General features: G+C 64.1%; 859 protein-coding genes, 8 tRNA genes, 1 other RNA gene, 2 pseudogenes, 1 CRISPR repeat array and 1 riboswitch (2 of these 872 only partly in view). Of the genes and pseudogenes, 481 read left to right on the forward strand and 389 right to left on the reverse strand.

The genetic code is table 11. The annotated features are described in order from the left end of the window. Positions 1-485 carry the 5' portion of a ribonuclease D gene (gene rnd, locus PMI04_RS03330; RefSeq protein WP_037487458.1) on the reverse strand. The gene continues 682 nt to the left of window position 1, outside the view, so only the first 485 of its 1167 coding nucleotides appear in the window; the start codon lies at positions 483-485; its stop codon lies off the left edge, out of view. A gap of 128 nt (positions 486-613) precedes the next feature. Here rnd and aspS point away from each other — a divergent pair, with 128 nt between their 5' ends. The 6 genes from aspS (at position 614) to PMI04_RS03360 (ending at position 7873) form a co-directional block, all read left to right on the forward strand. Next, the gene (gene aspS / locus PMI04_RS03335) at positions 614-2398 is read left to right on the forward strand and encodes an aspartate--tRNA ligase (RefSeq protein ID WP_007715142.1); all 1785 of its coding nucleotides are present in this window, start codon (positions 614-616) and stop codon (positions 2396-2398) included. A 118-nt stretch (positions 2399-2516) separates the two neighbouring features. Beyond that, positions 2517-3605: a DUF5694 domain-containing protein gene (locus tag PMI04_RS03340; protein ID WP_007715141.1), complete on the forward strand. Its 1089-nt coding sequence runs from the start codon at positions 2517-2519 to the stop codon at positions 3603-3605. Positions 3606-3670: 65 nt separating this feature from the next. After that, positions 3671-4456: a hypothetical protein gene (locus PMI04_RS03345; RefSeq protein WP_007715138.1), complete on the forward strand. Its 786-nt coding sequence runs from the start codon at positions 3671-3673 to the stop codon at positions 4454-4456. An 82-nt stretch (positions 4457-4538) separates the two neighbouring features. Then, positions 4539-5870 carry a methyl-accepting chemotaxis protein gene (locus PMI04_RS03350; RefSeq protein WP_007715136.1) on the forward strand — a complete coding sequence of 444 codons (1332 nt, stop codon included), beginning with the start codon at positions 4539-4541 and terminating at the stop codon, positions 5868-5870. Positions 5871-5950: 80 nt separating this feature from the next. Continuing rightward, positions 5951-6136 (forward strand): hypothetical protein, encoded by a 186-nt coding sequence (locus PMI04_RS03355; RefSeq protein ID WP_007715133.1) that lies wholly within the window; start codon positions 5951-5953, stop codon positions 6134-6136. A gap of 126 nt (positions 6137-6262) precedes the next feature. Then, positions 6263-7873 (forward strand): GMC family oxidoreductase N-terminal domain-containing protein, encoded by a 1611-nt coding sequence (locus PMI04_RS03360; protein ID WP_007715131.1) that lies wholly within the window; start codon positions 6263-6265, stop codon positions 7871-7873. A gap of 29 nt (positions 7874-7902) precedes the next feature. Here the strand turns inward: PMI04_RS03360 and PMI04_RS03365 are convergent, their stop codons facing one another. After that, the gene (locus PMI04_RS03365) at positions 7903-8724 is read right to left on the reverse strand and encodes an SDR family oxidoreductase (protein ID WP_007715130.1); all 822 of its coding nucleotides are present in this window, start codon (positions 8722-8724) and stop codon (positions 7903-7905) included. A gap of 60 nt (positions 8725-8784) precedes the next feature. Next, positions 8785-9711, reverse strand: a complete 927-nt coding sequence (gene bla / locus PMI04_RS03370) for a subclass B3 metallo-beta-lactamase (protein ID WP_007715129.1) — start codon at positions 9709-9711, stop codon at positions 8785-8787. 107 nt (positions 9712-9818) lie between these two features. Between bla and PMI04_RS03375 the strand changes: the two genes are divergently transcribed. Further along, positions 9819-10691, forward strand: coding sequence for a LysR family transcriptional regulator (locus PMI04_RS03375; RefSeq protein WP_007715128.1), 873 nt, complete (start codon positions 9819-9821; stop codon positions 10689-10691). A 100-nt stretch (positions 10692-10791) separates the two neighbouring features. Here PMI04_RS03375 and greB read toward each other — a convergent pair whose 3' ends face one another. Next, positions 10792-11277 (reverse strand): transcription elongation factor GreB, encoded by a 486-nt coding sequence (gene greB, locus PMI04_RS03380; RefSeq protein ID WP_007715127.1) that lies wholly within the window; start codon positions 11275-11277, stop codon positions 10792-10794. 45 nt (positions 11278-11322) lie between these two features. After that, positions 11323-13395, reverse strand: a complete 2073-nt coding sequence (locus PMI04_RS03385) for a lytic transglycosylase domain-containing protein (protein ID WP_007715126.1) — start codon at positions 13393-13395, stop codon at positions 11323-11325. 99 nt (positions 13396-13494) lie between these two features. On the opposite strand from PMI04_RS03385, the gene dapA reads away from it, so the two are divergent. The 7 genes from dapA (at position 13495) to PMI04_RS03420 (ending at position 20652) form a co-directional block, all read left to right on the forward strand. Next, positions 13495-14373 (forward strand): 4-hydroxy-tetrahydrodipicolinate synthase, encoded by an 879-nt coding sequence (dapA, locus tag PMI04_RS03390; RefSeq protein WP_007715124.1) that lies wholly within the window; start codon positions 13495-13497, stop codon positions 14371-14373. Positions 14374-14417: 44 nt separating this feature from the next. Then, positions 14418-14900, forward strand: a complete 483-nt coding sequence (gene smpB, locus PMI04_RS03395; RefSeq protein ID WP_007715121.1) for an SsrA-binding protein SmpB — start codon at positions 14418-14420, stop codon at positions 14898-14900. Positions 14901-14903: 3 nt separating this feature from the next. Beyond that, positions 14904-15497 (forward strand): DUF2062 domain-containing protein, encoded by a 594-nt coding sequence (locus tag PMI04_RS03400; protein WP_007715119.1) that lies wholly within the window; start codon positions 14904-14906, stop codon positions 15495-15497. Positions 15498-15544: 47 nt separating this feature from the next. Beyond that, positions 15545-17977, forward strand: coding sequence for an ATP-binding protein (locus PMI04_RS03405; protein ID WP_283184848.1), 2433 nt, complete (start codon positions 15545-15547; stop codon positions 17975-17977). An 81-nt stretch (positions 17978-18058) separates the two neighbouring features. Next, positions 18059-18415, forward strand: coding sequence for a response regulator (locus PMI04_RS03410; protein ID WP_007713675.1), 357 nt, complete (start codon positions 18059-18061; stop codon positions 18413-18415). 112 nt (positions 18416-18527) lie between these two features. Next, positions 18528-19601, forward strand: a complete 1074-nt coding sequence (recA, locus tag PMI04_RS03415) for a recombinase RecA (protein ID WP_007713673.1) — start codon at positions 18528-18530, stop codon at positions 19599-19601. Positions 19602-19860: 259 nt separating this feature from the next. Further along, complete coding sequence (locus PMI04_RS03420; protein WP_007713671.1) at positions 19861-20652, forward strand: transglutaminase family protein; 792 nt, start codon at positions 19861-19863, stop codon at positions 20650-20652. Here PMI04_RS03420 and PMI04_RS03425 read toward each other — a convergent pair. Further along, positions 20649-21404, reverse strand: coding sequence for an isocitrate lyase/phosphoenolpyruvate mutase family protein (locus tag PMI04_RS03425; protein ID WP_007713669.1), 756 nt, complete (start codon positions 21402-21404; stop codon positions 20649-20651). The two genes, PMI04_RS03420 and PMI04_RS03425, sit on opposite strands and share 4 nt — an antisense overlap. Positions 21405-21494: 90 nt before the next feature. Between PMI04_RS03425 and PMI04_RS03430 the strand changes: the two genes are divergently transcribed. The 4 genes from PMI04_RS03430 (at position 21495) to PMI04_RS03445 (ending at position 28129) form a co-directional block, all read left to right on the forward strand. Continuing rightward, positions 21495-22313 carry a hypothetical protein gene (locus PMI04_RS03430; RefSeq protein WP_007713668.1) on the forward strand — a complete coding sequence of 273 codons (819 nt, stop codon included), beginning with the start codon at positions 21495-21497 and terminating at the stop codon, positions 22311-22313. Then, positions 22216-23802 (forward strand): DNA polymerase Y family protein, encoded by a 1587-nt coding sequence (locus PMI04_RS03435; protein ID WP_037487128.1) that lies wholly within the window; start codon positions 22216-22218, stop codon positions 23800-23802. Before PMI04_RS03430 ends, PMI04_RS03435 begins: the two co-directional genes overlap by 98 nt. Then, positions 23799-27371 (forward strand): error-prone DNA polymerase, encoded by a 3573-nt coding sequence (locus PMI04_RS03440; RefSeq protein WP_007713663.1) that lies wholly within the window; start codon positions 23799-23801, stop codon positions 27369-27371. Before PMI04_RS03435 ends, PMI04_RS03440 begins: the two co-directional genes overlap by 4 nt. Positions 27372-27613: 242 nt before the next feature. After that, positions 27614-28129, forward strand: coding sequence for a hypothetical protein (locus PMI04_RS03445; protein WP_007713661.1), 516 nt, complete (start codon positions 27614-27616; stop codon positions 28127-28129). Positions 28130-28161: 32 nt separating this feature from the next. Here PMI04_RS03445 and PMI04_RS03450 read toward each other — a convergent pair whose 3' ends face one another. From PMI04_RS03450 to PMI04_RS03465, 4 genes are all read right to left on the reverse strand, one after another. Next, entirely contained in the window at positions 28162-28776 is a 615-nt protein-coding gene (locus PMI04_RS03450; RefSeq protein WP_007713659.1) for a DJ-1/PfpI family protein, read from the reverse strand. 82 nt (positions 28777-28858) lie between these two features. Continuing rightward, entirely contained in the window at positions 28859-29554 is a 696-nt protein-coding gene (locus PMI04_RS03455; RefSeq protein ID WP_007713657.1) for a hypothetical protein, read from the reverse strand. Positions 29555-29592: 38 nt separating this feature from the next. After that, complete coding sequence (locus tag PMI04_RS03460; RefSeq protein ID WP_007713654.1) at positions 29593-33813, reverse strand: translocation/assembly module TamB domain-containing protein; 4221 nt, start codon at positions 33811-33813, stop codon at positions 29593-29595. Then, complete coding sequence (locus PMI04_RS03465) at positions 33813-35984, reverse strand: BamA/TamA family outer membrane protein (protein ID WP_007713652.1); 2172 nt, start codon at positions 35982-35984, stop codon at positions 33813-33815. The genes PMI04_RS03460 and PMI04_RS03465 overlap by 1 nt, the downstream gene beginning before the upstream one ends. Before the next feature lie 150 nt (positions 35985-36134). Between PMI04_RS03465 and recJ the strand changes: the two genes are divergently transcribed. Further along, positions 36135-37901, forward strand: a complete 1767-nt coding sequence (recJ, locus tag PMI04_RS03470) for a single-stranded-DNA-specific exonuclease RecJ (protein ID WP_007713650.1) — start codon at positions 36135-36137, stop codon at positions 37899-37901. Between the two features lie 103 nt (positions 37902-38004). Continuing rightward, positions 38005-38079 (forward strand) — tRNA-Glu (locus tag PMI04_RS03475). A gap of 168 nt (positions 38080-38247) precedes the next feature. Beyond that, a CRISPR array of direct repeats spans positions 38248-40858; the repeat unit is 36 nt; unit sequence GTTGCCGCTGGACCGCGATCTCTGAGCGGCTATGAT. Between the two features lie 72 nt (positions 40859-40930). Here the strand turns inward: PMI04_RS03475 and cas2 are convergent. Genes cas2 through cas9 form a run of 3 tightly spaced genes read right to left on the reverse strand, consistent with a single transcriptional unit; the run spans position 40931 to position 45543 of the window. After that, a complete protein-coding gene (cas2, locus tag PMI04_RS03480; RefSeq protein WP_007711423.1) occupies positions 40931-41269 on the reverse strand; it encodes a CRISPR-associated endonuclease Cas2 in 339 nt (112 codons plus the stop codon). After that, a complete protein-coding gene (gene cas1 / locus PMI04_RS03485; protein ID WP_007711415.1) occupies positions 41266-42189 on the reverse strand; it encodes a type II CRISPR-associated endonuclease Cas1 in 924 nt (307 codons plus the stop codon). Before cas1 ends, cas2 begins: the two co-directional genes overlap by 4 nt. A 21-nt stretch (positions 42190-42210) precedes the next feature. Continuing rightward, positions 42211-45543, reverse strand: coding sequence for a type II CRISPR RNA-guided endonuclease Cas9 (gene cas9 / locus PMI04_RS03490; protein ID WP_007711412.1), 3333 nt, complete (start codon positions 45541-45543; stop codon positions 42211-42213). 558 nt (positions 45544-46101) lie between these two features. On the opposite strand from cas9, the gene PMI04_RS03495 reads away from it, so the two are divergent. Together PMI04_RS03495 and PMI04_RS03500 are read left to right on the forward strand one after the other, a co-directional pair. Next, on the forward strand, positions 46102-47349 hold the full coding sequence (locus tag PMI04_RS03495; RefSeq protein WP_007711409.1) for a phospholipase A: 1248 nt from the start codon (positions 46102-46104) through the stop codon (positions 47347-47349). An 88-nt stretch (positions 47350-47437) separates the two neighbouring features. After that, entirely contained in the window at positions 47438-48112 is a 675-nt protein-coding gene (locus PMI04_RS03500) for a peptidylprolyl isomerase (protein WP_007711406.1), read from the forward strand. Positions 48113-48115: 3 nt separating this feature from the next. On the opposite strand, the gene PMI04_RS03505 is transcribed toward PMI04_RS03500, so the two are convergent. Then, on the reverse strand, positions 48116-48352 hold the full coding sequence (locus PMI04_RS03505; RefSeq protein ID WP_007711404.1) for a DUF2061 domain-containing protein: 237 nt from the start codon (positions 48350-48352) through the stop codon (positions 48116-48118). Between the two features lie 119 nt (positions 48353-48471). Here PMI04_RS03505 and PMI04_RS03510 point away from each other — a divergent pair, with 119 nt between their 5' ends. After that, the gene (locus tag PMI04_RS03510; RefSeq protein ID WP_007711401.1) at positions 48472-49221 is read left to right on the forward strand and encodes a DUF72 domain-containing protein; all 750 of its coding nucleotides are present in this window, start codon (positions 48472-48474) and stop codon (positions 49219-49221) included. A 315-nt stretch (positions 49222-49536) separates the two neighbouring features. On the opposite strand, the gene PMI04_RS03515 is transcribed toward PMI04_RS03510, so the two are convergent. Together PMI04_RS03515 and PMI04_RS03520 are read right to left on the reverse strand one after the other, a co-directional pair. Then, positions 49537-49722, reverse strand: a complete 186-nt coding sequence (locus PMI04_RS03515) for a PspC domain-containing protein (RefSeq protein WP_004208760.1) — start codon at positions 49720-49722, stop codon at positions 49537-49539. Between the two features lie 51 nt (positions 49723-49773). Beyond that, a complete protein-coding gene (locus tag PMI04_RS03520) occupies positions 49774-49995 on the reverse strand; it encodes a hypothetical protein (RefSeq protein ID WP_007711398.1) in 222 nt (73 codons plus the stop codon). 60 nt (positions 49996-50055) lie between these two features. On the opposite strand from PMI04_RS03520, the gene PMI04_RS03525 reads away from it, so the two are divergent. Next, on the forward strand, positions 50056-50469 hold the full coding sequence (locus tag PMI04_RS03525; RefSeq protein WP_274517625.1) for a gamma-glutamylcyclotransferase family protein: 414 nt from the start codon (positions 50056-50058) through the stop codon (positions 50467-50469). Between the two features lie 7 nt (positions 50470-50476). On the opposite strand, the gene PMI04_RS03530 is transcribed toward PMI04_RS03525, so the two are convergent. Then, the gene (locus tag PMI04_RS03530) at positions 50477-50767 is read right to left on the reverse strand and encodes a hypothetical protein (RefSeq protein ID WP_007711391.1); all 291 of its coding nucleotides are present in this window, start codon (positions 50765-50767) and stop codon (positions 50477-50479) included. Positions 50768-50947: 180 nt separating this feature from the next. On the opposite strand from PMI04_RS03530, the gene PMI04_RS03535 reads away from it, so the two are divergent. Beyond that, on the forward strand, positions 50948-51859 hold the full coding sequence (locus PMI04_RS03535) for a dienelactone hydrolase family protein (RefSeq protein WP_007711388.1): 912 nt from the start codon (positions 50948-50950) through the stop codon (positions 51857-51859). Between the two features lie 27 nt (positions 51860-51886). On the opposite strand, the gene PMI04_RS03540 is transcribed toward PMI04_RS03535, so the two are convergent. Together PMI04_RS03540 and PMI04_RS03545 are read right to left on the reverse strand one after the other, a co-directional pair. Then, positions 51887-52420 (reverse strand): peroxiredoxin, encoded by a 534-nt coding sequence (locus tag PMI04_RS03540; RefSeq protein WP_007711385.1) that lies wholly within the window; start codon positions 52418-52420, stop codon positions 51887-51889. 21 nt (positions 52421-52441) lie between these two features. After that, positions 52442-52834 (reverse strand): VOC family protein, encoded by a 393-nt coding sequence (locus PMI04_RS03545; protein ID WP_007711382.1) that lies wholly within the window; start codon positions 52832-52834, stop codon positions 52442-52444. Between the two features lie 106 nt (positions 52835-52940). Here PMI04_RS03545 and PMI04_RS03550 point away from each other — a divergent pair, with 106 nt between their 5' ends. The 4 genes from PMI04_RS03550 to PMI04_RS03565 all read left to right on the forward strand — a co-directional run bounded on the left by PMI04_RS03550 (position 52941) and on the right by PMI04_RS03565 (position 56030). Continuing rightward, on the forward strand, positions 52941-53447 hold the full coding sequence (locus tag PMI04_RS03550) for a hypothetical protein (RefSeq protein ID WP_193378305.1): 507 nt from the start codon (positions 52941-52943) through the stop codon (positions 53445-53447). Between the two features lie 40 nt (positions 53448-53487). Next, positions 53488-54561, forward strand: a complete 1074-nt coding sequence (gene recF / locus PMI04_RS03555) for a DNA replication/repair protein RecF (RefSeq protein WP_007711375.1) — start codon at positions 53488-53490, stop codon at positions 54559-54561. 107 nt (positions 54562-54668) lie between these two features. Next, positions 54669-55202, forward strand: coding sequence for a CHAP domain-containing protein (locus PMI04_RS03560; RefSeq protein ID WP_007711367.1), 534 nt, complete (start codon positions 54669-54671; stop codon positions 55200-55202). Positions 55203-55280: 78 nt separating this feature from the next. Further along, positions 55281-56030: a CHAP domain-containing protein gene (locus PMI04_RS03565; RefSeq protein ID WP_007711364.1), complete on the forward strand. Its 750-nt coding sequence runs from the start codon at positions 55281-55283 to the stop codon at positions 56028-56030. Positions 56031-56066: 36 nt separating this feature from the next. Here PMI04_RS03565 and PMI04_RS03570 read toward each other — a convergent pair whose 3' ends face one another. The 7 genes from PMI04_RS03570 to PMI04_RS03600 all read right to left on the reverse strand — a co-directional run bounded on the left by PMI04_RS03570 (position 56067) and on the right by PMI04_RS03600 (position 60941). After that, entirely contained in the window at positions 56067-56345 is a 279-nt protein-coding gene (locus tag PMI04_RS03570) for a DUF3297 family protein (RefSeq protein WP_007711361.1), read from the reverse strand. A 56-nt stretch (positions 56346-56401) separates the two neighbouring features. Next, a complete protein-coding gene (locus tag PMI04_RS03575; RefSeq protein WP_007711358.1) occupies positions 56402-57208 on the reverse strand; it encodes a serine protease in 807 nt (268 codons plus the stop codon). Between the two features lie 28 nt (positions 57209-57236). Then, a complete protein-coding gene (locus PMI04_RS03580) occupies positions 57237-57659 on the reverse strand; it encodes a DUF350 domain-containing protein (RefSeq protein WP_007711357.1) in 423 nt (140 codons plus the stop codon). Positions 57660-57724: 65 nt separating this feature from the next. Then, on the reverse strand, positions 57725-58030 hold the full coding sequence (locus PMI04_RS03585; RefSeq protein WP_007711353.1) for a hypothetical protein: 306 nt from the start codon (positions 58028-58030) through the stop codon (positions 57725-57727). 162 nt (positions 58031-58192) lie between these two features. Then, positions 58193-59434, reverse strand: a complete 1242-nt coding sequence (locus tag PMI04_RS03590; protein WP_007711352.1) for a cyclopropane-fatty-acyl-phospholipid synthase family protein — start codon at positions 59432-59434, stop codon at positions 58193-58195. A gap of 32 nt (positions 59435-59466) precedes the next feature. Then, a complete protein-coding gene (locus tag PMI04_RS03595) occupies positions 59467-60213 on the reverse strand; it encodes a molybdopterin-binding protein (RefSeq protein ID WP_007711348.1) in 747 nt (248 codons plus the stop codon). Next, on the reverse strand, positions 60210-60941 hold the full coding sequence (locus tag PMI04_RS03600) for a cytochrome b/b6 domain-containing protein (RefSeq protein ID WP_007711346.1): 732 nt from the start codon (positions 60939-60941) through the stop codon (positions 60210-60212). The genes PMI04_RS03595 and PMI04_RS03600 overlap by 4 nt, the downstream gene beginning before the upstream one ends. A 303-nt stretch (positions 60942-61244) precedes the next feature. Between PMI04_RS03600 and PMI04_RS03605 the strand changes: the two genes are divergently transcribed. Further along, positions 61245-61754 (forward strand): outer membrane beta-barrel protein, encoded by a 510-nt coding sequence (locus tag PMI04_RS03605; RefSeq protein ID WP_007711342.1) that lies wholly within the window; start codon positions 61245-61247, stop codon positions 61752-61754. Positions 61755-61805: 51 nt separating this feature from the next. Here PMI04_RS03605 and PMI04_RS03610 read toward each other — a convergent pair whose 3' ends face one another. The 3 genes from PMI04_RS03610 to PMI04_RS03620 form a co-directional block, all read right to left on the reverse strand. Then, entirely contained in the window at positions 61806-62228 is a 423-nt protein-coding gene (locus PMI04_RS03610; protein WP_007711340.1) for a hypothetical protein, read from the reverse strand. An 83-nt stretch (positions 62229-62311) separates the two neighbouring features. Further along, on the reverse strand, positions 62312-63571 hold the full coding sequence (rlmN, locus tag PMI04_RS03615) for a 23S rRNA (adenine(2503)-C(2))-methyltransferase RlmN (protein WP_007711338.1): 1260 nt from the start codon (positions 63569-63571) through the stop codon (positions 62312-62314). Between the two features lie 48 nt (positions 63572-63619). Then, positions 63620-64123 carry a hypothetical protein gene (locus PMI04_RS03620; protein ID WP_193378306.1) on the reverse strand — a complete coding sequence of 168 codons (504 nt, stop codon included), beginning with the start codon at positions 64121-64123 and terminating at the stop codon, positions 63620-63622. Between the two features lie 171 nt (positions 64124-64294). Here PMI04_RS03620 and dnaN point away from each other — a divergent pair, with 171 nt between their 5' ends. Further along, positions 64295-65407 (forward strand): DNA polymerase III subunit beta, encoded by a 1113-nt coding sequence (gene dnaN / locus PMI04_RS03625; protein WP_007711333.1) that lies wholly within the window; start codon positions 64295-64297, stop codon positions 65405-65407. 105 nt (positions 65408-65512) lie between these two features. Beyond that, positions 65513-68104 carry an EAL domain-containing protein gene (locus PMI04_RS03630; RefSeq protein WP_007711331.1) on the forward strand — a complete coding sequence of 864 codons (2592 nt, stop codon included), beginning with the start codon at positions 65513-65515 and terminating at the stop codon, positions 68102-68104. A gap of 82 nt (positions 68105-68186) precedes the next feature. Here PMI04_RS03630 and PMI04_RS03635 read toward each other — a convergent pair whose 3' ends face one another. Beyond that, entirely contained in the window at positions 68187-68594 is a 408-nt protein-coding gene (locus PMI04_RS03635; RefSeq protein ID WP_007711329.1) for a response regulator, read from the reverse strand. A gap of 101 nt (positions 68595-68695) precedes the next feature. Continuing rightward, positions 68696-71509, reverse strand: a complete 2814-nt coding sequence (locus tag PMI04_RS03640) for a TonB-dependent receptor (RefSeq protein ID WP_007711327.1) — start codon at positions 71507-71509, stop codon at positions 68696-68698. Between the two features lie 224 nt (positions 71510-71733). Between PMI04_RS03640 and PMI04_RS03645 the strand changes: the two genes are divergently transcribed. After that, positions 71734-73338, forward strand: coding sequence for a M20/M25/M40 family metallo-hydrolase (locus tag PMI04_RS03645; protein WP_007711311.1), 1605 nt, complete (start codon positions 71734-71736; stop codon positions 73336-73338). Between the two features lie 36 nt (positions 73339-73374). Here PMI04_RS03645 and PMI04_RS03650 read toward each other — a convergent pair whose 3' ends face one another. Continuing rightward, complete coding sequence (locus PMI04_RS03650) at positions 73375-74082, reverse strand: 2OG-Fe(II) oxygenase (protein WP_007711307.1); 708 nt, start codon at positions 74080-74082, stop codon at positions 73375-73377. 28 nt (positions 74083-74110) lie between these two features. Then, positions 74111-74866 carry a class I SAM-dependent methyltransferase gene (locus PMI04_RS03655; protein ID WP_007711302.1) on the reverse strand — a complete coding sequence of 252 codons (756 nt, stop codon included), beginning with the start codon at positions 74864-74866 and terminating at the stop codon, positions 74111-74113. A gap of 222 nt (positions 74867-75088) precedes the next feature. Here PMI04_RS03655 and PMI04_RS03660 point away from each other — a divergent pair, with 222 nt between their 5' ends. The 3 genes from PMI04_RS03660 to PMI04_RS03670 all read left to right on the forward strand — a co-directional run bounded on the left by PMI04_RS03660 (position 75089) and on the right by PMI04_RS03670 (position 76606). Further along, on the forward strand, positions 75089-75388 hold the full coding sequence (locus PMI04_RS03660) for a hypothetical protein (RefSeq protein WP_004209889.1): 300 nt from the start codon (positions 75089-75091) through the stop codon (positions 75386-75388). A gap of 116 nt (positions 75389-75504) precedes the next feature. Beyond that, a complete protein-coding gene (locus tag PMI04_RS03665) occupies positions 75505-76179 on the forward strand; it encodes a hypothetical protein (RefSeq protein WP_007711297.1) in 675 nt (224 codons plus the stop codon). 16 nt (positions 76180-76195) lie between these two features. Continuing rightward, entirely contained in the window at positions 76196-76606 is a 411-nt protein-coding gene (locus PMI04_RS03670) for a Rap1a/Tai family immunity protein (protein WP_007711295.1), read from the forward strand. A 3-nt stretch (positions 76607-76609) separates the two neighbouring features. On the opposite strand, the gene PMI04_RS03675 is transcribed toward PMI04_RS03670, so the two are convergent. Then, positions 76610-77746 carry a nucleoside hydrolase gene (locus tag PMI04_RS03675; protein WP_007711290.1) on the reverse strand — a complete coding sequence of 379 codons (1137 nt, stop codon included), beginning with the start codon at positions 77744-77746 and terminating at the stop codon, positions 76610-76612. 50 nt (positions 77747-77796) lie between these two features. On the opposite strand from PMI04_RS03675, the gene pip reads away from it, so the two are divergent. The 3 genes from pip to PMI04_RS03690 all read left to right on the forward strand — a co-directional run bounded on the left by pip (position 77797) and on the right by PMI04_RS03690 (position 79574). Then, complete coding sequence (pip, locus tag PMI04_RS03680; protein ID WP_007711287.1) at positions 77797-78738, forward strand: prolyl aminopeptidase; 942 nt, start codon at positions 77797-77799, stop codon at positions 78736-78738. Positions 78739-78759: 21 nt separating this feature from the next. Beyond that, entirely contained in the window at positions 78760-79173 is a 414-nt protein-coding gene (locus tag PMI04_RS03685; protein WP_007711283.1) for a hypothetical protein, read from the forward strand. Between the two features lie 86 nt (positions 79174-79259). Continuing rightward, a complete protein-coding gene (locus PMI04_RS03690; protein ID WP_037486685.1) occupies positions 79260-79574 on the forward strand; it encodes a hypothetical protein in 315 nt (104 codons plus the stop codon). Positions 79575-79581: 7 nt separating this feature from the next. Here PMI04_RS03690 and PMI04_RS03695 read toward each other — a convergent pair whose 3' ends face one another. The 5 genes from PMI04_RS03695 to PMI04_RS03715 all read right to left on the reverse strand — a co-directional run bounded on the left by PMI04_RS03695 (position 79582) and on the right by PMI04_RS03715 (position 85157). Beyond that, positions 79582-80736, reverse strand: a complete 1155-nt coding sequence (locus PMI04_RS03695) for a carbohydrate porin (RefSeq protein ID WP_007711275.1) — start codon at positions 80734-80736, stop codon at positions 79582-79584. Positions 80737-80875: 139 nt separating this feature from the next. Next, positions 80876-81304: a hypothetical protein gene (locus tag PMI04_RS03700; RefSeq protein WP_007711271.1), complete on the reverse strand. Its 429-nt coding sequence runs from the start codon at positions 81302-81304 to the stop codon at positions 80876-80878. Continuing rightward, positions 81304-83487, reverse strand: coding sequence for an excinuclease ABC subunit UvrB (gene uvrB, locus PMI04_RS03705; protein WP_007711268.1), 2184 nt, complete (start codon positions 83485-83487; stop codon positions 81304-81306). The genes PMI04_RS03700 and uvrB overlap by 1 nt, the downstream gene beginning before the upstream one ends. A 49-nt stretch (positions 83488-83536) precedes the next feature. Next, positions 83537-83965 carry a hypothetical protein gene (locus PMI04_RS03710; protein WP_007711264.1) on the reverse strand — a complete coding sequence of 143 codons (429 nt, stop codon included), beginning with the start codon at positions 83963-83965 and terminating at the stop codon, positions 83537-83539. Continuing rightward, positions 83952-85157 carry a DNA/RNA non-specific endonuclease gene (locus PMI04_RS03715; protein ID WP_238535938.1) on the reverse strand — a complete coding sequence of 402 codons (1206 nt, stop codon included), beginning with the start codon at positions 85155-85157 and terminating at the stop codon, positions 83952-83954. The genes PMI04_RS03710 and PMI04_RS03715 overlap by 14 nt, the downstream gene beginning before the upstream one ends. A gap of 17 nt (positions 85158-85174) precedes the next feature. Between PMI04_RS03715 and PMI04_RS03720 the strand changes: the two genes are divergently transcribed. The 4 genes from PMI04_RS03720 to PMI04_RS03735 all read left to right on the forward strand — a co-directional run bounded on the left by PMI04_RS03720 (position 85175) and on the right by PMI04_RS03735 (position 87547). After that, positions 85175-85741 carry a DUF3617 domain-containing protein gene (locus PMI04_RS03720; protein ID WP_007711260.1) on the forward strand — a complete coding sequence of 189 codons (567 nt, stop codon included), beginning with the start codon at positions 85175-85177 and terminating at the stop codon, positions 85739-85741. Positions 85742-85839: 98 nt separating this feature from the next. After that, positions 85840-86682 (forward strand): hypothetical protein, encoded by an 843-nt coding sequence (locus tag PMI04_RS03725; protein WP_193378304.1) that lies wholly within the window; start codon positions 85840-85842, stop codon positions 86680-86682. Then, entirely contained in the window at positions 86660-86965 is a 306-nt protein-coding gene (locus PMI04_RS03730) for a hypothetical protein (RefSeq protein WP_007711254.1), read from the forward strand. Before PMI04_RS03725 ends, PMI04_RS03730 begins: the two co-directional genes overlap by 23 nt. Positions 86966-87043: 78 nt before the next feature. Then, positions 87044-87547 (forward strand): DUF3617 domain-containing protein, encoded by a 504-nt coding sequence (locus PMI04_RS03735; protein WP_007711252.1) that lies wholly within the window; start codon positions 87044-87046, stop codon positions 87545-87547. Positions 87548-87560: 13 nt separating this feature from the next. Here the strand turns inward: PMI04_RS03735 and PMI04_RS03740 are convergent, their stop codons facing one another. The 5 genes from PMI04_RS03740 to PMI04_RS03760 all read right to left on the reverse strand — a co-directional run bounded on the left by PMI04_RS03740 (position 87561) and on the right by PMI04_RS03760 (position 93119). Beyond that, complete coding sequence (locus PMI04_RS03740) at positions 87561-88241, reverse strand: HPP family protein (RefSeq protein ID WP_007711249.1); 681 nt, start codon at positions 88239-88241, stop codon at positions 87561-87563. Positions 88242-88307: 66 nt separating this feature from the next. Beyond that, positions 88308-89525 (reverse strand): MBL fold metallo-hydrolase, encoded by a 1218-nt coding sequence (locus PMI04_RS03745; protein ID WP_007711243.1) that lies wholly within the window; start codon positions 89523-89525, stop codon positions 88308-88310. 123 nt (positions 89526-89648) lie between these two features. Beyond that, a complete protein-coding gene (locus tag PMI04_RS03750; RefSeq protein ID WP_007711241.1) occupies positions 89649-91010 on the reverse strand; it encodes a methyl-accepting chemotaxis protein in 1362 nt (453 codons plus the stop codon). Positions 91011-91112: 102 nt separating this feature from the next. Then, positions 91113-92030: a DMT family transporter gene (locus PMI04_RS03755; protein WP_007711237.1), complete on the reverse strand. Its 918-nt coding sequence runs from the start codon at positions 92028-92030 to the stop codon at positions 91113-91115. 30 nt (positions 92031-92060) lie between these two features. Further along, positions 92061-93119: a DUF3667 domain-containing protein gene (locus PMI04_RS03760; RefSeq protein ID WP_007711234.1), complete on the reverse strand. Its 1059-nt coding sequence runs from the start codon at positions 93117-93119 to the stop codon at positions 92061-92063. Between the two features lie 91 nt (positions 93120-93210). Here PMI04_RS03760 and PMI04_RS03765 point away from each other — a divergent pair, with 91 nt between their 5' ends. Both PMI04_RS03765 and PMI04_RS03770 read left to right on the forward strand, forming a co-directional pair. Continuing rightward, on the forward strand, positions 93211-93681 hold the full coding sequence (locus PMI04_RS03765) for a GAF domain-containing protein (RefSeq protein ID WP_037486699.1): 471 nt from the start codon (positions 93211-93213) through the stop codon (positions 93679-93681). A gap of 185 nt (positions 93682-93866) precedes the next feature. Further along, positions 93867-96158: a TonB-dependent receptor gene (locus PMI04_RS03770; RefSeq protein WP_007711229.1), complete on the forward strand. Its 2292-nt coding sequence runs from the start codon at positions 93867-93869 to the stop codon at positions 96156-96158. 86 nt (positions 96159-96244) lie between these two features. Here PMI04_RS03770 and PMI04_RS03775 read toward each other — a convergent pair whose 3' ends face one another. From PMI04_RS03775 to PMI04_RS03785, 3 genes are all read right to left on the reverse strand, one after another. Then, positions 96245-96496, reverse strand: coding sequence for a hypothetical protein (locus PMI04_RS03775; protein ID WP_007711225.1), 252 nt, complete (start codon positions 96494-96496; stop codon positions 96245-96247). A 109-nt stretch (positions 96497-96605) separates the two neighbouring features. Then, the gene (locus PMI04_RS03780) at positions 96606-98126 is read right to left on the reverse strand and encodes a fumarate hydratase (RefSeq protein ID WP_007711221.1); all 1521 of its coding nucleotides are present in this window, start codon (positions 98124-98126) and stop codon (positions 96606-96608) included. A gap of 103 nt (positions 98127-98229) precedes the next feature. Further along, positions 98230-98886, reverse strand: a complete 657-nt coding sequence (locus PMI04_RS03785) for a glutathione S-transferase family protein (protein ID WP_007711219.1) — start codon at positions 98884-98886, stop codon at positions 98230-98232. Between the two features lie 618 nt (positions 98887-99504). Between PMI04_RS03785 and PMI04_RS03790 the strand changes: the two genes are divergently transcribed. The 5 genes from PMI04_RS03790 to PMI04_RS03810 all read left to right on the forward strand — a co-directional run bounded on the left by PMI04_RS03790 (position 99505) and on the right by PMI04_RS03810 (position 104139). Then, entirely contained in the window at positions 99505-101397 is a 1893-nt protein-coding gene (locus tag PMI04_RS03790) for a ribonucleoside-diphosphate reductase subunit alpha (protein ID WP_037486697.1), read from the forward strand. Positions 101398-101490: 93 nt separating this feature from the next. Next, positions 101491-102543 carry a ribonucleotide-diphosphate reductase subunit beta gene (locus PMI04_RS03795; protein WP_007711216.1) on the forward strand — a complete coding sequence of 351 codons (1053 nt, stop codon included), beginning with the start codon at positions 101491-101493 and terminating at the stop codon, positions 102541-102543. Between the two features lie 138 nt (positions 102544-102681). Further along, on the forward strand, positions 102682-102936 hold the full coding sequence (locus tag PMI04_RS03800; protein ID WP_007711215.1) for a hypothetical protein: 255 nt from the start codon (positions 102682-102684) through the stop codon (positions 102934-102936). Between the two features lie 36 nt (positions 102937-102972). After that, a complete protein-coding gene (locus PMI04_RS03805) occupies positions 102973-103179 on the forward strand; it encodes a hypothetical protein (RefSeq protein WP_007711214.1) in 207 nt (68 codons plus the stop codon). Between the two features lie 273 nt (positions 103180-103452). Continuing rightward, positions 103453-104139 (forward strand): glycine zipper 2TM domain-containing protein, encoded by a 687-nt coding sequence (locus tag PMI04_RS03810; protein WP_007711213.1) that lies wholly within the window; start codon positions 103453-103455, stop codon positions 104137-104139. 30 nt (positions 104140-104169) lie between these two features. Here PMI04_RS03810 and PMI04_RS03815 read toward each other — a convergent pair whose 3' ends face one another. Beyond that, positions 104170-104778 carry a thermonuclease family protein gene (locus PMI04_RS03815; RefSeq protein WP_007711212.1) on the reverse strand — a complete coding sequence of 203 codons (609 nt, stop codon included), beginning with the start codon at positions 104776-104778 and terminating at the stop codon, positions 104170-104172. A gap of 149 nt (positions 104779-104927) precedes the next feature. On the opposite strand from PMI04_RS03815, the gene PMI04_RS03820 reads away from it, so the two are divergent. Next, the gene (locus tag PMI04_RS03820) at positions 104928-105344 is read left to right on the forward strand and encodes a globin (protein WP_007711211.1); all 417 of its coding nucleotides are present in this window, start codon (positions 104928-104930) and stop codon (positions 105342-105344) included. A gap of 3 nt (positions 105345-105347) precedes the next feature. Here PMI04_RS03820 and PMI04_RS03825 read toward each other — a convergent pair whose 3' ends face one another. After that, positions 105348-105695, reverse strand: coding sequence for a hypothetical protein (locus PMI04_RS03825; protein ID WP_007711209.1), 348 nt, complete (start codon positions 105693-105695; stop codon positions 105348-105350). A gap of 164 nt (positions 105696-105859) precedes the next feature. On the opposite strand from PMI04_RS03825, the gene PMI04_RS03830 reads away from it, so the two are divergent. From PMI04_RS03830 to PMI04_RS03845, 4 genes are all read left to right on the forward strand, one after another. Next, on the forward strand, positions 105860-106240 hold the full coding sequence (locus tag PMI04_RS03830) for a RidA family protein (protein WP_007711207.1): 381 nt from the start codon (positions 105860-105862) through the stop codon (positions 106238-106240). Positions 106241-106255: 15 nt separating this feature from the next. Then, positions 106256-106612 carry an ArsC family reductase gene (locus tag PMI04_RS03835; protein ID WP_007711205.1) on the forward strand — a complete coding sequence of 119 codons (357 nt, stop codon included), beginning with the start codon at positions 106256-106258 and terminating at the stop codon, positions 106610-106612. 38 nt (positions 106613-106650) lie between these two features. Next, on the forward strand, positions 106651-107655 hold the full coding sequence (locus PMI04_RS03840; protein WP_238535940.1) for a glycerophosphodiester phosphodiesterase: 1005 nt from the start codon (positions 106651-106653) through the stop codon (positions 107653-107655). Positions 107656-107749: 94 nt separating this feature from the next. Beyond that, positions 107750-108175: an Rrf2 family transcriptional regulator gene (locus PMI04_RS03845; RefSeq protein ID WP_004209947.1), complete on the forward strand. Its 426-nt coding sequence runs from the start codon at positions 107750-107752 to the stop codon at positions 108173-108175. Positions 108176-108181: 6 nt separating this feature from the next. Here PMI04_RS03845 and PMI04_RS03850 read toward each other — a convergent pair whose 3' ends face one another. Continuing rightward, positions 108182-108829, reverse strand: a complete 648-nt coding sequence (locus tag PMI04_RS03850) for a methyltransferase domain-containing protein (RefSeq protein WP_238535937.1) — start codon at positions 108827-108829, stop codon at positions 108182-108184. A 63-nt stretch (positions 108830-108892) separates the two neighbouring features. Between PMI04_RS03850 and PMI04_RS03855 the strand changes: the two genes are divergently transcribed. Next, complete coding sequence (locus PMI04_RS03855; protein ID WP_007711198.1) at positions 108893-109549, forward strand: MBL fold metallo-hydrolase; 657 nt, start codon at positions 108893-108895, stop codon at positions 109547-109549. Here PMI04_RS03855 and PMI04_RS03860 read toward each other — a convergent pair. Then, positions 109546-109974, reverse strand: a complete 429-nt coding sequence (locus PMI04_RS03860; RefSeq protein ID WP_007711197.1) for an MAPEG family protein — start codon at positions 109972-109974, stop codon at positions 109546-109548. The two genes, PMI04_RS03855 and PMI04_RS03860, sit on opposite strands and share 4 nt — an antisense overlap. 205 nt (positions 109975-110179) lie before the next feature. Here PMI04_RS03860 and rpmF point away from each other — a divergent pair, with 205 nt between their 5' ends. The 5 genes from rpmF to PMI04_RS03885 all read left to right on the forward strand — a co-directional run bounded on the left by rpmF (position 110180) and on the right by PMI04_RS03885 (position 113320). Then, positions 110180-110359: a 50S ribosomal protein L32 gene (rpmF, locus tag PMI04_RS03865; protein WP_007711192.1), complete on the forward strand. Its 180-nt coding sequence runs from the start codon at positions 110180-110182 to the stop codon at positions 110357-110359. Between the two features lie 66 nt (positions 110360-110425). Then, a complete protein-coding gene (gene plsX, locus PMI04_RS03870; protein ID WP_037486682.1) occupies positions 110426-111451 on the forward strand; it encodes a phosphate acyltransferase PlsX in 1026 nt (341 codons plus the stop codon). Then, positions 111448-112416 carry a beta-ketoacyl-ACP synthase III gene (locus tag PMI04_RS03875; protein WP_007711188.1) on the forward strand — a complete coding sequence of 323 codons (969 nt, stop codon included), beginning with the start codon at positions 111448-111450 and terminating at the stop codon, positions 112414-112416. The genes plsX and PMI04_RS03875 overlap by 4 nt, the downstream gene beginning before the upstream one ends. Before the next feature lie 162 nt (positions 112417-112578). Beyond that, positions 112579-112875, forward strand: coding sequence for an integration host factor subunit alpha (gene ihfA / locus PMI04_RS03880; RefSeq protein WP_007711186.1), 297 nt, complete (start codon positions 112579-112581; stop codon positions 112873-112875). Between the two features lie 82 nt (positions 112876-112957). Continuing rightward, complete coding sequence (locus PMI04_RS03885) at positions 112958-113320, forward strand: MerR family transcriptional regulator (protein ID WP_007711184.1); 363 nt, start codon at positions 112958-112960, stop codon at positions 113318-113320. Here PMI04_RS03885 and PMI04_RS03890 read toward each other — a convergent pair. From PMI04_RS03890 to PMI04_RS03905, 4 genes are read right to left on the reverse strand one after another with little or no spacing between them, the layout of a single operon-like run. Further along, on the reverse strand, positions 113317-113808 hold the full coding sequence (locus tag PMI04_RS03890) for a GNAT family N-acetyltransferase (RefSeq protein ID WP_238535936.1): 492 nt from the start codon (positions 113806-113808) through the stop codon (positions 113317-113319). The two genes, PMI04_RS03885 and PMI04_RS03890, sit on opposite strands and share 4 nt — an antisense overlap. A gap of 35 nt (positions 113809-113843) precedes the next feature. Further along, complete coding sequence (locus tag PMI04_RS03895) at positions 113844-114386, reverse strand: histidine phosphatase family protein (RefSeq protein WP_007711176.1); 543 nt, start codon at positions 114384-114386, stop codon at positions 113844-113846. Further along, positions 114383-117136, reverse strand: coding sequence for an ATP-dependent DNA helicase (locus PMI04_RS03900; RefSeq protein ID WP_007711173.1), 2754 nt, complete (start codon positions 117134-117136; stop codon positions 114383-114385). Before PMI04_RS03900 ends, PMI04_RS03895 begins: the two co-directional genes overlap by 4 nt. A 60-nt stretch (positions 117137-117196) precedes the next feature. Beyond that, positions 117197-117565, reverse strand: coding sequence for a PilZ domain-containing protein (locus PMI04_RS03905; protein ID WP_007711171.1), 369 nt, complete (start codon positions 117563-117565; stop codon positions 117197-117199). Positions 117566-117696: 131 nt separating this feature from the next. Between PMI04_RS03905 and PMI04_RS03910 the strand changes: the two genes are divergently transcribed. After that, the gene (locus tag PMI04_RS03910) at positions 117697-119277 is read left to right on the forward strand and encodes a lysine--tRNA ligase (protein WP_007711169.1); all 1581 of its coding nucleotides are present in this window, start codon (positions 117697-117699) and stop codon (positions 119275-119277) included. Between the two features lie 181 nt (positions 119278-119458). Here the strand turns inward: PMI04_RS03910 and PMI04_RS03915 are convergent, their stop codons facing one another. From PMI04_RS03915 to PMI04_RS03925, 3 genes are all read right to left on the reverse strand, one after another. Further along, positions 119459-119929, reverse strand: a complete 471-nt coding sequence (locus PMI04_RS03915; RefSeq protein ID WP_007711167.1) for an RcnB family protein — start codon at positions 119927-119929, stop codon at positions 119459-119461. 160 nt (positions 119930-120089) lie between these two features. Next, positions 120090-120767 (reverse strand): 2OG-Fe(II) oxygenase, encoded by a 678-nt coding sequence (locus PMI04_RS03920; protein WP_007711165.1) that lies wholly within the window; start codon positions 120765-120767, stop codon positions 120090-120092. A 104-nt stretch (positions 120768-120871) separates the two neighbouring features. Next, positions 120872-121789 (reverse strand): RcnB family protein, encoded by a 918-nt coding sequence (locus tag PMI04_RS03925; RefSeq protein WP_081491024.1) that lies wholly within the window; start codon positions 121787-121789, stop codon positions 120872-120874. Positions 121790-122021: 232 nt separating this feature from the next. Here PMI04_RS03925 and PMI04_RS03930 point away from each other — a divergent pair, with 232 nt between their 5' ends. Continuing rightward, positions 122022-122831: a class III extradiol ring-cleavage dioxygenase gene (locus tag PMI04_RS03930; protein ID WP_037486678.1), complete on the forward strand. Its 810-nt coding sequence runs from the start codon at positions 122022-122024 to the stop codon at positions 122829-122831. A gap of 4 nt (positions 122832-122835) precedes the next feature. Here PMI04_RS03930 and PMI04_RS03935 read toward each other — a convergent pair whose 3' ends face one another. From PMI04_RS03935 to PMI04_RS03945, 3 genes are all read right to left on the reverse strand, one after another. Further along, positions 122836-123387 carry a (2Fe-2S)-binding protein gene (locus tag PMI04_RS03935; RefSeq protein WP_007711155.1) on the reverse strand — a complete coding sequence of 184 codons (552 nt, stop codon included), beginning with the start codon at positions 123385-123387 and terminating at the stop codon, positions 122836-122838. Further along, positions 123384-123860, reverse strand: a complete 477-nt coding sequence (locus PMI04_RS03940; RefSeq protein WP_007711152.1) for a DUF2721 domain-containing protein — start codon at positions 123858-123860, stop codon at positions 123384-123386. Before PMI04_RS03940 ends, PMI04_RS03935 begins: the two co-directional genes overlap by 4 nt. A gap of 137 nt (positions 123861-123997) precedes the next feature. Continuing rightward, complete coding sequence (locus PMI04_RS03945) at positions 123998-125209, reverse strand: LL-diaminopimelate aminotransferase (protein ID WP_004209971.1); 1212 nt, start codon at positions 125207-125209, stop codon at positions 123998-124000. Positions 125210-125352: 143 nt separating this feature from the next. Here PMI04_RS03945 and phaC point away from each other — a divergent pair, with 143 nt between their 5' ends. The 9 genes from phaC (at position 125353) to PMI04_RS03990 (ending at position 136606) form a co-directional block, all read left to right on the forward strand. After that, positions 125353-127092 carry a class I poly(R)-hydroxyalkanoic acid synthase gene (gene phaC / locus PMI04_RS03950; RefSeq protein ID WP_007711144.1) on the forward strand — a complete coding sequence of 580 codons (1740 nt, stop codon included), beginning with the start codon at positions 125353-125355 and terminating at the stop codon, positions 127090-127092. 139 nt (positions 127093-127231) lie between these two features. Then, positions 127232-128056 carry a phasin family protein gene (locus tag PMI04_RS03955; protein WP_007711142.1) on the forward strand — a complete coding sequence of 275 codons (825 nt, stop codon included), beginning with the start codon at positions 127232-127234 and terminating at the stop codon, positions 128054-128056. Positions 128057-128219: 163 nt separating this feature from the next. Beyond that, positions 128220-128591, forward strand: a complete 372-nt coding sequence (gene clpS / locus PMI04_RS03960; RefSeq protein ID WP_037486675.1) for an ATP-dependent Clp protease adapter ClpS — start codon at positions 128220-128222, stop codon at positions 128589-128591. Positions 128592-128734: 143 nt separating this feature from the next. After that, positions 128735-129340 carry a hypothetical protein gene (locus PMI04_RS03965; protein WP_007711138.1) on the forward strand — a complete coding sequence of 202 codons (606 nt, stop codon included), beginning with the start codon at positions 128735-128737 and terminating at the stop codon, positions 129338-129340. Between the two features lie 132 nt (positions 129341-129472). Beyond that, positions 129473-130981, forward strand: a complete 1509-nt coding sequence (locus PMI04_RS03970; RefSeq protein WP_283184849.1) for a glycerol-3-phosphate dehydrogenase — start codon at positions 129473-129475, stop codon at positions 130979-130981. After that, complete coding sequence (locus PMI04_RS03975; protein WP_007706009.1) at positions 130978-132450, forward strand: glycerol kinase; 1473 nt, start codon at positions 130978-130980, stop codon at positions 132448-132450. Before PMI04_RS03970 ends, PMI04_RS03975 begins: the two co-directional genes overlap by 4 nt. Before the next feature lie 114 nt (positions 132451-132564). Further along, the gene (locus tag PMI04_RS03980; RefSeq protein WP_007706005.1) at positions 132565-134064 is read left to right on the forward strand and encodes a catalase; all 1500 of its coding nucleotides are present in this window, start codon (positions 132565-132567) and stop codon (positions 134062-134064) included. Positions 134065-134198: 134 nt separating this feature from the next. Further along, positions 134199-135983, forward strand: coding sequence for a sensor domain-containing diguanylate cyclase (locus PMI04_RS03985; protein ID WP_007706001.1), 1785 nt, complete (start codon positions 134199-134201; stop codon positions 135981-135983). 245 nt (positions 135984-136228) lie between these two features. Then, positions 136229-136606 carry a MerC domain-containing protein gene (locus PMI04_RS03990; RefSeq protein ID WP_007705998.1) on the forward strand — a complete coding sequence of 126 codons (378 nt, stop codon included), beginning with the start codon at positions 136229-136231 and terminating at the stop codon, positions 136604-136606. A gap of 99 nt (positions 136607-136705) precedes the next feature. Here PMI04_RS03990 and glpX read toward each other — a convergent pair whose 3' ends face one another. Further along, a complete protein-coding gene (glpX, locus tag PMI04_RS03995; protein ID WP_007705995.1) occupies positions 136706-137689 on the reverse strand; it encodes a class II fructose-bisphosphatase in 984 nt (327 codons plus the stop codon). A 181-nt stretch (positions 137690-137870) separates the two neighbouring features. On the opposite strand from glpX, the gene PMI04_RS04000 reads away from it, so the two are divergent. Beyond that, complete coding sequence (locus PMI04_RS04000) at positions 137871-138341, forward strand: hypothetical protein (RefSeq protein ID WP_238535880.1); 471 nt, start codon at positions 137871-137873, stop codon at positions 138339-138341. A 13-nt stretch (positions 138342-138354) separates the two neighbouring features. On the opposite strand, the gene PMI04_RS04005 is transcribed toward PMI04_RS04000, so the two are convergent. After that, positions 138355-139659 (reverse strand): homoserine dehydrogenase, encoded by a 1305-nt coding sequence (locus PMI04_RS04005; RefSeq protein ID WP_007705987.1) that lies wholly within the window; start codon positions 139657-139659, stop codon positions 138355-138357. A 103-nt stretch (positions 139660-139762) separates the two neighbouring features. Beyond that, positions 139763-140641, reverse strand: coding sequence for a hypothetical protein (locus PMI04_RS04010; protein ID WP_007705985.1), 879 nt, complete (start codon positions 140639-140641; stop codon positions 139763-139765). Positions 140642-140898: 257 nt separating this feature from the next. Between PMI04_RS04010 and PMI04_RS04015 the strand changes: the two genes are divergently transcribed. The 5 genes from PMI04_RS04015 (at position 140899) to PMI04_RS04035 (ending at position 143963) form a co-directional block, all read left to right on the forward strand. Next, complete coding sequence (locus tag PMI04_RS04015; RefSeq protein WP_007705983.1) at positions 140899-141561, forward strand: energy transducer TonB; 663 nt, start codon at positions 140899-140901, stop codon at positions 141559-141561. Positions 141562-141633: 72 nt separating this feature from the next. Next, on the forward strand, positions 141634-142386 hold the full coding sequence (locus PMI04_RS04020; protein ID WP_007705981.1) for a MotA/TolQ/ExbB proton channel family protein: 753 nt from the start codon (positions 141634-141636) through the stop codon (positions 142384-142386). 114 nt (positions 142387-142500) lie between these two features. Continuing rightward, a complete protein-coding gene (locus PMI04_RS04025; RefSeq protein ID WP_007705979.1) occupies positions 142501-142989 on the forward strand; it encodes a biopolymer transporter ExbD in 489 nt (162 codons plus the stop codon). Positions 142990-143013: 24 nt separating this feature from the next. Next, positions 143014-143436 (forward strand): biopolymer transporter ExbD, encoded by a 423-nt coding sequence (locus PMI04_RS04030; RefSeq protein ID WP_007705977.1) that lies wholly within the window; start codon positions 143014-143016, stop codon positions 143434-143436. Positions 143437-143636: 200 nt separating this feature from the next. Then, complete coding sequence (locus PMI04_RS04035; protein ID WP_007705975.1) at positions 143637-143963, forward strand: PilZ domain-containing protein; 327 nt, start codon at positions 143637-143639, stop codon at positions 143961-143963. A 29-nt stretch (positions 143964-143992) separates the two neighbouring features. Here PMI04_RS04035 and PMI04_RS04040 read toward each other — a convergent pair whose 3' ends face one another. Beyond that, on the reverse strand, positions 143993-145780 hold the full coding sequence (locus PMI04_RS04040; protein WP_037485489.1) for an ABC transporter transmembrane domain-containing protein: 1788 nt from the start codon (positions 145778-145780) through the stop codon (positions 143993-143995). Positions 145781-145945: 165 nt separating this feature from the next. On the opposite strand from PMI04_RS04040, the gene dgcA reads away from it, so the two are divergent. Beyond that, positions 145946-146923, forward strand: coding sequence for an N-acetyl-D-Glu racemase DgcA (dgcA, locus tag PMI04_RS04045; RefSeq protein WP_007705969.1), 978 nt, complete (start codon positions 145946-145948; stop codon positions 146921-146923). 7 nt (positions 146924-146930) lie between these two features. On the opposite strand, the gene PMI04_RS04050 is transcribed toward dgcA, so the two are convergent. The 6 genes from PMI04_RS04050 to PMI04_RS04075 all read right to left on the reverse strand — a co-directional run bounded on the left by PMI04_RS04050 (position 146931) and on the right by PMI04_RS04075 (position 152011). Continuing rightward, the gene (locus tag PMI04_RS04050) at positions 146931-147329 is read right to left on the reverse strand and encodes a hypothetical protein (protein ID WP_007705966.1); all 399 of its coding nucleotides are present in this window, start codon (positions 147327-147329) and stop codon (positions 146931-146933) included. 114 nt (positions 147330-147443) lie between these two features. After that, a complete protein-coding gene (locus PMI04_RS04055) occupies positions 147444-148604 on the reverse strand; it encodes a mechanosensitive ion channel domain-containing protein (protein ID WP_007705963.1) in 1161 nt (386 codons plus the stop codon). Between the two features lie 32 nt (positions 148605-148636). Further along, a complete protein-coding gene (locus PMI04_RS04060) occupies positions 148637-149644 on the reverse strand; it encodes a DNA topoisomerase IB (RefSeq protein ID WP_007705961.1) in 1008 nt (335 codons plus the stop codon). A gap of 144 nt (positions 149645-149788) precedes the next feature. Further along, positions 149789-150475, reverse strand: coding sequence for a hypothetical protein (locus PMI04_RS04065; RefSeq protein ID WP_283184850.1), 687 nt, complete (start codon positions 150473-150475; stop codon positions 149789-149791). 41 nt (positions 150476-150516) lie between these two features. Further along, a complete protein-coding gene (locus PMI04_RS04070) occupies positions 150517-151884 on the reverse strand; it encodes a putative O-glycosylation ligase, exosortase A system-associated (protein WP_007705955.1) in 1368 nt (455 codons plus the stop codon). Further along, entirely contained in the window at positions 151877-152011 is a 135-nt protein-coding gene (locus PMI04_RS04075; protein WP_274517622.1) for a hypothetical protein, read from the reverse strand. Before PMI04_RS04075 ends, PMI04_RS04070 begins: the two co-directional genes overlap by 8 nt. Before the next feature lie 100 nt (positions 152012-152111). Here PMI04_RS04075 and PMI04_RS04080 point away from each other — a divergent pair, with 100 nt between their 5' ends. Both PMI04_RS04080 and PMI04_RS04085 read left to right on the forward strand, forming a co-directional pair. Next, positions 152112-153335, forward strand: a complete 1224-nt coding sequence (locus PMI04_RS04080) for a TIGR04063 family PEP-CTERM/XrtA system glycosyltransferase (protein WP_037485486.1) — start codon at positions 152112-152114, stop codon at positions 153333-153335. A gap of 44 nt (positions 153336-153379) precedes the next feature. After that, positions 153380-154426, forward strand: coding sequence for a hypothetical protein (locus tag PMI04_RS04085; protein ID WP_037485483.1), 1047 nt, complete (start codon positions 153380-153382; stop codon positions 154424-154426). A 36-nt stretch (positions 154427-154462) separates the two neighbouring features. Here PMI04_RS04085 and PMI04_RS04090 read toward each other — a convergent pair whose 3' ends face one another. Then, a complete protein-coding gene (locus tag PMI04_RS04090; RefSeq protein WP_007705944.1) occupies positions 154463-154834 on the reverse strand; it encodes a hypothetical protein in 372 nt (123 codons plus the stop codon). After that, positions 154831-155016, reverse strand: a complete 186-nt coding sequence (locus tag PMI04_RS04095; protein ID WP_007705941.1) for a hypothetical protein — start codon at positions 155014-155016, stop codon at positions 154831-154833. Before PMI04_RS04095 ends, PMI04_RS04090 begins: the two co-directional genes overlap by 4 nt. Positions 155017-155131: 115 nt before the next feature. Here PMI04_RS04095 and PMI04_RS04100 point away from each other — a divergent pair, with 115 nt between their 5' ends. Together PMI04_RS04100 and PMI04_RS04105 are read left to right on the forward strand one after the other, a co-directional pair. After that, positions 155132-155800, forward strand: coding sequence for a S24 family peptidase (locus PMI04_RS04100; protein WP_007705939.1), 669 nt, complete (start codon positions 155132-155134; stop codon positions 155798-155800). Positions 155801-155867: 67 nt separating this feature from the next. Further along, entirely contained in the window at positions 155868-156785 is a 918-nt protein-coding gene (locus PMI04_RS04105) for an XdhC family protein (RefSeq protein ID WP_007705936.1), read from the forward strand. Here PMI04_RS04105 and PMI04_RS04110 read toward each other — a convergent pair whose 3' ends face one another. After that, complete coding sequence (locus PMI04_RS04110; protein WP_007705933.1) at positions 156786-156971, reverse strand: YbdD/YjiX family protein; 186 nt, start codon at positions 156969-156971, stop codon at positions 156786-156788. After that, positions 156968-159016, reverse strand: a complete 2049-nt coding sequence (locus PMI04_RS04115; protein ID WP_007705930.1) for a carbon starvation CstA family protein — start codon at positions 159014-159016, stop codon at positions 156968-156970. The genes PMI04_RS04110 and PMI04_RS04115 overlap by 4 nt, the downstream gene beginning before the upstream one ends. A gap of 135 nt (positions 159017-159151) precedes the next feature. Here PMI04_RS04115 and PMI04_RS04120 point away from each other — a divergent pair, with 135 nt between their 5' ends. Continuing rightward, complete coding sequence (locus PMI04_RS04120; protein WP_007705927.1) at positions 159152-160390, forward strand: aminotransferase class V-fold PLP-dependent enzyme; 1239 nt, start codon at positions 159152-159154, stop codon at positions 160388-160390. Positions 160391-160393: 3 nt separating this feature from the next. Here the strand turns inward: PMI04_RS04120 and PMI04_RS04125 are convergent, their stop codons facing one another. Both PMI04_RS04125 and PMI04_RS04130 read right to left on the reverse strand, forming a co-directional pair. After that, positions 160394-160771: a DoxX family protein gene (locus tag PMI04_RS04125; RefSeq protein WP_081490987.1), complete on the reverse strand. Its 378-nt coding sequence runs from the start codon at positions 160769-160771 to the stop codon at positions 160394-160396. A gap of 17 nt (positions 160772-160788) precedes the next feature. Further along, on the reverse strand, positions 160789-161223 hold the full coding sequence (locus tag PMI04_RS04130) for a pyridoxamine 5'-phosphate oxidase family protein (RefSeq protein WP_007705922.1): 435 nt from the start codon (positions 161221-161223) through the stop codon (positions 160789-160791). Between the two features lie 120 nt (positions 161224-161343). On the opposite strand from PMI04_RS04130, the gene PMI04_RS04135 reads away from it, so the two are divergent. After that, positions 161344-161895, forward strand: a complete 552-nt coding sequence (locus PMI04_RS04135) for a 2'-5' RNA ligase family protein (protein WP_007705919.1) — start codon at positions 161344-161346, stop codon at positions 161893-161895. A 6-nt stretch (positions 161896-161901) separates the two neighbouring features. Here the strand turns inward: PMI04_RS04135 and PMI04_RS04140 are convergent, their stop codons facing one another. From PMI04_RS04140 to PMI04_RS04180, 9 genes are all read right to left on the reverse strand, one after another. Beyond that, a complete protein-coding gene (locus PMI04_RS04140; protein ID WP_007705916.1) occupies positions 161902-162204 on the reverse strand; it encodes an alkylphosphonate utilization protein in 303 nt (100 codons plus the stop codon). A 5-nt stretch (positions 162205-162209) separates the two neighbouring features. Then, positions 162210-162857, reverse strand: a complete 648-nt coding sequence (yihA, locus tag PMI04_RS04145; RefSeq protein WP_007705914.1) for a ribosome biogenesis GTP-binding protein YihA/YsxC — start codon at positions 162855-162857, stop codon at positions 162210-162212. Positions 162858-162898: 41 nt separating this feature from the next. Beyond that, positions 162899-164605 carry a membrane protein insertase YidC gene (gene yidC / locus PMI04_RS04150; RefSeq protein ID WP_007705911.1) on the reverse strand — a complete coding sequence of 569 codons (1707 nt, stop codon included), beginning with the start codon at positions 164603-164605 and terminating at the stop codon, positions 162899-162901. A 35-nt stretch (positions 164606-164640) separates the two neighbouring features. After that, positions 164641-164853 carry a membrane protein insertion efficiency factor YidD gene (gene yidD / locus PMI04_RS04155; protein WP_004210035.1) on the reverse strand — a complete coding sequence of 71 codons (213 nt, stop codon included), beginning with the start codon at positions 164851-164853 and terminating at the stop codon, positions 164641-164643. Beyond that, positions 164850-165251 carry a ribonuclease P protein component gene (gene rnpA / locus PMI04_RS04160; protein ID WP_007705907.1) on the reverse strand — a complete coding sequence of 134 codons (402 nt, stop codon included), beginning with the start codon at positions 165249-165251 and terminating at the stop codon, positions 164850-164852. Before rnpA ends, yidD begins: the two co-directional genes overlap by 4 nt. 32 nt (positions 165252-165283) lie before the next feature. Then, on the reverse strand, positions 165284-165418 hold the full coding sequence (gene rpmH, locus PMI04_RS04165; protein WP_004210039.1) for a 50S ribosomal protein L34: 135 nt from the start codon (positions 165416-165418) through the stop codon (positions 165284-165286). Between the two features lie 170 nt (positions 165419-165588). Then, entirely contained in the window at positions 165589-166356 is a 768-nt protein-coding gene (locus tag PMI04_RS04170) for a DsbA family protein (RefSeq protein ID WP_193378285.1), read from the reverse strand. Further along, positions 166353-167699: a M48 family metalloprotease gene (locus tag PMI04_RS04175; protein ID WP_007705899.1), complete on the reverse strand. Its 1347-nt coding sequence runs from the start codon at positions 167697-167699 to the stop codon at positions 166353-166355. Before PMI04_RS04175 ends, PMI04_RS04170 begins: the two co-directional genes overlap by 4 nt. Positions 167700-167848: 149 nt before the next feature. Beyond that, positions 167849-170566 (reverse strand): ribonuclease E/G, encoded by a 2718-nt coding sequence (locus PMI04_RS04180; protein WP_037485477.1) that lies wholly within the window; start codon positions 170564-170566, stop codon positions 167849-167851. Between the two features lie 140 nt (positions 170567-170706). Between PMI04_RS04180 and PMI04_RS04185 the strand changes: the two genes are divergently transcribed. The 3 genes from PMI04_RS04185 to PMI04_RS04195 all read left to right on the forward strand — a co-directional run bounded on the left by PMI04_RS04185 (position 170707) and on the right by PMI04_RS04195 (position 174971). Further along, a complete protein-coding gene (locus tag PMI04_RS04185; protein WP_157178075.1) occupies positions 170707-170994 on the forward strand; it encodes a hypothetical protein in 288 nt (95 codons plus the stop codon). 99 nt (positions 170995-171093) lie between these two features. Continuing rightward, on the forward strand, positions 171094-172374 hold the full coding sequence (locus PMI04_RS04190; protein WP_007705892.1) for an N-acetylmuramoyl-L-alanine amidase: 1281 nt from the start codon (positions 171094-171096) through the stop codon (positions 172372-172374). A gap of 62 nt (positions 172375-172436) precedes the next feature. Continuing rightward, complete coding sequence (locus PMI04_RS04195) at positions 172437-174971, forward strand: transglycosylase domain-containing protein (RefSeq protein WP_283184851.1); 2535 nt, start codon at positions 172437-172439, stop codon at positions 174969-174971. Between the two features lie 33 nt (positions 174972-175004). Here the strand turns inward: PMI04_RS04195 and PMI04_RS04200 are convergent, their stop codons facing one another. After that, positions 175005-175439 (reverse strand): hypothetical protein, encoded by a 435-nt coding sequence (locus PMI04_RS04200; RefSeq protein ID WP_007709049.1) that lies wholly within the window; start codon positions 175437-175439, stop codon positions 175005-175007. Positions 175440-175668: 229 nt separating this feature from the next. Here PMI04_RS04200 and prfB point away from each other — a divergent pair, with 229 nt between their 5' ends. Together prfB and PMI04_RS04210 are read left to right on the forward strand one after the other, a co-directional pair. Continuing rightward, complete coding sequence (gene prfB / locus PMI04_RS04205) at positions 175669-176796, forward strand: peptide chain release factor 2 (protein ID WP_007709047.1); 1128 nt, start codon at positions 175669-175671, stop codon at positions 176794-176796. A gap of 101 nt (positions 176797-176897) precedes the next feature. Further along, positions 176898-177617 carry a methyltransferase domain-containing protein gene (locus PMI04_RS04210; RefSeq protein ID WP_037486211.1) on the forward strand — a complete coding sequence of 240 codons (720 nt, stop codon included), beginning with the start codon at positions 176898-176900 and terminating at the stop codon, positions 177615-177617. Between the two features lie 10 nt (positions 177618-177627). Here PMI04_RS04210 and PMI04_RS04215 read toward each other — a convergent pair whose 3' ends face one another. Next, positions 177628-178650, reverse strand: a complete 1023-nt coding sequence (locus tag PMI04_RS04215) for an adenosine deaminase (protein WP_007709043.1) — start codon at positions 178648-178650, stop codon at positions 177628-177630. A gap of 129 nt (positions 178651-178779) precedes the next feature. Beyond that, positions 178780-180339 (reverse strand): peptidase S10, encoded by a 1560-nt coding sequence (locus tag PMI04_RS04220; RefSeq protein WP_037486208.1) that lies wholly within the window; start codon positions 180337-180339, stop codon positions 178780-178782. Between the two features lie 221 nt (positions 180340-180560). On the opposite strand from PMI04_RS04220, the gene typA reads away from it, so the two are divergent. Beyond that, positions 180561-182381, forward strand: a complete 1821-nt coding sequence (gene typA / locus PMI04_RS04225; protein WP_007709038.1) for a translational GTPase TypA — start codon at positions 180561-180563, stop codon at positions 182379-182381. A gap of 196 nt (positions 182382-182577) precedes the next feature. Continuing rightward, the gene (locus PMI04_RS04230; protein ID WP_007709026.1) at positions 182578-184113 is read left to right on the forward strand and encodes a right-handed parallel beta-helix repeat-containing protein; all 1536 of its coding nucleotides are present in this window, start codon (positions 182578-182580) and stop codon (positions 184111-184113) included. A gap of 5 nt (positions 184114-184118) precedes the next feature. On the opposite strand, the gene PMI04_RS04235 is transcribed toward PMI04_RS04230, so the two are convergent. Further along, positions 184119-185093 (reverse strand): glycoside hydrolase family 43 protein, encoded by a 975-nt coding sequence (locus tag PMI04_RS04235; RefSeq protein ID WP_238535903.1) that lies wholly within the window; start codon positions 185091-185093, stop codon positions 184119-184121. 292 nt (positions 185094-185385) lie between these two features. Here PMI04_RS04235 and PMI04_RS04240 point away from each other — a divergent pair, with 292 nt between their 5' ends. Next, positions 185386-186573, forward strand: coding sequence for a hypothetical protein (locus tag PMI04_RS04240; protein ID WP_007709022.1), 1188 nt, complete (start codon positions 185386-185388; stop codon positions 186571-186573). On the opposite strand, the gene PMI04_RS04245 is transcribed toward PMI04_RS04240, so the two are convergent. The 4 genes from PMI04_RS04245 to PMI04_RS04260 all read right to left on the reverse strand — a co-directional run bounded on the left by PMI04_RS04245 (position 186570) and on the right by PMI04_RS04260 (position 190959). Next, entirely contained in the window at positions 186570-187934 is a 1365-nt protein-coding gene (locus tag PMI04_RS04245; RefSeq protein ID WP_283184852.1) for an ATP-binding protein, read from the reverse strand. The two genes, PMI04_RS04240 and PMI04_RS04245, sit on opposite strands and share 4 nt — an antisense overlap. After that, positions 187931-188662 (reverse strand): response regulator, encoded by a 732-nt coding sequence (locus tag PMI04_RS04250; protein WP_037486712.1) that lies wholly within the window; start codon positions 188660-188662, stop codon positions 187931-187933. Before PMI04_RS04250 ends, PMI04_RS04245 begins: the two co-directional genes overlap by 4 nt. 44 nt (positions 188663-188706) lie before the next feature. Beyond that, a complete protein-coding gene (locus tag PMI04_RS04255) occupies positions 188707-189606 on the reverse strand; it encodes an intradiol ring-cleavage dioxygenase (RefSeq protein WP_007711471.1) in 900 nt (299 codons plus the stop codon). 105 nt (positions 189607-189711) lie between these two features. Then, positions 189712-190959: an MFS transporter gene (locus PMI04_RS04260; protein WP_007711474.1), complete on the reverse strand. Its 1248-nt coding sequence runs from the start codon at positions 190957-190959 to the stop codon at positions 189712-189714. A 161-nt stretch (positions 190960-191120) separates the two neighbouring features. Between PMI04_RS04260 and PMI04_RS04265 the strand changes: the two genes are divergently transcribed. The 3 genes from PMI04_RS04265 to PMI04_RS04275 all read left to right on the forward strand — a co-directional run bounded on the left by PMI04_RS04265 (position 191121) and on the right by PMI04_RS04275 (position 194362). After that, positions 191121-192434, forward strand: a complete 1314-nt coding sequence (locus PMI04_RS04265; RefSeq protein ID WP_007711477.1) for a NupC/NupG family nucleoside CNT transporter — start codon at positions 191121-191123, stop codon at positions 192432-192434. A 67-nt stretch (positions 192435-192501) separates the two neighbouring features. Beyond that, on the forward strand, positions 192502-193560 hold the full coding sequence (locus PMI04_RS04270; protein ID WP_007711485.1) for a DUF1176 domain-containing protein: 1059 nt from the start codon (positions 192502-192504) through the stop codon (positions 193558-193560). Between the two features lie 118 nt (positions 193561-193678). Next, the gene (locus PMI04_RS04275) at positions 193679-194362 is read left to right on the forward strand and encodes an HAD family phosphatase (protein WP_349293594.1); all 684 of its coding nucleotides are present in this window, start codon (positions 193679-193681) and stop codon (positions 194360-194362) included. Here the strand turns inward: PMI04_RS04275 and egtD are convergent. The 6 genes from egtD to gluQRS all read right to left on the reverse strand — a co-directional run bounded on the left by egtD (position 194359) and on the right by gluQRS (position 199404). Then, a complete protein-coding gene (egtD, locus tag PMI04_RS04280; RefSeq protein ID WP_007711493.1) occupies positions 194359-195327 on the reverse strand; it encodes an L-histidine N(alpha)-methyltransferase in 969 nt (322 codons plus the stop codon). The two genes, PMI04_RS04275 and egtD, sit on opposite strands and share 4 nt — an antisense overlap. Positions 195328-195332: 5 nt before the next feature. Beyond that, positions 195333-196601 (reverse strand): ergothioneine biosynthesis protein EgtB, encoded by a 1269-nt coding sequence (egtB, locus tag PMI04_RS04285; protein ID WP_007711495.1) that lies wholly within the window; start codon positions 196599-196601, stop codon positions 195333-195335. Between the two features lie 82 nt (positions 196602-196683). Beyond that, complete coding sequence (locus tag PMI04_RS04290; protein WP_007711501.1) at positions 196684-197538, reverse strand: GGDEF domain-containing protein; 855 nt, start codon at positions 197536-197538, stop codon at positions 196684-196686. Positions 197539-197666: 128 nt separating this feature from the next. Continuing rightward, on the reverse strand, positions 197667-198236 hold the full coding sequence (locus tag PMI04_RS04295; RefSeq protein WP_007711504.1) for a cob(I)yrinic acid a,c-diamide adenosyltransferase: 570 nt from the start codon (positions 198234-198236) through the stop codon (positions 197667-197669). Between the two features lie 19 nt (positions 198237-198255). Further along, entirely contained in the window at positions 198256-198489 is a 234-nt protein-coding gene (locus tag PMI04_RS04300) for a twin transmembrane helix small protein (RefSeq protein WP_007711507.1), read from the reverse strand. A 9-nt stretch (positions 198490-198498) separates the two neighbouring features. Continuing rightward, positions 198499-199404 carry a tRNA glutamyl-Q(34) synthetase GluQRS gene (gene gluQRS, locus PMI04_RS04305; protein WP_081491025.1) on the reverse strand — a complete coding sequence of 302 codons (906 nt, stop codon included), beginning with the start codon at positions 199402-199404 and terminating at the stop codon, positions 198499-198501. A gap of 93 nt (positions 199405-199497) precedes the next feature. On the opposite strand from gluQRS, the gene PMI04_RS04310 reads away from it, so the two are divergent. Then, the gene (locus tag PMI04_RS04310) at positions 199498-200064 is read left to right on the forward strand and encodes an HNH endonuclease (RefSeq protein ID WP_007711509.1); all 567 of its coding nucleotides are present in this window, start codon (positions 199498-199500) and stop codon (positions 200062-200064) included. A gap of 7 nt (positions 200065-200071) precedes the next feature. Here the strand turns inward: PMI04_RS04310 and PMI04_RS04315 are convergent, their stop codons facing one another. Then, positions 200072-200806, reverse strand: coding sequence for a Crp/Fnr family transcriptional regulator (locus PMI04_RS04315; RefSeq protein ID WP_007711510.1), 735 nt, complete (start codon positions 200804-200806; stop codon positions 200072-200074). A gap of 212 nt (positions 200807-201018) precedes the next feature. Here PMI04_RS04315 and murA point away from each other — a divergent pair, with 212 nt between their 5' ends. After that, positions 201019-202302 (forward strand): UDP-N-acetylglucosamine 1-carboxyvinyltransferase, encoded by a 1284-nt coding sequence (gene murA / locus PMI04_RS04320; RefSeq protein WP_007711511.1) that lies wholly within the window; start codon positions 201019-201021, stop codon positions 202300-202302. Then, the gene (locus PMI04_RS04325) at positions 202295-203806 is read left to right on the forward strand and encodes a PAS domain-containing protein (protein ID WP_007711513.1); all 1512 of its coding nucleotides are present in this window, start codon (positions 202295-202297) and stop codon (positions 203804-203806) included. The genes murA and PMI04_RS04325 overlap by 8 nt, the downstream gene beginning before the upstream one ends. Here the strand turns inward: PMI04_RS04325 and PMI04_RS04330 are convergent. The 7 genes from PMI04_RS04330 to PMI04_RS04360 all read right to left on the reverse strand — a co-directional run bounded on the left by PMI04_RS04330 (position 203751) and on the right by PMI04_RS04360 (position 206973). Beyond that, positions 203751-204188 carry a response regulator gene (locus PMI04_RS04330; RefSeq protein ID WP_007711514.1) on the reverse strand — a complete coding sequence of 146 codons (438 nt, stop codon included), beginning with the start codon at positions 204186-204188 and terminating at the stop codon, positions 203751-203753. The genes PMI04_RS04325 and PMI04_RS04330 overlap by 56 nt on opposite strands. A gap of 79 nt (positions 204189-204267) precedes the next feature. Continuing rightward, positions 204268-204489 (reverse strand): hypothetical protein, encoded by a 222-nt coding sequence (locus tag PMI04_RS04335; protein ID WP_007711515.1) that lies wholly within the window; start codon positions 204487-204489, stop codon positions 204268-204270. 27 nt (positions 204490-204516) lie between these two features. Next, entirely contained in the window at positions 204517-205008 is a 492-nt protein-coding gene (gene ruvC / locus PMI04_RS04340; RefSeq protein ID WP_007711516.1) for a crossover junction endodeoxyribonuclease RuvC, read from the reverse strand. Between the two features lie 20 nt (positions 205009-205028). After that, complete coding sequence (locus tag PMI04_RS04345; protein WP_007711517.1) at positions 205029-205772, reverse strand: YebC/PmpR family DNA-binding transcriptional regulator; 744 nt, start codon at positions 205770-205772, stop codon at positions 205029-205031. Positions 205773-205865: 93 nt separating this feature from the next. Further along, positions 205866-206192, reverse strand: a complete 327-nt coding sequence (locus PMI04_RS04350; RefSeq protein ID WP_007711527.1) for a heavy metal-binding domain-containing protein — start codon at positions 206190-206192, stop codon at positions 205866-205868. A 131-nt stretch (positions 206193-206323) separates the two neighbouring features. Then, positions 206324-206566 (reverse strand): DUF2312 domain-containing protein, encoded by a 243-nt coding sequence (locus tag PMI04_RS04355; RefSeq protein ID WP_004210171.1) that lies wholly within the window; start codon positions 206564-206566, stop codon positions 206324-206326. A 107-nt stretch (positions 206567-206673) separates the two neighbouring features. Continuing rightward, complete coding sequence (locus PMI04_RS04360) at positions 206674-206973, reverse strand: DUF1244 domain-containing protein (protein ID WP_007711530.1); 300 nt, start codon at positions 206971-206973, stop codon at positions 206674-206676. 103 nt (positions 206974-207076) lie between these two features. Here PMI04_RS04360 and pyk point away from each other — a divergent pair, with 103 nt between their 5' ends. After that, entirely contained in the window at positions 207077-208534 is a 1458-nt protein-coding gene (gene pyk, locus PMI04_RS04365; protein ID WP_007711535.1) for a pyruvate kinase, read from the forward strand. Positions 208535-208717: 183 nt separating this feature from the next. On the opposite strand, the gene ykgO is transcribed toward pyk, so the two are convergent. After that, positions 208718-208843: a type B 50S ribosomal protein L36 gene (ykgO, locus tag PMI04_RS04370; RefSeq protein ID WP_004210176.1), complete on the reverse strand. Its 126-nt coding sequence runs from the start codon at positions 208841-208843 to the stop codon at positions 208718-208720. A 196-nt stretch (positions 208844-209039) separates the two neighbouring features. Here ykgO and PMI04_RS04375 point away from each other — a divergent pair, with 196 nt between their 5' ends. The 3 genes from PMI04_RS04375 to PMI04_RS04385 are packed head-to-tail and all read left to right on the forward strand — an operon-like array spanning position 209040 to position 212159. Beyond that, the gene (locus tag PMI04_RS04375) at positions 209040-209630 is read left to right on the forward strand and encodes a hypothetical protein (protein WP_007711536.1); all 591 of its coding nucleotides are present in this window, start codon (positions 209040-209042) and stop codon (positions 209628-209630) included. Next, positions 209627-210757, forward strand: coding sequence for a M14-type cytosolic carboxypeptidase (locus PMI04_RS04380; RefSeq protein ID WP_007711537.1), 1131 nt, complete (start codon positions 209627-209629; stop codon positions 210755-210757). Before PMI04_RS04375 ends, PMI04_RS04380 begins: the two co-directional genes overlap by 4 nt. Positions 210758-210794: 37 nt before the next feature. Continuing rightward, positions 210795-212159 (forward strand): amidase, encoded by a 1365-nt coding sequence (locus PMI04_RS04385; RefSeq protein ID WP_238535941.1) that lies wholly within the window; start codon positions 210795-210797, stop codon positions 212157-212159. Here the strand turns inward: PMI04_RS04385 and PMI04_RS04390 are convergent. The 3 genes from PMI04_RS04390 to PMI04_RS04400 are packed head-to-tail and all read right to left on the reverse strand — an operon-like array spanning position 212156 to position 215276. Continuing rightward, the gene (locus PMI04_RS04390) at positions 212156-212875 is read right to left on the reverse strand and encodes a dienelactone hydrolase family protein (protein ID WP_007711540.1); all 720 of its coding nucleotides are present in this window, start codon (positions 212873-212875) and stop codon (positions 212156-212158) included. The two genes, PMI04_RS04385 and PMI04_RS04390, sit on opposite strands and share 4 nt — an antisense overlap. Before the next feature lie 31 nt (positions 212876-212906). Beyond that, on the reverse strand, positions 212907-213905 hold the full coding sequence (locus PMI04_RS04395; protein ID WP_007711542.1) for a 50S ribosomal protein L11 methyltransferase: 999 nt from the start codon (positions 213903-213905) through the stop codon (positions 212907-212909). A gap of 39 nt (positions 213906-213944) precedes the next feature. Continuing rightward, entirely contained in the window at positions 213945-215276 is a 1332-nt protein-coding gene (locus PMI04_RS04400) for a methyl-accepting chemotaxis protein (RefSeq protein ID WP_193378307.1), read from the reverse strand. A 172-nt stretch (positions 215277-215448) separates the two neighbouring features. On the opposite strand from PMI04_RS04400, the gene sdhC reads away from it, so the two are divergent. The 4 genes from sdhC to PMI04_RS04420 all read left to right on the forward strand — a co-directional run bounded on the left by sdhC (position 215449) and on the right by PMI04_RS04420 (position 218803). Beyond that, positions 215449-215844, forward strand: a complete 396-nt coding sequence (gene sdhC, locus PMI04_RS04405; protein ID WP_037486716.1) for a succinate dehydrogenase, cytochrome b556 subunit — start codon at positions 215449-215451, stop codon at positions 215842-215844. Next, the gene (gene sdhD, locus PMI04_RS04410; protein ID WP_007711552.1) at positions 215844-216233 is read left to right on the forward strand and encodes a succinate dehydrogenase, hydrophobic membrane anchor protein; all 390 of its coding nucleotides are present in this window, start codon (positions 215844-215846) and stop codon (positions 216231-216233) included. Before sdhC ends, sdhD begins: the two co-directional genes overlap by 1 nt. Next, complete coding sequence (gene sdhA / locus PMI04_RS04415) at positions 216233-218047, forward strand: succinate dehydrogenase flavoprotein subunit (protein WP_007711554.1); 1815 nt, start codon at positions 216233-216235, stop codon at positions 218045-218047. Before sdhD ends, sdhA begins: the two co-directional genes overlap by 1 nt. Positions 218048-218170: 123 nt before the next feature. Then, positions 218171-218803 carry a hypothetical protein gene (locus PMI04_RS04420; RefSeq protein ID WP_007711558.1) on the forward strand — a complete coding sequence of 211 codons (633 nt, stop codon included), beginning with the start codon at positions 218171-218173 and terminating at the stop codon, positions 218801-218803. 55 nt (positions 218804-218858) lie between these two features. Here the strand turns inward: PMI04_RS04420 and PMI04_RS04425 are convergent, their stop codons facing one another. Continuing rightward, positions 218859-219173, reverse strand: coding sequence for a non-heme iron oxygenase ferredoxin subunit (locus PMI04_RS04425; RefSeq protein ID WP_007711559.1), 315 nt, complete (start codon positions 219171-219173; stop codon positions 218859-218861). A gap of 153 nt (positions 219174-219326) precedes the next feature. On the opposite strand from PMI04_RS04425, the gene PMI04_RS04430 reads away from it, so the two are divergent. The 3 genes from PMI04_RS04430 to PMI04_RS04440 are packed head-to-tail and all read left to right on the forward strand — an operon-like array spanning position 219327 to position 222270. Continuing rightward, positions 219327-219791 (forward strand): VOC family protein, encoded by a 465-nt coding sequence (locus PMI04_RS04430; RefSeq protein ID WP_007711560.1) that lies wholly within the window; start codon positions 219327-219329, stop codon positions 219789-219791. After that, positions 219791-221509, forward strand: coding sequence for an FAD-dependent oxidoreductase (locus tag PMI04_RS04435; RefSeq protein ID WP_007711567.1), 1719 nt, complete (start codon positions 219791-219793; stop codon positions 221507-221509). Before PMI04_RS04430 ends, PMI04_RS04435 begins: the two co-directional genes overlap by 1 nt. Beyond that, positions 221506-222270, forward strand: a complete 765-nt coding sequence (locus PMI04_RS04440; protein WP_007711573.1) for an SDR family oxidoreductase — start codon at positions 221506-221508, stop codon at positions 222268-222270. Before PMI04_RS04435 ends, PMI04_RS04440 begins: the two co-directional genes overlap by 4 nt. Here the strand turns inward: PMI04_RS04440 and PMI04_RS04445 are convergent. The 8 genes from PMI04_RS04445 to PMI04_RS04480 all read right to left on the reverse strand — a co-directional run bounded on the left by PMI04_RS04445 (position 222260) and on the right by PMI04_RS04480 (position 232963). Beyond that, entirely contained in the window at positions 222260-223114 is an 855-nt protein-coding gene (locus PMI04_RS04445) for a Rossmann-like and DUF2520 domain-containing protein (RefSeq protein WP_007711574.1), read from the reverse strand. The two genes, PMI04_RS04440 and PMI04_RS04445, sit on opposite strands and share 11 nt — an antisense overlap. A 32-nt stretch (positions 223115-223146) precedes the next feature. Continuing rightward, positions 223147-224007, reverse strand: coding sequence for a methyltransferase domain-containing protein (locus PMI04_RS04450; RefSeq protein WP_007711579.1), 861 nt, complete (start codon positions 224005-224007; stop codon positions 223147-223149). Positions 224008-224075: 68 nt separating this feature from the next. Further along, positions 224076-225275 carry a CaiB/BaiF CoA-transferase family protein gene (locus tag PMI04_RS04455; protein WP_007711581.1) on the reverse strand — a complete coding sequence of 400 codons (1200 nt, stop codon included), beginning with the start codon at positions 225273-225275 and terminating at the stop codon, positions 224076-224078. Further along, positions 225272-226384: a CoA transferase gene (locus PMI04_RS04460; RefSeq protein ID WP_007711583.1), complete on the reverse strand. Its 1113-nt coding sequence runs from the start codon at positions 226382-226384 to the stop codon at positions 225272-225274. The genes PMI04_RS04455 and PMI04_RS04460 overlap by 4 nt, the downstream gene beginning before the upstream one ends. After that, positions 226381-228468: a hydantoinase/oxoprolinase family protein gene (locus tag PMI04_RS04465; protein WP_007711585.1), complete on the reverse strand. Its 2088-nt coding sequence runs from the start codon at positions 228466-228468 to the stop codon at positions 226381-226383. Before PMI04_RS04465 ends, PMI04_RS04460 begins: the two co-directional genes overlap by 4 nt. Then, positions 228465-230270: a hydantoinase B/oxoprolinase family protein gene (locus PMI04_RS04470; RefSeq protein WP_007711586.1), complete on the reverse strand. Its 1806-nt coding sequence runs from the start codon at positions 230268-230270 to the stop codon at positions 228465-228467. Before PMI04_RS04470 ends, PMI04_RS04465 begins: the two co-directional genes overlap by 4 nt. 9 nt (positions 230271-230279) lie before the next feature. Next, entirely contained in the window at positions 230280-231689 is a 1410-nt protein-coding gene (locus tag PMI04_RS04475) for an aromatic ring-hydroxylating dioxygenase subunit alpha (RefSeq protein WP_007711588.1), read from the reverse strand. Further along, a complete protein-coding gene (locus PMI04_RS04480) occupies positions 231686-232963 on the reverse strand; it encodes an amidohydrolase family protein (RefSeq protein WP_162832696.1) in 1278 nt (425 codons plus the stop codon). Before PMI04_RS04480 ends, PMI04_RS04475 begins: the two co-directional genes overlap by 4 nt. Positions 232964-233144: 181 nt before the next feature. Here PMI04_RS04480 and PMI04_RS04485 point away from each other — a divergent pair, with 181 nt between their 5' ends. Genes PMI04_RS04485 through PMI04_RS04495 form a run of 3 tightly spaced genes read left to right on the forward strand, consistent with a single transcriptional unit; the run spans position 233145 to position 235608 of the window. Next, on the forward strand, positions 233145-233468 hold the full coding sequence (locus PMI04_RS04485; protein WP_238535942.1) for a 2Fe-2S iron-sulfur cluster-binding protein: 324 nt from the start codon (positions 233145-233147) through the stop codon (positions 233466-233468). 14 nt (positions 233469-233482) lie between these two features. Next, the gene (locus PMI04_RS04490; RefSeq protein WP_007711594.1) at positions 233483-234763 is read left to right on the forward strand and encodes a cytochrome P450; all 1281 of its coding nucleotides are present in this window, start codon (positions 233483-233485) and stop codon (positions 234761-234763) included. 5 nt (positions 234764-234768) lie between these two features. Next, positions 234769-235608 (forward strand): SDR family oxidoreductase, encoded by an 840-nt coding sequence (locus tag PMI04_RS04495; RefSeq protein ID WP_007711595.1) that lies wholly within the window; start codon positions 234769-234771, stop codon positions 235606-235608. Here the strand turns inward: PMI04_RS04495 and PMI04_RS04500 are convergent. Then, on the reverse strand, positions 235590-236798 hold the full coding sequence (locus PMI04_RS04500; protein WP_238535943.1) for a TetR/AcrR family transcriptional regulator: 1209 nt from the start codon (positions 236796-236798) through the stop codon (positions 235590-235592). The genes PMI04_RS04495 and PMI04_RS04500 overlap by 19 nt on opposite strands. A gap of 226 nt (positions 236799-237024) precedes the next feature. On the opposite strand from PMI04_RS04500, the gene PMI04_RS04505 reads away from it, so the two are divergent. The 10 genes from PMI04_RS04505 to PMI04_RS04550 all read left to right on the forward strand — a co-directional run bounded on the left by PMI04_RS04505 (position 237025) and on the right by PMI04_RS04550 (position 256910). Then, positions 237025-239292 carry a TonB-dependent receptor gene (locus tag PMI04_RS04505; RefSeq protein ID WP_007711598.1) on the forward strand — a complete coding sequence of 756 codons (2268 nt, stop codon included), beginning with the start codon at positions 237025-237027 and terminating at the stop codon, positions 239290-239292. Between the two features lie 22 nt (positions 239293-239314). After that, on the forward strand, positions 239315-240406 hold the full coding sequence (locus tag PMI04_RS04510; protein ID WP_007711599.1) for a tyrosine-protein phosphatase: 1092 nt from the start codon (positions 239315-239317) through the stop codon (positions 240404-240406). 120 nt (positions 240407-240526) lie between these two features. Continuing rightward, complete coding sequence (astD, locus tag PMI04_RS04515) at positions 240527-241939, forward strand: succinylglutamate-semialdehyde dehydrogenase (protein WP_007711600.1); 1413 nt, start codon at positions 240527-240529, stop codon at positions 241937-241939. A gap of 169 nt (positions 241940-242108) precedes the next feature. Next, on the forward strand, positions 242109-244484 hold the full coding sequence (locus tag PMI04_RS04520; RefSeq protein WP_007711601.1) for a GH92 family glycosyl hydrolase: 2376 nt from the start codon (positions 242109-242111) through the stop codon (positions 244482-244484). A gap of 4 nt (positions 244485-244488) precedes the next feature. Continuing rightward, positions 244489-246423, forward strand: coding sequence for a sugar-binding domain-containing protein (locus tag PMI04_RS04525; RefSeq protein WP_283184853.1), 1935 nt, complete (start codon positions 244489-244491; stop codon positions 246421-246423). Between the two features lie 203 nt (positions 246424-246626). Next, on the forward strand, positions 246627-249596 hold the full coding sequence (locus PMI04_RS04530) for a TonB-dependent receptor (protein ID WP_007707739.1): 2970 nt from the start codon (positions 246627-246629) through the stop codon (positions 249594-249596). Between the two features lie 69 nt (positions 249597-249665). Next, on the forward strand, positions 249666-250715 hold the full coding sequence (locus tag PMI04_RS04535) for a glycoside hydrolase family 43 protein (protein ID WP_007707736.1): 1050 nt from the start codon (positions 249666-249668) through the stop codon (positions 250713-250715). 14 nt (positions 250716-250729) lie between these two features. Further along, entirely contained in the window at positions 250730-253090 is a 2361-nt protein-coding gene (locus tag PMI04_RS04540) for a GH92 family glycosyl hydrolase (protein WP_007707733.1), read from the forward strand. Positions 253091-253120: 30 nt separating this feature from the next. Next, entirely contained in the window at positions 253121-254566 is a 1446-nt protein-coding gene (locus PMI04_RS04545) for a glycoside hydrolase family 125 protein (RefSeq protein WP_007707730.1), read from the forward strand. A gap of 22 nt (positions 254567-254588) precedes the next feature. After that, on the forward strand, positions 254589-256910 hold the full coding sequence (locus tag PMI04_RS04550; RefSeq protein WP_007707727.1) for a GH92 family glycosyl hydrolase: 2322 nt from the start codon (positions 254589-254591) through the stop codon (positions 256908-256910). Positions 256911-256928: 18 nt separating this feature from the next. Here PMI04_RS04550 and PMI04_RS04555 read toward each other — a convergent pair whose 3' ends face one another. Next, positions 256929-258149, reverse strand: coding sequence for an ROK family protein (locus tag PMI04_RS04555; RefSeq protein ID WP_007707725.1), 1221 nt, complete (start codon positions 258147-258149; stop codon positions 256929-256931). 39 nt (positions 258150-258188) lie between these two features. Then, entirely contained in the window at positions 258189-259559 is a 1371-nt protein-coding gene (locus tag PMI04_RS04560; protein ID WP_238535891.1) for a sugar porter family MFS transporter, read from the reverse strand. A gap of 207 nt (positions 259560-259766) precedes the next feature. On the opposite strand from PMI04_RS04560, the gene PMI04_RS04565 reads away from it, so the two are divergent. The 7 genes from PMI04_RS04565 to PMI04_RS04595 all read left to right on the forward strand — a co-directional run bounded on the left by PMI04_RS04565 (position 259767) and on the right by PMI04_RS04595 (position 270097). Further along, complete coding sequence (locus PMI04_RS04565; RefSeq protein WP_007707718.1) at positions 259767-260696, forward strand: ROK family protein; 930 nt, start codon at positions 259767-259769, stop codon at positions 260694-260696. Between the two features lie 31 nt (positions 260697-260727). Beyond that, complete coding sequence (locus PMI04_RS04570) at positions 260728-261540, forward strand: class I mannose-6-phosphate isomerase (RefSeq protein WP_007707716.1); 813 nt, start codon at positions 260728-260730, stop codon at positions 261538-261540. 353 nt (positions 261541-261893) lie between these two features. Further along, positions 261894-264608 carry a TonB-dependent receptor gene (locus PMI04_RS04575; RefSeq protein WP_007707714.1) on the forward strand — a complete coding sequence of 905 codons (2715 nt, stop codon included), beginning with the start codon at positions 261894-261896 and terminating at the stop codon, positions 264606-264608. A gap of 103 nt (positions 264609-264711) precedes the next feature. Beyond that, positions 264712-265404 (forward strand): DUF6250 domain-containing protein, encoded by a 693-nt coding sequence (locus PMI04_RS04580; RefSeq protein WP_007707712.1) that lies wholly within the window; start codon positions 264712-264714, stop codon positions 265402-265404. A 23-nt stretch (positions 265405-265427) separates the two neighbouring features. Further along, positions 265428-268136, forward strand: coding sequence for a hypothetical protein (locus PMI04_RS04585; RefSeq protein ID WP_007707710.1), 2709 nt, complete (start codon positions 265428-265430; stop codon positions 268134-268136). Positions 268137-268150: 14 nt separating this feature from the next. After that, complete coding sequence (locus tag PMI04_RS04590) at positions 268151-269476, forward strand: oligogalacturonate lyase family protein (RefSeq protein ID WP_007707707.1); 1326 nt, start codon at positions 268151-268153, stop codon at positions 269474-269476. A 69-nt stretch (positions 269477-269545) separates the two neighbouring features. Next, positions 269546-270097, forward strand: a complete 552-nt coding sequence (locus PMI04_RS04595) for a hypothetical protein (RefSeq protein ID WP_157178098.1) — start codon at positions 269546-269548, stop codon at positions 270095-270097. A gap of 3 nt (positions 270098-270100) precedes the next feature. Here PMI04_RS04595 and PMI04_RS04600 read toward each other — a convergent pair whose 3' ends face one another. Continuing rightward, entirely contained in the window at positions 270101-270670 is a 570-nt protein-coding gene (locus PMI04_RS04600) for a helix-turn-helix domain-containing protein (protein ID WP_007707701.1), read from the reverse strand. A 134-nt stretch (positions 270671-270804) separates the two neighbouring features. Between PMI04_RS04600 and PMI04_RS04605 the strand changes: the two genes are divergently transcribed. From PMI04_RS04605 to PMI04_RS04615, 3 genes are all read left to right on the forward strand, one after another. Next, on the forward strand, positions 270805-271476 hold the full coding sequence (locus tag PMI04_RS04605; RefSeq protein ID WP_007707689.1) for a murein L,D-transpeptidase catalytic domain family protein: 672 nt from the start codon (positions 270805-270807) through the stop codon (positions 271474-271476). 239 nt (positions 271477-271715) lie between these two features. Further along, positions 271716-272450 (forward strand): hypothetical protein, encoded by a 735-nt coding sequence (locus PMI04_RS04610; RefSeq protein WP_283184854.1) that lies wholly within the window; start codon positions 271716-271718, stop codon positions 272448-272450. 17 nt (positions 272451-272467) lie between these two features. After that, positions 272468-273145, forward strand: a complete 678-nt coding sequence (locus PMI04_RS04615) for a hypothetical protein (protein WP_007712708.1) — start codon at positions 272468-272470, stop codon at positions 273143-273145. Positions 273146-273149: 4 nt separating this feature from the next. Here the strand turns inward: PMI04_RS04615 and PMI04_RS04620 are convergent, their stop codons facing one another. The 4 genes from PMI04_RS04620 to PMI04_RS04635 form a co-directional block, all read right to left on the reverse strand. After that, positions 273150-273824 (reverse strand): hypothetical protein, encoded by a 675-nt coding sequence (locus PMI04_RS04620; RefSeq protein WP_007712711.1) that lies wholly within the window; start codon positions 273822-273824, stop codon positions 273150-273152. Between the two features lie 132 nt (positions 273825-273956). Then, positions 273957-274262, reverse strand: coding sequence for a hypothetical protein (locus PMI04_RS04625; protein WP_086014444.1), 306 nt, complete (start codon positions 274260-274262; stop codon positions 273957-273959). Positions 274263-274632: 370 nt separating this feature from the next. Next, entirely contained in the window at positions 274633-275439 is an 807-nt protein-coding gene (locus PMI04_RS04630; protein ID WP_007712723.1) for a DUF2092 domain-containing protein, read from the reverse strand. A gap of 110 nt (positions 275440-275549) precedes the next feature. Next, entirely contained in the window at positions 275550-275765 is a 216-nt protein-coding gene (locus PMI04_RS04635) for a hypothetical protein (protein ID WP_007712726.1), read from the reverse strand. A gap of 297 nt (positions 275766-276062) precedes the next feature. Between PMI04_RS04635 and PMI04_RS04640 the strand changes: the two genes are divergently transcribed. Beyond that, positions 276063-276593: a DUF4136 domain-containing protein gene (locus PMI04_RS04640; RefSeq protein WP_007712729.1), complete on the forward strand. Its 531-nt coding sequence runs from the start codon at positions 276063-276065 to the stop codon at positions 276591-276593. Positions 276594-276604: 11 nt separating this feature from the next. Next, positions 276605-277282 (forward strand): DUF202 domain-containing protein, encoded by a 678-nt coding sequence (locus PMI04_RS04645; RefSeq protein WP_007712732.1) that lies wholly within the window; start codon positions 276605-276607, stop codon positions 277280-277282. Positions 277283-277351: 69 nt separating this feature from the next. On the opposite strand, the gene PMI04_RS04650 is transcribed toward PMI04_RS04645, so the two are convergent. Further along, positions 277352-279124 (reverse strand): hypothetical protein, encoded by a 1773-nt coding sequence (locus PMI04_RS04650; RefSeq protein WP_037486894.1) that lies wholly within the window; start codon positions 279122-279124, stop codon positions 277352-277354. 146 nt (positions 279125-279270) lie between these two features. Further along, the gene (locus PMI04_RS04655; RefSeq protein ID WP_007712738.1) at positions 279271-279900 is read right to left on the reverse strand and encodes a DNA-3-methyladenine glycosylase; all 630 of its coding nucleotides are present in this window, start codon (positions 279898-279900) and stop codon (positions 279271-279273) included. A gap of 74 nt (positions 279901-279974) precedes the next feature. On the opposite strand from PMI04_RS04655, the gene PMI04_RS04660 reads away from it, so the two are divergent. Next, positions 279975-280292 carry a 2Fe-2S iron-sulfur cluster-binding protein gene (locus tag PMI04_RS04660; protein ID WP_007712740.1) on the forward strand — a complete coding sequence of 106 codons (318 nt, stop codon included), beginning with the start codon at positions 279975-279977 and terminating at the stop codon, positions 280290-280292. A gap of 10 nt (positions 280293-280302) precedes the next feature. Here the strand turns inward: PMI04_RS04660 and PMI04_RS04665 are convergent, their stop codons facing one another. Both PMI04_RS04665 and rlmB read right to left on the reverse strand, forming a co-directional pair. Continuing rightward, positions 280303-281064 (reverse strand): hypothetical protein, encoded by a 762-nt coding sequence (locus tag PMI04_RS04665; RefSeq protein ID WP_007712744.1) that lies wholly within the window; start codon positions 281062-281064, stop codon positions 280303-280305. An 80-nt stretch (positions 281065-281144) separates the two neighbouring features. After that, the gene (gene rlmB, locus PMI04_RS04670) at positions 281145-281885 is read right to left on the reverse strand and encodes a 23S rRNA (guanosine(2251)-2'-O)-methyltransferase RlmB (protein ID WP_007712747.1); all 741 of its coding nucleotides are present in this window, start codon (positions 281883-281885) and stop codon (positions 281145-281147) included. 103 nt (positions 281886-281988) lie between these two features. Between rlmB and PMI04_RS04675 the strand changes: the two genes are divergently transcribed. The 5 genes from PMI04_RS04675 to PMI04_RS04695 all read left to right on the forward strand — a co-directional run bounded on the left by PMI04_RS04675 (position 281989) and on the right by PMI04_RS04695 (position 287873). Beyond that, a tRNA-Tyr gene (locus PMI04_RS04675) sits at positions 281989-282075 on the forward strand. Positions 282076-282160: 85 nt separating this feature from the next. After that, positions 282161-282481 (forward strand): multidrug efflux SMR transporter, encoded by a 321-nt coding sequence (locus tag PMI04_RS04680; protein ID WP_007712750.1) that lies wholly within the window; start codon positions 282161-282163, stop codon positions 282479-282481. Between the two features lie 134 nt (positions 282482-282615). Beyond that, positions 282616-284901 (forward strand): glycoside hydrolase family 3 N-terminal domain-containing protein, encoded by a 2286-nt coding sequence (locus PMI04_RS04685; protein ID WP_007712752.1) that lies wholly within the window; start codon positions 282616-282618, stop codon positions 284899-284901. Positions 284902-285032: 131 nt separating this feature from the next. Further along, complete coding sequence (gene katG / locus PMI04_RS04690; protein ID WP_007712754.1) at positions 285033-287297, forward strand: catalase/peroxidase HPI; 2265 nt, start codon at positions 285033-285035, stop codon at positions 287295-287297. Between the two features lie 171 nt (positions 287298-287468). After that, the gene (locus tag PMI04_RS04695) at positions 287469-287873 is read left to right on the forward strand and encodes a hypothetical protein (RefSeq protein WP_157178170.1); all 405 of its coding nucleotides are present in this window, start codon (positions 287469-287471) and stop codon (positions 287871-287873) included. Between the two features lie 227 nt (positions 287874-288100). Here the strand turns inward: PMI04_RS04695 and PMI04_RS04700 are convergent, their stop codons facing one another. Beyond that, complete coding sequence (locus PMI04_RS04700) at positions 288101-290278, reverse strand: TonB-dependent siderophore receptor (RefSeq protein WP_007712766.1); 2178 nt, start codon at positions 290276-290278, stop codon at positions 288101-288103. A gap of 649 nt (positions 290279-290927) precedes the next feature. On the opposite strand from PMI04_RS04700, the gene PMI04_RS04705 reads away from it, so the two are divergent. Together PMI04_RS04705 and PMI04_RS04710 are read left to right on the forward strand one after the other, a co-directional pair. Further along, on the forward strand, positions 290928-291815 hold the full coding sequence (locus PMI04_RS04705; RefSeq protein WP_007712768.1) for an OmpA family protein: 888 nt from the start codon (positions 290928-290930) through the stop codon (positions 291813-291815). 197 nt (positions 291816-292012) lie between these two features. Continuing rightward, a complete protein-coding gene (locus PMI04_RS04710) occupies positions 292013-293881 on the forward strand; it encodes an ABC-F family ATP-binding cassette domain-containing protein (RefSeq protein WP_007712770.1) in 1869 nt (622 codons plus the stop codon). A gap of 12 nt (positions 293882-293893) precedes the next feature. Here PMI04_RS04710 and PMI04_RS04715 read toward each other — a convergent pair whose 3' ends face one another. From PMI04_RS04715 to PMI04_RS04730, 4 genes are all read right to left on the reverse strand, one after another. After that, positions 293894-294988 carry an AI-2E family transporter gene (locus PMI04_RS04715; protein ID WP_007712772.1) on the reverse strand — a complete coding sequence of 365 codons (1095 nt, stop codon included), beginning with the start codon at positions 294986-294988 and terminating at the stop codon, positions 293894-293896. Between the two features lie 49 nt (positions 294989-295037). Beyond that, positions 295038-296282 (reverse strand): YceI family protein, encoded by a 1245-nt coding sequence (locus PMI04_RS04720; RefSeq protein ID WP_007712774.1) that lies wholly within the window; start codon positions 296280-296282, stop codon positions 295038-295040. Between the two features lie 102 nt (positions 296283-296384). Beyond that, entirely contained in the window at positions 296385-297725 is a 1341-nt protein-coding gene (locus PMI04_RS04725; RefSeq protein ID WP_007712776.1) for an ectonucleotide pyrophosphatase/phosphodiesterase, read from the reverse strand. Position 297726: 1 nt separating this feature from the next. After that, positions 297727-299997, reverse strand: a complete 2271-nt coding sequence (locus PMI04_RS04730; RefSeq protein ID WP_007712778.1) for a TonB-dependent receptor — start codon at positions 299995-299997, stop codon at positions 297727-297729. A gap of 218 nt (positions 299998-300215) precedes the next feature. Between PMI04_RS04730 and PMI04_RS04735 the strand changes: the two genes are divergently transcribed. Further along, positions 300216-300653, forward strand: a complete 438-nt coding sequence (locus tag PMI04_RS04735) for a thioesterase family protein (protein ID WP_007712782.1) — start codon at positions 300216-300218, stop codon at positions 300651-300653. A 27-nt stretch (positions 300654-300680) separates the two neighbouring features. Here the strand turns inward: PMI04_RS04735 and PMI04_RS04740 are convergent, their stop codons facing one another. Further along, the gene (locus PMI04_RS04740; RefSeq protein ID WP_007712786.1) at positions 300681-301064 is read right to left on the reverse strand and encodes a DUF983 domain-containing protein; all 384 of its coding nucleotides are present in this window, start codon (positions 301062-301064) and stop codon (positions 300681-300683) included. Between the two features lie 93 nt (positions 301065-301157). On the opposite strand from PMI04_RS04740, the gene pabB reads away from it, so the two are divergent. The 6 genes from pabB (at position 301158) to PMI04_RS04770 (ending at position 306633) form a co-directional block, all read left to right on the forward strand. Beyond that, the gene (gene pabB, locus PMI04_RS04745; RefSeq protein WP_007712789.1) at positions 301158-302336 is read left to right on the forward strand and encodes an aminodeoxychorismate synthase component I; all 1179 of its coding nucleotides are present in this window, start codon (positions 301158-301160) and stop codon (positions 302334-302336) included. 31 nt (positions 302337-302367) lie between these two features. Continuing rightward, the gene (locus tag PMI04_RS04750) at positions 302368-302991 is read left to right on the forward strand and encodes an aminotransferase class IV (protein ID WP_007712801.1); all 624 of its coding nucleotides are present in this window, start codon (positions 302368-302370) and stop codon (positions 302989-302991) included. A gap of 125 nt (positions 302992-303116) precedes the next feature. Then, on the forward strand, positions 303117-304319 hold the full coding sequence (locus PMI04_RS04755; protein WP_007712804.1) for a pyridoxal phosphate-dependent aminotransferase: 1203 nt from the start codon (positions 303117-303119) through the stop codon (positions 304317-304319). 33 nt (positions 304320-304352) lie between these two features. Next, complete coding sequence (locus tag PMI04_RS04760; protein WP_157178171.1) at positions 304353-304790, forward strand: hypothetical protein; 438 nt, start codon at positions 304353-304355, stop codon at positions 304788-304790. A 49-nt stretch (positions 304791-304839) separates the two neighbouring features. Next, positions 304840-305451 carry a peptide-methionine (S)-S-oxide reductase MsrA gene (msrA, locus tag PMI04_RS04765; protein ID WP_007712810.1) on the forward strand — a complete coding sequence of 204 codons (612 nt, stop codon included), beginning with the start codon at positions 304840-304842 and terminating at the stop codon, positions 305449-305451. Between the two features lie 69 nt (positions 305452-305520). After that, complete coding sequence (locus PMI04_RS04770) at positions 305521-306633, forward strand: zinc-binding dehydrogenase (protein WP_007712813.1); 1113 nt, start codon at positions 305521-305523, stop codon at positions 306631-306633. A gap of 70 nt (positions 306634-306703) precedes the next feature. Here the strand turns inward: PMI04_RS04770 and infC are convergent, their stop codons facing one another. Then, entirely contained in the window at positions 306704-307237 is a 534-nt protein-coding gene (gene infC / locus PMI04_RS04775) for a translation initiation factor IF-3 (RefSeq protein ID WP_007712816.1), read from the reverse strand. Between the two features lie 127 nt (positions 307238-307364). Continuing rightward, positions 307365-309347, reverse strand: a complete 1983-nt coding sequence (gene thrS / locus PMI04_RS04780; RefSeq protein ID WP_007712818.1) for a threonine--tRNA ligase — start codon at positions 309345-309347, stop codon at positions 307365-307367. 170 nt (positions 309348-309517) lie between these two features. Between thrS and PMI04_RS04785 the strand changes: the two genes are divergently transcribed. The 3 genes from PMI04_RS04785 (at position 309518) to PMI04_RS04795 (ending at position 310825) form a co-directional block, all read left to right on the forward strand. Further along, on the forward strand, positions 309518-309955 hold the full coding sequence (locus tag PMI04_RS04785; protein ID WP_007712820.1) for a biopolymer transporter ExbD: 438 nt from the start codon (positions 309518-309520) through the stop codon (positions 309953-309955). Between the two features lie 94 nt (positions 309956-310049). Continuing rightward, positions 310050-310637, forward strand: a complete 588-nt coding sequence (locus PMI04_RS04790) for a hypothetical protein (protein WP_007712822.1) — start codon at positions 310050-310052, stop codon at positions 310635-310637. Beyond that, positions 310634-310825: a helix-turn-helix transcriptional regulator gene (locus PMI04_RS04795; protein WP_007712824.1), complete on the forward strand. Its 192-nt coding sequence runs from the start codon at positions 310634-310636 to the stop codon at positions 310823-310825. Before PMI04_RS04790 ends, PMI04_RS04795 begins: the two co-directional genes overlap by 4 nt. Before the next feature lies 1 nt (position 310826). Here PMI04_RS04795 and PMI04_RS04800 read toward each other — a convergent pair whose 3' ends face one another. From PMI04_RS04800 to coaBC, 5 genes are read right to left on the reverse strand one after another with little or no spacing between them, the layout of a single operon-like run. After that, complete coding sequence (locus PMI04_RS04800) at positions 310827-311168, reverse strand: DsrE family protein (protein ID WP_007712826.1); 342 nt, start codon at positions 311166-311168, stop codon at positions 310827-310829. 11 nt (positions 311169-311179) lie between these two features. Continuing rightward, complete coding sequence (locus PMI04_RS04805; protein WP_007712828.1) at positions 311180-311947, reverse strand: HesA/MoeB/ThiF family protein; 768 nt, start codon at positions 311945-311947, stop codon at positions 311180-311182. Continuing rightward, positions 311944-312348: a hypothetical protein gene (locus PMI04_RS04810; protein WP_007712830.1), complete on the reverse strand. Its 405-nt coding sequence runs from the start codon at positions 312346-312348 to the stop codon at positions 311944-311946. The genes PMI04_RS04805 and PMI04_RS04810 overlap by 4 nt, the downstream gene beginning before the upstream one ends. 5 nt (positions 312349-312353) lie before the next feature. Then, on the reverse strand, positions 312354-312809 hold the full coding sequence (dut, locus tag PMI04_RS04815) for a dUTP diphosphatase (protein WP_007712832.1): 456 nt from the start codon (positions 312807-312809) through the stop codon (positions 312354-312356). Beyond that, complete coding sequence (coaBC, locus tag PMI04_RS04820) at positions 312784-314028, reverse strand: bifunctional phosphopantothenoylcysteine decarboxylase/phosphopantothenate--cysteine ligase CoaBC (RefSeq protein WP_007712834.1); 1245 nt, start codon at positions 314026-314028, stop codon at positions 312784-312786. The genes dut and coaBC overlap by 26 nt, the downstream gene beginning before the upstream one ends. Before the next feature lie 100 nt (positions 314029-314128). Here coaBC and PMI04_RS04825 point away from each other — a divergent pair, with 100 nt between their 5' ends. After that, the gene (locus PMI04_RS04825) at positions 314129-314995 is read left to right on the forward strand and encodes a hypothetical protein (protein WP_007712835.1); all 867 of its coding nucleotides are present in this window, start codon (positions 314129-314131) and stop codon (positions 314993-314995) included. Between the two features lie 10 nt (positions 314996-315005). Here the strand turns inward: PMI04_RS04825 and ubiB are convergent, their stop codons facing one another. Beyond that, on the reverse strand, positions 315006-316547 hold the full coding sequence (gene ubiB, locus PMI04_RS04830; protein WP_007712836.1) for a 2-polyprenylphenol 6-hydroxylase: 1542 nt from the start codon (positions 316545-316547) through the stop codon (positions 315006-315008). Positions 316548-316554: 7 nt separating this feature from the next. Continuing rightward, the gene (locus PMI04_RS04835) at positions 316555-317286 is read right to left on the reverse strand and encodes a class I SAM-dependent methyltransferase (protein ID WP_007712837.1); all 732 of its coding nucleotides are present in this window, start codon (positions 317284-317286) and stop codon (positions 316555-316557) included. 116 nt (positions 317287-317402) lie between these two features. Between PMI04_RS04835 and treF the strand changes: the two genes are divergently transcribed. The 5 genes from treF to PMI04_RS04860 all read left to right on the forward strand — a co-directional run bounded on the left by treF (position 317403) and on the right by PMI04_RS04860 (position 322714). After that, complete coding sequence (gene treF / locus PMI04_RS04840) at positions 317403-318968, forward strand: alpha,alpha-trehalase TreF (RefSeq protein ID WP_007712838.1); 1566 nt, start codon at positions 317403-317405, stop codon at positions 318966-318968. A 17-nt stretch (positions 318969-318985) separates the two neighbouring features. Then, positions 318986-319798 (forward strand): bifunctional DNA-formamidopyrimidine glycosylase/DNA-(apurinic or apyrimidinic site) lyase, encoded by an 813-nt coding sequence (gene mutM / locus PMI04_RS04845; RefSeq protein ID WP_007712839.1) that lies wholly within the window; start codon positions 318986-318988, stop codon positions 319796-319798. 117 nt (positions 319799-319915) lie between these two features. After that, positions 319916-320179, forward strand: coding sequence for a 30S ribosomal protein S20 (gene rpsT, locus PMI04_RS04850; protein WP_007712840.1), 264 nt, complete (start codon positions 319916-319918; stop codon positions 320177-320179). Between the two features lie 434 nt (positions 320180-320613). Continuing rightward, positions 320614-322032, forward strand: a complete 1419-nt coding sequence (gene dnaA / locus PMI04_RS04855) for a chromosomal replication initiator protein DnaA (RefSeq protein WP_007712842.1) — start codon at positions 320614-320616, stop codon at positions 322030-322032. Positions 322033-322105: 73 nt separating this feature from the next. Next, positions 322106-322714 (forward strand): peptidylprolyl isomerase, encoded by a 609-nt coding sequence (locus tag PMI04_RS04860; RefSeq protein ID WP_007712844.1) that lies wholly within the window; start codon positions 322106-322108, stop codon positions 322712-322714. A 25-nt stretch (positions 322715-322739) separates the two neighbouring features. Here PMI04_RS04860 and PMI04_RS04865 read toward each other — a convergent pair whose 3' ends face one another. The 4 genes from PMI04_RS04865 to PMI04_RS04880 all read right to left on the reverse strand — a co-directional run bounded on the left by PMI04_RS04865 (position 322740) and on the right by PMI04_RS04880 (position 326980). Next, complete coding sequence (locus PMI04_RS04865) at positions 322740-324425, reverse strand: EAL domain-containing protein (protein WP_007712852.1); 1686 nt, start codon at positions 324423-324425, stop codon at positions 322740-322742. A 102-nt stretch (positions 324426-324527) separates the two neighbouring features. After that, positions 324528-325061 carry a Smr/MutS family protein gene (locus tag PMI04_RS04870; RefSeq protein ID WP_007712855.1) on the reverse strand — a complete coding sequence of 178 codons (534 nt, stop codon included), beginning with the start codon at positions 325059-325061 and terminating at the stop codon, positions 324528-324530. A gap of 6 nt (positions 325062-325067) precedes the next feature. Next, a complete protein-coding gene (locus PMI04_RS04875) occupies positions 325068-326327 on the reverse strand; it encodes a murein transglycosylase A (protein WP_007712857.1) in 1260 nt (419 codons plus the stop codon). Further along, positions 326324-326980, reverse strand: coding sequence for a Tim44/TimA family putative adaptor protein (locus tag PMI04_RS04880; protein WP_037486906.1), 657 nt, complete (start codon positions 326978-326980; stop codon positions 326324-326326). The genes PMI04_RS04875 and PMI04_RS04880 overlap by 4 nt, the downstream gene beginning before the upstream one ends. 208 nt (positions 326981-327188) lie before the next feature. On the opposite strand from PMI04_RS04880, the gene secB reads away from it, so the two are divergent. The 5 genes from secB (at position 327189) to PMI04_RS04905 (ending at position 332654) form a co-directional block, all read left to right on the forward strand. Beyond that, positions 327189-327692, forward strand: a complete 504-nt coding sequence (gene secB, locus PMI04_RS04885; protein ID WP_007712861.1) for a protein-export chaperone SecB — start codon at positions 327189-327191, stop codon at positions 327690-327692. A 122-nt stretch (positions 327693-327814) separates the two neighbouring features. Next, complete coding sequence (murJ, locus tag PMI04_RS04890) at positions 327815-329389, forward strand: murein biosynthesis integral membrane protein MurJ (RefSeq protein WP_007712863.1); 1575 nt, start codon at positions 327815-327817, stop codon at positions 329387-329389. Between the two features lie 21 nt (positions 329390-329410). Continuing rightward, positions 329411-330415 (forward strand): tryptophan--tRNA ligase, encoded by a 1005-nt coding sequence (gene trpS, locus PMI04_RS04895; protein ID WP_007712865.1) that lies wholly within the window; start codon positions 329411-329413, stop codon positions 330413-330415. A 219-nt stretch (positions 330416-330634) separates the two neighbouring features. Continuing rightward, positions 330635-331279, forward strand: a complete 645-nt coding sequence (locus PMI04_RS04900; RefSeq protein WP_007712875.1) for a DUF4136 domain-containing protein — start codon at positions 330635-330637, stop codon at positions 331277-331279. Between the two features lie 136 nt (positions 331280-331415). Further along, positions 331416-332654, forward strand: coding sequence for a cation:dicarboxylase symporter family transporter (locus tag PMI04_RS04905; protein WP_007712877.1), 1239 nt, complete (start codon positions 331416-331418; stop codon positions 332652-332654). Between the two features lie 125 nt (positions 332655-332779). On the opposite strand, the gene PMI04_RS04910 is transcribed toward PMI04_RS04905, so the two are convergent. Both PMI04_RS04910 and dapE read right to left on the reverse strand, forming a co-directional pair. Continuing rightward, a complete protein-coding gene (locus PMI04_RS04910; protein WP_037486909.1) occupies positions 332780-333214 on the reverse strand; it encodes a DUF6678 family protein in 435 nt (144 codons plus the stop codon). A 536-nt stretch (positions 333215-333750) separates the two neighbouring features. Then, complete coding sequence (dapE, locus tag PMI04_RS04915; RefSeq protein ID WP_007712879.1) at positions 333751-334893, reverse strand: succinyl-diaminopimelate desuccinylase; 1143 nt, start codon at positions 334891-334893, stop codon at positions 333751-333753. A gap of 52 nt (positions 334894-334945) precedes the next feature. Here dapE and PMI04_RS04920 point away from each other — a divergent pair, with 52 nt between their 5' ends. Then, a complete protein-coding gene (locus PMI04_RS04920; RefSeq protein ID WP_007712881.1) occupies positions 334946-335392 on the forward strand; it encodes a cupin domain-containing protein in 447 nt (148 codons plus the stop codon). After that, complete coding sequence (locus tag PMI04_RS04925) at positions 335389-336426, forward strand: LD-carboxypeptidase (protein ID WP_007712883.1); 1038 nt, start codon at positions 335389-335391, stop codon at positions 336424-336426. Before PMI04_RS04920 ends, PMI04_RS04925 begins: the two co-directional genes overlap by 4 nt. On the opposite strand, the gene PMI04_RS04930 is transcribed toward PMI04_RS04925, so the two are convergent. After that, the gene (locus PMI04_RS04930; RefSeq protein WP_007712884.1) at positions 336419-337708 is read right to left on the reverse strand and encodes a dipeptidase; all 1290 of its coding nucleotides are present in this window, start codon (positions 337706-337708) and stop codon (positions 336419-336421) included. The genes PMI04_RS04925 and PMI04_RS04930 overlap by 8 nt on opposite strands. Positions 337709-337788: 80 nt before the next feature. On the opposite strand from PMI04_RS04930, the gene aat reads away from it, so the two are divergent. Continuing rightward, on the forward strand, positions 337789-338541 hold the full coding sequence (gene aat / locus PMI04_RS04935; protein WP_007712885.1) for a leucyl/phenylalanyl-tRNA--protein transferase: 753 nt from the start codon (positions 337789-337791) through the stop codon (positions 338539-338541). Positions 338542-338576: 35 nt separating this feature from the next. Here aat and PMI04_RS21265 read toward each other — a convergent pair. The 4 genes and pseudogenes from PMI04_RS21265 to PMI04_RS04955 all read right to left on the reverse strand — a co-directional run. Continuing rightward, positions 338577-339011: pseudogene (locus tag PMI04_RS21265) on the reverse strand (DUF2155 domain-containing protein); the annotation flags it as partial. Next, positions 338990-339388 carry an NADH:ubiquinone oxidoreductase subunit NDUFA12 gene (locus PMI04_RS04945; protein ID WP_007712886.1) on the reverse strand — a complete coding sequence of 133 codons (399 nt, stop codon included), beginning with the start codon at positions 339386-339388 and terminating at the stop codon, positions 338990-338992. The gene PMI04_RS04945 and the pseudogene PMI04_RS21265, both read right to left, overlap by 22 nt. Before the next feature lie 50 nt (positions 339389-339438). After that, positions 339439-339975, reverse strand: coding sequence for a DUF192 domain-containing protein (locus tag PMI04_RS04950; RefSeq protein WP_007712887.1), 537 nt, complete (start codon positions 339973-339975; stop codon positions 339439-339441). Between the two features lie 45 nt (positions 339976-340020). Beyond that, positions 340021-340545 carry a regulatory protein RecX gene (locus PMI04_RS04955; RefSeq protein ID WP_007712889.1) on the reverse strand — a complete coding sequence of 175 codons (525 nt, stop codon included), beginning with the start codon at positions 340543-340545 and terminating at the stop codon, positions 340021-340023. A 163-nt stretch (positions 340546-340708) separates the two neighbouring features. On the opposite strand from PMI04_RS04955, the gene PMI04_RS04960 reads away from it, so the two are divergent. After that, entirely contained in the window at positions 340709-342469 is a 1761-nt protein-coding gene (locus tag PMI04_RS04960; protein WP_007712890.1) for a fatty acyl-AMP ligase, read from the forward strand. A 108-nt stretch (positions 342470-342577) separates the two neighbouring features. Then, on the forward strand, positions 342578-344875 hold the full coding sequence (locus PMI04_RS04965; RefSeq protein ID WP_007712893.1) for an EAL domain-containing protein: 2298 nt from the start codon (positions 342578-342580) through the stop codon (positions 344873-344875). Between the two features lie 9 nt (positions 344876-344884). On the opposite strand, the gene PMI04_RS04970 is transcribed toward PMI04_RS04965, so the two are convergent. From PMI04_RS04970 to aroQ, 5 genes are all read right to left on the reverse strand, one after another. Then, entirely contained in the window at positions 344885-345631 is a 747-nt protein-coding gene (locus PMI04_RS04970; RefSeq protein WP_007712895.1) for a ParA family protein, read from the reverse strand. An 84-nt stretch (positions 345632-345715) separates the two neighbouring features. Continuing rightward, positions 345716-346060, reverse strand: a complete 345-nt coding sequence (locus tag PMI04_RS04975; RefSeq protein ID WP_007712897.1) for an arsenate reductase family protein — start codon at positions 346058-346060, stop codon at positions 345716-345718. Then, complete coding sequence (gene accC, locus PMI04_RS04980; protein WP_007712899.1) at positions 346057-347409, reverse strand: acetyl-CoA carboxylase biotin carboxylase subunit; 1353 nt, start codon at positions 347407-347409, stop codon at positions 346057-346059. The genes PMI04_RS04975 and accC overlap by 4 nt, the downstream gene beginning before the upstream one ends. A gap of 12 nt (positions 347410-347421) precedes the next feature. Then, a complete protein-coding gene (gene accB, locus PMI04_RS04985) occupies positions 347422-347898 on the reverse strand; it encodes an acetyl-CoA carboxylase biotin carboxyl carrier protein (RefSeq protein WP_007712902.1) in 477 nt (158 codons plus the stop codon). A gap of 83 nt (positions 347899-347981) precedes the next feature. Then, positions 347982-348422, reverse strand: coding sequence for a type II 3-dehydroquinate dehydratase (aroQ, locus tag PMI04_RS04990; RefSeq protein WP_007712905.1), 441 nt, complete (start codon positions 348420-348422; stop codon positions 347982-347984). Between the two features lie 131 nt (positions 348423-348553). Between aroQ and thiS the strand changes: the two genes are divergently transcribed. After that, positions 348554-349582, forward strand: a complete 1029-nt coding sequence (gene thiS, locus PMI04_RS04995; protein ID WP_007712908.1) for a sulfur carrier protein ThiS — start codon at positions 348554-348556, stop codon at positions 349580-349582. A gap of 301 nt (positions 349583-349883) precedes the next feature. Here the strand turns inward: thiS and PMI04_RS05000 are convergent, their stop codons facing one another. Both PMI04_RS05000 and PMI04_RS05005 read right to left on the reverse strand, forming a co-directional pair. Beyond that, complete coding sequence (locus PMI04_RS05000; RefSeq protein WP_037486913.1) at positions 349884-350228, reverse strand: hypothetical protein; 345 nt, start codon at positions 350226-350228, stop codon at positions 349884-349886. Between the two features lie 79 nt (positions 350229-350307). Beyond that, positions 350308-351201, reverse strand: coding sequence for a LysR family transcriptional regulator (locus PMI04_RS05005; protein ID WP_007712911.1), 894 nt, complete (start codon positions 351199-351201; stop codon positions 350308-350310). Positions 351202-351291: 90 nt separating this feature from the next. On the opposite strand from PMI04_RS05005, the gene PMI04_RS05010 reads away from it, so the two are divergent. The 9 genes from PMI04_RS05010 (at position 351292) to PMI04_RS05050 (ending at position 360004) form a co-directional block, all read left to right on the forward strand. Beyond that, entirely contained in the window at positions 351292-352002 is a 711-nt protein-coding gene (locus PMI04_RS05010; protein WP_007712923.1) for a CoA transferase subunit A, read from the forward strand. Then, entirely contained in the window at positions 352002-352898 is an 897-nt protein-coding gene (locus PMI04_RS05015) for an HAD family acid phosphatase (protein ID WP_007712925.1), read from the forward strand. The genes PMI04_RS05010 and PMI04_RS05015 overlap by 1 nt, the downstream gene beginning before the upstream one ends. A 2-nt stretch (positions 352899-352900) precedes the next feature. Continuing rightward, a complete protein-coding gene (locus PMI04_RS05020) occupies positions 352901-353350 on the forward strand; it encodes a hypothetical protein (RefSeq protein WP_007712927.1) in 450 nt (149 codons plus the stop codon). Beyond that, entirely contained in the window at positions 353350-353985 is a 636-nt protein-coding gene (locus PMI04_RS05025) for a CoA transferase subunit B (RefSeq protein ID WP_007712929.1), read from the forward strand. The genes PMI04_RS05020 and PMI04_RS05025 overlap by 1 nt, the downstream gene beginning before the upstream one ends. Positions 353986-353994: 9 nt before the next feature. Beyond that, positions 353995-354435, forward strand: coding sequence for an HIT family protein (locus PMI04_RS05030; protein ID WP_007712931.1), 441 nt, complete (start codon positions 353995-353997; stop codon positions 354433-354435). A gap of 1 nt (position 354436) precedes the next feature. Further along, positions 354437-355732: a glycosyltransferase family 1 protein gene (locus PMI04_RS05035; RefSeq protein WP_037486917.1), complete on the forward strand. Its 1296-nt coding sequence runs from the start codon at positions 354437-354439 to the stop codon at positions 355730-355732. A gap of 139 nt (positions 355733-355871) precedes the next feature. Beyond that, positions 355872-357521, forward strand: coding sequence for a capsule polysaccharide transporter (locus PMI04_RS05040; RefSeq protein WP_007712933.1), 1650 nt, complete (start codon positions 355872-355874; stop codon positions 357519-357521). Next, positions 357514-358794, forward strand: coding sequence for a capsular biosynthesis protein (locus PMI04_RS05045; RefSeq protein WP_007712934.1), 1281 nt, complete (start codon positions 357514-357516; stop codon positions 358792-358794). Before PMI04_RS05040 ends, PMI04_RS05045 begins: the two co-directional genes overlap by 8 nt. Positions 358795-358912: 118 nt before the next feature. Continuing rightward, positions 358913-360004, forward strand: a complete 1092-nt coding sequence (locus PMI04_RS05050; RefSeq protein WP_037486919.1) for a mannose-1-phosphate guanylyltransferase — start codon at positions 358913-358915, stop codon at positions 360002-360004. A gap of 196 nt (positions 360005-360200) precedes the next feature. Here the strand turns inward: PMI04_RS05050 and PMI04_RS05055 are convergent, their stop codons facing one another. The 9 genes from PMI04_RS05055 to PMI04_RS05095 form a co-directional block, all read right to left on the reverse strand. Then, positions 360201-361214 (reverse strand): glycosyltransferase family A protein, encoded by a 1014-nt coding sequence (locus PMI04_RS05055; RefSeq protein ID WP_007712936.1) that lies wholly within the window; start codon positions 361212-361214, stop codon positions 360201-360203. Between the two features lie 2 nt (positions 361215-361216). Next, positions 361217-363241 (reverse strand): glycosyltransferase, encoded by a 2025-nt coding sequence (locus tag PMI04_RS05060; protein WP_283184855.1) that lies wholly within the window; start codon positions 363239-363241, stop codon positions 361217-361219. A gap of 17 nt (positions 363242-363258) precedes the next feature. Then, entirely contained in the window at positions 363259-364560 is a 1302-nt protein-coding gene (glf, locus tag PMI04_RS05065) for a UDP-galactopyranose mutase (RefSeq protein WP_274517628.1), read from the reverse strand. Positions 364561-364609: 49 nt separating this feature from the next. Next, on the reverse strand, positions 364610-367198 hold the full coding sequence (locus PMI04_RS05070; protein ID WP_007715379.1) for a glycosyltransferase: 2589 nt from the start codon (positions 367196-367198) through the stop codon (positions 364610-364612). A 4-nt stretch (positions 367199-367202) separates the two neighbouring features. Beyond that, positions 367203-368612 (reverse strand): DUF6212 domain-containing protein, encoded by a 1410-nt coding sequence (locus PMI04_RS05075; RefSeq protein ID WP_037487516.1) that lies wholly within the window; start codon positions 368610-368612, stop codon positions 367203-367205. Positions 368613-368847: 235 nt separating this feature from the next. Continuing rightward, positions 368848-370047: a polysaccharide biosynthesis/export family protein gene (locus PMI04_RS05080; RefSeq protein ID WP_007715381.1), complete on the reverse strand. Its 1200-nt coding sequence runs from the start codon at positions 370045-370047 to the stop codon at positions 368848-368850. Positions 370048-370147: 100 nt separating this feature from the next. Next, positions 370148-371086: a WavE lipopolysaccharide synthesis family protein gene (locus PMI04_RS05085; RefSeq protein WP_007715382.1), complete on the reverse strand. Its 939-nt coding sequence runs from the start codon at positions 371084-371086 to the stop codon at positions 370148-370150. Next, positions 371083-372840, reverse strand: a complete 1758-nt coding sequence (locus PMI04_RS05090) for a glycosyltransferase family 4 protein (RefSeq protein WP_157178199.1) — start codon at positions 372838-372840, stop codon at positions 371083-371085. Before PMI04_RS05090 ends, PMI04_RS05085 begins: the two co-directional genes overlap by 4 nt. A 73-nt stretch (positions 372841-372913) precedes the next feature. Then, the gene (locus tag PMI04_RS05095; protein WP_007715386.1) at positions 372914-373114 is read right to left on the reverse strand and encodes a DUF4214 domain-containing protein; all 201 of its coding nucleotides are present in this window, start codon (positions 373112-373114) and stop codon (positions 372914-372916) included. A gap of 343 nt (positions 373115-373457) precedes the next feature. Here PMI04_RS05095 and PMI04_RS05100 point away from each other — a divergent pair, with 343 nt between their 5' ends. The 9 genes from PMI04_RS05100 to PMI04_RS05140 are packed head-to-tail and all read left to right on the forward strand — an operon-like array spanning position 373458 to position 382082. Further along, complete coding sequence (locus PMI04_RS05100) at positions 373458-374600, forward strand: hypothetical protein (protein ID WP_007715388.1); 1143 nt, start codon at positions 373458-373460, stop codon at positions 374598-374600. 6 nt (positions 374601-374606) lie between these two features. Continuing rightward, entirely contained in the window at positions 374607-375401 is a 795-nt protein-coding gene (locus tag PMI04_RS05105) for an ABC transporter permease (protein ID WP_007715390.1), read from the forward strand. Beyond that, complete coding sequence (locus PMI04_RS05110; protein ID WP_007715392.1) at positions 375398-376069, forward strand: ABC transporter ATP-binding protein; 672 nt, start codon at positions 375398-375400, stop codon at positions 376067-376069. The genes PMI04_RS05105 and PMI04_RS05110 overlap by 4 nt, the downstream gene beginning before the upstream one ends. After that, the gene (locus PMI04_RS05115) at positions 376066-377283 is read left to right on the forward strand and encodes a glycosyltransferase (RefSeq protein ID WP_283184856.1); all 1218 of its coding nucleotides are present in this window, start codon (positions 376066-376068) and stop codon (positions 377281-377283) included. Before PMI04_RS05110 ends, PMI04_RS05115 begins: the two co-directional genes overlap by 4 nt. 38 nt (positions 377284-377321) lie before the next feature. Further along, positions 377322-378515, forward strand: coding sequence for a glycosyltransferase (locus tag PMI04_RS05120; protein ID WP_157178200.1), 1194 nt, complete (start codon positions 377322-377324; stop codon positions 378513-378515). A gap of 43 nt (positions 378516-378558) precedes the next feature. Next, positions 378559-379230: a hypothetical protein gene (locus tag PMI04_RS05125; RefSeq protein ID WP_007715398.1), complete on the forward strand. Its 672-nt coding sequence runs from the start codon at positions 378559-378561 to the stop codon at positions 379228-379230. Further along, positions 379227-379853: an HAD family phosphatase gene (locus PMI04_RS05130; RefSeq protein ID WP_007715401.1), complete on the forward strand. Its 627-nt coding sequence runs from the start codon at positions 379227-379229 to the stop codon at positions 379851-379853. Before PMI04_RS05125 ends, PMI04_RS05130 begins: the two co-directional genes overlap by 4 nt. Before the next feature lies 1 nt (position 379854). Continuing rightward, positions 379855-381384: a glycosyltransferase family 2 protein gene (locus PMI04_RS05135; RefSeq protein WP_007715403.1), complete on the forward strand. Its 1530-nt coding sequence runs from the start codon at positions 379855-379857 to the stop codon at positions 381382-381384. A 5-nt stretch (positions 381385-381389) separates the two neighbouring features. Further along, positions 381390-382082 (forward strand): hypothetical protein, encoded by a 693-nt coding sequence (locus PMI04_RS05140; RefSeq protein WP_007715405.1) that lies wholly within the window; start codon positions 381390-381392, stop codon positions 382080-382082. Here PMI04_RS05140 and PMI04_RS05145 read toward each other — a convergent pair. The 4 genes from PMI04_RS05145 to PMI04_RS05160 all read right to left on the reverse strand — a co-directional run bounded on the left by PMI04_RS05145 (position 382079) and on the right by PMI04_RS05160 (position 387446). After that, a complete protein-coding gene (locus PMI04_RS05145; RefSeq protein ID WP_007715407.1) occupies positions 382079-382978 on the reverse strand; it encodes an NAD-dependent epimerase/dehydratase family protein in 900 nt (299 codons plus the stop codon). The two genes, PMI04_RS05140 and PMI04_RS05145, sit on opposite strands and share 4 nt — an antisense overlap. Before the next feature lie 16 nt (positions 382979-382994). Then, positions 382995-384029 carry a GDP-mannose 4,6-dehydratase gene (gene gmd, locus PMI04_RS05150; RefSeq protein WP_007715410.1) on the reverse strand — a complete coding sequence of 345 codons (1035 nt, stop codon included), beginning with the start codon at positions 384027-384029 and terminating at the stop codon, positions 382995-382997. Positions 384030-384135: 106 nt separating this feature from the next. Further along, the gene (locus tag PMI04_RS05155) at positions 384136-386679 is read right to left on the reverse strand and encodes a hypothetical protein (protein WP_007715413.1); all 2544 of its coding nucleotides are present in this window, start codon (positions 386677-386679) and stop codon (positions 384136-384138) included. 104 nt (positions 386680-386783) lie between these two features. After that, on the reverse strand, positions 386784-387446 hold the full coding sequence (locus PMI04_RS05160; protein WP_037487519.1) for a hypothetical protein: 663 nt from the start codon (positions 387444-387446) through the stop codon (positions 386784-386786). A gap of 292 nt (positions 387447-387738) precedes the next feature. Between PMI04_RS05160 and PMI04_RS05165 the strand changes: the two genes are divergently transcribed. Continuing rightward, positions 387739-388803, forward strand: a complete 1065-nt coding sequence (locus tag PMI04_RS05165; RefSeq protein WP_157178202.1) for a WcbI family polysaccharide biosynthesis putative acetyltransferase — start codon at positions 387739-387741, stop codon at positions 388801-388803. Positions 388804-389119: 316 nt separating this feature from the next. Here the strand turns inward: PMI04_RS05165 and PMI04_RS05170 are convergent, their stop codons facing one another. From PMI04_RS05170 to modB, 3 genes are all read right to left on the reverse strand, one after another. Continuing rightward, a complete protein-coding gene (locus PMI04_RS05170; protein WP_007713947.1) occupies positions 389120-393295 on the reverse strand; it encodes a glycosyltransferase in 4176 nt (1391 codons plus the stop codon). Between the two features lie 374 nt (positions 393296-393669). After that, positions 393670-394314, reverse strand: a complete 645-nt coding sequence (locus tag PMI04_RS05175) for an ATP-binding cassette domain-containing protein (protein ID WP_007713946.1) — start codon at positions 394312-394314, stop codon at positions 393670-393672. Beyond that, positions 394304-395005, reverse strand: coding sequence for a molybdate ABC transporter permease subunit (gene modB, locus PMI04_RS05180; RefSeq protein ID WP_007713945.1), 702 nt, complete (start codon positions 395003-395005; stop codon positions 394304-394306). Before modB ends, PMI04_RS05175 begins: the two co-directional genes overlap by 11 nt. A gap of 184 nt (positions 395006-395189) precedes the next feature. On the opposite strand from modB, the gene PMI04_RS05185 reads away from it, so the two are divergent. Then, entirely contained in the window at positions 395190-395936 is a 747-nt protein-coding gene (locus PMI04_RS05185) for an HAD-IIB family hydrolase (protein WP_007713944.1), read from the forward strand. Between the two features lie 19 nt (positions 395937-395955). Here PMI04_RS05185 and modA read toward each other — a convergent pair whose 3' ends face one another. Then, complete coding sequence (modA, locus tag PMI04_RS05190; protein ID WP_007713943.1) at positions 395956-396741, reverse strand: molybdate ABC transporter substrate-binding protein; 786 nt, start codon at positions 396739-396741, stop codon at positions 395956-395958. Between the two features lie 143 nt (positions 396742-396884). Here modA and PMI04_RS05195 point away from each other — a divergent pair, with 143 nt between their 5' ends. After that, complete coding sequence (locus PMI04_RS05195; protein ID WP_037487160.1) at positions 396885-398519, forward strand: molybdopterin-dependent oxidoreductase; 1635 nt, start codon at positions 396885-396887, stop codon at positions 398517-398519. Here PMI04_RS05195 and PMI04_RS05200 read toward each other — a convergent pair. The 3 genes from PMI04_RS05200 to PMI04_RS05210 form a co-directional block, all read right to left on the reverse strand. Further along, entirely contained in the window at positions 398516-400030 is a 1515-nt protein-coding gene (locus PMI04_RS05200) for a M20/M25/M40 family metallo-hydrolase (RefSeq protein WP_349293595.1), read from the reverse strand. The two genes, PMI04_RS05195 and PMI04_RS05200, sit on opposite strands and share 4 nt — an antisense overlap. Before the next feature lie 1119 nt (positions 400031-401149). After that, positions 401150-402319: a glycosyltransferase gene (locus PMI04_RS05205; protein ID WP_007713934.1), complete on the reverse strand. Its 1170-nt coding sequence runs from the start codon at positions 402317-402319 to the stop codon at positions 401150-401152. 59 nt (positions 402320-402378) lie between these two features. Continuing rightward, positions 402379-402942: a helix-turn-helix transcriptional regulator gene (locus PMI04_RS05210; protein WP_007713926.1), complete on the reverse strand. Its 564-nt coding sequence runs from the start codon at positions 402940-402942 to the stop codon at positions 402379-402381. A gap of 98 nt (positions 402943-403040) precedes the next feature. Here PMI04_RS05210 and PMI04_RS05215 point away from each other — a divergent pair, with 98 nt between their 5' ends. Next, the gene (locus tag PMI04_RS05215; protein WP_007713924.1) at positions 403041-403499 is read left to right on the forward strand and encodes a DUF6456 domain-containing protein; all 459 of its coding nucleotides are present in this window, start codon (positions 403041-403043) and stop codon (positions 403497-403499) included. A 12-nt stretch (positions 403500-403511) separates the two neighbouring features. Here the strand turns inward: PMI04_RS05215 and PMI04_RS05220 are convergent, their stop codons facing one another. The 5 genes from PMI04_RS05220 to PMI04_RS05240 are packed head-to-tail and all read right to left on the reverse strand — an operon-like array spanning position 403512 to position 406650. Then, entirely contained in the window at positions 403512-404054 is a 543-nt protein-coding gene (locus tag PMI04_RS05220; protein WP_007713921.1) for an NUDIX hydrolase, read from the reverse strand. Further along, positions 404051-404728 (reverse strand): hypothetical protein, encoded by a 678-nt coding sequence (locus tag PMI04_RS05225; RefSeq protein ID WP_007713919.1) that lies wholly within the window; start codon positions 404726-404728, stop codon positions 404051-404053. The genes PMI04_RS05220 and PMI04_RS05225 overlap by 4 nt, the downstream gene beginning before the upstream one ends. Continuing rightward, positions 404728-405525 (reverse strand): YgcG family protein, encoded by a 798-nt coding sequence (locus PMI04_RS05230; protein WP_037487172.1) that lies wholly within the window; start codon positions 405523-405525, stop codon positions 404728-404730. Before PMI04_RS05230 ends, PMI04_RS05225 begins: the two co-directional genes overlap by 1 nt. 2 nt (positions 405526-405527) lie before the next feature. Further along, complete coding sequence (locus PMI04_RS05235; protein WP_007713915.1) at positions 405528-406037, reverse strand: TPM domain-containing protein; 510 nt, start codon at positions 406035-406037, stop codon at positions 405528-405530. 10 nt (positions 406038-406047) lie between these two features. Continuing rightward, positions 406048-406650, reverse strand: coding sequence for a LemA family protein (locus PMI04_RS05240; RefSeq protein ID WP_007713913.1), 603 nt, complete (start codon positions 406648-406650; stop codon positions 406048-406050). 102 nt (positions 406651-406752) lie between these two features. On the opposite strand from PMI04_RS05240, the gene mscL reads away from it, so the two are divergent. From mscL to PMI04_RS05310, 14 genes are all read left to right on the forward strand, one after another. Further along, positions 406753-407187 carry a large conductance mechanosensitive channel protein MscL gene (mscL, locus tag PMI04_RS05245; RefSeq protein ID WP_007713912.1) on the forward strand — a complete coding sequence of 145 codons (435 nt, stop codon included), beginning with the start codon at positions 406753-406755 and terminating at the stop codon, positions 407185-407187. Between the two features lie 144 nt (positions 407188-407331). Next, positions 407332-407604 carry a hypothetical protein gene (locus PMI04_RS05250; protein ID WP_007713911.1) on the forward strand — a complete coding sequence of 91 codons (273 nt, stop codon included), beginning with the start codon at positions 407332-407334 and terminating at the stop codon, positions 407602-407604. Positions 407605-407737: 133 nt separating this feature from the next. After that, positions 407738-410092, forward strand: a complete 2355-nt coding sequence (locus PMI04_RS05255) for a chemotaxis protein CheW (protein WP_037487167.1) — start codon at positions 407738-407740, stop codon at positions 410090-410092. Positions 410093-410102: 10 nt separating this feature from the next. Beyond that, complete coding sequence (locus tag PMI04_RS05260) at positions 410103-410540, forward strand: chemotaxis protein CheW (RefSeq protein ID WP_007713906.1); 438 nt, start codon at positions 410103-410105, stop codon at positions 410538-410540. Between the two features lie 84 nt (positions 410541-410624). Beyond that, complete coding sequence (locus tag PMI04_RS05265; protein WP_007713904.1) at positions 410625-410990, forward strand: response regulator; 366 nt, start codon at positions 410625-410627, stop codon at positions 410988-410990. A gap of 65 nt (positions 410991-411055) precedes the next feature. After that, positions 411056-412138, forward strand: a complete 1083-nt coding sequence (locus tag PMI04_RS05270) for a chemotaxis protein CheB (RefSeq protein ID WP_007713903.1) — start codon at positions 411056-411058, stop codon at positions 412136-412138. After that, positions 412138-413010: a protein-glutamate O-methyltransferase CheR gene (locus PMI04_RS05275; RefSeq protein WP_007713901.1), complete on the forward strand. Its 873-nt coding sequence runs from the start codon at positions 412138-412140 to the stop codon at positions 413008-413010. Before PMI04_RS05270 ends, PMI04_RS05275 begins: the two co-directional genes overlap by 1 nt. Positions 413011-413162: 152 nt before the next feature. After that, positions 413163-413861, forward strand: a complete 699-nt coding sequence (locus PMI04_RS05280; RefSeq protein WP_007713898.1) for an N-acetylmuramoyl-L-alanine amidase — start codon at positions 413163-413165, stop codon at positions 413859-413861. A 29-nt stretch (positions 413862-413890) separates the two neighbouring features. After that, positions 413891-414286: RNase P RNA component class A (rnpB, locus tag PMI04_RS05285), an RNA gene on the forward strand. 51 nt (positions 414287-414337) lie between these two features. Beyond that, positions 414338-416314, forward strand: a complete 1977-nt coding sequence (locus PMI04_RS05290; RefSeq protein WP_007713897.1) for a hypothetical protein — start codon at positions 414338-414340, stop codon at positions 416312-416314. 50 nt (positions 416315-416364) lie between these two features. Then, positions 416365-416913: a J domain-containing protein gene (locus tag PMI04_RS05295; protein WP_007713895.1), complete on the forward strand. Its 549-nt coding sequence runs from the start codon at positions 416365-416367 to the stop codon at positions 416911-416913. After that, positions 416886-417236: a hypothetical protein gene (locus PMI04_RS05300; protein WP_037487157.1), complete on the forward strand. Its 351-nt coding sequence runs from the start codon at positions 416886-416888 to the stop codon at positions 417234-417236. The genes PMI04_RS05295 and PMI04_RS05300 overlap by 28 nt, the downstream gene beginning before the upstream one ends. Before the next feature lie 113 nt (positions 417237-417349). Then, on the forward strand, positions 417350-417631 hold the full coding sequence (locus PMI04_RS05305) for a hypothetical protein (protein ID WP_238535998.1): 282 nt from the start codon (positions 417350-417352) through the stop codon (positions 417629-417631). Further along, positions 417631-419160 carry a methyl-accepting chemotaxis protein gene (locus PMI04_RS05310; protein WP_007713881.1) on the forward strand — a complete coding sequence of 510 codons (1530 nt, stop codon included), beginning with the start codon at positions 417631-417633 and terminating at the stop codon, positions 419158-419160. Before PMI04_RS05305 ends, PMI04_RS05310 begins: the two co-directional genes overlap by 1 nt. 7 nt (positions 419161-419167) lie before the next feature. Here PMI04_RS05310 and PMI04_RS05315 read toward each other — a convergent pair whose 3' ends face one another. Continuing rightward, positions 419168-419602 (reverse strand): hemerythrin domain-containing protein, encoded by a 435-nt coding sequence (locus PMI04_RS05315; RefSeq protein WP_007713879.1) that lies wholly within the window; start codon positions 419600-419602, stop codon positions 419168-419170. Positions 419603-419730: 128 nt separating this feature from the next. Beyond that, positions 419731-420345, reverse strand: a complete 615-nt coding sequence (locus tag PMI04_RS05320) for a superoxide dismutase (protein WP_007713877.1) — start codon at positions 420343-420345, stop codon at positions 419731-419733. Between the two features lie 420 nt (positions 420346-420765). Here PMI04_RS05320 and rnk point away from each other — a divergent pair, with 420 nt between their 5' ends. Next, positions 420766-421176, forward strand: a complete 411-nt coding sequence (rnk, locus tag PMI04_RS05325) for a nucleoside diphosphate kinase regulator (protein ID WP_007713875.1) — start codon at positions 420766-420768, stop codon at positions 421174-421176. A gap of 22 nt (positions 421177-421198) precedes the next feature. On the opposite strand, the gene ispZ is transcribed toward rnk, so the two are convergent. From ispZ to PMI04_RS05360, 7 genes are all read right to left on the reverse strand, one after another. Then, positions 421199-421867 carry a septation protein IspZ gene (ispZ, locus tag PMI04_RS05330; protein WP_007713873.1) on the reverse strand — a complete coding sequence of 223 codons (669 nt, stop codon included), beginning with the start codon at positions 421865-421867 and terminating at the stop codon, positions 421199-421201. 104 nt (positions 421868-421971) lie between these two features. After that, positions 421972-422910 (reverse strand): signal recognition particle-docking protein FtsY, encoded by a 939-nt coding sequence (gene ftsY, locus PMI04_RS05335; RefSeq protein WP_007713870.1) that lies wholly within the window; start codon positions 422908-422910, stop codon positions 421972-421974. Then, positions 422910-424151, reverse strand: a complete 1242-nt coding sequence (gene mtaB / locus PMI04_RS05340) for a tRNA (N(6)-L-threonylcarbamoyladenosine(37)-C(2))-methylthiotransferase MtaB (protein ID WP_007713868.1) — start codon at positions 424149-424151, stop codon at positions 422910-422912. Before mtaB ends, ftsY begins: the two co-directional genes overlap by 1 nt. Before the next feature lie 102 nt (positions 424152-424253). Further along, the gene (gene dapF, locus PMI04_RS05345) at positions 424254-425066 is read right to left on the reverse strand and encodes a diaminopimelate epimerase (RefSeq protein WP_007713865.1); all 813 of its coding nucleotides are present in this window, start codon (positions 425064-425066) and stop codon (positions 424254-424256) included. 63 nt (positions 425067-425129) lie between these two features. Next, on the reverse strand, positions 425130-425591 hold the full coding sequence (locus PMI04_RS05350) for an energy transducer TonB (RefSeq protein WP_283184857.1): 462 nt from the start codon (positions 425589-425591) through the stop codon (positions 425130-425132). Further along, positions 425591-425758, reverse strand: coding sequence for a hypothetical protein (locus PMI04_RS05355; RefSeq protein ID WP_283184858.1), 168 nt, complete (start codon positions 425756-425758; stop codon positions 425591-425593). Before PMI04_RS05355 ends, PMI04_RS05350 begins: the two co-directional genes overlap by 1 nt. Positions 425759-425829: 71 nt before the next feature. Continuing rightward, positions 425830-426819 carry a threonine/serine dehydratase gene (locus tag PMI04_RS05360; RefSeq protein ID WP_007713861.1) on the reverse strand — a complete coding sequence of 330 codons (990 nt, stop codon included), beginning with the start codon at positions 426817-426819 and terminating at the stop codon, positions 425830-425832. 139 nt (positions 426820-426958) lie between these two features. Continuing rightward, positions 426959-427198, forward strand: a riboswitch (cobalamin riboswitch). Between the two features lie 168 nt (positions 427199-427366). Here PMI04_RS05360 and PMI04_RS05365 point away from each other — a divergent pair. From PMI04_RS05365 to PMI04_RS05375, 3 genes are read left to right on the forward strand one after another with little or no spacing between them, the layout of a single operon-like run. Continuing rightward, positions 427367-429211: a TonB-dependent receptor gene (locus tag PMI04_RS05365; RefSeq protein WP_007713858.1), complete on the forward strand. Its 1845-nt coding sequence runs from the start codon at positions 427367-427369 to the stop codon at positions 429209-429211. After that, positions 429198-430202 carry an iron ABC transporter permease gene (locus PMI04_RS05370; protein ID WP_238535997.1) on the forward strand — a complete coding sequence of 335 codons (1005 nt, stop codon included), beginning with the start codon at positions 429198-429200 and terminating at the stop codon, positions 430200-430202. Before PMI04_RS05365 ends, PMI04_RS05370 begins: the two co-directional genes overlap by 14 nt. Further along, complete coding sequence (locus tag PMI04_RS05375) at positions 430196-430969, forward strand: ABC transporter ATP-binding protein (RefSeq protein WP_007713853.1); 774 nt, start codon at positions 430196-430198, stop codon at positions 430967-430969. Before PMI04_RS05370 ends, PMI04_RS05375 begins: the two co-directional genes overlap by 7 nt. A 36-nt stretch (positions 430970-431005) precedes the next feature. Here PMI04_RS05375 and PMI04_RS05380 read toward each other — a convergent pair whose 3' ends face one another. Next, entirely contained in the window at positions 431006-432166 is a 1161-nt protein-coding gene (locus PMI04_RS05380) for a penicillin-binding protein activator (protein WP_202947615.1), read from the reverse strand. 56 nt (positions 432167-432222) lie between these two features. Here PMI04_RS05380 and rsmI point away from each other — a divergent pair, with 56 nt between their 5' ends. The 4 genes from rsmI to PMI04_RS05400 all read left to right on the forward strand — a co-directional run bounded on the left by rsmI (position 432223) and on the right by PMI04_RS05400 (position 435253). Continuing rightward, on the forward strand, positions 432223-433080 hold the full coding sequence (rsmI, locus tag PMI04_RS05385) for a 16S rRNA (cytidine(1402)-2'-O)-methyltransferase (protein WP_007713850.1): 858 nt from the start codon (positions 432223-432225) through the stop codon (positions 433078-433080). Further along, positions 433077-433430, forward strand: a complete 354-nt coding sequence (locus PMI04_RS05390; protein WP_004210447.1) for a YraN family protein — start codon at positions 433077-433079, stop codon at positions 433428-433430. Before rsmI ends, PMI04_RS05390 begins: the two co-directional genes overlap by 4 nt. Positions 433431-433560: 130 nt before the next feature. Then, a complete protein-coding gene (gshB, locus tag PMI04_RS05395; RefSeq protein ID WP_007713847.1) occupies positions 433561-434535 on the forward strand; it encodes a glutathione synthase in 975 nt (324 codons plus the stop codon). A 118-nt stretch (positions 434536-434653) separates the two neighbouring features. After that, positions 434654-435253 carry a DedA family protein gene (locus PMI04_RS05400; protein ID WP_007713845.1) on the forward strand — a complete coding sequence of 200 codons (600 nt, stop codon included), beginning with the start codon at positions 434654-434656 and terminating at the stop codon, positions 435251-435253. A gap of 6 nt (positions 435254-435259) precedes the next feature. On the opposite strand, the gene PMI04_RS05405 is transcribed toward PMI04_RS05400, so the two are convergent. The 3 genes from PMI04_RS05405 to PMI04_RS05415 all read right to left on the reverse strand — a co-directional run bounded on the left by PMI04_RS05405 (position 435260) and on the right by PMI04_RS05415 (position 437004). After that, positions 435260-435559, reverse strand: a complete 300-nt coding sequence (locus PMI04_RS05405; protein ID WP_238535996.1) for a hypothetical protein — start codon at positions 435557-435559, stop codon at positions 435260-435262. Positions 435560-435619: 60 nt separating this feature from the next. Continuing rightward, complete coding sequence (locus PMI04_RS05410) at positions 435620-436510, reverse strand: tyrosine recombinase XerC (RefSeq protein ID WP_007713841.1); 891 nt, start codon at positions 436508-436510, stop codon at positions 435620-435622. A gap of 203 nt (positions 436511-436713) precedes the next feature. Further along, positions 436714-437004: a GIY-YIG nuclease family protein gene (locus PMI04_RS05415; protein WP_007713840.1), complete on the reverse strand. Its 291-nt coding sequence runs from the start codon at positions 437002-437004 to the stop codon at positions 436714-436716. A 100-nt stretch (positions 437005-437104) separates the two neighbouring features. Between PMI04_RS05415 and PMI04_RS05420 the strand changes: the two genes are divergently transcribed. From PMI04_RS05420 to PMI04_RS05455, 8 genes are all read left to right on the forward strand, one after another. After that, the gene (locus PMI04_RS05420) at positions 437105-437983 is read left to right on the forward strand and encodes an MBL fold metallo-hydrolase (RefSeq protein ID WP_007713838.1); all 879 of its coding nucleotides are present in this window, start codon (positions 437105-437107) and stop codon (positions 437981-437983) included. Further along, positions 437968-438681 carry a DUF4230 domain-containing protein gene (locus PMI04_RS05425; protein WP_007713834.1) on the forward strand — a complete coding sequence of 238 codons (714 nt, stop codon included), beginning with the start codon at positions 437968-437970 and terminating at the stop codon, positions 438679-438681. The genes PMI04_RS05420 and PMI04_RS05425 overlap by 16 nt, the downstream gene beginning before the upstream one ends. Before the next feature lie 44 nt (positions 438682-438725). Then, complete coding sequence (nadA, locus tag PMI04_RS05430; protein WP_007713832.1) at positions 438726-439712, forward strand: quinolinate synthase NadA; 987 nt, start codon at positions 438726-438728, stop codon at positions 439710-439712. A gap of 128 nt (positions 439713-439840) precedes the next feature. After that, the gene (locus tag PMI04_RS05435; RefSeq protein ID WP_007713830.1) at positions 439841-441244 is read left to right on the forward strand and encodes a phospholipase D-like domain-containing protein; all 1404 of its coding nucleotides are present in this window, start codon (positions 439841-439843) and stop codon (positions 441242-441244) included. Between the two features lie 134 nt (positions 441245-441378). Beyond that, positions 441379-443505 (forward strand): prolyl oligopeptidase family serine peptidase, encoded by a 2127-nt coding sequence (locus tag PMI04_RS05440; RefSeq protein WP_007713828.1) that lies wholly within the window; start codon positions 441379-441381, stop codon positions 443503-443505. A gap of 12 nt (positions 443506-443517) precedes the next feature. Next, on the forward strand, positions 443518-443796 hold the full coding sequence (locus PMI04_RS05445; protein WP_007713827.1) for a hypothetical protein: 279 nt from the start codon (positions 443518-443520) through the stop codon (positions 443794-443796). Then, positions 443781-444644, forward strand: coding sequence for a carboxylating nicotinate-nucleotide diphosphorylase (nadC, locus tag PMI04_RS05450; RefSeq protein ID WP_007713825.1), 864 nt, complete (start codon positions 443781-443783; stop codon positions 444642-444644). Before PMI04_RS05445 ends, nadC begins: the two co-directional genes overlap by 16 nt. Continuing rightward, entirely contained in the window at positions 444637-445464 is an 828-nt protein-coding gene (locus PMI04_RS05455) for a ribonuclease T2 (RefSeq protein WP_007713822.1), read from the forward strand. The genes nadC and PMI04_RS05455 overlap by 8 nt, the downstream gene beginning before the upstream one ends. A 6-nt stretch (positions 445465-445470) precedes the next feature. Here the strand turns inward: PMI04_RS05455 and PMI04_RS05460 are convergent, their stop codons facing one another. Together PMI04_RS05460 and PMI04_RS05465 are read right to left on the reverse strand one after the other, a co-directional pair. Continuing rightward, positions 445471-445893: a DUF4112 domain-containing protein gene (locus tag PMI04_RS05460; protein ID WP_007713820.1), complete on the reverse strand. Its 423-nt coding sequence runs from the start codon at positions 445891-445893 to the stop codon at positions 445471-445473. A 62-nt stretch (positions 445894-445955) separates the two neighbouring features. Beyond that, positions 445956-447464 (reverse strand): ABC transporter substrate-binding protein, encoded by a 1509-nt coding sequence (locus PMI04_RS05465; protein ID WP_007713818.1) that lies wholly within the window; start codon positions 447462-447464, stop codon positions 445956-445958. A 142-nt stretch (positions 447465-447606) separates the two neighbouring features. On the opposite strand from PMI04_RS05465, the gene PMI04_RS05470 reads away from it, so the two are divergent. Then, positions 447607-449043, forward strand: coding sequence for a porin (locus tag PMI04_RS05470; RefSeq protein WP_007713816.1), 1437 nt, complete (start codon positions 447607-447609; stop codon positions 449041-449043). A gap of 15 nt (positions 449044-449058) precedes the next feature. Here PMI04_RS05470 and PMI04_RS05475 read toward each other — a convergent pair whose 3' ends face one another. The 4 genes from PMI04_RS05475 to PMI04_RS05490 all read right to left on the reverse strand — a co-directional run bounded on the left by PMI04_RS05475 (position 449059) and on the right by PMI04_RS05490 (position 452813). Then, on the reverse strand, positions 449059-450465 hold the full coding sequence (locus PMI04_RS05475) for a carboxylesterase family protein (RefSeq protein WP_007713815.1): 1407 nt from the start codon (positions 450463-450465) through the stop codon (positions 449059-449061). 156 nt (positions 450466-450621) lie between these two features. Then, entirely contained in the window at positions 450622-450996 is a 375-nt protein-coding gene (rplL, locus tag PMI04_RS05480; protein ID WP_007713813.1) for a 50S ribosomal protein L7/L12, read from the reverse strand. Between the two features lie 75 nt (positions 450997-451071). Further along, positions 451072-451587 (reverse strand): 50S ribosomal protein L10, encoded by a 516-nt coding sequence (gene rplJ / locus PMI04_RS05485; RefSeq protein WP_007713811.1) that lies wholly within the window; start codon positions 451585-451587, stop codon positions 451072-451074. A gap of 332 nt (positions 451588-451919) precedes the next feature. Next, on the reverse strand, positions 451920-452813 hold the full coding sequence (locus tag PMI04_RS05490; RefSeq protein WP_007713810.1) for an AraC family transcriptional regulator: 894 nt from the start codon (positions 452811-452813) through the stop codon (positions 451920-451922). 187 nt (positions 452814-453000) lie between these two features. On the opposite strand from PMI04_RS05490, the gene PMI04_RS05495 reads away from it, so the two are divergent. Next, positions 453001-453732 (forward strand): SDR family oxidoreductase, encoded by a 732-nt coding sequence (locus PMI04_RS05495; protein WP_283184859.1) that lies wholly within the window; start codon positions 453001-453003, stop codon positions 453730-453732. Between the two features lie 79 nt (positions 453733-453811). On the opposite strand, the gene PMI04_RS05500 is transcribed toward PMI04_RS05495, so the two are convergent. The 3 genes from PMI04_RS05500 to PMI04_RS05510 are packed head-to-tail and all read right to left on the reverse strand — an operon-like array spanning position 453812 to position 456260. After that, positions 453812-454618, reverse strand: coding sequence for a LytTR family DNA-binding domain-containing protein (locus PMI04_RS05500; RefSeq protein ID WP_007713350.1), 807 nt, complete (start codon positions 454616-454618; stop codon positions 453812-453814). Further along, positions 454615-455721 carry a histidine kinase gene (locus PMI04_RS05505; protein WP_007713348.1) on the reverse strand — a complete coding sequence of 369 codons (1107 nt, stop codon included), beginning with the start codon at positions 455719-455721 and terminating at the stop codon, positions 454615-454617. The genes PMI04_RS05500 and PMI04_RS05505 overlap by 4 nt, the downstream gene beginning before the upstream one ends. 56 nt (positions 455722-455777) lie before the next feature. After that, positions 455778-456260, reverse strand: a complete 483-nt coding sequence (locus PMI04_RS05510; RefSeq protein WP_037487012.1) for a helix-turn-helix domain-containing protein — start codon at positions 456258-456260, stop codon at positions 455778-455780. A gap of 112 nt (positions 456261-456372) precedes the next feature. On the opposite strand from PMI04_RS05510, the gene PMI04_RS05515 reads away from it, so the two are divergent. Further along, positions 456373-458478, forward strand: a complete 2106-nt coding sequence (locus tag PMI04_RS05515; protein ID WP_007713345.1) for a bifunctional (p)ppGpp synthetase/guanosine-3',5'-bis(diphosphate) 3'-pyrophosphohydrolase — start codon at positions 456373-456375, stop codon at positions 458476-458478. 544 nt (positions 458479-459022) lie between these two features. Here the strand turns inward: PMI04_RS05515 and PMI04_RS05520 are convergent. Beyond that, positions 459023-459439 (reverse strand): GtrA family protein, encoded by a 417-nt coding sequence (locus PMI04_RS05520; RefSeq protein ID WP_007713342.1) that lies wholly within the window; start codon positions 459437-459439, stop codon positions 459023-459025. Positions 459440-459483: 44 nt separating this feature from the next. On the opposite strand from PMI04_RS05520, the gene PMI04_RS05525 reads away from it, so the two are divergent. Beyond that, positions 459484-461397: a hypothetical protein gene (locus tag PMI04_RS05525; protein ID WP_007713340.1), complete on the forward strand. Its 1914-nt coding sequence runs from the start codon at positions 459484-459486 to the stop codon at positions 461395-461397. Here PMI04_RS05525 and PMI04_RS05530 read toward each other — a convergent pair. After that, positions 461359-461817: a nucleoside deaminase gene (locus PMI04_RS05530; RefSeq protein ID WP_007713337.1), complete on the reverse strand. Its 459-nt coding sequence runs from the start codon at positions 461815-461817 to the stop codon at positions 461359-461361. The two genes, PMI04_RS05525 and PMI04_RS05530, sit on opposite strands and share 39 nt — an antisense overlap. A 69-nt stretch (positions 461818-461886) precedes the next feature. Next, the gene (locus tag PMI04_RS05535; RefSeq protein ID WP_007713333.1) at positions 461887-462108 is read right to left on the reverse strand and encodes a hypothetical protein; all 222 of its coding nucleotides are present in this window, start codon (positions 462106-462108) and stop codon (positions 461887-461889) included. Between the two features lie 157 nt (positions 462109-462265). Between PMI04_RS05535 and rpmB the strand changes: the two genes are divergently transcribed. Continuing rightward, positions 462266-462559 (forward strand): 50S ribosomal protein L28, encoded by a 294-nt coding sequence (gene rpmB / locus PMI04_RS05540; protein ID WP_007713331.1) that lies wholly within the window; start codon positions 462266-462268, stop codon positions 462557-462559. An 85-nt stretch (positions 462560-462644) separates the two neighbouring features. Here rpmB and PMI04_RS05545 read toward each other — a convergent pair whose 3' ends face one another. Continuing rightward, positions 462645-463628: an esterase-like activity of phytase family protein gene (locus PMI04_RS05545; protein WP_007713328.1), complete on the reverse strand. Its 984-nt coding sequence runs from the start codon at positions 463626-463628 to the stop codon at positions 462645-462647. Between the two features lie 182 nt (positions 463629-463810). Here PMI04_RS05545 and PMI04_RS05550 point away from each other — a divergent pair, with 182 nt between their 5' ends. Further along, the gene (locus PMI04_RS05550; protein WP_007713325.1) at positions 463811-464242 is read left to right on the forward strand and encodes a glycine zipper 2TM domain-containing protein; all 432 of its coding nucleotides are present in this window, start codon (positions 463811-463813) and stop codon (positions 464240-464242) included. 58 nt (positions 464243-464300) lie between these two features. Here the strand turns inward: PMI04_RS05550 and PMI04_RS05555 are convergent, their stop codons facing one another. Continuing rightward, positions 464301-464555: a hypothetical protein gene (locus PMI04_RS05555; RefSeq protein ID WP_007713323.1), complete on the reverse strand. Its 255-nt coding sequence runs from the start codon at positions 464553-464555 to the stop codon at positions 464301-464303. A gap of 79 nt (positions 464556-464634) precedes the next feature. Continuing rightward, positions 464635-464850 carry a hypothetical protein gene (locus PMI04_RS21270; RefSeq protein WP_007713321.1) on the reverse strand — a complete coding sequence of 72 codons (216 nt, stop codon included), beginning with the start codon at positions 464848-464850 and terminating at the stop codon, positions 464635-464637. Positions 464851-465063: 213 nt separating this feature from the next. Between PMI04_RS21270 and PMI04_RS05565 the strand changes: the two genes are divergently transcribed. The 10 genes from PMI04_RS05565 (at position 465064) to PMI04_RS05610 (ending at position 473492) form a co-directional block, all read left to right on the forward strand. Beyond that, on the forward strand, positions 465064-466029 hold the full coding sequence (locus PMI04_RS05565; protein ID WP_037486996.1) for a metalloregulator ArsR/SmtB family transcription factor: 966 nt from the start codon (positions 465064-465066) through the stop codon (positions 466027-466029). Then, the gene (gene metF / locus PMI04_RS05570) at positions 466026-466958 is read left to right on the forward strand and encodes a methylenetetrahydrofolate reductase (RefSeq protein ID WP_007713317.1); all 933 of its coding nucleotides are present in this window, start codon (positions 466026-466028) and stop codon (positions 466956-466958) included. Before PMI04_RS05565 ends, metF begins: the two co-directional genes overlap by 4 nt. Further along, positions 466955-468001 carry a homocysteine S-methyltransferase family protein gene (locus PMI04_RS05575; RefSeq protein WP_007713316.1) on the forward strand — a complete coding sequence of 349 codons (1047 nt, stop codon included), beginning with the start codon at positions 466955-466957 and terminating at the stop codon, positions 467999-468001. The genes metF and PMI04_RS05575 overlap by 4 nt, the downstream gene beginning before the upstream one ends. 114 nt (positions 468002-468115) lie before the next feature. After that, positions 468116-470716: a methionine synthase gene (metH, locus tag PMI04_RS05580; RefSeq protein ID WP_007713313.1), complete on the forward strand. Its 2601-nt coding sequence runs from the start codon at positions 468116-468118 to the stop codon at positions 470714-470716. Between the two features lie 87 nt (positions 470717-470803). Next, entirely contained in the window at positions 470804-471163 is a 360-nt protein-coding gene (locus tag PMI04_RS05585; RefSeq protein ID WP_007713312.1) for a hypothetical protein, read from the forward strand. A gap of 109 nt (positions 471164-471272) precedes the next feature. Continuing rightward, positions 471273-472211, forward strand: coding sequence for a right-handed parallel beta-helix repeat-containing protein (locus PMI04_RS05590; protein WP_007713311.1), 939 nt, complete (start codon positions 471273-471275; stop codon positions 472209-472211). A gap of 134 nt (positions 472212-472345) precedes the next feature. After that, positions 472346-472540 carry a hypothetical protein gene (locus PMI04_RS05595; protein WP_007713310.1) on the forward strand — a complete coding sequence of 65 codons (195 nt, stop codon included), beginning with the start codon at positions 472346-472348 and terminating at the stop codon, positions 472538-472540. 257 nt (positions 472541-472797) lie between these two features. Further along, a tRNA-OTHER gene (locus PMI04_RS05600) sits at positions 472798-472883 on the forward strand. Positions 472884-472966: 83 nt separating this feature from the next. Next, positions 472967-473176, forward strand: coding sequence for a hypothetical protein (locus tag PMI04_RS05605; RefSeq protein WP_037486993.1), 210 nt, complete (start codon positions 472967-472969; stop codon positions 473174-473176). Positions 473177-473285: 109 nt separating this feature from the next. Beyond that, positions 473286-473492: a hypothetical protein gene (locus tag PMI04_RS05610; RefSeq protein ID WP_157178175.1), complete on the forward strand. Its 207-nt coding sequence runs from the start codon at positions 473286-473288 to the stop codon at positions 473490-473492. Between the two features lie 119 nt (positions 473493-473611). Here PMI04_RS05610 and PMI04_RS05615 read toward each other — a convergent pair whose 3' ends face one another. Beyond that, positions 473612-474880 (reverse strand): MFS transporter, encoded by a 1269-nt coding sequence (locus PMI04_RS05615; protein WP_007713309.1) that lies wholly within the window; start codon positions 474878-474880, stop codon positions 473612-473614. Positions 474881-475002: 122 nt separating this feature from the next. Next, complete coding sequence (locus PMI04_RS05620) at positions 475003-476400, reverse strand: helix-turn-helix transcriptional regulator (RefSeq protein WP_007713301.1); 1398 nt, start codon at positions 476398-476400, stop codon at positions 475003-475005. 147 nt (positions 476401-476547) lie between these two features. Between PMI04_RS05620 and PMI04_RS05625 the strand changes: the two genes are divergently transcribed. Continuing rightward, a complete protein-coding gene (locus PMI04_RS05625) occupies positions 476548-478140 on the forward strand; it encodes an isocitrate lyase (protein WP_007713299.1) in 1593 nt (530 codons plus the stop codon). 330 nt (positions 478141-478470) lie between these two features. Here the strand turns inward: PMI04_RS05625 and PMI04_RS05630 are convergent, their stop codons facing one another. Then, complete coding sequence (locus tag PMI04_RS05630) at positions 478471-480279, reverse strand: DUF885 family protein (RefSeq protein ID WP_007713297.1); 1809 nt, start codon at positions 480277-480279, stop codon at positions 478471-478473. 213 nt (positions 480280-480492) lie between these two features. Between PMI04_RS05630 and PMI04_RS05635 the strand changes: the two genes are divergently transcribed. The 7 genes from PMI04_RS05635 to grxD all read left to right on the forward strand — a co-directional run bounded on the left by PMI04_RS05635 (position 480493) and on the right by grxD (position 485169). Next, positions 480493-481032 carry a hypothetical protein gene (locus PMI04_RS05635; RefSeq protein ID WP_007713295.1) on the forward strand — a complete coding sequence of 180 codons (540 nt, stop codon included), beginning with the start codon at positions 480493-480495 and terminating at the stop codon, positions 481030-481032. A 170-nt stretch (positions 481033-481202) separates the two neighbouring features. After that, on the forward strand, positions 481203-481889 hold the full coding sequence (locus PMI04_RS05640) for a glutathione S-transferase family protein (protein WP_007713293.1): 687 nt from the start codon (positions 481203-481205) through the stop codon (positions 481887-481889). Between the two features lie 100 nt (positions 481890-481989). Beyond that, positions 481990-483441, forward strand: coding sequence for a 3-isopropylmalate dehydratase large subunit (leuC, locus tag PMI04_RS05645; RefSeq protein ID WP_007713291.1), 1452 nt, complete (start codon positions 481990-481992; stop codon positions 483439-483441). Positions 483442-483550: 109 nt separating this feature from the next. After that, positions 483551-484144 (forward strand): 3-isopropylmalate dehydratase small subunit, encoded by a 594-nt coding sequence (leuD, locus tag PMI04_RS05650; RefSeq protein WP_007713287.1) that lies wholly within the window; start codon positions 483551-483553, stop codon positions 484142-484144. Between the two features lie 57 nt (positions 484145-484201). Then, complete coding sequence (locus tag PMI04_RS05655) at positions 484202-484525, forward strand: DUF1476 domain-containing protein (protein WP_007713284.1); 324 nt, start codon at positions 484202-484204, stop codon at positions 484523-484525. 13 nt (positions 484526-484538) lie between these two features. Then, positions 484539-484772 (forward strand): BolA family transcriptional regulator, encoded by a 234-nt coding sequence (locus PMI04_RS05660; protein ID WP_007713283.1) that lies wholly within the window; start codon positions 484539-484541, stop codon positions 484770-484772. Positions 484773-484836: 64 nt separating this feature from the next. Then, positions 484837-485169, forward strand: coding sequence for a Grx4 family monothiol glutaredoxin (gene grxD, locus PMI04_RS05665; protein WP_007713281.1), 333 nt, complete (start codon positions 484837-484839; stop codon positions 485167-485169). Positions 485170-485233: 64 nt separating this feature from the next. Here grxD and PMI04_RS05670 read toward each other — a convergent pair whose 3' ends face one another. Further along, positions 485234-486490, reverse strand: a complete 1257-nt coding sequence (locus PMI04_RS05670; protein ID WP_007713279.1) for an aminotransferase class V-fold PLP-dependent enzyme — start codon at positions 486488-486490, stop codon at positions 485234-485236. Positions 486491-486838: 348 nt separating this feature from the next. Between PMI04_RS05670 and PMI04_RS05675 the strand changes: the two genes are divergently transcribed. Continuing rightward, the gene (locus PMI04_RS05675) at positions 486839-487207 is read left to right on the forward strand and encodes a BlaI/MecI/CopY family transcriptional regulator (RefSeq protein WP_007713277.1); all 369 of its coding nucleotides are present in this window, start codon (positions 486839-486841) and stop codon (positions 487205-487207) included. Continuing rightward, entirely contained in the window at positions 487204-488829 is a 1626-nt protein-coding gene (locus PMI04_RS05680; protein ID WP_007713274.1) for a M56 family metallopeptidase, read from the forward strand. The genes PMI04_RS05675 and PMI04_RS05680 overlap by 4 nt, the downstream gene beginning before the upstream one ends. Before the next feature lie 132 nt (positions 488830-488961). Here the strand turns inward: PMI04_RS05680 and hemW are convergent, their stop codons facing one another. Further along, positions 488962-490137, reverse strand: a complete 1176-nt coding sequence (gene hemW, locus PMI04_RS05685) for a radical SAM family heme chaperone HemW (protein WP_007713272.1) — start codon at positions 490135-490137, stop codon at positions 488962-488964. Between the two features lie 82 nt (positions 490138-490219). Between hemW and PMI04_RS05690 the strand changes: the two genes are divergently transcribed. From PMI04_RS05690 to PMI04_RS05700, 3 genes are all read left to right on the forward strand, one after another. After that, complete coding sequence (locus tag PMI04_RS05690; RefSeq protein WP_007713270.1) at positions 490220-490783, forward strand: CAP domain-containing protein; 564 nt, start codon at positions 490220-490222, stop codon at positions 490781-490783. Between the two features lie 63 nt (positions 490784-490846). Beyond that, positions 490847-491584 (forward strand): hypothetical protein, encoded by a 738-nt coding sequence (locus tag PMI04_RS05695; protein WP_007713268.1) that lies wholly within the window; start codon positions 490847-490849, stop codon positions 491582-491584. A gap of 194 nt (positions 491585-491778) precedes the next feature. Then, positions 491779-492225, forward strand: coding sequence for a hypothetical protein (locus PMI04_RS05700; RefSeq protein ID WP_007713266.1), 447 nt, complete (start codon positions 491779-491781; stop codon positions 492223-492225). Here the strand turns inward: PMI04_RS05700 and rdgB are convergent. Continuing rightward, entirely contained in the window at positions 492222-492851 is a 630-nt protein-coding gene (rdgB, locus tag PMI04_RS05705) for an RdgB/HAM1 family non-canonical purine NTP pyrophosphatase (protein WP_007713264.1), read from the reverse strand. The genes PMI04_RS05700 and rdgB overlap by 4 nt on opposite strands. 124 nt (positions 492852-492975) lie before the next feature. Next, positions 492976-493692 carry a ribonuclease PH gene (gene rph / locus PMI04_RS05710; protein WP_004210935.1) on the reverse strand — a complete coding sequence of 239 codons (717 nt, stop codon included), beginning with the start codon at positions 493690-493692 and terminating at the stop codon, positions 492976-492978. A gap of 221 nt (positions 493693-493913) precedes the next feature. Here rph and PMI04_RS05715 point away from each other — a divergent pair, with 221 nt between their 5' ends. Beyond that, entirely contained in the window at positions 493914-494450 is a 537-nt protein-coding gene (locus PMI04_RS05715; RefSeq protein WP_007713246.1) for a DUF6438 domain-containing protein, read from the forward strand. Between the two features lie 309 nt (positions 494451-494759). Here the strand turns inward: PMI04_RS05715 and PMI04_RS05720 are convergent, their stop codons facing one another. Then, positions 494760-495155, reverse strand: a complete 396-nt coding sequence (locus PMI04_RS05720; protein WP_037487005.1) for a MerR family transcriptional regulator — start codon at positions 495153-495155, stop codon at positions 494760-494762. Between the two features lie 76 nt (positions 495156-495231). Here PMI04_RS05720 and PMI04_RS05725 point away from each other — a divergent pair, with 76 nt between their 5' ends. From PMI04_RS05725 to PMI04_RS05745, 5 genes are all read left to right on the forward strand, one after another. Next, entirely contained in the window at positions 495232-496215 is a 984-nt protein-coding gene (locus PMI04_RS05725; protein ID WP_007713242.1) for an aldo/keto reductase, read from the forward strand. A gap of 71 nt (positions 496216-496286) precedes the next feature. Then, positions 496287-496718, forward strand: a complete 432-nt coding sequence (locus tag PMI04_RS05730; RefSeq protein ID WP_007713240.1) for a GFA family protein — start codon at positions 496287-496289, stop codon at positions 496716-496718. Between the two features lie 60 nt (positions 496719-496778). Then, complete coding sequence (hrcA, locus tag PMI04_RS05735) at positions 496779-497822, forward strand: heat-inducible transcriptional repressor HrcA (protein ID WP_007713237.1); 1044 nt, start codon at positions 496779-496781, stop codon at positions 497820-497822. After that, on the forward strand, positions 497819-498391 hold the full coding sequence (locus PMI04_RS05740) for a nucleotide exchange factor GrpE (protein ID WP_007713236.1): 573 nt from the start codon (positions 497819-497821) through the stop codon (positions 498389-498391). Before hrcA ends, PMI04_RS05740 begins: the two co-directional genes overlap by 4 nt. Before the next feature lie 89 nt (positions 498392-498480). Further along, on the forward strand, positions 498481-499722 hold the full coding sequence (locus tag PMI04_RS05745) for a threonine synthase (RefSeq protein WP_007713234.1): 1242 nt from the start codon (positions 498481-498483) through the stop codon (positions 499720-499722). Positions 499723-499886: 164 nt separating this feature from the next. Here PMI04_RS05745 and PMI04_RS05750 read toward each other — a convergent pair whose 3' ends face one another. After that, on the reverse strand, positions 499887-502070 hold the full coding sequence (locus PMI04_RS05750; RefSeq protein ID WP_007713232.1) for a TonB-dependent receptor: 2184 nt from the start codon (positions 502068-502070) through the stop codon (positions 499887-499889). 298 nt (positions 502071-502368) lie between these two features. Here PMI04_RS05750 and PMI04_RS05755 point away from each other — a divergent pair, with 298 nt between their 5' ends. Together PMI04_RS05755 and PMI04_RS05760 are read left to right on the forward strand one after the other, a co-directional pair. Further along, a complete protein-coding gene (locus tag PMI04_RS05755; RefSeq protein WP_202947613.1) occupies positions 502369-503052 on the forward strand; it encodes a PadR family transcriptional regulator in 684 nt (227 codons plus the stop codon). 4 nt (positions 503053-503056) lie between these two features. After that, positions 503057-503335, forward strand: a complete 279-nt coding sequence (locus tag PMI04_RS05760) for a DUF2218 domain-containing protein (protein WP_007713228.1) — start codon at positions 503057-503059, stop codon at positions 503333-503335. 228 nt (positions 503336-503563) lie between these two features. Here the strand turns inward: PMI04_RS05760 and PMI04_RS05765 are convergent, their stop codons facing one another. Beyond that, complete coding sequence (locus PMI04_RS05765) at positions 503564-504055, reverse strand: hypothetical protein (protein WP_007713226.1); 492 nt, start codon at positions 504053-504055, stop codon at positions 503564-503566. 17 nt (positions 504056-504072) lie between these two features. After that, positions 504073-504879, reverse strand: a complete 807-nt coding sequence (locus PMI04_RS05770) for a DUF4198 domain-containing protein (RefSeq protein ID WP_037486986.1) — start codon at positions 504877-504879, stop codon at positions 504073-504075. Between the two features lie 133 nt (positions 504880-505012). On the opposite strand from PMI04_RS05770, the gene PMI04_RS05775 reads away from it, so the two are divergent. From PMI04_RS05775 to PMI04_RS05785, 3 genes are read left to right on the forward strand one after another with little or no spacing between them, the layout of a single operon-like run. Continuing rightward, positions 505013-507097, forward strand: a complete 2085-nt coding sequence (locus PMI04_RS05775) for a TonB-dependent receptor (RefSeq protein ID WP_007713222.1) — start codon at positions 505013-505015, stop codon at positions 507095-507097. A 4-nt stretch (positions 507098-507101) separates the two neighbouring features. Then, positions 507102-507866 (forward strand): energy transducer TonB, encoded by a 765-nt coding sequence (locus tag PMI04_RS05780; RefSeq protein WP_007713220.1) that lies wholly within the window; start codon positions 507102-507104, stop codon positions 507864-507866. A gap of 31 nt (positions 507867-507897) precedes the next feature. Further along, entirely contained in the window at positions 507898-508362 is a 465-nt protein-coding gene (locus PMI04_RS05785; RefSeq protein WP_007713218.1) for a hypothetical protein, read from the forward strand. A gap of 6 nt (positions 508363-508368) precedes the next feature. On the opposite strand, the gene PMI04_RS05790 is transcribed toward PMI04_RS05785, so the two are convergent. The 6 genes from PMI04_RS05790 to PMI04_RS05815 form a co-directional block, all read right to left on the reverse strand. Further along, the gene (locus PMI04_RS05790) at positions 508369-510195 is read right to left on the reverse strand and encodes a DUF885 domain-containing protein (protein ID WP_007713216.1); all 1827 of its coding nucleotides are present in this window, start codon (positions 510193-510195) and stop codon (positions 508369-508371) included. Positions 510196-510253: 58 nt separating this feature from the next. Next, on the reverse strand, positions 510254-511006 hold the full coding sequence (locus PMI04_RS05795; protein WP_007713213.1) for an FCD domain-containing protein: 753 nt from the start codon (positions 511004-511006) through the stop codon (positions 510254-510256). Positions 511007-511022: 16 nt separating this feature from the next. After that, on the reverse strand, positions 511023-511946 hold the full coding sequence (locus PMI04_RS05800; RefSeq protein WP_007713210.1) for a Gfo/Idh/MocA family oxidoreductase: 924 nt from the start codon (positions 511944-511946) through the stop codon (positions 511023-511025). Further along, positions 511943-512923 carry an AraD1 family protein gene (gene araD1 / locus PMI04_RS05805; protein WP_007713208.1) on the reverse strand — a complete coding sequence of 327 codons (981 nt, stop codon included), beginning with the start codon at positions 512921-512923 and terminating at the stop codon, positions 511943-511945. The genes PMI04_RS05800 and araD1 overlap by 4 nt, the downstream gene beginning before the upstream one ends. Further along, positions 512920-514497: an aldehyde dehydrogenase (NADP(+)) gene (locus tag PMI04_RS05810; protein WP_007713207.1), complete on the reverse strand. Its 1578-nt coding sequence runs from the start codon at positions 514495-514497 to the stop codon at positions 512920-512922. Before PMI04_RS05810 ends, araD1 begins: the two co-directional genes overlap by 4 nt. A 157-nt stretch (positions 514498-514654) precedes the next feature. Then, a complete protein-coding gene (locus PMI04_RS05815) occupies positions 514655-516457 on the reverse strand; it encodes an IlvD/Edd family dehydratase (RefSeq protein ID WP_007713204.1) in 1803 nt (600 codons plus the stop codon). A gap of 135 nt (positions 516458-516592) precedes the next feature. Between PMI04_RS05815 and PMI04_RS05820 the strand changes: the two genes are divergently transcribed. Further along, positions 516593-517495: a 2-dehydro-3-deoxygalactonokinase gene (locus tag PMI04_RS05820; protein ID WP_007713197.1), complete on the forward strand. Its 903-nt coding sequence runs from the start codon at positions 516593-516595 to the stop codon at positions 517493-517495. Positions 517496-517504: 9 nt separating this feature from the next. Next, the gene (locus PMI04_RS05825; protein ID WP_037487000.1) at positions 517505-518137 is read left to right on the forward strand and encodes a 2-dehydro-3-deoxy-6-phosphogalactonate aldolase; all 633 of its coding nucleotides are present in this window, start codon (positions 517505-517507) and stop codon (positions 518135-518137) included. A 16-nt stretch (positions 518138-518153) separates the two neighbouring features. On the opposite strand, the gene PMI04_RS05830 is transcribed toward PMI04_RS05825, so the two are convergent. Next, positions 518154-520160, reverse strand: coding sequence for a PAS domain-containing sensor histidine kinase (locus PMI04_RS05830; protein WP_238535987.1), 2007 nt, complete (start codon positions 520158-520160; stop codon positions 518154-518156). Positions 520161-520326: 166 nt separating this feature from the next. Between PMI04_RS05830 and PMI04_RS05835 the strand changes: the two genes are divergently transcribed. The 6 genes from PMI04_RS05835 (at position 520327) to PMI04_RS05860 (ending at position 526619) form a co-directional block, all read left to right on the forward strand. After that, positions 520327-521370, forward strand: coding sequence for a COX15/CtaA family protein (locus PMI04_RS05835; RefSeq protein WP_007713191.1), 1044 nt, complete (start codon positions 520327-520329; stop codon positions 521368-521370). A gap of 87 nt (positions 521371-521457) precedes the next feature. Continuing rightward, positions 521458-522249 (forward strand): hypothetical protein, encoded by a 792-nt coding sequence (locus PMI04_RS05840; protein WP_007713189.1) that lies wholly within the window; start codon positions 521458-521460, stop codon positions 522247-522249. 130 nt (positions 522250-522379) lie between these two features. Next, positions 522380-522859 (forward strand): 50S ribosomal protein L13, encoded by a 480-nt coding sequence (rplM, locus tag PMI04_RS05845; RefSeq protein WP_007713187.1) that lies wholly within the window; start codon positions 522380-522382, stop codon positions 522857-522859. Continuing rightward, positions 522859-523398 carry a 30S ribosomal protein S9 gene (gene rpsI, locus PMI04_RS05850; protein WP_007713186.1) on the forward strand — a complete coding sequence of 180 codons (540 nt, stop codon included), beginning with the start codon at positions 522859-522861 and terminating at the stop codon, positions 523396-523398. The genes rplM and rpsI overlap by 1 nt, the downstream gene beginning before the upstream one ends. 180 nt (positions 523399-523578) lie before the next feature. Then, a complete protein-coding gene (locus PMI04_RS05855; RefSeq protein WP_007713184.1) occupies positions 523579-526347 on the forward strand; it encodes a DUF3857 domain-containing protein in 2769 nt (922 codons plus the stop codon). A gap of 89 nt (positions 526348-526436) precedes the next feature. Next, complete coding sequence (locus PMI04_RS05860; protein ID WP_007713182.1) at positions 526437-526619, forward strand: CsbD family protein; 183 nt, start codon at positions 526437-526439, stop codon at positions 526617-526619. A 160-nt stretch (positions 526620-526779) separates the two neighbouring features. On the opposite strand, the gene PMI04_RS05865 is transcribed toward PMI04_RS05860, so the two are convergent. Then, entirely contained in the window at positions 526780-528147 is a 1368-nt protein-coding gene (locus tag PMI04_RS05865; RefSeq protein WP_007713179.1) for an amino acid carrier protein, read from the reverse strand. 93 nt (positions 528148-528240) lie between these two features. Here PMI04_RS05865 and glmM point away from each other — a divergent pair, with 93 nt between their 5' ends. The 5 genes from glmM to PMI04_RS05890 all read left to right on the forward strand — a co-directional run bounded on the left by glmM (position 528241) and on the right by PMI04_RS05890 (position 532135). Beyond that, positions 528241-529581 carry a phosphoglucosamine mutase gene (gene glmM / locus PMI04_RS05870; protein WP_007713177.1) on the forward strand — a complete coding sequence of 447 codons (1341 nt, stop codon included), beginning with the start codon at positions 528241-528243 and terminating at the stop codon, positions 529579-529581. Between the two features lie 126 nt (positions 529582-529707). Next, positions 529708-529932: a DUF1272 domain-containing protein gene (locus tag PMI04_RS05875; protein WP_007713174.1), complete on the forward strand. Its 225-nt coding sequence runs from the start codon at positions 529708-529710 to the stop codon at positions 529930-529932. Beyond that, on the forward strand, positions 529929-530816 hold the full coding sequence (thiD, locus tag PMI04_RS05880; protein WP_007713172.1) for a bifunctional hydroxymethylpyrimidine kinase/phosphomethylpyrimidine kinase: 888 nt from the start codon (positions 529929-529931) through the stop codon (positions 530814-530816). Before PMI04_RS05875 ends, thiD begins: the two co-directional genes overlap by 4 nt. Continuing rightward, positions 530809-531408, forward strand: a complete 600-nt coding sequence (locus PMI04_RS05885) for a ribonuclease HII (protein ID WP_037486982.1) — start codon at positions 530809-530811, stop codon at positions 531406-531408. The genes thiD and PMI04_RS05885 overlap by 8 nt, the downstream gene beginning before the upstream one ends. A 112-nt stretch (positions 531409-531520) precedes the next feature. After that, a complete protein-coding gene (locus tag PMI04_RS05890; protein ID WP_238535989.1) occupies positions 531521-532135 on the forward strand; it encodes a L,D-transpeptidase family protein in 615 nt (204 codons plus the stop codon). Between the two features lie 4 nt (positions 532136-532139). Here the strand turns inward: PMI04_RS05890 and PMI04_RS05895 are convergent, their stop codons facing one another. Then, on the reverse strand, positions 532140-533561 hold the full coding sequence (locus PMI04_RS05895; protein WP_007713165.1) for an amino acid permease: 1422 nt from the start codon (positions 533559-533561) through the stop codon (positions 532140-532142). Positions 533562-533848: 287 nt separating this feature from the next. Here PMI04_RS05895 and PMI04_RS05900 point away from each other — a divergent pair, with 287 nt between their 5' ends. Then, a complete protein-coding gene (locus PMI04_RS05900) occupies positions 533849-534301 on the forward strand; it encodes a hypothetical protein (RefSeq protein ID WP_238535986.1) in 453 nt (150 codons plus the stop codon). Positions 534302-534387: 86 nt separating this feature from the next. Here the strand turns inward: PMI04_RS05900 and ahpF are convergent, their stop codons facing one another. The 3 genes from ahpF to betI form a co-directional block, all read right to left on the reverse strand. Continuing rightward, positions 534388-535968 carry an alkyl hydroperoxide reductase subunit F gene (gene ahpF, locus PMI04_RS05905; protein ID WP_007713160.1) on the reverse strand — a complete coding sequence of 527 codons (1581 nt, stop codon included), beginning with the start codon at positions 535966-535968 and terminating at the stop codon, positions 534388-534390. A 187-nt stretch (positions 535969-536155) separates the two neighbouring features. Beyond that, on the reverse strand, positions 536156-536719 hold the full coding sequence (gene ahpC / locus PMI04_RS05910) for an alkyl hydroperoxide reductase subunit C (protein WP_004210655.1): 564 nt from the start codon (positions 536717-536719) through the stop codon (positions 536156-536158). Between the two features lie 134 nt (positions 536720-536853). Further along, on the reverse strand, positions 536854-537456 hold the full coding sequence (gene betI / locus PMI04_RS05915; RefSeq protein WP_037486980.1) for a transcriptional regulator BetI: 603 nt from the start codon (positions 537454-537456) through the stop codon (positions 536854-536856). Between the two features lie 170 nt (positions 537457-537626). On the opposite strand from betI, the gene PMI04_RS05920 reads away from it, so the two are divergent. Then, positions 537627-538109 carry a hypothetical protein gene (locus PMI04_RS05920; RefSeq protein ID WP_007713153.1) on the forward strand — a complete coding sequence of 161 codons (483 nt, stop codon included), beginning with the start codon at positions 537627-537629 and terminating at the stop codon, positions 538107-538109. Positions 538110-538148: 39 nt separating this feature from the next. Here PMI04_RS05920 and rsmA read toward each other — a convergent pair whose 3' ends face one another. From rsmA to lptD, 4 genes are all read right to left on the reverse strand, one after another. Further along, positions 538149-539003: a 16S rRNA (adenine(1518)-N(6)/adenine(1519)-N(6))-dimethyltransferase RsmA gene (gene rsmA, locus PMI04_RS05925; RefSeq protein ID WP_007713151.1), complete on the reverse strand. Its 855-nt coding sequence runs from the start codon at positions 539001-539003 to the stop codon at positions 538149-538151. Then, entirely contained in the window at positions 538993-540018 is a 1026-nt protein-coding gene (pdxA, locus tag PMI04_RS05930) for a 4-hydroxythreonine-4-phosphate dehydrogenase PdxA (protein ID WP_007713148.1), read from the reverse strand. Before pdxA ends, rsmA begins: the two co-directional genes overlap by 11 nt. Continuing rightward, a complete protein-coding gene (locus PMI04_RS05935; protein WP_007713146.1) occupies positions 539996-541378 on the reverse strand; it encodes a peptidylprolyl isomerase in 1383 nt (460 codons plus the stop codon). Before PMI04_RS05935 ends, pdxA begins: the two co-directional genes overlap by 23 nt. An 87-nt stretch (positions 541379-541465) precedes the next feature. Beyond that, positions 541466-543730, reverse strand: coding sequence for an LPS assembly protein LptD (lptD, locus tag PMI04_RS05940; protein WP_283184860.1), 2265 nt, complete (start codon positions 543728-543730; stop codon positions 541466-541468). Between the two features lie 178 nt (positions 543731-543908). Here lptD and PMI04_RS05945 point away from each other — a divergent pair, with 178 nt between their 5' ends. The 3 genes from PMI04_RS05945 (at position 543909) to ndk (ending at position 546342) form a co-directional block, all read left to right on the forward strand. Then, complete coding sequence (locus tag PMI04_RS05945; RefSeq protein ID WP_007709518.1) at positions 543909-545354, forward strand: leucyl aminopeptidase; 1446 nt, start codon at positions 543909-543911, stop codon at positions 545352-545354. A 4-nt stretch (positions 545355-545358) separates the two neighbouring features. Then, positions 545359-545796, forward strand: a complete 438-nt coding sequence (locus PMI04_RS05950) for a DNA polymerase III subunit chi (RefSeq protein WP_007709525.1) — start codon at positions 545359-545361, stop codon at positions 545794-545796. 123 nt (positions 545797-545919) lie between these two features. Next, positions 545920-546342: a nucleoside-diphosphate kinase gene (gene ndk / locus PMI04_RS05955; RefSeq protein ID WP_004210674.1), complete on the forward strand. Its 423-nt coding sequence runs from the start codon at positions 545920-545922 to the stop codon at positions 546340-546342. Positions 546343-546425: 83 nt separating this feature from the next. Here ndk and PMI04_RS05960 read toward each other — a convergent pair whose 3' ends face one another. Together PMI04_RS05960 and PMI04_RS05965 are read right to left on the reverse strand one after the other, a co-directional pair. Next, the gene (locus PMI04_RS05960; protein WP_007709536.1) at positions 546426-547052 is read right to left on the reverse strand and encodes a hypothetical protein; all 627 of its coding nucleotides are present in this window, start codon (positions 547050-547052) and stop codon (positions 546426-546428) included. A gap of 4 nt (positions 547053-547056) precedes the next feature. Further along, on the reverse strand, positions 547057-547731 hold the full coding sequence (locus tag PMI04_RS05965; RefSeq protein ID WP_007709537.1) for a glutathione S-transferase family protein: 675 nt from the start codon (positions 547729-547731) through the stop codon (positions 547057-547059). A gap of 303 nt (positions 547732-548034) precedes the next feature. On the opposite strand from PMI04_RS05965, the gene PMI04_RS05970 reads away from it, so the two are divergent. Then, positions 548035-548688, forward strand: a complete 654-nt coding sequence (locus tag PMI04_RS05970) for a Crp/Fnr family transcriptional regulator (protein ID WP_037486420.1) — start codon at positions 548035-548037, stop codon at positions 548686-548688. A 10-nt stretch (positions 548689-548698) separates the two neighbouring features. Here PMI04_RS05970 and PMI04_RS05975 read toward each other — a convergent pair whose 3' ends face one another. From PMI04_RS05975 to PMI04_RS05990, 4 genes are all read right to left on the reverse strand, one after another. Continuing rightward, the gene (locus tag PMI04_RS05975) at positions 548699-550165 is read right to left on the reverse strand and encodes a tetratricopeptide repeat-containing protein (protein WP_007709539.1); all 1467 of its coding nucleotides are present in this window, start codon (positions 550163-550165) and stop codon (positions 548699-548701) included. Positions 550166-550192: 27 nt separating this feature from the next. Then, positions 550193-550672 carry a nucleotide synthetase gene (locus tag PMI04_RS05980; RefSeq protein ID WP_007709540.1) on the reverse strand — a complete coding sequence of 160 codons (480 nt, stop codon included), beginning with the start codon at positions 550670-550672 and terminating at the stop codon, positions 550193-550195. Between the two features lie 2 nt (positions 550673-550674). Beyond that, positions 550675-552270 (reverse strand): toll/interleukin-1 receptor domain-containing protein, encoded by a 1596-nt coding sequence (locus PMI04_RS05985; RefSeq protein ID WP_007709541.1) that lies wholly within the window; start codon positions 552268-552270, stop codon positions 550675-550677. A 248-nt stretch (positions 552271-552518) separates the two neighbouring features. Then, positions 552519-552592, reverse strand: a tRNA-Cys gene (locus PMI04_RS05990). Between the two features lie 191 nt (positions 552593-552783). Between PMI04_RS05990 and PMI04_RS05995 the strand changes: the two genes are divergently transcribed. The 8 genes from PMI04_RS05995 to PMI04_RS06030 all read left to right on the forward strand — a co-directional run bounded on the left by PMI04_RS05995 (position 552784) and on the right by PMI04_RS06030 (position 562941). Then, positions 552784-553416, forward strand: a complete 633-nt coding sequence (locus PMI04_RS05995) for a protein-L-isoaspartate O-methyltransferase (RefSeq protein WP_007709542.1) — start codon at positions 552784-552786, stop codon at positions 553414-553416. Between the two features lie 10 nt (positions 553417-553426). After that, on the forward strand, positions 553427-554869 hold the full coding sequence (locus tag PMI04_RS06000; RefSeq protein WP_007709543.1) for a TolC family outer membrane protein: 1443 nt from the start codon (positions 553427-553429) through the stop codon (positions 554867-554869). Between the two features lie 69 nt (positions 554870-554938). After that, on the forward strand, positions 554939-555448 hold the full coding sequence (locus tag PMI04_RS06005; RefSeq protein ID WP_007709545.1) for a DUF2497 domain-containing protein: 510 nt from the start codon (positions 554939-554941) through the stop codon (positions 555446-555448). Positions 555449-555589: 141 nt separating this feature from the next. Further along, the gene (locus PMI04_RS06010; protein WP_007709547.1) at positions 555590-557641 is read left to right on the forward strand and encodes a S9 family peptidase; all 2052 of its coding nucleotides are present in this window, start codon (positions 555590-555592) and stop codon (positions 557639-557641) included. Positions 557642-557696: 55 nt separating this feature from the next. After that, the gene (locus PMI04_RS06015) at positions 557697-557912 is read left to right on the forward strand and encodes a hypothetical protein (RefSeq protein ID WP_007709553.1); all 216 of its coding nucleotides are present in this window, start codon (positions 557697-557699) and stop codon (positions 557910-557912) included. Then, positions 557909-558532, forward strand: coding sequence for an AAA family ATPase (locus PMI04_RS06020; protein WP_007709557.1), 624 nt, complete (start codon positions 557909-557911; stop codon positions 558530-558532). Before PMI04_RS06015 ends, PMI04_RS06020 begins: the two co-directional genes overlap by 4 nt. Positions 558533-558592: 60 nt before the next feature. Further along, complete coding sequence (locus tag PMI04_RS06025; protein ID WP_007709564.1) at positions 558593-561445, forward strand: valine--tRNA ligase; 2853 nt, start codon at positions 558593-558595, stop codon at positions 561443-561445. A gap of 44 nt (positions 561446-561489) precedes the next feature. After that, positions 561490-562941 (forward strand): MATE family efflux transporter, encoded by a 1452-nt coding sequence (locus tag PMI04_RS06030; RefSeq protein ID WP_007709567.1) that lies wholly within the window; start codon positions 561490-561492, stop codon positions 562939-562941. A 5-nt stretch (positions 562942-562946) separates the two neighbouring features. Here the strand turns inward: PMI04_RS06030 and PMI04_RS06035 are convergent, their stop codons facing one another. After that, positions 562947-564629, reverse strand: coding sequence for an ATP-binding protein (locus tag PMI04_RS06035; protein ID WP_007709570.1), 1683 nt, complete (start codon positions 564627-564629; stop codon positions 562947-562949). Positions 564630-564885: 256 nt separating this feature from the next. Between PMI04_RS06035 and PMI04_RS06040 the strand changes: the two genes are divergently transcribed. Then, positions 564886-565968 (forward strand): acyltransferase, encoded by a 1083-nt coding sequence (locus PMI04_RS06040; protein ID WP_007709572.1) that lies wholly within the window; start codon positions 564886-564888, stop codon positions 565966-565968. Positions 565969-565976: 8 nt separating this feature from the next. Here PMI04_RS06040 and PMI04_RS06045 read toward each other — a convergent pair whose 3' ends face one another. From PMI04_RS06045 to PMI04_RS06095, 11 genes are all read right to left on the reverse strand, one after another. Then, the gene (locus PMI04_RS06045; protein WP_037486421.1) at positions 565977-566981 is read right to left on the reverse strand and encodes an LLM class flavin-dependent oxidoreductase; all 1005 of its coding nucleotides are present in this window, start codon (positions 566979-566981) and stop codon (positions 565977-565979) included. A 43-nt stretch (positions 566982-567024) separates the two neighbouring features. Then, entirely contained in the window at positions 567025-567462 is a 438-nt protein-coding gene (locus tag PMI04_RS06050) for an Hpt domain-containing protein (protein WP_007709577.1), read from the reverse strand. A 94-nt stretch (positions 567463-567556) separates the two neighbouring features. After that, the gene (locus tag PMI04_RS06055; RefSeq protein ID WP_037486369.1) at positions 567557-567787 is read right to left on the reverse strand and encodes a sulfurtransferase TusA family protein; all 231 of its coding nucleotides are present in this window, start codon (positions 567785-567787) and stop codon (positions 567557-567559) included. Continuing rightward, a complete protein-coding gene (gene der, locus PMI04_RS06060; RefSeq protein ID WP_007709579.1) occupies positions 567774-569141 on the reverse strand; it encodes a ribosome biogenesis GTPase Der in 1368 nt (455 codons plus the stop codon). The genes PMI04_RS06055 and der overlap by 14 nt, the downstream gene beginning before the upstream one ends. 30 nt (positions 569142-569171) lie before the next feature. After that, a complete protein-coding gene (locus PMI04_RS06065) occupies positions 569172-570521 on the reverse strand; it encodes a PQQ-binding-like beta-propeller repeat protein (protein ID WP_007709581.1) in 1350 nt (449 codons plus the stop codon). Between the two features lie 8 nt (positions 570522-570529). Then, the gene (locus PMI04_RS06070; RefSeq protein ID WP_007709583.1) at positions 570530-571228 is read right to left on the reverse strand and encodes a tetratricopeptide repeat protein; all 699 of its coding nucleotides are present in this window, start codon (positions 571226-571228) and stop codon (positions 570530-570532) included. Between the two features lie 74 nt (positions 571229-571302). After that, complete coding sequence (gene panB, locus PMI04_RS06075) at positions 571303-572175, reverse strand: 3-methyl-2-oxobutanoate hydroxymethyltransferase (RefSeq protein WP_007709585.1); 873 nt, start codon at positions 572173-572175, stop codon at positions 571303-571305. Between the two features lie 101 nt (positions 572176-572276). Then, a complete protein-coding gene (locus tag PMI04_RS06080) occupies positions 572277-574736 on the reverse strand; it encodes a TonB-dependent receptor (RefSeq protein WP_007709587.1) in 2460 nt (819 codons plus the stop codon). A gap of 171 nt (positions 574737-574907) precedes the next feature. After that, a complete protein-coding gene (locus PMI04_RS06085) occupies positions 574908-575096 on the reverse strand; it encodes a YezD family protein (RefSeq protein ID WP_007709588.1) in 189 nt (62 codons plus the stop codon). 98 nt (positions 575097-575194) lie between these two features. Beyond that, the gene (locus PMI04_RS06090; RefSeq protein WP_007709589.1) at positions 575195-575863 is read right to left on the reverse strand and encodes an alpha/beta hydrolase; all 669 of its coding nucleotides are present in this window, start codon (positions 575861-575863) and stop codon (positions 575195-575197) included. Between the two features lie 174 nt (positions 575864-576037). Further along, positions 576038-576403 (reverse strand): PRC-barrel domain-containing protein, encoded by a 366-nt coding sequence (locus PMI04_RS06095; RefSeq protein WP_007709591.1) that lies wholly within the window; start codon positions 576401-576403, stop codon positions 576038-576040. A gap of 86 nt (positions 576404-576489) precedes the next feature. Between PMI04_RS06095 and PMI04_RS06100 the strand changes: the two genes are divergently transcribed. Then, entirely contained in the window at positions 576490-576921 is a 432-nt protein-coding gene (locus PMI04_RS06100) for an OsmC family protein (RefSeq protein ID WP_007709592.1), read from the forward strand. On the opposite strand, the gene PMI04_RS06105 is transcribed toward PMI04_RS06100, so the two are convergent. From PMI04_RS06105 to PMI04_RS06150, 10 genes are all read right to left on the reverse strand, one after another. Next, positions 576918-577823 carry a DMT family transporter gene (locus PMI04_RS06105; RefSeq protein WP_007709593.1) on the reverse strand — a complete coding sequence of 302 codons (906 nt, stop codon included), beginning with the start codon at positions 577821-577823 and terminating at the stop codon, positions 576918-576920. The genes PMI04_RS06100 and PMI04_RS06105 overlap by 4 nt on opposite strands. A 54-nt stretch (positions 577824-577877) precedes the next feature. Further along, the gene (locus PMI04_RS06110) at positions 577878-578675 is read right to left on the reverse strand and encodes a class I SAM-dependent methyltransferase (RefSeq protein ID WP_007709594.1); all 798 of its coding nucleotides are present in this window, start codon (positions 578673-578675) and stop codon (positions 577878-577880) included. A 109-nt stretch (positions 578676-578784) separates the two neighbouring features. Further along, the gene (locus tag PMI04_RS06115) at positions 578785-580320 is read right to left on the reverse strand and encodes a CpaF family protein (RefSeq protein WP_007709595.1); all 1536 of its coding nucleotides are present in this window, start codon (positions 580318-580320) and stop codon (positions 578785-578787) included. A 255-nt stretch (positions 580321-580575) separates the two neighbouring features. Continuing rightward, positions 580576-580830 (reverse strand): ATP synthase F1 subunit epsilon, encoded by a 255-nt coding sequence (locus PMI04_RS06120; protein WP_004210764.1) that lies wholly within the window; start codon positions 580828-580830, stop codon positions 580576-580578. Positions 580831-580884: 54 nt separating this feature from the next. After that, a complete protein-coding gene (atpD, locus tag PMI04_RS06125) occupies positions 580885-582330 on the reverse strand; it encodes a F0F1 ATP synthase subunit beta (protein WP_007709598.1) in 1446 nt (481 codons plus the stop codon). A gap of 24 nt (positions 582331-582354) precedes the next feature. Next, positions 582355-583239, reverse strand: coding sequence for a F0F1 ATP synthase subunit gamma (locus tag PMI04_RS06130; protein ID WP_007709600.1), 885 nt, complete (start codon positions 583237-583239; stop codon positions 582355-582357). Positions 583240-583242: 3 nt separating this feature from the next. Continuing rightward, a complete protein-coding gene (locus PMI04_RS06135; RefSeq protein WP_193378301.1) occupies positions 583243-583869 on the reverse strand; it encodes a LysE family translocator in 627 nt (208 codons plus the stop codon). 6 nt (positions 583870-583875) lie between these two features. Further along, complete coding sequence (gene atpA / locus PMI04_RS06140) at positions 583876-585405, reverse strand: F0F1 ATP synthase subunit alpha (RefSeq protein ID WP_007709603.1); 1530 nt, start codon at positions 585403-585405, stop codon at positions 583876-583878. A gap of 2 nt (positions 585406-585407) precedes the next feature. Continuing rightward, on the reverse strand, positions 585408-585962 hold the full coding sequence (locus PMI04_RS06145) for a F0F1 ATP synthase subunit delta (protein WP_007709606.1): 555 nt from the start codon (positions 585960-585962) through the stop codon (positions 585408-585410). 181 nt (positions 585963-586143) lie between these two features. Then, positions 586144-587703, reverse strand: coding sequence for a serine protease (locus PMI04_RS06150; RefSeq protein WP_037486424.1), 1560 nt, complete (start codon positions 587701-587703; stop codon positions 586144-586146). A 125-nt stretch (positions 587704-587828) separates the two neighbouring features. On the opposite strand from PMI04_RS06150, the gene ada reads away from it, so the two are divergent. The 4 genes from ada to PMI04_RS06170 all read left to right on the forward strand — a co-directional run bounded on the left by ada (position 587829) and on the right by PMI04_RS06170 (position 591281). Next, the gene (gene ada / locus PMI04_RS06155) at positions 587829-588914 is read left to right on the forward strand and encodes a bifunctional DNA-binding transcriptional regulator/O6-methylguanine-DNA methyltransferase Ada (RefSeq protein WP_007709610.1); all 1086 of its coding nucleotides are present in this window, start codon (positions 587829-587831) and stop codon (positions 588912-588914) included. An 89-nt stretch (positions 588915-589003) separates the two neighbouring features. Then, a complete protein-coding gene (locus PMI04_RS06160; protein ID WP_238535912.1) occupies positions 589004-589552 on the forward strand; it encodes a YfiR family protein in 549 nt (182 codons plus the stop codon). Between the two features lie 2 nt (positions 589553-589554). Then, positions 589555-590781: a diguanylate cyclase gene (locus PMI04_RS06165; RefSeq protein WP_007709617.1), complete on the forward strand. Its 1227-nt coding sequence runs from the start codon at positions 589555-589557 to the stop codon at positions 590779-590781. Positions 590782-590789: 8 nt separating this feature from the next. After that, positions 590790-591281, forward strand: a complete 492-nt coding sequence (locus tag PMI04_RS06170) for an OmpA family protein (protein ID WP_007709619.1) — start codon at positions 590790-590792, stop codon at positions 591279-591281. Here PMI04_RS06170 and PMI04_RS06175 read toward each other — a convergent pair. From PMI04_RS06175 to PMI04_RS06185, 3 genes are read right to left on the reverse strand one after another with little or no spacing between them, the layout of a single operon-like run. Further along, a complete protein-coding gene (locus PMI04_RS06175; RefSeq protein ID WP_007709621.1) occupies positions 591278-591454 on the reverse strand; it encodes a DUF1289 domain-containing protein in 177 nt (58 codons plus the stop codon). The two genes, PMI04_RS06170 and PMI04_RS06175, sit on opposite strands and share 4 nt — an antisense overlap. Next, positions 591454-593625, reverse strand: coding sequence for a primosomal protein N' (locus PMI04_RS06180; RefSeq protein ID WP_007709623.1), 2172 nt, complete (start codon positions 593623-593625; stop codon positions 591454-591456). The genes PMI04_RS06175 and PMI04_RS06180 overlap by 1 nt, the downstream gene beginning before the upstream one ends. A gap of 40 nt (positions 593626-593665) precedes the next feature. Next, positions 593666-594316, reverse strand: coding sequence for a DUF2490 domain-containing protein (locus tag PMI04_RS06185; protein WP_007709625.1), 651 nt, complete (start codon positions 594314-594316; stop codon positions 593666-593668). A gap of 132 nt (positions 594317-594448) precedes the next feature. Here PMI04_RS06185 and fsa point away from each other — a divergent pair, with 132 nt between their 5' ends. After that, positions 594449-595102 carry a fructose-6-phosphate aldolase gene (gene fsa, locus PMI04_RS06190; RefSeq protein ID WP_007709628.1) on the forward strand — a complete coding sequence of 218 codons (654 nt, stop codon included), beginning with the start codon at positions 594449-594451 and terminating at the stop codon, positions 595100-595102. A 95-nt stretch (positions 595103-595197) separates the two neighbouring features. After that, the gene (locus tag PMI04_RS06195) at positions 595198-595524 is read left to right on the forward strand and encodes an antibiotic biosynthesis monooxygenase (protein WP_007709630.1); all 327 of its coding nucleotides are present in this window, start codon (positions 595198-595200) and stop codon (positions 595522-595524) included. A 59-nt stretch (positions 595525-595583) separates the two neighbouring features. On the opposite strand, the gene PMI04_RS06200 is transcribed toward PMI04_RS06195, so the two are convergent. The 3 genes from PMI04_RS06200 to PMI04_RS06210 form a co-directional block, all read right to left on the reverse strand. Next, positions 595584-596501, reverse strand: coding sequence for a hypothetical protein (locus PMI04_RS06200; protein ID WP_238535913.1), 918 nt, complete (start codon positions 596499-596501; stop codon positions 595584-595586). 216 nt (positions 596502-596717) lie between these two features. Further along, entirely contained in the window at positions 596718-597200 is a 483-nt protein-coding gene (locus PMI04_RS06205; protein WP_238535914.1) for a hypothetical protein, read from the reverse strand. A gap of 18 nt (positions 597201-597218) precedes the next feature. After that, positions 597219-597295: transfer RNA gene (locus PMI04_RS06210), tRNA-Arg, on the reverse strand. An 86-nt stretch (positions 597296-597381) separates the two neighbouring features. On the opposite strand from PMI04_RS06210, the gene PMI04_RS06215 reads away from it, so the two are divergent. Next, positions 597382-598101: a queuosine precursor transporter gene (locus PMI04_RS06215; protein ID WP_007709631.1), complete on the forward strand. Its 720-nt coding sequence runs from the start codon at positions 597382-597384 to the stop codon at positions 598099-598101. Positions 598102-598188: 87 nt separating this feature from the next. Further along, positions 598189-599190: a GGDEF domain-containing protein gene (locus tag PMI04_RS06220; RefSeq protein ID WP_007709634.1), complete on the forward strand. Its 1002-nt coding sequence runs from the start codon at positions 598189-598191 to the stop codon at positions 599188-599190. Here the strand turns inward: PMI04_RS06220 and truA are convergent. Both truA and fmt read right to left on the reverse strand, forming a co-directional pair. Beyond that, positions 599163-599921, reverse strand: a complete 759-nt coding sequence (gene truA / locus PMI04_RS06225) for a tRNA pseudouridine(38-40) synthase TruA (protein WP_007709636.1) — start codon at positions 599919-599921, stop codon at positions 599163-599165. The two genes, PMI04_RS06220 and truA, sit on opposite strands and share 28 nt — an antisense overlap. Before the next feature lie 4 nt (positions 599922-599925). After that, a complete protein-coding gene (gene fmt, locus PMI04_RS06230; RefSeq protein WP_007709638.1) occupies positions 599926-600834 on the reverse strand; it encodes a methionyl-tRNA formyltransferase in 909 nt (302 codons plus the stop codon). Positions 600835-601012: 178 nt separating this feature from the next. Between fmt and recR the strand changes: the two genes are divergently transcribed. Beyond that, on the forward strand, positions 601013-601609 hold the full coding sequence (gene recR / locus PMI04_RS06235) for a recombination mediator RecR (protein ID WP_007709640.1): 597 nt from the start codon (positions 601013-601015) through the stop codon (positions 601607-601609). A 65-nt stretch (positions 601610-601674) separates the two neighbouring features. On the opposite strand, the gene PMI04_RS06240 is transcribed toward recR, so the two are convergent. Next, entirely contained in the window at positions 601675-603381 is a 1707-nt protein-coding gene (locus tag PMI04_RS06240; RefSeq protein ID WP_007709641.1) for a cation acetate symporter, read from the reverse strand. Continuing rightward, positions 603378-603707: a DUF485 domain-containing protein gene (locus tag PMI04_RS06245; protein WP_007709643.1), complete on the reverse strand. Its 330-nt coding sequence runs from the start codon at positions 603705-603707 to the stop codon at positions 603378-603380. The genes PMI04_RS06240 and PMI04_RS06245 overlap by 4 nt, the downstream gene beginning before the upstream one ends. A gap of 154 nt (positions 603708-603861) precedes the next feature. Here PMI04_RS06245 and PMI04_RS06250 point away from each other — a divergent pair, with 154 nt between their 5' ends. From PMI04_RS06250 to PMI04_RS06260, 3 genes are read left to right on the forward strand one after another with little or no spacing between them, the layout of a single operon-like run. Beyond that, positions 603862-605073: a toxic anion resistance protein gene (locus PMI04_RS06250; protein ID WP_007709646.1), complete on the forward strand. Its 1212-nt coding sequence runs from the start codon at positions 603862-603864 to the stop codon at positions 605071-605073. Between the two features lie 7 nt (positions 605074-605080). Continuing rightward, positions 605081-605797, forward strand: a complete 717-nt coding sequence (locus PMI04_RS06255) for a hypothetical protein (protein WP_007709648.1) — start codon at positions 605081-605083, stop codon at positions 605795-605797. An 18-nt stretch (positions 605798-605815) separates the two neighbouring features. Continuing rightward, positions 605816-605971, forward strand: a complete 156-nt coding sequence (locus PMI04_RS06260) for a hypothetical protein (RefSeq protein WP_162832695.1) — start codon at positions 605816-605818, stop codon at positions 605969-605971. Between the two features lie 22 nt (positions 605972-605993). Here PMI04_RS06260 and PMI04_RS06265 read toward each other — a convergent pair whose 3' ends face one another. The 3 genes from PMI04_RS06265 to PMI04_RS06275 all read right to left on the reverse strand — a co-directional run bounded on the left by PMI04_RS06265 (position 605994) and on the right by PMI04_RS06275 (position 608221). Beyond that, positions 605994-606332 carry a hypothetical protein gene (locus tag PMI04_RS06265; protein ID WP_007709650.1) on the reverse strand — a complete coding sequence of 113 codons (339 nt, stop codon included), beginning with the start codon at positions 606330-606332 and terminating at the stop codon, positions 605994-605996. Next, on the reverse strand, positions 606329-607522 hold the full coding sequence (locus PMI04_RS06270; protein WP_238535915.1) for an aromatic ring-hydroxylating dioxygenase subunit alpha: 1194 nt from the start codon (positions 607520-607522) through the stop codon (positions 606329-606331). The genes PMI04_RS06265 and PMI04_RS06270 overlap by 4 nt, the downstream gene beginning before the upstream one ends. Before the next feature lie 108 nt (positions 607523-607630). After that, complete coding sequence (locus tag PMI04_RS06275; RefSeq protein WP_007709655.1) at positions 607631-608221, reverse strand: helix-turn-helix domain-containing protein; 591 nt, start codon at positions 608219-608221, stop codon at positions 607631-607633. Positions 608222-608320: 99 nt separating this feature from the next. Here PMI04_RS06275 and def point away from each other — a divergent pair, with 99 nt between their 5' ends. Continuing rightward, positions 608321-608851 (forward strand): peptide deformylase, encoded by a 531-nt coding sequence (gene def, locus PMI04_RS06280; protein WP_007709657.1) that lies wholly within the window; start codon positions 608321-608323, stop codon positions 608849-608851. 45 nt (positions 608852-608896) lie between these two features. After that, on the forward strand, positions 608897-609259 hold the full coding sequence (locus PMI04_RS06285; RefSeq protein ID WP_007709659.1) for a DUF4214 domain-containing protein: 363 nt from the start codon (positions 608897-608899) through the stop codon (positions 609257-609259). A gap of 10 nt (positions 609260-609269) precedes the next feature. On the opposite strand, the gene phoB is transcribed toward PMI04_RS06285, so the two are convergent. The 7 genes from phoB to PMI04_RS06320 form a co-directional block, all read right to left on the reverse strand. Continuing rightward, positions 609270-609968, reverse strand: a complete 699-nt coding sequence (gene phoB / locus PMI04_RS06290) for a phosphate regulon transcriptional regulator PhoB (protein WP_007709660.1) — start codon at positions 609966-609968, stop codon at positions 609270-609272. Between the two features lie 2 nt (positions 609969-609970). Next, a complete protein-coding gene (gene phoU, locus PMI04_RS06295) occupies positions 609971-610669 on the reverse strand; it encodes a phosphate signaling complex protein PhoU (RefSeq protein WP_007709662.1) in 699 nt (232 codons plus the stop codon). Positions 610670-610686: 17 nt separating this feature from the next. After that, positions 610687-611475 carry a phosphate ABC transporter ATP-binding protein PstB gene (gene pstB / locus PMI04_RS06300; protein ID WP_007709664.1) on the reverse strand — a complete coding sequence of 263 codons (789 nt, stop codon included), beginning with the start codon at positions 611473-611475 and terminating at the stop codon, positions 610687-610689. A gap of 8 nt (positions 611476-611483) precedes the next feature. Next, entirely contained in the window at positions 611484-612728 is a 1245-nt protein-coding gene (gene pstA, locus PMI04_RS06305) for a phosphate ABC transporter permease PstA (protein WP_007709665.1), read from the reverse strand. Then, complete coding sequence (gene pstC / locus PMI04_RS06310) at positions 612728-614122, reverse strand: phosphate ABC transporter permease subunit PstC (protein ID WP_007709667.1); 1395 nt, start codon at positions 614120-614122, stop codon at positions 612728-612730. Before pstC ends, pstA begins: the two co-directional genes overlap by 1 nt. Positions 614123-614129: 7 nt before the next feature. Next, positions 614130-615185, reverse strand: coding sequence for a substrate-binding domain-containing protein (locus tag PMI04_RS06315; protein WP_007709669.1), 1056 nt, complete (start codon positions 615183-615185; stop codon positions 614130-614132). 144 nt (positions 615186-615329) lie between these two features. Further along, positions 615330-616583 (reverse strand): ATP-binding protein, encoded by a 1254-nt coding sequence (locus PMI04_RS06320; RefSeq protein WP_037486430.1) that lies wholly within the window; start codon positions 616581-616583, stop codon positions 615330-615332. Between the two features lie 99 nt (positions 616584-616682). On the opposite strand from PMI04_RS06320, the gene PMI04_RS06325 reads away from it, so the two are divergent. The 5 genes from PMI04_RS06325 (at position 616683) to PMI04_RS06345 (ending at position 620573) form a co-directional block, all read left to right on the forward strand. Beyond that, complete coding sequence (locus PMI04_RS06325; RefSeq protein WP_007709673.1) at positions 616683-617123, forward strand: hypothetical protein; 441 nt, start codon at positions 616683-616685, stop codon at positions 617121-617123. A 78-nt stretch (positions 617124-617201) separates the two neighbouring features. Beyond that, a complete protein-coding gene (locus PMI04_RS06330; protein ID WP_007709681.1) occupies positions 617202-618377 on the forward strand; it encodes a glycosyltransferase in 1176 nt (391 codons plus the stop codon). A gap of 104 nt (positions 618378-618481) precedes the next feature. Beyond that, complete coding sequence (locus tag PMI04_RS06335) at positions 618482-618727, forward strand: HPr-rel-A system PqqD family peptide chaperone (RefSeq protein WP_007709683.1); 246 nt, start codon at positions 618482-618484, stop codon at positions 618725-618727. Then, the gene (locus PMI04_RS06340) at positions 618724-619587 is read left to right on the forward strand and encodes an HprK-related kinase A (RefSeq protein WP_007709686.1); all 864 of its coding nucleotides are present in this window, start codon (positions 618724-618726) and stop codon (positions 619585-619587) included. Before PMI04_RS06335 ends, PMI04_RS06340 begins: the two co-directional genes overlap by 4 nt. Further along, positions 619584-620573: a nucleotidyltransferase family protein gene (locus tag PMI04_RS06345; RefSeq protein WP_007709687.1), complete on the forward strand. Its 990-nt coding sequence runs from the start codon at positions 619584-619586 to the stop codon at positions 620571-620573. Before PMI04_RS06340 ends, PMI04_RS06345 begins: the two co-directional genes overlap by 4 nt. Position 620574: 1 nt before the next feature. Here PMI04_RS06345 and PMI04_RS06350 read toward each other — a convergent pair whose 3' ends face one another. Next, on the reverse strand, positions 620575-621168 hold the full coding sequence (locus PMI04_RS06350; RefSeq protein ID WP_007709689.1) for a TetR/AcrR family transcriptional regulator: 594 nt from the start codon (positions 621166-621168) through the stop codon (positions 620575-620577). 72 nt (positions 621169-621240) lie between these two features. Between PMI04_RS06350 and bdcA the strand changes: the two genes are divergently transcribed. From bdcA to PMI04_RS06365, 3 genes are all read left to right on the forward strand, one after another. After that, complete coding sequence (gene bdcA / locus PMI04_RS06355; protein ID WP_007709691.1) at positions 621241-621954, forward strand: SDR family oxidoreductase; 714 nt, start codon at positions 621241-621243, stop codon at positions 621952-621954. A gap of 173 nt (positions 621955-622127) precedes the next feature. Further along, entirely contained in the window at positions 622128-623318 is a 1191-nt protein-coding gene (chrA, locus tag PMI04_RS06360) for a chromate efflux transporter (protein ID WP_007709693.1), read from the forward strand. An 88-nt stretch (positions 623319-623406) separates the two neighbouring features. Beyond that, a complete protein-coding gene (locus PMI04_RS06365) occupies positions 623407-624393 on the forward strand; it encodes a phosphatase PAP2 family protein (RefSeq protein WP_007709695.1) in 987 nt (328 codons plus the stop codon). On the opposite strand, the gene PMI04_RS06370 is transcribed toward PMI04_RS06365, so the two are convergent. The 8 genes from PMI04_RS06370 to PMI04_RS06405 all read right to left on the reverse strand — a co-directional run bounded on the left by PMI04_RS06370 (position 624390) and on the right by PMI04_RS06405 (position 631911). Next, positions 624390-625769, reverse strand: a complete 1380-nt coding sequence (locus PMI04_RS06370) for an amidohydrolase (RefSeq protein ID WP_007709697.1) — start codon at positions 625767-625769, stop codon at positions 624390-624392. The genes PMI04_RS06365 and PMI04_RS06370 overlap by 4 nt on opposite strands. A gap of 82 nt (positions 625770-625851) precedes the next feature. Continuing rightward, the gene (locus tag PMI04_RS06375) at positions 625852-626148 is read right to left on the reverse strand and encodes a type II toxin-antitoxin system RelE/ParE family toxin (RefSeq protein ID WP_007709700.1); all 297 of its coding nucleotides are present in this window, start codon (positions 626146-626148) and stop codon (positions 625852-625854) included. After that, positions 626145-626390, reverse strand: coding sequence for a type II toxin-antitoxin system ParD family antitoxin (locus PMI04_RS06380; RefSeq protein ID WP_007709702.1), 246 nt, complete (start codon positions 626388-626390; stop codon positions 626145-626147). The genes PMI04_RS06375 and PMI04_RS06380 overlap by 4 nt, the downstream gene beginning before the upstream one ends. A 68-nt stretch (positions 626391-626458) precedes the next feature. Next, positions 626459-627973 (reverse strand): peptidase S10, encoded by a 1515-nt coding sequence (locus PMI04_RS06385; RefSeq protein WP_007709704.1) that lies wholly within the window; start codon positions 627971-627973, stop codon positions 626459-626461. Positions 627974-628069: 96 nt separating this feature from the next. Beyond that, positions 628070-628987 carry an LLM class F420-dependent oxidoreductase gene (locus PMI04_RS06390; protein WP_007709707.1) on the reverse strand — a complete coding sequence of 306 codons (918 nt, stop codon included), beginning with the start codon at positions 628985-628987 and terminating at the stop codon, positions 628070-628072. Continuing rightward, entirely contained in the window at positions 628984-629850 is an 867-nt protein-coding gene (locus PMI04_RS06395; protein WP_007709709.1) for a glucose 1-dehydrogenase, read from the reverse strand. The genes PMI04_RS06390 and PMI04_RS06395 overlap by 4 nt, the downstream gene beginning before the upstream one ends. Positions 629851-629944: 94 nt before the next feature. Beyond that, positions 629945-630736, reverse strand: coding sequence for a 3-hydroxybutyrate dehydrogenase (locus PMI04_RS06400; RefSeq protein ID WP_007709711.1), 792 nt, complete (start codon positions 630734-630736; stop codon positions 629945-629947). After that, complete coding sequence (locus PMI04_RS06405) at positions 630733-631911, reverse strand: DUF3734 domain-containing protein (protein ID WP_007709712.1); 1179 nt, start codon at positions 631909-631911, stop codon at positions 630733-630735. The genes PMI04_RS06400 and PMI04_RS06405 overlap by 4 nt, the downstream gene beginning before the upstream one ends. Before the next feature lie 152 nt (positions 631912-632063). On the opposite strand from PMI04_RS06405, the gene PMI04_RS06410 reads away from it, so the two are divergent. After that, positions 632064-632954, forward strand: coding sequence for a neutral zinc metallopeptidase (locus PMI04_RS06410; protein WP_007709714.1), 891 nt, complete (start codon positions 632064-632066; stop codon positions 632952-632954). Between the two features lie 6 nt (positions 632955-632960). Here PMI04_RS06410 and PMI04_RS06415 read toward each other — a convergent pair whose 3' ends face one another. After that, positions 632961-633281: a hypothetical protein gene (locus PMI04_RS06415; protein ID WP_238535917.1), complete on the reverse strand. Its 321-nt coding sequence runs from the start codon at positions 633279-633281 to the stop codon at positions 632961-632963. An 83-nt stretch (positions 633282-633364) separates the two neighbouring features. Then, on the reverse strand, positions 633365-633556 hold the full coding sequence (locus PMI04_RS06420) for a hypothetical protein (RefSeq protein WP_081491009.1): 192 nt from the start codon (positions 633554-633556) through the stop codon (positions 633365-633367). 86 nt (positions 633557-633642) lie between these two features. Here PMI04_RS06420 and PMI04_RS06425 point away from each other — a divergent pair, with 86 nt between their 5' ends. From PMI04_RS06425 to PMI04_RS06460, 8 genes are all read left to right on the forward strand, one after another. After that, a complete protein-coding gene (locus PMI04_RS06425; RefSeq protein WP_007709716.1) occupies positions 633643-636336 on the forward strand; it encodes a bifunctional [glutamine synthetase] adenylyltransferase/[glutamine synthetase]-adenylyl-L-tyrosine phosphorylase in 2694 nt (897 codons plus the stop codon). After that, positions 636329-636790, forward strand: coding sequence for a thioredoxin-dependent thiol peroxidase (bcp, locus tag PMI04_RS06430; protein WP_007709718.1), 462 nt, complete (start codon positions 636329-636331; stop codon positions 636788-636790). Before PMI04_RS06425 ends, bcp begins: the two co-directional genes overlap by 8 nt. After that, positions 636787-637596, forward strand: coding sequence for a ferritin-like domain-containing protein (locus PMI04_RS06435; RefSeq protein WP_007709720.1), 810 nt, complete (start codon positions 636787-636789; stop codon positions 637594-637596). Before bcp ends, PMI04_RS06435 begins: the two co-directional genes overlap by 4 nt. Positions 637597-637705: 109 nt before the next feature. Next, a complete protein-coding gene (locus tag PMI04_RS06440; protein ID WP_007709722.1) occupies positions 637706-638434 on the forward strand; it encodes a M23 family metallopeptidase in 729 nt (242 codons plus the stop codon). 80 nt (positions 638435-638514) lie between these two features. Then, on the forward strand, positions 638515-638841 hold the full coding sequence (gene erpA / locus PMI04_RS06445) for an iron-sulfur cluster insertion protein ErpA (RefSeq protein WP_004211010.1): 327 nt from the start codon (positions 638515-638517) through the stop codon (positions 638839-638841). A gap of 71 nt (positions 638842-638912) precedes the next feature. Then, positions 638913-639689, forward strand: coding sequence for an exodeoxyribonuclease III (gene xth, locus PMI04_RS06450; protein WP_007709726.1), 777 nt, complete (start codon positions 638913-638915; stop codon positions 639687-639689). A 67-nt stretch (positions 639690-639756) separates the two neighbouring features. Beyond that, positions 639757-640272, forward strand: coding sequence for a DUF2239 family protein (locus PMI04_RS06455; protein WP_007709727.1), 516 nt, complete (start codon positions 639757-639759; stop codon positions 640270-640272). Between the two features lie 30 nt (positions 640273-640302). After that, the gene (locus PMI04_RS06460) at positions 640303-640617 is read left to right on the forward strand and encodes a YdeI/OmpD-associated family protein (RefSeq protein ID WP_007709728.1); all 315 of its coding nucleotides are present in this window, start codon (positions 640303-640305) and stop codon (positions 640615-640617) included. A gap of 21 nt (positions 640618-640638) precedes the next feature. Here PMI04_RS06460 and PMI04_RS06465 read toward each other — a convergent pair whose 3' ends face one another. After that, positions 640639-641523, reverse strand: coding sequence for a bestrophin family ion channel (locus tag PMI04_RS06465; RefSeq protein WP_007709729.1), 885 nt, complete (start codon positions 641521-641523; stop codon positions 640639-640641). A 22-nt stretch (positions 641524-641545) separates the two neighbouring features. Further along, a complete protein-coding gene (locus PMI04_RS06470) occupies positions 641546-641800 on the reverse strand; it encodes a hypothetical protein (RefSeq protein ID WP_007709731.1) in 255 nt (84 codons plus the stop codon). A 232-nt stretch (positions 641801-642032) separates the two neighbouring features. Here PMI04_RS06470 and PMI04_RS06475 point away from each other — a divergent pair, with 232 nt between their 5' ends. Further along, positions 642033-642929, forward strand: coding sequence for a LysR family transcriptional regulator (locus PMI04_RS06475; protein WP_037486394.1), 897 nt, complete (start codon positions 642033-642035; stop codon positions 642927-642929). A gap of 16 nt (positions 642930-642945) precedes the next feature. On the opposite strand, the gene PMI04_RS06480 is transcribed toward PMI04_RS06475, so the two are convergent. After that, the gene (locus PMI04_RS06480; protein WP_007709735.1) at positions 642946-644103 is read right to left on the reverse strand and encodes a hypothetical protein; all 1158 of its coding nucleotides are present in this window, start codon (positions 644101-644103) and stop codon (positions 642946-642948) included. A 145-nt stretch (positions 644104-644248) separates the two neighbouring features. Here PMI04_RS06480 and PMI04_RS06485 point away from each other — a divergent pair, with 145 nt between their 5' ends. Beyond that, positions 644249-645316: a fatty acid desaturase gene (locus tag PMI04_RS06485; protein WP_007709737.1), complete on the forward strand. Its 1068-nt coding sequence runs from the start codon at positions 644249-644251 to the stop codon at positions 645314-645316. A gap of 61 nt (positions 645317-645377) precedes the next feature. On the opposite strand, the gene lptG is transcribed toward PMI04_RS06485, so the two are convergent. Together lptG and lptF are read right to left on the reverse strand one after the other, a co-directional pair. Then, positions 645378-646478, reverse strand: coding sequence for an LPS export ABC transporter permease LptG (lptG, locus tag PMI04_RS06490; protein ID WP_007709741.1), 1101 nt, complete (start codon positions 646476-646478; stop codon positions 645378-645380). Positions 646479-646482: 4 nt separating this feature from the next. After that, positions 646483-647694, reverse strand: coding sequence for an LPS export ABC transporter permease LptF (gene lptF, locus PMI04_RS06495; protein ID WP_007709743.1), 1212 nt, complete (start codon positions 647692-647694; stop codon positions 646483-646485). Between the two features lie 137 nt (positions 647695-647831). Between lptF and PMI04_RS06500 the strand changes: the two genes are divergently transcribed. Together PMI04_RS06500 and PMI04_RS06505 are read left to right on the forward strand one after the other, a co-directional pair. After that, entirely contained in the window at positions 647832-648326 is a 495-nt protein-coding gene (locus PMI04_RS06500; RefSeq protein ID WP_037486396.1) for a DUF2141 domain-containing protein, read from the forward strand. A gap of 7 nt (positions 648327-648333) precedes the next feature. Further along, positions 648334-649299: an acylglycerol kinase family protein gene (locus PMI04_RS06505; protein ID WP_007709747.1), complete on the forward strand. Its 966-nt coding sequence runs from the start codon at positions 648334-648336 to the stop codon at positions 649297-649299. Between the two features lie 21 nt (positions 649300-649320). Here PMI04_RS06505 and PMI04_RS06510 read toward each other — a convergent pair whose 3' ends face one another. After that, on the reverse strand, positions 649321-650214 hold the full coding sequence (locus PMI04_RS06510) for a YegS/Rv2252/BmrU family lipid kinase (protein ID WP_007709748.1): 894 nt from the start codon (positions 650212-650214) through the stop codon (positions 649321-649323). Between the two features lie 70 nt (positions 650215-650284). Here PMI04_RS06510 and PMI04_RS06515 point away from each other — a divergent pair, with 70 nt between their 5' ends. Further along, positions 650285-651244 carry a metallophosphoesterase gene (locus tag PMI04_RS06515; protein ID WP_007709749.1) on the forward strand — a complete coding sequence of 320 codons (960 nt, stop codon included), beginning with the start codon at positions 650285-650287 and terminating at the stop codon, positions 651242-651244. A gap of 12 nt (positions 651245-651256) precedes the next feature. Then, entirely contained in the window at positions 651257-652288 is a 1032-nt protein-coding gene (locus PMI04_RS06520; protein ID WP_007709750.1) for a polysaccharide pyruvyl transferase family protein, read from the forward strand. 24 nt (positions 652289-652312) lie between these two features. Here PMI04_RS06520 and PMI04_RS06525 read toward each other — a convergent pair whose 3' ends face one another. Continuing rightward, positions 652313-653188, reverse strand: a complete 876-nt coding sequence (locus tag PMI04_RS06525) for a class I SAM-dependent methyltransferase (RefSeq protein ID WP_007709752.1) — start codon at positions 653186-653188, stop codon at positions 652313-652315. Between the two features lie 41 nt (positions 653189-653229). Here PMI04_RS06525 and PMI04_RS06530 point away from each other — a divergent pair, with 41 nt between their 5' ends. The 5 genes from PMI04_RS06530 to PMI04_RS06550 all read left to right on the forward strand — a co-directional run bounded on the left by PMI04_RS06530 (position 653230) and on the right by PMI04_RS06550 (position 655720). After that, positions 653230-653988, forward strand: coding sequence for a ComF family protein (locus PMI04_RS06530; protein ID WP_007709754.1), 759 nt, complete (start codon positions 653230-653232; stop codon positions 653986-653988). Between the two features lie 50 nt (positions 653989-654038). Then, positions 654039-654296 carry a glutaredoxin 3 gene (grxC, locus tag PMI04_RS06535; RefSeq protein ID WP_007709756.1) on the forward strand — a complete coding sequence of 86 codons (258 nt, stop codon included), beginning with the start codon at positions 654039-654041 and terminating at the stop codon, positions 654294-654296. Positions 654297-654300: 4 nt separating this feature from the next. Next, positions 654301-655131, forward strand: coding sequence for a carbon-nitrogen hydrolase family protein (locus PMI04_RS06540; protein WP_007709758.1), 831 nt, complete (start codon positions 654301-654303; stop codon positions 655129-655131). Next, positions 655128-655607 carry a DUF1178 family protein gene (locus PMI04_RS06545; protein WP_007709761.1) on the forward strand — a complete coding sequence of 160 codons (480 nt, stop codon included), beginning with the start codon at positions 655128-655130 and terminating at the stop codon, positions 655605-655607. Before PMI04_RS06540 ends, PMI04_RS06545 begins: the two co-directional genes overlap by 4 nt. A 36-nt stretch (positions 655608-655643) precedes the next feature. After that, positions 655644-655720: transfer RNA gene (locus tag PMI04_RS06550), tRNA-Arg, on the forward strand. Between the two features lie 45 nt (positions 655721-655765). Here the strand turns inward: PMI04_RS06550 and PMI04_RS06555 are convergent. After that, a complete protein-coding gene (locus PMI04_RS06555; protein ID WP_007709763.1) occupies positions 655766-657955 on the reverse strand; it encodes a prolyl oligopeptidase family serine peptidase in 2190 nt (729 codons plus the stop codon). Positions 657956-658170: 215 nt separating this feature from the next. On the opposite strand from PMI04_RS06555, the gene PMI04_RS06560 reads away from it, so the two are divergent. Further along, on the forward strand, positions 658171-659463 hold the full coding sequence (locus PMI04_RS06560) for an HD-GYP domain-containing protein (RefSeq protein WP_007709765.1): 1293 nt from the start codon (positions 658171-658173) through the stop codon (positions 659461-659463). 12 nt (positions 659464-659475) lie between these two features. On the opposite strand, the gene PMI04_RS06565 is transcribed toward PMI04_RS06560, so the two are convergent. From PMI04_RS06565 to PMI04_RS06585, 5 genes are all read right to left on the reverse strand, one after another. Next, positions 659476-660465, reverse strand: coding sequence for a DUF2891 domain-containing protein (locus PMI04_RS06565; protein WP_007709767.1), 990 nt, complete (start codon positions 660463-660465; stop codon positions 659476-659478). After that, on the reverse strand, positions 660462-661400 hold the full coding sequence (locus tag PMI04_RS06570; protein WP_007709769.1) for a DUF979 domain-containing protein: 939 nt from the start codon (positions 661398-661400) through the stop codon (positions 660462-660464). Before PMI04_RS06570 ends, PMI04_RS06565 begins: the two co-directional genes overlap by 4 nt. Next, a complete protein-coding gene (locus PMI04_RS06575) occupies positions 661397-662080 on the reverse strand; it encodes a DUF969 domain-containing protein (protein WP_007709771.1) in 684 nt (227 codons plus the stop codon). Before PMI04_RS06575 ends, PMI04_RS06570 begins: the two co-directional genes overlap by 4 nt. Before the next feature lie 69 nt (positions 662081-662149). Then, positions 662150-664366 carry an amylo-alpha-1,6-glucosidase gene (locus PMI04_RS06580; RefSeq protein ID WP_007709773.1) on the reverse strand — a complete coding sequence of 739 codons (2217 nt, stop codon included), beginning with the start codon at positions 664364-664366 and terminating at the stop codon, positions 662150-662152. A gap of 17 nt (positions 664367-664383) precedes the next feature. After that, positions 664384-665478 (reverse strand): glycosyltransferase family 4 protein, encoded by a 1095-nt coding sequence (locus PMI04_RS06585; RefSeq protein WP_007709775.1) that lies wholly within the window; start codon positions 665476-665478, stop codon positions 664384-664386. Between the two features lie 278 nt (positions 665479-665756). Between PMI04_RS06585 and PMI04_RS06590 the strand changes: the two genes are divergently transcribed. The 9 genes from PMI04_RS06590 (at position 665757) to epsC (ending at position 674441) form a co-directional block, all read left to right on the forward strand. Then, positions 665757-666299 (forward strand): hypothetical protein, encoded by a 543-nt coding sequence (locus tag PMI04_RS06590; protein ID WP_007709777.1) that lies wholly within the window; start codon positions 665757-665759, stop codon positions 666297-666299. Positions 666300-666425: 126 nt separating this feature from the next. Continuing rightward, positions 666426-666866 (forward strand): hypothetical protein, encoded by a 441-nt coding sequence (locus PMI04_RS06595; protein ID WP_007709779.1) that lies wholly within the window; start codon positions 666426-666428, stop codon positions 666864-666866. Continuing rightward, the gene (locus PMI04_RS06600) at positions 666866-667576 is read left to right on the forward strand and encodes a response regulator transcription factor (protein WP_007709788.1); all 711 of its coding nucleotides are present in this window, start codon (positions 666866-666868) and stop codon (positions 667574-667576) included. Before PMI04_RS06595 ends, PMI04_RS06600 begins: the two co-directional genes overlap by 1 nt. A gap of 186 nt (positions 667577-667762) precedes the next feature. After that, positions 667763-668461 carry a carbonic anhydrase gene (locus tag PMI04_RS06605; RefSeq protein WP_007709791.1) on the forward strand — a complete coding sequence of 233 codons (699 nt, stop codon included), beginning with the start codon at positions 667763-667765 and terminating at the stop codon, positions 668459-668461. Between the two features lie 3 nt (positions 668462-668464). Then, positions 668465-669961: a SulP family inorganic anion transporter gene (locus PMI04_RS06610; protein WP_007709795.1), complete on the forward strand. Its 1497-nt coding sequence runs from the start codon at positions 668465-668467 to the stop codon at positions 669959-669961. A 287-nt stretch (positions 669962-670248) separates the two neighbouring features. Beyond that, positions 670249-671103, forward strand: coding sequence for a TorF family putative porin (locus PMI04_RS06615; RefSeq protein WP_037486401.1), 855 nt, complete (start codon positions 670249-670251; stop codon positions 671101-671103). Positions 671104-671294: 191 nt separating this feature from the next. Beyond that, the gene (locus tag PMI04_RS06620) at positions 671295-672005 is read left to right on the forward strand and encodes a response regulator transcription factor (RefSeq protein WP_007709801.1); all 711 of its coding nucleotides are present in this window, start codon (positions 671295-671297) and stop codon (positions 672003-672005) included. Continuing rightward, on the forward strand, positions 672002-673336 hold the full coding sequence (locus tag PMI04_RS06625) for an ATP-binding protein (protein ID WP_007709805.1): 1335 nt from the start codon (positions 672002-672004) through the stop codon (positions 673334-673336). The genes PMI04_RS06620 and PMI04_RS06625 overlap by 4 nt, the downstream gene beginning before the upstream one ends. Positions 673337-673439: 103 nt before the next feature. Further along, positions 673440-674441 carry a serine O-acetyltransferase EpsC gene (epsC, locus tag PMI04_RS06630; protein ID WP_007709808.1) on the forward strand — a complete coding sequence of 334 codons (1002 nt, stop codon included), beginning with the start codon at positions 673440-673442 and terminating at the stop codon, positions 674439-674441. 35 nt (positions 674442-674476) lie between these two features. On the opposite strand, the gene PMI04_RS06635 is transcribed toward epsC, so the two are convergent. Then, the gene (locus PMI04_RS06635) at positions 674477-676147 is read right to left on the reverse strand and encodes an alkaline phosphatase family protein (RefSeq protein WP_007709811.1); all 1671 of its coding nucleotides are present in this window, start codon (positions 676145-676147) and stop codon (positions 674477-674479) included. Positions 676148-676224: 77 nt separating this feature from the next. Between PMI04_RS06635 and PMI04_RS06640 the strand changes: the two genes are divergently transcribed. The 11 genes from PMI04_RS06640 to PMI04_RS06690 all read left to right on the forward strand — a co-directional run bounded on the left by PMI04_RS06640 (position 676225) and on the right by PMI04_RS06690 (position 687144). Next, entirely contained in the window at positions 676225-678255 is a 2031-nt protein-coding gene (locus PMI04_RS06640) for a protein-disulfide reductase DsbD domain-containing protein (protein ID WP_283184861.1), read from the forward strand. Continuing rightward, positions 678255-678992 carry a TlyA family RNA methyltransferase gene (locus PMI04_RS06645; protein ID WP_007709813.1) on the forward strand — a complete coding sequence of 246 codons (738 nt, stop codon included), beginning with the start codon at positions 678255-678257 and terminating at the stop codon, positions 678990-678992. The genes PMI04_RS06640 and PMI04_RS06645 overlap by 1 nt, the downstream gene beginning before the upstream one ends. An 88-nt stretch (positions 678993-679080) precedes the next feature. Then, positions 679081-680145, forward strand: coding sequence for an efflux RND transporter periplasmic adaptor subunit (locus PMI04_RS06650; protein WP_007709814.1), 1065 nt, complete (start codon positions 679081-679083; stop codon positions 680143-680145). A 4-nt stretch (positions 680146-680149) separates the two neighbouring features. After that, positions 680150-683254 (forward strand): efflux RND transporter permease subunit, encoded by a 3105-nt coding sequence (locus PMI04_RS06655; RefSeq protein WP_007709815.1) that lies wholly within the window; start codon positions 680150-680152, stop codon positions 683252-683254. Positions 683255-683278: 24 nt separating this feature from the next. Continuing rightward, a complete protein-coding gene (locus tag PMI04_RS06660; RefSeq protein ID WP_007709816.1) occupies positions 683279-683827 on the forward strand; it encodes a TspO/MBR family protein in 549 nt (182 codons plus the stop codon). 40 nt (positions 683828-683867) lie between these two features. After that, positions 683868-684179, forward strand: a complete 312-nt coding sequence (locus tag PMI04_RS06665) for an accessory factor UbiK family protein (RefSeq protein WP_007709817.1) — start codon at positions 683868-683870, stop codon at positions 684177-684179. Positions 684180-684221: 42 nt separating this feature from the next. Then, positions 684222-684728, forward strand: a complete 507-nt coding sequence (locus PMI04_RS06670; protein WP_007709818.1) for a YbjN domain-containing protein — start codon at positions 684222-684224, stop codon at positions 684726-684728. A 9-nt stretch (positions 684729-684737) separates the two neighbouring features. Next, positions 684738-685553 (forward strand): pyrroline-5-carboxylate reductase dimerization domain-containing protein, encoded by an 816-nt coding sequence (locus PMI04_RS06675; RefSeq protein WP_007709821.1) that lies wholly within the window; start codon positions 684738-684740, stop codon positions 685551-685553. Between the two features lie 61 nt (positions 685554-685614). Continuing rightward, positions 685615-686118 (forward strand): asparaginase domain-containing protein, encoded by a 504-nt coding sequence (locus PMI04_RS06680; RefSeq protein WP_007709824.1) that lies wholly within the window; start codon positions 685615-685617, stop codon positions 686116-686118. 42 nt (positions 686119-686160) lie between these two features. Then, positions 686161-686832, forward strand: a complete 672-nt coding sequence (locus tag PMI04_RS06685) for a hypothetical protein (RefSeq protein ID WP_007709827.1) — start codon at positions 686161-686163, stop codon at positions 686830-686832. Between the two features lie 66 nt (positions 686833-686898). Further along, positions 686899-687144, forward strand: a complete 246-nt coding sequence (locus PMI04_RS06690) for a hypothetical protein (RefSeq protein WP_007709829.1) — start codon at positions 686899-686901, stop codon at positions 687142-687144. A gap of 67 nt (positions 687145-687211) precedes the next feature. On the opposite strand, the gene PMI04_RS06695 is transcribed toward PMI04_RS06690, so the two are convergent. Both PMI04_RS06695 and fdxA read right to left on the reverse strand, forming a co-directional pair. After that, entirely contained in the window at positions 687212-687739 is a 528-nt protein-coding gene (locus tag PMI04_RS06695; RefSeq protein WP_007709832.1) for a CarD family transcriptional regulator, read from the reverse strand. Between the two features lie 244 nt (positions 687740-687983). Next, a pseudogene (fdxA, locus tag PMI04_RS06700) lies at positions 687984-688321 on the reverse strand (ferredoxin FdxA). Between the two features lie 335 nt (positions 688322-688656). Here fdxA and PMI04_RS06705 point away from each other — a divergent pair. Continuing rightward, positions 688657-689448, forward strand: a complete 792-nt coding sequence (locus PMI04_RS06705) for a MipA/OmpV family protein (protein WP_007709836.1) — start codon at positions 688657-688659, stop codon at positions 689446-689448. A gap of 13 nt (positions 689449-689461) precedes the next feature. On the opposite strand, the gene PMI04_RS06710 is transcribed toward PMI04_RS06705, so the two are convergent. Then, a complete protein-coding gene (locus PMI04_RS06710; protein ID WP_007709839.1) occupies positions 689462-689746 on the reverse strand; it encodes an RNA-binding S4 domain-containing protein in 285 nt (94 codons plus the stop codon). A 19-nt stretch (positions 689747-689765) separates the two neighbouring features. Next, on the reverse strand, positions 689766-692705 hold the full coding sequence (locus PMI04_RS06715) for a helicase-related protein (RefSeq protein WP_037486435.1): 2940 nt from the start codon (positions 692703-692705) through the stop codon (positions 689766-689768). 207 nt (positions 692706-692912) lie between these two features. Here PMI04_RS06715 and PMI04_RS06720 point away from each other — a divergent pair, with 207 nt between their 5' ends. The 3 genes from PMI04_RS06720 (at position 692913) to PMI04_RS06730 (ending at position 695808) form a co-directional block, all read left to right on the forward strand. Then, positions 692913-694481: a M23 family metallopeptidase gene (locus PMI04_RS06720; RefSeq protein ID WP_007709844.1), complete on the forward strand. Its 1569-nt coding sequence runs from the start codon at positions 692913-692915 to the stop codon at positions 694479-694481. Between the two features lie 40 nt (positions 694482-694521). Next, positions 694522-695313, forward strand: coding sequence for a nucleotidyltransferase family protein (locus tag PMI04_RS06725; RefSeq protein WP_007709846.1), 792 nt, complete (start codon positions 694522-694524; stop codon positions 695311-695313). Positions 695314-695421: 108 nt separating this feature from the next. Continuing rightward, the gene (locus tag PMI04_RS06730) at positions 695422-695808 is read left to right on the forward strand and encodes a hypothetical protein (protein WP_007709848.1); all 387 of its coding nucleotides are present in this window, start codon (positions 695422-695424) and stop codon (positions 695806-695808) included. A gap of 99 nt (positions 695809-695907) precedes the next feature. Here the strand turns inward: PMI04_RS06730 and PMI04_RS06735 are convergent, their stop codons facing one another. Continuing rightward, the gene (locus tag PMI04_RS06735) at positions 695908-697254 is read right to left on the reverse strand and encodes a lipopolysaccharide biosynthesis protein (protein WP_007709850.1); all 1347 of its coding nucleotides are present in this window, start codon (positions 697252-697254) and stop codon (positions 695908-695910) included. A gap of 126 nt (positions 697255-697380) precedes the next feature. On the opposite strand from PMI04_RS06735, the gene PMI04_RS06740 reads away from it, so the two are divergent. Beyond that, positions 697381-698151, forward strand: a complete 771-nt coding sequence (locus PMI04_RS06740) for a phosphocholine cytidylyltransferase family protein (protein WP_007709852.1) — start codon at positions 697381-697383, stop codon at positions 698149-698151. A 4-nt stretch (positions 698152-698155) separates the two neighbouring features. Here the strand turns inward: PMI04_RS06740 and PMI04_RS06745 are convergent, their stop codons facing one another. Then, the gene (locus PMI04_RS06745; protein ID WP_007709863.1) at positions 698156-699334 is read right to left on the reverse strand and encodes a BamA/TamA family outer membrane protein; all 1179 of its coding nucleotides are present in this window, start codon (positions 699332-699334) and stop codon (positions 698156-698158) included. A 160-nt stretch (positions 699335-699494) separates the two neighbouring features. Between PMI04_RS06745 and PMI04_RS06750 the strand changes: the two genes are divergently transcribed. Next, positions 699495-700526: an outer membrane beta-barrel protein gene (locus PMI04_RS06750; RefSeq protein WP_238535918.1), complete on the forward strand. Its 1032-nt coding sequence runs from the start codon at positions 699495-699497 to the stop codon at positions 700524-700526. 9 nt (positions 700527-700535) lie between these two features. On the opposite strand, the gene PMI04_RS06755 is transcribed toward PMI04_RS06750, so the two are convergent. From PMI04_RS06755 to PMI04_RS06765, 3 genes are read right to left on the reverse strand one after another with little or no spacing between them, the layout of a single operon-like run. Further along, positions 700536-700967, reverse strand: coding sequence for an HIT family protein (locus PMI04_RS06755; RefSeq protein ID WP_007709868.1), 432 nt, complete (start codon positions 700965-700967; stop codon positions 700536-700538). Then, positions 700964-702067, reverse strand: a complete 1104-nt coding sequence (locus tag PMI04_RS06760) for a CDP-alcohol phosphatidyltransferase family protein (RefSeq protein WP_007709872.1) — start codon at positions 702065-702067, stop codon at positions 700964-700966. The genes PMI04_RS06755 and PMI04_RS06760 overlap by 4 nt, the downstream gene beginning before the upstream one ends. Then, positions 702064-703143 carry a hypothetical protein gene (locus tag PMI04_RS06765; protein WP_007709873.1) on the reverse strand — a complete coding sequence of 360 codons (1080 nt, stop codon included), beginning with the start codon at positions 703141-703143 and terminating at the stop codon, positions 702064-702066. The genes PMI04_RS06760 and PMI04_RS06765 overlap by 4 nt, the downstream gene beginning before the upstream one ends. A 277-nt stretch (positions 703144-703420) precedes the next feature. On the opposite strand from PMI04_RS06765, the gene PMI04_RS06770 reads away from it, so the two are divergent. From PMI04_RS06770 to PMI04_RS06810, 9 genes are all read left to right on the forward strand, one after another. Further along, positions 703421-704209: a succinate dehydrogenase iron-sulfur subunit gene (locus PMI04_RS06770; RefSeq protein ID WP_007709875.1), complete on the forward strand. Its 789-nt coding sequence runs from the start codon at positions 703421-703423 to the stop codon at positions 704207-704209. Position 704210: 1 nt separating this feature from the next. Beyond that, a complete protein-coding gene (locus PMI04_RS06775) occupies positions 704211-704672 on the forward strand; it encodes a PaaI family thioesterase (protein ID WP_007709877.1) in 462 nt (153 codons plus the stop codon). Continuing rightward, a complete protein-coding gene (gene zapE / locus PMI04_RS06780) occupies positions 704669-705781 on the forward strand; it encodes a cell division protein ZapE (RefSeq protein ID WP_007709879.1) in 1113 nt (370 codons plus the stop codon). Before PMI04_RS06775 ends, zapE begins: the two co-directional genes overlap by 4 nt. A 316-nt stretch (positions 705782-706097) precedes the next feature. Then, positions 706098-707060 (forward strand): malate dehydrogenase, encoded by a 963-nt coding sequence (mdh, locus tag PMI04_RS06785; protein WP_007709882.1) that lies wholly within the window; start codon positions 706098-706100, stop codon positions 707058-707060. Positions 707061-707158: 98 nt separating this feature from the next. Beyond that, positions 707159-708043 (forward strand): succinate--CoA ligase subunit alpha, encoded by an 885-nt coding sequence (sucD, locus tag PMI04_RS06790; RefSeq protein WP_004211155.1) that lies wholly within the window; start codon positions 707159-707161, stop codon positions 708041-708043. Positions 708044-708135: 92 nt separating this feature from the next. Continuing rightward, positions 708136-710931 (forward strand): 2-oxoglutarate dehydrogenase E1 component, encoded by a 2796-nt coding sequence (locus PMI04_RS06795; protein WP_007709887.1) that lies wholly within the window; start codon positions 708136-708138, stop codon positions 710929-710931. 8 nt (positions 710932-710939) lie between these two features. After that, positions 710940-712187, forward strand: a complete 1248-nt coding sequence (gene odhB, locus PMI04_RS06800; RefSeq protein WP_007709889.1) for a 2-oxoglutarate dehydrogenase complex dihydrolipoyllysine-residue succinyltransferase — start codon at positions 710940-710942, stop codon at positions 712185-712187. A 107-nt stretch (positions 712188-712294) separates the two neighbouring features. After that, positions 712295-713695 carry a dihydrolipoyl dehydrogenase gene (gene lpdA, locus PMI04_RS06805; RefSeq protein ID WP_007709891.1) on the forward strand — a complete coding sequence of 467 codons (1401 nt, stop codon included), beginning with the start codon at positions 712295-712297 and terminating at the stop codon, positions 713693-713695. A gap of 265 nt (positions 713696-713960) precedes the next feature. After that, positions 713961-715298, forward strand: coding sequence for a hypothetical protein (locus PMI04_RS06810; RefSeq protein ID WP_007709893.1), 1338 nt, complete (start codon positions 713961-713963; stop codon positions 715296-715298). On the opposite strand, the gene PMI04_RS06815 is transcribed toward PMI04_RS06810, so the two are convergent. The 3 genes from PMI04_RS06815 to PMI04_RS06825 form a co-directional block, all read right to left on the reverse strand. Continuing rightward, positions 715251-716486 carry a GGDEF domain-containing protein gene (locus PMI04_RS06815; protein ID WP_007709895.1) on the reverse strand — a complete coding sequence of 412 codons (1236 nt, stop codon included), beginning with the start codon at positions 716484-716486 and terminating at the stop codon, positions 715251-715253. The two genes, PMI04_RS06810 and PMI04_RS06815, sit on opposite strands and share 48 nt — an antisense overlap. 143 nt (positions 716487-716629) lie before the next feature. Further along, a complete protein-coding gene (locus tag PMI04_RS06820; RefSeq protein WP_007709898.1) occupies positions 716630-717391 on the reverse strand; it encodes an enoyl-CoA hydratase-related protein in 762 nt (253 codons plus the stop codon). 7 nt (positions 717392-717398) lie between these two features. After that, positions 717399-718067 carry an HAD family hydrolase gene (locus tag PMI04_RS06825; RefSeq protein WP_007709902.1) on the reverse strand — a complete coding sequence of 223 codons (669 nt, stop codon included), beginning with the start codon at positions 718065-718067 and terminating at the stop codon, positions 717399-717401. A gap of 166 nt (positions 718068-718233) precedes the next feature. Between PMI04_RS06825 and glmU the strand changes: the two genes are divergently transcribed. The 3 genes from glmU (at position 718234) to glmS (ending at position 722326) form a co-directional block, all read left to right on the forward strand. Continuing rightward, positions 718234-719526, forward strand: coding sequence for a bifunctional UDP-N-acetylglucosamine diphosphorylase/glucosamine-1-phosphate N-acetyltransferase GlmU (gene glmU / locus PMI04_RS06830; protein WP_037486439.1), 1293 nt, complete (start codon positions 718234-718236; stop codon positions 719524-719526). Continuing rightward, positions 719523-720386, forward strand: a complete 864-nt coding sequence (locus PMI04_RS06835; protein WP_007709910.1) for a metallophosphoesterase — start codon at positions 719523-719525, stop codon at positions 720384-720386. Before glmU ends, PMI04_RS06835 begins: the two co-directional genes overlap by 4 nt. Positions 720387-720502: 116 nt before the next feature. After that, the gene (gene glmS / locus PMI04_RS06840; protein WP_007709913.1) at positions 720503-722326 is read left to right on the forward strand and encodes a glutamine--fructose-6-phosphate transaminase (isomerizing); all 1824 of its coding nucleotides are present in this window, start codon (positions 720503-720505) and stop codon (positions 722324-722326) included. A 54-nt stretch (positions 722327-722380) separates the two neighbouring features. Here glmS and PMI04_RS06845 read toward each other — a convergent pair whose 3' ends face one another. Then, entirely contained in the window at positions 722381-723994 is a 1614-nt protein-coding gene (locus PMI04_RS06845) for a carbon-nitrogen hydrolase family protein (protein WP_007709916.1), read from the reverse strand. Positions 723995-724113: 119 nt separating this feature from the next. Further along, the gene (locus tag PMI04_RS06850) at positions 724114-725334 is read right to left on the reverse strand and encodes an NADP-dependent isocitrate dehydrogenase (protein WP_007709919.1); all 1221 of its coding nucleotides are present in this window, start codon (positions 725332-725334) and stop codon (positions 724114-724116) included. A gap of 204 nt (positions 725335-725538) precedes the next feature. Between PMI04_RS06850 and PMI04_RS06855 the strand changes: the two genes are divergently transcribed. Together PMI04_RS06855 and PMI04_RS06860 are read left to right on the forward strand one after the other, a co-directional pair. Then, positions 725539-726273, forward strand: coding sequence for a phosphatidylserine decarboxylase (locus PMI04_RS06855; RefSeq protein WP_007709923.1), 735 nt, complete (start codon positions 725539-725541; stop codon positions 726271-726273). Beyond that, complete coding sequence (locus PMI04_RS06860; RefSeq protein ID WP_037486411.1) at positions 726270-727040, forward strand: phosphatidylcholine/phosphatidylserine synthase; 771 nt, start codon at positions 726270-726272, stop codon at positions 727038-727040. Before PMI04_RS06855 ends, PMI04_RS06860 begins: the two co-directional genes overlap by 4 nt. Positions 727041-727054: 14 nt before the next feature. On the opposite strand, the gene PMI04_RS06865 is transcribed toward PMI04_RS06860, so the two are convergent. Beyond that, entirely contained in the window at positions 727055-727276 is a 222-nt protein-coding gene (locus PMI04_RS06865; RefSeq protein ID WP_007709929.1) for a hypothetical protein, read from the reverse strand. Positions 727277-727532: 256 nt separating this feature from the next. On the opposite strand from PMI04_RS06865, the gene rpsB reads away from it, so the two are divergent. The 13 genes from rpsB to rpmE all read left to right on the forward strand — a co-directional run bounded on the left by rpsB (position 727533) and on the right by rpmE (position 739781). After that, entirely contained in the window at positions 727533-728291 is a 759-nt protein-coding gene (rpsB, locus tag PMI04_RS06870) for a 30S ribosomal protein S2 (protein ID WP_007709931.1), read from the forward strand. A gap of 112 nt (positions 728292-728403) precedes the next feature. Further along, complete coding sequence (gene tsf, locus PMI04_RS06875) at positions 728404-729330, forward strand: translation elongation factor Ts (RefSeq protein ID WP_007709932.1); 927 nt, start codon at positions 728404-728406, stop codon at positions 729328-729330. Between the two features lie 98 nt (positions 729331-729428). Then, entirely contained in the window at positions 729429-730202 is a 774-nt protein-coding gene (locus PMI04_RS06880) for an AAA family ATPase (protein WP_007709933.1), read from the forward strand. Positions 730203-730305: 103 nt separating this feature from the next. Next, positions 730306-731031 (forward strand): UMP kinase, encoded by a 726-nt coding sequence (gene pyrH, locus PMI04_RS06885; protein ID WP_007709934.1) that lies wholly within the window; start codon positions 730306-730308, stop codon positions 731029-731031. Positions 731032-731034: 3 nt separating this feature from the next. Further along, positions 731035-731592 carry a ribosome recycling factor gene (frr, locus tag PMI04_RS06890; RefSeq protein WP_007709935.1) on the forward strand — a complete coding sequence of 186 codons (558 nt, stop codon included), beginning with the start codon at positions 731035-731037 and terminating at the stop codon, positions 731590-731592. 43 nt (positions 731593-731635) lie between these two features. Beyond that, the gene (locus tag PMI04_RS06895; RefSeq protein ID WP_007709936.1) at positions 731636-732376 is read left to right on the forward strand and encodes an isoprenyl transferase; all 741 of its coding nucleotides are present in this window, start codon (positions 731636-731638) and stop codon (positions 732374-732376) included. 5 nt (positions 732377-732381) lie between these two features. Next, complete coding sequence (locus PMI04_RS06900) at positions 732382-733158, forward strand: phosphatidate cytidylyltransferase (RefSeq protein ID WP_007709937.1); 777 nt, start codon at positions 732382-732384, stop codon at positions 733156-733158. After that, positions 733158-734315 (forward strand): 1-deoxy-D-xylulose-5-phosphate reductoisomerase, encoded by a 1158-nt coding sequence (locus PMI04_RS06905; RefSeq protein WP_007709938.1) that lies wholly within the window; start codon positions 733158-733160, stop codon positions 734313-734315. The genes PMI04_RS06900 and PMI04_RS06905 overlap by 1 nt, the downstream gene beginning before the upstream one ends. Next, positions 734312-735445, forward strand: coding sequence for an RIP metalloprotease RseP (gene rseP, locus PMI04_RS06910; RefSeq protein ID WP_007709940.1), 1134 nt, complete (start codon positions 734312-734314; stop codon positions 735443-735445). Before PMI04_RS06905 ends, rseP begins: the two co-directional genes overlap by 4 nt. Before the next feature lie 88 nt (positions 735446-735533). After that, positions 735534-738194, forward strand: coding sequence for an outer membrane protein assembly factor BamA (gene bamA, locus PMI04_RS06915; RefSeq protein WP_037486413.1), 2661 nt, complete (start codon positions 735534-735536; stop codon positions 738192-738194). Then, on the forward strand, positions 738194-738859 hold the full coding sequence (locus tag PMI04_RS06920) for an OmpH family outer membrane protein (protein ID WP_007709946.1): 666 nt from the start codon (positions 738194-738196) through the stop codon (positions 738857-738859). The genes bamA and PMI04_RS06920 overlap by 1 nt, the downstream gene beginning before the upstream one ends. 4 nt (positions 738860-738863) lie before the next feature. Next, positions 738864-739343, forward strand: coding sequence for a 3-hydroxyacyl-ACP dehydratase FabZ (gene fabZ, locus PMI04_RS06925; RefSeq protein WP_007709950.1), 480 nt, complete (start codon positions 738864-738866; stop codon positions 739341-739343). A 213-nt stretch (positions 739344-739556) separates the two neighbouring features. Next, positions 739557-739781 carry a 50S ribosomal protein L31 gene (gene rpmE / locus PMI04_RS06930; protein WP_007709952.1) on the forward strand — a complete coding sequence of 75 codons (225 nt, stop codon included), beginning with the start codon at positions 739557-739559 and terminating at the stop codon, positions 739779-739781. Between the two features lie 254 nt (positions 739782-740035). Here rpmE and aroB read toward each other — a convergent pair whose 3' ends face one another. Further along, a complete protein-coding gene (aroB, locus tag PMI04_RS06935; protein ID WP_007709956.1) occupies positions 740036-741151 on the reverse strand; it encodes a 3-dehydroquinate synthase in 1116 nt (371 codons plus the stop codon). Beyond that, complete coding sequence (locus tag PMI04_RS06940; protein ID WP_007709960.1) at positions 741142-741690, reverse strand: shikimate kinase; 549 nt, start codon at positions 741688-741690, stop codon at positions 741142-741144. Before PMI04_RS06940 ends, aroB begins: the two co-directional genes overlap by 10 nt. Before the next feature lie 94 nt (positions 741691-741784). Between PMI04_RS06940 and PMI04_RS06945 the strand changes: the two genes are divergently transcribed. The 5 genes from PMI04_RS06945 (at position 741785) to PMI04_RS06965 (ending at position 747271) form a co-directional block, all read left to right on the forward strand. Beyond that, positions 741785-741970 (forward strand): hypothetical protein, encoded by a 186-nt coding sequence (locus PMI04_RS06945; protein ID WP_007709964.1) that lies wholly within the window; start codon positions 741785-741787, stop codon positions 741968-741970. A 5-nt stretch (positions 741971-741975) separates the two neighbouring features. Next, a complete protein-coding gene (locus tag PMI04_RS06950) occupies positions 741976-743811 on the forward strand; it encodes a hypothetical protein (RefSeq protein WP_007709976.1) in 1836 nt (611 codons plus the stop codon). 14 nt (positions 743812-743825) lie between these two features. Next, complete coding sequence (locus tag PMI04_RS06955) at positions 743826-744755, forward strand: tyrosine recombinase (RefSeq protein WP_007709980.1); 930 nt, start codon at positions 743826-743828, stop codon at positions 744753-744755. 11 nt (positions 744756-744766) lie between these two features. Then, positions 744767-745711 carry an acetyl-CoA carboxylase carboxyltransferase subunit alpha gene (locus PMI04_RS06960; protein ID WP_007709984.1) on the forward strand — a complete coding sequence of 315 codons (945 nt, stop codon included), beginning with the start codon at positions 744767-744769 and terminating at the stop codon, positions 745709-745711. Positions 745712-745789: 78 nt separating this feature from the next. Next, the gene (locus PMI04_RS06965) at positions 745790-747271 is read left to right on the forward strand and encodes a M48 family metalloprotease (protein ID WP_007709988.1); all 1482 of its coding nucleotides are present in this window, start codon (positions 745790-745792) and stop codon (positions 747269-747271) included. A 71-nt stretch (positions 747272-747342) separates the two neighbouring features. Here PMI04_RS06965 and PMI04_RS06970 read toward each other — a convergent pair whose 3' ends face one another. Next, a complete protein-coding gene (locus tag PMI04_RS06970; protein ID WP_007709991.1) occupies positions 747343-747504 on the reverse strand; it encodes a Flp family type IVb pilin in 162 nt (53 codons plus the stop codon). A gap of 136 nt (positions 747505-747640) precedes the next feature. Further along, a complete protein-coding gene (locus PMI04_RS06975; RefSeq protein WP_007709994.1) occupies positions 747641-747826 on the reverse strand; it encodes a Flp family type IVb pilin in 186 nt (61 codons plus the stop codon). A gap of 81 nt (positions 747827-747907) precedes the next feature. On the opposite strand from PMI04_RS06975, the gene PMI04_RS06980 reads away from it, so the two are divergent. Continuing rightward, complete coding sequence (locus PMI04_RS06980) at positions 747908-748315, forward strand: (deoxy)nucleoside triphosphate pyrophosphohydrolase (protein ID WP_007709997.1); 408 nt, start codon at positions 747908-747910, stop codon at positions 748313-748315. Positions 748316-748425: 110 nt separating this feature from the next. On the opposite strand, the gene bfr is transcribed toward PMI04_RS06980, so the two are convergent. From bfr to PMI04_RS06995, 3 genes are all read right to left on the reverse strand, one after another. After that, positions 748426-748905 carry a bacterioferritin gene (gene bfr / locus PMI04_RS06985; RefSeq protein ID WP_004211204.1) on the reverse strand — a complete coding sequence of 160 codons (480 nt, stop codon included), beginning with the start codon at positions 748903-748905 and terminating at the stop codon, positions 748426-748428. Positions 748906-749066: 161 nt separating this feature from the next. Next, positions 749067-749237: a (2Fe-2S)-binding protein gene (locus PMI04_RS06990; RefSeq protein WP_007710000.1), complete on the reverse strand. Its 171-nt coding sequence runs from the start codon at positions 749235-749237 to the stop codon at positions 749067-749069. Between the two features lie 54 nt (positions 749238-749291). Then, complete coding sequence (locus PMI04_RS06995; RefSeq protein ID WP_007710003.1) at positions 749292-750536, reverse strand: DUF418 domain-containing protein; 1245 nt, start codon at positions 750534-750536, stop codon at positions 749292-749294. A 58-nt stretch (positions 750537-750594) separates the two neighbouring features. On the opposite strand from PMI04_RS06995, the gene PMI04_RS07000 reads away from it, so the two are divergent. Continuing rightward, entirely contained in the window at positions 750595-751368 is a 774-nt protein-coding gene (locus PMI04_RS07000; protein WP_007710005.1) for a methyltransferase domain-containing protein, read from the forward strand. Here PMI04_RS07000 and PMI04_RS07005 read toward each other — a convergent pair. From PMI04_RS07005 to PMI04_RS07025, 5 genes are all read right to left on the reverse strand, one after another. Then, entirely contained in the window at positions 751326-752996 is a 1671-nt protein-coding gene (locus PMI04_RS07005) for a glycoside hydrolase family 43 protein (RefSeq protein ID WP_007710007.1), read from the reverse strand. The two genes, PMI04_RS07000 and PMI04_RS07005, sit on opposite strands and share 43 nt — an antisense overlap. Positions 752997-753067: 71 nt before the next feature. Continuing rightward, positions 753068-753472 (reverse strand): hypothetical protein, encoded by a 405-nt coding sequence (locus PMI04_RS07010; protein ID WP_007710009.1) that lies wholly within the window; start codon positions 753470-753472, stop codon positions 753068-753070. Further along, positions 753469-753942, reverse strand: coding sequence for a hypothetical protein (locus PMI04_RS07015; protein WP_007710011.1), 474 nt, complete (start codon positions 753940-753942; stop codon positions 753469-753471). Before PMI04_RS07015 ends, PMI04_RS07010 begins: the two co-directional genes overlap by 4 nt. 90 nt (positions 753943-754032) lie before the next feature. Beyond that, the gene (gene purL, locus PMI04_RS07020) at positions 754033-756210 is read right to left on the reverse strand and encodes a phosphoribosylformylglycinamidine synthase subunit PurL (protein ID WP_007710014.1); all 2178 of its coding nucleotides are present in this window, start codon (positions 756208-756210) and stop codon (positions 754033-754035) included. A gap of 135 nt (positions 756211-756345) precedes the next feature. Beyond that, on the reverse strand, positions 756346-756729 hold the full coding sequence (locus PMI04_RS07025) for a hypothetical protein (RefSeq protein WP_007710022.1): 384 nt from the start codon (positions 756727-756729) through the stop codon (positions 756346-756348). 180 nt (positions 756730-756909) lie between these two features. On the opposite strand from PMI04_RS07025, the gene PMI04_RS07030 reads away from it, so the two are divergent. The 5 genes from PMI04_RS07030 (at position 756910) to queA (ending at position 760563) form a co-directional block, all read left to right on the forward strand. Next, entirely contained in the window at positions 756910-757167 is a 258-nt protein-coding gene (locus PMI04_RS07030; protein ID WP_007710023.1) for an exodeoxyribonuclease VII small subunit, read from the forward strand. 8 nt (positions 757168-757175) lie between these two features. Then, the gene (locus PMI04_RS07035) at positions 757176-758102 is read left to right on the forward strand and encodes a farnesyl diphosphate synthase (RefSeq protein WP_007710024.1); all 927 of its coding nucleotides are present in this window, start codon (positions 757176-757178) and stop codon (positions 758100-758102) included. Between the two features lie 3 nt (positions 758103-758105). Further along, entirely contained in the window at positions 758106-758624 is a 519-nt protein-coding gene (gene coaD, locus PMI04_RS07040) for a pantetheine-phosphate adenylyltransferase (protein WP_007710025.1), read from the forward strand. A 111-nt stretch (positions 758625-758735) separates the two neighbouring features. Beyond that, on the forward strand, positions 758736-759509 hold the full coding sequence (locus PMI04_RS07045) for a peptidylprolyl isomerase (RefSeq protein WP_007710026.1): 774 nt from the start codon (positions 758736-758738) through the stop codon (positions 759507-759509). 25 nt (positions 759510-759534) lie between these two features. Continuing rightward, complete coding sequence (gene queA / locus PMI04_RS07050; RefSeq protein WP_007710028.1) at positions 759535-760563, forward strand: tRNA preQ1(34) S-adenosylmethionine ribosyltransferase-isomerase QueA; 1029 nt, start codon at positions 759535-759537, stop codon at positions 760561-760563. An 8-nt stretch (positions 760564-760571) separates the two neighbouring features. Here the strand turns inward: queA and PMI04_RS07055 are convergent, their stop codons facing one another. Further along, positions 760572-761243 (reverse strand): GAP family protein, encoded by a 672-nt coding sequence (locus PMI04_RS07055; RefSeq protein WP_007710030.1) that lies wholly within the window; start codon positions 761241-761243, stop codon positions 760572-760574. Between the two features lie 121 nt (positions 761244-761364). After that, a complete protein-coding gene (locus PMI04_RS07060) occupies positions 761365-762555 on the reverse strand; it encodes a BamA/TamA family outer membrane protein (RefSeq protein WP_007710032.1) in 1191 nt (396 codons plus the stop codon). Positions 762556-762732: 177 nt separating this feature from the next. Here PMI04_RS07060 and PMI04_RS07065 point away from each other — a divergent pair, with 177 nt between their 5' ends. From PMI04_RS07065 to PMI04_RS07075, 3 genes are all read left to right on the forward strand, one after another. Next, positions 762733-763575 (forward strand): DUF4239 domain-containing protein, encoded by an 843-nt coding sequence (locus PMI04_RS07065; RefSeq protein WP_007710034.1) that lies wholly within the window; start codon positions 762733-762735, stop codon positions 763573-763575. A gap of 309 nt (positions 763576-763884) precedes the next feature. Further along, positions 763885-781626, forward strand: a complete 17742-nt coding sequence (locus PMI04_RS07070) for a YDG domain-containing protein (protein WP_283184862.1) — start codon at positions 763885-763887, stop codon at positions 781624-781626. Further along, positions 781623-783359 (forward strand): ShlB/FhaC/HecB family hemolysin secretion/activation protein, encoded by a 1737-nt coding sequence (locus PMI04_RS07075; protein ID WP_007715266.1) that lies wholly within the window; start codon positions 781623-781625, stop codon positions 783357-783359. Before PMI04_RS07070 ends, PMI04_RS07075 begins: the two co-directional genes overlap by 4 nt. A 99-nt stretch (positions 783360-783458) precedes the next feature. On the opposite strand, the gene PMI04_RS07080 is transcribed toward PMI04_RS07075, so the two are convergent. After that, complete coding sequence (locus tag PMI04_RS07080) at positions 783459-784337, reverse strand: LysR family transcriptional regulator (protein WP_007704570.1); 879 nt, start codon at positions 784335-784337, stop codon at positions 783459-783461. Between the two features lie 85 nt (positions 784338-784422). Between PMI04_RS07080 and PMI04_RS07085 the strand changes: the two genes are divergently transcribed. After that, entirely contained in the window at positions 784423-785568 is a 1146-nt protein-coding gene (locus tag PMI04_RS07085) for an acyl-CoA dehydrogenase family protein (RefSeq protein ID WP_007704572.1), read from the forward strand. A gap of 1 nt (position 785569) precedes the next feature. Here PMI04_RS07085 and PMI04_RS07090 read toward each other — a convergent pair whose 3' ends face one another. Continuing rightward, entirely contained in the window at positions 785570-785908 is a 339-nt protein-coding gene (locus PMI04_RS07090) for a DMT family protein (RefSeq protein WP_004211232.1), read from the reverse strand. A 39-nt stretch (positions 785909-785947) separates the two neighbouring features. Between PMI04_RS07090 and PMI04_RS07095 the strand changes: the two genes are divergently transcribed. Further along, a complete protein-coding gene (locus PMI04_RS07095; RefSeq protein ID WP_007704590.1) occupies positions 785948-787549 on the forward strand; it encodes a carboxyl transferase domain-containing protein in 1602 nt (533 codons plus the stop codon). 95 nt (positions 787550-787644) lie between these two features. Here the strand turns inward: PMI04_RS07095 and PMI04_RS07100 are convergent, their stop codons facing one another. Beyond that, a complete protein-coding gene (locus tag PMI04_RS07100) occupies positions 787645-787962 on the reverse strand; it encodes a GIY-YIG nuclease family protein (RefSeq protein WP_007704593.1) in 318 nt (105 codons plus the stop codon). A gap of 67 nt (positions 787963-788029) precedes the next feature. Here PMI04_RS07100 and PMI04_RS07105 point away from each other — a divergent pair, with 67 nt between their 5' ends. The 3 genes from PMI04_RS07105 (at position 788030) to PMI04_RS07115 (ending at position 791216) form a co-directional block, all read left to right on the forward strand. Further along, entirely contained in the window at positions 788030-789871 is a 1842-nt protein-coding gene (locus PMI04_RS07105; protein ID WP_007704596.1) for an acetyl/propionyl/methylcrotonyl-CoA carboxylase subunit alpha, read from the forward strand. Between the two features lie 62 nt (positions 789872-789933). Further along, positions 789934-790386, forward strand: coding sequence for a MaoC family dehydratase (locus PMI04_RS07110; RefSeq protein ID WP_007704598.1), 453 nt, complete (start codon positions 789934-789936; stop codon positions 790384-790386). Continuing rightward, a complete protein-coding gene (locus PMI04_RS07115; protein ID WP_007704601.1) occupies positions 790383-791216 on the forward strand; it encodes a CoA ester lyase in 834 nt (277 codons plus the stop codon). Before PMI04_RS07110 ends, PMI04_RS07115 begins: the two co-directional genes overlap by 4 nt. 45 nt (positions 791217-791261) lie before the next feature. On the opposite strand, the gene PMI04_RS07120 is transcribed toward PMI04_RS07115, so the two are convergent. Beyond that, the gene (locus tag PMI04_RS07120; protein ID WP_007704603.1) at positions 791262-792170 is read right to left on the reverse strand and encodes a DUF2171 domain-containing protein; all 909 of its coding nucleotides are present in this window, start codon (positions 792168-792170) and stop codon (positions 791262-791264) included. Positions 792171-792421: 251 nt separating this feature from the next. Here PMI04_RS07120 and PMI04_RS07125 point away from each other — a divergent pair. The 3 genes from PMI04_RS07125 to PMI04_RS07135 all read left to right on the forward strand — a co-directional run bounded on the left by PMI04_RS07125 (position 792422) and on the right by PMI04_RS07135 (position 794065). Further along, positions 792422-792497 (forward strand) — tRNA-Ala (locus tag PMI04_RS07125). Between the two features lie 65 nt (positions 792498-792562). After that, positions 792563-793333 carry an NUDIX domain-containing protein gene (locus PMI04_RS07130; RefSeq protein WP_007704606.1) on the forward strand — a complete coding sequence of 257 codons (771 nt, stop codon included), beginning with the start codon at positions 792563-792565 and terminating at the stop codon, positions 793331-793333. A gap of 3 nt (positions 793334-793336) precedes the next feature. After that, positions 793337-794065 (forward strand): extensin family protein, encoded by a 729-nt coding sequence (locus PMI04_RS07135; RefSeq protein WP_007704609.1) that lies wholly within the window; start codon positions 793337-793339, stop codon positions 794063-794065. A 9-nt stretch (positions 794066-794074) separates the two neighbouring features. Here the strand turns inward: PMI04_RS07135 and trpE are convergent, their stop codons facing one another. Further along, positions 794075-795604, reverse strand: coding sequence for an anthranilate synthase component I (gene trpE / locus PMI04_RS07140; RefSeq protein WP_007704613.1), 1530 nt, complete (start codon positions 795602-795604; stop codon positions 794075-794077). 1 nt (position 795605) lies between these two features. Next, positions 795606-797555 carry a peptidylprolyl isomerase gene (locus PMI04_RS07145; protein WP_007704617.1) on the reverse strand — a complete coding sequence of 650 codons (1950 nt, stop codon included), beginning with the start codon at positions 797553-797555 and terminating at the stop codon, positions 795606-795608. A gap of 207 nt (positions 797556-797762) precedes the next feature. On the opposite strand from PMI04_RS07145, the gene tpiA reads away from it, so the two are divergent. From tpiA to PMI04_RS07160, 3 genes are all read left to right on the forward strand, one after another. Beyond that, positions 797763-798506: a triose-phosphate isomerase gene (tpiA, locus tag PMI04_RS07150; RefSeq protein ID WP_007704620.1), complete on the forward strand. Its 744-nt coding sequence runs from the start codon at positions 797763-797765 to the stop codon at positions 798504-798506. Between the two features lie 163 nt (positions 798507-798669). After that, positions 798670-799053, forward strand: coding sequence for a preprotein translocase subunit SecG (secG, locus tag PMI04_RS07155; RefSeq protein ID WP_007704623.1), 384 nt, complete (start codon positions 798670-798672; stop codon positions 799051-799053). Positions 799054-799143: 90 nt separating this feature from the next. Further along, positions 799144-800775 carry a CTP synthase gene (locus PMI04_RS07160; RefSeq protein WP_007704626.1) on the forward strand — a complete coding sequence of 544 codons (1632 nt, stop codon included), beginning with the start codon at positions 799144-799146 and terminating at the stop codon, positions 800773-800775. A 32-nt stretch (positions 800776-800807) separates the two neighbouring features. On the opposite strand, the gene PMI04_RS07165 is transcribed toward PMI04_RS07160, so the two are convergent. Next, positions 800808-801920, reverse strand: coding sequence for an NADH:flavin oxidoreductase/NADH oxidase (locus PMI04_RS07165; RefSeq protein ID WP_007704629.1), 1113 nt, complete (start codon positions 801918-801920; stop codon positions 800808-800810). 180 nt (positions 801921-802100) lie between these two features. Here PMI04_RS07165 and PMI04_RS07170 point away from each other — a divergent pair, with 180 nt between their 5' ends. Together PMI04_RS07170 and PMI04_RS07175 are read left to right on the forward strand one after the other, a co-directional pair. Further along, positions 802101-804641, forward strand: a complete 2541-nt coding sequence (locus PMI04_RS07170) for a TonB-dependent receptor (protein ID WP_007704631.1) — start codon at positions 802101-802103, stop codon at positions 804639-804641. Continuing rightward, entirely contained in the window at positions 804635-805456 is an 822-nt protein-coding gene (locus PMI04_RS07175; protein WP_007704633.1) for a hypothetical protein, read from the forward strand. Before PMI04_RS07170 ends, PMI04_RS07175 begins: the two co-directional genes overlap by 7 nt. Before the next feature lie 54 nt (positions 805457-805510). On the opposite strand, the gene PMI04_RS07180 is transcribed toward PMI04_RS07175, so the two are convergent. Further along, positions 805511-806656, reverse strand: coding sequence for a PQQ-dependent sugar dehydrogenase (locus tag PMI04_RS07180; RefSeq protein WP_283184863.1), 1146 nt, complete (start codon positions 806654-806656; stop codon positions 805511-805513). Positions 806657-806817: 161 nt separating this feature from the next. On the opposite strand from PMI04_RS07180, the gene PMI04_RS07185 reads away from it, so the two are divergent. The 11 genes from PMI04_RS07185 to PMI04_RS07235 all read left to right on the forward strand — a co-directional run bounded on the left by PMI04_RS07185 (position 806818) and on the right by PMI04_RS07235 (position 817337). Continuing rightward, a complete protein-coding gene (locus PMI04_RS07185) occupies positions 806818-807933 on the forward strand; it encodes a GNAT family N-acetyltransferase (RefSeq protein WP_283184864.1) in 1116 nt (371 codons plus the stop codon). Further along, a complete protein-coding gene (locus tag PMI04_RS07190) occupies positions 807930-808781 on the forward strand; it encodes a proline dehydrogenase family protein (protein WP_238535910.1) in 852 nt (283 codons plus the stop codon). Before PMI04_RS07185 ends, PMI04_RS07190 begins: the two co-directional genes overlap by 4 nt. A 141-nt stretch (positions 808782-808922) precedes the next feature. After that, positions 808923-809447, forward strand: a complete 525-nt coding sequence (gene rimP / locus PMI04_RS07195) for a ribosome maturation protein RimP (RefSeq protein ID WP_007709443.1) — start codon at positions 808923-808925, stop codon at positions 809445-809447. Positions 809448-809458: 11 nt separating this feature from the next. Continuing rightward, positions 809459-811033 carry a transcription termination factor NusA gene (gene nusA, locus PMI04_RS07200; RefSeq protein ID WP_007709444.1) on the forward strand — a complete coding sequence of 525 codons (1575 nt, stop codon included), beginning with the start codon at positions 809459-809461 and terminating at the stop codon, positions 811031-811033. A gap of 6 nt (positions 811034-811039) precedes the next feature. Further along, positions 811040-811276, forward strand: a complete 237-nt coding sequence (locus tag PMI04_RS07205) for a 4-oxalocrotonate tautomerase family protein (RefSeq protein WP_007709445.1) — start codon at positions 811040-811042, stop codon at positions 811274-811276. Between the two features lie 63 nt (positions 811277-811339). Continuing rightward, a complete protein-coding gene (locus tag PMI04_RS07210) occupies positions 811340-812053 on the forward strand; it encodes a DUF448 domain-containing protein (RefSeq protein ID WP_007709446.1) in 714 nt (237 codons plus the stop codon). A 9-nt stretch (positions 812054-812062) separates the two neighbouring features. Continuing rightward, complete coding sequence (infB, locus tag PMI04_RS07215) at positions 812063-814675, forward strand: translation initiation factor IF-2 (protein ID WP_007709447.1); 2613 nt, start codon at positions 812063-812065, stop codon at positions 814673-814675. A 152-nt stretch (positions 814676-814827) separates the two neighbouring features. After that, complete coding sequence (gene rbfA / locus PMI04_RS07220; protein WP_007709448.1) at positions 814828-815226, forward strand: 30S ribosome-binding factor RbfA; 399 nt, start codon at positions 814828-814830, stop codon at positions 815224-815226. A gap of 77 nt (positions 815227-815303) precedes the next feature. After that, positions 815304-816200, forward strand: coding sequence for an alpha/beta hydrolase (locus tag PMI04_RS07225; RefSeq protein ID WP_007709449.1), 897 nt, complete (start codon positions 815304-815306; stop codon positions 816198-816200). A gap of 10 nt (positions 816201-816210) precedes the next feature. Then, positions 816211-816789 carry a thymidine kinase gene (locus PMI04_RS07230; protein ID WP_007709451.1) on the forward strand — a complete coding sequence of 193 codons (579 nt, stop codon included), beginning with the start codon at positions 816211-816213 and terminating at the stop codon, positions 816787-816789. Continuing rightward, the gene (locus tag PMI04_RS07235) at positions 816786-817337 is read left to right on the forward strand and encodes a GNAT family protein (RefSeq protein ID WP_007709453.1); all 552 of its coding nucleotides are present in this window, start codon (positions 816786-816788) and stop codon (positions 817335-817337) included. The genes PMI04_RS07230 and PMI04_RS07235 overlap by 4 nt, the downstream gene beginning before the upstream one ends. Before the next feature lie 3 nt (positions 817338-817340). Here PMI04_RS07235 and PMI04_RS07240 read toward each other — a convergent pair whose 3' ends face one another. Beyond that, a complete protein-coding gene (locus PMI04_RS07240; protein ID WP_007709461.1) occupies positions 817341-818036 on the reverse strand; it encodes an HAD family hydrolase in 696 nt (231 codons plus the stop codon). A gap of 93 nt (positions 818037-818129) precedes the next feature. On the opposite strand from PMI04_RS07240, the gene truB reads away from it, so the two are divergent. The 9 genes from truB to PMI04_RS07285 all read left to right on the forward strand — a co-directional run bounded on the left by truB (position 818130) and on the right by PMI04_RS07285 (position 828489). Further along, the gene (truB, locus tag PMI04_RS07245; RefSeq protein ID WP_007709462.1) at positions 818130-819044 is read left to right on the forward strand and encodes a tRNA pseudouridine(55) synthase TruB; all 915 of its coding nucleotides are present in this window, start codon (positions 818130-818132) and stop codon (positions 819042-819044) included. Beyond that, entirely contained in the window at positions 819045-819314 is a 270-nt protein-coding gene (gene rpsO / locus PMI04_RS07250; RefSeq protein WP_007709464.1) for a 30S ribosomal protein S15, read from the forward strand. A gap of 176 nt (positions 819315-819490) precedes the next feature. Then, a complete protein-coding gene (gene pnp / locus PMI04_RS07255; protein ID WP_007709465.1) occupies positions 819491-821803 on the forward strand; it encodes a polyribonucleotide nucleotidyltransferase in 2313 nt (770 codons plus the stop codon). A gap of 155 nt (positions 821804-821958) precedes the next feature. Further along, the gene (locus tag PMI04_RS07260; protein WP_007709467.1) at positions 821959-822978 is read left to right on the forward strand and encodes a DUF4118 domain-containing protein; all 1020 of its coding nucleotides are present in this window, start codon (positions 821959-821961) and stop codon (positions 822976-822978) included. A gap of 66 nt (positions 822979-823044) precedes the next feature. Continuing rightward, entirely contained in the window at positions 823045-823830 is a 786-nt protein-coding gene (locus tag PMI04_RS07265; RefSeq protein ID WP_283184879.1) for an outer membrane protein assembly factor BamD, read from the forward strand. A 49-nt stretch (positions 823831-823879) separates the two neighbouring features. Then, positions 823880-825550 (forward strand): DNA repair protein RecN, encoded by a 1671-nt coding sequence (recN, locus tag PMI04_RS07270; RefSeq protein ID WP_007707800.1) that lies wholly within the window; start codon positions 823880-823882, stop codon positions 825548-825550. A gap of 101 nt (positions 825551-825651) precedes the next feature. Further along, complete coding sequence (locus PMI04_RS07275; RefSeq protein WP_007707798.1) at positions 825652-826026, forward strand: putative quinol monooxygenase; 375 nt, start codon at positions 825652-825654, stop codon at positions 826024-826026. Between the two features lie 21 nt (positions 826027-826047). Further along, on the forward strand, positions 826048-828159 hold the full coding sequence (gene ligA, locus PMI04_RS07280; RefSeq protein ID WP_007707795.1) for an NAD-dependent DNA ligase LigA: 2112 nt from the start codon (positions 826048-826050) through the stop codon (positions 828157-828159). A 12-nt stretch (positions 828160-828171) separates the two neighbouring features. Then, entirely contained in the window at positions 828172-828489 is a 318-nt protein-coding gene (locus PMI04_RS07285; protein WP_007707792.1) for a hypothetical protein, read from the forward strand. Between the two features lie 109 nt (positions 828490-828598). On the opposite strand, the gene PMI04_RS07290 is transcribed toward PMI04_RS07285, so the two are convergent. After that, positions 828599-830899, reverse strand: a complete 2301-nt coding sequence (locus PMI04_RS07290; RefSeq protein ID WP_007707788.1) for an arylsulfatase — start codon at positions 830897-830899, stop codon at positions 828599-828601. A gap of 105 nt (positions 830900-831004) precedes the next feature. After that, on the reverse strand, positions 831005-831850 hold the full coding sequence (locus PMI04_RS07295) for a cupin-like domain-containing protein (RefSeq protein WP_007707785.1): 846 nt from the start codon (positions 831848-831850) through the stop codon (positions 831005-831007). 154 nt (positions 831851-832004) lie between these two features. On the opposite strand from PMI04_RS07295, the gene PMI04_RS07300 reads away from it, so the two are divergent. After that, positions 832005-833033, forward strand: coding sequence for an acyltransferase (locus tag PMI04_RS07300; RefSeq protein WP_007707774.1), 1029 nt, complete (start codon positions 832005-832007; stop codon positions 833031-833033). Here the strand turns inward: PMI04_RS07300 and PMI04_RS07305 are convergent. Continuing rightward, positions 833030-833422, reverse strand: a complete 393-nt coding sequence (locus PMI04_RS07305; RefSeq protein WP_007707771.1) for a helix-turn-helix domain-containing protein — start codon at positions 833420-833422, stop codon at positions 833030-833032. The two genes, PMI04_RS07300 and PMI04_RS07305, sit on opposite strands and share 4 nt — an antisense overlap. A gap of 110 nt (positions 833423-833532) precedes the next feature. Here PMI04_RS07305 and PMI04_RS07310 point away from each other — a divergent pair, with 110 nt between their 5' ends. Further along, complete coding sequence (locus PMI04_RS07310) at positions 833533-834144, forward strand: NAD(P)-dependent oxidoreductase (RefSeq protein ID WP_007707768.1); 612 nt, start codon at positions 833533-833535, stop codon at positions 834142-834144. A gap of 93 nt (positions 834145-834237) precedes the next feature. On the opposite strand, the gene yghU is transcribed toward PMI04_RS07310, so the two are convergent. Both yghU and PMI04_RS07320 read right to left on the reverse strand, forming a co-directional pair. Continuing rightward, positions 834238-835107, reverse strand: a complete 870-nt coding sequence (gene yghU / locus PMI04_RS07315; RefSeq protein WP_007707763.1) for a glutathione-dependent disulfide-bond oxidoreductase — start codon at positions 835105-835107, stop codon at positions 834238-834240. Positions 835108-835222: 115 nt separating this feature from the next. Continuing rightward, the gene (locus PMI04_RS07320; RefSeq protein WP_007707761.1) at positions 835223-835660 is read right to left on the reverse strand and encodes a universal stress protein; all 438 of its coding nucleotides are present in this window, start codon (positions 835658-835660) and stop codon (positions 835223-835225) included. Between the two features lie 1194 nt (positions 835661-836854). Here PMI04_RS07320 and groES point away from each other — a divergent pair. From groES to map, 4 genes are all read left to right on the forward strand, one after another. Then, complete coding sequence (gene groES, locus PMI04_RS07325) at positions 836855-837142, forward strand: co-chaperone GroES (protein WP_007704439.1); 288 nt, start codon at positions 836855-836857, stop codon at positions 837140-837142. Positions 837143-837192: 50 nt separating this feature from the next. After that, the gene (groL, locus tag PMI04_RS07330; RefSeq protein ID WP_007704441.1) at positions 837193-838836 is read left to right on the forward strand and encodes a chaperonin GroEL; all 1644 of its coding nucleotides are present in this window, start codon (positions 837193-837195) and stop codon (positions 838834-838836) included. 146 nt (positions 838837-838982) lie between these two features. Further along, positions 838983-839195 carry a ParD-like family protein gene (locus PMI04_RS07335; protein WP_007704443.1) on the forward strand — a complete coding sequence of 71 codons (213 nt, stop codon included), beginning with the start codon at positions 838983-838985 and terminating at the stop codon, positions 839193-839195. After that, complete coding sequence (gene map / locus PMI04_RS07340; protein ID WP_007704445.1) at positions 839192-839959, forward strand: type I methionyl aminopeptidase; 768 nt, start codon at positions 839192-839194, stop codon at positions 839957-839959. The genes PMI04_RS07335 and map overlap by 4 nt, the downstream gene beginning before the upstream one ends. Here map and PMI04_RS07345 read toward each other — a convergent pair whose 3' ends face one another. Next, entirely contained in the window at positions 839960-840643 is a 684-nt protein-coding gene (locus tag PMI04_RS07345) for a GNAT family N-acetyltransferase (protein WP_007704447.1), read from the reverse strand. A 120-nt stretch (positions 840644-840763) separates the two neighbouring features. Between PMI04_RS07345 and PMI04_RS07350 the strand changes: the two genes are divergently transcribed. Further along, the gene (locus PMI04_RS07350) at positions 840764-842755 is read left to right on the forward strand and encodes an EAL domain-containing protein (RefSeq protein ID WP_007704449.1); all 1992 of its coding nucleotides are present in this window, start codon (positions 840764-840766) and stop codon (positions 842753-842755) included. Positions 842756-842761: 6 nt separating this feature from the next. On the opposite strand, the gene PMI04_RS07355 is transcribed toward PMI04_RS07350, so the two are convergent. Further along, complete coding sequence (locus tag PMI04_RS07355) at positions 842762-843712, reverse strand: crotonase/enoyl-CoA hydratase family protein (RefSeq protein ID WP_007704451.1); 951 nt, start codon at positions 843710-843712, stop codon at positions 842762-842764. A gap of 235 nt (positions 843713-843947) precedes the next feature. Between PMI04_RS07355 and PMI04_RS07360 the strand changes: the two genes are divergently transcribed. Together PMI04_RS07360 and tgt are read left to right on the forward strand one after the other, a co-directional pair. Next, the gene (locus PMI04_RS07360) at positions 843948-844127 is read left to right on the forward strand and encodes a hypothetical protein (RefSeq protein WP_007704453.1); all 180 of its coding nucleotides are present in this window, start codon (positions 843948-843950) and stop codon (positions 844125-844127) included. Between the two features lie 57 nt (positions 844128-844184). Further along, positions 844185-845315, forward strand: a complete 1131-nt coding sequence (gene tgt, locus PMI04_RS07365) for a tRNA guanosine(34) transglycosylase Tgt (protein WP_007704455.1) — start codon at positions 844185-844187, stop codon at positions 845313-845315. Between the two features lie 3 nt (positions 845316-845318). On the opposite strand, the gene PMI04_RS07370 is transcribed toward tgt, so the two are convergent. Together PMI04_RS07370 and PMI04_RS07375 are read right to left on the reverse strand one after the other, a co-directional pair. Next, the gene (locus PMI04_RS07370) at positions 845319-846869 is read right to left on the reverse strand and encodes a sensor histidine kinase (RefSeq protein ID WP_007704457.1); all 1551 of its coding nucleotides are present in this window, start codon (positions 846867-846869) and stop codon (positions 845319-845321) included. 61 nt (positions 846870-846930) lie between these two features. Further along, a complete protein-coding gene (locus PMI04_RS07375) occupies positions 846931-847185 on the reverse strand; it encodes a NepR family anti-sigma factor (RefSeq protein ID WP_238535866.1) in 255 nt (84 codons plus the stop codon). 278 nt (positions 847186-847463) lie between these two features. Here PMI04_RS07375 and PMI04_RS07380 point away from each other — a divergent pair, with 278 nt between their 5' ends. The 11 genes from PMI04_RS07380 (at position 847464) to PMI04_RS07430 (ending at position 857419) form a co-directional block, all read left to right on the forward strand. Then, positions 847464-848258, forward strand: a complete 795-nt coding sequence (locus PMI04_RS07380) for a response regulator (protein ID WP_007704460.1) — start codon at positions 847464-847466, stop codon at positions 848256-848258. A 76-nt stretch (positions 848259-848334) separates the two neighbouring features. Continuing rightward, positions 848335-848469 carry a hypothetical protein gene (locus PMI04_RS07385; protein WP_274517620.1) on the forward strand — a complete coding sequence of 45 codons (135 nt, stop codon included), beginning with the start codon at positions 848335-848337 and terminating at the stop codon, positions 848467-848469. A gap of 142 nt (positions 848470-848611) precedes the next feature. Beyond that, positions 848612-849253, forward strand: a complete 642-nt coding sequence (locus PMI04_RS07390) for a sigma-70 family RNA polymerase sigma factor (RefSeq protein WP_037485148.1) — start codon at positions 848612-848614, stop codon at positions 849251-849253. Positions 849254-849337: 84 nt separating this feature from the next. Next, the gene (locus tag PMI04_RS07395) at positions 849338-849598 is read left to right on the forward strand and encodes a hypothetical protein (protein ID WP_007704467.1); all 261 of its coding nucleotides are present in this window, start codon (positions 849338-849340) and stop codon (positions 849596-849598) included. Positions 849599-849780: 182 nt separating this feature from the next. Continuing rightward, positions 849781-851169, forward strand: coding sequence for a TIGR03013 family XrtA/PEP-CTERM system glycosyltransferase (locus PMI04_RS07400; protein WP_007704469.1), 1389 nt, complete (start codon positions 849781-849783; stop codon positions 851167-851169). A 10-nt stretch (positions 851170-851179) separates the two neighbouring features. Further along, positions 851180-853261 (forward strand): XrtA/PEP-CTERM system histidine kinase PrsK, encoded by a 2082-nt coding sequence (gene prsK / locus PMI04_RS07405; protein ID WP_007704471.1) that lies wholly within the window; start codon positions 851180-851182, stop codon positions 853259-853261. Then, positions 853261-854625, forward strand: coding sequence for a PEP-CTERM-box response regulator transcription factor (prsR, locus tag PMI04_RS07410; protein ID WP_007704473.1), 1365 nt, complete (start codon positions 853261-853263; stop codon positions 854623-854625). Before prsK ends, prsR begins: the two co-directional genes overlap by 1 nt. Positions 854626-854628: 3 nt before the next feature. Further along, the gene (locus PMI04_RS07415) at positions 854629-855078 is read left to right on the forward strand and encodes a hypothetical protein (RefSeq protein WP_283184865.1); all 450 of its coding nucleotides are present in this window, start codon (positions 854629-854631) and stop codon (positions 855076-855078) included. A 62-nt stretch (positions 855079-855140) separates the two neighbouring features. Next, entirely contained in the window at positions 855141-856664 is a 1524-nt protein-coding gene (locus PMI04_RS07420) for a tetratricopeptide repeat protein (RefSeq protein ID WP_283184866.1), read from the forward strand. An 87-nt stretch (positions 856665-856751) separates the two neighbouring features. Beyond that, the gene (locus PMI04_RS07425; RefSeq protein ID WP_007704477.1) at positions 856752-857048 is read left to right on the forward strand and encodes an autorepressor SdpR family transcription factor; all 297 of its coding nucleotides are present in this window, start codon (positions 856752-856754) and stop codon (positions 857046-857048) included. Beyond that, positions 857045-857419: a hypothetical protein gene (locus PMI04_RS07430; RefSeq protein WP_007704493.1), complete on the forward strand. Its 375-nt coding sequence runs from the start codon at positions 857045-857047 to the stop codon at positions 857417-857419. The genes PMI04_RS07425 and PMI04_RS07430 overlap by 4 nt, the downstream gene beginning before the upstream one ends. A 13-nt stretch (positions 857420-857432) precedes the next feature. On the opposite strand, the gene PMI04_RS07435 is transcribed toward PMI04_RS07430, so the two are convergent. Both PMI04_RS07435 and PMI04_RS07440 read right to left on the reverse strand, forming a co-directional pair. Continuing rightward, the gene (locus tag PMI04_RS07435) at positions 857433-857777 is read right to left on the reverse strand and encodes a GntR family transcriptional regulator (RefSeq protein ID WP_007704505.1); all 345 of its coding nucleotides are present in this window, start codon (positions 857775-857777) and stop codon (positions 857433-857435) included. Positions 857778-857850: 73 nt separating this feature from the next. Next, positions 857851-858429, reverse strand: coding sequence for a nitroreductase (locus PMI04_RS07440; protein ID WP_007704508.1), 579 nt, complete (start codon positions 858427-858429; stop codon positions 857851-857853). Positions 858430-858593: 164 nt separating this feature from the next. Between PMI04_RS07440 and PMI04_RS07445 the strand changes: the two genes are divergently transcribed. The 4 genes from PMI04_RS07445 (at position 858594) to PMI04_RS07460 (ending at position 865238) form a co-directional block, all read left to right on the forward strand. Next, a complete protein-coding gene (locus tag PMI04_RS07445; protein ID WP_007704511.1) occupies positions 858594-860120 on the forward strand; it encodes a peptide MFS transporter in 1527 nt (508 codons plus the stop codon). Next, positions 860117-861517, forward strand: a complete 1401-nt coding sequence (locus PMI04_RS07450; RefSeq protein ID WP_007704514.1) for an amidohydrolase — start codon at positions 860117-860119, stop codon at positions 861515-861517. Before PMI04_RS07445 ends, PMI04_RS07450 begins: the two co-directional genes overlap by 4 nt. Further along, the gene (locus PMI04_RS07455; protein WP_007704516.1) at positions 861514-862827 is read left to right on the forward strand and encodes an amidohydrolase family protein; all 1314 of its coding nucleotides are present in this window, start codon (positions 861514-861516) and stop codon (positions 862825-862827) included. Before PMI04_RS07450 ends, PMI04_RS07455 begins: the two co-directional genes overlap by 4 nt. A gap of 275 nt (positions 862828-863102) precedes the next feature. Beyond that, the gene (locus PMI04_RS07460) at positions 863103-865238 is read left to right on the forward strand and encodes a TonB-dependent receptor (RefSeq protein ID WP_007704518.1); all 2136 of its coding nucleotides are present in this window, start codon (positions 863103-863105) and stop codon (positions 865236-865238) included. Positions 865239-865404: 166 nt separating this feature from the next. Here PMI04_RS07460 and PMI04_RS07465 read toward each other — a convergent pair whose 3' ends face one another. Further along, positions 865405-865902, reverse strand: coding sequence for an SH3 domain-containing protein (locus PMI04_RS07465; RefSeq protein ID WP_283184867.1), 498 nt, complete (start codon positions 865900-865902; stop codon positions 865405-865407). Positions 865903-866003: 101 nt separating this feature from the next. On the opposite strand from PMI04_RS07465, the gene PMI04_RS07470 reads away from it, so the two are divergent. The 9 genes from PMI04_RS07470 (at position 866004) to PMI04_RS07510 (ending at position 877102) form a co-directional block, all read left to right on the forward strand. Then, positions 866004-867002, forward strand: a complete 999-nt coding sequence (locus PMI04_RS07470; protein ID WP_037486482.1) for a D-glycerate dehydrogenase — start codon at positions 866004-866006, stop codon at positions 867000-867002. Between the two features lie 71 nt (positions 867003-867073). After that, on the forward strand, positions 867074-867259 hold the full coding sequence (locus PMI04_RS07475; RefSeq protein WP_007710155.1) for a DUF1328 domain-containing protein: 186 nt from the start codon (positions 867074-867076) through the stop codon (positions 867257-867259). A 4-nt stretch (positions 867260-867263) separates the two neighbouring features. Further along, the gene (locus PMI04_RS07480; RefSeq protein WP_004211342.1) at positions 867264-867467 is read left to right on the forward strand and encodes a DUF5818 domain-containing protein; all 204 of its coding nucleotides are present in this window, start codon (positions 867264-867266) and stop codon (positions 867465-867467) included. A 54-nt stretch (positions 867468-867521) separates the two neighbouring features. Next, a complete protein-coding gene (locus PMI04_RS07485; RefSeq protein WP_007710150.1) occupies positions 867522-869279 on the forward strand; it encodes a DUF885 domain-containing protein in 1758 nt (585 codons plus the stop codon). 219 nt (positions 869280-869498) lie between these two features. After that, positions 869499-872264, forward strand: coding sequence for a bifunctional aconitate hydratase 2/2-methylisocitrate dehydratase (locus tag PMI04_RS07490; RefSeq protein WP_007710147.1), 2766 nt, complete (start codon positions 869499-869501; stop codon positions 872262-872264). A gap of 456 nt (positions 872265-872720) precedes the next feature. Then, positions 872721-875390 (forward strand): aconitate hydratase AcnA, encoded by a 2670-nt coding sequence (gene acnA, locus PMI04_RS07495; protein WP_007710141.1) that lies wholly within the window; start codon positions 872721-872723, stop codon positions 875388-875390. 61 nt (positions 875391-875451) lie between these two features. After that, positions 875452-875718: a hypothetical protein gene (locus PMI04_RS07500; RefSeq protein ID WP_007710138.1), complete on the forward strand. Its 267-nt coding sequence runs from the start codon at positions 875452-875454 to the stop codon at positions 875716-875718. Next, positions 875715-876383 carry a cyclase family protein gene (locus tag PMI04_RS07505; RefSeq protein ID WP_007710135.1) on the forward strand — a complete coding sequence of 223 codons (669 nt, stop codon included), beginning with the start codon at positions 875715-875717 and terminating at the stop codon, positions 876381-876383. The genes PMI04_RS07500 and PMI04_RS07505 overlap by 4 nt, the downstream gene beginning before the upstream one ends. Positions 876384-876448: 65 nt before the next feature. Then, positions 876449-877102 (forward strand): hypothetical protein, encoded by a 654-nt coding sequence (locus PMI04_RS07510; RefSeq protein WP_157178118.1) that lies wholly within the window; start codon positions 876449-876451, stop codon positions 877100-877102. Here the strand turns inward: PMI04_RS07510 and PMI04_RS07515 are convergent, their stop codons facing one another. Together PMI04_RS07515 and PMI04_RS07520 are read right to left on the reverse strand one after the other, a co-directional pair. Continuing rightward, a complete protein-coding gene (locus tag PMI04_RS07515; RefSeq protein WP_037486480.1) occupies positions 877103-877447 on the reverse strand; it encodes a low molecular weight protein tyrosine phosphatase family protein in 345 nt (114 codons plus the stop codon). Then, positions 877444-879783 carry a GH92 family glycosyl hydrolase gene (locus tag PMI04_RS07520; protein ID WP_007710131.1) on the reverse strand — a complete coding sequence of 780 codons (2340 nt, stop codon included), beginning with the start codon at positions 879781-879783 and terminating at the stop codon, positions 877444-877446. Before PMI04_RS07520 ends, PMI04_RS07515 begins: the two co-directional genes overlap by 4 nt. A 115-nt stretch (positions 879784-879898) precedes the next feature. Between PMI04_RS07520 and PMI04_RS07525 the strand changes: the two genes are divergently transcribed. Together PMI04_RS07525 and PMI04_RS07530 are read left to right on the forward strand one after the other, a co-directional pair. After that, complete coding sequence (locus PMI04_RS07525; RefSeq protein ID WP_007710129.1) at positions 879899-880600, forward strand: glutamine amidotransferase; 702 nt, start codon at positions 879899-879901, stop codon at positions 880598-880600. Between the two features lie 140 nt (positions 880601-880740). Further along, positions 880741-882093 carry a glycoside hydrolase family 27 protein gene (locus PMI04_RS07530; protein ID WP_007710128.1) on the forward strand — a complete coding sequence of 451 codons (1353 nt, stop codon included), beginning with the start codon at positions 880741-880743 and terminating at the stop codon, positions 882091-882093. Positions 882094-882136: 43 nt separating this feature from the next. Here the strand turns inward: PMI04_RS07530 and PMI04_RS07535 are convergent, their stop codons facing one another. Together PMI04_RS07535 and PMI04_RS07540 are read right to left on the reverse strand one after the other, a co-directional pair. Further along, the gene (locus tag PMI04_RS07535) at positions 882137-883789 is read right to left on the reverse strand and encodes a M28 family peptidase (RefSeq protein WP_007710127.1); all 1653 of its coding nucleotides are present in this window, start codon (positions 883787-883789) and stop codon (positions 882137-882139) included. A 43-nt stretch (positions 883790-883832) separates the two neighbouring features. Next, positions 883833-884489 carry a glutathione S-transferase gene (locus PMI04_RS07540; RefSeq protein WP_007710126.1) on the reverse strand — a complete coding sequence of 219 codons (657 nt, stop codon included), beginning with the start codon at positions 884487-884489 and terminating at the stop codon, positions 883833-883835. Positions 884490-884671: 182 nt separating this feature from the next. Between PMI04_RS07540 and phaZ the strand changes: the two genes are divergently transcribed. Then, entirely contained in the window at positions 884672-885895 is a 1224-nt protein-coding gene (phaZ, locus tag PMI04_RS07545; RefSeq protein WP_007710124.1) for a polyhydroxyalkanoate depolymerase, read from the forward strand. 70 nt (positions 885896-885965) lie between these two features. Here the strand turns inward: phaZ and PMI04_RS07550 are convergent, their stop codons facing one another. Continuing rightward, entirely contained in the window at positions 885966-887021 is a 1056-nt protein-coding gene (locus PMI04_RS07550; RefSeq protein WP_007710123.1) for a hypothetical protein, read from the reverse strand. Positions 887022-887159: 138 nt separating this feature from the next. Between PMI04_RS07550 and PMI04_RS07555 the strand changes: the two genes are divergently transcribed. Then, positions 887160-888089: a nitronate monooxygenase family protein gene (locus PMI04_RS07555; RefSeq protein WP_007710121.1), complete on the forward strand. Its 930-nt coding sequence runs from the start codon at positions 887160-887162 to the stop codon at positions 888087-888089. Between the two features lie 54 nt (positions 888090-888143). On the opposite strand, the gene PMI04_RS07560 is transcribed toward PMI04_RS07555, so the two are convergent. Next, a complete protein-coding gene (locus PMI04_RS07560; protein WP_007710119.1) occupies positions 888144-889028 on the reverse strand; it encodes an alpha/beta hydrolase in 885 nt (294 codons plus the stop codon). A 118-nt stretch (positions 889029-889146) separates the two neighbouring features. Next, positions 889147-891111, reverse strand: coding sequence for a PAS domain-containing sensor histidine kinase (locus tag PMI04_RS07565; RefSeq protein ID WP_007710116.1), 1965 nt, complete (start codon positions 891109-891111; stop codon positions 889147-889149). Positions 891112-891246: 135 nt separating this feature from the next. On the opposite strand from PMI04_RS07565, the gene PMI04_RS07570 reads away from it, so the two are divergent. Further along, complete coding sequence (locus tag PMI04_RS07570; protein ID WP_007710114.1) at positions 891247-892161, forward strand: sugar kinase; 915 nt, start codon at positions 891247-891249, stop codon at positions 892159-892161. A 39-nt stretch (positions 892162-892200) separates the two neighbouring features. After that, a complete protein-coding gene (locus PMI04_RS07575) occupies positions 892201-892473 on the forward strand; it encodes a hypothetical protein (protein ID WP_007710113.1) in 273 nt (90 codons plus the stop codon). Between the two features lie 67 nt (positions 892474-892540). Here PMI04_RS07575 and PMI04_RS07580 read toward each other — a convergent pair whose 3' ends face one another. Then, positions 892541-893272, reverse strand: a complete 732-nt coding sequence (locus PMI04_RS07580) for a class I SAM-dependent methyltransferase (RefSeq protein ID WP_007710112.1) — start codon at positions 893270-893272, stop codon at positions 892541-892543. Between the two features lie 346 nt (positions 893273-893618). Continuing rightward, complete coding sequence (locus tag PMI04_RS07585; protein ID WP_007710111.1) at positions 893619-894218, reverse strand: TetR/AcrR family transcriptional regulator; 600 nt, start codon at positions 894216-894218, stop codon at positions 893619-893621. A gap of 50 nt (positions 894219-894268) precedes the next feature. Here PMI04_RS07585 and PMI04_RS07590 point away from each other — a divergent pair, with 50 nt between their 5' ends. The 5 genes from PMI04_RS07590 to PMI04_RS07610 all read left to right on the forward strand — a co-directional run bounded on the left by PMI04_RS07590 (position 894269) and on the right by PMI04_RS07610 (position 898441). Next, a complete protein-coding gene (locus PMI04_RS07590; protein ID WP_007710110.1) occupies positions 894269-895114 on the forward strand; it encodes an oxidoreductase in 846 nt (281 codons plus the stop codon). A 36-nt stretch (positions 895115-895150) separates the two neighbouring features. Continuing rightward, complete coding sequence (locus PMI04_RS07595; RefSeq protein WP_007710108.1) at positions 895151-895636, forward strand: hypothetical protein; 486 nt, start codon at positions 895151-895153, stop codon at positions 895634-895636. Beyond that, positions 895636-897225, forward strand: coding sequence for an alpha/beta hydrolase-fold protein (locus PMI04_RS07600; RefSeq protein ID WP_007710106.1), 1590 nt, complete (start codon positions 895636-895638; stop codon positions 897223-897225). The genes PMI04_RS07595 and PMI04_RS07600 overlap by 1 nt, the downstream gene beginning before the upstream one ends. 78 nt (positions 897226-897303) lie before the next feature. Beyond that, complete coding sequence (gene yaaA / locus PMI04_RS07605) at positions 897304-898056, forward strand: peroxide stress protein YaaA (protein WP_007710103.1); 753 nt, start codon at positions 897304-897306, stop codon at positions 898054-898056. 124 nt (positions 898057-898180) lie between these two features. Next, positions 898181-898441, forward strand: coding sequence for a hypothetical protein (locus PMI04_RS07610; RefSeq protein WP_007710101.1), 261 nt, complete (start codon positions 898181-898183; stop codon positions 898439-898441). A 127-nt stretch (positions 898442-898568) separates the two neighbouring features. Here PMI04_RS07610 and PMI04_RS07615 read toward each other — a convergent pair whose 3' ends face one another. From PMI04_RS07615 to PMI04_RS07625, 3 genes are read right to left on the reverse strand one after another with little or no spacing between them, the layout of a single operon-like run. Continuing rightward, positions 898569-899855 (reverse strand): DUF3526 domain-containing protein, encoded by a 1287-nt coding sequence (locus PMI04_RS07615; protein WP_007710099.1) that lies wholly within the window; start codon positions 899853-899855, stop codon positions 898569-898571. After that, on the reverse strand, positions 899852-901294 hold the full coding sequence (locus tag PMI04_RS07620) for a DUF3526 domain-containing protein (protein ID WP_007710097.1): 1443 nt from the start codon (positions 901292-901294) through the stop codon (positions 899852-899854). Before PMI04_RS07620 ends, PMI04_RS07615 begins: the two co-directional genes overlap by 4 nt. Next, positions 901291-902028: an ATP-binding cassette domain-containing protein gene (locus tag PMI04_RS07625; RefSeq protein ID WP_007710095.1), complete on the reverse strand. Its 738-nt coding sequence runs from the start codon at positions 902026-902028 to the stop codon at positions 901291-901293. Before PMI04_RS07625 ends, PMI04_RS07620 begins: the two co-directional genes overlap by 4 nt. Before the next feature lie 151 nt (positions 902029-902179). Between PMI04_RS07625 and PMI04_RS07630 the strand changes: the two genes are divergently transcribed. Both PMI04_RS07630 and PMI04_RS07635 read left to right on the forward strand, forming a co-directional pair. Beyond that, positions 902180-904384: a TonB-dependent receptor gene (locus tag PMI04_RS07630; RefSeq protein ID WP_007710093.1), complete on the forward strand. Its 2205-nt coding sequence runs from the start codon at positions 902180-902182 to the stop codon at positions 904382-904384. A gap of 16 nt (positions 904385-904400) precedes the next feature. Further along, a complete protein-coding gene (locus PMI04_RS07635; RefSeq protein ID WP_007710090.1) occupies positions 904401-906221 on the forward strand; it encodes a M14 family metallopeptidase in 1821 nt (606 codons plus the stop codon). Between the two features lie 92 nt (positions 906222-906313). On the opposite strand, the gene PMI04_RS07640 is transcribed toward PMI04_RS07635, so the two are convergent. The 8 genes from PMI04_RS07640 to cyoB form a co-directional block, all read right to left on the reverse strand. Next, a tRNA-Gly gene (locus PMI04_RS07640) sits at positions 906314-906387 on the reverse strand. 72 nt (positions 906388-906459) lie between these two features. Next, positions 906460-907992, reverse strand: coding sequence for a carboxylesterase family protein (locus tag PMI04_RS07645; protein ID WP_007710088.1), 1533 nt, complete (start codon positions 907990-907992; stop codon positions 906460-906462). A gap of 88 nt (positions 907993-908080) precedes the next feature. Beyond that, positions 908081-908614 (reverse strand): response regulator transcription factor, encoded by a 534-nt coding sequence (locus tag PMI04_RS07650; RefSeq protein WP_007710086.1) that lies wholly within the window; start codon positions 908612-908614, stop codon positions 908081-908083. Continuing rightward, a complete protein-coding gene (locus PMI04_RS07655) occupies positions 908604-909935 on the reverse strand; it encodes an ATP-binding protein (RefSeq protein WP_007710084.1) in 1332 nt (443 codons plus the stop codon). Before PMI04_RS07655 ends, PMI04_RS07650 begins: the two co-directional genes overlap by 11 nt. Next, complete coding sequence (locus PMI04_RS07660; RefSeq protein ID WP_007710082.1) at positions 909932-910657, reverse strand: SURF1 family protein; 726 nt, start codon at positions 910655-910657, stop codon at positions 909932-909934. Before PMI04_RS07660 ends, PMI04_RS07655 begins: the two co-directional genes overlap by 4 nt. Beyond that, a complete protein-coding gene (cyoD, locus tag PMI04_RS07665; RefSeq protein ID WP_007710080.1) occupies positions 910654-911085 on the reverse strand; it encodes a cytochrome o ubiquinol oxidase subunit IV in 432 nt (143 codons plus the stop codon). Before cyoD ends, PMI04_RS07660 begins: the two co-directional genes overlap by 4 nt. After that, a complete protein-coding gene (gene cyoC, locus PMI04_RS07670) occupies positions 911082-911705 on the reverse strand; it encodes a cytochrome o ubiquinol oxidase subunit III (RefSeq protein WP_007710078.1) in 624 nt (207 codons plus the stop codon). The genes cyoD and cyoC overlap by 4 nt, the downstream gene beginning before the upstream one ends. Before the next feature lie 5 nt (positions 911706-911710). After that, positions 911711-912598, reverse strand: the 3' portion of a protein-coding gene (gene cyoB / locus PMI04_RS07675) for a cytochrome o ubiquinol oxidase subunit I (RefSeq protein WP_037486470.1). It continues 1113 nt past the right edge of the window; 888 of the gene's 2001 nt are visible here — the last part of the coding sequence; its start codon lies beyond the right edge, outside the window; the stop codon is at positions 911711-911713.

Genomic DNA, 912598 nt, shown 5'->3' on the forward strand with positions numbered 1-912598 from the left:
AGATAGGTGACGTCGCCGATCGCATAGTCGATCTGGCGCTTGTCGAGCGGCCGGCGCGCCCAGTCGGTGAAGCGGGCGCCCTTGTCGAGCTGCACGCCGAGCCAGGCATCGACGAGATTGCCATAGCCGATCTGTTCGCCAAGGCCGAGCGCCATCGCGGCGATCTGGGTGTCGAACATCGGATGCGGCGTCTTGCCGGTCAGATTATGGACGATCTCGATATCCTGGCCACCGGCATGGAAGACCTTCAGCACATCTTCATTGTCGACCATCAGGTCGAGCAGCGGCTTGAGGTCGATGCCGGGTGCCTTGGGGTCGATCGCGGCGGCTTCATGCGCATCGGCGACCTGGACCAGGCACAGTTCGGGCCAGTAGCTATTCTCGCGCATGAACTCGGTATCGATCGCGACATAGGGCGATTTGGCCATGCGGGCGCAGAAATCGGAAAGCGTCTTGCTGTCGGTAATCAGCGGATGAATTTGCATATGGTCTTCGATCTTATTATGGGCTGGCCCGCGTCCTGCGGGCTGGTCGATAGTCGACAAGGCAAGCCCATAGCCGGGCCGCAACAATTTGTCATTTCCGTAAAACGAATCTGAAAGATCGAAACGCCATGCACGCCTATCGCACCCACAATTGCGGCGCCCTTCGTGAAGCCGATGTCGGCGCGACCGTCCGCCTGTCCGGCTGGGTGCATCGCAAGCGCGATCATGGCGGCGTTCTCTTCATCGACCTGCGCGACCATTATGGCCTGACCCAGATCGTCGCCAAGGCGGATAGCGAGCCGCTGCGCATCCTGGACGGGCTGCGGGCGGAATCGGTCGTGACGATCGACGGCACCGTCGTCGCGCGCGGCCCGGAAGCGACCAACCCGAAGATGGAAACCGGCACGATCGAGGTCGTCGCCGACAGCGTGACCGTGTTGTCGACCGCTGCGGAGCTGCCGCTGCCGGTGGCGGGCGAGCAGGAATATCCCGAGGATATCCGCCTGCGCTATCGCTTCCTGGACCTGCGCCGCGAGACGCTGCACGCCAATATCGTGACGCGCACCAAGATCATCCGCGACATGCGCCGCCGCATGGAAGATGCCGGCTTCACCGAATATTCGACGCCGATCCTGACCGCGTCCTCGCCCGAAGGCGCGCGCGACTTCCTGGTGCCCAGCCGCATCCATGCGGGTAAGTTCTACGCCCTGCCGCAGGCGCCGCAGCAATATAAGCAGTTGCTGATGGTTGCCGGCTTCGACCGCTATTTCCAGATCGCCCCCTGCTTCCGCGACGAAGACCCGCGCGCCGACCGCCTGCCGGGCGAATTCTACCAGCTCGACCTGGAAATGAGCTTCGTCACCCAGGAAGATGTCTGGAACACGATGGAGCCGGTGATCGCGAGCGTGTTCGAGGAATTTGCGCAGGGCAAGCCGGTCACCCCGGCCGGCAGCTTCCCGCGCATCCCGCACGCCGAAGCTATGCTGAAATATGGCAGCGACAAGCCGGACCTGCGCAACCCGATCATCATCCAGGACGTGACCGAGCATTTCCACGGCTCGGGCTTCGGCATCTTCGCCAGCCTGGTCGAGAGCGGCAATGTGATCCGCGCCATTCCGGCGCCGGGTGCGGGGGCAGGCAGCCGCAAATTCTTCGATGACATGAACAATTGGGCACGCGGCGAAGGCTATTCGGGCCTGGGCTATATCAATATCAAGGATGGCGTCCCCGGCGGCCCGATCGCCAAGAATCATGGCGAGGAAGCGACCGCCAAGCTGATCGAGGCGCTGGGCCTTGGTCCGAATGACGGCGTGTTCTTTGCCGCCGGCAAGGAATCGCAGGCGGCCAAGCTGGCGGGCCTGGCGCGTATCCGCATTGGCGAGACGCTCGACCTGATCGACAAGGACCGGTTCGACCTGTGCTGGATCGTCGACTTCCCCTTCTATGAATATGATGAGGATACCAAGTCGGTCGATTTCGCGCACAACCCCTTCTCGATGCCGCAGGGGGGCCTGGATGCGCTGAACAATCAGGATCCGCTGACGATCAACGCCTATCAATATGACATGGTCTGCAACGGCTTCGAGATCGCGTCGGGTTCGATCCGCAACCAGTCGCCCGAGGCAATGGTCAAGGCGTTCGAGATCGTCGGCCTCAGCCAGGCGGATGTGGAAGAGCGGTTCGGCGGTCTCTATCGCGCGTTCCAGTACGGCGCGCCGCCCCATGGTGGCATGGCCGCCGGCGTCGACCGCATCGTGATGCTGCTGTGCGGCGCGCAGAATCTGCGCGAGATCACGCTGTTCCCGATGAACCAGCGCGCCGAAGACCTGCTGATGGGCGCGCCGAGCGCCGCCGAGTTCAAGCAGTTGCGTGAACTCAACATCCGCGTGGTGGAGCCGCAGGCGAAGGCATAAGCCTTTCCATCGGTCGGAAAGAACAGGGCTCCTGCCTTCGGGCGGGGGCCTTTTTCTATGCCTGCTTGCCTTACTGTATTGTTATGATAACACACGTGTCGGCAAGGGAGTGTGGCGGATGGTGCGGACGATCATGGCGATGCTGGTAATCGGGCTGGCAGCGGGCCTGTCGGCGATGGCGGTCCAGGCGGCCGGCCCCGGTTTCGATCCGAGCGCGCTCAAGGATGTGGCGGGGCCGCCCAATGAGGTAATGGTGCTGGGCACGCCCCATCTGTCCGGCTGGCCCGAGGATTTCGATGCCAAGGCGCTCGACCCGCTGATCGACCGGCTTGCGATATGGAAGCCGCAGTCGATTGCGGTCGAGTCGCTGTCCGGCCTGCAATGCGACGCCCTGCGCCGTGCGCCGCAACGCTATGCCGAAACGGTGGAAACCTATTGCTGGGATGCGACGCCAGCGCGCAAGGCGACTGGCCTGGACGTGCCGGCCGCCACGGCCGAGGTCGATCGGCTTCTGGCCGCCTGGCCAGGGCAACCGACCGCGTCTGAGCGACGCCATCTGGCTGCTTTGTTCCTGGCGGCGGAGGATCAGGGTTCGGCGCTGGTGCAATGGCTGCGCCTGGATATGCCGGAACGACATGCCGGGGATGGGCTGGATGCGGTGCTGGTGGCGCGCCTGGAAACGCTGCGCCAGCGTCGCAATGAGGAGTTTCTGATCGCGGCGCCGCTCGCGGCGCGGCTGGGGCTGGAACGGCTCGAACCGATGGACGATCACAGCGCCGACCGGCCCTATCGCAATGCCGAGGAAGAGAAGGCGGCGGGTGCGGCGATCATGAAGGCGTGGGACAATCCGGCAACCGCGCGGCGCAAGGCGGCCGATGCGGCACTGCAGCCCGGTATCAGGACGGGCGCGGGCGTACTGGCGCTCTATCGTGATTATAACGCGCCGGAACAGGCGCAGACCATCTATGACAGCGATTTCGGCGCCGCGCTCAAGGAGCCTTCGCCGCAGCGCTTCGGGCGCGGCTATGCCGGCTATTGGGAGGTGCGCAACCTGCGCATGGCGGCCAATATCCGCGATGTGTTCGCCGCCGCGCCGGGCCAGCGGATGCTGGTGATCGTCGGCGCCTCGCACAAATTCTACCTTCAGGCCTATCTCGACATGATGCACGATGTGCGGTTGGTCGACACCGACGCCGTGCTGCGCTGAGACCGCTCTTGCCCTTGAGCCTGGGCTTCGATCTAATCGGCGATCCCCTTGGAGGAGAGCGGCGCATGACCATCAATCTGTCGGATTATGAGACCGGGGCGAAGTATAAGGGCGATTATGACGCCGAATTGCTGGCGCTGCAGCATCGCCTGTCGAAAATTCAGGTTGCCCATATCCTCCACCATCGCCGATCGGTCATCATGCTGGAAGGCTGGGACGGGGCCGGCAAGGGTGGGGTCATCAAGCGGATGACGGCCGACTGGGATCCCCGCTATTATCAGGTTCACCCGATCGCCGCGCCGACGCGCGAGGAAATGGACCATCATTTCCTCTGGCGCTTCTGGACACGTCTGCCCGCCAGCCAGAATATCGGCCTGTTCGACCGCAGCTGGTATGGCCGGGTTCTGGTCGAGCGGGTCGAGAAATATGCGACAAAGGCGGAATGGAAGCGCGGCTACAAGGATATCAACGCGTTCGAGGCGCAGCAGATCGAAACCGGTACCAACATCATCAAGCTGTTCGTCCATATCACCCAGGAGACGCAGGACGAGCAACTGGCGCAGCGGCTCGACACGCCCTGGAAGCGCTGGAAGACCGGCGCCGACGATTATCGCAACCGCGCCAAGCGGATCGAATATTGGGACGCGATGCACGACATGTTTCGCAAGACCGATACGAAGGAAGCGCCCTGGAAGGTGATCGACAACAACAACCGCAAGGCCGGACGGATTGCCGCGCTGACCTATGTCGCGGATCGACTGGAGCGGCTGGTGCCGATGGACTTTCCTGCGGCTGATCCGGAAGTGGTGAAGCTTGCGCGCGAGGCTTTCGGCTATAAGGCGGCAAAATAATTACGCAAAAACAATATCTTGTAACAAAAATGTCATGAAATCCTAAGGGCTCATTTACCCTTTTTCCCTAAGCCCGGCCGTCATGTACGCGACCCTGATGCTCGACCTGCCAGACAAGGCTCCGTCCGCCGCCGACGGCACGGCTGTGCCCTTCGCGCAGCCTTGTCCCGCGATCCGGCTCGGCCAGCCGCTCAGCGATGCCGTCGATCGTTTCCAGGGGGATGCGGCGTTGCGATTATTGCCCGTACTCGACCTGGGCGACCGACCGGTTGGTGCCATCTATGAACGCGACATGCGGCGTATCCTGTTCAATCCTTTCGGTCATGCGCTGCTGCGCAATCCCAGCTTTGGCGGCCGGCTGGACGATCATGTCCGGCCTTGTGCGAGCGTCAAACGCAGCGCCAGTGTCGAACGCCTGATCGACCTTTATGCCGCCCAGGGTGCCGGATGCGAGGGACTGATCATTACCGATGATCAGGGCCGATATGCCGGTGTGGTCGGCGGGCCATTGCTTTTGAAACTCGCGGCCGAACGGGACACGCGCGACGCGCTGGTGCGGGCTCGGCGGCTGGAACAGGTGACGCGCGAGAGCGGCGCCTTCCGCCAGGATGTCGAAGCGCTGATCGGCGATCTGGTCGGCATGGCCGACATGCTGTCGGCACTCGCGGGCGAGGCCGCGGCGCGCGCGGCCGACAATGGCGAATCGGCTGCCGGCATGGCCGTGGCGGCTGCCCAGACGGCCGATAATCTGACGGGAATAGCAGCCGGTGGACAGGAATTGGGCGCCCTGTTCCAGGCGATGGAAAACCAGGTCCGTGCAGCTGGCGATGCGATCCGCGCCGCCGTCGTCCAGACCCGCGCGGGGAGCGTTCAGACGGAAGCGCTGCGGATCGAGGCCGATGGTATCGGCGCGGTCATCACCTTGATCGACGACATCGCTCGCGCGACCAGCATGTTGGCGCTCAACGCCAGCATTGAGGCGGCGCGGGCCGGGGCTGCAGGCGAGGGCTTTGCCGTGGTTGCGCGCGAAGTGAAATCGCTCGCCGGCCAGACCCGCGACGCTGCGGCAGAGGTCGGTCGGCGGATCGGCCATATTCGCCTGGCGGTAGAGGCGGTGGCGCAGGGCCATGTCCATATGGACGCGGCGATGGCGACCGCGAACGAGGTGTCGGCTTCGGTGTTTGATGCCGTGGCGCGCCATGGCGCCTTCAGCCGCGCGATCGCGGGCAGCGTGTCGGAGGCCGGTGCGTCGAGCGAGCATATTCGTCTCAGCGCACGCCAGGTCAGCGACAATGCCGGTGCCGCCGCCGCCGGCGCGCGCGATATCGGCTTGGCAGCAGGACAATTGGCGCAGGGCGCGCATCGGCTCGACGCCCGCGCCAGCGCCTTCTTGCATGCCATCCAGGCTGCCTGACGCCACGGGCACCGGTATAAAGGCACTGGCGTCGCCTGCGAATGCGGCTAGGTTCTCCTGACAATAGAAGGAGAGATGTCATGCTGGTCATGTTCGTGGGCACTGATCGTACCGAAACTGCGGTCAATCCCAGCCAGGTCACCTTCGTCTCATCCGTCCGCGACGGGACCCGGATACGGTTCGGCGAAGGCCGCAGCGTCACCGTGACCGAACCGATCGCCGAAGTGCTCGACACGCTCAATCGCGCATTACGCCCGCACGACTGATCGATCGTTCGGGGCGCCGCCCGACATACGTTCGGGGCATCGCCCGACATATCGCCACTGCGCGAGGTCCGCGCCTTTACGCGGGCCTTGCCGCCGGGCCATGGTCTCGCCTGCAAAGGAGAGGCGATGAGCCGGGATTTCGGAAACTGGGATTATATCATCCTGGGCGCGGGCAGCGCGGGATGCGTGCTGGCCAACCGGCTGAGCGCCGATCCGCGCAACCGCGTGCTCCTGCTGGAAGCGGGCGGCAAGGACGACTGGCTGTGGATAAAAATCCCGGTCGGCTATCTCTATTGCATCGGCAATCCGCGCACCGACTGGTGCCTGAAGACCGAGGCGGAGGCCGGCCTTGGCGCCCGCGCCATCGCCTATCCGCGCGGCCGGGTGATCGGCGGCAGCAGCTCGATCAACGGCATGATCTACATGCGTGGCCAGGCCGCCGATTATGATGGCTGGCGTCAGGCCGGCAATAGCGGCTGGGGCTGGGACGATGTCCTGCCCTATTTTCTGCGCGCGGAGGATCATCAGGATGGGGCGAGCGCCACCCATGGCGCGGGGGGCGAGATACGGGTCGAACGGCAAAGGCTGCGCTGGGATCTGCTCGACCGCTTCCGCCAGGCCGCCAGCCAATATGGCGTGCCCGAAACCGCCGACTTCAACGGCGGCGACAATCTGGGATCGGGCTATTTTCAGGTGACGCAGCGGCGCGGCCGGCGCTGGAGCGCCGCCGACGCCTTCCTGCGTCCGGCCATGAACCGCCCCAATCTGCGCATCGTCACCGGCGCGACGATCGATCGGGTGACGATCGCGCAGGGCCGCGCCACCGGCGTGCGCTTCCTGCTGGATGGCGAAGCCTGCACCGCGCAGGCCGATGGCGAAGTCATCCTGTCGGCCGGGTCGATCGGCAGCCCCGCCATCCTCCAGCGATCGGGCATCGGCGACGGCGCCCGGCTGGCCGCGCTCGGCATCGACGTGCTGGCCGACCGGCCGGGTGTCGGCGAGAATTTGCAGGATCATCTCCAGATACGCTGCGCCTATCGGGTGAACGGCATCGCCACCCTCAACGGCCGGGCCGGATCATGGCTGGGCAAGGCGTGGATGGGCCTGCACTATCTCGCCATCCGCTCCGGGCCGCTGTCGATGGCGCCCAGCCAGCTCGGCATGTTCGTCAAATCCGACCCGCGCCATGCCACCGCCAATCTCGAATATCATGTCCAACCCTTGAGCCTGGCCGCGTTCGGCGGCGCGCTCGACGCCTTTCCCGCCTTCACCGCCAGCGTCTGCAACCTGCGCCCGCACAGCCGGGGCGATGTGCGGATCCGTTCCGCCGATCCGCTCGCCCCGCCCGCCATCCGCCCCAATTATCTGTCCGCCGCCGAAGACCGGCAGGTCGCGCTGGAGGCGGTGCGCGTCACCCGCGCGATCGTCGGCCAGCCGGCCCTCGCCCCCTATGCGCCGCAGGAATTTCGCCCAGGGCCGGAACGGCAGGATGACGCCGCCCTGCTCGAAGGGATCGGCGCGATCGCCAGCAGCATCTTCCATCCCGTCGGCACCGCCGCCATGGGCAACGGCCCGCGCGCGGTGGTCGACCAGCAGCTGCGCGTTCATGGCCTTGCCGGGCTGCGCGTCATCGACGCCTCGGTGATGCCGACGATCACGTCCGGCAACACCAATGCGCCGACCATGATGATCGCGGAAAAGGGGGCGGAGATGATTCTCGCCGCCGCCCGTTCCTGAGCTTTCGGGCCTGAGCTTTTGCGCCTGAGTCAGCGCCCGGTCGCCGACGCCCCCGTGCGATAGCCCGGCTGGGCCGGTTCGCCGAACGCCGCCAGGATCGTGTCGAACCGGCGGGCCAGGTCGTCGCGATATTCGGGATGGGTGATGATATAGGGCTGGTCCTGCTCGACCGCGCGCACCACCGCCCGGCCCAGCCAGATCGGCTCCATCATGTTGGCGCGAATCTGCGCCAGCCGCGCCGGGTCCATCGCGCCCGGCCCGACCGTGTCGGATTCCGACATGCGGCTGCGGGTCAGGCCGGGAAACAAAGTGGAGACGCCGACGCCACGGGGCGCCAATTCCTGCCGCAGCGAATCCGACAGGCCCAGCACGCCGAACTTGCTCGCCGAATAGGCGGCGAACAGGCCGAAGGGATTGAGCCCGTTCATCGACGATGTGTTGACGATATGCCCAGCGCCGCGGTCGACCATCGCCCGTGCGAAACAGGCGATGCCATTATAGACGCCGGTCAGGTTGACCGCGACCAGCCGGTCGAAATCGGCCGGATCCATGTCGATCAGCGGCACGAAGCCCGACGCGATCCCGGCATTGTTGCAGAGAATATCCACAGGCCCGAACCGCGCCTCCGCAGCGGCCCTGGCCTGCGCCCAGCTGTCGCGGTTGGTGACGTCGATCGGCAGCGCCAGCGCATCCGTCCCCGGCGGCAGCTTCGCCACCTCCGCCTCGGCAAAATCCGCATCGATATCGGCCAGGATGATGCGCCCGCCCTTCTCGGCAAAGGCCTGCGCCATTCCCCCGCCGATTCCGCCGCCGCCGCCGGTGATGAATATCGTCCTGCCCGCGATCTGCATCCTGCTCTCCTTTATATTTACGACAATAGTGTCGCAAATTAAGGTCGGTAGGGAAAGGGGCTATTGGCCCCGGTTGTAACTGCGCGTCTCCCCCTCTGCCGCCAGCTTCTTGTCCAGCATCCCGGCGGCCCGGTCGGCATAGCGGCGGCAGGCGGTCGGATCGATGAAGGGATTGGGCATGCGCTTCGCCCGCAAGCGCGCGAGCTTGGCCGGGTCGGCCGGATCGGGATGGGCGGTGATCAACAGGTCGCAGTCCATTGCGCCCACCTTGGCGAATGTCGCGCGAAAGGCGTCGACCACCGGCCGGTGCGCCGGATCGGAAAAACTATAGCCTTCGGCGGCGATCGGATTAAGGCTGGAGCCGAAGAGGATGGTCGCGCATTGCCGCCCCTCGCAGCTTTTCCAGCGCCAGCTCATGCTGCCCATCGTATGGCCCGGCGTCGCGACGGCGGTGATGACCGTGTCGCCCAGCCGGATTGCCTCGCCATCTTTGACCGCGCGCAGCCGGCGGACGGCGGGGAAGCGCTCCAGCCAGGCCGCCTGCGGATCGGCCGGATCGATGCCGCCGGTGCGCAGCACCACGGTCGCCGGCGCGCTCGCCACCACCGTCGCGCCGCTGTCCCGCGCCAGCGCGGCCAGCCCGCCGGCATGGTCGAAATGCGGTTCGGTGCTCAGGATCAGCTTCACGTCGCGGATCGAAAAGCCCAACGCCCTGATGTTCGCCTCGACGTCGCGCACTGCCTGCGGCACCGCGCCGTCAATCAGGATCAGCCCGGCATTGGTTTTGATAAGCGCGACGTTGAGGCCGCCAAACCCGACCAGATAGGTCTGGCCATGTAGCCGGATCGGCGCCTGCGGCGCCAGCCAGCGCTTGGACGAGGCAAGCGCGATCGGTCGCAGCAATGGATCATCCGCCGCCTTCGTCCAGGCCGGGCCACCCAGAAACATCGCAGCCATGCTGATACCTACGCCCATCCAGTTGCGCATCGCTTTACCCCTATATGCTTGATGATTGGCAGAGATTGCGGGAGATACGGGCTTGCGACAAAGCATCAATTCTCGACACAGGCATTAGCTGATCTTATGCCGTTGCCATGGATCGCGCCCAATTGCCGCTCAATGCCCTGCGCGCCTTCGAGGCCGCCGCCCGGCATCTCAGCTTCACCCGCGCCGGCCTGGAACTCTGCGTCAGCCAGGGCGCGGTCAGCCAGCAGGTCGCGCAGTTGGAGGCGCGGATCGGCGCGCCGCTGTTCCGCCGCCTGCCGCGCGGCCTCGCTCTGACCGACGAGGGGCTTGCACTGCTCCCGGTCCTGGTCGATGCGTTCGACCGGGTCGGCGGCACGCTGGAACGGATCGAGGGCGGCCGGCTGCATGAAGTGCTGACGCTGGGCGTGGTCGGCACCTTCGCCGGCGGCTGGCTGCTGCCGCGCCTCGCCGATTTCGCCAGGGCCTGTCCCCATGTCGATCTGCGGCTGATGACCAACAATAACCGGGTCGACCTGGCCGGCGAGGGGCTGGACCTGGCGATCCGCTTTGGCGAGGGCGCCTGGCACGGCACCCATGCCCAGCCGATCCTGCGCGCGCCGCTCGCTCCGCTCTGTACGCCCGCTCTCGCCGCCCGCCTGGCCGATCCCGCCGCGCTCGCGCGCGAGCCGCTGCTGCGCTCCTATCGCGCCGACGAATGGCCGCGCTGGTTCGCCGCCGCCGGGGCGCCGTGCCCGCCGCTGCGCGGGCCGATGTTCGATACCTCGATGCTGATGGTGGAGGCGGCCCGGGCAGGTCTTGGCGTCGCGCTCGCCCCGGTCGCGATGTTCGCCGCCGATTTGCAGGCCGGGCGGCTGGTTCAGCCTTTTCCTGAGAGCGTCGATGTCGGCGGCTATTGGCTCACCCGCCTGTTGTCCCGCCCCGACAGCCCCGCCATGGCCGCCTTCCGCGCCTGGCTGGCGGATGCTGTCCTACAGGGCTGATCGCCCCTATGATGGGGGCGGCCCGCGCAAGGATGTTATGGGGGTTGGAAATTCTATGTCGAAATGTGCGGGAAATATGGGAAGTTAAGCTATCATAATCCTATTGCGGATAGCTGATCGCCATCACCTCATATTCCTTCTCGCCGGCGGGCAGATGCACCCGGCGCAGGTCGCCGATGGCCGCCCCGCGCAGGGCACGGGCGATCGGGGATCCCCAGCCGATCCGGCCGGCGCCGGCATCGGCCTCGTCATTGCCGACGATCGTCACGGTGCGATGATTATCATCCTCGTCGGCGATGGTGACGGTCGCGCCGAAATAGACCCGACCCTTGTCGGGCTGCTGGCGCGGGTCGACGACCTTGGCGTCCTTCATCTTCTTCGACAGGCGCTTCAATTGGCCGTCAATCTCGCGCATCCGCTTGCGGCCATAGAGATAGTCGCCATTTTCGCTGCGGTCGCCATTGCCCGCCGCCCAGCTCACCACCTCGACGATGCGCGGCCGCTCGACGCCCAGCAGATGGTCATATTCGGCGCGCAGCTTCGCAAAGCCCTCGGGGCTGATATAATTGGGATAGGGCGTGGTCATGCCGCCCCTTATCCACAGCCTTGCCCGACGCGCAAACCGGAAAGATCAGCCCGGCGTCTGCTTGCCCAGATAGCGGCTGAGCACCGCATTGCTGCCCTTGAACTTGGCCCGTTCCGGGTTCATCGCCTCATAGACGACGGCATTTTCCAGCACCCGCTGGACATAGTTGCGCGTCTCGAAGATCGGGATCTGCTCGATCCAGCGCAGCATGTCGGCGCCCGGCAGGCGCGGGTCGCCATTGGCGGCGATCCAGCGGTTCACATTGCCCGGCCCGGCATTATAGGCGGCGACGGCGAGCGGATAGCTGCCGCCATAATAGTCCAGCATGCGCTGGAAATAGCCCGACCCCAGCATGATGTTGTAGCTGGGATCATTGAGCGAACCGGCGTCATAGCTCAGGCCCAGCTTGCCCGCTTGCTCCCGCGCCGTGCCCGGCATCAGCTGCATCAGGCCGCGCGCGCCGGCATGGCTGACGATCTGCTTGTCGAACTGGCTTTCCTGCCGTGCGATCGCATGGACCATCGTCCAGTTATATTGCGCCGTCGGCGGCACCGGCACGCGCGGGAAGGCACTGGCGCCATAGCCGGTCAGGCCGTTGGACACAGCCCGGCGGCCGACCATCACGCCCATGTCGGGGCGACCCAGATTCTGCGCCAGTTCGGCGGCCAGGAAATGGTCGCCATCGCTGTCGGCGCCATTGGCGATGGCGCGGACGAACTTGCTCTGGTCCTCCCAATAGCCCATCTGGCCCAGCGCCTTGGCCGCGCGCACCACTGACCGGTTGTTGAACTCGGCCCGTTCGGAGGCCGAAATCGACACCGCCCGTTCGGGCGGCGGCGGCACCGGCCGGCCCAGCCGCTCCAGCGCGAGCTGGCCATAATATTGATCGGGGAATTGCGCCGACTGATTGAAATAGCTGTTGGCGCTGGCGGCATCGCCCGCCTGCAATGCGGCGCGACCGGCCCAATAATAGCCCTTGGCCTGGACCTGGGGCGACTTGCCGCCGGTGGCATAGCGGCGGAACATCGCCACCGCATCGGTCGGCCGGTTGAGATTGTAGAAGGCGGTCGTGCCCGCCAGCCAGGCAAGACTGGTATAATCGTCGCGCTCGCCGATCGGCCGGGTCGATACGTCGGTGCCCGGCGCATAGGCGTCGTCCAGCTTGCTGGCGATGCCATAGGCAAAGCTCCACTGGCTGTCGTTCGCAGCGGACCGTGCCTGGGTCAGCAGGGCCTCATACCATTTTTCGGCATTGCCGGGGCGGAAGCTCAGCAGCTGGCGGTTGGCCAGATATTGACGCCCGGCGATCCAGTTGCCGCTGTTGAGCAGCCAGGTCGCCTTGTCGGCGATGAAGCCCGCATCGCTGGCGCCGCCGATCGGTTCGGCCGTCTGCATCTTGATCGCGGCGTCCGGCGACTTCTGACGAAAGGCGATGCGCGCGTCATAGATCGGGCGGCGGGCCGGGCTGACATAGGCCAGCATGCGCATCGCGCCGATCGTATCATTGCTCCACAGCAACACGTCGGCGCGCTGGTCATGGTCGGCCACGGTAAAGCCCGATCCGAACAGCGACAAAAGCCGCGCTTCGTCGGTCGGGCTCAGCGTGCCGGTGATCCAGGCCGTGCGCGCGGCGACCCGCGCCTCGTCCATCCGGCCCAGCTGCATCAGCGCCACCGCATTGCGCGCATGGCCGGTCGCGGTGCGCGCCGGGAAGCGCGCGAAGAACGCCGTCACCTGGCGCGGATCAAAGCTGTCGGGGTTGATCCCGGTCTCGGCCAGCCGCCGCATCCGGTCCTCGCCCGGCCAGCCGGGATTGGCGACGATGAAGCTGGCATAGGTGGAAAAGCCCAGGCCATCGCTCTGCTGCAAGGCGCGCCATTGGCTGATCGTGCCGGCGATCGAGGGATCGGACGGCATGCCGACCCGGCTTGCTGCCTGATTCCAGGCGCTGGGCTGAGTCGAGCCCGGCTGGCCCGGCAGGGGCTGCACCATCGCCTGGGCATAGACGGTGGGGGTTTCGGTCTGGGCGCCGGCACCGGCGGTTGCGAGCAATAAAGCAATGACAGGCATGCGGATCAGGTAACTTTCGACAGTTCCGGGCTTCGGCATGCTGGACATAATCGCTATTGCATCCTTATCAGGCCCTGAATGACGCGCTATAGCGCGCCGCTTGCCCGATCATGCCCCGGTCGCCCGGAGAATTGAAGGAGTTTAATGATGTTTTCCGGGTCGATTCCAGCCCTGGTGACCACTTTCCGCGACGGAGCGGTGGACGAGGCCGCCTTCCGCGCCCTGGTCGACTGGCAGATCGAGGAAGGGTCGAGCGCGCTGGTTCCCTGCGGCACCACCGGCGAAAGCGCGACCATGACGGTCGAGGAGCATAATCGCGTCATCGCCATCTGCGTCGACCAGGCGGCCGGCCGCGTGCCCGTGATCGCCGGTTGCGGATCGAACGACACCCGCATCGCGCTGGAACATATGTATGCGGCGCAGGCCGCTGGCGCCGACGCGGCGCTGGTCGTCGCCCCCTATTACAACAAGCCCAATCAGGATGGCGTCTATCAGCATTTCGCCTATCTGGCGCAGCGCTGCGACCTGCCGATCATACTCTATAATGTTCCCAGCCGCACGATCACCGATATCGGCGTGCCGGTGATGCACCGGCTACGCCAGGAATATCAGTCGATCGTCGGGATCAAGGATGCCACCGGGAATCTGGGGCGGGTCACCGCGCAGCGCCTCGCCTGCGGCCCGGATTTCTGCCAGCTTTCGGGGAATGACGAAACCGCGCTTGGATTCAACGCGATGGGTGGCCGGGGCTGTATTTCGGTCACCGCCAATGTCGCGCCGCGCCTGGTCGCCGATTTTCAGGCGGCCTGCGCCGCGCATGATTGGGATGGTGCCCTGGCGCTGCAGGATCGTCTCTATCCCCTGCATGACGCGCTGTTCAGCGATTCTTCACCCGGGCCTGTCAAATATGCGCTTACCCGCGTACGGCCCGACATGCCCGGCGAGCTTCGGCTGCCGATTACCTGGCCATCGGAATCGAGTCGTTCGGCGGTCGATCGCGCGCTGGAGATCGCCGGTCTGGTTTGACGCGCCGGCGTCCCTATATGATGAATTGAGTTAAGCAGCAGAACATGGCCCGCCCCCGCCCCGCAACCTTCGACAAGAAGAAGATCGTCGCCGAGAACCGGCGCGCCCGTTTCGATTATTTCATCGAGGACGTGTTCGAGGCCGGCATCGCGCTGCAGGGCACCGAGGTGAAGGCGCTGCGCGCGGGCGAGGGCAACATCGCCGAAAGCTATGCCGAGGTGAAGGGCAACCAGGTGTTCCTGGTGAACAGCAACATCCCCGAATATAGCCATGGCAACCGCGAAAATCACGAGCCCAAGCGGGTCCGCAAGCTGCTGCTGCACGAGCGCGAGATCGAGAAGATGCACAGCGCCGTGTCGCGCAAGGGCATGACGCTGGTGCCGCTGATGGTCTATTTCAACAGCACGGGGCGCGCCAAGATCGAATTGGCCCTGGCCAAGGGCAAGCAGAATCACGACAAGCGCGACACCATCAAGGACCGCGACTGGAAGCGCGATCAGCAGCGCATTATGAAAGCGCACGGCTAATCCATGGACAATCGCTTCTCCCGCTGGTGGCACGCCAATGCGCCGACCCGTGAATCGCTGGAGAAGAGCCGCGTCCTCGCCCCCGTCGCCCACCGTGTGCTGGAACCTTCGCTGTGGCGCTTCACCCGCCGGTCGGTGCCGCGCGGCGTGGCGCTCGGCCTGTTCGTCGGTATCTTCCTGCTGATCCCGGGCGTCCAGATTGCCGGCGCGGCGCTCTTCGCCCTGCCGTTTCGCGCCAACATTCCGGTGGCTGCGGCCATGACTTTCCTGTCCAACCCGGCCACCACCCCGCTGATCCTGATGGCATCGGTGTGGCTGGGCAATTGGATACTGGGCCGCAGCGCCGATGCCTCCGGCTTCATGGCCCTGGTCGACGGCCATGCCTCGATCGGCCAATGGTGTGCCTGGCTTTTTTCCGAAGCCGCGCCGGCCATGTTGCTGGGCCTCTTCCTCATCTCGCTTGCCTGTGCCGTCGTCGGCTATGTCAGTGCCGACTGGTTCTGGCGCCGTCGCATGGGTCGTAAGTGGCAGGCGCGTAAATTGAGGATTGGCAAGCGCACCGAAAGCGGCGCATTGGAAGAAGTCGCTCCGATCTGACGGATGGCGTCATGGTTCCATTGTAAAGGCTTAAGGGGGCGCCGGGCATGGCCGCGCGGGTAAAAAGGGATGATGATGCGTGGATGGCACCGCCGCCATCCCGCGCCTTCCTGCCGCTGCTGATATTGGCTGCGCTGCTGTCGGCGGCGATCGTGCTCTATGCCATTGGTGACTGGGCGCTGGCGGCGGGTTTCGCCGCGACCGTCGTCACCATCGCCGCTTTGCTGGCCTGGTATCGACGGCTTTATCCTGCGCAGATTTCGGACCGCGATGCCGTACCTGACTGGACCGTCGCCCGCGCCGCTGCAGATGCTTCCAGCATGGCGATCGCCGTCACGGACCGGGGCGGGCGGCTCGTTTGTGCCAGCGATCTGTTTGGCGAATGGTTCGCCGGCTATCCTTCACCGCCTGCCGTTACGGCCGACATGGTGTTGACGGACAACCTGACCGCGGCGGCGCGGGCGGCCTGGCGCGACGGCGAGGCAAAGGTCGAAGGCATTGCCCATGGCGCCTTGCGCCTGGATATCGACATTGCGCGAACGGGCCGGTCGGAAGACTATCTGCTGTGGCGCTTCACCCCTGTGCGCCAGCCGAGCGCCTTGGATGATGTCCATCGCCTGTTGACCGGCGAGGCGGGGCGCCAGTTGGGCGAAGCGGGCATCATGGGCGTGATGATCGGCGGCGAAGGGCGCATTCGTGCTGCAAACGGTGCCTTCCTGTTGCGCGCGGCGGGGCGCATCGATGCCAATATCACCGGCCGTGATTTTGCCGCCCATATGCGGGTGGATGACAAGGGACGGCTGTTCCTGGCGCGCGAGGAGAGCGGCGGCCTGCCGCTGCGCTTGCTGCAGGTGCCGCTGCGCCGGGCGAGCCAGCCGGGCGGGATGCAGAATGGCGCGCAGGACGGCCCGATGCTGCTGCTGCTGATCGACGAGCCGGCCGGCGGCGGCGGTACGTCGGCGCTGTCCTATATCGAAACCTTGTTGTCGCTCTTGCCGTTCGGTCTGGCGATGGCCGATCGCGACGGGCGTGTGCTGTTCGTCAACAATGCCTTTGCCCGGGCGGCCGGGCTGAAAGGGGGCGACAAGCCCAGCTATCCTGGCGACCTGGTGGTGCGCGAGGATCAGGCGGCGGTGGCCGATGCGGTGCGCCGCTTTGCCGTGGGGCCGCAAATGTCGGGCGATATCGCGGTGCGCATGCGCGATCAGCCCGAAGAACCGATCGCGCTCAGCCTGGCCGGCGTGCGCGGCCTGGGGGAGGCGGCGGTGCTGCTCAGCCTCAAGGACAATAGCGAGGAGAGCAAGCTCAAACGGCAGGTGGCGCAGGCAACGAAGATGCAGGCGATCGGCCAACTGGCCGGCGGCGTTGCCCATGACTTCAACAATATCCTGACCGCCATCATCGGCCATTGCGACCTGATGCTGATGCGCCATACGCCGGGCGACAGCGATTATGACGATATCCAGCAGATCAAGTCGAACAGCAATCGCGCGGCGGGTCTGACTCGCCAGTTGCTGGCCTTTTCGCGTCAGCAGACGCTGCGGCCACAGGTGCTGCAACTGCCCGACATCGTCGCCGACGTATCGAACCTGCTCAAGCGCCTGCTCGGCGAGAAGGTGAAGCTGGATGTCAGCCATGGCCGCAACCTGGGCGCCGTGCGCGCCGACCCGGGCCAGCTCGAACAGGTGATCGTGAATCTGGCGGTCAATGCGCGCGATGCCATGCCCGAAGGCGGCACGCTCAATATCCAGACCTATGGCGTGCCCGCTAACAAGGTGCGTGACATGCGCCAGCAAATCCTGCCGGTGGGCGATTATACCGCGCTGCGTGTGTCCGATACCGGCCTTGGTATCCCGCCCGACATCCTATCCAAGATTTTCGAGCCCTTCTTCACCACCAAGGAACTGGGCAAGGGGACGGGGCTGGGCCTGTCCACCGTCTATGGTATCGTCAAGCAGTCGGGCGGTTATATCTTCGCCGAATCGGAACTCGGACGCGGCGCCAGTTTCGTCATCTACCTGCCCGTCTATGCCGGCGCCGACGCGGATGCGGAACAGGCCGCCAGCAGGGCAAAGGCGCCGGTCAAACGCAGCGAGACATGGGGAACCGGCACGGTGCTGCTGGTCGAGGACGAGGATATGGTGCGGGCCGTTGCCGAACGGGCGCTGGTACGCCAGGGCTATAAGGTGTTGACCGCCAGCGATGGTGAGCAGGGACTGGAAGTTCTGGCCGGCGGTGAGAAGATCGACCTGCTGATCTCCGACGTGGTCATGCCCAATATGGATGGTCCATCCATGGTGGCGCGCGCGCGCCGCAATTTCCCTGACCTCCCCGTGCTGTTCATGTCGGGCTATGCCGAGGAACAATTGCGCAAGTCGATCGATATCGCCAACGTCGCCTTCCTGCCCAAGCCATTTTCCGTCAACCAGTTGGCGGAAGCGGCACGGGATGCACTGGGCACGGTGCCGGCGCCGGAATGAACTTCTTGGCGCCCAGGCGATTATGCTGGGCAAGGCTTTGCTCTTTGTTTAGCGAAGGGCGCAAATCACGGGGACCGCAGCATGGCCGACAGCAAATCCATCCTGATCGTCGAGGATGAAGCGATGATCGGCATGATGCTGGAAGATTATCTCGATGCGTTGGGCTATCGGCTACATGCGGTGGCAGCATCGGTTGATGAGGCCTGCGCGCATGCCCGCGAGGGTGGGTTTGATGCGGCGCTACTCGATTGCAATCTGCAGGGGGAGAAGAGCTGGCCCGTGGCCGACATATTGGCACAGCGGGCGATACCCTTCGTGTTTGCGACCGGGGGCATGGCGGATGATTTGCCGCCCGTCCATGCTGATCGGCCAACCCTGGCCAAGCCCTTTACCATCGGTGCGGTGGAGCGTGCGCTGGGCAAGGTTCTGGCCGACTGAAAGAGGGAAATAGGAAATTTCCGTTCCCCTCTTGTTCTTGTGGAACAAAGGGGATACATCATGGGCAGGCGCCGAGAGAATCGACGCGATCCGCTTGACAGGGGATAGGCCGATGACCGCAATGCTCTCACTCATAGATTCCAAGAAGACGGGGACAATGGACAGACAAAAGGCATTGGAGGCGGCGCTCGCCCAGATCGATCGCGCCTTCGGCAAGGGTTCCGCCATGAAGCTGGGCTCGCGTGAAAAGATCGAGATCGAAGCGATTTCGACCGGCTCGCTCGGACTCGACATCGCGCTCGGCATCGGTGGCCTGCCCAAGGGCCGCATCATCGAGATTTACGGCCCCGAAAGCTCGGGCAAGACGACGCTCGCGCTGCATGCCATTGCCGAGGCGCAGAAGGCTGGCGGTACTGCCGCCTTTGTCGACGCCGAACATGCGCTTGATCCCGGCTATGCCAAGAAACTGGGCGTCGACATCGACGAACTGATCGTGTCGCAGCCTGATACCGGTGAGCAGGCGCTGGAGATTGTGGACACGCTGGTCCGCTCCAATGCCATTGATGTGCTGGTGGTGGACTCGGTGGCCGCCCTGGTGCCGCGCGCGGAAATCGAGGGCGAAATGGGCGACAGCCATGTCGGCCTGCAGGCGCGTCTCATGTCCCAGGCGCTTCGCAAGCTGACCGGCTCTATCTCGCGTTCCAAGTGCATGGTGATTTTCATCAACCAGGTGCGCATGAAGATCGGCGTGATGTACGGCAATCCGGAAACCACGACCGGCGGCAATGCGCTCAAATTCTATGCCTCGGTTCGCCTGGACATCCGGCGCACCGGCCAGATCAAGGATCGTGACGACATTGTCGGCAACACGACCCGGGTGAAGGTGGTCAAGAACAAAGTCGCTCCGCCTTTCAAGCAGGTCGAGTTCGACATCATGTATGGCGAGGGCGTTTCCAAGCTCGGCGAAATTCTCGACATTGGCGTCAAGGCCGGCATTGTCGAAAAATCGGGCTCCTGGTTCTCCTATGACTCGGTCCGCATCGGTCAGGGTCGCGAAAACGCCAAGACCTATCTCAAGGAACATCCCGAAATGGCGGTGCGTCTGGAAAAGGCGATCCGTGGTAAGACCGAAGAGGTTGCCGAAGGGATGATGACCGGACCCGAAGCGGAGGATGACGGCGAATAAGCGGGGCGTGCGGCGCCCGGCCAGATCAACCGGACGCCATGATCCCGTGATACCGCCCGCCTTGGTTTCACGCACTGAAAAGGCCCGTTGCCCGATCCGGCGCAGCGGGCCTTTTACCGTTGTGATGAGGGGATCTGGCCGGACGCTCTGCGACAGATTCTGCTCAGCCGGTACGGGACTTCGCGCTGCAACATCGTCAGGATGAACATATGGCGAGTCGCACGATCAAATCGGGCGCGCCTTTATAGAAAGATCCCGCATGCGTCTCGCGATCGAAGCGACCCTTGATTATGAATTTGCTGAACCAACCGATGTTCTGCTGGCGGTGGAGGCGGCTGCGATGGCGGATCAGCATATTGTCGAACAGTCCCATATCATCGACAATGCCGGGCCGCTGACCAATCTGATGGGGGGCAGCGCGATTGGCCGACGGACCTGGACGCGCAGCGGTACGGGCCGGATGCTCAGCCGTTACAAGGCGTTGGTCGATGTGGCCCGCACGCCGCCAGACCTGTTCATGCTTGCCAAGGCGCCACTGCCCAGCTTGCCGCAGGACGTGCTGCCCTTCATCTGGCCCAGCCGCTATTGCGAGGCGGACCGCTTTGTCAGCTTCGTCTGCAGTCATTTTCAGGGGTTGGATGGCGGCGCCCTGGTGCAGGCGCTGGTCGGCTGGGTGCATGACAATCTGCAATATGTGCCCGGCAGTTCGGATATCACCACCACGGCGGCCGACACGTTCGTCGCCCAACGGGGCGTGTGCCGCGACTTTGCGCATCTGACCGCTGCGCTGATTCGATCGCGCGACATTCCGGCACGGCTTGTGTCGGTCTATGCTGCCGACCTCGATCCGCCTGATTTCCATGCCGTGGTGGAAGTATGGCTGGATGGAGCCTGGCATCTGGTCGATGCCACGGGACTTGCGCCGATCGATGGCATGGTCCGCATCGCGGTTGGCCGCGACGCCACCGACATAGCCTTCATGACAATCTTCGGCGGCGCACAGATGAATGCCCAGTCGATCCAGGTGACCAGAATAACGGAGGATGGCTAGGCCGGTTCGGCTGCCTTCAGCCGCGCGGCCGCATCGTCGAACGCCGCCCAGCTGATCTGGGCCAGGCTGGCGCCGATGCTGCAACGGCGCACGCCCAGCGCCGCCAGCGCGGCGATGCCGGCCGTGTCATAGTCATGGATGACGACATTGACCGGCTTGGGCGCGACCGCCGCGAGCAGTTCGGCGACGGCGCCATGGTCCAGCAGGAAGGGCACGAACAGGCAGTCGGCCCCCGCCTCCGCATAGGCGACGGCGCGGGCGATGCTCTCGCTCGGCGCCATGCCGGGCACGCGGAAATTCTCGCTGCGTCCAACCAGCATCAGCGCCGGATCGACCCGGTCGATCGCTTCGCGCGCGGCCGTGATCCGCTCCACCGCCAGCGGCAGGTCATAGAGGGCGCTGCCCGACCAGTCCTCGATCGACAGGGCCGCAATGCCGGTCTGCGCCGCCAGCGTCACATTGGCGGCGACATCCTCCGGCGCATCGGCGAAGCCATTTTCGAAATCGGCATTGACCGGCAGGTCGGTCGCCGCGACCAGCAACTCCAGATGCGCCAGCACCGCGTCGCGGCTCAGTTCGCCGTCATCCTTGCCCGCTGCCCAGGCCGCGCCGGCACTGGTCGACGCGATCGCGCGAAAGCCCAGCTTCGCCAGTCGGACCGCGCTGCCCGCGTCCCAGGCATTGGGCAGCAGGAAGAAACCATCCTGATGCAGGGCACGGAAATCGGCGCGTTTGCGGGCGGTGTCGGTCATTAGGAAATCCTTCTTTGTCCTCTGGATTGGCAAGCGGATTGACTCGGGCAGCCAATGGCGTGAAATAAGAACATATCAGGAACAAATGCAATGAGCGAGTCGATCAAAAGTCTCGCCGCGCTGAAGCGGCATATCGCGGCGCTGGACCGGACGCCAGCGCCGACGGTCGGCTGTGCCCGGCTTGCGACCGGTCATACCGGGCTGGACGCGGCGCTCGACGGCGGCCTCATGCGCGGGCGCGTGCATGAACTGTTCGGCGCGGCGGAGGAGGAAGGGGCGGCGGCCGGGCTGGCGCTGATCCTCGCCCGGCTGGCGGCGGATGACGCGCCCCTGCTCTGGCTGCGCACAACCGCATCGGCCAAGGTCGGCGGATCGCCTTATGGCCCCGGCCTCGCGGCGCTGGGGCTGGACCCGGCCCGGCTGCTGATCGGGCTGATGGCCGATGACGCGATGCTGTTGCGCGCGGCGGTGGAGGGGCTGCGTTGCCCCGCCCTCGGCGCGCTGCTGATCGAATTGCGCGGCCGCGCGCCGCTGCTCGACCTCACTGCCAGCCGGCGGCTGGCGCTGGCCGCCGAACACTCGGGCGTCACTGCCTTCCTGCTGCGGGTCGGCGGCGATCCGGTGCCCAGCGCCGCGGAAACCCGCTGGCAGGTGGCGGCCGCTCCGTCCGATCCGCTACCCGGCAATGCGCCGGGGCACAGCGCCTTCGCCCTCAGCCTGTTGCGGCGACGGGCGGGGCCGGACGGGCTGGCCTGGCGGCTGGTGTGGGATGGCGAGAAGGGGGCTTTTGGAGACGGACGGCATGAACGCCATGAGCATGGACAGGACGGACAGCAGGACGGCGCACCGCTATCTGGCGCTCTGGTTCCCCTTCCTGCCGATCGATCGGCTGCGGATCGCGCGGCCTGATCTCTGGGCGGCGCAGGGCGATGCGCCGGCGGTGGTGGTGGAAAATGTCCGTGGCGCGATGCGGCTCGCGACGCTCGACGCCGATGCGCTGGCGGCGGGCCTCACCCCCGGCATGACGCTGGCAGATGCCCGCGCCCGCGAGCCGGAGCTGCGCGTGTTCGAGGCCGATCCCCATGGCGACCAGGACTGGCTGGAGCGGCTGTGCGACGGCTGTGCCCGCTATACCCCCAATGCCGCACTCGACACCGGTCATGGCCTGATGCTCGACATCAGCGGCTGCGCCCATCTGTGGGATGGCGAGGCGGAACTGGTGCAGGCCGCGACCGACCGGCTGGAACGGCATGGCATGCGCGTGCGCCACGCCATCGCCGCATCGCCCGAGGCCGCCCATGCGCTCGCCCGTTTCCCCGCCGCCCCCGCGCCGGACGAGGATGCAGCCGTGCGCCGCCTGCCGGTCGAGGCGCTGGAGCTGGAGGCGGAGAGCGCGGTGGCGCTGCGCCGGGCGGGACTGCGCACCGTCGGCGATCTCGCCGCGCGCCCAGCCGCCGCGCTCGCCGCCCGCTTCGGGGAAGAGGCGGTCGATGCGCTCCATGCGCTGCTGGGCCTGGGCCATCGCCCGCTGGCCCCCCGCCGCCCGCGCCCGGCGATCCGGGTCGAACGGCGCTTTGCCGAACCGATGGGCAGCAGCGCCCATGCGATCAAGGTCGTCGCGGAGATGGCGGCGGAAGCGGGCGAACAACTGGCCGAGCGCGGCCAGGGCGGTCGCCGGTTCGAGGCGGTCTTCTTCCGCAGCGACGGCCTTGCCTTCCCGATCCGGGTCGAAACGAGCCTGCCGATCCGCGACGCGCCCGCGATCATGCGCCTGTTCCAGGAACGGATCGACAGCCTGTCCGACCCGCTCGACCCCGGCTTCGGCTTCGACATGCTGCGCCTCACCGTGCCGCGTGCCGATCCGATGGCGCCGACCCAGCTCGCGCTCGAAGGGGGCGAAGCGCGCAAGAGCGAGGGCGTGGAGGCGCTGGTCGATCGCCTGTCGATCCGCGCCGGGCGCGTGCGCATCCAGCGGCTGGAACCGCGCGACAGCCATATTCCCGAACAGGCGCAGCTGGCGCTGCCGGCGGTCGAACATCGCGCGCCCGAAGGCTGGGCGCCGGTCGGTGAACCCGGCGACCCGCCGATGCGCCCGCTCCATCTGTTCGATCCGCCCCAGCCGATCGATGTGATCGCGGAAGTCCCCGACGGTCCGCCCCACCGCTTCCGCTGGCGCCGCACCCTGCATGAAGTCACCCGATTCGAGGGGCCGGAACGGATCGCACCGGAATGGTGGCAGGCCAAGGATGGCGCGATCGAGGGCGAAAGCACCGGCCGCACCCGCGACTATTATCGGGTCGAGGATGCCCGCGGCCGCCGCTACTGGATTTTCCGCCACGGCCTTTATGGTGTCGAAACGATCCATCCCGGCTGGTATATCCATGGCCTGTTCGCATGAGCGGCCGGCGCCCGCCGCCCGATCCCGCCAAACCCCGATCGATCGACCGGCGCGAATTGAACGCGATCGAGGCAGCGCGAGAAAAAACGAAACCCGCCCTGCCGCGCTCGGCACCGGCCGAACCGCCCTTCGCCGAACTGGTCGCGATCAGCAATTACAGCTTCCTCCATGGCGCATCCCATCCCGCCGATCTGGTGGGGGAAGCGATCGCTCTGGGTTTCAAGGCCATCGGCGTTGCCGATCGCAACAGCGTCGCCGGGGTGGTCCGCGCCTATGTCGCGCTGCGCGACGCACCGGAAACAGCACGGACCAAGCTGCTAGAGGACAAGAAGGCGCGGGGCGAACCCGAAAGCCTGACGCCCGAAGAGGAAGCGGGGTGCGAAACCGACCTGCGCCTGATTGTCGGTGCCCGACTGGTCTTTGTCGACGGCACTCCCGACATCATCGTCTACCCCGCGTCGCGACAAGGCTGGGGGAAGCTGACCCGATTGCTGACCAAGGGCAATATCAAGGCGATCAAGGGCGATTGCATCCTGCATTTTGCCGACCTGCTCGATTATCTCGACGACTGGCGCATGATCATCCTGCCTTTGTCCACGGCGCAGGCGCAGCAGGAGCATGACGCGCCGCCCGATTATGCGTTCGAGGATGATGCTGCCCCCGTGCCATCCCGGCATTTGCGGCTTGTCCCGCCCGCCTCGCCACCCAGTTGGCAGGAGGCCGCGCGGCAATTGCAAGAAAGGATGCCCGACCGCGTATGGCTGGGGCTATCGATGCGCTATCAGGGGCGAGACGCCCGCCATGTAGCCATGATGCAAGCGGTGTCGCGCGACATCGGCATCCCACTGATCGCGACCAACGATATTCTCTATGCGACGTCCGGCACTCGTCCGCTGCAGGACGTGCTGACCTGCATCCGCGAAGGGGTCACACTCAAAACGGCGGGCACCCGATTGCAGGCCAATGCCGAACGCCACATGAAATCGCCGACGGAAATGGCCCGGCTGTTTGCCGTCTGCCCCGATGCCCTGGCCGAGACGATCCGCTTCATCGACGGGATCGACTTCACGCTGAAGGATCTCGCTTATGAATATCCGCATGAGCCGGTGCCGGCGGGCTGGTCGCCCGACGCCTGGCTGGAGGATATGGTGCGGCGGCGCGCCCGGCGGCGCTATGGCCGCCAGCTTCCGCCCAAGGTGCGTGCGCTGATCGGCCAGGAATTGCGCCTGATCCGACGCCAGAACTACGCCTATTATTTCCTGACCGTGCATGATCTTGTGCGCTTCGCCCGCGCGCAGAAGCCGCCAATCCTGTGCCAGGGGCGCGGATCGGCCGCCAATTCCATCGTCTGCTTCCTGCTCGGGGTCACATCAATCGATCCGATGGAGCATGACCTGCTCTTTTCCCGCTTTGTCTCGGAGGAGCGGAACGAGCCGCCCGATATCGACGTCGATTTCGAGCATGAGCGGCGCGAGGAGGTGATTCAATATATCTATCGCCGCTATGGCCGGGCGCGTGCCGGCATAGCAGCGACCGTCATCCATTATCGCTCGCGCAGCGCGCTGCGTGAAGTCGCCAAGGTGCTGGGCCTCAGCGAAGATGTGGTGATGCGCCTGTCGGCGACCGTATGGGGCAGCTACTCGGGCGATCTGGGCGATGCCCGCTTCGTGGATGCCGGCTTTGCCCTCGACAATGGCGAAATCCAGCGGTTGCGCACCTTGGTCCAACAATTGATCAAGGCGCCTTTCCCCCGTCATCTGTCCCAGCATGTCGGCGGCTTCGTGCTGACCCAAGATCGGCTGGACGAGACCGTGCCGATCCACAATGCGGCCATGGCCGACCGCAGTTTCATCGAATGGGACAAGGATGATATCGACGCGCTGAATCTGATGAAGGTCGATGTGCTGGCGCTGGGAATGCTCAGCTGCATTCGCCGGGCCTATGCGCTGATGAACCAGCACGGGCTGGGTCGCCACGACCTGACCGTCGATCTGCAATCCAGGGATCCGGCCGTCTATGACATGCTCTGCAAGGGAGACAGTATCGGTGTCTTCCAGGTCGAGAGCCGGGCGCAGATCAACATGTTGCCCCGTCTCAAACCGCGCAACCTTTATGACCTGACGGTGCAGGTGGCGATCGTGCGGCCAGGGCCGATCGAAGGTGATATGGTGCATCCGTATCTGCGACGACGATGCGGCGAAGAAAAAGTCGAATATCCTGATCCCGATATCGCGTTCGGTCCGCCAGATGAGCTGAAAAATTTGCTCAAGGACACTTATGGCGTCCCCCTGTTCCAAGAACAGGCGATGAAGCTGGCCATCGTCGCGGCCGGTTTTTCCTCATCCGAAGCCAACCAACTGCGTCGCGCGATGGCAACCTTCCGCAATGTCGGCACCATCCATCATTTCCGTGAGAAGATGATCAACGGCATGACCGCGCGCGGCTATGAGGCGGAGTTCGCCGCGCGCTGCTTCAAGCAGATCGAGGGGTTTGGCAGCTATGGCTTCCCCGAAAGCCATGCCCTGTCCTTCGCTCGGCTGGTCTATGTCTCGGCCTGGATCAAATGCCACCAGCCCGCCATCTTCGCCTGCGCCCTGCTCAATTCCCAGCCGATGGGCTTCTACGCCCCGGCCCAGCTGGTCCGCGACGCGCGCGACCATGGCGTCGCCATTCATGATGTCGACGTCAATATGAGCGACTGGGACAATGGTCTGGAACCGCTGTTGCGCAGCCGCCGCGCGGACAAGGGCGAAGGGAGCGGCCGGGCGCTGGCGCTGCGTCTTGGCCTGCGTCAGGTCGACGGCTTCCGCGAACAATGGGCGGCGCAGATGGTGGCGGCACGGGCGGAGGGTGGCCTCTTCACCAGTATCGAGGATATGGCCCGGCGCGCCAGCCTGCCCGCGCGGGCGCTGCGGCTGCTGGCCGATGCCGATGCCTGCCGCTCGCTGGGACAGGACCGGCGCACCGCTTTATGGGAAGCACGCCGCACCCCGTCGGACGAGCTGCCGCTGTTCGCCGCCGCCCGCCGGCACGACCGGGCCGCGCGCGAACTGGGGGAGGAGGCGGACGCAATGCTACCCGCCATGCCGCTCGCCGAACAGGTGATGGACGATTATGCGGTGACCCGCCTCTCGCTCAAGGGCCATCCGATGCAGTTCCTGCGCCCGGTGTTCGCCGCCGAAGGCGTGCTGAGCTGCGCCCAGACCAGCGCGGCGAAGAACGGCACCCGCGTCCGCACCGCCGGCGTGGTGCTGGTGCGCCAGCGTCCGGGCAAGGGCAATGCCGTCTTCATCACCATCGAGGATGAGACCGGCATCACCAATATCCTGCTCTGGGCGCGCCTGTTCGAGCTGCAGCGCCGCCCGGTCATGGCCAGCCGGCTGATGCTGGTCGAGGGCGAGGTGCAGCGCAGCAAGGAGGGCGTGGTCCATCTGATGGCCAGCCGCATCCACGACCGCACCGCCGACCTCAACCAACTGTCGCATGGTAAACCGTCCCAAGCCACACCCGCTGCCGCCCGCCACCCCCGCGACGTGCGCATTCTCCCCAAATCGCGCGACTTCCATTGAGATTGCAAGGGTGGCTAGCGACCATTGTCTGGCCGTTCGTTTCCACCATGGCTGCGCTCACAAGCGGCCTTTGCAATCGCCGTCATCCCAGACTTGATCCGGGATCCATTTAGCGCTCGCCATCCCCCGTTGCGCAGAATGGACCCTGACTTTCGTCAGGATGACGCCAGTGGAGATTGCAGGTTTCGACCATTAGCAGACCTTAAACGCATCACCGGTAGCAAGCGGTGAAGGGAGAATTTATGCGTTTCCGACGGGTCTATTCTGTCAGCCTGGTGCTTCTAACCAGTTGCGGTCCAAAGCCCCCCGAAGTGGTGCAGGTTGGCGATGCGTTTTATCGTTTTCCTCGCGATCCATTTTACAGAAGCATCACCGACGAGGGCGCGTCAAAGCCCACATTTGTTGCCTATGTCACCCCCGAGAAGGATCGGCGTCGGAGCATCAGCCTTCAATACGACAGCAGAGAAAACCGCGAAGAGAGAGTTGATGCCGAAAAGCAAGGACTTCCCTATATTTTTCGGGGCGATTTTCGATTGGCAAAAGATAAAACCATTGAGACGCGACCATGGGGAACATCAATATGCTTAATGAAAGGCGTGAAGTTGGGCTTGCTTGGTCAGTGCGCCACCAGCATGACCTATCGCGGTGCCCGCTGGATTATCTATTTCCAGCATGAAATGCTCGACGGTCCAGTAGACATCGTAACACGGAGCCAATCGCTCCTAAAAACCTACGCTGTCGATCCCGGATCGCGATAAAAGCCGCCGTTCCGCTATCCCCCCTTCTTGCCCTATGCCGTAACCGCATCCGGCACGAACGGCGCGATCACGGCGCGCGCCCGCGCGACATAGTCTGCCTTCTCGCCCACCGGTGCGACATAATGGAGTGCCGCTTCTGCCTCTGTCATTGATCCACCCCGCGCGATCATCCAGCCGGCAAGATAGGGCGCGGACAGGCATCCGCCCGCCGTTGCGATATTGCCATGGGCAACGAAGGGCGAATCGATCACCCGGACGCCGGCCTCCACCACCCAAGGCCTGGTGGTGAGGTCGGTGCAGGCGGGCAGGTCGCCAATCAGGCCCAGTTTCGCCAGCAGCAGCGTGCCGGAACATTGTGCCCCGATCATCTGGCGCGCGGGATCGAGCCTGATCTGCGCCAGCATCGCCGCATCGGCCGCGATCTCGCGTGTGCGGATGCCGCTACCGATCAGCACTGCATCGGCCTCCGCCGCGAATTCCAGCGGCCGCTGCCGCTGTACCGTCACCCCGTTCATCGACGTCACCGTCTCGTTGGGCGCCGTGATATGGGCCGCCCAGCCCTGCGGCTTCATCCGGTTGAGGATGGCGGCGGCGACGAAACTGTCGAGTTCATTGAAGCCATCGAATGTCAGAACCGCAATCTGCATGCCTATTCCCCGTTTGTCAGGGAATAGGCATAGGCGGGTGGGGATATGGCGCGCATATCCACTCGTTGCCTTTTGGCCTGCGTCAGTTGGCCAGCTTGCCGAAGGGCAACAGCGTGCGCGCCTGCGCGGCAGCGGCCTTGCCATTGCCGGCCCGAAGTGCTGGCAGGATGGCGGCGGCCGCGCGCTTCATCTGCTGGTCGAGCGGGGCCGGGGTGGGTGCGGCGGTGGCCCGTTCGGCCAGGGCGAGGGCACCCGCCACATCATTATGATCGGCACGGATCCGCATCAGCGCGGCGAGGCCGGGATAGAAGGCGCGATTGCCACCCAGCGCGACCGCCTTGCCCAGCGCGGCCTCCCCGGTCTGTTCCTTGGCGCCAAGCACGGTGCGGGCGACGAAGCCGCCCAACTGGTCGATTGCGTCGAGATGCCAGCCAGCGATCACCATCTGCGCCTCGGCATCGCGGGGATTGCGGGCGGCCAGCGCCTCGAAGGTCGTGAGCGATGCGCGGGCATCGGTTCGGCTGCGGGTCAGCTTGGCGCGATAGCCGATCGCGACCGCGCGCTGCAATGTCGCCTCGCGGTCATTGGGCGTCGTCATCAATATCCGGTCGGCTGCACCGATCGCCTGGCCGATCAGGGTCAGCGCCCGCGCCTTGTCGGTCGTCTGGAAGGCGGCGGTCGTCAGCAGTTCGCGTGGGGTTTCCGCCAGCGCGGCGGGCGCGGCGGACAGAGCGACGGCGCAGAGGACCGGGCGGCAGATCGACGAGGCGAAGGACACATATTCTCCTGCTCTGGCGACACCGTCATGGCGCCGGTTCAATAGTCCTTGGAATAACGAAGCGCGGCGGAAGATCCCGCATTGGTGCCAGTTTTCGACAGGATGCTCAGCGTCTTCGACAGAGAGATTTCCAGCTGGGTCGCGGTGAAGCCCTTGGTGTCGGTCACCACTTCGACATAGATGTCGTTGGAGATGTGCTGGCCGACTGCCAGCGATGTGCCGCGCCCGGTATCCTCGTCGCCGCCGACGATGCCGATCCGGTCGAGGCCCGATGCGCCCTGCAGCTTGCCCATCGGGTTGAGGCCGCCGCTGCCGCCGCGCAGGCCGTTGAGCGCCGCCGCCAGCTGGATCGCTTGGGTCGCCGACAGGTTCGCGACATTGTCGCCGAACAGGATACGCGAGAGGATTTCGTCCTGCGGCAAGGTCGGGGTCGACACGAAGCTGATGTCGGGTTCCTGCGCGGTTCCGGCAACGGAGATGCCGGCACTGACATCGTCGATCTTGGTCAGCGCCTTGATCGACAATGTTGGATTCATCATGTCGCCGTTGAAGGTGATGACACCCTGGTCGAGGTCGAATTGGTGGCCCGAGAAGCTGTAGCGACCGCGCAATACCTCGATCTTGCCGGACACGCGCGGCTTGGTCGCGGTGCCGGTGACGCGCATGTCGGTCTTCCATTCGGAATCGAGACCCATGCCGGTCACATAAATCTGGTTGTCGGCCCGCACGCGAATGTCGAGCTTCCAATTGGTGGGGGCAGCGGCGGCGGCCTTGCGATCGGCGATCCTCTGGTCGAGCACATCCTTGCCCTCGCCCTTGCGGCGGACGCCCTGAAGCTCGCGAATCTCGGTGCCGCCCTGCCAGGCAACGCGATAACGCGTCTCGGGCAGCGACAGGTCGCCCTTGATCAGGCCGCCATCCGCCTTGCTGTTGGTGATGGCGAGCGTGCCGCTCACGACGCTGGTGATGGCTTCGCTGCGGGCCAGGCGGGCATGGTCCATCTTGACCGCGATGTTCATTGGGAAGCCGCTGTCGGCGGCCAGGCCCACCGTGCCGCTGGCCTGCACCGTGCCGTCGCCGGCACGGCCGGAAAAGTCGCGAATCTCCAGCCGGTCATTGGTGAAGCGACCATCAAGGCGCATCTGGGTAACGCGCGTGCCGAAAGTCGTGTTGTCATAGGTCAGCGCATTGGCGCGGACGAGGCCGTTGAGCTGCGGTGCGGTCAGGCGCCCGCTGAAATCGGCCGCGACCGCGATCCCGCCGCTCAGCCGCTGATCGGCGAGGCCGGCGAAGGAGAAGAGCACATCGGCGGGGCCGGCATAGCGGATGCCGCCGCCCAGCGGTGCGGCCATGAGCTGTTCCGACCAGCTGGCGCCGGGGCCGGGAGGCGCCAGGGTAGCGATGAAGCGGCCGATCGTGCTGTTGCCCTTGCGGATGAGGCCGCGCAGGTCGCCGCCGGCGGAAGACAGCTTGCCCTCGACATTCATCGAAACGGCATCGGACACGGCGGCCAGGCTTGACCGGCGGAAATCGCTGATGGCGATGCGGGTGGCGGCGGTCGGGAAAGCGGTACCGCTCTGGTTGTAATCGATCGTGCCGGTCGCCTTGCCGCCAATGCCAAGGCCCGGATTAGCAATATTGGCGAGGGCGAGGTCGAAATCCTTGAAACGCGCCTGCAGCGCCGTTTCGTCACCGAAGCGGCCGGCGAGATCGACCTTGCCCTGCGGCAGCACCAGACTGACCGGCTCCAACCGATAGCCGGTCTTTTCCGCCCGGATGATCGCCGGCTGGGCTAGGCGGAAATCGACATTGCTCGCCTTGCCCTGCAGCGCGACGGCATAGAGATTGGGGCGCAGTGCGGCATTGACCGCGACCGAGAAGGGCACGCCGCTGGAGCCGTCGGCGACCAGCTGGGCCTTGCCCCGGCCGCCCTGATAATCGAGCTTCGCTCGCGCCTTGCGCACGACATAGTCGCCATAGGCGGCGTTCGCCATCTGCACGTCGGCGATCACCTTGGGCTGGTCGGTCAGCAGCATGGAAGCGGTGACGATGGCGCGGCCGATGACGATGTCGGCCTCGCCCGGCAGCTTGGCATTGCTGGCCGTGGCGTTGACGTCGACGCCCTGCACCTTGCCCACGGCATTGAGCTTGACCGCGCCGGTGATGCCCGATCCGTTCATCGCCAGCTGGCCGGTGAACGGGCCGGCACCGGATTGCTGGATGCGGCCGTCCATGTCGACCCCGGCAAAGCGTGCCTTGGTGACATCGATGGTCAGCGGGCCTTGTGCGGTACGGATCAGCACATTGGCGAAGAAGGGGCCATAGGGCGACCCGCCGGTGGCATCCAGGCGATAGCCGGCGGGTTCGCCATTCAGCTTGGCAACGACATCGGTCAGCTGCACGCCGACATTGGGGCGCGGCGCGCGCAGCACCGCCTGCGGCCGGTCCGCCGTGCCGCGCACGGTCAGGAACAGCGGGCCATATTGTTTCGAGTAGGCTTCGGTGTCGAAGGCGACCTGGCCGTTGGTGTCATAGCTGCCCGAACCGGACTTGATCTGGAAATTGGGCGCAGTGCCCTTGAGGCCTGCCAGGGTGAACCTGCCCTCCGGCGTCATGCCGATCCGGCCGGACATCACCGCATTGCCGCCCAGGAAGTCGCGGACGGAGGCATTTTCCCAGCGCGCCGTGCGCACGCCGAACTTGCCCGACAGACCAAAGCCGCCCTTGGGACCCGGCACCAGCTCGACATCGGTATTGAGGTTGACGATGCCGACGCCGTCGATCCGATAGTCGTTGACCCGGCCCTTCAGTGCGCCGCGATAAATGGCATTGTCGATATCGGCCAGGACGATGGCGGTGGCGTCGATCTTGTCGCTGTCGAGCTTCAGATTGTCGCTGATCAGCTTGCCGCCGGCATAGGCAAAGTCGCCCTTCACCCGCAAATTGGTCATCAGCCCGCCGGCCGCCGCATTGAGGCCGGTGACGCGCTTGGCCGTCGCGTTGACGGGGATGCGGATGCGGTCGGCATCGATCACGGCGCGACCGCTGGCCTTGAGATTTTCGATGCCGGTGGCGTCGAAGGCGAGGGAGGCGGCGCTGATGTCATAATTGATGAAAGGCGTCGCCATCGGCCCGTCGAGGATGATCGAGGCGCGGACATCCTTGCCCTTCACCTTGTCCATGAACGCGCCAGGCTGCAGCAGCGCGGCGTTGATGCGCAGTGCGCTGAATGTACTCTTGCCGAGATCCACTAAACCTTGCGCATCGGCCGACAGGGCGGGAGAACGCAGCGTGCCCTTGAGGTTGACGCGCCGTTCGTTGAGGCCGGCGAACAGGTCGACGTCGAGCTGCGGCCGGGTCAGCCGGTCGGCAATGTCGCCATAGACCAGGCCAGGGCGCAGCGGCCCCTTGGCGGTGAAGCTGCCGTCGCGGGCGGCGAGCGCGATATTGGCCAGCTCGCCCTTGGGCGTGTTGGCGATCAGCCTGCCGTTCCAGGCCTGCCAGGTGCCCCTGCCGTCGAGCGCGGCGGTCATGCCGTCGGGCAGGCCGCTCATCGCCGCGATCACGCCGCCCTTGGGCGCGGTGAGGGTGCCGCTCATCGCCAGGCGATTCTGCGCCGGCACCGCGTCCAGCTTCGCCTGCAGCCGGTCGCCGCTGTCGACCACCGCATTGGCCGACAGCTGGGCACGGCCGTCGGCGATATGGACGATGCTGTCGATCGCGATCTCGCGCTTCTGGCCGATCACCGGCTTGGCAAGCAGGAAGCGGTCGAGCCGCATCCGATCGACGTCGATGTCGAGGTCGGGCAGGATCGGCGCATTGGGATCGGTCGGCGTCTGGTTGAATTGCGGGCTGCGCGCCAGCACCACCAGCGGGCTTTCCAGATTCTGGACCGAGATATGATTTTGCAGATAGCGGAACGGGCGCCAGACGACATGGACCCTGGGGCTGACCGCGAACACGCCCTTTGGATCGCGCAGGATCAGGTCGTGGATGGTCATGTCGCTATAGATCGATCCCTCGATCCGGCCGACCTCGATCCCCATGCCCGATTCCAGCTTGAGCGCGACGATCTGCTTGATCAGGAATGACTTGCCCGGTTGAGTGTTGAGGAACAGCAGCAGCCCGGCGACCAGCACCACCAGCCCAACGATCAGGCCGGCAAGACCGATCACTATTTTCCGCCACAGCGGCCGGCCCTTATGAATCACCACGGTCTCGGTCGCCTCGGGTGCGGGGGGAGGAGTGTCTTCCGCCATCAGAATGCCTGCCCGATCCCGATATAGAGACTGAACTTGGATTCGCCCGGCTGCCGGTTGATCGGCATCGCGATGTCGGCGCGGAATGGCCCGAAATTGGTGTAGAAGCGACCGCCCAGGCCGACGCCATAGCGGATGTCGGAAAATTGGGGGAGCTGGCTTTCATAAACCTGGCCAGCATCCACGAAGCCGACAATGCCGTAATTGCCGAAGCGATAGCGGCCCTCGACCGCGAACTCGTTGACCGATCGGCCGCCGACCGGATCGTTGTTGCCGTCCTTGGGACCGAGTTCCTGATAGCCATAGCCGCGGACCGAGCCGCCGCCGCCGGCATAGATGCGCCGCGACGGCGCGACATCGTCGCGCGCCACGCCATTGATCGTACCCAGCCGGGTGCGGGCGGCCAGGACGAAACTGTCCGAAACGGGGAAATAGCCAGCCAGGTCGAAGGTGCTGCGCACATAGGGCGAGACATTGCCCTGGAGCGAAGCTTCGGGCGACACGCGCAGGTTGGCGCGGAAACCGCGTGTGGGATTGAGCAGGTCGTTCGACCGATCATAGCCCACCTGCACGGGCAGCGCGGCGATGAAATAGGTCAGCCGCTTATTCTCCCCGGTCGTCTCATCGATCGTCGTATTTTCGTTGGAGAGCAGGATTTCGCCACCATAGGTGTAGGTCCAGCGCTTCTGGAAGATCGGGGTCGACTGGCGCGACCAGCTGGCATTGATGCCCAGCGTAAAGGCCTCATAGGCGTCATATTTCTGATGATTGACGCTGGCACCGGTTTGGAAGGTCTTGTCGCGCTTGCCGGCGTTGGACCGGCGGAATGTACCCGACACGCCCTGTTCCTGTGTGCCCGCGATCACGCTGGCGATCAGCGCGCCTTCGGGCGGGAAAAGATTGCGGTGGGTCCAGCTGCCCTCCGCGCGCAGGCCCTGGCCGGTGCTGTAGCCAGCCTCGCCTGCCAGGCGACGGGGAGGGCCGGCCTCCTGATCGACATGCAGATCGACATATTCGGTGCCGTCCGGTCCGGGGTCGCCGGTCTGGACCGGGTCGACCGCCACACTGGAGAAAAGGCCGGTCGCCACCAGCGCCTTGCGCAGGTCGTCGACCTTGCGGCTGTCATAGAGCTCGTCTTTGTCGAAGCGGGCGATCACCGCCATATGATCGGCGCCAAAGGCCTGTTTCTTGCCGCTGGTGGTGATGGTCCGGAAACTACCGCGCGGGCCTGGCTCGACCGGCAATGTATAGTCGCCTGTTATCGTGGCGGGATCGAGCAATATGTCGCGGTCGCCGATCTTGGCGAAGGCATAACCATTTTCCGGCAGCTTGAGCGCGACATTGGCTTCTGCGGCCTCGACTGCGGCGGCGACGATATAGTCGCCGGTCTTGAGCGTCAGGCTATCGCGGATCAGGCCGGGCGGTATCGTTTCGGGCGCCCGGATGACGATGTCGCCGATCTTGTAGCGTTTGCCTGGCGTGACCGAGAGTATCGCCTTTAGTGCGCCGTCCTTCTCCTGGTCGAGCGAGGCCAGCGCCGTTGCGTCATAATAGCCCTCCGAGTGGAGCAACCGGACCGCCAATTGCTCGTCGGCTTGGGCGCGCTGCTGCACCATGGCGGCAGTCTCTGCCTTGCCCTTGCCGTCGAGCAGCGCGGATTCGGTCCGAAATACCGCTTCCAGCCCGGACTTGCCGAAGCCGTCCACCTGTGTGGAATAGCGTATCTCCGGCGTCTTCTCGTCGCTGTCCTGGCTGGCGACCTGGGTCGGCACGGTGACGCTGTCGAGTGGCGACAAGGGTTCGGCCAGCTGGGGATCGGCCGGTGGTTCGGTGGCGGGGGGCAAACCGGTCGCGGCAGGCATTGCCGTGTCGCCGGGGGGAGCGTGGTTGACGCCACTATCGGCCGGCATCTGCTGGTCCAGCCAGTCGTCGATCGATGGTAGCGGAGCGTTGTCGCCGGCTTTGCTATCGGTCTTGTCGTCGGGGCTGCCTGCACCGGGCAGGCGTGCGTTGAACTCGTCGTCGGGCAGGATCGGGTCTTCGGTGGCTGCGGGCAGTGTGGTGACGGGCGCGCTCGCGGGAGCCGTCTGCGCCATCAGGGGCAGGGGCGAGGCAGTTGCCATGATGATGCCCAGCGCATGCCGAACATATCTCGCCTGCCGCTTGTTCATTCCTCTGCGATGCCCCTTTCGCACCGGGCATCCCATATGTCCGGCAAACTGGCAATACGCCCAATGACTTGCGACGGTTCCGCCTGCGTGACGATTTCCTCCGGCGGTGCAGCGCTTCCATCGGTGCCCGGCACCGTCTAGAGCCGCTTCATGACATTTGCGCTGAACATTGCCCGATCGATCACAGGCCAGCCCTGGCGCTGGCGCGGCCTGGGGGCGGATGCCCGTTCGCCCGGTTATCAGCCCGACGATCTGGTGGCGCAATTGCTGCTGGCCCGCGGCTGTCCGCCCGACGGGGTGGAGGCGCATCGCAATCCGACCATCCGTCATTTCATGCCCGATCCCAGCCTGTTTCGCGACATGGATGCCGCTGCCGAGCGGCTGGCCGATGCGGTCCAGCGCGGCGAGGATGTGCGCATCTTCGGCGATTATGACGTCGACGGTGCGACCAGCGCGGCGCTGCTGATCCGGCTGCTGCGCGACATCGGCCTGGATGCCCGGCCCTATATTCCCGACCGGCTGATGGAAGGTTATGGCCCCTCGGGCGAGGCACTGGTGCGGCTCGCGGGTGAGGGCGCGCAACTGATCGTCACTGTCGATTGCGGCGCGCAGGCGTTCGAGGCGCTCGACATGGCCAAGGCCGCCGGGGTCGATGTCGTCGTCGTCGACCATCATAAATGCGCCGCCGCGCTGCCGGTGGCGCTGGCGCTGGTCAATCCCAACCGACTGGACGAAAATGATGCCGCCGCCGTGCATGGCCATCTCGCCGCCGTCGGCATGGCCTTCCTGCTTGGCGCTGCGCTGCTGCGCACCTTGCGTGCGCGCGGCTGGTTCGCGACCCGAGCGGAACCGGCGATCATGGAACTGCTCGATATCGTCGCACTCGGCACCGTCGCCGACGTCGCGCAATTGAAGGGGCTCAATCGCGCGTTCGTGGCGCAGGGGCTTAAGGTGATGGCCAAACGGCGTAATATCGGCCTTGCCGCGCTGATGGATGCCAGCCGATTGAGCCGCGCGCCGCTTTGTCACGATCTCGGCTTTGCACTGGGGCCGCGCATCAACGCCGGCGGGCGCGTCGGCAAAGCAGATCTGGGCGTGCGGCTGCTTACCACCGAGGACCCGGCGGAGGCGGCGCGCATTGCCGCCGAACTGGACCGGTTGAACGAGGAACGGCGCGCGATCGAATCGATCGTGCAGGAGCAAGCCGAGGCGTTGCTGGACGGACAGGGCAATCGCGCTGTGGCGCTGGTCTCGGGGCCGGGCTGGCATCCTGGCGTCATCGGCATCGTTGCCGGGCGCCTCAAGGAACGGGCCGGCCGTCCCGCCATCGTTATCGCACTGGACGAGGATGGCGTGGGCAAGGGCTCAGGCCGCTCTATCTCCGGCGTCGATCTGGGGGCGGCGGTTCTGGCGGCCAAGGACAGCGGCCTGCTGGTCGCGGGTGGCGGCCATGCGATGGCGGCGGGCCTTACCGTGATGGCGGACAAGCTCGATGCGCTAGCCGACTTCCTGGATGAGCGGCTGTCGGCTGCGGTCGCCCGTGCCCGTGACGATCGCGCTTTGCTGATCGACGCGGTGCTGGCGCCGGCCGGGGTCAATCCCGCCTTCGTCGCCGCGATCGAGGCGGGCGGTCCCTATGGCGCCGGCTGGCCCGCGCCGCTGATCGCTGCCGGGCCAATGCGTGTGATCAAGGCGGATGTTGTCGGCAATGGCCATTTGCGGGCGATCATGGCTGGTGATGATGGCCGATCGATCAAGACGATCGCCTTTCGCAAGGCCGATTCGGAATTGGGACAGGCGATACTTGGCGCGCCACGCGATCGGCGGCTGTGGGTTGCGGGGCGTGCGAAGATGGATGACTGGGGCAGTCGCCCGGCTGCGGAACTGCATCTGGAGGATGCGGCCTGGGCGGATTAAGCACGATTGCAATTTTCTTGCGCAAAGGGGGTTGACCGTTTCGCTGTCCCCGCCTAATTGCGCCCTCGCTTCGCAGCGCTGCCCATGAGCGGCGGCAACGAGCGGCCCCTTCGTCTAGCGGTTAGGACGCGGCCCTTTCACGGCTGAAACACGGGTTCGATTCCCGTAGGGGTCACCAATCAAGCGACATTTCGCTTTGATTGTGGCTGATTTTTCGAAATTGTAGCAAATATCATCCCCTGTGCGTTTTCGCATTTCGGGCACACACACGCATTTTCGCGATGGCTCGACTCGCCGCAATAGGCAGGCAACTTCTCGCTAATGAAGCATTGGGCGATTTACGGCTGCTTCCCATGGACCGCGATCTCTGAGCGGCTATGATCCCGGCATGCAGGGTTCGCGCCTGCGCCTGGTTGCCGCTGGACCGCGATCTCTGAGCAGCTATGATCTCGCTGAAGATCACGAAGTCCTGCGTCTCGTTGCCGCTGGACCGCGATCTCTGAGCAGCTATGATTGTCGCTGGCGGTCAGCACCTGCGCGCCGCGGTTGCCGCTGGACCGCGATCTCTGAGCGGCTATGATTTGGCCCAGGCGCGGAACAGCTCATGCAGAGTTGCCGCTGGACCGCGATCTCTGAGCGGCTATGATTGCGGGCACCTATGTGGTCATGGCCGTGCTGTTGCCGCTGGACCGCGATCTCTGAGCGGCTATGATCTTCTGTGTGATAGCCCGCGTCAACACATTGTTGCCGCTGGACCGCGATCTCTGAGCGGCTATGATAACGCCGGGCCAGTGCGATCCGTTCGGTGGGTTGCCGCTGGACCGCGATCTCTGAGCGGCTATGATAGGTCGCGTCCTCACCGAAGCGCCGGAACAGTTGCCGCTGGACCGCGATCTCTGAGCGGCTATGATCGCCCGCTGCGCCCAGCTGATCAGCTGCTCGTTGCCGCTGGACCGCGATCTCTGAGCGGCTATGATGAAGCGCACGCCGGGCAGCCGCACCAGATCGTTGCCGCTGGACCGCGATCTCTGAGCGGCTATGATTCCATCGATACGATGCGGTTGGGGATCGTGTTGCCGCTGGACCGCGATCTCTGAGCGGCTATGATCGCGCGCTCGTTCGCTGCGGGGCTTTTTGTGTTGCCGCTGGACCGCGATCTCTGAGCGGCTATGATGCAAAAGAACCATGGACGCTGACATCGGGAGTTGCCGCTGGACCGCGATCTCTGAGCGGCTATGATGCTCGACAGCTTATAGTCGCTCCCCCAGCGGTTGCCGCTGGACCGCGATCTCTGAGCGGCTATGATCACTACGGCAGCGCTGGCTGCAGCGTCTTCGTTGCCGCTGGACCGCGATCTCTGAGCGGCTATGATATACTCACCCGTGCTGTCATAATTAAGCACGTTGCCGCTGGACCGCGATCTCTGAGCGGCTATGATCTGGGCGGCCTATAAGCGTGATCGCGAAAAGTTGCCGCTGGACCGCGATCTCTGAGCGGCTATGATAGATTGCCCAGATGCTGGCGCAGCCGGTTGGTTGCCGCTGGACCGCGATCTCTGAGCGGCTATGATCAGCAGTTGCAGAGCGCCGTCGACTTCCTGGTTGCCGCTGGACCGCGATCTCTGAGCGGCTATGATGGGCGACGCGATTGCGGCGATGGCCAGTAGGTTGCCGCTGGACCGCGATCTCTGAGCGGCTATGATACAAGGGCTGGCAGGCCCGTGAGCTGGGCGGTTGCCGCTGGACCGCGATCTCTGAGCGGCTATGATGGCCGCGATCAGCGCCTGCGTCACGCTCGCGTTGCCGCTGGACCGCGATCTCTGAGCGGCTATGATTCTGGCGACGGTGATCGATCGGTTCGACGCGTTGCCGCTGGACCGCGATCTCTGAGCGGCTATGATCCAGCGCGGCCTTGAGCGTGCCGCCCGTGCGTTGCCGCTGGACCGCGATCTCTGAGCGGCTATGATTGTTGTGCAGTGCGCCCATGAAGTATTCCAGGTTGCCGCTGGACCGCGATCTCTGAGCGGCTATGATTCAGGCGCACCGCGACGCGCAGCTCCACCAGTTGCCGCTGGACCGCGATCTCTGAGCGGCTATGATCTTTTCGACCGCGCTGCGTGGCCGGGCCGAGTTGCCGCTGGACCGCGATCTCTGAGCGGCTATGATCGACCAGATCTGATCGCGCGGCGGCGGCGTGTTGCCGCTGGACCGCGATCTCTGAGCGGCTATGATCATCCTGCAGATCCTGACCGTCGCCGGCGAGTTGCCGCTGGACCGCGATCTCTGAGCGGCTATGATCCAGGGCGCGAGGGCGTGGGGCGAGAATGGGTTGCCGCTGGACCGCGATCTCTGAGCGGCTATGATCGCGGCATCCCTTGCTCCAGTCGCCGTCGCGTTGCCGCTGGACCGCGATCTCTGAGCGGCTATGATTCCGCCGTCCAGCCGCGCAACATGCGGCACGTTGCCGCTGGACCGCGATCTCTGAGCGGCTATGATCTCGACATGGGGGAGCCGTTCAAGGCGCAGCGTTGCCGCTGGACCGCGATCTCTGAGCGGCTATGATCGGCGACGCCATCGGCTACGACGCCAAGGCGTTGCCGCTGGACCGCGATCTCTGAGCGGCTATGATTTCGCTGCGATCAAGCCAGCGATCATCCGAGTTGCCGCTGGACCGCGATCTCTGAGCGGCTATGATTTGAGGCGAATTTCAAGATCAACGCGCTGGGTTGCCGCTGGACCGCGATCTCTGAGCGGCTATGATCCTTTTGAGCGTCGAGGACGCCGGGATAAGGTTGCCGCTGGACCGCGATCTCTGAGCGGCTATGATCTCGTGCTGGCTAACGCTTCCCGCATGTCGTTGCCGCTGGACCGCGATCTCTGAGCGGCTATGATTAGGCCATGCGTCACCCCAGGACCGGCGCTGTTGCCGCTGGACCGCGATCTCTGAGCGGCTATGATCGAACCATGGATAATGTATTGAAAAGCAATGCAATATCCATGGTTCTATCACTGTGAAAATCAGGCAAATCGCTAGAATAGAGCCAGCTGATCCGGATTTTTCCGTTGCCGCCGCCGGCGCTGTCCTGAAAATCGCACGATATTTTCATATTGCCGATCCGTGAAGCTGAGGATGTGAACATCACCACGATCGGGCAGGCTCGACTCGACCCGCCGCATATAGGTTTCGAACTGTTCCTTGCCGTTGCAAAAGCGAGCATAGACCGAAAACTGACTCTTCTCAAAGCCTTCATCCAGCAGGAACTCCCGGAATTTCGTGGCGGCGCGCGCCTGTTCCCTAGTTGTTACGGGCAAGTCGAACATCACGAAAATCCACATCAGCCGATATCCGCTCAATTGGCTCGCGCTCATGGTAGCAATGCGTCGAGTCCGGCCAGTTCCAGCGCGGAAGGTGGGGAGGGAAGTACAATGTCTCCCGCCTGCCCGCTTTCAAAGGCACGCGCCAGGCTTTGCGCTGCCCGGTTTGCCGCGCCCGCTACGGTCGTCGTGCCGCTCGGTCCCGGCAAGTCGAGCGCGATCAATCCGGCAAAGGCGCGCTTGGCTTCGGGCGTTACCGTATCGATCCCGCGCGCGACCAGTCGCACCGCCAACGCATCGACCAGTGGTCGGAACGGCTCGATCAGGTCGTCGGCGAGGGCAAAGGCGTTCGTCCGGTTGGCATGATGTACCCCTATCGAGGGGTGCAGACCGGCTGCGACCACGGCGCGTGCGCACAAGGATCGCAATACCGTATAGCCATAGTTGAGCATGGCGTTGATGTCCTCGGCCTCCCGATCGCGCCGGAACCCTTCCCCCATCAAGAGCGGCCAGTATCGGCGGGCGGCCTGCGCCTCGACATTGTCGGGGTCGCCCGATCCCACGCGCCGGGCCAGCAAGTCGAAGGCCGATGCGGACATGCCGTTGGCGTCCAGCACGGCCGCCTGCCAGCGGATCTTGGCGATGATGATCCGGCGCCATAATTGCTTGGATAGCGGTTTGCCCGCCTCCCACTGCGCGCGCATCCGGCTGTTCTGGGCATGATGGCCCTCCAGTGGCAGGCATACGGCGACCGGCGCATGATTGCTGCCGCACAGCAGCATCACGGCCCCGCGCTGGGCCAGGGCGACGATCAAGTTGGTGGACCAGGTGATACCATGGGCATGGACGATGACGGCGGCAACATCGTCGAGTGGGATCCGTCCGACTTCCGTCCGATCCTCCGACACGATCAGGAAGCCGCGATAGGCCGAAAGATGGCGGCCATCGGTAGCAATATCGACGATCCGGTCCATCGCTGTCCTGCTGTTTCTCGATCAGCCCCGCGTCTTGCGGCGCGCGGTGCGGGCGGGAAATCCGGGGTCCAGAACCCGGCCGATCTCGTCGATCCGAACCTGCCGTGCCTTGACTTTTTTCAAGCCGCCGCTCGTCGGCGCGAAATATTTGAACGGATCGTCATCATTGGACACCGCATCGCGCTTTTTCAGATCGCCAGCCTGTTGATGCTCAGCCAGCGTAATCTGTCCACTCTGGCCGAATTTCACCACCCGCATAAGCTTCCTGTCCTCACCTTCGCGTTCGATCGCCAGAAGATCATTCTGATGGAGGCTCAATATCTTTCGTGCAGCAGGGTGCGGGCGCGGGGGTTCGCTTGATTGATGCGCGTCGAACATGGATATGACGCTGGACATCGCTTCACCTGCCTCATTTTTCCAATTGGTCACCCATTTCCCGTCCGGCAATTCCCACACATCATAACGATAGTTGGAATCGCCCTTATAGCCTTTGTAGATGCGTCCATTCCGGTCCTTGATCGGGATGACGGTCAGCGGTTCGGTCACGCGCACGCGGCGCACGCCACCAAAATTATGCCATTCCAGCTTGTGAAATTCGGCCAGCGCCTTCTCGAAGGCCTTGCCCTCCAGCCCGTTCAAATGCTGATAGAGCGCGGCCTTCAGATCGGCGTCCCGGATGCGATCCAGATCGGCAAGCTTTTTGAAACTCGACAACGGCACGCGCCGCACGACGATGCTGTTGCCCTTGGCATCGGTGTCGCCGGTGAAGCCATAGGCTGTGTCGTTATGCAGTCGACCGGCGGTCGCATCCTTGCCCTTTGGCAACCCCGCCTTGGACGCCGTGCCATGATCGGTGCGATGGCTGACGGTGATGCGGTTGACCGTCTCGCGTAACGCGTCGCGAAACCCGTCCCAGGGTTCCGGAATGATGATCCGTTCGCGACCTTCGGCCCCTTCCTGCCCGGATGCTCGCGCAATCGCATTGAGCATCCCCCGATCGACGATCGCCACGACCACGGCGTCGATGGCATGATGCCGATGGTCCAGCCGGTTCTTGGCCTGATCCGCGCCGCCGCCGAAATTATGGTCGGGCAGCAGGTCGTTGAGGCCCAGCTTGCGCCGCACCATTTCGGTTAGACGCCCCGGTGATACCCAGATATGGCCGCTGCCCTCGCCCTTTTCGGGATAAAGCGTCGCCAGATATTCGCGCGACAGCCGGGCGAGATATTGGGTGTCGACCAGATGACGCGCCTGAAAGCCGCCCTCGTCCCTGAATTTGTCCATCGCGTCCGGCTCGAAACGCCAGCGCTTGTTGCGCGGCAATTGCGCCGCGCGCGCCGCAATCTCGTCCCAGCGCGCGCTGTGGCCCCAGGCATCATGGGGGGAGCGTTTGCGCTTTTCCCGATTGGCCTCGCGCAGGCAGACGATCTTGTTGCCATTGCTGTCGTCCAGCGTTGCGGCGAAGGGCAGGATGTGATCGACCTCGACCGCCGCAGAAAAGAGCATGTCGATGGAAATCTGCCGCCCGCTATAAATGCAGCGCCGATCCAGCACATTGGCGGGATTAAGTTCCTCCCACAGCTTGAGCAGTGCGCGGTTGGCGCCGCTGTCGGCCTGGCCGATGGCCAGTAGTTTTTCCGACCGCCGTTCCGCGGCGATCCGGTTGTCATTATTCTCGCGATTGATCCGTTTCTTGTCCTCATCGGTCAGCTTCAGCTCGCGCGCCAGTTCGATCGCGATCTCAGCGGGCGGACCATAGGCGCGGATCAGGACGTTGAGGATCCGGCGCAACTGGTTGAGTCCGATATGGACGGTCGGATTGGTGAGGCGGCCGACCCGCATCTCCTCCGGATCGGATGGATCTCCGGTCCCCGGCATGATGTGCCGTTCCAGCGCCACGCCATAATATGGCAACTGCGGCCGCCCCTTCGCATCCTCGAACACCTCGCCGGTCCGCCGGTCGCTATGATGGCCAAGACCCGCTTCGGTGACGGCTTCACTATAGACGAGCACGCGGTCGTCCTTTTTGCCATCGCGCAGTGCTTCGATCAGCTTGCGGGTCGCGGTTTCGCCGAACCGGCCATAGCCGGGCGGCAGCGGGGCATTAGCGACAGCCCGTGCCTGCTCCGGCGTTAACGCATAGGTTTCGACCAGCCAGGCGCAAAAAGCCGCATCCTCCGCATCGCTTTCGACAGCGTCCAGCCGCGCAAGGACATCCCATTGGGCTTCGATCGACAAATGGACCCAGAGATTGCCGAAGCGCGTCTTGCTCCCCATTACAGCCGCCACCTCGTCCCCTTTCAGGTCGGTGCGGTCCTCGCTCTCCTTGTTGAAGCGGGCGTCAGGATCGAGCTTCAACGCCTTGCGCAGGGTCGCGAAGCTGACCTTGTTCTTGTCCTTGAGCTTCAGAAGCAGGATATCCCGCTCTTCCCGCGTCAGCCGCTGAGCAACCTCACCTGGTCGCACGATCATCAGCGCATTGAGTTCCTCCAGCAAGCGACGACGCTGGAACAAAGGGTGCGCCTTGGGCAGGCGTCGGTCGCCGGGGATCAAGCTACACATGCCAACCTGCGGCGCCTTCAACGGCCGCTGATAGAAGATGATCTCATGCAATCGGTCATGGACATCATTGGTCAGCACATCGGGATGATGGGGCGCCTGCGCGGCCCAGATGGCATCGAACTCCTCCTCCATCAGCGCGCGATCGGGATAGAAATCATAGCCGTCGCCCTTGGCATCCTCGCCGCTTTCGGGACGCAGCCGGGTGCGCACGGACTGTCCTTTCAGCCGACGCTCATGCAGCCATTTGCCGAAGGTCCAGCTTCCCGGTTCCGCACCGGCATCTGCTTCGTCCTCGGCGATGGCGTCGCGCGTCCGGTCGATGCCGATGGCGATCTTGCCGGCATCGTCATCCGCCTTGCGATCGGCCTTGCGGTTCGACTTGAATCCGCGCCGCTGATTGAGATGGAATAGCGCGCGTCCCAGTTCGGGCAGCGACAGCGCTTCGTCCAGCGCCCGCGCGCGGACTGCATAGGGGTCGATCGCAGCCATCGCATTGCGCGCGGCCTCGTCTGCTGGAAACAGGCCGTCGGCGATCAGATATTTGATCAGCGCCTTTTGCCGCTGCTTAAACCGGTCGCGGCGGCGGCGCATGGCACGGGCATCGCGCCGGTCGACCGCCAGCGATGCGCCGGACTTGGGATCGCGGCCGTCGCTGAAAATGCGCGATCCCGCAGCAAGGATAGCAATCGGCTTGCCATTGACCGGAGCGCTCAGTTCGATTGCAGCCCAACCAAGCGAGTTCGCGCCCAGATCGGCACCCAGGCGCCATATGCGCTTTTTTCCTTCTGCCATCGTTCCTCACCCACATGAGTTTTACAGTGGGGCAGGCTCTGCCAATGCAGTCAAGTTGAAATCGGAACCGAAATGAACGCGCAATCTGACGAACATCTTGACCATGACTTCGCTATCCGTCATTGTCGGGCTTCAGAGATCGCGGTCTGGCAGTTAACAAGTGTCAGTACGCACCAGATAAGGGCGACGCTCCGGCGTCGCCTTTTTTGTTGGTCTATTCGGGCGATCCTGGTTGGAAGTGGGCAGTTCTATCTGCGGCGCCATCAAGTTGGCATCTCTTCATTCCTGTCGTGCTGGCGATCGAGATGTGCGTTGGGCGCATGGTGACGCTCGGCGGCTGTCGAACATCTGTGCGGCGGCTAGAGCATTTTCGAAGCAGATGGCATCATCTGCTGGCTCGGGAAATGCGGAAAACAAAAGAAAAATAGAGCGTGATCCGATTCAGTATGAACGGATTACGCTCTAGTCGCGACAACCTTGTTAGCCTCCGTCAGAATTCCTATGGCTTGCGTGCAGGGCGGTTAAGCCATGCGGTTGCTGGCTACGAAAGGCGGTTCCATGGCCCGCAAGTCCGAAATGGAAATGATCTTCCGTGCGCTTTCGCGGAACCGATGGATTCTAGTGGGCCTGTTGCTCGATCTGGTTGCGCTCGCGCCATCGGCCCAGGCCGCTGGGCCAGTCGAGATACTGGTCGCCCACAGTGATGAACGGGCGTCGGACGGGGCACTGATGATCGCCTTGAGGCTGCTCAACGATGATGCTGTGGTGCAGCATATATCGCTGCCGGATCGGGTCGAGGCGCGGTTGGATAGGGACGGCGATATACGCAATGTCTGGCTTGAGCGCGCGTCCGGGACGCCGGCTGATCTCGCCGTGCCTCCGCATGGCTTCGTTTCGGCGGCATATCGCCTGGCGGCTGATCAGGCGGCCCATGGTGGGTTGCTGTCGATTCCGCAATGGCGTGTTCCACAAACGGCATTGGCGCCCGCAGCGCCCGTGGCGCTCGCCGTCGCGGCGCCGGCGCTATCGCCTGCTCCTATGCCCCCGCCTGCTGCGCCCTCTCCGGCGGATCGGACGATTGGCAACGCCTTTCTCGACAATATGTCCGCCTATGAGCCGATCTATGGCGCCTATGGGCCAGGTACCAACAGCGATGCGCGGCTGCAGATCAGCTTCAAATATCAGTTGTTTGGATCGCGCGAACGGGCCGATCTGCCCGCATCCTGGCGCGATGGTCTTTATCTGGCCTATACGCAGCGCATGTTTTGGGACGTGGCGGCGCAATCCTCGCCCTTCCGCAATATCGATTATCAGCCCGAGATCATCTACATCGCCCCGTCGACCGGCCTGAGCAACGGCCTGTCGCTCAGCGCCCAGGTCGGCGCCCGGCATGAATCCAACGGTCGCGATGGTGCGGAATCGCGCAGCATCAACAGCCTCTATATCGCGCCGATGGTGGCGGTGCCGCTGAGCGGCAAATATCGCCTGATTGCGGCGCCGCGCCTGTCCTTCTACGTCGGCGACAAGTCGGACAATCCCGATATCGCCGATTATCGCGGCCATAGCGCGCTATTCCTGGAAGTGGGCGATGATGAGGGGCTGCGGCTGTCGACCCAGAGCCGGTTGAATTTCAGCACCGGCAAGGGCGCGGTCAATGCCGAGCTATCCTATCCGCTGCCGCGCCTGCTGGGCGGCGGGCCGGACATCTATCTCTTCGCCCAGGGCTTTGCCGGCTATGGCGAAAATCTGCTCGACTATCGACGCCAGGTGACCCGTCTGCGCATCGGCTTCGCGCTGGTGCGCTGATCGGCAGAGCGGGCGGTTGCGCCGGTCCTGCACGGCTTATAGGGTCGGGCGGCCGCCAATCTCCCGCAATTTGAGTGCTTGCCCGTCAATGTTTTTTCCTGTTCGCAACCTCATCGCCCTGCTGTTTCTGCTGCTGCCCGGCCTCGCTCTTGCCCAGCCTGCCAATCGTCTTACGCCCGGCTTCACCCGGGTCGCGATCGAAACATCGGTCGGGACCATCATCGTTGCCGTCGATCAACGTCATGCGCCGCTGACCAGCGCCAATTTCCTGGCCTATGTCGATGACCAGCGCTTCGACGGCACCAATTTCTACCGCGCGGCCCGCCGCAAGAATGATCCACGGCTCGGCCTGATCCAGGGCGGCATCGATACCGATCTTCGTCGCGCGCTGCCGCCGGTCCGGCATGAGCCGACCAGCCAGACAGGGCTCAAGCATCTGGACGCTACCCTCTCGATGGCCCGGCCGGACCGGAGCAATTCGGCGAGCGGCAATTTCTTCATCACTATCGGCGCGACCCCGCGCATGGACGCGCAGGGCGACTATATCGGCTATGCCGCCTTTGGCCATGTCGTAGGCGGCATGGATGTCGTGCGCCATATTCTGGCAGTGCCGACCTGCTGCGGCACTGGCCCGATGCGCGGGCAGATGATCGTCAAGCCGATCACCATCCTCCATACCAAAAGGCTGGACGGCGCAGCCCGACCCACCGGCAAGGTCAAGCCCTGGTTGATCCCGCGGGCGCAGCCGCGTCCCGCCAAATAGCCGTCAGGCGATAGCTGCCTGGCTGCGCAACCAGCTTCGTCCGGCCCCCTGCGGCGGCCGGGCGGTGAAGCGCTTCCAGGCCTGTTCATGGAAGAAGAAGGCGACCGCATTGATCACCGGTTCGACCAGGGCGATGCCGCCCGCGATGGTCATCGATCCAGTCATCAAATAGGCTACGGTGAAGCCCACGGTCAGATGGATCGACAGATAAGTGACGGTCTTGATGAGATCGAGCGGCATGGCGGAAACCCTTTGAAAGCTGTGCCTTGGTAGTTAAGAATTGTTCGCAATAATCGCCAATGGCTTTTCCCGCTGGCTCTGATCGTCTGCGGCGATCAATATGGCGCCAGGAGGCGCTTATGGCGGGACGGATCAGAGTCGGCATCGGCGGGTGGGTCTATGAGCCCTGGCGGGGCAGCTTCTATCCGGTTGGCATGCGTCAGAAGGACGAGCTGGCCTATGTCGGTGCCCATCTGACCGCGACGGAGATCAATGCGACCTATTATAGCAGCCAGAAGCCGGCCACCTTTGCCGGCTGGGCGCGGGCCGTACCCGATGGCTTCCAGTTCGCGGTCAAGGCGTCGCGCTTCTGTACCAATCGTCGCGTGCTTGCGGATGCGGGCGAGTCGATCGAGAAATTCGTCAAGCAGGGGATCATCGAACTGGGGGACCGGCTGGGGCCGATCTTGTGGCAATTCATGCCGACCAAGACATTCGATCCCGACGACTTGGGTGCGTTCCTTAAGCTGTTGCCGACGAGCGTCGATGGCGTGGCGTTGCGCCATGCCCTGGAAGTGCGACATGAAAGCTTCAATGATCCCGCCTTTCTTGCTCTGGCGCGGGATGCCGGCGTGGCAGTGGTGCTGGCCGACCATGATGCCTATCCTGCGATCGCCGGCCATGACGTCGGCTTTTCCTACAACCGGCTGATGTGCAGCAGCGAAGAGGAGGAAGCAGGCTACAGCCTGTCAGAGATTTCCGGCTGGACCGATCGGGCAAGGGAGCAGGCGGTGCTGGGTGACGCCTATATCTTCTATATAAGCGGGGCCAAGATACGGAATCCGGCCGCAGCGCTGGCCACCATCATGGCTCTGGAGCAACAGCTGTGACATAATTGCGTTTAATGCAATTGGAATGTCAGGCTTTGCGATTGTTACAATTCCATGAAATCATCATATGGCACTGCATCCCGATCCGGGGTGTCATCCAATGATGGAGTCCAATATGCGTCAGGCCTTTCAGGCGACTGCGCTGGTGGTTGCGGTCAGCGTTCAGATGCTGACCTTCTACTCGGTGCTGTACGCTTAAGCGCATTTTTGCGCATGTCTTTGTCCCGTCAGTGCGGGGCATAAAAAGGCCGCCCAGGGCATATGCCGGGGCGGCGCTTTTGTATCCGGAGCCCTGCGCCCGGCGGCGGCGAGGGATCAACCCTCGGCCAGCCAGCCGGCGAGCAGATAGGCCACGACGCCGATCGGACCGAGGGCGCACAGGGTCAGCAGCACCAGGGCGACGCGGATCAGCGTGACATCCAGCCCGGTGCGGTTGGCGATGCCCGCGCACACGCCCATGATCTTCGCGTTGCGGCGGTCGAGGGTGAAGCTGTTGTTCATGAATCTGGCCTTCAACTCTTGTTGGAGAGGGGGATGATGGCGGTTGCCCGATCAGGCGATCGGGGCAAGCGGGACAGCGGCGCTCACGAAGAGGCTGGCGAAGATGACGGCGCCGACAAAGGCAATGGCGACGCTCTGGAACTTGGCGATGGACATGATATTTACTCCCTTGATGTCTTGGCCGGACCATCCGGCCTTGATGCCAAACAGGATTGCAGGAGGCGTGCCAATTTCGATTTTTGGCGTAAAATCGTGGATTTTGCCAAGGGTCACGATTTTCCTCATTGAGGAAAAATCTGTTCTTTGGGAAAATTCACCGTCAATCGGTGAAAAATCACAGCCGTGCCTCTAAATCCACCGCTCCTCTTCGTATATGGAACGCTGCGACCGGGCTTTGATGGAGTGATGGCGCGCTGGCTGGCCGATATCGCACAATGGGTGGGACCAGGCTGGATGCAGGGCGCGCTATATCAGGTGGTGGATTATCCCGGATTCGTCCCGGGAGGGGCAGGGCGCGTACGTGGCGATCTGTTTGTTCTGACCGATGCGGAAGCGCAGCTTGCGCAGCTGGACGCCTATGAGGAATGCACATCCGATCATCCGCAGCCGCATGAATATTCGCGCCAGCAGTGCGTCGTGGAAACGCCCGACGGCCCGGTCGAGGCCTGGGTCTATCTGTACGCTCTGTCCGTTACCGGACATTCGGTGATCGCGGGCGGGGATTTCCTGGCGGCGGGACGGGTGTAACTATTTCCTAGTTCAGCCCCTGATTTCCTCGGCTACGAAGCGACTGTGCCTCGATAGCGTCGAGTTCCTGGAGGTAGCTGGACGTCCGATGGGCGCCCAGCGCGCCTTCGCTTTCCTCCACGACCTGTCGCAAATCCCGGAGGGTGCGTTCGATATAGGGTGCAGGCAAATCGGTGAGGAGGCGCGCGATCATGTGGCGATGCGCCATGCGCGCGCCGTCAGCACGGGCAATGGATGCGGCCATGCTGGTCATCTGCTCGACCAGCTGGGCGATAACCTCCGTAAGCTGCTTCTGCATATCAATCTCTCCGGATGACAATTGATACACGCATTACCGGCTGGGCATAGCCCTTGGTTTGGGCCGATATAACCGGGATGATTTATCCTCCTGGTCCGCGCAGGGCGCGGTTGCGCCAGGCGGCGGCATGGCTAGTCTGCGGCAAACCACGGCAGGCCCGCCGGGCAGAGGAGAATGTGGATGACCGTCGATCGTCAGGACGTACAGCCCCCCGTCGAACGCCTGCCCGAAGATCGCAACTGGATTGATTCGACTGGCCTTAGTCGGCGTCATATCCTCGCCGGTGGCGCCTTTGCCGCCGGGTTTGCTGCCGCCTGTCAACCGGTCGCGGCCAGCACCATACAGACCCCGATAGAGGGGCTGGTGGAGGAAGCGGTCTCGATCCCGACCAGCGACGGCTTTGCCATGCCGGGCTATGTCGCCCGACCGGCAGGCAAGAAGAAGGCGCCGGTGATCGTCGTGGTTCACGAGATTTTCGGCGTCCATGAATGGATCCGCGACATGTGCCGCCGTTTCGCCAAGGCGGGTTATCATGCGATTGCACCCGATCTGTTCGCGCGCCATGGCGACGCCACCAAGGTCAGCGACTTCAAGCAACTGGTGGCGGAGATCGTCAGCAAGACGCCCGATGCACAGGTGCTGTCCGACATCGATTCCACCTATGCCTTTGCCGGCGCCCATGGCGGCGATGTGTCGCGGCGCGGCATCACCGGCTTCTGTTGGGGTGGACGAGTGGTCTGGCTCTATGCCGCGCATAGTGCCGCACTCGACGCGGGCGTCGCTTTCTATGGTCGGCTGGTGACGCAGAAGAATGATCTCCAAACCCTGTCGGCGATCGAGGAGGTGGCCAAGCTCAAGGCGCCGGTGCTCGGCCAATATGGCGCCCTGGACAAGGGCATACCCCAGGCCGATGTCGAGGCGATGCGTGCCGCGCTCAAGACAGCGGGCAAGTCGCCGCCCGATGCCATCACCGTTCATGCCGGCGCCGACCATGGTTTCATGGCCGATTACCGGCCCAGCTATAATGAAGCGGCGGCGCAGGCCGCCTGGACCGAAACGCTCGGCTGGTTCGACAAATATGTGAAGGGGTGATCGCGTCACCCCTTCATCGCCCGGCCCTTATTTCTGCTTCATCGCCTCGACCGCGGCCAGCGTGCTCTTCACATGGCCGGCATAGCTCATCTCGCTATGGACGAAGGCGATGCGGCCGCTGGGCGCGATGACATAGGAGGTGCGGTCGGTCATGCCCGGCCGCATCTTGAGCGCGACATCATAGCCCGACACGATGGTCGGCCCGGCCGAGGCGACCGCGAACTTGCCGGCGCATTCCTTGGTGGAGAAGGCAACCAGATCATCGACCGGATCGGCCGACATGCCGATGACGGTGGCGCCCGCCGCCTTGAACTTGTCGATATTCTCGGCGAACTCGCGCGCCTCGGCTGAGCAGCCCGGCGTGAAGGCCTTGGGGAAGAAATAGAGCACCACCGGCCCGCGCTTGAGCTGATGCGACAGGGTAACGGTGAAGGTCTTGCCGGCGATCGCGCCGCGCGTGGTGAAATCGGGTGCCTTGGCGCCGACGGCGAGCGCAGCCATGCCGCTTTGCGTGCCCAGGACTGCGGCCGCCAGGGCCAGGATAATCTTTGCGCGCTTCATTTTCTAACTCCCATGGGTCGGTCAGGCGGCGGGGACGGGCGGTTCCCACAATTCGATGGCGTTGCCCTCGGGGTCATGGATGCGGGCAAAGCGCCCGACATCGGGATGATCCCATTCGGGCTTGGTGATGACCTCAACGTCCGCCGCGCGCAAGTCCGCCAGCAGCCCGTCGAGATCGGCCACACGCAGATTGATCATGAAGCGCTTGTCGGCGGCGAAATAGTCGCTGTCCTGTTTGAACGGCGAAAAGACCATCGGTCCGCCCAGCGTCTGCCAGACATATTCGTTGACCGCCGGAATGTCGGGGTCGGCGCTGCATCCGCCGCCAACGCCCAGATGGGTGCGATACCAGGCCGATAGCGCCACGGGATCGCGTGCGCGAAAGAAAAGTCCGTCCATTCCCAAAACCGGCATGGCATCCCTCCTCGATTGTCGCGGCGTTGATAGCATGGGCGTGATTGGCGGTCACGCGGGCGATAGGGGGGGGGAACCCGATGCGGCCCTGCCGGGTTGGCATCGCATGCGTAACCATTTCTTTCTCGCCCTTCCGCTGCTGCTGCTCGCCGGTTGCGGCGGCAAGGATCAAAATCAGTCCGGCATGGTCACCAACATATTGGACCAGGCCTTGCCCAGCACGCGCGACGTTCCGCCCGGTGCCAATGCCATCACGCCGGTCGAGCCCGCGCCCGACCTGCCGGTGGCCAAGGGCGACGCGATCCACGCCAATGCGATCCCGATCGCGCTGCAGGGGCGCTGGACCGGCACCAGCGAACGCTGCGGCGATAAGGCGGCTGCGCAGGCGCTTGAACTGACGGCAGGGAGCCTGATCTTCCATGAAAGCGTCGGCACGGTGCAGCGCGTCACGCGCGAGGGGGAGGGGCGGCTGGCGGTCGTCGCCAATTTCACCGGCGAGGGCGACAGCTGGACCCGGACCTTGATGCTGCGTCCCTCGACCGATGGCCAGCAACTCACCATCGCCAATGACGGCACGGCGATCGTACGCAAGCGCTGTACCCCGGCGGCCTGAACCGCTTCCCCCGGCGCGCAGTCCTCGCTAAGGCGGCGCGATGATCGGCCGCCTCACCCTGAGTGATTTCCGCAACCATGCGGACGCGCTGATCGTGCCCGATCAGCCGTTCGTGCTGCTGACCGGCGACAATGGCGCGGGCAAGACCAACATATTGGAAGCGCTATCGATGCTGGCACCCGGCCGGGGCCTGCGCGGCGCAGCGCTGCGCGCGATGGCGCGGCAGGATGGGGGTGGCAGCTTCGGCATCGCGGCGGAGGTGGATGGCGTGGTGCTGGGCACCGGCATCAGCGCGGATGCGCCCGACCGGCGGCAGGTGCGGATCGGCGGTGTCCCCTCGTCCGCCAATGCGCTGGCCGATCATCTTGCGATCGTCTGGCTGACGCCGGCGATGGACCGGCTGTTCCTGGACAGCCCCGGCGGTCGCCGCCGCTTCCTCGATCGGCTGACGCTGGCGCTGCATCCCGGCCATGCCGCGCACAGTGCCCGCTATGAAGCTGCGATGCGCGCGCGCAACCGGCTGCTCACCGATCTTCGCCGGGCGGACCCGGCCTGGATCGGCGCGCTGGAGGCACAGATGGACGAGCATGGCACGATACTCGCCGCCGCTCGTGCTGATCTGGTCGCGCGCCTCAACACGCAACTGATCGACCAGCCCGACGAGCCTTTCGCCCGGCCGCTCATTCGGATCGCGCAGGAGGATGGTGCGAGCGGCGAACCGCTCAGCCAGCGGCTCGCCCGCGAGCGGCGTCGAGATTCGGCTGCCGGTCGCACCCTGTCGGGGCCGCATCGCCACGATCTCGACGTTATCCACATTGCCAAGAATCAGGCCGCCGCACTCTGTTCGACTGGCGAGCAAAAGGCGTTGCTGCTCTCGATCCTGCTGGCGCATGCGGCCCTGGTCTCGACGGATCGTGGCCAGCCGCCTGTGCTGTTGCTCGACGAAGTGGCGGCGCATCTCGACCCGTCGCGACGCGCTGCGCTGTTCGATCGATTGCGCGGAACCGGCGGCCAAGTCTGGATGACCGGCACGGAAGACAGCCTTTTCAACGAGTTGAACGGTGCAACCCGGCTCCATGTAACGGCCGGGCATGTTTTTCGTTCCGCAGCATGACGCATCGCAGCAACGACTCATCGCTCGGCGGTTTTCAAGACGAACGGCGTCTGCCCTAAGGAGGTCATCGGGGATTATACCTACCTACAAGTCGGGGGTCGCAAGGAATGATCGGTGGTTTTCGCGCGCTGTTCGCAGCCGCCATGCTTGCGCTCGGTGCCTTCTCTGCCGTTCCGGCCACCGCAGGTGTCCTGCAATGCGCGCCCTTCGCGCGCGAAGTCTCCGGTATCCAGCTTTTCGGCAATGCCAATACCTGGTGGAACCAGGCGGCCGGTCAATATGATCGCGGCCATGAGCCGCGCGTTGGTGCCGTTCTGTCGTTTGCGGCGAGCCGTGCCATGCCGGTCGGCCATGTCGCCATGGTCAGCAAGGTCGTCAGTGAGCGCGAAGTGCTGCTGACCCATGCCAACTGGTCCTATCGTGGCGGTGTCGAGCGTAATGTCCGCGCGATCGATGTGTCGCCGAACAATGACTGGACCGACGTACGCGTCTGGTATGGCCCGCTCGGCAATGTCGGCCTGCGTTCCAACCCCGCTAACGGCTTCATTTATGCCGGCAAGCCGGGTATCGATCAGCCGGTCCAGATCGCCCTGGCCGACCGCGCGACGGCTGGTGCGGACAGCGCCCGAGGTGCTTTCTAAGCTGTTAACCTCTTCCTTACGGATGGAGCTCTAGGGTCGATCCCGGTGGGGCGATTCTCGGTGTTTGAGGTCGCATAAATGTTTCGATTTGTCCGCTGGGTGGCGCTGCTGTCCAGCTTGACGGCTGCGCCTGTTCTAGGAGCCACGGCGCTGCAGTGCGTGCCTTATGCCCGCATCGTTTCGGGCGTGGACATCTATGGCGATGCGCTCACCTGGTGGGATCAGGCGCAGGATCATTATAAGCGCGGCCACAAGCCGAAGAAGGGGGCGGTGCTTGCCTTCCGGCCAGTGGGGGCAATGGTGCTCGGCCATGTCGCCGTGGTCAGCAGGATATTGGATGATCGGCGCGTGCTGATCCGTCATGCCAACTGGTCGACGCCCGGTGCGATCGAGGAGGATGTGCTGGCGGTCGATGTCTCTGATGCCGGCGACTGGAGCCAGGTGCGCATCTGGCATAGTCCTACGGGGCAGATGGGCGCGCGTACCAACCCGACCTTCGGTTTCATCTATCCGACCAAGGCCAAGCTCCATCCCTTCACGCCCGACCCGGCGCTCGGCAGCACCGTGCGTTTCGCCAGCGTCGATGCGGATGCCTGGGATGATGTGGGGCCACCCCGCATGACGACGCCGATCGCGGCCAAACCTGCCATGCGCCAGGCGCGTGCATCTGCGTCGGTTCCGGCACAAGTCAAACCTGCCCCGGCCCGCCACAAGGCACCGCGGATCGAAGCCGATCCCTTTGTCGTGGAATATGCCGACGCGATGCCGGCGGACCGCTCGCTGGGCGACATCATCGCCGATGTGAAGCGCGAGGCGGTGATGAACTGACCGGCCCCAGATCAGGCAGGGACCGGTCTTTACCGCTTATTCGGTGTCGGCGGCCTTTTCGCCCTCGGCGCCTTCTGCCGGATTCTCGAACCAGGCCTCGACCTCGCCCGACAGCTTGATGGTCAGCGGGTTGCCGTGACGGTCACGGGTCTTGCCGGCGGCGACGCGAATCCAACCTTCGGAAATCGAATATTCCTCTACATCCTTGCGCTCGCGTCCCTTGAAGCGAATGCCGATACCGCGCTGCAGTACCTCCATGTCGAAGAAGGGGCTGCGCGGGTTGGTGGACAGATGGTCGGGGGGCGTGTCGCTCATGATCTCAATTTCCCTGAAAATGCTGCGCAGCGCCTACTATCTCCTGACCATGGGCGTCAACCGCCGCCCGGACGTCCGGCGTCGCAGTAAATGCGGCGGATGATACCCAGGTCCAACCAGGTGACGAAGCGGTTCTGCGCATCGGTTAGTCCGGCAAAGGGATAGGCGATGGGCTGGTCGCCGACCGCGCGGCTGGCGGCGGTCAGGCGCATCATGGCATCGGGGGTGACGGTCAGGATGCGACCACGCCGATCGGTCGATGCGCTGTTGATGCCGACCACGCGACCGTCGGTGGAAAAGACTGGCCCGCCGCTGATCCCGGACAAGGTGCCATCGCCTTCCGGTACCCGGCCGCGCTCGGCCCAGACCAGGACCGGCTGGTCAATACCGCTGCTGCCGCGTCGCGCTTCGCTGCGGCCGATCAGTTCGGACAGGACAAGGGTAGGTTCGCCCGCCGGAAAGCCCATATGATAGCCGGTCGATCCCGGAGCGGGTGCCCCCGCGCGCAAGGGCAGGGCGGCGGGGCTCGCCGGGCCGCGTGGAATGATCGCAGCATCGGCCTCCCGGCTCTCCAATATACGCGGCACTTCCAGGGCGCGACCACGCTGTTCCAGCCCGACGCGGGTGCAACCGCTGGTCACATGTTCGGCGGTCAGCCATGCGCCCTGCCTGTCGACGGCAAAGGCGGTGCCCATCGAATCGGCGGGGCCGCCGGGGCGATCCTCGATCACATATTGCTCGGCGCTGCCTTGCGGCAGTGGCCGGCGTGGCGATCGCGGGTCGAACTGCTCCACTTGCAGCGGCGGTCCTTGCATCTCGCCCAACCAGGCAAGCAGCAGGATCAGGCCCAAAAGCCAGGGCATGCAGCCGCAGCCCCTGCGTGCCATGCGCTTAGCCCGCCACCGACGCAGCGGTCAGGCAGGCCACTGCCGCCTTCATCATGGCCAGGAAGATGGCGGCGGATCGTTCATTCGCCTCGATCCGGCCGGACAGCGACCCGAGCAGGAAATCGACCAGACGGAAAGCGATAAGCTGTAGCACCAGCGTCACGCTGCCCCAGATCAATATGTCCCAGACATTGACCGATCCGGCGAGGCAGAAGGCCAATGGCATGGCAAGCCCGACGGCTGCACCGCCCAGCGAGATGGCTGCGGCCTCGTTGCCGCTGCGGATCAGGGCGAATTCGTCATGCGGCGTTATCCACATGTAGAGCGCCATCGCTGCGGCCCAGACCAGGGTTGCACTGGCGAGGTGCAGCAGCAGGATCGGCAGGCCCGACAACAGGCTCTGGATGACGGGAGCGGGATCGGTCATGGTCACATGAAATGCCGCAAGCCGTCCCCAAGTTCAATTGGGGACGGCTTGGACGGCTGTTCGGATCAACGACAGATGCGGACGCGGACCCGGCGGTCGCGATAATGATCGTAGCGCCATTCGTTCCAGCAGCGTTGGCGATAGGAAGAGCGATAATAACCGCGCCGGCCGTCATGATAACGGCGGTCGCCGCGCCAGTCGCGCCGGTCGTCCCAACGGCGATTATCCCAGTGACGCCGGTCTGCGCGGCCGTCGCGGTCGCCGCGCCAGCCGTCGCCGCGATAATATTGCGCTTGGGCAGGCGCGCTGGTGGCGGCAATGCCGGCCATGGCCAGGCCCAGCATCGCGGCGCTTTTCCATAGGAATTTCATCTTGCTTCTCCTCTGTCCGGCCCGGCTGCCTGGGCAGCGCGGGGACATGGGAGGAGAATGGGGCCAAGTCGCTGAACCGTCCGGGAACAGGGCTGACAGGCTGTGTTCAGCCCGCCCGGACGGTCGCATTTTTGCCTCGGATGATCGGTGGATGGCGGCGCGTCAGCGCCCACGCAGTGCCGTCTCGGTCTCGATCATATAGTTGCGGGTGATTGGCAGGGCGCGACGATCGCGCACATATTGAACCTGGAAATTCACCATCGACCCATGTTCAAAAACGGTAGCTGCGCCCGCCAGGTAGAAGGTCCACAGGCGGAAGAAGCGTTCGTCATACAGCGCGACGATCTCCGCCTTGTGCGCCATGGTGCGCTTGTACCAGTCGCGGATGGTCAGGCCGTAATGGATGCGCAATACCTCGACGTCGGTGATCATCAGCCGCGTGCCTTCGCTGCCCGCCACCATTTCCGACAGCGCCGGGATATAGCCCCCGGGGAAGATATATTTGGTGGTGAACAGGTCGGTGATGCCGGGGCCGTCGACACGGCCGATGGTGTGGATCAGCATCACGCCATCCTGGGTTAGCAGGTCGCGGCATTTGTTATAGAAGACGCGATAGTCGGCGGTGCCGACATGCTCGAACATGCCGACCGACACGATCCGGTCGAACGGTCCTTCGATATCGCGATAGTCGATCAGCTCGAACCGGACATGGTCGGCGACACCCGCGTCGATCGCCCGCTGGCGCGCGACCTTGAGCTGTTCTTCCGACAGGGTGATGCCGGTAACATCGACGCCGAAATGCTTGTGCAGGTACAGCGCCATGCCACCCCAGCCGCAGCCGATGTCGAGCACCTTCATGCCAGGCTTGAGATACAGCTTGGCGGCGATATGTGCCTTCTTGTCCTCCTGTGCCTGTTCCAGGCTGATCCCGGCCTCATTCTCCGCATCGGGGAAATAGGCGCAGCTATATTGCCGGTCGCGGTCGAGGAAGAGGGCATAGAGCGCGCCCGACAGATCGTAATGATGGGCCACATTGGCCTTGGACCGACTGCGATGATTGGCTTTCCACAGCTTGCGGCGCACCGATTTCAGGGCGCGCTGCACTGGCCCCTTGGCGTCGATCGACTTGCCATTTTCCCAGGCATTGTTGCGACGGATCATGGACACGAATTCCATGATGCCACCGCCCTCGATCGACACGCGACCGTCGATATAGGCCTCGGCCATGCCCAGGCGCGGATCCTTGACGATGTCGAAGGGGACGCGCTTGTCGTGGAAGCGCAGGGCCAGGGTCGGATAGTCCGGGTCAGGCGTGCCGACCGTGATGCTGCGGCCATCGGCATAAAAAACGGTCAATTGACCCTTGGCTACAAGACGTCGGAGAACGCGGTCGAAAATCTTCATGGAGTAGGGTGGTCCTTCTCGTTACGCGGCCGTCAAATGCCTGCATACCAATCATAATTGGCGCGGTCTTCCCAAAAACCGCCCTTGCCGCGACCGATGTCTGACAGGCTGTCGACCGCCTCGATCCGCATCAGATATTTGGCCTGCTTGTAGCCCAGTTGTCGCTCCACGCGCAGCCGCAATGGCGCGCCATTGGCGACGCTCAAGGGGCGGTCGTTGAGGGCAAAGGCCAGGATGGTCTGGGGATGGAAGGCATCGATCAGGTCGATGCTCTCATAATAGGCCGTGCCGCCACCCATGTCGTCGGCGCAGTGGAAGACGATATAGCGGGCGCGATCGCGCAGGCCCGCGCCGTCGAGCAGCAGCTTCAGCGGTACGCCGCGCCATTTGCCGATCGCGCTCCAACCCTCGACACAATCATGGCGGGTGATCTGCTCGCGATGGGGCAGGCCATGCAACTGCGACAGCGAAAGTGACAGGGGTCGGGTGACCAGTCCGTCGACGCGCAGCCGCCAGTCGGCAAAGCCGTTGCGCCACAGTGCCTTGTAGGCGGGGGTGTTGGGGTTGGCAGTGCCGTTGGCGCGGAAAAGAGGGGAGATCTGGTCGGGACGGAATTCCTGCGCCAGTGCGTCGCGCGCCATGATCGTGCGCTGCGCCCATAAGTGGAAATGATCGGCGGAAAAGAGGAGGTCGCGGGCGATCGGCTGTTGCGCGATCCGGTCGCATCCCGCCAGCGTCGCGGTCGCGCCCAGCAGCAGGGTGCGGCGGGTCAGGATCATGGCCGGGCCTTCGGCAGGCGATAATAACCCGTGATCATCGACCGGATCTCGTTCACCGGCCCGGCCAGCAGCACCATGAGGATATGGACCAGGAAAAAGGTGGCCAGCCCGAAGGCGGCCAGGAAATGGATCGACCGGGCCGACTGGCGCCCACCGAACAGATCGACCAGCCAGGGCCAGGCGGCGTTCATGCCGGGCGACATGGTAAGGCCGGTCAGGATCATCAGCGGCAGGGCGACGAAGATGACGGCGATATAGCTCGCCTTTTGCAGCACATTGTAACGCAGCGCCGCCGTGCCGGTCGGAAAGCGTAGCCGGGCATGATCCTGGATATCCTGCCAGACATGATGGGGCGCCAATTCACCCCGGCGAAAGGCGAGGTCGCGCGCGATATGCCCGCCGACCAGGCTCCAGAGCATGTAGAAGAGCAGGGCGAAGGCGAAGATCGGCGCCGCGGTAAGATGCCAGTGGCGCGACAGGGCCAGATTGTAGAGGCCGGGCAGGGTGATCCAGCCGGGGAAACGGTCCAGCACCAACCAGGCATGGTCGAAATTGGCGCCATATTGGCCCCAATAGAGGCGGGGGTGAGCATTGAAGATGCCCAGCCCGCTGGTGAAGAGGATGTAGAGCAGCAGCGCGTTCAGCCAGTGCCATAGCCGGGTCGGCCAGCGATGGCGTCTGATCCTGTCCAACCTGGGGTCGGTGTCGCTGGTGCGCGCGCTGTCCATGGGCGAAGCCTATTGTCTCGGGCGCAAATGTCCAACGGAACCCGCGCAACAGGCGCGTTGTCACACTTTTGCAACACAAGCCCTGAAATTGATTGAAATAAATATCATGCCCCTTTGCAAGTGAGTTTTGCGATCCTAGATGGCAACTGCGCTCTCATGATGCAGAGGGGGTAATTCTTCTCCGAAGTGATGGAGAAGAATAAGCAGGAGGAAGTGTGACTATATTTCATATTTTCCTAGCATCAAACCTGAACGCTAGATGAACAATTAAGTCGTAGCGTCATAATAAATATCGAGGACTTTATGAAGACTGTGATTTTCGCAGCGATTGCTGCTGCCGCTGCTGTTTCCGCTCCCGCTTTCGCTCAGGATGCTGCGCCGTTCACCGGTCCGCGCGCTGGCGTCACCATGGGCTTTGACAAGGCGCAGGGCGAAGACGGTTTCAGCTATGGCGTGACCGCCGGCTATGATCTGGCTGTTGCCAACCGCGTCACCTTCGGCCCGGAAGTCTCCTTCGGTGACTCGACCGTCGACGGCCAGGGCTTCGACGCCAGCCGCGACATCGCCGCTTCGGTCCGTCTCGGCTATGTCGTGACCCCGCAGGTCCTGGCGTTCGGCAAGGTCGGCTATGCGTCGAGCCGCATCGAAGCCGCCGGCGCGCACACCTCGCTGGAAGGCGTCCGTTTCGGCGGTGGCCTGGAATATTCGGTGACCCCGAACACCTACATCTCGGCTGAATATCAGCGCACCGAATATGAAGATAATTTCGGTGGCCGCGACGCCGGCGTTGTCGGCATCGGTTTCCGTTTCTGATCCCTTCAGATCGGAATATGGGAAAGGGCGGTCCGTTCGGGCCGCCCTTTTTTATTGCGGTAGCGGCGTCAGGTCGGGTGCGACCCAAGCCCGCCGCGCGGCCGGGCTCATCAGCGTCTCGCGCGACCAGTAGGTGAAGAGCCAGTCCTTGTCGCCCAGCGGCGATGCCATCAATGCGGCATAGGCTTCAGCCGGCGTTGTGTCGGCCGGCAATTGCGCCAGCAAATGCCGCGCCATGTGCAATGATGCCTGGGTGATGGTCTCATGATAGCCGCTGGTGTCGCTGTTCACGCCGCCGACGCTTTCATTGTACCGGCCTATCATGCCAGGCATGTCAATTTCGGCGTCAACATCAGGCCGGCGCAGGATCAGCCACAGCGCGGTCGCGAAATGGGCGCCATGGGTCCAGCGTTCCTTGGGCAGGGTGCAGGTACAGAAGGCATTGCCCAGCGCGTCGATCTCGTCATCGGTCATTGTCATTCCCCCAAAAGAAAAGCCCCGCCGGTGAGGGCGGGGCTTGTCGTTGCGCGGCATGCGCGCAGATGTGCGTCCCCAGATTATCCGAGCGCGGCTTGCTTCTCTTCGGCCAGGCGCTTCATTTCCGCCTTGCTCTTCTTTTCGCTCGCCGACTTGAGCTGGCCACAGGCGGCCATGATGTCGCGGCCGCGTGGCGTGCGCACTGGCGCGGAAATGCCGCCCTCGAACACGATCGTGCTGAACGCGCGAATCCGTTCGGGACTCGAGCATTCATAGTCGGTGCCCGGCCAGGGGTTGAACGGGATCAGATTGACCTTGGCCGGCAGCTTGTACTTACGGATCAGGCGGACCAGCTCATGCGCGTCGGCATCGCTGTCATTCTTGTCCTTGATCATCACATATTCAAAGGTGATGCGGCGGGCATTGTTCGCCTTGGGATAATCGGCGCAGGCCTGCAGCAGCTCCTCGATGCCATATTTGCGGTTGAGCGGTACCAGTTCGTCGCGCACTTCCTTGGTCACGGCATGGAGCGAGACGGCCAGGTTCACGCCGATTTCCTCGGCTGCGCGTGCCATCATCGGCACGACGCCGCTGGTCGACAGGGTGATGCGCCGCTTCGACAGGGCCAGGCCATCGCCGTCCATCACCAGCTTGAGCGCATCGCGCACATGGTCGAAATTATAGAGCGGCTCGCCCATGCCCATCATCACGATGTTGGTGAGCATGCGGCCATCCGCCGTATATTGCGAATCGTCGTCCGTCTCATCGTCATTGGCACTTGCCATGCTGCCCTTGGGCCATTCGCCCAGAGCATCGCGTGCCAGCATGACCTGGCCGACGATTTCGCCGGGCGTCAGGTTGCGCACCAGTCGCATCGTGCCGGTGTGGCAGAAGCTGCAATTGAGCGTGCAGCCGACCTGGCTCGACACGCACAAGGTGCCGCGGTCCGCATCGGGGATGAAGACCATCTCATAATCCTGGCCATCGTCGGAGCGGAGCAGCCATTTGCGGGTGCCGTCGTTCGACACCTGGGCCTCCACCACCTGCGGGCGGCCGACGATGAAACGTTCCGCCATCCACAGCCGCATCGGCTTGGCGAGGTCGGTCATCTTCTCGAAATCAGTTTCGCCGCGATGATAGAGCCAATGGAACAGCTGCTTGGAGCGCAGCTTGGCGGCCTTCTGGTCGAGTCCGGCTTCTTCCAGCGCGCCCTTCATCTGGGCACGGGTCAGGCCCAGCATGTCAACGCGCCCGTCCTCACGGGGCGTCACCGCGCGGGGCACGGGCACAGGGTCGATGAGGCCGGGAATCGGCATGATGGGGTTGGCGGCGGAGTGCATGGCCGCGCACATAGGCGATTTTGCCGGATTTTTAAAGTGGCGTTGGAATCAGCGTAAACGCGCGCAACCCAGCGCCGCCGCGTCGATCGCCGTGGCCGCGCCGCGCAGCGCATAGCTGTCGGCAAAAGCGCCGCCCTTTGCCGATGTCGATTGCACGCTCATGCTGCTGGCGGAGCGCATCGCGGCGATGATCGCCGCATCATCCTGTGGATTGGCAGCCCAGGCGTCGGCCTGCCCCGCGACCAGCGCGAAACGTCGGTCGCCAACGCTGAGCGAGACCCGCGCATTGGCGGCACGCGGTCGGCTGAGGCGAAAATGGACCTGGCCCCGGACATGCTGGCGCGGCCATGTGCCAACGGCCGCGAAACCCTTTGCCGCGTCGCCCGCGCGGCGTTGCGTCGGCATCGCGATGGCGTAGCAGCGCGGCCCGTTCTGGCCGGGGGCAGGATCGCGAAAGGCACCCCAACTTTCAAAAATGCCGAGCGAATCGCGCGCCAGAACAGGGCTGGCGAGGGCGAGGGCAGGGATTAGAAAAGCAGGCAGGCAACGCATGAGCCGGGCAAAGCGCAAGCCATCGCCTTTTGCAAGCCCGGCTTCGTTTCGAAACCGCGTCGAGATGCTTGCCGCCGCCGACATAGCGGTTATGAAGGACCATCCATCATTGCCGCCGGGATTCGACCGAATCCTCGCCATCGACGCAAAAAGAACGGACAGAACAGGGACATGAAGGCCACCATCGAACGCGCAACGCTCCTCAAGAGCCTGAGCCACGTCCAGTCGGTGGTGGAGCGCAGGAACACGATTCCGATCCTGTCGAACGTGCTGATCGAGGCATCGGCGGATGGTGCGATCAAGCTGATGGCGACCGATCTCGACCTGCAGGTCGTGGAAAGCGTGTCGGCCCAGGTCGAACAGGCCGGCGCCACCACCATTTCCGCCCACACCCTGTTCGACATCGCTCGCAAACTGCCCGAGGGCAGCCAGGTGTCGCTGCAGGCGGCCGATGGCAAGATGCTGATCCAGGCCGGTCGCGCCCGCTTCAACTTGTCGACCCTGCCGCGCGACGACTTCCCGGTGATCGCCGAGGGCGACCTGCCGACCAGCTTCGAGCTGCCGGCCGAGACGCTCAAGCAGATCATCGACAAGACCCGCTTCGCGATCTCGACCGAAGAGACGCGCTATTATCTGAACGGCATCTATTTCCACGTCTCGGACGAAGGCTCGCCGGTGCTCAAGGCGGCGGCGACCGACGGCCACCGTCTGGCGCGCGTTACCGTGCCGCGTCCCGACGGCGCCGATGGCATGCCGGGCATCATCATTCCCCGCAAGTGCATCGCAGAATTGCGCAAGCTGCTCGATGAGGTCGAGGGGTCGGTGCAGATCAGCCTGTCGGCCAGCAAGATCCGCTTTGGCCTGGGCAGCGCGATCCTGACCAGCAAGCTGATCGACGGCACCTTCCCCGATTATAGCCGCGTCATCCCAACCGCCAACGACAAGCTGCTCAAGATCGATCCACGCAGCTTTGAGGAAGGTGTGGACCGCGTCGCGACCATCGCCACCGAAAAGACCCGCGCCGTCAAGATGAGCCTGGATACCGACAAGATCACCCTGTCTGTCACCAGCCCCGAAAATGGCACGGCGGCCGAAGAAGTACCCGGTGCCTTCCAGGGCGAGGGCTTCGACATCGGTTTCAATGCGCGATACCTGCTCGACATATTGGGTCAGATTGACAGCGACCTGGTCGAATTGCACCTGGCTGACGCGGCGGCACCGACGCTGATCCGTGAAAATGACCGCAGCCCGGCGCTCTATGTGCTGATGCCGATGCGCGTGTAGATGCAAGGCGGTGCGGGCGTGCCCGTGCCGCTGGGCGGAAAATGCGTGTAGAGCCCGGCCGGCCGGGGTAATCGCTTTTCAAGATTTGCTCGCTAGAGGGGCCTGATGGCTCTTGTACGTTCTACCTTGTCCGATCCGCAGGGGCATCCTGCGAATCTGATGGTCTCTCTGGGGCTGGCGGAGAGCGGTACCGAAGTTTCAGCGACCTGGATATCGGCGACCTTCGCCCATGTCGCGGCATTATGGCCGCTGCTGTTGCTGGCGAAATTATGCGTCGCTGCCCTTTTGGGGATGCAGCCTTTTTCGACTGGTGGCTCCGATCAGGGGCTGATGCTGGCAGCCGTGGTCGTGATCGATGGATTGCTGATCATCGTTCCGCGCGGTGCTGCGTTTCGAACCCTGCGTCCCCACATCCAGAACTGGCTGATCCTGCCCGCGATGTTCCTGTCCGGGTTCGCTTTCAGCCTGTGGCTGGGGCAAGGCAGCGCGGCCTTGTTGCCATCACTGGCGATCGCGCTCCTGGCGGTTTGCGTTGTAGGTGATCGGCGTCTGCTGGGCCTCAGCTACTTCCTGGGCGCGTTGTGTGTCCCGGCGGTGGGGGACGCAAGCACCATACAGGGCGGGCTCGTGGTCAGTTGCGTTGCCGTGATGGCGATCGCCACATTGCGTCAGGCCACGGCCGATCGTGAAAGGGCGATCGGTCAGCACCAGCAGGATCTCAAGGCGCAGCGGTCGGATCGGCTGCTGCAGGAATATGAACAGTCCGGACGTGGCTGGTTTTGGGAAACGGACCGTCAAGGCTGCCTTGCCTATATCTCCGACACGCTGGAACAGCAGTTGGGCATGGCGTCGGGCGGCCTGGCAGGACAGCCCATCACCGATATCATACAGCCGGGCGATCGACAGCATGGTGATGGCGAGAGGACGCTGGGTTTCCATCTGTCCGCGCGGACCGGTTTTGCGGACATCGCCGTCCGCGCGGCAGTAGCGGGCGACGAGCGCTGGTGGTCGATATCCGGCCAGCCCGTGTTCAACGAATATGGCCAGTTCCATGGCTTTCGCGGCAGCGGCATGGACCTTACCGAAATGCGGCGCAGCCAGGCCGAAGTGACCAGGCTGGCGCAATATGATTCCCTGACGGGCCTCGCCAATCGCGTGCAGATGCTGCAGGCGCTGGAACAGGCCGTCGTTGGGACACGGGGCAAGCAGGGCGAATGCGCGCTGATGATGCTGGATCTCGACCGGTTCAAGAGCGTCAACGATACGCTTGGCCATCCGGCCGGCGACGCGCTGCTCCGTCAGGTCAGCCAGCGGCTGCAGCGCGTGGTGGGGAATCAGGGACTGGTCGGCCGCCAGGGCGGCGACGAATTCAAGGTATTGCTGCACGGTCGGCAGGATCCCGGCAAGCTGGGCCTGTTGGCGCAGGCGATTATCAGCGCCATATCTCAGCCCTATTCGATTGAGGGAACGGCCGTGGTGATCGGGGTATCGGTCGGTATCTCCTTCTGCCCGGACGATGGCGTGACGGCCGACGCGCTGATCCGCAATGCGGACCTTGCGCTCTACAAGGCCAAGGGAGATGGCCGCGGCGTGTATCGCTTCTATTCGGCCGACATGCACGCCGATGCCGAAGATCGCCGCCAACTGGAGCAGGACTTGCGCCATGCTTTGGCGTCGGACGGGCTGCATCTGGCCTATCAACCGGTGGTATGTTCCAGGACCGAGAGGGTAACCGGTTATGAGGCATTGTTGCGCTGGGACCACCCGACCCGGGGCGGGATATCGCCGTCACTGTTCGTGCCCGTGGCGGAAGATAGCGGGCTGATCGGCCCGATCGGGGAATGGGTGATGCGGACCGCCTGCCGCGATGCGGCGCAATGGGCGGAAGGAATACGCGTCGCCATCAATGTATCGCCGACGCAATTCGCCAACCCGGGCTTTCCCACGACGGTGATGCAGGCGTTGGCAGGTGCCCAATTGGCTGCCGAACGGCTGGAGCTGGAAATCACCGAAAGCGTGTTTCTGAACGACAATGCCGGCACGGACGCGATGTTCACGCGCCTCAAGGCATTGGGGGTAAGGCTGGCGCTGGACGATTTCGGCACGGGCTATTCCTCGCTCGGCTATTTGAAAAAGGCGCCGTTCGACAAGATCAAGATCGATCAGAGCTTCGTTCGGGGGGCCGCCATCAAGGGCAGCAGAAACAGTGCGATCATCCGGGCGATCGTCAGCCTGGCCGAGGCGTTGGGCATGGATACGACGGCCGAAGGCGCCGAGACCCAGGATGAGCTGGACCTGATCCGTCAGCTGGGGTGCAGCCATATCCAGGGCTATATCTATGGTCGGCCGATGCCTGCCGCTCAGGTGCTGGAGGCCCAGCGGATCAACGGCACCGTCGTACGACCCGAAGGCTTCCAGTCGAGCCGGCCGGAGCGCAAGACCATGTTGCGCACGGTCGCGATCCATCATGACGGGCATGTCTATACCGGTCGTGTGCGGAATATCTCTGCAACGGGGGCAATGATCGAAGGCTTGTGGAATGTTCCCCAAGGCACCTTGTTTGCGATCGAACTGTCCGAGGGTCAGACTGTCAATGCGACCGCCCGCTGGTCGAAGGAAGACAGGATGGGCGTGGAATTTGCCGGGGCGATCGATCTTGCAGCGCTACGGCATGCGCCGCGCTCGCTCGCGTCGTGACGATGGTCGTGGTCGGCCGGTAAAAAAAGGAGAGGCTGCGGATCTGCGCCTCTCCCTTTTTTTGAGTCTCGCTCTATGCGGGTCAGGCGGCCATCGCGATTGGCGGCAGTCCGCGCGCGACATCCTTGATCAGGCCGATGAATCGGGTCGCTTCACGCACGATCATCGCCTTGTTGAAACAGGCAGCGGCGCCCCGATCCATCGCATCGGCGACAATCGGCGCGCCCTCGCGCATCAAACTGGACAGCATGATCACGGGACAGGGGTCCAGGTCCATGATCTCGTCGAGGATCATCATGCCATCCCTGCCCGGCATGGCAACGTCCAGCGTCACGACGTCGGGCTTTTCCCGCCGGATCATGGTGATCGCCTCTTCGCCATGGCGGGCGATGCCCACCACCTCGACCCGGCGGTCGCGTTCCAGCAGCGTCTCGATCATTGCGCGAATGGTGAGCGAATCATCGACCACCACGATCCGTATCGGCTTCATCTCTTGGGTCCTTCCCAGCGGTCCATTGGACCTCATAACGGCTGGGAAACGGCCGACTTTAGCCGTGGCTAACAAGGGTTTAACCACGGCCTTGTCCCGGATCAGAAGAACAGCTTGCGGAAGCTGACCGACACGGTACGGCCGAGCGGGTCCAGATAGCCCGGCTGGTAGCGGATCGGCGTTTGCCCGGTCGCATCGGTCACGTCACGGCGGGTGTTGAGGATATTGTCGATGCCGATCGACACCCGCGCTCCGCGCAGGAAGGGATGGGCCTTCACCAGGCTAGGCATCTGGCCGAGATTGGCGAACAGGCGCAGGTTCGCGGTGGCCAGGCTGCCGAAATCGAGCCGGGAATTGCTGCCCAGCGCCCCATCGACATGGGTGCCGCTTTCCCAATCGACGCTGAAGCGCGCCCCCAGGCCATTGTTCACATAACCGATCCGTCCTTCCAGTTCGTGGCGCGGCTGGCCGCCCGAATTGCCGACGGCATCGCCGTTCAGTAGGTCGAGTTCGGGGACGCCCGGCGCGATCAGGATGCTCTCGGTGATGTGCCAGGTATGATAGAGACTGAAAGTCAGGCGCCCGCCGCCCTGGCCGCCGCCGGGACCGCGGAAGCCGCCGCCGGGGCCGCCAGGCCCTCCGAAGCCACCGCCACCAGGGCCGCGGGCTCCGTCGCCACCCTGCCCGCTTGGGCCGTCGGTGTTGCGCTGGCCGCCTTCGCCGCCCTGGCCGGGCGGCGGGCCGCCCGCCCTATTACCTTCGGAGCCACCTTGCGGTCCGCGATTGCCGAAAGCTGCGCGCAGGTCCTGCAATTCCTTTGGCCGGTCCTCCGGCTTGGCGCCGGCCGCGCGCCACGCCTCGATCACCTTCTGAATGTGCGATTTGAGCGTGAAGGAAATGTCGAAGCCCCAGCGTAGCTGTTCGCTTTGCGAGCGCTGATAATTGATCGGCCGGCCGTCGACGATCAGCAGCTGCCCATCCTCGTCGCGCACGAAACGCTGGGGGAAGGCCGCCTCGATCGCCGGGGTCGGCGTCGGGAAGGCAGAGATGGGGTTGCTGGTCCGGCTGTTAAGATAGGTGGCTGTCAGCGTCAGGTTCGGCTTCTCGAACGGCTTGATCGTCGCACCGATACGGAACTGGTCGCGGGTGCTGGACCGCAGGTCGGGATTACCGCCCGACAACTGGGTCACGAATACGGTCTGGCCTGTCGCATAATCGAAGGTCGACACGTTGGGGGTGGAAATCACCGGGTCGTTGATCTGCGATCCGGTGGGGGCCGCCTTGTCCTGATTGGCCGATACCAGCAACTGTACCGCCGGGATCGGTTGCCAGCGCAGGCCATAGCCCAGGGTCGAGAGCGTGCCGAAGTCCGACAGATGCTGCGCGGCCGCATTCACATTGGCGCTGATATCGCCGACGGCACCGAGCACGCCCTTGGACCGGCTGGTCAGCGGTATGTTCAGGCTGGCCTGTCCGCTTTCGATCTGGCGGTCATAATTGGACCCGGTCTCGATCCCCGACCGGCTGGATGAACTTTCAAAATCATTGGCCGAGGCCCCGACCCGGATCGAGGTCATGACCTTGCCCGCCGGCAGCTCGAACAGCGCGCCGCTCAGCAACAGGTCGCCGCCGATTGCGCGCGACTGCGCCCGTGCCCGATCGGTCAGGCGCGATTGCAGCAGATCGGCGGTGAAATCGCCATAGGGATTGACCGCCGGATTGCCGGCATCCAGCGCCGACTGGATCGCGACCGGATTGACGCCGCGATCGGTGCGGGTGCGGGTGTCGGAAATATCGCCATTACCGGTGAAGGACCATTGCCAGCTGCCGTTCAGCCGGCCGTTCAGCGTCAGCCCGACATGACCGGTGGTGCCGCGAATCTTCTGCCCCAGCGCGCCGGCCTGTTCGAGATAGCGATAGAGGCGGACATCATCGCCAAAGGGGGAAAAGGGGCTGCCGGCCGCCAGCGTGAGTGGCACCGCCGACAGACCCTGGAGCGAATCATTGTCGGACAGTTCGAGCCGGCCATTGAGCGTCGCCGATACGCCGCCCAACGCGCGCGCGAGGGTCGCATTGGCGGAGAAATTCTCGGTCGCCGGGCTTAGCGTCCGATATTTGCTGAGGTTGCTGATGCTGGTCTGGTTGGCGCCGGCAACAAAGTCGGTGAGGCTGGGCGTGCCGCTGGCGGCACCAGCCGGTACGGTGGCGACGGTCACGGTCTGGCCGGCGGCGGCCGACAGGGCCGGGTCGATCTCCGCCCCGCGATCGGGCGCGGTGATGTTGCCACCCAGCGAATAGGGCAGGCTGGGGGCAGCGGCGTTAATGCCGCGTTCGTTCTCCAGCAGATTGTCGGCGCGACTATATTTGACGTTCAGGGTGAAGCGATTGTCGCCCCGGATGCGCAGCACGCCAACTTCACCTTGCCCATTTTCGCGGCCGCCATCGGTGGTGGTGCCGGCGCGCAGGTCCAGCGTCTCGGCGCGGAAGCGCTGGCGCAGGACGATGTTCACCACCTTTTGCGTGGGGGCATAGCCATAGGATAGCGCGACCTGCTCGGGCAGGATGTCGACCCGCGCCACCGCTTCGGACGGCAGATCGGAAATTTCCGAGAAGCTGGAAATGCGCTTGCCGTTCAACAGGATGACCGGTGTGCCATTGGTCTGCGGCGACAATTCGGTGATCATTTCCGAAATCGACGTCACGCCCAGTGCGCGGACATCGGCCGGCGACAATTGTTGTTCGGGCTTGATGTCGCCGATGACCGCGCCGCGCTGCGGCTGGCCGGTGACAATGATCTCCTCGCCTTCATCCACCTGGGCCGGCGGCCCCTTATTCTCGGTCTCTTGCGCCATCAGCGCACCGGGCGCTGCCCCCAGCATCAATGAAATCAGCAGCAGCGACGTCGTCTGGCGCACGCGATATTACCCCTAAATTGAACCCTGACAGGATCTCGTTTAGGCGGCACTTGTCGCAAAATTCTGGCAAGGCCAAGACAGATTTGTCGCAAAGTGTAACGGTGCGTCACATGGTGCAACAAATATGATTTCGGGGTGTGATCGACCTCACTTGCGGTCCCGCGTCAGTCGGGCATAGACGGGCTTTCGCGGCCGCGTCTGACGGCCGGACGAAGGGGGATTATATGCGCCATTCCATCATCCTGCTGCCCTTGCTGTGCCTGGCTGCGCCGGTCGCCGCGCAGCAGCCCGACGATCTCAATCGCGTCATCGACGAAGGGCTGAACCACAGCCAGGTGATGCAGATCGCCCAGCATCTGACCGACGATATCGGTGGGCGCATGACCAACTCGCCGCAGATGCGGCAAGCGGAAACCTGGACCGCCGACCAGTTCCGCCAATGGGGCCTGTCCAATGTCCGCAAGCAGGGCTTCCGCTTCGGTCGCGGCTGGTGGATCGCCGGCTCATCGGTGAAGATGGTGAGCCCCCGCCCGATCCAATTGACCGCCATCCCCATCGCCTGGACGCCGCCGACCAATGGTGTGCTGAGCGCGCCGATCATCGTTGCGCCGATGAAGAAGGAGCGCGATTTCGACGCCTGGCGCGGCAAGCTCGCCGGCAAAATCGTGCTGGTGTCACTGCCCGGCACGGGCGACGAACCGGGCGAGGCCGCCTTCCAGCGGTTGAAGGGCGAGGATATCGAGAAGCTCGACAGGTTCGAGCAGCCCAAGAATGATCCGGCGTCGCTGGAGCGGCTGATGAAGCGGCTGGGCTTCCTCCGCAAGCTGGAGGCCTTCCTGAAGGCCGAGGGGGCGGTCGGCTGGGCACGGCAATCCTATCGCGACGGCAAGCTGCTGCATGGTGAGGGCTATGATTTCGGCGTCAACGATACGTCCGCGCTGCCCGGCGTCGAGATCGCGGCGGAGGATTATCGCCGTCTCGCTCGCCTCGCCAAGACCGGCCCGGCGCCGGTGCTGGAAATCAACAGCGACGTTCGTTTCGATGACAGCGACGTCAACGCCTACAACATCTTGGCCGATATCCCCGGCAGTGATCCCAAGGCCGGCTATGTCATGGCCGGCGCACATCTCGACAGCTGGGTCGCGGGCGATGGCGCGGCGGACAATGGCGCGGGCAGCGCGATGATCATGGAGGCTGCACGCATCCTCAAATCACTCGGGATCAAACCGAAGCGGACGATCCGCTTCGCGCTATGGTCGGGCGAGGAACAGGGGCTGTTCGGCTCCATGGCCTATGTCGACGAATATCTCGCCACCCGCGCACCGGGGCCGAAGGAGGAACAGGGGCGGGAGGAAATGTATTTCCGCTACAAGACCCGTTTCCCGATCACGCCCAAGCCCGGCTATGCGGACCTCAAGGCCTATTTCAACATCGACAATGGCTCGGGCAAGCTGCGCGGCCTCTATGCCGAACGCAATGTCGCGGCCGTCTCGCTGTTGCGCGAATGGCTGAGCCCCTTTGCCAGCATGGGCGCCGGCAATGTCGTGTCGCAGCCGACCGACGGCACCGACCATGAATATATGCAGGCGATCGGCGTGCCGGGCTACCAGTTCATCCAGGATCCGCTCGACTATGAAAGCCGGGTCCATCACAGCGGCATCGACACCTTCGATCATCTGAAGGCGGAGGATATGCGCCAGGGCGCAGTCGTCCTCGCCGGCCTGCTGCTGCAGGCGGCGAACAGCGACAAGACCCTGCCGCGCATGCCGCTGCCGACCCAGCCGGCGGTCAGCGATCCGTTCAAATATGAGGATCCGGCGCTGGATTGATTGAGAAAGGGCGGGGCGATCCCTCGATCGCCTCGCCTAGCTCTGGGCGTCGTGGAAGATGATGCCCAGCGTGTGGCGCATGCCGGACAGGAGCCGGCTGACGCCATGGCGCATCTGCACCCGGTGGACGCCGCGCGTGCCCATCACCGGCCGCTCGCGCACCGGGAAGATCACGGCATCGCCCTTGCGCAGCGGCACCATTTCGGGCCGCGACTGCATGCGCGGGCGTTGCTCGGTCAGGATGAAGGCGCCGCCGGTGAAGTCCGCTTCCGGCTCCGACAGCAGGATCGCCGCCTGCAACGGGAAGATGGTCGCGCCATAGACATCCTGATGCAGCGCATTCCAGTCGCCCGCCTCATAGCGCAGCAGCAAGGGCGTCGCCTTGTCCTGGCCGCCGAGCGCGCACTGGTTCAGGAATTCGGCGTGACGGGCGGGGTAGAGCGCATCGCTCCCCAGCATCGCCGCCCAGCGATTGGCGACCTCTACCAGCGACGGATAGAGTGCCTCGCGCAGCGCGGCGACCGGCTCGGGCAATGGGTAAGTGAAATAGCGATAGCGCCCCCGGCCATAGCCATGACGCGCCATCACCACCTCCTTGCGGAAGGCATGGGGCTGGTCCCATAGCGCGACGATCGCGTCGCACTGGTCCGGGGAAAGCAGAGCAGGCAGGCGCGCGGCGCCATGCAGGTCAAGGTCGGTCAGGTCCATGGCGCGCAGCATGGGCGGCGCGGGGCGCGGCGTCATCCCGTGCCTTGCGCTCAAACCTCCTGCCTCATTTCGGCTTGCGGAAGCGGTAGAGGAAACGGTCGGTCTTGCCGCGAATGGCAGGATCGAACACCAGCTTGCTGTGGTCGTCGGCCGGATTGGCGAGCAGCGGACTTTGCGCCTCCAGCACGAAGCCGGCGCGCAGGAAATCGGCCTTGACCACGGCGGGGTCGATCCGGTGCAGTCTGTCCACCACCGCGCGGGTGTCGCCGGCGGGACCGACATGGTCGATGATGCCGACGATCCCGCCCGGTTTCGTCGCGGCATAGAGCGTCTTCACGAACGCATCGGGGTCGGTGCGCGGAATGCCATATTTGTCCGACTGCCAGTAGAGATCATGGTAGCTCAGATTGATGATGGTGAAGTCGAAACTGTCGGGCGACGCCGCGAAGGCCTCGAACGGATAGCGCACCCAGTCCACCTCCGGCCGGCGCGCGACCAGCGCCGCCCATTTGGGCTTCTCTTCCTCGCTGGCGTAGAATTGGCTGGGCTCGAACCCGGTGACCTTGCCCTTGGGGCCGACCGCATCGGCCATGATCTCCGCCCAATAGCCCGATCCGGTCATGATGTCGGCCGCCTTCATGCCGGGCTTGAGACCCAGGAACGCCAGTGTCTCGGCCGGCTTGCGGCTCTCGTCCAGTGCGCGCGCGTCGGCGGGCCGCTTTGGGTCGGCCACGGCGGCGGCAAAGTCGGTCTTGGCAAGGGCGGCGATCGGGGTGGACAGGGCAAGGCCGCTCAGGGCCAGGGCAAGCATCAGGCGCATGGATTTTCCCCTCATGGAAGGCGGCCCAGCATGCGCCCGATCGCGCATCCGTTCAACGATCCGCGCCGATGCCGGTCGATCGATTCCGGTCGTTGGTCGAAGGGCGGGGCAGGCGCGCCGCGTCCACTCGGCTCTGCACATGCACGTTCAGGCCCAATCATATTGTCATGGTTAACGGGCTCGGCTTGGGACGGATCGGGGGCAGATGATAAGGAGAAAATGATGTCGCACCCGATGAAATTAGCCCCCATTGCCATGGTGTTGGTGGGCTCGCTGGGGCTGGGTGGCTGTGCCACGAAATCCTTCGTGCGCGAACAGGTGGCGACCGTGAACCAGCGCGTCGATGCGCTCGACGCCAAGCTGCAGACCACCGACGGCACGGCGCAGCAGGCTCTGGCCCAGGCCCAGTCGGCCGCCGGTCAGGCCCAGAATAACGGCCAGCGCCTCGATCAGCTGAACGCCCGCGTTGACGGTGTCGAGCAGCAGATGCGCGAAGCCAAGACCAAGCGCGCCAGAAACTGATTACGTAATTGATCACGTAACTGATCGCGCAACTGATCCGGTCGGGCTGGTCCCGATCCCGTGCCGGCGCCCCCGCTTCATGGGGGCGCCGGCCCCTTTCCCGGATATGCTCCTCCATGCACAAATTCCCATGGGCGCTGGCGATGCTGGCGCTGTTCGGTGCCTCTCCCGCGCCGGCGGCCGCGCCCGAAGCGCCCGCGTCCGAGAAGCCAGCACCTGAAACCCCGCAATCACCCGATGCGCGCCGGGTGATCGACTGGATTGCCGCGACCGGCGACAATCACGGCCTGCCCTATGCCATCGTCGACAAGCAGGCGGCCCGCGTCTTCCTGTTCGATGCCAGGGGGAAGGCGCTGGCCGATGCGCCGGTGCTGATCGGCATCGCGACGGGTGACGATGCCACGCCCGGCGTCGGCAAGAAGAGCCTGGCGGAGATCGGCCCGGCGGAAAAGACCACGCCGGCCGGCCGCTTCCTTGCCAAGTTCGGCCTGGCGGCGGGCAAGCAGCGGGTGCTGTGGGTCGATTATGCGACCTCCGTCGCGATGCACACCATCCCCAAGGGCAATCCCAAGGAAAAGCGGCGCGAGCGGATGCTGTCGCCGACGATCGAGGATAATCGCATCACCTTTGGCTGCATCAACGTGCCGATCGCCTTCTACAATCGCGGCCTGCGCCCGCAATTTCTGAAAAAGGGCGGCTATGTCTATGTGCTGCCGGACACAAAATCGCTCGAAGCGGTTTTCCCTCCCCTGCATGTCCAGTCTTATCCGAAGGCGGACGCATCCTCATAAGGCGGGAGCCACGCGCATGATGATCCGGAGGGCAAGCGGCCTGATACTGGTCGCGGCGGCGGGGCTGTCGCCGGGCAGCGCACAGGCCGGCTTCTATTCGGGCGAAGCGCTGCTGGAAAGCTGCACCGCCGACCGCGCCGACAAGGCTTTTTTCGAGAAAAGCTATGAATGCGTCGGCTATGTCGCCGGCGCGGTCGACGCGTTCAACACCACGCGCGAGGTGAATAGCCTCAAAAGCTGCATCCCCGCCGATGTGACGCTCAACCAGTTGAAGGGCGCCACCGTTGACTATCTGCGCGCCAATCCGGACAAGCGCGCCCAGTCCGCCTCCACCCTGGTCTTCACCGCCACGCGCCAGGCCTGGCCCTGCCCCAAGGCAAAGGCCCAACCCAGCATCAGGCCCAGCACGAAGAAGAAGCGCAAATAGCGCTTATTTCGCGGCCTTGCCGACGGGCCGCATATAGAGGCGCGCCATTGCCGCCTCCATCTTCGCCCGGTCGACCGACAGGATTACCCGTTGCGCCTGTTCGCCCAGATGCGGTTGATAGGATTCCGTCCAGGACAGGGTGTCACCATAGGCCGCCGTCTGGCTGGTCTCGAAATCGACCCACAAAGTCTCGTCCTTCGTCACGATCTCCGGATTGAGCCAGGCCATGGCGACGATCTCGTCCCACATCGGATAGCCCGGCTCCAGCCCGGTCTGGAACAGATCGGTCAGCGGCGTGTGGGCGGGCTTCAGCCCGTCGAGGAAGGCGCGGGTCCATTGCGTGCCGGTGGACGGATCGACCGGGATCATCGTGATCTTCTGCCACGGCGCATGGGCAAAGATCTTCGCCGCCTCGGGGTCCCAGCGGATGTTGAACTCGCGGCGCGGCGAGTTGACGAATTCGCGGGCGAACTGCTCGGCCGAAGGCCCTTCCAGCACCTGATGCGGCGCCAGGCTGCCACCCATATAGAGGATTTCCTTCACATTGGCGGCAAAGCTGGGGTCCAGGCTCTGGGCGATGGCGATATTGGTCATCGGCCCGGTCGCGAACAGGGTGATCTCACCCGGATGCGCCTTCACCATCCGCACCAGGAAGGCGGCGGCAATCTCGGCGCTGGGCTTCGTCCTGGGGTTGCCGATCGGCAGGTCGGGCACCTTGGTCGGGTCGGTCGATCCGGGATGCTCCTGGATCGTGTCGCCCGGCCAGTAATCGGTCCATGGCCCCTTGAACACCAGCCGGCCATATTGGCCTTCCCAGCGCTTGGTCGCCTCGGCGCTGTTGAGCAGGGGGAAGGTCGCGCCCGGCACCACCGGCACGTCGGTCCGGCCCAATATCTCCAGCGTGCGCAGCGCATAGGCGGTCGCGGTGTCGCGCCACACCGATCCGCTGGTGGTGGTGATGCCCAGCACCTCGACATCCGGGCTCTGCAGCAACAGCAGCGGCACGCCGTTGAGGCCGATCATGTCGTCGTCGACGATCACCAGCCGCTTGACGCTTGCCGGCGCGGCGGGCTTGGCATTCGCCCCCTGCACGCCCAGCATCAGCGCCAGTGCGCCCAGCATGATCTTCATCGTCCGCATTGCGTCAAACCCCCATTTCGCTTCGTCCCGCCGCCTGTTAGGACGGTGCCATGCGCAGCCTCTATCCGCCGATTGAACCCTACGCCACTGGTCATCTTGACGTAGGCGATGGCCACAGCCTCTATTGGGAACGGTCCGGCACGCCCGGCGCCAAGCCCGCCGTCTTCCTGCATGGCGGGCCGGGCGGCGGCATATCGCCCGACCATCGCCGGCTGTTCGATCCCGCCCGCTATGATGTGCTGCTGTTCGACCAGCGCGGCTGCGGCCGATCGACCCCGCACGCCCATCTCGACGCCAACACCACCTGGCATCTGGTCGCCGATATCGAGCGCTTGCGCGAGATGATGGGCGTGGACCAGTGGCTGGTCTTCGGCGGTAGCTGGGGATCGACCCTGGCACTGGCCTATGCGCAGGCGCATGTCGCGCGCGTGACGCAGCTGGTGCTGCGCGGTATCTTCACCATCCGCCAGTCAGAGATCGACTGGTATTATCAACAGGGCGCCAGCCGCATCTATCCCGACAAATGGGACCGCTTCGTGGCGCCGATTCCGGAAGGCGAGCGCGGCGACATGGTCGGCGCCTATCGCCGCATCCTGACCGGCGAGGATCGCGCCGCCCAGGCCGCCGCGGCCAAGGCGTGGAGCGTCTGGGAGGGCGAGACGATCCGCCTGCTGCCCGACGAGGCGCTGTCGGCGACCCATGAGGGCGACGATTTCGCGCTCGCCTTCGCCCGGATCGAAAATCATTATTTCGTCCATCGCGGCTGGCTGGAGGATGGCCAGTTGATCCGCGAGGCGGGCAAGCTGGCCGGCATTCCCGGCGTCATCGTCCAGGGCCGCTATGACATGGCCTGCCCGGCGGAAACCGCCTGGGCACTGCACCGCGCCTGGCCGCAGGCGCGCTTTGAAATGATCGAAGGCGCCGGCCATGCGTATAACGAACCGGGCATATTGGACGCGCTGATCCGCGCGACCGACGGATTTGCGGATTAATTGGCGTTACAGGGGGAAGGCATGGTGCGACTGACCGGAACCGGCATATTGGGTCTCGCCTTGCTCATCGGCGTGACGCTGTCCGGTATATTGTGGGGCTGTCCCACCTATAATGTCTACAGCAAGGAGCAGGCAGGGCGCGCCGCGTTGGCCGAAGCGCAGTCCTCGCGCCAGATCGCCGTGCTGGAAGCGCGGGCAAAGCTGGAAAGCGCCAAGATGCTGGCCGACGCCGAAGTCGTCCGGGCGGAGGGCGCGGCGCGGGCCAATCGCATCCTGCAGGACAGTCTGGGCGGGCCGGACGGCTATCTGCGCTATCTGCAGATCCAGGCGATCGACAACAAGGATGCCAGCCTCATCTATGTGCCGACCGAGGGCGGATTGCCGCTGTTGGAAAGCAGCCGATTGACGGCGCGCGCGCCCAGCCAGGGCAATTGAGAGATATTTTCGTGGTTAGCCGTTGTTGAGGGCACGATGGCCCGGAACGGCGTAGCGAACATGACGGAGGAAAAGACGTGCGGACTATGATGTTTTTGCCGACGGTGTTGTTTCTCGCCTCCTGCGGCGGTGGCGATGACGTGACCGCAGTCGAGAACCGGAACATGCCCGAAACCGGCGCGACGGCCGCAGTGGCCAAGCTCGATCCCGACCTGCGCAACGGGGTGCTGGAAAAGGCGATCAAGGCATCGGGCGTCGCCTGCCCCTCGGTCACCGGCTCCGAGCGCGCCGAGGTGCGGCCGGGCGTCAAGGGTTGGAAGGCCCAGTGCAATAACGAAACCGCGCATCTGATCGAGATCCTGCCCGATGGCACCGCGAAGGTGACCAGCCGGACCTATTGAACCTCGGTCAGAAGGATGTCTTGAGCCGCAACCCCATATAGGCGGCGGTTGGCGCGCTGGCGATGATCGGATCGATCAGTTGGGCATTTGCTGTCAGGCGGAAATTCCTGACGATTTCGGCGGTATAATAGATTTCAGCGCCCTGTTCGTCCTGCAGGGGCAGGATGGGGGCCATGCCTTCGACCAAGCGGTGCGCCAGCGAGAATCGGAAATAGCCGATGCCGAACCGGTCCTTGGGACGGGTCCGGATCGGCGGCGATCCCGCGATTCCGAACGTACCGCTCCAGTCCAATATGCCCGGGGCGCCGGTGGAAAAGCCGATATGGCCGAACAGGCCCCAACCCCGCTTGGGATCGAGCGGATCCTGCCACAGAAATTGCTGGACCGCATAGCGCAGGTGCAGCCCGCCGGGATCGCGGGGGAGCAGCAGGCCCGATCCGGGTGGCGGCTGGATATCGGGATAGTCCTCGCGCCCGTTCACCCGTCGGCTGGTGAGGTAGATGGTGGCGCTGTGATAGCCTTGCCGTCCGCCGATCCGTGCTGGCAATGTCGCCACGAACATGGCGTTGACGCCATTCTCGAAGGCCTTCCTGGGGACGTAGCGTCGTACCCAGCTTTCCGGCGTCCAGATGCCGAGGTTGAAGGTGAAGGGGCCAACCGGGGCGCTGGCGATCGCGCCCAGCACCTTGGGGGAGGCAAGCAGGCCCGGCGGGGCGGCCAGCGCCATATGCTGAAACCCTTCCTTGCCGCCGCCGCTGACCACGGGCAGGTTCACGCTGGCATCGAACAGGTTGATCTTACCGGCCTGCAGCCGCAGCTTGCCCAGTTTCTGGACGATGTTGACCGAAAGGTCGAAGGCCTCGTCATTGCTGACCGGGATGCTGAGCGCGGCGTTGACCGGCAGCAGGGTCTGCGCCCCGATCCGATTGGTGCTGTCGCCATAGACATATTCGGCCTGCAGATTGATCGTCAGCCCGTCCCACAGGCCGGCGGCGGCACCGTCGATCCGGGCATAACCGTCTAGCCGCCCGCCATAGCGTGGCTCCGCCTTGCCGGTGCCGGCTACCGAAGAGCCAACGAACTGTGTCCAATCGGCGCGCAGGTCCAACGGCGACGAGACAGGGGCTTCCTGCGCGATCACGATGCTGGCCGAAACGAGCATGCCAAGCCAGCACAGCGCCGCCGCTCGCGCCACTTGCGCGCATATGCGCCATCTCTGTGTTGCCACCCCTGCCATGGCGCAATCTTAGATTGCATGCCCGCTCCTGCCCCTAGGGAAAAGTGCCGGGATGGCGGCGGGGCTATCCGGATGTCGCGGGACGGCGCGAACGCCTGATATGGGCGAGCAACGCCAGGCATCCCATCGCCGCCAGCGTGATCCAGGGCGATGCCATCATGATGATGCCCAGGCCGATGTCGGCCCCGCCGGCAAAATCGGTCAGATAATCCTGTCGCAATTGCCAGACGGCGAAGGTCGCGAACAATGACGTCATGCCGATTGCCACGACCCATAACCATCGTCGGCGGCTGCCAATCAGCGCGAGCACCAGCATGGGCAGCACGGCGATGGCGAAATGGAACGCGGTGAGGTCGGGCGCATCAATGAAACCCAGCCTCCCGTCCGCAAAAGGTGTCCGCCCGACGACGATATCGGCCGCCACATTTTCGGCCAGCATGATCAAGAGGCCGATAGCCAGCGCTGCACCGATCAGGGGCAGGCGCCGACGCATCACCGTCCAAACTTCCGCGTCGTTTTCCCGAAACGCCCCTTGCGCGTTCCCGGCTTGCCCTCGGTCGCGCGGCCGCGCGGGGCGGCCACCTGCTGATCCGCCGGCAGGCCCAGTTCCTCGGCCTCCAGCTTGCGAATCTCGTCGCGGATGCGGCCGGCTTCCTCGAACTCCAGGTCGGCGGCGGCAGCCCGCATCTTCTTTTCCAGATCCTCGATATAGGCGCGCAGATTATGGCCGACCAGGTGCGGGCGATCTTCCAGTCCCGTCTCGACCGTGACCTGATCCTTGGATGCCACATGGGCGATGATGTCGCCGATATTGCGCTTGATCGTGGTCGGCGTGATGCCGTGTTCGAGGTTGTAGGCCTCCTGCTTCTCGCGGCGGCGGCTGGTTTCGTTGAGTGCACGCTCCATCGACCCGGTGATGCGGTCGGCATAAAGGATCACGCGCCCTTCGACGTTACGCGCCGCGCGGCCGATCGTCTGGATCAGCGATGTTTCGGACCGCAGGAACCCTTCCTTGTCCGCGTCCAATATAGCCACCAGTCCGCATTCGGGAATGTCGAGCCCCTCGCGCAGCAGGTTGATGCCGATCAGTACGTCATAGACGCCGAGCCGCAGGTCGCGGATCAGCTCGATACGCTCCAGCGTCTCGACGTCGCTGTGCATGTAGCGGACCTTGATCCCCGCCTCATGCATGAACTCGGTCAGATCCTCGGCCATGCGCTTGGTCAGCGTCGTGACGAGCGTGCGGTATCCCTGCGCCGCGACCTTGCGGCATTCGTTGATCAGATCATCGACCTGGTCCTCGACCGGCTTGATCTCGACCGGCGGGTCGATGAGGCCGGTGGGGCGGATCACCTGTTCGCTGAACACGCCGCCGGTCTGCTCCATCTCCCATGGGCCGGGCGTCGCGGAGACGCTGACCGTCTGCGGCCGCATCGCGTCCCATTCGTTGAAGCGCAGCGGGCGGTTGTCGATGCAGCTGGGCAGGCGGAAGCCATATTCGGCCAGCGTGATCTTGCGCCGGTGGTCGCCGCGCGCCATCGCACCGATCTGCGGTACGGTCTGGTGGCTTTCGTCCACGAACAGCATGGCGTTTTCGGGCAGATACTCGAACAAGGTCGGCGGCGGCTCGCCGGGCAGGCGGCCGGTCAGGAAGCGGCTGTAATTCTCGATCCCCGCGCAGCTTCCGGTGGCTGCGATCATCTCCAGGTCGAAATTGGTGCGCTGCTCCAGCCGCTGCGCCTCCAGCAGCTTGCCCTCGGCCTCCAGCTCCTTCAGCCGCTCGGTCAGCTCGAACCGGATCGCTTCCATCGCCTGCTTGAGCGTCGGCCCGGGCGTCACATGGTGGCTGTTGGGGAAGACCTTCACATAATCCAGGCTGGCGATCTTCTTGCCGGAGAGCGGATCGAATTCGACAATCTCCTCGATCTCGTCGCCGAAAAAGCTGATGCGCCAGGCCGTGTCCTCATAATGGGACGGGAAGATTTCCAGATTGTCACCCTTCACGCGGAAATTGCCACGCGCGAAACCGGCATCGTTGCGCTTATACTGGAGCGCCACCAGCTTGCGGATGATCTCGCGCTGGTCCTCGATCCCGCCCTTCTTCATGCTGAAGGTCATGGCCGAATAGGTCTCGACCGACCCGATGCCATAGAGGCAGGAGACCGACGCGACGATGATGACATCGTCCCGCTCCAGCAGCGCCCGGGTCGCCGAATGGCGCATCCGGTCGATGCTCTCGTTTACGCTCGATTCCTTCTCGATATAGGTGTCCGACCGCGCGACATAGGCTTCGGGCTGGTAATAGTCGTAATAGCTGACGAAATATTCGACCGCATTGTCGGGGAAGAAGCTCTTGAACTCGCCATAGAGCTGCGCTGCCAGAATCTTGTTGGGCGCCAGGATCAGCGCTGGGCGTTGCAGCGCCTCGATCACCTTGGCCATGGTGAAGGTCTTGCCGGAGCCGGTGACGCCCAGCAGCACCTGATCGCGTTCGCCTGCCAGCGCCTGTTCGACCAGTTCGGGGATCGCGGTGCGCTGGTCGCCCGATGGCTCATAGTCGCTGACCAGCGTGAACGGCCGGCCGCCCTCGCTCTTTTCCGGGCGCGCGGGCCGGTGGGGCACGAAATCCTGGCCGGTTTCGGGTTCGTCAAGCGTGGTGCGGATCTGGATGGCCATGGGCGTAATATGGGGTCTTTGGGCTAGGGCGCAATCCGCGCCGGGCGGGTCAGGGGTTCAGTTCAAAGGCGGTCTTGGGCGGCGGCGGATAGACGACCGGCTTATCGCCAAAGCGCGCGCGCAGGGCGGCCTGGCGGCGCTCGTCATCGATCACTTCGACATCTACCTCATCAGGATATCGGAAGCTGACGTCGAATTTCCCATCCTTGATTTCATATTCCATGATCGACCAGCGTTTGATGCCACCTTCCTCGGACTCGGCGTGCCAGGCTTTCCAAAGAAGATCGGAAAGAACCCTGTTGCTGTCGAGATTTCTGATCTGACGCCCCTCATCCTTGAAGACGTTGGGGCTGATCCATCTATCGCCGACCTCCACATAGAGGAAAATGCCATCCGGATCACCGCCGACGATATGAACCAGCTCCACACCGACCTCGTTGAAGAGTGGTCCCAGAATAGCCAGCTTATCTTTTTCCATCTTCGGCGCCCTTCGCTTCGTTTGGGAATTCTTTGACGAATCTTCTGCCATCAACATACCAAGTGACATTAAGTTGATAGGGTCGTTGGGAGATGCCTTCATAAAGCGGTTCGATGTCAACGAATACCTTGTGTCCTGTCCGTAATTCCTTGGCCCATACATCCTCCATGGTGCGATAGCTGCCACGGTTGAAATTCGCATTCTGGGCGAAATGGTTGAAGCTGTCGCTGGGACCATTGAATCGGGCAGCGATGAAATGACCGCCATCATCGTCACCACGCCGATTAGGCTTGCCCGCCTGCGCCTGATTGCGACGTGATCGCACAGGTGAGGTGGCCAGCGACAATTGGCCAAATGTTCGCCGGCTGCGCGCAATGACGTCGATGTGGAAATCATAGCCATTTTTCGTCTCCTTCCGCCAGTTCGTGTCTAGAATCTGGCTCACCAATGCGGGCGGATCGGCCGGATTGGGCGGCAATTCCCCATCATGCGTGTCCATATAATGGGCAAGCGCGAGGAACTTGTTCTTGGCCGTTCGGGCGGCATCCAGATAGGTCTGGTGCGGTAGCTTCAATTGCTGACCGATCTGCAAGGGCTTATCGATCGGCATGCCGTTCAGCCAGGCGAGATCAGCAGCCGTCAGTCCCTGGCGCTGGGCGGCGATACGGGTAAGCGTGTCGCCCTGTTTGACCACATAAAGCGCATGATTGGCGGGATGATCGGCGCGAAGGCGATCGCGATCAGGGGCGCCACTTTCCCTTGCCGCCGTTGGCGTGGGCCGCGCGACGCCGGTGCCACCGGGCTGGGCCGAAGGTGCATTTCCATTGCTACCCGTGGCGCCGAAATAGCGGCCTCGTCCACGGAAGGCGAAGCGGCCATTCTCCTCGTCATGCCAGGGGTTGAACTTCATCTCGATCGCATCCGGACCGATACGCCGGCCGGTGCGCAAATAAAGGCTGAACGCGGTTTCGCGACTGGAACGAACGAACTCCCCTTCGGTCATCGTCACTCCCCCAAGGATATGAAGGGAATGCGTAGCATAAATATCAGAACAAAACAAGAACAAATGAGACGGGCTTGCGCCGTGCCTCCCTACGGCGAGGCGTGGTCCGGATCGCAATAATCCCGATATCCAGATCCGCCGCCCCTTGCTAAGCTTGGGCCAGATAAAGGGTCGCTTCTGCCAAGACATGCCAGGGGAAGCCGGTGATGACCAAAGCCTTGACCAACGGCCTGCTGGTCTGCGCGCTCGCGATGGTGGCGGGATGCGGTAAGCAGCCGGCCGGCCAGGATACGCAGATAGCCGCGACCGATGCGATGAGTCATGATGCCGCCGTCACGCAGCTCGAAAAGGTACAGCTCAAGCCCGGCCAATGGGAAGGGCGCTTCGTGACGGACCGGATGGACATCAGCGGCGGCCAGGCCTTGCCCGCCGCGGCGCGCCAGCGGATGCAGCAGGCGACAAGCCGCACCCTGCGCTATTGCATCACGCCTGAACAAGCCGCGAATCCCGACGGCCGCGCCTTTTCGGGCGATCCGGGCAAGGAGTGCCGCTATAGTGATTTCACCGTGCGCGGCGGCACGGTGAAGGGCAATGTCACCTGCCGGCGCGACGGCGGTACCAGCAGCATGGCGATGGCCGGCATTTATGCGCCTGACAGTTATGCGGTGCAGATGGACATGCACCAGACGGGCTTGCCCAATGGCATGGAGATGACGATGAAGGCACGGTCGGAAGGCCGCTGGATCGGTCCGGACTGTTCGGAGAAGCAATGAAAGTGTCGAGAACGCGCTGGCCGGCTGCCGCTGCAATGATGGCGTTGGCAGTTGTCACGAGCGCAAGCGCGCAGGCCCCGACCGCGCAACCAGATGATATGATCGTGGTGCAGGGGCAGCGGCTCAGCCGTCAGGAAGCGCTGAACCGCGCCCAGGGTTTCGTGCGGACGCTGGGGGTAGTTCAGGGCGACCGAAGCCTTGCGCGTTGGGTCGCGCCGATCTGTCCGAAGGTCATCGGTCTTTCGCCCGAGCATAGCCGCATCGTGATGGACCGGCTGCATGCGACGATCATGGCGGTCGGTGCTCCCCTGGCTAAGGGGGCATGCGATACCAACCTGCTCGTGGCCTTCGTCAGCGATGGCAAACAGATGGTCAATATCATCGACCAGAAGCAGAGCCGCCGCATGGCCCAGGTGCAGGGGCCAGACCGTCGCGCCCTGCTCGAAAGCGATGCGCCGATCCGCTGGTGGTACATGATCGACCTGGGGTCGGGCGACGGGGCCGGGGTCGGATCGAACGCGCCGCCAGGCGTGGGCGGCAACAGCGATACCGGCTCGCCGATGTGGGACGGTATTCCGACCAGCCAATCCTATGGATCGAGCCTTATCCGCAGCCCGGTCATCCGGATGATTTCGGCCGCAACAGTGTTGATCGACGTCAACCGGGCGGAGGGTGTATCGCTGACTTCGGTGATCGATTATGCCGCCTTCGTCGGCTTGGCCGAGGTGCGCGCCCGGGCGCTGCCGCCGCTGCCGTCGATCCTCAACCTGTTCGGATCGCGGGCGGAGGGTGCTGAAGGTTCAAACCATGCCCTTACCGATTGGGACCGACGCTTCCTGGTTCGCCTCTACACGCTGCCGCTCAATCGTCTGGCGTCGGCGCAGCGCAATCGGCTGGTCAATGCCCTGCTGGATGAGGATGGGCCGGACACTGCCGACTGACGGATCGGATCGCTGCTGGCTCTGCGCCCGTCCGCTCGGTACCCGGACCGAATGGCATCATCCCGTGCCCAAAAGCCGGGGCGGGCGGCAGATGGTACCGGTTCACCCGATCTGTCACCGCACCATCCATGCGACCCTGTCCAACGCGGAACTGGCACGCGCCTATGCCGATCCGGCGGCCCTGCGTGCCCATCCCTCGATCATCCGCTTTCTCGCCTGGATCACCGACAAGCCAGCTGATTTCCACGCGCCGACGCTGACTGCTGGGCGCCGTCGGCGATGATTGCGCGTCCGCGACATTTCCGCTTGCACCCTTGCCTGCATCGGTAGAGCGTGCCGGATGGAAAACAGGGGAGAGGATATGCGTGACATTCTGACGGCCGGGCTGCTGGCGACGACCCTTGGCCTGGCGGCTTGTGGCAGCGAACCGGCCGCACCGCCTGCGCAGGAGGAAGAGACCGCACCGGTGCTGTTGAAGGCCGGGGAATGGACGATCACCCGCAAGACCACCGGCTATAATACGCCGACGGTGACGCCGGCCGAATATCAGGCGGCGCTCAAGCAGGAGAGCGAAGACAAGGTCTGCCTCAAGGTCGATGCCCAGGGCGTGCCCGATGCCAATGCGCTGGCGGGGAGCGAAGGCAGCGACTGTAGCTACAAGGACAAGCTGATCCGTAAGGGACGGCTGATCGCGACCCTGGCTTGTAAGGCGGGCGCAGGTACGTCGGAGATTGTGGTAGAGGGTAATTTCACCGAAGATGGCCTGACTCTGGGCACCACCATGACCAAGACGCAAGGGGGCAAGCCGGTACTGCGCACCACCCACGACTTGACCGGCAAGCGCGAAGGGAATTGCCCGGCCTGATCAGGGCGGGGATTCAATCCGCTCGGCGCGCCTTGGCGTGAATCTCCGCGCGGGATAATAGCAGATCCAGATCTGCGCGACTGATGTCGAAGCTGTCGGGCAGTTCAGCCAGCGCCTGGTCGATATCTTCCAGATGGAAGCCGGCCGCCTCTCGCAACTGGTCGGCGAAGACCGGTGGCGCGATCGGCTGGTGCGGATAGCTGTGGCCCGACAGGCGATGAAAGAAGAGGCCGAGCGACACCAGGGCGATCGAATTGATTCCGACCGGCGCGAAGGCAAAGGCATAGCCCGCGTCATGAATGCCCTGGCTGCCGATGACGGCGGTCAGGGCCGCCGCGCCGCCGGGTGGGTGCAGGCAGCGCAGCAGGCTCATCAGCAATATCGCTGTACCCACTGCCACCCCCGCCGCGACCATCATGTCCGGGATCATGTGGAACGCGGCGACGCCGACCAGGCTGGACAGGATGTTGCCGCCGACCACCGGCCATGGCTGGGCCAGGGGGCTGGCCGGCACGGCAAAGATCAGCACCGCTGAGGCGCCCAGCGGCGCGACGATAATCGGCAGGTCACCGGCATGCAGCGGCAACTGGCTGCACACCAATATGGTGAGGCTGATGCCGATCGCGGCGCCCAGGCCTGCGACGATCCGGTCGATTGGCCGCGCACCCGCCAGCAGGGGCTTGAAGATGTTCATGCTTGGCCCTTGCGACGCAACCGGTCGAAAAGCCACCCCGTTTTTCTTGGCGCCGCCGATGCCCGCTTATTGCAGGGCGTCGATCGCTCGCTGGTCGCAATGTCTCGGTCCGCGCGACACCGGGCTGACATTGGGGACCAGGATCGACTGGCCGATCCGTATCGGTGCGAAGCGCTTGCGCTCTATCCCTTCGCAGCGGAGATATTGCTCCAGCATGCGCGGCGGCGTGTCACGCTTCTCATAGGACAGGCGGAAGGTGCCCCAATGGATCGGGATCGCGGTCGATGCGCCCAGCCGCTTGAACAGGTCGACCGCGCGGCGCGGGCCGATATGGGCGTCCGATTCCATCTGCCCCGGCCAGAATCGGAACGCGCCGATCGGGATCAGCGCCAACCGGATCGGTCCGAATCGCGTGGCGTCGGCGGCCCAGCCCATGTCACCCGCGCCGGTATCGCCGGCAAAATAGATATTGCCCGCCCGCGTCTCGATCAGGAAGCTCGACCAGAGCGCCCGGTTGCGGTCGGTGAACCAGCGGCTGCTCCAATGATGGTTGCGCGTCGCATGGACCCGATAGTCGGGGCAATGCTCGTAATTCTCGCACTGGATCACCGCTTCGGGCACCAGTCCATTGAGCTGCGCGCCGGTCACGGACTGGCCCCAGTCGAGCGCGATCGACGGGATGCCGTGCGCCTTGAGTATCGCGTCATTGCCCGGCGGTGTCACGATCTTGGGCCGGTCCCGCCGCCACAGCGCCTTCAGCGTTGGAATGTCGAGATGGTCATAATGATTATGGCTGATGAGGATCAGGTCGATCTTGGGCAGATCCTGCATTCGGATGCCCGGCTCCGCCACCCGCTTGGGGCCGAGCGGGGGGAAGGGGCTGGCATGGTCGGACCAGATCGGGTCGGTCAATATGTTGATCCCCGCCGCCTGCACCAGCACGGTCGCATGGCCGACCCAGGTGGCGACCATGCCGCGCGGCGCGGCGAAGGGGGCAGGGCGGGCGGGCTTCACCGCCACCGCATCGGGCCATGCGGGCCGGTCGTCCTTGCCCAGCAGCCAGCGGGCGACGAAACCCTGCCGATTGGTGCCGGGCGGGGCGGGGATGTCGATCTCACCGTCGGGGTTGAAGAAGCGGGTGCCGTCATAATGGCGGCTTACCGGCCCTTCATAATAGATGCGGTCCAGGAAGGGCGGCACGATCACCGTCGCCAGGCAGGCCGCAATCAGCAGGAACAGCAGCCCGACACCCACGCCCTTCACTATCGTCACCGCGCGCGCCATGCCTGCTCCCGTGCCCTTCATCGCGCCGACATAGCGTGCCGGCGCGACAGGGCAAGGTTACTGCGTGATCCGTGCCCAAGCGCAGATGTGCAGCGGGCGCATATCTGGCCGCCTGGGGCGGTTTCAGCCCTGGTCCTGATATGCCATTTGCAGGATACCCCAATGGCGCCCACGGACATGGATGGAGGCGATGACCTGTTTGAGCAGGATCACCTCGCCCTCGGCGGTCAGGCGGCGATAGGCCTTGATGCAGAAGGGCTGGGTGATCTTGCACTGTTCGCGCGTGTCCGGGAAATCGAACACCACGCCCTGGCGCGAATATTCGGCGTTCCATTTCTCATCGCCGGGCCGCTGGGGCAGGGCGCGTTCGGGCATCGCGATCGCACCAAAGCTGTTGCGATCGGTGAAGGTCATGCCGAACAGGCCCTTGTAACCACGCGCCACTTCCTGCTGGGCGCGGGCTTCGGTCAACATGATCGGCTGGATCGGGTGGGTGAATTGCGGCGGATTGGTCCCGCGGATTGGTGCATAATAATCGCTGAAGACGTCGGTCTCGCCGATGCGCCCCTCGTCCAGCGCCCGTTCGATCGCGATGGCGACCGATTGCGCCGCTGCCAGGCTAAAACGGATATAGGGGGAATCGGGAATATCGACGCCGCTTTCCGCCATATATTGGAGCAGCATGTTGGTGTCGTCGCTGGCGGTCGAAACGCGGCCCGACAGGCGCTGCAGGCCATTGGCATTATCGCCTGAGGTGCTGGAAAGCGCGGACAGGCCCGACCGGATCTCGCTGGCGGAACCGACCATCGACGCGATCCGCTCGGCCACCGCCTCGCTGTTGGTCGACAGGCCCTGCATCAATGATCCCAGCCGATCGACCAGTGCCTCGATATTCTTGGTGTCGGACAGGGCGGTGCGCGCGGTCTGCGCGCCATGGGTAATGCTTTCCAGCATGCCGCCGGCCTCGCTGGTCAGTGCGCCGATCGACCGTTCGATCGTCTGGGTCGCGGTCGCGGTTTCCTGCGCCAGCTTCTTCACTTCGGCGGCGACCACGGCGAAGCCGCGGCCGGCATCGCCCGCGCGCGCGGCCTCAATCGTGGCGTTGAGGGCGAGAAGGTTGGTCTGGCTCGCAATGCCGCTGATCACGCTGGTGACATGTGCCACCGTCTTGAGCGCCTCGCCAAAACCGTCGAGCCGGTCGTGGATGCGGCTGACCTGCTCGATCAGGCCCACGAAATTGCCATTGGCAGTGGACAGTTGTCGGCCCGAATCATCAATGATGGCGCGGGCGGCGACGGCTTTCTCGCGCGCATCCTGGCCCGCCAGCGCCACGCTTTCGCCGTCGCGCGACAATTGCGAGGCTGCGCCATTGATCGCCTCGATCGTGCGCGCCTGTTGGGTCACCCGCTCTGCAAGTTCGCTGATGTCTGCCTGCAAGTCGAGCGTGCGGATGCCCAGGTCGCCAGAGAGTTTGGCGACCTTCATTACCGCTCGTGCGACGGTTCCCGATTGCGTTTCTGTGCCCACAGCAACTGGCTAGCCATGGATGGTAAAATAACTGTTATCATTCTGTCATGCGTGTCAGCTTCACAGCGCCCCCAGCAAAGCCAGCACCACGCCACAGGCGACCAGCGTCAGCCCCATCGCCTCGCTGCGTGCCATCCGTTCGCCCAGGTAGAAATGGCCGAACGCCATGGTGAAGGCGACCTCGATCTGGCCGACGATCCGCACCAGTGCGACCGGCGCCGTGGCAAAGCCGGTGAACCAGCAGGCCGATCCCATCGCCGACAGGAAACCGACCTGGCCCGATACGCGCCAACTGGTGAAGACCTTGCGCATCTCGCCCGGTTCGCGCAGCAGCAGATAGCCGCCCTGCAGCAGGGTCTGCAGCAGCACCGTGACACTGAGAACAATCAGCGCCGCATGGATCGGATCGCCGCCGCCCACCTCCTGTGTCGCGCGGCGGATGCCGATCGCGGTCAACGCGAAGAAGAAGCCTGAGGCGATGCCGGTGATCGCCGCCGGCTGGCCCAGCGCGCGCAGAAAATCCATCGGCCCCATCCGCTTGCCGCCAGTCGACAACAGCATCACGCCGGCCACGCCACAGCCGATCCCGGCGCAGGTCAGCGCGCTCAACCGCTCACCCATCAGCAGGAAGGACAGGATCGCGCCTTGCACCGCCTCGGTCTTGGAATAGGCGGTGCCAACGACGAAGTTGCGATGGCCAAAGGCCATGATCAGCAAATTGGTGGCGATGATCTGTGCCAGGCCCCCGGCCAGGCAGAAGGGCAGGAACAGCCGTCCCGGCGCCGGGAAGGGCGCGGGGAAGAGCAACTGATAGCCGCCAAGCAGGATCAGCGCGAAGGGAATGCCATAAAGATAGCGGACCAGGCCCGCCGCATTGATTGATAGGCTCTTGCCCACGCGCCGCTGCACGGCGGTGCGCCAGGCCTGCGTGGCCCCGGCCATCAGCGTGGCGGGCAACCAGATCGGGGACGTAATCATGCGCGCCCTATACAATAGGCGCGTGCGCCGTCACCCCATCATCATCAGGAAGGCGAAGAACAGCGACAGCGACGCACAGGCAAAGCCATATAGCAGCGGCAGCCGCAGCAAGGTGCCGGTGCGCGAGAGCTGATAGGCGTCCTTGAACTGCCGATACATGTGCCAGCCGGCGAACAGGATCAGCACCAGCGTCACCAGCCCATGGGTGATGTGGACCGCTGTCAGGACCATCGACAGCGAGAAGAGCAGCGACATGAAGGCGATCGAATAGGTCACATAGATCGCATGGTCGTACATCTTGTAGCGGCGGCTGAACGGAAAGAGCAGCCATAGGAAGGGCAGAGAGATGAGGATCAGCAGCCAGGAGAATTTATAGGCATTGGCCTTGAGCTTGTAATAGGCAAATTCCGGGTCCTTGGCGGCCGCGCTGATCGCCTTGCCCACCGTATTGGCGACACCGTTATTGACACCCTCGCCCGTCAGCGCATCGGTCAGGCCGCTTGCCATGGTCAGGCCCTGCCGCTCTTCCTGCGCGTCCTTCAGCTTCTCCTGCAGCGTTTCGCGCCGGTTGGCGCTGATCCCCGGTTCGGCCAGTTGCGCCTGTACCTTGGCGATATCGGCGTCAGCCTTGGCCTCTTCCTTCTTCAGCTCGGCGATCGCCTCGCTGTTCATCTTCACCTTGTTGCGTGCGCCTTCCGGCCCATGATGGCTGGTCAGCGAGAAGATCGCGTACATCAGGAAGGCACTGAACAGGAACAGGGCGAAGGGGGAGACGAACTTGGCCCGCTCGCCATGGATATAGCGGCGCGTCAACTGCCCGGGGCGTAGCGCCAGCTCCGGCAGGGTGGTGAAGATCTTGCCCTCGAAATGAAATACGCCATGGGCAATGTCATGGCCGATCGCGGCAAAGCTGCGATGCAGATGGGCCGCCTGGCCGCATTCGGCGCAATAATGGCCGGTCACCGCCGTGCCGCAATTGAGGCACGCGCCATGGCCGGCCTCATGTGCCTCACCATGGCCCGGCTCCACCGCCCGTGCCAGCATCGCTCCGGTGACCGCGTCACCCGCTGCTTCGATTCCCCCAGTCATCGGGATAGACTATCAGCGGTGTATCATGGATGCCAGTCACCTTGATTTCGCTCTGCTGGACAAGCTGCTGCGCGGGTTCCATGGAAAGAGGATGAGGGATGAGTTTGCCAGGCAGGCGGTCGCGGACGGCGATCAGGATGCAATCCGTGCAGTCCTGGCCGATGTCTGTCGTCTGACCGACATGGGTTTTGCTGCGGTCGCCCGCGTGACCGAAGATCGTTGGATCGCCTGCCAGGTTCTCGACAAGATCGAGTTTGGCCTGACCCCGGGTGGGGAACTGGAGATCGCGAAGACCATCTGCACGGAGATACGCGAACATGGCGAGGCCGTTGTGTTTGATGATGCCTCGATCGACATGGAGTGGCGTACCCATCCGGTACCAATTCTCTATGGTTTCAAAAGCTACGCCTCCTTCCCGATCTTCCTGTCGAACGGCACTTTCTACGGCACGCTCTGCGCCATTGATCCAGCCCGACGCAGGATCGCGACGCCGGAGGTGATTGCGAGGATGCGGGCCTGTGCCCTGCATGTCGCGGCGTTGCTGGACCGCGCCATCGTCTGATCAGCTTTTGTTGCTGCTTTGCAACAGGCCGGGAAATTCAATGACAGGGATCGTTGGATCCTACTCATCCGTCATGCGGCTGCCACAATCCGGCCCTAGCTCGCGGGCCAGGCCGGATACAGGGACCGCGCTGCCGGACAGGCACGCGCGCATCCGGCAAGACCATAGGCAATTAGGGAATTTACGTGACCAAGATCACTTTGGGGCGGTCGGCGCTGCTGCTGACCACGGCTTTCGGCGCGCTCGCTCTCGGCGGCATCGCCCATGCACAGGCAGCGGGCGCTGACGCTGGTCAACTCGACGAGATCGTCGTGACGGCCGAGCGCCGCTCGGAAAATCTGCAGAAGGTGCCGGTCTCGGTCGGCGTTGTGCAGGGCGACGCGCTGCGCAACCTGACCGCCGGCGGCGGCGACATTCTGGAACTCGCGGCCCGCGTGCCCGGCCTCTATGCCGAAACCACCACCGGCCGCATCTTCCCGCGCTTCTACATTCGTGGCCTCGGCAATATCGACTTCTATCTCGGCGCTTCGCAGCCGGTGTCGATCATCCAGGACGATGTCGTGCTGGAACATGTGGTGCTGAAATCGAACCCGGTGTTCGACGTCAACCAGGTGGAAGTGCTGCGCGGCCCGCAGGGTTCGCTGTTCGGCCGCAACACCACGGCGGGCATCATCAAGTTCGACACCATCCGTCCCTCGATGGACTGGCAGGGCCGCGCCCAGGCCAGCTATGGCAGCTATAACACCGTCACCTTCGACGGCGGCATTGGCGGCCCGATCGTCGCCGACAAGCTCGCCTTCCGCGTTTCGGCGCTCTACCAGCATCGCGACGACTGGGTCGACAACGCCTATGCCGGCCCCAGCGCCGACGGCACCGTCGCGCCGAAGAAGGACGCGATGGGCGGCTATAATGAAAAGGACATCCGCGTTCAGCTGCTGATGACGCCGACGGAAAATCTGTCGATGCTGACCAGCGTCCATGCCCGCGACTATGACGGCACCTCGACCCTGTTCCACCGCGCCGGCCTGGTGAAGGGCTCCAACAGTGTTGCCGACGAACCGCGCGGCACCGTGCGCTATGACGAGGCGATGAACAATCCGCAGGCCTACAAGACCTATGGCGCCTCGGAGAACATCTCCTATGATTTCGGTCCGGTTACCCTGACCTCGATCACGGCCTATGAAACCACCTCGGGCTACAGCCGGGGTGATACCGATGGCGGTGCGGCGGCCGATTATCCGGTGGGCGGCGTTGCGAACGGCTATGGCGAGAGCCAGGGCCAGGTGCGCGATCTCGACCAGCTGACCCAGGAAGTCCGCCTTGCCAGCAACGGCAATGGCGCCTTCAAATGGCAGGTCGGTGGCATGTATTTCGACAGCCGCGACACCACCGATTTCTACCAGCGCGCCTATTTCCTGACCACCGCCGCCAACAATCCCAACAATTGGGTGCGGCTGCGCAACAAGAATGAGAGCTGGGCGATCTTCGGCCAGGCGAGCTACGAACTGGCGCCGGGCTTCACGCTGACCGCCGGTGGCCGCTATACCAAGGACACCAAGGAAACCCGCCTGGTCAAGACCGCCGACACGGCGGCGGGCGTCGTCACCTATCGTGGCCGTCGCTATGTGAAGATGTCGGACGAAAAGCCCAGCTGGGACGTCAGCGCGCTGTATGAGATCAACCCGGAAGTCAGCGTCTATGCCCGCGTTGCCACCGGCTTCCGTGGCCCGACCATCCAGGGCCGCTCGGCGGTGTTCAACAGCGACTTCACCACGGCGGATTCGGAAACCATCCTGTCGGGCGAAGCGGGTATCAAGACCAGCCTGTTCGATAACAAGCTGCGCTTCAACATGTCGGGCTTCGCCTATCGGGTGAAGGACATCCAGCTCAACGGCAATGATGTGAACGGCAATGGCGTGCTGTTCAACGCCGACAAGGCGCAGGCCTATGGCATGGAAGCCGATCTGGAAGCGCGTCCGTTCGAAAATCTCACCTTGTCGGCCGGCCTCAGCCTGCTGCACAGCGAGATCAAGGACAAGAATGTCTATGCCCAGGTCTGCATCCTGAACGGCGTGGTCGTCTGCACTGTGAATGATCCCACGATCAAGGTCGGCGCCAACACCTTCGCCCAGATCGACGGCAACCCGCTGCCCAACGCGCCGAAATATACCGCCAACATCGCGGCCCGTTACGACGTGCCGCTGGGCAATGGTGGCAAGATCTTCGCCTCGACCGACTGGAATATCCAAGGCTACACCAATTTCGTCCTCTACAAGACGGCGGAATTCTACTCGAAGGACGATTTCGAGGGTGGCCTGAAGATCGGCTACACCGCACCCGACGGCCAGTATGAGATCGCCGCCTTCGCCCGCAACATCACGGGCGAGAAGAACCTCAAGGGCGTGATCGAAAACTACATGGCGGCAGTGTTCAACGAACCCCGCATCATCGGCATCTCGCTCAGCGGCAAGATGTAAGGATCAGTCCTATTCCTCCCCATGCGCCGCATGGGGAGGCGCAAACAAAGAGGCGCGTCATCCTTCGGGATGGCGCGCCTCTTTCGTCAGCTCGGCTTGATCGGCGCCAGCGTCACATTCTTCCAGTCGGGCTCATGATGCGGCTCGCGGCCCATCGTCCAATTACCCTGCAGTCGCACCAGCGGGTTGGGCGCGCACCAGATTTCTCCGCTATCGCTCAGGCCCGTCACCCAGATCAGATTATGCTCCTGCCCATAGTCGATGACGGCGAAGGCATAACCCTTGCCCTTGCCTTCGATGGTGACGGGCAATGGCGGTTCGAGCTGTGTGAAAGACATGGATGGACTCCGGCGTTGGGTGCCGGAAATAATGCGGCGCGCGAAACCAGGTTCCCGTCTCGCGCGCCGCCTTGATCCGTATCAATAGGATAGTTGCTGATGGGCGATCTTACGCCCCTTCGAGCAGCTTCTCCTTCTTGATCTTCTCCTGCCACACCAGCGGGGCGAGGCGATGGACATTCTGGCCTTCACTGTCGACCGCGACGGTCACCGGCATGTCCTCCACGGTGAATTCGTAAATGGCTTCCATGCCCAGATCCTCGAAGCCCACGACCTTGGAGGCCTTGATCGCGCGCGACACCAGATAGGCCGCGCCGCCTACCGCCATCAGATAGGCGCTCTTGTGGGTCTTGATGCTCTCGGTCGCGGCGGGGCCGCGCTCGGCCTTGCCGACGCAGGCGGCCAGGCCCTGTGCCAGCATCATGTCCATGAAGCTGTCCATGCGGGTCGCGGTGGTGGGGCCAGCCGGGCCGACCACTTCGTCGCGTACCGGATCGACCGGCCCGACATAATAGATGACGCGGCCCTTGAAATCGACTGGCAGGCTCTCGCCCTTGGCCAGCATGTCCTTGATCCGCTTGTGCGCGGCGTCGCGGCCGGTGAGCATCTTGCCGTTCAGCAGCAGGCGGTCGCCATGCTTCCAGCTCTGGACGACTTCGGGCGTCAGATTATCGAGGTCGACGCGGATCGCTTCCTTGCTCGGCTTCCAGTCCACCTGCGGCCATTCGGAAAGCTTGGGCGCTTCCAGATAGGCCGGACCGGAGCCGTCGAGCGTGAAATGCGCGTGGCGCGTCGCGGCGCAATTGGGGATCATCGCCACCGGCTTGCCCGCCGCATGACAGGGATAGTCGTGGATCTTGATGTCGAGCACGGTGGCGAGGCCGCCCAGGCCCTGCGCGCCGATGCCCAGCGCATTGACCTTGTCGAACAGCTCGATGCGCAGTTCCTCGATCTTGTTCTGCGGGCCGCGTGCCTTCAGCTCGCCCATGTCGATCGGGTCCATCAGGCTTTCCTTGGCCAGCGCCACGGCCTTTTCCGCGGTGCCGCCGATGCCGATGCCCAGCATGCCCGGCGGGCACCAGCCCGCGCCCATCTGCGGCACCATTTCCAGCACCCAGTCGACGATCGAATCGCTGGGGTTCATCATCTTGAACTTGGTCTTGTTCTCGGACCCGCCGCCCTTGGCCGCGACATCGACGATCACCTTGTTGCCCGGCACCATTTCCACGTTCAGCACGCAGGGCGTGTTGTCCTTGGTGTTCTGGCGCGAAAAGGCGGGGTCTTTCAGGATCGACGCGCGCAGGCGGTTCTCGGGGTTGAGATAGGCCTTGCGCACGCCTTCATCGATCACGTCCTGCATCGACCGGCTATTGTCGTCCAGGCGGCAGTCCATGCCCCACTTCACGAACACATTGACGATGCCGGTGTCCTGGCAGATCGGGCGATGCCCTTCGGCGCACATGCGGCTGTTGGTCAGGATCTGGGCGATGGCGTCCTTCGCCGCCGGATTGGCTTCGGCCTCATAGGCTTTGCCCAGTGCCCGGATATAATCCATCGGATGATAGTAACTGATGAACTGGAGCGCGTCGGCGACGCTCTCGATGAGGTCGGCGGTCTTGATGAGCGTCATCTACCCTGGTCCCTATATCTTGCGGCCCGCCTCTGCACGGCGGGTCCCTGCAAGGCGCGGCTATAGGCTTTTGAGACCGCGAGTCCAGATGAAGGGTGGCGGTTCAGGACCCAAGTGGCCCGTCGGCAAAGGGAAAATTCTGCCACCAGGGCTGCATCTCGCGCAGCACCCGGGCAAAACTCGGCCGCGCCTCCAGCCGGTCGAGATAGGCGCCCAGCACCGGATGGTCGGTGCGCAGCGGGACGATCTTGTCGGCATAATAGAGCGATGGCGCCGCTGCGCAGTCGGCGAGGGTCAGATGGTCGCCCGCTGCCCAGGTCCGACCGGCCAGCCGTGTCTCCAATAGGCCGTAAATCTTGTGCAGCGCCGCCTGATGTTCCCCTGCTCCATGGGGGTCGCGCGCGTCTTCCGGTCGCAGCCGGTTGCCGACCAGGCCCTGCATCGGCGCCATCACATAATTGTCGAACAATCGGTCCATCAGCCGTGCTTCGAGCGCTGCGTCGCCAGCCAGCGGGATGGGATGAAAGGTACCGGGCTCGTGTCGCCCCAGATATTCGATGATGATGCTCGCTTCGGCGATTGTCGCGCCGCGTACAGGATCGTGCAGCACGGGAAACTTGCCCAGCGGCCAGAGTGCCAGCCATTCCGCGACTGCCGCCTCTTCTTCCAGGATGCGTGGGATAAAGGGTGTGCCATTTTCATAGAAGGCGATCAGCACTTTCCAGCAATAGGAGGAGAGCGGGTGATAATAGAGGATCATGCGTCGATCTCCTCGGTCGGGAATCGGGGCGTGGTTTCGCTTGCCTGTGCCGGCTATAGCGCAGCGATCCGCGCCTGCGCAGCCTGTGCGTCATGCGGGCCGCGCCGGCTGGTGGCTTCCCGACGGCGGTCATCAAAATGTCATGGCTTTGCGGCTCGCCAGGCGCGGCAAGGATTTGCGTGGCAAGCCAAATTTATTTTAAATTCGCACATCGCCCCCTTGTCTTTTTCGGGCGCCTTGTAAGTCCGCGCGTCGCTGCGGTGCGATGTGTCTGGTTGTCGATGAAACGAATCGTGGCGGCGACGAACCGAGTCCCTGAAATGTCATTTACCCTCTTGCGTGTCGGGTGGGGTGTGGCACTATCTATGGTATCGGGTTAACGGGGGTCACCCAACAGATTGTGATTGCAAGGCCGGACTTCGTTTTCGGCGCGGGGCTTTTTTGTCTCTGCAATCTGCTCGGTTGGGCCTTTTTCCGTCCCCGTGACGGACGGTTTCTGCTATGCGTTGCGGTTCTCCGCAGGCGGCTGAACCGAATCGAACGGAATAGGAACATTCGGGGGCTCGCATGGATTTTCGAGATAGTGGACAGGGTGGTAACGGCGACGTGGCGACGGTGATGGACGAACGGGTCGAAGAGACGACGGCAGCGGCCGAGGCCAAAGCGGATCCGAAGGCGCAGGCCAAGCAGGCATCCTCGTCTTCGACGATTCATGCGCGCCGTTTCCATGTCGTGACGGATGCGTCGCGCGATGCGCTGCTGACGGAATTCGGCAAGGATACGCTGAACGACCGCTATCTGCTGCCCGGCGAGAGCTATCAGGATCTCTTCGCCCGCGTCGCCGCCGCCTATTCGGACGACGCCGACCATGCGCAGCGGGTCTATGACTATATCTCGAAGCTCTGGTTCATGCCGGCGACGCCCGTGCTGTCGAACGGCGGCACCGGCCGGGGTCTTCCGATCAGCTGCTATCTGAACAGCGTCGACGACAGCCTGGAAGGCATCGTCAACACCTGGAACGAGAATGTCTGGCTCGCCTCGCGCGGCGGCGGCATCGGCACCTATTGGGGCAGCGTGCGCGGCATTGGCGAGCCGGTCGGCCTCAATGGCAAGACCAGCGGCATCATTCCCTTCGTCCGCGTGATGGACAGCCTGACGCTGGCGATCAGCCAGGGCTCGCTGCGCCGTGGCTCGGCGGCCTGCTATCTCGACGTCTCCCACCCGGAGATCGAGGAGTTCCTCGAAATCCGCAAGACGTCGGGCGACTTCAACCGCAAGGCGCTCAACCTGCACCATGGCGTGCTGCTGACCGACGAGTTCATGGAAGCGGTGCGCGACGGCACGGATTTCAACCTGCGCAGCCCCAAGGACCAGTCGGTGCGCGGCACCGTCAATGCCCGTGCGCTGTTCCAGAAGCTGGTCGAGGTCCGCCTCGCCACCGGCGAACCCTATATCGTCTTCTCCGACACGGTGAACCGGATGATGCCCAAGCATCACCGCGACCTGGGGCTCAAGGTCTCCACGTCGAACCTCTGTTCGGAAATCACCTTGCCGACGGGTCGCGACCATCTCGGCAATGACCGTACGGCGGTCTGCTGCCTCTCTTCCATGAACCTGGAAACCTGGGACGAATGGAAGGACGACAAGAAATTCGCGGAAGACATCATGCGCTTCCTCGACAATGTGCTGCAGGACTATATCGACCGTGCGCCGCCGGAAATGGCCCGCGCCAAGTACAGCGCCAGCCGTGAACGCTCGGTGGGCCTGGGCGTGATGGGCTTCCACAGCTTCCTCCAGGCGCGCAACATCCCGTTCGAGGGCGCGATGGCCAAGTCGTGGAATCTGCGCATCTTCAAGCATATCAAGGGCCAGGTTGACGAAGCATCCATGCAGCTTGCGGTGGAGCGCGGCCCGTGCCCCGACGCCGCCGACCAGGGCGTGATGGAACGGTTCAGCTGCAAGATGGCGATCGCGCCGACCGCGTCGATCTCGATCATCTGCGGTGGCACCTCGGCCTGTATCGAACCGATCCCGGCCAATATCTACACCCACAAGACGCTCTCGGGCAGCTTCGCGATCAAGAATCCCTATCTGGAAAAGCTGCTGGTGGCCAAGGCCAAGGACAGCACCAATGTCTGGAATTCGATTCTCGAGCGCGGTGGTTCGGTCCAACATCTCGATTTCCTGAGCCAGGAAGAGAAGGACACGTTCAAGACCAGCTTCGAGATCGACCAGCGCTGGCTGCTCGAACTGGCCGCTGATCGCACGCCCTATATCGACCAGGCGCAGTCGCTGAACCTGTTCATCCCGGCCGACGTCGAGAAGTGGGATCTGCTGATGCTCCACTTCCGGGCATGGGAACTGGGCATCAAGTCGCTCTATTATCTGCGCTCCAAGTCGGTGCAGCGCGCCGGCTTCGCCGGTGGCGTGGAAGCGGACAACACGATCGACGCGCCCAAGTTCGAGATCGGCGAGACCACCGACTATGACGAGTGCCTCGCCTGTCAGTAAGCAAAATAGCTGTCGCCCCGGCTGAAGCCGGGGTCACAGGCTGGAAAGCCGCCGACTTCGACGGCGCAATCAAAATCATTAGGACACGTCGCCATGCCCCTTCTTCAAGCCTCCAAGGTCTACAAGCCCTTTGAATATCCCTGGGCCTATGAATTCTGGAAGCGTCAGCAGCAGCTCCACTGGCTGCCCGAGGAAGTGCCTCTGGGCGAGGATTGCCGCGACTGGGCGCAGAAGCTGTCCGACCATGAGCGCAATCTGCTGACCCAGATTTTCCGCTTCTTCACCCAGGCCGACGTGGAAGTGCAGGATTGCTACCACGAAAAATATGGCCGCGTGTTCAAGCCGACCGAGATCAAGATGATGCTGACCGCGTTCAGCAACATGGAAACGGTCCATATCGCCGCCTACAGCCATCTGCTCGACACGATCGGCATGCCCGAAAGCGAATATTCGGCCTTCCTCCAATATAAGGAGATGAAGGACAAGCATGACTATCTGGCGACCTTCGGCGTCGACAGCGACGAGGATATTGCCCGCACCCTCGCCATGTTCGGCGGCTTTACCGAAGGGCTGCAGCTTTTCGCCTCCTTCGCCATGCTGATGAACTTCCCGCGCTTCAACAAGATGAAGGGCATGGGCCAGATCGTCACCTGGTCGGTCCGCGACGAGACGCTGCATTGCGAGGGCATCATCAAGCTGTTCCACGCCTTCTGCGCCGAACGCCAGTGCCTGACCCCGGCGGTCAAGGACGACATCATGGACATGTGCCAGAAGACCGTCCGGATCGAGGATGCGTTCGTCGACCTCGTCTTCGAAATGGGGCCGGTGCCCGGTATGACGCCCAAGGACATCAAGAAATATGTCCGCTACATCGCCGACTGGCGCCTGGGCCAGCTGGGCCTCAAGCCCATCTACATGATCGATGAGCATCCGCTGCCCTGGCTGACCCCGCTGCTGAACGGCGTGGAGCATGCCAATTTCTTCGAAACCCGCGCCACCGAATATAGCAAGGGCGCGACCCGTGGTCAGTGGAACGACGTCTGGGACGCGTTCGATCGCCGCAAGAAGCTCAAGGGCAGCGAAGCGGCCAATGCCGACGAAAGCGACCCGGACATGTTCAAGGCCGCCGGCATCGCGGCGGAATAAGCGTCCGACCAGGTCGAGGGGAGGGGAGGCGCGGGGAGCGCCTCCCCTTTTTTGTGCGCTTCCAGAGAGTCCCCGCATCGCGTCCATAACGGACCAGTTTCGCGCCGGAATGTCGATGTCCTGCGCTATGGTCCGGCCATGACCGCGCCGACCGATCCACCGCCCCAGACTGCCTATGTCTTTGTTTGCAATGTCTGTGGTTGCGATCAGGTCACGCGGGAGGCGTGGGCTGCCTGGGATGTCGCGAGCCAGGCCTGGGTGCTGAACACCGCCTTCGACTTCGCCTATTGCCATCTCTGCCTGGGTTATGCGCAACTCGATCGGCTGGTATTGAGCGGTCCGCCGCCAACCCCGCCCGACGGCGGCGTCGCCTTTCCACCCGCATCGGGCTGACCCGGCCAGTGACGCTTCCTTAACGGCGGCGCCCTTATGCCGGTCAGCATGTTCGGCGTTCGCCTCCGCTCCCTTTTCACCAGCCGCTGGATGGCGTTGCTTTGGGCCGTGCTGGTGCTGCTGAGCGCGATTCAGTTCGTGGGCAGCGATGGCGGCGATCAGGCCGGCGCGGATCAGGCCGCGATCGCAGCCCAGGACGGCCTCGACAACAGTCAGCGTGCCGCCATCGCCAACGCGTTCTGACGCGCCGGGCGGGCGTCCCGCTATCGCTGTCCTATGCCTTTGTGCAGGCCTATGATGCTGTCCCGCCGGTCCACGGCTGCCAGCGGCGAATGGTTCTGAAATGACAAGAGCTGGAAATTAAATATCAGAATGTGCGGGAAATGTGCGAAGTTAAGCCCGCCATTTCCTACATCGGTTACCGGCCTCGCTTCTTTTGTTCCGTTCGTGCAACATCTGTTCAGCCGCGGCGTTCTACCTTGCCCTGGTCTGCAAGAATCGAAAAGGGACAGGACTATGCGTCGCTTTGCCAAGAGCATGATTGCCGCGCTTTCATTGGGCGCCATGGCGTTGACCGCCATGCCCGCCACCGCCCAGCCAGGCCAGGGCCGGCCCGGCGGCCCTTCGTCGAGCCATGGCGGCCCCGGTGGTCCGGGTGCGCAGCGTCCGCCCAGCCATGGCGGCCCCGGTCCTGGCCGCGGCAATGCCCAGCGGCCACCCCAGGGCGGTGGACCCGGTGCGCAGCGTCCGCCGCAACCCGGCCGGCCGGGGGCAGGCCGCCCGCCCCAGCCGGGGCGTCCCGGCAATGGTCGTCCGCCCCAATATGGACAACCCGGCAACCATCGTCCGCCGCCGCCACCCCATGGCGGCTATCGTCGTCCTGGTCCGCCGGTCTATGGCTATGACTGGAATCGTCCGGACCCGCGCTATGGTGATCGCTATCGTCCCGATCGCTATTATCGCGGCGGCTATGCGCCGATCCGGGTCGACCGCAACATGCGCATCTATCGCGGCTATGACGACCGCTATTATTGCCGCCGTTCGGACGGCACCACGGGCCTCATCATCGGCGGCGCGATCGGCGCGCTGATCGGCGGCCAGCTCGATCGCGGCTATTCCAACACGGCGGGCATATTGATCGGCGGCGGCGCCGGCGCACTGCTCGGCCGCGAGATCGACCGCGGCAGCCTCAGCTGCCGCTAGTCTGGCGAAGGGGGCGATGGCGCCCCCTTTTCAGCACCAGGGGTGGCGGCGCCCATCCCAGGGTCGGGCCAGTCCTTCATCGACCAGTTGCTGGCCGATCGACCGACCGTCGCGCGTCACGATTCGCAGCGCGCGGCCATAACGGTCGGTCGCCCGTCCCTCTATCTCCAGCGAGAAGGGGCCGGCATTCATCAACTGCTGCAACCGACTGGTCGCCCGTGCACCCAGTGCCCCTTCCTCCGGACAGCGCGGCCCATGGGTTTCGGGCGTGTCGATGTCGGCGATCCGGTATTTCTCGTCCCGGAACCAGAAGGTGTCGCCATCGACGACGCAATTGGTCCCGCCGCCGCTGTGGCAATAGCCGAAATCGGCCGACAGCCGGTCGGCGCTGGCGCCCGATTGGTGAACGCTCGTCGATGTCGTCGGCATGGCGACCCCGGGCGCCAGTCGCGCCCACCAGTCGGGCGCCTGCCAGCCGATCATCATCCCCAACGCCAGCACCAGCGCGAGGGTCTTGCCGCTGAAACCGCTGCGTTGGGGCGCTGGGCGACGAAAGCGCGCCTGCCCGGCGCGCGCTGCTTCCCGGCGCCAGAGCGTGTCGATGCGGTCAGGGGTGAATCGGTCGGGACGTCTGGCCATGGCGCGCGCCTAGCATGCCAAGCGAAAACAGTGGGTTAAATCTGATCCGTCTTGTCGCCATTTCGGCCGAAGCGGGATTTGACCGGGATCAATGTCAGGATCGCGGTGGGCAGCATGATGCGCGCGCCTCAGTCCATGGAGATCGCCGCATGAATGCCGCCGCGCCGCCCAGCCCCTATCATCGCATCGGCGGCGAACCGGTCGTGCGTGCCATCGCGAACCGCTTCTATGATCTGCTGGAAAGCGACCCGGCCTATGCCGAGCTACGCGCGCTCCATGCCGCCGACCTTTCCGTCGTGCGCCATGGTCTCGCCCGCTTCCTGTGCGGCTGGCTTGGCGGCCCGCGCGACTGGTTTCAGCGCGGCATCTGCATCATGTCGCTACACCGCAGCTTTCCGATCACGCCCCAACTGGCCGATCAATGGGCGACGGCAGCGGCCTGCGCGATCGCCATGCAGGAGGATCTCGATACCGACATTGCCGACGCCATGGCCGAAGCACTCGGGCACATGGCGCGCGGCATGATCAATTTCGGTCTCGCGCCCGTCAGGGGGCAGGCCGGCTAGGCCCTATTCGTCGTCCTCGTCCCGTTCCTCGGCCCAGTCGATCGCGTCATCCTCGTCGATCTCGTCTTCCTCGCCCTCATCCTCGTCGTCCATCCGCGGCTCGCCGTCGAACGCGCCTTCATCGATCCAGCCGGACCGGTCCATTTCGTTCATCTTGTCGACCAGGTCGGGGACATCGTCGGGGATGATCTGCGCCGGGTTGGGCCGCCCGCCATGCTCGCTCTCTTCGCTCAGGTCGCTGGTCCGGCCCAGCGCATCGTCGGCGACGTCATTAGCCTGGCTGCCGGCGTCGGCCTGTTCGCTATTTTCCTCGCTCTCGTCGGGGAAGGGGCGATTGTCGGGAAGCGTCATGGCGAGTCTCCTTGAAAGGGCGTGCCTGTGCCCAACGATCACTCCTTTTCTCCGTTCCGCGCAAGGGGGCAGGAAACGGGCTGGACAGGGCCGGACCAAGGGGGCAAAGGCCGTCGCGATCCTTTTCGCCCCGATCCTTTTTGCACCGCAACAGGAATCCCTCCATGTCCCGCCAGCTCATTTCCTCCGGCTCGCCCTTCGAGGCGCAGGTCGGCTATTCGCGCGCCGTCGTCCAGGGCGACTGGTGCTTCGTCGCCGGCACCACCGGCACCGATCCTGAAACCAAGATCATGCCCGACAGCGTGGTCGATCAGGGCGTCAACGCGCTCAAGGTGATCGGCAAGGCGCTCGAAGACGCCGGCTTCTCCTTTGCCGATGTCGTGCGCGTCACCTATTATATCACCGACCCTGCCTATTGGGACGATCTGGGCAAGGCCACTGCGCCCATCTTTGGCGAAATCCGCCCGGCCGCCAGCTGCGTCGTCGCTGGCCTGATCAAGCCGGAGATGAAGATCGAAATCGAAGTCACCGCCTTCAAAGGGTAACAGGGACACATCATCATGATTACCATGTACGGCATCAAGAATTGCGACACGATCAAGAAGGCCCGCAACTGGCTGGATAATGAGCGCGTCGCCTACAGCTTCCACGACTATAAGGTCGCGGGCGTCGACAAGGCGAAGCTCGAAGAATGGGTGATGGAGCATGGCTGGGAAACCATCCTCAACCGTTCCGGCACCACCTTCAAGGCGCTCGACGCCGGCGACAAGGCGCATATCGACGCGGACAAGGCGATCCTGCTGATGATCACCAACCCCTCGATGATCAAGCGCCCGATCCTCGACACCGGCAAGGGCACGATCGTCGGCTTCAAGGCGACGACCTATGAAAACGCGCTGAAAGGCGTGATGGCGTGATCGGACGGGGGCTGCTGGGCATCGGGGCATTGCTGATGATGGGCCTGCTTCCCCTTTCCGCCGTCCGGGCCGCCGACCCGCTGATCATCGCGCATCGCGGTGCCAGTGGCGAGCGGCCCGAACATACGCTCGCCAGCTATGAGCGGGCGATCGACCAGGGCGCCGACTATATCGAGCCGGACCTGGTCCTGACCAAGGATGGCGTGCTGGTCGCCCGGCACGAAAATGAGATTGGCGGCACCACCGACGTCGCCGACCATCCCGAATTTGCCGATCGCAAGACGACCAAGACGATCGACGGCATCGCAATGACCGGCTGGTTCACCGAGGATTTCACCCTCGCCGAACTGCGCACGCTGCGGGCGCGCGAGCGCCTGCCCGATCTGCGCCCGGCCAATGTTCGCTTCAACGACCTTTATCTCATCCCGACCTTCGAGGAGATATTGAAGCTGGTCCGCGCCAAGGAAGCGGAGCAGCATCGCCGCATCGGCCTCTATCCCGAAACCAAGCATCCCAGCTATTTCGCCGGCATCGGCCTGCCGCACCAGCAGGCGCTGCTCGATCTGCTCGGCAAATATGGCTATACCAATGCCGACGACCCGGTGTTCATCCAGTCGTTCGAGGTCGGCAATCTGAAGGCCCTGCATGAAGCTACCCGGCTGCGCCTCATCCAGCTTGTCGATGCCGAGGGCGGCCCTGCCGACGAGCCCGGCACGACCTATGCCGACATGATGAGCGTCTCCGGGCTGGAGGCGATTGCCGGCTATGCCACCGGCCTCGGCCCGTCCGCCGCCATGGTGCTGGCCCCCGAAGGGGCGACCGCGCTGGTTGGCCGTGCCCATGATGCCGGACTTCAGGTCCATATCTGGACGCTGCGGATGGAAAACAGCTTCCTGCCCGATCAGTATAAGCGGCCGGACGATCCGCAGGGCCGGGGCGATTTTGCCGGCTATGTCCAGGCGATCGCCGCGACGGGTGTCGATGGCATTTTCAGCGACTTTCCCAAGCAGGCGCGTGATGCCTTGGGCGGCACGAAGCCCTGATCGGCGACGTCGCGAAAATTAAAGCGGATTTTCCCTTCTCTACCCTGCGGCTCGACTTGCCAAAGCCGGGCCGCAGGCGAATAACGAACAGACCATGTTGTCCCAGAAGACCCGTTACGCCATCCGCGCGCTCCAGCATCTTGCCGACCGCTATCGCCAGGGGCCTGTGCCTCTCAACGAGATTGCGACGCGCCAGAATATCCCGGCGAAATTCCTGACGGTGATTCTGTCGGAACTGTCGCGCGAAGGGCTGGTCGCGACCCAGCGCGGCCGCGACGGCGGCTATTGGCTGGCCCTGGCGCCGGTCGATATCAGCTATGGCGATATCGTTCGTCTTACCCGGGGGTCGCTGGCGCTCACGCCCTGCGCCAGCCGTTTTGCCCATGAAAGCTGCACCAACTGCCTGCCCGAAAGCGAATGTCGCCTGCACCGGGTGATGCTGCGCGTCCGCGACGAAACCGCCAAGGTACTCGACAGCATCAGCCTGGCCGAACCCTTCGCGGCCGAAGGGTTGGGGTAGGGGCACTCAGCCCCGCTTTTGGGCGAGCCAGATGGTGCGGCCGCCGCAACTTTGGTCTTCAGCGACATGATCGACGATTGCAAAGCCGGTAGCATCAAGCCGCATCCGATATTCTTCAGGCGACAGGCTGCCATGATAGAGCGGTTCGCCTTCCAGTTCACCGATCGCGCTGCCCTCCTTCGGACCGCTGGTGAACATCAGCGGCGCTCCCGGCTCGGCATGCGCGGCAAAGCGGGCGAACAGGCTGCGCTGCTCCTTGGGCGACAGGTGGAAGAAGCTGTCCCAGGCGATCAGCCCACCGAACCGCTTGTCCAGGGCCAGTTGGCGCATGTCCGCGCACAGCGCCGGCGTATCGGGCATATTCTCGCGGAACAGCGTCAGCATGGTCGCACTGCCATCGATGCCGGTAACGTCAAAGCCGCGCCGCGCCAGTGCGCGCGCGATCGGCACGCCTGACCCACATCCTATGTCCAGCACCGTGGCGCCGGGGGAGAGCAAGCGACAGAATCGATCCAGCCAAGCACCTTCCGTCGGCCGATCGCCTCGCAGGCCGGCCCACGTCCGCCCGTGCCGGTCATAGATGGCGATGATATTTTCTTCGATGCCGTCATTCATGGGGGCCGCCTCCAGCAACAGCATAGGACTAGTTGCCATCGTTCGTCATGATGCCATGTGCCAGCCCTTGCGCTCGCCCCGCCGCTTCGCCACATCGGCAGCATGACCACGCCGCCGCTCAAAGCCGTCCTGATCCCCGTCACCCCGTTGCAGCAGAACTGCACCCTCTTCTGGTGCACGGAAACGATGCGCGGCGCCTTTGTCGATCCGGGCGGCGACCTGCCGGTGCTGAAGAAGGCGGCGGAGCAGCATGGCGTCACGATTGAGAAGATCCTCGTCACCCACGGCCATATCGACCATTGCGGACAGGCCGGCGTGCTGGCCCGCGACCTCGATGTCCCGATCGAGGGGCCGCATGAGGAGGATCGTTTCTGGATCGACCGGCTGCCGCAGGATGGCGAGCGCTGGGGCATTCCGGGCGAAAGTTTCGAGCCGGACCGCTGGCTGGTCGATGGCGATCAGGTGACGGTCGGCAATCTGACCTTCGACGTCTATCATTGCCCGGGCCACACGCCGGGCCATGTCGTCTTCCACCATGCGCCGAGCCAGCTCGCGATCGTGGGTGACGTCTTGTTCAAGGGGTCGATCGGCCGCACCGACTTCCCGCGCGGCAATCATCAGCATCTGATCGATGCGATCACCGGCAAGCTCTGGCCGCTGGGCGGGCAGACCGCCTTCGTCCCCGGCCATGGCGAGATGAGCAATTTCGCCTATGAGCGGCGGACCAATCCTTTCGTCGCGGATTCGGTGCTCGGTTAGACGCGCGCCATCGTTGGCGGCGCTGGGATGGCCCGTGTCGCGCTATAGGCGACATAGAGGGCGGCGATCGCCAAGCCGATCATCACGATCCAGGTGAGCAGCGCGCCGCCCGCGCGCCAGACCGTCGGCTTGTCCGCGTCCATGCCAAAGCCATGGGCGATTCGCGCCAGCGCATAGATCATCGCCCCGATCCACAGCCATAGCGGCGCGCCGATCGCCATTTCGATGAGGCCGAAGAGAATCAGGATGATCGGCGTATATTCGATGAAATTGGCGTGCGCCCGCATACGCCGGGCCAGCAGCATGTTTCCCGAGTCGCCGTGCAAAAGCTTCGCACCCACCCGGATTCGGGCGCAGCGGACCGCCAGCCAGAAATTGATGAATGCACAGGCCGCAGCCAGCGTAAGCGTGATCGGCAACAACATCGGCATCCCCTTATCCAATGGCCGTCACCATAGGCGCCGCGGTCTTGCGGGCAAGGAAGGACTTGCACCATCTTCAAAAACGGCTATAGGCGCAGGGCTTCGCGATCACCCGGGCCGCATGGTCTGCGGCACCCGTGCCGTCGGCGCTTCATTCGGAAACCGGCCAGTCGCATAACCAGATTTAGTTACGGAAACAGGTGCCGACATGGCTGTCCCCAAAAGGAAAACATCCCCGTCCAAGCGTGGCATGCGTCGCAGCCACGATTCGCTGCGCGTCGAAGCATTCCAGGAATGCTCGAACTGCGGTGAACTGAAGCGTCCGCATAACCTGTGCGACGCCTGCGGCCATTATAACGGCCGTGAAGTCGTCGCCGTCGGGGCGTAAAGACTTTTCGATCTCCGCAAAGGGGTGATCTCAGTGTCCAGCCAACCGCGAATCGCAATTGACGCGATGGGCGGGGATGAAGGCGTGCGGGTGATGATGGCGGGCGTTGCGCTCGCTCGTCGCCGGCACGAAGGACTCCGCTTCACCCTGTTCGGCGACGAAACGCGGATCAAGGCGGCTCTCGACAACCACCCCAATTTGCGGGCGGCGTCGGAAGTCGTCCATTCCGATACCATCGTCGAAGGCGCCGACAAGCCCAGCGTTGCGATTCGCAAGAAGAGCAGCTCGATGAGCATGGCGATTCATGCCGTGAAGTCGGGCGATGCCGGGGCCGCTGTCTCCGCCGGTAATACCGGCGCGTTGATGGCAATGGCGAAGCTGGCGCTACGAACCATGCCTGGCGTCGATCGTCCGGCGCTGGCGGCCATGCTGCCGACGCTTGGCGACAATGACGTTATCATGCTTGACCTTGGCGCCAATACCGAGTGCGACGCGCGTAACCTCGTTCAGTTCGCGGTGATGGGTGCAGCCTATGCGCGTATCGCCTTCGACCTGGAACGGCCGCGCGTGCGTCTGCTCAACATCGGTACCGAAGAGCTTAAGGGTACGGATGAGATTCGCGATGCCGCCGCTGTGCTGCGGGCGGCAGATGCGTTGCCCATGTCCTTCGACGGCTTTACCGAAGGCGACAAGATCGGTCGCGGCGATGTCGACGTGATCGTATGCGACGGCTTTTCCGGCAATGTCGCGCTCAAGACTGCAGAGGGTACCGCGCGTTTCGTCGCGGACGTGCTGCGTCGCGCTTTCACCAGTTCGCTGCGGTCGAAAATCGGTTTCCTGATTTCAAAGCCGGCAATGCATTTGCTGAAACATCATCTCGATCCGAACAATCATAACGGCGCGGTGTTCCTGGGCCTGAATGGCGTGGTCGTGAAGAGCCACGGCAATGCCGATGCCAAGGGCGTGGCCAACGCGGTTCATGTCGCCGCACGCCTGCTGGAAGAGGATATCACGCGACGGATTGCTGCCGACATGGCGGGCGTCCAGGGGCTATCGGCCGTCGCGTCCAAGGTGGAGATGCCCGTCAAGTGATCCGTCGTTCCGTTCTCTTGGGCACGGGTTCGGCCCTGCCGGCCCGCCTTGTCACTAATGCGGAATTGACCGAGACTGTCGACACTAGCGACGAATGGATCGTCGAACGCACCGGCATTCGCACCCGCTATATAGCCGGTGAGGGTGAGACAACGACGACTCTGGCGGCGGATGCCGCGCGCCGCGCGCTGGATGCGGCGGGACTGGCCGCATCGGATATTGATCTGATCGTGCTGGCGACGGCTACGCCGGATCAGACTTTCCCTGCCAGCGCGACATTGGTGCAGGCATCCCTGGGTATCGATGATTGTGTCGCATTCGATGTCGCGGCCGTCTGTTCGGGCTTCCTTTATGCGATGACCGTCGCCGACTCGATGATCCGCTCGGGTGCTGCCCAGCGCGCGCTGGTCATCGGCGCGGAGACCTTCAGCCGTATTCTCGATTGGGAAGATCGCGCCACCTGCGTCCTATTTGGTGATGGCGCCGGTGCGGTCGTGCTGGGGGCGGAGGAAAGCGCGGATGGTGCGCGCGGTATCCTGGCGTCGAAGCTGCATGCGGATGGCCGGCACAACCAGCTCCTATATGTCGACGGCGGTCCTTCGACCACCCAGACTGTCGGCAAGCTGCGCATGAAGGGGCAGGAAGTGTTTCGTCATGCGGTGGTGAATCTCGCCTCCGTACTCAAGGAAGTGATGGCACTGGCGGACATGACGCCGGCCGACATCGACTGGCTGGTGCCGCATCAGGCCAATGCGCGCATTCTCGACGCCACCGCCCGCAAGCTGAAGCTGTCGCCGGACAAGGTCGTCGTCACCGTCGACCGGCATGCCAACACATCCGCAGCTTCGGTGCCCCTGGCGCTGGACACCGCCATGCGGGATGGTCGCATCAAGTCGGGCGATCTTCTGGTATTGGAAGCGATGGGTGGCGGCTTTACTTGGGGTGCCTGCGTCCTGCGCGTATAGACGCTGCGTCGGACAGGAAATCGCCAGCCCAGTTTCGTCGCCGGATCGAATCGCTTAACCGTCTTTGTCTTGCGCCCCGCTTGCCGAATCATTGAAGATGGATCACATTTGCCATGCAGTCATCTATTGCGGATGATTGGGGGGTAAATTTGGGGACATAGGATGACCGGCACAGGTACTCTGACCCGCGCGGATCTGGCGGAGAGCGTCAATCGTCATATCGGTCTGTCCCGCGCGGAGGCTGCGGCGCTGGTCGAATCGATTCTAGAGCATATGTCCAGCGCGTTGGAGCGCGGCGAAAATGTGAAAATTTCGAGTTTTGGGACATTTGTCTTGCGTGACAAGACAGAGCGCATGGGGCGCAATCCCAAGACCGGGATCGAGGTACCGATCGAACCGCGCCGGGTCCTGACCTTTCGCGCCAGTCAGACGATGCGGGATCGTGTCGCGGACAGCTAAAATTCCAGGAAAGCGCTTTTTAAATATTCGTCCTGATTTACTATAGTTGACCTTAGCTCGACTATGGGTGCAACATCGTGCCATGAACAAGGCAGAGGGTGCATTTCTGACCATCAGCGAACTGGCGAGCGAGCTTGGTCTTCCCCAACATATTTTGCGCTATTGGGAAACCCGCTTCCCGCAACTGAGACCGCTGCAACGATCGGGTAATCGGCGCTATTATCGGCCGGGCGATGTCGCATTGGCTCGGCGCATCAACCAGTTGCTCAACGTCGAAGGCTTCACGGTGAAGGGCGCGCAAAAGGCGCTGGCGGATGGTGGCGATACAATTGTGCCCGATGCGCTGCAGGGGCAGGCAGCCGTCGATAGTGGAGATTTTCTGGGCCGGCTGGAGACGATTCGCGCTGGTCTGGCGCGGGCGATCGGCGAAGAGGGCAACTCTTAGAGCATGCGCGCATAGATCAGGTCGCGAAAGGGCACATCGCCGACCATGAAGGTCAGCTCGCCAATCTCAGTAAAGCCATGACGGGCATAGAAGCGGCGTGCCCGGTCATTCTGTGGATAGACGGCGAGCAGTAGCCTTTGCGCGTTCCGGGCTCGAGCTTCTGCCTCGACCAATGCCATCAGCCGATCGCCCTGACCGCCGCCTTGCCAGCCGCCCAGCAGGTAGATGCGTTTGAGTTCGACATCGTACCGGTCGTCCGTCGCGATCGGAAGGTCGGGTGGCGTGATCAGCGCATAGCCGACCGGTGCGCCCATCGGCGTTTCGCCAATCAACAGGGTCTGCGCCGGATCGGACAGGGCCGCCAGATAATAGGCTTCACTGTGGGCGTTGCGGATATGGGTAAGCAATGCGTCGCCGGGATGATCATGGGCGAAACTGGCAAGAAAGGTCGCTCCGCCCAAGATCGATAGTGCCGGCGCATCACGCATTTCTGCCCGTCGCCAGTGGATCATGGTGGCCAAGCTCAGCGACTACCCGGCCCTAATGCCGGGTCCAGGTCCCGCGGTCGGGTAAAGCTGACCAGGCTGGCGCAATTGGCCTGTGCATCTGTCCAGCTGTCGATTTCAAGATCCATGACGGCGATGCTTGCCGTTGGGAACTTCACCTCGACATCCTCTCTGAGTGGACTGGCGCCGTCATCCGGTACCAGATCGAGAATCAGCTCTTCGAATCCCGGATTATGACCCGCCATCAGAATGGAGGCGGTCGTGTCGGGTATGTCACGGATGACGTCGAACAAGGTCGGTGAAGAAGCCAGGTAGATGCGCCGATCCCATCGTGCGTCCAGCGTCGAGCCATAGCCTGCAAAGAAGGTTTCCAGTGTCTGTACTACGCGTATGGCAGGGGACGCGACCAGCATGTCGAAGCGCATCTTGCGGGCTTGGGCAAACTGTCCCATCAACAGTGCGGCTTTTTCGCCTCGGTGATTGAGCGGTCGGTCGAAATCGCGCGACACCGGGTCGTCCCAATCGGACTTGGCATGGCGCAACAGGGTCAACCGCTTCATTCTCGCTCCAGGTCATGTCTGCCGGACTCGACTCCCTGATGCCCTAAAGTCGATGGGTCGCCAAGGCCGAGGCTGTTCATATTGGCGCTGACCGAGATGATCGCCTCGTCCAGCGTCAGCCGTCGTATCGGAGTGCCCGGTGGAAACGCGCTCAAAAGGCGGCTCGGCATGGCGGCGGACAGGATGACGAAACTGCCGCAGTCGTCGGCCCGGCGGATCAGGCGACCGAAGGCCTGGGCCAGGCGTGCGCGGATCAGGCGGTCGTCATAGGCGCTTCCGCCTCCTGCGAGCCGTCGTGCGGCATGCAATACGGTCGGTTTGGACCAGGGCACGCCTTCCATCACCACCAGCCGCAGCGAATGGCCGGGTACGTCGACGCCATCCCGCAAGGCATCCGTGCCGAGCAGCGAGGCACGCGGGTCGTCGCGGAAAATATCGACCAGCGTGCCGGTGTCCATCGGATCGACATGCTGGGCATAGAGCGGCAACCCGGCGCGGGCGAGCCGATCGGCAATGCGTGCATGGACGGCGCGTAAGCGACGGATCGCAGTGAACAGGCCGAGCGTTCCGCCACCGGCGGCCTCGATCAGTCGTGCATAAGCGCCCGACATGGCGGCGATGTCGCCGCGCTTGATATCGGTGACGATCAGCACTTCGGCCCGGTCGGAATAGTCGAAGGGGCTGGCCGCCTCGAACCGATCGGCGTTGTGGGGCAGGTGGCAGACGCCGCTGCGGGCTTCGGCATTGGACCAGTCACCGCCGCCCTTTAGCGTGGCGGAAGTGACGATTACGCCTTGTGCGGGTTGCAGCACGGCCTCGGCCAGGGGCCGGGTCGGGTCGAGCCAGTGGCGATGCAGGCCGATGTCATATTCACGCCCCTCCACCCGGTCGACGGTCATCCAGTCGACGAAATCCGGATCGGCCGGTCCTCCGATCCGGGCGAGCAATGCCAGCCAGGCACTGATCAGGTCGCGGCGCCAGCCAAGCGAGCCGATAGCCCCCTCTATGCGGGCACGTGCCGCTCCATCTAACCAGTCGGGCGCATCCTCAATCACCGCCTCCAACCGCTTGGCGAGGCGGGCGAGCGGCTTTAGCAAGGCATCGAGCGCAATCGCCGCTTCCTGTGCTGCCTCGACCAGCGGCCCGTCAGGCTCGGCCAATTCGGTTTCCAGCCCATAGCCGGCATCCGCCTCGCCGCTGTCGGCAGCGCGGGCGAAGACGGTGCCGCGCACCGTGGTGAGCAAGGCTTCAAGCGGGCCAAAGGGTTCGCCCGCAACGATCCGCTTCAACCAGTCGTCGGCGGGCAGGGCGCGGGCGGCATCGACGGCCATGCGGATGGCATCGCCCCCTTCCTCGTCATAGCTGGCGAGGTCGGACAGGCGGGCGGCAAGGCCCCGGCGGCGACCCCGCGATCCGCCCTCTGGCCCCGTCACCCAGCGGCGCAATTCGATCGCCTCTTGGCCGGACAGGGCGACGGAAAAGGTCGAATCTGCCGCATCGAATAGGTGATGCCCCTCGTCGAAGACGATGCGCTGAGGCCGTTGCCCGGTCTCACGGCCGCGCGCGGCGTTGATCATCACCAGCGCATGATTGGCGATGACGATGTCGGCATCGGCACTGGCGCGGGCTGATCGCTCGATGAAGCATTTGCGGTAATGGGGGCAACCGGCATAGATGCATTCACCTCGCCGATCGGTGAGTGCGGTCGATCCGTTGCGACGGAACAGCGTCGGAAGCCAGCCGGGCAGATCTCCACCGACCATGTCGCCATCCTTGGAAAAGGCGGCCCAGCGTGCGACCAGTTGCGCCAGGATTGCGGCGCGGCCGGTAAAGCCGCCTTGCAGCGCATCTTCCAGGTTCAGCAGGCAGAGATAATTTTCGCGCCCCTTGCGCACCACGACGCGGCGCGCGGCCGTCGCAGGATCGGGAAAGAGACGCAGTGATTCCCGGTCGAGCTGGCGTTGCAGCGCCTTGGTGTAGGTGGATATCCATACCGTGCCTTGCGCCTGCGATGCCCATAGCGAGGCTGGAGCGAGATAGCCCAGCGTCTTGCCGATACCGGTACCGGCTTCCGCCAGCAGCATGTTGGGCTGGTCGCGGTGGACGCGCGGGCGGAACGCCTCCATGGCGGCGGCGGCATAGGCGCGTTGGCCGGGACGGGGCTCGGCACTTGGGCCGGTCAGGCTGTCCAGCCGGGCGAGCACGGCGTCTTCCTCCATCGCGACGATGCGTGGGGCGGGACGGGGCGCTGACTCCTCCCATTCGGGCAGCTTGGAAAAGAGCCAGCGCTCCGCTTCTGCCGGACGGGAGATGCGTGGCGCAACCAAAGGCGACCAGGGCCAGCGCAGCCGGTGCAGCGATTGAGCGGCTGTCCAGCCGCCTTCCCTTTCCCGCCATTCGGGCGAATCGAGCCGGTCGAGCAGCGCGCGTGCCGCCTGCTGCAGCAGCGCCGGGATATCGCCATCCTGTTGCGGGCGTGGCAGATTTAGGGCCTCGGCCAGGCCTTTTGGTGTGGGAACCAGAAAGCGGGCTGGGTGGACGAAGGCCCACAGTTCGAGCAGGTCTAGGCCGTTGAGATCGGGATAGCCCAGCCGCTGGCCGGTCAGTGGCGCATTCAGCAGCAGCGCTGGCGTCTCGGCGGTACGGGCAATGGCCTGCCCCTTGGCGACGCCCATGGTGTGGCCGACTTCCCGCAACCAGATGCCGCCATGGCTGGCGTAGAGGGCGGGCAGGGTGGTGGGGTCGATCACGGGCCGGGTTTAGGACAGCGCGAACAAAAGGGAAACCGAAATGCGCCGGCCGGTTGCCGTTCAGTTGATCCGACGCCCGAAACCGATCGGCCCGGAAAAAATGGGTGCGGTGACCATGCGCGGCTGGAAGGCGACCGGAGCGCGGCGGGTAAGCCGGGCCATTTCGAGCCGGTCGAACAACGGGCCGTCGGCCAGTTCATAGGGGAAACGGATACCCATCCGGTCTTCTTCCGACCAGCGAACCGTGCCGAATACGCTGTAGCCGTCGAGATCGAGTTGGCACTGACTGCCGGTTGGCAGGGTACAGCCGACCACCTGTGCGCCGCCTTCGCTGAGATCGACAATCGTGCCCTCCAGGCTGTCGAGCACAGTGGTAATCGTGATGCTGATATCAACTGCGATGCGCTCGCGGCTGCGCGGTGTCTGCATGGGAGCCTCCATATGACCAGATCATGGAGGAACAGGGTAAATAAAATCTAAATGTGAAGCCCGATTTAACCCGGATTTGCCTCCAAAGGTCGTTTCCTTTCGGACGTCGCGCGAGTAGGGGGCATAACATTATGACTGCGTCCGATATCATCCGCACCGCCGCACAGGCGGCCAAGGCCTGGCCCTATGAGGAAGCGCGCAAGCTGCTGAAGCGCTATCCCAACGGTGCGCCGGAAAAAGGCCATATCCTGTTTGAGACCGGCTATGGCCCATCCGGCCTGCCGCACATCGGCACCTTCAACGAAGTGCTGCGCACCACCATGGTCCGCAACGCCTATCATGCGCTGTCCGACATCCCGACCCGGCTGGTGGCGTTCAGCGACGATCTGGATGGTTTTCGCAAGGTGCCCGACAATGTCCCCAACCAGGCGATGCTGGCGGAATATCTGGGCAAGCCGCTGACCCAGGTGCCCGATCCGTTCGAGAAATATGAGAGCTTCGCGCATCACAATAACGCGATGCTGCGTGAATTTCTCGACAGCTTCGGCTTCGACTATGAATTTGTCTCGGCCACCGAGCAGTACAAGGCCGGTGCCTTTGACGATGCGCTGCGCCAGGTATTGCGCCGCTACCAGGCAATCATGGACATCATGCTGCCGACCCTGCGCAAGGAACGCGCCGCGACCTATTCGCCGGTCCTGCCGATCAGCCCCAAGAGCGGCATCGTGCTGCAGGTGCCGGTTGAGGTGGTCGATGCCGAATCCGGCCTCGTCCGCTTCGAGGATGAGGGCGAGACGATCGAGCAATCGATCCTGTCGGGCGGCGCCAAGCTGCAGTGGAAGGTCGACTGGGCGATGCGCTGGTATGCGCTGGGCGTCGATTATGAAATGGCGGGTAAGGATCTGATCGATTCGGTGACCCAGTCATCGAAGATCTGCCGCGCGCTCGACGGCCGCCCGCCCGAGGGCTTCAATTACGAGATGTTCCTCGACGAAAAGGGCGAGAAGATCTCCAAGTCCAAGGGCAATGGCCTCAGCCTCGAACAATGGCTGACCTATGGTCCGCAGGAGAGCCTTGCTTTCTATGCTTATCGCGAGCCCAAGAAGGCCAAGCAACTGCACATGGGCGTGATCCCGCGTGCGGTCGATGAATATTGGCAGTTCCGCAGCAATTATCCCAAGCAGGCGATCGAGCAGCAGCTGGGGAATCCGGTGCATCATGTCCATGATGGCGCGTTGCCGCAGGGCGAATTGCCGGTCACCTTCGGTTTGTTGCTCAATCTGGTGGGTGTCATGGGTGATGCCAGCCGCGATCAGGTATGGAGCTATCTCCAGAATTATGTGCCTGGCGCTACCGCAGAAGGCTATCCGGAGCTTGATGCGCTGATCGGCCATGCCCTGGCCTATCATCGCGATTTCGTCGCCCCGACGCTCAAGCGCCGGGCGCCCGATGCTAACGAGGCGGCGGCCCTGCAAAAGCTGGATGCGGAACTGGCCGCGCTGCCGGCTGATGCCACCGCCGAGGATATCCAGAATATCGTCTATGCCATCGGCAAGGATGAGGCGTTTGGTTTCGTGGAATTGCGCGATTGGTTCAAGGCGCTCTACCAGACCCTGCTGGGCGCTGATCAGGGGCCGCGCATGGGTAGCTTCATCGCCCTCTACGGCATCGACAACAGCCGCAAGCTGATCGCAGAAGCGCTTGCCGCCTGAGGCCGTATAAAGGGAACCAAATGGACGTGAAAACGTTTCGCGATCGGTCCACCCCCCTTTCGGACTGATGGTGCGTCTTGCGTGTCATCGGCCGCGCTGGCCTGGAAACGGGCGGCGCGGCCAAGGGGGCAAAAAAAAAGGCGCCGGGACATTTGCCCCGGCGCCTTTTTTGCCAGCTGGCTTACCAGAAGAAGCCGCGATGCACCTGAGAGACCCGGCCGGTCCGCACATTGACCAGCAGCACATCGTTATAGTGCCTCACCCAGCGCATGTTCGTGGCCGGCCGCGGCAGGCGATAGCGATAGGGGTCGGCGATATAATAGCGAGAATTGTAATAAGCGGGGCGCAACTGGGCGCCGGCGTTCCAGCGCGAATAGCGGAAGGGGGCGTTCCAGTTGCCGGCGCGATAGACGTCGCGATGGCTGCGGCGATAATCCTGCCAGTCTTCCCGCGCTTCCTGGCGGGAATCGCGTACGTCGCGGCGCGCTTCCTGCACATCGCGGCGGTCGCCATGGCGCTGCGCTGCGCGCAGGTCGCGCTGGTCCTCGCGCAGGCGCTGCTCGCTGCGGCGGGCTTCGCCATAGGACTGGGCCGATGCGATGCCAGGGGCGACAGTGGCCGCCAGCAGGCCGAGGATGATGATCTTGCGCATAATAGTCTCCCATCAATCTGGTAGCTCGAAGAATGCTCTCAACCGCCTGATGCGGCATGAGCTCCCTTGCCAACACATTGAATATGGAGCGGATTCGCTGAACCGATCGCGAACGATCCTGTCAGGAACCAGTCATTTTTGTCGCAATATGTAACCGGCTTCAACCGCCCCAGCGACGCTCGCGAAACCATTTGGTGACGACATATTTCGTGCCCGCTTCGACAGGCCGCGCGGCATGCAGGCTGAACGGATTGGGGGAGCCATCCACGGCGAGATTGTTCCAGATCAGGATCATGCCCGGAACAGGCGGAATCATGAACTCGCAGCGGGGGAAATGTGTCTCTCCTCCTGCATCCACGGACGAGAGATAGATCATGGCGGTCCAGCTACGCTGTCCGCCGGTCTTGAGCATGTCGGGCCAATAGCTCGCATTGGGCGGGAAATAGTCGCAATGAACCTTATATTCCTGGCCTGACGTGTAGCGTTGTCCCTGCAGGGTTTCGCCATTGTCGGAATCCAGCCCGGTCAGCGCGCAGATGCGGTCGCTGATCGCCAGCACCAGCGGGTCATGCCGGTCGAGGTGACAGCTATGGCTGGTGCGATATTCGGCGTTACCGCTGCCCGAAAAGAGGGTGGATGGCTGGGCGCCATCGTCGATCAAGCTGCGCAGCGCGGCGCATTCCTCTGCGCTGAGAAAATCCTGGCGTCCATATATTTCCAGGTTCGGCGTTTCTATGCGGCTGACCAGGGGGTTACGGTTCAGTCTTTCGCGTACCTTGTCACCGATGGCCGCTCGTGTCGGCGACGCCACGCCGCCATCATCCACTAATTCGTTCATGCCGCTTCCCTGCCATTGCGAGACGGCTGGATGCAACGAAAAATGGTCCGGAGCGATCTCGCTCCGGACCCAGTTTTCCTGAAGGCCAGTTCAGGAGATCGATATCACCAGAAGAAATTGCGGATCGCGTCGACGACATAACCGTCGCGGACATCCACCAGCAGCGCATCGTCATAATAGCGGATCCAGCGCAACGTGCCGTAGGCTGGGGGCAATCGATAATAATAGGGGTCATCGATCCAGTAGCGATTGCCGTAGAGCAGCCCGGACAGGTAGACGCCGGCCGAAAAGCTGCGATAGCCATATCCCCACCCTGTGGGCGCATAATAGCGACCGACCCGATAGCGATCGCCATAGCGGGCGCGATAGCCATACCAGTCATAGCGCCGATCCTGACGCCAGCCATTATCCCAGCGTTGTTGTCCGGCCCAGCGAGACCGATCATCATAGCGGCGCCCATTGTTCCAGTTGCCGGCGGCATAGCGATTGTCCCCGCTATTCCACCGCTGGTCACCCGGTGTCCGGCCGGGACGATCGTCTCGATCGTTGCGACCCCAATCCTGTCGTGCGTCCGGTCGCGCATCCGGACCGCGCCGATCCGGTCCGCGATCGCCGCGCCCGTCATATCGGCCATAGGCCTGGTCCGGTCGTCCGGCTGGCTGCGCGCTCGGGGGAACCCGATCTGGACGGTTCATACCATCGGGGCGCCGTGGCGAGGATGCTTGGCCGACCGCGCGGCCGTCGCCAGGCTGGCGCCAGCCGGCACCATCAGCGCGCTGCTCGGGGCCGGCGGCAGGGGAAGGACCGCCCTGCCAGCGTTGAGAGGCGCCGGGTCCTTGCGATCGTCCGCCACCGCCTTGCCATTGCTGGCTTGGCGCTGCGCGTTGTGGCGCACCTGGTCCGTTGCCATATCCTCGCTGGGCGCTGCCGCGGGCTTCGCCTTGCGGCCCACCATTGCCTCGCTGGGCATAAACGGGCGTCGCACCGCTCATCAGCGTTGCGCCGATCAGCCCTGCCAGCATCCATTTCCTCAACATCGTCCGTGCTTCCTTGCGTGGGAACGCCTTGCTCCCTTCATGCCGCATTTCTAGGACAAAGACGATTTCGCGGTGCTGAACTTGGCCGTCAGCGATTTGAAAGAATCCGATCATGATTTGCCAGAGGCAGGGCGTCCTGTCCGAAGGGGCAGATTGAAACGATTGGTTTCCGTCTGGCGCGTTGCAGCGTTGCACGCTTGGCGCGATCTAGTGGGACATGAAACAGCCGACTTTCTTCCTTCCCCACGGTGGGGGACCCTGCTTCTTCATGGACCCGACCGATCCCCAGCATCCGCATAGCGACGCCATGTGGCAGCCGATGCAGGATTATCTCGCCGGCCTGATTGCCGATCTGCCGGAACGACCAAAGGCCATATTGCTGATCTCTGGCCATTGGGAGGCGCCGGTCTTCACCGTGCATGATGGCGCGCAGCCGCCGTTGCTGTTCGATTATTTCGGCTTTCCGCCGCATACCTATCAACTGCGCTGGGATGCGCCAGGTGGTCCGCAACTCGCGGATCGGGTCGTCGGCCTGCTAGAGCAGGCGGGCCTTGCCGCCGGGCGCGAGTCCGAACGGGGGTGGGACCATGGCGTCTTCATCCCGATGAAGGTTGCGTTGCCCGCTGCGGACATACCGCTTGCCCAATTGTCGCTGCGCAGCGATCTTGATCCTGCAGCCCATATTGCGCTGGGGCGGGCGCTCGCGCCGTTGCGCGAGGAGGGGGTACTGATCGTCGGATCGGGCATGAGTTTCCATAATCTGCGAGTACGGGGCGCGGCGGCAACCATGCCCGCGCAGCAATGGGATGATGCGCTCCACGACGCCGTGACCGATCCTGATTCAGACCGCAGGGCGGCACGGGTCGCGGCCTGGGCGGATTTGCCGCATGCCCGTTTTGCCCATCCGCGCGAGGAGCATCTGCTGCCCTTGATGGTGGCTCTTGGCGCAGCTGGTGGCGACATTGCGACCCGCGATCATCGCAGCATCGTGTTGGGCTGGGTGGTGTCGGGCTATCGTTTCGGGTGAAACGTCACGGCTTTCGCAGGGCAGGCACCGTCCGGGCGGCCTCGTCGGGCGTGATGCCCGGCGGCGGCGCGGCGGGGATCTGGTCGCCGCCGGTCTGTTCCTCGCCACGCATGATCCGTCCCGCGCGCCGGATCGCGCCACGCAGTCGCGGATACACGCCACAGCGACAGATGTTCGTTATCGCGGCATCGATTTCCTCGTCGCTCGGATCGTTGGTCCGGCGCAGCACTACCGACGCGGCCATGATGATGCCGGGGATGCAATAGCCGCACTGGGAGACATTCTCTGCCGCGAACGCCTGTTGCAGCGGATGGCCGCGATCGGGTGACAGCGCCTCGATCGTGGTCACGAACCGGCCTTCGGTCTTGCCGATCGTCACCTGGCAGGACCGCACCGCCTCGCCGTCGATATCCACGGTACAGGCGCCGCAATCGCCGGTGCCGCAGCCATATTTGGTCCCGGTCAGGTTCGACGCGTCGCGCAACGCCCACAATAGCGGCGTCTCCGGGTCCATCCGATATTGCACCGGCCGGTCGTTGACGGTGAAGCGCGTCATGCCGCCTCCTCCTCCTCCACCTTGTGATAGAGCACCTCGTTGCGGATATGAATGGTGCGTGACGCCAGGCGGATTTCCTGGATGAAGGTGCCGAAAGCACCGGCCTGCAGCATCATCGCCAGGCTGAACAATATGGCTATCGGGGTACCCAGATGCGCATTGAACAAATTGCCCGCGAACAGCAGGATGACGACCAGGCAGACCGCGCAGGCCGATGCCACCGACAGGAAGATCGCGCCGTTGACCACGCTCATGCGCCGGTCGAGCACGCGGATTTCGGCCACCATCCGGTCATGTTCCTTGCCGCGTGTGCTCAGCACCAGATCCTCGACGGCGCGGGCGCGATCAATGATGCGGGCCAGCCGGCTGACGCAGACATTCAGGAATGCGCCGATACCGGCGAGCAGGAAGACGGGAGCGAGCGCAAGCTGGATCGTCTGGGCGACCTGCGAGACTTGCGGAAGGGGGATCATCGGGTGGGTCCTCTCATCCCTCGCTTCTATCCTTGATCGCGCTGCAAGGGGCAAGGGGGGCTAAAGCAAACGCCGCCGGACAGCGATTGTCCGACGGCGATCATGGTCATGGCTTCGGCGCGCGGGGCGCGTGAAGGTCAGGCAGCGCCCTTCGACGAGGGCGTGTTGACGCCCATCGATTTCAGATACTGCTTGATGTTGCGGGCTGCCTGGCGAAGTCGCTGCTCATTCTCGACCATGGCGATGCGGACATAGCCTTCGCCATCCTCGCCATAGCCCACGCCCGGCGCGACCGCGACCTTGGCATGGGTCAGCAACTGCTTGGAAAATTCCAGGCTACCCATGTCCTTGAGTGCGGGCGGCAGCGGCGCCCAGGCGAACATCGACGCGCGCGGCGCGGGAATATCCCATCCGGCGCGCGAGAAGCTTTCGACCATCACGTCGCGGCGCTTGTGATAGAGTTCGCGATTTTTGGCGACGATGTCCTGCGGACCGTTGAGCGCGGCGCAGGCGGCCGCCTGGATCGGCGTGAAGGCGCCATAGTCGAGATAGGATTTCACCCGGCTCATCGCCGCGATCAGTTGCTTGTTGCCGACCGCAAAGCCGATGCGCCAGCCGGCCATCGAATAGGTCTTGCTGAGCGAGGTGAACTCGATCGCGACATCCTTGGCGCCCGGCACCTGCAGGATGGAGGGGGTCGGGTTGCCGTCATAATAAAGCTCGGAATAGGCAAGGTCGCTCAGCACCCAGACCTTATTCTCCTTCGCCCAGGCGACGAGCCGTTCGTAGAAGGCGAGGTCGACCGTCTCCGCCGTCGGGTTGGACGGATAATTGACCACCAGGATCGACGGGCGCGGCACGGTGAAGGCCATGGCGCGGTCGAGCGCGCGGAAATAATTCTCGTCCGGCGTCGTCGGGACGGACCGGATGGTCGCGCCAGCGATGATGAAGCCGAACATGTGGATCGGGTAGCTGGGGTTGGGCGCCAGCACCACGTCGCCCGGCGCGGTGATCGCGGTGGCGAGGCTGGCGAGGCCTTCCTTCGACCCCATGGTCACGACGACCTCGGTTTCCGGGTCGACATCGACGCCGAAACGGCGGCCATAATAATTGGCCTGGGCCTTGCGCAGGCCCGGAATTCCCTTGGACTGGGAATAGCCATGGGCGTCCGGCTTGCTCGCGACTTCGACCAGCTTGGCGATGACATGATCGGGCGGCGGCAGGTCGGGATTGCCCATGCCCAGGTCGATAATATCCTCTCCCGCGGCGCGGGCTGCGGCTCGCATCGCGTTCACTTCGGCGATGACATAGGGCGGCAGGCGCTTCATGCGGTAGAATTCTTCGGACATTATAGGGGCTTTCCTGAAAGCTCTCGGTAAGGAATAGTGCGTGGCACGCATTGGGCGTGTCACAATCTGGCTATAACCCGCCAGACTGCGGCGCGCCAGTGAAAGCGGCTGATATCGGCAATGCCAGGAGGAGGAAGGTGGCCATGGAAACGCAGGATGTCCTGGAGCCCCATCTGCCGACTCTGGCAGAGATGCAGAAATGGACCGATGTGCTGGGGCGCGCGCAGCAACTGATGCTGGAACAGGCGGCTGGCGCCACGGGCCGCGTCCTGCCGTTCGATCCCGAAACCGTCGCCCGCATCCAGACCAGCTTTGCCGATGAAGGGCTGGCGCTATGGCAGCGCTTTCTCGATTCCGGCGGCCTGCTGCGCGACCAGCCCGATCCGCCGCCGGCCGACAGCCCGGCCGCGCGCAAGGACCGGCGCTTTGCTGATCCCGCCTGGACGACCCATCCCTTCTATGACCTGATCCGGCAAAGCTATTTGCTGATCTCCGACTATCTGATGAACCTTGCCGATGCGGTCGATGGCGTCGATCCCAAGGCAAAGGCCAAGCTGCGCTTTGCGACCACCGGCATGCTCGATGCGATGGCACCGTCCAACTTCCCGCTGATGAATCCCACGGTCGTGGAAAAGACGATCCAGAGCGGCGGCGAGAATCTGGTGAAGGGCCTCCAGCATATGCTGGCCGACATGGAGAAGGGCCAGCTTACCCATACCGACGGCACCCAGTTCGAGCTTGGGCGCAACATTGCCGCGACGCCGGGCAAGGTGATCCACGAGACCCCGCTCTATCAGCTGATCCATTATGCGCCCTCGACGCCCAAGGTGCTGGCGACCCCGCTGATCATCTTCCCGCCCTGGATCAACCGCTTCTATATTCTCGACCTGTCGCCCGAGAAAAGCTTCGTCAAATGGGCGGTGGATCAGGGGATCAGCGTTTTCCTCGTCTCGTGGAAATCGGCCGACGCCTCGATGAAGGACATGGTCTGGGACGATTATATCCTCAGCGGCCAGGTCGACGCGATCGACACCGTGCGCGATCTGCTGAACGTGCCGAGCGTCCACACCATCGGCTATTGCGTGGCGGGCACGACATTGGCGGCCACGCTGGCACTGCTCGCGGCGCGGGGCGAGGCGGACAAGGTGGCGAGCGCGACCTTCTTCACCGCCCAGGTGGATTTCAGCGCGGCCGGCGACCTCACCCTGTTCGTCGATGACGAACAGATGAAGCTGGTCGACCGACTCTCGTCCAGCGGCTTCCTCGACGGGCGCTACATGGCGGCGACCTTCAACCTGCTGCGCGGGCGCGACCTCATCTGGAACTATGTCGTCAACAATTACCTGCTCGGCATGGATTATCCGCCGTTCGACCTGCTCTATTGGAATGGCGACACGACCAATCTGCCGGCGCGCTGGCATCGCGACTATCTGACCCAGCTCTATCGCGACAATATGCTGGTGGTGCCCGGCGCGATCAGCGTTGCCGGCACGCCGATCGACCTGACGCAGATCCGCACGCCCGCCTATGTCCAGGCCGGCAAGGAAGATCATATCGCCCCGCTCGAAAGCGTGTGGAAACTGACCGAGCATCTCGCCGGGCCGGTGCGCTTCCTGCTGGCAGGTTCAGGTCATATCGCTGGCGTCATCAACCCGCCGGTCGCGCAGAAATATCAATATTGGACCGCCGACGCGCCGCAGCCGACGCTGGATGCCTTTGTTGCGGCTGCGCGCGAGACCAAGGGCAGCTGGTGGCCGGACTGGGCCGAATGGCTGCGCGGCATCGATTCGCGCGAGGTTGCGGTAAAGGGCGCGCGCAAACCGGGCGGCGGCAGGCTCAAAGCGATCGAAGATGCGCCGGGACGTTACGTAAAGGGGCGGTAAATCGACCCGTTTCTGCCAATTTTCCTGCTCGTCGCGCGGGCTTGACCGGCAATATGTCTGATTTGTTGCACTGCACAATGGCTCTTGTAATCCTTTGGGATAAGGATTATTGTGCAGTGCAACAAACGGAGGATGGTCGATGGCCGTTACCCCAAAGTCTGCGCGTGCAAAGCCGGTCGCAAAAACTGCGTCCGCAACCTTGTCTGCCAGTGAGGCGCTCAAGGCTGCGGAGGCGGCATTGGGTGAAAAGCCCGCGCCCAAGAAGCCCGCGCCGCGCAAAATCGCTGCTAAAGCTACTCCTGTGAAGGCGCCTGCGCCCAAGCCGGTGGTGGAAGAGCCTGCGCCCGTTGCCGATCCGGTGGCGGTGATCGCAGCCTCGACGGCGGTCGATGCGGCACCCGAACCCGTTGTTGAAGACGTAGAGGCGGTAGTGGCTCTGGAGCCTGTGTCCGCCCCCCAGACCAAAGCGAAGACGCTGCCTGCCACAGAAGGAACCCTGATCATGAACGATATCCTCGAAACCGGTAAGAAGTTCGCCGAAGACACCAAGGCCAAGCTGGAAACGGCCTATGCCGACATCAACGAGAAGGCGAAGGCCGGCGTCGAAAAGTCCACCAAGGCGATGGAAGAGCTGAGCGACATCGCCAAGGGCAATGTTGAAGCGCTGGTGGAATCGGGCAAGATCGCGGCTAAGGGCTTCGAGACGCTGGGCCAGGAAGCCGTCGACTACAGCCGCAAGAGCTTCGAGAAGGCGACCGCCTCGATCAAGAGCTTCTCGACCGCCAAGACCCCGACCGAATTCTTCCAGTTGCAGAGCCAGTTCCTGTCGAGCAGCTTCGACGAGTTCACCAAGGAAGCCGCCAAGAGCAGCGAAGCCTTCATGAAGCTCGCTGGCGATATCAGCCAGCCGCTGACCGCGCGCGTGACCCTGGTCACCGACAAGGTGAAGTCGCTCGCCGCCTGAGGCGTGCCGCTCTTCCGATCGGAATGACAGTTAGGGGCGTCGCTTTCATGGAAGCGGCGCCCTTTTCCATGTCATGACTTGCGGCGGAAACATGGTTACCCAGCGATGGTACGTGGTCGGCCCCCTTGCCTTGACGAGACAAATCGCCATATCCTTCATCATCATGAAGCATCTCATCAGCGCATCGGCGGTTACCCCCTTCACGGCCGGTCCCGACCAGGACGATACGGGCGACAATGGCCCCAATATCGGCGTCGCCACGCGCACCCGTACCCGCACCAAGAAGCCGTCGCTCTACAAGGTGCTGATGCTGAACGACGATTACACCCCGATGGAGTTCGTGGTGCATGTCCTCCAGCATTTCTTCCGCATGGATATGGAGGAAGCGACGCGGGTGATGCTGCATGTCCATCAGCGCGGCGTCGGCGTGTGCGGTATCTTCAGCTATGAAGTGGCCGAGACCAAGGTGAACCAGGTGATGGACTTCGCCCGGCAGAATCAGCATCCGCTGCAATGCACGCTGGAAAAGGCCTGACATCATCGGCTTAAGCTGTGCGCTTAACCGTTTCTTGGGAAGTGTAGCGTCTCTATTTCAATCAATTACATGATTGAAATACAATGTTTTTTCAGACTTATTCGCCATGAATGGTCCCGCTAAACGAAGTGGGGACTTCCAGCATGACGACTATCAGCAATTACAGCATGACCATGCCGCCATCGCCGCGCATGTCGATGAACAATCGCATCGACGCCGCAGTGGAGACCGGTTCCATCTCGCAAACCGATGGCGATGCGCTCGAAACTGCGCTCGATTCCATCGATTCCGCCCTCGGCGCCTCCGCCAGTTCGGGCAGTTCGCGGCTCGATCCGTCCGCGATGAAGGACCGGATCGATTCCCTGATCGATGATCAGGTGTCGGCCGGCACTCTGACCGAGGATCAGGCCGCTCAGTTGCAAAGCCTTTTTGCCCAGGGACCAGGCGGGCCGAAGGCTTCGGCCGATGGTGGGGACAGCATGGGCATCGATGGCTTGTCCGCCATGGACGGGATGCAGGGGCCACAGGGCATGCGTGGTCCGCCGCCGCCACGCCCAACGGAAGACAGCGGCGATGACGACGACAGCACGACCAGCGAGACGAGTGCGACCAGCGCCACCGATCAGCTGGACTCGATCATCGCCTTTCTTGAGAATCTCCGCTCCAGCCTCAGCCAGTCGCTCTACGGATCGACCAGCAGCGCCACGAGCAGCAGCAATAGCGGCCTGGTGGTCGACAGCCTCGCCTGACCGCCTGATCTTTCTGACGAGCGTGGGGGCTCGCAGACATCTGGTCGGCAGTTCATGCTGCCGACCAGATGAATTTTCACGATCTTGCCCTCGTTGATATCGGGCGCAGCATTTTGCCGCTAGAAAGGCGGCGTGACGCAGGAGACGGCCCCTTTCATCCACGACCTTGCCGTGATCGGCGGCGGGGTGAATGGATGCGGCATTGCGCGCGATGCGGCGGGGCGGGGGGCAAGCGTCCTGCTGCTCGAACGGGGCGACCTGGCGCAGGGCACCTCCTCGGCCTCGACCAAGCTCATCCATGGCGGGTTGCGCTATCTGGAGCATCGCGCCTTCGGCCTGGTCCGTGAATCCCTCACCGAACGGGAAAGGCTGTGGCGCATCGCGCCGCACATCATCCAGCCGATGCGCTTCGTCCTTCCTTGGGCCCAGGGGCTGCGGCCGCGCTGGCTGCTGCGCCTCGGCCTCTTCCTCTACGATCATATCGGCGGCCGCCGTGCCCTGCCGGCGACGGAGGCGATCGACCTGCGCCATCATGTCGCCGGCGCGCCGCTGCGGGCGGGCTTCGGCCCTGCCTATGTCTATTCGGACGGCTGGGTCGACGATGCCCGGCTGGTCATCCTCAATGCCCGTGACGCCGCCGATCATGGCGCGGATATCCGCCCCCGCACGCAGGTGCTGCGGCTGGAGCAGGCCGGCGATCATTGGCGCATCCATGCGCGCGACGCGGCGGGGCAGACGCAGACCTTCCATGCGCGGGTCGTGGTCAATGCCACCGGCCCCTCGGTCCTCGACCTGCTCGACCGTGCCGATCGCCGCGCCGACCGGCTCATCCGGCTGGTGCGCGGATCGCATGTCGTCGTGCCACGCCTGTTCGACCATGGCATGGCCTATTTCTTTCAGCTCCCCGACGGCCGCATCTTCTTCGCCATTCCCTATCAGCATCTCTATACGCTGATCGGCACGACCGACCGCGATCATCGGGACGGCGTCGACCCCGTCGAAGCCACCTCCGAGGAAATCGCCTATCTGTGCGAGGGCGCGAACCGTTATTTCGCCCGCTCTATCAGCCCCGCCGATGTGGTCTGGTCCTTCGCCGGCGTTCGGCCGCTGATCGACGATGGATCGGCCCGGCCGGAATCGGCGACGCGCGGTTATCATCTCGATCTCGATCGGGAGGAGGGCGCGCCGCCACTGCTCAGCATCTATGGCGGCAAGATCACCACCTACCGCCATCTCGCGGCCGACGTGATCGCTCTGTTGAAGCCCTTGCTGCCCTCGCTCGCAGGCGATGACTGGACGGCGAACGCGCCGCTCCCCGGCGGTGATTTCCCGATGACCGGCCTGGCCGATCTGGTGGCCGCTTTGGCCGGCGACTATCCTTTCCTCGATCTCGACACGGCCGAACGGATCGGCTGCGCCTATGGCACCCGCGCTCGCGACTGGCTGGGCGATGCGCGCGACTGGGCGGGACTTGGCCAGGATTTCGGACATGGCCTGACCGAGGCCGAGGTCAGCTATCTGATCGCGCGCGAATGGGCGCGAACGAGCGACGACATTCTCTGGCGTCGGACCAAGCTTGGCCTGCGGCTTGACGTGACACAGGTTGCTGCGCTCGATGCCTGGCTTGAGGAGAGGGCATGACCGAACGCTATCTGCTGGTGCTGGACGAGGGGACGACATCGACCCGCGCGATGCTCTATGCCCCCGACGGCCATCGCATCGCGATGGCGCAGGCGGAACTGACCCAATATTATCCACAGCCCGGCTGGGTCGAGCATGACGCCGCCGAAATCTGGGCCCGCACGCGCGATTGCGCCCGCCAGATGGTGGACCGGGCGGGCGGCGCCGACCGGATCGCCGCCATCGGCATCACCAATCAGCGCGAGACGGTGGTTGCCTGGGACCGGCGCACCGGCGAACCGCTGGCGCCCGCCATCGTCTGGCAGGATCGGCGCACGGCGGCGCAATGCACGGCGCTGCGCGAAGCCGGTCATGAAGCGATGCTGCAACAGCGCACCGGCCTTGTCGTCGATCCCTATTTTTCCGCCAGCAAGATGCGCTGGCTGATCGATTATGTTCCGGCCGTGGCCCAGGCGGGGGATGCGCTGGCGCTCGGCACGATTGAAAGTTGGCTGGTGTGGAAACTGACCGGCGGCCTGCACATCAGCGACGCCAGCAATGCCAGCCGCACCCAGTTGGTCGCGCTCGACGGCACCGATTGGGATCCGGCGCTTTGCGACCTGTTCGGCGTCCCGCGCGCCGCGCTGCCCGAAATCGTCGACAATGCCGGCGCCTTTGGCGAGACGCTGGCGGACTTGCTGGGCGGCGCCATCCCGATCCGCGGGCTGGCCGGCGATCAGCAGGCGGCCAGCATCGGCCAGGCCTGCCTGACGCCGGGCGATGCCAAGGCGACCCTGGGCACCGGCGCCTTCATCCTCGCCAATATGGGCGCGCAACTGCCCGCCTCGCGCCATCGCCTGCTCGGCACCCTGCTCTACCGGATCGGCGACCAGCGCATCTATGCACTCGAAGGATCGATCTTCATCGCCGGCAATCTCATCAAATGGCTGCGCGATCAGCTCGGCCTGATCGCATCGGCGGCGGAGACGGAGGCGCTGGCCCGTTCCGTGCCCGACAGCGGCGGCGTGCTGATGCTGCCGGCGCTGGCGGGGCTGGGGGCGCCGCACTGGCGGCCAGACGTGAACGGCGTCATCGCCGGCCTCACCCAGGGATCGACCCGCGCGCATATCGTTCGCGCCGCGCTTGAATCCCTCTCGCACCAATTGTCCGACCTCGCCACCGCCTTCGCAGCCGACGGGGCGCCCTGGCGCCAGTTGCGGATCGATGGCGGCATGAGCGCCAATGACTGGATCGCCCAGGATATCGCTGATATGCTCGATGTCAGTGTGGATCGTCCAGCGGATGTGGAAACCACGGCGCTGGGTGCGGCCATGCTGGCAGGGTTGGGGGCTGGATTGTTCCGCTCCCTGGACGAGGCCGCGACGATGGCAGGGAAGACGACTCGATTTGATCCGGCAATGCTGCCGCAGCCGCGCGATGCGCGACTGTCGGCATGGCACCGCCTGCGCGATCGGGCGCTGACCTCCTGACTCGGGCGATCTTCAGATTAACCGTAAAAATCGATCACCCAGTCCGATTTAATCAGTTTTTCTGAAACTTCGCGAGGCCTTAGCCTGTTCTCATCCAAAGCCGAGGAGGACGATATGGTCGATAAGCCAGTGATGACGACGAGCGCGGGTGCGCCAATTGCCGATAATCAGAATAGCCTGAGCGCAGGTCCGCGCGGCCCGCTGCTGCTCCAGGATTATCAGCTGCTCGAAAAGCTGGCGCACCAGAATCGCGAACGCATTCCTGAACGCGTCGTCCATGCCAAGGGCTGGGGTGCCTATGGCACGCTGACGATCACCGGCGACATCTCCCAATATACCAAGGCAAAGGCGCTCCAGCCCGGCGCGCAGACGCCGATGATCCTGCGCTTCTCGACCGTGGCGGGCGAATTGGGCGCCGCCGATGCCGAGCGCGACGTGCGCGGCTTTGCGATGAAATTCTACACGCCCGAAGGCAATTGGGATCTGGTTGGCAACAACACGCCGGTCTTCTTCGTGCGCGATCCCCTGAAATTCCCCGATTTCATCCACACGCAGAAGCGCCATCCGCGCACCAATCTGCGTTCGCCCACGGCGATGTGGGACTTCTGGTCGCTCAGCCCTGAATCGCTGCACCAGGTGACGATCCTGATGTCGGATCGCGGCCTGCCGACCGATGTCCGCCACATCAACGGCTATGGCAGCCACACCTTCAGCTTCATCAATGACGCCGGCGAGCGCTTCTGGGTGAAGTTCCACTTCAAGACGATGCAGGGCCATCGCCATTGGACCAACGAGGAAGCGGCGGATGTCGTCGGTCGCACCCGCGAATCCACGCAGGAGGATCTGTTCGAGGCGATCGAGAAGGGCGACTTCCCCAAATGGAAGATGCAGGTCCAGATCATGCCGGAACTGGATGCGGACAAGACGCCCTATAATCCGTTCGACCTCACCAAGGTCTGGCCGCATGCCGATTATCCGCCGATCGACGTCGGCGTGCTGGAGTTGAACCGCAACGCCGACAATTATTTCGCGGAGATCGAGCAGGCCGCCTTCTCGCCGTCCAACATCGTGCCGGGCATCGGCTTCTCGCCCGACAAGATGCTTCAGGCCCGCATCTTCTCCTATGCCGACGCGCACCGGCACCGGATCGGCACCCATTATGAAGCGCTGCCGGTCAATGCGCCCAAATGCCCGGTGCATCATTATCATAAGGACGGGGCGATGCGCTTCTTCCCGAACAATCCCAACCCGGCCGCCTATTATGAGCCCAACAGCTTTGGCGGCCCGGTCGAGGATCAGCGCTTCCTGGAGCCGCCGCTGAAGATTTCGGGCGATGCCGACCGCTATAATCACCGCGAAGGCAATGATGATTTCGGCCAGCCGCGCGCGCTGTTCAATCTGTTCGACGATGCGCAAAAGGCGCGGCTCTTCGCCAATATCGCTGCGGCCATGGGCGATATCCCGGACGAAATCGAGGAGCGCCAGTGCAAGCTCTTCGACCAGGTCCATCCCGACTATGGCGCGGGCGTGCGCCAGGCGCGGGCCACGATCAAGGATCGAAACCCTGCGATCTCGGCTCCGACCGATCAGACGCTGGCTGACGCTTCGGCGTAAAAAGGCGATACTGATGCAAAGTAGAACATCCCCGGCAGTCTAAACGCTGGGGATGTTCTACTTCTTTTTACGACCGTGCTGGGAAGGCGATTGTGAGCATATCTTAACGATGTGCCTCTAGGGCGGATCGGAACATGCAGCGCTCAGCCCTTCGTCATCCCTCTTCTCTATTGGCCCCGGTCTTTACCGGCTGCATTTATTTTGCGGCTGCATCCCTGGCCTTGATGACGTCCCGCTTTGAAGGCGGGCTGGCTTTCATCTGGGGCGCCAATGCCCTGTTGATGGCGGAATTGCTGACCGCACGATCCGGCTACTGGCCACGGGTCGTTCTGAGTTGTGCCATGGCAAGTGCTCTGGCAACGACGATATTCGGCATGGGCGCTTTGGCTGCGCTGCCAATGGCGATCATCAACATGCTGGAGTCGATGATCGTGGCACTGCTGTGCCGGCGGTTTGTGCCTGGACGACGGGTGGCCGGATCGATGCGACCGCTGGCGGTCTTTCTGCTGGCACTATGTATGGTGGCGAATGTTGTCGCGGCCACGATGGCGGCGGCCGTGGCGGCGATCCTGACGCCTGTTGGCTTTTTGCCATCCTGGGGCCAATGGTATAGCGGCCATGTGTTGGGCGGCCTGATTTGTACGCCCATCCTGTTGATGCTGTATCAGGGCGAATTGGGGCGCTGGCTAAGGGAAACGCGCCCGTCAGCCAAGCTGGAAGCGCTTGGCCTGCTTGCCTTTTTCGCTTTGAGTATCTGGTGGATATTCTACCAGGCGCATTATCCGCTTCTGTTCGCCTCGCTGCTCCCGCTTGTGCTGATTGCCTTTCGCACAGGGTATCTCGGGTCGGCCGCCGCAATCGTGATCCTCGCCCTGATCGGCGGTACTGCGACCCTGACGGGCCATGGGCCGCTCAACATCATTCCAGGGACGTTGCCGGACCGGGTCCAATTCTTCCAATTCTATCTGGCGCTCAGTTTCCTGCTGGCGATACCCGTCGCTGCGGAATTGAACGGTCGCCGTCGATTGACGCAGATGCTGCGCGACAGCGAGGCGCGTTACCGCGCCATTGCCGAGCATAGCGGCGACGGCGTTTTAAACCTTAGTGTCGATGGCATCATTCAATATGCGTCCCCTGCAGCGATCGACCAGATCGGTCATGCGCCGGATAGGCTGATTGGGCATGCCGCAACCGAATTGATCGACCCGGACTATTGCGCGATCGTCGTCGCGACCCATCGGCGCGCGCTGGCCCAGCCTGATGAGGCCCACGCTGTCGAATTTCGACCGCGTCATGCGGTGCGGGATGATGCCTGGTATGAAATGTTGACCCGCGCGGTACTCGATCATCAGGGACTGCCCATCGGGGTGATCAGCACGGTGCGCGATATTACGAAGCATAAGGCGCGCCAGAAGGCATTGCAGCAGGCCGCAGCGATCGACATGCTGACCGGCGCTGACAGCCGCCGCGCGACGTTGGAGAAACTGGAAATAGAGATGGCCCGCGTCGCAACGGGCGGGCATGCCGCCTTGTTGTTGATAGACATAGACCATTTCAAGGCGGTCAATGATCGCTACGGCCATGGCGCGGGTGATCGCGTGCTCATCGACTTCGTCGATCGGATGCGGACCAGCTTGCGCGGTATGGGAAGCATCGGCCGACTGGGCGGAGAGGAGTTTGCGATCCTGCTGCCCGATGCCGATATCGATCGCGCCAGCCGCATCTGCGAGCATCTGCGTCGCCGGTTGGCTGCCCATCCTTTCGTGCTGGAACATGGCGGTACGATCGCGGTCACTTTCAGTGCCGGGCTGGTGGGACTGAATGCCATGATGAGCGCCGCCACATTGATGGATGCCGCTGACAAGGCGCTCTATCGCGCAAAGCATAGCGGTCGGAACTGTTTGAGGCTTGCGGCCTGATTCCCTCCCTATTCACCAATCGGTTGTGATCGGCTGGTCATTGGATTCTACGGTCAAGTCTCCTCAGCACGGATGAACGGCACCATCCTTGTCATGCGTGCTTCTCAAGCGGCATTGCATGTTGGCGTGACGCGCTTGACTGGCGTGATGCGAGGTTGCGGTTCGTTGCGAGAGTGAATCCAATCCCGAAAAATAAGTGATGTTATGTTGTAACTTACACGATCCTGGCCTATGTAACGCCCACCATGCAGCAGAGCCTTCGTCATGCCCTGGAAACCGGTCGCGTCGATCGCATTGCGATGGCGTTGTCGGGCCTGTGTGTTGCGCACTGTTTCCTGACCGCCGTGGTGCTGGGCGTGCTGGCTTCAGCAGGCGGCATTTTCGACAATCCTCTTTTCCACGAGGCTGGTCTGGCAATTGCCATCCTGCTGGGCGCGATTGCGCTTGGTCATGGCGCAATCGCACATCATTTTATGATGCCGGCGGCGATTGGCTCGCTGGGCCTGGGGATTATGACCGGCGCGTTGACAATGGATCATGGCTGGCAAGAAAGTGCCTATACGCTGCTGGGCGTTGCTATCCTGGCGCTGGGACATGATCTCAATCATCGCGCGGGGCACTAAGCGGCGTTAGCTATGGCATCCGGCTTTCGCCAGATAGTCGACCAACAAGAAAAGGGGCCGACATCGGCCCCTTTTCTTGTTGGCGTACGATCATTGGCATCAACTGCCCTTTTGTCCCACTCGATGCTCGCCCTTGACCCAGCGCACCGTACCGGTGCTGGCGCGCATCACGACGCTTTCGGTCGTCAGCTTGTTGCCCGGCAGGCGCTTGACGCCGGCGAGTAGCGATCCGTCCGTGACGCCCGTGGCGGCGAAGATGCAGTCGCCTTTGGCGAGTTCCTTGAGGTCATAGACCTTGTCGAGGTTGGTGATGCCCCATTTGCGCGCACGCTGTTTCTCGTCGTCATTACGAAAGAGCAGGCGTCCCTTGAACTGGCCGCCTACGCAACGCAGCGCCGCGCAGGCGAGCACGCCTTCGGGCGCGCCACCCGATCCCATATAGATGTCGATCGTGGTTTCCGGATTGGTGGTCGCAATGACGCCGGCGACATCGCCGTCCGGGATCAGCATGATGCCGCAGCCGATCGCACGCAGTTCGGCGATCAGCTTTTCGTGGCGCGGGCGATCGAGAACACACACGATGATCTCGTGCGGGTCGACGCCCTTGACCTTGGCGACTGCCGCGACATTCTCCTTGACCGACTTGTTGAGGTCGATGACATCGTCGGGATAGCCCGGCCCTACCGCGATCTTGTCCATATAGACGTCCGGCGCATTCAGCAGGCCGCCTTCTTCGGAAATGGCGAGGACGGCCAGCGCGTTCGGCCCGGCCTTGGCGGTGATGGTCGTGCCTTCCAGCGGATCGAGCGCGATGTCGATCTTGGGACCCGTGCCGATCGCGTTGCCGACTTTCTCACCGATATAAAGCATTGGTGCTTCGTCCCGCTCGCCTTCGCCGATAACCACGGTGCCGTCCATATACAGGTCGTTGAAGGCGAGGCGCATCGCCTCGACGGCGGCGGCGTCGGCGGCCTTTTCGTCACCGCGGCCGACCAGCTTGGATGCGGCAATGGCGGCCGCTTCCGTGACGCGCACCATTTCGAGGACCAAGACGCGATCGAGAATCGAGCTAGCCTGCACCATATCCGTTCCTCTGCTGAAAATATCAGAGCAGCGCGATAGGATGTCCGTCTAGGCTTGTCGACCCGGACGGCTGGCGGTGATCGGCATTTCATGACAGCGATACAGCATCTGTCCCGGCGAATTTTCCTCGTTATCGCGTGCCGCCATCATCCCGCCATTTTCGGCTGATCTGTTGCAGTCGGTGCGCTGGCTATCTTCCCTTTTCTTCATCCTGCTTGGCTTGCCGACACCGGCGCAGGCGCAGGCCATCCTGCCGGTCGACGGGTCAGCCTTGCCCGGGCCGACGGCGATGGAGGGTTATCGTGCAAAGACGGCGGCGATCCGGCCCTGCGATCGCAGCGGGGGCGGCATCGTGGTGTGTGGCAATCGGGCCGAACGCAACGCAAAAGAGCGATTGCCACTGCCTCGGGTACCGGAGGAAGGCGGTCGTACCAATGGGGATACGCCGCGTGCATCGGCCGCGCCGGCGCGGCAGGGCGCTTGTGGCGTGGTCGGTGGGCAGGGAGTTGGATGCGTCGGCGGTGGCGTACCGATTCTGGGAGCAGCGATGCTGGCTGGCAAGATCGTTGCCCATCTGATCGATCCCGACGCCGACTTGGCGCCGCCGCCGCCGCCGTTGCCCGATCAGGTTCCGGGCGCGGGGCAGCACTGATGCCGCCCCGACCTTAGTCCAGGATGTGCATTACCATTGGTGTGTCGAGCAGGCTGTCCGACCCCGCCAGTCGATCGAGCGTGTCGCGAACGCAGCTTTCCTCGCCAGCATGGGTCACAATGGCGACGAGGACGCCATCGGCCTGATTCGCGCCGCGCTGGATCATGCTTTCGATCGAGACACCGGCATCGCGGGTGGCGGCGGCGATTTCGGCGAGTACGCCCGGGCGATCCTGGACCTTGAAGCGCAGATAGGCCCGGCCAACGCGCTTGCCGGCATCGGCTGCTTTTTGCGGCGTCAGGGCGGCGACCGGCATCGCCAGCGCGTCGCCATATTCATCGCGGGCGACGTCGATCAGGTCGGCAACCACGGCTGAAGCGGTGGGGCCATCGCCCGCGCCGCGCCCCTGGAAGAAGAGGCGGCCGACGAAATTGCCTTCTGCCACCACGGCGTTGAGCGATCCGTCGACATGAGCCAGGGGGTGATCGAGCGGGACCAGCATGGGATGAACGCGCTGGAACAGACCTTCCGCGCCGTTCTCGGCCATGCCAACCAGCCGGATACGGAAACCCAGCGCAGCCGCTTCGGCGATGTCGGCGGCAATGACATGGCGGATGCCGGTGACCGCGACATTGTCGAAGTCCAATTCGGTGCCAAAGGCCAGGCTAGCCAGGATGGTCAATTTATGCGCCGCGTCGATGCCGTCGATATCGAAACTGGGATCGGCCTCGGCATAGCCCAGTTCCTGCGCCTCCTTCAGCACCTCATCGAAGCCCCGGCCTTCCTTTTCCATGGTGGTCAGGATGTAATTGCAGGTGCCGTTGAGGATGCCGTAGACACGGCTGATCTCGTTCGCGGCAGCGCCTTCGCGCATGCCTTTGATGACCGGGATGCCACCCGCGACGGCGGCCTCATATTTCAGCGCGACGCCTGCCTTTTCGGCTAGTCCGGCCAGGTCAAGCCCGTGATGGGCCAGCATCGCCTTGTTCGCCGTGACGAACGGCTTGCCGGCAGTCAGGCACTGTCGGGCGAGGGTGAGGGCGGGGCCGTCGGCGCCGCCGATCAGTTCGACTACGACGTCGATGTCGTCCCGGCTCGCCAGCGTGGTCATGTCGTCGACCCATTCATAGGGCGACAGGTCGACGCCGCGATCCTTGCTGCGGTCGCGTGCGGAAATCGCCACGATCTGGATGGGGCAGCCGGCACGGCGGGCGATGAGGTCGCCATTGGTGTTGAGCAGGCGAATGACGCCGCCACCCACCGTGCCCAAGCCGACGAGCGCAACGCGGAGCGGAGCGTGGCGGTGGAGATTGGTCATGGCGGTCTTGGTCCTTCGCACTGTAAGAGGCGCGCTGAATAGCGGCCCGGACGCCGCTGTCCAAGGAAAAGCACAGCGGCGTCCGCTTGAAAGATAAGTGCGCTTAAGGTCGGCTCGTCTTTCGGTTGCGTGCGCACTGGCCAAGCGCCTGCAGGACAAACTGATAATCGGCTCGTGCGGCTTCGGCGTCCTGTACCGCTAGCGTCCTGACGGAACGGGTGGGCAGGGTCGTCGGCAGACTGCAGGCCAAACGGTACCACAGCAGGCTGCCTGGCACGGGCGCGCGGGCGGCTTCATCGACAATTTCGCCCAGCGCCACGGCCCAGCGTGGATCCTGACCAGGCCGGCGAATAATCGACAGCGATACAGGATCATCATTCTCCGTGCGGAGGAAGATTTGTGTCTCTCCCTCGCCGGCGATCGTGCCTGCCACATGGAAGGCATCACCCAGCCCTATGATTCGCGGCGGGGCGTCGGCGGATACCAGGGCGGACAATATGCTGCGCACCCTTTCGACTTCGGCCGGGGTTGAGGCGATCTGGGCGTCGCGTGCTACCAGCTGGATCTGGCCAGGGCGCGTGCCTGGCCGCGCGAACAGGATGACCTGGGACTTTTTCAGCTTCGGCAGCTTGCCACGCGTGTCGAGCGGCGCGTCATAAAGATAGCCCACGGTTGGGCTGATGCCCCCTTCGCCGCGAATCAGGCTGGTCACTTCGGCTTCGATATAGACCCTCTGATAGCCAGCAGGGACCTCGCCGGCCTGTTCGGGCTTCAATGTGATGATGTTGCCAATGCGCACATTGGCAACGAGCGAGGCGCTGTCGGAAAGGTCTGCGATATCCGCATAGGTGAATGTAGCGGCGCTGGACGATGGTTGCGTTATCATCGGTGCATTCGCGCCAAAAGCCGGGAAAACTGCGGAATTTGCGGCGAAAATGAGGCATAGCGGGCCGACACTTTTGGTAACCATGGAGGATTTCATTCGCTTCTTCGTCCTAAGCTGTCAGCCAGTGGCAGGGATGTCACAGGCAAGTCATTCCGGTGTGTAATGGTAAACGCAAGCGGGTATTTCGATAAAGCGTTTGCGTGCCACGATGCGCCGCGATAGGAGTTCGCACGGTAGCAAATGGGACGGACAGGGGTCAAAGATGCCCGGGGGATGCCCCCGGACAGCTCGGGCCGTTTTTGGCTGATTTGTACAAACCACTGGTAAGATGAGTTAAGGAGTGTCGTTGCCGAATGGCCTATGCTGACCACTCGCAAGGATCGAGTCGTACGATATCGATCGTCATCGTCGCCCTGATTCACGCTGTTCTCGGCTATGCCTTCGTCACCGGTCTTGGCATGAAATATGTCAAAAAGGCGGCGGAACAGCTGAACGTGATCGACGTGAAAGAGGAGCCCCCGCCACCGGACGAGGAGCCGCCGCCGCCGCCGCCTGATCAGCCGATCGAGCCGCCGCCGGTTGTAGCCCCGCCGCCGATCGTTCAGACGCCGGCGCCTGCGCCGCCGATTCAGACCGTTCGGACGCCCCCGCCGGTGTTCAATCCGGTTCCGGTTGCCGCACCGCCACCGCCGCCGCCGGCTCCGCCGCCGCCGCCGGTTGCTGCCAGCCGCGCTTCACCGCGCAGCAATCCTGGCAGTTGGCTTAGCGACGCCGATTATCCGAGCCGCGCCCAGCGTGAAGAACGCTCGGGTACCGCCGGCTTCCGTCTGGAAATCGGCGCTGATGGTCGGGTGACCAACTGCACCATCACCTCTTCGACCGGTCATCCCGACCTCGACGAGGCGACCTGTCGACTGCTGCCGAAGCGTGCGCGCTTCAAGCCCGCAGTCGGTGGTGATGGGCAGCCCATGGCCGATACCTACAACGGCCGTATCACCTGGCGTCTGCCGGAATAATCCATACAGGGAAGGCGAGCGCGCCGCGCCGCCTTCCTCTTTGATGATCCTATTGAGAGGGAAGTCTTGAACATGTTGATGTATCTCGCAGCGGCTGCTCCGAAGCCGGAAAACCCCTACGGCCTGATGGAAGCCCTGGAACAGGGCGGCACCATTGCCTGGACCGTGTTCCTCATCCTGTGCGCCATGTCCGTCGGCACTTTCTACATTCTGTTCACCAAGCTGATCGAACAGCAGAAGGTGATCAATCAGGGCAAGAAGGTTCGTGCGACCTTCTGGCGCGCTGCTTCGCTGAAGGAAGCGTCGGCCAAGCTGGACAAGAACTCGGCCTACAAGCAGATCGTCGATGACGGCATCAAGGCGCAGGACGAGCATGGCAAGCTGAAGGATCCGGTCGAAGCGCATGACTGGCTGCACGGTTCGCTGGCCCGTTCGGAAGCGGCGATCAACTCCAGCCTGAACGGTGGCCTGGCCTTCCTCGCAACCGTCGGTTCGACCTCGCCGTTCATCGGTCTGTTCGGTACCGTTATCGGTATCTACCGCGCCCTCATCAAGATCGGCGCTGCCGGTCAGGCCTCGATCGACGCCGTTGCCGGCCCGGTCGGTGAAGCTCTGATCATGACCGCTCTGGGTCTGGCCGTCGCCGTTCCTGCGGTGCTCGCCTACAACTTCCTGCAGCGCCGCAACAAGTCGATCGCCGAACAGCTCAACGGTTTCACCGTCGACCTGCTGGCCTATCTGGTTTCGGACGGCGCTGTGAAGCCGACTGTTGCTGCCGCTCCGGCCGCTGCTGCCAAGCCGGCTGCCGCGCCGACCAAGGCCTGATCGCCTTAAGACGCCGGTTCGGGAACCGGGTGGCGGCTGCGACCGCCCGGTTCCCCGCCGGACAGGGGCCCCGGCTAACGGGGCACCATCGACACCAAGGTTAGGATAGTATCAATGGCAATGAGTGTTGGCCCCGGCGGCGGTGACGACAAGCCCTTGTCCGACATCAACACGACGCCGCTCGTCGACGTCATGTTGGTGTTGCTCATCATCTTTCTCATCGCGGTCCCGGTCGTCGTCCAGACTGTAGAGCTGCAGCTTCCCAAGGTGGCGTTCGAGCCGACCACGACGAAACCGGAAAATGTTTCCCTGTCGGTCACTTCGGCGCCGGACGGCAGCTGTGCAGTTTACTGGAACCTGACCAAGGTCGGTTCCGACGAACTGCTCAATCGTGCCGTGGCCAAGCTGGAGGCGGATATCAAGAAGGCAGGCGGTGTAGAAAATCTGACGCCCGAAGATCTGCCCGAAGTGCATATCCGTGGCGACATCAATACCCCCTATCGTTGCATCGGCGGCACCATCTATACGATGCAGCGCGCCGGTTTCCCGAAGGTGGGCTTCATCTCCGAGCCGGAACCCGGCACGACGACGACCCGCCTCTGACCGGCTGATTAAGGAGAATTCGCTATGGCCATGAGCATGGGCTCCGATGATGGTGAGCCGATGATGGAAATGAACACGACGCCGTTGATCGACGTCATGCTCGTTCTCCTCATCATGTTCATCATCACCATTCCGATCCAGACCCACGCGGTGAAGATCGACCTGCCGCAGAATGCGCCGCCGACTGACAGCGTGATCGACCCTGTGAAAAACAAGGTCGCGATCGATGCCGGTGGCGTCATCACCTGGAACGGTGCGCCGATCGACCTGCTGACGCTGCGTCAGTATCTGCAGCAGTCGCTGCGCCTGCCCGTCGAGCCGGAACTGCAGTTCCAGCCCAATGCGCAGACCCGCTATGTCGTCGTTGACGAGGTGCTGGCGGAGATCAAGCGTGCAGGCGTGACCAAGCTGGGTTTCGTCGGTAACGAACAATATGGCAATTTCTGATTGCTGATAGGTCTGGCGCGGTCCGGGATATGACTTCCCGTCCCCGGCACGTCGGATGATCAGGATCGGTATATTCTGCCAAGGGATCAGGGGCTGCGTTCGCAGCCCCTTTTTTCATGCGCATGATTCTCGCGTGCTGATCGGGTGATTTAACGCTTTTCTTACTCTCCGCGTCCATGTTGGTCACAGGATGGTGGGCGATGGGCGCTGAACGACTGACAGACATGGAACGCAAGAGCCGGCTGGCCGAGCGTCGGGACGTCATGATCGACGTCAAGGTGCGACGGCCAGGCGAGACTTGGTTCACGAGTCGTATCGCCGATATGTCGGTGTCTGGTTTCCGTCTTCAAAGCTTCATGAAGCTGACTGCGGGCAGCGAATTATGGATCATGCTGCCGGGCTTCGAGGGACGGCGGGCGCGTGTCTTGTGGGTCCGGGCTCATGAATCCGGCTGCACATTTGAACGGCCCCTGCATCCGGCGATTTTCGATTACATCATCCAGCGCAGCCGTAGCACCGCGCGCTGAACCTCGGCCTGTCGGCCGATCGGGGGCGATCAGCCCTGTTCATTATCCTGAAATTGCAAGCTGGCCAGACGGGCATAGAGGCCGCGATGTGCCATGAGCATGGCGTGCGTCCCCTGTTCGACTATCCGTCCCTGGTCGAGCACGATGATCCGGTCCGCCGCGCGGACGGTCGCCAGGCGATGGGCAATTACGATCGTGGTCCGGTCCCGCATCAGCCGGTCGAGTGCCTCTTTCACGAGCTGTTCGGATTCCGCATCGAGGGCAGATGTTGCCTCGTCCAGCAGCAGGATCGGTGCGTTCCGCAGCAGGGCGCGGGCGATTGAAACGCGCTGGCGCTGCCCGCCGGACAGGCGTGCACCGCCTTCGCCCAGTTGGCTGTCGAGTTGTTGCGGCAAATTTCGCAGGAATTCTTCGGCATTGGCTGCCCGCGCAGCCTCCCATATCTGATCGTCGCTTGCGTCCCAGCGGCCGTAGCGCAGATTGTCGCGCGCGGACGCGGCGAAGATGATGCTGTCCTGTGGGACCAGCGCCATCTGGCTGCGAACTGCCCCTGGATCGGCATCGGGCAGAGCGACGCCATTTAGCCTGATCGTGCCGGAAGCGGGATCGTAGAAACGCAATGCGAGCTGGATCAGCGTAGACTTGCCCGCGCCGGAAGGGCCGACGACCGCAACGGTCTCACCCGGGGCAACGTCCAGGCTGACGCCGTTCAAAGCAGCCTGGTCTGGTCGGCTGGGATAGCGGAAATGGACGTCCTCGAAGGTCAGGCGGGCGGCCTGCATGCCATCGGAGACGGGCACGGGTGATCGCGGGGGTAGGATAGATGGCTCGGCGGCCATGAGTTCGTGCAACCGGCTGGCCGCACCGGCTCCCCGTAACAGATCGCCCCAGCTTTCGGATAGAGATCCGAATGCACCGGCAACCAAACCGCCGGTCAGGACGAAGGCTGCGATGCTGCCGCCCGACAGGCGGCCGGCTGCGACGTCGATCGCCCCCAGCCATAACACGCCGGTAATGGATCCAAACACCAGGGCGAAGGCAATGGCCGTCATGATGGCGCGCAACAGGATGCGTCGACGTGCCGTGGCGAAGCCGCTGGCTACGGTGGCATCAAAGCGCGCAGCTTCCCGTGCTTCCTGACCGAAGCCCTGTACGATCTTCATCGCGCTCAGAACCTCGGTGGTCACGCTACCGACTTCCGCCAGGCGATCCTGGCTGGCGCGCGACAATTTGCGCACGCGACGTCCCAGCGTGACCAATGTCATGACGATGACCGGAATACCCAGGATCAGCAGTCCGGCAAGCTTGGGCGCCAGGATGAAAAGATAGATGAGACCGCCTATTCCGGTCACCAGGTTGCGCAACGCGACGGATACGGTGGAACCGACCACCTGATCGATGATCGCGGTGTCGGCCGTCATGCGTGACGCGATTTCCGATGGGCGGTTTTCCTCAAAGAAGACGGGGGCCTGGCGCAGCAGATTGGCCTGGGTCGCGCTGCGAATGTCGGCGACGACCCGTTCGCCGAGCCAGGATACGAAGTAGAAACGCAGGGCGCTGGCGCTGGCGAGGATGATGACGAGCAGGAAAAGATACTCGAACCAACGACTGATATCGCCTCCCCCCGTAAACCCCCTGTCAATGACCAGGCGAAAGCCGCTGGGGATCGCCAATGTGGCGGCAGATGAGACGATCAATGCGATGGCCGCCCAGGCAATTCGCGCGGGATATCGGCTGGCAAACTGCCACAGCATCCCCAGGCTTCCGAGGGCAGGGCGCGCAGCGCGGCGCGACGAATTATCGGTGGCATCCTCCATGGACGCGGCGTTAGCAGTCCGCTGATAAAGCCTCAATGGCTGCGGCGGGATCGCCTGCCGTTGCCGCATGGACACGCACATGGCGGAAGGGGGGCCTCACGGATTTGCGTGGCGCCCGGATTTGCGCTTAGGGCTGTCGGCCCGCGCACAGCATGGATACCGCCGATGACCCGCATGATTCTCGCGACCGTTGAACGTTGGCCGGTAGCCGGGTCCTTCATCATCAGCCGTGGTGCCAAGACGGTGGTCGATGTGGTCGTCTGCACCGTGACCGATGGAGAGGATGTCGGGCGCGGTGAGGGGACCGCGATCTATTATGAGGGGGAGACGGCTGAAGGCTGCGCGGCCGCGATCAACGCCTATGACGGTCCGCTCGATCGGCAGGCGTTGCTGGAAACCATGCCCCGCGGCGCGGCGCGCAACGCGCTTGATTGTGCCCTCTGGGATCTGGAGGCGAGGCAGGCGGGCATACCCGTCTGGCAACTGGCCGGCCTTGCTGTACCTGCACCGCTGGCAACCGCCTTCACCATCAGCCTGGGTGATCCCGAAAAGATGGAAGCCGATGCGCGTGCGGCGGTCGCGCGAGGCTTTGGTCTGCTCAAATGCAAGCTGACGGGCGAGGGCGATCATGCCCGTATTGCTGCGGTGCGCGCGGGTGCGCCCGGGGTGCGGTTGATCGTCGACGCCAATGAAAGCTGGCATGGGCGGGATATCGCTGTCGAAGCTGCGGCGCTGGCAGCGCTTGGCGTCGAAATGATTGAGCAGCCAATCATCCATGGCCAGGAGGATCGGCTGGCGGGTGTTCGGGCGCCACTGCCGCTATGCGCGGACGAAAGCTGCCACACCCGTGCCGATCTCGATAAACTGGGTGATTTTGACGCGGTCAATATCAAGCTCGACAAGGCGGGCGGGCTGACGGAGGCGCTGGCGCTGACACAGGAAGCGCGTCGTCGCGGCTTCCGCATCATGGTTGGCTGCATGCTGGGCACCTCGCTCGGCATCGCCCCGGCCGCACTGGTGGCGCAGGGTGCGGATTGGGTCGATCTTGATGGCGCGCTGCTGCTGGCGCAGGACCGGGATGGCGGGCTCGTCCTGCGTGACGGCCTGCTCGATCCCGGTTCGCTTTGGGGGCTGGGACGCTGATCGGGCGTCAATAGCCCAGCGTCAGGCCGATCGTGTAATATTTCGGTGCCAGATTGGCTTTGGCGCGCAATTTCGGGATCAGCGGCATGGCAATGGTGGCATAGGGCCGTGTATTGTCGCCACTGAAGCGTACGCCACCGCCGATGCTGGCCGACATGGGCAAGGTGTAGGTCGCTTCGACCCGGCCATAGAGCTTGGTATCGCCATCGCGCAGATAGACGCCACCGCCGGGCGTGAGGCTGAAGCCCGCCAGTCCAAAGGCGTAGCCTGCACCGATTTCCGTTCCCCAATGGCCGTCGGCCCGGCCATAGTCGATTTCCGCGCCGAGCCCCTCAGCATGAGCGACGGGCGCGGTGGCCGCAAGGAACATAGACAGGCAGACGGCTGCCAACGGAACGATCTTCATACGCAATCCAGTTCACAATCATGGGGATGTGGTTCGTAAAGGCCGCTGTGCCGGGCCGGGCAACAGCGTACCGGCCCAGCCGAATCCGTCTTGCGGTAAACCGAGTCGCTGACGCTACAGATCGACTCGCTTGACCGGCTGCACTTCCGGATATGGCATAATTGCCTTGCCATCGGGCGCTGCGGTGAAGCTGGTCTGGGTTGGATAGGCGAAGCCGATCCCCTCAGCGTTGAACCGCTTCCAGATGGCTAGGCCAATGCGATGGCGCATCTGGAAATAATCATGATGATCCGGGTCTGGCACGTCGAAATTGAGCTGATAGTCGAGCGAACTGGCGCCAAACTGGACGATGCCGGCATTGACGAAAATCAGTCCCTCGGCTTCGACGATCTCCTGCAACATGGTGGGAATCGCGTCCGCCTTATCCTCGGCGGTCTGGTAGATAATGCCAATGGCATAGGTGACACGGCGCTGGGTCAGCGTCTGCAGGCTGGTAATCTCCTTCTGCAGAAGATTGGCGTTGGAGATCACCTTCTTCTCGCCGCTCATCGCGCGCAGCCTAGTGCTTTTCAAACCGATCTTTTCGACCCGTGCGGTTGTCTGGTCATAGGTGATGATCTCGCCCCGGCGGAACGGCTTGTCGAAAATGATCGAGAGGGCAGCAAAGAGGTCAGAGAAAATGCCCTGCGCGGCAAGGCCGATGGCGATGCCGCCAATGCCCAGACCCGCGACCAGGCCCGTCACGTTGACGCCCAGATTGTCGAGCACGACGATGGCGGCGATCGCGAACAGCGCAAAAGTCACCAGAATACGGATCAGGCCCATCGCATTGGCCAGCGTCTCGCCCTGGCCATCTTCCGCCAAAGTCTTGCGCTCGATCAAGCCCAGGATGATTTCGCGAGCCCAGATCGCTGCCTGAAGGACCGCCGCGATGGTGAAGAAGAAGGTCACGGTCTTCGTCAGCGAAGCCGGGGCATTGGCGAACACCACGACGATGCGCGCGGCAACCATGACCATGAAAAATTGGGTCGTCCGCGCTGCTGCGCGGCTCAGCACATTGGTGAATCCGAGTGGATCGCCGCGCTGGCCCATATGCCTGGCGCCGACCGTACGCAGCGCCGCGAGGGTGAGGTAGATGATGACCGCCGCGCCGACCGCAATCAGTATCTGCATATAGTGTAGCTGAAACCAGGCGATGGTCGAATGGACCAGCTCGCGCAGATTGGGGGCGTGGATGGTGATGTCGGGCAGGGCGGGGTCGTTCTTGCTGGCCATGCTGATCCTTGAATGATGGTCCGTGGGTTGGATCAGGCTGCTGCAGCCAATTGCATGGCGCCGGCTTGATCCTCGAGGAACGCAATCAGCCCGCGTTCGTGACGGGACAGATAGCGCGTACGGCGCGGCAGGCGAAGCCCCTTGCGCCATTCATCCTGTCCGTCCTTGCACAATGCGATTAACGCAGGATGGATATAGCTTTTGCGGCTGATCGCGGGGGTGTTGCCCAGCGTCGCCGCGACCGGCGCGATCATTTCGGCCAGCGACACATGGCTGGTGGCCAATGTCTCGAAAGCGATCGTCGATGCACCCCAGGTCCGGAAATGCTTTGCCGTGAACGCGCCGTCCATGGCTTGCGCGATGTAGCAGTTGACGTCGCTCGACGTGACGGGGTGAGCGACGCCGACTTCGTCCAGATACTGGAAGAGATGCTGACCGGGCAGATCCTGCACGGCGCGAACGAAGCGGAGCAGCCGTTGATCTGTGACTGTCAGTTGATGTTCCCTGCCAGACTTGGCGCGATAGCGCAGTGTCAGCGCCCGGCCTGACAGGTCGACATGACGGCGGCGCAGGGTGGTCGCGCCAAAACTCTTATTGGTCGTCGCATAATGTTCGTTGCCGACGCGCAGCTTGGCAAGGTCGAGCAGGCGTACCACTGCAGCGACGGTCCGTTCCTTGCGGAGGCTGCGGCGGGACAAATCTGCCTCCAGTCGTGCGCGCAGAAGAGGCAAGGCACGGCCGAACAGGGCGCAGCCGGCATATTTCTCCGCTTCCCGCGCGGCACGGAAGTCGGCATGATAGCGATATTGCTTACGACCGCGATCATCATAGCCGGTCGCCTGGATATGGCCGTTGCAGGACGGGCAGAACCAGCAATCGCGATAGGCTGGCGGCATGGCAATGGCGTTGAGGCGATCGATTTCGGTCTGGTCGGTGATCCGGGTTCCGTCGATATCCAGATAGGCCCAGCCATGCTTTAACGCTCGCCGTCGGATTCCGGGCATATTGTCGTCGCTATGGAAAACGGCGGACTGGGGCATGGATAAGCGGGACCTTCCTCGTCTCCACCAACCCGCCGTCCGTCGCTTCGTTCCGCAACCCGATGCCGTGAGCGCCCCTGTGATGGCGATGGCAATCTTGTCACCAGTGGCACGCTGGCCGCATCGCCGCTTTGATGGCTGCCTTCAGGACAGTCGTGACCGACGATGGCGCCAATATGACCAGCCCGCGCCATGTGTCGGGGTCTGTCTCCATGGCAGGAATCGGCGACGCACGATCGACGTCTGGGCAACCGCCAAGGTAAAGCTGGCGACCATGGTCGGAAAGGCCAGGGGCAGCGTGGCGGGCGCGTAGGTGGCCAGCAGCATGGCTCCCCCGGCGCAGCCGAGCGCCGCGACGGCGGATCGCAGATCGCCATCCGGACCGCGTAGCCAGAAGACGCAGGTCGTCATCCCCAGAGCGAACTGCGCGATATTCTGGCAGGCGCCGTTTGGCACGATGGCGCACATGCCGATCGCGACCATCATTGCTGCCGCCACTCGGGGGCGCTGCCAGCCATTTAGAAGATGGGAGAGCAGGGGATATAGCAGCAATTCGCACAGCATGGCGGCAACAAGGATGGCTGTTGGCGCGGCGGCCTGTCCGTCACCCATTTCGGCGTGCATGATGAATGCCACCACTGCGGTTGCCGCAAAGGGCAATAACCGGCCGGGAGCCATGCGGATATGACTGATCCAGCCCTTCCACCCCGGGCGCAATCCCCAGCGTCGATCGGCAAGCCGCAGTTGGAAGGCGGAGAGGGCGAACAGTATTTGCACGCCCCAGGGCATCAGCGCGGGGACGACCAACGGGGCCGAGAGAAGCAGTCCCAACAAAAGGCCTTGTACCAGGCCAAGGAGGCGCAATTCCATATTCATGCCGCCACACCTGCTTGTGGCTGCGCCGCATGTGGCAGGAATGGCTTATGTGTTTCTTCCTTTCGCTTGCGGGTCAGATAGGTGTCCAGGCCGATCTGCAGGGACAGCATCATGAAGATGAAGGGTTGGTAGGCGATACCCACGAAAAGCGATCCGATCATGTAAACGATATGGCCTTGCTGGAGAGCGACGGCGAAGGGGGCGACCCAGGCTTCATCCGGCGCGTCGCGTTTGCGGTAAATCCGCCTGATGGCTTCGGTCCGGACGAAGCAACTGATGTGAAGAAGAGCCCAGAGGAAGAAGCCGAAATAGCCTTGCTCGCCCAGCATCTCGAAATAGGCGCTGTGATAGGCGCGGCCTTTGTCGGTGACGAGCCGCCGTTCCACGCGTTTCTCGTCGCCATCGCCGACTACATTCTGGGCGACATAGGTGAAGCTGTTCTGCAGATAATTGTCGAAGCCCCCTCCACCTGGATGGGCCTTCACATAATCGAGTGTCCACATCCACACCGCAACGCGCGTAGAGGCGCTTTCGTCACCCTGATGATTTTCGATCGTCTGCATCCGCTTGGTAAAGCTGGCGGGCAGAAAGGGAATGGCGGCGAGGGCCGCGAAGGCGAGCAATGGGCCATAGACGAATTTGCGTTTGGACCGCAGCAGCATCATCCCGGCGAGAATCACGAGGCAGACGAGACCGGTCCGGGCTTCCGTTCCCACTGGCATCAGCATGCAGGCCAGGCAGAGGGCGTAGGCGAAGGCCTTAACCTTCCAGTCGGGCGGGAAGATGGTGCCATGGTGCGTCAGCCACAAAATGATCGGAATCAACGCAATCGCGACGCAGGAAATGATGCTGCCTTCATAAAGGCCGCTATTATTGTCGACCATCAGGTTCAGTACGCCATAGCCTCCACCTGACAGCGCCGTCTTCATGCCGCCATTGATGATGATCGTGCTGGCGCACAGCACCATGAACAGCGCCAGCGCTTCGATGCGCAACTTGGTACGAAGCACCAGCGGCAGGAACACGGCGAAGATGATTGCCTTCCAAACCCAGGCCCATTTGGTCGCGGCATTGATGGGGAAATCCGCTGTTGCGGTAGTGTAGCCGCACCAGGCCAGCAGGATCAGCAATAGAATCTGTCGTGCAGAAAAACGGCAATCCTTCTTGTCATCAACCAATAGCCAGGCGCCCACCGCACAAACGAAGGCGATCAGGGAAATGGGGATGCTGTTCAGCAGGAAATAGGACAGCCGCTGGGGCGAAACGATGTCGATATAGGCATAGATGATGATCAGCAGGAAAGGACGCTTGAACCCCATCAGGAAAAAAATGCCGAGGAAGGCGATGAAGAACAGGTCACGCATGCCCGCTATCCTTTTCGCGCGGGGGCGTCGGATCGATGTCGCGATCCAGGTCGGGGCGCGACAGCAGGCGCCATGCGGCGAGCAGTATGACGCCATGACTGATCAGCAGGGATAGGGTATCAATCATTGCGCGCTTGGTTCGCCGGTCCTGGCCTCTTGTCCAACGATATCCCTAGCGTGACAGAGTTGACGGGGCGTTAAACCTTTTTCGGCAAAAAGTTAGGGCTATGACTCGGATCCTTCATATCCTCGACCACAGCTTGCCGATGCACAGCGGCTATACCTTCCGCACGCGGGCGATCTTGCGGGCACAAATGGCCAAGGGCTGGGATGTTCGTGGCCTTACCGGCCGTCGTCACAGTGCTGGCGGACCATCGGATGCGACCGTGGATGGCCTTCGCTTTCACCGTACGCCGGGTGCTCCTGCCACGGGTAATGCCATTGTGCGGGAATGGCGTGATATTGCCGCCCATGCCGACGCGATCGAGTCGTTGGTCCAGCAATGGCGTCCCGATATCATTCACGCGCATTCGCCGGTGCTGAACGCGATCGCGGCACAGCGGGTTGCGCGCCGGCATGGCATTCCGATCATCTATGAGATTCGCGCCTTCTGGGAGGACGCTGCTGTGGGCAACGGGACCGGCACGCAGGGCAGTGCGCGTTATTGGCTGACCCGTCAGCTCGAAACCCGTGCCGTCCGCAGTTCTGACGCCGTTGCGGTCATTTGCGAAGGGTTGCGTTCGGACTTGATCGCCCGCGGCATTGATCCCGGCAAGATCATCGTGTCCCCCAATGGTGTCGATCTTGACCAATTCGGTACGCCATGCGCCCGCGACCCCGCGCTTTCCGCACGGTTGGGACTTGATGGTGCCGATGTAGTCGGCTTCATTGGCAGCTTCTATGATTATGAGGGGCTGGACGATCTCATCGCAGCCATGCCGCGACTGGTGCGGTCGAGGCCGCGAGCCAAATTATTGCTGGTTGGCGGTGGCCCCTGTGAAGAGGCGTTGCGTGCGCAGGCGATGGCATCGCCCTTTGCCGATCACATTGTCTTTGTCGGCCGTGTTCCGCATGATCAGGTCGAACATTATTACGCGCAGGTCGACATCTTGGCCTATCCGCGCAAGGCGATGCGCCTCACCGATCTGGTGACCCCGCTCAAGCCACTGGAGGCGATGGCGCAAGGGCGTCTGGTCGCCGCGTCGAGCGTTGGCGGCCATCGCGAACTGATAGAGGATGGCGTGACCGGTACATTGTTCGCACCGGATGCCCCTGCGGCGATCGCTGCGGCTCTGGCCGATTTGTTCGCCAACCGGGAAATCTGGGATCAGCGTCGAGCCGTTGCCCGTGCATTTGTTGAGCGTGAGCGTAACTGGTCGTCAAACATTTTGCGTTACGAGCCTGTTTACCAGCGGTTGCTGGACCGGACTGTGCACGCAAGGGCGGCCTGATCAGGGCCGTGATGATGCCGAGGTTCAAGGGACCGGGACGCACTATGTTGGCCGCAGCGATCGTGGCCGGATTGTTCGTCCTGACGATGCCCGTCGGCCTGGTCGAAACGCTGGTGGCATCCAGCGGCCTGAGCGAGGCGATCCCGGCAGCGGGGCCGCCGCTTGGGCTGAAGGCCCGGCTATTGCTGGCTGGGTTCGGGGCCATGATGGCGGTCGGAATGGTTGCGGCAGTTCGTAGGCGCCCAGCCGATCCGACGGCCATTGGGTGGAGAAAGAGAATAGGAGCATGGCGCGGTTTTCGCGCCCAAGGAGCAAGAAGAATGGGTTTCGCATTTGCCAAGCTGACTGCGCTGGCGCGGGGACGCAATGTTCCTGTCGTTGACGAAGGAACGCCGGCGCTTCGTCGCGCCGACGCCCATCCTGACGCGCCCGCCCGCGCACCTATCTTCGCCAGCCGTGACTTTAACGGGCTCGATATCTTTTCGCGGCCGGAAACGGGGCGCCGCAGGCTGGTCGTCAATCCGGAACCGGGAGACAGGCCTGCGGAGCCCAGCATTGCATTCGCGATGCCCAGCGCACCCGAGCCGCTACCGGTCGAGGAACTGAATCTGGCGGCTTTCGCGGTCCCCGCCGATCCTGAACCAGCGCCCGAACCTGTTTCTATGCCACTGGCCCGTCCCCCCTTCGCCGCGCCCGAGGATGCGGTGTTTGAGTCTTGGGAGGATGATGCGCACAGTGAGGATATGGCCAACGGCGACCTTGTGTACGAGTCGCTGGCGACTGTGGATATATCATCCGAGCCGGATGCGCCGACGCTCGCAGCTATCGGGATGGAACAGGCCATATCCATGCCGGCCATGCAGCCTGCGCGTAAAATCGAGGATATGACACTTGCCGAACTGACCGAAAGGCTTGAGCGCGGCCTGGCGCAACGCAGTCGCCATGCTGCAGGGCCACATCCTGCCCGTGTGATTGCCGATATGCCGGTGGCCTCCGCCGTGCCTGTGCGGGACATGGTTGAACAGGACGTCGATGAAGCTTTGCGGGCGGCTCTTGGTACCTTGCGTTCGATGACTGGCCACGGGCGCTGATATGACATCATTGCATCGGCGTTGATCGCGCCGATGCTACCAGTCCTCGATTGTGAGGGCGGAGAGTTCAATCCATATCCCGTCCGTACCCGGCCGGCTGTCGTCGACCGTGATATCGGCGACGAAGTGCCCCGGCAGCTTCCATTCCACGTCTTCAAGCCCCCGTATGAAATGATCCCGGCGCGTCGTCGCGTCCTGGCCCTCGATACCCAACAGCATGACATGGCGCCGGCCCTCGAACAGCGCGCTTGCCCAGGGGCGGCTGCTTGCCTGCCTGATGGTGAGCGGCATGCCGATGCGATCGGCGATTTGTGCCAGCAGTCGAGGCAGGGGATCGACTTGGCGATTTCCTATTCCTTTATTTTGGACCAGGTTTGAACGATTGAAAATGCCATCAGCGCTTGTCATTGACCGGCACTCCTGCGATATTCGTTCATGAAATGTTCTATCCGTCTTTTCACCCGTTCTCCCGGTTCGCGTCCATGACGTATGTCGTGGACCAGGCGCGGATCGCGTACAGATTCCCGGCCGAAGCGGGTGGCAGCGATATTTTGTTCATGCAGAAATTTCTCGATCGTGCGCAGCAGCATCGCCGGAATCCTCCTCTGTCGATCCGATTCGCCCCCTGCGAATCAATAGGTATTTCCCTATTTCATATTCATTTTCCTACTTGTCTAGGAAAATTCCTATCATTATGGATGTAACATGGATGAACCACAGGATCCCCGTGCCGCACTGGATCGGTTGATCGCCGAGCGTGGAGAAAATTATGCCGATCTGTCCCGATTGATTGGCCGTAACCCGGCCTATATTCAGCAGTTCATCAAACGCGGTACGCCGCGCAAGCTGGACGAGGAAGATCGCCGCATCCTTGCTCGCTATTTTGGTGTCGCTGAAACGGCGCTGGGCAGCGTCCCAGCGCGTATCGCGCCAGTAACGCGGTCCCGCGGTTTGCCGATGGTCGTTGCGGTGCCACGCCTGGCACTTGGTGCATCCGCCGGCGCCGGGTCGCTGGACGAGGATGAGCGCGCGGCGGGGGTGATGGCGTTCGACGCCCAATGGCTCCGCAATCTGGGTGTACGGCCGCAGCGCGCGTCGATCATTCGCGTGGATGGTGAATCGATGGCGCCGACGCTGACGGATGGCGATGACATCATGGTCGATCATGAGGATGATGCTTCCCGCTTGCGCGACGGTGTCTATGTGCTCCGGCTTGACGGGGTGTTGATGGTCAAACGGATCGCAACGGGGCCGTTACGCGGTCGCTTCAGTGTATTGAGCGACAATCCCCATTATCCCGACTGGGCCGATATCGATCCTGCGATGGTGGCGATCGTGGGCCGGGTGGTGTGGACCGGGCGGAGACTGGCCTGATACATCATCCCTCCCTTTACAGGCGCGTGACTCGCTCTATCTCCACGAGGGACAGGAAGAGGCAATTGTGAACGACAATGGGGCGGTGATCCGCAAGGCGATCGAATGGCGCGGCGCGCCGATGGCGCTGGCGACGGTTGTGTCCACCTGGGGATCGGCGCCGCGGCCGCGCGGCAGCCATATGCTTGTGCATCAGGATGGCCGGCTGGAGGGGAGTATCTCGGGCGGTTGTGTCGAGACCGACGTGTTGCAGCGCGCTGCCGAGGTGATCGCCGGACGCCCGGGTCATGTCGAGCGCTATGGCGTGGCTGACGGTGACGCCTGGGAGGTCGGGCTGCCCTGTGGCGGCGAGATTCAGGTACTTGTGCAGCCAGTTGGAGACGAAGGCTTTGCCCCGATGCTGTTCGACCGGATCGCGACGGAAAGCGCGCGGGGACGGGCGCTGACTTTATCGACCGACCTGGAAAGCGGCCTGACGCAGGAAGGAGAGGGCGAGGGGCGGTTCATCAACCGTTATGATCCGCCCAGACAGTTGCTGATTGTCGGCGCGGTGCAGATTGCTCAGTCGCTCGCGGCGCTGGCGCAGGCGATCGACGTTGCCCCGGTGATCATCGATCCGCGCGGACGTTTCCTGACGGCAGAGCGTTTTCCTGGCATCGAACTGGATGATCGCTGGCCGGACGAGGCGATCGCGACACGGCATCCGGGCGAATCCACGGCGGTGGTGACCCTGAGCCACGACATAAAGATTGATGATCCCGCGCTGCTGGCGGCACTGAACGCGCCGACCGGCTACGTCGCGGCGCTAGGATCGCGCCGCAGCCATGCCGCGCGACTGGATCGATTGGCGATGCAGGGCATGAAACCGGCGGATCTGGCACGGATTGACGGTCCGGCCGGGCTCGACATCGGCGCGACCGGCGCGGCGGAGATCGCCCTGTCGATTTGCGCCGGCATGATCGCAGGCTTCAACGCCAAGCGCTGATTAGCAGCATTTTCCGCCATTCTTGCCGCCATAGCGCGCCTCTTGCCGATTACGGAAGAAGGTGATGCGGTCCATCGGCGCGTGGCCGGGATGCTGCTCACGCATGTGGTGTAGATAGGTGTCATAGTCGGGTTGGCCGACCATGAGATGCAGCATGCGCCGCAGTGTTTGCAGGAACGGGCTCATGGCGCGGTGACCAATTGCGCCGGAATCTCGCGCGCGGTCGCGGCTGGAATGCGCCGCGCGGCAACGCAGGTGCGGACGGTGAAGACCAGCAGCGACAGGACGACCGCCAGGAAGATCGCGACCAGCCCGGCATCGACATAATCGTTGAACAATATCTGGCGCATTTCCGCCATCGCCTTGGCCGGCGCCAGCACCTCGCCCTTGTCGAGGGCGGCGCTATATTTGGCGGCATGGGCCAGGAAGCCAACCTTCGCATCGGCCGAGAACAGTTTCAGGAAGCCGGCCGACAGCGTGCAGATCAGCAGCCAGGCGGCGGGCACCATCGTCACCCAGGCGAAGCGGTCGCGCTTCATGCGGAACAGCACGGCGGTGCCCAGCATCAGCGCGATCGCCGCGAGCATCTGGTTGGAAATGCCGAATACCGGCCACAGCGTGTTCACCCCGCCCAGCGGATCGGTTACGCCCTGATAGAGGAAGAAGCCCCATGCCGCGACGCACAGGCCCGTGGCGATGAAGCCGGGCAACTGGCTCTTGCTGTCCTTGAAGCTCGGCACGGCGAGCGCGATCAGATCCTGCAGCATGAAGCGGCCGGCGCGGGTGCCGGCATCGACGGCGGTCAGGATGAACAGCGCCTCGAACAGGATGGCGAAATGATACCAGAAGGCCTTCATCGCCGGGCCACCAAACACATGGCTGAAGATTTCCGCCATCGCGACCGCCAGGGTCGGTGCGCCGCCGGCCCGGCTGATGATCGTGTGCTCGCCGACATCCCTGGCCGTCTGGGCGATCAGGTCCGGGCTGATCGGGAAGCCCATGGCGGTGACGGCGGCGGACACGCTGGCAGGATCGGTGCCGATCACGGCGGCCGGGCTGTTCATCGTGAAATAAATACCCGGGTCCAGGATCGACGCGCCGACCAGCGCCATGATCGCCACGAATGCCTCCATCAGCATCGCGCCATAGCCGATCAGCGGCGCGTCGCTCTCGGTCGCGATCAGCTTGGGCGTGGTGCCGCTGGCGATCAGCGCGTGGAAGCCTGACACCGCGCCGCAGGCAATGGTTATGAACAGGAAGGGGAAGAGGCCGCCCGACCAGACCGGCCCGCCGCCGGCAGCGAACTGGGTGACGGCGTGCATCTTGAGCGGCGGCGCCATGATGACGATGCCGATCGCCAGCGCGGCGATCGCCCCGATCTTGAGGAAGGTGGACAGATAATCGCGCGGCGCCAGCAGCAGCCAGACCGGCAGCACCGAAGCCACCGCGCCATAGCCGATCAATATCCAGCAGAGCTGCACCGGGGTGAAGGTGAAGATCGGCCCCCAGACCGGCGATTGGGCGATCGCCTGGCCATAGACGATCGCCGCGAGCAGGCCGATCAGGCCCAGGATCGACACTTCGCCGATGCGGCCGGGACGAACCCAGCGCGTATAGGCACCCATCGCCATGGCCAGCGGCACGGTGGCGGCGACGGTGAACATGCCCCAGGGGCTTTCCGCCAGTGCCTTGACCACAATCAGCGCCAGCACGGCCAGGATGATGACCATGATCATGAAGGCGCCGAACAGCGCGATGGCGCCGGCGACCTGGCCCATTTCCATGCGGATGAGTTCGCCCAGCGACTTGCCGTCGCGGCGCATGGAGATGAACAGGACCATGAAGTCCTGCACCGCACCGGCCAGCACGACGCCGGCAATGATCCACAGCGTGCCGGGCAGATAGCCCATCTGTGCCGCCAGCACCGGCCCGACCAGCGGTCCCGCCCCGGCGATCGCGGCGAAATGATGGCCGAACAGGACGGTGCGGTCGGTCGCCACATAGTCCAGCCCGTCGGCACGGCGGATCGCTGGTGTCGGCCGGGCTGGATCGAGCCGCATCACCTCACGCGCGATGAACAGCGCATAATAGCGATAGGCGACCAGGAAACAGCTGACGGCGGCGACCACGATCCACAGCGCATTGACCGTTTCGCCGCGCGAGACTGCGACGACCGCCAGCGACACCGCGCCCACCAGCGCAGTCAGTATCCATGGAATGTGCCGGGTCATCGCTCTCTCAAGGGTTCGGGATAGGGATTGGGCGCCACACTAGGCCGCTCCCCCCGAAAGACAACCGCTTGTCGGGGTTAGGGGATTTGCCGCCGCTCGTTCGTCCATCGGAGTGAACAGGGCAGGAGGCATCGCATGACCGACCGGGGCAAGGGCGTTTCGCGCAGGGGCTTGTTGCAGGCGGCGGCAGTCGCGGGGGCAGCGCTGCCGCTGACGGCGCGCGCGGCATCATCGGGCAATGCGATGCGCGACCAGTTGCTGCTGGCGCCCGACATCCATTATTTCAACGCCGCCAATATCGGACCGGCCTTCCGCAGCGCGATCGTCGCGCATGAGCGCGAGACGCAGGCGTTCCAGGCCAATCCCTCGCCGCAGTTCCGCGCCAGATATCCGGTCGCCGCCGATGCCCTGCGCGCGCGCCTGGGCACGCGGATGAACGTCAGCGCACAGGAAATCGCGCTCGTCCGTAACAGCAGCGAGGCGAACACGGTCGCGGTGCGCGGCCTGGCGCTCAAGGCCGGGGACGAGGTGATCCTGACCGATCACAATCATCCCTCGACCCTGGAGACATGGAAGCTGCGCGCCGCGCGCGAGGGGCTGCTCCTCAAGATCCTGCCGGTGCCGGTCTATGCGACCTCGGCCCAGACGGTGGTCGATCAGTTCGCGGCCGCCATCACCCCGCGTACCCGCGCCATCTTCCTGTCGCACATGTCGAACGTCACCGGCATGATCTTTCCGCTGGCGCAGATCGCGCAGCTGACCCGGCCAAAGGGTATCTGGCTGCATGGTGACGGCGCCCAGACCTTCGGCTGGCTGCGGCTCGACCTGCCGGCGCTCGGCGTCGATTCCTATTCGGGCAGCACCCATAAATGGATGATGGGGCCGCTGGAGGGCGGCATCCTCTATGTCCGGCGCGAAGGCCAGGCACAGCTTCAGCCGATCATGCTCAGCCATGGCTATTGGCTGACCGACGAGAAGAATCTCGATACCGCGCAGAAATATGAAATTCTCGGCCAGCGCGACGATCCCAAGCTGATTGCGATCGATGCGACGCTCGATGCGCTTGACGCGATCGGCGAGGCGGAGGTGGAGCGCCGCGCGTTCGCCATCGGCGACCAGATGCGCGACTTGGTGCTGCGCCTGCCCGGCGCGAAGCTGGTCGGCACGACCACCAAGGGGCTGACAGGCCCGGTGATCACCCCGGCCTTTGCCGGCAAGGACGTACTGGCGATCCGCGACCATCTGTGGACGCAGGGCAAGGTGGTGGTCGCCCCGTCCAAGGCGGACGGCAAGCCGACCATCCGCTTCTCGCCCCATATCTATAACAGCGCCGACGAGATCGCCCTGATCGCGGACCTGCTGGCGAAGGTCTGACCGCTATCGCCGGCGGAATGGCCAGTCGATTACCGCGCCGGCCCATAGCGCCCACCAGATGATCACCGGCTGCAGCGCCAGCCGGGGGCCATGATAGCACCAGCTCAGATGCATGCCGCCCAGCGGGATGTCATGCAGGGCATGGTTGAAATTGGCGGGCCAGACGCACAGGGCGTAGAGCGCCAGGGCAATCGCGGCGGCGCGGCGCGTGGCCGGAATCATCAGCCCGACGGCACCGGCCAGTTCGGCGATGCCGGTCAGCGCGACGACAATCTGCGGCTCTGGCACCCAATGCGGCGTGATCGCCACGAAACCGGCCGGCCGCATCAGATGCGCGGCGCCCGCAATCGCATATGCAAGAGCCAGGACGGTGCGGGCGATGGCGCGCGCGGTAACGGCTACAGCTCCAGTTCGCCCTCATCCTCGCCGTCCCAATAATGGGCGCGTTCGGCATGGACCTTGATCATCACCAGGCCGGGCGTGTCCGCACCTTGTGCGAACCAATGCTCCAGGTCCGGGTTCCAATGCGCTTCAAAGGCGCTGCGATCGCGGATCAGGTCGGCGCGACCTTCGACTGCGATGAACAGGGGGCACTGTCCCAACAGACCGCCCTTGCCATGAAAGGACAGGCCGACCCGCGGGTCGCGCTCGATATCCTTTACCATCAGCGTGTCTTCGGTGGTGAAATAATAGCTGTCGCCACCATAGGCGACATCCTGGTTGTTGCTCATCGGCCGGGCGCCGATCTGGCCGTCCTCGGTATGGGTCGACAGCATCGCAAAATCGATATGCTGCATCTTGTCTGCCAGGGTGGCGATGGTCTGGTGGGCCATGGTCGCTCTCCTCTTCTGCCCGGTTCAACGCCGACAGAGCGGATTCGGATGCGTCGGATTCGTCAGCAAGACAAAAAGAACGTATAGTGAACAAATGATCCGATTCGGAGGAGGTTCGCTATGTCTACTCGCACCGCGCCCCATTATCGCCTGATCGTGGCGCTGAAGCCGCCGACCATCATCACGCGGCAGATCGATCATTTCGCCGAGACGATCGCGCCCGACGCAGACCGCATCCGTCCTGCGCACCAACATATCACGATGGGGATCACCGACGACTGGCGCGACTATCCCTATACTTTGGTAAAGGCGCTGCATCGCAGCTTCACCACGATCATGGCCGAGCCTTTCAACTTGTCGCTCGATCAACTCAGCGAGGGCGGACGCTCCACGGCATTGCGGCCGGGCCATGCGCTGCCGCCGCTCAAGGATTTACAGCGCAAGATTGCCGTCGCGATGAAGCGGGCAGGGGTAGGGGCGCGTCTGGACTGGAAGTTCAGCCCGCACCAGACGCTCTATTATCGCGACGCTTCCCCGGCGACCCAGCGGATCAGCGGCTTTCACTGGCGGGTCGAGGATTTCGTATTGATATGCAGCCATGTCGGCCACACCCATCATGAAATGCTGGGCCGATGGCCGCTGCGCGGCAGCGATCAATATAGCCTGTTCTGATGGCGCTCAGCGCTTGCGCACGAATTCTGCGCGTAGCACCAGTCCCTTGATGCCGTCATAGCGGCAATCGATTTCCTGCGCATCGCCGGTCAGGCGGATCGACTTGATCAGCGTGCCGCGCTTCAGCGTCTGGCCGGCACCCTTGACCACCAGATCCTTGATCAGCGTCACCTGGTCGCCATCGGCCAGCAGATTGCCGACCGAATCGCGCACTTCCACCACATCGGCGGTATCGGCCTTGCCCGCCGCATCAGCGGCACTGATCCACTCGCCGCTTGCCTCGTCATAGACATAGTCGTCGTCGGTCATGGCGATCAGCCCTGGCTGACGGCTTCAAGCACGGCGGCGCGCAGTTCGGGAATACCCATGCCCTTTTCGCTCGACGTCGCAATGATGTCAGGATGGGCGGCCGGCCGCTTGCGGATCGCATCCGCAGTGCGCTGGGTCACGGTGACCAGTTCGCTCGCCTTGATCTTGTCCGCCTTGGTCAGAACGATGCGATAGCTGACGGCCGCGCCGTCCAGCATGTCGAGCATGTCGGTATCGACATCCTTGATGCCGTGGCGGCTGTCGATCAGTACCAGCGCACGCTTCAATGCCGCGCGGCCACGCAGATAGTCGTTCACCAGGAACTTCCACTTGCGCACGATGTCCTTGGGCGCCTTGGCATAGCCATAGCCGGGCATGTCGACCAGGCGGAAGCGCAGCGGATCGCCGACGTCGAAGAAGTTGAGCTCCTGCGTGCGTCCGGGCGTGTTCGACGTGCGGGCCAGGCCATTGCGGTTGGTCAGCGCATTGAGCAGCGACGATTTGCCGACATTGGAACGGCCGGCAAAGGCCACCTCGTTCACCGCCATGTCGGGCAGATAGTCGAGCGTCGGCGCGGATTTGAGGAAGCTGATCGGCCCTGCAAAAATCTTGCGGGCTTCCTCGATCAGGGCGATGTTTTCGTCTTCTGTCATATCGAAAAAATCCCCCCCTTTCGGGGAGGATTTCCTTGTCCTTACTTGGTGGCCGTCGCGGTGTTCAGCACGGGATGGCGCTTGTACAGCCACCATTGCTGCGCCATCGACAGGCAGTTGTTGGTAATCCAGTAGACCAGCAGGCCGGCGGCGAACGGTGCCATGATGAACATCATCATCCATGGCATGATCGCGAACACCTGTTGCTGCATCGGGTCCATCTGGGCCGGGTTCAGCTTGAACTGCAGCCACATCGAAATACCCAGCAGCAGCGCCAGCACACCGATCGCCAGGAACGAAGGCGGGGTGAAGGGCAGCAGGCCGAACAGGTTCAATATGTGCAGCGGGTCGGGCGCGGACAGATCCTTGATCCACAGCACGAAGGGCTGGTGACGCATTTCGATCGTCAACTGTAGCACCTTGTACAGCGCGAAGAAGATCGGAATCTGGAGGAAGATGGGCAGACAGCCGGCCAGCGGATTGACCTTCTCCTGCTTGTACAGCTCCATCATCTTCTGCTGCAGCTGCTGCTTGTCGTCCTTATATTTTTCCTGCAGCGCCTTCAGCTTGGGCTGCACCGCGCGCATCGCCGCCATGCTGGCGAACTGGCGCTGGGCGACCGGGAACATCAGGGCGCGGACGCAGAAGGTCAGGCAGATGATGGCGACGCCGAAATTGCCAAGCGTTTCGAACAGCCAATGCAGCAGGGCGAAGATCGGCTGTTCAAACCAGTAGAACCAGCCCCAGTCGATCGCGCGGTCGAACAGTGGTACGCCGGCGCGTTCATAGGCCTGCAGCGTCTTCACTTCCTTCGCGCCGACGAACAGGCGGTTGGTCTGCGTCACCGCCTTGCCGGGGGCGAGCATGACCGGCGCCAGCGCGATGTCGGTCTGGAACTGGGTGCCGGCGCCCTTGCGCATCTGGCCGGTGAAGGCATCCTTCTGGTCGGGGATCAGCGCCGACAGCCAATATTTGTCGGTGAAGCCGATCCAGCCGCCGGTCGACTGGAAGCTCTGGCTGGCCGGACCCTTTTCGAGATCCTTGTAGTTCACGTCGTAATTCGCTGCGCCGTTGAACACGCCCATCGGGCCGACATGGATCGTCCAGGTGTCCGGATCGGCCGAGGGGGCCGCGCGGCTGACATAGCCAAAGGATTTGACCGCAATCGTGCCGGTGCCGCTGTTCGACACCTTCTGCGCGGCAGAGATCATGTAATTTTCGTCGATCGCGTAACGGATCTCGAAGCTCTGGCCTGCCCCATTGTTCCAGGTCAGCGTGACCGGGCTGGTGGGGGTCAGTTCGCTACCACTGGCAGTCCAGACAGTGTTGGCGTCGGGGGTCTTGATGCCCTCGCCCTGCCAGCCGAAGCCGGCGAAATAGGCCTCCTTGGTGCCGCTGGGGCTGTAGAGACGGATTGCCGGCGAATCCTTGGCGATCGTTTCCTTGTAGGTCGGCAGCACGATATCGTCGATGCGCGCACCCTTCAGGTTGATCGATCCGGTCAGCTTGGGCGTGCGGATCGCGACGCGCGGGCTTTCCTTCAGCACCAGCGTGCGATCACGGATCGCCGTTGTTGCATCCTGTGCCGGCGCCTCGCCTGCCGGGGTCAGCGGCGTGGTCTTGCCACCCTCGATCTTGGTCGCGGGCGGATTGGCAGCGGGAAAGAAATGTTCCGAGATATAAGGCCAGCCGAACAGGATCGCGCCGGTCAGCAGCACCGCCAGAATGATATTCTTCTTGTCGTCCACGCTATTCGGCTCCGCCGTCTAAACTCGTCAATGTCTCAGGGGACCGGGTCATAGCCCGAACCACCCCATGGATGGCAACGCATTAGCCGCTTGAACCCCAGCCAGCTACCCTTGATCGCACCATATTTGCCGACCGCCTGGATCGCATATTCCGAGCAGGAGGGGGCATAGCGGCAAGTGGGGGGGAGAATGCGGGAAGGGCCGAGCTGCCAGGCGCGCGCGATCAGGATCAGCAGCCGGGCGATCATGCCGGGCTGCCGGTTTTCGCGGCTGTTGGCGCGGGACGGGTATCGCCCTTGCGGCGGGGCGGGCGACCCTGGCTTTCGGGCCGGGTCAATATCTTGCCCAGCGCCTTTTCCAGTTCGCCGCGCAGCAGCGCGAAGTCGCGTTCCACGCCCTCTGCACGGCCGATCAGCACATGGTCGGCACCCGCAACGCCATGCACTGGCAGCAGTTCGCGTGCCAGGACGCGAAAACGGCGCTTCATCCGATTGCGGATGACAGCGCCGCCTATCTTCTTGGTCACCGTGATGCCGATACGCATCGCCGGATCGCCATCGCCGCGCTCACGCACCAGCAGGACGAATCCCGGCATGGGCGCGCGTCGGCCCCGATTCGCCGCCAGAAAATCCGCGCGCTTGCCCATGATGGCAGGCGCGGCCGGCGGCGTCAGGTCGCTCAGGCGCTCAGGCTCTTGCGGCCGCGGGCACGACGGGCGCGCATGATGTTGCGGCCACCGGGGGTCGCCATGCGAGCGCGAAAACCGTGACGGCGCTTCCGAACCAGATTGCTCGGCTGAAAAGTGCGCTTCATCGTTCATTCCTCAAACAAACTAGAGAATCGGGTATGACAAAAAAGGGCCGCCACACGGGGCGACCGCAAGTCAGGGGCCGTCCGATAGGGAAATGGGGCGGGGAAGTCAATGGCGCTGCGGCCCGCTTCCCCGAATCCCTTGCCGATCCCGGCCGTGGCCCATGCAGACCCTATTTCCCGCGCGCGCTCGTCACCGCGTCCTTCAGCGAATCATAGCCGACAGCGCCGTTCAGCACTTGATTGCCGATGACGAAGGTTGGGGTGCCGCTCGCCTGCAGCTTCTGGGCCAGCGCGATGTTCGACTGCAGCTCGGCATCATATTTGCTCGATGCCATCGCCGCTTCGGCATCGGCCTTGCTGATTCCGGCCTGGGTGGCGGCGCCGATGATCGATTCGCGGGTCACCTTGCCGGCGCCATAAAGCGCCTTGTGATAGGCCATGTAGCGATTGCGTTCGGCCGCCAGCAGCGAGACCTTGGCGGCATCGGAGCTTTCGTCCGACAGGATCGGCAGTTCGCGATAGACGATCTTCACCTTGGCATCGGCGCCGACCAGCTTGGCCAGGTCGGGCAGCGAGGCGCGGCAATAGCCGCAGGCATAGTCGAAAAACTCGACCACGGTGACGTCGGCGTTGGCCGCGCCTTCCCAGGCGCCGGCATAGGGCGTCTCGATCGTCTGGCGATTCGCATCGATCGTGCCTTCCATCCGCTTGGCCTGCAGCTTCTCGATCGCCTGCGGGATGATCTCGGGATGGTCGAGGATATAGTCATGCACGATCTTCTCGATCGCCGCCTTGTCGGTCGGGGCCACACTGCTGGGCGCCTGGACGGCGAGCGCGGTGCCGGCAGCGCCGGCAAGGAAGGCGAGGGCGCCCAGGGTCATCTGTATTTTCCTGTTGGATAGGGCCGCACGAAAGCTGGGCCGGGTCTGATCTGTCATCTTCTCTTCCGCTTCTGCTCGACGGCAGCCCGCGAGACCATCGCGATATCCTGCGCACGCAGATAGTCAACCGTGCCGGGCTTCAATCCCTGCATCGCTGCATCGGCACTGCGCAGCGCCATGCTGTCCTGACCGATCATCGAAAAACGCTCGGCGCTGGCGAGTGCCGCGCGGGGCGTGTCACCGCGATGCTCATAGACGACGCCGAGCTGGTACCAGGCGAAGGGATTCTCCCGGTCTCGTGCGATCGCATTGCGCAGCACGCTTTCGGCCTCGGCGAAATTCCGGTCATCTTCGGTTGCGATCAGGGCGTGACCCAGCAGGACCGCGATCAGGGGCGCCTGGGTTTCGGCAACGGCCTCGCGTAGCGGCGCGATGGCATCAGCGGGGCGGCCGCTTTCGAGCAGGATCTGGCCCTTCAGTTCCAAAAAATAGGGGTCATGGGGGGCCGCGGCCAGCAACGCGTCAGCCTCGCTCAGCGCCTTGTCCGGATAGGCGCTCTTATGCCAGGCATAGGCGCGGGCATAATGGGCCGGGATGGTCTGGTCGCTCTCGGGATATTTGAGCAACGTCTGCTGCGGCTCGGACACGAAGCCGATCAGTTTCGCCTTGATCCGCTCAAACCGCGCTTCCAGCTGCGGGTTGGGTGGATTGTCCCATGCCGGATCGACGGTATAGACCTCCCGAAGGACATTGATGCGCTCGCCCGACAGCGGGTGGGTGCGGCCATAGCTGTTGTCCTGCGGGATCGCGAGACGATATTCCTGATTCTGCAGCTTCTTGAAGAATTCCAGGCTGCCCCGGCCGCTGAGATGCGCAACGCTTAGATAGCGTGCACCGGCGAGGTCGGCCGAGCTTTCCTGCGCGCGCGAGAAGGCCAGATATTTGGTCATCGCGGCCTGCTGGCCCAGGCCCATCAAGCCCATGCCTGCTTCCGCGCCGCCGGCCGCGATCGCCGCCGCACCCAGAACCAGACTCAACAATGTGATGCCGGTCGCTTCCTTGATGCCGTCGTTGCGAATGACGTGGCCGCCCTCGATATGGCCCAGTTCATGCGCGACCACGCCCTGCAACTGGTTCACATTGTCGGCTTGCGCGATGAGGCCGCTATGCACCCAGACATATTGGCCGCCCGCGACGAAGGCGTTGATCTCCGGATCATTGATGACCAGCACTTGGACATTGCGCGGCTGCATGCCCGCCGCCTTGACCAGGTCGCCCGACATGTCGGCCATGAAGGCTTCGGTCTCGGCATCGCGCAATATGCTCTGGGCCAGCGCCGGGCGCGCCATCAGCATCAGCGACGCCAGCAGCACCACAGCAAGGCGCAACCACCGTGTCATCATGCAAAGCCTCGATGGGGGAGGGGAGCAGGCATTGGTCCGATTTATGTCCTTCTCGCCCTGAACATCAAGTGAAGCCACGAAAAACGCCGCCATCCGACCCCTTGGGCTGGATGGCGGCGTTTTTCATTCAGGCCTGTGCCTTGGACTTATTGGCCGAAGGTGCGCTGCCACCAGCCGCGGCGCGGTTCGCCGCCTTCTTCGCCTTCGGCCTCCTCGTTCGGTTCGGAGGTTACGGCTTCGACGGCCGGCGTTTCGACGACCGCAGGGGCTGCTTCGGTCGCGGCGGGTGCTGCTACGACGGCGACTTCCTCGGCGATCGGTTCAACCTTCTTCTTGCGGGTGCGCTTGGGCTTGGGCTTTTCAGCCGCTTCCTCGGCAACCGCTTCGACGGCCGGTGCTTCGGCGGCGATTGCGGCTTCCGCCTCGACATCCGCCTTTTTCTTGCGGGTGCGCTTGGGCTTGGGCTTTTCGACCACTTCCTCGGCAACCGCTTCGACGGCGGGTGCTTCGGCGGAGGCTTCGGTCGCTTCGGCAGCGGCCGGTTCGGCAACTGCTTCCTTGGCCTTGCGAGCGCGGGGGCGACGGCGAGTCTTGGGCGCGTCCTCGGCCGGCGCTTCTTCCGCAACCGGCGCTTCGGCAACCGGCGCGTCCTCGGCGGGGGCTGCCGCTTCGGCTTCGCTTACCGGTTCGGCGCTGTCGTCGACAGCGATTTCGGCGCCAGCCTCGCCACCTTCGCGGCGGCGACGGCCACCACGACGGCCACGGCGACCGCGACGGCGGCTGCCACCTTCGTCTTCGCCTTCGACAGCCGTTTCGGCAGCAACGGCTTCGGCGTCAGCGTCGGTCTCGACCTCGGCCGCTTCCTCGTCTTCTTCACCGTCCTCGGCGCCATTTTCCTCGCTGGCTTCGCCATGCGATTCATCGCGCTGGCCGCCACGACGGCGACGGCGGCGACGGCGACGGCGGCCACCTTCGCGTTCCTCGCCTCGGTCGTTGCGCTCGCTCCGTTCCTGACGTTCCGGTGCTGCTTCTTCCTCGACCTCTTCTTCCTCTTCCTCTTCCTCGATCACGTCGAGGTCATCCTCTTCCTCCGCAAGCGGGGCATAGGTGACGACGCGTTCGGGGCGCGGACCGCTGGGCTCGACCGACATGCGGGCGCCCTCGATCTCGCCATCGGGCAGGACAATGATGGCGACGCCATAGCGCTGCTCGATTTCGTCCAACTCGCGGCGCTTGTTGTTGAGAACGTAGAAGGCGGCTTCCTGGCTGGCGCGCAGGGTGATGACGCTGCCACGGCCGCGCGCGGCCTCTTCTTCCAGCATGCGCAGCGCGCCCAGGCCCGCCGACGATGCGGTGCGGACCAGGCCCGTGCCTTCGCAATGCGGGCATTGGCGGGTCGACGCTTCCAGCACGCCGGTGCGCAGACGCTGGCGGCTCATTTCCATCAGGCCGAAGCCCGAAATGCGGCCGACCTGAATGCGGGCACGATCGTCCTTCAGCGCCTCCTTCATCGCCTTCTCGACCTTGCGGATGTTGGAGTTCACCTCCATGTCGATGAAGTCGATGACGACCAGGCCGGCCATGTCGCGCAGGCGCAGCTGGCGGGCGATTTCGCGCGCCGCTTCCAGATTGGTGGCGACGGCGGTCTGCTCGATGCCATGCTCGCGGGTCGACCGGCCCGAGTTGATGTCGATCGACACCAGAGCCTCGGTCGGGTTGATCACCAGATAGCCGCCGGACTTGAGCTGTACGACGGGGTTGTACATCGCCGCCAGCTGGTCCTCGACGCTGGCACGCTGGAACAGCGACACCGCATCGGCATATTGCTTCACCCGCCGGGCATGGCTGGGCATCAGCAATTTCATGAAGTCCTTGGCGGCCTTATAGCCATGCTCGCCCTCGACGATCACTTCCTCGATATCCTTGTTGTAGATATCGCGGATCGCCCGCTTGATGAGGTCGCTGTCGTTATGGATCAGCTCGGGCGCGGCGGCCTTGAGCGTTTTTTCGCGAATCTCGTCCCACAGCCGGGCGAGATAGTCGAAGTCGCGCTTGATCTCGGGCTTGGTGCGCTGCAGGCCGGCGGTACGCACGATGCAGCCCATCGACGAGGGCAGCGCCATTTCGGCGATGATCGTCTTCAGCCGCTTGCGGTCGGCCGCATTGCTGATCTTGCGCGAAATGCCGCCGCCATGGCTGGTGTTGGGCATCAGCACGCAATAGCGGCCGGCCAGCGACAAATAGGTGGTTAGCGCCGCCCCCTTGTTGCCGCGCTCTTCCTTGACGACCTGGACCAGCAGCACCTGGCGGCGCTTGATGACGTCCTGGATCTTGTAGCGGCGGCGCAACGCCATGCGCTTGCGCCGCAACTCGTCGGCCGCGTCGTCGCCACCACGACTGCGCCCGCGCCCGCGACGATTGCCGCGCTCGTTGCCGCCTTCGGTTTCCGCATTTTCCTCGCCGCCTTCGTCATCGTCATGGTGATGCGGAGCGACGACAACTTCCACGCCATCGTCGGCAGCTTCGCTTTCGACGCCCTCTTCATCTTCCTCGTCGAAATCGGCACGCAAGGCGGCCTCTTCTTCGGCATGCGCGCGCTCTTCGCGCAGCAGTGCCTCGCGGTCTTCGCGCGGGATCTGATAATAATCGGGGTGGATTTCGCTGAAAGCGAGGAAGCCGTGACGGTTGCCGCCATAATCGACGAAGGCCGCCTGGAGCGAAGGCTCTACGCGGGTGACCTTGGCGAGGTAGATATTGCCCTTGAGCTGCTTGTGCTCAGCGGATTCGAAGTCAAATTCCTCGATCCGGTTTCCCTTGACGACCGCGACCCGGGTCTCTTCCCGGTGGCGCGCATCGATCAGCATACGCATTGTCATTTATGTTTCTCCGGCGAAGGCGGCCGCAGGCACTGAGCCGGGCCGCCACGCGATAGTGAAGGGACGGCCGTGCGCGCGCCGAGGTCGGCGCGCGAGGCGGCATCGTCCAGGTTTGAAGGAAAAAGTGCGTGTCTGCTGCGTCGGCAGGGCCGGAAAAGGCGCCGGGCCGGACCATCCACGCCACATCGCCCGGAACCGGGGTCAGTGGGGAATGGAAATCATGCCTCATGCAGCGTCAACCTGTTGAACATCGGCTCGAGCGACAGGCGCGCGCCGATGTATATAATCAAGATCCGCAAAGAACCTTTTTGAAATGGTTGGTCCTCCCGGAATATGAAGGGGTAGCAGTCATGGGGGCGGGGAGCAACGGTCCCCAAAAAGATTATGTCTTCTATATGACTGGGGCTATTTCCTGATTCATCCTGAAATGGCCGTTAACCGTCTCATTTTACCCCGATACAAGGCCCGATGCTTAATCCGGGATTTAGCGTGGGGACGCTGGGCGGATAGACGTCATGAAAATTGGCTGGACGGCCGATAGGGCTGCGTTGCACAAGCAGCGCATGCTTAATATTCTTGCGCTGGCGAGCACGGTTCTGGCTGCGACGCCGGGCAATGCCGGCGGCATATCAGCCGTTGATGTGCGGGATGATCGGGTTGTCGTCCGCTTTGACGACAGCGTGGAAGGCGCATCGGCCTTTCTGCTCGATGGGCCACGCCGGATCGCGCTCGATATCGCCGGGGCGCAGGCGGGCCGTGGCCGTTATGCGGGCTCCAGCGCCGCGATCGCTGCCGTTCGGCAGGGGCAGCTCACCGAAGGAACGGCGCGGATCGTGCTGGATCTTGCTGCGCCGACGATGCTGGGTGATCCGCAGATCGCGCCGGATGGCAAATCGCTCAGCTTCCTGCTGCAAGGGGTGTCGGACACGCGCTTCCGTACGGCTGTGGGGCAGGGGCGTCTGCGCTTCGATGCGCCCGCCGATATGAGCGCGCGACCGCAAAAGCGTATCCATTCGATTACTGTGCCGATTCCGCCAGTGGCGCGCGGCGTATCGCTACCGCCGATCGAAGGCGCGCGCGATGGCGCACGGCCCTTGGTCGTGATCGATGCCGGCCATGGCGGCCATGATCCTGGTGCGATTAATCCCGAAAATGGGAAGCGCGAGAAGGACGTGACCCTGGCGATCGCACAGGCGATCCGGGACCAGTTGATCCGGTCCGGACGTGTTCGTGTGGCTTTGACCCGGGACGATGATCGCTTCCTGGTGCTGCAGGAACGCTATGGCATCGCGCGCAAGCTCAACGCCGACCTGTTCATTTCCATCCATGCGGATTCGGCGGAAAATGGCGAAGCGCATGGTGCCACCGTCTATACGCTGTCGGAAACCGCATCGGATCGCGAGGCTGCACGCCTGGCGGCCCGCGAAAACAAGGTGGATATCATCAACGGGGTGAATCTGGGCGGCCAGTCAGGTGACGTATCTTCGATCCTGATCGACCTGACACAGCGCGAATCGATGAACATCTCGGCCAACTTCGCGCGTCTGCTGCAGCGTGAAGCGGCGCCCTATGTGCCCTTCCGCAGCGCCTATCATCGCTTTGCCTCGTTGATGGTGCTCAAGGCGCCGGATACGCCATCGGTGTTGTTCGAGACCGGCTATATCAGCAATGCGGAGGATGCGGCGTTCCTTGCCTCGCGGGAGGGGCAGCAGAGCATCGCCCGGGGCGTGACACGCGCGATCGAGGTGCATTTCGCACGCAAACTGGCGATGCGGGATGGCGGATCGGGCGGCTGACGGGTCCGTTTGCCGATCGGTGCTGGCATTGATCGGTTTTTGACCCTAGAGCCTCTTTCACCATGGAAGAGGCCCGTTCCAATCCGCCCGCATCGTCCTTTGCCTATCGCCTGCGTCGCGACGCGGGGGGCTTCGCCAGTCGGCTGGGCGGGCTATGGCAACGCCGCCTGTTCCGCTGGGCCGCGATCCTGCTGGGTGGGGTCCTGCTCGCCATCTTCCTGTTCTGGCTGATCTTCGCGCGCGGGCTGCCCGATGCGGCGACGCTTCTGGAATATGAGCCGCCGCTGCCGACCATGGTGCGCGACATCAACGGCCAGCCGGTCCACAGCTATGCCCGCGAACGCCGCGTCCAGCTCCAATATAGCGATTATCCGCAATTGCTGATCCACGCCTATCTGGCGGCGGAGGACAAGACCTTCTTTGAACATCATGGCGTTGACATTCCCGGCTTTGCCGGCGCGGTGTTCGACTATGCCAGCAAGCTTGGTTCGGGCCAGCGCGCGCGGGGCGGCTCGACCATCACCCAGCAGGTGGCGAAGAATCTGCTGATCGGCGACGAATATTCGCCCACGCGCAAGGTCAAGGAGATGATCCTGGCCTGGCGCATGGAAAATGTGCTGACCAAGGAACAGATCCTTGAGCTTTATCTCAACCAGATATTCCTCGGCCGGAATGCTTATGGCGTGCAGGCGGCGGCGCGCGCCTATTTCGACAAGGATGTCGCCGACCTGCAACTGCCCGAAATGGCCTATCTGGCGATCCTGCCCAAGGGGCCGGCCAATTATCGGCCGGAAAGCACGACCGGCCACGCCCGCGCGCTCGATCGCCGCAACTGGGCGCTGGGTGAGATGCTCAAAAATGGCTGGATCACCGCTGCCCAGCGCGATGCCGCCGTCGCCCAGCCGCTTGGCACCGTTGCGGCCCACGGCTCCAGCTTCGACGCCAATGCCGGCGGCTATTATATGGAAGAGGTGCGCCGTCGCCTGATCCAGCAGTTCGGCGAAAAGGCGCAGGATGGCCCCAACAGCGTCTATGCCGGCGGCCTGTGGGTACGCAGTCCCTATGATCCGGTGGTGCAGGACCACACCCAGACTGCGTTGCGCAACGGCCTGTTGCGCTTTGGCGCCGGGCGCGGCTGGTCCGGCCCGGTCGGCCATGTCGATATCGACAAGGGCTGGGAACGCGAACTCGCCGCCAGCTTCATCAGCGTCGATTATGCCGGCTGGCGGGTCGCCGTTGTCATCAGCCGCGACAGCAGCGGCGCGCAGATCGGCTTTGCCGACGGCACCACCGGCACGCTGCCGGCCGGCCTCGCCCAGCTGCCCTATCGTCGCACCGGCGGCCCCGCCATCTCGGCGATGAAGCCGGGCGACCTGATCATCGTCGCGCGCGACGGCGCCAGTTGGGCACTGCGCAACATTCCCGAAGTGTCGGGTGGCATGGTGGTGGAGGAAGTGCATTCGGGCCGTATTCGCGCGATGCAGGGCGGTTTCGACTACCGGCTCTCCTCCTATAATCGCGCGACCCAGGCCAAGCGCCAGCCGGGCTCGACGATCAAGCCCTTCGTTTACGCCGCTGCACTCGACAATGGCATGACCCCCGCCTCGATCATCGTCGACGGGCCGCTGTGCGTCTATCAGGGCGCGGGCCTTGGCCAGAAATGCTTCCGCAACTTCTCGGGCGGCAGCGCCGGTCCGCAGACGATGCGCTGGGGCGTGGAACAGTCGCGCAACCTGATGACCGTGCGCGCGGCCAGCCAGACCGGCATGGATCGTGTGGTGCGCACCATCAAGAATATGGGCATCGGCGACTATCAGCCCTATCTCTCCTTCGCGCTGGGCGCGGGCGAGACGACGGTGGAGCATATGGTCAACGCCTATGCCACGCTCGCCAACCAGGGGCGGCAGTTCGCGCCCAAGTTGATGGACTATGTGCAGGACCGGCGCGGCAAGGTGATCTGGCCGGAACGCTGGCATGCCTGCGATGGCTGCAACATGGCGAACTGGGACGGCAAGGCGATGCCGCGCTTCGGCTTCGAGGGCAAGCAGGTGATGAACCCGATGACCGCCTATCAGGTCGTCCACATCACCGAAGGCGTGATCCAGCGCGGCACTGCAACCGTGCTCGCGGACCTCAAGCGTCCGCTGTTCGGCAAGACCGGCACCACCAATGGCCCGACCAATGTCTGGTTCGTCGGCGGCTCTCCCGATCTCGTCGCCGGCGTCTATATCGGCTATGACCAGCCGCGCAGCCTGGGTGGCTGGGCGCAGGGCGGCCGTATCGCCGCGCCGATCTGGAAGGAGGCGATGGCGCCGGTCCTGGAGACCATGCCCAAGACGCCGTTCATCGCCCCGGCCGGTATCCGCATGGTCGCGATCGATCGCCGTTCGGGTAAGCGCGTCTATGGCGCCTGGCCGACCGACGAGCCTAAGCCCGCCGTCATCTGGGAAGCGTTCAAGCCCGAATCCGAACCGCGCCGCACCATCCGCAAGGAAGAGGCAGAGGCGCAGGCCAAGGTCGCGGCCAAGGCGGATGCGGTGCGCACCCGCCAGCGCAATGACGCCGACTTCCTGCAGGATCAGGGCGGCATCTATTGAGGGACGGGCGCGTTTGCGCCCGCCCTCTTTTTCTCAGCAGTGATGCGGATCGGCGTTGCGGATCGACATGGCCGTGCCGCTGCGCCGGTCCTCCAGCGCCTGCGCCAGCAATATCTGGGTCGACCGCACCGCATAGCAGAAGGCGCAGGCGATCGCGTCGCTGCAGGTGTAGGGAACGGGGCCAGTCCAGCGCGCCTGCAACAGGTCGATCAGCAGATTTTCGTCTTCGGTCAGTCGCGTCCCCCGCCCGGTACGCAGGCCATGGCCGGTCACCTGTTCGCCCAGGCGCAGCAGGCTGTCGAGCGCAGGGGATAGCTGTTCGCAGCCATAGCGCCGCAGCCGCAGGTGCAACTGGGCCATCGCCGGCCTGCGTCTGCGTCGTGCGGCCGCCCAGCAGCGCACGGCGCCGAGCAGGATATAGAGGGTGGCCGGGCTGTGCGCGGCCGGCATCGGGGTGGTTGGGGGCATGGGATCGCCTTTCATCGAAAAGGTTTTCCCCCTTTGATGCGCCGTCCTCGATCGGGGCGGTCTGCACCGCCGGGCTAAGATGCGATTATGTCCCGCAGATTTCGGGGCGTTGCCGCACCCGGCCGTCCGGCGGATTGATCTTCCCAAAAAGCCCGGCCTGGGATAGGGGCAAGCGTTTGATGCGTTCGGGTAGCTGACGCTGGACGCCACGAGATTCTGGAGACCTCCCATGCGCGCCGAAGCGCAGCAATATATCGACCGTATCGACGCCGCACTGGACCTGCTGCGCCGCTTCCTCGACTGGGACCGGGCGCTGCGCCGGCTGGACGAGCTGAATGCCCGCGTCGAGGATCCGACCCTGTGGGACAATGCCAAGCTGGCGCAGGAGGTGATGCGCGAGCGTACCCGCCTGGACGGCGCGATCAGCGCCACCCGTGCGATCGAGACCGAGAAGACCGACACCGCCGAGCTTATCGAGATGGCCGATGCCGAAGGCGACGAGGATATGGTGACCGAGGCGATCGCATCGCTGAAGGCCCTTGCCGAGCGCGCTGACGAGGACAAGATCAAGGCGCTGCTGGCCGGCGAAGCCGACGGCAGCGATACCTATCTGGAAATCCATGCCGGCGCTGGGGGCACCGAAAGCCAGGACTGGGCCGAAATCCTGTCGCGCATGTATCGCCGCTGGGCGGAACGGCGCGGTTTCAAGGTGGAACTGGTCGACTATCAGGCGGGGGAAACCGCCGGCATCAAGTCGGCGACCTTCCTCATCAAGGGCGAAAATGCCTATGGCTATGCCAAGACCGAAAGCGGCGTCCATCGCCTGGTCCGCATCAGCCCCTATGACAGCGCTGCGCGCCGCCACACCAGCTTCTCGTCGGTCTGGGTCTATCCGGTGATCGACGACAATATCGATATCGAGGTCAAGGAATCCGACCTCAAGATCGATACCTATCGCGCATCGGGTGCGGGCGGCCAGCACGTCAACACCACCGACTCCGCGGTCCGCATCACCCACGTTCCCTCGGGCATCATCGTGGCCTCACAGAACGACCGTTCGCAGCACAAGAACCGCGCTACCGCGATGAACATGCTGAAGGCGCGCCTGTACGAGGCGGAACTGCGCAAACGCGAAGAAGCGGCCAGCACCGATTATCAGGCCAAGACCGAGATCGGCTGGGGCCACCAGATCCGCTCCTATGTGCTCCAGCCCTATCAGTTGGTGAAGGATCTGCGCACCGGCGTCACCTCGACCGCACCGGACGATGTGCTGGACGGCGCGCTCGATCCGTTCATGGCCGCCGCCCTGTCGCAGAAGGTCACGGGCGAGAAGGTGGATGTGGAGGATGTCGACTAAGAGCATTTTCGAGCCAGGCTTGCCTGGCGGCTCGGAAAATGCGGGAAATAAAAAGAGACTGCGAACATGGTCCTTTCTTTTCTGACTTCGTCGATATGCTCATGATCCGCATGATGCTGGCGGGGCCGTTGTTCCTGCTGGCAGCCTGCGGGCCGCTGGCGGGCGGCAATCAGTCGGATCGCTCGGCCACGGCCGAACCCTTTCCCCGTGCAGACCGGCCGGTGGCGCCGATCGTGTCGACCCGCTGGTCGAGCGAGGAAGCGCGTGATCGGGTCAATGAAGCCGAGGATATCATGGACCGGGCCGGCATCCGTCCGGGCATGACGATCGCCGATATCGGCGCGGGGGAGGGCTATTATACCGTGCGCCTGGCCAGGCGCGTCGGTCCCCGGGGCCGGGTACTGGCCGAGGATATCTTGCCCGAGGTGATCGACGCGCTGAGCCGCCGCATCACCCGCGAGGACTGGACCAATGTCAGCGTGAAGCTGGGCGCGCCGGAAGACCCCAAGTTGCCCGAAAACAGCTTCGACCGCATCTTCATGGTCCATATGTATCATGAGATCGCCGAGCCCTATGCCTTCCTGTGGCATCTCAGCCCGGCGCTCAAGCCCGACGGCGAACTGATCGTGGTCGATGCCGATCGGCCGACCGACCAGCACGGCACGCCCCGGCGCCTGCTGACCTGCGAACTTGCGGCGATGGGATTCCGGTTGGAGGAGATGATCTCCAAGCCGACGGCCGGCGGCTATATGGCCCGCTTCCGCCGCAGCACGGCGCGCCCCGATCCGTCCAGCATCGTCCCCTGCGCCCTGCGCGGATAGGCTTCGCGCTTTAGTCCGCGTCGAACCCGGCAACATAGCGATCCACCGCTGCCAGGTGCCCTGCAATCGTCGCCTCGTCCAGGAAGGAGCCGGTGAAGCTGTTCCGGGCCAGCGTGACGAAATCCTCCCGGCTCAGCTTCTCGGTGGCGGCGAGCGCCCGGTAATTGTCGTTCACATAGCCGCCGAAATAGGCGGGGTCGTCCGAATTGACCGTCGCCCGCAGACCCAGCCGCAACATGTCCGCCATCGGATGCGCCGTCATGCTGTCGACCACGCACAGCTTCAGGTTCGACAGCGGGCACACGGTCAGCGTCATACCCTCCCTGGCCAGCCGCGCGGTCAGCGCCGCATCCTCCAGCGACCGGTTGCCATGGTCCAGCCGGTCGACCCGCAATATGTCCAGAGCCTCGTGGACATAGGCGGGCGGCCCTTCTTCGCCGGCATGGGCCACGCGCTTCAGGCCCATGGCCCCCGCGCGTTCAAACGCACGGGCGAATTTCGACGGCGGATGCCCGACTTCGGAGGAATCGAGGCCAACGCCCAGCAGCCGGTCGAGCCAGGGTTCGGCCTGATCCAGCGTCCGGAGCGCCGCCTCCTCGTCCAGATGGCGCAGGAAGCACAGGATCAAGCCTGAGCTGAGTCCATGCTTGCGCTTGGCCTCGGCCATGCCGCTCAACAGGCCATCGGCGACCACCTGAAACGGAATGCCGCGATCGGTGTGTGTCTGCGGATCGAAGAATATTTCGGCATGAACTACGGCGTCTGCCGCCGCCCGGTCGAAATAGGCGAGCGCCAGGTCGTGGAAATCCTGTTCGGTTCGCAGGACATCGGCGCCGGCATAATAGATGTCGAGGAAATCCTGCAGCCGGGAAAAGCGATAGGCCGCGCGGACATCATCGACGCTGGCAAACGGGATGGAGACACGGTTGCGCTGTGCCAGCGCGAACATCATCTCGGGCTCCAGGCTCCCCTCGATATGCAGGTGCAATTCTGCCTTGGGCAGGGCGCTGACGAAGCGATCGTCGCCATTCATGCCGGATAGTGCCGTCGTGTGATCATCGCGCTACTACACCGCGACTGGGATCAAAGCGCAAGCCTGCGCCGGCACGCCGATGGCGGCCCATTGAATGGGGCGGTGGATGACCACCGCCCCTTATACGCATTAACGCGCGCCCTCGGCGTAGTAGCGCTCCATGTCGAGGCGCATCTGGTGGAGTGCTTCCGGGTTCAGATAGACCATGTGGCCCGCCGGATAATATTTGAACTGCAGGTTCGGCCGCAGCGCCGGCTCCAGCATCATGTGCTTCAGGTCCCGCTCGGTCGAGAAGAAGGGCGTCGCCATGTCATAATAGCCATTCAAGGACAGCACGCGCAGATGCGGGTTGATGCGCATCGCGGTCGACAGGTCGGCGGTGACGTCGGCGACATTCTGCTTGCGGCCCGACGGCGGCTCATGGCTCCAGTCCCAGTTGAAGGTGCCGCCTTCTCGTGCGCTCAGCCGATAGCTGAGGTCGGTCTGATAGCCGAGCTTGTTGGTCAGCTGATCGAGGAAGCTGCCGACATAGAGGCCGCTGATCGCGGTGTCCGACGGATCATATTCGGGATCCTCGCCCGCCGCATCCTCGTCGATCCCCTTGTAGCGGCTGTCGAACCGGCCCAGCGTCTCGCGCCCGTCGCGCAGCAATTCCTTGCGGAAGCGGCTGAGGCTCACGCGCAGGTTTGCGCGCTTGAGATAGTCCACCGACAGGCCGGTGAAGCGGCTCATCTGCTGGGCGACGGCGTCCTCTTCCTGGGCGCTGATGTCCTGCCCTTTCAGCAGCGCGGCGGCATAGGGGCCGTTGGCGAACTGGCGTGCTTCCTCGACAAAGGCTTCCAGGCTGGCCGGGCGGCCGCCGGGTACGCGGTTATGATACCAGGCGGTCGCGGCATAGCTGGGCAGATAGCCGATATGGATGGTGTCGAAGCCCGACTGGCGCACGCCATAATTCATGATCGACGACAGCAGGATGACGCCGTTCAGCGCCATGCCGCGATCTTCCAGCTGATAGGCGAGCGCGCCCGAACGGGTGGTGCCATAGCTTTCGCCGAAAATATATTTGGGGTCGCCCCAGCGGCCATTCTTGGTGGTGTAGCGCAGGATCGCCTTGGCAAAGGCATCGACATCCTGGTCGACGCCATAGAAGTCGGCGCCCTTGGCATCGCCCAGCGGCCGCGAATAGCCCGATCCCACCGCATCCAGGAACACCATGTCGGTGCTGCCGATCAGGCTGTCGGGATTGGGGCCGACATCGAAGGGCGCGGGCGCGACCGGTTCGGGATTGCCGGTGCGGACATGGTCGGGGGCAAAGCTGCCCATGCGCAGCCACAGCGAGGCCGAACCGGGACCGCCATTGTAGAAGAAGGTCAGCGGGCGATGCTTACCCGGCGCGGTATAGGCGGTGTAGAAGACGCTGGCGGTCGGCTTGCCCTGGGCGTCGCGGATGGTCAGCGTGCCGGCGGTGGCGGTATAGGCGATCGACTTGCCGTCGACGCTGGCCGTGCCCTTGCTGGTCTTAGTCACTTCCTCGACCGGGGCGCTGGCCCAGTTCTTGGCGATCTCGTCCGCCGTCTGCTCGGCATGCTGCTTGGCGGCGTCGGGCGCGCCATCCTTCTGGGCGAGGGCGGGGTGGGACAGGGAAAGGGCGAGGAGGGAAGCAAAACCAAGGGTGGCGGTCAGCCGCATGGGGTGTCCTTTTCTTTTCAGGGTGCGAACCTGACGCGGTGTCATAGGCGGCTGCCACAGCGGGGCAAGGGAAACATCATAACATGACAGGATATTCATCTGCCCTCCGGCCGATCCTTCCGCTGCCCTTGCCGCAACGCGTCATTTCCTGTAGGGGCGCGCCCGAAGCCTCTGCGCGGCCTTGTGTCGGCCAGGGGAGCCCCATATCCCAAAGGCAAGACATGTCCCTGCGTAATATCGCGATCATCGCGCACGTCGACCATGGCAAGACCACGCTCGTCGACCAGCTTTTCCGTCAGTCCGGCACCTTCCGCGACAACCAGCGCGTCGAAGAACGCGCCATGGACTCGAACGACCTGGAAAAGGAACGCGGCATCACCATTCTGGCGAAGCCCACCTCGGTCGAATGGAACGGCACCCGCATCAACATCGTCGACACGCCCGGCCACGCCGACTTCGGCGGTGAAGTGGAGCGCATCCTCTCGATGGTCGACGGCGTGATCCTGCTGGTCGATTCGTCGGAAGGCGCGATGCCGCAGACCAAGTTCGTGACCGGCAAGGCGCTGGCCCTGGGTCTGAAGCCCATCGTCGTCGTCAACAAGGTCGACCGTCCCGACGAGCGCATCCAGGAAGTGCTGGACGAAGTGTTCGACCTGTTCGTGACGCTCGACGCCACCGACGAACAGCTCGACTTCCCCGTCCTCTATGCTTCGGGCCGCAACGGCTATGCCAGCGAAGATTCGCAACGCCGTGAAGGTACGTTGGAGCCGCTGTTCCAGAAGATCGTCGACCATGTCCCGCCGCCGTCGCTGGATCAGGACGCGCCGTTCAGCTTCCTCGTCACGCTGCTCGACCGCGACAACTTCCTGGGTCGCATCCTGACCGGCCGCGTCCAGTCGGGCACGGTCAAGGTCAACCAGCCGATCCACGCGCTCGACATGGATGGCAATGTGATCGAAACCGGCCGCGCCTCGAAGATCATGTCGTTCCAGGGTCTGGACCGCGTTCCGGTCGACGAAGCCAAGGCAGGCGACATCATCTCGCTGGCCGGTCTGACCGTCGCGACCGTCGCCAACACCATTGCCGATCCGCAGGTCAGCGAACCGATTCAAGCGCAGCCGATCGATCCGCCGACCCTGTCGATGCGCTTCGCCGTGAACGATTCGCCGATGGCTGGCCGTGAAGGCAGCAAGGTGACGAGCCGCATGATCCGCGACCGTCTGGCCCGCGAAGCCGAATCGAACGTCGCCATCAAGGTGACGGAATCGGACGACAAGGACAGCTTTGAAGTCGCTGGCCGTGGCGAACTGCAGCTGGGCGTGCTCATCGAAACCATGCGCCGCGAAGGCTTTGAACTGGGCATCTCGCGTCCGCGCGTGCTGTTCGGCGAGGACGAGAATGGCGGCAAGACCGAGCCGTACGAAACCGTCGTCATCGACGTGGACGATGAATTTTCGGGTACGGTCGTCGACAAGATGAACATCCGCAAGGCCGAGATGACCGACATGCGTCCCTCGGGCGGTGGCAAGACCCGCATCACCTTCTCGGCGCCCTCGCGCGGTCTGATCGGCTATCATGGCGAATTCCTGTCCGACACGCGCGGTACCGGCATCATGAACCGCCTGTTCGAGAAGTACGGCCCCCACAAGGGCAAGATCGAAGGCCGCAAGAACGGCGTCCTGATCTCGAACGGTGCCGGCGAAGCCAACGCCTATGCGCTGGGTCCGCTGGAAGATCGCGGCATCCTGTTCGTCGGCGTGGGCGAAGCCCTCTATGAAGGCATGGTGATCGGCGAGAACGCCAAGCCCGAAGACCTTGAAGTCAACCCGATGAAGTCGAAGGCGCTGACCAACTTCCGCGCCAGCGGCAAGGACGACGCCGTCCGCCTGACCCCGCCCAAGAAGATGACGCTGGAGCAGGCGATCGCTTATATCGACGATGATGAAATGGTCGAAGTGACGCCCAAGACGATCCGTCTGCGCAAGCGCTACCTCGATCCGAACGAGCGCAAGCGCATGAGCCGCTCGAAGGCTGCGGCCTGACATCGTACCGCTTCGGCATGAAAACGGCCCGTCCTCGATTGCGAGGGCGGGCCATTTTTCTGTCCCTGAATGCCACGATATCGCGCGGGAATAGGGATGGATTTCGCGAGCTTTATCTGCATTGTATCTGTGTTGGGGGGCGCGATCATGTTGACGCGCGACCCGTTATTCATCGTTTCTTGTTCGGGAAGCCCGCATGATCCTGGAACCGTCGGTCGATACATTGTTCAGTGGCGCGCTGGCGCAGGATGAAAGCCTCGTCCGGCAGATATTGGAACGATGCGCCTTGGAACGGCAGCCACTGGCCTTCCAGGCGATCGACGCCTTTCGCTTCATCGATCCGGCGCCTCGCCGCCGCCGTATCCGCGTCAATCGCGACAATGCCGCCGAACTGCTGCAGGATCTGGAAGCGGGTGTGGAATATCTGCTCGATCCGGGCCGCTATCGGCTCGATTTTCCGATCATCCTGAAATCGGGTTGCACGCTGCGGGGGTCGCGTTCGGGCCGCACCTATGTCGAAAGCAGCGTGACCAGCACGGCGATCGCGGTGGAAGGCTGCGACGATATTACCATCTCGCATCTGACCCTGCGCTGCGAGGCGGCGACCGCGATCCGGGTCCAGTCGGCCAAGGGCGTGCGCATTGCGGATGTGGTGGTCGACTATGCCGGGCGCTACGCCATGCACGTCGATGATGCCTGCCACCATCTGCTGATCGAGGACTGCACCGTACGCGGCACCGGCTATGGCGGCTTCATGGTGCGGGGCGACATTTCCTATCTGATGATCCGCCGCAACCTGTTCGAGGATATCTACCAGCGCGAGCTGAAGATCGGCAATTATGCCGCGGCGATCCGCATCCAGGCGCTGGAGCATCTGCGCGACGAATATGACGACGGCGTCACGCTGAAGGCCGGCGAGCCTACCGCCGACGACCAGCTGCATAATGGCGTGTTCGCCCATTTCATCGGAGCGAAGCGTCCGCGCCATGTCCATGTGCTGGACAACAAGATCCTGCGGTCACGTTCGCAGGGCATCTATCTCAGCGGGTCGCTGCTCACCCATGTCCGGGGCAATATGGTGATCCAGTGCGACAAGGAGGGGATCTGCGTCGACCACCAGTCCTGCTTCAACCTGGTGGAGGAGAATTTCTTCACCGAATGCGGCGGCCGGTTCAACCAGACCGAAGAGGAACTGCGGCTCGACCATATCGACGCGGCCGATTTCGACCAGAAGCTGGGTGCCAAGGCGAAGCTGCCGGCGGTGTCGATCGACTATTCGGACATGAACAGCGTGTCGTCGAACCGGGTGATCGGCAATTATGGCGGCGGCATCAAGGCGGTGCGGTCCGCGCAGTTCAACCTGATCGCCCACAATTATCTGTCGAACAACGCGCGCGGCGACAATGACCGCCATGTGTTTGCCGAAATGCACATGGGCAATTCCAGTTCGGAAGGGACCAAGGGGATCGGCTATCGCAAGAATTTCGATAACCGCAATTTCGGGTCATCCTTCAATTTCCTGTTCGCCAACGAACTGATCGCACGCGAACGCGGCTTCCGCGTCCGCCCGACCAGCATCGGCTGCATCTTCCGCGACAACCGGGTCTTCGGCGCCCGCCGTTTCGACTATTTCATCGAAAATGACGGGTGCCACACGCTCGACGATGAAGGCGCGCTGGTCGCCCTGCCCGAAGCGCGCTGGCCCCCGTTCAAGGATGCCCACATCTTCTGACCCGCTCAGGACGGTCGGGCGAGTGCCTGGGGTGCCCCGACCGCCGGGCCGAAGCTGGGCACGCCGGTCGCATCGAATGTGAAGGGCTGGATGCGCGGTGAGCGCTTCTGCGTGCATTGCATGTTGGGGCCGGGATTGGCGTGGTAGATGATCCAATTCTGGCCGTCGGGCGCGGTGAAGAAGGCGGCATGGCCGGGCGCGTACACACCAGCCCGGATATTCTTGGTGAAGACCGGCCTTTTGGTCTTCTGCCATGCCTTGGGATCTAGCGGGTTGCTGCCCGGCTTGGCGCGCAACATGCCCAGCCCATAATCGTCGGATTTGCAGGTGCCGCCCGAATAGATGAGGAACAGGTCGCCCTTGGGGCCGGAGAGGAACTGCGGCGCTTCCACGATCTGGGCGCCGGCGACCCGCTCCCAGGGCTGGTCGGGGCGGGCGATGATCGTTTCACCGCTCAGCGTCCAGGGATTTTTCATCGCGGCAATGGCCAGCAGGCTGTCGGGCCAGATGAACGGGGAATAGGCGAAATACCATTTGCCCCCGACCTGGAAGACGGTGGCGTCGATGCCCGGATTGGCGGTATTGACCATGCCGCGATCGGTCCATTGCCCCTTGGTCGGATCGGCAGATGGATTTTCGAGGACGAAGATATGGCGATTGCCTGCTTTGTCGCGCGCCTTGTCCGATGCGGAATAATAGACGTACCAGCGATTGCCGATCCAGTGCAACTCGGGTGCCCAGATCGACGCCGAATTGGGGCCGGTCGCAGGTGGGGTCCAGATCGTCACTGCCTGGGACCGGGCCAGATCCGCCATGTTGCGGACCTTGCGGATCGCCAGCCGGTTGCCCAGCGTGCTCATATAATAATAATAGCCATCCTTCTGGATCACCCACGGGTCCGGCCCGGACGGCAACAGGGGGTTACGGAAGGAATCGGCTGCAGCCGGAGCGGCTACGGACGCCGCGGGAGATAGCAACATGGCGAGGCTCCCTATCATCATGCCCCAGAAACGTGCCAAGCGCATCGGAAAGCTCCTTACAGCGGCTCCGATCCGAGAAGGGGCGAGCCTTCTGAAGCGGGGCGGGGGATGAGAGTTAGCAGATCGGTCGACCGGCTGACAGCCAACCGTCAAGCCGTACGAGAGTTCCCGGGCCAGCGCATTTCCGCGAACCCGGCGCATTTCTACGCCGACTCCGCACAAACCCCGATGGTGTGGAGGAACGCATTTCCTATCGTCTTGCCGGTTCGGCACCGACAATGGGAGGCGGCGATTGGCCCAGGATCAGGCGCAGCATGCGGACGTGGAGGAGCCTGACCTGTTTGAATGGGGGCCACCACGCGGACTGCCGTTGCTGTTCCGGTTGCCCGCGCCAATCTTTCCCCATGTCGCCCCGCGCGCGCTGGTGGCGCTGGCAATCGGCTGGCTGCCGTTGCTGCTGCTGGTGATCGTGGCGCCCAGCCATGACCTGGCAAGCGACCTGCGCAGCTTCCTGCGCGATGTCGGCGTTCATGCCCGCTTTGCCTTTGGCGTGCCGATCCTGCTGGTTGCCCATATCGAGACGGCGCGGCGATTGGGGACGTTGGTCCGGCATTTCGCGACTTCGGGCCTGGTGCCGCCCGAACATGTTGCCCGGCTGGAAGCGGAGGTCGTGCGGGCGCGCCAACTGGTGCGGTCGCCCTGGGCGGAGGCGATCGTGCTGCTGCTGTCCTATTCCGTAATCTTTGCGCTATGGGCGACGGGCCTGTCCGATCATGGGCTGGCACCCTGGCTTACCAGCGATGTGCACCAGCCTTCGGCTGCGGGCTGGTGGCACCTGCTGATCAGCGTGCCGTTGTTGCTGACGCTGCTGATGGGGTGGTTGTGGCGCATCTTGATCTGGACACGGCTGCTGCACCGGATCGCTGGGATGCAATTGAGGCTGGTTGTTGCCCATCCCGATAATGCCGGTGGCCTGGGCTTCCTGGCCCAGGCGGTACGGGCCTTCGCCTTTTTTGGCGCAGGGATCGGCTGCATTACCGCTGGGCGCTTTGCCAATGTCCATTTGGAGGGCGCCAATACGCAACTGACCGACGGTTTTCTGATTGGCGGTACGGCAGTGTTGGTGCTGGTGCTTGGCGTTGCCCCGCTGTTCGTCTTTGCCCCCACCATGGCGCGGGCATGGCGGCGCAATGCCATGTATTATGGCGCACTGGCGGTGGCGCTGGGCCGATCGTTTGAAAGCCGCTGGTTTGACGGACCGGCAGAGGACCAGCCGGACCTGCTATCGGCCCCGGATTTTTCGGCGGCAGCGGATCTTTATGGCGTTGTTTCCAATGTCTATTCGATGCGCTTCTTGCCGGTAGACCTGCGCAGCTTGTTGATCCTGGGGTTGGCCACCTTGTCGCCCTTCGTCCCGGCCATGTTCCTGTCGATGCCGACGATGGTCGTGTTGCAGGAACTGAAGGGGCTGCTCGTCTAGCGGCCGAGGGGAAGGGTCAAGGTCGCGCGCAGGCCGCCTTCGGTCCGGTTGGCAAAGCTGATCGCGCCGTCATGCCCCTCCGCGATGGTGCGTGCGATCGAGAGGCCAAGGCCCACACCACCGGTTTCGCGATTGCGCGACGCTTCGCCGCGATAAAAGGGTTCGCACAGCCGGTCGAGAATCTCGGGCGGGACGCCGGGACCGGAATCGAGGACATCGACAATTGCGCGCGCGCCCTCGATCCGCAGGCTGACGCGCGCCGATCCGCCATAGCGGACCGCATTCTCGACCATATTGCCGATGCAGCGGCGCAGCGCGAGCGCGTCGCCCTCTATTACAGCGCGCTGGCTGTCGGTGACGGCGACGTCATGGCCCATGTCGGCCAGATCGTCGGCCAGGGTCTCGATGATCGCGGACAGGTCGATGCGTTTGCGCTGCCGTCCTTCCGTACCCTCGCGCATGAAGTCGAGCAGGTCGGTGACCATCGCCCGCATCTCCTGCACATCGGCCTGGGCCTTGGCGCGCGGGCCGTCGGGCAATTGCTCCAGGCGAAAGGATAGGCGGGTCATCGGCGTGCGCAGATCATGCGCGATCGCCACCAGCATGGCGGTGCGTTCCGCGACATAATCGGCGATCCGCGCGCGCATGTGATTATAGGCGATGCCCATGGCGCGCACCTCGGGCGGCCCGCCGATCGGCAGCGGCTCGGCCCGTTCGGGACGTTCGCGCGCAACCCCTTCGGACAGCAGGCGGATCGGCTGGGTGATGCGCCGCGCGACCCAATAGGCCGGCAGCAGCAGCAGGATGAAAATGCCCGCCATCAGCGACAGGGTGATCGCATACCAGCGCCAGTTCGGGCCTTGTCGGCCCAGCACCACGGTCCAGTTCTTGCCGTCCTCGCGCACGGCGAGGGCAAAGCTGCCGCGCAGCATCATCCGGCCGGGATCGAATTCCATGCCCATGTCCGGCCGTGGCCCGGCTTCCGGACCGGGGCGCGGCATGCCGATGGGGGGGCGTTCCTGGATCAGCGCCACCGCGGCGGCCGGCACACCCAGCAGACCGGCAATGCGCTCGGCGCCGGGACGATTGCTTTCCTGCCCCGCATCGGCGGCAGGGGCACGATCCGACTCATAGCGACTGATCTGCCAGCTGCCGGGCGGCTGGGTACCACCGCGCAGCAGGCCGGCGGCTTCCACCAGCATCATCGGCCGGGCATGGGGCGGGGGGCCGCGAAAGGCGACCAGCATCATCGCGCCCAGCGCCAGCAGCAGGGTGGCAGCGACCAGGAAGACGATCCGGGTAAGGATCGATGGGTTGTAGCGGCCCCCGTCGCCAGCGGGCTGCGACGTCGCCGGGCTCACGCGGTACGGACCTCGGCGGTGAACATATAGCCTTCGTTGCGGATGGTGCGGACCAGTTCGTCACCCATGCCGCTACGCTCCAGCTTGCGGCGCAGGCGGCTGACCTGGACGTCGATCGCCCGGTCATAGCTTTCTGCGTCGCTGCCGGCCGAATAGTCGAGCAGCTGGTCGCGGCTCAGCACCCGGCGCGGATGCTCGATAAAGGCGCGCAGCAGGCGGAACTCGCCGTCGGTTAAAGTGACAACGACATTGTCAGGGTCGGTCAACAGGCGCACGCCCATGTCGACCTGCCAGCCGCCAAAGCGCAGCCGCTGGCCGGCTGGCACCTGTAGCTCCGATGGCTGGCGGCGATTGCGGCGCAGCACGGTGCGGACGCGGGCGAGCAGTTCGCGCGGATTGCACGGTTTGGGCAGATAATCCTCCGCCCCCATTTCCAGTCCGACGATCCGGTCGATATCGCCGCCGATCGCCGACAGCATGATGATCGGCAGGTCGCCGCTCGCGGCCAGCCGGCGCAGGATCGACAGGCCGTCCTCGCCGGGCATCATCACGTCAAGCACGGCGATGTCGAATGTCTGCGCGGCGAGCGCCTGATCCATCGCCACGCCGTCCGCGACGGCGGTCACGGCAAAGCCATGCTGTTCCAGAAAATCCGACAACAGGATGCGGATGTCCGCATCATCGTCGACCACCAATATGCGCGATCCGTCCATATTGGCGGTCAGCATATCGACTGAAGGCGATCCCTGCAAAGTCATCCGCATATTTCCTGTCAGATGGCGATGCCGACCGTCACCGTGCCGGTGAAGCCGTTGGTCGCATCGCCTGTCATGGTGGGTGTCATCGCCGCGACCTGGGCCGATGTGTTGTCGCCGAACACATTGTCGCTGCTGGTGGTGATCTTGGCGAAATTGGTCTTGCTGCTGGAATAGCCGCTGGTCGCATAGACCGTGTTGCAGGCCGCCGTCGGCATCGCGAACTGCGAGGTCAGCAGGCGGTTGGCATAGCTGGTCGCCTTGGCCAGGCTGGGATAGACCTCGAAATGGATATGCGGGTAGCGCCCGTCATAGCAGCCGGGGAAGATGCTGGTGAAGGTCACCTGGCCATTGGCATCGGTGACGCCCACGCCGCGCAGGTAATTTTCGCCGGGCACGGTGTAGAGCGAATAAAGGCCGTCGCGGGTGCAATGCCAGATATAGACGGCATAGCCCGCCAGCGGCGCGCAGCTGCCATTGACGTTCACCACCGTGATGGTGAGCTGCATATAGACGCCCTCGGCCGTGCCGCTCGACGATCCGAAGCTTGACCGGATGTCGGTGCGCACGATGCCGCTATCGTCCAGCACATTGACGACGCTGCCATTGCTGCTGTTGGACCCGTCCGCCGGATAGGGGCCGTTGGTCTCCTCCGGATCGGCGATGCAGCTGCTTGACGTCGGGGTCGGCGTGGGTGTCGGCGTCGGGGTAGGGGTGGGCGTCGGAGTTGCCGTCGATGTGTCACTTTCGCTGTCACTGCCGCCGCCGCCGCAGGCGGTGATCAGCGCGGCGCTGCCGGCCGAAAAGAGCAGGCGCAACGTCCGGCGCCGGCCCATCGCCTCGCCCGCCAACTTGCGCATCTGCGCCAGATCGTCGGCCAGGCCGTGGCCATGGTCCTGCGCACCATCCTGCATCATCTCGCTCTACCCTTCTGTCGCCTTGTTGGACTGTCAGAAGGGCAGGACTAGGCGGGACATATATCCCCGCGATGTCGCGACGTGACGGCTTTGTAGCGCTTTATGTCAACCGTGGCGGGGGCGGGCAAAGGCCGGGCGCGGCAGGCTGGCGAGCGCCAGGCTACTGGCGACCATCAGGGCGAGGGTGATCCACAGGAACGGCGCATAGTTACCGAAGCGATCGAAAATGGCCGACGCGCCCAATGGTCCGGTGGCGGTGCCGACCGACAGCGCCATCAACAATCCGCCATACAGGCCGCCGAAGGTCTTGAGGCCAAAATGCTGGGTCGTGAGATAGACGATCACGTCGACCTCCGCGCCCAATGTCAGTCCGATCAGCGCGGCCGCCGCGATCAGCAGCGCGACATTGTTTCCGGCGCCCAGCAATAGCAGGCTGGCGGCCGCCGGCAGCAGGAAGACGCAGGCACCGACCAGCGATCCCCGGAACCGGTCGAGCAGCAGCCCGGTCGCCAGCCGGCCGATGATCGAGCAGAGGCCGACGACCGAGGCGATGCCGGCCGCCCGCATCGGATCGGCGCCACGATCGGTCAGGATCGGCACGAAATGCACGACCAGGGCAATGATGGTGAAGGTGAACAGCAGGCTGGCGAGCAGCAGGCGGTGATAGATGGAGGAGCGCACGCCCTCCGCCAGGGTGGCGCCGATCGCGGGCGCTGCGGCGCTGGCGGCAACGGCTTCGCCGCGCCGCCGGTCGCGCGCGCCACGGAAGAAGAGGAAGATCAATGGGAAGCTGCATGCCGCCCAGATCGCCGCCTGGATGGGCGCAGCGCGCTGCCAGCCATAGTGGCCGATCAGCCAACTGCCCATCAGCGGGAAGATGGCGACCGCGATCGATGCGCCGCACAAGGTGATGGCGAAGGCCAGGCCGCGCGACGCCTCGAACCGGGTAGCGACCGCGCTGGTCCAGATCGTCGCCTGCACCGGCAGGGTGGCGAGCGCCAGCAATGCCCAGAGCAGATACCATTGGCCCGGGCTGCCGCTGGCGCTGCCCAGCAGGGCAAAGCCGCCGCAGGTCAGCAGCACCCCGACCAGCCCGAAGATCCGTGGCCCAAGCCGGTCGACCATCAGCCCGATGGGAATGGAAAAGACCGCCTGGACCAGGGTGGAGAGGGTTAGGCCGACCGTCACCTGCGTCCGCGTCCAGCCGAACTGGTCGCTGATCGGCTGGATATAGGGGCCAAGCCCATAGATATGGATGACGCTGGTGGCGTAGCCGAGCGCAGCGGCGATCGGCAGCATATAGTGGCGCCGCCATTCCGTAGCGGCGCTTGGCTTTTCGGCTTCCATCAGCATCGCCTCTCCCCGTCATACCCTATTTGTCGCGATGGTTCTGACCGATTTACCGGCAAAAAGCGAGGCTATCTCATTTATATCGTGGGGCGGGATTCGCTGCTGGCCTCCCTGCGCCAGCGCTGTATAGTCGCGCGGTTTGCCCATTCCCGCGAAAGCGTTTCATGCATCTTCTCATCGGCCTCGCCGGCATTTTGCTGATCCTTGCCATTGCCTTTGCCCTCTCTTCCAACCGCCGCGCGATCAAGCCGCGGGTGGTGGGCGCGGCTTTCCTGCTGCAGGCGGGGATCGCGCTGCTGGTGCTCTATGTGCCGGCCGGACGCGCGGTGATCGCGGGCATGTCGCACGGCGTCGCCAATCTGCTGGGCTATGCCCAAGCGGGGACCAATTTCATCTTCGGCCCGCTGGCCAAGCCGGAAATCGGCGGCGCCAGCTTCGCCATCGCGGCGCTGCCGGTCATCATCTTCTTCGCCAGCCTGGTGTCGATCCTCTATTATCTGGGGATCATGCAGTTCATCGTCCGCTGGGTCGGCGGCGCGATCGAGAAGGTGACGGGCGTGTCGAAGGTGGAGAGCCTGTGCGCGGCGGCCAACATCTTCGTCGGCCAGAGCGAAAGCCCGCTGGTGATCCGCCCCTATCTCGCCGGCCTCAACGGCCCGCAATTGTTCGCGGTGATGACCAGCGGCATGGCGGGCGTGGCCGGCACCATCCTGGCCGCCTATGCCTCGATGGGGATCAAGATCGACTATCTGCTCGCGGCCAGCTTCATGGCGGCACCCGGCGGTTTGCTGATGGCCAAGATCATGATGCCGGACGAACCGGAATGCGAACCGGAACTGCCGCTGGAAGATGACATCCATCTGCCCGAAACCCGCCGCAGCGCAGCCGGTCCGGCGGTGTTGAACGCGGAAACCACGCCGGGCGAGCCGATGCCGGTCGCTACCCATGACGAGGAAAAGCCGGCCAACCTGATCATGGCAGCAGCGCAGGGCGCGCAGACGGGTGTAAAGCTCGCCGTCGCGGTTGGCGCCATGGTCCTGGCCTTCGTCGCGCTGGTGGCGCTGGCGAATGGCATTCTTGCCGGGATCGGCAGCTGGTTCGGTTTTCCGGACCTCAGCTTCCAGCAGTTGCTCGGCTATGTTTTCTCGCCGGTCATGTATCTGCTCAACATCCCCTGGAACGAAGCTCAGGTGGCGGGTGGCCTGTTCGGTACCAAGGTGGTGCTCAACGAATTCGTCGCCTATATCAATCTTGGCCAGGTACAGGGCGCATTGTCGCCCTCGACCATCGCGATCATCACCTTCGCGCTGTGCGGCTTTGCCAATTTCAGCTCGATCGCGATCCAGATGGCGGTCACCGGCAACCTTGCGCCGAACCAACGGCCGATGATCGCCAAGCTGGGTTTGAAGGCGCTGGTCGCGGGCAGCCTTGCCAACCTGATGAGCGCCGCGCTGGCCGGGTTGATGCTCAGCCTGTGATTGGGATCATTCTGTTTCCTTAACAGAAGCTCTACCCTCCACTTAACAAATCGGTTATGGTTAACCGATGGGGGAATTTAGATTTTTCGCGGCCGCCTTAACGGCCATCGGCGCCATTGGCATGGCGACGGCGCAGACAAATGTGCCGGCGCCGAAGCCCGGTACGCTTGAAACCTACAAGGACTGGACCATCGGCTGCGACAATCGCAACCGGTGCGAGGCGGTGTCGCTGCTGCCCGACGGGGGCGACTGGTCCGACAATCCGGTGATGGTCGGCGTTGCCCGTTCGGCCGGCCCCGATGCCGCCGCCGAAGTCTGGGTCAGCCGCGATGCCAAGGGTTCCTCCGACGTCAGTTTCCTGGTCGACGGCCGCAAGGTCGCGACGGTGACGGCGCGCGATGGTGATGCGACCCTGCGCGGGCCGCAGGCGTCGGCGCTGGCGATCGCGATGGCGCGCGGCAGCATCATGGAAGTGCGCACCGGCAACCGGTCGCTCGGTCGTCCCTCGCTGGCCGGCGCGGGGGCGGCGATCCGCTATATGGATGCGCGTCAAGGGCGGGCCGGCACCACCACTGCGCTGGTGGCGACTGGACCGCTCGGGTCGCTGGCCGTTCGAGTCGCGCCGTCGACGCCGGAGATTCATCGCGCGGTCATCTCGGCGGGCGATGCCCCCGCTGCTTTGTGGCGCGAGGAACGCACCGCGCTGGGCAAGTTCACCGGCTGCAGCGACGAAATGGCCAATGGCCAGTCCGAACTGCATCGCCTGTCGAAGAATGACACGCTGATCCTGGTCCCCTGCGGATCGGGCGCCTATAATTTCACCACCGTGCCGGTGATCGCCAGCGGCATTCCGGGCCGTCGCAGCTTCCGCTTCGCGCCGTTCGACTATGCGCCTGGCTGGGGGATGGAGGAGATCGGCCATCCCACCCTGGTGAATGCGGGATGGGTGCCGGAAAAGTCGCTGCTGCAAAGCTTTGCCAAGGGGCGTGGGCTTGGTGATTGTGGAGCCAGCCAGACCTATGTCTGGGACGGCACCCGTTTTCGCCTGACCGAAGCGACCAGCATGGGCGAATGCCGGGGCGCCTGGCACTGGATCACCACCTGGACCGCGCAGGTAACGGAATAGGCGCAGCCGCAATAAGCAGGACGCAAGCTTATTGGCGCGCTTTGCAATGGAAATATTGCGGTGCAACCATCATATGGGGGGCATGGCAAGTTCAGTCCCCCGTTCCGATGCACCGTCCTTGAGCGCTGTTGCGCTGCCCAATCCAATACGCGCTGTCATCTTCGATATGGATGGTACGCTGCTGGACACGGAGGCGGCGCATCGCGATGCCTTTGCCCGGACCGGCGAAGCGATGGGCTGGCCGATGTCGGACGAACTGCTGCTGTCGATGGTCGGGATCCATCGCGACGAAAATCTGCGGATGCTGGCGGAACGGATGGGGCAGGATTTTCCGGTCGACCAATTCTATGCCGATAGCGATGCACTGTTCGTGGCCGCGCTGCAGGCCGGCGTGCCGCTGCGGCCCGGCGCCGAGCTGATTCTGGAGCATCTGGCGCGCGCTGGCATTCCGATGGCGATCGCGACATCGACCATGGCGCCCTATGCCCAGCAGCGGTTGGAGGCGGCCGGGCTACTCCATTATTTCCAGGTCGTCGTTACTCGCAATGATGTTGATCGGCCCAAGCCCGATCCGCAGCCTTATCTGCTGGCGGCGCAGTTGATGGGTGTTGATCCGGTGGACTGCGTTGCGGTGGAGGATAGCCATGCCGGCGTCCGTGCGGGGGTTGCCGCCGGTATCGCCACCATCATGGTGCCCGATCTGCTGCCGCCGACGGAAGAGCTGATGCTGGCTGCTACTGCGGTGCTGCCCAGCCTGCATGCACTGCGCGACCTGCTGCTGGAAACGCCCGCCCCGGATTAAGCGCTGGGCTTAGCCCGGGCGAGCACCAGTGCGAACAGCCCTTCGGCATCGGTCCATTCCTGGACGGGCTCCCAACCGCCCGCACGCAGCAGCAGTCTTTCGTCGCGTGCGCCATATTTGTGGCTGCTTTCGGTATGGATGGTCTCGCCTGCGGCCATATGAAAACAATGGCCGGCGACATGGAAATGGAGCGGCTGCGTCGCTTCGAGGTGCATTTCTATCCGCGCCAGTTCGTCGTTCCAGATGGCACGATGGGCAAAGGCGTCGACCGGCAGGTCGCCTTCCAGTTCGCGATTGATGCGAACCAACAGGTTGCGGTTGAAGGCGGCCGTCACCCCTGCGGCATCGTCATAGGCGGCGATCAACCGGTCACGGTCCTTGATCCGATCCATGCCGATCAGCAGCATGGCATCGTCACCCAGCAATCGGTGCATGGCGCGCAGCAGGTCGACGCCCGCGTCGGGTTCCATATTGCCGATCGTCGATCCGGGAAAGAAGCCGAGGCGCGGAAGGCCATCGATCACCGGCGGAAGAAGCAGCGGTCCATTGAAGTCACCCACGACCGGCAGCACGGGCAATCCCGGAAAAGCCGCGGCCAGTTTGGCGCTGCTGGCGCGCAGGAAATCGCCGCTGATGTCGATCGGTACATAGGCGGCCGGTGCGATGGCACGCAGCAGATGTGGGGTCTTGCGCGCGCTGCCCGCGCCAAATTCGACGATGGCGCGACCCGGTCCGGCGATCGCCAGGAAATCGGCGCCATGATGGGCGAGCAGGGCGGTTTCGGTCCGGGTCGGGTAATATTCGGGCAGGTCGGTAATGGCCTCGAACAGTTCCGATCCGCGCTGGTCGTAGAACCACACCGGCGGCGTGGCCTTGGGTGAACGGGCCAGGCCGGTCAGGATATCGCGGCGAAACGCCAGATCGCCGGCTCGGGTTGCAATGGGCATGTCTTGGGTCAGCAACATGGCGGTCACAGATCCTTGGCCAGCCGCAGTCCGGTGAACTGCCAGCGTTGATGGGGATGGAAGAAATTGCGGTAGCTGGCGCGGACATGGCCGCGCGGGGTGGCGCAGCTGCCGCCTTTCAGCACGAACTGCCCGGACATGAACTTGCCATTATATTCACCGACCGCGCCGGTTGCGCTGCGGAAACCGGGATAGGGACGATAGGCGCTGCCGGTCCATTCCCAGACATCGCCGAACATCTGGGTCAGCGCCGTCCCATCGTCCGCAGCGCGCGGGCGGGGGCATGTCGCCCCGTCCAGTTGTTCGCCACTGGTAGGCGCGATATTTTGCGCCGCGCTCTCCCATTCGGCCTCCGTCGGCAGACGTGCACCGGCCCAATTGGCGTAGGCATCCGCTTCATAGAGGCTGATATGAGTGACGGGGGCGGCCGGGTTGACCGGCTGGCGGCCGTCCAGACTGAACCGGGTCCATCCCTGTTCGGTTCGTTGCCAGTAAAGCGGTGCCTCCACCGCTTCGGCCTGGACCCAGGTCCAGCCGTCCGACAACCAGTGCGCGGCCTGACGATAGCCGCCATCCTCGATAAAGCCGATCCATTCGCCATTGGTGACTGGCCGATGGGCCAGCGCATGTGGACGCAGGAATGTCTTGTGGCGTGGCCCCTCGCAATCGAAGGCAAAGCCGGCCTTGCCGTCATCGCCAATCTCTACCAGCCCTTCCCGACCCTCAATCCAGTGCAAGGGGCCGGGGATCGGTACGGGCGTGGGAGCAGGGGCGGTAAACAGGGCCGGTGCGATGGGATTTTGCGAGAAGAGATGCAGCAGGTCCGTGAGCAACAGTTCCTGATGCTGTTGCTCATGATGCAGGCCGAGCGTGATGAGTTCGTACGCGCCCTCGGGCAGCGATGGGAGCGCGGCGAGCAACATGTTATCCACATGGGCGCGATAGGCCCGTATCTCCGCCAGGCTCGGCCTGGTGAGCATGCCACGCATCGGCCGGGCATGGCGTGGCCCCTCCGCCTCATAATAGCTATTGAACAGATAGGCGTAGCGATCGTCGAAGGCACGATAGCCTGAAACATGGTCGCGCAGGACAAAGGTCTCGAAAAACCAACTGACATGCGCCAGGTGCCATTTGGCAGGGGATGCATCGGGCATCGATTGCACCGTGGCGTCTGCATCCGACAGGGGCGCTGTCAATGCCTCGGTCAACCCGCGAACGGCCCGGTACCGGCTGGCAAGGTCATCCTGTCCCGGCTGAATCCAGATTTTGGCCATGCACGCCCCTCTTGATACGGTTGCGCCGTTCTCGCCAGGATAAGCGCATGAAAGGGGGCCAGGTTCCAGCCGCTCGCCGGAATCAGGCGGCGTTGCGGGTCGTTTCCGCGCGGCGCAGTTGGTTGCGCCCCGCGCGCTTGGCATCGTAGAGCGCTTGGTCGGCGTGACGCAGCGCATCGTCCACTGGCCCGTTGCTCCATCGACAGATACCAGCGGAAAAGGTAACTGCCCGTCCATCGACTTCGCTCAGCGGCTGGGTCCGCATCCGTTCGGCCAGACGCGCCAGCGACCAACAGGCCTCATCCTCGATACAATCCTGGAAGAAGACGACAAATTCCTCACCACCCCAGCGGGCGACCAGATCGACACGGCGCATCTGGGCGGACAGGCGGTCAGCGAAGGCGCGCAGCAGCCGGTCGCCTTCGTCATGGCCCAGCCGGTCGTTGACCAGCTTGAAATGGTCGATGTCGATGATCGCGATGCTGCCCTGGCGACGCTCGGGCGGCAGCGCCTCGATCTGGGCCAGGAAACCGCGCCGGTTGACGATGCCGGTCAGCACATCCTCGTGCGCCGCGACCTGTAGTTCGTCCATTTGCGTCTGGGTCGTCGTGGCGGCGCGATGAACCCCGGCAAAGAGGGAGCGGATGACATCGCCGACCTCGGTCAGGGCCGGGGCGTCGTCCTGGTTCGGCTTCAGCGTGTCGGCTAACGCCTGGATCGGGCTCAGCATCGCCCCGATTCCCGCCAAGGCCAGCCCGGTGCCGATAAGGGTAGCCAGGGTCAGCAGCAGAAATTCGGCCAGTGCGATCCGGCCGGTTGCCAAGCCCCAGCCGATATAGCCGAGCAGCGGCAGGTGGGTGGCCAAGAAGCATAATGCGAAGAGTCGTAATCGCAGGCTGCGCGGAAAGATGAAGGACGTCGCGAGATAGAATTGCATTGCCTGTCCTCATTGTTGCGAATGAAGCGCAAGTTCCTGGACGAATATAAATGCAGCCTGAAGAAACAGGGTTAATGCCTGGCCGTGCGGACGGGCCGTGCCCGCGGCGAGTCAGAATGGGCGCGGGCTCAGCGCGATGCGCCCGGCACCCATTTGACGTCGCCTGCGCCATTGTCGTTCAGCCGACGCGCCAGCACGAACAGCAGGTCGGACAGGCGGTTGAGATAGGCGAGGGCCTGGGGGTTCAGTCGATCCACGCTTGCGGCTGCAGTGGCGCTGCGTTCTGCGCGCCGGGTAATGGCGCGGGCGAGATGGACAGCGGCGGCAGCGGGCGATCCGCCAGGCAGGACGAAGCTGTCGAGCGGAGCGAGTTCGGCATTCATCGCGTCGATCTGCTCTTCCAGTCGCACGACCTGACTGGGTATGATCCGCAGCGCCCAGGGCTCATCCGCTCCTTCGGGCAGCGGCGTGGCCAGGTCGGCGCCCAGATCGAACAGGTCATTCTGGATCATGGTCAGCCATGGCGCCTCGGCGCGGTCGCCGATCGCCAATATGGCCAGGCCGATTGCGCTGTTGGCTTCATCGATGTCGCCGACCGCCTGCATCCGGGGCGCATGTTTGGGCAGGCGCGATCCATCGACCAGCCCAGTGGTCCCCGCGTCGCCGGTGCGGGTGTAGATCTTATTCAGTTTCACCACTGGATCGGTCCTTCCGCCTTCAACCCTGCCCCTTCATCATCAGTAGCAGGGCGATGATGATGACGGCGGCGGCCTGGAACAGGATGCGATTCATCATCATCCGATTTTGTTTCAGGCTGGATGGCCGGGGCGCACCCTCCGGCAGGTTCAGTTCTTCCTTGGTCGCTTGAAGGAAGGCGATGATGCCGCGGATGAGTGTGAACAGGGTCGCGGCCATGGCAAGGATGAGGGCGATGATGAGTATGGCGGTCATGGCCAAAGACTAGGCTTGTACCAATGCGATGCCAACTGGAAAGCGTCCGGCGCGCAGGTCATCGGCCAGGCGGAGCGGGTCGATGCCCTGGTCGCGCAGTTCGGCGAGGGCGATCGACCCGCTGCGCTTGGCCAGACGCTTGCCGTCCGGACCCATCAGCAGCGGATGATGAACATAGACCGGTGTCGGCAGGTCGAGCAGCGCCTGCAGCAGGCGATGGATATCGGTGGCGGCACGCAGATCCTGGCCCCGCAGGACATGGGTGATGCCCATGGCGGCATCGTCGAGTGTGCAGGACAGGTGATAGCTGGCTGGCGCATCCTTGCGTGCCAGCACGACATCGCCAGCGGCAAGCGGGTCCGCCAGCACATCCTCCACCATGGCGGCGCGGCGCGGCGGATAAGGAAGTGCAGGCCAATGCAGAGGCGCGGCGCGCGCGGTCGCCGCCGCCATGTCGATCCGCCAGGCGTGGGGGGCTCCGCTCGCCAGCCGCCGATCCCGTTCGGCCTGGGGCAACGTGCGGCACGTGCCAGGATAGACGGGGCCTTCCGGCCCGTGCGGTGCCGTCAGGCTCGCCTGGATATCCGCGCGGGTGCAGAAACAGGGATAGAGCAGACCCATATCGCGCAGGCGCACCAGTGCCCCATCATAATGGTCCAGCCGCTGCGACTGAAAGATGATGTCTCCGTCCCACTCCACGCCCAGCCAACGCAGATCCTGGACGATGCCCGTGACATGTTCGGGTCGGCTGCGGGTCCCGTCGATATCTTCGATACGCAGGCGAAATGCACCGCCCTCGCGGCGGGCCAGGTCCATCGCCATCAATGCCGACCATCCATGCCCGACATGCAATCGACCTGTGGGGCTTGGTGCGAAACGAGTCACTAGATGCAGTGGTGCGACGGATTGAGTCATACAGGCCCTTGACGGCGGATATTCGTTAATGCTGTCATGCCCTTGTCATGTTGCTGGTGGATCAGCGGCGTCGGCAAGGGGGTAGAGGCGTTTATGTACCATCCCGACCTGATACGGCATCCGGAAAACTGCCCGGCGCTGGTTTTGAATGCGGATTATACGCCGCTCAGCTATTACCCCTTGAGCCTGTGGCCCTGGCAGACTGCCATCAAGGCGGTCTTTCTGGAGCGGGTCGACATCGTCTCTTCGTATGAACGGGAAGTCCACAGCCCTAGCCTGCTGATGAAGATCCCCTCGGTCATCGCGCTCAAGCAATATGTCCGGCCATCGGAACATCCCGCCTTCACCCGTTTCAACCTGTTCCTGCGCGACAAATTTTCCTGCCAATATTGCGGGACGACGCATGACCTGACCTTTGACCATGTCGTGCCGCGACGTGCGGGCGGACGCACGACATGGGAAAATGTCGCCACGGCCTGTTCACCCTGCAACCTGAAAAAGGGTGGGCGCACCCCTCGGGAGGCCGGTATGCAGCTCCATGTCCAGCCGATCCGGCCGACCAGTTGGCAACTGCAGGAACATGGGCGCGCCTTCCCACCCGGGTATCTGCACGAAAGCTGGCACGACTGGCTTTACTGGGACGTCGAATTGATCGCCTGAATCGGCATCAGTTCATCCCCGGCAGCCAGTCCAGGTCCATATCCTTGTGCCGATTGGTGTAGTGGCCGATTTCCTCCAGTCCGGCCATGTCCAGCAACGTGATGCGGCCATTGGCCCGGCTGATCAGCTGTTCCTGTTCCATCTGGCGGATCATGCGGTTCACGTGAACCGAGGTGAGGCCGATCGCGTCGCCAATTTCCTCCTGCGTCAGCTTCAGCTCGAAACTGTCGGTGATACTGTCGTCCGTCACCCGTAGACGATCGAACATGTCGAGCAGGAAGGACGCGACCCGGGCCTTGGCGGATGTGCGTCCCAGCGATGCCAGCCGGTCGGTCAGTGCGACCCGTTCGGTGTTCGACAACAGGAACAGCAGGGCTGCGACCCGGGGATATTCCTCCAGCAGTCGGCGCAGCGCATGTTTGTCGAATGGACAGACGATGGCGTCGGACAGGGCGATCAGCGATTCCGGGGCCTTGTTGTAGACCGTGCTGGCCGACCCGATGAAGTCGCCTGGAAAATAGACACGCAATATCTGGCGGCTGCCATCGGGCAGGATGACGAAGCTCATCACGCGCCCTTCGCGCAGGACGAACAATTCCGTCACGGTGTCATTTACACGCTGGATCATTGCACCGCGTTTCACCCGACGCGGATTTTCCTCGAGCCTGGCTAGTGCCGTCTTTTCCGCTTCGGACAGAGGAACATGCTTGGCCAACCTTTCCGCGAAACAACTTGTTGCCACCCAAAAAACCTTTTTCCTGAAATTGTCGTTTCGTTGGCAGAACGCCCCAAGCGTCTTTTGGCTGCATTTTCGTGTCGTGCACTAAACTCGATCAAGGTTGTGCGGATCGGCACAAATTGTGTTCTTTCCATGCTCTGTCGTGTCGGATTTGACGTCAAATCGCGCCCCGTCCGCCTTGCACGGCGCGCAATAGGCGTTATGAACCCTAGCCAATGGACCGCATTCACATTCGCGGCGGCAAGCAACTCAACGGCCGCCTTCCCATCTCCGGCGCCAAGAACGCTGCCCTGACGCTGCTGCCATGCGCGTTGCTGACCGACGAGCCGGTGACGCTGCGCAATCTGCCGCGCCTGGCCGATGTCGACAGCTTCGGTCATCTGCTCAACCAACTCGGCGTGTCGACCATGATCGAGGGGGCACGGCCGGAGGATTTTGGCCGCGTCCTGACGATGCGCGCCGGTCGGGTCACCTCGACGGAAGCGCCCTATGACATCGTGCGCAAAATGCGCGCGTCGATTCTGGTGCTGGGGCCGTTGCTCGCGCGCCAGGGTGAGGCGCGGGTGTCGCTGCCTGGTGGCTGTGCGATCGGCAATCGTCCGATCGACCTGCATTTGAAGGCGCTGGAAGCGTTCGGCGCGATCATCGAGATCGCTGCCGGCTATGTCCGTGCGAGCCTGCCCGACGGCGGTCTGCCCGGTGGCATCTACACTTTCCCGGTCGTGTCGGTGGGCGCGACCGAGAATGCGCTGATGGCGGCGGCCCTCGCCAAGGGCACCTGCATTCTGGAAAATGCCGCGCGCGAGCCGGAAATCGTGGATCTATGCAACCTGTTGATCGCGATGGGCGCCGATATCGAAGGCGTTGGCACCGACAAGCTGGTCATCCATGGCCGCGAACGGCTGCACGGCGCGACCTACAGCGTGATGCCCGACCGGATTGAGGCAGGCAGCTATGCCTGTGCGGCGGCGATCACTGGCGGTTCGCTCGACCTGGCTGGCGCCAATGCCGAAGATATGCATGCCATCCTGGCTGCGCTGCGCGATGCGGGGGTGCAGGTGGACGAATATAAGGGCGGCATCAAGGTGTCGTCCGATGGCAAGCTCAAGCCACTGACCCTGTCGACCGCGCCCTTCCCGGCCTTCCCAACCGACATGCAGGCCCAGTTCATGGCGATGCTGACGCTGGCCGACGGCGCTTCGGTGCTGACGGAGACGATCTTTGAAAACCGCTACATGCACGTGCCCGAACTGGCGCGCATGGGCGCGGACATCGCGGTCAACGGGCGGACCGCCGTGGTGCGCGGTGTGTCGGGGCTCGTGGGCGCGCCGGTGATGGCGACCGATCTGCGTGCGTCGATGAGCCTGATCCTGGCGGGCCTAGCCGCCGAGGGCGAGACCCAGGTCAATCGGGTCTATCATCTCGATCGCGGCTATGAACGACTGGAGGAAAAGCTGTCCGCCGTCGGCGCCGATATCGAGCGGGTCAGCGATGGCTGAGGGGCGGGGCCTGGCAACGGATCGGGCGGCGCTACTGGCGCTCTATGATCTGGATGCCGGCGGTTTCCAGACCCTGGACGACATTACCGCTTTTGCGGCGCAATTATGTAACGCGCCGATCGCGCTGGTCAGCATCGTGGAGGATGTGCGCCAGCGCTTTCTGGCGCGTACGGGGCTCGATGCCGAGGAGACGCCGCGCGATGTCTCCTTCTGCGCTCTTGCCATGCTGGGCCAGGATATTTTCGTCATTCCCGATGCTACGGGCGATGTACGTTTCATCGATAATGCGCTGGTCACCGGTCCGCCGCATATCCGTTTCTATGCCGGTGCGCCTTTATGGGGCGCGGACGGCGAGCCGCTGGGCGCACTGTGCGTGATCGATACCGTACCGCGCGCCGACTTGACGCCTTTGCAGCGACAGGGGTTGGCTTTGCTTGCTCGGCAGGTGATGGTGGAACTGGAGGGGCGCCGGCGCGATCGCGACGTGATCTTGCAGCAACGGTTGGATGCGGCGGCGGTCGCCGATAGCGATCGGATGTTCCGGACGCTAGCCGATACCATGCCGCAGATGGTCTGGTCGACGCTGCCCGACGGCTATCATGATTATTATAATGCCCGTTGGTATGAATATACCGGTGTACCGGCCGGTTCCACGGACGGTGACGCATGGAACGGCATGTTCCATCCGGACGATCAGCCGCATGCCTGGGAAAGATGGCGTCACAGCCTGGCAAGCGGAGAGGCGTATGAGATCGAATATCGGTTGCGCCACCACCGCGGTGACTATCGCTGGACGCTGGGCAGGGCCTTGCCGATCCGGGGACCCGATGGCGCGATCATACGTTGGATCGGCACCTGTACCGAGATTCACGAACAGAAGCTGATGATGGAAGAGCGCGAATTGATCGCGCATGAACTGTCCCATCGGATCAAGAATATCTTTTCGGTGATTGCCGGGTTGATCGCCCTGACAGCGCGCGAGCATTCTGGCATGCGTGAAGGGGCGGACGATCTGCGCGACCGCATCCTGGCGCTGGGGCGCGCGCATGATTTCGTACGGCCCCACGGCGATAATTTCCAGCCAACGCCGAAGCAGGGCAGTCTGCATGGCGTCCTGGCACAGATTCTGGCCCCCTATGGCGGGCGCATAATCCTGGCCGGTGAAGATCCCGCAGTGGATGATCGTTCGGCCACGCCCCTGGCACTGGTCTTTCATGAACTGGCGACCAATGCCGCCAAATATGGTGCCTTGTCCCGACCCCAGGGCCAGGTCCGGCTGCATATCGCTGCAGGGGCAGAGGCGTTCCGTGTCGACTGGCGGGAGGAAGGCGGCCCTGCTGTGGTGCCGAGTGTCGTGGAAGGCTTTGGCAGCCGGCTGATCGCGCTGAGTATCGAGCGTCAGTTAGGTGGTCGGGTCGAGCGCCAATGGCAAGCCGACGGTCTGCAGGTTACCCTCTCGATCCCGCGGCGCTCCATGAGCCGTGCGGCGGCAGGAACGGCGTAAAGCCGACAATTTCCGCCGTTTCGAGTGCGGGCATGTCGCTCGCGGCTAGCTGGATTGTGGCGGCAATACTATGTGCGCGGAAGGGTTTGGTAATGACGCCCAGGGCTGCGGCGGATGCCGTGCCGATCTGCGCCGGGTTGGCGGTCACATAGATCACGCGGATGCCGAAGCGGCTGGCCAATTCCATGCCGATGCTCGGACCGGTAGGCCCATCCCGCAGATTGAGGTCAACGAGCGCAATATCGCATTCCGCCGCAGCACCAAGCGCCGCTTCCCGGTCAGCCGCAATCGCGCCGACATCGAAGCCGGCATCCTGCACGATCTGCTCAATTTCCAATGCGACGAAAATCTCGTCCTCGACGATGAGAATCTTCTTGGCCATTCCCGCGCCCGATATAGTTGGTGCCCTTAAATGCTGCAGGACAGTATCGGTTCCCTCGGGTTAAGAAAATTATAGCGTCTCATTTTTCCGTGCTGGACCACACAATGTCGAACGCCGTGCCGTTCATCAGCAGGACCGATGCCGGATAGCCGCTGTCCGCTGCCTTGCGGGCTGTGTCGGTCGCGCTGTCGACGGCGGCTTGCTGGCTGTCGAACGGACCAAAATAGCTGTTGTTGAGATTGATCTTCCACACGCCCTCATGGGCAAGCACGATGTAGCGGGCATGGGGTAGGCTGGTCATGATCCGATGTACCTCGACAAGGGGTGGTCAACGCATGGGTATGCGTCGTGCGCTCGCCAGATGATGGGCATGGGTAATTGCCACCGCAAGGGCGTCGGCGGCGTCCGATCCAACGATCTTCACCCCCGGCAATAGCCGCTGGACCATGGCATGGACCTGATCCTTCGACGCATTGCCGACGCCTACGACCGATTTCTTGACCAGTCGGGCGGCATATTCGCCGACTTCCATGCCGGAACGTGCGGCGTTCAGCAGGATGACGCCGCGCGCCTGGCCCAGCTTCAGCGTCGATTGCGGATTGACGTTGACGAACACCTCCTCGACCGCCGCGCCGTCGGGCCGGTGTTCGAGGATGAGGTCGGTCAAGGCCAGGTCGAGGGCCATCAGCCGCGTCGCCAGCGACATGGCGCTATCCGTCTTGATCTGGCCATTGCCGACATGGGCCAGACGGTTGCCGTCGGCGGAAATCAGGCCCCAGCCCGTCGTGCCGAGGCCTGGATCCAGGCCCAGGATGATCATGCGATGCAAGCCGCAGGCATTTAGCCCAGCTTCTCCATCACCGCGTCGGACACTTCGTAATTGCCCCAGACCGTCTGGACGTCGTCATCATCTTCCAGCGTGTCGACCAGCTTCAGCAGCGTTGCAGCATTGGCTTCATCGACTTCGAGAGTGGTCTGCGGCTTCCAGGCGAGCTTGGCGCCCTCTGCCGGGCCAAGCTTGGCTTCCAGCGCCTTGGCGACTTCGTGCAGCGCGTCCATTGCGGTCCAGATCTCATGCTCGTCTTCGTTCGACGAAACATCGTCCGCGCCCGCTTCCAGGGCTGCCTCGAAGATCGCGTCGGCATCGCCGGCGCTGGCGGGATAGGTGATCAGGCCCAGGCGATCGAAACCATGGCTCACGGCGCCCGACGCGCCCAGATTGCCGCCATTCTTGGCGAAGGCGGTGCGGACGTTGGTCGCGGTACGGTTGCGATTGTCGGTCAGCGCCTCGACGATGATGGCGACGCCGCCAGGGCCATAGCCCTCATAGCGGATTTCCTCGTAATTCTCCATGTCGCCGCCGATCGCCTTGTCGATCGCGCGCTGGATATTGTCCTTGGGCATCGACTGGGCCTTGGCCGCGTTGACCGCCAGGCGCAGGCGCGGGTTCATGTCCACATCGGGCATGCCCATCTTGGCCGCGACGGTGATTTCGCGGCTGAGCTTGGAGAACATCGACGAGCGCTTCTTGTCCTGCGCGCCCTTGCGATGCATGATGTTCTTGAATTTGGAATGGCCGGCCACGGCCTTCTCCTGACATTTTCTGTGAAACCGAAGGGCGCTCTCTAGCGAGCGCGTGGCCATCCTGCAACGCTAGAGGATAACCGGGATAAGGGTTCAATAGCGAATGGCGGTGCCCGAGGCTGAGACCATCAGCATCGATCCATTGGCGCCGATCACTTCATAATCCAGGTCGACGCCGACGACGGCATTGGCGCCCAGCTTGCGGGCATTGCCCTTCATCTCCTCGATCGCTTCGCCCCGGGCGCGTTGCAACACATCCTCATAGGCGCCCGATCGGCCACCGACGATGTCGCGCACGCTGGCGAAGAGATCGCGGAAGAGATTGGCACCCAAGATCACCTCGCCGGTGACGATGCCCAGATAATCCTGGGCGGGACGGCCTTCCAGGCGGCTGGTGGTGCTGACGATGATGTCGGTCATGATGGGGCGTCCTCTCGGTTTGTGGCGCCCCTGGCGCGAGGGGGCCGGACCTGATGTAGGTCGACAGCGCCCCTCGGCAAGGTCCGGTGCAGCGCACCGGCGGGAATAAGGCGGCGGCCGCCTTATGCCATTTATTCCATGCCCAGCGCGGACAGGTAGGTCTGCAGAATCGCTTCCATTTCCTGGCGATCATGCGGCTGCATTTTACGCAGGCGGATGATCTGGCGCATGATCTTGGGATCGTAACCGGTCGCCTTGGCTTCCAGATAGACGTCCTTGATATCGTCGCCGATACCCTTCTTTTCTTCTTCCAGGCGCTCGATGCGCTCGATCAGAAGGCGCAGCTGGTCGGCCGCGATATTGCCCTCGCTCATGGGAATCTCCGTGTCAGTGTGAATCGGTTGGCGGATGCTCCTAGAGCCTGATTGTTTGAGGTGGAAGCGCTTTGCGCTTCGATCGGTCCGCCAGACTCGTTGAGCACCTAATGATTGTCGGCGTTCTTCGCCACGCTCTCCTGCATCCTGGCGATCTGCTCGGGAGTTGCCTCGCCCTGGTGGCGCGTCTTCCAATCGGCAAAGGGCATGCCGTGGATGATCTCGCGCGCCTGGTCGCGCGTCAGATTGCCGTCGGCCTCGGCAATCCAGTCGGCCAAGCAGTTGCGGCAAAATCCCGCATTTCCCATCAGATCGATGTTCTGAACGTCGGTGCGATGCTGCAAATGCGCGATCAAGCGACGGAAGGCGGTTGCAGCGACGGCGTCGCTGAGTATGTTATCGGTCACAGGCGAAACCTTTCGCTTTTCTACATCATCCTGTCGTGCAGCACGGATAATCGATAACGACGCCCTGGCAAGCCAGAGGCGATCATGACGGCCAGGAGAAGACATGACACAGCTACCGCCCCGCTCGCGCAAGGTCCGCATTCTCGCGACCCTCGGCCCCGCCAGCGAGAGCGCAGAGATGATTCGCGCCTTGTTCGTCGCGGGTGCCGACGCCTTTCGAGTCAATATGAGCCATGGGGCGCATGAAGACCATGCCGCCAGGATCGCGACGATTCGGGGGCTGGAAAAGGAATTTGCGCGACCCACGACCATCCTCGCCGATCTTCAAGGTCCCAAGTTGCGGGTGGGCGTCTTTGAAAAGGGCCTAGTGGTGCTGGAAACCGGCGCGCCCTTCGTGCTGGATCGCGACGATACGCCGGGCAATGTCCAGCGCGTAAACCTGCCGCATCCGGAAATCTATGCTGCGCTCGTGCCTGAGACCCGGCTGTTGCTGGACGACGGCAAGCTGGTGCTGCGGGTGAAGGCGGTCACCGATACGCGGATCGACACGATCGTGGAGATTGGCGGCACCCTGTCCAACCGCAAGGGGGTCAATGTGCCCGACGTGGTCGTGCCGGTGCCGGCGCTGACCGACAAGGACCGCCGCGATCTCAGCTTTGCGGTTGAGCAGGGCTGTGACTGGATCGCGCTCAGCTTCGTGCAGCGGCCCGAAGATCTGGCCGAAGCGCGCAAGCTGATGGGCGGCTATGGCGCATTGATGGCGAAGATCGAGAAGCCTTCGGCCGTGCAGCGGCTGGAAGAGATTATCGAGATGGCCGACGGCGTGATGGTCGCGCGCGGCGATCTGGGCGTCGAACTGCCGCCGCAGGCGGTGCCGCCTTTGCAGAAGCAGATCGTCGCCACGGCGCGCCGCATGGGCCGTCCGGTGGTGGTCGCGACGCAGATGCTCGAATCGATGATCAAGGCGCCGACGCCGACTCGTGCGGAAGTGTCGGACGTGGCGACCGCTGTCTATGACGGGGCCGACGCGATCATGCTGTCGGCCGAGACGGCGGCGGGCGACTGGCCGGTCGAGGCGGTGACGATGATGGATAGCATCGCCCATAGCGTGGAGCGCGACCCGGGCTATTTCGCCCGCCTGCACTTTACCGAGACACGCCCCGACCCCACGACCGCCGACGCACTGGCGGAGGCGGCCGGCGGCATCGTGTCGGTGGTGGGGGCAAGCGCCATCACCTGCTTCACCTCGTCGGGCAGCACTGTGCGCCGGGTTGCGCGCGAACGGCCTTCCGCGCCGATTCTGGCGCTGACGCCGCGCGCCGATACCGCGCGCAAGCTGGGGCTGACCTGGGGCGTCCATGCCATCCGCACAAAGGATATCGGCAATTTCGAGGAGATGATCGGCAAGGCCAGGCGCATGGCCTTGCGCCATGACATGACGGTCAAGGGTGGCAAGATCGTGGTGCTGGCCGGCGTTCCCTTCGGTACGCCCGGTTCAACCAACGTGCTGCATGTCGCCACCGTGCGCGGCGATGAGCTCAAGGGACGCGACGAGGGCTGATTCCCGGAGCATGCCCGATTCGGCGCGGCTATCCATCCGGGTGGCCGCGCCTTTTTCATGGGGCGGCGAATCGATTGCCGGCGTAATATGCACCTACACGTTGAGCGCCCGATCCGGAGGATCGGGCGCTCAAACAGGCCTCATTGGGCCGGGAGGATCGGCAAGCCGATCCCCGCGCGCAGCTTAGCCCTGGCGGGCCTTGAAGCGGCGGTTGGTCTTGTTGATGACGTAGGTGCGGCCACGACGACGGATCACGCGGTTGTCCCGGTGGCGGCCCTTGAGCGACTTGAGCGAGTTGCGGATCTTCATTGTGAGCCTTCTGGAATCTTGCTTGATTGGAAAATCGAAGCGCAGCCCCTATGGGGGAGGGCGCCGAAAGTCAAGGGTAGCCAAGCTTCTTTTGCCACCGTTCATCCTGCGTGCAGCCAAGTCGTGGCTTCACGCATTGGAAGGAAATAGCCTGGGCGCGGCGTGTAGGGTCTAGCCCCGTTGGAGTTCAAGTTCGATGCTGAAACAGATCATCCTGTCATCCACTCTGGCCTTGTCGCTGGCGGCCTGTACGACTGTCCCGTCGGCCGAGGTCACGCGATTCCATACCGGCAATCCGGCCCGGACCGGGACGATCGCGATCGAGGAAATGCCCGGCAATCCCGACATCAGCCTGGAATTCCGAACCTACGCCGCTGCCGTCGGCCAGCAGTTGCAGCAGGTGGGCTTCAGCCCTGTCACCGGCAATGCCAGCGACTATGTCGCGCGCGTGGCGTTCAGCCGCAGCTTCCGCCCGACCGGCAATGGCTATAACGACAAGCCGGTGAGTGTCGGCGTCGGTGGCGCGGTGGGCAGCGGCGGCTATTCGGGCCTGGGCCTGGGCGTGGGTATCAACCTGTCGGGCAAGCCCAAGGATATCGTCACCACCGAGATGCAGGTGCAGATTCGCAAGCGCAGCGATTCGACCGCCATCTGGGAAGGCCGCGCCTATACCCAGGCACGCGAGGGCTCGCCCGCAGCCCAGCCGGCCGCCGCCGCGCAAAAGCTCGCTGCCGCCCTCATCGGGGGCTATCCGGGCGAATCGGGGCGCACTATAACGGTCAAATGACCATCTCCATTTCGAGCGCCTTCGACAGCGGCAACATCCGCGTTCTTTCCATCACCGATAGCCCCGCCGGCGTCCGCGCCGAACTGGAGATCGTCAAGGACAAGGACAGCGACTTCTACCAATGGTTTCATTTCCGTCTGGCGGGCGCCGCCGGACGGGAGGTGGAACTGGCGATCGTCAATTGCGCGGGTTCGGCCTATCCGGATGGCTGGCCGGGCTACAAGGCGCGGATGAGCGAGGATCGCGAGAACTGGCTGCAGGCCGATACCGACTATAGCGATGGCACCCTGACCATCCGCCTCTCGCCCGACAGCAATGCCGTCTGGCTCGCTTATTTCGCGCCCTATTCGATGGAGCGCCATCATGACCTCGTCGCCTGGGCCGCCTGCCAGCCGGGCGTCGAGCATCGCGAGCTGGGCCTGACGCTGGACGGCCAGCCGCTCGACATGCTGAGCGTCGGCGAAGGCCCCAAGAATATCTGGCTCTATGCCCGCCAGCATCCCGGCGAGAGCATGGCGGAATGGTGGATGGAAGGCGCGCTGGAGCGGCTGACCGACGACGAGGACGCCGTCGCCCGCAAATTGCGGCAGAAGGCGACCTTCCACATCGTCCCTAACATGAACCCGGACGGCAGCCGGCGCGGCCATCTGCGCACCAATGCAGCGGGCGTGAATCTCAACCGCGAATGGCATGAGCCGTCGATGGACAAGAGTCCGGAAGTTTTTCTGGTCCGCGCGGCGATGGACGAGACCGGTATCGATTTCGCCATGGACGTGCATGGCGACGAGGCGATCCCGGCGGTGTTCCTGGCCGGGTTCGAGGGCATTCCCTCGATCACCGACCGGCAGCTCTCGCTCTATCATCGCTATCGCGACACGCTGGCGGCCCGCACGCCCGATTTCCAGACGCGCCTCGGCTATCCGGTGGCGGGTGGCGGCAAGGCCAATCTTGCCATGTCGACCAACCAGTTGGCTGAGCGATTCGGCGCCGTCGCGATGACGCTGGAAATGCCGTTCAAGGATAATGATGATCTGCCCGACGCGGATTTCGGCTGGTCGCCCGCCCGGTCGGCCCAGCTGGGCAAGGATTGCCTGGCGGTGCTGGCGGAGATGATCGACGATATCTGACGAGGGCAATCTGGGGGCAGCGATGGGGAATGACGGCGTGACGCGACGGACGATCCTGCACGGTGCCGGTGGCGCCATGGCCCTCGGCACCGTCGGCGCGCCGGCCATTGCCAAAGCCCGGCCATCGCGCGAACGGCTGGAGGCAGCGCTGGCGCGCATCGCTGACCCGGCGGGGGAGGGCAAGCGTACCTACCTCACCCTCTATTCTGACACTGCACGGGCGGCGGCGGATGCGGCCGATGCCCGCGCTAGTTCGCCCCTCTCGCCGATCGACGGCGCGATCGTCAGCATCAAGGATCTGTTCGACGTCGCAGGCGAACCGACTCGCGCGGGTTCCCTGATTCTGGCCGATGCCTCACCTGCCACTGTCGATGCGCCGGTCGTCGCCCGGCTGAAGCAGGCCGGCGCGGTGATCGTCGGCAAGACCAACATGGTCGAGTTCGCCTTTTCCGGCGTCGGCGCCAACCCCCATTATGGCACGCCGGGCAATCCGGCCGACCGCGCCCGCGTACCGGGCGGATCGACCAGTGGTGGCGGTGTCGCAGTGGCCGATGCCATGTGCGAGATCGCGATCGGGACCGATACCGGCGGGTCGTGCCGCATCCCGGCGGCGCTGTGCGGCGTCGTCGGCTATAAGCCGACCAAGGCGCGGGTACCGACCGACGGCGCCTTTCCGCTCTCGCCCACGCTCGATTCGATCGGGCCGATCGCGACCAGCGTGGATGCCTGTTTCCGCACCGATGCGATATTGGCGGGCGAGACACCCCGCCGGCTTGACCTCGCGCCGCTCAAGGGGCTGCGCGCCGGCATTCCGCAGGGCCTGCCGCTGGCCGATCTGGACGCGACCGTGGCGGCGCGTTTCGCCGATGCGCTGGCGCGGCTGGGCAAGGCGGGCGTGACGCTCAGCGACGAAGTCTTCCCGCAATTCGATGCGATGCAGGCGCTCCAGTCGCCGGTGCCGATCGCCTCGATCGAGGCCTATGCCATCCATCGCGACCGGATCGCGACCCGTGCGCAGGATTTCGATCCAATCGTGCTGGCGCGGATGCAGGCGGGCCGTGATGTGACGCCCGAACGCCACCGGCAGATGCTGGCGGAACGCACCGCGCTGGTCCGGTCGATGGATGCGCGCCTGGCCGGGCTGGACATGCTGGTCCTGCCGACCACGCCGATCGTTGCGCCGACCCAGGCGGAGGTGGCGAACCCGGACATCTTCGTCGCGCGCAACCGGCTGCTGCTGCGCAACACCGGCCTCGGCAATGTCTTCGACCTATGCGCCATTTCCCTGCCGCTGCCGCGCCAGGGCGGCCTGCCGGTCGGCCTGATGCTTATGGCACGGGCAGGGCAGGACCAGCGCCTGTTCGCGATCGCGGCTGCGGTGGAAAAGCTGCTCGCGGCCTAGTCAAATAGTTCGTCGAGGAAATTCACCATCGCGCGAAAACTGCGCCGGTCGGCGTCGGCGCTGTAGGCCAAGCCCTTTTCCGGCATATGGACGCTCTCGTCGGTGAAGGCATGGCCGGTATGGCCATAGGCGTGGATCTGCCAGTCGCAGCCCGCCTCGGTCAGTTCCTTCGCCAGCCCCAGCGTGGCATCCTGCGCGGCATAGGGATCGTCCCAGCCATGGCAGATCAGCAGCTTTGCGGTGATCGTCGCATTGGGGAAGGGCGGTGCTTCATAGACGCCGTGGAAGCTGACGCCGCCGGCAATGTCCGCGCCGCTGCGGGCGAGGTCGAGCACGCAGCGGCCGCCGAAGCAGAAGCCGATCGCCGCGGTGCGGGCGGCATCGACTCCCGGCATGGTCTTGAGCAGCGCATGGGCGCCCTGCAGCCGGTCGCGTAGCAGCGCACGGTCGGCATTCAGCGCATTCATATACCGCCCGGCATCGGGATCGGCGCGGGTGGTGCGCTTGCCCTGGCCAAAGACGTCGGCGACCAGCACGGCATAGCCGAGCGCCGCGACCTTCTCCGCATAGCGGAAGTCGGCTTCCTTCGTGCCCAGGACATTGGGCAGCAGCAGAATGCCCGGCACCGGCCCCGTGGCGGCATCGTCGACCACGGCGACGCTTTCAAACGGACCATCCGGACCGTCATGGATGATCGTCTGACGAGTGATGGCCATGAAAGCGTCTCCTGTGGATAGGTCGATAGGATCAGATGCTGCCGAAGCCGGGCGCCTCGCCGCGTGCGGCACTGTCGATGCGGCGCGGCCGCTTCCAGCCGATCTGCGGGCGCTTGCGCAGGCGCAAGGTCGGCCAGTCGCCCCGATCGCTGCGTTCGGCCAGGCGCATGCCCTGCGCACGATAGGCTGCAATCACCGCATCGGCCTGTTCGTTGAGCAGGCCGGCGAGCACGATCGTCCCGCCATCTTCCACCAGCGCGCAGAGCGAGGGAGCCAGTTCGATCAGCGGACCGGCCAATATGTTGGCGATCAGCAGATCATAAGGCGCCCGACCGACCAGCGCGACATGGTCGACGCCGGCGGCGGTGCACAGCGCCAGCCGGCCGGGGCCTGCGCCCGGGATGATGCCGTTCGCCAGCGCGTTGTCGCGCGTGATGTCGACCGCGACTGGATCGATGTCCGATGCGATCGCATAGGCGCGCGGCCACAGCGTCAGCGCGGCAAAGGCGAGCAGACCGGTGCCGGTGCCGATGTCGGCGACATTGCGATAGCGCATGCCGACCCGGCGCATCCGGTCGAGCATGGCCAGGCAGCCGGCCGTCGTTTCATGCTGGCCGGTGCCGAAGGCGCGACTCGCCTCGATCAGGAAATTGACATGGCCCGGCTGTGTCGGGTCGGACGCCAGGTTGCGGACATGGAAGCGGCCGGCGGTGACCGGCTCTAGCCCCTGCTGGCTGATCGTCACCCAATCCTCGTCGGGCAGCGCTTCGACCAGCGGCTTCGTGCCCGCTGCGCTTGGCACCAGCGTCTTGAGCAGCTTGATCGCAGCGGGGCTGGGCTTGCCCTCGAAATAGGCATCCAGCTGCCACTTATTCTCATCGTCCGGTTCGGCCTCGCTGGTCATCAGCACCGGGGGGCGATCCATCAGGGCAAAGGCCGCGATATCCCCGTCCAGCGCCTCCGCTTCGGCGCGGGTGCAGGGCAGGGTGACTTTCCAGCTCTGGGCGGCTGGCGCGACGGCATCGTTCATGCCGCCGCCTTTAGACCAGCCGGGAAGGGAGGAAAAGGGTCAGGCGACCTGGCGGCCGAAGTCGGTCGAGGCATGGCGCAGGCTCGACAGCTTGCCTTCCACGCTCATGAAGCCGCGTTCCAGCTGGTCGATCTCCGACGCGACCACTTCGGTATCCTGGCGGATTGCGGAAATGGTGGTCGACATCGAATCGGCGGCCAGCGCGGTCTCGTCGACGGCTGCGGTGATCATGGTCACGGTCTGGGCCTGGGCATCCATGGCATGGCGGATGCGCTGGGCGCTGGCCTGCACTTCGCCCACCGTATCGCGGATGCGTTCGTTGGTGTCGACCGACTGGCGGGTCGATGCCTGGATATCGGCGATGCGGCCGGCGATCTCGTCGGTCGCACGCGCGGTCTGGTTGGCCAGGCTCTTCACTTCCTGTGCAACCACGGCAAAGCCGCGCCCGGCATCACCGGCACGAGCAGCCTCGATCGTCGCGTTGAGCGCCAGCAGGTTGGTCTGGCCGGCAATGTCGCGGATCAGGCCCAGGATCGATTCGATCGACTTGGCATGTTCCGACAGGGTGGCCGACATCGCCACCGCGTCGCCCGACTGGGCAGCAGCGCGCTGGGCCACTTCGGCTGCGCTTTCGACTTCGGTACGGGCATCCTCGATCGCGCGGATCAGGCCGGCCGAGGTGCGGGCGGCTTCGCGCATGGCGAGCGCCGACTGTTCGGCGGCGGCGGCGACTTCGGATGCCTTGCCCAGCATGCCGCGGGTCGCGGCGGAAGCGTCCTTGGCCTGTTCACGCAGCGATTCGCCCAGTTGCGAGGCGCCGTCGATCTCGCCCATGATGCGCTGTTCAAACAGCACGCCGAATTGCTGGCGTGCATTGCGCTGCGATTCCGCATCATCGATTGCGATGACATTGGCCATCAGTCCGGCATCGACCATGCCGACCTGGGCGATGACATCGACCAGCCGGCGGCGCATCCGGTCGTCGCTGCAGCGATCCCAGATCAGGTCGGTCAGCTTGCCGTTGGCAGCCGCGACCGGCAGCAGCACGGCGCGGACCGGGATGCCGTGCTTGCGGGCATGACGAACGCAGGCCGTGGACGATAATGCCCATTCGCCGGCGCTATATTGTTTCAGTTTCTGCCGCACATAGTCATGGGCCGCGTCTTCCATGCGGGCCAGCGTTTCAGGCTCCAGCCTGGCGCGCAGGCCCGAACCATCGACATAGGTCGAAAAGAAGGTCTGTGCCGCAATTTTGCTGTCATCGCCGACCAGTTCGGCGATTTCGAGCATGCCTCGTGCCAGATCGCCTCGGGGGTCAACCTCGGCCAGCATCTGGGCGATGGCGTTCCTGGGTGCGGCAGCGGAAGTCATGGATGGCAGAACCCCAATTGGTGTCAGGATGAACCAGGGTCTGATAGCGCCATTTGGTTAATCACTTCTTATTTGAACGGGGCGACAGACTCGCCTTGCGTGGCTTGCCCTCCCGCGTCTTCGCTCCTAAGGGGAGCGGACTCAAAGGATAGAAGCAGGGACTAGGGTAGACATGGCGCGATCCAACAGCCGGCCACTCTCGCCGCATTTGACGATCTGGAAATGGGGACCGGCCATGGCCGTTTCCATCATGCACCGCGTGACTGGCAATGGCCTGGCCACCGCCGGCGCGCTGGGCCTCATCTGGTGGCTGATGGCTGCCGCGACCGGCCCGGAAGCCTATGCCACCTTCGTCAAGTGCGCGACGTCGCCGATCGGCTATCTGGTCATGATCGGCCTGACCTGGTTCTTCTTCCAGCATCTCTTCTCGGGCCTGCGGCACTTCGTGCTCGACATGGGCGCGGGCTATGAGCTGAAGAAGAACAAGAACTGGTCGATCGCGACCTTCATCCTCTCGCTGCTCGTGACCGGCCTGGTCTGGCTCACCATCTTCGGAAAGGCGCTCTGATGGGCACTGGTACTGGTATCGGCCGCGTCCGTGGCCTGGGCTCGGCCCATCATGGCGCGCATCACTGGCTGGCGCAGCGCTACACTGCCGTCGGCAACCTGTTGCTGGTGCTGTGGCTGATCTTCAGCCTGCTCAGCCTGCCCGGCCTCGACTATGAGAGCGTGGTCAACTGGATCCACAATCCGCTGGTCGCCGTGCCGCTGATGCTGATGATCGTCAGCATCTTCTGGCATCTGCGCCTGGGCATGCAGGTCATGCTGGAAGACTATGTCCACGACAAGGGACTGGCCTTCCTCTCCATGCTGCTGCTGAACTTCTATGCCTTTGGCGGTGCGGCCGCGGGCGTCTTCGCGATCGCCAAGATCGCCTTCACGGGGATCGTGAAATAATGACCGAAGCCTATAAGATCATCGACCACACCTACGACACCGTCGTCGTGGGTGCTGGCGGTTCGGGCCTGCGCGCCACCATGGGCAGCGCCGAAGCGGGCCTCAAGACCGCCTGCATCACCAAGCTGTTCCCGACCCGCAGCCACACCGTGGCGGCTCAGGGCGGCATCGCCGCCTCGCTTGGCAACAACAGCCCCGACCACTGGACCTGGCACATGTACGACACCGTCAAGGGGTCGGACTGGCTGGGCGACCAGGACGCGATCGAATATATGGTGCGCGAAGCGCCGGCGGCCGTGATCGAGCTGGAACATGCCGGCGTGCCGTTCAGCCGCAACCAGGACGGCACCATCTATCAGCGTCCGTTCGGCGGCCACATGCAGAATATGGGCGCCGGCCCGCCGGTGCAGCGCACCTGCGCTGCGGCCGACCGTACCGGCCACGCCATGCTCCACGCGCTGTACCAGCAGAGCCTGAAGTATGATGCCGACTTCTACATCGAATATTTCGCCATCGACCTGATCATGGAAGATGGCCCGAACGGCAAGGAATGCCGCGGCGTCATCGCCATCTGCATGGAAGATGGCAGCATCCATCGCTTCCGCAGCCATGCCGTCGTGCTGGCGACCGGTGGCTATGGCCGCGCCTATTTCTCGGCCACTTCGGCCCATAGCTGCACCGGCGACGGCGGCGGCATGGTGCTGCGCGCCGGCCTGCCGCTGCAGGATCTGGAATTCGTGCAGTTCCACCCGACCGGCATCTATGGCGCGGGCGTGCTGATCACCGAAGGCGCGCGCGGCGAAGGCGGCTACCTCACCAACTCGGAAGGCGAGCGTTTCATGGAACGCTATGCTCCGTCGGCGAAGGATCTGGCGTCGCGTGACGTCGTGTCGCGCTCGATGGCGATGGAAATGCGTGAGGGCCGTGGCGTCGGCGAGCACAAGGATCATATCTTCCTTCACCTCGACCATATCGACCCCAAGGTTCTGGCCGAGCGCCTGCCGGGCATCACCGAAAGCGGCAAGATCTTTGCCGGTGTCGACCTGACCCGCCAGCCGCTGCCGGTGACCCCGACGGTCCATTACAATATGGGCGGCATCCCCTGTAACTATCATGGCCAGGTGGTGACCAAGGTCGGCGACGATCCGGAAGTCGTGGTGCCGGGCCTGTTCGCGGTCGGCGAAGCGGCCTGCGTGTCGGTGCATGGCGCCAATCGCCTCGGCTCCAACTCGCTGATCGACCTTGTCGTGTTCGGCCGCGCGACCGGTCTGTTCCTCAAGGACAATCTGAAGCCCAACGCGCCGCATCGGCCGCTGCCGAAGGATTCGGCCGATCTGGCGCTGTCGCGCCTCGACCATTATCGCAATGCTGATGGCGGCACGACGACGGCGGAAATCCGCATGGACATGCAGCGGACCATGCAGAAGCATGCCGCCGTGTTCCGTGACAGCGCGCTGCTTTCCGAGGGCGTCACCCAGATGCAGGCGGTCAACAAGCGGCTGCAGGACGTCAAGGTGTCGGATCGCTCGCTGATCTGGAACACCGACCTCATCGAGACGCTGGAACTGGACAACCTGATGAGCCAGGCCATCTGCACGATGGAAGGCGCCGAGGCCCGCAAGGAATCGCGCGGCGCGCATGCGCACGAGGATTTCCCGAACCGCGACGACGAAAACTGGATGAAGCACACCATCAGCTGGTTCGAGGGCTGGGGTGGTACGAGCGGCAAGGTGACGCTCGATTACCGTCCGGTGCACGACTATACGATGACCGACGAGGCGGAGTATATCAAGCCGAAGGCGCGCGTATACTAAGTCCGGGGCATGAAGCCGGACATGTGAAGAGGGCGGGCCGAAAGGTCCGCCCTTTTTCATTGCCCATTGCCAGCCGGCGATGGGGCGTTAGCTTGGTTCCGATCGATCGAGGAGGCAGCAAGCATGCGGGGACCGGCGGGACGTCATGGGAAATATTTCCTGGCACTGCTGCTGATGGCGGCGGCCCCGGCCCCGCCCGAAACGGTTGACGCCGTGCTGGCGCTGACGCGGACGACGAAGGCGACATATGCTGTCTGTACCTGGAATGTCGTGACCCCGAGCGCGGATGTGCAGGTGAAGGAGTGGGCGGCGGAATATCATCAGGGTGACCGTCACAGGGTGGAAACGCCGCGCGACCGGATCATCGCCAATTGCGCCACCGGGGAGGCCCAGCATCTGGATGTGCGCACCGGGGCGGTATCGACTTCGCCCTCACTCGCCGCCGCTGCCTGTGGCGTGGACGCCAACCGCAAGCTCATGGCCAAGCAGTTTCTGGGGCGTGAAACCGGAGGCCGTTATGGCCCGGTGTCGCGCATCGCGGTGGAGGATGACGGTAATCGCCGGACCTATGATGTGCTCGACGATGGCGCGATTATCGCCGCGACGATCCGGGATAATGTGGAGGACGAAACCGAACGGCTGAACAGTGCGGCCCTATCCTATAGCCACAGATTGCCGGAGGCCGATATCTTCTCCACCGCCTCGCTGGGCCGCAGCGTGGTAACGGAGAGCTGCCGCAGCGGACATGGCGGATGACCCGGTGACGCGAAAAGGGGGGAGGGCTGACATCCGTCAGCGCCCCTGAAGGCGCCTAACGGGCAACCTCTATCTGCTCTCCGATAATCCGTACCTCATAGACCCGGATCGGCGCCTTGGCCGGCGGGTTCATGGCGCGGCCGGTTTCCAGGTCGAAACGGGCGCCATGGACCGGGCAGGCGATCCAGCCGGCGCGGATGCGACCGCAGGCCAGCGGCTCGTCGGCATGCGAACACCGATTGGCGATCGCGAACAGCCGGCCATTGCTGTGGCAGATCAGCACGCTCTGGCCATCCAGATCCACGACCTTGCTGGTGCCCGGCGGCACATCATCGACATGGGCGACGGGGGTGAAGGTGATCAGCGTCATGGCCTCCACTCACCATAGCGCGTGCCGGCCTGCAATCCGGCCCGGGCCGATGCGCGCGCGGGTGCAAGCGGCGCTGCCGCGCGGGTCATTCCGGTTCGCAGCCGCCCCTTCGATAGTGGCGAGCAGGAGAGTTGCCGCAGGAGAGACGGGGGCGTGCGCCAGGATTATTATCAACATGCCTATGTGACCACCGACTGGCGCCGGGCGATGGACGAGATCGCCGCACTGCACGGCATCGGCCATTATATGGAGATGCCCGACGCGCTGTTCGATACCGGGCAGGATCGGCAGGCGGTCGCCCATTTCGCGCTGGGGACCAAGGATGAACTGCAGTTCGAGATCATCCAGCCCTTGTCGGGCGATATCAGCGTCTATCAATGGGGCCTGCCGGCGGAGGGCTATGGTACCCATTTCCACCATCAGGGCCGGCATTTCGGCGATCGCGCGGCCTTCGACGCGGCTGTCGCGGCGGCCAAAGCGCGCTGGGCGATGCCGATCGCCTGGGACACGATGGGCGGCACCTATGCCTATTTCGATGCGCGGGCGGATCTGGGGCATTTTCTCGAATATTTCTGCTTCCCACCCGGATCGCATCTCGAAGCGGTGCCGAGTTTTTGATGATGGAAAGCTTCGACCTCATCGTCGTGGGATCGGGCGCGGCGGGTGCCATGGCGGCCTTGCGCGGCGCGGACCTTGGCCTGTCCGTCCTGATCGTGGAGAAGGCGCATCAATTTGGCGGCACGTCCGCGACCTCGGGCGGGGTGATGTGGGTGCCGGGCCATGGGTTGGACGGGGACCAGGGCGACAGCGCCGCCGAGGCGTTGCGCTATTTGCGCAGCGTCATCGGCGTGCCGGTGGATGAAGACAGGCTGGCCGCCTATGTCGACCGCGCACCAGAGATGCTGCGCTTCCTGAAGGATAGCGGCGTGCCGGTAATGGCGGCGGCCTGGCCCGATTATTTTCCCGACGCACCGGGTGCGCGGGCGGACCGGTCCATCATCTGCCCGACCTTCGACGGACGACAACTGGGCGACGAACGCTATCTGCTGATGCGGGCGCAATATGGCCGGTTCACGCTGTTCCGGCGCTACGCGATGGACCTTGGCCAGACCTTCGCCCTGATGATGCAGCAGCGCGGCTGGCGCTGGACGGCGGCGAAGATGATCGCGCGATACTGGCTGGACCTAAGCACGCGGCGTTTGTCGGCGCGCGATCGCCGCTTCACCCAGGGCGCGGGGCTGATGGGCGCGCTCTATCATCAGGTCTTCGCGCGCGGTGTCGAACTGCGGCTGGAAACGGCACTGGAGGGGCTGACGCTCGGTACCGATGGCAGCGTGTCGGGCGTCACCGTTCGCCGCTTCGGGCAGGTGCAACAGATTGCAGCGCGCCACGGTGTAGTGCTGGCTTCCGGCGGCTTTGAATGGAATCAGGCGCTGCGCGAGCGTTTCTACCCGGTGCCGGGGCTGGCTCGCCACAGTTCCACCCCGGAGGAAGGCAATCGCGGCGACGCACTGATCGCGGCGGAGGCGATTGGCGCGTCGGTGGCCCATACCGATCAGGGCTGGTGGATACCGACCATGACCCTGCCGGCGCCGGACGCCGCCAATTTCCACGAAATCCACCAGGCCGCCTTTGATGTCGGCCGGCCGTGGAGCGTCTGCGTCAACCGGCTGGGGCTGCGCTTCGTCAATGAAGCGACCGGCTATGACCGGTTCGGTCAGGCCATGGTGGAAGATCAGGTGAAGACCGGCGCCAACATGCCCTGCTGGCTGATCTTCGACGCCAAGTTCCGGGCGAAGTTCAGCGCCGGCGGGCTGATGCCCACGGTGCATACGCCCGACCATCGCATTCCGGGCCATTGGTGGGACCATTATGTCTTTCGCGCCGGATCGATCGAGGAACTGGCGCGCAAGATCGGCATCGCGCCGCAAGCCCTGAGCGAAACCGTGCAGATGATGAACGGCTATGCCTGGACCGGCGTCGATCCCGAGTTCGGTCGGGGCGGCAATATCTATGATCGCTTCTTCGGCGATCCGGTCGTCACCCCCAATCCCAATCTGGGGCCGATCGACACCGCCCCCTTCTATGCCGTGCCGATCAACAATGGCGATCTGGGCACCAAGGGCGGGCTGCGCTGCGATGCACAGGCGCGGGTACTGGATGGCGGCGGCCGGCCGATCCCGCATCTTTATGCAGCCGGCAATTGCGCCGCGAGTCCCTTTGGCGACTGCTATCCCGGCGCCGGCGCGACGATCGGCCCGGCGCTGACCTTCGGCTTTGTCGCCGCCGAGGACATTGCAGCGCGGGCGAACGACAAGCAGAGGATGACGGCATGACGGAACAGAAGGTCGCGATCGTCACCGGCGCGGCGGGCGGCATTGGCGAGGCGATCGTGCGGGCCTTGTGCGCCGATGGCGTGGCGGTGCTGGGCACGGGGCGCAGCGGCGACAAGCTGGCGGCGCTGGCAGCGGCCTTGCCCAAGGAAGCGACCTTTGCCTGGGTGGCGGCGGATATTGGCGACGAAGATGCGCCGGACAGGATCGTGGCGGAGGCATTGGCGCGGTTCGGCCGGGTTGACTATCTGGTCAATAATGCCGGGGCCGGGGTGTGGGCGCCGGTGCATGAAACGACCGACGCGATGCTGGACGAGGTGATCGGCCTGTCGCTGCGCGCGCCCTTTCGCCTGTGCCGGGCTGTCCTACCCCACATGGGCATGGGGTCGGCGATCGTCACCATCGGGTCGACCTTTGGCATCATGGGCGGCATGGACGGCGGCATCTATTGCGCGGTGAAGGCGGGGCTGACCGGCCTCACCCAGACGATGGCGGCGCAATATGGCGAACAGGGCATAAGATCCAACATCGTCGCGCCGACCGTGGTGCGCACGCCGATGACCGATGCCGCCTGGGACTATCCCGCCTTCCAGCGGATCAACCAGGGGCTGACCCCCTTCTACCGCGACTGTCTCCCCGAAGATGTGGCCAATGTCGTAGCTTTCCTCTGCTCCGACAAAGGCGAATATATCAACGGCCAGGTGATCGCGGTGGACGGTGGCTGGTCGACCACGCGGATGATCAACAGCCGTTTTACCGGCTGAGATCGGCGCGCAGCGCGGCCTCGTCCCGGTCCAGTGCGTCCAGCGTGGCGATGGCCATGGCGCGATAGACCGGCAGCAGTTCGGGTGCGTGCGCGGTCAGCGCCGTCAGATGATTGCCGATCGTCTCCCGGTCGCCGCGCAGCAACGGGCCGGACAGGGCGTCGATCCCGCGATCCAGGCTGTTGTCGAGTGCGGCGTGGACCAGCGGCGCCAGCAGCGCGCCGGGTTCGGTGACACCGGCTGCCACCAGCGCGCCGGAGGCGCCGGCGATCAGCGTCACCAGATGATTGGCCGCATGGCAGAGCGCGGCATGATAGAGGGCGCGATGCGTTTCCGCGACCTCGACCGCCACGCCGCCCAGCAGCGCGACCAGTTTATGGGCTGCCGCCAGTGCGGGAGAGTCCGGCCCGGTGATGGCGAAGCGGGCGCCCTGCATCCGGGCGACTTCGGCCGCCGGATCGCCGGTGAAGGTCATCGCCGGATGGACGGCGGCGGTGGTCGCGCCCTGCGCTCGCAGCGGGTCAAGCAGCGCCGCGCCGCTGCGCCCGCTGACATGGCAGATGGTGGCGGACAGGGGCGTGGTGGCCAGGTCCGCGATCACCGCAGGCAGGGCGTCGTCCGCCACCGCCAGCAGGATCAGGTCGCAATTGGATGACAGCGAAGATGACAGGGTAACGGCCTGCGCACGGCCGATCGCGGCAACCGCTGCAGCGGCATGATCCGGATTGCGACCCTGCACGAGGACCGGCGCGGCGCTGTGTCGGGTCAGCGCCAGCCCCAGCGCGCACGCGACCCGGCCGGTGCCGATGAGGCCGATCTGGCGGTAGGCGGGATGCTCGGTCATGGCGCGCCTATATCCCGGCCGGTGCGGCTACTCTAGCCCGGATTGGTGGCGGTGACGATCCAGGCAGCGCCGTCGATCAGGATCGCCGTCTCGCCCGGTCGCGTGGCGAATGCCTGGCGCACCGCCTGAGCGGCGCGATCCCGCACCTCTACAGGCTGATCGGTAAGCGCACGGGAGAGCGGGCCGACCTCGAACGCCATGGCGAGCGCATCGTCCAGCGCTGCCTCGCGATGGGCGCCCCGGCCGAAGGGAATGGCGCCATCGACCGGGGCGAGGGCGATCTCGGCAAAGCCGGCTTCGCCCAATATGCGTGTCACCCGTGCGGCGTCGCCGAAGGAGAAGGGGCCGGGCGCTTCGGGATCGGGCGGCGCCAGCGGCGGCACGATGTCGCGGATCGCGCCCATCGGCAGGCGCACCCAGTCATTGTCCGCCGCCGCGCGCCAGCAGACGAAGGCGATTCGCCCGCCCGGACGCAGCCAGCGCCGCATATGGGCAAAGCTGGCCACCGGATCATCGAAGAACATCACGCCAAAGCGGGAGAAGAGCAGGTTGAATCCGTGGGTGTTCAACGCCGCGCTGCCGGCATCGGCCAGGGCGTAGCGGACCGGCAGGTCGGCGGGCTGCTGCGATTGGGCCAGGGCGATCAGCGGCCCGGAAATGTCGAGGCCCAGTACTTCACCGGTCGCGCCGACCTGGCGGGCAAGGGCGATGCTGCTGGTGCCCGCGCCGCATCCGATATCCAGCACACGCTCGCCCGGCCGGACCGCCGCCGCTGCCATCGCCGCATCGCCAAAGGGCGCGAGCATCGCATCGAGCCGCTGGCGGTGGATGACCCAGCGTTCGCCACTCGATCCGTTCCAGTCCGAGACCTGATAGACATTGGGCTGCGCCATCTTCTTTCCTTTTTGCGAATCGTTCGCAAATTTCTAATGGCTGGCGATGAACATGCAAGAGCGGGTGATTACCAAATGACGCGACGGGTGATCAGCTTGTCAATTTCGCTGTCACTCAATCCCAATATCTCGCCATAGACCAGATGGTTATGCTCGCCGAGCAAAGGTGCGCCACGGGTGATGCTGGCCTCGTCCGGTGTCATGCGCCAGCCCGGCCCGATGACCGGCCGGGCTTCGCCCTTGGCGTCGCTGACCATGCGATAGGCCCCCAATGCCCAGAGCGCCTCGTTACCGATCAGGTCGAGCGAGGACTGGCTGCGAAAGGCCGGCACGCCCGCCAGAAGCAGCGCCTGCGCCATCGCCTCGGCATCCCAGTCGGGAGTGCATTGGGCAATGGCCGCGTCGAGCGCGTCCCGATTGGCAAGCCGGTCGGACGCCTGGGCGAAGCGGGGATCGGCGGCCAGCGCCTGCGTACCAGATATGGTACAGAAGGCGCGCCATTCCCGGTCATCGGCGATGGCGAGACTGATCCATTGCCCCTCGGCGCACGGATAGCAGCCATGGGGCGCCATGTCGGCATGGGCATTGCCCGTTGCCTGCGGCAGCTCGCCGGTCAGGCCATAGGCGAACAGGCTGTCGCCGACCATCATCGACAGCGTCTCGACCGCTGACAGGTCGATAAACTGGCCCTCGCCGCTCGTCTCGCGATGATGGAGCGCAGCGACGATCGCCAGTGCGGCGGCGGCGCCGACGGTCGAATCGCCATAGCGGATACTCATCCCCGCCGGCGTCTCGTCGGCATGGCCGACCAGTGCATTCAGCCCGCCCAGCGCCGCGAAACAGGGGGCATAGCCGGTCTGGTAGCCGAGCGGCCCGTCACTGCCATACATTTTGATCGAGAGCTGGATGATGTCGGGGCGGATCGCACGGACATCCTCATAGCCAAGTCCCGATCGCTCCATCGCGCCGGGCCGCAGATTGTCGATCAGCACATCGCACGCGGCGATCATCGCGCGCAGATGGGCCATGCCCTCGTCCGACTTCATGTCGAGCTGGACGCTCAGCACCTCCTGATTGATGCTGCGAAAATAGGGCGCGCTGTCGATGTCGACGCCGCCATAGGCGCGCATCTCGTCCAGATTGGCGCGGCTTTCCACCTTGATCACCTCCGCGCCGAGGAAGGCGAGCAGCTTGCCGGCATAGGGGCCGGCCCAGACCTTGGCGATCTCCAGCACACGGACGCCGGCGAGCGGTCCGCCCCGGCTCATGCCAGCATCGCCTGATCGGCGCCCGCCGCAGGAGCCGGGCTGTGCAGCCGCACCGGCGAGGCGCTCATGCGATAGGGCACGGTGGGATGCAGCGCACCGCCCAGCGACCGGAAGAAGCCGCGATGCCGATACTGGGCATGGTCGATCAGGTCGGCGGCGCTGTTGACCTGCACCAGCGGGACGCCCGCCTGCTGTGCCGCCTGCGCCACGACATCCTTGGCCTGGGTCGCGATCCAGGCGCGGAAATGGCGGCGGAAATCGGCGACCCGGTCAGGCGTGCAATGATATTCCAGCCAGTCCTCGGGGAAGGCGATGGCCCATTCGGGATCGCCCATCAGCGCACACAGCCCGCGCCAGTGCGCGCGCGTCGTCATCAGCAGATAGACATGACCATCGGCGCAGGCGAAGGCGGCGCCCGGCCCGCCCATGTCATAGCGGGTGCGCTCCGGCCCCGGCTCCGCATCGCCCGCCAGCATCCGCCCCAGCACGCAGTCGGCGCGCGACAGCTGAACCGCGACTTCGCTGATGTCGATCGCCTGTCCGGTACCGGTGCGCCGCTTGCGTAGCAGCGAGGCCGCAGTGCACAGCGCGGCCTCCAGCCCCGCCTCATAATCGCTCATGAAGCGGCCAGCGCCCATGAGCGGTGGTCGGTCGGGCGCGCTTTCACTGGGCGTATGCCAGGCCCAGCCGCCGGCATTCATGACGTTGATCGGGCGCGCGACCTGCCAATGGGGCGAGGCGTCCTGGCCAAAGGGGGTGATGGCGCAATGGACGATCGCGGGCTGGCTGCCCAGCGCCAGTCCGTGCTGCGCCGCCCAGTCCGGCGCATGATCGTCGATCAGCGCATCGGTGCGCGCCAGCAGACGGTCGAGCAGGGCGCGATCGCCAGGCGCCGCCAGATCGAGCAGCACCGATTTCTTGTTACTGTTGAGATAGCGGAACAGGGTGCTTTGCCCGTCATGAAACGGCCCCATGGCGCGGGTCGGGGCGCCGCCGGGCGACTCGATCTTGATGACCTCCGCGCCGAAATCGGCGAGAAGGCGGGCGGCAAATTCGCCCGCCACCCGCTGCGCCGTCTCGACGATGACCAGCCCGGCCAGCGCCGTCATGTCTGGCGCACCAGCAGATAGTCGCCGACATCATCGACCCGTGCCTGCCAGCCGGGATAGACGGCGATGGTGGTGAACACCTCCTCGATGATCGCCGGTCCGGTGACGCGGGCGCCGGGGATCAGGTCCGGTCCCTTGTGGATCGCGATATCGGCAAAGCCGTGGCCCAGATTGGCGCGGCGATGGCCATGGGCGGCGGGGTGCACGACCGGCGCGGTGAAGCCGCCGCCTGCGGGTGGCATCGGCGTTTCCACCTGGGCGGTCAGGCGCACGCCGGTAATTTCCGGCACTTCGCCGTCGCGGACATGGCCATATTCGGCCAGGTGCCGGGCATTGAAGGCAGAGATGGCGCGGGCCGACAGCGTTTCGTCGACGAAGCCCTGATCATCGAGGCCACGGCCTTCATGCAGGTCGAAGGTCAGCGCCCAATTCTGCCCGGCATAGCGCATCGCCACGCGCCAGCGCGCCTGCACCGCATCGGCGGCAAAGCCCGCTTCGGCAAAATGCGCCCCGGCATCGGCGGCCAGATCGGCCCACAGGCTGCGCAGCCGGTCGAGGTCGAGCGCATCGGCGCGCGCGCTGCAGGAGCGTTCCTCGTCGATCGCCGGATGGGCGACCAGCGTGCCGAGCGCGGAGAAAGTGGGGGAAGCGCGGGGCACCAGCACCTGGTCGATCCCCAGATCCTGCGCCTGGATCGCGGCGAAGGCCGGGCCGTTGCCGCCATAGGCCAGCATCACCATGTCGGCCGGGTCCATGCCCTTGGCCGCCGTGGTGCGCCGCACCGCCTGGGTCATATTGGCATTGACCAGCCGCCAGCAATCGAACGCCGCCTGCTGCGCGTCATAGCCCAGCTCCGCGCCCAATGCCGCGAACGCCTCTGCCACGCCCTCGTCGCGCAGGCGGAAGCTGCCGCCGGCAAAACCCTCGCCGGTGGAAAGAATGCCGAGCATCAGCAGCGCGTCGGTGACGGTCGGCCGCAGCCCGCCCCGGCCATAGCAGATCGGTCCCGGCGCCGCGCCGGCGGAGGCAGGGCCGACCTTCAGCTCCCCCTTGTCGACATGGCAGATTGATCCGCCACCCGCGCCCAGCGTTGCCACCTGCACCATCGGCACGCCGACCAGATAGCGATGATGCATGTTCCATCCCGCTTCGGCCGGGGCGGCGCCGTCTCGCACCACCGACATGTCATAGCTGGTGCCACCCATGTCGACGCATAGCAGGTTGCGATAGCCCTTGGCGCCGCCGGTGCGCGCCGATGCAATGACGCCGCCGGCGGGACCGGAAGCGAGCAGGCGGATCGGCGCGGCTTCGATATAGGCGCGGGTCATGACGCCGCCGGATGCCTGCATCACCATCAACTGCCGGGCATAGCCGGCCTGCGCCAGACGGCTGACCAGCCGTTCGAGATAGGCATTCACGCGCGGCGCGACATAGGCGTTCACCACCGTCGTGCTGATCCGGTCATATTCCGGCGCGCGCGACAGGATGCGGTGGCCGAGCGAGACGGGGATGCCGGGCATTTCCTCCGCCACGATCTGTGCCACCCGATCCTCATGATCGCCGTTCACATGGGCGAAGATCAGGCCGATCGCGACCGATTCGACGCCCTGTTTGCGCAGCCTGGCGCAGGCCTCACGCACCGCCTCTTCGTCCAGTGCCTCATGTACGCTGCCATCGGCCAGCACCCGTTCGGGCACGGTCAGGCGGCGGCGGCGCGGCACGATCGGAATCGGCGGCTCCAGCCGCACGTCCCAGATGCTTTCCTTGTAGCCGCGCCGATATTCCATCTCGTCGCGGAAGCCCTGGGTGGTGATGAGGCCGGTGATGGCGCCGTCCATCTCGATCAATATATTGTCCGCGACCGTGGTGCCGTGGACGATCGCCTCGCAGCGCTGGAGGAAATCGCCCAGCGACAGTCCCTCCTTGCCGGCCAGCGTCTCCAGCCCCTCCATCACGCCGATCGAGCGGTCGTGCGGGGTGCTGAGATTCTTGTGCAGGATGACCTGTCCGTCTTTCACCCCCTCTTTCAACAGCGCGAAATCGGTGAAGGTGCCGCCAATGTCGATGCCGACGCGATAGCTCATGCCGCGATCCGCTCCCCGCGCAGTGCTGCCGTGGCGGCAGGATCGACCGCCAGGCTGTAATCTTCCAGACTGCCGGTCAGCGCCACGCCATAAAGGTCGCGGGCGGCGGCGATGCTCACCAGTTCGTCCAGCACATCCTCGCACACCGCCTGCGGATCGCGGCGCAGCGCCGGGCCGAAACCGGCGCCGCCGCCATGCTGATAGGCAATGACCGCGCCGGCCGGCAGTTGCGCCCGCGCCGTCAGTTCGACCCGATATTCATCGGGCGTCCCGACCTGAAAATGATTGAGATAGGGGGTGCCGTCGGCACCACCGGCCAGGCCGCTGATCGGATGATCATGGCTGACCATCCACGCCATCGCCAGCGCCGGTTCCAATATCTGCTTCACATTGCGGCTGCCCGGCATGCCGCGCCACTGGCCCGCGCCGCCGCTGTCGGTGACCAGTTCGCGGCTGATGTTGATGACGGGGAAGCGCGCCTCGCCATCCTCCGCCTGCGACAGCAGCAGATTGCCGAGCGAGACCGGGCAACTGCCCCAGCCGTCTATGCCCTGCACGGCGGATACGTCCATCGACCGGCAATCGACGCCCTGGTCCATCCACATTTGGCCGCCCGGATCGAAGCCGATCACGGCATTGGGCATGCCGATCTTGTAGACTTGCGGTGCGGACCGGTCGGGCGCGACCTGCGACAGCGCGACGCACACCGCCTCGGTAATTTCGCAGGCGGGGTGGAAGGAGCCGAGCGCGGCCGGACGGTTGGGCGCGGGATGAGCGATGCAGCCTTCGGGCAGGATGATCTCGACCGCGTTGAACAGCCCTTCATTCTTGACGATGTCGGGGTCGATGCTGGCGGCGATCTGCGTCATGATATAGCCGCGCGAATTGGCAAAGGTGTTCCACACCCCGACCAGATCCTGCCGATCGTCGGTGCCGCTGAGGTCGACGGTCAACTGGTCGCCGGCGACGGTGCAACCCACTTGGACGCGGATATCCTTGGTCCCCATCGTGTCATGGTCGATATGGACGGTCGCGTCATAGCGGCCGTCGCGCCAGACGGAGACGGTGGCGCGCATCTGCCGTTCCGACTGGTCGATCGCATGATTGACCGCCGCCCGCACCATGTCGGCCCCCCATTTGTCGAGGATCGCGCGGATCGAGGCGGTCGCCTTCTCGACCGCGCCGATCATCGCGGCGAGATCGCCGGCGAAGCTGGGGAAGCGGTTGTTGCGTTCGAGCAGGTGGATGGCGTCGCGGCGCTTTTCGCCGCGATGGACCAGCTTCAGGCAGGGAATGGCGAGGCCCTCGGTGAAGATGTCGGTGGCGTCGAGGGTGAAGCCGCCCGGATCCTTGCCGCCGGTATCGCCCTGATGCGCCTGCAGCGCCTGCACCAGCACCAGCTCGCCCGCCGCGTCATAGACCGGCGCATAGACATTATAGTCGGGCAGGTGGCCGCCGCCATAATCGGGGTCGTTGCCGACGAAGACATCGCCCGGCCCCCAGTCATAATCTTGCTGCTGCATCAGACCATAACGGACGGTGAGTTGTGACACGAAGGTCAGATGCGGCGTGCCGATCGACCCCATGGCCAGCCGCCCATGGGCATCGACGATCGCCGCATTGCGCTCGTTCGACTGATTGATGATGGGGGAGGAGGCGGCGCGGCCGAGATGGGTCGTCGCCTCGTAGCAGACGGTTTCCAGTGCGCCGCGAATGATGCTGGCGGTGACCGGATCGATCACCGTCGCGGTCGGCAGGGGGGGGCGCTTGGCGGCCAGTTGGGCGTTGAGGGCAAAGGACATGGGCCTGCCTCAGCGTCCGGGCCGCAGCGGCGGCATGGCGACATAGCGGTCGACCGCCTGCTCGAAATGGCGGATGCGGATTTCCTGATAATTGCCCAGCGTCAGGCCGCGCTTGGCGCTCGCCTCTATGCCTTCCTGCTGCAGGAACAGATTGTCGGTATCCTGGTCGAGAATCTTGCCGAAGCCCGCATCCATGCCCGGCGCCTCGCAGAAGCTTTGTTCGTCGGTCAGCAGGATCGGCTCGGCCGGTTCGGGGCGCGGGCCATCGCTGGGTACCGGGCGCAGGAAGAAGACCTCATAGATGCAGCGGCGATGATCCCCGGGGTCCGGGCGGAAGCGATAGACCATCGGCAGCGACACGCCGGGGAAGAGATAGGTGTTGGGAAAGAGGGTGTAGGAGAAGCAGTCGAGCATCTCGCTGTCGGATGTAGCGCTCAGGTCGCTGCCGGTGGCCGCGCCGAACATGGTGCGGAACAGGTCGGCCATCGCCTGCCGCGCGGTGCCGTCGCCCACCTGCGGGCGGTCCTCGCTCAGCACGGACGCGTCGCCGAGCGTGAACTGGTCGAGAATATCCTGCTCCGAAAAGCACCCCTCCAGATGCGGCGAGGCGACACCCAGGCAGGAGATGAAGCGGTTCACATGGTCGCCATAGACATCATATTGGCTGTTCGCGTCGGCGTTGGACGGGGCGACCTGCGGATGGGTTTCGATCACATGATAGGCTTCCATGAAGGCCTCGATTGTCAGCTTCCAATTGGCCGGAAAGCTCTTCTGGACATGGAGGTGGATATAGCGGTCCTCCAGCTTCCACGCCTTTATATGGGCCAGCGCCTCGGCACCCAGATAGTCTTCCAAACTGGGCGCGTCCGGGTCCATGTTGATCCATATGAAGCCGCCCAGCGTCTGGACACGAGCCTGGGGCAGGGCGTTGTTCGCCGGATCGACATGGGGGAAGTCCCAGGGGCAGGTGATGCTCTTGCTGGACCCATCCACGTTCCAGCTCCAGCCATGGAAGCTGCATTTGAACTCGCTGGCATAGCCCGCTGAGCCTGATGCCCGCAGCTTGGTGCCGCGATGCAGGCAGGCGTTGTAATAGGCGCGGATATCGTCCGCCGCGACGCGGGTGATGATGAAGCTGTGGCGGCCGATCTCATAGACCTGATAGTCGCCGATTTCCGGTATATGCTCCTCGCGGCAGGCGAATTGCCAGGTGCGGGTCCACAGGCTTTCCATCTCGCGCCGGGCAAAATCGGGGTCGATGTAGCGGTCGGTCGATACGTCCTCGCTACCCAGAAACGCATAGGATTCGCTGCGGACCCAGCCGGGCGCGGCAACCTTGTCGCGGGCAATGATATCCTGCGTGCTGATCGCCGGGCAGCGGGCATCGCCCGCCGCCATCGGGCCGCTTTCCATATTCATGCAACTCTCCGTTGGTCGGGGGTGGCAGTGTCGATCAGGCCGGGCGCGATGCTGTGGATCGCGCCGTCCTTCATCACCATGGCCAGCCGGTTCTTGTCTTCGAGGATGGTGACGTCGGCCAGCGGATCGCCGTCCACCAGCAGCATGTCAGCCAGCGCACCGGGGACCAGCGTGCCCAGATCGCCCTGGTCGCGCATCGCCTGTCCCCCGTTGCGGGTGGCACAGGTCAGCGCGCCGGCGGCGTCATAGCCATAATAGTCGATCAGCAGCCGGATATCGCGGGCATTGGTACCCTGCGGGTTCCAGGCCAGGCCATAATCGCCGCCGATCAGATGGCGAATGCCGCGCTTGCGCAACGCGCTATGGGTCTCGACCGATGCTTCGATCAGCGCGGGGATGCCCATCGCGTCGCAGGCGGCGCGGCTGATCCAGGGTTCGCCATGATGGATCATCGCATGGAACAGCCCGATCGAGGGCGCGATGACGATCCGATCCTTCGCTTCCTCCAGCATGTCGAGCAATTCGCTGTCGGCATATTCGACATGGAACAGGCCATCGACCCCGGCGCGGACGCAATATTTGCTGCCTTCGATCGACCGGCTATGGGCGTTCACCTTGCGGCCGAAGGCATGGGCGGTGTCGACCGCCATCTGCACTTCCTCGAACGCCATCGGCGTCACATGGGCCGGGCTGCCGGGATAGAAGGGGTCGCCCGAGACATCGAGCTTGATATTGTCGCAGCCCTCGCGGATCGCGAGCCGCACCGCGCGGCGCATCTCCTCCGGCCCGTCGACGACACAGGAAATGCCGATGCGCGGATTGTGCAGCCTGCTCTCGTCGCCCATGCCGCCGGTGACGGTGATCTCGGTCGATCCGGCGCGGATGCGGGGGCCGGGGATATGGCCGGCGTCGACCGCGTCGCGCACCGCCACGTCCAGCTTCAGCTTGGCCGCCGATGCGCCATAGCAGCTGGTGAACCCCTGATCGATCAGGAGCCGGGCCATGCGCGCGGTGATGAGCGTGTGCGCTTCGGGCGAGGGGGCGATCAGATCCTCGGTCGAGGCGGCGTCGCCGAAGGAGATATGGGCGTGACCTTCGGTCAGGCCTGGCATCAGCGTCTTACCGGTGCCGTCGATGATCTGGTCGACATCGCTGCGCGCGGCATCATGACCGATGGCGGCGATGCGGTTTCCTTCCACCCGCAGGTCGCCGACAAAGCCCGGCGCACCGGTGGCGTCCCAGATGGTGGCGTTGGCGATAAGCGTGGTCGGCACGGATGGCATCCTCTTCTGTCCGCCAGACTAGGCCGCGCCCGTCCGCCGCCCAATGACTGCACGCGCACTTGGCGTTTCCTCTCGCCGCCGCCCGGCCTGCCGCGCCAGTCAAGCCACTGCGCGGCGCCATGCCTTTCCGCCCCGGCCCCCGTCCGCCATCCTGCCGGGCAAAAGGAGAGCAATGTCGATGGTGCAGGTCACCTTTGTGGACGTGAATGGCGTGGAACGGTGCGTGACGGGCGAGGGCGACCTGTCGTTGATGGAACTGGCCAAGGCGAACGGGGTCGACGGGATCGCGGCCGACTGCGGCGGCGCCTGTTCCTGCGCGACCTGCCTCGTCCATGTCGATCCGGCCTGGACCGATCGCACCGGCACGCCCGACGATATTGAATTTGCGATGCTCGACATGGTGTCGGACGTGGCGACCGACAGCAGCCGCCTTGCCTGTCAGATCCGCCTGTCGACGATGCTCGACGGCCTGCGCGTCGTGGTGGCACAGCAATGAGCGGAGAGGCGACAATGACCGACAGCGCCATGGCGTCGCACGAGCGCGACCTGCTCGACAGCGCATCGATGACCGATCCGATCATCTCCGCCCGGCCGCGCGCTTATTATGCGGCGATGCGGTCGCATGACCCGGTCCATTGGGACGAGAAATTGGGCATGTATCTGGTGTCGCGCTACGAGGATATTGCGACGATCCAGCAGGACCCGATCACCTATTCGGTCAACAAGGGCTATCACAGCCAGCAGGCCAAGGGGTTCCAGGCGGAGTTCCAGGCGATATTGGAGCGCGAGGGCGGCGGCTATTTTACCGACGCGATCATGTCCGACCCGCCCTATCACACCCGCATCCGCAAGCTGATGGAAAAGGCGTTCAGCGCCCATCGCGTCAAGGGACTGGAACCGCGGATCACCAAGGTCGTGACCGACCTGATCGACAGCGTCGCCGATCGGGGGGAGGCGGATGCGGTGCAGGATTTCGCCGTGCCGCTGACGGTGCGGATCATCTGCGAGCAACTGGGCCTCGACTGGGCCATGAAGGACCGCATCGCGCGCTGGTCGATCGCGGTGACGGCGCAGATCGGCCGGATGCAGGATCGCGATCAGATGCTGGGCCATGCGCGCGAGATTTGCGACCTGCAACATTATCTGATCGCCAAGATGCGCGAGCGCGAGGCCGACCCGCGCGAGGACATGATTTCCGATCTGGTCCATGCCCGCGATACCGAGGGCCAAGCGCTGACCTTCGCTGAGGCGGTGTCGCTGATCCGCGCGCTGCTGATCGCCGGCAATGAGACGACGGCGACCGCGCTCGGCAATCTTTTCTACATCCTCGCGACCCGACCGGAAATCGCGACCCTGCTGCAGGCATCGGTCGACGACGACCGGCTGATGAACCGCTTTGTCGAGGAATTGCTGCGGATCGAGCCGCCGGTGCGCGGCCTCTCCCGCATGACCACGCGCGAAGTCGAACTGGGCGGCAAGACGCTGCCCGCCGGCGCGCATCTGCTGCTGATGTACGCCTCGGCCAATGATCAGGAGGATATGTTCCCCGATCCGCGCCGCTTCGATCTCGACCGGCCCAATATCGGGCGGCATCTGTCGTTCGGCGGCGGGGTGCATCGCTGCATTGGCCTCGCGCTCGCGCGGATGGAGATCAAGGTCGCCGCGCGGGAGATTGTCCGGCGGATCGGCGATATCGAACTGGCGATCGCGCCGGAGGATATCCGCTATCTGCCGACGGTCGCGACCCAGTCGATCGAGCGGCTGCCGATCCGCTTCACGCGGCGGGGCTGAGGCGCATGGCAGGGGAACTGGCGGGCAAGGTCGCCATCGTCACCGGCGGCGCGGGCGGCATCGGCCGGGCCACGGTGGAATTGTTCGTGGCCGAAGGGGCGAAAGTGGTGATCGCCGATCGCGATATGGCGGCGGGCGCCGCGCTGGCATCGTCGCTGGGCGCGTCGGCCCTGTTCCTGGCGGTCGATGTCGCCGACCGGGCGCAGGTGCAGGCGATGGTCGCGCGCGCGGTCGATGCCTTTGGCGGGCTGCATATATTGTTCAACAATGCCGGGATCAGCTGCGCGCCCTTCCCGCAATTCCTCGACGACAGCCTGGCCGATTTCGACCGGGTTATGGGCGTCAACCTGCTTGGCCCGATGCTGGGGACGCAAGCGGCGGCGCGCCACATGAAGGATCATGGCGGCGGGGTCATCCTCAACAATGCCTCGATCGCCGGCGTCCTGGCGGGACAGGCGATGATGAGCTATCGCGCGTCCAAGGCGGGGCTGATCCAATTCTCCAAGTCGGTGGCGATCGATCTTGCCCAATATGGCATTCGCGTGAATTGCCTGGTGCCCGGCCATATCCGTACCAGCCTGTCCGCCTTCAGCGCGCAGGGCGCGGCGGCCGATGCGGCGGCGCGGGTCGATGCCGCGATCGATGCGGTCTATCTGTCCAACCAGCCCTTGAAGCGGCGCGGCGTGCCCGACGATGTGGCGCAGGCGGCACTGTTCCTGGCGAGCGACCGGGCGCGGCAGATCACCGGCATCGCCATGCCGGTCGAAGGCGGAGTGGTCGCCGGCGACCCGGTCAACCATCTGGAGGATATATTGGCCGCGCGGGCTCAGGCGCTCTTGGCCTGAGTTGAGGCCGCAGTCGTGCCGAGCATGGTTCGCAGGTCGAGCATGGCGCGCGCGCCTGCCTGTGCTGCTTCGCCTGCTGTCATGCTGAAACAGGTTTTGCGGTGGCCTGAGACGAAGCCGGAAAAGAGCGCTGCTTCAAGGGGAGAAATGTCACGCCCCAGGATCGCGCGGAGCAACCCGCCACTGGTGCGGCCGCGTCGATAGCGCAGCTGGGGGGCAAAGTCCCTGAGATCGGCATCGCGTGCGGCGGCCAGCATCAATTCATCGAGCGCGGGCAGGATTCGGTCGTTGCGCGGTGGAGGATTGCTATAGCGGGCGAACAGTTCTTCATCCGTCATGATCGCAGCCTCGGGGGGAGGCGTCCAGCCGCCCGATGCCACCACCTTGCGATAGATCATCTCGAACGCGGCGCGGACCAGTTCCGCGCTTGACCGGAAATTATAGGAAACGACGCCCAGGGTCAGGCCGGCACGGGCGGCGACGGCGCGGTGGGTGAGTGCGGCCATGCCGTCCAGTGCCAGCACATCGGCAGCGGCGTCGGCAATCTGTTCCATCGTGCCGCTGGTGATGGTCGGCTCCGGCAAGGCGAGGTCGGCTTGCTCGCGGGCGAATCGGCGCCAGTCGCTGTCGCGCACCGGGCGACCGCACAGCCAGTCATTCCAGCCCGCACACATTTCCTCCAGTCCGGCCCGATCGACCGGGCGGCGCCAGCGCATGAGGTGCAGCGAGGCTTCGCCGTCGAACAGATAGGCGGTATGGGCGCCGCGGCCCGGATGGCCGCAGCGGGTGCAGACCTCTTCCCAAAAGGCGCGCCACATGGCCGCCCAGCGATCGCAGACTGGCGCATAGTGAAGTTCGCGCGCGGCGATCAGTTGGCACTCGCGCCAGGCGAAGGCCAGTCGGCGCTCTGTCTCGCACCATTGGTCGATCAGCGCCGCGAGCAATGTGGGGAAGGCATCACGCGAAAGCGGCAGGACGCCGTCCAGTTCCGCCAGCCGGGCTGCGCACCAACGTTCCGAATCGCGTTGCGCCTGTTCATGGGCGGATAGAAACAATTGTTCCAGAGATCCGAAGTGGTGATAAATGCCCGAGACCGGAGTCTGGGCAAGGCGGCTGATCGCGCGCGCGGATGCGCCGCTGGCACCTTCGCATTCCCATATGTCCAGGACCGCCTGGACAAGTCGTTGCATCGCACCGGTTTCCGGTGTTTTTTCCAAGTTGCTAGCCGTCGCCATGGTGACCTTTATGCCATAATATGGGTGGTCGGCAAAGTGGCTGTTCGGCCGTTTCAAGAGTCTTGCAACGGTAATATACGCGCTGCGGCTGTCACTAAACTGAGATACATATGTAACTGCGACTGCATACAGTCGTTCTAGATGCGCCTCCGAATTCAACATCATTCGGGGGATAAGCATCATGAACCGTTCGTCCGTCCTGCGCCGTCGCGCGCTCATTCTTGCTGGTGCCATGCTGATCGGCGTTGGCTTCACGGCCCAGGCCCATGCGGAGGAAGCGCCGGGTGACGAAGGCGATGCGGGCCTTGGCGCGATCGTCGTCACCGCGCAGAAGAAGGAAACCAATCTGCAGAAGACGCCGATCTCTATCTCCGTGCTGGGCAGCGACGACCTCAAGGCGCGCAGCGTTGTCAGCCTGAAGGATCTGGCCGATGGTGCCGTGCCTTCGCTGCGGATCGCGCCCTTTGCCTCGCGCAATTCGGCGCTGACCGTGGGTATCCGCGGCATCGTGCCGTTTGACGCCAACCAGCCCAGCCGTGATTCGGGCGTCGGCATCTATATCGACGGGGTCTATCTCGGCCGTTCGCAGGGGCTGGGCACCGCGTTGCTCGACGTCGAGCGGATCGAAGTGCTCAAGGGGCCGCAGGGCACCTTGTTCGGCCGCAACTCGACCGGCGGCGCGCTCAGCATCGTCAGCAAGAAGCCGAGCGGTGAGTTCCACCTGACCCAGACCATGGGCGTGATGAACTATGATGGCTACAAGGTCGAAACCCATCTCGACCTGCCCAGCTTCGCCAATTTCAGCGTCAAGCTGGACGCGCTGGTGACCAAGCGGGGCGGCACGCTCGACAATCCGATGGCGGGCGAGGAGGATTATAACCAGCTCGACCAGCGCGGCATGCACGGCGCGATCCTGTGGGAACCGAGCAGCAGCTTTTCCGCCCAATATGATTTCGACACCTCCTACGACGCCAGCACGCCTTATTATATGCAGGTGCTGGCCAAGAACCCGCTGCTGCCCTTTGCCGACATGGTCGACGTCGGCACCGGCCGTGCAAAGACCGCCGATGTCGGCGTTCCCGAACAGAAGAGCATCGGCAAGACCCATGGCCATGCGCTGCATATGGACTGGCAGGTTGCCGACGGCATCAATCTGCGCTCCATCACCTCCTATCGCGAGCTGAGCCAGAGCCAGTATGACAATGGCGGCGCGCATCAGGGCGCCTTCGCGCCCTTCGCCAAATTCGCGCGCTACAGCCTGGCGGGCCTCGACCAGAACCAGTTCAGCCAGGAAGTGCAGTTGGTCGGTTCGACCTCGCGCATCGATTTCGTCGCGGGCGCCTATTATTATCATGAAAAGGGCGAGGACTGGGCCTGGGCGCCCTACACGATGCAGTGGGGCGCGACCGCCAGCGCTGCACCGACCCGCCTGCCGACGCTGGAAGCGGGCCAGGTGTCGCCCTATCCCGATCGTGCCAGCGACGCCAAGGCGGACAGCTTTGCTTTGTACGGCCAGGCGACCTGGACCCCGGCGATCCTGAACGATGCGTTTCACCTGACCGGCGGCGCGCGCTACACCCATGACAAGAAGAGCGGCGACCTGTTCAAGGTCAACGGCGTCGACACGCCCTATGCCTTCGACATTTCCAACAGCCGGGTCGACCCGACCGTCACCGCCGCCTTCGATGCGAGCGACGACATTCATGTCTATGCCAAATGGGGCACCGCCTATCGCGCCGGCGGCGCCAATTCGCGCTCGATCACCTATCGCTCCTATGATCCCGAGGAGGTCGAAACCGCTGAAATCGGCTTCAAGGGCGAATTTTTCGACAAGCATGTCCGCCTGAATCTGGCCGCCTACAAGACGATCTACAAGGACCAGCAGATCGACTTCAACGCCGTGCTGTCGGCAGTGCCGGGCGGCCCGACCCGCACCACGATCGAGACCGTCAACGCCACCGGCAACGGCACGATCAAGGGGATCGAGGCGGACCTGACGATCATGCCGGTCGAGGGCCTGACCCTGACCGCCAGCTATGCCTATACCAAAGGCGATCTCGATCAGGCGGCCAACCCGTTCAAGAATAACGCGCTGGAAAATGTCTTCCTGGTCTACACGCCCAAGAATGCCTTCAGCGGTGCGATCGACTATAGCCTGCCGCTCAACTGGGCGACGCTGCGCGCGCATGTCGATGCCAATGGCGGTGACGGCTATCATGCCCAGTCGAATGATCCGCTGCTGACCGACTCGTCCTTCCTGGTGAACGGGCGCCTGTCTCTGGCCGACATTGCGCTCAAGGGCGACGCGAAGCTCCAGGTCTCGGCCTGGTCGCGCAACCTGTTCAACGAACAGCACACCTTCTTCCAGACCGGCACGGCGCAATCGCTGATGCTGGGCATTTATAACGAACCGCGCACCTATGGCCTGGAAGCCACGGTCCGCTTCTAAAATCAGGGAGAGAGAAAAGAATATGCGCAAGATGATGACGCGCGCCGCACTCGCGGCGCTGCCCCTGATGATGCCGGCCGCAGCCCTTGCCGGCACCATCGCCGATCCGGTTGCCGAGCGCGTGGCGCCCGACCGGATTGCGATCCGCTGGAGCGATGCCGATGCGGTCGACGTGCTGCAGGCCGATCGCGCCGATGCACCGATCGCCAGCGCGACGCTGGTGTCGGCCAGGGACAAGGATGGCGTGCAGGAGGTGCAGGTGGCGCCGGGCACCCGACCCTATTTCCTGCTGCGCGACAGCAAGAGCGGCGCAGTCACCCGCGTGGCCGAACGGGTGCTGGTGATGGAGCAATCCTCCAACTTCCGTGACCTTGGCGGCTACCCCGCGGCGGGCGGCAAGCATGTCCGCTGGGGCCAGATCTATCGTTCGGGCGGGCAGGCCATGCTGACGCCGGCCGACGTGGCCGAGGTGAAGGCGCTGGGCGTCGCCAATCTGGTCGACCTGCGGTCGGACGAGGAGCGGCTGTTCGCCCCGACGAAGCTGGACGGCATCCCCTATAATGCGGTCGGCTATTCGATGGCCGCGATGATGCAGGGCATGAAGTTCGACCCCAAGAATATGGACCCGGCCAAGCAGGTCGAAGCTTATGCCGGCACCTATCGCAGCCTGCCGACCCAGTTGAAGCCGCAACTGCGCATCCTCTTCGCCCGCCTGCTGTCGAAGGACGGGCCGCTGCTCTACAACTGCTCGGCCGGGCAGGACCGCACCGGCTTTGCCAGCGCGATGATCCTGTCGGCGCTGGGCGTGCCGCGCGACGTCATCTATCGCGACTATGTGTTGTCGACGCCCTCGCGCCGCCCGCAATATGAAGTGCCGCCGATGAGCGATGCCGTCGCGCAGAGCAGCCCGATCGCCGGCATGTTCGCGCAGATGCAGAAGGGCGGGGCGATGGCCAAGGCCAATCCGCTGGTGCTGCCCGACGGCACCCCGTTCCTGACCTATGCCTTTGCCGCGATCGACCAGAAATGGGGTTCGGTGGATGCCTATCTGGCCCAGGAAATCGGCCTGACGCCGGTGGACATCGCGGCGCTGCGCACCACCTATCTGGAATAAGCACCGCTTATTCCGGATCAGCATGAAGGGCGCGGCGGGATTCATTATCCCGTCGCGCCCGCATGGCGCTAGGAGGCTGGAAAAGGGTGCGCTATCCTTGACCCGCTTTCTGGAGGCCATATGATTTTCCGTTCGATCGACCCGGCCAGCGACACGCTCCTGTGGGAAGGGGAGGCGGCCGATGCCGCGACCTGCGCGGCGGCAGTGACGCGCGCCCGCACTGCCTTTCCGGCCTGGGCCGCGCTGCCGCAATCCGAACGCGAGGGTCATGTGCGGCGCTACAAGGCGCTGCTGTCGGACCGCAGCGATGCCTTTGCCAATGCGATCGCGCGCGAGACCGGCAAGCCGCTGTGGGAGGCGAAGACGGAAATCGCCTCGATGATCGGAAAGGTCGACATCTCCATCGCCGCCCAGGCCGAACGCGCCGGATCGCGCGAGCAGGCGACCCCGTTCGGCCGGGCCGTGCTGCGGCACAAGCCGCATGGCGTGATGGCGGTGCTCGGCCCCTATAATTTTCCCGGTCACCTGCCCAACGGCCATATCGTGCCGGCCCTGCTGGCGGGCGATGTCGTGCTGTTCAAGCCGTCCGAACTCACCCCGCTGGTCGGCGAATTGATGGCGCAGGCGTTTCGCGACGCGGGCCTGCCGGATGGCGTCTTCACTCTGTTGCAGGGCGGGCGGGATACTGGTGCGGCGCTGATCGCACAGGATATCGACGGCCTGCTGTTCACCGGATCGGCGGCGGCGGGCGCGCATTTCTCGCGCGTGATGGCCGACCGGCCGGGGGTGATCCTGGCGCTGGAACTGGGCGGAAACAATCCGCTGGTCGCCTGGGATGGCGATGCGCAGGCGGTCGCCTCGATCATCGTCCAGTCGGCCTTCATCACCGCGGGCCAGCGCTGTTCCTGCGCGCGCCGGCTGATTCTGCCGCAGGGCGCGGCGGGCGACGCCATCCTGGACGCGACCGTGGCGCTGGCCCGGCGACTGACGATCGGCGCCTGGGACAGTCAGCCCGAACCCTATATGGGCGCGCTGATCTCGGCGCAGGCGGCGGCCCATGCCAGGGCGCGCCATGCCGCGCTGCTCGCGCTGGGTGGCGTCGACCTGTTGCCGCTGGAGCAGCCGGCGGGCCTGGGCGGTGCCTTCCTGACGCCGGGCATGATCGACATGACCGGCGTGGATGCCCCCGACGAGGAGATTTTCGCGCCGCTGCTGCAAGTGGTCCGCGTCGCCGATTTCGACGCCGCGATCGCGGCGGCCAATGCGACCCGCTATGGCCTGGCGGCAGGGCTTGTTTCCGCCGACGATGCGCTGTGGGAGCGGTTCCTGCTGGAAAGCCGGGCGGGTGTGGTCAACCGCAACCGGCCGACCACTGGCGCCAGCGGCGCGATGCCGTTCGGCGGGCTGGGCGCGTCGGGCAACCACCGACCCAGCGCCTATTATGCCGCCGATTACTGCGCCTATCCTGTCGCCAGTTTCGAGGCGAGCGCGGTGCTGGATCTGACCGCCGATATCAAGGGCTTGGCTGGCTAATCACCGCAACGAACATGACAGCGAAGCTGACAGGGTGAAGGCGCATCGGCGATGCGCCGTTCGCTTTCGATCGCCCGCATCCCTAATTGACAAAACAAATTAATTTAATAAATTCCCTCGTATCGAAACGGGGCGGCGCCAGACCGCCCGGACAAGAGGAGAGGGACGCATGGGCCATCAGGGCGCCGACGCCGATCGGCATGGTTTTTCCCGTCGTGCAAAGCGGGCGATGCAGGCAAGCCTCGGGGCGCTGCTGCTGGCCGGGGCTGGGCAGGCACTGCCGGCGCAGGATAGTGTGCGTGGCGTCGACATCGCCAATCCGCTGGTGGGTACCGCGCCGCTCGACCGGCAGGATCTGATCGGCAATGCGCCGCCGCCCGGCGAGCCGGTCTATTCGGGCCAGACCTCCCCCGGCGCGCGCCTGCCGCACAGCTCGGTCGAGGCGGCGCCGATGAACAACAATATCGCGCTGACCTACCCCAATGGCGTGCCGACCCCTTATTATTACACCAACCCGACGATGATCGGTTTCACCGGCGGCGGTGGCCAGACCTATGGCGGCAATGCCGAGCCGATCATCATGCCGGTGGTGGGCGACTGGTCGGCCGCCCCGGCCTATAATCAGGCCTATTATGACAAGAAGCGCGAGATCGCCGCGCCGGGCTATTATTCGGTCTATCTCGACAGTTTCCGCACCCAGGTGGAACTCACCGGCACACGCTGGGCCAGCCTGATGCAGTTCAGCTTCCCGCAGAGCGCGCGGTCGAACATCCTGCTCAACCTGCTGGATCATGGCGGCAGCGTGGAAGTGGTGGACGACCACACCATTCGCGGCATTTCCAAGGGACGGGAATCGATCGACGGCCGCTATTTCGTCGCCGAATTCTCCCGGCCCTTCGCGCAACTCGGCACCTTCCGCCGGGCGCCGGGCGACAATAAGGGCTGGGGCATCGGCGACAAGGATGTCGTGCCGGCCGGCCGAAGCATCGAGGGCGACTATGCCGGCGCCTATGTCACCTACCAGACCAAGGCGGGCGACAAGGTGCTGGTGCGCATGGCGCATGGCACCAGCTATGAACAGGCGACGCAGCGGCTGCGCCAGGAATTGCCCAACTGGGATTTCGCCGCCGTTCGGTCGGCCGCGCGCGGCACATGGGACAAGTTGCTGGGTCGGGTGCAGGTCAGCGGCGGCACGGCCAAGCAGCGGGCGCTGTTCTATTCCACCCTGTTCCAGTCCTTCGCCAGCCCCCGGCTGATCGCGCAGAAGGGCGAGCCCTTCACCGACAGCAACGGCAAGGTGCAGGTCGCCACCCATGACCGCTATGGCCCGGTGCCCTTCTGGGATACCGGCCGCAACCAGATCGTCCTGCTGGCGCTGATGGAGCCCGAGGTGGTGCAGGACATCATGCAGTCCGAATATGAGATGGCGCAGGAGAAGGGGTATATGAACACCTCCTTCCACGGCGACAATGCGGTGTTCCTGTATCTGGGGGCGTGGAAGCGCGGCATCCCGTTCGACTATGCCGGCGTCTGGACCTATCTGCGCAAGAACGCCACCGATCCCAGGGGGCCGCGCGGCTATCTGGCGGAATATGACCGCCAGGGCTGGATCGCCGACATCGTGCCGCAGGGCAATCCCAGCCCGCCCTATGCCGGGGGCAAGGCGGGCGCGGCGACGACGATGGAATATGCGTGGGACGACCATGCGCTGGCCGACTATGCCGGGCGGCTGGGCAAAGGCGAGGACCAGCGCCGCTTCCTCAAGCGGGCGGGCAATTATGCCAATGTCTTCGACCGCTCGACCGGCTTCGTGCGCGGGCGGACGGCGGACGGCAAATGGATCGCCCCGTTCGACCAGCAGGAACCCTATTATAATTTCATGATGAAGGAGGCGTCGGGCTGGTCGACGCTGTGGCTGGCGCCGCATGACGTGAAGGGCCTGATGACCCTGCTTGGCGGGCGCGAGGCGTTCAATGCGAAACTCGACCAGTTCTTCGCCACGCCCTATGCGCCCACCGGCATCTGCCGCGACTGCACCGGCCTGATCGGCCAATATGTCCATGGCAACCAGCCCGACCAGCAGGTGCCCTATTATTATGACTGGTCCGGCCAGCCCTGGAAGACGCAGGCGCTGGTGCGGCGCATCCTGGACGAGATGTATGGCAGCGATGCCGCCGGCTATGGCTATGCCGGCATGGACGATCAGGGGGCGACATCCTCCTGGTATGTGATGAGCGCCATGGGCTTCTACCCGGTCGATCCGTCGAGCGACGTCTACATGATCGGCAGCCCGGTCTTCGATCATGTCCGGCTGGAGATGGGCGGCGGCAAGGCGCTGGAGATCGAGGCGAAGAACAACGGCGCCGCCAATATCTACATCCAGTCGATGACCTTGAACGGCAAGCCCTGGACCCGGCCCTGGTTCCGCCATGCCGACATCAAGGATGGCGCGCGCATCGCCTTCGTCATGGGGAACAAGCCCAATCCGAAATGGGGCAGCGCGCCGGCCGATACCGCGCCGTCCATGTCCGACGCGACACGATAAGGGGATGATGATGCGCCTTCTGGTTCCGACCCTGCTGGCCCTGACGGCGGCGACCGCGCCGATCGCCTATGCGCAGGACGACCATGTCTATACCAGCGATCTGGTGACGCGCTGGGGCAAGGCGGTGACGCCCGACAATGCCTGGCAAAGCTATCCCCGGCCGCAATTGCAGCGCAAGGAATGGCGCAACCTCAACGGCCTGTGGGACTATGCCATCACCGATCCGGCGGTCGCGCGGCCGGCGAAGATGGATGGCCAGATACTAGTGCCCTTTCCGGTCGAATCCCGCCTGTCGCGAGTGGCGCGCAAGCTCACGCCCGAACAGCGGCTCTGGTACCGGCGCGCCTTCACCGTGCCGGCCGGCTGGGCGGGGCAGCGGATCATGCTCAATTTCGGCGCGGTCGACTATGCCGCGCAGGTGATGGTCAACGGCGCGATCGTCGGCGGGCACAAGGGCGGCTTCGATGCCTTTGGCCTCGACATCACCGATTATCTGAAGCCCGGCCAGAACGAGCTGATGGTGCAGGTGGCCGATCCCAATTCGGCCGGTACCCAGCCGCGCGGCAAGCAGTCGCTGGAGCCGAGCGGCATCTGGTACACGGCGGTCAGCGGCATCTGGCAGACGGTGTGGATCGAACCGGTGCCCAGGCTGCACATCGCCGACGTCCGCGCGACCGCCGATATCGACCGGGGCGTGGTGGAGGTCGACGTCGCGCTCAGCAACTGGGCGAGCGACACCGATGCGGTACGCCTGACCGCCAGCAGCGGCGGCAAGACCGTGGCCAGCACCATTTTGCGCGGCAATCGCCATGCGACGCTGGCGATCCCCGGCGCCCATCTCTGGTCGCCCGACGATCCCTTCCTCTACGACCTCAAGGCCGAGCTGATCGATGTGCGCGATCCCTATGCCGGCATGGCCGAGCGCGATCGCCACGCCTATGACGCGCGCTTCACGGTCGGCGAGACGCGGCGTTATGCCGATGCCCAGCCGGTCGGCGCGCCGCGCGACACGGTGCAGACCTATTTCGCCATGCGCAAGATTTCGGTCGGGCAGGGGCCGGTACGGGGGCAACCGGTGCTGCTGCTCAACAACAAGCCGCTTTTCCACAATGGCACGCTGGACCAGGGCTGGTGGCCGGACGGGCTGCTGACGCCGCCGTCGGAGGAGGCGATGAAGAGCGACCTGATCTTCCTCAAGCAGGCCGGCTTCAACATGGTGCGCAAGCATATCAAGGTCGAGCCGGCGCGTTACTATTATGACGCGGATCATCTGGGCATGATGATCTGGCAGGACATGCCCTCGGGCGGGGGCGAGGACCAGTTCGTCGCCGGCACCAGCCAGGGGCAGGCGATTTTCCCGGCCGCGACCATGGCCGACCATATCAGCGAACTGACGCGGATGGTCGGCAATCTGCGCGCCTTCCCCTCGATCGTCCTGTGGGTGGTCAATAATGAGGGCTGGGGCCAGTTCGACAGCGCGACCCTGGCCCGCACCGTCAAGGGGCTGGACCCCAGCCGGCTGGTCGATGCGGACAGCGGCTGGATGGATGTGGCGCCCGGCGTGTCGGATGTGTTTGACATCCACAGCTATGAGGACAAGCCCAACGTGCCGACGCGCCATGCCGACCGGGCGATCGTGCTGGGCGAATATGGCGGCGTCGGCCTGCCGGTGCAGGGCCATTTGTGGAAGCCGGGCAAGTCGCTGTGGAGCTATCAGGTGGCCGGCGGCGACGGTGATTACCTGACCCGTTATCGCGCCAAGATGGAGGAGGTGATCCGCCAGGCGCGCGACCATGGGTTGAGCGCATCCGTCTATACCCAGACCAGCGATGTCGAGGACGAGATCAACGGCCTGCTGACCTATGACCGGGCGCAGGCCAAGGCATCGGCCGCCGATCTGGCGAAGATTGCTGCGCCTTTGTGGACGCCTAAACCCTAAGCAGTTTCCAACAAAATCCATGTTTCTCAAATGGATATTTCATATTTCAAAACATGTCTTAATCTAATTGACAAATTGCTTTTTTTAATCTGATATCAGCGTCGGGTAGGGTTGCAGGATCATGGTCGGTTCCACGGCCGGCATCCCCATCCATCAATAAGAGCGAAAGGGCGAACAGGCCCTAGCCCTGGGAGGGTGCCAAAATGACTATTGCGTGTGAGGAGTCTCGTGTCGGTTCGGGTCGTGGCCGGCTGATCCGTGTGCTGCTGATGTCCGCCAGCGCGGCCGGCAGCATTGTAGCGGCGCAGGCGCAGGATGCGCCCGCTTCGGCCGCGCCGCAGGGCGCCGCCGGCGAGGAAGCGAGCATCGTCGTCACCGGCTATCGCCAGTCGATCGAGCAGAGCCTGCGCCAGAAGCGTGAGGCCAATGCCTTTGTCGACGTCATCACCGCCGAGGATATCGGCAAGTTCCCCGACAAGAACGTCGCGGACTCGCTGCAGCGCGTGCCGGGCGTCATCATCGAGCGTGATGGTGGCGAAGGATCGAAGGTCAGCATTCGCGGCCTCAGCTCCGACCTGACCCTGACCCAGCTCAACGGCAATTTCATCGCGTCGGCCGACAGCGGCGATCCGTCGCGTTCGTTCAACTACACGCTGCTGCCGGCGAACATGATCGCCAGCGTCGACGTCTTCAAGTCGCCCGAGGCGCGGATGGACGAAGGCGGCGTCGGCGGTACCGTTATCCTCAAGACCCGTCGCCCGCTCGATCTGGAGCCCTGGTCGGGCTTCCTGTCGGCCGAGGGCGTCTATGCCGACGTATCCGACAAGTTCGAGCCGCAGATTTCCGGCCAGCTATCCTGGCACAATCCCGACGACACGTTCGGCGTGCTGGTGGGTGCCACCTATCAGGAACGCCGCAACCGCACCTTGACGGCCGGTACGGAAACCTGGGCCTGGTGGACCTATGACCGGGCGAACGAACCGGCGACCGACGTCAACGGCAACCCCTATGCCAATGACAGCGCGATCAGCTACTGGTCGGAAAATACCGGCAGCACCACCCAGGACGGCACCCGCTATTCGGGCTATTGGGCGCCGCAATCGGTGACGGAATCGGTGCTGGACCAGCAGCGCAAGCGGCTGGGCATCCAGGCGACGGCGCAGTGGAAGCCGACCGACGAGCTGACCCTGACCGCCAATTATTTCCGCTTCCAGATCAAGAACAATTTCCAGTCGAACGTGCTGAAGATCCCGGAATGGGGCTATAGGAATTTCTTCACCGGCGCGAGTTTCGACGACAGCGGCACGATCATGCAGGGGGCCAATTTCCATGTGCCGGCTGCGGGCACGGGCTGCCTGACCCAGACCCCGGCCTGCACCATGGAAACGCCGCAGCTGTCGGGCCAGTATAGCCGCGAGAAGGTGACGTCGAACACCTTCGACATCAACGGCGAATATGAGCATGACCGCTTGAAGGCATCGTTCGTGGTCGGCAAGACCAAGGCGACCGGTGGCCCCTCGATGCGCTTCAGCGTCGCGGCCAAGCCGCGCCTGACCACGGCGAGCCAGAGCACCAACGGCAATTTCATGAGCGACTGGTCGTTCAAGAACGGCTCGCTCGACATGCAGTTCTCGCCCGAACTGCAGCAGAATCTGATGAACGGCATCGCCCAGATCGACACCGGGTCGACCGGGTCGAGCTTCACCAACAGCACGATCCAGCAGACCTATGCCCAGATCGACCTGACCCGCGAGTTTGACGGCTTCTTCAATTCGCTGCAGGTCGGTGGCAAATATCGCGACGGCAAGGTGCGCCGCGAGACCGGGCGCGTCGAATGGTATGCCGATCCGGCGACCAAGCTGCGCTATCAGGACACGCCGGCCGGGGCGGTCGCGCAGCCGGGATATTTCTATGACAAGCCGATCGGCAATATCGACGGCGGCTTCACCGCCAGTGCCTTCCCCGGGATCAATTTCCGGAATTATCTGGATTATCTGAACAGCACCTATGGCGATCCGGTCCATGTCACCGACGATCAGAATATCTACAATATCGGCGAGAAGATCTGGGCCGGCTATGCCCAGCTGAATTTCAAGACCGACAGTCTGCGCGGCAATCTGGGCATGCGCATCGTCAATACCAAGCAGACCGGCACCTCCACCGATACGCTCTATTATGAGGATGATTATTGCGTGAACGGGCCGGGCGGTCCCTTCTCGCCACCGCCCATGGGGCCGGACGGCAATTGCCAGGTGATCCCGCAGGACCAGCGCGAACGGCGCGTCTTCAGCCCGAACGACGAGTCCAAGAGCTACACCGACTTCCTGCCGAGCTTCAACGTGTCGTGGGAAGTGCAGCCCGACCTGGTGCTGCGCGGCGCGATCGCCAAGGTGATCGCACGGCCGGGCTATAACGACCTCGCCGGCGCCCGTTCGCTCACCTATAATTCCGATGCCTTCGTCTATGACCGGCAGCAGTTCGGCGCCCGTCCGGGCTGGTTCGGCAATGGCGGCAATTTCGACCTGAAGCCCTTCTCCGCCTGGCAATATGACGTTGGCGTCGAATGGTATTTCCACCAGGGATCGGTGCTGGGCGCGACCCTGTTCCGCAAGGATGTGTCGGACTTCATCGTGCCGGTGGTGCTGGACCTGACCCAGACCGTGGCCGGCGAGACCGTGGTGGTGCAGCAATATTCGACTCAGGCCAACGGCTCCAAGGCGAAGTCGCAGGGCATCGAGCTTTACGCCCAGCACACCTTCTCCTTCGGCCTCGGCGCGCAGGTCAACTTCACCTATAATGACACGTCGGTGGCGGACATCGCGATCGACGGGCAGAAGGTGGGCACATCGCCGCTGGTCGGCAGCGCCAAGACCCAGGTCAATGCGTCGGTCTTCTGGGAAACCGACAAGTTCCTGGTGCGCGCGTCCTACAACCGTCGCGGCGAAGTGGTGCGCGGCATCGCATCGGGCCTCAACATCTATGATGATCCCTATGAGCAGGTCGACCTGAACGCCTCCTACAATATCAATGACAAGCTCTCGCTGACGGCGTCGATCATCAACCTCACCAAATCGGAACAGCGGCAGCATCTGGGCAATGACACGAAGGATCGTTTCTATTCCAACGTCTATGCCGGACGCCGTGCCTATGTCGGCGTGACCTATAATTTCTGATCGGGTCGCACCGAAGGAGGTGGGCGACTGCACGCGCCCACCTCCATTTATCTATCGGGAGGACGAAGGATGATCGGCCGCAAACAGGCCCTGGCACTGATCGGCGCGGCTTTGCTGCCGGCTGTCGCTTGGGCTGGCAATCCGGCGTTGCCGGGCTGGTATGCCGATCCCGAAATCCGCGCCTTTGACGGACAATATTGGATCTATCCGACCTATTCGGATCATGACGGCACGCCCGACCTGACCGCGCATTTCACGCCGGAACAGGAACAGGCGCGCAGCGGCGCATCGATCCGCCCGTCCTATCTCTACCAGACCTTCTTCAACGCCTTTTCATCGCCCGATCTGGTGCACTGGACCAGGCACAGCCATGTGCTGGACGTCGCCACCATAGCCTGGGCGAACAAGGCGATCTGGGCGCCCTCGGTGATCGAACAGGACGGGCGCTATTATATGTTCTTCAGCGCCAACGACATTCAGAGCGATGGCGAGAGCGGCGGCATTGGCCTGGCCGTCAGCGACAAGCCCGGCGGGCCGTTCCGCGATGCGATCGGCAAGCCGCTGATCGGCGCCTTCCACAATGGCGCGCAGCCGATCGATCCCTTCGCCTATCGCGACGAGGATGGGCAGGTCTATCTGTTCTACGGCGGCTGGAAACATTGCAACGTCGTGCGGCTGAGCGCCGACCTGCGCCGGATCGAGCCGTTCGCCGACGGCACGACCTATAAGGAGATTACGCCGCCCGGCTATGTCGAGGGCAGCTTCCTGATCAAGCGCAAGGGCGTCTATTATTTCATGTGGTCGGAAGGCGGCTGGACCGGGCCGGACTATAGCGTCGCCTATGCGACCGGGCCGAGTGCCACCGGCCCCTTCACTCCGCGCGGCCGGATATTGGCGCAGGATTTCCACATCGCGCGCGGCGCGGGTCATCATTCGGTGCTCAATATTCCAGGCACGGACGACTGGTTCATCGCCTATCATCGCCGACCGCTGGGCGACGATGTCGGCGAGCATCGGCAGGTCGCGATCGAGCGGCTGCTGTTCGAGGCCGATGGCAGCATCCGGCCGGTGGTGATGACCAGGGATGGCGTGGCGCCGCAAAAGCCGCCGCGCAAATGAGAGAGAAGGGGAAGATGGTGGGTGTAAAGACGATGCGCGGCACGATGGCGCTGATCCTGGGTGGCTCGCTGCTGGCGCTGGCTTCGGCGGCGGCCGGCCAGTCGGTCCCCGAGCCCGCCGCGTCTGCGCCTTCCGCGCCGGCGCTGGTCGATCTCGCCAATCCGCTGATGGGCACGGATTCCAGCTATGAACTGTCCTATGGCAACACCTATCCGGCGGTCGCTGTCCCCTGGGGCATGAATTTCTGGACCCCGGTCACCGGCAAGATGGGTGATGGCTGGGGCTATACCTATGACGCGCACAAGCTGAACGGCATCAAGCAGACCCACCAGCCCAGCCCCTGGATGGGCGACTATGCCGCCTTCGCCCTGTTCGCCGAGACCGGCGCGATCAAGATCAAGGAGGAGGAGCGGGCATCCTGGTACAGCCACAAGGCGGAGGAAAGCCGGCCCTATAGCTACAAGGTCTATCTGGCCGACTATGATGTGACGGCGGAGGTCGCGCCGACCAATCGCGCCGCCCAGTTCCGCTTCACCTTCCCGCAGAGCGACCAGGCCCATATCCTGCTCGACGCCTATGCCGGCGGGTCGATGGTGACGATCGACGCCGCCAACCGCCGCATCACCGGCTATGTCCGCAACAACAAGGGCGGGGTGCCGGGCAATTTCCACAATTATTTCGTGGCCCAGTTCGACCATGATTTCAGCATCGGCCAGAGCTGGGGCGACGATGGCAAGCTGGACGCGACGGCGCAGCGCGAGGGCGACCATGTCGGTGCCGTCATCAGCTTCAAGACGAAGGCCGGCGAGCAGATCGGGGTCAAGGTCGCATCCTCCTTCATCAGCCCGGAACAGGCGCTGCGCAATCTTCAGAGCGAGGTCGGCAGCGACGATTTCGATGGCACCAAGGCGAAGGCGAAGCAGGTCTGGGAACAGGAATTCCAGCGCATCGCGGTCGAGGATCCGGACATCGACAATCGCCGCACCTTCTATTCGGCGCTCTACCGGATGCTGCAATTCCCGCGCAATTTCCACGAGATCGACGCGCAGGGGAAGCAGGTCCACTACAGCCCCTATGACGGCAAGGTGCATCCCGGCCCGCTCTATACCGACAACGGCTTCTGGGACACCTGGCGCGCGGTATTCCCCTTCTTCGCGCTGATGTATCCTGAGCGCGACGGCGAGATCATGCAGGGACTGGCCAACACCTACAAGGAATCGGGCTGGCTGCCGGAATGGGCAAGCCCGGGCCATCGCAACGTCATGATCGGATCGAACAGCGCGATCCTGATCGCCGACGCCTATGCCAATGGCGTGCGCGGCTTCGACGTCAACACGCTCTATGAGGCGATGGTCAAGAATGCGACCACGTCGAAGGGGCGGCCGACCGATGCCAAGGGCCGGACGCTGACCGCCGTCGGCCGCGAGGGCGTCGAATATTATAACCAGCTTGGCTATGTGCCCTATGATGTCGGCATCAACGAGAATGCCGCGCGCACGCTGGAATATGCGACCGCCGACTTCGCCCTGTCGCGCCTCGCCGCGCAACTGGGCAAGAGCGCCGACGCCAAGCGCTATGCCGAACAGGCGCTAAACTACCGCAAGCTCTATGACGCGCAGACCGGCTGGATGCGCGGCCGCAACAAGGACGGGTCGTGGAGCGCCAATTTCAATCCCTATAAATGGGGCGATGCCTTCACCGAGGGCAATGCGCTCCATTATAGCTGGTCGGTGATGCAGGATGTGCAGGGGCTGATCGACCTGATGGGCGGCGACCGGACGTTCGTCGACCGGCTCGACAGCATCTTCACCACCCCGCCAATCTTCGACGACAGCTATTATGGCCAGGTGATCCACGAGATCAGGGAGATGCAGATCGTCGACATGGGCCAATATGCCCATGGCAACCAGCCGATCCAGCACATGATCTATCTTTATGACTGGGCGGGCGCACCGTGGAAGGCGCAGTTCCATGCCCGCGACGTGATGCGCAAACTCTACGCGCCCACGCCGGACGGCTATCCGGGCGACGAGGATAATGGCCAGACATCGGCCTGGTATGTCTTCTCCGCCCTGGGCTTCTATCCGGTGACGCCGACCGTGGGCCAATATGCGATCGGCAGCCCGCTGTTCCGCCGCGTCACCCTGACCATGCCCGGCGGCCGCAAGCTGCTGGTGGAGGCGGAAAATAACAGCGCGGACAATGTCTATATCCAGTCGGCGACGCTGAACGGCCAGCCCTGGAACAAGCCATGGCTGCCGCGCGAGGAATTGCAGAAGGGCGGCACGCTGCGCTTTATCATGGGGCCGAAGCCCAATGAAAGCTGGGGCGCGGCCAAGGTGGATGCCCCCTTCTCCATGAGCAAGCCGCAATAAAAGACAAAGACACAAGAGAGGAATGACCCGATGAGTTTCCGTCGCCGTGACGTCATCGCCGGTGCCGGAGCGCTGGCACTGGCCGCTACCAGCCCCACCTCCCCCCTTGGTGCCGCCAGTGCCAGCGCATTCCCATCCAAGCGCCCGCCCAAGGGGCAGCGGCGCTTCACCAGCCCGGCGGTGGAGGGCGAGATCGCGCGGGTGAAGGCGAAGATCGCCGACCCGCAACTCGCCTGGCTGTTCGAGAATTGCTATCCCAACACGCTCGATACCACGGCGGAACTGGGCATGGTCGACGGCAGGCCCGATGCCTTCGTCATCACCGGCGACATCGACGCGCTGTGGCTGCGCGACAGTTCGGCGCAGCTTCAGACCTATGTCCATCTGACGCCCAGGGATGCGGGGTTGCGCCGGCTGTTCCACGGCCTGATCCAGCGGCAGGCGCGCTGCATCCTGATCGATCCCTATGCCAATGCCTTCATGAAGGATCCGGCCGCCCGGTCCAGCCTGCCGGCAATTTCGGACAGGACCGACATGAAGCCGGGCGTGGCGGAGCGGAAATGGGAGATAGACAGCCTCTGCTATCCGATGCGGCTGGCCCATGCCTATTGGACCGCGACCCGTGACAAGGCGCCGTTCGACGCGCTCTGGGCCAAGGCGATGGCGCTGGCGGTCGCGACCCTGCGCGAACAGCAGCGCAAGGACGGGCCAGGCCCCTATCATTTCCAGCGGGTCGACAAGTCACCGACCGAGACGCTGATGTTCGACGGCTATGGCGCGCCCACGCGCAAGGTCGGCCTCATCCATTCGGGCTTCCGCCCGTCGGACGACGCGTGCCTCTATCCCTTCCTGATCCCGTCCAACCTGTTTGCGGTGTCGGCGCTGCGCATGCTGGCGCAGGTGCTGGGCGAGGCGCGGGGCGACGCGGCGGCGGCGCAGGATTGCGCCGCGCTCGCTGCCGAGGTCGATGCCGCGCTCAAGGCCCATGGCCAGATGGACGACGGGCAGGGCGGTCGGGTCTGGGCCTATGAGGTCGATGGCTATGGCAATGCGATCTTCATGGACGATGCCAATGTGCCGAGCCTGTCGGGCCTGCCGCTGCTGGGCGCGGCCGACCGGGGCGATCCGCTGTGGCAGCGCACGGCCGCACTCGCCTGGAGCGGGCGTAACCCCTATTTCTTCACCGGCACCGCGGCGCAGGGCATTGGTGGGCCGCATATCGGCATGGACATGATCTGGCCGATGTCGATCGTCACCCGCGCGCTCAACAGCGCCGACGATGCCACGATCCGCCAGTGCCTGGCCTGGCTGCGCGCCACCCATGGCGGCACCGGCTTCATGCACGAAAGCTTCCACAAGGATGATCCGGCCACATTCACCCGGTCCTGGTTCGCCTGGGCCAATGGCCTGTTCGGCGACCTGATCCTGGATCTGGAGCGGCGCAAGCCCGCGCTGCTGGCCGAGCGCTTCGCATAGGAAAGATAAGGGAGAGGACAGGATGATCACCGCCAACCGCCGCCAGTTGCTGGCCGGCGTAGGGATGGTTGCGCTCGGGAAGGCATGGCCGGCGGTCGCAGCCGGGCAGGGCGATGCTGCCGCCCGGCCCGACCTGTTCATCGGCACCGGCGGCCATGGCCACACATTTCCGGGTCCCTCCATGCCCTTTGGCATGGTGCAGCTTGGCCCCGATACCAACAATGCCGGCTGGGACGCCTGTTCGGGCTATCATGTCGATGACGGGTCGATCATGGGCTTTTCCCACACCCATTTGTCGGGCACCGGCATCGGCGATATGCTGGACGTGCTGGTGGTGCCGACGCGCGGGCCGCTTCAGCTTCAGCCTGGCCCGGTCGGCAAGCCGGACGAGGGCTATCGCCAGCGTTTTTCCGACGAACATGCCGAGCCGGGCTATTATCGGGTGAAGCTGGAATCGGGCGTGCTGGCGGAACTGACCGTGACCGAACGGACCGGCCTGCACCGCTATCATTTCCCGGATGGCCCCGGCCATATCCTGATCGATTTTGCCCATTGCAAGCAGGAGAAGCCGGACGAACTGATCCGGATCGAGAATGCGTCGCTGGACCTGGCCGAGGACGGCACGCTGACCGGCAGCCGGCAGGTATTTCGCTGGGCCGAAGGGCGCCGCATCCATTTCGCGCTGCAAATGTCGCGCAAGCCCGATCGGGTCGCCTTCTTCGGTGATGGCGACAAGCCGCTGCCCGACGGCGCGCGATCGGTGAAGGGGCAGCGGCTGAAGGTTGCCCTGTTCTTCGACGATGCGGGCGCGGCGCCGATCCAGATCCGCACCGGCATTTCCGCCGTCGACGTCGCCGGCGCGCAGGCGGCGCTGGCGGGCGAAGCGGCGGACTGGAATTTCGATGCGGCGCGGGTGGCGGCGGGCGCCGCCTGGGGCAAGGAATTGGCCGGCATCGTGGTACGCGGCGGCACCGCCGATCAGCGCAGGATCATGGCGAGCGCCCTCTATCATTGCCTGCTGGCGCCGCAATCGTTCGTCGATCGCGACGGCCGCACCATGGGCATGGACGGCAAGGTGCACAGCCTGCCGCCGGGCGAGCGCGCCTTCACCGCCTATTCGCTGTGGGACACCTATCGCGCGCTGCATCCGCTGCTGACGATCATCCAGCCCGATCGGGCCGCGCTGATGACCCGCGACCTGATCCGTCAGACCCAGCAAAGCCCCTATGGCCCGCCGGTCTGGCCGCTGCAGGGCAAGGAAACCGGCTGCATGATCGGCTGGCATGCGGTGTCGGTGCTGGCCGAGGCGCAGGCCAAGGGGATCAAGGCGGATTATGCCGCCGCCTGGCCGGCGATCCGCCGGCGCGCCTTCGATCCGGCCATGCCCGATGTCGACAGCACGCTGGGCCGCAATTTCTATTATGATCTGGGCTATATTCCGGCTGACAAGATCTGGGAGTCGGTCAGTCGGACCCAGGAATATGCCTATGATGACTGGGCGATGGCGCGGCTGGCGCAGGCGGCGGGCGCGAACGAAGATGCGGCGCGGCTGAAGGCGCGCAGCCGCAACTATCGCAACGTGATCGATCCGAAGATCGGCTTTGCCCGGCCGCGCTTTGCCGATGGCCGTTGGTGGCAGGACTATGACCCGATCCAGATCGGCCATGATCCCAAACGGCATCGCGACTATACCGAAGCCAATGGCTGGCAGGCGACCTTCCTCACCCAGCATGACATTTATGGCCTGATCGACCATTTCGGCGGCGACGCGGCGTTCGAGACGAAGCTGGACGCCTTCTTCAATGCGCCGTCGACCCTGCCGGACAATGCGCCGCCCGACATCAGCGGCCTGGTCGGCCAATATGCCCATGGCAACGAACCCGACCAGCATGCCGCCTATCTCTATGCCTATTGCGGCGCGCCGGCGAAGACGCAGGCGATGGTCCGCCAGCTGCTGACGGAGATGTACAGGGCCGCGCCCGACGGCGTCATCGGCAATGATGATTGCGGCCAGATGAGCGCCTGGTTCGTACTGAGCGCGCTCGGCTTCTATCCGGTCGATCCGGTGAGCGCGCTTTATGTGCTGGGATCGCCGCTGTTCGACGAGGCGACCGTCGATCTGGGCAGGGGCCGGCGGCTGGTGGTGCGCGCGCAGGGTAATGGCCCCGACCGGCCCTATGTCCAGTCGGTGACCTGGAACGGCCGCGCCCACACGCGCAACTGGATCAGCCATGCGGCGCTGATGCAGGGCGGCGAGTTGGTCTTCGTCATGGGCGCGCGGCCATCGGGCTTTGGCATGGCGAAGCGTGATCGGCCGCCCAGTTTCGGCATCCAGCCGGGGTAAATTCCGGTCAGGGGCGGATCAGCCGTCCGCCCCGATCGTCACCGAACCGCGCGACGGCTTCCACAGCGCGCCCGGCGTCGGCAGCAGGAAATGGCTGAAGGGCAGGATTGCCGCGCCCACGGCCGGTGCATCCTCCGACAGGGCGGCGCGCGATACCGGAGCCACGGCGGGCAGTTGCGCCGCGATGTCGCGCATCTGCGCGTTCATCCGCTCGGCCAGCAGATCCATCAGCCGGGTGGGCAGGCGCCCGCCCAGCAGGATGGCGGCCGGATTGACCAGGCAATTGACCGCCGCCAGCGGTGCGGCAAGTTGCTCAGCCGCCATCTCGATCCAGCGATTGATCGCGTCGGCCGCCACGCCGTCGGTCGCGTGCAGCGCTTCGCGCAAAGCGAAACCCTGCGCGCCCATATCCTTGGCCAGTGCCGAGAGGGAGACGATATTCTGCAGGGGTTCGGCCGGGCCGTCGCCGCGCTGCGCCAGCATGAAGCCGATTTCGCCCGATCGACCGCTGGCGCCGCGGACATAATTGCCATCGACCACCAGGCCGCCGCCCAGGCCCGACGACATCAATATGTAGAAGAAGCTGGTGTTGGTCTGCCCCTTGCCCAGCTGCATTTCGCCCATGGCGGCGGCGGCGGCGTCATTCTCGCGGAAGACCGGCCAGTCATGCGGACCGGCGAACAGATCCGCCATGCTGACCTGTTCCCATTCGCCATAGGCCAGGGGGCGGCCGGGCAGGTCGACCGATCCCAGATCGTCGGGCATGGCGACGCCCAGGCCCACCACCTTGGCGGCATCGACCCCGGCGCCGGCCAGCATGCCGGCGATCGACCGGTCATACAGGGCGCGCACATCGGCGGGCAGGGCATAGTCGATCTCTTCCGACACCCGTGCCAATGTCTGGCCGGCGAAATCGACCAGGACGATGGTGATATGGTCGCGGTCGATATTGACCCCGACCGAATAGCAGGCGTCGCTGCGGATCACGAGCTTGGTCGGCGGCTGGCCACGCCCGCCGCGCCGCTGCCCGGCCTCCTCGATCAGCCCGTCCTGCAGCAGCCGCTTGGTGATGTTGGCGATGGCCGGTGCGGTGAGGCCGGTGATGCCGGCCAGTTCCACCCGCGTCAGCATGCCGCAGACGCGGATCGCGTGCAGGGTGATGCGCTGGTTGTGATCGGCGGCGCGTTCCAGATTGGTGCCCGACAGGCGCGGGCGCTGGCGGAGGGACGAGCCGGTCATGCCGAAGGCCCGGTCAGGAACGGATAGGATCGGGCGAAATCAGCGCGGGTCATCGTCATGTGTCGGCTTCCCATGCTGTGACGCGCCGGTCAATGGTGACAGTTCATCTTCCAGCGACAGGCCCCGGGTTTCGGGAAAATAGCGCCAGACGATGACGAACTGGACCAGCATCGCGACCGCGAAGAACCAGAAAGGCAAGGCCCGCGATCCCTGGGCGACAACCGGAAAGCCGAAGGCGATCAGTGCGTTGAGCGCCCAATGGGCGGCGCTGCCCAGCGACTGGCCGCGTGCGCGCACGGCGGTGGGGAAGATTTCGGAGAGATAGACCCAGATCACCGCCCCCTGCGACACCGCGAAAAAGAGGATGAAGCCGATCAGCACCGGCAGCAGCAGCATCTCGCCGCGCCCGGTCGTGTAGATCGTCGCCACGCCAGCGAGCGCGATCGCGGTGCCGGCAGCGCCGGCCAGCAGCAGCGGGCGGCGGCCGACCCGGTCGATCATCGCCATGCCGATCAGCGTCGCGACCAGATTGGCGATGCCGATCGCCACCGACTGGAGATCGGCGGACAGGGCGCTGAAGCCCGCCATCGCAAAGATGTCGCCCAGATAATACAGGATCGCGTTGATGCCCGAGAGCTGGTTGAAGGCGGCGATCGCGAGCGCCAGCAGGATCGGCGTGCGGTGCGCGCGCCAGGACAGGCGCGCCGGCCCGGACGCGGCACGGGCGGTGGCGAAACGGGCGATCAATGCGTCCGCATTGCCCATCGCGAGGCGGCCGATCGCCCGGCGCGCGGCGTCGATCCGCCCCTGCTGGACCAGCCAGCGCGGACTGTCGGGAATGCGCAGCAGCATCGCCAGGAACAGGATGGCGGGGATCATGGCGACGCCCAGCTTGACGCGCCAGATATCGGGAATATCGATTACCGCTCCTATCAGTGCATTGCTGACATAAGCCGCCAGAATGCCGATGACGATGCTGAGCTGGAAGGCGCCGACCAGTCGGCCGCGCCGGTCGGCCGGGCTTATCTCCGCGATATAGACCGGCGCCAGAACGGATGTCCCGCCGATCGCCAGCCCGCTGAGCAGGCGAAAGGCGATGAACATCGGCAGGTTCGTGCTGAGGGCACAGCCGAGTGCGGACACGCCATAGGCGATCGCGATCCAGATCAGCACGGTGCGGCTGCCAAGGCGGTCGCCAGGCTTCCCGGCTCCCAGCGCGCCGATCAGCGTCCCGATCAGCGCAGCCGAAACGGCCGCTCCCAGTCCCGTAACACTCAGCGCGAAGGCATCGCTCAACGCATGCGTGACACCGGCAATCACGGCGGTGTCGAACCCGAACAGGAGTCCGCCAATGGCTGCGGCGATGACCGCGCTTATGCTGGCCGAACCGGCCATTCTGCCTGTCATCATCCTGCTCCCATATCGCCCGGCTTGCATGCCGGATTGAATAATGCAATTTAATGTATTAATTGATCGGAGCCGACGCAATCGATATTATGCCGCAGTCGGCGCGGTGGAACGGGAGAGCGGGCGTGGCAAAATGGGGCGGCATGTCCATCGGACAGCGATCGGACATGGCTAGGCGGCGCGCGCATTCCATGGCAACCGGTGTCCATCATGCTTGACGCTTCCCTGATCGCCGCCGCCGGGCGTCCCTTTGCCGGTCTGGAACTGGGCGGGACCAAGTGCGTCTGCACCCTGGCCACGGGTCCCGACGCCATATTGGACCAGCGGACGGTCCCTACCACCCGGCCCGAAGAAACGCTGCCGGCAATCCTTGCCATATTGGAAGAATGGGATGCGCGGGGCGGTTTCGTCGCGCTTGGCATTGCGTCCTTCGGGCCGCTCCAGCTCAATCCGGCGGCGGCTGATTATGGCTGCATCCTGGCGACGCCCAAACCGGGCTGGCCGGGTGCCGATATCGTCGGCACGCTGGCTGGCCCTTTTGCCGTGCCGGTGGCGTTCGACACCGACGTCAATGGCGCGGCGCTGGCGGAAATGCTGTGGGGGTGCGGGCAGGGCATGCAGGACTTCGCCTATGTGACCGTCGGAACGGGCGTCGGCGTGGGATTGATCGTCCATGGTGCGCCGACCCGGGGCATCGGCCATAGCGAAATCGGCCATATTCGCGTGCCGCGCCTGGCCGGCGACGATTTCGTCAGTGCCTGTCCCTATCATCCCGACTGTGTCGAGGGACTGGCGTCGGGTACCGCGCTGCGCGCCCGATTGGGGGATCGACTGCCATCGGATCTGCCACCCAATGATCCGGTCTGGGCGCCGATCGTCGATGCGCTGGCGGCGATGGCGCATGCGATGGTGTGCTCCACCGGGCCGTTGCGCATCGCCATGGGCGGCGGCGTGCTGGCCGGGCAGCCCCATCTGATCGGGCGTATCAATGCGGCGCTGCGCGACAGTCTGGCGGGCTATATGCATCTGCCCAATCCCGACCATTATGTCGTAGCGCCGGCGCTGGGGGCGCAGGCCGGCCCGATGGGATCGATCGCGCTTGCGTGTATGGCGTTGGCGCAGGCTGCGACAGCAGCATGATAACAACGGATTTTCTGCTATTGGACCGGCCATGAGCGCTCATCGTCTGATTCTCAACGCCGTCGAAAAACCCTGGGGCTGCACGGGCCTGTCGCCGCAATATGGGGCCGACCCCGACCGGCGTGTCGGCGAGATCTGGTTCACCGGCCCCGACAATGTGCCTCAACCGCTGCTGGTCAAATATCTGTTCACCAGCGAGCGCCTGTCCGTGCAGGTCCATCCCGATGACGGGCAGGCACGTGCCACTGGGCTGGCCGGTGGCAAGTCGGAATGCTGGTACGTACTCGATACCCAGGGCGACGCGCGGCTGGGCATTGGCCTGCGCCATGCGGTCGATGCGGACGCGCTGCGGGCGGCTGCGCTGGACGGCTCGATCGAGGATCTGATGGACTGGAAACCGGTCAGGCCGGGCGACTTCTATTATATCCCGGCGGGCACGATCCATGCCATCGGCGGTGGCATCACCCTGGTCGAGGTACAGCAGAATAACGACGTCACCTATCGCCTCTATGATTATGGCCGCCCGCGCGAACTGCATCTGGATGCAGGCATGGCGGTCAGCCGGCCTGAGCCTTATGATCGGCCGGTGCAGCATGTCGCGGTGGATGGATCGACCATTCTGGTTGATGAGGCGGGCGCGCCCTTCCTGCTGGAAAGCCGGGTCTGTCCGGCTGGAGAAGCGATCATGTTCGACACGGGGCTGTGCTGGTTCATTCCGTTCAGTGGTCATGGGACAATCGATGGCACGGCCTGGCAGGCGGGCGAATGCTGGCTGATCCAGGATCGGGCGACGCTCATGGTTGACGCCGACATGCACGCTTTCCTGGCGCGTCCCACCGACTGAGCCCCAACCCCGGGCACCTTTGTCCCGCATTCCCGGTTCGATCCGGGCAAATCATCCGCCCTGGACATGTCCGCGCGCGTCCATCCCATTATCCGGGAGCTGGAATCGCGTCCTAAGCGATTGATATTTTTAATTGTTCCACATTGTGGGGAAATGTCCATATGTTGCACATCTGGTCGTGCATCTGGCTCGCTTCGTCGAAAAAACTAACCTCCGGCGCAATGTCCATATATAGATATATATGTCCAATATATGGAACATATGAGCGGGCGGAACGGTATGAACCGTGCCACCCGCTGGAAGAAGACTGCCTCAAAAATGGGCAGGTATATGAATGTCGGGAGGATGTTTAAGTGCGGTTTTCCAAAAATTATGCCCTGGCCTCAACGTCGGCCATGGCGCTCCTCCTGATTGGCGCTGTTCCCGCCCACGGCCAGGACGCGGGTGCCGCCAAGGATGGCGCGGGCGAAAATGCAGACATCGTCGTCACCGGCATCCGCTCCAGCCTGCAGGGCGCGCTGAACGCCAAGCGCAACGCACCGCAGGTGCTCGACGCCATTTCGGCCGAGGATATCGGCAAATTCCCGGACAAGAATATCGGTGAAGCGCTGCAGCGCGTGACCGGCGTGCAGATTTCGCGCGCCGACGGCGAAGGCGCGGGCGTCACCATTCGCGGTGCCGATCCGTCACTCAACCGCGTCGAGATCAACGGCACGACCGCCCTGTCGACCACCGTGGGTGGCGGCCGCGACGTCGATTTCCGCGATCTGCCCTCCGAATTCGTCAACCGCCTCGAAGTGGTGAAGTCGGCCACCGCCGACATGACCGAAGGTGGCGTCGGCGGCACCGTGCGCATCATCACGCGCCGGCCGTTCGACAATGGCGGCAAGCCCTATCTGGCCGGCTCTGCCCAGGCCATCTATGCCGATATCGGCGACCATATGGATCCGCGCGTGGCGCTGATCGGCAGCGACACCTTCGCCAATGGCACGATCGGCGTGCTGCTGTCGGGCACGTTCGAGAACCGCAATGTCGAAAGCCATCAGGCCCGCACCACCGGCTGGGTCCAGCTGGACAGCGATCGCGCCACGCCGGGCATGCAGGCCTATGACCTCAACAATGACGGCATGGGCGACTTCTTCCCCGATATCCCGCGCTATGTCATCAACCGCCTGGAAACCCGCCGCTATGCGTTGAACGGCATCGTCGAATGGCGGCCGAGCGATGACCTCAAGGCCTATGTCGAGGGCAATTGGACGCAGTCGACCCAGTCGGTGACGTCGCAATATCTGCAGACCGGCACCAGCGGCGGCATTCTCGACACCGCGAACACGGTCGTTGGTCCCGACAATACGGTCACCCACCTGGAGATGACCAACAACACTGCGCTGGGCCAGACCGCGCAGCTGGGCGTGTCCTATCGCAACATTCTGGGCGACATCAAGCGCACCACCTATAATGCGGCGATCGGCGCGGAATGGACCACCGGCAACCTCACCCTGACGCCGAAAATCTCTTACTCCAAGGCCGAAGCCTATAATAACGAGATCAACGCGACCTCGGCCGTGACCGGCATGCCCTGGCTGGTCGTCGACTATGCCAATGGCCAGCAGGCGCCCAACATCATCCTGCCCAACGACCCGACCACCATCAGCGGTATCAACCAGCTGACCGTGCTGCGCCGCCCGCGCTACGACGACCAGGCCGAGAAGATGGCGAAGCTGGACGCGGAATATAAGCCCGACGGCGGAGTCTTCACCTCGTTCAAGGTGGGTGGCCAGTATCGCGACCTGACGGTCAAGAGCCGCTTCTATACCCGCACCACCACGCTCAACGGCTTCAGCGATCCCGCTGTGCAGCAGCAGATCAACAGCATCGTCGCGGGCAATGCGGGGCTTGGCACATCGCCCTTCTTCAACACCGGCAATCTGGGTTTTGACAATGGCTATACCGCCTGGCTCAACATGACCCAGGGCGTGGCCGATGCGGTCGGCGTGCCCGATCCGTTCGCGGAAGGCGGTTGCCCGGCCAATGCCGACGGCACCTGCCAGGTCTATACCGACACCTGGAAGGTCGGCGAACGCAATCTGGCCGGCTTTGCGCAGGCTGCCTTTGCATTCGACGTCGGCGCGGTGCCGGTCAGCGGCGTGATCGGCGCGCGCGTGGTGAATACCAAGGTGAATACCTCGGGCTATCTCAACACCGCGGGCGTGATCTCACCGGTTGCCTACAAGAGTGATGCCACCGAATTCCTGCCCTCGCTCAACCTGAAGGCGGAACTGCTGCCCAACAAGCTGATGGCCCGCGTCACCGCGACCGAGGTGATGGCCCGTCCGCTGCCTCAGCAGCTGGCGCCGCGCTTCACGCTGGACGTGGTCGGCCTGTCCGGTTCGCGCGGCAATCCGGGTCTCGAACCCTTCCGCGCGCGCCAATATGATGCGGGCCTGGAATATTATATCAACAAGACCAGCTTCGCGTCGGTGACCTATTTCCGCAAGGAAATCAGTTCGTTCATTCAGAACACGACCGAGCCCTATACCGATGCCAGCGGCGTCACCTATACCATCACCGTGCCCTCCAACGGCACGCAGAAGGTCACGATCAACGGCATCGAGGCCGGCGCGCAGGTCGCGTTCGACTTCATCGACGTGCCGGTCATCAAGCATATGGGTGTCATGGCCAACTATACCTATTCCAAGGATAGCGGCTATGAAGGGAAGGATTATTTCACCGGCGATGCGCTGCCCTTCCAGGGGCTGTCGCGCAACAGCTACAATATCGCCGGCTATTATGAGGATGATGTCGTCAGCCTGCGTGCCGCCTATAACTGGCGCTCGAAATATCTGATCACGGCACAGGGCCGCGGCAATAATCCGGAGTTCGGCGAAGCCTATGGCCAGCTCGACGCCTCGCTCAACATCACCGTGATGCCCGGCATTTCCTTCTTCCTCGAAGGCGTGAACCTGCTCGATGCCACGCGGAAGGAAAATGCCAACAGCATCTATCGCCGCACGATCATCGAAACCTTCGGGCGCCGCGTCTATGGTGGTGTCCGCTTCAAGATCTGATCGCGCTCATGACCCGGCCTCCCCCGGGACATGAGGCAGGCTGCGGGTCGGGCATGTCCCGGCCCGCAGTCCGATTTTTTCAGCAGACGCGGGATATGCCGCCATGTTCGCTCGTCGTACCGTCCTTGCATCGCTGGGCCTGATGCCCGTCGCCGGCCCGCTAATGGCTGCGGCGCGGGGGCCGCTCTGGCGCGATGACTTCCGTCATGGCCTCAAACAATGGCAGCTGGAGGCGGTGGGCGACGCGCGCGTCAGCGCACAGGATGGCCTGCTCGATATCATCGCGCCCAAGGGGCTGACGCTGTGGTTCCGTCAGGCGCTTAAGGGGCCGGTCGCGATCCACTATGATGTGCGTGCCGTGTCCGAAGGCGGCCGCTATGACGAGGTCAGCGACGTCAACGCCTTCTGGATGGCGCGCGACCCGTCCGCGCCCGGCGGATCGGCGCTTGGCCGCCCGCGCAGTGGCACGTTCGAGGACTATGACAGCCTGAAAACCTATTATGTCGGCATCGGCGGCAACCGGAACAGCACCACGCGGATGCGCCGCTATGTCGGCGAGCCGGGCCATCGCCCGCTGCTGCCCGAACATGACCGCACCGACCAGGCGGCGATGCTGGTGCCCAATCACTGGTTTTCGATCGGCCTGATCGCCAACGATTCTCATATCGCGGTGGAGCGGGACGGGGCGACCCTGTTCACGCTCGACGATCCCGATCCCTATCGCAGCGGCCATTTCGGCCTGCGCACGACGCAGAGCCATCTCCAGGTCCGCAACTTCACCATCACCAAGATCTGAACAACATAAAAAGGGAGAGCAACGTGGATATCAGGGCGGGGATCAGCCGGCGCGACAGCCTGAAAGCCGGATTGATGGCGAGCGCGACCGCGCTGTTGCCGGGCGCGGCGCAGGCGGCGACGGGTGCGCGCGGTGGCGCCATGCCCGAAACGCCGGTGCGCTGGATCGACGATGCCGCCCCGCCACTTTCGCTCGGCCAGACCTTCGGCGTGCCATGGCCGCGCGGCGTGCTGCGCGCGGGCAAGCCGCTGTCGATGCAGGGCGCCGATGGCGCGGTTCTGCCGTCGCAGCATTGGACGCTGGCGACCTGGCCCGACGGCTCGATCAAATGGACTGCCCATGCGCTGCCGGCGGGCAGCGGCCAGCCCGGCGCGCTGAAGGTGGTGCCGGGCAAGCCGGCCGCGCCGCAGGCGCCGGTGCTGGTGCGCGAACTGGCGGATCGGATCGAGATTCAGGTCGGCGCGCTGCGCTGGAGCATCGGCCGCTCGGGCAATGCGATCATCCAGTCGGCGCAGCAGGGCGGTCGCACCGTGGTAGGCCCGCTGACCCTGGTCGCCAGCGTCGACAGCGCGCCGGAGGGTGGCACCCGCACGCCCTTCACCGGCCGCATCACCAGCGCTACGGTCGAGCAGAAGGGGCCGGTCCGCGCCGTCGTCAAGCTGACGGGCGTGCATGAAGGGCATGGGCGGCAGATATTGCCCTTCACCCTGCGCCTCTATGCCCATGCCGGCGGCGACCATCTGCGCATTGTCCACAGCTTCATCTTCGATGGCGATCCGGCGAAGGATTTCATCAGCGGCATCGGCCTGACCGCCGCCGTGCCGATGGCCGGCGCCCCGCATGACCGCCATGTCCGCCTCGCCACCGCCGACGACGGCCTGTTCAGCGAAGCGGTGCGCCCGCTCACCGGCCTGCGCCGCGATCCGGGCAAGAAGGTGCGCGCCGCGCAGATCGCCGGCAAGGCGGTGCCGATGGACGCGATGGCACCGGGCGTGTCCAAGCTGCTCGATCGCATCCCGACCTGGGGCGATTTCGACCTGACCCAATTGTCGGCCGACGGCTTTGCCATCGCCAAGCGCACGCAGGACGGCCATGCCTGGGTCGATTCCGTCGCCGGCAGCCGGTCGCAGGGGCTGGGCTATATCGGCTCGCCCCAGGGCGGCGCGGCGATCGCCACCCGCTATTTCTGGCAGCGCCACCCGTCCCAGATCAGCATTCGGGACGCCGAAAGCGACACCGCGACGCTGACCGCCTGGCTCTGGTCGCCTGACGCGAAACCGATGGACATGCGCTCCTATCGCGGCGTCCTGGGGATGGAGGGCTATGACGCCCAGAATGAAGGGCTCGACATCACCTATGAGGATTATGAGCCGGGCTGGGATGCCGCGACCGGCATCGCCCGCACCAGCGAACTGACCCTCTGGGCCTGCGCCGCCACTCCTTCGGCCGATGCGCTGGCGGCGATGGCGCAGGCGAACGCCGTGCCGCCGCAACTGATGGTGACGCCCGATCGCATCCATGAAGCCGGCGTGTTCGGCATCTGGAGCCTGCCGGACCGCTCGACGCCCATGAAGGCGCGGATCGAGGATCAGAATGCCAATCTGGTCGACTTCTATGTGGGTGAGGTGGATCGCCGCCGCTGGTATGGTTTCTGGAACCATGGCGACATCATGCACACCTATGATTTCGACCGGCATGTCTGGCGTTACGACATTGGCGGCTTCGCCTGGGACAATAGCGAATTGTCGCCCGACCTGTGGTTCTGGACCAGCGTGCTGCGCACCGGCAATGCCGCCGCCTTCCGCTTTGCCGAGGCGCTGACCCGCCATACCGGCGAAGTCGATGTCTATCATCTCGGCCGGTTCAAGGGGCTGGGCACCCGCCATGGCGTCCAGCACTGGAGCGACAGCAGCAAGCAGCCGCGCGTCAGCAACGCCATGTATCGCCGCATCTTCTATTATCTGACCGCCGACGAGCGCGCCGGCGACCTGATGCGCGATCTGGTCACGTCCGACCTGGCGCTGGAGCATGTCGAGATCGGCCGCAAGGTACCGGGCGCCGAGCGCAATCCGCTGCCGGCCGGCGTCATCGATTTGAGCTTCGGCACCATGTGGTGTTCGGTCGCATCGGCCTGGCTCACCGAATGGGAGCGGACCGGCGACAGGAAGTGGCGCGAGCGACTGCTGAACGGCATGGATAGCATCGGACGCCTGAAATATGGCTGGCTCGCGGGCAGCGCGCCCTATGACCTCAAGACCGGGCGCTTCATGGGCGCGGGGGACAAGATTTCCATCTCCCACCTCAACGCCGTGTTCGGCGCGCTGGAGGTGAATGCCGAGCTTCTGGAACTGCTCGACGTGCCGCGCTATCGCACCGCCTGGCTCGATTATTGCCGCTGGTTCAATGCCTCTCCGCAGGAGTGGAAGGCGAAGTTCGACCAGCCCTTCGGCCGCCGCAACCTCAAGGAAGGCCATTCGCGCCTGACCGCCTATGTCGCGCGGGAGACCGGCGACAAGCAACTGGCGGTCCGGGCCTGGAAGGAATTCCTCGGCGGCGAAGCAGGCCTCGGCCTGTCGACCGGCGATCCGCGCGTGGCGCTGAAGGGGCCGGCCTATGTCCGCCCGATCGTCGAATGGCCGGACGTCTCCACCAATGCGGCGGCGCAATGGGGCCTTGCCGCGATCGAAAATCTGGCGCTCATTCCCGACGCGCTCGCCGACGTTGCCAAGTGATGAAGGGCCTTAAGATGAAGACGATGATGATTGGCCTGATGGCGGCGCTGACGGTGAGTGCGGCGACCCCGGCGCTGGCCAAGCCCGTGGCCGAATGGGTCGACCAGACCACCGGCCACCGCGTGCTGCGGCTGACCGACACGCCGGGCAGCGCCAGCCTCTATTTCCACCAGAACAGCTATACGCCGCAGGGCGACAAGATGGTGATCTCCACGCCTGACGGCATTTCGGTGCTGACCTTGGCCGACTGGAGCATCAGGCCGCTGGTCAAGGGCAAGGATATCCAGCTGCTCTTCACCGGGCGCAAGACGCGCACCGCTTATTATGCCAGCCACAGGCGCGACGATGGTGCCGGCGCAACGACCCTTTATGCCGCTGACATCGACAGCGGCAAGGTCCGCAGAATCGCGACCGTCGATCGCGGCTCGATCGGCTCGATCAATGCGGACGAGACGCTGCTGCTCGGCCAGTGGGCGGCCAGCGACAAGCCGCTCCAGCCCGACGGCACGCAGAAGCGCGCCGCGCCGGAAATCAAGCAGCAGTTCGGCCAGGCCAATTATGCGGCCAACGGCCCGGACGGAAAGCCGCTCAGCTTTGCCGAGGCGAAGGAAGTGCGCCTCAACGAGCGACTGGAAGCGCGTATACCGATGGAGATCTTCACCATCGACATCCGCACCGGGGAACGCAAGGTGGTGGTCGCCTCGACCGACTGGCTCAACCATATCCAGTTCTCGCCGACCGACCCAGGTCTCATCATGTATTGCCATGAAGGCCCCTGGCACAAGGTCGACCGGATCTGGACGATCCGCACCGACGGCAGCGGCCAGCAACTGGTCCACAAGCGGACCATGAACATGGAAATCGCCGGTCACGAGTTCTTCTCGCCCGACGGCAAGTGGATCTGGTATGATCTGCAGACGCCGCGCGGCGAGATATTCTGGCTCGCCGGCTATGAACTGGCGACCGGGCATCGCCAGTGGTTCAAGGTCGACCGCAACCAATGGTCGGTCCATTATAACCAGGCGCCCGACCTTCAGCATTTCTCCGGCGACGGCGGCGACAGCGAAATGGTCGCCCATGCCCCCGACGGCAAATATCTCTATCTCTTCACGCCTCAGGCCATTCCCGACGTCGCCGGCATCCATGCCGACAATGCCGCCGACCTGATCGCGCCGGGCACCTTCGGCGTCGAGAAGATCGTCGACATGCGCAAGCATGACTATCGGCTGGAGCCCAACATCACCTTCACGCCTGACGGCAAATGGATGATCTTCCGCTCCAACATGGACGGCGCGCCGCAAATCTACGCGGCGGAGATTGCCAAGCAGCCGGCGCACTGACGACGGGCGATTGCCGGGCGGGGCGGCGCTGGCCTATGGTCGGCGCGCCCCGTGCGAAAGGCGGACGTCATGATGCGTACCCGGCACTGCTCCCTGCTCCTGTTGCTCGCCCCGGTCGCCGCTGACGCTGTGCCGCCGCCGACCCCGGCCGATCTCGCCGGCTGCGAAGGATCGGCTTTCGTCGTGGACAAGCTCGTCTGCGCCGACCCGGCGCTCAAGGCGGCCGATGCCCGCGCCCGCGTGCCGGACGCCGATCAGGCCCGATTGCTCGACACTGCATCCGACTATGTCGAGCCGCAGGACGCCTGGTTCCAGCGTCGCAACCGCTGTGCCTTCGCCGCCGACCAGCCGGCCTGTCTGCGCGACGCCTATGCCGAACGCACGGCCGTGCTGGCGGCGCTGGCCCATGATCCCGCGCAGGATCGGCCTGGGCTATGCGGCAAGGTGCCGGTGCGGATCGGCCAGGTGGGCAACGCGGCCATCATCCGTGACGACAGCCGGCTGGTCGCCGTGGCGCTGCCATCGTCCCGCTCGCCCTGGCGTCCATTCGTGACGGTCGAGCTGCGCGGCGGCACGCTACGCTTGCGTCGGCTGGATGGCGTCCAGATGGATTGCCGTTAGCGATCAATCCTCCTCATCATCGGTATGCACGATATCGGCCCGAGTGACCTGCCCGCCCTGGGTATGGACCACGGCCAGGCGTTTGCGCCCCTTGTCGCGGAAGCGGCGTTCCCCGCTGTCGAGCGCCGGGTCGGCGATCATGATGAGGGCATCGAACACGCCGCGCGCCTCGCGTAATTCGGTCAGGATCGCCAGCAGCTCGTGCGAGGTGATGCGCGTGCCGCCCTCGCTGTCGGGCATCTGCGTTTCGATGATCCGGTGCAGCGCCTCGACGATCGCCAGTGTGGGGTGCAGCCGCTCGACCGAAACCGGCGGGGTCAGCGGTACCGCGCGTACCTCTGCCAGCGCCAGATAGGGGTCGATCGCGCCCGGGCCGAAGACCTGTTCGATACTGGCCAGGGTCACCGCGTCGAGATTGCTGGCCTGGTTGCGGGCATTTTTGACCGTCCCGGCGGAACAGCCGATGCGGTCGGCCAGCTGGCTGTCGGACAGGCCATGCCGTTTCTGGACGCGCCGAACGATCGTTGCGACCGCTTCCCTATAGGCCCCGTTCGATAGCCGCGATCCGGTCATATTCGGTATCTCCCGCGCCGTCCTGTCGCCGTTGCGTCAGATTTGGCGGTCTCCGGTGCCGCGCGCAAGAGTTTGTGCGTGGCCGCCGATTTGCGGAAAGACCTTGGCCCGGTGCCTTGCCTAGTTCCACGATCATGAATCAGGATCGCCGTCGTTTTCTCCTTTCCGCTTCCGTTCTGGTCGCGGGCGCCGTGGGCACCGCGCGTGCTTCCGCGCCGGGGCCGATGCGCGCGCTGAAACCGATGCTGCCGGCCCAGTCGATTGCGCCGACCCTGACACCAACGCCGCCCGCGCTGGTCAAGCCTGCCCTGTTTGCCCAGGCGCGTGCCGCGATGGAGCGCCATCCCCAAATCATCAACCGCCAGCGCATGGCCCTGGTCGATTTCGCCGCCCCCTCGTCGGATCCGCGGCTGCACATCGTCAACCTGCTGGACGGCACAGCGACCTCCTATCTGGTCGCGCATGGCAGCGGGTCCGATCCGGATCATAGCGGCTGGCTCGAACATTTTTCCAACGCGCCCGGCTCCAATGCCTCCTGCGCCGGGGCCTTCCTGACCGCCGACCCTTATGTCGGCAAGCATGGTGCCTCGCAGCGGCTGATCGGACTCGATCCGACCAACAGCAATGCGCTCAGCCGGGCGATCGTGCTGCATGGCGCCTGGTATGCCGAACCGGCCGTCGCATCGGTCCGCGGCAAGCTGGGCCGCAGCCAGGGTTGCTTCGCCGTCGGCGACAGCGTGAAGGCGCAGGTGATGGCGCAACTCGGCCAGGGCAGCCTGATCTACGCGGCCAAGCTGGTCGCCTGACATTGCAAGATACGCGCGTCGCCCCAATCGACGCGTGGGTCCGCGCCGCCACTTATCCCCTTTCGTGGCGGTGGCATGGCCATCCGGGAGCGGTCCGAACGCCGCTCCCGGACATTTCTCTCCGGGTTTTCTCCCAGCGTGCATCCATATTGATATCTGATGTATTTGTGGCGCGGTGCTGTAGCATTTCGGCGCCATAGGGACGGCTGTCAGCGTCCGTATGAACAGGGGAACAAGGCATGAAACGCATCACGACCTTTGTGTCGATGGCCGCATTGTTGGCAGCCGTCCTTCCACTTTCGCCTGCCATGGCGGCCCCGCCGGGCGATGTCGGTGACCTGGTCGGCGCGCGCGGCTCCTCGGGCGAAAGCGCGCTCCAGTCGCGCGGCTATCGCATCGCCAAGCAGAACGGCCTTACCAACTATTGGTGGAACAGCGCCAAGGACCAGTGCATCCGCGTCGTCACCTATAATGGCCGCTATGATGCGATCGACAGCGCGTCGGACGGCGATTGCGGCCATGGCGGCGGCGGTGGCACGGCGGCTGCCGCCGTAGCCGGGGTCGCGGCGATCGGCCTGATCGCGGCGCTCGCCAGTCACAAGAAGAGCCATAATGACAGCTCGGCCCAGCATGACAGCGAATATGAGCGGGGCTATAATGACGGCCTCTATGGCGGCGATTATGACCGCAACGACAGCGAGGCCTATCATTCGGGCTATTCCGCGGGTGAGGCGGAACGGGACAACCGCCTCGCCTCCAACAGTCATATCGTGCGCGGCGCGCCGGCGGCGGCGCAGCGGGCCTGCGCGCGGCGGGGCGATGACTATCAGAATGTACCGGCGGGCAGCTCCGTCCCGGTCAGCGTCTATCCGCAAGGCAGCGACCGGTACGAGATCATCGTCGCGTCCGGCCATTATCGCGCGCGCTGTACCGTGACCGGCAATGGCAATGTCATTGCGATGGACCCCTATTGATCGGAAGGAGGCGTTTCATGAGGAATGCAATGATCGCGGCCGGCGCACTGGCGGCACTGGCCATGCCGGCCATTGCCCAGGCGCCGGTGCGCAGCGAGCGGGTTCAATTTGCCAAGGGGGCAGCGTCAAAGGTCATCAAGGCATCGCTCAAGGGCTATGACATCGTCGATTATCTGGTCGGCGCGCGCGCCGGCCAGACGATGAATGTGACCTTCAAGACCAGCAATGCCTCCAGCTATTTCAACCTGATGGCACCCGGCGCAGGGGAGACGGCGATGTTCGTCGGCTCGACCGCCGGCAACAGCTTTTCCGGCCGCCTGCCCGCCAATGGCGATTATCGCATCCGCGTCTATCTGATGCGCAATGCCGCGCGCCGCAATGAAGTCGCCAATTATACACTGACGGTCGGCATATCGGCCGGCGCCGCGACGGCGGCACAGGCCATGCCGGCCGGGACTGGCGCACCGATTACCCCCGGCAATATGCCGGCCTATTGCCGGGGGGAGGCATCCAGCCAATATGGCACCCGCCCGACCTATGTGAAAACCGGCGCCATCGCGAAGGCGCCGGGCGGCGGCTTCACTATCGATGGGACGGTCGACAAGGGCAGCGAAGGGACCAAGCGCTTCCGTTGCCGCTATGATGCCAAGAGCCGCTTCGTCGATGTGATGGCGCTGACGCCGGACGGCGAATAGGGGGTCAGTTCCCCAGGATCAGGAAGCTCGCCAGACTGTTGATCAGCGAGGCGAGCATCCAGGTGCCGAGCGCGGATCGAAAGGCTTTGCCGGTCGATTTCCGGGTGCGGCTGCGCAGCCAGATCGTTTCGATCCGCAGGTACCAGATGATCGTGATCAGGCTGACGACCAGGGCGGCGACGGTCACCTCCATATGGTTCAGCCGGGCCAGGATCGATGCGATGCCCAGGACCAGCGCGGCAGGCGCGGCAATATAGCATTGCGCGTAAAAGGGACGGCGCAGCGTGTCGCGGTTGAGCGCCAGTCCCTGCGCCTTCAGCCGCCGCACGGCAAACATCAGCGGATAGATGGAAAAAAGGAAGGCGCGCAGCACCAGCAGGTTCAGTTCCGAACTCGTAATCTGTTTGCCAAGGCCCGTCGTCGCCACCTCCGGCATCTTCTGGTGCGCCGCCACTTCGATCAGATGGGATATCACGATCGTCAGCATCAGGAAGAGAGGGGGACTGAGCATGTCGGTGAACTGCTGTTCGGGCGCGTCCCGCAATTCCCTGTCTGAATAGCCCAACATCTGGATCGGATGGCGGATGGTCCGCCACAGCGTGCGCGGATAGAAGACCAGCCAGCTCATCGCCTCATAGAGAAATTCCTCAAGCGACTGGAACAGGCGTAGAAAATCCATCGGTACCTCGGCGGAATGACGGCGCGATCATCGCGGACGGGCGGGCCGGGAGCAAGAGTGCCATGACACGCAAAGGCCGCTCCCGATCGATGCCGGGAACGGCCTTGTTGTTCGTGCCTGGTTCGCCTTGTCTCAGCCAGGTGGAGCGACGACCAGATAGGTCACGCCCGATCCCAGATATTGCGGTTTGTACCAGATATTGTTGCACGAATAATAGGTGATGCTGCTGCGGATCACCTGCGGACAATTGGATGGCAGCACATAGACTGTCGATCCGACCGTCGGGTCGGCGATGACCACCGTGGTCGAAGGCTGGGCTGCCGATGCAACCACCGCCGCTGTCGTGCCGGCGACAATGCCAACGGCTGCCGCGTCCCAGAAGGGATCATCGTCCCATCCCCACCAGTAGGGGCCGGGCGGAGGCGGCGGTGGAGGCATCGGATGCGGACCTGGACCGGGGCCAGGATGTGGACCGGGGCCGGGACCAGGACCAGGACCAGGATGCGGACCCGGGCCAGGGCCAGGGCCAGGGCCAGGACCGGGGCCAGGACCAGGATTGGGATGCGGCCGGGGACCATCGCCGCCGCCGCCCGGGCGCGGTGAAGGCGTGTGATGGATGCCGCCGCCTCCGCTTCCCGGCGCGTGGAAGTTCATGGCGGTGCCAGCGTGCATTGAGCCACCGCGTAGCCCCGGGCCGCCAAAGCGCGGGCGGGTCTCGCCGGCGGTGGTGGCCGCCAGCAGGATCAGGGTCAGGCCTGCGGTACAACCGCTCCGCAGCCATTGGGTCGGCTTTGTCTTGCCCGTCATGTCACTGCTCCCCGTCTTGCGAGACCGTTGCGAGGTCGATCGCGCTGGTGCCGGCGCCGGGCCGGAAGGTGAAGGACGATGCGGCAAAGCTGGGCGCGGTGTTCCATGTCAGGTCGGCGACATAGGAGGGCTTGGCCGGGCTCGACCGGGTGGTGATCGCGATCCGTAGCGGCAGCGGCTTGGCTCCGCGCGCGATCCATATCTGGAAGTCGAGATCATCCCCACGATAGAAGAACTGGTCGGCCTCCTGGCCGTTCACCTTGGCATAGCCGACATGCATCGCGGTGCTCAGCCCGTCGGTCGGCGCCCCGGCATCGGCCCAGTAGAACAGGTCGGCCAGCGGCAGCGAGATGCCGTATTTATCATAGATGGCATCGACGGCATCGACGATCTTGCCGGGCGTGGCGACCGTGGCATAGGCCTTTTCCCGAGGGATGAAGACGGTGAAATTCTTGCCGTCGAAATAGAAGTCGCGCACCTGCCGATCGGACTTCATCTCGATATGGAAGCCATTGGGCCGCGCGACCTCATAATGGCCTTCATAGCTGAAGCTCAGCTTCATGTCGGATTCGTCGATCTGCCGTTCCAGCGTCGCCTTCGTGTTCAGCTCGAAACTCTTGAGCGTCATGAGATATTTGCCCATGCCGGTCAGCGCCTGGATCGCGACCGGATCCAGCTTGCCGGCCGGGGGCGAGGCGGCAGGGGCTGCCGGAGGCGTCTGGGCGGTGAGCGGCGGTGCCGCAGCGGCGGCGATGCAGAAGCTGATGGCGGACAGGCCGATGGCCAGTCCGGATAGGCGTTTGGGCATCGCATATCTCCTTGAAGGCAACCGCTACGCTGCCGCGTCGGGAGACTATCCGCTATCGGGACAAACCCGAATCTGCCGTCAGGATTGACCGTAAGGAGAGATAGGCAGCGCTATGGCCGGGCAGATGCCGTGGCGACGAGGTGCGATGAACTGGCCTTGGGCGGAACCTTCACGGCGCTGCCGAGATCGTCGATCCATGGCACCGATACCGGCATGGCGAGCGCAATGGCACGAGGAGCCTCGACCAGGGCATTGGGACTGGCCGTCGCGATGGCAAAGCAGATACCGGCACCGGCGGCGATGAAGGCAGACCAATCTCTAACCATGGCACGCAGCTCCCTTGCTGGGCGGCGGCGGGACGGAGGCGGTTGCGAACGGCAGGCGACTCGAGACCCGTACGCTGGAATAGGAATGATCGCGCATATGGAGCCAGCATGCCATAGCGTATTTACCCGGATAACGACCTGCGTCCTGCTTTGGTCCACCTACTTCCCGGCGCGCGTACAAATATTCCATCGCCTGTACCTTAGGGTCGGGCGGCCCATGGCCTAGGGGTGAATCCCGATGGTTGCGCGCGCAAATGCTTGGATATTCAGACCTGGTTCCGACAGGGAGACTGCAACATGTCCAGACGCGCTTTTGTCATGGGTCTGATCCTGGTGCTGGGCGGCTGTGCCACCACGCCGACGATCAAATATGACGCTGATCCGGCCGCCAACTTCAGCAGCTATCGCAGCTATAGCTGGGCTTCGGCGACCGTACCGCAAGGCATGAACCCGCTGATCTTCCAACGGGTCAAGACCGCGATCGCCAGTGGCCTTGCCGCGCGCGGCTATAGCGAGGGCAATCCGGGCGACTTCGCCGTCGGCTTCACCCTGGGTTCGCGCGACCGGGTCCAGGTCACCGACTTTGGCAGCTATGGCGCTTTCTATCGGCCCTGGGGCGGATGGGGCGGCTATCGCGACGTCGATGTCCGCAACGTCACCGACGGTACGCTGACGATCGATATCTATGATACCAAGAGCAAGCAGCCGGTCTGGCATGGCACCGCGACGCAGGAGGTCAGCGGCCAGAGTCCCGACCAGGCCAAGGTCGATGCGGTGGTCAATGCCGTACTCGCCAATTTCCCGCCGCCTCCGCCCAAGGCCAAGTGAGGAGAGGCAGCATGGCCGACCATATCGATCCGTCCGCCGCGCCGCAGCGGCCTGAACGCAATGTGGGCGGCCCAGTGCCGCCCATCCCGCAGGTCGATCCCAATGATCCGGAAGGGGCATCGACCCAATATTCCCATTTTCGCACCGGCCTGTCGCGCCACCGCACGGGTCTGTCGGAACATCGTACCGACCTGTCGGAGTTTCGCACGGACCTGTCCCAGCACCGCACCGACCTGTCGGAACATCGTACCCACTTGTCCGACAACCGCACCGAAATGTCGATGCGGCGGACCGGCATGTCGTTCCAGCGCACCCGGATGAGCGCGGACCGGACGATGATGTCGGAAATCCGTACCGCGTTGTCGCTGATCGGTTTCGGCTTCACCATCTATCAGGCGTTCGAAAAGCTGCGCGTTGCCGGGAGCATCCAACATGCCGGCGCGCCACGCAATTTCGGCATGGCTTTGCTGGTATTTGGGATCATGATCCTGGTCGGCGGGATCGTGCGTCATGTCCAGTTCGGGCTGGAACTGCGCGACCGCCGAACGGAGATGGCCCGGGATGGACTCGTCCATGCCGATAGCGGTTTCCCGATCTCGGTCTCGCTGGTCGTGGCGATCTGTCTGCTGGCGCTGGCGGTCGCGGCGGTGCTGGGCATGGTCTTCAACATCGCGCTCTTGGGCCAATAGGCCGGGGACTCCCTTGCTCCCCTGCCGCTCGCGGGCGGGCCTTTCCGACAGGAAAGACCCGCCTGCTTGTCATTTCGGGTTCAGCGTGAAGGTCTTGCCGACGACGATGGAAATGGCGGATTCGCTGTCGCGCGGGGAGCCGTCGGCCTTGGTCCCGTCCCAGCCATGGGCATATTTCAAGCCTGCGGTCAGGGATTTGTCATCGGTGACGCCAAAATAGAGCGGCAGTTCGATGCCCTTGCGATCATCCTCGGTATCCCAGGTGAATTTGGGCGCCATCGCCACCTGTGGCGTCAGCCATCGACCCAGGCGGAAACCGTTCCAGATCATCCGCGCCTCGATCCCGGGCACCAGGCTCTTCACATGCTTGGGGGCCGCGACCTGATAGCTGGCGCAGGCGGCGGTGCTGAACGGCTGGCTGGTGTCGATCGCCGGGCAGAACAGCGCTTCGTCCGCTTCCTTCCAGCCATCCTTATAGGTCAATGACCCGACCAGCGTGACATCGAAATTGGGCATGGCTTCGGGCAGGCGCCAATAGGCGAAGCCGGTAATCCCCCAGGAGGAATGGCGGTCGCTGGTTCCGCCGTCCGCCAACTTGGTACCGATCTGATCGGGGGTGGCCCTGGCCGCATCGATATAGGCAAAGCCGGGCCGGGCATATTCGACGGTCAGCCCCAGTCCGCGTCGGGCATTTTGTTCAGGCGATCCGAAATAGAAGCCGTTGAAGGCCTCGGCATGCGTGACATGGGCATAGCCGCCCTTGGCATCCTTGGCGAAAATCCATGTGATCAGGTCCTGGCCCTGACAGGTCGAGGGCGTAGCACCGGCCTTGCCCTGTTCCGCAAGGCAGTCCGTGCGGGCGGCCGACGCCATCGCCTCGCCCCGCGCCACGCGCGTCACGGCGGATTCATAGGGATACCAGTTGAGCGACACAGTGCCGCTGATGCTGGACCTGGTCGCCAGGCGATCCAGGGCACCGATCGTCTCGCCATCCTTTTCCGGCTTGAACGACAGCAGGTCGCCGCCATCGCTCTTCACGCTCAGGCCATAGCCGATGGTGAATACCCGCTGTGCGCCATCCTGGAAGGGGATGCGCCGTTTGAACTCGTCGGCCCAGCCCAGCGACAGCGTCGTGCTATCCTTGCTGCCGGTGATCGATGTGAACAGGCCGCGCCGGTCCAGCGGACGGCCCGGGATCGTCACCGCGCTGGCCGAGAGCGATGTCGACAGGGCCAATGCCTGCTGCACGCAGTCGTTGGGCTTCAGGCCGGCACGGGATGTCGCGTCGTCGATCGAGCAGGCCGGCGTCGGTGCCCGGCTGGCCGCGACCTGTGGCGGCGGTGCCGGCTCCTTTAGCGGGAGAATGAGTGCGACCGCCACATTGCGGCGCAGCAGATATGCGTTCCATGCCGTGTCGCGCGCCATATTGGCGGTACCCACGGCCTGCGTCAAAGCCGGCAGGGCATCCCGTTCCGCCTGCATCAGCGTGTCGAATGCCGGCTTGTCCTGGACTTCATCGCGCATGGCGTCCAGTTGGGTGATGCGCTTTTGCGCCGCATCCAGCGCATCGCCTGCCTTGGTCGATGCGGCGTTTGCCGCGAACCACTGGTTCAGCAGGGCTTGGGTTTGTTCGTTGAAGGCGACCTGGCGACTGGTCTGCGTCGGCGTGTCGCCGGCGCGTTCGGCTGCCTGCTTTTCCCGGGTCAGGACGCCATGTTGCCAGTTGAGGAAATCGAGATCCGCCCTCGCGCATGCGACGGTCGCGGTGCCGCAGGCGGGCGGCGGCGATTGTGCCCATACATCATATCCGCTTGCCGCATAATATATCGCGGCAGTGGTCAAGAATAGATGGCGTCTTCCCATGAAATTTCATCCCCCGTCATTGTCCCCGGATCAGGCGGTAGAGGGAAGAAGATGGCATTTATTGTAAATAATCGTCACGGTGGGGCGGCGGGCGAAATCGGTGCTGGCGGCATGGATGAAAACCTTCAGCTTTGCAGCATATCCATCCCGTTATTATAATGATGCCATGCCATGATCGCCGCCGCGCTGCGATGGGGGCGCCAGGCTTCGGCCAGGGTGCGGGTCAGCTTCTCGCTCGGCCGTTCGGCAAGGCCCAGGATGCGGCCGACCGCGATCTGCACCGCCAGGTCGCCGGCCGGCCAGATGTCCGGACGTCCTTCCGCGAACAGCAGATAGATTTCCGCTGACCAGCGGCCGATTCCCTTGATCTGGACCAGTTGGGCGATCGCCGTCTCGTCATCGCGCGGCAGGGCATGCAGGTCGAGCGCGCCCGCCACCACCAGTTCGGCCAGGCTGCGGGCATAGCCCTGCTTCTGGCGTGACAGGCCACAGGCGCGCAAGCTGTCGAAATCGCGCGCCAGCAGCGCCTCGGGCGTGCAGCCTTCGCCCAGTTCCGCTTCCAGCTTGCGCCAGACCGAAGCTGCCGCCGCCACGCTCACCTGCTGGCCGACGATGGTGCGCAGCAGGGTTTCGTAGCCCGGTTCGCGCACGCGCGGCGCCGGATAGCCGACACGGGCGATCACCGCGCCGAACCCGGGTTCCGCCGCGGCGATAATGTCCAGGCTGATGCGCAATTCTTCTGCCGTGGTCACCATGCCAGCCAGCCAGCCCTTGATTTCGAGACCGCTCTCGGTCAGAGCGGCGGGATAAGTCCGAGGGGAATGGGTAGATGCCGAAGCTGATCGTGGTCAACCGTGATGGTGCCGAACAGACTGTCGAGGGGGACAAGGGTCTCTCGGTGATGGAGGTCATTCGCGACCATGGTTTCGATGAGCTGCTGGCCCTGTGTGGCGGCTGCTGTTCGTGCGCCACCTGCCATGTCTATGTCGACCCGGCCTTTGCCGATGTCCTGCCGGCGATGAGCGAGGACGAAAATGACCTGCTCGACAGTTCCGATCATCGCAACGAGACCAGCCGCCTGTCCTGTCAGGTCGTGTTGAGCGACGCGCTGGACGGCCTGCGCGTCACGATCGCGCCGGAAGACTGAGTTCGGCCCGTCAGGGCTTCATCCGCAGCGTCGCGGCCGGGGCATCGCTGGTCAGCGGCGTCACGGTCCAGACGATGCGCTTGCCCTCTGGCACGCTGGTCGCACCATCTTCCTGATTCTGGCTGACGATTTCCGCGTCGGTGGTGAGCGTGAAGGTGCCGTTGAGGGCCTTCGCCGCATCATCGCCGCCGCCACCCATGCCGGCCGGACCCTGGCTCTTGTCGAAGCCATTGGCAAAGCCCGGCGCCTTCACCCGTATCCGGTCCGTCCCGCGCATCTCGACCGCGACGAAGGGCAGCACGATCTGTGCGTCGATGTTGAACGGGAAGAGGAAGGCGTGATCCAGCCTGCCGCTGATCGCATAGTCGATCGCGAACTTGTGATCGCCCAGATACTGGACCGATCGGAAGCCCTTTTCCTTGGTCAGCGCGGCGGCCATGGCCTGCATCTGCGCGGCATCGTCGCTGCCCTTGTCGAACGCGGGCTCGGCCGGGGCCTTGCTTTGCCCCTGCGCGATGTTCTGCAGCATGGCCTGGCTGTAGGCGCTGTCCTTGCCTTCGGGCGGCGCCACGCCCTCCAGCGGATCATCCTCGCCGCCGCTGCCCAGCGCCTTGTCCATGTCCGATGCCAATATCTCGCCCTTATAGGCAAAGGCAAAGCTGCGGTCGGCGCGAATGTCGAGGGTGGATGTGAACGTGCCGGGCGTCACCAGGCAGCCCGGCAGCATCAGCAGTGCGGCAAGCGCGCCCATGGCGCGGGACAGCAGGACCATGGCGAACCCCCGTTCGTCTGCGCGAAGACCCAGGCGGGGGGCGCCCGGCCGGATCTTCGCAGATGGTGCCCGTCGGCCGCTTACCCGGCGGTGGCGGCGTAAAGGGCGATCGCCGCGGCATTGGAGACGTTCAGGCTCTCCATCCGCGGGCTGATCGGCAGCTTAGCGATAATGTCGCAATGCGCCATCGTGTTGTGGCGCAGCCCTTCGCCCTCGGCGCCCAGCACCAGCGCGACCCGCGATTCGCCGATCGCGTCGGACAGCACGGTGTCGCAGTCGCCATCCAGGCCGATGCGCCAATAGCCCGCCTCGGCAATCTCTTCGAGCGCGCGGGCAAGGTTCACGACGCGGACCCAGGGCACGATTTCCAGTGCGCCCGACGCGGCGCGGGCCAGCACGCCCGATTCGGGCGGCGCATGCCGGTCCTGCGTCACGATGCACAGCGCGTCGAAAGCGGCGGCAGAGCGCAAGATCGCGCCGACATTATGCGGGTCGGTCACCTGGTCGAGGACGAGGATGGGGCGCTTGTCGTCCTGTCCCTGCTCCAGCACGTCGCCCAGCCAGACATCGTCGAGCGGCTCGACCTCTGCCACGATGCCCTGATGGGGCGCATCGGCCGGGACCATGCGGCCCATGTCCGCCACGTCGGAATAGACGATCGGCAGGACCGGTGGCAGCTCCAGTGCACCGATGGCTTCGCGGGTGCCCCAGATCTTGCGCACGATGCGGTTGGGATTGGCGAGCGCGGCCGTGATGGCGTGGCGCCCGTAAAAGCGGGGGAAGGCGCCTTTCGGCTTACCGGTACGATGTCCTCTTTTCATGTTTTCGCTCTTTTCACATCACCCCATTGACAGGCAAGCCTCCTTTCGCCATTGAGCCGCCTCCAGCGCGGCGGGAGAGCATTTTTCCTTCGCGTAGGGCACTGGACAGGTGGCCGAGTGGTTAAAGGCAGCAGACTGTAAATCTGCCCGGGTTTCCCGTACGCTGGTTCGAATCCAGCCCTGTCCACCACTGCCCTTGTCGGCGCGCCGCCTCTTTCGGGTTTCCGGTCCGCGCGCCGCTTCAGCCGAGCCCGTTACCGCAAGAGGAACGCCGCTTGGCCTGGGTCATTCTCGGCATCGCCGTATTTTCCGAAATCATCTGGGCCTTGAGCCTGAAATGGGCCGCGACCGTCGGCAGTTGGCAGGCTTCGGCCGTGCCGATCGCTCTCAGCTTCCTCAACATGGGTCTGCTGGCACTGGCGATGCGGGATCTGCCGGCCGGCACCGCTTATGCGATCTGGACCGGGCTGGGCGCGGTCGGGGTCATCATCGGTGGCGTGATTCTCTATGGCGATCGCGTGAACGCGATGCAGATCGGTTTCATGGCGATGATTCTGATCGGTGTGGTCGGAACCAAATTGACGGCTCAGGCCTGAAGCGGGCGCTGGCCTGATCGCGCGGACGGGGCATCGCGCCGCAGGCTTGTTGCCGCAGCGCAACAAAATCGGCGGAAGGAAGTTTGTCTTCGGACAAGCCCCGTTCATTTTTTCCCGGTTACGCTCTCTCCCGCATGACTCTTGATCGCCGCGACCTTCTCATCCGCACCCTGGGCGGTGTCCTCGCCCTTGGCATTCCCCGCGGCGCGCTGGCGCAGGCCGACGTCGCCCGCGTCGATGACCTGATCGCGAAGATGACGCTGGAGGAAAAGGCGGGGCAGATGACCTGCCTGGCCGACAGCTTCCGCCCGTTCAATCCGCCCAACCCCGCGGCCGGCATCCAGGACGAAAAGAGTCTGGCCGACGAGATCCGCAAGGGCAGGGTCGGCTGCCTGTTCAATGGCATTGGCGTCGCCGGCGCGCGCCGCGCCCAGGAAATCGCGGTCAAGAACAGCCGTCTCGGCATTCCGCTTTTGCTGGCCGGCGACGTGATTCACGGCCTCAAGACCATCTTTCCCGTGCCATTGGGCGAAGCATCCTGTTTCGATCCCGTGCTGGTGGAAAAGACCGCGCGGGTCATGGCGGTGGAGGCGACGGCGGCCGGCCTGCACCTCACCTTCGCGCCGATGGTCGATGTCGCGCGCGACCAGCGCTGGGGCCGGGTGGTCGAGGGCGCGGGCGAGGATGTCTATCTGACCGGCCTGTTGTCGGCGGCACGCATCCGCGGCTTCCAGGGGCGCGACCTGCGCCGCGACGATTCGCTGCTCGCCTGTCCCAAGCATTTCGCCGCCTATGGCGCGGTGGCGGCGGGCCTGGAATATGGCAGCGTCGACATCAGCGACGAGACGCTGCGCGAGACCCATCTGCCGCCCTTCGGCGCCGCCTTTGCCGCCGGGGCGCTCACCACCATGGCCGCCTTTAACGAGATCAACGGCGTGCCCGCCACCGCCGACCGTGAATTGCTGACCGACATATTGCGCGGCGAGATGCAGTTTCGCGGCTTCGTCTTCTCCGACTATACCGCCGACGAGGAACTGATCGCCCATGGCTTTGCCGAGGATGAGCGCGACGCCGCCCGCCTCGCCGTGCTGGCCGGGGTCGACATGTCGATGCAGAGCGGCCTCTATATCCGCCACATCCCCGATCTGGTGAAGAGCGGCGCGGTGCCGATGGCGACGGTCGATGTCGCCGTGCGCCGCATCCTTTATGTGAAGACCGCGATGGGGCTGTTCGACAATCCCTGGCGCTCGCTCGACGAAGAGGTCGAAAAGGCGCGCATCGGCACGCCCGCCCATCATGCGCTGGCGCGCGAGGCGGCGGCGCGGTCGGTGGTGCTGCTCAAGAATGACGGGGTGCTGCCGCTCGATTCCGCCGCCGGGCAGAAGATTGCGCTGATCGGTCCGTTCGGCGAGGACACGGCCAATCTCTACGGCCCCTGGGCCTTTTACGGCGATCCCGACAAGGGCGTCGACATCGCCACCGGCCTGCGCGCGGCGATGCCCGATCCCGCGAAACTGACGGTCGAACTGGGCTGCGCGGTCAACGGTCCGATCAACGAGGGCCTCGCCCGCGCCGTCGCGGCGGCGAAGGCGGCGGACGTGGTGATTCTGGCTGTCGGCGAATCCCAGGCGATGTCGGGCGAGGCGCAGTCGCGCACGATGATCGAACTTCCATCCTCGCAACAGGCGCTGGCCGATGCGATCGCCGCCACCGGCAAGCCGGTGATCGTGCTGCTGCGCCATGGCCGCGCGCTCGCCCTGCATGACGGCGTCGCCAATGCCCAGGCCTTGCTCGCGACCTGGTTCCTGGGCTCGGAAACCGGCCATGCGCTGGCCGACATCCTGTTCGGCAAGGTCGATCCCTCGGCCAAGCTGCCGGTCAGCTTCCCCTGGGAAAGCGGGCAGGAGCCTTTCTTCTACGACCGCAAGTCGACCGGCCGGCCCACGCTCGACAATGGCAGTACCGAATATAAGGCGCGCTATGCCACCACCGACAACAGCGCGCGCTTCCCCTTTGGCCATGGCCTTAGCTACACCGATTTCGAACTCAGCGACCTCAAGCTCTCCGACGCCGCGCTGCGCTGGGACGGCGCGGTCGAGATCGTCGCGCGCCTTACCAACAAGGGCAAGCGCAAGGGCAGCGAGGTGGTACAGCTCTATATCCGCGACCGCGTCGCCAGCCGCACCCGCCCGATCCGCGAATTGAAGCGCATCCAGCGGGTTACCCTGTCGCCCGGCGATTCCACCCAGGTCCGCTTCACTTTGTCGCGCACCGACCTCGAATTTGTCGGCGCCGGCAATCGCCGCCTCGCCGAACCCGGTCTGTTCGATCTGTGGGTCGGCCAATCCTCGACCGGCGGCCTGCACGGCCAGTTCACCCTCTATGCGGCGCCTCCAACTGCATCGCCGGCGAAAGGCTGAACTCTCCGATCCACCCTCTCTCATAGGAAAATCCGATCACTGTGACGGAATCGATTCGTTTCGATCCGCCGCCGCGCAGGACTACCCCTTTTCGCGCCTTGAACAGGCAGAACAGGACAGGGGAGAGAAATATGTCCACGACCCGCATTTCCACATTCGCCATGGCGTGCGCGCTGCTCGCCAGCCCGGCGCTTGCCGCCGATCCCAAGCCCAAGCCGGCGCCGCAGGCCGACACCGTGACCGAGGCGCCCAAGCCGCCCGTCGCCGAGAAGCCCGGCGGCATGACCAACAAGGACTGGTGGCCCAATCGCCTGGACCTCACCGCACTGCGCCAGCATGAAGCGACCCGCGCCAATCCCTATGGCGCCGACTATGATTATGTGAAGGAATTCAGCAGCCTCGACCTGGAAGCGGTCAAGGCCGACATCCGCAAGGTGCTGACCACGTCGCAACCCTGGTGGCCGGCCGACTATGGCCATTATGGCCCCTTCTTCATCCGCATGGCCTGGCACAGCGCCGGCACCTATCGCGTCGGCGACGGCCGTGGCGGCTCGGATGGCGGCGAGCAGCGGTTCGATCCGCTCAATAGCTGGCCCGACAATGTCAGCCTCGACAAGGCCCGCCGCCTGGTCTGGCCGATCAAGCAGAAATATGGCCGCAAATTGAGCTGGGGCGACCTGATGGTTCTGTCCGGCAACGTCGCGCTGGAGGATATGGGCTTCAAGACCGTGGGCTTTGCCGGCGGCCGCATCGACGCCTGGCAGCCGGACGTCGTCTATTGGGGGCCGGAAACCAAGATGATGGGCACCGAGCGCTCCAATCCCGACGGCTCGCTCAAGCGCTCGCTCGCCGCGACCACCATGGGCCTCATCTATGTGAACCCCGAAGGCCCCGGCGCCAATCATGATCCCAAGGGCGCCGCCGCCGACATCCGCCGCGCTTTCGGCAATATGGCGATGGATGACGAGGAAACGCTGGCGCTGATCGCGGGCGGCCATACTTTCGGCAAGGCGCATGGCGCGAAGAAGCCCGAGGAATGCCTGGGCGAAGAACCCACCGCTGCCGGCATCGAGCAGCAGGGCTTCGGCTGGAAGAACAAGTGCGGCAAGGGCAATGCGGAGGATACGCTGACCTCGGGCCTCGAAGGCGCCTGGTCGGCCACGCCGACCCAGTTCACCACCCAATATATCGACAATCTGCTGAACTTCGACTGGGTCAAGACCAAGAGCCCGGCCGGCGCGACCCAGTGGATCCCGACCGATCCCGCCACCGCCAACATGGTCCCCGACGCGCATCTCAAGGACAAGCGGCACGCGCCGATCATGTTCACCACCGACATCGCGCTCAAGGAGGATCCCGGTTTCCGCAAGGTGCTGGAAAGCTGGCAGAAGGATCCCGAGCTGTTCAGCAAGGCCTTCGCCCGTGCCTGGTTCAAGCTGACCCATCGCGATCTCGGCCCACAGGCGCGCTATCTCGGCAAGGACATCCCGTCCGAAACCTATAGCTGGCAGGATCCGCTGCCCAAGGCGAGCTTCGCCCCCGTCAGCGCCGCCGATCAGGCCAAGCTCAAGGCCGCCGTTCTGGCGTCGGGCCTGACCGGGCCGGAACTGGTGCGCACCGCCTGGGCCTCGGCCGCGACCTTCCGCAGCACCGACATGCGCGGCGGCGCCAATGGCGCGCGCCTGCGGCTCGACCCGCAGCGGGGCTGGGCGGTCAACGACCCGGCGGAACTAAACAAGGTGCTGACGAAGCTGACCGCGATCCAGAAGGATTTCGCGAAATCGGGTCAGCAGGTGTCGATGGCCGACCTCATCGTCCTGGGCGGTAACGCCGCAATCGAGCAGGCAGCGCAGAAGGGCGGTTACAGCATCACCGTGCCCTTCACGCCCGGCCGGGTCGACGCCGCGCAGGCGCAGACCGATGTCGCCTCCTTCGCCTATCTGGAGCCCAAGGCGGACGGCTTCCGCAACTGGTATGGCCCCAAGGCGGAGGTCAGCCCGGCCGATGCGCTGGTGGACAAGGCCGATGCGCTCGACCTCACCGTGCCGGAAATGACCGTGCTGGTCGGCGGCATGCGTGCGCTCGGCGCCAATAGCGGCGGATCGAAGAACGGCGTGCTGACCACCCGTCCGGGCACGCTCAGCAACGACTTCTTCGTCAATCTGCTGACGATGGACACGGTGTGGAGCAAGTCGGCGACGCCGGGCCTCTATGACGGCAAGGACCGGGCCAGCGGCGCGGCGAAGTGGACGGCGACCCCGGTCGACCTTATCTTCGGCTCCAACTCCGAACTGCGCGCCGTGGCCGAAGTCTATGCCGAAGATGACGCGAAGGAGAAGTTCGTCACCGACTTCGCCGCCGCCTGGACCAAGGTCATGAACGCGGACCGCTTCTAAGGCGTGAGGAACCCGGCGGCGCAGGGTGTTGCCGGGTTCTTCGTATCGGATTGGCCGGAAGCGACTATCTCCCGTCATTGCGAGCGTAGCGAAGCAATCCATCTCGCGCCGGTGGATTGCTTCGCTACGCTCGCAATGACGATGTTGGGCTTTGACGGCTAACGACCACTTGTGGACATTGCCGAAACGTATTTAAACTGCCTGATGGCCGATCAGATACCATCCGTAGCAGGCGCTGAGATCGACTTCGCAGAATGTCGCCTTAGCGATGCGGAAATCATCTCCATCCGTCCGATAGTGGATGATCTGTTGGTTGAGTATAAGGACTGGCGGGAGCAGCATCATAGCCTTATTTTCAAGGACATTGCGGGCTATCAAGTCTTTTGCGCAGAAGGAACGAGCCTCAGTCACGGCGCATATGTTAGCACTGATCCATTAATTGATATTGCCTGTATGGCTCTTGGCGACGCCAATCCACACGATTTTCATGCGTATTCTTTCATATCCGCATGGACCAATCGCTCCGTCTTATGCATTATCGCTAAGAGAATTCTGGCTCAAAGTTCGGCATCCTGACCGTCCGCTAACCACCCACTCCGTCATCCCAGCGAAGGCTGGGATCTCACTTCTTTTAGCGCTGAAAAGAATAGAGAGATGCCAGCCTTCGCTGGCATGACGGGATAAGGGGCAGTCCGCTGCCCACCCAAAACAGCGTTGCGCCATTCCGCAAGCTGAACCTGCGTCAGCATCCATCCGCCCTCAAACAAAAGGGCGCCCTGGTCTCCCGTGGCGCCCTTCCTGTATCAGAACTTGTAGTTCGCGCTGATCGTGAAATTGCGCGGGGCGCCGTAGCGATACTGGCTGAAGAAGCCCATCTGGCTATAATATTTCTTGTCGAACAGATTGTCGACATTGGCCTGGAGCTGCAACTGCTCGGTCACCGCATAGCGCGCCATCAGACTGACCAGCGTATAGCCGTCCTGCTGGAAGCGGAAGGGCGCGGCCGTCACAGGATTGTCGCCTTCCGAATAGGCCTTGGAGCGATAGTTGATGCCGCCGCCCACGGTCAGGCCGGTCAGCACGCCGGGCATGTCATAGGTGGTGAAGATCTTGAGCAGCTTGCGCGGCTGGTTGGTGTTGGCGGCCACGCCGTCGGCATCCTCGGCCTTGAACTGGCTGTAGCTGGCGTTGATGTTCCAGCCCGGCAGCGGCTGGCCGGTCGCTTCCAGCTCGAAGCCCTTGCTGGTCACGCCTTCGGCCGCGACATAGGTCTGCTGCGGGCCGTTGGGGCCGATGATGACGTCGCCGATCTGGCCGACATTATCCTGCTCGATGCGGAACAGCGCGATCGATGTCTGCAGCGCGTCGCCGAAGAAGCGGCTCTTGAGGCCGATTTCATAGGCATTGCCGTCGAGCGGATCGAGCAGCTGCAGATTGCGGTCATAGAGATTCTGCGGCTGGAAGATCTTGGTATAGCTCGCATAGACGCGATGGCTCGACGTGATGTCGTACAGCGCGCCGACATAGGGGATGAACACATTGTCGTCGCCATAGTCGCTCGGCCCGCTCCAGGCGAAGCCCTTCTGGTTCCAGCTCGACAGGCGGCCGCCCAGGATGACCTTGAACGGGTCGGAGACGTTCAGGCGGAAGGCGCCATAATAGCCGGTCTGCTCGATCTTCTCCTGCTCGTTGCGCACCGCGTCGGTGCCCCAGACCGGCTCGGGGAAGGCGGCGCCGCCCTTGCCGATCACCGGCACATTGGTCGCCCAGCTGTTGAGGCCGTCGCCCCAGGCCGGGTTATTCTGCGTATAGGGCGCGACATAATTGTCGGTGTGGCGCTTCAGCTCGCTGTGCAGCGCGCCCAGCACGATCTCATGGTCGCGGCCGAACAGGCTGACCGACCCCTTCAGCTGCGCGTCGATGCTGTTCTGGGTGCTCTTGCCCTTCGACTTGTAGGGGTTGCTCGACTCGATCGTGCCGGTCGCCTTGTCGACATTGCCGTAGAGATAGAGGAGCTGGGTGTCGGCGGTGTTGTAGAGGCGGTTGTAATTGACCGTCAGGTTCCACTTCTCGCCAAATTCCTGGCGCACGGTGGCGAAGATATTCTGGTTGGTCGTGTTCCAATAGGTCCAGTCGGCCGCCGTGCTCTGCGAACGGGCGAGGTCGGTGGTGGTGCCGTCGGTGTAGAAGGTGGGCAGCGCGCCCCAGGTCGCGCCCTTGGGCTTGGTGTCCTGGTGGCTCATGCCGACGCGGACCAGCGTGCTGTCGGTGACGTCCGCCTCGACCACGCCATAGAGCACCCACTTCTTCTTGTGCTGCAGGTCGATATAGCTGTCGCCTTCCTCATAGCGACCGACCAGGCGGGCACGGATGCGGCCATCGCTGGTCAGCGCGCCGCCGATGTCGCCCGACAGGCGCCAGCTGTTCCAGCTGCCGATGCTGGCGCTGGCATAGCCGGTCAGGTCGGTGGCGTCGGCATGTTTGCGCACCAGGTTGACCGATGCGGATGGGTCGCCCGCGCCCGACAGCAGGCCGGTTGCGCCGCGCACGATCTCGACCCGCTCATAGATGGACACGTCGATGCTGGTCTCGCCATTGCCGCCAGCCAGCGTCCAGGCGGCGGGCACGCCGTCGACCTGGGTGTTGCGGATCTCGAAGCCGCGCGCGTAGAAATTGTTGCGCACATCGTCGACCTCGTTGGCGGACACGCCGACGCTGTTGACGATCACGTCCTTCACGCTGATCAGATTCTGGTCGATGATGCGCTGTGCGGTCATCACGCTGACGGACTGCGGCGTTTCCTGGATGGTGAGGCCCAGGCCCGTCGCGGTGTCGATCTTGTCGGGCAGGGTATAGGTGCCGGTGACGATGATCTGGTCGTCGCTGCTCTGCTCCGCGGGCGCGGCGCCGGTCTGGGCGGCGGCGGGAAGGGCGATGGCGCATAGCGCGGCGCTGGCCAGCCAGTGATATTTCGACAGCATGATGAGCCCCTGTTTCTGGATGAAGGAATTGGGGGCCTCCTAGGAGATGTTGCGAGGCAATCGCAATAGGAATGCGAATGCCTCGCAGTGTCATTTTTGCGCAAAATGCGACAATATTTCCCGCTGTGGTAATATTATCACGGCCGGGGGTACTGAGGATTGGCGCGGTTTCCACCCGCCATCCGCAGGCCGACCCTTCGCCTCCCGATCCCCGATCCCGAACCGGCACCAAGATCGGGCCAAGTCAATATGTGCAAATAGCAAAAATAGAATTCTCGAATTTGTTCCACGGAATCCATGTTTTTTGTTTCACAACAAGAGTCTGCGGAGTGGGTAAGTGTGGCCGAAATCTATAGCTGATGATAGCCAAGTAGGCGGCGTTAACACTTTCCATATTTTCGATCGATTCGTCGCGCCATCCACTCATCTGGGCCAAGCAACACGGAGTGGACACAGGCTGTTCATGCAGCAGAAAGCTGACGGCGAACAGGCAAGTGGTCTGGCGCTTACCCACGGCGCCAAGACGTCCATTTTGTGAGGGTTGGAAAAAGGGGGTTCTGACGGCTGGTAACGCACCCATGCGGCCGCCGTCGGACGACAAGCTGCAATGCTGCAGGCCCGACCGATCGAGAAGTGAAGGAGCAGCGTGATGCCTATCATGTCCAAGAATCAAAAATATATGGTGATGCTTGCCCTGCTGGCCGGGGCCGCCCCGGCCGCTGTCGTTGCACAGGATCAGGCCCAGGAACCGGCGCAGGAAGCGCCCGCCGCCGATGTCTCGGCCAGCGTCGCCATGCCGGCGGCCGAACTGACCGAAGGGCCAGAGGTCAAGGGAATCATTTCCGCGCGCAGCGGCGACCGGATGCAGGTCACCGCCGCCGATGGCAGCAAGAGCGTCGTTACCATCAATGACGAGACCAAGATCAGCGCCAGCAAGGGGCTGTTCGGCCTGGGTCGCGATCATCTGGCTGCCACGTCGCTGCTCAATGGCCTGCCCGTGACCGTGCAGACCATGCAGTCGGGCGATGGCCTGCTGGCAAGCCGGATCAAGCTTACGGGCAAGGATCTCAAGACCGCGTCGATGATCAACACCGGCACCGCCCAGCGCTTCGACGAGCAGACCGCCGCGACCGAGGCGCTGCGCGGCCGGATGGGCGAGATCGACCAATATAATGTGAAGGGCACGACCAACGTCAATTTCGACACTGGCAAGGCGGTGCTCTCGTCCCAGGCGAAGAATGACCTCTGCGCTGCGGCGACCTCGGCCGATGGCATGAGTAACGCGCTGCTGCTGGTCGTGGGCTATACCGACTCCACCGGCGGCGAGGAGCTGAACCAGGAGCTCAGCGAAAAGCGCGCCGCGCGTGTGGTCAATTATCTGCAGCAGGCGTGCGGCTGGAAGCCCTATCGCATGCTGACCCCGACCGGCATGGCGGAGGCTGATCCGCTGGCCAGCAACGACACGGTCGAGGGCAAGGCACAGAATCGCCGCGTTGCGGTGAATATCCTCGTCAGCAAGGCCGTCGACGGCCTCTGACCTTTGCGGGGTGGGCCTTGGCCCACCCCGTTTTTGCGCTGCAGGGCCGGCACTTCGCAAAAATCTCCTATTGCGAAGTCACGGCTGTGGACCGCCAGCGGCGCAAATGTGCCCTCTGCGACACTATATACTTTGCAGTTTTCGCCGAACTGCCAAGCCGCTTCACCCTCCGCCGCAGCTCTGCTACAGGCGCGGCCATGCTTAACTTGAACGGTATCACCGTGCGCCTGGGCGGCCGCACCATCCTCGACCGCGCCAGTGCCGCGCTGCCGCCGCGCAGCCGGGTCGGCCTCATCGGCCGCAACGGCGCGGGCAAGTCGACCCTGATGAAGGTGATGATCGGCCAGCTCGACCCGGACGAGGGCAGCTGCGACATGCCGCGCGACACCCGCCTGGGCTATATCGCCCAGGAAGCCCCTTCGGGCACCGCGACCCCGTTCGACACCGTGCTCGCCGCCGACAAGGAACGCGCCGAGCTGATGGCGGAGGCGGAGCATACCGAAGACCCCGATCGCCTGGGCCATATCTATGAGCGGTTGACCACGATCGACGCCTATACCGCGCCCGCGCGCGCGGCGCGCATCCTCGTGGGCCTCGGCTTTGACGAGGAAATGCAGGGCCGCCCGCTCGACAGCTATTCGGGCGGCTGGAAGATGCGGGTGGCGCTGGCGGCGTTGCTCTTCTCCAATCCGGACCTGCTGCTGCTCGACGAACCGTCGAACCATCTCGATCTCGAAGCGACCTTGTGGCTGGAGAATTTCCTCAAGGCCTATCGCGGCACCGTGGTCGTCATCAGCCATGAGCGCGACCTGCTCAACAATGTCGTCGACTTCATCCTCCATCTGGAGGGCGGCAAGGTCACTCTCTATCCCGGCGGTTATGATGCGTTCGAGCGCCAGCGCGCCGAGCGGCTCGCCCAGCTCGAATCCGCCCGTGCCAAGCAGCAGGCCGAACGCGAGAAGCTGCAGGACTATGTCGCCCGCAATTCGGCCCGTGCCTCCACCGCCAAACAGGCCCAGTCGCGCGCCAAGGCACTGGCCCGGATGCAGCCGATCGCCGCCGCCATCGAAGATCCCAGCCTGCATTTCGGCTTCCCCAGCCCCGCCGAACTGCGCCCGCCACTCATCACCATGGACATGGCCTCGGTCGGCTATGACGACACGCCAATCCTGCGCCGGGTCAATCTACGCATCGATCCCGATGATCGTCTCGCCCTGCTTGGCCGCAACGGCAACGGCAAGACCACGCTCGCCCGCCTCATCGCGGCGCAGCTGGCGCCGATGGAGGGGGCGATGACCACCTCCGCCAAGATGAATGTCGGTTATTTCACCCAATATCAGGTGGAGGAACTGGACGTCACCGACACGCCGCTGGAGCATATGACCCGCGTCATGAAAGGCGCGACGCCCGGTGCGGTGCGTGCCCAGCTTGGCCGTTTCGGTTTTTCGGGCGAGCGCGCGACGCAGAAGGTCGGCTCCATGTCGGGTGGCGAGCGCGCGCGGCTGGCGCTGGCGCTCATCACCCGCGATGCGCCGCACCTTTTGATCCTCGACGAACCGACCAACCATCTGGACGTCGACAGCCGTGAGGCGCTGGTGCAGGCGCTCAACGAATATTCGGGCGCCGTCGTCATCGTCAGCCACGACCGCCACATGATCGAACTGGTCGCCGACCGGCTGGTGCTGGTCGACAATGGCACGGCCCAGCCGTTCGACGGCAGCCTGGACGACTATACCGACATCATCCTGCGCAAGGCGGACGGCAATCCGTCCGGTGGCGACGCGCCCAAGGTCGATCGCAAGGCGGACAAGAAGGCTGCGGCCGAATGGCGCGAGAAGCAGAAGGTGCTCAAGAATGCGGTCAACAAGGCCGAGCGGGAAATGTCCACGCTGATCGCCGAGCGCAAGCGGATCGACGCGGTGCTGTCCGATCCCAAGAGCGCGACCGGTGCCGAAGCGAAGATGACCACCAGCGAACTGATGGTGAAGCGCGCGTCGGTCGAGAAGAAGCTGGAAGCGGCCGAGGAGGTCTGGATGGAAGCGGGCGCGGCGCTGGAGGCGGGTTGAACCCCGCCTTCGTCAGAAAACCAGCGGTGGCGTACCCGCTTCGTTGGAGCGGGTACGGATCACGATCTGCCAGGTGGCGATGAACAGGGCGGCGATCACCGGGCCGATGACGATGCCGTTGAAGCCGAACAGTTGCAGCCCGCCCAGGGTGGTGATCAGCACCACATAGTCGGGGATGCGGGTGTCGCGGCCGACCAGGATCGGGCGCAGCAGATTGTCGACCATGCCGATCACGAACATGCCGCAGAAGATCAGGATCAGTCCCTTCCACACCGCGCCCGTCGCCAGCAGATAGAGGGCGACCGGCGCCCAGATGAGGCCGGTGCCGACGGCGGGCAGCAGCGAGAAGAAGCCCATCATCACGCCCCATAACAGCGCGCCGGAAATGCCGAGCGCGCCGAAGACGAGCCCGCCGATCAGCCCCTGCAATATGGCGACGACGATGCTGCCCTTGATCGTCGCGCGGATGACGATGACGAATTGCCGCATCAGCGCGCGGCGATGCAGCACCCGCAACGGCGCGGCCCGATCGAGCTTGCGGGCCAGGTCCAGCCCGTCACGCAGCAGGAAGAAGGTGAGATAGAGCATCACCGTCAGCGCGACGATGAAGCTGAAGGCGCCCTGGCCGATCAGGAAGGCCTGGCCAGCCAGGGTACGGAAACTGGCGGTCAGGCCATCGGTCAGCAGCCGCTGGACGGCGGCAAAATTCGATATGCCCAGCCGCCGCAGGCTGATCGACGCCCAGTCCGGCAATGCCGCCTGGAACTGCGCGAACATGTGCGGAATGTTGATCTTGCCGACATTGATCTGGCCGTAGAGCGCGGTGGCTTCCTGCACCAGCGCGATGGACAGGATGATGGCCGGCACGATCACGATCGCGATGATCAGAAGCAACGTCAGCAGCGCCGCCGTGTTGCGATGGCCCGGCACCAGCTTCAGCAGGCTCTGGTTCACCGGGATGAACAGGATGGCGACGATAACGCCCCACAAAATCGCTCCGAAGAAAGGCTCCACCACCAACGCAAAGGCGATGGAAACCAGCACGACAAGGGCAACGAAAACCCCGTCCTCAATCTGTGTGCGGCGCTGTCTGCTCTGTCGTTCCATGTCCGCTCTTTGGCAGAAACCGTTACGTTAATCCATGCGTCGCATGGCCTTATTGCGCCTTGGCGTCGAAGCGGAAGGTCACCGATACCTTGGGGTCGAGGCCGGTACTGCTCTCGCCATTACCCACGCCAAAGGGCAGACGGGCGATGCTGGCGGAACCGCTGACCTTGCGGCTCTTGTCGCTGCCCGACAGGGTGAAGCGGATCGTCTGCGGCTTGGCGACGCCCTTGAGCGTCAGCGTGCCATTGGCGCGATAGGCGTTGGCACCGGTCTTCTCGGCCCCCTTGGCCGCGAAGGTCGCGGTCGGGTGGGCGGCGCTGCCGAAGAACTCGTCGCCCGGCAGCATGCCGTCCTTATAGGCGTCGCCGACGCTGGCCGATGTCATGTCGATCGTCACCTTGATGTCGGCGCTTTCGGGATGGTCGGGGTCCATCACGATCTTCGCGGTCCATTTGGCAAAGCTGCCGCTGATCGTCTCGCCATCATTGCCGACGGAAAAGCCGATCCGGCCGCCGGGCTGTACGGTCCAGGCGGGCGGCGGTCCGGCGGGTTCCTCGTTGACGGCCGCGGTCTCGTTCGCAGCCGGGGCGGCGGCATTGCTGCTCGCATTGCTGGCGGCTTCGACGGCATTGTCTTCGGCAGACGCGTCTTCCGCCTCGACAGCGTTGGCGGCGGGCGCTTCGGGCGCGGCCGGCGTGGCGCCCGGAAGGATTGCCCGGCCCAGCAGGAAGCCGACGAGGATCAGCGCGGGCAGGCCGATCAGCAGTGCGGTCGAGCGGCCCGGCACCATGCGCCAGATCAGTCCATCGCGCATCAGCACATGATGACGCAGCGCACCCGCGACATGCAGCGCGACCAGTGCGATGCCGATCCAGGCGAGCAGGCTGTGGCCGCCTTCGGCCAGGCCATGGCTCGCCATCGGCAGCGGCAGATGGGGCAGGGGAATGACGCCGAAGAACAGGGTCGGCACCTTGACCTTGGCGGTCGAGACTAGCGCCCAGCCGGTCAATGGCGCGCCCAGCATGAAGGCATAGAGGCCGACATGGACGCCGGACGCCAGCGCCCCCTGCCAGCCGCCTTCCAGCTTGGCCGGGCGCGGCTTCCACCAGCGCACGCCGATCCGCAGCAGCGTCAGCAGCAGCACGGTGATGCCGATTGACTTGTGCAACTGGAACAGCGCGAAGCCGCGCGCGCCCAGACTGCCTAGCGCCCAGCCGACGGCGATCTGGAAGGCAAGCAGGGCGGCGATCGCCCAGTGCAAGATGATGGCGGCCAGGCTGTAACGCTGCGGCATGTGGATTACCCCGGAAAGACCCTGATTGATGGGGCGCGAGATTATGTCGCGGGGGTAATGAAGTCCATCGCTGCCGCCGGAAACGATGGGTTGCCGGCCGGATCAGTGCAGATCGATCGGTGCCGCCTCCGCATCGGGCAGGCTGGCGCCCATCGCCTTGGCCAGGGTCGGCGCGATGGCGCGCATGTCGATCAGGCCCAGATCCTTGCCCGGCGTCACCCCCGGACCCATCGCCATGAAGGTGGCGCGCAGATTGGCCGGGCCGGGGAAATAGCCGTGCATGCCCTTGACCGGCGTCGGCGCGACCAGCGGCGCATTGGCACCCCGGAAGATGTCGGTGACGAAGCCGGGCTTGAGATTGATCGTGAAGGCGGCCTGCGGATTGCCGCCCAGCTTCGCCATCTCCGCCTGATTGACGATGCGGTCGATGCCGTTGGCGGGATTGGCGGCCAGCCTGTCGAGCAGTGCCTTCACCTTGGCGGCCAGCGCCTTGTCATCGGGTCTGGCCAGCATGATCGCGGCCGATCCGCCGCCGATCCAAGGCATGGCCTGCCAGGCCGCGACCTTGCCGTCCGGGCCGAGGGTGATGAGGCCTGCGTCGATGAACGGGCGGAAGAGGTTGAGCCCGGTGTGGGTGGCTTCAAACCCATGGTCGCTCACCAGCGCGATCAGCGCATCGGGATGGGCTTTGCGTTCCGCTGCGATCAGGTCGCCGACGATGGCGTCTATCTTCTTCAGTACCGCTTTTGCGGCGGGTGTGTCTGGGCCGCTGCCATGCTGCTCATGGTCCAGTGCGGTCAGGTAGACGGTCAGGAAATCAGGCTGGTGCGCGGCGATCAGGGCGGTGGCGAACCGGCCCCTGTTCTGGTCGCCGGTCAGGCTTTCGTCGATGCCCATGGCATAGGCCTGGCCGACGGCTTGCTCCAACTCGGCTTTCAGCCCGGGCGTCGCCAGCGCGTCGAGCAGCTGCGCGTCGTCGGGATGGCCGGTGCGCCAGATTTGCGGCAGGTTCCAGGTGATGCCCTTGGCGGCGACGCTGACCGGCCAGTGGACATTGCCGGTGGACAGCCCGGCCCTGGCCGCTGCGTCCCACAGCATCGGCACCTTCACATCCTGCGCATACCAGTACCAGCCGCCCTGGTTGATCTGCATCGGATCGAAGCTGTTGTTGGCGACGATGCCATGTCTGGCTGGCGACACGCCGGTCATCAGCGTGGTGTGGCTGGGATAGGTCAGCGTCGGCAGCACGCCGGTGACGCCCGAGGCATGGGCGCCCTGTGTCAGGAAGCGGCGCAGATTGGGAAGGGCAAGGCCGCGTTTGTCCGCCTCCAGCACGTCACCGGGGCGCAGCCCGTCGATCGAGATCAGCAGGACCGGTTCGGCCAGCGCCGGGAGAGGCGCCAACACGAACAGGGCGGAAGCGAGCAACGCGGCCTTGCGCATGTTAGAAGCCGGCCTTCAGCGTCATGAAAAACTGCTGCGGCGCGCCGACCAGCAGCGTCTGGGCGTCGCCGCTATTGCCGAAGCCGCCCGACCCGATCGTGCTGATATATTGCTTGTCGAACAGGTTGGAGACGTTGAACTGCAGCTCCAGATGGTCGGTGAAGCGATAGCCGATCGAGGCATCGACGATCACTCGGCCATCGACCGACACGTCGTTGGTATAGCTGTAATAGCGCTTCGACATGTAGTTTGCGCCGATCCGGGCGAAGCGCTGGCCATCGTCATAGTTGAATTCGCCGCGCAGCATATGCTTGGGGCTGTCGACCACGGTCTTGCCCTTGATCGCGGCGACCAGTGTGCCGTCCGAGCTGTTGAACACATCGTCGCGATAGGTGGCATCGGTATAGCTGTAGGAGCCATAGAGGCCGATACCGCCGCCCAGCTTCAGGTCGCCCGCCGCCTCGAAGCCATAGGCCCGGACATTGCCGACATTCTGCAGCGCCGAGGCCAGGCCCAGGATCGGGCTGCCAACCTGCACCGCCAGCAGACGGTTGCGGAAATTGACGAGATAGGCGCCCAGCGTGCCGTTGAAGGTCGACGTGTTGTAGCGCAGGCCCAGCTCATAGGTGTCGGAGCTTTCCGGCTTCAGATCGTCCTTGATCGCATCGAAGCCGGCCTGATTGGTGGAGAAGGGACCGGTGGTGGTGGCGCTGGCGAAGGCCTTGGTCACCTGGGTGAAGCCGCCGAAGACTTCCATCTCGGGGCTCAGTTCGACGGCGAAACCGGCATGGGGCTGGAACCAGTCCTCGGCCTTGATCTTGCCTTCGGGGAAGGTGCTGGACACGATCGCCTCGGCCTCGTTGGTGACCTTGAAGCCCTTCCAGCCCAGGTTGATCGTCACCATGCCCAGGTCGATCTTGTCGCGGACATAATATTGGATCGTGTCGGTGGTGAAGTCGAATTCCCACTGGGTCGCGAACGGATCCTTGGGGTAGTCGCGGAACGACAGACCCGGATTGGTGCGGCTTTCGAACGCATAGAAGCGGCGGGCCTGGTTGAACTTGTTATTCTCGTACCAGGCGCCGCCTTCCAGCGTCTGGATGCCGATCGTGTAGTCGACGCTGCCGAATACGCCGATCCGGTCCATGTCATATTCGGTGGTGCGGATCGACAGCGGCGAGCCGCCGGTCGGGCTGGGGACCGACGGGGTCGCCCACAGGCCCATGCCGCTGTTGTTGTGGTAATAGCCTTTGATCTTGAAATTGCCCTTGTCGCCCAGCGGGGTGCTGTAGCCGATCGCGCCCAGCCAGTCCTTGCGCAGGCCGGCGGCGTCATAATAGGCGTCCCACACCGACGTCACATTGTCGGGATAGACGGTGCCGGCCGCCGCATTGCTGACGGGCGCGCCGGTTTCGCCACGGTTATTGCCGATATCGGCATAGAGAACCGCCTTGGCATAATCGGAATAGGTGTTGTCCCAGTTCCAGCCCAGGCGGTTGATCATGTCCATCGACATGTCCTGATAGTCCTGCTCGCGGCGGTCGGAATAGCTGAGCCAGCCGTCCAGCTTGCCCGCGCCGACCGGCATCACGACTTTGGCATTGACCATATGCTGGTCCTGCGTGCCTTCGCCCTTATATTTGTCGGTGGAGCCGTAAGCATAGGAGACATAGCCGCGAATGCCGTCGGCGCTGCCCATGTTCAGCCGGGCAAAGCCGCGCCAGGTCTCGTTGCTGCCATAGGTGAGATTGCCCTGCGCCTCCAGCGTGTCGGCCGGATCCATCGAGAAGGTTTCGACGGTGCCGCCCAGATTGCCGGTCGACTGGGTGCCGAGCGAACCGGCGCCCTGGCTGACGCGGACGCTGCCGATATTCTCGCTGCTGACCGCGCGGGTGATGTGCAGGCCGTTATGATTGCCATAGCTCATGTCGCCCAGCGGGATGCCGTCGAAGGTGAAGCCGAGCTGGTTCTGGTTGAAGCTGCGGATCGAGACGCGCTGCGACCATTCATAGCTGCCGAACGGGTCGGCTGACTGGAAATTGACGCTGGGCAGCTTCTCGATCGCCTTCAGCGGATTGGTGCCGGGCGTCAGGGTGACGATGTCCTTGGTGGTGATTTCCTGGACCTGGCGGGTTTCGCCGCGGCCGAACACGATGATGTTGGCGCCATCGGTAGAGGCGTCCGCAGCGGCATCCGGGGCGACGTCCTGTGCCCAGGCAGGCACGGCGATCCAGGCCGTCGAGGCAAGCAGCAGGGTAATGGTATGGCGCATGATAAAGTCCCCCAAAAAATCTGATTGGCGGGGGCTCTAGGTGCGTCATGTTGCACTGCAATGTGACTATGAAGACGCTATGGCGTCAGGATCGTGACAATATCGTTATGCTATTGGCTGTGTCATAAAGGTCGCAGTGCTGGCATTTTCGCCGTGAACATTGCATCGCGGGATCGCTGGGCTAAGAGCGAATAAAATTATCTCAAGGAAGGCAGGGCATGGCCAAACCCGAATCCTGGCGGTTCAGTCCCGACGCATATCGTTTCATCACCAGCATCGATACGCGCTTCCAGGATCTCGATACCATGGGCCACATCAATAATGTGGCCATTTCCGGCATCTTTGAAACCGCGCGCATCCGTTTCCATCATCATATGGGCCGTCATCCGCAGGAGCAGGGGGTGCGCTGGCTGGTGGCCAATGTGAACCTCAATTTCATCGAGGAATCGCATTTTCCTTACCCGTTCGAGGTGCATTGCGCGATCGGCCATATCGGCCGTACCAGCTGGACGATCAGTTCTGCGGGCTTCCAGAAGGGCGTGTGCGTCGCCACCTGCGATACCACCGTCGTTACGCATGGCGCGGAGGGTCGCCGCGCGATCGATGAAACGCTGCGTGAAGCGATGGAACTCAACTTCATTCGCAAGCCGGATTGATCCACCCGGACGATCTCGTCCTGCCGCTCAGGCCAGGCCGTGCATCCGTCGGGTCCATTGAAAGGCGATGACCGCGCCCTTGGCCGGCTGGATCATGGCCGCGCCCAGCAGGATCGCAAGGCCGGGCCATAGTCCCATCTGTATGCCCAGGGGAATGGCCAGCGCGGCATTGACCTCGATCATCAGCGGCACCAGCAAATGGCCCAGCAGCAGGATCACGATATAGGCAGGGAAATCGTCGGCCTGGTGGCCGTCCCAGCGTTGACTGCAATGATCGCAGATCGCGACCGGCTTCAAAAAGCGCGCAAACAGCCGTCCTTCGCCACAGGCAGGGCATCGGCCACGCAATCCCCGGATCAGTGCGGGGCGCAACGGACGGTCGGTTGGGTCGGCAACGGGCTGATCGGTCATGCCTGTTCCCTAGGGCAGGATGAATGGCTGCGGCAAGGCGGGATCGGACGGCATGGCTCTTCCGCGCGCGCCAAAGCCTGTTAAGACGGCGCGATGCATCTTCCTGGACCGACCGAAGCCTTTGCCTTGTTCGACGATGCCCGTGTGCATGGCGCGGCGCCGGCGCGCCTGTATCGCGATCCGGTGTCGGTTATCGCGGCGTGGCGGATGGAAGAGGTCCAGCCCGCGCTCGATCGGGTGGCGGAAGCGAGCGAGGCCGGCCTGCATGTGGCCGGCTATCTGAGTTACGAAGCGGGGCTGGCGCTGGAGGATCGGTTGGCGCCTATCGCCCATCGCAAGCCCAAGGATGGGCCACAGCCCATGCCGCTGCTTTGGTTCGGGCTGTTCGAGGGCTGTCGCCTGATCCCAGCCGACAGCGTCGAGGCGCTGCTGCCCGATCCGGCCGCCGTGAGTGTCGATGCGCCATGGCCGCTTGTCAGCGAGGCCGACTATCGCGCGATGTTCGCCCGGGTGCAGGATCTGATCCGTGCCGGCGACATTTATCAGGTCAACCTGACTTTCCCCTGCGAGGTCCGTTTCGCGGGGGAGCCATTGGCCCTCTATGCGGCGCTGCGCCAGCGCGCGCGGGCGGGCTATGGCGGGGTGATGAACATTGGCGGCCACAGCATACTCTCCTTTTCCCCCGAACTGTTCTTCACCCAGGTACGCGGACAGCTAACGGCGCGGCCGATGAAGGGAACGGCGACTCGTGACCCGGACCCGGCACAGGATGCCGCGTTGGCACAGGCGCTGGCCGTTGATCCCAAGCAGCAGGCTGAAAATCTGATGATTGTCGATCTGCTGCGTAATGACCTGTCCCGGGTTGCCCGCGCCGGATCGGTGACCGTGCCCGACCTGTTCAAGGTCGAAACCTATCCGACGGTGCATCAGCTGGTATCGACCATACGTGCGCGCGCACTGCCCGGGCTGTCGCCGGTGGACATATTGCGCATCCTGTTTCCCTGTGGTTCGATCACCGGCGCCCCCAAAGTGCGGGCGATGGAGATCATCGATGCCGTCGAACCCTTTGCGCGCGGTGTTTATACCGGGGCCATGGGATGGATCGATCCGGCTGGCGATGCCGCCTTCAATGTTGCCATCCGCACGATTTGCGTTGAAGAAGGTCATGGCGTGGGCCGATTGGGTCTGGGGTCCGGGATCGTGGCGGATTCTGAGGCATCGGCCGAATGGGCGGAATGTCTGGCCAAGGGCCGCTTCCTTTCGCTGGCTTGAGATGGATTGTTGTGGGGCTTGAATAGGTTCAATGGGATTGGCTGACGGACGGTTCGATCTGCTCGAAACCATGGCCTTCGATCCGCTCGAAGGCGTAAGGTTGCTGGAGCTGCACCTGGAAAGGCTGAAGGCGAGCGCGGAGGATCTCGGTTTTGCCTTCGACCGCCATAGTGTGCGCAATGAACTCCAGGCGGCCACCTTTCGCCTGCGGGAGCGCAGTCGGCTGCGGCTGCTGGTGTCGTCCCGCGGTTCCGTGGCGATCGAGGTGCGGGATCATAGAACCTGGCCGCAGGCGATCATGCAGGTCAAGGTCGTGCCGCGTCTTGCCGCTGCCGAAGATCCTCGCTTGCGCCACAAAACGACGGATCGGTCAATCTATCGGGATGCGCTGCGTCGGGGCGGCACCTATGAGGTGCTGATGACCGACGCACAGGGTTTTCTCACCGAAGGCTGCTTCTCGTCGATCTTCGTCGAGCGGGGTGACAAGCTGGTGACGCCGCCGGCATCGCGTGGCCTGTTGCGTGGCATATTGCGGCAGAGCCTGCTCGATATGGGGGAGGCGGTTGAAGGCGATTTGCGTCTTCACGACCTGGAACGGGGCTTCTTCATCGGCAATGCGGCGCGCGGCATGGTGGCGGCCTCGCTGGCGCGATAGTTTTCCTATGACGGATGGAAGCCAATAACCCGCAACTGGCGGTTGCCCCTTCGTCCGTTGCGCACTAAGGACCGCCGCGTCCGCCCTTGTTGCGGGCAAGGGGATTCTTCAGAAAGATTATTGCCATGAGCCAGACTTCCGCCGCCCTCGGTCGTATCCAGCCTTCTGCCACGCTTGCCATGAGCGCGCGGGTGAATGCGCTTAAAGCCGAAGGTGTGGATGTTATTGGCCTGTCGGCCGGCGAGCCCGATTTCGATACGCCCGATTTCGTCAAGGAAGCGGGCATTGCCGCCATCCGCAACAACCTGACCCGTTACACCGACGTGGACGGTACGGTCGACGTCAAGGAAGCGGTCGCCTTCAAGTTCAAGCGCGATAATGGCCTGGTCTACAAGCGCAGCCAGATCAGCGTGAACTCGGGTGGCAAGCACACCCTGTTCAACGCGCTGCTGGCCACGGTCGATGCCGGCGATGAAGTCATCATCCCGGCGCCTTATTGGGTCAGCTATCCCGATATCGTGAACTTTGCCGGTGGTACCCCGGTCTTCATCGAGGGGCCGGCGAGCCAGGGCTACAAGATTACGCCGGCGCAGCTCGATGCCGCCATCACGCCGCGCACCAAGTGGGTGATGCTCAATTCGCCGTCCAACCCGTCGGGCGCCGCCTATTCGGCGACCGAGCTCAAGGCGCTGGGCGACGTGCTGCTGCGTCATCCCCATGTGCTGGTGATGACCGACGATATGTATGAGCATGTCTGGTACGCCTCGTCGCCTTTCGCGACCATCGCCCAGGTCTGCCCCGACCTTTATGATCGTACCCTGACGGTCAATGGCTGCTCCAAGGCCTTCTCGATGACCGGCTGGCGCATCGGCTTTGCCGGTGGTCCCGAATGGATCATCAAGGCGATGGGCAAGCTGCAGTCGCAGTCGACCAGCAATCCCTGCTCGATCAGCCAGGCTGCCGCCGTCGCCGCGCTGACCGGCGACCAGGATTTTCTGGAAGAGCGCAACGCGGCCTTCAAGAAGCGTCGCGACATGGTGGTCGCCATGCTGAACGACGCGCCGGGCCTTGATTGCCCGACGCCCGAGGGCGCCTTCTATGTCTATCCCGACGCCAGCGGTCTGATCGGCAAGGTAACGCCCAAGGGTGTCAGGATCGACAATGACGAAACGCTGATCGGCTATTTCCTGGACGAGGCCAAGGTGGCCGCTGTCCATGGCGCGGCCTTCGGCCTCTCGCCGGCCTTCCGCATCAGCTATGCGACGTCGGAAGATGTCCTCAAAACGGCCTGCGTCCGCATTCAGGAAGCCTGCGCTGCCTTGAAGTAATGTGGGTCGGCATCGCCGGCTGTCGATAACCACTTGAAAATCCGGGTGCGATCCTGTCTGGCGCATCCGGATTTTTCGATTGTCTCGAAAATTGAAACGGTCTTTTTCGCACTGCAGCGTCTTGTGATTGGCGCCGCAGGGTCTATATGCCCGTTGCGTAAAGAAACTGAACTCGGTGACCTTTTGTCGCTTCGTTCCTGTCCTTGGTCGAAATTCGCTAACCGGCGCGATCATGTTCAGACAGGGGCAAGGCGCCATGCTCTACCGGGCGGTGATCGCGACCGTATCGCGAAACAGAAAGGCTTTGCCATGTTGGCGTTCTTGAAATCCGAACTGTTCTTCCGTTTCCTGGGTGGCTTTGCCATCGGGGCGGTTGCGATGTTCGCGCTTCAGCCCAACAATGAACCGCCGTCGCTGACGTCGACCGCGATTGCCTCGACCGCAACGCCGGGCAGCAGTGCCGCGCTCTAAGCGCCTTTTCCTCCTTCCCCTTGCGGCGCTTGCCGCCGTATCTGTCCCATTGCATGCCGAACCCGTCGTCCAGGCGCCGATCCCGGCGCTGGATGTCGAACCAGGCCGATCGTTGGAAACTGCGGTTTTTGCCGGCGGTTGCTATTGGGGCGTCGAGGGCGTTTTTTCTCATGTGAAGGGTGTCAGGCTCGCCGTCGCGGGCTTTGCCGGCGGGCCGCGGGGCCGCAAGGTCGATTATGAGACGGTGAGCGGTGGTGATACCGGCTTCGCTGAATCCGTTCGCGTCACCTATGATCCCCGGGTGGTCAGCTATGGCACGTTGCTGCGGATCTTCTTCTCGGTGATTGCCGACCCCACGACGCTCAATTACCAGCGGCCCGACAGCGGCACCCAATATCGCAGCGCCCTTTTTCCGCTCGATGCCGAGCAGAACAAGGTGGCGCGCGCCTATCTGGCGCAACTGGACAAGGCGCGGTTGTGGCGCGACCCGGTCGTGACCCGTGTGGAGCCGTTTACCGGCTTCCAGGATGCGGCGGCCGATCACCAGGACTTCATGGCCCGCTATCCCTATCACCCCTATATTCAGCGCTGGGACATGCCCAAGCTCAAGGCATTTCGGGCTATGTATCCCACGCTCTATCGCGCGGGTCCGTCTGCCTGATTTCCATGGCCCTGGTCGCGCCAAGCGGGGCAGGCTAGATCGGGGGTGCCTTAGCCAAGGGAGCCATCCATGTCCGATATTACAGGCCTGCAACTTCTCTCGACCCTGGCGCAGGATGGTCGTCTGACCGTTTCACTGGCGCCGCAGACGCTGCCGGCGCCGACCGGGCACGAGGTCGTTCTGCGTGTCGAGGCGGCGCCGATCAATCCGTCCGATCTGGGCCTGTTGCTTGGCTCGGCCGATGTCGAGAATGCCGAATATGGGGACGGCTATCTGGTCGCGCAGATGCCGGCGGCGGCGGTGCGGGCGATGGTCTCGCGCATGAATATGCCCTTGCCGGTCGGTAATGAGGGGGCGGGTACCGTGATCGCGGCCGGGGATGCGCCGGAGGCCAAGGCGCTGCTTGGCAAGCGGGTGACCTGCGTACCGGGCGGCATGTATGCGCAATATCGGATGGTCGACGCGCGGGCCTGCATGGTCTTGCCCGATGGCGCCACGGCGGAGCAGGGGGCGTCGGCCTTCGTCAATCCGATGACCGCGCTTGGCTTTGTCGAGACGATGCGGGCAGAGGGGCACAAGGCGCTGGTCCATACCGCCGCCGCCTCCAACCTGGGCCAGATGCTGGTGAAAATTTGTCGGGAAGACGATGTTCCGCTGGTCAATGTCGTGCGGAGTCCGGGCCAGGTTGCGCTTCTGAGGCAGATCGGTGCCAGCCATGTGGTCGACAGTTCGGCGGAAGATTTCGCCGATGCGCTCGCGGCTGCACTGGCTGATACCGGTGCAACCATCGTTTTCGATGCTATCGGCGGTGGCACCCTGGTCAGCCGCATACTGGCCGCGATGGAGCAGGTGGCGAGCGCGGGCGCATCCTATAGCCGCTATGGCTCGGCCACGCTCAAACAGGCCTATATCTACGGTGCGCTCGATCTGTCGCCCACGATATTGAGTCGCAGTTTCGGGTTCAGTTGGGGTGTGGCGGGCTGGCTGCTGACGCCCTTCCTCGCCAAAGCCGGGGCTGCAACGGTGGAGCGGATGCGAGCCCGCGTCCGCGATGGCCTTACCACGACCTTTGCCAGCCATTATAAGGGCCGCATCTCGCTGCGCGATGCGCTGAGCCGTAACGTGGTGCTGGCCTATAATGCGCGACGCACCGGTGAGAAATATCTGATCCTGCCTAACTGAGATCAGATAGCAAAAAGGGGAGCAGCCCTGCGGCGCTCCCCTTTTGGCATTGCCAGACGGCGTGTGTCGCTTATTTCGGCGCCAGCACCATCAGCATCTGGCGGCCTTCCATGCGCGGATAGGCTTCGACCTTTGCGATCTCGGCAACATTCTCCGCCACGCGCTGCAGCAGGGCCATGCCAAGCTGCTGGTGGCTGAGTTCGCGGCCGCGGAAGCGCAGGGTGATCTTCACCTTGTCACCATCGCCGATGAAGTCGTGGACCTTTTTCATCTTCGTATCATAGTCATGATCGTCGATGTTCGGACGCATCTTGATCTCTTTGAGTTCCTGCGTCTTCTGGGTCTTTCGGGCGAGATTCGCCTTCTTCTGGGCTTCGTACTTGAACTTGCCGATGTCCAGGAACTTGCAGACTGGCGGATCGGCGTTCGGCGATACCTCGACCAGGTCCAGGCCAACTTCGGCTGCCTGGTCGATCGCCTCCTGCGTATACATCACGCCCAGATTTTCGCCTTCGTCGTCGATCACGCGCACCTTGGGCACGGTGATGAACTCGTTATACCGGGGGCCGGACTTCGGCGGCGGCGCCAGCGGGCGGCGCATCATAGGGGGACGTATAGCAGCTTCTCCTGAGTCTGTTAAAAACGAGTGGCTCTTAGCGGCTTTTGCGGAAAGCCGAAAGGGGTGCGTGGTTCCGTCGCAACGGAATCACGCACCCTGTGGCATTGCTGCCTCAGCGCATATCGGGGGCGCGTGCGTCTTTTTCAAGACGGGCAATCACTTCGCTCAGCGAAAGCATGGTCTGGCCGTCCTTGCCCAACTCGCGCAACGCCACCGTGCCTTCGTCCGCCTCGCGGCGGCCGACGACCAGCAGGTTGGGTACCTTGGCCAGCGAATGTTCGCGCACCTTGTAGTTGATCTTCTCGTTGCGGACATCGACTTCGGCACGGATGCCGGCGGCGCGCAGCTTCTCGACCACGTCCAGCGCATAGCTGTCCGCATCCGACACGATCGTCGCGACCACCGCCTGCACCGGCGCCAGCCACAGCGGGAACTTGCCGGCATAATGTTCGATCAGGATGCCGATGAAGCGCTCATAGCTGCCGAAGATCGCGCGGTGGAGCATCACCGGACGGTGGCGCTCGCCATCTTCGGCAATGTAGCTGGCATCGAGTCGCTCGGGCAGCACGCGGTCCGACTGGATCGTGCCGACCTGCCAGGTGCGGCCGATCGCGTCGGTCAGGTGCCATTCCAGCTTGGGCGCATAGAAGGCGCCCTCGCCGGGCAGTTCTTCCCAGCCATATTCGGGCGTGTTGAGGCCGGCGGCGGCGACCGCATTGCGCAGTTCCTCTTCCGCCTTGTCCCACATCTCTTCCGTGCCGAACCGCTTTTCCGGGCGCAGCGCCAGCTTGATCGAATAGGTAAAGCCGAAATCCCGGTAGATCCGGTCCGCCAGCGCACAGAAATTGCGCACTTCCTCGACGATCTGGTCCTCGCGGCAGAAGATATGCGCATCATCCTGGGTGAACTGGCGCACCCGCATCAGGCCGTGCAGCGCGCCATGCGGCTCGTTGCGGTGGCAGCAGCCATTTTCGTAGAAGCGCAGCGGCAGGTCGCGATAGCTCTTGATCCCCTGCTTGAAGATCAGGATGTGCGCCGGGCAGTTCATCGGCTTCAGGGCCATCCAGTCGGCGGCCTCCGACACCAGCGGCCCTTCATCCTCGACGTTCGGCACTTCGTCGGGGATGACGAACATATTCTCGCGATATTTGCCCCAGTGACCGGACTGCTCCCACTGGCGCGCGTCCATCACCTGCGGGGTCTTGACCTCGCGATAGCCCGCATCGTCGATCGCGCGGCGCATATAGGCTTCCAGCTCGCGCCAGATCAGATAGCCCTTGGGGTGCCAGAAGACGCTGCCATGCGCTTCCTGCTGCAAATGGAACAGGTCCATCTCGGCGCCCAGCTTGCGATGGTCGCGCTTGCCGGCCTCTTCCAGTCGCGTCAGATGCTCATTGAGCTGCTTCTTGTTGAGCCAGCCGGTGCCATAGATGCGGCTCAGCATCGCATTCTTCTGGTCGCCGCGCCAATAGGCGCCCGACACGCGGGTCAGCTTGAACGCGGCCGGGTCCAGCTTGCCGGTGGAGGCCAGATGCGGGCCGCGGCACATGTCGTACCAGCCGTCGCCACTATGATAGACGGTCAGCTCCTCGCCCTGCGGCAGTTCGGCGGCCCACTGTGCCTTGAAGGTTTCGCCGGCGGCTTCCCACTGCGCGATCAGCGTGTCGCGGGCGATGACTTCGCGGCGCAGCGGCTTGTTGGCGGCGATGATCTTGCGCATCTCCGCCTCGATCGCGGGCAGGTCTTCCTCGGTGAAGGGGCGATCCTTGGGCGCGAAGTCATAATAGAAACCATCGTCGGTCGCCGGGCCGAAGGTGATCTGCGTGCCGGGGAACAGCGCCTGCACCGCTTCGGCCAGGACGTGCGCGAAATCGTGGCGCGCCAGTTCCAGCGCGTCGGCCTCGTCCTTCGCGGTCACGAGGGCCAGTTGCGAATCCTGTTCCAGCGGGCGCATGATGTCGCGCAGCTCGCCGTCGACCTTCGCGGCGATCGCCGCCTTGGCCAGGCCCGGCCCGATCGCCGCTGCAATGTCCGCCGGAGTAGTGCCGGGCGCGACTTCACGCACGGAACCATCGGGCAGGGTGATCTTGAGCATGGCGGACACGGGGGGTCTTTCTGTGAAATGTTCAGGTTGCGCGGCCCAAAAAGCCGCGCCTTCCCCATAAATGGGCGGTCTGCCCTGTCAATAGAAGCCCTCTTGCCAAGAGTCATCCTCGGGCGCATGTTTTATGTACTGATATATCATTATCAGTGCAGGAGGGACTTATGGCTTTGAGCTTTGCAGAATCCCGTGGCGCGCAGGACGTTGTGCCGATGGGCGAGATGAACACGACGCCGCTGATCGACGTCCTGCTCGTGTTGCTGATCATGTTCATCATCACCATCCCGATCCAGACCCACAGTATCGGCGTCGATCTGCCTCAGGCGCAGACCGATACGCATTCGCCCTTGCCCGATCCGGTGAAGAACAAGGTGACGATTGATGCGCAGGGCGTGATCCGGTGGAACGGTGCGGCGGTAGATCGGTTCAGGCTTCGCCAATATCTGGCCGCGTCGATGCGGATGCCGGTAGAGCCGGCCTTGCAGTTCGAGCCCGACGCCGCTGCGCGTTACCTCATCGTCGATGCCGTGCTTGCCGATATTAAACGCTCGGGCGTGACCAATCTCGGCTTGGTCGGCAATGAACGATATAGCCGATTTTGACAAGGGTGCTGGATAAAATGTAAAGTATCATTGACTCGTTACCTTTCGCTTCTGTAAAGGACGCTTGACCCTTTCAGAGCAGGAGGCACGAGTCATGATCGCCCCGGAACCTATCCACCCCTTTCCCTGGCGCATCTGCGCGGCCGCCGCGCTGTTCACGGTGCTGATGGTGGCCGCTGCCGTCGCCGCCAATATCTTCACCATCAGCGGCAACGGCAAATTGCCGCTGATGGTCCCGGGCCTGCTGGCGCTGGGCTGGCTGATCTGGGAAGCGATGCGGCTGGCGCGGGCCGTGCCGGGATCGGCGATCGCCCGCTATATCGGCCGGGTGGTGCCGCTGATGATCGCCAATGTCGTCACCGTGGTCGCGGCCATCACCATCCAGCGCGAATGGCATCCGGCGGGAGTGTGGGCCGTGCTGGTGGCGTTGCTGCCGGCGCCGCCGCTGATCGGCTTCATCTGGGCGATGGGCCGTCTTCTGGTGGAGGAGGCCGACGAATATCTGCGCATGGTCCATGCCCGGCGCGCGCTGATCGCGTCCGGCTTCATGCTGGTGATCACCACCGTCTGGGGCCTGCTCGAAGGATCGGGCCTCGCCCCCCATGCGCCCGCCTATGCCGCCTTCATCCTGTGGAATCTGGGCCTGCTGCTGGCGCCGGTCATTCCCGGTGGCCGGGCATGAAGAACCGGCTCAAGATATTGCGGGCCGAACGCGACTGGAACCAGAGCGATCTCGCCACCCAGCTCGGCATTTCGCGCCAGAGCGTTAACGCGATCGAGACGGGCAAATATGATCCCTCGCTCCCGCTCGCCTTCCGCATCGCCGACCTGTTCGGCCTCAGGATCGAGGATATTTTCCTGCGCGACTGATTCAGGCGATCAGCAACCGGGCATCGTCACCCGTCTGCTGCAGGAAGGAGAGGGGGCCGCCAACTTCCATCCCGGTCGGAAGGGTGTCGGCGGACAGGCCCGACAGCGCCAGGCCGCTCTGGCAGGCGATCAGCACGACCCCCATGTCCAGCGCCTCGGCCAGCAATTCGGCCAGCGTTGGCAGGCCCGTTGCCCGATGCGCCGCATCCTCCGGCGCGGCGAGCGGCGGCGCCAGCAACGCAACCGCATCCAGTTGCAGGAACAGGCTGGCGTCCCCGCCGAGGGCCGCCTGTGCCGTCGCCATCACCAATGCGCCGCGCAACCGCTCCGCATCGGCCGTCATGACAATGATCCTCAGCCCGCGCACAGTTCCGCCGCGCAGCCGGGGCAGGCCGGATCCTTGGGCACGCCCAGCGTGCGAAAGCGCATGGCGAGCAAATCTGCGATCAGCAACTGCCCCGCCATGTCGGTGCCGAACGGCACCAGCGCGCGGATCACCTCCAGCGCGGCCAGGCTGCCCATCACCCCGGTCAGCGCGCCGATCACGCCGGTTTCCGAACAATTGCGTTCCGGCGCATCGACCGGACTGCCGACCAGGCAGCGATAGCAGGGCTTGTCCTGTTCCCAGCCACGATAGGTGGCAAGCTGCCCCTCGAACGGGCCGACCGCTGCCGACACCAGCGGAATGCGCAACGCCTGTGCCGCATCGGCGACCACCAGCCGGGTCGCGAAACTGTCGCACCCATCCAGCACGACATCGGCCTCGCGCAGCAGCATGGCGGCATTGTCCGCGTCGATCCGCGCATTGATCGGGATCAGCTTGATGTCGGGGTTGAGGCGGGCGACCGCGGCCATTGCGGCTTCGGCCTTGGGCGTGCCGATGTCGGCGGCGCCGAACAGCACCTGCCGCTGCAGGTTGGACAGGGCGACGGCGTCATCGTCGATCACCCGGATGGTGCCGACACCGGCAGCCGCCAGATAGAGGATCGCCGGACTGCCGATGCCGCCCGCACCGATCACCGCGACATCGGCCGACAGCAGCCGGGCCTGGCCCGTGCCGCCAATTTCCTTCAGCACGATATGGCGGGCATAGCGCTCCAGTTGATCGTCGCTCAGCGTCACGGCGCATCCGACCAGAGGAAGCGGACCTGCGAACGCATCCACACCGGCTCGGCCGAACCGGTCTTGGGGAAGCTTCCCTTGAGCGAACTGAGGATACGATTGCTCACATATTGTTCGACGCCGGGGCAATTGGCGTTGACCGGCGCGATCTTCAACGGCTTGCCGTCACCTGACAGCAGGAACAGCATATTGATTTCGAGATATTGCGATCCCTGGTGGTTGACCGCGCCGGTGCAGGTGCCGCGGCGATAGAGCTTGGCGACATCGTCCGACCATTGCGGCGAGTTTTTGCGACCCGTCCAGTTCGGAATTTCCGGTACCTCGCTCAGGTCCGTCGGCATGGGGGGCGATGCCAGCGGCGTGGCGGCGGCGAGCATCAGCGAAAGCAGCGGTGTCATCATGAAAGTCATACTCCCGTCGAACCGAACCCGCCCTGTCCCCGGACGGTATCGTCGAGCATATCCACCTCGACGAAGCTGGCAAGCTGCACCGGCGCAACCACCAACTGGGCGACACGATCGCCGCGCTTGATCGGGAAGGGATCGGCGCCATGGTTGATCAGCAGTATCTTGAGTTCGCCGCGATAATCGGCGTCGATCGTGCCAGGGGCATTGGGCACGCTTATGCCATGCTTGAGCGCCAGGCCGGACCGCGGGCGGACCTGAATCTCGTATCCTTCCGGGATCGCCAGCGCAAAGCCGGTGGCGACCGGATGGCGATCGCCGGGGTTGAGCGTGATCTCCTCTGCCGACACCACATCCATGCCGGCGGCGTGCGCGGTGGCATAGGCGGGGACGGGCAGCCCCTCGCCATGGGGCAGGCGCTTGAGCTGGATATCAATCGGTGACAGGGGAGAGGGCATTGGCAACCTTTTCGATGAGTTTGGCGGCAACATCGCTCTTGGCCATGGCGGCCCAGCTTTCGATGCCGACGGATGTGACGATCTGTACGCTGTTGCTGTCGCCGCCCATCACGTCGCCCGACACGTCATTGGCGACGATCCAGTCGGCGCCCTTGCGGGCGAGCTTGGCCTGGGCATGTTCGGCGATCTTCTGGGTCTCGGCGGCAAAGCCGATCAGCAGCCGGGGGCGACGGGCATGATGGCCCAGCGTCGCCAATATGTCGGGATTCTCGACCAGGCTAAGCGGCGCGGGCTGGCCCGATCCGTCCTTCTTCAATTTCTGCTCGGCCGCATCGGCGGTGCGCCAGTCAGCGACGGCGGCGACCATGATCGCGGCGTCGGCCGGCAGCGCGCCTTCGACCGCCGCCAGCATCTCGCGCGCGGTCTCGACGTCGATGCGGTCGACCCCGGCGGGCGTCGGCAGATGGACCGGGCCAGCCACCAAGGTCACCTTCGCCCCGGCGCGTGCGGCGGCGGCGGCAATGGCGAAGCCCTGCTTTCCCGAGGACCTATTGGCAATGTAGCGCACCGGATCGATCGGCTCATGGGTCGGCCCGGCGGTCACCAGCACATGGCGCCCGGCCAGCGACTGATCGGTACCGGCGAAATCGGGCTGGCCGGCCAGCGGATCGGGCAAAGCCGGGGCGGCCAGCAGGCGCTCGATCTGCGCCGCGATAGCCTCCGGCTCGGGCAGGCGGCCTTTGCCATATTCGCCGCAGGCCATTTCGCCATCGTCGGGCGTCATGATGTGCACGCCATCGGCATGGAGTTGCGCCAGGTTCCGCTGCGTCGCCTTGTGGTGCCACATGCGCACATTCATCGCCGGCACGGCCAGCACCGGCTTGTCGGTGGCCAGCAGGATGGTGGTGGCCAGATCATCGGCGATGCCGGCCGCCATCTTCGCCAAAATGTTGGCGGTAGCCGGCGCGACGACGATCAGGTCCGCCTGCCGCGACAGCTGGATATGGCCGATCTCGCGCTCTTCCTTGAGGTCGAACATCGCACCATAGACATGATCCTCGGTCAGCACGCCCAGGCTGAGCGGTGTGACGAACTGCTGCGCGCTTTCGGTGAGAACCGCCCGCACCGCGATGCCGCGCCTGCGTAGCTGGCGCACCAGTTCCAGCGACTTATAGGCTGCGATGCCACCGGAGACGATGAGAAGGACACGCTGGGTCATCTGCTCTCCTTGCCCGTTGGCAGCGGATGAATCAATCGTCGCCCCGGCCGGTAAACATGATAGGATGTGCCATCCATTTTCGTCTCCGGGGGCTGGGATAATGGGCAAGCGTATAGCGATGGTGGCGATGATGCTGGGGCTGGCGTCCTGTAGCGCGGAACGCAGCGCCCAGGCGCCCACCGAAAATACCAGCGCATCGGTGGATAATATGACGGTCGAGGGTGCCGCGGAAAATAGCGCAAACGCCGTCGACAATGCCGCAACCGGCCTGGAAAATGCCGCCAACGGCGCATCGGAAGAGATATGGTGCGCGGCCGCTCGCGCGACCATGTCGGCCGCCGAATGCCAGTCGCTGACCCAGCAGCGCGACTCGCTGGAACAGGGCGTCGCAGCCTTTAATCCGCCACGTACGATGATGCGCGATGAACCGACCCGGGTGGTGCTGGCGATCGGCAGCGAGGCGGAAAGCGCCGAGACCGTGCGTGCGGCTGGTGGTCCGCCGTCCGGCGCGCAGGTCGCGCCCGTCCGCATCGGTCGCTATATGAGCGCGACCCTGAGCGGCAGCGCGTTCACCATCACCCCGATCGGCGAGGCGAAGCGCGATCTGGGCATGAGCGGCAGCGAACAATGGGAATGGGACGTCACGCCGACGCGCGAGGGCGATCAGACCTTGCAAGTGCGGGTCGAAAGCTTTGCGCAGGATGCGCAGGGCCATGCAACCCGGCTCAAACTCTACCAGAGTTCACCGATCGCGGTGAGCGTCACGGTCACCGATCGGCAGAAAAGATCGGCGGCGATCGGCACCATGAAGGGCGATCTGGACGACACGACCGGCCTGTTCAAAAGCCTGCGCGGCTGGCTTCTGGCCTTGGCCGGCGTGATCGTGGCGGCGTCGCTGGTGGTCTGGCGGATGCGTGGTTTTGGCAAGAAGCCGGACGACGACAAGAACGACCCGACCGGTTCCTAGTCGCGCTACGTTACAGCAGCGTCGTTGCCACAGCCATCGCGCCGGCGCCGATCGCCGCCGCCAGCAGGGCGACGAGCGCATAGCGCCAGCCGCCGCCCACGCGGATCAGTTGCACCTCGCCCAGCGGTAGCGGTGGCGGTGCGCCGCCCTTTTCCGGGAAGGCGTCCTCGATGCGGCGGACCAGTGCCGGCAGCCGCTGGATCAGGCGCCAATTCTCGATCAGCGCGTCGGCGGCCTTGGCCTCCGGCCCCAATTCGGTGCGCAGCCATTCCTTCACATAGGGGCCGCTCGTTTCCCACATGTTGATCGCGGGGTCGAGCTGATGGGCGACGCCCTCGACCATCACCATCGTCTTCTGCAGCAGCAGCAGGTGGGGCTGGGTCTGCATGTCGAAATCGCGGGTGATGGCGAACAGCCCATCCAGCATGCCGCCGACCGACAGCTCGCTCGCCGGCTTGCCGCGCATCGGCTCGCCCACGGCGCGCAGCGCGGTGGCGAACTCGTCGACATTATGATGGCCGGGCACATATTGCGCCTCGAAATGGATTTCGGCGACGCGCTTGTAGTTGCCGGTGATCAGGCCATAGAGAATCTCGGCCAGCCACATGCGGGCACGGCGGTCGATCCGGCCCATGATGCCGAAATCGATCGCGACGATGTCGCCGTTCGCTTCCACGAACAGATTGCCCTGGTGCATGTCCGCGTGGAAGAAGCCCTCGGCGATCGCCTGGCGCAGGAAGGCGTTGACCAGCCGCGCGGCAATGTCTTTGAGATCATGGCCGGCGGCGACCAGCGCATCGCGATCGGAGATCTTGATGCCGTCGATCCATTCCATCGTCATGACCTTGCCGGTCGTGCGGTCCCAGTCGATGGCGGGAATGCGATAGCCGGGCATCGCTTCCATCGCCTCGGCCAGTTCCGATGCCGATGCTGCCTCGCGCCGCAGGTCCAACTCGCGCGCGGTCCAGCGCTTCATGTTGGCGATTACCAGACGCGGGCGCAGGCGCGCGATTTCGCCGCCCAGCATCTCGACATGGGCAGCCGCCCATTCATAGGTCTGGATGTCGCGGCTGAACTGGTCGATCACGCCGGGACGGATCACCTTCACCGCGACGTCGCGGCCATCGATGGTGGTGGCGCGATGCACCTGCGCGATCGACGCGGCACCCACCGGCGCTTCGTCGAACCGGGCATAGACCTGATCCAGCGGCAGGCCGAAGCTCTGTTCCACCTGGGCGCGGATCGTCTCGAACGGCACCGGGGGCAGTGCGTCCTGCAGGCGCAGCAGGTCGTTCGCCGCGTCCTCACCGACCAGGTCGGGGCGGGTTGCCAGCGTCTGGCCCAGCTTGATCGCCGCCGGGCCGATCGCCTGGAAGGCGTCGGCATAGCGCGGCTGCTTGGGCACGCGCGCACCGAAACGCGCCAGGCGCACCAGCCGGCGCACCGGCGTCGGGGTCAGCGGATCGCGTTCGATGCCGGTCAGGGCGCCATGGCGCGCGAGGGTCCGACCCCATTTCAGGAGCCGCCAGATATGGGTCGCGTGGGTGGTCATGCGGGCGTCAGATCTTCCAGCCCGAATGGATCGCCACCAGCCCGCCCAGGATCGGCTCGACCTTGGTGTTCACGAAACCGGCGTCCCGGATCATCCCCTCGAACTTGGGCATGGGCGGGAAGCGGCGGATCGATTCGATCAGATAGCGATAGCTGTCGGCGTCGTTGGCGAACAGCTTGCCCAGTTGCGGCACCAGCTTGTGGGAATAGACGTCATAGACGTCGGAAAAGCCCGGCCAGGTGGTGGTCGAAAATTCCAGGCAGAAGAAGCGGCCGCCGAACTTCAGCACCCGGTGCGCCTCGCGCAGCGCCTTGTCGATATGGGTGACGTTGCGGATGCCGAAGGCGATCGTATAGGCGTCGAACGCCCGGTCGCCAAAGGTCAGCGTCTCGGCATTTTGTTCCGACCAGATCAGGCCGTCATAGCCCTTCTTCTGTGCGCGCTCGACACCCACCGCCAACATCTCGGGATTGATGTCGGACACGGTGACCTGCGCGCCCAGCCTGTGCATGCGAAAGGCGATGTCGCCGGTGCCGCCGGCCATGTCCAATATCTGCTCGCCCGGCTGCGGCTTCACCCGCTTGACGAACTGGTCCTTCCACAACCGATGCGCGCCGACCGACATGGCGTCGTTCATCAGGTCATATTTGGCGGCGACATTGGAAAAGACGGCGCGGACCATGCCGGCCTTCTCGGCGGCATCGACGTCGCGATAGCCGAAGGATGCTGTGTCGTTCATGGCCCTCGCTCTAGACTCTGTTGCGCCGCCATTCCAGCGCGAAGGCGCCCCTTGGGAACGTTTCGCTGTCGCCAACCATTCCGTTGGGCATCCACCATGCCGGGAGAGTCCCAATCTTGCGCCGTCTAGCCCTGCCTGTCCTCACCCTCTTGCTTTGCTGTGCACAGGCCGCGCCGCCCGCCAGTCCGCAGCAAATCTATGGCCCCCTTTTCGAGGCGGTGCAGCGCGACAGGCTGTTCCCCGACGGCAAGAGCTTTGCCGACGCGGTACCGAAACAGGATCCTGCCACCATAGTTGCCGCCTATCGCCGGGAATCGCCGCAAGGCACTGCGCTGCGTGACTTCGTGTTGCGCCATTTCGAGGTGCCGGGCGAGCAGGCGGTGGAGCGCGCGCCGCTCCGCACCCATATCCGCGCGCTCTGGCCGCAACTGACCCGTCCGGCGTTGACATCGCCCGCCGGCTCCTCCGCGCTGTCGCTGCCCGCTCCCTATGTCGTGCCGGGCGGCCGCTTTCGCGAAATCTATTATTGGGACAGCTATTTCACCATGCTGGGGCTCAAGGCCGACGGGCAGCAGCCGTTGATCGAATCGATGCTCACCGACTTCGAGAGTCTGGTCGATCGCTACGGCTTCATCCCCAACGGCACGCGCACCTATTATCTCGGCCGGTCGCAGCCACCCTATCTGGCACTGATGGTCGACCTGTCGGCAGCGACCGATCCCGTAAGCGCGACCCGGCACCTCAAGGCGCTGCGGGCCGAGCATGATTTCTGGATGCGCGGCGCGGACGGGCTGGCCGAGGGCGCGGCGGCGCGTCGCGTCGTGCGCATGCCCGACGGCGCGCTGCTCAACCGCTATTGGGACGACCGGCCGGGACCGCGCGATGAAAGCTGGGCGGAGGATGTCGCGACCGCAAGGGAGAGCAATCGTCCGGCCGCCGACATCTATCGCCATCTGCGTGCGGGGGCGGAAAGCGGCTGGGATTTCTCCGCCCGCTGGCTGGATGATCCCAAGCGGCTGTCGACCATCCGGACCACCGATATCGTGCCGGTCGACCTCAACAGCCTGCTCTGGACGCTGGAGCGCAGCATTGCCCGCCGCTGCGCGCGGATGGGCGATCGATCCTGCGCACGACATTATGCAGCGATGGCCAAGGCGCGGCATCGCGCGATCGATCGCTGGCTCTGGCAGGCGGGGCAGGGGCGCTATGCCGACTGGGACAGCACGACGCGGGCGCCCACCACCATCCTCTCGGCCGCGACGCTCTCGCCGCTGTTCGCCGGCCTTGCCACGCGCGCCCAGGCCGAAGCCGTGGCGAATACGACCCGCGCACAACTGCTGGCCCCCGGCGGTCTGCGGACCACCCGTATCGCCAGCGGGCAGCAATGGGACAGCCCCAATGGCTGGGCGCCGTTGCAATGGATTGCGGTGGAGGGCTTGGCGCGTACCGGCCACATCGATCTGGCCAGGGAGATCGCCCGGCGCTGGATCGGCACGGTCGATGCCGCTTATCGAGACACCGGCAAGATGCTGGAAAAATATGATGTCGAGGAACGCAGGCCCGGGGGTGGCGGCGAATATGCGCTGCAGGACGGCTTTGGCTGGACCAATGGCGTCACCCGGGCGCTGATCGCGCGCTGGCCCGATCTTGATCCCGACGCCCCTGTTGCGGCCGCCCGCTAGACCCTACATGAAGGGCCATGCCAGAGCTTCCCGAAGTCGAAACCACCGTCGCCGGCCTGCGCGCCGTGTTGCAGGATGCCACGCTTACCCGGGTCGAGCCGCGGCGTGCCGACCTGCGCTTTCCGATTCCGGTCGACCTGCGCCAGCGGATGACCGGCGCGCGGATCATGGGCCTGTCGCGTCGTGCCAAATATGGCCTGATCGAAACCGATCGCGGCGACATGATGATCTTCCATCTCGGCATGTCCGGGCGCTGGCGAATCGATCCGGCGGAGATCGGCACTCATGACCATCTGCTGCTGGAGACCGGTAGTGGCCATCTGCTCGCGCTCAATGATCCGCGCCGCTTCGGTTCGCTTGATCTGGTACGCAGCGACGCCTGGCAGGCCTATGGCCCCTTCACGCGCATGGGGCCTGAACCGTTGGGGCCGGATTTCACCGCTGCCTATCTGGCGCGGGTGCTCGACGGCAAGGCAACCTCGATCAAGGCGGCGTTGCTCGACCAGCGGGTCGTTGCCGGCCTGGGCAATATCTACGTGTGCGAGGCGTTGAACATGGCCGGCATCGCGCCGACTCGGGCGGCCGGAAAGATATCCAAACCCCGACTGGCCTTGCTGGTCGATTCGATTCGCACCGTCCTGTCAGCCGCGATCGTCGCGGGTGGCTCCACCTTGCGCGATTATGCGCGGCCGGATGGAGAATTGGGCTATTTTTCCAACCAGTGGCGAGTCTATGGGCGGGAAGGGCAGCTTTGCCCCTGTGGCGGTACGGTCCAGCGCCGAGTCGACGGGGGACGTTCGACCTTCTATTGCCCCAAATGTCAGAAATAGCGGGCCGCTCGCTGGTTGACGACACCCCGGAACACCTGTAAGGGGCGCACCTTCACGAGGCTGGTTGGCGAATCCGACGGGCCTCTTCCCGAGATTTGACGAGAACCGAGGAATAGAATGGCCAATACGCCGCAAGCCAAGAAGCGCATCCGTCGCAATGAGCGTCGCGCCGAAATCAATGGCGCCCGCATCAGCCGGATCCGCACCCTGGTGAAGAAGGTGGAAGCTGCCATCGTCGCCGGCGACAAGGGCGCTGCTGCTACCGCACTTCAGACTGTCCAGCCCGAACTGGCTCGTGGCGTTGCCCGCGGCGTTCTGCACAAGAACACCGCCGCCCGTAAGTTCGGTCGTCTGACCAAGGCTGTCAGCGCGCTCGCCTGAGCTGCACGCTTTAAGCTACCCGCTTTTGTGAAAAAGCCCGCTCCGGATCGCCGGGGCGGGCTTTTTCTGCTGGTATTCACGAATCGGTCATTTTGGCGACCCGCGCATTTCCCACGATTCGAGCGGGTTTGATCGAAAATAGATTCTATAAACATCTGAAATATAAGAAATTTTTTTCTTTCTCCGGTTTTCCGCGGGATTCCTGAGTCAACGTCTTTATTTCAGTTTTTTGAAGTGGGCCGCCCTTGATCCGGCGAAGCAGCCCTGTCTATTTTGAACATCCGGCCGCTGATCGAATCACTTCCTGGCGGTCGTCACAATGTCAGTTGATGCAGAAGACTCGGAATGGCGGGGGCGCCTTTCCGAACCCTCTTCCTGTGTCCGATATCTATGCCCGCAGGGGTTGTTTTGGTTTCTTTTGGGGGCGGCGCTCAATGAAGGATAATGTGGCGGTGTTTGAACGGGAGGATGATGCGGCGGCAGAAGATATGGCCCGCCTGGAATCCGCCTGGACGACCATCCGCACCGGCCTGCGCCGTGATATCGGCGCACGCATGTTCGACCAGTGGCTGAAGCCCGCTCGGCTGGGCGACTATTGCCCCGAATCGCAGACCCTGGACCTCCATTTCGCTTCGGACTTCAGCGCGAACTTCGTGACGGGCCAGTTTGGCGACCGCCTGCGCATGGCGTGGCGCTGTTCGGGGGCTGGCGTGCGGGAAGTGCGTCTGCGTCGTGCGCCCGATGCGTCCGGTCCGCGCCTGCTGGAGGTCAAGCGTGATGTGGCGGCTGCGGTGGAAGCGCCGGCCATGGCTCCCGTGACACCGGCCATCGCCTGCAATTTCCAGCCGCGCCATGCCTTCGACCAGTTCGTCACCGGCGAGACCAACCAGCTTGCCTATTCCGCCGCGTTGGCGATGGCGGGCGAAGCCGAACCCCGCTTCACGCCGCTGTTCATCCATGGCGGCACGGGGCAGGGCAAGACGCACCTGCTGCACTCGATTGCCCGGGCCTTTTCGGGGCACTCGCCGAGCGCGCCGGTGCTGTACATGTCGGCCGAACGCTTCATGGTCGAATTCGTCAACGCGATGCGCGCGAACGAGACGATGGCGTTCAAGGCCCGTCTGCGCGCCGCCCGCCTGCTGCTGATCGATGATATCCAGTTCATTGCCGGCAAGGGGTCGACCCAGGAAGAATTCCTCCACACGATCAACGACCTGATCGACACCGGCGCGCGTATCGTCGTGACCGCTGATCGGGCGCCGCAGATGCTGGACGGCATTGATCCGCGCATCCTGTCGCGTCTGGCCGGTGGTCTGGTCGCCGATATCCGGCCGGCGGGTCTCGACCTGCGTCTCGCCATATTGGAGGCGCGTCGTGCCTATGCCGGCGATCCGCCGGTACCCGATGCGGTCATCGACTTCCTCGCCCGTTCGATCCGCTCGAACGTGCGCGAACTGGAAGGTGCCTTCAACAAGCTGGTCGCCTATGGCCAGTTGACGGGCCGTTCGATCGATCTTGAATTTGCCCAGACCATGCTGGCGGATGCCGTCCGCGCGAACGTTCGTCGCCTGACCGTGGACGAAATTCAGAAGGCCTGCGCCGCCCATTTCAAGATCGATCCGTCCGAGATGAAGTCGAAGCGCCGGGCACGCGCCGTGGCACGTCCGCGTCAGGTGGCGATGTATATCTCCAAGAAGATGACGCCGCGTTCCCTGCCCGAAATCGGCCGTACCTTCGGCGGGCGTGATCATAGTACCGTGATCCATGCGGTTCGCACGATCGAGAAGCTGCGCGAGAGCAATCCCGATATGGATGCCGACGTTCGCACGCTGATGCGCCAGTTGGAGGGCTGATACGCCACGGCGCTGACACAGCGGCTGAAACAGGGCGGCTGACAGGGGCAAGGCATTGGACTAGGCTGGGGCCATGATCCGATCCCTTGCCCTCCTGCTGCTGGCCGTGTCGGCCCTCTCGCCCGCCGCCGCCCAGGCGCCTGCCGCCGCACCTGCCGCCACGGACATAAGGGTCGCGCTCGATACCAGCGCGGGCCGAATCATCGTCGCGGTTCATCCGGACAAGGCGCCGGTCACCGCCGCCAATTTCCTGCGCTATGTCGATCAGAAGCGGTTTGATGGCACGGTCTTCTACCGTGCGGTCGGTGGCCCAGCCTATGGCTTCGTCCAGGGGGGCACGCAGAATGATCCCAAGCGTATCCTGCCGCCGATCAGGCATGAACCCACCAGCCAGACCGGCCTTTCCCATGATGATGGCGCGCTGTCGATGGCCCGCTATGCCCCGGGCAGCGCTACCGGCGACTTCTTCATAGTGCTGGGAAAGATGCCCAGCATGGATGCCCATCCGGAAACGGCGGGCGATAATCAGGGCTTTGCCGTCTTCGCCCATGTGATCGAAGGGCTCGATGTGGTGAAGGCGATCCAGGCCGGCCCGAAATCGCCGACGGCCGGCGAGGGCGTGATGAAGGGGCAAATGCTCGATCCCACAGTGCGGATATCGACCGCTCGACGTTTGCCCTAGCCGCGATCGGCGTTGGGCATGCGGTTCACAGGCGGCGGCGTTCGATCGGTACGGCCGGGCGGATCGCTGCATAACGGCCCAGATAGTCGGCCTCGCCCATCGGCCGGGCGAGATGATAGCCCTGGAACAGGGTGCAGCCGATGACGCGCAGCATCTCCATCTGCGCCTCGCTCTCGATGCCTTCGATCACCACTTCCATGCCCAGGCCCTGGATCAGGCCGACGACCGCACTGCAGATGGTGCGGGCTTCGGCGGACGTGGCGATGTCGCGCACCAGGCTGCGATCGATCTTCACCCGGTCGACCGGCAATTCCTTCAGCCGCGCCAGATTCGAATAGCCGGTACCGAAATCGTCGATGGCGATGCGCACGCCGTCGGCTTGCAACGCCCGCAACTGGTCCAGCATGCGCTGGTCCATGTCCATCGCCAGCGATTCGGTGATTTCCAGTTCCAGCATCGCCGGTGGTGTCTGGTGGGTGGTCATGGCATGGCGCAGGCGCAGGAAGAAATCGGCCTGCGACAATTCGCGGGTGGAAATGTTGATGGCGATGCGCTGACGCACGCCGCTCTTGAACCAGCGGGCTGCGGTCTCGCAAACCCGGCCCATCACCCAGTCGCCCAGCGCGACGATGGATCCGCTCTCCTCGGCCATCGGTACGAAGGCGCCTGGCATGACCAGCGCCCGCTCGGGATGCGCCCAGCGCACCAGCGCCTCGGCGGTGACCGCATGGCCGCTGCCGATCTCGATCTGTGGCTGGAATTCCAGCAGGAACTCGTCGCGTTCCAGGCCCAGCAGCAAATCGCGTTCCAACTCGGCACGGTCGGCCGCCTCCAGCGCCAGCGCGGCGGTGAACATTTCGGCCCGGCCGCGCCCTTCATGCTTGGCGTGATACATGGCGATATCGGCCGACCGCAGCAGTGCCGACAGCGTGTCGCCATGGTCGGGGTAACAGGCGATCCCGATCGATGCGCCCAGATCGACATGCTGGCTGCCCAGGTCGAATCGCTCGCCCAGCGCGAACTGGATGGCACGCGCGATGCGGGACGCGGTCTCGCGACCCGGCAGCCGGGGGAAGAACATGGTGAATTCGTCACCGGCCAGGCGGCCGATCACGGCGTCGCCCGCATCGGTGCTGATCTGGGCCATCACCACTTCGCGCAGCCGCCCGGCAACCCGCGCCAGCAACTGGTCGCCGGCGGCATGGCCCAGCGTGTCGTTGACCGTCTTGAATCCGTCGAGGTCGATGAAGAACAGCGCGGCCGGCTTGTCGTCGCTGCGTTCGGCCAGCAGGCGCTCGACCTGGCGGCAAAAGCTGGTGCGGTTGGCAAGGCCCGTCACCTGATCGAACAGCGCCAGCGTCTGGACATGGTCAAGATTGGTGCGGACCTGGCTGAACAGGCTTTCCAGCGCCACCGCCAGTTCGGGCAGTTCCAGGCCGATCTCGGCAGGAACATGGGATTGCAGGTCGCCATGGGCAGCGGCCAGCAGCCGATCGGTTGCCGCATCGATGGCGGCGGCGGTCGCTGCCGTCGAGCGTTGTGTCGATGCCCAGGTCATGGTGCCGCACAGGATCGCGATGATGAGGGACCGGCCAATGTCGACGGCATCGCCGCCCTGGCCATGGCCCAATATCAAGGAGAGGATGAAGACCAGCGCGCCGGCGGCACAGGCAAAGGCAGCAGCGCGGCTTTTCACTGTCACGCCCTGCATGTGCCTCCCTACCCTGCTCGATGCTCCGGAAAAGGGAGCCGTTGGATCGGTCGGTTATGAAGGACAGTGGTTAAGAAAATGTCAGTGTGTATGTAAAAGCTGCTATTTTTTGCGCCGCAATATCAGATAGATGGCGCCATCGCCTCCATGGCGAGGGTGCGCTACCCGGACGCTCGCGATGCGATCGGCATGGGGGCTGGTTTCCAGCCAGTGGCCGATTTCGCCACGGATGGCGCCGCGTCGCGCCTTTTCCCCGCCGCTGCTGGCTTTAGGCGGCTTGCCCGTGACAATCAGCAGCACCCGAACGTCGCGTGAGAACGCCGTCGCCAGCGCCTGGTTAAGGCGGCTATGGGCCGAAGCCAGGCTGTGGCCATGCAGGTCTATGGCCATGTCGGGGGCTATATTGCCGCTACGGATTCGACGCTCCCAGCCATTGTCCAGCACCGCTGCCGGGCTGCGCGGAACTGTCACGGGCATGGGCTTCGGCGGCGCTGGCGTTAACCTTGTTTCCGCAATCGGACGATTCGTCGCGGCCGGCAGGGCAGGGCGGGACAGGCCCGGCCGGATCGGCCGGACGGTGCGGGTCAGTGCGCCCCAGAGCGCCTGTTCGTCAGAGGTCAGGGTCCGGCGTGCCATGGCGCATCATGGCTGAGTGAGGCGCGCGATGGAGCCAATCGGTAGCAATATCAAGGCACTGCCGCGAGCGGACATGCCGCCGGCAATGCCCCGTGCACGGGCTCCTGCGCCCCAGAAGCTATCGAATCGGTTGGCGCCCTTGATCGCGCCGCCGGTATCCTGGGCGATCCATATGCCGTTGGGTTCGGCGCGGTCGAGCGAGAGCAGGACCGGGGCACCCAAGGGGATATATTTGGGATCGGCGGCGACCGTCGCCTCTGCCGTCACTGCTACCCCCAGCGCGCCGATCGGCCCGGAGCCGGTCAGTTCGCGGAAGAAGACGAAGCTCTTATTCTCGTTCATGATCGCCGCACCCTCGGTCGGGTGAGCGCGCAGATATTGCATGATATCCTGCATCGATCCGGCCTGGATCAGGCCGCGATCCTTCATCAGCTTGCCGATGCCAGTATAGTCGCGGCCATTCTGCCCGTCATAGCCGATCCGCATGACGCTGCCGTCAGGCAGATTCAGCCGGCCGCTGCCCTGTACCTGCAGGAAGAAGAATTCGACCGGATCGGCGGCCCAGGCCAGTTCCAGCCCGCGCCCGGCCAGCGATCCGCCCACGATCTGCGATCGATCGTCGAACGGCACGAAATTGCTGCCCTGCACCTTGCCGCGGATCGTTCGCCCCTTCAGGCTGTCGCTGAACAGGCCCAGATTGACGTCGATCAGTTCGGCCGGTCGGCGATAGATTGGCACCTGATAGCCGGCCTGTTTCGTGCGCGATCCGGAAATTTCGGGCTCATAATAGCCCGTGACGAAGGCCGCGCCATCGCCGACCTGGGCGGCCTCGAAATAGCGGGCGAAAAATTCGGCAGCCGATGCTTCGGGCCAGCTCGACGCGGCGCCGCAGGCACTGTTCCAGTCCGACCCGCGGGTCAGGCCGCTCTGGTCGGTGCGCTTCATCAGCGTCGGACAGGAAATACGGAAAGCCTGCAATGCAAGCCGTGCGCGCTCGCCCGACGGAATCAGGCTGGCAATGTCGGGGCCAGGGGTAATGCCCAGGCCGGCCGCATTCCCCTGATCGGTGCTGCCGCCTGATGGAGAGACGACCGGCAATTTGGGGGGCAGGGTGGGCCGTGGTGTCGCGGGAACCGGACGCGCCGCCTCACCGGTGGACGGGCGGCTTCGCGCGGGACCTCCGGCCGATGGCGGAATGACGCCGCCTGCGCAGGCGGACAGCATCAGCGCTGCGAGCAGCGCCCCCCCCGAATGACGCAGGCTCACGCCGCCTCGTCGGTTTCGCTGAGCTTCCAGTTGGGATCTGCACTGCGCAGGTCGCGCGTGAAGGTCCAGATATCGTTGGTGCCGACGGCATCGGTCAGCGATCCGGCGATGACATTGCCATCCTTGTCGCGGGTGACGGCGGCGATGTCCGCCTCGAACCGCAGCGCGACTTCGGCGATCCGCCCGCTGACGCTGGCATCGACGATCTGTGCCTTCTCGATCCGGACCAGGCGATTGTCGAGCACGTCGCCTGCGGCCTCTCGTGCGGTGATCGCTTCCTCGAACGATGCGAGCACGTCGGCATCGCACAGCCAGGCGAGTTCGTCGCGATCACCACGCCAAAAGGCTTCCAGCACCATCTTGTAGGCGCTCTTCGCGCCTTCCACGAACTGGGGCACGTCGAAATTGCGGTCGGCAGCGATCAGCGCGCGCACGCCATTCTCGCCGGCCGGCGTAATCAATCCGTCAGCCAATCGCACCGAATCGCCCGTCATTTCTGGCATCGGCCGCGGCTGCAATACACCAACCTTGGCGCGTTCCTCTGCCGGACGCGGCGCAGGCTCCTGCTCATGGCCCGTCCGCTTTCCGAGGACGGAATAGAGCCGCAGTGCCAGGAAGCCGGCAATCATGGCGAGGATGACGATCACGTACACGGAGGCAAATACCCTTTGTTCGGGATGATGTTCCCTCAACATAGGCATGTTTGCACGATACTTCAAATATCGGCTTGCACCGGCGCCTCGGGCCGTTGGGTGCTGGGTCGCCATTGCTCTGGCCTGCTGCCGCTGCTAAGCGCGCGGATCGACATCCGGGGGGCATGTTTGCTTTCCGCCAACGAACGATCAGCAAGGATTTAGGACAATGGCCGACGAAGCCGACACCATCCAGACCACCCTGACGGGCAATGGCGCCGACACCGCGCCGCAGATCGCGCTGATCAGCCAATATGTGAAGGACCTGTCGTTCGAGAACCCGAACGCGCCGGCCGTCTATCAGTGGCAGGACCAGCCCCAGATCGACGTCCAGTTCAACATCGGCGCCGACCGCGTCGGTGACGAAGTGCTGGAAATCGCGCTGAAGATCGAAGTGAAGGCCGTCGCGCCACAGGGCACCGCCTTTGCCGTCGAACTGGTCTATGCCGCCCTGTTCGGCATGCGCAATGTGCCCGAAGACCAGATCCAGCCCTTCATGCTGGCCGAAGCACCGCGCCTCGTCTTCCCGTTCGCCCGCCGCGTGCTGGCCGATGCGATCCGCGACGGTGGCTTCCCGCCGCTGCTGCTCGACCCGATCGACTTCGGCGCGCTCTATCTGCAGCAGGCCGAACAGATGCAGGCGACCGCAGGCGAACCCGCCGGCCACGCCTGATTCTTCATGAATACCCATCCGTTCGCCCTGAGCCTGTCGAAGGGCGCGGCAGAGCGTAGCGAAGCCCTTTCGCTACGCTCAGGGCAGGGCTTCGACTTCGCTCAGCCCGAACGGAGATTGCCATGAAGCTGGCCAAGGCCCTTGGCTCGGTCGGCGGGCTGACGCTCGCTAGCCGGGTGCTGGCGCTGGTACGCGATTCGCTTGCTGCTCGTTATGTCGGCGCCGGCTTCGCCTCGGACGCGTTCAACGGCGTCGCCTTCCGCCTGCCCAACATGTTCCGCGCCCTCTTTGCCGAGGGCGCCTTCTCCGCCGCCTTCATCCCGCTCTTCAACAAGAAGGCGGCCGGCCCCGGCGGCATGGCCGACGGCTATCATTTCGCCGAGCGGGCGCTGGCCGTGCTGCTGCCGGTCCTCATTCTCTTCACGATCGTCCTGCTGGCGGCCGCCTGGCCGATCACCTGGGCGCTGTCCGGCGGCTTCTCGCGCCAGAATCCGACGCCAGATCAATTCGCCTTTGCCGTCACCCTGTCGCGCATCACCATTCCCTATCTGGCGCTGATCAGCCTCGCCTCCCTGCTGGGCGGCATATTGAACTCGCTCGACAAATTCTGGGTCAACGCCGCCGCGCCGATCCTGCTCAATGTCGCGATGATTGCGGGCCTGTGGTTCTTCCACGGCGCCGACGAATATGAGACCGCACGGGTGCAGGCGATGTCGGTCACGGTCGGCGGCGCGCTGCAGCTGCTCTGGCTGATCTGGGCCTGCAAGCGGGCCGGCGTCTCGATGACGCTCAAGCGCCCGCGCCTCGACGCCGATGTGCGCGAGCTGCTGCGCCTGATTGTGCCGGCCGCTGCCGGCGCCGGCGCCTCGCAGATCAACCTGCTGATCTCCACCGCGCTCTCGGGCTGGCTGCTCGCCTCGGGTTCGATCACCTATATCTATTATGCCGACCGGCTGAACCAGCTTCCCCTGGGGCTGATCGGTATCGGCCTGGGCACCATCCTCCTGCCCACCATCTCGCGGATGCTGTCGAAGGGCGAGGATCAGGCCGCGATGGAGACGCAGAACCGGGGCATCGAACTCGCCCTGTTCCTGACCCTGCCGGCGACCGTCGCCTTTATCACCGTGGCCGAACCGATCGTGCGCGGCCTGTTCCAATATGGCCGCTTCAGCGCCGAGGACGCGATGCGCTGCGGCTGGGCGCTGTCCGCCTTCTCGATCGGCCTGCCCAGCTATGTGTTGGTGAAGGTGCTGACCCCGGGCTATTATGCGCGCGGCGATACCAGGACACCGGTGCGCTATGCGATGCTGTCGATCGCGATCAACATCGTCGGCAATCTCGCGATGATCCCGACGCTCGGCCATATCGGCCCGCCGCTCGCCACTGCGCTCTCCTCCACCGTCAATGTCGCGATGCTCTATCGCACCTTGGTCGCGCGCGGCCATTTCACCGCCGATGCTCAACTGCGCCGCCGCATCCCGCGCCTTGTCGTGGCGGCGGTCGTCATGGGGCTTGCGCTCTGGGCGGGGGAGGATCTGCTCGATCCGATGCTGTCGGGCACGATGGTCAGCCGCTATATCGGCCTTGCCCTGCTTGTCGGCGCGGGCGTCGCGCTGTACGGGCTGGCATGCTTCGTCACCGGCGCCTATCGGCTATCCGACCTCAAGGCGCTGCTGCGGCGGCGAGGCACCCCATAACCAACAGAATGGATTAGAGTAATGCGCGTCCTTTCCGGCATCCAGCCCACCGGCAATCTGCACCTTGGCAACTACCTCGGCGCGATCCGCAACTGGGTGAAGATGCAGGATGAAATGGACGCGGATTCGCAATGCTTCTTCTTCCTCGCCGACATGCACTCGATCACCGTGCATGAAGGGCGCGAACAGCGCATCCGCAATGTCCGCGACATGGCCGCCGCGCTGGTCGCCTCGGGCATCGACCCGGATCGCTCGGTCCTCTTCAACCAGGCGCGCGTACCGGCCCATGCCGAACTCGCCTGGCTGCTGAACGGCACGGCCCGCATCGGCTGGCTCAACCGCATGACCCAGTTCAAGGACAAGGCGGGCAAGGACCGCGAGGGCGCCTCGGTCGGCCTGTTCGTCTATCCGGTGCTGCAGGCGGCCGACATCCTGCTCTATCAGGCGACCCATGTCCCCGTGGGCGAGGACCAGAAGCAGCATCTGGAACTGTCGCGCGACATCGCCACCAAGTTCAACACCGACTTCGGCGTCGAACTCTTCACCATTCCCGATCCGATCATTCCCAAAGAATCGGCGCGCATCATGTCGTTGCGTGACGGCACCGCGAAAATGTCCAAGTCCGATCCTTCGGACATGAGCCGCATCAACCTCACTGATGAGGATGATGCGATCATGACCAAGGTGAAGAAGGCCAAGACAGATCCGGAACCGCTGCCCGAAACGGCCGAGGGGCTGGCCGGGCGGCCGGAGGCGAACAACCTCGTCGGCATCTATGCCACCTTGTCGAACAGTACGCCCGATGCAGTCTGCGCCGAATTTGCCGGCAAGGGCTTTGGCGCGTTCAAGCCGGCGCTGGGCGAATTGCTGGTCGAAACGCTGCGGCCGATGCGCCAGCGCTTCCTGGAACTGCGCACCGATGATGCCGCGCTCGACGCGATCCTGGACAAGGGCGCGGCCAAGGCGGCTGCGGCGGCCGAACCCACCCTGCGCGCGGCCTATGACGCCATGGGATTGATGCGCTGAATGCCTGACTGATGCCCTAATGTCACAGGGCGTGCGTAAAGCGCGCTCGCCCTGTGCGCGGTCTACGGAACGGGCAGGATCGCGCCGTCCCATGATGGACCGGACATGGCGTGCGTCCAATCGACGGGTTGGTGCGTTCAAGCGATGTTCAGTTGCGTTTTGCTATCGCAGGGCGCAAAGATGGTTGACAGGCATGTGCCTGATTCAGGACGTGAAAACATGATAGCTTTCCGCAAGATCGGCCTTTTTGCAGCGCCCGTGCTGGCATTGCTGGGCCTGTCGGGTTGCGCCACCTCCTTCAAGGCGGACGTCGCCCGTTTCCAGCAGCTTCCCGCGCCCGCAGGGCAGAGCTACACGATCGTCGCCGACGATCCCAAGCTCGCCGGCGGTCTCGAATTTTCCCATTATGCCCAGCTGGTTGGCGAGCGTCTGGCGCAGACCGGCTATGTCGCCGCCAGCGATCCGGCCAAGGCCGACCTGATCGTCCGTGTCGCCTATGATGTCGATAATGGGCGCGAGCGGGTCCGTTCGACCGGTGGTTATGGTGCGGCGCCCTATGGCCCCTGGGGCTATGGCCGCTGGGGTCGCCCTTGGGGCTATGGCTATTATGATCCCTGGCTGTTTGGTGGCCCGGGCTTCTACAATGACGTGTCGAGCTACACCGTCTACACCAGCGACCTCAGCCTGAAGATCGATCGCGCGGCCGATAATCTGCGCCTGTTCGAGGGCAAGGCCAGCGCCCAGTCGCTGTCCAACAAGCTGACCTATTTGGTGCCGAACCTGATCGACGCCATGTTCACCAATTTCCCCGGCCAGAATGGCGAGGATGTGAAGATCACCCTGCCGCCCGAAAAGAAGGGCTGAGCGACAAGGATACGGTCGGCTCCCAGCCAGACCAAATTGGCCCGGCGATCGCTTTGATCGCCGGGCTTTCTTTTTGCCCGCAACATCTTAGGCTGGCGGGCAGGGGAGCGATGCCGTCAAGATGCGGGGGACGGGCATGTCGTTGACGATACGGATATTGATCGCGCTGGTCGCGGGGCTGGTGGCGGGCATCGCCCTGTCCGAATTTGGCGGCGCGCTCGACGCGGCGGTGGTCGATATCGCCCAGCCGGTCGGCAAGGCCTGGCTGAACGGGCTTCAGATGCCGCTCATCCCGCTGATCTTCGCGCTGCTCGTCACCGGTGTCGCCTCTGCGGCGACCACCGCACGGACCAGCGGCACGGCGGCGCGCACCCTCATCCTCTTCGCCCTGCTGCTGCTCGGCTCGGCCGGCGTGGCGGCGCTGCTCGGTCCGCTGCTGCTCCAGCTCTGGCCGGTTCCGGCCGGCGCGGTTGGTGCGCTCGCCGGTGCCGGTCCGGTGACCGAAGTGCCCGGCGTGCGTCCGTCGGCCGAATGGCTGCTCGGCTTCATCCCGGCCAACCCGATCCACAGCGCGGCCGAAGGGCAGGTGGTCGCGGTCGTCCTGTTCGCCCTCGTCTTCGGTTTCGCCGTGACCCGCGTGACGGAGGAGCGGCGCATCGCCCTGACCGGCTTCCTGGCCGCGCTCGTCGATACGCTGCTGGTCGTGGTCGGCTGGGTGCTCTGGCTCGCACCGATCGGCGTCTTCGCGCTGGCGCTGGTCGCCGGCAGCCGCTCCGGCCTCGCGACGGCGGGCGCGCTGCTCCATTATATCGGCTTCATCGTGCTGATCTGCCTGGCGGTGACGGCGCTGGTCTATCCGCTGGTGATCCTGCTGGGCCGGATCGCGCCCGGCCGCTTCGCCCGTGCGGCCTTGCCGGCCCAGCTCATCGCCTTTTCGACGCAAAGCTCGATCGCCTCGCTGCCGGCGATGATCGCGGCCAGCGACGGGCCGCTCGAAGTACGTGAAAGCACCCGATCGATCGTCCTGCCGCTCGCCATTTCGCTGTTCCGCATCACCAGCCCGCCGGCCAATCTCGGCGTCGCCCTCTATGTGGCGGCGATGAACGGCGTGGCGCTCGGCCCGCTCCAGATCGCCATGGGCGTGGCGGTCGCCGCGATCGTCAGCCTGGCGGCCGTCGGCCTGCCCAGCCAGATCACCTTCTTCACCACCACCGGCCCGATCTGCCTCGCCATGGGCGTGCCCGTAGAGGCACTGCCGCTGCTGCTTGCAGTGGAAACCGTGCCCGACATCTTCCGCACCGTCGGCAATGTCACCGCCGACATGGGCGTCACCCGCATCATCGACCGCTTGGGGGGGACTCAAGCAAAGGATTGAGGGCGGGAAGCGACCATTTTTGGCCATTGGGTCGCGATGATGTGCATCTCTGAACCGGCCGCTCATTCGGATGGCAAGTCGCAGGTCGAATGCCCCGCAGTGGGGAAGTAGTTTTCAATCGAGCTTCAGCAATAGCCGGTGATTTTCAAACCGTTCTGCGTCTGCTCTAGCGGAAACTCTCCCACTTGGTTCAACGCTGCCTCGATTGCTGTGAAATTCTGTAAAGTTCCCGGCTGCGCAAGTCCGGCTTGGCCATGCGTCACTACAGCTGTAGGGATCACCAGCCACTCAATAGATCGAAGCTCGATCGGTCCAAACTCTGCTGTATCGATCCACTCTGGCGGAGCCCAGGAATTATTTAATCCGGGCCATCTCATGTATCTTGTTTCCGCGTCATCAGAGTCAACGAACTTGACCTCTACCAAGCTCGCTTGCCAGCCTGACTCGTTAACTGCTACGAATAGCTTGCGCCATTTTGTATCCGACATAAGCGCGTGGCTGAACCGCTCGCGAGTAAACCGGCTTAGCCGGTCTAAATCCTGACGGGTGTGAATGCTCATAGGTTGGTCTTGCACTGACCTGCGAACGTTCGCAACCGGTCGATCGTTGCCGAATGATGTTTGGTTACGCAACGTCAGCTATCGCCGATCACCTCTCCAAAACCTGACCGACTGAAATCCACCCCTTTTCGTCATTCCCGCGAAAGCGGGAACCCATCTCCTGACCGTGCATGTCACACCAGGCTGGGGAGATGGATCCCCGCATCCGCGGGGATGACGGGAGGAAATAGGGCATCGCTTAACCACCCATCATGAATCGGGCGGCCTGTCCTACGCCGGGCTTTCATGATCTATCCTGCTGGATGCACAGGCCAGCACCCCCTGATCCGGCATGGGCCGATGCGCCAGTGGCGCGTGGCTGTCGCTTCACTGTCGTTTCATTGTCGCTTCCGTGGTGCGTCGACATGACCCCATTGTCGCGTCCGTGTCGCGCCACTGTCGCGTCGCGGGCGCGTGGCAGGGGCGTTACCGGCGCAAATGGCCAAAAACAGCCGCACGACACTGTGAACTTCGCGCTGTCGCGTCGTAAACCGGCTTCAGCCGCGCAGCGCGCGTTCCGTGATCAGCCGATAGATGCGGGTCAGGTCGCGCAGGTCGGTGACCGCGACGGCCTCGTCCAGCTTGTGCATCGTCGCATTGTTGAGGCCGAATTCGGCGACCGGGCAGATACGCGACAGGAAACGCGCGTCCGATGTGCCGCCGGTGGTCGACAGCTCGGTTTCCAGTCCCGTCACCTCGCGGATCGCGTCGCCGATCAGGGTAGAGAGCGTGCCCGGCTGGGTCAGGAAAGGCTCGCCGCTGATCTTGGCTTCCACCGTGCCGCCCTCGCTCGCCGCGATCGCGCTGATCCGATCAATCAGCGACGCGCCGCTATGCTGGTCGTTGAAGCGGATCGAGATGCGCGCGGTCGCCGCGGCCGGGATGACATTATGCGCCGGGTTGCCGACCTCCAGGTCGGTGATCTCGATATTGCTGGGCTGGAACCAGTCGGTGCCGGTGTCCAGCACCTCGGCATCCACCTTGGCCAGGATGCGGACCAGCGCCGGGATCGGATTGTCAGCCAGATGCGGATAGGCGACATGGCCCTGCGTGCCCGCCACCTTGATCCACATATTGACCGAACCGCGCCGGCCGATCTTCACCACGTCGCCCAGTCGGGCCGAGGATGTGGGTTCGCCGACCAGGCACATGTCCGGGTGCAAGCCATGGGCGACCATCCGGTCCATCAGCGCCAGCGTGCCATAGGTGGCCGGCCCTTCCTCGTCGCCGGTGATGATCAGGCTGATCGTGCCGGGCAGGTTATCGGGCAGTTCGTGCAGCGCGGCGACGAAGGCGGCGATCGCGCCCTTCATGTCGACCGCGCCGCGGCCATAGAGCAGGTCGCCGCGCACCACCGGGGTGAAGGGATCGCTGGCCCAGCCATGGCCGGGCGGAACGACGTCCAGATGGCCGGCAAAGGCGAAATGCGGCCCGGCGCCGGTGGTGCGCCAGGCCAGCAGATTTTCGACCGGGCCATCCGGCGCCTCGCCGCTGACGAAACGGTCGACGGTGAAACCCAGCGGGACTAGCATCGCTTCCAGCTCGGCGAACACATCGCCGACGGCCGGGGTGACGGAAGGGCAGGCGAGCAGGCGCTCGGCCAGGGCCAGGGCGTCATGATTGGTGCTGGTCTTGGTCATCGGGCTGCGTTAGCGAAAGCGGCCTTTCTTGGCCAGCGCAGAGGAGGGGGCAGTGCCGAAGATCGATCTTGCCGCCATTCCGCAGAGCAATGCCACCGGCTATCCGGGCGACCATGCACGGGCGGTCGCCGGGCGCCATTATCGCCGGCTCGGGATCGCGACGGGGCTCGTCGATTTCGGCGTCAGCCAAGTCGTGCTGAAACCCGGCGCAGCCTCCTCGCAACGCCACTGGCATGAGGATGAGGACGAATTTGTCGTCATGCTGTCGGGCGAGGCTGTGCTGGTCGAGGAGGGGCGGCGCACCCCGATGGTGGCGGGCGACATGGCGGCCTTCCCCAAGGGCGTGGCCGATGGCCATCATCTGCTCAATGAAAGCGATACGGACTGCGTGTTCCTTGCCTTTGGCCGTCCTTCTGTCAGTGATTGCCATTATCCCGATATCGATCTGCACCTGTCCGGTGGGGTCTATCGTCACAAGGATGGGAGCGATTTTGAATGATGGATCGTCGTGCGTTGCTGGCCGGCTTAAGTGGCGCTGTAGTCGCAATGGGCGTTCCTTCGGTTTCAGCAGCGGCACCGGCCGGGCTGATCCGGCCGCCGCGCCTGCGCGAGGGAGATGTGGTCGGCCTGATCGAGCCGGCCGGCTTTACCGATGACGCCTTCGATCTCGATCTGGTCAAGGAAACCATCGTCGCCATGGGGCTGAAGCCCAAGGCTGCGCCCCATCTGGTCGAACGCTATGGCTATCTGGCGGGCAAGGATGCCGACCGTGCAGCTGACGTCAACGCCATGTATGCCGATCCGGAGGTGAAGGCGGTGTTCGCGGTGCGTGGCGGCTGGGGCTGCGCGCGCATGCTGCCCTATCTCGATTTCAAGACGATCCGCGCCAATCCCAAGCTGCTGACCGGCTTTTCCGACATCACCGCGCTGCATCTGGCCTTTGCGGCGCGGGCCGGCTTCACCACCATTCACGGCCCCAATGCGGCGAGCAGTTGGGGCAAGCTTAGCTGGAACGCCTTCCATGCGCTGGCCTTTGAAGGGGCGACGCCGACCTATGCCAATCCGGTCGGGACCGACGACCGGCTGGTCCAGCGCAGCGGCCGCATCCGCACCTTTGGCAAGGGGCGGGCGAGCGGCCGTCTGCTCGGCGGCAATCTCACCGTGCTGTGCGCGTTGCTGGGTACGCCCTGGCTACCCGATTTCGACGGGGCCATCCTGTTCGTGGAGGATACGAACGAGGCCGAATATCGCGTCGACCGGATGCTGACCCAATTGTCGCTCGCCGGTGTGTTGCCGAAATTGGCCGGGTTCGTCTTTGGCCAATGCACCAGCTGCAACGCGGCCGATGTCTCCTATGGCGGCTTCACCCTGTCGGAAGTGCTGCAGCAGCATCTCACCCCGCTTGGCATTCCTGCCTTTCAGGGCGCGCTGTTCGGGCATATCGCCAACCAGTTCAGCCTGCCGGTCGGCGTCCGTGCCGAAATCGACGCAGACGCCGGGACGATCCGCTTGCTGGAGTCCGCTGTCAGTTAACCGCAGCTTTGGCGCCGTCGAGCGAAGCGACGGTGCCGCTCCCAGCCGGTTCGGCTTTCATGCCGTCGGCGACCTTTTCCGCCGCCGCCATGACGCGCAGCACATTCTCGCCAGCCAACTTGGCGATATCGGCGTCGCTCCAGCCCCGGCGCATCAGTTCGGCCAGCAGGGCGGGGTAGGTGTCGACGCCGCTCAGGCCCTGCGGCAACGACCCGACGCCGTCGAAATCGCTGCCGATGCCGACATGGTCGACGCCCGCAACCTTGGCGATATGGTCGATATGGTCAGCGACCATCGACAGGGTGACGACCGGTTCGGGATTGGCCTTCTCCCATTCCGCCAGCGCTTTCTTCGCGGCTTCGGGATCGCCGATATACAGGCCGCCAAAGGGCGGGGCATTATAGCGGGCAATCTCGCCGCTGCGGTTCGATCCCCACACCCGGCGCGCCTCGGAAATATATTGGGGGGCGAAATTGACCATGACGACGCCGCCATTGGCCGCCACCTGCTTCAGTACCGCATCCGACACGTTGCGCGATGTGTTGCACAAAGCGCGGGCGCTGGAGTGGGAGAAGATCACCGGCGCCTTGGTCACCTTCAGCGCGTCCAGCATCACGCCCTCGCTGACATGGGACAGGTCGACCAGCATGCCGAGGCGATTAAGTTCATGCACCACCGCCTCGCCAAATGGGGTCAGCCCGTCATGCTGCGGATTGTCGGTGGCGCTGTCGGCCCAGGCGATGGTCTTGCTGTGGGTCAGCGTCAGATAGCCCGCGCCCAGTTCATGATAGGCGCGCAGCACCGCCAGGCTTTCGTCGATCTGGCCGCCGCCCTCGACCCCGATCATCGACGCGATCCGCCCGGCTTTATGGGCTGCGCGGACCTGCGCGGCGGTGGTCGCGAGCGCGAAGTCCTGCGGATAGCGGCGCGCCAGGCTGTGCACCAGTTCGATCTGCTCGATCGTATCCTTGACCTGCTGCAGTTCGGGCAGGTCGGCCGATACCCAGACCGACCAGAATTGCCCGCCCAACTGACCGGCGCGCAAACGGGTGATGTCGGTGTTGAAGATCTTGGGATCCAGCCGATCGAGCGGCATCGTCCAGCGCGCATCCTTGGCCTTGTCGGCCATCGCTTCCGGCCAGTCATTATGGCCGTCGATCAGCGGCGTGGCCTTGAGGACCTTCGCGATCCGCGCCGCATAGGGATCGGTCTGGGCCTGCGCGGGGGAGAGGGCGACGGTGGCGAGAAGCAGCGGCAGCGCCGCGAAGCGGAAGGATGTCATGGCGAGGAGACTAGGCGGACGATCAACCAAGTCAATGCGGGCTGGCGGGGGCATGGGACATTGGCTAGACCCTTGAAACGATGACGATCGATCCGCTGCTGTTGCTCCAGGCCTATGCCATCGGCGTATTTCCCATGTCCGATGATCGGCAGGCGGAGGATGTCTATTGGGTCGAGCCCAAGCGTCGCGCGATCCTGCCGCTCGATGGCTTTCACCTGTCACGTTCGCTGTCAAAGACGATCCGGCAAAATCGGTTTCGCATCACCGCCAATCGCGCCTTTTCTGATATCGTTGCGCTATGTGCGGAATCCGCTTCGGATCGCCCGTCGACCTGGATCAACGGCCCGATCGAGCGCGCCTATCGCCATCTGCACGAGATCGGCTTTGCCCATTCGATCGAGTGCTGGGACGGGGAAGAACTGGTCGGAGGCCTCTATGGGGTTGCCCTGGGCAGAGCCTTTTTCGGCGAATCAATGGTATCGCGCCGCACCGATGCTTCAAAGGTGGCGCTGGCCTGGCTGGTGGCACGGATGCGCTTCGGCGGCTTCACGCTGCTCGATTGCCAGTTCATGACCGACCATTTGTCTACCCTGGGCGCCGTGGAAATCGCCCAGCGCGATTATCTTCAATTGCTGGGCGTTGCCGTCGATGGTGTGCCATTGGGGGCGGGAGAGGGTGTATTGGCTGCCGGTTCCGGCGTGGCGGCCGAGTTGGCGTTTGCGCCGCTTTCGGGAGCCGCCCGTACAGCTGCTTCGCCCTTGTCGCCCAACTTTACGGTATCGGGGCCGGTTTCCGGCCATTCCATTGTGCAACTCTTGACCCAGACGTCATAGATCGGGTGCTGCACGACATTGCGCTCAGGCCGCTCGCGGAATAGCCAGCCGGAAAAATTGCGGCGCCATTTGCCATCTGCGCTGCTGCGAACGTCCAGCTGTATGAAGGCACCGGTTTCCTGCACATTTTCCCATGGTGCCGTGGTTTCGCAGGCCTGCAGCCGTACGATGGCGTCGCCGACGCGCAACGCTTCTCCCGGCTTCATCGTCAGGTCGCGAGTCAGGCCGTTGCGCTTGTTGAGCAAGCCGATGACTGCGGTGCGCTTGGCCATAGGCGTGCCCGGCAATCCAGTTGCGCTGCCGTCACGGATCGGTTGACCCTCGATTTTTACCGGGCCGCTCTGATTGGCTTCTGGTGCGTCGTTTCGGCCGCAGCCAGCCAGCAGCACGCAACACAGAAGTGGCGCGCCAATCAGGATCGGCGGGAATCCCCCCGCCGGACGCCGAATCATGCCGCGTCGGGGCTCCATGCCTCGTAATCGCCGGTTGCCTTCTGGCGCTGGCCGCCCTTTTCGAGCGCGCCCGAAGGGCGATAGGCGTTGGCCGTGCCGGTCGCGTTGGGGGTGAATTCCTTTTCCCAGATGCGCGGCGGGGGCAGGAAGCTTTCGGGCGCACCCTCGATCGAGTGATGCAGCCAGCCATGCCATTCGGCCGGGACGCGACTCGAATCATTGGCACCCTTGTACATCACCCAGCGGCGCGTCAGGCCGTTTGGATCGACGCCGCCTTCATAATAGACATTGCCCTGATGGTCCTCGCCCACTTTCGTGCCCTTGCGGGCCGTAAAGAGCCAGGTGCCAAAGGTGGCGCCATTCCACCAGGTGAAGATGTTAGCCAGGATACCCATGGTCGATGCGCTTAGCCGCTGGTGCGGGCGTGGGCAAGGAAGATATGGCGCTATCGGGCTGGTGCGGGGCAGAAATTGAGATCGACTGCGCTCTTGCCATCGGCGGCAGCGCATGTGCCCCAGGCCAGTTGGTCGCCCGTTTCGATACCCAACTCCGCAGTGCGTCCGCCGCGCAGTTCCAGCACGGCCGCGACCGGCACGCCGGCCGACACGGGTTCGCGCGAATAGGGTACCGCATTGGCCCCGATGAAGGCGATCGTGCCGTCGGTATGGACGAATATGATGTCCAGTGGGATGATCGTGTTCTTCATCCAGAAGCTGGCGGTGCGCGGCGGCGCCATGGGGAACAGCATGCCGCCGTCGGCATCAAGCGTCTTGCGGAACATCAGGCCCTGTTCCTGCTCCGCCTCGGTGCGGGCGACTTCGACGCTGAAGTGGCGCGGTCCCTTGGCGGTGTGAATGACGAGCGGCAGCAGCGCCGTCTGGGCGACGAGGGCCGGGGTGTCGTTGCTATTGTCGTTGCCGGGGCTGGCAGAGCAGGCGGCCAATAACGGAAGCAGGGCGAAGGGAAGGCGAGCGATGGTCATGGCAATCGCCTAATGGGATTTGGGCCGCGAGGGGAGGGGGAAAGCTCAATCTTCCGCTTCGGGCCAATCGCCGGGAGCTGAATCGATCCAACGGCGGGCAAGCGCATAGTCGTGGCCGGCGCGTAGAAAAGCGGCGATCGCCTTGTCGCGCTGTTTGGGATCCAGTGGCTGTGTCGCATAAGGCCCGATTCGCTTGCGTCGGGCAAACCGGTCTGCCGCTGCCCAGCGGTCGGAATGCGCTTGTGCGTCGGCTGTAGCACGGTCGCTTTCGTCAATGCCGGCGGCCCGTAGCGTTTCGGTAATGCGCCTGGCGCCATAGCCGCGTCGACCAAGCGCTGCGCTTTTCATCAGCGCAAAGCTGCTATCGTCCACATAGCCCAGCTCGGCGAAGCGATCGACCAATGCTTCGATATCGGCAGGGGAGGGGGCATCCCAGCCCCGCTCGCGCAGCTTGCGCGACAGATAGGCCTGTAATTTGCCGCGACTGGTCGCGAAACGGCCGACATAGCGCAGTGCCAAGTCGCGCAGGGCGTCTTCATCCAAGGGCGGGACGGGGCGTTTATTGGTCATGACCGATGGTGCATCCTGGACCATCATGCGCTAATCGCCATCTTTATGCCACAGTCGGGCCGGAATTTTACCGTGCCTTATGCGCTAGAAGCACAGGCTGGATTGAAACTATCCGGTGCAAGTCTGCTTCAAAAATGATAGCGGCCGCCGGAATATGACAGATATGACATTGGGTGACACCAATATGACGGGTTCGCAAAACATGATGGCACCTACGCCGACGACCGACGATCTTCTCCGCCGTTTCTCGGATTTCGAGACGCTGGGCGAAGCACTGGATTATGCGGCGCTGGGCAAACGTGGCCTGAATTTTCACGACGCGCGCGGCAATCTGGCACGGGCCTATCCGTTCAGCGAGTTGCGTGACGATGCCATCGCCTGTGCCTATCGTCTGATCGCCCACGGTGTGAAGCCCGAAGATCGTGTTGCGCTCGTTGCAGAAACGGGTGCCGACTTCGCGATGCTTTTCTTCGGCATTGTCTATGCCGGCGCCTGGCCGGTACCGCTGCCCTTGCCGACCAGTTTTGGTGGCAAGGAAAGTTATATCGATCAGCTCAACGTTCAGCTGTCGAGCTGCGACCCGATGTTGTTCCTGTTCCCCAAGGAACTGGAGGAGATGGCAGGCGAATCGGGCCGGCAACGCGCTGTCGACAGCCTTGCCTTTGAGGATTTTATCGCTCGGGAGGCGTTGCCCGCCGACCTGCCGCAGGCCAAGGGCGAGGAAATCGCCTATCTGCAATATTCGAGCGGTTCGACCCGCTTTCCCCATGGCGTCGCGGTGACGCACCATGCACTGCTGTCTAATCTGTCGGCGCACAGCCATGGCATGGAAGTGCAGGACAGCGATCGCTGCATCAGCTGGCTGCCCTGGTATCATGACATGGGTCTGGTCGGTTGCTTCCTGTCGGTCGTCGCCAATCAGGTGTCGACCGACTATATGAAGACCGAGGATTTTGCTCGCCGTCCGCTGGCCTGGCTGGACCTTATCAGCCGCAACACCGGCACTTCGATCAGCTATTCGCCGACCTTCGGCTATGACATCTGCGCCCGGCGCATGTCGAGCCAGACCAAGGCTGCGGACCGTTTCGATCTGTCGCGCTGGCGCCTTGCCGGTAATGGCGCGGACATGATTCGACCCGATGTCATGCAAAGCTTCGTTGACGCCTTCGCCGATGCCGGTTTCTCACCCAAGGCCTTTTTGCCGAGCTATGGCCTGGCCGAAGCGACGCTGGCCGTCACGATCATGCCCCCGGGCGAAGGGATCATCGTTGAACTGGTCGAGGAAACGGCGCTGTCGGGCGGCGATGCGACCGAAGGCCGGCCGCAGCGCTTCCGTTCCATCGTCAATTGCGGCAAGCCGGCCAAGGACATGGTCGTCGAGATACGCGACGAAGATGGTGGTTTGATGGACGAGCGTCAGATCGGCAAGGTGTGGACCACCGGCCCGTCGCTGATGGTCGGCTATTTCCGCGATCCCGAAGCGACCGAGGCGTGCATGGTCGATGGCTGGCTCGATACCGGCGACATGGGATATCTTAGCGACGGCTATCTCTATATTGTCGGCCGTGCCAAGGACATGATCATCATCAACGGCAAGAATCACTGGCCGCAGGACATCGAATGGGCGGTGGAGCAGTTGCCGGGCTTCAAGCAGGGCGATATCGCGGCGTTCGCGATCACAACCCCTGGTGGTGAGGAAGCGCCGGCCGTTCTGGTCCATTGTCGGACCTCGGACAATGAGGAGCGCTCGCGCCTGCGTGACCAGATTCGGGAGCGCGTGCGGGCAATCACGGGCATGAACTGCGTCGTCGAACTGGTGCCGCCGCGTACGCTGCCGCGCACCAGTTCGGGCAAGCTCAGCCGGTCCAAGGCCCGCAACCTCTATCTGACCGGCGAAATCCGCCCCTATGACATCGCGGCCTGACGGGCACGCGCATACCGATTGATAACCATTGCCTGCTAATGCGGGCATGTGGGTATTGAGCAAGGGCATTCTGGATCCGACCAGCAGGGGCGGAGCTCGCTACGGGCAATGATGGGGCTGGCACGTCTCGTCGACGAAGCCGATATGCGGGTTCTCGCCGCGCAGCTGCAATCTGCCGACAACGTCGCCTTGCTGCGCTTGTCGATGAACGTATTCGGCCTGCTGTTCCTTTGGCGTGTTTTTGCCGGCCATGTCTCGCTGGCCATGCTGATCGGATGGAGCCTTGCGTTGATCTGTACGGTCGGGGCAAGCGCATTCCTGATTTATCGGCGCAAGAAGGGCATGCGCGCCATGCCGCAAGCGCGCGACCTGCGCCGGCAAGGGTTGACCGGCCTTCTCCACGGCTTGGTCTGGGCCAGTTGCATGCTGTTGTTTTCCCAAGGCGAAGGGGCCGAACAACTGGTTGCGCTCTGGACTCTTATCAGTTGCATCATGGTGTGCGGTGCAATCAGCTATGCCGCGACGCCGCTGGCTGCGATCGCGTTTCTGTTGCCATGCGTTGCGGGCCTCTCCGCGATGTTCGACGGGGGCAGCCAGCTACCGTTACGCGCACTGGCCACCAGTTATGCGCTGTCGTTGCTGGTTGGCTGTCTCATTTATGCCAGGACCTTTGCGCGGCAGCACAGTACGACGGTGCAACTGGCCGAAAAGAGCGAAGTGGTGAGCCTGCTGCTGCGCGAATATGAACAGGGTGCTTCCGACTGGCTGTGGCAGACCGATGCACTGCGTCGTGTCAGCGGAGTCTCTCCGCGCTTCGCCGAAACGCTGAACATGGCCCCGCAGGATCTGGAGGGCGCGCCACTGGTGCAGATCCTTGCTGGCGCGGGTTGGGAGAGTGGGCGCTTTGCCACGGGGCTCCATGCTCTTGCCGACCATCTCAAGCGGCGTGAAAGCTTCAGCAACCTGGTTCTGCCGGTCGAGATCAGGGGCAAGGCACGCTGGCTCGAGCTATCGGCTTCGCCGCGCTATGACGAGCATGGCGCATTCCAGGGGTTTCGTGGCGTGGGGTCCGACGTGACCGTCCAACGGGAATCTGCGGACAAGATCGCGCAACTGGCACGGTTTGACCCGTTGACCGGTCTGCCCAATCGCAGTCACCTGCGTGAGGCGTTGGATCAGGCGATGGCCGATGTGGGTAGCCGCCGACCTGGATGTGCTTTCCTGATGCTCGATTTGGACCGGTTCAAGGCAATCAATGACAGTCTGGGCCATCAGGTCGGTGACCAGTTGCTCAGTCAGGTGGCGCAGCGTCTGCGACAGATATGTAGCGGCATGGGCTTTTGCGGTCGTATCGGTGGAGATGAATTTGGCGTCGTGATCGCGCAACTGACCGATGAGCGCGCTGTCGCGCGGCTGTCGACCGCTATCATCGAAGCCCTGTCGATGCCCTATCAGATCGATCAGCATGTGCTGCATGTCGGCGCTTCTGTGGGATCGGCGGTTTCACCGGCCGATGGTTATCAGTCGGAAGCGCTGATCCGCAGCGCGGACCTGGCCCTCTATCGCGCGAAGGATGAGGGGGGCGGCGTCCATTGCGCCTATGAGCCACATCTTCATGCGATGGCAGAGGAGCGGCAGAAATTGGAACAGGCGCTGCGCGAGGCGCTGGAGAAAGAGCAACTGCACATTGTGTATCAACCGGTCGTGGATGCGCTTTCGGGTATCGTAACCGGTTTCGAGGCGCTGGCACGCTGGAATCATCCGGAACTGGGACAAATTTCACCGGCCAAATTCGTCCCCGTAGCGGAGGAGGCGCGGCTGATCGGTCCAATCGGCGAATGGGTGTTGCGCAATGCCTGTCAGGAAGCGATGCGCTGGCCTGCTGATGTTCGGGTCGCCGTCAACGTGTCCGCAGAACAGTTGCATCAGTCAAATTTCGTGGCCGCAGTCGTTGCGGCGCTGGCACAAAGCGGCCTTGATGCGCGCCGGTTGGAACTGGAGGTCACGGAGAGCGTGTTCCTGCAGGAGGACAATGGGGCCTTGCGCGTGCTGGATCAACTGCTGGCGCTGGGCGTGCAGCTGTCGCTCGACGATTTCGGAACAGGTTATTCCTCGTTGGGCTATCTTAGCCGCACGCGGTTCAATACGATCAAGATTGATCGCAGCTTTGTCGTGGGCGCTTCGCACAACACGCCCGAAAGTCTGGCCATCATCCGTGCCGTTGTGACGCTGGCCGAGAGCCTGGGCATGTCAACTACGGCCGAGGGCGTGGAAACGGCGAGCGAACTGGACATGATTCGGCGGCTCGGTTGCAAGAAGGTGCAGGGCTATTATTTCGGGCGGCCTATGCTGCCTCAGGACGCCCTGCGCCTGTTTCCTCAGCCACCGCTCTGCGCCAATGCCTGATGGCCGGCTTCAGCGCTGGATCTGACGCTCTACCATTGTCCACAAGGATGTGAAGGCTTGGGCCGGGGCTGAGGCGGGCGCGAAGGCACCCAGGGGCTTACGGCGGACCGTCATCTGCTCGATCGTGCTGGCCATCGGGATCGCACCCCAGCCGGGCTGCTCGTCCAGCGCCTTGCGATGCAGACTGCGGCGGCGATCGACCATCGAATAGACCGGCAGGATCGGCGCATGGTTGCCGCCGCGCTGGACAAGGTAGCGGGCGACCTCGCCCATCGCGCGCTGCGATAGGGGCGAAGGGATGACCGGGATGACGATCAGGTCGGCAGCGCGCAACACCTGCTCGCTGGTTTCGGTCAGGCCCGGCGGGCAGTCCAGGATGATGCGGTCATAATCCTTGCCCAGGCTGTCGATCAACTTGGCGAGCCGTTTCTTCTTGTCCATCTCGCGGAAGAGATGGTCGAGGCTGCGCAGCGAGGTATCGGCGGCGATCAGGTCCAGGCCAGGCACGGTCGTGGGCTGGATCAGCTTGCTGACTTCGACATCCTTGCTGAAGATCGCCTGCGCGGCATCGCGGCTTTCCAGGTCGGTGGAGAGTAGCCAACTGGATGCCGCCTGCGGATCGAGATCCCACAGCAAGGTCCGTCGCTTCGATATGCTCGCCGATGCCCAGGCGAGGTTGACCGAAAAGGTGGTTTTACCAACGCCCCCCTTGAGGCTGTAGACGGCGATGGTCGCCAATGCCGGATCCTTTGCCATGGGAGAGGAAGCTACGGCTTCCCCCCGTCAAAGCAAGGGCTCAAATCAGCGCCTTGTTACATGTGCGTGACAAGGGGCTGATAATCAGAGGATTTCCAGAACCTTGTCCTGTGGGCGGCAGAAGCGCACGCCCTTTTCGGTTTCAACGAAGGGGCGGTTCACGTAGGCCGGGTTGGCCGCCATCTCGCCCAGGATCGCATCCGCCGTCATGTCCGGCAGGCCCCGTTCCTCGGCGTCGGTGCCCATCTTGCGGATCGCATCGGCCGGGGTCATCCCGGCGTCGGCGAACAGTTGGACCAGCTTGTCGCGGGTGAAGGGGGTCTTGAGATATTCGATCACCTCGACCTCGACGCCGGGCGTTTCCTCAAGGATTGCCAGCGTCTTGCGCGAGGTGCCGCATTTGGGATTATGCCAGATCGTGGCTTTCACTGGGCGTCTTCCCGTGCCAGCCATTCTTCGAGCCACTTGATCGTATAGTCGCCGTTGAGGAATTCGGGATCCTTCAGCAGCGCCTGATGCAGCGGGATGGTGGTTTTCATCCCCTCGATCACATATTCCTCCAGCGCGCGGCGCAGACGCATGATCGCGCCCTCGCGGGTGCGGCCATAGACGATCAGCTTGCCGATCATGGAGTCATAATAAGGCGGTACCTTATAGCCCTGATACAGGCCGCTATCGACGCGGACGTGCATGCCGCCCGGAACATGATAGCTGGTGACGGTGCCCGGCGAGGGCGCGAAGGTCTTGGGATCTTCCGCGTTGATGCGGCATTCGATCGCATGGCCGGTGAAGCGGATATCTTCCTGGTTCACCGACAGCGGCTTGCCTTCGGCAACGCGGATCTGTTCGCGCACCAGATCAAGCCCGGTGATCATCTCCGTCACCGGATGCTCCACCTGCAGGCGGGTATTCATCTCGATGAAGTAGAATTCGCCATTTTCCCACAGGAACTCGATCGTGCCCGCGCCACGATAGCTCATGTCGGCCATCGCCTTGGCACAGATGCCACCGATGCGCTCGCGCTCCGCCTGCGACAGGATGGGCGAAGGCGCTTCCTCCAGCACCTTCTGGTGACGGCGCTGCAGCGAGCAGTCGCGCTCGCCCAGATGGATGGCATTGCCATTGCCGTCGCCAAACACCTGGATTTCGATGTGACGCGGGTTACCGAGATATTTCTCGATATAGACGGTGGCGTCGCCGAAGGCCGCCTTCGCTTCCGACCCCGCCTGCTGCATCAGCGTTTCGAGTTGGTCGGGCGAGGTGCAGACCTTCATGCCGCGACCGCCGCCGCCGGACGCCGCCTTGATGATCACCGGATAGCCGGCGGCTTCGGCGATGATCTTGGCTTCCGCGACATCGCTCACCGCGCCGTCGGAACCGGGAACCAGCGGCAGGCCGAGCGCGCCAGCGGTACGCTTCGCCTCGATCTTGTCGCCCATGGTGCGGATATGTTCGGGCTTGGGACCGACGAAGGCCAGGCCATGGGCCTCGACGATTTCAGCGAACTGGGCGTTTTCCGACAGGAAGCCATAGCCCGGATGGATCGCGTCGGCGCCGCTGATCTCTGCCGCCGAGATGATCGCGGCGATGTTGAGATAGCTGTCCTTGGCGGCCGGCGGCCCGATGCAGATCGCTTCGTCGGCGAGGCGCACATGCATGGCATCGGCGTCGGCGGTCGAATGGACAGCCACCGTCTTGATGCCCATTTCATGGCAGGCGCGGTGGATACGCAGTGCGATTTCGCCGCGATTGGCGATCAGCAGTTTTTCGATGGCCATGGGATCGCGGCCTTATTCGATGACGATCAGCGGCTGGTCATATTCGACCGGCTGGCCGTTATCGACCAGCACCGCCTTGACGGTGCCGGCGGTCGGCGCGGTGATCGCGTTCATCACCTTCATGGCTTCGACGATCAGCACGGTTTCACCGGCCTTCACCTGCGAACCGACGCGCGCGAAGGGCGCGGCGCCCGGCTCGGCCGAGAGATAGGCGGTGCCGACGATCGGTGACTTGACCACATTGCCGGTCGGCAGGGCGGGTTCGGCGGCGGCCGGCGCGGGGGTAGGGGCTGCTGCCACGGGTGCCGCTACGGCAGCGGGTGCGGCATAGACCGGGGCGCCGCCACTGATCTTGCGCGCCACGCGAATCTTGCGATCGCCGTCCTCGACCTCGATCTCGGTCAGGTTGGTATCGTCCAGCAAAGCGGCCAGTTCGCGTACCAGGCTGACGTCCACCTGCATCGCGCCCTTGTCATGCTTGTCGTTCATGCTTGACCCTTGTCGTCTTTCAAAATGCGTTCTGGCGGCCAGCGCCTATGCTGATTTGCGCCAAAGCGCAACTTTTGTGCGTCCTACAGTTCCAGCGCTGCTTCGAGCGCCAGCATGTAGGACATGGGGCCAAAGCCCGCGATCGTGCCCTTTGCGGCCATGCCGACAAAGGATTTGTGGCGGAAGGCCTCGCGTGCGTGCGGGTTGGACAGGTGAATCTCGATCACCGGCACGCTGATGCCCTTGATCGCGTCGTGCAGCGCGATCGACGTGTGCGTATAGGCGCCTGGATTGATGATGACGGCATGGGCGCCTTCCTGATGCGCCTCCTGCAGCCAGTCGACCAGATGGCCTTCATGGTTGGACTGGCGGAAATCGATTTCCACATGGGCGCGGACGGCGGCATCCTCCATCCGCTCGGCAATGTCGTCCAGCGTATCATAGCCGTAGATTTCGGGTTCGCGGGTGCCGAGCATGTTGAGGTTCGGGCCGTTCAGAACATAGATTTTGCGTGTGTCCGCCATGGCGATCCCCCAATCGGTCGAGACTTGTCTGTTGCGGGCGCGGCACCGCCGCCCCTATATGCGCGCTGATCTTTAGCCCTTCGTGTCGCGCCAAGTCGAGACACGTTTCCAGCCTCGGACGGGATAATCTAGTGAGCATCGACGGCACCATCTCCATCCATATCAATGGCGAGCATCGCCGCATCCGCGACGGCCTGACCCTGGCCGAACTGGCGAGCGAGCTGGGCTTCGCGCCGGAGAAGGTGGCGGTGGAGCGCAATCTGGAAGTGGTGCCGCGTTCGACCCTGGCCGATGTGAAGGTCGAAGACGGCGACGAACTGGAGATCGTGCATTTTGTGGGTGGCGGCGACCATCCGGTCGCGGGGGGCGGTGGCGATGTGACCGCGCTGAACGATGATAGCTGGACGGTGGCCGGCAAGACCTTTCGCTCGCGCCTGATCGTGGGCACCGGCAAGTACAAGAATTTCGAGCAGAATGCCGCCGCGCTGGTCGCGTCGGGCGCGGAGATCGTCACCGTGGCGGTGCGCCGCGTCAACGTCTCCGATCCCAACGCGCCGATGCTGACCGACTATATCGACCCGAAGAAAGTCACCTACCTGCCCAACACCGCCGGCTGCTTCACCGGCGAGGAGGCGATCCGCACCCTGCGCCTGGCGCGCGAGGCCGGCGGCTGGGATCTGGTGAAGCTGGAAGTGCTGGGCGAGGCGCGCACCCTCTATCCCGACATGGTGGAAACGCTGCGCGCGACCGAGGTGCTGGCCAAGGAAGGCTTCAAGCCGATGGTCTATTGCGTTGACGATCCGATCGCGGCCAAGCGCCTGGAGGATGCCGGCGCGGTCGCGATCATGCCGCTGGGCGCGCCGATCGGGTCGGGCCTGGGCATCCAGAACAAGGTGACGATCCGCCTGATCGTGGAAGGCACCAAGCTGCCCGTGCTGGTCGATGCGGGCGTGGGCACCGCGTCGGAAGCGGCGCAGGCGATGGAACTGGGCTGCACCGGCGTGCTGATGAACACCGCCATTGCCGAGGCGAAGAACCCGGTGCTGATGGCGGCGGCGATGAAGGCGGGCGTCGAGGCCGGCCGCATGGCCTATCGCGCCGGCCGCATGGGCAAGCGCATGTATGCCGACCCGTCGAGCCCGCTCGCCGGCCTGATCTGATCGAGCGGGCTCCCGGCGCGAAATTCGACGCGACAGTCGAAGTTCACAGTGTCGTGGGGCTGATTCCGGGCCAATGCGCCGGGAACGCGCCCGCGACGCGACAGCGAAGCGACAGTCGCGCGACAATCGGGTCACGATCGCGCGCGTTCGACGCGACACGGAGGCGACACGGAGGCGACACTGGGGCGACAGTGAAGCGACGCCGGAACGGCACATGGTCGGCTGTTTGGGGGCGGATGTTCCATCCCCAAAGTAAATCAGAATGAGGGCGTGTAGGACAGGCGGCCGGTCGTGGCCGACCTTATGGTTCGCTACCGTGCATAGCTCGGTCGATTTGCCCCGCCCATCCCAACACGATGGCTCCAAGGCAGGATATGGTCATGATCAGGCTGCCACCGGCTATGATCAGGCCTGCATCGATGAATGGCGACTGTCCTTGAGAAAAGCGCATTAGTGCATTGCCTGTCGCAAAAATGAACGGCGCGGCGAACAGGGCGAGTGTTCCGGTCGCAGCTGCACGCATCCCGTGCCGTCTGCCGACTTTGCGGCCGACAAGGAGCATGAGATACGCAAATGCTGCGGCTGGCAGACCAAGCCACAGAAAACCCAAGGGGATCAAGGAGGCGAGCTGAGCGATCAGGTCCATATGGCGAGGCTAGCAGGCTTCGACCAACCGCTTGCCAATAATCCGCAAGATGGCGCCAGCCTTCGACCGGCAACATGGATCAGCGGAGACCGCTTTCGCCCCGCAATTCCAACCGGCTGGCCCGGTCGAAGATGGTGAGCACCAGCGGGTCGGCTTCGGCGGCGCGGACGGCGACGTGGAAGTCGACCGGGGGCATGAGCGGGGCGCCGGGCACCGGGACCAGCCGCCCTTCGGCCAGTTGCTGGCGTGCCATCGGCCGGGGGAAGATGCCGATGCCGCCGCCTTCCAGCACGATGTCGATCATGGTGCGGACATTGTTGCACAGGTTGAGCGGGCAGTCGGCCAGGTCCGACGCGGCGATCGCGTCCTTCATGATGCGGTAGAGCGGCGACAGGTTGGTGAGCGACCAGATCGGCGGGCGGACGTCTGCCATGGTCGCGACGGTTGCGGGGCTGGCGAGCCAGAGCAGATCGACGCTGCCGATCGGGGCGGTGCGGAGCATCGGATGGGCGATGCGACCGGCGGCGAAGGCGAGGTCGGCATGGCCCGAGGCGAGTTGCTGGATCAGGTCGGCGGTGAGCGCGATGTCGACCTCCAGGCTGACATGGGGCAGGTCGCGGCCGAGCTGGGCGACGAAGCCGGGCAGGCAACTGGCGGCGGCAATCTCGCCCGCGCCGATGCGGATGATGCCGGTCGCGCCGGATATGTCGCTGCACCCCATCAGCACGCCCTGGAAACGCGCCCAGAGCGGCTCGCTTTCCCGCACCAGTTCGCGCCCGGCCGGGGTGAGGGCCATCGTTCGCCCCTCGCGCCGGAAGAGCGCGGTGCCCAGATGGCTTTCCAGTTCGCGTACCCGCGCGGAAATGGCTGGCTGGGTCGTGTTGAGGCGCGCCGCCGCCGCCGCGAAGGTGCCCAGCCGGGCGATCCAGAGCAGGGTTTCGAGATGGTAGAAGGCGATGCGATTGATAGACATTGTTTGGGTTTAACCGAAAAAACAAATCATTGGTATTGATCGGTCGGCTTGGCCTAGTCTGCGCGCAAATCTTTCAAAGGATGGATGCCGATGGCCAAGAAGCTCTACCCCGATGCCGCCGCCGCGCTGGAGGGGCTGCTGTTCGACGGCATGCAGCTGTGCGCGGGCGGCTTTGGCCTGTGCGGCATCCCCGAGCGGCTGATCGATGCGATCCGCGATTCAGGGGTCAAGGATCTGACCATCGCCAGCAACAATGCCGGCATCGACGGCGAGGGGCTGGGCAAGTTGCTGCGCACGCGCCAGGTCAGGAAGATGATCTCCTCCTATGTCGGCGAGAACAAGGAGTTCGAGCGGCAATATCTGGCCGGCGAGCTGGAGGTGGAATTCTGCCCTCAGGGGACGCTGGCCGAGCGCTGCCGCGCGGGCGGGGCGGGCATTCCCGGTTTCTACACCAAGACCGGCGTCGGCACAGCGGTGGCCGAGGGCAAGGAAGTGAAGAATTTCGACGGCCAGGATTATATCCTGGAACGCGGCATCTTTGCCGATGTCGCGATCATCAAGGGCTGGAAGGCGGACGAGAGCGGCAATCTGATCTTCCGCAAGACCGCGCGCAATTTCAACGCGCCGATGGCGACGGCGGCGAAGATCTGCATCGCCGAGGTGGAGGAAGTGGTGCCGGTCGGCAGCCTGGACCCCGATGCGATCCATCTGCCGGGCATCTACGTCAAGCGGATGATCGTCGGCGCACCCTATGACAAGAAGATCGAGTTCCGCACCGTGCGCCAGAGGGACGCGGCCTGATGGCGACGAGGATGCGGCTTGCGCCGGCGCTGTTGCTGGCGCCGCTGGCGGCCTGTGCGACCACCACCGCGACGACGCGTGCGACGGGTCCGGCGCCAGTGACGCCGACCGGACCGGCGGTGCCGCCCGCCGGCATGCAATATCTTTATGGGTCGGGCGAGGCGGCGGCTTTGTCGCGCCAGGCCTGGACCGCGCTGGTCGCCCATGCTGCTGCCGTCGTGAAGGCGCGGCCGGCAGACTCTGTCGTGCTGGCCGAAGGCGCGAGTCTGGACGCGCCCAAATATGTGCCCTGTGGCAACCGGCCGTTCGCCGCCGTGTTCGACGTCGACGAGACGGTGATGCTGAACACCGGCTTCGAATATCATGATGCGAAGACCGGTAAGGGTTATGTCGCCGCCGACTGGGACGCATGGGAAAAGACCGGCGAAGGCGCGGTCGGCCCGGTGCCGGGCGCTGACAGCGGCCTCGACGCGCTGCGGGCGATGGGCGTCACCGTGATCTTCAACACCAATCGTTCGGCCGCCAATGCCGACGCGACCGCACGCGCGATCAAGGCGGCGGGGCTGGGCGCGGCGGTGCATGGCCAGACGCTGTATCTGGCCGGCGACGATGCGATGGGATCGCGCAAGGACGGCCGGCGCTGGACGATCTCGCGCAGCTATTGCGTGATCGCGCTGGGCGGCGACCAGCTCGGCGATTTTTCCGACCTGTTCAATGCGGGGCAGAGCGTGCCGGCGCGTCGCGCCGCGACGCAAGGGGCGGCGATCGCGAAACTCTGGGGCGCGGGTTGGTTCGTCCTGCCCAACCCGGTTTATGGCAGCGGCCTCAAGGGCGGCTTCGACGATGTTTTTCCTGCCGACAAGAGGTGGGCGCCGCCCGCCCAAGGGGAGAAATAACGATGCCCGTCGAATGGACATTGGACAAGCTGCGCGCAAAATCTCCCAAGGATATCCAGACCCTCTATTCGCGGGCACGCACGCTTGACGATCCGGCCGCGCAAAAGCTGGTCGGCCTGATTCTTGACCATGACCTGCTGGTCGATCCGAATGGCGGCCTGCCCTATGATCATCCCGATATGCTGGAGATCGAGGCGATCTGTGGTGAAGCGGCCGCCATTGATGAAGCGGTTGCTGCATCGGAGGCGGGATTGCCCGCTCTGGCAGGGATGGAACATCGCATCGTTCGTGCGCTGGGCGATCGATATGGACCCAATTACACGACCAATCATGCGGGGCGATGCATTCGGGATGGAATGCTGGAACGGGGTTGGATGACCACGGTACAGAAGTCGATGCCCGCCGGATCGATTGCCAAATCCGCGACTGTCTATGTGAAGAAGGAACGCTGATGCCCTGGACCCGTGACGAGATGGCCGCGCGTGCGGCGAAGGAGTTGGAGGACGGCTTCTATGTGAATCTGGGCATCGGCATTCCGACGCTGGTGGCGAACCATATTCCCGAGGGCGTCGAGGTGACGCTGCAGTCGGAAAATGGCATGCTGGGCATCGGCCCCTTCCCCTATGAGGGGGAGGAGGATGCGGACCTGATCAACGCCGGCAAGCAGACGATCAGCGAATTGCCGCAATCGGCCTATTTCAGTTCGTCCGACAGTTTCGCGATGATCCGGGGCGGCCATATCGACCTGACCGTCCTTGGTGCGATGGAAGTGGCCGAGAATGGCGACATCGCCAACTGGATGATCCCGGGCAAGATGATCAAGGGCATGGGCGGCGCGATGGATCTGGTCGCGGGCGTCAAGAAGATCATCGTGGTGATGGAGCACACGTCCAAGAATGGAGATCCCAAGTTCATCCCGGCCTGCACCCTGCCGCTGACCGGCAAGAATGTGGTCGACATGATCGTCACCGACCTGTGCGTGTTCCAGCGCCCCGATCATGGCAGCCCGTTCAAGCTCATAGAGCTGGCGCCGGGCGTGACCGCCGAGGAAGTCGCTGCTAAGACGACCGCCCATTATATCAGCTAAGGGCGTTTCATGAGCCTCGACGGCACCTATGACGAAGCCAATATCTTTGCCCTGATCCTGCAGGGCAAGATCCCGTCGACCAAGCTGTACGAGGACGAGAACACCTTCGCCTTCCTCGACATCATGCCGCAGACGCGGGGCCATGCGCTGGTCATTTCCAAATGGTCCAAGGCGCGCAACCTGCTGGAAATCGAGGAGGAGGCGCTGGGCCAGGTGATGGCGACCACCAAGAAGGTCGCCACCGCCATCCGCAAGGCGCTCAGCCCCGACGGCATCCAGATCGCCCAGTTCAACGGCGCGCCGGCAGGGCAGACGATCTTCCATCTGCATGTCCATATCCTGCCGCGCTGGGAGGGCGACCCCAAGGGCTTTGCCGCCCATGGCGCCGGCGCGCAGGCGGACAAGGATGCGCTGGCGGCGCTGGCCGAAGAGATTCGCGCGCAGTTCTGACGTGGCACTCAAACCCTTCAAGGCGCCGGGTGCGCGGCTGGCGCTGCGATCCAAGGCGGCCAACAGCTATCTGACCGGCGACCGGGGCGGGGCCGAGGTGATCCTCGACATCTCGCGCCTGCTCTCGCGCGCTTTCCACCCGACCCCGACCGGCATCGACCGGGTCGAATATGTCTATGCCCGCGAATTGCTGGAGCGAATGCCCGAGCGGCTGGCCTTTGCCGCCGTCCATCCCGCCGGCGGCTATTATGGGCGGCTGAATCATGCTGCCGTGCGCCAGTTCCTGGCCTTCACTGCGGCGAAATGGCGCAATGTGGATTCGCCCGACGAGCGCAAGGAACGGGCGGCAGTGATCCGCCACATGTTCGCCACGCGCCCGCGTCCGGTGCCCAGGGCCAAGGGGCCGCGCATCTATCTGCAGGCATCGCCCCATCATCTCGATGATGCGGGGCAGGTGGGCGCGATTTTGCGGGCCGAGGGCGCGAAGTTCGTCACGCTGGTGCATGACGTCATTCCGCTGAGCCATCCCGAATTTGCCCGGCCGCAGGGCGCGGACGAGCATCGCCGCCGGCTGCGCAGCATCGACCTTTATGCAACCGGCATCATCGGCAACAGCCAGGCGACGCTGGACGCGCTGGAACCGCATCTGTCGAACGGCCTGAGCGATCGCCAGACATGCGTCGCCCATTTCGGCGCCGATCCGCCGGACATTTTCGGCGGGTCCGGCACGACGCTCCCGCAGCGGCCCTATTTCGTCTATCTGTCCACCATCGAGCCGCGGAAGAACCATCTGCTGCTGCTCAATATCTGGCGGCGGATGGTAGACGAACTGGGTGACGCGGCGCCGATGCTGGTGCTGATCGGCCGGCGCGGCTGGGAAAATGAAAATGTCATTGACATGCTGGAGCGCGGCGAGGCGCTGCGCGGCCATGTGATCGAGGCGGGCGAGTTGCCCGACAACCAGATGCAGGATCTGGTCGCGGGTGCGCGGGCGATGCTGATGCCGTCCTTTGCCGAAGGGTTCGGCATGCCGGTGGTCGAGGCGTTATGCGCCGGCGTCCCGGTGATCTGCAGCGATATTTCTGCTCATCGCGAAGTGGGCGGCGATGCGCCCGACTATATCGATCCGCTCGATGGTATCGGCTGGATGCGGATGATCCATGCCTATGCTGGCCCGGATTCGCGTGAGCGAGCCGCGCAGGTCGCCCGCATCGACGGCTGGCATGCGCCGACCTGGCGTGACTATTTTGACATAGTGACGGACCTGCTCGACGCGGTAACTACGACTGTTCCTTGACCTGGAATTCCTGCACGGACATGGAGGAATACGGCGGGTGCGGGGCCATGGCGTCTTGCATCTGTTCAGGGGATAAAGTGGCAGTGTTTCGAGGCGAATATCGGGACGGATCGGGCAAGCGAGCGGAGCTATCCGTATCGTGATCCCGATGCCGTTCCTGCGATCTCCCCCCTTTCCCGGCGCGCCTGCGACCATCGCCGCGATCAGCGTGCCGGCCGCGCCCGGAAGCGCGCAGATTTCCGACGACCTGCTCGACAATATTGCGCAAGCGCGGGTTGGCGGTGATTTCTGGGGCGTCAGGGTAGCGGACGTGCAGATCGTGGTTCGCGCAGGTGTTCCCTTCGCGCCCGAAGCCGGTCACGGCCTTGTCGCATCCCAGATCGGTATCCTGCCCGGCAGCCGGACGGAGCGCGTGGCCGACGGCAAGGATGTGGAACAATATGGGCGGCACCTGCCCGCCGGTTGCGATCCCTGGGCGCTGATCGGCGGTGCGCGATCGGTGCATGCCGACGTCGATGATGAACTGGCACTCATTGCCGGCTTGCTCGGCGTGGCCGTCTTTGGCCCTGATCTGCGACCAATTCCGCCGGCCCGGTTGCGGGAGGCGGCGCGGGGCAGGCTGTCGGCGGCGCACTATCGCGACTGTTTTTCCGGTGAGTCCGTCGAGGCGGCGGACATCCTGCCCCATCTTGCCGACTGGCGCCGTCATATTGACGGCAACCGGGGCATTGTCGCTGCCAGCGGAATGGCCTTCTGGAAGCGGGAGGCCATCGGCCATTTTCTGTGGGACGGTCAGGCATCGCCCGCCTTTCTTTCTCCGTCACGCGGGCTGGCCCGGGCGCGCCGGACCGGCGGAGCGATGGCCATCTGGCCTTCGCGCGTGCCGCCGGGGACCATCGCCGATGCGGCGGCCATGGGCGTGCCGATCATAAGGGTGGAAGATGGCTTTCTGCGTTCGCGCGGGCTTGGCGCCGCGCTGCACCCACCCGGGTCGGTGGTGGTCGATCGCAGCGGTCTTTATTATAATGCGCGGGCCGCCAGCGATCTGGAAACATTGCTCGCGACCCATGAATTTTCATCTGCCTTGGTCGATCGTGCACGGCGTCTGCGGACGCGAGTCTGCGCAGCCGGAGTGACGAAATATGGTCCCGAAGCGGGCCAGATGATTGCGCTGCCGGCCGGCCGGCGTACCGTCCTGGCGGTCGGACAGGTCGATGACGACCTGTCGGTACAATTGGGTGGCGCCGGCGTTGGCGGCAATCAGGATTTTCTGGCCCGGGTGCGTCGTGCCGAACCGGATGCCTGGATTATTTATCGGCCGCATCCCGACGTGCAGGCGGGCCATCGCAAGGGACATCTGAGCGATGCCGTGGTGCTGGCCCATGCCGATGTGATCGATACCGGTGCGCCGCTGATGGAACTGGTCCAGGCGGTGGACGAAGTGCATGTGTTGTCATCGCTCACCGGGTTCGAGGCGTTAATGAGGGGGTGCCGGGTAACCGTCCATGGCATGCCTTTCTATGCCGGCTGGGGGCTGACCCGCGATCTGGCGAAACCGTCGGCGCGACGGGGGCGGCGGCTGACCGTGGATCAGCTTGTCGCCGGCGCCCTCATTCTCTATCCTCGCTATCTTGATCCGGTAACGCGTTTGCCCTGTGGTCCCGAGCTGATGGTGGACCGCATGGCAAATGGATCGACGCCGCCGATGACCTGGCTTATTCGGTTGCGGGCGCTACAGGGGAAGCTACGAAGATTTATGACCTTGTCTGCTGAGTTCCTTCATGGCTGAGCCCTCGTCCAAGACATTTTTGTTCCTTCAGGGGCCGCATGGTTCCTATTTCTCGATGCTAGCCCAGGCATTGCGGGATCGAGGACATGCAGCCTTGCGCATCAATATCAACGGCGGGGACAAGGTGGACTGGCCGGGAGAGGCGACCGATTATAGCGGGACCTTCCGCAACTGGCCGCTCTTCTTCGATGATTTCGTCGTCAACCATGGTGTGACCGACCTTATCCTCTACGGCGACTGCCGGCCCTATCATGCTTCGGCGCATGGCATGGCGCGGCTGCGCGACCTGCGCGTACATGTGGTGGAAGAGGGGTATATCCGGCCGGATTTCCTGACCCTGCAGGATGACGGCGTGAACGGCAATTCTACCTTGCCACTCGATCCGCAATGGTATTTGGACGAAGCCCGGTCGCTCCCGGACTATGATGATGCCCTGCCGCAAGTCCCCTCGACCTTCCGTGCGCGGGCGCGCAATACAATGCGCAATGGACTTGCATCCGCTCTCATGCGCCCTTGTTTCCCGTTTTACCGGACCCATCGACCGCACAGTTTCGTCATGGAATCCATCGCATGGTGCCGCAAGCTGGTGCTGCGTCATGGCGATGCGCGTCGTTCGCTAAACGCGTGGGATGAGGTCAAGGATAAGCGCTATTTCACGCTGCCGTTGCAGCTTAATTCCGACTATCAGATCCGGGTCCATTCGCCGTTCGGGAATATGCGAGCGGCGCTGCGCTTCGTCATCAAGAGCTTTGCCCAGCATGCGCCTTCCGACGTCTCACTGGTGGTCAAGCGCCACCCGCTTGATCCGGGGCTGGTCGCATGGAGCCGGCTGACGCGCCGACTGGCGGCACATTATGGCGTGAAGGACAGGGTTGTCTATCTGGCCGACTGGGATATCGCCGAAGTTGTGCAGAAGTCGTTGGGCGTGATCACCGTCAACAGTACGGTCGGTACGCTGGCGCTCAACAGCGGCAAACCCGTCGTGGTACTGGGGCATGCAGTCTACAAGGTTCCGGGCATCGTCTATCAGGCGAGCCTGGACGATTTCTGGTCCTCCCCCAGGCAGCCCGACATGAAGCTCTATTCCGCCTTCCGCCGGGTGTTGATCGACCGTTGCCTGATCAGGGGCGGTCTGCTGAGCGAGGAAGGATTGCAGATGCTGGTGGCCAATGCGGTCGACCGGCTGTTGCGCGAGCGGGTGGCGATCGTGCCGCTGCCGAAGGGCGCGCGCAAGCGGGTCGGAATCCGCATGTTGCAGGGAGATGCCGCCTGAGCGGGGCCGTGATAATTCGGAAACAATAATCGGACAAATCATCGATGCGGCAGAGGAGTGGCGGCCGCATCGCGACGTGGGGCGGCGATGCCGGCCCGGCGAGAAAGAATTGGGGACAATGACTGATATCGACCATGCCAAGCTGATTCATCCTGTGATATTGTCTGGCGGCGCAGGCACGCGGCTTTGGCCGTTGTCGCGGCCAGAGCATCCCAAACAGTTTTTTCCCCTGGTGTCGGAACGGACGATGATTCAGGACACCGTGTTGCGGACCGCACGCGGTGACGGGAATTTCGCTGCGCCGATCATCGTCACGAGTGCGCGGCATGAGACCATGCTGCTGGAACAGATGGCGACGATCGAGGTCGCGCCGGCTGCGCTGCTATTGGAGCCAGAAGGACGCAATACGGCGCCCGCGATTGCGATCGCGGCACGCTGGATCGTCGAACAGCATGGCGATGGCGTCATGCTGGTCATGCCGTCCGACCATATGATTGCGAAGCCCGACATATTGCTGGCCGGCGCAGCGGCGGCCCATGATCTGGCCACCGAGGGCTATCTGGTGACATTCGGGATCGTGCCGACCGCTCCGGAGACGGGCTTTGGCTATATTGCTCAAGGCGATGCGCTCGACGATGCGGGGCATATCCGGTCGGTCGATCGTTTCATCGAAAAACCCCCATTGACGGATGCGGTTGCCTATCTGGAGGAGGGGGGCTTCTACTGGAACAGTGGCATCTTCCTTTTTTCTGCCCGCGCGCTGCTCGACGCCCTTTCGGTCCATTGTCCGGGTGTTACGGAGGCGAGTATCGCGGCCATGGATCAGGCGGTTGTGCAAGGGGCGTCCGTGACGCCTGACCATGCGGCCTTCGCGCAGGCGCCCAATATCTCGATCGACCATGCCGTCATGGAACGGACGGATCGCGCGGCAGTGGTGCCTGTCGATATGGGCTGGTCCGATGTTGGCTCATGGCAGGCGATCTGGGCAATGCGTACGGGGGAAGCGGCCGGCAACAGCATCCATGGCGACGGCTTCGTGCATGATGCGCGTGGTAATCTGGTCTATGTCGAGGGTGGTCCACCGGTGGCGGCGATCGGCGTGGATAATTGCGTCATCGTTTCAACGGCGCAAGGGGTGCTCGTATTGCCCCGGGACCGATGCCAGGATGTCCGCGCAGCAGCCGATCATTTCCGCAAACGGGCATTCTGATGCAGTGGGCGCAATGTTGTTGCGGCGTTGGAGAGGCTTAACCGTGTAATGACAGAAGCCCGCTTCTTATGGAGGCGGGCTTCTGCATGTTGATCGAACAGGATATGGGCGTGACCGCCCCGTACCGGGCCTTTACCGGGCTGTCGCAATCGCCCGGAAGCAGTCGTGGGTGGCGTGTCCGATTTGGAAAAACGCCCTACAGCATCTGCCGGACATAGTGGAAGCTGGGCGTAATCCAGCCCGCATAGCGACGCACTTCCCAGTCGTCCGCAATTTGTAGAGTATTGAGATAGCGCGGATCGAGGTTGGCAAGTAAGGCACGCACACCTAGATCATAGGCATATTTATACTCGTGCGAGACACTTTCGCCGCACCATTTAACCAGCTTCATGACGGCGCCGAAGACCAGCGCGCGTAAGACTGGGTTGCGATAATATCGGGATTCGCTGAACAGGAAGAGGGCGTTGGTAGCGACCGAAATGGCATCGAAGCGGGTTTGCGAGGCCGTACCGGTCACCTGTGGCCGACCGTAGCGCCGAAAATAGGTGAAGGTCGGCAATTCGGTCAACGCGTAGCTTTCCATATTGATGAGCAGACCGAGGTGGAACAGCATGTCCTCAAAGAACAATCCCGCGGGGAAGCGCAACCGGTGGGTCTGGAGGAAATCCCGTCGAATCATCTTGTTGGCCGACTGGGGCTCCATACAGGCGATATGACGCAATGCCTGTTCAAACTGCTGCGGATCGTCACGCGCGACCAAGGCGGACATGCCTTCGCCGGACAGAGCATTGAAATGCCTCTGATCATAGAAGGGGTCGGCAGTGGATCGGACTTCTTGCAGGACGCCGGGCGATAGCACGCAATCGGGGTTGCCCGCCGCCATCGCGGTGTGGACCATCGTGTCGAACGCCCATGCAGGACGCGTGTCATCGGCATCAAGAAAGCAGACATAGGTGCCGCGCGCCCGGTCCAGCGCCCGATTACGAGCGGACGACAGGCCATCATTGGCCTGGCGGATATGAACGATCCGAGGATCATCATATTGGCTCAGCGTGGCCCGGGTCGCGTCATCTGCGCCGTCATCGACGACCAGAAGTTCAAAATCGGTGAAGCTTTGCGACAGCAGTGAATCGATCGAGACATGCGCCAGCGGGCCTTCGTTGAAGGCGGTGACGATGCAGGAAATAAAAGGATCGGGTGGTGTTGCCATGGTCAAATCGCCCTCCGCATCGTCTGGCGCATACGGACGATGTCGGGATGATAAAGTTCGCCAGTTAAATGACACCAGAAGGCGCCGGGGTCGATCGATGCCAGCTTCCGCGCTTCTTCCCGATAGAAGAATTTGAAATCGGGATGATTGATACGATCGATCAACCCCTCCATGAGCTCGTTGCTGTAGACTTTGGTGATGGTCACGCAGAAACGGGCGCAGGCCCGCAAAAAGCTGTCGACCAGATCCGGGCGCAGCAGTTGGGCCGACCAGTTGATGCTGTCGACGATCGATTCGGCATAGGGGCTGAAATTGGGCCAGGCGTCGATGATCGATCGTTTCAGCAGCATCTGGAACATGATCAGCATGTAGAAATGCCGCTCGTCCCCCTGCTTGATGTCTTGATCGGGATGCTGGCGATAATGATAGGCCTGTTCCGGCATCATCAATATGTCCTGCGCTGCAGTCAGCGTCAGCATATGGAAGATATAGTCGTCGTAGGCGCGGACATTTTCAGGAAAGAAGATGTTCTTCGCATCCAGAAAATCGCGGCGATAGACCCTGCGCCAGATCGTCGGTTGGCCCTTGATTATGTCCATCGCGGGCAGGCGGATAACGGGCTGATCGTTAAAGTGCATGCGCGGATAAGGTGCGAACAGGGCCTGTTCATAGCTAGGACTGAGCGGCTCTTCGCGCGTGGCATCGTGGAAATCGAACGCCCCCTGGGTGATTTCATAGCCCGAATAGAGCGCCAGATCGTAGAGGTTGGCAAAAAAGTCGGGCGTGACGAAGTCATCGGCATCGACGAAGGCAATATGGGTCGCGTTGGACAGGAGCCGGCCATAGTTGCGGGCGGAGGCGCAGCCGCCATTGGGCTTGCGCTCCACCCGGACCTGGTCGGTCTTCTTGAAATGCTGGGCTGCCATGTCCCCGCATCCGTCTGTCGATCCGTCATCGACGATGATCACGCGGATATCATCACGCCCCTTGCTAAGCAGGCTTTCCGCGCATTCGATCAGATAATCCTTTGCGTTATAGGCTGCGATCGCAATGTCGAGGCCATGGACGCGATCACCAATGCTGGTCGCGGCATTATAGTTGAGGCACCAGTTTTTGCCGATGCGGATATGGGCATTGGCGCAGGGGAACACGATGTTACCCGGCACGGGGGCGCTATTTCCGGTGAAGATGGACAATTTTGCCCGCCGCGCGGTCGGCAAAGCGGCGATCGCCATGCCCAGTTGCTTGAACACACCTTCGCCCTGCAGCAAGACATGGCCCTTCCCCTTGCTCAAGGGGGCAGCAATCTCTCGCGACGCAATGAAGCGGATATTGGATATGTCATTGGCGCGGATGATTGCCGCCAACAGGGCATCGGCTTCCGCTGTACCGTGGAGTTTGAGTATAGCGGCATCGGGAAAGAGGATAGCCGCTCTTAGAGTCTGGATTATAGAGACAGGATCGACGTCGATGACGGTGAGAGGTTGCTTGGCAAGCACCAAAGGGCGGCTCACCAGGAAGTGCTGATGCTCGCTGGAAGGGTCGAAGCTGGCGATAATCAGATCGGCGGCAGCGGGCATATTAACGGCATCGCCCAATGCCAGATCGCGTCCCGCCAAATGGATCGTGTCGGTCACGCCGCCATTTTCCAGTCGTCGCACGGCCATGGCTTCGCTGTCGACCAGCTTAGTCCATTGGACACTGACGTCATCGACAAGGTGCGGGGCAGTCTGACCATTCAGGTCCATCTCGAAGGACCAGGTCACGCCAGCGATGAAGATCGTCACCAGAGGACCCAGCACTTCAATATAGAATTTGTCGATCTCGCTCACCGGGACGGGCGGCGACTGGACCTGTTCCGTCCCCCAATCGCCGGCCCGCATCCGGTTCAGAATGACGGTATTCTCCGCGCTGCGTAGGGATATGTGGAAGGGGCGCTCATCCTCCGCCAAACGGAGTTCGAAATGCGCCCGCTCCCAGATATAGGTCGGCAGTTCGACGAGATATCGCGTCAGCTTAATGGTCATGGCAAATCAGCTTTCGATCAGATGCGCCGTTCACCGCTCAGAGGGTCGATGAAGAAGGCCGGCATTGCGCCGCCCTTCTCAAGGAAGGCGGCAGCGGTATCGAGAGCTTCACGAATGGTCACATCCATATCGAGGTAGCGATAGGTACCCAGGCGGCCGACGAAGGTGACGCCGGGGGTTTCATCTGCCAGAGCGACATAATCGGTCAGCATTGCCTTTTCGTCGACCAGGCGGATCGGATAATAAGGCACATCGTCCGGTTCGGCCAAGCGGCTGTGCTCCTCGTAGCAGACCGAGCCCTCATGGCTTTCCCACGGCGCAAAATGCTTATGCTCGGTGATGCGGGTAAAGGGGACTTCGCGGTCGCCATAGTTCATGACGGCACAGCCCTGATAATCGCCTTGATGGTCGAAACGCTTGAAGTCGAGGGTGCGATAGCCGAGTCGGCCGAGGCGATAGTCGAAATAGCCATCAAGTGGCCCGGAATAGAAGATGTGGTCGTAATCGGCGGCAGTCGCCGGATCGAACAGCGTGTCGAGCTTCACCGTGATTCCGGGATGGTCAAGGATAGCTGCGATCATTGGCGTATAGCCTTCTTCGGGCATTCCCTGGAATTTATGGAAGAAATAATTGTCGTCATAATTGAAGCGGACGGGAAGACGCTTCAGGATGGAGGCCGGCAATTCGGTCGGCGAACAGCCCCACTGCTTTTCGGTATAGCCCTTGAAAAATGCCTTGTAGAGATCTGGTCCGACAAACCGTAGCGCCTGTTCCTCGAAGGTCTGTGGGTCGGTGATCGAGGTATCGGCTTGCGCCTCCAAGAACGCGCGCGCCTCGGCGGGACCCATGGTCTTGCCATAGAATTGGTTGATCGTGTGAAGATTGACTGGCAGCGAATAAACCGCGCCACCCGTGGTCGCCTTCACCTGGTTCTTGTATGGGCGGAAGCTGGTATATCGGTTCACATAGTTCCACACTTCTTCATCATCGGTGTGGAAGATGTGCGGGCCGTAGATGTGCACCATCACGCCGGTGCCCTCATCACGTTCGGTATAACAATTGCCGCCGATATGGGCGCGGCGATCGATGATTGTGATCTGGTGGCCCGCTTCAGCGAGGTGTCGGCCGATCACCGCTCCCGATAGACCGGCGCCAATGAGGAGAATATTCTTCTTGTCCATGTTCTGAATCTGCTCCGTCAAGATTCTGATTGCGTCACGTTCTGAATTTGCTTCCCGAATCGATTTCTGGCGCCCGTGAGCGACAATATCGGGATTGTGGCATCTGGCTATCGTCTTATGTGTGTCATTATGTTCCACTCACGACCGCATGGCTGAGCTAAAGTCGTGCATTTACGTTAGCTTGTGGTCAGCATAGCAATCGCTGGGAAAGCTGTTCCGTCGCCTGCTGCCACGTGCGGGACGAGCGGTCAGCATAAGCTTGGCCTGCCAACCGATGCAGCAGGTCCCGATCGTCCGCCAAGGTCTTGATCCGATCGAGGCAGATCATTTCCAACCCTTCCTTGGGAAGAATGAAGCCATTGGCGGCATCCGTGACAACTTCTCGCACTGCGCCGACATCGGTGACGATCGGCACGACACCGGCCCGCATCGCTTCCAGTACCGTGAGCGGCAGGCCTTCATAGAGGGAGGGGAGCAGCAGTACATCTGCCCAGCCATAGGCGTTGGTCAGTTCCGCATCGGAAATCAGCGGCGCTTCGGCGATGGCCTGCAGATCGGCTGGCGCGATATAGCCGTCGCCGCCGATGACCGACTTCCCTATTATCCGCCATTCGACGTTCAAGCCGTACCTGACAGTTTCGCGATAGATACGAGACAGATGGTCGATGCCCTTCTGGCCGTCGAACCGTCCAAGGAAAAGAATGCGCAGGGGCGCGTCGATCGGTCGTGCCCGGCGGGCATGATGCAGGGCCGCCAATCGCTCCTGACTCTCATCATAGCCGGCCACATTCTGTACCGGTACAATCTTTGCCGGCGGGATGCCCATGCCGCGGCACCAGTCGGCCAACATGAGCGAGCAGGGCGCGAACAGATCGATCGCATGTTCAAATGCGGTTGCCAGATAGGTGTTGCCCTTGGGGCGCCCCATTGACGTCTGGTCACTGACATGCAGCGAGGTCACCGTCCGTACGCCCCATCGACGCAATTGTCCCATGACACCCAGGAGACCGCCCGCGTGGAAGCCGATGGCCACATCAAGCCAATAGAGCATGCCGAGGGCAATGGCGTGATTATTGCCGGTTGCCCAGTGGGGGACCGAGGTCCCGAAATATTGCCGGTCATTCTCGTCCCAGATGTGGCAGTCGGGATCATCGAGAAAGCTGATCGTGTCGAACTGCTGGCGCCATTCGTCAGGCATGCGGATGTCGGTGGCGCCGACAACGATCAGATGGGGATGCCAGCCATGGGCGCGCAGCCCGCGAGCCAAGTTGATGGCGACCTTTTCGACTCCGCCAAATTCGACCAGCGGCAGGATGAAGCCCACATTGCGACCCTTGCCGCCGGCCCAGGGATAAGCTGGCGCACCGTGGAAGGCGTTGCGGGCGATCAGGTGAGTATGCCGGCGCGGGGTGGACGTCTGCCGGCGCCAGTCCCAGTCGATAGCCCAAGCGGCATTGTAGCAATCCAAGCGTAAAGTCCGCGCGCGTTGGAGAAAGGCGTCGAACATATCTGGACCGCGGCTACGCCCAGTGGCCGATGCTTCCGCAGGCATGGACAAGCGGGTCGACCACAGATCGGTGCCCGGCCCCAGTTCGGCAAGCGCATCAATCGAAGACGGGCTATTGTCGGTGACGAGCTCTACCAATGTGCTGGTCATGAGGCCGAACAGATCGACGCGAAGCGCATCGGCACCCGTCCGGCCGTTGTGGTGGCTGAAGTGGATGCGTCCGACGCCGTTCATGTCGAGCGCCATGGCCGCGAATCGTTGTGCCTGCAGCGCGCGTTCAGTCCGCCAGAAGGTCCAGTGGAGTAATCCCTTGTCAGCCAATGTCGTAAATGTCGCCGTCGTTGTGACGATCGTGATGGGAGGGGCAAAGTGCCGGTTCGGGTTGGTTGCATGTAGCGCGAACAGGCGCTGATATTCGGACCATTCCATTTGGCGCGTATCCGCCGCCAGCGGATCCAGCGCCCAGATCACCTCCTGGCTATCGTGCAGGATGATTGCGAACCGGGGGCATTCGCTCTGCTCCAACGCAGCCAAATTTTTCGGGTGCATCAAGGCATGATGCTTGGCGTGCATCATGCTGCGAATGGTTGCATGGTCGCGTTCGGAATTGGCCAGCATGCTTTCCGGGCGTTTGCGATAGAGGAACCCGAAATCTTCGCAATTGACGCCGACAAAGCCCTGCTCTGCTGCTGTCAGAAAGAAATCCCAATCCTCCCAGCCAAGAGTGAAGCCTTCGTCGAACAGGATGCCCGCCTCAAAGACGCGACGATGCACCAAACTGCCGGCTTCGCTGATATTGGTGTCGGTGTGGATCAGCCGCGAATAGTCGCCCCCCATGTCGCCGTGCCATGCCAGTCCGAACATGTCGATGCTGGGATAGACCCAGCCGGCATCGGGGTGCGCGTCCAGCGTTGCCATCGCTTTAGCGATCGCATGGGGCCTCAGCCGGTTGTCGGCATCCAGGAAATAGATAGCCTCAACGCCGGGCAGATGGGCCAGTACATAGCGGATGCCGGCATTGCGGGCCGAACTGAGGCCGCCATTTGGTTTGCGGACATAGCGAACCCGGTCAGGATAGGCCGACGCATATTCCCGGCAGATGTCGTCGGTTTCCGGATGCGGACAGCCGTCATTGACGAGGACGAGCATGATCCCAAACGGCGCTTCCTGCTCCAATGCGGCCTCGATCGCTTCGCCGACCAGCGTCGGATGTCGAAAGGCGGGAACGACGATTGCAACACGGGGGGGCAGGGGGAGCGATGACGCCATCGTTCTAGAATTCGAGCCGGGCGTTGGAAAAGACTGCCCACCCGAATTCGAAGCTGGAATAGGGAGCGAGTCGCGTCATCAGATACAGATCCAGTGGTTCCTGGGCGATATCGCCCAGATCAATATGGATCTGGCTTTGCTCCATCGCTGTAATCTGCTGCCAAGGCGGATTGTGCGCTAAGGCAAAGGCGGGCAGGTCCAGTTGGGACGAGGCGCGCTGGGTGGGCGACGCCACCACTGCCGCATATTCGACTTGCGGAGCGGCATGATGCCTGGTGCAGATATCGATACTGATCCGGCGAACGCCCCTGGGAATGGCCTGGCGCAACCGCCCGACCGACAGGCCTTGGCCCATCGGGTGGACCAACAGGCCAGCCAAGTCGTCGCGAAAGTGGAAATGCGGATTTTCGGGATTGAGATTTTCGGCCTGACGAAACATTTCGAGCGGGATGTTCCGGACCTTGGGCGGGTGGCTGTCATCGAGATGACCATCCATCGTCAGCGGGGCCGCGCATCCAGGCACGAAAATCCAGGTTTTCAGGGCGAGCGTCTCGCCACTGGTGCAATCATTGACGAGCGCGTTGAAACGCGGGTCGGGGTGCGGTTCCCCCAGATCCAGCGCGAGAGCATCGCGGCCAGTCCAGGTGCAGCGCAGGCGCGGCGTACGCCTGTCCGCTCCCAGAGCGACCGGCAGGGACAGGCGAAGCCAGCCGGGCGTCAGCATGGCTGCGGTCACGGTCCAGCAGGCATGTTGCATTTCGTCTTCGACCGTTTCCAAACGGCACAGCAGGACGCCGTCGGGGGCGGGCTGGGCCGCGACGTGAATGGCGATGTCCGTCATGCCGTCACTGCTGCCGGGGAAACGTTGGACCAGCGTATCGCTGTCGCCCAGGTGCAAAACACGCGTCGGTATCTGGGGTGGCAGCGCCGCAGTGAGTTTTCGCGCCGCGCCGCCACTGGCCTGGACGAACTGCTCCAGCTTGCCGAACGCGGCCTGAATATCTGCCATTTCGCGTCGCACAGCGGCAAGGGCACGGTTCAGGGCGATGTTGCGCTCGGTCTTCTGTGCGTTGCCGTCGAGTAGTCGATCGATCATCCGCGATTGAAACAGGGCCTCCAAGGCATGAGCATCATGGCAATCGATGAAATCGATATCTTGGATGCCGAGTTTCAGCAGGAGATCGGATGTCGGCAGCAGGGTGCGCAATTGATCGCGCGCCTGGTCAGAGAAGGCGAAGGCGCCCAAGGTCCGGGTCGATATCGCATCGACATCGAGAATTGCTTCAGGAATGAAATTGGATAGGTTGCCCCGATCATCTATCAGGATCAGGCGGAAGCTGCAGTCGAACTGCCGGAAGACCGCCCGATCAGCTTCATGCGCCAAAATATAAAATTGATGTTGCTTTTCGTGCATCGCGCGGAGCGGTGGGGTGCGTGTTCCCCGCCCCCATATACTATTGATATTACGCAATAACATGGAACGCAAAACTGCAGAATTATGCCAAAAAAGCAAGTTTTTTCTTTGATGTGGAAGCCTGTTCCTGCGCATCGGTGGCCGGTGACATAGTATCGGCTGGTTACCGTCCGTGGCGTGATCCGGAAGATAATCCGGACCGCCCGCTTGCTCGGCGGGCGGTCCGGGCTTGCAATCAGTTGTTGGTAACCAGATTGTCGACCGTCGCGATCGGCAGGATGGTCGAGGCAATGATGGAAATGAAGCGCTGCAACTCTGCGGTCGGGCTGTTGGACACAAAAATCACGTCTTTGTCGCGCATTGCGAAATTCTGCATCGAGAAATACGTGCCGGGATCCTTCATGTTCACGCGATAGATGACCGGAATTCGGCCGTCCTGCCGCGCCTGCACACCCTGCGCCAATTCGGGAACCAGAGCAGGATCCTCCCAACGGAAGAGGAACATGCCCTTTGGATCAGCGCGCGCATCCTGCAGGCCACCGATCCTGCCGATGGCCTGGGCCAGGGTGAGGCCGGTCGCCTCGAAATTGACTTCTTCGTTTTTGCCGGCGGCGCCAAGCGCGGTAAAGCTATAGGGCTGATAGAAGGCGGTGATAACATCGTCCGTCTTCAGCACGATATTCTGGCGCGGATCCCGGATGACGGCTTCAAGGGGCATTGACTGGACGATGTTGCCGCGGCTGATCTGAACCGTGATCTTGTTGATCGGTTGGCGCGTGCCGCCTGCTGCGGCAAGCGCATCCAGCAAACGCTCGCCCTTGGGCGTGAGGGGGACGCGGGTGCTGTTCGTGACTTCACCAACCACCGTGGCGGTGGAGGTGGCATTGCGTAGCAGCCGGACCATGACCTGAGGCAGATGTGCCTTGCCCCGCAACCGTGCGGTGATCTCCTTCTCGATCTGCGATGGGGTGCGATCGTTGACGGTCAATCTGCCAGCAAACGGCACGGTAACCGTACCATCGGGGCCGACAAGCAATTCAGGCAATTGCGTGGATCGGCTGGTAGTCAGATTCTGAATGCCTTCGGCCATGTAGGCGGCGTTCGATGCGTTATTGCTGAACAGCGCCGCCGGAGGCGCTTCCCAAATGGATATCTCCAGCGTGTCACCGGGATATACCTTGCCTCCAACAGCCTCGGCCTGGCCCAATGTCTCCGCGAAGCCGGGCGCGGGCTGTGCCTGTATGCGCCGAGCTATCGTTTCAGTCATCTCGACGATCTGGATGCCCTGTACCGCCGATTCCGTCGGAGCTTTCATGACTGTCGCTGTGTTGGGGCCAACGGACGTGCAGCCGGCAAGCAAAGGCAGCGACAGTGCCGCAATCAATGGGAAACCGCCGACCTTCCGGTTCATGCGGCGCAACTCGATCTTCTTCATTTTTGCTCCTGGCGCACTGCGGCGTGGCGTGATCTTTAATCCGATTGCCGGCATCTGTCTAACGCCAGATTGGCCGGGGGAGGTGAAGGGTTTCAGGCATTTATGCCCATGCCGCCTTGATTGCAGCTTTCCAGTCGCCGTGCATTCGCCAGGCGTCAAGATGGGGATGCCACAACAATTTGGTCAGCCATTCCGTGCGATCGCTTATGCCGGGCGTACAGGTCCCGAAATCCGTGGCGCGTACGCATTGGCAGTCTTCTTCCGGCAGGTTGGGAAAGGGGGCGACGCGGAAACGATAGGGCACGAGTGGGATGCGGCCGCGATAGAATTTTTCCCAGCGTAGCCCGATCTGGCGGGCGTCGAGAATGACGCAATGGGTCTGCAGCGCGTCGTGACTATCTTCTAATGTCTCGCGAATCGTCCATCCCCGTTCGGCCAGCAGATGCCGGAACAGGCGCGCTTCAGGCCATTGCGGCATGCTGCCCAGCGATGCGCCATCGGCGGCGTCCTGGCCGATCGCGAGGAGATCGTCGAGCTGCGTCTGCGGGAAGGGGCTTCGTGGATAATAGGCGCGCAAGGTATCGGGCGTGCCCATCAGGAACATGTCCGACGGATGGTAGAGTCGATCGGACCGGGTGTAGCAATTGGTCGTTAGCAGCTTGCCTGCCCGCCATTCCGACGCGAACCGCTCGATCTGGATAAGGCATTGGCGGAACGAGGCGCATTGGTCCGAGCGCAGTTTGATGATGAGGTCTGCCGAGCCGATTGCGCTTAGGCCGGCATTCACAAGATTGAGCTGGCGGTTGAGATTGGCAATGCCTGGATTTGCTACGTCATGCACGCCGGTCAGGGTGAAGAGGGCGAGCAGGGATGGATCAAGTGCTTCGATCTGGGCTGAAATGGCCGGCAGGTCGTTTTCATAGCCGGCGAACACGGCGCGTTGGACCTGGCCCTTGCGCAATGCCGCGCAGGCTTGTGCAATGACCTTCGGGGTGAAGGCGGTCCGGGGGCCATGTACCAAAAGCGCGATATCGATCATGTCACGGGATTCTGAAAGGGGAAGAGCTTCTCGTCCAGGCGCGCGGTGATTGCGCGGCTCATCGGGCCTGCCTTCGCGCCCGGACAATAAAGATAAAAAAGCTTTGTCGCGCGCAACAGGGCGTCGGCGACCAGTTGGTCGCTGGTGCGCGGGGGCTGCCCCTTGGAAGGCTCAAGGCATATTCTTCCAATGATGGGATAGGTAACATGTTGTGCCAGCATCCTGGTCCTGTCCAATCCCTTCTTCAGGTCTGGCGCACAGCAAATCAGGGTCTGCTCGTCAAGGAAGTCCGCGCTGCCAGCTTGCTCCAGCATCGCCTGCAGGATGTCGTCCGACGGCGGGGTCGGGCAATATAGGAACAGGCCGCCATCGGGGATTGGGCGGCGGGTCAGGGGTTCATTGCCGAACATCTCGACCTGGCCGGCTGCGCGCGCGTGCGGCGCTGTGTCGGCCATTGCTGCCGGCAGCAGTGCGAGGACTGGCGGATGGGAAATAATCTGGTCCAGCGAGCGGGGCACGACCGTATCGAAATGAGCGAGGCGTGCTGCTATGGCTGTCTCTGGCGCAAGGAGCGCACGGGTTCGCAGGCGCTGTTCTTGCGCAATAGCGTCAAGGCCGGGCTGACCTATATCGGCGGCATGGCGTAGTGCTTGCTTGATCGCTGCAATATCGTCGGGCGCAAAAAGGAGGGATGTATCTGCCCCCATTAGTTCGGCGACGCCGGATGTGCGCGATCCGCAAACCGGGAGGCCCTGGGTGATCGCTTCCAGTGCCGTGGTGGGGAAATTTTCGCGCGGCGAGGGTATGACGAACAGGTCGGCCTGGGCGAATAGCGGGTGGCTGGCTTGCGGCGAAAGGAAGTCGTGGAAGGTGAAATGATCGCGCAAATCGCGATCGATCAGCGCGTAGCAAGCGGTGCGATAGTCCTCGCCGCTGCGGAAATCCTCGATCGAGTTGCCCGCGAAGGTGACGTGCAGGTGCATTCCTTCCCGCAGCAGCTCCGTGCAGGCGCGAATAAGGAGATCCTGTCGCTTGCGCAGTTCAAAGCGACCCAGCGACAAGATGTGCAAACCGTCCCTGTTGCCGGCGGAGGATGTCGAATCGGCCTCAGCTTGTGGGAAGCAGGGATAAAGCGGGGTTATGCGTGGCAGATGGTAGCGCTGTTCCAAATAGCTGGCGAGAAAGGCGGATACGCTGACATGGGCGTCGGCAAGGCTGTTCTGTGCCGCTTCCGCGATAGCGGTGAAGCGAAGGTCCGTGCTGGCCACCGCGTCGAAATCCGTCAGCGTTCCCCATTCCCAGATTTCCCGAGAGCCGGTGTGATGATTGACGATGATCCGGCATTTGCTGTGGGTTTGTCCCATGGCGCGCCGCAGCAAAAACTGGCTGGTTAACCCGTTATAATCGGCCACTTCCACGACCTGTGGGTCGATCCGATCCAGCGCCTGGGCCACGAAATCCGCGCTTTTGAGGTCGCCATCCGGGATGTGGGTGACGGTAAGCCGTGGGGATGGCCTGTAGGGGCCAAGGCCATGGCAGAATAGATGGATGTGGTAATTGCTGTGGGCAATCAGGCTGTCGATTAGGTTTTCCAGATAGACCGCGATGCCGCCATGGCCATTGTATCGACCGAATTCATGGGCGACGATTGCGAATATCGGGCGATGTCGATAGCGACGCCCAAATTCTTCTGATGCAAATAATTGCTCGACGCAGCGCTGGATGCCACCTGCTTCGTCGGCGATCGGCTCCATCCGATCCAGTTCGGCGGGGCTGGCTTCGCGCTGGAGGAGGGCGCCGTGTAGCTGCTGGACGACGGAGCGGGCGTCAATCATGATCGGGGCCGAGTTCCGACACCGGGAGGTAGCGGCCGCGAAACTCCTCCGAATGGAGGAAGGATTGAACGATCTGCTCGATGCTGCCCGTGATCTTGAGCTGCTCGCTATAATAAGCGAGGCCGCCCGCATCGGGAACGCGTCCGAAAAAAGCAAGATAAAGTTCCGTGACGATCGTCTCGGTAGTCATCATGGATAAGTTTCTGTCCTATGTCCGGGCGCGCGCCGTCGGTGTCGCGGGAAGTATGTTGCGCTGCAGGATTTTCCTATTTCATGACCATCTGTCAATCTGCAACTGATGTTGTAATATATTCGCGTGAGACTGCGGTTCGTCGTGCGCTGGTCTGGCATGTTGCAATTGCGTGGTTGTTGGGGCACTAGGATGGCGCATGCGTTTGAGGGGGTGGATACCAACTTGCCGGAAGCGTTGAAACGGGGTGCGCTTTCGGGTTTCTGCTCGCTCTGCGTCGTGGCGATCCGTCGAGCGTCGGCTCGGCTTCGCCACATGTCCATATTCCTTTAGGTTCAGGTGTTTGATGGTTGATGATGGCCGTGACCAGAGTGGGTCGGCATTACGAGGCGCTTGGAACAAGTTTGTCGGGCTCGGCCCGATATTTCTCGGTACCGTGGCCATCCCCACCATTGCCGCCATATTCTATTTTGGCCTGATCGCGTCCGACGTCTATACCTCGGAAGCGCGGTTCGTTGTGCGAAGCCCCAACAAGCAGACGGAAACAGGGTTGAGCAGCCTGTTGCGCACGGCTGGAACTCAGCGTGCCGGCGATGAGGTCTACGCGGTTCAGGACTATGCCCGGTCGCGCGATGCGCTCAAGGCACTCGATGGGCAGGGGCTGGTCAGGAAGGCTTATGGTCGGCCCGAGGTCGACATGTTCAATCGTTTTGGTGGATTTGCTTCGGATGAGTCCTTCGAGGGCTTGTTCAAATATTTCCGCAAGAAGGTCGAGATTGAACCCGATCCTGCGACGTCGGTAACGACGTTGACGGTTGAGGCCTATACGGCGCAGGATGCCTATGAAATTAACCGGCACTTGCTGGAGTTGAGTGAGGCGCTGGTCAATCGCCTCAATACTCGGGCGCAGGCGGATCTGATCAAATATGCGCAGGCGGAGCTCGAAGAGGCGCGCGTCCGTGCAAGCCAGACCGCCGTCGCTCTTGCCGCCTATCGGAATCAGGAAGGCATTCTTGATCCCGAGAAGCAGGCGAATGTGCAGTTGCAGATGATCTCCAAGCTGCAGGATGAACTGATCAGCACCAAGACCCAGTTGATTGAACTGCAGTCGGTGGCGCCCGCCAACCCGCAGGTGCCGGTGCTGAAGGTGCGTGTTGCAGGCCTGAGCAAGGAGATCGACGAGCAGCTTGGCGCCGTGGCCGGTGGCCGTGCTTCGCTCGCGGCGGCCGCTGTGAATTATCAGAAGCTGGCCCTGGAAAGCGATCTGGCCGAAAAGCAGGTCGCAAGTGCGCTGGCGAGCCTGGAAACGGCACGCAATGATGCGCGCCGTCAGCAGGTCTATGTGGAACGGATCGTGCAACCCAATCTGCCGGACAAGGCGTTGGAGCCTAAGCGCTTGCGCGGTATCCTGGGCACATTCGTGTTCGGCATGATCCTTTGGGGCGTTCTTTCGCTGCTCTTTGCGGCATTGCGCGAGCATAAAGATTAAAGCGCCATGCTGAGATCGATCCGCGAGGGACTGGAATCCTGGGAAGTACAGCGCAGGGTGCTTGGTGCGCTATTGCTGCGCGAGGTGCTGACCCGCTTCGGTCGGAGAAACCTGGGTTTTCTCTGGATTTTCGTCGAACCGATGATGTTCACACTGGGTGTGACGGCATTGTGGAACTTCATGAAGGCAACGCACGGGTCAAATTTGCCGATCACGGCATTTGCCGTCACCGGCTATTCCAGTGTGCTGCTCTGGCGCAACATGCCGGCACGATGCATCCATGCTATCCTGCCTAATCAGGCATTGCTGTATCATCGTCATGTGCGGATTATCGATATCTTCTTGGCGCGCCTGCTGCTGGAGGCGGGCGGCGCGACGACCTCGTTCATCCTGCTGGCGTCCTTCTTCACCTTCATCGGCTGGATCGACCTGCCCGAAGATATTCTGCAGGTGTTCGGGGGGTGGCTGATGCTGGCCTGGTTCGGTGCCGGACTGGCAATTACGCTGGGTATCTTGTCGGAAGAATATGAGCTGATCGACAAGTTGTGGCACCCGGCGTCCTATCTGCTCTTTCCGTTGTCCGGGGCTGCCTTCCTGGTCGACGCGCTGCCGACCGAAGCACAGAAATATATTCTGGCCCTGCCGATGGTGCATGGACTGGAATATCTGCGTGAAGGTTATTTCGGCTCCAAGATCCATGCTCATTATGATCTGGGGTATATGGCCGCGATCAATACTTGTCTGACCCTGATCGGTCTGTTGGCGGTCATGAAGATCGGGCCGAGGATCACGCCCGGATGATACGTCTTCATAATGTTGCCAAGAGCTACCCGATGCGGAGCGGCCGTGCGCTGGTGTTGCGTGACGTCAACCTGACGGTCAATCCCGGGGAGAAGGTCGCCATCCTCGGACGCAACGGCGCAGGCAAGTCGACTATGGTGCGGCTGATCAGTGGTGCCGAACAGCCGACCGGCGGCTGGATTGAGCGCAACATGTCGGTATCCTGGCCACTCGCCTTCGGCGGAGCCTTTCAGGTGGCGCTGACCGGGATCGACAATGTGCGCTTCATCTGTCGCGTCTATGGCGTCGATTTCAAAGACAAGATCGACTATGTTTACGAGTTCTCGGAGCTGGGAAAATATCTGCGGGAGCCGGTTAAGACCTATTCGTCGGGTATGCGGGCGCGCCTTGCCTTCGCTATTTCGATGGTCGTGGAGTTCGACTGCTTCCTGATCGATGAGATCATTGCGGTGGGCGACGCCCGTTTTCATGAAAAATGCCATGTCGAATTGTTCGAGAAGCGCGCTGATCGTGCGATGATCATCGTGTCGCACGATGCGCCCTATCTGCGCGAGCATTGTAACCGCATTGGCGTGCTCGATAATGGGCGGCTGGTCGTATTCGATGACTTCGATGTCGCCTATGACTTCTATCACGAAGTCACGCACAAGCAGGTCCTGCCCCAGTGAGGGGCTGGCTCGATGAGCTGCCTCGCCCGATCATCATTCCCGCCGCCTGGTGGCGTTGGGATGTTCGACGCCGTCGGCGCAAGGCGCAAGGTAGGATGTCTGCTGTCGCGGTGGATGCGATCGCGGCCAGACGATTGTTCGTCGATATCTCGACGCTGGCGCGGACGGACGCGGGCACCGGCATACAAAGGCTGGTCAAGGTCGAATTAGGGCGATTGGTGGATGATCCGCCAGACGGTCTGCAAACGCAGCCGGTGGCAGCGACGCGGACGCGGCCCTATCGGATGATCGGCTGGCCTCTGGAAGAGGCGGGTTCCGACGTCGTGCCCTTATCTCCAGTGGCGGGGGACCATTTTCTGGGGCTGGACTTGAGCGCGCACATCATTCCGCGCAAACTGGACGAGATGATGGCATGGCGCCGGACGGGGGTGCGCTTCACCTTCGTCATTTACGACATGCTGCCCCTGCTCCATCCCCAATGGTTTTCCGGCAAGCTGGTTGCGGCCTTCCGTCGGTGGATCCGGGCCGTCGCCATCTTGGCGGATGATGTGCTGTGCATCAGCCCGGATGTGCAGCGGCATTTCCACGACTGGATGGACGGACGCTATGGCCTGAGCCGTAGCGATATCCCCAGCCAGTTGATGCCGATTTCGGTTGATGGCTGGGCAGGGCGGCTCTGGTCGGAGGCGCAGGTCGCCCGCGCACCCGCGCTGGCCGATACCGGCCCCTATTGCCTTGCCGTCGGCACCGTGGAGCCGCGCAAAGGCTATGGAGATCTGCTGACGGCGTTTGACAGGCTCTGGAAGGCGGGGGAGGCGATGACGCTTGTCATTGCGGGGCGCCCCGGCTGGAAAACGCAGGCCCTGCAGGCGCGCTTGCGCCGGCACGCAGAATGGGGGCGCCGGCTTTTCTGGTTCGATAATGCGGATGATCGCATGTTGGGCAGCCTTTACGCCCATTGTGCCGCGGTATTGCAGCCTTCGCTGGGGGAAGGGCTGGGACTGCCTCTGCTGGAGGCGGTCCAGGCAGGCAAGCCGGTATTCGCACGGGGCCTGCCCGTCTATCGCGACATTGGCCTGGCAGATGGAACTGTGCATTTTTTCCCCGAAGCTGCGCGCGGGGACGAATTGGCGGATTATCTTGCCGATTTTATTGCTACACTTGCTGCAGAGAGCGGAAATCTGGCAAGTGAGATATCGCGGGACGCCGATTAGGGCGTCCGGTTCGCCGACTATGGGGCAAGGGGAATGACGTGCGGATAGCAATGGTGTGCGAGCCTGGCTTTTTCCAGAAGCATGTCGGGGTTCGCGCATTGGTTTCGACGCTGGTGGAGCAGGCCAAGGCGTTTGGACATAGCGTGTCCTATGTCATCAACGAGCCCACCCATCTGCAAGATCGATGGTTCCTGGCCGTGCCACAGCAATCGTTGGTGGATGGCAATTTCGTCGACCAGACGGAAAGTGTGTCTGGCGTACCGGACGAAGTGCTGCTGCGTTATCAGAATGAATTGTTCGAGGTGAAGCAGGCGGACTTCCCTCCGAATCTGCGCGTTGCCTATTATGCGCTGGGCAGTCAGGTTCCCGAGGGCATGTTCGATATGGCGATCTATTCGGGGCCGTGGTTGCAGGGGCTGCAGCAACGTTTCCCGGCCAAGCGGGTCGTCGGGCTGGTCCATGACGCCATTCCCAACAGCTATTTGCTGAACGGAAAGGCCACGGATGATTTCGCTTATCAGCACCTAACAGGCTTCCGCTGCTATACCGCCCATTGTGATGAGATATGGGCCAATTCCGCGTTTACGCGGTCCGCTTTCCTGGCGCTGTGTACGATATCGCGCCTCAATTCGGTGCCGGTTCATATATTGCCGCCTATGATCCCCCATCACATCGCTTGCCACTTGGCGTCGACGGACATGGTGTCGCGGGAAAATATGGTGGTGGCGGTCGGCTTGTTTGATCCGCGCAAGGGCCTAGCCGAGGCATCCAAGATATTCGACGCGGTGACGAAGCCGGTGCATCTCGCCATCTGCGGCGCGATCCGGTGCCGCGAGGAGGATATGCGCGATTTCATCGCGCGGCTGCGTGTTGAGCGAGTCACATGGTATCGATCGATCCGATCGGAGGATCTGGCGGCGCTCTATGCCAAGGCACGGGTCGCGATCTTCAATTCGGATGCCGAAGGCCTGGGCCTGCCGGTGCTGGAGGCTCAGGCTCTGGGCTGCCCGGTGGTGGCAAGCGACATTCCCGTGTTGCAGGATATTCTGCTGCCCGGATCGATCGGTTTGCCCCGCGATGCCCATGGCGCCTTTGCAGCCTATATCGACAACATGTTGGCGGGAGGGACGGACCATGTCGGTCTTGCCGCCACGGCACGAACGCAATTCGTGGCAGATGGCTATGGCGCGCTATTGAATGAAGTTCCGGTGGTTGCGATCGACGCGGCATGACCATGGGGAGTGGTAACGATCCGGGACTGTTCGAGGCTATGGCATGATATTGCTGGCACATCGCGGTTTGTGGACGCAGCCGGACGAACGCAACAGCCGAGCGGCCCTGCAGGGCGCTTTTGCCTTGGGGTTCGGCGTGGAGACGGACGTACGCGACTGTAATGGACGGCTTGTCATATCGCATGACATGCCGACGGCCGGTGCGATGGCGTTGGAAGATTTGCTCGCTGATTATGATGTAGCGGGCCGGCCCGGCTGGCTGGCGTTGAATATCAAGGCAGACGGACTGGCTGCAGGGATCGAGCAGGCGTTGCAGGCCTATCCCGGCATGGCATCGCAGGTCTTTGTATTCGACATGTCGGTGCCTGATACGCTCGGCTATTTTGGGCGATCAATGCATGTGTTCACCCGGCATAGCGAATTTGAACCATCGCCGCCTCTGGAGCAGCGTTGTACGGGCTTATGGATGGACTGTTTTGAACGGCCCTGGGTCGATCCGGTCGACATCGTTGCCCGGATCAAGCGCGGTCAGAGAGTGGCGATCGTTTCACCTGAACTACATGGACGCACCGTCTATCACCGCTTCTGGCAGCTCCTGCGCACCGAAATCATCCGAGCGGCCCTGCCTGCCGACTTGCTGGAGAGTTCCCTCATGTTGTGCACGGATTTTCCGCGCGAGGCGGCAGCATATTTTTCACTGCGGGATTCAGCATGAGCATCAAGGCCATTCTCTTTGACATGGACGGGGTGCTGATCGACGCGCGTGACTGGCATTATGAAGCGCTGAACAAGGCGCTCGATCTGTTCGGTATGGCGATCGAGCGCTACGCTCATATCGCGACGTTCGATGGCCTGCCGACGCGCCGCAAGCTGGAGATATTACAGGCAACGCACGGGTTGCCTGTGGCTCTGCATCCCTTCATCAACGAGATGAAGCAGCTTTACACCACGGAAATCATCTATGCGCGCTGCCGCCCGATCTTTCATCATCAATATGCCCTGAGTCAGTTGAGGCAGCGAGGGTATAAACTCGCGGTCTGCTCCAATTCGATCAAGGCAACAGTCAACTTGATGATGATGCTGGCGCGGCTGGAAGAATATTTGGCGCTGCAATTGTCGTGCGAGCAAGTGTCGCAGGCCAAGCCCGCGCCGGACATATATGTTGAAGCCATGCGGCAGTTGGGCGTGGCGCCTGAGGAGTGCCTGATTCTCGAGGATAATGATCATGGCATACAGGCGGCCAAGGCCAGCGGCGGGCATTTGCTTGAAGTCGCATCGCCCGAACAGGTTACGCTTGATCGGATCATGACCAGGATTGCCGAGATCGAAGGCGCATAAGATGAAGATATTGCTCCCTGTCGCCGGCGCGACCCCCTTTTTCCCGGCCGATGAATTTCCGTTCCCCAAGCCGCTGGTGGAGATGATGGAACGGCCGATGATCGCTTGGGCGATCGACAATCTGAACGAGCTGGAAGGCGATCCTCATTTCGTCTTCATCGCGATGCAGGACGAGACGACGCAATATTCTCTGGACGGCGTTTTTCGGCTTGTGACCGGGGGGCGATGCGACGTCGTCAAATTGCCGGCGCGCACCGCTGGAGCGCTATGCAGTTGTTTGTTGGCGATCGAGCATATCGATCCCGAACTGCCCCTGCTGATCGCTAACTATGATCAGGTTATCGAAGGTGAACTGCCTGATTTCATTGCCCGACTGCGTTCCAAGAATGCCGATGCGGGCGTATTGACCTTTGACGCGACCCATCCGCGCTGGTCCTATGTGCGGACCGAGCAGGGATATGTCGTGGAAGCTTCCGAAAAACGGGTCATTTCCAAGGAAGCGATCGCCGGCCTTTATTGGTTCGCCCGGGGCGCGGATTTCATCGAGGCAGCACAGAATGTGATCCGTGCTGGCGATACGGTCAATGGCGTTTATTTCATTGCATCGTCGCTCAACCAGATGATCTTGGCAGGCAAGCGGGTGGCTTCGATCCCGATGCGAGATCAATCGCGGCTGCACAGTTTTTTCCTGCCCGCCCGGGTGCACGCCTTTGAGGAAGAGATGCGCAGCCGGGTGGCCGACGCTTCGCGGGCTGCCCTTCCCGCCAAGCCGGTCCATGTTGTCATTCCGGCGGCTGGCGAGGGATCGCGCTTCGCCAAGGCGGGCTATGGTGCGCCAAAGCCCTTCATCGATGTGCTCGGCAAGCCGATGCTGACCCATGTGCTGGACAATGTTGCGATCCGGGACGCGCAGTACACGCTTTTGCTGAGAGAGGCACATCTTGGGCTGTCGCCGGATGCGGAGGCGGAAATCGCCCGTCGATCAGCGCATATCATTCCGGTCGCACGGTTGACCGAGGGGACGGCCTGCACCGTCCTGCTGGCACGGTCAGCCTTTGATGATGAAGCGCCCCTGCTTGTGGTCAATTCCGACCAACTGGTGAATTTCAGTTGCCAGGATTTCGTCGATGATGCCCGTAGGCGTGGGTTGGACGGCTCCATTCTTGTGTTCCGCGATCCGCATCGCGACCCCAAATGGTCGTTCGCAGCGATAGATGATGCCGGCTTTGTGACGGAGGTTGCCGAGAAGCAGCCGATCTCGGATTTCGCCACGGTTGGCATCTATCTGTTCATGGAGGGCCAGAGCTTTGTCCGGGCGGCGATCGACATGATCGCCAACAATGACCGGGTGAATGGCGAATTCTATACCTGCCCCGTTTATAATTACATGATTCGCGCAGGCGCCAGGATCGGCATCTACGAAGTGCCGTTCGATGCGATGACGGGGCTGGGGACGCCCGAGGATATGGAAGCCTATCTAACGTTGAAGGGCGGCCCGGGTACCCGTTCGGCCGATGCCCCGGTGGGCTGAAGGCAATGGAGGTCGTGGTCCCGCTGGCGGGGAATGATTTCGAGCGTCCCGATGGGACGACCAAGGCGGAAATGCTGGTCGACGGGCAGCCATTGCTGTTGCAGGCATTATGGTCACGCTCCTGGTGGCGACGTGGCGATGTGGCGGCATCGAACTTCTGCTTCGTCCTGCGCGATACAGCCGTCGGCCGGCGCTTCGCGGAGGGGCCGCTAACGGATTGGTTTCCCGGCGCTCGCCATGTCTTTCTCTCGCACATGACGGCGGGGGCCGCTTTCTCTGTGGCAGCGGGCGTGGCTTTGTGCGACCCGCTGGCGCCCTTGTGCATCGATCTGGCTGACATTCTCTATCAGGAAGATTTCGATGCGACGGCGACATTCGCGGCGGACGCCGGGCTGGGTGGTATCGCCCTGACCTTTTGTTCGGATCTGCCTGTCTACAGCTATGTGCGCACGGATGAACAGGGCCGCGTGCTGGAAGCGGCGGAAAAGCGCGTGATCTCCGGCCAGGCGTCGGCTGGCACATATTTTTTCCGTAACGCCGGTATCTATGCGCAGGCGCTTGGACATGCGGTGGCGCATCGGGAAAGCCAGACCCATCAAGGCATCTATTTTGTCTGTCCGCTATTCAACGGCGTGATCGATGCCGGACTGGATGTGCGCAGCGTACCGGTCCGCGAGATATTGGACGTAAAGGTCTAGGCCTCGATCATCCAGCGCAGGGTGTCTTCCAGCGGGGGGCAGGGCAGGGCGCCTGCCAGTCGGTCCATTTTTCGTCGATCGCCCCAAAGGGTCGGAATCTCGTTGGTGCGCACAAATGATGGATTGACTGTCATGCGCATGGGATGGCCCGCAATCTGGCTGGCCATGCCGACAATCTGACGCAGGCTGTAAGCGCGGCCGGCGCAGATGTTGACCTTCTCGCCGATAGCCGCGGGATTGTCGAATAGCGCGAGGCAGACCGCGACGATGAAGCGGACGTCGGAGAAGTCGCGGGCTACGTCCAGATTGCCGAGTTCGATCACCGGCGCCCGGGCGCGCACATGCTCGACAATCTTGGGGATCAGGAAGCGCTGTGCCTGTCCAACCCCGCTATAGTTGAATGGGCGGACGATGGTGCAACGCAGGCGATCAGCGAACAACTGGGGCAATTGCTCCATTGCGAGTTTGCTGATGGCATAATCATTCACGGGGACAGGCGGGAAGGATTCGTCGATCGCGCCCTGCGCACCAGCGCCATAGATATTGGCGCTGCTCATCAGCAACACCCGGTCGACATCGGGGGCATGGTCGGCCAGCGCCTGTAACAGGTTGCGAGACCCGATCAGGTTGCTGTCATATATCTCCTGGACATCTCCATGCCCGACGAATGAAATCGCGGCCAGGTGCAATACCTTATCCGGCACAACGTTCGCCACTACCTGGTTGAGTGCCGGAAGGTCCGTCAAGTCCCCAATATGCGGCGTAAAAGCGGCATCAGCCGGACAGGGGGTGCCGGGCTTGATGAGGCCATGCACCTCATGTCCCTGCGCCCGTAAAGCGCGCACGAAATAGTGACCGGCAAAACCACCGGCACCCGTGATGAGGAAGCGGCTCATTGTCGGCTCATGCGCATTAAAAGGAGAAACCTTCTTCAATGCGACGCAAATCCGCCTGGACCATCATGTCGCACAATGTCTCGACTGGGGTGGTCGCAGTCCAGCCCAGTTCCGTGCGGGCCTTGCTGGCGTCGCCGATCAACAGGTCGACCTCCGCCGGGCGGTAGAAAAGCGGATTGATACGCACCACAGTCCGGCCGCTGGCGATGTCCACGCCAATTTCGCCCAGATCCTGTCCCTTGTAGGCGATATCGATGCCCGCTGCCTTGAACGCCAGGGTGACGAAGTCGCGCACGGCAATGGTCCGGCCAGTGGCCAAGACAAAGGTGTCAGGCTGCTCGGCCTGCATCATCCGCCACATGCCCTCGACATATTCGTCGGCAAATCCCCAGTCCCGCTTGGCATCCAGGTTACCCAGTTCCATGCAGTCGAGTTTGCCCAGCGCAATTCGGGCGACCGCGTCGGTGATCTTGCGGGTGACGAATTCGCGTCCGCGCAGAGGACTCTCATGATTGAATAAAATGCCACTGCATCCGAAAATGCCGTAGCTCTCGCGATAATTGATGGTGGTCCAATGCGCGAATAACTTTGCGACACCATAAGGGCTGCGCGGATAGAAGGATGTGCTTTCCGATTGGGGCATGGCCTGGACCTTGCCAAACATTTCGGATGTGCTGGCCTGGTAGAAACGGGTCTTTGGATTTACCAGCCGGATCGCCTCCAGCATATGCAGCGCGCCGATGCCGGTAATCTCGGCCGTCGTGATCGGTTGATCGAACGATACGCCAACGAAGCTCTGAGCGGCGAGATTATAGACTTCGGTCGCTTCACTGTTCTGCAACAGGCGCACGTTCGACGACAGGTCGGTCAGGTCGCTTTCCACCAGTTTGAGATTAGGATGGTCGGCAATGCCTAAATCGGCGATGCGCCAGAAATTCACCGAACTTGTCCGCCGGAATGTTCCGAAGACCTGATAGCCTTTTCCTAGCAGCAACTTGGCCAGATAGGCGCCATCCTGGCCTGAAATCCCCGTGATGATTGCATTTGGCATCAATGTCGCTTTTCACTCTGATTGGGCATGTGATGTGGCTCGGTAGCCCGGCTTTGCGTTGGATAGGGTAGGGGGATGCGGATTGGAACTGGGATAGCGTGCGATCTCAATCCTGCGTGTCGGCTTTCGACGGCAGCAGGTCGGGTTCTGGTGGGGCATGTGGTTCCACGGAAGCCTGCTCGGCATTCGTCGGGGCGGGACCAGCGTCTGATGGTGCTGGCAATGCCTCGGGTTGTTCGGGCTGTACCAGAGGCTCTGCTGTCGTTTCCTCCTGCAGCGCAGCTATGATCTGTTCGGGCGCGGTTTCGGGCTGCGGAGCCTGATCGAGCGGCATGGCGCATTCCACCTCGGTCGTCGGCAGTTCCTCGATCATCATTGATTCGGACTGCAGCACGGCCTGGAGACCCCGATCGGGTTCGATACTCAGGCTGGCAATCGCCAGTTTCGAGCCGACCGTGCCCGGGGTCAGGAGAAGATGATGTTCTCCTTCAAGGACCAGCAGATCCAGCGGCGTGCGTTGCATTGTCTCTGCAACCGATGCCGCAGGCATGAGATATCGTTGATTGCCCATGATCCCGGCCCCCGGGTCGTTCGCCGACATAGCGATCGCCAGATGGCATGTCGGCAGGGTGTCCGCAGCGGCGCCTATTGCGATCAGCGCCCTATCGAAAGGTTCCTGCGACGTGAGGCTGTCGCAGGACGGAAGGGGGCATGGCTCACCTTCATAGGCCCAGTTCTCCTCGATCATCTCAATCCGCAAATTGACCAGGGCCAGCCATAGTCTGCGGGCTTCATCCGGGAGGGGCGGTGGCGCAACATGGCTGGCGATGCGGAAGCGCAGAGTCGTAATGCCCGGTGCCAGGCACAAGAGCGTGCGATCGGAGATGCCCTCACCCTGGAGAGAGACAACCTGACCATTGGGCATGATCAGATCGGTGCGGCCATCATCGATGATATGACGATAGGCGAAACTCAGTGCGCTAAACACCGGAAAGGCGTTCGGATTGAGCAGGGTCAATTCCGCCAGATCCTCAAGCCAGTTGAGATATTGGCCGTCGTAATTTTCCCGGGGATAGGCGCCAAGCTTGAAATCGGACAAGATTGGTACGACCGATCGCACATCCATCACACGCAAGGCAGCGATTGGATGGGGCGTGGAGCGCGCCTCGGTAAGGATAGCAGGCCGCGCAGCATCGCGAAATTCGACCATCGATCCACCTCCGGCAGACTGACGAACGGACAGGATCGTGTCACATTCGGGCTTGACGGGTGTCCAGCCGACGGCAGTGGTACGATATTCGACGGCCTCCTGGCCCATTGGCCTGACCGCCAAGCGTACGGTCATTCCGGATGGTGGCATATCGGGCGCATTGTTCGCGAACAGGGCGAGTGTTTCACCGGCTCGCAACACGGCGTCCCGTTCCGACACCATATAATCCGGGTGCTGCCAGCGATATTGGCCAGGGCCGTGAAGGCCGGCCCGGTTTTGGTTCAGCAGAAGCAGGCCATGATCCAATATATTCTGGAAATGGGCGCAATGTTTCTTTGAGATGCCATCGGTGACGGCGCGACCCATCGGGTTGTAGCGGGGGATGATGCCATGTTGCCGGAGCAGAACCGCGAATTCGGCATCCTCAGCCTGATTCCAGAAGCATAGGTCATTGAGCGGCAGCGCGGTTAGGACCGACTTCTTGATGATGAAAAAGCCGCCATTCACATAGACATTGTCGATAAAGCCGGCATCGTCCGGGACATAATGGAGCCGGTCGAGTTGCAGTCCGCCGACTTCTCCGATGGCGGGGAATGTCTGGCCGTCGGGAAAAGATTGGTGGACAGTGGCAAAATCGAAATCCGTCCCGAAATCATCGAAACTCTCGAAAAATCCATCGTCCAGATAATAGCGGTCGTGGCAGATCAGCAGATTTTCATGTCGTGCTTCCGCACCCAGAATATTCTTTTTCTTGGAAATCTCGTTCAGCAGCGGATTGATGTCATAGTCGGCTTCATCCAGGAAGCGCACGCCTTGGTCGTCTAGTCCCTCGAAATGCGGGCCAAAAATTATAATATCAACCGCCGCCCCGCGCGCGCTGGACCGAATGGACTGGACCATCCTTTTGACAATTGGCGTGCGCTGTCCCGATGCCAGGATCGCCACCGACCAGTCACGCGCGTTGGCGGCATCGAACAAGGTCCGTTCAACCGCGATGATGGTTTGGATCCCGCTTGGAAGTGCCAGTTCATCGACGATGCTGCAGCGAAAACCGAACTTGCGCTTCAGATAATTTTTGATGCGCGCCATTTCGCTGAAATGCGCGGGTATATGCAATACCAGATGGCCATTCCGGCCGATCAGGCGAAGCGCTTCGTCCAGCAGGATCGGCCAGTTCTCTCCACCATGCGCGTCAGGTGTTGCGCACCATATGACGTCGAATTGTCCATGGAGCGGCGCGGCCGCCCGGAAACCGGTTGCGATGCTGATATCAATCGCCGTGCAATCGAAAGGGGGGTGATTGCCTATCCAGGCGTGACGATTACCCGATGAGAATAGCGGTTCCAGGTTGAGGCCTCGGACCTGACGCGGCGTGTAGGGATCGTGCGAGCCGGGTTCTTTCAGGGCCGGAGAGTAGAGAAGGCTGCTCAAATCCTGCATAAAGTTCCCGCTGGCTATGGTTCCGGGAAAGCTGTGCGGTCTGCCCTGATCCCCGTTCGCCATATCTAGCGTGGCTAGGGAGGGATGGCTAGGCTGTCCTGCGGCTATCGGATTTCCAGGCTGATGAGGCCCAGGCCAAGCGGTCGCTGATCCGGCGAGTTTAGCATATCGCCGGGCGCTATGGGGCCGCTATGCTGGAGTTGCAGGAAGATGTCGCCGTTGCCAATGCAACTGGGCGTCATGCGCAGGCGAAGGCGGCGAGGGTGGGACCGCAGCGTGAAATGCCCAAGAAAATAGCCGTTGGCGGTGGCGCTGATCTGCGCTTCCTCCATATTCGGTACAGGAAATCCCTGAACGTTGAGGATCACATCGATAAAGCCGCCAACATATGAGCTATCGAGCGCGAAGCGCAGGCAATGTTGGTCTTCTTTCCCCCAAACGCCCCATTGTTCCTGGGGCCACCACCCTCCGAAGAGGTAGAGGCCGACATTCTGCCCATCGGCAAAAAATATCGGGGTGTGGCGTGCCAGATAGGGGAAACCACCCGGCGTCATCTCGATATGGTTGATATCGCAGATGTCGGCATCGTCCAAGTTGGACCGAGGGGCGACCTTCGTCAGGTCCCACTGATCTTGCATGGTGGCTATTTGTGCCTCCATTGCGTGTAGGCGCTGCTCATTTTGCATTAGCGTCTGACGCAACAATGCCACGTCCATTCGCAATTGCTCCATGGAGACTTTGTCATCTGCAAGGGCGTGGTTAGTCATGATATCTCGAACCGGATGGCGGGTTTGGCATGTTCGCCCTGCGTCCAACCCGCTGCGCTCCTGATGGTTTCTGAACAATGCGGCGCCATGGCACAATCTATGGAGAGCGGATGGTTGTTTGGCAATCTCGATCCGCCGATCGCCGTGCGTCGCTCGCATGCAGCGTGTCCGCGTTCAAGAAGGGCAGAGAAAGGGTTGCGAGCCTTTTGCATTGCCTATTCCTGAGCGCAGGCTAGTCAGGTTTCTGTGAAGCAATGAACCTTTTTGGATTGTCCTATACCTGGGGATGGGTGTGAGCAACGTTATTAGTGCATTTCAGTATTACTTCGGTCGGTATCCGGAAAATGAAGATGTCATTGCATCCCATGAAGGGATGAGTGGCGGAAATTTTGATGCCATGCGAGAGAATTTTTCGCTTTCTGAAGAGTATAGGCAAAATTATTTTACCGTCACAAAGCCGAGAAATGGTACATTTTTTCGGCCTATGCAGGATGGTGTAAAGATATGCGTTCTTGGTAATTGCCAGGGGCCGAATATAGCGATGGCTATTGCATCTTTGGCTCAAGCGCCGGTTTCGGTCTGTGGTCTGGAGATCATGGATTTTTCGGAAACATCTGGTGAAATGGCTTCTATAATAAAAGATGCCGATTACGTCGTTGCGTGCAAGACCTATAATGAAAATTATAAATCTGTATCTCCTGATTACATAAGATCGGAATATGGAAAGAAGACATTTGAATATTCTCCGGTTCATTTTACCGGTCTTCAGCCAGACATTCTCGTTCTTGGTCATTATGGACAGCGTATCCGTGGGCCTCTGGGGGATTATAATTCCCGTGTCGTTCTTTCGGCTTTCTGCCGGGGCATGACTGTTTCTGAATGCGTCGGTGCGTTCAACGAGGATACTTATCAACGTGCCGCTTATTTCGCCGAATTTGGTTGGTCGCGCGATACTATGTTGCAGAGAGAGGCTGCGCTGGACGAGGATGGTCTTCGTATCGCGGACTGGTTTCTCGATAATATCCGGCGGACACCGCTCCTCTATAGCGTCAATCATCCAAATTCACGCGTCTTCGCGCATTTCGCTCAACTTATTTTGAGCAAGATTGGTGTGCCGGCACGTCGGATGCCTGTCGACATGATCCCCAATACGTTGGCGTCGCAGGTTATCTGGCCAGTCGCCCCCGAATTGGCGCGAGCCAATGGTGTCGGATATGACACCGATCTCGCCTATTGGTGCAACAATGTCATGCTGAACCTGGATGAGATGGTCTGGCGGAGTTACAAGACATATGAAACCCTGGGGCGCGACTTTCTGATTGAAGCGATGGGGGAGCGGGCCATCAACTTCGGCTAACGCAGAATCGGATCCAACTATATTGGCTCCTATGTGCTAGAGCGTAATCCGTTCATACTGAATCGGATCACGCTCTATTTTTCTTTTGTTTTCCGCATTTTCCGAGCCAGCAGATGATGCCATCTGCTTCGAAAATGCTCTAAGTTATTGATTTGCGCAGTATTCCAATTCGGCAGGCCATTTCGCCTGTTGAATTGGAATGCTCTGGATGTCGTCGGGCCATGATGGCCTTGGGCCGGCTGCCCGTGCAATCGCGCCTCCCTGACCAGAAGAATATGGCCGCAGCGGTGGATTCACCCCGATGCGGCCATATGGATCAGTTGGCGGATTTGGCCTTGCTCGTCTGATAGACTTCGTTGGCAAGCCAGCGTGTCGCCGCATCCTGTTCTGCGGCACGCACTGCCTGGCTTGCGCCCTGGGCCGCCATCCGGACGGCCAGCAGTCTTCCATCCTGGCCCAGGAAACAGTCGTTTCTAATTGGGAATGCGTCCGTCAGGGCAACGACCTCGCCAGAAAGATAGCGATCGGCACGATAAGAGGCTGCGAGAATGCGGCCAAGCAACTCGCCGCCCGTCGGACTGGCGGGCGAAGAGCCATGATAGTGGCGCTCCACATTATTGACCACGCCTTCGATCGCTTCGGTGACTTCCGGCTGGTCCGGATTGGCATAGAGTATGCCCAGGTCCAGCCCCCACAATATACCTGCATTGGCACGAGCAGTGCGGAAGACCGCCAGGCCCTTGTCATGTGCAATCGACATTGGGTTCACGAAGCGGATGTCGGCATCGAGGATCAGGCCACCGGTCTTTGCGAGCAAGCAATAGCGCGCAAGATCTGCCTTGTAGCTGGAAGGGGTCAGGGCATCATAGGCCTGAATGACCTCCTTGGGAAAGTTTTCACCGATAAAGGCCCGTAGCAAAGGCGGCGTCCACAGCTTGTATGACGCGGTGGGATGCATCTGTTTGATGGCGTGCTGGTTGGCCTCAATATCCTTTGCATGCATCGACCTTTTGCTGGCGTAAAGGATTTGGTGGACGAAGTTGACCGTCTGGCTTGCAGGATAATCCGTCCCGCTATCGTCGGGACGGGCCGCCGGGACGCTGCCACTCTTGCGGCTGGCGGCCGTCATATCCTTCGCAAGAGTGAGGTCCAGGAAGTCGCCGGCAAAGCGGCCATTGGTTTCCAGGCTGGCGGCTATGCTCGATCGTTCGTTCAGTTCGAATGACAGGGCAACGCATCCTGTTTCATCGGGAGCGATTTTTTGTGCAGAAGCGATGACCTTGCGGGCCTTGTCGCCCATGATGGCGAGGTCCACCGTGCCGATGGCTGTTGTAGGATTGAAGCGGAAGGTGGCGGTATAATGCCCGCGGGGTAGGTCGAGCGGATCGCTGGCGATTAGATGGCCTTTGTCACCCTGGGTTATGGTGGCGCCCATTTCGGTTAATGAGACGCGCGCGCGTAGCTGCGGGTGATCATAAGGCAGGTAGATCTGACCCTCGCCGTAAATTTCGCGTCGATCCCACATCTCGCCATAGACGTTGGTGTCTTTAAGGCCGAGTTGGGAGGGCTTGCCGCCGCCGCCTTGCAGGCGCACGGCCACCAATGTTCCATCCGGTGCAACATAGCAGGAGCGGTTCAATGCGCCTTCGACCTGAAGGTTGAGAGCCTCGCCGATATGATATGCATCGCACCGTCCGAGCGCAGCAAAGACGCGCCCAAAGAGTACCGGCCCTGACGGCGCGAGCGAACTAACGCCATAATCCTTCTTCTGCACATTGGCGACGACCAGATCGATTGCCAGCTTGATTTCTGGTTCCTGCGGTTCGGCGTAGATGATCGTATTTTGCGCCATCCAGACGGCGCCGTGTAATGGCTTATGATCCCGAAAACAGGCGAGTGTCTTGCCCTGTGGCAAAGCCAGAGGATTGAGAAAGTGATTGCTGAGATCGGAATAGAGCCCGCCTTCGATGTACAGCAGGCAATAGCGCGCCAGATCGGCTTTCAAGGCATAGGCCTTCAATGAATCGAAGGCGTCGAGCACATCTCGCTCAAAATGAGCCTTGATAAAGGCGCGCAGTTCCCATGCACCCCAGAGCTTGTAGCTCGCTTTGGGATGCTGCGCCTTGATCGAGGCAATATTCTCCCGCACGGCGAAGGGCATATTATTCGGGACAAGGCCGCTCTGATTGATGAAGATTTGATGGATCTTCGTGACCTTTGTTGCACTTGCCTTGGTAGCCGTCGCGACAGGCGCTTTCGCAGCGACTCCCGCCATTGCATCGCTGGTCCCGGCTGGCAAAAGCTTCAGCAATTGTTCGACAGGCGTAGCAAAGGCAGGCGCATTGTGATCGCCACGGCCGCCACGGGCGATCAACTGACCGACCAGTGTCCCCAGTTCGTTGCCCAATCGCATGATGCGCTGGGACACCAGGCCACCGTCCGGAGCGGGGAGGGGCGTTCCATCGGCATGGGCTGCGAGGCGTTCCTGAAGACCTTCCAATTGGTGGGCATGTTGCTGGCCTTCGTCCGACCCGGCAAGCGAGGCAAGGACTTCGATCCGGTTCAGGCCGTGCCGTAGTGCGTTGGTATAATAGTCGAGACCGCCGTCATCCACGCTGCGTCCCAATATGGCGTGATAGGCCATGGCCACGAATGCCCGGTCGTTCAGGCGCAGCAGGTCGTCGACATGGTGGATGGAACCGGCAGGGTGGGAAGCGGACAGGGTGACCGGCGGAGGAACCAGATAATGTTGCAGTCGGCGCACCTGCTCCTCGATCCGCTGGACGCGGCGCTCGTCGTTTTCGACACGAGGAGCCGGGCGGCCAAGAAAATGCAGGGTCCTGGCGAGGAGGCTCCGTTCGATCGTGCCGACTTCCTCCAGGCCCACGATCTCGAATGCCTGGCGGCGTCCCTCCTCGGATCCGCGCAGTTCGTTGAGGATCTTCACCTTGTCATAGCCGCGCCGCAGACGCCGCAAATAGGTGCTGAGACCGGACTTATCGACCTCGCGGCCCAATACCGCATTATAGGCGAGGCGAAGGAAGGTTTCGTCGTCGAATTTCAGCAGCTCTTCCGCATCGCGGATGGGAGGAAGGTCGCTGCCGCGTCCGCCTGCCATGACATGCTTGATGGCCTGATAATGGGGGTGAAGGTCGTTCAGGTCGTATTCGGCTTCCTTGGACAGCTGATCGGCAGAGACTTTCTGGCTGTCCTCGATGAATTCCAGCAGTCGATTATAGACCTTGATATCGTGCAGGCTCATATAATTGACCGACGAGTCATGGTCGAACAATTCGACGTGCAATTCCTTGTCGCCGCGCATGACCTGTTCCAGGCTGGCGACCAGATCTTCCACCTTGGCTGAAGCTGGCGGAATGACCGGGTCGGCGATTGCCGCAACGGGCTCGCCCAGTGCATTCAGCAATTGTGCAGACACGACGTCGGCCGTGTATGTTTCGAGTATCTGCTGTTGGATGCCGAGAATTTCGCCACGCACTTCAGGGCGCAGGGCTGCGACGGTGCAAGCGGCAAAACGATATACGTCGAAGGTTGACGGTGCAAACGGGTGGTCGCGCAAAAGATCCGAAAACGCGCTGGATGCCCAGGCCACAACCGGCAGATGGCTGCGCATGGCTTCAAACACCGGCATGCCGAAGCCTTCATGTTCCGAGAGGCACATGAACACCGTGGCTTTCTGATAGATCGTCCGCAATTCTGCGTCCGACACAGCTCCAGTAAAGCGGGCATTGATGCCGTTGCGGCTCGCAATATCCTTCAGATCGTCAGTATAGTTTTTCAATCTCTCCTCGACCGATCCGACAAAGATGACCTCGATCGGGCGCTTCAGGAAGGATTGGGTCAGGGCAGCGACAGACAGGATATGCCGATGCCCCTTGTGCGGCACGACGCGCCCGACGAACAGGATCTGTATGGGTTCGCTGCCAGATTTGGCCACGGCGCGCTTAGGTGCGCTTGTCTTGCCCTTTTCAAGGAACTGGCTCGCCGGGAAGACGGTGTGGATATGCGCAGGATTGCCGTCCAGCGCCTCTAACTGACGGCGACTGAATTCGGAATTGACCATGAACTGCACCGACTCTGCGCGGGCGAACTTGTTCATCGTCTGGAAACCGCGAACGCATCCCTTGGCGAAATCCAGCGCATCGAGGGCGTAGAACCAGGGCGTCGTATTATTGTGCCAGCGCACAAAACAGTTGGTAACATTGTTGATCAGGAAATCGTCCACCCCGTCCCAGCCATCACAAAAATGATAGATGACCGTGGCGTCCGGGTGCTTCTTGATGAAGCCGTAGAAATCCTTGAAGGGCTCGATTGGGATACCCTTGTGGATCGATGTGTCGAATTCCACCGAAAATATCCGGATATCGGCCTTTTGGCCATAAAAACTCCGAAGAACCTTATATTCAAACAGGCAATCGTATCCGATTGAGTCCGTCAAATGTGCCAGATTCTGAACGATGAATGCGATGTTCATAAGGTTCCCTGGAATTTGTAGATATCTAGCGATCTGAATATTCTAAATTAGAGTTTTAAGAATCTTAACCATGCGGGCGCAGCGTTGGTGGCATATGTCGATTACGCTGCGATGTCATATGATATTCAACGCAAAAGCTGGCTTCGATACAAAGGAGGGGATGTGCAACTATATGCGCGCCGCAGATTCTCATCGGCTCGGTTCGATGTCGCCAGCCAAGTGAATGGCGAACGCCATTTGCGCATTTTCGTTCAATCACAGACCCCCCTGTGCTGCACCTGATACAAGCAGCCGTGCTTTCAATCCAGAGACGTGTCTCGGATTTTTTCGCTTTGCAGCATAAGTTGGGACAGGTCGTCGACGATGAACGCAAGTTATGGAGCGAGATGGGGCATGTCGAGGATATCGTCGGTCAGATATTCCAGTTCCCGCCGATCGTGACTGACATAGAGGATCGGGATGTTGGTCACGGCATGGGTTCGAGTGATCATTGCCAGGATATCCTGGCGGCGGGACTGATCCAGTCCGGTAAGCGGTTCGTCCATCAGCAGCAATCGAGGCGCGGATAGGAACGCTCTGCCGATCGCCACCCGTTGAGCCTCTCCGCCTGATAGGTTGTGAGAATGGCGCCGCAGTAGATGGTCTATTCCTAGCAGGCTGACGATTGAATCCAAGTCTGTCGTCTCGGAGCCGGGGGAGTGATCGTGCGAGCGGCGACTGCCATACAGAAGGTTGGAGCGGACGGTCATATGAGGAAATAGACGTAGATCTTGAAACACATAGCCGCAGCGCCGCTGGGCGATCGGTAGATCGATTTGTCGTGCCTGGTCAAACAGTGTCACGCCATCAATGGTGATGCGTCCATCGTCCGGGCGCAGCAGGCCTGCAATCATGTTGAGCAGGCTGCTCTTGCCCGCTCCCGATGGCCCGAACAGGCCGAGTATGCCCTGTGGCCGTGTTATGTCGACGGCGAGCCGTAAGCGTCCTAACTGGCGACTAACGCAAATCTCAAAGGACATGGGCCGGCTTTCCTGGTTCAATGCGGCGAGCCAGCAATTCGGACAGCATCAAGGCACCGAGCGAAAGCAGGATCGACATGAAGGCAAGGCGCATCACGCTGTCTTCACTTCCAGGCCGTTGCAGTGCAGCGTAAATGGCGATCGGCAAGGTGCGGGTCTCACCCGGAATATCCGAAACGAAGGTGATCGTCGCGCCAAATTCGCCGATCGAGCGGGCAAAACCCAGAACCAGACCCGCCAGGATGCCGGGCAGGGACAGGGGGAGGGAAATACTCAGGAAAACGCGGATCGTTCCTGCTCCCAAGGTCTGGGCCGCAGTCTCCAGCCGGCGATCAATCGCTTCGATCGACAGGCGCATCGCACGCACCATCAGCGGCATTGCCATGATTGCCGCTGCCAGCGCTGCACCGGTCCAACGGAACAGCAGGGTCACGCCGAACCAGCTTTCCAGCCAGCGGCCAACTGGTCCGTGCGCGCCAAACAGAAGTAGTAATAGCCAGCCAGTCACGACGGGCGGCACGACCAGCGGCAGGTGGACCACCGCATCGAGCAGTAACTTGCCCGGAAACCGATGGCGCGCGAGCAGCCAGGCCAAGGCGAAGGCGACGGGAAGCATAACTGTCACGGCGATCACACTGACCTTGAGCGATAGCAGGACGATCGCCCATTCTTCATTGCCAAAGCCGGTCATCGGCGCATCAACCACGCATGCTGTTCATGGCGAATGTCATGGGTATGCCATCTTCGTGCGTCATCCGCTCTTTTTGTCGCGCATTGCGTGAAAGGATTGTTGTTTCGTCTTGCAGGCGATAGCAGCACGGCAGCCTTTTACAGCTTATCCGCTTTCCCGCCATTTCCTTTTTCAGGTATTTTGAATGAAACAACTCATCGCGTTCGACCTTGACGGCACTCTGGCCGAAAGCAAGCAGCCGCTGGGCGCGGCGATGGGGGAGGCGCTGACCCGCCTGCTGACCGTTGCCCATGTCGCCGTGATTTCCGGTGGCGACTGGCCGCAGTTCGAGAAGCAGGTGGCGAGCCGCCTGCCGGCCGATGCGGACCTGTCGCGGCTGTGGCTGATGCCCACGACCGGCACCAAGCTCTACACTCATCAGCAGGACGGCTGGACCCCGGTCTATGCCGAACTGTTCGACGATGCGCAGAAGGCGGCGATCCTGACGGCGTTCGACGCGGCGCTGGAAGCGACCGGCTTCGTTCCCGAACAGACCTGGGGCGAGCGGATCGAGGATCGCGGCAGCCAGATCACCTTCTCCGCGCTGGGCCAGCAGGCGCCGATCCACGCCAAGGAAGGCTGGGATCCCGACTTTGCCAAGCGCAAGATCATCCAGGCCGACCTGCGCCAGCGCCTGCCGGGCCTGTCGATCAACATGGGCGGCGCGACGTCGATCGACATCACCCGCGAGGGCGTGGACAAGGCCTATGGCCTCAAGAAGCTGCGCGATGCGAGCGGCATCGCGCTCGATGCGATGATGTTCATCGGCGACGCCATCTTCCCGGGCGGCAACGACTATCCGGCCAAGGAGCTGGGGCTCGACACGGTGCGCGTGCGCGATCCGCAGGAAACGCTGTCGGTGATCGACGCGATCGTCGCCTGCCAGAAATAGACAGCGAAAGTGACAGGGGTCAGGGCGCGCTGAAGCCGTAACGGCCAAGGATCGCCCGGCCCTGCGCCGACAGCAGGAAGCGACGGAAGCCTTCCGCGTCACGGTGGCGACTAGCGGTCAGCCGTGCCAGCGGATAGCGGATCGGGGGATGGCTGTCGGCCGGGAAAGACCCGACCGTCTGCACCGATTTCGAGGCACGGGCATCGGTCGCATAGACGATGCCCAGCGGGGTGGCGCCGCGCTCGACCAAGGCGAGGGCGGCGCGCACGCTGTCGCCGCGCGCGACCTTGTCCGCGACCGAGGGCCAGACATTGAGCGCTATCAGCGCCGCCTTGCCATATTTGCCGGCCGGCACGGCGTCGGGGTCGGCCATGGCGAGGCGACCGCCGTTCAGCGCCGCGGCCAGCGGCATGTTGCGGCCGATGCGCAGTCGCACCGGCTTGCCGGCCGGGGCCACGAGCACAAGGCGGTTGCCAGCCATGTCGGCGCGGCTGCCGCGCGCGACGAATCCGGCCTTCTGGATATCGTCCATCCAATCCTCGTCGGCGGAGGCGAACAGGTCTGCGGGGGCGCCGGCCTTGATCTGCCGGGCGAGCGCCGAGGAAGCCGCGAAGGAGAGGGTGGGGCGGGCATGGCCCTGCCGCGCCCAGGCATCGGCGGCGGCGTTCATCGATTCCTGCAGGCTGGCGGCGGCAAGCACGAGTGGCCCGCGCCTGTCCTGCGCGGCAGCCCAGGATGGTGACAGCAAAAGTGACAGGAGCGCGAGCGCGCGCAGCAGGAGCGGAATCGGATGAAGGAAGCGCATGATTGCCTTGTGCGCCCGGCGCCGCGGCCATGCAATTGTCGGCACATGCTTTTGTCGCTGTGTCCGATCCGCTAAGCAGGCGATGGTGATGCCGATATTTCCTCCCTTCGTCCGTTCCGGCCGGACCCGCGCAGCCCGTTGACATGGCAGTGATACGCACGCTTTGCGGCCGGTGCGGCGTTGGTTGTGGCCTGCGCGCCATGACCGGCGAGGATCGCGACCTGATGGTCGAGGGCGACCGGATGCATCCGGCCAATGCCGGGCGACTGTGCGGGCGTGGACTGGAGATCGCGGAAGAGGTCGGGCTGGACGGGCGACTGCTCCAGCCGATGATCGATGGTCGGCCGCAACGCTGGGAGAAGGCGATCGCGCAGGCTGCCCGGCGCCTGTCGGCGGTGATTGCCCAGCATGGCCCGGACAGCGTGGCGCTGCATGTTGGCGGCGGCCTGCTGACCGAGGATTATTATGTCGCCAACAAGCTGATGAAGGGCTTCATCGGTTCGGCTCATGTCGATGCGGGCTGGGCGGCGAATGACGGCGCGGCGCTGGCGCAGCGGGCGGCCTATGGCGAGGATGTGATGCCCGCCGCCTATGAGGATATCGAGCGGGCCGAACTGATCCTGATGATCGGCGCGGATCTGGCGCAGGATCATCCGGTGCTGAATGCGCGGATCGCGGCGGCGCGGGCCGAGTTGGGTGTCGAACTGTTGCTGCTGGCGGCGCCGGGCGAGGGGACGAGCATCGAGGCGGATCTGCGCATCGAAGTGCCGCGTGACGGCATGGCGGCATGGATCGCCGGGCTGCTGCGCCATTGCCATGATGTCGGCGCAACCGATGGCGACTATCTGGCGCGCAGTGTCAGCGTACCGGACGATTTCTGGGCAATGCTGCGGACCCGCCATGACCTCTGGTCGGTGGCGCGCAGCTGTGGCTTGTCGCCGGTGGAATTGCGCGCGCTCTATGACCGGATCGCGGCCGTGCCGCGGATCGTAACGCTGTTTGGCGGCGCGGACGAGGGGCTGGCGCGGGCGGTGATCGATTTCCATCTGGCGACGGGACGGATCGGCAGGCCGGGTGCGGCGCCCTTTGCCATGACGGCGGTGGCCAATGGCATGGGCGGGCGCGAGGTCGGCTGCCATGCGACGGACCTTGCGGCGCATCGCGGCTTCACGGCGGAGGCGATGGCCGAGATAGCCCGTTTCTGGTCGGCCGAGGCGATGGCGAACGGGCCAGGGCTGGACGGCGCGAAGCTGGCCGAAGCGGTGCGGGACGGCCGCATCCGCGCACTGTGGAGCATTGGCGGCGACGGCATCGATCCGGCCTGGCTGCGCGCGGCGCTGGACGCGGTGCCGCTGGCGATCCGGTCGATCCCCTGGGCGGATCCCGACCGGGACGGGCGCGGCATCCTGCTGCCATCGGCCAGCTGGGTCGAGAAGGACGGCACGCTGACCGGGGCGGACCGCCTGATCAGCCGCCAGCGCCGGCTGTTCCCGCTGCCCGGTGAAGCGAAGCCGGACTGGTGGATCGTCACCCAGGTCGCCCGTGCGATGGGCTGGCAGGCGGCCTTCCATTATGAATGGGCGGCGGAAATCTATCGCGAGCATGTGCGCCTGACCGCCTATGGCAATGACGGCGCGCGGCTCTTGAACCTGCGCCGCCATGCCCCGATTTCCAACCCCGCCTATGACGAGCTGACCCCCTGGCGCTGGGGCGAGTTGCCGTTCGACGAGGGGCGTTTCCCGACGCCGGATGGCAAGGCCCGCCTGCTACCCCCCTAGACCACCGCCATCTGGTAGAGAAAATCGACGAAGCCGGCGGTGGCGCCGTCATAGCCCATCACCTTGGGATTGCTGCTGTCGATCAGCAGATATTCGTCCGGCGCATGGGCGCCCGATCCATGGCCGAGGCCAAACTGGCCGGCGGGCAGCGACACCGGGGCGGAGGTGAAGACATAGCCCGGCCAGGACCCGGCGAGGCGGGGATAGACGCTGGTCTTCACCCCGGCGCGTTCATAGGTGGCGCGTTCCGCCTTGATGAGCGGGCTGTCCTCCGCCGTCTCGGTCGGGTCATAGCCGCCCGAGACATTGACCGCGATGTCGCCATAGCCGCGCTTGGCGAGATGCGCCTTCAGCTTGGCGACGCAATCCGCCATTGTCTGGTTCGGCACCAGCCGCAGGTCGAGCTTGGCGACGGCGCGGCCAGGCAGGATGGTCTTGCCGCCCGGACCGGTATAGCCCGACATCAGCCCCTCGATATTGACGGTCGGCATCGCTGCCAGCCGCTCCAGCGTCTCCTGCCAGCTTGTCTCGCCGACCCATTGCTTGACGCCGAGCTGCTTCAGTTCGTCGGCGGAGGAGCGCTTGGCCGCGCTCTCGGCGATCAGCGCTTTTTCGCGCGCGGTGAGCGGGCGAACCTGGGCGAACCAGCCGTCGATCGCGGGCGTGTTGCCATCGGGCGTGACCAGCGTGCCCAGCGCCTCGACCAGGCGCCAGGCGGGGCTGTCGACGATCGCCTTGTAGCTGGAATGGATGTCCTTGGCCGGACCCCGGCCCCAGGCCTCGCCCGAGGCGACCAGTTCCAGTTCCACCACGCCCTTGGCGCCCAGGTTGATCGACACGCCGCCATCGACCGGGCTCTGCCAGGAGGCGGGGATGATGACGCCGCTGCACGGCTTGAGCGCGGCCAGCACATCGGGGCGGCGGACGATCTGGGCGAAATGGGGCGATCCGATCTCCTCCTCACCCTCCGCCACCAGCACCAGATTGACCGGCGGCCTGATGCCGGCGGTGCGGAAGGCGTGGAGGGCGGCCAGCATCGCGCTTTCCGGCCCCTTCTGGTTGGTGGCGCCGCGACCGACCATCACCTTGCCCAGCCCCGGCCTGTCGACGATCCGCCCTTCGAGCGGGGGCGAACTCCATTCGGCCGGGTCATATTGCTTGACGTCATACATGAAATAGAGGCCGAGCGTGCGCTTGGCGCCATTATCCATGGTAGCGAAGACGCCGGGTGCGCCGTCGGTCGGTACCCGCTCCACCTTCTGGAAGCCGGCGTCCTTCGCCAGCATCATCATATGGGCGCAGCCCTTTTCCATGTCGCGGTCCTCGGCCGCGATCGAGGGCAGGGCGATCCAGTCGCGCAGCCGGGCGACGGCGGCGTCATGATTGGCGGCAATCGCCTGATCGAGCTTTGCCCGGTCGCCGCCGGCGGCCAGCCCCGCGCCCGGCGCCAGCAGCGCCGCCCCCATCGCCGCGCCCTTCAGCATGGTCCGTCGATCCGCCTGTTCCATCATGCCCGCTCCATCATGATTGTCTTCCCTGTGAAGCGGCCATGGTTGCGGATCGGCGGTGGGAAGGAAAGGGGGCTGGTGCGCCAGCGCGACGCGACAGTGCGAAGTTCACAGTGTCGTGCGGCATGGGGCTGGGCGTTTTCGGCGGATTTCCGTGGGGCTGGTCGGGACGACGCGACAGCGACGCGACGGTGAGGCGACTGTCCCGCGTCTGGGACGCGACAATGAAGCGACACCGACGCGACAGCGAATGGACAGCGAAGCGACAATGGCGCGCCGGCGGCGGCGATGGGCGAGGGGGAGAGGCGTCGGGTGCCATGGAAGATTATGGAACAGAAACGGCGCGGGTAGGAAAGGGGGCGGCGGTGAAGAGGGGGGGGCGTGGATGGCCTGGAAGGAATCCATCCCCGTCATTGCGAGCGTAGCGAAGCAATCCATCTCGCGCTGGTGGATTGCTTCGCTACGCTCGCAATGACGATATTGGGTTTTGACGGCTAACGACCGAGGCTGTGTAAAAACATCTCATCGCAAGCGAAATGAGCACCATCTGAATCCGGGTGGTCGCCTTGCCGCACGAAAAGAATCCGGCGCGGGCAATCTCCGAATCAATCGTGCGCCGTTGGGCCGCGCGTTCGCGTTTTTACACAGCCTCGACCAGAAAGTGTCATAGGCCGGAACGCCTCTAAATTCACAAAGCGGAACTAGGCCGACCTTCGTGGCCCTCCAAAGAACCCACGAAGGGCAAGCGAGCGAATGCTTTCTCCTCGATCAGCGGCCCGCCTTAAACGCTCAATCGTACGTCGCCGAATGAATAGGTCTGGATAGTGCTTCCTGAGAGAGCGGCAACAATCGAATGAGGGCTTTTCCCCGGCCATCAATCCCCGTTTCATTACTCTCATCGTCGATACGTAGCGTTGAGCATGTATCGCAGAATAAGGCCCCAGTCTTTTACGCCGTATCGAAAATGCTGCCTGCCACCAAATTTGGTAATCGGGGCAACATGGATCGAGAAAAGATTGCATTCCGCGTTTCTAAGGGCGGCTTTGTCAAAAATCCATGAACAAAGCGGACCGTCTGAAAGCCACCCAACGCCGCCATCCCGGCGGCATATTCTGGATAGCTTCAGCCTCGCGCGATGCTTGTGAGATGATCGAGCAGGGCGTCGCCATTGGCGGTCCAGGTGAAGCGCAGGGCGGCGGCGCGGACGGCTTCGCGCTCGGGCGGGTCGGCGAGCAGGTCGGCGATCGCTTCGGCCAGGGCTTCGGCTTCGCGCTCGACGATCTTGCCGGCTTCCGGGCGGTCGAGCAGTTCGCGGGCACCGCCGACATCGGTGATGACGATCGGCGTGCCGCAGGCGAGCGATTCCACCCAGGCATTGGCGAGCCCTTCGGATTGCGACGGCAGCGCCATCACGTCGGCGGCGGCGTACAGGCGGGGCAAGCGGTCGTGCGGCACCGACCCGAGGAAGCCGATGCGCCGTTCGACACCCAGTTCCTGCGCCAGATTTTCGAGCGCGCGGCGATATTGCCCCTGGCCGGCGAGCAGCAGGGTGAAGCCGGGCAATTGCGGCAGGGCGCGGACGAGAATATCCTGGCCCTTGCGCGGGATGAGTGCGCCGACGCAGAGGATGAGCGGCCCTTCAAAGCCGAGCGCGGCCTTGGCCTGGTCGCGGTCGCCAATTTCAAACCGGTCGAGGTCCACGCCGGTATAATGGACCCGGATCTTGTCGGTATCGATACCCATCCGGCCCATGGAGCGGCGCATCGCGGCCGATACGGCGAGCAGGCCGGCGGCGCCGTCAGCGGCGCGCTTCACCATCTTCTTCGTGCCGCGCTGCGTGCCCCAATGATGAATGTCGGCGCCGCGTGCCTTGACCGAATAGGGGATGCCGAGCGCCTTTGACAGGCGTTGGGCCACCGGACCGTCGGGGAAGAAGAAGCTGGCGTCGATGACGTCGAACGGGGTCTGGGCGTGCAGCCGTTTCACCAGCGGCAGGATGGCGCGGGTCATGGTGTAGACATTGGTGCGGCCGCCGAATTTCGGGATGATCGGGAAGGTCGGCCGATAGACGGTCAGATCCTTCCACCGTTCCTTGGCCGGCAGGGCGCGCAGCGGGGCATAGCGGCCGGCGCGCGACAGCGGCCAGGGCGGCATGCCGAGCGGTGCGACGACCGTGACGCTGACGTCGGGGCGGCTCGCCAGTTCGCGTGCCTGCCGTTCGACGAAGACGCCGAAATTGGGCCGGCTCATGTCGGGAAAGAGGGTGGAAAGCATGAGGACGTTCAGCGTCACGGGGTCCCTCTCTACTTTATTCTGATGAAGCGAGGCTTAGGCATGGCGGCGGCGCTTGGCTATAGCCGTCGGACGAGTTGCACCGCCACTGCGCCCCAGGGCGGGTCGGTCAGCACCTGTTGCCGGGCGCCATGGCCAAGTGGCAGGATCTGCAGTCGATCGCCCTCACGCCCGATCAAGCGGCCGAACAGGAAGCGGCCGGCGGGGCGGGGGAAAAGGACGTCGCGGTTCAGGGCGCTGGCAAAATCCGCCGGCGCGATGCGGCGGCACCAGATGGCGTCGCCGCTGCGATAGTCGCCGATGCTGGCCTGGACCTGGATACCGACCATGGCGTCGGCGGGTACCGGCGGCGGGAAGGACAGGGAGCGGACCGGCGCGCGGGCGCCTTCGGGGCCGAGCAGCGCGGCCACCGGCACCTCGCTCTGGCCGGGCAGGGCAACCAGTTCGGCGCTAGTGACGCCGAGCGCATCGGCGATACGGTTGAGCCATTTGACCGATACCGTGCGGGTACCGGTTTCGAGCCGGCCGATCGTCTGGGCGGTGGTGGGCGGCGTACAGAGCAGGCCCACCTGTTCCAGGGTCAGGCCCTTGGCCTTGCGGACCTCGCGGATGCGGGTGATCATGGCAGCCTCATTTGATAACCTATTTGGTTTCCTCTTTCCTACATATTATCCCTCGTGGCAAGCCCCGCTCTCCCACCCATCTGCCAGGAGATGCCGCCATGGCCGCCCATCATGTCGACCGGATGATTGAAGATCCCGCAGGCCAGATGCAGGCGGTGAAAGTGCATCTGGGCGAATCGCCGCTCGGCTGGCTGCATGCGCGCGGCCATGTGAGCGACCGGCAACTAGCGGCGGGGGAGAGGCTGCGCTGCGACTGGGAGCGGGCAGGACTGGGCGCGCGGGTGACGATGCGCTGGGACGGGGCGCCATGCGAACGGCAGCGGGGTCGGACGGGGGCGATGCCTGACCCCAGTGCCGCGCAACTGTCGGCGCGCGATCGGTTCGACGGCGCGGTGCGGGCGGCGGGGCCGGGACTGGCCGATATATTGTGGCGGGTGGTGTGCGCCGGCGAGGGGCTGGGGCCAGCCGAACGGGCGCTGGGCTGGCCCAGTCGCGCGGGCAAGCTGGTGCTGGGGCTGGCGCTCGACCGGGTGGCGGACTGGTATCGGGTGGGGTGAGGCCGCGTGGGGTCAGGCGAGGAAGCCGGCACCGAGCAGCAGCAGCAGCTTCACATCCATCGCGAAACCTTCTGTGCGCCAGGCGGCGATCTGTTGCGGCAGCGCGGCGAGGGGGATGCGGTGGACGCGGATATCCTCGCTGTCGACGCCGCCGCCCTCGCCGGTCTTCACCAGATCATGGGCGCGGAACAGGGTGAAGCTTTCCGAGACCATGCCGGGCGAGCTGAAAAATTCGCCGAGCGATTCAAGGCGGCCGGGGAGATAGCCGGTTTCCTCCTCCAACTCGCGGCTGGCGGCCAGGCTGGCGTCCTCGCCGGCGTCATGATCGCCGACCAGGCCGGCGGGCAGTTCGATGCAGCGCTGGCCGAGCGGCACGCGATACTGGTCTACCAGCAGCACATGGCGGCCGTCCGCATCCTCGTCGATCGCCAGGATGACGGCAGCGCGGATGCCCCGCGCGCGGCCGACATATTCCCATTTGCCGCGCTTCTTCGCGCTGATGAAGCGCCCGGTCCACATGGTTTCCTCGGGCGCATTCCAGTCATTGTCGCTCATAATTCGATCAGTCTGTCCGGTAGTTCGTTGATGTCGTCGGCGGCACGGGGGAAGTGCGGCGCCAGGATCGCGCCGACCCGGCCAACGGCCAGGGCCAGGCCTTCGCCCGGCCGGTTGTCGCGCACCGCATCGATCAGCAGCGCCATCGCCTCGCCCCAGGCTTCGGGCGTGACCTTGTCATTGATCGCCTTGTCGGCGACGATTTCGGCGCGATGCTCGTCGAGCGAGAGATAGATGAGGACGCCGGTGCGACCGGCGGTACGGGCCTCGGCGGCGGCGCGGAACAGCAATATGGCGCGGCGCCGGACTCGACGCGCCTTGGTCGCGCGCGGGGTGAGCGCCATGCGGAGCGGCATGATCGCGAGGAGGTAGCGCACGACCAGGAAATCGAGGATGAGGTCGCCGAGCAATATGGTCAGCATCTTCCAGTCGGCGACCTGATGGTCCCAGTCGCCCATCAGCCGGCCGGCCAGGTCGCGCAGATGTTCCGGAAAGAAGGCGAAGAAGGCGAGAGCGACGAACACGGTACCGATCGCCCAGTGCAGGCCGACATCATGATAGGCGTCGGAACGGCGCGCGACGATCGGCACGATCTCGCCCGATGTCTGCTTTTCCGCCTCCCTGACGGCGGCCGAGACCAGGGCATGATCGCCTTCGCTGAACTGTACCTGCATCACCAATCCCCCGAAGCGCCGCCGCCGCCGAAGCTGCCGCCACCGCCGGAAAATCCGCCGCCGCCGCTGCCCCAGCCACCACCTCCGCCGCCCCAGCCCGAACCGCCACCGCTGCCGCAGCCCCCGTCGGACGGACCCCAGATGATCACCGGGCCGGCGCCACCGCGAAAGCGGCGACCGCGACCGCCGCGGCTGGCGAACATCGAGATGGCGACGATGACGATCACGATGAGCCAGAAGACCAGCATCACGGCGCCGCCGGCGTTGGAATCGTCGCGTGCGGCGGCGGCAACCTTCTGCGCATAGGCGCGGGCTTCCTCGGGCGGCAGGGTCATCAGCTTGCCGATGGCGTCGGCGCCGGCGTCGATACCGCCGGGCATGTCCCCGGCCTTGAAGCGCGGGGTGATGTCATGGCGAATGATCTGGGACGAGACGGCGTCGGTCAATATGCCTTCCAGCCCATAGCCGACCTCGATCCGTATCTTGCGCTCGGACGGGGCGACGATCAGCAGGGCGCCGTCATTCTGCGCCTTGCTGCCGATCCCCCAGGCCCGGCCCAGGCGATAGCCATAATCGCTGATGTCATAGCCCTGGAGATCGGGGATGGTGGCGACAACCAACTGACGCCCGCTCTGCTGGTTGAGTGCGGCCAGCTTGGCGGTCAACGCCTGTTCCTGCTGCGGCGAGAGCAGGTTGGCGTCATCGACCACCTGGCCGGTCAGCTTGGGGAAGGTCTGTGCCTGCGCCGCCGGCATGAAGGCCAGCAGCGCAAGGACCAGCAGCATAAAGCGAAGCATCTTCATGCAGCGACCTTCCGAACGGGGCGATGTTCCAGCACGCCGATCATGGCGCCCGAACCGGCGAGAATCGCGGATTGCGGATCGCCGGCCCTGAAATGCGGCATCATCATGTGGCGGATGATCTGGTCGCACACCTCGTCCTTCATCACCGTCTCCAGGCCCTTGCCTACTTCAATGCGGACCTTGCGCTCGGTCGGTGCAACGAGAAGCAACAGGCCGTCATTGCGCTCCTTGCTGCCCAGTGCCCAATTGCGCGCAAGCCGGAGCGAATAATCGTCGATCGCCTCGCCATCGAGGGAGGGCGTCGTGGCGATCACCATCTGCACGCCAGTCTGGCGTTCCAGTCTGGCGAGGCGGGCGGTCAGGGCCGTGGCCGTCGTGGCATCAAGCAAGCCTGCCTTGTCCACCACGCGGCCCGTCAGTTCCAAGGCTGGCTTGGCCGTATCTGCTGCGGCCCCGCTGCATGCGGCAAGCAAGGGCAACAGGACCAGCAGCAGGCGCCTTATCATCGTCTTCGGCTCAGTTGCCGAAGTCGACCTTGGGCGCTTCTTCCGCGCCGGGCGTGACCGCCTGGAACGGAGCCATCGGCTTGGCGCCGTGGATCAGCTTGGCGCCGATCGCGTCGGGGAAGGTGCGGATGCGGGTATTATAGGCCTGCACCGCTTCGTTATAATCGCGGATCGAGACGGCGATGCGGTTTTCCGTGCCTTCCAGCTGCGACTGGAGTTGCAGGAAATTCTCGTTGGTCTTGAGGTCGGGATAGGCCTCGACCGAGGCGAGCAGGCGGCCAAGCCCCTGGCTGAGCTGCGCCTGTGCGGCCTGATATTGCGCGACCTTGGCCGGATCGGACAGGTCGGTGGCATTGATCTGGATCGAGGTCGCCTTGGCACGCGCCTCTGTGACGGCGGTCAGGGTCGCCTGTTCCTGCTTGCCCGCCGCCTTGACGGTGGCGACGAGGTTTCCGGTGAGGTTGGCGCGGCGCTGATATTGCGCCTGGACGTCGGCCCATTTGGCCTTGGCATTTTCCTCGGCTGTGGGGACGCTGTTGATGCCGCAGGCCGAGAGCGCAAGTGCGCCCATGACCGGCAGCATAAGGCGGGAAAGGCGACGCAGGAGCAGCATGGAACATCCTCGGCTTTGTTTCGCTGTCCGAAATAGGGCGTTGTCGGATGCCGTGCAACGGGCCATGCAGAGTTTATCGAAGGCAGTATAAGAGGTTTGATTATGGGGCTGATTACCGAGTTCAAGACTTTCATCAATCGCGGCAACGTCATGGACCTGGCGGTGGGCGTGATCATCGGCGGCGCATTCGCGACCATCACCAAGTCGCTGACCGATGACCTGATCATGCCGGTGATCGGTTATGTTTTCGGCGGTGCGGACTTTTCCCGCTACTTCGTCCGGCTGGGCGAGTTGCCGGCCGGATTCAAGGGCAATCCGGAAAGCTATGCCGACCTCAAGGCGGCCGGTGTCGCCATGTTCGGCTGGGGCCAGTTCCTGACCGTCCTCGTCAACTTCATCATCCTCGCTTTCGTCATCTTCCTGCTGATGAAGTTCGTGAACAAGCTGCTGGCCAAGCCGGTGGAAGAGGCTGCGCCCGCCGCAACGCCCGAGGACATCATGTTGCTGCGCGAGATCCGCGACTCGCTGAAAAAATAGGCGCCGTTGCGACGAACGGAGCGCGTCGCCGGAACCATAACGGACCCGACCAGTTGATCGGCGTCAGGGCCTGGAATGGTGATATGCCGGCCAGGCTCCGTGCCAAGAAAGTCTGCCCCAGGGGGCGCAACAGGAGAAAACGCCGTGAAAACCTTCGTCACAGTGCTTGGCCTTGCCAGCATGGTTGCGCTCGCCGCGTGCGATTCCAAGCAGGAAAACAAGGTCGAGAACGTATACGAGAATCAGGCGGACGCTCTCGACAATCAGGCCGCTAACATGGAGGCGATGGCCGACAACCTGTCTGGCAATGCCGAAAACGCCGCCGAAAATGCAGCCGACGCGCTGGAGAACAAGGCGGCGGCCACGCGGGAGGCGGGTGATGCTGCGGCCGACGCGGTGGAAAAAAAGCAGCATTGATCGAGCGCACCAGCTGCGCTGACAAGGGCGCCGCGATCCTTCGCGGCGCCCTTTTTTCATGGTCCGGGCGCCTTTAACGCCCCCTTAACCACGCCCCGCCATGGTGCTGCTGCGCGCAGCCAAGGGTCTGGGAATGGACGATCTACTTCAGGAATTCATATCCGAAACGCAGGAAACCCTGGAGGCGCTGGCCGGCGAAGTCGTCGCCTGGGAGGCTGACCCCGGGGATAGTACGCGGCTGGATGCCATTTTCCGGTTCTTTCACACGGTGAAGGGTAGCTGCGGCTTCCTCAATCTGCCGCGATTCGAGCGGCTGAGCCATGCGGCCGAGGATGTTCTGTCGGACATCCGTGCCGGGCAGCGGCAGGCCGACCCTGCCACCGTCAGCGCGGTTCTGGCGATCATGGACCGGATCGGCGAACTGGCGGAGGCGGTCGCGATGGGCACCGCGTTGCCGAACGAGAATGACGATTATCTGATCGGCGCGCTCAGCCAGCGCGAGGAAGGCGCGGTCGAGGCCGTTGCCCCGCCCGTCGCCGTCGCGCGCCAGGGCCATGGACAGGCGCTGCGGACCATCCGCCTGCCACTGTCGCTGATCGACCAGTTGATGAACGGCGTGTCGGACATGGTGCTGGCGCGCAATGAGCTGTCGCGCAAGCTGCGCGATCGGTCGGCCGATCCCGAACTCGACAGCGCGTTCGAGCGGCTGTCCACCTGTGTCGCGGACATGCGCGACGTGATTTCCAAGACGCGCATGCAGCGGGTCGAGCGGTTGTTTGCCGCGATGCCGCGCATGGTTCGCGACCTGAGCCGCGATCTTGGCAAGCGCATCGACCTGGACCTGGAAGGCGGCGACGTCGAAATGGACCGCGAGATGGTGGAGATGGTCGTCGACCCGCTGACCCACATCGTGCGCAACAGTATCGATCATGGCATCGAAACGCCCGAACGGCGTCGTGCACTGGGCAAGCCTGAAGCAGGGCGACTGCGATTGGAGGCGCGCCAGTCGGGCAATCAGATCGTGATCGAGATCAGCGACGATGGCGCGGGCATCGATACCGCGCGGCTGGTCGAAAAGGCGATCCTGGCCGGGCGACTGAAGCCCGATGCCGCTGCGCGCCTGACCGAGCAGGAGCGGCTGGACCTGATTTTCCAACCCGGTCTTTCCACCGCCGCCAAGGTGACGGCCGTGTCCGGACGCGGCGTTGGCATGGATGTGGTGCGGGCCAATGTCGAGCGGATAGGCGGGGTGATCGCGCTCGACAACTGGCCGGGCAAGGGGTTGCACATCACGCTGCGCGTGCCGTTGACGCTGACGATCATTCCCGGCCTCATCGTCCGCGCTGGGGGCCTGCACTTTGCCATTCCGCGCGCTGCGGTGGTGGAAATATTGCACGACAATAACGAGATGCTGCAGATCGCCGACGTGGGTGGCGCGAAGATCGCGACGATCCGGTCGGTGCGCCATTCGATGATCGAACTGGAAGATGTGCTGGGCATGGCCAGGCCCGAGCAAGCGGGGCCACGCGCGATCATGGTGGTGCGTTCCGCGACCGGTGTGCCCTATGCCATGGGCGTGTCGGCGGTCGAAAATCATGAGGAACTGGTGATCCGGCCGGCTTCGCCGCTGGTGATGGCGAGCGGTGTCTATGCGGGCATGACCCTGCCCGACAACGGCAAGCCGATGCTGCTGCTCGACGCTGCCGGCCTGGCCAATGCCGCGCGCCTGCCCAACATCATCGATGATCGTGCCAGCCGAATCCAGGATGACACCGCCGATGCGGATGCCGGCGTGGAAATGGTGGCGGCGCTGCGTTTCGAGGAATTGTCGGGTCAGCGGCGGCTGCTGCGCCTGTCCCTGATCGAACGGGTCGAGGATATCGACGCGGGCCTGTTCGGTCGTTCGGGCGGCCAGGCGTTCGTCAGGCTGGACGGCCGCCTGATCCCGGTTGCCAATGGTCTTCACAGTTTCGAGCAGGACAAGGTCTGTGCGCTGCGGCTGCGTGATGGCCAGCAGGAGACATGTTATCCGGTCGCGGCGGTGCTGGATATCGTGCAGATGCCGCTGGTACCGGACATGGTCGCCATGCACGGCATGCTGAGCGGCGTCGCCGTGGTCGATGGCGAGCATCTGGAAGTGGTCAACCCCTTCGCCCTCTTCGCCGCCTTGCCGCAAGAGCCCATTGCCCCGCGCATGCGCGGACGCTGCCTGCTGGCCGACAGCGACGATGGCTGGACGCGCGAGATTCTGGCGCCGTTGTTGCGGCAGGCCGGTCATGAGGTCGTGCTGGGTCTGCCGGGCGAAGCCGTCGATGTGCAGGACATCGTGTTATGCACGGGTGTGGATGCGGTCCAGGCGGCTGAAATCATGGGATGCCGGGTCGTTCATCTGCGTGCGACCCCGCGATCGCAGGGGCCGCAGGATGCCAGCATCTATCGGTATGATCAGGACGCGCTGATGGCTGCCCTTGGCAGCGCGCGGGCATAGGGGAACAGGCATGGATCAGCTCTATTTGCTGGCGACGCTCGCGGGTACGCGGATCGCGGTCGATACCGGGGAGGTGGAGGCCGTGGTCAAGCTGACCGATATCTCGCCCGTACCGGGCATGGGCGCCCATGTCGCGGGCCTGTCCGCACTGCGCAGTCGCGTCCTCACCATCATCGACGTCGCGGCGCTGATCCATGGCGCGGCGACCCCGGTGGACCGTCGCGGCCTGGCGATCATCGCCGATATCAGCGGGCACAGCTATGGCCTGATGGTCGATGCCGTGTCGGACATCTGCCATGTCCCGGAGGGTGAATTGCCGCTCCGCGGTCAGATCGATGCCGCCTGGGCACCATTTGCAAGGGGCATCGTCGAGCATGACGCGCAACCCTATCTGCTCGTGTCGCTGGCCGGCTTCATCGAAGCCGGTGCTTTGGCCCAGGCGGCCTGATCAACTCGCCGTGTCGTTTACCATTTCCTCGGCTTTGCCATTTAGGCCTGTGCACCCGGCACGTAAAAATCAAAGGGACGCTTCATGAAGAACTGCCTGGTCGTCGATGATTCCAAGGTCATCCGCAAAGTCGCGCGCCATATATTGGAATCGCTGGACCTGACCGTCAGCGAGGCGGTGGATGGGCAGGATGCCCTGACCCAGTGCGAAACATCGCTGCCCGACGTCGTGCTGCTGGACTGGAACATGCCGGTCATGACCGGCATGGAGTTCCTCCAGGCGCTATCGACCGCGAAGCTTGCCGCGCGTCCCAAGATCATTTTCTGCACCACCGAAAACGGGATCGGCCATATCAAGGCCGCTGTCGAAGCGGGTGCCGACGAATATGTCATGAAGCCTTTCGATCGCGAAACGCTGGAAAGCAAGCTGGCGATCGTCGGGGTCATCTAGGCCACGCCCGTCCCCGTCGGGGCGCCATCCGCCATTTCCCAGTCCGTTCGCGCAGAAAGCCTTCAATGACCGCCATCGTGCCGACCATGGCCAGCCACAGGAGCGACACCCTATCGGTGCGTACGCTGGTGGTGGATGATTCCGTGGTGGTGCGTACCGTTATCGAACGCATCCTGAACAGCGACCCCGCCTTCACGGTGGTGCACAAGACCAACAGCGCGGAAAATGCCCTCGAATATCTGGCCGGCCATGCCGTCGACCTGGTGCTGCTGGATATCGAGCTGCCCGGGCAGAGCGGTCTTGCCGCGCTGCCGGCGATCCTCAAGGCCAATCCATACGCGAAGGTCGCCATTCTGTCCGCGCGCTGCGAGGAAGGGAGTGCCGCCGCGATCGAGGCACTGGCCTTGGGCGCGCGCGACATCGTGTCCAAGCCGGGCAGCGGCAGTTTCGGCGATCAGTTTCCCCAGGCCCTGATCGAACGGCTCAACCGGCTTTTTGGCAGCGATGCCCCGGTGATGCCACCGCCACGCCCGTCATGCGACGCGCCCGTGCCCCAGGCGATCGAGCCGCTCGCCTGCCTGGGCATTGGTGCTTCGACCGGCGGCATTCATGCGCTCAGCCAGCTTTTCAATGGCCTGTCCGCCCCCTTGGGCGTACCCATATTGCTGACGCAGCACCTGCCCGTCAGCTTTACCGGTTATTTCGCGCAGCAATTGGCACGGATGACCAGCCTGCGCGTCAAGGTGGCGGAAAGCGGCGATCTGCTGGTGCCTGATACGGTGTTCGTTGCGCCTGGCGATGCCAGTGTGCGCCTGCGTCGCGGCCTGCGGGGGCGGGTATCGATCGTGCTGGATCCCGAACGGACGCCGTCGGGCAATCTGCCCGGCGTCGACCCGATGTTCTCCGCCATGGCCGAAGTCTTTGGCGCCGGTGCCGCAGGCGTCGTGCTGACCGGCATGGGGCGCGACGGCACATTGGGTGCCCGCGACATCGTGGCGGCAGGCGGCTGGATCGTGGCGCAGGATGAGGCGAGCAGCGTCGTGTGGGGGATGCCGGGATCGGTCGCCAGCGCGGGCCTGACCTGCGGCCTGGTCGAACCCCATGCGATCATGGATTTTGTCGCGCGACGCGGAAAGGTGAACGGCTGATGGCATTACCTCCTGCCCGGATTGCCTCCGGGGCGGCCCGCATCCTGTCGGGGCTGCTCGAATCCCGGACGGGTCAGGTGCTGTCCGAAGGTCGCGCCTGGCGCATGGAAACGGCGCTCAAGCCGGTGCTGCGCGACCATGGCTTCAAGGATATCGATGAACTGGCGGGCAAGCTGGTGCGCAGCCGCGATCCGCGGCTGGACGAAGATGTCGTCAACGCACTGCTCAACAATGAAAGCAGTTTCTTCCGCGACCTGCAGATGTTCGACATGATCCATCGGCAGATCCTGCCGCGCATTCAGGCCGAACGCGATGACCGGACGCTGCGGATATGGAGTGCGGGCTGCTCCACCGGGCAGGAAGCCTATTCGCTGGCGATCCGCCTGAGCAATGATCTGGCGCGCTGGAGCGGCTGGCGGATCGAGATATTGGCGACGGATATTTCCACGTCCGCGATCGACCAGGCCAAGACGGGCATCTTCACCCAAATGGACGTGCAGCGCGGCTTGCCTATCGGCGACCTCATCAAATGGTTCGAGCCTGCGGGCGACGACTGGCGTGCCAGTCCCGACCTGCGGCGCATGATCGATTTTCGGCAGGACAATCTGTTCGATTCCCATGTGCCCCATGGTCAATATGATCTGCTGCTGTGCCGCAATGTCCTGCTCTATTTTTCGCCGGAGCGGCGGCAGGAGGTGTTCAACCTGCTGGCACGGCATAGCCATGAACGCTCGATCCTGATGCTGGGGGCGGGCGAAACCGTGATCGGCCAGAGCGAGGATTTCATGCCGCATCCCGAATTCCGGGGCAGCTATGCGCGCAAGGGGACGATGCCGGTGGGCGCCGGCGGGCCGATGCGTCGCACGGGTTGACCGCAATCCCCGCCTGTCGGCGGGCAGGGGCCTTCACCAAGCTTGATTGATCCGCCGGTCTCGGCCATTGTCCCGACATGGCGGTTTTGCGCCGCGACCGGGGCCGGAAAAGGGCGCGAGACTAGAAAGCTTTTGGTGACTGGCCTTTCCCGATGACCGACATTCCCATGATCGAAACGCCGTCACCCAATTTCGACGAGCGCAGCCTGCCTGTCACCATGCTGGTGCTGCACTATACCGGCATGCCGGACGCGGCTAGCGCCATCAACTGGCTGGCCAATCCCGAATCCAAGGTGTCGGCCCATTATGTCGTGACCGAGGATGGCCAGATCATCCGCATGGTCGGCGAGGACAAGCGGGCCTGGCATGCCGGCCGGTCGCACTGGCGGGGGATCGACGATGTCAATTCCGCCAGCATCGGCATCGAGATCGTCAATCCCGGGCATGAATGGGGCTATCGTCCTTTCCCCGAGGCGCAGATGGGCAGCCTGATCCCGCTGATCCACGACATCGTCCAGCGGCATCGCATCACCCGCGGCAATATCGTCGGCCACAGCGACATCGCCCCTGCACGCAAGCAGGATCCGGGTGAGCTGTTCCCCTGGGGCCAACTCGCCCGTCTGCGACTGGCGTTGCCGCGTCCGACCAAAAATCTGATGGACCCGCATTGGACCGACAGCGGCTTCATGCTGGCGCTCGAACGGTTCGGCTATGACATCGCCGAACCGCAGCCGGCGGTGGTCGCGTTCCAGCGCCGGTTTCGCCCCGAACTGATCGACGGCATCGTCGATGGCGAGTGCCGGGCGATCCTGCTGGCATTGCTGCTGCCCAAGCCGACAGGGGATGACTGACCGGTTCGACCTGTGTATAGGCGTGCCCACCAGAGGGTCGGGCGACCGCGGCGTGGCGGGTAACTGCCACGGCGAGGAAAGTCCGGGCTCCACGAAATGACGGTGCCGGCTAACGGCCGGCTGGAGTGATCCAAGGGACAGTGCAACAGAAAGCAGGTCGCCCAGTCTTCGGACTAAGCCTTCGGGCGGGCGAAATTGAAAGGGTGCGGTAAGAGCGCACCGCGTCTGCGGCAACGCAAGACGGCACGGTAAACCCCACCGGGAGCAAGACCGAATAGGGGCGGCGCGCAGCTTGTCTGCTAGGCTGATTTCGGCTGAGACCGCCCGGGTTGGTTGCTTGAGGGCCGGAGCAATCCGGTCCCTAGAGGAATGGTCGCCTAACCCTTCGGGGTGGACAAAACCCGGCTTATAGACCCTCTGGTATTTCCCCTGTTGCGAGACTATCGCAATAGCCGGTCTGTTTGGGGGATTCGGTTATGCGTGTCAGGCACTTGGCTCTGTCGATCGCGGTGGCGGCCCTTCCCGTTGCAGGCCATGCGATGCAGGACGGAACGCCGGCCGCGCCCGTCCCGGTCCAGCAATTGTTCGACGAAGCGGCGCGCGCGACCGAAGCGGCGGACTATCCCCATGCCCTGGAATTGCTGACCACGCTGGAAGGGCGCGCGGCACGCAACCCCCGCAGCCTGGCGATCATACGCGTGCGCAAGGCGATGGTGCTGGTCGAACTGTCGCGCTGGAACGAGGCGCGCGCCCTGCTGAAACTGGCGGCGCCGGCCCTTCCCAAGGATGATGCCAGCCTGTCGGTCGACCGGCTGCAGGCTGCTTACACGCTGGGGCGGGCGGCGCTGGGCGACCTCGACTATGCGGGCGCACTGGCGCATTTCGATACGGCGCTCAGCGAGGCACAGGGGCCTGCTGCGCGCGTCCAATCCTTGTTGGGCCAGGCCCAGGCCGCGACCTTCATCGACCCGCAGCAGGCGTTGCGGGCCGCAGACGAGGCCAGCGCGATCGCTGCGTCGGACCCCAAATTGTTCGATCGCAAATCCTTGGCGCAGGTCGACCTGGTCCGGGGCCGTGCGTTGCTCAATCTGGGGCAGTTCGATGTGGCGGAACGGCTGTTCGCCAAGGCGGTGAAGCAGCAGGGCGGGCTGACCACGCGGGTCGACTATGATGATCTGGTCACACGGTCGGACGCATCGATCGCGGCGATGCTGGCAGGGCATCGTGATGCCGCGCGCAACTATCTGGTCTATACCGGTGCCGGCCGGTTGCCCAAGCAGGATTTCACCCAGGGGGCCGACATGGCCTTGCCGCGTTGTGGCGAGGAGGACGTCCGTCCTGACGATTATGCGGTGGTCGAATTCGGCATCGCCGACAGCGGAGCGATTGCCTATGCCCGTCCGGTCTATGGATCGCGGCCGGGGGCGATGGCGCTGGTGTTTGCCCGCGCCGTGCGGGAATGGACCTGGCGTCCCGATGATGTGAAGAATATTCCGCCGTTGTTCCGTTTCGTCACGCGGCTGGAATTGCGCTGTTCGATGGCCGAGGGTGGCCCATCGATGCTGGCCGGCCCGGGCAAGGCGCTGGCCGACTGGCTGGACGCGAAGAAGGTGCCGGCGCCCGTGCTGGAGAATGTGCCCGTCACCGGGCGGCGCGCCTTGTTGCTGCAACGGGCCGAGGCGATCCGTGCGCAGAAGGGGGACGAGGCGCTGGAACTGGTGCCGGTGCTGCTGCCGCTGCTGGCCGGGCCGATGGCCGCGCGCGAGGATGTCGAGACCTATGGCCCGTTGCTGCGTCGGGCAGTCCGCGCCGCAGGTGCGCCGCCCATGGCGCTGCTGTTGGTCGACCGGGTGGTCCATGATGCGGCCGACCGGCTGGATATCCGCATCAGGATCGGTACGCCCTATGCACTGGACGCTGCCGATTATCGCGCGGACCCGGAGGCACGTGCCACCTATGCGATCCTGGCCTATGATGACCTGGCGCCCCGGGAGAAGGCCGGTGCGCAAGATCTGCTGAACGGGGTCATCAATGATTCCGCCCTGGCGGTGGACGATCCGATGCGCGTGGCGGCCCTGGTGCGCCGGGCCAGCCAGCAGGCGACGAGTGGGAATCTGGACGCGGCCCGGACGGACTATGCCGCGACGGGCCTGTCGGCGCAGCAATGTTCGATTGTCGACGCCAAGCCGAATCTGCGCCGCGCACCGGTGTCGTCGGCCGACTATCCCACCGACATGGTTTCGGTTGGGGTCGAAGGTTGGACCCGCGTCCAGTTTGATGTCGCGGCGGACGGCACGACGCGCAACCAGCGGGCGGTCATCACCTATCCGCCGATGATTTTCGGCACGAACGGTACCAAGATCCTGACCCGCGCCAAATATGAGCAAAGCTATCGGCCCGATGGCGGACTGGGCTGTGGCGGGAGTACGCAAAGCGTCGTGTTCCGCCGTTAAAACGGGCGTCGGGGCTGGCTTTCTGGCCGCGCCTTGCCTAATTTGGGGGGATGGCAAGACAGAGCCGATCCAATGACTGGGGTTTTCCCCGCTGGCGTGCCTATGGTGCGACGCGGGAAGCGCAGCGCGTGCGCATTTGCGACCGCTTTGGCTGTGACCAGCCGGGCAATTGCCCCGCGCCCAAATCGCCCAATAGCCGCGACCGCTGGTATTTCTGCAGCGAGCATGCTGCCGAATATAACCGCAACTGGGACTATTTTCAGGGCCTGGACGAGGAAGAACGGGCCGAGCGGGAGCGCACCGAGCGGCGTGATGCCGGCGGTTATCAATCCAGCGCCCATCATGGCTGGGGCGGTCCCGGCGACGGCAGCCGGTCGCGCGACGAGATGCACGCATTGCAGGCGCTGGGCCTGGAGGATGACGCGGATTTCGAGGCGGTTCGCAAGAGCTGGCGCAGCCTGGCCAAGGAATATCATCCCGACGTGAAACCGGGCGATGCCGAGGCAGCGGTGCAGTTCCAGACGATCCAGGCGGCGTATGAGGTGCTGCGTGCCGCCGAAGAGCGGCGGACGTGGAAGCCGCGGGGAGCGACGGATTGAAGGACCATGTCCGGTCCAACTGGCATAATGCCGTGCTGGTATGCCGCAAATGCTCCAAGAAGCTGGATGGCGGTTTCGGTCCGGGCGGCGACGAGCGGCTGTCCAAGGCGTTACGCCGGCATCTGGCGTTGAAGAAGGGGCGTAAGGCGGCGGCCGGCATTGTCGAGGTCAATTGCCTGGGCGTCTGCCCCAAAGGGGCAGTGACCGTGGTGAATGGTGCCGACAGCCGCGACTGGTTGCTGGTGCGGGCGGGTGCCGATCTGGATCTATTGGCCGGGCAACTGGGGCTGTTGCCGCTGGCGGATCGGGCTTCAATCGATTGATTTGCGCATTTTGCGTAATTTATGCGTCGTCATTAAAGCTATCCTTACCAAATCTGCCTAGCTCGGACGCCATGCGGACCTGGCTTTTCTCTGCGCGTGGCGTGATTTTGGGCATGCAGCTTTCGCTCGTGCTGGTCGGTCTGGGCCTGCTCTACGGAGAGCCGCCCGCCAGCGGGCGCATGTTGCTGATCCCGATGACGCCACACGCCCGGACGGAACTGGTGCCGGCTGCGGTCGCGCACGGCGCGCGTCTGGTCGCCAGCGGCCGCATCGCCGGTTCGCTGGTCGTCGAAGGGCGGCGGGACCAATTGGCCGTGCCCTTGCTGCGCAGGGGGATATTGCCGGTACGCGCCTTTGCCGGTGCGTGTGGCGAAACAGTGGAAGGAGTCGTCTGATGGCGATGCAGAGCCTTGATCGCCTGCGCCTGCATGGCTTGCGCATCCTGTTGCTGGCCAGCCTGATATGGACGGTGCTGATCGGCATGGGCGGCATGCTGATGGGCAATGAGCGGGCCGCACCCGCCCTGCTGCTGTCGGCACTGGCCAATATCCTGCCAACCTGGATGGTGATGCGCCGGCGCAACGACCTGGAAGTACGCCTGGTCATGGGGACGCTGGCGGCGTTGCAGCCGGCGATCACGCTGTTCCTGCTCAGCGGCCATGTGTGGCAGATGGACGCGCACATGTATTTCTTCGTCGCGCTGGCCGCGCTGACGGTTCTCTATGACTGGCGCCCAATCCTGCTCGCCGCGGCGCTGATCGCGGTGCATCATCTGGTGCTGACCTATGTCGCGCCCAACTGGGTCTTTTCCGGTCAGGCCGAAATTGGCCGTGTGATCGTCCATGGTGTTGCGGTGGTCCTGCAAGGCACGATCCTGGCCTATCTCAGCATCAAGCTGCAGGCCTTGCTGCTGGGGCAGGATGCGCATGTCGCGGATGTCGCCCGGCTGGCGCGCGAGGCGGAGGCGGGGCGTGGCGTCGCTGAATCGGCGATGGATGCGCAGCGTCAGGCCGATGCGCGCGAAAGCCAGTTGCGCACCGAACGCGAGCTGGAAAAGGGCCGCATGATGCGGGAACGCCGGGCCGAGACGCTGGCGCTTGTCGGGGCATTCCGTCAGTCGGTTGCCGGCATCGTCGGCGCGGTATCGGCCGCGACCACCGAACTGGAAGAATCGGCGGTATTGCTGAACGACCTTGCCCGTAACGCCAGCCTTGGCACGGGCGAAACCATGGCCGCGGCCGGGCAGTCGTCCGCCAGCGCGGCCGTGCTGGCGCGCCGGATCGAGCAATTGTCCGAATCGATCAGCGCCATTGCCGCCGCCGCCGGCCAGCAGGCCAGCCTTGGTGGCGAGGCGCAGCGGGTGTCGGCCGCCGGGCATGAGGCGGTGCAGCAGTTGGAAGGCCGTACCTCGTCGATCACCAGCTTTGCCGATTCGATCACCGAAATCGCCGCCCGTACCAATTTGCTCGCGCTCAACGCCACCATCGAAGCGGCCCGGGCCGGGGATGTGGGGCGCGGCTTTGCCGTCGTCGCGGGCGAAGTGAAGCAACTGGCAAACCAGACGGCGAGTGCGACCGGCGAGATACAGTCGCTGGCCTGGGCGGCCCGCCAGGGCGCGGGCGTGGCGCAGGAGGCCCTGTCCGAGGTGGCCGGTAGCGTCGAGGAACTGGCCCGTGCCGCTCATGCGATCCAGCTGGCGGTGGCCGACCAGCGCGACGCGACCGCCGCCATCGGCCAGTCGGCGCGGGACACCGCCCGTGACGCCAACCATATGGCGGAAAAGATGGCCAATGTCGCCGATGTGGCGCGCAGCACCGAAAACCTGTCGGGACGGGTGTCCAGCGCGGCGACCGGCCTGTCGCGCACGGCCCAGGAGCTGCAGCGGGCAACCGACCTGTTCGTGGCCCAGCTGGAGGCGGCCTGACCGGCGGTCAACCGGCGCGGGCGACCGGCGTTCCGGGTTGCTGTTCGGCGCTGGCCAGCGGATAGAGAATATTGTCCTCGCGGTCGATACGCTGGGTCAGCGCGTTCAGGATATGCAGGGTTTCGGTGCAGAAGCTGCGCCATTCCCGGCTGATCCGTTCGTCGCTCCAGGCGGACATATAATGGGCGAAGCTTTCCGCCAGGCTGCCGATTTCGGCCTGGATCCGGGCGGCGGTCAGGCGGACCCGTTCGTCGGGCAGGCGTTGCATGGCGGGGTAGAGGATGCGGTCCTCAAGCGCCAGATGGGCCATCAGCTTGCGGGCGAGCTGCCATCGCAGGGCGCTGACCGCCTGGCTTTTTTCCGGATCGGCTATCGCCTGGCGCAGCTGTGCCGCGATCTGGCCGATCTCCTCATGTTGCTCGCGCAATTCGCTGATATTCATGTTTCATCCTCGCATCCCGCGCCGACTGTGAGGCCGTGCGCGTTAAGAAAGGATTGTCGGGGCTTTGAGAGAAAACATGAAAAGGATACCGCCCGACGCTAGGGAAAGGCCGGGCGGTATCTTCAGGATCAGGCCGGCTGGTCGGCGCGGCTGGCGCCTTCGCCATCAAGGTTGAGGGCAGCGAAATCCCAGTTGATCGCTTCCTTCAGCAGCTTTTCGGCATAGGCCGGGCGCAGGTTGCGATAGTCGATATAATAGGCATGTTCCCACACATCGAGGATCAGCAGCGGGGCGTGGCCTTCATGCGCGACCGGGGTGTCGGCGTCATGATAGCTGGTCACTTCCAGCTTGCCGTCCTTCAGGATCAGCGCGGCCCAGCCGCTGGCGAAGTGGCCGACGGCCTCTGCCTTGAGCTTCTCGATCAGCGCGTCGACCGAACCAAAGGCTTCCTCGATCTTGGCGAGCAGTTCGCCGGTCGGGGCGGTCTTCACCGGCGACAGCGAGTTCCAGTAGAAGGTGTGGTTCCAGATCTGGCCGACCTGGTTGAACAGGCCGCCCTTCGACGACTTGATCAGCTCGACCAGCGACTTGCCCTGCAGGCTTTCGTCGGCGGCGACCAGTTCATTGGCCTTCACGACATAGGCATTGTGATGCTTGCCGTGGTGGAAGTCGAAGGTTTCGACCGACAGGATGTCGCCAAAGGCGTCCTTGGCATAGGGAAGGTCGGGCAGAACAAAGGCCATGGCGGAACTCCTCGGGTTCGTTATGGGGCGGCCGGGCAATGGCTGGCGCGGCCGGTTGATTCTATGGTCCGGGCGGGGCGTTGACGCCTCCGACGCTTCCCATATGCGCACCCAACGCCCAAGAAAACCAATATGTGCCTATTGCGAAACGATCGCAGAAACAGGGGCTTGGCGGGGCTTTCGGGCAACAATGGTCGGGGCGTGCGCGCGGTGCCTTGCTTGACAGGCCGACCGGCGCCGAACATGATTGCCGCCATGCCATTCGGGACCATCTTTGCGCGCTTCCGCCATCATGGGGGACAGCTTCTCGCGGGCGATCCGCCCCGGACCTGACAGGCACGCTGCCGGCAGGTCCGGGGCACCCTTCTTGACGCTTTGCGTCCGAGGACCGGGCGCGCACCCCTATCAGGAAGTTTTCCCATGAGCCTGCAACAAAATTGGGCGGCCGTGCCGCCGATCCATATCGTCGAATCCGAAGCCGACATGATTTCCGACCTTGCCTGGGCGGCGCGCGACCGCTTCCCGGACGTCAGCCAGCTGTTGCTGGAGGAGGTCGGACGGGCGCAATTGTGCAGCCGGGCGGAATTGCCGGAGGATGTGGCGGCGATGGGATCGATCATCCGCTATCGCGATGGCGTGCGCGGCGTGCCGCGCCGGGTGGAACTGGTCTATCCCAGCCATGCTGACGTGGCGCTGGGCCGGATATCGATCCTGACGCCGGTCGGCGCCGCGCTGATCGGGATGCGGGCGGGCAACGCGATATTGTGGCCGGACCGCGACGGCCATCTGCGCGACATCATGGTGGACGAGGTGGTTCAGGCGGAAGCCTGAACCACCTCAAAAGCGGGGCCGGTCAGCCCTGTGGCGGGGTGGTTTCGCCGATTTCGTCGGCGGCCGGTTCCTCGCCCAGGGTCAGGCCGTGGCGCAGCAGCATCGGGATGTTGGCGCCCGCGAAGACGACCGAGACGATGGTCACGCCCCAGACCTTGACCGCGAGCCAGGTGTCGAAGCTCATCGTCCGTCGCATGACTTCGTTGGCGACCGCCATCGCGACGAAGAACAGCGCCCAGTTGCGCGAGAGCTTCATCCAGCCTTCTTCAGACAGCCCGTCATAGGCGGCCTGGAGCAGATATTTGAGCAGCGGCTTGCCACGCAGCAGGCCGGCGAACAGCATCAGCGCGAAAAAGGCATAGATGATGGTCGGCTTGGTCTGGATGAAGCGCTGGTCGTGGAAATAGATGGTGAGGCCGCCGAAGAAGAGGATCAGCAGCGCCGAGAGCCATAGCATCGGCGAGACCCGGCCGAGCTTCACCTTCGAGATGATGACGGCGATGACGATCGACACCATGAAGGCGGCGGTGCTGAAGGTCATGGCCGTGATCGGGTTGCCCGCCCCCCAGAACCAGCCAGCGCCCTTATAGGTCAGGAAGAAGACCAGCAGCGGCCCGAAATCGAGCGCCAGGCTGAGCGTGCCGCCATGGGCGGGCTTTGCGGCGGGTTTGGAAGGCTTGGTGTCAGCCATAAATCTACTCCGTCATGCCAGCGAAGGCCGGCATCTCACTTTCTCAATGAGATCAGGAAGGAAGAGAGACCCCAGCCTTCGCTGGGGTGACGAAAAAGGGGGCGTCAGCGGGCATAGGCCGTCCCCGCAATCGCGCGTGCCATGTCGCCGGCATCGAAGGGGCGCAGATCCTCGATCTTTTCGCCCACGCCGATGGCGTGGATCGGCAGGCGGAATTTCTCCGCCGCCGCGACCAGCACGCCGCCGCGCGCGGTGCCGTCCAGCTTGGTCATGACCAGGCCGGTGACCTGGGCGGTTTCCTTGAACACTTCGATCTGGTTCAACGCATTTTGTCCCGTGGTGGCATCGAGGACCAGGACAACGTCGTGCGGGGCGGCCGGGTTCAATCGGCCGAGCACGCGGCGCACCTTGGCCAGTTCGTCCATCAGTTCGGTCTTGTTCTGCAGGCGGCCGGCGGTGTCGACGATCAGCACGTCGATGCCGGTTGCCGTCGCCTGCTTGACCGCGTCGAACACGATGCCCGCCGCGTCGCCGCCTTCCTTGCCGGCGACGATCGGCACGCCCAGCCGATCGGCCCAGACCTTCAATTGGCCGATGGCGGCTGCGCGGAAGGTGTCGCCCGCCGCCAGCATCACGCCATAATCCTGTTCCAGGAAATTATTGGCGAGCTTGGCGATGGTGGTGGTCTTGCCCGAACCGTTGACGCCGATCACCAGGATCACCTGCGGACGCGGAAAGGCTTCGATCTCGAGCGGGCGCGCGACCGGGGCCAGCACCTTCTCGATCTCCTCCGCGATGATCTCGCGCAGATATTCCTCGGTCAGTTCCTTGTTGTAGCGTCCCTCGGCCAGGCGATCGCGCACCCGGCCGGCCATGGCCGGGCCGAGATCGGACATGATCAGGGCTTCCTCGATCTCGTCGAGGGTCTGGTCGTCGAGCGCGGCCTTGGTGAAGAGGCCGGTCAGATTCTCGCCGAGCTTGTCGGATGTGCGCTTGAGGCCGCCGAAGAGGCGGTCGCGCCAGCTGGTGCCGGTGTCAGTCATTATTGCGCCTCTTGCGCGATCAGCGCGCCATTCTCAAGGCCGCTGATGCGGGCCGCGACGATCGTGGAGGGGGGCTGGGGCGTGGTGAAGCGCACCGGCGCGAAATTTTCCGCATGGCCCGACAGGCCATTGCGTTCGACCAGCACCGACTGACGGGTGCCGACCAGGCGGGCGAGCCAGGCGTCGCGCTGCGCCGTGCAGGCGTCGCGCAGCAGGGCGGCGCGCGCCTTGATGGTGGCGCGATCCAGCTGGGGCATGCGCGCGGCGGGCGTGCCGGTGCGCGGCGAATAGGGGAAGATATGGCCATGGACGATGTCGCAATCGGCGACCAGCGCCAGGCTGTTGGCGAACATCGCATCATCCTCGGTCGGGAAGCCGGCGATGATGTCGGCGCCGATGCTGATGTCCGGCCGGGCGGCCTTCACCCGCTCGACGATGCGGACGGCGTCGGCGCGGGCATGGCGGCGCTTCATGCGTTTCAGGATCATGTCGTCGCCGGCCTGTAGCGAGAGATGCAGATGCGGCATCATGCGCGGCTCATGGGCGATGAGGTCGAACAGCCGCTCGTCAATCTCGACACTGTCGATCGAGGAGAGGCGCAGCCGGGGCAGGTCCGGGACATGGCGCAGCAGCCGTTCGACAAGCTGGCCGAGGGAGGGGCTGCCGGGCAGGTCGGGGCCATAGCTGGTGACGTCGACGCCGGTCAGCACGATCTCGCCATAGCCCGCATCGACCAGTTGCTTCGCCTTGTCGATCACCGCGCCGGCGGGGACGGAGCGGCTGTTCCCCCGGCCATAGGGGATGATGCAGAAGGTGCAGCGATGGTCGCAGCCATTCTGCACCTCCAGAAAGGCGCGGGCATGTTCGGCAAAGGCGCTGGCCATGTGCGGCGCGGTGTCCCGCACGGCCATGATGTCGGAGACGTTGACCTTGTCCGCCACCGGGGCGAAGGCGGCGGCCTCCAGCTTCTCGCGATTGCCGATCACGCCGTCCACTTCCGCCATGGCGGCGAAGGTCTGGGGTTCGGTCTGGGCAGCGCAGCCGGTGACGAGGATGCGGGCGTCGGGGCGGTCTCGTCTGGCGCGGCGGATCGCCTGCCGGGTCTGGCGCACGGCCTCGGCCGTCACGGCGCAGCTATTGACGACGATCAGGTCGTCCTGCGCGCCGGTCATCTCCCGGATCGCTTCGCTCTCCGCGATGTTGAGCCGGCAGCCCAGGGTGATGATATCGGGACCGGGCATCGATATCTTGCCCCCCGTCATTGCGAGCGCAGCGAAGCAATCCACGTCAGCGCGGTGGATTGCTTCGCTGCGCTCGCAATGACGATGAGAATGGGGGCCATGTCAGAAGCGGTCCCAGTCCGCCTCGCCGTCGAACACATGGGTGGCGGGGCCGGTCATGCGGATCGTACCGCCCGGTGCCCAGTCGATCTCCAGGTCGCCGCCCGGCAGGCTGACCGTCACCGGGCCGACCATCAGCTTGCGGCGGATTGCCGCGACGGCGGTGGCGCAGGCGCCGGTGCCGCAGGCGCGGGTGAGGCCGGCGCCCCGTTCCCAGACGATCAGGCGCAGATGTTGCGGGCCGACGACTTGCGCGAAATTGACGTTCACGCGGGCGGGGAAGAGCGGGTCATGCTCGATCAGCGGGCCGAGGCGCTCGAAATCCACCGCGTCCAGATCCTCGACGAAGAAGATCACATGCGGGTTGCCGACATTGACGGCGGCCGGCGCGGGCAGGTCTTCCCAGCTCGCGCTCATGGTGAGCGTGTCCATCGGCATGCCAAGCGGAATCGCGTCCCAGTCGAAGCGGGGCGCGCCCATGTCCACGCTGGCGCCGCCGTCCACGCTTTTCGCGCCGAGCAGCCCGGCCCTGGTGCGGATCAGCACGTCCTTGCCGACGAACAGCGGCACGCAGCGCGTGGCATTGCCGCAGGCTTCCACTTCCGAACCGTCGGAATTGAAGATCAGCATCGACACATCGGCCTGATCGCCCGCTTGCGGGGAGCCGATGACGATCAGCTGGTCGCAGCCGATGCCGGCATGGCGATCGGCAATGGCGCGGGCGCGCGCCTCCGTCATCGCAACCGGCGCACTTCGCGCGTCGATCACGACGAAATCATTGCCCAGACCATGCATCTTGGAAAAGCGGCTCATCATGGCGCCGCATTTAGTGTGGCGGGGGCGAAAAGGCCAGACTTCGCTGAGGACTGGTCTTTGCGATTATGCTGCCACCTTGAACGTCACGCGCAGGCTGCGGATCATGGATATCGGGTTGCCGTCATTATCCTTGGTCACGTCCAAGGAGAGCGCGCTTGCCTGCGCGCAGGCGACAGCGACCAGTTTCACGGCGTCGCGATCATTCTTGGAGCCCTCACAGAAAGCGACATGACCTGATGTGTCGACCCGGGTGATGACCGTGATGCTCTTTTCAAGTGCGCCGTCGGGCAGCTGTTGCACCTGCAATTCGATGTCGGATTGCGGCAATCGGTTGAGCGCTCCGGCAGGAATCTTTGCTGGTTGTTGCCCAGGGAGCGTCCAATTGATGGCGCCGGACCATATATTATAGGTCGAATTGCCTTGCTCGTCTGTCGCGGCTTTGAACTTGGCGCGGCGAACGAGCACGACGCAGGTCTGGGCATCGAGATCCGCAGAGCCACTTGTCCGTGTAACGCCGCACTGCATTACGCTGCCATCGGGGCAATCAGAATTTGATAGCCGACCATGCCCTCTTCATGGCGCGCCTGGGCGCCCGGTGGGTAATCCAGGTCCGACATCCAATTGCCGGGATTATTAGCCGGCGCCGCATTGGCGATCGCGCTCGCCAGGATCAGTCCTATCACGACGCTCATTCTTCCCCCTCGACCTCCAAATGGCCAGTCGCAACCCTAGCGCAAAGGGATGCGCGATCAAGGACCTGCGGTCAGGCGCTTCCGTCGATGATCGCGGCATAATCTTGCGGATCGACATTGGCGCCGGAGATGACGAGGGCGGTGGCGCCGTCGGTCGGCGGGGCGAGGCCGGCGAGCATGGCGGCGAGCGCCACCGCGCCGCCCGGTTCGACCACCAGCTTGAGGGTGGTGAAGGCGAAGCGCATCGCGTCGCGCACCTGATCGTCGCTGACGACCAGGCCACCGGCGAGCAGGGCGTGGTTGATCGGGAAGGTCAGCGCGCCGGGGCTGGGCGCGAGCAGCGCGTCGCAGATGCTGCGCGCGTCGGGCGAGACGGTTTCGCGCACGCCGCTGGCGAGCGAGCGGGCGGTGTCGTCGAAGCCGGCGGGTTCGACCGCATAGACGCTGATGTCCGGGCGGGCGGCCTTGACCGCCGTCGCCGTACCCGCGACCAGCCCGCCGCCACCGCAGCAGACGAGAATCTGGCTGAGGTCGGCGCCGGCGGCCTGCGCCTGCTCCAATATTTCGAGTCCGATCGTGCCCTGGCCGGCGATGATGAAGGGATCGTCGAAGGAGGGAACCAGCGTCGCGCCGCGTTCGGTGGCGAGGGCGGTGGCGATGGCCTCGCGGCTCTGGGTGAAGCGGTCATAGGGGACGACATCGGCGCCGAGCGCGCGGGTGTTGGCGGTCTTGATCGCGGGGGCGTCGGCCGGCATCACGATCGTTGCCGGGATGCCGAGCAGCCGTGCGGCGAAGGCGACGCCCTGGGCATGATTGCCCGAGGACCAGGCGACCACGCCCGCCGCCCGCTCGGCCGGGTTCAGGCGGGCGAGGCGGTTATAGGCGCCGCGGAACTTGAACGATCCGCTATGCTGGGCGCCCTCGAACTTCACCAGCACCCGCCGGCCGCAGCGATCGTTGAGCGCGGCATTCTCGATCAGCGGGGTGCGGACCGCCGCCGGCGCGATCAGCCGCGCGGCATCGGCGACGTCGGCGGCAGTGATGGCAAGCGAATCGGTCATGTCGGCTCCTTCGGTAAGTGGCCCCTGCATAGCCGGCAGTCGGCATCGCGCAACGATCCGCCGGGGCGATCCTGGCCCGCTTGGCAGGGCTTTCGCTTTGGCCTATGGCGGCGGCGCGCCGGGGTGGTCAAACGCCCCGGACGCGCATGATCGCGCCGGTGCCCGACAGGGCTGAAAACGGGAATGCGGTGCGGGGGGCGCAGGCCTTCCAAATCCGCGGCTGTCCCTGCAACTGTAAGCGGTGAGCGCGATGCGCAGGGTCCGGCGCCTTCCCAGGGGAGGCGCGGACCGGCCACTGGATCGATAGGGTCCGGGAAGGCTGGCGCATCGTTGCCCTGACCCGCGAGCCAGGAGACCTGCCGGCGTCTGGTCGCTCTTGCCCTGGCCCAGGGGATGGCCATGGCGCGGTGTTTCCGTCGAGCGACGCCCATGGCGGCCGGGGCCGCATCGGTGCGTGGGGCGGGGCGCTGGCGTCTTCCCGATCCATGCAGCGACCGTGTGTGCGGACGCCCCGGTTCCAAATCGACGGACGCCGGGGGACGATAAAATGAAGATGTTGGGGATTTCGCTGATCGCGCTGCTGGCCGCTACGCCGGCACTGGCCCAGGATGATGACATCGTCGTCACCGCTTCGGGCATTGCGCAGCCGCGTGACGAGGTCGGCCAGGCGATCACGGTGATCGATGCCGACACGATCAGGACGCGCCAGGCGGTCGATGTCGTCGACCTGCTCGCCACCACGCCGGGCGTCCGCTTCAGCCGCAATGGCTCGACCGGCGGCGTCGCCGGCGTATCACTGCGCGGCGCGGAGACGACCCAGACGCTGGTGCTGATCGACGGGGTCAAGGTCAACGACCCGAGCGGCATCGGCGACGGCTATGATTTCGGCCATCTGCTGACCGGCAATATCCGCCGGATCGAAGTGCTGCGCGGGTCCAACTCGGTGGTCTATGGCAGCCAGGCGATCGGCGGCGTGGTCAATGTGATGACCGGCGCGCCGAGCGAGGGTTTCGCGGCCAATGCCTCGGCCGATTATGGCTATAGCGACACGCTGAACGCCAAGGCCGATGTGTCGGGCACGCGCGGCGCGGTGTCGGGCGGCGTGGGCGTCGCCTATTTCAACACCGACGGCATTTCGTCCGCTTCGCGCGACTTTGGCGCGAGCGAGCGCGACGGCTATGAGAATATCGCCACCAACGCCAAGCTGAAGATCGCCTTCACCGACACGCTCAGCCTCGACCTGCGCGGCTATTATATCCATGCCGATCTCGACTATGACAGCTTCTTTGGCGCACCGGCCGACAGCGCCGACATCAGCAAGCTCGACCAATATGTCGGCTATGCCGGGATCAACCTGGCGCTGTTCGATGGCAAGCTGACCAACCGTGCGGCGGTCACCTGGCTGCGCAACGACCGCGACTATTATTTCGTGCGCGGCACCGACCCGGACTATGGCTATTCGGGCACCAACCTGCGCTTCGAATATGAGGGCGTCTATGCCCCGGTCGATCAGGCCAAACTGATCTTCGGCTATGAGCATGAGCGGCCGGACTATGATTATTTCGGCTTTGGCAGCATCGATAGCGCGAGGGCGAATATCGACAGCGTCTATGCGCTGGCGGTGGTGAAGCCGCTTACCGGCCTCGCCGTCACCGGCGGGCTGCGCCATGACGATCATAGCCAGTTCGGCGGTGCGACCACCTTTGGTGCCAACGCCAATTACACGCCGAACGCGGGCGCGACCAATATCCGCCTCTCCTATGGCGAGGGGTTCAAGGCGCCGTCGCTCTATCAGCTTTACGATACCTATAGCGGCAACAGCGCGCTGCGGCCGGAACGGTCGAAAAGCTATGATATCGGCTTCGACCAGAGCCTGGACGGGGACAAGGCGGTGCTGTCGCTGACCGCCTTCCAGCGCGATACCAGCAACCAGATCAATTATGATTATGCGACCTACACCTACGGCAATCTCGATCGGACCCGGGCCAAGGGCGTGGAAGCGACCGTGACGCTGAAGCCGGTCGAGGCGCTGACGGTGGCGGCAAGCTACTCCTATGTCGATGCGCGCGACCGGTCGGGCGGGGTGAATGATGGCAATCGCCTGCCACGCCGGGCCGCCAATGCGGTCAGCGTTTCGGCCGACTATCTCTGGTCCTTCGGCCTGTCGACCGGCGCGACCCTGACCATGGTCGGCGACAGCTATGACGACACGGCCAACACCCGCCGGCTCGACGGCTATGGCCTGGCCGGGCTGCGCGCGTCCTTCCCGGTGGGCGAGCATCTGGAAGTCTATGGCCGGATCGACAATCTGTTCGATGCGGATTACGCCACCGCCTATGGCTATGGCACCTATGGCCGATCGGCCTATGGCGGCGTGCGTGTCCGCTTCTAAGGGGCGGCGGCATCCTTTGTTGCTGCCGGGGCTGATTGCCCTGCTGCTGGTCGCGGGAATCGCGTCGGTCGCGCTGGGATCGGTGACGATCGCGCCGGCGCGCATCCTGGCGGTGCTGGCGGGCGGCGGCGACATGGTAGCGCGCGCGATCATCATCGACCTGCGCCTGCCGCGCATGGCGATCGGCCTGCTGGTCGGCGCCATGCTGGGCCTGTCGGGCGCGGCGCTGCAGGGCTATCTGCGCAATCCGCTGGCCGAGCCCGCCGTGCTGGGCGTGTCCAATGCGGCGGCGCTGGGGGCGGTGATCGCGCTCTATTTCGGCCTGTCCGAACTCCATCCGATGGCGTTGCCGCTGCTGGCGATCATCACCGCACTGGCGGCGATCGGTGCGCTGTTCCTGCTCGCCGGGCCGTCGGAAAGCCCGCTGACGCTGATCCTGGCCGGCATTGCCGTCGCGACGCTGGCGGGGGCGGGGATCAGCCTGGCGCTCAACCTGTCGCCCAATCCCTTTGCCGCGATGGAGATCATGAGCTGGCTGATGGGGAGCCTGGAAAATCGCAGCATCGACCATCTGCTGCTGGCGCTGCCCTGCGTCGCGGTTGGCACGGCGCTGCTGCTTTATGACGGGCGCGCGCTCGACGCGCTTACCCTGGGCGAGGATGGCGCGCGGGCACTGGGCGTCGACCTGTCGCGGGCGCGGCTGCGGCTGATGGCGGGCGTCGCGATCGGCGTCGGCGGCGCGGTGGCGGTGACCGGATCGATCGGTTTCGTCGGCCTGATCGTGCCGCATCTGGTGCGGCCTTTGACCGATCGGTCGCCTTCCGCGCTGCTGCTGCCGTCGATGCTGGGCGGCGCGGTGCTGCTGACCCTGGCCGATATCGGCGTGCGCATCATCCCGACCAGCAGCGAATTGAAGCTGGGCGTGGTGACGGCGATCCTGGGGGTGCCGGTCTTCCTCATTCACCTGATGCGGGAGCGGCGGCTATGGTGACCCTGTCGACCGAGCAACTGGACGTCCGGCTGGGCCGCCATCTGGCGGTGCGCGGCGTTGATCTGACCATGGCGCCGGGTCAGTTGATCGGCGTGATCGGCCCCAATGGCGCGGGCAAGTCGACCTTGGTGCGGGCGCTGCTGGGGCTGGTGAAGCCGGCCGCCGGACGCGCGCTGCTGGACGGCACGCCGGTCGAGCGTCTGTCGCGCCAAGCGGTGGCGCGGTCCATCGCCTATCTGCCGCAGGGCCAGACCTTGCATTGGCCCCTGGCGGTCGAGCGGCTGGTGGCGCTGGGGCGGTTGCCGCATCTGGGGCCGCTGTCGCGCCTGACCGCCGACGATGAGGCGGCGATCGAGGATGCGATGGTCCGCGCCGATGTCACCGGCTTCAAGGGCCGGATCGCGACCGAGCTGTCGGGTGGCGAGCGGGCGCGGGTGCTGCTGGCGCGGGCGCTGGCGGTGGGCGCGCCGGCGCTGATCGCCGACGAGCCGCTGGCCGCGCTCGACCCCGGCCACCAGATCGACGTGATGGCATTGCTGCGGGCGCAGGCGCAGGGCGGGGCGCTGGTCGTCACCGTGCTGCACGATCTGGCCATGGCGGCGCGCTATTGCGACCGGCTGCTGCTGATGGATGGCGGCGCGCTGGTGGCGGACGGGGCGCCGATGGTGGTGCTGACGCCGGAGCGGCTGGCTTCCGTCTATGGCGTTACCGCGCGGATCGACGTCAACGATGGCCTGCCGCTGATCGTGCCGACGGCGCGGGTCTGATCTATAACGAAAAGGGGGCCTTTCGGCCCCCTTTGCTTAGTTGCCGAAGCCGCGCGGGGCGGGATCGACCACGCTGATCGTGCCGGCGCCGACCTCGCTCACTTCCAGTGCGCGTTCGGCGATGCCGTTGCGGTTGAAGCGGAAGGCGCCGTCGATACCGGCAAAGCCGCCCGCATCGCGCAGCCGCGCGGTCGGGAAGGGCGCGCCCGGCTTCCAGTCCTGGGCGATCCGCACCGTCAGCAGCACCGCATCATAGCCCATCGAGGACAGGCGGAAGGGCGCGCTGCCGTAACGGGCGCGATATTTGGTCGCGAGCTGGCGATAGAGGCCATCCGACACGCTGGCATACCAGGCGCCGCGCAGCACGGGGCTGGCGGCCAGCGATTCCTCGGCATTCCAGATTTCGGTGCCGAGCAGGCGGGCATTGGCGCCGCCATTCTTGCGCACGATCGGCGCGACCTGCAGCGCGACCCGGCCGCTGTCGGCGATCAGCAGCGCGTCATAGCTGGACGAAGCCTGCAATTTCTTGACCGCAGCGGTGATCGAGGCGGGGGTGCGATCGAAGGTCTGCATCGACACGACCGTGCCGCCGGCCTGTTCGACCGCGCGCAGCAGCGCATTGCCGGCGCGCTCGCCATAGGTGCCGCGCGGCACCAGTGCGCCGAAATTGGACAGGCCCTTTTCACGGGCGAAGCCGATCACGCGCTCGATCGACTGGTTGGGGGTATAGCCCATCAGGAAGATGTTGCTGCCCGCGACGCTGGTGTCGTTGGAAAAGCTGATGACCGGCACATTGGCCTTGGCCGCGATCGGGCCGACGATGCGGGCGTCATCCGCCAGCAATGGCCCCAGGATCAGGCGGTTGCCGTCGGCCAGCGCCCGGTTGGCGGCGGCCGCCGCGCCGGTGGCGGTGTCATAGGTGGTGATGCGGACCTTGTCGGTCTTGATGTCCATCAGCGCAAGCGTGGTGGCGTTGGCGATCGACTGGCCCACGCCCGCATTGGGGCCGGACGTCGGCACCAGCAGCGCGACGCGGTGGCGCGCAGTGTCGGTCGGCAGGCCCTGGGTCACGTCCGGGCCGGTGGGCTGGGCGGGGCCGGTGGGCTGAACGGGGCCTGGCCCCTTGGGCACGATCGACTGACAGGCGGCCAGCATGATGGTGCTGGCAACGAACAGCAATCGCGCGCTGCGCTTCATCGCCGCGAACATGTTCGCTTGCCGGGGGGCATCCGTCTCTGTCATCTGGGATCCTTATGGAAACTATATTGGCATCCGGGCTTGAGCCCGGGCTTTACATCGTGGCGGGGCCGATCGGCAACCTTGGAGACCTTACGCCGCGCGCGGCGGAAGTCCTGCGGTTGGCCGACGTGGTCGCCGTGGAAGATACACGGGTCAGCGCAAGGCTGCTGCGCCATGCGGGGTCGGATCGACCGATGATTCCCTATCATGACCATAGCGCGGAAAATGTGCGGCAGCGGCTGATCGAGCGGATGGCGAGCGAATCGGTGGCGCTGCTGTCGGACGCGGGGACGCCGCTGATTTCCGATCCGGGTTACAAGCTGGTGCGCGATGCGCGGGCGGCCGGGCGCAGGATCACGACCCTGCCGGGACCGAGCGCGGCGATCGCGGCGCTGACCCTGTCAGGCCTGCCGACCGACCGATTCCTGTTCATGGGCTTCCTGCCGAGCAAGGCGAAGGCACGCGGCGACGTGCTGGCCGAAGTGGTGGCGCTGCGCGCGACCCTGGTCTTCTACGAAAGCGGGCCGCGCCTGTCGGAAAGCCTGTCGTCGATGGCCGCGCATCTGGGCGATCGCGAGGCGGCGGTCAGCCGCGAGATCAGCAAGACGTTCGAGGAAACCGCGACCGGGACGCTGACCGAACTCTCTGCCCGCTATGCCGATGCCCCGCCCAAGGGCGAGATCGTCGTCATCGTCGGCCCGCCCGGCGAGGCGCCGCCGGCCAGCGCCGAGGATGCCGATGCGGCGCTGCGGGAGGCGCTGACCCGGCTGCCGGTGTCGAAGGCGGCGGGCGAGGTGGCCAAGAAGCTGGGGCTCGACCGGCGGGCGCTCTATGACCGGGCGAACGAGCTGAAGGGAGAACGGGAAGCGTGAACCGCCAGCAGGCGGAGAAGCGCGGCCGCCAGGCCGAACGCATCGCCGCCTGGTGGCTGCGCCTCAAGGGCTGGCAGATTGTCGGCCAGCGCCTGCGTACCCCCGCGGGCGAGGTGGACCTGGTCGCGCGCAAGGGGGCGATGCTGGCCTTTGTCGAGGTGAAGAGCCGCGCGACCGACGCCGAACTGGACGTCGCGATCGACCAGCGCCGACTGGCACGGGTCGCGGCGAGCGCCGAAATATTATGGCATCAGCTGGCAAGGCCCGGAGACGACATGCGAATTGATGTCATCCTCCTTGCGCCGGGCCGCCCGCCACGCCATCTGGCCAATGTCTGGCATGGGGGGTGAAGGCTCTCCATTCCGTTCGGGCTGAGCGAAGTCGAAGCCCACGCCTGAGCGCCAGCGAAGGCAAGTCACCTCGCTAACGCTCGGCGGAGCCCTTCGACTTCGCTCAGGGCGAACGGTAAAAGGAATGAAGATGACCGAACTCAACCCCCTGACCGTCGCCATGCAGATGGACCCGATGGACGGGATCAAGATCGCCGGCGATTCGACCTTCCACATCATGCTGGCGGCGCAGGCGCGGGGGCATAAGCTCTATCATTATCTGGCGCCTGACCTTAGCTATCGCGACGGCCGGGTGCTGGCCAAGGCGCGGCCGGTGAAGGTGCAGAAGGTGCAGGGCGATCATTATGCGCTGGGCGAGCCGGAGATGCTGGACCTGGGCCGCGACGTCGATGTCGTGTGGATGCGGCAGGATCCGCCCTTTGACCTGAGCTACATCACCGCCACCCATTTGCTGGAGCGGGTGCAGGAAGAGACTTTGGTGGTGAATGACCCGGCCAGCGTCCGCAATGCGCCCGAAAAGCTGTTCGTGCTCGACTATGCCCGCTTCATGCCGCCGACGATGATCACCCGCGACCTGGCCGAGGTGAAGAGCTTCCTGGCGGAGCATGGCGAGATCGTGGTGAAGCCGCTCTATGGCAATGGCGGCGTCGCGGTATTCCATGTCGGCAGCAATGGCGCGAACCTGTCGTCGCTGGTGGAACTGTTCAAGGCCTCGTGGGTCGAACCCTTCATGGTCCAGGCCTTCATCCCCGGTGTCGCGCAGGGCGACAAGCGCATCGTGCTGGTCGATGGCGAGGTCGCGGGCGCGGTCAACCGCATTCCGGGCGCGGGTGAGATCCGCTCCAACCTGGCGGTCGGCGGATCGGCGGCCAAGACGGTGCTGACCGATCGCGAGCGCGAAATCTGCGAGGCGATGGGGCCGGAATTGAAGCGCCGTGGCCTGTTGTTCGTCGGCATCGACGTGATCGGCGGCGAATGGCTGACCGAAATCAACGTGACGTCGCCGACCGGCATCGTGTCGATCGACGCGTTCGACGGCACCGACACCGGCGGCATGATCTGGGATGCGATCGACGCGCGCCTGGCGGCGCGGGCGGCGGCCTGATTTTCATGATCCTTCTCCGTCATCCCAGCGAAGGCTGGGATCTCTCTTTCTGGCTTCGGAATAGAAATAAGTGGGATGCCAGCCTGCGCTGGCATGACGGAAGAGGCAGGACGCACCCATGACCGACTGGGTTCTGCGGCTGATCGATGCGGGGGGCTATTGGGGGATCTTCCTGCTGATGATCCTCGAAAATGTGTTTCCGCCGATCCCGTCGGAACTGATCATGGGGATTGGCGGCATCCGCGTCGGCCAGGGGCGGATGGCGATGGAGTGGCTGCTGCTGGCGGGCACGCTGGGCACCACCATCGGCAATTATTTCTGGTATCTGGTCGGCCATATATTGGGCTTCGGGCGCTTGAAGCCGCTGGTCGATCGCTATGGTCGCTGGGCGACGCTGGAATGGCGCGATGTCGAGGCGCTGGACCGGTTGTTCGGCAAATATGGCCAGATCGTCGTCTTCGTCTTCCGCTTCATGCCGGCCTTTCGCACGATGATCTCGCTGCCCGCCGGCCTGTTCCGCATGGGGCATGTCCGCTTTCTGGTGTGGACCGCTGGCGGGGCGCTGATCTGGAACATCATCCTGGCCTATGCGGGATTTTTCCTGGGGCGTAATTTCCGCGATATCGACAAATATGTGGGGCCGGTGGCGACCGCCTGCGTGATCGGGGCGGTGATCTTCTATCTGTGGCGGTTGGCGACCTGGAAGCCCAAGGGCTGAGGTCGCTCAGAAGGGCAGCTTGATGCCGACCATCACCCGCTGCGAGGTGGTGCCATTGCCCATGCCCTGGCTTTCGACATGGAGATTGCCCTTCACCTTGCCGAACAGCGGCATTTCCGCGCGACCGAGCGGGGGTTCCTCGCTGGTCGCCACCATGTCGCGATCGACGCGCTGGCTCTGGCGCCGGGCGGTGACGACGATGGCGTTGGGATCGGACGAAGGCTGCACCTGCTTCAGGTCGAAATCGGCGGGGATTTGGGCCGGGCCAATAGTTTGCAGGGCCAATAGCAGACGCAGCATGGACATCCCTTCCTTACCCCCGGAAATGGGAGGCTGACGCAGGATTACGGCGAATCCGTGACCATTTCAGGCGCGGGGATGGGCGGCGCGATAGACGTCGAGCAGATGGGCGGCATCGACCTGCGTATAGACCTGGGTCGAGGTCAGGCTGGCATGGCCGAGCAGTTCCTGCAGGCTGCGCAGGTCGGCGCCGCGGCCGAGCAGATGGGTTGCGAAACTGTGGCGCAGCGCATGGGGCGTGGTCCGGTCCGACAGGCCGAGACGCCCGCGCGCGCCCTGCACCGACCGGCGGATCAGCGCGGCCGAAAGCGGACCGCCGCGCGCGCCGCGGAACAGCGGCTGGTCGCGCTCCGGGGACCAGGGGCATTGCTCGGCATAGGCTTCGATCGCGGCGCGGACCTGCGGCAGCAGCGGCACCAGCCGCGTCTTGTTGCGCTTGCCGGTGACGCGCAGCGTGTCGCCCAGCGGCAATATGTCGCCCATCAGCCCCATCGCCTCGCCAATGCGCAGGCCCGCGCCATAGAGCAGCAGCAGCACCGCCCAGTCGCGCGCGCCGATCCAGTCCTCGCGCGCGCCCTCGGCAATGTCGGCCGCCAGCGCCAGCGCCTCGTCGGGGGAGATGGGGCGGGGCAGGCCGCGCTTGACCCGTGGTCCCTTGAGCTGGGGCACGCGGGCTTCTGCGCCGCCGACGAACTTCAGGAAGCCGCGCACGGCGGAGAGTTCACGCGCGGCGGAGAGATTGCCGATGCCGTCGACCCGGCGGCTGGCGAGATAGGCGCGCAGGTCCGCCTGCTCCAGCCGGGCGAGGCTGGCGGCGGTCACGGCCTGGCCCTGATGCTCGGCGAGGAAGGCGATCAGCCGCTCGGCCGTGGCGACATAGGCCCGCACCGTATGGGTGGAGCGCCGCCGGTCGAGGCTGAGATGCTGGCGCCAGCGTTCGGGGAGGGAGGGGGTCATGTTGGAAATGCCGCGCTTAACTTCGCATATTTCCCGCACATTTTGATAGGTTGAAACAAGAGTAGGAAATCTTGTTTCGCGGAGTGGGGCATGCGGGGAGGGGCTGCGTTGCGCATGGCGGCAGCCTAGCAGAGGGGGGCGAGGTAGGACAGGTGGCCCTCCTATCTGATCGTCACCCCAGCGAAGGCTGGGGTCTGTGGCCTTCAAACGATATGGTCGAAGAGATCATCCCAATCCGGGTTGGCCTGTTCGATCAGGCGGATTTCCCAATCGCGCTTCCAGGCCTTGAGCGCTTTCTCCCGACTGATCGCCAGCAGGATATCCGTGTGATGTTCGACGAGGACCAGACGTGTCAGCCCATATTTGCGGCAGAAAATCGATCCGGTGCCGCGCCGAGGTTGATCGATGCGCGCGGCGAGATCGGCGGTGACGCCGATATAGAGGACGCCGCACGGCTTGTTGGTCATGATGTAGGTATAGCCGCCCTGCGCCATCCGGCGATGCTACATATATAGGCCTGAGATGCCAGCCTTCGCTGGCATGACGGTCATCTGCGGCCCTTGAAATCCGCCCGAAAATGGGCACATGGGAGCCATGGCTACCCCGTTTGATCCGGCCGATTTGCCGACCGGCATCCTGATGACGCTGTCGCCGCTGGTGGCGCGCGTGCTGGCGCCCAATCCGTCGCCCTTCACCTATACCGGCACCCAGACCTATCTGGTCGGCGGCGCGGATGTGGCGGTGATCGATCCGGGGCCGGACGAGGCCGAGCATCTCGACGCGCTGATCGCCGCGATCGGCGGGCGGCGCGTGGTGGCGATCCTGTGCACCCATACCCATCGCGACCATAGCCCGGCGGCGCGGCCGCTGAGCGCGCTAACCGGCGCGCCGATCATCGGCTGTGCGCCGTTGACGCTGAACGATGACGGGCCGCGCGCGGACGCGGCCTTCGACGCGGACTATCGGCCCGACCGGGTGCTGGGCGATGGCGAGGTGGTGGCCGGCACCGGCTGGACGCTGGAGGCGGTGGCGACGCCGGGCCATACGTCCAATCATCTCTGCTTTGCGCTGGCGGAAGACAAGGCGCTGTTCACCGGCGATCATGTGATGGGCTGGTCGACCAGCGTCATTTCCCCGCCCGATGGCGACATGACCGCCTATATGCGATCGATGCAGCGGCTGCTGGAGCGGGACGATGTCGTCTATTATCCCGCCCATGGCGAGCCGGTGGAAAATCCGCAGCGGCTGGTGCGCGGCATGATGGGCCATCGCAAGCAGCGCGAGGGCCAGATCATGCGCTTCCTGGAGCGCAATGGCGACAGCGCCATCCCCGACATGGTGGCGGAAATGTACAAGGGCGTGGACCCGCGCCTTTATGGGGCGGCCGGGCGATCGGTGCTGGCGCACCTCATCGACCTCAATGGCCGGGGCATGGCCGCACCGCTGGAGGATGGGCGATGGCAGATGCGCTGAAGCGCTATGCCGGGCCGGTCGCGGTCGCGCTGCTGATCCTGATCGTCGGCGGGGCGATGCTGGTCGGCTGGCAACGCTATAATCGCGACTATGTGGTGAGCGTCGAGGATGACGGCACGGCGGTGACCAAGGTCATTGCCGAAAAGATTGCCGGCACCAGCAGCCTGAAGGTTTCGGAACTGAGCGGCACGATCCAGAGCAGCGCGCGCGATGTGCGCGGCTTTGGCTGGCTGAAGTCCGACCAGGTGGTGAAGATGCCCTTTTCGGTCGACTATTTCGTCAATGTCGGCGCGATCGGCGCGGATGATCTGGAATGGGATGCGGAGCGCCGCACCCTGATCGTCAATGCGCCTGACGTGACCGTCGGCAAGCCCAATGTCGACGAGAGCCAGCGCACCCTGGTGCGGACCAGCGGCCTGTTCGTGACGCGCGAGGCGGGCGAGGAACTGAGCCGGCGCACATCCGCCTATGCCCAGGCGCGGGCCGCCAAATCGGCCGGGTCGCCCGAGCGGATGGCGCAGGCGCGCGACTATGGCCGGGCCGCGCTGGTGAAGCTGATGGCGGCGCCCTTGGCGGCGGCTGGGCAGGGCGATGCGCGGGTGATCGTCACTTTCCCGGCGGAGCGGCCGAACAGGGAACAATGGGACGTGACCACGCCGATCAACGAGGTACTGGCCAACAAGCGGCAGCAGCGCTAGGGCGCGGGCAAAGGGCCGGACATGGGACCGAGGAGTATCAGGGTATGAACGCCATCACCGGCATTCCGCAGGGTCTGGACCTGCGTGCCGAAATCGACCGCCTGCGCAAGGAGCGCAACGCCGTCATCCTGGGCCATTATTATCAGTCGCCCGAGATTCAGGATCTGTCCGATTTCGTCGGCGACAGTCTGGAACTGTCGCGCAAGGCGGCCGAGACCGATGCCGATGTCATCGCTTTCTGTGGCGTGCGCTTCATGGCCGAAACGGCGAAGATCCTGTCGCCGCAGAAGATCGTCGTGCTGCCCGACATGGACGCCGGCTGCAGCCTGGAAGACAGCTGCCCGCCCGCCCAGTTCAAGGCGTTCCGCGAGGCGCATCCCGATCATATTGCGCTGAGCTACATCAACTGTTCGGCCGAGGTGAAGGCGCTGTCCGACATCATCGTGACGTCGTCGTCGGCCGAGAAGATCCTGGCGCAGATCCCCAAGGATCAGAAGATCATCTTCGGCCCCGACAAGCATCTGGGTGGCTACCTCAAGCGCAAGCTGGGCCGCGACATGCTGCTGTGGCCGGGCGTGTGCATCGTGCATGAAGCGTTCAGCGAGACCGAATTGCTGAAGCTCAAGGCCCAGCATCCACAAGCGCCGGTCGCCGCGCACCCGGAATGCCCGCCCTATATCGTCGACCATGCGGATTATGTCGGGTCGACCAGCGGCATCCTCGACTTTGCTAAGACGATGCCGGGCGACACGCTGATCGTCGCCACCGAACCGCATATCATCCACCAGATGCAGAAAAGCGTGCCGGACAAGAATTTCATCGGCGCGCCGGGTGCTGACGGCAACTGCAACTGCAATATCTGCCCCTATATGGCGCTCAACACGATGGAGAAGCTCTATCTGTCGCTGCGCGACCTCAGCCCGCGTATCGAAATGGACGAGACGCTGCGCGTCGCCGCCAAGAAGAGCCTGGACCGGATGCTGGAAATGGCCAGCGGCACGGTCGGCCAGGGCGATCTGGGCGCACGCTGAGATGTCATTGCTACCCGTCATTGCGAGCGTAGCGAAGCAATCCATTGCAGACCCGTGGATTGCTTCGCTACGCTCGCAATGACGAAGTGTGGGTAGCGAACGGATCGCTTGACGGGGAGAAAAGGCACATGGTCAACCTCCCCGACAGCGACTTCGGCCTCGCTTATTATATCCTTGAATGGGCGATCCGCATCGGCGCGCTGATCGCGGTGCCCTTTCGCCGCAGCGCGGCCGCGACGCGGGCCTGGCTGCTGCTGATCTTCTTCCTGCCGGTGCCGGGGCTGATCCTGTTCTGGATCATCGGCAGCCCGCGTTTCCCCGAATGGCGACGCGAGCGCTTTGGCGAGCTCGACCCCTGGTTCGGCGGCATTGGGGCGCGGCTGGCCATTCATGCGCCACCCCGTGATCCGATCGTCGACCTCGCCGCCAAGCTGGGCAAGATGCCGGCGACCGGCGGAAACCGGGTCGATCTGATCTTCGACTATATCGTCGCGATCGACCGGCTGGTGGCGGACATCAATGCCGCGCGGCACAGCGTCCGCATCCTCGTCTATATCTTCGCCGACGATGCGGTGGGGCAGCGCGTGGCCGATGCGCTGGGCGCGGCGGTCAAGCGCGGCGTCACCGTGCAGGTCATGTATGATCCGGTGGGATCGCGGCCGTGGCGCAGGGGGATGGAGGCGATGCTGAGCGCGGCGGGGGTGGAGCTGTGCGCCGCCCTGCCGTTCCGCTGGATCCGCGGGCGGACAAGGCGCGACATGCGCAACCATCGCAAGCTGTTCGTGATCGACGGGACGATCGGCCATGTCGGGTCGCAGAATATCGTCGCGCGCGATTTCAAGCCCGGCATCGTCAACCAGGAACTGGTGGCGCGGGTGACCGGGCCGGTGGTGGCGGAGCTGGAGGCGCTGGTGCGGGCCGACTGGTATATGGAGACGCGCCAGCTGCCCGAGGGGCCAGTGATCATTCCTGAACCGGTTGGCGAGGCGGTGGCGCAATTGCTGCCGAGCGGGGCCAATTATCCGCTGGAAGGGTTCAAGACGCTGCTGGTGTGGCAGCTGCATCAGGCACGCAGCCATGTGATGCTGGTGACGCCCTATTTCATTCCCGACGACGATCTGGTCGATGCGATGCGCACGGCGGTGGTGCGTGGCGTCAAGATCGACCTGATCGTGTCCAAGCCGGTCGACCAGTGGCTGGTCCATGCGGCGCAATCCTCTTATTATGCCGAGCTGATGGCGGCGGGCATCGGTATCCACGCCCATCGGCCCGAATTCGTCCATGCCAAGACGGTCAGCATCGACGGCCGGCTGGCGGTGGTCGGCTCCGCCAATGTCGACATGCGCAGTTTCGAGCTGAACGAGGAGGCGAGCCTGCTCCTCTATGACGCCGAAACGGTGGCGGCAGTCGAAGTCGTGCAGCGCCGCTTCATGGCGCGGGCGGAGACGCTGGACCGCGAGCAGTGGCGCGCCCGCCCGCTCTATCGCAAGGTTGCGGAAAATGTCGCGCGGATGGTCGGCTCGCTGCTTTGACAATATCCGTCATTGCGAGCGCAGCGAAGCAATCCATGTTGCACCGATGGATTGCTTCGCTGCGCTCGCAATGACGATTAAACGGGTACTAACCCGCTGGCATAGCCCCGCATCATCGCCTATCGCATCGGGCCATGAGACATAAGCTGACGCTCCGTTCCGCCCTGATGGCGATCGCCATCGCTTCCGCTCCTGCCCTGATCGCCGCCGCGCCCGCCACGGGTGACGATCCCTATCTCTGGCTGGAGGATATCGAGGGCACAAAGGCGATCGCGCAGGTCGAGCAGTGGAATGGCGAGACGGAAAAGCTGTTGCGTGCCAGCCCGCGTTTCGAGGCGGACCGGGCGCGGGCGCGCGCGATCCTGGACGATGAAAGCCAGATTGCGGTGCCCGACAAGGTGATGGGCGACCGGGTCACCAATTTGTGGCGGGACGCGAAGAATCCGCGCGGCCTGTGGCGGTCGAGCGACCTGGCCTCCTACCTCGCCGGCAAGCCCAACTGGACGACGATTATCGACGTCGATGCGCTGGGCAAGGCCGAGGGCAAGAGCTGGGTCTGGCATGGCGCCGACTGCCTGGCGCCCGATTACAGCCGCTGCCTGATCTCGCTGAGCGCCGGCGGCACCGATGCCGATGTCGTGCGCGAATATGATCTGACCACCGGCAAGTTCGTCGAGGGCGGCTTTACCCTGCCCGAAGCCAAGAGCGACGTCGCCTGGGCGGACAAGGACACGCTGCTGGTCGGCACCGACTATGGCGCGGGATCGCTGACCGCGTCGGGCTATCCGCGCATCGTCAAGCGCTGGAAGCGGGGCACGCCATTGTCGGCGGCGACCTTGGTCAAGGAAGGCGTCGACAGCGACATTTCGGTGCGGCCGCGCGTCGAGCAGGATGGAGCCAAGCGTTGGGTCTTCATCGACCGGGCGCTGACCTTCTACACCAACGACCTCTATATCGAGGGTGCGAACGGCCAGCTGATCCGCACCCCGGTGCCCGACACGGCCGATTTCCGCGGCCTGATCGGCGGGCAGATGATCGTGCTGCTGAACAAGCCGCTGGGCGACATTCCGACCGGATCGCTGGTGTCCTGGCCGATCGCCGATGTGGCGGCGGGCAAGGCGGGGGTGCCGCAGGTCGTGCTGAAGCCGACCGCGACCACCGTTGTCGAGGAAGTGCGCACCACCGACCATATCCTGTGGGTGAAGCAGCTCGACAATGTGTCGGGCGCGCTGCTGGCGATGACTCGCGACCCCGCCACCGGCCGCTGGACCAGCCGTTCGGTGCCGCTGGCCGACAAGGCGACGGTCCATCTGGTCGGCACCGACGACAAGGGCGACCGGGTCTTCGCTTCGGTCGAGGGGATGCTGACCCCGCCGAGCCTGATGGTGGCGGGCGCGCAGGGGCCGGCGCGCACGATCCAGCAACTGCCCGCGCGCTTCGACGCCAGCCAGTTCGTGGTGGAGCAGCGCTTCGCGACGTCGAAGGACGGGACGAAGGTGCCCTATTTCCTGGCGCGCAAGAAGGGCGTGACGGGGCCGGTCCCGGCGTTCATCCATGCCTATGGCGGGTTCCGCGCGGCGCAGACGCCGACCTACCTCACCACCGAACCCTATCGCGCCGGGCCGCTGGGCCTGTTCTGGGTCGAGGATGGCAATGCCTATGTCCTCGCCAATATCCGGGGCGGCGGCGAATATGGTCCGGCCTGGCATCAGGATGCGCTGCGCGAGAAGCGCCAGAATGCGTTCGACGATCTGGCGGCGGTGGCCGAGGATCTGGTGAAGACCGGCGTGTCGACCAAGGGCAATATCGGCATTTCCGGCCGCTCCAATGGTGGCGTGCTGGTCGGCGCGGCGATGACCCAGCGGCCCGACCTGTATGGTGCGGTGATCGCGGGATCGCCGCTGGAGGATATGAAGCGCTATTCGCATCTGTCGGCCGGCGCGTCCTGGGTGGCGGAATATGGCGATCCCGATGTGCCGTCGGACTGGGCGTTCATGCAGCGGTGGTCGCCCTATCAGAATGTGAAGACCGGGGTGCACTATCCGCCCGCCTTCTTCTACCTGTCGACCAAGGATGACCGGGTGCATCCGGGCCATGCGCGCAAGATGGCGGCGAAGCTGAAGGCGACCGGCAGCACGGTCTATTATCATGAATATCGCGAGGGCGGCCATTCGGTCGGCGCCGACCATGCCGAGGATGCGGTGCGCGCGGCGCTCTTGCACGCCTTCCTGACCCGCGAACTGGTGGAGAAGAAGAAGTGAGCGGGGGCGGCCATGCCCTATTATGAATGCTCGATCAGAGGAGCGCATTTTCCGGCTGAATTGATAGGCAAGAAAGGCATGTGTGGTTTCAACACCACGCGATGGTTGGAAGCCGATGATCCCGATGATGCCGAGATGAAAGTCGTTCAGATGCTGCGTGGAGAGCGAAGCTTTCAATGGCGTGGCAAGCCAGAGCGAATGGCTGACGCACGGATATTCGTAGAGACCGTCCGTGAGATCAAGAAACTTCCCAAGTCCCAAGGTGGCGGCGCAACATGGTACACAGAATGAATAGCTTTACCCTGGAGGCGTTCGACCTCGACGCCTTTGTCGCTGCGACGCTGGCGGAGGATCTGGGGCCGGATGGCCGCGACGTCACCAGCGAGGCGGTGATCCCGGCTGATGCGATCTTCGACGGGGTGATGGACAGCCGCGACGCGGTGACGCTCGCCGGCCTGCCGATCGCGGTCGCCTTCTTCCGCGCGCTCGATCCCGATGTCGAGATCGAGCTGCTGCATCAGGATGGCGACCGGGTGGCGGCGGGGACCGACATCATGCGCATTCGGGGCAAGGCCCGCGCGCTGCTGACGGCCGAGCGTTCGGCGCTCAACACGGTGCAGCATCTGACCGGCATCGCCACCATGACGCGGACCTATGTCGACGCGATCCTGGGCACGGGCGCGACCTTGCTGGATACGCGCAAGACGATCCCCGGCCTGCGCCGGCTGGAGAAATACGCCACCCGCATGGGCGGCGCGACCAATCATCGCATGGGCCTGTGGGATGCGGCGATGATCAAGGATAATCATGTCGCGGTCGCCGGGTCGGTCGAGGAAGCGGCGCGCCGGGCGGTGGCCGCCGGCATCGCCCAGATCATCGTCGAGGTCGACCGGGTCGACCAGATCGAGCCGGCGCTGGCCGCTGGCGCCACCCATTTGCTGCTCGACAATATGGATGCAGCCACGCTGCGCGGCGCCGTCACCCTGGTCGGCGGGCGGGTGCCGACCGAAGCATCGGGCGGCGTCACGCTGGAGACGATCCGCGCCAAGGCGGAGACTGGCGTCACCTATATCAGCGTCGGCCGCCTCACCCAATCTGCCCCTGCCGCCGACATCGGACTGGATTTCTCCCATGCGTAACCTGATTTTCGCTCTCGTCCCCATTCTGACCCTTGCCGCCATGCCGGGCACCGCGTTCGCCCAGGCGGCCTATTGCAGCCCGCCGAGCCAGCCGGCCCGACCCGAACCGGAACTGCCCAGCGACAAGGAGCCCAAGCGCGTCCTGCCGATCGGCAGCTATACGCTGGCGATCAGCTGGTCGCCGCAATATTGCGCGACCGCCAAGGGGACGGGCAACAGCGTCCAGTGCGGCGGGCGCAACGGCAAGTTCGGCTTCACCCTGCATGGCCTGTGGCCCGACGGCTATGGCAAGGAATGGCCGCAATATTGCCGCGCGACCGACCTGGTCCCGCGCGCGGTGATCCGCCAGAATATGTGCGCGACCCCCTCGGCTCAGCTGATCCAGCATGAATGGGCCAAGCATGGCACCTGCATGGCGACCAAGCCGGAGCTGTATTTCAACCTGTCGCGCGCCTTCTATGAATCGCTGCGCTATCCCGACATGGCGGCGCTGTCGCGACGTCAGAACCTGACCGCCGGCCAGTTTGCCGAGGCTTTCGCCAAGGCGAACAAGGGCATGACGGCGGACATGATGCGCGTCACCACCACCCGCGACAACAAGCTGAGCGAAGTGTGGCTGTGCATGGACCGGGCGCTGGAATTCACCCGCTGCCCCGGCCATCAGGGCGGCGTGCCCGACAGCGCCTATGTCAAGATCACGCCCGGGCCGATCATCCTCAATCCGCGCCGCCCGGTGCCGCCGCCGGCCAACCCGACCAAGCGGCCCGGCCTGCTGCTGGACCTGGACCCCAACGCCCAGGTGCCGACCGAAGGCAAGTAAGGCAGGTCAGACGTCGATCGTCACCGTCGAGGGATGGTGGCGATCGAGATGCTTGCGGATGATGCGCAGATTCTTGGTGTTCGACTTGTAGAGAAAGTCGAAGATATCGCCGGCAAAGGGAATGGCGCCGACCAGCGTGTCGACGCCGACATTGGCGGCCATGCGGGTCAGTTGCCATTTTGACAGGCCGAGATTGCGGGCTTCCCACACGATCCAGGCGCCCATCGCGGCGGTCGCGATGTCGCCGACGACGGGCACGAGGCCGACCAGGCTGTCGAGGCCGACCCGGCGCTTCGTGCCCGGAATGACGAACAGACCCTCCAGCACGGCTTCCATCATCTCGATCCGACGGCGGATCGAGGCCGGGTCGCGGCCGAAGCCGGGCATGTCACGGACAAGCTCATCGAACTGCTTGGACGAAACGGGCATCCAATTTTTCTCCTTGCGCCTCCTGCCCTGAACGTTCGGGCGCGGAAAATGGGCGCAAGAACCTAATTGGTGCTGCGGAACAGATGGTTCAATGGGTGGCGTCCGCGCGGCGAGGGCAGGAAGCCGCTGAGCCGTTGCGACACCAGCGACCAGCGGACGGGCGCGCCAAGCGGGATATAGCCATTATGCGCCTGTACCAGGGCTTCGGCCTGGGCGATGCGGGCGGCGCGTTCGTCGGGTGAACTGGCGAGGCTGGCGGCCTGGAGCGCGGCCTCCGCTTCGGCGCTGCAATGGACCTTTCGCGCGCAGCCGATACGGCCGAGATACCAAAGCGCGCTGTCATAGGCGGCGACTTCGTCCACCAGGCGCAGATCGGCATTGTCGGTCATGCCCACCCGTTCAGCGGCCAGGCCGATCGCCCGCAGGTCGCGGGCGACCAGCCCGAACAACATGGTCGATCCCGGGCCGGGCGGCAGGGCGATGCGCAGCGCCGGCACCGTGCCCGCATGGCCGGCGCGCCAGCGATCGACATTGGCCCGGGCCTGGACCCGCCGCTCGTCCAGCGACAGCGCTGCCCAGACCGGCTGTACCGGCGGTGTGGCCAGATCGAGCTGACCCGGCATGATCTGTTCGCTGGTCGCCCAACCGCCCAGCGGAAACAGCCTTGGCAACTGGCTGCGATCGATCGCCATGCTGATCGCAGCCCGGATGCCGTCGTCATCCAGCAGGGCGCCGCTGCCCGTCACCGCGAGCCCGAGCAGACCCTGGACCGGATCAACGCGCACCGCATCGCGATCAATGCCGGCGGGGACCAGCAATGGCAGATCGGAAAAGCGACCGCCCAATACCAGCGCCGCCTGCTTCTCGCGGAACCGGACGATCGCCAGCGCCGCGCGTTCGGCGCGCAGCACACGGGTCTGCCAGGCAGGAAGGGTGCCGTCGTCATCCGTGTCGGCGTCGTCGCCCGTCGCCCGGTCGATCGGCGTCAGCAGCATGGCCCCATCGTGCCAGCGCCGGCGATAGGGGCCGGTACCGCCGTCGCGCGACAGCACCGCCATCTGCGGCTGGGCCAGCATCTGGAGCACGTAGGGGCGCGGGGCGGCCATGCGGATTTCGATCACCTCGCCGGTCATCGGCACCACCGCCTGCACCGCGTCGAGCGGCCCGTCGGGGTCGAGCAGGCGCAGCGCCTCGATCCGCGCCATCAGCATGCGCGCGACGTCGGGGGCGCTCACCCGCGTACCGTTGGCCCAGAAGGCCCGGCGCAGGCGGAAGATATAGCTGCGCCCGTCATCCTCGACGATCCAGCGCTGGGCCAGGGCGGGCAATATGTCGCCACTGGCATCGAAGGCGACCAGACCCTGGGCGGTCGATTCCAGCACCAGCTTGGCTGCCGGATCGGGCAGATTCTGCAGCGGCTTGGCAACATCGGCGCGATCGCCGATCACGCTGACCACCACGGGGCCACTGCCTTCGTCGGAACAGCCGGACAGCGCCAGGCCAAGGCTTGCCCCGGTGATCAGGGCGGCGCGGCGCGACAGGCAGCGCAGGCGAGGGGCGGCGGCGAACATGCCGGACCGGCTTAGCCCGCCGGGGCGCTGTCGCCAACCGGGATCGGTGCATTTGGCAATGTCATAAAAACGACATGTCAAAGACGCCGCAATGTAACATAAAATTCATACTGGCGTCCCCGAAACAGGGGAATGAACCGGAATGACGCTCCGAATGCGACTGGCCGTCGGCACCGCGCTGGCGACGATGATGCTATCAACGCCGGTACAGGCGCAGGATAATGCGGACTTGCAACGCCAGATCGACGAACTCAAGGCGCAGGTTCAGGCGCTGACCGCCGCATTGGTCGCCAACAAGAGCGCGCAGCCGGTTGTAAGCGCACCGACGCCCGCAGCCGCAGCGGAATCCGCTGCGCCGCCGGTTGCACTCGCCGCTGTGTCCACCGCACCGGCGGCCGTCCCGCCATCGGCGACCGCGGCAAAGTCCAAGCCCTGGTACGAAAAGCTGTCGCTGCGCGGCTATACCCAGATGCGCTACAACGCCTTCCTGTCGGGCGACGATACCGCGCCCGCCGGCCAGTCCCGTCTGCGTTCCCCCCATGACAGTTCGATCTCCGACCGTGGCGGCTTTTCGCTGCGTCGGGCGCGGCTGGTGCTGCAGGGCGATGTATCCGATCGGGTATCGCTCTATCTCCAGTCCGATTTCGCGACGGCGGTGAACAACCAGGCGGGTACCGAGCGGCGCGAGGGCTTCGTCCAGTTGCGCGACGCCTATGCCGACGTCTTCCTCGACAAGGACAAGAATGTCCGCCTGCGCTTTGGTCAGTCGAAGGTGCCGTTCGGCTGGGAAAATATGCAGTCCTCGTCCAACCGCCTGACGCTCGACCGCAGCGACGCGATCAACAGCGCGGTGCCCAGTGAGCGCGATCTGGGCATCGTCAGCTATTATACCCCGTCGTCGGTGCAGCAGATCTGGGATCGGCTGGGGCATGACGGGCAGAAGCTGTTCGGCAATTATGGCGCGTTCGGCGTCGGCGTCTTCAACGGGCAGGGCACCAACCGGACCGAGCAGAATCGCGGGTTGATGAAGGTTGCCTTTGCGACCTGGCCGTTCGAGCTGGACGGGCTGGGCGATGCCTTTGAGGGGCAGGTGCTGGAAATCGGCGGATCGGCGATGATGAACGATGTGCAGCCCGAAGTGCGCAGCGGCGGCGTCAGCACGATCGCCTATGACGATGATCGTGTCGGCATCCACGCCATGCTCTATCCCCAGCCCTTCGGCATCCAGGCCGAATGGAATTGGGGCAAGGGGCCGGAATATGATGTCGCCAGCCAGTCGATCCAAACCAAGAATCTGAGCGGGGGCTATGTCCAGACCATGTATCGCCTGCCGACCGAGACGATCGGCACGCTGATCCCCTATGGCCGCTGGCAGCATTATCGCGGCGGGTGGAAGGCCGGCATCAACGCGCCGCGTCTGGAAACCGACGAAATCGAACTGGGTGTCGAATGGCAGTTGTGGAAGGCGCTGGAATTCACCTTCGCCTATTCCTGGATGAAGCGCGCCGAGGCCGATGATCGCCGCACTGGCCGGGCGGAAGGCAATCTGATCCGTACCCAGGTGCAGTGGAACTACTGAGCGGCCATTCCCTGTTCAGGGGGTGACCGGCGGCAGCGGATCCTTCTGTGCCGTTGCCTTGCCGTCGGGGTTGAAGAGCATGATCCGGTCCTCACCCGCATCATAGCGCGGCCAGGCGGGCAGGTTGGCGCCATTGGGATTACCGCTGCGCGCGAAATTGACGATATAGGCGCTGATCGTGCGGCCCATCTCATTTTCGCGCGCGCTGGTCTGCGCGCCATATTTGATCGCCTGCGTATCGAAGAAGAAGGGGATGTCGCTGGCATGGCCGGCGCCCGGCTGGCCGATCGACGTCGCCACATAGTCGAAGCGATAGGCGTAGACCGGTAGCCTGGCGTCGGCCAGCGTCGCGGCGACGGTGCGGGCGCCGCCGACCATGAAGCCGGTCGGCCCGCCAATGTCGGCGCCGGTGGCGCCCACCATCACCGGAACATGCGCGAAACGGCCGGCGGCATAGGCAGCGGCAGGATTGACCGCAATCGTCCCGTCCGGGAAGGGCGGGCTGTAGGCGCCCAACTGGCCGCTGAACATGCCTGCCAGATTGAGGCCGTCGACCACCTGATCGGCGGGCAGGGCGCGCAGCGCCTTGAGCGCGGCGGCATCGCTGCCCTTGATCCCCTTGGCCGTGGCGAAGGTCTGGCCGATCGTCGCGGCACTGCCATCCTTGGGACCGATCATCTGCCCGTCGCCACCCGACATGATGACCGCACGCTGGAACAGGCCCTGCGACAGGGGGGAGGTCAGCAGCGCATGGACGGACATGCCACCCGCGCTTTCGCCGATGATGGTGATATTGGCCGGATCGCCGCCGAAGCGGGCGATGTTGCGCTTTACCCATTGCAGTGCCGCGACCTGGTCCATCAGGCCGTAATTGCCGGTGAGGCCCTTGTCTTCGTCTGCGGCGGCAAGGGCTGGATGGGCGAAGGTGCCAAAGCGGCCGAGCCGGTAATTGAAGCTGACCACCATCAGGCCCTGTTTGGCCAGTGCGGCGCCCGAATAGGTGGGCGGGGACGAGCCGCCATTCACGAAGCCGCCGCCATAGATCCAGAACAGCACCGGCAGCTTCGTGCTTGCCGAGGCCGGTTTCCAGACATTGACGTAGAGGCAGTCCTCCGCTGGCGGGGTGCCGAGCGGCGCGGCATCGCTGGGGAAGGGAAGCTGCATGCAGTCGTTGCGATAGGCGGTGGTCTCCCGCACGCCCTGCCAGGGCTGGACCGGCTGCGGCATGCGCCAGCGCAGGTCGCCGACCGGCGGCGCGGCAAAGGGAATGCCCTTCCAGCTCATGACGCCGGCTTCGACGGCGCCATGGACGGTGCCGGCGTCGGTCTGGACGGTAGGGATCGGAATGAGGGGGGAGCGGGCAGGAGCGGCGCCGGTGCTTAGCAGGGTTGCGCTCAGCCCGACAATTGCGATCCGCCTCATGCCCGTCTCCTCTGTTCGTGATGGCCGGAATAGAGGCTGGTGCGGCAGGGAAATCAATGGCGGGCAAAGAAAAAGGGGTGGCGCCCGAAGACGCCACCCCATGTTTCTCCAGCCGGAGCCGGAAAGCCGGGCCTCGCCGGAGCGAGGCCGAACAGCTTACTTCAGCTCGACGGTCGCGCCGGCTTCTTCGAGCTGCTTCTTCAGCTTCTCGGCTTCGTCCTTGCTGGCGCCTTCCTTGACAGCCTTCGGAGCGCCTTCGACCAGAGCCTTGGCTTCGGTCAGGCCCAGGCCGGTGATGGCGCGGACTTCCTTGATGACGTTGATCTTCTTGCCACCGTCGCCGGTGAGGATCACGTCGAACTCGGTCTGCTCTTCAACAGCGGCGGCGGCGGGGCCAGCGGCCGGGCCGGCAACGGCGACGGCAGCGGCGGCCGAAACGCCCCACTTTTCTTCCAGAGCCTTCGACAGCTCGGCGGCTTCGAGGACGGTGAGGGCCGAGAGCTGGTCGACCAGAGCGTTGATGTCTGCCATGATATATTTCCTTCTAAGCGGGGAAAGCCCCGCAACATGATGTTGAAACGATTACAAGAAGTCGGTCGGGGCCAATCAGGCCGCTTCCTTCTCCGCATAGGCGTTGAAGACCCGCGCGAGCTGCGCTGCCGGTGCCTGGGTGACGGTTGCGAGCTTGGTAGCCGGAGCGACGATGAGGCCGATCAGCTTTGCACGCAGTTCATCCAGCGACGGCATCGACGCCAGGGCCTTGATGCCCTCTGCGTCGAGCTGCACTTCGCCCATCGCGCCGCCAACGATCTCAAGCTTGTCGTTGGTCTTCGCGAATTCGACTGCAACCTTGGCGGCTGCAACCGGATCGACCGAGGTGGCGAGGCCAACCGGGCCGGTCAGCAGGTCGCTGATCGAGCCGTAGGCGGTGCCGTCAAGGGCGATACGGGCGAGGCGGTTCTTCGTAACCTTGTAGGACGCACCGACTTCGCGCATCTTCTGGCGCAGGACGGTCGACTGGGCGACGGTCATGCCGAGGTTGCGGGTCACGACGACCACGCCAACTTCTGCCAGCTCTGCGTTCAGCGCGGAAACGACCTCAGCTTTCTGATTACGATCCATGCCATTACTCCACTTCATGTCCATCGGACGACCCGATGGACGGCAAAAGCCCGCGCGTTTCCGCACGGGGCAATAGTCCGAAGGGGAGAGATCGACTGGCCGCGAATTCCGTTTCAGGAAATCAGGCAGACCCGAATCGGGCGCGAAGCCCGTCCGGTAAAGAACTTTTCCCCGTCTAGGCTGGAGATTAAGAAGGGCATATTCCCTTCACCAACTGTCTCGGACGGAAGACCCGCAGCGTTGCGGCCACAGGTCTGCTGGGGCGCCCTTACAGATTTCAGGCGCTGGTGTCACGCGGAATCTGGTGGAGGCGCGGCTGATGATCAGGGTGGTCAGATTGCCAGCGCCCGCTGGGGCATGGCGCGCAGCCGTCCGACATCGCGCTGGGGCGGGGCGCCGAACAGGCGGCGATATTCACGGCTGAACTGAGAGGGGCTGTCATAGCCGACATGATAACCCGCCTCCGCTGCGTCGATCCGTTCCGCCAGCATCATCTGGCGGGCCTGCTGCAAGCGCAGCTGCTTTTGATATTGCAGCGGTGTCATGGCGGTGGCGCGGCGGAAATGATCGTGGAAGCTCGACAGGCTCATGCCGGCCAGATCGGCCAGCGCCGGACCGCTGAATGGCTCCCGATAATGGGCCTTGAGCCAGCGGATAGCGCGCGCGATCTGGCCGGTGCGGCTGTCGCCGGTGGCGATCGCGCGCAGCAACCCGCCGCTCGGCCCCATCATCAACCGCACCAGCAATTCCCGCTCGACGAGCGGCGCCAGCAGGGCAGTGCTGCCGGGCTGGCCCAGCAGGCCCGTCAACCGGGTCGCCGCATCCAGCAGTTCGGGCGTGATCGGGTGGAGCGAGAGCGCGCGCCCTTCCTCCACGGTTGCGGAGGCCGGCAGCGTCAGCGCGATGTCGGACAGCAGGGCCGGGTCGAGATAGAGGCAGAAGCAGAGATAGGGCGCATCCTCCCGCGCCTGCGTCACCGTGCCGGTGATCGGCAGGTCGAGCGAGGCGACCAGATAGCTGGCCGGGCCATAGGATATCACCGCATCGCCCATCATCACCTGCTTGGCGCCCTGTGCGATGATGCAGAGCGCCGGGCGCTGGAGCATATGGACCGGTTCGCCCGCCTGCGACCAGCGCACCAGCGTCAGGCGCGGGATGGCCGTATCGACGATGCCATCCCCGTCCATGTGGCGGGCAATCTGCTGGCCGAGCAGTTCATGGCTCATCTGCATCATTCCTCAGAATTTCAGGCAATCGAGATAGTCGATTTCCATCATGTCAGCCAGCATAACTCACTATGTCGGAAAATCGTGCAATCATGGCGCAGGACCATTCTACCGCTCCGGCCCCGATCGGGCGCATTCATCCTCCATCGGATCGAGTGTCGATCCACCCCCAAATGGAGATGCAATCATGGCTATCGAGAACAAGGTCATCGCGATCACCGGCGCCAGCAGCGGCATTGGCGAAGGTACGGCGCGGCTGCTGGCGGCGCGCGGCGCGAAGCTGATGCTCGGTGCCCGCCGTACCGACCGGCTGGCGGCGCTTGCCGACGAACTGAACGCCGCCGGCGGCACCGTCACTTTTCGCGCACTGGACGTCACCGATCGCGCCGATGTCGAGGCATTCATCGCCGCGACCGAAGCGGAATATGGCCGCATCGACGTGCTGGTCAGCAATGCCGGCCTGATGCCGCTGTCGCGCTTCGACAGCCTGAAGGTCGAGGAATGGGACCGGATGATCGACGTCAACATCCGGGGCGTGCTGCATGGCATCGCTGCGGCTCTTCCCCGCTTCAAGGCGCAGGGCAGCGGCCATTTCGTCAATATCTCGTCGATCGGCGGCTATCGCGTCTGGCCGACCTGCGGCGTCTATTCGGCGACCAAATATGCGGTGCGCGCCATTTCCGACGGGCTGCGCATGGAGCATGACGATATCCGCGTCACCATCGTGTCGCCCGGCGTGGTCGAATCCGAACTGGCGCACACGATCACCGAAGCGGGCGCCGCCGCCGCGATGGAGGATTTCCGTGCCATCGCCCTGACCCCCGACGCGATCGCCCGCGCCATCGCCTATGCGGTGGAACAGCCCGCCGATGTCGATGTGAACGAGCTGATCGTCCGTCCGGTGCGAACGATGGATTGAGGAGAGCGGCGCGGGATCGGCCCAAGCCATCCCCACCAAACGGCCGGCCGCCCCTGCACGGGCGGCCGGCGCCATTTCGTCAGTGGACGAAACGCGCGACGACGTCGCGGTAGGAACGGCTGACCTTTACCTGGGCGCCGGATTCCAGCACCAGGAAGCATTCGCCGTTGGTATGGGGCTTGACCTGGCGCACCTGGCTCAGGTTGACGATGGTCGAGCGATGGACGCGCTGGAAATTGCGCGGGTCGAGCCGCTTTTCCAGATCCTTCATCGTCTCGCGCAGGATCAGGCTATTGTCGGCGGTATAGATGCACATATAGTCGCCCGCCGCGTCGATCCGCTCGATCGAATCCACGTCGACCCGGAAAATCTGCCCGCGATCCTTTATGTTGATGAGCTTTTCGAAGCGGTTGGATGCCGGCGCATCCTCATCCCCGGCGGCCGAAAAGTCGCTCATCGCCTGGGGCGCGACCTCGGCCAGCACTTCGCGCAGCTTTTCCGCCTCCTGCACCTGCTTCTTGTCCGACAGGCGCAGCCGCACCCGGTCGAGCGCGTCGGCCAGGCGGCCTTCATCGACGGGCTTCATCAGATAGTCGACCGCCTGTGCCTCGAAGGCGCGGATCGCGTGGTCGCTATAAGCGGTCACGAAGATGAACAGCGGCGGTTCGACCTCCATCATGCCCTGGACGACGGAAAAGCCGTCAAAGCCGGGCATCTGGATGTCGAGGAACACGAGGTCGGGCTTGTGCGTCTTGATGGCACGGATGGCTTCGCGGCCATTGGTGCATGTCTCGATGATTTCGACATCCTCATGCGCTTGCAGACGAAGCTTAAGACCCTGGATAGCCAGGCTTTCGTCGTCGACGAGGATTGTTCTGATGGTCATGCGGCCACTTTCGATGTTTCATCCATGTTAAGCGGAATTTCGATGATGACCGAAAATCCGCTTGGCGTGGAACGCGCTTCAAAGCTCTGTCGTTCCCCGAAGGCCTGAATTAACCGGTCCCGGATGTTCGGCAGGCCGACGCCCGTCCCCTCGCTCACAGGAATGTGTGGCTTGATCGCACCGTCGTTCAATCCCGGCCCGCTGTCCGATACGACGATCCGGACATTTTCACCGGCAGGTTGCGCCATCACCGAGATTTCGGCGCCTTCCTCCTTGGGCGTCACCGCATATTTGATCGCATTTTCGACCAATGGCTGCAGCAGCAGCGACGGCAGCCGGGCATGGGCGACTGCCGGATCGATATCGAATACCGGCCGCAGCCGGTCCTCGAACCGCATCTTCTCGATCTCCAGATAGAGCTTCAACGTCTCCACTTCCTGTTCCAGCGTCACCTGGGCCGTCGGCTCGTTGATCAGCGTGTAGCGCAGGAAGGAGGACAGGCGCGACAGCATGGCATTGGCGCGCGTCGTTTCCTTGAGCAGCACCAGCGTCGAGATGGAGTTGAGGGTGTTGAACAGGAAATGCGGATTGAGCTGGTAGCGCAGCATGGCGAGCTGCGCGCTCGACGCCTGATTCTCCAGGTGCAGCAGCTGGTCCGCCTGTTCCTCCACCGTGAGGTAGAAGTTGATCGCATAATAGAGCGCCGACCAGGCACCTAGCAAGGTCATCGACAGGTAGAAAGCGCCAAGGAACAACTGCAGTCCGGCGGTTTCGCTGCCCTTGTTCTGGGTCGAAAAGACCCAGGCGTCGATGAAGGCGACCATCGCGGCGGCGGCCACCACCGTGACGATCGATGCCCCCCAGGTGATGATCGGCCGCTGTTTCTGCAGGAATCGGAAAGCGACAGCGATCAGCAGCGTCGCCGAATAGCCGGTGACGGTGGAGATCAGCACCGGGATCAGGCTGGAAAGCGGCTGCCCATTGGCAATGGTGGAGGAGCCACGCAACAGGAAGGCCCCCGCCCAGCCGAGCGACTGCAAGTTCCAGAAAGCGCGATTCTTGTCCGCGAAAAAAGGACGCGGTTGAAGAGGATGGACTGACATTGCCGGTAGCCTAGGCGATTTCAGCGCCATGGTGAAGCGCCCCCGCGCGGCCCCGTTCAGGCGGCCGCCGCGGGTTCTTCCGTCATGGGGGTGACTTCGTCCCGGCACAGCCAGACGAGATCGCTGAGTTCCAGCGTGCGGCCGTCATGCGCCAGCACCGCGATCTGGCGGATCGGTTGGCCATCGCGCCGGTCGGCCAGAACCTGGCAGAAGGGCGGTGCGCAGCCCCATTTTTCGCCCCATTGGCGCAGCGCGATCATCGCCGGGGCCAGTTCCTGTCCCTTTTCGGTCAGGCGATATTCGACCTTGCGTCGATCGCACTGCATCGGCTGGCGCAGCATGATGCCATTTTCGACCAGGCGGGACAGGCGGTTGGCCAGGATGTTGCGGGCGATGCCCAGGGTCGACTGAAATTCCTCGAAATGGCGGATGCCCGACAGGGCGCCACGCAGGATGAGGAAGGACCAGCGTTCACCCATCGCCTCCAGCGCAGCGGGAAGCGCGCATTGTTCCAGGTCCTGGGCAAGATTGTGTTTCATGATCCGATCGTGATAGCGCAAAGCGGCGACCGTTGCAAAAGCGGCGACCATTTCATCCAAAATGGGATTTTTTTGTTGCGCCGCAAGGTGCTTCCCACACAATCGGGACACGATGTTACGCCAATATGAACTTGTCGAGCGCGTGAAACGCTATGATCCGCAAGCGGATGAAGCGATGATCAACCGCGCCTATGTCTTTTCCGTGCAGAAGCACGGGAGCCAGAAGCGCGCCAGCGGCGACCCCTATTTCAGCCACCCGATCGAGGTGGCGGGCATCCTGACCGATTTCTATCTGGACGACCAGACGATCGTGACCGCGCTGTTGCACGACACGATCGAGGACACGCTGGTCACCTATGACGAGATCGAGAGCGCGTTCGGCAAGGATGTCGCGCGCATGGTCGACGGGGTGACCAAGCTCAGCAAGATCGAGGCGATGTCCGAAAATGAACGGGCGGCGGAAAATCTGCGCAAGTTCCTGCTCGCCATGTCGGACGATATCCGCGTGCTGCTGGTGAAGCTGGCCGACCGGCTGCACAATATGCGCACGCTGCACTTCATCAAGAATGAACAGAAGCGCCGCCGCATCGCCCGCGAGACGATGGACATCTATGCCCCGCTGGCGGAGCGGATCGGCATGTATGACTTCATGCGCGAGATGCAGCTTCTCTCCTTCCGCGAGTTGGAGCCGGAGGCCTATGACAGCATCACCAAGCGGCTGGAGCAGCTGAAGGAAGGCGGCCATGACAAGGTCGACCGGATCGGCGCTGAACTGCAACTGCTGCTGGGCGGCCATAATCTGTCGGTGACCGTGTCGGGGCGCGAGAAGCATCCTTACTCCATCTGGAAGAAGATGCAGGAACGGCATATCAGCTTCGAGCAGCTGACCGACGTCATGGCCTTTCGGGTCATCACCGAAAGCACCGAGGATTGCTATCGCGCGCTGGGCGTGATCCACCAGACCTTCAAGATGGTGCCGGGCCGGTTCAAGGACTATATCTCCACCCCCAAGCGCAACGGCTATCGCTCGTTGCACACCACGGTCATCCATCAGGAAAATGCGCGTATCGAGGTGCAGCTGCGCAGCCGCGACATGCACAATGACGCCGAACTCGGCCTCGCGGCGCACTGGGCCTACAAGCAGAAGGGCGACGCCACCGACCAGAATGCCGCCTGGCTGCGCGATCTCGTTGAAATCCTGGAACAGAGCCAGGATGCGGACGAGCTGCTCGAACATACCCGCATGGCGATGTATCAGGACCGGATCTTCGCCTTTTCGCCCAAGGGCGAGTTGCACCAGTTGCCCAAGGGGTCGACCCCGGTCGACTTCGCCTATGCCGTCCACACCTCGCTGGGCAACCAGACGGTTGGCGCCAAGGTCAATGGCCGGGTGGTGCCGCTGCGCACCAGCCTCGAAAATGGCGACCAGGTCGAGATATTGAAATCGGCGGGGCAGGAACCGCAGCCCGGCTGGCTGACCTTTGCCATCACCGGCAAGGCCCGCGCCGCGATCCGCCGCTATATCCGCCAGAAGCAGCGCGGCGAGGAAGTGGCGCTGGGTGAAAAACTCTATGAGGAAATCATCGGCCGCTTCTCGCCCGAACTGGCGAGCGAACTGGGCGACAAGGCGCTCAATGCGGCGCTGAAACGGCTCAAGCTGGAGGATCGTGCGTCGCTGATGGTGGCGATCGCCACCCACAGGCTGCTCGATTCCGAAGTGATGGAGGCGCTGATTCCCGGCTCCACCAGCGGCCAGGAGATGGAGGAGGCGCATCCACGCCAGCATGCGCCGATCTCGATCCGCGGCCTGACGCCCGGCATTGCCTATGAACTGAGCGACTGCTGTCATCCGGTGCCGGGCGATCGTATCGTTGGCATCCGGCGCACCGGCGGTCCGATCGAGGTGCACACCATCGACTGCCGCACGCTGGAGGCGGGGCAGGACGATGATTGGGTCGATCTGAGCTGGGACAGCAAGTCCAAGGGCGGTACCGCCCGGCTGCAGGTCATCGTCAAGAACCAGCCCGGTGCGCTGGCGGCGGTCGCCAATGTGTTCGGCGCGACCAAGGCGAACATCCTCAACCTGCAACTGGTCAACCGCGAGGGGCCATTCCACACCGACATCATCGATCTGGAAGTGGCCGATGCCCAGCATCTGATGCGTATCCTGTCGGCGTTGCGGGCGCTCGACATCGTGGTGCAGGCGGACCGGGTCTGAGCATGCTGATGAGGGGCTTGGGCGCCCGAGGTCGCCCACGAATATGAAACCGGCTGGGCGCCTCTGGCGGAATGCTGTGCTGAGCGCTCTGTGTTGCGCATTCGTGGGAGGTGGCGGCTATACCGAGCCGCTCGATTTGACCGATATGCCGGCGGATGAGAAGGCGTCGCTTGTCGCCATAAGCAAATGGTTTGATTGTATGGGGGCGGTTGTCCACAAGGTAAAATCATCGGGTCGGTCACTTAACGATCGCGAGGCCAATGCATTCGGTTATGCCTGCCCGACCGAATTACGGGAGGCGGCAGAACGACTATCTGAGCGCAACTGGAGGGCTGATCACTCTATGCCTCCTGACTATTCAAAAATGAACCGGATACGGCGCATTTTGTATCACGAACGGGATCTGGCTGGCTCGTTCTGGTGCGATTTTCGGCAATGCTATCACTTATAGGTTTGGCCATTAAATAACGGGTGCGTCGATGGTCAACTTGCTGCCTTGTTTTTTACGCCTCGGCAGCGGTTGGTATGGGGGCGGCCCGCCCCCTTAGCGGAACACCCATTGCCGGTTGAGGCCGAACACCACGGCCGGGGTGACGAAGAGCATCGCCGGGATCGGCGACCATGCGGGCCAGCGCATATGGGTGACGCAGAGATAGACCCATAAGGCGTTGAGCGCATAGCTGACCAGCGAGACCGCAACGAAGCGGAAGCCGCGTGCGGCATGGCCCGACTGGCTGCCATGGCCGCGGAAGGTGAAGGCATTGTGCAGCACATAGCCCATGGCCACGGCGCAAAGATAGCCGATGCCGTTGGCGACCTGCGGATGGAGGCCGACCGGCGCCGCCAGCGTCCAGTAGATCGCCGCCTGGCAGGCGGTGATGAACAGGCCGGTCACGCCATAGCGCAATATCTGCCAGAACAGGTCCCGGTGCGCCGGCGACAATTGGTCGATGATTTTCATGCAGCCCCGTTGCGCTTTGATGCGGAGCGTCTAATCCACCGGCCATGAACTTGCAAAGCTGGCCTGCTTTTCGCGCCCGCGCGTCCCATTGGTTCGCGATCCTCACCGTCTATGCCGATCGCCACTGGAAGTGGCTGACTTTCCTGATCTGGATCGCGATCCTGGTCGGCATGCTGGTCGATCGCTGGCCCGCCATCCACTGGCTGACGCTCAGCGATACGGATGACAATATCCGCTTCGTCCAGGTCAAGGACTGGCTGGCCGGGCAGGGCTGGTATGATCTGCGCCAATATCGGCTCGATCCGCCGGGCGGCGCCAATATCCACTGGTCGCGGCTGGTGGACATTCCGCTTGCCGGGCTGATGCTGTTCTTCCGTGCCTTTGTCGAACAGGATCTGGCCGACCGGCTGGCCTGCGCGATCGCGCCGCTGCTGCCGCTGTTCCTGCTGATGCTGAGCCTGGGGGCGATCGCACGCAGGCTGGCGGGCGACGCGGTTGGTGCGCGCTGGGCCTGGCTGTTCGCGGTGCTGGCGCCGCTCGCCGCGCAGATGGGCCTTGGCATGTTCGCGCCGATGCGGATCGACCATCATGGCTGGCAACTGGCGCTGGCGCTGACGATGATGGCGGGGCTGATCGATCGCAACTGGCTGCGCGGCGGCGTGGTGGCGGGCGTGTCGAGTGCCCTGTCGGTGGCGATCGGCATGGAGATGATCGTCTATCTGGCCGCCGGCGGCGCGCTGGTGGCGCTGCGCTGGGTGTTCAGGGACGGGGCGGGGCGGCGGATGCTGCCCTATGGCCTCAGCCTCGCGGGGGCGACGTCGCTCTGCTACGTCATCTTCGCCAGCTATGACAATCGCCACATGGTGTGCGACGCCATCTCGCCGATCTGGGTCGCGGTGTTCGGCGCGGCGGGCGCGGGCATGGTGCTCTTGAGCCGCCTGCCGCTGCGGCTCTGGTGGCAGCGGCTGATCGCCGGCATGATCGTCGGCGGCGCGGTGGGCCTGTTCTTCCTCCTGAACTGGCCACAATGCCTGACCCCCTATCAGATCTCGCCCGAGCTGCAGCAGCTCTGGCTCGCCAATATCCGGGAAGCCAAGCCCATCACGGCGCAGGCGCAGAGCCTGGTCGTGCCGCTGTTGGCGCTGCCGGCGGTGGGCCTGATCGGCCTCATCTGGGCGCTATGGGATGTGCGGCGCGATAGCGACCGGCTCTGGGCGTTCGCGACGATCGGCCTGATGATGCTCTTCTCGACCGCTCTGCTCTTCTGGCAGTTGCGCGCGGGGCCGGCGGCGCAATTGCTGGCGATCCCGCCCGCCGCCTGGGCCGGGTGGCGGCTGGTGACGGCGATCTGCACCGGGGCGCGCCGGGTGCGCATCCTGGCCGGCATCGGCGCGCTGCTGGTTGGCGCCGTCGCCTTTGCCTATCCGCTCTATCCGCAGGCCATCGCGCTCTGGCAGCAGACGACCGGCACCAAGCCCAAACCCTGGCGCCCATCGGCCATCGCCCGCAATGATGCGATCAAGAAGGCCAATGGCCGGTGCCGCACCCTGCCGGCGCTGGAAGTGCTGGACCAGTTGCCGCCGGCGACCATCTTCACCATGGTCGACCTTGGCCCCCGCATCCTTGCGACCACCCATCATAGCGCGCTGGCCGGTCCCTATCATCGCAACGGTGCGACGATCCTCGACATGCACCATGCCTATGACGGGCCGGCCGATGCCTTCCGCCCGATCGCGGCCAGGCATCATGCGACCTATTTGCTGGTCTGCCCCAATTTTCCGGAAGGAACCATCTATCAGTCGCGCAGTCCGCAGGGTTTCTACGCCGACCTGATGCGGGGCACGATTCCCGTCTGGTTGCAGCCGGTGAAGCTGAAAACGGCGATGACGCTGCCCTACACGCTGTACCGCATCGATTATTCAGCGCCGCGCGGCAAAAAAGTCGCGCAGCAGCGCTGACCCTTCGGCCTCGGCCAGCCCGCCATAGATTTCCGGGCGGTGCAGGCATTGTGGCTGGGCGAAGAGGCGCGGCCCCTGTTCGATCGCGCCGCCCTTGGGATCGGACACCGCATAATAAAGCCGGGCGACTCGCGCATGGGAAATGGCGCCCGCGCACATCGGGCACGGTTCCAGCGTTACCCACAGGTCGCAATTGGTCAGGCGAAAGTCGCCGATATGCGCGGCTGCGGCGCGAATCGCCACCATCTCGGCATGGGCGGTAGGGTCATTGTCGCGCCGGTTGCGATTCTCGCCCTCGCCGATGATCGCGCCGTCGCGCGTCACCACGGCGCCGATCGGCACTTCGCCGGCCGCTTCCGCCGCATGCGCCAGTGCAAAGGCGCGACGCATGGGATCAGGCAGAGGAAAGGGCGAGGCCATGGTCCCGCCCTTAATCCCTGTTGGGTCATCGCACCAGCCGCCGATGCGCCTGGAGACGCATCAATCGACTCAGGGCTTTTTCACATCCACTGTCGGCACCTCGACGGTTTCGTTGCGGCTGCCCACTTCGACCTTGGCGACATTCGCCTCATATTTGGGAAGGGCGCCCTTCTGGACGCTCACTTCGGGCAGTCGGCCGTCCTGCGTTTTCTGCAGATCGATGAATCCGGTTGCTATCCCCGCGCCAATGACGATAAGCGCGATCAGCAGCAGTCCGCCGATGAAACGCATGGCAATCTCCTCTGAATAGGTTCGGGGGAATGAACGCGGGGCACGGTGAAATGGTTGCGCTAGTGCCACGATCCCGAGCGGATGGTTGACGTCGGACGGGAATCCGTTTATCGGCGCCGCTTTCCGAACGAACCCGAATTTCAAAGGTTGATTGACTATGTCGCGCATTTGCGAGCTGACCGGTAAGGGTCGCCAGGTGGGTCACAATGTTTCCCACGCCAACAACAAGACCAAGCGCGTGTTCCTGCCGAACCTGCAGAACGTGTCACTGATCTCCGAAACGCTGGAAACCAGCGTGAAGCTCCGCGTGTCGACCCATGGTCTGCGTTCGGTCGAACATAATGGCGGCCTGGACAACTGGCTGGTCAAGACCAGCGACGACAAGCTGTCGCTGAAGGCGCGTCGCCTGAAGCGCGACATCGTCAAGAAGCAGGCTGCAACCGCAGCCTGATTCGCTTCGATTCGTTTCGGCATAAGAGGCGGCCTGGTAACGGGCCGCTTTTTTGCGTCTGGGCTCATCGCCCCGGACGACAAAGTCAGTCCAGTCGAAATTTCAGCAGCAGGGTGCGCTGGAAGAATTCGTGATTGTCGTCCGATGCGACCCAGAGGATCGTCTGCCCATCCTCGTGGCTGACGGCCAGGCCCTCGAAATTGTCCGCCAATAAGGGTGGGGCGAGGCGGGCCAGTGTCTGTGCCTTCAGTTCCGCGCCCGGGGTGACATGTTCGGGCAGTTCGATGATCGCGATCGTCGCGGTGAACAATTCCTGCAGCGTCAGCCGTCGATTGAGCACCAGCACATGGCGCGAATCGAGCGCGACCGCATCGGTCGGGCGATAGCCCTGTGGCGCGACATAATGGAGATGGACCGGATCGGGCGTGTCGAGCTCGGCCGGGTCATCGGCGAATAATAATGTGTCGTGATGACCATCGGCGGTCATCCCCATCTCGCCGATCGCCAGAAAGCGGCCGTCGGGCAGGCGGGCCAGCGATTCGATCGACCCGGTCTGGGGCCATGCCTCGATCTCGGGCCAGGTCCGGCAGGCCTCCACCCGGGCGAAGCCGGGCGAGTAGCGGCAGATTCGCTGCAACAGTTCAAACCCGACCCAATAACGGTCGGTGGCGGGGTCATGGGTCAGCGATTCCGAATCCCAGGACCACCAGGGACGTTCCCGTTCCTGCGGGCGGACAGGCAGCGGTGCGATGAAGGGGCGGCGGATGGCGGTGCCCGTGCCGACGTGGAAGCCCATCAATATGCCTGCGTCGCTCAACGCCAATATCTGTCCCGGCCCATCGACCAGCAGCGCGGATATGCCGCCGAAGCCGGGATTGTCGCTACGCAATTCCCAACCGCCCAGATAATCGAGCCTGCCCAGGCGGTGTTGCCCGGGCATGTCGCTGTTCAGGGGAAGGGGGCGGGCCTGGACCAGCAATATGCCAGGGCGAACCGCATCCGGCTTGGACCTGTTCGGGGCTGGCAGCAGCAGAATGGCGAGGGAAAGAACGATCAGGATTCGGCGCATCGCCGGTAGCCATAGGGCAATTATCGGCAAGGCGCAGCCCGGGACCGACCAATCGTGGCTAGCTGAACGGCGGCTGTCATCGCCATTCAGGCTCTACTCAAGGCGAATCATTCATAAGGGCATCAATCCTTGGCGGACCCGTCGATCGGGCGCCTGGAAATGGCTTTACGAGGAGCAACGCCATGAAGATGAAGTATCTGATCAATCTGGGTGCTGCGCTCGCCATGGGCGCTGCCTCCCTTGCTGTCACTGCAACGCCTGCGATGGCGCGCGATGGCTATCATCGCGGCTATGACCGTGGTGACTATTATCGCGGCAACCGCGGCTATCGCGGGGACCGTGGCTATCGCGGCTATCGCGGCGATTATTATCGCAACAACGGCTATCGCGGTGGCGGTAATTATTATCGCGACGATTATCGTTATCGTGGCGGCTATCGCTGCCGGGATAGCGGCACGGGCGGCACCATCATCGGTGCGATCGCCGGTGGTCTGCTGGGCAATGAAGTCGGCAAGAGCAGCGGGCGCTATGGCAATGGCGATGGCACCACGGGCGCGATTGTCGGTGCCGGTGTCGGCGCGCTGGCCGGCCGCGCCATCGATCGCAACTGCTGATCGCGGTCGCCACCACAAGCAAGGCATAGGGGCCGTTCCGCAAGGGGCGGCCCTTGGGCTATGGTGCGGTGCGGTCGCCTGATGTTCCGGCGCTGTCGGGCCGGTCACGATCCACGCGGGCGGCGGCTGCGGCGGCGGGGTTGAGATTTGGTCGCGGCATGGCCGCACCCGTGCGCGCATCCAAACTGGCCGCCGCTTCGTTGAGGGCGCTGGCTTCGCTGGCGCTGACGCCACCGACCCCATCCTGTTGGCCCGAGCCACAGGCGCCCAGGCCCAGCAGCAAGGCCAGGCTCGTCGGATATCGCCGCTTCACCGATTTTTCCTTTGCAAAAGAAAAGGGCCGCTCCGTCGCCGGCGCGGCCCTTTCCCGAATTTGGTTCCCGAAAAGGGAATTACATCGCGTTGGCGACGTTGTTGGTCGCGTTCGAAGCGGCGTTCGCGGCGTTGTCGGCAGCGTTCATCGCGGCGTTCATGGCGTTGTCGGCAGCATTCGAAGCGTTCTCGGCAGCGTTCGCGGCGTTGTTGGCTGCGTTCTCGGTGTGGCTGCCGCAAGCAGCGAGGCCGAGCGAAGCGGCGAGGACGAGCGAAAGAGCAATCGACTTGGACATGGGCAAACCCCTCTCAGAGAAAAAACTGTTGCAGACCACTCTCGGAGAAAAGCTCACCCCCCATTGCGCCTGCGCGCCGATTCGTAATGCTTTGGGCGAAGCAAGGCAATCCCATTCCTGCGCGGGAGGGCCTGATAAGGAAAGCTTTTTGGTCGAAGGTCCGGCCAGGAACGGCCATTGACGCATATAAAGATTTCTTTATATGACTATTCCATGAGCGCCGCACTCGACATTTTCAGGGCTTTGGCAGACCCAACGCGCTTGCGCGTCCTGCATCTGTTGCGGGCGATGGAACTGGCGGTGGGTGAAGTGGCACAGGCGGTTGGGCAGAGTCAGCCGCGGGTGTCGCGACATATTCGTATCCTGGCCGAGGCGGGCCTGATCGAGCGGCGCAAGGAAGGCAATTGGGTCTTTCTGCGGTTGGGCCAGGGGGCAGATGTCCAGTCTTGTCTGGCCTTGTTCGACAGTCTCAGCCCATCGTCGACCGAAGCGATGTGGCAAGCAGCGGATCTGGCGCGGCTGGCGGCCGTGCGGGCCGAGCGCGCGCGCGCAGCCGAGGCCTATTTTGCCGAACATGCCGAGGAATGGGACGCCATCCGATCGCTGCATGTCGCGGACGTCGATGTGGAAACGGCGATGCGCGGGCTGCTGGATGGCGCGCCGATCGGCCATCTGCTCGATATCGGCACGGGCACGGGCCGCATGATCGAACTGTTCGGTCCGTCGGCGGACCAGGTGACGGCGCTTGATCGCAGCCCCGACATGCTGCGTCTCGCACGCGCCAAGCTGCCGGCCGACGCGGGCGACAAATATGCGCTGCTGCTGGGCGATTTCGCTGCGTTGCCGCTGGATCGCGCCAGCGTCGATACGGTGCTACTGCATCAGGTGCTGCATTATGCGCAGGCGCCCGAACTGGTGATCGCACAGGCTGCGCGGGTGTTGCGCCCGGGGGGACAGGTGCTGATCGTCGATTTCGCGGCGCATGAACGGGAAGAACTGCGCACGCGCGACCAGCATGCGCGGCTCGGCTTTTCCGACGCGCAGATCGAAAGCTGGTTCGCGCAGGCGGGCCTGGAACTGGAACGGGTGGAGACGCTGCCCGGCCAGGAATTGACGGTACAACTTTGGCTCGGGCGTCCGCATGGCGCCCCGCCGATCGAAGGACGGATTTGCGCATGACCCAGACTGATCGCGCCCAAAATAATCCTGGCGGGCCGCTCTATGCGAATCTGGCCGGCGACCTCAATGTGAGCTTTGAATTTTTTCCGCCCAAGACGGAGAAGATGGAGGAACAGCTCTGGTCGGCGATCGAGACGCTGACGCCCCTGGCGCCCAAATTCGTCTCCGTCACCTATGGCGCGGGCGGCTCCACCCGCGAACGCACCCATAATACGGTCGCCCGCATCGCGAAGGAAACGCCGCTGGCCGCTGCCGCGCACCTGACCTGCGTTGCCGCCAGCAAGGGTGAGATCGACGAAGTGGCCGACGCCTATTGGGAAGCGGGCGTGCGCCATATCGTTGCGCTGCGTGGCGATCCGCCCGAAGCGGGCACCGCATTCCAGCCGCATCCCGATGGTTACAAGGGCGCAGCCGAACTGGTCGAGGGGCTGCTCAAGCGGCATCCGTTCGAGATTTCGGTCGCCGCCTACCCGGAAACCCACCCGGAAGCGCTGAGCGCGCAGAGCGACCTCGATAATCTCAAGCGCAAGATCGATGCCGGGGCGACCCGCGCGATCACCCAATTTTTCTTCGAGGCGGATACCTTCTTCCGCTTCCGCGACCGGGTCGCCGCCGCCGGCATCGACGCAGAGATCATCCCAGGCATCATGCCGGTCAGCAATTTCGCTGCGGTCCAGCGCATGTCGGCGATGTGCAACACGGATGTTCCCGCCTGGATGGGCCGCCTGTTCGACGGGCTGGACCAGCATCCCGCCGCGCGCCAGCTCGTCTCCGCCACACTGGCGGCCGAACTGTGCCGCAACCTTTATATGGGCGGCGTGCGCGACTTTCATTTCTATACGCTCAACCGGGCGGAACTAAGCTATGCGATCTGCCACCTGCTGGGCCTGCGCCCGCAGGTTGCGGCTGAACTGGAGAAGACGGCATGAACGCCGAAGCACGTTTGCGCGCCCTGGCGGCGGAAAAGATCCTGATCTTCGACGGTGGCTATGGCACGTCGATCCAGAAGCATGGCCTGACCGAAGCCGATTATCGCGGTGACCTGGACCTGGCCAAGGACCAGAAGGGCAATAACGACCTGCTCTGCCTGACCCGGCCGGACATCGTCGAGGGCATCCACACCGCCTATCTCGACAATGGCGCCGACATGATCGAGACCAACACCTTCTCCTCTACCAAGATCGCGATGGCGGACTATGGCTGCGAGCATCTGGTATGGGACATCAATGTCGCCGCCGCCAAGATCGCCCGCGCTGCCTGCGAGAAGGCGACGGCCAAGGACGGCAAGCCCCGCTTCGTCTGCGGATCGATCGGCCCGACCAACAAGACGCTGTCGATCTCGCCCGACGTCAACGACCCCGCCTTTCGCGAGGTCGATTATGATACGCTCAAGGCCGATTATCGCGAGCAGTGCGACGCGCTGATCGCCGGCGGCGTCGACTTCCTGCTGATCGAAACCTGCTTCGATACGCTCAACGCCAAGGCCGCCGGCATGGCCGCGCGCGAGGCGGAGGCGGCGTCCGGTCGGCCGGTCCCGGTGATGCTCAGCTTCACCATCACCGACATGTCGGGCCGGAACCTGTCGGGCCACACGATCAACGCCTTCTGGTATTCGCTGCGCCATTTGAAGCCGCTGACCATCGGCGTGAATTGCGCGTTCGGCGCCGACCTGCTGCGGCCCTATCTGGCCGAACTGTCCAAAAATGCCGACACGCTGATCCTGGCCTATCCCAATGCCGGCCTGCCCAATGAGCTGGGGCAATATGACGAGCTGCCCGAAACCACGGCGAGCCTGATCCGCCAGTGGGTGGACGAAGGGCTGGTCAACATGGTCGGCGGCTGCTGCGGCACGACGCCCGCCCATATCGGCGCGGTGGCGAAGGCGCTGGACGGCCACAAGCCGCGCGTGGTGCCCGAACTGACGGTCGTGACGCGCCTCGCGGGCCTCGAACCGATGCACATCGCGGCGTAATGCGACATAGTTCCCCTCCCGCTTGCGGGAGGGGTTAGGGGAGGGCCTGTTTGCCGCTCTTCCTTACATGCCCTCCCCCGACCCCTCCCTAAAGGGAGGGGAGAAGGTAACAAAATGACCACCACCTCCACCGCCAATTTCGTCAATATCGGCGAGCGCACCAACGTCACCGGATCGGCCAAGTTCAAGAAGCTGATCATGGCCGGCGACTATGCCGCGGCGATCGACATCGCCCGCGAGCAGGTCGAAAATGGCGCGCAGATCGTCGACGTGAACATGGACGAAGGCCTGCTTGACGCGGTCGAGGCGATGACCACCTTCCTGAAGCTCATGACGTCGGAGCCGGACATCAGCCGCGTGCCGGTGATGATCGACAGCTCGAAATGGGAAGTAATCGAAGCGGGCTTGAAGTGTGTCTCCGGCAAGCCGGTGGTCAACTCGATCAGCATGAAGGAAGGTGAAGAGGCCTTCCTGCATCACGCCCGCCTCTGCATGGCCTATGGCGCCGCCGTGGTGGTCATGGCGTTCGACGAAACCGGCCAGGCCGATACCCAGGCCCGCAAGGTCGAGATTTGCGAGCGCGCCTACAAGCTGCTGATGACGATCGGTTTCCCGCCGGAGGACATCATCTTCGATCCCAATATCTTCGCCGTCGCGACCGGGATCGAGGAGCATAATAATTACGGGGTCGACTTCATCGAGGCCTGCCGCGAGATCAAGAAGCGCTGCCCGCATGTCCATATCTCGGGCGGCCTGTCCAACTTCTCCTTCTCGTTCCGTGGCAACGAGCCGGTGCGCCGGGCGATGCACAGCGTGTTCCTCTACCACGCCATCCCCGCCGGCCTCGACATGGCGATCGTCAATGCGGGGCAGCTCGACGTCTATGACGCGATCGACCCCGCGCTGCGCCAGGCGTGCGAGGATGTGCTGCTGAACAGCGATCCCGAAGCGGGCGACCGCCTCGTTGCGCTCGCGGAAAGCTTCAAGGGCAAGGATGCCGCATCGGAAAAGGCGGCGCAGGAATGGCGCGGCTGGCCGGTCGCCAAGCGCCTCGAACATGCGCTGGTCAAGGGCATCGACATGTATGTGGTGGAGGATACGGAAGAATGCCGCCTCGCCGCCGACAAGCCGATCCATGTGATCGAAGGGCCGCTGATGGACGGCATGAACGTCGTCGGCGACCTGTTCGGCGCGGGCAAGATGTTCCTGCCCCAGGTGGTGAAGTCCGCCCGCGTGATGAAGAAGGCGGTCGCCCATCTGCTGCCCTATATCGAGGCGGCGAAGGAACCCGGCGCCAAGGGCAAGGGCAAGATCATCATGGCGACCGTGAAGGGCGACGTGCATGATATCGGCAAGAATATCGTCGGCGTCGTGCTCCAGTGCAACGGCTTCGAAGTGGTCGACATGGGCGTGATGGTCCCCTGGCAGGACATCATCAAGGCTGCGAACGATCATGACGCGGACATGATCGGCCTGTCCGGCCTCATCACGCCCTCGCTGGACGAGATGGTGACGGTGGCGCAGGAAATGCAGCGCGCCAATATGGTGATGCCGCTGCTGATCGGCGGCGCGACCACCTCGCGGGTGCACACCGCATTGCGCATCGATCCGGCCTTCACCGGCCCGGTCGTCCATGTGCTGGACGCCAGCCGCGCCGTCGGTGTCGCCACCGCGCTGGTTTCCGAAACGCAGAAGGCCGATTTCGTCCAGAAGACCAAGGATGATTATGAGCATGTCCGCGTCGCCCGCGCGAACAAGGGGCAGAGCGCGCTGGTCAGCATCGAGGATGCCCGTGCCAACGGCTTCGAGATGGACGAGAGCCTGAAGGCGCCGCGCCCGCTGCTGCCCGGCACCCACCGCTTCCCCGACTGGGATCTGAAGGACCTGGTCCACTATATCGACTGGACCCCCTTCTTCCGCGCCTGGGAACTGGCCGGCAATTATCCCGCCATCCTGACCGACGAGGTCGTTGGCGAAAGCGCGTCCAGCCTGTTCGCCGACGCGCAGAAGATGCTCCAGAAGATCATCGACGAGAAATGGCTGACCGCGCGCGGTGTCGCCGGCCTGTGGCCGTGCCGCCGCCAAGGCGACGACATCATCGTCCATGTCGAGGACGAGAAACACTACACCCTGCCGATGCTGCGCCAGCAGATCCAGAAGCGGGAAGGCCGGGCAAACATGTGCCTCGCCGACTTCATCAGCCATGATGGCGACTGGATGGGCGGCTTCGCCGTGTCGATCCACGGCATCGAGCCGCATCTGGCCCGCTTCAAGAATGCGATCGACGATTATTCGGATATCCTGCTCAAGGCGCTGGCCGACCGTCTGGCCGAAGCCTTTGCCGAGCGGCTGCACCATTATGTCCGCACCGCTTTGTGGGGCTATGCCGAGGGTGAGCAGCTGACCAATGAAGCGCTGATCAAGGAGCAATATCGCGGCATCCGCCCGGCGCCAGGCTATCCCGCCTGCCCGGAACATAGCCTGAAACCGATCCTGTTCGAGATGCTGGACGCCCATCATGCGACGGGCGCGACCCTGACCGAAAGCTTTGCGATGCTGCCGACGGCGGCCGTCAGCGGCTTCTATTTCGGTCATGCCCAGGCCGAATATTTCGGCGTCGCCCGCGTCGGTCGCGATCAACTGGAAGATTATGCTCAAAGGCGTGGTATCGACCTCGAAACCGCCGAGCGCTATCTTCGTCCCAATCTGGATTAACGACGGCTATAGCATTGCTTGTCGCGGTATGACCGGTGAATTACAGTCCCTCATGTCGGCGAATCCTGCCGGCATGGGGGATTTTTCATGAAGAGCATTTTCCTTGCGCTGGGCGGTTGTGCCCTGTTGCTTTCCGCACCCGCATTCGCGGGAGACCAGGATTTCACCCTCTTCAACAAGACCGGCTATGATATTGCCGAAGTCTATGTCTCCCCCGCCAAGTCCAAGGCCTGGGGCGATGATGTGATGGAAGACGAGGTGCTGGAGGATGCGCATTCCGTGCCGATCACCTTCAACGCCAAGAACGCGATCTGCAATTACGACCTCAAGGTGATCTTCACCGATGGCGACGAGGCCTATTGGACCAATTTCGACCTCTGCACGATCAGCAAGATTCAGATATTCTGGAACGCCAAGACGCAGAAGGCGACCGCCAAGTGGGAATGATCCGCCCGCGTTAATCGCGGCATCCCATATTGTCCCGCGATGGGGCAGGGGAAGCAGCAGGGGTGGGGTGCCATTGGCGGCGGCTGTCATTGGGTATAGCCAGTGCGCCATGCGCATCCTGTCCACCACGATTCTCGTGTCCGCCGCGATCACCGTGACCGCCTTTGCCCAGAGCGCGCCCGCGCCCTTCACGCTTGCGGAAAATGGTCGGGGCTTTGCCTCGTTGTCCGATGCGATCGGCGCGATCGGCGACGGCAAGGGCACGGTGATCGTCGCGCCCGGGACCTATCGCCAGTGCGCGGCGCAGAATGGCGGCGACGTGACCATCAAGGCGGCGACGCCGGGCAGCGCGATCTTCGACGGGGTCGTGTGCGAAGGCAAGGCGGCGCTGGTGCTGCGCGGCCGGTCGTCGACCGTCGACGGCCTGATCTTCCAGAATCTGCGCGTGCCCGACGGCAACGGCGCCGGCATCCGCCTGGAAAAGGGCAATCTCACCGTCGTCAACAGCCTGTTCCGCAACAGCGAGGAGGGCATTTTGACCGGCGAGGACCGGGGCGCGTCGGTGACGATCGACAAGTCGACCTTCCGCCATCTCGGCCGTTGCGACCGCGATCTCGACTGCGCCCATGGCGTCTATGTCGGCCGCTATGCCAGCCTCACCGTCACCCGATCGCGCTTCGACCAGGGCGATGGCGGCCATTATCTCAAGACCCGCACGCCGCGCGTCGACATTCGCGACAACAGCTTCGACGATAGCGGCGGCCACCTCACCAACTATATGATCGACCTCAGCAACGGGGCGAGCGGTCAGATCGTCGGCAATGACATGGTGCAGGGCAAGGACAAGGATAATTGGTCCGCCTTCATCACCGTCGCGCCGGAAGGGCGCGAGACCGACAGCAGCGCCCTGGTGATCGAGGGCAACAAGGCCGGCTTCGTGCCGGGTCTGGCACGCGGCTCGACCTTCGTCGCCAATTTCACCGACGATGTGGTCAGGATCGGCCAGAACCAGCTCGCCCCCAGCATGAAGGTCAAGGACCGGCGCTGACCGGAGCATTGTGAAGTCGGCTGGAACAGCCGACGACTCGCAGGATGCGGCAAACAAAAAGGAAATTGGAACATCATCCGCTTCAAGCAGATCGGATGATGTTCCAAGCTCGGCCGCTGTGGTAAGGCAGGGCAATGCGCACCACCTATGACAGCGCGACCGTCCGCCTCTATCATCTGGGCGACGACGGCGCGGCGATGACCATTATGTACGGCCCCTTGAGCGAAGCGCTGCGCGTCGCCGAGCAACAGCCGCAGGAGGTGCAGGACGGCCTGTTCCTGGCCACCGACAATGACGTCGTCGCCTATCTCGACCTGATCGAAAGCTGACCCGCTTACGCCATGCCAACCCGTCGGCGTTCCGGGGCAGAGGCAGGACGGATGTCGTCAGGGCGGCAAGCGACCATCTCCCGTCATTGCGAGCGTAGCGAAGCAATCCATCTCGCGCCGGTGGATTGCTTCGCTACGCTCGCAATGACGATGTCCGGCTTTGACGGCTAACGACCATTTCTCGCCATCCACATCAGCAATAGGCCTGCTTGAAACCGGACATTGCCGGGACGGCTATCGATCCGCTAAATGGCCACGCCAGCGTGACGGAATTGGTAGACGTATCGCTACAGCGATCCTCGCCGTGAGGTGGAGGTGCGGGTTCGATCCCCTGCCGCTGGCATCAATCGACCAGTTGTTGCCGTTTGGCAGTGAGATTGGTTTGCCTAATTGCAGACATTCCTTTGATCGGCGATATCGCTTGCCATGGATAGGCAGACCGCAGAACGGCTGATGAAGTCGGCGTTGGCATTAGACCCACTTTTGGGCGAGATCGATGCCGTGATCTCAAGCATCCCTCCGGGGGATGAACGGGACGCTCTCGTTTGCGGTCTCGGAGAGGTATTCCGTCAGATCAATGAGACATTCATTCTGCCATTGGGCAAAAAATATCCTGATTTAGTGGAAAACAACTGACGACCACTTGCAGCCAATTTCCTTCTGAAAATCTATTCTTCATACCGGACATTGGCCAACATCAGGTTAGCAATTAAACTGGTCCGCCATCAACCTTCTAGGATCGACCATGGAATTCGACATTGCACGCCGATTGATGATTGAACTTAGAAAGAGTGATGTTCACCTCAATGCCATTAGTCACATCGTGGAAGAGATAGAGGATCAAGACGAACGCAAAAAAATGCGAAGGCGGATCGCGGGCATTGTTACAGAAATATATACTGAAATATGGAGGCCTTTAGAACGAGAGCATCCATCGTTGGAAGAAAAATAATAATCTCACATTAAAGGCGCGAGCTAGCTTGTTGCGAACGTCTGAACTTCAGTTCTCCCCGGCCAAAACCGGACAGTCGCCTTCCCACCCCTCCACGCCATCAGGCCGCCCCTGATCCTCTAGCGCCCCCCGCCCGGCGCGCTCTCGGGCAGGCGCCAGAGGACCGGCAGCACGCCCAGCGCGACGATCGCGATCAGCCAGCCGGGGGCGGACGCCCATCCGCTCGCCTGTGTCAACTGGTGCGACAGATAGGGGGTGAGGCCGCCGAACAGGGCGGTCGCACCGGTGGCGCCGAAGGCCAGGCCACTCAGCCGCCCTTCGCCGGGAAACTGCTCGGCCGTGGTCACGGCGCCGACCGCGCTCACTGCCCCGCCCAGCGCCGCCAGCAGGATCGCGCCGATCAAGGCGCTGCCCTGCGCCATCAGCATGAAGAGCAAGGCCGGCAGCGCCACGCCCGCCAGCGCCAGCGCCACCAGCACCGGCCGCCGCCCGGTCCGGTCGGACAAGGCGCCGACCAGCGGCGTCACCAGGATCACCACCAGTGCTGCCAGCGTCGAGAGCGTCAGCGCATCGGCCTCGCCCGTGCGGCCGGTCCCGATCAGGAAGCTCGGCACATAGACGATGCCGACATAATAGGTGATCGACCCCAGCGCCGAAATGGCAAAGCCGCGGCCGATCGCCGGCCGATAGGCGCGCAGGCTGAGGTGCAGCGGCTGGGCCGGGATGCTGCCACGGGCGCGCTGCGCCAGGAAATCGGGCGATTCCTCGATCCGCGACCGCGCCAGCAGGATGAGCGCCGCAAGGCCCGCGCCGACCAGGAAGGGAATGCGCCAGCCCCAGTCTGCCAGCGCCGCCTCGTCCAGCAGCGCCACGGTGAGGGCAGACATTGCCACCGCCAGCAGCCCGCCGACCTCGCTCGCCGCCGAGGCCAGGGAGGTGATGAGGCCCCGCCGGCCGGGCGGCGCTCCTTCCAGCAGATAGGCGACGACGCCGGTATATTCGCCCCCGACGGAGAAGGCCATGACGCAGCGCAGCGCCAGCAGCAGCCAGCCGGCCACCGCACCGGCCTGCGCCTGGGTCGGCAGCAGCGCGGTCGCCAGCATCGCCGCGCTCATCAGCGCCATCGACAGCAACATGGTCGGTCGCCGGCCAATATGGCCAAAGACGATCGCGCCCAGCGGCCGCATCAGATAGGCGATCGCGAAGCCCGCCAGCACATGGCCAATGCCCGCCGCGCCGCCGCCATAGAAGATGCGCGACAACAAGGTGGCGAGATAGAGATAGAGGGTGAAGTCATACCATTCGACGATGGTCGACAGCCCGGCAATCGCCAGCGATCGCTTCGAGAGGCCGGGTGGCTGCTCTATCGGCGACGTCTCCTCATCCATCAGGGCATCTCTCCCTTCCGTTCGCTTCGAGCTTGTCGAGAAGCGGCAAGCGCCCACCTGTCCGTTCCGCCTTGTTTCTCGACAGGCTCGAAACGAACGGAGGTGGACTCGCGCGCCACTCCCTAACCATCGGCAAAGCCGAACGGCGCCCGCGTCCGCCGATAATCGTCGGGCAGCATGTCGCGGCCGATCGGAGGGGCGGACCGGGCCATGCACTGGCTGCGGTGGCACAGGCGACAGGTGACGCCGATCGGCGTCGGCGCGGGGGGCGGTGCATCCTGGCTATAGACCAGCCGATGGGCATGGTCGGCCGCGCAGCACAAAGCGATCGCCCGCTCCACCTTCGCCGCGCCCCAACTGCCGCCGCCGGCGGTCACGGTGCGCGCGATCGAGAAGAAACGCTGGCCGTCGGGCAGTTCCAGCCATTGCGTCACCACCTCGCGCGGCGTCTCGAACACGCGATGCACCGACCAGAGCGGGCAGGAACCGCCATGGCGGGCAAAGGGAAAGCCGGCCCCGTCCAGCCGCTTGGAGACATTGCCGGCCTGGTCGACCCGTAGGAAGAAGAAGGGGACGCGCTCCTGCCCCGGCTTCTGCAACGTCGTCAGCCGATGCGCCGCCTGCTCGAAGCTGACGCCGAACTGCCGGGCCAGCGCCTCGACATCATAGCGCTTCGCCTCCACCGCCTTGGCGAAGGCACCATAGGGCATCAATATCGCCGCCGCACCATAGCTGGCCAATGCCCGCCGGGCGAGCCGCCGGCCGCTCTCGCTGGCGAACTGCCCGTCCTTCAGCAGCGCGTCGAAGCCCTTGCGCATTTCCAGATAGGCGATCTGCAACGCGAGCTGGAAGGCCGAGCTGGCGCCGTCCAGCGCATCGTCCAACAGCACCGCGTCGCGATGCCGGTCCAGCCGCCGCATCGATCCCGCCATCACGTCCGACGGCAATCGCCGCACCCGCAAATTGTGCCGCGCCTTCAGCCATCCCGACAAACCACCCTCGGCCTCCGCTTCCGCCGCCAGCTTCTCGGCCGCATCGTCGAGCAGCGGGAAGCTATTGCGCCGCGCGGCGATAAAGCGCCGGGCCTCCGCCACCGGATCGGCGCCATCCTCCTGGGGCTCCGCCTCCGCCCCCCGGTCCGCCAGCGCCAGATGCTCCTCGCGATAGCTGGTGTAGAGCCGCAGCAGCGCCTCTGTAATGCCCGGAAAATTGACCGCGACATCGCCGGTCGCCAGTTGCGGCAGGTCGATATCGGCGAACATAGGGTCTTTCAGCACCGCCTGCAGCCGCGCCGTCTGTTCCGCGCCGCCGTCGCCCGCCACTTCGGCCATGTCGAGCTTGTAGGTGCGGGCGAGGCGCAGCAGCATGTCGGCGGTCAGCGGCCGCTGGTTGCGCTCCAGCAACGCAACATAGGAGGCGCTGATCTCCAGATCATTGGCCATGTCGGCCTGGGTCAGGCCCAGATCGCGCCGCAGCCGCCGCAATCGCGGCCCCATATAGACGGGACGATCCTTAGCCATGGCACCGACTCCTGTACGCTCTTTACAACTTTACAGCAGATTTTTGTAAAGATCGACAACTGGACTTTGGCAGGGGTGCCGTACCCCGTTCCGTGTGTCTACTTCGCTGTCATTCTTTCTTGCAGCTCACCCCGAGGGAATGACGACATGACCTATCAAAGTGAAATCGCGAAGGCCGACACGCTGATCGGCGGCCAGGGCCATTGGGACGGCATTGCGCCCGAATCCGTCGCCCGCATGCGCCTGCAGAACCGGTTCCAGAGCGGCCTCGACATCGCCCGCTACACCGCGAAGATCATGCGTGCCGACATGGCCGCCTATGATGCCGATCCGGCCAACTACACCCAGTCGCTGGGCTGCTGGCACGGTTTCATCGGCCAGCAGAAGATGATCTCCATCAAGAAGCATTTCGGCACCACCAAGGGCCGCTATCTCTATCTCTCGGGCTGGATGGTCGCGGCGCTGCGCAGCGAATTCGGCCCGCTGCCCGACCAGTCGATGCACGAAAAGACCAGCGTCCCGGCGCTGATCGAGGAACTCTACACCTTCCTGCGCCAGGCCGACGCCCGCGAGCTGGGCGGCCTGTTCCGCGATCTCGACAAGGCCCGCGCGGAAGGCGACGAGGTCCGCACCGCGAAGCTCCAGCAGCAGATCGACAATTACGAAACCCATATCGTCCCGATCGTTGCCGACATCGACGCCGGCTTCGGCAATGCGGAGGCGACCTATCTGCTCGCCAAGAAGTTCATCGAGGCTGGCGCCTGCTGCATCCAGATCGAGAATCAGGTCTCGGACGAAAAGCAGTGCGGCCATCAGGACGGCAAGGTCACGGTCCCGCATGAGGACTTCCTCGCGAAGATCCGGGCGGTCCGCTACGCCTTCCTGGAACTGGGCATCGACGACGGCGTGATCGTCGCGCGCACGGATTCGCTGGGCGCGGGCCTCACCAAGCAGATCGCCTTCACCCGGGAAGCGGGCGACATTGGTGACCTGTATAACGGCTTCCTCGACTGTGACGCCGTCGATGCCGGTGCGATCGGCCATGGCGACGTCCTCATCAGCCGCGACGGGCAACTGCTGAAGCCCAAGCGCCTGCCGTCGAACCTCTATCAGTTTCGCGCCGGCACCGGCGAGGATCGCTGCGTCCTCGACTGCATCACCGCGCTCCAGAACGGCGCCGACCTGTTGTGGATCGAAACCGAAAAGCCGCATATCGGCCAGATCGGCGGCATGGTCAGCCGCATCCGCGAAGTGATCCCCAATGCCAAGCTGGTCTATAACAACTCGCCCAGCTTCAACTGGACGCTGAACTTCCGCCAGCAGGTGTTCGACGCCTGGGAGAAGGAAGGCCGCGACCTTGCCGCCTATGACCGGGCCAAGCTGATGAGCGCGGACTATGACGCCACCGACCTCGGCATCGAGGCGGACGAACGCATCCGCACCTTCCAGAAGGATGCGGCGGCGCAGGCTGGCATCTTCCACCACCTCATCACCCTGCCGACCTATCACACGGCCGCGCTCAGCACCGACAATCTCGCCAGGGAATATTTCGGCGAGGCCGGCATGCTGGGCTACGTCAAGGGCGTGCAGCGGCAGGAAATCCGCCAGGGCATCGCCTGCGTGAAGCACCAGAATATGGCCGGCTCCGACATTGGCGACGACCATAAGGAATATTTCGCCGGCGAAGCCGCGCTCAAGGCCGGCGGCACGCACAACACGATGAACCAGTTCGCAGCCTGAAGGCCACAGGGGGAACCAGTTCGCAGCTTAAGTACCACAGGCGCCCCATCTTCCCGGCGATATCCCGATAAGCGTCGGGAAGATGGGTTCCGCAAGCGTAACAAGCATGGAAGATTGGAGTTTCGCGGCCGGGGCCGTGAAGACAGCCAGTTCGCGGGGAATTCGACACTCCTCTCGCGATTGGGTGGAAGGACCCTCGACGGCCCGGTGGCGCACCACCGGGCCGTTTTTTATTTCGCTCACCCTGCTCCGTTCGCCCTGAGTAGCCCCTGAGCGAAGTCGAAGGGGCGTATCGAAGGTACTCAGCACGAACGGCTCATGGGGTGCCCCTCAGGCGATCCCCGCCCGCTGGCGCACCGCCTGCTTCAAGATGTCGAGCGGCATCGCGCCCAGCGTCAGCACCTCATGGAATTGCTTGAGGTCGAACTTGTCTCCCTGCGCCGTCTTCACTTCCTCCCGCAGGTCGTTCCACACGGTATGGCCGATCTTGTAGCTGCACGCCTGGCCCGGCCAGACGGTATAGCGGTCGATCTCGCCCTGGCTGCGGCCGCGCGCGATGCCGGTGGTGGCGATGAGATAATCGGTCGCCTTCTCGCGGCTCCAGCGCTTGGCGTGCATGCCGCTGTCGACCACCAGCCGGGTGGCGCGGAACAGCAGCGACTGGAGATAGCCGACCTGGCCCAGCGGATCGCCCTTGTACATGCCCATCTCGTCGGCGAGCTGCTCGGAATAGAGCGCCCAGCCTTCGGAATAGCCGCTGTAGAAGCCACGGCGGCGGATCATCGGGATCGAATCCGATTCCAGCGCCACCGTCACCTGCAGATGGTGGCCCGGCACCGCCTCATGATGGGTCAGCGTGGCGAGGCCGAATTTCGGCCGGTCGAACGTGTCGCGCAGGTTGATGAAATAGATGGCCGGCCGCGACCCGTCGAGCGAGGCATTCTGATAATAGCCGCCCGGCGCGCCCGCCTGGATCGTTACCGGTACGCGGCGCACCTCGACCGGCGCCTTGGGCACGGTGTTGAACGCCTCGCCCAGCCGCGCCTGCATCGCCTTGATCTGGCTGTTGAGCTGCGCCAGCAGCGCCTCGCGGCCCGGATCGGTATTGGGGTAGAGCTGGTCGGGGCGCTGGTTGAGCGCGACCAGACGGTCGCCGACCGTGCCCTGGCTCATCCCTTCGCCCTTCAGGATCGCGTCGATCCGCGACGAGATGCTGGCGACCTGGTCCAGGCCCATCTGGTGGATCTCGTCGCCGGTCAGCCGGGTCGTGGTCGCGGCCTCGGCGGCGGCGGCGTAGAAGGCCTCGCCATCGGGCAGGCGCCAGCAGCCGGCATCATGCACCGCCTTCGCCCGCAACTGCTGCACCAGCGCGCGCTGGCGATCGACCGCGGGGAAGACCTTTTCCGCGACGATCTTCTCGGCTTGGGCCGCGCGTTCGGGCGGCAGGCCGGCGGCGGCCAGCTTCTTGGCAAAGCTTGCCACCAACACGGTCTGGGCGGCGGGCTGGTCGCGCAGCGCCGCCTGCATCTTCATGGTGGTGTCGAGGATATAGTCGGGCGCGAACACGCCCTTGGCCGCGTCCGCCTTCTGCCGTTCCAGCTCGCCATCCATGCTGACGGGGAAGGCTTCGAGCCGCGCCAGATAGGCGTCGGCATCGGCCGCGTCCTTCACCCGGTGCTGGCTGTCGAGGAAATCGGGCGTCTCGCGATAGGAGCCGGTCAGCTGGCTCAGGATATAGGGCGCGTAGCGGCCCGCCGTCTCGCCATAGGCGAAACGCTCGCCACCGACCGCGCGGTCGAGCTGATAGGCGACGACATCATAGTCGAGCTGGCTCGCCGGGCTGAGCGCCGCGCGGTCGAGGCCGGCCAGTTGCTTGGCCTGCGTCTTGGTGCGGGCGAGGTCGCGGGCCGCGCCGGCGGCGCTGGTGTCGCTGAGCTTGCCGCGCAGCGCCGCGCGGGCGCCGGTGTCGAGGCCAAGGCGGGTCGCCTGTTCCGGGCTGTCGTCCAGCCGCTCATAGAAGAAGCCGTCCAACATGGCGCGCAGGCGGGCATCCTGCGATCCCGGCTGCGCAAAGGCGCGCGGGGTGGATGCGGCCAGCGCCGTGGCGCCGCTGGTGGTGAGGAATTGGCGTCGGTTCACGAAATGCTCCCTGTTCTGGCCCTGGCGCGAACGGTCGCCCGCCCGCCGGGGGCCGCCTTAGTGCCGCGCATGCAGGGGCTTGGCTAGGGGAGAGGAGATGGTTTTGATGTGGTAGCCAACGGCAACGGTCCGGCAATGGTTCGGAATTGCAACCTAAATTGACAGCTGCTTGCAGCGGGGATAGCCTTGATTCTCCTAGCGAAGGAGGTCCCGATGCGTTTCGCGTTTCTTCTCCCGGTCATCACTTCGACATTGGCTGCCCCGATAATGGCGCAGACACCATCTGGTCCGGCAACGGCTCAGCCTGCATATCATGAAGGCCTGCGCCCCAGCTGGGACAATCTCTACAATATCGATTCAGGCGTATACGGAGATTTTCGAACTGCGAATTACAGCCAGGTCCGCCAATTGATGCAGCAAGGCCATTATGCCCAGGCGGACAAGGCGCTGAACAGGATCATGAGCGGATCGAATGATCTTGAAGCCCGCTTCCTGAAAGGCGTCACGACGCTGGCGCTGAATAATCCGGAAGGTGCGCGGCGCTATTTTGAACGGGCGCTGCCCAATGGGCGGAGCGGCCACCCGGGCGCGATGTCGGGTCTGGCGCTTGCCGAAATCAGGCTGGGCAATGTCGGCGCCGCGCAGGACATTCTGCAGAAGCTGCAATATCAGCAAGCGCGATGCGCGGGCAATTGCGATCGCGCGATATCCATCGACCAGGCGATCGGGGTGGTGGAAAAGGCGCTGAGCTGAACCGGGACGGTGGCAGTCGCTGCGCTGATTATAGTCCCCAGGGCTAGGAACGGAGTGGTCCGCGCGCATCTCTGATAAGCCGAGCTTGTCAGAGGCGTGGATCGTTCCGTCTGTAAGCCCATTCCCCGATGCGCTAAGGCGCGCGCACCACGCAAAGGGGAGTTTGATCGATGGCCTATACGCTGATCACCGCCAACCGGAATTATAGCAGTTGGTCGCTGCGGCCCTGGTTGTTGATGAAGGGGTTGGGCATCGCCTTTGCCGACCGGATCGAGCCTTTCGCATCCGCGACCAATTATGCGGCCTTTCGCAGCTTTTCGCCGACCGGACAGGTTCCCGCACTGATCGATGGCGATCGGACGGTCTGGGATTCGCTCGGCATTCTTCTCTATCTCGCCGACCGGCATGCGGGCGTGTGGCCGGCCGATGTCGAGGCCCGCGCCTTTGCCCAATGTGCGGTGACGGAGATGCACAGCGGCTTTTCCGCGCTGCGCAACGATTGCACGATGAATGTCGGCGTGCGGGTGGAACCGCATCTCCATTCGCCTGCGCTGAACAGGGATATCGCCCGCCTGCGTGAATTGTGGGAACAGGGGCTGTCCCGCTTTGGCGGTCCTTATCTGGCCGGCGCCGATTTCAGCGCCCTCGACGCCTTCTATGCGCCCGTGGCCTTCCGCGTCCGTACCTATGGGCTGGACGTCGGCCCGATCGCGCGCGTCTGGGTCGAGCATATGCTGGCGCATCCGGCGATGCGGCAATGGGAGCAGGAAGCGCTGGCCGAGACCTGGCGCGAGGATAGCCATGAGGCAGAGATCGGCGCGGCCGGCCGCATCGTCGAGGATTATCGCGCCCGTTGAGGTGGATGTAACATTCTTGCTTCGTGGCAGGCGGAAACAGACGAAATCCATCGCATTCCCCCTTTCCCCTGGCGCCTTACGGGTCTAGGGGGAGGGGACCATGGTTAAGCCACGCACCCTCTATGAGAAGATCTGGGACGCGCATGTCGTTGAACGGCGTCCCGATGGAACCTGCCTGATCTATATCGATCGTCACCTCGTGCATGAAGTGACGAGCCCGCAGGCGTTTGAAGGCTTACGCCTCGCTGGACGGAAAGTGCGCCGGCCCGACCTGACCCTTGCGGTACCCGACCATAATCTGCCGACGACGCCGCGCCGCGACGCCGAGGGGCATCGCATCCCGATCGCCGACCCGGAAAGCGCGCAGCAGCTCGCCGCGCTGGAACGCAATGCGCCGGAATTCGGCGTGCGTCTGATCGGCGACGCGGACCCGGAACAGGGCATCGTCCATGTCGTCGGTCCGGAACAGGGCTTCACCTTGCCGGGCACCACTCTGGTGTGCGGCGACAGCCATACCAGCTCGCATGGCGCGCTGGGCGCGCTGGCCTTCGGCATCGGCACGTCCGAGGTCGAGCATGTGCTGGCGACCCAGACCCTGCTGCTGAAACAGTCCAAGACCATGCAGGTCGTGGTCGAGGGTGCGCTGGGCTATGGCGTCACCCCCAAGGATGTGGCGCTGGCGATCTGCGGCACGATCGGCACCGCCGGCGGCACCGGCTATGTCATGGAATATCGCGGGTCGGTGTTCCGCGACATGTCGATCGAGGGCCGCCTGACCGTCGCCAACATGTCGATCGAGGCGGGTGCCCGGTCCGGCCTGTTCGCGCCGGACGAAAAGACGTTCGCCTATATCGAGGGCCGTCCGATGGCGCCCAAGGGTGCCGACTGGGATGCGGCCGTCGCCTGGTGGAAGACGCTGCACACGGATGAAGGCGCGGTGTTCGACAAGACCGTCGTGATCGACGCGGCCGACATCGTCCCCAACGTCACCTGGGGCACCAGCCCCGAGGATGTCGTGCCGGTGACCGGCGTCGTGCCCAACCCCGAAAGCTTCGCCGATGCGTCGAAGCGCGCTGCCGCGCAGAAGTCGCTCGACTATATGGGCCTGTCCGCCGGGCAGAAGATGGAAGATGTCGCGATCGAGCATGTCTTCATCGGCAGCTGCACCAATAGCCGGATCGAGGATCTGCGCGCCGCCGCCGGCCTGCTGAAAGGGCGGCATATCGCCGCCGGCATCAAGCATGCGATGGTCGTGCCGGGATCGGGCCTGGTCAAGCGCATGGCCGAGGCCGAGGGGCTGGACCGCATCTTCCTCGACGCCGGTTTTGAATGGCGCGAGCCGGGCTGTTCGGCGTGCCTGGGCATGAACCCGGACAAGGTGCCGGCCGGCGAGCGCTGCGCATCGACCAGCAATCGCAACTTCATGGGGCGCCAGGGGCCGGGATCGCGCACGCATCTGGTCTCGCCAGAAATGGCGGCGGCCGCGGCACTGACGGGCCGGTTGACCGATGTACGCGCATTGATGGGTGAAAAAGAGGGGATGGTCGCATGAAGAAGGTATTCTGGGTGCTGGCGCTGGGCGCGCTGGCCAGTGCGGCGATGGCCGCGACGCTGGGCCGCGCCGAGGACGGTCCCGCAGTGGAGGCGAAGCGGGCGCACTGATGGACAAGCTGACGACCGTCGACGGCCGGGCCTATCCGTTCGGGATGAAGAATGTCGACACCGACATCGTCATCCCGGCGCACTGGCTCAAGACGATTTCGCGCGCGGGCCTGGGCAAGGGCGCGTTCGAGGTGCTGCGCAAGGAACCGGGCAATGTCTTCGACGATCCCGAATATGCCGGCAGCCCGATCCTGATCGCGGGCGACAATTTCGGCTGCGGCTCCAGCCGTGAACATGCCGCCTGGGCGCTTGGCGACCTGGGCATCAAGGTGGTGATCGCGCCGAGCTTCTCCGACATCTTCTCGGGCAATGCGTTCAAGAACGGCATTTTGACCGTGGTGCTGCCGCAGGACGCGATCGACCGGCTGATGGAAGTGGCGAAGAGCGACCCGATCCATGTCGATCTGGAGCAGCAGAGCGTCACCACCCAATATCAGGATCGCTTCCACTTCGAGATCGATCCGTTCCGCAAGCATTGCCTGCTGGGCGGCCTCGACGAGATCGGCCTGACGCTGGACGAGGCGGATGTGATCGATGCGTTCGAGGCGAAGGACGCGGCTTTGCGTCCCTGGCTGGTTCCGGCCGTTGCCTAAAGGCGCGGTTCCGCCTATCTCCCGATCAGACAGACGTAATTCGACAGGGCTTCATCCATGACCACTTTCGACGACCGCGAGCGCGCATTTGAAAATATGTTCGCGCACGACCAGGAGATGCAGTTCCGCATCCAGGCGCGCCGCAACCGCCTGCTGGGCGAATGGGCGGCCGCGAAAATGGGCCTGACCCCTGAAGAAACCGACGCTTATGCCAAGGCCGTCGTGCAGGCCGACTTCGAGGAAGCGGGCGACGAGGATGTCATCCGCAAGCTGGTCGGCGATATGACCCAGGCGGGCCTCGATATCGACGAGCCCGGCGTGCGCGCCGCGCTCGAAGAACAGGCGGTGGTCGCCCGCCGCATGTTCATCGAAGCGCAGTAAGGACAGTATCGCCATGCCGATGGCTGCCGACGACATTGCGGCAATGATCAAGTCCGCGATTCCCGATGCGCAGGTCGAAATTACCGACCTTGCCGGCGATGGCGATCATTATGCGGCCAAGGTCGTGTCCGAAAGCTTTCGGGGCATGACCCGGGTGGCACAGCAGCGCGCGGTCTATGCGGCGCTCGGCGGACGCATGGGCGGGGTACTCCACGCCTTGCAACTGACCACCGCCGTTCCCAACTAACCGCCATAGCGACATTCGCGTCCCGCCCGGCGGTGACGCCAGACAGAGAATTGGACCCAGTGAAATGACCGACGCCGTGCAGCAGCGGATCGCCGAGATTGTCAACGGCAATGACGTGGTGCTCTTCATGAAGGGCACGCCGCTCTTCCCCCAGTGCGGTTTTTCCAGCCGCGCGATTGCGATCCTGGAGCATCTGGCCGTGTCCTATGAGACGGTCGACGTGCTGCAGGACCAGGCGATCCGCCAGGGCATCAAGAGCTTCTCGGACTGGCCGACCATTCCCCAGCTCTATGTGAAGGGCGAATTTGTCGGCGGCAGCGACATCATGATGGAAATGTACGAGGCTGGTGAACTGCAGCAGCTGATGACCGACCAGGGCGTCGCTGCGGCGAACTGAACGCAGCTTCAGGGCGAAAGATTATCGGGCGGTCCGCTGGTCGGGCCGCCCTTTTTCTTGGGGGTCAAGCGCGACGGGCGATGGCCGTGAGGGCCGAGACAAGCGCGTCCAGTTCGGCGATCGACGTATAGAGCTGGGGCGTGACGCGCACGCCCTGCACCGTGCCGCGATCGATCGCGACGGCGTAGATGCCATATCGGTCCATCAACGTCGCGGCGAGCTGGGCCGGGGCGATGCCCTCTATACCGACATTGGCGATGGCGCAGGTGCGCGCCGGATCGGCCGGCGTGTTGAGCCGGATGTTGGGCATGGCACGGACCTTTCCGGTCCAATAGCTCTGCAGATAGCGTAGCCGGGCGAGCTTGCGCGGTGCGCCGATCGTCTCGTGAAAGGCGATGGCGGTCGCGAGCGTCAGGTCGCTGTGGATCGGGTGGGTACCGCGATGGTTGAGCTTGCGGATATCGTCGTCCGCCATGCTGGCGTCGCCGAACATCGGCCAGAGCGCAGGAATGCGATCGCGCCGGACCCAGAGCAGGCCAAGTCCGAGCGGCGCCGACAACCATTTGTGCAGCGAGGCGCCATAATAGTCGCAGCCCAGGTCGGGAATGGCGAAGTCGAGATGGGCGAAGCTGTGGGCGCCGTCGACCATCACCGGCACGCCGCGTGCATGCGCCATCGCGCAGATCGCCTTGACCGGCAGCACCTGGCCGGTGCCCCCGACAATGTGGGAAACCATCAGCAGCCGGGTGCGATCGGTCAGGGCGGCGCGATAGACGTCGACGATCTCGGCATCGCTCTTCGGGTGGAGCGGCACCTCGACGATGCGGTTGACCATGCCGTGGCGCCGCGCCTGCAGCGCGAACATGTCGATCATCGACCCGTAATCCTGGGTCGCCATCACGGCCTCGTCGCCCGGCTTCCAGTCGATGCCGTTGATGATGGTATCGAGCGATTCCGTGGTGTTGCGGGTGACGACCAGTTCCTCGACCGGGCAACCGGCGAGCCGCGCGACCTGACCGCGGACCTTCAACACATCGGCGTCCAGCCTGGTCCGCATATAATGCGATGCCTCCCCGTTGATCGCGCGGATATTGGTGAAAAGGGCGTCGAGGATCGTGTCGGGCTGGAAGCAATAAAAGCCGTTTTCCAGATTGATGAAGCGATTGTCCGTCCGGTAATGCGCACGGAGTGCCGCCCAGAAGGGCTCGTCCTGCGCCAGTTCGGCCGGCGCGCGGGCCAGCGCCTGTCCCATCGCGCCTTTGCTCAGCATCAGGCCAAGGGCGGTCGTGGCACCCATCTTGAGCATGTTCCGTTTGTTCATGGCGCTGTCCCCTTCGTCACGCATAACGAATGAAGCGGGGCGATCCGCGCGGCAAGAAGGAAGGGGGAGCCACCGGGTGGGGGACGCCTGCGGAGACCGTGCCGGCATCCCCCGGGGTAGTTGAACGGTGGGTATCGGAAACCACGCAACCTGCGTGCCAAAAGCGCAGAATCGCGTGATTTCAGGCTGACAAAAGGTTAATGGGGGCGGCGGCTTTCCCATGCCTGTAAAATCTGCCGACGCTTTCGGTCGAGTCATGCAGGCCGCTCCGATTTCGGGATTGACTACATTCGTAATCGATGCGACTACATCTGTAGATGTTTAACGGCACAGAGTCGGATTGAAACGGTGAGCGAGAAGATCAGCGAAGCGGAACTGGTGGTGATGGAAGCGCTGTGGGAGCAGTCGCCGCTGACCGCCAATGACGTTGCCGACCGTGTGACGGGGGAGCGGGACTGGAGCGTCCAGACCGTCAAGACGCTGCTGTCGCGGCTGATGGCAAAGGATGTGATCGCCGCCGACCAGGACGGCCGCCGTTTCCTCTATCGTCCGCTGGTCGCGCGCGAGGATTATGTCGCGAGCGAATCCGGACGACTGGTCAATCGGCTGTTTGGCGGGAGAATTTCGCCACTGGTCGCGCAGCTTGCGAGCCAGGACCAATTAAGTGCTGACGATATTGCGGAGCTTGAGGACATCCTGAAGGGGTTGAAATCATGAACGTCTGGATCGCTGAAACATTGATCGCCACCACCTTGCTGATGGCGATCGTCATGATGCTGCGGCGTCCTGTCGCACGCTGGCTTGGGGCGGGGGCCGCCTATTGGCTCTGGGCCTTGCCACTGGTGCGCGCACTCTTGCCTGCGCTGCCGCGCGATGTCGCTGCGCCGTCGCCATTGCACAGCGTGGTGGACCAGTCGGGGCTGCCGGCTCTGCTGGCCGCCGCTCCGGTTGCGTCGTCGATCCCGACGGCATCGACCATCCCCTTTCTGGAGATCGGCATCGGTCTGTGGTTGCTGGGGTGTGTCGCCTTCCTTGTCATTCAGGCGATCGGCTATGCCCGTTTTCGGCGCCACATCCTGGCCGGTTCGACGCCATTGTGGGAGGAGGCGCGCGTTCGCGTCATCACCAGCCCGCATGCCAGCGGACCGCTCGCCTTCGGTGTCATCCATCCCTATATCGTCCTGCCCGCCGATTTCGCGCTGCGCTATGACGCGCTGGAACAGGATATGGCGATCGCGCATGAACGCGCGCATCATGACCGCGGTGATCTGACTGCCAACATGGTCGCGTTACTGCTGCTGGCCATCCACTGGTGCAATCCGATCGCCTGGATCGCCTATCGCGCCTATCGCGCCGATCAGGAAACCGCCTGCGATGCGCGCGTCCTTTCGCTCTATGGTCAGGATCAGGCCCATGCCTATGGCCGGGCGATCCTGAAGGCCGCAGGCGGACGCCAGTTTGCCGGCGCCTGTCATCTCACCCGCATCACCACGCTCAAGGGGAGGCTGAAAATGCTTTCGAGCCATGAAACATCATTGAACCGCATCAGTTGGAGCATGGCCGCCGTTGCCGTGGTCATCGCTTCCGGCCTGGCCCTGACCGCTTCGGGTAGTCGCGCCGCGCAGCAGATGGCAGTCATCACGGACAAGGTGGATCAAGTGGATTTCGCCCGCTTGACCGATCTGGTGTCGCAGCCGGCCGCCGCGACCGAAATTCTGCCCCCTGCCATGCCGGTTGCCCCGACTGCGCCGGTGGCGCCAGCCATGCCGCAGTCGATCCCCGCTCCCCAACCCTTGGCCGCGCCGATTGCTCCCGCCGCGCCGGCACCCGCCGCCGACATGGTACCGCCGGTGCCGCCCGTCCCCCCCGTGACCGTGCGCAACGAGCCGGGGCGGGTGGTCGTGACCTACGCCAATGGCCGGACCCAAACCCATCGCATTCCGACCGAGGCGGAGATCGCCCGGATGGTGCCCGTGGTGGATGTGCGCAACGGCTGTGAAGGCAATGAGACGGTGTCCAGACGCGAGACGGTGAATGCCGATGGGCGCCGGGTGATCCGGGTGCGGATCTGCCAATCGGCGATTGACCGGGCCGCGCGTGATGCCGAGCGTGCCGGCGCCAATGCCGATCGGATCAGCGCCCAGGCCGAGCGCGCCGCGCGGCAGGCGGAGATCGAGGGGGCCAGGGCCGAGCGGATGGCGGCGGTTGCCGAGCTGAACGGTCTGCGCGCGGCCCGGGCGCAGATCGCCCGCAACTGGACGATGCCCAAGGAGGATCGGGAAGAGGCGCTGCGCGACCTGGACCAGGATATTGCCGAGGCCCAGGCGCGCCGCGATTGAAACAAGGCTCGGCCGACCATCCGGCCGGGCTAGCGCATTTTCTAAGCAGACGGAATCGTCTGCTGGCTCGGAAAATGCCGACAATAAAAGACGAATAGAGCCTGATCCAATCCAATATGATCGGATCAGGTTCTAGATTGCGACCACTTCGGGCAGGATCGCATCGAGCAGCAGCATGCCGGCCGGCGCGACCTGCAACAGGCCGCCTGATAGCCGGACCAGGCCAAGATCGGTCAGCTGCGCAATCGCGCGGTCATCGACCAGCCGGTCGACGCCAATTCCGGACAGGGCGGCAATGCGCGGCAGATTAACGCCTTCGCCCAGCCGCAGCCCCATCAGCAGCGCTTCGCGCGCCCGCTCGTCCGCCAGCAGCGGCTCTTCGGCCTGCAGGCCATGGCCGTTGCGGTCGACCGCCCCCATCCAGTTTTCCGGCTTCTTGTGGCGTAGCGTTGCCACGCCGCCGCGCCGCCCATGGGCGCCCGGGCCAATGCCGACATAGTCGCCATACCGCCAGTAGGTGAGGTTGTGGCGGCTTTCCTGCCCCGATCGGGCATGGTTGCTGATCTCATAGGCGGGAATGCCGGCCGCACCAGTCATCGCCTGGGTCATTTCATAGAGCGTCGCGCCATGATCGGGATCGGCCGGTGTCAGTTTTCCCTGCGCCACCAGTGTCGCGAAGCGGGTACCCGGCTCGATCGTCAACTGATAGAGTGACAGATGGCCGGTGCCGAAGGACAGGGCGCGGGCAAGCTCCGCCTCCCAATCCGATTCGCTCTGTTCCGGGCGGGCATAGATGAGATCGAAGCTCACCCGATCGAATATGTGCTGCGCGGTGTCGAGTGCGGCTAGGCCCTCGTCCACATCATGCGCGCGGCCGAGGAAATGCAGCGCCTGATTGTCGAGCGCCTGGAGGCCCAGCGAAACGCGGTTGACCCCGGCGGCGGCCAGATCGCCAAAGCGGGCGGCCTCGACCGAATTGGGATTGGCCTCCAGCGTGATTTCGATTTCCGGGGCGAAACCCCAACGCTTTTCGGCAGCTTCGATCAGCGCCGCGACGATCTGCGGCGGCATCAATGACGGCGTGCCACCCCCGAAGAAGATGGACGTCAGCGCGCGTCCATCGGTCAGCTGCGCTTCATGTTCCAGATCCGATAGCAGCGCGCGCTGCCATGCCGGTGCGTCGATCCGGTCCCGGACATGACTGTTAAAGTCGCAGTAGGGACATTTGGAAACGCAAAATGGCCAGTGGACATATAGAGCGAGGGCATCGGCGGATGCCGACGGGGACAAGATGGTTGCGGGTGACATGGGTGGTGGTGGGCTTAGCCGGATTCGGCGTGCAGGGCTAGCGACGGCAGCGATGGGGATGATGGCATGGAGCGGAACAGCGATGGCCGCGCCATCGCGCACCGTTCCGCAGGCTGCCTTCCCCCCTTCTTATTATGGCATGGCGCCAGCGCCGCGCTCCGATGCGCTGCTGCGCCGGACGGTGCTGGATGTCCATAATCGCGAGCGCATGGCGCTGGGCGTCGCGGCGATTACCTGGGACGATGCCCTGGCGGCGGACGCAGCGCGCTACGCGCGACAGATGGCGCGGACCAATATTTTTCGCCATTCGGGCCGCGCGGATCGGGCGATTGATGCTGGCGAAAATCTGTGGATGGGCAGCCGCGACCTCTATGGTTATGATGTGATGATGGACGGTTTCGTGCAGGAACGGCGGGTGTTTCGGGCACGCGGTCGCTTCCCCGATATCAGCAGCACCGGCAATTGGCAGGATGCGGGCCATTATAGCCAGATGGTGTGGCGCGGCACGCAGAAGGTCGGGTGCGCGCTGGGCGAGGGGGCGCGGTTCGACTATCTGGTCTGTCGCTATTTCCCGGCGGGCAATATGTACGGCATGGGGCCGCTCGATGCGCCGGCGGCCGCCGTGCTGGCCGGGCGGGGACGCTGACGGGCGGATCATTTCCCCGGTTTCGCGCATTGGCTGGTCATGGCACGCGAAAGGAGAGGGTGGATGATCCGACCTGTATCGATATTGCTGGGCCTGTCCCTGCTGGGCGTGACGGCATGTGGCCAGCCGGCCGAACACAAGGTCGATCCTGGTCCCGATAACGCGATCGTCGCTCAGCGGAACGGTGCGGCAGCCCATAACGGTCAGACACCGGTGCCGGCCCCTACCGGCCCGCTGTCCTGTTCCGCCGATATCGGTGAAGCCGCAGCGCAGAAGCTGGTCAGAACCTGCACCGACGTTTCTCCCGCGACGCATCCGCCGTGCAATGCGGCCAATAGCTGCGCCATGATCGAGGATGAGATCGCGCGCAGCTGCGCGCTGTTCGACGGCCAGGGCGACCCGATGCCGGAGTGCACGCCGGCGCCCAAGAGCGCGGCGGCCGCAGCGGCGGTGGTGCAACGCTATTATGCCGCGCTCAACGCCCGTGACTATGGCACAGCCTGGACCTTATGGGGCGATGATGGCCCGGCGGGGCAGACGATGGCCCGGTTCGAGGCCGGCTTTGCCGCCACCCGCGCGACGCATGTGACGATCGGCCGGCTGGAACCGGGCGACGCAGGGGCGGGATCGCTCTATCAGCCGGTGCCGGTAACGGTGGAGGCGGAACTGCTCGACGGCACCCGCCAGCGTTTCACCGGAACCTATGTCGTGCGCCGCGTCAACGACGTGGACGGCGCATCGGCCGCCCAGCGGCGCTGGCATATCGATTCGGCCAAGCTGCGCCCTGTTTCGTCGGAGTGATTGGGGGCATCGCTCGCGTTCGACATCTATGTTTCATACGATCCCGGCGCGGCGACCGCTTGTCAACTGCGTGCCCGCCGAAGGGCAACGCTTTGACGATCTGGTCTGCCCTTTCTATCCCGTCGGCAACATGTTCGGCATGAGGCGGTTGGATGCGGCGCCGGTGCTGGTCGGCGACGAGGAATAGGGGATTGATGCGACCAAGATTGGCCGGACTGGCGCTGCTTTTGCCGCTGATGATCGGGGCCTGCACCGTTGATGTGCCGAAAAGCCTGTGCGGCATGCCGCCTGGCCTTCAATCCTGGCAGGGCCTGTCGGTCCGCTGGAGCGGGACGATCATCAGTCTGTCCGCGCCGCCCGATGCTGGTAGCAGCAGTTATTTTGCCAATGAAGCGTGCGGCCAGTCCGTCAGGATTCCCTTTCAGGGAACCGCCAAGCCTTTTGAGGTCTCGGCCTATCATGCGGAGGTCGAGGGGCATCTGGTCGTCGAGGATCGGCGCCCCATGCTCATCATCGACCATTATATCAGCCGTGCCTCCGCCTTGAGCCGGGCGGAGAGCGAAGCCTATTTCAACCGTCTTATTGCTGCGCATAATCGCCGGCTGGCTGCGGAATCGCGGCCCTGGCCAGCCAAGCGTTAGAGCACCGCCTTCACCAGCTGGGCGAAGGCGTCGGCGCGGTGGCTCATCGCGTGCTTGGCGTCCGGGTCCATCTCGCCGAAGCTGATGGCGTGGCCCAAGGGCTGGAACATCGCGTCATAGCCAAAGCCATTTGCCCCGCGCGGCGGCCAGACCAGCAGGCCGTCGACCCGGCCCTCGAATGCCTCGACATGGCCGTCGGGCCAGGCGAGGGCGAGGGCACAGATGAAATGGGCGCCATGGCCGGCGTCCGGCCCCTTGGCCTGCACCCCGTCCCAGACCTTCTGCATCGCGAGCCCAAAATCCTTGTCCGGCCCGGCCCAGCGGGCGGAGAAGAGGCCCGGATCGCCGTTGAGCGCCTCGACGCACAGGCCACTATCGTCGGCCAGCGCAGGCAGGCCGGAGAGGTCGGCGGCCTGCATCGCCTTCAGCTCTGCGTTGGCGATGAAGGTGGTGCCGGTCTCCTCCGGCTCGGGCAGGTCGAGCGACGCGGCGGAGATCGGCTCGATCCCATAGGGGCCGAGCAGGGCGGCGATTTCCCGCACCTTGCCGGCATTATGGCTGGCGATCACCAGCTTGCCGGGCTTCAGCTTGCGGATCGCCTGTTCCTGTCCATAGTCGTCGCTCATCTGGCTCTACCCTTATTCCATATGGTCATCCCGGCCCCCGAGCCGGGATCCCGCTTTCTTGTCGGCTTTCGCGCAGTCAAGGGAAAGCGGGACCCCGGGTCAAGCCCGGGGTGACGGGATTGGCTCAGCGACCCGTCGCCACATCCTGCGCGGCGAAGATCTTGGCGCAGCCGATGCGGGCGAGGCGGAGCAGACGGAGCAGCTCTTCCTCGTCATACGCCGCACCCTCAGCCGTGGCCTGCACTTCGGCGAACTTGCCGTCGCCGGTCAGGATCAGGTTGGCGTCGGTCTCGGCATTGCTGTCCTCGGCATAGTCGAGGTCGAGCACTGGCGTGCCTTCATAGATGCCGCAGCTGATCGCCGCGACCTTCTGGATGATCGGGTCTTCGCTGAGCGCGCCGGAGGCGAGCAGCTTGTCGACGGCGATGCGCAGCGCCACCCAGCTGCCCGAGATCGCGGCGGTGCGGGTGCCGCCATCGGCCTGGATCACGTCGCAGTCGATCACGATCTGGCGCTCGCCCAGCTTCTTGAGGTCCACGACCGTGCGCAGCGAGCGACCGATCAGGCGCTGGATTTCCTGGGTACGGCCCGACTGCTTGCCCTTGGCCGCCTCGCGGCTGCCGCGGGTGTGGGTGGCGCGGGGCAGCATGCCATATTCGGCCGTGACCCAGCCCGATCCCTTGCCACGCAGGAAGGGGGGCACCTTTTCCTCGATCGAGGCGGTGCACAGGACGCGGGTGTCACCGAAGCTGACGAGGCACGAGCCCTCGGCATGGATGGTGAAGCCGGGTTCCATGGTGATGTCGCGCATCTGGTCGGGCGCGCGGCCGGAAGGACGCATAAATTTTTCTCCGAAGCGGTCAGGTGGCTGCGCATAGAGCCTGATCGTCCGAGGGGGAAGCGCTTTGCGCGTTCGCCGAGGGCGTGAATCAGGCTCTACGCAGATATTATGTGGACCTTGCTTCACGCTTCAGCCCTTTTGGGCTGAAACGAGCAAGGTCCGGCGCCGGGCGGCGCGGGTTGCCAGTGCCAAGCGCCAAAAGTTGCGATAAGAGGGGCGCCATGAAGAGAGCGATGATGATGGCGCCGGTAGCGCTTATGCTGCTGGCGGGATGCGTGACGGACCGGGAGAAGGTGGAGCTGGAGCCGCCGACGGCCGCCGGCGACACGATCCGCTTCACCGCCGGTCGCTGCTTTGGCGCCTGTCCCGCCTATACGCTCACGGTGACGCCCGATGGTTCGGGCCTGCTGGAGCCCGAGCGCTTCACCTCCGTCCCCGGTCCGACCCGCTTCACCGTCAGCGCCGCGCAATATCGCCAGCTGCGCACCGGCCTGGCCCCGTGGAAGCCGGCAACCGGCACGGCAAAGCGCATCGCCCAGGGCGAGAATTGCACCCGCTTTGCCACCGACATGCCCAGCTACACGATCGAATGGACGCGCGGTGACGGGAAGGGCGGGGGCAAGGGGGCGAAACCGACCCGGCTCGATTTCCAGTCGGGCTGCATGGACAATCGCTATGCGAAACTGCGCACGACGATCGGCGCCATCCCCAAGACGCTGGGCATCGAACCGATGCTGAAGCTCAAGCCGGGAAGCTGAATCGGCGCCCCGCGACGCGACAGTTGAAAGTTCACAGTGTCGCAAGGGGTGATTTGCGTCGATTTTGGCGGATTGCGCCCGCCACGCGCCAGCGAAGCGACAGGCGCGCGACACGCGGGTCACGCCGACGCGACAGTCGCGCGCCTCTGACGCGACCGTGAGGCGACACTGAAACGACAGCGACGCGACAGTTTTGGGCGTTGGGCGGGGGTGTTAAGCGGGGCGTGGGAGTGGCCTGTTCCATCGCAAAGGGTAGATCAGAAGCGCGGCGAGTAGGAAAGGGAAGGACAGTCGTTCCGACAGGCTGCGTCAGCAGATATAATCCTTCAATGGCGGAGCATCGCCCGGCTTGCCGGCTTCGATCCAGGCAAGCTTTCCGGTCAGAAATTCCAGAGCGCTATCGATCGCCGACCGCCTTTCCGTCAGGCGCTCGATCTGTTGACGCAAGACTTCGGCCGTGCGCGCATCTGAGCCAGCGCCCGATAGATATTCCTCGTTCAACGCGGCGATTTCGCGCAGAGAATAGCCCAGAAATTGCTGCAAACGGATCATCCGCGCTGCAGTCACATCATCCGGGCCAAATAGTTGATAGGGATTGGAGCCACCCTTGCCACTGCGCTGAGGGGTCAGCAGGCCCTTGGCAATGTAGAATCGGATAGTGTCGGCTGACAGGCCGGTGGCTTTCGAGAATTGGGAGATCATCATCGCATTCAAGGCCTTGACCATGGACTAAGGTCTACACTTATAGGGCCTGCTCGTCGCAAATAGGAGACCTGTCGCAATGACGAGCCGCGCTACCCCCATTCCCCTTCTTCCCTTCACCGCCGACGGACCGCTTGTGGGCGCGCAAGGTCTTGGCTGCATGGGCATGAGTGAATTTTACGGCGCCACCGACGAGACGGAGGCGCGCGCTACGCTGGAACTGGCGCTCGACCTGGGGGTCACCATGTTCGATACCGCCGATATGTATGGGCTGGGCGCGAATGAGGCTTTTCTGGCGCCGTTTTTTCGCGCGCATCGCGATCGCGCGATGGTCGCGACCAAATTTGGCTATGCGCGCACCGCCGCGCATCCTGACGACTGGAGCCTCGACAATCGTCCCGCCTTCATTCGCGCCGCAGTGGAACAGTCTTTGCGGCGCCTGGGCGTGGAAGTCATCGACCTCTACTATATGCATCGACGCGATCCGGCCATTCCGCTGGCGGAATCGATCGGTGCGATGGCCCGGCTGGTTGAAGAGGGCAAGGTGCGCTGGATTGGCCTGTGTGCTGTCAGCGCGGCGGAATTGCGCGATGCCCACGCGATCCATCCGATCGCCGCGCTGCAATCGGAATGGTCGCTGTTCACGCGGGACATCGAGACCGAGATAGTCCCCGCCGCCAAGCAATTGGGTGTGACGCTGGTCCCTTATTCGCCATTGGGACGGGGCATGTTGACCGGTCAGGCCTTTGCGGCTGCGCTGGAGGAGGACGATGCGCGGCAATATTTTCCACGCTTCGCCCCGGACAATCTTGCGGCCAACAGCCAGCTTGTCGGCGAAATCGCGCGGATCGCCCGCGCCTTGGAGGTAACGCCGGCGCAATTGGCGCTGGCCTGGCTCTATAACCGGGCGGAGATGCTGGGCGCGAAGATCATACCAATTCCCGGTACGCGGAAGCGGACACGGCTGATGGAAAATCTGGCCGCCCTGTCGCTCAGGCTTAGCCGATCGACCATGGATGCTCTGGAGCCGCTCGCTGGTGCGGTGCAGGGTATTGCGATTTGAACGATCCGCGGCACTTGCCATGGCGGACAGTCACATTATTGCCGCCAACCCATTAAACGAGAAGGAATTTCATGCCTATTTCCGGAGCTTGCCGCTGCGGCAAGATCGCCTATCAGGTCGACCTGGATACGATGCCGCTCACCTATGCCTGTCATTGCAGGGACTGCCAGACCTGGAGCGGGAGCGCCTTCGCCCTCCATGCCATGCTGCCCGAAGCGCTGCTGACTGTCACCGGTGATGCGACGGATTTCCAGATCGATGCCAATGAGGCGATGGCCTCGACTCATATTGGCTGTCTGGCCTGCATGACCCGTATCGCCAACCGCAATGCGGCCGTGCCGGGCATGATCGTGCTGCGTGCCGGGACGCTCGACCGCAGCGTGGAATTGGTGCCGGCCGTCCACATCTGGACCAGCCGCAAGCAGGAATGGCTGCAATTGGACGGTGTGCCGCAATTTGCCCAGACGCCCAGTCCGGAAGAATTCGCTGCGGCGCTGCGCTAGATCCATAGAGGAGGCGGAGGCGCGCTTGAGCGACGCGGCAAAGCCGCCTACATCATCGCCATGGCCGCCACTGCCTCCATCGCTGAACTCAATGACCGCGCGCGCGACGTGTTTCGCATGGTGGTGGACAGCTATCTTGGCACCGGGTTGCCGGTGGGGTCGCGTACCCTGTCCAAGTTGGGCATCAGCCTCTCGCCCGCCTCGATCCGCAATGTGATGCAGGATCTGGAGGAGCTGGGGCTGCTCGCCGCGCCGCACACTTCGGCCGGGCGGATGCCGACCGAGACCGGGCTGCGGCTGTTCGTCGACGGCATGATGCAGGCGGCCGAGCCGTCGGCCGAGGAAATGCGCGCGATCGAGGCGGGGCTGGCCGAGGGCGGGCCGATCGAGGAGGCGCTGTCGGCGGCGACGGCGACGCTGTCGGGCCTGTCCGCCTGTGCCGGCATCGTCATGGTGCCCCGGCGCGAGCCGGTGCTGCGCCAGTTCGGCTTCGTGCCGCTGAACGACCGGCAAGCGCTGGCCGTGCTGGTCGGGCAGGACGGGTCGATCGAGAATCGGGTGCTCGACCTGCCACGCGGGGTGACGCCATCGATGCTGAACGAGGCGGCCAATTTCATGTCGGCGCGCTTTGGCGGGCTGACCTTGCGCCAGGCGGGCGATCAACTGGCGCGCGAGATGGAGGCGGAACGCAGCGTGCTGGACGGCGCGGCGCGCGAACTGGTGACGCGCGGCATCGCGATCTGGAGCCATGACGCCGATGACAGGCCCGTGCTGATCGTACGGGGGCAGGCGCATCTGATCGACGATGGCACCGCCGCCGACCTCGACCGGGTGCGGCAATTGCTGGAGCAGCTGGAGGGCAAGCAGGAGATTTCGCGCCTGCTGGAGAGCGCGCTGGCGGGCAGCGCGACCAAAATCTTCATCGGTTCGGAAAACAAGCTCTTTTCCCTTTCGGGTTCATCGGTCATAGCCGCCCCCTACCGCGGCGGGGACGGCCGGGTCGTCGGCGTCGTCGGCGTGATCGGCCCCACGCGCTTGAACTATGCCCGGGTGATCCCCATGGTGGATTTCACCGCACAGACGCTGTCGAGATTGATGAGATGAGCGAAGACAAGCAGACTATCGAAAATACCGAAACCGTGGACCAGCTGCCCGAGGAGGAGACCCCCGTGGACGCCCCTGAGAACGCACATGCAGAGCGTATTGCCGCGCTGGAAGCCGAGCTGGCAACGGCCAAGCAGGACGTGCTCTACGCCCATGCCGACACGCAGAATGTGCGTCGGCGGCTGGAGAAGGAGCTGGCCGACACGCGCGCCTATGCCGCGACCAACTTTGCCCGCGACATGCTGTCGGTGGCCGACAATCTGAGCCGGGCGCTGGCCACCATCGATCAGCTCAGCGCTGATGTGCGCGCGGACGACAAGTTCAAGGCGCTGGTGACAGGCCTGGAAGCCACCGGCCGCGAGCTGGAATCGGTGTTCGGCCGCAACAGCATCAGCAAGATCGAGTCGGTCGGCCAACCGCTCGACCCGAACAAGCATCAGGCGATGATGGAGACCCCGTCGGCCGATGTCGCGCCGGGGACCATCCTGGTGGAAATGCAGCCCGGCTATATGATCAAGGACCGACTGCTGCGCGCGGCCATGGTCGGCGTGGCGAAGACGCCGGACTGACAAATATCCGCCCCGTTCGGGCTGGATCGGTCAGGGTCCCCCCGACGGGGCCTCTGACCTATTGCACCCTTGCCCGAACGGAGGCCCTTTTGCTGCACGACCAGAACCTCACCACCGACCGTCCGACCTTTGTCACCCATCTCGAATGTTCGCTGACCGGCGAGCGATACGAGGCGGATCGGCTGCATGGGCTGTCGGCGGCGGGCAAGCCGCTCTTGGTGCGCTATGATCTGGACGGCGTGCGGGCGACGCTGACCAAGGAAGCGCTTAGCAGCCGGCCGATGGACCTGTGGCGCTGGCGTGAATTGCTGCCGGTGCGGCAGACCAGCAACATCGTGAGCCTGGGCGAAAATGCGACGCCGCTGATCCCGCTGTCGCGCACGGCCAAGCGGCTGGGCGGGGCGCATCTGCTCGCCAAGGATGAGGGGCGGTTGCCGACGGCCTCGTTCAAGGCGCGCGGGCTGGTGATGGCGGTTTCCATGGCCAAGGAACTGGGCGTGACCCAGGTGGCGATGCCGACCAACGGCAATGCCGGCGCGGCGCTGGCCGCCTATGCGGCGGTCGCGGGCATGGAATCGGTGATCTTCTGCCCGGCCGACACGCCCGAAGTGAATGTGCGCGAGATCGCGGCGCAGGGCGCGCGGGTCTATCGCGTCAACGGCTATATCGACGATTGCGGCGCGATCGTCGGCCAGGGCGTCAAGGAACGCGGCTGGTTCGATTTCTCGACGCTCAAGGAGCCCTATCGGATCGAGGGCAAGAAGACGATGGGGCTGGAACTGGCCGAACAGCTCGGCTGGGAATTGCCCGACGCGATCTTCTACCCCACCGGCGGCGGCACCGGCCTGATCGGCATGTGGAAGGCGTTCGACGAGCTGGAGAAGATCGGCTTCATCGGGTCGAAGCGGCCCAAGATGTTCGCGGTACAGGCGGAGGGTTGTGCGCCGATGGTTCGCGCGTTCGAGCAGGGCGTGGAATTTGCCGAACGCTGGGAGGATGCCCAGACCATCGCCATGGGCATTCGCGTGCCCAAGGCTGTGGGCGACTTCCTGATCCTGCGCGCGGTGCGGGAAAGTGGCGGCGCGGCGCTGGCGGTGTCGGACGCGGCGATCGCGGCGGCGGTGCGCGACGTGGCGCGCGACGACGGGCTGCTGCTCTGTCCCGAGGGCGGGGCGACACTGGCGGCCTATCAACGCGCCTTGGACGAGGGGCTGATCGGCCGCGACGAGCGGGCGGTGCTGTTCAACTGCGCCAGCGGCCTCAAATATCCGCTGGAGGATCAGAGCCGCGCGCTCGACCGGCACGCACCGATCGATTTTGCGAGCCTGTAAAGGCACGGAATGGGCGGGCCAGAACCCGCCCATTCGCCGTTAGAGTGAGATGGGATTGGGTTGATCCACGCCGTCATTGCGAGCGCAGCGAAGCAATCCATGGGCGCGTCAGTGGATTGCTTCGCTGCGCTCGCAATGACGATTCAGTGTGGAGTCATCCCGCTCTAGAATCGATAATCCCAGCCCAGGGTGAAGAGCCGCCCGCGACCGGCGAAATAGGCCAGATTGTCGTTGGGCAGGCGCGTATCGCTATTATAGTCGATGTAGAATTTATCGAACAGATTCTGGACGCTGAGATAGACGCCGCCCAGTGACGGGGTGTCGTAGCGGAGATAGGCGTCGGTGACCGCATAGCCGCCGAAATTGTTGCGCGGATCCGGCTTCGCCTTACCATGGAAATTGCGCGACAGATAATATTGGGTCTGCAGCCGCGCCGAGATGGCGCCATGGCGATAGTCGGCGGCGACGTTCAGGCGATCGGGCGAGATATTGGTGCCGTCCAGATCGGTATCGACGATCCCGTCGGGATTGGCGCTGTCGCTGTCATAGCGGCCCTTGAGATGGGCATAGCCGGTGGACAGCTTGAGCCCCGGCAGCGGCGTCTGTACGCCGAGGTTGATTTCCAGTCCCTCGATCTCGACCCGCTGGCGCTGCACGGTGAAGATGCCGTCACCCTGCGCGATCAGGATCTGGCCCTTGTCGCTGGACGACCAGAAATAGGTGGCGCTGGCGTCGATCGGGCCGCGCTTCACCTCCAGCCCGATTTCGCGGTTGTTGGAGACGATCGGGCTGATGTCGAGATAATCGTCGAGGTCGACGCCCGCGACGCCGATCGACCGGGTGACGCGGCCGACATCGGGCATGGTGAAGCCCTCGGCATAGCTGGCATAGGCACGAATGCCCTCAAGCGGCTCGAAGATGAGGCCGCCGTTCAGCAGCGCGTCGGAGAATTTGGGCTTGCCACCGTCCACGTCGACGCCGCCATAATTGGGCGCGGTGGTGGAGGCGAGGGTGTGGAAATCGTCGATCTTCACCTGCACATTTTCCCAGCGCACGCCGCCGGCGACGCGGACCAGCCCGTCCGCGATCTTGAGATTGGCCTGGGCGAAGGGGGCGATGGAGCGGAAGTCGCTGGGCGGTACCCAAATGCGGCCGGTGACCATCAGCCGCTGTTCCGTCTTGTCGAACAGGACGTCCAGGCCGAGCGTGGTGGTCAGTGCCTCGAAACCGGGCAGGGCGCGTTCATAGCTGATCTTGCCGCCGATCTTGCGCGATCGGTTCTGCGACTGGTCGAACAGGGTGCCGACCGGCGCGATGCTGGGATCCTGGAAGGTCGCGATCGCGGCAAATTCGCCGCCGAAAATGTCGCGGCTGCGGTTGAAGAAAAGCTGGGTGACCAGGTTGCCGCCGGCCACATCGCTGTCGGTATAGGAGAGGGACGCGCTTTCGGTCCGGTTCGACCCGGGCGTGCCGGGCGCGTCGCCCTTGACCGCTGTGGTGGGGAGGCCGTTGGCGCGGCTGCCGGCGAGCGGGACATAATCGCCATCGCCCTTCAACTCATAGCGGTTGAGGATCAGGTCGAGCCGGCCGGTATCGCCGACGGCATAGCCCAGCCGGGCGAAGATATCGGTCGCCTGCGACGCCTGGGTTTCGCCCTGGGTCAGGTTGATGCCGATGCGGCGGTTGCGCGCGTCGTAGAAGGCGCCGCGCTTTTCATAGGAGGCGCCGACCGTGGCGTCGAAATCGCCCGCCTTATATTGGACCAGCCCGGCCGCCTTGCCGCCGAAACCGTCGCCGTCGAAATCGTCGCTGGCCGATCCCTGGAGCAGCACCCGGCCGCTGATGCCTTCCTCCTTCGGTGCGCCGACCGTTACCTGGTTGACGATGCCGCCGGTGCCGCCAATCCCCTGAAAGGCGTTGGAGCCATAGATGAGTTCGACCCGATCGATGAAGAAGCCGTCTATGGTGAAGCCGTCGCGGCTGCCGTCGCGCAGCGGGGTCGATTGCGGGATGCCGTTGATGGCGTAGAGCGGCGAACGGCCGCGCAGCGTCTCACCCGCGCCCGACAGCTTGCCGCGCGTCGGCGAGAAGCTGGGGGTGAGGGTGGAGACCGCGTCGGTCACCGAGCCGGAAATGGCGATCTGCTGGTCCAGCGCTTGCTTGTCGATCAGGTCGATGGTCAGCGGCAGCGCATTGGGCGGCAAGATGGTGCGGGCGGCGGTGACGACGATCGATTCGGCGCCCTTGGTATCGGCGTCGTCCTGCTGCGCCATGGCGGGCGATGCGAGGGCGATGGTCAGCGCCGCCAGCGCGATTGCCGAACGCCGAAATTCGATATGATGCACCATGGCGCAAATCCCCCAGATTATGTTGCGCTGGGCTGCTAACGACAATCGGTTGCAATAACAAGTTGTTTGCGGTCGATGCGATGCGAACGCGCGGATGGCTGTGGCGCCATTGCATCGACCGGCAGCAGAGGCTCATAAAGATACAAAAAGATATATCGTAAATCTTGACGCCAGTGATTTTTAAGATATATCACAATACATCATGAAGCATTTTGAAAGAGAAATTATGAATTTTCCCCATTCCGATCGCGGCGCAGGCCGCCGGGGCTGCCGGCCGGGCCGGCACATGGATGACGCCATGGCCGATCGCGGTTTCGACCCGCGCCGTGCCGATTTGCGGGGCCTGGGCCATCGCGGGGGACACGGCCATGGCCGCTTCTTCGGGCCCGGCGGCTTTGGTCCCGAGGGTTTCGGACGCGGTTTCGGCGGTGGTCGGGCAGGTGGCCCGGGCGGTCCATTCGGTGAGGACGGCTTTGGCGATGGTCCTTTCGGCGGTGGCCGGGGCGGGCGTGGCGGCGGACGCCGTCGGCTGTTCGGCAATGATGCGCTGAAGCTCATCCTGCTCAAGCTGATCGCCGATGCGCCGCGCCATGGCTATGACCTGATCCGCGAGATCGAGACGCTGTCCGGCTCAGTCTATGCGCCCAGCCCTGGCGTCGTCTATCCGACCCTGACCCTGCTGGCCGACATGGACCTGATCGCCGAACAGCCCGGCGAAGGTAGCCGCAAGCTGTTCGCCATCACCGACGCGGGCACCGCCCATCTGGCCGAGCATGAGGCCGGCGTCACCGAGGTGATGGAGAAGCTGGCGCATCTGGCCCGCAAGGCGCAGCGCAACGATGCTGCGCCGGTGCGCCGCGCGCTGCAGAATATGCGGGTGGCGATCCAGCATCGGCTTGAAAAGGAAGGGGCCGATTCCCAAACCATGTTCGACGTCGCGGCCCTGATCGACGAGGCCGCCAGCAAGATCGAAAGGCTCTGACCCCATGACGCTGACCGCCACCGTGCCGACCACCCATGGCAGCCGTTACCTGCAGCAGCTCTGCAAGCATTGGAGTCACAAGTTCGAAACCAGCTTCGACGCGGACAGGGGCGAGATCGCCTTTCCGATGGGGCCGATCCACCTGAGCGCCGATGACGCGGCGCTGACGGTCGTGCTGGAGCCCAATGCGGACGCCGATGTCGAAAAGTTCAAGCAGGTGGTCGCCGACCATCTCGACCGCTTTGCCTTCCGCGAGGCGCCCTTGCCCTTCACCTGGGCCTGAGAGCCTGTTTGAAAAATCGCGAAAGAGCGATTTTTCAGCGCGGTACCAGCCCGCTCCCCCGCCCAACCGCCCGACAGGATGACACTGGATCGGGTGGTTGGGCGGGGGAGCGGGCTGGTACCGGCTTTCTCAAACAGTCTCTGACACGCGAAAGGGGCCGGGTCTGCACGGCCCGGCCCCTTCCCTGGTAAGCGCCATGAGGACCGGCAACCCCGGTCCTTCTTCGTGTCAGCTGTCGGTCTTGGCGCGCATGGCGGCCATGCGGGCGGCGGTGGCCTGAACGTCGGCGGCGGTGACGATGCCGTCCTTGTCGGCATCCTGCTCGGCAAAGGCACGCGCGCCAGAGGCGTCATATTCGGCCTGCGCCATCTTGCCGTCCTTGTCCTTGTCGAGCACGCCGAAGCGGACATGGGCCTGGCGGATCTGGCGCTGGCGTTCTTCGGCCTTCTTGTCTTCGCTGAGCGTGCTTTCGGCCAATTGCTTTTCGAGGCGGGCGGCATATTCGCCGACATATTCCTCCTCCGACACCCAGCCGTCGCCATTGGCATCGGTCGCCTTGAACCGGGTGCCGCGCACGGCGTCGAATTCGGCGCGGGTCACCTGGCCGTCATGGTCGCTGTCATAGTCGTGGACGAAGGCGCCGCCTTCATGCGGGGCAGCAAAAGCGGGCGTGCCGGCAGCGGCAACGATCGCGGCGATCAGGATGGAACGGGTCTTCATGGCGTGTCTCCGGGATATCAGGCGGCGTCGAACGCCAGGGTGTAGGTATAGCTGCGATAAGGGGTTTCGGACCCGGCCGGCGCGGCGCCGCGATGGCGGACCAGGATCAGATAGGTGCCGGCATCCTCTGGCTTCAGGCTGAAACGCCCCTGTGCGTCGCTCTTCGTCTCGGTCGCGACCTTGCGGCCGTCATGGACGCCGGCGCTGCGGAACAGGGTGACCTGCGTGGCGGCCAGGGGCTTGCCGTCGAACAGCAGCACGAAGCTGGCGTCGCTACCCGACACGATCGCGTTGGGATGGGTGACCGGCTGGATTTCCAACCCCGCGCCGACCGGCTTGAGCGCGGCCTGCGTCGCCTGGCCACGGGTCACATAGGCGTCGGCCAGGGTCATGCTCTGCACCTCGACCTCCTGCGTGCCGGGTTTGGGATCGCCGCCTTCGCCGCGCATCTGCCAGGCATCGCCGACGCGGAACATCTTGCCCTTGCGCCCGGCACGCTGGCCGGTGGTGATGCGATAGGTGCCGTCCGTTTTCAGATCGGCCTCGAAGATCGACAGGTCGCGCAGATAGGTGACCTGGCCGGTCGCCGCCTGGCTGCCGTCGGGCGCGACCAGGTGGAAGGGGGCATCGCGCATCGCGACTTCCGGGACGAAGGCGTCTTCTGCGAAGGCCGATTCCACGGTGACATGGTCGGCTTTCCCCGCGTCGAACAAGGTGGGCAGCACATAAGGCATATGCGCCTGCGCGGCGGTGGTGCCAGCGAGCAGGAGCATAGGCGTGATGGCGGCGAACAGGGCGTTCGCCGGGCGACGATATCTGGACAATGGGGTTCCCCTTGGTTTCGTTACGCCTCTCTATAATATATACTGAGAATCACTTGCAATAGCAATTTAACCGAGTAGAGAGCGGCCAACCCGGCGCCTGACGCGCCGCAACAACGACACGGGGGCAATTTTCATGACCAAGTCCAAGACTCTGCTTCTCCTTGGCACCGCGATGCTGGTGCTGCCGTTGCCGGCGATCGCGCAAGCGCAGGAAGAAGCGGCGTCGGCCAATTCGCAGTTCGCGCTCGACCGCCTCATCATCTCCGCCGGCGTGGAGAAGGTCGCGCTCGACACGCCGCAGGCGGTCACCGCGATGGACCAGGAGGATATCGACCAGGTCCAGGCGACGACGATCGGCGACCTGCTGGAAGGGATGCCGGGCGTCAACGTCCAGGGCGGCGTCAGCCAGCTGGGGCAGGGCTTCAACATTCGCGGCATGGGCACGGCGATCGGTGACAGCGACAATCGCATCCTGATGACGGTCGATGGCGTCACCAAATTCTACGAACAATATCGCATGGGCGCCTTCTTCAGCGAACCCGAACTCTACAAGCGTGTCGAGGTGCTGCGCGGCCCGGCATCCTCCACCCTCTATGGCGCCGGCGCGCTGGCGGGCGTGATCAATTTCACCACCAAGGATGCGTCCGACTTCCTGAGCGATGGCGACCGGCTGGCGGTGCGGCTGAAGGGGGCGACCGAGACCAATGCGTCGGGCCATACGCTGTCGGGGATCGTCGCGACCGAGCCGGTCGACGGCGTCGAGTTGCTGGGCAGTTATAATTACCGCCGCACCGACAATTATCGCAATGGTGACGGCGATGTGGTGCCGGCGTCGGCAACCGAATCCGACAGCTGGCTGGTCAAGGGCCGGGTTGCGATCGGCGGCAACAAGAACCACGCGATCTGGGCGTCCTACCAGGACTGGATCAGCGACGCGCCGCAGGTCTATGACCAGATTTCGGCTGCCACCGGCAATTCGCTGATGCGCAGGCGGGTTCACGACAAGACCGGCGTCGTCGGCTATGTCAACGATTTCAACGGCAGCAAATTCTTCAATGTCGAGGCGCAGGTCGCCTATTCGCTGTCCAAGGTCCACCAGACCGAGACGACCTTCCTTGGCCCGCTCGCCTATTCCGACTTTTCCTATGAGAGCTGGCAGGCAAAGGTCCAGAATACCAGCGAGTTCGCCATGGGCGGCGACTGGACGACCTTCCTGATCCTGGGTGGCCAGTGGAGCACGCAGGAGCGCCGCAATCCGCGCGTCGCGACCAACGGCACGGTGACGCCCGGCGCGGGCACCCATCCCGAAGGCGACATGGACCGCTATGGCCTGTTCGGCCAGCTCGAGATCGTCTGGTCCGACAAGCTGACCATCATGCCGGGCGTGCGCGTCGACTGGACTGACCTCAAGCCCGGTGACACGGTGGTCGGCGGCACCACCCTGACCGATCATGTGAAGGACAGCGGCGTGTCGCCCAAGCTGGCGGCGCTCTATAATGTCACGCCCTGGTTCGGCCTGTTCGGATCGATCGCCCACACCGTGCGCATGCCCAATATCGACGAGGTCTTCACCCGCAGCGCGACCCGGCCGAACAATCCCGATCTGAAGCCCGAGGAATCCGACAATTATGAAGTCGGCTTCACTTTGTCGTTCGACGATGCGCTGGGCAAGGGCGACCGCTTCCGTGCCAAGACGACCTTGTTCCAGAATGATGTGAAGGACCTGATCGTCAACGTCGCGGCGGCGGCGGGCACGCCCTATTTCCAGAATATCAACAAGTCACGCTTCAAGGGGATCGAGCTGGAGGCCGAATATGGCCTGGGCGGCTTCTATGCGCGCGGCAATGCCTCCTTCATCGATGGCAAGAACCGGCTGACCGGCGAATATCTCAACACCATTCCGGCGAACGACTATCGGCTGACGCTGGGCTATAATGGCGTGAACAGCGGCATTTCGGGCGGCTGGACCGGCGAATTTGCCGAGAAGCAGGACAAAGTGACGCCGGGCGCCTTTGCCTCGGCCGGATCGGGTCTGGCGACGCCGGGCTATACCGTCCACAATCTGTTCTTCGCCTTCAAGCCGCAGAGCGGCGCAGCCAAGGGCTTCGAGTTCCGCATCGCGCTCGATAATATCTTCGACAAGCAATATCGCCGTCACCTCTCGGCGCTGGACGCGGAGGGGCAGAATTTCCGCTTCACCGTGGCCAGCACCTTCTGACGCCATGGGCGGCGCGCGCTCACCGCTTCGCAACGGCGGGCCGGCAGCAGCCTCGCTGGCGATCAACGCCCTGTTGATCGCCGCGCTGCTGGGGCTGGGCATGAACCGCGCGCCGCGCCAAGACGACGGGCCATCGCTGACGGTGATGTCACTGGCGGCGCTCAAGGGCGTGGAACAGGGAGCAGAGCAGTCGGAGGCGGCGGAAGCGACGCCGCAGCCCGAGGCTCCGGTGCCGACTGAGGCACTGCCGCCCACGCCCGTCAGTCCGCCGCAACCGGTGCCGCCGCCGATGGTGGCGATCCCCTCCGCATTGTCGCAGCCGGTCTCGGCGGCACCGGTTGCTCCTTCCGTCCAGGCCGCGCCCGCTGCGCCGCCTTCCCAGGCCCCGGCCAGGGCGGCGACGATGGCCGCGAATGCTGGCGCGCCGCCTGCCCGGCGCGGTGTCGCCGACGGGCTGGACGCCAACGCCCCGGCCGGCAACAGCCGGGCCTATGCCGCGCGGGTCCGCTCCTGGCTCTATGCCCATAAAATCTATCCGCGCCGCGCCAAGATGCGGCATGAGGAAGGGGTGGTGAAGGTCCGCTTCGTGATCGATCGGGCCGGCGTGCTGATCGAGGGGCGGGTGATCGGCAGTTCGGGCTGCGCCGCGCTCGACGAGGAAGCCGCCGCCATGCTGCAGCGCGCCTCACCCTTTCCCAAGGCCCCGGCTGATGTGTCGGGCGAGCGCATCGAATTCACCGCGCCGGTGGAGTTCGTGCTGCCGGTGTGAAAAAAGCGCTGGACAAGAATAGGAGATCCCGATGTTGTCCATTGTCCTGGCCCTAGCGGCTGCCGATCAGGGATTGCCGTATAGCTGGGCCGAGTTCGGCCGCGCCGGGGCGCTGAGTCATGTCGAGGAGAAGGTGGAGATTGCCACCGATCCGGATCGGCGCAGCAGCGAATTTCCCTATCGATTGCGCTTCAGCCGGACCGATGGCGAGGGGCAGGTGGTGGTGCGCTGGGCCGACAGCCGAGATTGCCCGGTGGTGACGGCGGTGATCCATGGCATGCGTGACCTGACGCCGCCGGCGATCCAGCCCTATGGCATTCCCGGCGAGTCCCTCTCGATCGTAATGGATGGGACTGGCTATTTCCTGTCCGCGCCGACGGCCGATGCGATGGGGCGGATCAGGATCAGTTCCAACGTCCATACGCCGCTGGCGCGCTGGGTCGATGATGCCTTCACCCGGCTTGCCCCCTGCTGGCGGGACAAGCCGGGTGGGTAGGGCGGTTCAGCCCTTGGCCTTGGTGGCCGCGATATAGGCCTGGACCTGTTCGCCCAGCACGTCGAGCGGCAGGGCGCCATTGGCCAGCACCACTTCGTGGAAGTCGCGAATGTCGAACTTGGGGCCGAGCGCCTGTTCGGCGTCCTTGCGCAGCTGGGCGATGCGGATCTGGCCGATCATGTAGCTGGTCGCCTGGCCCGGATTGTTGATGTAGCGATCGACTTCCTTGACGATGTCGCGTTCCGACAGGGGCGCATTGTCGCGGAAATACTGGATCGCCTGTTCGCGCGTCCAGCGCTTGGCATGCAGGCCGGTGTCGGTGACCAGGCGGATCGCGCGCCACATCTGCAGCGAGAGCATGCCGAATTCCGAATAGGGATCCTGATAGGCGCCCATTTCCTTGGCCAGGCGCTCGCTATAGAGGCCCCAGCCCTCGGTATAGGCGCCATAATAGCCGAAGCGGCGGAATTTGGGCAGGTCGGGCAGTTCCTGCGCGCGGGCGATCTGGAAATGATGGCCCGGCGCGCCTTCATGATGGGCGATCGCCGCGACCTGGGGCTTCTGCACCTGATTCATGTCGGCGAGATTGACGTAGAAGATGCCGGGGCGCGATCCGTCGGGCGCGGGCTGGTTGTAGAAGGCGACGGAGGCGGTTTCCTGGCGCCAGGCCTCGACCGCGCGGACCTCGAGCTTCGCCTTGGGCAGGGCGCGGAAGAAGCGCGGGGCGGCGTCCATGGTCTGGGCGATCGCGGCGCGGGCTTCCGCCAGATAGGCTTCGCGGCCGGCGGCATCATTGGGATATTTGAACTTGGGATCGGTGCGCAGCGCCTGGAAGAAATCGGTCAGCGGTCCGGCAAAGCCGATCCGCGCCTTCACCGCCTCCATCTCCGCCCGGATCGCCTTGACCTGATCCAGGCCGATCTGGTGGATCTGGTCGGCGTTGAGGCTGGTGGTGGTGTAGAAGGCGAGGCGGGCGTTATAATAGGCCTCGCCGCCCGGCAGGCTCCAGGCGCCGTCATTGCCCTTGGCCTTTGGCTCGATCGCATCGAGCGTAGCGAACAGGGTCTGGAAGCCCTTGGCGAAGGGGCCGGTCAGCGCCGCCTGTGCGTCCGCGATCAGCTTGGCCTTTTCCGCATCCGACGCCTTGAGCGCGCCGACCTTCTTCTTGAAGTCGGCGAACAGGGTGGAGTCCGGCCCCTGATCGAAGGGGGCGCCGCTGATCACTTTCTTGGCGTCGGCACGCGCGGGGGCGAACACCATCCTGGGCGGGACGATGCCCTGCGCCGCCTGGTCGCGCATCTTGGTCGCGACCTCGTTCATCACCCGCTCGCTGTCGCGCAGACGGGCGATATAGGCCTGGGCATCCGCGACGCTGTCGACGCGATGCTCGTTGATCAGGAAGACCGGGATATTGCCGGCCGGGCTGCCATTGGTGGACACGGGGAAGGCATATTTGGCGAAGGGCGCCTGCTGCTTCGACGTCGCCACCTGCGCCTCGAACAGGCGATAGCTGAGGCGCGCCGAGGGGCCGAGCCGTTCGGGCGAGAAGCGGCGATGCAGTTCGGCCAGCTGCTGTTCCTGTAGCGCCAGGCTGCGGGCGTCGGCCCGTTCGCTATAATCGTCCAGCTTGCCATAGTCGGTCTTGAGGCCAAGGCTGGTCATCGATTCCGGGCTGAGCGCGAGCTGCTGGTCGAACGCCTGATCAAGGAAGGTGAGCAGCGCCTTATCTTCCTGTGCGGTTGCCGAGGCGGGCGCAGCGGTAGGCGCCTGGGCCAGGATCGGGGCCGAAGCGCCAAGGGCAAGCAGGAGCGCGAGCGAGATACGGACGGTCATGGCAATTCCTGTCGCGGGAGAAGATGGGGAAGGGAGAGACCCGCCCTCGTCGCGCAAGTCAAGCGCCCGGTTCGGCGAGCGCGATATCCATGTCGGCAAGGGCGAGGCGCAGCAGTTCGGCCATGGCGTTGCGCGCGGCCGCCGTATCGCGGGCGGCGATCGCGCGATGCACCGCCTGATGATCGGGCAGGGGATCGCGCGGCAACAGCTTCTTGCGATGCTTGAAGGTGGTGGTCCAGCTCACCGCCGCGCCGACCGAACTGGCCAGCGCCTCCAGCGCGTCATTATGGGTCGCGGCCAGGATCGCGTTGTGGAAACGCTGGTCGGCGGCGCGCCCTTCGGGCGTGGACAGGCCATAGCGTTCCATCTCCGCGAGCGCCGCGTCCATCGTCGCCAGCTGTTCGTCGGTGCGACGGCGCGCGGCAAATTCGGCGGCGGCCGGCTCGATCACGCCGCGCAGCTCGAACAGGTCGCGGATGAAATGGGCGTCAGGCTCGCCAGCGAACATCCAGGCGAGCATTTCGGGGTCGAGCACGTTCCAGCGCGCGCGCGGCAGGACGCGAGTACCGGCCTTGGGGCGGCTTTCCAGCATGCCCTTGGCGATCAGGATGCGGATCGCCTCGCGATAGGCGGTGCGCGATACGCCAAGGCGTTCCGACGCCTCGATCTCGCCCTCGAACAGGTCGCCGGGCTTGTGCTTGCCGGTCAGGATGGCGGTGCCCATGTCGCGGGCGATCGCCTGGTGAATGCGGAGCGAGCCTTCGTCCGTCGTGAACTTGCGTTCCGGTCCGTCCTTGCGCTCGCTCCCCATTCTACCTCCGTTGAATTTAGTCCTCAAAGGCTGCCGTAGGGCAATGCCGCCCGCAAAGGAAGGCATCGGCCACCAGGCGCAGCGGCGCGGTGTCGGCGTCGATCGCCTTGTCCGCCACCAGCCCGACGAAGCGCCGATACATGGTCGGATATTCCTCGTCCGGCGCCTTCAACTGGACTTCGCCGTCCAGGGTCAGCGTGTTGCCGCCTTCGGACAGCAGCAGCTTGCCATTGCTGGTTTCGACCGCGATGTCCCAGGTCTGGGGGCCGGTCTGGCGCCAGTCGAACACGGTGTCGATCGGCGCGCCCGAAGCGGTCGCCATCGCCAGCGTCGCACCGATCGGTGCCTGCTTGTTGGTCGGCACTTCCAGTTCGGCCGACAGCAGGGTGATCGGCTCGGCGACGATTTCGGTCAGGATCGACAGGGCGTTGATGCCCGGATCGAACACGCCAAAGCCGCCCGCTTCCCAGATCCAGGGCTGGCCCGGATGCCAGTGGCGGACATCCTCGCGCCACTGGATCGAGATGCGCTCGACCGTGCGCGACGCCATCCACTCCTTGGCCTGGGCCACGGCGGCGGCATAGCGGCTGTGCCAGCTGGCATAGAGGGTGACGCCCTTGGCCCTGGCTAGCGCGATCAGCGCATCCACTTCCGACACGGTCGCGCCCGGCGGCTTTTCCAGGAAGACATGCTTGCCGGCCAGGATCGCCTGACGGGCCGCCTGATAGCGGACCTGCGGCGGCTGGCACAGGATGACGGCGTCCATGTCGGGCTCGCCCGCCAGCATCGCGCCGAGATCGGGATAATTGTTCACCCCTTCGCCCTGCGCGTTGCGGCTGGCGACGGCGACCAGATCGATGCCGTCGATCTTGGCGATCGCGGGCAGATGCTGGTCGCGGGCAATCTTGCCCAGGCCTACGAGGCCGGCCTTGATGCTCATAGCGCCTTTACCTTGGTCTTGCCCTCGTCCGCTGCGCGCGTGAGGCCATTGCGGACCGGCAGGGTGAAGGGCTTGGCCTCGACCTCGAACACATCGCCTTCCTGCGTGGCGAAACCATCGGAGAAGGAGAGGGTGGCGGTGCCGAAGAAATGGACATGAATGTCGCCGGGGCGGCGGAACAGACCATATTTGAAATGATGATGTTCCAGGTTCGCGATCGTGTGCGACATGTTGGTCTCACCCGACAGGAACGGCTTTTCCCAGACGGTCGCGCCATTGCGGACGATGCGGCTGGTGCCGCGCAGATCCTGCGGCAGGTCGCCCAACAGCAGTTCCGGGCCGAGCGAGGCCTGGCGCAGCTTGGAGTGGGCGAGCCACAGATAATTGCCGCGTTCGGTGATGTGATCGGAAAATTCATTGCCGATCGCAAAGCCCAGACGCACCGGCGTGCCGTCGGCGTCGATCAGATAGATGCCGGCGACTTCGGGTTCCTCGCCACCATCCTCGGCAAAGGCCGGCATGGTGAAGTCCTGGCCCGGATCGACCAGGATCTGGCCGTCGCCCTTGTAGAACCATTCGGGCTGCGCACCGATGCCATCATCGGCGGGCTTGCCGCCCTCGACGCCCATCAGGAACATGCGCATGGAGTCGGTGAGGTCGCCCGAGGTGGCGGCCTTGTGCATCTTGTCGCGGCCTTCGGCCGAGCCGAGATGGGTCAGCCCGGTGCCGGCGACCAGCAGATGCGCCGCATCCTCATGGTCGATCGGCGAGAGCAGGGTGACGGCGGACAGGTCCACGACGTCGCCCAGCTTGCCTTCCGCAAAGGCGGCCAGGCCCTGGCCCGCCGCGATCGCGTCCAGCGCCAGCTGGCGGGTGGAGCTTGCGCCCGTCACCCGCTTCGCCGCGCCGGTCTGGTCGAGGGCGGCGACGCCGCGCGCGCCACCCTCGTTGAACTGAACCAGCGAAATCACGGTCACTGCGCCAGCTCCAGCTTGCCTTCCATGCGGCGGTTCAGCTTCCAGGGGTTGGCCGCCTGCAGCGCCGGCGGCAGCACGGCGTCGACGACGTCCTGATAGCAGACCGGACGCAGGAAGCGCATCATGGCCAGCGTGCCGACCGAGGTGCTGCGGCCGTCCGAGGTCGACGGGAAGGGACCGCCATGGACCATGGCATGGGTCACTTCGACGCCGGTCGGCCAGCCATTGGCGAGCACGCGGCCGACCTTGCGGGACAGCGTCGGCAGCAGCTTGGCGGCATTGTCATTGTCGCTTTCGTCCATCTGCAGCGTGGCGGTCAGCTGACCCTCCATCTGGGCGACGGTGGCGATCACTTCCTCGATCGTGGCGCACTTCACCAGGATCGACGAGGAACCGAACACTTCATGCGACAGCGCCGGGTTGGTGCGGAACTGTTCGCCGCTGGTGGCGAACAGGGCCGACTGGGCCAGGTTCACGCCTTCGGCCTGCGCGCCGCGCGCAACGGTGGTGACGCCTTCCGCGCCGGCCAGTGCCTCGACGCCCTTTTCATAGGCGGCGTGGATGCCCGGCGTCAGCATGACATGGGGCTGGTTGGCCGACAGGGCGGTCGCCGCCGAGACCACGAAGCGGTCGAGATCGGGGCTGTCGAGCGCGATCACCATGCCGGGATTGGTGCAGAACTGGCCGGCGAACAGGCTCAGCGAACCGACGAAGGCGGTGCCCAGTGCTTCGGCGCGGGCCGCGAGCGCGCCCGGCAGCAGCACGACCGGGTTGATCGACGACATTTCCGAATAGACCGGGATCGGCTCGTCGCGGTTGGCGGCAATCTTCATCAGCGCAATGCCGCCGCCGCGCGAACCGGTGAAGCCGACCGCCTTGATACGCGGATCGGCGACCAGCGCGCCGCCCAGATCATTGGTGGTGCCGGGCAGGTAGGAGAAGACGCCTTCATGCAGGCCGCTGGCCTTGACCGCGGCGGCGATGGCGCGGGCGACCAGTTCGCCGGTGCCGGGGTGGGCCGGGTGGCCCTTCACGACGACCGGGCTGCCGGCGGCGAAGGCCGATGCGGTGTCACCGCCCGCGACCGAGAAGGCGAGCGGGAAGTTGGAGGCGCCGAACACGGCGACCGGGCCGACCGACTGGTTGACGCGGCGCAGGTCGCTGCGCGGCAGCGGGGTGCGTTCCGGCAGTGCCTTGTCGATGGTGGCGTCGAGCCAGTCGCCCTGACGGACATAGGCGGCGAACAGGCGCAGCTGGCCGACGGTGCGGCCACGCTCGCCCTCCAGGCGGCCACGCGGCAGGCCGGTTTCGCTCATGGCGGTGGTGATCAGCAGGTCGCCGATTGCCATGATCTGGTCGGCCACGGCTTCCAGGAAGGTCGCGCGGGTTTCGGGAGATAGGGTCGAGAAGCTCTCGAACGCGCTGTCGGCCAGCGCGCAGGCGTCGGCGACATCGGCGGTCGAGGCGTTGTGGAAGGCGACGTCGCCCTTGGCGCCGGTCGACGGATCGACCGCGAAGAAGGGCTCACCACCGGTGCGCTCGGCAGCACCGACCAGAATGGCTCCGTTGAACATGGATATCTCCCGAAATGTCGTGGAAAGGGGGTAATATTGCCGGAACGGCGCGCCCATCAGATGGGGAGGACGGGACGCAATTTCGAGCATCGCTGCACGGAAATTACGTCCTGTTGCCTCCTTTGAATGACGCGCCGTTTACCGGATCAATGCCAAATCAGTGGTTGTCGCGCGGCAGGCCCATGGTCTGGGCGATGCGCTGATATTTCTCCGCGCCTTCCAGGATCGCGCCGGTGTTCATCTGGCCGACGACCGACCGCTGGATTTCCTGCCACGGCGTCTGCGAGGCGGGATATTTGAACCCGCCTTCGGCGACCAGCTTGGCGCGGCGTGCTTCCAGTTCCTCGTCGGAAATCAGCACGTTCACCACGCCGGCCTTCAGGTCCATGCGGACGCGGTCGCCGGTTTCCAGCAGGGCGAGGCCACCCATCGCCGCCGCTTCGGGCGAAGCGTTGAGGATCGACGGGCTGCCCGAGGTGCCCGACTGACGGCCATCGCCGATGCAGGGCAGTGCGGACACGCCTTCGGTGATGAGATAGGCCGGCGGACGCATGTTCACGACCTCGGCCGCACCCGGATAGCCGATCGGGCCAGCGCCGCGCATGAACAGCAAAGTGTCGGCGGTGATGCCGACCGACGGATCGTCGATGCGGTGGTGATAATCTTCCGGACCGTCGAACACGACCGCCGGGCCTTCGAAGGCTTCCGGATCGTCGGGGTTCGACAGATAGCGCATGCGGAATTCTTCGCTGATGACGCTGGTCTTCATGACCGCTTCGTCGAACAGGTTGCCGGTCAGCACCAGGAAGCCCGCTTCGTCCTTCAGCGGCTGGTTGAACGGACGGATGACCTTTTCATCCTCGATCTCCACGCCCTTGCAATTCTCGCCCATGGTCTTGCCATTGACCGTCATCGCGCCTTCCTTGATCAGGCCCTGGTCGATCAACTGGCTGATGACGGCGGGCAGGCCGCCGGCGCGGTAATAATCCTCGCCCAGATATTCGCCGGCCGGCTGCATGTTGACCAGCAGCGGCACCTTGTGACCGACGGTTTCCCAATCCTTGAGCGGCAGGTCGACGCCCATGTGGCGGGCGATGGCGGCCAGGTGGATCGGCGCGTTGGTCGAACCGCCGATCGCCGAGTTGGCGACGATGGCGTTGTGGAAGGCGTCGAGCGTCATGATGTCGGAGGGCTTCAAGTCCTCATGCACCATTTCGACGATGCGCTTGCCGGTGCGATAGGCGGCTTCCTGACGGTCGCGATAGGGGGCGGGGATCGCCGCGCTGCCCGGCAGCATCATGCCCAGCGCTTCGGCGAGGGCGTTCATGGTGCTGGCGGTGCCCATGGTGTTGCAGAAGCCGGTCGAGGGAGCCGACGAGGCGACCAGCTTGATGAAGCCTTCATCGTCGATCTTGCCGGCGGCCAGCAGCTGGCGGCCATGCCACACGATCGTGCCCGAACCGGTGCGCTCACCCTTGTGCCAGCCATTGAGCATCGGGCCGACCGACAAAGCGATGGCGGGGATGTTGACGGTGGCGGCGGCCATCAGCAGCGCCGGGGTGGTCTTGTCGCAGCCGCTGGTCAGGATCACGCCGTCGAGCGGATAGCCATACATGGCTTCGACCAGGCCCAGATAGGCGAGGTTGCGGTCAAGGCCGGCGGTCGGGCGTTTGCCGGTTTCCTGGATCGGGTGGACCGGGAATTCCAGCGCGATGCCGCCCATTTCGCGAATGCCTTCGCGCATGCGCTCGGCGAGCACGAGGTGATGGCGGTTGCAGGGCGACAGGTCGCTGCCGGTCTGGGCGATGCCGATGATTGGCTTGCCGCTGCGCAGTTCCTCAAGGCTGAGGCCGAAGTTCAGGTAGCGCTCCAGATAGAGCGAGGTCATGTCGATATTGTCTGGGTTGTCGAACCAGGCGCGGCTACGCAGCTTGGGAGTAGGCTTGGACGAATCGCTCATGTGGGCATCCTGACACTTTGAAAAGGCTTGGCACGTTGACGCGCTTGTCTCTCCGATATACTCAGACAAATAGAAATTCAAGGACGCATAGAGAAGGAAAGTGCGGTTGAACGCGAAAAATCGGACGGGCCATCGATGAGCGACTATGCCGTGATCGGCGACTGGGGCACCAGCAATCTGCGACTGTTCCGGGTGGAAGCGGGGCGGATCGTGGCACGCCGCGACGGGCCGGGCATCGGCATGGTCGGCCGGGAAGCGGAAGCCGCCTTTGCCGAGACGATCGCCCCCTGGCTGGAGGACGGCCTGCCGGCCTCGATCCGGCTGTGCGGCATGGTCGGCGCGCGCGACGGCTGGGTCGAGGCGCCCTATGCCGATTGCCCCGCCGATGCGGACAGTTGGGCGCAGGCCGCGGTGCGCTTCGACTGGCGCGGCGCGCCTCTGGCGATCATGGCGGGCTTGGCCTGCACCGACGCCGACGGCATTGCCGACGTGATGCGCGGTGAAGAGGCGCAGATTTTCGGCGCGATGGCGCTCGATCCCCGACTGGCCACGGGCCGTCACCTGATCGTGCTGCCGGGCACCCACAGCAAATGGACGCTGGTGGAGGATGGCCGGGTGATCCGCTTCCGCACCGTGCCGACCGGCGAACTGTTCGCGCTGCTGCGTGATCGCTCGACGCTCAGCCCCAAGATCGCCGCCGCCGACGCCGATCCGGCAGAGGAAGCGGCCGGTTTCGCCGAGGGCCTGGAACGGGCCGGCGCGGGCAAGCTGCTCGCCTCTTTGTTCGCGGCGCGGGCGATGCGGCTGCGCGCCGGGCGATCGGCCGACTGGTCGCTGGGCTATCTGTCGGGCCTGGTCATCGGCTGCGAGATCGCCGAGGCGCGCGCCGCGCTGGTCGGTGATACGGGCGTCGTCCTGATCGGCGACGCACGGCTTTCGGATCGCTATGCCCGCGCGCTCGATGCGCAGGGCATCGCCGCGCAATTGCTGGACGGTGACGCTTGCGCGCGCGCCGGTCTGGGCTTTCTGGAGAACTGATTCATGACCCTGACACTGGACGACCTGCTGGCTGACGGCGCGCCGCCGATCGCCGCCATTTTGCGCGGCATCACCCCCGATGAAGCGCTGCCCGTCGCCGAGGCACTGTTCGACGCGGGCATCCGCGTGATCGAGGTGCCGTTCAATTCGCCAGACCCGTTGGTCAGCATCGCTGCGATGCAGCAGGCCTTTGGCGACCGCGCGCTGATCGGTGGCGGCACGGTGCTGACGGTCGAGGCGGTCGAAGCGCTGGCGGGTGCGGGCGGCCGCATCATGGTGACGCCCAACACCGTTCCGCAGGTGATCGCGCGCGGCGCCGAACTGGGCCTTGAACTGCTGCCCGGTTTCATGACGCCGAGCGAGGCGTTTCGCGCGGTCGAGGCCGGTGCGCGCCGGGTGAAGCTGTTCCCCGCCGCCCAGCTCGGCCCGGCCTATGTCAAGGCGGTCAAGGATGTGCTGCCCAAGCATGTCGGCGTCTGGGCCGTGGGCGGCACCGGTGCCGACACGATCGGCGACTGGCTGGCCGGCGGCTGTGAGGGGATCGGCGTGGGCGGCGCGCTCTATCGTCCGGGCGACGCTGCACTCACCGTGCGGGAACGGGCGGTCGACCTGGTCGCCGCCTGGCGGCGCGCCAGGGGCTGACCTTCAGGTCCGATCTTCACTGGGCCGGGCTTTCCACCCGGTCCAGCATCTCGCGAATCTTTTCGGCCAGCGCATTATAGGTGAAGGGCTTGGTCAGCAGTTCGACCCCCGGATCAAGCCGGCCATGGTGGATGATCGCGTTGCGGGCATAGCCGGTGGTGAACAGCACCCGCAGTCCCGGCTGCTTCGCCTTGGCGGCGCGGGCGATGTCCGCCCCGGTCATGCCGCCGGGCAGCACGACGTCGGTGAAGAGCAGATCGATCGGTTCGGCCGCAGCTTCCAGCGCGGCAAGCGCGGCCGGGCCATCGCCCGCTTCGATCACCCGATAGCCCAGGTCGCGCAACACCTCGACCGAATAGGCGCGGACATTCTCGTCATCCTCGCATACCAGGATTAGCTCCTGCCCGGCTTGTGGGGAAAGCGGCGGCGCCTGTACGCTGTCCTCGTTGCTGGGCATCGGCCCATGATAGCGCGGCAGGTAGATTTTCACCGTCGTGCCATGGCCGGCTTCCGAATAGACGCGGACATGGCCGCCCGATTGCTTGACGAAGCCATAGACCATCGACAGGCCAAGGCCGGTGCCGCGCCCGACCTCCTTGGTGGTGAAGAAGGGTTCAATCGCGTGCGACAACGTGTTGGCGTCCATACCGGTGCCGGTGTCCGACACGCAGATTAGCACATATTGGCCGGGCGTGATTTCCCGCTCGCTTGCGGCATAATGGCTGTCGAGATGGGTGTTGGCGACCTCGATCGTCAGCTTGCCGCCTTGTGGCATGGCATCGCGTGCATTGACCGCGAGGTTGAGCAGCGCATTTTCCATCTGGTTAACGTCGATCTCGACCGGCCACACGCGTGGACTCTGCACCGTCTCCACCTCGATCATCTCGCCCAGCGTCCGGTGCAGCAGGTCCGACATGCCGGCGATCAGCCGGTTGGGATCGACCCGTGCAGGGGTGAGGGGCTGGCGGCGGGAAAAGGCGAGCAGGCGCTGGGTCAGGATGGCGGCGCGCTCGGCCCCGGCCATCGCATTGTCGGCGGCGCGGCGCAACCTTGGCTGATCGTCGGGCAGCGCCCGTTGCAGCAGGTCGAGATTGCCGGTGACGATCTGCAGCAGATTGTTGAAGTCATGGGCGACGCCGCCAGTCAGCTGACCCAGTGTTTCCATTTTCTGTGCCTGGCGCAGTGCGGCTTCGGCATCGAGCAAGGATTGCACATCCTGGCGATGCTGCGTGACGTCGCGGGCGACGCAGTAGATGAGGTCGCCTTCCGGCACGGCGGTCCAGCTGAACATGCGATAGTCGCCCGCCTTGGTGCGGAAGCGGTTCTCGAACCGGGTGGTCGGGTGGCCGCCCGCCAATTCCCCTATTTCGCCGCGCGTGCGGGCGATATCGTCGGGATGTTCCATCCATTGGGATGTACGGCCGATCAGTTCCTCCTGCGACCAGCCCAATATGTCGGTCCAGGCCGGGCTTGCCGCCAGCCAGACCCCATTGCTGTCGGCAATCAGGAACGGGTCGCGTGCCAGTGCCCATAGCCGATTGCGGTCGGCCCGCATCTCGCGCTCGGCCAAAACCCTTACCGTTGTTTCGCTGACGATGCACAATACGCCGCCGATCGATCCGTCGAGCTCGAACACGGGGGAATAGGATATGTCGAAATAGACCTCCTCGCCCCGGCCGCCATCGCGTTCGATATAGAAGGGGCGATCCTTGGCATGGAAGGTCTCGCCGGTTTCCCGCACGGATTGCAGCAGCGGCCCCAGATCATCCCACAGTTCCGCCCAGCCCTCATTTGCCGGGTAGCCGAGCGCATGGGGATGTTTATCGCCAATGGTGGGGGAATAAGCTTCATTGTAGAGGGCACAGAATTGCGGTCCCCAGAACAGCACGATCTCCGCCTTGGACGACAGCAACAGCCGTACCGTCGATATGAGCGAGGGCGACCAGCCGGACACCGGTCCCAGCGGGGAGCGGGTATCGATCGCCGCCGTCAGGATGCCGAGCGGCCCTTGGGTCGCGATCATGCCGGCAATGTCTCTCTGGTCGGAAATCATCGATAACCCTGTTTTTGCAACATGCTGAGCAGAGACGCCCGTGGAACCATTTGTATCCCCGGCACCCCGCAGCCATGACCATTTGTCCATGTCTGCTCCTCTTGAAACGGCTCGAACAAGGGCGCATGGACCGGGCATGGCTCTATCATTCTCCACGTCGTTTCGTGCGGTTGCGCGCCCGGTTCCGATTGCCCGCTGGCTGCTCGCCGTCGCCGTTCTGGTCTTCTGCATGGTGGTGGTGGGCGGGATTACCCGCCTGACGGAATCGGGCCTGTCCATCACCCAGTGGAAGCCGATTACCGGCGCGGTGCCGCCACTGACCCATGAGCAATGGATGGAGGCATTCCGTCTCTATCAACAGATTCCGGAATATAAGGAGATCAATCGGGGCATGAGCCTTGGCGATTTCCAGTTCATCTTCTTCTGGGAATGGCTGCACCGGTTGCTTGGCCGGCTGATCGGCCTTGCCTTCGCGCTGCCGCTGATCTGGTTCGCGGCGAAGCGGGCGATCCCGGCGGGCTATGGCTGGCGCCTGGTCGCTCTGCTGGCGCTGGGTGGACTGCAGGGCGCGATCGGCTGGTGGATGGTGAAATCGGGCCTGTCTGTGCGCACCGATGTCAGCCATTATCGCCTGGCCGTGCATCTGCTGACCGCGCTGTTCATCATCGGCGGCCTGATCTGGACCGCGCTCGACCTGCTGACCCTTGCCCGCAACCCCTATGTGCGGCCGGCGACGTTGCAGCCCTTTGCGCTGGCGACCCTGCTGGTGCTGCTGGTGCAACTGATGTTCGGTGCCTTCACGGCCGGGCTCGATGCCGGTTATGTCTCCAGCACCTGGCCGCTGATGAACGACCATCTGGTGCCCGAAGGCATCCTATGGCTGGGTTCGCTCTGGGCCACCGTCTCCAGCGATCCCTATCTGGTCCATTTCATCCATCGTTGGTGGGCCTGGGTCGCGGCCGCGATGCTGATCCTGCTGGCGCGCAAGGCCAAGGCGGCGGGCCATCGCGGCGCGTCGATCGCGATCAACGCGGCGGTCGGCACGCAGATATTGCTCGGCATCGCCACCGTCATCAGCGGCATCGCCCTGCCGCTTGCCGTATTGCACCAGGCGGTAGGCGCACTGGTGGTCGCGTCGGCGGCATGGGGTGCCCATGCGGTGGGATCGCGTCGCGCATGACGCGTGGTGGTACGGCTCAGGACCCGCTTCGATCGTCGGCGGTCGCCGCCTACCAACCTGTTGCCGCTGGATAGAGGAAGAGGCCCTATGAAGCTCTGGTTGGCCGTGCTGTTGCTGGCTGGTGCGTCGCCGCTGGCCGCTGCCCCGGTGGAGATCGGCTTCGCGCCGCCGCTCGATCGCACCCTGCTCTATCGTATCGAGCAGCATCGACCGGTGGAAGCGCGAGACAGCCTGTTTCGGGCCGAACGGGAATTGCGCTTCGAGCGGGCGGGGGATGGCTATATCCTGCATGCCACCCTGCGCAGCCTGGATAGCGATGCCCCTGCATCGGGGGCCGAGCCCTATCGCGCGGCGCTCTCGCCATTGATCGGGGTGCCCTGCGATTTCCGCCTTGATGCGCAAGGCCATATCATTGCGCTCGATAATATGGATGCGGTGTGGAAGGCGGTAGAGTCCGGGCTCCAGGCGATGATCGCCCGTTTCCCACCGGACTCGCCGCGGCATCGGACCGCGCAGAATGTGCTGACGCTGTTTGCCGGCCTGACGCCGGAGGGCCGGCTTGCGCTGCTGGCGGGGGAAATCCAGCCGCTGCTGCTATTTGCAGATAGCGTCATAGATGATGCCGCGCCGCGCGATGTGCAGACCCTGGCGGGATCTCCGCTGGGTCGCGGGGTTCCAGTCAAGGGCATGCTTGCTGTCCGGGCACAGGCGGGCATCCTCCTGACCTTGGACGAAGATTTGCGGGGGGAGGGGGTGCATGTGACGATGCGCTATGGTCTGTCGCGCGTCACGGGCCTGGTGGAAACGCAGGCCCGTACCCTGCAGGTAGGGACCGATATTCTTACCGAAACCCGGACCTTGGTTCCCGTCGACAAGTGAGAGGTATTATTTTACCCGTCACGAAAGCCGCCGAATCTCTTGACTTGCGCGGCGTCACCCGTCATTAGCGCCCATCTTCCGGCGACCCATGGGGTTGCTGGTTCACTGTTCATTCTGGAGAATTGGCACCATGAAGGCGCTGATGAAGACCACCAAGCCGGCGACCCCGGCAACGGTCGAAAAGAAGTGGATCCTGATCGACGCCGAAGGGCTGGTCGTGGGTCGTCTCGCTTCGACTGTGGCGAATATCCTGCGCGGCAAGCACAAGCCGAGCTTCACCCCCCATGTCGATTGCGGTGACAATGTCATCATCATCAACGCGGACAAGGTCAAGTTCACCGGCCGCAAGCTGACCGACAAGGTTTACTACAAGCACACCGGCTATGCCGGCGGCATCAAGGAAACCACCCCCCAGAAGATTCTGGAAGGTCGTTTCCCCGAGCGCGTCCTGGAAAAGGCCGTCGAGCGTATGATCCCGCGTGGTCCGCTGGGCCGCCAGCAGATGCGCAACCTGCGCGTCTTCGCCGGCACCGAGCATCCGCATGAAGCCCAGAACCCCGAAGTGCTCGACTTCGCGTCGCGCAACCGCAAGAACAAGGTGGGTGCATAATGTCCGATAACCGTCAGTCCCTGTCCGACCTCGCGTCGCTGGCCGCTGCCGCTCCTGTCGCCGCCGATCCGGTTGCCGTCGAAGGCGAAGCGCCCGTCGCTGCCGCCCCGGTCCAGCCTTCGGCTCCGCTGCGCGCCCAGGAAATCGACGGCCTTGGCCGCGCCTATGCCACCGGCCGCCGCAAGGACGCCGTGGCCCGCGTCTGGGTGAAGCCCGGCACCGGCAAGATCACGGTCAACGGCCGCGATCAGGAAGTCTATTTCGCCCGTCCGACCCTGCGCCTGGTGATCAACCAGCCGTTCGGCGTCACCGAGCGTGAAGGCCAGTATGACGTGATCGCCACCGTCAAGGGCGGCGGTCTGTCGGGCCAGGCCGGTGCGGTCAAGCACGGCATCGCCCAGGCGCTGTCGAAGTATGAGCCGGCGCTGCGCAGCGCGGTCAAGGCCGAAGGCTTCCTGACCCGTGACAGCCGCGTCGTCGAGCGTAAGAAGTATGGTAAGGCCAAGGCCCGCCGCAGCTTCCAGTTCTCGAAGCGCTAATCCGCTTCGCGACACGCGAGAAATTGGAGAAGGGGTCGGTTTCCGGCCCCTTTTTCTTTGCCTGCGCGCCGCCCCTTGAGCGACCAGCCGGGATGCCATAGCGTCGTTCGATATTTATCGGTGCAAAGGGATGTTCGGGGGGAAATGAGACAATTTGGTTGGTTGGCGGCGTCTGCCGCCATGGCAGTTGTTGCGCCGGCTTTCGCCGGGGAAGTGCCGCTCTATCAGCCGGCACCGGGCTGGGTCGACAAGGCGACGATGCCCAAGCTTGCCGCCGATGGCGATCCGCCGTCGATGATGATCCTCGACAATCAGGACCGGATCGAGAAAGGGCAATTGTGGAGCTATGCCGATATAGCGACCCGAGCCGGTTCGGCCGAGGCGCTGACCCAACTCTCCTCGCTGACGCTGCCCTGGGCACCGGACAAGGGCGACCTCATCATCCATGAATTGTCGATCCTGCGCGGCGACCAGCTGATCGATGCGCTGGCGGGTGGCAAGAAATTCACCGTGCTGCGCCGCGAGCAGGGGCTGGAGGCGCTGCAGATCAACGGCATCCTGACCGCCACCATGGCGGTCGAGGGGGTGCAGGTGGGGGATATCGTGCGCCTGCGCTATTCGGTCACCAGCAAGGATGATGCGCTGGGCGGTCATGTTCAGAATGTGTCGGGCCTGCCGGCTGCGCCGCTGCGCCTGGGCTTCGGCCGGGTTCGTACCCTCTGGGCCGAAGGCAGCATGCCACGCTGGAAGCTGCTGGCCACTGGTGTCGATGCCAGGCCGGTGAAGAAGGATGGCTTGACCGAACTCAGCTTCGCCCTGCCGCTTGCCAAGCAGCCGGAAATGCCGGCGGATGCACCGACCCGCTTCACTCACCCGCCCCTGTTCGAGCTGTCGACCTTCGCCAGTTGGACAGAGGTGTCGAAGACGATGGCGCCGCTCTATGCGACCGACGGACTGATCGCCGACGGATCGCCGTTGGCCGGCGAACTGGCCAAGCTCAAGGCATTGCCGGGATCGCCAAGGGAGAAGGCCGCCGCCGCGCTGCAACTGGTGCAGGATCATGTCCGCTATCTCATGGTCGGCATGGATGGCGGCAATTATGTACCGCAAAAGCCGGCCGATACCTGGACGCTGCGCTATGGCGATTGCAAGGCGAAGACGTTGCTGCTGCTCGCGCTGTTGCGCGGCCTGGGTATCGAGGCGGAGCCGGTGCTGGCCAGTTCGGCGCTGGGCGATTTCGTGCCCGACCGCTTGCCGAGCGTGGCCGCCTTCGATCATGTGCTGGTCCGGGCGGCGATCGACGGCCAGTCCTACTGGCTTGACGGCACCGGCCTTGGATCGCGGCTGGAGGATATCGGGGATACGCCGCGTTTCGGGTCGGTGCTGCCGGTGCGCGCCGCCGGCGCCGATCTGATGGCGATCCAGCCCCATGCCAATGCCCGGCCGACGATTGACGTCAGCATCGAGTCCGATGAGAGCGGGCATGAAAAGCTGCCCAGCGTGTTCGACGCACGGGCAGTGCTGCGCGGGCAGATCGCGACGATGATCAGCACCGGCCTGGGGCAGATGGATGCCAAGCGGCGCGACGAGATGGTCCAGGGCTTCTTCAGTGAGCAACTGGGTACGGCCCAATATAGTCAGGTCGGTGTCTCTACCGATCCGGCCACAGCCACCGTCACCTTCACGGCCCATGGCGTCACCAGTTCGCCGTGGAAGCTGAGCGACCGGCGGTATCGCCGTGACGCCAGCAAGCTGATTGACGACATCAGCTTCGCGCCGGATCGGGCGCGCCCGGCCTGGCTGTCGATCCCGGTTGCCACCACTGCGCCGATCGGCATCCGCTATCATCTGCGCCTGCGCCTGCCACAGGGTGGCAAGGGTTATATGGTCGAGGGTGAGCAGGGCCTCAACAAGACGGTGGCGGGCTATGATTTGCGCCGGACGGTGCAGTTGAAGGACGGGGTACTGGATGTAGAGGAGCGGACCGACGCCACCGGCGTCGAGATCGCGGCCGATCGCCTGCCTGACGAGCGCGACGCGCTGGCGACGGTGCAGGCCATGTCGCCACGTGTGATCGGTCCGGCCAAGCCGACCTATTTATGGGATTACAGTCCCGCGACCATCGCCGCCTGGCCGCAGTCCAGGGCGGTCGAAGCGACCTTTGCCCAGGCCATCGCCAAGGCGGATGCCGAAGACGCGACCGGCTATTCCAGCCGCAGCAATTTCCGCTGGGGCATTGGCGACTACAAGAATGCGCTGGTCGATCTGGACAAGGCGATCGCGATCAAGCCCGATATCGATCTTTATCTCCAGCGCGCCTATCGCCGCTTCCAGACCGGCGACGTCGCCGGCGCGCTGGCCGATGGCCGGATGGCGCGGCAGCTTGACCCGGCCTCCGGCGCGGCGGTCGGCACGGTCGCGACCTATCTCGCTGAAAGCGGCAAGCTGGACGATGCGCTGGGCATGGTCGACGCGAAGATCGCGATCGGCGGCGAAGCGCGGGACGGCTATCGCAGCTTCAAGGCGACATTGCTGGGCACCTATGGTGATCCGGCCAAGGCGATCGAGATCATCGACGCGCAACTGGCCGATAAGCCCGGCATGACCGGCCTGTTCAACGAGCGTTGCTGGGTCAAGGGATCGCGCAATGTCGAACTGGACAGCGCGGTGCAGGATTGCACCAAGGCGGTGGAGCTGAGTTCGGGCAGCATGGCGGCGCTCGACAGCCGGGCGATGCTGTGGTTCCGCATGGGTCGGTTCGATGATGCGCTGCGCGACCTGGACGTCATCGTCGCACAGGAACCCGGCAAGGAGCCGAGCCGGTACATGCGCGGCATCGTGCTGCACCGGCTGGGCCGGGCGAGCGAGGGCGATGCGGAGATCGCGGTTGCGCGCCGCATCGATCCGCGCATCGATGCCGTCTATGCCCGCTACGGGATCAAGCCCTGATTTTTTGTCGTGACGCCCGCGTTCCGATGGAAACCTTTCCCTCTATCCAATGGTTGACAGAGGGAAAGCCACTTCCAAGGAGAAACCAGATGGGTGAAATGACCGACAAGGTGAAGGCTGCGGGCAACAAGGCCGCCGGTGCCACGAAGGAAGCAATCGGCAAGGCTACCGACAATGAGCGGCTCGAAGCCGAAGGCAAGCTGCAGAAGGCCAAGGGTACGGCGCAGGATGTGGCCGGATCGGTCAAGGGTGCGCTCGGCGACAAGATCTGACGCCCCGACCATCTGCACGAACGAAGAGGCTCCGCCGACAGGCGGGGCCTTTTTCGTTTCTGTCCTATCTGGTTAGGGTTGAGCTATAAGAACGGGGGCGCTTTCCGATAGGATCGCGGCCCCGCAACAATATGTCAGAATGTGCGGGAAATGTGCGAAGTTAAGCCTGTTCCGCCAGATAGGCCTTCACATCGCGGCGCAGTTCACCGGCGCACAGATAGAGGGCGATGACATTGGGGATCGCCATCAGGAAGAAGCTGCTGTCGACGATGCCGACCACCCGGCCGAGGTCGATCGCGGCGGCCGGGGGCAGGGCGACGACATAGAGGATCTTGTAGATCCATTGCGCGCGCGGCCCATTGCCGAATAGATAGCCCCAGGCCTGAAGGCCATAGAAGCCCCAGGCGACCAGCGTCGAATAGGCGAAGAGGAAGACGACGACGGCGAGCAGCCAGGGGAACCAGGGCGACACCTGGGCAAAGGCGGCCGAGGTGATGGCGATGCCCTCCAGCCCATTGTTCCAGGTGCCGGCGACGACGAGGGCGAGACCGCCCAGCGCGCAGACGATCATCGTGCCGAGCAGCGGCTCCAGCAGGGCGACCAGGCCTTCCGACACCGGATGGCGCGCCCGCGCCAGGCTGTGCGCCATGACGGCAGACCCGACGCCGGCCTCGCTGGCAAAGACCGCGCGGCGCATGCCCGCGACAAAGGCGCCGATCGCCCCGCCGGTGGCGGCATCGCTGGAAAAGGCGCCGTGCCAGATCAGTGCCAGCGCGCCGGGAATGGCGTCGGCGTGGAGGATCAGGATCGCCGCGACGCCGCCCAGATAGACGGTGACCTTGAGCGGGGTCAGGCGCTTCGACACCTCGCCCAGCCAGGCCGCGCCACCCATCGTCACCAGCGCGACGGCCGCCGCGATGAACACGCCATAGGCCCAGCCATTGGTCATGCCGGTGACCACCTTCACCTGGGCGAAGCTCTGGTTGACCTGCACCATCGGGATCGCGCCGAACAGGGCGAAGAAGGCATAGGCGCCGCCCAGCACCAGGCCGATCTTCGGCCAGCCGCGCGCCGCGCCGACGGCTTTGAGCACATACATCGGCCCGCCATGGACATGGCCGCGTTCGTCGAAGACGCGATATTTGAGGCCCAGCGTAACCTCCGCCATCTTCACCGTCATCGCGAACCAGCCGATGATGAACATCCACAATATCGCGCCCGGCCCGCCCATGGTCAGTGCCACTGCAACGCCGGCAATATTGCCCAGGCCGATCGTGCCGGACAGCGCCGTGGAGAGCGCGCCCCACTGGCTGACATCGCCCTTTGCCTCGCCTTCATGCGGCTGGGTCCGAAGGATACGGATCGCCCGGCCGACCTGGGTGACATTGGGGAAGCCCAGCCAGATGGTGAAGAACAGCATGGGGAGCGCCAGATAGAGCACGATCAACTCGATCTGTGCGCCGAACAAGGGCACCTTGAAGAAGACCGCGCTGGACAGCGCATCGACGGCGGCATTGAAATTTTCCATGCAGCGGCGATGCCGGGAGAGCGGTGGAAAGTCGATCAAAGATTGCTATGGGGGAAGTGAGTTTTACCCATAGCCGCCCTGGGGCAGGATCGCATGAGCAGACAATATTTCGGCACCGACGGTATTCGTGGTCGCACCAACCAGTGGCCGATGACGCCGCAACTGGCGATGAAGGTCGGCATGGCCGCAGGCACCCATTTCCAGCGCGGCAGCCATCGCCACCGGGTGGTGATCGGCAAGGATACCCGCCTGTCGGGCTATATGGTCGAAAATGCGCTGGTTGCAGGCTTCACCGCCGTCGGCATGGACGTGGTCCAGTTCGGGCCGATCCCGACGCCCGCCGTCGCCCTGCTCGCCCATTCGATGCGCGCCGATCTGGGCGTGATGATCTCGGCCAGCCACAATCCCTATTATGACAATGGCATCAAGCTGTTCGGCCCGGATGGCTACAAGCTGTCGGACGAGGATGAACTGAAGATCGAGGCGCTGCTGAACCAGGATGTGCCGCTGGCCGCATCCAAGGATATCGGCCGCGCCCGCCGGGTCGAGGATGCCCGTGGCCGTTATATTCATGCGGTCAAGTCCAGCTTCCCCGCCGACCTGCGGCTCGACGGGCTGAAAATCGTGGTCGATTGCGCCAATGGCGCTGCCTACCAGGTCGCGCCGTCCGCCTTGTGGGAACTGGGGGCGGAGGTCGTCGCGGTCGGGGTCACGCCCAACGGCACCAACATCAATGACGGCTGCGGTTCGACCGCGCCGTTGCTGTGTCAGGAAACCGTCGTCTCCTCGGGCGCGGACATCGGCATCGCGCTCGACGGTGATGCCGATCGGCTGATCGTGGTGGACGAAAAGGGCCAGATCGTCGACGGCGACCAGATCATGGCGCTGATTGCCGCCAATTTCGCCCGCGCCGGCACGCTGCGCGGCGGCGGGCTGGTGGCGACGATCATGTCGAACCTGGGCCTCGAACGCTTCCTGACCGGGCAGGGGATCGGCCTGGAGCGGACCAAGGTCGGTGACCGCTATGTGCTGGAGCGGATGCGCGAGGGCGGCTTCAATGTCGGCGGCGAACAGTCCGGCCACATGATCCTGTCCGACTATGCGACCACCGGCGATGGCACGGTCGCCGCGCTGCAGGTGCTCGCGGCGCTGGTCCGTTCGGGCAAGCCCGCGAGCGAGACGCTGCACCAGTTCGATCCGGTGCCGCAGCTGCTCAAGAATGTCCGCTTCGCCGGCGGCAAGCCGCTGGAAGATGAAACGGTGCAGCGGGTGATCGCCCAGGCCGAAGCAGAACTGAACGGCTCGGGCCGGCTGGTCATCCGCCCGTCCGGCACCGAGCCGGTGATCCGCGTCATGGCCGAGGGCGATCATGAGGATCAGGTCAGGGATGTGGTCGAGCGCATCTGCGCTGCGGTTGAAAAGGCGGCGGCCTGATGCTTGCCACTATTATCCCGTTCGCCCTGAGCGAAGTCGAAGGGCAGCACCGCCCGCAGGGAGGTGTCTTCGCCTCCGCTCAGACAAAGGCTTCGACTTCGCTCAGCCCGAACGGAGTTATGAACCATGCTTGAAATGCGCCCTGATTGCGAACGCTGTGGCACCGACCTGCCGGCCGATGCCCCCGGCGCGTTCATCTGTTCCTTTGAGTGCACTTATTGCGCGCCCTGTGCCGAGGCGCTGGACGATCGCTGCCCCAATTGCGGCGGCGAATTGATGGACCGGCCGACCCGGATGGGCAAGGCGCTGGCGAACAACCCGGCGTCGACCGAGCGCAAGTTCAAGGGATGACACCGGCCCGCATCCTGATCATTGCCGGGTCCGACAGCGGCGGTGGCGCCGGCATCCAGGCGGACATCAAGACGGTGACGATGCTGGGCGGCCATGCCATGACCGCGATCACCGCGATTACCGCGCAGAATACGCGGGGGGTGCAGGGTGTCCACCCGGTGCCGACCGAGATGGTGCTGGCGCAGATGGAAAGCTGCATTGCTGACATCGGCGTTGATGCGGTCAAGATCGGCATGATCGGTTCGGCGCAGACGGCGGCGGCCGTCGCCGAGCGGCTGGCGCTGCTGGAGCATGTGCCCATCATCTTCGATCCGGTGATGGTCGCGACCAGCGGATCGCTGCTGGCCGACGATGCGACCATCGCGGCGTTCAAGCGACTGATGCAGGTGGCGACCGTCATCACGCCGAACGTGCCGGAACTGGCCGCACTGACCGGTCGGACGATTGATGATATCGAGCAGTTGGAGGACGCGGCGCAGGCGTTGCGGGAGAAGACGGGCGCCGTCATCTTCGCCAAGGGCGGACATCTGCCGCAGCAGCCGGAGGACGACCGGCCGTTGATCCATGACCTGCTGGTCGATGAGGATATGGTCGCGGAATATTCGGTCGCGCGGATCGAGACCCGCCACAATCATGGCACCGGCTGCACGCTGGCGAGTGCGATCGCCACCGGCCTGGGGCGCGGCCTCTCGCTGGCCGATGCGGTCGACCGGGCCGAGGCCTTTGTCGCCGCCGTATTGAAGGCGGCGCCGGGACTGGGGCAGGGCCATGGGCCGATGGGCCATGCGCTGGGCCATACGCCCTTCTATCATCTGCTGGCGGCGAGCGAGCAGAACGGATGGGAGGCGACGGACTTTGCCGCGCGCTATTCCGACCATGCCTGATTTTGCCCATGAACTGATCCATCATCCCGGCCTGGTCGCTGGCGTGGACGAGGCCGGGCGCGGGCCGCTGGCGGGTCCGGTGGTCGCGGCGGCGGTGATCCTGCGGCAGGAGGATTGTCCCGAGGGCCTCAATGATTCCAAGAAGCTGACCGCCAGGAAGCGGGCCGTGCTGGAGGGCGAGATCAAGGCGCGGGCGCTATGCTGGGGGCTGGGCATCGCCAGCGTCGCGGAGATCGACGAACTCAACATCCTGTGGGCGACGATGCTGGCCATGACCCGCGCGGTCGAGGCGCTGGAGCAGGAGTGCGCCCATGTGCTGGTTGATGGCAATCGCTGCCCCAACTGGCGCTGGCCATCGACCGCAGTGGTGGAAGGCGACGCCAAATGCCTGTCGATCGCCGCAGCATCGATCCTGGCCAAGGAAGAGCGCGACCGGATGATGGTCGCGGCGGCGGCCGACCATCCCCATTATGGATGGGAGAGCAACAAGGGCTATGGCAGCGCCAAGCATATGGCGGCGCTCCGCGAACATGGGCCAACTCCGCTGCACCGGCGCAGCTTCGCCCCGGTGGCGCAGCTTTTGTTGATCTGAACCTGTCCCGGAGCGGGATCGAGAGGGTACTGGCGCTTGCCGGGATGATGGTTAAGACAGGCTTATGTCTTTCCGCCGGCTTTGCTTTTCCAGCCTGATCCCGATGCTCGGCATGCTGCTGCCATCGCCGGCGGCCGTCGCATCTCAACCGGAAGAATTGGCGCCCGGTGGCTATCGCTGGCTGGAAGATGGCCCGTGGGATGGACCGATCTACATGGTCATCAGCATCGACCGGCAAATGGTCCATGTCTATGATGGCGACAGGCTGGTCGGCATGGCGAGCGTGTCCACCGGCATGGCCGGCCATCGCACGCCGACCGGCGACTATCCGATCTTGCAGAAGAATCAGTGGCACCGCTCCAACATCTACAGCAATGCGCCGATGCCCTTCATGCAGCGGCTGACCTGGGACGGGATCGCGCTCCATGCCGGGCACAATCCCGGTTATCCTGCCAGCCATGGCTGCATTCGCCTGCCCTATGCCTTTGCCCAGAAGCTGTTCGGCATCACCCGTCTGGGTACGCTGGTCAATGTGACCCGCGACCGGCTCGACCCGGCATTGATGGTCGATGGGTTGGTGCTGGCGGACATGGATTCCTCGATCGTCAGCTTCTCCCCGCGGGAAACGGCATCGACAGATGGTGAAGCGGCCAGCCCGGACTTATCTGCGGTGCCGTTGCTGGAGGTCGATCCCGGCGTCTTTGCCTTGCGCTTGTCGCGGCGTTGACATGCTAGCGCTGCGCCAGCGCTGAGCGCCGCATCGAATAGCCGAAATAGAGCAGGGCGGCAGCGCCAACCCAGACCGCGAACAGCGCATAGGTGTCGGCCGGCAGGCCGAAGACCAGATAGGCGCAAAAGAGCGTGCTGGCGATCGGCAGAGCGGGATAGAGCGGCACCTTGTAGCCGCGTGGCAAATCCGGCCGGGTGCGACGCAGGATGATGACGCCGATCGAGACAGTGGCGAAGGCGATCAGCGTGCCCATGCTGGTAAGATTGACCAGCACGTCCAATGGCACGAAGGCGGCGAGCAGGGCGACGCCGATCGCGACGATCCATGTATTCTGGCGCGGTACATGGCGCACCGGATCGACCCGGCAGAAGAAGGCCGGGAGCAGTCCGTCGCGGCCCATGGCATAGAGGATGCGAGTCTGGCCGTAGATCACGACCAGGGTGACGCTGAAGATCGAGGCGATGGCGCCCAGCGACAGGATCACCGCCGGCCAGCCCGCGCCGGTGAGGTTGTGAAGGATGACGGCCAGGCCCGCTTCCTGCCCGGCAAATTCGGTCCAGGGCTGGGCGCCGATCGCCGCGACCGCGACCAATATATAGGCGGCGGTGACGATCAGCAGCGACAGGATGATGGCGAGCGGCAGGTCGCGGCGCGGATTGCGCACTTCCTCGCCGGCGGTCGAGACCGCGTCGATGCCGATATAGGAAAAGAAGATGGAGGACGCGGCAGCGCCGATGCCGATCATCCCCTTGGGCGCGAAGGGGTGGAAATTGGCCGGCTGGAAATGGGCGAGTGCGACCGCGACGAACAGCGCCAGCACAGCGAGCTTGGCAATCACCAATATGGCGTTGGCGGTGGTCGATTCCCGTGTGCCGCGCAGCAGCAGGATGAGGCACAGGCCCACCAGCAGCACGGCGGGCAGGTTGACGATGCCGCCCGCGCCCGGCGGCCGGGCGATGATGTCGGGCAGGCGCCAACCGGTGCTGATCGAGAGAAGTTCATTGAGATATTGCCCCCATCCCACGGCGATGGCGGAGGCGGACACGCCATATTCCAGCAGCAGACAGCTGCCGATCAGGAAGGCGGCAAGTTCGCCCATGGTCGCATAGGCATAGGAATAGGACGAGCCCGACGCCGGTACGGCCGATGCCATTTCGGCATAGCAGAGTGCGGTCAGTGCGGCGGTGATGCCGGCAATGACGAAGGACAAAGTGACGGCCGGGCCGGCTTCCGGAACGGCGGTGGTCAGGGCGACGAAGATGCCGGTGCCGATGGTCGCGCCGACGCCCAGCATGGTCAGCTGGAACAGGCCGATATTGCGGGCCAGCGGTTTCGTATCGGGATCGTCGCCGATGAAGTCGAGCACCGGCTTGCAGCGCAGCAGCGCGATCAGGAGCGGATGGCGGGGCGATCGGTTCGTCATGCTCCGCCGCTCTCATGCCGCGCGCGGGAACGCAAATGAATATCGTGTGAGAATAGGGCATGGGACGGGCGGTGGGCGGCGATTGTGGACAGGCTGCCGCTGGGCTAGGCAGAGGGCTGTTGGTCGCCGGTCTGTGGCGGCTTGGGATGGATGATCGAGCCTTGATGGATCAGAAGCGGTTGCCCGGCGCGCGGAAATGGGCGCGCTCCATGCTGATGGTTGCGGCGGCGATACTGTTGCCGGCGATGGCATCAGCGGCGGATGCGCCAAGCGGAGGCACCATATCGGTGTCCATGCGGGAGGATGCGAGCGGGCAGGCAGGCGCGGCGGACGCCTTTGTCGATGCGGCCACCCTGGCCCTGTCGGACAAGGGCTTCACTTTGCTGGATGACGGCCACGCCGCGCTGGTCATGGAACTGGTCATTCGCGCGTCCGAGGTCGGGACCGGGACGGGCAAGGTCGACAAGAGCAATTCCGACCTGATGCCAGGCGGCGTGTCGGGGGCGGTGGGATCGAGCTTCTCCCTGCCGGTGCCGACCGGCAAGACGCGCCATGTCGCGCTGGAGCGGACAGAGCTGGACATGCGCCTGCATCGGCGGGGTGATGCGGCCGTGATCTGGAGCGGCAGCGCCGTGACTGTGCGCCCGGCCGACAAGCGGGATAGTGCCGCTGCGGCGCTGTGCAATGCGCTGCTGCGCGCCTATCCCGAGCAGCCCGAAACGATCATCGGTGTCCCCTGACAGGAAAAAGGCCGGTCCGTCAGGGAACGGACCGGCCTTCGCTGGCCTGAAAACCAGAAGGGGGAACTGGTTCAGGCGGGGATTTTTCAGGCTGCCTCGGCCGCTTCCTCGGCGGTGGGCAGACGGATCAGATAGTCGAAGGCCGACAGGGCTGCGGTTGACCCTGCGCCCATGGCGATGACGATCTGCTTATAGGGCACGGTGGTGCAGTCGCCGGCGGCGAAGATGCCGGGCTGGCTGGTTTCGCCACGCGCATCGATCTCGATCTCGCCACGGGGCGAGAGGGCGATGCTGTCCTTGAGCCATTCGGTGTTGGGCACCAGGCCGATCTGGACGAAAATGCCTTCCAGCTCGACATCATGCTCGGTGCCGTGGTTGCGGTCCTTGTAGCTGAGGCCGCTCACCCGCTCGCCATTGCCGTTCACCTTGGTGGTCAGCGCCGAGGTGATGATCTTGACGTTGGGCAGGCTGGCGAGCTTGCGCTGCAGCACCGCGTCGGCGCGCAGCTGGCTGTCAAACTCGATCAGCGTGACATGGGCGACGATGCCGGCGAGGTCGATCGCGGCTTCGACGCCGCTATTGCCGCCGCCGATCACCGCCACGCGCTTGCCCTTGAACAGCGGACCATCGCAGTGCGGGCAGTAGGCGACGCCCTTGTTGCGATATTCGTCCTCACCGGGGACGCCCATCTGGCGCCAGCGGGCGCCGGTCGACAGGATGATGGTGCGGCCCTTCAGCGACGCGCCATTTTCCAGCACGACCTCATGATAGCCGCCCTCGGTCTTGGCCGGGATCAGCTTCGCCGCCTTCTGCAGGTTCATGATCTCGACGTCATAATCCTTGACGTGCGCCTCCAGCGCGCTGGCGAGCTTGGGGCCTTCGGTGCGGCTGACCGAGATGAAATTCTCGATATCCATGGTGTCGAGCACCTGGCCGCCGAAGCGCTCCGCCGCCACGCCGGTGCGAATGCCCTTGCGCGCCGAATAGATGGCCGCCGCCGCGCCGGCAGGGCCGCCGCCGACCACCAGCACCTCGAACGGGTCCTGCTTGCGGATCTTTTCCGCTGCCTTGGCCTCAGCACCGCTGTCGATCTTGGCGACGATCTGCTCCAGCTCCATCCGGCCCTGGCCGAAAGGTTCGCCGTTGAGGAAGATGGTCGGCACGGCCATGACCTTGCGGGCGTCGACCTCATCCTTGAACAGGCCGCCGTCGATCGCGACGTGGCTGATCCGGGGGTTCAAGACGCTCATCAGGTTCAGCGCCTGCACCACGTCGGGGCAGTTCTGGCACGACAGCGAGAAATAGGTCTCGAACGCATAGTCGCCGTCCAGGTCCTTGACCTGCTGGATCACATCCTGCGCGGCCTTGGACGGATGACCGCCGACCTGCAGCAGAGCGAGTACCAGCGAGGTGAATTCATGGCCCATCGGCAGACCGGCGAAGGTGACGCCGATATCGGTGCCGACGCGGCGGATCATGAAGCTGGGCTTGCGCTTGTCCGAACCGGTAGCGAGGCTGACCTTGTCCGAAAGCTCGGCGATATCGCTCAGCAATTCGTTCATTTCGCGCGACTTGGCGCCTTCATCCAGCGAAGCCACCAGCTCGATCGGCTGGGTGATGTTCGCCAGATAGGCTTTCAACTGCCCCTTGAGATTTGCGTCCAACATGTCTGTCTGGCTCCGTGGAAAAGGTGGCGGGCCGTCCCGATCGGGAGGACGCGACGGCCCGTCCGGGGAATTGGTGCGACCCAAAAGCCCCGCTGAAATAGAGATAAGTCTGTAGAAACTTTTTTGAAGGTCCGCCGGGTCCCCTCAATCTGGGCGAACCCGGCGGCCTGTCAGCACCTAGTGGTGCTTAGATCTTGCCGACGAGGTCGAGCGAGGGGGCGAGGGTTTCCGCGCCTTCTTCCCACTTGGCGGGGCAGACTTCGCCCGGATGGCTGGTCCAGTACTGCAGCGCCTTGATCTTGCGCAGCAGTTCGGCCGCATTGCGACCCACGCCCTCGGGAGTGATTTCAACCAGCTGGATCACACCTTCCGGATCGAGCACGAAGGTGCCGCGATCGGCCAGGCCGACGCCTTCGCGCAGCACGCCGAACTGGTTCGAGATGTCGTGGTTCTGGTCACCCAGCATGTAATAGTTGATCTTGCCGATGGCCGGCGAGGTGTCGTGCCAGGCCTTGTGGCAGAAATGGGTGTCGGTCGACACCGAGTAAACTTCCACGCCCATGCCCTGCAGGGTGGGGTAGATGTCGGCCAGGTCTTCCAGCTCGGTCGGGCAGACGAAGGTGAAGTCGGCCGGGTAGAAGAAGAAGACGGCCCACTTGCCCTTGACGTCGGCATCGGTGACGTCGACGAACTTGCCTTCCTTGAAAGCGGTTGCCTTGAAAGGCTGCAGGGGGGTGTTGATGAGAGCCATGGGCTATCCAGTTCCTTGATTAGGGTTGCTGTTGCGAAGCCTGTGTAGGGAAGCGGATGATTCGGGGGAAATTGCTTTTCTCGGACTTCGTGATAGATAAAAGCGATCACAGGTCGATCGATTGATCGATAAGGTCATTGATCCCGCAAGGCATGGCCCATCGCCCGCTCGACCAGCTGCTGCGCCTCTGCTGCAGTGAAACTGGTGGGATCGAGGCAATATTCCAACCACAGCCCGTCGACCAGCGCGGTGAGGCCGATCGCCTTCAGGCGGACCTGCGCGGGTGAGAAGGTAGGGCCAGCGGCGGCAACCAGAGCTTCCAATTGTACACGCGAGGCCGCGTAGATCTCCGCATGGGCGGCGGCGACATCGGCATTGGATTTGATCAGGCTCCAGAAGGCGATCCATGTGGCCAGCAGATCGGCATCGAGCACGGGATCGCGGAAATTGGCCTGGAGGAAGGCGCGCAGCCGGTCATGCGGATCGTTGCCCGCTGCTAAGATCGCCGCGTCCATGGCGTGCGAGACGCGCTGGCCGACATCGCGATAGGTGGCGAGGATCAGCGCATCGACGCCGTTGAAATAATGGGTGAGCAGGCCGGATGACACGCCCGCCATCGCGCAGATGGCGCGGACTGAGGTGCCCGCCACGCCCTTTTCCGCCAGACATTTGGCTGTCGCATCGATCAACGCCTGCCGCCGGACATCGGCGGTCTCCCTTACGAATTTCGCTCTCACTCGCCCCCCGGCATGGGACGACCCGGCGTCCCGATCATGCTATCTTGTGCCCGACCATTGTGAGGATATGCCGGGCGCTGGCAAGCGCTGTTCGACCGATGATGGGATCGATCCGGCTTGTTCGCCCGTTTGTTCGGGCATGTGCGTGCATGACCGCAAGGAGACCATGGATGATCCGCCAGCCCGCCCCGACCTCTGCTCTTCGCCTCATCCTGCCCGGCTTGGGCGCTGCATTGCTGTTGGGTGGTTGCGCCAAGGGGGTGGATAATGAGGCGGTCGCGAACAATGCGAGCGTGCCTGCCCATGTCGAAGCGATCGAGGATACCGATTCCGTCGTCGCACCGGATAATGCGGGCGCGGCGCTGCCCACTGACGACTGGGTCGGGCGCTGGACCGGACCGGAAGGGCTGTTCCTCGACATCCAGCCCGCGCCCGACGGCAAGGCAGGCCATTATGCGCTGACCAACAAGGATAATCTGGACCGGCAGGGCAATTATAGCGGTCTGGCCGACGGCGCGACGATCCGCTTCGTGCGCGACGGCCGCGACCTTGCGATCCGGCCGGGCACGGGAGCCGAGACCGGTTTCAAATATCTGACCGACAAGCAGGACTGCCTGATCGTGAAGCCCGGTGAGGAGGGCTATTGCCGATAACAGGGGCGGGGCGCGGGTACGCTGACGCCGCACGGGAACTTAGGTGGCGATCATTGCCTGGCCAAGCTGGCGGGCGAGGGCGACGAATTCTTCGACGCTGACGGTTTCGGCGCGGCGTTGCGGGTCGATGCCGATCGCTTCCAGCGCGTCGAGCGCGCCGGGGACGGACTTGAGGCTCTGGCGCAGCATCTTGCGGCGCTGGCCGAAGGCGGCAGCGGTCAGGCGTTCGAGGATCTTGAGCTGCACGCCTTCGGGCGCCGGCTTGGGGGTGATGTGGACCACGGCCGACATGACTTTTGGCGGCGGGGTGAAGGCGCTGCGATGCACCTTCATCGCGATGCGCGCGTCGCTGCGCCATTGGGATAGCACGGCGAGGCGGCCATAATGGTCGGTGCCTGGTTTCGCGACGATGCGTTCGGCCACTTCCATCTGGAACATCAAGGTCAGGCTGGACCACCAGGGCAGCGGCGTCCACTGCGCCGACAACCAGCCGACCAGCAGGGCGGTGCCGACATTATAGGGCAGGTTGGCGATGATATGAGCGCCATCGCCCGCCTCGGCATGGGCATCGATCTCCATCGCGTCGCCGGAGATGACACGCAACTGGCCAGGAAAGGCCTGTTCCAGTTCGGCGAGTGCGGGAAGGCAACGGCGGTCGCGCTCGACCGCGACCAGCCGGCCGCCGGCGCGTAGGATCGCGCGGGTAAGGCCGCCGGGACCGGGGCCGACCTCGAATGCAGGCTGGTCCTGGATGCTGCCGGGAATGGCGGCGATCCGGTCGAGCAATTGTTCGTCGAGCAGGAAATTCTGGCCGAGCGCCTTGCTGGCCTGAAGCCCGTGGGCCGCGATCACCGCGCGCAGCGGCGGCAGGGGCGGGCGGGATTCAGGCGGCATAAGCGATACGGGCACGGGCGGCTTCGGCCGCCATCTTGAGGGCGGCGATCATCGCACCAGGATTGGCGCTGTCGGTACCGGCGATGCCGAAGGCGGTGCCATGATCGGGCGAGGTGCGCACGATCGGCAGGCCGAGCGTGATGTTGACGCCATCGTCGAAGTTCAGCGTCTTGATCGGGATCAGCGCCTGGTCATGATACATGCAGAGCGCCGCATCATAGGTTTCGCGGGCGCGGGCATGGAACATGCCGTCGGCGGCCAGCGGGCCGAATATGTCGATCCCTTCGGCGCGCAGCGATTCGATTGCCGGCCGGATCACCTCGATCTCCTCGCGGCCAAGCGCGCCATTCTCCCCGGCATGGGGGTTGAGGCCGGCGACGGCGAGGCGGGGGCGGGCGATGCCGAAATTGCGTTGCAACCCCTTCACCGTGGTGAGGGCGCGGGCGCGGATCAGGTCGACCGTCAGGGCGGCGGGCACGTCGGCCAGCGCGATATGGATGGTGATCGGCACGACCTTGAGCGACGGACCGGCGAGCATCATGACGGCGTTCTGGGCCGACACGCCGCAGCGCTCGGCGACAAATTCGGTCTGGCCCGGATGGGTGAAGCCGACGCCGTACAGCTGTTCCTTGCCGACCGGGGCAGTAACGATGCCGGCGGCCGATCCGCTGCGGGCGAGGCCGACCGAGACCTCCAGCGACTGGAAGGCGGTACGGGCACCGTCGATGCTGGGCATGCCGGGCACAATCTCGCCGGCTTCCGCAACTTGCAGGCAGGGAAGGGCGTCGGAGAAGACGCGCGCGGCTTCCTCGGGTGAGCCGACAATCTCGATCGGACCGAGCCAGACGGCGCGCAGCGACGCGGCGTCGCCCACGGCGAAGAAGGACGGCAGGCCGCGCGCTTCGCGCATGACCCACGCCTTGGCGACGATTTCCGGCCCTATCCCTGCCGGATCGCCGAGCGACACGGCGAAGGGGGGCAGATCGGCCAAATCAGTTATATTCGATAATGGCATCGCGGCGAAGGTCGCGCAGATAGATACGTGCGCGCTTGTTGACCCGTTCCTCTTCAAGTTGCGCCATGATCTGTTCGGGATTGGGCGCATTGGCCGATTGCGGCTCGTCACGGCCGCAGACGATCAGGACACGGACGCCATCGTTGATCGAGCCGAAGGGCGGGGTGGATTCGCCAACCTGGAGATTGAGCAGAATGTCCTGCAACTGGGGCGGCAGGTCGCGCAGCTTCACATTGTCATTGTCGACCACGTCGGCACCGATGCGGGCGCCGATTTCGTTCGCCTGGCCGCAGCCCTTGATTTCCTTGACCGCGGCGGCGAAGGTTGCGGCCTTCTGGCTGGCGGCTTCCTTCGTGGTGCCGGCCGGGAACATGACGGACAATTGCTTCAGGCTGAGCAGCGAATCGCGCGGATCGGCAGTCAGCACCTTGCGCTTGTCCATCACATAGATGATCGACATGCCACCAACGGTTTCGACCGGCCCGGCGATCTGGCCGACCTGCAATTCGGTGGCTGCCTGTGCCAGTTCGGTGGGCAGCTGGTTGGGGCGGACCCAGCCCAGATCACCACCGACCACGGCGGTCGAGGCTTCGGAAAATTGCCGAGCATAGGCCGCGAAGCTGCCGCCCTGCTTGATCTGGTCGATGATGTTGCGGGCGTTGGCGGCGATCTGTTCCCGATTCTCCGGGGTGGCCGAGAGATAGATTTCGCTGATCCGGACCTCGTCGCTGCCCTTGGCCGAATTGAGGCGGTCGATCACCGACTTCACTTCGTCTTCGGATACGTTGACGAAGGGCTGGATGTTGCGACGGAGCAGCCGGCTCCAGGCCAGTTCGCCCTCGATCTGGCGCTTGATGCTGGCTGCGGCGCTGCCCTGTTCGCGCAGATATTGGTCGAACTGCTCGGGCGACTTGCGGAAGTTCGCGGCGACCCGTTCATAGCTCTGGTTCACTTCGGCCGGATCGATCTTGATGTCGTTGGCCGCCGCTTCCTGAATCTGCAACGTCTCGTCGATCAGGTTGCGCAGAACCTGAACGCGCAGTCGTTCTTTTTCCTCCGCCGAAACCTTGCCGCCATTGGCCGTGATGATGAGCGCCAGACGCTGATCGACATCGGTGCCCGTGATGATGCGCCCGTTCACGATCGCCGTAGCCTTGCGGATATTGGGATCGCTCTTGCCGAAGACGGTGACATCCTTGGGCAGGTTCAATTGCCCGGCTGCATCGTCATTGTCGACGGCCGTCTGCGCATGCGCAGCTGGCACGCCCATGCTCAGCAGGGCCGAGGACAGCAAGAGGGCGCGCAGGCCGGAGCGAACGGAATATCCCAGGCGATTGGGCAAGGAAACGACAGGCAGCATCGTCGGCAAATATCTCCAATACGGTCCGGCGCCTATGCCCCGGTCCGCCTTAACCGGTCCTGAGCGGATGGCGGGAAGGGACGTTCCTTATATGCCAATATTGCGGAAAGCTAGCCGAAGCTGGAAGGTGTTGCCCATTCGCGCGTCGCCGGTGGTCTGATAGTCGCGGCGCCAGGTGAAGCCGAGCGTCAGGCAGTCATCCTCATAGGCCACGCCCAGGCGCTGGCGCACCGGCTCATAGCCGTCGGCCGAACTGCCCGGATCCTCCTTCGCATCGGTCAGGTCGATGACGGTCGAGCCGAACACGGACCAGAATCGGGCGAACTGGATGCGGCCACCCAGGCGCAGTTCCTCGCGGTCCTGCAGGTCTTCCAGGCTGGCGTCGGCATTGCGGTTGAGCCGCAGATAGCTGACCATCGCATAGGTCTTCTTGCTGCCCAGGGTGGCATCGATCTCGTTCCGGCGGACGGCCAGGCTGTCCTTGTCGAAGCGGAAGCGCTGGGTGAAGCTGACGAAATCCTTGTAGCGCACGGTCCAGCGACCGACGATATCGGACATCCGATCCGCCAGGCCGGTGCCGTCGGGCAGGATGCTGGCGCGGTTGTCGAGGCGGTAGCTCTGGCCGATATTGGCATCGAGCGTGAAATTGGGCACTGCCAGATTATATTCGACGCCATAGGTGATGCGGCTCGAATCCTCGAACCGATCATAGCCTGCGAAGCGATTGAGCGCGAAGAGGTTGCTGTCCTCCAGGTCGACCGCGCGCGCGTCCTCATTGGGAACGTCGAGATTCTTGAGGTGCGGCGCAGCGACGACCTGAACGCGCGGGGCAATCCGTTGCACGCCACCAAATGCCTCACCCATGAAGGGCCAGCGCATGTCGACCGCGGCGGCGGCGATGCCGCGCGTCTCCCAGCCCGGCGTGCCGGCATAGCTGGCCTGGGTCGTCAGGTCATTGTCGGTGCTGTGATAGACGTCGCCGCGCAGATAGGTCGTGAAGGTGACTTCCTGCCCCAGGCCGGTCAGCTTGCGCAAATTCCACTCGAATGCGGCGAAGGCACGCTGGGTGTCCTGCCCTTCGGTGCGGGTGATGGCGAGGGTGTTGGCCTGGAACTGGATCTGGCCGCCGAGCAGCGGGTCCTTCATCCGCAGGCGATAATCCATCACCGGCAGCGCGATCGGCATCTGCCCCTGGGGATCGTCGGTGCGCAGCGTCTGCACGGCCCAGCCGGCGAGCGAGAAATAGCTGTTCTCGCCGATCCGCTGCACGCCCAGGGTCGAGCGTAGCCGGTCGTCTCGGTTGATGTCGTAGCGCCGCAGGAAGGTGCGATCGGTCGCGACGCGAATCGAGCCGTTGACGCTCCATTCCGGCGTCAGCTGCAGGCCGCCGCTGGCGTCGATCGCGCCGCGTATGTCCTTCTGCGAATCGGTCGGCGTCGTCCCGCTGGAGCGGCTGCCATAGGTGGCGTAGCCGGTGATCTGATAGGCGCCACGGTCGTAGAGATGTCGAAAGTTGCCCTCCATCATCGGCAGCGTGTCGGTATAGACATGCGGCGTCAGAGTAAGATCGCGGTTGGGGGCAAGCTTCATATAATAAGGCAGCGCGACCTCGAACCCGTTGGTGCGGTCGTAGCGCATATTGGGTACCAGCAGGCCGCTGCCGCCATTGTCACCGACCGGATGAGACAGGCCGGGCAACGGGATGAGCGGCAGGCCGAACAATTCGACATTGGCTTTGGTATAGGAAACGCGTTCCTTGGTCGGGTCATAGATGACCTTGACCGCATTGATCTGCCAGGTCGGTTCCTTGGGGCAGCCGCCGCCATCTTCCACCGGGCAGCCAGTATAGGCGGCATGGTGCAACGTATAGATGCCGTTGACCCGTTCGCCCTTGGTCGCGGCCATGCGTCCGCCCTGCTGCAGGACCAACAGCATGTTGTCGACCGCGCCGTCCTGCAGCGTGTCGGTGACGTCGAAGCGATCACCATAGGCAACATTGCCTTCGGGATCGACGACGGACACGCTGCCGATCGCCTCGACCTTGCCGGTGTTGCGGTCCCATACGATCTTGTCGGCGCGCAGCCGGTTGCCGTCGCGCAGCAACTGGACATTGCCGGTCGCGGTCACGATCTGGCTGTTGCTGTCATATTCCAGGCTATCGGCCGCGAAGCCGATTTCCTGGTCATTTTCCGGCACAGGGGCGTCGGGCGCGCTGATCCCGGCCTGGGGCTCGTTGAGCCTGGGCTTGGGAGTCTGCTGCGCCTGAACCGCAGGCGCGAGCAGCAGGCACGAGGACGCGGCGCCGGCCAGCAGCGCATGTTTAAACGGCAGGGGGAACATGGAAATCTGCAAGCGGTGGAGCCTCTTTGGGGCACTTCTCGACCCCGCCTATCGCACTGGTTGAAGCGCGCCGCAATCTATCCTCGCGTTTCCGCGTGCCGAAATCGGCCGAACGGCTTTCCAGACGATGGAAGCCGCACTATCTGGCAGGGAGAAGAGAGACACGCCGTTGCACAGAAAAGGCACATCGATGGACATCCAATTCAGCCCCTCCCGCCCTCAAGCCGACACGCTGGTTCTTGCCGTAGCGAAGGGGTCCGTCGACAATTTGCCGCTCGCGGCGTCTGCAACGCTGACCGCCGGGGCTGCTGCTGCACGTTTCACCGGCGAAGCGGGGGGCAGCTTTGAAAGCTTCGTCGACGAGGGCGGTGCGGTGCTGCGGGTTGTGCTGCTGGGCCTGGGCAGCGGCAGCGACGCGGACCTCGAACGGGCGGGCGGCGCGTTGACGGCGCGTCTGTCGATTAGCGGCGCGGTGCATGCAGCCGTCGAATTTCCTGCCGGGATCAGCGGCGAGAGCGCGGCGCGCCTTGGCTTTGGCGCATTGCTGCGCAGCTGGCGGATCGACACCTATCGCACCCGCCAGAGCGAGAAGGCCAAGCCGACGCTGGCGACCGTGACGATCGTGGCGAACGATGCCGACGCCGAGTGGACGAAATTGTCGGCGATCGCGGCCGGCGTGGCCTTCACCCGCGAACTGGTATCGGAGCCGGCGAACATCCTTTATCCCGAAAGCTTCGTCGAACGCTGCCAGCATCTGGCCGAGCTGGGCGTCAAGATCACTGTGCTGGACCGTGCGGCGATGACGGAACTCGGCATGGGGGCGCTGCTGGGCGTGGCGCAGGGTTCCGCGCGTGAAGCACGGCTGTTGGCGATGGAATGGGATGGCACCGATGGCGCCGCCGAAAAGCCGGTGGTGTTCATCGGCAAGGGCGTGACCTTCGACACCGGCGGCATCTCGCTCAAGCCTGGCCCCGGCATGGAAGACATGAAGTGGGATATGGGCGGCGCGGGCGCCGTTGCGGGTGCCATGAAGGCGCTGGCTGGCCGCAAGGCCAAGGCGCGCGTCGTCGGCATTTGCGGCCTGGTCGAGAATATGCCGGACGCCAACGCCCAGCGCCCCGGTGACATCGTGACGTCCATGTCGGGCCAGACGATCGAGGTGCTGAATACCGATGCGGAAGGACGGCTGGTGCTGTGCGATGCCGTGACCTGGGCGCAGAAGGCCTATGCGCCGGATGTGGTGATCGACCTGGCGACCCTGACCGGGGCGATGATGGTGGCGTTGGGCGACCAATATGCTGGCATCTTCGCCAATGATGACGGCCTGGCCGACGATCTGATCGCAGCAGGTAAGGTGAGCGGTGACCAGTTGTGGCGCTTTCCCTTGTCCGACGCCTATAACAAGCTGATCGACAGCCCGATCGCCGACATGAAGAATATCGGCCCGCGCTTCGCCGGATCGATCACGGCGGCGCAGTTCATCAAGCGATTCGTCAACGAAGGCGTCAAATGGGCGCATCTCGACATTGCCGGCATGGTCTGGTCGGACAAGCCCGGCGCGACCTGGGACAAGGGCGCGACCGGCTATGGCGTACGCCTGATCGACCAGTTGGTGGCCGACAAGTTCGAGCGTTGATGCCGTGCAGGTCGACTTCTACCAGCTGAGCCGCGATCCTGTGGAAGGGGTGTTGCCCGCGATCGCGGCACGCATCCTGGACATGGGCGCACGGCTGTTGGTGGTGGCCGACGAACCGGAACGGCTCGCCCGCATATCGGCGGGCCTGTGGGCCGGTCCACCCGAAAGCTTCCTGGCCAATGGCGTGGCGGGTGACGGCGTGGATGCGGCCCAACCGGTGTTGCTGGCACAGGACTGCGTCGCTGCCAATGGCGCGAAGCATATCGCGCTGGCGGATGGGATATGGCGCGAGGAGGCGCTGGGCTTCGAGCGCGCCTTCTATTTCTTCGACGCGGACACGATCGATGGGGCGCGGGCCAGCTGGCGCGCGCTCAACAAGCGTGAGGGCGTGACCCCACGCTTCTGGCGACAGGAAGGTCGCAAATGGGTGCAGGGGCCTTGAACTGCCGGAATTAGGGGCTGTCCCAGTCCTCTTGCTGCCCTCTTGCCCGCCCTCTTGCGAAGTGATCCGGGCCAGTCTAAAGGGCGCGCAACTTTATTCCAACAATTCGGAGTTATGAGGGCCATGGCCGTCACGCGCACTTTTTCGATCATCAAGCCCGACGCGACCCGTCGCAACCTGACCGGCGCCGTCACCAAGATGCTGGAAGAAGCCGGCCTGCGCGTCGTTGCTTCCAAGCGCATCCGCATGAGCCGCGAACAGGCCGAAGGCTTCTATGCCGTGCATAAGGAACGCCCCTTCTTCGCTGACCTGGTTGCCTTCATGATCTCCGGCCCGGTCGTCGTCCAGGTTCTGGAAGGCGAAAATGCCGTGACCCGCAACCGCGACATCATGGGCGCCACCAACCCGGCCAATGCCGACGCCGGCACCATCCGCAAGGAACTGGCCGAATCGATCGAAGCCAATTCGGTCCATGGTTCGGACAGCGAGGAAAATGCCGCGATCGAGATCGCCTATTTCTTCAAGCCCGAAGAAATCGTCGGCTAAACCCGACACACGTCCCCCGGACGAGCAAAAGGCCCGGCGCTCCCGCAAGGAGCGGCCGGGTTTTTTGTTGGGCTCGCCGTGGATCAGCGCTTCGTTTGCCGCGCCCAGCGGGCGTCGATCTGGGCCTGGGCGCCGGCTCCTTGGGCATGGCTGACCAGCGACAAGCCGCGCAGCGTCAGCTTGTGGCCGGACAGCCATTTGCCGGCGATGCCATAGCCGATGTCGTAGATCGCCGAATCTTCGTGGGTGTCGCCATTGACGACGAACTGGGTGACGATCGTCACCGGCAGTTTCTCATCGCCGATGCTGTCGTCGGGCAGTTTTGCGCCATTACGGGCCTTTTTCAGGGCGTCCTCGAACCAGGTCGCCTCGATTCGGGGTTCGCCCGTCGTGTCGACCGGTGCGATGCCCAGCGCCTTGGGGAAATGGATCGTCTGGCTCTGCACCAATTGATCGGGATCGGCGGGCTTGAGCGTCAGCCGGCTCTCGCCGTCGGCCTGCGCGTTCAGCACCAGTCGAGCCGCGCGGGCGGAAGCTTTGCTGCTTTCCGCCGCCTTGTCGGCCCGTTCGTCCTTCTTGTCCGCCCAGTTGAGATAAAGGGTGAGGGCGGAGATCATCACCGCCGCCACCGCCAATGTTTCTCCCAACGTGATCCAGCGCCGGCGGATCCTGGCGGCTTCTTCCTTGCGTGTCTCCGGGCTGTCGCTCATCGGATCAGACCTTTTGGGGCGGGACTTCAAACTTGTCGATCACCCATTCCTCGGCCTGTGCCTCGCCGATCCATTCCTGCATCCAGGGATGGGCGATGATCGCGCGCATATAGGCTTCGGCAAAGCGGGCGACGGGCAACTGATAGGTGATGAAGCGGGTGACGACGGGCGCGAACATCAGGTCGACCGCGCCAAATTCGCCGAACAGGAAGTCACCCTCGCCACCGTAGCGGGCGCGGGCCTGTGCCCAAAGTTCCATGATCCGTGCGATATCTTGCACGACGGCATCCGATGGCGGCACCGGATCGTAGATCTGGCGGATGTTCATGCTGTGCTCGCGGCGCAGCGCGGCGAAGCTGGAGTGCATTTCGGCGGCCATCGATCGCGCCATGGCGCGGGCGGCCGGATCGGTCGGCCAGAACAGGTCGCGGCCCGTCTTCTCGTTCAGATATTCGACGATCGCCAGGCTGTCCCATACGACGATGTCGTCACCATCCCACAAGATGGGCACCTTGCCCGATGAAGGCGCGAATTCATCGCCTTCGCGTCGCTTTTCCCATTCCTCGTCATAGAGCGGGACGACCACTTCTTCGAAGGGAAGGCCCGACAATTTGCACGCCAGCCAGCCGCGCAGCGACCAGCTCGAATAGGCTTTGTTGCCAATGAACAGCTTCATCATGCCGGTGTCTTAGCCGGTGCGGCTTTGGTAAGTCGAGAGCGGTGTGCGGGCTTTCGCAGCCGCCGCCGAGTTTCCCGCCGGCTAGAGCAAAAAATAGCCCGGAGGCTGAATGCCCCGGGCTAGTGGAAAGGCTGCCCCATAACGGAGCCTCCTTCGGGTCGCATCCGACGTCTAGGTGATTGCAGCGGACGGGGCCGTGATCAGCATCACGTTTTTCGAGGGAATTTGTGCGATCCGCTGTTTCCCTCGCCCCAGCTTGGGCTATGCCGGAAGATGGCCATCAAGGGTGGAGAATTGCGCGCCTTGGACAGGGAAGAACAGATCGATGTGATTGCGGCCATCTTTCGCTGTGGCCAGGAGATGGCGCAGGCGTTGCGGCGCGTTCTGATTCCGCAGCGCGTGGGGGCGAAACAGATATTGGCGCATCAGGGAGAAGCATCGCATCATTGCTGGCTCGTCGTGGACGGCTGCGTGGTGGCGCAGACCTTCGGTGTCGATGGCCAGCGCCAACAGCTTGCCCGGCATGGGCCGGGCGAATTTTTCGGCGCCTATCCGGCACCCACAACGCATCGCGCCGAAATCGAGGCGATGGTCGAGACGCAGTTGTTGCAGGCCGAAGCGCAGGCGCTGGCGGCGCTGGTGGCGACGGATGCCCAGATCGGCGCCGGCATGGCCCGGCTGCTTGCCCGTCAGCTTGACCGGGCGCTGGACCGGATGGCGACCAGGTCCACCTACAGCGCGGCAGGGCGGGTCTATAGCGAACTGCTGGCGCTGGCCGACGGACGCGCGGATATTGTGCCTGCCCCCCAGATCACAACGCTTGCGCTGAGCGCGAACACGACGCGTGAAACCGCCTCGCGGGCGGTTGCGGTCCTGATCCGGCGCGGCATTGTCAGTCGGGAGGACGGCAAGATCATCATTCATTCGCCCCGGATGCTGAGCGACATGATCCTGTAAGGCGAGCGAATCAGTCCGATGGCGGGTAGTAATGGCCGACCGGGCAATCGCCATAGGCGGTCATGACCTCGCCGGCCATTTCAAAGCGGAAGGCAGGATCGTGAAGATCAAGCGCCGCCGCCTGGGGCCAGGGGGCACAGATGCTGCCAGCAGGCGCGGCGCGGGCCAGCAGAGGCGCAAGGCCATCATCTCCATCGATCGGGACTCCTGTCTCTCGCGTGCGATACTCGAGAGACAGGCCGATATCGGGCACGGTGCGCAACATCGTGCCCGCCAGTCGCATGGCGGCCACAATGTCAGCAAGCGCGAGGACATGGATGCCGCTCGCTGTCTGGCTCGCTTCCCGGCCGTGGCCTGCATCGGGAAACGGCTGGGTGGATGCCAGGATGGCGGCATTTCCTGCAGCCGCGAGCGGCGAGCCCGGCGGTGGCGTCGATTGCGCCAGGGTCAGGGCATGAAAGGGCAGGCCCCGTGCCTGCCACAGGCGATGGGCGGGGCTGCTGGTGTCCGGCGTCCGGCCGACATGCAGTGCATGGGCCTGGGTGGCAAAGGCCTCGGCCCGGCGCAGGGCCAGGCCCATGGCGATTTCCGCCGCCTTGGTCACGGCGGCATCGGAGAGGTGGGAGACGCCGTCGTCGACGTCGAGATAATCGGCGGCCTCGACTAGTCGATGAAAGCGATCCAGCCACCGGTTGCCAAACGGCAGCACGGATGTTTCGCGGAAGCTCGCCAGCGGGATCGGCAGCACGACATGCAACTGCGCGCCGCGCTCCAGCGCCATTTCCGCGATCAGGATGTCGGCACCGGCCGCCAGCGCACCGAACAGGGCGCCTGGCCGGATATCGTCCAAGAGTGCGCCGATCTGCTCACGCGCCTCGCCTTCATCGTCGGGCAGGCCAATGATGCCGCTGAAATAGAGGCTGGGCGGTGGCCGCAGATGGTCGAGCAGGGCAGGGGAGAGATTCTGGCGAACCAATATCTGGCTGAACTGGCGCAAGGTTGCGGCATGATCTTCCCAGGCTTCGGGGGCGGCGGCCATCGCCTGCGCCAGCGCGGCCTGGCTGGCAGCGTGATCCCCGAGCAGAAGATGGGCCTCCGCCGCAGTCGCGGCGAGCCAATAGCGCGTTTCCTGCTCATGCGCGCCGCTTTCAAGCAGGGCCAGGATCTGGCGGGCAAGCATGCCGGCCTCGTCGGGGCGGTCGTTGAGGAAGGCGAGCGTCGCCGCGTTGATCAGGGGATAGGTCGCGCGCCGCCCGTCCGCCGCCTGCATATAGGCCGCCTGCGCCTCAGCCAGCAGCAGGCTGCGTTCGCCGCCGTCGCTGCGCAATGCCCGATCCTTGAGCAACCGTCCCTTGAGGCTGAGCGCTTCGCGATCATCGGACGCCAGCAATCCGGCCGCGTCGAACATGCGCCACGCCCGAACCGTGTCGCCGCTGCGCGCGATCCTGCGTATTTGCGCCAGGGCCGGAAGATTCATGATGGCATCGCTCCCCCGCCGTCCCGCTCAATCGTCCTTGGGCGGCGGATTCTTGATGTCCGGGTCGATCGACAGGCCGATCCAGTGGGGTTTCTTGCCCTTCGGATTTTGTAGCAGGTCGATGTTGATATTGAAGCCGTGGCAGGTGCCATATTTGCCACCCTGATTGTAGCGCGCCTGGAACTGGACCGTCTTGTAGCGATCCAGGTCCGCATCATAATCATCATAGGTCAGCCCGCCATAATAGGACGCCAGGGGCTCCTTGGTGGTGATGGCGTCATATTGCTTGGAGAAGAACAGCTGGTCGCCAACGAGCTGGATCTCGACGAGCGAATTTTCGGCGATCGTGATAAAATCGTGGCCGGTGCCGACCTGTTCATAGCGTAGCACCACCTTGCCCTTCTTGCCTTCCAGCACGACGCGGAAGACGATCGGGACTACGTCGTCCTCCAGTCCGACGGAAAAGAGCGGTTCCAGTCCATATTGCGTATAATCCTGGGTCGACATGGTCAGTTCCTCGCTTGTGTCAGCGGCCGAGCCAGCTTTTTCTGCCAGACGCGCCAGTCGTTATTATCGGGGTCCTGTGCAACCAGACGGTTAACATCGGCCCGCGCTTCCTGTTGCATGTCCTCCGCGCGCTTCACCTGGCCCAGCGCATGGAGAAGTTGCGACATGGAATAGCGGGCCAGCATCCAGTCCTGCAGATAGCCGGCATTTTTCGGATCGGCCTGCAGCAGCGCCTGAAGTATATCCCCCTGCTGATTACGTTCGTCCAGGGCGGCTGCATTATTTCCCTGTATCCGCAGCGCGTCCGCCATCCAGGCATGACGGTTGGCGAGATCGGCAGCGATATTGGGGTCGTCCGGGGAAAGCTGACGGACCCGTTCCATCGTTTCCAGCGCCTCATGGCAGCTCTTGAGAGCTTGCGCCGTCCGCTTGCCATCGACCGCGATGGTACAGATATTGCCCTGAGCATAGCCCAGTTCCCGCCAATAGGCGCGATTGCCGGGTTCGATTGCGACCAGGCGCCGGGCCAGGGCCTGATAGGCCTCGAATCGCGGCAGGGCGCTGTCATTGCGGCTGCGGATGAAGTCGACATAGCCGAGCCAGAATTCGCTCTGGGCATGCGCAAAGAGGCGTTGGGGATCGTCGGGGGCAGCCGTCAGCAATGTCTCGGTAACACGATAGGCCTCGCGGAACTGCGCGAGCGCAGCGACGGTGTCGCCGCGTTTGAAATCATCCTCTCCCATCGCCTGCAGGATGCGGGCGCGTCGTTCGAGTGACGCTGCGGGTAGGGCATTAAGGTCGGGCTGCTCGGCATAATAGCCAAGCGCGCGCTTGTTCACGGTCTGCAATACGTCAAGCCGGCCCACACCCTCCAGTTTCTCCCGCAGGTCGGTGAGCATGAATTCGATAAGTCCTTCCGCCTGCTGGCGTTGCTGTTCCGCCTCGCTTCTCGCCCGCGCGACAAAGACCAGCATCAGCGCCATCATTAGGGCAAGAAAGACGGCGGCAAATGTGACGCCGATCACGCGACGCAACTGGCGTTGCGCATCGCGCTGAATGATCTGGTCCAGTGGCAGGCCGGTGAGTCCGGCGATGATCTTCAGCCGCGCGAGTTTCGGTCCGTCATGATTGGGCCGGAAATCGGCGGCGATCGGTTCATGGACGATACCATGGCTGTCGGGGGTCAGCAGGGCGGTGGGGAAGCTGTCGGCCGGTTCGCCCTCGACCAGTGCCGCAATGATCGGGCGGTCGGGGTGAAGTTGGCGGAACAAGGTGATTTCCGCATCGACCCAGCGCGATGCCTTCGCTGCCGGTGAGCAGAGCAGGAGCAGAGCATCGGACTGGGACAGGGCGAGGCGCACCTCCTGGTCCAGGCTGGACGCGGCGGGCAGTTCGGCCCTGTCCCGGAAGATCGGCGTCAGGCGGCGCGGCACGGGACCGCGGGGCGACGGCATGCCGGTCAGCCGGGCGGGGATGCGATAGGTTTCGAGCCAGTGATGAAGGGTGCGGGCGGCGCGCTCGTCAACATGGCTGTAGCTCATGAAGGCGCGATAGCGGCGCTGGCCGGCGATGCCCGGCTCGCTCTTGCTGTTCGTCATGCGCGCGCGGCATTCACGTGATGATGTCCCCCGAAGCGTGAGCGGAAGGGCTTGTCCGGTTCGACGCACGGTTGTCGACCCTCGCAGTCCTTGCGGCGTTCCCTGTCGATCTGCCAGAAAAACGTGAAGGAACAAAGAGTCCGGAGCCGGATTCGGGCCGAATTAGATCTGTTGTGGGGGGGGCTGAATGGCTGGCATGCCGGTCGGCGGCCCCGGAGGGCACAGAGTGGCATGTCTTCAGAAAAAAATGGAGGCCCGAGCCGGAATCGAACCGGCGTGCAAGGATTTGCAGTCCTCTGCGTCACCACTCCGCCATCGGGCCATCCGTGCGGTGGAGGCGGCAAATGTGCGGCTTTGGCGGCAAAGTCAAGCTGCTGTTGGGCAACTGACCGCAAGAATCTCCTCCATGAGCGTGTAAAGCCGCTTGGCGCGGGGGAAATGCTGATTTAGAGGTCCGATGATCCCCTTAGTGTATTGCATTGCCAATACAGTTGTGCCAAGCGAGGAACTATCGTGACCGAGCAGAACTATTCTTCGATGCGGACCGCCATGGTCGAGAGCCAGTTGCGTACCAGCGCAGTGGACGACCCGCGCGTGATCGCCGTGATGGCCAAGGTGCCGCGCGAGGACTATGTGCCCGCCGAGCGTCGGGCCATGGCCTATATCGACCGTCCGATCCCGCTGGATGGCGACCGTGCGCTCAATCCGCCGCTGGTAACCGGCCGTTTGCTCAAGGAAGCCGAAGTCGAAGCCGGCGAAAAGGTGCTGCTGATCGGCGCCGCGACCGGCTATAGCGCGGCGCTGCTTGCCGAACTGGGCGCGCAGGTGACGGCGGTCGAGGCGGAAGGCGGTGCAGAGATCGCGGTGCCCGGCGTGACTGTGGTGCGTGGTCCGCTGGCCGCGGGTGCGCCGGCTGGTGCGCCCTATGATGTTCTTTTCATTGACGGTGCGGTGGAGGAAGTCCCTGCCGCGCTCGTCCAGCAGCTTGTCGATGGGGGACGGGTGGTGACGGGCGTCGTCGAACGCGGCGTTGCACGCCTGTGCAGCGGCCGTGCGGTGGCGGGCGTGCTGGGCCTCTCCAGCCTTACCGACATGGAAATGGTCGTGCTTCCCGGCTTCGCCGCGCCGGAGCGGTTCGTTTTTTGAGACAGGGTAGATGACAGCAAAGCGACTTTCCTTCCGGCTTCAGGCCGTCACAGCCTTGCTGTTGGTCTCTTCCTCCCTGGCCGGGGCGGCACAAGCCGAAACCCTGCAGGGTGCGTTGGCCAAGGCCTATCGCACGAACCCGACCCTGACCGGCGCGCGAGCCGGTCAGCGGGCGACGGACGAGAATGTCCCGATCCAGAAGGCGGCCGGGCGCCCCACGGCCAATTCCCAGCTCCAGTTTCAGGAACTGGTGGTTCGGCCGTCGAACAGCTTTCTCGCGCCGCATCGATCGGCCAGCGCCAGCGGCAGCATCGATGTGCCCATCTATTCGGGTGGCACCGTGCGCAACAGCGTGAAGGCCGCCGAAATCCGCGTCGAATCGGGCCAGGCCAATCTGCGGGGAACCGAGGCGAGCGTTTTTTCGCAGACGGTCGCCGCCTATATGGACGTGATCCGCGACATCGCGCTGGTCTCGCTCAACACCGCGAACGTGAAGGTACTGGAGGTCAATCTTCAGGCGACCAACGATCGTTTCGAGGTTGGCGACGTCACGCGCACTGACGTTGCCCAGTCCGAGTCGCGGCTGGAACTAGCTCGTTCCGACCTGCAACGTGCCGAAGCCAATCTGATCAACAGCCGCGAAAATTATATCGCGATGGTGGGTGAGCCGCCGGTCGATCTCGAATCGCCGCCGACCCTGCCGGGCCTGCCGGCCGATCCGGATGCGGCGGTGCGCGTTGCGCTGGCCGACAATCCCGATATCCAGGCGGCACAGAAATCGCGTGAAGCGGCGCGGTTTGACGTGAAGGCGGCCAAGGGCGGCACGCTGCCGACGCTTAGCGGCTTCACCCAGGGCAGCTACACCGACTATATGGACAAGGACATCGCGGCCAACAAACAGGCGGCTGTCGGTGCGACCCTGTCCATTCCGCTCTATCAGGGCGGCCGTCCGGCGGCCCAGGTGCGCCAGAGCCAGGCGCTCGAATCGCAGGCGATGGAACGGCAGATCGAGGTAGAACGTGGCGTGATCGCGCAGGCCCGTGCCGCCTATGCCGCGCTGCAGGCGTCGTTGCGGACGATCCAGTCGAGCCAGAAGGCAGTGGACGCCGCCGACCTGTCGCTGGAAGGTGTGCGCGCGGAAAATTCGGTCGGCAGCCGCACCATCCTCGATATCCTGAATGCCGAGCAGGAATCGCTCAACGCCAAGGTTGAACTCGTGACGGCCCGCCGCAATGCCTATGTTGCCGGCTTCACCCTGCTGGCCGCGATGGGCCATGCCGAGGCGGATGATCTGGGCCTGGAAAGCGGCACGCTCTATGATCCGATGGTCAATTATGAGCGCGTCGAGGGCAAATGGTTCGACTGGGACTATGATCCCAAGCCTCAGCCGGTTTCGACGCGCACCGTTGACACGCCTGCACAAAACGCCAAAGTCGACTCCGTTCAGCCTTAACCGCTTGTTAACTCGAACGGGTAATCTTAGCGGGGACGTTGTGTGGTGAAATTTGGACGGGGACTATCCATGGGTGACATGACCAAGGAACCCTCGATGGAAGAGATACTCTCGTCCATCAAGCGGATCATCGCCGAAGAAGGTGAGGAGGCCGTGCAGGCGGTACCCCAGCGCAAGCAGAAGGCGCCCATCGACCTGAGCGCCGCAACGCCGATCGCGCAGCCCCTTGCTTCGATGCCGCCGGCGATCGAGGAAGTGCTGGAACTGACGGACGAGATTTCGCTGGAGGAACCCATGCCTGCCCCCAAGCCGACCCGCGCAGCCAAGATGGCCGTCGAGGCCGATAGCGCGAGCGATGCCGATTCGATCCTGTCGGTGGAAAGCGAAGTGGCGGCGCGTCATTCGTTGTCGGCGCTGTCGTCGATGCTGGTGACGCCGCGCGAGGGCGAGGACAATACGCTTGAGGCGCTGGTCCGTGCGATGCTGCGCCCGATGCTGAAGGAATGGCTCGACGCGCGCCTGCCCGCGCTGGTCGAGGAGATGGTCGCCAAGGAAATTTCGCGGATTACTGGCCGCTGAGGCCTGCAAGTCCGCGATCGCGCTCCGGCCTCTTGCCGGGGGCGTAAGGCGCGCCTAGACCACGGATCATCTCATCGACGCGCCCGGCCGTGCATCGCATGCGCCGGCACGCCGTGTTTTCGATCCGAGGGTGATTTTTCCATGAAACATATCCTGCTCGCCGGCCTTGGCGCACTGGCCCTGTCGTCGGCGCTGGTGGCCCCGGCAGCGGCCCGTCCCTTCACGCCCAATGACATGGTGTCGCTGGACCGGGTGTCGTCGCCCACCGTGTCGCCGGACGGCAAGTGGATGGTCTATCAGTTGCGCAGTACGGATCTTGCCAATAATCGGGGCCGTACGGACCTCTATCTGCTGGCCATAGACAAGGCCGGGCAGGCGCCCCGGCTGATCGCATCGGTGCCCGACAAGAATGAGGCATCGCCGGTCTTTTCGGCCGATGGCAGCGCGCTTTATTATGTCTCCAACGCCAGTGGCGACGACCAGTTGTGGCGCGCGCCGATCGCGGGTGGTCAGCCGGCGCAGATCAGCAAGGCGCCGGGCGGCATTTCGGGTTTCCTGCTGAGCCCCCAGGGCGACAAGGTGGCGCTGTGGGCCGACCGCCCGGTCGGTGCGCGCACGATCGACGATGTAAAGGCGCCGACCCCGCCGAGCGCGGGCAGCGGCCGGGTCTATGACCAACTGTTCGTGCGCCACTGGGACATGTGGAGCGACGGCCAGCGTTCGCAGATCTTCGTCATGCCGGTCGCGGGCGGCAAGGCGGTGTCGGTGATGGGCGGCCTGGTCGGTGACAGCCCGTCCAAGCCGTTTGGCGGGGCTGAGGAACTGGCCTGGAGCGCGGATGGCAAGACGCTGTTCTTCGCCCTGCGCGAGGCCGGGCGGATCGAGCCGCTGTCGACCAATCTGGATATTTTCAGCGTGCCGGCCGATGGTAGTGCCAAGCCGATCAACCTGACCGACGCCAATGACGCGACCGACACGATGCCGGTGGTGTCGCCGGACGGCAAATGGCTGGCCTATGCGGCGATGAAGCGGCCGGGTTATGAGGCCGATCGGCTGGTGCTGATGCTACGCAACATCGCCACTGGCGAGACGCGCGCGTTGACCGAAGGCTGGGACAGGTCGGTCGGGTCGATCGCCTGGGAGGCAAATGGCAAGGGGCTGCTGGTCACCGCCAATGACGTGCTCGACAATCCGGTGTTCCGGGTCGATGCCGCATCGGGCAAGGTGACGCGGCTCACCCAAAAGGGCCATGCCGGCAGCGTCGTGCCGCTGCCCGATGGCGGTTTCGTCTATGCGCTGGACAGCATCCAGTCGCCGGCCGATTTCTGGAAGATGCCGGCTGCGAAGGGCAAGCCGGTGCGCCTGACGAATGTCAATGCGCAGAAGCTGGCCGGGGTGGACGATGTCTCGGTCCAGCGCTTCAGCTTCAAGGGCGCCAATGGCGACACGGTCTGGGGACAGATCGTCAAGCCCATGGGGGTCAAGGGCAAGCTGCCGGTCGCCTTCCTGGTACATGGCGGGCCGCAGGGCAGCTTCAACGACAGCTGGTCCTATCGCTGGAACCCCAAGGCGTTCGCCGCCCATGGCTATGCCGCGGTGATCGTCGATTTCCATGGCTCGACCGGCTATGGCCAGGCCTTCACCGATGCGATCAACCAGGATTGGGGCGGCAAGCCGCTGGAGGATCTGAAGCTGGGCCTCGCGGCCGCTGCGGCGAAGGATGCCAATGTCGATGCAGGCAATGCCTGTGCGCTGGGCGCCAGCTATGGCGGTTACATGATGAACTGGATCGAGGGGCAGTGGGCTGATGGCTTCAAGTGCATCGTCCAGCATGACGGCGTGTTCGACGCCCGCGCCATGGCCTATGAGACCGAGGAACTGTGGTTCGACGAATGGGAGTATGGCGGCCCCTATTATGAGAAGCCCGAAGAGTTCGAGAAATGGAACCCGGTCAATCATGTCGCCCATTGGAAGACGCCGATGCTGGTCGTGACCGGCGAGAAGGATTTCCGCATTCCCTATACCCAGGGCATCGCCGCCTTCACAGCGTTGCAGCGGCGCGAGATCCCGTCGCGTCTGGTCGTCTTCCCGGACGAGAATCACTGGGTCTTGAAGCCCAAGAACTCGCTGCAATGGTATGACGAAGCGCTGGGCTGGCTGGACCAGTGGACCGGCGCGGCCAAGGGGAAATGACGGGCTGAACGACGAGGCTCTTTCACTATAGAAGTTCAATTGTTATATATTGGATATGGCGACGCAGCTGATCGAACTGGTTGATGGCCCCCTGGACACAGGGAAGCCCAGCAAGCCCAAATTTCGGACCGTTCGGAAGGATGGTCAGATCGTGAAGCTGCGTATCGTCGATGCCGACGGCCCAAATTTCAGTGCCGACCTCACCGCGTCGTTCCAGGCGAATATTCGTCGTGCACGTAAGGAAAATCGCGAGATAGAGAACGATAGTTGATCAACAAGGGAACAGCGCGTCCACGGTTATGGATTGTCGCTGGTCCCAACGGGTCAGGCAAGAGTACGGCCTACGGTCGCAATGACCTTGTCGGATTTGACGGTTCGGTATGGATCATCAATCCCGACCTGCTGACCGCCAGGTTACAGAAAACCGAAAACCTGCCTTTGCTCGATGCCAATCTCGCAGCGGTTCAGCGTATTGAAACATGGCTGGATGCCTCGATCAGGGTGCATCAGACCATTGGCGTTGAAACCGTATTGTCCAGCGGGAAGTATCGGCGATTGGTCGAACTCGCACGCAGCCATGATTTCGAAATCCACCTGATCTATGTTTTTCTGGATAGCGTCGAGAAGCAGTTGAAGCGCATCAAGCAGCGCGTCGCTAAAGGCGGGCATGACGTCCCGGCCGACAAGGTCCGATCGCGACGAGAGCGGTCGTTTGAACAGCTTTCCTGGTTTTTCTACCAGGCAGACAGGGCTTGGGTATATGACAACAGCGGTGCGGAACTCGAATTGGTTGCGCAAAAGGGGGATGGCAAAGTTCGCGTCAAAGCCGATGCCATTCCCGAACTCTTGAAAGCGTTATTGCCGCCCGCAATGTTGGATGACGCAACATAGTTTGGCTCTGACTTCTGGGCGCTCTCTTGCGTGTCGTGCGGCAGGCGTTAAAGCGCGATCATGACCGAACTGCCCAAAACCTTCGACCCCGCCGCCATCGAGACCCGCTGGTACCAGCATTGGGAGGCCAATGGCCTGTTCCGCCCGGACCGTCCGGGCGCCGAACCCTTCACCATCGTCAATCCGCCGCCGAACGTGACCGGCAGCCTGCATGTCGGCCATGCGCTCGACAATACGCTGCAGGACATCGTCGTGCGCTATGAGCGGCTGCGCGGCAAGGATGCGCTGTGGGTGGTCGGCACCGACCATGCCGGCATCGCGACCCAGATGGTGGTTGAGCGGCAGCTGAACGCGGCCGGGCAGAAGCGCACCGATTTCAGCCGCGACGATTTCATCGCCAAGGTGTGGGACTGGAAGGCGGAAAGTGGCGGCGCGATCACCAGCCAGCTGCGCCGTCTGGGCTGTTCGATGGACTGGGCCAATGAACGCTTCACCATGGACGAGGGCTTTTCCAAGGCCGTCATCAAGGTGTTCGTGGAGTTGCACCAGCGCGGCCTGCTCTATCGCGACAAGCGTCTGGTCAACTGGGACCCGCATTTCCGATCGGCCATTTCCGACCTGGAGGTCGAGACCAAGGAGACGCAGGGCGGCTTCTGGCGCTTCCGCTATCCGCTGGCGGACGGCGTGACGCTGGCCGACGGCAGCGACCATATCGTCGTCGCCACCACGCGCCCGGAAACCATGCTGGCCGACATGGCGGTTGCGGTGAATGCCGAGGATCCGCGCTACAAGGATGTCATCGGCAAGGAAATCTTCCAGCCGATCACCGGTCGCCGCTTCAAGATCGTCGCCGACGAACATGCCGATCCGGAACTGGGTTCGGGTGCGGTCAAGATCACGCCGGGCCATGACTTCAACGATTTCGAGGTCGGTAAGCGCGCGGGCATGAAGGCGGCGGACATGCTCAACATGTTCGATGCCGATGCCAATGTCGTGCAGACCGCCGATGGCCTGATCCCCGATCGCTTCCTGGGGCTGCATCGCTTCAAGAAGGACGGCCGGGACGGCGCGCGCGAGGCCGTGGTCGCGGAAATGAAGGAACTCGGCTTCCTCGTGTCCCATGTCACGAAGAACAAGGAAGGCGAGGAGGTCGCCGCCGATTTCGAGCCGCGCACGATCCAGACCCCCTATGGCGACCGTTCTGGCGTGGTGATCGAGCCCTGGCTGACCGACCAATGGTATGTCGATGCCGGAAAGCTGGCGGTGGCGCCGATGCAGGCGGTGCGTGACGGCCGGATCGAGATCGTCCCCAAGAGCTGGGAAAAGACCTTCTTCAACTGGATGGAGAATATCCAGCCCTGGTGCGTGTCGCGCCAGCTCTGGTGGGGCCATCAGATCCCGGCCTGGTTTGGGCACAATAAGCAAGTTTACGAAGATGTCTCATATGACGGAATGGACGCCAGTCCGCCGCATAACTGGGCAGGAAGCCATATTGTCGTCGCCAACAATGCAGATGAGGCTCGGCAGGAATTTGCTGAATATTACGGTGTGGATATTTCGGCGATCGGCGAGATAGGACCAAACGATTCTGCTGCCGTACCGTTGGGACCAAATCATCGACATGAGATCAAGATCAGCCGCGATCCCGACGTGCTCGACACCTGGTTCTCGTCCGCCTTGTGGCCGTTCGGCACGCTGGGCTGGCCGGAACAGAGCGATACGCTGGCCCGCCATTATCCCAATGACCTGCTGATCTCCGGTTTCGACATCCTGTTCTTCTGGGATGCACGCATGGCGATGCAGGGGATGGAGTTCATGGGCGATGTGCCGTGGAAGAAGCTCTATCTCCATGGCCTGGTGCGTGCGGCCGACGGGCAGAAAATGTCCAAGTCCAAGGGCAATGTGGTCGATCCGCTGGGCCTGATCGACAAGTTCGGCGCCGACGCGCTGCGCTTCTTCATGGCGGCGATGGAAAGCCAGGGCCGCGACGTGAAGATGGATGAGAAGCGGGTCGAGGGCTATCGCAACTTCGCGACCAAGCTGTGGAACGCGGCGCGCTTCCTGCAGGCCAATGGCGTCACCGCCTCGACCAGCCGCGAAGCAGCGCACGCCACGCTGCCGGTCAATCGCTGGATCATCGCCGAAACGGTGGCGACGGTGCAGGCGATCGACACGGCCATGACCGAACTGCGTTTCGACGCGGGCGCCAACGCCATCTATCACTTCGTCTGGGACCAGTTTTGCGACTGGTATATCGAACTGACCAAGGGTTCGATGGATGACGAGACGAAGGCCGTTGCCGGCTGGGCGTTCGACCAGATCCTGGTCATGCTGCACCCCTTCATGCCCTTCATCACCGAAGAGCTGTGGCAGTTGACCGGCGCGCGTGCGCAGGAACTGATCGTCGCGGAATGGCCGGTCGCCCTCTATGAGGTCGACACCGATGCGCAGGGCGAGATCGACTGGCTGATCCGTCTGGTGAGCGCGATCCGCACCGCGCGGACCGAACTCAACGTGCCGCCGGGCGCCAAGCTGCGCATGGTCGTGCGCGATGCGGCGGACGAGACGCGGGGGCGCCTCGACCGTCAGGGTGCGGCGCTGGCGCGGCTGGGCCGGATCGAGAGCCTGGCCTATGGCGAGGATGTCGCTGGCGGCGCGGCGCAGATCGTCGTCGACGAGGCGACTTTCATCCTGCCGCTGGAGGGCGTGATCGACATTGCAGCGGAAAAGACCCGCCTCGAAAAGGCACTGGCGGCAGCGGCCAAGGAACGGGATTCGCTGGGCGGTCGCCTGTCGAACCCGGCTTTCGTCGAGAAGGCCAAGCCCGAGGCCGTGGCCAAGGCGCGCGAGGACCATGCCGAAAAGACCGCCGAGGCGGAAAGGCTGAAGGCGGCACTGGACCGGTTGGGCTGAGCCGCCTAGCCTGCGCCGCAATCGGGGATAAGGGGTAAGGGCGAATGGCAGCAGGGGCACAAGGGGCGCGGGACCTGACACAGGGGCCGATCGCCTCCACCTTGCTGGCATTCGCCATCCCGACACTGGCGTCCAATATCCTCCAGTCGCTGAACGGATCGATCAACGCGATCTGGGTCGGTCGCTTCTTGGGGCCACAGGCGCTCGCCGCGACGGCGAACGCCAATATCATCATGTTCCTGATGTTCTCCGTCGTGTTCGGCTTCGGCATGGCGTCGACGGTGATGATCGCGCAGGCGGTCGGCGCGCGCGATATGGACGCGGCGCGGCGCGCCTTCGGCTCGGCCGTGGGTTTCTGCTTCCTGCTGGCCATGGGCGTCGCGGTGGCGGGCTGGTTCGGCGGGCCGGCGCTGCTCCATCTGCTGGCGACGCCGCCCGAGGCGTTCGACATGGCGCTGACCTATCTGCGGGTCATCTTCGTCGCGATGCCGGCCTCGCTGCTGAGCGTCATGATGATGATGGGCCTGCGCGGCACGGGCGACGCCCGCACGCCTTTGATTTTCATGATCCTGTCGGTGGCTATCGACCTGGTGCTCAATCCCGTGCTGATCCTGGGCCTGGGGCCGATCCCGGCTATGGGGATTGGCGGCTCTGCGGCGGCGACGGCGGCAGCGGGCTTCATCAGCCTGATCGGCCTCATCATCTACACCTATGCCAAGGATCTGCCGCTGCGGCTTCGAGGCGTGGAACTGGGCTATCTCAAGCCTGCGATGGACGAGATGCGGGTGCTATCGACCAAGGGCCTGCCGATGGGCCTGCAGATGATCGTCATGTCGACGTCGGGCCTGGTGATGATCGGCCTGGTCAATCGCGAGGGTTTTCTGGTGACGGCCGCCTATGGTGCCGCGCAGCAGATCTGGACCTATCTGCAAATGCCGGCCATGGCGATGGGGGCGGCGGTCAGCGCGATGGCGGCGCAGAATATCGGTGCGGGGCGCTGGGACCGGATCAGCAAGATTACGGGTTATGGCATTGGTTATTTGCTGGCGATCACCGGCGCGATGGTGGTCGTCATCCTGATCTTCCACGAAGCGCTGCTGTCGCTGTTCCTCAGTCATAATCAGGCAGTGATCGACGCGGCCTGGAATATGCAGTTGCTGGCAAGCTGGAGCTTCATGCTGTTTGGTTGCACGATGATCCTGTTCGGGGTGATGCGGGCGAACGGCGTGGTCGTGGCACCGTTGCTGATCCTGATCTTCACACTCTTCGCCGTGCGACTGGGCTTCTATTATGCGATCTATCCCCGGATCGGTGCGGACGCATTGTGGCTGAGCTTCCCGGCGGGATCGGCAGTCTCGTTGACGCTGGCGGCCCTGGTCTATTGGCAGGGGGGATGGCGCAAGGCCACGCTGATGGTCCCGATTCACGAAGAGGAATGCCGCGAGGCGGTGCACAGCGAAACCGAGCCGGCCGGGCGGATATCGCCGACCGGCTGAGACGGTCAGCGCCCCTGGTTGCGCCAGCGCGTGATGGTGCGTTCCAATATGTCGTTTTCGCCGCCGGCCTGACGCCACAATTCGGTGAAGCTCGGATCGCCCGAAGCGGGACGGCGTGATTCTTCCAGATTGTCGAGGGCGACGCGGATCGGCACGGCGACGCCTTCGCCGCAGATGATGGCTTCACGGTTGCGCAATGCGGGAATGGAATCCAGGAAGCCGCGCGCGCCTTCCGGCATGGCTGCCTTCACAAAGGCCTGGTCGCGATCATTGTTGAGACGCATCGAGATGATGGTGCCGCACTGCGACAGCACGCCCTCGGCTAGGTCGGAGGGGCGCTGGGTGATGAGCCCCAGCGACACGCCATATTTACGGCCTTCCTTGGCGATCCGTTCCAGGATGCGGCGCACTGCCTGACCGCCGCCGGCCGTGCTGGCCGGTATGTAGCGATGCGCTTCCTCGCACACCAGCAGGATGGGGCGCTGCGGCTCGTCGCGCGCCCAGATGGCATAGTCGAATACCAGCCGCGACAGCACCGATACGACCACCGAAGTGATGTCCGATGGCATGGCCGACACATCGATGATGGAGATCGGCTTGCCGTTTGAAGGCAGGCGGAAGATTTTGGCGAGGAAGGCTTGCATCGAATCCGCGACCAACATGCCGGAGAACATGAAGGAATAGCGCGGATCGGACTTGATCTCGTCGACTTTGGACTTGAGCCGCATATAGGGCAGCGACCCGGTGCCTTTTTCCAGCTTGCCCATCTCGTTCTGCAGGATCGCGGTCAGATCCGACAGCAGATAGGGTACGGGGGAATCCACGGTCAGGCGACCGATGCTTTCGGCCAGGCGGTTCTTCATCCGCGCGGCCAGCAGGCATTTGGCGAGGATATCGCAATCCTGCGTGCGTTCGGCCCCTTCCGACGTCACGAACACTTCGCAATGTTCCTCGAAATTCATCAGCCAATAGGGCAATGCGAGGTTGTTGATATCGAACACCGCGCCATTTTGCTGGAAGGCGGCGCCATATTCGCCATGGGGATCGATCATCACGATATGGCCCTGGGGCGACAGGTCGCAGATGCGGTGCAGGATCAGCGCGGCGCTAGTCGACTTGCCGGTACCGGTCGATCCGAGCAGCGCGAAATGCTTGCCCAGCATGGAATCGACATACAGCGCGGCGCGGGTGTCCGTGGTGGGGTAGACGGTGCCGATCTGGACATGGGGCCTTTCGTCTGCCGCATAGATTTGCTGCATGTCCAGGCTGGAAACCGGATAAATGTCGGTGCCGGGCGTGGGATAGCGGGTGACGCCGCGACGGAAGCGGTAGATTCGCCCGGTCAGCCTTTCCTCTTCACCCTCGCCCAGGAAGTCGATGTCGGCGATGATCGCGCCGCCATTGCTGCGGTCCAGCACCAGCGAACGGATATTGGCGATCAACCAGCATTCGCCCACTCGCATCTTCACCTGGCTACCAACTTGGCCGGCCATGGCGGTGCAAGGGTCCAGATCGTGCGAGAAGGCACTCAGGCTATTGGGGTCGACCAGTATCTTGGAACTGGATCCGGCAATCTGGAAAACCATGCCCAGCGACGGGCCAAGGTCTGGCCCTGCCTGCCGGGCCGGAAAAGGTTGCGCGGACGCTGTCTCTTGAGAAAATTGATATGCGCCCGGCATTTGGGTCATGAGCCTTAATTGTCCCCCTTACCGGATAGCATCCGGCAAACCTATTCGCTCGTAACGATCAGAGGTAAATATTGGATTACAGTCGATTATTGGCTGGGGCTTGGGGGGCTGGTGCGCGCTGGAAGGTCGATGCTGCGCCGGGAATGTCGACGCTTGAACCCATCATTTCGTCATGCAATCGCCCCGGCCGGGCCGAGGCGCTGGAACGGGGGGCGGTTTCGCGCATTGAGAAGCTGACCATAGTCAGGAAAATTACTTGCCCGAAACTCTGCCGACCGATGGAGCGCGCCGTTCCGACGCGATCGCGATCGCGCGCGTAATCTGCATTCTGGGCGTCGTCTATGTCCATGCGTGGACAGGGCGCAACGGCCAGGATCTGGAAATGCTGCGCGGATCCGCACAGGAAGGGCTGCGCTGGGTGCTGATGGAGATATTCGGGCGGAGCGCGGTGCCGCTGCTGGGCCTGATATCGGGTTGGCTGGTCGGCGGATCAGCCCGCACCCGCAATTGGACCCATCATGTCGGGCGCAAGGCACGGACCATATTGCTCCCAATGCTGTTGTGGAATGCGGTTGCGATTCTGCTGGTGTCGGGGGCCGCATGGTTCGGCGGGCTGTCGGCGCCGCTGCCGCAATCGGGTGGCTGGGTGGCCCAGGAATTGTTCATCGTATCGCGCAATCCAGACATTAATGTGCAAATGCCGTTCCTGCGTGACCTGTTCCTGTGCATGCTGGCCGCGCCCTTGCTGGTGCGCATGCCGAACTGGGCGTTGCTGCTGGTCGCCGGTGCCGCCGCGATCAGCCAGATATTGGGGATAGGAGCGCCGGTGCTGATGCGGGCGTCGATCCTCTTCTTCTTCACCGCAGGTATATTGGCACGGCGTGGCGGCTGGATGGACCGGGCGGCGGAACTGCCACTGTCGCTCGCCGTCATGCCCTTTGTCCTCTTGATGTCGGCCCAGCTCTATGTGTCGCTCAATGCGGGGGCAGGATGGCCGCCGCTCGCTCTGTCCAGCCTCGACATGGCCGTCCGCATCGGCGCGGCATTAGGCTTCTGGCGTCTCGCCTGGGCGTTGGCGGCCAGCCCTGCGCGCGGGGCGCTGTTGCGGGTAGAACCCTATGCCTTCTTCCTCTTTTGCGCGCATCTGATCCTGATCTGGTTGGGCGGGCCTGTGCTGGGTGCGCTGTTCGGTCCGCTCGGGTCGCCGCTATATCCATTCTATCTGATCGTGCAGCCTTTCCTCATCCTGGCTGCCGTGGTCGTGATCGGCAGTCTGTTGCGCCGGATCGCACCGACGGCGGCGCGGGTGTTGAGTGGCGGGCGACTGGCCCCGGCCTGATGAGCTTGTCAGGCCGGTTCGTGCGCAGCTAATGCCGTGGCGGCCGCCATCGCGATGGCATAGCTGCGTTGACGCGCGACGGGATCGTGGATCTGCGCCGCAATGATGACCTCATCCACATCAGTGCGGGCGAGGAATGCGGCCAGGTCTCGTTCGACATCGGCCTGGGTGCCGATGCTCGACGCGCTCATGACGTCGGCGAGCATGGCCTGGGCTTGCAGGGGCAGGCTGTCATAATAGCCTTCGACCGGCGGCTGCAACTTTCCGGGCTGGCCGGTGCGCAGGCGAACGAATGCCTGCTGCATGGAACTGGCGATCAGGGTCGCTTCCGACGCGCTGTCCGCCGCGAAAATATTATATCCGGCCATGGCATAGGGGCGATCCAGTTGGGCCGAGGGGCGAAAGTCGCGGCGATAGATTGCCAGCGCCTCATCCAGCGCGGCCGGCGCAAAATGCGAAGCAAAGGCATAGGGCAGGCCGAGTGCCGCTGCGAGTTGCGCGCCATATAGGCTGGACCCCAGAATCCAGAGGGGGACATCGGCACCGGCACCCGGGGTTGCCCGAATGCCCAGCCGGTCATCGCCGGCAAAATAAGCCTGCAATTCGATAACGTCGCGCGGAAACTGGTCGGGGCCGCCGCTCAAGTTGCGGCGGATGGCCTGCGATGCCTTCTGATCGGAGCCGGGCGCGCGCCCCAGGCCCAGATCGACGCGGCCGGGGAACAGTGCATCGAGCGTGCCGAACTGTTCCGCGATCAGCAGCGGGGCATGATTGGGCAGCATGATCCCGCCCGCGCCGATGCGGATGGAACTGGTGGCCCTGCCAATATGCGCCAGGACGACCGCCGTCGCCGCCGATGCGATGCCGGTCATGCCATGATGTTCGGCCACCCACAGGCGATGATAGCCCAATGTCTCGACATGCGCCGCCAGATCGGCAGCTTCGTCGAGTGCGGTGGAAACGTCGCTGCCTTCACGGACAGGAACCAGGTCGAGGACAGAAAAGCGGGTCATGCACACCATATGGGGGCATGGTCCGTTTTATTTCAATACGGAATTATTCGGCGCGGCCGAAACCTTGCGGCTGAACCTCGACGCGGCGGCCGAACGTCGGGCGACGAGCTACCAATGGGTTGGCGTCGCGATCGAGCAGAGCCATGGTCTCCGTGAAACAGGGGCGCAGTGCGACGACCACCTCGATCAGTTCATCGGGGCCTTCATGAAATTCGATACAGCGCCGGGCGACCATTTCGATTTCTTCCGCCATGGCGCTCAGGCGATGGGCGCCAAACTGGGCCGATTCACCCTTGAGCGTATGGGCCGGGCGGACCAGGGCAACAGGATCACGATCGCGGAAGGCCTGTTCCACGGCGCCGATGGCCTTTTCGCCATCCTCCCGGAAATAGCCCAGGATGCGCATGAACGCCGTACCCAGCTCGGTGCGGGTGCGTGCAAACTCGTTCCATTCCACCAGTTCGGCATCTTGATAGGACACCTACGCCACTCCTTGTGTTCCTTCGTGGCGAAAATAGGGGCGGCGCGTAAACAGCGGGTTAAATCCTGCAACGCAAGGGCGACCGATTTCAGTCCTATGTTACCCGACCGAGCGCGAACCGATCCCGGGAAACGGCCAAAAACGTCCAGCCATTCTGCTGGGCGAGCGCTTCCAATTCCCGCGATGCGATGGGATCGTCGGCATCAATGATAATGGCATGGGCGTCACGCATCGCCCGGGCGGCCCGGAGGGCAGGCCAGGGGCATTTCATGCCCCTGGCGTTCACATGGACGGGGTGACCGGAGATCGGGTCATTTGCTGGCATAGGGGTTTTTGGCGCTACGCAATGTCAGGCGCACCGGCACAGCGCCAAAACCCAGTTCCTTGCGGATGCCGTTCACCAGATAGCGGCGATAGCTTTCGGGCAGTTCGTCGAGCCGCGTGCCGAACAGCACGAACGTCGGCGGGCGCGTCTTGTTCTGGGTGATGTAGCGCAGCTTGATCCGCTTGCCACCCGGGGCTGGCGGCGGATTGGCCTCCAGCGCGGCCTCGAACCAGCGGTTGAGCACGCCGGTCGAGATGCGCTGCGACCAGGCGGTACGGGTCTCGAACGCGACCTTGATGAGGTCGTCCAGGCCCTTTCCGGTGGCGGCGGATACGGTCATGATCGGCACGCCACGCACCTGGGCCAGGCCGTCGAACAGGGCCTGTTTGATGCCCTGATAGAGCGCCGAGCCATGTTCGACCGTGTCCCATTTGTTGAGCGCGACGACGAGGGCGCGGCCTTCTTCCAGCACCTTGTCGGCGATGCGCAGGTCCTGCGCCTCGAGGCCTCGGGTGGCGTCGAGCAGTAGCACCACGACTTCGGCGAAGTTCACGGCGTTCAGGCCGTCGGACACGGCAAGCTTTTCCAGCTTGTCCTGTACCTTGGCACGCTTGCGCATGCCGGCCGTGTCGATCAGGCGGACCGGCCGTTCCTCGCCCTCATGGCTGGTCCACATCCAGTCGACGGCGATGCTGTCACGGGTGATGCCGGCTTCCGGGCCGGTGAGCAGCCGGTTTTCGCCAAGCAGCCGGTTGATCAGGGTCGACTTGCCGGCATTGGGGCGGCCGACGATGGCGAGCTTGAGCGGGGCGCTCTCCTCGTCCTCGTAAAATTCCTTCTCATGCTCCTCGCCGTCCTCGCGTTCGAGATGGGGGAGCAGCGCCTGGAACAGGTCCGCCAGGCCCTGGCCATGTTCGGCGGAGAAGGGAATGGGTTCGCCCAGGCCCAGTATGAACGCTTCCATGACGCCGGCTTCGGTCGACTTGCCCTCGGCCTTGTTGGCGACCAGGATCACCGGAGCGTCGCCCTCGCGCAGCCAGCGGGCGATTTCCTCGTCCAGCGGCGTGATGCCGGCGCGGGCATCGACCATGAACAGGGCGACGTCGCAATTCTCGACCGCCGCCTGGGTCTGCATGCGCATGCGGCCGGGCAGGCTATGGGGGTCTTCATCCTCATAGCCTGCGGTGTCGATGATGGTGAATTCGAGGCCCAGAAGATGAGCCTCGCCTTCGCGCCGGTCGCGGGTGACGCCGGGCTGGTCATCGACCAGCGCCAGCTTCTTACCGACCAGGCGGTTGAACAGGGTGGACTTGCCCACATTGGGCCGCCCGACAATAGCAACTGTGGGCAGCATGATGAAGGCCCGTTTCCTTTCTAGCGCATCCTAGCGCAGCGCCGTCAGCTTGCCGTTGTCGGCAAGGATGTAGAGCGTGTTATTGGCGACGATCGGCGACAGCGACATGGGCTTGCCCATTTCGACATCGGACTGGATGGTGCCGGTCATCGGATCGACATAGTTCAGATCGCCGCGCGTCGATACAAGAATCAGGCGCCCGCCGGCAAGAACCGGACCGGTCCAGCGAATGGCGTTGGCTTTTTTCTTTTCCTTTTCCCACCGACGCAGCTGGCTGATCCAGCGAATCTTGCCGGTGGCGCGAGCGACGCACAGCAGCTTGGCATCGCTGGTCACGGCAAATACCCATTCGCCCGCCACCCAAGGGGTCGAGATGCCGGCGATGTTGATTTCCCACAGGCGCTGGCCGCTGGTGAGTTCATACGACGCCATGCGGCCGCCCTGGCCGATCGCGAAGACGCGGCCCCGGTCGATCACCGGATCGGCGTCGATGTCTGTCAACGTGGCTACCGCCGTGGAGATGCTGGTCCTCGACAGGGCATCGCCCCACAGGGTCCGGCCATTTTCGTAGCGATAGGCGTTGATCTCGCCCGAGCTATAGCCCGCGATCACCGTGCCCTGGGCGGCGGCAGGCGCCGCAACGCCAAAGATGCCGGTAACCTGCAGCGTGCCGCTGTCGGTCCATTGGGTGGCGCCGTCAGACTGGTTGAGCGCAAAGATCTGATTGTCCTGGCCCATCACATAGACATGGCCATTTTCCAGCGTCGGCGCGCCGCGCAGCGGGCCGCCCGGATGGACTTTCCAGACGATTGAGCCGTCACTGACATTCATCGACACCACGTCACCGACGCCCGTGCTGGCGAACAGCTTGTCGTCGAGGACGCTGACACCGCCGCCGAAAACGGCACGACCATTGCCTTCGGCGGGCAGGGATGTCTGCCACAGCTTCTGGCCATTATTGGCGTCGAACGCGATGACATGGGCACCGGCATCGATCACGAACAGCTTGCCACCGGCCACGACCGGGGAGGAGGCAAGCCGGGCCTGCGGGGTGCTGCCTTCGATCGAGGCGCTCCAGATCTGCTGCGGCGTGGCGCCGAGCGCCAGATGGCCCAGCGCCTTGGATGGGTCGCCGCCCGGCTGCGACCATTGGTCATTGGCGAAGGGGGCAGGCAGGCTGACCGGTACATCGGCCAGGGTCGGATCGATCTCGATTCCCTGCTCGTTGCTGAGAATCGACACGCGATTGCCGATGACCGGTGTCTTGGGGCCGCCCTTCTTGCCGCCAACCACGCCGCAGCCGGCGAGCAATGCCACCATGGCGGCCATGGTGACTGCGCGGCCGACCGGCCCGAACTTCGTCATGCTGTGCATAGCCATGCGCTTGCTTATCCCTGTACCGGCTCGGCGGGCGTCTCGACCGCGTCAATACCCAATAGTCCTGCCATCTGTCGCGCACGTGAACGGATCGACTGGGGCACATTTGCGTCCTTGGCCATGGCCGCGAACATCGGACCGGCGAGATCCGGTTTGCCCATCTTCATATAGGCGATGGCGACCATCTCGCCGGCGCTGCCGAACCAGGGCGCGCCTTCGACGGCCAACGGCTTCAGGCGGTCGACGACCTGCTGGGGCTTGAGCGTCTCGAACTCGATCGCCGTCTGGCGGATGAGCGCAAGGTCGCGATAGGGTTGCGCCAGCGACGTATCGGCGGCGATCGCCTTGTAGCCGGCGATCGCGGCCTTGCTGTCACCCTTGCGCGCGGCCAGGCCGGCCTGCACCAGCAGGGCGGAGGCGCGATAGCCCGGCTGGCTGGCCTTGGCGAGCGCGTCGACATCCTTGGCGTCGGGCGTGCCGCCGCCTACCGCCGTCGTCAGGACATTGTCCATTTGTTCGGACACGACTTCGGACTGGGTCTTGCTGTAATGCTGCCAGTAGAGCCAGCCACCAAAGGCTGCGAGCCCCAGGATCAGCAGGGCGATGAGCCAGCGGCCATAGCGCTGCCAGAAGGTGAGGAGCTGGTCCTGGCGGACGGCCTCATCGACCTCGCGCATGAAAGCTTCGCTGTTTTGCGGCGTCAGGGCCACGGGAATCTCCGAAAAATGGTCAGTGGAAGCTGCCGGAAGGCGGGATCATTAGCGGGGTGACGAAGACTCGCAAATCACTTTTTCGGCCGATAGACCTGATCGTCGCCCGGAAAGCTGCGATTGCGGACCTCCGCAGCATAGCTTTCCGCTGCCTGGCTGATCGTTTCCGCCAGATTGGCATAGCGTTTCACGAAACGGGCGGTACGCTCGAACATGCCGAGCATGTCTTCCGCTACCAGTACCTGGCCGTCGCAGCGGGCCGAGGCGCCAATGCCGATCACCGGCACATCGACACTATCGGTGATGATGTCCGCCAGTTCCTCCATCACGCCTTCGACCACCATGCCGAAGGCGCCGGCTGCTGCCACGGCGCGGGCATCGCCCAGAATCTTGGCATGTTCCTCCTGGCTCTTGCCGCGCGCGCCATAGCCACCCAGTGCATTTACCGCCTGGGGCGTGAGGCCGATATGCGCCATCACCGGAATGCCGCGCTGGGTGAGGAAGCGGATCGTCTCGGCCATGGCTTCGCCGCCCTCCAGCTTGACGCCGGCGCAGCCGGTTTCGGCCATCACGCGGCTGGCGCTGGCAAAGGCCTGCTGCGGCGACGCCTCATAGGAACCAAAGGGCATGTCGACCAGCACGACGCTGTGATAGCTGCCACGGACCACGGCAGCGCCATGGGCGATCATCATGTCGAGCGTGACCGGCAGGGTGGAGGGCAGGCCGTAAATGACCTGCGCGAGCGAATCGCCCACCAGCAGCATGTCGCAATGGGGATCGAGCAACTGTGCCTGACGCGCGGTATAGGCGGTCAGCATCACCAACGGCTCGTCGGTCTTGCCTTCAAACTTGCGGCGCTGGATCTGCGGCACGGTCAGCCGCTTCATCGGCGCGGGCGTAGGATTGGCGCGGCTGGTCGCGGTGTCGAGCGTGAAAGTCGTGGACATGGCCGCGCTCTACCGCAGCCTGACGCGGCGTGCAAATGCCGGGCCGGCCGAAGCGGCATGATGCGCGCTTCGGCCGGCTCCGTCGTCTCGCCCCGTTCGGGTCAGAACGAGAATTTGATCGTGCCGCCCCAAGTCTGGGGATCGCCGGGCTGGCCGGCAATCAGGCCGGTGTTGCCCGGTGCGACCTGGAGATTTTCGATATAGTTCACGTCGAAGGCATTGCGGACCCAGCCGAACACATCGAAGCCTTCGCCGCGGAAACCGGCGCGGACGTTGGTCAGGGCATAGCCCTTGACCTCGGTATAGATGGAAGGCGAGGCATTGGAGTTCCAGTGCGAACGATAATTGCCGTCAACGCCCAGATAGAGCTGGCCGTCCTTCGCCAGCAGATTGACCGGAATGTTATATTCCGCGCCGTAGGAGAAGGCCCATTTCGACACGCCGGGCAGGTCCTGGCCCGAAATGTCGCACTGGCGCGGGCTGAGCGCACCGGGGACGCCGGGCTGCGAATAGTCGGGCGTCGCGCCGGATGCCTGGAAGGTGCCGCCCGACAGTTCGGGCGGGCAGGGGGCGTCGACGAACTTCTTGTACTTGGCGTCGGTATAGGCGCCGTTGGCATAAGCGGTGAAGCGATCGCTGGCGACGACCTTGAAGTCGGCCTCGATGCCCTGCGAACGCACCTTGCCGGCATTGGCGAGATAGCCGCGCACCGTACCGAACTGGCCGCCATTCACGGTTGCCTGGAAATTCTTGATGTCGGTGCGGAAGGCGGTGAGGTTGAAGGTCGCCCGGCGATTGAAGAACTGGGTCTTGAGGCCCAGCTCATAATGATTGACCGATTCCGGCTTCACCGTGCCAGCGTCATAATTGACGGTGTTGTCGGCATTGAGCGGCAGGCCGTTCTGGTTGATGCCCAGCGTCTTGAAGCTCTTGGCATAGGTCGCATAGGCCAGGATATCCGGTGCGATCTTGTAATTGACGTTGAAGTCGTAGGTGAAGTTCCACGCGCTGTCCGACGGGGCGCTGACCTGCGGCTGATAGACGCCGCACTGGGCGGCGAGTACGGTGCCGGCAGCAGGGGCCGGCGTGCAGCTGATCACCTGGCCTGCGCCATTGGTCACGACACGCTCATAATAGCCCGACTTCTTGTCATAGTTGAGCCGGGCGCCGGGCTGGATGGTGAGCGCATCGGTGACCTTCCAGCTGAGCTGTCCGAACAGGGCGGCGCTGGTACTCTTGAGCCACTGGGTGTTGCTCGCGGTCAGGCCATTCAGCACGCTGGGGTCGTTCGCCAGGGCGCCGGTCAGGCTCCACTTGCTGGCGTCGGCGCCCTGTTGTTCGGTACCCTGGGTGTCGATCCGCTGCTTGAAGCCGAACAGGCCGAGCACGAAGTCGACATCCTTGCTTTCATAATTATAGCGGAATTCCTGGCTATACTGGTCCTGCTGCGACGGGTTCTGCGACTTGGACACGATCGACAGGCCGGTGAAGTCGCGATCATTTTCCGGCTTCCAGTCCCAGAAGCGCCAGGCGGTGACAGAGGTCAGCGTGCCCGGGCCGACATCCCATTTGATCTTGGCCGATACGCCGCCGATCTTGTTGCCGGCATTGAGGTTGGAATCGAGATCGGTCAGCCGGTCATAGGGATTGGTGCTGGGCGTTGCATAGTTGCGGCCCGGATTGGCCGCGTTGACCGCTGCGACCAGCGCATCATATTGGCGAGCAAGCGGGCGCTGGGTCTTGCCGACGCGGACATAGACGGTGCCGCAGCATTCGGGATCCTGCTTGCTATAGTCGCCCGACAGGGTGAGGCTGAAATCGTCATTGGGCTTGAACAGCAACTGGCCACGAATGCCCAGATTATCCTGCTCGTTGATCCAGCGCTCGCTGGTGACATTGTACAACGTGCCGCGACGGGTGGTCGCGGCAACCGCGATGCGGGCGGCGATCGTATCGGTCAGCGGCCCGGAAATGGCGGCCTTGGCCTGTTTATAGTTGAGATTGCCGACACTCAGTTCGGCGCGTCCTTCAAAATCGAAGGTCGGCTGGTTGGTCGTGATGTTGATCGCGCCGGCCGTGGTGTTCTTGCCGTAAAGCGTGCCCTGGGGGCCGCGCAGCACTTCCACCTGGTTGACGTCGAGAAAGTCGAAGGTCGCGGCGGCAACGCGGCTGTTATAGACGTCATCGACATAGATGCCGACGCCCTGTTCAAAGCCGTCGCTGGTGAGGCCGAAGGGCACGCCCAGGCCGCGGATATTGACCGAGGTGTTGCGCGGATTGGTGGTATAGACCTGCAACGTCGGTGCGAGCTGCTGCAGCTTCACGATGTTGAAATTGCCGGTCGCCTCGATACTGTCACCCTTCACCACGGAAATGGCCAAGGGCACTTCCTGCGCGGTTTCCTGGCGGCGGCGGGCGGTGACGACGATCACGTCGCCGCGTGGGCTGCTGGCCTGCTGATCGCCATCAACGGCCGGTTGCGGTGCCTCGGCCGCAAAGGCGGATGGCGTGACGAATGAAGCGCTCGCCACGCTGGCGAGCAACAGAAAACGCGCAATCATGTTCTTCCCCTTGGTTCCGGATGTCCGGTGCTATCTTGATCGCGGCGTTTCCGGTGGTCCGGTCAAAGCCGTGCTGTCGGGGTGTTCCCTGTTGATGCGGCGCCCCCAGTGCCGCACCGGCATGCCGTCTTCGGCCTGCCCTGATCCTTGCGCTTGCCCTCCCTGAAATGGTCAGGCGGAAAGGCGCGTCTTTTCGGTGACGTCGATCTGCACGACGCGGGCGTCGTGGACGGTGAGCGTGATCGAGCCGAAGCGGAGTCCGTCGAGCACATCGCGCACCTTGTCGATGCTGGCGATGATATCGGGGCGCTGTCCATCGGCGCGGCTGTGGCGAAGTTCGATCGTTCTATGTTCGGTCATGTCAAATCCCTCTGCCCGCTTCTTAACTCAACCGTATAAGTAGACAAAAAAGCAAATATAAGGGGCGCGCAAGATTCTCTTGTCGCGCCCCGGCGATATCAGGTGGCGATGCGCAGGCTTCCGGGTGTCCGGTCGAGCTGAGCCATCGGCATCGCCGGGCGCATCTGGCGCACGGCGGACGCCTGTTCCTGTGCATTATCGATCAGCCGTTCCAGCAAGGCCTGGCCAAAGCCCCATTCGCCCAGGCCCGAATCGGCATTGATATGGCCGCTATGCCCGGCATCGACGAACTGGCTGCCCCAATTCTTGCCGATGCTGTGGGCGCGTTCAAAGAAGATATAGGGATCGTTGCGGCTGCCGACGAGGATGGACGGGAAGGGCAGTGGCGTGCGCGGCGTTGGACCAAAGCCACCGATCGTCTCGGGCGTTTCCATCCGGTCGCAATCCGGCGGGGCGACCAGCAGGGCGCCGGTCACCGGCCAGCCATAGGCTTGGCTCTGCAACGCTCCCCACCAGGCGACCGCCAGACAGCCAAGGCTGTGCGCCGCCAGAATGACAGGACCGTCGGCTTGCCGGATGGCGGCATCAAGCCGGGTGACCCAGGCATTGCGATTGGGACTGGCCCAGCTACCCAGGTCGACGCGTTCGCAATCGCCGCGCTTTTGCTCCCACAATGTCTGCCAATGACCAGGGCCGCTATTGTTGAGGCCGGGGATGGTCAGCACGACCGGCTGGCGTGCGGTTCCCGAATGTCCGAATCGCTCCATTATCGTTATCCTCGTCCTATATTCCGAGCCTGCCAAAATAATACTATTCATCTGGTAGACAATAGGTGAGCGCCGAAATGTGTCGAAATCTGGGCAACCTGAATGGCAGATAAATGGGTGCGCCGGCCCATCGACCGCATGCCCATATCAAGCCCCTGATCGCGCTTGAAAAAGCTACCAGGGGTAGATCAGTCCATAATATTGATAGACGTTGCGGCCATAGGCATCGTCGAAGGCCGGGCGATCCTCGACCAGATAATGGGGTGCCTGCTCCAGCACCTCCTTGGCCAGTTCGATCACATAGCCGCCCTTGTCGGTATCATAATGCAGCATCGACCAGGGCAGCGGGTAATGTTCATTTCCCATACCCAGAAACCCGCCGAAGGACAGCAGCGCATAGCGGACCTGACCGCTGCGCTTGTCGACCATGAAGTGAGATATCTTGCCCAGCTTTTCGCCCTGACGATTATAGACAACGGTGCCTTCGACCCGGTCCGACGCGATCAGGTCGCCGCGATGTTCGGTCATCATCTCGACCATTGTCACTCTCCTGCAAAAACATTCTATTCTGGTGCAACTATGGGGAGCCGGTGGGGTTCCTCAGCTTCACAGCAAGGAGCATCGGCATGAAGATTAATCGCACCGGTTCGGCGGCCTGGAGTGGCGGCCTCAAGGACGGCAAGGGCACGATCTCGACTCAGAGCGGCGCGCTCGACGCCTATCCCTATGGCTTTGCCACTCGGTTCGAGGGCGTGCCGGGCAGCAATCCCGAAGAACTGATCGCTGCCGCTCATGCCTCCTGCTTCACCATGGCGCTGTCGCTGATCCTAGGCGAGGCGGGACTGACGGCGGAAAATATGGAGACGAGCGCAGTGGTCACTCTGGAGCAGCAGGAGGGGGGCTTCGCCATCACCGCGAGCAAGCTGACCCTGAAGGCGAAGATCCCGGGCGCCGACGACGCGACCTTCCAGGAACTGGCGGCCAAGGCCAAGGCCGGCTGCCCGGTATCGAAACTGCTGAAGGCCGATATCAGCCTGGACGCGGAACTGCTGGCCTAAACCTCTGCGAGACGCCTGGCGTGGCGATGTTCACGCCAGGCGATATAGAGGCCACTGGCGATGATCAGCGCCGCGCCGAGCCAGGTCGTCCACATCGGCCAGTCGCCCCAGATCGCCCAGCCGAGCAGGGTGGTCCACAGGATCGAGCTGTAATCCATCGGCAGCACCACCGAAACCGGCGCCCAGCGCAGCGCGGCGGTGAGGCACAATTGCGCGATGCCGCCGAACAGGCCGATCAGCAGCAACAGCCCCCAGGTCTGCGCGTCATGTGCCTGGCCATAGAAGAGCATGCCGATGCCGAGCGGCGGGACCGACAGGGCAGTGAACCAGAAGACAACGACCCCGGCGCTTTCGGTGCGGCCAAGCTCGCGCAGCACCAGGCTGACGCTGGCCGTCACCAGCGCGGCGGTTATGGCGACGGCAACGCCCATGGGCGGGAAATGGCCGCCTTCAGGCCGGATCATGATGAGGACGCCCAGGAAGCCAAGGATGACCGCCGTCCAGCGATGGATGCCGGTCGGCTCGCGCAGGATCAGCGCTGACAGGATCGTGCCGAAAATCGGCATGGTGAAGCCGATCGTCGTCGCCTCGGCTGGCGGCAGCAGGATATAGGACAGGAAATTGAGCGCCATGCCGGTGAGGCCGATGACCATGCGGGTGGCATGGACGCCGATCCGGCGAGTACGGATGGCGCCGATGCCGCTGCTCATCGCCAGCCAGGCGAAGACCACGGGCAGGGCGAGCGCCTGACGGTAGAAGAGGGTTTCGACCAGATGGACGCCATGGGCGTCGGCGACCCGGCCGGTCACGAACATCACCGCCAGACAGATGACGGCGACCAGGCGCAGGCCGATGGCGAAGAGCGGGCGATGTGGACGGGAAGGGGCGGTGGCGCTGGACACGCCGCCTCCTTAGCCCGGTTACGCCATGGCGCAACCGGGCAAGGTCATTGGAGACTAACGGGGTTTGCGGAACTTCAGCGTCATGCGGTCGCTTTCGCCGATCGCGAGGTACTTTGCCCTGTCAACTTCGCCGTCACGCAAAGTCGGCGGAAGGGTCCAGACGCCCTTGGCCCAGTCTGCCGTGTCCTTGGGATTGGCGTTCACTTCCGATGCGCCGACATATTCGAATCCCGCGCCCTCGGCGATCCGGCGGATGGTCGAGACCTTGAGGTAGCCACTGCTCTTTTCGAGCGCGGTGTCGCGATCCTCGGGCAGGCGATGGTCGACCACGCCCAGCGTGCCGCCGGGCTTCAGCATGGCGAAAAAGGCCTTGAAGGTCGCGTCCTCGCTGCCGCCCATGACCATATTGTGGACATTGCGGAAAGTCAGCACGGTGTCGACGCTGTTCGCCGGAATGGTGGCCGCCTCCTCGGGATAGGCGACCAGCTTCACCTTGTCATAGGCCTGCGGCTTTTCGGCCAGGAACTTCTTGTAGCCGTCGAGATAGCGGCCGGTCGGCTGCAGCGCGTAGAAGCTGCCGTTGTCGCGCAGCAGCGGCGCGAGAATCTCGGTGTACCAGCCACCGCTCGGCGCCCATTCGACGACTGTCTGTGTCGGCGTTACGCCGAAGAAGGACAGCGTCTGCTGCGGATGGCGATACTTGTCGCGTGCGACATTGGTCGGCGTGCGGCTGGGTGCGGCGATAGCGCTAGCCAACGGATCGGCAGCTTGGGCACCATGGTCGGCATGCTGGGCGACGGCAGCGCCGAGCGGCAGGAGCGCGGTGGCGGCGAACAGGGCGAGACGGTTCATCGGGGATCCTCTCTTTTCAGGAGAGGGAGATGTGCCGCCGAGTCAGAACGGGCGCAAGGGCTGGCGAAGGACAAATCCTCCGCCAGCCACAATAAGTTACAGCAGGCCTTTAGAGGCAGGCTTCCAGGAAGGGCTGATCGAAGCCGAACATGCGCGCCTTGTCCAGCGTATAGGGGCGCAGGCCCATCGAGCGATATTCGCCGATGATCTTACCGCTGTCATCCTCGTCATGATATTCGAACTTGAACAGTTCCTGGGTCACGATGACGTCGCCTTCCATGCCGATCACCTCGGTCACGTTGGTGATGCGACGCGAACCGTCACGCAGGCGCTTCACCTGGACGATCAGGTCGACCGAATCGGCGATCTGCTTGGAAATCGCTTCCTTGGGGATTTTGATGTCGCCCATCAGGATCATGTTTTCCATACGACCCAGGCACTCGCGGGGCGAGTTGCTGTGGAGCGTACACATGGAGCCGTCATGGCCGGTGTTCATCGCGGCGAGCAGGTCGAAGCACTCCGCGCCGCGAATTTCGCCCAGGATGATGCGGTCGGGACGCATACGCAGGGCGTTCTTGACGAGGTCGCCGATGGTAATCGCGCCCTGGCCTTCCAGGTTGGGCGGGCGGGTTTCCAGCGGCAGCCAGTGTGGCTGCTGCAGCCGCAGTTCGGCGGCGTCCTCGATCGTCAACACGCGTTCGCCCGGGTCGATCATCTTCGACAAGGCGTTGAGCATCGTTGTCTTGCCCGAACCGGTACCGCCCGAGATGACGATGTTGAAACGGCAGGCGCCGGCGATCTTCAGCGCGGTCGCCATCTTCTGGCTCATCGCGCCCCATTGGGCGAGCATGTCGATGGTGATCGGCTTGGCCGAGAATTTACGAATCGAGATGGCGGTGCCACGCAACGACAATGGCGGCACGATGACGTTGACGCGCGAACCGTCCGGCAGGCGAGCGTCGGCGAGCGGGGTGGTCTGATCGACCCGGCGACCGACCTTGCTGACGATCCGCTGCGCGATCTGGAACAGATGATCCTCGTCACGGAACTTGATCGGTGCGATCTGGAGCTTGCCCTTTTTTTCGACATAGGTCTGCTCGGGACCGTTGACCATGATATCGGTGATATCCGGGTCCGACAGAAGTTCCTCCAGCGGGCCGAGGCCCAGCAGTTCGTCGACCAGCACCTTTTCCAGCGCGAACTGTTCGCGCCGGTTCAGGGTCAGCTTCAGTTCCGCCAACACTTCCATGATGATCGGCCGGAATTCCTCGGCCAGTTCATCCTTGGTCAGGGTCGCGGCGGCTTCGGGGTCGACGCGCTCAAGCAAGCGGGGAAGCACCTGCTCCTTGATCTTGTGGACCGATGCCTCGAAACCCTGTGGGCCGGCGTCGGGGACATGTTCGGCATTGGCGCGTTCCGACAGGCGTGACATCGCGTCGGCATTGCGCTGCATCTGGCTGGTGGGCGCGGACAGTGGGTCCAGCGCTGCCTCGCCGGGAAGAGCGGCCAGATCAAGCGGGGGGAACTGCTCGCCGCCGCGCGGCTGTTCCTCGCGTGATGCACCGCCTGCCGCGTGCATCGGGCGGGCGACGCCAAAGCCTGGCTTGATGCCGGCAGGTCCATTTTTCCGTCCAAATGCGCTCATAGCTCTCCGCCAGAATTTCCCGATCGGGCCAGCCACCCCTGAAGAGGCCCATTCAATAAGGCTGAGCAAGGTGAATAAGCTGGAAACTTTGACAAATGGCTAATGCCGCCGGGAACCGCGCGAGCCACAGCAGGTCGAGATCGATCGGATGGTTGGTCTGGTAAGGCGAAGGCCCAAAAAAAAGGGGCGCATATCGCGCCCCTTTGTTCTCTGCACGGTGCAAGCCCTCAGGCCGCTCCGTTATCGGTCAAGACCTTAGCCCGCCTTTTCGGCGAGGACGGTCAGACCCTTTTCATTGACTTCGGCAAAGCCGCCCTCGACCGGAATGATTTCTGGTGCGGCGCCGGCGCTGGCGAAGATCTGGATCGCGCCGTCGCGTACGGTCGACATGAAGGGCGCATGGCCTTCCAGCACGCCGAAGTCGCCATCGGTGCCGGGAACGACGACCTGATAGACCTCTTCCGAGCGGACGAGCTTTTCAGGGGTCACGAGTTCGAAATGCAGTGCCATTTTTATGTCCTATGCCCCCTCCCCAAGGCGGGGAGGGGTATATGGGGTTAGAGCTTAGGCTGCTTCGGCAGCCAGCTTCTTCGCCTTTTCGATGGCTTCGTCGATGCCGCCGACCATGTAGAAGGCGTTTTCGGGCAGATGGTCATATTCGCCATCGACCACCGCCTTGAACGACTTCACCGTGTCTTCGATCTGGACGAACTTGCCCGAGATGCCGGTGAAGACTTCGGCGACGTGGAAGGGCTGCGACAGGAACTTCTGGATCTTGCGTGCGCGGGCGACGGTCACCTTGTCCTCTTCCGACAGCTCGTCCATGCCCAGGATCGCGATGATGTCCTGCAGCGACTTGTACTTCTGCAAGATCGACTGCACCGCGCGGGCGGTGTCATAATGTTCCTGGCCAACGGTGCGCGGCTCCAGCACGCGGCTGGTGGAGTCGAGCGGATCGACCGCCGGATAGATGCCCAGTTCCGAAATCGCGCGGTTGAGAACGGTCGTGGCATCAAGATGCGCGAACGAGGTCGCCGGCGCCGGATCGGTAAGATCGTCCGCGGGAACATACACGGCCTGAACCGAGGTGATCGACCCCTTGTTGGTCGAGGTGATGCGTTCCTGCAGCGCGCCCATGTCGGTCGCCAGGGTCGGCTGATAGCCCACCGCCGAAGGAATACGGCCCAGCAGAGCCGACACTTCTGCGCCCGCCTGCGTGAAGCGGAAGATGTTGTCGACGAAGAACAACACGTCCTGGTTCTCGACGTCGCGGAAATATTCGGCGATCGTCAGGCCCGACAGGGCGACGCGGGCACGGGCGCCCGGGGGTTCGTTCATCTGGCCATAAACGAGCGCAACCTTCGAGCCTTCGCTGATCGCGTTGCCGTCGGCATCCTTGGCGATCACGTTGGCGTCGAGGAATTCGTGGTACAGATCGTTACCTTCACGGGTGCGTTCGCCAACGCCCGCGAAGACCGATGTGCCGCCATGGCCCTTGGCGATGTTGTTGATCAGTTCCTGGATGAGAACGGTCTTGCCGACGCCCGCGCCGCCGAACAGGCCGATCTTGCCGCCCTTTGCGTAGGGGGCGAGAAGGTCGATGACCTTGATGCCGGTGACCAGGATCGAGCTTTCGGTCGACTGGTCGACGAACAGCGGAGCCTTGGCGTGGATCGGCGACCGCAGGTCGGTGGCGACCGGGCCGCGCTCGTCGATCGGCTCGCCGACGACGTTCAGGATGCGGCCGAGCGTGGCCGGACCGACGGGAACGCTGATCTGTGCGCCGGTGTCGGTGACTTCCTGGCCGCGGGTCAGGCCCTCGGTCGAGTCCATCGCGATGGTGCGGACGGTGTTTTCACCCAGATGCTGGGCGACTTCCAGCACCAGGCGCTGGCCGTTGTTGCTGGTTTCCAGCGCCGAAAGGATCGCCGGAAGCGCATCGGGGAAGGTCACGTCGACGACGGCGCCGATGACCTGCGAAATGCGGCCTACATTGTTGGTGGTTGCCATGACTATGTCCTTGCCTGCTTGTCCTTAGAGGGCTTCGGCGCCCGAGATGATTTCGACGAGTTCGGTGGTGATCGCGGCCTGGCGGCTGCGGTTATACTGGATCGTCAGCTTGTTGATGAGGTCGCCGGCATTGCGGGTCGCATTGTCCATCGCGGTCATCGACGCGCCCTGTTCGGACGCGTTGTTTTCCAGCAGCGCCTTGAAGAGCTGCACCGTCACGTTGCGCGGCAGCAGGTCGTCGAGGATCGCTTCCTCGCTCGGCTCATATTCCACCGTCGCGGCGATGGCATTGCGGTCGGCATCCTCGGGGATCTTGACCGGAATGATCTGCTGCTCGGTCGGGATCTGCGCGAGTGCCGACTTGAAGCGGGAATAGAAGAGGTGCGCAACGTCGAACTTGCCGTCGAGGAACATCTGGCTGAGTTCCTGCGCCACTGCCTGGGCCTGCGCGAAGCCCGGCTCCTTGGCACCGGTGGTGTCGTAATTGGCGACGATCTTGCCCGGATAGGTGCGGTTGATGACCGGACGACCCTTGCGGCCGATCAGGTAGAACAGCACCTTCTTGCCATCCAGTTCCAGCGCGCGGGCCTTGGCCAGCGCGGCCTTCACGATATTGGCGTTGAACGCGCCAGCAAGGCCGCGATCGGAATTGGCGACGACCAGCAGATGGACTTCGTCCTTGCCGGTGCCAGCGAGCAGCGGCGAGGCGCCTTCGCCCGATCCGCCGGCGATCTTGGTCGCCAGGCTGGCGACGACCGCTTCCAGTCGCTCGCTATAAGGGCGGGCAGCTTCGGCCGCAGCCTGCGCCTTGCGCAGCTTTGCGGCGGCGACCATCTGCTTCGCCTTGGTGATCTTCTGGGTCGATTTCACCGACCCGATGCGCAGCTTCAGTTCTTTGAGGCTAGCCATAGTTCAAATATTCCGAGCAAGGGCCAGACGGCCCGCGAGACCAAAGAAACCGACGCCCATGGCGCCCTCGAACCAGCGCATCGCGCTGCTCTGACCCACTGTGCGGCCGGCCTTGGTCGCCAGCAGCGCGAGCAGGGCGCACCAGAAAAAGCCCAGCACATAGACGATCGCGATCAGCAGCATGCCCTGCCAGGGGGCGTCCGGGCCGGTGCCGACGAACTGCGGCAGCGCGGCTAGGAAGAAGATCGCGACCTTCGGGTTCAGCACGGTGCTGATGAAACCCTGCATGAAGGGCGACCCGCCGATCCGGACCTTGGGCGTTTCCGACGTCGAGGCTGGCTTGAGCGCGCCACGCAGCAGGCCGAAGCCCATCCAGGCGAGGTAGAGCGCACCGGCAATCTTCACGCCCAGGAACAGCCCCGGCACCGCGTTCAGCACGCTGAGAAAGCCGAAGCCGCACAGCAGCATGTAGAACAGGCCGCCCAGCTGAATGCCGCCGATCGCCGCCATGCCCGCCTTGAACCCACGGCGTGCCGCGTGGCCGGCCACCAACATGGTGTCCGGCCCCGGCAGCAGCACCAGACCGATCGACATCACGGTCCAGGCAAGAAGGGAATGGGCGGTGAGCATCTACCTTTAGGCGAAGGTCTTGCCGAATGCGTCGAGCGCAGCCTTCAGCTTGCCCTTGGCATCGTCGCCCAGATCCTTGCTGTCGCGGATCGCGGTCAGCACTTCGGGGTGATCGTGGCGCAGATAGGCGAGCATCAGCTCTTCGTAACGGGTCACGTCCTTGACCGGGATCGCGTCCAGATAGCCGTTGGTGCCGGCGAAGATCGACGCGGTCTGCTCTTCGAACGGCAGCGGCGAGAACTGACCCTGCTTGAGCAGTTCAGTGAGGCGCGCGCCGCGGTTGAGCAGCTTCTGGGTCGATGCGTCGAGGTCCGAACCGAACTGGGCGAAGGCCGCCATTTCGCGATACTGGGCCAGCTCCAGCTTGATCGAGCCCGAAACCTTCTTCATCGCCTTGGTCTGCGCGGCCGAGCCGACGCGCGACACCGACAGGCCGACGTTGATGGCCGGACGGATGCCCTGGTAGAAGAGGTTGGTTTCGAGGAAGATCTGGCCGTCGGTGATCGAGATCACGTTGGTCGGGATATAGGCCGACACGTCGCCAGCCTGCGTCTCGATGATCGGCAGCGCGGTGAGCGAGCCCGAGCCATTTTCCTTGTTCATCTTCGCAGCGCGTTCCAGCAGGCGGCTGTGGAGATAGAAGACGTCACCCGGATAGGCTTCACGGCCCGGAGGACGACGCAGCAGCAGCGACATCTGGCGATAGGCCACGGCCTGCTTCGACAGATCGTCATAGACGATGACGGCGTGCATGCCGTTGTCGCGGAAATATTCGCCCATGGTCACGCCGGTATAAGGGGCGAGATACTGGAGCGGCGCGGGTTCCGAAGCGGTCGCGGCGATGACGATGGAATATTCCATCGCGCCATTTTCTTCGAGCTGCTTGACGATCTGGGCGACGGTCGAGCGCTTCTGACCGACGGCAACGTAGATGCAGTAGAGCTTCTTGCTCTCGTCATCACCGGCGTTGGCGGTCTTCTGGTTGATGAAGGTGTCGATCGCGACGGCGGTCTTGCCGGTCTGGCGATCGCCGATGATCAGTTCGCGCTGGCCACGGCCGACGGGAACCAGGGTGTCGATCGCCTTCAGGCCGGTCTGCACGGGCTCGTGCACCGAGGTGCGCGGGATGATGCCCGGCGCCTTCTTTTCCACGCGCATGCGCTGTTCGGCAACGATCGGACCCTTGCCGTCGATCGGGTTGCCCAGACCGTCGACCACGCGGCCCAGCAGGCCCTTGCCGACGGGGACGTCGACGATGGTGCCGGTGCGCTTGACGGTGTCGCCTTCCTTGATCTCGGCGTCCGAGCCGAAGATCACGATGCCGACATTGTCGGCTTCCAGGTTGAGCGCCATGCCCTGAACGCCATTGGCGAACTCGACCATTTCGCCCGCCTGGACGTTGTCGAGGCCATGGACGCGGGCGATGCCGTCACCCACGGTCAGAACGGAACCGACTTCGCTGACCTGCGCTTCGGTGCCGAAATTGGCGATCTGGTCCTTGATGACCTTCGAAATTTCTGCGGCGTTGATATCCATGTTCAGCCTTTCATCGCCAGGGCGAGACTATTCAAACGGGTACGAATGGAGGAATCGATCATCTGGCTGCCGATCTTGACGACCAGCCCGCCCAGGATCGCGGGATCGACCTTGGTATCGACCGCGACATCGCGACCGACACGGGCCTTCAGGCTCTTCTGCAGAGCGGTGATCTGAGTCTTGGTGAGCGGATGCGCGCTCGTCACTTCGGCGCGGGCCTCGCCCTTGTGATTCGACAACAGCGTTTCATAGGCGCGGATGACTGCGGGCAACTGCGACAGGCGACGGTTCTGGGCGAGCACGCCCAGGAAATTCGTCGTCAGCGGATCGATCGACATGGCGGATGCAACCGCCGCGATCGTCTTACCCGCTGCATCGCGGCTGAGTACGGGGCTGTTGATCAGGCCCTTGAAATCAGACGATTCTGCGATCGCCGCCTTGATTGCCGCGAGGCTCGCTGCGACGGTGTCGAGCGTCTTGCCGTCGCGGGCCAGATCGAACAGCGCCACCGCATAGCGGCCGCTGAGGCTGGCCTGTATACCGCCGGTAGTCTCCACGCGCTTACCGTCCTCCAACTTGATTTGCCGGTCATGCAAAAAGAGGGGGAGCAGTAATAACCGTCCCCTGTTGTCGGGCCGGTTAGCAGTGCCAATATGACTATGCAAGTCATGTGACACGATTCCATCGCATCGACGAAATCAGGCTAATTTGACTGAGTTTTTCGGGAAAACTGACAGGCTAGGGAGCGGGGTCTGTAGGGGCAAGCCGTCCTTTTTGGCAATGATAGACGAGCCGTTCATTTGGCTGGCCCGGCAGTAGGGTCGATAGCTCCTGTTGCAGGGTCGCGATCTTGGTCAACACCGTGGAATCACTGCTGCATCCCTTGATCGGGCCATCCGTCAGCAGCCCGCGCGCCTTATCCATCGTGGCGCCGTCGGGCAGCCAGCGCTGCACCCGCAGCAGGCCGGTAGCCGGATCGAAATCGCTGCGGCTGACATAATTGCCTTCTGCAGGCACGCTCGCGCGCTGCCAGGTCGTGCCGGTCGCCTGATATTGGGTGTCGCCATTGACGCAGCCCCCCTCAGCCCAGTTGAGACCCACATCGGCGGGCTGGGATACGGTCAGGCGGCTGCGGTCGAGGTCGATCCGGCAGATATTGTCGCCGGTCCAGGCAAAGGCCTTGTTGCTGACCACGCTCTGGTCGTCGGGCAGCTTCACCCGCTCGTCGATGCTGGCAAAGCTGGGTTTGAAGACGAACAGGCCGAGCGCCCCCAGCAGTAGCATGCCGCCGCCGGCGATGAACCAGGTCGCCCGCTTTTCACGGCCCTGATTGTAGTACAGGCCGCCAGCGCCCAGGCCCAGCACCGCGAGGGCCAACAGCACGGCGGCGCCCGCCATCGCATTTTCGCGCCCGGAAATGACGTCGCGCTCTGCCGTGTCACGGGCCTGCTGCAGTGCCTGTTCGCGCTTGTCTGCGGCGGCGCGGTCATTCTGTTCGGTTAGCTGCGATTCGCGCTGGGCGATCGAGGCGTCGGCGGCGTCGGCTTCGGCCATGGTGCGGCAGGCTACGACGGTGTGCAGCGAGGGAACGCCGGCCTGGCGCAGGAAGGAGGCAACCTCGCGCCAGGATACGGCAAAGCCGAACTCGGCATCGTTGCCGTCGGAGATCGAACCGAAGCTGTTGACGCCCAATACCCGGCCGCAATCGTCGACCAGCGGGCCGCCGCTGTTGCCGGCGGCGAGCGGGGCGGTGTGCAGGATGGTATCGAACGTCTGGCTGGAGCGACCCGACGAGACGCTGCCGCTGGTCTTCACCGTGCCCAGCGGCTCGACCATCTGCTTGAGGCTGAGGCCTTGGGCGCGGTCGACGGTGCCGGGATAGCCGATGGCGGTGACATGCTGGCCGTCATTGACCGCTCCGGCAAAGAAGGTGGCGACTGGCAGGCTGCCTTCCTCCAGCTGGATCAGGGCCAGGTCGTTGCCCGGCGAATAGGCGATGATCCGCCCGCCATAGCTTTTCTTGCCCTCCGACGGGATCACGCCGATGACGAGATCCTTCTCCTCGCGCGCGAGTTCGACGACATGGGCGTTGGTCAGCACCTTGTCGGGGGCGATCACGATGCCGCTGCCATGGCCGACGAAATAGGCGTCCGCGCCATTGGTCGCGACCAGCGCGACCCGTACCACGCTGCGCGCGGCAGCGGTGATATCCTGCTGTTCGGCCCGGGCGGGGCTGAACAGGACAAGGGATGCGACCAGCGCGGCGATCGGGCGGAGACGACGGAAAATGGCGACCATAGGTGCGGCATACATATGCGAAGGCCCGCTTTAGGCAATCGGGAAAAAATGGAGGCGGCATATCATGTGCTTTTGATCGCAAGCGACGGGAAGCCTCGCCAAGCCGCTTGGATTATCCCATATCCATGAACCAGATGACACGCCCCGATCCCGTTCCGGCCGGAATGCCCGATGCCGAAACCTGCTGGTCGGCCTTTCTGGCACGTGACCGCCGCCAGGATGGTTGCTTCGTCGGCGCGGTGCTGACGACCGGAATCTATTGCAAGCCCAGTTGCCCGGCCCGACATCCGAAGCGCGAGAACATGATCTTCCTGCCTGATGGCGCAGCGGCGCGGACGGCGGGTTTTCGCGCTTGCCTGCGCTGTCGCCCGGACGAGGTCGGGCGCGACCAGCAGGCGGTGGAGGCGGCGATCCGACTGATCCGCGCGGCTGACACGCCGCTTCTGCTGGAGGAGGTAGCCGATCACGTCGGCTATGCGCCGCACCATTTTCATCGTCTTTTCAAGCGTATGATAGGTATGACGCCGGCTGCCTATGCGCGCGATCTGCGTGCCCGGCGGCTGCAGGCTGCGCTTGAAGCCCCCGGCAGCGTTACCGATGCCATATATGAGGCGGGTTATAATGCCCCAAGTCGCGCCTATGCGGATGCGCAACGGCATCTGGGGATGACGCCCAGCGCCTGGCGTGAGGGCGGGCGCGGGGTCGATATTCGTCATGTGGTGATCGACACCAGCCTTGGTCCCTTGCTGATCGCGCAGACCACGCGCGGCCTGTGCAGGATCAGCTTTGACGAGGGTGTGGAGGATCTGCGCCGTCTTTATCCCAATGCGGTGTTCCTGCCGGCTGATGCCTGTCTGCATCGTCGCGCAAAAGCGGTGGCAGCGCTGATCGAAGATCCGGTTGGCGAGGCGGATCTGCCGATGGATCTTGGCGGTACGGCCTTTCAGCAGGCTGTCTGGGCCGCGTTGCGGGCGATCCCGCCCGGCGAAACCCGCAGCTATGGTGAGATCGCTGCAGCGATCGGGCGCCCCGGTGCCGTGCGTGCAACCGGCACGGCCTGCGGGAATAACCAGCTTGCCCTATTGATTCCGTGCCATCGTGTGTTGCGGCAGGATGGTAGCTTGGGCGGATATGCCTATGGGGTAGAACGCAAACATGCCCTGTTGGACAGGGAGAGAAAGAGCGGACCTCCGAAGATCCGCTCGCGATAGGTGGATTTGAATTGCCTGCGTAATGTTTTAACTCGTTTTTTTACGAATGGTTAACTATAGGCTGGCGCCGTGCGATCATGCCGGGGGCCATGATAGAATTGCGTAATCTGTTATTCTGCTTGTTGCTGTTGGCGCCGGTGGCCGCCGTGGCGACGCCGCTGGTCAAGCCGGCGGCGATGCCGCTGGGGCCTGGGCCGGACCGTGTGGCGGCCGGAGTCGCGCGCATGGTCGATTCCATCCTGGAATTCACCCATTGGCCAACCGAACGCCCGACCGTGCGGCTGTGTCTCGCCGGAGCCGTCGCGCATGGCGAGAGGCTGGATGAGGTCGATCTTTCCGACGGCACTCGGCTGTCGCTTTTACCGTTGGCAGGTGACGCTTCGCCGCCTTGGTCGCAATGTGATGCGCTCTATATTGGCGCGCTGGATGCCGCAGCGGCGCGGCGGCTGATCGCCGCAACGCGCGGGGCGCCGATCGTCACCATCGCTGAAGACGATCCGGAATGCAGCAGCGGTGCCATGTTCTGCCTGCTTTTTGAACCGCAATCCCTGTCCTTCCAGCTCAACATCGATGCGATTTCACGATCGCTCGTGCGGATCGATCCACGCGTGCTGCGCATGGCGAAGGGGGGCTATTGACGATGGTCGCGCCACAAGCTCCCGCCACGCCGACGCTGCGCCAAATCTTGGCGCGCGTGCATATGCGCCTGATCTTGTTCGCGGTATTGATGGCCGGCATGACGTTGACGTTGACCGGCGTCACGGTCATCCGGGGCTATGCCGCCCGCAATCTGACCCTGATCGCCCAGACGGTCAGCTATACGATCGAGCCGGCGTTGGTCTTCGACGATGTCGACGCCGCGCGGGAAGGGATCGCCATGGTTGCCGCATCGGAAAATGTGCGGTCGGTCGAGGTGCATGATCCCAAGGGGCGGCTGATAGCGGCCTGGAACCGTCCGGACAGCGGCATGATCGGTGGCTTTGCCGGGGTGTTGGACCGGCTGTTCTGGCCCAATCCGGTTCGCGCGCCCGTACATCACGGCCGACATGTGGTTGCCGAAGTCTGGGTATTTGGTGATGCCGGTGGTCTGGGGCGTTATGTCTTGGCTGGAATTATGACCGCGCTGGCGTGCCTTGGGCTGACCGTGATTGCGACCCAGATGTTGGCGCGAAGATTGCAGCGCGACGTGACTAACCCGCTGGCTCGTATCGCGGAAGTGGCGCATGCCGTGCGAACCGATCGGCAGTTTGATCGCCGCGTGCCATCGGCCGACATTCATGAAGTTGACCAGTTCGCCCGCGACTTCAATGCGCTGCTGGACGAACTGGACGAATGGCATGCCGGTATCATCAACGAGAACCGCATATTGGAACGGCAGGCGACCCGCGATCCGCTGACCGGCCTCGGCAATCGCGCGATGTTCGAGCGCGAACTGGCCGCGACGATGCAGCGGGCGGATGAGGCCGACGCCGCGTTTGCCGTGATCTATGTCGACGTCAATCGGTTCAAGCAGGTCAACGATACCTATGGCCATGATGCCGGCGACGTCATGCTGGTGGTGATTGCCGCACGGTTGCGTACGGCCCTGCGGAGTGGGGACATGGCCTTCCGCCTTGGGGGGGATGAGTTCGCGCTGATCCTGGCGCCAGAGGTGACGCGGGCGGAAGGGGACCGATTGTCGGCCCAGATCGCCGCCAGCATGACCCAGCCGATCATGTTGCCGAGTGGTGCGAGCATCGGCTCGTCTCTGAGTATCGGCAGCGCGCTCTATCCGGAGGATAGCGTCGATGCGCGGGCGTTGCTGCGCCATGCCGACGCGGCGATGTATGCGGCGAAGGCACGCCGCAACGGGAGCAGTGGAATATGAGGGATAGCATGCAAAAGCTCTTATCCATCCTGGCAGTGCTGCTGTTGGCGGCATGTCAGACGGTGCAGCCGAGCGACGGCTTCACCGAACCGCAAAAGGCGGTGTTGCGTGCCAATGGTTTCCAACAGGTTGGAACCAATTGGGAATTCGGCATGGCCGATCGACTGCTCTTTGCCACGGACCAGAGCGTGCTGATTTCTGCGCAGCGCGATGTGATTAGCCGCATTTCCAGCGCGCTGGTGGCTGTCGATGTGCATGGAGCCAAGGTGGAAGGTCATACCGACAATACCGGCGCTAGCGCTTATAATGAGCAATTGTCGCAGAAGCGGGCGCAGGCTGTCGCCGATGCGCTGGCAGCCGGCGGCATGGCACCGGCCGCTTTGCGCCCGGTGGGCATGGGCGAGCGGGTGCCGGTGGCGAGCAATGACACGGAAGTGGGGCGACAGGAAAATCGCCGCGTCGTCATCATCGTCGCGCCGAGCGACGCCATGCCGCTTTAACGGCGAATTGGCTCGAAATCCTTCACCCGCGCCATGACGGCGGCGCGCTGGGTGTCGGTCAAGCTGCGCCAGTGGACGATTTCGTCGAGGGTACGGCCGCAGCCGGTGCAGCCCTTGCGCTCTGCGTCGAGCGAGCAGAGGTTTCGACAGGGGCTGTCAATCGGCGCGGCCATCACATGAAGCTGTAGGGGTCGACGTCCACGGCGACGCGGGTGGTCGATTTCCACACCAGATTGCCCAGCCATTCGCGGATCACCGACTGGATGTCGACCTGGCGCGTGGCATGGATCAGCAGGCGATGGCGATGCCGGCCGCGCAGCACGGAAAGGGGGGCTGGGGCGGGGCCATAGACGCGCATCCCCTCCACCTGCGGCGCCGACTTGCCGATCAGCCGCGCGGTCTGTGCCGCCTCGTCGCTGTCCTCGCTGGAGATGATGATCGCGGCGAAGCGGCCGAAGGGCGGGGCGTTGGCGCGGCGGCGGTTTTCGGTCTCGATCAGATAGAAGCGTTCGCTGTCGCCGGCGATCAGCGCCTGGATGACCTCGGCTTCGGGCATGCGGGTCTGGATGAAGACATGGCCCGGCTTTTCACCGCGTCCGGCGCGCCCGGCAACCTGCATGATCTGCTGGAATGTCCGCTCGGCCGCGCGCAGGTCGCCGCCCTCCAGCCCTAGGTCCGCGTCGATCACGCCGACCAGCGTCAGGTTGGGGAAATGATAGCCCTTGGTGATGAGCTGGGTGCCGACGATGATGTCGATGTCGCCAGCCTCCACCGATTTCACGAAATCGGCGGCGCGGGCCGGCGAGTGCAGCGTGTCCGACGTGGCGATGGCGACCCGCGCCTGTGGCCACAGGGCTTTCACCTCGTCGGCGATGCGCTCGACGCCGGGGCCGCAGGCGACCAGGCTGTCCTCTTCCTTGCACTCGGGGCAGAAGCGCGGTGCGGAGATGACATGGCCGCAATGATGGCAGGCAAGCCGCTTGGTCAGCCGGTGCTCGACCATCCAGCTGGTGCAATTGGGGCATTGGAAGCGATAGCCGCAATGGCGGCACAGCGTCAGCGGCGCATAGCCGCGCCGGTTGAGGAAGAGCAGGCTCTGCTCGCCCTTGGCCAGCACCTCGCCCATCGCCACGGCCAGCGGCGGCGCGATCCAGCGGCCGCGCTCGGGTGGATCTGTGAGCAGGTTGATTCCTTCGATATCGGGCATCTGCGCGCCGCCGAAGCGGGCGGGCAGCTTGATCTCGCGATAACGGCCCAGGTCGACCTGGTGCCGGGTCTCGATCGCGGGCGTGGCCGACGCCAGCACGACCGGAAATTCCTCCACCAGGCCGCGCATTACCGCGACGTCGCGGGCATGATAATGGACCCCGTCCTCCTGCTTGAAGCTCGCCTCATGCGCCTCGTCGACGACGATGAGGCCGAGATTGGGGTAGGGCAGGAACAAAGCGGAGCGGGCGCCGACGACGACGCGGGCCTCGCCCGCCGCGATCGCGCGCCAGGCGCGGCGCCGCTCGCTCTGGCGCAGGCCGCTATGCCAGTTGATCGGTACCGTGCCGAAGCGCTTTTCAAACCGTTCGAGAAAAGGTTCGGTCAGGGCGATTTCGGGGAGCAGCACCAAGGTCTGCTTGCCTGCACGGATGGCGGCGGCGATCGCCTCGAAATACACCTCCGTCTTGCCTGATCCGGTGACGCCGTCGAGCAGGAACGGCGCAAAGGCGTGAGCGCGCACCGCGTCCGCCATTTCGGTCGCCGCTTCCATCTGCTTGTCGGACAGGGCCGGTGGTGCATGGTTCGGGTCTGGTTCGGGGAAGGGGGTGTCGACGCTGACCTCGACCGGCTCGAACGCACCTGCCTTCACGAGGCCCCGGATCACCGTGTCGCTGACCCCGCCGATCATCGCCAGTTCGCGCACCAGTCCCTGCCGGTCGCCGATCCGCTCCATCGCCTGGGTGCGCTGCTCGGTCATGCGGTCAGGCAACTGGCCGGTGGCACGATATTCGATAACGGTGCGGGTGCCCTCCAGCGCGGACATCGACGCCAGCGCCATGCGCAGTACGGCGGCCGGTGGGGCGAGATAATAGTCGGCGGTCCATTCGATCAGCCGGCGCAGCGTGGCGGGCAGGGGCGGGGCGTCGAGCACCTCCAGCAGGTTGCGCAGTCGGTTGTCGCCGACCGTCTCGACATCGGGGAAGGAGGCTTCGTCCCACACCACGCCGACCAACTGGCGCGGGCCGAGCGGCGCGATCACGATGCTGCCGGGCTTCGCCAGCATCCCATGGGGGATGCGATAGTCGAGAGGGCCAAGGGCGGCATTGAGCAAAAGGACACGGGCGCGCGAACTCATCGGCCTAGTCCCTACCGCACCGGGCGCGGGTGGCAATCCCTCAGATTTTCCAGTTCAGCGTGATCCAGGGGATATGGGCCATCTCGTCGGGTTTGTCGTCGTGGAAAGTCTGCTGCAGGGTGTAGCCGACCTGCGCGTCCAGATTTTTCGCCAGCGCATAATGCACGCCGATCAGCAACCGGGAAGACACCAGTTCGGTGTCCTCGACCGCCTTGGGCTTGTGCAGGTCGAAGAAGAATTCGGCCGATCCGACCAGCGACCAGCCATGCGCCTTGTCCAGCGGCAGCGTGGCCTGCACCCGTTCGCGTAGACGCCAACTGGGATCGCTGCTCGAATCGATGAAGCGCTGTTCCACTCGGGTGCGGCTCTGCAATATGCCGTGGCTCAGCGTCAGTTGCTGGTGGAAGCGCATTTCCTTCTGGCTGTCGCTGTCGATATAGGCGAAGCCGCCGCCCAACTGGATGCCCCTGGCAATGGCGTGATCGAGCGTGATCCGGTGGAGGAACTGATCGCCCTCGGGGCGCAGTCGCTGGCTGAGGTCGATCGTGACGCTGTCATTGTCGTCGACCTTGGCGACGGCGCTTTCGTTGATCCAGCCCTGGGTCTCGCTGGTCGCGGCCAGCGCCGGCGAGACCGATGCCAGCGAAAGCGCCATGATTGCAAAGCGGTAAGGATGGCGTGCAAAAATCATGGCGGCTCCTCGATCAACGATTGGGCGTAAACCCCGACGGGCGCCGGAGCAATCGGCGGTGGCCCTGATGGCCAAGTCAGGGTGCAGCCGCTAAAGGGAGCCGATTCGCGAATCCTGCCCCGGAGCATCCCCATGAAATTCTTCGTCGACACCGCCGACATTGCCGAAATCCGTGACCTGGCCGCCACCGGCCTGCTGGACGGCGTCACCACCAACCCGTCGCTGATCCACAAGTCGGGCCGCAAGTTCCTGGAAGTGATCGAGGAAATCTGTGGTGTTGTCGATGGTCCGGTGTCGGCCGAAGTCGTCGCACTCGATCATGAGACGATGATGAAGGAAGCGGCGGTCCTGCGGAAGATTGCGCCGAACGTCTGCATCAAGGTGCCTTTGACCATCGACGGCCTGAAGACCTGCAAGGCGCTGACCGACGATGGCGTGTTGGTGAATGTCACTCTCTGCTTCTCGGCCAACCAGGCGCTGCTCGCGGCCAAGGCTGGCGCCAGCTTCATCTCGCCCTTCGTCGGCCGCCATGACGACAATGGCTTCGACGGCATGCAGTTGATCGAGGACATCCGCCTGATCTACGACAACTATGCCTTCGACACCGAAATCCTGGTCGCATCGGTCCGTCACCCGATCCATGTGCTCGACAGCGCGAAGATCGGCGCCGACGTCATGACCGCGCCGCCGGCCGTCATCAAGGCGCTGTTCAACCATGTGCTGACTGACAAGGGCATTGCCGGCTTCATGGCGGACTGGGCGAAGACCGGCCAGACCATCCTCTGATTGCATGCCCTCTTCCCCGGGGCAGGCGCCGTCGCGGTGCTTGCCCCGGAACCCTTGCCGCCGTCTGGCCATTGTCTCCGCGAGAGGAGAGGCCGATGTTCGTCGCGGTCTATTGGTGGCGTGTCCACCCCGGCAAGGAAGAGCAGTTCCGCGCCGCCTGGCGTCGCGGTACCGACCTGATCCGCGAAAAATATGGCAGTTATGGTTCCCGCCTGCATCGGGATGCGGACGGACGGTTCGTCGGTTATGCCGAATGGCCCGATGAGACCACATGGCGCGCGGCCTTTGACCAGAAGATGGTCTATGACGAGCCCGAGACCCGCGCCGCCTTCGTCGATGCGATCGCAGAAGTGCCGCGCGATGCGGATCCGATCTTCACGATGACGATTGTCGACGATCTGCTGTTGCGCGCAAGCCGCTAGCAATGGCTTGCCCCATTTGCAGATTATGGCAAATGGGCCTGGGGGCTTTGACCGGGTTTTCATGAATTTATTGCCCTGACGCCAAATATATAGACTGTCAGCGCAGGGGCCAATTCATGACGCCATTGTCCGAAAAGCCAGAGCCGTCGTCGCATGGTGATCGCGCGCGCCTGTCTCTTGGCCAGGCCAAATGGTTGTCGGGGCTGTTGGTTGTGCTGGGTGCTGGGCTGCTGTGCGCGCCGTTCATGCAGTCTGTATGGGGGATAGGCGACGAAGGCATATGGCTTCATGCGGTCGATCGCATGATGGATGGTCAGATCCTGTATCGGGATTTCTTTGAATTTCATCCGCCGCTGGGATTCCTGATCCTGTACGGTTGGACGGGGATGTTCGGTTCGTCGCTGCTGGCAGCCCGGCTGCTGGTAATGGGCACGGTCGCAATGACCGCATGGCTTAGTTACGCCTGCTGCCGCGCCATGACCGGACGATCCGGATTGTCGTTGCTGCTCGCGCTTGCGTGGGTTGCAGCCTCTCAAGGCGACTGGACGCAGGTTAACCACCACTGGTTCACGAGCCTGTTTTCCATGATTGCCCTGTGGGCCTTGCTGTTGCCGGCAGGGGGGAAGGGGCGACCATTTCTGGCAGGGATGGCGGTGAGCGCGGCAACCCTGATCACGACCCACAGGGGCGGCATGGTGGTGCTGGCCGGGCTGGTCGCGATATTGCTGCGGCGCTCCTTCAAGGCATTTCTTGCCTATTGTCTTGGCGGCATGCTGCTGCTGATTGCCACCCTGGCCTTTTTGTGGTGGCAAGGGACGCTGGCGCAGGCTTTCGATCAGGTCCTGCTTTACCCTGTGCGTCATTATTCCAATATTCAGGCCGTCCCCTTCGGCGCTTTCTCCAGTCCGCAACAATATCTGCTGGTCGCGCTTTTCCCCGCGATCGCCGCCCTTCTGGCGCTGGCTATCCATCGTCATGGCCTAGCCCTGCTGCGTCGCCCGGAGTGGTCGACGGCCTTGTTGTTTGCAGCTGCGGGTCTCTGGGGATGCTTCCCCCGGCCCGATGCTGTGCACATCGCCTTCTGCGCGGCGCTGGCCTTGCCGCTGCTGGCTGGGTTGATTGATGATGCCGTGCCAGCAGGACGGACGGTGCCGGTGCTCACGCTGTGTGTCGGTGTGGCGCTGCTGGTTACGCTATGGCCGTGGTTTTTGTCCGCCAGGAATATCGCTTCGGCACCGCGCGTGGACAGTCACGCAGGACGGCTCGCGATCGCGCGGGCGGATGGCACGCATGAACTGCTGGTGCGGCTGACGCAGTTGCCGGCGACAGACAGCGTCTTCTTCTATCCCTATGATCCGATGCTGGCCTATGTGTCCCATCGTCGTCATCCCGCACGGTTCGACGTTCTTCTTCCCGAATATTCCCCGCCGGACCAATATGCCGATAGCTGCCTGGATATGATGCGGCGCGCGCAATGGGTTGTCGTCGATGTCAGGGCTGCCAGCCCGGCCTTTTTTCGCGCATTTTTTCCGGCGCTCAAAAATCCGTCGCCGCCCGAGAAATTGTCGTTCGAAGCAGCGCTGGAGCAGGGATTTTTCGAGGATGCCCGCTATGGCAATTTCCGGCTGCTGCGTCGTGCGGCTGCCCGGGACGCGCTGTGCGCCGGCATTGCGCATGAGGCAAAGCTGGCAAGCTGGCGACCCCGGCAGGATTCGAACCTGCGACCATTCGCTTAGAAGGCGAATGCTCTATCCAACTGAGCTACGGGGCCGTGCGCGGGTGCGATAGCGGGGCTTGGCGCGCCGTGCAACGTTTCGCCACCATTGCAATCGCTGGTCGGCCGGATATGCACGGGGCATGAGCGAAGCCGGCATTCAGAAAATTGACGCGACTGCGCTGGGCGCGCGGCCATTGCGCTATTATGATTTCTTCATGGCCGCGTTCGTCGCCATATTATTGTTATCGAACCTGATCGGCGCGGCAAAGCTGTCTTCGCTGGGGGGCGTCACTTTCGGGGCCGGCATTCTCTTCTTTCCGCTAGGCTATGTGATCGGGGATGTGCTGACCGAGGTTTATGGCTTCGCCCGGGCACGGCGCTGCGTCTGGGCGGGTTTTGGCGCGATGCTGTTCATGGCGTTGATGAGCTGGGTCGTGGTGGCGTTGCCACCAGCCGAGGGCTGGCCGGATCAGAAGGCCTATGAGGCCGTCTTTGGCAGTACATGGCGCATTGTCTTCGCATCGCTTGCGGCTTTCTGGGCGGGCGAGTTGGCCAACAGTTTCGTGATGGCGAAGATGAAGATGCTGACACAGGGCAAATATCTCTGGACCCGTACCATCGGGTCCACGGTGGTGGGCCAAGGGGTGGACAGCCTGCTCTTTTATCCGCTGGCTTTCTATGGTGACTGGACGACGGCACAGGTGTTGACCGTGATGGTCACCAATTGGGCGATGAAGGTTGGGTGGGAAGCCGCGCTGACCCCGGTGACCTATGTCGTGGTGAACAGCCTCAAGCGGCGCGAGGGGTTGGACGTCTATGATGCAGAGACGAACTTCACACCGTTCCGTACCCGTCTGTGATCGGGAAATATCCTTATCGTAAAGAGACTTTTTACCCAAAGGGTGCAGGGGTGATCTCTCCAGTAAAGAAGAGCAGTCGCCAACCTCGTGCCCAGCCAGTTAGCCCACTCCTTCGCGCGTGCGCATGATGACGCGCTTTCCGACTTTGCGGACGACCGAATCCATCGCCTGACCGACGTCGCCCGCGCGCTGAGTGCCGATGCCCAAGCGGTCCAGGCGACGCTAGCCCTGGCCGAACGGCGGTTCCAGGCGACCTTTCTGCATGCGCCGGTGGGCATTGCCCATGTCGCGCTCGATGGCGCGTTTCTAACGGTTAATCCGCGTTTTGAGGAAATTACCGGCTATTCTGCCGCAATGCTGATCCGTCTCGGCTTCCAGCAGATTACCCATCCCGACGATCTGGGTGCAGACATCCTGCTGCTGGAGCAGTTAAACCGTGGCGAGACATCGCGCTACACGCTTGAGAAGCGCTATATTCGCGCGGACGGCACGATCATCTGGGTCAATCTGACCGTGGCTCTGGTCCGCGATGATCAGGACTGTCCGGAATTCTATGTCGCGGTGGTCGAGGATCTGTCAGAGATGCGGCAGGCCCATTTCGATGCCATCCACGATCCGCTGACCCGGTTGCTCAATCGGCGCGGCTTTGTCGTGCGGGCGCGGCAATTGCTGCAACAGGCCGCCGACGCGAACCAGGTCATCAGCCTGATCTATCTCGACCTCGACGGGTTCAAGCAGCTTAATGATAGCCGCGGGCATAGCGCCGGCGATCGCTGCCTGCACGATGTTGCCCGTTTGATCGAGGTGACGATGCGGCCGCAGGATGTGGCAGCACGCATGGGCGGCGACGAATTCGTCATGCTGTCCGCCAATATGGGCACGCAGGCGGGGCAGGCGCTGGGCGAAGCGTTGCGCATCGGTCTTGAAGGGCTGAACGGTGAGTGGGGCGTCAGCGGCAGCTTTGGTCTGGTGACCTTGATCCCCGACGACGAGACCGAACTGGACCTGATCGTCGCGCGCGCGGATGAAGCGATGCTGGCAGCCAAGCGCTCCGGCAAGAATCAGCTGGTGACCACCGCACTGTTGTAATCGGCACGCACGAAATAGAGGCCGTCGGGCGGTGCGTTAAGGCCCAGCCGGGCGCGATCGCGCGCCTCCAGCGCATCGCGCAGGTCATCGGCGTTCCACCGGCCCATGCCGACCATGGCGAGACAGCCGACCATCGAGCGGACCTGATGATGGAGAAAGGACCGCGCCTCCGCCCGGATGGCGATGCGATCGCCCTCGCGCACGACATCCAGCATCGCCAGCGACTTCAGGGGGCTGGCCGCCTGGCAATGGACCGAGCGGAAGGTGGTGAAGTCATGATGGCCGACCAGGATCTGCGCGGCGTCGTGCATCGCATCGGCATCGAGCGGCTGGATCACGCGCCAGGCGAGCCCCGATTCCAGCGTCAGCGGCGCACGGCGGTTGGCGATGCGGTAGATATAGGCGCGGCCGAGGCAGCTGAAGCGGGCATGCCAGTCCGGCGCGACTTCCTCGCAGGCGAGGATCGCGACGGGGTGCGGCCGCAACTTGGCATTGATCGCCTCCATCAGGCGGAAGGGCGTCAGCGGCTTTTCGACATCGGCATGGGCCCGCATGGCCAGGCCATGGACGCCGGCATCGGTGCGGCCGGCGGCATGCAGGATCGCGCGCTCGCCGGTGACGGCATGGATCGCATCCTCGATCGCCTGCTGGACGCTGGGGCCATGGGCCTGACGCTGCCAGCCCATGAACGGACGGCCGTCAAATTCGACGGTGAAGGCGAAACGGGCCATCGGGTCAGGCGTCGACCCGGCTGCCGGTGGGCATGTCGAAACCGCGCAGCAATTCGCCCGCCGACATCGCCGCCTTGCCCGCGCGCTGAATCAGGGTCGGCCGGATGGCGCCATGGCCGCAGCCGATCAGCAGGCTGTGGTCGAGCAGTTCGCCCGCCGGCCCGGCATGATCCTCGACCGTGGCGGCAAGGATACGGAAGCGTTCGTCGCCATATTCGAAGAAGGCGCCGGGGAAGGGGTTGAAGGCGCGGACCTGACGTTCGACCTGATGCGCGTCGCGGCTGAAATCGATCCGTGCCTCCGCCTTGTCGATCTTGGCGGCATAGGTGACGCCCTCCTCGGGCTGGACCACCGGCGGATGGCCGGCAAGATCGTCCAGCACATCGACCATCAGATCGGCGCCGGCCTGCGCCAGTTCCTCGGTCAATTCGCCGGCCGTCTTGTCCTCGACCGGGGTAACATGCTTGGCGCGCATCGGCCCGGTGTCGAGCCCGGCCTCCATGTCCATGATGGTGACGCCGGTGACATTGTCGCCGGACAGGATGGCGCGCTGCACCGGCGCCGCGCCGCGCCAGCGCGGCAGTAGCGAACCGTGGATGTTGAGGCAGCCATGGCGCGGCATCGCCAGGATCGCGGGCGGCAGGATCAGGCCATAGGCGGCGACCACCGCGACATCGGCATCAAGCGCGGCGAAGGCGGCCTGCAGCGTCTCGTCCTTGAGCGAGACGGGCGTGCGCACCGCGATCCCCAGTTGTTCGGCGCGGGCCTGGACCGGGGAGGGGCGCAGCGCCTTGCCCCGGCCGGCCGGCCGGGGCGGCTGGCTATAAACGGCGACGATGTCATGCCCGGCCTTCACCAGCGCATCGAGCGCTGGAACGGCGAAATCGGGGGTGCCCATATAGATGATACGCATAGTTTTTCCGCTTCCCGCACCGGCCCGCTCCCCCACCCGGCCACCCTCAAGATACTGCCGTTGGGTGGCCGGGTGGAGGAGCGGGCTGGCACCGCATTTGAAATCTGCCTGGGGCCTATTTCCAAGATCGCTCTCAAACCTCTTGTCGGGACGACTTGCAAGCCCTTATCTCGGTTCCATGGCATCCCCAGAAATCGAGACGCTGACCCAGGCGCTGTCGCGACTGCCCGGCCTTGGCCCCCGTTCGGCACGCCGCGCGGTGCTGCATCTGCTCAAGAAGCGCGAGGGCGCGCTGGAGCCGCTGCTGCGCGCGCTGACGGCGGTCAATGAGCGACTGGTCACCTGCCAGGTCTGCGGCAATGTCGATACGGTCGATCCCTGCGGCATCTGTGCCGATCCGCGCCGTGACGCGCGGGGGCTGTGCGTGGTGGAGGATGTCGCGGACCTGTGGGCGCTGGACAAGTCGCGCCTCTTTCCCGGCCGGTTCCATGTGCTGGGCGGGCGCCTCTCCGCGCTGGAGGGGGTGCGGCCGGAGGATCTGAGCATCGACGCGCTGGTCGCGCGGGTCGAGGCGGGCGGCATCGACGAGGTGGTGCTGGCGATGAACGCCACGCTGGAGGGGCAGACCACTGCTCATTATCTGGCCGAGCGGCTGGAGCGCTTTCCCATCCGCCTCACCCAATTGGCCCATGGCGTGCCGGTGGGCGGCGAACTCGACTATCTGGACGAGGGGACGCTGGCCCAGGCGCTGCGCGCGCGGCGGCCGCTGGGATAGGAGGTGGGGCCTGGCCGGTCGCACGTTTCTCTTCCCACGCCGAACGCGGCGCGGGAAGAGAAGGGTCAATGATCGCTGGCGGCGAAGGCCCCGATGCCGGTTTCCGCCCGCACCCGCTGCGCCGGATAGCCCGCCTTGTCCACCGCCGCGCGGGGCGAGCGGTCGAGCCGGGAGATCAGCCAGATGGCGATGAAGCCGGCCGGGACCGAGAAAATCGCCGCCGAGCTATAGGGGAAAGGCGCCGGGCCAAGGCCGAAGGTCGTGGTCCACACCGCCGGCGACAGCAGGGTGAGGACAAAGGCCGTCAGCAGCCCGATCGTGCCGCCCCAGGCCGCGCCGCGCGTGGTGCAGCCGCTCCACAGCAGCGACAGGATCAGCACCGGGAAATTGCCCGAAGCCGCCAGCGCGAAGGCGAGGCTGACCATGAAGGCGACATTCTGCTTCTCGAACACCAGCCCCAGCAGCACCGCCAGCGCGCCCAGAGCCAGGGTGGTGATCCGCGAGACGCGCAGTTCGTCGGCCGAATTGGCCCGGCCCTGTTTCAGCACCGTGGCGTAGAGGTCATGGCTGACCGCCGAGGCGGCCGACAAGGTGAGCCCTGCCACCACCGCCAGGATCGTCGCGAAGGCCACGGCCGAGATGAAGCCCAGGAAGGCGTTGCCGCCGACCGCATGGGCGAGATGGATCGCCGCCATATTGCCGCCGCCGCGCAGCGTGCCGTCGGCCATCTTGTATCCGGCATCGGTGCCGACCAGGATGATCGCGCCAAAGCCGATGATGAAGGTCAGGATATAGAAATAGCCGATCCAGCCGGTTGCCCACAGCACCGACTTGCGCGCTTCCTTGGCATCGGGGACGGTGAAGAAGCGCATCAATATGTGCGGCAGGCCGGCCGTGCCCAGCATCAGCGCGAGGCCGAAGGAGATGGCCGAAACCGGATCCTTGATGAAGCCGCCCGGCGCCATGATCGCCCGGCCCTTCGCCGCGGCGTCGGCCGGGGTGGCGCCGGCGGCCTGCGCGGCTGCGCTCTTCACCGCGACCGCGCGAGCGAACAGCGCTTCGAGCGAGAAGCCGAACTGGGCCAGCACCATCAGCGCCATGAAGCTGGCGCCGCCGAGCAGCAGCACCGCCTTGATGATCTGGACCCAGGTGGTCGCGCGCATGCCGCCGAACAGCACATAGAGCATCATCAGCGCGCCGACGATCACCACCGCCACCGCATAGGGCAGGCCGAACAGCAATTTGATGAGCTGCCCCGCGCCCACCATCTGGGCGATCAGGTAGAAGCTGACGACCAGCAGGGTGGAGACCGCCGCGAAGCTGCGCACCGGCGGCTGGGCGAACCGGTAGGAAGCGACGTCGGCGAAGGTGAAGCGACCAAGGTTGCGCAACCGCTCCGCCATCAGGAACAGCAGGATCGGCCAGCCGACCAGGAAGCCGGTGGAGTAGATGAGGCCATCATAGCCGTCGGTGAAGATCTGCGCTGATATGCCGAGGAAGGAGGCGGCGGACATATAATCGCCCGCCATGGCAAGGCCGTTCTGGAAGCCGCTGATGCCGCCGCCCGCCGTGTAGAAGTCCGACGCGGTGCGGGTGCGCGCGGCCGCCGCCTTGGTTATCCACAGGGTCAGGCCGACAAAGGCGACGAACATCGCGATCGCCACCCAGTTGATCGGCTGACGCTGCGCCTCCCCCTCCAGCGCGGCGGCGAAGGCGGGGGCGGGCATCAATACAAGGACGGGGGCGAGCGCGCCGGCAAGCCGCGCCCTCATGCGCCATGATCCTTGAGGATCGCGGCCATCTGCGCATCATGATGACGGTTGGCATAGGCGACATAAAGGCCGGTCAGCGCGATCGCGAGCAGAATGAGGCCCAGGCCGATCGGAATGCCGATCGAGGTGACGCCATCGCCGATCGGCATGCCCAGCAGCGCCTTGTCGAAGGCGATCAGCGTCAGATAGCCGACGAAGGCAGCGAAGATGATCGCCGACAGCCACCATCCCAGCCGCGCCCGGCGCGCCACCAATTCGATATAGCGGGGATCGGCCCCCACCGCCGCGATCAGCGCCTCGTCCGTGCGCCCAGCCTCTTGCGTCATCCATGCTCCCCTGTTCTTGACCGCCATGCTAGCCGGCCAGCCCCCGATTGCAATGGCATGGCTGCCGGGCCTATATCCTAGCGGCACAGACTTGCGGCCTTACTGTTTTATGCACATATGACAGCAAGGCCGATATTGGCCCCTGGGAGATGACATGGCTTCGACCGCGCCGACCGCGACCGCTGATACGCTGAACCTGACGCCGCCCGACCCGGTGCCGGTGGTCGCGCCCGAAAAGGCGGCGGGGCTGGTGCCGATCGACGACGAGAAGCGATCCAAGCTGGATGAGAAGGTCGACGCCTTCATCGACGATCTGGTCGCGCAGGATGCCAATTCGCCCGCCTTCGGCCAGCGCGTCGACCAGTTGACCAATATGGGTCGCAAGGAAATTGCCGAGGCCGCCGGGCACAGCAACCGCTTCCTCGATCGACCGGTGCGCGCGATGGACAGCGACAACAAGGTCGGCGCGGACCTGGCCGAACTGCGTCGCACGGTCGAGGATCTGGACCCGGGCAAGCGCGGCAGCCTGACCGCGCCCAAGAAGCTGTTCGGCATCATCCCGTTCGGCAACAAGATGCGCGACTATTTCGACAGCTACAAGTCGAGCCAGACGCATATCAACTCGATCCTCGGCAGCCTCGCCAGCGGCAAGGACGTGCTGATCAAGGACAATGCCGCGATCGACGTGGAACGCCAGAATATGTGGGCCACCATGGGCAAGCTGGAACAGATGATCCACATCAGTAAGACCATGGACGCACGCCTCGAGTCCAAGGCGCTGGAGCTGGATTCGACCGATCCGACAAAGGCCAAGGCGATCCGCGAGAGCGCGCTTTTCTACATCCGCCAGCGCACCCAGGATCTGCTGACCCAGATGGCGGTCACGGTGCAGGGCTATCTGGCGCTGGACCTGGTGAAGAAGAATAATGTCGAGCTGGTGAAGGGCGTCGACCGCGCCAGCACCACCACCGTCGCCGCGCTGCGCACCGCCGTGACCGTGGCGCAGGCGCTGGTCGGCCAGCGGCTGGTGCTGGAACAGATCACCGCGCTCAACACCACGACGGCCAATATCATCGATTCGACCGGCGAGCTGCTCAAGAGCCAGACCGCGCAGATTCACGAGCAGGCGGCCAGCAGCACGATCCCAATCGAGACGCTGCAGCGCGCCTTCCAGAATATCTATGACACGATGGACAATATCGACACGTTCAAGCTCAAGGCGCTCGAAAACATGAAGACGACAGTCACCGTGCTGTCGAGCGAGGTGGAAAAGTCCAAGGGCTATATCGCCCGGTCCGAAGGGCAGGCCCAGGCCGCCAAGGAAGCGCGGGCGGAAAACCCGCTGCTGAGCGCGATCGAGGGATAAGGCAATCATGTCCAGCGATATCGATCGCTACATCCGGGATCGCGTGGAACCCACGCTGCGCCGACATAGCGCGCGGGGCCAGAGCCTGACCGCGCGCGCGCGCAAGCGGCGCAATGCCGGGCTGCTGCGCAAGGTAAAATATGCCTTCTGGGCGATCGTCGCCATCCTGCTGGCCAGCATGGTCGCCGGCTTCGTGCTGCCACTGGGCATCAACGGCGTGATGATCGCGCTTGGCGTCATGATCGCCGCCATCGTGCTGATCGCGCTGCTGCCGACCGGAGAAAGCGTGCGGACCGAAGCGCTGGCCGGCACGGCGCTGACCGCCCTGCCGCTCAAGACCGAAATCTGGCTGGAGAATCAGCGCAAGGCGCTGCCCGCGCCGGCCGTGACTTTGGTCGACAGCATCGGCGTCAAGCTGGAGACATTGACGCCCCAGCTCGAACGGCTGGGCGAACAGGATCCGGCCGCGCACGAAATCCGCAAGCTGCTGGCCGATCATTTGCCCGAACTGGTGACAGGCTATCAGTCGATCCCTGCGCCGCTACGCCGCGAGGAGCGCAATGGCCGCGTGCCCGAAAAGCAGCTGATCGAGGGCCTGTCGGTGATCGATGCCGAGATCGGCCGGATGAGCGAGCAACTGGCGAGCGGCGACCTCGACAAGCTGGCGACCCAGAACCGCTTCCTGGAACTGAAATATCAGGAGGCGAAGGAACTTGGCGCCTAGCGCCGTCTTCCTTCCTGCATGATCCACCTCACTCTCATCATCGTCGACTTCCTGACGGGCCTGCTGGCCGCCGGGGCCTGGGCCTTGGCTTCGGCTGGCGGTGCGATCGCGGCTATGGTCGGCGGCGGCGTGCTGGGCTTATCCCTGTTCCGCCGTTGGCGCAGGCGGGGTTGAAAAGGGACCGGCAATCCCCTGATCAGGCACCGGCCGGGGTTCGGGTGATGTGCATGGCCCGGCGCTGGCGGTAATGGGCGGGTTCCTGGTCGCCCAATATCTCTTCGGTCAGCGAGACATGGGCGAGGGTCAGCATCATGTCCATCAGTCGCTGGTCGGCCGGCGACAGGGCATTGATCGGGCAGGTGTCGAGATGGGTGAGGGCGGCGTCGAGTAGCGGCGCGGCGGCGGCGAAGAAGGCTGCGCGGTCGGTCGGGTGCGCATCGCCGCGCCGGGCGGCGCGGGCGATCGAGCCGCTGATTGCCCAGCAATCGGTAAAGGGGGTGAGCGCGGCGAAACCGGCCGGAAGCAGGGTGCTCATGCCTGCGCCTCCGCCAGGGCGAGGGCTGGGGGAGTGATTGCGGCCAGCTCCGCACGATAGGCGCTGACCCGTTCGTAGACGATATTGAAGAGGTGGCGGCAGAGCGCTTCCTGCGCCTGGAAATGGATATGCTTGAGCGCGCCGCTGTTGAGGCCGCGCTGGCCCGCCTCGATCACGTCGCGATCCTCGGCATGGATGTCGCGCGCGCTGGCCATCGCATATTCGCGGGCATAGCGGCGGCTGGCGCAGTCATCCTCCCCCTTCCAGTAGAGGCGGATCACCCCGCGCGAGCGATGGGCGTCGATCGGCCAGACGGTGTGGGAGAAGGGCTGGGCCGGCGAGCCCAGGATGAAGAAATTGGGGAAGAGCGCCAGATAGTCGCGGCTGTGCAGGCCGGCGGTGCCATCGGCCATGGCGAAGCGGGCGGCACGGCCGAAGGATTGCGCCTGCACCGGTTTGGGCGCGGGATCGGGATTGGTCCAGATCGTCTGGGTGCGATGGGGGCCGTGAAAGCCCATCTTCGCCGGATAGCCGAAAGGATTGTCCTCCCCCACGGCCGGTGCGCCGGACCGGGGATGAATGAAGCGGAGGTGATAATTTTCCTGGAAATTATCGTAGGTCAGCTTCCAGTTAGCGTCGATATCATAGACATATTCGGAAAAGGTGGTGGCCTGGGCTGCGGGGAAGCCATCGAGCATCGTCGCATAAGGACCAAGATCGTCGCGCAGGCTTTTCTCCGGCGTGCCGAGATGGACGAAGATCAGGCCGCCGCAGATGTCGAGCGCGACGCGGGGCAAGGCGCAGTCGGCCTTGTCGACGAAGAAGCGATCGAAATCGGGGGCGGCGAGCAGTGCGCCGTCGGTTCCGAAGGACCAGCGATGATAGGGGCAAGAAAAGTTGCTGCGCTTGCCGCTCTCCTCTGCCACCAACTGGGTGCCGCGATGGGTGCAGACATTGTGGAAGGCGCGGATCTCACCATCGCGGCCGCGCACGATCAGCAGCGACGCATCGAGCACCTCGATTTCGCGGCGGATGAAGCTGCCGCTGTCGGGCAGTTCGCAGACATGGCCGATCTGAAGCCAGGACCGGCGAAACACCGCTTCCCGCTCAAGCCCGAACCAGAGTGGATCATGATAGGGGGCGGCCGGAATCGGATCGGTGCCGAGCCAGGCCAGACTGTCGTCGCTCATGCCTTGAAAGCCGGACCGTTCGCCGTGCATCATCGCTCTCCGCTGTCTGTCTTTTCAACAGCATGAGCGCGCTCCTTTTAATTTGCAACAGTATTGTTGTAAATTGTATCAATCGTCGGCTATACCATCCCGGCGCAGCACGCGCTGCTGTTCCTGGCGGAAGCGGGCGATGGTGGCTTCGGTGCCGAGATCGGGCGCGACACGGTGGCGAAAGACGCGCGGGCCGATCAGCGCGCTGGTGAGCAGCATCACGCAATAGACTTCAGCGTCGATAACTTCGTCGGGGAAGGCGACGCTCAGGCTGGTGCCGATGCCCGATACCAGCGCATCCCAATGCGGATAGCTGGCACGGATGTCGCCGGGCGCGATGAAATCCTCGATCCACAGCGACATGATGGCCGGGTTTTCGAGCACGAAGCGGGTGACATAGTCGATACGCGCCTGGCGCGGCAGTTCCGGGCGGAAGGCGGCGACGATCTGCTGCGAGGACCAGAGCTTTACCGCCGCGACCAGGGCGTCACGATCGGTGAAATGATAATAGATGGTGGTGCGGTTGACCCCGGCGGCGCGGGCGAGCGCGGAGAGGGACAGCGCGTCGATGCCGCGATCGGCGATCAGCCCGACCGCCAGCTCGATCAGCATCTGGTGGGTATCCTCGAAGGATTTATAGCGGCGCTGCTGTGCATTTTCCTCGGTCACGCCCCTTCGCCTAGACCCCGCCGTGCAGGGCGGCAAGCGGTGCGTGGGCGACCGCCCGTCTCGCTTGAAATTTTTCCCCGTTCCGCCTATGTTTCCACCATGGCCATTCTTCCGATCCTTGAGGCGCCCGATCCGCGCCTGCGTACCATCTCGACTCCCGTGGAGGCGATCGACGACGATCTGCAGCGTCTGATCGACGACATGTTCGACACCATGTATGACGCGCCGGGCATCGGCTTGGCCGCGATCCAGGTGGGCGTGCCCAAGCGCGTGCTGGTGATGGATCTGCAGGAGCCGGAATCGGAGGAGGAAGATGCGCCGCCGGTCAAGAAACCGATGGTGTTCATCAACCCCGAAATCCTCAAGGGCTCGGAGGAGCTGTCGGTCTATAATGAAGGCTGTCTGTCGGTGCCCGACCAGTTTGCCGAGGTGGAGCGCCCGGCGGCGATCCGTGCCAGCTGGATGGATCGGGACGGCCGTATCCACGAAGAGCAGTTGGAAGGCCTGTTGGCGACCTGTCTCCAGCATGAGATCGACCATCTGGAGGGTGTGCTGTTCATCGACCACCTGTCGCGCCTGAAGCGCGACATGTTGCTCAAGAAGCTGAACAAGGCGCGCAAGGCCGCTTGAGTCGTTTCGTCATCGGCATAGACTTCCGTTTTTAGGAGCGGGACTATGCCGAGTCGAACTATGGGCTTCGTGGCAAAAGAAGTCTTTCATCCGGCGCAATCGCTGCAGGCAATTACTGCGGTGGATGGCGATATATTCGTTCGCTGGGCGTATATCACCCTGCTGGGACGGCCTGCCGACGAGGCGGGGCTGGCATTCTACCTGCGCCGGATGCGCGAGGGAAAGACCAAGGTCAGCATACTCAAGCAGCTGCGGCGTTCACCGGAGGGGCGGGCCTTCGGTGCGCATCTGCCGGGCCTGGAAGGCGCCATTCGGCGCGCGATGCTGGAACGGGCGCCGTTGATCGGCCCGGTCTATCAGCGGCTCCGCGGTGGAGCGGAGCAGCCTCGCCAGATACTGCCCCGCTGATCCACCATTTTCAGGCTAGGCCGTCCGTGTCGAGCGCATAGCCGGCCGAGCGGACGGTGCGGATGATGTCATGGCGGCCATCGACATTGATCGCCTTGCGCAGGCGACGGATATGGACGTCCACGGTGCGCAGTTCGATGTCGCTGTCCTGGCCCCAGACGCTGTCGAGCAGGCGCTCGCGCGAGAAGACCCAGCCGGGATGTTCCAGAAAATGCTTGAGCAGGCGGAACTCGGTGGGGCCGAGCGGAATGACCTGGCCGCCGCGGCGCACCTTGTGGCCAACCGTATCCATCTCGACATCGGCAAAGGTCAGCGTCTCGCCGGCCAGCGCCGGGCGCACGCGACGCAGCACCGCGCCGACACGGGCGACCAACTCGCGCGGGGAGAAGGGCTTGGTGACATAGTCGTCAGCGCCGGTTTCGAGGCCACGCACGCGATCCTCTTCCTCGCCGCGCGCGGTCAGCATGATGATCGGCACATTGGCGGTGCCGTTCATGCGGCGCAGGCGGCGGCAGACCTCGATCCCGGACAGGCTTTCGACCATCCAGTCGAGCAGCACGATGTCGGGCGTGCTTTCCTGCGCCATCAGCAGCGCTTCCTCGCCATCGACGGTATGGGCGACCTCGAAATCCTCACGCTTGAAATGCCAGATGAGCAGCTCGGCCAGCGCCGCGTCATCCTCCACCAGCAGCATCTTCGCCCGGGCCATGCTCAGTTCTCCGTCTGCTGCTGGGTGCCGCCGCGTTCGCGTTCGGGCAGGGTCTGGCCCGTGGCGGCATAATAGACCATTTCCGCGACATTGGTCGCATGGTCGCCGATGCGTTCGATATTCTTGGCGATGAACAGCAGATGCGCGCATTCGCTGATGGTCTTGGGATTTTCGACCATATAGGTCACCAGCGTGCGGAACACGCTGTCATAGAAATCGTCGACGACCTGATCGCGCTCGACCACCGCCAGCGCGAGTTCAGCGTCGCGCGCGGCGAAGGCGTTTAGCACGTCATGCACCATCTCGCCCGCGACCTGGCCCATCGAGGGCAGCAGTGATACCGGCTCCAGCTTGTGCTGGTTGGCGGCGATCAGCGGCACGCGCTTGGCGATATTCTTGGCATAGTCACCGATCCGCTCGACCACACTGACGATCTTGAGCGCAGCGATCACATCGCGCAGGTCGTTGGCCATGGGCGCACGCAGGGCGATGATCTGCACCACCAGCTTTTCGACTTCCGCTTCGAGGGCATCGATGCGCTTGTCGTCGGCAACCACTTCGGCCGCCAGCGCCGTATCCTGGCGCTGCAGCGCCAGCATCGCATTCTCGATCGCCGCTTCCGCGCGCCCGCCCATTTCGGCGATCAGGCCGCGCAGCCGGTCGATTTCCTCGTCAAATGCCTTGATCGTATGTTCAGCCATGTTTCTTCTCCCCCCGATCAGCCGTAGCGACCGGTGATATAATCCTTGGTCCGCTCCTGGCGCGGGTTGGTGAAGATGTCGCTCGTCACGCCATATTCGACCAGTTCGCCCAGGTGGAAGAAGGCGGTGCGCTGCGACACGCGCGCGGCCTGCTGCATGTTGTGGGTCACGATGACGATGCCATAGCGACCGCGCAGTTCGTGGATCAGTTCCTCGATCTTGGCGGTGGCGATCGGGTCGAGCGCCGAGCAGGGCTCGTCCATCAGGATGACTTCGGGTTCGACCGCGATGGCGCGACCGATGCACAGACGCTGTTGCTGACCACCCGACAAAGCGGTGCCGCTGTCATTGAGGCGATCCTTGACCTCGTCCCACAGGCCGGCGCGCCGCAGCGACTTTTCGACGATCACGTCCATGTCCGCCTTGCCCGCGGCGAGGCCGTGGATGCGGGGGCCATAGGCGATATTCTCGTAGATCGACTTGGGGAAGGGGTTGGGCTTCTGGAACACCATGCCGACCCGCGCGCGCAGTTGCACCACGTCCATGGTCGGGGCGTAGATATCCTCGCCATCGAGCGTGATCTGCCCTTCGACCCGGGCCGAGGCGACGGTGTCGTTCATGCGGTTCAAGGTCCGCAGGAAGGTCGACTTGCCGCAGCCCGACGGGCCGATGAAGGCGGTGACATGGTCCATGTCGACGTCGATCGAGACGCCCTTGATCGCCTGTTTCTCGCCATAGAAGACCTTGACGTCACGCGCCGTCATCTTCGGATTGGCTATCGCCAGGCTTTGCTGTTCTTCGGTCATGGGTGTGATTACCACCGTTTTTCAAACTTGTTGCGCAGGTAGATGGCGAGGCCGTTCATCGCGAGCAGGAAGGCCAGCAGGACGATGATCGCGGCCGAGGTCTTTTCGACGAAGCCCTTGGAGACTTCATCCGACCAGAGGAAGATCTGCACCGGCAGCACGGTCGCCGGATCGGTCACGCCGCCGGGCGGCGTGGCGATGAAGGCGCGCATGCCGATCATCAGCAGCGGTGCCGTTTCGCCGAGCGCACGCGCCATGCCGATAATCGTGCCAGTGAGGATGCCGGGCAGGGCCAGCGGCAGCACATGCTGGAACACGACCTGGACCGGCGAGGCGCCGATGCCGAGCGCGGCGTCGCGGATGCTGGGCGGCACCGACTTGATCGCGTTGCGGCCGGCAATGACGATGACCGGCATGGTCATCAGCGCCAGGGTCATGCCGCCGACCAGTGCGGCCGAGCGTGGCAGGTTGAGAAGGTTGAGGAAGATCGACAGGCCGAGCAGGCCGAAGATGATCGAGGGTACCGCCGCGAGATTGTTGATCGACACCTCGATGATGTCGGTCCACCAGCTCTTGCGGGCATATTCCTCCAGATAGAGCGCCGTGGCGACGCCGATCGGGAAGCTGAGCAGCAGGGTCACCAGCATCGTCAGCAGCGAGCCCTTGAACGCCCCCCAGATGCCGACCTGGGTCGGATCGGTGCCGTCGCTGGCGGTCAAGAAACCCCAGTTGAGGCCGGTGGCGAGCAGGCCGGCCTGACGCAGGCGCGCGACTTGCGCCTCGGCCTCGGGCGCTCCCTTGCTCTTGGCGGCAAGGTCGATCGCGGTTGCGGCGGGGATGTCGATCGTCTCGGTACGGCTCAGGATATTGGGATCGGCCTTGATCGCGTCGCGGATGGCAATCCAGGCGCTGGGCGAGATCATCGCGTCGGCATCCTTGCCCAAGACCTTCTGCGCGACGGCGCTGGTTACCATCGGCAGATTGGCGTTGGCCAGCGCCTCGTCGGTGATGTTGGCCGGATCGAGCAGCAGCGGCGAGGCCGGGAAATCGACCTTCAGCGCGATTTCCGTGCGGGTGAAGCCGCGGATACCGTTGCCGACCATGGTGAAGAGCAGGAAGGCGAGGAAGGCGGCGCTGAGGGCGACGGCGAGCAGGCCCGCCAGCTTGAAGCGACGCTCGGCGGCATAGCGCCGGGCGATCCGCTTGCGCATGGCATCCGACTTCCAGTCGGTGGGGAGGCGTTCGGCGCTCATTATTCGTAAGCCTCGCGATATTTCTTCACGACCCGCAGGGCCACGATGTTGAGCAGCAGGGTGACGATGAACAGGACCAGGCCGAGAGCGAAGGCGGCGAGCGTCTTGGCGCTGTCAAACTCCTGGTCACCGGTCAGCAACTGGACGATCTGGGTCGTCACCGTGGTCACGCTGGCAAAGGGGTTGAGGGTGAGGTTGGCAGCCAGACCGGCGGCCATCACCACAATCATCGTCTCGCCGATGGCGCGGCTGACGGCGAGCAGCACGCCGCCGACGACGCCGGGCAGCGCGGCCGGGATCAGCACGCGGCTGATCGTCTCGCTCGTGGTGGCGCCCATCGCCAGGCTGCCGTCGCGCATCGACTGCGGCACGGCGGCGATGCTGTCATCGGCCATGGAGGAGACGAACGGAATGATCATCACGCCCATGACGAGACCGGCAGCCAGCGCGCTTTCCGAAGAGGCGCCATGGATGCCGATCATCACCGCAAAGTCGCGCAGGGCCGGCGCAATGGTGAGCGCGGCAAAATAGCCATAGACGACCGTGGGCACGCCTGCGAGCATCTCCAGCGTCGGCTTCATCCATTTGCGCACCGTGGGGCTGGCATATTGGGTGAGATAGATGGCGCTCATCAGGCCGAGCGGGATGGCGACGATCATGGCGATGATCGCGCCGATGAAGATCGTGCCCCAGAAGAGCGGTACCGCGCCGAACGCATCCTCATTGCCATAGCCCATGGCGGCCGACTGCGGGCTCCATTTGGTGCCGAACAGGAAGTCGATCGGGTTCACCATCGAGAAGAAGCGGAAGCTTTCCCACAAGAGCGAGGCGACGATGCCGAGCGTGGTAATGATCGCCAGCAGCGAGGCGATCAGCAGGGTCGCCATGACCAGCCGCTCGACCCGGGTGCGGGCGCGGAAGTCGGGGCGGACGCGGGTGAAGGCATAGGCGCCGCCGGCAAAGGCGAGCACCAGCGCCAGCACCGCGCCGGCAATGCCATAATGGCTGAGCGCGCTGCGATAGGGTTCGACCAGCGCATTGGCCGCCGGATTGAAGGCGCCGGCCTGCGCGCCGGTGGCGATCGCCCGTGCCTCGCCCAGGATGGCGGAGCGCGAGAAGCCGTCCATCGGCAGGCTCTGCGCCGCCGGATCGGCCAGCACCGACTGGGTGACGAGGCCGGGCGAGACATTGGCCCAGACCGCCAGGAAGATGCCGGCCGGGATCAGGGTCCACAGCGCGACATACCAGCCATGATAGCCGGGCAGGCTGTGTACCGCGTCGCGGCGACCGCTGGCGCGCGCCACGCCGGCAAGGCGCAGCGCACGGGCGCGGGCGCTGACCCAGGCGATCGCGCCCAGGCCCGCCAGCAGCAGGAGGATTGCAGGACCGGTCATGATGCCCTTACTTCAGCTGCGAACCGTCGAGGACGCTGAGCGACTTGACGACTTCCGCGCTCTTCTTGCGCACGTCCTCCGGCGCCGCGACCATGCCGCGCTTGGTCAGCGCGCCGTCGGGGTTCCAGTTGGCGGCGAAGGTGTCGAGGAAGCCCTGCAGGCCACGGATCGCCTGCATATGTGCCTTCTTCACATAGATGTAGAGCGGGCGGGCGCCGGGATATTGGCCGGTCGAGACGGTCTCGTAGCTGGCTTCGATGCCGTTGATCGGCACGTCCTTGAGCGTGTCCTTATTCTCTTCCAGGAAGCTGTAGCCGAAGACGCCGACGGCGTTCGGGTTGGCGCCGAGCTTCTGGACGATCAGATTGTCATTCTCGCCCGAGTCCACATATTTGCCGTCCTCGCGGATGCGGGTGCAGGTGGCCTTGAACTCGTCCTCGCTCTTCTTCTTGAGTTCTTCCATCGCCGGGTCGGTTTCGCAACCCTTGGTCAGGATCAGTTCGGCGAGCGAGTCGCGCGTGCCGCTGGTCGAGGGCGGGCCGAACACCGAGATGGCGATCGCGGGCAGGCTGGGGTCGACATCCTTCCAGGTCTGGGCCTTGTTCGGACCCTTGCCATAGGGATTGGCGGCCAGCGCCTCATAGACGATCTTGGGGGTTAGCTTGAGGCCGGGGCCTTGCTTGGATTCGGCGAAGGCCAGGCCGTCGACACCGACCTGGATCTCGATGATGTCCTTGACGCCATTGGCGGCGCACTGCTCGAACTCGGCCTTCTTCATGCGGCGCGAGGCATCGGCAATGTCGGGATGCTGGGCGCCGACGCCGGCGCAGAACAGCTTCATGCCGCCGCCGGTGCCGGTCGATTCGATGATCGGCGACTTCATGCCGGGATTGCCCTGAACGAACAGTTCGGCAACTGCGGTGGCGAAGGGATAGACGGTGGAGGAACCGACCGCGCGGATCTGGTCACGGGTTGCGCCAGCGCCGCCACCCGACTGGTCACCGCAGCCGGCAAGCGAAAGAGCGGCCACAGCGGTCGCGGCAAAAAGGGCGAATTGCTTCACGGGAACCTCCAACTAACAGGCCGCGATTCGCAATGTCGCGCCCCCTTGAGGAAGGCGCCTAGCCGCGGACCATCGCGCCTTTGTGACAGTCAGATTGCATTTTCATGACAAGAGGGGCGATGAAGGGCTTTGGCGGCGATTTTTTCAAGCCAAAGTCTTGGTCGCCGCCTCTTCACTGGGCGCTCGAGGCAGGAGAATGCTGACATTTGTCCCCTTGCCGAGAACCGAGGCAATATCCAACCGGCCGCGATGCCGCTCGACAATATGTTTGACGATAGCAAGGCCCAGGCCGGTCCCGCCCATCGCTCGACTGCGGCCCGAATCGACACGGTAGAAACGTTCGGTCAGGCGCGGCAGATGGTCAGGGCCAATGCCTTCGCCCTCGTCCGCGACGGACAGGCGTATCATCCCGCTAGGCCCATCGGCCAGGATGACGTGGATCGGCGTGCCGGGACGGCCATATTTGACGGAATTGCCGATCAGATTGTGTAATAGTTGTGATAATTGCGCGCGGTCGCCCTGAACGGGTGGCAGGTCCGGGACAATTTCCATTCCCACTTCGCGTCCCCGATCGCCATGACTGGAACGAAATACGCCGACGACTTCCGCCGTTAGTTCGGACAAATCGACGATCGCGTCGGGCAGGCGATATTTCTCCGCCTCGATTCGCGACAGCGAGATCAGATCATCGACCAGCCGTTGCATCCGTCGGGCCTCGCCATCCATGATTTTCAGGAAGCGCTGGCGGGTCTCGACATCCTTGCCCATTTCCGGATCGGCCAGGGTCTCGATGAAGCCCAATATGCCGGCCAGCGGCGTGCGCAGTTCATGGCTGGCATTGGCGACGAAATCGACGCGCATCCGTTCGGCGGCATAGGTGCCGCTATGATCGACCAGATGAACCAGGCGGCGCATGTCACCGACCGCGCCGACCGACGCGATGCGCATCTGCCAGCGCTGCTCGCGGGTGCCCAGGCCCACCAGTTCGATCATCACCGGTTCGGCCAAAGGGGCTATGCTGGCCAATCGTTCTGCGGCGGCCGGGTGTCGAATGGCGATGCGGGCATCATCCCCTTCGATATGGGTGCCCAGCAACCGCTTGGCCGCCTGGTTCGCGCGCACGATCCGGCCGCGCTCCACCAGCATCAGCGGATCGGAAATCGCCTCGAGAAGGCTGGGAAAATCGGGATGGACAAACAGATCGGGGGCATCGAGAGTGACCCGTGGGCTATCGGTCCGTGTTGCGGCCCCTTCCGCCGTGATGACGAGTACGATCAAGCCTGCCAGTACGGGCAGGGCGATGGTGATCGGCGAGCCGCCCAATATCAAGGCCCCGCCAGTGCCGAGCAGCAGCGTGGCGAGGGACGCGGTGATTTGCGAAATTGTCAGTCGATTCATGGTTACCGCGCTGGATTCTTCGCGCATTTGCTGCGATGGCTTCGATCAATAGCGCCCAATATTTACGCTTTGGCAAGCGCGATAGCGGATCATTGTGACATGAGCGAGCCCATCCCTGAACAGGACAGCGCGGAGGCCCATGCGGCAACCGATCAGTCGGCGACGCCCGCTTCGGCGGTGTCTTCACGACGCCAACTGTTGATGGGTGGCGCAGTCGCGGCATCGGCGATCGTTTCGATCCGGCCTGCACTGGCGAATACGGCCGCCTCGGTGCTGAATTGCACCATACCCGTTCCTGATCCCTCGCGGTCGGGCAATTATATCGCGCCCAATGGGCAGATGGTGCCGGCCGGCACGCCCGGTGCCTTTCCCGCTACGGGGCGCAGCTATACCGGCGAGCAGGTAAAGCAGGCGCTGCGTGGTCGGCCGCTGCCGGGGACGACCTATGAGCAGAACCAAGCCTATCTGAACTATATTCGCCGCCTCCAGTCGGGTACGAGCGGCTTCACATGCTACGCCTCGCTGCAGATGCCGCGCTGAGCGGAGAGAACTTTTACGGTTCCTTCGCGTTGACGTCGTCGAAGTTCCGACATTTCCGTCGGAAGCAAGGGCGACAATATGTATCAGGCACGCCAGGTGGCGGCGAATTCTCCTTTTACGGTCGTCTATCTCTACCAGCCCGGTGACGGTGGGTTGGACCGGGTTGCCATACAGCTTGCCAATCACCTTCACCGTAGCGGCCAGCGGGTCGAATTGTGGATGGCGCATCTGGAAGGGCCGCTGGCCGGGGCGATCGATCCGGCATTGACCGTGCGGCGCGTGCTCGCCCCGCGTTGGGTCCGACGTCTGTCTATGATTGCGCAGTTTCCCGCCTTTGCTGCCATGGTGCGACAATATCGGCCCGATGTCATCTATTCGGCCGGCAACCAGAGCAACATGCTGGTTGCTGCCGCTGCGCTGGGAACGCAGAGCCTCGCCGTCGGGCGGATTTCCAATCCGATCGTGCGGCCGGGGCAGCAGGGACTGTCTGCCTGGATTCGCCGGCTCCGCTTTCGCGCCATCGCGCGGGTATGCAGCATGACGATTGTCATGGGCGAGGCCGACCGGCAGTTGTTGGCGCAGCAAGGACCTCTGTCGGGGCGCAACGTGCGGTTGATGCCCCGACCGACGGTGACCCGTGCAATGGAGAAGGCATGCAGCGCAAGGGCGCCCGCGTGCCGTGCGGACCGTGCCGAATTGGTGATGGTCGGGCGCCTTGCTCCGCAAAAGGATCAGGCGACGGCGTTGAAGGCGCTGGCACAACTGCGCCATCGCGACTGGCGGTTGCGAATCGTCGGGCAAGGGCCGCTGCGCATGGCGCTGGAGCGGCAATGTGCTGCACTCGGTATCGCCGATCGGGTCGATTTCCTGGGCTTTGTCGATTGTCCCGTGCGCATGGCCGACCTGCTGGCGGAGGCGGATCTGCTGTTGCAGCCGTCCTGTTGGGAAGGGTTGGCTGGCACGATGATCGAGGCACTGGGCTGTGGCGCGGGCGTCGTCGCGACCGACTGTACGCGCAATATCCATCCGTTGCTGGCGGCCGCGGGTCAGCATCCGCCAGTGCCGGTCGGCCATGTCGATGCCTTTGCGCGCGCCATCGAATGGGCGTTGGCGCATCCAGCGCCGCCCGCGCTGCTGGCACAGGCGGTGCATGAACATGGTCTCGATCGGGCGCTCGATACCTATGTGCGGGCGCTGATGACGGTGGGCGCACGCGAATATCCGGTGACCGGCGCCTGGCACGCCTTTCCCTGATGCGTTAGGCACTTGGCTACGCCTTGCCGTTAGGACGGCAGGGCAGTCAGCAGGGGGGCGGAAGCGTGAGCGCAGAGCAGCTATATCGTCGCGAAGGAGCAGGGGTGATCATCGCCCGCGCCCTCGACGATATCGTCCTGCTCTATCATCGTCCGTCGGGCCAGACCCATATGGTGATCAGCCCGGTGCCCGAGATATTGGACGCCATGGTGGACGGCCTGCCGGCGAGCGCAACTATGCTGCGCGATCGGCTGGCACAGCTCTATGATCTGGGCGAGGGCGATGTGGTGGGCGAGATCGGCCAGCATCTCGCCTATCTCGACCGGATCGGGCTGGTGCGCCCGGCATGAGGCACAGCCTGACCCTGCGCATTGGCCCGGCGACCTTTCGCATCGGTTCTGCCTGGGCGCAGCCGATCGACCAGCTCGCGCACCTCTACGCCGATTATCCCGACGTCGATGGCGCGATCGCCGATTTCACCGTGCGGTTGCAGCCGACCAGCGCGATCCGGCGCTGGGTGCGGCCGTCCATCTTCATCACCGGCGATCATGGCCTGGCCGACGCGGCGCCGATGAGCCTGGCGCACGGGCTGCTGGCGGCGGAAATGGGGATGAACCTCCAGATGGCGCTGGGCTGGCGCCGGCATCTGCTGCTTCATGCGTCGAGCGTCGAGAAGAATGGACGGGTGCTGGTGATGACCGGCGAGTCCGGGTCGGGCAAATCGACGCTGGCGGCGCAACTGGGCGAGCGCGGCTGGCGGCTGATGGGTGACGAGTTTGCGCTGCTCGATCTCGATAGCGGGGCGATCCTGCCCTTTCCCCGGCTGGTGTCGCTCAAGAACAGGGCGATCGAGGTGATCGCGGGCGAGGTGCCGGCGGCACGGATGGGGCCGCTGCTAGGCGCGACGGCCAAGGGCGACATCCGCCATATGGTGCCGCGCGCCGATGCGGTGGCGCGAATGGGCGAGGGCGGGATGCCGGCACTGCTGCTGTTCCCGCGCTTCGGTTCCGGGCCGGCGGAACGGCCGGTGGGGCAGGGCGAGGTGTTCATGCGCCTGACCCAGGCATCGACCAATTATGTGGCGCTGGGCGAGCCGGCCTTTGCCGCGCTGACCCGCTTCGTCGCGCAGGTGCCGGCGCGGGCGATCGACTTCCCCTCGGGCGAGGCGGCGATCGCCATGGTCGATCGGCTGTGGAGCGAGATCGCATGAGTGCGGCGCTGCTGGTCGGGGCCTTGCACGATCCCGCGACGGTGGCGCGGCTGGATGCGGCCGGCTGGAACAGCCTGATCGCGATGGCGCGGGCGGAGCGGCTGATCGGCACGCTGGCCTTCTGGCTGGAGCGGCAGGCCGTGCCCGATGCGGTGCGGCCGATCCTGGCCGACGCGCGGGCCGATGCGGCGCGAGAGGCGCGGCAGGCGATCTGGGAGGCCGATCGGGCGCGCGCGGCGCTGGCGCCGATCGGGCTGCCGGTGATCCTGCTCAAGGGGACTGCCTATGCGGCAGCGGGCCTGCCGGCGGGCCAGGGGCGTTTCATCGGCGATCTCGACATATTGGTGCCGCGCGACCGGATCGATGCGGCGGCTGATGCGCTGATCGCGGCCGGCTGGGAATGGGTCAAGGAAGACCCCTATGACGACGCCTATTATCGGCAGTGGATGCATGAACTGCCGCCGATGATCCACACCGAGCGCGATCGGATGATCGACGTGCATCATACCGTGCTGCCGCTGACCGCGCGGCCGACGCCGGACGCGGCGGCGATGATGGCGGATGCTGTTCCGATAACTGGCGGGTTATACATGCTGTGCGCGGAGGACCGGGTCTGTCATGCGGTCGCGCATCTGCTGGCGGATGGCGACCTGCAGGGCGGCTTGCGCAACCTGTGGGATATTCACACGCTTCTGGCCGATGCCGATCCGGCGGCGCTGGAGGCACGGGCGGCGCTGCACGGCATCGCGCCCCATGTGCGGCAAGCGCAGCGGCTGACGGCGGCGATCTATGGCGCGGGCGGGCGGCTGACCTTGTGGGACCGGCTGGTGCGGGCGCGGTTGCTGGCGCGCAACGGCTGGGGGCAGGAAACGCGCAAGGCTCTGGTCTTCGCCTTCTTCGTGCGGTCCCACTGGCTGCGCATGCCGCCGCTGATGCTGGCGCGCCATCTGTTCACCAAATGGCGCAAGGGGCATCGGCCGCAATAGGTCAGGGTTGGGCCAGGGCTGCTTCCAGCGCGAGGCCGGCCATGTCGGCGGTGGCGAGCAGTCGCTCTATCGGCTTGCCGTCGCGGGCATCGGACGACAGGCCGGACATGACCGCCACCATATAATCGGCGACCGGCAGCGCCTGCTCGGGATGGTCGGGGGCCAGATAGTCCCGGACCCGGTCGACGCTCCTGTCCTTCCAGCTGCGGGCCTGTGCCGCGGCGGTCGTGTCCGCGCCGCGCGCGGCCTCCAGCACCATGCAGCCCGGCGTGGCCGGATCGGCGGCGTAGATGCGGGCGGCGGTGCACAGCAGTTCGGTAAGCGCGGCGGCCGGCGGCGTGCCGGTCACAAGGATATCGTCCACCGGCAAAGCATCGCGGGCATAGCGCGCCAGCACCCGGTCGAACAGGGCGGCCTTGTCACCGAAAGCGGCATAGAGGCTGGGCGGATTGATCCCCATCGCTTGCGCCAGCGCGGCGACGCCGACACCGTCATAGCCATGTTGATGAAACAGCGCTTGGGCCGCAGAAAGGGCGGCATCCTCGTCGAAGGAACGCGGGCGGCCCCGACTCTTGGCTTTTTCTTTAATGGTCATTACAAAAATCCTTGACGGGCGCGATTGGTTATTTATATAGCGATCATTACAAATTTAGCAAGGAATTGTGCCATGACCGATTTCACTGCCAAGAAAATCCTCGTCCTCGGCGGCAGCCGGGGTATCGGTGCCGCGATCGTGCGGCGCTTCGCCGGTGACGGCGCCGATGTCGCCTTCACCTATGCCGGGTCGCAGGACGCCGCCACGGCCCTTGCCGCCGATGTCGGCGCCCGTGCCATCCGCTCCGACGCGGCCGATCGCCAGGCGGTGATCGACGTGGTGGCAGGCGAGGGTGCGCTCGACGTGCTGGTCGTCAATGCCGGTACGCTGGTGCTGGGCGATCCGCTGACGCTGGACGCCGATGCGGTCGACCGGATGATCGATATCAATGTTCGTGCGCCCTATCATGCCGCGGTCGAAGCGGCGCGGCAGATGAATGATGGCGGCCGCATCATCGTCATCGGATCGGTCAATGCCGATCGCATGCCGTTCGAGGGCGGCGCGGCCTATGCCCTGACCAAGTCGGCGCTGCAGGGCATGGCCCGTGGCCTGGCCCGCGACTTCGGCGCGCGCGGCATCACCGTCAACATCATCCAGCCCGGCCCGACCAACACCGACATGAACCCGGCCGATGGCTCGATGAGCGCCACCATGCACGGCTTCATGGCGATCAAGCGCCATGCCACCGGCGAGGAAATTGCCGGGTTGGCGGCCTATCTGGCAGGCCCGGAAGCCGGCATCATCACCGGTGCCATGCACACGATCGACGGCGGCTTCGGCGCCTGATCCCCAGTGTGGAGTGGGGCGGCTGAAAGGCCGTCCCATCCTGTTGCGCCGCCTCTTTTCTTCGCGGCGCGCGATGCTATGATGAGGGCCAACGGGCCGTGCGGGCGCCCGTTCAGGCGATGATCGTCCAAGTTCCGCTCCATGCGCCGCGCCTGCGGCAGGAGCCGATGACGATGACGACACTGGACGATGGTCCCCCGCCGATCCGCCTTTTCCCGCTGTTCCTGAAATTCCTGCGTTTTGGCTGTTTTGCCTTTGGCGGGCCGGTCGCGCAGATCGCCATGCTGCGGCAGACCTTGGTCGAGGAGGAGCGTTGGCTGTCAGGGCCGCGCTTCAACCGGCTGCTGGCGGTAATGCAGATATTGCCGGGGCCGGAGGCCCATGAATTATGCGTCCATATGGGGATGATGGCGCGCGGCCGGATCGGCGGGCTGCTGGCGGGGCTGGGCTTCATGCTGCCCGGCCTGTTGCTGATGCTGGTCGCCGCCTGGCTCTATCGCGACTGGATCGCCGGTGCGGCCTGGGCGCTGCCGGTGCTGTTCGGCATCCAATTGGTGGTGCTGGCGATCATCGCGCGCGCGGTGCAGCGGATCGGCGGCCATGTGCTTGAGGACCGGTTGCTCTGGGCGCTGGCGATCGGCGCCTTTGCCGCGACGCTGCTCGGCACCCCCTTCTGGATTCCGCTGCTGGCGGCGGGGCTGGTCCATGCTTTTCGCGCGCGGCCCATATTGATCGGCATCGTGCTGCTCGTTGCGGCGGCGTTGGCGTGGGCGCTGCACCAAGGGGCGGTGACGGTCACGCCGACCCCGGTGATCAGAGGCGCTGCGCGGCCCGACATGCTGCTGCTGTTCATCGCCGGGCTGAAGGGCGGGCTGCTGACCTTTGGCGGTGCCTATACCGCCATTCCCTATGTGCGCGGCGATACGGTCGGGCGCGGCTGGCTGTCGGACGGGCTGTTCCTCGACGGGGTGGCGCTGGCCGGCATCTTGCCCGCGCCGCTGGTCATCTTCGCGACCTTTGCCGGTTATTTGGTGGGTGGTCTTGGTGGCGCGCTGGCGATCACGGCGGGCATGTTCCTGCCCGCCTTCGCCTTTTCCCTGATCTTCTACGAACGGCTGGAGGCGTCGGTCGAAAATCCGGCGTTTCATCATCTGCTGGCCGGGGTAGCGGCGGCGGTGGTCGGGGTGATCGCGGCGACCCTGGTGCAGCTTGGCTGGGCAGCGGCGATGCGCGCGGACCGACTCTGGGCGGCGGGTTTCATCGTCCTGTTCGGCGCGCTCTGTGCCTGGCGGATCAAGGGCCGGTGGAGTATGCCGGCGATCATCCTGTTGGGCGGCGGCGCGGGCTGGCTGTTGCAGCCCTGACCGGCATCGGGACGCAATGGTTCATCGCAGCTTAAGCGGGAGAGGTGAAAGGGCGGCATTTCCGCCCTTCTTCCCGGACCCGTGCGTCATGCCGTCGATCGAAACCTCCTGGCCTCTGGCCGAGCCTGCCATCCTGCAGCAGGCGCATTCGGTGCCGGTCGTCACGCGCTCGCTGGCGATCCGGCGGCATTTTCTGGCGGCGTTGGGCGTGAGCATGGTGCTGCTCGCCCTGCTGCTGGACATGGCGGACCTGCGCATCGATTTCTGGCAGCCGAGCAGCGTCGCCTATGGCGCGGCGGCGGCGCTGCTGCTGGCGTTGCGCTTCGGCTTGCCGCGCAGCGGCTGGCGCCATGCCGGGGCAGTGGCGCATTTCTCCACCTATGTCGGTCTGTTTGCGCTGATTTCGGTCATGGGGGCCGCAGCCAGCTATCCGGTCGCGGCGGTGACCCATGGCTATGCCGACGCTACATTGCAGCGGATCGATTTGGCATTGGGGTTCGACTGGCTCGCCTGGTACCGGCTGACGGCGGCGCACCAGGGGCTCCAGTTCCTGGAAACAGCCGCCTATCGCAGCATCTATGTGACGCCGGCTCTGCTGCTCTGGTGGATGGCACGGGCGGGCGAGCAGGAACGGGCCTGGCGCTTCATCGCGACCTTCTGGCTGGCGGCGGTCCTCACCCTGTTGCTGTTCAGCCTGATGCCGGCGGTCGGCCCCTTCTCCTATCTGTGGCATGCGCCGATCCATTACATGCCTGAAAGCGAACTGTGGCAGCAGGGGCTGATCCCGGCGCTGCGGGTGCATGCCGTCCATGCCATCGACCTGGGGCAGTTGCGCGGCATCGTGTCGGCGCCCAGCTTCCATACGGCGGCGGCGGTGCTCTATATCGCGGCGGGCTGGCGGATCGCGGCGCTGCGTTGGCCGGTCGTCGTGCTCAATGGCGCGATGCTGCTGTCGACCCCGGTGGAGGGCACCCATTATCTGATCGACATGATCCTGGGCCTTGGCGTGGCGCTGACCGCGCTGGCGCTGATGGACATCCATCGGCGCCACTACGTGGTCAGCGACCAGGCTTAGTCCTTCTTGAGGATATCCATGGCGAGGACGGTCATCGCCTCGCTGGCGGTGGCGATCACCTTGTCGGCCTCCGGCGCCCAGAACGGACTATGGAGCGAGGGCAGGCTGATTTGGCCAGCATCGGCCGCCGCCATCTTGTCCGCCGGCACGCCGCCGACCCAGAAGATGAAGCTGTTGATCGACTTGTCGGCACGGTAGAAGCGGCCGAAATCCTCGCCGCCCATCACCGCCGGGGTCTTCACCACGCGGCCGGGCTGGAAATGCGCCTTCAACAGCGTGCCCATCTGCTCGGCAAATTCGGGCGGGTTGTAGGTGGACGGGGTGAACTCGTCCTTCACGCTGACCACCGGCATCTTGTCATCAGGCACACCGGCGGCAATCGCCTCGCCCTTGGCGATTCGCTCGATCCCCTTGATCAGCTTCGCGCGGGTCTCGTCCGAATAGCTGCGTACGGTCAGCAGCAAGGTCGCCTGGTCGGGGATGATGTTGTGCTTGGCGCCCGCCTGAAAGCTGCCGACGGTGACCACGGCGGGATCCTGCGGATCCTGTTCCCGGCTGACCAGCGTCTGGAGTGAGGTGACGATGCGCGCGCCCAGCACGATCGGGTCTTTGGTCATCTGCGGATAGGCACCATGGCCGCCCAGCCCCTTCACGATGATGTCGACGCTGTCGACATTGGCGAGCGCATAGCCCGGCGTATAGCCGACCACGCCGGCCTGGAGATTGGCCGCGTCGTGGAAGGCGATGGCATGGGTCGGGCGGGGGAAGCGGGTGTAGAGCCCGTCCTCCAGCATGTCGCGCGCGCCCTTGCCCACTTCCTCGGCCGGCTGGAGGATCATCACCAGCGTGCCCTTCCACTTGTCCTTTTGGCTGGAGAGCAGCTTGGCGGTCTCGATGAAGGCGGTCATGTGGGTGTCATGGCCACAGGCGTGCATCACGCCGGTCTCGACCCCCTCGGGCGTCTTGGTGCGGACCTTGGACGCGAAGTCGAGGCCGGTCTGCTCCACCACTGGCAGGCCATCCATGTCCGCGCGGATGAGGAGGACTGGCCCCGAACCATTCTTCATCACCGCGACGACGCCGGTGCCACCGACCTTCTCGGTCACGTCGAACTTCATCGCTTTCAGGCGCTTGGCCAGCTTGGCGGCGGTGTTCACCTCCTGCAGCGAAAGCTCGGGGTTGGCGTGCAGGTCGCGATAGAGGGTCATCAGTCCCTCCATGTCCTTGGCGATCAGGCCGGGCAGTTCGCTCTGTGGCGTGGGGGTAGGCTGGACCATGGACGGCTGGACCGGCGGCGGCGTAGCGGCCGGTGTTTGGGCGGCGGCGATGGACGAAAAGCTGACAGCGGCCAGAAAGGCCGTGAGCGCGTGGCGCATATGATTGAATCTCCCTTGCTGGGCAGGAGCATAAGGGGATTTTACGGGCGTTAAAGGGGATTGTTATGGCTTTGCCCGGAACTTAGTCCGGGTCGAGCAGGGGGAGATAATCGCTGGCGCCATGGCGGAGATGCAGCACAATGACGCGATTAGCTTCGACCCGGTAGAAGATCAGATAGCGGCCATGGACGCGCCGCCTTATGCCCAGATCGGCATAGCGCTCGACCAATGGGAAGGCGTCGGGGAAGGGGGCGAGGTCAAGGCATTTATCGCGCAGTTCGCGCAGGAAAGTCAGGGCGCGGGGCGGATTATCCCGTGCGATATGATCGGCAATCGCCACCAGGTCACATTCCGCCTCCGCGGTCAGTTCGACCTTCATGGAACGGCGCGGTATTTCGCCTCAAGGCGCTCGAACACCGAAGCGGCGTCGCTGGTGCGGCCGGCATCCGCATCGGCCAGTCCCCGGCCGATCGAGGCATCCAGCGCGGCGAGCTTCGTCTCGCGTTCCTGGATCAGGCGCACGCCTTCACGCAATACCTCGCTCTTGCTATTGTATCGGCCGGTTTCGACCAGGCCGGCCACGAAGGCTTCCAGTTGCCTGCCCAGATCCGCGCTGATCATCCGATATCCTTTCGGAGTGACAGTTTAGGCGATTTATCAACTGTTATCAATCGTGGCCGGCACTGTGGTCAGCGGGCGTTGATGAACGCCCGGATATCCGCGCTCAGCTTGCGCAGGTCGTCGGGGCGGACATACATCATGTGGCCGGCATCATAATAATGATACTGGATCCGCGAGGCGTCGAAGCCAGTGCGGCTCATGGCATATTCGGCGCCGAAGAAGGGCGTGGCGAAATCATACCAGCCCTGGCCGACGAACACTTTGAGGCCACTATTCTCGCGCAGCGCCTTGCTCAGATAAGGGGCGACGCTGGCATAGACTTCGCTGTCGCGGCCGCGCTGGCCCTGCAGCTTCCAGTCCCAGCCGCTGACCCCGCCGATCGTCACATATTGGCGCTCGGTCTTGTACTTCAGCTCATCGCGGGCATAGCTGTTCATCGCGGCGGTATAGGCGCCGTCGATCGCGTAGAAGCTGGGATCATTGTCCGGCTCCTCGCCTGCCGCATCATAATCCTTGCCGGTATAGCGGGTGTCGAGGCGGCCGATGCTCACGCCGCGATCGCGCAGCAACTCCTTGTAGAAGCGGCCGGGCGAGATGCGCAGTTCGGCATGGTCGACAAATTGCTCCGACAGGCCGGTGAGGCGGGCCAGTTCGGTGCGGACGCTGGCGCGTTCCTGGTCCGATAACTGGTTGCCCTTCAGCAGCGCGGCGGCATAGGGGCCGATCGCGAAGGTGCGCGCCTGCTGCGCGGCTTCGGCCACGGTGGCGGGCGGATTGCCCATCTTCTTGTGATACCAGGCGGTCGTCGCCATCGAGGGCAGGTTGAGGATATAGGGCATTTCATTGCCCTGCACCTCGGCCGAGGCGCCGAAGTCGAGGATCGACGAGATCAGGATGATGCCGTTGACCGCGACGTCGTTATAGCTGCCCTCCAGTTCGTTGATCAGCGCGACCGAACGGGTGGTGCCATAGCTTTCGCCGCCGATGAACTTGGGCGAGGACCAGCGGCCATTTTCGCCGAGCCACAGGCGGATATAGTCGGCGATCGACTTGGCGTCGGCCGACACGCCCCAATAATCCTTGGGATCCTTCTTGCCGATGGCGTGGGAGAAGCCGGTGCCGACCGGATCGATGAAGACGAGGTCGGTGACGTCGAGCAGCGATTCGGCATTGTCGACCAGCGGATAGGGCGGGGCGCCGTCATCCTGCGCATCGGGAAGTACGACGCGCTTGGGGCCGAAGGCGCCCATGTGGAGCCAGAGCGAGCCCGAGCCGGGGCCGCCATTATAGAGGAAGGTGATCGGACGGTTCTTGTCGCCGCCATCCTTGACATAGGAAGTGGCGTAGATCGCCGCGAGCGGCTTGCCATCCTTGTCCTTGAGATAGGTTTCGCCGGTGGTCGCGGTGTAGCTGATCGCCTTGCCGCCGAACACGCCCTTATGATGGGTGACCGAGACATTGGGGGCGGGCACGCCAGCTTCGGCGGCCGGCGCCTCGTCCTTCTTCTTCCCCTCGTCCTGGGCCTGGACGGCCATGGGCGTGATGGCCAGCGCGAGCGCGGCCAGCGAAATCGTCAAACGCATGTGGATGCTTCCCCTTTCTTTTGTGGCGCATGCGCTAGCCGAGAGCAGGCGGCGCGGAAAGAGGGGCAAGCGCGTTGATGGGGGTGGGAGCGATGATTAGCCCAGCTTTGCGATCACCTCTTCGCCGATGCGGGCGGCATTGTCGCACCATTCGGAACGGCTGTTGCCCTTGACCGTGACACCGCAGGCGGTGACGCCGATTTGCGCATAGGTACCGATGCGGTCGACGATCTGCTGGTTGGACAAATCCTCGCCCGGCTTGTTGACGCCGCCCAGAATCACGTCGGGCAGGTCGGTGCGGCCGACCTGGGCGGCATAGTCACGCATATAGGCGATGCCGGCCTGAAGATCGGCCTCATTCTCCATCGCGGCGGTGCGGGTGGTGGCGCTGTTGACCCCGCCGCCGGCGGTGAAGAAGGGGTTCCAGCCATCAGCGAGATCGACCACGCGGCGGATCGCGCGCTTGGCATTGCCGCCGACATAGAGGGGCAGGCCGGGCTTTTGCGGCGATCCGGGGATGATGCGGTTGCCGAAGGCCTGATAGCCGCTGCCCTCGAAGGTGAATTCTTCGCCGCTGGTGGCGGCGCGGATGGCGCGCAGATATTCGTCCATCAATTCGTTGCGTTGCTCGAAATCGACACCGAGCGCGCGATATTCGCCCTTGAGATAGCCCGCGCCAACGCTGAGCGTCACCCGGCCGCCGGCGAAGGCATCGAGCGTGGTGATGTCGCGCGCGACGATGAAGGGATTGCGATAGGGCAGGACGAGGATGCCGGTCTGGAGCCGCAGGGTCGTGGTGTGGGCGGCGAGCAGGGCGAGCATGACGAAGGGCGACTGGGCATGATGGCCACCGGCGTCGAGCCAGCGACCGGTCGGCACCGGATGGTCGGTGACGAGGCCGGCGTGGAAGCCGGCCTGCTCCACCGTGCGGCCGATTTCCGCCACGGCCTCCATCGTGCCGAACTCGTCGGGCAGGTCGGCATGGTCGAAGGGCAGGGGGACGTTGATCTTCATGCGTCGGATACTCCATGCGGTTCGACCAGCACCCATTGGCCGGCGGCGTTGCGGACCCAGCCGGACGAAGCCCAACTGCCGCCGTCGACCGGCAATATGGTCCCGGTGATGTAGCTGCTCATCGGCGAGGCGAGGAACAGGGCGGCCTGGCCGCATTCGCTGTCGATGCCGGGCCGTCGCAGCGGGATGCGGCGGGCGGTCGCATCGGTCATGGCCGGCGGCACGGCGAACCATGTCGCTTCATCCACCGGGCCGGGGGGATTGCCGCGCGTGCCTGGCGTGGTGGTGAAATCGGGCGCGATCGCGTTCACGCGGATGCCATGATCGGCTAGTTCCAGCGCCATGCTACGGGTGAAGTTGTTCATCCCCGCCTTGCATGCGGCATAGACGGCATAACCCGGCGCAGCGCGCGATCCTTCGATGCTGGAAACGTTGATGATGGCGCCGCCGCGCCCGCCTGCAATGATGTGCGGCACGGCGGCCGAGGTGGCGGCGAGCATCGAGACGAGGTTGAGGTCGATATGGCGGCGCCAGCTATTGGCGCTCTGGTCGAGGAACGGCTTGCGGCTGACGCCACCGACATTGTTGACCAGGATGTCGATCCGGCCGAAGCGGGCCTGGGCGGTGTCTACCATCGCGGCGACCTGGTCGGGCTGGGCCATGTCGGTGGGGATGGGAAGGCAGGTGCGGCCGCGTTCAGCGATACGCGCCGCCACTTCTGTGCCGCGTTCGGGGATGATGTCGGCGATGACGATGTCGGCGCCGGCCTCCGCAAGGGCGAGCGCGATGGCGCGGCCGAGGCCCGCGCCGCCGCCGGTGACGATGGCGACCTGATCGGTGATGCGGCACTGGTCTGGCGCCATGGCGCGATCCTCTTCCCCTTTTGACCGTCAGTTCGCGGCCAAGGCGGAAGAGGAGTCAATTGCACGCCCGGTCATATCGACCGGGCGATGGCGCTTATTGCGCGGTCCAGCCGCCGTCGATCGAGAGATTGGCGCCGGTAATCTGGGCTGCGGCGTCGCTGCACAGATAGAGGGCGGTGGCGGCGACCTGTTCGGCGGTGACGAACTGCTTGGTCGGCTGGCCGGCGAGCAGCACGTCGTTCATCACCTGCTCGCGGGTCATGTTCCGCGCCTTCATCGTGTCGGGAATCTGGTTTTCCACCAGCGGGGTCCAGACATAGCCGGGCGAGATGCAGTTGGCGGTGATGCCGAAGGTGGCGACTTCCAGCGCGACCGTCTTGGTGAAGCCGTTGAGGCCATGCTTGGCGGTCACATAGGCGCTCTTGAAGGGCGAGGCGACCAGCGAGTGGGCCGAGGCGGTCTGGATGATCCGGCCCCATTTCTTGTCCTTCATGTAAGGAATGGCAAGCCGCGTGGTGTGGAAGGCGGCGTTGAGGTTGAGCGCGATGATGAGATCCCATTTATCGAGCGGGAATTCCTCGACCGGCGCGACATGCTGCATGCCAGCGTTGTTGATGAGGATGTCGATGCCGCCAAAGGCATTGGCCGCTTCCTGCATCATTGCCTCGATCTGGTCGACCTTGGTCAGGTCATGCCCGCTGTAGAGCGCCTTGCCGCCGGAGAGCGCTTCAAGGCCGAGCCGTTCCTTCTCGATCGCGTCCGCGTCGCCAAAGCCGTTGATCACGACATTGGCGCCTTCGCCAGCCAGCGCCTTGGCATAGGCCAGGCCGATGCCGGAAGTGGAACCGGTGATCAGGGCGGTCTTGCCAGCGAGGGACTTGCTCATGCCATTTTCTCCTTGAGATGATCCGGCGCATCGAGATCGAAGGTCGCGCTTTTGCCGTCGAGAATGTTGCGGGCGATGAGGTCACCCTTGTGCATCACATCTTCCACCGAATCCCGGCCCTGCGCCCAGTGATCGAGCATGGTCGCACGGGAAAATTCAAAATCCTTGGCGCCGCTTTCCCAGGCGCGCGAGCGGTAGATGAGGTGGACGATATTGACCGATCCGCCGTCGAGCATGTCGCGCAGCTTCTGTGCTTCCGGCCCGTCCTGCAATTCGGGGGGGAGTTTGTCGAGCAATGCCTGGATCGCGCCATGTTCGCGGCGCAGGCGTAGATACTGGTCGGTCACCTGGCGGGTGCGGCTGCTATACTGGATGTCCTTCATGCGCGAATAGACGTCGGTCATCTGGCGCGGCATCGGCCCTTCGGCCGGGAACAGGTCGACCTGGAACACCAGCATGTCGTCGGTCTGGTGGTTGAGGACATGGGCGAGCGGGGTGTTGGAAACGATGCCGCCGTCCCAATACCAGCGCCCGTCAATCTCGATCGGGGGCAGGCCTGGCGGGAGCGCGCCCGAAGCCATGATGTGGCGCGCGTCGATGCGGGTATTGCCGCCCGGGCCGCGCGTATCCCAATAGGCGAAATTGCCGCTTTCGACATCGACCGCGCCGACCGACAGCCGCACCGGTCCGTCATTGAGCAGGTCCCAGTCGACGCAGGCGTCGAGCGTGTCCTTGAGCGGTGCGCTGTCATAGAAGCTGATCGCGCCGGCTGATCCTTCGGGCATCAGCGTCGCAGGCCATAGGCGTGGACGGAACATGCCCGGCACGCCCAGCGTCGCAACCGTGCCAGCGGCCATGAGGTGGGCGGCTTCGCGAATATGGTCGATTTCGGGCAGGATCATGTTGGGCATGCCGCCCGAAACGGTGAGCCAGAATTTCTTCAGGCGGCTGAGCCGCTTGTGGGGTGGATTGCCGGCGATGATCGCGGCATTGACCGCGCCGATCGAAATGCCCGCGACCCAGCTAACGTCGACGCCCAGTTCATCCAGCCGCTGGTAGACGCCGGCCTGGAAGGAGCCGAGTGCGCCGCCCCCTTGCAACAGCAGCGCGACTTCGCGGGGGAGGGGAAGGGGGGTGGTGGCGCGGCGGCGCGGACGGGGTTCGGTATCGGCCATGTCGCAGTGCAATATAGTCTTTGGATGCGTCATTCCAACTTAATGTCTCGTAACAAAGTCGATCCTTTCGATGGAACGTGCGTCGCCAGCGGATGGTTTGCAGCCGGCCGGTAATGCAGTAGGCACGGGAAGGCTAAGCGAGGGAGGCCAGGGTGCGGCTCGACGACGAACAGGAAAGCAGCAATTTCGAGGTGCAGGACGGGCGCGGTGGCGGCTTTGGCGGCGGCGGGATGGGCGGCGGGCTTGGCCTGCTGCTGCCGCTGATCGGCAGTCGCTTCGGCTGCGGCGGCATCGTCGTGGTGCTGATCATCCTGGCGGTGATGGGCGTCAATCCGCTGAGCCTGATGAGCGGTGGCGGTGGCGTCCAGCAAGCGCCCCAGAACGCGCCGGCGGGCAACCGGGATGCGAGCAAGCTGACCGAGATCCAGCATTGGTCATTGAAGGTGCTGGGATCGACCGAGCGGGTGTGGGGGCAGATTTTCCAGGAATCGGGCCAGACCTATCAGCCGACGATCCTGTCCTTCTATGCGCAGAGCGGCACGTCGGGCTGCGGCGCGGCGCAGAGCGCGATGGGGCCATTTTACTGCCCGAACGACCAGAAGGTCTATCTCGACACCGATTTCTTCACCGAATTGCGCGATCGTTTCGGCGCGCCGGGCGATTTCGCCCAGGCCTATGTGATTGCGCATGAGGTCGGTCATCATGTCCAGGATCTGGAAGGGACGCTGGGCCAGGTGAACCAGCAGCAGCGCCGCGTCGGCGAGGCGCAGGGCAATGCGCTGCAGGTAAAGGTGGAATTGCAGGCTGACTGCTATGCCGGGGTCTGGGCCAAGCGCACGGGCCTGATGGAGGGGGGCGACCTGGAGGAAGGCATGAAGGCGGCGCAGTCGATTGGCGACGATACGCTGCAAAAGTCGGCCGGGCGCCGGCCGGTGCCGGAAAGCTTCACCCATGGCACCAGCGAACAGCGCATGAACTGGCTGCGCAAGGGGTTGGACAGTGGCGATCCGGCCCAGTGCGACACGTTCAAAGGTGGATTGTAACCCGGATCAGGGTTCAGCGTTGGGAGAGCCAGGGGCGGGCGTGCCGGAAGCGGATGCTGAATCGCTGGGTGCAGGCAGGCCCGCAGCCGGATTGAGGCTGGGCTGACCGGCGTCGCCCATTGGCTGGCTGAGATCGGGGGGGACGAAGGCCGGCGGCGCTGACGGCACGACAACCGTTGGTGCGGCTGGTGTTGTCGGCGTAGGCGCCACGATGGCGCTGTTATCCTGTGCGTCCGCGGCCGCGCTATGTGGCGTGAAATTCTGAAGCGCCAGGACGATCATCGGGGCCACGACCAGCGTTCCGCCAGCAAACACCTTGTACATCATCGATCGAGCTTATTCCCGCAAAAAGGAAAAGAGGATTCGGGCCTTATCGCCAATGAATGAACAAATGCCTGCATGTGCGCAGGTTAATGCTGATCGATCTTTGCCAGCAGCGCCAACATATCGTCCGGCAATCCTTCGCGCTGGGTCGCGAAGCTGGCACGCAACGCCTTGCCGACCCCTTCATAGGGCAGTGGCAGGCCGACGGTTACGACACGGCCAGCGCCGCTGTCTCGTCCCGGTGCCGATCGGCCAAGAGGTTTGCGCTGTATTTCCATAAGGGACAGAACGGCCATGGTCGCCAAAAGTTTCTGGATTTCGTCGCATTCGGGCGCGATATCGCCGCGAACAAGGAGACGGCAACGTGACGGACTGGATCGACCTGGAGGCGCGGATACGCGCGCATTCGCCATTTCTGGCGCGGCAGATGGATCGCTACCCCACCGTGACGCAGCTTCTGGCGGGCGGTGATTTCGATGCGGCGATGGCGGCGGCGCAGGCGCAAGGCGTGCCCGAGGATGGGGTGGCGAAGTCCTTGCGGCGGCGACGCGGCGCGATCGCGCTGGTGACGGCGGCGGCGGATCTGAGCGGTGCCTGGGACATGGACCGGGTGACGCGCACCCTGTCCGACTTTGCCGACCAGGCGCTGGAGGAAGCGTTGGCGGCGACCTTTGCCGAACGCTATCCCGATGCAGTGCCACAGGGCTTCGTCGTGCTGGCGCTGGGCAAGCATGGTAGCCGGGAACTCAATTACTCGTCCGATATCGACCCGATCCTGCTCTATGACCCCACCACCCTGCCCCATGGCGAGCGGGAGGATGTGGCCGACGCGGCGGTGCGGATCGGGCGGCGGGCCAGCGAGATACTTAACGCGCGCGACGGCGACGGCTATGTCTTTCGCGTCGACCTGCGGCTGCGGCCGTCCCCGGAAGCCACGCCGATTGCGCTGCCGGTGGAGGCGGCGATCGGCTATTATGAATCGACCGCGATGGGCTGGGAGCAGGCGGCCTTCATCCGCGCCCGGCCGGCGGCGGGCGACATGGCGCTGGGTGAGTATTTCCTGCGCCAGATTCGTCCCTTCGTCTGGCGGCGCAGCCTGGACTTCGGCGCGATCGACGCGATCACCGACATCAGCCGGCGCATCCGCGACCATTATGCGCAGGGGCAGGCGTTCGGGCCGGGCTATGACCTGAAGCGCGGGCGCGGCGGCATTCGCGAGGTGGAGTTTTTCGCCCAGGTCCATCAACTGATCCATGGCGGGCGCGACCCGTCGCTGCGGTCGGGCAATACGCGCGAGGCGCTGCGCGCGCTGGCGGCGGCGGGCGTGATCGAGGCGGAAGTGGCCGCGCGTCTGGACGAGGCCTATATCCTGTTCCGCACGATCGAGCATCGCTTGCAGATGGTCGAGGACCGACAGACTCATGAACTGCCGAAAAATCCGGATTCGCTGGATAATGTCGCGCGGCTGCACGGGCTGGCGGACGGGCCGGCGCTGCTCGACCTGCTGCGGCCCCATGTCGAATGGGTCGGGGCCAATTATGATCGGCTGACCGCCGCGCCCGACGATGGCAGCCTGTCGCATGACGAGGACAAGCTGAAGGCGCAGCTCAAGGAGATGGGCTTTGCCGATGCCGACTGGGCGGCGGCGCGGGTCGCCCATTGGCGCGACGGCACGATCCGCTCGCTGCGCAGCGGCGCCTCGCGCGAGGCGCTGGAACGACTATTGCCGGTGTTGATGCCGGCGATCGCGACCGCGCCCGATCCGGGCCGGGCGCTCAACCGGCTGGACGACATGATCGGCCGGCTGCCGAGCGCGATCAACTTCTTCAAGCTGCTGGGTGCGCGGCCGGGGCTGGTCGAGCTGCTGGCCGAGATATTGAGCCATGCGCCCGCGCTGGCCGATGTGCTGAGCCGTCGGGTCGAATTGCTCGAAGGGCTGATCGATGCGTCGGCCTTCGATCCCGTGCCGCCGGTCGATGTCCTGGCGCAGCAATTTGCCGCGCTGGAGGCGGGCGAGGATTATCAGGCGCTGCTCGACCGGGTGCGACAGCGGGTGAATGACCGCCGCTTCGCGCTGGGCGTGCAGATCGTGCGGGGCGGCGATCCGCTGGAGGCCGGACGCGGCTATGGCCGGGTGGCGGAAGCGGCGATCGAGGCGCTGGCGGGCGCCACTGTCGCCGAGTTCGAGAGCGTGCATGGCAAGGTGCCGGGCGGCGAGATGGTGATCCTGGCGCTGGGGCGGATGGGCGGCGGGGTGCTGACCCATGCGTCGGACCTGGACCTGGTTTACCTCTTCACCGGCGATTTCCTGGCGGAATCGGATGGCGCGCGGCCACTGGGTGCGACCCAATATTTCAACCGCCTCGGCCAGCGCATCACCAATGCGCTGTCGGTGTCGACGGCGGCGGGGCCGCTCTATGAGGTGGACACGCGGCTGCGGCCGTCGGGCGCGCAGGGCCTGCTGGCGGTCAGCCTCGACAGTTTCGCCAAATATCAGCGTGAAGAAGCCTGGACCTGGGAGCATCTGGCGCTGACGCGGGCGCGGCCGGTGTTCGGATCGCCGCAGGCGCGTAGCGCGCTGGAGGCGATCCTGACCGAGACGCTGCAACGGCCGCGCGACTTCGACGAACTGGCGCGGCAGGCGGTGAAGATGCGTGGCGACATTGCCCGGCACAAGCCGCCGGCGAGCGAACTGGACGTCAAGCTGGTGCCCGGCGGGCTGGTCGACATCGAGTTCCTGATTCACGTCAATCAGTTCCATTATCGCATGGGCTTCGACCCGGATCTGGGCCAGGCGCTGGCCGAGCTGGTGACGGCCGGCCATCTGCCCGCCGCGCTGATCCCGGCGCAGGAGTTGATCACCCGCTTCCTGATCGTGTCGCGGCTGGTGTCGCCCAAGTCGACCGAGCCGCCGCAAGCGACCCGGCCGCTGGTGGCGCGGGCCTGTGGCGCGGCCGATTGGGATGCGCTGCTTGAAAGCTATGCCAAGGCCCGGCAAAGCGTCGGCGACGCATGGCGCGCACTGGCCGCGCCCTATCAGGAGGATCAAGATGCTTGAACAGGGAGCGATGTTGCCCGACGTGGCGTTGAAGGATGCGGATGGCGCGGACTTCAGCCTGGCGCGCTATCGCGGCAAGCCGGTGGTGGTCTATTTCTATCCCAAGGCGGATACGCCCGGCTGCACCAGCGAGGCGAAGGATTTCACCGAACTGGCGAGCGAATTCGCGGCACTGGGCGTGGCGGTGGTCGGCGTGTCGAAGGACAAACCGGCCAAGCTCAAGAAATTCGGCGACAAATATGGGCTGGCGGTGACGCTGGCGTCGGACGAGCCGGGCACGGCCTGCGAGGCGTTCGGCACCTGGGTCGAGAAGTCGCTCTATGGCCGCCAATATATGGGGATCGCGCGGGCAACCTTCCTGGCGGACGGCGACGGCAGGATCGTGCGGGTCTGGCCCAAGGTGAAGGTCAAGGGCCATGCCGCCGAGGTGCTGGAGGCGGCGAAGGCGCTTTGACCCTGCCGCTGGCCATCGATTCCGTGGGCGCGGGTTGCGCCCATGTGCTCCAGATCGCCGATCCGACCGCCAAGTTGATGGCGGCGCGGGCGGTGGCGCGGGCCTGGCGACTGGGACGGTTGGCGCATCGGTTCGACATAGCAATGCCCGACCGGCCGGCGCGGCCCGATGCGCCCGAACTGCTGCCGCCGGGCCAGATGCCCAAGCGCAGCAAGATCGGCACGGATAGCGGGCGGATCGCGATGCTGCACGCACTGGCGCATATCGAGTTCGTCGCGATCGACCTGGCGTTCGACCTGATCGGGCGGTTCGGTGGGGAGTTTCCGGCGGGCTTCACCGACGAATGGATGAGGGTCGGCGCGGACGAGGCGATGCATTTCGCCCTGCTCGACCGGCGACTGCGGCAATTGGGCAGCCATTATGGCGCGCTGCCCGCGCATGACGGGCTGTGGCAGGCGGCGAGCGAGACGGCAGGCGATGCGCTGGCCCGGCTGGCGATCGTGCCGATGGTGCTGGAGGCCCGCGCGCTGGATATCACGCCGTCCACGATCGCGCGGTTCGAAGGGGTGGGCGACCATATATCCGCGAAGATGTTGCAGCGGATTATGACAGACGAGATTCGTCATGTGTCGGCCGGGACGACATGGTTCAACCAGGCGACGAACCGATTGGGGCTAGACCCCGTCAAACATTACCAAATCCTTGTGAAACGCCATTTTCGAGGAAGCGTTAAGCCACCGTTCAACGACTCGGCGCGTCGACAGGCCGGTTTGACGCGGGATTTCTACGACGCGCTTGCAAGCTGAGCGGCGATTTGCAGTCTGCATCCAGCGGGGGCGATCTAGGTCGCCATTTTATTGAACATGGGGAACCCACGAGAGGCAAAAGCCTTCGCGGGCATAAGTCGGGGTCGGCATGTTGATTCTTCGTACTGTGAATGCGCTGGGTGCGCGTTGGTTCCATTCGGCCGGCAAGACGGCCAAGATTTTCGGGATGGTCGGCATGGTTGGCGTGATGTGCGCCGCCGCTCCGGCCAATGCCAAGGATGAGGATGATCCTTATGGCGATGCCTCGGAAATCAACACCAGCGCGCTCGGCCCGGCCGATGTCGGCTTCTCCAACATCTTCTCCAGCCTGCAGCGCATGGACGGCAACGCCAAGTCGGCCGCCTATATCCCGTCGGGCCGCCCGGTCGAGAAGCTGTCGCTGACCTCGAACTTCGGCGTGCGGTCCGACCCGTTCAACCGCAGTGCCCGCATGCACAAGGGCATCGATATTCCCGGCCCGATCGGCACGCCGATCCACGCGACCGCCGACGGCATCATCAGCCGTGCCGGCTGGGCCAGCGGCTATGGCAACCTGGTCCAGATTTCGCACGGCAATGGCATGGAAACCCGCTACGGCCATATGTCGAAGCTGTTGGTCGCGCCGAACTCCTATGTCCATCGCGGCCAGGTGATCGGCCTGATGGGTTCGACCGGCCGTTCGACCGGCAGCCACCTTCATTATGAAGTCCGCGTCGATGGTGCGGCGATCAACCCGATCCCGTTCGTCGCCGGTCCTGACTATCTGATCGCGATGAATACCAAGCCGCCGATCGCAATGGGCGGTCCGACCAGCGCGCAGGAAAAGGCGGCCGACTGACCGGCCTTTCCCGCAAAAGCTTTTCAAAGCCCCGGCGCCCATGGGTTGCCGGGGCTTTTGCTTGATCCTATCTAGGCGCCATGGCCGACATTGACCTTACCCCCTCCGCTGCCGCGCGTGTCGCGGCGATCGCTGCCAAGCAGGGCAAGCCCGCCATCCTGCGGCTGGCCGTGGAAGGCGGCGGCTGTTCGGGCTTCCAGTACCGCTTTGGCCTCGCCGAACAGGTCGAGGCCGAGGATCTGGCGGTGGAGCGCGACGGCGTGACGCTGGTGGTCGATGATGTCAGCCTGGACCTGGTGCGCGGTTCCGCCGTCGATTTCGTGTCGGACCTAGGCGGCGCGGCGTTCAAGGTGACCAATCCCAACGCGACCGCCGGTTGCGGCTGCGGCACCAGCTTCTCGGTCTGATCGGCGCATTGGCTTGTAGAGCCGGCCTACTTCTCTAAAGGGAAGTGGACAGCGAAAGAGACAGGTCCATCATGCGTATCGCCACCTTCAACATCAACGGCATCAAGGCGCGGCTGCCGCGCCTGCTGGAATGGCTGGACGAGACCCGGCCCGACATCGCCTGCCTGCAGGAAATCAAGACGTCTGACGAGACCTTTCCGGTCAAGGATATCGAGGCCGCCGGCTATGGCGTGATCTGGCACGGGCAGAAGGGCTTCAACGGCGTCGCCATCCTGGCGCGCGGCGACCAGCCGATGGAAGTGCGCCGGGGGCTGGAGGGCGAGCCGGAGGACGAGCATAGCCGTTATCTGGAAGCCGATGTGAAGGGGGTGCGGGTCGCCAGCATCTACCTGCCCAACGGCAATCCGCAGCCCGGCCCCAAATTCGATTACAAGCTGCGCTGGATGAAGCGACTGCGGGAACGGGCGGCGGAAATTTGGGCCGAGGAAGTGCCTGCCATTCTTGCCGGCGACTATAATGTCATCCCGCGCGACGTGGATATTTATTCGCCCAAGGCGATGGCCGACGATGCGCTGATGCAGCCGGAAAGTCGCGAAGCCTATCGCCGGCTGCTGGGCGATGGCTGGGCCGACGCGATCCTGACCCGCCATCCGGCCGGAGGCGTGTGGACCTATTGGGATTATCAGGCCGGGGCCTGGCCGCGCGACGCGGGCTTCCGCATCGACCATCTGCTGCTGAGTCCGGCGGCGGCCGACCGGCTGGTCGACGCCCAGGTCGACAAGGCGTTTCGCGGCCGGGAGAAGGCGAGCGATCATGCCCCGACCTGGGTCGAACTGCGCGACGTCTAAATATTATCCGGGTTATATTGACCCAATTATATCCGGGTAATATATGCTGTGCCGAAGGAGATTCGGCATGGAGCGCACGTTGACGGCCTTTTCAGGCGATTACTGGATCGCGACCGGCGATGAGGATGAGGTACGCGCGGCGCTGCACGCCATGGGCGACGATGCCCAGAACATCCTGCTGTTCGACGACCACACCGGACGACAGGTGGATATCGACCTGCAAGCCAGCGTAGCACCACGGGGGCGCGGTCGACCGAAAATGGGGGTACAGGCGCGCGAGATCACCCTGCTGCCGCGCCATTGGGACTGGCTGGCAGCGCAGCCGCGCGGCGCCTCGGCTACGTTGCGCCAGTTGGTCGAGGATGCGGTCAAGGCCAGCGCGGACCAGCCCTCGCCTCGCGCGGCGATGGATGCGGCCTACCATTTCCTAACCGCGATGGCCGGTGACCGACCCGGCTATGAGGGCGCGATCCGTGCGCTCTATGCCAGGGATAGAGGGGCGTTCGAGGCCGCAGCGGCGGCCTGGCCCGGCGCGATCCGGACGCATGGTCTGGCGCTGGCGGAGCCGGCCTTTTCCGCGTAGCCTGGGCATCGCAATGATCGGAGAGGCTGGGTGACGGACGATTTTCTCCAGGGCACGGTGCATGAGGCGGCCGATGACATGCAGGCGGCGATCCGGGCGGATGCCGGCATCTTCGCGCTGTGGCAGGGGCTGACGCCGCTTGGCCGCAACGAGTTCATCTGCTGGGTCGAGGATGCCAAGCAGGCCGCGACCCGCGCGCGTCGCATTGCCCGGACGATCGAGGAAATGCAGGAGGGCAAGAAACGGCCCTGCTGCTGGGCTGGCTGCATCCATCGTACAGACAAGGCGCCGAGCCGCTGGCAGCAGGCAGTGCTGATCGAGGGGAAGGGCAAGCGGGGCGGCTAAGGGCCGCGCCCGTTCAGGCCGTTACCACAGCACGCCATCGACCGGCTGGACCGGGGGTGGCCCTTCGCGGCCGAGCGTGTCGCACATGTCCGCCTCGATCGTGGTGGTGATGCTGTCGAGCGGCAGGTCGTGGACGTCGTTGCCGAACGGATCGACCAGGTCGTCGCCGATCTGCAGCACGGCCAGATACATGAAGCCCGCGACCGCCGATCCGACCGGGGTGGCGATGCCCAGCGTTTCGACCAGGCCGATCGGCAGCAGGATGCAGAAGAGCCGGGTGAAGAATTTGGGGAAGCTGCGATATTGGGCGGGCAGCGGGGTGTTCTTGATCCGTTCCATGCCGCCTTGCGCGTTCGACATGTCGACCAGTAGCCGTTCGATCTGGGTCTGCTGGATAGTGTCGATCCAGCCCTGCGCACGCGCCTGTTCGACCCGGCGGCCCGATCCTTCGAGCAGGCCGTTGGCCGGGTTACGTCGGCTCAGCTCCGCTATCTCCGGTCCGGCCAGCACCCGGCACATATCGGGCGCGGGATCGATCCGGCGCAACTGGCATCGCAGCGCATGGACATAGGCGATGTGGCGTTCGACCAGTGTCTGGCGCAACTCCGCCGTCTCGGAGCGGTCGGGGATGAAGTTCATCACGGCACGCGCCCAGCTTCGTGACACATTGACCATCGCACCCCACAGGATGCGACCCTCCCACCAGCGCTGATAGGCCGAATTGACCCGGAAGCCGAGTACCAGCGCCAGCGCCGTGCCGAAGATGGTCAGGGGTAATGCCGGCGCCTTGAAGGGCGAGATGAAGTAGAAGATGGTGACCGCCAGATCCCAGAAGAATAACGCGATCAGGGCGCGCCATGCGGTCTGGAAGCTCTGACGGATGCGCGGGGCACGTCCGACGATCATATAGGGGCGGTTCTCTACGGGGTCAGGCGGCGTCCGTACCGTCGGTCTCGTCCAGCTTCATCCAGGCATGGCGCAATGCCATGCCGCCGATGATGCCGACGGCCTTCAGGATCGTCGCATAGATGGTGGGGGTGCTGTCGCTGATCGCCAGCCAGGCGCAGGCAAAGCATAGCGCCATGGCGGCATAGATGGGCAGGGCTTCGATATCGTTCCAGGCGATGCGCTGGTTGGCCCGTGGCCGGGGAGCAGCGCGCGTTGCGGCGAGCGTGCGGATCATGGCGGTCCTTTCCGAAAATGGGGCCGACGTGCGGCCTTTGTCCGAAAAATGATGCGACGCACAAGCGGTGGTCAACGGGCTCTGTCATATGCAAGCCAGCCTTGCGGTAGCGGTAACGACAGCAAAATTCCGTCGCATTTCCGTCTCCTTCGAGAGACGTGGCAATGTTTTCACACGGAGTTGCAACCTTGCGCCTATTGCAATGCAGCGTAACGCGCATAGCTTTTTACGCATGCCCGACCGCTATGCTGAAATCCTGTCCTTCGTGAAAATTGCCGAATCGGGCAGCCTGTCCGAAGCGGCCAGACGGCTGGACCTGTCGCTCGCCGCGACCAGTCGCCGCCTGTCGCAACTGGAGGCGCGGCTGGGGGTCATGCTGGTCCGCCGCAACAGCCGTCATATGACGCTGACACAGGAAGGGCAGATATTCTACGAGAAGGCGGGGCAAGCGCTGTCCGACATCGATCAGGCGGAAAATGTCGTGATGCGCAATGCGACAGAGCCAGCCGGGCCGCTGCGTGTCGTGACGACGCTGCATTCCGGCCGCAGCCGGCTGGCGCCCCTGTTCCAGCATTATGCGACGCTGCACCCGGAGGTCGCGGTCCATCTGGAGGCGGCGGGGCAGGTAGCCAATATCGTCGAGACCGGCCATGATATCGCCATCTGCTTCGACCCGCCGCCCGACAGCGGCCTGATCATGAAGCGACTGGCTGACAATCCGCGGATGCTCTGTGCCTCGCCCGACTATCTCAACCGGCGCGGGATGCCGCGCACGGTGAACGATCTGGCTGGCCATGACCGCATCGTCATCGGTGGCGGGCAAGACATGTGGCGCATGATCGATATCGACACGAGCCGGGCGAGCCGCGTGCTAAGCACCAATGACGGCGAACTGGCGCGGCTTTGGGCGCTGAATGGTGCCGGCATCGTCATCAAGTCGCTATGGGATGTGTCGGACGACCTGGATGAAGGACGGTTGCAACCGGTGCTGCCTGCGGTGCCGCTGCCCGCCTCGCCGATTGTCGCGCTTTATCTGCCGTCACAGAGTGAAAGCGCCAAGGTGCGCAGTTGCCTGGACTTCCTGGCGCGGCACCTGAAGGCGACCGAGGCCACCCCGGCCGCCGCCTGATGCCGCGCCGGAAGGATCACAGATCCTTTTCGTAGATCTGATAGACCTTGTTCACCTTGCTTTCGATTGCGTCGGCAATCGCGTTCATGCCCTGATTGTCGTCAAGCACCCAGCCGATCTCGCCCCGGGTCGAGCCATAATGGGCGAGCGCGTTGCGGCGGATATATTCGATCATCATGAAGGCGAGCTGGCTGGCCATGCGCGAGGATTGCAGGCGCTGTACCACGCCCATCAGCGGCACGCGCATGGTGCGGCACGTGGGTTTGCGCAGCCACCAGAGCAGCTTGAGCCAGCCGAACGGGAAGAGCGAGCCGTTGAGTGGCGTGATCGCTTCGTTGAGATCGGGCAGCGTCATCATGAATGCGACGGGCTCGCCGTCCAGTTCGGCGATCATGATGAGGTCTTCATAGACGATCGGCTTGAGCTTCTTGCCGGTGAAGGCCACTTCCTCGTCGGTGATGGGGACAAAGCCCCAATTCTTGCCCCAGGCGTCGTTGAGGATGCCCAGAATGATCGCGGCTTCGCGGTCGAATTTCGATTTGTCGACTTTGCGGACGGTGATGCGCGGATTTTTTTCGCCCGATGCGACGATGCGCTGGATCAGCGGCGGGAAATCCTTGGTGATGTCCAGCTCATAGGTCTTGAGCTGCTTTACAGGCTGATAGCCCGCGCCCTCGATCATCGGCTGATAGGTCGCGCTGTTATGCCCCATCATCACCGTGGGGGGATGATCATGTCCCTGGATCAGCAGGCCCGGCTCTTCCCAGATCGACAAGGAAATGGGGCCGAGCACGCGGGTCATCCCCTTGTTGCGCAGCCATTGTTCGGCCGCCGCGATCAGCGCCGCGCCGGCTTCCGCGTCCGCCGCCTCGAACAGGCCGAAATTGCCGGTACCCGGCCCCATGCCCTGCTCGGGGGGCTGGGCAAGGGCGAGATGGTCGATATGCGCGGCGATGCGGCCGATGATGGTGTTGCCGCGCCGGGCGAGGAAATATTGCGCCTCGGCATGGCCGAAAAAGGGGTTCTTGCCCGGAGTGAGAAGGCCATAGACCTCGTCCTTGAGCGGCGGAACCCAATTGGGATCATTGGCGTAGATGCGCCACGGCAAGTCGACGAAGGCCTTGAGGTCGGCCTTGGTCGCAACGGGGGTGATAAGCAGATCGGATTGTGCCACGGCAGCTGCCTTTGATAGGGTTTGCCGAGCAGTTCGGCCCTTGTTTGCGCAATGTCAATCACATGCGTCGGATGGGTCATTATGATGGTGAATATGTCACGTTGCTGCCACGATTGCAGCGCATTTGGAGTCTAGGGAAGGCCGCATGACTGTGCATGATCCCATATTGGCCGCCGCGTCCCGTACGCGCTCGGCCATTCCCGACGATACGAAAATGCTGCGGGCGGCGGCTGAACTGACGCGCACGCTGTCGACCGCCAATCCCGCCATCTACTGGCCCGACCTGCTGACATCCGCGCTGATCGGCTATGGTGCGCTGGCCGGCGCGATTCTGGCTCAGAATGTGGCGATCGCGATTGGCTGCGCGCTGCTGTCGATGATGGCGCTGTATCGGGCCGCGAGCTTCATCCATGAGCTGACCCATATCCGCAAGGGGGCGCTGCCCGGCTTCCGCTTTGGCTGGAATCTGTTGGTCGGCATTCCGCTGATGATCCCGTCCTTCCTCTATGAGGGCGTGCATACCCAGCACCATGCCCGTACCCGCTATGGCACGGCGGAGGATCCGGAATATCTGCCGCTGGCATTGATGAAACCCTGGTCGCTGCCCTTGTTCATCGTCGTCGCCGCGCTGGCGCCGGTCGGTCTGATCCTGCGCTTTGGCGTGTTGACGCCGCTCAGCCTGATCATCCCGCCGCTGCGGCGCAAGGTGGTGGCGGAATTTTCGGCGCTGTCGATCAACCCCGCCTATCGCCGCCGCGCGCCCGAGGGCGATTTCGCCCGCATGTGGGCCTGGCAGGAAGCGGGTGCCTGCCTGTTCGCGCTGGCGCTGGTGGGCAGCGTCTTCGCCTTCGGCTGGAAGCCGCTGCTCGTCTATATGGCGATCCATTCGGCGATGACCGTGATCAACCAGTTGCGGACCCTGGTCGCCCATCTGTGGGAGAATGAGGGCGATGCCATGACCGTGACGGCGCAGTATCTCGACTCGGTCAACGTGCCGCCGCCCGGCACGCTGCCGGAACTATGGGCGCCGGTTGGCCTGCGCTACCATGCGCTGCACCATCTGCTGCCCAGCGTGCCTTATCATAATCTGGGTCCGGCGCATCGCCAGTTGATCGCGACGCTGGACGGGGACTCGCCCTATCACAAGGGCAATTACACCGGGATGATGCCATTGGTCGCGAAGATCGCGCGGAGCACGATGGGCGCACGCTGAGCGGAAGCCATGCCAAAGCAAGCAAAAAGGCCGGTGAAACCACCGGCCTTTTTCATATCCCTCACTCTTCGGTGCGGAAGAGGACGGTCTCGCCCAGCAGCAGGAAGAGGAGGAAGGGCGCCCAGGCGGCAAGGTAGGGCGGATAGGCGCCCAGATTGCCCATGGCGAGCGAGAAATTGTCGGCGACGAAATAGGCAAAGCCCAGCGCCATGCCCATCACCGCGCGCAGGAAGAGCTGGCCTGAACGGGCCAGGCCGAAGGCGGCGACCGAACCGAGGATCGGCATCAGCAAGGCGGAAAGCGGGCCGGACAGCTTGTGCCACAGGCTGCCTTCCAGTTCCGCGGTCGGCCGGCCGGCATCGTGCAGGTCGCTGATCGCGGCGCGCAATTCGGTGAAGGTCAGGCTGTCGGGATCGACCTTGGCCAGGGTGAACTGGTCGGGACGGATGTCGCTGCCGAAATGGATCGTGCCGGCATTTTTGAGCGTGCCGCGCGCGACGTCGAATTGCCGCGCCCCTTCGAGTACCCAATTCCGGGTGGTCGCGTCATAATGCCCCTTGGGCGCTTCGATGATGGTGGTCAGGCTGTTGTTGACGCGGTTGAAGATTTCGACCTTGCGCAACTGGACCTCGGTACCACGTCCCGCCACGATTGCGGCCGTGACCAGATTATTGCCGTCGCGCACCCAGGGATTGGTCTTGATCCCACTATCGGCCGGGATCGGGCCGAAATCGACCGCCTGCCACGCACTCAGCATCGCCGTCGACCGGGCGACGACCCGCTCGTTGAAGACGTAGCTCAGCAGGGCGATGCCCAGTGCCGCCGCCACCAGCGGGGCCAATATCTGGTGCGCTGACAGGCCCGCGGCCTTCATCGAGATGATTTCGCTGTTCTGGTTCAGCGTCGCCAGCATGATAAGCGTGCCCAGCAGCACCGAGAAGGGCAGGAAACGGGCGATGATCTGTGGTGCCCGCAAACTGACATAATGCCAAAGCTGCGCGTCGCCATTGCCGGGATAGGCGAGGATATCGCCCGAATTGCCGAGCAGGTCGAGCATCTGCAGCACGATCACCAGCATCGCCAGCACCGCCAGGGTACGGGTCAGGAACAGCCGGATCATGTACCAGCTGATCTGGCGCGAGGGGAAGAAATCGAACTGCATGGGGTCAGGCTGCTCCTTGCGCCGGTTCGCCGCGCCGCGTCACATAGCGTACCAGTCGGCCGACCTGCTTGCCCAGTTTGGCGAACGCATATTCCAGCGCCGCGATCGGCTGGCCACCGGGGCGATGGGCGATGACATGATACATCCAGAAGATCAGGCCCGAGGCCAGCAGAAACGGCCCCCACAAAGCGATGATCGGGTCAATCTTGCCGAGCGAGCCGATGCTTTCGCCATATTGGTTGATCTTGTGATAGGTCACGATGAATACGATCGACAGGAAGACGCCCAGCGCGGATGTCGAGCGCTTGGGCGGGATCGCGAAGGCCAGCGCCGCCATCGGCAGCAACATCATCATCACCACCTCGACCATGCGGAAATGGAAGTTGGAACGGATTTCGTTGCGCAGCTTGGTCGGCGTCGCGGGATCGCGACCCATCGAGACCAGCTCTGGCAGGGTCTTTTCCCTGTCGACGTCACGGCCACGGAAATTCTCGATCTGCGGCAGGTCGATCGGCAGGTCATGGCTGGAGAAGGAGAGGACGCGCGGCGTCTTGTATTTGGGCGCGTCGTTCACCAGCACGCCGTCACGCAGGCGGAAGATGATGGTGTCGGGGTCGTCGGTCGCCAGGAAGGCGCCCTGGGCAGCGGTAACGGCCACGGACTGACCATCCTTGCCGACCGCACGGACGAAGATGCCGCGCAGATTGCGGCCTTCGTCCAGGCTGCGCTCGATCCGCATCGTCATCCGCTTGCCCAGGCTGGTGAACTCGCCCACCTTGATGGACGCGCCGAGCGCGCCGGACCGCAACTCGAAGCGCAACGCTTCATAGGCATGGCGCGAAAGCGGCTGGACCCAGCCGACAATGCCCAGATTGAGCAGTGCCAGGGCGAAGGCGAACATGTAAGGGACGCGCAGCAGCCGGCCGTAGGACAGGCCCACGGCGCGCATCACGTCCAGTTCGGAAGAGGTGGCAAGCTTGCGGAAGGCAAGCAGGATGCCGAGCATCAACCCGATCGGGATGCCGAGCGAGAGATATTCGGGCAGCATGTTGGCGAGCATCCGCCACACCACGCTGACCGGCCCTCCTTCGGCTGCGACAAAGTCGAACAGGCTCAACATCTTGTCGAGGACAAGCAGCATCGCGGCGATCACCAGCGTCCCCATCAGGGGGAGGGCGATCAGGCGGGCGAGATATCGGTCGATGGCGGTCAGCATTTCTCTATGTCGTCGTCCCATCACCATGTTTTGGCCGCAAACCCCGCCCATATGCGAGTCAGCAAATAAGAGAGTCGCGGGGCGAACAGGGGCTCGCCGTCCAATCATATCGGGCGGCTATAGCTTCCAGGAGTCTGATGGTCATGTTGAAAGTTGCAGTGGGTTTGATGCCGGTGGTGGCGATGATGGTTGCCGTACCCGCAATGGCCCATGGTCAGGAAATAGCCAATGATCTGAACCGCTGCGCCGCGTCGGCCAAGGGGCCGGCGGTGCTGGTCGATGTGCGTGGTTTTGTCGAGGCTGCCGGTACGGTGCGGGTGCAATCCTATACCGCGACCAAGGCAACCTGGCTGACCAAGGGCGAATGGCTGAACCGCATCGATACCCCGGTCCGGCCAGCCAGCGGAGGCATGCGTTTCTGCATGCCGCTGCCCGAAGCCGGCCGATACGGCATCGCGGTGCGGCACGACCGGGATGGCAATGGCAAGACCGACATCTCCCGTGATGGCGGCGGTTTTTCCAATAATCCATCGATCAGCATTTTCAATCTGGGCAAGCCGTCGGTCGAAAAGGCCGCCTTCTATGCAGGACCGGGCGTGACCCGGATCACCATCAACCTCAAATATATGTAAGGTCGCCATGGTCCGCGTCGCACTTCTGTCCAATCCCAAGTCTACGGGCAACCGGCAGACCTTGCCGCGCGTGCGCAGCTATTGTGCCAACAACCCCGACATCTTCCATTATGAAGTCGAGCATGTCGACCAGATCGGCCGCGCGCTGCAGACGATCGCGCGGGTCGAGCCGGCGGTCATCGTCATCAATGGCGGCGACGGCACGGTGCAGGCGGCGCTGACCGAACTTTATCAGGGCGAGCATTTCTGCGGCCGGGTGCCGCCGATCGCGGTGCTGCCCAATGGCAAGACCAACCTGATCGCGCTGGACCTGGGCATTCATGGCGACCCGATCAAGGCGCTGGAACGGATCGTCGAGATCGCCAAATCGGGCCTGGGCGACCATGTCGTGCAGCGCGAACTGATCGCGCTGACCGATGGCCAGACGACGCGGCCGGTGCTGGGCATGTTTCTTGGCGGCGCTGGCCTGGCGGACTATATCCTCTATTGCCGGGACAAGATCTACCCGCTGGGCCTGTCCAACGGCATCAGTCATTTTCTGACCGCCCTTGCCGTTCTGGCATCGCTGGTCTTTGGCATTCGTGCCCGGTTTCTGCCACAATCGAGCCATCCGGTGAGCATTTCCCTGATCCGTGAGGGGCAGTTGGCGGGGCGTTTTTCGGTGCTGATCGTCACCACGCTGGAACGGTTGCTGCTGGGTGTGCAGCCAGGCGACAGCCATCGTGGCAACATGAAGCTGATGGCGGTCGATCAGAGCGTTCCTGCGATCTTGCGGCTGGTCTGGGCCAGCCTCTTCCGCCGCATGGGCAAGCAGCAGATGCAGGGCATCCATCTGGAGCAGGGCGACACGATCCGCATCGACGGCGCGCAGAGCAGCGTGATCCTGGACGGCGAAATCTTTCGCGCGTCGGAGGGCAAGCCGATCCTGCTTCGCTCGACCGAGCCAGTGCCCTTCCTGCGTCTCGCCGCCTGATACTGACGCGATGCGCCGGGATCAGTCCCGGGGCACCGCCACATCGACCGCGCCCGGCGCGATCTTCACCGTGACCGGCGTCTTCGCCAGCACCTCGCCGTCGATCGAAATCTTCTGCGGCGGGTGGCAGGCGATCCTGAACTGGCGACCGTGAAATTCCTCCGTATGGGCGTCGCGGTCGCGCAGCTTGAAGAATTTGGCATACCAGTCCCAGGCGAGGCGCGGCTTGCTGCGGCCGACGACCGCCTGAACCACGATCTCCCCGGTATCGACGGCGGCATGGTCCGACAGCTCGACCCCGCCATGATAGGGGCCGTTGAGAATGCGCACCTCGGTTGACCACAGGCGCCGTTCCTTCTCCCCATCGTCGATCGTCAGGCGGAAGGCGCGAAAGCCGACCGAGCATTTGACCGCCCAGAGCAGATAGCCGATGCGGCCGAGATAGCGTTTGAGCTTGTGCGGCACGGTCTGGCCGATCATCGGTGAGAGGCCCAATGAGGCGGCATTCACGAAATAGTCGCGATCGATCATGCCGAGGTCGACGCGGCGGCGCTGGCCGGTGGCGATCGCCTTGATCGCGCCGTCGAGGTCGAGGGGCAAGCCCAAGGTGCGGGCGAAGCTGTTGGCGGTGCCGAGCGGCAGCACGCCGAACACGCAATCCTTGCCGACCAGCTCATCGACGGTGCCTGACATGGAACCGTCGCCGCCGCCCACGATCACCATGGGCGTGCCGCTGGCCACTGCGTTGCGGACCGTGGCAGCCATCTGCTCCGGGTCTTCGACCGCGTGGGCGGCGATCAGGTCCACGCCAGCGGCTTCGAGTTTTTCCCTGGCCTCGATGAAATTGTCCTGGCCTCGTCGGCTATGGGCGTTGACGACCAGGATGGCCTGTTTGGGGAGCGGTTTCGTTTCCATGCCGCAATAACTCCGTACAGGCGATTTCGGGTCCATGGGAAACCATGCGCGCGGGATTCGTTAGTCCGGAATGGCTCGTATCGCCCATCTGTCCGATATTCATTTCGGTGCGCATGATCGCAGGATTGTCGACGCCGCAACCGCCTGGCTGGAAGAGCGTCGGCCCGACCTGATCGTGATCAGCGGTGACCTGACCCAGCGGGCGCGGGTGGAACAGTTCAAGGCAGCTGCCGCCTGGATCGGACGGCTGCATGCGGCGGGGATGAAGACATTGGTCATTCCCGGCAACCATGATGTGCCGATGTTTGATGTCGTGCGCCGCTTCGCCCGGCCACTGGGGCGCTACAAACATTATATCAGCCGGGATCTCTGTCCTTTCTACGAGGATGATGAGGTCGCGATCCTGGGGCTCAACACCGCCCGGTCGCTGACGATCAAGGACGGACGGATCAATCATGACCAGATGGATCGGCTCCGCGCGACCTTTGCACGGGTGGCGCCGGCCAAGACCCGTATCCTTGTTACCCATCATCCGCTGTTTGCCATGCCGATCGGCCGGGGCGGCGAATTGAGCGAGGCGGTGGGGCGGCACGAAGATGCGGTGCAGGCAGCGTGCGAGGCCGGAGTGCATATCGCGCTGGCCGGCCATTTCCACCGTACCTATGCGCTGGCCGCCGACCAGATGGTGGAGAGCGCCGGCGCGGCGCTGGTGATCCAGGCGGGCACGGCGACATCGACCCGCCTGCGCAATGATGAGCCGCAGAGCTTCAACTGGCTGCATGTGCAGCGCAATGACAGCATCGAACTGCAGGTCATCGTCTGGGATGGCAGTTCGTTCCAGCGCGGCAGCCATGTCGATTATCGCCGCACCGGCAACCAATGGTACGTCCGCGATGTTTCAGACGCACCGGCGCCGGGGCAAAGCCGCAGGCAGGACCGGGATGCCGCGCCCGTTGCACAAGGCGCGCGCCTAGTCACGACGACAGGGCAAGCGATCGGCCGGTCGGGAGATCGACAGATCAGGGGATAGAGAGGGGACGATATGAAAGCCGCCTATTTTTCGGTCCGCATCGACCCTTTGTCGTCTTTGCTGACGAAGCGGGAGGCGATAGGCTGGAACACCGGCAATCTGGCTTTCATCGACGCGATTCAGCGGATTTTCGACTGCGATGTAGTGACGGTGCAGGATGGCGATCGGCTGGATGGCTATGGTACCTTCCTGACCAACGACCTGATCTGGATGCGCGAGGGGGACGAACCATGGGGCGAGTTGCTGCAGCAACTGACACTGGCCGGTGATCGGCCGCTCATACCGCTGTGCGTCGGCCTGCAATCGGCGAATTATAAGAGCGATTTTCGGGTGCAGCCGACCATGGTGTCGTTCCTGCAGCAACTGGCCGAGCGGGTGACGATCCCGACCCGGGGCGTTTATACCGCAGAAATACTGAGCCGCCACGGCATCACCAATGTCCAGCCGCTCGGCTGCCCCTCATTATATCAATTGCCGCTCTATCCCGGCGCCTTGGCGGGGCTGGCGAGGGATGTGACCGACGGGCTGTTCGCGGCGACCAATTTCGGCACCTTCGGCGAGACGATGATGCCGGCCGAATATGCGTTTCTGCGCTACATGCCGGACCAGTTCGCTGGCTTTATCGATCAGACATTCGACCTGCTGCCCTGGCTGGAAGCACATGACGAGCGTCTGGCCCAGTGGATGCGTCGACATATTCACGCCTTTTTCGATCTGGAATCCTGGGTCCGGCACAATGCGCGCTATAATTTCAGCATGGGTGCCCGCTTCCATGGCAATGTCGTGCCGCTGCTCAGCGGCACCCGCTCGCTATTCCTGACGATCGACAGCCGAACGCGGGAAATGACCGATTTTCTACGCCTGCCCGTGCTGGAACTGGCTGCCTTCGATCCGACCAGACCGTTGCGCCATTATTATGACATGGCCGATTATTCGGATTTCCTCGGCCATTATCGTGCGTTGACCGACGGCCTTGTCGATTATGCGGGCCGCCATGGATTGCCCTTGTCGCCGTCCTATCTGGCTGGGGTGTCACAGCTCTGAGAAATCAGACGGTAGCGGCTGCAGTCAATCTCCATCCGGCTTGGCACCGCCCTTGAGCGCCGCCGCCAGCGAGACGGTGGCGCTGCCGCGGCGGGCGGGGGCGGCCTGGCTGGCGTCGGGTTTCCAGCCTGACAGATAGATGAGCACCATCTGTTCGGCGGTGCGCCCGTCGGGATCGGCTGCATCGGCGAAATGGGCGGCGGCGCGCATCAGCACATCGCGCGACAGGGCCGGCGGGCGGGTTGCGAGCGCATTGCCCGCGCCCATGCCGCGCAGATCGTGCATCAGCCGGACGATGTCGCCATAGCGGATATTGAGAGTCTCGCCATCGGCCACCGGCATGGCGAAGCCGGCGCGGCTGAGCAGGTCGCCGGCCGAACGCACATCGACCTGGGGATGGACATGCTGGCCGGGTCGGTCGCCCTCGGCCGCGAGCAGCGCGGATTTGAGGCGGGGCAGGCTGCCCGCGCCGGCAAAGGCGGCGAGCATCAGCCCGTCGGGCCGCAGCACGCGGCGCATCAGGATCAGCGCGCCGGGCAGGTCGTTGACGCTGTCGAGCGTGCCGCAGGCGATGATCAGGTCGAAACTATTGTCGGCAAAGGGCAAGGCATCCTCGTCCACCTGCACGCCGCCGACGCGGGCGGCCGCGAGAAAGCCGGGATCGGCGCAGGCAACGCGCTTGCCCATGGCTTCGAGCGCGGCTTTCGCGCTGCCGTCCGGGCAGCCGATCAGCAGCACTTCGGGCAGGTCGCGCTGCACGTCGGCAAGGCGGTCGAGCAATTCGTCCAGCATCGCGCGGTGGAGGAAGTCATGATCGGCAAAGGCGCCAAGCATCCGGTCGCGGTGGCGGGCGCGCAGGGCACGGTCGAAAATGTTGGGGCGGGTTTCGGGGGCAGTCATGGCGGGCCTTGTGCATCGGGGACGAAGCGCGGACAAGGCAGATGATGTCGCTGGTCCCGCTTCTCAAGACCGTGATGCGTCCGGTCATGGATTATGCCCTTCCGCCCCGCTGCCCCGGATGCGGCGCGATCGTCGGCGCGGACCATGGTTTCTGCCTCGATTGCTGGAGCGGGATGCGGTTTCTGGGGCCGCCCTGCTGCGCGCGCTGCGGCCTGCCGTTCGCGCACGAGATGGGTGAGGGCGCGGCCTGTGGCGCCTGCCTGGCACAGCCACCGCCGTTCGACAGCGCGCGGGCGGTGCTGGCCTATGGCGATGTCGCGCGGACGGTGGCGCTGCGATTGAAATATGGGCGGCGGATCGGCCTTGCCCGATTGGTCGCGGGGCAGATGCTGCGCCATGTGCCGGCGGGGCTGGACGGCGCGCTGATCGTGCCGGTGCCACTGCATCGCTGGCGGCTATGGGGGCGCGGCTTCAACCAGTCGGCGCTGATCGCCGATCATCTGGGGCGGCTGACGGGGCTGGCGGTGGACAAGCATGGCTTGCGCCGGGTGAAGCGGACCCAGCCGCTGCGGGGCATGAACCCCAAGCAGCGCGCGAAGGCGGTGCGCGGCGCCTTTGCACTGGCGCCGGGGCACGCACTGAAGGGGCGGGCGATCCTGCTGGTCGATGATGTCCATACCAGCGGGGCGACGGCGGCGGCCTGCGCGACGCTGCTGAAGGCTGGTGGCGCGCGCGAGGTGCATCTGCTGTGCTGGGCACGGGCGTTGCCGCGCACCGTGTCGGATGCCGGCGAAGATTGACAAAGCGTGCGCTTCCCCCAATTTCGGGGGAAAGGAGTTTTACCAAGATAATGGCAAAGGTCGAAATCTATACCAAGGCCTGGTGCGGCTATTGCGCCCGGGCAAAGGCGCTGCTGGACGACAAGGGCGTCGCCTTTGAGGAATATGACATCACAATGGGCGGTCCCAGGCGCGAGGAAATGCTGGAGCGGGCGCCGGGACGCACCACCGTGCCGCAGATATTCATCGACGGCCAGCATGTCGGCGGCAGCGACGATCTGGCTGCGCTGAACCGCGAGGGCAAGCTCGACCCGCTGCTGGGGCTTTAACCCGATGCGCGCCGCGATCTTCCAGATGACGACCGGAATCGATCCGGCCGCCAATGCCGCCGCAATTGTGGAGGCGGCCGTGCGCGCCAAAGGGGAGGGGGCGGACATGCTCTTCACCCCGGAAATGGCAGGCTATCTGGACCGGGATCGCAAGCGTGCGGCGGAAACGCTGCGCGGCGAGGCGGATGACATTGTGCTGGCGGCGGTGCGCGAGGCGGCGGCGCGCGAGGGGCTGTGGATCCATGTCGGATCACTGCCGCTGAAAGATGCGCGCAGTGACGGGCGCTGGGCCAATCGCAGCTTCATGATCGACGACTGCGGCGAAATACGGGCGCGCTACGACAAGATCCATCTGTTCGACGTCGATTTGGCGTCGGGCGAAAGCTGGCGCGAATCCTCGGTCTATGGTCCGGGGGAAAGCGTGGTGGCGGTCGATACGCCCTGGGCACGGATGGGCTTTTCCATCTGCTACGACATGCGTTTCCCCGACCTTTATCGGGCGCTGACCAATGCGGGGGCGACCGTGCTGCTGGCGCCGGCGGCCTTCACCGTGCCGACCGGGCAGGCCCACTGGCATGTGCTGCTGCGTGCCCGCGCGATCGAGGCGGGCTGCTTCCTGATCGCCGCCGCGCAGGCGGGCGAGCATGCCGACGGGCGCACCACCTATGGCCATAGCCTGGTGGTCGATCCATGGGGCGATGTGCTGCTGGACATGGGCGAGGGGGCGGGCATTGCCCTTGTCGACCTCGACCTCAGCCGGGTAGAGGCGGTGCGCGGGCGGGTGCCGGCCATCGCCAATCGGCGCGTGATACCGCAGGATGTTGAGATCAGGTGATCGTTTTCGACCTTAAATGCGAGGGCCAGGGCCATATATTCGAGGCATGGTTCGGCTCCAGCGCTGATTATGCGGACCAGAAGGAACTGGGCCTGCTCGCCTGTCCGCTATGCGGCGACACGCGCATTGGCAAGGCGCTGATGGCGCCGGCGGTGGCGGCCAAGGGCAACCAGCGCAATATGGTGGTGCCGCAGCAGGGGGTGGCGGACACGGCGCCAGTGGCGGCCGGCCCCGACGAGGCGAAGATGCGCGCGCTGGTCGAGGCGCTGGCGGATGCGCAGAGGAAGGTGCTGGAAGGCTCCACCTGGGTCGGGCGCGGCTTTGCCGAACAGGCGCGCGCGATGCATTATGGCGAGCAGGACAAGGGCAGCATCCATGGCGAGGTCGCTCCGGCCGAGGCCAGGGCGCTGGCCGAGGAAGGGATCAACGTCGCGCCCTTGCCTTTTCCGGTCATTCCGCCCGAAGCGAAGAATTGACCGGACGGGCCGCGCATAATAGAGCCGGCGCTGCGTGCACCCGTAGCTCAGCAGGATAGAGCATCAGATTCCTAATCTGAGGGCCATGGGTTCGAATCCCGTCGGGTGCACCATTTTTCGATCATGGCGATGGCCCGGCGCGACGTCAGCTTCGCCGTTCAGCCCGGTTTCTGTCCCGCTGCCGCAGCTCGCCACAGGGTGAAGGCGAAGATGTCGGCCCATTGTTCGTCGGTCTGTTGGCGGGTCGAGCCCAGGCCGTGTCCGGCATCGAAGGTCACACGCAGCAGTACGGGGCCACCGGTCGATGCCTTCTGCAACCGTGCGGCGAATTTTGCGGGATGCCAGGGAGCGACGCGCGGGTCGGTCATGCCGGTCATCGCCAGCACGGCTGGATAGCGCACGCCGTCCTTGATCTTGAGATAGGCATCCATCGCCACCAGTCCACGATATTCGGCATCGTTCGACGGGTCGCCAAATTCGGGGAAATTGGGCGCGGAATTCTGCTCCACCCCGGCACGGGCGGTGTTGGTCCAGCCGACATTGTCGATGACGCCGGCGAACAGGTCGGGCCGTTCGGCCATCGCATTGCCGACCGCGATGCCGCCCGCCGATGTGCCCATGATCGTCAACCGGCCAGGCGCGGTCCAGCCGGCCCGGATCACCGCCTCGCAGCCGTCGATGAAATCGCGCCATGTATTGGCCTTGTTGGCCTTCTGCCCGGCCCGCCACCAGGGTGAGCCATATTCGCCGCCCCCGCGCGCATGGACCTCGAACAGGACGCCGCCCCGTTCGAGGAACGCGAGATAGCGGGGAGAGAAGACGGGCGAGGCGGAAATGCCATAGCTGGAATAGCATTGCCCCAGGGCGGGCGCCGAACCGTCGCGCTTGAGGCCCCGCTTGGTGATGATCGACACTGGCACCTTGGTGCCGTCGCGGGCGATGGCGATCAGCCGGATCGATTCATAATCAGCGGTCGAGAAGGCGGGCTTGGGGCTGAGGCCGGTATCGGTCAGCGCGCCGCCGGGCTGATAATGATAGATGGCGAAGGGCTGGACCCAGCCGGCCATGCGAACATCGATCCCATCCTGCCCGGTTGAGCCGAACAGCCCATAGATGCCGGCATCGAACGGCATGGCGATGTCGGTGATCTTCTGATCCTGTCCCAGCCGATGCAGCGTCATCGGTCCGCCATTCTGACGGGCGAAATACACCCCGTCGCGGGTCGCGACGAGGCCGGTATCCGTCGTCTCGATCGGCGCGGTGCCTTCTGGCACGACGACTTGCGCCTGAGCGATGTCCGGATTGGCGGCATCGACCCTGAGGATGCGGCCGAGCGGTGTCGCCTTCTCGGATACGAGATAGATGTCCTGGCCGCGCAGCGCAAAGGAGGTGACCTGGTCTTCGAGCCGAGCGACGGCCCGCCAGCGTGCCCGGCCGGCTGCTGCATCGGCAAGCGGCGCGACCAGCAGCGGATTCTCGCGTCGCACCCCGCCAAAGGGCAACAGCACCGCCATGTCCGAACCGGGCGCGACGACCACGAACGGGAAGTCGATCGGCAGCAGCTTGTACCCATCCAGCGTATCGCCGCCGGCGGCGATCCGGATGTCCTGGCTGGGATCGGTGCCGACCTTGTGCAGCCAGGCGACGGTGTTGAGGAGGTAATCGGGCGCGCCCCGCACTGCGCCTTCGCGGCCGCGCGTGTAGAAGAAGCCCGACCCGTCGGGCAGCCATTGCGGGTTGGCGAAGCGGGCGCGATCGATCGCCTCCGGGAAATGGGTGCCGTCGGCGACGCGCAGGATGCGGGCGACGGACTCCTCCGACCCGGCCGGCGACAGCCCATAGGCGACAAGGGCGCCATCGTCCGACGCATGCCACCAGTCGAGGCTCATATGGGCGCCGCTGGCATCTTTGGTTGCTTCGGGATCGACCAGCAGGCGCTTTTCGCCACCCGGCCGGTCGATCACATAGAGTTTGGGCACGCTGGCGCCGCCGGGCCGATATTCGACGAACATCTTCTGCCCCACGCGCTCGATGCGCAGGGCGACCGGCAGTTCGCCGGTCAGGCTGCCGATCCGGCTTGCCAGCGCGGCCCGGTCGGGCAGGGCGTCGAGCGTGCGCCGGGCATAGGCGGCCTGCGCGCGCATCCAGGGATCCCAGTCGGGATCCTTGGGATCTTCCATCCAGCGATAGGGATCGGGCAGCGTCAGCCCGAGGCGGTGGTCCACGACATCGACCGTCTTTGCAACGGGGGGAAGAGCGGGCGGAAGGGCAGACTGGCCAAATAGCGTCCTTGGCAACGCGATCGCGGTGGTCGCGGCCAATGTGCCCAGAAAATCCCGACGATCCATGCCTGTTTCCCCTTCCGCTATTCCGGAACCCCTTCCTACCTTTTTCCTATGCCCGCATTGCTGGCCAATTCCTGTGATGAGGGTCACGCCGGCCAGCGGCAACGGGCGCGATTGGCGGGCCGCTTTCGCCCCGACTACGTGCTGGCGGCTCCTGCCGTTAACCTTTTGGAAAGAGGGCGCCTGCGAAATGTCTTCGGGGACTACGGGGCCGTAAGATGTTGAAAAGAATTCGCACCCAGGACATCAAACTGGGGATGTTTCTGCACAAGCTGGAAGGGTCGTGGTTTTCCCACCCCTTCTGGAAGCGCAAGCTGTTGCTGGAAGATCCCGAGATGCTGGCGACCCTGAAGGCCAGTTCGGTCGAATGGGTGGTGATCGACATCGCGCGCGGGGCCGATGTAGGGGTGGCAGCGCCCACCCCCGCGCCGTCGCGGGTCGTGTCGATCGCCGAGCCGCGCGAGCGGCTGTTCGGTCGCGCCGGGGCGACGATCGCGCGCCGGGCTGCGCCGCAGCCGGTGGAACGGCCGTTCGATCCGTTGTCCAAGGACAGGTTGCCGATCCGCGCCGAAATGGTCCATGCCCAGCGTCTCGCGCGCAAGTCCGGTCGGACCATGCGCAAGCTGTTCGAGGATGCGCGGCTGGGCAAGGCGGTCAAGGCGGCCAAGCTGGAATCCATGGTCGACGAGATATCCAGTTCGGTGCAGCGCAATCCGCATGCTTTCATGGCGATCGCGCGGATGAAGAACAGCGGCGAATATCTCTATCAGCATGCCTTGTCGGTCTGCGCGCTGATGATCGGCCTGGCGCAGCAGATGCACCTGCCCGCTGAGGAAATTCGCGAGGCGGGCCTTGCCGGCCTGTTGATGGACATGGGCATGGCCCATGTGCCGCAGGAGGTGTGGGACAAGCAGGAGCAGCTGACGCCGGAGGAGTGGGAACTGGTCAAGAGCCATACCAGCCTGGCGCACGAATTTCTGACCCTGGGCGGCGAGATACCCGGTACGGTGCTCGACGTCTGCCTCCACCATCACGAACGGCTGGATGGCAGCGGCTATCCACATGCTCTGGCTGGCGATCAGATCGGCCTGTTCGCGCGCATGGCAGCGATCTGCGACACCTATGATGCCATGACGTCAAGCCGCCTGCACCGTAATGGCGAAGATCCCTCGCGTGCTCTGCTGATGATTGACGAAAATGTCGGCAAGCTGTTCGACGGCGAAATTTTCCAGGCCTTCCAGCGCGCGGTGGGCATCTATCCGATTGGATCTTTGGTGCGGCTGCGATCGCATCGGCTGGCGATCGTGGTCGAACAGAATCCCGATGATCTGACCCTGCCCAGGGTGCGCCCTTTCTATTCCCTGACCGATCGCAGCTTTGAGAAATGCGAGGATATCGACCTGGGCAATTGTTTCGGCGCGGACCAGATCATCACGCGCGAAACGCCCGAGGGGTGGGACATGGCCGAATGGCCGGCGATGAGTGCTAAGCTGCTGGCGGTGGCGGGATAGCCGGCCGCTTCGCTATTCCAGCGCGAGCAGGGCGAAGCTGGCGAGCCAATGTTCCCCCATATAGTCGCCGGCTATGTGGGGGAGCGCGGCGTCGAGATGGGCGATCGCCGCCTGCTCGGCGATTGGCGCGATCGGCGCGTCGGCGCCCAGTGCGGCGGCGATGCCGCGCCAGCACCAGGCGCGGCTGAGGTTGAGACCGTCGAGATGGGCGATCTTGCCGTCGCTGCGGTCCGACACGGTAGCCGGGGTGAACAGGGTGGCGGGCTGGCCGGTCAGAAGATCGGGCAGGAAGGCGCCGAACCAGTCGGCAAATTCGGCGCGCGCGAGCAGCCGGCTCATCAGCAGTGCTTCGGTAAGCGCCGAGGAGAGGAACTCGTCGCCGCCCGGTTCCCAGGCCTGGCACGCGCGGTCCTGGCCGAACCAGGCAAGGGCGCGCTCGCGGATCAGCGCCTGCAGCGCGGCATCGCGCCCTTCCGCCCAGTCAAAGGCGTGGATCAGCGCGAAGCTGCTGTTGAAATGGGTGCCGACCCGCAGCGGATAGGTCATTTTCGGCAGGAAGGCGTGGAAGCGCGCGGCGAAGTCGAGCGCCAGCGGTTCGATCGCGGCGGCCCAGGGGCCGTCCTGTCGGGCGAGTTCGGCATGGAGCGCGAGCAGCCAGGCCCAGCCATAAGGCCGCTCGAACCCGCCGGCGGTCGGGCGGGTGAGGAAGGCACGCTCGCCCGCAACCTTGTCGGGCACCAGCATCGCGTCGGCGCGGGCGTGGATCGCATTGGCCTGGGTCATGTCCGGATAGAGCCGGCGCAGGCGCATCACCTGCCACCAGCCATGGACGCAACTGTGCCAGTCATAGCTGCCATGGAAGATCGGATGATGCTCCGCCGGAATGCGCGCATCCTCCGGCCCCTGATAGGTGAGGTCCATCTTGTAGGGATATTGCCGCCCCAGATGGGACAGGGTGAGGGCGGCGAAACGGTCGGCAATGTCTTGGGTCAGTCGGGTCATCGGAAGGCCAGCCAATAGATCAGGAGGATGTTGACGCAGAGCAGGGGCAGGGCGGTGCCGACCTGGCGGCGGATCACGCCATATTCGTCCTTCAGCTCCAGCAAAGCGGCGGGGAGGAGATTGAAATTGGCGGCCATCGGCGTCAGCAGCGTGCCGCAGAAGCCCGCCAGCATGCCGATCGCGCAGATGATCGCCGGATCGCCATGGTAATGGTGGATCAGCAGCGGGATGCCGATGGCGGCGGTCATGACCGGGAAGGCGGCGAAGGCATTGCCCATGACGATGGTGAACAGTGCCATACCCACGCCATAGGCGATCACCGCGCCGAGCAGGCTGCCGTCGGGAATGGCGAGGCGGACGATGCCGCCGACCACATCGCCGACGCCGGCGAGGGCGAACACCGCGCCGAGGCTGGCCAGCATCTGCGGCAGGATCGCCACCCAGCCGACCGAGTCCATCAACTGCCGCCCCTGTTGCAGGGCGACGATCGGCCGGGCACGCAGCCAGGTGCAGCCGATGGCGAGCGCGATAAGGACGCCCAGCGCCAGCGAGATGAGGGTGGTCTGCTTGGGGTCGATCCAGGCGGGGAAAGCCTTGAACAGGAAGGTGCCGACCAGCGCGGTGACGGGGATGACGAGGGCGATGGCGAACAGGCCATTGCCATGGCGGTCTGCCCGCGCCTGCCGCTCCGCCAGCGGCACGCCGCCGCTGCCACGCCCCATCCCCTTGAAGCCGGCAATGGCGACGAGGCCGAGGACCAGGACGCCATTGCCGATGTCGCCGATCCGGTCGCCCGCCCACATGCTGAGCGCCAGCAGCGCCCAGAAGGCGGCGGTGGTGAAGCGGCGCGGGTTGCTGCGGTCGGCCGCGCCAAGCAGGGCATAGCCGGCGAACACCGCGCCCATCAGCGCATAGACCCAGTGGAGGGTGATCATGCGGCATCCTCCGCAGCCTTGCCCTGCGCGTTCAGCCGGCGGTCGAGCCGCCACAGGCGAAAGCCGTGGATCAGCAGTGCGGCGATCGCGGTCGGGATCGCCCAGACCGACAGCTGGAGCGGTTCGAGCATGATGCCATATTGTTCGAGCAGCCCCTTGATCAGCAGGATCGATCCGATGGCGAGGAAGATATCCTCACCGAAGAAGACACCGACATTGTCGGTCGCGGCAGCCCAGGCCTTGATCTCGTCGCGCTGCTCTTCATCGAGCGTGCCGGCCTGTTTCTCGGCGGCGGCTTCGGCGATCGGCGCAACCAGCGGGCGCACGGTCTGGGCATGACCGGCGACGGAAATCAGGCCCATGGCGGCCGAAATCTGGCGGGCGACAAGATAGAAGAGGAGGAAGCGGCCGGTGGTGGCGCCGCGCATCCGGTCGATCAGGCCGCGCGCCCGTTCCTGAAGCCCATGCGCTTCGAGCAGACCGATCACCGGCAGCACCACCCAGACGACCGAGACATAGCGCGAATCGTTGAACGCCTTGCCAAAGGCGGCGAGGATGGTGAGCGGATCGAGCCCGGCGGCAAGGCCGGTGGCGATGGCCGAGGCCAGGATCACCAGCAGCGGATTGAAGCGCAGCACGAAGCCCGCGACGATCAGGGCGATGCCCAGCAACACCCACATCAGTCGTTCATGCTCTTGTCCGTCATTTCCTCGGGTTAGCGGCAATGCAGGCCGCTGGCCATAGGCGGATCAGGCGAGCGTGATGATCCGCGCGCCGCCGTGGCGGGCGAGAGGTTTGACCACCACGCTGTCGCCCATGCGGTCGAAGGCGATGTCCGCGCTGGCGGTGCCGACGGCGAGGCCACGGATGGTAAGACCCTGGAGGAAGCCGGGCAGGGTCGGCTCGCGCAGGCAGATCTGGCGCGCCGCCACGTCGAAGCCGAGGCCAAGGCTCGACTGGATGAGCGCCAGCGGCGCGGCGGCGGACCAGGCCTGCGGGCTGCAGGCGACGGGGTAGAAGGTCGGCCCCTGCGAACGGCGGCGGGGAAAGCCGCAGAACAGTTCGGGCAGGCGCATCATGTCGACATAGGTGGCTGCGGCGAACAGCCCCTCGAAAATCTGCGCTGCCTCGCGCTGATAGCCATAGCGCGAGAAGCCGGCCGCGATCAGCGCATTGTCGTGCGGCCAGATCGAACCATTATGATAGCTCATCGGGTTATAGCGCTTCTCGGTCGAGGCGATGGTACGGACCCCCCAGCCGGAGAAGGAAGCGGGCGCCATCAGCGTGCGAACGACCGCCTCGACCCGGTCGTCGCGGGCAAGGCCGGTGTAGAGGACATGGCCGGCATTGGAGGCGCGGACTCGGCATGGACGCTTGTCGCCATCGAGCGCCAGGACATAGGTGCCGAGTTCCGGATCGAAGAAGGCGGCATCGAACCGGGTGCGCAAATCATCGGCGCGGGCGCGATAGCCGGTCGCCTTGTCTTCCTGGCCGACTGCCGCGAAGATGGCGCCGGCCGCCTGCCAGGCGCCATAGACATAGGCCTGGACTTCGGCGAGGGCGATCGGGCCGCGCGCAATGCTGCCATCGGCGTGGAAGATGGAATCGTGGCTGTCCTTCCAGCCCTGGTTCTGCAGCCCCTGGTCGGTCAGCCGGCCATATTCGACGAAGCCGTCCCCGTCGCGGTCGCCATGAGCGTCGATCCATGCCAGCGCGGCCTCGACATGGGGCAGGATCGCCGCGAGGAAGGCTGCGTCCCCCGTGCGTTCCAGATAGGCGCCGGCCAGCATCACGAACAGCGGGGTGGAATCGATACTGCCATAATAATGCCGGAACGGGACCTCCCCCAGTTCGGCCATTTCGCCATGGCGCACCTCGTGCAGGATCTTGCCCGGTTCGGCATCGGCGGCCGGATCGAAATCGGTCGCCTGATGGGCGGCGAGATAGCCCAGCACGCCGCGACTGATCGCCGGGTCCATCCACAGGGTTTCGAGCGCGGTAATCAGCGCGTCACGGCCGAATACGGTGCTGAACCATGGGATGCCGGCATAGGGGTATGGCCCATATTCGGTGTCGGTCGACAGCATCGAGATGTCGGCGACAGAACGGCGGGCGACTTCGTTGAACAGGTCGTTGGTGGACCGGATGGTGGCGCCGCGCTTGCGCGCGAGCTTGAGCGTCTGCATCGCCTCGCGCAGGGATTTGAGAAATTGCTTGGGCAGCGGGTCGGGCGTTTCGGCCCGGTCGCAGCAGATGCGCGTGAACAGGGCGCAGCGCTGGCCCGGTGGGACCGTGACATCGAAGCGGGCATGGTCTTGGGTCAGGTCGGTCGGCATCGGGTCGAAATGCAAATGGGTCTGCCGTTCGCGTCCGTCGCGCCCCAGATAGGCAAGCAGCACGTCGGCCGGGCCGACCTGGGGATCGCGCATCACCCCCTTGCGCAGCCGGGTCATGCCGCGGATTTCGAACAGGTCGGCGAAGTCGGCGGCAAAGCCGATATTGATTGCTAGCCGCCGGGTTTCGGTGTCGAAATTGCGGATCGTGATCCGCTCATAGATCGCACCCTTCCACAGGAAACGGGTGCGGCGCAGGTGGATGAGGTCATGTTCGACGGTGACCCGGCCATCCGCGCCGACGAAATCGGGATTGGCCAGATCGCAGGTCAGCATCGCATTATCGTCGCGCAGCGCGGAACTCAGCAGGATTGGCCGCATGCCGTTGACGGTCAGATAGAGGTGGGACAGGTGGCGGGTGTCGCGGTGATAGAGCCCCTCCGGACTGCCAGGCCCGGAAATCGCGTCGCCGCTATGGTCGAACACGGCAAAGCTGTCGCCATGCTTCAGCGTGCGCGGGCGCCGTTCATGGAGGGAGGCGGTCGCCGGGATGAAGAACTGGGTCTGTGCCTTTGACAGGGCCTGGCCCCCATCGATGCCGGGCAAGTCCGACTGCGGCTGGGTCAGCGACATGGCATCTCCTATCCGTCCTAAGCGACGATTTGCAATTCGGAACCCTCGCCGCGCTGGCGGCGCAAACGGGCCGCTTCGGTGCGGGCGCCGGGCAGGTCACGGTACAGCGCGACATAATCCTGTGCCATCCGCTGGGCCGTGAAGCGTGCGTCGAACGCGTCGCGCACCCATGCCCGGTCGAGATAGGGCAATTGTGCGACCGCAGCGACGGCCTCGTCCTCGCTGTCGACGATGAAGCCGGACCGGCCATGTTCGATCACCTCCGGGACGGAACCGCAGCGGAAGGCGATCACCGGGGTCGCGCAGGCCATCGCCTCGATCATCACGAGGCCGAAGGGTTCGGGCCAGTCGATCGGGAAGAGCAGGGCGGCTGCCTGACCCAGAAAATCGGCCTTCTGCCGTTCGTCGATCTCGCCGATGAACTCGACATCGGGATAATGATCGACCAGCGGCGCGATCTCTCGTTCCCAATAGGCGCGATCGACATTGTCGATCTTGGCCGCGATCTTGAGCTTCATGCCGGATCTTGCGGCGATGCGGATGGCTCTGTCGGGTCGTTTTTCCGGCGAAATGCGGCCCAGGAAAGCCAGATAGTCCGCGCCCGGCCCGATCCGCGCGGGCAGCAGCCCGGCGGGCAGACCATGCGGGATGGTGGCGCCCCAGTTGACGGGCGGCATCGGCAGACGCTGATGATCGGAAATCGACACCAGGCAATGATCGGAAAATGTCCGGTAAAAGGCGGGAAGGTCGGGCAGATCAAGCCGTCCATGCAGAGTGGTCACGGTACGGCTGAGGAAATCCTGGATCATCGGCAGGTGGAGCAGATCAATATGGAAATGCAGCGCATCGAACTCATCGGCGCGGCGGCGCACCGCTTCGAGCAGCATCATATGATAGGGAATGGGATCGGTAATCGCCGGGTTGAGGCGCAGCGCGACCGGCGTGATCGGTACCAGTTCAGCGGCGGTTCGGGAATCGCCGCTGGCGAACAGGGTCACCTCATGCCCCAGATGCACCAGGGCTTCGGTCAAATAGGACACAATCCGTTCGGTCCCGCCATAGAATTTGGGCGGTACGCTTTCGGCCAAAGGAGCGATTTGGGCGATCTTCATATAGGCTGTTCCTCGTCAAGAGAGCCCTGACCGATCCCCGACCTGCGGCAGGCACTTCTATAAAGCGCCAGCGGGCTGCAAGTTGCATCCGGGCGCGTGCGGTTCGTCTGAAATGATGAGGCACAGCTGATCGTCCAGGACCGTCGATCCGCGTCATTTTCCGAAAAACCTGATGGCCAATGACATCGGCCTGACATAGTTGGGGGTGACAGGGACGCAGACGACAATGGCGACCGAACCCAAAGATGGGGCGGGCGTGGACGAGAGCGGAGAGACCCTTGACCATCCTGACGATCGATTTCGAGGCATCCTGTCTGCCCCGGCACGGACGTTCCTTCCCGATCGAAGTGGGCATCGCGGGGGGCGGGATCGCGCGTAGCTGGATCATTCGCCCGCACGCGGCATGGGCCGGATGGGACTGGACCGCCGAAGCCGAGGCGCTGCATGGCCTGTCGCGGGCGCGAATCGAGACGGAGGGGGCTCCCGCCGCCGAAGTGCTGGCACAACTCGCCGCCGCCGTCGCGGGATGCCGCGTTGTCGCTGACAGCCTGATCGACCAATATTGGCTCGACACGCTGGCCGCGACCGAAGGGGTGCTGGCCCCGTTCGCGATCGATCATGTCTCCATGTTGCTGGACGAAAGCGGCGCGGACGAGGCACGCATCGCCGCCGCCATGGCGCGCGCGGACGCGGATTATCCCGCGCGGCATCGCGCTGCGGCCGATGCGCTCTGGCTTTCCGCGCTACTCTCCGGACTTTCCTCGCTGGGTGATGCCCGTGCGCTGGCACCGGTTAATCGGCCCTCCGCCCGGGTCGCCTGACCGCGTCATCTCGCGCCAGCAATAATTTGTTACGTCCGGCAAATTTCGGAGACATTCTGCTCGCCTAAATCCTTCCCGACCCTCCGGCACATTGCTGGATGTTACCGGTCCCGAAGGAGAGTTCCCATGTTGTCCATTCTTGCCAGTGTCGCGGCGCTTGCCGCCGCTTCCACCACACCCGTCCACAGCGTCGAAGTCGCGCACGGCGCGAACGCCTACACCGCCAGCTACCACGCCGCATCGACCCTGCGCCTCGAAGAAGGCGGTCCGCGCTTCGGCAACCGCAACGCCGTGCCCGTTTGCCGCTGGCAGGCCGAGGTGAGCGTCGATCGCGCTGTTGCCGTCCAGGGTCAGGCGGTTCCCGCTTTCGGTAAGTCGGTCCATCGCTTCGCGCCGCTGTCGGGCAGCTATGCCGGCACCTGCGCCACTGCGCGCAGCCAGATCGATGCCGAAGTCGGCCGCTACACCGCCGCCAAGAATGCCGAGGCAGTCGCCGTGGCCCAGCAGGATCGCGCCGTGCTGGTCGGCGAACTCGACGGCGTCCACGCCCTGACCGTGAAGGGCTGATGAGTCCACCGCTGATATTGGTCGCCGAGACGCAGCAGGATTTGCGCCACAAGGTCCGTGAATTTCTGGAGCAGAGCGGGTTTCGCGCTTTGCCTGCGGCCTCGTCGACCGACATTTTCAGCGCCATGGAGCGGATGCCTGTCGGCGCGGTCGTGCTGGATGCAGGACTGCGCGGGCCGGACGGCATGGACCTGTGTCGCGATGTGCGCGAACGCAGCGATGTGCCGATCATCCTGGTCGGTGCCAACAGCAGCGAGGTCGACCGGGTGGTCGGGCTCGAGCTGGGCGCCGACGACTATATGGCCAAACCCTATTCGGCCCGCGAACTGGCAGCCCGGCTGCGCGCGGTGCTGCGGCGTGGCCGCAGCGAGCGGGTGCTGGGCCTGCGCCGCCAGACCCAGGCGCGGTTCGACGGATGGGTCGTCGATTTCGCCCGCCGCGAAGTCCGCAATCCCGACGACGCATTGGTGGAACTCACCGCCGCCGAATTCTCGCTGCTCGCGGTGCTGCTCGACCATGCGCAGGCGGTGATCGCGCGAGCGCGGCTGATGGAACTGGCCGGGGTGCGCTATGCGCCCTCGTCGGACCGTAGCGTCGACGTGCTGGTCAGCAGGTTGAGGCGCAAATTGTCCCATGAAGGCCGGCCCGCAGCGATCGTGACGGTGCGGGGTGTCGGCTACATGTTCAGCGCGGTCGTCGACCGGCGCTGAACATCGCTTCCGGGGCGCGCCGATGACGGCTTTCCGTAGGTCGGCGCGCCATCCGGTCGGTTTGTCCGCCAGACATATAATTTAACAATTCCGCTGCGCCGCAGCAAAACCGGTCGCTTATTCTTCAAGTTAGGCCGGTCCGTCCCCCCTGATCGGCGAAGCCATAGAAAAAATGAGGATAACGCCATGAACGAGCTTATCGGTCGCGTGTTCAGCTTCGAGACGAAAGTCTTCCCGAACGAAAGCACGCTCTACAATCAGTTGGCGAGCCATGGGCAGAGCCCCAAGGCGCTGATGATTTCCTGCGCCGATTCCCGCATCGTGCCCGAACATATCATGCAGGCCGCGCCCGGCGATCTGTTCGTCTGCCGCAATGCCGGCAATATCGTCCCGCCGCACGCCAGCCAGCTGGGCGGCGTGACCGCCACAGTCGAATATGCCGTGATGGTGCTGGGCGTGCGCGACATCATCGTCTGCGGTCACAGCGACTGCGGCGCGATGAAGGCGCTGGCCACTGATGCCGATCTGAGCGCGATGCCCAATGTCGCAGCCTGGCTGCGTCACAGCCATGCCGCGCAGCAGGTGTGCCGTGAAAATTATCCTGCAGACCTGAACGGTGCCGACAAGTTGCGCAACATGGCGCTGGAAAATGTCGTCGTGCAGCTTTCCCATCTGCGGACCCATCCGTCGGTCGCGTCGGGCATCGCCCGTGGCGAGATTTCGCTGCACGGCTGGTATGTCGACATCCATGCCGGCCAGGTGCTCGGCCTTGACGGCGAAACCGGTCGCTTCCTGCCGCTGCGCGAAGATCAGCCGCTTCCCGTTGCGCTCCCCCACGCCCGTCGCCTCGCCGGCGACGGCCAATACGCCCAGGCGGCGGAGTAAATCATGTTGAAGGCCCTTTCCGGCGGCACATTGAGCCGCGACTTTACGGCGTCGATCGTCGTCTTTCTGGTGGCCATGCCGCTGTGCATGGGCATCGCCATCGCGTCCGGCGTGCCGCCGGAAAAGGGCCTGGTCACCGGTATCATCGGCGGCCTGGTCGTCGGCCTGCTGGCTGGTTCGCCGCTGCAGGTCAGCGGCCCGGCGGCGGGTCTTGCCGTCATCGTCTTTGAAATCGTGCGCGAACAGGGGCTTTCGGCGCTCGGCCCGATCCTGATCCTGGCGGGCGCGATCCAGGTCGTCGCCGGCCTGCTGAAGGTCGGTGGCTGGTTCCGCGCCATTTCGCCGGCCGTCGTCCACGGCATGCTGGCGGGGATCGGCGTGCTGATCGTGGTCGGCCAGTTCCATGTGCTGTTCGACGACAAGCCGCTGGCCAGCGGCCTGCAGAATCTGGTGGCGATGCCGGGCCAGATTTTTGGTCTGAGCAACCAGGACGCGGCCACCGCCTTTGCGGTCGGGCTGGTCACCATCGGCGCGATGCTGGGCTGGGAGAAATTTCGTCCCGCCTCGATGAAGCTGGTGCCCGGCGCGCTGGTCGGCGTGGTCGCCGCGACGCTGGTCGCTTTCGCGCTCGGCCTGCCGGTCGCGCGTGTGGTGGTGCCCGAATCGATCCTGTCGGCGGTCAACCTGCCCGAACAGGGACTGCTCGCGCAGTTGTTGAACCCCACCGTCATCACCACCGCCATTGCCATCGCCTTCATCGCCAGCGCCGAAACGCTGCTGTCGGCGGCGGCGGTCGACCGCATGCATGACGGCGTACGCACCAATTATAACCGCGAACTTAGCGCCCAGGGCGTGGGCAACCTGCTGTGCGGCGTGGCCGGTGCGCTGCCGATGACCGGCGTCATCGTCCGCTCGTCCGCCAACGTCCAGGCCGGGGCCAAGACCCGCCTGTCGGCGATCCTGCACGGCGCCTGGATCCTGGGCTTCGTCGCGCTGCTGCCCTGGCTGCTGCGCGAAATCCCGATGGCGGCCCTGGCCGGCATTCTGGTGGTGACCGGCTTCCGCCTGGTCAGCCTGGCGCACGTCAAGCATCTGTTCCACCTCTATGGCCCGCTGCCGGCGATCGTCTGGGCCGCGACGCTGATCTGCGTCGTCGCCACCGACCTGCTGACCGGCGTGCTGGTGGGTATCGGCCTGTCGCTGATCGAACTGGTGCCCCATGCCAGCCGTCTGCGCCTGGGTGTCGAGGAAGCCAGCCGCGACGATGCGCATGAAGTGGCGCTGCACGGTACGGCGAGCTTCCTCAGCCTGCCCAAGCTGTCGGCCAAGCTGGAATCGGTGCCGGCTGGTCGGCTGGTCATCCTCAATGTCGAGCGGCTGACTCATATCGACCATACGTGCGCGGAAATGGTGCGCGAATGGGCCGATCGCCGTGCCGGTTCGGGCAGCCCGGTCGAGCTGTTCGGCGCCAGCGGCCGGATGCGCCAGCTCGTCGCCTGACGCACGATCGCAGCCAATGAGGATGCCGTCGGACCCCTGGGGTGCGGCGGCATTTTCATATCTGCATGCAATTTGGAAACCGAATAGAAACAATTAGACTATGAAATGGAAAAGAACCGTGATCCCGATATCACAGCGTTCCTTTTCCCTTGTGCAGGTGCGAAGATAGAGGTTTGCCGATCAGCCTGGCAAGAATAGGCCAATAGGCATCCGCCGGTACGGAAGACGAAATCCAAACAGATCTTCGGGCCGCGGATGCAGGACGGAACATTCTTTCGTAAAGGGGAATGTTCATGAAGTATCAAATCGCCTGTGCCGCCCTTGCTCTGATGTCGAGCGTGCCGGCCTTTGCACAGGAAGAGCCATCCGGCCCCGTCACCGTAACCGGCAGCGTCGGCCTTGTTTCCGATTATCGCTTCCGTGGCGTGTCGCAGTCGGACCGTGGCATGGCTATCCAGGGCGGCCTTACCGTCACCCATGAAAGCGGCATCTATGTCGGCACCTGGGGTTCCAACCTGGCAGGCTGGGGCACCTTTGGCGGTTCCAGCATGGAACTGGATCTGGTCGCCGGCTATTCGATGCCGATCGGCGACGCTACGCTGGACGTTGGCCTGACCTGGTACATGTACCCGTCCGGCGCGGACAAGACCGACTTTGCCGAACCCTATATCAAGCTGTCGAGCCAGGTCGGGCCGGTCAAGGCGCTGGCAGGCGTCGCCTATGCGCCCAAGCAGCAGGCGCTGGGCAAATGGTATAACAACGCCGACACCTATGCGACCGGCATTCCCGACAATCCCGGCGACAAGGAAGATAATTTCTATGTCTGGGGCGATGTCAGCGGCGCCATTCCCAACACCCCGGTCAGCCTGAAGGCGCATCTGGGCTGGTCGAGCGGCAATAGCGGCCTTGGCCCGAATGGCACGTCGGTTGCGCCCACGGGCAAATATCTCGACTGGCTGGTCGGCGCCGACGTCGCCATTCCGGGCACGCCGCTGACGCTGGGCATCGCCTATGTCGACACCGACATCGCCCGGGTCGAGGAAAATTATATCCGTCCCAATTTCCAGGTGGCGGACGGCGACAATTTCGGCAAGTCGATCGCGCGCAGCACGGTCGTCTTCTCGATCTCGGCCGCTTTCTGATCCTGTCTGCCGGACCCGTTTGCGCGGGTCCGGCACGACCTTATCTTGCTGGCGGAAGAGCAGGCTTTTCGCTGGCGTGACAAATTGTTGCTATCCCTGCTGCAGAGTGTTTCGGCAGCAAGCTTTGGTTGACCCCCCACCAGCGCGATCCTATCTCGCAACACCATGAACCTTTGTGTGTTGCCCCGCTCATGACCGCCCCGTCGATCATCCTCGTCGAAGACGATCCCCCGCTCCGCACGCTGACCGCGCGCGCGCTGCAGGAACATGGCTATCAGGTGCGTCCCGCGTCCTCCGGACCTGAAATGTGGGTGGCATTTGATGCGGGGCCAGTCGATCTGGTCGTGCTCGACGTCATGCTGCCGGGCACCAACGGCATTGACCTGTGCCGCCAGATCCGGCGCAAGAGCGATGTACCCATCATCTTCATCAGCGCCAAGGGCAGCGAGACCGACCGCATCGTGGGCCTGGAACTGGGCGCCGACGATTATCTGCCCAAGCCGTTCGGCACGCGCGAACTGATCGCCCGCATCCGCGCCATCCTGCGCCGCGTCGGTGTGGAACGCGGCCCCGACGAGCAGCGCGAGAATGAAGCGCGCTTTGATGGCTGGGTCGTCAACTTTCCGCGTCGGGAACTGCGCTCGCCCACTGGTGCGATCGTCGACCTGACCGGCGCCGAGTTCGACCTGCTCGGCAGCTTCCTTAGCCATCCGCAGCGGGTCATCGCGCGCGAGCGGCTGATCGAACTGTCGCGTACCCGCATGGGCGACAGCAGCGATCGCAGCATCGACGTGCTGGTCAGCCGCCTGCGCCGCAAGCTGTCGACCGAAGACCGGGGGGCGCCGATCACGACGGTGCGCGGCGTCGGCTACATGTTCAACGCGGAAGTCGCGCGCGCTTGAGAAGGCGGCGGTTCAGCCGGTCGCTTGGGCTGGTCGGCCGCATCTTCGGCATATTGCTGCTGACCGTCCTGCTGGAATTTGCGGTCGGTACGCTGATCTATGAGCGCGCCAGCCATTTGTCGCTGCAGGATGACGAGGCACGCCGCCTGGCCGAGCATCTGGTGATTGCGCGCAAGCTGGTATCGGAACAGCCGGTCAGCGAGCGGCGGGCAATGGGCACGCACCTGACCACCGATCGCTATGATGTGCACTGGACGCCGGTGGCGCCGCCGCCGCCGCCGCTGTCTCCGGAAGTGGAACGGATGCGGCGGCAGATCGTCGCATGGGAGCCCAGCCTGGAACAGTCGCGCCTTTGGCTGCGGCTGAGCTCGCCGGGCCGGTCCTCGCAGATCAATGGTGGATTGCAGTTGGCAGATGGCAGCTGGCTCTATTTCGGCATGCACCATAGCGGCGGCAAATGGGCCTTCACCTTCGGTCGGCTCGGTCTGGCGCTGATCCCGGTGCTGGCGCTGCTGATCGCTGGCGGCGTGCTGATCCGGCGAACGCTGGCGCCGTTGCGCGACCTGACCCAGGCGACCAAGCGGATCGGCCTCAGCGAAGCGGTGGCCGTGCATGAAGCGGGAACCAACGACGTCCGCAACCTGATCCGCGCCTTCAACGCGATGCAGACCCGCATCCATCGTCTGATCAACGAACGGACCGAGACACTGGCGGCCGTCGGCCATGACATGCGCACGCCGCTGGCCCGTCTGCAACTGCGGCTGGAAACAGTCGACGACCCTGAAATTCGCGAGGCGATGGGCGGCGATCTCGATGAGGTCAGCGAGATGATCGAGTCCGTGCTGGCGTTCCTGGGCGGCGAGAAAAATCCTGAACCCGCCGTGCGCAGCGACCTCGCCGTATCGATCGCGACGGTGGTGGATGCCTTTCAGGATCATGGCGAAGATGTCAGCTATGACGGGCCGGACCATCTGGAGATGGACGTGCGCCCCTTGTCGCTGCGTCGCGCGGTGCGCAACCTGATCGAGAATGCTCTTCATTATGGCCATCGTGCGCGGGTCAGCGTGGCGCGGCATGATGGCGAGGTGCTGGTCCGCGTGGACGATGACGGGCCGGGTATCCCGCGAGACCAGTTGGAGGAGGTTCTCAAGCCTTTCCATCGGCTCGACACCGCCCGTCAGCGCAACACGCGCGGCATGGGGCTGGGGCTCGCGATCGTCGCCAAGGCGGTGGAGCAGGAGGGGGGGCGCCTGACGCTGGCCAACCGGCCCGAAGGCGGGTTGCGGGTCGAAATCTGCCTGTTCCCGGGGCCACTACCCGCCAAGGCCTGAACCGCCGGCCAAAGAGAATCTCGCTACCCCCAAGCAAAACTCGTTTATCCTGTGGCGTGGACGCGGGCTATTCCGGTTGCCCATCGGACAAGAGGTGCAGGGAATGGCGGACGGCGATATGCAGGAGGTAGGCGTGGGCTATTGGGATCTGGACCAACTGGTCGCGGATCTGGCCGCCGCGCGCAGTCGCTGGCGGCAGGAGCAGCAGCATCACGCCGAATATGGCGCCGAAGGCTTTCCGTCGCGTGCCAATCTGGTGAAGATCACCGGCGCGCTGTGCGGTGCGCTGTTCCCGCTTCGGCTGGGGCCAAGCTTCGTGCGGCTGCACAATGAGGACGCCTATGTCGCCGAGACACTGCAGACCGTGCTCAGCCGCCTCTATGGCCAGATCCGGCTGGAACTCATCTACGCGATGAAGGATGAGCCGATCGCCGCGGTGGATGCGGCGGCGGCCCGGATCATCGGCGATTTCGCGCACAGCCTGCCGGCGCTACGTACCCTGCTCGACAGCGATGTCGAGGCGGCCTTCCTGGGCGATCCGGCCGCGCGCAGCGTGGACGAGGTACTGATCTGCTACCCCTCAATGCTGGCGATCATCCATCATCGGCTAGCACATCGCCTCTATGAACTGGGCGCACCGCTGGTGGCGCGGATCATTTCGGAGATCGCCCATTCCCATACCGGCATCGACATCCATCCCGGCGCGCGGATCGGACATGGTTTCTTCATCGACCATGGCACCGGCGTCGTCATCGGCGAAACCGCGATCGTCGGCGATCGGGTGCGGCTCTACCAGGGCGTGACGCTGGGCGCCCGCAGCTTTCCCTCGGATGAAAAGGGCGCGCTGGAAAAGGCGCAGCCGCGCCATCCGATCATCGAGGATGATGTCGTCATCTATGCCGGCGCGACGGTACTGGGCCGGATCATCGTCGGCAGTCGATCGGTCATCGGCGGCAATGTCTGGCTGACCGACAGCGTGCCGGCCGACAGCAATGTCCGCCAGGCCAAGGCGCGGCACGAAGTCACCAGCCGGGTCGAGGTCTCCGCCCCGCACCGCGTCCATGCCCTGGTGGAAAGCACGGACGGTATCGGCGAGAATATCTGATCCTCCCCCTTTTGCGGGGGAGGATCGATAAGGGCTTACTGCCCGGCGCAGCTGTCGCCATTGCCCGCGACCAGGTCGAGGCAACGGCCGTCAATCTGGTCCTTGGGCACGGGCAGCTTGATCAGCGCGGCGAGGCTGGGGAGGATGTCCACCGTCTCCACGCCCAGCGGCTGCTCGAAATGCTGCATGCCCTTGCGCCAGAAGAGGATCGGCACGCGGCGATCCGTATCCCAGGGCGAGCCATGGGTGGCGACCGACCCCATCACCGCCTGTTCCGGGATCGACATGACGCGCGGCTTGAGCAGCAGCAGCAGGTCGCCCGAGCGGCTGGGATAGAAGCTGGCACGCGCTTCCTGGATCAGGCTCCAGCTTTCGGGCGGACCCGAGGGCGAGGGGGTGGCGGCGATTTCCGCCTTGGTGAACACGGTCTGCACCTGCGGATGGGCGCGCAGATATTTGAGCGCCTCGGTCTCGACCCTGGCGCGCTGCGCGGCGGTCAGGCCCTTGTCATAATAGATGTCGCCCGACGGGCCATCGCTCCAGATCACCTTCTTGCCGGGCAGGCCGGCCTTCTCGGCGATGGTGGCGTTGAGCGCCTTGGGCGTCAGCGCCATGTCGACCCGCTGTTCCATCGGCATGGCATTCATGCGGTGGCGTTCGGGCAGGTCATGGCCGCCATGGTCAGCGGTCAGCACCACGACATAGTCGATGCCGTCCTTGTCGAGCTTGTCGAAGAAGGCGCCGAGTTCCGTGTCGAGCCGGTCGACCTGGATGCAGCTTTCGGTGCCTTCAGTGCCGAAGGTGTGGCCGACATAGTCGGTCGCCGACAGGCCGATCGAGATGATGTCGGTCTGCGCCTGCTTGCCGAGCTGCATGTTCTCGATCGCGGCGGCGGCGAAGGCCAGGGTCATCGCATCCTGCTCGGGCGAGATGCGGAAGCCCTTATAGTCGCCGGCTTCCCGCGCGAAGCGGCCGGTGCCGACGGTGCGGTCGCCAGCCTTGACCGGGAAGTCCTTCGACACGCACTGGGCTGGCAGCTCGAAGCCGGGATTGGGCTGGGCGAGGCGCTGGGCGAACGCCGCGTTCACCTTGGCGACCAGCGGCGGGACTGCGACACCCTTGTAGCTGACATAGCCCTGCGGCCCGCCGAGCCACCAGACTTGGTCGGCGGTCGCGCCGCCCATCATGATCGCGGCGCGATCCTTGCCGGCGACCGACACGACGCGGGTGGCGGGGTTGGCCGCCTTCATCCGGCCGCCCAGCGTCGGCACCTTGAGGTGCAGGGGCGAGGCTTCGTACTTGTCGCTGCTGCTGCCCGGCTGGCTCTCGTCCTCGGCGCAATAGAGATTCTTGTCCTCGCGCTTGGCGTCGAGGTCGAACCAGTTATTGGCGATGATGCCGGTGCGCGACGGGCGGCTGCCGGTCAGGATGGTCGAGTGGCCGGGGCAGGTCTCGGTCGCGGCATGGCTCTGGTAGCCGCGCGGGAAGACTGCGCCTTCGCTGGTCAGGCGCTTGAGGCCGCCGGTATAATATTGGCGATATTCGCTGAACAGGTCGGCCGAAAACTGGTCGACCGAGATGGCGACGATCAGCTTGGGCGGAGTCGCGGGTGCCGTGGTTGCGGGTGCCGGGGCCGATGCAGGGGCCTGTGCCACGACGGGCATGGCGGTGGCGAGCATCAGGGCGGCAGCGACGTGTTTGAACATTTTTCTCTAACCTTCTCGACCTTGACGGCGGATGCGGGGGGACCTAGCCCCCTTGCATCCACCCGACCAGAGGCCCGATGCGGATTTTTCATGTCCTTCTGATGACGCTCGCATGGCTGGCGTCGATTCCGGCCGCGCAGGCACAGGCGGCCTTTGGCGGCGGCCCGGCGCATATCGCCGCGCAGCTGATGGCCGAAAGCACGGCGCCCGCGCCCGGCAAGGGCACGACCATCGCCTTTGCCATGAAGCCGGAAAAGGGCTGGCATGGCTATTGGGAAAATCCGGGTGATGCGGGCCTGGGCATGACCGTGACCTGGACGCTGCCCAAGGGTGTGACGATCGGCGCGCTGCGCTATCCGGTGCCCGAGACGTTGCTGATTTCGGGCCTGATGAACCATGTCTATGAAGGCCCCTATGCAGTGCTCGCCAATCTGAGCGTTGCGCCGGACGTGGCGGCCGGCACCCGCCTGCCGATCCGGGTGAAGGCGGAATGGCTGGCCTGCACCGACAAGATCTGCGTGCCGGAAAGCGGCGAGCTGGCGCTGGAGCTGGTCGCGGGCGACGGCAAGGTCGTGCCGGCGATGCAGGCGCGCTTCGACGGCTGGCGCGGCCATCTGCCCCGGCCGCTGGGCAGCGAGGCTACCTATCAGATCGTCGATGGCAAGCTGCGCCTGTCGGTGCCGTTCCCGGCCGATGCGCAGGCGCGCGATGTCCATCTCTTCCCGCTGAGCGACGGGCTGACGCGCTTTGCCGCCGCGCAGAAGATCAGCCGCGAAGGCGACCGGCTGCTGGTCGAGACCGAGGCGGGCGAGGGCTTCAAGGGCGGCGCTGCGCAGGCGGTGCTGCGCACCGGCGACCATGTCGGTTTCCTGCTGAGCGCCAAGCCCGGCGAGGTCGCGGCGATCGCGCCCAAGGGGCTGGCGGGCACGATCCTGCTGGCGCTGGGCGGGGCGATATTGGGCGGGCTGCTGCTCAATATCATGCCTTGCGTCTTCCCGATCCTGGGCCTCAAGGCACTGAGCCTGGCCAAGGCGGGCGGGGACGAGCGGGCGGCGCGGCGCGAGGCGCTGGCCTATACGCTCGGTGTGATCCTGGCCTGTCTGGCACTGGGCGGGCTGCTGCTGGGGCTGCGCGCGGCGGGCAGCGCTGTCGGCTGGGCCTTCCAGTTGCAGGATCCGCGCATCATCCTGGCGCTGCTGCTGCTGGTGAGCGCGATCGCCTTCAACCTGGCCGGCCTGTTCGATCTGCCGGCCTTTGGCGGGGGGGGCAAGCTGGCGGGGCGGGGCGGCATGATCGGCGCCTTCTGGACCGGCGCGCTGGTCGCTTTCGTCGCGACGCCCTGTACCGGGCCGTTCATGGGCGCGGCGATGGGGACCGCGCTGGTGCTGCCACTGGGCGCGGCACTGGCGATCTTTGCGGGGCTGGGCCTTGGCCTGGCGCTGCCTTTCCTGCTGCTCGCCTATCTGCCTGCGTTGCGCAATCGCCTGCCGCGACCGGGGGCGTGGATGGGCCGGTTGCAGCGCATATTGTCGATTCCGATGTTCCTGACCGCGCTGGGTCTTGCCTGGCTTCTGGGGCAGCAGCGCGGGGTGGGCGGCATGACCATCGGCCTTGGCGCGGCGCTGGCGTTGGTGCTGCTGCTCTGGTGGCTGGGCATGCGCCAGCGGGCCGGGCGCGGCGGCTGGTTGCGGGTCGGCGTCGGCGCGGCGATCTTGCTGGTGGGTGCGGCGATGCTGTTGCCAGCCCGCGCGCCGGCCGTTGCAGCGGCGGGAGAGGGGGCTGTCGTCGCCTTCGACGCGGAAAAGCTCGACGGGCTGCGCGCCGCGAACAAGCCGGTCTTCCTCTATTTCACCGCCGACTGGTGCCTGACTTGCAAGGCCAATGAGGCTGCCGCGATCGAGCGGGCGGAGGTGCGCGCGGCGTTCGAGAAGGCGGGCGTCACCGTCATGATGGGCGACTGGACCAATGCCGATCCGGCGATTACCCGCTTCCTCGAAGCGCAGGGCCGTTCGGGCGTGCCGCTCTACCTCTGGTACGCACCGGGCAAGGAGGCCCAGACATTGCCGCAGCTATTGACCCCGTCGACCCTCACCGGACTGGTGCGCTGATGGCCAAGGTGCGTGCCGACCAGTTGCTCGTCGACAATGGCCTCGCGGAAAGCCGGGCGCGGGCGCAGGCGCTGATCCTGGCCGGCCTCGTCTATCTCGGCGACAAGAAGGTGGAGAAGGCGGGGCAACAGGTGCCCGACGATGCCGAACTGGACGTGCGCGGGCGCGACCATCCCTGGGTCTCGCGCGGCGGCATCAAGCTGGCCCATGCGATCGACGAATATGGCATCGACGTCACCGGTTTCGTCGCGATCGACGTCGGCAGCTCGACCGGTGGCTTTACCGACGTGCTGCTCAGCAAGGGGGCGGCAAAGGTCTATGCCGTCGACAGCGGCACCAACCAGCTTGCCTGGAAGCTGCGCTCCGACGATCGCGTCATCGTCCATGAACAGACCAGCGCCCGCATCCTGACCGACGCCCATATCCCCGAGCCGGTCGACATCATCGTGTGCGACGCCAGCTTCATCAGCCTGGCCAAGGTGCTGGAAAAACCGATCGGTTTTGCCCGGCCCGGCGCGCAGCTGGTCGCCCTCATCAAGCCGCAGTTCGAGGCAGGGCGCGAAGAAGTGGGCAAGGGCGGGGTAGTGCGCGATCCCGTGATCCACCAGCGCGTCTGCGACGAGGTGGCCGCCTGGGTGAGCGAAAAGGGCTGGCAAGTGCTTGGAATCACGACCAGCCCGATCACCGGACCGCAGGGCAATGTCGAATTTCTGATTCATGCGCGGCTTGGCGGATAATCCCGCCAGCTTCGTTACCCGCCCTGCGATACATTTTGACACATTCCATGCGGTTGTGTCCGTCACAAAGGCCCGTTAGCCCCTCGCCATGCGCACAACTCTACCTGTCGTCCTGATTGCCCTGTGTCTTGCCGGTTGCGGTGGAGAGAAGGAAAAGAAAGCTCGCCCGCCGGCCCTGGTGGAGGCGACCCCGATCGCTGTGACCGCCTTCACCGACAATGTCGAAGCGGTGGGCACGGCGCTCGCCAATGAGCAGGTGATACTCTCCGCGCCGGTGACCGAGCGCATCGAGCTGCTCAATTTCGCCGATGGCGGCTTCGTGTCGAAGGGGCAGGTGATCGCGCGCATGGCGATCGGCCAGGAAAAGGCCGAACTGGCTGCGGCAGAGGCGACTGCGCTGCAGGCCAGTCAACAATTGCAACGCCTTCAGTCGCTCAAGGCGCGTGGCTTCGCGACCGGCGCGACGGTCGAACAACAGATTGCGCTTGCCAACAGCGCCCGCGCCAATGCCGATCTGGCCCGTGCCGGGATCGGTGATCGCACCATTCGCGCGCCCTTCTCCGGCTGGGTCTCCCTGCGCACCGTATCGCCGGGCGCAGTCATCACGGCGGGCACGCCGATCGCCACGGTCAGCGACATCTCGCGGATCAAGCTGGACTTCACCGTGCCAGAGACGCGCCTGTCGATGATCCGTGAGGGCATGCCGATCCGCGCCGTGTCCGCCGCCTGGCCAGACCGGCCGTTCAATGGCACGATCGCGACGATCGATCCGGTGATCGATCCCGCTACCCGCGCGGTGCGCGTCCGCGCGATCATGCCCAACGCCGACAAGGCTTTGAAGCCCGGCATGCTGCTGACCGTCAGCATCCTGTCGCGCCAGCGCCAGTCGCTGGGCGTGCCCGAACTGGCCGTGGTGGGCGATGGCGACGAACGCTTCGTCTTCGTGCTGGAGGATCGCACTGCCAAGCGGGTGAAGGTCGATACCGGCATCCGCCAAAATGGCCTGGTCGAGATTTTGGGCGGGGTGAAGGCCGGACAGCAGGTCGTGACCGAGGGCGTGGTGAAGCTGACCGACGGCGCGCTGGTACGCCTGGCCGGCGACAAGAAGGCTGATGACGGCAAGGGCGGAAAGTCCGCCAAGGTCGCCGGTTAAGCCGATGCAGCTGTCCGATCTCTCGGTCCGCCGGCCGGTCTTCGCGGCGGTGGTCGCGGTGCTGATGTGCATCGTCGGCCTGGTCGGCTATTTCAGCCTGTCGGTCCGCGAATATCCCGATACCGACCCGCCGATCGTGTCGGTCGAAACCACTTATACCGGCGCTGCCGCGTCGGTGGTGGAAACCCGCATCACCCAGCAGATCGAGGATGCGGTCGCGGGCGTGCAGGGCATCCAGACCATCACCTCGACCTCGCAGGACGGCACATCCAACATCAATATCGAGTTCGATCCGTCGCGCGACATCGACAGCGCCGCCAATGATGTGCGCGACCGCGTCGGGTCGGTGACGCAGGATCTGCCCGAGGATGCGCTGGCGCCCGAAATCCGCAAGGTGGATTCCGACGCGCGCTCGATCCTCTTCCTCGCCTTTTCCAATCCCAACTGGTCGCCGATCCAGATCAGCGACTATCTCGATCGCAACATTGCCGACCGCTTTGCCGCGATCGACGGCGTCGCCCGCGTCACCATCGGCGGCGAGGCGCGGCCCTCGACCCGCATCTGGTTCGATGCGGAAAAGCTGGCCGCCTTTGGCCTGACCCCGGCTGACGTCGAGGCGGCGCTGCGTACCCAGAATGTGGAACTGCCCGCCGGTCGCTTTGAATCGAAGGACCAGAACCAGACGCTGCGCGTCGAGCGGCCCTTCGCCACGCCCGACCAGTTCGCGCAACTGGTCGTGGGCCGGGGCGAGGATGGCTATCAGGTGAAGCTCGGCGACATTGCCCGGATCGAGGAAGGCGCCGAAAACCCCTATAGCAGCTTCCGCTCCAACCAGGGCACGGCGATCGGCATCGGCATCATCCGCCAGTCGGGCGCCAACACGCTGGAAGTGGCGCAAAAGGCCAAGGCGCTGATCAAGGAGCTGGAGCCGACCCTGCCCAAGGGCATGCGCGTCGCCATCGGTACTGACGAATCCCTGTTCATCGAACGCGCGATCGACAATGTCTATGACACGCTGATCGAAGCGGCTCTGCTCGTCATCCTTGTCATTTTCCTGTTCCTGGGATCGGTTCGCGCGACGATCGTACCGGCCGTCACGGTGCCGATCTGTCTGCTTGCGACCTGCGCGGTGATGTGGCTGCTCGGCCTGTCGATCAACCTGCTGACCCTGCTCGCCTTCGTGCTCGCCATCGGCCTGGTGGTCGACGACGCGATCGTGGTGCTGGAAAATGTCTATCACCGCGTCGAACAGGGCGATGATCCGCTGGTCGCCGCCTATCTCGGCACGCGGCAGGTGGGCTTCGCCATCATCTCGACCACCCTGGTCGTCTGCGCCGTGTTCGTGCCGGTCATGTTCCTGGCCGGCCAGACCGGCCTCTTGTTCCGCGAACTCGCCATCGCGATGATCGCGGCGATCGGCTTCTCCGGCTTCATCTCGCTCAGCCTTGCGCCGATGCTCTGCTCCAAGCTGCTGAAGAATGCCGATCGCGGCCGGCTGGCACGCTGGATCGACGATCGCTTCCAGCGGATCGAGCATGGCTATGGCCGTTGGCTGGACTGGACGCTGAGGAAGCCGCTGATGCCGCTGCTGGGCGTGGCGATCTTCCTGGGCGTCGCCTTCTTCCTGTTCACCCGCCTGCCGGCCGAGCTTGCCCCGGCCGAGGATACCGGCGTGGTGGAGGCCAATATCAACGCGCCCGAGGGCACCGGCTTCGACCGGATGATGGCCTATATGCAGAAGATCGAGAATGATCTCGCCTTCCTGCGCAAGGATGGCACGCTGCAGAATCTGGTGATCCGCACCCCCGGCGGCTTCGGCACCACCGACGATTACAACAACGGCAATGTCATCGCCTTCCTGCGGCCGTGGGAAGATCGCACCATCACCACCGCCGAAGTCGCGACCATCATCAATAAGGTGATTGCCGATCAGCCGGGCGTGCGTGGCAATGCGGCGCCGCGATCGGGTCTGGGCCGTGGCCGTGGTCTGCCGGTCAATATCGTGCTGGCCGGCTCCACCTATGAGGGGCTGGTGGCGGCGCGCGATCGCATCATGCTGGCGGCGGCGAGCTATCCGGGGCTCATCAACCTCGACAGTGATTACAAGGAAACCAAGCCGCAGATGCGGATCGAGACCGATCTGCAGCGCGCCGGCGACCTGGGCGTGTCGGTGAACGATGTCAGCCAGGCGCTGCAGAGCCTGCTCGGTTCGCGCCGCGTCACCACCTATGTTGATCGCGGCGAGGAATATCGCGTGCTGGTGCAGGCGGAGCGCGAAGGGCGCGAGACGCTCGCTGATCTGGAACGGATCCAGGTGCGCAGCCGCAGCGGCGTGCTGGTCCCCTTGTCGGCTGTCGTGACCGTGCGCGAAGTGGCCGGGCCGCGCCAGCTCAACCGCTATAACAAGCTGCGTGCCATCACCCTGACTGCCGCGCTGGCGCCGGGCACCTCGCTGGGGCAGGGCCTGGCCTTCCTGGAGGATCAGGCGCGCCAGTCGCCCGAGGTCCTGGCGATCGGCTATCGCGGCGAAAGCCAGTCGCTGCGCGAGACGGGCGGGTCGATCTGGATCGTCTTCGGCCTCACCATCCTGATCGTCTTCCTGTTGCTCGCCGCACAGTTTGAAAGCTTCATCCATCCCGGCATCATCATTGCCACCGTGCCGCTGGCGGTGGCGGGCGGCGCGCTGGGTCTGGCCATCACCGGCGGGTCGATCAATCTCTATAGCCAGATTGGCATCGTCATGCTGGTGGGCCTTGCCGCCAAGAACGGCATCCTGATCGTCGAGTTCGCCAACCAGCTGCGCGACGAGGGGCTGGAGATTGCCGAGGCGATCCGCGAGGCCGCCAAACGGCGCCTGCGCCCGATCCTGATGACCTCGATCGCGACCGTGATCGGCGCGGTGCCGCTGGTGCTGCGCGGCGGTGCCGGTGCGGCGGCGCGCCATTCGATCGGCGTGGTGATCGTGTTCGGCGTCAGCCTGGCGACGCTTATCACCCTGTTCCTCATTCCCATTTTCTATTCGCGCGTTGCCAAGCGCACGGTTTCTCCGCAAACCGTTGGTCGCAAACTGGATTCGGCGCTGAAGGATTCGCCTGATCCTGCGGAATAGGATGAGCTTGGAGCTGCGTTGCCGATGAATGAGATCGCATCCCCCGGTCAGTTGCGCCTTGCCTATCTGCGCTGGGCGCTGGTGACGGTGCCTGCGATCGTCTTTCTCGGTTTCCTGTCGGGAAGGCTCGCCAATAGCGGCTTTGGCAATCGCTGGTTCGCATCCCTGCATTTGCCTGCGCTAATGCCGCCCGGCTGGGCCTTTGGTCTTGCCTGGACGATCCTCTATATCTTGATGGCGCTGGCCTTCGCGATCGTGCTGCACGCGCGCGGCGCGAAGGGGCGGGGGGCTGCGGTCGCGTTGTTTCTGGTGCAATTGGCCCTCAACCTGGCCTGGTCGCCGCTCTTTTTTCGCGCGCATCAGGTCGGCGCCGCGCTGGGGCTGATCCTGGTCCTGACATTGCTGGTCGCGGTCACGATCTGGCTGTTCTGGCGGATACGCCGCTTTGCTGGCGCGTTGCTGCTGCCCTATCTGGCCTGGCTGGTCTTTGCCTCTTACCTCAACTATGAGGTCGGCCGCCTGAATCCGGACGCGCACAGGCTTGTCGCGCCGGCGCTCCAGACCCAGATATGATATGTGGCGCGGTTTGCGCCTGATACGAGGATAGACGATCATGCAGAGCGAGAATCGCTTTTTCGACGACCTGGCCAAGCTGGTAAATGGTGCTGCCGGTACCGTCGCGGGCATGACCCGCGAGCTGGAAACCAACGCACGCGAGCGCGCCAAGGAATGGATCGGTGGCGTGGACTTCGTCAGCCGCGAGGAGTTTAACGCGGTCAAGGCGATGGCGGCTGCCGCGCGCGAGGAAGTCGAACTGCTCAAGGCCCGCCTCGACGCACTGGAAGGCAAGTCGTCCGAGCCGGTGACTAAGAGCGTGCGCGCGGCCAAGATCAAAGCTGTGGATAAGGATTCGGGCGCCGAGTAAGCGCCCTGTCTTTTCACCCACTTCGGTGATAAAGGCGCGCCGATGATGGATAGCGACGAATTTGAAAATGGCGGGCATGAGGCCGCGCCGATCGATATGCTGGCGGCCTTCTACGAGGCGCATGGCTGGAGCTTCGAGCAGGTCGGCGAGGATGAGATCGTCGCGAGCACCCAGGGCAGCTGGGCGCAATATGAGTTGCGCGGCATCTGGCGCGATGAGGATCAGGTGCTGCAATTGCTGGCGCTGCCGGATATCCGCGTCACCGAAGAGAAGCGCGGCGTCATCTACGAGACGCTGGGCCTCATCAACGAACAGCTGTGGCTGGGCCATTTTGAGCTGTGGTCGTCGAGCGGCATCGTCCTGTTCCGCCATGGTGCGCTGCTGGGCCAGGGCGGCACTTTGACATTGGATCAGGCGCAATTGCTGGTCGAAACGGCGATCGACGAGTGCGAACGCTTCTATCCGGTGTTCCAGTTCGTGCTGTGGGGCGGAAAGAGCCCGACCGAGGCGATCAGCGCCAGCCTGATCGAAACCCGCGGCGAAGCCTGAGGCCTGACCATGACCATCGCTCGTTGGCCCGATCATCTCTTCCTTGTCGGTTGCGGCAATATGGCCGGGCAGATGCTGACGCGCTGGCTCGCTTGCGGCCTTGATCCAGCACGGGTTACCGTGCTGCGGCCAAGCGGCAAGCCGGTGGCCGATGGCGTCACCGTCGTCACGGCCTATCCTGAGGCCCTGGCGGATGGCACCACGGTGCTGCTGGGCATGAAGCCCTATCAGATCGCGGATGTCGCCGCTGGGCTGGCTCCGTTGCTGACGGCTGAAACCCGGCTGGTGTCGATCCTGGCCGGTACGCCGATCGCCGACCTGCGCCATCATTTCCCGGCTGCGCGCGATATCGTGTGCGCCATGCCCAACCTGCCCGTGGGGCTGGGCGAAGGCGTGGTCGCGCTCTATGCCGATGCGATCACGGATGAAAGCGCAAGGGCGCACATCGCCGCGCTGATCGCGCCATTGGGCCTGGCCGAATGGATGGGCGACGAAGCGCTGTTCAACCAGGTGACGGCACTGTCGGGCTGTGGCCCGGCCTTCCTGTTCCGCTTTATCGACGCTTTGGCGCGCGCCGGCGCGGCTCTGGGCATTCCCGCCGATCAGGCGGCGCGGATGGCGCTTGCCACCGTGCAGGGATCGGCGAACATGGCGGCGCGCGCGAGTGTCTCACCGGCCACGCTCGCGGATCAGGTGGCCAGTCCGGGCGGCATGACGCGCCAGGGGCTCAATGTCCTCGATGCGGATGATCGGCTGCTGACGCTGCTGGTCGATACGCTGACGGCCGCGCGCGATCGCGGCGAAGCGATGGCGCGCGGCGAATAGCGGCGGTTCCGATCCGCGCCTTTATCCGTTAAGGGGGCGCATCGAAATCCGGAGTCGTCCCATGCTGTCCCCCGAAACGCCCATCCTGCTGCTCACCACTGGCGGGACGATCGACAAAATCTATTTCGACGCCCTGTCCGACTATCAGGTCGGTGAAACCGTCATGGCCAAGCTGCTGGATATTGCCCGGGTCAAGCATCCCTTCCGGATCGAGGAAGTGACGCGCAAGGACAGCCTGGAATTGGATGACCATGATCGTGCGTTGATCTATGCGCGCGTCGCCGCAGCGGCGGAAAAACATGTCGTCATCACCCATGGTACCGACACGATGACGGAGACCGCCAAGCAGCTCGCTGGCATTGCGGGCAAGACGATCGTGCTGGTCGGTGCGTTGGCGCCGGCGCGCTTTGGCGAGAGCGATGCGAGCTTCAACCTGGGCATGGCCTTCGCCGCCGCGCAGGTGGCGGAACCGGGCGTCTATATCACGATGAGCGGCTCCGTCTTCCGCGCGGACAAGGTGGTGAAGGATCGCGCCAAGGGGGCCTTCGTCCCGATCGCGGAATAAGGGGAAGATTGACTTGGCGAGGGATGCGGCCATCCTTTGCTCATGTTCCTGCTCGATTTTCTGAAGTCGCTGGACAAGCTGCTCTATGAGCTGATGTCCTGGCTGGTCTTCTATCCCATCACCTTGTGGCGGGCGCTGACACATCCGCTGCAGCTGATGCGTTATGCCGACCGGGAACTGGATGACGCGCCAGAGGAGCAATATGCCGACACGCTGAGCCCGCCTTTGTTCCTGCTGATCTCGCTGCTGCTCTGTCACGGGCTGGAACTGGGCGTGATCGGCCAGAATGCGCTGGTGAAGAGCCGGGTCGGGCTGGATGCGCTGATCAGCAGCGATACCAATCTCATTCTTTTCCGGCTGATCGTCTACAGCCTGTTCCCGCTTTTGATGGCGGTGCGGCTGTTGCGGTGTCAAAAGCTGTCGATCGACCGCAATACGCTGCGCGCGCCCTTTTACGGCCAATGCTTTCTGGCTGCGCCGCTGGCGCTGTTCCTGGGGCTGGGCGGCACCATGATGCTGGCGCCGCACAAGCCGCTCTGGGTCGGGGCTACCGGCATCCTGCTGATGCTGGCGACCCTGATCTGGTATGGCAGCCTGCAGATAATCTGGTTCGCGCAGCAATTGGGCATCGGTCGTTTCCGCGCCTTTCTTCAGGCGTCGCGCGCGATGATCGAGTCGCTGGTGGCGATCATCCTGGCTCTGCTTCTGGTCTGAACCGGAAACTTTTGGCCGCTCTCCGGCATTGATCCCTCCGATGGGGCGATAAAGAGGAGAGTCACAATGGCGGATTATCAGGAGCGTCCGGCGCCCACGACGACGATCATAGAACGGCGTGGCGGCGGCACGGGCATTACCCTTGCCATCCTGCTGCTGGTGATTGTGGTCGCGGTCGGCGCGTTCTTCCTGGTCAGCAGCCAGGCCCGCAAGGACGATGCGGTGTCGAGCGCGGCCAGTCAGGTCGGCCAGGCGGCCAGCGACGTGGGCGACGCGGCGAAGGATGCGGCCGGCGCAGTCCAGAACAAATAGGTGACCCAATGAAATGGGGCGCTCCGATGGTTCGGGGCGCCCCATGTCTCATGTTCGATCGGGCTGTTTAGCCCTCGACCTTCGCATATTTCGGCGCAGCCTCGTTCAGGATGCGCAGGATCTTCTTGAGCGCGGTAGGCTCGTCGGTCTCTTCCATCGCGGCCAGTTCACGGGCGAGGCGGCTGGACGCGGCCTCGAAGATCTGGCGCTCGGAATAGCTCTGTTCGGGCTGGTCATCGGCCCGGAACAGGTCGCGCGTCACTTCGGCGATCGACACCAGGTCGCCCGAATTGATCTTCGCTTCATATTCCTGGGCGCGGCGCGACCACATGGTGCGCTTGACCTTGGGCTTGCCCTTCAGGGTTTCCATCGATTCCTCCAGCGTCTTGTTGGAGGACAGCTTGCGCATGCCGACGCCTTCGGCCTTGTTGGTGGGAACGCGAAGCGTCATGCGCTCCTTCTCGAAGCGGAGCACATACAGCTCCAGCTCCATGCCCGCGATCTGCTCCTTTTGGAGTTCGATCACACGGCCCACGCCGTGCTTGGGGTAAACGACATAATCACCAACGTCAAAGGACAGCGCCTTGGCAGCCATTTGAAACCTTTCTATTCAACCGGGGAACGGGCCGTCGCGGGGCAGGTGCAGCAGGGGCACGAGTCGGGGAAAGTCCGCGGCGTCACCGTCAAGACATGATGCGAATACTCCAGGACGAACGCGACCATGTTCGTCTGCTGGCGGCTATTTAGCAGATTCGTAACAAAATTGCCACCCCCGGACACAAGGTCTGGGGGTGTGCCGCAAAATGGGACGCCGTGCCTGGTTCAGGCAGGCAATCCGATCAGCTGCCTTCGCCGGGTTCGGGCGAGAAGAACTGCTCCAACTTATTCTCGACGCCGCTCATCGCGTCGGCATCGGCCGGTGCCTCGCCCTTGACCGTGATGTTGGGCCATTCGGCGGAATATTTGGTGTTGAGCTCCAGCCATTTTTCCAGGCCGTTCTCGGTGTCGGGCAGAATCGCCTCGGCGGGGCATTCCGGTTCGCACACGCCACAATCGATGCACTCGTTGGGATTGATGACCAGCATGTTCTCGCCCTCGTAGAAACAGTCCACGGGCAGACCTCGACGCAATCCATATATTTGCAGCGGATGCAGTTGTCGGTCACGACATAGGTCATTGTCAGGGCACTCTTTGGGTTGCGACAGCGGCGGCCCTGCTATGCCCGGTGCGCGCCAAGGTCAATGAGGATATTGTTGGCGGGGCTTTAGGGGCGGTTTTTGCCGAGAGACTGGCCAGGCGATAGCGGCGCGTTACCCGCGCATGGTGTGCAGGGCCGCGCCCTCCGCTCGCAAATGATCTAAGGCGGAAGTACCGTGGGCATCGTGCATTTTCACAAAGTGGAAATATTATCTAGTATTCACAATATCTTATATCTCTATATCATGTGCGACTTAGGCGGGCGCGGCGGCAGTTTTCGCGGCACTATTCCTGCCGCGTCAGAAGGAACGCACAATGATATTGGGGATATGCAAGTGGAGTGCGGCGCCTTTCGCCGTCTGCATGATGGCCCAGATTGCGGTTGAGGCGCAGGATCTCAGCAGTTCGCGCCAGTCAGTGGGGCAGCCGAGCAAGGATCGCATCGTCATCGGCCTGGGCGCGGCAGTGACGCCGGTCTATCAGGGCGCCGATGATTATCGCGTGCTGCCGTTGCCCGCGATCGACATTGTCGAAGGGCGTTTCTTCGCCAATTTCCGCAACGGCGTCGGTCTCAATCTGGTCGATGACCGGGCGTTGACCATCGGCGCGGGCGTCACCCCTATGCCCGGCTATCGCCGGCGCGACGTTCCGACTGGTATCGACAGGCTGTCCTGGGGCGTGGGCGGGCGCGTGTTCGCCAATCTGACCGGCGGCGGCGTGGTGGCGACGCTGGGCGCGACCCAGGGCATTACCGGCAGCACCGGCGGCTTCATTGCCGATGCCAGCCTGTCCTATCCGATCATCCTCAATCCGAAGGTCATCATCACCCCCTCGATCGCCACCAGTTTTGCCGACGGCAAGCATATGGACGGCTATTTCGGGGTGAATGCGCGCGAGGCGGCGGCGTCCGGGCTGGATAGCTATCGCGGCAAGGCGGGGTTCAAGGATGTCTCGGCGCTGCTGAACATCGTCTATCGGCTCGACAGCCGGTGGAGCGTGACCGGATCGGTCGGGGCGACCAGCCTGCTCGGCCGGGTGAAGGACAGTCCGCTGGTCGAGCATGCGACGCGGCCGAACGGCTTTCTGGCGCTCGGCTACCGGTTTTGAACTAGCGGCGAGATCAGCCGCCGATCGTCAGTTCCTCATAACAGGCCTGCGCTTCGGGCGCGGGGCCGCGTCGGGCGGGCAATTGAACCACGCGGACGACGCGAACGCTGGTGGCGTGGGGGAAGGTGATGAGGTCGCCGACGCGCACGGGCGCATGGGATCGGTCGATGCGCCGGCCATTGAGGCGGATATGGCCGTCCTCGGCCAGCTTCTGCGCGGTCGATCGGCTTTTCGACAGGTGCGCGAACCACAGATATTTGTCGATGCGCAGGGACGGGCCGACGCCCGTCCCCGGCATTGTCACGGCCCCCTGCGGGTTAGCCATTGCGTCCCAGTAGATCGGCCAGGCCAGCAAAGGCGTGATTGCTGGTCGCGGCCTGATGGCTGGCGGGGGCGGAACGGGGCGCGCGGCCCTCGTCACGGTCGCCGCCCTTGCGCGGGCCGCGATCGCCCCCCCTGTTCCGGTTGTCGCCGCGATTGTCGCTTTTACCGGCAAACTTGCCCTCGGGGCGCTGCTGCTGGTCGCGGCGGGGACCGCGCGGGCCACGATCGCCCTGCGGGCGGCCCTTCTGCCGGCCCTTGAACACCCAGTTGGCGCCAGTGGCGGTCACGGGGGCTTCTGCCGGGGTTTCGGTTGCAACGTCGGCAGCCGTTTCGACCGGCGTCTCGGCACCGGCTTCCGCTGCTGCATCAGGCGCAGCGTCCGTTGCTTCCACCACAGGAGCGGCTTGCGCCGGAGCTTCAGCGACGGGCGCCGGGGTCGGCACCGGATCGATCGGACGGAAGCCGGCGGCGCGCATCAACTGCAGAAATGCCTCTTCGCACAGGCCCAGCGACACGATCTGCGGGCTGAGGGCGCTGAAGGGTTCATTCTTCGCGATCGTCTCATGCGCGGTGCGCGCCATGCGCTCGGCCATGTCGATGCGCAGCATCTGCGGGCCGAAGCTGCGGAAGCCGGCGATGCGGGCGCCCATTTCCTGGGGCTTGTCGCCGGTCGGGATCAGGGTCAGGCCTGGCTGGGGCAGCGGCAGGCAGGGCTTGCCGATGCGGGCGGCTTGCAGGGCCGCGCGCCAGCGCGCCGCGCCCGGCTTCAGCAGGCCGGGATGATAGAGGTCGAGCACGCCGATATCGATGCCGGCGCGGCGCAGCAGGTGGCGCTGGTCCTTGTCGAGATGGCCGAGCGCCGAATCAAGATCGAGCCGGGGGGCGACGCCGCCGGCATCGGCCAGTTGGGCGAAGACTGCGCGCACGACGGCAGGCACCGCCGGGTCAGCGGCGCTTTCGCTCATCTTGACCAGCGGCAGCAGATGCTTCTGCCTCTGCGCTTCGACCCAGGCCGAGAGGCGGGTGGTGACCTGCTTCTGAACATCCTGGCCCAGCGCGGCGAGCGCGCGATCGAGCCGGATTTCGGGCGCGAGCAAGCTCGGCCCGGCCAGCAGGGTGGCGACAGGGGTTCCCTGCCAGGCGATGCCCGGCGTCTGTCCCGCATCGTCCATGAGCGCGAAATCCGTATCCGCAGCGCTCATCAATTCGTCAGCCTTCACTCGTAATACCTTTCCAAGGCGCCTTTCCGCCGCCGCCAGCAACAGCTTTCTGTCCTGGAGTCGCGTAGCGGGATCGACTGAGAAACGAAATCCGTCAAGTCGCCCGATCATCTCACCATCGACGCAGACCGTCCCGTCCGAGTCGACCGTGACCGGCAGGTTGCTCGCATTCTGTCCGATATCCCTTAGCAGAACAGAGGTGCGTCGGTCCACGAAACGCTGCGTCAGGGCCGCGTGGAGGGCATCGGACAGCTTTTCCTCCAGCGCGCGGGTGCGTTCCGCCATCTCCACCGGATTGGCAAGCCAGTCGGGGCGATGGGCAATATAGGACCAGGTGCGCGCGGCGGCGATCCGGCCCGACAAGGTGTCGATGTCGCCCTGCACCGAATCGAGGCGGGCGATCTGCTGGGCGAACCAGTCGCGTGGAATATGACCGCCAAAGCCCGAGCCGTTGCCGGCGATGAAGCGCCAGATGCGCGCCACGGTGCGGGCATGATGCTCCGCGCCCAGCTTCTGGAAATCGGGCAGGCCACAGGCAGCCCAGAGCCGTTCGACATCGCGCTTGGAGCGGACGCGGGCCTGGACCTCGGGATCTTCCGCCATGCGGCGCAGCACGGCAAGGTCGACGGCTTGCGGCGCGGCGCGCAGTTCGGGACGATCGGGCCGCGCCTCCAGATCGATGATGAGGTGATCGATGCTGTCGGTGCGGGGCGCGCCGTCGCGCCAGAAAAGCTGGTCGACCGGGGGGAAGCGATGCGCCTCGATCGCCTCGATCTCCTCCGGCGTGAAGGCAGCGTCGCCATCCTCCGACCCCAGGCTGCCAAAGGTGCCGTCCTTGTGGTGGCGTCCGGCGCGGCCGGCGATCTGCGCCATTTCGGCCACCGTCAGGCGGCGGGAGCGGCGGCCGTCGAATTTGCGCAGCGAGGCAAAGGCGACATGGGCGACGTCGAGGTTGAGGCCCATGCCGATCGCGTCGGTGGCGACCAGATAGTCGACCTCGCCATTCAGGAACATCTGGACCTGGGCGTTGCGGGTGCGCGGCGACAGGGCGCCCATCACCACGGCCGCGCCGCCGCGGAAACGGCGCAGCATCTCCGCCACGGCATAGACTTCCTCGGCCGAGAAGGCGACGATCGCCGAGCGGCGGGGCAGGCGCGAGAGCTTCTTGGCGCCGGCATAGGACAGGGTGGAAAAGCGGGGGCGGCCGATGATCTCGATATCGGGGACCAGGCTCTTGACCGTGCGGGCGATGCTGGCCGACCCCAGGATCATCGTCTCCTCGCGGCCACGGGCGCGTAAAATCCGGTCGGTGAAGATATGGCCGCGCTCGGGATCTGCGCCCAGCTGTGCCTCGTCCAGCGCGACGAAGGCGAAATCGCTGAGGCCGCCGGTCATCGCCGCCGTCTCGCGCCCGGCGTTTCTTGTGTCGGCTCCGGCCTGTCGGCCTACGCCGCTGATGGGCATGGATTCGGCGGTGCACAGGAAATAGCGCGCGCCCGGCGGCACGATCTTTTCCTCGCCGGTGATCAGGGCCACCTGGTTCGCGCCCTTGATCGCGACGACACGATCATAGACCTCGCGCGCCAGCAAGCGCAGCGGAAAGCCCATCATGCCGCTCGAATGGCCGCACATGCGCTCGACGGCGAGATGGGTCTTGCCGGTATTGGTGGGACCCAGCACGGCGGTGACGGGCGAACGGGCGAACTGGGCCATGATGGGGCCTATGTCGTGCAGGATGGCGGGCAGGGCAAGGACTTTGCGCATTTGTACTGCAGTTCCATCGGTTCATGGGAATCCGTCGGTGTCGCGGCACGTTTCGTCGCACCGGTTTCCGTCATGCAGCCGTCTTAAATTGACTTTAACCTTGGGCATTCACAACAGTGGCATCCGACGCATGGGCGTGGGGCCGTTGCGTGTGCAATGAAGAATGAATGCCCCGGGGGGTCGCCGGTTTTGTTTCAGGATAGTCAGTCTGGATTCCAGCAGGGCGGTGCATCCGTTTCCCTGTGGCTTGCGGATTCGCTGCATCCCGCCCGTGCAACGGAGCATCGCGACTGGCGCGGCCGCGTGCGCGACTGGGCCGAGGACGTCAACCTGGTCCCGGACCTTGGTCAGAATGTCGGCAGCCTCACCTGGTTTCGCGGTCTTGCCACTTGTTTCGGCCTGTGCGCCACCGCCCTCTATCTCTCGCCCGGCTTCCAGCCGGTGCCGGGCGCACCCGAACCCTTGCTGGCACCCGCCCAATATGACGAGGTGCGCAGCCAGATGATCACGCCGCTGGCGTTGGGCGCGGACAGTGGTCGGCGCATGGGCGCGACGGATGCCGTGCAACCGCTCAAGGAAACGCCCGAGCGACCGCAGATCGAACTCAATGCCCAGATCGGCAGCAGTGACACGCTCTCCCGGGCCTTGTCGCGCGCCGGGGTAAGCAGCGGAGACGTCGCCACCGTGACCAGCATGGTCGCCGGCGACATCGGCACGGGCGTGAAGCCGGGCACCCGGCTCGACATCATTCTGGGTCGGCGTGCCAGCCGCGTGTCGCCCCGGCCGCTCGACAAGCTGGCATTCCGGGCACGGCTCGACCTGGCGGTCGAATTCAACCGGGTCGGCGGCGTGCTGCAAGTGACGCGCATGCCCATTCATGTCGACAATACGCCGCTGCGCATTCAGGGCGTGGTCGGTGACAGCATCTATCGTTCGGCCCGCGCGGCCGGAACCCCGCCCAAGGCCGTGCAGGCCTTCCTGCGCGTGATCGCCCAGCAGGTCGATCTCGGCTCGATCGGCGCCGGCGATCGCTACGACATCATCACCGAATATCGCCGCGCCGAAACCGGCGATGTCGAGGTCGGCGACCTTCTCTATGCCGGTTTCCGCCGGGCCAGCGGCAGGGCGGTCGACATGCTGAAATGGACCAGCGACGGCCGCACCGAATGGTTCGAGGCATCGGGCGTCGGTGAAAAGCGCGGCGTTCTGGGTGCACCGGTCGATGGCGGGCGGATGACGTCCAATTTCGGCATGCGGCGCCATCCGATCCTGGGTTATACGCGCATGCACGCCGGCATCGACTTTGCGGCGCGCTACGGTTCGCCCATCTATGCGGTGACAGACGGCGTTGTTGCCTTTGCCGGCCGGCATGGTGGTCATGGCAATTATGTCCGCATCCAGCATGGCGGCGGGCTTGCCACCGGCTATGCCCATATGAGCCGCATCGCCGCAGTGCCGGGCCAGCGGGTGCGGCGCGGGCAGGTGATCGGCTATGTCGGCTCCAGCGGCCTGTCGACCGGCCCGCATCTCCATTATGAGCTGTATCGCAATGGCCAGGTCATCAATCCGCTGTCGGTGAAGTTCACCACCACGGCACAGCTGACCGGCAGCGATCTTGTCGCCTTCCGCGCGCGGCTGGCCCAACTCAAGGCGCTGCGCGTGGGGATGCCGGTCAGCGTGGCGCAGGCCGCCCCGACGGCGGCGCCGACCATGATCGGCAAATAAGCGACTTTGCCTGCCTTCCCCGCTCGGCTAACGAGCGCGGATGACCATGTCCCAAACCGCTCCCGTCACCGCCATCCTGCTTGCCGGTGCGCGGCCGATCGCCGATCCGTTGGCCATTGCGGCCGGGGTGCCGGTCAAGCCGCTGGTGCCGGTCGCGGGCGAACCGATGATCAATCGACCGGCGCGCGCATTGCTGGCCCATCCGGCGATCGGGCAGGTGGTCGTACTGACCCAGAATCCGGAATATTTCGCGGCGGATCCCGCTACTGCCTGGATGGCCAGCGAGCCGCGTGTGCGGTTTGAGCGCGGTGGCAAGGGCATTGCCACCTCTCTGCTGCAACTGATGGAGACGGCGGATCTGCCTTTCCCATTGCTGATGACGACCGCCGACCATGTGCTGCTCGACGCGCCGATGCTCGACCAGTTTGTGGCCGAGGCCGATGGCGCGGACATCGCCGTCGCCCTGGTCGAGCGGGTGACCTTGCTGGCGCGCTATCCGCAGTCACGCCGCACCTGGCTCAAGTTTCGCGACGGCTGGTGGTCGGGTGCCAACATCTTCTGGTTCGGCAGTGCGAAGGCGCGCCCGGTGATCGCGCTGTGGCAGGATATCGAGCAGGATCGCAAGAAGGGATGGAAAATCCTGTCCGCTTTCGGTCCCCTGGCACTGATAGGTGCGCTGCTGCGCATCCTGACGTTGCGCGGCGGCATCGCCCGCATCGGCCGCCGCTTCGGCCTCACCGCCCGGCTGGTGGCCATGGACCAGGCGGAAGCGTGCATTGATGCCGACAAGCCTGACGATATCGTGCTGATCGAAACGATCCTGCGACGCTGACTGGTCGCACGCGGCAGCATTGTTGACTCCCTTTTTCGGGGTTTTCCCCGATGCCGGCGGTGAAGCGTGGTTGCTAGACCATGGCGGACCCAGTCGAAAGGGACTCTCATGCGCCGCATCCTCGCCCTGACCGCCGCCCCGATCCTTGCCCTCGCGCTCATGGCGCAGGCTAGCCCCGATGCGGCCGCGCCGCCAGCCCCGGCCGCTCCTGCGACGCCGCCGGCCCCGACGCCGGTCACCCCGGTCAGCAATGATGCACGCGACGTGTCCGTCGCCGCCTGCCTGAACGAGGCGAAGGCGCAGGGCGCAAAGAAGGGCGTTGTCGACGTCACTCTGCGCGAGGTTGAAGACACCGACAAGAAGAGCGACAGCCGGGGCGCCGTGCGTGCGCTGGTCAATGTCGTGATCGAGAAGGACGGCAAGCAGAAGACGGTCAAGAAGACCTTCAAGTGCAATACCCAGAACGGGGTCGTCACATCGTTCAAATATTATTGAATCCCTTGCCCTAGCCCGGCCCGGCCATGCCGGGGTGGGCGCGGCATCGGCCCGTCTCTCCTCTCCCCCCTCGACCAGGAGAGCCGGGCCGGTGCCGCTTCAGTCGGCCTGCGGCGCCGGCGTGACGGGATCGCGCAAGGCCAGAGCGCGTCGCGTGGCAAGGCCCATCATCAGGAATCCGGCGATCGATGAAACGATATTGGCGATCGCCGCACCGATCGTGCCGTTGATAGGCAGCAGCACCGCCTGCATGCCCAGCAGCAGCAGGGTTGCGGCAAAGGTGATGCGCAGCGACAGGCCGGCCCGGTCGGTGGCCATCAGCAGCGGGCGGTAACCCACGCCGACCAGGTCGATGCAGGCCGAAACCCCGAGCAGCAGCAGCAGCGGATAGGCGGGCAGGAATTCCTTGCCCGCGACCAGGGCCAGCAACGGATGGCCGATCGTCAGGATGAGGGCGATGATGATGGCGCCCGCAATCAGCGCCAGCCGGTTGGTGCGGCGGAACAGGGCACGCAGCGCGTCGATGCCATGACTCGACTGGGTGCGCGACAGTTCGACGAAGATGCTGCGCGAGAGCAGGCTGGAAATCTTGGTCAGCGACTGGGCCAGCTGGTTGGCGAGGCGATAGAGGCCGGCGCCGACTGGGCCGACGAACAGGCCGACCACCAGGACCGCGACCTGCTGGCCCATGGCGGACAGGCTGGTCTGCAGGTTGGTGGCGGTCAGGAAGCCGATGATGCCGGGATTTTCCGTGCGTGCGTCCAGCGCCCGACCGGCGGTCCAGCTGCCCAGCCGGCCGCGCCCTTCGCGCAGGGCCAGGTACCAATAGGCGGCGGCGCATAGCAGCTCCGCGCCGCCCCAGGCGATCAGGAAACCGGTAATGTCCGGCATCACCGTCAGCGCGATGGCCGCGCCGATCATCCGCCCGACCGGGATCATGGTCTCTGCGACGGCGGCCGAATCGAACCGGTCGAACAGGCGCAATATGCCGGTGGGGGAAGAGCGGATGGTGATCATCATCACCATGCAGAACAGCCAGGCCTGCAGCCCCATGCCCGGTCCCAGTTCCAGTTGGCCGGCAAAGGCGACGATGATGGCCGCCGCGATCAGGCCGCCGGCCAGCGCGGAAGCAAGGTCGATCAGGATGCAGAAGCGCAGCACGCGGTTGAGCGCGTCATGCCTGCCGTCGGCCAGATGCGGCTGGCCATAGCGCACGACGATCTGCCAGCTGTCGAAGGATACCAGCGTCTTGATCACATTGGCGGCGCTCAGCACCAGCGCGAAGCGGCCGAAATCGGCGACGCCCAGCGTCCGGGTGACGATGGCGAGATAGGCGAGACTCAGCACCGCGCCCACGCCCTTGCCGCCCAGCAACCAGCCGGTATTGGCCAGGATGCGGGCAAAGCCGTCCTGTGCGCTGCTGCCTTTTGCGCGCTTGAACTTCACGGAATCAGAGGCCTTTCGCGTGGGACGCCCGATGTTTCTGGCGCGCGTCTATCTAGGGAGGCAGGCGGCGCAGCGCAAATGCGTCCTTGTCTTCCCTGCAAGGGAAAATCGCTCTAAAGCCGGGCCATGAGCATCACCAAAGCCATCATCCTTTCCGCCGGCCAGGGGTCGCGCCTGTTGCCGCTGACCCGCGACGTGCCCAAATGCATGATCGACTTCAATGGTCGTACCCTGATCAGCTGGCAGATCGCGGCGCTGGTCGCCAATGGCATCACCGACATCGTCGTCGTCACCGGCTTTCGCACCGAGCGGGTCGAGGATCATGCGCTGCAGCTTTATCGCGAGACCGGCGCGCGCATTCGCACCCTGTTCAATCCCTTCTTCCAGGTTGCCGACAATCTGGGCAGTTGCTGGATCGCGCGGGAAGAGATGGATCAGGACTTCATCATCCTGAACGGCGACACCATCATATCGGACGAGATCGTCGCCCGGCTGGTCGCGGGCGCGAAGGACGCGATCACCGTCACCGTCGATGTGAAGCCCGATGGCGACTATGACGATGACGACATGAAGGTGAACCGGGACGAGACGGGGCGCCTGCACCATATCGGCAAGCGGCTGCTGCCGCCCGACACCAATGCCGAATCGATCGGCATGCTGGCGTTCGTGGGTGAAGGGCCGGCGATCTTCCGCAACCAGGTCGACCAGATGATGCGCACGCCCGAAGGCGTGCAGCGTTGGTATCTGCGCGCGATCGACATCATCGCCAAGGGCAACCGGGTCGGCACCGTGTCGATCGAGGGGCTGGAATGGCAGGAAGTCGATTTCCCGCAGGATGTCGATGCGGCCAATGCGCTCACCGAGAAATGGGTAGCCGAGGGACGGTACGGGGCGTGAAACTCTAAAAGGCCTCGCCAATCCCGAAATAGAAGGCGGCGCCGTCCTTGCCCCAGGCAATGTCGGCGCGCAGGTTCACGTTCGCGCTTTTCGAGGCGAGATAGCGGATACCGAAACCGCCCGACCCCAGTACCGTGCTGTGCTTGAGGATCGCGCTGGTATCTTCGGCGATGCCGCCGACGCCGCCGAAGCCGACGATGCCAAAGCGACCGAAGAGATGCTGGCGGATTTCCGCCTGCAGCGCCCAACTGGCACCGTCGCGATAACGGCCGGCCTCATAGCCGCGCAGGTCGCCTTGCTGGCCGAACAGGCACAGGTCGTAATAGGGGGCATTGTCCGACACGCCGCATAGCTGCTTGCGCACGCCCAGCACCGTGGTCTTGCTGAGTGGGAAATAGGCATTGGCGGCGAAACTCAGCTTGTGATGCTCGAAATCGCTGCCCAGCCAATCGGCGCCATAGAGCATGGATCCGGTGACATAGACGCCTTTGCGCGGGGCGGTGCTGTTGTCGCGGCTGTCGAAGGTGAAGGCCGGGCCGATCATTGATATCTTGCTGTCGCGCTCGATTTCGGGCGGGGTGAAGTCCGGCCGGTTGGGCAAGGGGATGGATGTGGTCGAATTGAGATCGAGATAATAGATGCGCCCGCCCAGATAGAGGTGGCGCAGGAAGCCCTTGGTGAAGAATTTATATTCGACATCGCTGATGCCGATCAGCGCCTTGTCTTTGAGCTTGATTGACACGCCCGCGCTGCCGGCATCCGGACCGATGCCGTAGAAGTCGAGATTGGCAATGCCATAGCCGGCAAAGGCCATGACGCGGAGCCGGTCCTTGGCCGCTGACATGCTGTGGAAGGCGCCGACCCCCCAGCTATCTGTACTGGTATAGCCGCCGCCAACGCCGCTGATCCAGGGCTGGGATGACCCATTGGGATTGTAGAACATCACGGCGGCGGCAGCCAGGCCGGTGCCGAAGGCGGGGTTGGACATCGGGATGGGGGTGATCACTAGGTCGGGCTTGGTGCTGGGCGGCTGGCTCGGGGCGGTGGCATCGGGCGCGCCATTGTCCGGCCGGATTGTCTGCGCCTGATCGGCAATATCCTTCACCGGTGCATTCTGGGCAGCGGCGGATATGGTCCATGGCAGACAGGCCAGCAGGGCCAGGCCGAACAGCGCTTGTCTCACGCGGCAATCTCCCTCTGGCACACGTCATCAGTCTAGCCGGATTGGCGCGGGCGCCTATCGGGGGAAATGGGCAATTACAGGCAGGAAATTACCCAGAAGCCAGGCGCCCGTTATTGCGGCATAGATTGCGCGCAAACCCGATGCCCAGGGGGCAGGGAGGATGGCGCCAGGGATGCAGGATATGGTGTCGATGTGGCTGGCTATGCTGGCAGGCGCAGGCTGTGCCGTACCGGCGGTGGCGCAGGAGGAGGCATCTGTCACCAATGCTGCACCCGGCGCGATTGCCACTGTTGCGGAGGCTGGCGGGACCGTGGAGCCGACCGTGCCCGAGGATGCCCGGTCCGACCGTGCGGGGCCGTCGCCCCATTATCCGATCCTGCCCATCGGCGCGAAGCAGGCCATCGAGCGCGGTTATCATATCCAGCGTGCGCTGGGCGGCAGCGCCATGTTCATCCATAATGTCCAGAACATGAAGAGCGACAGCCTGGCCGTCGCCTTCGCCAAGGGGCAGAATCCGCCCGAGGACGCCACGCTGACGCCCGTGCCCTTCGTCACCACGACAGAGCTGGAAAGTCACACCACCAACAGCGAGTTCAAGGCGGACGTCTGGCTGTTCCCCTTCCTCAACCTGTTTGCTGGGATCGGCAAGGTGAAGGGGCATATCAATATCGGCGTCGACATCGATCTGGACGCCTTCATCCCGCCGCCTTTCTGCCGACCGGCCAAGCCCTGCGGTCATGTCGACCTGCCCTTTACCGGCCATGTCGATAATGTCGCCACGACGCTGGGCGGCATTTTGGGCTATGGCAATAATGACTGGTTCGTGGCGTTGTCGGTCGCCAAGACGCTGAGCGTGTCGAACAAGGACCGGTCGAACCTCAGGACCACCGACATGGCGCTGCGCGCCGGACCGCGTTTCGCCCTGGGTAGGGAGACGATCCTCAGCCCCTATGTCGGCGCCAATTATTTCGACATGCACGCGACCGTTGCCGGGACGGTGCAGAGCGGGCCGGTGTTCGACGATGGCGACAGCATCAACCTGCGCTACAGCGTCGATCTCAAGAGCAGCCATCCCTGGGCGGGGATCGCCGGGTTCAACCTGGAATTGTCACGCCACTGGGGATTGCAGGCGGAATATAATCGCGGCGCTCAGTCCGATCGCGTCGTGCTAAGCGCCACTTTTCGGCCCTGACGCGTCAGCTCAGTTTGCGAAATAGCCCTTCAACCAATCACGCAGCACCGTGTCACTTTCGCTGTCAATCTTGACCGCTGTGCCAAGGTCGGGCTGGCCCGGCCAGCCTGCGTCGGCGATGGTGAGGCCCGCCGCGCTGCGTTCCCCCTCATAGCGGGGGATGACATGGAAATGGACATGCGGGTCGACCATCATCAGCATCAGATAGTTGATCTTGGCATAGCCGACCGCGCCGGTCAGCGCCGCCTCGATCGCGGCGGTGACGGTCTTGAGCTCGGCATGGGCCGCGCCGGGCAGGTCGCCGAATGCGGTCGCGTCACTCTTCGCCGCCAGCACCAGCGATCCCAGCGTCGGCTGAGCCGGGCGCAGCAGCACGACCCAATGGTCGAACTCCGCGATCAGCGTCGCGGGCCAGCCGAATTTTTCGATGGTGGCGTTCATGCCGCCGCCTCGGCTTCATCCATCCAGCTGACGATCGGCTGGCCCGAACGATGGACGATATAGGCCTGGCCCAGGCGCACGGCATGGACGACCAGCGAGAGGATCGTCCACCAGGCGAGCGCGATCAGGCCGATGTCGGGCCGGCCGAACAGCAGCGAGACGAACAGGATCACCATGTTCGGGTTGCGGCGCGCGGTGATCAGGCGGAACTGGCTGTCGAACCGCCGCCAGACATGGATGTCCATCTTGAAGTCCTTGAGGAACATCCCCTCGATCAGGCGCTGGAGGATATAGCCCGCGATCACGGCGGTCATGATGAAGGTGAAGGTGCCGGCCGACAGGCCAAGGCCCCAATAGACGAGGCCCGTACCCCAGAAATACCACCAGAATGGCGGGTGGACCAGATCGACGCCATGGTCGATCACATTGCCCCATTTGGACGATGTGATGGTGCAACGGGCCAGCTTGCCGTCCACGGTGTCCAGCACCATGAAGATGAAGCCGCACAGGAAGCCGGTCCAGAACATGCCCTTGGCGAACAGGAAGGTGGCGACCAGGCACAGGGTCACGCCGATCACCGACACCATGTTCGGCGTCATCCGCAACTGCGCGGCGAGTCGCGTCAGGATCAGCGCCAGTTCGGGCCAGAGATATTTGGTGAGCAGGTCGGTAACGCCCTTATAGGCGCCGAAATAGCTTTGCCGCTCGATCGCCTTGCGGGTCTGGGGCACCAGTTCGCGCACCATCGGCTGTTCCAGCTTGCGCAGCTGGCGATTGTAGAGCTTGCGCCCGTCCGACAGGTCGATGAGGCCGCTGGCCTGCATCGGGTCGCTGCCCGCCGGCACCTGGCCGACGATCGGCTGGCCGGCCCAGGCGAAGACCGTCCCGGGCGTTTCCAGCACCAGCCGCAACAGCAGTGGGTCGAACGCATAGGTCAGATTGAAGACCAGTTCATGGCCCGGCGCCAATGTGCTGCCATTCTTGGCCGCGCTTTCGGCCATGCGGCGGTTGCGCTCGGCATTGGACATGCCCCAGATCGGGGTCGCATTGTCGCCAAGCAGGCGGACGGGGCCGAGGGTGGTGCTGATCATCTGCATCATGCCTGTGCCTTCTGCGCAAAATCGAGGATGAGGGCGGCCTGCCGCTGCGAGGCGGGGACCGGGGAGAGATCGATACTATCCTGCATTGCCGCTTCCTGAGCAGCAACGAAGCCCGGTTGCAAGTCCGCCGCCCGATCGAGTGCGCCTTGCAGCGCGTCCATGCTGTCGATCACCTGGCCAAGGCGCCAATGGGCGAAGGCCTGGTCGTCGGGCCAGTCATGATGGTCGAGGTTGAGGAAGATGCAGGGGCGGGGGGTGAGCAGATACTCATAGACCTGACTCGACACATCGCCCAGATAGGCGTCCGCGCTAGTGGTATAGCTCATGTCGATCGACCGCCGGCTGCCCATGTCGATCCGGATATGCGGGCTGTCGCTGTGGATCGGCGGTACGTGGCGGGCCATTTTTACATGCGGTGCGATGATCACGTTCCAGCCCTGCAACGCTTCGAGCGCCGCCAATATTGCAGGACCATGGTTGATCCAGGACGAAAGGTCCGGATCGAAATGCGGATTGTAGAGCAGCACCGGCTTGTCGTCGTCGAACTGGGGGCGACGCGGCGCGCGCAGCTCGAACTTGGCATAGCCGCCGACGATGCAGGTCTTTTCGGTGCACAGGCCATATTCGATCATGCGCCGGCGATCCTTCTCGCCCGCGACGATGGTCAGGTCGAAATCGGCATGGCGCTGCTTATAGCCGCCGGCCCGGTCGCCTGCGCCATGCTTGATAAGGATGAGGCGGGTCGCAAAGCCGGGCACGCGCTTAAGCCAGGCGCTGGTGATCTCGGTCGTCACCAGCGTCGGGAAGCGGGCGATGGTCCGATAGTTGAGCAGCAGGGTGGCGAAGCGGGACGGCAGGCGGAACAGGCTGTCGGGCCTCGTTGACGGACGCCGCAATGGAATCAGGTCCAGCCGGTCGTCGCGATCATAGCTGGCGACGAGGTCGAGGATCAGCCGTGAGGGGGAAAGTATATGAACGCGCACATCCGGTCGCGCCGCCAGCTCGAGCGCGGCCGGCAGCCAATGATAGACCTGCTGTGCTTCGGCGATGGCAAGAAAGGCGATGTCGATCGACAATGAAGGCGGTCCCCACAGATATTCGCCGCCGCTGGGGCATAACCGGAATTTGCTTCTACTCTGCCGGCCCGCGCAAGGCGAGAGGCGAGAGGCCGTTTCGCTCTAGCGCCACTGGCGGCGGACGCAAGCCGAAGCCCTTCGTCGGCAATGATTATTTGCAAGCCATTTGCAACAAGCGCCGCTGGGGCAGAAACATGGTCTCAGTGCTGGACCTTTGCAGATTTTTCGTTATGCGGACCCCCAACTGATAGACATCGACGAAGAGGCGCGACGAGCGATGGCCGAATTTGCTTTGCCCAAGAACAGCAAGATCAGCGGCAAGGGCGTGACCCACAAGGCGCCCGAGGGTGCGACCAATGTCCGCAGCTTCAAGGTCTATCGCTATGATCCGGATTCGGGTCAGAACCCGCGATATGACACGTTCCAGATCGACCTCGACAATTGCGGTCCGATGGTTCTGGACGCGCTGCTGAAGATCAAGAATGAATATGATCCGACGCTGACCTTCCGTCGTTCCTGCCGCGAGGGCATTTGCGGCAGCTGCTCGATGAACATGAACGGCCGCAACGGCCTTGCCTGCACCACCGCGATCGACGAGTGCGCAGGCAAGGAAGTGCAGATCACGCCGCTGCCGCACATGGACGTCATCAAGGATCTGGTGCCCGACTTCACCCATTTCTACGCGCAGTACAACAGCATCAAGCCCTGGCTGCAAACCGTCAGCCCGGCGCCGAGCGGCAAGGAGCGGCTGCAGTCGCCCGCGGACCGCGAGAAGCTGGATGGCCTGTACGAGTGCATCCTGTGCGCCTGCTGCTCGACCAGCTGCCCCAGCTATTGGTGGAACAGCGACAAGTTCCTGGGGCCGGCGATCCTGCTGCAGGCCTATCGCTGGCTGGCTGACAGCCGTGACGAATTTACCGGCGATCGTCTGGATGATCTGGAAGATCCCTTCCGTCTCTATCGCTGCCACACCATCATGAACTGCGCCAACGTCTGTCCCAAGGGGCTGAGCCCGGCCAAGGCGATTGCCGAGACCAAGAAGATGATGGTCGAACGGCAGCTGTAAGTTGACGAGCGACGGCGTTGCGGGCGGGAAGCCGCTGAACGAAGGGAAATGGTCGGGCTGGGTTGCCTGGCACGATCCGCATCCCGACACCTTCCTGCAGGCGATCGGCCGCGGTTACATGCGCGGGTTGGGCGAGAAGAAGGCGCATGTCGCGCTGGAAACCCGCACCAGCCACCGCAACCGGCTGGATACGCTGCATGGCGGCTTTCTCGCCGCCTTTGCCGATCATGCCTATTTTGGCGGCCTGTGGGCGATGGGTTATCGCGATCAGGTGAACGGCGTGACCATCGACCTGTCGATGCAGTATCTGGGTGCTGGCAAGGTCGGTCCCGACCTGCTGGCCGAGGTTGAGCTGTTGCGCGAGACCGGACGCCTCATGTTCCTGCGCATGCTGATCACCCAGGAGGGCGAGCCGGTGGCTGCGTCCACGGCCACCCTGCGCAAGGCGCCGAAGGTCAAGTGACCGGCGTCATCGCCCGTTATGACGCGCTGGTCGCGGCCGGTGAACTCAGACCGGACCCGGACCAGCGGGCCGCGGCGGTACGACTCAATGGGTTGCAGCAGGAGCTGGAGGCTACTCCGGCGCGTGGTTCGACATTGTGGAAGCTGTTGCGCAAGCCGCCCGAGCCACCGCGCGGCCTCTATATGTGGGGCGGGGTCGGGCGCGGCAAGTCGATGCTGATGGACCTGTTCTTCGACACGGTTCATGTCCAGCGCAAGAAGCGCGCCCACTTCCATGAATTCATGCTCGATGTGCATGCCCGGCTGGCGCAGGCGCGCAAGTCGGAGACGGGTGATCCGATCCCGCCGGTGGTGGAGTCGCTGGCGGACGAGGCGCGGCTGCTGTGTTTCGACGAGATGGTCGTCAACAATATGGCCGACGCGGCGATCATGTCGCGGCTGTTCACCGGTTTGCTGGAAAAGCGGGTGACGATCGTCACGACGTCGAATCGCGCGCCGGACGAACTCTACAAGAATGGCCTTAACCGCCAGCTCTTCCTGCCCTTCATCGACCTGATCAAGGCGAAGCTGGACGTGATGACGCTGAACGGTCCGGTTGATTATCGCCGGGATCGCCTCGGCGACTCGAAATTGTGGCACGTACCTAATGGACCGGAAGCGACCCGGGCGCTGTCCGAGGCCTTTTTCCGCCTGACCGACTTTTCGGTCGAGGATCGGGCCAAGGTGCCGTCGGAGGAGATCGTCGTCCAGGGCGGGCGCACCATGCACGTGCCCAAGAGCCTGAAGGGCGTTGCCGTCTTCTCGTTCAAGCGGCTGTGCGTCGAGGCGCGCGGCGCGCCGGACTATCTGGCGATCGCGCGCAAATATCATACGGTCATCATCGTCGGCATTCCGGTGCTGGGGCCGGAGAAGCGCAACGAGGCGGCGCGCTTCGTCACGCTGATCGACTCGCTCTACGAATATAAGGTCAAATTGCTCGCTTCGGCCGATGCCGAACCGATGCGACTCTACCCGGAAGGCGATGGGGCGTTCGAGTTCGAGCGCACCGTGTCCCGCCTGATGGAAATGCAGTCGGACGATTATCTGGCGCTGGGCCACGGCCCAAAATAAGCGCGGTGCATTCCGTCGCGCGCGCCATTCGCCCCATCGCCGCTTGCGTCGGCGTTCATCAGGGCGCAACTTTCTTTCGGAAAAACAGGCCGGATGCTTCCGCATGGGAAGCATCCGGCAGGATACCGCTGCAGGGAAGGCTCTAGGTCCAGGGTAGGAGACCAGGAGCGACAGGGTGTGAAAAGGCCTCTAATGCAACTGCGAATGAATTGCAAAGATATTTTGCCGCGCGGGTCTTTGTTTGGTTGAAACCCCCACAATATGGGCGTAGGCGCACTGGCAATTCCAGAGTTCACATCTTGGAGGATGATTGCATATGGCCCGTAAGAAGATCGCGCTCATCGGCGCTGGCAATATCGGCGGCACGCTCGCGCATCTCGCGGCCCTGAAGGGTCTTGGTGACATTGTATTGTTCGACGTCGTCGAAGGCGTGCCCCAGGGCAAGGCGCTTGACCTGTCGCAGTGCGCCTCGGTCGAAGGCTTTGACGCCAAGATCACCGGTTCCAACGATTATGCCGACATTGCGGGCGCGGACGTCATCATCGTCACCGCAGGCGTCGCCCGCAAGCCGGGCATGAGCCGCGACGACCTGCTGGGCATCAACCTCAAGGTCATGAAGGCCGTGGGCGAGGGCATCGCCGCCAACGCGCCCGACGCTTTCGTCATCTGCATCACCAACCCGCTCGACGCGATGGTCTGGGCGCTGCGCGAATTTTCGGGCCTGCCCGCGAACAAGGTTGTCGGCATGGCCGGCGTTCTGGACAGCTCGCGCTTCAACCACTTCCTGGCCGAAGAGTTCAACGTCTCGGCCAAGGACGTCACCAGCTTCGTGCTCGGCGGCCATGGCGACACGATGGTTCCGGTGATCGAATATTCGACCGTCGCCGGCATCCCGGTCCCCGACCTGATCAAGCAGGGCCGTTCGACCCAGGAGCGCATCGACGCCATCGTCAAGCGCACCCGTTCGGGCGGCGGCGAGATCGTCGCCCTGCTCAAGACCGGTTCGGCCTTCTATGCGCCCGCCACCAGCGCGATCGCCATGGCTGAAGCCTATCTGGGCGACAAGAAGCGCCTGCTGCCCTGCGCCGCGAACCTGACCGGCCAGTATGGCGTCGACAATCTCTATGTCGGCGTGCCGGTCATCATCGGCAAGGACGGCGTCGAGCAGGTCATCGAGATCGCGCTGGACGACGAAGCCAAGGCCAATCTCCAGGTGTCGGTCGACGCCGTCAAGGAACTGCTGGAAGCCTGCAAGGGTATCGATCCCTCGCTCGCCTGAGCTTTCAAGCTGCACCGTCCCGTTCCAGGTAAGTGCGCAGCCTGGAACGGGGCGCTTTAGACCCAAGTGCCACGTCCACAGAGAATAAAGGGACACATATGTCCATTCTGGTGAACAAGAACACCAAGGTCATCACCCAGGGTATGACCGGTGCCACCGGCACCTTCCACACCGAAACCGCGCTGGCCTATGGCACGCAGATGGTCGGTGGCGTGACCCCCGGCAAGGGCGGCACCACCCACATCGGCCTGCCGATGTTCGACACCGTCGCGGAAGCCAAGTCGAAGACCGGCGCCGACGCCTCGGTCATCTATGTTCCGCCGCCGTTCGCAGCCGACTCGATCCTGGAAGCGATCGATGCCGAAATCCCGCTGATCGTCGCGATCACCGAAGGCATCCCGGTTCTGGACATGGTCAAGGTGAAGCGCGCCCTGTCGGGTAGCAAGTCGCGCCTGATCGGCCCGAACTGCCCCGGCCTGCTGACGCCCGGCGAATGCAAGATCGGCATCATGCCCGGCAACATCTTCTCGAAGGGCAGCGTCGGCGTCGTGTCGCGTTCGGGCACGCTGACCTATGAAGCGGTGTTCCAGACCACCAATGCCGGCCTGGGCCAGACCACGGCCGTCGGCATCGGCGGTGACCCGGTCAACGGCACCAACTTCATCGACGTGCTGGAACTGTTCCTCGCCGACGACGCGACCGAATCGATCATCATGATCGGTGAAATCGGCGGCGACGCGGAAGAACAGGCTGCCCAGTTCCTGATCGACGAAGCCAAGAAGGGCCGCAAGAAGCCGATGGCCGGCTTCATTGCCGGTCGTACGGCGCCTCCGGGCCGTCGCATGGGCCATGCCGGTGCGATCGTGTCGGGCGGCAAGGGTGACGCGGAAAGCAAGATCGCGGCGATGGAAGCGGCCGGCATCAAGGTCGCCGCCAGCCCGAGCCTGCTGGGCGAGACCCTGCTGGAAGTGCTCAAGGGCTAAAAGCCACTATATATAGGAAACGCGGCCGGGCTGCACCCCGGCCGCACTTTCCCGCTCCGCGACTGCACGCGGCTGTGATGGGACGGAAGACGATGGGTTACGAGAACCAGGATTTCGAAATCGAACAGGGGCCGAGCTGGGCGCGCCCCAACTGGCCGTTGGCGGACACCGACGACCTGACCGGGGCTATGGACCCCACGCAGATGCAGGTGGCCGTGAAGGCCGCTGCCAAGGCGCAGGGTGCCGCTGTTTCCGAGGCCGATATCGCATCGGCTGCCGAGGATGCAATCCGCGCGCAGATGCTGATCCGCACATATCGCGTGCGCGGTCATCTGGCCGCCAATCTCGATCCGCTGGGCCTGGCCAAGCGTGACCTGCCGGCGGACCTGACCCCCGAATATCATGGCCTGACCGATCCGTCGAAGAAGGTCTTCCTGGGCGGTACGCTGGGCCTGCAATATGCGACCGTCGCAGAGATCGTCGCGATCCTGCGCCGCAATTATTGCGGCAATGTCGGCCTTGAGTACATGCACATCGCCGATGTCGAGGAACGCCGCTTCCTGCAGGAGCGCCTGGAAGGCAAGGACAAGGAAATCCAGTTCACGCCCGAGGGCAAGAAGGCGATCCTGGCCAAGGTTATCCAGGGCGAGCAGTATGAGAAGTTCCTGGGCCGCAAATATGTCGGCACCAAGCGCTTCGGTCTCGACGGTGGCGAATCCATGATCCCCGCGCTCGAAGCGGTCATCAAATATGGTGGCCAGTCGGGCGTGCGCGAGATCGTGTTCGGCATGGCCCATCGCGGCCGCCTGAACGTCCTCGCCAATGTCATGGCCAAGGGCTTCCGCGTCATTTTCCACGAATTTTCGGGTGGCACCGCCAACCCCGAAGATGTGGGCGGCTCGGGTGACGTCAAATATCACCTCGGCACCTCGACCGATCGCGAGTTCGACGGCATCAAGGTCCATATGTCGCTGGTGCCCAACCCGTCGCACCTGGAAACGGTCGATCCGGTGGTGCTGGGTAAGGTCCGCGCGCAGCAGACCTTCCGCGACGATCTGGGCAAGCATGACCAGGTTCTGCCGGTGCTGATCCACGGCGACGCCGCTTTCGCGGGTCAGGGCATCGTGTGGGAATGCCTCGGCTTCTCGGGTGTGCCCGGGTACAATACCGGCGGCTGCGTCCACTTCATCATCAACAACCAGATCGGCTTCACCACCAGCCCGCAATTTTCGCGTGGCTCGCCCTATCCGTCGGACGTGGCGAAGGGTGTTCAGGCGCCGATCCTGCACGTCAATGGCGACGATCCCGAAGCCGTGACCTTCGCGACGAAGCTCGCCATGGAATATCGCCAGAAGTTCCATCGCGATGTCGTCGTCGACATGTGGTGCTATCGTCGCTTCGGTCATAACGAGGGCGACGAGCCGGGCTTCACCCAGCCGCTGATGTACAAGGAAATCCGTCAGCATCCGCCGGTCAGCGACATTTATGCCGCGCGCCTGAAGGCGGAAGGCGTGGTGGACGACGCGTTCGTCTCCGGTTCGACCGACGAGTTCGTCGCCCATCTGGAAGACGAGTTCGAAGCCGCCAAGAGCTACAAGGCCAACAAGGCCGACTGGTTCGCCGGTCGCTGGTCGGGCCTGCACAAGCCGGCCGATGCCGAAACGTCGCGCCAGAGCGTGGAATCGGCGATCAACCAGAAGCTGTTCGACAGCCTGGGCCGCACGCTGACAACGGTTCCCGAAGGTCAGAACGTCCACAAGACGCTGAAGCGCGTGCTGGATGCCAAGGCCGAGATGTTCAAGTCGGGCGCCAATTTCGACTGGGCGACCGGTGAGGCGCTGGCCTTCGGTTCGCTGCTGTCGGAAGGTTATGGCGTGCGTCTGTCCGGTCAGGACTCGGGGCGCGGCACCTTCAGCCAGCGTCATGCGGTCTGGACCGATCAGGACACCGAAGCGAAATATATCCCGCTCTCGACCGTGCCGCATGGCCGCTTCGAGGTACTGGATTCGCCGCTGTCCGAATATGGCGTGCTGGGCTTTGAATATGGTTTCGCCCTGGCGGACCCGAAGAGCCTGGTGATCTGGGAAGCGCAGTTCGGCGACTTTGCCAATGGCGCGCAGATCATCTTCGACCAGTATATCGCGTCGTCGGAAACCAAGTGGCTGCGGTCCAACGGCCTCGTCTGCCTGCTGCCGCACGGCTATGAAGGCCAGGGGCCAGAGCATAGCTCGGCGCGTCTGGAGCGCTATCTGCAGCTGTGCGCCGAAGGCAATATCCAGGTCGCGAACATCACGACTCCGGCCAACTACTTCCACGCGCTGCGTCGCCAGATGCTGCGGCCCTTCCGCAAGCCGCTCATCATCATGGCGCCCAAGTCGCTGCTGCGTCACAAGGCCGCCGTCAGCAAGGCCGAGGACTTCCTGGGTGAAACGCACTTCAAGCGCATCTTGTCGGACCCCAATGGGTCGGCCGACAAGGATACCAAGCGCCTGGTGCTCTGCTCGGGCAAGGTCTTCTACGACCTGATGGAAGCCCGCGACGCCGCCGGCGACGCCAACACCCAGATCGTCCGTATCGAACAGATTTATCCGTTCGCGACTGACGCCCTGGCCACGCGCATCGAGCGCATGACCAATCTGGAAGATGTCGTTTGGTGTCAGGAAGAACCGCGTAACAATGGCGCCTGGTCCTTCGTAGAGCCCTATATCGAGGAAGCGCTGGCCAAGGCCGGCAAGGCGCCCAAGCGCGCCCGCTATGCCGGCCGCAAGGCTTCGGCATCGCCTGCCACGGGCCTGGCCTCGCGCCATGTGTCCGAACAGGGCGCCCTCGTCGCCGATGCGCTGGGTCACAGCGTTCGTGAAGAAATCCGTCGCCAGAAGAAAGGCTGAGAAAGCACATGGCAACCGAAGTCAAAGTCCCCACGCTGGGCGAATCCGTTACCGAAGCAACCGTCGGTCAGTGGCTCAAGAAGCCGGGTGAAGCGGTCAAGGCCGACGAGCCGATCGTCAGCCTGGAAACCGACAAGGTCGCGGTCGACGTGCCCTCGCCGGTCGCCGGTGTCATGGGTGATCTGGTCGCCAAGGAAGGCGACACGGTCGAGGTCGGCGCGCTGCTGGCCTATGTGAACGAAGGTGCGGCCGCTGCTTCCGCGCCGGCCGCTGCCGCTGCCCCCGCTGCCAAGGCGGAAGCCGCCGCGCCGGCCCCGGCCGCTTCGGCTCCGGCTGCATCGGACGACGAAGAGGGTGGCAGCCTGACCCTGTCGCCGGCGGTCCGCCGCCTGGTGCTGGAGCATGGTCTGGACCCGAGCAAGATCAAGGGCACCGGCAAGGACGGCCGTCTGACCAAGGACGACGTCACCGCTGCCGTCGCCGCCGGCACTGCCAAGGCCGCTGCTGCGACCCCGGCTTCGGCGCCTGCCGCCGATGCCCCGGCCGCTGGCCCCAGCCGCAAGCAGGAACGCGTCAAGATGACCCGCCTGCGCCAGACCGTCGCCAAGCGTCTGAAGGAAGCGCAGAACAATGCTGCCCTCCTGACCACCTACAATGACGTCGACATGACCAACGTCATCGAGGCGCGCGCCAAGTACAAGGATCTGTTCGAGAAGAAGCATGGCGTCCGTCTGGGCTTCATGGGCTTCTTCACCAAGGCCGTCTGCATGGCGCTGAAGGACATTCCGGGCGTCAATGCGCAGATCGAAGGCGACGAGATCGTCTATAACGACTTCGCCGACATCTCGGTTGCCGTCTCGGCCCCGACCGGTCTTGTCGTTCCGGTCATCCGCAATGCGGAAAGCCTGAGCGTCGCTGCCATTGAAAAGACCATCGGCGGCTTCGGCAAGAAGGCCAAGGAAGGCAAGCTGACGATGGAAGATATGAAGGGCGGCACCTTCACCATCTCCAACGGCGGCGTGTTTGGTTCGCTGCTGTCCAGCCCGATCATCAACCCGCCCCAGTCGGCGGTTTTGGGCCTGCACCGTATTGAGGACCGTCCGGTCGTCCGCAACGGTCAGATCGTGATCCGCCCGATGATGTATCTGGCGCTCAGCTATGACCATCGTCTGATCGACGGTCGCGAAGCGGTGACCTTCCTTGTCGCGGTCAAGAATGCGATCGAGGATCCGACCCGTCTGCTGATCGACCTGTAATAATCACCGCTTATTGTTGCCCCGGCTTCGGCCGGGGCGCCTCTTGCCCTTGATTTGGGGCGGAGCGATGCCAGTTTGGCTGGCATGACTGGAGAAGGGAAAACCCCATGTCCGATTTCGATTATGACGTCCTGGTTATCGGTGCTGGCCCGGGTGGCTATGTCGCCGCGATCCGCGCGGCGCAACTGGGCCTGAAGACCGCCTGCGCCGAAAGCCGCGAGACGCTGGGTGGTACCTGCCTCAATGTCGGCTGCATCCCGTCCAAGGCGCTGCTGCACGCCTCGGAACTCTATGACGAGGCCGCCAATGGCGCGCTAGCCAAGCTGGGCGTCAAGATCGACAAGATGAGCCTGGACCTGCCTACCCTGCAGGGCCAGCGCGTCGACGCCGTCAAGGGCCTGACCGGCGGTGTCGAATTCCTGTTCAAGAAGAACAAGGTGACCTGGCTCAAGGGCCTGGCCAGCTTCACCGGTGCCAACACCGTCGAGGTGAATGGCGAGAAGGTGACGGCGAAGAACATCGTCATCGCCACCGGTTCGTCGGTCGCCCCGCTGCCGGGCGTGGCCGTGGACAATGCGGGCGGCAAGATCGTCGATTCGACCGGCGCGCTGGAACTGGACAAGGTTCCGGGGCATCTGGTCGTTGTCGGTGGCGGCGTCATCGGTCTGGAACTGGGTTCGGTGTGGAAGCGCCTGGGCGCCAAGGTGACCGTGGTCGAATATCTCGACCAGATCCTGCCCGGCATGGACGGCGAAGTCCGCAAGGAAGCCAACAAGATCTTCAAGAAGCAGGGCTTCGAATATAAGCTCGGCACCAAGGTGACGGGTGCGGAAGTCGGCAAGTCCGGCGTGACCCTGACGGTCGAGCCGGCCGCCGGTGGCGAAGCCGAGAAGATCGAGGCGGATGTCGTCCTGGTGTCGATCGGCCGTCGTCCCAACACCGAAGGTCTGGGCCTCGACAAGATCGGCCTGGAACTGAACGCGCGCGGCCAGATCGAGACCGATCATGAGTTCGGCACCAAGGTTCCCGGCGTCTGGGCGATCGGCGACGTCATCCCCGGTCCGATGCTGGCGCACAAGGCCGAGGACGAAGGCATCGCCGTGGCCGAGAATATCGCGGGCCTGACCGGCATCGTGAACCATGACGTGATCCCCTCGGTGGTCTACACCAAGCCGGAAATCGCCGGCGTGGGCCTGACCGAGGAAGCCGCCAAGGAAAAGGGCGCGATCAAGGTCGGCAAGTTCCCGATGCTGGCGAACAGCCGCGCCAAGACCAATCACGAGCCTGACGGCTTCGTGAAGATCATCGCCGACGCCGAAACCGACAAGGTCTTGGGCGTGTGGATCATCGCCACCGTTGCCGGCACGATGATCGCGCAGGCGGCACAGGCCATGGAATTTGGCGCGTCGAGCGAAGACATCGCTTACACCTGCCATGCGCATCCGACGCACAGCGAAGCGATCAAGGAAGCGGCGATGGCCGTACGGGGCAAGCCGATCCATATGTGATCGACTGCCTGATCTTTGGATAAGGGAAGGGCCTCCGCCAAGCGGGGGCCTTTTTCTTTGGCAGCAGCGGTTTGGGAGCGACTTCGGCTACCAACAACGACCGGCCATTATTCTTGAAATATACTCGGAAAAATTGGAACGATATCGAAACAAAGTGAAATATTCTGCATGGGGGGATAAAATGCTGGTGTAGTCATTGTCGTCGTGACGAATTTGTGACAATGTTCCATTCAATCCGAGACATTGAGGGAATGGACATGACCGCATGGGGCGTGGAGTCGTGACGTGGCCTGATACTGGTAATTCTGGTCCGCAACGCCTGTTGGCTTTGGGCGGTTGCACGGTTTCAACGATTTCCACCTATCTGCAGCGCTATGTATTCGCTCGTCATTATTGGCGTCAGAACATTGTCTGCGATATGAGCGCTCCACTCGACGTCCGAGATATTGCGCTGGACGATGCCCATGCTGTTCGGGTCATCGACAAATATGCCGGAAAATTTCATCGAAAATTGATCGAGCAGGGCGATTTCGATTGGCTATTGCTTGAATGTGCTGCCGATCATGTGTTCCAATATTTGCGGATCGGGGACGCGGTCGTTCCGGATTTGCGGAACGACTTGTTTAAACCTGAATGGGTTAGTCTATCGTTTGATGATGACCCTCTGCTAGGAAAGTCAGAGCAGCTTCTGGCTAGCGATCCCGTATATTGGGTTCTTTGGAAGAAGTCCTTCTCTACACTTTACGATGATGTATTGCTCCCTCATATCCGGGATGGAAAGAAGGTTATTTTTGTACGGCGTTACATGTGCCTTCAATTTGTAGACGAATTCGGCAGGCATTATTTTGAAGATATGGACATCCCAAAGCAAAATGATGCCTTGCGAGATGTATATTCCTTTCTGGATTCATTTGAAGGCCTGACTTTTATAGATCCACCTGAAGACCTGCTCAGCGCTTCGCAATATGCTCCCTGGGGTGGTCCCTCGGTTTTGCATCCCGAGCAGGAATTTTATCATTTCGTTGTTGAGGATATTTTGCGCAAGTGCGCATCTGCCGAACTGGCCGATGCTTTTCGGCGCGAGGTGATGGCGGCCAGCATGGAGGAGCGCATCCGTTACGCTTTCCAGGCCAGCTATGCCCGTTCATTGAGCGAGCAACAGCGCGAACAGCTAATGCAAATTCGGGAGCACCTGCCGAATGGAGCGCTCGGCTGTACCAATGCCCCCCTCGTCGATGGTGAGGGGTTGGTGGCACAGATAAACGAACTACAAAGCGAGCGGGATATATCGGCACGGCAAGTTATGATGATGACGGCCGAGCGTGATCATTTGGTGACGGCGCTTCAATCGATAGAGGCCGCACATGCGGCCGCCGCGGCTCAACTTGCAGAGTTGGAGCGGCGTTACGCGCCGTTGCAGAAGCTATATGATCGCTTGTGGATGAGGCGACGCCATGGAGTCGCTGGAACAGGCAGGGTAGGTCGTCCTCCGCATTGGAGCAATCTGCCCGGCCGCCAGATTGTTTTTGCCATAGCCTTTACCCAATTGGATGAGTTATTTCAGCTCATGACAAGCATGTTTCCCGGGCTGTCGATCGCCTGACATAGGTGCGCATGCCCTTGATCTCATCAAATTTGGCTGTGGGATATTCTCGCCCGTAGGGACTGTATCGGACGGGGCGGGACCGCGCCGAAGGATGACGCGGTTGCGGCCCTTTTCCTTCGCCTCATAAAGCGCGCTGTCAGCCCGCGCGATCGCGTCATGGATAGACCGGTCGGCACGGTGCAGGCTGGTGAGACCGAAGCTGGCGGTAAGCGGGCCGGGAATCCCCAGGCGTGATGCTGCCTGTTCGGCAAAGCGCAGCCGGATCGCTTCGGCAATACCGGTCGCCATGGCGGGGTCTGCGCCGGGCAGGAAGAGAATGAACTCCTCGCCGCCGAAGCGTGCAACGACCGCATCGGCCGGAGCCAGCGCCCGCAGCGCATCGGCCAGCGCGACGATCACCCGATCGCCCAGTGCATGGCCATGGGCATCGTTGACCCGCTTGAAATGGTCGATGTCGCAGGCGATCAGGCTGCCGCTGGCATCATGGCGCGCAACCGCGTCCTCGAACCCGCGTCGGTTGAGCAGGCCCGACAGCGGATCGACATGGGCATCGTGGCGATATCGGGTGAGCACGTCCTGCATCGCCGCCGCCAGCGCGGAGAGGGCCAGGAACAGCCCGAACATGCAGGCCAGCGCCTGCATCAGGAAGGCATATTGGCTGTCGCGGAAGGGCACGCCGCTCGGCAGGGTGAAGGACACGCTGCTGCCGCGCAGCAGATTGTCGAGCGCCACCAGGGTGACGGCGGCATAGAGCGCACGGTCGGCCCAGCCGCGCAACTGGCCGCGTCCGGCGATCAGCGGGATGGAGATCAGCAGGAAGCAGCCAAAATCGGACGACACCAGTTCCAGCGATACGGTGTCCAGGGCAATGGCCATGCTGCAGATCAGGATCGAGCTGGCCCAGATGCTCGCGCGCAGTCCCAGCACCCAGTTGGGGCGCCAGCGCAGCAGCAGCGCCTGGCTGAACAGCAGGAAGCCGGTGGCAAAGGCAGTGTCGGCGACGACGCCCCAGATATCCGTCGGCAGGAAGTCGAAGGCGACCGGCACGGCAAAGCCCGCGGCAACGCTGAAGAAGGCGCCACTCCACCAGCCCGCTTCCCGCGCGCCCCAGCCCCATACGATGAGGAAGGCGACGCCGAAGCTGGCCATCATGATGGGCAGGAAGAAGGCGAAATTCTCACCCACGAAGCGCGACCGATCCTTTGCAGCATGACGGCATGACGTCGCATCATGCGGACGGCGCCATCCTGCATTTGCAGCTAAATGTCGATGGTTAACAAAGTCTTCCGCTTGCGACCGGCCGAGTGGTGGAAAGGGGCTGATCTGGATTAGAAGCGCGGCTTGCGCTTTTCGCGGAACGCCGCGACCCCTTTGGCGAAGTCGGGATAGGTAAAGGCGTCGCGGAACATCTCCAGCGTCACCATGTCGTCGTCCGTCTGTCCGTCGAGGATGCGGCGGACCATCGCCTTGGACGCGCGCACGCTATGCTGGGCATTGGCGGCGATCTCGCGGGCCAGGGTTTCGGCAACGGCCAGCGGATCGGGCGCGATCTCGTCGATCAGGCCGATGGCTAGTGCCGCCTCCGCATCGTGCAGCGCGCCGGTGAACAGGATGCGCTTGGCCCGGGCCGGCCCGACCAGATCGACCAGCAATTTGGTGTCGAACAGCGAATAGACGATGCCAAGCTTGGCGGGCGTGATGCCCAGCCGGGCTGTGGGGGCGGCGATGCGCAGGTCGCAGGCGATCGCCAGACCGCATCCGCCGCCTACGCAATCGCCGTCGATCGCTGCGATCACCGGCTTTTCGGCATGGGCGAGCGCATATTGGGTCGATCGGATCGCCGCCTGATTGGCGATGCGCCAGCTTTCGCTGCCGCTCTGTTCGGCAAATTCGTTGATGTCGGCGCCCGCGCAGAACAGGCCGGGCGTGGCCGAAGCCAGGATCAGCACGCGCACATCGGCATCGGCCATGGCGTCGGCGACCAGATGGGGCAGCGCCTCCCACATCGCCTGGGTCATGGCGTTGCGGCGATCGGCCCGGTCGATCAGCAGCCGGGCGATCGTGCCGTCCCGTTCCAGCCTTAGGGTCATGACTGCGTCATGCCGGCCAGGTTTCCAGCATCGGCACCAGTTCGTCGAAATGATGGATCACAGCATTGGCCTCCAGATTTTCGACCGGGCCTTCAAGGAAGCCGAAGCTGACGGCGATGCTGGGGATGCCGGCATTGCGCGCGCCGGCAATGTCGTTGATCGTGTCGCCCAGGAAGATGGTGCGGCCGCCGCCCGCCCGCTCTATCATCGCATGGATCGGCGCAGGATCGGGCTTGGCGATGCCGACCGTGTCGCCCGCCACGACCGAGGCGAAGCGGTCCGACAGGCCCAGTTGGTGCAGCAAGGGAATCGTGAAGCGCTCCGCCTTGTTGGTGCAGATGGCGAGCTTCACGCCGCGCGCCGCCAGCGCATCCAGCATCGCGATCATGCCGGGATAAGGCAGGGAGTGGAGCGCCAGATTCTGTTCATAATAATCGAGCAGGATCGGCAGCGTCTGGTCGAGGATTGCCGCGTCATAGCCGCCCGATGCGTCGAGCGCGCGTTGCAGCATCACCTTGGCGCCCTTGCCCACGAAAGGGCGGATGGAATCGACCGGGAAGGGCGGGCGGCCAATCGTCCCGATCGCATAATTGACCGCTGCTGCCAGGTCGCCGCTGGTATCGAGCAGGGTGCCGTCGAGGTCGAAGCCGACAATGTCGAAGGTTATGGATGCCATGGCATCGCCATGCCGCGTCGGCGGTGGCAATGGCAAGGCAAACATGGCAGAGAGCCGTGATATTCCAGACCCCTTGACCAAGAAGGACGCGCTCGCCGTGACCGCACCCAGCCCCAATGCTCGGCCCTTAGCAGTCATCATCCTTGCCGCCGGGCAGGGCACCCGGATGAAGTCCGGCACGCACAAGGTGCTGCACCCGATCGCTGGCCGACCGATGCTGCTGCACTTGCTCGCTGGCGTTGCGGAACTGGCGCCCGAGCGGCAGGTGGTGGTGGTCGGCGCCGGCCGCGAGCAGGTGGAAAAGGCGGTCGAGGGTAGCGGCGTCGCCATCGCCGTGCAGGAACAGCAGCTTGGCACAGGTCATGCGGTCGCCCAGGCGCATGATGCGCTGGCCGGGTTCGCGGGCGATGTGCTGATCCTCTATGGCGACGTGCCGCTGGTCAGCAGTGAGACGATGAAGGCGATGCTCGATCGCCTCAGCCGGGGCGACGAGCCGCGCGCGGTGGTCCTGGGCTTCCGCCCGGATGATGCCGCCGCCTATGGCCGGATCATCGCCGATGGCCAGGGCATCATCGAGAAGATGGTCGAATATAAGGATGCGAGCGAGGCTGAACGCGCCGTCACCCTGTGCAACAGCGGCCTGATGGCGGTGCGGGCGAGCGACCTGTTCGTGCTGCTCGACCAGATCGGCAACAACAATGTGGCCGGCGAATATTATCTGCCCGACATCATCATGCTGCCCGGCGCGAACAGCGCCGTGATCGAGACGGAAGCCTGGGAAGTGGCCGGCGTCAACAGCCGCGCCGAACTGGCCGGCGTGGAAGCCATGTGGCAGGACCGCCGCCGCGCCGAGGCGATGCGTGAGGGCGTGACCCTGGTCGCGCCGCAGACCGTCTTCTTCGCGCACGACACGGTGCTGGGCCGCGATGTGACGATCGAACCCCATGTCGTCTTCGGTCCGGGTGTCACCATCGCCGACAATGTCGTCATCCACGCCTTCTCCCATCTGGAGGGGGCGACCATCGCCAGCGGCGCCGACATCGGCCCCTATGCCCGACTGCGTCCGGGCGCCGATATCGGCCCGAAGGCCAAGGTCGGCAATTTCGTCGAGATCAAGAAGGCCCGGCTCGACGAAGGGGCGAAGGTCAATCACCTCTCCTATATCGGCGACGCCAGCGTGGGCGCGGCCGCCAATATCGGCGCGGGCACCATCACCTGCAATTATGACGGCTTCTTCAAATATAAGACGCAGATCGGCGCGGGCGCCTTCATCGGCTCCAACAGCGCGTTGGTCGCGCCGGTGACGGTTGGCGACGGCGCGATCGTCGCGGCGGGCAGCGTCGTGACCAAGCCGGTTCCGGCCGACGCGCTGTGCCTCGTCCGCCCGCCACAGGAAAGCAAGCCGGGCTGGGCGGCGGCGTTCCGCACCCGCATGCGCGAGCGGAAGACCAAGGCTTGAGCCTTATCCGGCGTCGACCATTTCTGTCCGCTTTGCTGTTCCTGCTGCTGATCGCGGTGGCAGGGCCGCTCTGGTTGTTGATGAATGCGCGCGCCATGCCGGTCGTGCGGCGCGCCGATGTTGTGCTGCCCTTCCCGGCGGGCGCGCCGCAGCAGCCGATCAAGGTCGCGCTGCTGACCGACACGCATCTGTCGGGACCGGACAACAGCCCGGCGCGGATGGCGCGGATCGTGGCCCAAATCAACGGCCTCAAGCCCGACCTGATCCTGCTGGGCGGCGACTATATCGGCGACAATAAATGGGGCGCGACCTATGATGCGCGCGCCGCCATTGCGCCCTTCGCCGGGCTGCGCGCGCCGATGGGCGTGGTCGCGGTGCTGGGCAATCATGACAGCCGCAGCAGGAAGAACCGGGTGGCGCTGAGCGCCGCCGACTGGCAGCGCGTCTTTGCCGATCTGGGCATCACCCTGGTCCAGGATAGCGCGGTTCGGCGCGGACCGCTGGCGATCGGCGGGTTAAAGGACATCTACACCCGCAAGATCGACATGCCCGACACGCTGAAGGCAATGCAGGCTGTCGGTGGCGCGCCGGTGATCCTGTCGCACGGACCGGATGTCTTTCCGCTGCTGCCCGATGCGCCGTCGCTGACCTTGGTGGGGCATACCCATTGCGGACAGGTGGCACTGCCCTTTGCCGGGATCGTCTATGTCCCCTCCAAATATGGCACCCGCTATGCCTGCGGTCGCTATCAGGATGGCAAGAAGGCGATGATCGTGTCCGGCGGCGTCGGCACCAGCGGCCTGCCTTTCCGCATGCTGGCGCCGCCCGATATCTGGCTGATCACCATCCGTCCTCGATGACATTCTTTTCATGCCTCAGCCATGGCGCTGTCGCCTGACCGGCATTAATGGCATGGCGACAAAGCAGCCCTATATGGGCGGCATCTGACTAATCTGGTTCGGCGGGGCTTTCCACCATGTGCGGTATCATCGGAATTATCGGTAACGATCAGGTTGCGGAGCGGCTGGTCGACGGCCTCAAGCGGCTGGAATATCGCGGCTATGACAGCGCCGGCGTCGCCACGGTGCATGATGGCATGATCGATCGCCGCCGCGCCGAGGGCAAACTCAACAATCTGGTCAGGGAACTTAGCCAGTCGCCGCTGGCCGGCACCATCGGCATTGCCCATACCCGTTGGGCCACCCATGGCGCGCCGACCACCAGCAATGCCCATCCTCATGCGACCGGCGAAGTGGCGCTGGTCCACAATGGCATCATCGAGAATTTCAAGCCGCTGCGCGATGAGTTGATCGGCCGCGGCCGTACCTTCGACAGCCAGACCGATACCGAGGTCGTCGCCCATCTGGTCAGCGAACTGGTCGAGCAGGGCGCCAGCCCAAAGGATGCCGTGGCCCAGGTGCTGCCGCGCCTGCACGGCGCCTTCGCGCTCGCCATCCTGTTCAAGAGCCATCCCGACATGCTGATCGGCGCGCGCCTCGGCTCGCCACTGGTCGTGGGCTATGGCGATGGCGAGACCTTCCTGGGCTCCGACGCGCTGGCGCTGGCGCCGCTGACCCAGCGCATCGCCTATCTGGAAGAAGGCGATTGGGTCGTCATCACCAAGGACGGCGCCGAAATCTTCGACAAGGACAATGTTCCGGTCGAGCGTCCGGTTACCATCAGCGGCGTGTCCGGCGCGATGATCGACAAGGGCAATCACCGCCACTTCATGCAGAAGGAAATCTATGAGCAGCCGGTCGTCGTGGCCCAGACGCTCAAGGCCTATCTGCAGCGGATGGACGACCGCGTGTCGCTGCCGATCCCCGATTTCGACCTGTCGACCATCCGCCGCGTCACCATCGTCGCCTGCGGCACCAGCTTCTATGCCGGCATGGTCGCGCGCTACTGGTTCGAGCAGTTCGCCCGCGTGCCGGTCGATTTGGATTTCGCTTCCGAGTTCCGCTATCGCGAACCGGTGATGGAGGAGGGCGGCCTCGCCCTCTTCATCAGCCAGTCGGGCGAGACCGCCGACACGCTGGCCGCGCTGCGCTATGCCAAGGCACAGGGGCAGAAGATCGCTGTCGTCGTCAATGTGCCGACCAGCTCGATGGCGCGCGAGGCGGACCTGCTGCTGCCGACCCATGCGGGGCCGGAAATCGGCGTCGCCTCGACCAAGGCCTTCACCTGCCAGCTTGCCGTGCTCGCCGCCTTCGCCGCCAATCTGGCGCGGGCCAAGGGCAAGCTCAGCGCCAAGGACGAGAAGGAAATCGTCCGGCACCTCGCCGAAGCGCCCGCCGCGATCAACGGCGCGCTCGCCTATGACGAGGCGATCGAGGCGATGGCCCATCATATCGTCCCGGCGCGTGACGTCCTCTATCTGGGGCGCGGCACCGACTATCCGCTGGCGCTCGAAGGCGCGCTCAAGCTCAAGGAAATCAGCTATATCCATGCCGAAGGCTATGCCGCCGGAGAGATGAAGCATGGGCCGATCGCGCTGATCGACGAGCTGGTGCCGGTGATCGTGATCGCGCCCAGCGGCCCCTTGTTCGAGAAAACCGTCAGCAACATGCAGGAAGTGCAGGCGCGCGGCGGCAAGGTGGTGCTGATCTCCGACTATGACGGGGTGCAGGCGGCGGGCGAGGGATGCCTTGCCACCATCACCATGCCCAAGGTCCACCCGCTGATCGCGCCGATGGTCTATGCCGTGCCGGTGCAACTGCTCGCCTATCATGTCGCCGTGCTCAAGGGCACGGATGTCGACCAGCCGCGCAACCTGGCAAAGTCCGTCACGGTGGAGTGAGCCGGGCTACCCCTGCCGTCGTGATGGCAGGGGCCTTGGCTGCTCCCGCTTCGATCAGCCACCACCCGGCGAATTATGCCCACCGGCCGGCACCGGTCCGCCGCTCGGCGCGTGGCTGTGGTCGGGATTGCTGTCCCAGTCGATATGATAAAGGTCGAACCGGCGGTCGCGCAGGTTGCGCACCGTGCCTTCGGCCCGTGCCCAGCTCAGATCGGCCAGGTTCACGTCCGCCATCGTCAGCGTCTCGACATTCTCGCTCGCCTCCGCCGCGATGCCGTCGCGGGCGAAGGGCAGGTCGCACGGGGTCAGGATCGCGCTCTGGGCATATTGAATGTCCATATTGTCGACGTTTGGCAGGTTGCCGACATTGCCCGACATCACGACATAGCATTGATTCTCGATCGCCCGGGCCTGCGCGCAATAGCGCACGCGCATATATCCCAGGCGCGAGTCGGTGCAGAAGGGAACGAAGATGATGCGCGCCCCCTGGTCGACCAGGCGCCGAGCCAGTTCGGGAAATTCGCTGTCATAACAGATCAGCACCCCGATCGGTCCGCAGTCGGTCTGGATCACGTCGAGCGCGTCGCCACCCTTGATGTTCCACCAAAAGGCCTCGTTAGGGGTCGGGTGGATCTTTTCCTGGGTGTGGACCGATCCGTCGCGCAGCGCAACATAGGCGATATTCTGGATGTCGCCATCATCGGCGCGGGTCGGGTGCGATCCGCCGATGATGTTGATATTATATTCCAGCGCCATCCGCGTGAGTTCCTTGGTCAGGCGCGGGGTGTAGCCGGTCAGTTTGTCGATCGCCTCGATCGGGTTCAGCTTCTTGGTCTCGAACGAGAGCAGGGGCAGGGTGAACAGCTCGGGGAAGACGATGAAGTCCGACCGGTAATCGGCCGCGACATCGACGAAATATTCGATGTTGCGGATGAACTCGTCGAAATCCTTCACCGCGCGCGCTTGGAGCTGGCAGGTGGCGAGGCGGACGCTCTCCACCCCGCGCGGCACCCGCATCTCCGGCGCCTCGTCCGGGTCGACATAGGGATTGCGCCAGACGAGGTGGGCGGCATGGCCGTCCGACTGCTTGTCTTCGGGCAGGTAATTTTCCAGCACGCCCAGCGGCTCGAACTGGTTCTTGAGCTGAAAGCTGATGACCTGGTCGCGCATCTTGCCGCTGACCACTTTCTCCAGATAGTCGGCCGGGCTGCCGGTGCGGCGCTTGGCCCGGGCATAGCCGGGCATGCGGCCCGCGATGACGATGCCGTGCAGGTCCAGTTCCTCGGCCAGTTCCTTGCGCTCGTCATAGAGGCGCTGGCCGATGCGCAGGCCACGCAGCTTGGGATCGACCGCCATTTCATAGCCATAAAGCCATTCGCCCGCCGCGCTGTGCCGGGTGCCGAAGCCATTGGCGGTGATCTCCTCCCAGTCATGATGGGAAAAGGCCATCGCCTTGCTGACGCGCATGGTGGCGCAATAGCCCACGACCTTGCTGTCATAGAGGGCGACGAAGCAGCCATTGGGGAAATTGTTGATCTGGCCGCGGATCGTGGCCAGCGAATAATTGGGCATGCCGGGATAGGCCCGGGCGATCAGCCGCTGGATGCCGCGCACATCGGCCGGCACCGCCGCCCGGACTTCCAGGCGCTTCTTGGCTGTCGTCGTCATTATTCGCTCCCGTCGCATCGATCCGAAAAGGAAAAGGCGGCGCCGGGATGCGGCGCCGCCTCGTTCCGTTTCCGTATTGAAAGCTTCAGGAAGCGATCAGTTCCGGCAGAAGGCCCTTATCAGGCCCACTTGGCCATTTCGGCTTCCAGGTTGACGCGGATCTGCTCGAAGAACTGCTCCGTGGTCATCCAGGCCTGTTCCGGGCCGATCAGCAGCGCCAGATCCTTGGTCATCGCGCCGCTCTCGACGGTCTTGATGCAGACCTGCTCCAGCGTCTCGGCGAACTTGGTGACTTCGGGGGTGCCGTCGAACTTGCCGCGGAACGACAGGCCCTGGGTCCAGGCGAAGATCGAGGCGATCGGGTTGGTCGAGGTCGCCTTGCCCTGCTGGTGCTGGCGATAGTGACGGGTGACGGTGCCGTGCGCGGCTTCGGCTTCCACGGTCTTGCCGTCGGGCGAGAGCAGGACGGAGGTCATCAGGCCGAGCGAGCCGAAGCCCTGGGCCACGGTGTCGGACTGGACGTCGCCGTCATAATTCTTGCACGCCCAGACGAACTTGCCGCTCCACTTCAGCGCCGATGCGACCATGTCGTCGATCAGGCGATGTTCGTAGATGATGCCCTTGGCCTTGAACGCTTCGGCGAATTCGGCGTCGAACACTTCCTGGAACAGGTCCTTGAAGCGGCCGTCATAGGCCTTGAGGATGGTGTTCTTGGTCGACAGGTACAGCGGCCATCCACGGTCGAGCGCATAGTTCATGCTGGCGCGGGCGAAATCGCGGATCGAATCGTCGAGATTGTACATGCCCATGGCAACGCCGGCCGAGGGGAAGTCGAACACGTCCTTCTCGATCTTCTCGCCATTTTCGCCGTCCCAGATCATGCGCAGCTTGCCGGCGCTGGGGACGACGAAGTCGGTCGCCTTATACTGGTCGCCAAAGGCATGGCGGCCGATGACGATCGGGTCGGTCCAGCCCGGCACCAGGCGGGGGACATTCTTGATGACGATCGGCTCGCGGAACACGACGCCGCCCAGGATGTTACGGATCGTGCCGTTGGGCGAGCGCCACATCTGCTTGAGGTTGAATTCCTCGACGCGCGCTTCGTCCGGGGTGATGGTGGCGCACTTCACGCCGACGCCATATTGCTTGATCGCGTTGGCGCAGTCGACGGTGATCTGGTCGTTGGTCTCGTCGCGCTTCTCGACCGAAAGATCGTAATATTTCAGATCGATGTCGAGATAGGGCTTGATCAGACGCTCACGGATCCATTCCCAGATGATGCGGGTCATTTCGTCGCCGTCGATTTCCACGACGGGGTTTTTCACCTTGATCTTCGCCATAGCGCCTATTCGCCTTCTTCTCTTGGGTGGAATTATGGGGACGCCCTAGGCAAAGCGGCGCCAATGTTCAACCTTCGACCACCGGTTTTACGGCCGATCATGCGAGGCATGCGCAAGACTGTTGTGCGAAGCCTGTGCGTACGGGGAGCGAAGGGCCGGGATCGTCGTTGTCAGGATCAATGTCTCCCCCTAAAGACGGTGCCCATGGAAAATGACGAGATCACGATTGCCGCAGGCGGCAATGTCAAATGGCGCTTCCCTTCGGTCCATCCCGAGGGGGTGAAGTTCGGCGCGATCGCGGCGGCGATCACCGGCCTGTTCTTCGTGATGGGCTGGGAAATTCTCGGCTGGCTGATGCTGATGGTCACCATCTGGGTGCTGGCCTTCTTCCGCGATCCGATCCGCGCCGTGCCGCAGGATGAAGGTGCGATCATCGCCCCGGCCGATGGCCTGGTGACCTTGATCCAGCGCGTGCCCCCGCCGCGTGAAATGGCCGGCCCGGACGGTCTGGGCGACCAGCCGATGATCCGCGTCTCGATCTTCATGAGCGTATTCGACGTCCATATCAACCGCACGCCGATCGGTGGTACGGTAAAGGCGGTCACCTATATTTCGGGCAAGTTCCTCAACGCCGATCTCGACAAGGCGAGCGAGGATAATGAGCGCCAGCATATTCTGGTCGAACGGCATGACGGGCTGCGCATCGGCTTTACCCAGATCGCCGGCCTGGTCGCGCGCCGCATCGTACCCTTTGTGAAGCCGGGCGACATGGTCGCGGCCGGCCAGCGCATCGGCCTCATCCGCTTCGGCAGCCGTGTCGATGTCTATCTGCCCGTCGGCGTCGCGCCGCGCGTGATCCTGGGCCAGCGCACCGTCGCGGGCGAGACGATCCTGGGGCAGATCGGCGATCGCCGCGTCATCGCGGGCATCCAGCAGTGAGGCAGCGTCGCGCCGTTCCGCGCGGGCTACGGCGCGGCATCACGCTGCGCATGCTGGCGCCCAATGCGGTGACGGCGATGGCGCTCTGCTTCGGCCTGACCGGCGTGCGCTATGGCATATCAGGTGATTGGGAACGGGCGGTATTGTCCATCCTGTTCGCTGGCGTGCTCGATGGCCTTGACGGCCGGATCGCCCGGTTGCTGCGGGGCGAAAGCCGATTTGGTGCCGAACTGGATTCGCTGTCCGATTCGATCGCCTTCGGCGTCGCGCCCGCGCTGATCCTCTATCTCTGGTCGCTGCACGCCATGCCGAAATTCGGCTGGATCTTCGCACTGGCCCATGCGCTGTCCTGCGCACTGCGCCTGGCGCGCTTCAACGCCAATATCGATGTCGAGGAACAGCCGCACAAATCGGCCGGTTTCCTGACCGGCGTGCCGGCGCCGGCCGGCGCGGGGCTCACCTTCGTGCCGCTCTATCTGTGGCTGGTAAGCGGCGAGGAGATTTTCCGCGCCTGGTATGTGGTCGCGCCCTGGACTGCCTTCGTCGCTTTCCTGATGATCTCCAACATCGCCACCTATAGCTGGTCGGCGTTGCGGCTACGCAAGCGCATCCGGCTGGAACTGATCGCGCTTGTCGGCTTGCTGGCCGCCGCGCTTGCAACCCAGCCCTGGCTGACCCTGTTGCTGATCTGCGGCGTCTATGTGTTGCTGATCCCGTTCGGCATCCTGTCCTACGCCAAGGTGCGCAAGCCGCCTGCCACCATTTGAGGCTGGCGCCCTGTTCAGGCGGCGAGGATGCCGCCGGGCAGGGGGGTGGCGCGCGCTGGCTGGTGCGCGCGGTTCCGCCGGATCCGGATATGATAGACCGGCGGGGTCTGTGGGATCGGCTCGAACAACAGGGCGGCCACCATCTTCTGATGGTAAAGGGCGAACATCCAGGTGATGGTAGCGGCCGCCAGCAGGAAGGCGGCGGAGAAAATGGTCGCTGCAACAATGGTGAACATGGCCGCTGACTTTCTATCTTGCCATTTGCACACTTAGGCGCACTATGCCGATGCAAACGGGCTTTTACCGTGTTTGTTCCACTTGTTCACTTTATGTTCTCGTTTTGAGGGCGAGTCAACCCCTTGCGCAATTGGGTCGGGGCAGGTAAAGGCGCGCCCATTCCACATGGGAATCGACATATCCGGTGCCGGCGGCGTCTTAGAGGCGCTCCAAGGTTCCTGATTCCCAGAGGTAGCAACCGGAAGGAGAAATATTATGGCGACTCCCGTCGTCACCATGCAGCAATTGATCGAGGCTGGCGCCCACTTCGGCCACCAGACCCACCGCTGGAACCCGCGGATGAAGCCGTACATCTTCGGCGACCGCAACGGCATCCACATCCTTGACCTGTCGCAGACCGTGCCGCTCTTCGCGCGCGCTCTCGACTTCGTGTCGGCCACCGTCGCCGGCGGCGGCAAGGTTCTGTTCGTCGGCACCAAGCGCCAGGCCCAGGATCCGATCGCCGAAGCCGCTCGCAAGTCGGGCCAGCACTTCGTCAACCATCGCTGGCTGGGCGGTATGCTCACCAACTGGAAGACCATTTCGGGCTCGATCAAGCGCCTGAAGACCCTTGAGGAAAAGCTGTCGGGCGATACCCACGGCTTCACCAAGAAGGAAGTCCTCCAGATGACCCGCGAGCGCGAGAAGCTGGAACTGTCGCTGGGCGGCATCCGTGACATGAACGGCATCCCCGATGTCATGTTCGTGATCGACGCCAACAAGGAAGAGCTGGCGATCAAGGAAGCCAACACCCTGGGTATCCCGGTTGTTGCCATCCTCGATTCGAACGTCTCGCCCGACGGCATTGCCTTCCCGGTTCCCGCGAACGATGACGCCAGCCGCGCCATCCGCCTCTACTGCGACGCCATCGCCGCCGCCGCCACCAAGGGCAACCGTGGTGCGCAGCAGGCTTCGGGCATCGATCTGGGCGCTCTGGACGAGCCGCTGGCTGAAGAAGTCGCCGCCGAAGCCTAAGCGCGTCGCACGACTGCAAAGTTGACAGGCTAGGGCGCGCTCCAGAAGGAACGCGCCCTAGTGCTTATCTAAGACCTGCTTATTTAACCCCTTTGAATTTAGGAGCCTCAACATGGCCGAGATTACCGCTGCTGCCGTCAAGGAACTGCGCGACCGTTCGGGCGCGGGCATGATGGACTGCAAGAAGGCCCTCACCGAAGCCAATGGCGACATCGAAGCGGCAACCGACTGGCTGCGTGCCAAGGGTCTGGCCGCCGCCCAGAAGAAGTCGAGCCGCACCGCCGCTGAAGGTCTGGTCGGCGTTGCCGTCGCCGGCACCAAGGGCGTCGCCGTCGAAGTGAACAGCGAAACCGACTTCGTTGCCAAGAACGACCAGTTCCAGGACTTCGTCCGTACCGTGTCGACCGTCGCGCTGGAATCGGGCGCTGCTGACGCAGAAGCGCTGGCTGGCCAGGCTCACCCCGCCGGCGGCACCATCAGCGAGAAGCTGGTCGCCAACATCGCCACCATCGGCGAGAACCAGAATCTGCGTCGCGTCGCCCATGTCGAAGTGACCGAAGGCGTCGTTGTGCCCTACGTGCACAACGCGGCTGCTCCGGGCCTCGGCAAGATCGGCGTGCTCGTTGCGCTCGAAGGCGATGCGCCTGCTGACGTGCTGGAGCCGCTGGGCAAGCAGCTGGCCATGCACATCGCCGCAGCCTTCCCGCTGGCCCTGTCGGCTGACGACATCGATCCGGCCCTGCTGGAGCGTGAGCGCGCGATCGCGACTGAAAAGGCCGCTGAATCCGGCAAGCCCGCCGAAATCGTTGCCAAGATGGTCGACGGTGCCGTCGCGAAGTTCGCCAAGGAACAGGCTCTGCTCTCGCAGCTGTTCGTGATGGACAACAAGACCCCGGTCGCCGACGTCGTTGCCAAGGCAGCCAAGGATGCCGGCAAGTCGATCACCCTCAAGTCCTATGTCCGCTTCCAGCTGGGCGAGGGCATCGAGAAGGAAGTCAGCGACTTCGCCGCCGAAGTGGCTGCCGCCGCCGGCGTCTGATCGCCGATCGAGCGCAAGCAAAGGGAAGGGGCGTCCTGCGGGGCGCCCTTTTTCTGTTTCGCTTGCGGGCGAGCATGTGTTCGCTATCGTGATGTGTCATGGGATCGAAGCAACGCACGACATCGCTGCCGCCGCCATATCTGAAGCGCGTCTGGCTGAGGGACGACGATCCTGATCGGGCGCCCGACTGGGGGCATTATCCCTTCAACGTTCCCGTCATTCGCAACGGCGGCTTGGATTTCCATTTTTCCAGGCCGGTAACGATTCTGGTTGGCGAAAATGGGACCGGCAAATCGACCCTGCTCGAGGCGATCGCCAAACTGGCAGGGTTTAGCGATTCCGGCGGTGCGCAGGGGATGCGAGCGGTGGATGATGCGCCAGCATCCGGCCGCGATGCTGGCGCGCTGGCCGCGCATTTGCGCGGTGCATGGTTGCCGCAGGTGAAGCAGGGCTGGTTCTTCCGGGCGGAGACTTTCTTCTCCGTGGCGCGCTATCTGGATGAGGTGGCCGTCGACGTGGGGGCTGTCGGTCCTCAATATTTGCGTGCGTCCCATGGTGAGGGATTTTTCGATTTCTTTGCGGAACGTATGGAGCGGCAGGGTCTCTTCATATTAGATGAGCCAGAATCTGCCCTCTCGCCGCAACGTCAATTCGAGTTTCTGAAGCTGCTGCGCCGAATTCAGCGTGCTGACAATGCGCAGGTCATCATGGCGACCCACTCGCCTATCCTGATGGCACTGCCGGACGCTGACTTGTGGCATGTCGATAGTTATGGCGTCAGGCCCGTCGCTCTGGAGGATACGCCGCACTTCCGACTCTACCGCGAATTCATGCTCTATCCACAGGAAACGGTCGAAGCGATGATTGAGTGAGGTTCGTTGGAGCATCATCGCACAAACGCCCCTTGGCATCCCGGTTTCGCGCCTCTAATGTCCCGGCCGCTTTCCCCCGCCCAATAAAGGATTCTTGCCCCACATGACCCGGCCAGCCTTCAAGCGTATCCTGCTGAAACTGTCGGGCGAGGTGCTGATGGGATCGGGCCAGTTCGGCATCGATCCCGAGACCGTCGATCGTGTCGCGGGTGAGATCGCCGCCGCGAAGGATGCGGGTTTCGAGCTGTGCGTGGTCGTCGGCGGCGGCAATATCTTCCGCGGCCTGGCCGGCGCGGCCAAGGGCTTCGATCGTACCAGTGCCGACTATATGGGCATGCTTGCGACCGTCATGAACGCACTTGCCGTGCAGAATGCGCTGGAAAAGATCGGTTGCGACACCCGCGTCCAGTCAGCCATCCCGATGGCATCGGTGTGCGAGCCCTATATTCGGCGCAAGGCCGTGCGGCACATGGAAAAGGGCCGGATCGTCATCTTCGCGGCCGGCACCGGCAACCCCTTCTTCACCACCGACACCACGGCGGCCCTGCGCGCGGCGGAAATGAACTGCGACGCGCTGTTCAAGGGCACCAGTGTCGATGGCATCTATGACGCCGATCCCAAGAAGGTGGCCGACGCCACCCGCTATGAAGAGATCAGCTTCGACCAGGTGCTGACCGATAATCTCAAGGTCATGGATGCCAGCGCGATCGCGCTGTGCCGTGAAAATCATATTCCCATCGTCGTGTTCAACATCCGCGAGGAAGGCAACCTTGCCAAGGTGCTGGAAGGCCAGGGTGTCGCGACGATCGTGCAAAATCAGGAGCGCTGAAAAATGGCCCAATATGACAAGTCTGACCTCGAACGCCGCATGGCCGGCGCGATCGAAGCGCTCAAGGGCGATCTGACCGGACTGCGCACCGGCCGTGCCAATGTCCAGCTGCTCGATCCCGTCATGGTCACCGTCTATGGTGCCAACATGCCGCTGAACCAGGTTGCTACCGTGTCGGCGCCCGAGCCGCGCATGCTGTCGGTCCAGGTCTGGGACAAGACCAATGTCGGGCCGGTCGACAAGGCGATTCGTTCGGCGGGCCTGGGTCTCAACCCGATCGTCGATGGACAGACGCTGCGCCTGCCGATTCCCGATCTGACCGAGGAGCGCCGCAAGGAACTGGCCAAGCTCGCCAGCAAATATGCCGAAGGTGCCCGAGTTGCCGTCCGCAACGTCCGCCGCGACGGTATGGACAGCCTGAAGACCGACGAGAAGAAGGGCGAAATCAGCGAGGACGAGCGCAAGCGCCTGGAAACCGAGGTCCAGAAGCTGACCGACAGCACGATCGCGGACATCGATGCGGCCGCTTCGGCCAAGGAAAAGGAAATCCTCGGCCAGTAAGCCGGGGCTTTCCTTTCGCGGCCGAAGCACGCATTCCTATCTGATGGCCACACAAGCCAAGCCCGATCTTACCAGCGCGGCGCCTGCCCATGGTGCGCGCCACGTTGCCATCATCATGGACGGCAATGGTCGCTGGGCGAAGAAGCGGCTGTTGCCGCGCATCGCAGGTCACCGCGCCGGCGTGGAGGCGGTGCGCCGCGTCGCGCGTGCCGCCCAGGATATTGGCCTGGAATGCCTGACGCTCTATGCCTTTTCCTCGGAAAACTGGAAGCGTCCGGCAACCGAGGTGGCAGACCTGATGGGGCTGCTGCGCCATTTCATCCAGTCGGACATTGACGAGTTTCACGCCAATGGTGTGCGGCTGCGGGTGATCGGCAATTATCGTGCGCTTGATCCGGTGTTGGTGGACCTGATCGATCGGGCGATGGTGCGCACGGCGGCGAACAGCGGCCCGGTTATCGCGATCGCGCTCAACTATGGCGCGCAGGACGAGATGGTGCGGGCTGCGCAGCGCCTGGCCGAACGGGTGGCGCGTGGCGAACTGGCGGCCCAGGACATTGGCGTCGACGCGATCGATGCTGAACTGGACACGGCGGATCTGCCTCCGCTGGATCTCCTTATCCGCACCTCGGGGGAGCATCGGCTCAGCAATTTCATGCTGTGGCAGGCGGCCTATGCGGAACTCTATTTCACCGACACGCTCTGGCCCGATTTCGACGGCCGCGCACTGGCCGAGGCGCTCGACGCTTTCCGCCTGAGGGACCGCCGTTTCGGCGGACTGTGATTGATATGGCAAGCGAATTGCGTACCCGCACCATCGTCGGTCTTGGCCTGATCGCGCTCGCGGCCGGTGCGCTGATCTTTGGCGGCTTTTTCTTCTGGATGCTGCTGGCGATCGCGGGCGTGTTGATGCAGGGCGAATGGGGCGATCTGACCGGGGCGCCGCGCGAGCATCGGCAGCTGGCGATGTATGCGGTGTCGGTGCCGTTGGCGATTCTCTGCCCGCTCGCGGCGGGCGTGTCCTGGCTGGGCTTCGCGCTGACGATGGCGGCCTTCTTCTTCACCCTGCTCGCCGGTCGCTCGCTCAAGCTGGCGCTGGGGATTTTCTATATCTGCGTGCCGGTCATGGCGCTGCTGTATCTGCGCGGGCAGCAGCCCGACGGCCATGGCCTGCTGCTCGCCTTCTGGGCATTGGGGCTGGTCTGGGCGACCGATATCGGCGCCTATTTCGCCGGTCGCTCGATCGGCGGTCCGAAGCTGGCGCCGCGCATCAGCCCGTCCAAGACATGGTCGGGCCTTGGCGGCGGCGTGCTCGCCGCGCTGCTGACCGGCTTCCTGCTCTATCGTTTTGCCGACCTGCCGATCCAACTGGCGGCGGCCAGCGGCCTGCTCGCGGTGGCGGCGCAACTGGGCGACCTGCTCGAAAGCGCGATGAAGCGCCGCGCCGGGGTCAAGGACAGTGGCAAGCTCCTGCCCGGCCATGGCGGGGTGATGGACCGGCTCGATGGCGTGGTCGCGGCTGCGCCGCTCGCGGCGCTGCTCTATCTGGTGCTGGCTGGCGCCTGATGCGCACCGTGTCCATTTTTGGCGCGACCGGTTCCGTCGGCATGTCGACGCTCGACCTGATCGGCCGTGAACCCGAAGCCTATGAAGTCGTCGCGCTGACCGCCCATCGCGATGTCGCCGGGCTGGCCGCCGCTGCCCGTTCGGTTGGCGCCCGGATCGCGGTGGTGGCTGATGAAGCGCAATATGGCGCGCTCAAGGATGCGCTGGCCGGATCGAGTGTCGAGCCAGCCGCTGGCGTCGACGCGCTGGTCGACGCTGCCTCGGCCGGGGCGGACTGGACGATGGCGGCGATTGTCGGCTGCGCCGGGCTCAAGCCGACCATCGCCGCGCTCGAAGCGGGCGGCACCGTTGCGCTCGCCAACAAGGAATCGCTGGTCTCGGCGGGCGCGCTGATGATGCAGGCGGCGAGCGCATCGGGGGCGACGCTGTTGCCGGTCGATAGCGAGCATAATGCGATCTTCCAGTGCCTGGCCGGCAGTCGTCTGGATGATGTCGCGCGCATCACCCTGACCGCCAGTGGCGGCCCGTTCCGTACCCTTGGTTATGAGGATATGCGCGCCATCACCCCGGCGCAGGCGGTCGCCCATCCCAACTGGTCGATGGGGGCCAAGATCAGCGTCGACAGCGCGACGATGATGAACAAGGGGCTCGAACTGATCGAGGCGGCCCATCTCTTCCCGATCGGGCTCGATCGGATCGAGATCTTGGTCCACCCCCAGTCGGTGATCCATTCGATGGTCGAATATCGCGATCGTTCCACCCTTGCGCAGCTCGGCTCGCCGGACATGCGCATCCCGATCGCCCATGCGCTCGCCTGGCCCGCGCGAATCGCCACCCCCTGTCAGCCGCTGGACCTGGCCCGGATCGGGCGGCTCGATTTTGAACTTCCCGATGACCGGCGTTTCCCGGCGCTGCGGCTGGCGCGCGCCGCTGCGCAGGCGGCGGATGCGTCTGCCGCCATCCTCAATGCCGCCAACGAAGTCGCTGTGGCGGCCTTCCTTGCCGGGCGCATCGGCTTCCTTGATATCGCCATGATTGTGGAGGATGTTCTGAACCGCTATAGCGCGCCGGTGCCTGCATCGATGGACGATGTCCTGCATGCCGACGCAACGGCGCGGATTATGGCAGGCGAAGTGATGGAAAGATTGACGGTTTGATCCACAATCCCGGTTTCCTGTTGACCATTGTCGCTTTCGTGGCGGTCATCGGGCCGCTCGTCTTCGTGCACGAACTGGGTCATTATCTGGTCGGGCGCTGGTGCGGCGTGAAGGCGGAAGCCTTTTCGATCGGCTTTGGACCGGAAATTTTCGCCTGGGTCGATAAGCGGGGGACGCGCTGGCGGCTCGCGGCGCTGCCGCTGGGCGGCTATGTTCGCTTCAAGGGCGATATGAACGCTGCCAGCCAGACCGATCCCAAATGGCTGGAAATGTCGGTGCAGGACCGCAGCGAGAGCTTTCCGGCCAAGCCGCTCTGGCAGCGTGCGGCGATCGTCGCCGCCGGCCCCGCGATCAATTTCCTCTTTGCCATCCTGATCCTGGCCGCCTTCGCCTTCCTGCATGGCGAAAGCCGCACGCCGGCGGTGGCGGGTATGGTCCAGCCCGGCAGCGCCGCCGCCGCCGCCGGTATCCAGCCGGGCGACCGTATCGTCTCGCTCAACGGGCGAGCGATGCACACCTTCGACGATATTCGCCTTTATGCCCAGATCCGCCCCGGCGAGCCGGTGACGATCCTGCTGGACCGCAAGGGGCAGGTGATCGAGAAGCAGGGCCATGTCGGCGCGGTCAGCGAGGATGATGGTTTCGGCAACAAGTTCCGCATCGGGCGTCTGGGACTGGCACCGGGCAAGCCGGTGATCGAGCCGGTCAGCCTGCTGCGTGCGCCCGTCGTCGCAGTCGAACGCACCGGCCAGATCATTCGTACCATGGTGGAAACGCTGGGTCAGGTGATCGGCGGCGATCGCTCGGTCAAGGAACTTGGCGGGCCGCTCAAGATCGCCCAGGTCTCCGGGCAGGCCGCGACGCTGGGGCTGGAAAGCTTCATCTTCTTCGTCGCCCTCATCTCGATTAACTTGGGGTTCATCAACCTCTTGCCAATTCCGATGCTGGATGGCGGGCACCTGCTCTTTTACGGGGTCGAGGCGGTGCAGCGCAGGCCGGTCAGCGCACAGGTGCAGGACTGGGCCTATCGGTCCGGCCTGGCGCTGCTGATGACCGTGATGTTGCTGGTGACTTTCAACGATTTGTCGTCTTTCGGATTGTGGGAGCGGCTGTCCGGCTTGATCGGCTGAGCCGCATCGGGCAGGGAAGGCGCGGTTCGGCGCCGTCTATTTCTGGCGAAACAGTTTTTTACTTTTTTGAGGTGAGCGGGTGACAGCGATGAAGAGCAGCAAGGGGCAGCGTCCGATTGTCGCAGCCCTGTTGGCAACGACGATGATCGCCGGCCTTGCGGTGCCCGCAGCGGCGCAAAATGCCGCGCCTCCCGCCGCACCCGTTGTCGCCCCGGCCGCCACGGTGGCACCCTCGGGCACGATCCGTTCGATCACCGTTACCGGCACCCAGCGCCTGGAGCAGGACACGGTGATGTCCTACACCAAGCTCCGCGTCGGCCAGTCCTTCACCCAGGAAAGCCTCGATCAGGCGCTGCGCGACCTGTATGAGACCGAACTGTTCGCCGACGTTCAGATTCGCAACGACGGCGGATCTCTGACGGTCGAGGTGAAGGAAAACCCGGTCATCAATCGTATCGTCCTTGAAGGTAATAAGCGTCTCAAGGAAGACAAGATTCGGCCCGAAATTAAGCTGGCCCCACGCCAGATTTATACCCGGTCCAAGGTGCGCGCCGATGTCGCCCGCATCATCGAGCTGTATCGCCGGCAGGGCCGCTTTGCCGCGACGGTCGAGCCAAAGATGGTCCAGCTGGACCAGAACCGGGTCGATATTGTGTTCGAGATTTCGGAAGGCCCCAAGTCCAAGGTCCGCCAGATCAACATCATCGGCAACGAGAAGTTCAAGGACGGCGACCTGCGCAGCCAGATGGTGACCAAGCAGTCGCGCTGGTTCCGCGTCTTTTCGTCGGGTACCAGCTATGATCCTGATCGCCTGGCCTATGACCAGCAGAAGCTGCGCCAATTCTACCTGACCGAAGGCTATGCCGATTTCCGCGTGATCTCGGCCGTTGCGGAGCTGACGCCCGACAAGCAGGACTTCATCATCACCTATGTGGTCGAAGAGGGCGATCGCTATAAATTTGGTGACGTGAAGGTCGAATCCGACATTCGTGACCTGTCGGGCGACGCGCTGACCAAGCGCCTGCCGATGCACAAGGGCGACTGGTACAATGCCAAGCAGGTCGAGGATACGGTCGACACGCTGAGCGAGACCGCTGGCCTGTTCGGCTATGCCTTTGCCGAGGTCCAGCCCGACTTCAACCGGTCGAAGGAAGACCTGACGATGGGGATTAACTTCCGCATCGCCAACGCCCCGCGCGTCTATGTCGAACGGGTCGACATCAACGGCAACACGCTGACCCAGGACAAGGTGGTCCGTCGCGAATTCCGCCTGGCCGAAGGCGATGCCTTCAACAGCTTCCTCGTCAAGCGCTCGAAGGACCGCATCAACTCGCTCGGCTTCTTCCAGGAGAAGCTGGACATCGAGCAGAAGCCGGGTTCCGCGCCCGACCGCATCGTGCTTGAAACCAACATCCAGGAAAAATCGACCGGCGAACTCTCGCTTTCGGCTGGTTATTCGTCGCTGGAACGCTTCATCATCTCGGCATCGATCACCCAGCGCAATTTCCGTGGCAAGGGCCAGGAACTGCGGACCTCGGTCAATTATTCGGCCTATTCCAAGTCGGTCGAGGTGGGCTTTACCGAACCCTATTTCCTCGACAAGAATATCGCGCTGGGCGGTGACATCTATCGCCGCGATCTCAACAGCTTCCGCTATGTCGGCAGCGGCAATGATCGCGACACCACCTATCAGCAGACGACGACCGGCTTCCAGATCCGCGCCGGTGTGCCGATCACCGAATATATCTCGATGGCGCTGCGCTACACGCTCAACTTCGACGATGTGACGCTCGACAAGGATACCTATTATTCGGATACCGACGGTGACGGCGATATCGAGTGCGATCCGCTGCTGGCCGGCCGTTATCTCTGCGATGCCATCGGCAAGCGCACCACCTCGTCGATCGGCTACTCGCTGATCTACGACACCCGCGACAATCGCCTGCGTCCGACGCGCGGCAACAATCTCGTCCTCAGCCAGGATTTTGCCGGCCTGGGCGGCGACGTCAAATATATCCGTACCCGGATCAACGGCTCCAAATATTGGGCGCTGGGCAGTGGCTTCATCTTCTCGCTCCAGGCCGAGGGCGGCTACATCCACAGCCTGGAAGGCACGCGCTACGACAGCACCGGCGAGGAGGTCGATCCGATCCGCCTGACCGACCGCTTCTTCCTGGGCGAACCACAGATCCGCGGCTTCGACATTCGCGGCGTCGGCCCGCGCGTGAAGCGCTATTATCTGGTCCCGCAGACGGATACCGCCGGCAACACCAGCTATGTGCGTCAGAACGGCAACAACAACGTCTCCGACGACGCGCTGGGCGGCCGCATGTATTATATGGCTCGCGCCGAAATGGAGATTCCGCTGGGGTCGGGTGCGCGCGAAATGGGTCTGCGCCCGTCGATATTTGCTGATATCGGCGCTGTCGCTGGCCTCAAAAATCCCAGCCTGGTTGGTGGCCCCGGCGGTTTCCCGGGCTACTGCTCGGACACGACCGGCGTACTCACTACCGTTAAGGCTACGGGCACAGCGAAAAGTCCGGTCTGTCCGGCCGGCTACGACACCAAGACCGGAATGTTCGAAGAACAATATTATGGCGACACGCTCTCTCCGCGTGTCTCCGTGGGCGTTGGCGTGAACTGGAACTCGCCCTTCGGCCCGTTCCGTATCGACATCGCCAAGGCCCTGCTCAAGGAACCAGGGGACGACGCAAAACTCATCACCTTCAACGTAGGGACTCAATTCTGATGAAGACGATTATCAAGGCTCTGGCGCTCGGCATCGCGCCTGTTACCGCGCTCGCACTGACCGCCGCGCCGGCCGTCGCCCAGTCCAAGCAGGGCATCGCCGTCGTCGATCTGCAGCGTGCCGTCGCCACCAGCGCGGCCTATTCGACCGCACGCACCCAGATCCAGACGACCTACAAGGCGCAGATCGACAGCTTCACCGCGCGCAAGACCGCGATCGACGCCGATCTCAAGACCAAGGGCGACGCACTGCAGGCCGCGCTGAAGGCGGCCGGCGGCAAGCCGACCCCGGCGATCGAGACCCAGTATCAGCAGTTCCAGCAGTCGCAGCAGACCGCACAGGCCGAACTGCAGCGTCTGGGCCAGCCGATCGCGCTCGCCAACGCCTATGTCGAGGAACAGATCACCGCAAAGCTGTCGGATGCGCTGAAGGCGGCGATGACCAAGGCGAAGGTCGACCTGGTCCTCAGCCCCGAAGCGACCGTGTCCTACCAGCCGACCGTGGATATCACTGCGGCCGTGGTGACCGAACTCAACGCGCTGGTGCCCAGCGTCGGCATCACGCCGCCGGCTGGCTGGCAGCCGGGCCGTCAGGGCCAGGCCGCAGCGCCTGCCGCTGCTGCGCCCGCTCCGGCCAATCCGGCGCAGGCGCCCAAGTCGCGCTGATACGATGACCGGAGAGGTTGATAACAAGGAAGCCCGTGGCCCGATGGATATCCGTCGGGTCATGGCAGCCCTGCCGCATCGCTATCCGATGCTGCTGGTAGACCGCGTGGCGTCGCTGGTGCCGAGCCAGTCGATCCACGCGATCAAGGCCGTGTCGATGAACGAGCCGTTTTTCCAGGGCCATTTCCCCGGCCGTCCGATCATGCCGGGCGTGCTGATCGTCGAGGCGATGGCCCAGGCGGCCGGTGTGCTGGTGGTCGATTCGCTGGGGCTGGCCGATTCGGGCAAGCTGGTCTATTTCATGAGCATCGACGGCGCGAAGTTCCGCACGCCGGTGGAGCCGGGTTGCCTGCTCGACCTGCATGTCGAAGTGACGCAGATGCGCGGTGCGGTGTGCAAATTTGCAGGCCGGGCGATGATCGATGGCAAGCTGGCAGCGGAAGCGAATTTCGTTGCGATGATTGCCGATCCGCCCAAGGACTGAGCGGGAGCGCGCGGCATTCAATCGAATGTCGGGCGCGCGATCTCATTCTTTGTGGTCGCATCGTTGAACGCGAAAAATCGGGCCCCACTTTTCGCACGATACTCGGATCATCCTTTTCCTTGCTTTGGCGCGCCGGAAACGCTAACGGCGCGCCTTCGCATTTTACCGCATCCACAGCCGGTCGGAACCGGCACGCACACGGAGCAATACGCCATGAAGGCCGATACCCACCCCGATTACCACCTGATCACCGTTCAGATGACCGACGGTACCACGTTCCAGACCCGTTCGACCTGGGGCAAGGAAGGCGACACGATGGCGCTCGACATCGACCCCAAGTCGCATCCGGCCTGGACCGGTGGCAACCGCCAGCTGGATACCGGTGGCCAGGTGGCACGCTTCAACAAGCGTTTCGGCGGCCTGACGCTGAAGAAGTAATCGGCCTTACCGGCACGATATCGAAAGGGCGCCCCATCGGGCGCCCTTTTTTGTGCCCGGGCGAGGTGCGCGCGGCACAAAAAAGGCCTCCAGCTAAAAGCTGGAGGCCGAGGTTCAGGGGAGTGTCAGCAGCGACAGAGGGGGATCTGCAAGGGGATGCTGCTGACAAGGGCCGTTATAGGCCGCGAATGCTGCGGGGAAATGTCCCGATTATTACCGAATGCAATCGGGCTGAAATTCGCGGGAAGGGCCTGTCAGCCGCCCGCTTCAGCACGATCCGCGTCGAGGAAGGCGGCCACATCCTCCAGCACCACATCCTTCGACAGGAAGGTCTGGCCGATGCCGCGCGCCAGCAGGAAGGGCAGGGTGCCTGCCGCCATCTTCTTGTCGTGCAGCATATGGGCGACCAGCGCGGCACCGCTGGCGGTGACATGGGCGCTGGCAAGGTCATAAGGCAGGCCGACGGCCTTGAGATGGGCGGTCACCCGCGCGGCATCCTCGGCCGGGCACAGGCCTAGCCGTGCCGAATAGCGGAAGGCCAGGGCCATGCCGGCGGCCACGCCCTCGCCATGGAGCAATATGTCGGAAAAGCCGGTATCGGCTTCCAGCGCATGGCCGAAGGTGTGGCCAAGGTTGAGCAGGGCGCGACGGCCAGATGTCTCGCGCTCGTCATCCGCCACGATCGCCGCCTTGGCGCGCACACTGTGCGCAATCGCATAGGCACGCGCTTCGGTATCGCCGGTCAGCAACCGATCGGCATGGCTCTCGCACCAGGCGAAGAAATCGGGATCGTCGATCAGGCCATATTTCACCACCTCGGCATAGCCTGCGCGGGTCTGGCGCAGCGGCAGGCTGTCGAGTACCGACGGATCGATCAGGACCAGGGCGGGCTGGTAGAAACTGCCGATCAGGTTCTTGCCGGCGCTGGCATTGATCGCGGTCTTGCCGCCGACCGAACTGTCGACCTGCGCCAGCAAGGTGGTCGGCACCTGCACGAAATGGCAACCACGCTTCAGGATAGAGGCGGCAAAGCCGACCAGATCCCCGATCACGCCGCCGCCCAGCGCTACGACATGGTCTCCGCGCTCGATCTCCAGTGCCAGCAGCGCATCGAGCAATTCTTCCAGGTGGCGCCAGCTCTTGGTCTGTTCGCCCGGCGGCAGGATGATCGGCTCGACCACTATGTCTGCGCTGCGCAGGCTGGCGTCGAGTCGGGGCAGTTGGGCTGCGGCGACATGGGCGTCGGTGACGACCACCAGTCGCCCGTTTCGGGCATAGCGCGCCAGATGCGCGGCCGCGCGGTCGAGCGCGCCCTGTTCGATTACGATGTCATAGCTGCGCGCGCCCAGCGCGACGGGAACTAATGCCATGCGGGAAGTTGCTCCATGATGCGGTCGACGGCGACCTCATGCGGGGCGGCGATGCTCTTCACATGGATCGGCGCCAGCGCGTAGACGGGGTTGCGGATGGCGGCCAGTTCGGTCAGCACCACGCGGGGGTCGCGATCCTTCAGCAAAGGCCGCCCTTCGCGCCGCGACACGCGATCGACCAATATGTCGATATCCGCGTCCAGCCAGATCGCGGTCGCCTGATTCAGGATCAGCGCGCGCGTATCGTCCTGCATGAATGCGCCGCCGCCCGTGGCGATCACCTTGGGCGCGCCGTCCATCAGCCGGGCGATGACACGCCGCTCGCCGTCACGGAAATGGGCTTCGCCATAGCGCGCGAACATTTCACTGATCGTCATGCCGGCGGCACGCTCTATCTCTTCGTCGGCGTCGACGAAATGCAGGCCGAGCCGTGCGGCAAGCCGGCGGCCGACGGTGGATTTGCCCACACCCATCATGCCAACCAGGACGATTGGGCCGCGCTTGGCTCTGCTCTCCGGGAATTTGCTGTTTCGCTGCATGGCGAGGGGGGCTATACAGCCAGCCGTCGCTGAGGCAAACGCAACTTTCCCCTGTCGCCTGGCTCTTTGTGCCGGGCTAGCCGCAGAAGAGGCCATGAAGAGCAATCGTTCCTTTAGCAGTTTTGAAGGTGGTACGCGCCGTCGTACCCGCCTGCCGATCATTCCAATCGTCGCTGTCGTCATCCTGATCGCGCTGGTCGCGTTCCTGTGGTCGCGCGGTGGCGAGCGGCCGCAACAGCGCGTCGAAAAGGTCATTCCGGCCGAAAAACTGGGCCAGTAAATCGGATGCGTCGCCTGCGGGGGAATGCGAAATGGGCGCTGGGCAGCTTTGCGCTCGCGCTGGCCTTGCCGGTGGTCGCGCAGCAGGCGCCCGAATCGCTGTTGCCGCCTGGCTTCGGCGATCCCACGCCGCCGCCTGCAACGGCGCCGCAGCCGGCGCGTCCCGTGCCCAATGCTCCTGCACCGACTGGTCCTGTGCCCACGGTCCAGCCGCTGGTGCCGTCATCCGCTTTTCCGCCCCCTGATCTGGCGGCGATCGGCAATGCGGCGGACACTGCCGCCGAGGCCATGAGCGCTGAAGAACTGGCCGCGGAAAAGGCGAAATATGACCTGCCCGAAAGTGCGCGTCGTTCGCTGGATCGCATCGGTCCGCTGACACCGGCGACCAGGGGGATGGAGCCGGACGCCTTTGGCGCCGAATATGGACCCTATCTTGCAGCGTTGATGAAGCAGACCCACGCGCCGATCATGTCGCGCTGGGCGTCGATCCTGCTGCGTCGTGCGCTGCTGTCGGCGACGGAGACGCCACGCGGCATCGATGGCGCGGACTGGGCGGCGGAGCGCGCCTGGCTGCTGTTGCGCATGGGGGAAGCGGACGGTGCCCGCCTGTTGGTGCAGAGCGTCGATCCCGATCGCTATTCCCCACGCCTCTACGCCATCGCGATGCAGACCTATCTCGCTGCCGCCGATCCAGCCGGATTGTGCCCGCTGTCGGCGGGAGCCCTGCGCTTCAGCAAGGAACCGGGCTGGGACATGACCCGGGCGATCTGCCCGGCCCTGTCGGGGGATCAGGGATCGGCCAGCGGCGCGCTCAGCCAGGCGCAGCGGCGCGGTATCGTGCGCGGCATCGATTATCGCCTGGCGGAGAAAGTGGTCGGGACGGGCTTCAACGCCCGCCGCTCGGTGAAGATCGAATGGGACGGCGTCGATAGTCTTACCGCCTGGCGTTTCGGTCTGGCGACCGCGCTCAACGTGCCAATTCCCGATGATCTTTATGGCAGCGTCGGTCCGCATGTCCGGGCCTGGGAAGCCCGTGCCCCGGCCCTGACGGCCATTCGCCGCCTGCCGGGTGCGGAAGTCGCAGCGCGGCTGGGCGTGTTTTCCAGCGAGGGGCTGGTCAATTTCTATGGCCAGTTGAGCGCTGATGGTGATCTGGCCAGCGATCTGGCGGATCGCATGGATGCGCTGCGCAATGCCTATTCCGGGCCGTCGGTCGGCAGCCGTATCGATGCGATGCGTAGCTTGTGGCGCGATCCGTCCGCGCCCGACTATGTCGGCCTGATCGCGACGGCGCGTGCCGCTGCCGCGCTGCCCGTCGCTCAGGCGGATGCGCGCGATGCCGCCAATCTGGTCGCCGCGATGCTGACCGCGGGCTATGACCGCAATGCCGCCCGCTGGGCTGGTGCGATCGGCCGAATCGACGGCAATGGCGCGCAGGATTTCTGGGCGCTGCTGGCCGTTGGTGCACCCAGCACCGTGGTCGATATCGGCAGTGGCCGGGTGTCGACCTATGTCGGCGATGCCGGTCCCGACAAGGGACGGATGCTGATTGCCGCGCTGGCCGGCCTGTCGCGCCTGTCGGGAAATGATGCCGCGGCGCTGGCGCAGGACAATGGTTTCACCTTGGCCGCCAATAGCCGTTGGGCACGTGCCATCGACGCCGCATCGCTGCGGGGGGAAAAGGCGACCGTGGCGCTGCTCGCAGCCGTCGGCATGCAGGGCAATGACTGGCATCGCCTGCCGCCGGGGCATCTCTATCATGTCGTGGCGGCGTTGCATCGTGTCGGACTGGACCCGGAGGCGCGGATGATCGCGGCCGAGGCTCTGACCCGATTATCCTGATGCGGATATGATCCATGGGTGACGATGCCGTCCTGATCGACCGTTTCCTCGAAATGATGGCAGCGGAACGGGGCGCGTCGCGCAATACGTTGCTGGCCTATCGCACGGACCTGCAGGGGGCGGGGAGCATCGTCGGTGGTCTGGCGCAGGCGAATCAGGAGACGCTGGGCAAGCTGGCGGCGCATTGGGCGTCGCTCACCGCTTCCAGTGTGGCGCGAAAAGCATCGGCACTGCGGGCCTTCTATGCCTTTTTGGAGGAAGAGGGGCTGAGAGCCGACAATCCGTCGGCTGCGTTGCCGCGCCCGGTGACACGCCGTCCGCTACCGAAAATCCTGTCGCCGCAGGAGGTGGACCGGCTTTTCGACATGATCGCGCAGCGTGTGTCGGTCGAACATCCCGCGCCGCTCGACCTGCGCCTGTCCGCCCTCATCGAACTGCTTTACGGTTCAGGCCTGCGGGCGACCGAACTGGTGTCGCTACCGCGCAAGGCGCTGGCCGTTGATCGGCCCTTCCTCATCATCAGGGGCAAGGGCGCGCGCGAACGGCTGGTGCCGATTTCCGATCGTGCCCGCGCGGCGGTCGCGATCTGGCTTGTCCATGTTCCCGTCGACAGCCCCTGGCTCTTTCCTTCGGGTAAGAGCCATGTCAGCCGCATCCGCCTCTATCAGATGGTGAAGGCTCTGGCTGCCGCTGCCGGCATAGCGCCCGATCGGGTCAGCCCCCATGTGCTGCGCCATGCCTTCGCCACCCATTTGTTGGAAGGGGGGGCGGACCTGCGTGCGCTGCAGTCGATGCTGGGCCATGCCGATATCGGGACGACCCAGATCTACACCCATGTCGACAGCCGCCGCTTGGTCGAACTGGTCAATAGCCGCCATCCGCTGGCCGGCATGCAGGCCAGGATCGCGCATCCCCGCGTTGACGGCGAAGCGTCTGCGCCTTAACGCCATCCGCCATGGTAAGCTTTCTCGAATTTGAAAAGCCGGTCGCAGAGCTGGAAGCCCGTGTCATCGAACTGCGCCAGACGGCCAGCGTGGGTGATATCGACATCAGCGGCGAGATCGACACGCTGGAACAGCGTGCCGGCAAGATGCTGGCGGATATTTATGCCAAGCTGACGCCCTGGCAGAAGACGCAGGTGGCCCGCCACCCTGAACGCCCGCATTTCAAGGATTATGTGGCGGGCATGTTCGACAATTTCATGCCGCTGGCCGGGGATCGGGCCTTTGCCGACGATCAGGCGATCATCGGCGGCTTCGCCACCCTGGGCGATCGCAAGATCATGGTCATCGGCCATGAAAAGGGTGACGATACCGCCAGCCGCGTGCGCCACAATTTCGGCATGGCCAAGCCCGAAGGCTATCGCAAGGCGATCCGCCTGATGGAACTGGCCGACCGGTTCGACCTGCCGGTCGTGACCCTGGTCGACACATCGGGCGCCTTTCCGGGCGTGCAGGCCGAAGAACGCGGCCAGGCCGAAGCCATTGCCCGCTCGACCGAGGCCTGCCTCGCGCTTGGCGTGCCGATGGTCGCCGTGGTGGTGGGAGAGGGCGGTTCCGGTGGCGCGGTGGCGCTCGCGGCGGCGAATCGTGTGCTGATGTTTGAACATGCCATTTATTCGGTGATCTCGCCCGAAGGCTGCGCCTCGATCCTGTGGCGCACCGCCGACAAGGCGAGCGACGCGGCGACGGCGATGCAGGTCACGGCCCAGCATCTCAAGGGGCTGGGCGTCATCGACCGGATCGTGCCCGAACCCGTGGGCGGGGCGCATCGCGAACCGGTGCAGGCGATCGCGAGTCTGGCGGCGGCCATCGGTGAGGAACTGGATGCTCTGGCTGGTCTTGACGCGGCTTCGCTGCGTGTCGATCGCGCCGACAAGTTTCTGGCGATCGGCGCCTGACCACCGTCCGGTGGAACGGCATCCTGCCCTCGCTCGTTACGCACCGGTAACAGGGAGAGGGTGAAGGATGGAGTCGGAATGAAACGGACATGGTTGCTGGCCGGCGCGGGGGCCGGCCTGATCGTTGCTGGCGTGGCACCGATGGTGGTGCAGGGGCAGCAACGGGCGATTCGTACGACTTCCTCGATCAGTGCGCAGGACAAGGCATCGGGCGCCAAGCAGCATCCAGAACTGCTCAAGGAATTTGGCGGCGCTTATGCCGGGGCGCAGGCACGCTATGTCGAAACGGTGGGGCGGCGGATCGCCGTCCAGTCGGGCCTGTCCAATGCGCAGGGCGACTTCACCGTCACGCTGCTCAATTCCCCGGTTAACAACGCCTTCGCGATCCCCGGCGGCTATGTCTATGTGACGCGCCAGTTGATGGCGCTGATGAATGACGAGGCGGAACTGGCCGGGGTGCTGGGCCATGAGGTCGGCCATGTCGCCGCCCAGCATGGCCAGCGACGGCAACAGGCCGCGCAACGAAACGCTATCGGTGGCGCGCTGCTGCAGGTGCTGACCGGCGCCCTGCTCGGCGATTCGGCGCTGGGCGGGGTGCTGCAGCAGGGTATTGGGTCGGGGACGCAACTCCTGACGCTGAAATTTTCCCGAAGCCAGGAATATGAGGCCGACGACCTGGGCATCCGCTATCTCGCCTCGGCCGGCTATGATCCGCGCGCCCTGTCGAGCATGCTGGCTTCGCTCGCGGCACAGACTGCGCTGGACGGCCGGGCCAGCGGCGATGCGCGATCGATGCCGGAATGGGCCAGCACCCACCCTGACCCGGGTGCTCGGGTAACGCGCGCCGCGCAAAATGCCGCGCGCAGCGGATCGACCAGCAGCGTGCGCAACCGTGACCCGTTTCTCGATGCGCTGGATGGGGTGCTCTATGGCGACGATCCCCGGCAGGGCGTGATCGACGGCAGCCGCTTCCGGCATCCTGACCTGCGACTCGCATTCACGGCACCGACTGGTTTCGGCATGGAAAATGGGGCTGATGCCGTCAGCATCACCGGGTCGGGCGGCCAGGCGCAATTCAGCGCCATGCCTTATTCCGGCAATCTGTCCGCTTATATCGATTCGGTCTTTGCGCGTCTGGGCGGTGACAAGGGCGCGCCGCCGGCGGGTGAGGTACAGCGCACCACCGTCAACGGCCTGCCGGCCGCTTGGCGCACGGTGCGGGCCAACAGCAAGTCGGGGCAGATCGACGCGACCGTGTTCGCTTATGATTTTGGCGGCGGCAAGGCCTATCACTTCCTGCTGCTGACGGCAGCGGGCAAGGGGGTCGGTCCGTTCGATTCGATGGTGCGATCGGTGCAGCGGCTGTCGGCGCAGGATGCTGCGGCGATCAAGCCCCGCCGGGTGGCCGTCCTGACCGTAAAGGCGGGCGACACCGTGCAGTCGCTCAGCCGGCGCATGGCCTATACCGATTACCCGCTCGACCGCTTCCTGGTGCTCAACGCCCTGACCGCGCAATCGGCGTTGCGTCCGGGGCAACGGGTGAAGATCGTCACCTGGTAGAATGGCAATGGCTTAAATGAAAAGGGCGGCGGAATTGCTTCCGCCGCCCTTTTTCGTCGTTCGCGTCGAGCTTACTTCAGGTTGCTCGAAACGTTGTTGAACGTGCCGCTCAGCTTCGAGCCGAGGCTGGTCATCGCGCCGATGGCGGCGACGGCGATCAGAGCCGCGATCAGGCCGTATTCGATGGCGGTCGCGCCCTTTTTGTTCTTCAGCATCTTACGGATGAACTGCATGTGATGTCTCCTTGGCAAAGGTTACGTTAAACTACCCGGCCGCCCCGCTCTTAAATGTAGGTCAGCAAGGGCCTGTCTAAATTGGCTCGGTTGAGAAAAGCTTAATGAGGAAAGTCGATCTGTCAGAAATTGTTGGTTAATGCTTTGTTACTTCTGTCGCGACATTGTTCCACATGCCCGTGGTACGGGTCGCAACGCTTTGCAGCGCCGTGATCATGGCGAGCACGATCATCGCCAGGATCAGCCCATATTCGACGGCCGTGGCACCACGTTCCGAGCGCCAAAGCGCGGATCGGGCGATGATTTCGATTAACGCGCGCATGTGACCCCCAGTTGGCTACAGACAGTCCTCCATCACCATGTAAAAGAGCCAGGGTTAATAAAGCCCTTTCAAGGGAGCGTTATGCAGAGTTTTACCCCGTTTCTGGTCGTTGCCGTCGCCTTGGTCGATGCCGATGGGCGCGTGTTGCTGCAGCAACGGCCGCCCGGTAAGCCGATGGCGGATCTATGGGAATTTCCTGGCGGGAAGGTCGAAACGGGCGAAACGCCCGAAGCGGCACTGGTGCGCGAGCTGGAGGAGGAGTTGGGGATTCGTACCCATGAAAGCTGCCTCGCGCCGGCAACATTCGCCAGTGCGCCGCTGGGCGATCGCCACCTGCTGCTGCTGCTCTATGTCTGCCGCAAGTGGGAAGGGATGCCGGAGGCGCGGCATGCCACCGCGCTCCAGTGGGTTCGACCGACCCAAATGTACGCCTTGGACATGCCGCCGGCCGATCTGCCGCTGATCGGCATTCTGGAAGCGCTCATCTGATCGGGAAGCCGGCTGAGCGCCCCATGGGGCGCTTGGTCGGGCTGCAAGCAGGCATTTGCAGCCATCATGGGGCGGGGCGGCCGCCGGACAGCCGGCCCCGCGCGTCGGTGTCAGTCTTCCTTCGCCTTGCTCTGCAGCTGGACATAATTCTGGATGCCCATGCGCTCGATCATCTCGAATTGGGTTTCCAGCGTATCGACATGCTCTTCCTCGCTTTCGAGGATATACTGGAACAGGTCGCGGCTGACGAAATCCTTGATCGACTCGCAATAGGCGATGGCGTCGCGCAGCACGGGCAGCGCTTCATATTCCAGCTCCAGATCGGCCTTGAGGATTTCCTCGACCGTCTCGCCGATCTTCAGCCGGCCAAGCAGCTGGAAATTGGGCAGGCCGTCCAGGAACAGGATGCGCTCCGCCACCTTGTCGGCGTGCTTCATCTCGTCGATCGATTCCTCATACTCAAACTTGGCGAGCTTCTCGATGCCCCAATGGTTGAGGATGCGATAGTGGAGGAAATATTGGTTGATCGCGGTCAGCTCGTTCTTGAGGACCTCGTTCAGATAATCGATAACCTTCTGGTCGCCCTTCATGGCGCTATGCTCCGGCTGTTATTGGGAATGGCCGGACATATAAAGGTTTCGCATCCGGTTGTTAAGCCGGAAAGCCGCCGAAAACCGCCATTTTTCAGGCGGCTATTGCGTGGTGTTCGCGATTGCCGAGGGCCTTTTACTGCGCCTGCTTCGCAATGATATCAGGCCGTCGCGCGCTCCGCCGCGATGATCGTGCGGGCAAAGCCGACGCACTGGCCGCACTTGGGGCGGCGGCCGAAACGGGCATAGGCGCTACAGGGGGTATCGGCACCATCGCGTGCGGCTTCCCGCAGATCCTTTTCGCGAATGGCATTGCAAACACAGACGACCATTGGATTCTCCTGACCCGTGAAATAGGCCAGATGCTAATGGATCGCAATAGGAGATCATGCGCTTTTGCGAATCTTTTGCACTTTACCCCGCTGCAGACTGCGCCAGATCCATTCGGCAGGGCCGATCGCGAATCGGCTGAGCCAGGCTTTTGACCACAGCAGCATGATTGCCCAGGCGCTCAGGATGAAGAGGGGAAACAGGGCCGGGCGGACCTGTCCATATAGTCCCAGGCCCCAGCCATAGAAGAGCGCCGTCATCACCAGGCTGGTGCCCAGATAATTGCTGAGCGCGAGCCTGCCGGCTGCCGCGATGCGAGCGACCAGCCAATGATCGCGATGGCGCGCCAGCAGCCACAGGATCAGCGCCGCCCAGCCGACGGTCAGCGGAATGCGGAAGGGGAAGGACCAGAGCAGCGCGGTCGCAAAGGCGGTCAGCGGGGCAAAGCCGCTGGTCGCGACCCAGATGGCCAGGCCGATCATCGGCACCAGTCCGATCAGGAAGCAATGGCGCGCGGTCTGCCTATATTGCTCGGCCGGCCAGCGCCCGATCAGGAAGCCGCCCTTCAGCATCGCCATGCCCAGCAGCATGAAGCCCAGCGTGTCGAAACCGGTGAAGAGGAAGGTCCATAGCCAATCGCCGATGAAGCCGGTCAGATGATGGTGCACGATCCCGCCAAAGCTGCCGGTATAGATGGCGATATCCTGCCGGATGATCGGGCTGTTCGGATCGGACAGGCCGGCCAGGAAGGCCTCCAGGCCTTCGCGTGTCGCGGCGGCGGCACCCGGCGCGGCGGCGGCATGCGCCCAGCCATAGAGGCTGGCGAGGAAGGCGCCGCAAATCAGGAAGTGGATCAGGAAGGCGAGGAACGCCCATTTGACCAGCGCGAGCGGTTCCTTCTGGGCGAAGGCAAGGGCGATGGTGCCGACGACGGCATAGGTCACCAATATGTCGCCCCACCAGAGCAGGATGTGGTGCAGCAGGCCGATCGCCAGCAGCCAGCCGCCGCGCACCAGTTGCGCTCGCCTCCCGTCCCGTCCCGCCATTTCCTCCCGGTCGATCAGCAGCAGCATCGATGCCCCGAACAAGAGCGAGAACAGCCCGCGCATCTTGCCGTCGACCAGGATCAGGCTGCTTGCCCAGAAGGCGATGTCGCCCATCGACATCGGCCCGGCCGCCACGGGATTGAAATAGGCGTTCTGCGGCAGGGCGAAGGCGGTGATGTTCATCCACAATATGCCCATGACGGCGCAGCCACGCAGCACGTCCATGGCGGGAATACGGGGCGATACGGCGGTCATGGGGGGCAATCCTTGAAGATGCTGGCCAAGCGGCCATGGCTCTGCCATGCGCCTACCCATGAATCAGGTCCGCAAGCAACGGATAAGCGAGTCCTTCGGCGCGGCGGCGGACCGGTACGACGATCATGCCGGGCCGCAGCGGACGGCCGCAGCCCTGGTCGCCGACATCGCCCAGCGGCAAAGCCCGCATGGTGTCGCGCGCATCCTGGAAATCGGCTGCGGCACCGGACTGCTTACCCGCGACATCCAGACCCGCTGGCCCGGCGCAGAACTGGTCGCGACCGACATCTCGCCGCAGATGCTGGACCGCGCGGCATCGGCCGGGCTGGTCGCCGGCACTTTCCTGACGATGGACGGGGAAGCGCCCTTGTTCGAGGGCGAATGGTTCGACCTCATCCTCTCCAGCCTTGCCTTCCAATGGTTTGATGATCTGCCTGCCGCGATCGCGCGGCTGGTGGCGCTGCTCCGCCCCGGCGGCAGCCTGATCTTCTCGACCATGGGGCAGGGCAGTTTCGCCCAATGGCGCGCCGCCCATGCGGCCTGCGACCTGATGCCGGGCGTGCCTGCCTATCCCTCGCTCGACGCGCTGCGCGCCATGCTGGCGGCCTATGGCGACGCCTTCGCCTTTGACGAGACCGTCCTGCTGGACGGGCAGGGCGCCCGCGCGCTCATCGGCCATCTCAAGGGCATTGGCGCGGTGGTGCCGGACGAAGGGCGCCGGCCGCTCTCCCCCGCTGCGCTGCGCCGGGTCATGGCCGCCTATGACGAAGCAGGCGGCCGTGACGTCTATCAGTTGCTGATCGGACGGGTGACGCGCGCGAACCAGGCATAGGGGCCGACCACGGTGCCGACGAAGCCGCCGGCCTCATGGGTACTGAGGAAGCGGGTATCGACATCGCGCGCCAGCACCGCCTCCCGCCCATCTATGCCATAGACGAAGCGCGCCGTGCCGCCATCGAAGCCTATCGTCAGGTGGACAGGCTTGGCCGGGTCGATCGGCGCGGAAGCGACCAGTCTGTCACGATCGCTGTTCTCGCGGACCATCAGCGCGATCTGCGGCTTGCCGTCCGTCTGCGTCACGCCAAAGAACAAAAAGGATCGGTCGGACTGCACCGCCGCCAGCCCCGCCCGGTCGCCATCCGCCTCCGGCCGATAGATTAGGTCCGTGCTGATGGTCGCGACATGATGCTGCTGGCGCCGCCCGACAAAGGCAGGGGCGCCGCTGAGGTCGCCCAGCGCTGCTGCGCCGTCCAGCACCAATCCACCCTGTTCCAGCCGATAGACCGGCGCCTTGGGCGTCCGCAGCCCGATCCAGCTCATATCGAGGCGCGGCCCGTCGAACCGGTCCCGATAGGCAAAATCGCCGCTGGTCGGCGGCGCGTCGGCATCGCTCATGGGCAGGGCGGGGCGCTTGGCCGCATAGGGAATGGCCTTGCCCGCCTCCAATATATGCGGCCAGCCATCGCGCCATGTGACCGGCAGCAAAAATGTCTCGCGTCCGATATTGTAGAGGTCCGGCCCATAGGGGCGGGTGGCGAGGAAGGTCGCCCACCAGTCGCCCGCCTGCGTCTGCACCAGCTTGGCATGGCCGGCCGATGTCACCGGATGGGGACGGGCCGGGGCCAAGCTACGCTGGCTCAGGATCGGATTGCCGGCATAGGGGGCGAAGGGGCCGTGCAGGTCGCGGGCGCGGAACACGACTTCGCTATGCTGGTCGCCGGTGCCGCCCTCAGCCGCGATCAGATAATAGAAACCCTCGCGCTTCAGCAGATGCGGTCCCTCGATCCAGGACGGCTTCTGGCGGATGTCGACGCCGCCATTGACGATCTGCGTCGCCGCGCCGGTCATACTGAGCGTGCGCCAGTCAAATTCCTGCACCCAGATCGCCCGATGCCCTTCATAACGGGGCGGCTCGGCCGGCGCGCGATTATTGACGATGAAGGCGCGGTCGCCTTCCCAGTAGATCGATGGATCAATCCCCTCGAACGGCAGCCAGTGGGGCTTGGACCATGGCCCGGCCGCGTCCTTCGCCGTCATCACGAAATTGCCGCCGCAATCGACGCAGGTACCGACCAGGTAGAAGAGCCCGTCATGGAAGGAGATGTCGGGCGCGAACATGCCGCGCGAACTGCGCAGGCCGTTGAAATCAAACTGGTCCGGCCGGTCGATCGCGTTGCCGATCTGGCGCCAATGGACCATGTCGGTCGATTGGAAGACCGGTAGCCCCGGATAATGGGCGAAGGAGGAGTTGACGAGATAATAGGTCTCGCCGACCCGCGTTATGGACGGGTCGGGATAATAGCCCGACAGGATCGGGTTGCGATATTCGTCCGGGCCGGGTGTCACCTGCTCCTGGGCGCGACCCTCATAGCGAAAATCGCTGAAGCTGGCGGGGCCTGCCAGGGCCGGGCCGGCAATGGCGGCCAGCAACAGCAAGGCGGCACGACGGGTCTTGCGCATATCCTCTCCTCCCATTTTTGCCGAGCATAGGAGAGAGGAATTGATAGCGCTATCAAAAATCCGAAAGCGCGTCAGCGCGCGGACTTGCGGATCATCAGCTTCAGCCCCGACCAGACTGCATCGACCGCGCAAACCTTGACGTCGACCAGATCGGTCGCCGGCAGGATGACCGCGCGAATGGCATCCTCGGTGATGTCGGTCGGCACCTTCGACGCCTTCTTGGGCCAGCTTACCCACAGGAAGCCGGCCGGCGCGAGAAAAGGCCTTAGATATGTCAATTTCGCTGTCATCTTCGCGCGATCGGTGACGAAGATATGGGCCGCATCGATCGGCGCTTCCGGCGCGGAAAGCCGGATCACACCACTCTCGCCAATCTCCGCCGCGACGCTGTCGGGCATGCCGTCCCACCAGGCGCGCAGCCCGGGCTTCAGGCTCAGCTTCTTGGCCAAAGGCGTACCCGAATAACCGCCGCTCATCGCCTGCGCCCGGCAGCGATGAGGGCGATTGGCAGGCCGACCAAAATGCAGTGGGAAAAGAGCTGGTTGCCAATGTTCCAAGCGATCCGCCCGATTGGCAGCGCGGCATAGGCGGCGGGCAACCACATCGCCGGCCAACGCCAGGGCCGCACGATCCAGTACATGATGCCCCATAGCAGCAACCCATAAAGCAGGCCGGCGACGATCGGGTGACGGCGCAGGGCAGGGCGCCGCTGTGCAATCAGCATATAGGCGCCCGCCATGCAGGCCATGATCGCAAAATGCACGGCCAGGCCGACGATCGCCCAGAGCCCGACGGGATCGCCCTTGGCGGTGTCGCCGAACGGCCCGCTGGCGACGAATTGCAGCACGGCTAGCGGCTGCATGCCCGCCATGCCGGCGAAGACGAAAGCAGACAGGATATCGAGTGTGCCGGCGACCCATGTCGCCCGGATGATCCTCTCGCGCATGCGGCGCTCCCCATTTCTCGGGGCGGATCATAGCAGATTGCCAGTATCTTGTCCCGCCGGATGCGCTGCACCCGGCGGGACAGAAGGTTTTTAGAGTTCGCTGTCCATCAGCGCCGGGAAGAAGCCCTCATGCGCGGTGCGCAGCGCGTCGATCGACACGCCGGCCACGCTGTCGCCGCCGACGGTGCCGATCTTGACCGCGCCAGCAATCTCGACGCCGGCCGGCGCCGTGACGACATAGCGGCTCTGGTCTTCGCCGAACGCCGAAGCGGTGGTCAGCGCCACGTCCAGCGTCGCGCCGATCTTGCCGGCCAGCGCCATTTCCGCGATCGTGACGATCAGGCCACCGTCGGAAATGTCATGCACGGCATTGACCGTGCCCGCCAAAACCAGCGCGCGGACGGCGTCGCCATTGGCGCGCTCGACGGCCAGGTCGACCTTGGGCGCGTTACCCGCCTCGCGGCCGGCAATCTCGCGCAGCCAGATGCTCTGGCCGAGGTGGGTGCCTTCGCCGCCGACCAGCCAGATCGCGTCGCCCTCATTCTTGAACGCCACGGTCGCCATCACGTCGATGTCGGCCAGCAGGCCGATGCCGCCGATCGCCGGGGTCGGCAGGATCGCCGAGCCACCGCCGGTCGCCTTGGATTCATTGTAGAGGCTGACATTGCCCGACACGATCGGGAAGTCGAACGCGCGGCAGGCGTCGCCCATGCCCTCCAGGCAGCCGGTCAGCTGCGCCATGATTTCGGGGCGCTGCGGATTGGCGAAGTTGAGGCAGTTGGTGACCGCCAGCGGGGTCGATCCGACCGCGCTCAGGTTGCGATAGCATTCTGCGATCGCCTGCTTGCCGCCTTCATAGGGGTCGGCATAGCAATAGCGCGGGGTGCAGTCGGTGCTGATGGCAATGCCCTTGCTGCTGCCATGGACGCGGACCACCGCGGCGTCGCCGCCGGGGCGCTGCACCGTGTCGGCGCCGACCATATGGTCATACTGCTCCCAGATCCAGCGACGGCTGGCGATGTCGGGGCTGCCCATCAGTGTGATGAGGTCAGCGCCGATGTCGGCGCTCTCGGCGATCTCGCCCAGCGGCTCGACCTTCGACCAGATCTTATACTCGTCCTTCGGCATCGAGGGACGATCATAGAGCGGCGCATCGTCGGCCAGCGGCGCGAGCGGAATGTCGCAGACGATCTCGCCCTTATGCTCCAGCACCATGCGGCCGGTGTCGGTGACATGGCCAATGACGGCGAAGTCCAGTTCCCACTTCCTGAAGATCGCCTCGGCAAAGGCTTCGCGGCCGGGCTTCAGCACCATGAGCATGCGCTCCTGGCTTTCCGACAGCATCATCTCATAGGTGGTCATGCCGGTTTCGCGCTGCGGCACGTCATCCATCTTGAGGTGGAGGCCAACGCCGCCCTTCGACGCCATTTCGACGCTGGAGGAGGTGAGACCGGCGGCGCCCATGTCCTGGATGGCGACGATCGCGTCCGACGCCATCAGTTCCAGGCACGCCTCGATCAGCAGCTTTTCGGTGAAGGGGTCGCCGACCTGGACGGTGGGGCGCTTCTCTTCGCTATCCTCGCCGAAATCGGCCGACGCCATGGTCGCGCCATGGATGCCGTCGCGGCCGGTCTTGGAGCCGACATAGACGATCGGGTTGCCGACGCCGCTGGCGGCCGAATAGAAGATCTTGTCGGTGTCGGCGATGCCCACGGTCATCGCATTGACCAGGATATTGCCGTCATAGGCGGGGTGGAAATTCACCTCGCCGCCCACGGTCGGCACGCCGACGCAATTGCCATAGCCGCCAATGCCATGGACCACGCCGCTGATGAGATGCTTCATCTTGGGGTGGTCGGGCCGGCCGAAGCGCAGCGCGTTCATATTGGCCACCGGGCGGGCGCCCATGGTGAACACGTCGCGCAGGATGCCGCCGACGCCGGTCGCGGCGCCCTGATAGGGCTCGATGTAGCTGGGGTGGTTGTGGCTTTCCATCTTGAAGATGGCGGCCTGGCCATCGCCGATGTCGACCACGCCGGCATTCTCGCCGGGGCCACAGATCACCTGCGGACCCTTGGTGGGCAGCTTCATCAGGTGAATTTTGGAGGATTTGTAAGAGCAATGCTCGGACCACATGACCGAGAAGATGCCGAGTTCCGTCAGGTTCGGTTCACGGCCGATCGCTTTGAGGACGCGATCATATTCTTCGGGGGACAGACCGTGCTCGGCAACGATCTGCGGGGTGATCTGGGGGGCGCTGCTGGACATGAGCGCGCCTTTAGCCGCGTGGCGCGGGATTCACAATGGCCCGGTGCATGCCTTGGACGTGACCATTGGGACAAAATGAAAGGGCCGGCCCCTAGGGAAGGACCGGCCCTGTGAAAAATCGAAAATCCTGTCGGATCAGACGTGGCAGGCCTGGGCGCTCTTGCCCGGCACCGTGATGGTGACGTCGTTGCCCGAACCCTTGACTTCATAGCCGCCCTCGGCGGTGAAGGGCTGGCCAGCTTCGGCGGCCTTCAGCATGGTGGGCGAGCCATTCTTTTCGGTGCGCAGGATCGCGCTCTTGTCGTCGCTCATATAGTCGACGAAGAACAGGCTGTTGTCCTTGCAGCGGAACTGCTTGTTGGCCTTGACCGAAGGCGGCAGCTCAACCGGCGCGGCATTGGCCAGCTGGGCAGCCATCGGATCGGCGGGGCCGCCGACGACTTCGGGTTCGTCCTTCTTGTTGCAGGCAGAGAGCAGGCTGACGGCCGCAACGGCGATAAGGGGGAGATAATATTTCATAGCGGTCCTTCTATGTGCACTTGCGATATGATGCGTCAACGCAAAACTGCCCGAATTCCGCCACGCCTGTGCAATGACGTCATGACGTTTGCGTGACGAAGGGCCGCTTTGGCCGGCTTCGCCATGTGATGCGCTTCATGCGGGCTTGACCGCACGAACGGGGGCGGTCAATGCAGGCGCATGGCTGAGGAAAGCACCCCGCAACCCGATTTGTCGCATCTCTCCTTCGAGGATGCGCTGCGTGCACTCGAATCGATCGTACGCCGCCTGGAAAGCGGCGACGTGCCACTTGATGAGTCGATTTCGCTCTATGCCCAGGGGGAGGAGCTGCGCAAGCGCTGCACCGAACGGCTGCAGGCGGCTGAGGCGCGGATCAGCAAGTTGACGGTCGATGCCGGTGGTGCGGTGACCGGCGCCACCCCCTTCGGTGCGGATTGATCCCGACCATGGAAGGCGGCGGCGCCGCAGGCCTGGAGCAGAGCGCAACCGCGCTGATTACGGCCCATGCGGCAGTGCTGGCGGCAGAGGTGGATCGCGCGTTTGACGCGCTGCTGACGGTGCCGGACGATGCGCGTCGCCGCCTTTATGATGCGATGCGTCATGCGGCGATCGGCGGTGGCAAGCGGTTGCGCCCGCTGCTGGTGCAGGCGACCAGCGACCTGTTCAACATTTCGCGCGAATCCGCGCTGCGCGTCGGCCTCGCCGTTGAGTGCATCCATGTCTATTCGCTGGTGCATGATGATCTGCCGGCGATGGATGATGACGACATGCGGCGTGGCAAGCCGACCGTGCACAAGGCCTTCGACGAGGCGACGGCGATCCTCGCTGGCGACTGTCTGCATGATCTTGCCTTCGAGATATTGGCCGACGAACAGACCCATCCGGATGCGTTTGTTCGCATCGAGCTGGTGAAGGCGCTGGCGCTGGCCAGCGGCCCAGCCGGCATGGCCGGTGGCCAGATGATGGATCTGGAAGCGGAACAGGCCCGGTTCGACCTGGCGACGGTCACGCGGCTGCAAAATCTCAAGACCGGGGCCTTGATCGGCTTTTGCGTGGACGCCGCGGCCATCATGGCGCGCATCCCGGTGGACGCGCGCACTGGTCTGCACGGCTATGCACGCGACATCGGCCTTGCCTTCCAGATCGCCGACGATCTGCTGGATGTCGAAGGCAATTTGCAACTCGCCGGCAAGGCGCTGGGCAAGGATGCGGCGGCGGGCAAGGAAACCTTCGTGTCGCTGCTCGGTATCGACCGGGCGCGGGAACAGGGGCGCTTGCTCGTTGAACAGGCCAAGGCGCATCTGCATGGTCATGGCGCGGAAGCGGACCTGCTACGTGCCATCGCCGACTATATTGTGGAAAGGGACCGTTAAGCCATGAGCACCGGCAAGCAACGGATAGGCGTCTATCCCGGTACCTTCGACCCTATCACCCTGGGCCATATGGACATCATCCGGCGTGGCGCGAAGCTGGTCGACAAGCTGGTGATCGGCGTCACCACCAATATCAGCAAGTCGCCGATGTTCAGCGATGAAGAACGGCTGGACATGGTCCGCCGCGAATGTGCGGATATCGATACCGAAATCGTCGTCACCGGCTTCAACTCGCTGCTGATGGACTTCGCCGAATCGCAGGGCGCCAGCGTCATCATCCGTGGCCTGCGCGCGGTCGCCGATTTTGAATATGAATATCAGATGGCGGGCATGAACCAGCAGATCAACAGCCGGGTGGAAACCGTCTTTCTGATGGCGGACGTGTCGCTGCAGCCGATCGCCTCGCGCCTGGTCAAGGAAATCGCCCTCTATGGCGGGCCGATCCACAAATTCGTCAGCCCGCCGGTGCGCGCGGAGGTGGAGGCGCGGGTGACCGCGCTTGGCCGCAAGGGGCAGGGCTGATAGCCGTCGGATCAGGCGCATTTCAGCCTGCGTTCAGTTGCCAATCGCGATCAGCGCGCTATCAGGGCCGCTTGGCCCTTCCGGGCAAGAGATCAAGGAAAGTTCATTCCCATGCGTTTCACTTCGGCGCTCAAGACCATGGCGATCGGCCTCGCCCTTACTGCGTCCAGCCTGGCCTTCGCTCAGGGTGGCGGCGGCGGTGGTGGCGGTGCGGAGGATATGAAGAAGGCGGAAACGGCGGCCAAGGCCGAACAGAACGCCAAGTCGCTGGGCACCGAACTGACCCCCAAGCTGCCGCCTGCAACCATTCCGGCCGATCCGCAGAATATCTGGGACCTCGATCTTTCCACCGGTGGCCGCGTGCGGATCCAGTTGCGTCCGGACATCGCCCCCAATCATGTCGAGCGGATCAAGGAACTGACCCGGCAGGGCTTCTATAATGGCCTCAAATTCCACCGCGTCATCCCGGGTTTCATGGCCCAGGGTGGCGATCCCAAGGGGGATGGCACCGGCGGCTCGACGCTCCCGGATCTCAAGGCCGAATTCAACCCGATGCCGCATCTGCGTGGCACCTTGTCGATGGCCCGCGCCCAGAGCGATGACAGTGCCAACAGCCAGTTCTTCATCGTGCTGCTGCCGCGCATGCAGCTCGACAAGAAATATACCGTCTTCGGCCGCGTGATCGAGGGCATGCAATATGTCGACGCGATCCATGAGGGCGAACCGCCGGCCGACCCGAGCGTCATTCTTCAGGCCTCGATCGAAAGCGATGGCAAGCCGCCGGTGCTGGCACCGCCGCCCCCGCCGCCGGCGCCCGAACCCTCGATCCTGCCGTCGAAGAAGCCGGCCGCCCCGGCCAAGAAGCCGGCACCCAAGAAGAAGTGAGCTAGCGCCCGGAAGGGCCATCGCCATGCGTGTAGACCTGTTCGATTTCGACCTGCCGGCGGAGAATATCGCCCTCCGTCCGGCTAGCCCGCGCGATTCAGCGCGCCTGCTGCTGGTGCCCGGCGAACAGGCGATGGAGGATCGCATCGTCCGCGACCTGCCTTCGCTGCTGCGTGCCGGCGATGTGCTGGTCTTCAACGACACCCGTGTCATCCCCGCCCAGCTTGAAGGCATGCGGGGCGATGCGCGGATCGGCGCGACCCTGCACAAGCGGCTGGGGCTGCGCCAATGGCAGGCCTTCCTGCGCAATGCCAAGCGGGTGCGCGATGGCGACCGGATCGATTTCGGCGCCGGCGTCACGGCGATTGCCGGTCCGCGCGATGCGGATGGTGGCGTGACCCTCAGTTTCGAGGGCGACGAACCGGTGGAAGTGCTGCTGGAGCGTGCCGGCCGTATGCCGCTGCCGCCCTATATCGCCAGCAAGCGCCCGACCGACGCGCGCGATCGCAGCGACTACCAGACCATGTTCGCGCGCGAGGATGGGGCGGTCGCCGCGCCGACTGCCGCTCTGCACTTCACGCCCGACCTGATGGTCGCCATTGCCGCTGCCGGTATCGGGACGGAAACCCTGACCCTGCACGTTGGTGCGGGCACTTTCCTGCCGGTCAAGGCGGACGATACCGACGATCACCGCATGCACGCGGAATGGGGGCGGATTGACCAGGAAACGGCTGATCGGTTGAATGCGGTGCGTCGGTCCGGCGGACGCCTGATCGCGGTCGGCACCACCTCGCTGCGCCTGCTGGAAAGCGCCACGGGCGAGGATGGCATTATTCGCCCCTTCGCCGACGAAACCCGCATCTTCATCACCCCAGGATATCGTTTCCGCGCGGTTGACGGGCTGATGACCAATTTTCACCTGCCCAAATCGACCCTGTTCATGCTGGTAAGTGCTTTGATGGGCACGGAAAAAATGCAATCCGTGTACAGCCACGCAATCGAGGAAGGCTACCGCTTCTACAGCTATGGGGACTCCAGCCTGCTGCTGCCCTGATCCGGGTTCTAGGGGGCGAGGGCGGCGATGCCCTTTCCGCTCATCATCGCACCGATCACCAGCAACAGGACGGCCATCACCGCCGCATTATGCTGGGTAAGCCAGACACGCATCTCGTCCAGCCAGGGACGAACCCGTCGTTCCGCAAGGAAATAGCCCAATATGGGCAGCCATATCGTGACAGCCGCGATCAGCAGGTAGATGATGACGGTGAATATGGTCTGGCCTGGTGGCAGATGATGGGCTCCAAAACTGATCCCCGCAGCCATGCCGACGGTGAGGTTTTTGGGATTGGCCGCATAGATGCCAAAGCCCAGTCCGGCCGCCGCCAATGGTCCCATATGCTCGACCGCCGCCAGCCAGTGTGGCAGTGTCGCGACTTCGCCTGGTGCCGGCCGCACGCGCCATTCGTGCCATGCCAGGCCGAGCAGCAGGACGCCGACCACCAGCTTGACCATCGCGGCACCATGTCCTTTGCCGCCACTGCCCAGGCCAAGGTCGGAGAGCCAGGAAAATAGCAGCAAAGCGCCCACGATGGCGGCCAGCCAGCCGACCAAAAAGACAGGCGCCGTCAGGCGGGCCTGCGGCGACATCAGCAGAACGATCATCGCGATGATCGGCAAGGGGCTGATCGACACGCCAACCGCCAGCGGCAGAAGCTCGCCTATTGCCTCAAACATATGTCATGCCCCCTCCTGCGGCGGATATCCGCTACTCTATGGCGCGCCCTTTGGTACGGCCATCCTGCAAATCCCCGAGTTCATGGCAGGCAATTCCCAGCGCAGCGGGACGTGATTTGCGTCAAAAGGCTTCGGCAATTCCCACATAGGCGCCATGATCATTCTTCCCCACGGCAAAATCGACGCGTAATTGGACATCGTTGCTGCGGAACGGGCGATATCGCACGCCGGCGCCGGCAGCAGGCAGCAGATTACCTCTGCTCCAGATATCACCCGCCGATGGTGCGATCCCGCCCAGCCCGACAAAGCCGGTAGCGCCCCATCGGCCCGCAATATGCTGGCGCAGTTCGGCTTGCACTGCCCAACTGGCGCCGTCGCGGTAGCGGCCGGTGGGATAGCCGCGCAGGTCATTGGTCGCGCCAAACTGACATAGATCATAATAGGGGACGTCCCCACCGGCAGCGCACAGGGCGCCGCGCGTCGCCAGGACTGTGCCACTGCCGATCGGCATATAGGCGTTGCCGGCAAGCTGCAGCTTGTTGTGGTGATAGCTGTCGCCCAGCGCCTTAAGACCGAACAGCCAACTGGCACTGACGTAGAAGCCCCGTTTGGGCTGCATCGGGCTGTCACGCGTATCATAGACGAAGCTGGGGCCTAATGCGGACATGCTGCTGTGCATTTGGTCTTCGGGCGGGGTGGGGGGCGCACCGTCCGGCTCCTGCGGCACTGCGTCGGTCACGCGAAACCGATAGCGCAGGCCAGCATAGCCGTCGGGAAAGAGGCGGATCAGGCCCTGAAGGTCGATGTCGAACTGCCGGCTCTTGAGCTCCAGCCTGTCACCCTCGTCACCTGCATCCCTGCCGATGCCATAATAGTTGGTGCGGTCGTCCATATAGGACAGGCTGGCATTCACGCGGACCCGGTCCTGGCCGAACGACATGGAATGGAAGCCGGCAATGCCTTTGGTGCCGCGGGTCGTATAGACCACACCGCCACCGCTGATCCACTGGTCAGGTTCGGCATTTGGGTTGTAAAAAGCGATCGCGCCGACCGCCAGGCCGGTGCCGGTCGCCGGATTGGACAGCGGCACGGGTGCGATCAGCAGGTCGACCTTCTTGCGTTTTCCTTCTTGAGCGGCCGTCGATTCGTCCCCTTCCGCAGGGGCAGCGGCTGGAGGAGCAGGGGCATTGGAGGGAGGCTGCGCCAGGAGCGGCGACGTCAGCAGCAGCGTCGCCCAGGCACATGAGCACAAGCCCGCACCGCGACGCGGCATGGTCATGCGGTCGGCACAGGCTGATAATCCGGCGGCCATGGTCCCTCATCGACCATCGGGTGGCGCTCGACCATCGGGGGAAACACCGATGACGGTGCGGTCGCATCGCGGTCGCACGCTCTCTCGGGGTAATCCGGCGGCTATATTGGTGTTTCGCCCGATTGGCGCAGGCGGGGAAGCAGCGAACCTGCACTCGTCCCTAATGAAAGGAAGGCCATGTCCAGCCTGGCGAATGCCCTCGACCAATTGCCGATCCTGCTGATCGGGCTGCTGCTATTCTGTTCGATGGTGGCAGCGACGCTGATCGGCTATTTCCTGCGCAAACGGACCCACCCTCAGGATGGCACTGCGGGCAAGTCGGATGATGGCGGCTCGGACGCCTATATCATTTCGGCTGTGCTGGGTCTGCTGGCCCTGCTGCTGGGTTTCACCTTCTCGCTGGCAGTCAACCGTTATGAGGCGCGACGTGCCCTGGTTCTGCAGGAATCGAACGCAATCGGCACCAGCTATTTGCGGGCACAGGCGCTACCGGAGCCGCACCGGTCGCGTTTGTCGAAGATATTGGTCGACTATACCGAAAATCGCCTGTCCCTGTCGGCCAATAGCCGCACGGAGAAGGTGACGCCGCTGCTCGCGCGCAACGACCAGTTGCTGACCGATCTCTGGTCCGCGACCCTGGCAGCCAATGATGCTGTGCGCACGACGCCCTTCTCTGTCTCGCTGCTCTCGACCGTGAACGAGGTGATCGACATGGATGCCTCCCGAAAGGCTGCGCGCACGGTACGCGTCCCGACCGAGGTGTTTCTGGTCCTGTGGGTATATGTCGCCGTGACGGCCGGAATCATGGGGTATGCCCGATCCCAGACGCAGGGTCGCGTCTTGGCAGGGCTGCTCTTCGTACTGCTGACCATGTCCTACATGTTGATCCTCGACATAGATCGTCCGGGCATGGGCGGGATCCAGGAAGGGCAGGGGCCGATGCTCCAACTGCGGGAGTCGCTGCGACAGCAGCCGCCCGGCACCTTCGATACGTGGCGCCACGGGGCCACGCCATCCTGACACGGACAAGGGGAATGGTCGGCTTTTCGCACGATTGGAGGAATTTCAGGGATACCTAGGGTTCTTCCCGATGGTCTTTTGTCTGGAAGCCGCGATGCTGAAGGGGTCTTTTCGGGGTTGGATTGTCGCGACATATCCGAACGATATCCACAATCGGCCGAAGAAAAGGCGTTGGACTACTGGTTTTGACGACCCTCTCCGCAGGCAGCTGTTGGTTGCACGAGGGGGCATTGTGGAAAGGTGGCCGCGATTATGCAGCGACGCACATCCATGCGATCCAGGCTGTTACTCGGCAGCGTTCTCGCTCACATGCCCGTGGCGGACGCTGTACCGGGAAAGGCCGGCCATGTCGCTCGGCCACTGGCGGCGGGTATGTTCGCCACCTTGCTCGCGTTCGCAACCCCATCGGCCTTTGCCCAGTCCGCGCCACCGGCGTTGCCCACCGGCGGCGTGTTCGTCAACGGTTCGGGTCAGATCAGCCAGTCCTCGCCTGCCGGGCTGTCGATCACCCAGACCAGCAATCGCGGCGTCATCGACTGGCGCGATTTCTCGATCGGGACCGAGCATCAGGTCAGCATTCAAAATGGTAATGGCGCGACGCTGAACCGCGTCACCGGCGGCGCGCTTTCGCGAATCGAAGGCATGTTGAGCGCGACTGGGTCAGTCTATCTGATGAACCCCAACGGGGTGATCGTCGGTCCGGGCGGCAAGGTCGCAACCGGCGGGGATTTCGTCGCGACCACGCGCACGATTGATGCGGACAGCTTCATGGCTGGCGGTGCGCTGGCCATTCGCGGCACATCGGACGGCACGATCAGCAATGCCGGTTCGATCGTTTCGCAGGGGGGCAGCGTGGTGATGATCGCGCGCGCCGTGACCAACACCGGCAGCATCAGCGCGGCGGCGGGCCGGGTCGATCTCGCGGCGGCGGACCAGGTGCTGCTGGCCACCACCGACGGCAAGGCGGACGGCCTGTATGTCGCGGTCGGCGGTGGCCGGGGCGACATCAGCCAGGGCGGCGTGATCCAGGCGGCGGCGGTTGCGCTGCAGGCGGCGCACGGCAATGTCTTCGCGCTGGCGGGCAATCGCGATGGCCTGATCCAGGCGACGGGGACGGCAACGATCGACGGCCAGCTCTGGCTGACCGCGCCGCAGGGCAAGGTCGAGGTGGCGGGAACGCTCAAGGCCGGCAATGCAGACGGCACCGGCGGCAAGATATTGGTGAATGGCGCGGATGTTGCGCTGACCAGCACGGCCTATGTCTCGGCCTCGGGGCGCAGCGGCGGCGAAGTCGTCATCGGCGCGGAAAGCTATGCCACCGGCAAGGGGCTGGCGAACAGCACGCGGATTGCTGACGGCGCGCAGATCAGCGCGGGGGGCGTTGAGGGCGGCGGCCGGATCGAGACATCGGGCAAGGCGTTCAGCGTCGGCGCGGCGAAGATCGATGCGGGCAAGGGCGGTCAGTGGCTGATCGACCCCGATGATCTGGTGATCGATGCGGCAGCGGCGACGACGATCGTCGGTTCGTTGAACGGCGGGACCGACGTGCTGCAGCAGACGACGGCGGGCGGTACCGGTGGCAATGGCGACATCACGGTCGCGGCGGATCTGGTCTGGACCGGGACCGGCGATCTGACGCTGAACGCCTATCGCGACATTGCGGTCAACAACCAGATCACGGGTGGCGGCACCGTCACGATGACGGCCGGGCGCGACATCGGCATCAATGCGGCGGTGACCGCCACCGGCGTGACCGGCACGGCGACCGGCGTGACCACGATCTCGGCCGGCGGCATCAGCGCGACGGCCGGCGATATTACGCTCACGACCGCCAGTTTCGTCAATCAGGCCGGGGCCAGTGGGCTCTCCGCATCTGGGCGCTGGCTGGTCTATTCGGGCGATCCGGCCAATGACGCGACTGGCGGACTGACGCCCGATTTCTATCAATATAATGCGCCGGGCGGCACCGCGCCGGCCGATGGCGGCAATGGCCTGCTCTACAGCATCGCCCCCACCGTCAGCTTCACCTTGGGCGCGGTAACCAAGGATTATGACGGCACCACCGATGCGGTGCTGGACGACAGCAATGTGACCGTCACCGGCCTTATCAACGGCGATGATTTTACGCTCGATGGCAGCTATGCCGACAAGAATGCCGGCACCGGCATCAACGTCACCGCCACCAATTTCGAGGCGAACCAGGGTGGCATCGCCGTCTATGGCTATAATGTCACCACGCCCAGCGTGACGGCCGCCGTCGGCACGATCAATCGCAAGGCGCTGACCGCCGCGATCATCGGCACGCCGACCAAGACCTATAACGCCACCACGGCGGTGGCGCTTTCCAGTGCGAATTTCGCGCTGACCGGGGTGGCGTCGGGCGAAAGCATAATCATCAACAGCGCCGCGACCGCCGCCTATGACAGCGCCAATGCCGGCAATCGCACCGTCGACGCGACCTTCCAGACGTCGAGCTTCACCCTGGGCAGCGGCGCGCTGCTTTCCAACTATATTCTGCCGACCAGCGCGACCGGCGCGGGCCTCATTAACCAGGCATCGATCCTGGTCAACGGCATCACCGCCAATGACAAGGTCTATGACGGCAGCACGGGCGCACTTCTGAATACCAGCAGCGCCAGCATCTATGGCATTATCGGCAGCGATGACGTCACGCTCGACCTGTCGGGTGCGACCGGCAATTTCGCCACCAAGAATGTCGGCACGGCGATTGCCGTCACGGGTGCGGGCTTCAGTCTGACCGGGGCGGATGCGGCCAATTACGCCATTTCCCAGCCGTCCGACCTCGCCGCCAACATCACCGCTGCGAACCTGCTGGTCACCGGCCTGACAGCCAACGACAAGGTCTATGACGGCACTAATTTCGCGTCGGTCAACACCAATGGCCTGATCGTCAGCGGCCTGATCTTCGGCGATGATGTGACGCCCGTCGCCGATAGCGGCGCACAGATTACCTTTGCCCAGAAGAATGTCGGTGCCGACATTGGCGTCACGATCAGCGGCATTTCGCTGTCGGGGGCGGATGCGGGCAATTATAATCTTGATTTCGCCTCGACCCTGACCGCCGACATCACGCCGCGGCCCATCACCATCACCAACAACGGAATGCCGACCAAGGTCTATGACGGCACCACCAGCGCCTTCGTGTCGCAGGCGGACGTCGGCCTGAGCAATATCGTCGCGGGCGAAAGCATCACGATCAACCAGGCTTCCGGGTTGAACTATGCGTCGAAGAATGTCGGCACCTGGGACATCAATGTCTCGCTCAATCCGTCCGACTATCAGGCGGGCGCCAACACGCTGCTGTCCAACTACAGCCTGCCGACCCTGGGCACGATCCAGGGTGAGATCACGCCGGCGCCGCTCAATATCATCATCGTCGGCAATCCGACCAAGACCTATGACGGCAATGCCAATGCGTCGCTCGGCCCGTCCAATTTCGAGGTGGACGGCTTCGTCACCGGCGAAGGGGCGAGCATCAACCAGACCAGCGGCCAATATGCCGCATCGGATGCGGGCGTCTGGCAGGTCAGCGCGACGCTGGACGCCAGCAATTTCGACACCGATCCCGGCACTTTGATGTCGAACTACATCATCCCCTCGCCGGTGACGGGTTTTGGCACGATCGTGCGCCGCAACCTGGGTCCGGGGGTGGTGACGGTCGACATCACCGGCAATCCGACCAAATATTATGACGGCACCAATGTCGCGACGCTGACCAGTTCCGACTACACGCTGGGCGGGTTCATCGCCGGCGAAGGCGCGACCATCACCGAAACGGTCGGCCAGTATAGCGACGTCAATGCCGGCCAGTGGGCGGTGACCGTCCAGCTCGATTCCAGCGATTTCGATCCGGATCAGGGCACCAATCTCGACAATTATACCCTGCCCACCAGCGCGACCGGCATCGGCACGATCCTGCGCGCGCCGCTGACCGCAGCGATCATCGGCAATCCGACCCGCGTATATAACGGCACCACGCGCATCGCGCTCCAGCCGGGCAATTTCGCGATCTCTGGCGTGGTATCGGGCGAAAGCATTACCGTGTCGCCGGGCAATATCGGCACGTTCGACCTGCGCGACGCGGGCAGCCGGGTCGCATCGGCCAGCTTCACCGGCAATGCCGACTTCGTGGCGGGGGCGGGCACGCTGCTCACCAACTATGTCCTGCCGGTCGACGCCAGCGGGCCGGGCACCATTACCCAGGCACCGCTCAACATCCTGAATGTCGGCGCGCAGAACAAGGTTTATGACCAGACCACGCTGGCGACGCTGACCGGCACGGCGACCCTGTTCGGCCTGGTCAGTGGCGATGATGTGACGCTGAGCAGCGCTGGCTCCACCGGTACCTTCGCCACCCCCAATGTCGGTAACGGCATCGTCGTTACCGTTGCGGGCTATAGCATTTCGGGCGCGGATACCGCCAATTACCAGCTGTTCCAGCCGACCGGCATCACCGCGAACATTACCCGGCGCGGGCTGACGATCGACAATTTGACGGCGCTGGACAAGCTTTACGACGGCACCACCGACGCCACGCTTGGCGGCACGGCGACGCTGGTCGGCGTGTTGTCGGGCGATGACGTTGCGCTCGATGGCGGCAGTTCGACCGCGCACTTCCTGCAGAAGAATGTCGGCACCGACCTGCGCGTGCAGGTCGGCGGCTATGATCTGGCAGGGGCGCAGGCGGGCAATTATGCGTTGACGCAGCCGACGGGGCTGACCGCCGATATCAATGCCCGGCCGCTCAGCGGGGCGATCATCGGCAATCCGACCAAGACCTATGACGGCACGACCCAGGTGTCGCTGGGCAGCGGCAATTATACGCTGACCGGCTTCATCGCGGGCGAAGGTGGCTCGATCACCCAGTCCGCCGGCGCCGCCTATGACAGCGCCAATGCCGGCGCACGCATCGTGACCGCCAGCCTGGTCACCTCAGACTTCGTGGTGCAATCGGGCACCCTCCTCAGCAACTATCTGCTGCCGACCAGCATTTCGGGGGCAGGCACGATCAACCAGGCGACGCTGACAGCGTCGATCGTCAACAATCCGACGAAGGTCTATGATTCCACCACCTTCGCGGCGTTGACCAGTGGCGACTATAGCATAAGCGGATTCGTCGGTGGCGAAGGAGCCACGATCACCCAGACCGTGGGCGCCTATGATAATAAGAGCGTTGGCTATCACACGGTGATTGCCACGCTGGGTTCGGGCGATTTCACGGCTGATACGGGGACGACACTCGCCAACTATGTCCTGCCGGTCGAGGCGACGGGCTTTGGCACCATCACGCCCGCCACCCTGCAGGTCGTCGGCATTCTTGCCTTGGACAAGGTCTATGACGGCAACACGGTTGCACAATTGGACAGCAGTGGCGGCGGCCTGACCGGTATCTATGCCGGTGATACCGTCAATCTGGTTTCCACCGGCGCTTCCGGTCAGTTCGCGACCAAGAATGTCGGCACCAACATCGCCGTGACGGCATCGGGCTATGACATTTCGGGCGGCGATTCCGCCAATTACGTCGTGTTGCAGCCGGTCGGGCTGATGGCCGACATATTTGTGAAGGATATCAGCCTGGCATCGGTGACCAAGGTCTATGATGCCCTGACGCCGGTACCGACGGTCGACGCCGCCTATACGCTGTCCGGGGTGGTCGGCGGTGATGATGTCGGCGTCAACGCCAGCGGGATCGTCGGCAATTATGCCGACAAGAATGTCGGTACCAACAAGAATGTCGACATCATCTCCGGCGTCGCGCTTAAGGGCGCAGACGCGACCAATTATAATATCGCAGCGGATTTCCAGGGCGCGATCGGCATCATCACCCCGGCCACGCTGACGGTCATCGGTGCGGTGGCGCTGAACAAAATCTATGACCAGACCACGGCGGCAGAGATCGACAACAGCAATACGAGCCTGCAAGGCATATTGCAGACGGATCTGGTCACCCTCAACCCCTCGGCGTTGGCGAGCCCCATCGTCGCGGGGGCCTTTGCCAACGCCAATGCCGGCACCAACAAGGCGGTCACGACCAACGCCTACACCATCGGTGGCGACGATGCGGGCAATTATACGCTGGTCCAGCCCCAGGGGCTGACCGCGACCATTTTCCAGAAGGAAATCACGCTCGATTCCGTCACCAAAATCTATAATGGCACCACCGCCCTGCCGACCGCATCCAGCGGCTATGTGTTCAGCGGCGTCATCAGTGGCGACACGGTCACGGCCAATGCATCGGCTGCGACGGGGCAATATAATGACGGCAAGGATGTCGGGAACGACATGTCCGTCACCGTCAACGGCCTGACGCTGGGCGGCACCAGCGGCGCCAATTATTATATCAATGATGTCACCGCCGATATCGGCTTCATCACCCCCAGGGCGCTGACCGTTGCCATCACCGGCAACCCGACCAAGATCTATGATGGCACCGATGCAGCGACCCTGACGGATACAGACTATACGCTGACCGGCTTCGTGACGGGCGAGGGCGCGACCATTACCCAGACGTCGGGTACCTATGCCTCGATCCATCAGGGCAGCTGGAACGTCTCCACGACGCTCGGGCTGGGGGATTATGATGCCGATATCGGCACATTGCTCACCAATTATAGTCTGCCCGGCACTGCCTCCGGCAATGGGACCATCACCCCGCGGACCCTGACGATCAATGGCGTTGTCGCCGATAACAAGGTCTATGACGGCAGCGTTGTTGCGACGCTCGACAATAGCGGCGCCACGCTTGCGACCATCGTCGCTGGTGACAGCGTCTCGCTCAACTATTCCGCTGCGACCGCGACGTTCGACAACCGCAATGTCGGTACGGGCAAGACCGTCACCGCGACCGGTTACACGCTCGATAATAATCCGTTCGGCGACTATGTGCTGGACCAGCCGGTCCTGTTGAGCGCAGACATCACTTCCGCGCTGCTCGTGCTGACCCGCGTCAGTCGTATCTATGACGCGACAGTCAACCTGCCGACCGATGCGTCGGCCTACACGCTGTCGGGCATTGTCGGGACCGATGCGGTGACCGTCGATGCGGCGGCAGCGGCCGCCAGCGGCAATTATGCCGACAAGAATGTGGACAATGACATCCTCGTCACCATCGGCAACCTGCAGTTGACGGGTGCGGATGCGGGCAATTATGCGATCGCCTCGTCGATCCAGGACCAGCGAATCGGCGTGATTACGCCCAAGGCTCTTGCCGCGACGATCATCGGCAATCCCACCAAGATCTATGACGGCACCCGCACCGCGACTCTGGGCAGCGGCAATTACCAGCTCAACGGCTTCGTTGGTGGCGAAGGCGCGGTCATTACCCAGACCGCGGGCTTATATGATATCAAGGATGCCGGCGGGCGCACCATAACCGCCGCCCTGACCGGCGGCGACTTTGCCGCCAATGTTGGGACGCTGCTCACCAACTATGTGCTGCCGGACGAGGCCGTTGGCGCAGGGGTGATCAATCGCAAGCTGCTGTCGGTCGCGCTGGTTGGCTATCCGACGAAAATCTACGATGGTACGACCACGGCGACGCTGACCGACGCGAATTTCGATCTGACCGGCTTCGTTGCGGGCGAGGATGCAGCGGTTACGCAGAGCATCGGCAGCTATGACAGCAAGAATGCTGGCGTGCGCACCGTCACGGCCGCGCTCATTGCCAGCGATTTCAGCCCGATCGGCGGCACGCTTCTGGGCAACTATGTGTTGCCGGTCAGCGCTACGGGTGCGGGCCAGATCGACCAGGCGATGTTGACCGCCAGCATCATCGGCACCCCGACCAAGACCTATGATGGAACGCGGGCGATTGCCCTCACCTCGGGCAATTACCAGCTCAACGGCTTCGTCACCGGCGAAGGCGCCACCGTGACCGAGGCCAACGGCCTCTTCGTGTCGCCGAATGCCGGCATGCGGGTGGTTAATGCAGCACTGGACCCCGGCGACTTTGCTGCGGATTCGGGCACGTTGCTGGCTAATTATGTGCTGCCGACCCTGGCCAGTGGCAATGGCAGGATCAACCAGAAGGCGCTCAGCGCCATCATCATCGGCAACCCGACCAAGACCTATGACGGCGGCGATACCGCGACCCTGGCATCGGGCAATTATGAACTGACCGGCTTCGTGGGCATTGAGGGGGCGAGCGTCACCCAGAGCGCAGGCCGATATGACAGCGCGAACGCCGGCGCGCGCACCGTCACGGCATCGCTTGCGGTGGGCGATTTCGCTGCCGATGCCGGCACCACGCTCAGCAACTATGTGCTGCCGACCGAGGCAAGCGGCGCGGGGACGATCAATCGGAAAGCACTGGCCGCCGCGATCATCGGCACCCCGACCAAGGTGTATGACGGGAATAGTGTCGCGACGCTGACCTCTGCCAATTACAGCCTGACGGGCTTTGTGGGCACCGAGGGCGCGAGCGTGACCGAGACGGTGGGCGCCTATGACAGCGCCAATGCCGGCGGCCGCACGGTCACGGCGCAGCTGGACAGCGCAGACTTCACCGCCAACACGGGCACATTGCTGGCCAACTATGTGCTGCCGACTGGTGCCGTGGGCGCGGGTCTGATCAACCGCGCGGTATTGACGGCGTCGATCGTCGGTATCCCGACCAAGACCTATGACGCGACCACTACCGCAACGCTTGACAGCGGCAATTTCCAGCTCGTCGGTTTCGTGACTGGCGAAGGGGCGATTGTCACGCAGGACAGTGGTAATTATGCCTCCGCCGATGCAGGCTTCCGCCTCATAACTGCCTCCCTTATGGTCGGTGATTTCGTGCCGACCGGTGCGACTCTCCTGTCCAATTATGTGTTGCCTACCAGCGCGACGGGCATGGGACTGATCGAGCGGGCAACGCTCTCCGCCTCGATCATTGGTAATCCGACCAAGACCTATGATGGCACCACGCTGGCGACCCTGACCTCCGGTAATTATGCGTTGACCGGTTTTGTAGGCGGGCAGGGTGCGACGATCATCGAGACGGTCGGCACATATAGTTCGGCCAATGCCGGCGGCCGAACGGTGACCGCGCAGCTGGGTAGCGCAGACTTCAGCGCCAACAGCGGCACCACGCTCGGCAACTATGTGCTGCCGACCAGCGCATCGGGGGCGGGTACGATCAGCCAGGCGACGCTGCTGGCGTCGATCATCGGCAACCCGACCAAGGTGTATGACGGCAATGCCGTGGCGACGCTCACCTCGGCCAACTATGCGCTGACCGGCTTCGTCACGGGCGAAGGCGCGAGCGTGACCGAGACGGTGGGCGCCTATGACAGCGCCAATGCCGGCGGCCGCACCGTGACGGCGCAGCTGGGGGCCAGCGACTTCACCGCCAACAGCGGCACCACGCTCGGCAACTACATCCTGCCGACCAGCGCCTCGGGCGCAGGTACGATCAGCCAGGCGACCTTGCTGGCATCGATCATCGGCAATCCGACCAAGGTCTATGACGGCAACACCGTAGCAACGCTCACCAGCGCCAACTATGCGCTGACGGGCTTCGTGACGGGTGAAGGCGCGAGCGTGACCGAGACGGTGGGCGCCTATGACAGCGCCAACGCCGGCGGCCGCACCGTGACGGCGCAGCTGGGCGCCAGCGACTTCACCGCAAACAGCGGCACCACGCTCGGCAACTACATCCTGCCGACGAGCGCCTCGGGCGCGGGGACGATCAGCCAGGCGACCTTGCTGGCATCGATCATCGGCAATCCGACCAAGACCTATGACGGCAACACCGTGGCGACGCTGACGTCGGCCAATTATGCGCTGACGGGCTTCATCAGTGGTGAAGGTGCGAGCGTGACCGAGACGGTCGGCGCCTATGACAGCGCCAATGCCGGCGGCCGCACCGTAACCGCGCAGCTGGGCGCCGGCGACTTCAGCGCCAACACGGGCACGCTGCTGGCGAACTATGTGCTGCCGACGAGCGCATCGGGCGCGGGGACGATCAGCCAGGCGAGCTTGCTGGCGTCGATCATCGGCAATCCGACCAAGGTGTATGACGGCAACGCCATCGCTACCCTGACGTCCGCCAACTATGCGCTGACCGGCTTCGTCACGGGTGAAGGCGCGAGCGTGACCGAGACGGTGGGCACCTATGACAGCGCCAACGCCGGCGGCCGCACCGTGACGGTGCAGCTGGGGGCGAACGACTTCACCGCCAACAGCGGCACGCTGCTGGCGAACTATGTGCTGCCGACCAGCGCGTCGGGTGCAGGGACGATCAGCCAGGCGACGCTGCTGGCATCGATCATCGGCAATCCGACCAAGACCTATGACGGCAATGCCGTAGCAACGCTCACCAGCGCCAACTATGCGCTGACCGGCTTCATCACGGGTGAAGGCGCGAGCGTGACCGAGACGGTGGGTGCCTATGACAGCGCCAATGCCGGTGGCCGCACCGTGACCGCGCAGCTGGGGGCCAGCGACTTCACCGCCAACACGGGCACCACGCTCGGCAACTATGTGCTGCCGACGAGCGCATCGGGCGCGGGTACGATCAGCCAGGCGACCTTGCTGGCGTCGATCATCGGCAACCCGACCAAGGTGTATGACGGCAACACCGTGGCGACGCTTACCAGCGCCAACTATGCGCTGACCGGCTTCGTCACGGGCGAAGGCGCGAGCGTGACCGAGACGGTGGGCGCCTATGACAGCGCCAACGCCGGTGGCCGAACGGTGACCGCGCAGCTGGGGGCCAGCGACTTCACCGCCAGCACGGGCACCACGCTCGGCAACTATGTGCTGCCGACCAGCGCGTCGGGTGCAGGGACGATCAGCCAGGCGACCTTGCTGGCATCGATCATCGGCAACCCGACCAAGACCTATGACGGCAATGCCGTAGCAACGCTCACCAGCGCCAACTATGCGCTGACCGGCTTCGTCACGGGCGAAGGCGCGAGCGTGACCGAGACGGTGGGCGCCTATGACAGCGCCAACGCCGGCGGCCGAACGGTGACCGCGCAGCTGGGGGCCAGCGACTTCACCGCCAACACGGGCACCACGCTCGGCAACTATGTGCTGCCGACCAGCGCGTCGGGTGCAGGGACGATCAGCCAGGCGACGCTGCTGGCATCGATCATCGGCAATCCGACCAAGACCTATGACGGTAACAGCGTGGCGACGCTCACCAGCGCCAACTACGCGCTGACCGGCTTCGTTATGGGCGAAGGCGCAAGCGTGACCGAGACGGTGGGTGCCTATGACAGCGCCAATGCCGGTGGCCGCACCGTGACCGCGCAGCTGGGGACCAGCGATTTCACCGCCAACAGCGGTACGACGCTCAGCAACTATGTGCTGCCGACCAGCGCGTCGGGTGCAGGGACGATCAGCCAGGCGACCTTGCTGGCGTCGATCATCGGCAATCCGACCAAGACCTATGACGGTAACAGCGTGGCGACGCTCACCAGCGCCAACTATGCGCTGACCGGCTTCGTCACGGGTGAAGGCGCGAGCGTGACCGAGACGGTGGGCGCCTATGACAGCGCCAACGCCGGTGGCCGCACCGTGACTGCGCAGCTGGGCGCCAGCGACTTCACCGCCAACAGCGGCACGCTGCTCGGCAACTATGTGCTGCCGACGAGCGCGTCGGGTGCGGGTACGATCAGCCAGGCGACACTGCTGGCGTCGATCATCGGCAACCCGACCAAGACCTATGACGGCAACACCGTGGCCACCCTGACGTCCGCCAACTATGCGCTGACCGGCTTCATCAGTGGCGAAGGCGCGAGCGTGACCGAGACGGTGGGCGCCTATGACAGCGCCAACGCCGGCGGCCGCACCGTGACCGCGCAGCTGGGGGCGAACGATTTCAGCGCCAACAGCGGCACGCTGCTGGCGAACTATGTGCTGCCGACGAGCGCCTCGGGCGCGGGTACGATCAGCCAGGCGACGCTGCTGGCATCGATCATCGGCAATCCGACCAAGGTCTATGACGGCAATGCCGTGGCGACGCTGACGTCGGCCAATTATGCGCTGACGGGCTTCATCAGTGGTGAAGGTGCGAGCGTGACCGAGACGGTGGGCACCTATGACAGCGCCAACGCCGGCGGCCGAACGGTGACCGCGCAGCTGGGGGCCAGCGACTTCAGCGCCAACAGCGGCACCACGCTCGGCAACTACATCCTGCCGACCAGCGCATCGGGCGCAGGTACGATCAGCCAGGCGACCTTGCTGGCATCGATCATCGGCAACCCGACCAAGGTGTATGACGGCAACGCCATCGCTACCCTGACGTCCGCCAACTATGCGCTGACCGGCTTCGTCACGGGTGAAGGCGCGAGCGTGACCGAGACGGTGGGCACCTATGACAGCGCCAATGCCGGCGGTCGCACGGTCACGGCGCAGCTGGGGACGAACGACTTCACCGCAAACAGCGGCACGCTGCTGGCGAACTATGTGCTGCCGACCAGCGCGTCGGGTGCAGGGACGATCAGCCAGGCGACGCTGCTGGCCTCGATCATCGGCAATCCGACCAAGACCTATGACGGCAACACCGTGGCCACCCTGACGTCGGCCAACTACAGCCTGACGGGCTTCGTCACGGGTGAAGGCGCGAGCGTGACCGAGACGGTCGGTGCCTATGACAGCGCCAACGCCGGCGGCCGCACCGTGACGGTGCAGCTGGGGGCGAACGACTTCACCGCCAACAGCGGCACGCTGCTGGCGAACTATGTGCTGCCGACCAGCGCGTCGGGTGCGGGGACGATCAGCCAGGCGACCTTGCTGGCATCGATCATCGGCAATCCGACCAAGACCTATGACGGCAACACCGTGGCGACGCTGACGTCGGCCAATTATGCGCTGACGGGCTTCATCAGTGGTGAAGGTGCGAGCGTGACCGAGACGGTCGGCGCCTATGACAGCGCCAATGCCGGCGGCCGCACCGTAACCGCGCAGCTGGGCGCCGGCGACTTCAGCGCCAACACGGGCACGCTGCTGGCGAACTACATCCTGCCGACCAGCGCGTCGGGTGCAGGTACGATCAGCCAGGCGACCTTGCTGGCATCGATCATCGGCAATCCGACCAAGGTCTATGACGGTAACAGCGTAGCAACGCTCACCAGCGCCAACTATGCGCTGACGGGCTTCGTGACGGGTGAAGGCGCGAGCGTGACCGAGACGGTGGGCGCCTATGACAGCGCCAATGCCGGCGGCCGCACGGTCACGGCGCAGCTGGGTAGCGCTGACTTCACCGCCAACACGGGCACGCTGCTGGCGAACTATGTGCTGCCGACGAGCGCGTCGGGCGCGGGTACGATCAGCCAGGCGACCTTGCTGGCGTCGATCATCGGCAATCCGAACAAGACCTATGACGGCAACACCGTGGCGACGCTCACCAGCGCTAACTATGCGCTGACCGGCTTCGTTATGGGCGAAGGCGCAAGCGTGACCGAGACGGTGGGCACCTATGACAGCGCCAACGCCGGTGGCCGCACCGTGACGGCGCAGCTGGGCGCCAGCGACTTCACCGCCAACACGGGCACGACGCTCGGCAACTATGTGCTGCCGACCAGCGCGTCGGGCGCGGGTACGATCAGCCAGGCGACGCTGCTGGCATCGATCATCGGCAATCCGACCAAGGTCTATGACGGCAATGCCGTAGCGACGCTGACGTCGGCCAATTATGCGCTGACGGGCTTCATCAGTGGTGAAGGTGCGAGCGTGACCGAGACGGTGGGCACCTATGACAGCGCCAATGCCGGCGGTCGCACGGTCACGGCGCAGCTGGGGACGAACGACTTCACCGCCAACAGCGGTACGACGCTCAGCAACTATGTGCTGCCGACGAGCGCATCGGGTGCAGGGACGATCAGCCAGGCGACCTTGCTGGCATCGATCATCGGCAATCCGACCAAGGTCTATGACGGCAACAGCGTGGCGACGCTTACCAGCGCCAACTATGCGCTGACCGGCTTTGTGGGTACCGAAGGCGCGAGCGTGACCGAGACGGTGGGCGCCTATGACAGCGCCAATGCCGGCGGCCGCACTGTGACCGCGCAGCTGGGGGCCAGCGACTTCACCGCCAACAGCGGCACCACGCTCGGCAACTACATCCTGCCGACCAGCGCATCGGGCGCAGGGACGATCAGCCAGGCGACGCTGCTGGCATCGATCATCGGCAACCCGACCAAGACCTATGACGGCAACACCGTGGCCGCCCTGACGTCCGCCAACTATGCGCTGACCGGCTTCGTCACGGGCGAAGGCGCGAGCGTGACCGAGACGGTGGGCACCTATGACAGCGCCAATGCCGGCGGTCGCACGGTCACGGCGCAGCTGGGGACGAACGACTTCACCGCAAACAGCGGCACGCTGCTGGCGAACTATGTGCTGCCGACGAGCGCGTCGGGTGCAGGGACGATCAGCCAGGCGACGCTGCTGGCCTCGATCATCGGCAACCCGACCAAGACCTATGACGGCAACACCGTGGCCACCCTGACGTCGGCCAACTACAGCCTGACGGGCTTCGTCACGGGTGAAGGCGCGAGCGTGACCGAGACGGTCGGTGCCTATGACAGCGCCAACGCCGGCGGCCGCACCGTGACGGTGCAGCTGGGGGCGAACGACTTCACCGCCAACAGCGGCACCACGCTCGGCAACTACATCCTGCCGACGAGCGCGTCGGGTGCAGGGACGATCAGCCAGGCGACGCTGCTGGCATCGATCATCGGCAATCCGACCAAGACCTATGACGGCAATGCCGTAGCAACGCTCACCAGCGCCAACTATGCGCTGACCGGCTTCGTCACGGGCGAAGGCGCGAGCGTGACCGAGACGGTGGGCACCTATGACAGCGCCAATGCCGGCGGTCGCACGGTCACGGCGCAGCTGGGGACGAACGACTTCACCGCAAACAGCGGCACGCTGCTGGCGAACTATGTGCTGCCGACGAGCGCGTCGGGTGCAGGGACGATCAGCCAGGCGACGCTGCTGGCCTCGATCATCGGCAACCCGACCAAGACCTATGACGGCAACACCGTGGCCACCCTGACGTCGGCCAACTACAGCCTGACGGGCTTCGTCACGGGTGAAGGCGCGAGCGTGACCGAGACGGTCGGTGCCTATGACAGCGCCAATGCCGGCGGCCGCACTGTGACCGCGCAGCTGGGGGCCAACGACTTCACCGCCAACAGCGGCACGCTGCTGGCGAACTATGTGCTGCCGACGAGCGCGTCGGGTGCAGGGACGATCAGCCAGGCGACGCTGCTGGCGTCGATCATCGGCAATCCGACCAAGACCTATGACGGCAATGCCGTAGCAACGCTCACCAGCGCCAACTATGCGCTGACCGGCTTCGTCACGGGCGAAGGCGCGAGCGTGACCGAGACGGTGGGCGCCTATGACAGCGCCAACGCCGGCGGCCGCACCGTGACGGCGCAGCTGGGGGCCAGCGACTTCACCGCCAACACGGGCACGCTGCTGGCGAACTATGTGCTGCCGACCAGCGCATCGGGCGCGGGTACGATCAGCCAGGCGACGCTGCTGGCATCGATCATCGGCAACCCGACCAAGACCTATGACGGCAACAGCGTAGCAACGCTCACCAGCGCCAACTATGCGCTGACGGGTTTCGTGACCGGCGAAGGCGCGAGCGTGACCGAGACGGTGGGCGCCTATGACAGCGCCAATGCCGGCGGCCGCACCGTGACCGCGCAGCTGGGCGCCGGCGACTTCACCGCCAACAGCGGCACCACGCTCAGCAACTATGTGCTGCCGACCAGCGCATCGGGCGCGGGTACGATCAGCCAGGCGACGCTGCTGGCATCGATCATCGGCAACCCGACCAAGACCTATGACGGCAACAGCGTAGCAACGCTCACCAGCGCCAACTATGCGCTGACGGGTTTCGTGACCGGCGAAGGCGCGAGCGTGACCGAGACGGTGGGCGCCTATGACAGCGCCAATGCCGGCGGCCGCACCGTGACCGCGCAGCTGGGCGCCGGCGACTTCACCGCCAACAGCGGCACCACGCTCAGCAACTATGTGCTGCCGACCAGCGCATCGGGCGCGGGTACGATCAGCCAGGCGACGCTGCTGGCATCGATCATCGGCAACCCGACCAAGACCTATGACGGCAACAGCGTAGCAACGCTCACCAGCGCCAACTATGCGCTGACCGGCTTCGTCACGGGTGAAGGTGCGAGCGTGACCGAGACGGTGGGCGCCTATGACAGCGCCAATGCCGGCGGCCGCACCGTGACCGCGCAGCTGGGCGCCGGCGACTTCACCGCCAACAGCGGCACCACGCTCAGCAACTATGTGCTGCCGACGAGCGCATCGGGCGCGGGTACGATCAGCCAGGCGACCTTGCTGGCGTCGATCATCGGCAATCCGACCAAGGTGTATGACGGCAATGCCGTAGCAACGCTCACCAGCGCCAACTATGCGCTGACCGGCTTCGTCACGGGTGAAGGCGCGAGCGTGACCGAGACGGTGGGCGCCTATGACAGCGCCAACGCCGGCGGCCGCACGGTCACGGCGCAGCTGGGGGCCAGCGACTTCACCGCCAACAGCGGCACGACGCTCGGCAACTATGTGCTGCCGACCAGCGCATCGGGCGCGGGTACGATCAGCCAGGCGACGCTGCTGGCCTCGATCATCGGCAACCCGACCAAGACCTATGACGGCAACAGCGTAGCAACGCTCACCAGCGCCAACTATGCGCTGACCGGCTTCGTCACGGGCGAAGGCGCGAGCGTGACCGAGACGGTGGGTGCCTATGACAGCGCCAATGCCGGCGGCCGCACGGTCACGGCGCAGCTGGGCGCCAGCGACTTCACCGCCAACAGCGGTACGCTGCTCGGCAACTATGTGCTGCCGACGAGCGCTGTGGGTGTGGGTACGATCCTGGCGCGGCCGATCAGCGCGCGCGTAGGTGTCGAGATTGTCGGCAATCCGACGAAAACCTATGATGGCACAACGCTAGCGACACTGAGGCCGGAAAATTATGCGTTGGAGGGCTTTATTGGCACGGATGGCGCAACGGTCACCCAGGCGGTGGGTAGCTATGCCGACAATAATGCGGGCGTCCATCTGATTACGGCGCTGTTGTCCCTGTCCGATTTCCTTCCCGATGCCGGCACTGACCTAGCCAATTATATAATGCCCGAGCGTGCGATCGGTCCCGGTACGATCAATCCCGCCCCTCTTGCAGCGATGCTGATTGGCAACCCGACCAAGACCTATGACGGCAATGCCGTAGCAACGCTCACCAGCGCCAACTATGCGCTGACCGGCTTCGTCACGGGTGAAGGCGCGAGCGTGACCGAGACGGTGGGCGCCTATGACAGCGCCAATGCCGGCGGCCGCACCGTGACGGCGCAGCTGGGCGCCAGCGACTTCACCGCTAATACGGGCACGCTGCTCACTAACTACATCCTGCCGACCAGCGCATCGGGTGCGGGGACGATTGATCGGGCCGCTCTGGCAGCGGCGATCACGGGCTATCCGACGAAAAGCTTTGACGGCAATAGCATCGCCACGCTCACTTCGTCGGATTATACGCTGACGGGCTTCGTCGCGGGCGAAGGGGCCACTGTCACACAGACGCAGGCTAGCTATGCAGCGCCGACGGTCGGCGTGCATCAGGTTCGCGCCACGCTCGATGCCGGCGACTATAGTGCCAACAATGGGACATTGCTCAGCAACTATAATCTGCCGGCAATTGCGACCGGGCCGGGCGAGATCACGCCCCCCACGCCAGAACCGCCCACGCCCTGTGTCGTTCCGACCTCGATCAATTGCACTATCCACGGCTTTGCCGCGCTGCTCGGCGTACGGCGTTTCTATGTGCCCTATCCTTCGCCCTATTCCATCTATTTTGGTTATACCAATGCCATGGCCGGCCTGCCCAGCGTCCTGCGGCAGAGCAGCGTGACGCCGATCCCCGGCGGCTTGCTGATCCGCACCGGCATGCCGATTATCAACACCCCCGAACAGGTCCTGCTGCAGGGCGCGACCGGAAAGGAATATCGCCTCATGTTCCCGCCGCAGCAGCCCTTGATCTGGCCCGAGGCACAACCGTGAAGTGCTGTCCTGTTACGCCAACGCTGATTTTCCTTGCCTGTGCCAGCGTCGGCGCGCTGATCGCCATGCCCGCCGCCGCGCAGGATTTCCGCCGCGTCGTGCCCAAACTGCCGCCGGCAACGCCCCCCACGCCGGTGACCGTGCCGGATGAAGCCGTGCCGACCGGTCTGGACCAGAGCGTGCTGCTATCCGATCTCAAGGGCGTGGTCTTCGTCAACGGCACTGCCGCGGTGCAGGCGGGTGGTGTCGCCCCGGCGGACGTCCCTGGCGGTGTAGCCGCCCGCGATCTGCCACTGCTGGCGAACGCAGATTTCGCTGCGCGCGTTCAGCCCTATCTAGGCCGCCCGTTGACACGGGCGGATATGGAGGCGATCGCCCAGCTGGCGCGCGATGCCTATCGCGACGCCGAACAACCCTTCATGGAAGTCAGCGTGCCGCCGCAAAATGTGCAAAGCGGCGTCGTCCAGTTCGTGGTCACCCCTTATCATGTCGGCACGGTCAATGTGACGGGAAACCGCCATTTCTCGACCCGACTGATCCAGGGCATGGGCGATCTCAAGCCCGGACAGCCGCTCAGCCTGCCGCGCATGCGCAAGGCGCTGGACGATTATAACCAGAATCCGTTTCTGACCATCAATGCCATTGCCAGCCCCGGCGACAGTACCGGAGCGACGGACATCAATCTGGAAGCGAAGGACCGATTCCCGCTGCGTGCCTACGCCGGTTACGACAATCAGGGGACGCCGCTGCTGGGCCGGGACGAATGGTATGTCGGCCTCAACTGGGGCAATGTGCTCGGATCGGGCATGATCCTGTCCTATCAGTTCACCCGCAGTTTCGAGGGGCATTATACCTCGCATTCGGCGAGCAATGTCATTCCGCTCGGCCCGGACGACCGGATATTGCTGTTCGGGGCTTATGCGACCCAGCAACCCGATCTGGGCGAGATATTCGACAGCAAGGGCCATTCGGGTCAGATCAGCGGACGCTGGGCGCATGACCTGCCCGGGTCGGATATCATCAAGCATAATATTCAGATTGGCGTCGATTATAAGCGGACCGACAATAATCTCGATTTCCTGGGCTTCCGTGTGCTCGACACGGCGGTGGAGGTCTTTCAGATTCCGATCACCTATAGCGGCACCTTCATCGACAATGGCGGACGCACGGTGGTGGAAGCGACGGTGGTTTTCTCGCCTGGCGACGTCACACCGCATAATGACGATGCTTCGCTGAATCAGTTGGTCCCTTTTTCCAACGCGACCTATGGCTATTGGCGACTGTCCGCGACGCGTACGACCTTTTTGGGCAGCGATGTCAGCTGGGTGGCGCGCGCCATGTTCCAGGGGGCAACCGGCAATCTTCCCTATAGCGAGCAACTGAGCGGAGGCGGCATCGGCAGCGTGCGCGGCTATGATCCCAATACGGCGATGGGCAGTGAGGGGCTAATCCTGAGTTCGGAAATCCGCAGCCCCGCCTTCAGCCTGCTTGGTGACAAGGCGGACGACCATCTGCAGTTTGGTATATTCGCCGACTATGCCCGGCTATGGCAGCGCAAGCCTTATCCCGACCTGCCGCATGCGGACGAGATCGCCAGTGTCGGCTTCAACGTCAATTATACGGTCGGTCGCTATCTCGACCTGCAGTTGCAGGTCGGCCAGCAGTTGATGAATGCGCCGTTCAACGATGACAAGAAGATGCGAGCATCGGTCATCGCGACGGTAGGATTCTAGAGCATTTTCGAAGCAGATGGCATCATCTGCTGGCTCGGAAAATGCGGAAAACAAAAGAAAAATAGAGCGTGATCCGATTCGGTATGAACGGATTGCGCTCTAGGCGCCAGGCCTGAACGCAACGGTGGCCAGCATCTCCAATATGAGCGGGGGGGTATCACGCACAGCGGCGGCGCGCGGGCCGAACAACAGCCCCACCGTCCGCCGCTCGCCAAAGTCGCGCAGCGTTGCCCGGGCCATGCCGGGCCAGCCATGGCCGTCCGGCATCACCGTGACGCCCAGGCCCGCCGCCACCATCTGCATCACCCGCTCGTCGTTGGTCGAGCGATAGGCAAAATGCGGGCGGATGCCGCGATCGACGAAATAGCGGCTGGTCGCCGACAGCGCCTCGCAATGGCGGCGCACGATCATCGTCTCGCCGGCCAGTTCCTCCGCCGCGATCGTCTCGCGCCCGGCGAGGCGATGATCGGCGGGCAGGGCCAGGCCATAGCCTTCCTCGGCCAGAATCCGGGCGGCATAGCGTTCCTCCGCCCCCGGCCGCACCAACGTCAGCGCCACGTCGATCCGCTCGGCATCCAGGCGCCCCAGCAATTCGCGCTCCGATCCCGGAATGAACTCCACCCGGCCGCGCGCCTCGGCCGGGCAGGCGGCGACCGCTGCCGCCACCGGCGCACCGGCGATGCTGGTCAGCAGGCCGATGCGCAGCGTCTGTATCTCAGCTGCCTGCGCGCCGGCCTGTTCGGCCAGGTTGAACTCGCGCTCGATCCGCCGGGCGTGGCTCAGCAGGCGACTGCCCGCCTCGGTCAGTTCCACGCGTTGGTTGCTGCGCAGGAACAAAGGCGCGCCGACCGCCTGTTCCAGCTTGGCGATGCCGACCGACAGGGTCGGCTGCGACACCAGGCAATGTGCCGCCGCACGGGAGAAATTGCCCTGGTCCACGACCGCCAGGAAATAGCGCAGCAGATAGCGTTCGATCATAGATGGAAACTATACATTCCTGCCCGTGGTTTCAATTTTTCCCTTGCCGCGTTCAGGGCTAGGATACGGCGCAGGAGAGATGCCAATGAGTGATTTCGATTTCGCCCTGGGTGAGCATGCGGACATGATCCGCGAAAGCACCGCCCGTTTCGCCGCCGATCATATCGCCCCGCTGGCGGCAGAGATCGACGCCAAGGACTGGTTTCCCCGCGACCTGTGGCCCGCCATGGGCGCGCTTGGCCTGCACGGCATCACCGTGGATGAGGCGGATGGCGGCCTGGGCCTGGGTTATCTGGAGCATGTGGTGGCGCAGGAGGAAGTGGCGCGGGCCTCCGCCTCCATAGGTCTCAGCTATGGCGCGCATTCCAATCTCTGCGTCAACCAGATCCGCCGCTGGGGCAATGACGCGCAGAAGGCGCGCTATCTGCCCAAGCTGATTTCCGGCGAGCATGTCGGCAGCCTTGCCATGTCGGAGGCTGGCGCCGGGTCCGATGTCGTGTCGATGAAGCTGAAGGCCGAGAAGAAGGGCGATCGCTACGTCCTCAACGGCACGAAGTTCTGGATCACCAATGCGACCGAGGCCGACACGCTGGTCGTCTATGCCAAGACCGGCGAGGGCTCCAAGGGCATCACCACCTTCCTGATCGAGAAGGGCTATAAAGGCTTTTCGATCGGCCAGAAGATCGACAAGGTCGGCATGCGCGGCAGCCCGACCGCCGAACTGGTGTTCGACGATTGCGAAGTGCCCGAAGAGAATATCATGGGGCCGCTCAACGGCGGCGCGGGCGTGCTGATGTCGGGCCTCGACTATGAGCGCACCGTGCTTGCCGGCATCCAGCTCGGCATCATGCAGGCCTGCCTCGACACGGTGCTGCCCTATGTCCGCGAGCGCAGGCAGTTCGGCAAGCCGATCGGCGCGTTCCAGCTGATGCAGGCCAAGGTCGCCGACATGTATGTCGCGCTCAACAGTGCGCGCGCCTATGTCTATGCCGTGGCGCGCGCCTGCGACGCGGGCAAGGCCACACGCTTCGACGCGGCCGGCGCCATCCTGCTCGCCAGCGAAAATGCGATGAAGGTCGCGCTGGAAGCGGTGCAGGCGCTGGGCGGCGCGGGTTACACGAAGGACTGGCCGGTCGAGCGTTATATGCGCGACGCCAAATTGCTCGACATTGGTGCCGGCACCAACGAGATCCGCCGGATGCTGATCGGCCGCGAACTGATCGGCGCGTGATTCAGCTCCGCCCGACGAACAGGAAGCCGACCGCCGCCATGATGCAGGCAAAGGCGGCCGCGTGGCGCCAATGGAGCGGCTCGCCCAACACCGTCACCATGAAGATGCCGAAGATCACGAGGGCGATGGCTTCCTGCGCGATCTTGAGTTGTCCGGCGGACCAGCCATGGGCAAAGCCGATGCGGTTGGCGGGCACCGCCAGGCAATATTCGACGAAGGCGATCGCCCAGCTGATCAGGATGACCAGCATCAGCGGTTTGTTCATGCCGCCCTTGAGGTGCCAGTACCAGGCGGTGGTCATGAACAGGTTGGAGAGGATGAGGAGAATGATGGTGGGCATATCTGCTCTGTGGCACGCGGACGCCGGGAAGGCGAGGGCATGAGCGCACCGGTTCTGGACAGCAAGCTGTCACCCGATGGCGAAGGCTTTCGCGCCAATGCCGCGCATAATCGCGCGCTGGCGGAGGAATTGCGCGCCAAGGTTGCCGACGCGGCCTTGGGCGGATCGCCGGCGGCGCGGGACAAGCACACCGGACGCGGCAAGCTGCTCCCCCGCGACCGCGTCGAGCGGTTGCTCGATCCCGGCTCGCCCTTCCTGGAGATCGGCCAGCTCGCCGCCACTGGCCAATATGGCGACGAGGTGCCCGGCGCCGGCATGATTGCCGGCATCGGCCGGGTGTCGGGGCGCCAGGTGATGATCGCCTGCAATGACGCCACGGTGAAGGGCGGCACTTACTATCCCGTCACGGTGAAGAAGCATCTGCGCGCGCAGGAAATCGCGCTCGAAAACCGGCTGCCGTGCGTCTATCTGGTCGACAGTGGCGGCGCCAACCTGTCCAACCAGGCGGAGGTTTTCCCCGATCGCGACCATTTCGGCCGCATCTTCTACAATCAGGCGAACCTGTCGGCGCGCGGCATTCCGCAGATCGCCTGCGTCATGGGCAGTTGCACCGCCGGCGGCGCCTATGTTCCGGCGATGTCGGACGAGACGGTGATCGTCCGCAACCAGGGCACCATCTTTCTCGCCGGCCCGCCGCTGGTGCAGGCGGCGACCGGTGAGGTCATCAGCTCGGAGGATCTGGGCGGCGGCGACCTGCATGGCCGCAAGTCGGGCGTGGTCGATCATGTCGCGGACAGTGACGAGCATGCGCTGTCGATCGTGCGCGACATCGTCTCGACCCTGCAGCCCGACCGCCAGAGCGACCTCAACCTGCGCGACCCGCGCCCGCCGAAGTGCGATCCGGCCGATCTCTATGGCATCATCCCCCAGGATGTGCGCGCGCCCTATGATGTGCGCGAAGTGATTGCGCGGATCGTCGACGGCAGCGAATTTCACGAGTTCAAGCCGCTCTACGGCACCACGCTGGTCTGCGGCTTTGCCCATATCTGGGGCATGCCGGTGGCGATCCTGGCGAACAACGGCGTGCTGTTCAGCGAAAGCGCGCAGAAGGGCGCCCATTTCATCGAGCTGGCCTGCCAGCGGCGCATTCCCCTGCTGTTCCTCCAGAATATCTCCGGCTTCATGGTCGGCGGCAAATATGAGGCGGAGGGGATCGCCAAGCATGGCGCCAAGCTGGTGACGGCGGTGGCCACGGCACAGGTGCCCAAGGTGACCGTGCTGATCGGCGGCAGCTTCGGCGCGGGCAATTACGGCATGTGTGGCCGCGCCTATCAGCCGCGCTTCCTCTTCACCTGGCCCAATAGCCGGATCAGCGTGATGGGTGGCGAGCAGGCGGCGAGCGTGCTGGCGACCGTCCACCGCGACGCCGCCAAATGGACGCCGGAACAGGCCGAAGCCTTCAAGGCGCCGGTGCGCCAGAAATATGAGGATGAAGGCAATCCCTATTTCGCAACCTCGCGCCTGTGGGACGACGGCGTGATCGACCCGGCCCAGACCCGCGACGTGCTCGGGTTGGCCTTCGCCGCCGCGCTCAATGCGCCAGTCGACGATCGCGCGCAGTTCGGCGTGTTCCGGATGTGATCGGGGTGGCGGAAAGGATGCTCCCTTCATTCCTCGCCGAGTTCGCCTCGGGGAGGGGGACCGCCTCTCGCTCCCTCCGTCATGCTGAACTTGTTTCAGCATCCATCGGGGGGCAAGGCTGGAAGCCCGATGGCGGGCGCAAGGTCCGCCCAACACGGATTGTCGCTCTCGATCAGGTTGATCTTCCATTGCCGGTGCCAGCGCTTGAGTTGCTTCTCGCGCAGGATGGCGGCCTCCATGCTGCCGAACATCTCGAACCGGACGAGGCGATGGACAGCATGGCGGCTAGTGAAACCGGCAATGCTATCGGTGCGATGCTGGTAAAGTCTGCCGACAAGGTCGGACGTTACGCCGATGTAGAGCGTGCCATAGGGCTTGCTGCTCAAAATATAGACGCAAGGCTGTCTTTCCATCGCAATGCCCAGCCTGCGGCGAAATGGATGCTGAAACAAGTTCAGCATGACGAATTGGGAGACTGTGGTGCTTGAATCCCTCCTCATCGCCAATCGTGGCGAAATTGCCTGTCGGGTGATCCGCACCGCGCGACGGCTGGGTATCCGCACGATCGCGGTCTATTCCGATGCCGATGCCGACGCGCTGCATGTGCGCGAGGCGGACGAGGCGGTGCATATCGGCCCGTCGCCGGTACGCGAATCCTATCTGGTCGGCGACCGCATTATCGCGACAGCGAAAGCGACAGGGGCACAGGCGATTCACCCCGGCTATGGCTTCCTGTCGGAAAATGCCGAGTTCGCGCAGGCGGTGATCGACGCGGGCCTGATCTGGGTCGGTCCCAACCCGTCCTCCATCACTGCCATGGGCCTGAAGGACGCGGCCAAGAAACTGATGCAGGATGCCGGCGTCCCCACCACGCCCGGCTATCTGGGCGAAGACCAGTCGCCCGAGCGGCTGGCGGCGGAGGCCGAGGCGATCGGCTATCCTGTCCTTATCAAGGCGGTCGCCGGCGGCGGCGGCAAGGGCATGCGCAAGGTCGATGCCGCCGCTGACTTCGCTGACGCCTTATTGTCCTGCCGGCGCGAGGCGGCGTCCAGCTTCGGCAACGACCAGGTGCTGCTGGAAAAATGGATCACCAACCCGCGCCATGTCGAGGTGCAGGTGTTCGGCGACCGCCACGGTAATGTCGTCCACCTGTTCGAGCGCGACTGTTCGCTCCAGCGTCGCCACCAGAAGGTGATCGAGGAAGCGCCCGCGCCGGGCATGGATGAAGCGACCCGCGCGGCCGTGTGCCAGGCGGCGGTCAATGCGGCCAAGGCGGTCGACTATGTCGGCGCCGGCACGATCGAGTTCATTGCCGATGGCTCGGATGGGCTGCGTGCCGACCGCATCTGGTTCATGGAGATGAACACCCGGCTTCAGGTCGAACATCCCGTGACCGAGGAGATTACCGGCCAGGATCTGGTCGAATGGCAGTTGCGGGTCGCGTCGGGCGAACCGCTGCCCCGGACGCAGGATCAACTGTCGATCAATGGCTGGGCGATGGAAGCGCGCCTCTATGCCGAGGATCCGGTCAAGGGCTTCCTGCCCTCGATCGGCACGCTCGACACGTTCGAACTGGGCAGCGGCGCGCGCATCGACACCGGCGTCGAGGAAGGGGCGGCCATTTCGCCCTATTATGATCCAATGATCGCCAAGGTCATCGCCCATGGCGACACGCGCGACGCGGCGCGGCTGCGGCTGGCGGCGGCGCTTGATGATACGGTGATCTGGCCGCTGCGCACCAATGCGGGCTTTCTGGTCAAGGCGCTGGAGAATGCGGATTTCGCGGCGGCCCGGCTCGACACCGGCCTGATCGCGCGTGAGGGCGATGCGCTGTTGCCGCCGGCCGATCCGTCCGACGCGGCACTGGCCGATGCGGCCGGGGCGCTGACGCCGGGCGGGGCGCTGGCGGGCTTCCGCCTCAATGCGCCGGTCCGGGCGGAGGCGAATTTCCTGCTGAACGGCCATCCCCATGCCGTGCGCTATGATCCGCGTCTGGGCGACGCCCGGCCGCTGGAAGATGTGCTGATTGCCGAGGGCGGGCAGGTCTGGGAAATGACGCCCTGGCGTGTTGCCGGTGGCGCTGGCGGTGCCGCATCCGACGGCGCGATCCTGTCGCCCATGCCCGGCCGCATCATTGCCGTGGCGGTGACGGCGGGGCAGGCGGTGATCAAGGGGCAGAAGCTGCTGACGCTGGAGGCGATGAAGATGGAGCATAGCCTGGTTGCGCCGTTCGACGGCGTGGTCGCAGACCTGAACGCGGCCGAGGGCGGGCAGGTGAGCGAGGGCGTGCTGCTGGCCCGGATAGATCAGGCCGAGGGCTGAGCCGATCCGGCTTCATGGAATGATAATTGCACTATTGTGCATATTTATATAAAGGGCGACATATGGCGGGCAGGCATTTTGACGAATGGCAGGTGGGCGACCGGATCGCGCATGAACTGCGCCGCACGGTGACCGAGACCGACAATCTGCTGTTCACGACGATGACCCATAATCCCCAGCCGCTGCATCTGGATGCCGAGGCGGCCAAGGCGTCGGAATTCGGCCAGATCCTGGTCAACGGCACTTTCAGCTTCGCGCTGATGATCGGCCTGTCGGTGGGAGATACCACCATGGGCACGCTGGTCGCGAACCTGGGCTATGACAAGCTCGTCATGCCCAAGCCGGTGTTCATCGGCGATACGCTGCGCTGCGAGACCGAGGTCACAGACCTCAAGGAAAGCCGCTCGCGTCCCGAGGCCGGCATCGTCACCTTCACCCATCGCCTGCTCAACCAGCGGGACGAGATTGTCTGCCAGTGCCTGCGCATGGCGTTGCTCAAGAAGAGGTCTGCATGAAACTCCGCTCGCTGCTCTTTGTCCCGGGCGATCGCCCCGAACGGTTCGACAAGGCAGCGGCGAGCGGCGCGGATGCGATCATCCTCGACCTGGAGGATTCGGTTGCACCCGAGCGCAAGGGCTATGCCCGTGATGCGATCGCTGCATGGCTTGCGGGCGCGCGCAATTGCACCGCCTTCGTCCGGGTCAATCCGCTGGAGGGCGGGCAGACCGCCGACGATCTGGCCGTCATCCTGCCGGCCGCGCCCGATGGCATCATGCTGCCCAAGGCGGAAGGAGCGGCCAGCATCCTGACGCTGGAGGAACTGGCCGGACATGGGCGTCTGCCGCCAATCCTGCCCATCGCCACGGAAACGCCGGCCGCCCTGTTCGAGCTGGGCAGCTATCGCAGCGTTCGTGATCGGCTTGCCGGCCTGACCTGGGGCGCGGAGGATCTGCCCGCCTCGATCGGCGCCACCAGCGCCCGCGAAGCCGATGGCCGCTATACCGCGCCGATCGAGATGGCGCGCAGCCTGACTCTGTTCGCGGCCCATGCCGCCGGCGTCGCGGCGATCGATACGGTCTTTCCCCGGATCGACGCGATGGACGATCTGGCTGCCTATGTCGGCCGGGCGCGGCGCGACGGCTTTACCGGCATGATGGCGATCCACCCGGTTCAGGTGGCGGCGATCAATGCCGGCTTCACCCCGACTTCGGCGGAGGTCGATCATGCCCGCGCCGTGGTCGATGCCTTTGCCGCCAATCCGGGTGCCGGCGTGCTGAAGCTCGACGGCAAGATGATCGATCGCCCGCATCTGGTGCAGGCGCAGCGGGTGCTGGCGGCAATATGAAAAAGGCCCGGCACGCGGCCGGGCCTTTCATTCCACCGTCCCGATTTAGCGGTAACGGCTCTTTTCATAGTTGGTCGACCCGGCGCCATAGGTGCCGCGCGTCTGGTCGCGATCGCCGAACAGCGCCTGCTGCTCGCGCTCGGTGCGCCAGGCGTGCTGTGCTTCATCGCCGGTCTTTTCCAGTGTCACCTTGGTCGCATCGACCGACTTGATCCAGGACGAGGGGATGGAGTGGTGGACACCGCCCGCATCGCTGTCGCTCTTGGTCAGGATGATGCGATCGCCGCGCAGCTTGTCGACCGTGCCGACATGCTCGCCATCGCTGCCGACCACTTCCATATGCTCGCGCACCTGCATGGCAGCCTGACGCTGCTCGCCGCGACGGGTGCGCCATGTGCCGAACTCGCTGTTGAAGCGGTCGCGATTTTCGCGCTGATATTCGGCATAATCGCGGTCCAGCTCGTCGATCCGCTGCTGGCGCCAGCTATGGTAGTTGCTGTCATGGTGGGCGCCATAATCCTGCTGCGGGCCAAAGGCGTAGTTGCGATAGCCATGATCTTCGCTGCCATAGCCGCTGCGCTCGCCGGTATAGGGCTTGAAGCCGCGGCCGGGCAGATAGTTGCTGCCCGAGGCCGAGGCATAGCCTAGCCGGCTCGACTGGTCGCGCGGGTCGCCATAGGGGCGATTATAATATTCGTCATATTCGCGGCGACGTTCGGCCTCGTCATCGCCGAACCAGCTGCGAATCTCGTCGCCGGCCCGATCAAAGAAACCGCGTTCATCCGGGTCATAGTCGGCCGGGTAGGGGCGAGCGCCTGGCCCGCTGAACTGGCCGCGCATGCCATAACGATAGGCGCGCTCGTCGCGCGTCGCCCGATAGCGATCGCTCCCGCGATCCCAGTCGGAGGAATAGCGATCATCACCACCATAGCGGCGTCCGCCTTGATAACCCATTGTCCTTCTCCTTGTCCTTTTGCAGGGTCTCTGTTCCGGCGGTGCTCTTTCAACACCGTCGCAGCACCAATGAGTGGCCAGAGGCATCGTTCCGGGCGTTACGCAGGGGAAACGTCGCTGCTTTCCAACGTCCCATCGGGCATCGGATTGCCCCTTTTCCGTGGGGTTGATCGAGATCAGGCGTGCCCACGCAATTGTGGATAAAAGACCGTTGCAAGCCACGAATCCCTCGCCTATAGGCGAACCACCCTGGGGCCTTAGCTCAGCTGGGAGAGCGCGTCGTTCGCAATGACGAGGTCAGCGGTTCGATCCCGCTAGGCTCCACCAACCCCCTTCATCGGGGGTTGTCCAGGGACTTTACCGTTGCCGCCAATGCGGCCTAGAGCGGTTTCATGACAATATTGGATGATGGCAGCCGCGCCGCGGCCACTGCGGTAATCGTGCGCGATGTCGCCGATGGCCCGCCCGAACTGCTGATGATGGAGCGGGCCGCGACCATGGCCTTTGCCGCCGGCGCGCTGGTTTTTCCCGGTGGCGGCGTCGATGCGCGCGACCTTGCGTTGGCGGAACGGGTCGCGGGGGACCTGCCGCGGGACGAGGCGGCGGCACGGATCGCTGCGATCCGCGAGACGATCGAGGAAAGCGGATTGGGGATCGCGCTGTCCGGCCAGATTGAGGCCGATGCACTGATCGCAATCCGGGCCGGATTGCTGACCGGCGACGCCCTTGGCGACCTGTTGGCGGAGCATGGCATCGATCTGGCGCTGGACGAACTGGAACCCTTTGCGCGCTGGCACCCGTCGCCGCGCGAAAAGGCGATCCGGGTCTATGATACGCGCTTCTACCTCGCCCGCGCGCCCGACGGGCAGGTGGCGCAAGTCGACGCGACCGAGAATGTCCGTCTGTTCTGGAGCAGCGCGGCGGCGACGCTGGCGCGCTGTGATGCGGGCGAGGGGCACATCATCTTTCCTACCCGGCGCAATCTGGAGCGGCTGGCCCAGTTCGCCAGCCATGCCGAACTGGTCGCCCATGCGCGTGGCATTCCGGTGGAAAAGGTGCGCCCCTGGTTCGAGGACCGCGATGGCGAGCCGCATCTGTGCATCCCAGGCCATCTGGGCTATCCCGTCACTTCGGAACCAATGCGGCAGGTCCGGCGTGGTTAGGGGATGCGCCGCCTCCATCTGACCCTTCGTGCCCTTGTCATCTTCGCTGTCATCCTTGGCCTGCTCTGGACCGGCTATGCGCTGCTGCGCCAGCGGCCGCAGGACCTGCCCTGGACCAAGCTCGACCTTGCCCAGCCGGTGGGCCTCTTCACCGGCCGCAAGCTTGCCGCGCTGACCGGTGACCGGGCGCAATGTCTGGCACTGCTCGAACAGGCCGGGGTCGCTTACACGCCAATGCAGCGGGGCGGGGGCGAGGGGCAGTGCGGCTACGCCGACGCGGTCCGGCTGAAGGGGGAAAGGGGCGCGATCGGATTGTCACCGGCCGGGGTGGCACCGTCCTGCCCGGTGGCCGCAGCCTTGCGTGTCTGGGAATGGCAGGTGGTACAGCCCGCCGCCCAGCGCCTGTTCGGCCAGCCTGTGCGCAGTATCACGCATTTCGGCTCCTATAGCTGCCGCCGCATGTACGGCCGCAGCCAAGGGGACTTCAGCGAACATGCGACCGCCGATGCGATCGACATTTCCGGTTTCACCCTAGCCGACGGCCGGCGGATCAGCGTGATCGGCGACTGGAAAGGGCAGGGGAAGGACGCCGCCTTCCTGCATGCAGTGCGCGACGGTGCCTGTGGCCTGTTCTCGACCGTGCTCTCGCCCGACTATAATGCCGCCCATCGCGATCATTTCCACCTCGACCAGGCGGAACGGGGCGCGACCGGATGGCGCGCCTGCCGTTAGGCGGGCATCTTACTGGCCGTAGCCCGCTTCCCGCGCCAGGCTGACTGCCTCGCGCGCGGCGGCGAGCAGGGCGCCGCTCTTCGCCTCGCATTCGCGCTGCTCATATTCGGCGGTCGAATCGGCGACAATGCCGGCGCCGGCCTGAACATGCATCACGCCATCCTTCAGCACGGCGGTGCGCAGCACGATGCAACTGTCCATATTGCCGTCCGGTCCGAAATAGCCGACGCCGCCGGCATAGGCACCGCGCGTTTCCGGCTCCAGCTCGGCGATGATCTCGCAGGCGCGGACCTTGGGGGCGCCGGATACGGTGCCCGCAGGGAAGCCGGCGAACAGCGCGTCGATCGCATCCTTCTCGGGGGCGAGCTGGCCGACCACGTTCGACACGATGTGCATCACATGGCTATAGAATTCGACCGTATAGCTGTCGGTGACCGTGACGCTGCCGGCGGTCGCCACGCGGCCGACATCGTTGCGGCCGAGGTCCAGCAGCATCAGATGCTCGGCCCGTTCCTTGGGATCGGCCAGCAGGCTTTCGCGATTGGCCGCATCTTCGACCGCATTCCTGCCGCGCGGGCGGGTGCCGGCGATCGGGCGGATCGTCACTTCGCCGTCACGGGCGCGGACCAGGATTTCCGGGCTCGACCCGATCAGCGCGAAGCCGGGCAGGTCGAGATAATAGAGGAAGGGCGACGGGTTGATCCGGCGCAGCGCGCGATAAAGCGCGATCGGCGGCAGGGTGAAGGGGCTGGTGAAGCGCTGCGCCAGCACCACCTGAAAGATGTCGCCGGCGACGATATAGTCCTTGGCGCGATCGACCATCTGCGCGTAGCGGCCCGGTGCCAGCACCGGCGTCACCACGACATCTGCGATCTCGGCCGGGGCAGGCACGGCGGGCAGCGGCGCGGCAAGGCGCGCGGCGGTCGCGTCGATCCGTTCCAGCGCCTGCGCAATCGCCCGATCGACGGCTTCCGCATCGCCGGCCTGATCCTTCCACACCGGCGCGACCAGGAATAGCGCGTCGGCCAGCCGGTCGAACACCAGGATGACGGTCGGCCGGACGAACAACATGTCGGGAAGCTGGATCGGATTGGGCGAGGGGCGGGGCAGTTTTTCGACCAGGCCCACCGTCTCATAGCCGAAATAGCCCACCAGGCAGGCGAGCGCCGCCGGCAGAGCGGGGTCCAGGTCGGCGCGGCATTCGCCGACCAGCGCACGCAGCGCCTCCAGCGCCCCTTTTTCCGCAGGCACGAAGGCATCGCGATCGCGCGCCCATTGGCGGTTGATTTCGCCCTTGTCGCCCTCTGCGCGGTAGACCAGGTCGGGCGCGAGGCCGATCAGGCTGTAGCGGCCACGCACCGCGCCGCCCTCGACCGATTCCAGCAGGAAATCGCCCCGGTCCGACTCGAACAGCTTGAGTGCGGCGGAAATGGGGGTGTCGGTGTCGGCGATCTGCCGCCGCCACACCAGACCCGAACGGCCTGCCGCCAAAGCGGCGCGTGCGCCGGATACGCCGTCATTCCCGCCCAGGATCGCCATCTTACTGAGCGCCGTTGTTGGTGGCGCTCAGGGCCTTCTGCGCATCGGCGACGGCGGAGGGCTTTCGGGTTACGCTCATGTCCTTCTCGATCGCCCGCTCGAACTGTTCGCCATATTCCTGGCCGACCACGTCGCTCAGCTGGGTGCGAACCTGGCTCAGCAATTCGGGCTGGCCGGCGGCATCGCCGCGCTGGATGGCGTTGAGCTGGACCACGAACTGGCCGCGATCCTGGCTGATCGGCAGCGTCTTCACACTGTTGACCGCCATCGAGAACAGGATGGCGATTTCCGCCGGCGGGCGCTGTTCGCCGCGCATCAGGTCGGCGCGGCGACCGCCAACGACCTGCGGCGCCGGCAGCTTGACGCCGGCCTGGGCGACCGCGTCGGCCAGCTTCATGCCCTTGGCGACCTTGGCACGAATCTCGTCCGCGACCTTCTTCGCCTTCTCATTGCCCTGGTTAAGCTTGTACTGGACCAGCACCAGCGCCTTGATCTTGGCCAGTGGCGGCGGCGCGGGGGCAACGATGTCGCCCGGTGCGACCAGCGCATAACGCTTGTCGGCGGTGATGGGGACCAGTTGGGCATCGTCATCGGCGCTCATCGCAAAGGCCGGTGCCAGCAACGGCCGCAGGTCGGTCGAAGGCTGATAGGCCTCATCTTCCACCTGCTTGCCGGTCGATACGACCAGGGGCGATGTTTCGAGCTTCAGGCCATTATCCTTGACCACCTCGTCAAAGGTGCCGCCATTGGCGATCTGGTCTTCCACCTTGCCGGTGAAATCGGACAGCAGCTGCTTTTCCTTCTGCGTGCGCAGCGTCGCGACGATCTCGTCACGCACGACGGCCAGCGGACGGGCGGGCGTGGTCGTCACGGCGGTTACGCGCAGCACGAGCCAGCCCAGCGATCCGCGCACCGGTCCCACCAGTTCACCCTGCTTGGCGGCAAAGGCGGCGTCGGCCACCGGCTTGGAGGCGGTGGCGGTCAGCGCCTCGCGGCTCTGATCGGCGAGGGTCGACACGGCCAGGCCTGCGCCCTGGGCGGCGGCGGCCAGCGTCTTGCCGCCCTTCACCTGGTCGACGACCGCCTTGGCAGCCGCCTGGGTCGGCAGGACCAGCTGTTCGACGGACCGGTTTTCCCTGGCGGCATAGGCCGCCTTATTCTGGTTGTAGGCGGCGGCGATTTCCGCGTCTGTCGGTTGTGCGGCCTGGGCAAAGCGCTCGCCGTCGATCACGGCGTAACGGATGCGGCGCTGTTCGGGGATGGTGTAGCGTGCGGCGTTCTTCTTGTAGAAGTCGGCCAGCTGGGCGTCGGTCGGATCCTTGCCGTCGACAAAGGCCATCGCCGGGATTGCGGCAATGCTGCCCTGACGCGCTTCCAGCAGCAGCGAGGCATAGGGCAGGACCAGGCTGTCGGACAGCTTCACGCCCAGGCCCAGCGGCGCCAGCATCTGGCGCTGCAGGATTTCACGGCTGATATCGTCGCGCAGCGCCGCTTCGGTGATGCGTTCGCGTTGCAGCAGCTGACGGAAATTTTCCTGGCTGAAGTTGCCGGCGGCATCCTGGAAGGCGGGAATCTGCGCGATCTGTGCATCGACCAGCCGCTTGCTGATATGGACGCCCTGATCCTTTGAAAACGCGTTGAGGGTCAGCGCTGCGACCAGCTGGTCATAGACCTGCTTGCCGCCGCCCTGGGCGAAGAAGTCGCCGATCTGCAACGTCGGGGTCGACCGACGCGCATTTTCAAAGACGCGCTGGATGCGGTCCTGCAGTTCCGTCGAGGTCAGGCGCGATCCGCCGGCCTTGGCAACGGTATCGCCGCTGCCCAGTGCAGAGCCGAACTTGCCGCTGCTGATGTCGCCCATGATGAAGGCGGCCGCGATGACGCCCAGGAAGAGGATCGCGAAGAGCGCGCCAAATTTGGAGCGAATGAAACTGCGGAAGACAGAAAGCATGTGGGAGTCCGGTTCTGCGGCAATGTGGCGGCCCGCTTTAGGGGCGGAACGAGGCGGCGGCAAGTGCGGCCGTCGCCGCCGGTCTGGACAAATGCGGCACCGCCGTCCATCGGCGTGCTGTCGGGTGGTCGTTCCGTGGAGACGCGGCGCAGTTCGCGGGAATGACGGCCGGACGCGTGCAGCAATAAGATAAGGGGAATTCAACCGATGAGCAGGCGCAAGCTGGTGGTCGGCAACTGGAAGATGAACGGGATGCGCGAGCATCTGGACGAGGTTGAGGCGATCGGCCGCATCGCGGCGGCCCATCCCGACGTGGAAGTGGGCCTGTGCCTGCCCGCGACTCTCATCATGGCAGGTTCGCAACTCAGGGGGGCGGCCTTCATCGGCGCGCAGAACTGTCATATGGACATGAGTGGCGCCTATACCGGGTCGCTGTCGGCCGAGATGCTGGTGGAGGCCGGGGCGACCTGGGTCATCACCGGTCATAGCGAACGGCGCGAGGCGCGTGGCGAGACCAATGCCGATGTCGCCGCCAAGTCGGTCGCGGCGCATGCCGCCGGCATGAAGGTGATCCTGTGTGTCGGCGAGGCGTTGGCGATCCGCGATGCCGGGCAGGCCGACGAGGTCGTGTCGGCGCAGTTGCTCGCATCGCTGCCGGAAGGCGCCACCGCCGACTGGCTGGCGGTCGCCTATGAACCGATCTGGGCGATCGGCACTGGCCGCATTCCGACGATGGAGGCGATCCAGTCGATGCACGCCACGCTGCGCGCCGCGCTTGCCAGCCGCATTGGCCAGGATCAGGCCGATGTGATGCGCATTCTTTATGGTGGCTCGATGAACGGCGACAATGCTGCTGAAATCATGGCGCTCCCCGATGTCGATGGCGGCCTGGTCGGTGGTGCAAGCCTCAGCGCCGCGAAGTTTGAACCGGTGATCGCTGCGGCCGGTTGATTCGCCCGTTGATTCCCATGGCCGATGACCGGAGCGGACGGGCAGTCGTTCGCCCCGGTTCCGTCGTCATCACGCGCTAATGCAGGCTCGCCGGTTGCCCCGGCGGCCCATCATCGCTATGTGCGCGCCAACGCACTCCTTCACTGGACAGAAAAACACCGCAATGTTCACTTTCCTTCTCGTCGTGCAGGCCATTGTCGCTGCCTTGCTGGTCACCGTGATTCTGATGCAGAAATCGGAAGGCGGCGGCCTGGGCGTCGGCGGCAGCCCGGCGGGCTTCATGTCTGCGCGCGGCGCGGCGGATTTCCTGACGCGTTCGACCACGGTGCTGGCCAGCCTCTTCGTCCTGCTGTCGATCGTGATGGCCGTGATCGCATCGGTTCGGCATGCGTCCAGCGACATCGACACCTCGCTGGTCAAGTCGGCGCCCACCACGCAGGCGCCGGTGACGGCGCCCGCGACCGGCAATGCCGATCCGCTGGCCGGTGCAGCCAGTGCCGCTGGCAATGGTTCGGCTGCGAACGGCGCGGTTCCGCTCGCTAACTGACCTTTTCGTCGTTCATCGCCATATTTTTTGCGAGCGTGCGGATTCGCGCGCTTGCTCAACTTGTTTGTATAGGGCTAAGCCTCTTCTCCCATGACGCGGTATATTTTCATCACCGGCGGCGTGGTCTCCTCGCTTGGTAAGGGCCTTATGGCCGCATCCTTGGCAGCGCTGTTGCAGGCGCGGGGCTATCGCGTGCGAATCCGGAAATTCGACCCTTATCTCAACGTCGATCCGGGCACGATGTCGCCCTATCAGCATGGCGAAGTCTATGTGACCGACGACGGCGCTGAGACGGATCTCGATCTTGGCCATTATGAACGCTTTACCGGCGTTTCGGCCCGCCAGTCGGACAATGTCACGCAGGGCCGGGTCTATCAGACCATCATCCAGCGCGAACGGCGCGGCGACTATCTGGGCGCGACCGTCCAGGTGATCCCGCACGTCACCGACGAGATCAAGGCGTTCGCCACCGCGGAGACCGAGGATCTGGATTTCGTGCTGTGCGAAATCGGCGGCACCGTCGGCGACATCGAATCGCTGCCCTTCATGGAAGCGATTCGCCAGCTCCATAATGATCTGGATCGCGGCCAGTCGATCTTCGTCCATGTGACCCTGGTGCCCTATCTCGCGGCAGCCGGCGAACTGAAGACCAAGCCGACCCAGCACAGCGTGCGCGAACTGACTTCGCTCGGCATCCAGCCCGACATCCTGCTGTGCCGCGCCGAGCACCCGCTGCCCGAGAGCGAGCGCAAGAAGATCGCCCTCTTCTGCAATGTCCGTCCCGAAGCGGTCATTCCGGCGCTCGACGCCAAGAGCATCTATGCCGTGCCCGAGCAATATCATGCCGAGGGTCTCGACAACGAAGTGCTGCGCGCCTTCGGTATCACCGATGCGCCCGCGCCGTCGATGGACCGCTGGACCGACATCATGGATCGCCAGCTCAACCCCGAAGGCGAAGTGACGATCGGCGTGGTCGGCAAATATGTCGGCCTGCTCGACGCCTACAAGTCGCTGCACGAAGCGCTGCACCATGGCGGCCTGGCCAACCGGGTGAAGGTCAACATCAAGTGGATCGACGCCGAACTGTTCGAGAAGGGCGACGACCTCGCCGCCAGCCTTGAACCGATGCACGGCATCCTCGTCCCCGGCGGCTTCGGCGTGCGCGGGTCGGAAGGCAAGATCGCCTCGGTCAAGTTCGCGCGCGAACGCGACGTGCCCTTCTTTGGTATCTGTCTCGGCATGCAGATGGCCTGCATCGAAGGCGCGCGGAACACGGCGGGGATCGAAAATGCCTCGACCACCGAGTTTGGCGAAACCAGCGAACCGGTCGTCGGCCTGATCACCGAATGGATGAGCGCGGAAGGCCTGCAAAAGCGCACCGCCGAGACCGATCTGGGCGGCACCATGCGCCTGGGCGCCTATCCGGCCAAGCTTGCCGGGAACAGCGTCGTCGCCGGCGTCTATGGCGCGACCGAGATCAGCGAACGGCACCGCCACCGCTATGAGGTCAATGCCGGCTATCGCGAGCCGCTGGAAAAGGGCGGCCTGATCTTCTCGGGCATGTCGCCGGACGGCACGCTGCCCGAAATCGTCGAGCGGCCCGACCATCCCTGGTTCGTGGGCGTGCAGTTCCACCCGGAACTCAAGTCCAAGCCCTTCGACCCGCACCCGCTCTTCGCCAGCTTCATCGAAGCGGCGGTCAAGCAGAGCCGGCTGGTATAAAAGAACGGGGCCGAAAGGCCCCGTTTCTCGTTTCAGCCTTTGGCCGCGTCGAACAGATTGCGATATTGGCGCGGCTGGCAGCGCAGATATTGCGGCGCTGCCTTCACCGATGCACCCAGATGCGCGGCGGCATGCCAGGGCCAGCGCGGATCGTAGAGGATGGTGCGGGCGATCGCGATCAGATCGGCGTCGCCGGTGCCGATGATCGCCTCCGCCTGCTCGAAATTGGTGATCAGGCCCACGGCGATCACCGGCATGTCGACCGCCTGCTTGACCGCGCGGGCCAGCGGCACCTGATAGCTCGGCCCGACCGGAATATCCTGGCGCGGGTCGAGGCCACCGCTCGACACATGGATGGCGCTGCATCCGCGCGCCTCCAGCGCCTTGGCGAACGTGATCGTCTGTTCGACGTCCCAGCCCGCTTCGACCCAGTCGGTGCCGGACACGCGCATCGTTACCGGCTTGTGCGCCGGCAAGGCGGCGCGCACCGCGTCGAAAATCTCCAGCGGCAGGCGCATCCGGTTTTCCAGGCTGCCGCCATAGTCATCGTCGCGCCGGTTGGAGAGGGGGGAGAGGAACTGGTGCAGCAAATAGCCATGGGCGCCATGGAGCTGGACCGCGTCGATGCCGATCGCATCGGCCCGCTTCGCCGCCGCGACAAAGGCATCGCGCAGCCGATCGATCCCGGCCTTGTCCAGCGCCATCGGCGCATTGGTGCCCGGCGTGAAGGGCAGGGCGGAGGGGGCGACCGTCTGCCAGCCATTTACGGCATCAGGGGCGATCTGCGCACCACCCTTCCACGGTACTTCCGTCGACGCCTTGCGCCCGGCAGGGCCGAGCTGGATCGCGATCGGCATATCGCTGTGGCGGCGCACGCCGTCCAGCACGCGCTGCATCGCCGCCTGGGTCGCATCGTCCCACAGGCCGACATCGGCGTGGCTGATCCGTCCTTCGGGCAGCACGGCGGTCGCCTCGATCGTCAGCAGCGCCGCGCCCGACAGGGCAAGCTGGCCAAGATGGATCAGGTGCCAGTCGGTCATCTGGCCGTCGACGGCAGAATATTGGCACATCGGCGCGATCACGATGCGGTTGTCGAGGGCAAGGCTGCCGACATGAAAGGGCTGGAACAGGGCAGGGGCGCTCATGCAGGTCTCCGGGAGGGGGAAAGGAGTGGGCGCAAGATAGGGGGCGGAACCTCCGGTCGAAAGGGGCGGCGTGCCCGACATAAATTGGCAACGTCATCGTCATCGCTTTGACGCCATTGTGCAACGCCGTTGTCGCGCCCTGGCCCTAGTCGCGGCCCCAATCATAAAGGGGTCTCATCCATGAAAATCATCCTTCCCAGCACGATCAGCCTGTTCGCGCTCGCGATCGCGGGCATCGCCCATGCCGAGGAGCCCGCGCCCGAGGAGGCCGGGGATATCGTCGTCACCGGCCAGCGCGCGCAGCAGCAGCGCGCCATCGATGAAAAGCGTGCGGCGCTCGGCCTGGTCGAGGTGACCGCCTCGGACGAGATGGGGCAGCTCCCCGACAAGAATGTGGCCGAAGCGGTCGAGCGCCTGCCCGGCGTCGGCGTCCAATATGATCAGGGCGAAGGGCGCTATGTCGCGGTGCGCGGCGTGCCCTCCAGCCTCAACGGCTATACGCTCAATGGCTTTGAGATCGGCAATCCCGACGGCAATACCCGCGCTTTGCCGCTCGATATCCTGTCGGGCCAGCTGCTCAACCGGGTCGAGGTGGCGAAGGTCAAGACCGCAGACCTCACCGGCCAGGGCATCGGCGCGACCATCAACCTGGTTACCCAGACCGCGTTCGATTTCGACAAGCCCTTCATCTTCCAGGCCAATGGCCAGGTCGGCTGGCAACAGACCTACAAGGATGATAATCCGATCAAGGGCGACGTCACCGTCGGCGCCCGCTTTGGCGCGGACCAGCAGTTCGGCATATTGCTGGGCGCCAGCTATTCCGACCGCACCTATGGCAGCGACGGCATCTATCCCGACGACTGGGCGCCCGACGATCAGGCCGCACGCGGCGGCGTGCCGATCAACATCAAATATACCGACTATCGGCTGAAGCGCGAACGGATCGGGGCCGCCGGCTCGCTCGACTGGCATGGCGATCGCGTCCAGCTCTATGTCCGCGGCGTCTATTCCAAATTCACCGAGGATGAATATCGCCAGCGCTTCCGCCTCGATTTCTCCGACATCGATTGGGACGCCAATGGTCTGACCGGTGTCGCATCGACCAGCGAGCAGCGTTCGGATCTGCGCACCGAATATAAGGAAAAGTCGGTCCTGTCCTTCATGGCCGGCGGCAAGGCGGACCTGAGCGATGACTGGTCGCTCGATTTCGGCGCGGCGCGCACCCGCAACGAGGTGATCGAGCCCAACCAGCTCTGGCAGTTCCGGGGCAATCCCGGCGCGGTCGCGGTCGATTTCACCGACAAGCTGTTCACCGCCGTTCCCGTCAACGGCTATCTCTCGCCCTCGGGCCTGGGCTTCCGCCAATATACGCAGCAGGACGAATATGGCCTGGAAAAGATCTGGCAGGGCCGGCTCGACCTGACGGGGAAGCTGCCGACGATCGGCCAGAACAGCTTCGTCAAGGTCGGCGCCAATGGCCGCTGGACCGACAAGAGCTTCGATTCCGCCAACGACGTCTATGGTCGCGGCACCACCGCCAATCGCTTCACCCTGGATGGCCTTGCCGGCGACTCCGTCACCGTCAATCTCGGCAATGGTCACACCTATCTGCTGTCGCCCGCGATCGACGAGGATCTGATCAAGGCCTATACCAGCGGCAGGCTGGGCGGTCCGCAGTTCGTGCTGGATCAGGCGACCTCGCTCGCCAACCAGACGCTGGGCGATTTCAGCCTGCAGGAAAATGTCTTTGCCGGTTACGGCATGGCCAATCTCGACTTCGGCACCATTTCGGTCACCGCCGGTCTGCGCGTGGAGCGGACCGAACTCGACATCACCGGCTATCTGCTGGAGGATGATGTGGTGACGCCGACCAGCGGCAAGCGCCATTATACCAACTGGCTGCCCAGCCTGGTGGTGCGCATCACGCCCACTGACGACACCGTGTTCCGCCTGGCCTATTCGCGCAGCGTCGGCCGGCCGCAATATAGCGACCTTTCGCCCGGCGGTGAGGTCAGCGTGGAAGGCGAGGGCGAGATCAGTGTCAGTTCCGGCAACCCCGCGCTCAAGCCCTATGTCGCCGATGCGATCGACATGACCGGCGAATATTATTTCGCGCCCGGCGGCCTGCTGACGTTCGGCGCCTTTGCCAAGTTCATCCAGAACCCGATCTTTACCCAGAACTATACGGTTCTCAATGGCAGCTTCGGCGGCCAGAGCTATGACCGGATCGACTATAGCCAGACCCTCAATGCCGATCGCGGCGACATCATCGGGGTAGAGGCCGCATATCAGCAGCAGTTCAGCTTCCTGCCCGGCCTTCTTTCCGGCTTCGGCGTCAACCTCAACATCGCGCTGATCCAGTCCAGCCTGCGCATGCCCGATCGCGGCACGATCCGCTTCCCCGAACAGTCCAACCTGCTCTGGGGCGCGCAGCTCTTCTACCAGAAGGGGATTGTCGAAGGCTCGATCGCCTATCACCATACCGGTCGTGCGCTGATCGCCGCCGGGGACGAGGCCTTGACCGACAATTATAATGACGATCTGCGCCGGCTCGATGCCAAGATCAGCGTCGACATCACGAAGAATGTGCGCGTCTTTGCCGAGGCACAGAATCTGACCGATGAGCCGACCCGCCAATATCAGGCCGGCAATCGCGACTGGGTGACCCAGAATGAGCGCTATGGCCGCACCTTCTTCGTTGGGGGATCGCTGAAATGGTAAGGCGCGTCCTGATCGGCGCCGGCTTGCTGGCGCTGGCCGGCGCGGCGGGCGCGCAGCAGGCGACGGATGCGCCGTCGCCGCCGCCATCCCCGGTCAGCCTGCGGATCAAGGCGGAGGAGGCGCATCAGGGCGCGGCGTCGGATGGCACCTATGTCTATGCGATCGACAATGACCGGATCGGCAAATATCGCATTGCCGACGGCCGGCGCGTCGCCCAGTGGCAGGGGGAGCGCCGCCTTTATCCGCACATGAACAGCTGCACCGTGGTCGGCACCGAACTGGTCTGCGCCGCATCCAACTATCCTGCCGTGCCGCAGACCAGCGCAGTCGAGATTTTCGACACGAGGACGCTGAAGCATGTCCACAGTATCAGCCTGGGCTTTGGTCCCGGATCGCTGACGGTGATGGATCGCCATGACGGCAAATGGTGGGCGGTCTTCGCCAATTATGAGGGCAAGGGCGGCGAGCCGGGCCGCGACTATCGCTATACCCTGCTGGTGCGGATGGACGATGCTTTCCGGGCGGAGGCAAGCTGGGCCTTCCCGGCCGATGTGCTGGCCCGCTTTGCGCCGAAAAGCTGCTCGGGCCTTAGCTGGGGCGCCGACGGGCTGATCTATGCCACCGGCCATGACCGGCCCGAAGTCTATGCGCTGAAACTGCCCGAGGCGGGATCGGTGCTGGAGCATGTCGGCACGCTCGGCATCGCGACGCCCGGTCAGGCGATCGACTGGGATCCGAAAAGCCCTCGGCGTCTATGGTCGATTGGCCGCGGCGCAGGCGAAATGGTCGCGAGTGAGATGCCGGCGGTCCAATAATCCGCCATGGCCTTGCAGAAGCCGGGCACCCGATCCAGGGTGCCCGGCTTCCGATCAGGCTGGCGTCAGTTTGAGCAACCGGCCCTGCGACTTGCCGCCATCCTCCAGCAGCCACAGCGCGCCATCCGGCCCCTGTTCGACCTCGCGGATGCGCGCGCCCATGTCCCACTGGTCGGCCTTGGACGCATTCTCGCCGTCCAGCTTGACCCGCACCAGCGACTGGCTCGACAGGCCGCCGATGAACAGCGACCCCTTCCATTGCGGGAACAGATCGCCCGAATAATAGATCAGGCCGCCCGGCGAGATCACCGGGTTCCACCAGACCTTGGGCGCCTCGTAACCATCGCCCGGCTTGTGATCGGGAATGTCGCGGCCGTCATAATGGCTGCCGTTCGACGCCTTGGGCCAGCCATAGTTGAGGCCGGGCTTGATCAGGTTGACCTCGTCGCCGCCCTGCGGCCCCATTTCCTGTTCCCACAGGCGCCCGTCCTTGTCGAACGCGATGCCCAGCAGGTTGCGATGGCCATAGGACCAGACCGCCGGGTTGAAGCCCTTGGCCGCCAGCGGGTTGCCCGCCGCCGGCGTGCCGTCGAGATTGAGGCGCAGCACCTTGCCCAGGGTTGACTTGGGATCCTGGGCCGGATCGAACTTCTGCCGCTCGCCATTGGTGAAGAACAGATATTTGCCGTCGGGGGAAAAGGCGATGCGGCCGGAATAATGGCCATTGCCCTCGACATAGTCGCTGGCGCGGAAGATGGTCTTCACGTTGGCGAGCCGGGTCGTGCCGTCGCTTGCCTGGTCGAAGATGCCGGTGGCCAGCGCCACGCCCTTGCCGCCGGACCGATCGCCCTGGCCGACCTCGGAAAAGCTGAAATAGACCTTCTTGTCCCGGGCGAATGTGGGCGAGAGGACGATGTCCATCAGCGCGCCCTGGCCGGCGCTGTCGACTGCAGGAATGCCCTCGATCGGGATTTTGGTGCCGTTCTTGGGATCGAACAGAATCATCTCACCGGCCTTCTCCGTGACCAGCATCCGGCCGTCGGGCAGGAAGGTCATCGCCCAGGGCGCGGTGAAGTCGGCGATGACCGACGTCTTGAACGGCTTGGCGGCGGCCGTGGTCGCGGCATTCTGGCCCGTCGCGTCGCCGGCCGAGCAGGCCAGCAGCGCGAGAGGGAGGGTGACGGCCATCACGCGAAGCATGGGATTCTCCTTACTAGACTGTTGGGAAAAGGCCGATCGCCGGCGCGGGTTCCATGCCGCTATCCTCGACGGGTTGGGGGTGGGGATGCAAGCCCGCTTTGGCGATAGGCCGATTTCTTAAGCTTCCAGGATTAAGCGGAAGGGCGAAAGGGGGAAGGACGGTGCTGCACGGCGTATCGGATTTCGATGCCGCGTGCGCGCAGGCTGCGGCCTTGCGCGTTGAAACGCTGCGTCTCGACGCCGCGATTGACGTGGCGCGGGTCGCGCGGGCCTGGGACAGGCTGGAGGCGCGGGCGCAATGGCCGACCCAGACACGGCTCTTCGCCGCGACGCTCAGCCGGTTGCCGGCGGGGGCGGATGCACAGATGCTCGGTGCCTGGCTGGGCGATGATCTGGTTGGTCTGCTCTCGCTCAGCCGCGACCCGGGCTATTTCGCTCGTTGGCATATGGTCGGCGCCCGTGAGACCTACGAGCCAGGCGACATCTTGTGCAACGGTTCGGTCGGCACGGCGGGAGTGGCGGATGAACTCGTCGGCTTGCGTCGCCCCCTCTATCTGGATCGCATATCGGCGGGTTCTCCGTTGATTGCGGCGATGGCCGCAGCGATGCGCGGGCGCGGCCGGCTGGTCGTTCGGCCGGCCATGGCGTGCCCCTTTATCACACTGGACGATAGCTGGCGGGATCCCGAAAGTCGCTTTAATGCCGGTCGCCGATCGGATTTCCGGCGCGCGCGCCGTCGGGCCGAGGGGATGGGAATACTCACGTTCGAGACCCTCTCGCCGGGCGCTGCCGATTTCGACACCCTGTTTGACGAGGCCGTGCGGGTCGAGGCGCTGGGCTGGAAATGCGCGGCCGGGACGGCGATCGCCACCGATCCGCGCCAGGCCGCGATTTTCCGGACATTCTTTCGGGCCGCTGCAGAGCGCGGCGATTTTCGCCTATCCTTCATGCGGATCGACGGCCAGGCTGTGGCGATGCAGATGGCGCTGCTCTGGAACAGCCGCTACTGGCTGTTCAAGATCGGTCACGACGCGAGCTTCAACGCCTGTTCGCCCGGTGGATTGCTGATGCTCCATGCGCTGGGCTGGGCGGCCGCCGCCCGCATGCAGACCTTCGAGTTTCTCGGGGTGGCCGAACCCTGGATCAGGCAGCTATGGACCCAGGAACAGCATGACTGCGTTCAGTTGCGCACCTATCCCTATGGGCTGCGCGGTGCGGTGGCGCTGGCCGTGGATGGCGGGATCTGGCTGCGGCAGCGGCTGCGACGCGGGCGGTGAAGCGGAGCCGCATCTGGCGGATGCTGCGCGACCTGCGCTATGGCCTGCCCGGCCTGGTCGGGCGGTCTTTGCCGATCCTCGACGGGCTTGGCGCGGTGACCATCGGCCGTCGGGCGGCGCGATCGGGACGGGCGATCACGATCGGCTATTTCGAGGCGGAAGGGGAGGACCCCGACAATATCGTCCTGGCCTATCATCGGGCGCTGGCCGCTTGGCGGGACCGTCCGTTCGATCTCTATCTCTCGGTCAAGGCGCCACCGCTGGCCTTTGCGTTCGATCGCCTGCATGCGCTGGCCGCTGCTGCCCGGGCGGCGGGCTGTCCCTTGATGTTCGACGCCCATGGTCCTGACCAGGCGGACCGGACGCTCGCTTTGGTCGAACGGCTGTTGCCCGATTTCCCCGGGACGGGGTGTGTCCTGCCCGCCCGCTGGCATCGCAGCTTCGCCGATGCGGCGCGGTTTCGCGACACGACGGCGCCGTTGCGAATCGTCGCTGGGGAATGGCCCGATCCGGAACGGGATGAACCTGATATCGACCGGGCCTATGCGATGCTCGTCGAATCGCTGGCTGGACGGCGCGCGCCTGTCGCCGTTGCGACGCACCGGCCTGCGCGCGCTGCCCAGGCGCTGGCAGCGTTGCAGCGGGCCGGAACGCCATGCGAACTGGAACAATTGCGCGGCTTGCCGGGCCGGCGCTGCCGGACGGTGGCGGCCCGCCTTGATGTGCCGGTGCGTCTCTACGTCCCGTTCGGACCGGGCTGGCTACCCTATGCGCTCGACCGGGCGCTGGCCCGGCCTTACCTTGCCGCCTGGCTGCTGCGTGACGGGATGGGGCGCGCCGACCCCTGAATCGCCGGGTGCACGAAACATGTTGCAGCCCGTTCGCAACATGCCTATATCGGCCCTGCTTCCTTACATCGTTAAACATGTCGGGGTCGCGGACGAAACGTCTGCGGCGGCAACAAGCACATATTTTTTTCTGGAGTAAGCATGGCGGATATCGCCGAACTGACCGCGCTGATCGAACCGGAGGTGAAGGCCCTGGGCTTTGACCTCGTGCGCATCAAGCTATTCGGGTCGGGCGACGAACGCACCCTGCAGATCATGGCCGAAGATCCCAAGACCAAGCAGCTTGTGATCGAGGATTGTGCCGCGATTTCGCGCCGTCTGTCCGATCTGCTGGACGAGGTCGATCCGATCGAGGAAGCCTATCGGCTGGAAGTCAGTTCGCCGGGCATCGACCGGCCGCTCACCCGTCTGCACGACTTTGTCGAGTGGGGCGGGTTCGAGGCGCGCATCACCGTGACCGAGGCGGTCGAGGGCCGCAAGACGTTCAAGGGCGTGCTTGGCGGGGTCGAGGGTGAGGATATCCAGTTCAAGGATGCCAAGGTCGGTGACGTCGTCATTCCCTTCGCTCTGGTCGACACGGCCAAGCTGGTGCTGACCGACGCGCTTATTTCTGCTACCATGCCGTTGTCTTCCGAAGGCGCGGACGAAATCGAAACCGAAGGATAAGGGTTCTTTCCATGGCCAACGCCATTTCCGCCAACAAGGCCGAACTGATCGCGATCGCCAACAGCGTCGCCAGTGAAAAGATGATCGACAAGGCGATCGTCATCGAGGCGATGGAAGATGCGATCCAGCGCGCCGCCCGTGCCCGCTATGGTGCCGAGAACGACATCCGTGCCAAGCTGGACCCGGACAGCGGCGACCTGCGCCTGTGGCGCGTCGTCGAAGTGGTCGATGTGGTCGAGGATTATTTCAAGCAGGTCGACCTCAAGCAGGCGCAGAAGCTGAAGAAGGACGCTATTGTCGGCGACTTCATCGTTGATCCGCTGCCCGCGATCGACCTTGGTCGTATCGATGCCCAGTCGGCCAAGCAGGTGATCTTCCAGAAGGTCCGCGATGCCGAGCGCGAACGTCAGTTTGACGAGTTCAAGGATCGCGTCGGCGAAATCATCACCGGCGTCGTGAAGTCGGTCGAATTCGGCCATGTCGTCGTCAATCTGGGTCGCGCGGAAGGCGTGATCCGCCGCGATCAGCAGATCCCGCGCGAAGTCGTCCGCGTCGGCGACCGCATCCGTTCGGTGATCCTGAACGTGCGCCGCGAAAATCGCGGTCCGCAGATCTTCCTCAGCCGCGCGCATCCCGAATTCATGAAGAAGCTGTTCGCGCAGGAAGTCCCCGAAATCTATGATGGCGTCATCACCATCATGGCTGCCGCCCGCGATCCGGGCTCGCGCGCCAAGATCGGCGTCATCAGCCGCGACAGCAGCATCGATCCGGTCGGCGCCTGCGTCGGCATGAAGGGTAGCCGCGTCCAGGCCGTCGTGCAGGAAATGCAGGGCGAAAAGATCGACATCATCCCCTGGTCGGAAGATACCGCGACATTCGTCGTCAACGCGCTGCAGCCTGCCCAGGTCGCCCGCGTCGTCATCGACGAGGAAGAAGAGCGCATCGAAGTCGTCGTGCCCGACGATCAGCTGTCGCTCGCCATCGGTCGCCGTGGTCAGAATGTCCGTCTCGCCAGCCAGTTGACCGGCAAGGCGATCGACATCATGACCGAGGCTGACGCGTCCGAGAAGCGCCAGAAGGAATTCGTCGCCCGTTCGGAAATGTTCCAGAACGAGCTGGACGTCGACGAGACGCTGTCGCAGCTGCTGGTCGCCGAAGGCTTTGGCGAACTGGAAGAGGTCGCCTATGTCAGCGTCGACGAGCTTGCCTCGATCGAGGGCTTTGACGATGATCTGGCCGCCGAGCTGCAGAACCGTGCGCAGGAAGCGCTCGACCGCCGCGAAGCCGCCGCTCGTGAAGAGCGTCAGGCCCTGGGCGTCGAGGATGCGCTGGCCGACATGCCGCACCTGACCGAAGCGATGCTGGTCACGCTGGGCAAGGCGGGCGTCAAGACGCTCGACGATCTGGCCGATCTCGCCACCGATGAGCTGGTGCAGAAGAAGCGTATCGATCAGCGTCGCCGCAAGTCGGACAGCGGCAATGAGGACAAGGGCGGCATCCTGGCGGCCTATGGCCTGTCGGACGAGCAGGGCAATGAGATCATCATGGCTGCGCGCGCCCACTGGTTCGAAGGCGAGGAGGCCTAAGTCCAGATGCCGTTCGTCGACATCCGCCTGGCCGGCAGTGCCACCCGCGAGCAGAAAGCCGCGCTGGTTGCCGACATCACCCAGTCGCTCGTTGAGCGGCTGGGAAAGCCGGCGGCTGCGGTACAGATCAATATCACCGAATTGTCGACGGAAAATTACGGGGCCGGCGGTCAGTTGATCGCCGACCGCGCACCCGCCACCCCTCATAGGGAGGACGCCAATGTTGCGGTCACTCCCCAATGAGAGGTTAGGCCTTCACGACAGCTTCGGGGTTGCCAGTTCATCCGTTTTCGCGGAGGGGCAGGCATGACCGAACGCAAATGTATTTTGACCGGCGACCGAGCCGATCCCGAAACGCTGATCCGTCTGGCCGTCGGGCCGGAAGGGCAGGTGCTTCCCGATATCCGCGCCAAGGCGCCGGGCCGGGGCGCCTGGATCGGCGTATCCCGCGTCGAGCTTGAGGCCGCGCTGGCCAAGGGCAAGCTCAAGGGCGCGCTGGCGCGGGCCTTCAAGGAAACGAATCTGCACATTCCCGAGGACCTCGCCGAAAAGGTGGAGGCCGGGTTGCGGCAGGATCTGCTCAGCCGGTTGGGGCTGGAGGCGAAGGCCTCCATGCTGCTTACCGGATCGGAAAAGATCGAGGTCGCCTGCCGCAAGGGTATCGTGAAAATGCTGCTTCACGCCGCCGATGCCGGCGCGGACGGCAACCGCAAGCTGGACCAGGCGCTGCGCGTCGGGCAGGAAGCGGAAGGCACGGATCTTGCGGGTATCGTCTTGCCTGTGGACCGCGGCGCCCTATCTATGGCAATGGGGCGCGATAATGTCGTCCATATCGCGGTGACCGACTCGCGGGCAGCAGCGCGCCTGCGTACGGCCTTGAGCCGCTTGGAAAGCTATCTGGGTTGCGCTACCGGGGCGCCGGTGCATGGGGAGCAGGACTCCGCCGATGCGCTGGGCGTCGTGGTTGCATGGAATGATGCGTCGGCGCCTGCGTCGGCCGATGATGATGTGAAGGGTTAAGTATAGTCGATGAGTGACAGCAACGAAGACAAGCCGGTTCTGGGCCGCAAGCCGCTGGGCATCAAGCGGACCGTTGAATCCGGCCAGGTGCAGCAGCAGTTCAGCCATGGCCGCAAGAATACGGTCGTGGTTGAGGTGAAGCGGCGCCGCGTCCTGGGCAAGCCGGGGGAAACCACCGGTGCTGCGCCCGTTGCTGCGCCCCAGCCCGATCCGACGCCCGCACCGGTCGCACCGCGTCCGGCTGCACCCGCGCCTGCGCCCGTGCAGCAGCAGCGTGCGCCTCAACCCGCACCCGCCCGCCAGGCGCCGCCGCAGAGCCTGATGTCGCGTCAGGAACTGCAGGCCAAGCTGCTGCGCGAGGCCGAGGAAGCCCGCATGACGGCGCTGGAGGATGCCCGTCGTCGTGAAGACGCCGCGCGTCTGGCCGCGAGCGAAGAGGAAAAGCGCCGGGCCGAGGAAAATCGCCTGGCCGCCGAAGCCGCTTCGGTGGCCGAGGTCGAGGCGCCTGTCGTCGCACCGGTTGAAGAGCCTGCCGTGGTGGCAGCCGAAACGCCTGCCGCGACGCCGGCCGCGCCGGCTGCGGAAGCCGCAGCACCGGTACAGGCATCGGGTGCACCGGCTACGACGGCCTCCACCATTCCCCCGCCGCGTCGCTTCACCCCGGTCGCGCCGGTCAAGCGGCCTGAGCCGGCCAAGCCGGATCGCGCCAAGCGGGGCGATGATAATCGCCGCCAGTCGGGCAAGCTGACTGTGACCAAGGCCCTGGCCGATGACGACAGCGCCCGTGCCCGCAGCCTCGCCGCGCTCAAGCGTGCTCGCGAGAAGGAACGGCGCGCCCATTATTCGGGCGGCAGCCAGCCGCGCGAGAAGCAGAGCCGCGACGTCGTGGTGCCCGAAAGCATCACCGTGCAGGAACTGGCCAACCGTATGGCCGAAAAGGGCGCGGACCTGGTCAAGGCTCTGTTCAAGATGGGCACCGCCGTCACGCTCAACCAGCCGATCGATCAGGATACGGCAGAGCTGCTGGTCGAGGAATTCGGCCACCGCATCCAGCGCGTGTCCGAAGCGGACGTCGAAATCGGCATCGAGGGTGAGGTTGACGCACCCGAGGCGCTGCAGCCGCGTCCCCCGGTTGTTACGATCATGGGCCATGTCGATCACGGCAAGACCTCGCTGCTCGACGCATTGCGCGGGACGGACGTGGTGGCCGGCGAAAGCGGTGGCATCACCCAGCATATCGGCGCCTATCAGGTGACGACCAAGGGCGGTGACGTCATCACCTTCCTCGATACGCCGGGCCATGAAGCCTTCTCGGAAATGCGTGCCCGTGGCGCGAACGTCACCGATATCGTCATTCTGGTGGTGGCGGCCGACGATGGCCTGATGCCGCAGACGATCGAGGCGATCAATCACACCAAGGCGGCCGGCGTTCCGATGATCGTGGCGATCAACAAGAGCGACAAGCCCGAAGCCAATCCGCAGAAGGTGCGCGAGCGTCTGCTGGAGCATGAGATCGTGGTCGAAGACATGGGCGGCGACGTCCAGGACGTCGAAGTGTCCGCGCTCAAGAAGACCGGCCTTGACGAACTGATCACCAAGATCCTGCTTCAGGCCGAAGTGATGGAACTGACCGCCAACCCCGATCGCGCCGCTGAAGGCAATGTGATCGAGGCGCAGCTCGACAAGGGCCGTGGCGCGGTTGCGACCATCCTGGTGCGCAAGGGCACGCTCAAGGTCGGCGACACCTTTGTCGTCGGTGCCGAGAGCGGCAAGGTCCGTGCGATGATCAACGACAAGGGCCAGAATGTGAAGACCGCCGGTCCCTCGACCCCGGTCGAGGTTCTGGGTCTGTCGGGCGTGCCGATGGCCGGCGACCAGATGACGGTCGTGGAGAATGAGGCGCGTGCCCGCGAAGTCGCGGCCTATCGCCAGGAACAGGCCACCAAGAAGCGTACCACGGCTGCGCCGACCAGCTTCGAGCATATGTTCTCGGCGCTGAACACCAAGGTCATCGAATATCCGGTGGTGGTGAAGGGCGACGTGCAGGGTTCGGTCGAGGCGATCGTCACCTCGCTCAACCGCATCTCGACCGACGAGATCAAGGTGCGCATCCTGCATTCGGGCGTCGGCGCGATCACCGAAAGCGACGTCACGCTGGCCGCTGCCAGCCGTGCGCCGCTGATCGGCTTCAACGTGCGTCCCAATGCCAAGGCCCGTCAGCTCGCCGAGCGCGAGAAGATCAGCCTGCGCTACTATGATGTGATCTACGACCTGCTCGAAGAGGTTCGTGGCGAAATGGCTGGCCAGCTCGCCCCCGAACGGATCGAGACGATCGTCGGCCGCGCCGAGGTGCTGCAGGTCTTCCCGGCCGGCAAGAAGGACAAGGCGGCTGGTCTGCTCGTCCTCGACGGCATCATTCGCAAGGGGCTCAATGCGCGCCTCACCCGCGACGATGTCATTGTGTCGCGCACCCACATCGCGTCGCTGCGTCGCTTCAAGGACGATGTGTCCGAAGTCCGCGCCGGCATGGAATGCGGTGCGGTCCTGCAGGACACCAACGACATCAAGCCGGGCGATACGCTCGAACTGTTTGAAGTCGAAGAGCGCGCGCGCACGCTGTAAGTTAAGGCGAACGATCTTTCCTTTCGGGGGAAGGACTTGGGGTGGGACGATTGCGTAAGCAATCGCTTCCACCCTTTCGCTATTCGGCAGTGCTCGCTACGCTCCTCATCCACCCCGAACCCTCCCGCGAAGGGAGGGGGAGTTATTGATCTATGTCCAACCAGTCCGAAGGCCCCTCTGTCCGCCTGCTTCGCGTGGGTGAACAAGTGCGCCATATCCTGTCCGAAATCCTGACGCGTGGTGACGTCCATGACGATGTGCTGGCCAAGCATGTCGTCAGCGTCACCGAAGTGCGGATGTCGCCTGACCTGCGCCACGCGACCATCTTCATCAAGCCGCTGCTGGGCAAGGACGAGGAAGCGGTGCTCAAGGCACTGCGCACCAACACCGCCTATCTCCAGCGCGAAGTCGCGCATCGCATGGCGCTCAAATATGCGGCGAAACTCAAATTCCTGTCGGACGAGAGTTTCGACGAGGGCAGCCATATCGACAAGCTGCTGCGCGACCCCAAGGTCGCCCGCGATCTGTCGCAGGATGACGGCGAGGCATAAGCGCATTATCGCCATCGACGGGACGGTGCGGCACCGTTAACAGCGTCTCACTCGCAATCGAGTGAAGGGGCAGACGCATGAAGATGAGCGGGATAATGAGCATGGCCGCTCTGGCATTGGCCACGCCGGCCATGGCCCGCGAACCCGTCACGCATCCCGCCGTCATCACCGACCCTGCGCCCGATGTGGCGAATCCCGCACGGATGGATGCCTTCGTCATCCCCTCGGGCGATGGCGCGATGAACGCGGTCATGTATGTCGCGGCGGGCAGCGGCGTGCATCCGACCCTGCTGCTTCTCCACGGTTTTCCCGGTAACGAGCAGAATCTCGACCTGGCCCAGGCCGCGCGCCGCGCCGGCTGGAATGTCCTGACGCTGCACTATCGCGGTAGCTGGGGCAGCCCCGGCACCTTCTCCTTCACCAACGCGGCGGAGGATGCGTTCAACGCGCTGCTGTTCCTGGAGGAGGCATCGACCGTCGCCCGATATCGCATCGATACCAGCGCGATCGTGGTCGCGGGCCACAGCATGGGTGGTTTCATGGCCGCCGAGGCCGCCGCTGCTGAGCCACGTGTCGCGGGCCTGTTCCTGATCGATCCCTGGGACCCGGCCCAGACCGTCGCTGCGCTCGCGACGCCGCAGGGCGAGGCCGGGTGGAAGGCGGAGGTCGCGGGCGACCTGCCACCGCTCGCCGGCGCGAGCTATGACAGCCTGACCGATGAGATAAAGGGCGACACGCAGAAGTTCGACCTCGGCCGCAAGCTGGTCGGCTATGGCCGTCGCCCGTTGACGATCATCGGCGCGGAACGCGGTATCGGCGCGATGGCGCGCAAGGTCGGGGCTGATGCCCAGTCGGCAAACCCCAATGCCCGCCTGATGGTCTGGCCCACCGATCACAGCTTTTCCGACAAGCGAATCGCGCTGGCCGATGCGCTGGTGCGTTTCCTCTCTGGCGTTGCGCCTGCGCTGCGTTAAACGGCCGCGCATGGCGAAACTCTATTTCTATTATAGTTCGATGAATGCGGGCAAATCGACCACCCTGCTGCAGTCGAGCTTCAACTATCGTGAACGCGGCATGGAAACCATGTTGTGGACGGCGGCGATCGATGATCGCTATGGTCCAGGGCGGGTCGCTTCGCGCATCGGGCTGGAGGCGCAGGCGCATCTGTTCGATCCGGATGTCGACATCTTTGCGACCGTCGCCGCCCAGCATGAGCGGACGCCGCTGTCCTGCGTGCTGGTGGACGAAGCGCAGTTCCTGACGCGCGCGCAGGTGCTGCAGATCGCGGCGCTGTGCGACCGGCTCAATATTCCCGTGCTCTGCTATGGTCTGCGCACCGATTTTCAGGGCGCCTTGTTCGAGGGCAGCGCCCAACTGCTCGGGCTGGCCGACACGCTGAGCGAGATCAAGACGATCTGCGAATGCGGTCGCAAGGCGACGATGAATCTGCGCGTGGACGATGCCGGCCGGACGATCCGGCAGGGACAGCAGACCGAGATTGGCGGTAATGACCGCTATGTTGCCTTGTGTCGCCGGCATTTTATGGAGAGGACCGGGGCGTGACGCGAACCGAAAAACTGCTGGCGCCGATTGATGCGCCGGGCCTGCGCCTGGAGCAGTTGGTCGAGGCGCATCGCGATCTGCTGCGGCCCCTGTGTCCCATTGACGATCCGGTATGGGACATCTTCCCCAGTTGCTGGGCGGGCGCCGATTTCGATCCCGCATTTGATGCGACGCTAACCAATCCCGACCGTTTCCCCTTCCTGATTTTCGCGGATGGCCGGCCGGTCGGCATGTCGGGCTTTCTCCATCTCAACCCGCTCGACAATTGGCTGGAACTGGGCGGTACCTATATGACGCCCTCGGCCCGCGGCACAGGGCTCAACGCACGGATCAAGCCGCTGCTGATCGGCCGGGCGCTCGACTGCGGCTTCACCCGGATCGAATTTCGCATCGATGCGCGCAATCTCCGCTCGCAAAAGGCGGTGGAGAAGCTGGGGGCGGTGCGCGAAGGCGTGCTGCGGAAACAGCGCATCACCTGGACCGGCCATGTCCGCGACACGGTGATCTATTCGATCCTCGCCGACGAATGGGCCGGGCGCGCCGCCTGAGCCTCAGTCCAGCGAGGCAATCCAGTCGGGCAGTTCGCCCAGCCGCTCCAGCTGGGTATAGCGCGTCGCGCCGATTGGCGGCTGCGCCCGCTCGTGCGACCAGGCGCCCTCCTGCGGAATGAATGCGGCCCAGGCGCCGGCCTCCAGCGCCGGCAATATGTCCGACCGCATCGAATCGCCGGCCATCACCGCCTGCTCCGGCGCGATGCCATGGCGGGCGAACAGGGTACGGAAGGTGTCGACCTTCTTGTCGCTGACGATCTCGATACCGGAAAACAGGTCACCCAGGCCGGATGCCGCCAGCTTGCTCTCCTGGTGCAGCAGGTCGCCCTTGGTCACCAGCACCAGCGGCCCGATGTCCGCCAGCCGCTCCAGCGTCTCTTCCACCCCGTCGAACAGCTCGACCGGATGGGCCAGCAGCGCGCGGCCAGCGGCCAATATCTCCTGGATCATCGTGGTCGACAGCTGATCGCCGGCCAATTCCACCGCCGCCTCGATCATCGACAGGGTGAAGCCCTTGGCGCCATAGCCATAGAGCGGCAGGTTGCGGATCTCGCAGGCGATCAGCCGCTCGCGCGTCACATCGACATCGGCAAAGGGCTGGAGCATGTCGGTCAGCGCGTCCTGGGTCGCGTTGAAATGGCGCATGTTGTGCCACAGCGTATCGTCGGCATCGAGGCAGATGAGCTTGATCGTCATGCGCCTCTTTTACCCGTTCAGGACGAAGGCGAAAGGGGCGTGGGACGCTTTATAGGCTGACAGGCGGGAGCCGGAGGGATAAGGGCCGCCGCCATGCACGGCTGGATCATTCTCGACAAACCCCATGACCTCGGTTCGACCCAGGCGGTCGCGGCAGTAAAGCGCGCGCTGCGCGAAAGCGGCGCGGGCAAGTGCAAGGTCGGCCATGGCGGCACGCTCGATCCATTGGCGACCGGCGTGCTGCCGATCGCGATCGGCGAGGCGACCAAGCTCGCCGGCCGGATGCTCGATAGCGACAAGATCTACGACTTCACGATCAAATTCGGCGAACAGACCGACACGCTAGATCTGGAAGGGAAAGTGATCGCACACAGCGATGTCCGCCCGACGCTGGCGTTGCTGGAGGCGGTGCTGGCGCGCTTCACCGGCGGAATCGAACAAGCGCCGCCCGCCTATAGCGCGATCCTGATCGACGGCCAGCGCGCCTATGACCTGGCCCGTAAGGGGCAGGATGTGGAGATGAAGCTGCGATCGGTGACGATCCATGGGCTGCGCGTCATGGGGCAGGAGGGGGCGGCCGACGCGCTCGCCGCCATCACCCTCACCGCCCATGTCTCCAAGGGCACCTATATCCGTTCGCTGGCGCGCGACATCGCGATCGCGCTGGGCACCGTGGGCCATGTCACCATGCTGCGCCGGGTGAAAGCGGGGCCGTTTACGCTGGATTCGGCTATTTCACTGGACAAATTGCGCGATGCTGCTAACGAGCGCGCCATCGGTAGCCTTTTGCTGCCGCTGACGGCGGGGCTGGACGACATCCCGGCTCTCCCCGTCACCCCCGATCAGGCCACCGCACTCCGACAGGGGAAGGTGCTGACCGGGATCGCTGCCACCACTGGCCTCAATCTGGCGATCGAAGGGGAAATCCCCGTCGCGCTGGTCGAAATGCAGGACGGAGAAATCCGGGTGGTGCGCGGTTTTAACCTGATGTCGAAGGAAGATGACTAGATGACGATTACCGCCGAGCGCAAGGAAGCGCTGATCAAGGAACATGCTCGCGCCGAGGGTGACACGGGTTCGCCGGAAGTTCAGGTTTCGATCCTGACCGAGCGCATCGCCAACCTGACCGAGCATTTCAAGGGTCACCACAAGGACAATCATAGCCGTCGTGGTCTGCTGATGATGGTCAACAAGCGTCGTTCGCTGCTGGACTATCTGAAGAAGAAGGATGTGGCGCGCTACACCGACCTCATCGCCAAGCTGGGCCTGCGCAAGTAAGCCTGCTACTAAGGGACGGCCCCATTCGGGGCCGTTTCCGATTCTGGGATAGGGCGCAATCCGGCGCCCCGTTTCATTCAAGGGGCCAGACGATGCCCTGAAACCGTTGCGGGCCGGTTTAGCCCGCATGACAGGCCCCGCCCGGCAATAGGGCCAGGCGGGCGAAGGAAAACATTATGTTCGATGTAAAGAAAGTTTCGATCGAGCTGGGCGGCAAGACGCTGACCCTCGAAACCGGCCGGATCGCGCGTCAGGCTGACGCTGCCGTGCTGGCAACCTATGGCGAAACCGTGGTGCTGTGCGCCGTGACCGCCGCCAAGTCGGTGAAGGAAGGCCAGGACTTCTTCCCGCTGACCGTCCACTATCAGGAAAAATATTCGGCTGCCGGCCGCATTCCGGGTGGTTTCTTCAAGCGGGAGCGTGGCGCCACCGAGAAGGAAACCCTGGTTTCGCGCCTGATCGACCGTCCGATCCGCCCGCTCTTCCCCGAAGGCTTCTACAACGAAATCAACGTCATCGCTCAGGTGCTGTCGTTCGATGGCGACAGCGAGCCCGACATCGTCGCGATGATCGCCGCCTCGGCTGCGCTGACCCTGTCGGGCGTGCCCTTCATGGGTCCGATCGGCGCGGCCCGTGTCGGTTACAAGGACGGCGAATATCAGCTGAACCCGAGCCTTGACGAAGTGAAGACCGGCGAACTCGACCTGGTCGTGGCCGCCACCGGCAACGCCGTGATGATGGTCGAATCCGAAGCCAAGGAACTGTCGGAAGACGTCATGCTTGGCGCCGTCCTGTTCGCCCATGAAGCGAGCAAGAAGGTGGCCGACGCGATCATCCAGCTGGCCGAGAAGGCCGCCAAGGATCCTTGGGAAATCGCCAAGGGTGACGATCTGGGCGCGCTCAAGACCAAGCTCAAGGATCTGATCGGTGGCGACATCGCCGCCGCCTACAAGCTGACCGACAAGTCGGCCCGCTCGAACGCCCTGAACGAAGCCCGCGCCAAGGCGAAGGCCAGCTTCGCGGCCGACGGCCTCGACGCCCAGACCGTGATGGCCGGCATCAAGCTGACCAAGAAGCTGGAAGCCGAGATCGTTCGCACCGCCATCCTGAAGGACGGCGCCCGCATCGACGGCCGCACCACCACCCAGATCCGTCCGATCGAAGCGATGGTCGGCTTCCTGCCGCGCACCCATGGTTCGGCCCTGTTCACCCGTGGCGAGACGCAGGCGATCTGCACCACCACGCTGGGCACCAAGGACGCCGAGCAGATGATCGACGGCCTCACCGGCCTGCACTATGAAAACTTCATGCTGCACTACAACTTCCCGCCCTATTCGGTCGGTGAAGTGGGTCGCTTCGGTGCGCCGGGTCGTCGTGAAGTCGGCCATGGCAAGCTCGCCTGGCGCGCGCTGCACCCGGTGCTGCCGACCAAGGACGAATTCCCCTACACCATCCGCGTTCTCTCGGACATCACCGAGTCGAACGGCTCCTCGTCGATGGCCACCGTCTGCGGTGGTTCGCTCTCGATGATGGACGCGGGCGTGCCGCTGAAGCGTCCGGTGTCGGGCATCGCCATGGGCCTGATTCTGGAAGGCAGCGACTTCGCCGTCATCTCGGACATCCTGGGTGACGAAGATCATCTGGGCGACATGGACTTCAAGGTGGCTGGTACCGAAAACGGCATCACCACCATGCAGATGGACATCAAGGTTGCCGGCATCACGCAGGAAATCTTCGAGACCGCCCTGCGCCAGGCCAAGGAAGGTCGCGCCCACATCCTGGGTGAGATGAACAAGGCCCTGTCCTCGACCCGCACCGAACTGTCGGCGCACGCCCCGCGCATCGAGACGATCCAGATCGACAAGTCGAAGATCCGTGACGTCATCGGCACCGGCGGCAAGGTCATCCGCGAAATCGTCGCCGAAACCGGCGCCAAGGTCGACATCGACGACGAAGGCGTCATCAAGATTTCGTCGTCCGACATCGACCAGATCGAGGCCGCGAAGAAGTGGATTCTCGGCATCGTCGAGGAAGCGGAAGTCGGCAAGGTCTACACCGGCAAGGTCGTGAACATCGTCGATTTCGGCGCGTTCGTGAACTTCATGGGTGGCAAGGACGGCCTCGTCCACGTCAGCGAAATGAAGAATGAGCGCGTTGAAAAGCCGACCGACGTCGTGTCGGAAGGCCAGGAAGTGAAGGTCAAGGTTCTCGAAATCGATCCGCGCGGCAAGGTGCGCCTGTCGATGCGCGTCGTCGACCAGGAAACCGGCGAGGAACTGGAAGACACCCGTCCGGCCCGCGAACCGCGTGAACCGCGCGGCGACCGTGGTGATCGCGGCGATCGTGGTCGCGGCCCGCGCCGTGACGGCGGCGACCGTGGCGGCCGTGGTGGTGACCGTGGTCCCCGTCGTGATCGTGGCGAACGTGCCGACAAGGGCGGCGACGACGGCTCCAGCGCCGGCCTGCCCGACTTCCTGACCCAGGATTGATCGTCCCGGCGCTCGCGCCGCACTCGATCTGAAAGCTATGGGGGCGTCCGGTTATCCGGGCGCCCCTTTTTCATGATGAAGATTGGCGGGGCTGATTTCGATCAAGGCAGTCCGCCGCCCTTATGTTACGATATGCGCAGAGTTTGGGGGTGACGATGCAACGCAAGAATGAGCGGTTTGTCGAGCGCTTGCCGCTTGTCATGGCGCATGACTGGTATGGCTATGCGCTGTCCGGGCTCCTCTGCCTGGGCGCCTTGCTGTTGCGCTTCGCGGCCGAACCGATCTTGCCGATCGGCTATCCGTTCGTTTCTTTCTTTCCGGCGGTCATTATCGCCTCTTTCCTGTTCGGCGTGCGTCCCGGCATCTTCGCGGGCGTGCTCTGTGGTCTGCTGTCCTGGTATTTCTTCATCCCGCCGCGGATGACGTTCACCTTCAATCCGGGGGTGGCATTGGCGATGATCTTCTACGTCGCGGTGGTGTCGGTCGACATCCTGCTGATCCACTTCATGCAGCGCGCCAATTATAATCTGGCTGTGGAGCGTGAACGTAGCCGGGTGCTGGCGGACAATCGCGAGCTGTTGTTCCAGGAGCTGCAGCATCGCGTGTCCAATAATCTGCAGGTGGTGGCGGCGATGCTTTCGCTGCAGCGGCGCCATGTCGATCATGATGTGGCGCGCCGCGCGCTGGATGATGCGTCCGGCCGCGTCAACCTGATCGGCAAGATCAGCCGCGCGCTTTATGACCCGTCGGGGGAGGGGCAGGATTTGCGCACCTTCCTCACCATGCTGGCGACCGATGTGGTGGAAGCCAGCGGCCGCGAGGATGTTCAACTGCTGGTTACCGTGCCCGACGATCTGACGCTGGACCCCAATGTCACCGTGCCGCTCGCGCTGATCGTCGCCGAAGCGGTCAGCAACGCGATCGAACATGGCCTGCCCGATCGTGCCGGTGCGGTCATGGTGAAGCTGGAGGCGGCCGAAGGCGGCGCCATCACGCTGCGGATCACCGATGACGGGCGCGGCATGGCGCCGGAATCGGTCGGGCAGGGCGGCAGCCGGCTGGGATTGCGCATCGCCAGTGCGCTGGCCTCGCAGCTTGGCGGCGAATTTCTGCTGGAGCCCGGCCTTGTCGGCGGGGTCACCGCCCGACTGGACCTGCCGCCGCAGTCCTGTTGATGCGGCTTGTCGTCCTGCAACATTCTGCCGCTTGGCGACGGCGATCCGCTCGGCTATGACCCGGCCATGCTGACGAAAACCATGACGCGCATCGGCGCGGCCACCGCACCGCTTCTGCTCGCTGTCCTGCTGTCGGGTTGTTCCACGGCAAAGAACAAGGCCGACACCCAATATGTCGCCCGCGACGTGTCTACGCTCTATAACAGCGGCAAGGCGCGGCTTGATCGCGGCCAGTACAAGCTCGCGGCCGCGCTGTTCGACGAAGTCGAGCGCCAGCATCCCTATTCGCCCTGGGCACGCCGGGCGCAGCTCATGTCCGCTTTCAGCTATTATATGAACAAGGATTATCCGGAATCGATCAGTGCTTCGCAGCGCTTTCTGTCGATCCACACGGGTAACAAGGACGCACCCTACGCTTATTATCTGATCGCCATCTGCTATTATGAGCAGATTGCCGACGTCACCCGCGACCAGAAGATCACGCAGCAGGCGATGGACGCGCTGGGCGAACTGATCCGCCGCTATCCCGATACCCGCTATGCTGCCGATGCGCGGCTCAAGGTCGATCTGGTGAACGATCATCTCGCCGGCAAGGAAATGGAAGTCGGCCGTTTCTATCAGCGCCGGGGCCAGTGGCTGGCCGCCACGCTGCGCTTCCGCACCGTGATCGACAAGTTCCAGACCACGACCCACACGCCCGAGGCGCTGGAACGTCTGGTCGAATCCTATCTCTCGCTCGGCATCCCGACCGAAGCGCAGAAGGCCGCTGCCGTGCTGGGGCGCAACTATCCCGGTTCCAAATGGTATGAGCGCAGCTACAAGCTGATGCGGGAACATCCGGCCAAGACCTGATCCCGCTTTATTTGTTCCCCTTTTGTGCGATGGCAGGTAGATACGCGACATGCTGACCTCGCTTGCCATCCGCAATGTCGTGCTGATCGAGGCGCTGGACCTGGAGTTCGGCGCCGGCCTGTCCGTCCTCACCGGTGAAACCGGCGCGGGCAAGTCGATCCTGCTCGATTCGCTGGGTTTGGCGCTCGGCGCCCGCGCGGACAGCGGCCTTGTCCGGGCAGGGGAGGCGCAGGCCAGCGTTACCGCCAGCTTCGACCCGCCGCTCCCCGGCCATCGCGCCGCCTTGCTGCTGGCCGACAATGGCATCGACATCGAAGCCGGCGAACCATTGCTGATCCGCCGCACGGTGAAGGCCGATGGCGGCAGCCGGGCCTTCGTCAACGACCAGGCCTGTTCCGCCGCGCTGCTGCGCGATCTGGGCGGGGCGCTGGTCGAAATCCACGGCCAGCATGACGATCGCGGCCTGCTCAACGCCCGTGGCCACCGCGCGCTGCTCGACACCTATGGTCGCTGCGAGGCGGACGCGGTCGCCACCGCTTACACCGCCTGGCGCGCCGCCGCCGCCGATCTGGCGCAGGCGCGCGACACCGTCGCCAATGCCGCGCGCGACCGCGACTATCTCGACCATGCCGTCGCCGAACTGTCGAAATTCGCGCCCGAAGCCGGCGAGGAAGCGACCCTGGCGGAGGAGCGCGCGACCATGCAGAAGGGCGCGCGCCTGTCCGATGATCTGTCCGCCGTCACCGATTGCCTGACCGGCTCGGATGGCGGCCTTGCCCAGTTGCGCCAGGCCGCGCGCCGGCTCGACCGGATCGCGGGCGAATATGAACCGCTTTCCGCCGTGCTGGAGGCGCTGGACCGCGCCGTCATCGAAGCGGGCGAGGCGGAGGACAAGCTGGCCGAGGCGGCCGAGGCGCTGAGCTTCGATCCCGCCCGGCTGGACGCGATCGAGACCCGGCTGTTCGACTTGCGCGGCCTGGCCCGCAAGCATCAGGTCGCGCCCGACGATCTTGCCGCTCTGCGCGACGAAATGGCCGCGCGCCTCGCCGCGATCGAGGGGGGGGAGGAGCATATCGCCGCGCTCGAAGCCGATGTCGCGCAGAAGGCGGCAACCTATCGCGCCGCCGCGCAGGCGCTCTCGGCCGAACGCCAGCTGGCGGCAGGACGGCTCGACGCCGCCGTGGCGGGCGAACTGGCCCCGCTGAAGCTGGACGCCGCCCGCTTCCGCACCGTCGTAGCCCCGCTTGATGAGGGGCAATGGAGCGGCGCCGGCATGGACCGGGTCGAGTTCGAGATTTCGACCAATCCCGGCGCGCCCTTCGCGCCGCTCGCCAAGATCGCCTCGGGCGGCGAACTCTCCCGCTTCATCCTCGCGCTCAAGGTCGCGCTGGCGGAGCGGGGTGGGGCCGACACGTTGATTTTCGACGAGATCGACCGGGGCGTCGGCGGCGCGGTGGCCGATGCGATCGGTGAGCGCCTGTCGCGCCTGGCACAGAGCAACCAGATCCTCGTCGTCACCCACAGCCCCCAGGTCGCGGCGCGCGGCGCGGGCCATATGCTGATCGCCAAGTCGAGCGACGGCACGGTGACGCGCACCGGCGTCCATGCGCTGAGCGACGCCGAACGCCGCGAGGAAATCGCCCGCATGCTCTCTGGCGCGGAAATTACCGCCGAAGCGCGCGCGCAGGCGGAACGGCTGCTGGAGCCGAACGGAACTTGACTCCCACCTCCGTTCGGTTCGAGCTTGTCGAGAACCGGAGTGCAGGGTTCTCGCCCTTCGACAGGCTCAGGATGCTCGAACCGAACGGAGAGGATAGCCGCATGACCCATAACCGCAGAGACATGCTCGGCCTCACCGCCGCCGCGCTGGCCGCAACAGCCATCCCCGCCGCCGCGCAGGAGGCAAAACCGCGCTATGGCCTGATCGGCCAGATGCTCAGCACGCCGGGCAAGCGCGACGAACTGGTCGGATATCTCAAGGATGCGATCGGCGCGATGCCCGGCTGCCTCTCCTATATCGTGGCGCTCGACAGTGCCAATCCCGACGCGCTGTGGATCACCGAAGTCTGGGACAGCCGCGAAAGCCACGCCGCTTCGCTCAAGCTCCCCGCCGTCCGCGCCGCCATCGCCAAGGCCCGCCCGATCATCGCCGGCTTCCCCCAGCATTTTGAAACCGTGCCGGTGGCGGGAATCTGAAGGGGGCGTTAAGGCATCCCCATGACCGATCCCGCCAGCCTTACCGAAGCCGAAGCCGCCAACCGCCTGATGCGCCTTGCCAGGGAGGTGGCGAAGCATAACCGCCTCTATCATGACCAGGACGCGCCGGAGATCAGCGACGCGGACTATGATGCGCTGATCCGCGAGAACAACGCGCTCGAAGCGGCTTTCCCGCATCTGATCCGCGCCGACTCGCCCAATGCGCAGGTCGGTGCTGCCGCCACCTCGGCGCTGAAGAAAGTGCCGCACGCTGTCCGCATGATGAGCCTCGACAATGGCTTTGCCGACGAAGATATCGCCGAGTTCGCCGCCCGCGTCCGCCGCTTCCTGGCGCTGGCCGAAGACGCGCCGGTGGCGATGACCGCCGAACCGAAGATCGATGGCCTGTCCTGTTCGCTGCGCTATGAGCAGGGCGAGCTGGTGCTGGCCGCGACCCGGGGCGACGGCACCACCGGCGAAGATGTGACCGCCAATGTCCGCACCATCGCCGACATCCCCCAGCGCCTGACCGGCGAAGCCATCCCCGACCTGTTCGAGGTCCGGGGCGAGGTCTATATGGCCAAGGCGGATTTCGTCGCGCTCAACCAGCGGCTGCTGGACGAGGCGGAGGATGCGGACAAGGCGCGCCAGTTCGCCAATCCGCGCAACGCCGCCGCCGGATCGCTGCGCCAGAAGGATGCCAGCGTCACCGCCAGCCGCCCGCTGCGTTTCCTCGCCCATGGCTGGGGTGCCCATAGCGCGCTGCCCGCCGACACCCAGTTGGGCGTGATGCAGGCGATTGCCGGCTGGGGCCTGCCGGTGTCCGACATGCTGGTCTGCGTTGATAGCATCGACGCCATTCTGGCCCATTATCGCGCGATCGAGCGCGCGCGCGCCGACCTGCCCTTCGACATTGACGGCGTGGTCTACAAGGTCGACCGGCTCGACTGGCAGCAGCGGCTCGGCTTCGTGGCCAAGGCGCCGCGTTGGGCGATCGCGCATAAATTCCCGGCCGAACGCGCCCAGACCACGCTGGAAGCGATCGACATCCAGGTCGGCCGCACCGGCAAGCTGACCCCGGTCGGGCGCCTGACCCCGGTGACGGTCGGCGGCGTCGTCGTCTCCAACGTCACGCTGCACAATGCCGACGAGATCGCGCGGCTGGGTGTGCGGCCGGGTGACCGCATCGTCGTCCAGCGTGCCGGCGACGTCATCCCGCAGGTGGTCGACAATCTGACCCGCGAGGAGGTGCGTGAACCCTTTCCCTTCCCCACTCACTGTCCGGTCTGCGGATCGGAAGCGGTGCGGGAAGAGGAGGAAGTCGATTATCGCTGCACCGGCGGCCTGATCTGCGCCGCCCAGCGGTTCGAGCGGCTGCGCCATTTCGTCAGCCGCGCCGCGCTCGATATCGAGGGGCTGGGCGAAAAGACGATCGAGGAATTTCTCGACCTTGGCTGGATCAAGGAGCCGGCCGACATCTTCCGCCTGCGCACCCATGCCGGCGAACTGCTGGGGCGCGAGGGCTGGAAGGAAAAGTCGGTCGACAATCTGCTCGCCGCGATCGAGGCGAAGCGCGCGCCCGACGCCGCCAAGCTGCTGTTCGGTCTCGGCATCCGCCATGTCGGCGCCGTCACCGCGCGCGATCTGCTCAAACGCTACACCACGCTTCCCGCGCTGCGCGCCCTCGCCGACGAGATCATCGCCCTGCGCGATCAGGATTATGAGACGCAGGCCAAGAAGGACAAGGCGATCGCCGAGCATATCGGGGTCGAGAATGTCGGCGCCGCCGTCGGCCATGCGCTCGCCGACTTCTTCCACGAACCCCATAATGTCGAGGCATGGGACGATCTGCTGAGCGAAGTGTCGCCGCCCGATTATGTGGTGGAAACCACCGCCAGCGCCGTCACCGGCAAGATCATCGTGTTCACCGGCAAGCTGGAAACCATGAGCCGCGACGAGGCCAAGGCGCAGGCCGAACGGTTGGGCGCCAAGGCGGCGGGATCGGTCAGCGCCAAGACCGACCTGGTCGTCGCCGGCCCCGGCGCAGGATCGAAGCTCAAACAGGCGACCGCGCTCGGCATCGAGGTGATTAGCGAGGAAGCCTGGGCTGACATTGTCAGGGCGGCAGGCTAAGGGGCGATCATCATGTCAAATAGCAACAACAGCGGCACCGTCCTGGTCGATGGCGCATATTATGAATGGGAACTCCGGCGCGAACCGCAATGGAGCGATGCCGATGGCTGGCGCGGCATGACCGTCGCCCTGCAGCAGCAGGGGACGCAGCGCGGCGCCGTGCTCGAATTTCCGCCGCCCAAGCGCCTGCTCAAAGGACTGGCGCGCGGCCGGCTGCAGATCAACGACGCCATCGTCGCGCGCGGGGTGCGCGCGGCGCTGGCGGCCGGCTGGGAACCGGAATCGCGCGGCAAGCCGATGCAGTTCGTGGTCGACGCCGACGGTAATTGAGCATCGTACGGAAAAAGGCGCGAGCCGGAGACATAGCACTCCGGCTCGCGCCTTTTCCGCTTGAAACGATGCGCCGCCCAAAATTGCGCGGCGCGCCTGATCGCCGGGGCTATTTCCCCGGCTTGATCTCTATCTCCACCTTTTCGATCTTGCCGCTGAACTTGAACGGCAGCTTGTAGGTGAAGTCGATCGGCGATCCGGTGTCCATGCCGATGTCCAGCCCTTCGCCCAGCGAGAACTGGATCGGCACCGAACGCTCGATCCGCCCTTCGGCCAGCACTGCGCCATCGCTGGAGATAGCGATCTTCGCGCCCTTGCCCATGCCGCCGCCATCATAGGCGAAATCGACGACCAGCGTGTGGCGGCCGGCGCCCAATGCTTTGGACGCGGTGAAAGTGGGACGATCGACCGAGAGGAAATTATAGACGAAGACCGGCTTGCCTTCGCGCAGATAGAGGCCATAGCCGCCTTCCAGCCCGCCATGGGTGACGATCATCCCCTCGGCCTTGTCGTCGGGCATCTCGATCTCGGCGGTGATCGTCCAGCTCTTGTTGAGCATCGGCAGGCAGGCGGCATCGGGCAGCGCGGTCTGGCCTTCATAATAGACGGCCTTGGTGCGGTGACCGACCATGGAGGGGCGGCCCATCGCCTCCGCATTCATACGCTGCGTCCCACGCCAATCGAGCGGCAGGACATTGTATTTCGCGGCCTCGACCCACCACATGTCCTGGAGCGTGCGCAGCTTGTCGGGATACTCGGCGGCAAGATCATGGGCCTGCGAAAAGTCCTGGTCGAGCTTGTAGAGTTCCCAGACCTGCGTGTCGGGATCCCAGTTGGGGTCGCGAATGGGTTCCCATGGTATAAACGAGGGGGCCGAAGCCATCCAGCCGTCATGATAGAGACCGCGATTGACCCCCAGCTCGAAATATTGGGTCTTGCGGTGGCTGGAGGCCTGGCCGTCCTCGAAAGTGGCGGCGAAGCTGACACCCTCGATCGGTTTTTGCTGGATGCCGTTCAGTTCGCTCGGCGCGGTGACGCCGCAGACTTCGTAGAGCGTCGGCACGATGTCGATCGTGTGGACAAACTGGCTGCGCAGGGCACCGGCATCCTTGATGCGATCGGGCCAGGAAATAATCATCGGGTTGCGGGTGCCGCCGAAATGGCTGGCGACCTGCTTGGTCCATTGGAAGGGCGTGTTCATCGCATGCGCCCAGGCGGAGGGGAAATGGTTGAAGTGTTTCGGCCCGCCCAGTTCGTCGATCGCCTTGATATTATCTTCCCATTTCTCCGGGAAACCGTTGAAGAACATATTCTCGCACAGCGATCCCTCGATCCCGCCCTCGGCGCTCGATCCATTGTCGCCGGCGATATAGATGATGATCGTGTTGTCGGCGTCGGGCAGTTCCTTGACCGCATCGATCACCCGGCCCATCGCGACATCGGCCTGCGCGCCATAGCCGGCGAAGACTTCCATCATCCGTGCGTAAAGCCGCTGCTGGTCGGCGTTCAGGCTGTCCCAGGCAGGCAGGCCCTTGGACCGGGTGGTGAGATCGGTATCGGCCGGAATGACGCCGAGCTTCTTTTGCCGTTCGATTGTCTGCTCGCGATAGGCATCCCAGCCGCTATCGAACTGGCCCTTGAACTTGTCCGCCCATTCGTTCGAGGCATGGTGCGGCGCGTGGGTGGCGCCGGGGGCGACATAGAGGAAATAGGGCTTGTCGGGCGCGATGCTCTTGACCTTGCGGACCCAGGTGATCGCCTTGTCGGCCAGATCTTCGGTCAGGTGATAGTCGGGATCCTCCGAAGCGGGGACAAGATCGCGATTCTCGAACAGGATCGGATTCCAATGGTTCATGTCGCCGCCGTTGAAGCCGTAGAAATAATCGAAGCCCAGGCCATTGGCCCAGCGGTCGAACGGCCCGGTGGCGCTGGTTTCCCAGGTCGGTGTGTTGTGGTTCTTGCCGATCCAGGCGGTCATATAGCCGTTCTGGCGCAGCACCTCGCCGATCGTGCCGCAATTTCTGGGCAGGATGCAGCAATAGCCATCATAGCCGGTGGCCAGTTCGGTGATGCCGGCGAAGCTGGTCGAATGATGGTTGCGCCCGGTGATGAGGGCGGCGCGCGTCGGGCTGCAGAGCGCGGTGGTGTGGAAATAATTATAGCGCAGCCCCTCCGCCGCCAGCCGATCCATCGTCGGCGACGGTACGCCGCCGCCAAAGGTTGAGAACTGGCCGAAGCCGACATCGTCGAGCAGGATCAGCACGATATTGGGCGCGCCCTCGGGTGGCTGTACCGGCTGGGGGAAGGTCGCCGGATCGGAATCCTGATAGGTGCGGCCGACCTCGCCAGTGAAGTGGAAGTCCGGGCGCGGCAGGATATCGGGGGTTTCGGCGGGACGATCGACAGGCATGGGTGGCTCCCTGAACATGGATCAGGGCGGCGAGCATAGGGGACAGGGCAGGGGCGGCTATCGGGATATGCCCCGATCATGCGGAAGGGCAATCGACTACAGGTTTCACCGGAGGAACGGCACCTTTTCCAGCGCGCGATGGCCCAGCGATTTGATCCGGTTGCGACCGGGGAAGGGGACGGGCGCGCCGGGATTGAGGCCGAAACCGCGCAGCTTGTGGTTGAATTTGTGCGCGTCCGCCGTCTCGATGCTATATTCACTGCACCAGGTGAGCGACAGCGAGATGGACACCGCGTCATGCACCTTCACCCAGTGCGGCGCGAACAGCGGCACATAAATGGCCTCGCCCGGCGCGATATGAATCGGGTTGCCGCGCGCCGCCCAGGCATCCTGCCAGGGCAGGTATCGCTGCCCGCCGCTATAATAATGCTCGAAGAAGCGCTGGCCGATAATCTCCGGGTCGGCCGGCGGGAACAGCGTCATCGTCTTGGTGCCCTGCGCCTGGAACAGGATGTTATATTCCGGGTCGAAATGCAGTTGCGTCACCGCCTGCGGGCTGGAGATGAAGATATAGGCGCGCAGCTTGTGCATCGGTCCGGTCACCGCCGCGATCAGCGGCTCGATCTCGCCCAGCACGTCGCGCATCAGCGCAGCATAGGCCGGGTCCTGCTCGATCTCGCGCAGCAGCACCCAGGACCGCGCGGTCTCGATCTGCTCGATCGTTTGCAGCGTGGTCAGGCCATTATGCGGCAGCTTGGTCGTCGGCGTGCCCAGCGGCACGTCGACCGCGCCATTATGCTCCAGTGTGTGGGGTTGCATCCGGCTCGCCAGTGAAACCATGGCATCGAGCGTCAGCAGCGGATGATCGCCAAGCTGATGCAGAAGATGACCGGCGGTTTCCGGGTAGATATTCTGGAACAGCTGCTTCGATGGCGATGGCAGGACATCCATTCTTCTTACCCCCGTTTAGCAAGATGACGCGCAATCCCTTGCCAAGTCTTCCTGAAGATGCGGTAAAAGTCCCGGGATATGCAATGATGTGCGTCGCGGTGGGTGGAAACGGAATTTACCCAATCTTATCGCGTGGGGGCGTAATAGGGATGGCATGACGGGGCAGGGTCGGACGCGATTGCAGGAACTGGACGCGTTGCGCGGCATCGCGGCCTTTTCCGTGCTGCTCTTTCACTATTTCAACATCTATCCCAAGCTCTTCCCGCAAGGGCATCGCCTGCCGCCCCTGTTCGAACATGGCGGCTATGGCGTGCTGCTCTTCTTCGCCATTTCCGGCTTCGTCATCGCCTTCTCGCTGGAAGGGACGCGCAGCGCCGCCGATTTCGCGGTCAAGCGCTTCGCCCGTCTCTATCCCGTCTATTGGGCCGCGATGGCGCTCTCGATCGGCATCGTCCTGCTGCTCGGCGCCGGCCAGTTGCTGCCGCCGGCCTGGGTGATCCCGGTCAACATGACGATGCTGCAGGGCTATTTCTATCTGCCCGCAGTCGACGGCGTCTATTGGACGCTGGGCGTCGAACTCGCTTTCTATTGCTGCATGCTGGCGATCTGGATGGGGCGCGGCTTCGCCCGGCTCGAATGGCTGCTGCTCGGCTGGCTCGCGATCAAGGCGGCGATCGCCGGCTGGCACGCGATGCCCAGCCGCCTCGTCATGCTGCTGGTGCTCGATTATATCCCCTTCTTCATCATCGGCATGCTCTTCTACCGCATCTGGTCGGGGCATCGCCGCTGGAGCCAGCAGGTGCCCTTCTTCGTGGCGGCGCTCGTAACCGTGGCCTGGGCCGACCCGCGCGAATATCTGGTCGCGGCGCTGCTGGTGGTGGCGATCTTTGCCGCGATGCTGCGCGGCTGGCTGCCCTTCCTGCGTCACAGACTGCTGCTCTGGCTGGGCGCGATCAGCTACGCGCTCTACCTCATCCATCACAATGCCGGGCTGGCGATCATGAACCTGGTCGATCGCGCCGGCCTGTCGACCTGGATCGGCTTCCTGCTGGCAACCGCTGCCTCGCTGCTGCTGGCAAGCGCGCTCACCTATGGCGTCGAGCGGCCCGCTGCCCGCCGCATCAACCGCTGGTGGCGCGATCGTACCGCGCCACAGGGCGAGCGTGCGACCCAGGCCGGTTAGGCGGCCTCGGCCTCCCGCGCGTCATGCGCCCGGCGCGCGTCCATGATCGCGCCGACATGGCCCTCGGCCCAGCGGGTGATCTGGTCCAATATGCCGATCAGCCCCTGCGCCATGTCCGTCAGCCGATATTCCACCGTCACCGGCACTGTGGGATAGGCGGCGCGGCTGACCAGCCCGTCGCGCTCCAGGCTTTTCAACGTCTGCGACAGCATCTTCTGCGAGATCGCGCCGATCCGCCGGCGCAGATCGTTGAACCGCACCGGCCCGTCCTTCAACGTCAGCATCACCAGTACCGCCCATTTGTCGCCGATCCGGTCCAGCACATGGCGGGTCGGGCAATCGGGATCATAGGCGTCGCCGATCCGGGGCAGGGGCGTGGGCGCGGTCATGGCAGGCGGTATCCTCGGCGTAACCTGGTGATGGAAAGGTGCCTTCTTGCGACCATGATATCCCAATCGCTATCTGGTTTCCATTAGTAACTACCCATGGAGAATGGAACATGAAGATCGCGATCATCGGCGGCAGCGGCCGTGCGGGACGGGAAATCAGCGCGGAACTGGCCCGCCGCGGCCATCAGGTGACGGCGATCTCGCGCCATCCCGAAAATGCGGTGCAGGACGCCGGCGTCACCGCCATCGCCGGCGACGTCAAGGATGCGGCTGCGCTCAGTGCGCTGCTTGCCGGCCATGATGTGGTGGTGAGCGCCGTGATGTTCGCCGACACCGATCCGGCATCGCTGGTCGGCGCGGTCCGCGCGTCGGGCGTGGCGCGCTATCTGGTGGTCGGCGGCGCCGGCAGCCTGGAGGTCGCGCCGGGCGTCAAGCTGATCGACACGCCGGAATTCCCCGAAGCTTATAAGGCCGAAGCCGGCCGGGGTGGCGATTTCCTCACCTATCTGCGCGGCGTCGAGGATCTCGACTGGACCTTCCTCTCGCCCTCCGCCCTGTTCTTCGTCGGCGATCGCAAGGGGCATTTCCGCCTCGGCACCGATCAGTTGCTGGTCGATGGCGAGGGCAATAGCAGCATTTCCTACGCCGACTATGCCATCGCGCTCGCCGACGAGATCGAAACGCCGAAACATAGCCGCCAGCGCTTCACCGTGGGTTATTGATCCTTCGTCATTGCGAGCGGAGCGGGCCGAAGGCGGGCAGCGCCCAACCAATCCATGGATCGCCGCGCTTCGCTCGCGATGACGAGCGGGGGCTTAAGCTACCCCCTCCAGCTTGTCCTGCGTCTTCGTGGCAAAGTCGCCGGCATCATGCCGCTCGTGCAGCTGATCCTCCAGCGGCCCGTTGGTCTTGTTGACGATCCTCCCGCGCTTCACCGCCGGGCGCGCATCGATCTGGTTCGCCCAGCGCAGCACATGGGTGTAGCTGCCCGCGTCCAGAAATTCCGCCGCGCCATAGACCCGGTTCAGCAGCACGCCCGCATACCAGGGCCACACCGCAATATCGGCGATCGAATATTCGTCGCCCGCCAGATAGTCATTCTCCGCCAGATGCCGGTCCAGCACGTCGAGCTGCCGCTTCACTTCCATTGTGTAGCGGTTGATCGGATATTCGTATTTTTCCGGCGCATAGGCGAAGAAATGGCCAAAGCCGCCGCCCAGGATCGGCGCGCTGCCCATCTGCCAGAACAGCCAGCTCAGCGCCGCGGTGCGCTTGGCCGGGTCGGTCGGCAGGAACCTGCCGAACTTCTCGGCCAGATAGAGCAGGATCGCACCGGATTCGAACACGCGCTGCGGCGGCGACACGCTATGGTCCATCAGCGCGGGGATCTTGCTGTTGGGATTGACGTCGACAAAGCCGCTGCCGAACTGGTCGCCATCGCCGATGCGGATCAGCCAGGCATCATATTCGGCCTGCGCGACGCCCGCCTCCAGCAACTCCTCCAGCAGGATCGTGACCTTCTGCCCATTGGGCGTGCCCAGCGAATAGAGCTGGAGCGGATGCGGGCCGACCGGCAATGGCTTGTCATGGGTGGCGCCGGCGATCGGCCGGTTGATATTGGCAAAGGCGCCGCCCTTGTCCTTGTCCCAAATCCAGACGGCGGGCGGGGTATAGCTGTCGGTCATGCGGGCATCGCTCCGATAAGGGCCTGTTCCAATAAAGGCCTGGGATGCCCGGCAGGTAGGAACGGCGCCCGCCCGCCGCAACCGAGCGCCACTCAACCCCTGTTGATTATTTCTGCTATTCCGCTGCCTGCGTCCGCACCACCAATATGCTGACCGGCGACTGGTGGATGATCGCCGACGCATTGGACCCCAGCAGCTTGGAGGTGAGCGAGGGCTGGTGCGAACCGATCACCACCAGATTGGCCTTCAGCCGCGCCGCCTCGGTCAATACCTCGTCGCGCACCCGCCCGCGCCGGGTCAGGAAATGGGTGCGATCGGGCGCCAGCCCGGCCTCGCTCGCCCATGCCTTCATCGCCGCCAGCGCATCGCGCTCCTCATGCTCGTCGAAACTGCCGTCCAGCAGCTCGGAATAGCGGGTCGGCAGATAATAGCGGACATAGAGAAGATGGACGGCCGTATCGTCCCCGGCCACTTCCGCCGCGCCGGCTATGGCGGCACGGGCGAGGTCAGGGGTGTTGACGTCGACGGCAACGATGATCGTGACATGGGGCATGACGCTCTCCTCTTATCGCTTATGCGCCGTCCAACCACCGATGCGCGCGCGGGATGCCCCAGCCATCAAAGATTCCCGACGCGACATGAATAAGGACATGCCGCAACCCTAGGGCAATGGGGGAGGGGGCAGGCGCGGCATTCCCACCCGCCGCTGGATGACCGAGTGGGGTGGGAAGCGGAATGTCTGGTGTCAGTCTGGAACGGAGCAATTTTGGTCAGTGCCACATGCTGATTGCGGCCAACCCAAAAATAAGCGCCAGTGCGGTTAGTCGCCCTGCATACATCCAATACAACATCGGCTCCCCTTGGCGCATAGGCGAGAGGCCGTAAGAAGGCATTTGCCCAGTTATAAGGCCGCGCGCTAGCAGCGCAGCAAATAAAACCGCCCCAGCCAGCAGGAAAATAGCTGCGTTCATATCGTCCGGTTATGGCGGCTCAACAGTTGGCTATCAATGTCTAAAAATGGTCGTTAGCTGTCAAAGCCGGATATCGTCATTGCGAGCGGAGCGAAGCAATCCACTGGCGCGAGATGGATTGCTTCGCTCCGCTCGCAATGACGGAGATGCTCGCTTCACCGGTACTGTCCTACATGCCCGATTTCTGATCTATCCTGCGCAATGGACCAGCACCTTTCTTCGCATCGCCGCCTATGCCTCGCCTGTAGCCTCATCGACGCGCGGCAGGGGCCTATGTGTCGCGTTGCCGTCGCCTCGCCGGCGCATGATGAGCGCGCGCCACTGACCCGCACCCCCATACCCCCGAGGCGCGACAGGTGCGTAGTCGACGCGTTCCCGGTGCGTTGGCGGTGCAAAGACCCCGGAAACCCCGTTTACACTGTGAACTTCGACAGGCGCGTGGCCCTGTGCTGTCACCCGCCCTGCCGGCTGTCGCGTCGCAATCGTCGTGCCGTCCGTCGCGCTCGGCATGACGGGGCAGGGTGATTGCGCTATGGCCTGCGTGCCTGCCCGATCGATCCCCGATCCATCGGGACGGCGAAAATTTTTATCCCGTCCCGCCCTTGACCTGCGAAACGACTTTTCCATATTCATGCCGCTAGCACTCTCCATCGGCGAGTGCTAACAATGAGAGAGTTCATCGGGAGAAGGACAAGGCGGGGCACAATATCGCACGGGGACATTCCTCTTGCGGGCCGCGCCGGACCCATCCCAGCACAAAGGGAAAGGCAATCATCATGGCATTCCGTCCGTTGCATGACCGCGTTCTCGTTCGCCGCATTGAAGCGGAAGCGAAGACGGCCGGTGGCATCATCATCCCCGACACCGCCAAGGAAAAGCCGCAGGAAGGCGAAATCGTTTCTGTCGGCACCGGCTCGAAGGCCGAAGACGGCAAGGTTACCCCGCTGGACGTCAAGGCCGGCGATCGCGTGCTGTTCGGCAAGTGGTCGGGCACCGAAGTCAAGGTCGACGGTGAAGACCTGCTGATCATGAAGGAAAGCGATATCCTGGGCGTCGTCGCCTAAGTCTCGCGCTTTTCCGTTTCCCCATTCTCCTATCAAGAAGGTAAAAGATCATGGCAGCGAAGGACGTAAAGTTTTCGCGTGACGCTCGTGAGCGCATCCTGCGCGGCGTCGACATCCTGGCCGACGCGGTCAAGGTGACCCTTGGCCCGAAGGGCCGCAACGTCGTCATCGACAAGAGCTTCGGCGCGCCCCGCATCACCAAGGACGGTGTGTCGGTCGCCAAAGAAATCGAACTGAAGGACAAGTTCGAGAATATGGGCGCCCAGATGGTGCGCGAAGTCGCTTCGAAGACCAACGACATCGCCGGTGACGGCACCACCACCGCGACTGTCCTGGCCCAGGCCATCGTGCGCGAAGGCATGAAGTCGGTTGCCGCCGGCATGAACCCGATGGACCTGAAGCGCGGCATCGATCTCGCCGTCGCCAAGGTTGTCGAGGACATCCAGTCGCGCTCGAAGCCGGTTTCGGGTTCGGCCGAAGTCGCCCAGGTCGGCATCATCTCGGCCAATGGCGACGTGGAAGTCGGCGAGAAGATCGCCGAAGCCATGGAAAAGGTCGGCAAGGAAGGCGTCATCACCGTGGAAGAGGCCAAGGGTCTCGACTTCGAGCTGGACGTTGTCGAAGGCATGCAGTTCGACCGCGGCTACCTGTCGCCCTACTTCATCACCAACCCGGAAAAGATGGCCGTCGAGCTGGCTGATCCCTACATCCTGATCCACGAGAAGAAGCTCTCGAATCTGCAGTCGATCCTGCCGATCCTGGAAGCCGTGGTTCAGTCGGGCCGTCCGCTCCTGATCATCGCCGAGGACATCGAAGGCGAAGCGCTGGCGACCCTGGTCGTCAACAAGCTGCGCGGCGGCCTGAAGGTTGCTGCGGTCAAGGCACCGGGCTTCGGCGATCGCCGCAAGGCCATGCTGGAAGACATCGCCGTCCTGACCAAGGGCGAAGTGATCTCGGAAGACCTGGGCATCAAGCTCGAAAACGTCACCTTGGGCATGCTCGGCACCGCCAAGCGCGTCACCATCGACAAGGACAACACGACCATCGTCGATGGCGCCGGTGATGCCGACTCGATCAAGGGCCGTACCGAGCAGATCCGTGCGCAGATCGAAGTCACCACTTCGGACTATGACCGTGAAAAGCTGCAGGAACGCCTGGCCAAGCTGGCTGGCGGTGTTGCCGTCATCAAGGTTGGCGGTGCGACCGAAGTCGAAGTCAAGGAGCGCAAGGATCGCGTCGACGACGCCCTGCACGCGACCCGCGCTGCCGTCGAAGAAGGCATCGTCCCCGGTGGTGGTACGGCGCTGCTCTACGCGACCAAGGTTCTCGACGGTATTGCCGGTGCCAATGACGACCAGACCCGCGGCATCGACATCGTCCGCAAGTCGCTGACCGCTCTGGTTCGCCAGATCGCCAGCAACGCCGGTCAGGACGGCGCTGTCGTCTCGGGCAAGCTGCTCGACCAGGACGACACCTCGTTCGGCTTCAACGCGGCGACCGACACCTATGAAAACCTGGTCGCCGCTGGCGTCATCGACCCGACCAAGGTCGTGCGCACCGCGCTCCAGAACGCTGCCTCGGTTGCTGGTCTGCTGATCACCACCGAAGCCGCCATCTCGGAACTGCCGGAAGACAAGTCGGCTGTTCCCGCGATGCCGGGCGGCATGGGCGGCATGGGCGGCATGGACTTCTAATTCGGTCGCGACCGAACAGAAGTTCTCGCTCACGCGAAAAGAATGGGGCCGGTGGAGCGATCCACCGGCCTTTTTCGTGCCCGCTTGCCCGGCCGGCTTTTGCGACTATATGAAACATATATGATTCGTATATGTCGGGAAGAAACATGGGTATCGTCAACATAGAGGACGAACTGCACGAGCAACTGCGCAAGGCGAGCAAGGCCTCCTATCGCTCGATCAACGCCCAGGCGGCCTTCTGGATCAGGATCGGCATGCTCTGCGAGCTGAGTCCGGAAATGACCTTCCAGCAGATCGTCATCCGCGAACTCAAGGCAGCGGGTGTCGAACCGGCCGCCGCCGGGGTGGCGCTCGAATGATCAAGACGCCCGACGAAATCGCGCTGATGGCGGAATCGGGCCGTCTGCTCGCGTCCGTCTTCACCTTGCTCGACGGGCTGGCGCTCGCCGGCATGACGACGATGGCGGTCAATGATCTGGTGGAAACCTATATCACCGACCAGCTTCACGCCCGCCCCGCCAGCAAGGGGCAATATGGCTATGGCTATGTCCTCAACTGCTCGCGCAATCAGGTCGTCTGCCATGGCGTGCCCTCCGATCAGGAACGGCTGGAGGCAGGCGACATCGTCAACTTCGATGTCACGCTGGAAAAGGGCGGCTATATCGCCGACTCCAGCAAGACCTATATGATCGGCGATGTGTCGCCCGCCGCGCGCCGGCTGGTGCAGACAAGTTATGAGGCGTTGTGGAAGGGGATCTGCGCGGTCCGTCCCGGTGCGCGTCTGGGCGATATCGGCCATGCGATCGAGCGTCATGCCAAGCGCGCCGGCTATTCGGTGGTACGCGACTATTGCGGCCATGGCATTGGTCGCGAGATGCACGAAGAACCGCAGGTGCTGCATTTCGGCAAGCCCGGCACAGGCCTTGTCCTGCGTGAGGGCATGGTGTTCACGATCGAACCGATGCTGAATCAGGGGCGCCGCATGGTCCGCACGCAAGAGGATGGCTGGACCGTCGTTACCACCGACGGCAAGCTGTCGGCCCAGTTCGAGCATAGCGTCGCGGTGACCGCCAATGGCGTGCGCGTCCTGACGCTGCGGCCCGACGAGATGCCGCGCGCGTGATCAGGCGGTCAGCACCATCATCGGCAGTTGCGCCCGCACATTGAAACCCAGCGTCTCATAGAGCGCGATCGTCTTGTCATGGCTGGCATAGGCATGGAGGAAAGGCGTTTCCCCCCGGTCCAGCATTGCCTGCATCACGATTCGCATCAGTGCGCCGGCATAGCCCCGGCCACGCGCATCGGGGTGGGTGCACACGCCGCTGACTTCCGCAAAGCCCGGCATGCGCATCCGCTCGCCTGCCATCGCAACCAATCGGCCGTCCGCGTCATGCACGCCGATGAAGCGGCCTAAGCGATGGGTAAGGGGGTGGAAGGGGCCGGGCTTTGTCAGCAATGCCAGGGTCCGCATTTCGGCGGCGTCAGCCTCGTCCAATATCCGCCAGCATGGGGATGGAGCAGACGCAGGACGGGGCAGGATCGCCGTGGCGGTCATCTGGGCCAGCAGGGCGGTCCTGACGACCGTTCGCCCGGGTGGTGGCGTAACCGCATCGGGACCGACCAGCCACAATTCCCCATCCGTCGGCACCAGTGCGGCCAGTGCTGCCTGCGCCTGCGCGCCGGCATCGGTCGCCGCCGCAAACGGGCCGTAGCGCGGGTCGATCCGCTTTGCGAGGGCGTCGCCCTGCATCAGGGGGGACCAACTGCTGACAAGGGCATTCCAGACGGGGTGATCAAGCGGGTGCATGCGGGGCTCCAGGGACGGGAGACGACCCATTACCCCGCAGGTGCCCCGGCGCAAGTTGATCTGCTTTGGTGGGGGAATGATTTACCAAATAGCAAGGCTGATCGACCAATATGCTACGACGTGTCACGCTTCATTCGCCATTTGAGCGCAGTCCTGCGCGCGCGCTTCGCGCCCCGCACCCAGCAGAGCGCTGAGGTGCAGGACAGCCTCGTCAAGGCGCTATATGCCTCCCCCGCATCGCTACTTTCCGGTGCGATTTCAGGCGGTTCTTTGAGTATCGTTATCGCCTGGCAGGCCGCTGCCATGCCGATGAACATCATCGCCGGCCTGGTCCTGCTGGTGGGAATCAGTCGATCGATCTCGGCAGTCTATTTTCAGCGGCAACTTGCCCACAAGGACGGCCCTGCCAGGCCGATCTGGGGCATCGCCTATGAGATGGGCGCGTGGATTTATGCTGCGCTGCTCGGGCTTCAGGCGCTGGCGACGCTGGTCATCACGAAGGATGCGACCCTGCATGTGCTGGCAGTGGGCATGGTCGCCTCCTATGCGGGCGGCATTTCCGGGCGCAATGCCGGGCGTGTACATGTCGCGGTAGGGCAGACCTGTTTCACCATGCTCCCGACCTCGATCGGCCTGATCATTGCGGGCGGGCTGGGCTATGTGATCCTGGGTATCCTCTGCTTCCTGATGATCTTCGCCATGGCGGAAATCACCAAGACCACGCACCGGATCGTGCTGGAAGCCTTGCAGGGCAAGCATGAGAAGACGAACCTGGCGATCAAGTTTGAACGGCTGGCCCGCTTCGACAGCCTGACCGGGGTCGAAAATCGCATGGCGATGCACATGCGCCTGCGAGACCTGTTCGAGCACCGCATGTCCGATCGGGACGAGATGGCGGTGCTGTGGATGGATCTCGACCGATTCAAGGAAATCAACGACACATTGGGGCATATTGTCGGCGATCAGCTATTGTGCCAGGTGGCGGAACGGCTGACCCGTGCGCTGGATAGCCGCGGGCATGTCGCGCGCTTTGGCGGCGACGAATTCGTACTGATCTGCCCCGGGGCAGGGCGCTTCCAGGCGGAAACGATTGCCGCCGACATCGCGCGCGTGCTGGGGGGAGACTTTGAGGTTGGTGGCCATCACCTCACCGTTACCGCGTCGATGGGGATTGCCATCGCGCCGGAGGATGGCTGTGACGGTGATGAACTGCTGCAGCATGCCGACCTTGCCCTATACAAGGCCAAGCATGCCGGCCGGAACCGTCACGCCCGTTTCGACTGGAGCATGAAGGAGCGGCAGAACCGCACCTATGATCTGGAAACGGGGCTGCGCGGGGCGCTGGCCAATGGCGAACTGCAGCTTCATTATCAGCCGATATTCGACACCGAGACCGGTCGGATCACGATCTGCGAGGCGCTGATGCGCTGGCAGCATCCGGAATTGGGCTGGATATCCCCGGCCGAGTTCATTCCTATCGCCGAAAGCTCTGCCCTGATCGAGCCGATGACCAACTGGGCGCTCGAGCGGGCCTGCCGCGATGCCATGCTATGGCATGAGGATATTCGCGTTGCAGTGAATATCTCGCCTGCCCTTATCAAGACCGATGGCCTGCCCCGATCGGTCATTTCCGCATTGCTGGGATCCGGGCTGAAAGCCCGACGGCTGGAACTGGAAGTCACCGAATCGATCTTCCTGGAGGATGATCGTCGCACCCATCTTATCCTGGGCGAATTGCGGCGCATCGGGCTGCGGCTGGCGCTCGATGATTTCGGGACCGGCTATTCCTCACTTGGATCGCTGCGGACCCATGAATTCGATACGATCAAGGTCGACCAAAGCTTCATGCGGGGCGTGGACGAAAATCCGCGCGACAGGGCCATCGCCCAGTCCGTTGCGCATCTCGCCCGGGCGCTCGACGTGGAAACCGTCGCCGAAGGGATCGAGACCGAGGAACAACTGCGCTACGCCCGCGAGATCGGCTTCACCAACGTCCAGGGCTTCGTGCTGAGCCGACCGATCCCGCTGGAGGAGTTGCTGGTGCTGATCCGACAGAGCAGGGCCGATGTCGTGGATATGGCGGCGGTGATCCGTCAGCGCCGCCTGGCCTGAATACCGCTATTTGGTCAGGCGCGTCTGCGCCGAGGCAAGACGACGCATCATGCGCAAATCCTTGAGGTCCGTCTTGAGTGCGGACGCAGCCCAATTTTCCACGATATCCTTGAGCTCTTCATAGTGGAGCGGATCGACGCGCCGGCCCGCGTCAAAGACGCCGACATGGCCGGCATGGTGCGGGCGGTTGGTGGCGATGAAGTCGCGCACGGCCTGTTCGCCTTCGCCATCCTCGACCAGCGTGTGGACGATGCCCATGTCGTACATTTCTTCGGCACTGAAGACCTTGCCCGACAGGATCATGCGTTCGGCCGCCAGTCGCCCCAGCTTGCGGGCGAGGATCGAATAGGCACCCATGCCGGGGAAGAGGCCAAACAGCATTTCAGGCAAGCCGAAGCGTGCGCTACGTTCGGCAATCACGACGTCGAAGCAGAGCAGCGCCTCGAACCCGCCGCCGAGCGCATCGCCCTGGGCCAGGGCGATCGAGACCACCGGCAGATCGCCATTGCGCCAGGTGCGATGCACCACGTCAATGCAGGCATGGCCATATTCGACCAGGCCAGGCAGGTCACCGCGCTCGATGCAGCCGGCGAACAATTCCAGGTCGCCACCCAGATTGAACACGCCGGGGAAACGCGAGCCTGCGACCATATATTTGACGGGCAACTGGCCCGTATCAAACAGCCGCTTGGATTCGGCATACCAGTGGCGGACGTCGCGCAGCATGGCCATGCTGAAATTGGGGCGATTCGCCGGGGTCATGAAGGCCCACAGCGTTTCGGCGGCGGCATCCCAGCTGACATCGATCTGGCCAAGATCGAACAGGTTCGATCGAGTTGGCGAGGTCGACACGCTTTCCCTAGCGGCGTCCGGTAGCTGGAAGTCATCGACCTCAACCGACTGCGCTGCTGTCGCGTCTCGTTCTTCGGCCGCATTAAACCGTCCTGAATCAATCATGTGCGCCCCCATTTTTCTATTGGACATGAACCTTCGACGTTCGTTGCCATGATGCAGTGCGGGACAATTCGTTGACAGCGTGTTAACCATTTTTATCCGAAACTGTTGCGTAGAAGGCGCGCCGAAGCCGCCGAAAACGGATCGGATGTTGCGATCGTGCAACAGAAATATCTATGTGACGTTCGCAAGACGGTTGCTCAGGCCTTTGTTAACCATTGCTAATTATGGCGCTCGCATGGAGATGCGCCACCCCGACCGGAAAATCGTCACCCTGACGCTACAGGATTCTCATGGCGCGCCATGGTCGTTGCGCCTGTCGGCCGACTGTCTGTGCTTTGTGGGCCGTTATCGTCGCATCGAGGGGTTTCATATCGATGCGGTGCTGTTCCTTGACGGCTTGCGCCGGGCTGGCTGATGGTTCGGGCGCGCGCCACTCTTGTGCGCTTCGCCATTCACTTCTAGAGCGCGCGGGGTGACCCAGCCCCGCTTTTCCTTCTCCATCGCCGCGACTGACGGCAAGGCCCGCACCGGTGCCATCCAGATGCGTCGCGGTGAAATCCGTACGCCCGCCTTCATGCCCGTGGGCACTGCGGCCACTGTCAAGGCAATGCGCCCGGCCGAGGTGCGCGCCACCGGCGCGGACATCATCCTGGGCAACACCTATCATCTGATGCTGCGTCCCGGTGCCGAGCGCATGGCACGCCTGGGCGGTCTGCACGGCTTCATGGGCTGGGACCGGCCGATCCTGACCGACAGCGGCGGCTATCAGGTGATGAGCCTCAGCGCCCTCACAAAGATGAGCGAGGAGGGGGTCGCCTTCTCCAGCCATCTCGACGGCTCCAAGCATATGCTCAGCCCTGAGCGCTCGATGGAGATCCAGCGGCTGCTCGACAGCGACATCGTCATGGCCTTTGACGAATGCACCAAGAATGGCTGCACTCATGAAGAAGCGGCCAAATCGATGGAGCGATCGATGCGCTGGGCCAAGCGCTCGCGCGACGGCTTCGATGCCGGTGGCGAGCATGCGGAGCGCGCGGCGCTGTTCGGTATCCAGCAGGGCTCGCTTAACGAAGGGCTGCGCAGGATTTCGGCGGAAAAGCTGATCGAGATCGGCTTTGACGGTTATGCCGTGGGCGGCCTGGCGGTGGGCGAGGGGCAGGAGGCGATGTTCGCCACGCTCGACTTCGCGCCCGACATGCTGCCACAGGACAAGCCGCGCTACCTGATGGGCGTGGGCAAGCCCGACGACATCGTCGGCGCGGTCGAGCGCGGCATCGACATGTTCGACTGCGTGTTGCCGACCCGGTCAGGCCGCAATGGCCAGGCCTTCACCTGGGCCGGGCCGCTCAACATCCGCAACGCCAAGTTCAACGAGGATCTGGGGCCGCTAGACCCGCGCTGCGGCTGCCCCGTCTGCGCGACCTGGAGCCGTGCCTATCTCCATCACCTGGTGAAGTCGGGCGAAATGCTGGGCGCGATGTTGATGACCCAGCATAACATCCACTTCTATCAGGAACTGATGCAGGGGCTGCGTGATCATATCGCGGCCGGCACGCTGTCGCGCTTCACCGCCGATTTCCGCCGCGACTATCAACGGGTCTGACTGTCAGGGGACGACATTGATCGCGATGGCATAGCTGCCGGTTTCGCCATCATGCTCCAGGGGGGCGCGCAACTGGCGCGACAGGCCGGTCATGACCCGGCCATAGCGATTGCCCAGGAGAATGCTCATGTCGGGCGAAGCGGCCAGGGCGGCGGAGGACATGGCTAATATCGCGCGGTCGGTCCGTCCCGGTTCCAGATGCACGGTGATCCGCATGGTCGCGCGCGGATCGGACAGCATGGCCAGTTCGACCAGTTCGGTGACCAGGAAAGCGACCGGCACGGCCACATCCTGGCTGATGTGCAGATCGTCGCTGTCGATCTGGATGCCAAAGCGGCGGGCCTCGTGCGGGGCTGTTCCGCGCAGGCTGGCGGACAATTCGCTGATCAGCGGACGTACGCCGACGCCGCGATTTTCCTCCAGTTCGGCAAAATGGTTGCGATGCACGACCGACAGGGCATCGACCCGGCGCTGGATCGAGGCATAAGCCTCCACCGCCTCTGGATCATGGGCGGCGCGGGCGTGCAGGCTGATCAGGCTGGCGATGATCTGCAGGTTGTTCTTGACCCGGTGATGCACCTCGCGGGTCAGCTTGCGCTGGGTATCGAGTGCGTCCGCCATTTCCGCTTCATGGGTGGCGACATCCTCGCTGATCTCGCGGAAGGTGTCGCCCAGCGCTGCTATCTCGTGCGCCGGGGTACGGATACGCTGCAATGGTTCCAGCACTTCGCCCGGCCGGTAGGCGGCGACCGATCGCCGCAACAGGACCAGCGGGCGGATCAGCAGGCGATTGACGACAAACCAGCCGATCGCGGCCGCTGCAAACCACATGACCAGCGGCAGGAACAGGGACAGCAGTCGCGCCACCGTGGCGGGTGGTTCGCGCACGGTCATGGTCAGCAATATGTCGGGCGGGTCCAGCCGGGCCGAAAGACTGGTGCTCTGTCCGTGGATCATGCCGCCGGGCCGGCTGACGATCATCACCCGATTGCCCTGCCGCAGGCTGAGCTGCCGGTTCTGCAGTGCCGTCGCGGGATCGGCTATGCTTTCCAGATGGGTACGCGAATAATAAGCGAGTGCCGCGACCTTTCCATCGTCGCTGCGGGTGCGGGACAGCAGTGCATCGGATCCCGGCAATAGCTCGGCCCGCGGTCGGGCAAAACGGTCAGCGGGCAAAACGCCTGCCGGTTCGGGCGCCTCTGATCCGCACAGTCGCCGCCCCGTCCGGTCGTAGATATAAAAGCGGACACCGTTGCGGTCCTGGGACGTCAGGAAGAAGGACAGGCGATGACAGATCGCGCCGTCCGCCTTGCCGCCGGCCAGAGCGTTGACCGTCAGCGCCAGCGCCGTGCGATCGGCGGTAAGGTCGGCGGTCAGTTTACGTGCGCTTTGGGTGACTGCGACCCGCAGCAACGCTTCCTTTTCCAGATCGGCGGTGCGGATCGCCTGCAGCGAAGCAATGAGCGCGATCAGCCCAAGGGGCAGCAGCGCAAGTGTCAGGATGAGGAACATCTTGACGCCGGTGGACCGGAAATAGACGCCGAGCATGTTCATTGAGGAGCGGGCAGTCCTTGCGCGGGCGGCGCCAGCATGGCTGGCCCCGGTCAAGCGGGTATCAGCCAAGCTTGCTGAGCAGGTCCAGCATTTCGGAAGGAATATCTTCGTCTACGGTGCGCTGATAGACGGACTTGAGGACCTGGGAAACCTGGCCTTCATCCTTTTTCGGCGCGGCACGATGCTTCCGGGCCGATGGTTCGGCCTTCATGTCGCGGTCCTGAATGGTCGAGCCGACGTCAATATCCCCTCCCATTCTGTCACCTTGCGTCGTTGAAGAAACCAAAATCAGCCCCTCTGCAGAAATATCCGTCACGCCAGCCTGCTAACCTTTCGCTACATTGGCACATGACGTCAATCGACCGTCATCGCCAAAATGTACGAAAAACTCGTTATCGTCGAAAAAACCGAACGACAGTGAAACAAATCCGCTGGTCGATGGTTCCAGCGTTCGAAGCATTTTTTGCACCGCTGGTCATCTGGCGGGGAAGGGGAGAGGGGGCTTGCCATGGCGGCGGCGCCATCCCATCCTCCTCACTACAGCGCCGATGTTTCGGAACAATACGCCCAAATGGGCAGGGAGAAGACCTACCGATGTCGCTTGGACAGCAACTGCACCCCCATCTTCCCTTCTTGCGTCGTTATGCCCGCGCACTGACCGGCAGCCAGGCTCATGGCGATGCCTATGTCCGTGCGACGCTGGAAGCGATTGTCGCGGCGCCGGAAGAGTTTCCGTCTGGCATCGACCCGCGTCTGGGTCTCTACAAGACGTTCCATGCCATCTGGTCGTCGTCCCATCTTGACGATGAGCCCGCTTTTTCCGGCTCGCTGGGCAATGAGGCGATCGCCCATGCGCGTCTTGCGCGGTTGACGCCGCTGCCGCGCCAGGCGCTGCTGCTCACCGCACTTGAAGGATTCACGGCGGAGGATGTCGGCTATTTGATCAGCCTTGATACCGCTGATGTCGAGGCATTGGTCGAAGAGGCGCTGGCGGAGATCGAGGCGCAGACCCGTGCCAAGGTGCTCATCATCGAGGATGAGCCGATCATTGCCATGGATATCGAGACGATCGTGCGCGACCTGGGGCATGATGTAACGGCGATCGCGGTCACCCGTGAAGATGCGGTGCGCGAGGCACTGGCTGACCGACCGGGCCTGGTGCTGGCCGATATTCAGTTGGCTGACGATTCGAGCGGGATCGATGCGGTCAAGGACATCTTGGCGGAATTCTCCGTGCCGGTGATTTTCATCACGGCTTTCCCCGAACGCCTGCTGACTGGCGAACGGCCCGAACCGACATTCCTCATCACCAAGCCTTTCCAGCGCGCGACGGTGAAGGCGGCGATTTCCCAGGCCTTGTTCTTCGATGAGGCGACAGCGCCAGCCTGAATGCCGATTGGAACAGCCCGAAGCGGAACCCCGACGCGCGCGTTGCGTTAGTGATGCGTAATGAATCGGGAGAAGGATGATGGCTGAACAAGAACGGCACATCTCGACGCAGGATGCGCGGAGTGGCGCCACGCCGCACGTGGTCCGCTACGTCCTTGCTATCTCGCTCGCGCTGGCCGTGATCGCGATGCTGCTGGTGTTGTGGCGGTGAACCTGCGGAAATTCCCGATAATCCTACGGGTATCTCAGGAATTGGCCTTTGGCGATAATCGATCTAGGGTGCGGATGCGTATATGGCTTTGACGACTTCGGTTCATGCAGCGAGGGCGACGGTCGAAACGGGGGTTGTTGCCGTGAATGATGGGCCGGATCAGGGGCAGCGCGAAGCTCTGTCGGACACTGATTTCAAGCGCGAACTGGCAGCGGTGATTCCCCATCTGCGCGCCTTTGGACGATCGCTGTCGGGCAATCGCGACACGGCAGACGATCTGGTGCAGGAAACCTTGCTCAAGGCATGGGCCGCCCGTGCGCGTTTCCAGGCGGGTACCAACATGCGGGCCTGGACCTTCATCATCCTGCGCAACCATTATCTCTCGCAGATGCGCCGGTCGCGTTTCCGGGGTGATTGGGATGATCTGGCCGCCGACCGATTGCTGGCCGCGCCGGCCGGACAGGACAAGCATGTCGAACTGTCGGACATGCAGCGGGCCTTGTTGCAACTGCCCCAGCCCCAGCGTGAAGCGCTGATCCTAGTCGGCGCCGGTGGTTTCGCCTATGAGGAAGCGGCCGAGATCTGTGGTGTGGCCGTTGGCACGATCAAGAGCCGCGTGGCACGCGGCCGTGCGGCGTTGGAGCAGATCCTGGAGGATGGAAGCTTGCCATCCCGCCGCACCCAGGAAACCCGCGAAACGGCAGTGCTTGACGAGATCATGGATGATGTTGACCGTCTGAGCCGGGGCCGTCCCCTCGACGGGAGTGATGACGACGGCGTCTGACCGCAGTGGGTCGGGCAAGTGTAGCCAGGCACGGAACGTTCGATCGGTTCCGGCCGTTGATGCCGTCAATAAAGGAGATGAACCATGGGCGACGACCCTTATCGGGGCGATGCGCCACGCACCGACAGGGGCGTTGACCGGCCTGCGGGCAATGGTGGGCTGATATTCGCGCTGGTCGCGATCGCGCTCATCCTGGCAATCGGCTTCTTCTACCTAACCAATGAGCGGCGTGAGGATCGGCGTGCCGACGCGGTGACGCATGCGGCGGATTCGGTTGATAATGCTGCCAGGATTGTCGGTGACGCGGCAAAGAATGCGGCCGACGACCTGCGCAACAATAATTAGGCTGGTACCGCCCCACGCGGCCCGGATTGGACGATAGCGATCCGTTCAGCATTTCTTCGTCATTTTCAGGCAGGGTTCCCGCCTGTCGGATTTTCTTACATTTTACTGTAAGGCAGACCCGACTCCACCAGGTTGACGGGTCCATCGTCGGATACTGCGACTGTGCGGGAAAATGCGCGACGATGATCAGGCTGTTCAAACATTATGTCCCCCATGCCGTGCTGCTGCTTGGCCTGCTGGATTTCGTGCTGCTGCTGGGTGCGGCCGAGGGGGGCTGGATTTTGCGCGCGCATCAGATCGGGATGGGGATCGATCCTATCGCGACACGCTTCGGACCGCTGCTCAGCTTTGCCCTTGCGATCCAGACCGGCATGATCGCGGTGGGTGTCTACGGCACCGAGGCGCTGCAATCGATCCGTTTTGCCGTCGCCCGATTGCTTGTCGCGATCTCGCTTGGCGTCATCTTTCTATCCGTCATGTATTTTCTGTTGCCCGGCATAACCCTGTGGCGGTCCAATTCGCTCTACGCGATGGGGCTGGCGCTTGTCCTGCTGCTTGCGGTGCGCATGGTGCTTGGTTCGATGCTGGGCGGCGAAGCGTTCAAGCGCCGTCTTGTCGTACTGGGCGCGGGTAATCGCGCCAACCGTATCCGTGATCTGGAGCAGAAGCGCGGCGCGGGTTTCCTGGTTGTGGGGTATATCGCCATGAACGACGGGAACCAGGTTGTGGCCGAGGCGATCAACCGTAGCGCGATCTACAATCTGTCGGACTTCGTTGTGCGGCTCAATGCGAGCGAGGTCGTGCTGGCGCTTGAGGAACGGCGCAACGCCATTCCCATGTCCGATCTATTGCGGATCAAGACCACCGGCGTTCATGTGAACGACCTGTCGACGTTTTTGGAACGCGAAACGGGTCGTGTCGACGTCGACAGCGTTAACCCCAGCTGGCTGATCTTTTCCGACGGCTTTTCTGCTGGCCGGCGCCTGTCCAGCATCGCCAAGCGTGTGTTCGATATCATCGCCAGTTCGTTGCTGTTGCTGCTGACAGGGCCGATCATCCTCCTGGCGGCATTGCTGGTGAAACTGGATAGCCGCGGCCCGGCCTTCTATCGGCAGCAGCGCGTGGGCCTGTATGGCCAGGAATTCTGGATCGTGAAGCTGCGCACCATGCGCCAGGATGCCGAGGTCAAGGGGCAGGCCGTCTGGGCGGAAAAGGATGATCCGCGCATCACACGCCTGGGCTATTGGCTGCGTAAGTTGCGCATCGACGAATTGCCGCAGACATGGACCGTGCTGAAAGGGGAGATGAGCTTCGTCGGCCCACGCCCGGAACGGCGCCAGTTCGTCGAGGATCTGGAGCAGCATCTGCGCTATTATGCCGAACGGCATATGGTCAAGCCGGGCATCACCGGCTGGGCGCAGATCAATTATCCCTATGGGGCCTCTATCGAGGATGCCCGGCACAAGCTGGAATATGACCTCTATTATGCCAAGAATTACACGCCCTTCCTGGATCTGCTGATCCTGATCCAGACGGTGCGGGTCATCCTGTGGCCTGACGGCGCCCGGTGAGCGGCCAGCCATGAGTGTGCTGCTGCAATTCATCGGCGACTGGGGGCATGCACTGGCGGCCGTGCTGTTCGCGGCGCTGGGCATATTCATCCTGCGGCGACGGGCGGAAGCGGCCGAACCGCGCCTGCTTGCCTGCGCGCTGCTGCTGACCTCCTGTTGGGCACTCTATGTGTCCTTCGGCGGCGTCGCCAAGCCGTTGTCGGGTATTGGCGAGAGCATTCGCAATGCAGCCTGGCTGCTGTTGATGTTCGCGATGTTCCGGCGCGGTCCCGCCGCGCGTGGCGGATCGACGGTCGCAGTCGGCTCGGTTTATGCGGCCGTGGCCGGCATTGTCCTGATCCAGACCACGACCGACCTTGCCTGGCGCCAGTTGTCGCCCGACAATGAACTGCACGACATGCTGATTGCAGTGTCGCTGGTGCTGCGGATGATGACGGCGATCGGCTGCCTGTTGCTGGTCCATCATCTCTATACGGCCTGGCCATCGCGCGATCGAACGCGCGTCGCGCTGCTGCTGGGCGCGCTGGCGGCGATGTGGACCTACGACCTCAACCTCTATGTCATCCGCTATTTTGCTATGAGCCGGGTCAATGAACTCTACGCCCTGCGCGGCTTGCTGATGGCATTGCTGGCACCGGTGATTGCCGTCGGCCTGCGCAAGGAAATGGCCGGGCGCCTGCAATTGTCGCGCACCATCACCTTCCAGTCGCTCTCGGTGGTGGCGGTCGCGCTCTATGTCGTGGTGCTGACGGCGGCGGCCGTGCTGATCGAACTGATCGCTGGCCCCTATGCCCGGCTTGTGGAGATCGGCGCGGTCTTCTTTACCGCTGTCACTGCACTGGTGCTGCTACCTTCGCCCCGGCTGCGGGCGCTGTGGAAAGTGCAGGTGGCCAAGCATTTCTTCCAGCATCGTTATGATTATCGCACCGAATGGATGCGCTTTGGCGAGACGATCGGCCGCCCGGGCGAAAATGCACCGCCGCTGGGCGAGCGGGTGGCCAAGGCGGTGGCGGACATCACCGATTCCTCCGCTGCCCTGCTGCTGCTGCGTGACGAGAGTGGCAGCCTGTGCTTTGAGACCCACTGGAACTGGTCGCACGGCCTGCCGGATGGGGCAGTCCTGTCGCCGCAGCAGGCGGCGGCGCTGGAACAGAGCGGCTGGATCATCGATATCGGCCGGCGCAAAAATATGGATATCGGGTTCGATCTGCCGCCCTGGCTGATGGAAGGCGCGCGGGTCTGGGCATTGGTGCCGTTGATTCATTATGGTCGGCTGATCGGGGCTATCATGCTCGCGCCGCCGCCGATCGATCGGCGGCTGGATTGGGAAGATTTCGACATGCTGCGCGCTGCTGGCCGGCAGGCGGCGACCCATATCAGCGAAGCCCAGGGGCAGCAGGCGCTGGACGACGCCCAGCGTTTCGAGGAATTCAACCGCCGCTTCGCCTTCATCATCCATGATGTGAAGAATCTGGTCAGCCAATTGTCGCTGCTCGCCCGCAATGCGGAGCGCCACGCCGACAATCCCGACTTCCGTGCCGACATGGTGCTGACGCTCAAGGAATCGGTCGGCAAGATGAACGACATGCTCGCCCGTTTGTCCCAGCATAATAAGGGCCGTCCCGAAGAGCCGCGTCCGGTGGCGCTTGGCCGGGTCGCCGAACAGGTCGCGCGCAGCCGTGCCCGCCAGCGCGCCGTCCATGTCAGCGGTGAGGTGCCGCTGGCACTGGCGGACCCGGCCCGTGTCGAACAGATATTGGTGCATCTGCTGCAAAATGCGATCGATGCCAGCGAGGCGGATCGGCCGGTCGAAATCCGCCTTGGCATCGAAGCCAGCCAGGCCAGCGTTGCGATCATCGACCAGGGTTGCGGCATGACGGCCGAATTTGTCCGGCGCGAACTGTTCAAGCCTTTCTCGTCCAGCAAGGCAGGAGGCTTTGGCATTGGCGCGTTCGAGGCGCGAACCCTGGCCGAGGCCATGGGCGGGCGGATCGACGTGGAAAGCAAACCAGGCGTGGGGAGCCGTTTCACCCTGCGCCTGCCGCTGGCGCCCCAGCCGGCGCGCGATGACGTACAAGGAAAGGCCGCCTGATGAGCGACACCCGCCCCAAATTGCTGATCGTGGAGGATGACCCGGGCCTGCAGCGCCAATTGCGCTGGGCCTATGAGGATTATCAGTTGTTCATTGCCGGGGATCGCGAGGAAGCGATCGAGATTTTGCGGGGTGAGGCGCCCGACGTGGTGACGCTGGACCTGGGCCTGCCACCCGATCCCGACGGGACGAGCGAGGGCTTTGCCACGCTGGAGGAAATATTGCGGATCAAGCCCGACACCAAGGTGATCGTGGCGTCGGGCCATGGCGCCCGCGAAAGCGCGCTGGGCGCGATTTCCGGTGGCGCCTATGATTTTTATCAGAAGCCGGTCGATATCGACGAACTGGGCCTGATCGTGCGCCGCGCTTTCCATGTCCACGCGCTGGAGCGGGAAAATGCGCGCCTTGCCGAAACCGCGCCTGAAGGGGGCAAGGTGCTGGGCCGGATGATCACCGGGGCGCCGGAAATGATGCGTGTCGCCCGTACGATCGAGCGGGTGGCGAGCGCGCAGGTGTCGGTTCTGCTGTTGGGCGCCAGTGGTACCGGCAAGGAGCTGCTGGCGCAGGGGCTGCATGATGCCAGCCCCCGGCGCGGCGGCGCCTTCGTCGCGATCAATTGCGCGGCCATTCCCGAGACGTTGCTGGAATCCGAGCTGTTCGGGCATGAAAAAGGCGCCTTCACCGGCGCGATCAAGACGACGCCGGGCAAGATCGAGCAGGCGCAGGGCGGCACGCTGTTCCTTGACGAGGTCGGGGACATCCCGCTGCCGCTGCAGGTCAAGCTGCTGCGCTTCCTGCAGGAACGGGTGATCGAACGGATCGGTGGGCGCCAACCCATTCCGGTCGACACCCGCATCGTTTGCGCGACCCATCAGAATCTGGACGAGATGATCGCGGCCGCCACGTTTCGCGAGGATCTTTATTATCGACTGGCGGAAATCGTTGTGCGCATACCTGCGCTGCGCGATCGGCCGGGTGATCCGGCGCTGCTCGCCCGCCATTTCCTGACCCGCTTCGCCCAGGACATGAACCCGCAGGTCAAGGGATTTGCGCCCGATGCGTTGGCCGCGCTCGACGGTTGGGGGTGGCCGGGCAATGTCCGCGAGTTGGAAAATCGCGTGAAGCGCGCGGTCATCATGGCCGACGGCAAGCATGTGACGGCCGCCGACCTCGACCTTGACGGCGATCGGACCGAAGGCAGTGATGTGGTGAATCTCAAGGCTGCGCGGGAAATGGCCGATCGTCGGGCGATCCGCCGCGCGATTGCACGGACCGACGGCAATATTTCGGGGGCGGCTAAGATATTGGGCATCAGCCGGCCGACGCTCTACGACTTGCTCAAACAATATCAGATGCAGGGCTGATCCATGCGCCGCACGCGCTTGTTCCTGCTGGTGGGCGCGGCCCTGCTGTTGCTTGCGCTTGCCGGCGCCTGGCAATGGCGGGTGCGGGAAGGCAATGGCAGCGCCGCGCTGGCGCGGGGCCTTGCCGCACTGGACAAGGGCGACGCCCGGACCGCGCGGATCGAACTGATGAATGCGATCAAGGCTGATCCCCGGTCCGCTGCGGCGCGGATCGGCCATGCCCGGGCGCTGGTGAAGTTGGGCGATGGTGCCGGCGCGCAGGCGGACATAGCGCGCGGTCGCAAGCTGGGCGCGGCAGCGGGGGCGACGCGCGCACTGATGGCCGATGCCCTGCTGCTGCAGGGGGATAGTGATGGCGCATTGCGGGAAGCGCAGGCGACCGATGTGACCGCCAAGACGGCGCCGGCCGCCGCGCGGGTGGTGGCGCGGGCCTGGCTTGCCCGGGGGATCTGATCGCGACGCAAGCGGCGTTCGATCACGCCCTGGCCCTGGCACCGCGTGATGCCGCCACGCTGGTGGATATGGGGCGTTTCCGGCTGGCGGTCGGGGATCAGGGGGGCGCGATCATGGCGGCCGATGGTGCGTTGACGCTGGCCCCCGCCGATCCTGAAGCGCTGACCCTGCGCGGCGTCCTGATCCGCGACCAATATGGGCTGGTGGCAGCCTTGCCCTGGTTTGAAAAGGCGTTGCAGGCCAATCGGGATTCAATCCCTGCGCTGACCGAATATGCCGCGACCCTGGCCGATACCGGCCGGGCCAGCGCGATGCTGAGCGTCACGCGCCGCATTTTGGCGCTGGAGCCGGGCAATGCGCGCGCCTGGTTCATGCAGGCGGTGATGGCCGCGCGCGCGGGCAAGGCCGACCTCGCCCGCGCGCTGCTGGTGCGGACCAATGGGCGGCTGGACCGTGAACCCGCGACACTGCTGCTGCGGGGAGTATTGCATCTGTCCGATGGCAATGCCGTGCTGGCGGCCGAGGTGCTGGGGCCACTGGTTGCGGCGCAGCCGGACAATCGCGTTGCCCGCACTTTGCTGGGGCGAGCCCGCTATCTGAGCGCCGATTATAGCGGGACGGTTGCGGTGCTGGCACCGCTGGTTGCTCGGGAAGATGCCGATTCCTATGCGCTGACCCTGGCTGGTCGCGCGCAGGAAGCGCTGGGCGATCCTCTCGCTGCGCAGGATCTGCTTGCGCGTGCGGCTGCGCCTGGGCGCGCTGCCGCCGATTTTTTCGCGGCGCCGCAGGATGATGCGCGCGCCTATGGGCCAGCACCGGCCAGCGCCGCGACCGCATTCGATAATATTCCCTATATCCGGGCCTTGTTGCGGACCGGCCGGATGCACGAGGCGGTGGAGCGGGCGCAATTGCTCAGCCGCGCCAATCCCGGAGCGCCGGCGGCCCAGATCGTTCTGGGCGACGCGCTGGGCGTGGCCGGGCGGCCTGCCGACGCGGTGCGGGCCTATGAGGTCGCCGCCAACATCCGCTTCGATCGGGCGGTGGCGCTGCGCCTGGCCGGTGCCTGGAGCCGGGCTGGCGATCCAGCCCGGGCGGTGCAGGTGATACGCCTGTTCCTGTCGCAGAATCCGATGGATGTGGAGGCGCAACGCCTGTCGGCCGCAGCGTCGATGCAGGCGCGTGACTGGCGTGGCGCGCTGCGCATGTTGCAGGCGATCCAGGCGCAGACGGGGGGCAATGACGCGCTGCTGATGGCCGATCTTGCCCGTACCAGCCTGGAAAGCGGCGATCTGGCGCGGGCGCAGGCCTATGCCGCCCAGGCCTATCGGCTGATGCCGGCCAGTCCGGTTACCGCCGACATCTATGGCTGGACCCTGTTGCGCAGCGGCGCCAAGGGGCAGGGGCCTGTCGATCTGCTGGAAAAGGCGGCGATGCTGGCCCCCGGTCAGCCATCGGTGCAATGGCACCTGGGCCAGGCCTATGCCGCGGCTGGACGCAAGGCGGCGGCGAAGCGCGCGCTCGCCTTTGCAGCGGCGTCCAACTTCCCCGACCGGCAACAGGCGGCCAAGGCCCTCGCAGCGCTGTAGAAAATGCGCGGTTGGTGACAGCGAAATTGACAGGGGCAAGGGCTTTTGGCGCTTGACTCATTTTGATATTTAGCTAAATATCATATCATGAGCCAGGTCTTCAAAGCCTTGTCCGATCCGACCCGCAGGCGCGTATTGCAGCTTCTGCGCCAGGGGCCGATGAGCGCGGGGGAGTTGAGCGATCGGTTCGACGTCTCCCGGCCGACCATGTCGGCGCATTTTGCGGTGCTGAAAGAGGCCGATCTGGTCCATGCCGAAAAGGTCGGCAAATCGGTTATCTATCATCTCAAGCTCTCGGTGCTCGAAGATGCGCTGCTGGGCTTTGTTCATTCGTTCGGCCCGGGCGTGGAAATGCCTGCGCCCAGCAGGAAGGCAGCAGGATGAATAAGGAACTGGTCGGTAGCCTCGCCTGGGGCGGGGGTATCCTAATCGTCGCGTTGGCCGCGACCGTCGCGCGCAAGCAGGGTTATGTCGATCCGGAAGTGGTGACGCGCCTGGTCATTGGCCTCAACGGACTGATGATGGCCTGGTATGGCAATCGGTTGCCCAAGGCGTTCGTTCCCAGCGCGCAGGCCCGAAAGGCGCGCCGTGTCAGCGGCTGGTCGCTGGTGTTGAGCGGGCTCGTCTATGCCGGACTATGGGCCTTCGCGCCGATGCAGGTCGCCATCATCGGCGGTTGCGGCGCGGTATTGCTGGGGTTCGTGGTGACGCTGGGCTATTGCCTGTCGCTGCGGGACGGCAGGCGGGTCGTCTAGGCCGGAGCAAAGCTCAGACCTTGTGGCTGTCCAGTTCGTCGAGCCGGATGCCCAGGCGCCGGATCTGTGCCGCGACCGGCGGCCAGACGCTTTCGAGGAAACGGTTGCGTTCAGCCTCGCGCAGCTTGCGGGTCGCACCATCGGCGACGAACATGCCGACCCCCCGCTTCACGATGACCAGGCCATCATCCTGGAAGCTCTGATAAGCCTTGGCCACCGTCAGCGGGTTGGCGCCTTGCTGGGCGGCAAAAGCGCGAACCGAGGGAAGCAGGTCGCCATCATGATAGTCGCCATCCAGGATGGATGCAGCGATGATCTCGCGAAGGCGGAGATAGACGGGTTTGGATTCGTCGCTCATAAGTGCATCAGTGCCATAATACAGCTACGCGGGTCAATCCGGTGGGTTGCGTGGATCCCATATTATTGAGCAACTATCTGTCCCAGGTCGATACGATATCGTCATAATCTGGCCGGGGGCGCTCATCGAGCGGTCGCGACGGCGTTCCGATGAAGACGAAGCCGGCCAGCCGCTCGTCCGCGCTGCCAAATGCGTCGCGCACATCCGCGTTGAAGCTGGGCCAGCCGGTGAGCCAGCCACCGGCGAAGCCCAGCGCATGGGTGGCGTGCAGCAGGTTCATGATTGCCGCGCCGGCCGACAATTCCTGTTCCCACACGGGAATCTTGCTACCGACCACCGGTTTGGACAGCGCCACCACCAATGTCGGCGCCTGCTGTGCGAACTGGTGCATCGCCTCGATCTCCAGCCGACCGGCGTCGGGCTTTTCGGCGCGATAGGCGTTCTCCAGCAGTGCGGCGAGTTTTCCCCGCTTGTCCTGCGGTACGATCACGAAGCGCCAGGGGGCCAGCTTGCCATGATCGGGCGTGCGCAGCGCGACTTCGAGGATCTGACGCAGTTGCGCGTCGTCCGGGCCGGGCGCGACCAGGTCGCGGGGCTTGCCGGAACGGCGGGTCTGGAGCAGGGCGAGCGGGCTGGACAGGTCGTTGAACATCGGTTGCCAAATGGGACGCTTTGCCGCCGGGTGCAAGGGCCAAGGGCGCGCTTCCTATCGCTTCAGCGCCGCTTTGACTCGGGCCACCTTTCCCCTCTAGGGTTCGCGCCATAACGCCGCCGCGTTCGCCGGCGGGCACAAAAAGACAATTTCAAGGGGGTCCGATGGCGACCGCAATCACCGATCCGGCGGAGGCAGGCAAGACCTGGCTCGGCCATCCGCGCGGCCTGTTCCTGCTCTTCTTCGTGGAGATGTGGGAGCGCTTTTCCTTCTATGGCATGCGCGCGCTGCTGATCTTCTACCTGACGCAGCATTTCCTCTTTTCCGATCGCGACGCCAGCTACGCCTATGGCGCCTATATGTCGCTGATCTACATCTCGCCGCTGATGGGCGGCTATCTGGCCGACCGCTATCTGGGCCAGCGCAAGGCGGTGCTGTTCGGCGGCATCATCATTGCCGTCGGCCATCTGATCCTGGGGCTGGAAAGCGACAATGCCGGGCCGATGGGGCTGGGTCTCTTCTGGCTGGGCCTCGCCACCGTCATCACCGGCACGGGCTTCCTCAAGTCCAGCGCCTCGGCACTGGTGGGTCAGCTTTACCCGCGCGACGACATGCGCCGCGACCCGGCCTATACGATCTTCTACATGGGCATCAATGTCGGCGGCACGATCGGCCCGATCATCTGCGGCTATCTGGGCCAGGTCTGGGGCTGGCACTGGGGCTTTGGCGCGGCGTCGGTCGGCATGGTCGCGGGCGCGCTGGGCTTTGCCCTGTGCAAGCCGATGCTGCAGGGCAAGGGCGAACCGACCGACCCCGTGCGTCTGGCCCAGAAGGTCGGCGGCCTCATCAGCCGCGAATGGCTGGTCTATCTGCTCAGCCTGCTCGCCATTCCGGTCTGCTGGTATCTGATCCAGAATCACAGCGTCGTCGGCTGGGGGCTGGGTATCGCCGGGCCGCTGATGGTCGGCTATATCCTCTGGGAATCCTTCGGGCGCCTGCACGGCACCGAGCGGCACCGGATGCTCGCCGCCCTGTTCCTGCTGGTCATCAACCCGATCTTCTGGGGCCTTTACGAACAGACGGGCTCCTCGCTCAACCTGTTCGCTGATCGCTATACCGACCGTACCATGCTCGGCTTCGATGTGCCGGCTTCGGTCTTCCAGTCCTTGAACGCCGCCTATATCCTGATCTTCGGTCCGATCATGGCGGGTTTGTGGATCTGGCTGGCCAAGCGCGGCTGGGAACCATCGACCCCGGCCAAGTTCGGCATCGCCATCGTGCTGGTCGGCGCCGGCTTCCTGGTGCTCGACGCGGGCACGGGCGCGCCCGGCACGCTGACCCCGGTGCTGTTCATCTTCCTTCTCTATCTCTGTCATACGATCGGCGAGCTGTGCCTGTCGCCGGTCGGCCTGTCCGCCATGTCCAGCCTGGCGCCATCACGCATGGTCGGGCTGATGATGGGCATCTGGTTCCTCGCCATGGCGTTGGGCGAATATGCCGCCGGCGTCATTTCGGCGGCGACTGGCAATGCCGAGGGGGTCGCCTCGCGCGATGCCATGCTGCATGTGTTCGACAAGATCGGCTGGTGGTCGGTGGGCTTTGGCATCGCCGTCATGGCGGTCGCGCCGCTGGTCAAGCGGCTGATGCACACGCGGGAAATCGACACGACAACAGGGGATATCGCATCATGAAACGCACGCGCGTCGCGCTGCTGGCCCTCACGCTCCTGGCGGGTGTGAGCGGACCGGCGATCGCCAAGAAGGAAAAGGAACAGCCGGCACCGGCGTCGCAGGGCAGCTCCGCTGAACCGGACAATCCCTATCCTTCCACCTACAAGCCCTATCCGGGCGTCGCGACCGCGATCCGCGGCGCGACCATCTTTGACGGTGAAGGCGGGCGGATCGACAAGGGTGTCGTCTTCCTGTCCGGCGGCAAGATCACATCGATCGGCGGTCCCGACACGCCGATCCCGGCGGACATCGCCGTGTTCGACGGCACCGGCAAGTTCGTGACGCCCGGCGTCATCGATATTCACAGCCATCTGGGCGTCTATCCCTCGCCCAGCGTCGATGCGAACTCCGACGGCAATGAAATGACCTCGCCGGTCACGCCCCATGTCTGGGCCGAACATTCGGTCTGGCCGCAGGATCCCGGTTTCGGTCGCGCGCTCGCCAATGGCGGCGTCACCACGCTGCAGATCCTGCCCGGTTCGGGCAATCTGTTCGGCGGCCGCAGCGTGATCCTGAAGAATGTTCAGGCGCGCACCATGCAGGGCATGAAGTTCCCCGGCGCGCCCTATGGCCTGAAAATGGCCTGCGGCGAAAATCCCAAGCGCGTCTATGGCGCCAAGGGGCGTGAGCCCAGCACCCGCATGGGCAATATGGCGGTCGATCGCCAGACCTGGATCAAGGCGCGCGAATATCAGAAGAAGCGCGCGGCGGGCAAGGAACAGACCCGTGACCTCGGCATGGAGACGCTGGCCGACGCGCTGGAAGGCAAGATCCTGGTCCAGAATCATTGCTACCGCGCCGACGAGATGGCCAATGTGATCGATATGTCGAAGGAGTTTGGCTACAAGGTCACCGCCTTCCACCATGCGGTCGAAGCCTACAAGATCGCCGACCTGTTGCGCGAGAACGGCATTTGCGCCGCCATGTGGGGCGACTGGTATGGCTTCAAGATGGAAGCCTATGACGGCATCAAGGAGAATGTCCCGCTCGTCCACCAGGCCGGCGCCTGCGCCATCGTCCATTCCGATGACGAGAATGGCATCCAGCGCCTGAACCAGGAAGCGGCCAAGGCATTGGGCGCGGGCCGTCGCATGGGCATCAACATCCCTGACGAGATCGCCTGGACCTGGCTCGCCATCAATCCGGCCAAGGCGATGGGCATCGCCGACCAGACCGGCAGCCTGAAGGTCGGCAAGATGGCCGACGTGGTGCTGTGGAACGGCAATCCCTTCAGCACCTATACCCGGCCGGAAAAGGTCTGGGTCGACGGCGCACTCCTGTATGACGCCAATGATCCAAAGCGGCGCCCGGTCACGGACTTTGAGCTGGGCCAGATCGGCGCGGGAGACGTGAAATGACGATGAAGACCGCAATCCGCGCCGCCGCCGCGCTGCTCGCCGTCACGGCCTCGCCCATGGCGCTGGCCCAGACCATCGCCATCACCGGCGCCACCCTGGCGATCGGTGACGGGTCGGAACCGATCCAGAATGGCACCGTGGTCATTGCCGCCGGCAAGGTGGTGGCCGCCGGGGCCGGCGTCGCCGTGCCGGCCGGCGCCAAGACCATCGACGCCAGCGGCAAATGGGTGACGCCCGGCATCGTCTCGGGCTTCTCGCGCGTGGGCCTGGCCGAAGTGCCCGGCGTCAAGGAAACCAACGACATCAACGCCCGCACGCCCTTCTCGGCGGCGATCGACGTGGCGCCGGCGATCAACCCGCTGGCCAATCCGATCGCGATCAGCCGCACCGCCGGCGTGACCCGCGCGGTGGTCGTGCCCGCGACCGGCAACGGCATCTTTGCCGGGCAGGGCGCGGTGGTCGATCTGGGCGCCGACATGGACCCCATCACCAAGGCGCGCGCCTTCCAATATGTCGAGATGGGCGAAGAGGGCGCGGAGGATGCCGGCGGCAGCCGTCCGGCCGCTTATCTCAGCTTCAAGATGATGCTGCGCGAGGCGCAGGATTATGCCAAGGCCCCGGCCAGCTATGATGGCCGGTCGAAGGACGCGTTGCTCAACCGCGTCGATGCCGAGGCGCTGGTCCCGGTCGTCACCGGCGCCATGCCGCTGATGATCCATGTCGAAAGCGCGCGCGATATCCTGGGCGTGCTGGCGCTCAGGAAGGACTTCCCGGCGCTGAAGCTGATCCTCGCCGGCGCGACCGAAGGCTGGATGGTGGCGAATCAGATCGCCGCCGCCAAGGTGCCGGTGATTACCGGCGGGCTGGATGACCTGCCCTCCAGCTTCGAGAAGCTGGCGGCGACCCAGAGCAATGTCGGCCGCATGGTCAAGGCAGGGGTGCCCGTTGCCATGGGGATGCTGAGCGGCGACGATGCGCTGCAGTTGCGTGTCGCCACCCAGCAGGCGGGCAACATGGTCGCGCTGACCCGGGTGCCGGGCGCCACGGGCCTGAGTTGGGGCCAGGCGCTGCGCACCATCACCTCCGCCCCGGCCGAGGCGATGGGGCTGGGCGATCGGATCGGGTCGCTGAAAGCCGGCAAGGCGGGCGATGTCGTGATCTGGGACGGCGACCCGCTGGAAATGGAATCGGCGCCGGTCGCGGTGTGGATCGACGGCATCCAGCAGCCGATCGACAATCGCCAGACCAAGCTGCGCGATCGCTACGCCACCCCGGCCGAGGGCAGCCTGCCCAAGGCCTATGAATGGTAGGATGGGGAAGGGGGCCACGGCCCCCTTTTTCTGGCTCGATATCGGCTCGTCCCGCGCTGACGGGCTGGTCGCGGCGCGGCCTGCCATGTTGCCATATCGGTCCATTTATGTCTCGCGAAGGCAGGCCCCAAGCGCCAACGATGTCGCAATTGTGAGAAAATATTGCGTCGGTCCGGTGTCATGCTTGCGCGATTGACCGCCGCGACCATCGCTCACATCAGCCCGTGAAATTCTAATGCGACTAAGTCGCACTATTATTTCAATGGGGGTCTGAAATGCCATTTTCTGCACTATCGTCGAAGCGTGCGCGTCATTTGGGCGGCGCGATGCTGCTGTGCGCCGCTGCCTTACCCATGATCGCAGAGGCTGCCGAAGGCGCGCCCGAGGCCGAAGCCCCGTCCGACGCGATCGTCGTGACCGCCGCAGGCTATGAACAGAATATCGTCGAGGCACCGGCCAGCATCACCGTGCTGGGCCGTGAAGAATTGCAGGAAAGGCGCTTTGGCAGCCTGGCCGAAGTGCTGATGGATGTGCAGGGGGTCGATGTCGGTGGCGAGGCGGGCAAGACCGGCGGCCTCAACATCTCGATCCGTGGCATGCCCAGCGACTATACGCTGGTGCTGATCGACGGCCGTCGACAAAATGCGCCGGGCGGCGTCACGCCGAACGGTTTTGGCGAAACCTCGACCAGTTTCATGCCGCCCTTTTCGGCGATCGACCGGATCGAGGTGGTGCGCGGTCCGATGTCGACCCTCTACGGGTCGGATGCGATGGGCGGCGTGGTCAACATCATCACCCGCAAGGTCGGCAATCGCTGGGTGGGCACGGCGACGGCGGAGAGCACGATCCAGGGGGATGACCGGTTCGGCAATATCCAGTCGCTCAACGGCTTTGCCCAGGGACCGATCATCAAGGATCTGGCTGGCCTCACCCTGCGCGGCAGCGTGTTTCACCGGGCCGGGTCCAATATCGCGATCCCGGGCGATCCGGCACTGACGCTGGGCCGCAATCCGGTGGAATCGGACATCTACACCTATGGCGGCCGTCTGACGCTGACGCCGCATGCGGACCATGATCTCTGGCTGGAATATGATCGTAACGAACAGCGTTATGACAATAGCGAGGGGCAGTTGGGCACGCTTGGATCGGGCGGTTATGCGCCCGAACAGCGCTTCAATCGCAGCAATTATGTCCTGGCCCATAGCTGGCGCATGGGCTTTGGCCAACTCGACACGACCTTCACGCGCAACGAGACCGAAACGATCGGGCGCCTGATCCCCAACGGCACGCCGGGCGCCGTGCCGGGCAGCCCGCGGACCCTGGAAGCGCGCAACGACATCCTTGATTCCCGCTTTGCGGGCAAGAGCGGCGCGCTCGCCTTCACCATTGGCGGCCAATATTGGAAGGCGCGCATGGTCGAGGGCGTGGCGCCCGAACCGTTCAAATTCACCCAATGGGCCGGCTTTGCGGAGGCTACGCTGACCGTGACGGAGGGCGTCAACCTGACGGGCGGCGCGCGCTATGACGATCACAGCACCTTTGGTAGCAAATGGTCGCCGCGCGCCTATGCGGTGTGGAACATCAACGATGTGGTGACATTGAAGGGCGGGGTCAGTCGCGGGTTCAAGACGCCGCGGGTCGAGCAGATCGCCAGCGGTATCATCGGCTTTGGCAGCCAGGGACGGGTGCCGTTGCTCGGCTCGCCGGGGCTGACGCCGGAAACCAGCACCAGTTACGAAGCCGGCCTCTATTATGATGGACAGGGCTTGTTCAGCGGCAATGTCACGCTGTTCAACAATGATTTCGATGACAAGATCGCGTCCGGGCCGGGCATCGCCAATTGCACCTTCTCAGGCTATAATGGCCAGCCGCCGGCCGGTTGCGTCGATGTCGGCAATTTCCCCAATGTCGAACTGTTCAGCCAGTCGATCAACATCGACAAGGCACGGACGCGGGGCGTGGAAGTGGCAACCCGCTTCGTCTTCACCCCCACGCTCTCGCTTTCGGCCAACTACACCTATACCGAAACCGAACAATTGAGCGGGGCGGAAGAGGGATTGCCGCTGGTGGGCATGCCCAAGCATATGCTGAACGGCAATCTGCGCTGGAAGCTGGGCGACAAGGCGAGCGTCTGGGCGCGGGCGGAAATACGTTCGAGCCGGTACCGCGGCGCCAATGCGCAGCAGACGACGCTCGGCGATTTTCGGGGCTATGAACTGTTCCACCTAGGCGGTTCCTATCAGGTCACGCCGGCCTTCCGCCTGGCGGCGACGATCAACAACCTGCTCGACACCGACTATGCGGTTTATGTGCCCTATCAGACCGCAGCCAATGTGACCGCCTGGACCCCGGCCTATTCGATCAACCAGGAAGGTCGTCGTCTCTGGCTCTCGGCCACGGTCGACTTCTGACAACCCCTGTATCGCCTCTCCGCGCGATCGGCGCGGGGAGGCGGCAGGCCCACGCGCCTGTCCTGCAACGAATTGCCCCGGGCTTTTCGTCATCCGCGCGAAGATGTCGAGATTGACGGCGAAAAGGCGCCGTTCAGCGCGGTCAATCCGGTTTGCCGCGCCGGGCTCAGCCGCTGGTGGCGCCCCAGATGTCGCCGGCTTTTACAAAGCCCTTCTGGCCCTTGACGTCGAAGGCGCACCAGCCGCCCGAGCAGGAGGCGATGCGGCCGACCACGCCCTTTTCGGCGCGGAACAGGGTGCGGCTGGTGTCGCTCGCGCCCTCGTGCATTGGCGCTTCCGATGCCGTGACGATCGCGGTGGCGGTATCGCTCAATAGGCGGACGTGCATCCAGCCCTGGGCGCCATCGGGATCCTCCACCTTGCGCCACAGGCCCAGCACCTGCACCACCTTCACCGGCAGGTCGCGGCGGCGATAGACCCAGTTGGAGGGGTAGTCGAGGCTGGGGCCAACGCGCATCCGCGCTTCGTCCTGGGCCAGCGAGGCCCAATAGGGCACCGGCTTGGCCGGCGCAGCCGCCGCTCCGCCCATATGGCTCAGGGCCGCAATCATGCCCGCGCCCATCAGCAGGCGCTTCATGCCCGACCCTTTGCCCAAATCACCCATGTTCTTCCCATACTCCGCAGCGGTCGGCCGCGACAAGCTTTCAATCGCATTGTGCGCCATATCCGCTTGACCGATGTCGCAGGCCGGAATAGCGGCCGGATATGGCCAGGAAACCGCGCCCCGCAAAGCCGCGTGTCATCGTGACGCGCCGCCTGCCCCCCAATGTGGAGGCGCGCATGGCCGAACTGTTCGACGCCAGCTTCAATGTCGGCGATGTGCCCATGACCCGCACCGAACTGGCCCGCGCCATGGCGCAGTGCGACGTATTGGTACCGTGCATCAGCGATCAGATCGACGCCAGCCTGATCGCCGGTGCGCCCGAACGGCTGCAACTGATCGCCAGCTTCGGCAGCGGCGTCGACCATATCGACCTGGCCGCCGCACGGACGAAGGGCGTCATCGTCACCAACACGCCCGGCGTGTTGACCGAAGACACGGCCGACATGACCATGGCGCTGATCCTTTCCGTCCCCCGCCGCCTGGCGGAGGGGGAGAAGCTGGTGCGCTCGGGCGAGTGGCGCGGCTGGAGTCCCTCGGGCATGCTCGGCCACCGCATCGGCGGCAAGAAACTGGGCATTATCGGCATGGGCCGGATCGGCCGTGCGGTCGCGCGACGGGCGCAGGCCTTTGGTTTGTCGATCGCCTATCATAACCGGCACCGCCTGCCTTTCGAGGTGGAGCAGGAGCTGGAGGCGGGCTGGCAGGCGGATCTCGACACGCTGCTGCGAGAGAGCGACATCGTCTCGATCCATTGCCCGCTCAACGCCGACAGCCGCAGGTTGATCGATGCGCGGCGGATCGCGCTGATGCGCCCCGACGCCTATCTCATCAACACATCGCGTGCGGAAATTACCGACGAGCCAGCGCTGATCGCGGCCCTGGCGGAAGGGCGGATCGCCGGCGCCGGCCTCGACGTCTACGCGCATGAACCTGCGGTCGATCCCCAGTTGCTGGCATTGGCCAATGTGGCGCTGCTGCCCCATGTCGGCTCGGCGACGTTCGAGGGACGCGACGCCACCGGCGCGCGCGTCATCGCCAATATCCGCAGTTGGGCCGATGGCCATAGGCCGCCCAACCAGGTGCTCGAAGGCTGGGTCTGATCGCTGCGCTGGCGGAACAATGTGCCCTTTCCTCCGTTTGGAAACTTCAGAGAAACGGAAGGAATCCCACCATGATTCGTCTTGCCATCATTGCCCTCGTGATCGCGGCTGTGCTCGCCATCCTCGGCTTCGGCGGCGCAGCCGGCACCTTTGTCGGTATCGCGAAGCTGCTGTTCGGCGTCGCCATCGCGCTGTTCCTGATCTTCCTTGTCCTGGGCCTTCTGGCTGGCAAGGGCATCAAGGACGCGATAGACTGATGCCATGATCGAGATTGGCGCTGGAGTGGATGAAACCGGGCGGTTGCTGCGCGACGAGGCCGGCTTCCTGCTCCAGCGCGATCTTGGCGGCACCTGGCGGCTGGTGCTGCTGCGGGTGCCGGTCGATCATGTCGAAAAGCGGGTCCGCGTGCGCGGCTATTATGCCGGCGACGATATTGTCGAAGCCGATGGTGTGGCCGCTGCCTGAATAGCTAGCCCGCCATCTTGCCAGAATCGTTGCGCCGCGCGATCAGTTGCGCCCATGCGCAAGATTCTTCCCCTGCTGCTCGCTGTCGCGGCGCCCGCCATTGTCCACGCCCAGGCACCCCATGACCAGCTGACCCAGGTGATCGACGATCACTGGAAATGGTATCTGTCGGTCCATCCGGTGGAGGCGACCGCGCGCGGCGTGCGCAATTATGACGACCAGATTTCCGACCTGTCGCTGGCCGCGCGCGATGCCCAGATCAAGGCGGAGCAGGGCTTCGTCACCCGGCTGGACGCGGTGCCGGAGCGTGGGCTGGACGCAGCCGACAAGGTCAATCGCGCGGTACTGTTGTGGATGCTCCGCGACGATATCGCCAGCGACAAGCATCAGGCCGAACGGCTGATGCTGTTTACCACCTATTATAGCTGGCATCAGGGCTTTTCCGGCATGGCCGATGGTCTGCCCTTCTACTCCCGCGCCGATTATGAAAGCTATTTGAAGCGGCTCGCGCTGTACCCCAAGCAGAATGGCGACGGCATGGCGATCACCCGCCAGGCGATCAGGGGCGGCTATGTACTGCCTTGTTCGGTGCTGGGCGGCTTTGCCAACGGCATTAGCGGCATCGTCGCGGGCAAGCCGGAGGGCACGCGTTTCTACGAGCCCTTTACCCGCACCAAGCCGCGCGACATCAGCGATGCCGACTGGACGGCGCTGCAGGCTCGGGCGGTGACGGTGATCCGCGATGTCATCACGCCCGAATATGGCAAATGGCACGACCTGTTCGTGGCGGATTATCTGCCCAAATGCCGCAAGAGCGACAGCGCCTCGACGCTGCCGGGCGGGGCTGCCTGGTATGCCAGCCGGGTGCGCACCCACACCACCACCGACCTGACGCCCGACCAGATTCACCAGATCGGCTTGGATGAAGTCGCGCGCATCGGCAAGCGGATGGACGCGATCGCCGCGAAGGCGGGCTATCCTAGCCGCGCCGCCTTCATCCAGCATCTGCGCACCGACCCAAGCTATTATGCCAAGACGCCCGAGGAGCTGCTGCGCGTCGCCGCGCGCCAGGCGAAGACGATCGACGGCCTGCTGCCGCGTTATTTCGCCACGCTGCCGCGCCTGCCCTATGGCATCAAGCCGATCCCGGCGGCCGAGGCGGAGGGGACGACCACCGCCTATTATGGCCCCGGCGCGCCCGAGGCGGGGATTTCGGGCACCTATTGGGTCAACACCTCGAAGCTCGACCAGCGGCCCTTCTGGGAATTGCCGGCGCTGACCGCGCATGAGGCGGTGCCCGGCCATCACAACCAGATCGCGTTGCAGCAGGAATTGCCGCTGCCGCCGTTCCGCAAATATCTCGCCGGCTTCACCGCCTATGTCGAGGGCTGGGCGCTCTACACCGAATATCTGGGCGAGGAGATGGGCCTCTATGACACGCCCGAAAAGATGATGGGCCGCCTGTCCTACGAGATGTGGCGCGCCTGTCGCCTGGTGGTCGATACCGGCATCCATGCCAAGGGCTGGGACAAGGCCAAGGCGGCTGCCTTCATGCGGGCGAACAGCGCGCTGAGCGACGCCAATATCGATGCGGAGGTCAATCGCTATATCAGCTGGCCGGGTCAGGCGCTGGGCTACAAGCTGGGCGAGATCAAGATTCGCGAACTGCGCGCCCGGGCGGAGCAGCAGCTGGGTCCTAAGTTCGACCTGCGCCGTTTCCATGATGCGGTGCTGTCGCAGGGGGCGGTGCCACTGACGGTATTGGAAAGCCAGATCGATCAGTGGATCGCAGCCGAGAAGGGGCGGGAATAACCGTCCTACTTAAGTCCATTCTTTACTCAGAGTAATAGCAAAAGCCCCGGTTTTCGGCGGATTGGCGCGATTTACAGCAATATTTTGCTGCGCCGCCGCGACTTGCCAATTGGCGTCTCTTGACGTACCGGGGCCGCGTCAGCTCCCGGACCGGGCATATAAGTCGGCAAGTGGCGCTGCGCGTCGACTCCGTGCACTTTATATGACGTTGGGAACGAGATGAGCATTTACCTGGATTATCTGGCCGAAATCGAAAGCCGTAAGACTCAGGGACTCGCGCCCAAGCCGATCGACGACGGCGCTCTCGTTGCCGCGCTCATCACCCTGATCCAGGACGCGGGCAGCGAACATCGCGCCGACGCGCTCAAATTCTTCATCTACAACACCCTGCCCGGCACCACGAGCGCTGCCGGCGTGAAGGCCGACTTCCTCAAGAAGATCGTGCTCGGCGACGTCACCGTCGCGGAAATCACCCCGGCCTTCGCGCTGGAATTGCTCAGCCACATGAAGGGCGGCCCCTCGATCGCCGTGCTGCTCGACATCGCGCTCGGCGATGACGCCGCGCTGGCCGTTCAGGCGGGCGACGTCCTGAAGACCCAGGTCTTCCTCTACGACGCCGACATGTTCCGCCTGCGCGACGCGTTCGCGGCCGGCAATGCCGTCGCCAAGGACGTGCTGGAAAGCTATGCCAAGGCCGAATTCTTCACCAAGCTTCCGCAGGTCGAGGACGAGATCAAGGTCGTGACCTTCATCGCGGGCGAAGGCGATATCTCGACCGACCTCCTCTCGCCGGGCAACCAGGCCCACTCGCGCTCGGACCGCGAACTGCACGGCCTGTGCATGATCTCGCCCGAGGCGCAGCAGGAAATCGTCGCCTTGAAGGCCCAACATCCCGACGCGCGCGTGATGCTGATCGCCGAAAAGGGCACGATGGGCGTCGGCTCGTCGCGCATGTCGGGCGTCAACAATGTGGCGCTGTGGGCCGGCAAGCAGCAGAGCCCCTATGTCCCCTTCGTCAACTATGCGCCCGTAGTCGCCGGCACCAACGGCATCTCGCCGATCTTCGCGACCACCGTGGACGTGACCGGCGGCATCGGCCTCAACCTCAAAAACTGGGTCAAGATGACCGGCCCGGACGGCAAGGCGATCCTCAACAATGACGGCAATCCGGTGCTGGAGGAGGCCTTCTCGGTCGCGACCGGCACGGTGCTGAAGATCGACGTCAAGAACAAGAAGCTGACCGACGAGGCCGGCAAGGAACTGGTCGACGTCGCCGCCGCCTTCACGCCCCAGAAGATGGAATTCATGAAGGCGGGCAGCAGCTATGCCATCGTCTTCGGCAAGAAGCTCCAGACCTTCGCCGCCGAAACGCTGGGCGTCGAAGCGCCCAAGGTGTTCGCGCCGAACAAGGAAATCACGGTGGACGACCAGGGCCTGACCGCCGTGGAGAAGATCTTCAACCGCAATGCCGTGGGCGTGACGCCGGGCAAGGTGCTGCATGCCGGTTCGGACGTGCGCGTGAAGGTCAACATCGTCGGGTCGCAGGACACCACCGGCCTGATGACCGCGCAGGAACTGGAGGCGATGGCCGCCACCGTCATCTCGCCGCTGGTCGATGGCGCCTATCAGTCGGGCTGCCACACCGCATCGGTGTGGGACAAGAAGGCCCAGGCCAACATTCCCAAGCTCATGAGTTTCATGAATAATTTCGGCCTGATCACCGCGCGCGACCCCAAGGGCGTCTATCACGCGATGACCGACGTGATCCACAAGGTGCTGAACGACATCACCGTGGACGACTGGGCGATCATCATCGGCGGCGACAGCCACACCCGCATGTCGAAGGGCGTGGCCTTCGGTGCGGACTCGGGCACGGTTGCGCTGGCGCTGGCCACCGGTGAAGCCACCATGCCGATCCCGCAGTCGGTCAAGGTCACCTTCAAGGGTCAGATGGCGCCCTATATGGACTTCCGCGACGTCGTCCACGCCACCCAAGCGCAGATGCTCCACCAGTTCGCTGGCGAGAATGTCTTCCAGGGCCGCATCATCGAAGTCCATATCGGCACGCTGCTGGCCGACCAGGCCTTCACCTTCACCGACTGGACCGCCGAGATGAAGGCGAAGGCGTCGATCTGCATTTCCGAAGACGAAACGCTGATCGAGTCGCTGGAAATCGCCAAGTCGCGCATCCAGATCATGATCGACAAGGGCATGGAAAATGCCGCCGGCACCTTGAAGGGCCTGATCGCTCTGGCCGACAAGCGCATCGCCGAGATCCGCTCGGGCGAGAAGCCCGCGCTGTCGCCCGACGCCAACGCCAAATATTATGCCGAAGTCGTCGTCGACCTCGACCTGATCGACGAGCCGATGATCGCCGACCCGGACGTCAACAATGCCGACGTGTCGAAGCGCTACACCCATGACACCATCCGCCCGGTTTCCTATTATGGCGGCACCAAGAAGGTGGACCTGGGCTTCATCGGATCGTGCATGGTGCACAAGGGCGACATGAAGATCCTGGCCCAGATGCTGAAGAATATCGAAGCCGCCGAAGGCAAGGTCGAGTTCAAGGCGCCGCTGGTCGTCGCCCCGCCGACCTACAACATCGTCGACGAGCTGAAGGCCGAAGGCGACTGGGACGTTCTGAAGAAATATGCCGGCTTCGAGTTCGACGACAGCCATCCCAAGAACGCCGCCCGCACCGAATATGAGAACACCCTCTATCTGGAGCGTCCGGGCTGCAACCTGTGCATGGGCAACCAGGAGAAGGCCGCGAAGGGCGACACCGTCCTCGCCACCTCGACCCGCCTGTTCCAGGGCCGCGTGGTGGAAGACGCGGCGAACAAGAAGGGCGAATCCCTGCTCGCCTCGACCCCGCTGGTCGTGCTCTCGACCATCCTGGGCCGCACGCCCAACATGGACGAATATAAGAAGGCGGTGGTCGGCATCGACCTCACCAAGTTCGCCCCGCCCAAGGCGGCCTGAAGGCATTTCGCATAAGGCGAGCCGCTTCCACCGGGAGCGGCTCGCGCAGAAAAAGGCGCCACGAAAGTGGCGCCTTTTTCTGTTTGGCGGCCCGGGCAGTCCCGCCTTTGGAAGCAAAGGGGCAATATGAAGTCCAGCTAGAATGTGGAGCGCGGGGCCGAGGCCGATTTCTCCATCCTGCGCACAATAAAAGTGCGGGTTTCGCATCCGTTACTGCGAATGGTTTTCAGTAGTCGAATATGGCGGAAATAAAGGTCCTTCCGACCATTTCTCCCTTTGACTTGGCCGGGGCAATCCCTATCTCGCAGACATATCGGGACATACCTGCTTCGACCCATGGTTGGGGCGCGTCCCGCCCCTAATCCGTCCGGTGGCGAACCGGCTGGACCTTGCGGCGGATCATGCGTCAGCCTCCTTGCCCTGGGCCGGGGCCATCTGCGAGGAGACGCACGACCTATGACCGCCACCGGACAGGATACCCTCGGCACGCGCGACACGCTCAATGTCGATGGCAAGGACATCGCCTATTATTCGTTGAACAAGGCGGCGGAGAAGCTGGGAGATGTTTCGCGCCTGCCTTTCTCGATGAAGGTGCTGCTGGAAAATCTGCTGCGCTTCGAGGATGGCGTCACCGTCACCACCGATGACATCAAGGCGATCGTCGACTGGCAGAATGACAAGGGCAAGGCCGAGCGCGAAATCCAATATCGCCCGGCGCGCGTGCTGCTGCAGGACTTTACCGGCGTGCCCTGCGTCGTCGATCTGGCCGCGATGCGCGACGCGATGAACGCGCTGGGCGCCGACGCGGGCAAGATCAACCCGCAGGTGCCCGTCCATCTCGTCATCGACCACAGCGTCATGGTGGACGAGTTCGGCACGCCAAAGGCGTTCCAGGACAATATGGAAATCGAATATCAGCGTAACATGGAGCGCTACGACTTCCTGAAATGGGGTAGCAAGAGCCTCACCAACTTCTATGCCGTGCCGCCGGGCACCGGCATCTGCCACCAGGTCAATCTGGAGAATATCGCGCAGGGCGTCTGGTCCAGCACCGGGGCCGACGGCGCGACCATCGCCTATCCCGACACCTGCGTCGGCACCGACAGCCACACCACCATGGTCAACGGCCTGGGCGTGCTGGGCTGGGGCGTGGGCGGCATCGAGGCGGAAGCGGCGATGCTGGGCCAGCCGGTCTCCATGCTGATCCCCGAAGTGGTCGGCTTCAAGTTTACCGGCAATTTGAAGGAAGGCGTGACCGCCACCGATCTGGTGCTGACCTGCACCCAGATGCTGCGCGCGCGCGGCGTGGTCGGCCGCTTCGTCGAATATTTCGGCCCCGGCCTTGCCACGCTGAGCCTCGCCGACCGTGCGACGCTCGCCAATATGGCGCCCGAATATGGCGCGACCTGCGGCTTCTTCGGCATCGATGACAAGACGCTGGATTATATGCGCCTGACCGGCCGCAGCGACGAGAATATCGCGCTGGTCGAGGCCTATGCCAAGCAGCAGGGCTTCTGGATCGATCCGTCGGTCGAGCCGATCTTCACCGATACGCTGGAACTGGACCTGTCCACCGTCGTCCCGAGCCTCGCCGGCCCCAAGCGCCCGCAGGACCGCGTCGCGCTGCCGGAGGTCGATGACGTGTTCAACGCGGACATGGTCAACACCTACAAGAAGGCACAGACCCGCGTTCCGGTCGAGGGCAAGGATTTCGACATTGGCGATGGCGACGTCACCATCGCTGCGATCACCAGCTGCACCAATACCTCCAACCCCAATGTCCTGATCGCCGCCGGCCTGGTCGCCAAGAAGGCGAACGAGCTGGGCCTCAAGCCCAAGCCCTGGGTCAAGACTTCGCTGGCGCCCGGTAGCCAGGTCGTCACCGACTATCTGAACAAGGCTGGCTTGCAGGAACATCTCGACGCCATCGGTTTCAACCTGGTCGGCTATGGCTGCACCACCTGCATCGGCAACTCCGGCCCGCTGGCCGAGCCGATCAGCAAGGCGATCAACGAGAATGGCCTGGTCGCGGCGGCCGTCATCTCGGGCAATCGCAACTTTGAAGGCCGCGTGTCGCCCGATGTGCGCGCCAATTTCCTGGCCAGCCCGCCGCTGGTCGTCGCCTATGCGCTCAAGGGGACGGTGATCGAGGATTTCATCACCACCCCGATCGGCATCAGCAAGGATGGCGAGGCCGTCTATCTCAAGGATATCTGGCCGACCAATGATGAGGTCGCGACCACCCTGGCGGGCGCTGTCGATCGCCAGATGTTCCAGGCGCGCTACGCCAATGTCTATAAGGGCGACGCCCATTGGCAGGCGATCGAGGTCACCGGTTCGGACACCTACACATGGCGCGCCGGGTCGACCTATGTCGCCAACCCGCCCTATTTCGAGGGGCTGACCATGACCCCGGCGCCGGTCACCGACATCATCGAGGCCAAGCCGCTGGCGATTTTCGGCGACTCGATCACCACCGACCACATCTCGCCGGCGGGATCGATCAAGGCGTCCTCGCCGGCCGGCAAGTGGCTGAGCGAGCATCAGGTCGCGCAGGCCGACTATAACAGCTATGGCTCGCGGCGCGGCCATCATGAGGTGATGATGCGTGGCACCTTCGCCAATATCCGCATCAAGAATCTGATGCTGGACGGGGTCGAGGGCGGCATGACCCGCTATGAAGGCGAAGTCATGCCGATCTATGACGCGGCGATGAAGCACAAGGCCGACGGCACGCCGCTGGTCGTCATCGGCGGCAAGGAATATGGTACCGGATCGTCGCGCGACTGGGCGGCCAAGGGCACCAACCTGCTTGGCGTGCGCGCCGTGATCGTGGAGAGCTTCGAGCGTATTCACCGCTCGAACCTGGTCGGCATGGGCGTGCTGCCTTTGGTGTTCAAGGACGGCCAGACCCGCGACACGCTGGGTCTGAACGGCGACGAAACCTTCACCATCCAGCATGTCGCGGACCTCAAGCCCCGTCAGGACGTGGACGTGATCGTCAAGCGGGCCGACGGCTCGACCTTCACCTTCACTGCGCTGTGCCGCATCGACACCGTCAACGAACTGGAATATTTCCTGAATGGCGGCATCCTGCAATATGTGCTGCGCAAGTTGGCCGCTTGATCGGTTGACATGTTGAGCTAAGGAACGAGGGCTCTCTCCGGAAGGAGGGAGCCCTTTTACCTTGGGGGTGGATGTGGCGCTGTTCGTGGAAATCATCGGCTGGATCGGCGCGATATTGGTGCTGATCGCCTATGTCGGCGTGTCCACCGGGCGGTTGTCGGGTGGGTCGGCGACCTTCCAGTGGCTGAACGCCATCGGCGCCACCTTCTTCATCCTCAACACCTGGTGGCATGGCGCCTTCCCGTCGATGGTGCTCAACATCATCTGGGCGGTGGTCGGCTTTTCCACCCTGTGGCGCATCTTCCGCCGGAGAATGTCCCCGTCATGACTCGCTTCATCGACCTGAGCCACGCCATCGAACATGGCATGACCACCTATAAGGGTGTCGCCGCGCCCCACATCTGCGATTACTGGACCCGCGAACAGTCGCGCGCCAACTATGCCGACGGCAGCGCTTTCCAGATGGGGCGGATCGACATGGTGTCGAACACCGGCACCTATCTGGATGCGCCCTTTCACCGGTTCGAGGAGGGGGACGACCTGTCGCAACTCGATCTCGACCGGCTGGCCAGCCTGCCGGCGATCGTCGTGCGGCGGCCTTTCGAGAGCGTGGGGCTGGCCACCGACGCGGCCGATCTGGACGGGATGGATGTCGACGGGCGCGCGGTGCTGGTCCACACCGGCTGGGACCGGCACTGGCGCACGCCGGCCTATTATGAGGAGCATCCCTTCCTGACCGAGGCGGCGGCGCAGATGCTGGTGGCGCGCGGCGCGAAACTGGTCGGCATCGACAGCCATAATATCGACGATACAAGGCCAGGCACCGGCCGCCCGGTCCATCGCGAACTGCTGGGGGCGGGCGTACTGATCTGCGAGCATATGACCAATCTGGGCGCATTACCGGACGCCGGTTTCGCCTTCACCGCCGTACCGCCCAAGGTGGTGGGCATGGGGACGTTTCCGGTGCGGGCTTTTGCGACGATTGGTGCATGAAGGACTTGCGGGTGCCTTGCGCCCTCGGCATCTTTGGAACGCGGGGTCTGGAAAAGGACATGTCGATGAAGAATCGGATTGCCTGTTCGCTGTTGCTTCTGGCCTGCGCATCGCCCGCCTTCGCGGTGCAGGATAATGATCGGCTGAGCCGGGTCGGCAATGGCTCCAGCACCAAGGATTTGTTGCCGCAGGCCGATCGGGCTCAGGCGGAAAGCTGGATGCGCAGCTTTGCCCAATGCGCCGTGCGGGCCGATGGCGCGTCCGTCCGCAGCCTGATGGCGACCAGTGCCGGATCGCCCGAGGAAAAGGCGCTGCTGACCCGGATATCGACGCGCGATCGGGCCTGTCTCGGCAAGGGGCAGCTCAAGTTCAAGAACAGCATGATGCGCGGGGCGCTGGCCGAGCAGCTCTATCTCCAGGCCTATCCGGCGCCGATCGCGACGGCCGCCGCGCTCGATGCGGCCTTGCCGCCGGCCGAACAGGGGCAGGGTGCCTATCATGCCTATGCCGATTGCGTCGTGACCCGCAATGCGCCGGCCGCCGATGCGATGCTGCGGGCCAAGCCGGGGACGGTGGATGAGAAGACGGCGATCCGGCAATCCCTGCCGACCCTGTCCTCCTGCCTGGCAGGGGGTGATAGCACCAAGCTGGCGATCGATCGCGTGGTGCTGCGCGGCTATCTGGCCGAGGCGCTCTACAGCAAGCGGCAGACGGGCTGATCATGACCTGATTGGTAGGAAGCGAGCCATTCTTGCCTGTAGCAGGGCGATCAGGTCCGCATCCATGAATTCATAATCGTCGGGGATGTCCAGGCAGACGATCCGGGTACCGCCCAGCGCTGAACGGAAGCGCTGCTGGATCTTGCTGCGATGAGTCCTTTCCATCACGAAGATGGTATCTGCCCAGCGCAGCATCTCATCGTCCAGCGGCGTTTCCGCGTCATGGTTGGTGCCCGCCGACAGGGTTTCGATGCCGGGATGGCCAGCGAAAATCTGTTCGGCGGTCGGGCTGCGCAGCTTGTTCTGGCTGCAGACGAAGAGATAATGGCGGTCCCGCTCCCTCACTTCCCATAGCCGGTCATGGAGAAGGGGCGCGCCTTCACGCCGGTCGCCCATGTCTTGTTGGGTGTGGCCTGCATGGTGAAGCGCAGTTCGCCGCCGGCGCGCAACTCTGCGTCGGTGATGTAGCCGCGCTCCAACGCCTTGCCGTTGAGCGTTACCCGGCCGACATAGCGGTTGGCGTCGGACAGGCCGTCGGCAATCACGGTGAAGCGCTGGCCGCTGGGCAATGTCATCTCGGCCCGCTCGACGAACGGCCGCCCGATCACATATTCATTGCTGCCCGGGGCCACCGGATAGAAGCCCAAGGCGGTGAAGACCAGCCAGGCGGACATCTGGCCCAGATCGTCATTGCCGGCCAGGCCATCGGGCGTGGGCTTATACTGGCTGTCGACGATCTGCTTGAGGCGCTCCTGCGTGCGCCAGGGCTTGCCGGCATAGCTGTAGAGATAGGCGACATGATGGCTGGGTTCGTTGCCGTGGATATATTGGCCGATCAGGCCGGCAATATCCTCGGCATGGCTATAGTCGATCTTGCTATTGTCATAGTCGAACATGGCATCGAGCTTGGCGACGGTCTTTGCGTCGCCGCCCAGCAGGCGGAACAGGCCGCCCTGATCGTGCGGCATGAACCAGCTATATTGCCAGGCATTGCCCTCCGTATAGTCGCTGCCATAGTTGATGGCGGTCGGATCGAAGGGGGTGCGGAAAGATCCATCCGCCTTGCGCGCGCGCAGGAAGCCGGTCTTGGCGTCGAAGCTGTTGCGCCAGTATTGGGCGCGCTTCTCGAAGCGCTGCGCCGTCGCCGTATCACCTAACTGGCGGGCGAGGCGGGCGATGGTCCAGTCGTCATAGGCATATTCGACCGTCTTGGACGCCGCTTCCGGCTCGCGGTCGATCGGTACATAGCCCAGCTTCATATAGTCGCCGAGGCCGCCATAGGGGGCGTAATCGGCGCTGGCGACCATGGCCTTGAGCGCGCCGGCGCAGTCGATGCCCCTGATCCCCTTGAGGCAGGCATCGGCGATGACCGGAACGGCATGATAGCCGATCATCGTCCAGGTTTCCTTGCCGCCAAACTGCCAGACGGGGAGGATGCCGAAGGGGCTGGTCTTTTGCCCCGCGACCAGTGAGTTCACGAAATCGGCATTCTTCGCTTCGGGCTGGATCAGCGTCAGCAGCGGATGTTCGGCGCGGAACGTGTCCCACAGCGAGAAGGTGGAGTGCATGGTGAAGCCGGTGCCGGCATGGACCTGATCGTCCGGCCCGCGCCAGCGGCCGTCGGCATCGCTCCAGACGCTGGGCGCCATCAGGCTGTGATAGAGGGCGGTGTAGACATTGGTGCGCATCGGCTTGGGCGCTTCGATCTTCACGGCACCCAGCGCATCGTTCCAGGCGGTGCGGGTCCTGGCGCGGATCGCGTCGAAATCGCCCGGCTCGCTGGCGAGGTTGGCGATGGCGCCATCCTCGTCCACGCCCGACAGCGCGACCTTTGCCTCCAGCGGCTTCGTCAGCGTGCCGAAGTCGAGTTGTGCCACCAGTGCACGGCCGGATAGCGAGTCCAGCGTCTCGGGGCCGCGGCCCGGCCCTTTGAAGCCTTTGTAGAGAATGTCCTTTTCGGTGCTGACGAACTGATGGCCGGTCAGCGGCGCGGAAAAGCGGATGGCGAAGAAGATGCGCCGCGGCGTGGCCCAGCCGCGCACCTCGCGCGATCCCGTGATGATGCCATCGGGGCGGATGCGGATCGAGGACCAGAGGATCTTGCCGGGATAATCATAGATGATCGAGCGCAGGTCGAGCACCAGATGCGCCGCCTTGCCGGTGGGGAAGGCATAGCGGTGGACGCCGATACGGGTGCCGGCGGTCATTTCCGCGCGCACGCCCGGATCGGTCAGGGTGACGGCATAATAGCCGGCCGAGGCGACCTCATCGGCCTTGTGCGAGCGGAAGCCCGGCGTCTTGTCGTCGCCGGCCTCCAGCGGGACGCTGTCGCCGCTGACCGGCATCACCAGGAAATCGCCCAGATCGCTATGGCCCGCGCCCGAGAAATGAGTGTGGGAGAAGCCGAGGATCACCGGGTCTTCGTGGCGATAGCCGGCCGCCCAATTATAGGTCTGGCGCGCCGGGCCGACATGGGTGTCGGGCGAGAGCTGGACCATGCCGAAGGGGGCGACGGCGCCGGGGAAGGTATGGCCTTCGCCCGAGGTGCCGATGAAGGGATCGACCGCATCGACCGGCGCCGTTTCGCTCTTTGGCGGCGCTTCGCGGGTCTGGGCGGAAAGGGCGGTGCCGGCGAGCAGGGCGGCCAGCAGGACGGGGCGAGCGATGCGGGTCAGGATCATGGGGCGCGGTTAAATCATGCCCCGGCGACGACGCCAAGCCGATAGCGGCAATTTTCTGTCCCCAAGAAAGGCTGGGCTGGCGTCGGCGGGTTTGGCTGGCTAGCTATTGGGGGTAATGAAAAGAGCGTTGATCGTCCGACATGTGCCGCGCGAGGGTGCGGCAGGCTATCTCCAGCCGATCGAGGCGGCCGGCTATCAGATCGAGCGGATCGATGTGGCCAGCCCCGATTTCGCCGATATCGACCTGACCGAGCCGGACCTGCTCATCATGATGGGCGGGCCGATGGGCGTCTATGAGCAGGATGTGCATCCCTGGATCCCGGTGCAGATCGGCAAGCTTTCCGCACGGCTGGCGGCGGACCGGCCGACACTGGGCGTGTGCCTGGGCAGCCAGATGATCGCGGCGGCGCTGGGCGCGCGGGTCTATCCGGGCGGGCATATGGAACTGGGCTTTGCCCCGGTCAGCGTCAACGCGGCGGGGGCGGGATCGCCGCTGCGCCATATCGATGGCGTGCCGGTGCTGCACTGGCATAGCGACACGTTCGACCTGCCCGATCAGGTCGAACTGCTGGGGTCGACCGATCGCTATGCGCATCAGGCGTTCCGGCGCGGGGCCAATCTGCTGGCGCTGCAATTTCACGCCGAAATGGGCGAGGATCCGCGTTTCGAGGACTGGCTGACCCATTTCTGGGCCGATCTGGATGTCGCCGGAAAATGCGGCATCGCGCTGCGCCAGGATCATGACGATCATGGGCCGGGCGCGGTGGCGGCGGGCCGGGCGATGATCGGCGAGTGGCTGGCGAGGATCAGGCAATAATTTTTCCGTCATGCCAGCGAAGGCTGGCATCTCTCTTCTTTCAAAGGGAAAACTGAAGAAAAACGAGGTCCCAGCCTTCGCTGGGATGACGAAGGTTGATCTTTTTGCGAGCTTCCTATTAACTCCGACAAATGACGAGGATGACATGGAAGGCCAGCCGCCGCGATATGCTCGCGGGTGGCGTGGTGGGGCTTGCGGCTGCTGGTGCAGTGCGGGCGGGGGCAACTCCGGTGGAAGCGGGGAAAGCGGTGCTGGCGCCGCGTCCGCCGATGGGATGGAATAGCTGGAACAGCTTTGCCACCACCATCACCGAGGCCCAGGCGCGCGAAACCGCTGGGATCATGGCGGAAAAGCTGCTGCCCTTCGGCTATGACATCTTCACCGTGGACATTCAGTGGTATGAGCCCGAGGCGTCGAGCTATACCTACAACGCCAAGCCAAAGCCCGCGATGGACGGCTATGGCCGGATGATCCCGGCGCCCAATCGCTTTCCCTCCAGCGCCGGCGGCAAGGGCTTCACCCGGCTTGCCAAGGATGTGCATGCGCTGGGCATGAAATTCGGCATCCATGTGATGCGCGGCATCCCGCGTGCGGCGGTGGAACAGAATTTGCCGATTTTGGGGACGAAATATCGCGCGGCGGACATTGCCGACAAGAAGAGCATCTGTAGCTGGAACCCGGACATGTATGGCGTCGACATGACGCGGCCGGGCGCGCAGGCCTATTATGACAGTATCTTTCGCCTCTATGCCGACTGGGGCGTCGATTTCGTCAAGATGGACGATATGAGCCGGCCCTATGACGCCCATGCGGCGGAGATCGAGGCCGCGCACAAGGCGATCGTTGCGACCGGGCGGCCGATCATCCTCAGTCTCTCGCCCGGCGAAACGCCGGTGATGCGTGGCGATCATGTCCGCAAATATGCGCAGATGTGGCGCATTTCCGACGATTTCTGGGATGACTGGGCAATGCTGGAGGCGCAGTTCACCCGGCTGGAAAACTGGAGCCCCTATCGCGGGCCGGGATCATGGCCCGATGCCGACATGCTGCCGCTGGGGCGGCTGGCGCTGGGCGAGCGCGATACGCGCTTCACCCCGGACGAGCAGAGGACGCTGATGACGCTGTGGGCGATCGCGCGGTCGCCGCTGATCATGGGCGGCGATCTGCGGCATCTGGATGCGGCGACGCTGGCGCTGCTGACCAACAGGGAGGTGATCGCGGTCAATCAGGCGAGCCAAGGCAATTGCCCCCATTTCGTGGAAGATGGGATGCGCGTCTGGTCGGCGCTGCCGGAGGACGGCAAGGGACGCTATGTCGCGCTGTTCAATACTGGCGACAAGGCGCGCGAGGTTGGCGTGAAGCTGCGCGATCTGGGGCTGAACGGTCCGGTGGCGGTGCGCGACCTGTGGACCGGGCAGGTGCTGGGGCAACAGGCGGAACGGATTTCCGTGACGCTGCCGCCCCATGGAGCAGGGCTGTATCGGTTGAGCTAAATGGGAGATAAGCCCCTCCCTAAAAGGGAGGGGAGGAGGTTGCTTACTTCCGTACCGCCGCGCTCTTGTCGCGGATGGCCTTGAATTCGGAGCCGGCCTTCCATTCGGGCCAGCGGGCCGAGAAGGCGAGGTCGCGGCCGATGTCAAACATCAGGTCGACATCCTGCGCGGCGCCATCCAGTTTCCATGTATCGTCGACCGCATCGCAGGCCTGATGATAGCATTTGCCGGTATAGGCATCGATCCACGCCTGGCCGGCGGCGCGGCCGCCATCGACCATGTCGGATGCGCCGGCGAGGCCCATCATCAGCAGCACGGGTACGCCGCGCTTGGCCATGGAGAAATGGTCGGCGCGATAGAAGAGACCGCGTTCGGGCAGGCTTTCCTGGGTGATGACGCGGCCTTGGCTTGCGGCGAATTTGGTAAGGTCGTCCTCCAGCACATTCTGGCCCTTGCCGATCAGGATCACGTCCTTCGCCTTGCCCGCAGTCTGGAGCACGTCGATGGTGAGGTTGGCGACCGTCTTGTCGAGCGGGTAGACCGGGTTCTGGGCATAAAATTCCGACCCCAGCAGGCCGCGCTCCTCCGCCGTCCAGGCGGCGAAGACGATCGAGCGGTCGGGGGCGGGGCCGGCCTTGAAGATGCGGGCTATCTCGAACAGGCCGGCCATGCCGAGCGCGTCGTCATTGGCGCCGGCGCGATAGATGCGGCCCTGCGCGTCGGGCGCGCCCTTGCCATAGGCGTCCCAATGGGCGCCATACATGACCGTCTCGTCCGGGCGCTTGGCGCCGGGGATGCGGGCGATGACATTGGCGCTCTTCACCACTTCCTGGGTGACCGGGAAGGCGGCGGAGAAGCTGGCCCCCTTGAGTTCGACCGGCTTGAACTTGGCCGAGCGGGCCTGCTTGCGCAGGGCGGCCAGATCCTGACCGGCGCCGGCGAACAGGGCCTTGGCGGCCTCGCCCTCGACCCAGCCCTGCAGCTGCAGGCTGGTGAGCTTGTCGGCGGGGCGGACGAGGTCGTAATTTTCGCCGCCGGGGCTGACGACGACGTTCCAGCCATAGCCGGCGCCCGGCGTGTCATGCACGATCAGCGCGCCGATCGCGCCGTGGCGGGCCGCTTCCTCGAACTTGTAGGTCCAGCGGCCATAATAGGTCATGGTCTTGCCGCCGAACTTGCCGAACGGGTCTTCGCCCTTCGTGGCTTCAAAGTCCGGGTCGTTGATCAGGAAGACGGCGATCTTGCCCTTGAGGTCCAGCCCCTTGAAATCATCCCAGCCGCGTTCCGGGGCAGACACGCCATAGCCGACGAAGACCATCGGCGCGTTGGCAACGGCGACCTTGTCCTTGGGCTGGAGGGTGGAGAGATAAACCTGTTTGCCGAAGGTCCAGGGGGTGGCGGCACCATTTTGCGCGACCGACAGGCTTTCCGACTGGCCAAGGCGGGTGTGGAGCAGCGGCACGGTCTGCACCCACTGGCCGTCCGGACCGCCGGGCTCCAGCCCCAGTTGCTCGAAACGGGCGACGAGATAGCCGATCGTGCGCTCCTCCCCCACGGTGCCGGGCGCGCGCCCTTCGAACAGGTCGGACGCCATGGTGCGGACCGACTGTTCCAGCTTGGCCGGATCGGTCTGGGCGCTGGCGGGGAGGGGAAGGGCGGCAAGGCCGAGGGCCAGAAGGGGGAGGGCATGTTTCATGCCCGTGCCTTAACCCCCGCGCAGGGCGGGGGAAAGTACCTGTTCAGAACTCGATATCCAGTTCCTCGATATCGTCCGGTTCGGCGCGGGCGGCGTCGATCCATTCGCGCATCAGCGGCCAGCCGTTGATCGTGTCGCAATAGGCGGCCGACTTGACCGAGAGTGGCACGGCATAGGTGAGGAAGCGCTGGGCCACCGGCGCGAACATGGCGTCGGCCACGGTCGGCTTCTCGCCGAACAGCCAGGGGCCACCATAGGCGTCGAGGCATTCGGTCCAGATCGTCTCGATCCGCTCGATATCGGGCTTGGCGCCCGAGAAGATCGGGAAACGCTCATGCCGGACCTTCAGGTTCATCGGCAGGGCGGAGCGCAGATTGGCGAAGCCCGAATGAATCTCGCCCGAGACCGATCGGCAATGGGCGCGGATGATCCGTTCGGCCGGGTACATGCCGACCTGGGGATAGAGTTCGTGCAGATATTCCGCGATCGCGAGCGTGTCCCAGACGCTGGCTCCTTCATGGGTGAGGCGCGGGACCAGCACGGATGGGGAGAGCAGCAGCAGTTCGGCACGGCTTTCCGGGTCATCGATGGCGATGATCCTTTCCTCCACCTTCAACCCCGCCAGCCGGCAGAGCAGCCAGCCGCGCAGCGACCAGGAGGAGTAGTTCTTGCTGGACAGAGTGAGTTCCGCGACGGCCATGCAGTCTCTCCCGATACACGGTTCCCGGCCCCCAAACGCAAAATCGCGGGGGCGGTTCCCTGGCGGACACGCCGAATGTTATTTTCCATCAATCATGATGCAGTGCAACATGAAAAGCATGTATAGCGTTAAAGGGTAGAAGCGAGTCGTCTCCCCGGGTTGAACAAGGTTGTTTTGGCAATATGCGAATGCTTTACGACGGTTACCAGGCGATGGAAGACATGCTGGCTCCGGCGCGCTTTGGCGCGCAGATGGCGCTGGCGATGCGGGACCATATGGGGCCTGCTGCCGACTGGCCGATGCCGCGCCGCATGTTCGCGTTGATGGATGTGTTCCAGGGCGCGCGGATGACGCACAAGCGTCCGGCCTATGGCATCGATCGCGTCCAGACCGGCAATGCCGAAGTCGCGGTGCGCGAGGAGGTCGTGCTGGACCTGCCGTTCGGCGACCTGTTGCATTTCGTCAAGGATGATGTCGAGACCGAGCAGCCGCGCGTGCTGGTGGTGGCGCCGATGTCGGGCCATTTTTCGACCCTGCTGCGCAGCACGGTGGCGACGCTGTTGCAGGACCATGACGTCTATATCACCGACTGGAAAAATGCCCGCGACGTGCCGATGGCCGCCGGGCGCTTCGGCTTCGACGAATATGTCGATTATGTGATCCAGTTCCTGCAGGATATCGGCCCTGGCGCGCACCTGGTGTCGGTGTGCCAGCCCTGCGTGCCGGCGCTGGCCGCCGTGGCGCTGATGTCGGAAGACCAGGATGCGGCGACGCCCAAGTCGATGACGCTGATGGGCGGGCCGATCGATCCGCGCGCAGCGCCGACGGTGGTCAATGAACTGGCGAACGAAAAGCCGATCGAGTGGTTCGAGGAAAATCTGATTTCCACCGTGCCGTTCCGCTTTGCGGGGCGCGGGCGGGAGGTCTATCCGGGTTTCCTGCAACTGTCCGCCTTCATGTCGATGAACATGGAACGGCACGGATCGCAGCATCGCGAGCTGTATCAGTTGCTGGCCGATGGCAAGGAGGTCGAGGCGGACAAGATCAAGACCTTCTACCAGGAATATTTCGCGGTCCTCGACATGACCAAGGAATTTTATTTGGAGACTGTGGATCTGGTGTTCCAGCGCATGTTGCTGGCCAAGGGGGAGCTGACCGTGCATGGCCGCGCGGTGAACCCCGGCGCGATCCGCAAGACCGCGCTGCTGACGGTCGAGGGCGAGAAGGACGATGTCTGTGCCGTGGGCCAGACGTCGGCGGCCCATGGCCTGTGTTCCGGGCTGCGGCCGCATATGAAGCGCCATCATCTGCAGCCCGGCGTCGGCCATTATGGCGTGTTTTCCGGCAGCAAATGGGAAAAACAGGTCTATCCTCAGGTGCGCAACATGATCCTGGCGATGAACTGACATCGCGCCAAAAGATACGAAAAGGGCCGCTTTCCCTTAGTGGAAAGCTGCCCTTTTTCATGATGCGGGATCAGGCGGTGGCGCGATCGAGATAGGGGAGGCGGGTCGCCAGCGCCGGCGGCAGGCCACCCACGATCAGCGCCCGTGCCCGGTGCCAGAAGGCGGAGAGCAGCAGCAGCGTGCCGCCGATCACGAGCGCGGTGAGCGCCGCCGACAGTTCGACCGCGCCGACTTTCTGGAATAGGCTGTAGAGCGCGTAGAGAACATAGGCGAGGCTGGAGACCAGCAGCGCGCGCCGGTCGATCGCCAGCGCAACCAGACCGAAGGCGAGATAGAGCAGGATCACCAGCACGGCCTGGCCCGCATCCACCAGCCCATGGGTGATGCCCAGCAGCTGGAACAGCGAATGGGCGATCATCGGCGCGGCGGTCAGGTGCAGCCAGAAGGCGACGTCGGCGCGGCGGGTGGTGCGGGTGCGGTCGGTCATGTCCCAGCGCATGGCGAGGGCGAAGATGGCAAGGCCGGCGACCAGCAGCAGGACGAAGGGCAGGGTCTGGCTGAAGGGGATGATCCACAGGACAAGTCCGGCGATGACGGCGACCATGCCGGCGGCGCCGGCCGCCACAGTGATCGGCACCATGAAGCGACGCCAGTGGCACCAGGCGGCGATCGCGGCGCTGAGGCCCGCGATCGAGGCGACCAGGCTGGCGCCTTCACTCTGCGCGTTCGGGATCAACGGGCCGACAGCTAAAGCGACAGCGAAGGCGACACCCCCGACAAAGGCGAGCAGCAGCAGGATCGAGGGCAGTGCCATGCGCAGGCGGCGGGTAAAATATTCGGCCAGGCCCCAGGCGGCGGCGGCGACGAACAGGCCGGACACGAAGGAGGGCTGGTGCGGCGTGGTGATGCCGAGGCGGATTTCATTGCCGAGTCCCGCGACCGCGACCAGCAGGATCACCGAGGCGATGGCGACGAAAATATCATTGAAGCCGGTCAGCAGGCGAAAATGTTCCTCGTCCACCGAACTGGTGCGCAGCCGGGCAACATGGTCGCGCAGCGCCTGGGCGCTGGCGGCGGGCAGGGCGCCGGCCGCTACGGCATCTTGCAGATCGCTCTCGCTATACATTCTGGGGCACTCCTTGTCGGACCTGTGACGCGATCATAGCACTACTGTATTATATGAGCAATACGGTTGCTTTTGGCCTTTTTCCGGGCGCGGAGCGATGATAGCGCGGGATATCAAAGCAAAGGAGAGACCCCGATCATGACCCTGCCGGCATCGCTTGAAGGCCGTTTGTCCCTGCCGCTGATCGGGTCGCCGATGTTCATCATTTCGCAGCCCGAACTGGTGATCGCCCAGTGCCGGGCCGGCATCGTCGGGGCCTTTCCCTCGCTCAATGCGCGGCCGTCGGGCACGTTTGAGGCCTGGTTGCAGCAACTGGGTGCGGAACTGACCGACAAGGACGCGCCCTTTGCCGTCAATCTGATCGTCCACCGCACCAATGCGCGGCTGGAAGAGGATCTGGCGCTGTGCGTCAAATACAAGGTGCCGATCGTCATCACCTCGCTGGGTGCGCAGGAGAAGGTGAACGAGGCGATCCACAGCTATGGCGGCATCGTGCTGCACGATGTCATCAACAATGTCTTTGCCAGGAAGGCGATCGAGAAGGGCGCCGACGGCCTGATCGCGGTGGCGGCGGGCGCGGGTGGCCATGCCGGCACCCTGTCGCCCTTTGCCCTGGTCCAGGAAATCCGCGCCTGGTTCGACGGGCCGCTGGCGCTGTCGGGCGCGATCGCGACCGGTCGGTCGATCGCGGCGGCGCGGATGATGGGCGCGGACCTTGGCTATATGGGCACCCCGTTCATCGCGACGGCCGAGGCGAATGCGGTGGATGCCTATAAGCAGATGATCGTCGATAGTAGCGCAGGCGACATCGTCTATTCCGACGTCTTCACCGGCGTGCTGGGCAATTATCTGCGCCCCAGCATCGTGGCATCGGGCATGGATCCGGACAAGCTGCCCAAGGCGGCGGACATGGATTTCGAGAGCCTGGCCGGCGACAAGAAGGCATGGCGCGACGTCTGGGGCGCGGGCCAGGGCATCGGTGCGATCGACAAGGTGCAGCCGGCGGGCGATTTCATCGCCCAGCTCAAGGCGGAATATCAGGCGGCGATCGCCGGCTTCAGCGCATAGCATCGATCGGCGAAGGCGACCGGCGATGGCCGGTCGCGGCGGCTGGCAGGGCGGTCATTCGGCCAGGAATGCGCGCAATTCCGTCAGGAACAACGCGAACTGGTCATGATGCAGCCAGTGTCCGGCATGGGCAAACTCGGCGAGGCGGGCATTCTGGAAATGGACGGCGCGGCCGTCCTTCACCGGGTTGGAGGCCCAACTGTCGAGGCCAAGGCACAGCAGGGTCGGACAGGTGATGCGGCGCCAGAAGTCAGGCAGATTCTCGTCCGTGCCCGCTTGCGGCGCGGCGCCATGCAAATAGGGATCGAATTTCCAGCTATAGCTGCCATCTTCGTTCCGGTTCACGCCATGCAGGGTGAGGTGAAGCGCCTGTTCGACCGAGAGATGGTCGTTGCGCTCGCGCATGCGGGCGACCGCAGCCTCGATCGTGGGGTATCGGCGGGGTGCGCGCCGGGCGTTGCCGCGTCGCCCCTCGATCCATCCCTTCCATATTTCTTCGGTGCTGCGTGCCGCCTGTTCGGCAATGCGGTCAGGCGACAGGCCCATGCCCTCGATCGCGACAACCCGCTCCACCATGTCGGGATAGAGACCGGTATAGCGCAGGCTGATCGCGCCGCCGAGTGAATGGCCGACGATGGTGACCGGCGATCGGTCGAGCAGGTCGACCAATTGGGCCAGGTCATAGACATAATTGGCCATCATATAGGAGCCATCCGACGACCAGTCGCTGTCGCCATGGCCGCGCAGGTCAGGACATACGACATGATAGTCGCGCGCCAGCGCCCGTGCCGTCCAGTCCCAGCTGCGGGCATGGTCGAAGCCACCATGGACCAGGATCAGTGTTGGCGCGGACGGATTGCCCCAGTCCAGATAGTGGAGCCGCGTCCGCAACGACGTGAAGAAATGCGAGGTCGGGGTCGGCGGGGTGGGCGTATCCATGCAGTCCTTGCGAGGCTGGGAAAAGGCTAAGCCTATCTTCCATTGGCCATGTGCATGACGCTTGCAAGACTCCGATGCAGGAAAATACTGGATTTGTAGGGATTTCTTGCGCAAATATTCAGTCTGTTCCGTCATCCACGCCAATCTGGAGCAGGCGTCCGGAGGGGGCGTCGCGACGGACGCGGCGCAACACTCCGGCCAGGTCGGCCTGCCGGAACGGTTTGTCGAGCCGCAGCCGATGGCTCGCCTGGGGGGGTAATTCAGCATAGCCGGTGACGATGATGACGGGCAGGCCGGGATGCTTTTCATCGATGGCATCGGCCAGTTGGGCGCCCGTCATGCCGGGCATCGCATGGTCGGTGATGACAAGGTCGACATGGCCCTGTTCCAGCATGGCCAATGCTTCGGTCGCCGACCCGGCGAGGAAGACGGTGTGGCCCAGATCTTCAAGCATGCCCGCCGTGTTGGTCAGCACCAGATCGTCGTCGTCGACCGCCAATATCACCAGATGTTCCAGGTCGCTGCCATGGCATTCAGACGCGATGGGCGGCGGGGCGGCCGGGGCTTCGGCTGCAGCGAAAGGGAGCCACAGAGATACGCTCGTGCCTTCGCCTTTCACGCTGGATATCGTCATGGCACCGCCACATTGCTGGGCAAAGCCGTGAATCATCGACAGGCCCAGGCCCGTTCCCTTACCGATGCCCTTGGTGGTGAAGAAGGGCTCGCGGGCGCGGGCGAGCGTCGGTGCATCCATGCCTTCGCCTTCGTCGGTGACGGTAAGGCGCACGAAGCCCCCGGCCGCCAGGTCAGGCTGTTCGTTGGCGGCCAGCATGATCTCGCTTCCCTCGATGATCAGCTTGCCACTGCCGGCCATGGCGTCGCGCGCGTTGACGGCCAGGTTGATGAGGGCCAGTTCCAGTTGCGCGGGGTCGGCATGGGCCGGGCGCAACGTCAGCGGAAACCGGGTTTCGATCGCGATCCCGGTGCCCAGCGTGGTCTGCAGCAGGTCCGCCATGTCACGGACCAGGCCAATACAGTCGACACTGCGCAGTTGCAGTTCCTGCTTGCGGGCGAAGGCGAGCATGCGTTGCGTCAGCGTGGCGCCCCGTTCAGCCGCCGTCATCGCATTGTCGAGATAACGGGTGATGTCCGCGCCGGTGGACAGTCGCTGGCGCGCCAGGTCGAGGCTGCCGACGATGACGGCGAGCAGATTGTTGAAATCATGCGCGACCCCGCCGGTCAGCTTGCCGATGGCGTCCATCTTCTGGCTTTGGAAAATCGCCTCGCGGGCTTCGTCGAGGGCGCGGGTCGCTTCGCGGCGTTCGGTCAGATCGCGGGTGATCTTGGCAAAACCGACCAGCGTGCCCGACGGGCTGCGGATCGGGTCTATCACCACGCCGGCCCAGAAACGCGTTCCATCCTTGCGGATGCGCCATCCCTCCGCCTCGAAGCGACCTTCACGCTGCGCCGTCTCCAGCGCACGTGATGGCAACCCGGCCATCCGGTCTTCATCCGAATAGAAGCGCGCGAAATTCTGGCCCAGTATCTCGTCGGCGCGATAGCCCTTGAACCGCTCCGCACCACTGTTCCAGCTGGTGATCGTTCCGACCGGGTCGAGCATGTAGATCGCATAGTCGGTAACGCTCTGTACCAGCATCCGAAAGCGTTCCTCGCTGCGCCGCAATTCTTCCTGCGCTGCCCGGCGGTCGGTCAGGTCGCGGGTTACCTTGGCAAAGCCGATCAGCACGCCCGCCGGGTCGCGGATCGGATCAATCACGACATTGGCCCAGAAGCAGGTACCATCCTTGCGGACGCGCCATCCCTCCGCCTCGAAACGCCCTTCGGTTTCCGCAGTGTGGAGCGCCAGCGCAGGAATGCCGGCGGCCTGATCTTCTGGCGTGTAGAAGCGCGAGAAATGCTGGCCGATAATTTCGTGGGCCTCATAGCCTTTGAATCGGCGTGCGCCGGCATTCCAGCTTGCCACCAGGCCACGGGTATCCAGTATGAAGATCGCATAGTCCGTGATGCTCTGCACCAGCAACTCAAAGCGATTGCTCGATTCCACGGTCTCCGCGATCTCCATTCAGCCCCGATCCCCTCTTTGCCCATGGCAAACGCAGTATGGAACAATGTGTTCCGCGATCGGCTGACCGATTGCAACGGCTTGACTCGGCGCGCCCGGGCCAGCACGACGCATGCGTCAACCAGAGGGGATCAAATGGCTACCGACGCGACCATCACGGTGATTGGCGAAGCGATGCTGGAACTGAGCCGGGGCGCGGGGGATGGCTGGAACCTGCGCTATGGCGGCGATGTCATCAACACGGCCATCCATCTGGCCCGCGCCGGTACGCGCGTGCGCTTTGCCAGTGCGATCGGGGCCGACCCGATGAGCGAGGAACTGCGCAAGGCATGGGCGGGTGAGGGCGTCGATACCGACCTGCTGATTGGCACGGCTGCGCGTACGACCGGCCTTTATGCGATCGAGACGGATGCAACCGGCGAACGCAGTTTCCATTATTGGCGCGGTGAAAGTGCGGCGCGGGCGATGTTCGACTTGCCTGAAAGCTCGGCGATGGTTGATGGGGCCGCGCAGTCCGATCTGCTCTATTTCTCGTTGATCACGTTGGCTATCCTGCCCGAAGCCGGGCGTGAAAAGCTGTTGGCGCTCTGCGCCGCGGTGAAGGCGCGGGGCGGGCGGATCGCCTTTGACGGCAATTACAGGCCGCGTCTTTGGTCGGACGCCGCGACCGCCTGCGCTTGGCGCGACCGGGCGATCGCGCTCTGCGACATCGGTCTGCCGACCCTGGCCGACGAGGTCGAGATGGGAGAGGCGGATGATGCAGCAGATGCCGCCGCGCGCTGGGGGGCGGGCGAAGGACGCGAGATCGTGGTGAAGCTGGGTGCCGAAGGGTGTCTGGTCGATGGCGAACTGGTGGCGCCGCCCGCCACCATCGAAGTGGTCGATTCCAGCGGGGCGGGCGATGCCTTCAATGGCGGATATTTGTATGCAAGGCTGGCAGGTGCAGCCCCGCGCGACGCTGCGCTGGCGGGACATAGGCTGGCGGGATGGAACATCGGTCGTCGCGGCGCGATTCCCGCGCGGGATGATGCGGCGCCCTACGGATACTGAAAGTTGGTGGTCCGGTCGGGACAGATCGAGGAGCAGAGCATGACACCTGCGGAACGTGCTGCCCGCGCCTTGTGGGCACTCGACACCAACCAGTCGGATGCGATGGCGCAGGGGGATGTGCCCTGGCAGGATTATCTGCCCCAGGTGCGCACGGTTCTGGAAATGGTGCATGAGCCCAGCGAATGGATGAAAGAGGCCGGCGCAGAGGTGGTGCGTTATGTCGGGTCGGATGGCACCGATTTTGGCTATCGTCAGGATGCGGCCAATATCTGGCGCTACATGATCGACGCGATGATCAAGGACGTGAGCTGATCCCGCCTGACGGGCTTGCTATGGTTGGCGGGCCGGCTGCCGGGGCATCGTCCGGCCCGCCATTCCGTCAGGATGCCGCAGCCTTGCGCACATAGATATGGAAGCCATGGCAGCCGCCATGATTGGTTTTGCGCATGAAGACCTGATGGCCATATTCCAGGTCAAAGATTGCAAAGACCCTGGCGAGATCATAATCGTACATAGAGATATGCCCCTCTTCGACATTCGGCGTACGATGCGTGACGATCCGATTGCCGTCATAGCTGAAGATGCCCAGCTCATTGAGCATCGAAGCGGCCATCACAGCATCTTTGTAAATGGTCAGCTGGATGGCAAGCATCCCGTCTGGTGCCACACAGTTCCACAAGTCCTGAATGATCTCATAGCCGCGTTCGGGTGGGATATGTTGAAGAACAATGAAACTGTTCACCCAATCGAATTGCAAGTCGATTGGCACATCCTTTCGGAGCGACAAGTTCACACCCGCACGTCGGGCATGTTCGCTTGCTAGCGTAAGCATGTTGTCGGCAATGTCGATGCCGCAGCCATTGCCGGTAAGGCGGGCGAGCGGAATTGCGAGCCTTCCAACGCCGCAACCGAAATCCAATGCGCTGGATGGTGTGAAATCAGGGTATATTTTCGTTATATATTGATATTCCTGAGAGACATATTCTTCTCCAGTGCGGAAGAATTCATCCAGAGCTTCCTCATCAGGGGAGAGAAATTTTTCGAGTGTGACGACACCATAATAAGGCCTGCTGGCGGCAATATTATTCCAGTCTTTGTCCGTATCTCGCATGATGATTCTCTCCATTTTCCCCGCAACGAAGCTATTGGGGCCACTTTGGCTGGTCAATATGTCATGCCCGCGTCGCTTGGCTTGCGCATCGCCGATTAAGACCGACTGGTCGCTGATATGTCAGGGCCTGTCCGACCATTTTCCGTCCGGGACGCAGGATGTGCGGTTGCCAGCGAGACGGACGGCCGGATTCATCTGTCGCTGCGGGTTATGCGCAACGGTGACTGGTTCGGGCACCTCGAGCCGATCGTCGCGGCGCTGGCTTCACACCATGCGCGCAGGATAGGGCAGCTTTTTCGGGTACATGGATCAAATCCCGATCCGCTTTGCCCGCCGGATGCCAGTGTTACGCTTTTCCAGGCAAGCTCCGCAACAAGGCGCTTGCTACGTCCCGGGCATTGGCGGCAAGTTCATCATCGGGCAGTTCGCCGGCGGTCCAGAATGAAAGCACGCCGCGAAAACCGAAGGCAAGCTGCCTCGGCAGGCTTTGCAGCACGGGCTCTTGCTCGCCCCCGATCAGGCCATCGCCTTCGCCGATCGCCGATGCCCATAAGGCGGTGGACTGGGCCAGAACTTCTCCATGGGTCGGTCCCGGGGTGCCAAGCCATCCCATCACGGCGCGGTTCACGCGCGGCTCTTCCAGCATCAGTTCGACCACCGTGGAGACCGCCAGCAGCACGCGCTGACCGGCATCATCGAGGCGTGGTTTGTCCGCAAAGCGCTGGGTCGCGGTCGCGATCCGCCGGGCCGACAGGGCGTGCATGATCGCGGCCTTGCTGCCGAACTGGTTGAAGGGCGTGGCGAAACTGACGCCCGCTTCGGTCGCCAGATCGCGCATCGAAAATTCCGCCTTGCCGTCGCGCAGCAGGCGTTCGGCCGCGTCGATCACACGATTGCGCACCGGTTCACCACGCGAACCGGTCGAGGGGGGCTTGATGGACGTCATGTTGCTATCTATATCATGATATAGTTGGTGTTCAAATCATGGAGTAGGCCATGTCGGCGCTTATCCCCAAGACTTTCCTAATTACCGGTGTCAGTTCGGGCCTGGGCCGGGCCTTTGCCGAGGGCGCGCTGGGTGCCGGCCATATCGTCGTCGGCACCGTGCGCAATGCTGCGGATGCCGAACGCTTTGCCGCGCTTGCGCCCGGCCGGGCCTCTCCGTTGCTGTTGGATGTGACGCATCTGGAGGCAATCCCGGATGCCATTTCGGATGCCGAGCGAGGGGCCGGTCCGATCGATGTGCTGGTCAATAATGCGGGCTATGGCCATGAGGGCGTGCTGGAGGAATCGTCGATCGACGATCTGCAGCGCCAGTTCGCCGCCAATGTGTTCGGCCCCGTGGCGATGATGAAGGCGGTGCTGCCCGGCATGCGTGAACGGCGGCGCGGTCATATCGTCAACGTTACGTCGATGGGCGGGTTTATCACCATGCCCGGTATCAGCTTCTATTGCGGCAGCAAGTTCGCGCTGGAGGGTATTTCCGAAGCGCTGGGCAAGGAAGTGGCGCCGTTCGGCATCCATGTGACGGCGCTGGCGCCCGGCCAGTTTCGCACCGACTGGGCTGGGCGGTCGATGGACCGCACGCCCCGCAGCATTGCCGACTATGACATGGTCATGGATCCCGTTCGGGCGGCGCGACAGGCCAAGAGCGGGCAGCAGCCGGGCGATCCTGCGCGCGCGGCGCAGGCCTTGCTGGCGCTGTTGGAGGCGCCGGCACCGCCAAGCCGCCTGTTCCTGGGGCAGGATGCGCTGCGCCTGGTCGAAGGCAAGATTGCCAGCATGGAAGCGGAGATCGCGCAGTGGCGCTCATTGTCTCTTTCCACCAACTTTGCAGCATAAGCGTGGCGCGCGCCCGCTAACCGAAAGACACAGACCATGTTTGGAATAACGCCCCTGGGCTGGGTGCATACGCTCGGCAGCCTGCCCGCCATCCCGCTGGCGGCCTATATGTTCGCGCGGCATGGCCGGATCATGCCCCGTTCGGCGCCGGGTATCGCCTATCTTGTCTTCATGCTGATCGGCGCAGGAACCGTGTTCCTGGTGGCGCATCAGCCGGTCAGCTACGGGATCGGCACAGTGACGATCCTGCTGCTGATCGCGGGCTATGGCGTGGAGCGCATCACCTTCCTCGGGCGGGCGCGGCGCTATCTGGAAACTGTCTTTCTCAGCCTCACCGCATTCCTGCTGATGGTGCCGACCGTGACGGAAATCCTGCGCCGCGTCCCGGACGGCCATCCGTTCGTCACGGACCTCAAATCGCCCTTGCTGCTGGGATCGCAGGCTGCGCTTCTGGCGATGCTGATCCTGGGCCTCGCCGCCCAGTTGATTGCCCTGCGCCGGCAAAATGGCAGGATCTGCTGATGACGACCGCAATGGCCCGCTTGCTTCTGCTTCCCCTGTCGGCGTTGGCGCTGACTGGCGCCGCACCTCCCGAAACGCGCTTCGACATCAGCCTGCCGGCTGCGCTGGGCGATGACGCATCGGGGCGGCTGCTCCTCTTCGCGACGCCGTTGAACGCGGACAATGCGAATGGCGAGGATGTCGATATCTATGGTCCCGACGACGCCCGCATTTTCGTGGCGGGGCGCGATGTCGCGAGCTTCGGGCCGGATCGCACGGTCGCCATCGATGCCCAGGACGGCGCGTTTCCCGAGAGAGTGGCGGCCCTGACTCCGGGGGAATATCGGGTGCAGGCCGTGCTCGATCGCGACGGCAGCTATAATTATGGCGGGCGGGGACCGGGCGACCTGGTCTCGAAAGCGGTGACGCTTCGCCTGCCGCTGGGCGCCCGGCCATCAATTCCGCTCGACCATGAGCTGCCGCCGGCCGCCGCGCAGTTCGATGTTTCGGGACTGCCGCCGCGCGCCGCCGAGCAGATCACCGCGTCGCGCCCGCATCTGCACGACGAACGGGTCGTGTCGCAGGCGCTGACGCGCTTTCGCGGCACGCCGCAGAGCGTCGCGGCCTGGGTTCTGACCCCGCCGGGCTATGATCCCCATGGCCGCGTCACCTATCCCACGGTCTATACTGCCGGTGCGTTCGGGACGAACCATCGGGTGGACGGACAGCAATTGTCGCGGATATGGCACCTGATGGAGACCAAGGCCATGCCGCCGATGATCTGGGTGACGCTCGACTTCGCTTCGCCCACCGGCACGACCGAATTTGCCGACAGCGTAAACAATGGTCCCTGGGGCGAAGCGCTGACGCGCGAGATCATCCCGGCGCTCGAAAAAAGATATCGGATGGATGCCCGGCCGTCGGGCCGGTTCCTGACCGGCCATAGCTCTGGGGGCTGGTTCGCGCTTTGGGCGATGGTGCGCTATCCGGCCATCTTCGGCGGAAGCTGGGCCTCGTCGCCCGATCCGGTGGATTTCCGGCACTTCATCGGCGTCGACCTCTATCAGCCGGGGGCGAACATGTATCGCGATGGCCAGGGCGTGGCCCGTCCGCTGGAACGCGCCCATGGCGAGGTGAAGACGACGATCGCGCAGGCGGCGGGGATAGAGACGGTGCTCGGCCGCGACGGCGGCCAGTTGCGATCCTTCGACTGGACCTTCTCGCCGCGCCGCGCGGACGGGACGCCGGCCCCGCTCTTCGACCGGGTGACGGGCGCGGTCGATGCCGATGTCGCGGCCTATTGGCGGGATCATTATGATATCGGCCACCGGATCGAGACCCAATGGCCAGCGCTGCGGCATGATCTGGACGGCAAGGTTCATGTCGTGGTCGGGACCGCCGATTCCTATTATCTCGACGATGCCGTCCATGATCTGGAGGCCGCGTTCCGCAAGGTGGGTGGCCGGGCGGCGTTCATCTATGTTCCCGGCGCGTCGCACAGCATCAATGAAGTCTATGCGCGGGACGGCGATCGCAACGCCTATTATCGCGAAATGGCGCAGGCCATGTATGCGGTGGCGCGGCCGCCAGAGGGCGCACGCGCCCGCTGAAGCGAAATGCGCTGCGGGCGGGAGGCTGAGCAGCGGTCCGGTTTGACGCCCGGACGAGGCGCGGCTACCGCGCGGGGCATGATCGTTCTGCTCTCTCCCGCCAAGACGCTCGACTTCGAGCGCGCGCTGCCGCCCCTTGCCGTCACCACGCCGCATTTCGCCGAGGAAGCGCGTGGGCTCGCCAAGTCGGCCGCCAACCTCTCGCAAAAGCGGCTGGCGGACCTGATGCATATCTCGCCGCGCCTGGCCAAGCTCAATGCCGACCGGTTCCGGGACTTTGCCGACCTGCCCGAAAGGCAGGCGCTCTATGCCTTTGCCGGCGACGTCTACACCGGTTTCGAGGTGGATACGCTCGACGAACCAGCCGTAGCCTTTGCGCAGGATCATGTCCGCATGCTGTCCGGCCTATACGGGCTGCTGCGTCCGCTGGATGCGATCCGCCCCTATCGGCTGGAAATGGGGACGCGCTGGGCGCCGCGGCACAAGAAACTGACCGATTGGTGGGGCGATCGCATCGCCGCCCTGCTGCGCGCGCAGGTCGCGGAAGAGGGATCGGGCATCGTGCTCAATCTTGCCAGCCAGGAATATTTCGCCGCCGTCGAGAACAGGCTGGAGGGCCTGCGCGTGATCCATGTCGACTTCCGCGAGCCGGGACCGAACGGCCCGCGCTTCGTGAGCTTCAACGCGAAGCGGGCGCGCGGCATGATGGCACGTTGGATGTGCGAACATCATGTCGCCGATGTCGAGGCCATGCAGGGCTTCGACAGCGATGGATATCGGTTCGATCCGGGCGAGAGCGACACGGACCATTGGCGCTTTACACGGGCATAAACGGTACGTCCGGAAGCATAGACGCGTCATGGGTGCTTTCACCAGCAGGCGCGGCTGCTTTGGGTCGTTGTGCCTCGACCGCAAGATGGCTTATGACTGTGGGTAGTGAACGAAAAGGAAAATAATGGCCGCATCATTTTCAACAGATGAGCGTCGTGAGCATTTTGCTTATTGCGTCCAGTTGGTTGGTGGCACCACGGCTTTTTCGCGCCGCCTGGGCATAGACGAGCGGGCCATCCGCCGTTTTATCAACGGCGAGCGGCCTGTCGGCGATGGACTTCTGGAAGATACCGCCAAGGCATTACGCCTGCTCATCGCCGAAGCAACGGCGGCCGAAGGACAGATTGCTGCCGCATTGCGCTTGCCACCGCCCGATCCGTCTTAAAGCCGATCATCATGCGGATGATTCTTCGCGTTCGGCACCGGGACTTGAACGATCGAGGCTTGGGCGCCGCACGACGCTGGCGATCTTAACTGGCAGTGTGCATGTGCGCTTTGGTGCCGAAGGGCATTCAGGGCGACGCCGCTGGAATCCGCGAAGGGTTCAGGATCGTTGAGAACGTCGGGGCTTTCTCGAAATCTTCTCGTCCGAACGGTTTGTCGGTGAAGAGATAGCCATAATAGAAATTGCGGAGCCTGGCATGGAAGGCGCGGATGCGGTCCTGATAGGAAAACTGCGCCTGCATGTCGGTATCGGCGAGGCGAGCGAGCAGGGCCTGGACCGCGACCGAGGGCAGCATCCAGCCGATGGAGCGTGCCGCGGCCTCGCGCGCCTCGATCCCATGACGATAGGCCACAGCCCTGGGCGCCACCGTCTCGTCGCCGACCTGATGAAAGGCGAAATACCATTTCCAGTGGAAGGCGTGAGTCAAAGGGGGACTGTCCTTCCATTCGGGATGGCCGGTATAGAAGGCGCGCATCGTCTCTTCGCGCGGAATATCCCAGGCGCGGTTGACGGCCGTGCGCTGGGCAAGGGTCAGTTCAACGCCCTCGCCGACAGGGATGGCGCGGTTGATCGCGACATGGGCGATGGCCGGCAGCACCAGCGTCAGCACCAACCATAGGCCCGCCAGCGTGGTGGCATTGGCAACCGAGTTCCAGCCCAATCGCCCGATCAGCAGCGTGACCGCGATCCAGAAGGCGAGATAGAGGGCGACGAGGCCGAGCACGACCAGCAGCGGGACGAAGGGGACGTGGGACAGGATTGCGCCGATCATGAGTGGTAGGACGAGGGTGAAGAACAGCAGCCCGCCGCGCAGCGACACACGCCGCGTCCAGAGGCGCCGGCCCGATCCCGCCAGCGCATCGAGCATCCGCAGCCGTCCGGCTTCTCGCTCGCCCGAGATAAGATCGTGGAACAGGGCTATGACGAACAGCGGCGTCAGATAGATGAGCACGAACGAGAAATCGAAGCGGCCGGGGAGGGCGAGTTCGGGATTATAGGTCTCGCCATCATAGAGTTGCGCTTCCAGCCCGAGGGCGCGGACGCGCAGGATATAGGGCGCGACATCGCGCAGGCCGAGGGCCGCGAAGGCAAGCGGAGAGGGCGCGTCCCAGGTGGCGTGGAAGCTGTAATAGGCGGCGTTGCCGGGATCCTTCGTGGCGGCCGCCCATTGGGCGACGGCGGCGGCATCCTGCGCCTGCTTGGGCTGGATGTGGGCGATGGCGGCGCGCTGGCGGGCGATCTCCGTCATGCCGGCTGCGACCGAGGCGGCGGCGAGCAGGCTGACCATAAATAGCGCCAGCACCGTCATGCGCGAGCGCAGCAGCAGGCGCAGTTCATGGGTGAAGAGAATCATGGACGGGCTTTCTGCATTTGATGTGCGACGGGCAGCAGTGTCAGCAATGCCAGCACCAGCCAGGCGAACAGCGGACCGAGGCCTGGCAGGCTGGCTTTCACCAGATCATCGGCGGTTGCGGGCTTGAACCGAAATTGCGGGATCGTCCGCCAATGGTCGGCGGAGATGCGCTTGCGCTGGTCGGCGCCGGCATCCTTGGCCTTGTCATCGGCATAGCTGACCGCATCGGCCTGCAACTGGTTGAGATGCTGCACCATGGCGTAGCGATAGGTTTCCGCCTGGGCGAGGAAGCGGCGATGCCCCTTGAGGTCGGTGCCGGCGGCTGCCATCGACAACTGGCGTAGCGAAATGGTGGGACTGACGATGCCGAAGAGGTCGGCCAGCCGGCTTTGCGCCTGCTGGATCGCAAAGCTGCGGTTTGCATAATCGTCAAACAGGCGCGATGTCAGCTTCTCGCCCTCGACCGCGAGCAGGCCGTTATAATTGACGGGCAGATACTCGACCCCGCTGACGCCATATTTGCGTAGCAGTTTTTGCTTGAAAGCGTTGAAGAAGGGATCGTCGGGATTATGCGCGTCGCCCAGCCGATGCAGATCCTGCTGGATGGCGATGTCGGTCTCGAGCCGGGTGGGCAGGGCATGGACTTCGGCCGCGATGTCGGGCGCGACGCGCGGCAGCAGGATGACCAGCACCGCCCAGAGCGCGAGCAGCGCCAGCAATGCGTCACGCCCGCGCCGCACCAGCGCGGAAATCAGGATGACGATGATCGACCAGAGCGCCAGATAGGTGCCATAACCAAGCACGATTACCAGCATCGGTGCGGCCAGCGCGCCGGGTTGCCCCGCGATCAGCAGGAAGGCGACCAGGGCGGGGAAGCCGACGAGCGCGGCGATGGCGGCGAGCGCCAGCAGTTTGCCCATGACGAGCGCGCGCGCGGACACGCCCTGTACCAGCATCTGCCGCAATGTGCCGCGTTCCCGTTCGCGCGCGACAGCGCCATAGCCGAGGAAGACCAGCAACAGGGGGGCGATCACCTGCAGCACGAAGGCCGGGGTCAACTGGCCGAAGCGGACCAGCAGCGAGGATTGGCGGACATCGCCGAAATTCGCGCTGTTCTGGCGATGGCCTTCCAGGAACATGCTGTTGCCCGTGAAGGCATCGACGCCCGGATCAAAGGCGGCGAGCGGCGGCAGCGGGCGGAAGATGAAATTGCCGAAATGGACCATGCGGTGCGGATGCCGGTCGGGCTGTGCATCGAATTCCTGGGCGGCCTGGGCCTGGAAACGGGCGCGGGTCTCGGCAATGCCGCTCTGGTGCGACCAACTGATGAGGGCGGCCGCAAACGTCAGCAGGACGAGCAGCGCGAAGGCGATGACGGCGACGCGATTGCGTCGCATCAGTCGCAATTCGTCACGGGCGATCAGAAGGATGGCGCTCATGCGGCGATGGCCTTTCGCGCGAACTTGCGATGCAGGTCGCGCACATCGAAACGGTCCGCACCCTGTGCTGCAGCCTCCTCGACGATGCGGCCAGCTTCGAGGAAACCGATGCGGTCGGCAATATCGGCGGCGGAGAGCAGGTCGTGGGTGACCATCAGCACAGCCGCGCCCTTGCGTGCGACATCATGGACCAGCCTATTGAAATCGGCGGTCGCACGCGGATCGAGACCGGATGAAGGCTCGTCGAGCAGCAGCACCGGCACTTCACGCAGCAAGGCGATGGCGATCGCCACCTTCTGCCGCATCCCCTTGGAAAAGCCGCCCAGTCGCTTGTCCCAAGCCGATGGCTGAAGACCGGTCGCCTCGAACGCGCCGTCAATATCCTGCGGGGTGGGGTGACGGGCGGCCAGTGCCAGCAGATAGGCGGCATTTTCGCGTGCCGTGAGATGTTCGTATAGGGCGACATTTTCGGGCACATAGGCGATCTGCTCGCGCGCCTCGTCCGGCTCTTTGGCCGGATCATGGCCCGCCACCGACACGATGCCGCCGTCGGGCCGGGCAAAGCCCAGCAGGGTCGAGATCGTAGTCGACTTGCCCGCGCCATTGCCGCCCAGCAGCGCATAGATTTCCCCCGCGTCGACATGCAGAGTCAGGCCGCGCAGCACGGGCTGGCTGCCATAGGATAGGTGAACGTCGGACAGGATAATGCGCTGGCCGGTGGCGGTCAGGGGCATGGTGGGGGCTCCTTGGCTGTTGGCGCGGAGCATTTCGGTGATGCGGCAATCTGTCAATGAAATAATATAACATTTCAATTGACGCGTGCGGTGCGGCTCCCCTAGGTGCGGCGGCGAATGAGATCCTGTCTCATTCTATTCAGGGGAAATTATGCCGATCCAGTTCCTGCAGCGCGGCCGTGCTGCGTCCGCCTGTTCCCGCCGGTTCCGCCATATTGCGTTCGCGCTGCCGCTAGCCGCTGGCCTTGCCTGCCTTCCAGCTGAGGCCCAGACGGGCGACGCACTCCATCATCCAGAGGAAGGCGACAATGCGATTACCGTGACGGGGGTCCGCCAGTCCTATCGCGGCGATTTTGCGATGCGCGAAATTCCCCAGGCGATCACGCAGATCGATGCCGAGACGCTGCAGCAGAATAACATCCTGCGCCTCACCGACGCGCTGGACATGAACGCGTCCGTCGTGCGCCAGAACACGCTCGGCGGCCTGTGGGACAGCTTTGCCGTGCGGGGCTTTGCCGGCGATGAGAACATGCCCAGCGGCTATCTGGTCAACGGCTTCAATGCCGGCCGGGGCTTTGGCGGCCAGCGCGACGTAGCCGGAATCGAGCGGGTGGACGTGCTCAAGGGGCCGTCGGCCGCGTTGATGGGCCGTGGCGAGCCGGGTGGCACGATCAATCTGGTGACCAAGCAGGCGGAAATCGGCCGGACCTTTGGCAGCGGGGCGCTGCAATTTGGCAGCTATGATCGCTTTCGCGTCGATGCCGACGCCAATCTGGCATTGACCGGCGGCATCACCGCACGGCTGATCGGCTATTATGAGAAGGGCGACACGTTCCGCGACCATGTGGAACAGAAGCGCTGGGGCTTCCTGCCGTCGATCGGCATTGCGCTGGGCGAAAAGACGCGCCTGACCTACGATTTTGAATGGACCCGTGTGGAGGTGCCTTTCGATCGCGGCATTGTCGTCCTGGACAATGATTTTCATACCGTGCCGCGGTCTCGGTTCCTTGGTGAACCGGGCGATGGCGACACGGTCGCCCGTGCGACCAGCCACCAGTTGCGACTGGAGCATCAGTTCAATGACGACTGGAGCCTGTTGGTCGGCGCCAGTCATCGCGATACGCTGCTGACCGGCTTCTCGTCCGACGCGGAGACGGTCGCATCGCGGCAGACGCTGTATAGGGATGGCCATTCGCTTTCGCGTCAGCGACGCTCGCGCCGTTATGATGCAGAACATAATGTGGCCCGCGCCGAAATTGCCGGCAGCTTCGAGACCGGGGCGCTGCGCCATCGCGTGCTGATCGGCGGTGATTTCGATCATTTCCGCTATGATAATTATTTCACGCGCTTTCGCCCGCCATTGCTGAGCAGTTCGCCGAGCGATCAGGCCGCCTATGTCATCGACATCGATGATCCGGCCTATGGTCGATATCCGCTGCCCGCGACCACGGTGACGACCAACCGGCTGGATAGCCAGCGCAGCTTCGGCTTCTATGTGCAGGACCAGATCGAGCTGACCGACCGGTTGCAGATCCGTGTAGGCGGCCGCTATGACAATCTGACGCTGGAAGTCGAAAATCGCCTGCTTGCCGTGCCGAGCCGGTTCAACGATCGCAAGTTCAGTCGTTTCAGTCCGCAGGCCGGCATCGTCTATGCACTGAGCAAGCCGATCAGCCTATATGCCGCCTATGGCCAGGGCTATCGCGCCAATGTTGGCGCCGATTTCCACAATGCCATCTTCGATCCCGAGACCAGCGAGTCGATCGAGGTCGGCGCCAAGCTGATGGCGCTGGGTGGCGCGTTGACCGGCACGCTGTCCGTCTATCAGCTGACCAAGGACAATGTGCTGGCGAGCGACGCCAATAATCCCGGCTTTTCGGTCGCAATCGGCAAGGCGCGCAGCCGGGGGGCGGAATTGGATATCAACGGCCATCTGTCCGGTGATGTCGATGTGATGCTGAGCTATGCCTATACCGATGCGGAGGCGCGATCGCGCGTCCTCGATCCCAATTATTCCTTCCAGATCAATCCTGGCGATCCGCTGATCAACATTCCCCGGCATAATCTCAACATGCAGGTGGCGAAGCATTTCACCATCGGCGATCGCGAGGCGCAATTGGGGGCGGGCCTGCAATATGTCGGCAAGCGTTCGGGCGAGACCGGCACCGATTTCATGCTGCCCGCGCACAGGCTGGTTCGCCTGTTCGGCAATATCCAACTGATCGACGAGGTCGAGCTGTTCGGTACGGTCAGCAACCTGTTCAATGCCGAATGGTATGCCAGCAGCTATGCCGCAATGTGGGTGCAACCAGGCACGCCGCGTACCGCCACCGTCGGCTTGCGCGCCCGCTTCTGATCCGGAGGATAGAGATATGAGCAAGAGGATGTCGCGCCTCCTGGGTTTCGCTGCCTTGTGTGTCGCCGGTGCCGCTGCCGCACAGCAGCCGTCACCGGCGCCCTTGCCGGAGTTGCCCGCGTCGGTGCTGCCGCCGGCTTTGCCCTGGTCCGGCAGCAGCGAGAAACTGATTGCCGGCAAAGACGATCCCTGGATCACGCCCGCCGAACAGGCAGGGTTCGCCACGACGCCGCGCTATGCCGAGGTCGAGGCCTGGCTGAAACGGCTGGATGCAGCCTCTCCCCTCATCAGCCTGGAAAGCTTCGGCCGCACCGGCGAAGGGCGCGACATGCTGCTGGTACGGGCAAGCAAGGGCAGGGATGCGTCGGGCGCCGCAAAACCTGACGTGCTGGTGCAGGCTGGTATCCATGCCGGCGAGATCGACGGCAAGGATGCCGGCCTGATGCTGCTGCGCGACATTGCGCTGCGTGGCAAGGATGGGCTGCTCGACAAGGTCGATCTTGTCTTCGTGCCGGTCTATAATATCGACGGGCATGAGCAGATGAGCCGCTGGAACTTCCCGGCGCTGCGCGGCCCGGCGGAAAAGGGCTATGTCGGCAACAGCCGCAACATCAACCTGAACCGCGACTATGCGAAGGCCGATGCGCCCGAAACTCGCGCCATGATCGGCCTGCTGCGCCGGCTGGACCCGATCCTCTATGTCGATTGCCATGTCAGCGACGGCTTCGACATGCAATATGACATCAGCTTCACCTATGCCGGTTGGGGCCGCTATGCCTATCATCGCGCCACCGCCGACTGGCTGCAGGATCGCTTTGGGCCGAACGTGACGGCGGCGCTGGAAAAGGCGGGGCATATTCCCACCATCTATCCCAGCCCGATCGATACCCGCGAACCGACCAGGGGCATCCGCCAGGCGCCCGAAGGGCCGCGCTATTCGACCGGCTATGGCGACTTCATCGGCGTGCCGACGGTGCTGGTCGAAAATCACATGATGAAGCCCTATCGCCAGCGGGTGCTGGGCACCTATGTGCTGCTCGAAGCGGCGCTGAAGCTGGCCGGACAGGATGCCGACATGATCGCCCGCGCCAAGGCGAGCGACCGGGCATCGCGCCCGGGCGAGATGCTGACCCGCTGGAAGCCCGCCGCGCAGCCGATCGGCTGGATCGAGCAGTTCAAGGGGGTGGCGTTCGACACCTATGTCTCTCCCGCGACGGGGCGCAGGGAGCAGAAATGGCTGGGGCGGCCGGTGCATTGGCGGATGCCGATCATCGGCCAGGAACCGGTCGAGCAGGTGCGCCTGCCCAAGGCCTGGTGGGTGCCGGCGGCGCAGGCCGATGTGATCGACCGGCTGGCACTGCACGGTATCCGTTATGCGGTGCTGGATGCGCCACGCACTTTGGCGCTCGATCGGGTGCGGCTGGTCGATCCCCGGTCGATGCCGGTGCGCGATGCCCGCATCCCACTGGAGACGCAATTGCGGCACGAGACGGTGACGGAAACGCTGCCGGCCGGGACAGTTCGCATATCTGCGGATCAGCCGCTGGGCCTGTTGGCGGCGGCGTTGCTGGAACCCGAAAGCCAAGACAGTTTCCTCGCCTGGGGCTTCTTCCCGGAAATCCTGGCCGCGCCTTCGGGGGCGGAGGATTTCGTGCGCGCGCCGATGGTCGAAGCGCTGCTTGAGCGCGGCGCAGAGGTCCGTGCCGCGTTTCAGGCGAAGCTGGCAGCTGATCCGGATTTTGCCGCCGATGCCGATGCGCGGCTCGACTGGCTATATGGTCAGTTGCCTGATCGAAGCCCCCATCACCTCATCTATCCCGTGAGGAGAGAGCGCTGATCGGCATCGATTGATTGATGTCCGTGGAGACGGCACCCCGTCGTTCATGTGCATCGGCGAGGCCCGAAATGCGGAAGCGTTGGCCGATGTCCTGGAGCGGGTGAGGGGAATCGAACCCCCGTCGTCAGCTTGGGAAGCTGCTGCTCTACCATTGAGCTACACCCGCGCGCCGGATGGCCATTGCACAAGGCATGGTCGATGGTCAACGGGATTGCATGGCTGGTCGCGCAATTGTCGGTCAGGGGCGCGCCTGCCCGGTGCGGTCGGCCCATTGTTGTTGCCAGTAGCGCAACTGTGCGGCGCGAAAATCGGGTGCGGCGGCGATGGTCCGGTCGATCAGCAGCGGCGCGCGATGGGCGCCCTGATAGCGTGGCCAGGCGGGCAGACCAGCGCCGTTGGGGTTGCCGGTCGTGATGAAGTTCGTCCAATAATCCTGCATCTGGCGGGCAATGCCGGCATTTTCCGGATTGTCGGACGCCTTGGCCGCGCCCAGCGTGTAGCCGAAATCGGCGCAGTGTGGCGCACCGGGCATGGTGGCGCGTTCGGCTGGCGGGACATAGGCGAAATGATAGGACCAGGCCGGTTGATGCCGGGCGGCGAGCGCGGCCGTGGCGCTGGCGGCAGCGGTGAAGATGAAGTCGGTCTGGACCTGGCGCAGCAGTTCGGCGGCCGGCATCGTGCCGGCGGGGTCATAGATATTGCGGACGGCGGCGAGGTCGATGCCGAAGCGCTCCCTCAGTATCTTTTCGTCAAAGCCCATCAGGCCGAACACGCTGGCTTCGTTGCTGGTCGATCCGGCAATATAGGGCACGCGGGCGATGTCGCCCCGGGCAAAGGCGATGGCGGTTTCCTGCGTGATGGTCTGGCCATCGACCACCGCGCCGAAATTGGGCGGGCCGGGATCGGCGGCCATCACCGCAGCGGGATCGAGCGCACGCAGCCGGATGATGGCGTCGGCGCCTTCGCCCGGGCTGCCGGCGCGGACAGCGAAGGCGACACCCTCCCGCTCGGCCTGGTCGCGGGGGCGGGTGGCATTGTTGAGGCCGCCGCCCGAATGCGCGCTGGCCCGGGCGAACAGGCCGCGCGCCGCCGGCGCGGCCATCAAGGCGTTGATGCTAGAGCCGCCGGCCGAGCAGCCCATGATCGTCACCTGCGCGGGATCGCCGCCGAAGCGGGCGATATTGGCATGGACCCAGTTGAGGCCCGCAATCTGGTCCATCAGCCAGTAATTGCCGGTCGCGACACCGGGCTGTCCGGCGCGCAGGCCGGGATGGGAGAAGAAGCCGAGCCGACCCAGCCGATAGTTGAGCGAGACGACCAATATGCCGCGCGGATTATAGATGCGCGCCGCATCGTCGAACAGTTCGGCGCCCGAGCCGACGAAGAAGGCGCCGCCATGGACCAGCAGCAGGACCGGGCGCTTGCCCGGTTGCAGGTTGGGCGTGGCGATGTTGAGCGAGAGGCAATCCTCGCTCTGCGGCACATCGGTCCGCCCCTCGCGCGCGGGCTGGGGGCAGATCGGGCCGAAGGCGGTGGCGTCGCGCGGCTGTGTCCAGGGCGTGACCGGGCGCGGGGGCGTCCAGCGATGGGCGCCACCGGTATCCTGCGCGAAGGGAATGCCCTTGAAGACGGCGCCGTTGTCCAGAGCGAGACCGCGCACCGGGCCGGAGCCGGTCATGACGGTCGGTGCGGAGGGCGACGAGGCCGCCTGCAACCCAGCCGCGGCCAGCGCCGCAAGACCCGTCATGCCCGCGATGATGCGTGCGCCCATAGCCATCCTCCCTTGCGGGCATGATGGCCCGTTTGGGCTGTAAACCTACCCTCAAGTGCATATTTGTCGAGGGGGAAATGCGGCGGGTTCAGCCGACCTGCCGCTTGGCCAGCTTGCGGGCGAGAGTACGGCGGTGCATGCCCAGCCGCCGGGCGGTTTCGGAGATGTTGAAGTCGCAATCCTTCAGCACTTCGTGGATATGTTCCCATTCGAGCGTCTTGATCGAGGTCGGGCGCGGCGCGAGCGGGGCGGCCGGGTCACCGCCGGAGCGGGCAAAGGCGGCCTCGATATCGTCGGTGTTGGACGGCTTGGCGAGATAGTTGGTGGCGCCCAGCTTGATCGCCTCGACCGCCGTCGCAATGCTGGCAAAGCCGGTCAGGACGACGATCAGCATCGCGGGATCATGGGCATGGAGGGTCTGGACGCAGACCAGGCCGGATTCGGGGCCGAGCTTGAGGTCGACTACGGCATAGCCGGGCCGCTGATCCTTCAGCAGGGCTTCAAGCATGGCATGGCTGTCGGCGACCAATACGACATAGCCGCGCCGCTCGAACGAGCGCTTGAGGGTCCGTGCGAAGGCTTCGTCATCCTCCACGATGACCAGCAGGCGGTCAGCCGTCATTCTTGTCCCCTTCCTCTTCAAGCGCGACGGTATCCAGCGGCAGCCGCAGCAGGATGAGCGCGCCACCATCGGCACCGTTGCTGGCCGATACGCTGCCGCCCAATTTGCGCACGACATTGACGACCAGGAAGAGGCCGAGGCCATGGCCTTCCTTGCCCTTGCTGGAACGATAGGGCTTGCCGAAATCGTCCAGCATCGCTTCGGAAAAGCCGCTGCCATTGTCGCGCACCGCGATATTGAGCGAGGCGCTGTCGCGGCCGACCAGCAGATCGATATAGGTGGCGCCGGCCTCGCGCGCATTGTCGAGCAGGTTGCCGACGGCCTGGCGGATCACCGGGTCGGCAATGATGCGCGGATAGTCGTGCGGACCAAAATCGCAGCGCAGCGGCATGCCCGGATTGGCGCGGCGCCATTCGGCGGCGATGCCATCGATGAAGTCCCGGACATTGGTGACGGCCGGCGCCTCGCCCCGCGCCTCGCCCGAGGAGAGGAGGATGCCGGTGACGATCGCCTTGCAGCGCAGCACCGCGCTCTGCATTTCCGCGACTTCCTCGACCAGGGCGGGATGCTCAGTGATTTCGGGCATGTGGCGCCAGTCGCCCAGTACCACGGCGAGCTGGGCGAGCGGGGTGCCCAGTTCATGCGCGGCGCCCGACGCGAGCAGGCCCATGCGGACGATATGCTCTTCTTCGGCGGCCTGCTGGCGCAGGCTGGCGAGATAGGCCTCGCGGGCCTGAAGATTGCGGGTCACCGGCGCGACGAACAGCACCAGCAGCACCGCGATCATGCTGAAGCAGATCCAGGTGCCGATGATATGGAGGTCGAACAAATGCCCTTCGAGCGGGCCGTTGAGGTCGAGGGGGCGATAATGGAGGCCGAGCAGCCCGGCGCATAGAGCCGAGACGAAGACGATGCCCCAGATGCTCCAGCGGTCGAGCAGCACGGCGCCCAGCGCGACCTGGAGCAGATAGAGCGAGATGAAGGGATTGGTGGCGCCGCCGCTGAGATAGAGCTGTGCCGTCAGCAGCAATACGTCGAACAGCAGCGACAGGAACAGTTCGGCATGGGACACGTCGGTCCGCTTGCGCAGGGCATGGAAGCTGAGCCCGTTCATCAGCATCGCCATGCCCGCGACCAGCAGCATCGGTGCCACCGGCAGGCCGATGCCCATGCCATAATGGACGGCGAGGATGGTCACGAGCTGGCCCGCGATCGCCAGCCAGCGCAATTGCACCAGCAGCGCCAGATTCTTGCGGCCGGCAGCATCGGCGGGCCACTGGCTGGGGAGCCAGCGGGCCTTGGCGGGCGGCGCTACAGTCATCCCCGGCGGTCTTTTCGATCCTGACGCATGACGAAGATGTAGGCGCCCGCGACCATCGCCGCCAGTATGAACCAGGTGATGGCATATTGGAGATGGTTGTTGGGGAAACGGACGACGGTAAGGCCGCCGACCGGCGCGGTGTCGGGACCGCAATTGGCAGCCGCATCGATGAAATAGCCGGCGACAGGCGGGGCGACATGCTGCGCGGCGGCGATCGCGGCGACATCGCGCGAATACCAGCGGCCGGCGGCCGGGTCGTTGCTGCGCAGGAAGCCGCCGCCCGGTTCGGACAGGCGCAGCAGGCCGATGAGATGGACCGTGCCTTCGGGCCGGCTGTAGCGGGTGCGATTGTCCTGCGGCACGAAGCCGCGATTGATGATCAGGGTGAATCCGGCATCGGTCACCAGCGGCGTCATCACCCAATAGCCGGGACCGCGCACGGTGACGGCCTGGGTCAGTACCGCCTTGTCATGGAGAAAATGGCCCGAGGCGGCAACGCGGCGATATTCGTCATCGCGGGTGGCGCTGCGGGGGGCGGGGACGGCTGCGGCATGGATGCGGGCGTCGACGCGGGCGATCAGGTCGCGCTTCCAGGCGAGGCGTTGGACTTGCCAGGCGCCGAGCGCGCAAAGACCGGAGAAGAGCAGGAGGGCGATCAGCGTGAAGCCGATCGTAAAGGCCGGGGAGCGCACGCGGCGCCCCCCGTTCTTTGGCGATGTCACGGCATCTCGCTCATATTCTGCATGGCGCCCATGTCGTGCGGGGCGCTCATGTTCATATCGGGATGCGGCATCATGTTGGCGTTGAGGTGGTACATGACCCACATCGAGCCGGAGAGGACGATGACGACCAGGACGATCGTCAGCATCATCGCCATGAACGACCAGCCGCCTTCGACGCGGGTGTTCATGTGCAGGAAGTAGATCATGTGGACGACCACCTGCACGGCGGCGAAGGCCATGATGATGACGCCGGTCAACTGGGGATTGCCCAGCACGTTCGACATCACCAGCCAGAAGGGAATGGCCGTCAGGATCACCGACAGGCCGAAACCGATCATGTAGCTGCCGAAGCTGCCATGGGCACCTTCTTCATGATGATCGTCGTGCCCATGGCCATGGGCATCGTGGGGATGGACAGCGTCGCTCACCGCAGGACTCCCATCAGATAGACAAAGGTGAAGACGCCGATCCAGATGACGTCGAGGAAGTGCCAGAACAGCGACAGGCACATCAGGCGACGCTTGTTGGCGGGGATCAGGCCCTTCTTGGCCACCTGCACCATCAGCGTGATCAGCCAGATCGAACCGAAGGTGACGTGCAGGCCGTGGGTGCCGACCAGGGTGAAGAAGGCCGACAGGAAGGCCGAACGCCAGGGACCCGCGCCCTCATGGATGAGGTGCGAGAATTCGTAGAGTTCGATGAACAGGAACGCCCCGCCGAACAGGAGGGTGATCACCAGCCAGCCCTGGGTGGCGCTGACCTTGTTCTTTTCCATCGCCAGCATGGCGAAGCCGTAGGTGATCGACGAGAAGAGCAGCATCGCGGTGTTGAGCGCGATGAGCGGCAGGTCGAACAGATCCTTGGGGCCGGGGCCGCCGGCGAAGCTGCCGCCGAGCACGGCATAGGTGGCGAAGAGGATGGCGAAGATGAGGCAATCGCTCATCAGGTACATCCAGAAGCCCAGCATGGTGCTGTGGCCTTCGTGGAGGTGCGGTTCCTCGGGCAAATGATATGCCCGAGGTTCCAGGGGCGCAGTTGTGCTGCTCATGTTGGTCAGACTCCCGCCGCGAGGATGCGCGTACGCTCTTCCTCGGTGCGCGTGACGACATCCTGCGGGATGTAGAAGTCGCGCTTGTAGTTGAAGGTGTGGGCGATGGCGACGACGAGCAGACCCAGGAAGCTGAGACCCGCGAGCCACCACATGTACCAGATCAGGGCGAAGCCGCAGAGCGTCGCCAGACCGGCCAGGATGACACCTGCGCCGGTGCTGCTGGGCATGTGGATCGCCTGGTAGCCGGTCAGCGGACGCTGATAATTGTTCCGCTTCATGTCCGCCCAGGTGTCGGTGTCATAGACGACCGGGGTGAAGGCGAAGTTGTACTCCGGGGGCGGCGAGGAGGTCGCCCATTCCAGCGTACGGCCATCCCATGGATCGCCTTCCACCTTCAGCTCGTCGCGCTTCCAGATCGATACCGCGAACTGGACCAGCATGGCGCCGATGCCGGCCGCGACGATCGCAGCGCCGATCGCGGCGATGACAAAGTAGATCTGCAGCGACGGGTCGTCGAACACGCGCATGCGGCGGGTCACGCCCATCAGGCCCATGATATAGAGCGGCGTGAAGGCGAGCCAGAAGCCGACCTGCCAGCACCAGAAGCTGACCTTGCCCCAGAACACGTTCAGCTTGAAGCCGAAGGCCTTGGGCCACCAGTAGTTGATTGCCGCGAACAGGCCAAACAGCACGCCGCCGATGATCACGTTATGGAAGTGCGCGATCAGGAACAGCGAGTTGTGCAGCACGAAGTCCGCCGGCGGAACGGCGAGCAGAACGCCGGTCATGCCGCCGATCGTGAAGGTCAGCATGAAGGCGACGGTCCACATCATCGGCAGCTCGAAACGGATCTTGCCGCGATACATGGTGAAGAGCCAGTTGAAGAGCTT

It is taken from the genome of Sphingobium sp. AP49 (assembly GCF_000281715.2).
Taxonomy (GTDB): domain Bacteria; phylum Pseudomonadota; class Alphaproteobacteria; order Sphingomonadales; family Sphingomonadaceae; genus Sphingobium.

Bases quoted from the DNA above. Each gene is read 5' to 3' on its own strand.
- aspS (WP_007715142.1), top strand. From the start codon at position 614: ATGCACGCCTATCGCACCCACAATTGCGGCGCCCTTCGTGAAGCCGAT.
- PMI04_RS03340 (WP_007715141.1), top strand. From the start codon at position 2,517: ATGGTGCGGACGATCATGGCGATGCTGGTAATCGGGCTGGCAGCGGGC.
- PMI04_RS03345 (WP_007715138.1), top strand. From the start codon at position 3,671: ATGACCATCAATCTGTCGGATTATGAGACCGGGGCGAAGTATAAGGGC.
- PMI04_RS03350 (WP_007715136.1), top strand. From the start codon at position 4,539: ATGTACGCGACCCTGATGCTCGACCTGCCAGACAAGGCTCCGTCCGCC.
- PMI04_RS03355 (WP_007715133.1), top strand. From the start codon at position 5,951: ATGCTGGTCATGTTCGTGGGCACTGATCGTACCGAAACTGCGGTCAAT.
- PMI04_RS03360 (WP_007715131.1), top strand. From the start codon at position 6,263: ATGAGCCGGGATTTCGGAAACTGGGATTATATCATCCTGGGCGCGGGC.
- PMI04_RS03365 (WP_007715130.1), bottom strand. From the start codon at position 8,724: ATGCAGATCGCGGGCAGGACGATATTCATCACCGGCGGCGGCGGCGGA.
- bla (WP_007715129.1), bottom strand. From the start codon at position 9,711: ATGCGCAACTGGATGGGCGTAGGTATCAGCATGGCTGCGATGTTTCTG.
- PMI04_RS03375 (WP_007715128.1), top strand. From the start codon at position 9,819: ATGGATCGCGCCCAATTGCCGCTCAATGCCCTGCGCGCCTTCGAGGCC.
- greB (WP_007715127.1), bottom strand. From the start codon at position 11,277: ATGACCACGCCCTATCCCAATTATATCAGCCCCGAGGGCTTTGCGAAG.
- PMI04_RS03385 (WP_007715126.1), bottom strand. From the start codon at position 13,395: ATGTCCAGCATGCCGAAGCCCGGAACTGTCGAAAGTTACCTGATCCGC.
- dapA (WP_007715124.1), top strand. From the start codon at position 13,495: ATGTTTTCCGGGTCGATTCCAGCCCTGGTGACCACTTTCCGCGACGGA.
- smpB (WP_007715121.1), top strand. From the start codon at position 14,418: ATGGCCCGCCCCCGCCCCGCAACCTTCGACAAGAAGAAGATCGTCGCC.
- PMI04_RS03400 (WP_007715119.1), top strand. From the start codon at position 14,904: ATGGACAATCGCTTCTCCCGCTGGTGGCACGCCAATGCGCCGACCCGT.
- PMI04_RS03405 (WP_283184848.1), top strand. From the start codon at position 15,545: ATGGCCGCGCGGGTAAAAAGGGATGATGATGCGTGGATGGCACCGCCG.
- PMI04_RS03410 (WP_007713675.1), top strand. From the start codon at position 18,059: ATGGCCGACAGCAAATCCATCCTGATCGTCGAGGATGAAGCGATGATC.
- recA (WP_007713673.1), top strand. From the start codon at position 18,528: ATGACCGCAATGCTCTCACTCATAGATTCCAAGAAGACGGGGACAATG.
- PMI04_RS03420 (WP_007713671.1), top strand. From the start codon at position 19,861: ATGCGTCTCGCGATCGAAGCGACCCTTGATTATGAATTTGCTGAACCA.
- PMI04_RS03425 (WP_007713669.1), bottom strand. From the start codon at position 21,404: ATGACCGACACCGCCCGCAAACGCGCCGATTTCCGTGCCCTGCATCAG.
- PMI04_RS03430 (WP_007713668.1), top strand. From the start codon at position 21,495: ATGAGCGAGTCGATCAAAAGTCTCGCCGCGCTGAAGCGGCATATCGCG.
- PMI04_RS03435 (WP_037487128.1), top strand. From the start codon at position 22,216: ATGAGCATGGACAGGACGGACAGCAGGACGGCGCACCGCTATCTGGCG.
- PMI04_RS03440 (WP_007713663.1), top strand. From the start codon at position 23,799: ATGAGCGGCCGGCGCCCGCCGCCCGATCCCGCCAAACCCCGATCGATC.
- PMI04_RS03445 (WP_007713661.1), top strand. From the start codon at position 27,614: ATGCGTTTCCGACGGGTCTATTCTGTCAGCCTGGTGCTTCTAACCAGT.
- PMI04_RS03450 (WP_007713659.1), bottom strand. From the start codon at position 28,776: ATGCAGATTGCGGTTCTGACATTCGATGGCTTCAATGAACTCGACAGT.
- PMI04_RS03460 (WP_007713654.1), bottom strand. From the start codon at position 33,813: ATGGCGGAAGACACTCCTCCCCCCGCACCCGAGGCGACCGAGACCGTG.
- PMI04_RS03465 (WP_007713652.1), bottom strand. From the start codon at position 35,984: ATGAACAAGCGGCAGGCGAGATATGTTCGGCATGCGCTGGGCATCATC.
- recJ (WP_007713650.1), top strand. From the start codon at position 36,135: ATGACATTTGCGCTGAACATTGCCCGATCGATCACAGGCCAGCCCTGG.
- cas2 (WP_007711423.1), bottom strand. From the start codon at position 41,269: ATGAGCGCGAGCCAATTGAGCGGATATCGGCTGATGTGGATTTTCGTG.
- cas1 (WP_007711415.1), bottom strand. From the start codon at position 42,189: ATGGACCGGATCGTCGATATTGCTACCGATGGCCGCCATCTTTCGGCC.
- cas9 (WP_007711412.1), bottom strand. From the start codon at position 45,543: ATGGCAGAAGGAAAAAAGCGCATATGGCGCCTGGGTGCCGATCTGGGC.
- PMI04_RS03495 (WP_007711409.1), top strand. From the start codon at position 46,102: ATGGCCCGCAAGTCCGAAATGGAAATGATCTTCCGTGCGCTTTCGCGG.
- PMI04_RS03500 (WP_007711406.1), top strand. From the start codon at position 47,438: ATGTTTTTTCCTGTTCGCAACCTCATCGCCCTGCTGTTTCTGCTGCTG.
- PMI04_RS03505 (WP_007711404.1), bottom strand. From the start codon at position 48,352: ATGCCGCTCGATCTCATCAAGACCGTCACTTATCTGTCGATCCATCTG.
- PMI04_RS03510 (WP_007711401.1), top strand. From the start codon at position 48,472: ATGGCGGGACGGATCAGAGTCGGCATCGGCGGGTGGGTCTATGAGCCC.
- PMI04_RS03515 (WP_004208760.1), bottom strand. From the start codon at position 49,722: ATGAACAACAGCTTCACCCTCGACCGCCGCAACGCGAAGATCATGGGC.
- PMI04_RS03530 (WP_007711391.1), bottom strand. From the start codon at position 50,767: ATGCAGAAGCAGCTTACGGAGGTTATCGCCCAGCTGGTCGAGCAGATG.
- PMI04_RS03535 (WP_007711388.1), top strand. From the start codon at position 50,948: ATGACCGTCGATCGTCAGGACGTACAGCCCCCCGTCGAACGCCTGCCC.
- PMI04_RS03540 (WP_007711385.1), bottom strand. From the start codon at position 52,420: ATGAAGCGCGCAAAGATTATCCTGGCCCTGGCGGCCGCAGTCCTGGGC.
- PMI04_RS03545 (WP_007711382.1), bottom strand. From the start codon at position 52,834: ATGCCGGTTTTGGGAATGGACGGACTTTTCTTTCGCGCACGCGATCCC.
- PMI04_RS03550 (WP_193378305.1), top strand. From the start codon at position 52,941: ATGCGTAACCATTTCTTTCTCGCCCTTCCGCTGCTGCTGCTCGCCGGT.
- recF (WP_007711375.1), top strand. From the start codon at position 53,488: ATGATCGGCCGCCTCACCCTGAGTGATTTCCGCAACCATGCGGACGCG.
- PMI04_RS03560 (WP_007711367.1), top strand. From the start codon at position 54,669: ATGATCGGTGGTTTTCGCGCGCTGTTCGCAGCCGCCATGCTTGCGCTC.
- PMI04_RS03565 (WP_007711364.1), top strand. From the start codon at position 55,281: ATGTTTCGATTTGTCCGCTGGGTGGCGCTGCTGTCCAGCTTGACGGCT.
- PMI04_RS03570 (WP_007711361.1), bottom strand. From the start codon at position 56,345: ATGAGCGACACGCCCCCCGACCATCTGTCCACCAACCCGCGCAGCCCC.
- PMI04_RS03575 (WP_007711358.1), bottom strand. From the start codon at position 57,208: ATGCCCTGGCTTTTGGGCCTGATCCTGCTGCTTGCCTGGTTGGGCGAG.
- PMI04_RS03580 (WP_007711357.1), bottom strand. From the start codon at position 57,659: ATGACCGATCCCGCTCCCGTCATCCAGAGCCTGTTGTCGGGCCTGCCG.
- PMI04_RS03585 (WP_007711353.1), bottom strand. From the start codon at position 58,030: ATGAAATTCCTATGGAAAAGCGCCGCGATGCTGGGCCTGGCCATGGCC.
- PMI04_RS03590 (WP_007711352.1), bottom strand. From the start codon at position 59,434: ATGAAGATTTTCGACCGCGTTCTCCGACGTCTTGTAGCCAAGGGTCAA.
- PMI04_RS03595 (WP_007711348.1), bottom strand. From the start codon at position 60,213: ATGATCCTGACCCGCCGCACCCTGCTGCTGGGCGCGACCGCGACGCTG.
- PMI04_RS03600 (WP_007711346.1), bottom strand. From the start codon at position 60,941: ATGGACAGCGCGCGCACCAGCGACACCGACCCCAGGTTGGACAGGATC.
- PMI04_RS03605 (WP_007711342.1), top strand. From the start codon at position 61,245: ATGAAGACTGTGATTTTCGCAGCGATTGCTGCTGCCGCTGCTGTTTCC.
- PMI04_RS03610 (WP_007711340.1), bottom strand. From the start codon at position 62,228: ATGACCGATGACGAGATCGACGCGCTGGGCAATGCCTTCTGTACCTGC.
- rlmN (WP_007711338.1), bottom strand. From the start codon at position 63,571: ATGCACTCCGCCGCCAACCCCATCATGCCGATTCCCGGCCTCATCGAC.
- PMI04_RS03620 (WP_193378306.1), bottom strand. From the start codon at position 64,123: ATGCGTTGCCTGCCTGCTTTTCTAATCCCTGCCCTCGCCCTCGCCAGC.
- dnaN (WP_007711333.1), top strand. From the start codon at position 64,295: ATGAAGGCCACCATCGAACGCGCAACGCTCCTCAAGAGCCTGAGCCAC.
- PMI04_RS03630 (WP_007711331.1), top strand. From the start codon at position 65,513: ATGGCTCTTGTACGTTCTACCTTGTCCGATCCGCAGGGGCATCCTGCG.
- PMI04_RS03635 (WP_007711329.1), bottom strand. From the start codon at position 68,594: ATGAAGCCGATACGGATCGTGGTGGTCGATGATTCGCTCACCATTCGC.
- PMI04_RS03645 (WP_007711311.1), top strand. From the start codon at position 71,734: ATGCGCCATTCCATCATCCTGCTGCCCTTGCTGTGCCTGGCTGCGCCG.
- PMI04_RS03650 (WP_007711307.1), bottom strand. From the start codon at position 74,082: ATGACGCCGCGCCCCGCGCCGCCCATGCTGCGCGCCATGGACCTGACC.
- PMI04_RS03655 (WP_007711302.1), bottom strand. From the start codon at position 74,866: ATGCGCCTGATGCTTGCCCTGGCCCTGAGCGGCCTTGCCCTGTCCACC.
- PMI04_RS03660 (WP_004209889.1), top strand. From the start codon at position 75,089: ATGTCGCACCCGATGAAATTAGCCCCCATTGCCATGGTGTTGGTGGGC.
- PMI04_RS03665 (WP_007711297.1), top strand. From the start codon at position 75,505: ATGCACAAATTCCCATGGGCGCTGGCGATGCTGGCGCTGTTCGGTGCC.
- PMI04_RS03670 (WP_007711295.1), top strand. From the start codon at position 76,196: ATGATGATCCGGAGGGCAAGCGGCCTGATACTGGTCGCGGCGGCGGGG.
- PMI04_RS03675 (WP_007711290.1), bottom strand. From the start codon at position 77,746: ATGCGGACGATGAAGATCATGCTGGGCGCACTGGCGCTGATGCTGGGC.
- pip (WP_007711287.1), top strand. From the start codon at position 77,797: ATGCGCAGCCTCTATCCGCCGATTGAACCCTACGCCACTGGTCATCTT.
- PMI04_RS03685 (WP_007711283.1), top strand. From the start codon at position 78,760: ATGGTGCGACTGACCGGAACCGGCATATTGGGTCTCGCCTTGCTCATC.
- PMI04_RS03690 (WP_037486685.1), top strand. From the start codon at position 79,260: ATGATGTTTTTGCCGACGGTGTTGTTTCTCGCCTCCTGCGGCGGTGGC.
- PMI04_RS03695 (WP_007711275.1), bottom strand. From the start codon at position 80,736: ATGCTCGTTTCGGCCAGCATCGTGATCGCGCAGGAAGCCCCTGTCTCG.
- PMI04_RS03700 (WP_007711271.1), bottom strand. From the start codon at position 81,304: ATGCGTCGGCGCCTGCCCCTGATCGGTGCAGCGCTGGCTATCGGCCTC.
- uvrB (WP_007711268.1), bottom strand. From the start codon at position 83,487: ATGGCCATCCAGATCCGCACCACGCTTGACGAACCCGAAACCGGCCAG.
- PMI04_RS03710 (WP_007711264.1), bottom strand. From the start codon at position 83,965: ATGGAAAAAGATAAGCTGGCTATTCTGGGACCACTCTTCAACGAGGTC.
- PMI04_RS03715 (WP_238535938.1), bottom strand. From the start codon at position 85,157: ATGTCTTGGCAGAAGCGACCCTTTATCTGGCCCAAGCTTAGCAAGGGG.
- PMI04_RS03720 (WP_007711260.1), top strand. From the start codon at position 85,175: ATGACCAAAGCCTTGACCAACGGCCTGCTGGTCTGCGCGCTCGCGATG.
- PMI04_RS03725 (WP_193378304.1), top strand. From the start codon at position 85,840: ATGATCGTGGTGCAGGGGCAGCGGCTCAGCCGTCAGGAAGCGCTGAAC.
- PMI04_RS03730 (WP_007711254.1), top strand. From the start codon at position 86,660: ATGGGCCGGACACTGCCGACTGACGGATCGGATCGCTGCTGGCTCTGC.
- PMI04_RS03735 (WP_007711252.1), top strand. From the start codon at position 87,044: ATGCGTGACATTCTGACGGCCGGGCTGCTGGCGACGACCCTTGGCCTG.
- PMI04_RS03740 (WP_007711249.1), bottom strand. From the start codon at position 88,241: ATGAACATCTTCAAGCCCCTGCTGGCGGGTGCGCGGCCAATCGACCGG.
- PMI04_RS03745 (WP_007711243.1), bottom strand. From the start codon at position 89,525: ATGGCGCGCGCGGTGACGATAGTGAAGGGCGTGGGTGTCGGGCTGCTG.
- PMI04_RS03750 (WP_007711241.1), bottom strand. From the start codon at position 91,010: ATGAAGGTCGCCAAACTCTCTGGCGACCTGGGCATCCGCACGCTCGAC.
- PMI04_RS03755 (WP_007711237.1), bottom strand. From the start codon at position 92,030: ATGATTACGTCCCCGATCTGGTTGCCCGCCACGCTGATGGCCGGGGCC.
- PMI04_RS03760 (WP_007711234.1), bottom strand. From the start codon at position 93,119: ATGACTGGGGGAATCGAAGCAGCGGGTGACGCGGTCACCGGAGCGATG.
- PMI04_RS03765 (WP_037486699.1), top strand. From the start codon at position 93,211: ATGAGGGATGAGTTTGCCAGGCAGGCGGTCGCGGACGGCGATCAGGAT.
- PMI04_RS03775 (WP_007711225.1), bottom strand. From the start codon at position 96,496: ATGTCTTTCACACAGCTCGAACCGCCATTGCCCGTCACCATCGAAGGC.
- PMI04_RS03780 (WP_007711221.1), bottom strand. From the start codon at position 98,126: ATGACGCTCATCAAGACCGCCGACCTCATCGAGAGCGTCGCCGACGCG.
- PMI04_RS03785 (WP_007711219.1), bottom strand. From the start codon at position 98,886: ATGATCCTCTATTATCACCCGCTCTCCTCCTATTGCTGGAAAGTGCTG.
- PMI04_RS03790 (WP_037486697.1), top strand. From the start codon at position 99,505: ATGGACGAACGGGTCGAAGAGACGACGGCAGCGGCCGAGGCCAAAGCG.
- PMI04_RS03795 (WP_007711216.1), top strand. From the start codon at position 101,491: ATGCCCCTTCTTCAAGCCTCCAAGGTCTACAAGCCCTTTGAATATCCC.
- PMI04_RS03800 (WP_007711215.1), top strand. From the start codon at position 102,682: ATGACCGCGCCGACCGATCCACCGCCCCAGACTGCCTATGTCTTTGTT.
- PMI04_RS03805 (WP_007711214.1), top strand. From the start codon at position 102,973: ATGCCGGTCAGCATGTTCGGCGTTCGCCTCCGCTCCCTTTTCACCAGC.
- PMI04_RS03810 (WP_007711213.1), top strand. From the start codon at position 103,453: ATGCGTCGCTTTGCCAAGAGCATGATTGCCGCGCTTTCATTGGGCGCC.
- PMI04_RS03815 (WP_007711212.1), bottom strand. From the start codon at position 104,778: ATGGCCAGACGTCCCGACCGATTCACCCCTGACCGCATCGACACGCTC.
- PMI04_RS03820 (WP_007711211.1), top strand. From the start codon at position 104,928: ATGAATGCCGCCGCGCCGCCCAGCCCCTATCATCGCATCGGCGGCGAA.
- PMI04_RS03825 (WP_007711209.1), bottom strand. From the start codon at position 105,695: ATGACGCTTCCCGACAATCGCCCCTTCCCCGACGAGAGCGAGGAAAAT.
- PMI04_RS03830 (WP_007711207.1), top strand. From the start codon at position 105,860: ATGTCCCGCCAGCTCATTTCCTCCGGCTCGCCCTTCGAGGCGCAGGTC.
- PMI04_RS03835 (WP_007711205.1), top strand. From the start codon at position 106,256: ATGATTACCATGTACGGCATCAAGAATTGCGACACGATCAAGAAGGCC.
- PMI04_RS03840 (WP_238535940.1), top strand. From the start codon at position 106,651: ATGGGCCTGCTTCCCCTTTCCGCCGTCCGGGCCGCCGACCCGCTGATC.
- PMI04_RS03845 (WP_004209947.1), top strand. From the start codon at position 107,750: ATGTTGTCCCAGAAGACCCGTTACGCCATCCGCGCGCTCCAGCATCTT.
- PMI04_RS03850 (WP_238535937.1), bottom strand. From the start codon at position 108,829: ATGGCAACTAGTCCTATGCTGTTGCTGGAGGCGGCCCCCATGAATGAC.
- PMI04_RS03855 (WP_007711198.1), top strand. From the start codon at position 108,893: ATGACCACGCCGCCGCTCAAAGCCGTCCTGATCCCCGTCACCCCGTTG.
- PMI04_RS03860 (WP_007711197.1), bottom strand. From the start codon at position 109,974: ATGTTGTTGCCGATCACGCTTACGCTGGCTGCGGCCTGTGCATTCATC.
- rpmF (WP_007711192.1), top strand. From the start codon at position 110,180: ATGGCTGTCCCCAAAAGGAAAACATCCCCGTCCAAGCGTGGCATGCGT.
- plsX (WP_037486682.1), top strand. From the start codon at position 110,426: ATGGGCGGGGATGAAGGCGTGCGGGTGATGATGGCGGGCGTTGCGCTC.
- ihfA (WP_007711186.1), top strand. From the start codon at position 112,579: ATGACCGGCACAGGTACTCTGACCCGCGCGGATCTGGCGGAGAGCGTC.
- PMI04_RS03885 (WP_007711184.1), top strand. From the start codon at position 112,958: ATGAACAAGGCAGAGGGTGCATTTCTGACCATCAGCGAACTGGCGAGC.
- PMI04_RS03890 (WP_238535936.1), bottom strand. From the start codon at position 113,808: ATGCGTGATGCGCCGGCACTATCGATCTTGGGCGGAGCGACCTTTCTT.
- PMI04_RS03895 (WP_007711176.1), bottom strand. From the start codon at position 114,386: ATGAAGCGGTTGACCCTGTTGCGCCATGCCAAGTCCGATTGGGACGAC.
- PMI04_RS03905 (WP_007711171.1), bottom strand. From the start codon at position 117,565: ATGCAGACACCGCGCAGCCGCGAGCGCATCGCAGTTGATATCAGCATC.
- PMI04_RS03910 (WP_007711169.1), top strand. From the start codon at position 117,697: ATGACTGCGTCCGATATCATCCGCACCGCCGCACAGGCGGCCAAGGCC.
- PMI04_RS03915 (WP_007711167.1), bottom strand. From the start codon at position 119,929: ATGCGCAAGATCATCATCCTCGGCCTGCTGGCGGCCACTGTCGCCCCT.
- PMI04_RS03920 (WP_007711165.1), bottom strand. From the start codon at position 120,767: ATGAACGAATTAGTGGATGATGGCGGCGTGGCGTCGCCGACACGAGCG.
- PMI04_RS03925 (WP_081491024.1), bottom strand. From the start codon at position 121,789: ATGCTGGCAGGGCTGATCGGCGCAACGCTGATGAGCGGTGCGACGCCC.
- PMI04_RS03930 (WP_037486678.1), top strand. From the start codon at position 122,022: ATGAAACAGCCGACTTTCTTCCTTCCCCACGGTGGGGGACCCTGCTTC.
- PMI04_RS03935 (WP_007711155.1), bottom strand. From the start codon at position 123,387: ATGACGCGCTTCACCGTCAACGACCGGCCGGTGCAATATCGGATGGAC.
- PMI04_RS03940 (WP_007711152.1), bottom strand. From the start codon at position 123,860: ATGATCCCCCTTCCGCAAGTCTCGCAGGTCGCCCAGACGATCCAGCTT.
- PMI04_RS03945 (WP_004209971.1), bottom strand. From the start codon at position 125,209: ATGTCCGAAGAATTCTACCGCATGAAGCGCCTGCCGCCCTATGTCATC.
- phaC (WP_007711144.1), top strand. From the start codon at position 125,353: ATGGAAACGCAGGATGTCCTGGAGCCCCATCTGCCGACTCTGGCAGAG.
- PMI04_RS03955 (WP_007711142.1), top strand. From the start codon at position 127,232: ATGGCCGTTACCCCAAAGTCTGCGCGTGCAAAGCCGGTCGCAAAAACT.
- clpS (WP_037486675.1), top strand. From the start codon at position 128,220: ATGAAGCATCTCATCAGCGCATCGGCGGTTACCCCCTTCACGGCCGGT.
- PMI04_RS03965 (WP_007711138.1), top strand. From the start codon at position 128,735: ATGACGACTATCAGCAATTACAGCATGACCATGCCGCCATCGCCGCGC.
- PMI04_RS03975 (WP_007706009.1), top strand. From the start codon at position 130,978: ATGACCGAACGCTATCTGCTGGTGCTGGACGAGGGGACGACATCGACC.
- PMI04_RS03980 (WP_007706005.1), top strand. From the start codon at position 132,565: ATGGTCGATAAGCCAGTGATGACGACGAGCGCGGGTGCGCCAATTGCC.
- PMI04_RS03985 (WP_007706001.1), top strand. From the start codon at position 134,199: ATGCAGCGCTCAGCCCTTCGTCATCCCTCTTCTCTATTGGCCCCGGTC.
- PMI04_RS03990 (WP_007705998.1), top strand. From the start codon at position 136,229: ATGCAGCAGAGCCTTCGTCATGCCCTGGAAACCGGTCGCGTCGATCGC.
- glpX (WP_007705995.1), bottom strand. From the start codon at position 137,689: ATGGTGCAGGCTAGCTCGATTCTCGATCGCGTCTTGGTCCTCGAAATG.
- PMI04_RS04005 (WP_007705987.1), bottom strand. From the start codon at position 139,659: ATGACCAATCTCCACCGCCACGCTCCGCTCCGCGTTGCGCTCGTCGGC.
- PMI04_RS04010 (WP_007705985.1), bottom strand. From the start codon at position 140,641: ATGAAATCCTCCATGGTTACCAAAAGTGTCGGCCCGCTATGCCTCATT.
- PMI04_RS04015 (WP_007705983.1), top strand. From the start codon at position 140,899: ATGGCCTATGCTGACCACTCGCAAGGATCGAGTCGTACGATATCGATC.
- PMI04_RS04020 (WP_007705981.1), top strand. From the start codon at position 141,634: ATGTTGATGTATCTCGCAGCGGCTGCTCCGAAGCCGGAAAACCCCTAC.
- PMI04_RS04025 (WP_007705979.1), top strand. From the start codon at position 142,501: ATGGCAATGAGTGTTGGCCCCGGCGGCGGTGACGACAAGCCCTTGTCC.
- PMI04_RS04030 (WP_007705977.1), top strand. From the start codon at position 143,014: ATGGCCATGAGCATGGGCTCCGATGATGGTGAGCCGATGATGGAAATG.
- PMI04_RS04035 (WP_007705975.1), top strand. From the start codon at position 143,637: ATGGGCGCTGAACGACTGACAGACATGGAACGCAAGAGCCGGCTGGCC.
- PMI04_RS04040 (WP_037485489.1), bottom strand. From the start codon at position 145,780: ATGGAGGATGCCACCGATAATTCGTCGCGCCGCGCTGCGCGCCCTGCC.
- dgcA (WP_007705969.1), top strand. From the start codon at position 145,946: ATGACCCGCATGATTCTCGCGACCGTTGAACGTTGGCCGGTAGCCGGG.
- PMI04_RS04050 (WP_007705966.1), bottom strand. From the start codon at position 147,329: ATGAAGATCGTTCCGTTGGCAGCCGTCTGCCTGTCTATGTTCCTTGCG.
- PMI04_RS04055 (WP_007705963.1), bottom strand. From the start codon at position 148,604: ATGGCCAGCAAGAACGACCCCGCCCTGCCCGACATCACCATCCACGCC.
- PMI04_RS04060 (WP_007705961.1), bottom strand. From the start codon at position 149,644: ATGCCCCAGTCCGCCGTTTTCCATAGCGACGACAATATGCCCGGAATC.
- PMI04_RS04070 (WP_007705955.1), bottom strand. From the start codon at position 151,884: ATGCGTGACCTGTTCTTCATCGCCTTCCTCGGCATTTTTTTCCTGATG.
- PMI04_RS04075 (WP_274517622.1), bottom strand. From the start codon at position 152,011: ATGATTGATACCCTATCCCTGCTGATCAGTCATGGCGTCATACTGCTC.
- PMI04_RS04080 (WP_037485486.1), top strand. From the start codon at position 152,112: ATGACTCGGATCCTTCATATCCTCGACCACAGCTTGCCGATGCACAGC.
- PMI04_RS04085 (WP_037485483.1), top strand. From the start codon at position 153,380: ATGTTGGCCGCAGCGATCGTGGCCGGATTGTTCGTCCTGACGATGCCC.
- PMI04_RS04090 (WP_007705944.1), bottom strand. From the start codon at position 154,834: ATGACAAGCGCTGATGGCATTTTCAATCGTTCAAACCTGGTCCAAAAT.
- PMI04_RS04095 (WP_007705941.1), bottom strand. From the start codon at position 155,016: ATGCTGCTGCGCACGATCGAGAAATTTCTGCATGAACAAAATATCGCT.
- PMI04_RS04100 (WP_007705939.1), top strand. From the start codon at position 155,132: ATGGATGAACCACAGGATCCCCGTGCCGCACTGGATCGGTTGATCGCC.
- PMI04_RS04110 (WP_007705933.1), bottom strand. From the start codon at position 156,971: ATGAGCCCGTTCCTGCAAACACTGCGGCGCATGCTGCATCTCATGGTC.
- PMI04_RS04115 (WP_007705930.1), bottom strand. From the start codon at position 159,016: ATGACCCGGCACATTCCATGGATACTGACTGCGCTGGTGGGCGCGGTG.
- PMI04_RS04120 (WP_007705927.1), top strand. From the start codon at position 159,152: ATGACCGACCGGGGCAAGGGCGTTTCGCGCAGGGGCTTGTTGCAGGCG.
- PMI04_RS04130 (WP_007705922.1), bottom strand. From the start codon at position 161,223: ATGGCCCACCAGACCATCGCCACCCTGGCAGACAAGATGCAGCATATC.
- PMI04_RS04135 (WP_007705919.1), top strand. From the start codon at position 161,344: ATGTCTACTCGCACCGCGCCCCATTATCGCCTGATCGTGGCGCTGAAG.
- PMI04_RS04140 (WP_007705916.1), bottom strand. From the start codon at position 162,204: ATGACCGACGACGACTATGTCTATGACGAGGCAAGCGGCGAGTGGATC.
- yihA (WP_007705914.1), bottom strand. From the start codon at position 162,857: ATGACAGAAGACGAAAACATCGCCCTGATCGAGGAAGCCCGCAAGATT.
- yidD (WP_004210035.1), bottom strand. From the start codon at position 164,853: ATGATCGCCCGGCTGCTGATCCTGATCGCGCGCGCCTGGCAGCTCGGC.
- rnpA (WP_007705907.1), bottom strand. From the start codon at position 165,251: ATGGGCAAGCGCGCGGATTTTCTGGCGGCGAATCGGGGCCGACGCGCG.
- rpmH (WP_004210039.1), bottom strand. From the start codon at position 165,418: ATGAAGCGCACTTTTCAGCCGAGCAATCTGGTTCGGAAGCGCCGTCAC.
- PMI04_RS04170 (WP_193378285.1), bottom strand. From the start codon at position 166,356: ATGACAGATCAGACCCGGCCCAGCTTTCGTGCGGCCCTATCCAACAGG.
- PMI04_RS04175 (WP_007705899.1), bottom strand. From the start codon at position 167,699: ATGACACGGTGGTTGCGCCTTGCTGTGGTGCTGCTGGCGTCGCTGATG.
- PMI04_RS04180 (WP_037485477.1), bottom strand. From the start codon at position 170,566: ATGCTGATCGATGCGCGCCACCGGGAAGAGACCCGGGTCGCGGTCGTC.
- PMI04_RS04190 (WP_007705892.1), top strand. From the start codon at position 171,094: ATGAAAATTGGCTGGACGGCCGATAGGGCTGCGTTGCACAAGCAGCGC.
- PMI04_RS04195 (WP_283184851.1), top strand. From the start codon at position 172,437: ATGGAAGAGGCCCGTTCCAATCCGCCCGCATCGTCCTTTGCCTATCGC.
- PMI04_RS04200 (WP_007709049.1), bottom strand. From the start codon at position 175,439: ATGCCCCCAACCACCCCGATGCCGGCCGCGCACAGCCCGGCCACCCTC.
- prfB (WP_007709047.1), top strand. From the start codon at position 175,669: ATGCGCGCCGAAGCGCAGCAATATATCGACCGTATCGACGCCGCACTG.
- PMI04_RS04210 (WP_037486211.1), top strand. From the start codon at position 176,898: ATGATCCGCATGATGCTGGCGGGGCCGTTGTTCCTGCTGGCAGCCTGC.
- PMI04_RS04215 (WP_007709043.1), bottom strand. From the start codon at position 178,650: ATGAATGGCGACGATCGCTTCGTCAGCGCCCTGCCCAAGGCAGAATTG.
- PMI04_RS04220 (WP_037486208.1), bottom strand. From the start codon at position 180,339: ATGCGGCTGACCGCCACCCTTGGTTTTGCTTCCCTCCTCGCCCTTTCC.
- typA (WP_007709038.1), top strand. From the start codon at position 180,561: ATGTCCCTGCGTAATATCGCGATCATCGCGCACGTCGACCATGGCAAG.
- PMI04_RS04230 (WP_007709026.1), top strand. From the start codon at position 182,578: ATGATCCTGGAACCGTCGGTCGATACATTGTTCAGTGGCGCGCTGGCG.
- PMI04_RS04235 (WP_238535903.1), bottom strand. From the start codon at position 185,093: ATGTTGCTATCTCCCGCGGCGTCCGTAGCCGCTCCGGCTGCAGCCGAT.
- PMI04_RS04250 (WP_037486712.1), bottom strand. From the start codon at position 188,662: ATGCTGACCGCCAATATGGACGGATCGCGCATATTGGTGGTCGACGAT.
- PMI04_RS04255 (WP_007711471.1), bottom strand. From the start codon at position 189,606: ATGATGCAGGATGGTGCGCAGGACCATGGCCACGGCCTGGCCGACGAT.
- PMI04_RS04260 (WP_007711474.1), bottom strand. From the start codon at position 190,959: ATGCTGATGGAAGCCGAAAAGCCAAGCGCCGCTACGGAATGGCGGCGC.
- PMI04_RS04265 (WP_007711477.1), top strand. From the start codon at position 191,121: ATGCATCTTCTCATCGGCCTCGCCGGCATTTTGCTGATCCTTGCCATT.
- PMI04_RS04270 (WP_007711485.1), top strand. From the start codon at position 192,502: ATGGGGGAATTTAGATTTTTCGCGGCCGCCTTAACGGCCATCGGCGCC.
- egtD (WP_007711493.1), bottom strand. From the start codon at position 195,327: ATGTTGCTGACCCAAGACATGCCCATTGCAACCCGAGCCGGCGATCTG.
- egtB (WP_007711495.1), bottom strand. From the start codon at position 196,601: ATGGCCAAAATCTGGATTCAGCCGGGACAGGATGACCTTGCCAGCCGG.
- PMI04_RS04290 (WP_007711501.1), bottom strand. From the start codon at position 197,538: ATGCAATTCTATCTCGCGACGTCCTTCATCTTTCCGCGCAGCCTGCGA.
- PMI04_RS04300 (WP_007711507.1), bottom strand. From the start codon at position 198,489: ATGACCGCCATACTCATCATCGCCCTCATCCTTGCCATGGCCGCGACC.
- gluQRS (WP_081491025.1), bottom strand. From the start codon at position 199,404: ATGACTCAATCCGTCGCACCACTGCATCTAGTGACTCGTTTCGCACCA.
- PMI04_RS04310 (WP_007711509.1), top strand. From the start codon at position 199,498: ATGTACCATCCCGACCTGATACGGCATCCGGAAAACTGCCCGGCGCTG.
- murA (WP_007711511.1), top strand. From the start codon at position 201,019: ATGGACCGCATTCACATTCGCGGCGGCAAGCAACTCAACGGCCGCCTT.
- PMI04_RS04325 (WP_007711513.1), top strand. From the start codon at position 202,295: ATGGCTGAGGGGCGGGGCCTGGCAACGGATCGGGCGGCGCTACTGGCG.
- PMI04_RS04330 (WP_007711514.1), bottom strand. From the start codon at position 204,188: ATGGCCAAGAAGATTCTCATCGTCGAGGACGAGATTTTCGTCGCATTG.
- PMI04_RS04335 (WP_007711515.1), bottom strand. From the start codon at position 204,489: ATGACCAGCCTACCCCATGCCCGCTACATCGTGCTTGCCCATGAGGGC.
- ruvC (WP_007711516.1), bottom strand. From the start codon at position 205,008: ATGATCATCCTGGGCCTGGATCCAGGCCTCGGCACGACGGGCTGGGGC.
- PMI04_RS04350 (WP_007711527.1), bottom strand. From the start codon at position 206,192: ATGACCGACATCATCGTCAGCACCACCAGCCGCCTGGAAGGCCGTCCC.
- PMI04_RS04355 (WP_004210171.1), bottom strand. From the start codon at position 206,566: ATGAGCGAGGGCAATATCGCGGCCGACCAGCTGCGCCTTCTGATCGAG.
- pyk (WP_007711535.1), top strand. From the start codon at position 207,077: ATGACACAGCTACCGCCCCGCTCGCGCAAGGTCCGCATTCTCGCGACC.
- ykgO (WP_004210176.1), bottom strand. From the start codon at position 208,843: ATGAAGATCCGCAACTCGCTCAAGTCGCTCAAGGGCCGCCACCGGGAC.
- PMI04_RS04375 (WP_007711536.1), top strand. From the start codon at position 209,040: ATGCTGAAACAGATCATCCTGTCATCCACTCTGGCCTTGTCGCTGGCG.
- PMI04_RS04380 (WP_007711537.1), top strand. From the start codon at position 209,627: ATGACCATCTCCATTTCGAGCGCCTTCGACAGCGGCAACATCCGCGTT.
- PMI04_RS04390 (WP_007711540.1), bottom strand. From the start codon at position 212,875: ATGGCCATCACTCGTCAGACGATCATCCATGACGGTCCGGATGGTCCG.
- PMI04_RS04395 (WP_007711542.1), bottom strand. From the start codon at position 213,905: ATGAACGATGCCGTCGCGCCAGCCGCCCAGAGCTGGAAAGTCACCCTG.
- PMI04_RS04400 (WP_193378307.1), bottom strand. From the start codon at position 215,276: ATGACTTCCGCTGCCGCACCCAGGAACGCCATCGCCCAGATGCTGGCC.
- sdhC (WP_037486716.1), top strand. From the start codon at position 215,449: ATGGCGCGATCCAACAGCCGGCCACTCTCGCCGCATTTGACGATCTGG.
- sdhD (WP_007711552.1), top strand. From the start codon at position 215,844: ATGGGCACTGGTACTGGTATCGGCCGCGTCCGTGGCCTGGGCTCGGCC.
- sdhA (WP_007711554.1), top strand. From the start codon at position 216,233: ATGACCGAAGCCTATAAGATCATCGACCACACCTACGACACCGTCGTC.
- PMI04_RS04420 (WP_007711558.1), top strand. From the start codon at position 218,171: ATGCGGGGACCGGCGGGACGTCATGGGAAATATTTCCTGGCACTGCTG.
- PMI04_RS04425 (WP_007711559.1), bottom strand. From the start codon at position 219,173: ATGACGCTGATCACCTTCACCCCCGTCGCCCATGTCGATGATGTGCCG.
- PMI04_RS04435 (WP_007711567.1), top strand. From the start codon at position 219,791: ATGATGGAAAGCTTCGACCTCATCGTCGTGGGATCGGGCGCGGCGGGT.
- PMI04_RS04440 (WP_007711573.1), top strand. From the start codon at position 221,506: ATGACGGAACAGAAGGTCGCGATCGTCACCGGCGCGGCGGGCGGCATT.
- PMI04_RS04445 (WP_007711574.1), bottom strand. From the start codon at position 223,114: ATGACCGAGCATCCCGCCTACCGCCAGATCGGCCTCATCGGCACCGGC.
- PMI04_RS04450 (WP_007711579.1), bottom strand. From the start codon at position 224,007: ATGGCGCAGCCCAATGTCTATCAGGTCTCGGACTGGAACGGATCGAGT.
- PMI04_RS04455 (WP_007711581.1), bottom strand. From the start codon at position 225,275: ATGAGCCGGGGCGGACCGCTCGCCGGCGTCCGTGTGCTGGAGATCGCC.
- PMI04_RS04460 (WP_007711583.1), bottom strand. From the start codon at position 226,384: ATGACGGCGCTGGCCGGGCTGGTCATCGTCGAGACGGCGCAGCGGGTG.
- PMI04_RS04465 (WP_007711585.1), bottom strand. From the start codon at position 228,468: ATGAGCTATCGCGTCGGCATCGACATTGGCGGCACCTTCACCGATTTC.
- PMI04_RS04470 (WP_007711586.1), bottom strand. From the start codon at position 230,270: ATGTCCTTTGCCCTCAACGCCCAACTGGCCGCCAAGCGCCCCCCCCTG.
- PMI04_RS04475 (WP_007711588.1), bottom strand. From the start codon at position 231,689: ATGAATATGGAAAGCGGCCCGATGGCGGCGGGCGATGCCCGCTGCCCG.
- PMI04_RS04485 (WP_238535942.1), top strand. From the start codon at position 233,145: ATGTCGATGGTGCAGGTCACCTTTGTGGACGTGAATGGCGTGGAACGG.
- PMI04_RS04490 (WP_007711594.1), top strand. From the start codon at position 233,483: ATGACCGACAGCGCCATGGCGTCGCACGAGCGCGACCTGCTCGACAGC.
- PMI04_RS04495 (WP_007711595.1), top strand. From the start codon at position 234,769: ATGGCAGGGGAACTGGCGGGCAAGGTCGCCATCGTCACCGGCGGCGCG.
- PMI04_RS04500 (WP_238535943.1), bottom strand. From the start codon at position 236,798: ATGCAACGACTTGTCCAGGCGGTCCTGGACATATGGGAATGCGAAGGT.
- PMI04_RS04505 (WP_007711598.1), top strand. From the start codon at position 237,025: ATGAACCGTTCGTCCGTCCTGCGCCGTCGCGCGCTCATTCTTGCTGGT.
- PMI04_RS04510 (WP_007711599.1), top strand. From the start codon at position 239,315: ATGCGCAAGATGATGACGCGCGCCGCACTCGCGGCGCTGCCCCTGATG.
- astD (WP_007711600.1), top strand. From the start codon at position 240,527: ATGATTTTCCGTTCGATCGACCCGGCCAGCGACACGCTCCTGTGGGAA.
- PMI04_RS04520 (WP_007711601.1), top strand. From the start codon at position 242,109: ATGGGCCATCAGGGCGCCGACGCCGATCGGCATGGTTTTTCCCGTCGT.
- PMI04_RS04525 (WP_283184853.1), top strand. From the start codon at position 244,489: ATGATGATGCGCCTTCTGGTTCCGACCCTGCTGGCCCTGACGGCGGCG.
- PMI04_RS04530 (WP_007707739.1), top strand. From the start codon at position 246,627: ATGACTATTGCGTGTGAGGAGTCTCGTGTCGGTTCGGGTCGTGGCCGG.
- PMI04_RS04535 (WP_007707736.1), top strand. From the start codon at position 249,666: ATGATCGGCCGCAAACAGGCCCTGGCACTGATCGGCGCGGCTTTGCTG.
- PMI04_RS04540 (WP_007707733.1), top strand. From the start codon at position 250,730: ATGGTGGGTGTAAAGACGATGCGCGGCACGATGGCGCTGATCCTGGGT.
- PMI04_RS04545 (WP_007707730.1), top strand. From the start codon at position 253,121: ATGAGTTTCCGTCGCCGTGACGTCATCGCCGGTGCCGGAGCGCTGGCA.
- PMI04_RS04550 (WP_007707727.1), top strand. From the start codon at position 254,589: ATGATCACCGCCAACCGCCGCCAGTTGCTGGCCGGCGTAGGGATGGTT.
- PMI04_RS04555 (WP_007707725.1), bottom strand. From the start codon at position 258,149: ATGACCGGCTCGTCCCTCCGCCAGCGCCCGCGCCTGTCGGGCACCAAT.
- PMI04_RS04560 (WP_238535891.1), bottom strand. From the start codon at position 259,559: ATGATGACAGGCAGAATGGCCGGTTCGGCCAGCATAAGCGCGGTCATC.
- PMI04_RS04565 (WP_007707718.1), top strand. From the start codon at position 259,767: ATGCTTGACGCTTCCCTGATCGCCGCCGCCGGGCGTCCCTTTGCCGGT.
- PMI04_RS04570 (WP_007707716.1), top strand. From the start codon at position 260,728: ATGAGCGCTCATCGTCTGATTCTCAACGCCGTCGAAAAACCCTGGGGC.
- PMI04_RS04580 (WP_007707712.1), top strand. From the start codon at position 264,712: ATGTTCGCTCGTCGTACCGTCCTTGCATCGCTGGGCCTGATGCCCGTC.
- PMI04_RS04590 (WP_007707707.1), top strand. From the start codon at position 268,151: ATGAAGACGATGATGATTGGCCTGATGGCGGCGCTGACGGTGAGTGCG.
- PMI04_RS04595 (WP_157178098.1), top strand. From the start codon at position 269,546: ATGATGCGTACCCGGCACTGCTCCCTGCTCCTGTTGCTCGCCCCGGTC.
- PMI04_RS04600 (WP_007707701.1), bottom strand. From the start codon at position 270,670: ATGACCGGATCGCGGCTATCGAACGGGGCCTATAGGGAAGCGGTCGCA.
- PMI04_RS04605 (WP_007707689.1), top strand. From the start codon at position 270,805: ATGAATCAGGATCGCCGTCGTTTTCTCCTTTCCGCTTCCGTTCTGGTC.
- PMI04_RS04610 (WP_283184854.1), top strand. From the start codon at position 271,716: ATGAAACGCATCACGACCTTTGTGTCGATGGCCGCATTGTTGGCAGCC.
- PMI04_RS04615 (WP_007712708.1), top strand. From the start codon at position 272,468: ATGAGGAATGCAATGATCGCGGCCGGCGCACTGGCGGCACTGGCCATG.
- PMI04_RS04620 (WP_007712711.1), bottom strand. From the start codon at position 273,824: ATGGATTTTCTACGCCTGTTCCAGTCGCTTGAGGAATTTCTCTATGAG.
- PMI04_RS04625 (WP_086014444.1), bottom strand. From the start codon at position 274,262: ATGCCTCCACCGCCGCCTCCGCCCGGCCCCTACTGGTGGGGATGGGAC.
- PMI04_RS04630 (WP_007712723.1), bottom strand. From the start codon at position 275,439: ATGCCCAAACGCCTATCCGGACTGGCCATCGGCCTGTCCGCCATCAGC.
- PMI04_RS04635 (WP_007712726.1), bottom strand. From the start codon at position 275,765: ATGGTTAGAGATTGGTCTGCCTTCATCGCCGCCGGTGCCGGTATCTGC.
- PMI04_RS04640 (WP_007712729.1), top strand. From the start codon at position 276,063: ATGTCCAGACGCGCTTTTGTCATGGGTCTGATCCTGGTGCTGGGCGGC.
- PMI04_RS04645 (WP_007712732.1), top strand. From the start codon at position 276,605: ATGGCCGACCATATCGATCCGTCCGCCGCGCCGCAGCGGCCTGAACGC.
- PMI04_RS04655 (WP_007712738.1), bottom strand. From the start codon at position 279,900: ATGGTGACCACGGCAGAAGAATTGCGCATCAGCCTGGACATTATCGCC.
- PMI04_RS04660 (WP_007712740.1), top strand. From the start codon at position 279,975: ATGCCGAAGCTGATCGTGGTCAACCGTGATGGTGCCGAACAGACTGTC.
- PMI04_RS04665 (WP_007712744.1), bottom strand. From the start codon at position 281,064: ATGGTCCTGCTGTCCCGCGCCATGGGCGCGCTTGCCGCACTGCTGATG.
- rlmB (WP_007712747.1), bottom strand. From the start codon at position 281,885: ATGAAAAGAGGACATCGTACCGGTAAGCCGAAAGGCGCCTTCCCCCGC.
- PMI04_RS04685 (WP_007712752.1), top strand. From the start codon at position 282,616: ATGACTCTTGATCGCCGCGACCTTCTCATCCGCACCCTGGGCGGTGTC.
- katG (WP_007712754.1), top strand. From the start codon at position 285,033: ATGTCCACGACCCGCATTTCCACATTCGCCATGGCGTGCGCGCTGCTC.
- PMI04_RS04700 (WP_007712766.1), bottom strand. From the start codon at position 290,278: ATGCTGTCGAAATATCACTGGCTGGCCAGCGCCGCGCTATGCGCCATC.
- PMI04_RS04705 (WP_007712768.1), top strand. From the start codon at position 290,928: ATGCCTATCATGTCCAAGAATCAAAAATATATGGTGATGCTTGCCCTG.
- PMI04_RS04710 (WP_007712770.1), top strand. From the start codon at position 292,013: ATGCTTAACTTGAACGGTATCACCGTGCGCCTGGGCGGCCGCACCATC.
- PMI04_RS04715 (WP_007712772.1), bottom strand. From the start codon at position 294,988: ATGGAACGACAGAGCAGACAGCGCCGCACACAGATTGAGGACGGGGTT.
- PMI04_RS04720 (WP_007712774.1), bottom strand. From the start codon at position 296,282: ATGCCGCAGCGTTACAGCCTGGCCGCCATCATCTTGCACTGGGCGATC.
- PMI04_RS04725 (WP_007712776.1), bottom strand. From the start codon at position 297,725: ATGCGCAAGGCCGCGTTGCTCGCTTCCGCCCTGTTCGTGTTGGCGCCT.
- PMI04_RS04730 (WP_007712778.1), bottom strand. From the start codon at position 299,997: ATGCGCCATACCATTACCCTGCTGCTTGCCTCGACGGCCTGGATCGCC.
- PMI04_RS04735 (WP_007712782.1), top strand. From the start codon at position 300,216: ATGGCCAAACCCGAATCCTGGCGGTTCAGTCCCGACGCATATCGTTTC.
- PMI04_RS04740 (WP_007712786.1), bottom strand. From the start codon at position 301,064: ATGACCGATCAGCCCGTTGCCGACCCAACCGACCGTCCGTTGCGCCCC.
- pabB (WP_007712789.1), top strand. From the start codon at position 301,158: ATGCATCTTCCTGGACCGACCGAAGCCTTTGCCTTGTTCGACGATGCC.
- PMI04_RS04750 (WP_007712801.1), top strand. From the start codon at position 302,368: ATGGGATTGGCTGACGGACGGTTCGATCTGCTCGAAACCATGGCCTTC.
- PMI04_RS04755 (WP_007712804.1), top strand. From the start codon at position 303,117: ATGAGCCAGACTTCCGCCGCCCTCGGTCGTATCCAGCCTTCTGCCACG.
- PMI04_RS04770 (WP_007712813.1), top strand. From the start codon at position 305,521: ATGTCCGATATTACAGGCCTGCAACTTCTCTCGACCCTGGCGCAGGAT.
- infC (WP_007712816.1), bottom strand. From the start codon at position 307,237: ATGATGCGCCGCCCGCTGGCGCCGCCGCCGAAGTCCGGCCCCCGGTAT.
- thrS (WP_007712818.1), bottom strand. From the start codon at position 309,347: ATGCTCAAGATCACCCTGCCCGATGGTTCCGTGCGTGAAGTCGCGCCC.
- PMI04_RS04785 (WP_007712820.1), top strand. From the start codon at position 309,518: ATGGCTTTGAGCTTTGCAGAATCCCGTGGCGCGCAGGACGTTGTGCCG.
- PMI04_RS04790 (WP_007712822.1), top strand. From the start codon at position 310,050: ATGATCGCCCCGGAACCTATCCACCCCTTTCCCTGGCGCATCTGCGCG.
- PMI04_RS04795 (WP_007712824.1), top strand. From the start codon at position 310,634: ATGAAGAACCGGCTCAAGATATTGCGGGCCGAACGCGACTGGAACCAG.
- PMI04_RS04800 (WP_007712826.1), bottom strand. From the start codon at position 311,168: ATGACGGCCGATGCGGAGCGGTTGCGCGGCGCATTGGTGATGGCGACG.
- PMI04_RS04810 (WP_007712830.1), bottom strand. From the start codon at position 312,348: ATGATGACACCGCTGCTTTCGCTGATGCTCGCCGCCGCCACGCCGCTG.
- dut (WP_007712832.1), bottom strand. From the start codon at position 312,809: ATGCCCTCTCCCCTGTCACCGATTGATATCCAGCTCAAGCGCCTGCCC.
- coaBC (WP_007712834.1), bottom strand. From the start codon at position 314,028: ATGACCCAGCGTGTCCTTCTCATCGTCTCCGGTGGCATCGCAGCCTAT.
- PMI04_RS04825 (WP_007712835.1), top strand. From the start codon at position 314,129: ATGGGCAAGCGTATAGCGATGGTGGCGATGATGCTGGGGCTGGCGTCC.
- ubiB (WP_007712836.1), bottom strand. From the start codon at position 316,547: ATGACCACCCACGCGACCCATATCTGGCGGCTCCTGAAATGGGGTCGG.
- PMI04_RS04835 (WP_007712837.1), bottom strand. From the start codon at position 317,286: ATGAACGACACAGCATCCTTCGGCTATCGCGACGTCGATGCCGCCGAG.
- mutM (WP_007712839.1), top strand. From the start codon at position 318,986: ATGCCAGAGCTTCCCGAAGTCGAAACCACCGTCGCCGGCCTGCGCGCC.
- rpsT (WP_007712840.1), top strand. From the start codon at position 319,916: ATGGCCAATACGCCGCAAGCCAAGAAGCGCATCCGTCGCAATGAGCGT.
- dnaA (WP_007712842.1), top strand. From the start codon at position 320,614: ATGAAGGATAATGTGGCGGTGTTTGAACGGGAGGATGATGCGGCGGCA.
- PMI04_RS04860 (WP_007712844.1), top strand. From the start codon at position 322,106: ATGATCCGATCCCTTGCCCTCCTGCTGCTGGCCGTGTCGGCCCTCTCG.
- PMI04_RS04865 (WP_007712852.1), bottom strand. From the start codon at position 324,425: ATGCAGGGCGTGACAGTGAAAAGCCGCGCTGCTGCCTTTGCCTGTGCC.
- PMI04_RS04870 (WP_007712855.1), bottom strand. From the start codon at position 325,061: ATGGCACGCCGGACCCTGACCTCTGACGAACAGGCGCTCTGGGGCGCA.
- secB (WP_007712861.1), top strand. From the start codon at position 327,189: ATGGCCGACGAAGCCGACACCATCCAGACCACCCTGACGGGCAATGGC.
- murJ (WP_007712863.1), top strand. From the start codon at position 327,815: ATGAAGCTGGCCAAGGCCCTTGGCTCGGTCGGCGGGCTGACGCTCGCT.
- trpS (WP_007712865.1), top strand. From the start codon at position 329,411: ATGCGCGTCCTTTCCGGCATCCAGCCCACCGGCAATCTGCACCTTGGC.
- PMI04_RS04900 (WP_007712875.1), top strand. From the start codon at position 330,635: ATGATAGCTTTCCGCAAGATCGGCCTTTTTGCAGCGCCCGTGCTGGCA.
- PMI04_RS04905 (WP_007712877.1), top strand. From the start codon at position 331,416: ATGTCGTTGACGATACGGATATTGATCGCGCTGGTCGCGGGGCTGGTG.
- PMI04_RS04910 (WP_037486909.1), bottom strand. From the start codon at position 333,214: ATGAGCATTCACACCCGTCAGGATTTAGACCGGCTAAGCCGGTTTACT.
- dapE (WP_007712879.1), bottom strand. From the start codon at position 334,893: ATGACCAAGACCAGCACCAATCATGACGCCCTGGCCCTGGCCGAGCGC.
- PMI04_RS04925 (WP_007712883.1), top strand. From the start codon at position 335,389: ATGATGGATCGTCGTGCGTTGCTGGCCGGCTTAAGTGGCGCTGTAGTC.
- PMI04_RS04930 (WP_007712884.1), bottom strand. From the start codon at position 337,708: ATGACATCCTTCCGCTTCGCGGCGCTGCCGCTGCTTCTCGCCACCGTC.
- aat (WP_007712885.1), top strand. From the start codon at position 337,789: ATGACGATCGATCCGCTGCTGTTGCTCCAGGCCTATGCCATCGGCGTA.
- PMI04_RS04945 (WP_007712886.1), bottom strand. From the start codon at position 339,388: ATGGGTATCCTGGCTAACATCTTCACCTGGTGGAATGGCGCCACCTTT.
- PMI04_RS04950 (WP_007712887.1), bottom strand. From the start codon at position 339,975: ATGACCATCGCTCGCCTTCCCTTCGCCCTGCTTCCGTTATTGGCCGCC.
- PMI04_RS04955 (WP_007712889.1), bottom strand. From the start codon at position 340,545: ATGACCAATAAACGCCCCGTCCCGCCCTTGGATGAAGACGCCCTGCGC.
- PMI04_RS04960 (WP_007712890.1), top strand. From the start codon at position 340,709: ATGACATTGGGTGACACCAATATGACGGGTTCGCAAAACATGATGGCA.
- PMI04_RS04965 (WP_007712893.1), top strand. From the start codon at position 342,578: ATGATGGGGCTGGCACGTCTCGTCGACGAAGCCGATATGCGGGTTCTC.
- PMI04_RS04970 (WP_007712895.1), bottom strand. From the start codon at position 345,631: ATGGCAAAGGATCCGGCATTGGCGACCATCGCCGTCTACAGCCTCAAG.
- accC (WP_007712899.1), bottom strand. From the start codon at position 347,409: ATGGCCATCGAAAAACTGCTGATCGCCAATCGCGGCGAAATCGCACTG.
- accB (WP_007712902.1), bottom strand. From the start codon at position 347,898: ATGAACGACAAGCATGACAAGGGCGCGATGCAGGTGGACGTCAGCCTG.
- aroQ (WP_007712905.1), bottom strand. From the start codon at position 348,422: ATGGCGGACACACGCAAAATCTATGTTCTGAACGGCCCGAACCTCAAC.
- PMI04_RS05000 (WP_037486913.1), bottom strand. From the start codon at position 350,228: ATGGACCTGATCGCTCAGCTCGCCTCCTTGATCCCCTTGGGTTTTCTG.
- PMI04_RS05005 (WP_007712911.1), bottom strand. From the start codon at position 351,201: ATGTCTATCAATCGCATCGCCTTCTACCATCTCGAAACCCTGCTCTGG.
- PMI04_RS05010 (WP_007712923.1), top strand. From the start codon at position 351,292: ATGGCCAAGAAGCTCTACCCCGATGCCGCCGCCGCGCTGGAGGGGCTG.
- PMI04_RS05015 (WP_007712925.1), top strand. From the start codon at position 352,002: ATGGCGACGAGGATGCGGCTTGCGCCGGCGCTGTTGCTGGCGCCGCTG.
- PMI04_RS05020 (WP_007712927.1), top strand. From the start codon at position 352,901: ATGCCCGTCGAATGGACATTGGACAAGCTGCGCGCAAAATCTCCCAAG.
- PMI04_RS05025 (WP_007712929.1), top strand. From the start codon at position 353,350: ATGCCCTGGACCCGTGACGAGATGGCCGCGCGTGCGGCGAAGGAGTTG.
- PMI04_RS05030 (WP_007712931.1), top strand. From the start codon at position 353,995: ATGAGCCTCGACGGCACCTATGACGAAGCCAATATCTTTGCCCTGATC.
- PMI04_RS05045 (WP_007712934.1), top strand. From the start codon at position 357,514: ATGGCTGAGCCCTCGTCCAAGACATTTTTGTTCCTTCAGGGGCCGCAT.
- PMI04_RS05050 (WP_037486919.1), top strand. From the start codon at position 358,913: ATGACTGATATCGACCATGCCAAGCTGATTCATCCTGTGATATTGTCT.
- PMI04_RS05055 (WP_007712936.1), bottom strand. From the start codon at position 361,214: ATGGCAACACCACCCGATCCTTTTATTTCCTGCATCGTCACCGCCTTC.
- PMI04_RS05060 (WP_283184855.1), bottom strand. From the start codon at position 363,241: ATGACCATTAAGCTGACGCGATATCTCGTCGAACTGCCGACCTATATC.
- PMI04_RS05070 (WP_007715379.1), bottom strand. From the start codon at position 367,198: ATGGCGTCATCGCTCCCCCTGCCCCCCCGTGTTGCAATCGTCGTTCCC.
- PMI04_RS05075 (WP_037487516.1), bottom strand. From the start codon at position 368,612: ATGCACGAAAAGCAACATCAATTTTATATTTTGGCGCATGAAGCTGAT.
- PMI04_RS05080 (WP_007715381.1), bottom strand. From the start codon at position 370,047: ATGAAGAAGATCGAGTTGCGCCGCATGAACCGGAAGGTCGGCGGTTTC.
- PMI04_RS05085 (WP_007715382.1), bottom strand. From the start codon at position 371,086: ATGATCGATATCGCGCTTTTGGTACATGGCCCCCGGACCGCCTTCACC.
- PMI04_RS05090 (WP_157178199.1), bottom strand. From the start codon at position 372,840: ATGGAGCCGATCGCCGACGAAGCAGGTGGCATCCAGCGCTGCGTCGAG.
- PMI04_RS05095 (WP_007715386.1), bottom strand. From the start codon at position 373,114: ATGATGACTACCGAGACGATCGTCACGGAACTTTATCTTGCTTTTTTC.
- PMI04_RS05100 (WP_007715388.1), top strand. From the start codon at position 373,458: ATGGTTGATGATGGCCGTGACCAGAGTGGGTCGGCATTACGAGGCGCT.
- PMI04_RS05105 (WP_007715390.1), top strand. From the start codon at position 374,607: ATGCTGAGATCGATCCGCGAGGGACTGGAATCCTGGGAAGTACAGCGC.
- PMI04_RS05110 (WP_007715392.1), top strand. From the start codon at position 375,398: ATGATACGTCTTCATAATGTTGCCAAGAGCTACCCGATGCGGAGCGGC.
- PMI04_RS05125 (WP_007715398.1), top strand. From the start codon at position 378,559: ATGATATTGCTGGCACATCGCGGTTTGTGGACGCAGCCGGACGAACGC.
- PMI04_RS05130 (WP_007715401.1), top strand. From the start codon at position 379,227: ATGAGCATCAAGGCCATTCTCTTTGACATGGACGGGGTGCTGATCGAC.
- PMI04_RS05135 (WP_007715403.1), top strand. From the start codon at position 379,855: ATGAAGATATTGCTCCCTGTCGCCGGCGCGACCCCCTTTTTCCCGGCC.
- PMI04_RS05140 (WP_007715405.1), top strand. From the start codon at position 381,390: ATGGAGGTCGTGGTCCCGCTGGCGGGGAATGATTTCGAGCGTCCCGAT.
- PMI04_RS05145 (WP_007715407.1), bottom strand. From the start codon at position 382,978: ATGAGCCGCTTCCTCATCACGGGTGCCGGTGGTTTTGCCGGTCACTAT.
- gmd (WP_007715410.1), bottom strand. From the start codon at position 384,029: ATGCCAAATGCAATCATCACGGGGATTTCAGGCCAGGATGGCGCCTAT.
- PMI04_RS05155 (WP_007715413.1), bottom strand. From the start codon at position 386,679: ATGCAGGATTTGAGCAGCCTTCTCTACTCTCCGGCCCTGAAAGAACCC.
- PMI04_RS05160 (WP_037487519.1), bottom strand. From the start codon at position 387,446: ATGACTAACCACGCCCTTGCAGATGACAAAGTCTCCATGGAGCAATTG.
- PMI04_RS05170 (WP_007713947.1), bottom strand. From the start codon at position 393,295: ATGAACATCGCATTCATCGTTCAGAATCTGGCACATTTGACGGACTCA.
- PMI04_RS05175 (WP_007713946.1), bottom strand. From the start codon at position 394,314: ATGTCCTTTGAGATTTGCGTTAGTCGCCAGTTAGGACGCTTACGGCTC.
- modB (WP_007713945.1), bottom strand. From the start codon at position 395,005: ATGACCGGCTTTGGCAATGAAGAATGGGCGATCGTCCTGCTATCGCTC.
- PMI04_RS05185 (WP_007713944.1), top strand. From the start codon at position 395,190: ATGAAACAACTCATCGCGTTCGACCTTGACGGCACTCTGGCCGAAAGC.
- modA (WP_007713943.1), bottom strand. From the start codon at position 396,741: ATGCGCTTCCTTCATCCGATTCCGCTCCTGCTGCGCGCGCTCGCGCTC.
- PMI04_RS05195 (WP_037487160.1), top strand. From the start codon at position 396,885: ATGGCAGTGATACGCACGCTTTGCGGCCGGTGCGGCGTTGGTTGTGGC.
- PMI04_RS05200 (WP_349293595.1), bottom strand. From the start codon at position 400,030: ATGATGGAACAGGCGGATCGACGGACCATGCTGAAGGGCGCGGCGATG.
- PMI04_RS05210 (WP_007713926.1), bottom strand. From the start codon at position 402,942: ATGATCACCCGCATCCGCGAGGTCCGCAAGGCCAAGGGCCTGACCCTG.
- PMI04_RS05215 (WP_007713924.1), top strand. From the start codon at position 403,041: ATGGCCGCCCATCATGTCGACCGGATGATTGAAGATCCCGCAGGCCAG.
- PMI04_RS05220 (WP_007713921.1), bottom strand. From the start codon at position 404,054: ATGAGCGACAATGACTGGAATGCGCCCGAGGAAACCATGTGGACCGGG.
- PMI04_RS05225 (WP_007713919.1), bottom strand. From the start codon at position 404,728: ATGCAGGTACAGTTCAGCGAAGGCGATCATGCCCTGGTCTCGGCCGCC.
- PMI04_RS05230 (WP_037487172.1), bottom strand. From the start codon at position 405,525: ATGCTTCGCTTTATGCTGCTGGTCCTTGCGCTGCTGGCCTTCATGCCG.
- PMI04_RS05235 (WP_007713915.1), bottom strand. From the start codon at position 406,037: ATGATAAGGCGCCTGCTGCTGGTCCTGTTGCCCTTGCTTGCCGCATGC.
- PMI04_RS05240 (WP_007713913.1), bottom strand. From the start codon at position 406,650: ATGCTGCTCCTGCGTCGCCTTTCCCGCCTTATGCTGCCGGTCATGGGC.
- mscL (WP_007713912.1), top strand. From the start codon at position 406,753: ATGGGGCTGATTACCGAGTTCAAGACTTTCATCAATCGCGGCAACGTC.
- PMI04_RS05255 (WP_037487167.1), top strand. From the start codon at position 407,738: ATGGACGATCTACTTCAGGAATTCATATCCGAAACGCAGGAAACCCTG.
- PMI04_RS05260 (WP_007713906.1), top strand. From the start codon at position 410,103: ATGGATCAGCTCTATTTGCTGGCGACGCTCGCGGGTACGCGGATCGCG.
- PMI04_RS05265 (WP_007713904.1), top strand. From the start codon at position 410,625: ATGAAGAACTGCCTGGTCGTCGATGATTCCAAGGTCATCCGCAAAGTC.
- PMI04_RS05270 (WP_007713903.1), top strand. From the start codon at position 411,056: ATGACCGCCATCGTGCCGACCATGGCCAGCCACAGGAGCGACACCCTA.
- PMI04_RS05275 (WP_007713901.1), top strand. From the start codon at position 412,138: ATGGCATTACCTCCTGCCCGGATTGCCTCCGGGGCGGCCCGCATCCTG.
- PMI04_RS05280 (WP_007713898.1), top strand. From the start codon at position 413,163: ATGACCGACATTCCCATGATCGAAACGCCGTCACCCAATTTCGACGAG.
- PMI04_RS05290 (WP_007713897.1), top strand. From the start codon at position 414,338: ATGCGTGTCAGGCACTTGGCTCTGTCGATCGCGGTGGCGGCCCTTCCC.
- PMI04_RS05295 (WP_007713895.1), top strand. From the start codon at position 416,365: ATGGCAAGACAGAGCCGATCCAATGACTGGGGTTTTCCCCGCTGGCGT.
- PMI04_RS05305 (WP_238535998.1), top strand. From the start codon at position 417,350: ATGCAGCTTTCGCTCGTGCTGGTCGGTCTGGGCCTGCTCTACGGAGAG.
- PMI04_RS05310 (WP_007713881.1), top strand. From the start codon at position 417,631: ATGGCGATGCAGAGCCTTGATCGCCTGCGCCTGCATGGCTTGCGCATC.
- PMI04_RS05315 (WP_007713879.1), bottom strand. From the start codon at position 419,602: ATGAATATCAGCGAATTGCGCGAGCAACATGAGGAGATCGGCCAGATC.
- PMI04_RS05320 (WP_007713877.1), bottom strand. From the start codon at position 420,345: ATGGCCTTTGTTCTGCCCGACCTTCCCTATGCCAAGGACGCCTTTGGC.
- rnk (WP_007713875.1), top strand. From the start codon at position 420,766: ATGAGCCTGCAACAAAATTGGGCGGCCGTGCCGCCGATCCATATCGTC.
- ispZ (WP_007713873.1), bottom strand. From the start codon at position 421,867: ATGGCTGACACCAAGCCTTCCAAACCCGCCGCAAAGCCCGCCCATGGC.
- ftsY (WP_007713870.1), bottom strand. From the start codon at position 422,910: ATGACTGACACCGGCACCAGCTGGCGCGACCGCCTCTTCGGCGGCCTC.
- mtaB (WP_007713868.1), bottom strand. From the start codon at position 424,151: ATGCCCGGTCCCGATATCATCACCCTGGGCTGCCGGCTCAACATCGCG.
- dapF (WP_007713865.1), bottom strand. From the start codon at position 425,066: ATGATGAGCCGCTTTTCCAAGATGCATGGTCTGGGCAATGATTTCGTC.
- PMI04_RS05350 (WP_283184857.1), bottom strand. From the start codon at position 425,591: ATGCAGTGCGGCGTTACACGGACAAGTGGCTCTGCGGATCTCGATGCC.
- PMI04_RS05355 (WP_283184858.1), bottom strand. From the start codon at position 425,758: ATGAGCGTCGTGATAGGACTGATCCTGGCGAGCGCGATCGCCAATGCG.
- PMI04_RS05360 (WP_007713861.1), bottom strand. From the start codon at position 426,819: ATGACCGATTCGCTTGCCATCACTGCCGCCGACGTCGCCGATGCCGCG.
- PMI04_RS05365 (WP_007713858.1), top strand. From the start codon at position 427,367: ATGAAGATGTTGGGGATTTCGCTGATCGCGCTGCTGGCCGCTACGCCG.
- PMI04_RS05375 (WP_007713853.1), top strand. From the start codon at position 430,196: ATGGTGACCCTGTCGACCGAGCAACTGGACGTCCGGCTGGGCCGCCAT.
- PMI04_RS05380 (WP_202947615.1), bottom strand. From the start codon at position 432,166: ATGAAGCGCAGCGCGCGATTGCTGTTCGTTGCCAGCACCATCATGCTG.
- rsmI (WP_007713850.1), top strand. From the start codon at position 432,223: ATGGAAACTATATTGGCATCCGGGCTTGAGCCCGGGCTTTACATCGTG.
- gshB (WP_007713847.1), top strand. From the start codon at position 433,561: ATGACCGAACTCAACCCCCTGACCGTCGCCATGCAGATGGACCCGATG.
- PMI04_RS05400 (WP_007713845.1), top strand. From the start codon at position 434,654: ATGACCGACTGGGTTCTGCGGCTGATCGATGCGGGGGGCTATTGGGGG.
- PMI04_RS05405 (WP_238535996.1), bottom strand. From the start codon at position 435,559: ATGTCCATGCTGCGTCTGCTATTGGCCCTGCAAACTATTGGCCCGGCC.
- PMI04_RS05410 (WP_007713841.1), bottom strand. From the start codon at position 436,510: ATGACCCCCTCCCTCCCCGAACGCTGGCGCCAGCATCTCAGCCTCGAC.
- PMI04_RS05415 (WP_007713840.1), bottom strand. From the start codon at position 437,004: ATGGCGCAGGGCGGCTATACCTACATCATGACCAACAAGCCGTGCGGC.
- PMI04_RS05420 (WP_007713838.1), top strand. From the start codon at position 437,105: ATGGCTACCCCGTTTGATCCGGCCGATTTGCCGACCGGCATCCTGATG.
- PMI04_RS05425 (WP_007713834.1), top strand. From the start codon at position 437,968: ATGGCAGATGCGCTGAAGCGCTATGCCGGGCCGGTCGCGGTCGCGCTG.
- nadA (WP_007713832.1), top strand. From the start codon at position 438,726: ATGAACGCCATCACCGGCATTCCGCAGGGTCTGGACCTGCGTGCCGAA.
- PMI04_RS05435 (WP_007713830.1), top strand. From the start codon at position 439,841: ATGGTCAACCTCCCCGACAGCGACTTCGGCCTCGCTTATTATATCCTT.
- PMI04_RS05440 (WP_007713828.1), top strand. From the start codon at position 441,379: ATGAGACATAAGCTGACGCTCCGTTCCGCCCTGATGGCGATCGCCATC.
- PMI04_RS05445 (WP_007713827.1), top strand. From the start codon at position 443,518: ATGCCCTATTATGAATGCTCGATCAGAGGAGCGCATTTTCCGGCTGAA.
- nadC (WP_007713825.1), top strand. From the start codon at position 443,781: ATGGTACACAGAATGAATAGCTTTACCCTGGAGGCGTTCGACCTCGAC.
- PMI04_RS05455 (WP_007713822.1), top strand. From the start codon at position 444,637: ATGCGTAACCTGATTTTCGCTCTCGTCCCCATTCTGACCCTTGCCGCC.
- PMI04_RS05460 (WP_007713820.1), bottom strand. From the start codon at position 445,893: ATGCCCGTTTCGTCCAAGCAGTTCGATGAGCTTGTCCGTGACATGCCC.
- PMI04_RS05465 (WP_007713818.1), bottom strand. From the start codon at position 447,464: ATGTTCGCCGCCGCCCCTCGCCTGCGCTGCCTGTCGCGCCGCGCCGCC.
- PMI04_RS05470 (WP_007713816.1), top strand. From the start codon at position 447,607: ATGACGCTCCGAATGCGACTGGCCGTCGGCACCGCGCTGGCGACGATG.
- PMI04_RS05475 (WP_007713815.1), bottom strand. From the start codon at position 450,465: ATGAGGCGGATCGCAATTGTCGGGCTGAGCGCAACCCTGCTAAGCACC.
- rplL (WP_007713813.1), bottom strand. From the start codon at position 450,996: ATGGCAGACATCAACGCTCTGGTCGACCAGCTCTCGGCCCTCACCGTC.
- rplJ (WP_007713811.1), bottom strand. From the start codon at position 451,587: ATGGATCGTAATCAGAAAGCTGAGGTCGTTTCCGCGCTGAACGCAGAG.
- PMI04_RS05490 (WP_007713810.1), bottom strand. From the start codon at position 452,813: ATGAGCCATGAACTGCTCGGCCAGCAGATTGCCCGCCACATGGACGGG.
- PMI04_RS05495 (WP_283184859.1), top strand. From the start codon at position 453,001: ATGGCTATCGAGAACAAGGTCATCGCGATCACCGGCGCCAGCAGCGGC.
- PMI04_RS05500 (WP_007713350.1), bottom strand. From the start codon at position 454,618: ATGACCATCAGAACAATCCTCGTCGACGACGAAAGCCTGGCTATCCAG.
- PMI04_RS05505 (WP_007713348.1), bottom strand. From the start codon at position 455,721: ATGTCAGTCCATCCTCTTCAACCGCGTCCTTTTTTCGCGGACAAGAAT.
- PMI04_RS05510 (WP_037487012.1), bottom strand. From the start codon at position 456,260: ATGAAACACAATCTTGCCCAGGACCTGGAACAATGCGCGCTTCCCGCT.
- PMI04_RS05515 (WP_007713345.1), top strand. From the start codon at position 456,373: ATGTTACGCCAATATGAACTTGTCGAGCGCGTGAAACGCTATGATCCG.
- PMI04_RS05520 (WP_007713342.1), bottom strand. From the start codon at position 459,439: ATGAAAATCATCGACCAATTGTCGCCGGCGCACCGGGACCTGTTCTGG.
- PMI04_RS05525 (WP_007713340.1), top strand. From the start codon at position 459,484: ATGAACTTGCAAAGCTGGCCTGCTTTTCGCGCCCGCGCGTCCCATTGG.
- PMI04_RS05530 (WP_007713337.1), bottom strand. From the start codon at position 461,817: ATGGCCTCGCCCTTTCCTCTGCCTGATCCCATGCGTCGCGCCTTTGCA.
- PMI04_RS05535 (WP_007713333.1), bottom strand. From the start codon at position 462,108: ATGCGTTTCATCGGCGGACTGCTGCTGATCGCGCTTATCGTCATTGGC.
- rpmB (WP_007713331.1), top strand. From the start codon at position 462,266: ATGTCGCGCATTTGCGAGCTGACCGGTAAGGGTCGCCAGGTGGGTCAC.
- PMI04_RS05545 (WP_007713328.1), bottom strand. From the start codon at position 463,628: ATGCGCCGAATCCTGATCGTTCTTTCCCTCGCCATTCTGCTGCTGCCA.
- PMI04_RS05550 (WP_007713325.1), top strand. From the start codon at position 463,811: ATGAAGATGAAGTATCTGATCAATCTGGGTGCTGCGCTCGCCATGGGC.
- PMI04_RS21270 (WP_007713321.1), bottom strand. From the start codon at position 464,850: ATGTCCAAGTCGATTGCTCTTTCGCTCGTCCTCGCCGCTTCGCTCGGC.
- PMI04_RS05565 (WP_037486996.1), top strand. From the start codon at position 465,064: ATGAGCGCCGCACTCGACATTTTCAGGGCTTTGGCAGACCCAACGCGC.
- metF (WP_007713317.1), top strand. From the start codon at position 466,026: ATGACCCAGACTGATCGCGCCCAAAATAATCCTGGCGGGCCGCTCTAT.
- PMI04_RS05575 (WP_007713316.1), top strand. From the start codon at position 466,955: ATGAACGCCGAAGCACGTTTGCGCGCCCTGGCGGCGGAAAAGATCCTG.
- metH (WP_007713313.1), top strand. From the start codon at position 468,116: ATGACCACCACCTCCACCGCCAATTTCGTCAATATCGGCGAGCGCACC.
- PMI04_RS05585 (WP_007713312.1), top strand. From the start codon at position 470,804: ATGAAGAGCATTTTCCTTGCGCTGGGCGGTTGTGCCCTGTTGCTTTCC.
- PMI04_RS05590 (WP_007713311.1), top strand. From the start codon at position 471,273: ATGCGCATCCTGTCCACCACGATTCTCGTGTCCGCCGCGATCACCGTG.
- PMI04_RS05595 (WP_007713310.1), top strand. From the start codon at position 472,346: ATGCGCACCACCTATGACAGCGCGACCGTCCGCCTCTATCATCTGGGC.
- PMI04_RS05605 (WP_037486993.1), top strand. From the start codon at position 472,967: ATGGATAGGCAGACCGCAGAACGGCTGATGAAGTCGGCGTTGGCATTA.
- PMI04_RS05610 (WP_157178175.1), top strand. From the start codon at position 473,286: ATGGAATTCGACATTGCACGCCGATTGATGATTGAACTTAGAAAGAGT.
- PMI04_RS05615 (WP_007713309.1), bottom strand. From the start codon at position 474,880: ATGGATGAGGAGACGTCGCCGATAGAGCAGCCACCCGGCCTCTCGAAG.
- PMI04_RS05620 (WP_007713301.1), bottom strand. From the start codon at position 476,400: ATGGCTAAGGATCGTCCCGTCTATATGGGGCCGCGATTGCGGCGGCTG.
- PMI04_RS05625 (WP_007713299.1), top strand. From the start codon at position 476,548: ATGACCTATCAAAGTGAAATCGCGAAGGCCGACACGCTGATCGGCGGC.
- PMI04_RS05635 (WP_007713295.1), top strand. From the start codon at position 480,493: ATGCGTTTCGCGTTTCTTCTCCCGGTCATCACTTCGACATTGGCTGCC.
- PMI04_RS05640 (WP_007713293.1), top strand. From the start codon at position 481,203: ATGGCCTATACGCTGATCACCGCCAACCGGAATTATAGCAGTTGGTCG.
- leuC (WP_007713291.1), top strand. From the start codon at position 481,990: ATGGTTAAGCCACGCACCCTCTATGAGAAGATCTGGGACGCGCATGTC.
- leuD (WP_007713287.1), top strand. From the start codon at position 483,551: ATGGACAAGCTGACGACCGTCGACGGCCGGGCCTATCCGTTCGGGATG.
- PMI04_RS05655 (WP_007713284.1), top strand. From the start codon at position 484,202: ATGACCACTTTCGACGACCGCGAGCGCGCATTTGAAAATATGTTCGCG.
- PMI04_RS05660 (WP_007713283.1), top strand. From the start codon at position 484,539: ATGCCGATGGCTGCCGACGACATTGCGGCAATGATCAAGTCCGCGATT.
- grxD (WP_007713281.1), top strand. From the start codon at position 484,837: ATGACCGACGCCGTGCAGCAGCGGATCGCCGAGATTGTCAACGGCAAT.
- PMI04_RS05670 (WP_007713279.1), bottom strand. From the start codon at position 486,490: ATGAACAAACGGAACATGCTCAAGATGGGTGCCACGACCGCCCTTGGC.
- PMI04_RS05680 (WP_007713274.1), top strand. From the start codon at position 487,204: ATGAACGTCTGGATCGCTGAAACATTGATCGCCACCACCTTGCTGATG.
- hemW (WP_007713272.1), bottom strand. From the start codon at position 490,137: ATGTCACCCGCAACCATCTTGTCCCCGTCGGCATCCGCCGATGCCCTC.
- PMI04_RS05690 (WP_007713270.1), top strand. From the start codon at position 490,220: ATGGCCGCGCCATCGCGCACCGTTCCGCAGGCTGCCTTCCCCCCTTCT.
- PMI04_RS05695 (WP_007713268.1), top strand. From the start codon at position 490,847: ATGATCCGACCTGTATCGATATTGCTGGGCCTGTCCCTGCTGGGCGTG.
- PMI04_RS05700 (WP_007713266.1), top strand. From the start codon at position 491,779: ATGCGACCAAGATTGGCCGGACTGGCGCTGCTTTTGCCGCTGATGATC.
- rdgB (WP_007713264.1), bottom strand. From the start codon at position 492,851: ATGAGCGACGACTATGGACAGGAACAGGCGATCCGCAAGCTGAAGCCC.
- rph (WP_004210935.1), bottom strand. From the start codon at position 493,692: ATGCGTCCTTCCGGCCGCGCGCCCGACCAGATGCGCGACATCACCATG.
- PMI04_RS05715 (WP_007713246.1), top strand. From the start codon at position 493,914: ATGAAGAGAGCGATGATGATGGCGCCGGTAGCGCTTATGCTGCTGGCG.
- PMI04_RS05720 (WP_037487005.1), bottom strand. From the start codon at position 495,155: ATGATGATCTCCCAATTCTCGAAAGCCACCGGCCTGTCAGCCGACACT.
- PMI04_RS05725 (WP_007713242.1), top strand. From the start codon at position 495,232: ATGACGAGCCGCGCTACCCCCATTCCCCTTCTTCCCTTCACCGCCGAC.
- PMI04_RS05730 (WP_007713240.1), top strand. From the start codon at position 496,287: ATGCCTATTTCCGGAGCTTGCCGCTGCGGCAAGATCGCCTATCAGGTC.
- hrcA (WP_007713237.1), top strand. From the start codon at position 496,779: ATGGCCGCCACTGCCTCCATCGCTGAACTCAATGACCGCGCGCGCGAC.
- PMI04_RS05740 (WP_007713236.1), top strand. From the start codon at position 497,819: ATGAGCGAAGACAAGCAGACTATCGAAAATACCGAAACCGTGGACCAG.
- PMI04_RS05750 (WP_007713232.1), bottom strand. From the start codon at position 502,070: ATGGTGCATCATATCGAATTTCGGCGTTCGGCAATCGCGCTGGCGGCG.
- PMI04_RS05755 (WP_202947613.1), top strand. From the start codon at position 502,369: ATGGCCGATCGCGGTTTCGACCCGCGCCGTGCCGATTTGCGGGGCCTG.
- PMI04_RS05760 (WP_007713228.1), top strand. From the start codon at position 503,057: ATGACGCTGACCGCCACCGTGCCGACCACCCATGGCAGCCGTTACCTG.
- PMI04_RS05765 (WP_007713226.1), bottom strand. From the start codon at position 504,055: ATGAAGACCCGTTCCATCCTGATCGCCGCGATCGTTGCCGCTGCCGGC.
- PMI04_RS05775 (WP_007713222.1), top strand. From the start codon at position 505,013: ATGACCAAGTCCAAGACTCTGCTTCTCCTTGGCACCGCGATGCTGGTG.
- PMI04_RS05780 (WP_007713220.1), top strand. From the start codon at position 507,102: ATGGGCGGCGCGCGCTCACCGCTTCGCAACGGCGGGCCGGCAGCAGCC.
- PMI04_RS05785 (WP_007713218.1), top strand. From the start codon at position 507,898: ATGTTGTCCATTGTCCTGGCCCTAGCGGCTGCCGATCAGGGATTGCCG.
- PMI04_RS05790 (WP_007713216.1), bottom strand. From the start codon at position 510,195: ATGACCGTCCGTATCTCGCTCGCGCTCCTGCTTGCCCTTGGCGCTTCG.
- PMI04_RS05795 (WP_007713213.1), bottom strand. From the start codon at position 511,006: ATGGGGAGCGAGCGCAAGGACGGACCGGAACGCAAGTTCACGACGGAC.
- PMI04_RS05800 (WP_007713210.1), bottom strand. From the start codon at position 511,946: ATGAGCATCAAGGCCGGCCTCGTAGGCCTGGGCAAGATTGCCCGCGAC.
- PMI04_RS05810 (WP_007713207.1), bottom strand. From the start codon at position 514,497: ATGTTCAACGGAGCCATTCTGGTCGGTGCTGCCGAGCGCACCGGTGGT.
- PMI04_RS05815 (WP_007713204.1), bottom strand. From the start codon at position 516,457: ATGAGCGATTCGTCCAAGCCTACTCCCAAGCTGCGTAGCCGCGCCTGG.
- PMI04_RS05820 (WP_007713197.1), top strand. From the start codon at position 516,593: ATGAGCGACTATGCCGTGATCGGCGACTGGGGCACCAGCAATCTGCGA.
- PMI04_RS05830 (WP_238535987.1), bottom strand. From the start codon at position 520,160: ATGATCGCGACCCAAGGGCCGCTCGGCATCCTGACGGCGGCGATCGAT.
- PMI04_RS05835 (WP_007713191.1), top strand. From the start codon at position 520,327: ATGGCTCTATCATTCTCCACGTCGTTTCGTGCGGTTGCGCGCCCGGTT.
- PMI04_RS05840 (WP_007713189.1), top strand. From the start codon at position 521,458: ATGAAGCTCTGGTTGGCCGTGCTGTTGCTGGCTGGTGCGTCGCCGCTG.
- rplM (WP_007713187.1), top strand. From the start codon at position 522,380: ATGAAGGCGCTGATGAAGACCACCAAGCCGGCGACCCCGGCAACGGTC.
- rpsI (WP_007713186.1), top strand. From the start codon at position 522,859: ATGTCCGATAACCGTCAGTCCCTGTCCGACCTCGCGTCGCTGGCCGCT.
- PMI04_RS05855 (WP_007713184.1), top strand. From the start codon at position 523,579: ATGGCAGTTGTTGCGCCGGCTTTCGCCGGGGAAGTGCCGCTCTATCAG.
- PMI04_RS05860 (WP_007713182.1), top strand. From the start codon at position 526,437: ATGGGTGAAATGACCGACAAGGTGAAGGCTGCGGGCAACAAGGCCGCC.
- PMI04_RS05865 (WP_007713179.1), bottom strand. From the start codon at position 528,147: ATGGAAAATTTCAATGCCGCCGTCGATGCGCTGTCCAGCGCGGTCTTC.
- glmM (WP_007713177.1), top strand. From the start codon at position 528,241: ATGAGCAGACAATATTTCGGCACCGACGGTATTCGTGGTCGCACCAAC.
- PMI04_RS05875 (WP_007713174.1), top strand. From the start codon at position 529,708: ATGCTTGAAATGCGCCCTGATTGCGAACGCTGTGGCACCGACCTGCCG.
- thiD (WP_007713172.1), top strand. From the start codon at position 529,929: ATGACACCGGCCCGCATCCTGATCATTGCCGGGTCCGACAGCGGCGGT.
- PMI04_RS05885 (WP_037486982.1), top strand. From the start codon at position 530,809: ATGCCTGATTTTGCCCATGAACTGATCCATCATCCCGGCCTGGTCGCT.
- PMI04_RS05890 (WP_238535989.1), top strand. From the start codon at position 531,521: ATGCTGCTGCCATCGCCGGCGGCCGTCGCATCTCAACCGGAAGAATTG.
- PMI04_RS05895 (WP_007713165.1), bottom strand. From the start codon at position 533,561: ATGACGAACCGATCGCCCCGCCATCCGCTCCTGATCGCGCTGCTGCGC.
- ahpF (WP_007713160.1), bottom strand. From the start codon at position 535,968: ATGTTGGACGCAAATCTCAAGGGGCAGTTGAAAGCCTATCTGGCGAAC.
- ahpC (WP_004210655.1), bottom strand. From the start codon at position 536,719: ATGGCTCTCATCAACACCCCCCTGCAGCCTTTCAAGGCAACCGCTTTC.
- PMI04_RS05920 (WP_007713153.1), top strand. From the start codon at position 537,627: ATGATCCGCCAGCCCGCCCCGACCTCTGCTCTTCGCCTCATCCTGCCC.
- rsmA (WP_007713151.1), bottom strand. From the start codon at position 539,003: ATGCCGCCTGAATCCCGCCCGCCCCTGCCGCCGCTGCGCGCGGTGATC.
- pdxA (WP_007713148.1), bottom strand. From the start codon at position 540,018: ATGCCATTATCGAATATAACTGATTTGGCCGATCTGCCCCCCTTCGCC.
- PMI04_RS05935 (WP_007713146.1), bottom strand. From the start codon at position 541,378: ATGCTGCCTGTCGTTTCCTTGCCCAATCGCCTGGGATATTCCGTTCGC.
- PMI04_RS05945 (WP_007709518.1), top strand. From the start codon at position 543,909: ATGGACATCCAATTCAGCCCCTCCCGCCCTCAAGCCGACACGCTGGTT.
- ndk (WP_004210674.1), top strand. From the start codon at position 545,920: ATGGCCGTCACGCGCACTTTTTCGATCATCAAGCCCGACGCGACCCGT.
- PMI04_RS05960 (WP_007709536.1), bottom strand. From the start codon at position 547,052: ATGAGCGACAGCCCGGAGACACGCAAGGAAGAAGCCGCCAGGATCCGC.
- PMI04_RS05965 (WP_007709537.1), bottom strand. From the start codon at position 547,731: ATGATGAAGCTGTTCATTGGCAACAAAGCCTATTCGAGCTGGTCGCTG.
- PMI04_RS05975 (WP_007709539.1), bottom strand. From the start codon at position 550,165: ATGAATCTTCCGGCCCTGGCGCAAATACGCAGGATCGCGCGCAGCGGC.
- PMI04_RS05980 (WP_007709540.1), bottom strand. From the start codon at position 550,672: ATGTCGACCCAGGATTATACGCAATATGGACTGGAACCGCTCTTTTCC.
- PMI04_RS05985 (WP_007709541.1), bottom strand. From the start codon at position 552,270: ATGACGAACAGCAAGAGCGAGCCGGGCATCGCCGGCCAGCGCCGCTAT.
- PMI04_RS06000 (WP_007709543.1), top strand. From the start codon at position 553,427: ATGACAGCAAAGCGACTTTCCTTCCGGCTTCAGGCCGTCACAGCCTTG.
- PMI04_RS06005 (WP_007709545.1), top strand. From the start codon at position 554,939: ATGGGTGACATGACCAAGGAACCCTCGATGGAAGAGATACTCTCGTCC.
- PMI04_RS06010 (WP_007709547.1), top strand. From the start codon at position 555,590: ATGAAACATATCCTGCTCGCCGGCCTTGGCGCACTGGCCCTGTCGTCG.
- PMI04_RS06015 (WP_007709553.1), top strand. From the start codon at position 557,697: ATGGCGACGCAGCTGATCGAACTGGTTGATGGCCCCCTGGACACAGGG.
- PMI04_RS06025 (WP_007709564.1), top strand. From the start codon at position 558,593: ATGACCGAACTGCCCAAAACCTTCGACCCCGCCGCCATCGAGACCCGC.
- PMI04_RS06030 (WP_007709567.1), top strand. From the start codon at position 561,490: ATGGCAGCAGGGGCACAAGGGGCGCGGGACCTGACACAGGGGCCGATC.
- PMI04_RS06035 (WP_007709570.1), bottom strand. From the start codon at position 564,629: ATGACCCAAATGCCGGGCGCATATCAATTTTCTCAAGAGACAGCGTCC.
- PMI04_RS06045 (WP_037486421.1), bottom strand. From the start codon at position 566,981: ATGACCCGCTTTTCTGTCCTCGACCTGGTTCCTGTCCGTGAAGGCAGC.
- PMI04_RS06055 (WP_037486369.1), bottom strand. From the start codon at position 567,787: ATGCCAGCAAATGACCCGATCTCCGGTCACCCCGTCCATGTGAACGCC.
- der (WP_007709579.1), bottom strand. From the start codon at position 569,141: ATGCTGCCCACAGTTGCTATTGTCGGGCGGCCCAATGTGGGCAAGTCC.
- PMI04_RS06065 (WP_007709581.1), bottom strand. From the start codon at position 570,521: ATGGCTATGCACAGCATGACGAAGTTCGGGCCGGTCGGCCGCGCAGTC.
- panB (WP_007709585.1), bottom strand. From the start codon at position 572,175: ATGTCCACGACTTTCACGCTCGACACCGCGACCAGCCGCGCCAATCCT.
- PMI04_RS06080 (WP_007709587.1), bottom strand. From the start codon at position 574,736: ATGATTGCGCGTTTTCTGTTGCTCGCCAGCGTGGCGAGCGCTTCATTC.
- PMI04_RS06085 (WP_007709588.1), bottom strand. From the start codon at position 575,096: ATGACCGAACATAGAACGATCGAACTTCGCCACAGCCGCGCCGATGGA.
- PMI04_RS06090 (WP_007709589.1), bottom strand. From the start codon at position 575,863: ATGGAGCGATTCGGACATTCGGGAACCGCACGCCAGCCGGTCGTGCTG.
- PMI04_RS06095 (WP_007709591.1), bottom strand. From the start codon at position 576,403: ATGGTCGAGATGATGACCGAACATCGCGGCGACCTGATCGCGTCGGAC.
- PMI04_RS06100 (WP_007709592.1), top strand. From the start codon at position 576,490: ATGAAGATTAATCGCACCGGTTCGGCGGCCTGGAGTGGCGGCCTCAAG.
- PMI04_RS06110 (WP_007709594.1), bottom strand. From the start codon at position 578,675: ATGAACCGTCTCGCCCTGTTCGCCGCCACCGCGCTCCTGCCGCTCGGC.
- PMI04_RS06115 (WP_007709595.1), bottom strand. From the start codon at position 580,320: ATGAGCGCATTTGGACGGAAAAATGGACCTGCCGGCATCAAGCCAGGC.
- PMI04_RS06120 (WP_004210764.1), bottom strand. From the start codon at position 580,830: ATGGCACTGCATTTCGAACTCGTGACCCCTGAAAAGCTCGTCCGCTCG.
- atpD (WP_007709598.1), bottom strand. From the start codon at position 582,330: ATGGCAACCACCAACAATGTAGGCCGCATTTCGCAGGTCATCGGCGCC.
- PMI04_RS06130 (WP_007709600.1), bottom strand. From the start codon at position 583,239: ATGGCTAGCCTCAAAGAACTGAAGCTGCGCATCGGGTCGGTGAAATCG.
- PMI04_RS06135 (WP_193378301.1), bottom strand. From the start codon at position 583,869: ATGCTCACCGCCCATTCCCTTCTTGCCTGGACCGTGATGTCGATCGGT.
- atpA (WP_007709603.1), bottom strand. From the start codon at position 585,405: ATGGATATCAACGCCGCAGAAATTTCGAAGGTCATCAAGGACCAGATC.
- PMI04_RS06150 (WP_037486424.1), bottom strand. From the start codon at position 587,703: ATGGTCGCCATTTTCCGTCGTCTCCGCCCGATCGCCGCGCTGGTCGCA.
- ada (WP_007709610.1), top strand. From the start codon at position 587,829: ATGAACCAGATGACACGCCCCGATCCCGTTCCGGCCGGAATGCCCGAT.
- PMI04_RS06160 (WP_238535912.1), top strand. From the start codon at position 589,004: ATGATAGAATTGCGTAATCTGTTATTCTGCTTGTTGCTGTTGGCGCCG.
- PMI04_RS06165 (WP_007709617.1), top strand. From the start codon at position 589,555: ATGGTCGCGCCACAAGCTCCCGCCACGCCGACGCTGCGCCAAATCTTG.
- PMI04_RS06170 (WP_007709619.1), top strand. From the start codon at position 590,790: ATGCAAAAGCTCTTATCCATCCTGGCAGTGCTGCTGTTGGCGGCATGT.
- PMI04_RS06175 (WP_007709621.1), bottom strand. From the start codon at position 591,454: ATGGCCGCGCCGATTGACAGCCCCTGTCGAAACCTCTGCTCGCTCGAC.
- PMI04_RS06180 (WP_007709623.1), bottom strand. From the start codon at position 593,625: ATGAGTTCGCGCGCCCGTGTCCTTTTGCTCAATGCCGCCCTTGGCCCT.
- PMI04_RS06185 (WP_007709625.1), bottom strand. From the start codon at position 594,316: ATGATTTTTGCACGCCATCCTTACCGCTTTGCAATCATGGCGCTTTCG.
- fsa (WP_007709628.1), top strand. From the start codon at position 594,449: ATGAAATTCTTCGTCGACACCGCCGACATTGCCGAAATCCGTGACCTG.
- PMI04_RS06195 (WP_007709630.1), top strand. From the start codon at position 595,198: ATGTTCGTCGCGGTCTATTGGTGGCGTGTCCACCCCGGCAAGGAAGAG.
- PMI04_RS06200 (WP_238535913.1), bottom strand. From the start codon at position 596,501: ATGACGATGGATAGCCAGCGCCAGAAGGGCGGCGATCGCGGGGAAAAG.
- PMI04_RS06205 (WP_238535914.1), bottom strand. From the start codon at position 597,200: ATGCGCAATGCCGGCGCACAGCGCGTCCCGGGCAGCCGCACGACGCAG.
- PMI04_RS06215 (WP_007709631.1), top strand. From the start codon at position 597,382: ATGAGCGAAGCCGGCATTCAGAAAATTGACGCGACTGCGCTGGGCGCG.
- truA (WP_007709636.1), bottom strand. From the start codon at position 599,921: ATGGCCCGTTTCGCCTTCACCGTCGAATTTGACGGCCGTCCGTTCATG.
- fmt (WP_007709638.1), bottom strand. From the start codon at position 600,834: ATGCGTATCATCTATATGGGCACCCCCGATTTCGCCGTTCCAGCGCTC.
- recR (WP_007709640.1), top strand. From the start codon at position 601,013: ATGGCATCCCCAGAAATCGAGACGCTGACCCAGGCGCTGTCGCGACTG.
- PMI04_RS06240 (WP_007709641.1), bottom strand. From the start codon at position 603,381: ATGAGGGCGCGGCTTGCCGGCGCGCTCGCCCCCGTCCTTGTATTGATG.
- PMI04_RS06245 (WP_007709643.1), bottom strand. From the start codon at position 603,707: ATGACGCAAGAGGCTGGGCGCACGGACGAGGCGCTGATCGCGGCGGTG.
- PMI04_RS06250 (WP_007709646.1), top strand. From the start codon at position 603,862: ATGGCTTCGACCGCGCCGACCGCGACCGCTGATACGCTGAACCTGACG.
- PMI04_RS06255 (WP_007709648.1), top strand. From the start codon at position 605,081: ATGTCCAGCGATATCGATCGCTACATCCGGGATCGCGTGGAACCCACG.
- PMI04_RS06260 (WP_162832695.1), top strand. From the start codon at position 605,816: ATGATCCACCTCACTCTCATCATCGTCGACTTCCTGACGGGCCTGCTG.
- PMI04_RS06265 (WP_007709650.1), bottom strand. From the start codon at position 606,332: ATGAGCACCCTGCTTCCGGCCGGTTTCGCCGCGCTCACCCCCTTTACC.
- PMI04_RS06270 (WP_238535915.1), bottom strand. From the start codon at position 607,522: ATGAGCGACGACAGTCTGGCCTGGCTCGGCACCGATCCGATTCCGGCC.
- def (WP_007709657.1), top strand. From the start codon at position 608,321: ATGGCCATTCTTCCGATCCTTGAGGCGCCCGATCCGCGCCTGCGTACC.
- PMI04_RS06285 (WP_007709659.1), top strand. From the start codon at position 608,897: ATGCCGAGTCGAACTATGGGCTTCGTGGCAAAAGAAGTCTTTCATCCG.
- phoB (WP_007709660.1), bottom strand. From the start codon at position 609,968: ATGGCCCGGGCGAAGATGCTGCTGGTGGAGGATGACGCGGCGCTGGCC.
- phoU (WP_007709662.1), bottom strand. From the start codon at position 610,669: ATGGCTGAACATACGATCAAGGCATTTGACGAGGAAATCGACCGGCTG.
- pstB (WP_007709664.1), bottom strand. From the start codon at position 611,475: ATGACCGAAGAACAGCAAAGCCTGGCGATAGCCAATCCGAAGATGACG.
- pstA (WP_007709665.1), bottom strand. From the start codon at position 612,728: ATGAGCGCCGAACGCCTCCCCACCGACTGGAAGTCGGATGCCATGCGC.
- pstC (WP_007709667.1), bottom strand. From the start codon at position 614,122: ATGACCGGTCCTGCAATCCTCCTGCTGCTGGCGGGCCTGGGCGCGATC.
- PMI04_RS06320 (WP_037486430.1), bottom strand. From the start codon at position 616,583: ATGAATCGACTGACAATTTCGCAAATCACCGCGTCCCTCGCCACGCTG.
- PMI04_RS06325 (WP_007709673.1), top strand. From the start codon at position 616,683: ATGAGCGAGCCCATCCCTGAACAGGACAGCGCGGAGGCCCATGCGGCA.
- PMI04_RS06330 (WP_007709681.1), top strand. From the start codon at position 617,202: ATGTATCAGGCACGCCAGGTGGCGGCGAATTCTCCTTTTACGGTCGTC.
- PMI04_RS06340 (WP_007709686.1), top strand. From the start codon at position 618,724: ATGAGGCACAGCCTGACCCTGCGCATTGGCCCGGCGACCTTTCGCATC.
- PMI04_RS06345 (WP_007709687.1), top strand. From the start codon at position 619,584: ATGAGTGCGGCGCTGCTGGTCGGGGCCTTGCACGATCCCGCGACGGTG.
- PMI04_RS06350 (WP_007709689.1), bottom strand. From the start codon at position 621,168: ATGACCATTAAAGAAAAAGCCAAGAGTCGGGGCCGCCCGCGTTCCTTC.
- bdcA (WP_007709691.1), top strand. From the start codon at position 621,241: ATGACCGATTTCACTGCCAAGAAAATCCTCGTCCTCGGCGGCAGCCGG.
- chrA (WP_007709693.1), top strand. From the start codon at position 622,128: ATGACGACACTGGACGATGGTCCCCCGCCGATCCGCCTTTTCCCGCTG.
- PMI04_RS06365 (WP_007709695.1), top strand. From the start codon at position 623,407: ATGCCGTCGATCGAAACCTCCTGGCCTCTGGCCGAGCCTGCCATCCTG.
- PMI04_RS06370 (WP_007709697.1), bottom strand. From the start codon at position 625,769: ATGCGCCACGCGCTCACGGCCTTTCTGGCCGCTGTCAGCTTTTCGTCC.
- PMI04_RS06375 (WP_007709700.1), bottom strand. From the start codon at position 626,148: ATGAAGGTCGAACTGACCGCGGAGGCGGAATGTGACCTGGTGGCGATT.
- PMI04_RS06380 (WP_007709702.1), bottom strand. From the start codon at position 626,390: ATGATCAGCGCGGATCTGGGCAGGCAACTGGAAGCCTTCGTGGCCGGC.
- PMI04_RS06385 (WP_007709704.1), bottom strand. From the start codon at position 627,973: ATGCGTTTGACGATTTCGCTGGCCGCGCTCGCGCTGGCCATCACGCCC.
- PMI04_RS06390 (WP_007709707.1), bottom strand. From the start codon at position 628,987: ATGAAGATCAACGTCCCCCTGCCCTTCGACCATGCCGACCTGCCCGAC.
- PMI04_RS06395 (WP_007709709.1), bottom strand. From the start codon at position 629,850: ATGGCGCCAGACCAGTGCCGCATCACCGATCAGGTCGCCATCGTCACC.
- PMI04_RS06400 (WP_007709711.1), bottom strand. From the start codon at position 630,736: ATGAGCAAGTCCCTCGCTGGCAAGACCGCCCTGATCACCGGTTCCACT.
- PMI04_RS06405 (WP_007709712.1), bottom strand. From the start codon at position 631,911: ATGGCCGATACCGAACCCCGTCCGCGCCGCCGCGCCACCACCCCCCTT.
- PMI04_RS06415 (WP_238535917.1), bottom strand. From the start codon at position 633,281: ATGATGTACAAGGTGTTTGCTGGCGGAACGCTGGTCGTGGCCCCGATG.
- PMI04_RS06420 (WP_081491009.1), bottom strand. From the start codon at position 633,556: ATGGAAATACAGCGCAAACCTCTTGGCCGATCGGCACCGGGACGAGAC.
- bcp (WP_007709718.1), top strand. From the start codon at position 636,329: ATGCTTGAACAGGGAGCGATGTTGCCCGACGTGGCGTTGAAGGATGCG.
- PMI04_RS06440 (WP_007709722.1), top strand. From the start codon at position 637,706: ATGTTGATTCTTCGTACTGTGAATGCGCTGGGTGCGCGTTGGTTCCAT.
- erpA (WP_004211010.1), top strand. From the start codon at position 638,515: ATGGCCGACATTGACCTTACCCCCTCCGCTGCCGCGCGTGTCGCGGCG.
- xth (WP_007709726.1), top strand. From the start codon at position 638,913: ATGCGTATCGCCACCTTCAACATCAACGGCATCAAGGCGCGGCTGCCG.
- PMI04_RS06455 (WP_007709727.1), top strand. From the start codon at position 639,757: ATGGAGCGCACGTTGACGGCCTTTTCAGGCGATTACTGGATCGCGACC.
- PMI04_RS06465 (WP_007709729.1), bottom strand. From the start codon at position 641,523: ATGATCGTCGGACGTGCCCCGCGCATCCGTCAGAGCTTCCAGACCGCA.
- PMI04_RS06470 (WP_007709731.1), bottom strand. From the start codon at position 641,800: ATGATCCGCACGCTCGCCGCAACGCGCGCTGCTCCCCGGCCACGGGCC.
- PMI04_RS06475 (WP_037486394.1), top strand. From the start codon at position 642,033: ATGCCCGACCGCTATGCTGAAATCCTGTCCTTCGTGAAAATTGCCGAA.
- PMI04_RS06485 (WP_007709737.1), top strand. From the start codon at position 644,249: ATGACTGTGCATGATCCCATATTGGCCGCCGCGTCCCGTACGCGCTCG.
- lptG (WP_007709741.1), bottom strand. From the start codon at position 646,478: ATGCAGTTCGATTTCTTCCCCTCGCGCCAGATCAGCTGGTACATGATC.
- lptF (WP_007709743.1), bottom strand. From the start codon at position 647,694: ATGCTGACCGCCATCGACCGATATCTCGCCCGCCTGATCGCCCTCCCC.
- PMI04_RS06500 (WP_037486396.1), top strand. From the start codon at position 647,832: ATGGTCATGTTGAAAGTTGCAGTGGGTTTGATGCCGGTGGTGGCGATG.
- PMI04_RS06505 (WP_007709747.1), top strand. From the start codon at position 648,334: ATGGTCCGCGTCGCACTTCTGTCCAATCCCAAGTCTACGGGCAACCGG.
- PMI04_RS06510 (WP_007709748.1), bottom strand. From the start codon at position 650,214: ATGGAAACGAAACCGCTCCCCAAACAGGCCATCCTGGTCGTCAACGCC.
- PMI04_RS06515 (WP_007709749.1), top strand. From the start codon at position 650,285: ATGGCTCGTATCGCCCATCTGTCCGATATTCATTTCGGTGCGCATGAT.
- PMI04_RS06520 (WP_007709750.1), top strand. From the start codon at position 651,257: ATGAAAGCCGCCTATTTTTCGGTCCGCATCGACCCTTTGTCGTCTTTG.
- PMI04_RS06525 (WP_007709752.1), bottom strand. From the start codon at position 653,188: ATGACTGCCCCCGAAACCCGCCCCAACATTTTCGACCGTGCCCTGCGC.
- PMI04_RS06530 (WP_007709754.1), top strand. From the start codon at position 653,230: ATGATGTCGCTGGTCCCGCTTCTCAAGACCGTGATGCGTCCGGTCATG.
- grxC (WP_007709756.1), top strand. From the start codon at position 654,039: ATGGCAAAGGTCGAAATCTATACCAAGGCCTGGTGCGGCTATTGCGCC.
- PMI04_RS06540 (WP_007709758.1), top strand. From the start codon at position 654,301: ATGCGCGCCGCGATCTTCCAGATGACGACCGGAATCGATCCGGCCGCC.
- PMI04_RS06555 (WP_007709763.1), bottom strand. From the start codon at position 657,955: ATGGATCGTCGGGATTTTCTGGGCACATTGGCCGCGACCACCGCGATC.
- PMI04_RS06560 (WP_007709765.1), top strand. From the start codon at position 658,171: ATGTTGAAAAGAATTCGCACCCAGGACATCAAACTGGGGATGTTTCTG.
- PMI04_RS06565 (WP_007709767.1), bottom strand. From the start codon at position 660,465: ATGACCCGACTGACCCAAGACATTGCCGACCGTTTCGCCGCCCTCACC.
- PMI04_RS06570 (WP_007709769.1), bottom strand. From the start codon at position 661,400: ATGATCACCCTCCACTGGGTCTATGCGCTGATGGGCGCGGTGTTCGCC.
- PMI04_RS06575 (WP_007709771.1), bottom strand. From the start codon at position 662,080: ATGTGGGTGTTGCTGGGCATCGCCCTGATCGTCGCGGGCTTCGTGCTG.
- PMI04_RS06580 (WP_007709773.1), bottom strand. From the start codon at position 664,366: ATGTCGCTGACCCAGCCGCAGTCGGACTTGCCCGGCATCGATGGGGGC.
- PMI04_RS06585 (WP_007709775.1), bottom strand. From the start codon at position 665,478: ATGAAGATCGCCCAAATCGCTCCTTTGGCCGAAAGCGTACCGCCCAAA.
- PMI04_RS06595 (WP_007709779.1), top strand. From the start codon at position 666,426: ATGTTGTCCATTCTTGCCAGTGTCGCGGCGCTTGCCGCCGCTTCCACC.
- PMI04_RS06600 (WP_007709788.1), top strand. From the start codon at position 666,866: ATGAGTCCACCGCTGATATTGGTCGCCGAGACGCAGCAGGATTTGCGC.
- PMI04_RS06605 (WP_007709791.1), top strand. From the start codon at position 667,763: ATGAACGAGCTTATCGGTCGCGTGTTCAGCTTCGAGACGAAAGTCTTC.
- PMI04_RS06610 (WP_007709795.1), top strand. From the start codon at position 668,465: ATGTTGAAGGCCCTTTCCGGCGGCACATTGAGCCGCGACTTTACGGCG.
- PMI04_RS06615 (WP_037486401.1), top strand. From the start codon at position 670,249: ATGTTCATGAAGTATCAAATCGCCTGTGCCGCCCTTGCTCTGATGTCG.
- PMI04_RS06620 (WP_007709801.1), top strand. From the start codon at position 671,295: ATGACCGCCCCGTCGATCATCCTCGTCGAAGACGATCCCCCGCTCCGC.
- epsC (WP_007709808.1), top strand. From the start codon at position 673,440: ATGGCGGACGGCGATATGCAGGAGGTAGGCGTGGGCTATTGGGATCTG.
- PMI04_RS06635 (WP_007709811.1), bottom strand. From the start codon at position 676,147: ATGTTCAAACACGTCGCTGCCGCCCTGATGCTCGCCACCGCCATGCCC.
- PMI04_RS06640 (WP_283184861.1), top strand. From the start codon at position 676,225: ATGCGGATTTTTCATGTCCTTCTGATGACGCTCGCATGGCTGGCGTCG.
- PMI04_RS06645 (WP_007709813.1), top strand. From the start codon at position 678,255: ATGGCCAAGGTGCGTGCCGACCAGTTGCTCGTCGACAATGGCCTCGCG.
- PMI04_RS06650 (WP_007709814.1), top strand. From the start codon at position 679,081: ATGCGCACAACTCTACCTGTCGTCCTGATTGCCCTGTGTCTTGCCGGT.
- PMI04_RS06655 (WP_007709815.1), top strand. From the start codon at position 680,150: ATGCAGCTGTCCGATCTCTCGGTCCGCCGGCCGGTCTTCGCGGCGGTG.
- PMI04_RS06660 (WP_007709816.1), top strand. From the start codon at position 683,279: ATGAATGAGATCGCATCCCCCGGTCAGTTGCGCCTTGCCTATCTGCGC.
- PMI04_RS06665 (WP_007709817.1), top strand. From the start codon at position 683,868: ATGCAGAGCGAGAATCGCTTTTTCGACGACCTGGCCAAGCTGGTAAAT.
- PMI04_RS06670 (WP_007709818.1), top strand. From the start codon at position 684,222: ATGATGGATAGCGACGAATTTGAAAATGGCGGGCATGAGGCCGCGCCG.
- PMI04_RS06675 (WP_007709821.1), top strand. From the start codon at position 684,738: ATGACCATCGCTCGTTGGCCCGATCATCTCTTCCTTGTCGGTTGCGGC.
- PMI04_RS06680 (WP_007709824.1), top strand. From the start codon at position 685,615: ATGCTGTCCCCCGAAACGCCCATCCTGCTGCTCACCACTGGCGGGACG.
- PMI04_RS06685 (WP_007709827.1), top strand. From the start codon at position 686,161: ATGTTCCTGCTCGATTTTCTGAAGTCGCTGGACAAGCTGCTCTATGAG.
- PMI04_RS06690 (WP_007709829.1), top strand. From the start codon at position 686,899: ATGGCGGATTATCAGGAGCGTCCGGCGCCCACGACGACGATCATAGAA.
- PMI04_RS06695 (WP_007709832.1), bottom strand. From the start codon at position 687,739: ATGGCTGCCAAGGCGCTGTCCTTTGACGTTGGTGATTATGTCGTTTAC.
- PMI04_RS06705 (WP_007709836.1), top strand. From the start codon at position 688,657: ATGATATTGGGGATATGCAAGTGGAGTGCGGCGCCTTTCGCCGTCTGC.
- PMI04_RS06710 (WP_007709839.1), bottom strand. From the start codon at position 689,746: ATGCCGGGGACGGGCGTCGGCCCGTCCCTGCGCATCGACAAATATCTG.
- PMI04_RS06715 (WP_037486435.1), bottom strand. From the start codon at position 692,705: ATGGCCCAGTTCGCCCGTTCGCCCGTCACCGCCGTGCTGGGTCCCACC.
- PMI04_RS06720 (WP_007709844.1), top strand. From the start codon at position 692,913: ATGAAGAATGAATGCCCCGGGGGGTCGCCGGTTTTGTTTCAGGATAGT.
- PMI04_RS06725 (WP_007709846.1), top strand. From the start codon at position 694,522: ATGACCATGTCCCAAACCGCTCCCGTCACCGCCATCCTGCTTGCCGGT.
- PMI04_RS06730 (WP_007709848.1), top strand. From the start codon at position 695,422: ATGCGCCGCATCCTCGCCCTGACCGCCGCCCCGATCCTTGCCCTCGCG.
- PMI04_RS06740 (WP_007709852.1), top strand. From the start codon at position 697,381: ATGAGCATCACCAAAGCCATCATCCTTTCCGCCGGCCAGGGGTCGCGC.
- PMI04_RS06750 (WP_238535918.1), top strand. From the start codon at position 699,495: ATGGCGCCAGGGATGCAGGATATGGTGTCGATGTGGCTGGCTATGCTG.
- PMI04_RS06755 (WP_007709868.1), bottom strand. From the start codon at position 700,967: ATGAACGCCACCATCGAAAAATTCGGCTGGCCCGCGACGCTGATCGCG.
- PMI04_RS06760 (WP_007709872.1), bottom strand. From the start codon at position 702,067: ATGATGCAGATGATCAGCACCACCCTCGGCCCCGTCCGCCTGCTTGGC.
- PMI04_RS06770 (WP_007709875.1), top strand. From the start codon at position 703,421: ATGGCCGAATTTGCTTTGCCCAAGAACAGCAAGATCAGCGGCAAGGGC.
- mdh (WP_007709882.1), top strand. From the start codon at position 706,098: ATGGCCCGTAAGAAGATCGCGCTCATCGGCGCTGGCAATATCGGCGGC.
- sucD (WP_004211155.1), top strand. From the start codon at position 707,159: ATGTCCATTCTGGTGAACAAGAACACCAAGGTCATCACCCAGGGTATG.
- PMI04_RS06795 (WP_007709887.1), top strand. From the start codon at position 708,136: ATGGGTTACGAGAACCAGGATTTCGAAATCGAACAGGGGCCGAGCTGG.
- odhB (WP_007709889.1), top strand. From the start codon at position 710,940: ATGGCAACCGAAGTCAAAGTCCCCACGCTGGGCGAATCCGTTACCGAA.
- lpdA (WP_007709891.1), top strand. From the start codon at position 712,295: ATGTCCGATTTCGATTATGACGTCCTGGTTATCGGTGCTGGCCCGGGT.
- PMI04_RS06810 (WP_007709893.1), top strand. From the start codon at position 713,961: ATGGGGCGTGGAGTCGTGACGTGGCCTGATACTGGTAATTCTGGTCCG.
- PMI04_RS06820 (WP_007709898.1), bottom strand. From the start codon at position 717,391: ATGACCCTAAGGCTGGAACGGGACGGCACGATCGCCCGGCTGCTGATC.
- PMI04_RS06825 (WP_007709902.1), bottom strand. From the start codon at position 718,067: ATGGCATCCATAACCTTCGACATTGTCGGCTTCGACCTCGACGGCACC.
- glmU (WP_037486439.1), top strand. From the start codon at position 718,234: ATGAAGTCCGGCACGCACAAGGTGCTGCACCCGATCGCTGGCCGACCG.
- glmS (WP_007709913.1), top strand. From the start codon at position 720,503: ATGTGCGGTATCATCGGAATTATCGGTAACGATCAGGTTGCGGAGCGG.
- PMI04_RS06845 (WP_007709916.1), bottom strand. From the start codon at position 723,994: ATGACGACGACAGCCAAGAAGCGCCTGGAAGTCCGGGCGGCGGTGCCG.
- PMI04_RS06850 (WP_007709919.1), bottom strand. From the start codon at position 725,334: ATGGCGAAGATCAAGGTGAAAAACCCCGTCGTGGAAATCGACGGCGAC.
- PMI04_RS06855 (WP_007709923.1), top strand. From the start codon at position 725,539: ATGGAAAATGACGAGATCACGATTGCCGCAGGCGGCAATGTCAAATGG.
- PMI04_RS06865 (WP_007709929.1), bottom strand. From the start codon at position 727,276: ATGTTCACCATTGTTGCAGCGACCATTTTCTCCGCCGCCTTCCTGCTG.
- rpsB (WP_007709931.1), top strand. From the start codon at position 727,533: ATGGCGACTCCCGTCGTCACCATGCAGCAATTGATCGAGGCTGGCGCC.
- tsf (WP_007709932.1), top strand. From the start codon at position 728,404: ATGGCCGAGATTACCGCTGCTGCCGTCAAGGAACTGCGCGACCGTTCG.
- PMI04_RS06880 (WP_007709933.1), top strand. From the start codon at position 729,429: ATGGGATCGAAGCAACGCACGACATCGCTGCCGCCGCCATATCTGAAG.
- pyrH (WP_007709934.1), top strand. From the start codon at position 730,306: ATGACCCGGCCAGCCTTCAAGCGTATCCTGCTGAAACTGTCGGGCGAG.
- frr (WP_007709935.1), top strand. From the start codon at position 731,035: ATGGCCCAATATGACAAGTCTGACCTCGAACGCCGCATGGCCGGCGCG.
- PMI04_RS06895 (WP_007709936.1), top strand. From the start codon at position 731,636: ATGGCCACACAAGCCAAGCCCGATCTTACCAGCGCGGCGCCTGCCCAT.
- PMI04_RS06900 (WP_007709937.1), top strand. From the start codon at position 732,382: ATGGCAAGCGAATTGCGTACCCGCACCATCGTCGGTCTTGGCCTGATC.
- PMI04_RS06905 (WP_007709938.1), top strand. From the start codon at position 733,158: ATGCGCACCGTGTCCATTTTTGGCGCGACCGGTTCCGTCGGCATGTCG.
- bamA (WP_037486413.1), top strand. From the start codon at position 735,534: ATGAAGAGCAGCAAGGGGCAGCGTCCGATTGTCGCAGCCCTGTTGGCA.
- PMI04_RS06920 (WP_007709946.1), top strand. From the start codon at position 738,194: ATGAAGACGATTATCAAGGCTCTGGCGCTCGGCATCGCGCCTGTTACC.
- fabZ (WP_007709950.1), top strand. From the start codon at position 738,864: ATGACCGGAGAGGTTGATAACAAGGAAGCCCGTGGCCCGATGGATATC.
- rpmE (WP_007709952.1), top strand. From the start codon at position 739,557: ATGAAGGCCGATACCCACCCCGATTACCACCTGATCACCGTTCAGATG.
- aroB (WP_007709956.1), bottom strand. From the start codon at position 741,151: ATGGCATTAGTTCCCGTCGCGCTGGGCGCGCGCAGCTATGACATCGTA.
- PMI04_RS06940 (WP_007709960.1), bottom strand. From the start codon at position 741,690: ATGCAGCGAAACAGCAAATTCCCGGAGAGCAGAGCCAAGCGCGGCCCA.
- PMI04_RS06945 (WP_007709964.1), top strand. From the start codon at position 741,785: ATGAAGAGCAATCGTTCCTTTAGCAGTTTTGAAGGTGGTACGCGCCGT.
- PMI04_RS06950 (WP_007709976.1), top strand. From the start codon at position 741,976: ATGCGTCGCCTGCGGGGGAATGCGAAATGGGCGCTGGGCAGCTTTGCG.
- PMI04_RS06955 (WP_007709980.1), top strand. From the start codon at position 743,826: ATGGGTGACGATGCCGTCCTGATCGACCGTTTCCTCGAAATGATGGCA.
- PMI04_RS06960 (WP_007709984.1), top strand. From the start codon at position 744,767: ATGGTAAGCTTTCTCGAATTTGAAAAGCCGGTCGCAGAGCTGGAAGCC.
- PMI04_RS06965 (WP_007709988.1), top strand. From the start codon at position 745,790: ATGAAACGGACATGGTTGCTGGCCGGCGCGGGGGCCGGCCTGATCGTT.
- PMI04_RS06970 (WP_007709991.1), bottom strand. From the start codon at position 747,504: ATGCAGTTCATCCGTAAGATGCTGAAGAACAAAAAGGGCGCGACCGCC.
- PMI04_RS06975 (WP_007709994.1), bottom strand. From the start codon at position 747,826: ATGCGCGCGTTAATCGAAATCATCGCCCGATCCGCGCTTTGGCGCTCG.
- PMI04_RS06980 (WP_007709997.1), top strand. From the start codon at position 747,908: ATGCAGAGTTTTACCCCGTTTCTGGTCGTTGCCGTCGCCTTGGTCGAT.
- bfr (WP_004211204.1), bottom strand. From the start codon at position 748,905: ATGAAGGGCGACCAGAAGGTTATCGATTATCTGAACGAGGTCCTCAAG.
- PMI04_RS06990 (WP_007710000.1), bottom strand. From the start codon at position 749,237: ATGGTCGTCTGTGTTTGCAATGCCATTCGCGAAAAGGATCTGCGGGAA.
- PMI04_RS06995 (WP_007710003.1), bottom strand. From the start codon at position 750,536: ATGACCGCCGTATCGCCCCGTATTCCCGCCATGGACGTGCTGCGTGGC.
- PMI04_RS07000 (WP_007710005.1), top strand. From the start codon at position 750,595: ATGAATCAGGTCCGCAAGCAACGGATAAGCGAGTCCTTCGGCGCGGCG.
- PMI04_RS07005 (WP_007710007.1), bottom strand. From the start codon at position 752,996: ATGCGCAAGACCCGTCGTGCCGCCTTGCTGTTGCTGGCCGCCATTGCC.
- PMI04_RS07010 (WP_007710009.1), bottom strand. From the start codon at position 753,472: ATGAGCGGCGGTTATTCGGGTACGCCTTTGGCCAAGAAGCTGAGCCTG.
- PMI04_RS07015 (WP_007710011.1), bottom strand. From the start codon at position 753,942: ATGCGCGAGAGGATCATCCGGGCGACATGGGTCGCCGGCACACTCGAT.
- purL (WP_007710014.1), bottom strand. From the start codon at position 756,210: ATGTCCAGCAGCGCCCCCCAGATCACCCCGCAGATCGTTGCCGAGCAC.
- PMI04_RS07025 (WP_007710022.1), bottom strand. From the start codon at position 756,729: ATGAAATATTATCTCCCCCTTATCGCCGTTGCGGCCGTCAGCCTGCTC.
- PMI04_RS07030 (WP_007710023.1), top strand. From the start codon at position 756,910: ATGGCTGAGGAAAGCACCCCGCAACCCGATTTGTCGCATCTCTCCTTC.
- PMI04_RS07035 (WP_007710024.1), top strand. From the start codon at position 757,176: ATGGAAGGCGGCGGCGCCGCAGGCCTGGAGCAGAGCGCAACCGCGCTG.
- coaD (WP_007710025.1), top strand. From the start codon at position 758,106: ATGAGCACCGGCAAGCAACGGATAGGCGTCTATCCCGGTACCTTCGAC.
- PMI04_RS07045 (WP_007710026.1), top strand. From the start codon at position 758,736: ATGCGTTTCACTTCGGCGCTCAAGACCATGGCGATCGGCCTCGCCCTT.
- queA (WP_007710028.1), top strand. From the start codon at position 759,535: ATGCGTGTAGACCTGTTCGATTTCGACCTGCCGGCGGAGAATATCGCC.
- PMI04_RS07055 (WP_007710030.1), bottom strand. From the start codon at position 761,243: ATGTTTGAGGCAATAGGCGAGCTTCTGCCGCTGGCGGTTGGCGTGTCG.
- PMI04_RS07060 (WP_007710032.1), bottom strand. From the start codon at position 762,555: ATGGCCGCCGGATTATCAGCCTGTGCCGACCGCATGACCATGCCGCGT.
- PMI04_RS07065 (WP_007710034.1), top strand. From the start codon at position 762,733: ATGTCCAGCCTGGCGAATGCCCTCGACCAATTGCCGATCCTGCTGATC.
- PMI04_RS07070 (WP_283184862.1), top strand. From the start codon at position 763,885: ATGCCCGTGGCGGACGCTGTACCGGGAAAGGCCGGCCATGTCGCTCGG.
- PMI04_RS07080 (WP_007704570.1), bottom strand. From the start codon at position 784,337: ATGATCGAACGCTATCTGCTGCGCTATTTCCTGGCGGTCGTGGACCAG.
- PMI04_RS07085 (WP_007704572.1), top strand. From the start codon at position 784,423: ATGAGTGATTTCGATTTCGCCCTGGGTGAGCATGCGGACATGATCCGC.
- PMI04_RS07090 (WP_004211232.1), bottom strand. From the start codon at position 785,908: ATGCCCACCATCATTCTCCTCATCCTCTCCAACCTGTTCATGACCACC.
- PMI04_RS07095 (WP_007704590.1), top strand. From the start codon at position 785,948: ATGAGCGCACCGGTTCTGGACAGCAAGCTGTCACCCGATGGCGAAGGC.
- PMI04_RS07100 (WP_007704593.1), bottom strand. From the start codon at position 787,962: ATGGAAAGACAGCCTTGCGTCTATATTTTGAGCAGCAAGCCCTATGGC.
- PMI04_RS07110 (WP_007704598.1), top strand. From the start codon at position 789,934: ATGGCGGGCAGGCATTTTGACGAATGGCAGGTGGGCGACCGGATCGCG.
- PMI04_RS07115 (WP_007704601.1), top strand. From the start codon at position 790,383: ATGAAACTCCGCTCGCTGCTCTTTGTCCCGGGCGATCGCCCCGAACGG.
- PMI04_RS07120 (WP_007704603.1), bottom strand. From the start codon at position 792,170: ATGGGTTATCAAGGCGGACGCCGCTATGGTGGTGATGATCGCTATTCC.
- PMI04_RS07130 (WP_007704606.1), top strand. From the start codon at position 792,563: ATGACAATATTGGATGATGGCAGCCGCGCCGCGGCCACTGCGGTAATC.
- PMI04_RS07135 (WP_007704609.1), top strand. From the start codon at position 793,337: ATGCGCCGCCTCCATCTGACCCTTCGTGCCCTTGTCATCTTCGCTGTC.
- trpE (WP_007704613.1), bottom strand. From the start codon at position 795,604: ATGGCGATCCTGGGCGGGAATGACGGCGTATCCGGCGCACGCGCCGCT.
- PMI04_RS07145 (WP_007704617.1), bottom strand. From the start codon at position 797,555: ATGCTTTCTGTCTTCCGCAGTTTCATTCGCTCCAAATTTGGCGCGCTC.
- tpiA (WP_007704620.1), top strand. From the start codon at position 797,763: ATGAGCAGGCGCAAGCTGGTGGTCGGCAACTGGAAGATGAACGGGATG.
- secG (WP_007704623.1), top strand. From the start codon at position 798,670: ATGTTCACTTTCCTTCTCGTCGTGCAGGCCATTGTCGCTGCCTTGCTG.
- PMI04_RS07160 (WP_007704626.1), top strand. From the start codon at position 799,144: ATGACGCGGTATATTTTCATCACCGGCGGCGTGGTCTCCTCGCTTGGT.
- PMI04_RS07165 (WP_007704629.1), bottom strand. From the start codon at position 801,920: ATGAGCGCCCCTGCCCTGTTCCAGCCCTTTCATGTCGGCAGCCTTGCC.
- PMI04_RS07170 (WP_007704631.1), top strand. From the start codon at position 802,101: ATGAAAATCATCCTTCCCAGCACGATCAGCCTGTTCGCGCTCGCGATC.
- PMI04_RS07175 (WP_007704633.1), top strand. From the start codon at position 804,635: ATGGTAAGGCGCGTCCTGATCGGCGCCGGCTTGCTGGCGCTGGCCGGC.
- PMI04_RS07180 (WP_283184863.1), bottom strand. From the start codon at position 806,656: ATGCTTCGCGTGATGGCCGTCACCCTCCCTCTCGCGCTGCTGGCCTGC.
- rimP (WP_007709443.1), top strand. From the start codon at position 808,923: ATGGCGGATATCGCCGAACTGACCGCGCTGATCGAACCGGAGGTGAAG.
- nusA (WP_007709444.1), top strand. From the start codon at position 809,459: ATGGCCAACGCCATTTCCGCCAACAAGGCCGAACTGATCGCGATCGCC.
- PMI04_RS07205 (WP_007709445.1), top strand. From the start codon at position 811,040: ATGCCGTTCGTCGACATCCGCCTGGCCGGCAGTGCCACCCGCGAGCAG.
- PMI04_RS07210 (WP_007709446.1), top strand. From the start codon at position 811,340: ATGACCGAACGCAAATGTATTTTGACCGGCGACCGAGCCGATCCCGAA.
- infB (WP_007709447.1), top strand. From the start codon at position 812,063: ATGAGTGACAGCAACGAAGACAAGCCGGTTCTGGGCCGCAAGCCGCTG.
- rbfA (WP_007709448.1), top strand. From the start codon at position 814,828: ATGTCCAACCAGTCCGAAGGCCCCTCTGTCCGCCTGCTTCGCGTGGGT.
- PMI04_RS07225 (WP_007709449.1), top strand. From the start codon at position 815,304: ATGAAGATGAGCGGGATAATGAGCATGGCCGCTCTGGCATTGGCCACG.
- PMI04_RS07230 (WP_007709451.1), top strand. From the start codon at position 816,211: ATGGCGAAACTCTATTTCTATTATAGTTCGATGAATGCGGGCAAATCG.
- PMI04_RS07240 (WP_007709461.1), bottom strand. From the start codon at position 818,036: ATGACGATCAAGCTCATCTGCCTCGATGCCGACGATACGCTGTGGCAC.
- truB (WP_007709462.1), top strand. From the start codon at position 818,130: ATGCACGGCTGGATCATTCTCGACAAACCCCATGACCTCGGTTCGACC.
- rpsO (WP_007709464.1), top strand. From the start codon at position 819,045: ATGACGATTACCGCCGAGCGCAAGGAAGCGCTGATCAAGGAACATGCT.
- pnp (WP_007709465.1), top strand. From the start codon at position 819,491: ATGTTCGATGTAAAGAAAGTTTCGATCGAGCTGGGCGGCAAGACGCTG.
- PMI04_RS07260 (WP_007709467.1), top strand. From the start codon at position 821,959: ATGCAACGCAAGAATGAGCGGTTTGTCGAGCGCTTGCCGCTTGTCATG.
- PMI04_RS07265 (WP_283184879.1), top strand. From the start codon at position 823,045: ATGCTGACGAAAACCATGACGCGCATCGGCGCGGCCACCGCACCGCTT.
- recN (WP_007707800.1), top strand. From the start codon at position 823,880: ATGCTGACCTCGCTTGCCATCCGCAATGTCGTGCTGATCGAGGCGCTG.
- PMI04_RS07275 (WP_007707798.1), top strand. From the start codon at position 825,652: ATGACCCATAACCGCAGAGACATGCTCGGCCTCACCGCCGCCGCGCTG.
- ligA (WP_007707795.1), top strand. From the start codon at position 826,048: ATGACCGATCCCGCCAGCCTTACCGAAGCCGAAGCCGCCAACCGCCTG.
- PMI04_RS07285 (WP_007707792.1), top strand. From the start codon at position 828,172: ATGTCAAATAGCAACAACAGCGGCACCGTCCTGGTCGATGGCGCATAT.
- PMI04_RS07290 (WP_007707788.1), bottom strand. From the start codon at position 830,899: ATGCCTGTCGATCGTCCCGCCGAAACCCCCGATATCCTGCCGCGCCCG.
- PMI04_RS07295 (WP_007707785.1), bottom strand. From the start codon at position 831,850: ATGGATGTCCTGCCATCGCCATCGAAGCAGCTGTTCCAGAATATCTAC.
- PMI04_RS07300 (WP_007707774.1), top strand. From the start codon at position 832,005: ATGACGGGGCAGGGTCGGACGCGATTGCAGGAACTGGACGCGTTGCGC.
- PMI04_RS07305 (WP_007707771.1), bottom strand. From the start codon at position 833,422: ATGACCGCGCCCACGCCCCTGCCCCGGATCGGCGACGCCTATGATCCC.
- PMI04_RS07310 (WP_007707768.1), top strand. From the start codon at position 833,533: ATGAAGATCGCGATCATCGGCGGCAGCGGCCGTGCGGGACGGGAAATC.
- yghU (WP_007707763.1), bottom strand. From the start codon at position 835,107: ATGACCGACAGCTATACCCCGCCCGCCGTCTGGATTTGGGACAAGGAC.
- PMI04_RS07320 (WP_007707761.1), bottom strand. From the start codon at position 835,660: ATGCCCCATGTCACGATCATCGTTGCCGTCGACGTCAACACCCCTGAC.
- groES (WP_007704439.1), top strand. From the start codon at position 836,855: ATGGCATTCCGTCCGTTGCATGACCGCGTTCTCGTTCGCCGCATTGAA.
- groL (WP_007704441.1), top strand. From the start codon at position 837,193: ATGGCAGCGAAGGACGTAAAGTTTTCGCGTGACGCTCGTGAGCGCATC.
- PMI04_RS07335 (WP_007704443.1), top strand. From the start codon at position 838,983: ATGGGTATCGTCAACATAGAGGACGAACTGCACGAGCAACTGCGCAAG.
- map (WP_007704445.1), top strand. From the start codon at position 839,192: ATGATCAAGACGCCCGACGAAATCGCGCTGATGGCGGAATCGGGCCGT.
- PMI04_RS07345 (WP_007704447.1), bottom strand. From the start codon at position 840,643: ATGCACCCGCTTGATCACCCCGTCTGGAATGCCCTTGTCAGCAGTTGG.
- PMI04_RS07355 (WP_007704451.1), bottom strand. From the start codon at position 843,712: ATGATTGATTCAGGACGGTTTAATGCGGCCGAAGAACGAGACGCGACA.
- PMI04_RS07360 (WP_007704453.1), top strand. From the start codon at position 843,948: ATGGAGATGCGCCACCCCGACCGGAAAATCGTCACCCTGACGCTACAG.
- PMI04_RS07370 (WP_007704457.1), bottom strand. From the start codon at position 846,869: ATGAACATGCTCGGCGTCTATTTCCGGTCCACCGGCGTCAAGATGTTC.
- PMI04_RS07380 (WP_007704460.1), top strand. From the start codon at position 847,464: ATGTCGCTTGGACAGCAACTGCACCCCCATCTTCCCTTCTTGCGTCGT.
- PMI04_RS07385 (WP_274517620.1), top strand. From the start codon at position 848,335: ATGATGGCTGAACAAGAACGGCACATCTCGACGCAGGATGCGCGGAGT.
- PMI04_RS07395 (WP_007704467.1), top strand. From the start codon at position 849,338: ATGGGCGACGACCCTTATCGGGGCGATGCGCCACGCACCGACAGGGGC.
- PMI04_RS07400 (WP_007704469.1), top strand. From the start codon at position 849,781: ATGATCAGGCTGTTCAAACATTATGTCCCCCATGCCGTGCTGCTGCTT.
- prsK (WP_007704471.1), top strand. From the start codon at position 851,180: ATGAGTGTGCTGCTGCAATTCATCGGCGACTGGGGGCATGCACTGGCG.
- prsR (WP_007704473.1), top strand. From the start codon at position 853,261: ATGAGCGACACCCGCCCCAAATTGCTGATCGTGGAGGATGACCCGGGC.
- PMI04_RS07415 (WP_283184865.1), top strand. From the start codon at position 854,629: ATGCGCCGCACGCGCTTGTTCCTGCTGGTGGGCGCGGCCCTGCTGTTG.
- PMI04_RS07425 (WP_007704477.1), top strand. From the start codon at position 856,752: ATGAGCCAGGTCTTCAAAGCCTTGTCCGATCCGACCCGCAGGCGCGTA.
- PMI04_RS07430 (WP_007704493.1), top strand. From the start codon at position 857,045: ATGAATAAGGAACTGGTCGGTAGCCTCGCCTGGGGCGGGGGTATCCTA.
- PMI04_RS07435 (WP_007704505.1), bottom strand. From the start codon at position 857,777: ATGAGCGACGAATCCAAACCCGTCTATCTCCGCCTTCGCGAGATCATC.
- PMI04_RS07440 (WP_007704508.1), bottom strand. From the start codon at position 858,429: ATGTTCAACGACCTGTCCAGCCCGCTCGCCCTGCTCCAGACCCGCCGT.
- PMI04_RS07445 (WP_007704511.1), top strand. From the start codon at position 858,594: ATGGCGACCGCAATCACCGATCCGGCGGAGGCAGGCAAGACCTGGCTC.
- PMI04_RS07450 (WP_007704514.1), top strand. From the start codon at position 860,117: ATGAAACGCACGCGCGTCGCGCTGCTGGCCCTCACGCTCCTGGCGGGT.
- PMI04_RS07455 (WP_007704516.1), top strand. From the start codon at position 861,514: ATGACGATGAAGACCGCAATCCGCGCCGCCGCCGCGCTGCTCGCCGTC.
- PMI04_RS07460 (WP_007704518.1), top strand. From the start codon at position 863,103: ATGCCATTTTCTGCACTATCGTCGAAGCGTGCGCGTCATTTGGGCGGC.
- PMI04_RS07465 (WP_283184867.1), bottom strand. From the start codon at position 865,902: ATGGGTGATTTGGGCAAAGGGTCGGGCATGAAGCGCCTGCTGATGGGC.
- PMI04_RS07470 (WP_037486482.1), top strand. From the start codon at position 866,004: ATGGCCAGGAAACCGCGCCCCGCAAAGCCGCGTGTCATCGTGACGCGC.
- PMI04_RS07475 (WP_007710155.1), top strand. From the start codon at position 867,074: ATGATTCGTCTTGCCATCATTGCCCTCGTGATCGCGGCTGTGCTCGCC.
- PMI04_RS07480 (WP_004211342.1), top strand. From the start codon at position 867,264: ATGATCGAGATTGGCGCTGGAGTGGATGAAACCGGGCGGTTGCTGCGC.
- PMI04_RS07485 (WP_007710150.1), top strand. From the start codon at position 867,522: ATGCGCAAGATTCTTCCCCTGCTGCTCGCTGTCGCGGCGCCCGCCATT.
- PMI04_RS07490 (WP_007710147.1), top strand. From the start codon at position 869,499: ATGAGCATTTACCTGGATTATCTGGCCGAAATCGAAAGCCGTAAGACT.
- acnA (WP_007710141.1), top strand. From the start codon at position 872,721: ATGACCGCCACCGGACAGGATACCCTCGGCACGCGCGACACGCTCAAT.
- PMI04_RS07505 (WP_007710135.1), top strand. From the start codon at position 875,715: ATGACTCGCTTCATCGACCTGAGCCACGCCATCGAACATGGCATGACC.
- PMI04_RS07510 (WP_157178118.1), top strand. From the start codon at position 876,449: ATGAAGAATCGGATTGCCTGTTCGCTGTTGCTTCTGGCCTGCGCATCG.
- PMI04_RS07520 (WP_007710131.1), bottom strand. From the start codon at position 879,783: ATGATCCTGACCCGCATCGCTCGCCCCGTCCTGCTGGCCGCCCTGCTC.
- PMI04_RS07525 (WP_007710129.1), top strand. From the start codon at position 879,899: ATGAAAAGAGCGTTGATCGTCCGACATGTGCCGCGCGAGGGTGCGGCA.
- PMI04_RS07530 (WP_007710128.1), top strand. From the start codon at position 880,741: ATGACATGGAAGGCCAGCCGCCGCGATATGCTCGCGGGTGGCGTGGTG.
- PMI04_RS07535 (WP_007710127.1), bottom strand. From the start codon at position 883,789: ATGAAACATGCCCTCCCCCTTCTGGCCCTCGGCCTTGCCGCCCTTCCC.
- PMI04_RS07540 (WP_007710126.1), bottom strand. From the start codon at position 884,489: ATGGCCGTCGCGGAACTCACTCTGTCCAGCAAGAACTACTCCTCCTGG.
- phaZ (WP_007710124.1), top strand. From the start codon at position 884,672: ATGCGAATGCTTTACGACGGTTACCAGGCGATGGAAGACATGCTGGCT.
- PMI04_RS07550 (WP_007710123.1), bottom strand. From the start codon at position 887,021: ATGTATAGCGAGAGCGATCTGCAAGATGCCGTAGCGGCCGGCGCCCTG.
- PMI04_RS07555 (WP_007710121.1), top strand. From the start codon at position 887,160: ATGACCCTGCCGGCATCGCTTGAAGGCCGTTTGTCCCTGCCGCTGATC.
- PMI04_RS07560 (WP_007710119.1), bottom strand. From the start codon at position 889,028: ATGGATACGCCCACCCCGCCGACCCCGACCTCGCATTTCTTCACGTCG.
- PMI04_RS07565 (WP_007710116.1), bottom strand. From the start codon at position 891,111: ATGGAGATCGCGGAGACCGTGGAATCGAGCAATCGCTTTGAGTTGCTG.
- PMI04_RS07570 (WP_007710114.1), top strand. From the start codon at position 891,247: ATGGCTACCGACGCGACCATCACGGTGATTGGCGAAGCGATGCTGGAA.
- PMI04_RS07575 (WP_007710113.1), top strand. From the start codon at position 892,201: ATGACACCTGCGGAACGTGCTGCCCGCGCCTTGTGGGCACTCGACACC.
- PMI04_RS07580 (WP_007710112.1), bottom strand. From the start codon at position 893,272: ATGCGAGATACGGACAAAGACTGGAATAATATTGCCGCCAGCAGGCCT.
- PMI04_RS07585 (WP_007710111.1), bottom strand. From the start codon at position 894,218: ATGACGTCCATCAAGCCCCCCTCGACCGGTTCGCGTGGTGAACCGGTG.
- PMI04_RS07590 (WP_007710110.1), top strand. From the start codon at position 894,269: ATGTCGGCGCTTATCCCCAAGACTTTCCTAATTACCGGTGTCAGTTCG.
- PMI04_RS07595 (WP_007710108.1), top strand. From the start codon at position 895,151: ATGTTTGGAATAACGCCCCTGGGCTGGGTGCATACGCTCGGCAGCCTG.
- PMI04_RS07600 (WP_007710106.1), top strand. From the start codon at position 895,636: ATGACGACCGCAATGGCCCGCTTGCTTCTGCTTCCCCTGTCGGCGTTG.
- yaaA (WP_007710103.1), top strand. From the start codon at position 897,304: ATGATCGTTCTGCTCTCTCCCGCCAAGACGCTCGACTTCGAGCGCGCG.
- PMI04_RS07610 (WP_007710101.1), top strand. From the start codon at position 898,181: ATGGCCGCATCATTTTCAACAGATGAGCGTCGTGAGCATTTTGCTTAT.
- PMI04_RS07615 (WP_007710099.1), bottom strand. From the start codon at position 899,855: ATGATTCTCTTCACCCATGAACTGCGCCTGCTGCTGCGCTCGCGCATG.
- PMI04_RS07620 (WP_007710097.1), bottom strand. From the start codon at position 901,294: ATGAGCGCCATCCTTCTGATCGCCCGTGACGAATTGCGACTGATGCGA.
- PMI04_RS07625 (WP_007710095.1), bottom strand. From the start codon at position 902,028: ATGCCCCTGACCGCCACCGGCCAGCGCATTATCCTGTCCGACGTTCAC.
- PMI04_RS07630 (WP_007710093.1), top strand. From the start codon at position 902,180: ATGCCGATCCAGTTCCTGCAGCGCGGCCGTGCTGCGTCCGCCTGTTCC.
- PMI04_RS07635 (WP_007710090.1), top strand. From the start codon at position 904,401: ATGAGCAAGAGGATGTCGCGCCTCCTGGGTTTCGCTGCCTTGTGTGTC.
- PMI04_RS07645 (WP_007710088.1), bottom strand. From the start codon at position 907,992: ATGGGCGCACGCATCATCGCGGGCATGACGGGTCTTGCGGCGCTGGCC.
- PMI04_RS07650 (WP_007710086.1), bottom strand. From the start codon at position 908,614: ATGACGGCTGACCGCCTGCTGGTCATCGTGGAGGATGACGAAGCCTTC.
- PMI04_RS07655 (WP_007710084.1), bottom strand. From the start codon at position 909,935: ATGACTGTAGCGCCGCCCGCCAAGGCCCGCTGGCTCCCCAGCCAGTGG.
- cyoC (WP_007710078.1), bottom strand. From the start codon at position 911,705: ATGAGCAGCACAACTGCGCCCCTGGAACCTCGGGCATATCATTTGCCC.